Genomic DNA, 922,746 nt, shown 5'->3' on the forward strand with positions numbered 1-922,746 from the left:
AAAAAGTAGAAAACGTTTCTGGAAGTCGTGACTTTCGTATGATTCCTGTCGCTGCAGCGTGCTGGGCTGGGTGCTTAATTGGAAAATTCTTATACGATTTTACTATAATTTATTGCATTTCAATAGTTTTATTCAATGCAACTATAGTTTCGATTTTTATATTTTGCAAAAAATTAAGTTTTTTATATGGCGCAGAACAGTTTTAGTAATAATAAACGTTTTTGTAGCTGCGTGCATGCTTTCGTACATAACTCAATATGTGATATCTGGTGACGTTATTATGCGAGAAATACGCGGCAATAATCCTACTAAAGCACTGTATTCTCAAGGAAATAATGCCGAACGCGCGCATTTTGCAGAATTTACAGTAGTTACTCCTGTGCGCTCGTCTAGAAGTTTTAAAGGAGATTGCCAAGCAAATGTTCAAGTGCATAAGTTTGATGCGCAAAAAAGTTACGTTCAAGCGCGACTGTATGCGTATTTGCCAATATGCAAGCAACTTAGTTATGGTTCGAGCCTAAGCGTTCCGGTTAGCGTAAAAGCTTCGAGATTTGATAGTAGTAAGCCTGAATTGCATGTAGAAAAAACTCAACGAAACTTGCATGTTGTACAAGACTCAGACTTTTGGCACAAAGTCGTTAGTAATTTGTGGAAATCGTTTTATGACGTAACAAATAAGCTCGATATGCAAGGCAGAATGTTGGTTCCTGGAGTAACTGTTGGCATGCTTGGGCAAGAATATGTGCCAGTAGAGGATGCAAGTTCACTTGAGCCTGTCGACGAAACTTATGCGAATATGACACGTCAACATTTTCAACATGCTGGAATCATGCACGTTATGGCAGTTTCAGGCGGACACTTTTTGCTACTTAGTATGATTATTCGCAAGTTTTGCGCACGATTACTGTTAGCTCGTTGGGCTACATCTTTAATACAAATTACGTTGCAAATTGCTTTGGCTGCGATAGTTTACCCTTCTGCGTCTGTGCTTCGAGCGTTAATTATGGGAGTAATATCCGCTGTTGCGTGGTGTTGCAAACGCCCATACCAGTCAGCTAGTGCTTTAAGTTGGACTGTTATAAGCGTGTTACTAGTAAACCCTTCGTACGCTTGGGATTATGCTTTTGCTCTTTCTTCTGCAGCAACTTTGGGAATTGTTGTTATGGGAGTGCCGATTTCTAAAACGTTTGCAAAATATATGCCATCTTGTGTTGCTTCTGCGCTAGCTATAACGCTTTCTGCACAATTTTGGACTATGCCAGTGCAAATTCTTATGCAACCGGAAGTGTCTTTTATGTCTGTGCCAGCTAATCTAATAGTTGCGCCTCTTATGGATTGGGCAACAGTGTGCGGATTAATTTCACTAGTTTGTGCGAGCTTTAACGATGGATTATCGCTTATTTTTGCGAGAGCTTCATCAATTGGAACAAGCTTTATGCAAAAGTGCGCGTGTTGGTGCGATGAAGTATCTTTTGGCGTGTTTCCATGGATAAAAGGTGCTGCAGGAGCGTGGGCAATGTTGTGTGCAGAATTTGTGATATTGGCTTTGTTTATGCTAGCTTTGCGCGCTTTTCGCAATAAGTATTATGTTCAAAGAGCTAGCATAATTGGTCAACTGTGGTCTGCTTCGGCAAAGCGAACGTTACGAGAAGCAGAGAAAATTTTCGAAGAGTAGCAAACACGCACGCATATTCGAATGCAATATTATGATGGTTAAGAGTTGGTTGGTTTAAGGAGCATTATGGCAGCAAATAATAAGCGCGCGCAACGCGTTATGCCAGTTACGCTGGTAGTTGGAGGTGACGCTTACTTAAACGAGCTAAATGCTCGAAATGTGCGTGAAAAAGTTCAAAAAAGTGCTCCGGATGCTGAAATTATTGAACTCGATGCGTCAACTGCGGATCAGTACGCATTTGATGAAGCTGTAGGCCCTTCGCTTTTTGGCGACGGAACGATTGTAATAATAAATAATTTGCAACAAGCAGACGAGTCTTTGGTAGACGCAATCGAAAATTTCTGCAAACAAGCGCAAAATAGCGAAAATAATGCGCAAAATAGTGAAAATAACGAAAATAATTTTGTAGACTCTTCTGCAACTTGGGTTATTGCACGTCACGAAGGTGGGCTTAAAGGAAAGTCTATTATTACGCGCCTTACGAAAGCTGGCGCAAACACAATTACAGTGCCGGATCTTAAAAAAGACGATGCAAAACTCAACTTTGTTATGAGCATATTTGAGCGTCACAATCGAAGCGTTGAGCCTCAAGCAGCACAACGTCTTGTGGCGGTTTTGGGTGGCAAAACAGGCGAGCTTGCATCATTATGCTCGCAATTATGCTTCGACTATGACGATAATCCAATAACGCTTGATATTGTCGACCGATACTTGATTGCAGATCCGCAAGTTACCGGCTTTTTTGTTGCAGATAAAGCTGTTGCAGGTCATGCAGGTTCTGCAGTGCTTGCAGCAAGAACTGCAATTGCTCAAGGAGTTGACGCCATAGCCTTAATAGGTGCTTTGGCTGCAAAAGTACGCGTAATTGCGCTCGCAATGGCAGTTCGTAACGGTACGATTTCTAGTGCTGAAGCGAAAGTAAACCCGTGGGCTCTTAAAATGGCAATGCGTCAGCTTGCTGGATGGAATAGTGCAGGTGTTTCTCAATGTTTGCAATCTTTAGCTTGGGCGGATGAGCAATGCAAAGGCGGATCTAGTGATGCGAATTATGCGCTTGAAAAATGTATTATGCTCATTGCGTCTCGAGGAAATTAGAAAGCGTAAATTAAGAATCGTAAATAAGAATCGTAAATAAGAAACATAAATTAAGAACTGCAAATTAGAAAGATTGTGTTAAGTATGAAAGAAGAAACGGTGTCAGAACAGCAAAAAGTTTGTACTGTGCCTACGGATACTGATATGCGCGAGCTTGGCAAAGCTGTGGCAAAACTAGTTAAAGAAGGCGATGTTTTGCTGCTTTCTGGTCCTCTTGGAGCTGGTAAAACAACGTTTGCTCAAGGTTTTGGCGCAGGGCTTTCAATTAGTGAGCCGATTGTGTCTCCAACTTTTACGATTGCGCGCGAATTGCATGGCACTTTTGCGGATGGCAAGCCTGCGACTTTAATTCACGTTGACGCTTACCGTTTGGGTGGCGAAGATTTTGCTCCGGGTCAAGATACTGTTTCGCGTTTGCTTGACGAGCTTGAATCTTTGGGGCTTGATGAAGCTTTGGAAGAGCCGGGAGATGGCACTGTTGTGCTTATGGAGTGGGGTGAGCAAATGGCTGGAGTGCTTGCTGCTGAGCGTTTAGAAGTTCATATTGCAAGACCTATTAACTCTTCGCAAGCAGACGATTTTACTAGCGATGGTGAGCGAATTGTAACTTTGAAAGCTGTTGGCGAGGATTGGCTTAATCGACTTGCAAAATTGTAACTAGAAATACGCGAGTAAATATTGCGAGTAATACGCAAGTAAATATCGCAACAAATAACGCAACAAATAACGCAAGTTGTGCTAAGCGAGTAAGCTAGTCTGGTACGTGATTTCGAGGAATAAACATGAGTAATACGCTGATTATTGACACATCATTTGGCTCTACTGTTGGAATTGTGGACCATGAGCCGATTGTTGAAACCGACTCTCGCACTCACGTGGAGCGTTTGCAAGTAAATATTGCAAAAGTCGTGGAAAATGCGGGGCTTAAGCCTTCCGATATTAAACGCGTGGTTGTGGGAGTAGGTCCTGCTCCTTTTACTGGTCTTCGCGCAGGATTAGTTGCAGCAAAAGCGATTGCGTTTGCAAATAATGCTGAAATTTTGGGGTGCGATAGTCTTCTTCCTCAAAGCCTTATGATGCGTTCCGGTGCGTTTGAAGAAGCGCGCAAAAATGGCGCTATTTGCAAGGATTTGCTACTAAATATTCCAGATTCTGAGGATTCTTGCGACTCTACTATTCGCCACTACGTGCTTTCGCTAAACGATGCGCGCCGTCGCCAAGTGTACATGTCCTTGTATGACGGTGAAGGAAATGCGCTAATAGATATGGATATTGACTATCCGCAAAATGCTGTAGCTCGTGTAAACGAGTATTTAGCTAGCGAAAATGGCGAAAATGGCGAAAATTGTTGCGTGGATGTGCTCGGTCACGGTGCTAAAAAGTACGTTGAGGATTGGCGAAATATCGCGCATGTTGGCATTATTGCAGAAGTTTCTGCGCTTGACTTGGGCTCAAGTGGTTTGAAAATTTTCGAGCAGTGCTCTTTGGAATGCGCAAATAAAGATGAGCGCGTAAAAGCTGTTGAACCGCTGTATTTGCGCCGTCCGGACGTGTCTGTGCCAAATCCGCTTAAGCATGTGCTTGGCTCTGGCGAAGCGAATAAAGCAAAAGAAAAATAGAAGCGTTTAACGATTTGAGTAATTATGATTGTTGATATAACGCGTTCTAAATTTCCAGCAGTAGCCGAGAATTGCAATATAGTGCCGAAATGCGATTTTACTTGCGATGAGTTAGCGCAAAAAATAGCTCCTATTGAAGCCGACTTATTTGGCAAAGGCTCATGGAATGAGAGCATGATTTCGCAAGAATTGCAAGCTCCTATGCGCGCGTATTACGCTCAAATCGACGAAAATACGCATACGTTATGCGGGTATGCAGGCTACTGGTTTGATGGCGATGACGCGCAAATAATGACAATTGGCGTTGCGAAAAAATATCAAAGAAAAGGCTTAGCGTCGGAACTTTTATCAACTATGATCAAAACCGCAGAAAAAATTGGTGCTAAACGCATGTTGTTAGAAGTTCGAGTTGACAATGTTCCTGCGCTCGCGTTGTATGAACGTTTTGGTTTTAAGAAAATGGGTTTGCGAAAACGTTACTATCAGCCAGAAGGCGTGGACGCGTACACGATGTGCGCTAATCTAACCGCAAAAAATAACGGAACTGAGGAATAACGAGGAATAACGAGGAATAAAATGAGCGAAGCAATCGTATTGGGAATTGAATCAACTTGTGACGAAACAGCCGCAGCTATTGTGCGCGGACGCACGCTGGTGTCAAATGTGGTGGCATCTTCAATGCAAGAGCATGCGCGCTACGGCGGTGTGATTCCAGAAATTGCTTCTCGCGCTCACGCCGAAGCTTTCGTGCCGGTTGTTTCTAAAGCTTTAGCAGACGCAAACATGGATTTAAGCGATGTTGACGCGATTGCAGTAAGCGCAGGTCCTGGTTTAGCTGGTTGCTTAGCTGTGGGTGTTTCGGGAGCTAAAGCGCTAGCTTGGGCTGCAAATAAGCCGATTTATGGCATTAATCACGTAATCGGGCATATTGCAGTAACGCAATTGCAATTCGGTGACGTGCCGGAAGATGTGCTTGCTTTAATTGTTTCCGGCGGCCACACTTCGCTTCTTCACGTGAACGATATTGCTAGAAGTATTGACGTTGTTGGCACAACTTTGGACGATGCTGCCGGCGAGTGCTTCGATAAAGTTGCGCGCTTGCTTGGATTCCCATACCCGGGTGGCCCTCATATTGATAGGCATGGCAGGCTTGGCAACCCGGATACTTTGAAAGTTCCGCAAGGCTTGACGCAGGGGCGTTCTGGCAAAGAGCATCCTTACGATTTCAGCTTCTCGGGCGTAAAAACTGCTGTTGCTCGCTGGGTTGAAGCGCGTGAGGCTCAAGGTCTTGAAATTCCAGTTGACGACGTGTGCGCTTCTTTGGCTAATTCTGTGGCGGAAGTGCTTTCCAGAAAAGCTATGATGGGCTGCGAGCAGTACGGCTCTAAAACGTTGATGATTGGCGGCGGCTTCTCCGCTAATTCGCAGCTTCGTGAGCATTTGTTGGCTTGTGGCAAAGAGCATGGAATTGAAGTGCGTTTGCCGGAGCTTAAGCTTTGCACGGATAACGGTGCGATGGTTGCAATGCTCGGCGTGAATTTGGTGGAAGCAGGTGTTCGTCCTTCTGCTCCTGATTTTGCAATCGATTCTGCTATGCCGCTTACAACGGTGAGCTTATAATAGTAGAAATAATAAAAATCGCGCTAAAAAGTCGCTAAAAATTAGTAATAAAAGTCGTACTAAAAAGTCGCTCTAAAATAAGTGAGGTGTTTTGTGCAGTCAGTTAATTCGCGTAGTGGAGTGTTGCGAGTAGGTGAGAAGATTCAATTCACCGATCGTAAAGGTAAGCGAATTACTGCACAACTTGTTGCAGGCGGTGTTACGCAAACTGAGCACGGTCTTATTTGTCACGACGACGTGATTGGTCAAAGCGAAGGCGTTGTAATTACTACTGTGAGCGCAAAGCGCGAAGCTCAGCAAACTATTGTTGATCCTTCTAAATCGTCCAACAAGCCTTGGAAAGCAGCACGCGCTATTGGTGGCTGGGATTACGTAGTTATGCGACCGCGCATGGTTGACTACGTGCTTTCTATGCCTAGAGGCGCGCAAATTATGTATCCGAAAGATATTGCTCAAGTAATCGCTTTAGGAGATATTCGCTCCGGCATGCGCGTTTTGGAGTCGGGTGCAGGCTCTGGAGCTATGAGCTTAAGTCTTTTGGACGCAGTTGGGGAGTGCGGAAAGCTTACGACGATTGAGCTTCGCCCGGATTTTGCGCGAATTGCTGAATCTAACGCAACTTTGTACTACGGAAAGCGTCCAGAATGGTGGAATTTGCTTACTGGCGATTTTGATTCTGTTGCAAAAACTTTAGACGCGCACAGCGTGGATCGCATTATGCTCGACATGCTTGATCCTTGGAATCGCCTCGAACAAGCGCATCGCGTTATTGTGCCGGGAGGCGTGCTTATTGCGTACGTGACGACTACTACGCAAATGTCTCGAATGGCTGAAGCTTTGCGAGAAAGCGGCGTGTGGACCGAGCCGGAAATTCAGGAAACATTGGAGCGCACGTGGAAAGCGCAAGGTTTGGCTGTGCGCCCGGATCACGCGATGATTGGTCACACTGGATTTTTGATTGTTTCTCGCGCAATGGCAGAAGGTTTTAGTGCTTTGAAGAAGCGTGAGCACGGTACTAAAGATACTGTGAGCGATATTGACGATATGACAGCAGAAGAGCGCGCTGAACAGTTGGAAGACTTGTCTTTGCGCGATATTTCGGATCGTAAATTGCGTAAAGTTTTGCGCGATTTAGACGTGCAGCTTGCGCAATTGCCGGAAGATTTGCAGTTGCAAGATTCGCAAGATTTGCAAGATTCGCAGTCTGCACAACAATCAGCGCATAATCAAGCTAAGTAGGAGAGCATTATGGCATCACCAATGAAAAAGCTTATGAAAAAAGCACATCATAGTAAGTACGTTTTGTTGCTGATGCGTCATGCTAAAGCTGAGGCTCCTCAAATGGGTGACGATTGGGGTCGTGGCCTTACAGATAAGGGCTTGAAGCAGGCGAAAATTATGGCAAAGGGCTTGGAGTCTTTGAAGCTTGTGCCGGATTATATTGTGTGTTCTAGCGCGAACCGCACTGAGCAAACTTTGAAGCGAATGTTGAAGCGTTTTGGCGATGCGCCTGTGGTTGAGTCGCGCAAGAGTCTTTACGATGGTGGTATGCAATCGGTTATGACCGAGTTGCAAGCTATTCGAGGCGATGTTCATACGACGATGATTGTGGGTCATGAGCCAACGATGTCGATGGCTGCGCAGTGGCTTTCTTCGCCGGATTCGGATCCGGATGTGCTTGGGGCGATGCGTTTGGGGCTTGCTAATGCGTCGGTTGTGGTGCTTGTGTCTGATCGTCCATTCGCGACTTGCGGCTTGCGCGGCGCCACAGCACTCGCAATCCTCACCCCCAAATCCTTCGCCTAACCATACGAAATTAAGCATATAAATTAAGCTTATAACGACACCCCAAGTTCTTGAATGACCGCATTCAAGCATTTCTTTGCTAGGCTAAAGCGAGTCAAAGAAATTTTTTGGAGGATGTATGTCTGCGGTTTTTACTTCTGTTTCCGGTTTCCCACGTATTGGCGCTAATCGTGAGTTGAAGAAGATTATTGAACGTTACTGGAAGCAGGATGCTTCTTTGGATGAAGTGCGTGAAGTTGCTCAGTCTTTGCGAGCTAAGCATTGGCGTTTGCAAGCTGAAGCTGGGATTGATTTAATTCCAAGTAACGATTTTAGCTACTATGATCAAATGCTCGATACTGCTATTTTGCTTGGTGCTGTGCCTGAGCGTTATCGTAAATTGAATTTTGAGCATGCTGAGGATACGCTTTTTGCTATTGCGCGCGGCTACCAGGGCGAGCGCGGAGATGTGACGGCTTTGCCGATGAAGAAGTGGTTTACTACGAACTACCACTATATTGTTCCGGAAGTTGAGAATCCGGAAGGCTTGCATTTGGCTGGAACTAAGCCTTTTGATGAGTTTTTGGAGGCTCGCGCGCAGGGTTTGGAAACGAAGCCTGTGCTGATTGGCCCGTACACTTTTTTGAAGTTGGCTCGTACTCCTGAAGCTCAGGAGTTGGAAGTAACTGAGTCTGTGATTTCGGCTCTGGCTTTTGCTTATGCGAGTATTGTTAAGCGTTTTGGCGAGCTTCACGCAACTTGGCTGCAGTTTGATGAGCCTTATTTGGCTTTGGATAAAGAGGAAGGCGATTTGGAGCTTTTTGAAGCTTTGTATAATCCTTTGCTTGAGGCTAGGGGCGCGGAAGTTAAGCTTCTTCTTAACACTTATTTTGGAAATATTGCTGACGCTTACGAGACTGTGAATAATCTTGGTTTTGATGGCGTTGGTGTTGATTTGGTGGAAGGCAAGGACGAAAATCTTGCAGCCATCGAGCGTTACGGCGTGAACGAAAAAACTACGCTTTTTGCTGGCGTTGTGAACGGCCGTAATATTTGGCGCAACGATTATGCTGTGAGCCTTGGGCTTATTGACGCTTTGCGCGAGAATGTTACGGATCGCGTGGCTGTTTCTACTGCTTGCTCGCTTCTTCACGTGCCTTTTAGCACTGTTGGTGAGGATGCTTTGGGTGCGGATGTTTTGCAACATTTTGCTTTTGCTGTTGAAAAGTTGCAAGAGATCCGCGATATTGCCAATCTTGCTGTAGAAAGTGACGAAAGCCGCAAATCGAGTAACGTTTTGGCTAAAAATCAGGCTTTATTTGACGGTTCGCGAGTGAAAGCGGATGCCTCTGTTGCCAATCGTCTTGCGAATCTTAAGGATTCTGATTTTGTGAGACTGCCGGAGAGGGCGGAACGTCAGCGTTTGCAAAAAGAAGCTCTTGGCTTGCCGGATTTGCCAACGACAACTATTGGATCCTTCCCACAAACGAAGGATATTCGTAACGCTCGTGCTGATCTTCGCAAGGGCGAAATTACTCGCGAAGCTTACGACGAGTTTATGCGCGATCGCATTGCTAAGTGCATTGAGCATCAGGAGCAAATTGGCTTGGATGTGCTTGTTCACGGCGAGTTTGAGCGCAACGACATGGTTGAATATTTCGGCCAGCATTTGCGCGGCTTTAAGTTTACGAAGAACGCTTGGGTGCAGTCTTATGGCACGCGCTGCGTGAAGCCTCCAATCGTGTGGTCGGATGTTTCTCGCGAGTCTGCAATTACTGTGGAGTGGAGCGCTTACGCTCAAAGCTGCACGAAGCATATTGTTAAGGGCATGCTTACTGGTCCTGTGACGATTCTTAACTGGTCTTGGCCTCGCGAAGATATTACGCACGAAGAGCAGACTCAGCAGTTGGCTCTTGCTATTCGCGATGAAGTGTTGGATTTGGAGTGCGCTGGTATTCGCGTGATTCAGATTGATGAGGCTGCTTTGCGCGAAAAGTTGCCGCTTCGCCGCTCTGATTGGCATAAGAAGTATTTGGATTGGGCGATTTCTGCTTTCCGCCTGGTTCATTCTGCTGTTGCTGCGACTACGCAAATTCACACGCATATGTGCTATTCGGAGTTTAATGACATTATTCGCGATATTGACGCTATGGATGCGGATGTGATTTCTTTTGAGGCTTCTCGCGGCGACTTGGTTGTTCTTGATGCTATTCACGACGCGCATTTTGAGACTGAGGCTGGCCCTGGAGTTTATGACATTCATTCTCCGCGCGTACCTGGTAAGGCGGAGCTTGTGGAGCGTATTCACGAGATTTTGCGCAAGATGCCTGCTCAGAAGCTTTGGATTAACCCGGATTGCGGTCTTAAAACTCGCGGAGACGCTGAAACTTGGCCAAGCTTGGAGAATCTTGTTGCTGCAGCTAAAGAGGTTCGTGCGGAGCTTTCTAATGCTCAGCAGTGCAATTCGCAGTGCAATTCGCAGTGCAAGGGGTGAGTTATGCCGTATAAACCAAAGTTTTCGCTGGAAGTTTTCCCACCTAAGCGCACATCTCCTATTGGTACGATTTACGATACTTTAGATGGCTTGAAGGGTCTTGACCCGGATTTTATTTCGGTTACTTACGGCACTGGAAAGCTGCAGGATCGTACTGCTACTGCGCGTATTGCTCATACGATTCGCTCCGAATATGGCATTGACGCGGTTGCTCATTTGACTGCTCGCTACCTTGATTACGATGCTGTTGATGAAGCTTTGGAAATGTTTGATAATGCTGGCGTTTCTGGCGTTTTGGCTTTGCGAGGAGACGTGATTGCGGGCCAGGAAGCGGCAGGCGTTTTTGAGCACGCTAGTGACTTGGTTTCATACATTCGTTCCAAGCGCCCGGATTTGCCGATTTTGGGCGCTTGCTACCCGGAGAAGCATCCGGAAGCTGAAAGTTTGCAAGCGGATATTGAGAATCTTAAGCGCAAAGTTGATGCTGGCGTTACGCATTTAATTTCGCAACTTTTTTACGATAACGAGGATTTTTTGCGCTTTCGTGATTTAGCTCGTGCGGCCGGCATTAACGTGCCGATTGAAGCTGGCGTTATGCCTGTGGCGAACGCTTCGCAAGTTAAGCGCATGACTAGCCTGTGTGCGTCTCGCATTACTTCGCAAGTTTCCGCAATGATGGATCGCTGGGGGAGTAACGCTGATTGCTTGCGCGATGCTGGCAGTATTTTTGCTTCCCAGCAGATTAACGATTTAATTGCCGAAGGTGTGGATGGTATTCACTTGTATACCATGAATCACCCGGGCATTGCGCGCAGGATTTGGGCGAATGTGAAGCCGCTGTTTACGAAGATTGGGTAGTGTGCGCGACTTTTGAGCATTATCTCGTGAGCGTGCATGTTTAAGCGCGCTTACGAGATATGTTTTATTTGTGCGACTGTATATAAATGCGCAAAAATGTATATATGCATAAAATAGTTGCGTTTTATTCTAAACATGTGTTTGGAATCGCCATTAAAACTGTAATCTAGCTTACATTTGTTATGAGAGTTTCCGCCCCAAAAATATGCCAAAAACGTTGAAATAAAGTCTCGCGGGGGGGGGTTAGTAGGCTATACATCATAACAAATACGTTGCAAAATATTCGTATATTCGGTATTATTGAGTACAAATCTCAACAAAAGAGATTGCGCTTTTGAGAGCTGAGCAGAAATCTCATATGTATTTGACCGTAGTTCAATCAGCGTTTGATTACTGCATTAAGCTTTTCGCTAATAAATTCATAAAGACTTATTCAGAGAGAATCGATATTAAGGAGATAAACAATGGCTAATTCAAATTCCGGAAAGCACGCACGTAAGGTAACCCTTGATGCTGCAGTAAGCAACGCGATTGCAAAGGCTGTGGATGCTCGCAAGGTGGCGGCGTTTACGGTTGGTGCAGCAGGCGTGCTGGCTGGTGCTGCGTTCGCTTTTGGAGCAACTCCTGCAATGGCGGCGGAGACTGGTGCGGCTCCTGATACTAAGCCGACTGCTGTGACTGCTGATGAGAATGCTGGTGCTGATAAGAAGGCTGAAGCTGGTAACTCTGATGATAAAGCTGATGCCAAGCCTGAAGATAAGAAGCCTGAAGCTAAGGAAGCTGATAATAAGGGTCAGACTGAAGATAATGCTCAGACTGATCAGAAGGATGAACATAAGAATCAGGTTAAAGATAATACTGTAGAGAATAAGAATCCTGAGCAGTCTGTAGCAAAGGCTGAAGATAATAAGTCTGATAAAGAAAATCAGAAGCAGGAAAATACTACTGCTGGTCAAGATCGCGATTCTGATGGTGCAGAAAGTCAAGATCCTAATAGAATTAAGCCAGATACAACGGATAAAGCTAATACCAAGATTGAAATTAACGAGAATAACGCTGACACTGTGCCGAACGTGTATGGCTGGGGAAGCTCAGACAATACATACAGCGTAGATGGTGAAAATCATACTGTTACCTTCCATTTTGCAGTGCCAAAAGATGGCAAGATTACCAGTATCGCTATTTTCCCTGCTAAGACGAATGGTTTCAATAATGCGAAAAGTGAGAAAGGTATTGATTTTTACTCGAAAGATTCAGGCAAACACCAAGATTATTCTGGCGAATATAAGTTTACTGCGAATGATGATGGTTCTGCTGACCTTAAGATGACAACTCTTTTTAGGGATGGTAACCTTAATGGAGGCGCTGAGAAGTATACAGCCAGTCGATCTATTTTTGTGTATGTAACTAATAAAGATAATAAAGAAACTATTGCTTATAAAACAAATGTATTCCGCGCTGTAACGCTTGTTCCGCCAAAGACTTCCGGCTCTGTGGTTCTTAAGTATAACCAAGAGCTTACTCCTGAAAAGGTTCAAGCAGCAATTACTGAAGCTGGCAATGTTGAAACCGCGCGTAGTGATAAAAAGTCGGTAAATGATCAGCTTTCTGGTAAATTTACAGAAAATATTAAGGTAAGTTCTGCGGATGCTTACGACAAGACTACGTTTGATGCTATTAATGCTAAAAAAGCTGGCGATACAAACTCTTATGTAGCTGGTGCGAAGACTCTTAACACCTATATGGTTACGGATTTGGGCTTTAAGTCCGGGGCTATTCCGCTTACAGTTGCGCGCTACGATACGCGTATCGATAAGCCGATTGTTGAGGACCCGACTAAGGTTTCGGCTGAAGTTAAGGAAGATATTAAGAAGAAGCTTGCACGCCTTAATAACGTAAGCCTAGATCAGGTGACCATTAACGACCAGGGTGAATTCACTATCAACTTTGCTGGCGTGGATCCAAAGGACGCTCCTAAGATTCCTTTGCGCGACCTCGTGTTGAAGAAGATTGAAGAAAAGGATATTTCTGTTCCTGCAGCCGATAAAGCAACCATTGTTTACAATCCACTCGCTTACAACGATGCCGAGATTGCGCGCATTAAGAAGGCTATTTACGAAGCTAATAAAGAAAATAAAGATCTTGGATTAAGCGCTACTGACTACGAGAACCAGATTTCGCTTGAATATCTTAAGGGCAATCTTACTGCAACTGGTGACTCTAATAAGGGCATCTCGAATGGTCAAGCAGAAAATATAATTACCGTTAAGATTAAGACCGATAAGGCAGTTGCCGAGTTTAAGTCTGATGTAAAGGCGCACAAGCTCACGCGTTTGGCAGATATTCGCAAGGATTACAACGTTTCGTGGAAGCAAAATAAGATTGACGGTCGTGACAGTGATGAAGGTCTCTCATGGAGCGAAGATCGGAAGACAATCATTTACCGTTACGATCCAACGGCCGCAAAAGAGTTTGATACAAATAAGATTCTTAATTTGCTGAAAGCTACACCAAAGGATCCAAACTCTGGTTTGCGTGACCTCACGGGCAACGAGAAGCTTGATCACGAGGGCGTGGATGGAAAAGGCAAGAAGTCGCATGTAGGCTACGTGATCAAAGATGATCAACCTACCACTGAGTTGTCGCTTGGCAACATGAGCGGTGCTTATTGGCAATATAGTCAGAAGGTTGATAATTCTGGTGTGGACCTCGGCGATAATTTATCGGAAGCTGGTTCGTATTCCTGGGATAATGAAGCTAAACCGGTATTTGTTGCTGCTAAAAAAGACAAGGTATATAAGGCGCGCCTGTTTGTTTTGCCGTATGGATTGACGATGTATAGAAATGTTTACATGGAAAACGGCAATCAACCTTGGAATACGCCTAAGGCAATTAACGTTATCTTTGTGCCGCAGACAAATCATAAAACAAGTGATTTGAAGACATCTGTTGAGGAGCACAAGACTGTTGCTGTTGATGGCAATGAAGTTCCAACGCAGTCAGCCTATTACAACGCGTCTGATAAGAAGAAAGAGGCGTATGACAAGGCATTAAAGACTGCAAAAGACTTGCTTGACACGGTAAAAGACAAGCAAGAAAAAGACCTTACCGAAGAGCAGAAGGCGCAAATCGATAACGCGACGATTAACCTTAATAAGGCACGCGCCGAGCTTGATGGTGCTGACACCAACAAGGATAAGCTGAACGCCTCGATTGAAGCCAATGGTAAGGCTGCAGAAGGCGCTAACCCTGCGTCTGGTACGGTATCAACGAACCAGTTCAAGAACGTAAGCGATCCTGACTTCAAGACACCTGATGGCAAGCCTGATACCACTAAGAACGAGAAAGCTAAGGCTGCTAAAAAAGCTTACGATGAAGCGCTCGAGAAAGCCAAGACTGTAACAGCTGATGATAACGCCACGCAAAAGGCTGTTGACGAAGCCAAGGCCAAGCTTGATGCTGCGCGCGAAAAGCTTAACGAATTTACCACCAACAAGGATGAGTTGAATAATGCTATCGCTCAGCACGGCAAGGTGTACACGGGCGATGCTGATAAGCAAGATGAAGCGAAGCTTAAGACTGCCGACCCAACCTACCAAAACTCTACTCCTGAACAGCGCAAGGCTTACGACGACGCTGTTAAGAAGGCTGGTGAGGTAGTCGCCGATCCAAACGCTTCTCAGAAGGAAGTGAACGAGGCTATCAAGAAGCTTAAGGAAGCTAAGGATGCGCTCGACAAGAACGCAACCAACAAGGCTCCTCTTGACGCTGCCGTTCAAAAGACTTTAGATAACCCTGATCCAAAAGATCCTAACAAGCATAGCGTGTTCTACACGAACGCCGCCGCGAAGAAAGACACTGACGCGGCTGCTAAAAAGGCTGTTGAGGATTACGATAAGGCGCTTGCAGAAGCTAAGAGAGTGCTTGGTGACAAGAACGCTACAAAGGCCGATGTAGATAAGGCTAAGAAAGATCTTGAAGATGCTGAAAAGGTACTTTATGCTGAAACTTATCAAACAAAAGCAACTGATCTTGCGCAGGCACTTGTGGACAACTTCAGCGGTTATTTGATGCCAGCGTACTTCAATGCCTTTGATGAAGCGCAAGCTAAGGGCAAAGATTCTCAAGCCGCAAAAGACTTCAAAGACTATAACGACGCTTATCATGCTGCAAAAGACTTGATGGATGAATTAAAGAAGCCAGGGAGCACCGTAGATCAGAAAAAGGTTGACGCGGCTAAGGATAAGCTTGTTGAAGCCCGTAAGGCAATCGATAAGTACGCCACCGACACCAGCAAGATTTCTGCGGCGCTGCTTCACAGCTTGGCTATAACTAAAAGCCCAGCGTATCTAAACGCGTCCGCTGGTGCTGCAGGTTCTGAGGAAGCTAAGGCAAAGCAAGCCTACGATGATGCTCTTAAGGCTTTGCAAGATGCATTTAATGATAAGATGCCTCAAGATACGGTAGATGGCAAGCCTGGTAGTGCTGCAATCTCAACAAATAATATTCCTGCAAAGGATGGAGACACTAGTAGCCCTGACTATCTTAAGAACATCCAGTCCCACGCTAAGGGTCAGCCTTTGAATAGGGATGTGACAAAGCTCCTTGCAAAGCTTAAAGAGGCTGTTGCAGGCTTGGATAAGTTTGCGACTAAGACCGATGATTTGCTTAAGTCTGTTAACGAGGACGCGGCCACGCATCAAAACCCTGCGTTTAAGAATGCTTCGCAGCCTGATTTCAAGCAAGCTGACGGTACGACTGCTGATGATACTAAGAATAATGCTGCTAAGGCTGCTGTAGATGCTTATGGTGACGCTCTTAACGCAGCTAAAGACTTGCTCAAGAATCCTGACGCAACGCAGAAGCAAGTCAATGATGCACTTAATACCTTGAACGAGAAGCGTAAAGCTCTTGATGCCTACAAGACTGACGTTAAAGCGCTCAAGGATAGTGTTGGCAAGCACGGTAACACGCAAGATCCAGAGTCTACAGCTGCAAAGGAAGGCACTGTTACTTCTGATGCGTATCGCAATGCGTCTGACCCTCACTTCATGAAGGAAGAGGGTGGCAAGCTTGTTCCTGATACGAATAAGAATGATCAGGCAGCCGCAGCCAAGAAGGCGTATGATGAAGCTTTGACAAAAGCTCAGGAGCTTTTGAAGAAGCATGCTGATGAAGCTACGCCGCAAGACGCAAAGCCAACTCAAAAAGACATCAACAAGGCGCTTAAGGATCTTGATGAAGCACGTACCAAGCTTGACGCGTACAAGACTGACACAACAGCCTTGAACGGTGAAGCTGAGAAGTCTCAGTCTGATGCTGAAGGCTCAGTTGCAACTGGCAAGTTCGAGGACACTCCAGAGTTCAAAAATGCTAAAGCTAAGACAAGCGATGGTAATGAAAATGCAGACATTACTGCTTACAAGACAGCCCTTGCAAATGCTCGCAAGTTAGTAAGTGATGCAAAGGATACAAGCAAGAAGAACAGCGAACGTCCAACGCAAAAGCAGATTAACGATGCGCTCGATGCTCTTAAAGCAGCTAAGAAGCAGATTACTGATAACTACAAGACGAATCTTGAGCCGTTGACTTCTGCTAAAGACTTTGCAGGTGGCGACTTTAAGAAGACTCCTGAGTATCTAAATGCTGTTGCTAAGAAGACTGCTGGTGATCAAGGTGCTACAGCTGCCTTGGGTACAGATGGTGGCGACACGGGCTTCGATAATGTTTTGAAGAAAGTTACCGACAAGCTTAATGACAAAGCTTGGAAGCAAAAGGCAACGCAAAAAGATGTAAACGCTCTGCTTAAACAGCTGAAAGACGCTCAAGATAAGATTGCAAAGGAATATAAGACTGATGCAATTAAGCTTGAACGCGAAGTTGGCGATAAGGATCAAGACGGCAAGCCAGTTGTTCCTCCGTTTGAGGCGTCGGTGACATACAAGAATGCACTCGAAAAGGCGAAGACAGAAGAAAATACAACGGACCCTAACTCCGCAACTGCAAAGCTCAAGACCTATGCTGACAAGCTCAAGACTGCACAGGAACTCGTCAACAAGGTCAAGAATCCTGATCCAAACGCGAAGCCAGAAGATCGTCCAACCCAAGCTCAGATAGACAAGGCTTTGTATGAACTTAAGGCTGCGAAGGCTGCAATCACCAATGGTTTCAAGACCGACGTCACTGACTTGCAAAAGGAAGTTGACGATAAGGATAATACTGGCACAACTAAGGTTCCTGACATTGAGAACACAACAGAGTTCAAGAACCTCAAAGCAAAGGTTGATGGAGATAAGAAGCCTGATGACCTTGTAGCGTATGAGCAAGCTTTGGCTAAGGCTAAGGAACTCATCGATAAGAACGATGGTAAGGTCACGAAGGATGGTCAAGAAGTTGACGTTCCAAAGGATCAGCTCCCAACTCAGCAAGAAGTTGACGAGGCTAAGAAGGCTCTTAAGAAAATCAAGGACAAGATTATTGCCAACTACAAGACCAATTCGACCGTGTTGCAAATGGAAGTCGACAAGTCTAAGGACGGCGACGACGACCCGCGTGATGACGTGTTCGAGAACACTCCTGCGTTCAAGAACGCTGATGCTGTGAAGGGCGAAGACGGCAAGGATAACACCGACATGGCAGCCTACAAGGCAGCTCTTGACGCTGCTAAGAAGCTCCTTGCCAAGTTTGACCCTGCTACAGGTTTACCAAAGACTGATCTTCCAGCAGGTGAAAAGGCTCCAACCCAAAAAGACCTTGACGATGCTCTGGATGCCTTGCAAAAAGCTAAGTCGAAGATAGAAAAAGACTATGTAACTAAGAAAGACAATCTGAAGTCCGAAGCGGATGCTAATGGCGACTTCACCAAGACTCCTGAGTATCAGAATGCTCAAGCTAATGGTGATGACGAGTCTAAGAAGGCTCTTGAGGATTACAAGAAGGCTCTCGAAGACGCTAACAAGGTTCTTGGCGACAAGGATGCAACCCAGGCTCAGGTTGATGAGGCTTTGAAGAAGCTTCAGGCTGCTAAGAAGAAGCTTACTGATTCTAATAAGACGGATAAGTCTAAGCTTCAGGATGAGGCTGATGGTGATGCTAAGTTCCGTAAGTCTTTGTACTTCATTATTGGCAAACGCGACGATATTGAGGCTTATAAGAAGGCTTTGGCTGAGGCTGACAGCGTGCTTAACGATCCTAATGCTACTCAGGCTCAGGTTGATGAGGCTTTGAGGAAGCTTCAGGCTGCTAAGTATAAGCTTAATCACCCGTTTGGCGCTGGCAGTGGTGTTGGTAGCGGTAGCGGCTATGATACCGATGCTGATGCTGGGGATGGTTTTGATACTAGTGATTCTCAGAGTGCTTTGGTTGATAAGTCTGCTTTGCAAGTCGAAGTTAATAATTCTGAAGCGGATTCTTCTGCTGCGTCTAAGTCGAACACTGCTGCTGCTAAAGCTTACGTGAGTGCTTTGGCTGAAGCTAAGCGTGTGCTTGCTGATAAGAATGCTACTCAGGCTCAGGTTGATGAGGCTTTGAGGAAGCTTCAGGCTGCTAAGGCTGCATGGCGTAATGCTTCTGGCGCTTCCGGTAATGCTAGCGCTCTTGCTAAGACGGGTGCTGCAACTGGCTTGTTTGCAAGTCTTGCCGCAGTATTCTCTGGTCTTGGTGCTGCAGGCGTAGCTTCTCGCCGCCGCAAGCACTCCAACGAGTAGTCTCGTGCGCGCTTTGACTGAGTCTGAAATTATTGGAATTTCAGGCTCCTTCAAAGCGGAAACTCGCTTGGATTGGAAGTCCAGTGGACTTCCAACGCGAGTTTCGTAAACAAAATCCCTCGCAGGTTATCTTCCGATAATCCGCGAGGGATTTTTGTACACCACCACAATGTAAAGTTGCGGTATGGAAAGTGCGAACATAACAGATAGTGCAACTACTGAAACCAACTGCAACGAAAGCAGCACAAACTCTTCCGCACTCACCTCAAGAAGCCTTATTAAAGCCGGCTTTTCTCGCCCGGATGCCGCACGTTGCGCAATGATGGCAATACGCAAAAACTGCAATAAAATATCGTTTGAAACATTATTAAGAAGCGCGCTTACAGTTGAAGATCCAGATTCCGCATTGCTTTCATTGCAAGATTTAAGTGAAGCATACCCCGAAATAATAAATAATATTTCAACTTCAAATTCGCAAATATCTGACTCATTAACAAGCCTGATGCAAGTATTAGGTGCGTCTAACGCGTTGGCAATGCTTATGCGCACAAGACCTAATCTTATAAAAGCCGCGGCAAACGACCCGAATCATCTTTTTGCAATGACTAGGGAAGAGCGCGTAAAAGACCTACTCGAAGCAATACAAGCGTATACTGCAACAGTTGTTGCTTCTGAAAGCAGCGATTCCAACACAATTTACTTAACATCCCTCGGCTTTGCGCAAGCGGTTTCTGCGCTTCGTGCGCGCTACCGTGAGCATGTTGCTGCAATTATGGCGGCTGATTTAGCTAGCGCTGACCCTGTTGAAGTGCAGCCAGATATTAGTCGCAAACTTTCCGACGCGGCGGATGCTGTTCTAGAGGCAGCGTTGTCTATTTCGCGCGGTCAGGTTACTGGTTCTTCCGCATGCAGATTTGCGATTATTGCTATGGGTAAGCTTGGCGCACAAGAAATTAACTATGTTTCCGACATCGATTTGATTTACGTTGTGGAGCCTGCGGACTCCGGCAACAAGCAGAATCAGGACGCTGCCTTGCGTGTTGGTGCTTCTATGGCGATGGTTTTGCAAAAAGTATGCCAGTCAGTGGTTATGGGCTCTGTGGAGCCTCCGCTTTGGCAGATTGATACTGCGCTTCGCCCGGAAGGTAAGGATGGTCCTCTTGTTCGTAGGCTTGATTCTCATAGGGAATATTACGAAAAGTGGGCTAGTAGCTGGGAGTTTCAGGCGCTTTTGAAGTCGCGCCCTGCAGCAGGGGATGCGGATCTTGGAAAAGCTTATCGCGATATGGTCGAGCCGTTTATTTGGAAGGCTTCTGGTCGTGAGCATTTTGTAGCTGACTGCCAGCATATGCGTCAGCGTGTGGAGTCGCTTATTCCGGCTTCTCAACGCGATTTAGACATGAAGCTTGGCCGCGGCGGCTTGCGTGATGTTGAGTTTACTGTGCAAATGCTGCAGCTTGTGCACGGAAGTGAGGATGAGTCGCTTCGAGTAAGGGATACTATTTCTGCTTTGCAAGCGTTGGCTCAAGGTGGCTACGTCTCTAGGTCTCAGGCTGCGCTTTTGGCAGAACACTACCGTTTTGAGCGTGTTCTTGAGCATCGTCAGCAAATGTGGAGTATGCATCGCACGCATTTGTTCCCAGATTTGGGTGCGCAAGGAAACGGCGGTTTGGATCGTGCGCGCACAATTTCTACAGAGCAGCTTAATAATAATGAGCAGATTTGTCGTCTTGCTCGTGCTGTGCGGCTTCGTCCGGAAGAGTTGGTTGCGCGTTTTGATAAAGCTCGTCGTGAAATTCGGCACTTGCATAAGGATATTTACTACCGTCCGATGCTTCCTATTAACGCTCAAACGGATGCGGATCCTATTGTGCTTTCGCCGGAGGCTGCTCGCGCTCGCTTTGCTTCTATTGGTTTTGCGGATGCTCGTGCAGCACAGTTGCATGTTGAAGCGCTTACGGAGGGGCTTTCTAGGGCTGCTAAAATTCATAGAATTTTGCTTCCGGCAGTGTTGAAGTGGCTTGGCGACGGGCAGAATCCAGATATGGGTTTGCTTGCGTGGAGGCGTCTTGCGGAGCGTTTTGGCGGAAAGAACACGTATCTTGGTTTTTTGCGTGATTCTCCTTCCGCAGCTCAGCGTCTTTGCCACGTTTTGGCGGATTCTCGATATCTTGGCGACGCTATGATGCAGTCGATGCAGTCTATTACTTGGCTTGGTGACGACGAAGCGTTATCTGCGCGCGATAGGGCAAGTCTCGACATGCAAACTAGTGCAATGGTTGCGCGTTATGCAAGTAATATTGCGGATTTTGCGCAGTCTTTGCGTGCTCTTCGCCGGCAGGAAATTGAGCGAGTTGCTTTAGCTTGGATGTGTGGTCTTATTGACGACGATACTTCTATGCTTGCAATGAGTGACGTGTTTGATGCTATTTTAGATGCGACTTTGCAATGGTCTATGCGTGAAGCTGTGTCAGCAATGAATTTGAATGCTCCTCAAGCTGAAATTGCTATTATTGCTTTAGGTCGTTACGGTGGTAGAGAAGTAAACTTCTGTTCTGACGCAGATATTATGGTAATTTACAAGCCGGTTGGTGAAGATTGCGATTTAAACGCAGCTCACCGCTTTGCGCAAAAAACTGTAGATATTTTGCGCAATATTTTGCAAGGTCCTCTTACGCTTGAACCAAAAATCATGGTCGATTTGGATTTGCGTCCGGAAGGAAAAGACGGTCCGCTCGTTCGTTCGCTAGAATCTTGCGAAAATTATTATCGTCAGTGGGCTAGCACTTGGGAGCATCAAGCGTTGTTGCGAGCGCGTTTTGCTGCAGGTTCTAAAAAGTTGGCGGATGCTTTGCTTGATGGCGTTGTGAACGAATTGCGTTACGCTGCAAATCCTCTTAGTGAATCTCAGCTTGCTGAAATTCGTAAGCTTAAAGCGCGCATGGAAGCGGAGCGTTTGCCTCGAGGTGTGAGTAGGGATAGGCATTTGAAGCTTGGTCGTGGCGGTTTAAGCGATGTTGAGTGGACCGTGCAATTGATGCAATTGCAATATGCTTCAAAGCATAAGTCTTTACGAGTAGTTGGAACTATGCAAGCGTTGAAAGCATTGCAATCTGAGCATTTTATAAGCGACGAGGATGCTGAAGTTTTAAGCCGCTGCTGGCATATGTGTTCTGCAGTGCGCAACGCAAACTTCTTGTGGTCTGGCTCAATGGCTCGCGCAGATATTATTCCAACTGACTCGTATTCTTTGGGCGGAATCGCAACTTACCTTGGTTACGAGCCTAACCAGGGCCGCGTTTTTGAAAACGATCTTCTAGCAACCATGCGTCAGTGCCGCGAAATCATGTCTCGTCTTTTCTACGCTCGCTAATTTTGCTGTAGTTAATGCTAGTATGTCGCCACTCCGGGGGTTGGGGATTCGTCAACGCTAATCAGTAAAATTGCGTAGGTCGCGTGTGGTTGCGACCGTCTTGCCAATTGACGGAAGGTGAGCGGTACTTATTATGACGAACGCAATTTCTAGTTCTTTGCATCAAACTTTTTCTCTAAGCACAATTGCAAATTCTCTAGCGGGCAAAAGTGTTGTTACATTAGACGATATTTCAACTGCGCAAATACGAATGCTTTTAGACAAAGCGCGATACATTGATTCGCACCGTAAAGAAGTGGCTCACACTTGCGATGGCAGAGTGTTGGCCACTCTTTTTTATGAGCCGAGCACGCGCACTCGCTTAAGCTTCGAAACAGCAATGCTGCGTTTAGGCGGAAAAGTAATCGGTTTTGCAGGTGCGCAACTTTCTAGCGCAAGCAAAGGTGAGACTGTAAACGATACTTTGAAAGTCGTGTCTAATTATGTTGATGTTGTTGCAATGCGTCACCCAAAGGAGGGTGCTGCTTTTGTTGCAACGCAAGCTGTGAGCACGCCTATTATTAACGCGGGCGACGGCGGTCACATGCATCCAACTCAAACTCTTGCAGACTTGGCAACTATTCTTGCGCGTTTCGGTCGCCTTAATAATCTCACTGTCGGCTTGTGCGGCGACTTAACTTACGGACGTACAGTTCACTCGCTTATTGAAACTTTGTGCCGCTTTGGAAACGTTCATTTTGTGCTGATTAGCCCAGATGAGCTTAAAACTCCTCAGTACGTAATCGACCGCATTGATGATACGCCTTCGTGTACTTACGAGGAAACTCGCGACTTGATGGAAGTTATTGGCAAGCTTGACGTGCTTTACATGACTCGCGTGCAAGAAGAGCGTTTTACGGATCGCGAGCAGTACTTGCGACTTCGTGACACGTATATTTTGACTGAAGAAAAATTGCAAAAAGCAAAGTCGCATATGCCTGTGCTGCATCCGCTTCCGCGAATTAATGAGATTTCTGTTGACGTTGATGACGATCCTCGCGCAGCATACTTTGAGCAGGTTAAAAACGGTATGCTTATGCGCATGGCTTTGGAAAGTTCCGTTCTTGGCGACGAGCTTTGCGGCTACGAGCCAACTGATTTTGTGAACGTTCCAGAAGACGAATTGCAATCGGTTGACGCGCACGGAATTTCATTAGCGGATCCTCGCGTGCATGTAACGGATGTGAATGCGCCTGAAAATCTTACTTGCCCGAATCCTCGCTGCATAACAAACAGTGAGCTAACTCTTAAACGCAAGTTCTACAAAGCTGATTCCGTAAGGCACGAGTATCGTTGCATGTATTGCGACGAAGAAGCAGAAACCAAGTAAAATTTGCTGTATGTTATTTACATATTGATTGCTTCGTTATTTATTCGTGTGGATATTAGTGTGGTAGAGATTTGAGATTTTTCGCACTGAGCGCGGCGAACGTCAGAGCCGCAGGCTGCTGATTCGCCAAGCGAAGAAGAAAAATCGAAAAATCTCTGCGATTAACACGGTTATTAACGATTAAACACGCAGAGTTTGGGGGATTTCTTTACGAGCACTAAAAGAGGACTGATGGAGCAACGTTCTTTAAAGAACAAAGCAGACAGTAAAACCTTTAACAGCCAAAGCGACTGAAGGACGGGACGTGCGAGGAGAGAAATCCCCCAAAACTCGCGCCACAGTAAACAAAATGTAATATTATTGTATAACTGTAAAAATTACGCAAAACCAGGAGTGAAATGAACGAATCAGGCACCTTAACTTTGCGCAATATCTCTGTGTGGGATACTGGCGAACGTATTGATCTTATTGTTGATGGCGTTCGTCAGGATGCCCTTATAGAGCAGAATGCGCGCGTTACTGGCGACATTGACGCAAGCGATTGGGTTGTTGCTCCTGGTTTTGCAGATCCGCATGTGCATTTTAGAGATCCAGGGCAAACAGCAAAAGAAACAATGATGACCGGCAGTGAGGCTGCGGCGGCTGGCGGTTATACGCAAGTTTTGATTATGCCAAATACTGTTCCAGCTCTTGACGGCGAGCCTTGGGAAGATGCTCCATTTGATGTAGAAAATGTAGTTGACTATTTGCAGCGTTATGGTTGCATTTACGGCGTAAAATTGCCAGTTCGCTACGATTTGAGCGTGTGTGCATCATTGGGACGTAAAGGTTTAAAGCCAAGCAATATTGAGCTTTGGAAAAAGTATGTTGCTGGAATCGACGACGACGAAAAAACTTCTCCTATGAAAAAGCACCCGATTACTGCTATAAGCGACGACGGTGCTGCAGTGCCCGAACCGATTTTGCGAGATGTATTAGCGATGGCAAAACAAACTGGTTTGCCTTTCGTTGAGCATTGTGAGCATCATGATACGGGAGCTGTAAACGAGGGCCCGATTGCAAAAATGCTTGGTGTTGGTGGAATTCCAGCTTCTACTGAGCTTGCAATTGTGCAAAGAGATATTGATGCAGCCAAAGAAACTGGCGTACACGTGCATTTCCAGCATGTGAGCACTGCTGCTGCTTTTGAGGAGATTCGTAAAGCAAAAAAAGAGGGATTGCCAATTACGTGCGAAACTGCGCCTCACTATTTAGCTTTATGTGATGAGGATGTTTTGCGATATGGCGCGATGGCTAAAATGAATCCTCCTCTTCGTTCAAAAGCGGATCGTCAAGCAACGCTCGCTGCTATTGCGGATGGCACAATTGACATGATTGCAACAGATCACGCGCCTCACACTGCGGAAGAAAAGTCGGGAGATTTTGCAAGCACTCCTAACGGAATTATTGGGCTTGAGTGCGCGTATGGCGTTTGCAGAAAAGTGCTTGTAGAAGCCGGGTATACGGATGACAAGCATTTAATCGAATTGATGGCAGTAAATCCAATGCAATTGATGAGCAGAAGACCTACTGATATTGCGGCTTTGCTTAATGTTTCTTCGCGATGCGCAAACAAGCGAACGCTGCGTTTAAATATTACTGAGCACCCTGAAAACGTTGATTTAGTGCTGATTAATATGCGCGAAAATTGGGCGGTTGACGCAAATTTGTTCCACTCAAAAGCTCGAAATACTCCTTTTGATGGATGGCAACTTACAGGAAGGCCGGTTGCGACGATTATTGGTTCAGAAATTGCTTTCTCGAGAATGTGATTGATTAAATATAAATTTGGAATGGTAGTAAATTATGGACGAACTTATTGAAGCGATTGCAGTCAAGCAAAATCCTAGTGTTGTGGGCTTGGACCCTAAGCCTGGAATTGTGCCTGTGGAAATTATTAGCTCTCTTGCGGACGAAGTTTTGCAAGAAGTAGAAGGCGAGGATGCGCTGCCAACGCTTTTAGCTACAGCTTATTTTGAGTTTAATCGCGCTATTATCGACGCGGTTGCAGATTTTGTGCCTGCAGTAAAGCCGCAAATTGCAATGTACGAAGCTCTCGGTTCCGCTGGAATGGACACGTACGCAATGACTTGCGAGTACGCAAAATCGCAAGGATTAGTTGTAATAGGTGACGCAAAGCGCGGAGATATTGGCTCTACAGCTGGTCAGTATGCTGCTCATTTAAGCGGTTTCGCTAATCTTTCTTCATATTTTGAAGACGACGCCACTAATAGCAACGCGGTGCCGCAATCTCTTAAAAATCTTCTAAAAAGTTCTAAAAATCTTGACGTTTGGCATGAAGATTCGCTTACAGTAAACCCTTATATGGGTTCGGATGGTGTGAAGCCTTTTATCGATGAAGCATTAGCGCATGATAAAAGCATTTTCGTGCTGCTTCGCACTTCGAATCCTTCTAGCAAGGAGCTTCAAGAGCTTATTTTGCAAGATGGCAAGCCAGTGTATGAGCATATGGCTGATTTGATTGAGAACTGGGGTGCTTCAAGCATTGGCAAGCACGGTTATTCAAGAGTTGGTGCAGTTGTAGGTGCCACGCATCCGCAGGAGGGTAAGCGTTTGCGCGAGATTATGCCGCATACTTTCTTCTTGGTTCCAGGCTATGGCGCTCAAGGCGGTACTGCTCAAGATGTTGCTGGAATGTTTGATGCAAATTCTGAAGGTGCTATTGTAAATTCTTCGCGCGGTATTATTGGTGCTTGGAAAAAGTCTGAAGATTACGCTAAAAATCAAGGGCATATGTCTCTTGATGACGTTCTTGATATTGTGCGTGATTCTGCAGCTGTTGCCGCGAGAAACATGCGAGATGACTTGCGTAATGCAGTGTATCGCTAGAATGTATAACAAAATGTATAACAAAAAATAAAACTTAAAAATAAAATTAAAAAATAAATTAAAATCAAAACTAAAAAAGTAACCAAAACGCAACGGTACAAAACACATACAAGGGTAGGGGAAACCACATGAGTGATGGCATGTTTATTCCAACGCGAAAAGCCTCTGGAAACGCCATAATTACGTTACGTGAAGACGCTTTTGATTCTTCCGGCTCAAGTTCTGCAGACGAAAGCAATAATGCAAAATATTCGCGCCTTTGGGGGCGCAGAGCTGTAGAAGTGCTCAATAATGAGAAGCTAGACGAAGGCGTGTACCGTTTGACTTTGCGAGATTTAGAGATTGCTAAAAAAGCTGCTCCTGCGCAATTTGTGAACTTGTATTCCCCTGATCCAACTGCTATGCTTCCGCGTCCTTTTGGAGTTGCAAGCGTAGAAGGTGATTCTTTTACTTTGATTTTTGCTGTGATTGGCAAAGGTACTGCTAAGTTTGCTGAGCTTAAACCAGGAGATAGCGTTGACGCTCTTGGACCTTTGGGACTTGGCTTTAATATTTCCAAACCTGCACATTATGTGTTGGTTAGTGGCGGCTTGGGTGTGCCACCTATTTTGTGTGCTGCTCAAGCGCTTTCAAAGCGTGAAGATTCTAACGTAACTGCAGTGCTTGGCTACCGTAACAAGCGTTTTGCAGATGATTTAACGAAAGAATATATTTCAGACGTACACAGTATTACAAATGCTGAAGGAACTGTTATTACACTTCTTGACGAACTTGAAAAAGTTAAGCATTTTAATTTCGAAGACGATTTGCCAACGGTTATTTTGTCTTGCGGACCTTTGCCTATGATGAAAGCTGTAGCTCACTGGGCGCATGAAAGAAATATTGAGTGCCAGCTCAGTTTAGAAGCGCGTATGGGCTGTGGATACGGAACTTGCGTTGCTTGCGTTGTTGACACTTTGGAAGGCAGGCTGAAAGTTTGCAACGACGGTCCTGTTTTTGATGCGAATCGTTTGGGTTGGGAGTAAAAAATATGAGTGCTGTAAATAATGCCGAAAATAATTCTGTAAATAACGCAAATTCCGCAACAAATTCCGCTGAAACTTTTGGCTTTGACACTAGCCACGTTTGGAAGCATCCAACTCAAGTCGCAGGCGTTAAGTGGAAAAACATGGTTGGAACTGCTTCTGGAACTTTCCAGCTTGCAGCTTGCCGACGCTTTTACGACGTAAGCCAACTCGGCGCAATTTGTACAAAAGGTGTTTCCCCTGTTCCTTGGGAAGGAAATCCTTCTCCACGCACTGCAGAATCTCCTTCTGGAATGGTAAACGCAGTCGGATTGCAAAATCCTGGTGTCGACCATTATTTAGTAGACGAGTTGCCAAAACTAAAATCCATGGGAGCGCTTGTTATTACTAATGTTGCAGGGCACAGTGACGACGATTATGCGCAAGTTGTTGAAAAGCTTGCAGATTCTGCTGCAGACATGCTCGAAATTAACGTAAGCTGCCCAAACGTGACTCATGGTGGAATGAGCGTTGGCACTGATCCGGTGGCACTTCACCGATTAATTAAGCGTCTTCGCGCAATGACTGCTAAGCCAATGATTGTAAAAATGACGCCAAACGTGACGGATATCGTTTCGATTTGCAAAGCTGCAGTTGATGCTGGAGCGGATGCTTTAAGCATGATTAACACGCTTGTTGGTTTGCGAATTGATATTCGAACAGGCGAGCCTATTATTGCAAACCGCACGGGCGGTGTTTCTGGTCCTGCTATTTTCCCGATTGGACTTGGGTTTGTGTGGAGAGTGCGTCAAGCTATGCCAGATATTCCAATTATTGGCATTGGTGGCATTGATTCTGGCGAAAAAGCTTTGGAATACTTGTATGCTGGCGCGAATGCTGTAGAAGTTGGTGCTGCTGCTTTGGTGGATCCTACTGCTCCTATTCGCATTGCTCGCGAGCTTGACGATTTGCTTGATTCTCGTCCAAAGCTTGCGTCTTTGCTTGCGGAAGGAAAGACTTGGCGCTGAAATTAAGAAAGTAAGCGTATTTAGAAAGTATTTAAAATTATTTTAAGAAAGAGAGTTAATTATGGCAGAATTAGACGAACGTTTTACAAAGTTTTTGCTTGATTCAGGCGCGCTTAAATTTGGTGACTTTACGCTGAAATCTGGTCGTCAATCACCTTATTTTATTAACGCTGGCGCTTTTGACGACGGCATGAAAATCGCAAATCTAGGCGCATACTACGCTGAGCGCGTTGTTGCAGCAATCGAAGATGGCAAACTTCCGCAAGATATCGACACTGTTTTCGGTCCTGCTTATAAGGGCATTCCGCTGGCAGTTTCTACGGCAATGGCTTTGACGAATAATCACAATATGCCTGTTGGTTTTACTTTCGATCGCAAAGAGCGAAAGGATCATGGCGACGGCGGAATTATGGTTGGAAAGCCGTTAAAAGACTGCATGAAAGTTCTGTTAGTTGACGACGTGATGACAGCTGGAACTGCAGTTCGTGAAACTTTGCCAAAGCTTAAAGCGGAAGCAAATGTTGAAGTTGTTGGCTTGATTTTGGCAGTAGACAGAATGGAACGCACGAAAGACAGTGAGCTTTCTGCAGTAAAAGCAGTAGAGCAGGAGTTTGGATTCCCAGTTTTGCCAATTGCAAACGTGCGCGAAATTTTTGCTGCAGCAAAGCGCTTAGTTAATGCTGATGGCAAGCCAGTTATGGATGAGGAATTAGCTTCGCGCGCTGCAGATTACTTGCGTACGTATGGTGCGTAATTATCCTCTACAATTTCGGAACCAAACGGCCACAACGCAAGTTTTGCCATTTTGAAAGATTGTATGCCAAATGGAATGCCAACAATTGTGCAGCAGCAAATGAATCCTGAAACGATATAGCCTAACGCAAGCATTGGCCCAATGAAAAATACAATCCATAGTATGTTCCAAATTGTGCTAGTGCCGCCTTGGTAAATAACGTGTTTTCCAAATGGTGTGAGCGTGAGCTTTGCCATTTTGAATGCTTGAATGCCGAATGGTATGCCAATAATGGTTATGCAAAGAAGGAAACTTATAATTAACCAGCTTGCAGCAATGAAAAGACCGCCGAATATCAGCCACACAATATTGCCAAGAAGTTTCATAAAAGTAGTATATAAGTTTTTTAAGTTTTAATGAAGTATGATTTTTGATAAGTAATTTATTGTAAGCGGGTGTAAAATAATGCGTTGCAATAGATGTATTTGTTTAAAGGAAGAATATGTTCTGCACGCAATGTGGTAATAAAAATGCTGATAATAGCAAGTTTTGCAATACTTGCGGAGCGCTTTTAGAAGTTACGCCAGCAGCCGAGTCGGCAATCCAAAATCAACAATACGAATTGCCTACTAATGAAGCTCCTACTACTGTATTTCATGCGCAGGAAGCTTTACCGGATAATCTAAGCGTTTCAGGTTCTCCTATTATGGGTTCTTCGAGCGAACAGTCTTCTATGAATAATTCATTTTACGCACAAGGTGAAGCTCCGGCTAATTATTCTCATTCAGATGAGGATAAGCATAAGAAGAAAGTAATTATTACTTTAATAGCCGCTATTATTGCCTGTGTTTTGGTTATAGGCGCTGGTGCATGGTGGTATGTAAATAATGCGCGAACAGCTCAATCAAATAATAAAACTGAATTAAAATCATCAAAATCAAAGAATAATAAATCTAAGCAGCATATTCTAACCAATGATGATTTAGATTCAGACGATGAAGATAGCGATGCTAGTAGCGATAAGGATAACGCTGTTGGCGCGAGTGAAAAGCTTAATACCAAAAAAATCAATAAATTAGTAAACAATTTTTCTTCAAATAATAGCGTGTCTGTAGCAATTTCTGGCAAGAAGGGCATATTGTATGAGTCTTCTAATTCTCGTAAAACATTCCCTGCTGTAGGTTTTTATTTCCCTGTTGTTCTTTATACTAAGGACAATCAACAGCATGATTATGAAGATAAGTGTGAAGATGTTATTAAGACAATGAGTAATGACTCCGCTAATGAGCTTTTAGATGATCAAGGTGGCATAGACGGATTAGATCAATGGCTGTCAGATAATGGCTATTCAAATACATCTTTTACTCGCAAATATGGTGATGTTGATGCATCGAACGATGGTTACGAAAATCTTACTTCTTCTCATGATGCTGCGATGATGCTTTCAAAAGCTATGCAAAATTCGACTATTGCTAATGCGACGGGTTACGATATTTCTGCTGATGGCGTGAATGTTCCAGACGGCATAGAGGTTATGGCTCATCGTGGTCAAGGAATTAAGAATGTTTATAACTATTTCTTGATTCTTAAGAAGGGCAAGAATAGGATCGGAGTGTCTGTTCTAACAAAAGGTGCAGATAAAGATGACGTTGCTGAATTTGTTTCAAAACTGTTGAATTTGTTGAAAAATAATCTATAAATCCATAATCTAAGTAGTAGGGCTGAAAATTATTTGCGAGAATATGGTGCGTAAATAGTTTAAATGATAGAATTTATAAGATTCGTATTTTATAAGTAGATTTTAAACTAGCGTCTAATTCTGTCTGCTAATTAAAGTCTATTTTAGTTACTTTTTAGATGGTGGAATGACTGATTATGAGAGAGCAAAATAGTTCTGTTTCTAAAAATAGTAAAGTCGTTATTGCTGTAGTTGCTGTTTCGATTATAGTAGTTGCAATCGTAGTCGCAGCAGTATTCTTCTTAACTACCAATAAAAACAAGCCGAAAAATAGTGTTTCTGCTCCTTCTAAAACTTGTATTCAAATGCGAGAAAAAGCAGTTAATGCTCAAAAAAATCTTATAAAATCTCTTTCAGATGATGACGTTATTCGCGCTATTAATATTAAAAAAGTTGAATTCAATTCGTATTCAGATGAAGCTAAAAGTGCGTTTGAAGATTTTGAATCATCATTAAATTACGCGAAATCTGATTCTAAAGAGAAAATACCTAACTGTCCTGCTGGAACTGATTCTGATAATTCTTCATCTGTTGAAAATAAGCTTTCAGATAAAGTCGACTCTTTTAATAAAGACGGAGACGCTCTTGTAAAATCTGCTAAAACAGCTTTGGAAACAGGTAGAAAAGAAATTTCTAATAAGCTATTAGAATTAGTTAAGCAAGGTCAAGAGCTTATAGATAAAACTAAGAATGTTCCTATTTTTGGTGCAGCTAAAGCCGATTTAGAAAAAGTTGTTGATACTGCAGGAAAAGCTCTTGCTAAAAGCAGTAACAACAGCGATGAATTAAACCAGTGTATTACAGATTTGCAAAATGCTATTAAAGATTATTTGGCGAAAATTAAGAAGATAAGCGCAGATTTTACAAATCTTGATGGCAATGGGTATCCGTTAAATGCTCCACATCCTAAGGATGATCAAGGCGGTTATATTCCAATGGGTCGCAGCAATAATCCGGAATCTTCAAATCAAAATGATAAACAATAATCAACTAATTGCGCTAGGAAAGTGTTGTTATTTTAATTAGTTGAGGCATTGTGGCATAATTAGCAAGGTTTATTACATGGCCGCGTTAAACGGCCTACGTCGAAAGAAACGGGTAACTCGTGGCACAGACTACCAATGATATTAAGAATGGATCGGTTTTGAACCTTGACGGTCAGCTTTGGACCGTCGTTAAGTTCCAGCACGTGAAGCCGGGCAAGGGCCCTGCTTTTGTGCGTACCACCATTAAGAACGTGCTCTCGGGCAAGATTGTCGACAAGACTTTTAATGCCGGCATGAAGATGGAGTTCGAGACCGTTGATAACCGCACGTTGCAATATTCATACGAAGATGGCGACAACTTCGTCTTTATGGATATGACCACTTACGACCAGGTTTATATTCCTAAGGTTTTGGTTGGCGAGCAGAGCAAGTATTTGCTTGAAGGCACCGACTGCATTGTAAGCTTCCATGACGGCACTCCTTTGAGCGTTGAGCTTCCAGCTTCCGTTATTTTGACTATTACTCACACTGAGCCAGGCTTGCAAGGCAATCGTTCTAACGCTGGTACTAAGCCTGCAACCGTGGAAACCGGTGCTGAAATCCAGGTTCCACTCTTCGTGGGTGAAGGCGAAAAGGTGAAGGTCGACACTCGTGACGGCTCTTACCTTGGTCGTGAAAACTAAAGAATTAATTATCTAATTAAAATAATTAGTTATCTAATTAAATTAGCTATTTATTTCTCAATAATTTTTATAGAGTGACCCGGTGGCGATTATTCGTTGCTGGGTCGCGTAATTTTTGATACAACTTTATTAAGTAATTTTTATACGTTACACAGAAGGGCGTTACGATGGCACGTTCTACCGCTCGTAAAAGGGCTTTGAATACGCTGTATGAGGCGGATGAGAAGAATCAGCATATTCTTTCTTTGCTTGAGGAGCGAGTTAAGGAGCCTGGCGCTCAAACTCCGCTCCCAGAGTACGCGATTGAGATTGTTCGAGGCGTAGGAGAGCGACGTAACAGAATTGACAAGACGCTAAACCGCTATTCGACTGGCTGGAAAGTTGGCAGAATGGCTGTTATCGATCGCAATATTTTGCGCATTGCGGTGTGGGAAATGCTTCTTAATGATGAGATTCCAGATAAAGTTGCTATTGACGAGGCTATTGCGCTCGCAAAAATGTATAGCGACGACGAAGCTATTGCGTTTATTCACGGCTTACTAAGCGCGATTATGGCAGATAAAGACGCTTGCTTGGCAAAGTTTAATGGCGAATCTTCTCCTGAAGACGCTGCTGCAGAACCTATTACTGAACCTACTGATGACACTCAGGAGTAGTTGAGTTACTATTTTAGCAGTTCTGCTCTGCTGCCATCACGCCAAAACAATTCACCATTAAAACACAAAACCCGGCGTGGTTATAATACTTCAAATTAGGAGTATTCGTGTGGTGGAGATTTGAGATTTTTCGCACTGAGCGCGGCGAACGTCAGAGCCGCAGGCTGCTGATTCGCCAAGCGAAGAAGAAAAATCGAAAAATCTCTGCGATAGACACGGTTATTAACGATTAAACACGCAGAGTTTGGGGGATTTCTCTACGAGCACTAAAAGAGGACTGAGGAAGCAACATTCTTTTGAGAACAAAGCAGACAGTAAAGTCTTTAACAGCTAAAGCGACGAAGGACGGGACGTGCGAGGAGAGAAATCCCCCAAAACTCGCGGCACGTTAATCAAGAGACAAATTGTGTAGAATTACGAGACTAAAACTCGTGCCACACCAAACAAAATACTAAGCAAAGATGCTATAACCACCGCCGGCGCGTCGCCCGTCCGCCAACCTGAGTAAACTTACCACGAATATCCTAAAGCCATAAGGGGGTTAAGGTGGATTACAACGACACCTTTGCCGGATTCGGCAGTGATGATGCAGTATTGGTGTTGGAGGATGGTCAGGTTTACGTTGGTAAGCCTTTTGGTGCGCAAGGTTCTACGCGCGCTGAGATTGTGTTCTCCACGGGCATGACTGGTTATCAAGAAACATTAACTGATCCAAGTTATGATCAACAAATCGTAGTTCAAACATTCCCACATATAGGTAATACGGGAATGAATCACGAAGATCCAGAATCTTCCCACATTTGGGTTGCGGGTTACGTGGTTAAGGAGCCAAGCCCAGTAGTTAGCAATTGGCGAGCTGAAGGTTCCTTGGAAGACGATTTACAAAAGCAAGGTATCGTTGGCATTAGTGGTATTGATACTCGAAAGCTGGTACGTCATTTACGCTCGGTAGGCGTTATGCGTGCCGGCATTTTTTCTAATAAGGCCCTGGTTGATCCGTCAACCGGGGCTTTTCGTACCGTCGCTTCTTTCGTTGACGAAATTAAGCAGACTCCTCAAATGCAAGGCTTGCGCTTAACAGATGAAGTCAGCACTAAAGAAACGTATACGATTGAGCCTTGCGGTGATTTTGAAGGAAAAGATCCGCTTTACGCGGTTGTAGCAGTCGACTTTGGTATTAAATCCATGACTCCTCACCGTTTGGCTGAACGCGGCTGCCGCGTACACGTTGTAAGCTCCTCAATAAGCTTCGAATCGCTGCAAGCTCTTAACGCAGACGGCGTATTCTTCTCGAATGGTCCTGGAGACCCTGGCCAAGCAAATCGCGAAGTTGAGCTTTTGCGTAAAGTTTTGGATGCAGGCTACCCGTTCTTTGGTATCTGCTTTGGAAACCAGTTGCTTGGTCGCGCGCTCGGCTTTGGCACGTACAAGCTGAAGTTTGGTCATCGCGGTATTAATCAGCCTGTAAAAGACGTTACAACCGGAAAAGTGGAAGTTACAGCTCATAATCACGGATTTGCTGTGGACGCACCTCTTGACGGTCCTGTTCAATCTCCTTACGAAAACGGCCACTTTGGTCGCGTGCTAGTTTCGCATATTGACTTGAACGACAACGTTGTAGAAGGCTTGCAATGCCTTGATATTCCAGCGTTCTCAGTGCAATATCATCCGGAAGCTGCAGCAGGTCCGCACGACGCTTCCTATCTATTTGACCGCTTTGTGCAATTGATGCGCGAAAACGCTCGAAAAAGCAAGTGATACTCGAAAAAGCAAGTAAGATTTTAAGATTTACGGAAAGAGAAGTTTACTATGCCAAAACGTACTGATATTAAGTCGGTTATGGTAATTGGTTCCGGCCCGATTGTTATTGGTCAGGCTGCAGAATTTGATTATTCCGGAACGCAGGCTTGCCGAGTTCTTCGCGAAGAAGGCATTCGCGTAATTTTGGTCAACTCTAACCCGGCTACGATTATGACCGATCCGGAACTTGCGGACGCAACATATATTGAGCCAATTGACACTTCGATTTTGGAGCGAATTATTGCAAAGGAGCGTCCTGATGCGCTTCTTCCAACGCTCGGTGGTCAAACTGCGCTTAATGCTGCAATGGATTTGGGCCGTGCAGGAATCCTAGAAAAATATAACGTTGAGCTTATTGGCGCTTCTTTGGAAGCAATCGACCGCGGCGAAGACCGCGAGCTTTTCAAAAAAGTCGTTGAAAAAGCCGGAGCTGAGTCAGCAAAATCCTTTATTGCTCACTCAATCGAAGAAGTAGACAAAATTGTTGAAACTTTAGGATACCCGGTAGTAGTACGTCCAAGCTTCACAATGGGCGGCTTGGGCTCTGGTATTGCTCATAACGAAGAAGAGCTTCACCGCATTGCAGGAGCCGGCATTCACTATTCTCCAACCAACGAAGTGCTTATTGAAGAAGGTATTGAAGGTTGGAAAGAGTTTGAGCTTGAGCTTATGCGCGACGCAAAAGATAACGTCGTAGTTGTTTGCCCAATCGAAAACGTCGATCCTGTAGGCGTGCACACTGGCGACTCGATTACAGTTGCTCCTTGCTTTACGCTTACAGACCGCGAGTATCAAAAGATGCGCGATATTGGTATCGCTATTATTCGAGGCGTTGGCGTCGATACCGGCGGCTGCAATATTCAGTTCGCGATCAACCCTCAAACTGGTCGCATTATCGTAATCGAAATGAACCCGCGCGTGTCTCGCTCTTCCGCGCTCGCATCTAAAGCAACCGGCTTCCCAATCGCAAAAATCGCAACGAAACTTGCTCTCGGCTACACTTTGGACGAAATTCAAAACGATATTACGCGTTCAACTCCTGCAAGCTTCGAGCCAACAATCGACTACGTTGTAACGAAGATTCCACGCTTTGCTTTCGAAAAGTTCCCAGGAGCAGACACCACGCTTACAACTTCTATGAAGTCTGTTGGCGAAGCAATGGCTTTGGCTGGAAACTTCCAGGAATCCCTTGGAAAAGCAATGCGCTCAATCGACAAGCGTCACGCGTGCTTTAGCTGGGACGGAGAGCGTCCAAGCAAGGAAGAAGTTAATAAGCTTCTCGAAGAAATGCACACTCCAACAGAGCATCGCTACTTGCAAATTCAGCGCGCACTATGGGGTGGAGCAACGCCAGAACAGATTTTTGCAGCAACAAAAATTGACCCTTGGTTTGTAGAGCAGCTGGCTCAAATTAACGAAACTGCGCTCGCAGTTCGTGAAGCTGAAACCTTAACTCCTAAAGTTTTGAAGCGCGCTAAGCTTGCCGGCCTTTCGGACGTTCAAATTGCGCATTTGCGTAATCTTGGCGACGAAGGCGAAAATATGGTTCGTGAGCTTCGTTGGGCTTACGGCTTGCGCCCTGTTTACAAGACTGTTGATACTTGCGCAGCTGAGTTCGACGCAGCAACTCCGTACTACTATTCTTGCTACGCTGACGAAAGCGAGCTGAAGAAGCGCGATCGCGAAGCTGTGATTATCCTTGGCTCTGGTCCAAACAGAATCGGCCAGGGTATTGAGTTTGATTACACTTGCGTTCACGCTGTTCAGGAATTGGGCAAGGATTACGACACCATTATGGTCAATTGCAATCCTGAAACAGTTTCTACAGATTACGACATGTCTGATCGCCTTTACTTTGAGCCGCTTACTTTCGAAGATGTGCTTGAAATTTACGAAGCAGAAAAGAAGCTTGGTCCTGTTAAGGGTGTGATTGTGCAGCTTGGTGGTCAAACTCCACTTTCGCTTGCTGCTCGTCTTAAAGCTGCAGGAGTTCCAATTTTGGGAACGACTCCTGAGGCTATTGATTTGGCTGAAAACCGTGAGCTTTTCGGCGAGGTTCTTCGTCAAGAAGGCATGAATGCTCCTCGATATGGCACAGCTTTGAGCCTTGAGGAAGCAAAAGATGCAGCTCATGCAATCGGCTACCCGGTTCTTGTGCGCCCAAGCTACGTGCTCGGCGGTCGTGGCATGGAAATTGTATACGACGACGCTCAGCTTGCAAAGTATGTTGATCGCGCATTGGATGAAGCTCGAGCAGACACTGTTGTTTCTGGCCGCTTGCCTTCGCCGCTTTTGATCGATAAGTTCCTTCAGGACGCTATTGAAATCGACGTTGACGCGCTTTACGACGGCAACGAGCTTTATATTGGCGGCATTATGGAGCATGTTGAGGAAGCTGGCGTGCACTCTGGTGACGCTGCTTGTACTCTTCCTCCAAGCACGCTTTCGGACGATCAAATTCGCCGCCTTCGCGAAGGCACGCTTTCGATTGCGCGCGGCTGCTCAGTTCGCGGTCTGATTAACGTGCAGTACGCTTTTATGGCAAACACTTTGTATGTAATCGAAGCAAATCCTCGAGCGTCTCGTACTGTTCCGTTTGCTTCTAAAGCTACTGGTGTTGCTCTTGCCAAAGCTGCTGCAAGAATTATGGCTGGTGAAACAATTGCACAGCAGCGCAAGCGTGGACTTCTTCTTCCGCAAGGCGATGGCGGAGATATCCATCCAGGTCAGCAGGTTGCTATTAAAGCTTCTGTGCTGCCGTTCAAGCGTTTCCGCACTCCTGTTGGACGCACGGTTGATATTTTGCTCGGCCCTGAAATGCGTTCTACTGGCGAGGTTATGGGCTTCGACCGTGACTTCCCACATGCTTTTGCTAAGAGCCAGCTTGCAGCATACAAGGGTGGTTTGCCTACCAGCGGCAACGTGTTTGTGTCTGTAAGTGATGCAGATAAGCGTCAACTTCCGCTTCTTGCAGTGCGATTAGTGGAGCTTGGTTTTACTATTTGGGCTACTGAAGGTACAGCTTCTGTGCTTCGTCGTTACGGCATTGATTCCGTGATTGTCGATAAGCTTTCTAGTCAAGGCGACACGGCGAAAGATATGACAAATAGTGAGAAAGCGCACGAAAGAATCGGTAAGAATGTTGTAGAGCTTATCGAAAATGGTAAGATTGATATGGTATTGAATACGCCGAATTCAAGGGGATCGCGCACTGATGGTTATGCCATTCGTGCGGCAGCTGTAGCAGCTGATCTTCCGCAATTCACTACTATTACCGAATTCGCACCAGTATTAATGGCTATTGAAGCTGTTAAGAACAACGATTATCAGGTGATGAGCATACAAGAACATGCTCAGCAGCTGTTTGCAATTGAACAGGCAGAAAGTCAAGAAAGTCGGGCTTAATACATGACCGAGAGCATTCGTGATCAAGAAGTGCAGGCGCAACGATCCGATTTTGGTTTGCGTTTGAAGAACGCTATGGCAAAATATGGACCATTGTGTGTTGGAATCGATCCTCATCGCAAAATGCTGCTTAATTGGGGATACAACATGGATGCTCTTGGAGCTGAGCTTTTCTCTATGCGAATGCTGCAAGCTATGAATGGTAGGGCAGCAGCAGTTAAATTCCAATCCAGCATGTTTGAGCGCTACGGTTCTAAGGGTTTCGCAGCGCTTGAGCGTGTGCTGTATGCTGCACGTCAAATGGATATTATTACTATCGTTGACTGTGGCCATGGTGGATTGTCTACTACTATTTCTGCGCTTGCAGACGCATATTTTAAGCCTGGAGCTCCGCTTCTTGCTGATGCTATTACTTTGCTTCCTTATTATGGCGCACGTTCTATGGGCGGCTTAATTAACGAAGCTCTTAATAACGGTCGCGGTGTTTTTATTGCGTCTCTAACTTCTAATCGCGAAGGCGCAAGTTTGCAAACTGCTATTAGGCAAAGCGGAACTTACCGCGGAACTACTGTAGCTCACGGAATTGCTCAAACAGCTCAAAGTTTTAACAATAAAACTAAAGGAATGGGTTCTGTTGGTTTAATTGTTGGAGCTACTATTGGCGACTGGATGAACGGTGGTGGAATTGACGTAACCAGTTTTACTGGTCCAATTCTTTCTCCTGGTTATGGGTGGCAAGGTGCAGAAGCTGACGATTTAAAGCGTGTTTTTGCTGGTACACATGGTAATGTATTGGTAACTGTTTCGCGTTCGATTGCGTCGCATGGTCCAAATATTGGTGAACTTTCGGCTGCAACTGAACGCATAGCATTGGATATTCGTCAGGCTCTTGTTGATTCAGGCGAATGTGCGTAAACGAGAGGTAAGCAAATGGGTGCCACAGATGAGGCTGCAGTTTCGCAGTCTAGACGTCGATTAATCGTATTAACGGGTCCTACTGCGGCTGGTAAAGGCACAGTAGAAGGCATACTTCGCGAGAAACATCCTCATATTTGGCTATCTGTTTCTGCTACCACTCGTGCGCCTAGACCTGGTGAATTTAATGGTATTCACTATTGGTTCTTAGATGAAGAGGAATTTGAGCGTCGTAGGCGTAATGGCGAATTCTTGGAAACTGCTCTGGTTCATGGCATGGCTCATTATGGCACTCTTCTTCAGCCTGTTTTGGATCATCTTACGCAAGATATTCCTACTTTGCTGGAAATAGATTTGCAAGGAGCTAGGCGCGTAAAACAAGAGGCTGCTCGTCTTGGATTAGAAGTCGTGTACGTGTTCATTGCGCCTCCGAGCTTTGAAGAGCTTAAGCGTCGTCTTATTGGTCGTGGTACTGAAACTCCTGAGCAGCAAGCAAAACGTTTGGAAACCGCTAAAGTTGAGATTGCTGCAGCTAAAGAGTTCGATGTTGTTATTGTGAACGATAATGCTGAGCGTGCCGCAGATGAACTGTGGAATGTTATTGCAAGCGAATACGACTTATAGTTAAAACTTACGCAATATCCAATCGATAGCATATAATAAGCCTTTTGGAACTATTGTGGCACCATAGAATTTGGAGAATATTATGGCATTAGGCACTCAGCCAACACCTACTGGTCTTGCGAATCCACCGATTGATGATTTAATGCAACATGCGGATTCCAAGTATGCGCTTGCCTTATTTGCTGCAAAACGAGCACGTCAAATTAATGCTTATTTTACTCAGCTTAATGAAGGTTTGCTTCAAAATGTTGGCCCACTAGTTGAGTATCAAAATCAAGAAAAGCCTTTAGCTATTGCTTTCCGCGAAATTAATGCTGGATTGCTTGAAGAGACTCTTGGTGAGGACGATTTAAGCGAAGGTAATTAATAAGCCTTGCTAATAAACGTCTTTATGGGTATTCGCAGTCGCGTATCATCCGTGCTCAATAAAGCGGATGCACGGCTGCGTTTTCGCTTTATTTGGCCTGTATTTAGCCTTTATCGACTATAAACTTAAGGGGGAAATGTGGAAGAACGTAAATTAATTTCTGCAGAATCTGTAACTGAAGGTCATCCTGACAAGTTATGCGATCAAATTGCTGACGCTATATTGGACGATATGCTTCGTCAGGATCCTCATGCGCATGTTGCTGTAGAGGTTTGTGCTTCCGTCGGTCAGTTCGTTGTTTTTGGCGAAGTGCGTGGTGAAGTTTATAGCGATATTCCGGGAATTGTGCGTCAAGTTGTTCGTAATGTTGGCTACACGAGCTCCACAATTGGTCTTGATGCTGATTCTTGTGGTGTTATGGTTTCTTTAACTGAGCAAAGTGCGGAAATCAATCAAGGTGTTGCTAGGTTGGATGCTTCTTGCGAGAGTGCATCTTCTCGTGAGGAGCGCTACGCTGCTCAAGGTGCAGGCGATCAAGGTGTTATGTTTGGTTACGCTAGCGACGAAACAGATACTTTGATGCCTTTGCCGATTTATCTTGCTCATCGTTTAGCTCAAAAGCTTGCTAAAGTTCGTAAAGATGGCACTGTTGCGCATTTGCGTCCGGATGGGAAAACTCAGGTTACTATTGAGTACGATTCCAAAGGCATGCCTAAGCGTTTGGATACTGTGCTTATTTCTACTCAGCATGATCCAGAAGTTTCTAGAGACTGGTTACAAAATCAGCTTGTTGAGCATGTTGTTAATCCTGTGTTGGACGAAGTTCTTGCTCAAAAAGTTGCGCACGATTCGTACCGTATGCTTGTAAACCCTACTGGCTCCTTCGTTTTGGGAGGTCCTGCAGCTGATTCGGGCTTAACTGGTCGAAAAATTATTGTTGACACTTATGGTGGTGCTGCTCATCATGGTGGTGGAGCTTTTTCCGGTAAGGATCCTAGCAAAGTTGACCGTTCTGCAGCTTATGCAGCTCGCTGGGTTGCAAAAAATATTGTGGCAGCTGGTTTAGCTCATAAGGCAGAAGTTCAGGTTGCTTATGCTATTGGTATTGCTGATCCTGTAAGCGTAAACGTAGAAACTTTCGGAACTGAAGCTGATGGTATTACGCGCGCAGATATTGCGCGTGCTGTGCGTGAAGTATTTGATTTGCGTCCAGCTGCGATTATTGACGAGCTTAACTTGCTTAAGCCAATTTATGCTCCAACTGCAGCTTATGGTCATTTTGGTCGTACGGATGTCAAATTCCCTTGGGAAGAAACGAATCGTATTGAGCAATTGAAAGATGCGCTAAAAAAGTAGTTTTATTGATAAATTTTGCTGTAAAATAACAGTAATTATGTGATGTAATTCAAGTAAAACTAAGGGTTATTTATGGCAGAGCAACCTTCGCTAGACGGCTTAGCGCGTAAAACAAGACGTAAGCGCAATGCTGTTTCTCTAGTGCCTGCTAATGAATGCCCTATTGCGCATGTGATGCTTGATGTTCAAGCTTCACATTTAGGTCGTACTTTTGATTACTTGATATCGCAAGATCAAGATGAATCTGCTCAGCCTGGGGCGTTTGTACGCGTTCGTTTTGGAGCACAAAAGCTCACTGGAGTTATTTGGTCTCGTTCTTCGCATACTGACACCCCTCATGCTGCTTTAAGATTTTTAGAGCGCGTGTTTCCTTCAGATGTTTTGCTTTCTAAATCTTTGCGAGACGATATTGACGCCATAGCTAAAGCTTATGGTGGAACTAGCTCAAATATTTTGCGTCTTGCTGTGCCTCAACGTGTGGCTCGTGTTGAGCATGAGGAAGTTTTTGACAACATACGCTTGCAACGCAGAAAACAGTGGCGTGAAAATCTTAAGAAGCGTTTGCAAAACGATAACAATACAAACACAGGATACGATACAAACCTAGGTTACGCTACAACTTCTCGCATGATTTATGATTACGAAAATGCAAATATTTTATACAATGCATTAATCAAAAAATCTATTGACGCAAGTTTTAGTGAAAATAAAGCAGAAAATCAATTAGTCAAGCAAGCAGAAAATAATTCTTCTCAATCTTTTATTGTAGACGCTTTACCAGGTTCTTGCCGACTTGCACAAGATTTAGCATGGATGATTGTCACTGCTTTAAGTGCGTGTAAGCAAGCTGTTGTAGTTTTGCCGACGTTAAGAGAAGTAAATGATGTAATGCGCGCGCTAATGGTTTACGGATTAAAGCCATATAAGCGCGTCAGTGAGAATCATCGTGGTTTTTCTGCTGGAAGTTTTGATGGAGATGTCGCTCGACTTTGTGCGGCTGATCCTCCAGCTGATAGGTATAGAGCTTGGCGCGCAATCGCGTCCGGAATAGTTCCTTGCGTTCTTGGCACTAGAGCTGCAATGTATGCTCCAGTTGAGGGAGATGCTTTATTTGCGATTGTTGAAGATTGTGCGTACCAATATGCTGACGGAATGATGCCGTATGCTCAAGCGCGTGGCGTTATGCGGCTTCGTGCGGAAAGGCATGGCGGCGTATTTGTGTCAATGTCGTATTCCAGAAGCGCGCTTAGTCAAAGTGAAGTAGACTGCTATATGTCGAATGCGCAAGATGCGCAAACTACTCAAACTACTCAATCTGCTCAGTCTGCGCAAAGTGTGCAAGGTGAGCAATCTGTTCAAACTGCTGAAGCTGTTCAAACTACTCAATCTGCTAAAACTGCTGAAACAATAAGCGGATCTAGTATACCTGTAAGCGCGAGTAAACTTGCTCGCGAAAGGTTAGTTCCGTGGGTTCGTTGGCTTAATCGTGAAGCTTTATTGAAATTAGCTGACCCAAGCATTGGCGCTCGCATACCGCATAGCGCGGTAAGAGCTATTAACGATACTCTTTCGGATGGTAAGCCTGTGCTGCTTTCTATTGCGCAAGATGGCGTGACGCAATCGGCTATATGCTCTTCTTGCAAACGTCAAGCGCGCTGTAGACGATGCACCGGGCCTCTCGATGTTGCAAATAGTCAGCAAACAGCACGTTGCTCGTGGTGTGGTGCTAGTGCAATAAATTGGTCTTGTTCTAATTGTGGCAGTAGCAATATGCGAGTTATACGAGTTGGTGCTGCTGGCGTTGCAGAAGAATTATCTAAACTATTTCGCAATGTGCCTATTATTATTTCGTCACAACACCAACCGAACGGAATTATCCAGTGTATTAATGAAAAACCTGTAATTGTTGTTGCAACTCCTGGATGTGAGCCTCGCATACAAACGCAAGACGCAAATTGTAACGGAGAATATGGTGTTGTAGCAATACTCGATACGTGGGTAAGTTTGTACGCTTCGGGGCTTGACGCGCGAATAGATACGCTTAATTCGTGGATGAAAGCTTCTGCTTTATGTGCTCCTAGAGCGCGCGGAGGAAGTGTGCTTTTGATTGGTGAAACGTATCCTGTTCTTGCGCGTGCGCTTACATTGTGGGATACGACTCAACTTTCTTGCAATGAGCTTTCAGAAAGAGCTCAAGCAATATTGCCGCCTTGCGTAACTGCAGCATGCGTATGGGGTGCTCGTGATGCGGTTATGCGTGCGCTTGAAAATATTGGTGCAATGCAAGAAAATCTTGGGTGCGAAAGTAGTCAAGATGCTGATTTTCCAGAAATTTCTCCATTATTAGGAATTGTTCCAATGCATCCGCCTGTTACAGACAGATACCAGCATTTTGACGATATTTACGACCGTGTAAAAGCAGTAGTAAGAGTTCCGCTTTATTTAAGACAAGAATTAGTGAACCGATTGCACAAGGAAGTAGCTCGTCACGTAGCAACACGTGCTGCAGGAGAGTTGCGTTTTTGTGTTGATCCAAAAGATTTATTAGCGTACTAACTTACTAAGGGGGAGAGAAAAATGTTAAAAACATATCATTGTGCAGTTTTGGGAGATCCTATTTCGCATTCGCTGTCGCCTGTGCTTCACAACACGGCTTATAAGGCTTTAGGTCTTACAAATTGGCAATATAGTAAGGAAAAAGTAAGCGAAACAGAGCTTCGCGATTTTATTGCGCATCTTGACGATTCTTGGAAAGGCTTAAGCCTTACTATGCCACTTAAAAAAACTGTAATGAAACTCGGCACACCTTGCGACTACTGGTCGCGCGCGCTTAACGTGGCAAATACTGCAGTTTTTACTAGCAATCCGGCAACCGCTTCGCAATCGCAAATAAAGCTATACAACACTGACGTAAGTGGCATATTAATAACATTTATGCAAGCATTACATGAGCGCATATGCGAAGTAAAAAAGGCTGTTATTATTGGCAGCGGCAACACTGCGTCCTCTGCACTGGCAGCTTTAATTGAGATTGCGCAAGTAGCAAAGCTTGAGCAGGTGCAAGTTGTTGCTAGAACTGAAGATGACGGTAGTGTAAAAGGCGTTGAACGTTTTAATAATCTTATACAAAAGTATTGCGCTGATTTTCCAAATAAAATAAGCATAGGTCAAAATAATAAAAGCGAAGAAAATGACGCTATGTATGAGCCTGTGCAAGGTATTGAGTTCCCAACAATAAGCGAAGAAGTATTTTCAAAATTTGCAGACTATAGCGCAGAAAAATTGAGCGCAGAAGAATTGTCAGAATGTGATAAATCTCTCATTTTGAAATCTTTAAATTCACTAGAAGCTGTTCGTGCAATCGCAGAAGCAGACATAGTCATAAGCACAGTTCCAGCGCACGTAGCAGATCCAATTGCGCTTGCGTTGAAAGCGTACTGTCAAGATAGTGCGAATAATCAAACGAAATTAGGAACATTGCTTGACGTAGTTTACGATCCTCGCCCAAGCATGCTACTTAACGTATGGCAACAATACGGTTGCGCTATTGGCGGAGAAGAAATGCTTTTGCAACAAGCTTTAGCGCAAGTAAGTCTTATGACGATTGACTACAGGAAATCTAAAGAAAATTTTGGGAATTGTGCTGAGAATTGTGCTGAGGCTGGCGCTGAGAATTGTGCTGAAACTGCTTCTGGGCTTGGTTATAAACCTAGTGCTGACAAGGCTAGATATTACGATGACTTAAGTAGTCTCATGCGAAAAGCCTTACAGGAGGCATTATGAGCGATAATACGCAACATACTACGCAACCTACGCAAAGTGATGTGCAACGTGATGCGCAACATACTACGCAACGTTCCGCGTCGACTAGTGTGCAACTAGCTGACGGATTTGAAGTTATGCTAATTACTGGCATGAGCGGAGCTGGGCGCTCGCACGCTGCTAACGCGTTGGAAGATATGGGATGGTATGTTATCGATAATCTTCCGCCAAAACTGCTCATACCGCTAGTAGATATGATGACTTCATCCGGTTCTAAAGTGCATAAGCTTGCTGCTGTTATTGACGTGCGTTCTAGAGGATATTTCGACGACCTGTTTGCAGTTCTTGCGCATATTGACGAACTTGGCGTAAAAACGCGAATTCTGTTTTTAGATGCTTCGGATGCTGTGCTTATTAAGCGTTACGAGTCTGTGCGTAGACCTCATCCTTTGCAGCGCGGCGGCAGACTTATTGACGGTATTTTAGAAGAGCGAGAGTTGCTCAGTCATTTGAAAGATTGCGCGGATATTATTATCGATACTTCTGCACTTAGTATTCACCAACTTTCTACAAAGCTTTACGAGGGATTGCTTGGAAAAGGCTCTTCTACGGTTTCTGTGCATATTTTCAGTTTTGGATTTAAATATGGCATGCCAATGGATGCTGATTTTGTTGCCGATATGCGATTTTTGCCGAATCCTTTCTGGGTCCCTGAATTAAGGGAGCTTACAGGTAAGGATCAAGCTGTGCAAGATTATGTTTTATCTAATCCTGCGGCAATTGCATTCTTAGATTCTTACGAAAATGCGCTTCTTACAGCTATCGACGGATTTGCTAAAGAAGACAAGCATTACGTGACTATTGCTGTAGGATGTACTGGCGGTCAGCATCGTTCTGTTGCAGTAAGTATTGAGCTTGCTAGACGTTTGAGATTGCACGGTTTGCAAGTTACGGTATCTGCAAGAGAGCTGCAGAGAAGATCGTAGTAAGTGAAAAAGTAAAGTAGCGAAAAGTAAAGTAGCGAAAAGTAAAGTAGTGAAATGCGATTATGAAACTAATCAATTAAAATTAATTAAAAAATTAAATAAAATTGTGTAAATTATATAAAATATAAAAATCTTGTACTAAAAGCATGTAAAGCATGTGCAAAAACCGGTAAAATGTCCAACGTATTCTGTATCACAGAAAGCCGGGCATGTCGTGTGCCACAGCATCATGCAAGTACCCAACAGCACTCATATTTTAAGAAGAACAAAAGTAGGAGGTTGTCCCTTGGCTCTTCTTGACGACGTCAAAAATGAACTCGTTTCAAACAACAATGAGCTCCCGACTGTCATTATGGCTCAAGCTGCAGCAATGATGCGCTTTGCTGGCGGCTTAAGGCCAGTAAATAATCAGGCTGTTATTCGCGCTCAGTTGGATTCTCAGCGCGCAGCTCAGTGGCTTGTTGAGGTATTGAAAACTCATTTCCAGAGGGAAGCAACAATTGCTCAAGTTTCTCGTCAAACTCCTACGGGCACTGTAGTTCGCTATGACGTGGTAGTTGAGCGTGGTGCTGCAGCATTGGCTTTGCAATCTGGTCTTCTTGATCGACGTATGAGAATTGTTGCTGGTCTTGCGCCTGAGATTGTTGGTGGAAGTATCGCCCAAATCAAAGCAGCTTGGCGTGGTGCTTTCTTGGCTCACGGTGCTATTTCAGATCCTGGCAAAGCTAGCTATTTGGAAGTTGTTTGCCCAACTCATGAGGCTGCGAATGCTTTGCAAACTATGGCAGCGCGACTTGGCATTAGCGCCAAGGCTCGTCAGGTTCGTAGCTCTGAGCGAGTGACGTTGCGCGATTCTGACGCAATTGAGCGAATGTTGATTTTGATTGGCGCTCCTCGTTCTGCTCGCGAATGGACCGGTAAGCGTTCGGATGGTGAAGCTCGCGGAAAAGCAAACCGTTTGGCTAATTTCGACGATGCGAATATGCGTCGTAGCGCTAAGGCTGCTGCTGAGGCATGCGAAAAGGTTCGTCACGCATTCGATATTTTGGGCGACGATATTCCAGATAATTTGTTGATGGCTGGAAAGCTTCGTCTTGAGCATAGCGACGCAAGTTTGGAAGAGCTTGGTCACTTGGCTGATCCTCCTATTACAAAGGATGCGATTGCAGGACGAATTCGTAGGCTTTTGCAGCTTTCGGCGAAGGTTGAGAAGTCGCGTATGCAGCAGCTTTAATGCTGATTTTGCGTGATTTGTGTGCGTAACTGTAAAGTTTATGCCGTTTTTTCGCGCGCAACCGACCTTTTCTTTACGCGCCTGTAAAGTTTCTGCCGTTTTATCGTCTTAATCCGACTTTTTCTTTACAGCGTTGTAAAGTTTATGCCGTTTTTTCGCGCGCAACCGACCTTTATTTTACACGCCTGTAAAGTTTATGCCGTTTTTTGGTTTTGGGTGGCGTTTGGCTGATGTTTGGCTGGCGGGTTTCTGGAGTGGCTGTGATGGGTGGGGTTGCTTGTCTCGCAGCGCTACGCTCGTGTTTACTGTTGCGCGAGTTTTGGGGGATTTCTTTCCTCGCAAGTCCCGTCCTTCGTCGCTTTGGCTGTTAAAGACTTTACTGTCTGCTTTGTTCTTAAAAGAATGTTGCTTCCTCAGTCCTCTTTTATTGCTCGTAAAGAAATCCCCCAAACTCTGCGTGTTTAATCGTTAATAACCGTGTCTATCGCAGAGATTTTTCGATTTTTCTTCTTCGCTTGGCGAATCAGCAGCCTGCGGCTCTGCGCGACGACCTGCCGGAGCGCTTAAAGCGTAGTGAGCGAAGGCAACTCGGAGCGGAAACTCGCTCAGGTTGGAAGTCCAGTGGACTTCCAACGCGAGTTTCGTAGCAAGCGCGTTACCCGCGCGAGCGTCCGCGCTCAGTGCGAAAAATCTCAAATCTCACCTCTCTAATATTCTTGCAACTAAAGTCGCGCAATTAAGCTGCGGGTGGTTTGGTGGTTAGGATGGATTGTTGAAGATGTGCGGTATAATTGCACCCGGCAATGTGTCGATGTTTGAGGCTGATTTTGCGTTTTGTTGAACGAAGTAAGCCGGCACGGTAAGCCAGTATGTAAGTCAAATATGGTAAGCCAATATGGTTTGGAAAGGATACCAATGAAGACACTGAAAGATTTGGGAGATTTGAGTGGTAAGCGCGTATTGGTTCGCGCTGATTTTAACGTTCCTCTCAAGGGTACGACGATTACTGATGATGGTCGTATTCGTGCTGCTTTACCAACCATTAAGGCTTTGCGTGAGCAGGGTGCTAAGGTGATTTTGATGGCTCACCTTGGTCGTCCAAAGGGTCAGGTTGTTCCAGAACTTTCCTTGGCTCCAGTTGCGCAGCGTTTAGGTGAATTGCTCGGCACAAATGTTGTTTTGGCTGCAGATACTTACGGCGAAGATGCTCAAGCTAAGGTAGCTGCCATGAATAATGGCGACGTTGTTTTGCTTGAAAACGTGCGTTTCAACGCCGAAGAAACCAGCAAGGATGCTTCCGAGCGTGCAGCTTACGCTAAGAAGATTGCTTCTCTTGGCGAAGTATTTGTTTCCGATGGCTTCGGTGTTGTGCACCGCGCTCAGGGTTCAAATTACGATGTTGCTGCCGATCTTCCAGCAGCTGCAGGCTTGCTTGTTGAGAAGGAAGTTAAGGCACTTTCTCGCGCAACTGAAAACCCAGAGCGTCCTTTGACTGTTGTTCTCGGTGGCTCCAAGGTTTCCGACAAGCTCGGCGTTATTGAGAACTTGCTTTCCAAGGCTGATCGTCTTGTTATTGGCGGCGGTATGGTGTTCACATTCCTCAAGGCTTTGGGTCACGAAGTTGGTACTTCTTTGCTTGAAGAGGATCAGCTCGAAAAGGTTAAGGGCTACATTGAAACCGCTAAGAAGAATGGCGTTGAGCTTGTGCTTCCAACTGATATTGTTGTGAATGCTGGCTTCCCAGCAGGGGATACTCCAGTTGCTCCAGAAGTAGTTCCAGCAGACGCTATTCCTGCAGACAAGATGGGCTTGGATATTGGTCCTGACTCTCAGAAGCTTTTCCACGACAAGATTGTTGACTCCAAGACTGTTGTTTGGAACGGTCCTATGGGCGTGTTCGAGGTTCCAGAGTTTGCAGCCGGTACTCGCGCTGTAGCTCAGGGCTTGGTTGACGCAACTAAGAACGGCACTTTCACTATCGTCGGCGGTGGCGATTCTGCTTCTGCAGTGCGCAACCTTGGATTTGCGGAAGATGGCTTCTCGCACATCTCTACTGGCGGCGGCGCTTCCCTCGAGTTCTTGGAAGGCAAGACTCTTCCAGGTTTGAGCGTGCTTGAGTAAGTAATATTGCTTGAGTAAGTAATATTGCTTGAGCATGTAATGTTGCTTGAGCATGTAGTATTGCTTGAGTAAGTAATATTTACGCGAGCAAGTATAAACTAAATATTTCCGCTTATGCCGACTTTCGATTTTATGAATCCGCTTTGTAAATCGAGGTCGGCATAACACTAATTTGCGCAATATTATTAATCTCAATCGTAAACTTTTAAGGGTGATTATGGTTTCCAAAAGAAAGCCGTTAGTCGCTGGTAATTGGAAAATGAATTTCAATCACCGCGAAGCTACGCATTTTATACAAAAATTTGCGTGGCTACTGCGTGACGCGCATTACGACTATCACGATTGTGAAATTGCACTTATGCCTTCTTTTACTTCAATAAGAAGCGTGCAAGTTCTTGTTGAGTCTGACCATTTGCCAATATTGTACGGAGCTCAAGCTGTTTCTGTTACTGCTCAAGGTGCTTTTACTGGTGATGTTTCTGCAGATATGCTTGCAAGTCTTGGATGCTCAATGGTTATTGTTGGTCATTCTGAGCGACGCAAGTATCATCCTGAAGATGATGCAAATATAGTTGATCAAGTTCGAGCTGTGCTTGCCGCAGGAATGCAGCCAATTCTTTGCGTTGGTGAAAGTCTTAAAGAACGTCAACAGGGTGTTGCGCTCGATTTTGCTGTGGGGCAAGTGCATGATGTAACGCGCGATTTGGATGCGAAGCAAGCTAAGCGTTTAATTATTGCGTACGAGCCAGTTTGGGCAATTGGTACTGGTATGGTTGCCACTGCTAAATCCGCTCAGGAAGCTGCATTGGCTATTCGTGAAGACTTGCGCGTTACGTTTGGTGACGATGTTGCAGATACTGTCCGCATTCTTTACGGCGGATCCGTAACGTCTTCTAATGCTTCAAGTCTTATTGCAGAGCCAGATGTCGATGGATTCTTGATTGGTGGCGCTTCTCTTGATGCGCAAGAACTTGCTAATATTGTGCGACTAACGTCTGCGCAAACGCGTTTAGAAACTAAATAAGCTTAAGCGGTCAAAGGTTATTATTAAACTTAACCGAGTACTGTAAAACAGGAGGTTGGTTGTGTCCACTGTGAAGATTATTTTGCAGGTGTTGCTTGTGCTCACTAGCATTTTGCTCACATTGTTAATTTTGATGCACAAGGGCAAGGGCGGCGGCCTTTCCGACATGTTCGGCGGCGGTTTAACGAAGAACGCTGGTAGCTCTGGTGTTGCAGAAAAGAACTTAAATCGTTGGACGGTTATTATTGCATTAATTTGGGTTGCTGTGATTGTGGCTTTAAACTTAATGACTAAGTTCTCGCTCATCTGAGTATTTTTTTGAAAAGCGCATGGTCTTCAGATTGTGCGCTTTTTATTTATATAAGTGTTTAATATTATGCGTTTTTCTCCTTCTTTACTAATTGCGGATCTTGATGGCACCATGCTTCACGATGCCGATACTTTTGAAGGTCGCTTTTTAAGCAACGAAACTGTGAAAGCAGCTAAGCGTTTGCGCGAAAACGGAATTCCTCTTGCAATTATTACGGCTCGTCCTGTCGGAAGTGCTTTTGATTTTATTCACGATTTAAATGCTCAAGTTTGTGCGTATCTCAATGGTGCGCTAATCGATTTTGATTGCGTTAATAGCACGATTTCGGAGCTTACTTCTCAGCGTGAAATAAGCACGTTATTACGTTTTGGTTTTGATTCTAAGCATGCTTGCGATGTGTGTTTGCGTTTGCTGAGTGAGATTCCTACGCTTCGTCTTGGTATTGTTATGAACGACGTTCGTTACACGAATTTTGACGTTCGTATGCTTTGGAGTAAGCAGGATTTTGTTATTACCGACTTTTCGAATGTGCCGCGCGGCACGGCAGACAAAATTATTATTGTGCCGCGAGATAGCGAGAAGGAGCAGCTTCAGCGCATTCTTCCGGACGATTTTTCGTTGCATATTAGCGAAGACGTTTTATGGATGCTCACGAATCCTCTTGCAAACAAAGGGCACGCGCTGAACGTTATTTGCGATCGTTTGGGCGTGAAGCCTAGCCGTACTGTTGTTTTTGGTGACGATGTTATTGACATCGACATGTTCCGTGCCGGCGGTTACGGGGTAGCGGTGGCGAATAGCAACTCGCGTTTGCTTGCGATTGCGGACGAAGTTTGCGCTTCCAACAATGACGACGGCGTTGCCAGCTGGCTTAATTCGAACCTTTTTACAAGATTGTGAGTAAAAATGAGTAAGCAGATAATCGAAACGGAAAGATTAATTTTGCGCTCTTGGACTCAAGATGACGCTGAAGATTTGTTTAAGTATGCCACGGATCCAGATGTGGGTCCTATTGCAGGATGGCCTGTTCACAAAAGTATTGAGGATAGCAAATCTATTATTAAGAATGTTTTTCTTAATGCAAAAGAATGTTATGCTGTGTGCTTAAAGTCGAGTAACAAGGCGATTGGATGTATTGAGCTAAAGCTTAACGGTCATACGGATATGACTACTAGAGATGATGAGTGTGAGCTTGGATATTGGGTTGGTAAGCCTTTTTGGGGTAACGGTTATATTCCGGAGGCGGCGAAAGCTTTGATTCAGTACGGTTTTGACGGGCTTAACATGACGACTATTTGGTGCGGATATTACGATGGCAACAATAAGTCGAAACGAGTTCAGGAAAAGTGTGGTTTTGAAGCATATTGCGTGGATTCTTCCGTTGACGTGCCTCTTATGCACGAAACTCGCGTGCGCCATCGTAACGTTTTAACCAAATCTCGCTGGCGAACTCTTTCTGGCAAGTAATCACCGTTACTTTCTCAGTTTGTTGACTGAGTTTTTAACGGTGTTGTGCCTATTACTGTTATTTTCTCAGTTGGTTGACTGAGTTAGTAACGGTGTTTTGCTTATTACCGTTATTTTCTCAGATACTTGACTGAGTTTTTAACGGTGTTGTGCTTATTACTGTTATTTTCTCAGTTGGTTGACTGAGTTTTTAACAGTGTTGTGCCTATTACTGTTATTTTCTCAGTTCGTTGACTGAGTTAGTAACGCTCACTATCTTCCTGTAATACCTTTTATCCACAATGCTCAAAATTTATTGCGCAAATATTGTATCTTTGAATAATAAATTGTATGAGCAATACCAGTAACGAAATAATACGCATGATTGAAAATGCAGAAAGTAATCATCACTGCATACGACCAATTACTAGTGCGCAAAAGCAGTATGCGTATAGGTGCGTGAAAAAAGGCACTTTTGTGCGCACTTTTCGCAATCTTTACGCGCGAACTGAGTACTGGAAGAAGCTATATCCGTATGAAAAAATGCGTCACATAGCTATTTCTTTAATGGAGATTTATCCAGAATGGAAGTTCACTGGTACTACTGCTGCTGCGCTACTTGGCTATGATATTGTGGAAAATTATGATTATGTAGAAGATGGCAGTGATAATATTCAGCGCAACTTCAGTTCTTCTGTAAGTTCAACGAAGATTTATATTCGTAGTTCTGTGCACAAGTCTGCTAACGATAATCCGTATTTGCATAGGATTATGCGAACATGCAAAGAGCAGGATGGTACAAGTGATGACGTGCGCATTGTGCAGCCGAGTCGAAATCATGGTAGACGTCTCGTTACGCTTCCGCATTCAAGTGACAGGGTAAGTTATGAGATTAGAAGTCATATTGTTGACAAGAGCACGATGCTTTTTGATGTTGCGAATACCGTGAATTTTAGGACAGCGCTGCCGATTTTTGATTCTGCTGCGCGTGATAACGTGAACTTTAACAAGGTTCTTGAGATTTGCGGTAGAAGATACGGGACTTTTGATGGTGGACGTAGAAATGGTTGTGCTAATGAGTTGCAATACGTGGACGACGTTTATGATGAGTACGATTCATTCAATGAAGAGTATGAAGATTTGCGTACTCGTGAGAAGAGTGTAGTTACTGCTAATTCTGCGGAGTCGTTTGCGAATGCATTCGTGGGCGGCGGGTTCGGAAAATCTGGGAGTGAGGAATATTCGCTTCTTAGGCTGCGTCGCCTTTGCTTTTTTAAGAATGGTTTAAGCGAGAATGGCGGCGAGTCTTTTGCGCGCGGCACGATGATTGATCTTGGGTTTATGGTGCCTGAGTTGCAGCATGAGTTTGTTGCGCCAAATTCTAGGGTTAAGTATAGGTGTGATTTTTTGTGGCGGGTTTCGGGCGGTGGCCTGATTGTTGGTGAGCTTGATGGGTATGACAAGTATTTTGTTGATTCGACTAATTCTACGCATGCGAATATCAACTTTAATTCTTCGTCTGATACTCAAATGTTGCGTAATTCCTACAATCAGGCCGCTATTAATCGCAATATTGATAGGCAGGCGGAGCGTGAGTCTGTGCTTTTTAGGGAGTGCGGCGTGAGTAAGATTGTGCGCTTTAATTTTGCGGATGTTGTTGGCGTTAAGAATCTTGAGCGGAAGCTTGTTGAGGCTGGTGTGCCGCGGATTATGCGCGTTGGATAATATCGAGCGCTTTTAGAACGCGCACGCTTTACCGTTTTTTCGTTACTGGCGCAGTTTGTTTTCTGCGTGCGTGTCTCATTTTGCCTACTTTCGGACACTGGCGCAGTACTGTTTCTGCGTTAGTGTCTCATTTTGCTTGTTTTGGGACACTGGCGCAGATAGCGTTCTGCGTGCGTAACGGTGTTGCGTGGCTAGCAGCGTTTTTTGGTGGTTGGAGTATATTTGTAAGTGTTGAGAGAAAATTTTGCTTTTGCTATGTTTTTAAATATTGCGAAATGCTGAGAAATGCTGAGAAATATCGCGAAATATAGCTAATGCTGCAAGGTAGCGTCAAGTAGCGCGAAGTTGCGCAAACTAACGCGAAGTGGTGATAAGGAGTGTGAAGGTGAAACGTAAATATAGGCTTGTTTCGGGTTGTTTGGTTGTGGCTCTTGGTTGCATGTGTGGTTTGAGTGCGTGCGGTGAGCCTTCTGCTAGCTATATGCCTTCTAATGGTGGTTTTGAATCTACTAATGCTTTGGATTCTACGAGCAGTTCTTCCGTTTCTAATGACTCCAGTAGTAAGAATTCGTCAAAAAATGTATCTCTTAAAGATATAGCTAAAAAATGCAATTTCAAGTTTTGGCGTCTCGAGTCTTTGGGCTCTCATAGTTCAAATTCTGCACCTGACTCACTTACTATAGGTGAAGATCAGGATAGTTCTAGCGAAAGAGAAACCTTTAAGAGAGATTATGCTTGTGCTATAAAAAATGCCAATCCTGGAGATCCGATTGCAGAGAAATTCAGTGATAAGATAGCATTTTCAGATATCAGTTCTTTTTTCTCTGCTGATACTGATGGCTATACCAAGTATATGCCACCATATCTTAGTAGCGCATATTATATATATTCTACATACAGTGAAATAGACATAGATAAAGTTAAATAAGTATTTTATTGGCTAATTATCTGTTTAATGTCAAAAGAATATTATTGAGTTAGTTCGTATTTCATAATATCGGCATCAGACATTGATTATTAGATTTTTATATGTATAAATAATGGAGTTATTAGTAGTTATGAGTAGAGCAAAAAAATTTATATATTTTGTAGCATCTTTATCAATAGCCTTAACAGGTTTATCTGGTTGCGGTGAGAATAATTATAAAATAAATTCTTCGAGTCCGTCGGGAGATCCTATTAAGTCGTTAGCTGCAGAGTGTGGATTAAAAGTCATGAAGGATCCTGTATATTCTAAATACAATATGGCTATTATTAAGGGTTTTAAAACGTTTAAGGATTTTAATAAAACTAAATTGTGCTTGCTAAAATCTAATATTTCTACCTCAAATCAAGATAATATCAGTTTTCTTGGTTCATATGATACTGAAAATTCTTTTAGATATTTAAACTCGGATGTTGTTGCAATTGCACAATACAATGATGATTTTAAAGATTCTAGGTTATACAACTGGTCATTGCCTTTATTAAATTGTGGTAAAAATCCATATAAGGAAAGTTGTTCTAATTCTATTTTCATTATGACGAAAGAAGATTTAAACAAGTTCAATCTTGATCAGTTGGATCAAAAGAAATGAATATTGCGGAATTTTTTAAATATTGCAAGGTAGCGTTAAGTAGCGCGAAGTTGTGCAAACTAGCGCGAAGTAGTGATAAGGAGTGTGAAGGTGAAGCGTAAGTATAGGCTTGTTTCGGGTTGTTTGGTTGTGGCTCTTGGTTGTATGTGTGGTTTGAGCGCATGTGGTGAGTCTGTTCAAAATAGTGGTACTGTTGCGGGTTCTGTTAGCAATGTAACTAACCATTCTAAAAATGTAACTCTTAGAGAGACAGTTATTGCATGCAATATCCCCGAAAGTAATGTCATTGACAATGGAGCTTTCTCTGATGGCTACGCGTTAGATATGGAATATATTGACCCTGATGACGGTGATACACATGATTATTCTAAAGAAATGAGTAGTAAGGCTTTTCATTTATTGACTAAAGATATTCCATGTATTCTTCGAGGATTAAATCATGATGATCCTAAGGCTTTAGAATTAGCTTCTAAAATTGAGAGAAAACTTAGCAAGTGTAATCCTGATAATCTTAAGGACTATCTTAAAGAAAATAACCTCTCGTTTATTAATTATGTTGGACGTTCGTATGTAATGATGTTACGCGTTGAGGAAGACGCAGTTGAATTTCGTGTTTTAAGTTTTGATAATTTTAACAAGTATTTTTTGAAGTGATCATTAAACGTAATGGTAGTAAGTAGTTGGTTTTATTTATGCGAAGGAGTTTTTGAGTATGTTTAAGAAAGTGTTTGCATCTGTTGCAATGGCTGCTGCTGTAATGTGTTTGTGCAGTTGTGGCTCAGACGGTAATAGTGTTAAAAACAATGTAGTTAATAATATTAGTTTAGTTGCTAATAATTGTGGTATAACCGAGCTTTCTAAGGAACCGTTATATAATAAGGAAGATATTTATATAAAGAATAATTTCTCGTCTTTTGATGATTTTTATAATAAAGCAAACTGTTTAGCTGATTCTATTGCTCCGAATGATTCTGCTTTAAAAGATGAATTAAAAGTATTTAAAACTTATTATGATAAGAAGAAACCACACGTAGGTTATTATTTTCATGGAGACTACGGAGTATTCATGAGATATAACTCTTCCGATAAGTGCGGTGGAATATATAATCCAGGTATGTTTGCAAACATTAATTCCAACATCGACTCATCTAAATATTGTCGCGTTATACTCTTGATTAGTAGAGATAGTGTTAACGATATGATTCAATATGGTAACTCTCGAAAGAATTAATTAAGCATTGCTAAGTTGTAGTGCGTTTTAATTTTGCGTATGTTGTTGGCGTTAAGAATCTTGAGCGGAAGCTTGTTGAGGCTGGTGTGCCGAGGATTATGCGCGTTGGTTGATATCGAGTGCTTTTAGAACGCGCGGTGTTGTCGTTTTTCGACATTGGCGCAGATGGCGTTCTGCGTTAGGGTCTCTGGTTGCTTGTTTTGGGACATTGGTGCAGTACTGTTTCTGCGTTAGCGCGACGACCTGCTTGAGCGCAGCATAGCGCGCGAAAACAATTCGGATCGCTGAGCTTGCTTAGGGTTGAAAGCACGGTGTGCTTTCAACGCAATAGATGTTCATATTCGCTTATTGCTGTTATTTTCTCAGTTGATTGACTGAGTTAGTAACGGTGTTGTGCTTATTATCGTTATTAGTGCAGCATGTTTTCTGCGTTAGTAACTTTTGAAGGTACAGCGTATATGTACCTGCGCTTATTGAATATTAGAGTAGTAAAATGCTGATTTTGGGGTAAATTTGCGAAATAAAATTGTCGATTTTGGGGTAATCTGCTAAAATAAAATTGTCGATTTTGGGAAGAAAGGCGGAATTACAATGGTTTACGAAGGTGATAAATCAACCCTAAAATTCCCACGCAAAATCTACTCCGAAATGCTCGCCTGGAAGCGCGAGTCCAACGGTAAAACAGCTCTGCTTATCGAAGGTCCGCGTCGCGTGGGCAAATCGACAATCGTAAAAAAATTCGTCCAAAATGAATACGAAAGCTACATTATTGTTGACTTTTACACCGCATCGAAAGAAGTAAAGGAACTCTTCGACGATCTTTCGGACGTAAACTATATTTTCTTGCAGCTGCAACTAGCGTACAAAACAAGCTTAAAAGAGCGCAAATCTTGCATTGTCTTTGACGAAGTACAGCTTTGCCCTAAAGCACGTCAAGCCATAAAAGCTTTAGTAAGCGACGGAAGATATGACTATATAGAAACCGGTTCGCTAATTTCGATTCACAAAAATGTTAAGGATATTCTTATTCCGAGCGAAGAACACAAGCTGAAAATGTATCCGATGGATTATGAGGAGTTCACTCGAGCGCTTGGTGATGAAGTTACGATTCCGCTTCTGCGTAAACTATATGATTCTAAAAAGCCAATCGGTCAGGCTGCATACAGGAAGATTCTGAGAGATTTTCGTCTTTATATGCTGGTTGGTGGGATGCCGCAAGCTGTAGAAAGTTATATTGAGACTAACGATTTTAGTGCTGTGGATCAAGTGAAACGCAACATTCTTTCACTGTATGAGGATGATTTTAGGAAGATTGACGCAACTGGTAAAATTTCCGCGATTTTCGACGCTATTCCGGCACAGCTCATGTCTAATACGTCGCGATACCATGTTTCTAGTGTTCTTGCTGGGAAAGGTGCGGATGATATTCTTGAGCAACTCGCACAGTTAAAGGATTCCGGAACCGTTCTCATTGCGAATCATACTTCTGACCCTTCTGCAGGAATGGCTCAATATAAGGATTTGACTAAATTTAAGCTTTTTCTTGCGGATACTGGATTGTTTGTTACGCTGTCTTTTAAGGATAAGTCGTTTACGAGCAATGATATTTACATGCGATTGCTGAGCGGTAAGTTGCAAGCGAATCTTGGGTACGTTTATGAGAATATGGTTGCACAAATCTTGAGTGCGCATGGGCACGAGTTGTATTATCACACTTTTGCGGAGGATCTGATTGACGAAGGCGATTGCGCAAGTGGTGATGGCACAAGTGTTGGTGCTGCGATTAGTACGGAAAAGCGTGGCAGGAGCAATTACGAAATTGATTTTTTGATTGCGGAAAATAATAAAATTGTGCCGATTGAAGTGAAAAGTTCTGGCTATAAAACTCATGCTTCGCTTGATGTTTTCTCGCGCAAGTTTTCTTCGCGTATTGCGCGCGAGCTGCTGATTTACACTAAAGACTATCAGCGCGTTGGTGCGATTGAATGTTTGCCGATTGTTATGGCTGAGTTTCTGTGAGCGCGACGACCTGCTTGAGCGCAGCACAGCGCGCGCGAAAGCAATTCGGAGCGCCGAGCTTGCTTAGGGTTGAAAGCGCGGTGTGCTTTCAACGCAAGCGAGGTCTGCCTTCGTCGGTAAAGACGAAGGCAGGGCAGGTTAGTGTGGTAATTTATTGGGAATTTAGTTGTGTTTTGTGTGCGCTGACGACCTGACTGAGAGCTGCTGTTGAACATTTGCAGTAAGTTTCCTTGGCATTTGTTTTCTAGCGTTACTGTTAGTTTTTATTAATAATTTATTATGTTTTTGCTAATTTATTGGTTTAAAATAATAAGTATAAGTGCATATATATAACTTAATCATATTGCAAATTTTTAATTGCAAATGGGTAAGAGAGTAGAGGAATAGCTTATGAAATATTGCAACCTATGTGGAGCAGGTAACAAAGATGATTCTATCTTTTGTGACTCTTGCGGTGGTTTAATTGATGGCAATAATCGACAATATGACAACACGCAAACGCAATATACGCAAGCTGTTCCAACGCAGGCTGTTCCAACGCAAGCTGTTCCAACGCAGACTATTACTACACAGTATTCTCCAACTCAGGTGTATCAAAATACTCCGCAATATGAATATGGTTATGAAAATCAGCAATATGGTTCTGATTATGCGTATCAAGCAGGCGCTGTGCCTCAGCAGGATTATTCTCAAGCTTTTGAAGTTCAAGACTATGATGCGATGCTTAAAAAGTCGAGAATAAAAAAAATAAAAATAGCATCTTGCATATTTGCTGCTCTTGTTGTTTTGCTTGGCGGTGCGTATATCCTTATTGATAATTTAGTTTATTCTCCTACAGCTGTTGCTAAAAAGTATATGGACATGCTCTCTGCGGGTCGCTATACTAATGCCACTTCTGAATATGAGAAATCTCTGGGATTAAGTGGCTTCCAAACTAACGGTAGTTATGGTTTATTGTATGATAATTACGCTAATGAATCTAAGCCTTCAGGATTTGTAATTAACTATACGTCCCAATATAAATGTATTGCAGGATTGTCCAAAAGTGTTGATGAAACCCGAAATTTTGCGTCAAGAGGATTAAATGTAAATACGGATACTTGTTACAAAGTTAACGTAACGTATGAAGTTAATGGCAAAAAAGTAAATAAGAATTTATTGCTTAGACCTAGTGGAACGGACTTTTTAGTTTTTAAAAAGTATGTTATTGATATTGGATCTTTAGCAGATGAGATTAAGGTTGACAATGTTTCTAGTATTGGAAATATAAAAGTTAACGGTGAAAACTTTGCTATTACAAATTGTTCATTATATGATGATTCGTGCACTTTGCTTGTTTATCCTGGCGTTTATCATTTCACGATATCCGATAAAGATGGAAATGATCATACTTATAATGTTGATACTTCTGAGCAAAGTCAAAGTGAAATAGGTTCAGATTTGCCGAATCCTTATGATGATTATTCGTCTGACGACGATTCCTCTTCTGACGATTATGACTCTTCATCGGACGATGATTCTTCGTCAGACGACGATTCCTCGTCAGACGATAGTTCTTCATCGGACGATAGTGGCACCAATAGCAGCGATTCGTCGTATGGCGATGACGACAATGATTAAGCTGTATTAAGCTGTATTAAGTTGTAATCTATTAAGTGATTAAGCTGTATTAATTAAGTGAGTATTAATTAATTGATTAGCTGCTTGAACACTTTGTAAGTTAAACAAAACCGCATCCTACTTAGGAATTCTCCAAAAGTGGGATGCGGTTTTATTTATGTTTTAAGCGAAAAGTAAGACGCTATATAAGCATCAGGCGTTTACGCGATCGATGCCGGACTGCACGTCAGCAATCACGGAATCCCAAGACTTGATGAAGGCGGCAACACCGTCGGCCTCAAGCTTGTCGGTAACGTCCTTGATGTTGATGCCAAGCTCAGCGAGCTTGTTCATAACAGCGTGGCTCTCTTCGTAAGTACCCTTGACGGAAGGAGCGCCGTTGCCGTGATCAGCAAGAGCGTTCAAAGTCTTTTCTGGCATGGTGTTAACAACATGCTCAGCAACCAACTCGTCAACATACTTGCAATCGGAGTAAGCTGCGTTCTTGGTACCGGTAGAAGCCCAAAGTGGACGCTGCTTCTTAGCGCCCTTGGCCTCAAGCTCAGCCCAACGTGGGTCAGCTGCGAACTTCTTCTCGAAGAGTTCGTAAGCCAAGCGAGCGTTAGCAACAGCAGCCTTGCCTTCAAGAGCCTTAGCTTCAGCAGAACCGTTAGCTTCGAGGAGCTTGTCAACAGCGGTATCAACGCGGGAGACGAAGAAGGAAGCTACGGAACCAATGTGCTTCAAGTCGTGGCCGTTAGCGGCAGCCTGAGCGATACCTTCGATGAAGGCGTCGATAACCTGCTCGTAGCGCTCGAGGGAGAAGATCAAGGTTACGTTCACAGAAATACCCTTAGCAAGGGTAGCGGTGATAGCTGGAAGACCTTCCAAAGTTGCAGGAATCTTGATCATAACGTTTGGACGATCAACCTTTGCCCAAAGCTCTTCAGCCTGCTTCTCAGTGTTAGCAGTATCGTGAGCCAAGCGTGGGTCAACTTCGATGGAAACGCGGCCGTCAACGAAGTCGGTCTTTTCAGCGATCTCGCGGAAGATATCGGTTGCGTTACGAACATCGGTGGTGGTCAACTCGCGAATAGCGGTTTCAACGTCGACCTTGCCGAGTTCCTTAAGCTGTGCGTCGTATGGGCCAACCTGGCTCAAAGCCTTCTGGAAGATGGATGGGTTGGTGGTAACGCCAACAACATTCTTATTAGCAATCAAATCCTGCAAAGAGCCGGACTCAATGCGGGTACGGGACAAATCGTCCAACCAAATAGAAACGCCGGAATCGCTGGTGCGCTGCGTTGCTTCAGTCATGTTATCTCCTTAACACTGTGCTCCACCAATTGGGGCACGTCGGTAGTTTGGCGTTTTTACAAGAAACAGCGGTTGATGTCGAACCAACGGTAGCTCGGCATCAACACGCCGTCGCTGTTTCTTGCGAAGTGTTTCGTTAGCACTTCTAGTTTTGTGACATATCAATTTTATTTTGATACATCAAGCTTTATTTCGCTTATTTACTTAAGCGCGAGCTTCTTCGATAGAAGCCTTAGCAGCTTCTACTACGTGCTCAGCAGTAATACCCAAGTCGATCATGTTCTGACCGCCGTCACCCTGCAAGCCGTACTGTTCGATAGAAACAGCCTTGCCGCAATCGCCAAGATACTTGTACCAAGGCAATGCCAAGCCAGCTTCGATGGAAACGCGAGCCTTGACGGACTTTGGCAAGATTTCTTCCTTGTACTCTTCGTCCTGCTCTTCGAACCATTCGAGAGATGGCATGGAAAGAACGCGAGCCTTAATGCCTTCAGCTGCCAAAGTCTTGGCACCAGCAACAGCCCACTGAACTTCGGAACCAGTTGCCATGATGATTACGTCTGGAGTGCCTTCGCAATCAACCAAAACGTAAGCGCCGTGCTTTACGCCTTCGCGAGCCTTTTCAGCGGTCTCAGCGAGGGTTGGAACGCCCTGGCGGGTCAAAATCATAGCGGTTGGGTAGCTGTTCTTCTTCTCGAAGAAGTAACGGTAAGCTTCAGCAGTTTCGTACTCATCTGCAGGGCGTACAACCTCAAGCTGAGGAATAGCGCGGAAAGCAGCCAAGTGTTCGATTGGCTGGTGAGTTGGACCATCTTCGCCCAAAGCTACGGAATCGTGGGTCCAAACGTAGAGGTTTGGAATCTCCATCAAAGCAGCCAAGCGAACTGCTGGGCGCTCGTAGTCAGAGAACTGGAAGAAGGTGCCGTTGAATGGGCGAGTGTCAGAACCAAGCAAAATACCGTTGGTAATAGCACCCATTGCGAACTCACGCACGCCGAAGTGGAGCTGACGACCGTACTCGGAAACGTTTGGCCAAGTGCGAGTTGCATCCTCGGATGGACCGAAGGAGTCAGCACCCTTAATGTTGGTGTTGTTGGAGCCGCCCAAATCAGCGGAACCGCCCCAAAGTTCTGGCATAATGGCAGCAATTGCGTTAAGAACTGCGCCGGAAGCCTTACGGGTAGCAACCTTAGAGCCAACTTCGAAGCCAGCAACCAAGTCGTCAATAGCCTTGTCGAAACCTTCAGGAAGCTTGCCAGCCTTAAGACGCTCGTAAAGAGCAGCCTTGTCTGGATTGGCAGCAGCCCACTTTGCAAGAGCTTCATCCCAAGCCTTGTGCGCAGCCAAACCGCGCTCAGCAACCTTACGAGCATGAGCCAAAGCTTCTTCGTCGATTGGGAATGCAACTTCTGGGTCGAAACCGCAAAGTTCCTTCAAGCCCTTAACAGCTTCTTCGCCAAGCTTAGAGCCGTGGGAAGCTTCGTTGTTGGTCTTGCCTGGGGTTGGCCAAGCAATCAAAGTATTAACCTTAATGAAGTGAGGCTTATCGGTAACTTCCTGAGCCTTTTCAATAGCTGCAGCCAAAGCCTGAACGTCTTCCTTGTAGGAGCCGTCTGGCTGGATGAAGCTAACTTCATCGGTGTACCAACCGTATGCACGGTAACGAGCAAGAATATCCTCAGAGAAGGTGAGCTTAGTGTCGCCTTCAATCTGAATGTGGTTTGCATCGAAGATTACAGTCAAATTGCCAAGCTTCTGGTTTCCAGCCAAGGAAGCAGCTTCAGAAGAAACGCCTTCCTCAACGTCGCCTTCGCCGCAGATAACCCAAACCTTGTGATCGAATGGGGAAGTGCCAGCTGGAGCTTCTGGATCAAGAAGACCGCGCTCAAAGCGCTGGCCGTAAGCGAAACCAACAGCAGAAGCAAGACCCTGACCGAGTGGGCCAGTAGTAATTTCGATGCCTGGAGTCAAGCCATATTCTGGGTGACCTGGAGTACGCGTGTCTGCACCGCCACGGAAATACTTGAGATCGTCAAGAGTCAAGCCGTATCCAGAGAAGAACAACTGCACGTATTGCGTAAGCGAAGCGTGACCGCCAGAAAGAATAAAACGATCGCGGCCAGCCCACTTTGGGTCAGCTGGATCGTGCTTAATGAAATGCTGGTACAATGTGTACGCAATCGGTGCTAATGAAACAGGGGAGCCAGGATGTCCGTGTCCTGCTCGCTCAACAGCATCAGCCGAGAGAACCTTCGCCATCTTTACGGCGCGCTCGTCTAATGCAGACCAGTTGAAATCGGTCATGTGATCTACTTTCCTTCCAATAATCCGGGTTTTTAAGCACAGCTTACGCTGGCTTTTTACCCTCTCATTGCCCTTCAATCCTATCTTTCGCGCGCGACGAATATGTTACAAAGTGTGTCAAAAGTTTGCTTTTATGTTCTGTTGCGTGCTAAGAAATAGACTACTATAGGAATATAGTATTTAGAGTGTTTGTAAGGAGTGGTAATGCAGTCACGACGCATGATGATTTTGCGCGCAGTTGTTGAGGATTATATTCGTTCTCAAGAGCCTGTTGGTTCTGCGGCTCTTGCAAAGCATCATCAGCTTGGTGTGAGTTCAGCTACTATTCGTAACGATATGTCGGCTTTGGAAGAAGAGGGATACCTTGTTCAACCGCACACTTCTGCAGGTCGTATTCCTACTGAAAAAGGCTATCGCTACTTTGTTGACGGTTTGGCTTCTGTTATTCCGCTTTCTGAACCGCAGCGTCGCGCTATACGTAACTTTTTAAGCGGATCTGTCAGTTTGCAAGATACTTTGCAACGTTCCGCACGTCTTCTCGCAAGTATTACAGGTCAAGTCGCGCTCGTAGCATCTCCAGCATTGTCTAAATCAAAAGTAAAAAGAATTGAGATTGTTCAAGTATCGTCTTCTACGCTTTTGGTTGTTGTGATTACAGATGCTGGAGGCGTAGCTCAGCACATGATTCAAGCAACTAATATAAATTCAGATGACTTATTGCATCTAACTAATATGGTTAATGAGTGCTGCATTGGCCTATCCCTTTCATCTGCTTCACAACGCGTTTATGCGCTCGCAAATCGCAAGGAATTAGCGTCAGCTTTGCAAATTATTAGTCAACTTGCTAACGCTTTAGAAGATATGCATGACGGTGAGCATACTCACGACTTATATATGGCTGGAGCTTCTCAACTTGCGCATAGACAAAGTATTGTTGATTTTGCTTCACTTTTTGACGCACTCGAAGAGCAGGCTGTTATTATGCGACTGATGACTTCTTTAAGTGAGGAAGCAAGCGATTGTGCAAGCGGTGTTAGTGTTGCAATCGGATCGGAAACGCATACTCCTGGTTTGCTTAACGCTTCTGTTGTAACAAGCGCTTACGGCTACAATGCTGATTCTGACTCTGCGTTTATTGGATCAATTGGTCCTACGCATATGGATTATGCTGCAACTATGACTGCTGTTAAGGCTGTTGCGCGCTACCTTAATTCGTTTATATCCGAAAATTCATAAAAACGTGGCTGGTTTATAGCTGGTTATTCGGCTTATGTCTGGCTGTGCCTTATGCAAAAATAATTTTAGAAAAAGGTAAAAGGGGAATTAATTGACTGATTACTACAAAGTTCTAGGCGTTGATCACAATGCTAGCGACGACGAAATTCGCAAAGCCTATCGCAAGATGAGCCGCAAATATCATCCTGATATTGCAGGCGCTGAGTTTGAGGAAAAGTTTAAGGAAGTGAATGCTGCCTACGACGTGCTTTCTAATCCTGAAAAGCGTCGAATGGTAGACATGGGTGTTGATCCTAACGATCCTTCTGCAGGAAGTGCCGGAGCTTCAGGCGCTGGTTTTGCAGACATGGGCATGGGCGACATTTTCAGCCAATTCTTTGGTGGTTCTTTCGGCAATTCGCAAGGACCAATTTCGCGCGTGCAGCCTGGTGACGATGCATTAGCTGAGGCTCGTATTGATTTGAAAACCGCTATTTTTGGCGGAAATGTTAGTGTACGTTTAACTACTTTTGGCGTTTGCAAGGATTGCTCTGGTTCCGGTTCTGCCGACAATTCCGCTCCAGAACAGTGCTCTGTGTGTCACGGCTCTGGCTTCTGCCAAAAAGTTGTGCGCACTATGCTCGGTCAAATGATGTCTTCGATGCCTTGTGAACATTGCGAAGGTCATGGCACGATTATTAAGAATATTTGCCAAAATTGCCACGGTCATGGTCGCGTGCGTTCAATTCGTGAAGTTGGTGTGAACGTGCCGGCTGGAATTCGTGACGGTAGTCGTTTGCGCTTAGCTTCTCAAGGAAGCGTTGGTGAGTGCGGCGGTCCTGCAGGCGATTTGTACGTTGATATTCATATTCGTGCAGATAAGCAATTTACTCGTAACGAGGATGATTTGCATTGCTGGATTACAGTTCCTATGAGCTGGGCTGTTCTTGGTCGCAGTCTTGAAATCGACACTTTTGATGGTGCTCAGAAAATAACGGTTCCTGCAGGATGCCAAAATGAAGACACTATTACTTTGCCAAATCTTGGTGTAACGAAGCTTCGTTCTAAAGATCGCGGAAATATCGTGGTTCATGTGTTAGTGCAAACGCCTTCTAAGTTGAATGATGAAGAGCGTGCTTTGATTGAAAAATTTGCTAAGTTGCATGATAGTTCTGTGAAGCAAGTTCAGCAGCATTCATTAAGTGATCAGTCGAGTGAGCGTAAAGGTTTCTTTAGTAAATTAAAGGAAGCTTTTGCCGGCTGATTTTACGGATTTAATTTACTGCTTTAAATTACGGCTTTAATTTAAAATAGTGGGGAAATATGGCATTACCAATATTGTTTGCTGGAACTCCGGAAGTTGCGGTTCCATCTCTTCGCGAGTTAGCTAAAGATAGTGAGCATTTTGATGTTCGCGCTGTTCTTACGCGGCCGGACGCTCCGACTGGTCGCGGTAGAAAGCTTGTGCCAAGCCCTGTGAAACAAGCTGCGCTTGAGCTCGGTTTGCCAGTGCTTGAGTCGGATCCTAAAGATGAAGATGTGTTTCTTGGACAGCTTGCGGCAACCGGTGCAAAAGCTGCAGCAGTTGTGGCATACGGAAAGATTTTGCGCCAGAATGTTTTAGACGCGTTGCCGCTCGGCTGGTATAATCTTCATTTTTCGCTTCTTCCGCAATGGCGAGGTGCAGCTCCTGTGCAGCGCGCCATTTGGGCTGGGGATGATATTACAGGTGCTACTGTTTTTCGCATTACACGCGGCATGGATTGCGGGCCTATTTTGGCGCAGTTTACTACAAAAATTGAGCCTCATGAAAATTCTGGCGATCTTCTTGCTAGGCTTGCAAACGACGGCGCTCCGCTTCTTGCAGCATCTCTTCGTGGCATGGAAACTGGTGAAATTGTGCCGGTTGAGCAAGATCAAACTCCTCAAGAAGTTGCGCAAAAAATCACTGTTGAAGATGCTCACATTGATTTTCATGCGCCAGATTTTGCGGTTGATCGTCAAATTCGCGCTTGTACGCCAAATCCAGGTGCGTGGTGCGAACTTCACGCGGACGATGAGAATAACGCAGAGCCGATTACTTTGCATGTTTTACGCGCAGTTCCGGCAGATACTAACGATCCGCATGGTGAGGAATTGATGAAGCTTGATCCTGGAAAATTGCTCGCCGGCAAAAAGCAAGTTTGGGTCGGTACTTTAAGCGGTGCACTTGAGCTTTTGGAAGTAAAAGCGCAAGGTAAGAAAGCTATGAAGGCGGCAGACTGGGCGCGCGGAGCCAGGCTTTCGGCAGCAGCTTACTGCGCATAAAATTATGAGTATGAACTTTTCTTCGATGTTGCCAACTTTGTCTAAACCAGGGCTTTTGGTTATGGATGTTGATGCAACGCTTATTGAGGAAGAAGTTATCGATTTGCTCGGTGCAGAAGCTGGATGTGGCGATGAGCTTTCTAAGATTACAGCGCGAGCAATGCGTGGCGAAATTACTTTCGATACTTCCTTGCGTTCGCGCGTGAGTATGCTTCGCGATTTGAATATTGACGAGTGCAAAAAGCGTATTATTTCCAAAATTCACGTAACTAAAGGCGCGAATGTTTTAATTGACGCGCTTCACGCGCACGGATGGAAAGTTGGAGCAGTTTCTGGCGGTTTTCACGAGATTTTGGACGAATTTTTGCCGAGTTTGAATATTGATTTTTGTGTGGCTCACCATTTAGAGTCTATTGACGGCAAGCTTACTGGCAACGTGCTTGGAAATATTGTTAACGCTAATGCAAAAGTTGAAGCGCTTAGGATTTGGGCAACTAATCTTGGAATTGATCGCGAACAAACTGTTGCAGTGGGGGATGGAGCGAACGATATTTCAATGATTAAATTCGCTGGATTAGGCGTAGCTTTTTGCGCAAAACCAGCAGTTCAAGCGGCTACTCCTTACAGCATTCTTACTCGCGATTTAAGCGCTGTCTTGCGGTTTTTGAATGCGAATTAATACGTTGCTTGCTGTGGCGCGAGTTTTGGGGGATTTATCTCCTCGCAATTTTATTTTCGATATTCTTTAGTATCGTCTATGAGTTTTGTAACTGATTTAGTTTTTCGGTTTTGACGAGGCTGGAAAATTTGTGTTTGCGTGCGTCCCGTCCTTCGTGCGCTCTGGCTGCTAAAAGAGTTTAGTGTGTTCGCCTATCTTTAAAGAATGTAGCTTCTCAGTCCTCTTTTAGCACTGAACACAATTTTTCCAGCCTCTCAACACACTAAACTTCAACACAAAACTCATAGACTCGTGCAGAAAGTTACGTAAAGTGCGTGGTTTACAAGTGCCACTAAAGTCGCGCAATTAAGCTGCGGGCAGGTGCGTAGGTTGTGTGCCTGGAGCGGTGCGTGCAGTAGCACGGATGCTAGTGTTCACTAATCAATAAGTAATCATTGTTAGCAGAAGCACAACTGCAAAGCTTCATGAACGTGCAAGCATCAAATCAGTGCGAAAAATCTCAAATCTCTACCACACTAATATTCCTATGAATGAATTACGAAACATATTGAGATGTAAAATAAATTTTGCATTTATAGAACGAAAAGTTGAGTAATGTACGTAGACAATGTAAAATTGCGAATGATGATTAAAGATTAATGATTAAATTTTTTTTTGTGAAAGTTCTGTATCTTTTAACCACAGAGCTTAAATGTGTTGGTGAATCTTTCTATTGTTGAGTAAAATAAAGTTAATTTATAGGAGAGAAAGTGTGCATAAATACGGGAATTTATGCATTTAGGGTAGGGAGTGTAAGTTGAATTTACGAGAAGTTGCGCTTGAAGTTGCGCGTATTTTGGAAGATGTCGGTAAACATGCGTATCAGGATCAATTAAGCCCGCAAGATATGACGTCGATTGCGTTGGGCGATCCTAATAAATCTGAATCTGGTTTTGGCGATAAGCTCGTGCGTTTTATTCAAAATCGTTTGACTTATGTGAATCCTTTCCAAGGTTTTTGGCAAACTAGGCCGGAGCAGTGCAATCCGGGAGACCGTTTTTGGTGCGTTGGAAACGTTGACGGTGCGATTAATTTTAATCGCGATATGGCTGAGTGGACTCTTACGGTTTCGCTTTTTGAGTTTAACGATGAAGGCTCCGCTCGTCCGGTTCTTGGCGTTGTGCACGCTCCTGCGTTGGGATTGACTTATTTGGCTGCAAAGGGTCAGGGTGCTATTCGCATTCGTAGGACTCCGCAAGGAGAGAAGCGCGAGAAGATTACGCCTTCCACAACTTCTACTTTGCAAGGATCTGTGGTTTGCTATGGAATGTCTTATATACCTGGTGAATCTAAGCGTGCGCTTGACGTAGTTGCTTCTGTTGAAGAGTGTTGCCCTGCGGATATTAAGCGTATTGGGCCTGTGTCGCTCGACTTGTGCAAGGTGGCAGATGGCACTTATGACGCTTATTTCGAGCCTCACTTGCATCATTGGGATATTCCAGCTGTTTCTGCTGGTGCCGCGGTTGTGGAAGAGGCACAGTGCCAGGTGTGCCAGTGGGATGGAAGTCCTATTCATTGGCGCAAGGAAAATGATGTGGTTGCCTCTAATGGCTTGCTTATTAAAGAGTTAAAGCCGTATCTTAAGTAACTAAATCTTAAGTAACTAAATCTTTAATCCATCCCCTCGTCTTCTAATTCACTACAGTAGGCGAGGGAATTTTATATCTAAAACCAATCAAGTGTTTCGACTCAAGCGTTTAAAGTAGTCGCGAATATATGGAAAGATTACAAATATGACTACAGTTATTATGCATACTTCTGAAGGCGATATAAAAATCAATTTGTTTGATAGCAAAGCGCCTGAAACCGTCAAAAATTTCGTTGGCTTAGCTACCGGTGAGCGCGAGTGGCTTGACCCATTCAGTGGAAAACCTTCGCATGAGCCATTCTACGATGGTTTAACTTTCCACCGCATTATTAAGGACTTCATGATTCAGGGTGGCTGCCCACTCGGCAATGGAACTGGCGGTCCTGGATACGAGTTTGACGATGAAATTGACGCATCCTTGAAGTTCGATAAGCCTTATTTGCTCGCTATGGCAAATGCTGGAAAGCGTCGCGGTCGTGACGGTCGTTTGCATGGCACTAACGGTTCGCAGTTCTTCATTACAACTGTGCCAACTCCATGGCTTGACGGTCACCATACAATTTTCGGCGAAGTTGCTGACGGTGAATCGAAGGCTGTTGTCGATAAGCTCGAGGCTGTCGCAACGGATCGATCTGATGCTCCTCTTGAGCCTGTAGGTATTATTTCTATTGAAGTTTTGTGATTAAACGTTATTTGATTTAATACTCTTTAATATTCTTTAATACTACAGTTCTTAATTACTAATCCGACATTTTCTATACGCTTATGTACAGAAAAGGTCGGATTTTTGCTGTAAAGCGGCAGAAACTTTACAGGCGTGCGCAGTTTATGCCGCCTACGTACCAAAAAGAGGCAGAAACTTTACAACGCTGTAAAGAAAAAGTCGGTTACGTGCGAAAATGCGGCAGAAACTTTACAAGCACGCAACGAAAAGGTCGGATTAATAGAGAATTTAAATTCGAATATAAAGAAAGCGAGTCTTATAGCAAGCGCAATTGCTCACTATAAAACTCGCTTTGGTTTATATCAACCTTCTTCTATTATTATCCGTTGTAAGTATTGCTATTGAAGCACTTGCAATTCAGTTTTTGCTTCCGCACTTCGTACTTCAGTACCTTCGTACCTCAGTACTTCCGCACCTCCGTACCTCAGTACTTCCGCACTTTATGCTTTCACGCTTTGATACAGCGATGAGCCGGATTCTTGGAACTTTTTGCTCATCTCTTTCATACCGTCGGCAATTGCCTGACTGCGTGCTTCTTCAACGAGCTGCTCCTGCTGAGCTGCTCCGCCAAAACGCTTACGAATATTTTGCGAAATAGCCATCGAGCAGAACTTTGGTCCGCACATCGAGCAGAAGTGCGCCATTTTTGCCGGTTCTGCAGGAAGCGTTTCGTCGTGGAAGGCGATTGCGGTATCCGGATCGTAGCTTAAGTTGAACTGATCCAACCAGCGGAACTCAAAGCGAGCCTTACTGATTGCGTTGTCGCGATCCATAGCATGTGGATGGTGCTTAGCAAGATCAGCTGCGTGGCAAGCGATCTTATACGCAATCACGCCTTGCTTAACGTCGTCCTTGTTAGGCAATCCCAAATGTTCCTTAGGAGTCACATAGCAAAGCATTGCAGTGCCGTATCGCGCAATCTCTACGCCACCAATTGCGGAAGTAATGTGGTCGTAGCCAGGTGCGGTATCCGTAGTCAAAGGACCAAGCGTATAGAATGGAGCATTCTGGCAAATTGCCTTCTCCATCTCAATATTCATACGCACAGTGTCGAATGGCACGTGACCAGGACCTTCAATCATCACTTGCACGTCATGCTTCCAAGCGATCTTCGTAAGCTCGCCAAGCGTCATAAGCTCGGAAAGCTGAGCCGCATCGTTAGCATCAGCCAAGCTACCTGGACGCAAACCATCGCCCAAAGAGAATGCAACATCGTACTTTGCGAAAATCTCGCACAATTCTTCAAAGTGCGTGTACAAGAAGCTCTCTTGATGATGCTGCAAGCACCATTCAGCCATAATTGAGCCACCACGAGAAACAATACCGGTTACGCGGTTTGCAGTAAGCGGCACGTAGCGAAGAAGCACGCCAGCGTGAATAGTCATGTAGTCAACGCCCTGCTCGCACTGCTCAATAACAGTGTCGCGGAAAAGCTCCCAGCTGAGCTTAGAAGCATCATCCTCAACTTTTTCCAAAGCCTGATACATTGGCACTGTTCCAATTGGCACAGGGGAGTTGCGCAAAATCCATTCGCGCGTCGTGTGAATATCGTTACCGGTGGAAAGATCCATAACGGTATCCGCACCCCACTTCGTGGCCCACGTAAGTTTTTCTACTTCTTCGTCGATAGACGACGTAACAGCAGAATTACCCATGTTTGCGTTGAGCTTAGTCAAGAAGCGCGAACCAATAATCATAGGTTCAGCTTCAGGATGGTTAATATTGCAAGGAATTACAGCACGTCCGGCTGCAACTTCTTCGCGAACCAGCTCCACATCGCAATTTTCGCGCGTTGCAACATATTGCATTTCCGGAGTAGTGATTCCGTGGCGAGCGTACCACATTTGCGTAATCGGATGGTCCGCGCCCTTCATTGGCTTATGCGTGCGACCACGCCATTCTTTAGAAGCTTTGCCTCGCTTAATTGCGCGCTTGCCGTCATCTTGAAGATTGCGCCTGCGACCCTCATATTCCACAACGTCACCGCGGTCACGAATCCAGTCAAGGCGAAGCGGAGCCAAGCCTTCCTTCGGGTCGCACTTTGGGCCTTCCGTATTGTAATCCTTAAAAGGCGGGTTAGGGCCTACGCCAGGAGTATCCGAAAGCTTAATTTCCGTATAAGGAACTTCCAAATCGTAAGAACCATATTCATACTCAAAATGAACTGGAGTTGTTTTGCGAATATGAGCTTTATCGCGCTGAGTGCAACCGCGAGCTGCAATGTCAACGCGCTGTTGCTTAGCTAATTTTGCAGCATCCTTTGCTTCTTTAGCGTTAATAAAAGTTGGTTTCTTTTCTTGAGTTTCTGAAGATTTTGATTCAGAATTTTCTGCAACTATTACTCGCTTAGCGTAGCCGTGCTTTTCTTCGCCTCGCACAGCTTTCCAATGTTCAACAAACTCATGCATAGTTGATTCTGGTGTTTCTGAAGAATACAGTGCTTCAGAAACGAACCATCCTGCAGCCTTAGTGTGAGCGATTGTATCGATATCGTCGAGAGCAGTTCTTCCGCCAACTAGAACTGGGAAATCACTTGCGGAACAAATCGTATTAATTTTCGCTTCGTCCAGCGTTGTGTGGTTTGCTTCCAATTCGTAAGCGGCAGTAGTGCTTTCGCATCCTTCTTCAGGATTGTGCATTGCTGTTACGCAAATGTAATCGATGCATCCATCTGGAAGTTCGTTTATTACTTTAACTAAGCTCTCGGTTTCAACAGATAAGCCGATTACAGCATCTTCGCCAAGAAGTGCGCGAGCCTCTCTAGGCTCCATGTCACTTTGTGCTAAGTGCACTCCGTCAACTTTGATGCTTTGATTGCGAGCTTGCCAAACGACATCAACGCGCTCGTCGATAACAAAAGTTACAGAATCGCATTTGTTATTGTCTTCGATGATTTGTGCAATATCGCGTGCAATAGTGGTGATTTCTTTAGCGTTTTCATTGTTGCAATGAAGACGAATAAAAGTCGCTCCAGCGCGCAAAGCATCATCGACAATATCTGTAAGTGGACGATTATTACAAGCTTGTGGGTCTGCAATAAAGCAGGCGCTTAGATTAAATTGATTACGCATTGATGCGTACGGATAATTCGATGTCATACTAAAATCGTTGCTCCCTACGTTGTATTAACTAACAGGTTCGAAGGGTTAGATAAATTAATACCATCTCAGCCTTCTTTCGAAAGCACCCCTGCAAAATGTCGAATTACCAGCAAGTTTACACGATTATGTGCATTTAATTGGTGGTGGGTATGTTGCGAATTTCTTTAGCGTTCGTGATGATTGATTGCGCGTGAAATAAAATCTCCCAAGCTTTGCACAATCTGTACGAGGATAATGCAAAGAATAACAGCCACTGTCATCACATCGTATTGATAACGCTGGTATCCGTATCGTATTGCAATATCTCCGAGTCCGCCTGCGCCAACTGTTCCAGCCATTGCTGAGAATCCAAAAAGCGTAATAAACGTAAGTGCAGCTCCGCGAATTAGTGAAGGTAAAGCTTCCCACAGCAATACTTTGCAAACAATTTGCAATTTGCTTGCTCCAAAGCTTTGTGCTGCTTCGATTAAGCTTCCGTCAACTTCGGCTAAAGATTGTTCAACTACTCTAGCAACGAATGGTGCAGCCGTAATTACTAGAGGCACAATAGCTCCAGGAACTCCCAAAGAAGTGCCAACTATGAGACGAGTAAAAGGAATTATTGCAACTAATAAAATAATAAACGGCACAGAACGCACGATGTTAACAATCCATCCTAGAACTGCGTTAATTGGCGCGTTAGGGCAAATGCCTTTTTTGTTTGATGTAATGAGAAGTACGCCAACTGGAAGTCCAATAAGGTATGCAAAAAGTGTTGCAACTGACGTCATAACGAGTGTGTCTTGCACGCCTTCAATAAGTAAGTCGCCGTAGTCGTTAAAAAATTGTGTAGCAGCTTCTAACATTGTTATTTCACCTCATTGGTAAGCGCGTTTGTTGCTTCGTTTGCAATCGTGCTTGTAATTTTAGCGCGATGATTTTCTTGTTTTTCATCTGCAATAAGTGTTCGCAAAATATCGCTTTGTGGATTTGCAAAAAGCGTATCCGTGTCACCTAATTCCACAATGCGTCCGCTATCGATCATTGCAACTCGGTCGCAAATATTTCGTGCTACAGCCAGCGAATGCGTAATAATAACAAGCGTTACGTTGAGTTCGCGGTTAATTCGGCTCAATAAATCAAGGATTTGCGCAGTAGTTGTGGAGTCAAGTGCGCTTGTTGCTTCGTCGCAAAGCATAATCGACGGATTATTCGCCAATGCGCGCGCAATTGCTACGCGCTGCTGTTGTCCGCCTGAAAGCTGGCTAGGGTAGCGGTTTGCAAAATCTTTTAAACCAACTAAGTCAAGCAAGTAGTTTGCGCGTTCTTCTCGTTCCTTTTTTGCAGTGTGATTTAACTCTAATGGGAAAGTGACGTTTCGCAATACTGTACGCTGCTGGAAAAGGCTAAAATTCTGGAAAATCATGCCAATATTAGTGCGTACTTTTGCAAGTTCTTTATCTTTTACTTCGCTAATATCATTTCCGTCAATAATAATTTTGCCAGAAGTTGGTCGCTCAAGCAGATTCATGCAACGAACTAGCGAAGACTTTCCTGCACCAGAAGAACCAAGGATTCCGAATACTTCTCCCGATTCAATAGTCAGATTAATGTCGTGTAATGCTTCATTCGCTTTGCTACCTTTGCCGTAGCTTTTGTGAAGATGTTCGATCTGAATCATGCTTTTCCTTAACAGATTATTGCTTTCTGTGTGAAATATACTTCGTTACTAACTAGAGTTACTAACTAGAGTTACTAACTAGCGTCATTAACTAGATTATTAACTAGCACGCACATTACGTATATTACACGCTTATAAAATAATGCCGCAAAGCATACACGAAGCATACACATGCGGCATTAGGTGGCTACATTGTGAGTATTATTTAGAAAACAGGAAGCACAGCGCCTTTGTAAGTTTTGGTAATATAGTCGCGCACTTCGCTTGTTTTCAAAGCTTTGAGTAAGGCTTTGATTTTTGCAAACTTTTCAGAGCCTTTCTTTACTACAATAATATTTTCATAAGTTTTAGCCGCAATTCCTCCAACTTTTTCTGAAGTAAGTGGGTCTTTAGTTGGGTTAAAACCAGCTTGAATAGCGTAATTGCCGTTCATGGCAGCAAGATCCACATCCTTAATAGCAGTAGGAACTGTTGCTGCTTCAAGCTCTTTAAACTTCAAATTCTTAGGATTCTCAGTAATATCTTTTATGGTAGCGTTAATATCTTTTGGATTCTTCAACTTAATCAATCCGGCATCTTGCAAAAGAAGCAATGCGCGAGCTTCATTAGTAGGATCATTTGGAACTGCAACAGTTGCTCCATCTGCTAATGCTTTAATCGTCTTGGTTTTTCCTGGATACAATCCAAATGGTTCAAAATGAATTCCACCTACTGAAACAAGGTGAGTTCCCTTTTCCTTATTAAAGTTGTCAAGATAAGGCAAATGCTGATAGTAGTTTGCGTCAACTTCGCCTTCTTCAGTAGCTGTATTTGGCTGCACGTAGTCAGTAAATTCCTTTACTACTAGCTTGTAGCCTTCTTTTTGCAAGATTGGCTTTACAACTTTATTTAAGATTTCAGAATGCGGAGTAGGCGAAGCAGCAACAGTAATGGTCTTGTCATCCTTTGCGCCTGCTTTTGAGCTACCGCAGCCACTTAAAGTGAAAGTCGCTAATGCTGCCAGTGCTGTAATTGATGCAATAACTTTAATTTTTCGCATATTTCCTGCTCCTTGTTCGGTGAAATTCGTTTAAAGTTAAATCCCCTTCGCGAGTAACGAATTATCAATATAGGCGAGAAAAATCAATAATTCTACACTTTGCTTATTAGTATTATTTATGACGTGTTAATAATTCGCATACTTGCAGTGTGAGAAGAGAAAAAATAAGTTTTTCAACACGTCGCTTACTTGCAATGAAGCTATCTACTAGACTGTAATGTATGAGTTTTTTGCGATTGGCGTTAGCGCAGATAGATACCTGCGTTGGAAATATTGATAGCAACGTTGAAAAAGTTTTGAAGTATGCTGCGCGCGCAAAGCAGTCGGGTGCTCGCATGGTTGTATTTCCTGAGATGACTTTGACTGGGTATCCTATTGAAGACCTCGCCTTGCGTGCAACTTTCCGCACAGCTGCACAAAAAGCTGCAGACTTGCTTGCATCAAAACTTGCGGAAGAAGGCTTAGGGGAGCTTTACGTAGTAGTTGGAACTGTTGGCTTTGATGAATCTGCTGGAAAGCCTCGAAACAGACTTCTCGTTTTGCATGAAGGTAAATCTGTGTTGCAATACGACAAGCATTTCTTGCCAAACTATGGTGTTTTTGACGAGTTTCGTATTTTCTCTTCTGGCAATAAGTGTGAGCTGCTGGAAGTAGATGGGATGCGTCTAGGTTTTGCTATTTGCGAAGATATTTGGCAAGACGGCGGTCCTGTTGCGCGTTTGGCAAAACTTGGTATCGATGCGCTAATAACTATGAATGGTTCTCCATATGAGGAAGGTAAAACTCATGTGCGCTTGAGTTTGGCTCAAAAGCGCGCTGTTGAAGTAAATGCGCCAGTCGTATATGTGAACCAGGTTGGCGGTCAAGATGATTTGGTTTTTGACGGTGGAAGTTTTGTTGTTGATTCTGACGGAACTTTGCTTGAACGCTCGGCAATGTTTGACGAAGATTTGTCGTTTGTTGATTTTGATAACTCGCTTAAAAAACAGAAAGTTTCAAGCATTGCTCCAAAACTTGACGCAGACGAAGAAGTGTATTGTGCGTGTGTTGTAGGTCTTAGAGATTACATGCGTAAGAATGGTTTTAAGGGTGTGTGCTTAGGACTTTCGGGAGGAATTGATTCTGCTTTAGTAGCTACTATGGCTGCCGATGCTTGCGGTGGAGAAAATGTGTATGGCATTTCTATGCCAAGCATGTACTCTTCGGACGGTTCTAAAGACGATGCGCGCGATTTAGCAGAGCGAATTGGTGCTCATTATGATGTGCAACCAATTGAACCGCTTTTTAAAGCTTTCCAATCGCAACTTTCATTAGAAGGTGTTGCTGCAGAAAACTTGCAAGCTCGCGTTCGTGGCGTAATCGTAATGGCTTACTCGAATTCGCGCGGTGTTTTGGCGCTCGCAACTGGTAATAAATCGGAGCTTGCTTGCGGATATTCTACTATCTATGGCGATGCGGTAGGAGGGTATGCTCCTATTAAGGATTTGTTTAAGACGCGCGTTTGGGCACTTTCTCGTTGGAGGAATCGCGCTGCAAATGCTGGAGTAGGCATTGGTATGCTGTCAATTGTTGGATATGAAGATTCTGAGCAAACAGAAGCTACGAAAGCTAAAGCTCCGCAAGATGGTGTGCTTATTCCTGTTAATTCTATTATTAAGCCTCCGAGTGCAGAGTTGCGTCCAGGGCAAAAGGATTCTGATTCTTTGCCTGAGTACGATTTGCTTGATCGCGTTTTAGAGGCTCATATTGAGCTTGCTCATGGTAGAGCGGATTTGCTTAAAGATGGTTTTGACGAGCATACTGTTGACACGGTTATGCGTTTAGTTGATCGCGCAGAATGGAAGCGCAGGCAGTATCCGCTTGGTCCAAAAGTAAGCGCTATTGCTTTTGGCAGGGATCGCAGAATGCCTGTTACCACAGCTTTTCGTGAATAAATGTGATATATTTCACTAGATTTTTTGCAAAACTGCTCGTGTATGCGTTTACCTATGCTTTAACATTGATATTAAGGCAGCGTGAAGATGCGTTGCGGGTACAAAAGGAGTCTAAACATGACATCAGTTGATGCGCCAGTTCTCAGTGAAGAGGATCTTCGTACCGAAGCGTGGAATGGTTTTACTGACGGCAATTGGAAGAAAGACATTGACGTACGCGACTTTATAATAAAGAACTATACGCCATATGAAGGTGACGAAAGCTTCTTGGCAAATGCCACTGAAAAAACGAAGCACATGTGGAAGTATCTCGACGACAACTACTTGGCTGTTGAACGTGAACGTCGTGTTTATGATGTTGAAACTCATATCCCAGCAGGCATCGACGCAATGCCAGCAGGCTACATTGAAAGCCCAGAAGTAGATAACGTAATCGTCGGTTTGCAAACTGATGAGCCTTGCAAGCGCGCTATGATGCCAAATGGCGGTTGGCGCATGGTTGAGCAAGCTATTAAAGAAGCTGGCAAGGAAGTAGATCCTCAAATCAAGAAGATCTTCACCGTTTACCGCAAGACTCATAACGATGGCGTGTTTGGCGTTTACACCAAGAATATTAAGATTGCTCGCCACAACAAGATTTTGACCGGTTTGCCAGATGCTTACGGTCGCGGTCGTATTATTGGCGATTATCGTCGTGTGGCTCTTTACGGCGTGAACATGCTTATTGAGTTCAAGAAGCGCGATAAGGATTCGATTCCATACCGTAACGATTTTACCGAGACCGAAATTGAGCATTGGATTCGCTTCCGCGAAGAGCATGACGAGCAGATTAAGGCTTTGAAGCAGCTTATTAACTTGGGTAACGAGTACGGTTTGGATTTGACTCGTCCAGCTAAGACCGCTAAGGAAGCTGTTCAGTGGACTTACATGGGCTATCTTGCTTCTGTTAAGAGCCAGGATGGCGCTGCAATGAGCTTCGGTCGCGTTTCCGCATTCTTCGATTGCTACTTTGAGCGCGATTTGAAGGCCGGTTTAATTAACGAAACCGACGCTCAGGAAATTATTGACGCTCTTGTTATGAAGCTTCGTATTGTGCGCTTCTTGCGTACTAAGGATTACGACGCAATCTTCTCTGGTGATCCTTACTGGGCAACTTGGTCCGATGCAGGCTTCAGCGAGGATGGCCGCACTTTCGTAACCAAGACTTCGTTCCGTTTGCTCAACACTTTAACTCTTGAGCATTTGGGACCTGGTCCTGAGCCAAACATCACTATTTTCTGGGATCCAAAGCTTCCAGAAGCTTATAAGCGTTTCTGCGCACGAATTTCTATCGACACTTCTGCAATCCAGTACGAGTCCGATAAAGACATTCGTGAGCACTGGGGTGACGATGCTGCCATTGCTTGCTGCGTTTCTCCAATGCGCGTCGGTAAGCAAATGCAGTTCTTTGCTGCTCGCGTGAACTCTGCAAAGGCTTTGCTTTACGCTATTAACGGCGGTCGCGACGAGATGACCGGCATGCAGGTTATCGATAAGGGTGTTATTGACCCAATCAAGCCAGAAGCTGACGGCACTCTCGACTACGAGAAGGTTAAGGCTAACTACGAGAAGGCTTTGGAATGGCTTTCCGAGACTTATATTGAGGCTTTGAATATCATCCACTACATGCACGATAAGTACGCTTACGAGTCCATTGAAATGGCTTTGCATGATAGGGAAGTCTACCGTACGCTTGGTTGCGGCATGTCCGGCTTGTCTATTGCTGCAGATTCCTTGGCTGCTTTGAAGTATGCAAAGGTTTACCCAATCTACAACAAGGATGCTAAGACCACTGAAGGTCACGAGTACGAGTACATCGAGGGCGGCGACGACGACTTAATCGTTGGCTACAAGACTGTTGGCGAATTCCCAGTTTACGGTAACGACGACGATCGTGCAGACGATTTAGCTAAGTGGGTTGTAAGCACTGTTATGGGTCAGGTAAAGCGTTTGCCTGTGTACCGTAACGCTGTTCCAACTCAGTCCATCTTGACTATTACTTCTAACGTTGAGTATGGCAAGAACACTGGTTCCTTCCCATCCGGTCACAAGAAGGGTACTCCGTACGCTCCAGGCGCAAACCCAGAAAACGGCATGGATTCGCACGGCATGCTTCCTTCGATGTTCTCCGTTGGAAAGATTGATTACGACGATGCTCTCGACGGCATTTCGCTTACGAACACTATTACTCCTGACGGTTTGGGTCGTGACGAAGACGAGCGCATCAGCAACTTGGTTGGCATTTTGGACGCTGGCAACGGTCACGGCTTGTACCACGCAAACATCAACGTGTTGCGTAAGGAACAGCTTGAGGACGCTGTTGAGCACCCAGAAAAGTATCCGCATTTGACGGTTCGAGTTTCCGGCTACGCAGTGAACTTTGTAAAGCTCACTAAGGAGCAGCAGCTCGACGTTATTTCTCGTACATTCCACCAGGGTTCAGTTACTGACTGATTTGGTAGATTGCTAAACACCGCCGGGAGCGAGGCTAGTTTCGCTCCCGGCTTTTGTTAATTGCGTATATTATTTATTATTTATTTATAAATAGTTTGGAGGGCAGTTAGATGGCTGAAAACACAGCGTTTCGTACCACAACTCAGCATATGTTGAAGGAGTCAAAAGAGTATGCTCGCCAAACTTTAATGGGTGGTCTTTCTGGATTTGAGTCGCCAATTGGGCTGGACAGAAAAGATCGCTTGGTAGCTCTTAAAACTGGCGATATTGGGTTTGTGCATTCGTGGGATATTAACACTTCTGTTGACGGTCCTGGAACTCGTATGACTGTATTTATGAGTGGCTGCCCACTTCGTTGTCAGTATTGCCAAAATCCTGATACTTGGAAAATGCGCGATGGCAAGCCAGTCTACTTAGATGCGATGATTAAAAAAGTTGACCGCTATCAGAGTCTTTTTAAAGCAACAGGCGGTGGGATTACTTTTTCTGGCGGCGAATCCATGATGCAACCAGCTTTTGTATCTAGAGTCTTTCGTGCTGCAAAAGAGATGGGCGTGCATACTTGCTTGGATACTTCCGGCTTTTTGAATCGCAATTACACGGACGAAATGATTGACGACATTGATCTTTGCTTGCTAGACGTTAAATCCGGCACTGAAGAAACGTATAAAAAAGTAACTGGCGGCTTGCTCCAGCCAACTATTGACTTTGGTCAGCGCTTGGCGAAGGCTGGTAAGAAGATTTGGGTGCGTTTTGTGCTTGTTCCAGATTTGACTTCCAGCGAAGAAAATGTTGAAAAAGTTGCTGAGATTTGCGATTCGTTTGGCGACGCTGTTGAGCATATTGACGTGCTTGGATTCCATCAACTAGGCCGCCCAAAGTGGCATGAGCTTAGGATTCCGTACCCTCTTGAGAATCAAAAAGGGCCTTCTAGAGCACTAAAAGAGCGAGTTGTAAACCAGTTTAAAGACCACGGTTTTGTTGTGTACTAGATTGCGTTTAGATTGCGTTTAGACTGCGTCAAAAATGTAACTGTAATTTAGGTAATCTTTGCGTATCGTATTGTTTTTTTTTGAAGGATTTTGTATAATTATGCAAATACTCTTTTTTAGAGAAAGGATACGCAATGAAGCGCAGAATAGGTTGTTGGATTGCATTAGCTTTTGCATTAGCGTTAGCTATTTTTGCAAGGTGTAACGATCAGTTTGGCTTTGGTACAGCGATTATTATTTTAATTGTTTTGCCGATAATTTTGTTGCCGATAAATATCATTGCAGCTTTCGATGAAAAACCTCTTATTGAAATGCCGATAATATCTATTGCTATAACTATTGCTACAGAACTTGCCACTTTCCCAATAAGAGATTTAGGTTTACATGCTCTCTACGTTATTCCAACAGTTTTAGTTTCGGCAGTCGCATTTACTCTTACAAGATTCCTTAAAACTAAACTTGTTAATCACATAAATGGCGAAATAGCAAACAATAAAACAGATTGATTATTTAATTGATTATTTAATTGATTACTTATTTTTGAATAGTCGTAGTTGTGTGCGAAAGTTGAAGCCGTGTTAAAGATGCATAATCTATAACACGGCTTAAATATTTTTTTACGGATATTTTGCAAAAAGTACAGAATATTTTGCAAAAAGCGTAAGAATTTGGCTAAAGCGTGCAGTTGGGAGGCGTACTTGAACGAGGAACCAAAGCTTTTAAAAGAGCCTAGAGAAGGAGTTCCAGAAGTCATTGATGCGCTTGAAGCATATAAAGATTATTGCAGCTTGTTGGCAGCAGGTTCCGGTCCTTTGGCTGCAGATGCCGAGCGAGCTTCCGGTTTTCGTTACAGTCATGAAGATTGGTTGATTCAGTTTAAACGAAAAGGTGCAGGAATTGGATTATTAGATCCAATAGAACTTACAAAGCTTGGAGCTGATTGGAACGAATTTAACAAGGCAGTAGGGGATGCGCCTTGGATTATTCACGATTCGATGCAAGATTTGCCAGGATTTTTCGATATTGGTTTGCGCCCGCGTGCTTTATTTGATACCGAGATAGCTGCTAAATTACTTGGTAGAAAGCGCTTCGGTTTAAGCTCTGTAACTGAATATTATTTGGGTTTGACGCTCGCAAAAGAACATTCTGCAGCGGACTGGTCTTACCGCCCACTTCCTAGGGATTGGCGAAATTACGCGGCTTTAGACGTTGAATTACTAATTGAGCTAGAAGAAGTAATGCGCAGCGAGCTAAAAAAGCAAGGTAAGCTTTCCTGGGCGGAAGAAGAATTTAAACACTTACTTAATAAGGGTGCACAAAAGAAAGCTCCGCATCCACGTCCATGGCTTAAAATATCGCATATAAGTGTGCTTATGCACGATCGTGTTGGTCTAGTTATTGCTAAAGCATTGTGGCAAAAGCGAGATGCTTTAGCGCGTGAATACGATATTGCGCCAACTCTGCTACTTTCTGACGCTGCAATTATTGAAGCTGGTAAGCGTAAACCTAGTAATGCGCGTGCGTTTCGTGCTATTCGTTCTTTGAATGAACGAGTGCGAATTCACACTGGCAGTGAGCAAGACAAAATGTTCGAGCGTTACGCTCCAATTCAGCGCAAAATTAGACCATCTATTTGGAAAAACGTTATAGAGAATGCTATTTTGCGCGCTAAATCTGGTGAAACAGCTATGGATGATGTGCACCCAGTACTGCCGAATGGAGCTATTCAACTTAATTCGCGCGAATCTCGTAAAACTAGCGTACTTAAGTCAACAGATACTGACGAGTCGCAAGGTTCTAACGATTGTCAAGATTGCCATGATTCATCAGATTCGCAGTATTTACAGGATATGCAAGATTCCCAAAGCGCTCCTAGATCTATGAAATATTGGCGAGAACATCATCCTAAGCGTTACGAGCGTTTACAAAGAGTAAAAGCTGAGTTAAATCAAATTTCTGAATACACTCATACTCCTGCAGAAATTATTATCAAACCACAGATTATTCGTAATCTTTGCTGGCATGATGATGCGCAAGATATTGATGTTAAAACATTCCTAAGTGAGCATGGTGCTCGCGAATGGCAAACCCGATTGGTAGCTGAGTCCGTAACTCGCGCTATCATGTAACGGTTGTGCCATACGGCAGAAGCTAGAAAAAACGTAATTTCAGGAGCGCAAGCGTGAAAATCAGCGTCAGGAATCTTGAGCCAACTAAAGTTAAGCTCACCATTACCGCAGATCTCGAAGACTTCAAACCATTCTTGGAAGAAGCTCGTAAGGAGATTGCTAAGCAAATTAACGTGCCAGGTTTCCGTAAGGGACATGTGCCAGGCAAGATTGTAGATCAGCGCGTCGGTTTCGCAGCTGTTGCCGGCGAAGCCGTAAATTCCGCTGTACCAGAGCTTTATTCCAAGGCTTTGGAAGAAAAGAAGATTCGCCCAATGGATCAGCCAGAATTTGACGTTCAGGAAGTTCCAACGTCGACTGATGCAGATGCAAGTCTTAAGTTTGTAGCAACAGTTGAGCGTCGTCCAGATTTCAAGTTGAACAAGTTCAAGGGCGTTGAGATTGAAGTTGAGAAGCCAAAGGTTTCCGACAAGGATGTTAAGGAGCGCTTGGAAAGCCTCCGTCAGCGTTTTGCTACTTTGGTTGGTGTTGACCGTCCTGCAGCTAAGGGTGATTACACTAACATTGATTTGGAAGCTCGTATCGATGACGAAGTAGTTGATGCACAAGAGGGCGTAAGCTACGAAATCGGTTCCGGTGTGTTGCTTGACGGTTTGGATGAGGCTTTGGATAGCCTTTCTGCCGGTGAAGAAACCACCTTTGAAGGTACTCTCGAGTCCGGCAAGCACAAGGGCGAGAAGGCTCAGATCAAGGTTAAGGTTAATTCCGTAAAGACTCAGGAATTGCCAGAGCTTGATGATGATTTTGCTCAGGAAGCTTCCGAGTTTGATACTTTGAAGGATTTGAAGGCAGATATTCGCAAGGCTTGCGAGCAGGCTGCTGAAGGTCGTCAGGCAACTAATGCTCGTGACGCATTCCTTGTTAAGCTTCAAGAAGAAGTTGAAATTCCTGTACCAAAGGGCGTTTTGGATAAGGCTGTTTCAGAGCATTTGAAGGGCATGACCCCTGATCCTGAAAAAGCTACCAAGAAGCAGAAGGACGAAGCTCAGCAGGCTGCTGAGAAGGAACTTCGCGACCAGATGGTTCTTGATGCTTTGGCTGAACAGATGGACGTGACTGTTTCCCAGGCTGACGTCACCAACTTCTTGGTTTCTGTTGCTCAGCAGTACGGCATGGATCCAAACCAGTTCATTAACGCAATCGTTAACAACGGTCAGCTTGGTTCTGCTGTACAGGAAGTTGCTCGCTCTAAGGGCTTGCTTGCTGGTATGCGTGCTGTAAAGTTCGTTTCCGGTGGAGAAGCTCTTGACTTGAGTGCATTCTTGTCTGAGGATGATGACGAAGACGAAAGCGTGAAGGCTGCTTCTGCTGCTGCAGAAGTTGCTGACGAACTTTCTAAGTAGTATTTTTCAAACAAGAAAAAGTTTATACTTTCTCATGTTTGCTAAAAACCCAGGGCTTTTGCTCTGGGTTTTTGTGTTGTTGTTATACTTTAAAGAAAGTGAAAAACAAATAAAATTAAAAACAAATAACATAAGGAAGGCTGCTGCTAATGGAAAAACGCAATTTGCAAATAGTAGGCAGTAAAAAACCTAGTAAGTGTTTGAGCTACGTTTTTACATGTTTACGATTAAGCCTTATTGCTTTTTTTGTTGCAGTTATGGCTGGGTTTGGTGCAATATTATTAACTCTGTTACTACATGCTGTGCAAAACGTAATGTTCGGATTTTCAGAATCTGCTCTTAAACCTTCGCCAGTTGGATTGCCAATATTGCACTACGTTGCTGTTGTATTAATTGTGATGTCTGTTGCTGCAATTATTTGGATGTGGTTATGGACAAAATCTTCTAATCGTATTGTCGATATAGCTCATGCTGTTCGTGGTCAATCGATGCCATGGCATACGACGATTATCCATGTATGTTTACAAATTTTTATAGTTGCTTCTGGCGCAAGTTTAGGTAGGGAAGTTGCGCCTCGAGAATTGGCTGCAATGCTTACTCAGAAGTTACTTCGCTTTATTCGAGTTAGTGAATTTCAAGCTCGCGTTTTGGTTGCAAGTGCTGCTGGTGCTGGTTTAGCTGGAGTTTATCGCACTCCAATAGCAGGTGCGATTATGACATTAGGTTTGGTTGCAATTCCACATTTTGCACACGAATCGAAATCTTCTTTAAAGCGTTTGAAATGGTATTGGCTTATACAAAAATTTGGTATTTTTGCTATTGCGTTATTTATAAGTGAAATTGCATCATTAACTACTATTTTTGTGCTTGGTGATGAACCTTACTATTGTTTGCCACGTCTTGATGACATCCATATTGTCAACACGAGTGTGTTGATGCTTGCAATTATAGTTGGCATTGCTTGCGGTATTGTTGGCACTCTTTTCCATAAGATGATTCATTGGGCTCGCTCTAAGTGTGCTCACAATTATCAAATCTTATATTTTTTGCCGCTAATGGGCTTAGTAACAGGATTAGTTGCATCGTGGAATCCAGCAATTATGGGAAATGGCAGAGCTTTAGCACAATACGCATATAATATTGCAAAAACAAGTATTGCAATTGACAAAAACTCTTTGATAACTTTGCTTCTACTATTTGTTGCAAAAATAATTTTAACAAGTTGTACTCTTCGAGCTGGCGCAAGTGGCGGTGTGCTTCAGCCGAGTATGTCGTCTGGAGCTTGCGTAGGACTGATTATAGGTTTTATAAGTATGAACATTCCGTTTGTTGGTAGCATGTTATCAAGTCAGCCAAAATTATTGATAATAGCTGCTATTTTTGGCGCTGCAAGTCTATTAACTGCAAGCCGAAAGTCATTGTGGTTTGCGCTTTTTTTGGTAGCGCAATTAGTGAATGTGCCTATGATTATGATTATTCCAATGGCTGTTTCTTGTGCTGTATCTAGAAGCATAGCGATAATACCAAAAATTTTTATGCGCAAATAATGTTTGAATTTTTAGTATGGAAAATACAATATGTGCAAAATAAATGCGCCTATGCTAGTTCAGTATTAGCAAAGACGCATTTATTATCAGTAAATATTTTTTAGTTATGTTGGTTATTTTAGTTACTTTTTAATTAATTATTATAACTAAATTCTTTATCTGTTATAAAAGTTCCATCATCGTTTGAGAAGATTAAATGCACTCGTACTGGTGCAATAACTTTTTCTTTCACATCATCCTTTGCTGATTGTGACATCATGCTCGATAAGCTATCGCCGTACGATTGTATTCCATTCCTTAATGTTGAAATTTCCCAATCAGATAGGTGTCTTTTTGACTTTGCGTTTATATTGAGCTGATCGCCCTTAGCGTCAAACGTTACGTTGAATGGTGAGCCGTTATTGGCTAATGCACTAGTTACTTTTTCAATTTCCGCTGGATGGCAGTGTACGTATTCTTCAATATTTGCGCTTCTTGGTGCAGAGCAATTGTAATTCGGTTTAAGATTAGTCAAAATTACGTATCCGCCTACTGCAACTACTGCTACAACTATGACAGAAATAAGCCAAATGAATTTTGACTTATGAGCGATTTTGTTTGTTGGATTTGGATAAGCGTTTGCTGGGTAGTTGTTTACTGGTTGTTGATTATTTTGATATACGTTTGGTTGATAACCATTGTTTGGATTTACATTATTAGGGTAATTATTGTTTTGGTACCCGTTGTTTTGGTATCCATTGTTTTCATAACCATTGTTTTGGTACCCGTTGTTTTGATATCCATTGTTTTGATATCCATTATTTTGGTATCCGTTGTTTTCATAGCCATTGTTTTGGTACCCATTGTTTGGATTTACATTATTTGGGTATGTATTATTTTGGTAACCATTATTTGGATACTCGTTATTTGGCATCGGAGCAGGAGGGTAGTTGTTGTCTGACAATTGGTTAGGATCCATAATTACTCCTTATAATGAATTGATGATCCAATAAAAATATACTAAATAATGCATACTAACATGAGATAATAAGTAAAAATTACATGTGTCGATGTGGATGAAATTTTAGAAATTTGGTGAAAATATTCAATTCAAATAATATTCGCAATATTTTCTATGCGGTCATGCGCACAATGTAGTGTAGAAATAATTACGTGATAACAAGGAGATATAGTGACTGAACTTTTTACAGCTTCTCCTGTGATGGAACAGGCTGAAGCGCCTACATTAACCGATCCTATTTTTAATCGGTTGCTAAAAGATCGCATTATTTGGTTGGGATCTGAAGTAAAAGACGAGAATGCTAATGTTATTTGCGCACAAATGTTAATGCTTGCTGCTGAAGATCCTAAGAAGGATATTTGGCTGTATATTAATTCGCCTGGAGGTTCAATTACTGCTGGTATGGCAATTTACGATACTATGCAATTAATTGAGCCGGATGTTGCGACTATTGCTGTCGGCATGGCTGCATCTATGGGTCAGTTCTTGCTTAGTTCTGGCACTCCTGGTAAGCGTTATATTACCTCGCATGCTCGTGTGCTTATGCATCAACCTTCTGGCGGTGTCGGTGGCACTGCTACGGATGTGCGAATTAACGCAGAGCTTATTATGGATATGAAAAAAACGCTTTCTGAATTGACTGCAAAGCAGACTGGTCATACGGTAGAGGAAATTTACCGAGATAACGAATATGATCACTGGTTTACAGCTCAGCAAGCTTTGGAGTATGGTTTCGTAGATAAAATTGTGACCACTCCTGCTTCTATGCGCGGTGAGGAGTAATTATGGCAAGTGAAGAAGCAAAGTTTGTTGCGCGTGCCGAGCGTTTAGCTGGTTTTGGCGGTGTTACTTCTGCTCAGCGCATTGCTAATCGTTACGTGTTGCCTCAATTTGGCGAGCAAACTCCATACGGCATGAAAACGCAAGATCCTTACACTAAGCTGTTTGAAGATCGCATTATTTTCATGGGTGTGCAAGTAGATGACACTTCTGCTGACGACATTATGGCTCAGTTGCTTGTTTTAGAAAGCATGGATTCTGATCGCGATGTGATGATGTACATTAATTCACCTGGTGGTTCGATGACTGCTATGACTGCGATTTATGACACAATGCAATACATTAATCCAGATGTTCAAACTGTTTGCTTAGGTCAAGCTGCTTCTGCTGCTGCTATTATTCTTGCTGCTGGAGCTGCTGGTAAGCGCATGATTTTGCCAAATGCGCGTGTGCTTATTCATCAGCCTGCAATGGGTCAAGATTTTGGTAAAGCTACTGAAATTGAGCTTCAAGCTAAGGAAATGTTGCGTTTGCGTTCTTGGTTAGAATCAACTCTTGCAAAGCATACTGGTCAAGATATTGAGCGCATCCGTAAAGATATTGAAGTGGATACTATTTTGACTGCTCCAGAAGCTAAAGCTTATGGAATGGTTGACGAAGTGCTTGAGCGCAGATCATAATTCAATCTTTACAAAGTAGTGAGAATTTATCGATTCTTGCATTTCTTAACAACAAACCCCGGTCGACACGCCGGGGTTTGTGTTTTAGTGCAGATGGTTGTATATTAGTCAAGTTGCCGGAAACAAGGACATGGTTCTTGAGGCTGGAAACATGCGCCAGTAGCCCAACGGATTAGAGCATCTGACTACGGATCAGAAGGTTGCAGGTTCGAATCCTGTCTGGCGCACAAACAAAACGCGAAGCTTTTGCTCCGCGTTTTTTTTTTATTCGTATGCAACTCGCTCGGTTTATGCCTCTCAGTTATACTTGAAAGTGCGAATCACATATTTTGCACTATAAAACGTTATAAACGTTATATAAACGTATAAACGCTATAAATGCATTTAGTGGAGGAAATATTTACAATATGATACGACGCAGTTGGAGAATAGCTTGCAATATTGCAAATAATGAGAGAATTTCTGGTTTAATTATGCTTGGTTTCGCTCTTAGCGGCTTATTGCTTGCAAACATTCCTTTAACAGCGCCAATATTTGAAGCTGTCTCGCATACTCATGTAGGAATTCCGTGGACGAATATACATATGTCAATTGGTCACTGGGTGCAAGACGGCGTGCTAACTATTTTCTTCCTGTCAGTTGGCTTAGATTTAAAACACGAACTTATTGCTGGCTCGCTTTCTGACCCTCGAGCAGCTGCAATGCCAATGATTTGCGCTGTTGGTGGAATGGTTGTGCCTCCTTTGCTGTTTGTTGCTACAGTAACTGTATTTTCTGAATTGCATGCTGGACAGGAGATTATGCGTCTTACTTCTGGCGCTTTACCTTCACTCGATATGGTTCGTGACGGGTGGGCAATACCTACGGCAACAGATATAGCTTTCTCTCTTGCTGTTCTTGCTTTATTTGCAAAAACTTTGCCACACGCTTTGCGCGCATTTCTTATGACTCTTGCTACAGTAGACGATTTGCTTGGAATAGCACTTATTGCTGTGTTCTTCTCTTCTCTTAACGCATGGTATTGGTTTGCTGGAGTAATTGCTTGCGGTTTAGTTTGGACTACTTTAGTGCGTTTGAAGCGCGTTCCATGGCCGTTGGTTGCAATAGTAGGAATTATGGCTTGGGTTATGATGTATGAAGCTGGCGTGCATCCAACTTTAGCTGGAGTAATGGTTGGTTTGCTAACTCCAGCGCATTTAGTTCATGGCGAAAAAACGCTTCGTGCTGAACGCTATCGCGAAAAAATTCAGCCTGTTTCTGCACTATTGGCTCTTCCAATTTTCGCTCTTTTCGCTACAGGAGTGCATTTTGAAACATTGACTTGGGAGCTGTTCTTCTCGCCAATTTTGATCGCTATCACTATTGCTCTTGTTATTGGTAAACCTGTTGGAATTATGGTAACTGCTTGGATATCAAAGCGTGTTCTAGGTTTGAAAGTTCCTGATGGTCTTCGCGTAGCAGATTTAATACCAACAGCATGTGCGTGTGGAATTGGTTTCACTGTTTCCCTTCTTATTGCTTCGCTTGCGTATTCTGATGCAGATTTGTCTGCTGAAGCACGTTTTGGTGTTCTTGTTGCTTCTATTGTTGCTGCAGGAGTTTCTGGCTTCTTACTTTCTATGCAAGCAAAGCATATGGAAGAAGAATTAGATGAAGTTGAAGACTAGTTTTTAATTATTATTTTCAAAATATTTGAAAGTAAATTTCTAGGAGAAGTCATGTCTGATAGTAAAGAAGATTTTTCAGTAGATGTTCCACCTTGGAATAACACGTATCATCGTGGTTCTGTTGTAATGCGCGGTTCTATGATTCCTAAGGAGAGCACTACAGAAACGCTTCTTCGTAACGATAACAATCAGCAGCTTGTTTCTGGAGTTGGTGTAGAAGTAGATAAGAGATGGGATTGGCGTAGCGCGGATCCGTGGCGTGCGCTACGTATTCAAGCTGAGTTTGTTGATGGTTTTGACGCGCTCGCATCGTTAGGTAAAGCTGTTAGTATTTTTGGCTCTGCTCGAATAAAAGAAAACGATCCCGAGTATTCTTTAGCTCGCACTATGGGTTCAGAGCTCGCAAAACGCGGTTTTGCTGTTATTACAGGTGGCGGTCCTGGAATTATGGAAGCTGCAAACCGTGGAGCTACAGAAGCTGGTGGTACGTCTGTAGGATTGGGGATTGAGCTTCCTCATGAGCAGGGTTTGAATAAGTGGATTAATCTTGGCATGCAATTTAGGTATTTTTTTGTGCGTAAAACAATGTTTATGAAGTATTCTTCTGGAATTATTGTGTGCCCTGGCGGTTTTGGCACGATGGATGAAATGTTTGAAGCTTTGACTTTAGTGCAAACTCATAAGGTTGCGCGCGTGCCTGTTGTTCTTTTCGGTACTTCGTATTGGAATGGTTTGATTGACTGGCTGAAGTCTACAGTAACTCAACGAGGTTTTATTTCTTCATTAGATCCGCACTTGTTTGCTGTCACAGACGACCCAATAGAGGCAGTGCGCATAGCATCTGGAATTGAATAATCTAAGAGTTTTTGCGCTCGTTTACAAGCGTTGTAAGCTGCCAAATTTCTTCGCCAATATCAATTCCGCGAGGGCATTGTCTTGAACATGCTCTAACTGACTGGCATGCGCTAATACCGTCACTGCTGTCTATTAGATCAAGACGATGCTCTGTTGCGTTGTCTCTGGAATCGTAAATAAAACGAGCCGCATTAACCAATGCTGCAGGCCCAATAAAGGCTTCTCCGCCTGCATAAATTGGGCAAATTCCTTCGCAAGCACCGCACATAATGCAATTGCTCAAAAGCTCAAATTTTTTAAGTTCCTCAGGATGTTGCAAAAACTCAATAAGCTGGAGTTTCCCTTCAGTGTTTCTCGTAGAAACGTTAGATGCTTGCAAATAAGGTTCTAAGCGTTTTATTTGCGAAATCATAGGCGAAATATCGCAAATAAGATCTCGCTGAACTGCAAATCCTGAAAGTGGAGCAAGCTCAATAACACCAAAAGTGCCATTTTGCAAAGTGGTAGTCTCTTTAGATTTTTGTTGTAAAGTTTGCGATTTTTCCGATTGCGAGGAGCTGCTAGCAGTGCCAGTTTTTCTAAAGCCTCGAGATTGCACGCTATCTGTGCTTTCAGGACGTGCGTTTGCGCCAATAGTTGCACTGCATAGTAAGGTTGGCATGCCATTTACGTTTGCAGCGTCAGAACCGCAAACGCCGTGACCGCATGAGTATCGGAAAGCTAAAGTTGGGTCGATTGTGCGTTTAATAGCTAGTAAACAGTCAAGAATAGTGTCAGTAGAATGAACGCGTAAACTGTAATCTTGAACCCAATGCTTACCTTGAATTCGTTTTGGAGAAGATTCGTAAGATTCGGAAGATTCACTGGATTCACTAGATATTCTGGATTCACTAGATTTTGAAGAATTATTTATGTTATTTTCTGAAGAATCTAGTTTTGCGAAAGGATTACTGCGCTTTCTGCGCGCAAAAGGACTTTCTCTGCGCTTGTGCTCTGTCTGTTTACTGTTTGAATCATCTTCAGATTTATTAAATGGAGTAAAGCGTGAAATACGCAAAGTAACAAGCGCAGTGTTATCACCAAGCTCATTACTCATTGCAAACCTCCAATACGTACTGTTCTAGTTTGCCACAATACTTGCACAGAACTAGAACTGATTGCGTCGTTATTTAGTCGCGTGGATATTCGTGTGGTAGAGATTTGAGATTTTTCGCACTGAGCGCGGCGAACGTCAGAGCCGCAGGCTGCTGATTCGCCAAGCGAAGAAGAAAAATCGAAAAATCTCTGCGATTGAATGAGGTTATTAACGATTAAACACGCAGAGTTTGGGGGATTTCTCTACGAGCACTAAAAGAGGACTGAGGAAGCAACATTCCTTAAAGAACAAAGCAGACAGTAAAACCTTTAACAGCCAAAGCGACTGAAGGACGGGACGTGCGAGGAGAGAAATCCCACGAAACTCGCGCCACATTAAACGAATTGTAATATAAACTTGTAGCTTGATTACTGTTTTTGAAGTTTGTCTTGCTCCTCACGTTAGGCTTGAACTATGACTGACGCTTTATTTTTGCTTGATACTGATCACGATAATGCTCCTGTGCTTGCAGAAGGAATCGAAGAAGGGTGGACGATTGCGCTTCCATCTCAAGTAAAACGTCACGCTATATCCGCAATGCGGTTATCAGAAGGCGATGCTTTGCAACTTTCTGACGGCAAAGGCTTGCGCATTCACGCAAAAGTTACGGATGTCGAAAACGGCTTGGTTCGTGTAGAAGCATTTACTAGGGAAGCTCCTCGCATGACTAGACTTGCGCTTGTTCAAGCTTTGGCAAAAACAGGTCACGATGAGCAAGCAATTGATATGGCTACGCAAATTGGCGTGGATGAAGTAATCCCTTGGTGTGCGGATCGTTCAATTGCAAAGTGGAAACCTGGTCGCACAGATAAGCGTTGGAGTCAGGTTTTACAGTCTGCTACAGAGCAATCTCGCCGAGCATGGATGCCTGAACTTCAAGAATGTGTTTCAAGCAAGCAAATAGTGGCAATATGTAGACGTGCGTGCGTTTACGGAAATCTCGTAGTTGTATTGCATCAAGACGCAACTGATTGCTGGAATCAAATAGAACAAGCAGTAAATACTCTTAGCGAGCGCTGTTTGGAGGATGGTAAAGAGCGTACTGTTTACGTTTTGGTTGGGCCAGAAGGCGGTATTAGTGACGATGAAGTGTCAATGTTTATTGATGCTGGTGCTAAAAGCTGCGTTTTAGGCAGTAATATTCTTCGCGCATCTACTGCAGGTCCTGTAGCTCTTTCTCTTCTTTCGCGCGCTTTAGGACGTTACGAATAATCGCATAAATCGTATCTAAAAGTGCTCATAATTGTGTAAAATAATAAGAAGAGCGTCGATTGCTTTTTGGCTTTTGGCGTTGATTTCATTTAGTAACAAATAGGGGAGAAACAATGAGTGATATCACTTACAATACTGATGCTGATTGCATTTTTTGTAAAATTGTTGCTGGGGAAATACCGAGCAGCAGAGTTTATGAAGACGATTCGGTAGTTGCTTTTAAAGATATTAATCCGCAAGCAAAAGTGCATGTGCTGATTGTGCCACGCAATCACTATAAGAATGTTGCTGAGCTTGCTAGTAAAGCTCCTGAAACTTTGGCTCATATTGCTGGTGTCGCACAAAAAATTGCTGATGATGAATTCAACGGTGATTATCGACTCGTATTTAATACTGGTATTGATGCTGGTCAAACAGTGTTTCATGTTCATGCTCATGTATTGACTGGCGAAAAACTTGTAGAAGGTAGCTTGTAAACCGTGACGAAAAGTACTACGCGTTTTGTGCAAATTCCTAGCGAATTAAGCTCGGTTGCAGTTTTAGGTGCTGCAGATGCTGGTTTGCGTGAAGTAGAACATGCTTTTCCAGAAGCAGATATTACTGTGCGAGGCAAAGATGTTCAAATTGTTGCTCGTTCAGCTAGAGCAGATGAAGATGCAGCTAAAGCTGAGTATGCGTTTAGGCGCATGATTGATGCAGCTTACGAACAACCTATGGATGCGTACGAAGTAAGACGCATGCTTGAGCGTGATATTTTGCATAACGATGAACACAATGTGCGTATAAACCGTATCGGTCATGATGGTGGAGTGCTTGGAAATAGTATTATTTCTTCGTCGTATGCAATTAATAATTCTGTTTCGCGTGCTGAAAATGAGTTTTCAAGAGATTCAAGTGAGCTGTTGCCTTCTAACGAAGAAGCGCATCGCCGTGCTATGAGCAGAAGAGCTCGAATGAGTAAAGGCGTGATTACGTTTGCTGGAGGAAATCCTGTTCGCGCAAAAACTGCTGGTCAAACAGCGTACGTGCAAGCAATGGATTGCAATATTGTAACGTTTGGAATTGGTCCTGCAGGTACCGGAAAAACGTATTTAGCAGTTGCTAAAGCTGTTCGTGCATTGGAAGATGGAAGAGTTCGCAGAATTGTTCTTACTCGTCCTGCTGTTGAAGCTGGCGAAAACTTAGGATTCTTGCCTGGTACTTTAAACGATAAAGTTGATCCATATTTGCGCCCACTCTATGATGCACTTTCTGACATGCTTGGATCTGCACAATTAAAACGCTATCTTGACGAGAATGTTGTTGAAGTTGCTCCTCTTGCTTATATGCGAGGTCGCACATTAAACGATGCTTTTGTTATCCTTGATGAAGCACAAAATGCGACTGTTCAGCAATTAAAAATGTTCCTAACTCGACTCGGTTTTAATACAACCATGGTGATTACAGGAGATAGTACGCAAGTTGATTTAGCAGTTGTGCGTTCTGGTCTTGTTTCTATTGAGAAGATTTTGGGCGAAGTTAAAGATATTGCTTTTGTGCATTTGCAAGCAGAAGACGTTGTGCGTCATGCTTTGGTTGGTCGTATTGTGGAAGCGTACGAAAATTACGATGCAATGCTTGAGCGTAAAAAACGTGAACGTACTAAAGAATCTACTGAGAGGAATAACGGATAAATCATGAGCATTGAAGTCATGAATGAAACAGTGTGGAATATTGACGCTAAAATCTTCTCGGATCTTGGAATATGGGTTCTTCAACAAATGAAAGTAAGTACGCATTCGGATTTATCGATTACTTTTGTTGATCCAGAGCCAATTGCTTGTTTGCATGAACGTTGGATGAACCTAGAAGGCCCAACGGATGTTATGAGTTTCCCAATGGATGAGCTTACTCCTGGAAGCGATGAAAAAGTTTCTGAAGGAATGCTTGGAGACTTGGTGATTTGCCCTTGGGTTGCTCAACAGCAGGCGCTCGCAGCTGGGCACAGTACTATGGAAGAAATGTTGTTGCTAACTATTCATGGTATTTTGCATTTGCTTGGCTACGATCACACTACTCCGGAAGAAGAAAAGCAAATGTTTGGTTTGCAACGTCAACTAATGCTTACTTTTTTCGCTGCTCGATCTGGAGAATTGTATGATGCAACTTTGCCAGAAGGTGCAGTAAACGAGCTTGAGCGTTACGATGCTGAGCATGAAGCGAGTAGCGTCAAAAATAAAAATAAAAAACAGCATTAAAGCGCATTAAGAGCATAATTATGGAATATATTAAGCAAATATTTTCTAGCATATCAGTTCCGCAATTGCCGTTGCATATCTGGATTGGTTTAGCTGCATTGCTTATGCTGGCAATGCTGCTTGTATGGCTTTCGCTTGCAATGGCTGCTGCAGAAGGTGCAGTGCCTAGAGTTACTCGTGCAAGCTTAAATAATCTTATGATTGAAGCGCAAACGCATGATGATGAAACTAGTGCCATAGTGCGTATGCGCCGAATTGCTAGAATCCACCGCGTAAAAAAGCTGATTGCTGACCGTTATATAACTTCTGGAGCATGTGCTTTTGTGCGTGTTCTATGCAACGTTTTAGATGGAGTTTTGTTTGCTTCTTTAGCTGCATTTTTCGGCTCGCCTTTATGGGTAACTCTTATTATTGGTGTTGTTGTTTCAGTAGTTGTAGCTGTGATTTCTATTCTTGTTCGTCCACGTTCAGTTGGTGCGGCTCAACCTGTAGCAAAGTTGATGCGACTTTCTCGCATTGTGTCTATTGCTATTGCGATTAATCCTTTAGTGCATATTGCTAGCGATGTTGACGTCACTTCTAGGAAAAAGCATGTTGATCTTTCAGATGATGAAGCTTTGGAAGATATTCAGCTGGATCAAGCAAAGGCTAGTATTGACCGACTTGTTGAAGCGAATGATTTCGATCCGGAAGTTTCGGAAATGATGCGCAATGTGCTCACGCTTTCAGATACTTTGACTCGCGAAATAATGGTGCCTAGAACCGATATGATTTGCGTAAAAAGTGACGAAACGCTGGAAAATTTCCTTAAATTATGCTCTCGCTCAGGATTTTCTCGAGTTCCCGTTATTGGAGATTCTGTAGATGATTTAGTAGGCGTTGCTTATTTAAAGGATGCTGTACGCGCTACTGTGTTTAATCCTGCAGCATCTTCTAGGGCAGTTGAAACAATTAGCCGAGACCCTATGCTGGTGCCGGAGTCGAAGCCGGTTGACGATTTATTCCATGAAATGCAACGAATTCGCCAGCATGTGGCAGTTGTGGTTGACGAATACGGCGGTATTGCTGGCTTGGTTACTATTGAAGATGCTATTGAGCAAATTGTTGGCGAGTTGGAAGATGAGCACGATCGCACTCAGCATGCAGATCCAGAAGAAATACGTGACGGTGTGTGGAAAATGCCTGCTCGAACGTCAATCGCAGATTTGGAAGATATTTTTGAAGTTCATATTGACGAAGACGATGTGGATACTGTGTTTGGTTTGCTTACGAAGTTGATTGGTAATGTGCCGATTGTTGGCTCTAGCGCTGTTACGAGAGGACTAAAATTAACTGCTGTAGATTCAGCTGGTAGGCGAAAGAAAGTATCTACTATTTTAGTAGAGCGAGATGCGCAAGTTTTGGAAGAGTCTAAGGATAATCAAAACGATATTAGCTCTTCCGAAAAATCTGCTGAAAGCAAACAAACTAACGCTTTGAAGCAAGCTAGTACTATGAAACAAACGAATATGATGAAATAAAGAACTGGACGGTAAGAATAACGTGAATAATATTAACAACTTTGACGACGCTGATGACTTCGATGGCACTGATGATTTCGACGACGAGATGTTTGCAAATCTAGACGCTTCAACTCACGCAACGATTTCTACTCCTGATTTTCACGGTTATCGTTCCGGTTTCGTAGCTGTAGTTGGTAGACCAAATGTTGGTAAATCAACGCTTATGAATGCTCTTATTGGCACGCAGATTGCTATCGCTTCGTCTCGCCCGGAAACTACGCGTAAGGCTATTCGCGGAATTGTTACAACTGATAATGCGCAAATGGTGTTGGTTGATACTCCTGGTATTCACCGTCCGCGTACGCTTCTTGGTCAGCGTTTGAACGATATTGTTGACGAGTCGCTTGCAGATGTTGATGCGATTGCATTCTTGCTTCCAGCAGACCAGGAGATAGGACCTGGAGATAGGCGAATTCTGAGCCGTCTTCGCTCCGATTTTGCTAAAAAAGATGAGAATGGCAACTGGACTTGGAAAGTTCCGCTTATCGGTATTGTTACGAAAATCGATACGCTTAGCCGCAGCGAGTTAGTTGCGCATTTGCTTCAAATTCAGCAGTTTGACGATTTTACGGATATTGTGCCTGTGAGTGCGTTGGAACGCGACAATGTTGACGAAGTTAAGAATGTTTTGATTCAAAACTTGCCGGAAGGTCCGCAAATGTATCCTGCGGATCAGCTTAGCGAGGAAAGCCCAGAAAGTATGATTTCGGAGCTTATTCGTGGCGCATTTTTGGAAGAATTGGACGACGAGTTGCCTCACTCTTTAGCTGTTGTAGTTGACGATATTGTGTATCCGGGTGGTGGTGATGATACTCAATACGACGACAATAAAGCGCATGTGCTTGTGTCTGTTTATGTTGAGCGCGATTCGCAAAAGCCAATTATTATTGGCCATCGTGCGGAGCATTTAGTGCGCGTAAAGAAGCGTTTGCGCACGGCAGTAAATCGCATTACTGGCACAAAAGCTGTGCTTGAATTGCATGTGAAGGTTGCAAAAGGATGGCAGAGCGACCCTAAGAAGCTTGAGCGTTTGGGATTCTAGGCTATTTTTGGGTTAATTTCGTTATATATGTCTCACTCATGATACATTTGTAACGCTTTTTGACCTAATTTCGTTAGATTTGCATCGTTGGTGAGACATTTGTAACGTTTTTTGGCTGATTTTCGTTAGATTTGTCTCGGAGGTGAGACAAACATAACGCTCGTCGTAAGTCAGCTCAGTCTAGTCTCATTCTGTCTCAAATAGCCTTTATCCACATTGATCGAAATCTATTGTGCATTCATTGCTTATCTCATAATCTCAGGCTTATGAAAAAGTCTAATGTTAAAAGCATGCTCAAAAAAGCTGAGTTTGAGCGTCGTTGTTTTCATCCAATCAGCAATTCGCAAAGGCAGTGTGCTTATAGGTACACTAGGTCAGGATTGCTTGTGAGAGTATTTTCAGGTCTTTATGCAAGAACAGAGTATTGGCAAAATTTGTATACAGCTGAGCAAATTCGCCATATAGCGTTTTCTTTGATGGATATTCATCCAGACTGGAAATTTACAGGTGTTACTGCTGCTGCGCTAATCGGCTACGATGTTGTGAATGATTATGATCACATAGCATATGATTATAAAACTGATTATAAAACTGGTAAAAATCGTGATTGCTCCAAAATGTTGCAGTCTCAATCAACTCCAATTTACGTTCGCACTATGACCAGAAAGTCTGTAAATGATAATCCGTTGCTACGTAGAATTAATGCAACAGGCAGAGAGATGGATGGCACTAGTGATGATGTTCGAATTGTGCGGGGAAGAGAGGGAAGTGGCGGTCGCTTAGTTGCCCTTCCGCATTTAAGCGACAATATAAATTACGAAGTTCGAAGTCATATTGTAGATAAGAGCACAATGCTTTTCGATGTTGCAAATAGCGTTAATTTTAGATTAGCATTGTCGATTTTTGATTCTGCGGCTCGCGATAATGTTGATTTTGCTAAAGTCATTTCTATTTGTGAAAGTCGATATTCGACTTTGGATGTTAATAATTATAAAAGTGTTGCTGCAACAACAACCTCTGATTTATTTGAAAGCACATTTTTTGGAAGGTGCTGTGAAACTAGAGTAGATAAGTTTCTTTCACTTAGACGTCTCTGCTATTTTGCAAGTGGATTAAGCGAAAATGGCGGGGAATCGTTCGCGCGAGGAACGATGATTTCGCTCGGATTTATGGTGCCAGAATTGCAACGCGAGTTTATATTACCACACTCAGGTGGCAAGTATAGGTGTGATTTTTTGTGGCGGCTTCCCAATTCTGAGTTGATTGTTGGCGAGCTTGATGGGCATTCAAAGTATTACGTTGATTCGGATAATTTTATGCATACTAACGTCGATTTTAATTCGTCTTTCGATAATCGAATGTTGCGTAAATCGTACAATCCTAGTGTTATTAATCGCAATATTGACAGGCAGGCTGAGCGTGAAGCGTTGCTTATGAAGGAGTGTGGAGTAAGCAGGATTGTGCGTTTTACCATCCCGGATATTGTTAATCCTAAAAGAATTGAGAGTAAGTTGATTGATGCAGGAATTCCTAGGATTATTAAGATGCTGTGATTTATGCGAGTGATAGTGGCTGTGCGCTGACTTTGTGTCGTTGGATTTGTATCGCGCGTTGTAACGTGTTAACTACATTTTCTGTTTTGCATCAGATTTGTTATATATGTCTCGGAGGTGAGGCATTTGTAACGCTTTTTGACCTAATTTCGTTAGATTTGCATCATTGATGAGGCATTTGTAACGTTTTTTGGCTGATTTTCGTTAGATTTGTCTCGGAGGTGAGACAAACATAACGCATAAGCATGTGGTCGAGGCAAAACGCGGGAGTGTGGGAGGATAGATATGAAACGCGGGAGTATGGGGTAGATACGAAAAACCGCGGTAGACTAGTTAATTACAAGTCAAGCCGCGGCTTTGCGATATGCACTTAGTTAAGTTAAGTTCAGCTAACTTAACTTAAACAAACTACTTTTTGCGCGTCGTATACATTTGCGTATTAAGTAAAGTAGTGTAACGCTTAATAACTCGTGGACGAATAATCTTCATAGACGCAGTCATTAAGCCGTTTTCTTGCGTAAACTCTTCTGGCAAAATAATGAACTTTCGCACAGATTCTGCGCGTGACACGCCTTCGTTGGCAAGATCTATAAACTTTTGCACTTCAGCACGAACAACAGCATTATTAGCAGCCTCTTCCATGCTCATAGTGGCGTCAAGACCTTTGAGTTTAAGCCAATTTCGCAAAGTTTCTTCGTCTAAAGTAACAAGTGCAGAAATAAATGGACGCTTATCTCCAAGAACGAGAGCTTGAGACACAAGTTCGCATCTCTTAATCATCTCTTCAATAGGTCCAGGAGCAACGTTCTTACCGCCAGCAGTAATAATCAAATCCTTCTTACGGCCGGTAATATAAAGCATGCCATCGTCGTCAATTCGTCCCAAATCGCCTGTTGCATACCATCCGTCTTTAGTAAATGAAGTTTCTGTTGCTTCATCGTTTTTGTGATACTTATGGAATACGCAAGTGCCTTTAATTTGCACTTCGCCGTCGGATGCGATTCGCAAAGTAAAAGCTGGGAATGCAATGCCAACAGAACCTTCTCGGAATGGAACTCCAATAGGAGTAAACGCGCATGGTGCGGTAGTTTCTGTAAGACCATAACCTTCGTACACAGGAACTCCTGCTCCGCGGAAGAATGAAAGCAATTCAGGATCTAGAGGAGCTCCACCTGCAACAATCCAGCGTGCGCGACCGCCAAGAGCTTGGCGAAGTGGACGATAAACAAGTGGATCGTAAGCAGTGCGGCGAGCTTTAGTAAGAGCCTTAGCGTCACCAAATTCCTGAACTTCCTTCATATACTGCTGAGCCGTCACAACAGCACCCTGGAAAGCCAAGCCTTTAGCGCCGTGGCCAGCCTTCTGCGAAGCTGCGTTATAAACCTTCTCAAGAACTCGAGGGACAACAATCATAACTGTAGGTTTTGCAACTTGCAAATCGGAAATCAAAGTAGGAATACCTTGAGCAATATAAATGCGTAACGTACTTGCAACGACAATATAGTTAATTGCTCTTGCAAAAGAGTGCGCTTGAGGAAGGAACAGAAGCACAGATCCGTCTTTTTCGCTAAGCAAATTTGGCAAGTAAACAGGCAAATTCAACGCTGTAGTGCAATAGTGTTCGTGAGTCATTTCCACACCTTTAGGTGCAGCTGTGGAACCAGAAGTATAAACAATAGAGCACAAGTCTGTTTTCTTTACAGAATCAATGCGAGCGTCTAGTTCCTCATCGCTAACAGCGTATCCGAAAGCTTGAAGTTCTGCCAAGCCGCCTGTTTCAATGCAAATAATGCGTTCCAAGCTTGGGCATTCTTCAATAGCTCCGTCAGCTTTATCTCGCATGTCAGTTGTTTCAACAATAAGGAAACGCGAGTCGGAATTATTCACAATATTGCGAATTTGCTCAGCTGAATCCGTGTCATAAATAGTTGCAAGAACACCGCCGCAAGCCATAACTGCTGCGTCTGTTACATCCCACTCGTATGATGTTTTGCACATAAGAGCAACGGCGTCGCCTTTGCGCAATCCGTAGTGCATCAAACCTTTTGCAGCATCGCGTACTTCTTGAAGGAACTGATTAGCTGTTTTTGTGACCCACTTATCGTTTTCTTTATAAGTGTAAAGAGGATCGTCGCCCATACGTGCTGCGCGATCTGCGTATAAGTCATAAATGCTTGTGCCTTCGTCAAGAGGTGCTGCGCTTTCGGTTTTTGTGGTCAGCAAGCCTGTTTCCGGATCGATAAACGTCGTTGTTGGCATTTGCGCGCCCCACTCTTCTACGTGTGGAAGGCGTTGCTTTTGTGAAAGTAAAGTATTTGTGTTTTCTTGATCCGTATTAAGGTAGTCTGGTTCGCCTGCACGGTCATCGCTGACTGGGTGCGCGAAGTTACTGCCAATACGCAATGCTTTACGGGCAAGATTAAACGCTTGCTGTTGGAGTGCATTAAAAACGGACACATTTGCTCCTTCATTATGCCAAACGGCTTGCGGATTAAGCGCACATCATAGTATCATGCTATGCGCTTGCATACTATTAACTATAATAATCGCTTGTATGCTCAAGTAGCAGTTATATTCGATTTGATTAGTAATAATTTTGTATTTGCCATAAGTCGTAGCCTGTCGTTAGAATAGCAAAGTTGCTTTGGCGAGGGAATATGCCACTAGCTTGCGATTAGCTTGTTGGCAGAGTTCCGTTATCGACTGGGCTGATAGCCTCTTATGGTTTTCGGCGCGTCGGTGCGCCTGAAGCTGGATTAACAAACTAAACTATCCAGACCATAAGGAGACCGATATGGCTACAAAAATTGCTCTTGAAGGTGAATTGCGCACTGAGTTTGGTAAGGGTGTTGCTCGTCGTTTGCGCGTAGCTAAGCTGATTCCAGCAAGCCTTTATGCTGGCGGTGCTGAACCAGTGCATGTTACTCTTCCAATGCGCGAAACCACTTTGGCTTTGCGTCACGCTAATGCTTTGTTCACTATTAAGTTTGGCGATGAATCTCGCATTGCAGTTGTTAAGGATGTTCAGCGTAACCCTGTTAAGCGCATTGTAGAACACATTGACTTCTACGAAGTTAAGGCTGGCGAAAAGATTGACGTTGAAGTTCCAGTCTTCGTTGAAGGTACTCCAAAGGGTGCTGCTGTTGCATTCGTTGACGTTCAGGAGCTCAAGGTTCGTGCAGACGTTGCTAACTTGCCAGAGCGTTTGGTTGTTAACGTTGATGGTTTGACCGACGGCACCAAGGTGTTTGCTAAGGATGTCAAGCTTCCTGAGGGTGTTGAGCTCGATATGGATGGCGAAGAATCCGTTGTGAGCGTCACTGTTCCTGAAGATGCTGCTACAGCCGAAGCTGCTGCTCCTGCTGCAGATGCCGCCGCTCCAGCTGCTGCTCCTGCTGCAGAAGAAAAGTAAGTTTAAAATAAGTTAACGTATTTAATTACTAATTAACTTATAATTTATAACTTATAAAATAGTTTAAAATTTTAAGCCGCATAAGTCAGTTCTTATGCGGCTTTTTCGTATAAAATCATTGAATTTTCTAAATAAATTTTAGTTTAAAGCGTATTTTTTGAAATATTTTTTGAAAAATTTTGGCGTGTAAGTTTTGCGAAAAACAAGAATCGTATTATTCTATACGTTAATTGCGGTAAAAGGCAAGTAGAAATAATCCACATAGAAAAGAGACATAATGGCTGATTTAGAAGTAGCTCCAGAGTTTTCTGACGCTTATGAGTCTTATGATCATAGCGATACAGCTCTGTTGAACAAATTGGCTGGCAACTTTGAAGTTCTGCCGAATGATAATCCAGTTTCGGACGCAAAGCGCAACGAACTTATTGATAAGCCTGCTTTCGGTCAGATTTTCTCCGACAATATGGTTCATATGTCTTGGACTAAAGGCGAAGGATGGTCTGATCGTCGTGTAGAGCCTTACGGTCCATTGAAAATGGATCCAGGTGCATCTGTGTTGCACTATGCTCAGGAATGCTTTGAAGGTTTGAAGGCTTACAAGCGCGCTGATGGCTCTATTTGGCTTTTCCGCCCAGATATTAATGCTGCTCGTTTCCAAAATTCTGCTAAGCGTTTGTATTTGCCAGAACTTTCTATTGACGACTTTATTGGATCGGTTGCAGCTTTGGTAAAGCGAGATAAGCAATGGGTTCCAAGCCGTCGAGAGTATACGCTTTACATGCGTCCATTCATGTTTGCTTCTGAGCCATTCCTTGGTGTGCGTGAAGCTCATGAAGTTGAATACTGTGTTATTGCTTCTCCATCTGGTCCATACTTCAAGGGTGGTTTGAAGCCTGTTAGCATTTGGGTTGAAGATCAGTGGTTCCGCACTGGTCCTGGCGGTACTGGTTTTGCTAAGTGCGGCGGAAATTATGCTGCTTCCTTGCTTGGTGAATACAAGGGCATTGAGCACGGTTGTGAGCAGGTGTGCTTCGTTGATGCTGCAACCAAGACATATTTGGAAGAGCTTGGCGGCATGAACATGTTCGCACTCCACAAGGATGGTCATTTGGAAACTCCATCTCTCACCGGCAGCATTCTTCCTGGCGTTACACGTCGTTCTTTGATTCAGCTTGCTGAGGAAGCAGGTCATAAGGTTGTTGAAACCATGATTCCTCTTCAAGGATTGCTTGACGACATTCGTTCTGGCGAGGTTACTGAAGTCTTTGCTTGCGGTACTGCTGCAATCATTACACCAATTGGTCGCTTTAAGTCCGATGAATTCGACCTTAAAGTTGCCGATGGTGGCGTCGGTGAGTTGACTCAAGCTTTGCGCGACGAGTTACTCGGCATTCAGCTCGGTGATGTCGAAGACAAGCATAACTGGATGTGGAAAGTTTGCGACTAATTTATATAAGTTAGTTAATATTATCTAATCTAATATTGCTTATGGCGCGTCGTACTCTATATTTAGATATCGTATAGAGTGCGGCGCGTCTGCTTGTTGCGCGCAATGTTTCGGTGAATTTGTTTGAAGGGAAATGCTTTGGAAGGCGCGTTAGGGGACAACATCTTCTTTCTTATAGTTGAGTATGTTGCTATGGGATGTTGTGGAATGGTTGGTGGCATGTGGGCTATTCGTAAAAAGTACGATGTTTTTGCCATTATTGCCACTTCTTGGATCACTGCGTTGGGCGGCGGAATTGTGCGCGATGTTTTACTTGGAGCGTTACCGCCTGTTGGTATTGCTGATCATGGTTTTGTGATTACTGGATTGCTTTCCGGTGTAATTGTTGCAGTTGCGCACCCGGAGATTGATAAGTGGCGTTGGTTTATGCTTACGATTGATGCGCTAGCTTTGGGATTGTTCGCTGTGAACGGCACAGCAAAAGGCTTAGATTTTCATATGTCGGGCACGACTTCAGTATTTTTAGGAATGGCAACTGCTTTGGGAGGCGGTTTGATTCGCGACATGATTTTGAACCAAGTTCCTGTTATTGTGCGAGATAAGCATTGGTATGCTTTACCTGCTGCTTTTGGATGCGTATTAACTGTTTTTGTTGTAAAAGCAAAGCATGCAGGTTACTTTGGTTTAACTGTTGAAATATTGCTTGATATTCTTATTGTTGCTCTTGTTGTTGCAATGCGCTTGTTGTCTGTGAAACTAGATTTAACTTTATTTGGAGCAATGAATCGCACAGAACCTATTAAGGTTAGACGTCCTCGTATTCGTCGTATTAATAATCGTCGTCGTTAATATTGCATGCGATGATAAAAATAATCCCCAGCACCGATTGGCGCTGGGGATTTTTCCTTACATGCTGTGTTATGCAGTTACCTGCACAAACTTCACAGAGCGTTAATCGCTACAGCAAGACCAGACTTGCGGTTTGCAGCCTGATTCTTATGAATCACGCCACGACCTGCAGCCTTGTCAAGCTTCTTAGCGGCTACTGCGAAAGCGGCCTGCGCTGCAGCCTTATCACCAGCGGTGATGGCTTCACGAGTAGCACGAATAGCGGTCTTCAAAGCAGACTTTACTGCTACATTACGCTTGTGTGCTTTCTCGTTGGTGAGAACACGCTTTTTCTGCGACTTAATGTTTGCCACTGTTACTCCAAACGACGTTTGCTATATAAGGACATACAAAGAGTAAGCATAGCATGCTTCTTGGATAACGTTATTACTTACTGTGGCGCGAGTTTTGGGGACTGGTTTTTGGCTGGCGGGTTTCTTTGTGTGGCTGTGATGTGTGGTGTTGCTAGCGCGACGACATGCTTGAGCGCAGCATTGTGCGCGCGAAAGCAACTCGGAGCGTGAGCTTGCTCAGGCGGAAAGTCCAGTGGACTTTCCGTGCAAGCTCAGCCGAACGGCGATTAGCCGTGAGGACAGCGCTCCGCTCTTATACCTTATTTGGACTTAGCGGTTGCGTAGTTAAGTTTAGTTTTTTACTTACTTTTTCTGCAAAAATAGTATTCGTCAATAATATTATTACTATCGTTCCGCTTTTATATTGCTCGACCAAGCAACACCCACCCCTCACTCGTTAATTCCAATCACAGTCGTTTTTGGTGTGGTAGGAAGAGTGTCTGGTGTGACGCATGCAGTGGCACGGATGTTAGTGTTCGCTAATCAACAGGAATCAGCGTCTGCAGAGCACAACTGCAAAGCTTCATAAGCATGCAAATATTCAATAAGTGCTAAAAATATTGATTTATATTATAAACTAGGGTAGTAGAGTTGGTAAGATTAATTACTTGCGTAGCTTACGCAATTTAATATTATCCGCGTATTTAATAAGGAGATGCTTGCTTTGATTACACCGCATAACCAGCCAGGATTTACGGATCAATCGTTGATACGCAATTTCTGCATTATTGCGCATATAGATCATGGCAAGTCCACTGTAGCAGATCGTATTTTGCAACTTTCAGGAATTGTGCCAGAGCGTGAAATGCGAGACCGTTTCTTGGATCGCATGGATATTGAGCAAGAGCGCGGTATTACTATTAAATCGCAGGCTGTTCGCGTTCCTTGGACTTTTGAAGGCAAAGAGTATTCGCTTGGAATGATCGATACTCCTGGTCACGTCGATTTTACTTACGAAGTTTCGCGCGCGCTGGCAGCATGCGAAGGTGCAGTGTTGCTTGTTGACGCAACTCAAGGCATTGAAGCGCAAACGCTTTCTAATCTTTATATGGCAATCGACCACAATTTGACGATTATTCCTGTGCTTAACAAAATCGATTTGCCTAGCGCTGAACCAGATAAGCATGCTGAAGAAATAGCTGGATTAATTGGTTGCAAGCCGGAGGACGTGTTGCGCGTTTCTGGTAAAACCGGCGAAGGTGTTAAAGACTTACTTGATCAAATTGTGCTGGAAGTTCCAGCCCCAAGCGGCAATCCTGATTCTCCTGCTCGCGCTCTTATTTTTGATTCAGTATACGATTCGTATCGCGGAATCGTCACATATATTCGTATGGTTGATGGCGAGCTTAAGTCGCGCGAAAAATTGCATATGATGGGAATCGGCATGACGCACGATCCTATTGAAATCGGCGTTATTAGCCCAGATATGACTCCAACTAAGGCGCTTGGAGCAGGCGAAGTAGGCTACGTAATTACAGGCGCAAAAGACGTGAGTCAATCTAAAGTTGGCGACACTATTACTAGCGCCGTAAATCCCGCATCCGAGCCTTTGGATGGCTACCGCGATCCTAAACCTATGGTTTACGCAGGTCTTTTCCCAATTGATAACGCGCAATTCCCAGATCTTCGAGATGCTCTCGACAAGCTAAAACTTAACGACGCGGCTCTTATTTACGAGCCAGAAACGTCTGTTGCGTTGGGCTTTGGTTTCCGTTGCGGATTCTTAGGTCTTTTGCACATGGAGATTGTTTCCGAGCGTTTAAGCCGCGAGTTTGGCTTGGATCTTATTTCCACTGCTCCTAACGTAACTTACGATGTAACTAGTGAAGACGGCAGTGAGCATCATGTAACGAATCCTAGCGAGTTTCCAGAAGGCAAGATTAAGCGCATTATTGAGCCAATGGTTGCTGCAGATATTATTACGCCGAAAGAATTTATTGGTGCTGTAATGGATTTGTGCCAGGAACATCGCGGAGAAATGGGCACAATGGAATACATTAGTGCAGACCGCGTGGAAATGCATTACAGGATTCCTCTTGCAGAAATCGTTTTTGACTTCTTTGATCAGCTTAAAAGTCGCACAAAAGGCTATGCTTCTCTTGACTACCACGAAGATGGCGAGCAGTCTGCGGATCTTGTGAAAGTTGATATTCTTATTCAGGGAGATAAGGTTGACGCTTTTAGCGCAATCGTGCACCGAGATAAGGCTTATTCTTACGGCGTTATGATGACTAAGAAGCTTCGTGGACTTATTCCTCGTCAGCAGTTTGAGATTCCAATTCAGGCGGCAATCGGCTCTAGAATTATTGCTCGCGAAACTATTAGTGCTCTTCGAAAAGACGTGCTCGCTAAATGCTACGGCGGCGATATTACGCGTAAACGCAAGCTTCTCGAAAAGCAGAAGGCTGGTAAGAAGCGCATGAAGATGCTCGGACACGTTGAAGTTCCGCAGGAAGCATTCGTTGCGGCTTTGGCTACAGACGAGAGCGCAAACGACAGAGACACTAAAGATAAGATTCGCGCAGCGCAAAAGTCTGAAGGATGAGTTTAGAGTTGGATGCTGAATTAAATAAATCAGCTATGCAAACTAAAAGTATGCCTTTTGAAGTGTACGTGCACGTGCCGTTTTGTTTGCGTCGCTGCGGTTATTGCGATTTTAACACGTATACAGCTCGCGATTTGGGTGAAGGTGCTAGCCGCGAAGGTTATGCGGATGTTGCGATTCAAGAGATGCGTCTTGTAAAAAAATGGCAGGAATATCACGGAATTTTCGAGCCTAAAGCGCAATCTGTTTTCTTCGGTGGAGGCACTCCAACAGTTCTTAAAGCGCAAGATTTAGTGCGAATTTTGCAAGAAATACGTAACTTGTGGGGGTTTAATAAAGACGCGGAAATAACTACTGAAGCAAATCCGGATACTGCAGACGAAAAGTATATTGAAACGCTCGCAGAAGGCGGATTTACGAGAATATCTTTCGGAATGCAATCAGCAGTGCCGCATGTTCTTAAAACTCTTGACCGTACGCATACTCCAGAAAACGTAACTCGCGGTGTAAAAGCAGCAAACGCATGTGGTTTGCGTTCAAGTGTTGACTTGATTTATGGCGCTCCGGGAGAGAGTCTAGACGATTGGCGAAAGTCAGTAGAAATGGCTTTAAGCCTAGGTGTTAACCATATTTCTGCATATGCGCTAACGGTAGAGCCGCGCACAAAAATGGGCCGTCAAATCGCTGCTGGCACTATTCAAGCGCCAAACGACGATGATGAAGCTGCAAAATACGAGTTGGCAGACGAGCTTTTTAGTTCTGCTGGATTAGAGTGGTATGAGATTTCTAATTGGGCGCGTCCGGGTTTTGAGTCTCGTCATAATCTTGGATACTGGCGAAACATTGATTGGGCTGGAATCGGTCCTGGAGCGCACTCGCACTACAATGCTGCAAATCACATTAGTAAACAAAGCATGGATGATAACGCTTCTTTAGCTAATTCAAACGAGTTTTACAATCTTCGATCATGGGATATTTTGCATCCAAAACATTGGGCTCATGCTATCAACGCAGGAAACGTGCCGTGGCAAAACTACGAATGTATCAATGCAGAAGATGCGCTTATTGAAGAAGTAATGCTTGGGCTTCGCATTAAAGAAGGGCTTGATATTTCGCAATTGTGCGAAAAAATGCGCGAAACTAATAAGGTGTTCGATGATTCGCATTTGCAAAAAGTGTTACGCGAAGTGTGTAAGGAAGATTTGGCAGTGTTGCACGAAAATCGCATTATCGCAACGCGCAAGGGTAGGCTGCTCAACGATTTATTAATAGAAAGAATTGTTGACGCGTGTGAAGAAGGTCTTACCGTGCTAAAATAGTGCGTATTGCGTCATAAATGCTTGATATACGAAAATTCAATGTAGAAAGGAACAATCATGGCAAACCGCAAAGAGCGTCGTGCGAAGGAAAGGCAGAGTCGCAAGGGGATTCCTTCTCAATATGACGAAACAAAAGGTCGCGCTCGCGGAGGCATGATTGACGAATACAATTTACAAGAACGTTCTAGAAGACTTCAAGAGAGGGGAACTGGTCCTTGGAAGCCAACTTCTAATGTTACAGCTGAAGAAGAAAGAATTGCTCGAAATATTCGTCGAACTGAATCAGTAGACGACACTTGGAACGCAGTTCGTAAGGTTATTGGCGTTTGCTCGTGGGCTGTGATTTTGGTTTCCGCACTTGCTTTCTTGGTAATAATGTGGCTTCCTAATCAGCCTATTGTGCTTGTTGTAACTGTTGCAGTTCTGTTTGAGCTGGGCGTATTTGGCTTGTTCTTTAGCTTTAGTAATTCTAAACAGAATCCGCGCCTTGACGAGCACGGCACCGCGATTTAGGTTGATTTAGGTAGATTTAGTTCGATTTAGGTTGATTTAGGTGTGTTTATAAATAAATAAATAAAACTGTTTTTAATGAATTAAGGTGGGCACTTGTAACACAATGTGCTCGCCTTTATTTCTTAGAATCTACTCGTTGAATACGTCGGAGTGTGTTCCTGTGCGAGAAGCAGTTAAAACAAGCTCGTTTTCCTTAATTATGTAAATAAGCAGCCAGTCTGGTCTTACATGGCATTCGCGGAATCCTCTGTATTTGCCTTTAAGTGGATGATCTTGGTACGATTCGTCAAGAATCTCTTCGTTGCGTAACTTTTCAAGTAATATATCAACAAGATGTGTATCGTATCCGCGCTTTCTGATTCGCTTCATGTCTCTTTTAAACTGTGAAGTGTACGTTAAAGTAAGCATAATTAATCTTCCTTAAAAACGTCGTCCATCATCTCGGATACTGAGTTATAGCGTTTTGCTGGAATTTTTCCAGATAGAATATCTTCGGCTTCCTTAAACGCGGCGATTGTTTCTTTATTGTATTTTGGCTGCTTTAAGTCGAATGGGAGTCCTTCTACCATAAGCGACTTGTGCAAGAACATGTTGATTGCATCGCTAAGAGTTATGCCGAAGCTGGCGAATAATTCCTCTGCTTGTGCTTTAACATCCTTTGTGACGCGCACGTTGATGCTTGCGGTTTTTGCCTGTGTCTTTGCTGGTGTTGCTGTTTTTGCTGCGGTTGCCGTTGCAGTTGCGCTGATTGTCATAATATGCTCCTTGATTTTATGTTTATAGTGCTTTACTTCTATAAGTGCGTTAATTTTGTCTGTTTTTCTAGTTTTTGATATTCATCTATCAACTTTTATTACATTCTACAATGTATTATTTTGTTTTACAATGCACTATAAACGTTTTACAAAGTATCACGATTGTATTACGTTTGCTGCCTGCTGTTTTTGCTACAAGCTACGCTTCCCGCCTATGTGCGCGCTTACACAATAGGATGATTTACATAGTAGTCGTGAATTGACTGCTTCGAAATAATCTCTTCGCTGCCCTTATCTTCTGGCACACCTATTCTCGCGCGAATCCACGGATCTTCTTTATGCGTTCTTTCGCTGAGCTGATTTCCTGTAAGATTTCCCAGTTTCGCGCACACTTCCTCTATGATTTTCACCTGCTTATAGTCTAAAGTTGCGCATCTTTCTGGAAGAGAAATCAGTAGTTCTTCTTTGCGAATTGTGAATCTTCCTCGATGTCTGTTAAATAATTCCAATGAAACTGGACCGTTCGTCCAAGCTTCAAAATCTTCCGGGAATAGCGACAATCCAGTTGTAGCTAAGCTGTGCGCTTGAGAATAATACACAAGCTTTTGCAGCTTCATAGTTGTCATTGGCCCCATAATTTCCAATATTTTTGCCGCTACGTTAATAATGCCCATCGCGCACCTCCTTTTTCTTCGCAACAAATTAATAGCGATTTTATGAATGGAAAAAGTGAGCGTCAATTCGATTAAAGAAATGTGGACAACTTTTATTATGCGTCGTTTTTTAGCTTGTGTTATTTTAGCTTGTGTTATTTTGGCTTGCGTTAATTTTGTGAATCTATAAGCGTGTAGCCATGTCTTACAAGCACAGATTTAAGTTGTGTAAGATAAGCGAGTGAAGCTTTTGAAAGCTTCGTGCGTTCGTTTGTAATCCAGCCAACAAGCATAGTGTCATCGCACTCAAGCGGAATAGTGACGATTTTTTCATTGTTTAAATCGCCGTTATCTATTCCAGTGCAAACAGTGTAACCATTCAATCCAATAATAAAGTTTAAAATGGTAGCGCGGTCAGAAACGTTGATTTTTTTCGGTGGGCGAGTAGGCCAAACAGCCTCTTCTGCGAAGAAGAAACTTCCTTCTTCTCCCTGTTCGTATTGAATAAACGGATACGGTTTCAAATCTTCCAAGCTCAAGCTTTTTCGCGCTGCAAGCGGATTATTTCTAGAAAGAAAAACATGCAATTTTGCACGGAAAAGCGGGTGGAACTCCAAATGTTTTTCACGAAGCAGCTTGCCGATTACATCCTTGTTGTAGTCAGAAAGATAAAGAATTCCAAGGTCTGCGCGCATATCGCTTACTTGCTTAATAATATTTTTTGTGCGCGTCTCGCGAATTGAAAACTCGTATTCGTCAGAATGAATACTGCGAATCATGTCGACGAATGCTTCAACAGCAAACATATAGTGTTGTGTTGCAACGCTGCATAATTGTGGGCGAGGCTTAGTACTTTTGTAGCGTTCTTCAAGAAGATCTGCTTGCTCAATTACTTGTCGAGCGTACGTCAAAAACTCAGCTCCATCAGCTGTTAATGCAATTCCTTGAGTGGATCTAGTGAAAATCTCAATATTAAGTTCTCTTTCAAGCTCTTTTACAGAAGAGCTCAATGCTGGTTGTGAAATATATAATGCTCGTGCTGCTTCGTTCATTGAACCGCAGTCAACGATTTTTACAATATATTTCAGTTGTAGCAAAGTCATATGAGCTTCTTTCGTGAGCTAAAAGTTAAAATAATTATCAAAAATCACATAAATGAGCCGCTAACGAATCTAGCAAAAGGTATAGGCATAACCTAATTATTAGTTGCTATAACTATAGTTGCTATAACCTTAGTTTCGCATGACCTTAGTAATATAACCTAAATATTTAAGCAATTATTAAAGATTTACTCCTACTGAAGCTAAATCCTTACGCGCTTGCTCTGCGGTTGTAAAAACAAATCCATGCATGCCAACTCTATGAGCTCCATCAATATTTGCTGGCTTATCGTCGAAGAAAACAGTTGTTTGCGGATTCAATCCAAATCTACTTATAGCAAGTTCAAAAATTTCCGGTTCTGGCTTATGCAAATGCTCAACACCGGAAATAATAGTTCCTTGCAAAAGAGTAGAAAGTTCTGGGAATTTTTTAAGCGCCAACGGGAAAGTTTCTTTAGACCAATTCGTTAAGCCCCACACGCCGTATCCAGCTTTACGTAAATCATGCAATAAATCAACCATTCCAGGCATCATGCGCGTCAAAACTTGGTCATAATGAGCGCAATACCAGCGGAAAGCGCAGGCAAGCTCGCTTCCAAAGCGACGCTCGTATTCAGGCATAAGATCTTTCAAAAGCTCGCCGCCATCCATGCGGTCCTCAAATTCATAGAAGCCGGCTAAATCGTTCTTTCCAAAGCTTCCATTAGGGCAAATAGTATCAACTAAATTCGGGAATTGCTTTTGCAAACAGTTTCGGCAATTCCATTCGAGTAGAACTTTGCAATAGTCAAACATGACGTCATGAATCTCAATATTTTGTGCGTTAGTCATTTGTTTCTACGGCTCCTATTTGTTTCATACGTTATTTTATATTCGCGTATTTTGTTTTGTGCGTTAATCTTGCTTGTTAATTTTGCTTGTTAATCTTGCCCGTTAATTTCGTGCGTTTAATTTTGCGCATTGCTGATATTATTTTGCGCGCTACTTTATATTAATAAGAATCCCAAGAACATGCGGTAATGCATTTATAATGTCGCTTGCAACAATTGGGTGTTCCAAAGTTAAAGCACGCTTTGATTTCACTATGTCTTGCACTAGTTGAGTGTAATTGTTTCCACCGCTACTGCGTGATGCAAACACTGCGCAAACTCCGTGAATCACAGCTGCGCTCGCTGCAATAAGTGCGTAATTTTTGTTATTCGCGTTGTCGTTATTATTGTCGTTTTCGTTATCTTTTTCGTGCTGAGCCAGCAATGCTCCTAAAATTCCTGCTAGCACATCTCCTGATCCTGCAGTTGCTAGCCAAGATGGAGCGTATTGTGCAATATAAATAGGAGAGTGCATCGATGATGGTGATGCAACTGCTGTTGTTGCGCCTTTAACTAACACAGTTGCTCCAGTAAGATTTGCTGCTTTTTGAGCGTAGTGAGTTGGGTTAGCGGATATTTGTTGTGCGCTTACTTCTAAATCGTATCTAGTAAAAAGCGAGCTTAATTCTCCTGCATGAGGTGTGAGAACTACTTTTTCGCAAACTTGTTTTGGTAGTAAGTCTAATGCTCCAGCATCTACGCATATTGGCGGAAGATTGTTATTTAATTGCGTTTCAGCGTTGTCGTTTTCGTTTTTGTTTTTGTTGTCGTTTTCGTTGGAGTATTTTGCAAGTATGCTAGCAATGTATTTTCTTTGAGATAAAGCCGTTTCGTCGTTACAATGACTTTCGTCTGGTATGCCGCATCCAACTGTTATTGCGTCGATTTTTCCGTTTAATTGTTCGTATGCTACTACCTCAGGTGATGCTTGCAATACTAAGTTTTGTGCGCGAAGAGGACCGGCATAACGAACCATTCCAATATTTGCATGTATTGCAGCACTTGTGCTTAATACTGCTGCTCCTGGATAGTCGTTTGATCCGGTAATTATGCCTAGAACGCCTCTTGAATATTTATTATCGCTTGCATGAGGCGTGCGCAATGCTATGGAAGCAAGATGAATATCTACTGATATTTCATTATTTGCAGAGTTTTTATCGTCAGTGTGCGAACTGTCGGGTTTTGCAACGTAATTCATGCCATCTGTATTGCCAAACATATTATTAAGTGTAATTGCTGTTAAGCACATGCAGAGTTAGCTAAACAAGTGTATTGCTGCCTAAACTTATGTATTGTTTCAATTTGTAAACGTTTTGAAAATATTTGTAATTTTTTTGTTATTCTGCGTGTCGCAAGTGCTATGGCGTGTCGCTGCCAGTTTTGCGTAAAAAATAAACAAAAATGCCTGCTAGATAAATTTGTTCAAACGTTATAATCACATTTATTTTTTCGTTGGCATATTAACGTTTTTTATTGCAAGATAAAGCAGAAAGTAGCACTGTCTTTTTTGAAATTTTGCATTATAACAGATGGAAAATTCGCGAAACGCATTTTTGCAAAAATAATTATATTTTTTCACATTTTTTATTGACCGGCATACATATTTTTCTTATGCTATAAGCGTTATTGCGAATGATTATTTTTTTCATGAATAGCTTTCATGAGTACCTCTCACAATCAACCCATGCAATAACAGTTAAAGATTCCCGAAAGGAACGAGTGTGAAAACTTCACGAATTTTCGCAACTGCAGCTGCGGTTGCATTATTAGCAACTTCTATGGGTGCTTGCGGCTCTGCAAAAAATGCCGAAAATAAAGCGAATGGCAATCAAGTAAATGTAGTGGCAACTACAACTCAAATTTGCGATTACGTAACTCAAATCGCTTCAACTGCTGACGCAAAATCTGGATTGAGCCTCAATAAGACGGATTCTCAGGGCAAGAAGTCTGTAATCGGAGCTCCTCAAGACAAAGCAAAGTCAACAATTAATTTGACCTGCTTGCTTGCGCCAAACGCTTCTGCTCATGAGCATGAAATGACTCCAGCTCAATCTAAAGCTCTTTCTAAGGCTGATTTGATGCTCGTTTCTGGTGTAGATCTCGAGCACTTCTTGGATCAAGCTGTGAAAGCTACCGGTTTTAAGGGCACTATGGGTGTAACTTCCGGTATTCTCACTGCTGACGAAATCAAGGATCCAAAGGCTGAGACTTCTAAGGAAAAGGATCTTCCATACAAGGTTGATCGCGGTATCGCTAAGGTGCATGCTGAAAAGTGGCCATTCCCTCCAGAGGAAGGCGAGAAGGAGCCTGAATTCCAGTACGATCCACATATTTGGACCAGCACGAAGAACACTATGATTCAGGTTAAGAATATCGGTTATTTCCTCGGAAAAGCTCTTCCTAAGAGCAAGTCTATTTTCGATGAGCATGTTGAGAAGTTTGTTAAGTCTTTGACTGATTTGGATGCTTGGGCAACTAAAGCTTTGAATAGTGTGCCACAAAAGCATCGTGTTCTCTTCACTTCTCACGATGCATTCGGTTACTTCTCCCGTGACTACAATGTGAAGTTCATTGGTGCAGCACTTTCTGATTTCAACAGCCAGCAGGATGCTACTGCAGATCATATTCAGAAAGCTGCAGAAGATGTCAAGAAGTCCGGAGCTGTTGCGATTTTCGCTGAGAATTCTAACAATTCCAAGTCGATTAAGGCTGTTGCCTCTGCAGCAGGAGTGAAGGCTGTTATTGGCGACGATGCGCTTTATGGAGATTCGCTTGGACCAGTCGGATCTGCCGGCGAAACTTACATCGGTTCCATCGTTCACAATGTTGAAACATTGGTGAAAGCTTGGAATGGTAATGTTCCTGAACTTCCAGATTCAGTTAAGACTGCATTGAAGAAGTAACTTATAAATAACAGTAAAAAATAACAGTATCGTAACAGTAACTTTAATAGCGAAACTTTAATAGCGAAGTAACGAAGTTACTGTTACGAATACTTATTAATAAACTGAAAAGACTGGAAATATAGTGAATAAGAGCGTCCTTGCAATGAAAAATTGCGACCTGGCATACGGTTATAAAACTGTAGTGACCGGTATTAATGGCAGTGTGCAAGCCGGGGAAGCTTTGGCTTTAATAGGTCCAAATGGTTCTGGAAAAACAACGTTTTTGCAGGCTATTATTGGTATCGTGCGCGTAAGTCGCGGTGAACTGAAAATGCCTAAGGCTTTGTCTATTGGATATGTGCCACAGCAGGTTGATTTGGATTTAACGTTCCCGATTACTGCACGTCAAGTTGTTGCAATGGGCTTAAGTAGGCAGACAGGTTTTCTTGGATTGCTTAAAAAAGATCAGAAAAAAGCTGTTGAGGATGCTCTTAATCATGTTGGTTTATTAAATCGCGCAGATGTGCGATTTGGTGACCTTTCTGGCGGTCAGCGACAGCGCATTCTTCTTGCGCGCGCTATTGTTGCAAAACCAACGCTTATTTTGCTCGACGAACCTTTTAATGGTCTTGATGAACCGAATCGCCGAGAACTTCTTAATATTATGAAATCAGCAAAGCAAGAAGGTATTGCTTTTGTTGTATCTACGCACGATTTAGTTATTGCAGATGCTATTTGTGAAAAAGCACTACTTTTAGCTGGCAAGCAGATTGCTTTTGGTGCGCTTAAAGAAGTAATGACTAAAGAAAATATTACTCGCGCATATGGTGGAAGCATGCCAACAGATTCTGTAGGTCTTACGCTTTCGCAAATGTCTGAAGAGGATTCTAAAGGAAGCTCTTCAGAAGGCTCGAAAGAAGTTTTCAGCGATGGCTTAAAAATCAGTGAAAGGCAAGATTAATGCTTGCCCAATTAGTTGAATCATTAAGAGAAGTTCTGGAACCAATTCCTGGTTTTGATTTTATTGCTTCTGCTCCTTATATTTTTCGCCCGTTCTGCTTACTTATAGTTCTATCTATAGCTAGCGGAATCGTTGGCGTATTTGTGAACTTGAGATGTGCTGAATTTAATGCGGAAGCTATTGTGCATGGCATATTTCCTGGAATTGTTGTAGGTGCTTTATACGGTGGCATAGATCAAATTATTCCTGGTGCTGCAATTTGTTCAGTATTTTTAGTTGCTGCATTAGTGTGGGCTTCTCGTTCAGCTCGCATAAATGAATCGATTATCGCAACTGTTTTAACTACTTTCTTTGCTCTTGGTGTAGTAATTTCACTAAAAAAAGGTGATATGTCAGGTCAGCTTGAGGCGTTGATGTTTGGTAGGCTGCTTGATGTCACTGATGAGCGAATGACTCAAGCAATGTGGATTTGTTTGTTTGCAATTATTGTGCTTTTGGCAACTTGGAAACAGCAGATTATTGTTGCTTTCGATCGAGCAAGTGCTCCATTAATGGGAGTTCATACTCTTTTTGTAGATATTGTTCTTAACGTTGGTATCGCTGCGGTTGTTGTTTCTGCATCTTCAGCTGTTGGTGTTCTTCTTGTGATTGGATACCTTATTATTCCAGGAGCTAGTGCTCGCTTGGTGTCTAGAACAGTTGGACGCATGGTTGCAGTTGGTATTTTTGTTGGTATTGCTGGAGTTGTTCTTGGTATGTACGTTATGAATTTGGAGCTTGATCATCCTATTTCTCCTCAAGCTGCAATTGCATTAAGCATGTGTGCAATGTTCGTAGTTGTGCTTATTGTGCGCTGGCTGTTCCAAGTTATTTCATCTATAGTTTTTGCGCATAAAACTCATACAAGCGGTAGCGATATGAAAGTTTTAGCAAAATCTTATAAAGGTAGGGAATAGATGGTAAGTATTTGGCAAATTATCGCTCTACCTATAGTTGAAGCAATTGTTGTAGGTGCTCTATGCGGTTTTGTTGGCTCTCTTGCGCTTCTTAACCAGCGAATATTCTTTACTGAATCTATTACTCATGCTGCTTTTCCTGGAGCAGTATTAGGTGTAGTTTTAACTTCTGCTTATACAATAGATCAAAATATTTTGTCTCTTGGGCTTTTTGTCGGTGCTGCTGTTGCGTGCGTTGTACTTTCCTTAGTAATGTATGCACTTTCGCATCTTAAGGGCATTTCTTCGCAAGCTGCAGCTGGCATTACTTTAACTGTCGGCTTTGCTAGTGGATACTTTTTAAATAAGTGGTTTGCGCCATTGCCATTGCGTATTGAGGGATTTTTAACTGGATCATTGCTTAATTGCACTCCTGCAGACGTGATTTCAGCCTCTGTTGCTTTCTTGCTTGTTTTGGGATTATGGATTTTTAATTCTGCTAATCTTGTGCATTGCTCGTTTGATCCGATTAATTACCGTGCTGCAGGTGGAAGATCAGGTTTTATACAAGGCATGGTTCTTGCTTTGATTATTATTACTGTTTCCGTCATTATTCCAGCAGTTGGTACAGTTGTTTCAGTATCTCTTATTGCTGCTCCTGCTGCAGCATTAAAGGGAAGAATTGCTTCTATAAATAAATTTGTGCTTGCATGTGTAATTACTGCTGTTTCGATTGCTTTAATTGGACTAGCTTTAGCTGTAATACTGAAGCTTTCTGCAGGCGGTACTATTGCTATTTGCGCTGGAGCTTTCTTCTTAATAGTCAAGATTGGTGAAAGTATTTTTATAAAAATTAATGATTTTTCATCGAGATTGCATGCAAGGCGAGAAAAAGTAGCCGAAAACGCTATCTAGCAAAAGAGTTTTAAAAGTCGCTCTGTTGTCCTAAAATGTCAACGAATTGCGCGTGAAAAATGCGCGCGATTGACGTCGTTTTTGCGCGTTTTGTTGATTGTTTAATCGCGTAAGTTTATCGACGCCACACAAGTCCAGGTCTGCACATTAGTAACGCAAGACCCCGATAGAAAAGGACAATTATGGCTGAAAATACCATCTCCATCACCGTAAACGAGGAACGCAAGGAGGTGGATGCAAGCTTCACTGGCGTTGAACTTTTCGCGGAAGATAAAAATATTATTGCCGTGCGTTTAAATGGCGAGTTGCGTGATTTGTACACGCCTCTTCATGACGGCGATACCGTGGAATCAGTAGCACTTGATAGTGAAGATGGCATCGCAATCATGCGTCATTCCGCTACTCACGTGATGGCTCAAGCTGTTCAAGAGATTCGACCAGACGCAAAGTTGGGCGTAGGTCCTGTAATTAAAGACGGCTTCTACTACGATTTCGATGTTGATACTCCATTTACGCCAGACGATTTGAAGCAAATCGAAAAGCATATGCAGCGCATTATTAAAGAGTCTCAAAGCTTCCGTCGTCGCGTTGTAACTGAAGATGAAGCGCGCGCTGAAGAAGCAAATCAACCTTATAAGTTGGAGTTGATTGGGGATAAGGAAGCTGCTCTTGATCCGGCTGCTGCTGGCGAAATTAGCAAGCATGAGCTTAGCATGTACGACAATTTGGATCGCGAAGGCAATAAAGTTTGGAGCGATTTGTGCCGTGGACCTCATTTGCCAAACACTCGCTATATTAAGGCTTTTAAGCTTGAGCGTGTAGCTGCAGCTTACTGGCGTGGTTCGGAGCATAATCCTATGCTTCAGCGCATTTACGGCACTGCTTGGCCTAGCAAGGAAGAGCTTAAAGCTTACACAACTCGCATGGAAGAGGCCGCTAAGCGCGATCACCGCAAGCTCGGTCAAGAGATGGATTTGTTCTCATTCCCAGATGAGATTGGTCCAGGCTTAGCAGTGTTCCATCCAAAGGGTGCTGCGATTATTAACGCGATGGAAGATTATTCCCGCGAACAGCATCGCAAGCATCACTACAGCTTCGTACAAACTCCGCACATTACTAAGGGCGGCTTGTATGAAACTTCCGGCCACTTGCAGTGGTACAAGGATGGCATGTATCCTCCAATGAAGCTTGACGAAGAGCGCGACGAAAACGGTAACGTAACTCGCCAAGGCGCTGACTACTACTTGAAGCCAATGAATTGCCCAATGCATAACTTGATTTTCAAGTCTCGCCAGCGTTCTTATCGCGAACTTCCTTTGCGCTTGTTTGAGTTTGGTACTGTGTATCGCTACGAAAAGTCTGGCGTTGTTCATGGCTTAACTCGTGTGCGCGGCTTGACTCAGGATGATTCGCACATTTATTGCACTCGCGAGCAAATGCGCGATGAGTTGAAGAGCTTGCTTAACTTTGTGCTTGGTCTTCTTAAAGACTTCGGTTTGAACGACTTCTACTTGGAGCTTTCCACTAAGGATGAGCATAAGTTCGTCGGTTCTGACGAGATTTGGGAAGAAGCAACTAATACTTTGGCAGAGGTTGCTAAAGATTCTGGTTTGGAACTCGTGGACGATCCAGGTGGAGCTGCATTCTACGGCCCGAAGATTTCCGTGCAAGCTCGCGATGCAATCGGCCGCACTTGGCAGGTTTCTACTATTCAGCTCGACTTCAACTTGCCTGAGCGTTTTAAGCTGGAGTATATTGCGGCTGACGGTAGCCACCAGCGTCCTGTGATGATTCACCGTGCACTCTTCGGCTCTATTGAGCGTTTCTTCGCTATTTTGCTTGAGCATTATGCAGGCGCATTCCCAGCATGGTTGGCTCCAGTTCAAGTAACTGGCGTTCCTGTTGCAGACGAGTTCGCTCCACACTTGCAAAAGTTCATTAGCGATTTGGAAGAGAACATGGTTCGTTGCGAAATGGACAGCTCTGACGATCGCTTCGGCAAGAAGATTCGTAACGCTTCTAAGTCTAAGGTGCCTTTCACTTTGATTGCCGGCGAAGAGGATGTGAACAACAATGCTGTGAGCTTCCGCTTCCGCGATGGTAGCCAATTGAATGGTGTTCCAGTTGAGCAAGCTAAAGAGTGGATTTTGTCCATTATTAAGCAGCGCGTTCAGGTGAATACTGCAGAAGATTTCGAGCGCTACACTAAGTAGCTTAAGTTAGGTAACTTAAACGCTAACGTAAGTTTCTGTGTAATGAATCTTAACTATAAAAGCCCGCACTTCTTAATGTTGTGCGGGCTTTTTTATATCTAAATCGCTACACCGTTATTTTTTCAGTTTTCCAGCTGAGTTAGTAACGGTGTTTGTATCTTCTTACAGTCGCGCGGTTACTATAAGAATGTTGATTGAGCACAAGTTTTACTTGCGATTACGCTAGGAAGGTTGCATTCAATGTTGGAATCATTACGCAGTGGGTTTAAGCGCATTATTTCTCCAATTGCAAAATTGCTAGTCAGATTAGGCGTAAGTGCTAATTGTGTAACAATTGTTGGCACAATAGCTGTAGTTATTATTGCTTTTGTTACTGCTTTTACTAAACAGTTTGTTGTTGGCACTATATTTTTAACTATTTTTGTGCTTGCAGACAGTTTAGATGGTTCTGTTGCTGCTTTGACAACAGGTGGTACTAAATTTGGTGCATTTCTTGACTCAACTCTCGATCGCATTGCAGACTGGTCATTGTTTTCCTCGGTATGCATTTGTTTGTATAACTCTCACGAAAAAGATATGTGCACTTGGATTTCAACTTTGAATGGCAATGCAATAAAGTATGTAGGATTATTAAGCTGTTTAGTTGCTCTTATGGCAGCTTTCGTAACTTCATACACTCGCGCTCGCGGTCAGTCAATAAATGTAGATCCTAAAAAAGGTTTAATAACTCGTGCAGATAGAGTTGCTGTGATTCTTGTTGCTATGGGGCTTGTTGGTCTTACAAATCAACTTTTTTGGTTGAGTTTTGCTATGATTTTGCTTGCTATTGGCGGTATTATTACAGTTTTCCAGCGTATTTTTGAAGTAAAGCATGGGCTTGATATAAAAGATAAATAAAATTTGTCGCGAAAGCGCAATAAAATCGTTTCGTTTGATTAACTGTACGTTTTAGGAGTATCATGTCAGGTCATTCCAAGTGGGCGACTACAAAGCACAAGAAGGCCGCTATCGACGCAAAGCGTGGCAAGCTTTTTGCCAAGCTTATTAAGAACATTGAAATTGCTGCACGTTTGGGTGGTGGCGATCCTGATGGTAACCCTACGCTGTACGATGCCATCGTTAAAGCTAAGAAGGCTTCCATGCCTGCTGACAACATCAAGCGCGCTGTAAAGCGTGGTTCTGGTGAAGAAGCTGGCGGCGCAAACTATGAAGAGATTGTTTACGAAGGTTACGCTCCTGCAGGTGTTGGATTGATTATTGAATGCCTTACTGATAACCGCAATCGTGCTGCTGCTGATGTGCGTTCAACTCTTACTAAGGGCAACGGTTCTTTGGCAACAAGCGGTTCTGTGAGCTTCAACTTCGAACGTAAAGGTTTGATTGAAGTTCCATCCGAAGGTGTTGACTACGATAAGCTTTTCGAAGTTGCAGCTGAAGCTGGAGCTGAAGATGTTGCTGATGACGGCGATGTTTATTCTGTTTACACCAATTCCAGTGATTTGGTAACTGTGCGTAAGGCTTTGCAGGAAGCTGGTTTCGACTATGATTCTGCAGATATCATTATGCATCCAAATAATGAGGTTGAATTAAGCTTCGAAGATGCTCAAAAGGTTTCTCGCTTAATTGATAATCTCGATGACTTGGACGATGTTCAGAATATCTACAGCAACTGGACCGCTTCAGATGAAGTTATGGCTCAGCTTGAGGAAGATGAATAATCTCCTATGATGATTTTGGGCGTTGACCCCGGGCTTACTCGCTGCGGGGTCGGCGTGATTGAAGCCGGCGTATCTCGTCGGCTTTCTTTTATTCACGTCGATGTGTTGAGGTCTGAGCCTGATCTTTCGCAAGATTTGCGACTTTTAAAGATTTATAACGGATTAGTTGAAAAAATTGAGCGTTTTTCGCCTGATACTGTGTCTATTGAACGTGTTTTTGCGCAAGAAAATCGAAATACTGTTCTTGGCACTGCACAGGTTGCTGGTATTGCAATGCTTGCTGCAGCTCAGCGCAATATTCCTGTTGCTTTACACACTCCTACTGAAGTTAAACTTGCTGTAGCTGGAAACGGAAAAGCTCAAAAACCTCAAGTAGAGCGCATGGTAGCGCGACTACTTGGTCTTAATGTTTTGCCTACTCCTGCTGATGCTGCCGACGCTTTAGCTCAAGCTATTTGTCATGCTCTTCGTCCTTCTGGTGCTTTACAAGGTGGCGAGCGCGAGCAGCATCTAACTGCTGCGCAGAAACAGTGGGCTTTAGCTCAAGCTCAGGCGCGTAAATCTTCTTCTGTCGTTCGAGACATGTAGGATATCAATAGAACAGATGTTCTATTATAATTGTATTTGACTTTATGTGCTTTAAGCTATGAGTTTTTGTTAGGTGGGAGTGAGCTTATGATTGGAATGCTTGTTGGGCAAGTTGCGTCAATTGATGCTCGTTCTGCTCTTATTGTTGTTTCTGGAGTTGGCTACGAAACTTATATGCCTTCTCAAGATTTGTCTTCTTTGCATGAAGGGCAGGAAGTTCGCGTTTATACGTCGCTTCAAGTTTCGCAAGATGCTTTAACTCTTTATGGTTTTACAATTCAAGCTGCTAAACGAATGTTTTTGCAAGTGCAAAAAGTTAGTGGAATTGGTCCTAAAGTTGCTCTTTCTATGCTTTCAACTTTGAATGTTGATCGTCTTTTACAAGCTATTTCTGAGGGAGATGTAACTTCTCTTTCTTCTGCGCCTGGTTTAGGGAAAAAGGGTGCGCAGAAGATTATTTTGGAATTGAAGGGTTCTCTTGATCCTTCAATACTGGCAGATAGTTCTAATGATTCGGCTCAATCTAATAAGCAGATTGTTGATTCTAGCGTGCAATGCGTAATAGAGGGTCTTGTTTCATTGGGTTGGAGACAAGTTGATGCTCAAAGAGCAGTTGAGCAAGTTTGTGCAGATAATAATATTTCTACTCCTATATCTGATGCAGATTTGCCCAATGTTTTACGAATGGCATTAGCTTCACTTGATAGGGGTAGGTAATCATGTTTGTAAAGAATCTAGTATTGGGGGAGTTGAAGTGAGTGAAGAGTATACTTCTGCGCTAAATACTGGTGTTGCTGAAGAATCCTTGCGCATGGTTTCTTCAACGCCTTTAGGAAATGAGCAACTCAGTGATGAGGAGCTTCGTCCTCACGCATTAGAAGGTTTTATCGGTCAACCAGTTTTAAAAGCGCAATTGCAACTGTTTTTAGATGCTGCTAAAAAGCGTGATGTTGCGCCTGACCATATGTTATTGGCTGGCCCTCCTGGATTAGGAAAAACTACATTAGCAATGATTGTTGCTAATGAATTGCAAGTTCCTATTCGAATTACTTCAGGTCCTGCTATCCAGCATGCTGGAGATTTAGCTTCTATACTAAGCGCACTTGACGCAGGTGAAGTGTTGTTTATTGACGAAATTCATCGTTTGCCTCGTGCTGCAGAAGAGTTGCTTTATATTGCTATGGAAGATTTTCGCGTTGACGTCATGGTTGGTAAAGGTCCTGGTGCCTCATCAATACCGCTAACTCTTCCTCGTTTTACTGTAGTTGGAGCTACCACTAGGGAAGGAATGTTGCCTTCTCCATTGCGCGCTCGTTTTGGTTTTACTGCTCATCTTGATTTTTATCCTCACGAAGAGCTTGAAAAACTTATTGAGCGATCTGCTAAAGTCTTAGGGATTTGTCTTGTCGATCAAGCTGCTAAAGAACTATCATTGCGCTCTCGTGGCACTCCTCGTATAGCGAATCGTTTGTTAAGACGTGTCAGAGATTGGGCTATTGTGCATGATTTGTCAGAAGTAAATCAAGATGCTGTTGTTGAAGCTTTAGCATTGTATCAAATTGATACGCAAGGTCTTGATCGACTTGATATTGCAGTTTTGAAGGCTATGGTTTGTCAGTTTAACGGTGGACCGGTTGGTCTTAATAATCTAGCTGCAATGGTTGGTGAAGAATCTGAAACTGTTGAAACAGTGTGTGAACCATATTTAGTGCGTGAAGGATTCTTAATTCGCACTCCTAAAGGTCGTGTTGCAACTAGTAAAGCTTGGAAACATTTGGGCTTTAAAGAGCCTAGTAATGTCAGTGAGCTAGCTTAAAATAATTAACTTGGGCGGCATTTCGACCGTCTTAGGGTTGGATACTTAAGGAGTTTACTTTGCCTCAATTTTTCCAGCAGTATGGCATGCTTATTATTCTCGTTGTAGCAATGGTTTGCATGATGATGTTCCAAACTCGCAATGCTAAGAAGCGTCAAGCTGAAATGCGTTCATTCCATGAATCTTTGGAACCAGGCACTGAAATTATTACAATCGGCGGTATTATCGGAAAGATTGTAAGCGTAGATACTCAATATGAAGAGATTGTTATCGATTCAGAAGGTAGCTTGATGCGAGTATCTTTCCGCGCTGTAAACAGATTGTATGTGCGTCCAGCATTTATTAGCGATGAAGAAGCAGAAGCTGCACAAGCTGAAGAAGCTAAGCAAGATGATGCAAATAAATCTGTAAACGAAAATAACGAGCCAGTATCAGAATCTGCAGAATCTGAAAAGTAATAACTTTTATCTCATAAATTTATAATTTAATACTTAAGTCGTGATGTGTGAGTCAGCACATGTCTCACGCATCACGCGAATATGTGACATTCTTTCCATATTCCAATAACAAGTCTTGTGAAGAAAAGAACGTTAGGATTATGACAGCAACGGATATTACAGTGAAAACGTTGAAAACAGTAAGCAACGATGATGCCGCTTATCTTGCTTCTTTGATTCGTACCGTTCCAGGATTCCCAAATCCTAGTATTATATTCCGTGATTTTCTTCCTATATTTTCAAATGAGCGCTCTTCGCGAATTCTTATTGATTCTTTGATTGAGGCATTGCCTGTGCCGGCTGATTCAATTGATTTGATTGCTGGGCTTGAAGCTCGAGGTTTTCTTTTTGGACCATTATTGGCATCTAGGTTAGGCAAAGGTTTTCTTGCTATTCGTAAAGCTGGTAAGCTACCTCCTCCAGTTATTACTGAGTCATACATGCTTGAGTATGGTCAGGCAAGTATTGAAATTGAAAGCGATGCTATTAAGCCAGGTCAACGTGTGCTTATTGTTGACGATCTTATTGCAACTGGAGGCACTGCAAAAGCTGCCGCAAATATTGTCAAGCGCGCTCAGGGAATAGTTGCAGGTTTTAGTTTTGTTATTGAACTTACTGGTATTAGTGGAATGAGTGAATTATGCGATTATCCTTGCAGCAGTTTAATTACTATGCCAGCTTAAAAGTTTATTATTATCGCTTATTATTAAAGTAATATCCTATTTAAAGCAATATATTGGTTTTGCACCTAAAAGATTGAAAGGAAAAGGCATGGTTGAAAAGCTTAAGTCATCCTTAATAAACATGTCTAAAGGTGTAATAACTCCTGTTATTGTTATTTTTATTTTTTCTCTTACAATAGGTCTTTTCTTATCTCTCACACTTCTTGTGGTTTCTATCGAAGAAGGAACAGGTAATCTTTCTGAATCTGCAATGTCTATGACTTGGGCTGTGTTTATGTTTGCTCAAGGTGTGGGTCTTACTTTTGGAAATTGCATTCTTACGATTATTCCTTTAGGTCTTACTTTTCTGCTTATTTCAACGCTTGTATGCTTAATTCGTCGTATTAAAGGTGGGAATATAGCGTATTTTACTGGGCTTGTAGTCTGGGCTGCTATTAATGCTATACTTTCTCAAAATACGCATGTTACTTTACTTGATTCTACTTTTATTGTTGCTTGTAAATCTTCTTGTGTTTATTTAATTTCTCTACTTATAGCGGTTTTCCCAAGCAGCTCACTGTTTGTATCTGCTAAGCAGCGTTATAAGCAAATCTGTCCTGAGTATATTCAAAAAAATATTCGTATTACTAAGCGAACTGCGGTAATTTTATTCGGTTTATATGCTTTTGTTGCGTTAATAACTGTTGTGGTTTGGGCTTGCACAAATTTTGGTTATGTTAATTCATATTTCAATAAGCTAGGCATGCAAAATGGTTCGCGTATTCTTACAACTATTGCTTGCTTAGTTTGGCTGCCGAATGTTGCTATTTGGGCATTATCTTGGATTTGTGGATCTGGATTTAATATTGGATCTGTTGCACAATTTACTTTAACAGTTTCTCAGCGTAAATCTTTGCCGCCTATTCCGGTTTTTGGAATATTTCCTGATGCTGTTATTGACGTTGTGCATCGCACTGTTTTTTACTATATAGTTCCAACTTTATGCTTTATTGTAATGCTTGTAACTTTATTGCATAAAAGCGGCTGTGGCTTGCGTTTAAAAAATATTATTGACAAAACCGAGCGTGAGTCTTTTATGTTGAACGTTATAGAAGCTGCAACTGATAGTGTTGGCGTATCCGCTTTAATTACAATTATGTGGACTGTTGTTTTCTCAATAGCAAATGGTTCATTAGGTGAATGTCGACTTTCTTATATTGGAGTTGACATTATTGAAAGTACTAGAGCTGTTGGCCATCTTACACTATATGCTTCTGCTGTAGCATTAGTTATTTCAATTTTTAGTATTCTACTTATTTGTGGTGCGAGATATTGCTTAAATCTTATTGCTGCTAATAAGTCGAATAAGCCTGTAAAATCTGCAAAATTAATCGAAAATAAGACTAGTAATAAAAATAATCAACCTTTGCCTTTGAAAAAAGCCGCTCCTAGGACGGTTTCATCGAAGGCTAAAAGAAAATAATTCCTCACTACTATTTTGGGAAGGAAGGCCGCCGTGCAACAGACACAGAGCAAAGAATCAAACGCAAATGTGCTGATAACCACAGGTGAAAAGCAAATTCGTAGAGTTCTTGTTTCAGTTTTTCATAAAGAAGGACTTGAAATATTAGCTGAAGCTTTTAGAAAGGCTGATACTGAAGTAGTTTCAACCGGCTCTACTGCTGCTAAATTGGCGGAACTTGGCGTTCATGTTACTGAAGTTTCTGACGTTACTGGCTTCCCAGAAAGTCTTGATGGAAGGGTGAAGACTTTAGATCCGCATATTCACGCTGGAATTCTTGCAGATATGAGTAATGCTGATCATGTAAAGCAACTTGAAAAGCTAAACATAAAGCCGTTTGATGCTGTAGTAGTTAATTTGTATCCGTTCGTAGACACTGTAATGAGCGGTGCTGATAGTGACGCAATTATTGAAAAAATTGATATTGGTGGACCTTCTATGATTCGTGCTGCAGCAAAGAATCATAAGTCTGTTGCCGTTATTACAGATCCTGCAGATTACCAGCTTTTAGCTAATAGAATCGTTTCAGGTGAAGGCTTTAATTTGCAAGAGCGCGAATATTTGGCTGGTAAAGCATTTGCTCATACTGCAGCTTACGATGCTTCTATATCTGAGTGGACAAGTAAAGCATGGCAGAAGCCTGAAAGTTTGAACACAAATGATGAAGAAGATAGTCAAAATGCTGTAGCTGTGGAGCTTCCTGCAAACTACACGCGCACTTGGAGTTTAGAGCATACGCTTCGATATGGTGAGAATCCTCATCAGCAAGCAGGATTGTATTTAGATCCTTTGCATAAGGGTGGTTTGGCTCAGGCTGAGCTTCTTGGCGGAAAACCTATGAGCTACAACAATTACGTAGATGCGGATGCTGCTTGGCGTGCGGTTTGGGATTTTGCTCCACAAATTGCGGTTGCTGTTTGCAAGCATAATAATCCTTGCGGCTTGGCAATAGGCGCAACTGCAGCAGAAGCGCACAAAAAAGCTCACGCTTGCGATCCTGTGAGTGCTTACGGCGGTGTGATTGCTGCAAACACTACAGTCACTTTGGAAATGGCAGAAAGCGTGCGCCCAATTTTCACGGAAGTTATTGTGGCTCCAGACTATGAGCCTGAAGCTTTGGAATTGCTTCGCACTAAGAAAAAGAATCTTCGTATTTTAAAGGTTGCAACTCCGCCAGTTTTGGATTTGCAAGTTCATCCTATTGACGGTGGTGCTTTAGTTCAATCTGCAGATAAGATTGATGCTTTTGGCGATAATCCTGAAAACTGGACGCTTGTTTCTGGAGAAGCTGCTGATGCTGACACTTTGCGCGACTTGCAATTCGCGTGGCGTTCGCTTCGTTGCGTAAAGTCTAACGCAATTCTACTTGCGCACGACAATGCTACTGTTGGCATTGGAATGGGGCAGGTTAATCGCGTGGATTCATGCCATTTAGCTGTTGAACGTGCGAATACTTTGGCTGATGGCGTTGAGCGTGCTCGCGGATCTGTTGCAGCTTCGGATGCTTTCTTCCCATTTGCTGACGGTCCGCAGATTCTTATTGAAGCTGGCGTTCGTGCAATCGTGCAACCTGGTGGCTCTATTCGCGATGAGGAAGTGTTCGAAGCTGCTCGTAAAGCTGGCGTAACTATGTACAGTACCGGAACTCGTCACTTCTTCCACTAAAATCGCTTTATCTAAAATTCATAAATTCATAAATAAATCAATAAATACTATGAATGCAGCGTTTGAGTATTTCAAGCGCTGCATTTTTGCTTTAATAAATAAATCAGCTTATGTTTTCTTATCGCTAAGCAGGTATGATACAAGTATGACAGATAATGAGCATCAGACTAAAAGTGCTAAATCGGAACATCCGTATGTGTCGGAAAAGCGTGAGGGTAAGCCTTATGCTGAGTGGATTGTAGCAGTTATTGTTGCATTTTGCGCATTATTGGCATTCGTAGGATATGTAAAAGCCGCCACAATTATTATTTCTGTGGCGGCTGTACTTCTAGGCGTTATGCGCTTAATTATGCGTCAGCGTAGTCCTTGGAAAGTTCGCTCTGTTTGCTTTGATTCTTTCATAAGTATTACGCTTGGCATAGGTTTGCTCATAACATATGCTTCAATTATATTTTTGCTATAACTTTATTTTTGAAGATTGTTTGCAACATTATCGTCAGATGCGTCTTGAACATACTCATAGCTCATATCTGACACTGCAGGAGTGTCTGTTTTTGCATCTGTTTTTGTCTCTGCTTTTGTGTCTGCAGATTTTTGTGCTGGTTCGGAATTTGTTTCATTCGATACAGCAAGTTTTTGTGCAGAGTTTGAAAGGAATTTTGTCAATAGCGAAACTAAGCTAACAATCGCTGCAGCAAAAATTGGAGCAACCCAGAATACCCACAATTGACTTAATGGCTTAACATCCAAATCATAAGAGTTTGCGAATATTGCAATACCTGTAGAACGAGCAGGATTCAAGCCAGCTCCTGTAATCATGTATGTAATTAAAGTGCCAACTGCGTATGCAATACCGATGTGTGTTGCATAACCGCATTTAGTATTACCTTTATTGTCTGTGCTACGCAATGCAGCGGCAACAATCAAAATAACAGCAATAACTTCAACTAATAATGCAGATACTATTCCGAAAGATAAATTCATTCCTTTTAATTTAGATGCGGAAATAGATCCTTTTCCAAACCCGTTTACTAATGGCATAAACCAATATTTTTTGTCAAAACCTGACATTTGATCAAATTGCGACGGATCGACGCCTGAATCCTGCTGAGGAATAGTAAGAAGAAATAGTTTTGCAGCTGCAATAGCACCAAAAACTTGTGCAACAATGTAGCATAATCCTGAAACATATGAAGTGCGTCCAGTAAGCATTGAAGCAATTGTTATAGCAGGATTAAGATGACCTCCAGAAACTTTAGACGCAATATGTGTTGCTGCAGCATAAGCGAGACCAGTGCCGACAGCAATCATGAAAACGTTGATTCCGGACATAAAAATATTTAGAGGATAAAAAGTGTAAATAACGAACATTACTAAAGCTGTAGCAATAAATTCGGTACCAATACGAACAATAAGTGGTGCAGCAGTTTTAGTTGTGTCGCACGTTGTATCTGTTGTTTTAATCATAATTTTCCTTAATTTTAGTTGTGCTGCTTCGTTAATGATTGCAACACAATGAAACCTAGGCTATACTATCACGGCTATGCCATACGGTAACATAGAAAAACGTGGTGTTTTTTGATTTATTACAAATTTAATAAATTGCCACATAAATTAGTAAGTTAATTAGTAATGAATTGCTTATATTGCGCATTCTTAAGTAAATTTTGGCGCAAGTATGTATGTAATTCTTTAGGTCACGTTGGGAGAACGATGCCAAACGCATATTCCCGCGCCAATCAGGCGCATTCAGATGACAACAACGCCATTCGACTGCAGAAGCTGCTTGCTGAAGCGGGATTTGGTTCAAGACGCAAGTGTGAAGAGATTATTCTTGACGGGCGTGTTGAAGTAGACGACGAATTGGTTACAACACTTGGTACTCGAGTAGATCCAAAACGTCAAAAAGTGCGCGTTGATGGATCTCGCGTAAAGTTCAATACAAAGCTCGTAACGCTCGCATTGCATAAGCCTAAGCGAGTTCTTAGCGCAATGGACGATCCAAAAGGTCGTTTTACTTTAAGAGATATTGTTGGAGACAAGTACGAGCGAATTTTCCACATGGGACGCTTGGATTACGATTCTGAAGGTCTTATTTTAATGACCAACGATGGCGAGCTAAGCCAGCACGTAATGCACCCAAAGTATGAGGTTGAAAAAACTTATATTGCAACTGTTGAAGGCAAAATCAACGGTATGGTTTGCCGTCGCTTGGTTTCGCAAGGCGTAAATCTTGAAGATGGTTGGATTAAGCTCGACCGTTGCGCAATAATCGACCAGAATCACGACACGACTATGGTAAAAGTTGTGTTGCATTCTGGAAAAAATCGTATTGTGCGCAGGATTTTTGGAGCCGTAGGATACCCTGTAAAGCGCCTTGTTCGTACGCAAATTGGTCCTATTAAATTGGGGGACTTAAAAGCTGGATCGTATCGCGTGCTTTCTCAAACAGAAGTGCGCTCGCTTTCTAAGGAGGTTGGCCTGTGATTTGTGTAGCAATTGATGGACCAGCAGGAGTAGGTAAATCTTCCACTTCTCGTGCTTTAGCGCAATACTATGGTTTTGCGTATTTGGATACGGGTGCAATGTATCGAGCTGCTGCTTGGTGGTGCTTGAAAAAAGGTATTGATTTAAGCACGCAGCTTGAATTGGATGAAGAAGGAAATCCTGTAAATCCAGCAGATATTGAACGCTTTAATCAAATTGTTGAAGCTGTTGGAGCCTTATTTACTGAAAGTGACGCTGACTTTAGCGTTGATCCTAAGAATCCTATAGTGACTGTCGAAGGTGAGGATATTAGCGAAGAATTGCGTTCCAGTGAAGTTTCTTCGCATGTGTCTACTGTTTCTTCAATTCCTGCAGTTCGCCGTATGCTTATTGCTGCTCAGCGCGCGTATATTGCTTCAGAGTCAGCTGAAGATTCTTTCTCTAAAGGTGAGGGCATAGTTGCAGAAGGCCGCGATATTACTACTGTTGTAGCTCCTAACGCGCAAGTTCGAGTGCTTCTTACTGCACGCGAAGAAGTGCGTCAAGCTCGCAGAAACAATCAGAATATTGCGCAAGAAAATTTGCAAAATAATGAATCTAAAAATAATGAATCTAAGAATAATGAATCTGAAGAAGACGATATTCGCGCTCGTGACGCTAAAGATTCTAAAGTTACGCATTTTCTTCAAGCAGCAGACGGAGTTACAACTCTCGATAATTCTGATTTAACTTTTGAGCAGACTCTCGACGCTCTTGTTGAAATGGTTGATGCTGCTATCGAGCAGGACGAGTACGACCGCTATGCAGCTAATCTTGAAGGCTACGATCTTGACGATGAAGACCGTGCGCTTCTTCGAGGTGACGAAGTAAATCAAGACGATGCGAAAGATTCTAAAGCTGTTGGAGTGATCGCCGTTATAGGCCGACCAAACGTTGGAAAATCAACGCTTGTAAATCGTATTTTGGGTCATCGTGTAGCTGTTGTAGAAGATACTCCAGGCGTTACGAGAGATCGCGTAAGCTACGACGCTGAGTGGGCTGGAACCAATTTTAAGCTTGTTGACACTGGTGGATGGGAAGCAGATGTTGAAGGCATTGATTCTTCTATTGCTCAGCAAGCGCAAGTAGCAGTGCGTTTAAGCGATGCTGTGATTTTCCTAGTAGACGGTCAAGTTGGTTTAACAGCTACAGACGAGCGTATTGTTTCAATGCTTCGCGCTGCAGGTAAGCCTATTACTTTAGCAGTTAACAAGGTTGACGACGCTAGAAGCGAGTATTTGACTGCAGAGTTTTGGAAGCTCGGAATGGGTGAGCCTTACGGAATTTCTGCAATGCACGGCAGAGGCGTTGGAGATTTGCTTGACGCAGCTCTTAACTCTTTAAAGAAAGCGAATAAAACTTCAGGATTCTTAACTCCGCAAGGACTTCGCAGAATTGCTTTAGTAGGTCGTCCAAACGTTGGTAAGTCTTCGCTTTTGAATCATTTAGCTCACGAAGAACGTTCTGTTGTAAACGATTTGGCTGGAACTACTCGCGATCCTGTTGATGAGGTTGTGCGAGTTGACGGAGAAGACTGGCTGTTTATTGACACTGCTGGTATTAAGCGCAGACAGCATAAGCTTACGGGCGCTGAATACTATTCTTCACTTCGTACGCAAGCTGCGATTGAGTGTTCTGAACTTGCTTTGATTCTTTTCGATTCTTCCGAACCGATTGCAGAGCAGGATTTGAAAGTTATGAGCCAGGCTGTGGATGCAGGTCGCGCAATCGTACTTGTGTTTAACAAGTGGGATTTGATGGACGAATTTTCCAGGCAGCGCATGGAACGCTTGTGGAAAACTGAGTTTGAGCGCGTAACTTGGGCTGAGCGCGTAAATCTTTCCGCAAAAACAGGATGGCATACGAATCGTCTTGCGCGTGCTATGCGAACAGCTTTAGACAGCTGGGATAAGCGTATTCCTACAGGCAAGCTCAATGCTTTCTTAGGTCGTATTCAGTCTGCTCATCCGCATCCTTTGCGAGGCGGAAAGCAAGCGCGAATCTTATTTGCCACGCAAGCTTCTACGCGTCCTCCGCGTTTCGTAATATTCACAACCGGCTTCTTAGAGCACGGATACCGTCGCTTTATTGAGCGATCGCTTCGAGAAGAATTTGGATTCGAGGGAACTCCTATTCAAATCTCCGTAAAAGTACGAGATAAGAAGAAGCGCAAGTAAAACGCGAGTAAATAAATTTGCGATTAAAATCACGAGTAAAGCTTAAGTAAAGTAGGAGCGTATATGGCTGGTTTGGGCGAGTTAGCTTTTGATTTGCATCATGCTAGCGAAGATGAGATTTTTCAAGCATTTGTTGATTGGGTTAAAGATAACAAGCATGTAGATTTGTGGCCGCATCAAGAAGAATCCATTATGGATTTGCTTGCAGGAGACCACGTTATTTTAAACACTCCAACAGGTTCTGGAAAATCTCTAGTAGCGCTCGGCATGCATTTTGCAGCGCTCGCTACCGGCAGACGCTCCTACTACACTGCTCCAATTAAAGCTCTTGTATCCGAAAAATTCTTCGATTTAGTAGCTATTTTTGGGCGTGACAACGTTGGTATGATTACTGGCGACTCGCATATTAATGCTGATGCTCCAATAATCTGCTGTACTGCGGAAATCTTAGCAAATCAAGCTCTGCGTGAAGGTGCAAACGCTGAAGTTGATTGCGTTGCAATGGACGAATTCCACTACTATGGTGACCCAGAGCGCGGATGGGCTTGGCAGGTTCCGTTACTTACACTTCCAAATACGCAATTCTTACTTATGAGCGCAACTCTTGGAGATGTAACGGATATTGCGGAACGCTTAGAAAAATCAACAAAAAGAACTGTTGATATTATTGCAGACGCTCCAAGACCAATCCCACTCGAATACGAGTACACAGATAAGCCGCTTGCAACAACTGTAGAACTCTTATTTAACAAGGGTTTAACGCCAATCTACGTAGTTCATTTTTCGCAAGACGCAGCTCTCGAAACAGCGCAAGCGCTCGCAAGCACTGGAGTTTCAAGCAAAGAGCAGCGAGACAAAATAGCTCAAGCGATTAAAGGCACTAAATTTACTACAGGCTTCGGCAAAATTTTGCAAAGGCTACTGCGCACTGGTGTCGGCGTACATCATGCTGGCATGCTTCCGCGCTACCGTAGGCTCGTCGAACAGCTCGCACAGCAAGGACTGCTACCAGTTATTTGTGGCACAGACACTCTTGGTGTTGGTATTAATGTGCCAATTCATTCTGTTGTGCTTACAGCTCTTACAAAATTTGATGGGAATCGTAGCCGCAAGCTTCGCGCTCGTGAGTTTCATCAAATTGCAGGGCGTGCAGGCAGAATGGGATTTGATACTGAAGGCTTAGTAGTTGCAGAGGCTCCAGAGTTCGAGATTGAGAATGCGCGCGCTGTTGCAAAAGCCGGAAACGATCCTAAGAAGCTTAAAAAAGTTAAGCGTAAGAAGGCTCCAGAAGGCTTTGTAGTTTGGGGTGAGCCAACGTTTACTAAGCTTATTGAAAGCGCTCCAGAAACTTTGAATCCTCACATGGTTGTAACTCACTCAATGATTTTGAACGAAGTTACGCAAGGTGGAGATGCTAGAGCGCGCGTTGAAAAACTTATTGAAGATAGCGCACAAAAGCCGCAAGATAAAGAAAAATTACTTGAGCGTTGCGACGATATTTTCCAAACTTTGCTCGATACTCAAGTTATTGAATGCAGAGAGCGCGCTGACGGTTCTTGTGACTATGATCTTGATGTTGCTATGCCAGAGGGTTTTGCTCTAGATCAGCCGCTTTCTCCGTTCTTGCTTGCAGCTTTGGAACTTCTAGACCCAGAATCTCCAAGCTATGCACTTGACGTAATTTCTATGGTTGAAGCAACTTTAGATGACCCTAAGCCTGTTCTTCGCGCGCAAGAACGTAAGGCTCGCGATGCTGCGATGGCTGGTATGAAAGACGATGGCATTGACTACGAGGAGCGCATGGAACGCTTAGCTGAAGTTAGTTATCCTAAGCCTCTTGAAGATTTGCTAGCTCCTGCTTTTGCGCAATATCGCAAGGACGTTCCGTGGGCAAACGACTACTGTATTAAGCCAAAATCTGTGCTTCGAGACATGGTTGAAACTGCTTCCGATTTTACTGGATACATTTCTCGTTATGGCATTGCTAGAAGTGAGGGAACGCTTCTTCGCTACCTTTCGGACGCTTACCGTTCGCTTGCTCGCACTGTGCCGGAAGATATGCTTAACGAAGAATTGCGTGATATTATTTCGTGGCTTCGTCTTGTTGTGCGCTCGATTGATTCAAGTCTTGTTGACGAGTGGGAGAGTGCAGGCGGCTCGGATGCTGAAGCTAGCGCTGTAACTACGGCTGCGCCTTCAACTTCTGAGTCTGTAGTTGAGGATCGTCGTGGACTTATTGTGCTTATTCGAAATGCAATGTTCCGTCGCGTGCAGCTTATGGATTTGGAAGATGCGGATACTTTAGGAGAGCTTGACAAGGCTTGGGGCTATGGCGTTCACGAGTGGAATGATGTGCTTGACGATTACTACGACGAGCACGAATATGTTGGAATAGATGCCAAGGCTCGAAGCGGCGACTTGTTTATTTTGGATGATTCTCTTGAGAAGAGTGAACATTCGTGGAAAGTTCGGCAGATTATTGACGATTCAGACGGAGATCATAATTGGGCTATTACTGGCGTTGTTGATTTAGATACAACTCAAGACGAAGGCGAAGTTGTGTTCTTCGATTACCAAGTTTCGCATGTGTGATTTTTAAAAATGTGATAACAGAATGCGAAATGCAAAGTGCAAAATGCAATCGAACGTTTGTTCTATATGTAGTGTAAGCTGGTATTTATGGAGCAGGATTTATTTGCAGCAAGTAGCGCGCCGAGTGATGTGACTCGTCCGTTGGCAGTGCGTATGCGCCCGAGCAGTATTGAAGACGTGCTAGGGCAGTCGCATGCTCTAAAAGAAGGTTCGCCTTTGCGTAGGCTTGCAAATCCGCAATCTAAAGGTTCTCTTACTGCTCCAAGTTCTGTTGTGTTATTTGGTCCTCCGGGAGTTGGCAAAACAACGCTCGCTTATATTGTTGCTCGTCAGTCTGGTCGAGTGTTTGAAGAGCTTTCTGCTGTAACTTCTGGAGTTAAAGACGTTCGTGCGGTACTTGATCGCGCGCATGAGCGTTTAGTTAGCAATGGTCAAGAAACAGTTTTGTTTATTGACGAAGTTCACCGTTTTTCTAAATCTCAACAAGATGCTTTGCTTCCAAGCGTTGAAAATCGCGACGTAACTTTTATTGGAGCTACTACCGAAAACCCAAGCTTTTCAATCATTAAACCGCTACTTAGCAGATCAGTAGTTGTTAAACTTGAGTCGCTTAGCGTTGAAGATTTGCATACGCTTATAGAACGTGCGTTAACTAGCGAAAACGGTCTTAATAATCAGCTTAAAATCGACGATGATGCTATTGATTCTATTATTCGCTTAAGTGGGGGAGATGCTCGTAAAACTCTCACCATTTTAGAGGCTGCTGCAGGAGCAGTAACAGGAGATGTTGCGTTACAGCATGGCAAAAAGAAGCCTGTAATTACTGCTGATATTGTTTCTAACGTAATGGATACTACTACAGTTCGTTACGACAAAGACGGCGACGATCATTACGATGTGATTTCTGCTTTTATTAAGTCGATGCGCGGAAGTGATGTTGACGCTTCTTTGCATTATTTAGCGCGAATGCTTAGAGCTGGGGAAGACCCGCGTTTTATTGCAAGGCGAATTATGATTGCTGCTGCAGAAGAAGTTGGTATGGCAGCTCCGCAAATTTTGCAAGTAACTGTTGCTGCGGCTCAAGCAGTTGCTCTAATTGGCATGCCGGAAGCGCGCATTATTCTTTCTGAAGCTGTGATTGCTGTAGCAACTGCTCCTAAATCAAACGCAAGCTATAACGCTATTAATAAGGCTTTGCAAGACGTTGATGCTGGAAATATTGGTCAAGTGCCTCTTCATTTGCGCAACGCTCCGACTGCTTTGATGAAAAGTTGGGGAAACCATGACGGGTACAAGTATGCTCACGATTATCCGGGTGCTGTTGCATCGCAACAGTATATGCCAGATGAACTAGTTGGTCGCGAATACTATCAGCCGTCGAATCGCGGCTACGAGCATGAGATTTCGCAACGTTTAACTCAAATTCGTGCCATTCTTCACGAATCTAATGAAAGTAGAGATGCTGGGTATGAAAAAGAATAGCGATTTTCTGTATTATTTCGTATCAACCGTTGTGCTTATATGCTGGCTTACTGCTTGCGTTGTGTATACTCTTTTTGCTGCAGATACCTTACAAAGCAACGGATTTTCGTTGAAAAGTATTACCAGCAATAGCATAATAAGCACAATCGCAAAACCAGATACTCGTAATGCAGATGACATTCTTTCTCAAGCTGGCAAAGAGTACAAGAATGTGCTTAAAACTTCTTCGTATGTTTCAAATAAATTCCCACAGGATTTCGAATATTATTATGATCTGTGGGATATTGACAACGATAATATTCCAGAAATGATTGTTATTGCGACAAATGAATATAATACTAACTCTAACAAGTATATTCATGTATTCTCATTTAAGAATGGCAAGTTGGTTAAATATCCAGAAATTATAGATAAGAATCTTGATAAAAATGAGTATACAGGGACAATATATTTTGATCCTCATCATAAAGGAATTGTAATTTTGCGTGCTATTGAAAAAAAATGCGCCTGATGTTTTCCCGTGGAGTAAAACAATTTATAAGCTGAATGAAGGCAACTTTACTCATACTCGGTCAATTGTTCAACATCCATTAGATAAAACTGATACATACGATTCAGTTCCTGGTACTGGTGAGATAAGTAAATTATTACATCCAACTTTTGTGCCGGTTGATGATTTTACTGATATTAATATGATGATTAATGCCAAAAACTTGACTCAAGCTCAGCATAAGCATAATGAGCTTGTTCAACTTTGGCGTGAAAAAGGTTATCAAGTATTTACTGGAACTGTAAAAATATTAAATGCTGATGAAGCATATGAGTTTCCTGGAACTACACCAAGTGATACTGGCAGTAAATATAGTGTTCGAGAGGAAAACAAAGATAATATTTATACAGTATTAGCATTCGATAGAAAGATGTCTGTTGGAGGATACTGTAATGGTATGGATTGTGGAGTAAGACAAACGCGCAACTCCATTAATAATATTTTAGTTACTATGAAGGTTTCTAAATCAAACGAAAGCAATATGTTTGAAAAATATAATAACAAAAAAATTACTATTGCTGCTAAAGCTGGAGATGATGGAACAAATTGGCTGGAACTGCCGGCAGGACAATCTACTGTTGATAGTGTGCATGTGATTGATGAGTAGAATATCACAATAAATATGCTCCACGATTCGCTTGGCTATCAGATTGATTATGAATAAGCTTACGATCATGGAGCATTTTATTTGCGCGAATAAATTTCATTTTTAAATGAATATCATCTTCGCTTGATGCATGTAATGCAGTTTAGTCACGTTCAGGAAGCTTACTCCAGTCGAAAGGCTTTTCAACCAAGTAGTATGCAACACTATCGTCTGGAGCAGGCTTAAACGGAACAGCCTTATGCTTGATTGTTGGTACGAACGGATTGTCTCCTATGTCGCCTTTGTAAGGTTCAGCATCAACAGTCGTTTTAGAATACAGTTTCGGATTTCTGCGTAAAATAAACGGTCTTGTAGTATCCGGCTTCTTATTACCTTTTCCATCAAAATAGCCAGAAGATTCGATCTTATTAAGATTTGCATGAACTGGAACTACAAGGAAGAAGTCGCGCATCCTAAACGAAGAGCCTTTCCAATAGCCAGGAATCTTATCATGATCCCCATATTGTTTGATGTCTTCAGGAGGTTCAAACGCGTCAACCCATTTACCATTAACACACATATTGCCAATATTGTCATTAGCTGTTTCACCACAATATGGCAATCCCATTCCACGATAAAGTTCAAAAGCGCCAGTGTCTCCAACAATCAAATGATTCTTCATCCAACTGTCTTTGTTTTTATTATTATCCTTATAAAATACCAATCCGCCAATCTCATGAGCACCATTACCCAAAGTTAGATACTCATAAAAATTAGAATCATTAGGATACTTAGGATCGGTAGGAAGCTGCAAAAACATATCACTTGGATCAGCTTTAGGATAATCATGTTTCTGAAGCTCAATGCAGTCGCCATCATTAGTACACCAAGTGCCAATAACAGGAGACGTCTTAGACGCATACATCATATCCTTGTCATCAGGATCATTTTCTGTCATTACATTTTTTGTTTCAGAAGCGTCAACACCGTAGTACAAGTCAACATGCCCACCTGAAAACTTTGTACCTAAAGCAGGTTTAGAAGAAATGATCTTACCAAGATTCTTTTCTGACGAGAAATGCGGGTGCAATGAAACATCTTTCAATCCTAAATCTCGCAACTTATTTACTGCTTCGTCTTTATCCATGCCGAACAAGTCAGCAGGAATACCTTTGTCTTTAACTCCAACAGCAATACGAATCACACCATCATCACTACTTCCGCTCGAAACTGGGAAGCCTGGCATAGGGTCAGTTGCAATAACTTTTCCAGTATTAGTAGAAATAATATTGTATGTTTCAACAGGAACGCCCATAGATTCAGCTATTTTCTTAGCTTTTTCGAGAGGCTGACCTACTACACCCTTTTTAGGAATTCCAGGACCTTCAGATTCTATAACAGTAACATGCGATGAACTTTTCACACGTTGACCAGGACGAACATTAGTAAAACGAACAAAACCACCACGTTTAACAGAAGAAAACTCTTTAACAATAATAACCTTTACACCCTGCTTACGCAGATCGTCTACAGTTTTTTGCAATGGCGCACTTTTTAATGCACTAGCTTTAGGAATAAGAACAGTATGACTACTTTGTGAAGATAAATGAAATACTATAAACGCAACCGCAGCAGCAATAACAAGTACTACAGCAATAATTGAAGCAATCAGTAGTGTAAATCGCTTTGATTTAGTAGAAGATTTTTCGCTATTACTTTCTGCAGTATACCCAGGCTGAATATAAGCTTCTTTTTCAGGTGGCATATTATAATTTTCATTCGCAACATCCGAATAATTTGCAACAACATTTCCACATGAATCACAAAACTTACTATTCTGCTCTAGCTTACTTCCACAATTTTCACAAAATGCCATAATTCCCTCTCTTAACTATGCTCACACTTACCGAGTTTTTAACACAATAAATCTCTCTTAAGCGAAATTCTTACACTCGATTCTAGTTGAATAATGCGATAACGAGTAAAACTCCAATTTGCATTTATTCTGTAATGATTTTTAACTCGTTGTAATTATAGTCATTGTAACTTGGTTCTTGCACAGGACATATTGTCACAGAGTGTTTAACAGCTATGGTTATTTTCTTGCCGACATAATCTTTGACTTCCTTAATCTTATTGCTAATAAAGAAGCGATTATAAACAAATGTGTCAGGAACTTTTGATCCATTACCATCGGCTACAACGGTTATTATTGTTTTGTAAGGCATATTTATTGTATAAATCAAATGTGCCATATCAAAATAGTAAGTATAATCATCTAAAATCGCGTTAGGCTGTGCAGTCCGTTTTACTTCGTCAATATTCATTTCTTGAACATTGCCGGTAAGAATGGTGTATCCATCATTGCGTAAATCTTGAATATACTGATTGTGCTTCTTCTCTTTTTCAGTAAGAGTCATATTATGAATGAGATCATCTACAGGCTTAAGATTTTTAACGTCAACAAACGTTGCATCAATGTCGCCAAACTTACTGTAATCTTCCTCATTGTCATTGGCGCTTTTTACTAATTTGAATTTATGATCTTTTGCAAGTTTGTAAGTATTCCTATGAGCTTCAGTTCCTTCCATTGAGTGATATACAATTATGCCGTTGTGATTATGGTCGTATGTTAATGTTTGTCCAAATTCATTAGCGGTAGGCGGTTCTAAATCTTCTATTAACTGCGACTCAACAATTTTCTTACCATCAAAAGAAAATACTTTTGTAAAGCGCGGTTTACGCATATCGAAACCCACTTTTTTTCTTGCAGTCACAATAAGTTCTGGAATCTTATCATTATCAAAATCCCATAAATCGTAGTAATACCCGAAAGAATCTGGAACATTTTTGAACTTGTATTTTCCGTGAAGATTTTCAAGCACGTCTTTATAGGCACGACCTACCATACCAAGAGCATTATCTGGCTTATTTGGTTTTGTCTCAACTAGAGTGGTTGCAACATTGTTGTTCGCAAAATTTTTTAGCGAAAAGCCGTTGTTTTGTAAGGTATCTGCAGCAAAAAGAGTATACACAACGCAAGCAGTAAGCCAGCATATAAGCACAACGGTTGATACGCAATAATACAGAAAATCGCTATTCTTTTTCATACCCAGCATCTCTACTTTCGCAAAGTCGCAACTGTTTAATCATATTTTGGCAAAACCTACGTTTTATGAGTAAATCATTCACCGTAATTGGAAGAAACGTCTTTCATTAAGCCTGCCATGAGTGAGCCGTTGTCTATCTTGGAAAGATTATTAGCATTTCCAACAATCATAACGTCACCAGCAGTAGTTGGGAAAATCATTACAGAACATGGGTCACTAACGATAAAAGTATGATTGTCGTCATTCATGTCGAATGGGTTGCCGTTTTTGTAAAGAATATTTTCTAATTTTTTATGATTTGCGTCAGCAGAAGGAAACTCATCAAGTACGCATGATGCGGCTTGTTGAAAATTGTCACCAGTTCCAACTTTTATAATCGCATTATCTCCTCCGAGAGCGTAGCTGCGTTTTATTGGTAAATGGCACTTTTCACTAATAGCGTTAAGATCTGGTTTTATATTAAGTAAGTGACGCACGCCACTAAAAGAAGGATTGTGCTGAACGCAATAGAACAAACCAGCTAATATGGCGACAACAACGAATCCCCAAAAATAGCTTTTCGCCTTACTCATAATAAACCTCCATCTCAAGCATGATACAAACCAAGCATCGCTGACTCAGTTTTCGAATCAATCAATCTCTCTTAAGCGAAATTCTTACACTCGATTCTAATTGCATGTAGTGATAAACATGCATACGAAAATTATGCTGCATATTTGGCTTGATTGCGTAATTTATATAGCTTCTCATAAGCAAAATGGACCTCTCAAATTAGAGAAGCCCATTTGTGTACAGTTTTAACGGCGTGTGAATATAAATCGCTATTCGCGCACAAGCATAATGTGTTCAACGCTGTCTAATGGGGATACGCGGAACAAAACAAAACGATTGCCGATTACTTGCACGACTTCGGCGCCGAGCTTTTGAGCAAGTGCATCAGCAGCTTCTTTAGCACTTAATCCGGAACCATCTTGCACAGCACACTTCATTAGCTCGTGGTACTGCATGGTTTCGTCTGCTTGCTTCACAGCTGCATCAGTAATATCGTTCTTGCCAACGTATAAAAGTGGGCTAAGCGTATTAGCGAGCGCGCGAAGCTGCTTAATCTGCTTTTTTGTCAATGCCATAAGGCGTCCTTTCAAATGCAAGTTTTATAACGCAAATATTACTTAAATTACATAGTGCTTAACGGATTATACAGTATATTGCGAATTGTTGCATGTGATAATACAAATTTATTTATTGTGTATTTATTCCGTATTTATTCCGTATTTATTGTGTATTTATTGCTCATCTATCCCGTATTTATTGCGCTTGCTGAAAAGCGTGAAATATTCAAAATTTTTATTACAAAGGTAGCATTTTGCACACAATAATCGCGCTTACAACGCAAAGAGTAACTAGTAATAGCAGCACATCTTTTATACTCATTTTCCATGAGTGCAAGTGAGTTCTTTCAGCTCCAGGTGTGTAGCAGCGTGCATCTAATGCGAGCGCAAGAGTGTCAGCATGGCGAATTACTCCTGCAAAACCTGGCACTATTAAAGCTGTTATAGCGTGTACTCGTTGTTTAAAAGAACCATCTCGAATGCTACTTCCTCGAGCGATTTGCGCTAGTGCCACAGAGTGCGCTTCTGCGCTAAGTGTTGGTAAGAACCGTAGCGCTAGGCTCATAATAAGTGCTATTTCTTGCGTTGGTATTCCAATATGCCTAAGTGGTGATAGTAATCGTGTGCAAGATTCGCTAAGCGTTGTTTGACTCATTGTTAGTACTAGAACTGCTCCAATGATAATAACAAGCGAGAATCGCGTTGCAAAAAGTATTGCGTAATTAATTCCGTCAGTTGTAATAGGAATAGTTGCAATATTTGCTAGCACTGTGCCGGTTCGCACTGCCAGAATGTTAAGTAATCCTGAGAAAACAAATACTGCAATAATCATGTGCAGTGAAGAAATAAGCTTAACGAATGGTATTTTTGCAGCAACAGTTAGAGTAAATGTTACAAAAGCAAGAATAGCTAACTGTATGTAGTTAGTAATACTAAAAGCACTTAGCATAAGAATAAAGCATGATAGAAGCGTTGCGCGTGGGTCAAAAGATTTAAGTAGTGAAGTTGGTTTTGCTTTTGCGGAACTTTCTTTGTTTTTGTTGTTTTCAGTATTTTTTGCTGTGTTGCATTCTTTATTATTTGCTTTATTGCTTGCTTTTAATGTTACTAATCTTGCGCCTAAATCTTCTGCTTCTTGAAGATTATGCGTAATAAGTATTATGGTTACGCCTTGATTGTGTAGCATTCCAAGAATTTCTCGAATACGCAACGCAGCTTCAAAATCTAATCCTGCTGTTGGCTCATCCAGTACTAGCACGCGTGGCTTGCAAGCTAAAACGCCAGCTATTGCAACAAGACGCTGCTGACCTCCAGAAAGTGCAAAAGGTGATTTTTCAGCCAAATTCTCAAGGTTCAATAAGCGTAGGGTTTCATCCACACGTTCTTTAAGAGCACTGCCTTTCAGCCCAAAATTTTTTGGCCCATAAGCAACATCATTTCGTACTGTATCAGCAAAAAGCTGTTGTTCTGGCAGTTGCATAACGTAGCCAATTGTTTGATGTAGTTTTTGTCGTATTATTTTAGATGTTTTACCTCTAACAGATATGCCATGCACTGTTATGTTTCCTGAATTGGCTTTTAACAATCCACACATTGTTTTAGCAAGAGTTGATTTACCGCAGCCGTTTTCGCCCATTATTGCAACTGTTTCGCCGCTTTTAACAGTTAGTGAATAATCGTCAATAACAGCTGGCGAAGTTTTATCATATTTAACAGTTAGTCCGGAAATTTCTACAGCGATATCTGACTCATTTTCTTTGCATCTACTATCTGTTAAGTTTTTGCTTTCGCTAATTTTAGTTAAATGATTATTCGCCAACTCAATATTAGAAAAATAAGTTTTTAAACCATTAAAGCTTACTTCTTTCAGAATGCCATTTTTTAGTAGAAGTATGCGATTTGCTCGTTTGCATTCCTCAAAATTGTGTGTAATTTGAACAATAGTAGTGCCATTTTTGTGCAAATTATCAAATAAAGCATCAACGTCTTTGCGTGCGAACGAGTCGAGCATAGAAGTAGGTTCGTCAAGAACAAGCAGTTTAGAATTCATAGCAATAGCACTTGCTAAAGCTACTCGTTGCTGCTGTCCGCCGCTCATAGTACTAGGGTCAGCGTAACGCTTATCTTCCATATGAACAGTTTTTAAAGCTTCACTGATACGCTTATACATTGCTTTTTGAGGGAATTGCAAATTTTCTAGTCCAAAAGCAACATCTTCTTCAGTAATTGTTGTAATAATCTGATCTTCAGGACTTTGGAAAAGTGCGCCAATATATTTTCGTGCATTTTTATATGATTCAGCACAAGCAGTAGTATTTTCAAAAACTTTTTCACCGCACAATGTAACGTAACCGCTATCTGGTGCCGTTAAACCTGCAATAATTTTTGCCAAGGTTGACTTACCAGAACCGTTTAATCCTACAATTGCCACGCGCTCGCCGGAGCGAATTGTAAGACTTAGATTATTAAGTGTCCAAGTTTTTCCATCATCGTAGCTAAAGCAAATATTTCGCAACACTACTTGCGCATTGTTTTCAATCATGTGCTTTTTAGCTTCGTTCATGCTACTACTTGTGCTGATATTATGCATAACTATGCCGCTTAGAATTATTATTTATTTTCGTGTAGCAGATTGGAAATTGGTTTGTAAATAAGCATAGTTACTACAACGTGAAGCGCAAGTTTAATAATATTAAACGGCAGTAATGCTGGAAGAATAAGCGATGCGACTTGTGCAATAGATATGTGCGCATAAAGTGGCGTAATAACAAGATTTCCAACTATTGCAAGAGCAATAGCAATAATTGATCCTGTCAAAAGTCCGATTATTGCGCCTTTTCTGGTATGCATTTTTTTGTAAATTAATGCCGCTGTGACGCTAGCTCCTAAAGATACTAGCACTGCCATAACTGTGCCTAGTGGATTGGTAAATAAGTGCGGCGCGAAACCTAGTATGCTTACTATTGCTGCAGCTGCAGGACCATATGCGAATCCTGCAACTAGGCATATTATTCCTGAAGGATCATATTTTAAATACGACAAGTCTGGAATAAGTGGAAATTCTATGAAACTTACAGCCATTGAAAGTGCCACGAATAGAGCGTATTTTGCGATTTTTTCACTAGACCAGTTAGAGTTCTTTGCATAAGTTTGGTGATTATTTGTATTAGAAATGCCCATGATGGGTCTCCGTTTCTTTCATCCGGACTGTAACCGTTGGCTTCGGAATTTAACCGAATCAGCAGCTTGTAGGCCGCTCGCGGGCTTCAAAAACGCATGAAACACGTATTTTGTTACCGCCAGTAAGGATTTTCACCTTCCCTGAAACTAACTATTCTTTTGTATCTCATGCTAAGAACATTGTTGTAATAATTGTGTGGCGAGGGTAGGTGCGAGAATACAAGTATGAGCAATACGAGTGCATCAAAAAAAATTAGTACTAATAACGCAACTAGCATTGATAAATTAGCTATTGTTGTTGTCACTTATAAGCGTCAAGAGCTTTTGGAGAATTTATTCCATTCGTTTGAATGTTTAAAAGAATGCCCTTGGCGTATTGTCGTTGTTGACAATGAGTGCAGTGACAAAACTGGCGAAATGGTTGCTCGTCTTGAAGCTTCTTTAACTAATCGTTGGGGTAAAGCTCAAAAAGATTGTGAAGGCAATGAACTTCATGTTGTGTATGCTCCGCAGGATGAAAATCTTGGTGGCGCTGGTGGCTTTAGTGCTGGTGTTAAAAAAGCTTATGAACTTGGAGCTAAGTGGTTCTGGGTTATGGATGACGATGTTGAAACAGTGCCTGAATCTATTGAGCGTCTTGCTCCTTGGACTAAGCGTCACGCTGTTGTTCAAGGAAGTCGTCTAGATTATGACGGTGGTAAATTCTACTGGCAGTACGATTTTTTGGTTCCTCTTGGTATTCCAAATCCTATTGCTCCTGCTGCTTTTGGCGCAGCTGGATACAAAGTTATGAATACGATGTGTTTTGAGGGCGGTTTGATTCGTCGAGATATAGTTGAAAAAATCGGCTTCCCGGATTCGCGCTACTTTATTTACTGGGATGATACTACTTACGGGTATCTTGCGAGTAAAGTTACGAACCCTATTGTTGTTCCGGATATTATTCTTCGTCGCACTCGTGATATTCCTAATTGGGATATTGCAGGAGTACGTCAGCTAAATTCAACATCGGACATGAATCGTTATCATATTATGCGAAATAGAGGCTTTATGGCTCGCTACTTTATGGTTCATGGTGATTTTCGTCCGTTTATGTTTGCGCTTGGAACTGCTTTAACAGCTGCTAAAGAGATTATTCGCTTGATTGCTGTCGATCGTGAGCATATTATTTCGGGCATTGGTAAATTGTTTACCGGCTGGATTGATTCTCGAAAAATTTTGCACGATCAAGACTGGAAACCTATGCCTTCGTTGAAGTAGAAGTTAGTAAACAGTAAGCGTGTCGTATCAGATATACGATAGAATACTGGTAATTGTCCATACAGCACACATTCAGAGGGGAGTGTTAGTGAAATGATTGACACTGCACAAGCATTTGGCGTCGATATTGGTGGCTCCGGTATTAAGGCTGCTCCAGTAAATTTGGAAAAGGGAGAGTTCGCAGAACCTCGATACAAAATTCTCACTCCTGCGGTTTCTACGCCTCAAGCAGTTGCAGATATTGTTCGTCAGCAGCTTGAACATTTTGAAGTGCCTGCAGATGTTCCTGTTGGAATTGCGTTCCCTGCTCCAATTAAGCCTGGTAAGAAGCTCGATTTTATGGCAAATCTTGATCAGTCTTGGATTGGTGTTGATGTTACTGAAGTCTTTAGCGAGGCTTGTGGTCGTCCTGTAACAGTAGTTAACGATGCCGATGCTGCTGGTTTAGCTGAGCAGCGTTTTGGTGCAGCAAAAGACAAGGATGGCTTGGTTATTGCTACTACTCTTGGCACTGGTATTGGCACTGCTTTGATTTACAACGGTGTACTTATTCCAAACACTGAGCTTGGTCATATTCAGCTTGAAAAAGGTAAGGGCGATGCTGAGAAGTACGCTGCTTCTTCTGTTCGTGAAAAGTTGGATATGGGCTATAAGAAGTGGGCGAAGCGTTTGACTAAGTACTACGGCTTGATGGAAAAGTATTTCAACCCAGATTTGTTTGTTGTCGGTGGTGGCGTTAGCCGCGTAAGCGAAAAGTTCTTGCCGCATATCGATATTAAAACTCCTATTGTTGTTGCAACATTGCATAATGAGGCTGGAATTATTGGTGCAGCTTACTATGCAATGCAAAAAATTCAGCAAAACTAAAAAATAACTAAATATTATTTGTTTCTATTGAGCTGGGTGAGCAGTTTATGCTGCAGCCCAGCTTTTGTTATGCCAAGTGTTAGGGTAGTTTCGTGCGATTTTCTTCTAGAGTAGATGTGAGTGAGCCAAATCCTATTATTTTAGCTCAGCGAAAAGCTATTTTTAATGGCGTAAAGCTTACTAAATTAAACGATTCCAATCCAACGTCTCACGGCTTAGCTCCTAAATGTTTAAGCGGACGTTACACAGCAGACCCTAGAGGTCCTAAGGAAATTCGCGATATTCTTTCAAACTTCATCAATAAGCGAGATAACCGCACAGAAAAGTCTGTTCCATCAAAGCTTAATCCAGATCAGCTTTATGTGCTTTCTTCAACTTCTCAAGCTTACGCATGGCTTATGATGCTTTTATGCGATGCAGGGGATGCCGTTATGGGACCAACTCCTGGATATCCTCTTATAGAGTCTATTGCGCGCTTGCAATGCGTGAATGCAATACCGTATCCTTTGCACTATGATGGTTCTTGGACTATTGATATTGCGCGTGTTAGAGAACTTTTAGAAGATGCGTCTTTGCGTATTAAAGCTCTTGTGCTTATTAATCCAAATAATCCTACAGGCTCATATGTTAAGCCTGAAGAACGTGAAATACTATTGCAATTATGCCGTGATAATGGTGTTGCGATTATTGCAGACGAAGTATTTTATGAATATTCACTTGAACCTTTTGCTGGCAATGCTCGTCTTGCTGGAGAATCTTCTACTTTAGTTTTTGCGCTTGATGGATTCTCCAAAATGCTTGCTGCTCCTCACGCAAAAGTTGGTTGGATTGAAGTTTCAGGTCCTAAAGATGATGTTTATGAAGCACAAAAAAGGCTTGATGTTATAGCGGATGATTTTTTGCCTATTGGTAATACTGTTTCTGAGCGAATACCAGAATTATTGCAATATACATCTTCTCAAAGCGCTATTGTGCGAAATCGTGTTATTAATAATCTGCATACGCTTCGAGAAATGTTGGCATCCACACCTAAATGCTGTGTTAGCGCTTTGCGTGCAGAAGGCGGATGGAATATTTTATTGCGTGTACCATCTTGCATTGACGATGATGTATTAGCTTTGAGATTGATGAAAGATTATAATCTAGTTTCTCAACCTGGATATTATTTCGATATGCCAGTTAATGGGTATTTAGCATTGTCATTATTGCCAGAGCCGCAGCAGTTTATTAGCGGATTACATGCGCTTCTTCGAACTGTAGATGCATTGTTAGAAGAATAGTAATTATATAAATAATTATTTAAAACAGTGTCATCCAACTTCTAAACGCAAACCATAAGTTTGGATTAAAACGAAGCGTGCTGTCTTCGCGTCCTGTAACAAACCAACTGAGTACAGCAATAGCAATAGAAGCAAATAGCAATATTGCTACAAGTAATCGTATTGTATAAGCAATAGTTTTTTTATGTAAAGAATTTTCTGATTGCAAAGTGGATGCATATTCTAAAAGCAAGCTAATGCCAATTGCGGCAGCTATAGCAAAAGACCACGCAAAATCAGCAATATATCTCCATCCGATACCAGCTTTTAAGCTGTCAAAAACAATAAGAACAAGCCCAACTATTATAGCTGTTACGCTTGTGCGCCAAGCAATATGCGTGCGGTAGCGTTTTTTCATAATAAATACGCATATTATGCCAACTAATGCCAATGGTGAAAGTGTAAACATTCCGCCAATCATAGGCTCTGCATATTGCCAACGGTCAAATGCAATAGGTTGAATACCAATCCAAGGAAAAGTTGGAATAAAACGCAAAGGTAGCGCAATATAGCTAAAAATAGACGGCAAAATATTTTGTGCTGGCAAGCGCATAGTCGTCATGTCAGTAATAGTTATTTGATACTCATTGCCAAAATTTAACGGTGAGCCAAAGCGCAAAAGATTATAAATGCCAAATGGAACTGCAGTAATTACGCATGGCAGTATCCAAGCTGCAAAATATTTAAAAGGCTTAAGCCATGAAGAAACTTGTTTCCAGTTGCGCAAAATATTTGGTAAATCTTTTTCTATATGCGAATAAATTGCAGGAAGTGCAAAAAGAACAGCTATAGAAAAAGTAGGTCTACATCCTAAATTTAATGCAATAAAGAAAGAACCTAAAACAATATTTAGCAAAGAGTGTGTTTTATTAAAACCTAGGTAGCACCACAATCCAAGAGATGTGAAGAAAAGTGAGGCTGCCATAGGTACGGAATAAAATGACGTTCTAAACCACAAATACACTGTATTTGAAGTAATGAAGAATAGAGCAAGAACAATAGATGTAGTCCCTAAAGATACTTTTTTTGAAGTCTGCTCAATAATTCGAATAACCAATAGGGAGCCTGCGATAAGAAAACCAATTAAGAATATTATCGTAGCTACTGTTGTTGGAAGCATAGAGCCTTCAGGAGTCCATAGTCTTGAAATAATGCGATAAGGCAAAAATAGCAATACTGCAGGAAGCACTCCAAAGTAGGAATACCAGTGACCTTTGTAGTATGCGTAATCCCAATACATATGCTGTACTGAGTGGTTTAACAAATTATTTCTAGCCGTAGGATCGTAAGGATTTTGCAAGTGTTCTAATTCATTAGGAACAGGAAGATTTAAATGCACTTGACCTTTTAACAATGCGTCTGCAGTGTGAGCGTATTGATCAAAATCGTATGCATAGTTACCGTTTGTGTAAAAATGCATAGGAGTTGCGTTTCGTAAATTCCAAAAAATAGTTATTAAACCAACAGCAATAAATGGAAGAAGAGAAGCAGCAAAGCAGCAACGTTGAATAAGACTATGAGTGTTGAGTTTAATTTTCCAAAGCTTGGACCAAGGATTCCAAAGCGTAACAAGAAATGCAAAAATAGCAAGTATTAATACGCGACCCCATGACCATCTAAAAGGCACTCGAACGTTTGCTCTTGAGTCTTCAATATTCAATATTGATCCTATTGGATGTTGCAGCCACACTCTAACAATGCAAGATTTTCCTACTGCTTGTTTTGGAAGTTTAAGCAAAGATGGGTTTAGAGAAGCAGTGTTTGTGCTTTGAGGTTTGCTTAAGTATTTGTTTGCTTCAACTAAAACATTGATGTTTGAAATAAGATTATTATTTTTGCTTTTCTTTTTAATAATCGCAGGCTCTAAGCGAATATAAGGCGAACTTCCGTCGGATGTTACTTCTAAATATGCTTCTGAAGGATCCGTTATAAGAATGCCGCCGGAATCTAAGCGTCTAATTCCAGAACCTATATCGTTGTGCGCAGAAATACTATCTGTGCTTCCTGTAACACTGCTCCAAAATGGCAGATTTCCAACAGAACATTCAAATAAGGTTATAAGAATTATTACGATGAATGGTATTCGCAAAAAATGTAGCGCACGTTTTATGCAATGATTGTCAATTTGATTGCTTATACGGCTGCTGCTACTATTCGCCGTATTTGGCAAAGTCTTAGACGTGTACGTTGAAATCACTGCTTAACCATTCTATTGCACAATTCAAGTAATTCAGTTCAATATTTTACTCTTCGGCAACTAAATCGAGATATTCATCATTCCACAAATCTTCGTCGCCATCAGGCATGAGTAGCACTCGCTCAGGTTGTAATGCTTGAACTGCACCCTCATCGTGTGTAACAAGAACAATTGCTCCCTCATACTTTGCAATAGCTTTAAGTATTTCATCTCTAGATGCTGGATCCAAGTTGTTAGTAGGTTCGTCCAGCAGTAGCACATTTGCTTTGGAAGTTACTAGTGTTGCAAGTGCTAGACGCGTTTTTTCGCCACCTGAAAGCACTCTGGCAGGCTTCATTGCGTCGTCGCCGGAAAATAGGAAGCTGCCAAGCATAGAACGTGCTTGCGTGTCATCCAGGTTTGGTGCAACGTGCTGAAGGTTTTCCAAAACTGTAGAATCCAAGTCCAAAGTGTCGTGTTCCTGTGCAAAATAACCGATTTTGCATCCGTGTCCGTATTGAACTTCACCAGTATCTGCTGTTTCTTCTCCTGCCAAAATTCGTAATGTTGTTGTTTTTCCAGCACCGTTATAGCCTAGAATGACAACGCGTGAACCTTTGTCTATAGCAAGATTAATTCCAGCGAAAACAATATTAGAACCATACGCTTTGGAAATATCTTTTGCCATAATAGGAGTTTTTCCGCATGCAGCTGGTTCTGGAAAACGAATATCTGCAACTTTTTCTTGTTTTTGAGCTTCACTTGTTTCGCTTAATAAGCGTTCAGCTCTTCGCATCATGTTTTGAGCAGCAACTGCTTTTGTAGCTTTTGCGTGCAAGCGAATGCCTTGTTTCATAAGGCGTTCAGCTTTCTTTTCTGCAACTTCTCGTTCGCGACGACGTCTTTCTTCGTCTACTACTCGCTGATGCAAGTATGCTTTCCAGCTCATTGAGTACATGTCTATTTTTGCAAGTTGAGCATCTAAATGCCATACTTTGTTTACTACTTCGTCTAGTAATTCTGTGGAGTGAGAAATTACTAGGAATCCGCCTTCAAATCGTTTAAGATAATTGCGAAGCCATATTATTGAGTCTGCGTCTAAGTGGTTTGTAGGCTCATCGAGAATTAATGTGTCTGCGTCAGAAAACAGAATTCTAGCAAGTTCTATGCGACGACGTTGACCACCTGAAAGTGTGCCTAAAGCTTGTTGTATAACTTCTTGTGGAAGTCCCAAGCTTGTTGCCATCGATATTGCTTCAGATTGCACTGAATAACCGCCTGCTTTTTCAAAATCTTGCATTGCTTTGTCGTAGCGGTTCATAGCTTTAGTCATTATGTCTGGATCTGGATCTGTCATTTCTTTTTCCGCTTTGCGAATACGTGAAACGATAGAAGCAATATCTCGAGCGCTCATAATGCGATCTATAACGCTTTGTTCTGGGTCTGCTGCGTGTGTGTCTTGAGGTAAGTAGCCTAAACCTCCACTAACTCTAACCGAGCCTCCTGCTGGCAGCATGTCTCCTGTAATAACGCGAGTAAGCGTAGTTTTGCCTGCGCCGTTTCTGCCGACTAAACCGATCTTATCTCCCTTTGTGACGTGAAAATCGGTAGGATTTAACAGCGTTCGCGCACCAATCTGAATGGTTAAAGCTTGTGCGTCAATAGGCATAATGTCTGTTCCGTTCCCCAAAATTTAGGCTGCTATTATTTATTACTTATAAAAGTCATAACCAAACTCACTATTATACTGCTTACTGGTAACGAATACAGCATGTGGTTGATAGTCAAATACTTTACTTTTTCGAACACTTGTTCTATAATTTTCTTGTTAGTAATAAAATTGGGTATTGGTTGGGAATATTCAAGTGATTATGGGGAAGTGTGGAGGTAATTGTGTCAGAACGTGCGAATGAACAAAACGACTCGTTGCAAGAATTGCTTGATAATGCTCCTATGTGCGCTAACAACGGTACTTTTATAGCTGATTTATCTAGTATTCCTTCTGAATGGAAAATAACTATCCAGGGTGCTAGAGAGCACAATCTAAAAAATGTAAGTTTGTCGATTCCTAGGAATCGTATGGTTGTTTTTACTGGTCTTTCTGGATCTGGCAAGTCCTCGCTTGCGTTTGATACGCTTTTTGCAGAAGGTCAGCGACGCTATGTTGAGTCGCTTAGTGCTTATGCTCGCCAATTTTTAGGACGTATGGATAAGCCTGATGTTGATTTTATTGAGGGCTTAAGTCCTGCTGTTTCTATTGATCAAAAAACTACGAATCGCAATCCTCGTTCTACTGTTGGAACTATTACAGAAATATATGATTATTTGCGATTATTGTTTGCTAGGATTGGTGTTCCTCATTGTCCTGAATGCGGTCAAATAGTAAGTTCTCAAACTCCTCAGCAAATGACAGATTCATTGCTTGCTATGCCAGAACGTACAAGATTGCAAATTCTTGCTCCAGTAGTTCGTGGGCGTAAAGGAGAATTTAAAGATACGCTTGAGCTTTTACGCTCAGATGGCTATGCTCGTGCGATTATTGACGGACAAATGCATGAGCTTTCTGAAGATATTACTCTTACTAAACAGAAGAAACATACAATTGAAGTAGTAGTAGACCGTTTAGTTATTAAAGATGGAATTCGTGTTCGATTAACTGATTCGATTGAAACAGCATTAAAACTATCTAAAGGAGTAGTAATTGCTGATTTTGTTGACGAACCAGAAGACTCGCAAACGCGCCGTAAATCATTTTCGGAACATCGTGCATGTCCAAACAATCATCAATTAGAGCTTGATGAGATCGAGCCTAGAACATTTTCATTCAATGCTCCTTATGGTGCTTGCTCGGAATGTTCTGGCATTGGATACAATCTCGAAATTGATCCTGAACTTGTTATCCCGGATCCAGACAAATCTCTTGCGCAGGGAGCGATTGAGCCGTGGGCAATGAATAAGTCAGCTGGAATGTATTATCAGCACATACTTTCAGGACTTGCTAAAGATTTGCATTTTGATATGAATACTCCGTGGAAGGATCTAGCGGAAGACGTTAAACATGACATCATGTATGGTCATGATTTCACGGTTCAAGTTTCCTACACAAATAGGTGGGGGCGTCAACGTGAATATTCTACTGGATTTGAAGGTGTAGTTCGTACGCTTATGCGCAAACATGACGAAACTGATTCTGATCAAATGCGTCAATATTATGAGTCGTATATGCGTGAAGTTCCATGCCAAAAATGCAATGGAAAGCGTTTACGTCCAGAAGTTCTTGCAGTTACAGTATCTAATACTTCTATAGCTGAAGTTTGCGATATGCCAGTAGAACGAAGTCTAGCATGGGTAAATGCTTTGCATTTGGATGGTTCTCAAGCATTAATTGCAACAGAAATATTAAAAGAGATCCGTGCTCGACTTGGTTTTTTGAACGATGTAGGTTTAAGCTATCTTACTCTTTCAAGAGCTGCAAAAACTTTGTCTGGTGGAGAGGCTCAACGTATTCGTTTAGCTACTCAAATTGGATCAGGTTTAGTTGGTGTTATGTACGTGCTTGATGAGCCGTCTATTGGATTGCATCAAAGAGATAATGAGCGTTTGATTGCAACATTGCATCATCTGCGAAATCTTGGTAATACGCTTATTGTTGTCGAGCATGATGAAGATACTATTCGTCAGTCCGATTGGCTTGTTGATATTGGTCCAGAAGCTGGAGAGCATGGAGGAGAAGTAGTATATTCAGGTCCGTCTGATGGAATTATTAAAGCTCAGCGTTCAATTACTGGAGATTATATTGCTCACAGACGCTCAATAGATGTGCCAAAACAACGTCGTAGCGTAGACGAAAATCGTATGCTTCATATAATTAATGCCCATGAGCATAATTTAAAAAATATTGATGTAAGCATACCTTTGGGAGTATTTACATGCATAACGGGTGTATCTGGATCTGGTAAATCAACACTTATAAACTCAATTTTGTATCCAGTTCTTGCAGACAAACTAAATGGTGCTCGAATTGTGCCAGGAAAACACAAACGTATTGATGGTATTGAGCTTTGTGACAAAGTAGTGCATGTCGACCAAAATCCTATAGGAAGAACTCCTCGTTCTAATCCAGCAACTTACACTGGTGTTTGGGATAAAATACGTTCATTGTTTGCTCAGACTCCAGAAGCAAAAGTTCGTGGCTATGGTCCTGGTCGCTTCTCGTTTAATGTTAAAGGAGGCAGATGCGAAGCATGCCATGGTGACGGTACTTTAAAAATAGAAATGAACTTTTTGCCTGACGTATACGTAGAATGTGAAGTTTGTCATGGTAAACGTTATAACCGTGAAACTTTGGAAGTTACATATAACGGAAAGTCTGTTGCAGATGTTCTTAATATGCCTATTTGTGAAGCTGCAATATTTTTCAAAGCATATCCTTCTATTTCTCGATATTTAGATACTTTAGTAAAAGTTGGCTTGGGATATATTCGTCTTGGTCAAAGCGCAACAACACTTTCTGGCGGTGAGTCTCAACGAGTAAAGCTGGCTACAGAGCTACAGAGAAGATCTACTGGTAAAACAGTTTATATTCTCGATGAACCTACTACTGGACTACATTTTGAAGATGTTAGGAAACTTCTAGCAGTTTTGCAATCTCTTGTAGATAAAGGCAACAGTGTTATTGTAATTGAACATAATCTTGATGTTGTCAAATCTGCAGATTGGATTATTGATTTAGGTCCAGAAGGAGGAGATAAAGGCGGAACATTAGTTGCGGAAGGTAGTCCTGAAAGCGTAGCGCGTAATGACGAGAGTTGGACAGGTAAGTTCCTTAAGCAAATGTTACATTGAGCGTTCAAAAAGTTACCGATTTGTAATTTGCGAACTTAGAAATTTACTCGACAAATCTTATGAATAGTTGCATAAATTTTGTTTAGGAAAGGAGGTGAAAATGAAAGATAATGATCTTAATAAAAATTCTTATAAAGCATATGATTTGCAAGAAGAAAATAAGATGAGAGATAGTGAAAAATGGCGTAAAACGCAAGAAATGATAGATGAACAGTTTTCGAAAGATTCATCATTTGACAATGAAAAAGTAAATGCATTAGGAGCGCCATTGCTTGGTGATACCCGTGATTTATTCCGTCCAGCTTCTCGTGATATTCCAGCGCAACCTGGAGTATACAAGTGGCGTGATGGCGAGGGGCGAGTTATTTACGTTGGAAAAGCAAAAAATTTACGCAATCGTTTAGCGAATTATTTTCAACCTCTTTACCAACTTCATCCTAGAACTCAATCTATGGTTCTTACAGCTCGCAGTTTGGAATGGACTGTTGTAAGCACTGAATTTGAGGCTCTTACACTTGAATATACTTGGATTAAAGCTTTTAATCCAAGGTTTAATGTAGTTTTTCGTGATGATAAAACATATCCTTATGTTGCAGTTTCGCTAGAAGAAACTTTTCCAAGAGTATGGATTACTAGAAATCGTAGTGCACGTCATGCTAGATATTTTGGTCCGTATGCAAAAGTGTGGCCTCTTCGTCATAGTTTAGATTCTTTACTTAAAACTTTTCCTATTCGCACATGCTCATCCTCTGTTTTTAACAAAGCTCATAGGACTGGTAGGCCTTGCCTATTTGCTTCTATTGGTAAATGTTCAGCTCCTTGTATAGGAAACATAGATCCTATCGAACATCGCAAGATGGTAGAGCATGTAGTTGGCATACTTACAGGCAGTATTGGAGAGTCTTATATTTCACAAATTAAGAACGAGATGAAAGAAGCAAGTGAAGAGCTAGAATTTGAGCGTGCAGCTAAATTGCGTGACGAAATTGCTGTTTTGAACACTATTTTGCAACAAAATGCAGTTGTGTTTGACAATGATGTAGAAGCAGATGTTTTTGGATTCTGCGGAGATGAGCTTGAAGCGTCAATTCATGTATTTTTTGTCAGAGCTGGAATGATTCGTGGAGAGAAAAATTGGTCAGTAGAACGAAATGAGCATATTAGTGACAGTGATCTTATAGCTGATTTATTAACTCGCGTATACGCAGAATATGAGCAAAATTACACACAAAACCATGAAGATACTATTAGCATTAAGAAAGTTCGCGACGCTGTTAGCTCTACGCAACAAGCTACTGCAACTGATGTAATATTGCGAGCGCAAGCTACTAAAACTCGTCGTGAACGTCAAGAGAGAACAGGTCGTGAAGATTTACTTGCTCCTATTTCGCCTGTTCCTCGTGAGATTATAGTTCCAATTAAAATTTCTGAAGAACGTAAGCAAGAGCTTGAATTGTGGCTTAGCAATATTCGTGGTTCTCAAGTAAGTATTAGAGTTGCAGAGCGCGGAGAAAAACGTGCTCTTATGGATCGTGCAAACGATAATGCTAGTCAGGAATTGAAACGCATAAAATCTAGCCGTATTAACAGTATAGATATGAGAACAGAAGCTATGAATGAAATAGCAAAAGCGCTTGGAATGAGTAAATCTCCTTTGCGAATTGAATGTTATGATATCTCAAATACAGTTGATGGCAGTTATCAAGTTGCTTCTATGGTTGTTTTTGAAGATGGTGTTGCTCGTCCTAGTGAGTACCGTCATTTTGCGGTTCGAGGTGAACACGGTGATGGTAAAACAGATGATTTAAGTGCTGTTTATGAAACATTATTGCGAAGGTTTAAGCATAAAGATGTTTATGAAGAAGATAAGCTTGATACATCGGATTCATCAGATACATCTGGCTCATCTGACTTATCTGACATTAATATTTGTGATTCCAACAGTGTTTCTAATAAGCATTTTTCAGGTAATTCGTTGACTAATGCGCGGCATTTTGCTTATAAGCCTCAATTAATTATTGTCGATGGAGGAAAAGAACAAGCAAAAGCTGCTAAAAGAGCTATGAAAGATGCTGGCGTAAGTGATATTACTGTTTGTGGTTTAGCTAAGAAACTTGAAGAAGTGTGGCTTCCTGACGAAGATTATCCAATCATTTTTAAGAGAAGCTCAGAAGGATTGTATTTATTGCAGCGCGCTAGAGATGAGTCTCATCGTTTTGCTATTTCGTATCATCGTAAATTGCGAAGAAAAGGTTCATTGCATTCTACTTTTGATGCTATTCCTGGAATTGGAGCAGTGTATCGCAAGCGTTTGCTTACATCTTTTGGTTCAATAAAATCTTTGAAAAATGCTTCATTAGAAGATTTGCAAAGAGTATCTGGAATTGGCGAGAATAAAGCAAAAGCTATATACAATGCTTTGCGTAAAAATAATGATAAGTAGCTTTTGAATTACTATGAGTCTTACTATGAGTCGCAACTCGTCAGCATAAGGCACTAGCCTAAGAAGTATGTCTCAGGAAATTGAAATTGGTTTGGGCAAAAAAGCCCGAGTTGCATATTCGCTTGACGATATTGCTATTGTTCCTTCGCGCCGTTCGCGTGATCCTCAAGCTGTATCTACTTCATGGCAAGTAGATGCTTACACGTTTGATATCCCAATTATTGCTGCTCCAATGGATTCGGTTACTAGCCCGGATACTGCGATTGCAATTGGTCAAATGGGCGGTCTTGGAGTTCTTGATCTAGAAGGTTTATGGACTCGATATGAGAATCCAGAACCTTTGTTAAAAGAAATAGCTGAGTTGCCGTCAAATATTGCAACCCGCCGCATTCAGGAGATTTATACTGAGCCAATCAAACCAGAATTGATTGCAAAACGTTTGCATACAATCAGAGATGCTGGAGTGACAGTAGCAGGAGCTCTTTCTCCACAACGCACGCAAGAATTGTATAACACTGTGCTAGAAGCTGGTGTTGATTTATTTGTGATTCGCGGAACAGCAGTATCTGCTGAACATGTTTCTAAGGATCATGAGCCTCTTGATTTAAAGAAGTTTATTTACGATCTCGATGTTCCTGTTATTGTTGGAGGCTGCGCGGATTATACTTCTGCTCTTCATTTGATGAGAACTGGAGCTGCAGGTATTTTAGTCGGATTTGGAGGCGGAGCAGTATCTGCAACCATGAATACTTTAGGTGTGCAAGCACCTATGGCTACTGCGATTGCGGATGTTGCTGAAGCTCGTAGGGATTATATGGATGAATCTGGCGGTCGTTACGTGCAAATTATTGCTGATGGCGGAATGGGTAATTCCGGCAGCTTTATTAAGGCTCTTGCAGTTGGAGCTGACGCAGTTATGCTTGGTACTCCATTAGCTCGCGCAACTGAGGCTCCTGGTCATGGCACTCATTGGGGTGCTGAGGCTCGTCATTCGTCACTTCCTCGTGGCATGCGCTCAAATGTTGGCACTGTGGCTCCGCTAGAGAATATTCTTTTCGGCCCAAGTCATGAAGCAGATGGTACTACAAACTTTGTTGGTGCATTGCGCAGAACAATGGCTTCTACAGGTTATGTTGATGTTAAGAGCTTCCAGCGTTGCAGCGTAGTATTTAATCCATTCCATCAGGATATTCGTTAGTGTTATAAGTATGATGCTTATTGCATAAAATATGGCGGTTCAGTAATTTGCTCTGAACCGCCATTTTTGTTTTCAAAATTGTTATATCTATATGAATATTCTATTGATTTATGCATAAATATGATTTTTAGCTATATTTGTTATTCTTTTAAACCGTAATGTGTATAATTCAACACGCATAAAATCGTTTATTTTCAATAAAAACGACGAATATTTTGTAATTTATCCACATTTTTATTAATTACGCAGTTAGAGAAGAATTACGTTGTAAGCTTTTATCTAAACTCGTTTAGTTTGTAGGAATATAAGCTTAACAAGTTTTAAATAACAACAGTTTTAAATAATTGTTAAAGCGGGAGAGAAATATGAAGATAGATTTTGCTGATGCCTATGGCATGGATGATAACGACTACAGTGATGATGAGCTGAAAGATAAGTCATCAAAGGCAAAGAAAAACAATGACGAGGATCCTCCAAATGTTTTCTGTAGATCTCGTATTGGATTGCCTGTATATGAGGGTGAAGTTAGTGTTGGCTTTTCTCGTGAATGCTTGAAATACCATGTTGGAATGTGCTATTTCGACAGTAGAGATGAGCAGGCTTTTGTTAATTTAGCTTTAAAAACTTGTCAAATTGCTTGCATAGCTGCAGATATTTCTAGAGGTAGGCCTATTTCCCCAGCAATGTCGCAGCTTTTAACAAAAAGTTGTATTACTAAATTAACTAACATGTGGAAACTGATGGATGAGTATTTCACTGATAATAACGATTCGGAAACTCGCTCTGCTGTGCGTAGTTTTCCTGCAGTTCCTAGTTTGTTTAATGGAATGTTAGTCAGCCCGAATCATTTTGAAGGTGTTGTGCGCATTTGTGCAGGACCTGTGAAATACTGGGCGTCGCTATCTTTGCAATTGAAAAATAATCGTTGGATTTGCACATATGCGGATCTAGGATAAAATCGTCGCTTATAATAGGTAGCTGAAATAAGACATCTATGATAATGCGTTTGAAGACTTATATATATATATTCAAAAAATATGAACCCCTTATTGCTTGATTTGTTGATTTTCTAACAATTTCAGCAATAAGGGGATTTGTTTTTAAAGATTAAATATTCTAACTTGTACGACTTGTAGAATCTAAGTTTTATCAGTGTTTGTTTATAAATGACAATATTAAGTATTATTTTTTGTACTTCGTGCAGTCGTGTCGATTCTGTTATCAAGTACAATAAATAATATGCTCCGAGAATTTGCTGTAGAAGCCATTCACCCAACTCAAGACGGTGATACCATTTATTCCTTACTCGCCAATCGTGCTATGCGTAACCCACAAGACGTGGTTGCTCAATGGCAAGACGATGAAACTCGTCGTTGGCATGATGTTACTTCATCTGAAATGCTCGCGAAAGTTCGTGCAGTAGCTCGAGGCTTAATAGCACTCGGAGTTCAGCATGGCTCCAAAGTTGTTATTTACTCTGCTACATGCTATGAGTGGGGTATTACCGATTTTGCTTGTGCATGCATTGGTGCTGTAAGCGTTCCTATTTATGAAACAGATTCAGCATTACAGGCAGCTGACATTATCGATGAAGTTAAGCCAGTTATTGCTTTTGCTGGAGACGATGCGCACGCTCAATGCTTAGAGCGTGTTCGCCAGGATCATAAACGCATAACTTTGAAAACTGTATTTAATTTCAAAGCTGGCGGCTTGGAAGCAGTTGTTGATTTTGGTAAATCTATTACTGATGATGAGCTTAATAAAGCTGTTGATGCTGTTAAGGCAGATGATTTAGCTACTATTGTTTACACTTCTGGTTCGACTGGTAGACCTAAAGGCGCAATGCTTTCAAATCGTAATTTTACGCATATTGTTTTTGCTGGTTATGATGTTCTTAGCGATATGCTATGCAAGCCAAATCGTTTGCTTTTATTCCTTCCATTAGCGCATTGTTTTGCTCGCTACATTCAATATGTTGCAATCGGTGCTCATGGCGTTATTGGATATGTGCCTAATGCTAAGCATCTTTTGGCTGATTTGCGTAGTTTTAAGCCTACGTATTTACTTGGCGTTCCTAGGGTTTTTGAAAAAGTTTATAACGCTGCGTCACAAAAAGCTGGTGCTGGCATAAAGGGTCGTATCTTTGCTAAAGCTGTAAAGCATTTCATTCAATGGTCTCGCGACAATGTTGAAGGTAAAACCCATTCTCTTGCTGCGCGCATGAATCATGCAATGTACATGAAAACAGTTGGTTCTTCTATTCGTTCAGCTTTAGGCCCTAATCTTTCATGGTTAGCTTGCGGTGGAGCTCCAATGGATGCTGATTTGGCTCATTTCTTTAATGGTCTTGACGGTATTACTTTTATTCAAGGCTATGGAATGACTGAAACTGCTGCTCCTTGCGTAGTTAATTTTGAGCATGCAAATCAAGTTGGATCTGTAGGTCGACCTGGTCCTGGTATAACTATTCGTCTTGCTGACGATGATGAAGTGCTTATTAAAGGTCCTAACGTATTTATGGGATATTTCAATAAGCCCGAGCTTACTGCAGAAGTTATTGACGAAGATGGATGGTTACATTCAGGCGATCTTGGTTCAATAGATGATGAAGGATTCTTGTCTATTACTGGTCGCAAAAAAGATATTATTATTACTGCTGGTGGCAAGAATATAAGTCCTGCTCCTATGGAGGGTATTATTGCTCAATGCCCATTAGTTTCTCATGCTGTAGTAGTGGGCGATGGTAAGCCATTTGTGTCTGCTTTAATTGAGCTTGATCCAGATATGGTTCGTTCTTGGCTAAAGAATAAGGGAATGGATGTCAACCTTACTATGAGTGAGATTGCTGCTAACGATGCTGTGCGTTCAGTAGTTCAGCAATTTATTGACCAAGCTAATAGTACTGTTTCTCGCGCTGAGTCTGTTCGTAAGTTTGTTATTTTGCAAGATGAATTTACTCAAGATGCTGGAACCTTGACTCCAAGTATGAAGATTGTTCGTCCGAAGATTCTTGCTCGCTATGCTGATATTATCGAAACGCAATTGTATGCTCCAAAGCCTAATACTCGTCCTTTGCCAGCAACTGTAAAGATTCTCGATAAAACTACTGAGACTGTTAAGCAAGCACAAGAGACTGTTAAGCAAGCTCAGGAAGCTGTAACTCCTCGAGTTCGTCAAGCTATCGATCAAGCTGCGAATCATTTGAAGCATTTTGGTGAAGAATCTTCATCAGATTCCTCTTCGACATCGCATAGTGATAATAATGAACATGTCGAGTAAAGAGCTTGCATATTTGTAGTTGTTTTTCATTATTCCTACTTAAAGAAAAGAAAGAGTAATCGAGTGTCTATTAGAAAAATTCGTATTGTTCCGGATCCTGTATTGCGAACTCCTTGTGATGAGATTCGTGAAATTACGCCAGCTGTGAAACATTTAGTTGATGATTTATTGGAAACGGTAAATGACCCAGGTAGAGCTGGATTGTCTGCTAATCAGATTGGTGTAAGTTTTAGAGCTTTTTCTTACAACATAAATGGTCGAATCGGCTATATTCTAAATCCAGTAATTGAAGAGCTAAAAGGTGAACAGTACGACGACGAGGGTTGCCTTTCTGTTCCGGGATTATGGTACAAAACTAGGCGCGCAAATTATGCTAGAGCTCGTGGAATTGATTTAGATGGTAAGACTGTAGTGCTTGAAGGTGAAGGTCTTATGGCTAGAATGATTCAGCATGAGTGTGATCATTTAGATGGTCATATTTATTTAGATAGGCTTGAAAAGGACGTGCGCCGTCAAGCGTTGCGTGAGTTGCGCAATAATATGCGTAACTAAGTTTTAGTTTTTATGCTTTATGCGTAAATAATTTTTTAAAAATTATCGGCGTTTTTGTTGCTTTTATTGCTACAAGAATGCCGATTTTTAGTATTGAGTATCTGATATAATCGCTCTTTGCGTGTCCATTTTGAGCATGAGTATTGCCGCGTTGTATGATTGCTCGCTTTTTATTGTCTACACGGATTCGCAAATACGCGCCATGTACGCGTCCGTTCGTGTCGGTCGGCTTGGATTTAGACATGTGTTAACCAAGTTGCATGCGAACAGACATGGCCAGGAAATAACCGACAAGAAAGGTATATAGATATGGCACAGATTACCATGAGCGAAATGCTGAAGGCTGGTTTGCACTTCGGTCATCAGACTCGTCGCTGGAACCCAAAGATGAAGCAGTTCATTCTTACCCAGCGCAATGGTATTCATATCATCAATTTGTTCAAGTCTCTCGACATGATCGACAAGGCTTATGACTTCATCAAGCAGACTGTTGCTCACAACGGCACTGTTCTCTTCGTGGGCACTAAGAAGCAGGCTCAAGAAGCTGTACAGAATCAGGCAACTCGCGTAAACATGCCTTATGTTTGCGAGCGTTGGCTTGGCGGTATGTTGACCAATTTCCAGACTGTTTCTACTCGCGTAAAGCGCTTGAAGGAACTTGAGGAAATGGACTTCAGCGATGTTCGTGGATCCGGCTTGACTAAGAAGGAACTTTTGCTTCTCGAGCGCGAGAAGGACAAGCTTTCCAAGCAGCTCGGTGGTATTCGCAACATGAACCGCACTCCATCCGCCATGTTCGTTGTTGATATTAACAAGGAAGCTTTGGCTGTTGAAGAAGCTCACAAGCTTGGTATCCCAGTTGTAGCAATTGTTGATACCAACACTGATCCTGAGGCTGTTGAGTATCCAATTCCTGCAAACGACGATGCTATTCGTGGCATTGAGTTATTGACTAGCTTGATGGCTGATGCTGTAGCTGAAGGTTTGCTTGAGCATGCCGGTAAGGGCGCTAAGTCTGAAGGTAATGATGCTCAGCCAATGGCAGCTTGGGAGAAGGAATTGCTCACCAAGGAAGGCGAAGCTGAAGCTGAGCCTGCCAAGGAAGAAAATACTGAGGCAAACGCCTGATAAGCTAATTTGCAACCAGATTCTTATTTAGAAGCTGCAAAATCCAATTGATTTTGCTTTTTGCAGCTTTTAAGAATCATATTGATACGAGGAGAACAAAATGGCAGCAATTACTGCAGCGTTGATTAAGCAGGTGCGCGAAGAAACTGGCGCCGGCATGATGGACGTTAAAAAGGCTCTTACTGAAGCTGAAGGCGACGTTGCCCGCGCTAAGGAAATCATCCGCGCTAAGGGTATTCAAGCAGCTGGTAAGCGTGAAGGTCGCAAGGCTCAGGAAGGTACCATCGCTTCTAAGGTTGTTAAGTCTGCTGAAGGCGAAACTGGTTACGCAGTTGAGTTGAATTCTGAAACCGACTTTGTTGCAAAGACACCAAAGTTTGTGGAATTCTCAAATACTGTTCTTGACCATGCTGTTGAAGCTGATGCTTCTACTGCTGAAGAAGTACTTGCAGCTCCAGCTGATGGTGCAACTGTTAAGGAATCTGTTGAAGAAGCAGCAGCTTTGTTCGGCGAGCACGTCAAGGTTGGTCAGGTTGCTAAGGTAAGCGGTCCACACGTTGAGATTTATGCTCACAAGAAGTCTGTGGAATTGCCTCCAAGCATCGTTTCCATGATTGCTACTGACGAAGCTGGCGCAAAGGTTGCTCACGAAGCTGCTTTGCAGATTTCCGCTATGGGTGCACAGTGGCTTCGCCGCGAAGATGTTCCAGAAGAAGTTTTGGAATCTGAGCGTCGCGTTGCAACCGAGAAGTCCTTGGCTGAAGGCAAGCCAGAGAAGATTGTTCCAAAGATTGTTGAAGGACGTATGAACGCCTTCTTCAAGGAAACTGTACTTCTCGAGCAGGCATACGTTAAGGATCCATCCAAGAGCGTTGGTGACTTGTTCAAGGAAGTTGGCGGCACCGCTTTTGCCTTTGCTCGCGTTGAGGTTGGCAAGGGTGCTGCTGAATAAGCACTAATTATATAAGAATTTATTTTTGTTCTTGTATATAGGGTTGCGTGCACAAGTTGTGCGCAACCCATTTTTTATATTCATTTTCCAGCTTAACGTGCGTTTTGAGTGTCGTTATTGATAGATAAACTGACAAAGATATACCTCATTCGCCGTTATGACTGGAGGAATCTGTATGGCTATTGCACAAACGGATGAAAGAAAGTCCCGTAGGGTTTTATTAAAGCTTTCTGGAGAAGCATTCGGTGGTGGCGCTGTTGGTATTGATACTAATGTTATTCGTAGGATTGCCGGCGAAATAGTAGCTGCAGTCAATCAAGGCGTTCAGGTTGCTATTGTTGTCGGCGGCGGTAACTTCTTTAGGGGAGCAGAACTGCAGCAAGCAGGTATTGATCGTAGCCGTGGCGATTACATGGGTATGTTGGGCACTGTAATGAACTGCTTGGCTCTTCAGGATTTTCTTGAGCAAGCAGGGCAAGCAACTCGCGTACAAACTGCTATTACAATGGGTCAGGTTGCAGAACCTTATATTCCGTTGAAAGCAATTCGTCACCTTGAAAAGGGTCGTGTGGTTATTTTTGGTGCTGGTGCCGGAATGCCATACTTCTCAACAGATACTGTTTCTATTCAACGTTCATTGGAAATTCATTGCGATGAAGTTCTTATGGGCAAGAATGGTGTGGATGGCGTATATAGTGCTGATCCTCGTAAAGATTCTACTGCTCGTAAGTTCCTAACATTAAACTATAAGCGTGCTATCGTCGATGGTTTAGCTGTTATGGATGCGTCTGCGCTTTCTATGGCTCGCGATAATAATCAAAAAATTCGTGTTTTTGGTCTCGAAGGCGAAGGTAACGTAACTAGTGCTCTTGTTGGAGAATCTATTGGCACTTTAGTGTCTAATGCAGAGCCAACATTTGCTTAAATATTATAAAGGAGAACACATGTCAGCAATAATTGATCAAGCCCGTGAACAGATGAATAAGTCTGTTGAAGCTACTAAAGAGAATTTTATGGGTATTCGTACCGGTCGTGCTAATCCTGCTTTGCTAAACGGAATTATGGTTGATTATTATGGTGCTCCAACTCCAATTAAAGCTGTTGCATCTATTGGTGTTCCAGAGCCTAGAACCCTTTCAGTTACGCCTTTTGATGCTTCTCAAGCGAATGCTGTTGAAAAAGCCATTCGCGATTCTGATTTAGGCGTAAGCCCTAATCGTGATGGCAATGTTATTCGTGTTACTATGCCAGAGCTTACGGAAGAGCGTCGCAAGGAATACGTCAAGCTTGCTAAGAATAAAGCAGAAGAAGGCAAAGTCGCAGTTCGCAATATTCGTCGCAAAGCTAAAGAATCTATTGACAAGTCTGTTAAAGACGGTGAACTTGGCGAAGATGAAGGCGATCGTTTACAAAAAGAGCTTGATAAAGTAACTAAGCAAGTTACTGATTCTTTAGACGTTTTGCTTGAAGGTAAGCAAAAAGAAATTATGGAAGTCTGAGATTTTTGTAGTTTCAAACTGAATGGGTGCCGTATGAGTCAACTAAAACAGCATAATTTTGCCAATGGAGTCAATAAAGCAGACGCTGAAAAAACTGCATCAGAAGTAAGATTATCTTCTGACAAAGCAGCTACTGCTACACATGGCACCCATGAAACTTTAAGTGATATTAATCGTCGCACAGGCAGGAATATGCCTCAAGCAATTGCTACTGCCGCAATACTAGTTGTAGCAATTGTTTCTTGCTTAATTATTAGCATTGATGTCTTTATAGTGCTTATGGCCATTTTTATGGTTCTGGCATTGTGGGAATTACATGTTGATTTTGCAACTCTCGGTTTGCGTATTCCTTTCGTGACGTTATCAATATGTTCGCTTGTAACTATTTTTGCAACCTACTATGCAAAATGGCATGCTGTTGCTATGGCTAGTGGAATTACTGCATCTTTGCTTCTTACAGTAATTTGTGCGACTCTTAGCAGTACTATTTCAAATAGAACAATGCAAGCTGTAGAAAAAAAGCTCGATGGTTCTAACCGCTCATCATACGAGCATACTTTATTTACGAATATGTCTGTTTCGCTATTCGTAGTGTTGTACATTCCACTTTTAGCTTCTTGCATTGTGTTAGCTCTTACAAATACAAAATACGCAGTTGCTCACGCTATGCTTTTGGTATTTTTACCTGCATTAAGTGACACTGGCGGATTATTTGCTGGTGCGTGGTTGGGTAAACATAAGCTTTCTCCGCGAATCTCTCCTAAGAAGTCTGTAGAGGGCTTAATAGGCTCAATGCTTTTTGCGATTATAGGAGCATACGCAATTATTGCAGGTTTTTATGGTTCCTCTTGGTTCAATTTCTGGTGGATGCCATTAGTTATGGGTATTTCTTCTGGAATTGTTGGCACATTTGGTGACTTGTGTGCTTCTATGCTTAAAAGAGATATTGGTATTAAAGACATGGGACATTTGCTAAAAGGTCATGGTGGTGTTCTTGACCGAGTAGATTCTATTTTGCTGTGCGGTCCTGTGCTGCTTGTGCTTTTGCAACTTGCTCATTTCTAAATTTATCTGTCACAATCGTGGGCTTAGGCTAATATCGACGCCATGACAGTCAGTTTTATTCCGTCGCCAAGTATTTCGCAATTTTCTCTTGGCTTTGTAAACATAAAGTTTTACGCTCTTAGTATTCTTGCTGGTATTTTGATTGCAATGTGGATTACTACGCGTCGATGGAAACGTCTTGGAGGAGATTTTAACCAGATACTTGATCTTGTTTTAGTCAGTCTTCCTGCTGGAATAATTGGTGCGCGTTTGTACCACGTAATTACAACTCCAGAAAGATTCTTTGGATCTCATGGTGATTTCTTAGAAATTTTTAGAATTTGGAACGGTGGTCTAGGAATTTGGGGTGGCATATTCTTAGGCGCATTAGCTGCTTGCGCTTTATGCAAGTATCGTAAATATCCTATTGGATTACTAGCTGATTGTGCCGCTCCTGCAATACTTATTGCACAAGGCATAGGTAGACTTGGAAATTGGTTTAATCAGGAACTTTATGGAGCTCCAACAACATTGCCTTGGGGTTTGAAATTAAACTATAATGCCACTCAAGCTATTGGTCATGCTGAGCGCTGCTACGATGGTTTAACCTGCCCGGCTGGAACATTATTCCATCCAACATTTTTGTACGAGATGATTTGGAATTTCATCGGTGCTGCATTGCTTATTTATTTTGGCAAAGTTATAGCTAAGAAGTTAAAAGCCGGTTCTGTATTCGCACTTTATGTTATGTGGTACACAATTGGACGCGTGTGGATTGAGGCATTGCGAATTGATTTTTCACATGTTTTCTTAGGTGTGCGCATTAATGTTTGGGTTTCTATTATCGTATTCATTTGTGCAACTGTTGCTTTTGCTTTGCTGCAAAATAGTACTAGTACTCGTGAGTCTCTTGTTGAACGACTTATAGATATAACTTCAGACGAAAGAGAACGTGAGTCTCAGAACACTTCTAGTAAGTAAGATTCAAGTATTTGAAAAAGCAATTTTAAAAATCTTGTTTTTATAAAACTAGTCGCTTGCATTTTCTAGAATAGTACACATGAATATACAAATAGCACCTAGCATTCTTTCCGCAGATTTTTGCAATCTTGAGCGTGACCTCGATGCAATATCTAATGCGGATCTTGTTCATGTCGATGTAATGGATCATCACTTTGTACCTAACTTGACTTTGGGTGAGCCAATTGTTAAGCGAATTTGTGAGGTTACTAAACTTCCAGTTGACGTACATTTGATGATTGAGGATCCAGATCGTTGGGCTCCAGAATACGCTAAGCTTGGAGCTGCTTCTGTGAGTTTCCATATGGGTGCTACTCATGCTCCAGTGAGATTAGCTCGTCAGCTTCGCGATATGGGCTGTAAAGCTTGCTTTGCTGTGCGCCCTGCGGAACCAGTTGAACCTATTTTCGATATTCTTGATGAATTCGATATGGTTCTTATTATGACTGTTGAGCCTGGTTTCGGTGGACAGAAGTTCTTAGCTAATCAAATGAATAAGGTTCGCCGTTTACGTGACGAAATTACTCGTCGCGGATTGCAGACTCATATTCAGGTTGATGGAGGAGTTAGCCCTTCGACTGCAGCAATAGTTGCTGAAGCTGGTGCTGATGTGCTTGTTGCAGGTTCTGCAGTTTATGGAGCAGAAAGTCCTAAAGAAGCGATTGAAGCTATTCGTAATACTGCTAAAGCTGCTTGGCGTGAATAAATATTAGATGTGTGTTGGGGACATGAAATATGTCCCCAACATGTTAAGTATTGCACAACAAGCGAGTTTTTGATGCGAATATATGCTGATTAGTTGAGTGATTTCGATGAGGAAGATATTATGACTAAGTTCGTTATTAATCAGGAATATAGTCCTGAAGCAATGAATCGAGTTTTGACAATACCTAATCTAATCAGTTTTTTGCGCATATGTTCAATTCCGTATATTGCTTGGCTTATTACACAACATCAAATGACTTTTGCTCTTATTGTTTTAGCAATATCTGCGTTTTCTGATTGTCTTGATGGCTATCTTGCTCGTACTTTGAATCAAGTTAGCAAGTTGGGTCAAATTCTTGATCCTATAGCTGATCGTCTATTGATTTTTTGCAGTACTCTAGCTTTAGCTATTGCAATGATTATCCCTTGGTGGGCACTTTTATTAGTAGTATTGCGTGATGCTATTATGGCTGTACTTGTAATAGTACTTGCGCAAAGAGATTATGGTCCTTTGCCTGTTAACTTCGTAGGTAAAGCTGGCACAGCGCTTCTTATGCTTTCAATCGTTTCTTTAATGATTGTTTATGCTGTATCTACTGAGTCTATGTTCGTGCTTTATGCTGCTGCACTTGCATGTGGAGTGTGGGGTATTGCTCTATATTGGTATGCTGGCTTGCTTTACTATATGCAAGCTTATTTACTACTTGCTAAGTCAAGAAAAAACTAAATAAGGCGTGTACGCACATATGACTAAGCAAGATGAATTTGTTAGTTTAAAAGATAGTATTAAAGATTTAGATGTAAAGCATACGTCTCACAAAAGCACTATGCCAATATCTTTTGATGCTCCTGATGGAATGTCGTTAACTAGGCGTAGGGCATTATTCTCGCACTCATTTACTGGTATTTCAACGCATCACGTTGTAATGGCTCCCAGTGGTTTTGCTCACAATCATGATCGTAGCCGTTATATTGATGACTATGCTTTGCGTCTTATTGATGATTTAACTAATCGTCCAGTTGATCCAATGTTTATGGATGCAAGGTTAAGTAAACAGCCTGTTAAACTATTTAATCTGTGGTTCACTAGAGCTATAGTATTTTTATTGTGTGTTTCTATTGGTACTGTTGGTAGCCAGTTTGTTCGCAAATTGCACACTGATCCTAGAAAAGCAATACGTTCTTCATTAGCTAATGAGTTGTCTGGTTATACGTCTCGTTTCGATAAGCTTGTAGAAGAAGTAACGTCATTGAGAAATAACGTAGATCATGAGTCGCAAAAAATTACTACGCCTGAAGAGGATGAAGTTAGTAAATCAGATGATATGGTTAATGGCACTCATGCTGTAGAAGGTTCTGGGATTACTTTAACTATTGCTAATCCTATTTCTGCTTCGAGCGATGTGAATAGTGGTTCTTTACCTCGCGAAAGTAACGGCGCAAGAATGCGATTAGTTACAGATCGTGATATTCAACAATTTGTGTCATTATTGTGGAAAGCAGGCGCTGAAGCTATTTCCGTTAACGGGCATAGACTCGGAGCACAAACTTCTATTCGTGTTGCTGGTCAAACTATTCTTATTGGAGTTAATCAAACTCAAAGCCCATATGTTATTGAAGTTATTGGCGATTCTGATGATTTGATTAAACAATGCAATGATATGAAGCGCATGAAATGGTACGCATCTTTAGTTAATGCAGGCATTAATCCACAGGTTTCACCTTCGAGAGTTATACGACTAAGTGCAGCAAGCACAGGCGATATTAGTTTTGCCAACGAGAGAATTAGGAGATAAGCATGGCAGCGATTTTTGGATTAATTTTGGGAGTATTAATTGGAGTTGTTGTTCATCCAGATATTCCTATTGTCATTCAGCCTTACTTACCTATTATGGTCGTTGCAGCACTAGATGCGTTGCTTGGTGCTGCACGTGCATATTTTGAAAGAAACTTTTCGGATAAAGTTTTTGTTATCTCATTCTTCTCAAACGTTATAGCAGCTACGTTGCTTGTTTTGCTTGGAAATCAGCTTGGCGTAGGTGCACAATTGCAAACTGCAGTTATCGTTGTTTTAGGAATTCGTATTTTCTCTAACGTTTCTGCAATTCGTCGTTTCATCTTCAGGAGTTAGCATATGGTTTCAATGTTTTCTCATTCTCCACAAGATGATGATATTCTTCATAAAATGCGTCGTCAAAAAGCGCATGATCGTGAAAGTGATGAAACTCAAACTGGATCTTTCCCAGCAGTTCATCGTAAAGTAAAATCTTCGCTGAGTGGTCACGTGACTCGAGCGCGTATATTTACGGGCTTTTTAATGATGTTGCTCTGCGCTTTATTAGGTTTTGCGTACATGATTCAAGTTAATCGTAGTAACTCACTTTTGTATGAAACAATGAGCGAAGAGGAGTTGACGCGTCTTATTACAGAAACTCATTCTCAAATTCAAAGTTTGGAAAGCCGAAAAAGTGAATTAACAGGTCAGCTCAATTCGTTGCGTGAAGCAGTAGATAAACAAGATGAAGCTCGTCGTATTGCTCAGCAGAATGCTCAAGCAAATGGTCTTATTTCTGGACGTCTGCCGGCAGTAGGTAAAGGTATTGTAGTTCACATTACTGCAGGCGAAAAAGAGAATATTGATGCCGCTACGATGTTTCAGCTAATAGAGGAATTGCGAAATGCTGGCGTAGAAGTTATGTCTATTAACGGTGTGAGAATAGTTACTTCAAGCTATATTTCGCAAACTAAGCATGGTCTTATATGCGACAATATTATGATTGATCCTCCTTATATTGTGAAAGCAATTGGTGACCCTCAGAATTTGCAAAATGCTGTTAATATTGCAGGCGGTGTTGGGTCGCGTTTAAAAATTAAATTTGGTTCTTCTGTAATGGTTTCAGTGCCTGATGAAGTAGAAATTACTTCGACACGCGAACCAAAACAGTACGAATATGCAAAACCAGTCGAGTAACAAGGTAGAATAGCAAGTATGACTGAACCGATTCCTACAGCTGGCGAAACCACTATTATTGGTATGCCAGCTATTCATATTCCAATGAATACAACTTCAGATCGTCCTATGCAACAGGATGATTTTGATACTATAGCGAAATTACTTCCTGGTACTGCGTTGTTGATTTCAACTAGGGGAGCAGTGTCTGGTTCTCGCTATCTTCTCGATGAAGATTTAGTAACAGTTGGACGCGATTCGCATGCTGATATTTTGTTAGACGATTCTACTGTTTCGCGTGCGCATGCAGTGTTTAAGCGCCATAATGGCGTGTTTAGCATTTCAGATTCTGGAAGTCTAAACGGTACGTATGTAAATCGTGAACGTGTTGATGAATCAGTGCTGCATAATGGCGATGAAATTATGATTGGCAAATTCAGACTGGTATTTTTCGCACATGACGCAGTCACAGTCCGATAATGTGATTAATGCAGTACAGGGGGAGCTTTTTAACTTTTCCTTGTCTGCTGATCACGCTTCAGGATACCGTGGTAGTGTCGCTATGAAGGTTGCCGGTATTACTTACCGGCAACTCGATTATTGGGCTCGTAAAAGCATTATAGAGCCTTCAATTCATGCATCTAGCGGTTCTGGTTCTCGTCGTTTGTATTCTTTTAAGGATATTGCGATTATGGCTGTAGCTAAAAGGTTGCTCGATGCTGGCGTTAATTTAGTTAATGTTACTACGGCTATTATTTTTCTTAATCGATACTCAGAAGAGCGTTTGAGAAATATGACTATTATTTGTGATGGTCAGTCTGTTCAAGAGTGCGATGAGAATCAAGATAATATGCGTCGTATGCTTGCTTCTGGTTTAGCAGTATTTGCTATTGCTGTTGGTCGCATTGTTTCTAGAGTTGAAGAGGACTTATCTTCTGAAAATTCTGTTGACGCTACGCAAGTTGAAGAAAAAAGTAGTAAGTCTACTCGCAAATCTTATTCAAAACCTACTTCTCATACATCTTCAAACTCATGGAGTCTTGTTCAGGAAACGTGGGGATAATGGCATGTTTGTAGTTGTTATTATCGCTGTTATTTGCTGGTTTGCTTCAGTAGCATTGTTTTTATATAGTTTATTTGCTTGCGTGCGTTTTTTAGTAAAATTTCGAAAAAATGCTTATTTGAAATCAAATAGTATTAGCAATAGTAATAAGAAGCGAAATTCTATTGGTTTAATGCCTTGGAGTATTGTTATTACACATTGTTGTGGGCTTCCTTGCGCAATGCTTGCGTACATGCTTTTGCATATTGTTCGCGATTTTGGATTTGTTTGTGACGATTATTGGTTATTAATGAGATCGACGTTAATTGCGTCATATGTGATTATTATCGCGCTTATTTTTGTCAATATTTTTGTAATGCTATTTTGTGCGTACAGAAGCTGCAAGTCTTAGATTATTTAGCAAGAAGTATCGTAGGGATATTATTTGATAGTAGTGTGAGATTTTGTTGGTTGTGTTTGATTATTATCGCTAATTTGACATAACGTACATTATCGGATAAATATCAAGCAAATTTAGTTAAATAATAAGCTCAACCGGCAGAAACTGTGCAGCGTTGTAAAGTAAATGTCGGAATACAGCCAAAAAACGACAGAAACTGTGCACGCATGTAAAGAAACTGTCGTTTTCTCACTAAAATCCGACCGAAACTTTACGCACGTGTAAAGAAAAAGCCGTTACGACAAAATTCTGATTAGATTAAGCGAAATATTCGCAAATTGCAGTGCTTAATTCGCTTACGCTATCAATTATTCTGTAAGATCCGTGTGCTTCAAGCTCTCCAGGCTCAGCGTAACCCCATGCGCATCCCAAGCAATCCAAGCCGCAATCTTTTGCTCCGTCAGCATCAGTCCAGCGGTCTCCAACCATCAAAGCTCTGTCGCCTTTTTCTGGATTGTAATCAATCTCATCAAAAACATAACGAATAACTTGAGTTTTGCTAATACGCGACATATCTTTGCTGGCGCCATAAATTCCGTCAAGATACTTCGTCAAACCAAAATAATCGCAAATAGGCTTTACTTGATATTCTGGCTTGCAAGATGCGGTTGCTAAATAATATCCAGCTTCACGAAGTTTTGTGAGTTGCTCAAGTATTCCATCGTATACTTTGTTAAGTAGGCATCCTGGAATTTTTTTACCAGGATTATTAGGATCGTCAAAAGTTGCTACTTCAGAATAATACTTGCGATACGTAGCAAGTCCCTTTGCTAGCAGCGATTCAGGAACATTATTGCGTTGAAGAGATTCTAAAATTGAAGGACCTATAAAACGGTGCATTTCAGCATCGTCCGGTATAGGCTGTTTCAATTCTTTTAATGCAAGCTTTGCGCAAGTAATAATACCAGCATCTGACTTTGTTAATGTGCCATCAAGATCAAGCAGAATAATGCGACGACTAGTGCATCCTGAAGGCACTGAGAATTCACTCATAGTCAGGAATCCAGCCCTCATGATGCATTTTTAGACGCTTGTCTAGCAAAGTTTTTAATTCTTCTTCACTACGACGTTCAAGCAGCATATCCCAATGCGTCCTAGACGGCTTGTTGAAATCATCATCTGGGCGATCATCTTCGCCTTCGCGATGTGCAATCGTGCCGCAGCGGCATTCCCACTCTTCAGGAATTTCTGCGCCTTGAGCAAAAGGAAGAATCGTGCGATGTCCCTTTGGGCACACATACACAACATCATTTCGTGCAGCGAAATCTACATTATCGTCAGATTCTAATGATTTCGCACCAATGCTCATACCGCGTAAACTGCGTTCTGCCATAGTATCTCCTTGTGTAGTACTTTATAAAATTACCGAATTGCACGGACTATATATATAAAAACGATTTATATATACAAAATACATGCGTTTTATTTGTATATGCTCATACTTATACATCTGAGTATGCTACAACTCCACGGTTTAATAGTTTTGCAGCTTCATAAGCGCACGAAGCAAGATTTTTATCTACGCCATCTATAGATTGTAAATATTCTCCTGCTGCGAAAAGTTGAGTAAGTAAATCAATAAGACGTTTAGCTTGACGCACGAAATCTCCTCCAGTGCTGTCAGTATTGCGCAAAATTTCGGCTAGATCAGCACCATTAGCCCAATCGTACATAATATCTACAGCACCAAATTCAAGCGGTCTTAACGCTGGCAAATGAGCGTCTGCGCATAATGCGCTAGTACGCATAAACAATTCTTTCATTCGCAATACTGTATTAAATATCGCGCCATCCTTGCCGCCTGGATATCGTCTAGGTTCTCCCCCTGCAGGTCCTCTAGATTCATAAACTAATGCAGACAAGCACGATAATAATTCAAGCGGCGAAAGATCATTAAAAATTCCTTCGCAAATAGCTTCAGCAAATACAATGTCTAGTTCGTTATACAACCTTCTTAACAATTGACCGCGCTCAGTAAGGTGCAAAATTTGGTTTTGTGAAGAATCTTCAGATTGTAAATAATCCAAACTGTACAATACGTCACAAATATGGTCAAAAGTTCTAGCAACAGAACCGGTACGAGATTCGTAGCGTTCACGTACTTGATCAAGTTCCTTATGTTCTCTAATCCAATGGTAGCCCCAACGCAAATGTTGCTGAATATCTGCACAACCTGCACACGGATGCGTTCTCTCAGCTTCTCTAAGATTTGCAATAACAACATCCAGCGTTTTAAACGCTGCTGTGCGTTCTGCATCTGTGCGGAATAAAGTATGTTTAAGTTTACGGCGTTGATCGTGTTGAGCTTCTTTAAGCTTCATGCGTAATTGTAAAAACTCAGCAAAATTCCCATGCTCGCAGTGAAATGCTTCTTCATAGCCTTTAAGAGCTGTTTCAAGTTCGTTCATGCGATTATGTAAACGTTCAGCAGAAGCATTAGCTTCCCATTGAGCAAAAGAACGATCTAGTGTTGTTCTAGCAGTATCTGCATCGCTTGAGTTCAGCAAATTAACTGCCATATTAAACGTAGGAATGAAGCTGGAATGTAGTGGGTATACGCGTTTACTAGAAAGTGCTGCAGCTTGTTGAGGGACGAAATCAGCATGATCTACAAGAATTGCGTAACCAATATCATCAATTCCACGTCTTCCAGCACGACCTGTAAGTTGCGTAAATTCTCCAGGCGTAAGAGGTACATGCCCAGTGCCGTCAAATTTTACTAGCTTTTCTACAACAACGCTTCGAGCTGGCATATTTAAGCCTAAAGCAAGTGTTTCTGTTGCAAAAACAACTTTAATAAGCCCGCGTTCAAATAGCGTTTCAACAATGTGACGGAATAACGCAATCATACCTGCATGATGTGCTGCAAATCCTTGTTCGAGAGCAAAACGAAAACGTTCAAAACTTAGAGCATGTAAATCTTCTTTAGAAAGTTGATTTGCAACCATGCTGTCGACAATTTTACGGATTTCGTACATTTCTTCATCAGATGTAAGTATTAATCCTGCGTTTAAACATTGTTGAACAGCTTGATCGCATCCGGAACGAGAGAATATGAAATAAATTCCTGGCAGCATTCCCAAGTAATCTAATTCGTCAATAACAGCCCATCGACGAGGAGTATGTCGTTTTGCACATTTATCTAATTGCGCAACTCCCCCGTTAGCACTGTGCTTCTTACCTTTTCTGTAACGGTATTTGCTATCGCTGTAAGATTCTTTACGGCGACGAGCACGGTACTCAAATTCATTAAGTTTCCTAGTCAATGCAGGGTTAACGCGCTTAGTTACGTTTCCATTATTGTCATGGTCGTATAAATCGAGTAGCTCAGGCTCAGTTGCAGAATCCTCTTGAATAACAACATGTCTTTCTAAAGGCACAGGTCTGTGTTCGTCAACAACCAAATGAGTTTCTCCACGCACTGATTCTAGCCATGCAGAAAAATCTTCAACATTTGAAACAGTTGCAGACAACCCAATAATTTTCACCGATTTTGGAAGGTGAATAATAACTTCTTCCCACACGGCTCCGCGGAATTTATCTGCAAGATAATGAATTTCGTCAAGAATGACAAAACCTAAAGATTGTAACGTAATCGAATGCTCGTAAAGCATATTTCTTAAAACTTCAGTAGTCATTACAACAATGTCTGCTTCAGGATTTACAGAAGTATCGCCAGTTAATAACCCTACTCTGTCTGAGCCGTACAGTTCGCAGAAATCGTGATATTTTTGATTGCTTAAAGCTTTAATAGGTGTTGTGTAAAAAGCTTTTACATTACGATTTTGCGCAAGAAATACAGCAAAATCCGCAACAACAGTTTTACCAGCTCCAGTAGGAGCAGCAACTAAAACATTATTGCCATTTTCTAGTGCATCAATAGCTTCAAGTTGAAAATCATCAAGTTCAAAAGACAAAGAACGCTCAAATTTAGATGCCATCGAGCGCTCGTGCTTCATTGTATTTTTAAAAGCTGCGAAACGTTGTGAAGGAGATAATACTACATCATTCTCATTGCAGTCAGTTGGATTGCTTGTTTTATTTTTGCAGTCTTTTTTATGTGATAAATGAGACATAAAAAGTATTAGTCGCTTTCTTATATGTTATAGCTGAATGTCTTCTTCGCGAAGAGATTTTTTATCCCAATGCTGCCATATGCTACGGTGATTCTCGCGAATTTTTTGATGACGCTCAATAACTTTTGTGTGCGTTCGCTCATATCGATTCGTTGCATCTTTAATAGGAAGTGTAAATAATGGATCTCGAGGATTCTCATTATCTTCTTTATTTGGTTCATGCAAACGTTCGAATCTAGAAGAAACATCTTCGGAAATGCCAAAGCAGACTCTAGCTATTTTTATTGCGCTTAAAACGACAATAACAACTCCGAGCGCTACCATGATCAGCATAAAAACCGTTATGAGTAGCCAAATCCACCAAGGCATTGTTATTCCTCTGTATTCGCATTATCAGCGTGATTAACGCTTAATTCACGTTGAGCGCGAGCAATAATCATACTACGCAATGTTTCAGGAGCAACAGCTGTAATATGACGTGCGTGAGCAATGCAAAATGCAACGAACCATGAATCAGAAGAAACAGTAAGATGGACTTTTACTCCGCTGCCACAAGTTTCCATAGTGGCTCCAGAAAGATTCTTCAAAAAGTTCAATTCTGTTTCATCGGTAATAAAGCAAGTTTCAGTGCCGTTATCAAAGCTCCACTTGCGAAGTTCACTAACTGGAACATCTGGAATTTCAACTTGAGATACAGGTTCTACAACTTCTGCACGTTCAATACGTGCTACGCGAAGAACTTGCCAAATGCGAGGCAAGCCATTTGCTTTATTAATTGTTGTATCTTTAGCAACAAATTCACGTTTATCTTCTGGTGTTTGCTGCTCTACATCAGTCCATACTGCAACATAGTAAACGCCTTCATCAACGTAAATCTTCGACGGCGCAACAATCTTGCGACGAATACGCCCTGCCCCGTCAGTGTATTCCATATCTAGCAAAGATCCAGAGTTAATAGCACTGCGAACAATAGAGCAATTTCGAGGCTCAATTTCGTAACCTGTTAAACTCAGCCATGGAGTTTGACCAGGAAGAACATGACGGCGAAGACGCTTATACAAGGATTCAGCTTGAGTGCGCTGCTCAATAGGCAAAAGCAAAGAATGTGCCAAATAATTAGCAGACGCAGTAAGCATGCTCAAATATTGCTGTGAAATTCCAGCAAGTCTTTCCAAGCCTAAAGAGTTAGTAGCAGAAACAATTCCCTCGTTCTCAAGAAGAGTCCAATCTATATCAAAGAATTGGCTTCCTGCCATTTCCCCATCGTCAGAAACAGTAGTAAGAGTATTTATATCTTTGTGAAGAATTGTAACAAATCGACGAAGTTCATCATCGCTTTTTGGTCTACCAATAAAACGCTCAGCAAGCTCGTCTAATGGGAATTCCTCTCCAAGATGAGCAGACAAGAAAAGCATTAATCGAAGCCTACGATCTACTTCACTTCCAGTTTGGAATGAGGAACCTTTTTTTGTATGCGATTTATCAGTGTCGCTATTTTGTTCTTCAATATTTTGCGCTTCTTGTACAGCATCTTCTTCATCTTTTTGCTCATTTTCGTCACATTGAGCAAAATTAACTGCTGCGTGCAAACGGCGATGGAAAGCATCAACTGCTTCTTGAGGACTTACTACGCTAGAGCCAGGATGTTCTAGCACAAACATCGCTAAGTCGTCAGCATCAGTATAAGCAACGTTTAAATGTTCGCCATCGACATCCACAGTTGCGGCAAACCTTCGAGAATCAATAACTTTTACCAAAGAATCAGGTAGCATTTGCGTTCCAAGACCAGGTGCGATTGAATCTAAGCCTAAGCCAGGAATAGGAGTTTGTGGAACTCTAGGAGCAGTGCGAGAAGTACGCTGTTGCTCGTGTTGACCTGAATCAAGAGAAGAAATAGACATTGAACGAGCAAGATAATTTGCTGCAGCTAAAACTGGTAATTCAGATTGGTCGAAACGTAAACGTACGCGAGGTTCATCGCCTAATTGCAAACGATAAGACGCAAAATCTTGACCTTCGGACTTTGAAGAATATTCTGGCTGCCTAGATTCGATTGCAATACCCATAGCAGCAAGCTTTGCACGATCTCGCTGGAATTGTTTTGCGAATGCTGCTTTAGCTGCTTGATCTGCAAGCTCACCGTATGAATCTGCATATGCCTTTACGCGCTGTGCAATTTGACGCGAAGTCAGCCATTGCGGGAATGCGGAAGACAATACAGCGAGTACATCTAACTCGTGTTTGCCCCATTTGTCGGAAAAACGTCGCCTTCCGTTGCTTCCTTCTACCATTAGTCCTCACGTATCATGTTTGTATTAATTTACTTATGCGCTTTGCGAACAAGCGACTACGAAATGCAGCAGAACTTGTGTTGCAATATTGCGCACACCTTTTCTATTTTAATGGTGTTTTGCGGTACGTGTGGACATTTTTTAAAAAACTTCTAATAATTATATATTTTTTATTCACACGAACATCAACAACGTTGAAAATACGCCATTTTTTCGCGACACGCCATATAACTTTTTTATAGATAATTTTATTTACTATCAATAAAAATCGCATATTTGCAAGAAATTTGCTTTAAACCCAAGAGTCTGGTTCAATTCCTTGCGGTCCAACGAATTCTCCGTTTGGCACATAACTCGGTTCTCCTGTATCTTCTAAAACAGCGTCAGCAAACATTGAAACTTGATTTCCAAATGTCCAATCTCCCCTAATAGTTACTGATTTTGCAGCAGCTAAAGCTGGAACAGAATATGGGAATCTTTCGTTGAAATCATTGATGTTTTTGTAATAACGTGGATCCAAATCAATATCAGGAAATATATAGTTACCATCTTCCATTTCATATGAATCAGTAAGATGGAATCTATCTGATCGCATAATAAATAAGTCGTTGGTTGTTTTAACAGGCAAGAAACGCATGCGATCAACTTCTACGCAAATTGCGTCATCGAAAAGTGAAGCTATTGCGCCCATTGCTGTTTCTAATTGCACTACTGGTGTGCTGCTTTCATCAGTTGGGTCAACAGTTTTGTGATTAAAAATAACAGGCAAAGGCAAAATTCCTTTGTGCTCTTTTAGTTTTTCTTCTAGAGCATCTACACGAACCCAAATATTATTTGTGTTGAAGTATGGATGTTTTTTAATGCTTTGTGCGCTTCTACGATCCTCAGGATGAACCTGTGTCATTTCTCGTAGCATTAGTCTTCCTGTTTGCGCGTCCCTAACAATGTGACCGCCCTTACGATCTGCTTGCGTTCGCTTTGCAACCTCAATCATGATAGGTGCGCCAGTATTTTCAAAATGCTGAGCAAGAGTGCGCGACGGTCTAGCACCTAAATTGTCAGAATTTGAAATAAACAAATACTCAATTCCATTTTCTTTAAGAGTATGCAATAAATCAGATTCCCACAGAGTTGAAAAAATATCGCCGTGACCTGGAGGGCACCATTCAAGAGATCGATCTTCTTCGTGAGAAACAGGTTCTCCAGTTTCTTCTACTAATTTTGGTTCTTGATGTTGAATAATTTCTACAGGAATATTGTCTTGAGCAAACTTGCGATTGCGCTTTAGTACTTGCAAAGTATCGTGAGATGTGCGGAAAGAGTTCATGAAAATAAGCGGAAGATTAACTCCTAATCGCTGACGAGCTGTAAGAACTTGTCCAATAATAATATCAATAAAGCGCATTTGGCGAGCTTTATGCCTACGAACTGGTAATAAAGATTTTGCGCAAGACAAGCCCATAGACGTTCCCAAACCGCCATTTAATTTGATAAAAGCAGTTTTCGCGAATGCGTTAACAGCTTTGTCGTGATCAATAGTTTCGTAAATTTCGTGGAAAGTTGGAACGCTTTTAATAGGCTCAACTGTGCTCTCGCGAATAAACTCAGCAGGCTTATCCCCTGATTTATCTAAATTCCAAGCATTATATAAGTGTTTAAATTGTTCAATAGCAATTTCGCTCATGCCTTGTTCGCGCATCTTTGCAGCGGACAACTCAAACGCGTCATCCATGTAAAAGCCTCCTCGTATGCATGTGACCTTAATAGTTTAGCGATTTGTGCGTCGCTGCGCAAATATTGCTTTTAACGGTTATTTTTAAATACTATTATGATTCTACCAAAGTTAGAAAGTGCAAGTTAGAAAGTGCAAGTTAGAAAGTAATAAGCGCAGCCAATAATAAATACTGACTGCGCTTATGAGAAATTTGCTACTAAATACTACTAAATATGAAATTTAGTTATTTTCTGCATTGTTGTCATCATTTTCTTCCGGTTCATCGCCAGTTTTTAGATGATGCTCGTCATAGCCTTGCAAGTAACGAGTGTGACGCCAATGGTGAATAGAAGCGTTCGTACCGCGATGATGTACGTGATACTTACGTGGAGTACCGCCATAAGGAAGCTCTTTAACTTCGCTAGCAACTGCCATTTGGTTCACATTAGAAGGATCCATAATAGCAATTGGAGCAACAGGCTCTGGCTCTGTTGGAGCGGCAGTTCGATTCTTCAAGTGCGATGGCAACCATTGTGCAAACCAAGACAATGCCAAGCAAATAAGGAAATATATTACTCCTGCAACGCTTAATGTTTGCAAAATATTAAAGTACATTGATCCGAGTCGGCGCGATTCCTGAAGCAAATCAGTGTACATAATAATTGAACCAAGTGCAGTATCCTTCAAAACAACTACAAGCTGAGTTACTGCTGCAGGCATCATAGCAATAATTGCTTGAGGCATTTCAATTTGTGTCAATGATTGGTATTCGCTCAATCCTAATGCAAGTGAAGCTTCTCTTTGACCGTTTGGCAAGTTGCCAACACCTGATCTAACAAGTTCTGCAACAACAGAACCGTTATACATAATCAGTGCCAAAACAACAGCCCAGTAAGATGATTCTTTCATACCAGAAAGTGCGAATGCTCTCCACAAGAAAATCATAAGCATCAATACTGGTACTGCGCGGCAAAACTCTACTACTATTGCGGAAATACTACGAATAATAAAATTAGGTAGTAAACGGCAAAGTCCGAAGAATAAGCCAAATACAATAGAACCAACTACTGCAAGTAACGATGCCTTTAGTGTCATCCATAATCCAGGAAGATAAAAATCAATCCAGGCTTCAGATTCGAGAGCAGGATTCCAAAGTATCCAAGAAAGTTGGTTTTCTCCCTCTGGAGGATTGCTCAAACGAGCGAGAATAGCAATAATGCAAATAACAAAAATGCAACCGGCAATAATATTAGCTATGCGAATTTTCTTAAGAGCTTTTGGACCTGGAGCATCGAATAATAATGATTGTTCACGTTGTTTAGCCATTGTTATCACCTTCTCACAGCAAGCTTATTTGACAAATAAGTAGTCAAAATGCCGATAGGAATGATGAGCATAATGTATCCGCAAGCGAAAATTAAGAAGATTGGCACAATCAAATCTGCATGTTTCTCAATCATTTCGCTCATCATTGTTGAAGTCTCTGTGGCAACTGATGCTGCAGCAGCAACTGTAGAATTCTTAAGCAAAGCAATAAATGTATTACCTAATGGTGCTACTGAACCGCAGAAAGTTTGTGGAAGAATTACTTGTGTTGCAGATTGGAAGAAATTTAATCCAAGAGCGCGGCAAGCTTCTGCTTGACCAACAGGCACTGTATTAAGACCAGATCTCAAAGATTCGCAAACAAATGCTGCAGTATAAAGCGACAATCCAGCAATTGCCAGCCAGAAGAAATTCACTTCAAAAATTGAGGAGAATCCTATCTTAAGCTGAGCGTAAACGCCTAAAACCATGAAAACCATAATGATGGTAAGTGGCATGTTTTTAAACAATTCAACATAAACTGTAGCAATCATGCGTAATGATGAAACAGGGCAAATGCGCATAGTAACAAGAATTACGCCAATAATTGATGAAAAAAGTACACTCCATAAAGTTATTTCAATATTAACCAAGAATGCTCCTGGAATATTGTAGGAGGTAAATAGCTGCACAAAATCTTGCATATTACTTCTCTCCTTCTTGAGGAATTGGCGGATTATACTTTGCGTTCGGCTTAAAGCCAGTGCCTCGCAAATTGTCGTCTAGAGCTCGTTTCCATGAGCCGTTTTTAATCATTTCTTTTAAGGCTGCATTAATTTTCTTAGCTAAGGCTGTATTTCCTTTTTTAATGCCAATTCCGTAATATTCTTCGGTAAATGGCTTGCCTACAAGCTTTAAACGACCTCGAGAAGCGGTTGCTAAACCAGCAAGAATAATATCGTCGGTAGTTACAGCATCCACAATTCCTGAGAATAGTGCAGTTGCACATTCTGCATAACCAGGCTGTTGCATAAGCTGTACTTTTGAAGAGTAACGCTCTTTAATAGAAATTGCAGATGTTGAGCCTGAAACTGAGCATAAACGCTTTCCATCCAAATCATTTGGACCGCTTACTTTATGCTCATCTTTTCGAACTAGCAAATCTTGGCCGGCAATAAAGTAAGGTCCTGCGAACGAAACCATTTTCTTGCGAGCGTCAGTAATGGAATATGTTGCAACAATAATATCGACATCACCGTTTTGAAGCATTGTTTCACGCTGTTTAGACGGTGATTCTTTCCATACGATTTGATCTTCTGAATAGCCGAGCTTTTTAGCAACATATTTTGCAACATCAACGTCGAAGCCAACGTAAGTTCCTGCTTTTTTGAAACCCATACCAGGCTGATCGAATTTAATACCAATGCGTATTACTTTTTTACCATCGCTACGATCGCAAGCTGTAAGCGGCATAACGCAGCATACGGTACAAAGCATCGCTAGTATCGCACGAAAAATGCGATTATGTAATATTTTCATATCTTTTCCCTTCATAAGAAATGTTTTAAAGTTTCAGGATTTTTACTGAAAGATAAAACAAAAAGCAGATTAATGCGTAAGAATCTTGGAAAGGAAATCTTTTGCTCGATCAGTTTTTGGATGCTCGAAGAATTCTTCTGGAGTACCCTGTTCGAGGATTTGACCATCGGCCATAAACACAATTCTGTCAGCAGCTTTACGAGCAAAGCCCATTTCGTGCGTAACACAAATCATTGTCATGCCTTCTTTTGCAAGCTCAACCATAACATCCAGTACTTCGTTAACCATTTCTGGATCGAGTGCGGAAGTTGGTTCGTCAAAAAGCATAACTTTTGGCTGCATAGCAAGAGCTCGAGCGATTGCTACGCGCTGCTGCTGGCCGCCGGAAAGTTGTGAAGGCATTTTGTTAGCCTGATTATCTACGCCTACTCTAGTAAGTAATTCCATGGCAAGAGTTTCAGCGCTTTGCTGATCCATGTGACGAACTTTCATTGGTGCAAGAGTGACGTTTTCAAGAATCGTTTTGTTTGCAAAAAGATTAAAGGACTGGAATACCATTCCAACTTCTGCTCGCAAAGCTGCAAGTTCTTTTCCTTCTTGAGGAAGTGGCTCACCATCAATACGTATGTCACCTGAATCGATAGTTTCGAGACGATTAATTGTGCGACACATTGTTGATTTACCAGAACCAGATGGACCGATAATAACTAGTACTTCGCCTTTGTTAACAGTAAGATTGATATCTTTAAGCACATGAAGTTTTCCATAATGCTTTTCGACATGGCTTAGTTCTACGAGGGGATTTGCCGCTTTTCGCACTGAAATAGTGCTATTAGTCATATCCTCGGCGTTTGGATTTGACTTTGATATTTGCTTATCCATAACAAGAAGTTTAGCCAATCTGTGTTACGGTTATTTATCACTATCGTTACGTTTTGTAACTCTTACGTTACAAAAAGCCGTTGATTGTAATCATAAAATAACAATCAACGGCTTATAAATAATATTTTTTACAAGTATTTTTATTTACTCGTCTTCTTCTGGATCGTAATCGACGCCAGTTTCAGCACGCTGCTCGTCAGAAATTGGAGCAGGAGCGCCGGTTAGAGGATCCCTACCGCCGCCAGCCTTAGGGAATGCGATTACGTCGCGGATTGAGCTTGCGCCTGCCAAAATTGCAGCAGTACGATCCCAACCCAAAGCAATACCAGCGTGAGGTGGAGCACCATACTTGAAAGCTTCAAGCAAGAAGCCGAACTTTTCGTCAGCTTCAGCTTTATCGATTCCAAGAACGTTAAGCACACGATCTTGAATATCGTCGCGGTGAATACGAACGGATCCGCCGCCCATTTCGTTACCGTTGCACACGATATCGTAAGAATCGCTCATAGCGTGCTCTGGATCTTTATCAAACTTATCGATCCAATCAGCGGATGGCATTGTGAATGGATGGTGCATAGAAGTCCACTTTGAGTGGCCAACAGCAACGTCGTCATCATCTGGATCATCAGTGCGCTTGAACAGTGGGAAGTCAACAACCCAAGTGAAAGCAAACTCATCTGGGTGAAGCAATCCTGCGCGGCTAGCAAGCTCTACACGAACAGCGCCGAGCAAAAGCTGCGAAGACTCGCGGGAACCTGCTGCGAAGAATACTGCATCTCCATCTTCTGCTCCAACGGCTTCCTTAAGACCTGCGCGCTCTTCTTCGCTAAGATTCTTAGCAACAGGACCCTTTAACTCGCCATCTTCACCAAATACAACGTAAGCCAATCCCTTAGCTCCACGCTGCTTAGCCCAATCCTGCCAAGCGTCAAATTGACGACGAGGAGTTTGCGCGCCACCCTTAAATAGCACAGCGCCAACGTATGAAGCCTGGAACACGCGGAATGGAGTGTTCTTAAAGAAGTCAGTTAATTCAACAAGTGGGTTTCCAAAACGCAAATCTGGCTTATCGGAACCATACTTATCCATTGCTTCCTGCCAAGTAATACGAGGCAAAGGAAGAGTAATTTCGTGACCGGCTTCCTTCCAAATAGCAGCAATAACGCGCTCTGCCATAGCCATAACATCTTCCTGGCTTGCAAAGCTCATTTCCATATCAAGCTGAGTGAACTCAGGCTGACGATCTGCACGGAAGTCTTCGTCGCGATAGCAGCGAGCAAGCTGATAGTAACGCTCGACGCCAGAAACCATGAGCAACTGCTTTAGAAGCTGAGGAGACTGTGGAAGTGCGTACCAAGAGCCTGGAACCAAGCGTGCTGGAACAACGAAGTCGCGAGCGCCTTCAGGAGTTGACTTAATGAAAGTTGGTGTTTCAACTTCAGTAAAGTTCATATCTTCCAAAGCGTGACGAGCAGCCTTAGCCATATCAGAGCGAAGCTTCAAATTGCGTTGCATAGATGGGCGACGCAAATCAAGATAGCGATACTTCAAACGAACATCTTCGCTTGGGAGCTTGTTTTCGGATTCGTTTTCCAAAGCTGTTGAAACCTGGAATGGCAAAGCATCTGACTTTGCGAGAATAGTAACAGTTTGAGCAACAATCTCAATTTTACCGGTTGCTAAATGGTCGTTTTCGTTGCCATCTGGACGCAAGCGAACTTCGCCGGTAACTTGTACAACGAATTCACTACGCAATGGTCGTGCAGTTTCTTCATCGTAAATAACAACTTGCACTAAGCCTGTGTTATCACGGACATCGACAAAGGCAACTCCACCATGATCACGGCGACGATCAACCCAACCAGCGATGGTTACTTTTTGCCCGACTAATTCTTCAGTCACTTCAACGGCATGATGTGTGCGATACGCCGTCTGGCTCATAAGTCCACTTCCTCTACAATCTAATTGATATATTCATTTGTTTCTATTGACATGATTTTGCGCACAATATTCAAGCAAATTTGCAAGAACATTATTTAGCGCAAGAAACTGTCTGCCGGGCATAAACAGTATCCGGTTGCCAAGACGTGGCATCCGCGGTTTCCTGTTCGCCAGTAATAATATTTTTTACTTCATCGTGAGATGACTCTGATTCAGTGCTATCAGCAGGGAACCACACATAAGGAATGCCGAGCTTGTCAGCATATTTTATCTGCTTACCAAGCTTTGCTGCGCTAGGAGAAACATCTGCTGCAATGCCTCGATCTCGTAAAGTTTTAGCAATAGCATTGCATGCAGGACGATCCTCCTCATTCCAAACTGCAACAAGTACTGCAGCAGGAGAAACTCGAGAAACAGTAGCACCTGCAGTGTGAAGCATATAAGAAAGCAGTCGAGACATGCCGATTGAAAGTCCTACGCCTGGATACTTCTTCTTGCCTTGTGAAACTAAATTATCGTAACGACCGCCAGAGCAAATTGAACCAAGAGATTCTGCGTTGTCAAGGAAAGTTTCGTAAACAGAACCAGTATAGTAGTCAAGTCCACGAGCAATCTTCAAATCAGCAACAACAGCGCCTGGGCGGATACGTGCTGCTTCGTCTACAATCATCGCAAGAGTTTCAACACCTTGAGAAGCTAAAACGTAAGATTCGTTATCATCGCTTCGAGAAATATTATGCTTATCGCATAATTCGTTGAAACGAGACTTCAACTCATCTCCTGTTTCGGCAGTAAGTTCAGCTAATTCTAAGCATGCATCAGCCTGAGAAGCCGTAGCGCCGCACTCTTTTACCAAAAGCTTAGCAACTTCTTCAGCGCCAATTTTGTCTAGCTTATCGATTTCTCGAAGAACTCCCTCGATATCGCTTAATCCAATACCGCGATAAAAACCTTCCGAAAGCTTTCGATTGTTAGCATGAACAGTTGCCTTAGGAAGACCGAACTTACGTAAACGCTCAAGAGCTTCAACCATAACAAGTGGAAGTTCAACTTCGTAGTGTGAAGGCAATTCGCCATTTCCTACGACATCGATATCAGCTTGTACAAACTCACGGAAACGACCTTCTTGTGGACGCTCCCCTCGCCAAACTTTTTGCATTTGCCAGCGTTTAAATGGGAACGTCAAATCACCAGTATGCTCAACTACGTAACGGCTGAGTGGAACTGTTAAATCGAAATGTAAACCAATGCGTTCTTCTACAGGAGTGTCGGATTCGTGACCAACTTCTTGTAAACGCGATAATAAATAAATTTCTTTACTGGTTTCGCCTTTTTTTAATAAGCTTGAACCCTGTTCTACTGCACGCGTTTCAATTCCAATAAAACCGTTGAGTTCAAACACTTCTCTTAGTGTATCAATTACTTGCTGTTCAACAGCGCGTTCACTAGGAAGCCATTCAGGGAAACCCGATATTGATGAGCCTTGTACCATGTCCACTATAATAGGTGGTGTTGCGGAAAAATCATGGCTTACCGTCATACTTATTCGTAACAATGTTACCGTGCATCTGCTGTAAGGAGTCGTCCCGTGACCGAACAGACTAAACCTGAAGAAACTACTAAAACTACTACCGCGCCAAAGCCAGTTGCTCCATCTCCAGCAAGCTTCGCGCATAAGACTCGTGTTGTTGCTCAAGCACCAACCATTTCTTATAGTGAAGAGGATATTAAAGCCGCAAAAACCTTTGGCCGAGTTGATGAAAATGGCACTGTTTACGTTACTGAAAACGGTGCTGAGCGTGAGGTTGGTCAATACTCCACTGGTACTCCTGAAGAAGCGTTGACTTTCTATATTCATCGTTATCTTGATTTGAAGATTAAGCTTGATCTTTTTGCTAAGCGCTTAGAAGCTTCCAATGTAAAAGCAAAAGAAATTGACGAAACGCTTAATACTTTGAAAGCTGAATTGGAAAATCCTGCTGCCGTAGGCGATATTGCTGCTTTACGTGCGCGACACGCCGAATTAGCTGCAAAAGGTAATGAAAAGAAGGAAGCAATCTCTAAAGCTCGAAAAGAAGCTCTAGAAAAAGCTTTGAAAGAACGTACAAATATTGTAGAACGTGCAGAATCGTTAGTAGCGCAAATGAATGAATCTACTAACTGGCGTGAATTAAACGATAAGCTACGTGCTTTATTTGACGAATGGCAGGAGCACCAGCGTACTACTATTCACTTGAATAAGTCTGATGCCGATGCTTTGTGGCAGCGTTTTTCAAAGGCTCGTTCTGCGTTCTCTCAGGCTCGCAATTCTTGGGTTAAAGAACGTGAGCATGTGCGTAATACTGCTAAGCAGCTTAAGGAAGCTATTATTGCAGAAGCTGAAAGCTTAAAAGATTCAAAAGATTGGCGTGAAACTTCTATGAAGTTCAATGCTTTAATGGATCGTTGGAAGAAAGCTGGCAATGCTGGTCGCCAGCACGATGATGCTTTGTGGGCTAAGTTCCGCGAAGCTGCTGATGCTTTCTATCATGCTCGTCAAAATGACCGTGAAAAGGTTAATGCTGGAGAACACGAAAATCTTGCTAAGAAGGAAGCTTTGCTTGTAAAAGCAGAGGCTTTGTTGCCAGTAGAAAATGAAGAGGCTGCTAAGAAGGCTCGTAAGGCTTTGTCTCAGATTCAGGAAGAATGGGATGCTATTGGTTTCGTTCCTCGTGAAGATATGCGTCGTATTGAGTCTCGCTTAAACGACGTTGATAAAAAGATTAAGGCTGTTGAAGACGCTGCTTGGCGTGAGGCTGATCCTGAAGCTAACGCTCGTAAGTCCAGTTTTGCTTTACAGTTGGAAGCACAACTAGAAGAGCTTAACGCTGCTATTGCTAAGGAAACCGATAATAAGCGTAAAGCTAAGTTGGAAGCTGAAAAGGCTACTAAAGAGCAGTGGTTGAACGCTGTTAAATAATTAGTTTTATAACTAACTAAAAGTATGGGGTCGCTTGATTTTAAGCAACCCCATACTTATTTTTTCGGTTGTATTTTTAAGCTTTATTTGCTTTAAGAGTTTTTTATTAAAGATTTAGCTAAATGAATAAAAGTATTAGCTAAATTAGAATCTGCCAATTTTCCATCTTCGGTTAAAACAGCAGGTCGCCCTGCTTCACCAGTTTCTCTAAGCGCAGGATCTAAAGGAAGTTGAGCTAAAAGAGGCACATTAGTGTCAAGAGCGTTACAAAGCTGTTCGCTTACTCTCTTTCCTCCTCCTGAACCAAATAATTCTAAGCGCTCGCCGTTATTTTCAAACCAGCTCATGTTCTCAACAACTCCGCGAACTTTTACAGGAATTTGCAAAGCCATAAGACCTGACCTAACTGCTACATCTGATGCACTAGGTTGTGGAGTTGTTACTACAACAAGCTCTACGTTTGGTAAGGATTGCGCTACAGCTAATGCCATATCTCCTGTGCCTGGAGCTAAATCAAGAAGTAAAACATCAGGGTTGCCCCACCAAACATCTGAAAGAAACTGTTCTAAAGAACGTTGTAATCGTGGTCCTCTCCACAAAATAGCACGATCAGTTCCAGCAAACATTCCAATAGAAATAAGCTTTACTCCCCAAGCAACTACAGGCATAAGCATTCCGTTTAAATTTGTTGGTTGAGAATTAACTCCAAACATTCGCGGTAAAGAAAAGCCGTAAATATCGGCATCAATAGCTGCAGTATCGTAACCTAATGCTGCAAAAGTTGCAGCTAAATTAGCAGTTATAGAGGATTTTCCAACTCCGCCTTTCCCAGAAGCTATAGCAAAAATTCTCGTGCGAGTGCCAGCTTTATTAAATGGATTTTCTTTGCGTTCAGCTTTTAAATCTGCAACCAACTTTTCTAATTTAGTTTTACTCATTGCAGTAGCGTTGACGTGCGGTATGAGTATTGCTTGAGGATATTTAGATATAGCTTCTTGAACTCGTCCTGTAATTACTTCTGCAAGAGGGCAATTTGGCACAGTAAGTTCAAGATTTATCTCTACATCATAAGCAAACTTTGTTGCATCAATGGTTTCAGCTTTTTTTATCACATGCACTCCGGTTACCATATTTAATTCGGTAACAGAGCGACCTAATTCTGGATCAATAACGCTACCCAGCAAATCGTAAACTTGTTTTTCGAGTTCACTTGTATTCATGCGTTATGATTCCTCAGCAATGAGATTTGGAACAGTATTATTTGCAATTTGTAGTATTTCTTCTAAGTTCCCAGTTTTTAAAAGAGTATTAAACTGTTGTTCGTTAAGCATAGGAATGCCAAGTTCCTGCGCTTTAGTTGCCTTGGATCCTGCATTTTCGCCTAGAATAACGCAATATGTGTTCTTGCTTACTGATCCTGATGCTTTGCCTCCTCTTGAGACTATAGCTTCTTTTGCGCTGTCTCTTGTAAATCCTTGCAAAGATCCTGTAACAACTATTGTTTTACCTACTAATGTTTGAGCGAAAGACGATGCTTCAACTTTCCCTACTACACCTGCTTCTTGCCACGATTTTAATACTTCAAATTGCCAATTAGCAGGGTCATTAGCTTGTTGGAACCAGTTGTATACTGCTTGCGCAATTTCAGGACCAACTCCATCAATTTGTGTAAGTTCTTCAATAGATGCTTTGGAAATATTATCTAAAGATCCAAAATTTGCCGCTATAAGACGTGCAGTTGGTGGACCTAGTCTACGAATAGATAAAGCAACCAAAACTCGCCACAGTGCTGCATTCTTGCCTTTTTGAGCTATTTCTTCAAGCATACTACGAGTAGTTTCAGAAGGTCTTGTATACCATGGCACATTTATTGTTTCTTTATCGTTTCCGCTAGTTTTAGCATTTCTAGTAATGCGCTTATTTTTCCAAAGTACTACTTTAGCGTCAATTGGAACTTGGAATTTAGGATATTGAGGATCCCATTGTTCGTTTGGTGAAGTAGTTTTTTCGGAAGTTTCTGCTGCTTCGTAATTTGTAGATAACTTTGCTTCGATTGTGCGAGTCCAAAATGCTCTAACTTGATGCCAAAGACCAGATCCGCCTATTTTGCGTGTATGCTTTTTAAAGCTACCGTCTTTACTAACTTCTTTCCACTCTTCAACAAGAGGAATTTCTTTCCAAACCATTACATTTTGCAAATCGTCGGCAGTAATACTAAATAATCCAGCTTCATTTCTAAGTACTGGAGTTTGTGGTTCAGGTAGCGTTAAATCTGGTGACGGTATATATGGTTGTTGAGTTGTGCCTCGCTGAATTATAATTTTATCCATATCTGGGCAGTAAACTTCTGCAGTTGTAGGTCTGCAATCCTCAGGATTTGTAAGAGCTAGCGCAGCGTTATCGCCCAAATTTTCAATATCAAAAGCTTGTCTGGAAGCCAAGTGAATTATTCGTTCTGTAAGTTGAGCTGGGCAGTTTTCTACATTTGGGCAACGAATGTCTTTATCTCCCTCTTTTGCAGGAGCTAGCTTAGTTCCACAAGATGGGCAGTATTCTGGCATAACAAACTTTCTAAGTTCATTTTCTCGCCCTTCCCTAGCTTTAAGTACCGGTCCGACTAATTCCGGAATAACATCCCCAGCTTTACGTACTACTACAGTATCGCCAATTAGCACACCTTTATGTTCAACTTCGTAAGCATTATGAAGAGTTGTGCGAGAAATTGTCGATCCTGCTACAGTAACAGGTTCAAGAACAGCTACAGGAGTTACTCTTCCAGTTCTTCCAACCTGGACAATAATATCCTTCAAATAAGTATTAACTTCTTCAGGAGGATACTTGTACGCAATAGCCCATCGTGGAGCTCTAGAAGTAGCTCCTAGTTGATGCTGTAATGCTCTGTCATCAACTTTTACAACTATGCCGTCTAAAGCGTGCAAAATATTTGCTCTATGCTCTCCGTAATAGTCAATCATTTCTTCTATTTCAGAAAAATTTGTGACTTTTCTTGTGTACGGAGAAACAGGTATTCCCCACTGTTGATAGAACTTATATGCGTCAGACTGATTAAATTTTGTTTCACTATTGTTATGGCTTGTATTTTCTTTCCAACGAAGCTCACCTAGTCCGTGTGCAAAAAAGCTTAATCGACGCGTGGCTGTAATTCGTGGATCTTTTTGGCGCAAAGAGCCGGCTGCAGCGTTACGAGGGTTTGCAAAAGCAACTCGTCCAGCATTTTCTTGTTCATCATTTAATTTTCTGAAGTCTTCCCATTTCATAAAAACTTCGCCACGAATTTCCACGAACTCAGGAATATCGTCAGGATTGTCAGAATGAAGCTGTGTTGGTATTGCTTCAATCGTTCTTACGTTTAATGTAATATCTTCGCCAGTTACGCCATCGCCTCTAGTAAGACCTTGTTCAAGAGTACCGTTGCGATAAATAAGATTTAAAGCAAGACCATCAATTTTTACTTCGCAAGTCATAGGAAGAGGTTTAGACTCATCCCATTGTAAATCGCGAATTACGCTGTTATACCAATCGTGTAATTCTTCAATTGAAAATACATCATCCAAACTCATCATTCGAGACGGATGCTTTACAGAAGTAAAATCGTTAGAAAAAGTTCCACCTACGCGATGTGTTGGGGATTGAGGAGTATCTAAAGTTGGGAAGGCAGCTTCTAAAGCACTTAGCGCTCGCATTCTTGCATCATATGCTGCGTCTGAACTAGTCGGAGAATCTTCTACGTAATAAGCAATTTGATCAGATTGTGCCCAAGCTGCCAATTTTGCCCAAAGTTTCGCAGCTTGCTCTATAGTAAGCGTCGCTGGCTGCAAGTTTCCAAGAGCCAACGCATCAGTGTCTGTTGGTTGAAGTTGAGCAATCCATGTATCTGTTTTTTGCGTATTTTCATGAGTCTCATTTTGCTCGTCAAAATCGTCAAAAAGAGTCCATTGTACGTTTTTTGACTCGATATCATCGTGAGCCATACTCATGAAACCCCCTTCAAATCAGCTGTTGCTTTATATAGATTATGTCACTTACCAGTTACGCATTTAATGAACGTAAGAACTGTGATTGTACTGCACCTTCACAATCGTCATTCAGTGACATTCGAATATGCGCTACACACAAAGTTCTTGCAATTACAAACATTCCATCGTCAACAGTTAGCTTTGCAGCTTTTCCAATAATATGATTCGCTTCAATATTAGGCCAGACAGGAATATCGTCACTCATAAAGCAATGTCTAACATCATCCATACTAGTAGGAGCTTTATAACACTGCGAGCGCATTCGTGATAATAACTCTTCTAGTTCCATTTGTAGCGGTTCTATTCTTCCTGGAGCTAAATAGTCTGCCATTCGGTAAGCGCTTGCTGCCAGAGTGAACTTGTCTTGCATCCAAGCTGCATAAGCTAATCTATAGTATGCGAATGCTGCGTCGTCTTTGTCTAATGCTACTCGAAGTGCGTTTAGACATGCTGCTACTGTTGACGTCCAATCTTCTTGTTGCGATAACGCTGCTGCAAGTCGCAAATGCGATAATGCGTATGTTGGAGCGTATGAAACCATTGTGTTTAAATGTTTTAACGCCGCATCATATTGATGTAGTTGTGAGAGCAAATCTGCTAATTCCATGTGGGCGTAGAATAATCCGTCTGGAATAAGTAGTGTTTGCTCGTCTGGTGTTGCGAATAAGCGGTTGTACACTACTCGTTCTGCATATGAATTAAAGTAACGTGGCACAGCATTATCTATTGCGAACATGGTGTCAAATTTTGCAATATTGTTCTCATAAGATTCTAATGCTTGTTTAATGTCGCCCTCTATGAGTTGTTCTTGGGCGTGTATGCGCATATCTCTTATATTTTGAGATGCTTTGAAATGAAGTTCCGGTATTGTAGTTTCGTCAATAAGTGAACGAGTTACTATATCTGCTTGGTTGTTAAGCTCGGGGTCGCCAATTTGTTCGATGATATTCATTGCTTCACGAGCTTTTTCAGCTGTTGTTAGCAATGGTTGTGAAGCAATATGATGAAAATCGGCGACTGCTTGCTGTAGCAAGTCTTCTCGTTGTATAGAAAGACCTTTAGCATGTGCTGTTCCGAGTATTTCTTCTTGTTCTTCGTTAAATAGTGTGTCTGAAAATTCTGGCTCTTCCTGTGCACCGTTAGGCGAGAAGCAAGTGTCATGCAAATCGAATGATGGTTCTACAGTGTTAAGCTTGCAATTTTCGTTTAAGCTTATACGCGCGTTAGATTTTTTGTAGAATTCTATAGGATTTTGTAATCCGTGCGAGCGAATATGTTTTACGAAATTGTCACGTTCGAAAGTAACGGTTATTAAAGTTCGCACTTCTGGCGGTTCGCTAAATGCTGCTAAAGGATTTGTGTTATTTGTGCTATTTGCGTTGTTTTCATTGTTTCCGACTTCCATCGCGCTTGTTAAATCATCACTATGCTCATCTACTAATGATTGCGCAGCTTCTACAACATCAGCAAACGGTAGGTGTTGCAAATCTTGCAACTTAGAAGGGTCGCCATGAATGTCTCCATCTTTTGGCTCACCTTTTTCGTGCGTACTATTGTTATCAATTCTATTTAGTGCTCTTAGCGTACGATTTAGTAGATTGCTAATAGCGCTATCTTGTGCAGCAACCATTTCTTCTAAACCTATAGAGTCAAGTCTAATAGAAACTTGCTGTATTTTATCGCTAATACCAAAAGCGAGAGTTGCAAGCATAATTCCAATTCTCAAATTGTAATTTACTGAAATATTGGACTTTTCGCTATCGCTATACTCATGCCACTTATTTTTATTAGTATCGTAGATACTTCTTGGCATTAGTGATGATCCTGTTGCTGTAAAAGCTAATGCAACTTTCCCATCTCCTAAATTAGAGCGAAAATCTGCATCAAAACGGAACGGTAAATACAAGCTACGAATAAGTTCAGCTAAAGATTGGCGATACAACCACTCTCCTGCTTCAGTCTGTTTTAAATACGATGCAGACTGTTGGCACTTGCGAGCTTTGCGCCATAAATGCATTAATGGGCGAATGCAGTCATCTTGCGTAGGATCTCCGAAACTTTGCATTCCTAGATCTTCGCTAGCAATAAAAGCTGGATCTTCAATAAATGAGTTATCGATAGCACAAATGCGCTCGCAAGTAATATTATCTTCTAAACTTTTACCACCTTGCGATGCGTTTGCTTGAATGCATTGATAAATTGCTTGTAGTCTGTTTAATGCACCTTCAATGCGCAACACTTTCAAAGCTGCAGAAGGCTCTAATGAATCATCCCAAATCAAGTAATGTGCTGAAGTTTTCTGTGCAGGTTGTAAGTGTAATCTTTCCGCTGCATGAACTGCTTCTAGACTGTGAGTTTGCTCTAATGCTCCAACGTCGCGCATGACGCGTTCGTAGTATTCTTCCAAACCGGAAACTCTAAAACCTTCTTTGCGCGCAGTTTTAATATCGGAAACGCTTCTTCTTATTGCGCCAAGAGGAGCTTCTGTATGCAAGCGGTGTAATACGTGAAAATATCCAAAACCAACTAATGATTGGTGTAAATCTGGCACAAAAAAAGTCGCAAAAAATACTGTAGCAATAGCGTCTTCATATGAAAGATTGCATCTAAAATCGTCACTCAACGATACGCGTGTGCCTTCGATAGTATATTTTTTATGCTTTCCATTGTTTAAGCAAATCCATGAAGCAACTTGATGCAAGCCATCATCTAAAGAAACTTGCATAACAACATCGCCATAGACAAAAGGCTTATTGTTAATGTTTTGTTTTGCGTATGAGCTTGAAGTATTCTTATTTACTTTCTTTTTTCGTAAATTTTTAAATACGCTTTGTAGTTGTTTTGTAAAGTTATGTGATGCTTGTATTTGCTTAGATCCATAGAATCTAGTTTTGTTATATAGATTAAAAGACCCTTGCTCAATAAATGACAACTGTGGTATGCGCTCAATTGCTTCTACAGGAGTTACTTTATCCCCTGTGTAAACTCTCCCATCTTTGTCTGCGATTGCAAGTTGACGAAAATGCTTTCCATCATCTTTGCATAAACCTAGCGCAATTCCAAATAGTTTCCCAGGGATTTTAAACCAAGCTAGTTGGGTATTTGCTGGAAGTCCTGGAAAATCACGAAAAATACGGTGCTTAGAAAAAGTAGGAATGGAAGTAATTTCGCCTTGTTGCCATAAGGAATCAATAGCGTCTGACATGATTGACATACGATCTTCTTTAGAGTGTGTCTGCTCGGTAGATTGCACGTCTTCAGCCATAATCCCCATTCTTTCAAGTCGTTGACATAATGCAAGTTGCGTTCGTAAGCATTCAGCATTTAATCTTATGCGCTGACTGCACTCGTCACATCATAGTTCAGTATATAAGTAGTATATAGGAAACGCATGTTCGATGTGTGAATGTTGCAGAATTGTGGATATTTTATTTTCAAATGGAGCGGACAACGGGACTCGAACCCGCGGTCTCAACCTTGGCAAGGTTGCGCTTTACCAACTAAGCTATGTCCGCAAACAAGTGAATACCTTATATCATTTTCATAAAAAGTGCAAATTAGGTATGTCGCAAGCCTTACAAGTACTGGATGCACTTGTAAGGCTTACTTGTTTCAGATTTTTAGTGTTTTAAGTTGAAAACTTATTTTATTTGTTTGCTTACTTGTTTTCGTCATCGCGCTTTGGAGAAGATGGTGTTGCACCCTTTTCAAGCACTCGACCAGGGCCAGCAAGATAAGCTGCGCGGCCTGCCTCAATACCAAGCTTGAAAGCTTTAGCCATAAGTACGATATCGTTTGCAGTAGCAACGCCAGTATTTGCCATTACAGCTGCAGCACCCATTTCCATTGCTTCAGCAGCCTGGCTTGGAACGCCAATGCCGGCATCGACAATAACAGGAAGATCGATTTCGTCGATAATAAGTTGAATGAACTTCTTAGTTTCAAGACCCTTGTTAGAGCCAATCAAAGAGCCGAGAGGCATAATTGCTGCAGCACCAGCGTCGCGCATTGCCTTAGCAAAATAAAGGTCAGGATACATGTAAGGAAGAACAGTAAAACCTTCGTCAGCCAAAATCTTTGTTGCTTGCAAAGTAGCTTCATTGTTTGGCAACAAATACTTGCGATCAGGAATAATCTCAAGCTTGATGAAGTTTCCGCAACCCATTTCGCGAGCAATATGAGCAGTGTTAACTGCTTCCTCTACAGTTACGCATCCGCTAGTATTAGGCAAAATGGTAACGCCTTCTGGAATATGCTTTAAAATTCCTGCAGCTTTCTCGCTATAGCGAATTGCTACAGTAATCATTTCAGCTTTAGCACTGTTTACTGCGGCATCAATAAGTTCCTCAGAATACTTTCCAGAACCCAAAATGTATCGAGAAGTAAACTTCTTACCGCCCAATTCTAAATAATCTTCATTCTCCATAATTTCCTCCATTTTTTATCCATTTCAACGCTTCTAACGCTTCTAAACTCGCGATAATCGAAACATAAGGCAAATACAAGCCTTCTTCAGGAGAAGACTTAAAATCACCTACTAAGCACACGTTTGAAAGATGCTTAATTTTTACGTTCCTAATATCTCCTAGTCCAGATAAGCCAGAAGCAGTAATAACATATTTGTTAGGATGATTCATGAAATAGTCAAGAACCATTGCTTTCGATTCGCGATTGTCGAATGCTTCAATAAATAAGTCGGAGCGATCAGCAATCTCATCTAACGATTCCGGCGTAACTTTTTGCACAAAAGCTTCTACTTCAACGTACGGCAAAGTTTCATTAAGTCGCGCTTTAGTAGCATGTACTTTGTGTTGTCCAATTTCGTTAATCGTATAATTTTGACGGTTTAAATTCGAATACTCGATACTGTCAAAATCGTAAATGTACAACTTTTTTACGCCGGCTCGCGCAAGCATCAACGCAATATTTGATCCTAAACCGCCGCAGCCAAGTATTGAAACTGATTGTTGAGCAAACAAATCATTATCTTCCTTTAGCTGACGCTTAAGAACTTTTGCGCGAATATCTTCACTTTCCATTCATCCTCCTCCCATAATGCTAAATACTTCAATTTTTGCGTTATCTTTAACTATGAAAGTTTCAAAATCTTTGCGTTTTACTAATTCACCATCAACTTCTATTGCAACAAAAGTACTGTCGTAGCCTTCGCGCTTAAGTAGTTCAAGTAAATTCTCGTTCTCAACATAATCCACAGTATCGTGATTAAGTTTCAGCACACTTACCTCCTTTCTGTAGAATATGCTTTAAGTTTTTGAATATTACGTTTAATATTCTACCTAAGCCTTAGCTGGATGAAGAATAAACTTGCCCTTAAAGTCTTCGCAAACGCCGTTTTCTTTGCTGTAAATTTCTTCGCCGCGAAGCAAAGTTCTTACCACCTGGCAGCCAATAGTGCGACCAACGTACGGGCTGAACTTGTTGCGATACTCAAGATCCTCAGCTTTAAGAACATAAGGAGCATTTGGTTTAATGAATGCAAGATCTGCGTCATAACCCAAACGTATGCTGCCTTTTCCTTTCAAATCGAAGCGTTTTGCAGAATTGCTAGAATTCAATGCCACAAATTGAGTTAATGACATTCCGCGCTTTTGCACAGCTTCATCAAAGAACACGTCAACATCGTTTTGAACGCTACCAATACCACCCCAAGCCGTGAAAGCATCATCAGTTTGCTTCAAACTCAAAGGAGCTGGCGAATGGTCGGAAACAATGAAGTTAATAGAACCATCAAAAACCTTTTCCCACAAGCCATTCTGGTTTTCCTTGTCACGAATTGGCGGAGTGCACTTAGCGATATTTCCAATCTCGTCAAGCTCAGAAGTATCGAAATACAGGTAATGGTTGCAAGTTTCGCAGCTTACGTCAACGCCATTCTTACGAGCGTCAGCAACAGCTTGAGCACCTTCTGGTGAAGAAACATGAACAATATGAATTCTGCATCCAGTTTCTTTAGCAAAAAGACAAGCGCGTTCAATCGCTTCAACTTCAGTGAAAACAGGTCTGGTTGCTACGAACTCAGAAAGTTTTCTAGCTCCCATTTGATGAGCTTTCTTTCCAAGCTGATCTGTGATAGGAGCGTTTTCGCAATGCATAATCAAAATTTTGCCGGTTTTTGCAATCTGCTGCATACCGGTGTAGAGGGAATAATCGTCGCAATTATACAAATCAACTTGCAAGTCCTTGTCGCCAGTAGTGCCGAGGAATGCTTTGTAATTAACGACACCCTGCTTATCTTGCTCGCATATTCCGCCATTGAGGTTTTGTGGTTCCAAGCCACCAGTTTGACCAACATCAACCTTGAGCTTTCCATCGGCTTCTTTAAGCACTGCTTCAAATGACTTTCCATCAGTAGTTGCAGGAATTTGATTGCAAGGCATTTGCAGCATTGTAGTAATACCGCCTTTTGCGCCGGCAGAAGTTGCTGTTACAAAACCTTCCCAATCGTCGCGAACGCCGCCGCCTGGAGCGTTAATATGAACGTGAGAATCAACTTTTCCAGGAACAACTATTAAATCAGTTGCGTCAATAGTTTTATCGGCTGTAAAGTTGCTTCCAAAAGCAGCAAACTTGCCGTCTTTAATTGCTATATCGGCTTTAGTTGCTTCATTATCGAATACAACCAAACCGTTTGTGATTACTACATCGTAGTTCATATTATTTCCTTTCTTTAGCCATTGTTGGCTGAAAAACTTTTGATAGTAATATTTGACACACGAATCCTACAGCGCATCCCACAATCCATGAGATTTGAGTAAGTGGTGAAAGTAGAGGAATTATCTGCCCGGAAAGAGCAAATAAAAGCCCAAGTATCGTAGAAGTATAAGATATCCAGTTAGTTCCAGAATAAGCAGATTTTGACGAGCTATTTGTATCGTAATAAATTTGATCAAGATCAATATGCGTGTGCTTTACTACGTAATAGTCGGCAAGTAGAACACCTGCAATAGGGCCTAAAAGCATACCAATAAGATTCAAGAAGCCTGTAATATTAGCCATAAACTTCCACGGCATTAACACAGTGCTTACAAGAGCTGCAATAACTACGCCACGCTTATAATTTACAAATCGCGGAGCTAAAGCAGTTAGCTGGTATGCTGCAGGAACAATATTGCCAGTAGCATTTGTGCAAACTGTAGTAAGTAGAAGCAACCCAGTAGCTATTGCAATTGCAGGAAGATTATCCCACTTGTTTATGATAACAAGAACATCTGTAATAGTTTCATGGTAAAAAAGCGATCCGCCCACTAAAATAACTACGCTTGTAAAAGCAAAAAGCGCGTAACTTAGCAAGAAGCTAGCAATTTGACCTTTTAGTTGAGCCATAGTTGACTTTGCGTTTTGCGTAAAATCAGCAATAGAAACGGCAGGAGCAGCCCATACGCCTAGTACAGAATTTACAACCATCATCATGAAAAGCCCAAGACAGTAATTAGTTGGTGCTTGAACAGTAGCATGATATTGCATGATTGCAGATAAACCACCAGCACAGCTAATAGCCCATACGCTCATGCAACCAAAAACAACGTAAATAAGTGGGCTTAATACTACAGTTAGCTTATTAAGAGTCTTTCCTCCGCCTAAACCAATCGCCAAATTAAGCAACCAAAATATTGCGAAGGAAATAATAATAGGTATGTGCGAACCAACAAATGGTATTTTGTTTCCAAAAGTAAGAAACTCAGGGCAAATTTTGCCAACTAGAATCTCTAAAGCTTTCGCACCTATATATGTTTGAATTCCATACCAGCATATTGCAGCAACTACTCCCCTGAGGAATCCTGGTAGTTGAGCGCCTGCTTTTCCGTACGTTGCGCGCAAATGCATAGAAAACGGTATGCCGTATTTGGAACCTACAACACCGTTAGCAACCATGACAATTGCTGTAAGAATTGCGCCAAGCATGATACCAATCATTACGTAAATTGGAGAGTATCCCATTAAAAGGAACGCGCCAACTGCAGCATAATTAGGAATATTGTGTACAGACTGCATCCACAAAGTGCAAAAATTAAGAGCGCTCATTGTGCGTTTTTCTTGCGGCTTTGGCAGTAAATCTTCGTTAGTGTAGCCGCGCTCGCGGTAACATTCCAAGTTTTTACTATCTACTGGCTCATCTTTTAGCAGTTTACTAATTTGCATGCGCACCTCCTTACTTTTCTTGTTTGTAAATTTGATTCTTTTTTGTGTTTTGAGTTTTGAGTTTTGTATTTTGAGTTTTTTGAAAGTAATAATCGCAACTTTGCTCAAAAATAAAAAAGATACGAAAGGATATCGTACCCGTGGTGGTGCGCCCCTTCGTATCAGCCTCTTATTCGTGAATAAGCGTTGTACTCTCATTCGATATTCACTTTTCTTCGCTGCGATTAATTAAGCAGTGAAGTTGGCATCGTATATGCCTTTTGTGTCCTTCCTAAATTTCTATTTCTTTTTGGTTTTCGTTTGGTTTTAGTTAGTCCTCATAAGCCAAACTATGCAGAGCATCTCGTAAAAGCTTGACTCCGTGAACAGCGTCTTGTGGATCTGTGTACTCTTCTGGAGCGTGACTAATACCATCTTTTGAAGGAACAAAAATCATTCCGGATTTTACAAACGGAGCAAAAATTTGCGTATCTTGACCAGCGCCTGAATGCATGACTCTGTACGCATAACCTTGCTTATTAGCTTGATCTTTCAAAAGATTAATAATATCGTCGCTAAGTGGTGTAGGATCATCAGACATCCACTTATCAATCTGCGCTGTAATGCCATAAGACTTGGCAGTTTCGTGAATATCTTCGTCGAGTTCCTGCAAGAATTTATCAAGAAAAGCTTTATCTGTATGACGGCAGTTCATTGAAAAAGTAACTTCTCCAGGAACAATATTTACTTGATTTGGAACTACGCTGATTCTACCGAAAGTAAGTACCAGTGGGTCGCCTGCTTGCTTAGCTTTGTCAAGATTCTTGGCGATTATATGAGACATGCAATCTACTGCATCGTGCCTGTAGGACATCATTGTTGTGCCAGCGTGATTTTGTACGCCTTTAAGATGAATATCCCAACGGTGCTGACCGGCAATGCTAGTGATAATACCTAAATCTTCGTGATTGCTGTAAAGCGTTGGTCCCTGCTCAATGTGTAGCTCAATCCAGGCTTCAAGATTTGCGAACTTAGGTTGAGTTGTTTGATAATTGAACCCAGCTTCACGCATTGCTGTTTCGAAGGGAACACCTTCACTGTCGCAAATATTTTCTACGTCCTCTTTTTTGGCTAGTCCGAAGAAATTCTTTGAACCCCAGAATACGTATGGGAAACGTGAGCCTTCCTCTTCTGCCAAGCAGATAATGCGAAGACTTTTCTTTGGCTTTCCATATCTAGTAAGTAAATTCTTAATTGCTAAATAGGCTGCAACTATTCCAAGTTGACCGTCGAAACGACCCCCTCTTGAAACTGTGTCAATATGCGATCCACAAGCTATTATGCTTTCTGGCTTTTCGCATCCTTCAACAGTTGCAATTAGGTTTCCAACTTGGTCGAATTCTACAGTCATACCGAGTTTTTCAAATCGTTGACGAAGAGCAAAAAGAGCCTGTTTCCAAGATTTTGTGTAAAGAGGTCGAGTAACTCCTTGTTCTCCTGGTTTTTCTGTGAATCCTGCAAGCCAGCTTATGGCTGATTCTATAGTTTCAGCACTTATGCTGCTATTAATCATGTGCAGTATTCCTCCTCACTTGTGCAAGTTTTCCCAAAAGTGACATTCAGGCGGATATTTTTTTGGTTTTTGTTTTTGTTTTGGTTTTTGTTGTTTAGTTTTTTTTTTTAATTGTTTAGTTGATACTCGTGTAATTGCTACTACTTTGTGGCAACGCAAGATATCACGAAAATCGTGATAGAAAGAAATCACTTACTGTAATTGCTCCCTACGCATGTCTTAACAAAACAGGTTCAAAGGGTGTTTCTCAACTGTTTCCAGTACCCCTGCAATTTTCACTTGTACTCGAATGAGTATAGCACGATATTAAATGAACTCAAAATGAACATTCGCATGTGTGTTTCTGTGAAGAAATGATTGTTTGGTTGACTGATTGGTTGACTGCTACGAGATATTGCTTCTATTTGTGGTTGCATGCGTGTTCGGCTGCGAAAAATTTTCATATGAAGGTTAGCAAATAAAAAATAGCCAAATAACAAAAAACGCAGTGCTTCTACACTGCGAACATATTGTGGGTGATATAGGAATCGAACCTATGACCCCTTCCGTGTGAAGGAAGTGCGCTAGCCGCTGCGCCAATCACCCAAAATTTTTTAATTATGCGTGAAAGGCAATCCTTTCGAGTGGGCGATACAAGGTTCGAACTTGTGACCCCTTCCGTGTCAGGGAAGTGCGCTACCACTGCGCCAACCGCCCAGGTTGTTAATTAAGCTTGAAGCTTAATCGAGGTGGGTACGAGAGTCGAACTCATCTATACGGCTTTGCAGGCCGCTGCCTAACCGCTTGGCTAACCCACCGTAAGGTCGAATAACTCATCGGACCTAGAGCGGACAACGGGACTCGAACCCGCGGTCTCAACCTTGGCAAGGTTGCGCTTTACCAACTAAGCTATGTCCGCAATGCAACTTTACTGAACAACGTCAGCGCCGAAGCACGAGTAACTACTATACCCGAAATATTTACAAATGCAAGCTTTGTGTTTTTTGGCGTGTCGTTTTGTGTTTCTGTTGGTGTGTTTTTTGGCGTGTCGTTTTGTGTTTCTGTTGGTGTGTTTTTTGGCGTGTTCGTTTGTGTGTCTTTCGGTGTGTTCGTTTGCTCGTGTTGGTTGGAGGTTTGTTATGCGTATGGTATTGGAGCATTTGCGAGCGCAAGTGTTACTTTCTCAGTTGGCTAGCTGAGTTTTTAACGATGTTTGGGCTGTGAGTGTTATTTTCTCAGTTCGTTGACTGAATTTTTAACAGTGTTTTGCTGATTACCGTTACTTTTTCAGTTCGTTGACTGAATTTTTAACAGTGTTTTGCTGATTACCGTTACTTTTTCAGTTCGTTGACTGAGTTTTTAACAGTTTTTGCTGATTACCGTTACTTTTTCAGTTTGTTGACTGAATTAGTAACGGTGTTTAGAACTTGGCTTAATATTCCCAGCTTCGCAATCTTCATTTTAAGTATATTTTCTAGGGTTATAGGTTCTAGGGTTATAGACCAAAATTTATTTATTCATCTGGGGAATGGACTTTACGTGGGACTCCTAAATCGTCTGCTATATCGTCATAATCATCGCCACATTCATAAGGATCTAGCAGGTTATAAGCTTCGATTAGCAACTCTTTAGGTGCGCTCTTGTGCATCCATGCTTCTACTAAATAATAATCAATTGCAATAGACGGTTCGCCTGCTCGAATAGCACTATTGGCTGCTTCTTTAAAACGTTCGTCCATAGTAGGTTCTGCATAGGGACGGAGCTTCTCAGCCATATCATAACAAAGTTTCATCATGTCCATTAGCTTTTCACACCTCTCTTATCTTCCACATCATTATATGCAGTAACAACACGCTAAGATTTTTTCTTTTTGATAAACGCACTTCCAGGATAGCATCAGCTTATGCGGTAAAGACCGTGAGCCAAGGCGAAAAATGACACACACTCCAGCGATAATAACGAGTGAGAACATAGCAGATACTATTGCATCTAATTTCATAATGAGCCTGCAGTATAGTGGATAGTGAGTCCCGGACACTTGGTCTGTTCGTGACTCTTTATTTACTTATTGCGCTTCAAGGATTACCACTGCGTAGTATCACCCCCGCGTATGCGGGAAAGACTACATAAAACGAAAGAGCTCGCAGACCGTAGCGGGATCACCCCGCGTATGCGGGAAAGACTGGATACGGTCGATAAGATTCAACGCGCGCGTGGGATCACCCCCGCGTATGCGGGAACGACTGCATAAAACGAAAGAGCTCGCAGACCGTAGCGGGATCACCCCCGCGTATGCGGGAAAGACTCATATGATAGAATCGAAATGAATGCTAGGGCTCCTCTTTCCCTTTAATCTCGTAATGAGTTGGTTTGAGGGTATGACTAGCTTTCGTATATTCCAACTGTTTTATAATCTTTAATGATTCATACGTTATAAGCCAAAAGTAAAGGAGCTCACACAACGCCTAAAGTGTTAAAGCAGTCAACGGCGTGAAGCCGACTTTCAACGCAGGAAGACTCCTATAACTCATGCTACCAAATATTGCTTTATTTACAACTTTGTCTTTGTCCGTATGCTCTGCATGTTAAATCTAATTTATATAGATAGTGCGCAAGTGTATCAAAATTGTTGCGTTAATGAAACAGTTTTGATACATGGGTGCGGGGTTGGTTTTTAAATACTTTGCGGTTAGCTGATAGCGACAAAAATATCGGGCACTAACTGCAGTGTGCTAGTGCCCAATATGATTTATTGCTTTGCTAAACTGCTTTCAGATTTCCATTTTTCTATGAGTTGCAATGCTTCTTGCTCAGACGCATGGTTAAAGTCATCACTATTATTTTCATAATTCAATGCAAACGACGCTAATTTTATTTGTTCTTCTTTAGTAAATTCATCTAAATGATTTTTAGCGAAATCTTTAATTCCATTGTAAAAATCTTTTCTAGAAATGTAATTTGAGTAACTTTCTAAATCAATATTCCAACTATAGCCATTCAAACCTTTGGCTCGATATGAATGAATGAATATAAATTTAATTTTATTAAGATTATCGTTAAATAGTGTTTTAATGTAGTTTTCAGCTCCTTCTTTATCAAGATATTCCCATAAATAAAATGCTCTACTAAATCTTCCTATATTTAGCATATTTTCAGATTTTGAAATGAGTTCAATTTTGTCTATATAAATTTTTTCAAGAGATTCCAAATGCTTTAAGTTAACTAATTGCAAATCCTTACGTTCGGGTTTATTATTAAATCTCCCAAATGCCATTTCTTCTTGATTAAGAATATCTGCAATAAGTACAATATTAGATTTATTAGAATTCTTAAGAATAGAATAAATTATTTCATAACGCTTATATTCAGAGTCTAATGTTTGAATAAAATAGAGTACAAATTCAGCTACTGAATCAGAAATATTATCTATCATATTTCTTTCTGTTACTTTATTTACAAATTCTCCATACAAATTTATAAGCGTAAATACAACGAATTTAAAACGCTCATAATGTTCTTCATCAAACAATGACTCCATGCTTCTTAACAAGTAGTCAAGGTTGCCTTGTGAATTAATATTTTTAACAGTACTAATTAAAAGATTTTTATCATATTTGTACAAGCAATCATAAATTTTCTCTCTTGAAACCTTAATTCTATCTATATCGAACATAAAATATAAACTAAATTTTTCAACAGATGCGATGCGATTATCTCTTAAAAGTTGCAAATCATCTGAATGAGAATATTCGCCAATGTAATTAATAGACCTAGCAAATTGGGGGAACATCGATATGAGCATTCGTATAGATGACTCTGAATTTAGTCCTAACTGTTTGAATTCATTTTTATAGTATTCATAAGTTCTTTTTTCATATTTATTTAAATCGTTATATGATTGTGGTCCACATACATAGATTGAATTATCAATAATCCATTCATATAGCTTAGGTTCGAAAATTTCTATTGCAGTAATAGCTAATAAATCAACAAATGATGTTTCTTTCCATAAAGCGCCATATTTGAATCGGAAAGCATTAAGTAATCTATTTACATCCCTTATATTATTTACATATGGATTTACACAGTTTTCAAGTACTGTTTCAAAATATTCGTTATTTTCAAATTCTTCTTCATCTTTGTTTTTATGAACAATATCATTAAGGCGATCTCTTAATATTTCATGCACGGTTGTTTTATCAATTTCAGGAACTTCAAAAGAAACTTGAACAATTTTCTTTAAATATTCATCTCCGTCAATATTGTGATATTCAGACAAAGCATTGCAAACAATTTCCCTATCCATTGTAAGAACATAAATTATGTTTGGAAAATCGCCTACTTGTTTAACCAATTGGAAAATATCTTTAATTTGAGGAGTAGTCAATCTATCTATATCATCAATAAAAACAATTATTTTGTGGTTAAAATCTTCTAGCGCTTTACACAGTTTTTCTTTAGCTTCATCCAAACTAGGCGTTTTCATTAATTTAGATCCTGCTGCTTTGAATATAGTTTTCAGTATATGAGCGATTGCAGGCCCAGCTACTGGAATAGATGACAAAGCGTCAATAATATCGGAATATTGACTTATAGCCTTTCCGATTTTTCCTTTATTCTCTTCTCCTTTAGCTACGCCTAGTTTATTCTTCAATTCATGAAAAAATAAACTAATCAAATTGTTTTTGTCTGAATAATTCCATGGCGAAAATCTTATAATTATTGGATAATGACATTGATCTTCTTCTTCAGTTTTTTGTGAATTAAAAATTTCTTTGATTCTTTTATATACTTTTGAATACCATTTTTTCTTCTCTGATTTATCTACTGGAATCTCAGATATTGCCATATTTATAATAGATGTCTTGCCGCTTCCCCACTTTCCATACAAGCCGATTACAAGACCATCTTCGCTATCATATTCGCAAATCGATTTTCCAAATTGTTTCGCAAAATCAGATCTTCCCAACAAATCTTCATCAGCTTTTTCAATAGGCTTATCTGCAACGTAGCTCATATACTTTCTCCCACTTTTGCAATTGCAGTATTTCGTATAATAATCTATATTCTAATCATTTATGCAAATTATTCTTTATCTAATCATTACATATTACGTATTTCAAAAATTGAGCTACAAACCAAAGATTTTGAAAATGCTACCATATAAAACGCAAACTTTAAGATAGAGTATTACTGGTTGAAATACCGAAATAAAAGGGGTTATAAGTCTTACACTAATAACCCAGTAAAAGAAAAAAGAAGAACCCGACGCATCAGATTCTTCCAGGTTTAGTCCGAAGACGTCCACCGCAATTCAACTAGAATGCTATCATACTTTTATTTTTCATATAAATTTCCGCCAATATTTTCAATAGGTTTATAGTTTAAGTAACTTAATCAAGTACTTTTTACAGTCTTCATTGCAATATAAATATTTTAGATTGTAATATAAATAAAATGAGACTTTAAAGAATTGAGAGAATATTTTGAATAGCATTCAGTCATTATGCATTAACATTAACTTAAATAATTTGGTAAATAGCATAATTATTTCAGTTGCATCTTCTCTTTTAATTACAGGCTTATATTTTATTTTCCGCGCTTTTAGATTAGATAAAATTGGTCAATATATATTGCCTGAGAATAATAAAATTCCATATGTTGAACTTGACTTAAATAAACAGATTGTGCGTAACATAGGAATGGAAGCTGCAACTGATATTGAATTATTCAAAATTAATTTTCCTTTAGATAATAGTTTTAATTACATGAATGTAGCGCATATATGTACTTTGCCAAATTTAATTCAAAATCAAAAAGAAAATATTCAATATATCACAGATGATTGTTTAACTGTTCATGAATATTGTTTTCTTCTTCAATACTCAAATATTTCAGGAATATATTTTTGGACTTTAATAATTCCAATTAGTCCAAGAGGTGACAACTTTATTCAAATCAATCCTCATTTTATAAAAGATAAACATAAACTCAATATTGCTAGTAATAAATGCAAATGTCCAAGATGGGTAAAGAGTGCAGTGTTAAAAGACAAGAAAAAATACTATTGTTAAAATTGTTGCATTAATGAAACAATTTTGATACATGCAGCCGCGATGCTTTCAAAATAAATTATTTATTGTTGCATTGGTATTTACTAAAGCACAAACAATAAATTGCGGTCATTTACATTTGTATACTAAAATATTCTCATTAAAAGCAACAAGTTAGTTGGAGATTAAGAGATTATGGAAGATAAAAGCCTTGATTTAACTACACCAGTTCTTGGTTTTTTAAAAACAGAGAATAATGATTCTTCTGAAACTGTAGTTATGTTATATGATAACGGACTGAAATTTGAACTGTCTGTATTATTTAAAGAACTTAGTGGTCAAATTTTTAGGTGGTTTTTAGGAAATAGCGTTATATATGTAAACTCTGATACAAAATATAAAACAATAAACAGATTGCCTGTACCTAATATTCTGCAAGTTTTATCACCAAGTAAAACATATACGTTAGTTGGATGTAGATATGTAAAATCATCTACGAATGTAATGCGTCAAATTGGAATTGGAACAATTACATGCGATTATATAATCGTTGGTTCTAATGAAAAACAATTCGAAAAAATAACTAATTTGAGAACGAGTTGTTCAAACCTATATGATTGGTTCACATCGGGAGGAATTAACGTTAATAAGCTTTCTGATGATGGTGAAAGTATAAAAATTGATATTAAAAAATCTAGTAGCAAAGAGCTATGCAAAATAAATTCAACGCCAAATGAAATAGATGAATCACCTATCAGCCTGTCGCTTGCTATCAATCAGCAGTTAAGAAAAATATCAAAAAATGGCAATATTGTAAGTTTCACAGAAGAAGCATTTATTGAGACTCATAGTGAAGATGAATTGAATTGGGAAAAGCATATTTCAATTCATAATTGGATTTTAAATCTTATCTCTATATCTAAATTAGAGCGATGCGAATTTTCAAAAATGGAAGTAGGCGTGGAAAACAATAATACTTGCAATGGTACAACAGTAAGATGGTTCCCTGTTCTTCATCATTTAAATGCTTGCGCACAAAACATTTATAAAAAGCACAATAAACAATTCTTGTTTGATTTTGACGATATTAATATTTGTGGAATAGAAAAATGGTTTGAATTATTGCAAAGATATGGAAGAGCGATGGGAATAATATCGCGCATAACAAAAGAGCAAGATAATCTTCCAGTCGAATCTGTGAATATAAGCTTAGGTGTTGCGCTAGAAGATATTGGATGGGAAATAATAAAAAGTACAGGCCAGAAAAATAGAATGAACAAAAAGGGTGGATTGGCATGTTTTATGTGCGCGTTATGCGCGATAAAAGACGAATTTGACGAATATTTTCCAGTAGATATCAAGGATTTTGATTGGGCAAAAGAAACGAATGATATTTATAAGAAAAATAAACATGCTGACGCTAACAAAAATATAGAAAAAACTCCGAAAGACTATGAAAAAATGTACAGAATTAATGTTTGCTCTATGAATATTATTAGATTATGGATTGGAAAGCAGCTTGGAGTTGAGTTACCAACAATGATTAAAAGGCTTAATTCGAACATATTTAAATACAGTGAAACGTCTATATAAAACAACTTTAAACGTTATACAGCCTGTTCTGCGAGAGTTTCAAGTGCATCTAAGCCATTTAGCTTATGCTTGGCATCTAATGCGTCCCAGTATATTGAATCTTTAGTAAGTTTTGATTTTAAAAATCTTAATCTTTTATAATCATTCTTACTGTGCAATCGTTTAGCTTCAGAATCTGGATCGTCTATTAAAGATGCTATTAGCGCTGCATCATACAAATGCTTTTCTCTGTCCCCCACATTATCTGCCTTATATGCTGCACTTTTCAATATGAGCGCTCCAAGTAAATCTGGGATTCTTAGCGTTGCTTCATTATTTTCATTTCTATCAATAAGTGTTACTAGCATGCTCCGGTCTATTGCTTGAGCTCCGCCTGGCATGGATAAAAGTGGAGTATTAAAGATATTCAAAAAGCCTAATAGATTTTTGGGAGTATGATCAGCTATTAGCACATCAACAACATAATTTTTGTTATTCCGTAATCTGGTTGCGTATCCAGTTAGGCCAGTTTGTAGTGCAAATCCTAGATTTTTTAGAGCGTTATAAACTTTACGAACACTATCCTTATTAGAAATTACATCAATCAATAAATCAGCATCAGAAGTAGGACGTGCTGTAATTTCATTCATTATTGCGTGTAACTGAACCATAAGTCCGCCAGTTAAAAGCCATAGTGAACTATCGCACGATTTAGATAGTGCATATATCGTGCTCCACGGATGTGTGCTACTAGAAATTTCAACTGTATGTGTAGATACACTCATGCCAATCATTAAATTCCCCCAAAAACTCCCCAATATTGTTTTTAAATTTTAGCAAAAGGTATGATTCTTTTTATTCATTTATCGCGTGATTAAACTTTATTTTGCATTATTGTATTCAGTAAGCAGTTCTGAGAGCTTAGTTAATCCTGCTTGGCGCTCGCGAACGTCAAGAGATTCTGCCAAATCTGCAGCGCACACTGCGATCGGCATAAGGGATTTTGTCGATGATTCTTGTGTGCCTTCAGTAATGTGTGAAGACACATTTTGGCAAATAAAATCGAAAACATTAGAATCTTCGATAGCGCGGAATCTAACATTAATTATTGAACTATCCGCGCCGTCTTCTTTATTTTTAAGATGAAATTTATTTACCAAATCTTCTAAATTATTACTGCTTATATATCCTTCTATTTTGTCACTTTGCGTAAGTTGGAATTGTGAGCGCATATTTCCGGTTGCTGCAGAAAGTATTAAGTGCTTTGAAAGTTCTACCAAACGCGATTTTCTGCACCAATATTCCATTGTTTTCGCGCGATTTTTAGATCGATTAACTAGCTCTTGTGGGGTAATCGATTGCAAATATTCTTCTATGCGATATTTCTGTTGCCTATTAATCCATGAAACTTCACAACCGCTAAGCATAAACAATGTTGCAAAAGCTAATGATGGAGCATATGCCCTACCGCTTTTAGAGTTTTGTTGTTTGTAACGATTTACGGAATCAAGTGAAATTAAGATCTTCCTACTTCCAAGTGTGTACGTTGTTAGTAAATGATTCGAGCATAATGCGCTAACTCTTTGAGTGCTAACTGCTAGCTTTGCTGCAGCTTCCTCACGTGTAAGAAGAGTATCATTCACAAAAATAGACATAATGCAAGTGTATCAAAATTGTTGCGTTAAGGAAACAGTTTTGATACGTGGGTGCGAGTGGTTATTAAAGGCTAGTCTGTCTAGTTCTATTTCAAAAAAATATCTATCATATTTGCTTACACACTTTTGGCTTATAATCCTATGATTCTGGTTTTAAGAAAAAGTTTATCATTTTATGCTTCATAATTTTATCTATAAATCTTTTCTTGTTCTTTCGTTTATCACATTATTTAATGATTCATTATCAAAATGGATTATACGATTTAGAGTCAGCATAATATTTTCCAATGGTTTAATTGATTCTGGAAAATTTTTTACAATTGTTTCACGCAATGATTTTGAAATTTCACTCAAAGCGGGCGAAACAGCTTTGATAAAATGCTCATTGATTCTATTCGTTTGAATGATTCTAGTAAACGAAGATAAAACATTTTCTAAATCTGTAACGCTCAAATGCTTTCTGTTCTCAAAATCAGCAACGGCAATATCTAACTTCTTTATATATTGCTTAAGTATATTTCTATATTTGCAAAATTCAGTATCAGAAATTTCTTTGTTGTGCACTACTTTGTTTCTTATTTTTCTAATTTCATCAAGACTATTTCTAGTTAAATCTATATTTCTTTTACTAAAAAGTCTTTCCCATAATGATATCTTTTCACCCTTATTTAATATATTAATAATATTATTTGAAGATTCCCGTTTTTTCAAAGCTAATTTTGCATCTTCAATTACCTCATTTGCATCTTCAATAGATTGTTCCTTAAATAAATAATCAATATAATTTTGAAAAGTAAAACAATCTAAAGCAATCTCAATATAACGATTTTTATTCCTTATATTCTCTGCAACATCATTCTTAATTTCTTCGTCGACTAAAGTTTTTTTAGTCCATTCTGTACCATATGCGCTTAACACAGTAAGGTATACAAATTGTCTTAATTTCCTTTCAAATGTGAATATATACTTAGACAGGTTATTGCAGTAATAATCTGAAGCTCCATCAAAAATGACAACAACGTTATATTTGCATCTTAGATTATTTTTTATAAAAGCGAACTTCAAAGACTCGATTGAAATTGCTTCTTTTCTTGTAGTTTTCTTATTAATAGTTAAAATTTTTAGCCTAATTTCTTCGCCTATTTTCTGAATATTATAATTAAATTCTTGATCATCGTTGTGTAAGCATAATGTTTTTTCTTTAAAAGAAATCAGGTCTGCGAAATTTTCCTTAAATGAATCAATATCATTTTCGCTATCCTTATTTTTTAGCATAAATACAAGGTCAATAAACATAAGTCACTTCGATTCAGATTTTACTTTTCCATTTGTTATACAATCTACTTCTAACAACACGTATATTGGGATTAATGCCTTTTGCAAAATACACTAATTCTTGATAATCAAATTCTTCCATCATTGGGCCGCATATCAATTCCATGTCGTCAAAATATTTACCATCAATGTTAAAGTCTACATAATGAACGATGGGTTGATTATTTGATAATAAATCATTAACAATTTCTTGACCAACATTAGCACTATATTTCTTATCCCTAAGAAATTTTATTTGATCAAATGGAATATACATTACTGAATATCTCCATTCTTTTTGGAACTCCCACTCAGTACTTTTATATTTCCCTAACACATTCGCGTCAAAACAAAAAAATTCACCATCCTGTCTCAAACATCTAGGATAGATAAGTGATTCATCGTCTGTATATGTTACTTTTGCATTTAAGCGCTGGGTAAGAATATCTCTATCTTTGTCACTTATAATAAATTGCGGCATTAGCTTAAATCTACATCCAAAACAATATTGCGCAGGTACTATAAAAGTTTCATCCGTTGACTTTTCCGATGGTTGATCTTCTTTATTAATGCAATGCTCAACGTAATCATCATAATTATTTTTAAAAGGAAAACTTCTTAATTTTATGCAAACGCCTCTGCTAGAATCTCCATACATAGACCATTGTGGTATGCTGTCTCTATTCTCACTCCAGCAGCTTGAAAAAATAAATTTCCCCAAATTGCGACCTTCACCGGTAATTGCTTCAGTTTTATCATCCATACATTCAAGTGAAGTTAGTCTCAAAGTTTTATTCATTAAAATTAGCTTTGCCGATTTCAAACTAGTGTAATGATATAAATATTCTGGTATTCCTTCAACTATTTGCATAATAAACTTCCTTATCCTCCCCTATATTTCTTTTAGCACAGCAAAATCTCTTTTTTATCATTTAATTTATTATCAAGTAGAGCCCATTTTAGATATATTTCACCATTTTCAATCACTTCAATTCTAGCAGGACATGCAGTATTTGACTGTCAAGTTAAACAATAAGCACATAATCCCTAGCAGGTTGGATAATAGACGCATGAATATTGCGGATCAACACAAGAAGGCAGCCGAGTTTATTGAGCGCTGGCAAGGTCGCGGCGACGAAAAGCAGGAAACACAGAAGTTTTGGCTTGACCTTATGCAAAATGTTTTAGATGTTCCAGATGCAATAAACAACACTGAGTTTGAGTATCGTACTGCTAATCGCGGGTACATTGATATGTTGTGCCCTGATTCTAGTTTTCTAGTTGAGCAAAAAAGTAAGAACGTTGATCTTGATAAGCCTGAAGAACGTCAAGGTGATTCTGTTACTCCAGCTGAGCAAGCTGTGAGATATTCCGACAATCTTCCGCCTAGTAAAAAACCTACTTTTATTTGTACCTGTAATTTCAACACTTTTCGTTTCTATGATCTTGAGAAAGATCCTAGAGCACAAAAGTCACCAGTTGAAGAGTTTACGTTAGATAAGCTTGCTGAACATTTAACAGTATTTCGTAATATTTTTAGCGAGAATCGTTCGCGCAATTATATTGAAAAACAGCTTTCTGAAAAAGCCGGATTGTTAGTAGCTAATTTGCACAATGAGCTAGCGAAACAGTATGAAGATCCGGATAGCGAAGAAGAACATCATTCTTTAGCTTTACTAACTGTTCGCATAGTGTTTTGCTTATATGCTGAAGATGCAAACTTGTTCACGAATCATATTTTCAGTAATTATATTCATAATGCTCAAGCTAGTGACCTACGTAGAAAACTTATTGACTTATTTGATACTCTTGATACTAAAGAAAAAGATCGAGATAAGTATCTTGAAGATGAGTTACAACAGTTCCCATACGTAAATGGTGGATTGTTCCGTGAAAATATTGAAATTCCGCAACTTACTGAGCCAATTAAAGACGCTATTCTTCATGCAGGAGATGATTTTGATTGGCATACAATTAGCCCTGTTATTTTTGGTTCTTTGATGGAAGAAACGCTAAGTCACGATCAGCGTAGAAAAGGCGGAATGCATTACACTACTGTGAAGAATATTCACAGACTTATTGATCCACTATTTTTAGACGACTTAACAAATGAGCTTACAAAAATTGAAAATGATCATGCAATTTCTGAAAAAATTTGTAAAAATAAACTTGAGAAGTATCAAGATAAGCTTGCAAGCCTTCAATTTTTAGACCCCGCATGCGGTTCAGGTAATTTTTTGACTGAGACATTTCTTTGCTTAAGGAAGCTTGAAAATAGAGCTATTGAGCTTATGCTTGGTGGTCAAGGCTACGTTGATTTAGGAGATAAAAATAGCCTTATAAAAGTAAGTATTGATCAGTTCCATGGCATTGAGATTAACGATTTTGCTGTGTGTGTTGCTAAAACAGCATTGTGGATTGCTGAGCAGCAAGCTTTAGATGATACTGAAAGTATTGCAGGATGCGCTTTACCTCATCTTCCTTTGCGTGATTCAGGAAATATTGTGAGAGCAAATGCTTTGCAATATGACTGGAATGATTTGCTTTCTGCAGATAAGTGTTCGTATGTTATTGGAAATCCGCCGTTTGTTGGGCAATATTTGAAATCTGTGAATCAGACTGAAGATATGAAATCAGTGTGGGGTAAAAACTACAACGGTTATCTTGATTACGCTACTGGTTGGTATAGGAAAGCAAGCCTATATCTTGCTCATAATCGTTATGCTGCTTTTGCTTTTGTGTCGACTAATAGTATCACTCAAGGTCAGCCTGTGCCAGCATTATTCAAACCGCTGTTTTCTGAAGGTTGGCGCATTCGTTTTGCGCATAAGACGTTTGCTTGGAATGCTCAATCTACTGATAATGCGAATGTGCATGTTGTAATTGTTGGCATGGATAAGAAAAGCGATAAAATTTTGCAACCAGTTTTGTACAGTTACGAAAAAATTAATGGTGAACCTACCAAAACTATAGTTTCTCACATTAATCCATATCTCGTGGGGGGGGGTATGACATTTTCGTTGAAAAACGCAGTAAGAATGCAGGCCCTATTTCCTCTATGCTTAAAAAAGTAGATAGAGGCTCTGAGCCAACAGATGGCGGTAATCTTATTCTTAATACTCGTGAAGAATATGATGAAGCAATGAAAGATCCTATTGCTGCTAAATATGTGCGACCTTTCCGTATGGGTAAAGAACTTATTAATAATATTGAACGTTGGTGTTTATGGCTAGTGGATGCTGAGCCTTCTGAAATGCGTGAATCAAAATTTATTTCTCAACGCGTTGAGAAAGTTCGTAGAATGCGAGAAAAAAGCACTGCTGAAGGAACGCGAGATAAAGCTGAAACTGCGTGGATATTTGGAAAAAATAATCAACCAGATAAAATTTATTTAGCTATTCCACGTGTATGTACTAATCGTCGTGAATACACTACTTGTGATATATATGAACCAAATATTATTGCAGGGGACAAAGTTTATACATGCATAGACCCAGATGGATTTAATTTTGCAATTATAGAATCTTCTATGTTTATGGCTTGGCAAAAGGCTGTTGGTGGAAGATTAAAAAGTGACCCTAGCTTCTCCAACACAGTCGTTTGGAATAATCTTCCACTTCCAAAACTTACAAGTGATATGCGAGCAAAAGTTATTGAAGCAGGTAAAGCCGTACTTCAAGTGCGCGCAAATCACCCAGGCCAATCCCTAGCAGACTTGTATGACCCAACATACATGCCTCAAGATTTGCGTAAAGCTCACGATGAGCTAGATAAAATAGTAGATGTTGCTTTTGGTTCTACAAAGCCTTGCTCTAATAACGACGAGCGCCTAGAAATTCTCTTCAAATCTTATATTCGCATGACTAAGGAATGAATTTAATATAAACAAACCCATAAAACGAAAAACCAATCTGGTGAATATTATTGGGGGCATAATCCAAGATCTAAACACCGTTACTAACTCAGTCAACGGACTGAGAAAGTAACGCTAATAAGCAGAACACTGTTAAAAACTCAGTCAACGAACTGAGAAAGTAACGGTAAAACGCAAACCGCCTAATCCTAATATCCAATCACATCTTTCTCAACTTCGCGTATAACATCCTCGGATATGTTTTCAACAGCAATACGATAGACCTTATTCATGCGAGGATTATAAATACCCATGTACTGAATATTCTGAAACTCTGGATGAATAGAATGCAAACCCATACGACAATACATAAGCAGTTGAAGAGTCTGATCCTTATCCAACTTTTCTTTAGAAACTTTGAAATCCCACAAAGTATCAGCTGTTATAAAATCACCATCGCCAGCACTTACCGTATCAGTGTAACCACCCTCTAGCGTAAAACCGTCAAGAACCTTCGGACCGTAGCGCTCAAGAAAATGAAGCGAGCTCTGAACCATAACTCTTATGTTCTGTATTGTGTGCTCATCTGGATTGATTTCGTCAAAAGGCCTGTAGGCAATAGGACTGTATCTATAGCATACGTCGAATCCAACAAGTTTGACGGCATTAACTATATCTTCATCTCCGAGTCCTTTAATTCCGGACATAAGTTTCGATGCATTATCGCGTTCGTTTATAATCATTGAGCCCAGTAAGGAAATTTTAAACGCGTCTATTACACTCGATCCAGACATTAAACGAGTCATGTAGTCAACTACTGTACCAACTCGACTTGGCTCGACTGCTTCATCTCCAAATTCACGTTCGTTCGCGGGAATTGGACAAAGCGCATTTTTTGAGGAAAACACACCGATTTTACCCTTGTTCGTTCTCGGAAAAGTTCAAAGGACATGTTCCTGCCTAATAATATGCAAACGCACAGATTTACCAATCGCCTCAAGACTCGCTCTGAGGAAATAAGTTCGAAATCCCATCGTCTCGACATACCTATTTGTGAAACCAAAACTATACATTGAATGTCCGTTTTCCTCTATTCGATATATGGTTTCTGTCTCCAATGGTCGCTTTTTAATCTTCAATGTTCACTTTTTTATATTTCTGGTTCCTGCTGTTTGGCTTATCTGGTATCGTCATTTCTATTTTTCCTGCACTAAGCAAAGGCTTGATATATTTTTCAGAAAAGTTTCCTCTACCGGTCAGCCCCATAAATTCTTGCATTTCTTTCCGACTACGAGGAACGATACAAAATTGAAGGAGAGCTTGTATTGTAACTTGCTCCCTAACTTGTTCCCTAACTTGTTCCCTTGGATCAAGTTCTTCGGTCGGTCCGACTGTAGCCGTCGCCGCCTCAGAAAGATGAATCACTGTCGTAAAAACATCTGCCTCTGTAAAGACAGGCTCTCCACCAGAATACATCTTCGTGTATTTATAGCTGTTGCGCATACCGCTTCCAAGCTCATCAGCAAGTCCGATTTCTCGGAACACTTTTGCTATCGGCGGATTCTTTGCAAATGGCTTGAATGTTTTCAGATTCAGGTTGCCGTGTCCATGCGCAAGGTTCGCATTCTCTGTTGTAATCTTATCCCGTTCAATGACAAGCTTCGGTACATATCCACTGGAAAAATCACTGTGCATGAGCAGGTTGGAGATAATCTCACGCAGGATTTTATCTCTGGCGCTTATCCGCTGGACGCCATCCAATGTAAAAACATCATTCAGATGCTTCTTTCCAAATTCCATCAGACGATCATAACTTTCAATCAGGTTTGTGATTACCACGTCCCTGTCATCATAACGATCAACATTGAACACTCTGAAAATAATGAGTGTTAAAGAGTTTTATACATATGATGTTAACGATGGAAATACAGTACGTCTAAAACGGTTGTATACGCCTGAATACGCGAGTACATGTTTATAAAAATGTCAAGTAATACTAAATGTTAAGCTTTTTCAGCATAACAACAGAGAGTTTTCATTGATATTTCAACGAAAACTCGGGTTTTTAGACACACTTTTTTGCCGCTTACCCTCAAAAATAGTTCCTTCATTAGGCAACGACATCGTTGTCATCAAAGCAAGCATGAACGTAAACGGACCGAGCGCATTCCCATACGTTTTGAACATCACACCAAAATCATGGCCATATACCACCATCGACAAGTAAAGGAACATAAAATTCACAGCTGTAAACATAACCAACTTCAGCACGAACATAAGAACCTTGTACATAAGAATATCCTCCTCACTTACTCCACGGAGTCGCACACCAAATAGTTTTAATACTCATTCTATCCAATAATTTTTTGCCATACAATTGTTGTTGTTATTTTTGATAACATATAAAATGTATAAGGTGTTCTAAGTTTTACTTGTAACAAATAGAAATAGGGTTATTCCCCCAAATACTAAATTATGCAAATAGACTACAATTAGAATACTCTAATGAAACTAACCTAATCTACTGTTGTAATTAAATGATGAACTCTTGCAATAATCCCATTGGTAGTGTATGTAGCAACAAGATGGTTAAGAATGGTAAAACCGGTGCAAAGAAAACACGATGGAGATGCAAAACATGTGGCGCTTATTCAAAGCAACATCGCCAATATATAACACGTCAAAAACCGTTACAATTGGTCATGAAACGACTGTTAAGTTTTTTTAAACAAGAAACTATAAATACTAATAGCAAGGAAAAAGGAAAGATATAACGGGTTACGTAGAACCCTTTGCTCAAAAGAGAAGAAAACAGTCTTACAAAATCTTATGCGGCTACTGCGGTTCTTCTCCATGGGTGCTACTTGATAACGAGAACAATATCTGTAAGAACAATGCCAACGACTACGCTTACCCATACCAAGCTCGGTGTAAGCAGCCAAGCGAGAACACCAAAGATCAGTAGTCTAAGCAGTACAACAATAACCAAGAAAGGCAAACTTTTTGTTAGGCATTTCTGTTGATCAGCTTTCAATGCTCCCATCAGAACCATAACCGCAGCCGCCACGCAAGAAAATAGCATATTGCCCAAGAATATGACAAGCAGCGTTCGCCAGCCGAAGATAGTACCAAGCATCCACCATTGCAGCATCAATGCAAACAAAAATGTGACAACATCGCATACTGCTTCCATCAGCATATTCGCAACAATTAACGAGGAAAATGTTAAAGATACACCTCTAGAAGTGTCTGTTTTACCTGCGCTAGCATGCTGTAATGCAATCGTGTTTCTCACCTCGGCGCGCTTTACGCGTTCTTCTTCAAGCATTTGAACGCCAAGCTCAACCGATTTCTTTGAAGCTTCCTGTAATTGCGCATCCGTCATACCTGGCTGCCAAGGCTTTTCAAAAACAAACATCAACACACTAGTAACCGCTGCGCCAATAATAATGCTTAGCAGTGTAGTATTTGAAACAAGCAATAAAGCAATACCAGAAGTCACCAGCAGTCTGAGCACAAAATCGATGATTCCAATAAGCAAATACCCGTCATCCGGCCTACGATGCCTATACCACTGCAGATACGCTGCACTTAGCAGCGAAAACACCACAACACTCAACGCGAGTATGACCACCGTTTCCCAACCTAGTACGCGGTGCCCTACTAACTGCTGTACAAGAAGCGAAATAATAAGAGTGCAAATGCCAGCAACAGTTTCTATAATCACATTATCCCAAAAAGCATGCTTGAAAAGCACAGGTCTTACATTCGTCTCACTCATCATCTCTCCACGGAAAATGCAATTACAGAATATCGTGCTTTGATTGCGTAGAATTTCTAAAAAATTGCCCTAAGCCCCTTTTGACCTATAACCCTTAGTCTGCGAGTTTATTTCGCAAGTTACAGATTGTCAAAATACACTACAAATGTAACTTGTTGTTACCGTTTCAATGTTTTCAAATACTCTTTTTGATCTTTTGTAACACGATTACTTTCGCGTGCTTTTTGTATCGCCTTATTATGAGTTTGTGCATCTAATCGATGATTTTCAATGTATTTTATAGTCACATCCCATTGCTTTGTCAAAGCAGTTGCAAAAAACCATGCAATCATCATCTGAACGTAATACTCGTCACTATTAACAGAAACGGGTATTTCCAAATACTCAGGCTTAAAATCATCATCAAGAAAGTAAGACATTAACAACTCAATTCCAAAGCGACAAGTATATGCCTTTCCAGATGCTGACCATTCTTTTATTTTTTCCAAAAGCGCTGTTTTATTCTTTTTGAAAATCTTTGGAGACATGATATCGCAAACAGCCCAATTATCTACATAAGGCAGAAATTCATCGACTGCCACGATACAATCATTATAGTCTTTCATTTCAGACACAATAAGTCCGTGAAGTATATTTTCATCATAATATTTATGCGGTAAATCTTTCAGAAAGTTAGATACTTCTGGCTCCTTTGCAATTCTTTTGGCAAGATTTCTAGCCTCCGGAACTCGGACACCTATAAACAGATCCCTCGCAATATTTGGTGTCAATTTCGCTTGAAAATCAGCATATGAAATATCCTGCAATGCAAATAGTTCTTCTTTGATATTCACTTCTCGCATTCTCCAAACTATTCTAATTAACCACCCAGCCCTCGTATTTTATAAATTCTACAATCTCTATACACATAAGGCAAAGTTTTAAAATACAAAAAGGGAAAGTTTCATTGCAAAAGACATAACATTCTATGCTACTTATAATGAGTGTTCTAGTGATCTACACTCTTTTAACATTCGCGCTAATCTCGTATTTAAAAAAATGGTGATGCTCTCAATTCTGTTTGCAATGACTTCACTTCATTCATCCTAATTTAAATAGTAGTTAAACTTTTGCTTTCATATGCTTGCGTATGCTTGCAACTATTTTGTAAAATAAGCACAGAAAGGACGCGAACGCAATGACAAACACGAACGCTGTATATGCAAGAATCGATACAAATCTTAAAGAAAACGCTGAAAGCATATTAAACCAGCTTGGAATAACACCATCTTCAGCAATCCAAATGCTTTACAGCCAGATTGTTTTACAAAAAGGCATGCCATTTGAACTCCGCTTGCCAACTAATAAGCAAGAAAAGCCTACTGCTTTAGGCAGCTTAACAAGAGATGAGTTGGATAAAGAATTACAAAAAGGCATCGACTCTATTCCGACTGGCAAACAATACAGTGCAGACGAAGTAGACAAATTCTTCGCTAAGGAATACGGCGTATGAGCACAACCTATAGCGTCATTTATTCTCCGCAAGCGTTCCTTGATCTCACTGAGCTATACGGAATATATTCGCTTTACATTACAAGTTCCTAAAACGGCAGAAAACCACATTCTTCTGACCAATTCCCAACCAACTACCAGTTCTTACTTATCACGCAACTTACCAACTTGCGTAAATTCCTTATCCCCAACACACATCTTCTTATCAGTGAACTTTACTCGCATCATTCTGCTAATAATATACTCATCCGTTATCAGCACAAAAAATTGCTTTTCTTTTTTATTCACCAAGTAATACTGTTCACTGCCAATACTCTCTACCGCTTTACCGAATGCAAACGTATCAAACAAAGGAATACCACCGAACAAAGTAGTAATACACCCGATAAAATTATCCATAAACTTTTCAGACGAATTTGGAATAAACTTCGTCACCGTGAGCATAATAATTTCAGCGTCTGCATATTCATCGCGAATAATTTGTTCCTTCATCTTGATTTTCTTACGAACACCCAATTTTTCATTAAGACCATACTTCGCTAAATCAATAGGCTTCTTAATGATTGACAAATCAATAGCATTGTTTTTATCCAACAAATAGTCGATAGTAACACCCAGCGCATCCGCAATCACCTTCAAATTTGCAACATCCGGCAGACCGCGACCACCTTCCCACTTCGCTACCGCAGCACGCGAAACCATAATCATTTCAGCAAGTTCTTCCTGAGTTAAACCCGCTTCCACGCGCGCATTTCTGATTTTTTCTCCCAACAACATCGTATAACTCCTTTAATTGGCTATGAGTTTTCGTTCTTAACGATTATTTGTTTTGCTCGTAATGCAATTAATAATCGCACTGCGTAATTACATGCTAACGAGCAACATATGAATAGAAAAGGAACGAACGAGAACACAAGCGTTACGAATCGTAACATGGCATTTTCTTGGCAAGCGCGCACATAATTATGTGAAAATACCTGTTTCAAAAGAAATTTATACAAAACTAACATAGAACGTACAAAATCCAAGGTGCACGAGCCATACAACACAACGCGCCGAAGACCGATATCCGCCTCATTGCTCTGATCTCATTCATGCCAATCCCCAACAACGAACGTACGGAATAAGGCAACGGAAACATATGTTTGTTGTCAGGTATATTTTGCGTTATCTTTTATCATATATCACATTATTATATATGTTTTGGTGCATTTAATCACATTATTATACTTATTTTAGTGTTTTTTATCACATTATTATGCATTGCGTAACTATCAGCATAAAAACAACACTCTCGACGCGCGCAGAGCCTTTTGCTCAAAGAAGAAAAACAGTCTCACAAAATCTTATGCAGCTACTGCGGTTCTTTTCCGTGGGTGCTACTTGATAACGAGAACAATATCTGTAAGAACAATACCAACGACTACGCTTACCCATGCCAAACTCGGTGTAAGCGGCCAAAGTGCGTAAAGCTAAGCTGGTGAACATAGCGTACTAACGTAGTGCACTACTTCTGAGCAGACATATAGTCGCACCCACCATGGAAACAGTCTTATAAAATCTGCAAATTGCTCAATATTTGTAAGAATTATATATTCTATAGGAGAATAAAAATACGAATGATAAAATCATTGTCGTTCAAAAACGTATTCGCCGACAGTATCCCCTTTACCTGGAATTATGCATACTGTTATGAAGTTCCCTCTTTTGTTTTCGTGTGTATTTGAGAAAACACCAGAAGAAGTAAATTTAGAAGAATCCTCAGTAAATGTAATTACAGAATCATTGAGCTTCCAAGTTCCAGAAAATGTGCCATCATTGTTCGTATATATGTATGTACCGTCATCTTTTATTTTTAAAATACGCTCAGGATGTGCATAGTCGTGATCTGGATTATATTCATACCAAGTTCCTGCAACTTTAGATGAACTACCACAACCTGCTAATGAAACGCAAAAACTCAGCAATAGCATCATAATTAAAGCAGAGGATGAGAATTTACAAATTACTTTTTTCATATTCATGCCCTCCTAAGTGTTATTTATATAATATGTATTTTACTAGTCGTCAATAATTACACTCAAGTACTATAGGAACCCAGCTTAAAGTCGCAGCGCGCTAAAACTTTTAACGATAACCTTCGTTGAACAACGCTAAATTAAGGGCAAAAGCGAGAATCACCTAGGACAATCCTTAGCAGACTTGTATGATCCAACATACATGCCTCAAGATTTGCGCAAAGCTCACGACGAGCTCGCGACGAGTTAGATATGACTAAAATTGAGATATAAAAACACAGTAGAAAAACACAGTAGAAAAGCCCGACGAGATTTACTCGCCGGGCTTTTAATGTATTCAGTTAGTTATTGCGTAGCTTTACTTACTTTTTGTTGCTATCTTCTTTAGCTGCGCTACTTTCTTTTTCGCTATCTTCAGACTTGTTATCTTCAGACTTGTTATCTTCAGTAGCAACAACAGCAGTTGTGTCTATTGTCTCAAACTTTTCGCCTTTAATTGTGAACTCACCAAGCAATCCTTCGCCTTCAGCATCCACCTTAATGTGTTCGCCGTCAGAAAGTTCACCAAGCAAAATCTTTTCAGAAATAGTATCCTCAATATCTCGCTGGATTACGCGACGCAACGGGCGCGCACCAAGCAAAGGATCGAAGCCTTTCTGTGCAAGCAAATTCTTAGCGGCATCCGTAATTTCTAGAGACATGTGACGGTCAAACAGCCTGTCGTTCAGCAACTTCACGTCCATATCAACAATTTGACGAACTTCTGGCTCCGTAAGCTGACGGAACACAATAGTGTCGTCCAAACGGTTTAAGAACTCTGGACGGAAATGACGCTTAAGCTCAGAATTAACCTGATCTTTCATGCGCTGATACGTGGAATCAGCGTTATTTCCAAGTGTAAAGCCAGTGTTTGCAGCCTTCGCAATATCGCGAGTACCAAGATTGGTGGTAAGAATAATAATCGTATTCTTAAAGTCCACTTTTCTACCCTGGCCGTCTGTTAAGTGACCGTCATCAAGCACTTGCAAAAGCGTGTTGAAAATATCTGGGTGAGCTTTTTCAATCTCGTCGAAAAGCACAACGGAGAATGGCTTTCTGCGAACTTTTTCAGTAAGCTCGCCACCTTCTTCATATCCAACATATCCAGGAGGAGCACCGAAAAGCCTAGATGCAGCATACTTTTCTGCAAACTCTGACATGTCAACTCTAATTAAGGCATTATCATCATCAAACAAGAAGTTTGCGAGTGCCTTGGCAAGCTCAGTTTTACCAACTCCAGTAGGACCAGCAAAAATAAACGAGCCAGAAGGACGTTTAGGATCCTTCAAACCAACTCGAGCACGACGAATCGAGCGAGCTAAAGCAGACACAGCTTCATCTTGACCAACAATACGCTTGTGAAGTTCAGATTCCATTTGAAGAAGCTTCTGCGATTCCGCTTGAGTAAGCTTTACTACAGGAATGCCTGTAGTGCTTGAAACAACGGAAGCGATCATGTCTTCGTCAACAACCATCTTGACGTTGGACTCGCCTTCACGCCAAGCCTTTTCCTTCTCTGCAGCTTCATTCTCAAGCTTTTCTTGATCGTCGCGAAGATTGGCAGCTTCTTCAAAATCTTGCTGCTTGATTGCTTCATCTTTCTTTTCGGAAATCTTAGCAATCTTATGGTTTAATTCTTTGAGCTCAGGTGGCTGAGTCAAGCGTTTAATACGCAAGCGCGCACCAGCTTCATCAATAAGATCAATAGCCTTATCTGGAAGGTGACGATCTTGAATGTAACGATCAGAAAGCTCAGCAGAAGACTGTAAAGCCCCATCGGTAATAGTTACATGATGGTGATTTTCGTAGCGAGAACGCAATCCTTTAAGAATCTCGATAGTTTCAGCAATTGTAGGTTCTGGAACCTGAATCGGCTGGAAACGACGCTCCAAAGCAGCATCTTTTTCAATATACTTGCGATACTCGTCAGTAGTAGTAGCACCAATTGTTTGTAGCTCTCCACGCGCAAGCATTGGCTTAAGCATATCGGATGCGCCAAGAGCTCCATCAGCAGAACCTGCTCCAACAATAGTGTGAATTTCATCAATAAAAAGCACAATATCGCCGCGTGTTTTAATTTCTTTAAGCACTTTCTTCAAGCGCTCTTCGAAATCGCCACGATAGCGAGATCCTGCAATCATTGAACCTAAGTCTAGAGAATAAACTTGCTTATTTTTCAACGTTTCAGGCACATCGCCTTCAACGATTTTCTGTGCGAGACCTTCTACAACTGCAGTCTTACCAACTCCAGGCTCTCCAATAAGCACAGGATTATTCTTCGTGCGTCGGCTAAGGACAACCATAACGCGTTCAATTTCTTCAGAACGACCTATAACAGGATCGAGCTTTCCTTCTTGAGCTTCAAATGTTAAATTGCGTCCAAATTGATCAAGAAGAGCAGAGCCGGATTGATTTCGCTTATCTTGCACACTTCCAGCATTAGCTAACTCGCCCTTCTCGCTACCATTAGGAGCATTATCTCCACGAATTAAATCAACAGTAGTGCTTCGCAAGTCTCCAAGATCAACTTCCATCTTTATAAGTACTTGCGTGCCCACTCCTTCGCCTTCGCGTATAAGCCCGAGCAAAATATGCTCAGTACCAATATAACTGTGACCAAGCTGAAGAGCTTCGCGCAAACTCAGTTCGAGCACTTGCTTAGCATGAGGTGTAAAAGGAATATGACCAGCAGGCGAAACAGTGCCTTTACCGATCATTTCTTCAACCTGCTTGCGAGTGCCTTCTAGGTCTACGCCTTTTGAGCTTAACGCTTTCGCGGCAATGCCCTCACCTTCGCGAATAAGCCCGAGCAAAATATGCTCAGTACCAATATAATTGTGCTGAAGTGAGCGAGCCTCTTCCTGAGCTAGCACAATCACGCGTCGTGCGCGATCAGTGAACCGTTCAAACATAACTGCCTTCCGTTCTTTTCTTTCATTCCATGGTAACGAGTCGCCATGACGCGAAGCGTCGTATATATTTACTCATTCGTACAGCATTCCATAGCATCACAATAGTCATGCATGATGAACCTAAATATTCATGTTTTCGTTTCTGCATAATTACTTATGCTGTCTGCGAGATTTTCTTTTATATAATCGCATTGATGCGGATGCTGTAGTTTTTGAAGTGTCTTCAGATTCTTGTGGCTCTTCAACTTTTTCTGTTAACGGTATTTCTTCTGTAACAGAATTTTCGTTTAGTAAGTTTACTTCTGAAGAATCAGGATAATCTGTATCTTTTTGTGATTTTTCAGATTTTTCAGATTCATTAGCTACAGTCTCTTCAATTTTTTCAGTTTGATTTTCAACTTCAACTTCACGATTTTTGTCATCATTATTTTCATATGATTTTTCGTCAATAGTTGAATTGTCAATTAAATCAGGTTCAGATAAATTATTTTGTTCATCTTTATCTGTTGAGGCTTCTTTTTTGTTGCGCAATTTTGAATCTAGTTTTCTGCGCTTACGACGATGCATCTTACTGTCTTCAATTGCTTCCTCAATAAGCTCAACGTCTGCTCGCTCATCTCGTGGAGCTTGTTGCAAAATGTCAATATGATAATCGTCGTATGCAGGCTCAGATTGAATCCAAAGCTGCGATGGCTCAGGCGGTTCAATGTCAGAATGCTCACCACAAGCATGATCAAGCGAGACAACTCGCCCATCGTCTGGGCTCCACATGTTTGCGCATACGCCAAACATAGAGCCTAAACTTCCAGCTAGAGGAATGAGGAATCCGCATGATGAACATGCTTTGCCATCAGCAATTTTTGTAGACAACGACTTTGGACCATGTTGACCTGCGTACCAGCGTTTAGCTGTTTGCGAAATTGCTTCCGCAGTCATTACTCGTCTGCGAGACAGTCTTAGCGTTGAAACAGCTTCTTCAAGATCTTCGTCAAAATCATTATTTGCATCGCAAGATTCTTGATTTTGATTAATATCTTTTTCTGCGTTTGGGTCTGCATCTTCTTCGCTAGTATTAGCTTCAGTATTATCTTCAGCCTCACTATTAGCTTTAGCGTCATCTTCAGTTTTAGACTCAGAATTATCATCTGAATTTGCTGATTCTATATTCTTTTCAGAATTATTATCATCAATATTATTTACCTGACGGAAGCCATCTTCTAGTCGAGAATCGTCTTCAGATGTGCCAATAGAATCCATTACAGAAAGATCACTTGGTTTCAAGCGGTCTTTCCATGGAATCCATGGTGGTGGAAGCAAAGAATCTTCAGTAGGAACAAGCGTTGATTCATTCACAGTCCAACGTTGCGTTTCCTCATCATGATACAACGTAACTGACCACTGCCAGCCTTCATACCCAACTAAATTGCTTACGAAACGAAAGTCTGTAACTCCGTCACCAAGCTCTGTAGAAGATACAAAATCACCTACTGCATCAGTACGTTCTGAAGTTTCCACAGCTATACTTCTAGCTAGTTCTTGTGGATCCATCACTTCATCAGTCATAAATAATATTCCAGACACTATTCCTGAACGTCAAAATTATCTGCCACTGCACGCAACAATGTAGCAAGTTTTTTGCTTTCGGCAGTTGATGGATAATGACGTCGACGCAAACCATTACCAGCAGAATCAAGAAGTTTAATAAGATCTTCTACAATAGCTGCCATATCTTCGGCTTTAGGACGAGTAGCCTTGACAAGCGAAGGCGCTGTTGCAATAACATTCAAACCCATCGCCTGTGGTCCTTTGCGACCTTCAATTACAGAAAACTCAACTCTCGTACCCTTATGCAAAGTCTTTACAGTAACTGGCAATGCTGCTGCTGGCAAGAAAACATCCTTACCATCGTCTCCAACAATAAAGCCGTACCCCTTCTGCGTATCGTACCAACGCACGCGCCCATTGGGCATAACACACCTCACTCCAAATAATTCTCATTTCGCATGCTGAAGTGCACAAGGCATAAAGCATCAGCATATGCGATAGGTCTATAGATAGTGTACCAAATATTATTATTACTTGTTTCCTTATTACATTGTAGCGCATACACGCGGGCAATAAAATTTTTTTAACCTACGCAAGTGTTACTAATGCCAATATTTTAATCGCTAACAAGTTTAGAAGGATCTTCAATCTCATTAACTGGCAGCACTACAGTAAGAGTTAAGCCATGAGGTTTAACATCTATCGGCTCAGACCCGTCCATAGTGTCATCAAGATTAGTTTTAGAATTGGTCGATGCTTCTGATGGAGAAGATATAGTTGCGCAAATAAAACCATGATGTGCTTTTACTACAGATTGCGCAATTGCCATACCTAAGCCAGTTCCACCTTTTTCTCTAGCTCTTGATGGGTCAGCAATATAGAAACGCTCGAAAATTCTAGACAAAGATTCTTCTGGAACTCCAGGACCATGGTCAACAACTCGAATTACGGCATACTTATGACCCGTATCAGTAGATTGGCTGACTTCCGCTGCTTCCAAAAACTCCTTCAATGATTCTCTTACGGAAGGTAATTTAGATAATTCGTCTGGAGTTATAGATGCTTTCATAACTCCTACAGCAATTTCTACAGGAGAATCAACGGGAGTGTATCTATGGATATTTCCTACAATATTTGTCATTACTTGTCGTAATCTAGCTCCATCTCCAAGTAACATAACACTTGGAAGTTTTCCAGCATGGAATTGGAGCTTACGCTCAAAATTGCAATTTGTGCAATTCATAAGCTTCCACTCATCCGAAATAGTCAAATAGCCTTGCTGAACGGATCTAGCAGGATCAAGAGCATGTAAATCATTAGCTGCGTCAGAAAGTATTGGAGACAAGCTGACTTGCTGCGAAATATTAATTCCACGACCTTCATCAAAACGCGCCAAAGAAAGCAAATCTTCTACTAGCTCAGTCATTCTTTCACTAGAAGCTTTAATGTGAGCAATAGAGTCATCTGCTCTCTCCTGCTCCCCTGGCATTTTGCGCCACATTGTGTACAATTCAGCATATCCATGAATTGCAGCCAATGGAGTGCGTAATTCATGACTTGCATCCGAGACGAATCGCTTCATTTTTTCTGTCATATCTTCTTGCTCATTAAATCCTCTTTCAATACGAGCAAGCATAGAGTTAAGAGAAGCTGCTAAAGATCCAACCTCAGTATTTTCAGGAGCAGATGGAACTCGTTTGCTTAAATCTCCAGAAGCAATTTTTGAAGCTGTTTTTTCAATTCTTTTTAACGGTCTTAAAGCTGATTGAATAATAATTGCTGCAAATACTGCTCCAAACAAAATAACTGCAATACTCACCATTATGCAGTAACGAGTAAGTGTGCTAACTGTGTCAATTTGATCGCTAAGAGATAAAGCAATATAGACATAACCGCTAAATTTTAACTCTGAGTTATAGTCGTTGCCTCTACCCCACGTTAATACTAAAACTCTCCACGGTGATTTTGCAGCTTTTTTAGTGATTGCATCTACTTTATTTGCGTTTCCTTTAACGATTGCAGGTGCCGTATAAGGTTTGCGTGTAACAATTTTTTTACTATCAAAACCGTCTGGTGGAAGTTTAGGAACCGAAACAAGCGATCCTTTAATTTTTGGTATTAATGGAGTGGAAATAACTTTATTATGCGTATCCCTAACTTGCAAAAAGTAATTATTTGGACCTATTGAAGATTGATTTGAGTTTTTCATGCGCAATGAATCAACATTGTCATAAACAAATTGCGCTTGACCAGCTAATTGCGCATCAGTTTTTTCTAGCAAATAATTTCCTACGAGCTGCTGAATTGAAAGCGATATGCAAAAAGCGGCTACAGTTAAAATAGCAAGAGTGCATGCGACTAAACGCGTACTCAGTGGTATTGCATTTATTCGACGACGCAACCAGCAGGTTTTACGAGGCTTTTTGTCTTTTTTGTCGCTTTTGCTTTGTGTTATCGCAACACTTTTTTCAGCAGTGCTAACATCTGAATCATCTCTAGAGCTATTAATAGAGCTATTATTCGTACCGCTACTAATAGTTGATTCAGTATTATCGTTGTTATTATTACTAGATTGCATGATTAGGCTTGACCTGCCTTAGGTTCTCGAATCATATAACCGATTCCACGCTTAGTTTCAATAAGAGGAACTACTTTTTGCGGCTTTCCTGAATCGTCAGTAATTTCAATGCCATCAATCTTCTTTCTTAAATAAGAAATATAAGATTCAACGATTGCTGCGTCTCCGCCCCAGTCGTACTGCCATACGTGATTCAAAATCTGGCTCTTTGACAGAACTCGACCTTCATTGTCCATAAGATAATGAAGTAGCTTGTATTCAGTTGGGCTAAGTTCGATTGGCACACCGCATCGAGTTACGTCATGAGAATCTTCGTTAATCTCAAGATCAGCAACTTTTATAATATGAGTTTCTTCATCAGGTTCTTGTGTTCTGCGAAGAATTGCTCGTATTCTTGCCACTACTTCTTCCAAGCTGAATGGCTTTGTAACGTAGTCATCTCCACCAACGGTTAGACCCATAATTTTATCTTGCGTATCGTCTCTTGCAGTTAGGAACAATACAGGAACTTTAATTCCATTTTGACGAATACGTCTCGTAACAGTAAAACCATCAATATCTGGGAGCATAACATCCATAACGATAAGATTTGGATTTACTCGCTCAATTACTTCAACAGCTTCTGAGCCGGATGCAGCAGTTTCTACTTCAAACCCAGCAAAATGCAAAGACGCTACCAAAAGTTCACGGATTGATGGCTCGTCATCGACCACAACAATAGATGCTTCAACGTTCTTACTCATATTGATTAGCATCACTTATCAAGCTGAATGTTTCCTGAATAATTGCTGAAAATAAAACAAGTTATAGAATATTTTTTACCTGTGACGAGCGTGCCTTTTACGAGCTTTTCTAACACCAGCAAGTATTTGACGTTGTATACGATTCTTTCTAAACAGAACAATTGCAACTATCGAGAATAATGCCAACAAGATTACTAGCATAATAATTGTAGAAATGAGACTTGCAGAAGAAGTTGTTGAAGTACGTTTTGCGCGCATTATTTGTTTCATCATCATTAATGCAGATTGATCCCAATGCGTTCCAGTTGTGCTCACTAAAGGCTTATAAGCTGCATCGGATAACGAGTCTACAGTATTTTTATTTTTGAGCCATTCATCGGAATTAGGCGAAACAGCTACAACTAATCTTCCATCATGAGTTGCTACTGCAAGAAGCACAGTATTTTTAGCTGGAAGCGTACTAATTAACAAATCACTAGCCCATTTTGATGGATCTTTTGTATTTCCAAAAGTAGACAAATATAAGAGCCTAACATTTACTCCTGTACGCTTTTTTGTTGTATCAATCATGTCAGCAACTTTGCTGACAGAATCTCCAAGCAAATTTTCTGTGTCTGTTATTGAGTCTGTTGCAACTATTCCAGAATTTTTCTCATTACTTTCAGCATATGCATTAATTGTATTTGCTTTATTTAAAGGTGAAAATATGAGCGAATCTATTGGAAGAGTTGGAAGAATAAAAGAAAAATTAAATAAAAATGCCATTAATAAAAGCAATACGCGTTTAGCTAAAAATAGTTTTGAGTGAGAATGCTGGTAATTAAAATTTGCAACGCGCGTGCAAGCTAAGCTTTTAACCACATTGGTGCATAAATCTTTTTCGTACTTTTTTGATGGCATATATTCATAATAGCGTGACATCACACAAGTAAAAGTAGCATTATAAAAATCTTTGCTTAATTTATTTGAAATGTTTCGCAAAAATAATTTATAAAAAGCGTTTATTTAGACGCAAAACAAATGGAGGGGAAATATGGCACAATTTCGAGTTGATTCAGAGCAAATTCAGCAGGCTGCGGCAGCCGTTGGAACCTCGGTTAGTGCAATTAGAGATGCAGTCAACGGGATGTATGCCAATTTACAGCAATTGCAGAGCGTGTGGACTGGATCTGCGGCTACACAATTTGCGTCGACCGCTCAGCAATGGCGAGCGGCGCAACAACAAATGGAACAATCACTAGAAGCAATTCAGCAAGCTATGCAACATGCATCAGGAGTGTATCTTGATGCTGAAACACAAGCTGCTTCGCTATTTGGAATGGGCTGATTAATATGAAAAAAAGTAAATGGCGACACGCTTTATTCGAGCATGCCGCCATTTACTTAAACTATTTAGTTTTAGATTTTTAAGCTACTTTTATTTTTTATTTAGTAGCCCATTTCTGCACCAGCTTGTGGTGCAGCAGCTGCCTTTTCAGGCTTGTTGGCAACAACAGCTTCAGTAGTTAAGAACAAGCCAGCAATAGAAGCTGCATTCTGTAGAGCAGAACGAGTTACCTTAACTGGGTCAGTAACGCCTGCAGCCATCAAATCTTCATAAGTGTTGGTTGCAGCATTGAAGCCTTCGCCTTCTGGAAGTTCGCGTACCTTGTTGAGAACAACGTCTCCAGAAACACCAGAGTTTTGAGCAATCTGCTTGATTGGAGCTTCTACAGCGCGGAACACAATTGCAGCACCTGTAGCTTCTTCACCCTTAAGCTCTGTGATAGCTGGTGTCTTTTCAATCTTCGCAGCAGCTTGAACCAAAGCTACGCCACCGCCTGGAAGCAAACCTTCTTCGATAGCAGCCTTAGCGTTACGAACTGCATCTTCAATGCGATGCTTGCGTTCCTTAGCTTCAACTTCAGTAGCAGCGCCAACCTTAATAACAGCAACGCCACCAGCGAGCTTAGCAAGACGCTCTTGCAACTTTTCGCGATCGTAATCAGAATCAGTGTTCTCAATTTCGGCGCGAATCTGAGCTACGCGAGCATCAACATCTTCCTTTGAGCCAGCACCGGAAACGATAGTTGTTTCATCCTTAGAAACAATCACCTTAGCTGCATGACCGAAAACAGAAGCATCGATTGAATCAAGCTTCAAACCAAGATCGTCAGAAACAACCTGTGCACCGGTCAAAATAGCCATATCTTGGAGCATAGCCTTACGACGATCGCCGAATCCTGGAGCCTTTACAGCTACAGTGTTGAAAGTGCCACGAATCTTGTTCAACACAAGCGTTGGCAATGCTTCACCATCAACATCTTCAGCAATAATAAGCAATGGCTTACCAGACTTCATAACAAGCTCAGCAATATGAACAATGTCCTGCTGGCTGGAAACCTTGCCAGAAGTGAGCAAAATGTATGGATCTTCAAGAACAGCAGTTTGATCGTCAGCATTAGTGACGAAGTAAGGGGAAATATAGCCCTTATCAAAACGCATGCCTTCAGTGAAGTCCAAATCAAGACCGAACTTGTTGTTGTCTTCAACTGTGACAACACCGTCCTGGCCAACCTTATCCAAAGCTTCAGCAATCTTTTCGCCAACTTCAGGATCAGCTGCAGAAATCGTAGCAGTAGCAGCAATCTGTTCCTTGGTCTCAACATCCTTTGCAGAAGCAAGCAATTCCTTGACAATTGCTTCAGCAGCCTTTTCAATGCCGCGACGAAGAGCGATTGGGTTGCTTCCTGCAACAACGTTCTTCAAACCTTCATGCACCAAAGACTGTGCCAAAACAGTAGCAGTTGTAGTGCCGTCGCCTGCAACGTCATCAGTCTTCTTAGCTACTTCTTTAACAAGTTCGGCGCCAATACGCTCGTATGGATCTTCAAGATCAATTTCCTTAGCAATAGAAACACCATCATTAGTAATGGTTGGAGCGCCGTAGGCTTTGTCAAGCACAACGTTTCGACCCTTTGGACCAAGTGTAACCTTAACAGTGTCTGCAAGCTTATCAAGACCTGCGAGCATACCCTGACGGGCGTCCTCTTCATAGGCAATAATCTTTGCCATTATTCCTCCACATACGTTATTTATGGACTTTTCACTGCAATCTTGAGTAATAAGCCGTCAGCTGCTTATTATCACTCTCAAGGCTTGAGTGCTAATTTGAAGATTAGCACTCTATGTACCCGAGTGCCAACTTTTTTGGCGTTTATACACAAAAACCGGTTAGAAATAATTCTAACCGGTTATTTTTATGCGAAAAATATCACTTGCAAAGCACAACTACAATCGGAGAAACGATTTCTTTTTCGTTTTCGACAGCGCTAATGCCTAAAGTCTTTGCAATATCTTCAGCTGCAGCCTTTTGGGAATCGTCTTTATACCAAACAACAGATTCGCTTGGGACGTTACCAGTTGGATTTCCAGCTGTAACATTTGCGTACCCTGCTTGCTTCAACTTATCTGCGCCAGCAGCGGCATGACCGCTTATCTTGGTTGCGTTAAGAACTTTCACAGCAACTGATTTGTCTAGTGAAGTTTGTGCTTTAGAATCATTTGCTGAATTATCTTTAGAGTCACCAGCATCTTTCTTATCTGATTTATTTTCTTTAGAGTTATTATCGTCGTCGTCATCATCTTCGTCTTCAGAAGATTTATCTTCGTCGCTTTTAGCAGACTTTTTGTTTTCAGAAGTCTTAGTAGAAGATGCTGATTGAGATGATTGCTGCTGATGGTTCCAAGGCAACGGAAGATGCGAGATTTCTCCAGAAGCAATAGCCCAAACTAAAATGCCAACTACCGCCGCAACAATTAATGTAACAAAATAAGGAAGTATTACGGCATACCACGCAGGATTTCCACGATGAACTCCAACTGGTCCCTCTGGTGGCTCATCAAAAGCATCAGGCGTATACGACACGTTCTGATTATCTCGCGCCATAATTGCACTCCTTATAAAAAATCATTTAAACAATAATGAATCTATACTATCTAATGCTTGGCACAAAGCACAAATTTAGAAAATTTGATTAATTCACTTTTATACTATGCCTTGACATACAGTAGCAATATGAATCCTCAAAATATTAAACCTTTAGATGAACTAATGGATCCTGATTGGGCTGAAGCATTAAAGCCAGTTGAGCCGCAAATACGCGCAATGGGAGTGTTTTTGAGAGAGCAAATAGAAAGCGGACACCATATTCTTCCTGCTAGTCACAACATTTTGCGTGCTTTTTCTATTCCGCTAAAAAGCATTAAAGTTTTAATTGTTGGACAGGATCCATATCCAACGCCTGGTCATCCAGTGGGCTTAAGTTTTTGCACAGCTGCAAAAGTGCGACCACTGCCAAAAAGTCTCATAAATATTTATAAAGAATTAGTAAACGATTTAGGTGTAGAAACTCCAAAGAGTGGAGATCTGACGCCCTGGACCAAGCAAGGTGTAATGCTTCTTAACAGATGTTTAACTGTTGAGGCTGGAAAAGCAAATAGTCATCAAGGAAAAGGTTGGGAGCCTGTAACCGATGCAGCTATTCGAGCATTAAACAATAGAACTGATTGCAATGGTAATCCGTTGCCGCTTGTAGCCATTTTATGGGGACGTAATGCGCAAAGTTTGGCTCCTTTGCTAACGAATGCAACTCTTATTACTTCAGCGCACCCAAGCCCTCTTTCTGCAATGCGAGGATTCTTTGGATCGCATCCATTTTCAAGAGCTAATCAAGCCTTAGTTAATATGGGAGTTTCTCCAATTAATTGGTCTCTAGATTCTCAAGAAATTTAACTGTCCAAATACTGCAAATTATCTTATAAAGATAATAAAAATGCCATTTTTGAACGTGTCAGTACTGCATATCAGCTAAAATAGCACTTATGGCATTATTTCCACCGCAACCACAGAAGAAACCGTTAACCGATAAAACTTCAATTGCTTCTAAGCTTGGCATTGGATCAGCTGTACCTCAACCGTCTGCTGTTTCTAATGCAAGTGCGCAAGTTAATGCAGTTATTTCGAGTGATGACATACGTCGTTGTCAGCAAATTGCAAATATTTTGCGCGCACGTTTTGCACAAACTTTAGTCGGACAAGACGCTTTACGAGAATCTCTTATTCTTACTCTTATTGCAGGCGGACACATTCTTATTGAATCAGTACCAGGTCTCGCAAAAACTACTGCTGCTCAAACTCTTGCAACAGCTATGTCAGGTAGTTTCCGTCGTGTGCAATGCACTCCTGATTTAATGCCAGCAGATTTAGTTGGTACTCAAGTTTTTGATTTTGCTTCCCAACGTTTTACTACGCAAATTGGTCCTATTCATGCAAATGTTATTTTGTTGGATGAGATTAATCGCTCAAATGCAAAAACTCAATCTGCAATGCTTGAAGCTATGGCAGAAGGAGCAACAACTATTGGAGGCGAAAGAATCCCTCTGCCTCAACCATTTATGGTTATTGCTACGCAAAATCCAATTGAAGAAGAAGGAACATTTAATCTTCCAGAAGCACAAATGGATCGTTTTATGGTAAAAGCAGTTATGACTTACCCTAATCCTGAAGAGGAAGTTCGTATGCTGCAATTACTTACTCAACGCGGATCGGATGTCGTTGATCCTTCAAAGCTAACTACTCAACGCATAAGTTTGCAAGATGTTGTTTTTATGCGTACTGCAGCGCGTCGCATACACGTTTCTGAAGCAGTTATGAAATATGTAGTTGATCTTGTTGCGACTTCTCGCGGTGAAGGTACGCATCCACTTCCTACAATTAATTCATTGGTTCGTATGGGAGCTAGCCCGCGTGCATCAATTGCACTTATCCGTATTGCTCAAGCTCACGCTTTACTTTCTGGACGTGATTATGTGATACCAGAAGATATTAAATTGTTTGCGCATGAAGTGTTAAGGCATCGTATACTTTTAACTTTTGAAGCTTTAGCTGATTCTATTACTACAGATCAAGTAATTGACGCATTAGTTAAGACGGTTCCTGTGCCATGATTCGTACGAAGCGGTTAGTATTATCTGAACCTGCTAAAGCCGTACGTCGCAAAATTGAGCTTTTGGATCAGCGAATTGATTTGCCTATTGCGCGTAAAGCTTTAGGCTTATTAGAGGGTGATCATCCTTCGCACAGGCGTTTTGGCACAGGTGATGTTATTGACATACACGCATGGCAGCCAGGAGATGAAGCTCGCATGATGAATTGGTCTGCGAGCGCTCGAACTGGACAGCCTATGGTGTCTTCTAGAGAGCGTACTTCGTCTTCTCATACTTGGATTGCTTTAGATACAAGCATAAATATGAATGGAGCTTGTGTTTCTGGAGAATCACTGTATGAAGTTGCGTCTAATTCTGCATGCTTTTTTGCGTCTTTGAGTTTAAAACGTCATGATGCTGTTTCTTTGTTGTGTGCAGATGGAAAAAATGTTATCAATGTTCATGCTGCTAGCAACTTTTCTGATTTTGAGCGAAATCTAGATTATACGTTGCTTAATACTCGTAAAAATACTAGAGATATTGATGCGTTGCTTACTTCGCTACTAAAAAATATTGACAATAATGGTCTGGTAGTTTTAATAACTGACGAGTATGCATTACAAGCTCATAACGCTGAATCTTTGCGCAAAATTACGCAAAACCATAAGCTTGTTGTTATTGTTATTTCTCCTATTAATCCTTTTGATTCTGCAATTGATTTGCAAATATTTGATGGAATTACTTTACGTAAAGTACCAGCGTTTTTGAAAAAAGAATCAAATAAAAATGAAGTCGAAGCTCGTAGAAATATTAGAATAAACGCTTTATACGATATGCTGCTTGGTGTTCAATCTTCAATAATTCATGGTTCTTCAAGTGAAGAAGTTTTCCATATTTCTGCGCAAAAAGTGAGCCGTACAAATTATCTTGCTGACTCATTTAGCAAGGAGGTTGAATAGAATGAGCCTGGAAGATATTCAAAAGCCTTTACATGATGAAACGCTTTTTTTAATACTACTTTCTGCATCGATTGTTGTTATCTTTATTGCTTGTGCAGTTTTATATTTTTCTTTTAAAAAGCCAAAGAAATTATCTGAAAGTAGCAATTCTACAGAAGCAGTTCATGTTCATAATGTAAACAAACAAGCTTGGCGTAAAGATATTGATGAGATTGTTGAGAAGTATCATAACAATGAACTTACTAAAGATCAGGCTTGTGCAAAATTGGCGTCTATTGCTAGATCTTATGTTTCGAAGATTAGCGGTGAAGATATTCAAACTCACACTTTGGGAGAATTGACTTCTTTGCGTTTGAAATGGCGCAATAAAAAAGGTGCTGATATGTTACGCCAAACAATATCTGCTTTGTATCCTCCAGAATTTGCTGATCGCAAAGCAAACGAGCAAGCGCGAAATACTACTGTTGAGCAGGCTGCTGAATGGGTTTTAGTATTGCTTGAAGGCTGGCAAACGAAGGACAAACGTTGATGAGTAATAATGTTTGGGAATACATATGGCCATGGAGATGGCAATGGCCTCTGATTTTTGTTGCAGGCGTTGTTATTTCTGTAGCAATTTTTGCTATCTTACTAATTTTAGATTCCATTCGTAGCAATATTTTAAAAAAGAAGTATAAGAGTCAAGCTAGTAATATTACTCGAAAATTCTATACTTTTACTTTTGACAATGATTTACAAGGAACTACTACTAGTCATTCATGGTATATGTGGCGAATGTTTAGAAGGTTTGCCACGGCTGCATTGGTACTATCTTTGTGCAGTGCTCTTGCTGTTGCTTCTAGGCCAGCCCGAGTGTTTAATGCGAACGAGCAAGTCAGTTCTAGAGACATTGTTTTATGCTTAGACGTTTCAGGTTCTGCTTTACCATATGATCGCGAAGTAATTCAAGCGTATCTTAATTTTATTGAGCATTTTCAGGGTGAACGCATTGGATTGAGCATTTTTAACTCCACATCTAGAACAGTTTTTCCACTTACTGACGATTATCGACTAGCTAAAAAACAATTGCAATATGCTGCAAATTTACTTGGCGGAGTTCAATCGCAAAGTCGTATTAATCGTTTACAACAACGCCAATATCAGGAAATTTCTGACTGGCTTGAAGGAACTCAAAATCGCAAAAACGCAACATCTCTTATTGGAGACGGTTTAGTTAGTTGCGCAGCAATGCTTCCAGGTTTTATTTATGGTTCTGCCCATAATAACCATAAAATACAAAGCCGTTTTAATAGAAGTTCTTCCATTGTTCTTGCTACAGATAATGTTGTCTCTGGAAAACAAACTTACTCATTAAAGCAAGCTTTAGATTTAACAAAACAAGCTAAAATTACTGTCGACGGGTTATATTCTGGCGCAAAACAGAATGAGAATGATGATGCTACGTTAGAAATGAAGCAGCTTATTGAATCTCATGGCGGAATTTTCCTTTCTCAACGCAATTCTGATTCTGTTATTAATTTAGTAAAAGAAATTGAAAAAAGGCATACTGCAATTCCTCAAGGCGCTGCTCAGTCTGCATTTAGCGACGATCCTGGTCTTTGGGTTTTGCTTACTGTGTTTAGCGTTGTGATTTGGCTAGCTATTGCAAAGAGGATGAAGCGATGACAACAACACTATTTTCTGCTACTACCCTACTGTTTGCACACGCTAAAACTGAAGCTTCTGACACTTCTCAAGCAGGTCAGTTGGTTTTTTCTCCATCATATGGCTGGATTATTGCGATTATTGCAATATTAGTTTTGTTGGCAGCAATGTTTTTTGAAATTGTGCCTATACGTAGGAAACCTGAATCAAGTGATGAAACTTTTTGCATGAGATTAAGACGTATTGGCATATGCATAATGCTAATAATTTGCGTGCTATCTCCAAGTATTATGCGTTCAACTTTACAAAGGGCAGTAAATGCAACAAATGTGATTATTGCTCTAGATATAACAGGTTCAATGAGAGCAAAAGACGCTGATTATGCAAAAAATAGTAAGATTGAGCGTATTGATGCAGCAAGGAATATTATTCGTCAAATAACAAAATCCTATGCTAACTCAAGTTTTGCTGCTATTTCTTTTGGTGCTTCTACGTCTGTCGATGTTCCATTAACGCCTGATGCTAGAGCAGTTGACAATTGGATAAATACTCTACGAACTGAGCCAACTAGCGTAGCTACTGGAACTAGTCTTGACGCTCCTATAGATCAAACTTTGCTTACTGCAAAAGCTATACATGATGCTCATCCAGATGATACAACAGTTTTGTATGTTTTAAGCGATGGTGAAGAAACAACTCAACGAAAGCGCCGCACATTTTCATCGCTCAGAGCTTATATTACTAACGCATTTGTTATTGGAATAGGCTCATCTAAAGGAGCAAAAATACCTTTGGAAAAAACACAGCTGCAACTTGACGACTACAGCGAAGACAATACCTCTAATCAATGGGTTATTGATCCTGCTACAGGAAATCCTGGAATTTCAAAGCTTGATGAAAAGAATTTGCGAAATATTGCCGATGAGCTTAGCGGCAAGTATATGCACTCATCTTTAAACGTAACATTTGGTGACGAAGCAAAACCAATTCTTTCACACCAATGGAGAATGAACGAGACAGCAAAACCTCGTTTGAGACCTGAACCAATTATTTGGCCGTTTGCAATATTTGCGTCGATACTTTTAATTTGGGAATTAATGTCGTGGTTTATAACTTCAAGGAAATTAGTATGAAGCACATGTCTAGTCGCACAATTATTCGCATTGTTACATTCTTGTTCTTGATTATTGCGATATTCGTAACGTATTTTGCTATCGTAAATTGGAGAGCACAATACGCATATAATGCTGCTACTGATAGCCTTATTTCCAACATAAAATCTTCCAAGAGTATAGATAGCGACAAGAATGTGCTTTTAACTCAGCAACAGCAAACTGATGCGCAATTTGATGATGCTAAATCTCAAGAAATGATACTGCTTCCTCAACTTCGAAATAGTATTGACAAAAATGCTGAATTATCACGAAAGTTAACAGAAAAATTAAAGCAGAATCAAAACAATACTAATAAGCAGCAGAAACCGAAAAAGCATAACAATCATTTTAAAAACGATAATTCTAACAATTCTTCTAAAGATAAAAAGCAGTCAGATTCGTCTAAGCCTCAGTTGGACAATACTCAGCGCAATAAAGTTGAAAACTTGCTAAAACAGAACGATCATGTGGATTCTAAATATTCACAGGACCAAGAAGACCAGCAAGGTTCAGAAAAGACAGAAAAACGTACTAAAACTGATGAAAGCAGCAATAAGCCTTGGTAATTAAATCTTCAACGATTATCTATAAGCGAAGCAATAAGCATTAAATAACCTTTTAACCACATTGAATATTTTTTAGTGACTTTTCATTAATAAACGTGTGTAATAACGATTATGCACACATATTACGAATGGCAATGGCTTATACAGCGCACTCAAGAGTGCGCTCGCTGCGTTATGGCCGAATCTGCAGCGACTGAATTAGAAGATTGGCAAGGGCTTGCAGCCGAACATTTTCGTCATAGTATGAAAGATATTTCCGCACAAGCGTATGCGTTATATAACATTCGCGGAGGAATATAATATGTCTTGGAAAGTTAAGTCCTCTGTTGTAGGCGGAATGAAGCTCAGCGTTTCTGATAGAGAAGCGTATATTAGTTTTTCCAGAAAACTAAACGATACTGCTAAAGAATTGCTTACGCTAAAAAATTTATGGCTTAATGCAGCGATGGTTATTGCCAGTCAAAATTATAGTTTGCAAAAAGAATCAGAAACATATATTAATGATTCTTCGCAATCATTTTTAACTGAAAGCATGTGCAATGAATATGCTAATAAGTGTTATTTAATGTCTCAAAATTTAGAAAATCTTGCTTTTCTTATTGCAAGAGCAAATAATTTGTATGAAGATGCAGAATTTAGTGCAAAAAACGATTTAGACAACAAAATTTCTTTATCAGTTCTTGCATGCCCTATTCTTGCTTTACCTGTTTTATTGTCTGCAGGTCTCGCCGTTAATCAAGATAATAAAAATCATTCAGGTTTCCAAAATCTTGCTAGATGGTCCTATGCAACTAATAGTTTGCAACAAGGAATTATTCGTGGCTTGTCGCAGTACTTTATTTTAAATCCTATTACAGGATCGCAAATATTTATTGCTGGAAATGCTAAAGACCGTATAAGTAAGGGAGAGCGTGAAACCTCATTAAACTTTTTATATAATGCTAAAAAATATTTATTAGAAGCTGTCCCATTTATCTCTAGTGCTATTAGCTATCTAAGCGCGCCTATTAATAACATAAAGCAAGGTAATAATTTACTTCTCACTAAAGTAAATGAGACGTGGAGAAAACCTGGATCTGTTCTTGCTAGACCTGGACGCAATTTGCTTGAAACTTTAGAAAATTTAACAGAACTCGGAAGCGGAAATTTGGGTGTTAGGCCCCCACTTGTTAATCCAGATGCTGCTACTATTGCAATTCAACAGTTTAAGCGTAACGATGGCAGTTCGTCATGGTTAGTGATAATTCCAGGAACTGACGGTAAAGCACACTCTCCTTTTGGTTGGGAACAAAACGCAGAAGTAATGAGTCATAGTTCTTTAGTTAGAAAAGAAGCTGATAGCACTCGAATGGTCGTAGAAGCTATGAAACGTTCTGGCATTAAACCTAACGAACCTGTTGCTTTAGTAGGTCATTCTCAAGGAGGTATTGTTGCTGCAAGCATTGCAAGCGATTACGCTAAGCAATACAACATACAGCATGTTGTTACTGCTGGATCTCCTATTGCAAATCATCCAATTCCTAAGAAAACTTGGGTTACTAGTATTGAGATGGACGATGAGATTGTGCCTTCTTTAGACGGCAAAGAGAATCCTCGCGGAAAAAATTGGGTGACTATTCATGGTCATGCAATTCATGTTAAAGAATCTAAGCGTTCTTTACCTCCTGGAGTCACGCGTTTTTCTGGCAAACAATATTCGACTAAAAAATTTGAAAATGACGGAATATTTGTTAATGACGTTCCAGAAGAAGGAACTTTAACTCATGATTTGCATTACCATACTGCAGCTTATGAAGATGCTCTTCAACTCGGATCTAAAAGTGTGCGCGAGCAAGATCAGCATTTTAACAATATTATTAATGGCAAATTGCAAAGTACTACATTGTGGCAAGGAGTAATGAAAAAATAAAATAATTAATTCTTATTGAGTAAAATTAAGCTAATTCGCAGCATGATGTAACCTTAAAACTATGAAGCTTACCGATATTTCTCCTGCAATAGCTCTGACTCCTCTCGATGGGCGTTATCATAATCAAACATCCGCACTCGTTGAATATTTAAGCGAACCTGCGTTAAATCGCGAGCGCATGCGTGTAGAAGTTGAGTGGATGATTCTTCTCGCAAATGGTTATGAAGCTAATCAATTCCAGCCAATTGTTAAGGGTGTTAATCCTTTAACTGATGAAGAATGCTCATATTTGCGTTCTATTCCTGAAAATTTTGATGCTGAAGGAATCGCTCGTCATGCTGCGCATGAGGCTATTACTCATCACGATGTTAAAGCTGTTGAATACTACATTGACGATGCGTTAGACGAAGCAGAGAATAAGCTTGGTCATGCTACTGAACTTTCAAATTTAAAAACTCTAGTACATTTTTCATGCACGAGTGAAGATATTAATAATCTTTCTATTGCTCGTTGCGTAAAGCAAGCTGTTTTAAACGTTTATCGTCCGAATTTAGAAGCGATAGTTGATTATTTAGTTAAGAATGCTAACGAATATAGAGATTTATCTATGCTTTCGTTAACTCATGGCCAGCCTGCTACTCCAACTACTTTGGGTAAGGAATTGGCAGTGTTTGCTTATCGTTTACGTCGTCAACTTCGTCATCTTGATAATCAAGAGTATCTAGGAAAGTTGAATGGCGCTACAGGAACTTTTGGAGCTCATTTAGCTGCTTTCCCAGAAGTTGATTGGATTAGCGTATCTCAAGAGTTTGTTGAAAATAGAATGGGTCTTCAATGGAATCCATTAACAACTCAAATTGAAAGCCATGATTGGCAGGCTGAACTTTATAGCACTGTAAGTCACATAAACCATATTTTGCATAATCTTGCAGTTGACGTGTGGATGTATATTTCTAGGGGCATTTTTGTGCAAGTTCCTGTAAAGGGAGCTACAGGATCTTCTACTATGCCTCATAAGGTTAATCCTATTCGTTTTGAGAACGCTGAAGCTAATCTTGAGATTTCTTGCTCACTGTTTGACACATTGTGTGCAACTCTTACTGAAAGCCGTTGGCAGCGTGATCTTACAGACTCCACTACTCAAAGGAATGTTGGCTCAGCTTTCGGTTATGCTCTTCTTGCTTTGAATAATCTTTTAGGTGGTTTGAATTCTATTCATCCTAATAAAGAATTTATGGCAAAAGAATTAGACGAAAATTGGGAAGTTCTTGGTGAGCCAATTCAAACAGCAATGCGCGCTGAAGAAATTGCTGGTGTGCCTGGTATGGAACGACCATATGAACAAGTAAAAGAATTAATGCGCGGTCACCATATTTCACAAAGTGACGTAGAAGAATTCATTAAATCTCGTAGCTTTGATGCCAATACTGCAGCTCGTTTGCAAGCAATGACACCAGAATCTTACACTGGATTTGCTTCACGATTGGTGGACTTTATTGATTAAGTAGACGGTAAAGCGATGCAATCTAGCATAAATCCAAATCTTGTTATTGAAGATACTCAGCCTAGCTTAGTACGTAGTTGGGCTGATTTGTTGTATGCAATATCATCAGTTGTAATTGGCGTTTTTACTTTGCTGTCGTCAATGTGTTTATCAGCAACAGCTGACGCTATGAAGATTGATGCACGAAATGCTACTCAAATTATAGGATTATCTTTTAATAATCTTTCATTTGTTCTGATACAGCAAGGTCTTACTCTTATTGTTGTTGCAGAAGTTATTGCACACATGGTTTCTGACAGGCGTTGGATTGATACCGCTATTTCTGTTATTACGCTGTTTATAAGTTATGGTTCAGTATGGCTGTTATCTATTGCGATATTTTCTACACACAATATAGCTTTGATTGAATCTTTACAAATGCGGTCTAATAACACTTGGGCTGATTTGCTTCCAGACATGTATGCTGTTCTGGTTGCTTTTCTTACAGTTAGTGGTCCTAGACGCGAATATAAGCATGTAATGTGGGGCTGGAATGCTTTATTCATTGTTACAGCAATACTTCTATTTTCATCTTGGGACTCATACTCTGCTGTTCTTGTATCATACTGCTTAGGAAGAGCAATCGGTACGCTTATTCGCTTCGCAAAAGGCACACGCAGTAAGGGTGCTTGGGGTGACGATATTGTTCTTGCTTTAAAAAATATTGGCATAGATAATCTTACTCAATTAACTCGCAGAACTCAGCAAGCTGATCATACTGGAGTACTTCGTTCGAGTCTTGATGATGATTTAATTGAAAATTCAAGATTGTATGATGCAACAGATATTCACGGCATACGTTACGTAATTTCAGTATTAGATAATCAAGTTCATTTACCAGGTTATTTAAATCAGTTATGGCAGTGGGTGCGTTTAGTAGATATACCGACTCGTAGAGATCGTTCTGCTAGGCATTCTGTTCATCACCATCTTTCTATGCTTCTTGTTTTGCGAAATATGCATTTGCCAACAGCGAATGTTTATGGAGTAAGCGACAGTGATAAATCTTCAATAATGGTTTTTCATGCTTCTAACGCTCTACTGCCTTGCAATTTGAATACTTTAACTATTGATGATGCAGCAAAATTAATGCGTTATGTAGATGCTGCTAATACTCGTGGTATTACGCATAGACGCATCACTCCTGAAACTATTGCTAGGCTTGAAGACGGAACCCCAGTTATTGCAGGTTGGCAAAATGGCGATGTTGCCAGTGATGATACAAATATTGCACTTGATAAAGTTCAGCTTTTAACGCTTATTGCATCTTGCACAGATATTGACACTGCTCTTAAAGCTGCTATTAACACATGGGGTGCAGAAAAGTTATCTGCACTATTGCCTTTTATGCAAAAAGCAGCTATTCCTGCTTCTACGAGATCTTTGCCATCGTGGAATAAAAAAGTTTTCCAAAATCTTTGCAATAAGCTAACTCAAACAGTTGCTTTACACACAGATGAAGAAGATTATGATACTGTGCGTTTAGCGCGCTTCAATATACGTTTCTTTGTTAGCTTGGTTCTCTCGATTGTTGCTGTTGCTGTTATTGCTACACAGTGGCATCCTCAGGAAGTATTTGCTGCCTTGCGTCACGCAGATAATGTAATGGTATTTATGTGCTTTGCTTGCAGCATGTTTGCTTGGGTTGGATCTGCAATTACGCTCGGCTCATTCATGGATGATCAAAAACCTTCTGCACATGTTTTGTTTGCATCTCAAGCAGCTTCTGGTTTCACAGCAGTTTCTATGCCTGCTGGAGTTGGTCCTGCATTTGTAAATATGCAATTATTAAAGAAAAACGGGTACACTTCAGCTCAAGCTACAGCAATTACTAGTGCAGTATGGCTTATTCAAGCATTAATGACAACTTTGGTATTACTTTCTATAGGCGTTTTCACTGGTAAAAATGTGCTTTCTGGAATGATTCCTACTCACATGCTCATTACTTTTATTGGAATAATCACACTTATAGTTTGTGTTTTAATGGTTATTCCGTCCGCTCGTAAAGTAATTCGTAAACATTATTTGCCAATATTATCTGATTACGGCCATCAAATTAAGGAACTTATTTCACATCCTATGCAACTTATTGCAGGCTCTTTTGGTGCTATTGTGCTTGTTTCATGCATTGGATTGGGTTATTGGATTTCTTTGCTTGCATTTGGATATTACGCAAATCCTTGGGAAACAATCTTACTGTTCTTACTTGCTAATGCTGCTGGATCTGCAATACCTACACCAGGCGGCTTGGGTGCTGTTGAAGCTTCTCTTACTTTCGCATTTACATCTGTAGGTGTTCCTCCAACAGTTGCTTTGTCTGCCACTCTTCTTTATAGGCTTATGTTCTACTGGTTGAGAATTCCGTTAGGCGCGTTTGCAATGAAGTGGCTCAGCAATAATGAGCTTATATAAGTGAGATTTACAAACATTTGTGTATTTTTATTAGCAAATATTGTATCTGTTTCAATGCAAGTGCGTTTTAAATAAAAAATAGCAAAAAATAATGAAAAATATTAAGAAAAAAATGCAAAAATGGCTACATTTGTAGGGAAAATGTACTAATATCTAGTATGAACGTGACCTTTGAAGAGAAGGTCCCCTGACACAAAGGATGCTGCATGGCATACAACAAGTCTGATCTCGTTTCTAAGATCGCACAGAAGTCCAACCTGACCAAGGCACAGGCCGAAGCCGCCGTCAACGCATTCCAGGATGTGTTCGTTGAGGCTTTACAGTCCGGTGAAGGTTTGAAGCTTACTGGTCTGTTCTCCGCAGAACGCGTAAAGCGTGCTGAGCGCACTGGCCGCAACCCGCGTACCGGTGAAACCATCAAGATTCCAGCTTCTTACGGTGTACGTATTTCTGCTGGCTCCTTGTTGAAGAAGGCTGTTACCGCCTGAAATTAAGCGTTTTTCGTATTTATTAAATTAAACAAATACTATTTGCGCAAAAACAAAGATGGGCACTCCAAAGCTGGAGTGCCCATCTTTTATAAATCTCCTCGTTCCATTTTTCTCAAACGCGGCTCTGCGCTATCTTTTGCTCCCGTAATGCGGTAAACGTCAAAAACGCCTTCAATCTTACGGATAGCAGCAAGTAGAGTTGCTAAGTGCTGAGGATCTGCCATTTCAAAGGTAAATTGACTTGTTGCAACACGGTCATCGCCTGTAGCAATAGTTCCGGAAAGAATATTTACTCCATGATCTGAAAGAACGCGAGTAACATCCGAAAGAAGATGCTGTCGATCCAATGCTTCAACTTGAACTTTAACCAAGAACAAGCCTTTATCACTAGTCCATTGAACAGGAATAACGCGCTCTGATTGAGTTTTTTGCAAATCGAGCATGTTCTGGCAGTCAGTCCTATGCACAGATACACCTTGGTTTCGTGTTATAAAACCAATAATCGTATCTCCTGGAACTGGCATGCAACATTTTGCAAGCTTTACCCAAACGTCTCCAACGCCCTTAACTGATACTCCCAAAGCGCCATTAGACTTATGGCTGCGCTCAACATGGCGTAAAGGCAATGCTTCTTGTTCTACTTCTTCTGCAACTTCATCAGCGCCAGCATCTTTTACTAAGCGCGAAATAACATTCTGTGTAGAAACTTGACCTTCGCCAATAGCTGCATACAAAGACTCAACGTTAGTAGGCAAATTCAATTCATCGGCAACGCCAATTAATGCCTGCTGAGTCATCAAAGTAGTTAAAGGCAAGTTACGTTTACGCATAGCGCGAGTTAGCTCGTCCTTGCCCTCTTCAATCGCCTCAGAGCGGCGTTCCTTGCTAAACCATTGGCGTATTTTATTTCTAGCACGAGGAGATTTTACAAAACTCAGCCAATCGCGAGATGGTCCAGCTGTATCCGACTTTGAAGTAAGCACCTCTACAGTGTCACCGTTTGAAAGCTTTGTATCAAGAGGAACTAAACGTCCATTTACACGAGCGCCCATCATGCGATGACCAACTTCAGTATGCACAGAATATGCGAAATCAACAGGAGTTGCATCCTGCGGAAGCGCAACAATACTCCCCTTTGGAGTAAAAACATAAACTTCAGAAGCACCAAGATCTTGCTTTAATGAACCTAAGAATTCATCTGAATCTGGGGTCTCACTAGTCCAATCAGCAAGCTGTTGAATCCACTTAAGATTATCTGCTTCGCTAAGCTCTTTTTTGTCATCAATGCTATTTTCGCGTTTTAAATCATCATTATCAGGCTTACTTAAAGCACGACCAGCTTGACCATTAGCTTTGTACTTCCAATGAGCTGCGATACCGAATTCAGCACGCCTATGCATATCCCATGTACGTATTTGAATTTCTACTGGCTTTCCACCAGGACCTACAACTGTAGTGTGTAAGCTTTGGTACATATTCAACTTTGGAGTTGCAATGTAATCCTTAAAACGTCCTGGAACAGGGCTCCATCGAGCATGCACTGCACCTAATGCTGCGTAACAGTCACGAATAGAATCGACTATTATTCTCACGCCAACTAAATCGTAAATATTAGCAAAATCATGACCTCGAACGATCATCTTTTGGTAAATAGAGAAATAATCTTTTGGTCGACCTTTTACTGATGCTTTAACGTGTTGTTCTGCAAGATCTGCATTAATTTCTTCAAGAATTTGTCGTAAATAAACTTCGCGCTGACCTGCTCTACGAGCAACTAAAACAACAATTTCATTATAAATTTTTGGATACAGTACTTTAAAACTCAGCTCTTCAAGTTCAGTTTTAATTGCATTCATGCCTAAACGGTTAGCAAGAGGCGCATATACGTCAAGAGTTTCTCTTGCTTTTTTATGTGAACTTGATGGCTTAACATACCTCCAAGTGCGAGCATTATGCAAACGATCCGCAAGCTTTACTACAAGCACTCGCACATCGCGGCTCATTGCAACAACCATTTTACGAATAGTTTCTGCTTGAGCGCTTTCGCCATATTCCATGTTGGATATTTTTGTAACACCATCTACAAGACCTGCTACAGTATCGCCAAATTCAGCTCGACATTCTTCTAGCGTGTAATCAGTATCTTCTACAGTGTCGTGTAATAATCCTGAAGCAACAACAATTGGTCCCATTCCAAGATCTGCAAGAATTTGAGCTACAGCAAGAGGATGAATAATGTATGGCTCACCAGATTTGCGTCTTTGACCTGTATGCTGCTTTACAGCACGATCATAAGCTCTATGAAGAATGCTCATATCCTCATTAGGATGATGCCATTGGCACATGCTCAATATTGGCAATAATGGATTTCGAGAATCTTCGCTGATTTCACATCCGAGCCTATTGGATCCTTTTACATCCTCTTGAAGTTCACCCATTTGGCACCTCCTGGTACTTTTACTATCCTACCTGCAATTCGCTCAATACACTACAAAAACAAAAAATACATACAATAAATCCGACTCAGTTTTAAAAACCGGTCGGATATTTATAAAAAGATTATTGTACGCCAGTGGAGCCAAAACCTTTATCAGAGCGATCAGATTCAGGTAATTTAGATGCGGGAATAAATTGTGCTTCTACATAACGTTGTATAACCATTTGAGCGATACGATCACCTTTATGGAATTGCACTGTGTTCTCAGGATCTAAATTAATAAGAGGAACCTTAATTTCACCACGATACCCGGCATCAACTGTTCCAGGTGCATTTAGCACAGTCACACCCTGCTTTGCTGCTAAACCAGAACGAGGATGCACTAAAGCAACATAACCTGCAGGTAAAGCTATAGCAACTCCAGTAGGAACAAGCGCTCTCTGGAAAGGACGCAAAGTAAAATCTTGGGTAGTTCTTAAATCGGCACCTGCATCACCTGCATGCGCGTAGCAAAGCGGCTGTAATGTAGATGTTTCATCATCGAGATACTTAATTAATACCTCAACCTGTTCGGGGCCAGTATAGGTCTCGTCGTATGCCATTTAAGCTGCGCACTCCTTGCAAACAGGCTGACCATCAGCATTAGTTTCAGCTAACTGGCTGCGATGCTTAACTAAGAAGCATTCAGAACAAATAAATTCATCGCCTTGCATAGGGATAACAGTTACAGATGCATCTTCGTTACTTAAATCAGCACCTGGTAACTCGTAGTCTTCAGCAATAGCATTTTCATCATCGTCAATGTCGCTGCTTGAATTTTGAGAACCTTTACTCAAAGCTTCCAACGACTCTTCGTCCTCATCTTTGCTACGAGGAGAATCATAATCCTGTGCCATTATGGTCCTTTCGTTTTTAAAGCTACTTACGCGCATAGCATACACGAATGCTACCCCGTATATTACACATTTTTTATTCTAAATAAAATGGTAAAGAATGCAGTGTATGGACTAAAGTATATAAATAGTATTGTTAAAAGCGAAGAAAGTGGTGCATAATGCTTGAAAATCCGCCAAAAGAGGCGAGTTTCGACCATGTTGACGCAGACGGCAATTTGATTTTCATTTGTGAAAACACGCCGTTACGTATTCAAGTGGACGACACGCTGGAACGCGCCATCGCTGATTCACACAAAATTACGAGTAAAAACAGCGATGAACATAACTCAGCAGATGCTGGCACAAATTCTATGCAATCTAATGCAACATTGCCTATTTCGCAAATTCAGGCATTGATTCGCGCAGGAGTTACACCTTCACACGTAGCGCAAAGATACAACGTCAGCGAAACACAAGTTAGGCGTTTTTCTGCAGGCGTTGAAACAGAAAAGCAGTATGCAATTGAGCAGTTCCTTCTAGTACCTGCTCCTAAACAAAGCAATATGCGCACTATTGCAGATTTAATTGAGAGAACGTTAGCTAAAGCACATATTGGCATGGAAACAGTGCAATGGAAAGCAACACGCCGAGGATTAGAGCCATGGCGAATTAGTGCTACTTTCAAAACTGCTACTCGCACTATTAAAGCTGAGTGGACATGGAACATGCATGACAACTCTGTTACGTGCGCGAACCCTTCGTCTAGATTGTTGCTTGGTGAAGATGTCAATGCAGCTGATACTTCTAAGCAGTCTCCATATGGTGGAGCTTATAGAGATACTGTGAGCATTAATTTCCCGTTCAACACTGAAGAGCTTCCTGGAAATTCTATTCGTTCTGCCAGAATCGAGCGAGCTGTTTCTCAATGGGAACTTAGAAACAGTGACAAACTTGCAGATGCGCAAGCACAATCTTCGCTCGAAATTCAGGACAATAGTTCTGACATACAGCAAGTATTAGAAAAAGGCTATTCTGAGCGTTCTACTAAAACAAATACGCAATTTAAAGAAGATAACCCTCAACAGCCATCGTTAATACAACCGGATGTTGAATCTAATAATAGAAACGAAACGAATAGCAAAATCGCCAATGAGTCTAAAAAAGCACAAAAATCATTGGCTGCTAAAGTTCAAAATGTTGAAAAAGCAGATATTGCTAGCAAAACTTTGCAAGAAAATACTTCTGAAAGTAATCAAAATTCTGCTAAAAATAATCAAGAAATTAATACTAATAGTCAAGAAAAATCATCTTCTGAGCACAATAAACGTAAAGCTGGAAGAGCGGCGGTACCAAGCTGGGATGAAATATTATTTGGCGAAAGCTAAATAAGAAGTTTAAAAAATAAATTTTTCGCTTATTGACAATACGTGTGGCACTTTTATTAAAATTTTAAGTGCCACACATTTTTATTTGCTAAGTTGCGATTTATAAAAATATTTTTCAATATTAGAAGCAAAAACTCGCTTACACTAAATCTATGAGGCACGGAATATCCATTTCCATGTGAGTCATCGATCCATGCACGCTAGGTAAACTCATAGCTTTATCGGATTGAATGCGAGAATCAACAATTGTGTAAGCTCCACAAGCTTGCACAATAACATCACCAATAACAGCCTCTGCCCTGTTGTTTACTAAACCAAAAATACCATCGTCAATAGCTTGTTTTTTACTGCGTACAATTGCATTAGTTCCAAAATATTCGCGCCAACGGTAAATAATATCTTCAGGATTTGCATCACTGTTAGCATACAACATTACAGAACGAGGTTCACCGCCAACCATCGATACGCCTTTCATCAGCTCATCATGCTTAGCAATATCAACTCGCTTACTTGGATCAGATTTAATCATCCCATGATCTGCAGTAATAACAATTAATGTTCCAGGAGCACAATTTGCTCGCAAAAGATGCAACTGTTCGTCAATTTGCTCAAAAACAGAAACCCACTGCTGAGAATCCCAACCATAATTATGACCGGTTTTATCAGCGTCACGTAAATACATATAAGTTAAACCTGGAGTTTTACTGCTATTAGCAGCCTTAAGAATGCGAGCTCTAGGAGTTCCAGCAGTAATATAATTTGCTCCACGAAAAGCAGCTTTGGTAAGAGGAGTATTTTCAAACTTTGCTAATCCCACGCTATCTGCACGAACTCCATTAGAAACTAAACTTTCAAATATAGTTGGCTCTTGCTGCAAAACTAGCGGATCAGGTGCATCATTAAATTGGATAAGCTGCGCAAGTTTACCATTTTGAGAATTTTTTTGCGTGTAACCAGTCATGCAAGTAAGACCAGGACATGTGCCTGTTCCAAAAGTAGCCATTGCAGCAACAGTTGTGCTTGGAACGCACGTGCTAATTGGTCGTTGATTTATTGATTCGTTAAGCAAGGATCGTAAATAAGGAGCGTGACCTTTGCGCATAAGAATATTCCAGTATCCTAAACCATCTATTAGCACTACAATTGCAGAATTAGATTTAGGGAAACCAAGACTTTCTCGCAAAGCGTGTGGATCGTTATGAATAGCTGTTTTAACAGGAGCATCTATTGCATCACTTAAAGCTGGAAGAACCGAAGATATATGTAACGCTCCCCCAAGATTTTTTTCATTAAAATCGTAAGAAAAATCTTCATTAACTGCGAAATTAGAAAAATCACCGTACTTAACATTTCCAACGAATTGTAAAAGATCATTTTCAGACGGTATTTCAGCACTCATACTTACTATTGAACCACTTATATTGCATTGAACAAAACGCGAATAACAAATATTTATATAAATAACTAGTCAAATTGCTGAAAAATTCAGCAAAAACATGCTGTTTGTGCATATAAATTGCTAAGATTGATAGCCGTAATGTCATTCAAGGAGTTCTAAATATGCCCTCACGCCATCACTCAACACAGCAAGCTTTCGACCCAAGAAAAGTTAAAGAGCATATTGTTGAAACACCATTGAATGAAGAAATGAGCAAATCCTTCTTGGAATATGCTTATTCAGTTATTTATGCTCGAGCTTTACCGGACGCACGAGACGGAATGAAACCAGTGCAGCGACGCATTGTGTATCAAATGGGCAATATGAATTTGAGTCCTGATCATGCTTATATGAAATCAGCGCGCGTTGTTGGTGAAGTAATGGGTAAACTTCATCCTCACGGTGATTCTGCAATCTATGAGGCAATGGTTCGCCTAGCTCAACCATTTTCACTACGCTTGCCACTTGTTGACGGACACGGTAATTTTGGCTCTCTTGACGACGGTCCAGCAGCTTCTCGATACACCGAAGCGCGTTTAGCTCCTGCATCACTAGGTATGAACGCGGATATCAACGAAGACACAGTTGATTTCGTGCCAAATTACGACAATAAACTAAAAGAACCTACTGTGCTTCCTGCAGCTATTCCAAATCTTTTAGTAAATGGCGCTTCTGGAATTGCTGTAGGCATGGCAACAAATATGGCGACGCATAATCTAGGCGAAGTAGTTGCTGCAGCAAAATATGTTATGAAACATCCTGACGCAACCCTAGATGATCTTATGAAACTAGTTCCAGGACCTGACTGGCCTAGCGGAGGAATTATCATTGGTCGAAGTGGCATTCGCGAAGCTTACGCAACAGGTCGCGGAGCATTCACTACAAGATCTACAACACATATAGAAAATATTACTGCTCGCAAAAAAGCTATTATTGTTACAGAACTTCCGTTTATGGTTGGCCCAGAGCGCGTTTTGGAAAGAATTTCTCAAGGAGTTAAATCAAGAAAATTAGACGGTATTTCAGGTGCTATTGATTTAACAGATCGACATAACGGAACTCGCATTGTTATTGAGATTAAGACAGGCTTTGATCCTAACGCTGTGCTTGCTCAACTTTTTAAGCACACTCCTTTGCAAGAGAGCTTTACTATTAACAATGTTGCACTTGTTGACGGCAGACCTCACACAATGGGCTTGAGAGAGCTATTAGACGTTTGGATTTCTCACCGCAGAACAGTAGTACGCAGACGCAGTGAATTTAGGCGCAAAAAAGCTCAAGAACGCTTACATTTGGTTGACGGCTTGCTTCTTGCACTTCTTGATATTGATGAAGTAATTCAGGTTATTCGTTCATCTGAGGATGCAGATAGTGCAAAAACTAAGTTAATTAAAGTATTTGATCTTGACGAAATTCAAGCACAGTACATTCTTGACTTGCGTCTTCGCAGACTTACTAAAATGAGCCGAATAGAGCTCGAAGCTGAACGCGACGATTTGCTCAAAAAAATTGAAGAACTGAATCAAATATTAAGTTCTGAAGCGAAGCTTGACCACGTAGTAATAGCAGATATGGATTCTGCAGTTAAACAATGGGATACTCCGCGCAGAACAATTTTGCTTGACGAAAATGAAGATGGTAGTTTTACTCCAGTAGCCTCCAGCATAAATAAAAACAGTGAGGATATTGCGATTAAAGCGGTTCAATCAGCAAATAAAATTACTTCAACTCAAGCAGATTTGGCTGCTGCAGCTAATGCAGCTCGTAAAACCGGAGAAGCTGACGCATCTTCTGTTGCAATGCAATTAAGTGACGAACCTTGTGCAGTAGCATTAAGCACTTCCGGGTTAATTGCCAGAACAAGCACTGAAGTGTTAGAACATTGGAATTCACACAATAACAACGTATTTAACACTCCTTGTAAAACAATGTTTGAAACAACAACGCGTTCAACTTATGCTCTTGTTACTTCATCTGGTCGACTAGTTCTAGCTCATGTCGCAGATTTGCCACAACTTAACTACGAAGAAGGAAAACCTGCACTACTGAGCCACGGAGTAAAAGCACAAGAACTGCTAACTTCCACACAAAGCACGGATCCAGTAAGAGGAGAACATGTAGTTTCAGCAATAGCATTTAATGCCTCACAAGACGCTACTCCACTTGCAATCGGCACGAGAAACGGTGTAGTTAAAAGATGGAATTTTGAAGCTCCAACTACCATGGATTCATGGAGCATAATTGATTTGAAAGATGACGACACCGTTATTGCAGCAGCTCCAGCAAAAGACAACGACAGACTTGTGTTCATTAGTAATGATTCGTCATTACTTACTTTTGACGCTAAACAAGTTAGACCTCAAGGACGCACAGCAGGCGGAATGGCAGGCATTCGTTTAGCAGAAGGAGCTAAAGTTGCAACCTTCGCAGTAGTGCCAGAAAAATCAATAGAGTGGCATTACGAAGAAGGTGAAAATGGTTTATTCTCCGCTTCTGGAACAGTTGTATTCACCGTTGCTGGAGACAGTGAAGCTCTTCCTGGAACCGAAAACGGTTCTGCAAAGATTACTCCATTTGACATGTACCCAACAAAAGGTCGCGCAACTGGCGGCGTGCGCTCGCAAAGATTCCTTAAAGGTCAAGATACGTTGATACACGCGTATGTTGGATACTATCCATTGCAAGCAGTTACGGAAGGTGGAAGCAATGTTGAGCTACCTAAGCCAGATATGCGTAGGGACGCTTCTGGAACTGAACTCGTTTCACCAATTGCACATATTGGATAGGATTACAAACAATTTCTAGAAAATTACTAACAATTAGTAATTGATAAGAGAATAGATAATATAAAACTAAAGCTATTAAAAACTAGATAAGTTTTTAAAGAGAAAGGGAAAATATGTTATTTTGCACTAATTGCGGCAGTAGCATGTTAGACGACGCAAAGTTTTGCGAACAATGCGGTACTCCTAACGAAAATTACACAAAGCAATCTGAGGAGCAAGCTAAAGAACAAGTCAATGAGCAAGCTAACGAACAAGAAATAAATCAAGTAGAGCAACAGACACACGTGCAAGAGTTGCAAGAAGAAACTAATGAAGATAATAAAAATCATAAGAAAAAAGGTGCATTCATATCAATTATTTGCGCAATAATCGTTCTAGCTATAGTTGCGACCGCTGGAACAATTTATTACATAACGCAAGTACAGCCAAATTCAGGTATGGTCACAGTGCCAGCAATTAAAGATACAAATGCTCAAGCTGCTGCAACGAATTTACGCTCGAAAGGTTTTAAAGTACAAATTGTTAGGGAACTTAATAAACGCAAAAAAGGTTCCTTTGTTTCATTAAAGGGCATTAAGCCAGGTAGTAAGGTTAAAAATTCCACAAAAATAACAGTTGTGGAATCTCTTGGTCCAGGTATGCCAAAAAACGTTATGGGAAAGACTGTAAACGAAATTACTGACGAAGTAAAAGAAATGGGCTTAAAAGTAGAAGTTCATAAAGTTCCTGCAACTTCAAAGCCTGGTACTGTTGTAGCAACTTACCCAACTCCTGGACATGCTTTTGTTCCTGCTTACGAAGGTGACAATATGCATATTGCTGTTGCTACCCCTATTGCTAGTGAAGACTATGGGAAAGTTGTGCCTGCAGACATATTAGGAAAAGATACGAATACTGCAAAGAATATGCTTAAGAAAGCTGGCATAACTAACTATAAATTAGAACCAAGATTCTCTTCGAAAGATTTCGTTGGCAAGATTACAGGCTCCTACCCTAATTTAGGCGACTTGTATGCCATGAACACTGGCGACATTACAGTGTATTACGGTGTTGATGCAAGTAAAACAAAAGAAGTATTAACTAAAAAAGAGCATTTGGGCGGAATGGAAAATGCTGATGTTCGCGTAACAAAAGGCCTTTCACCAATTGCAGGAGTTTGGTGCAAGAAAGGCGGCGATTGTCTGTACTTCAATGAAGCACCATCGTTTGTTGAAGGTGAATCTACAGTTGTATTAGGAACACGCATTGGCGATTTAATGCATGATGGAACGTCACCTATGATGATAAGTGATGAAAATTATCTTAGTATGAATAACTATTCGCAAGATACATCGGGACTTATTCTGTACGATAAAAAATTACCTGCGTATGACATGATGAAAAATCATTTGCTTTCCGGCGATACTGGCGCAGTAGAATTCTACAAAGGGTTAGATTTGCCATCTTGCGGAAACAATATATTCCCACCATCGACAGGTTCGCGAGTTTGTGTGCATGGTAAAGATATAAACGCAGAAGACAACCCTGAAGAATTTGATGATCAAGGAATGTACACTGGTTCTTCCAAAGATGCTAATACAGGATTAACTTACAAAATGCATGATTTCTTTGTGCTTGTTCCTGTAAATACAAAATTTGATGAACTTGAAAAAAGCGGATACTTTAAAGGCAAAGGCAAAAATAAGCCTGATTTTAGCCGACCATTCATTATGCGAAGGGATTCAAAGCTGTACGATAAAACACAAGTAGCTATTCCTGATGGAGTTACTGGACCCGATTATCCAACTAGCCCGTTTGTTCCGACGAAAAAGAGCAAGACAGTGCCTTTCGCGCCAGCTCCGGATGACAGCAACGTTTACTACAAGCTTGAAGAACCTATTAACTGGTCATTGTTTGATATTATAAAAACCTTTAATTAGTGCTTTTAGCTGCAGTATTTGGCAATTTAGTCGGCTTGCTGCAAAATCGTGCTAAATAATTGTTCTACTGTTTTTTCGTGGTTCTCGTAGTTTTCGCGAGAACCACGATTTTTATGCAAATCATGATTCTTTATGTCATGTTTGTTTGATTTTCACAAGACTCATTAAACAATAACAAAGTTAAATGCAAAACTTAACTAATCTACTTGTTATGCCTACGTTTTGTTAAGGCTAGACCTGCGAAAAGCGAGGCAATTGCGGAAGCGAGAACTGGTGTTATGGTTGAGCCAGTTTGTGGAAGATGCTTAACAACTCGCTCAGCTTCTGGTTGCTCCGGTTGAGCAGGAGCTGGAGCAAACTCAGGTTCTGCTTCTGGTTCAGGCTCAGTCTCAGGAATTGGAGTTGGCATTGGTTCAGACTCAGTCTCAGGAATTGGCGGCGTTGGTTTCTTTTTCAACACAAAAGTAACAGATTCCTGAACCGCAACATCACCAGTTTGAAGTCCAATATTAATATCTGCACTGCTATTAGAAGACTGATTTGTTGATTCAACAACCCACTCATACCCATCTGGCGCTTTAACATTTGGTTTTACAGTATAATGTCCTGGCAGCAAATACACGACACCCTTAGATAAATAACCAGTAGGCAAAGAACCAGTAGAGCTCTGTATGAAATGAGTATCTTGAGACTTCATCATTGCAACTAAATCATCTTTACTACTTGCAACAATATCACCACTTGCAGCAGCAAATTGATCACCAATTTGAGCATTCTTAGAATTTAAAAGCCCATACGTTGCACCTGATTCAAACGTTCCATCAATTTTCTTATATTTCACAACCAGCTGCGTAGGAATTACTCTAAAAGTCACATAATAATGCTTTGTTGTTACTTGATTATCATCCGTATCTCGAACAATACCATAATCGTAGTTGCCAAAATCACCTGTATTATCCGCAGTAAATTCTCCCCCTTTAGGAGTATCAATATCATTACTGTAATAAATATAACCAGGGATATTAGTATTTTTAAGCTCTTCCATAGTTGGGCGCTTAATAGAATCTTTCTTGGGATCTCCTTCGTAGCTTAGGAGAGGCGTATACATATTTCTGACAACCTGATTATTACCAAACCTCACTCCGGCAATATTTTTAATCTCAGACAAGTCAGATAAATCCAACTTGGTAAACGGTTTAGTAGAGAACCTATCAGTTTCACCAGAACTGCGTTGAGAAAGTTCACCATTCCCTTCAATGTTTGCTACTTTGCGATATTGCAAATCATCAACAAAATGGAATTGCGCGCCACATTCTGGTATAAAAGCAATATATCCGAAAGCTCCAGATGAGTCTTCATGATTAAATCCTTCATAACCCAAAATAGCTTCATTAGCGTTGTTGCCCTCCATAACAACATGGATAAACGTTTGGTTTTTTCTCATATAAACTTTAATATTCGTCTTATCAGCCAAATTGGATCCAACAAGCTTCCCATTTACCTCAAGCTTGTATGGAATCTTACCGTCAGGAGCTTTATTAAGGTCAAGATTTACTGATCCATCTGGATTTTTTAGCTCACGGGATGATCTATATGAATAAAATTGACCATCACCGGTATATACACTTTCTTTATCAACACGCGGTAAAAATATGAAAATATCAATTCTTCCAAGCCTGCCACTATACGTATTAATAAATCCATCAATACTTTTAGTATCACCAGATGCTTGACCATTCTCTACAGAAAACTTCTTTCCATAAGCCGTATAAAAAATCTTTTGAATAAAAGACAGAGGTCTAACAGATTTCGTTTTATCCTGCAGCTCTTTTACTTCAGCCGGTGTAATTACATTAGGGAACGGATTTGTTACATCCTTATCATTACTAAAATCGTATATGCCTTCTTTATTAGGCTTAACTTCGCTTTTCTTATCGTCATTATTTGTAGAGTCTGCTGCCGCTTTATCATCTTTTGCTGCAGGATTTTCGTTTACAGAACCAGTTGCACCTTTGACATCTTTGTCTTCTTCATCGCCGTTTGCTTTTTTATCTTCTGATACTTCTTTTGTAGATTTAGCTGACTTGTATACAGCTACTTTGCTTTTCTTTACATCAGCCGAATCGTTTGCAGAACTATTATCTTTGACATTATTATTTACAGCATCATTCTTATGAATATTAGCATTATTAGAATTTATATTATTTTTCGAAGTATCAACATTCTGAAAGTTAGCATCATCCTTTGCTTTATCAGGATTTTTAGCGAAAGGATACCCCCCCCCCGTCAGAAAATCCCGGATTCGCAACATTAGAGTTAGCATTCACAACAGCATCAGCCGCACTTGTAACATTTTCGGCAGCATTCGCACTCTGTGCAACGCAAAAAGCGCAAGCAGCTGTAGCAATACTCATCATCGTCGTCGACAATACAAGCACAGTTCTCTTATTCATTTTTCCCTCGTAAAATAAACAAATTTAAAAAAACTTACAAAATAAAAACCACACAGCTGCAATCTCATCCTAAGAATGCAACCACACAAACTAATATACCATAATTCAATATAATGTATATACAAAATTATGAAAACTTACACTTAATCGCGCACGCAAACACTTTCACGCTCGAGTTAGGCAAGTTCGAAGCAAACGCACATGCATAAAAGTAATCAAAACACATAGTAAGAAATCTGCTTACAAAACGACCAACCGTAATACCAGTCTCTTGATGTATGATTTCTAGTAGTGTTAGAAGGAGGGGATTTATGCTAACAATTTATGAGTTGATGGAATACTTAAAGAATACGCATCACATTGATATTGATCCAAAATCACAATTGCAATCTTTGCGCAATATTGGTTATTATCATGGCTTCAAGGGGTATAGGTTTGTGCGCGAAGATGCTAATCGTATCAGGTTCTCTTCTTTCGATGAGGTCGTTGCATTAAATGATTTTGACATGAGATTAAAAACGATTTTATATCCTGCTGTTATGTTCATTGAAAATGCGTTGAAAAGCTACGTGATAGAAGCGTTATTAAATGATTGTAAGTCTGAAAATTTCGATGATATTTACAATAAGTCGTTAACGGCTTACAAATCGCATAAATCAGGTTCTAGCGCATATAAAAATGCTTATATTAGAAGAATGAATCTTAAGGGCAGAATAAATTCAGCACTAATAAGAGATTACAGTAAAAGAAGCGTTGTTGCACATTTTTTTGATAATGATAAATCTATACCGGTGTGGGCAATATTTGAGACTTTAACTTTAGGCGAATTTGGAATGTTGTATGAGTGTGCGAACATTAAGGTTAAAAAATGTGTTTCAACTATTATGAGTTTGCCGACTAATTTAGATTCAGATGGCATGATTACGAGATTTCTTATTTATGCTATTAAGGATTTGAGGAATGCTATAGCTCATAATAATGTTATTTTTGATACTCGATTTAAAACTGGAAAAGTAGATAATAGGTTATCAATACTTCTTAAAACTGAAATGAAAATTGATAATATTGATTTTAAATACATGGATGCTTATGTTACTATTATTACTTATTTTCTTAGTAAAATGGGCGCACCTGAGAAAATGCGTAAGGATTTTGTTGAACAGTATGATAGCGAAACAGAACGTTTGAGAAAAAAGCTGCCTGTGAACATATGTAGTAAGATACTTGGAACTCAGCATAAGTCTAATATGAAATTACTTAAGTGTTTTATGAAAAAATAGTAAAATTCGTTGCACAATTTTACTTGTATGATAGCATTGTAATTGAATTGCGGTGGACGTCTTCGGACTAAACCTGGAAGAATCTGATGCGTCGGGTTCTTCTTTTTTCTTTTATGGGGTTATAAGTTGTAAGACTTATGACCCCAAATATTTCATCTTATGATTCTTACTAATCACTGCCAACCATTTATAGGGTAAGCGGCTACAAAAAGCGCATTTACAAATACCAGATGATAAAAGCGCTCAAATAATACCCCCCCCCCCAATATTATTGAATCGTTTATATGCGAGAGACAATACACGTGACATATAACTAGAACATCGCGTTAATTTGAGCAGAAGGACACAAATATGGAAAATAACAACCTACCTAACAATAAGCAGGCAGAAGATTTGGATAAAATGCTTGCTGGCACTACTGAAGACAGTGCAGACTATGATACTACGCAAATCGTAGAAGGCGCGGATAAATCCGCTAAAACACGCAATACTCGCATTATTGCAGGCTGCATTATTGGTGTGATCCTGCTAGCCTTGCTGGGCGGTCTGATTTGGTGGTATCAAGCCTCTAATAAGCCGCAATTTAGCAATGCTCAACGCAACGCATCTACACAAAACATGTCAAAAAAGAAAGCTGACGAGAAAAACAATAAAGCTCGCGAATTGGCTGATTTTTACCGAACTAACGGCAAAATTGACATTCAACCATATTATTTTAAGCCACGTAACGAAATGACCGCTGACAATAAGGCTGATGCTCTAAAACGAGCAAAATTAGCCTTCGATGAAAGCTTAAAAGCTACATTCCCTAGTAAAAACGCGTATTTGACTCAAGATTATGTAGCTGGCACGATTTATGACGATTATCAGCGTCTTTTAAACCCTATTTACGGCGGCTGGGATGATTTTTATAAGAAAGACGCTCTTAATCATAAAGATATGAATAATATCTTTAATAAAAGCGGCCTAAACGAAATATTCGATAACTGGCTTAAAGACGACTATCATATAGCCGAAATACTAGATACTTTTAGTAGTCGTGCAACAACAGACGAAGCGGCTACTAAAAAAGATGCTAAAAAGTTTGTCGATGAAGGATTAACAAAATACGTGCATTGGTATTTAAGGATTCCTGTCCGTCAAATAACCGGTCAGATTAAGTGCAAATATAATATTCAAAACACTGACAATGATAGCATTACATGCGAAGCTCCTATACATCATATTGCCGCCACGAAAGATAAGAAACATAAGGATTCTACTTATGACTTTAATCTAAGACTTCACTATAGAGTAAACCATGACCAATCAGTAAGCAATCGTCGTATTCTAATTGTTGGTTATGCCACAACAAATTAAATAAAAAAAAATATTCAAAAAATAGCGTTTTTTGAGCCAGCCCTCGATAGATATTAGTTGAGAATACTATTCGCATCTATCAAAAGGCTGGCTTTTTTATGAAAAAACGAAAAATAATACCCCATGCTTTTCCTAAGGCTTTAGCAAAAAGCGGTATTGTAAGGGTGCAAAATTATAACAAAATCATGTATCGATTTTGGAACAATCGAAGTCGTAAGCGTTATCAACAATTATTGAACGCTTTTCAAGCTCGCATCCGAAATTACTTCAGGACATGAATTATCATAATCTTTAGATTCATGTATCTCGTCAAGCAAATCTTGCACCAAATATCCGTCACTCATGCAATGCATATCCGAAATACCGTTGCGCATTAAATCGTAAGTAACTGAATGATAAAACACGTCAAGCGCCTGCTCATAGCTCAACCCAGCACGCTCAGCTAAAAGACTTACAACTCTCGCATACTTCTTTTGCAACAAAACAGGATTCGCCTTCAAAATCCATCACTCCCCTAAAAACTTGCCACTTACACACTCGCTTTTTACGTATGTAAGACACAAATCAATAGCTTTTTGACTTCTAAAACAAATTTGGTTATTAGGCTTTTCATACTTTAGCCTACCCAAAGCTTCAGCTTTAGTAATAAGATTATCAAAAAACAATTCAAGAGTGTTATAAACTTTATCGTTCGCAACACCGCCAATTACCACGTCAAAACTACTTGAGTCATTCCCGGAACGAGCATTAAGTATGAAATTAAGCCATTCTTCAGAATATGAATCAAACTTAAGCACAGATAATTTATTAAGCGCATCCTCATAAAAATCATAAGAAGAAACAAAAGCATCTTTGCCCTTGCGAATAAATTTCTTCGCCCAATTATCAGCCTGACTGCGTATTGAAGTAGTGTAAAAACCTGCACCGAAATCAACATCTTTACGCGAATGCAATATGTCCGGAAATTCAACAGGCATAAAAGAACCATGATAAACAATCATACTTCCACACCTTTTTCTCGCATGAAAGAAATAATATCGTTTGTAATATACTCTTTTCCTTGAGTATGCAAAACATCATATGACGGAACAATATAAGACATAAGAATATTACTTTTCTTAGTCAAAGCATCATACGTATCACGAGGGTTTTGATTAAGCTTCTTAGCAACATTTTCAATACAAAATATTGCAAAATCAAGCTTATCTTTGTCAAAGCTCGCTTGTTTATTATCAATCATCGTCAAGATCTTTCAAAAACTCATCAAATGAACTGTATGTTTTCACATTAGGATTAGATTTAAGTTGTTCAGCTTCTTCAAACGCAGCAAGCGTATCAGCATTAGGAATATGATATTTCTTGCAAAGGTCACAATCTGTTGTAGATAGATCAGAAATAGCATCTAAATCAGGCATACAACCCTCCTACTGCAAATATCTGTTACCAGGAAAGACAAAATCAGCAACAATAAAAATGATACAATATCCAACAGTATAAGCAATACTGTAAGTAACTAAATGAGTTCAACGACTTATCTAGACTAAATAAAAGTTTCCAATTTACATTTTTGCATATCATCTAAAGCATAAAAACAAGCCAATACATTAATAAGTCTAATGAATTTTATTTTAGAACGAATGTGCAATTATTTATGCATCAATAGATGCATTTTTCTTGATAAAAACTCTTATTTTTTGTATCATAATTATGGAGGTGGTATATGAACAAGAACTATAATCAGAATTACACAAAAGAAGAAATTTCAGCAATACTTGCAAAGATAAAAGACTGCATAAAAAATGACCGCTTTACCATCTCATTAAACGAAAATCGTCAAGAAAACATAAACTTCATTCGAGAATACAACATACGATCAAATATTCAGAAAAATATACTTCTCAACATTGAAGTAGAAGATTTTTGTCATTCGTTAAAAAACAAAAAAAGAGGCTATGAGTATGAAACGCTTTACGTATTCGCGCCACGAGTAAAACTATCACATGTAGGTAAATGTGAGATGGTAAACATTTACACGAAGTTTAATATCATTACTATTTCTCAGCAAAATAGAACAGTTGTTATTTCATTTCATAAAGCAAATAAACAGATAGATTATTTATTTAAATAATCTAATAAACAACTCAAAAAAAAATAATAAATCTGCTAATTTTCAATAAAAGGCTCATAATGAAAGATAATAAAACATTTTGCGAAGAGTGCAGGGATGAAGTTGAGTACTCAACAAAATCCATTCCAATGACTGCATCTATTAAAGGAAAACAATATTCCTACACTGGCACAGAAGCACACTGCAAAGAATGCGGTTCTGCCGTATATGTACCCGAAATTATTGACGCAAATCTTCGAGCATTGTATGACGTGTATCGTAAAGAAAACAATATTATTCCACTTGACGAAATCAAGAAAATCCCTGCTAAATACTCAATAGGTAAACGTCCACTTTCGCTGCTACTTGGTTGGGGCGAGCAAACATTTTCTAGGTTTGCAGACGGAGACATCCCCTCAAAACAGTATTCTGACATTTTGCAACACATTTATAACGATCCGGAATATTACTTGCAATTATTAATCAGCAATAAGAATAATCTGAAATCCTCACTTAGCTACGAAAAAAGCTACAAGGCAACTCAAAAACTATTGCTTAAGTCCAACAATTCTTCAAGCAATAACGACTCTATTAACACAAATTCAAGCAACAAAATAAACGATGTAATACAATACTTGCTCGTAAAATGCGAAGACATTACTCCCCTTGCTTTGCAAAAATCATTGTACTACATACAAGGTTTTTACTTTGCATTCTATAAATCGTTCTTATTTACCGATGATTGTCAAGCATGGGTTCATGGACCTGTGTATAAAGACGTCTATTTGCGCTATAAAGACTACACTTTTACACCAATCGATTCGCCGACAACAGAAATATCAGGAATTAAATCATCAGAAAAATTAGCTGATTATAAACACGCTCAAAAAAGTGACCTCACGAGACTTACAGCAGAACTAACAACTACACTATCTGCTACTGAAAAAGCAGTATGCGATAGTGTTATTGAAAATCTTTGCTGCTACAGCGGTAAAGAACTTGAACGATTCACACACACTGAAAAACCGTGGGTTCTAACACGAGGAGATCTGGACGAAAACGAATCATCAAATAAAATAATCAGCAAAAACATTATTGGTGATTATTTTAGCGAAATAAAAACAAAATTTAACATGATAAATCCCAACGACATTAGCCAGTACGCACAATACATGTTTTCAAGCAAGTAACACTATAAATAAGAATTTTCCCCTGCTGATATGAACACAACAGGGGAAAATTACTAACAATTGTGCAAAATATTCACAGCACAAAGTCTAGTTTCTGCGCTTGCGCGTTGCAGCAAATGATTCAGCAAGACCGGCAAGACCAGCGAAAAGCGAGACAATTGCGGAAGCGAAAATTGTGGTTGTGGTTGAGCCGGTTTGAGGAAGATGCTTGGCAGAATGCTTAGCTTCAGGATGTTTTTGCTGTTTCGGTTGCTCCGGTTGATCAGGTTGATCAGGAGCTGGCGATGGCTCAAGTTCCTGCTCTGGCTCAGGCTCAGGAACCGGTGTTGGCTCTGGCTCTGGTGGGGTCGGTGGCGTTGGCTTCTTAGTCACAGTTACTGTGGCAGATGCTGTTGCAGTAGCGCCACCATTATCCGTCACACTAAACGTAATCTTATAGGAGCCAACTTTAGTATTATCAAAACCACCATCATCAGTTAGCTTTACTTTACTGGTTATATCCCCATCTTCAGGATCCTGAGCAGACACAACAAGTGTCTTTAGATCAAGCTGCTCGCCTTCAGTGATCGTTTTATCTTGCAATTTAAGAATTGGAACCTGATTTAAAACAACAGCATTCAAATCATAAATAGCATAAACTGTCATATCGCTATCTACTTTAGTGCCAGCAAGAAACTCTGAGCCTTTACCATCAGAAGAAGTATTCCACATCATGAAAGAATACCCATACTTCGAAGGTTTAGTAGGCATAGACTGAGCACTAATAGACTCACCAGCTTGCACTTTTACTTTCGCATACTCACTTCCCTCGTTTATAAAAGTAACTGTATGACCAGCTTCTTTTATCCACTTCGGGAACACAACGAAAGTGTGATTTGTAGAGCAATACTGTGTACCGAGTTTACTACCAAACGTATTAACGCCCTTGCTGTCTCTAATTACAGCAAAAAAATATGGATAATCAATAAATGGCTTAGTACCAAAATCCCAATACGCAACGGTTGTACTCTTAATAATCTTTTTATCATCATCATCCATGCGATCATATGACGTGTATGGATAACCATTCGACTTTTGCGCAACATAGAACTGCCAACCAACAAACTTGTAACCCACTTTTGTAGGATTAGTTGTCGGGAATTGAATAGCATTATCTTTTACTCGAATACGCTCAAAAATATTGTCACTGTTATATTTGAACTGCCAATCGCCATCAGATTGATACTCTTTATTAGCGTTTTGAGGCTGTGAATACGAGAAACACTTACTAGCTACATTCTCATCTTTGGCATAAACAATTTCCAATACATTTAGACGAAAATACTTGTTTTGAGACTTTTTATCAGACCCTTTAGATGGGGTCCAAGTAAAGTATGTGGCATCGGGATCAAAAGCTTCGCCTTCATTAGTAGAAACATTATTGTACGTCACGTAATATGGGCTTGGAACTGTGCTGTTTACCACTGACACTATGTATGTATGGCTTGAATCATAACTACCCAAGCTTTTTGTTGCATATGTGGCAGTCTTAGGATCATAGGTGCCAGCAGTCGTTGCTACTACCTTGTTATCGGTTATATCTTTTATCTGAAACTGAATTTTCTTAAACGCGTCCTTTACGTCTTGTCTACTTGAGTCTAGCTTAGAGCCAAAGTCCCAACTCTTAAAATTCAATTGGCCAAAATCGCTATTTTCTGTAACAAACGCGTTTTTGTTATCGTCGTTCATGGTTTCCCAGCAAAGACTTACTTTAAGCTCGGTTTTTTCTTGCTGTTGTTGGTGATTAGGATTTGGCTTACCACTAGCAAAAAGCGCTTGATTAAAAATCGTTGGTGAAACTGAGTTTTCACTAACTTTAGACTTTGAATCAATATTTGATTCATCTTTTGTATCAGTATTTACAGCAGAATCTACATTAGATTTAGCAGTAGTCTTAACGACAGTGTTTACATTAGTCTTTGTATCAAGCTTTGAATCAGACTTGACATCAAGCTTTGCATCAGACTTTACATCGCTCTTAGCTTCAAGCTTGGATTCAGTTTTTGTATTAGAATTTGGTTTCGAATTCGTTTCAGGCCTTACATTATCTTTATCAGAAGGATCAGAAGACTTTATTCTATTTGTCTCAGAAGAATTGGTTTCTTGAGAAGAAATATTTTCAATTGGGGGGGGGGTAGTGACTTTTGCAGTAGAAACACCCGAAATAGTAGAAGTGGAAACCTCAGCAGCACTCGCACTCTGCGCAACGCAAAAAGCGCAAGCAGCTGTAGCAATACTCATCATCGTCGTCGACAATACAAGCACAGTTCTCTTATTCATTTTTCCCTCTTATAAAATAAACAAATTTAAAAAACTTATAAAAATCACACAGCTGCAATCTCATCCTAAGAATGCAACCTCACTAACCAGTATACCATAATTCAATATAATGTATATACAAAATTATGAAAGCTTACACTTAATCGCGCACGCAAATGCTTTCACACACGAGTTGCGCAAGTTCGAAGCAAACGCACATGCATAAAAGTCATTACAGCGAGAAGAATAAGCAAATAAGCTGGAAGCAGGATCATGGAAACATTCTGCGCAATTATTCCAAAAATAGCAGGCATTACCATAGATCCAATATATGCGCTTGCCATTTGCATTCCAACAATCGCTTGAGACTTATCAGCACCAAAATAATGCGGAGTTGAATGAATAATACATGGGTAAACTGGAGCGCATCCTAGTCCAATAATTACAAATCCTGCAATAAGCTCAATATGATTCGGCAAAGGCAGCAACAATACTAAAATGCCAACAAGCATCACGCACTGACCAATACGAATCATTGTTGCATCGTTAAAACACATAGTAAGAAATCCGCTTACAAAACGGCCAACCGTAATGCCAACATAAAACAAGCTTGCCCAACCGGCTGCAACAACGCTACTAACTCCCCCATGCAAAACCATGTAACTACTAGCCCATAATCCTGCAGTTTGTTCTAAAGCACAATAGCAAAAGAACATAATAAGAATATTTTTCGCTCCTGGAATGCGCAAAACTTCCTTATAAGATAGCATCCCAGAAGATTGTTTCTTTACCTCAGTAAGATTATGCGGCTCTGCCTTTTTATTATTATTTTTCCACAGCGGCAAACTTATGAATAACACAAGAGTGAGAGCAATTTGTATAACAGCAATATACTGGTAGCCTGCAGACCAACGCTGACCGTGAGAAAGTGCGAAACCCATAACGTAAGGGCCTGCTGAAGCTCCAATTCCCCACATGCAATGAAGCCAGCTCATATGCCAGCTTTCATAATGCACTGCAACGTAATTATTAAGAGCCGCGTCCACTCCTCCAGCACCCAAACCGTATGGTATAGCTAGAAAAACAAGCACAAGATAATTCGGAGCAAAAGAAAAACCTAGTAACGCTAAAGCTGTTAAAGCAACTGAAATAAGCGTAACCTTACCCGGACCAAACTTATGCGTAAGCCTATTAGATAGCAGCGCAGAAACAATTGTTCCTGCAGAAATAACCATTGATATTCCACCAGCCCAAGAAATTTGCGCACCAACATCATGACTCATCGTAGGCCACGCAGCTCCAAGAAGAGCATCCGGCAAACCCAAGCTTATAAAAGCAAGATAAATAACAGCAAGAAGAAGGTTAATCATAAAAATTCCCTAACCTCAGTACTTCATATTTCTAACGCAAACACGCCATCATAAAGCAATGCAAACAACATTCCGATATCAGGTATCGATTTTGGAACGATCGAAGTCGTCTGCGTTATCAACAATGAACTGCTTGCGCGGAGGAACATCATCGCCCATCAGCAAATCGAATACTTCACTCGCTTGCTGAGCATCTTCCATACGAATCCTTCGAAGCATACGGGTTCTAGGATCCATGGTTGTGTCTGCAAGCTGATCTGCGTCCATCTCGCCCAAGCCCTTGTAGCGCTGAATATCGCTGTTAAAATCAATGCCCTTAGCTTGCAAATCGTTGAGCTTTCCAGCCAATTCGTCGTCTGAGTAAGTATAAATATACTCGCCCTTGTGCTTTCCAGCGAGCGCAATCCTGTGAAGAGGCGGCACTGCAGCATAAACATGGCCGTGCTCAATAAGCGGACGCATATAACGATAGAACAGCGTTAGCAGCAAAATACGAATATGCGCGCCGTCAACATCTGCATCAGTCATCATAACAATCTTGTTATAACGTGCTTGTGAAATATCAAAACTTGCGCCCGATCCTGCTCCAACAACTTGAATAATTGCAGCGCACTCTTTGTTGGAAAGCATTTGTGCAAGACTTGCTTTTTGCACGTTCAAAATCTTACCGCGAATTGGAAGAAGCGCTTGGAAAGCAGAATTTCGAGCAGCTTTTGCAGTACCAAGTGCAGAATCACCCTCGACGATGAAAAGTTCTGCAACATCGTCGTTTCCAGGCTGGCAGTCAGAAAGTTTCGGCGGCATTGAAGCAGACTCAAGAGCATTCTTTCTGCGCGTAACTTCCTTAGTTTTACGCGCCTGAATACGCGCATGCATTTCGGAAACGATTTTTTCCAAAACCCTAGCAGACTGCTCTTTGAATCCTCTCTTAGAACCGGTAATCATCTCACCGAATTGAGCATCAGTCATTTTAGTAACGATTGGCTTAACTTGAGCGGTTCCAAGAACATCCTTAGTTTGACCTTGGAATTGAGGCTCAGCAATGCGAACAGTTACGACTGCTACCAATCCTGCTGTAATATCATCGCGCTCAATTTTCGTATTCGAATCTTTAAGATTTACTTTTAGTTTGCGCGCGTTGTCTTCAACAGCTTTACGAATTTGCTTAGTCAATCCTTGCAAGAATCCGTCTACGTGCATACCTCCGCCAGGAGTTTCAACAACGTTTACGAAACTAATAATCGTTGAATCGTAGCCGTTTACCCAACGCATTGCAATGTCAACGCCGCATTTTCGCGTCACTTGTTGAGCGTGTAAATCTCCAGCAGAATCAACAGCTTGCGTTTCTTCTACATACGTATCTTCGCCAGAAATACGCCAAATATCCGATACTGCTTCACCTTTTGAAAGAAAATCAACGAAATCTTTAACGCCACCATTATGCAAAAATTCAACTACTCGAGGATGATGCTTATTTTGCATTGAGTTAGCAGACTGAGCATTTGCAACAGATTGTGCAACTGATTCTTCAGATTCAGCATCTTCAGTCTCATCTTCAGTCTCATTTTCAGTCGCGATATTTTCAGTCTTATCTTCAGAATCATCTTCATCTTCTAATGTTGTTTCAGATTCTAATTCTTCAAATTCAGACGCAGAGTCATCAGTATTATCAGACTTGTTTTCAAGAAGATTATCTTCTGCAACATTATCTTCTATAGCATTGTCTTCTGGAGAATCAATTTCTTCAATATTTGCAGATTCACCTTCAGGAACATGCTCATCAATAACAGTAATTTTTAAGCCAGGAACCAAAAAACTTGTTTGACGAACGCGAGCAATAAGCTGCTCATAGCTGAAATGTGCAGTTGAGTTAAAAATTTCTGGATCCGCCCAGTAGCGTACACGAGTTCCGGTAGTTTTTGGCGAAACAGTGCCAATAATTTCAAGCTCAGTAGGCTTATTTTTGCGCGTGCGCTTAAACGGAGAAGCAGGAGATGGATGCTCTGGATCTGCATCAGAATAAACACCAGGATGTCCCTGATGGAACGCCATATGATGCGTTTTGCCATCTCTATCAACTTCAACATCTAAACGCAAGCTTAAAGCGTTTACAACAGAAGAGCCAACGCCATGTAAACCGCCTGCAGCGTTATAAGAAGCGTTACCAAACTTTGCTCCAGCATGAAGCTTAGTTAAAACAACTTCAACACCAGTGAGCTTTGTTTTTGGCTCAACATCTACTGGAATACCACGACCGTTATCTGCAACTTCAATAGATCCATCGTCGTGAAGAGTAACAACAATATGGTCGCAAGCTCCAGCTAAAGCTTCGTCAACTGCGTTGTCAATAATCTCCCAAAGGCAATGCATTAAACCTTGACTATCAGTAGTGCCAATATACATGCCTGGACGCTTACGAACTGCGTCTAAGCCTTCAAGCACAGTCAAGCTATCAGCATCATACTGCTCTTTATGAGAGACCACTTCTACCCCTTGCACTTATTAAATGTACAACCGATTATTTTAAGCAATAAGTGTCGTATTATCGCAAAAGCAACAATACGACACTTTAGAATATAACTTCACACAATCACTGATCTAAGAAGTCACGCAAAGTTTGCGATCTAGAAGGATGACGCAGCTTAGACATTGTTTTAGACTCAATTTGACGAATACGTTCACGAGTAACACCGTAAACGCGACCAATATCGTCTAAAGTCTTTGGCTGACCATCTTCCAAGCCATAGCGCATCTTAATAACTCCAGCCTCTCTAGGAGCCAAAGTTTCCAAAACTTGCCTAAACTGTTCTTGAAGGAGTGAGAATGCAACAGCATCAGACGGTGCGATTGCATCAGTATCTTCAATCAAATCGCCGAACTCAGAATCGCCATCCTCACCCAAAGGAGTGTGCAAAGAAATTGGCTCACGACCATACTTCTGTACTTCTTGCACCTTTTCTACTGGCATATCAAGCTCGCGAGCAAGCTCATCTGGCGTAGGTTCGCGACCTAAATCTTGAAGCATTTGACGCTGAACCCTAGAAAGCTTATTAATAACTTCAACCATATGCACTGGAACTCGAATAGTACGAGCTTGATCTGCCATAGCACGCGTAATAGCCTGGCGAATCCACCAAGTTGCGTAGGTTGAGAACTTAAAGCCCTTCTTCCAGTCGAACTTTTCAACTGCACGAATCAAACCGAGATTACCTTCCTGAATTAAATCAAGGAAAAGCATGCCTCGACCGGTATAACGCTTAGCAAGAGAAACAACAAGACGCAAGTTTGCTTCAAGAAGATGATCTTTAGCTTTCTTACCATCTGCTGCAGCCCACTTAAGCTCACGCTTACGCTTAAACTCCATTTGATCAATTTGAGTATCAAGCAAATGCTGAGCATACAATCCAGCTTCAATACGCTCTGACAAATCAACTTCTTGCTCAGCGTTAAGCAAGCTCACGCGACCAATCTGCTTTAAATAATCCTTAACAGGATCTGCAGTAGCGCCTGTAGCAATTACACGACGCTTAGGATTACCAGACGGAGTTAGATTATCGTCATCGTCATCATCACGTACAACAAACGCGCCTTTTGCTTGTGGCACTTGCGGAGCGTCATGCTTAATTTCGTCGTGATCATCAATTTCATCAAGATCTTCAGACTCTTCATCATCAAGATCATCTGCAACGTCAATATCGCTTAAATCGTCAACATCAGATATATCTTCTGGCTGAATATCGTCTAAATCATCAAGATTCAAATGTTCATCATCAACATCAAGATGTGGATCGTCATCTAAAGGATCGTCAATAGATAATTGATCTTGAGATTCAATATCTACGCTATCCTCAGTTTCGTCATGTTCAGCATCAGACGATACTGATTCAGTATCAATCTTGTTGTCTTCAGTTTTCTTTGAGCGAGAACTGCGCGTCTTGCTATCAGCTGACGAAGTTCGAGTACTGGTTTTACGCGCAGCGCTAGCCTTGCGAGTTTTTACAGGCTTAGTATTATCTTGCATTTCGTCGCTGTCGACCGTTGATCCAACTTCACTCGTCAAACTGTTCCTCCTGTATTATCCCCTTGTAACGCATATAGGCATAGTTCATGCAAGGGCAAGTTTTACCTTAAGTAGTAAACCATTTAAGCAAGACGATTATTCCCCAACTAATTTTTTGCGGCGTGGCGAATTATTCAATCCATGCTGGCTCAAGACCATTTTCGAATGCTCCACACACTATTTTTGCCATAGAACAATCAGGATCAATGCGCAATGCACAATCGCAATAATACTTTACTTCTCCTAGCCTAAACCACCAGCTGATATAAGCTAATAAAGCGTAAACTTGAACAGATAATTTTGGAATGCTTCTAGTAATAATAGCCATAGATTTTAAAATTTTGCACGCGAAAATAGCTCTCTTTATATCAGGCTTATTATTTGTTTGAGTGAATTTTGCTTCTAAACAATGCCGCAAATTACGAGATACTTCAGGAGTGTGAGGACACCAAGCAAATTCCGACAAAGTTTTTTCGTCATACCATTCTTGATTTTCATCCAGAATAGAAATAAGCATTGCATCACGAACATTAATATTATGCAACATTGCTATTGGCAAGTTTACTAGATCATATCCAAAAATTCTTTCATCGTAAGCAAACATGTTGTACCATCGCATAAGTGCTCTGCTTGCAATATCTCTAATAGCGTATTGCTTGCCATTTCGATCAACATTTTCTATAAAAGCTTCCGAAACTGCCGGAACCCAATATTCTAATCCTTTAATCCATTGCGCACTATCACTACAGTTGTTGTAAATATATTCCTTAGAAAAAGTCATAAAAAAGCTGCACTCTTTGGAAGGATATATATTCCCATTAATATCTGAAATTTCTCTTCCAGCAAAACTTTCAAAATCTTCTGAACCTGCAAAATCTAAACAACCATTAAAAGAATTAGCGCTTTCACCATAAATTTGCATAAGACTTTGCATATCAAAGTCATCCATACAATTATGCGATATCTTTGTTTTCAAATCATCCTCTACAATTTCCATGCATACTCCCCCTCATTTTTTACATGATTTTTTATTTTGATAATCAAACTATGCAATAGCATTTTTTGATATATTGAAGTTTCTCAAGATATAAGTCAGCATTCAATAAAAAACTATTTCCGCGGTGAAAAGCTTATTAAAGCATAATAATAACTGCGTTTTGTAATGTTCAGACCTGTGGATAACTTTCATAATATGAGCACATTTATAGACAACAATTACAGTCTTAACGATATTGAATCTAGAATTGCTTTTCTAATTTCTCAGCAATTTAATACGGAACTAGAAAATAATCTTTCATCCACATGTGCGCAAACACTACAGCAAGTAATAAAGCAAGCTATTGTTTCAAGCGAAGGCGGAAAACGTCTTAGAGCTCTTCTTACGATTTCAGCATTTTACGCTGCATCAAAAGAAACCAATATTCAAAAAATCCATGAACAGTCTGTATTTGACATAGCTTGTGCTCTAGAAGTATTTCAAACAGCTGCATTAATTCATGATGATATTATTGACGAATCTTATTTGAGACGTGGAAAGCCTAGTGCGTATTGTGCATTAAGTAAAGCTTGCAATAATAAGCATATTGGCACAGGCTTAGGTTTAATGCTAGGAGATCTACTTGCCACAGAAAGTTTCGATATTGCAAGAAATTGTGCGAAGAATTTTACTTATGGCGAGGAATTGTTAGCAGCATTTGCATCTATGCAAAGAAACGTTGGTATTGGTCAAGTATTGGATTTGTCTATAGAAATGATGCAACTAGATAATCCAATACAACTTGCGGAATCATCTTTGAATGTTTTTAGATGGAAAACAGCTAGTTACACTACTGTAGCTCCATTAACTCTCGGCTTTCTTGCAGCAAACATGCAACCAAGTGAAGCATACAATCTTGCTAATTCTATTGGCGATTCGTTAGGTGTTGCTTTCCAAATTGCTGATGATTTGCTTGATATTGTTTCAGATAGCAAGATTACAGGTAAACCTATTGGCGGTGATATTAGAGAAGGCAAGCGTGCAGTTCTTCTTGCAGACGCTTTGCAATACGGAAACGATAGTGAAAGAGAAATACTATTAAAAGCTTACACGAGTAGTACTAGAAGTGAAGATGATGTAAATAAAATAATACAGATTTACTATGATTCTGGTGCTATTGAAAAATCAAAAAAGCGAATTGAGGATCTGTGGAATGATTCACAACAAGCAATCGAATCGAGTACATTGAGCGATAGTGGAAAAGCTATTTTGCATGAAATTAGCAAACGATTTATACCTGAAGCATGGCGTAATGTACAATAATATTTAGTAAATAACGCTCGAAATTAGCCTTCTTTACTATCTTGCTTGTACACTCGTAAGTAGTAAAAATGGTTTTACGCGTATAAGGATTGTGACAATGAATGAAGCTACGCAGGCGCAGCCAGGTATGCGCATTGAAAATCGCTATCGCATTGTGCGCAAAATAGCTCAGGGTGGCATGGCTACTGTGTATCAAGCAGAAGATGAACGCCTTGATAGACCTGTAGCAATTAAAATCATGCACACTCAACTTGCTCAAGGTGTGCATCGCCAGCAATTTATTGCTAGATTCCGCAGAGAAGCAACTTCTGCTGCAGCAATTGCAAATCCACATATTGTACAAGTTTATGATACAGGCGAATATGACGGGCTTGATTATCTTGTAATGGAATATGTTCATGGCGTTAATTTGCGTTATGAAATGAATATGCAAGGCACATTTAGTGTGCGAGATACGCTGCGTTTACTTGCAGAAACTTTGGATGGTCTCGCTTCTGCACACAACGCTGGAGTTGTGCATAGAGATATTAAGCCGGAAAATATTTTAATTAACGATCGAGGTCATGTTCAGATTACTGATTTCGGCTTAGCTAGAGCAATTTCGCAAGCAACATTATCTTCTACAGGATTGCTTCTTGGCACAGCAGCTTATCTTGCTCCTGAACTTATTGAGCATAATCTTGCAACTCCTCAAGGTGATTTGTATTCAGCAGGCATGATGGCTTGGGAAATGCTTGCAGGAAGAGTGCCTTTTACTGCAGATAATCCTGTTACGCTTGTTTTTAAGCATGTGCATGAAAACACTCCTTCAATTGCTACAGCTTGCCCTGGAATTAGCGAAAAAGTTGCACAATTCATAGCAAACTTAACTGCTCGCGACATGAACGAACGGCCTAAAGATGCAAGCGATGCATTAGCAAAATTACGCGCACTTTCTACACAATTAAAACCTGAAGATTGGCAATACAAAGCAGAAGAACCACAAGAGTTTTCAGAAGAAACAGACTTTTCTCCTATCAACAATTTGCGTGTTGCACCTGACGCAAATTATTCGGACAAATTGAATCCTAATAATAATTCAGATGCTACGCAAGCAATAAATGCTTCAGGCTCTGACTTTTCTGATAATTCCAACTCTTTATTGCAAAATGCTGCAGACGAAACTGTTGCAATACCTAGAGATAATTCTGTAAGTGAACTCGATTCACGCACGAATAATGATTTAAATAATTCTGAAGTCAATAATGTAGCAATAGACAATTCACTAGCGAAATCCGACAGTGCTTTCGATGCTAATAATCTTCAAAAAACACAAGCTATGCAATGGCATGCTACTAATGCAGAAGATGTGTCATACAATTCGCAAGATAATCCTTTAGAAGAATTTGACGATAGCAATATGCCAACAATTGCTATTAGCTCTCGCAATTTTAACAACAACTTAAATGCAACAAAACCGTTTGGCATGTCAAATAAGACAAAAAACTTAGCAAACAAGCCTAATCGTTCTTCTAAAAAGCGTGTTTTCCTTATTGCAGGTTTAAGCACAGCTGGAGTATTAGCAATTGCTGCTATTGGTGGTTTTTGGTATTTCTTAGGTCCTGGCAGTTATTGGACGCTGCCTAAGCCTGACGATCTTCAATGCAAAAATTATGCATCTTGCAAAATAACTGATGTAAATTGGCAACAATATGAGCACACGCTTAAAATTGCTGGAATTCCTTACAAAGTTTCAAAAGATTATAGTGACGATGTGCCAGAAGGAAAAGTAGTTTCAACAAATCCTGATGTCGTCGGCAGCCATATCCAAAAGCACAATAATAGCACTCTTAATGTTGTGATTTCGCGTGGAATTCGTAAGGCTACAATCCCGGATGATATTACAGATCCAAAAACTTACAATGGCAAAAATCCTTTGAAAACATTGCGTAAAGCAGGCTTTACTAATATTGTTCACGATAAGTCAGGAGACACGTATTCTATAGATATACCATCTGGCAGCTTAATTGATATTAACCCTAAACCTGGCACACGCATGAACCATAACGAAGAAGTAAGTGTTTTACTTTCTAAGGGACCTAAGCCTGTGCAAATGCCAGATATTGTTGGGAAAACAAAGAGTGAAGCTGATTCAGCTTTAACTGACGCTAAGCTGGATGTAAAGTACGAAGAAGAAAATAGCGATACTGTAGCAAAGGGTAAGATTATCCGCGCTTCCGTTGAAGCTGGTTCTGACTTACATTGGGGCGATAGTGTTAATGTTGTTGTTTCAAAAGGTCCAAAAACTGTTACATTGCCAAACGTTTGCGGAAAGAGCAGTGATGAAGCTAGAAGGATTATTGAAAATCTAGGTCTGAAAGTTCGTATTTCTGCTCCACTTGGTGATTTAATGCACGTAGTGCGCTTCCAATCCCCTGGAGCTGGAAGTGAAGTGCCATTGAAGGATTCTAATGGAAATCCTTCTGTTATTACTCTTACAGTAATATAAGCGTGTTTTAAGTATTATAAAAGCGGCGGAAGCTAAATAACTTTCGCCGCTTAAATATTTGAATATAAATAAAATTTAAATATCTAATAACGCTAAGTTAATAGCATTAGAATCAGCATTATATTATTTATTTTCGTTACTTTCTTCACGTTTTTGGCGCATACGTTCTTTTACGGTTTGAGCATATTCATCAACGTATTCTTGACCACTCATTTGCTGAATAGACTTAGTCACTTTATCTGTAATTTCGCGTAAACGCTCGTGAGTAATCTCGCTTTCGTTGCGAACACGCTCTACTTGAATAGGCTCGCCATAAATCGCCTTAGTCTTGCCTTTTGCTGGAATAACTTGACCATGCACTTGTAATTCTCTAGTTCCAATAATTGCAACAGGTATAATCGGGCAACCTGTTTCAAGAGCAAGACGTGCAGCACCAGTATGTCCACGATATAAACGACCGTCTGGGCTTCTTGTGCCTTCAATATGAATGCCAAAAAGCTGACCTTTTTCTAATATTTCACGAGCATGATTCAAAGCACCAAGCGATTTTGCACCTCCAGAACGATCTACAGGGAAAACGCCCACAGAAGTAAACCACCACTTCTTGAAACGACCCTTTAAACCTTTGCCTTCAAAATATTCTGCTTTACCCATAAAGTGAATCATACGAGGACAAGTCAATGGCAGAAGCGCGTCATCAATAACAGCAAGATGATTTGCAGCAATAATAGCTCCACCTTTTTTAGGAACATTTTTAACACCTTGCGCTGATGGATGAATCCTCATGCGGGCAATACCCCCAAGTCCCTTCACGAAGAACCAGTACAACATACCATATCCTTTCTTGCAAGTCCAATTTCGAACATTTTAAGCATAGAATCAGGAAGACTTGCTACAGTATAGTTCATGACTTCTTCTAAGAATACCAACGACCCTCGCCGTGACGACGAGTTAATGTCAGAATCGTTAAAGAATAATCAAAAACAAAACAACGGAGATTTTGATGACGAATGGTCATCTTTTGTTGCAGAACATTCTGACGACATGAACGATATTGCTAATTCACGTAGCGCAAAAAGTTTTGAAAAGCACGCTCAGAAAGAAGAAAAAAAGAAAGAGCGCAACACTATAGCAAGCGACAATAATTCTAAAAATCAAAAAAGTGTAATAAAAAATAAATTTAACTTAAAAAATCTAAGTAGCCATAAATCTTATATTATTCCTACTAGAATGCAAGATTCTCACACAATCATAACTGCTAAAGGTCCTCGTGATAATACTCGCACAAGTTGGCTTGATTTAGATAAGACTATGGAAGCATATGGCGATGATTTTGTGCCTCCAAATCCACAATTTTATAACGTATCTTTAGTTAATGTAGTTTTGTGGATTCTATTTGTTATAGGTGTATTCGGTGTTATTGTAAGTGCTTTTATTCCCGCTATAGCGAACGTTGTTGGCATTATATGCGGCTTATTAATGCTACTTAGTGGAGCAGGATTACTTATGAATCGCAAAAAATCTGATCCGTATAAAGAAGATTACAGCGATTATGGAGATGGAGCTCGAGTATAGCTAGTAATCAATCGAATATAATAAAAGGCGGCATGATTTTGATCACACCGCCTTTTATTTATTTACTTTAGTAAGCTTTCAAGTCACTCAGCTTCATTTTCAGCTTCGTTTTGACCATGGCAAAGCTTGTACTTACGACCAGAACCGCATGGGCACTCGTCATTCTTATTTGTTCCTGGGAATGTACGTCCATCAGACCATGGAGTCTTCCATTCTTCATTCTTTGGTCGCATGCTCAATGGAACATCTCCCTCAGCATGGCTCAAAGGTGCAGGACCAACAATACCAGCAGCTTGATCTTCAGCATCTACCTCAGATGAAGCTTGTGCAACATCTTCATCAAGCTCATCGTCAGAAGAAATATCTTCAGTAGAAGCAATCTGATTGATATCAATGTGGAATAGAAGCTGAATGCTTTCTTCCTTAATTGCCTCAATCATTGAATTGTACATCTGGTAGCCTTCACGCTGGTATTCAACAAGAGGATCACGCTGACCCATACCACGCAGACCAATACCATCCTTCAAATAATCCATCTCATAAAGATGTTCACGCCACTTGCGATCAAGAACAGAAAGAACAACGCGACGTTCAATTTGACGAAGTGGATCAGCACCAAGACCATCTTCTACAATAGAGTAAACTTTTACTACACTGTCGACAATCAAATCGCGCAAAGCAGTAACAGCTTTTTCACCCTTAAGCTTAACGATTGTTTCACGTACTTGATCCCAATCAAGAACTACAGGCATTACAGAGTTAAGAGCATCTTTTAAGCCATCCAAATCCCAATTCTTTGGCTTATCAGAACCTTTCATTGCTCCGCGCACATAGCTTTCTACGGTGTCACTGATGAACTTCAAGATGTCCTCGTGAATATCTTCACCCTTAAGAACCATCTGACGCTCTGCATAAATCACAGTACGCTGCTTATTCATAACATCGTCATACTTCAAAACGTTCTTACGCATTTCAAAGTTACGAGCTTCAACAGTCTTCTGTGCCGTGCGCACACCGTTAGAAACGTACTTAGACTCAATTGGTTCGCCTTCTGGCAATCCCTTAGCCATAACACGAGCAACAAGCTGAGTGTTGAACAGGCGCATCAAATCATCTTCCAAGCTTAAGTAGAAGCGGGATTCGCCAGGATCGCCCTGACGACCAGAACGACCTCGAAGCTGGTTATCAATACGGCGAGATTCGTGACGCTCAGTACCAAGCACATACAAGCCACCAAGATTCTTAACTTCTTCGTGCTCGTCCTTAACCTGCTCTTTAACTTCAGCTAAAACGCCTGGCCAACGCTTCTCATAGTCTTCAGGAGTATCATCTGGAGAATATCCTTCAGCCTTCAACTTAGCATCTGCAAGGAACTCAACATTGCCGCCAAGCATAATATCAGTACCACGACCTGCCATGTTAGTAGCAACAGTTACAGCACCCTTACGACCAGCAACAGCAACAACAGCAGCTTCCTTAGCATTCTGCTTAGCATTCAAAACCTGGTGAGGAATGCGAGCAACATCAAGAAGTGAAGAAAGAATCTCAGAAGATTCAACAGAAGCTGTACCAAGCAACACAGGCTGACCCTTTGCATGACGTTCAGCAACATCGCGCACAATAGCAGTAAGCTTTTCCTTCTTTGTGCGGAAGATCAAATCGTCCTTATCTTTACGGATTACTGGACGGTTGGAAGGAATTGGAAGAACACCAAGCTTATAAGTTCCCATGAACTCTGCAGCTTCAGTCTCAGCAGTACCAGTCATACCAGCAAGCTTGTCGTACATGCGGAAATAGTTTTGCAAAGTAATAGTAGCAAAAGTCTGATTTTCTGCCTTAACTTCCACGTTTTCCTTAGCTTCAATTGCTTGATGCAAGCCCTCGCTATAACGACGACCTGGAAGAACACGACCAGTATGCTCATCGACAATCAAAACTTCGCCGTTTGTGACAACATAGTCACGATCTAGAAGGAAAAGCTCCTTAGCTTTCAAAGCGTTATTCAAATAACCAATAAGAGCTGTATTGCTTGGCTCATAAAGGTTATCGATGCCCAAGTAATCCTCAATTTTTGCAATGCCAGGATCAAGAATACCTGCGGTTTTCTTCTTTTCATCAATCTCGTAATCAACATCGCGAGTAAGCTTCAAAACAAGCTTTGCAAATTCACGATACCAATGAGTTACATCACCTTCAGCAGGACCTGAAATAATAAGTGGCGTACGAGCTTCATCGATAAGAATGGAATCGACCTCATCGACAATTGCATAGTGATGACCGCGCTGCACAAGTTCGCTCTTTTCCCACGCCATGTTATCGCGCAAGTAATCGAAGCCAAACTCATTATTTGTACCGTAAGTAATATCAGCATTGTATTGCTTACGACGCTCTGGCGGCTGCTGGTCTGTAATAATGCATCCAACACTCATGCCAAGGAATCTATAAATACGACCCATAAGCTCGCTCTGGTAGCTAGCAAGGTAATCGTTGACTGTAACAACGTGCACACCTTTGCCTTCCAAAGCATTCAGATAGCTTGGCAAAGTAGCAACCAACGTTTTACCTTCACCAGTTTTCATTTCTGCAATATTGCCCCAATGCAATGCAGCGCCACCCATAAGCTGCACATCGAAATGACGCTGGCCAAGCGTACGCTTTGAAACCTCTCGCACAGTAGCGAAGGCTTCAGGCATCAAATCATCAAGCTTTGCACCATTGTCTAAACGCTGCTTGAATTTAGCAGTTTGACCCTTCAATTCTTCATCGGAAAGCGCGGAAATTTCATCTTCCAACGCATTCACAGCCTTTGCTACGTTCTCAAGGCGCTTCAATTGACGGCCTTCACCCATACGCAAGGCTTTATCGACGATATCTACCACGTTTTGCTCCCTTAGGTCATGTCTATGACGACGGCCTAGCCAACATAGACGTAAACTGTGCCTATATTACGCGACGGCTACGATTTTTATAAGTTAGCGAGTCTGATTATTACATAAAAATGCCCGCCCAACATTGTGCTAGACGGGCACGCGCACTTATTCGCGCATTTTAGACGTGTTTTTTAACCATTACTTTTGCTTAGCAACATTTTCAGGTGTATCAATTTCAAACACGCCATAGCTCCAACCATGTCTGCGATATACTACAGATGGTCTCATAGTTTCTTTGTTTACAAACAGGAAGAAATCATGTCCAATAAGCTCCATCTCATACAAAGCCTCATCTATGCTCATAGGCTCTGCAATATGTAGCTTACGACGAATCACAATAGGAGTGTCGCCAACACTTACTTCCACAGATTCACCAGGACCTAAATCGGAAGCAACAGCGGCATCTGCGCTATTAACCTCATTTTCTTCTGGCTCTTCAACAGTAGTCTCAATCTCAGGCTCTACAGGACCCATATCTACAGGAGTCATTTCCGTATATCCACGACGATGATCCTTACGACGATCGCGAGTACGACGCAAACGAAGCGTCAACTTATCAAGTGCCATATCTAATGCGCTAAATTGATCAGTGCTAGAAGCTTCTGCGCGAATCACTGTGCTTCCTGCAACAACAGTAATTTCAACTCGCTTTGCTGTGTCAGCCTGCCTTGGATTGCCTTCATGAGTCAGCACGATTTGCACGCGCTGCGCATCAGGCGCAATGGCGGTCACACGATTCATCTTACTTTCTACAACGTCACGGAACCTTTGATTAATCTGCGTATGACGACCAGTAATGACGATTTCCATGCGAAACCTCCCCATATAGACTCGAACCTTAAGTTCGATTTGTACAACCCGACTGCCACGATGCCGTCGGTTCTTCTATTATATCTGCTAAATCCATACAAACCTAGCAATTTATTAAATTAAAATAAAAAAATTAACGTTAGGGGCGTTCACTTAGGGATTTAATTCCTAAAAAAATTATCGGCGTAATCGGTATTACTACCGGCTACGCCGATTTTACTTATGGAGTGGAATATCAACTGCACCTATGTAATTCCACTGTATCCATATGGTTTGTTTCTTGGTTCTTGTACCTGCTACCTTTTCAGATTTTTCAACATAAATCTTATCTACAAAGGTTCGAATGATCTCTGCATTAAGTTCTTGTATATCTGTGTATTGTCGTACTAATTTCAAGAAAGAATCTACGTTGAGACATTCCTCTTGCGCTTTAGAAATAAAGGCTTCAAGGGATTCAATCTTGCTTTTCAGTTCAGCTTGTTCCTTGTCGTAGGACTCAGACATGCTCTTAAATCGTTCATCAGAAATTTTACCGTCTAAGTTGTCTTCATAGAGATGCTGAACAATTGTGTCAAGTTTGCTAATTCTTGCTTTTGCTTGCTCGAGTTCCCTATTAGAGGACTTTAACTTTTGGGTTAGTTCTTTCTCGCTTTTCTTCATCACAAGTCCCACGAACTCTTCTTCGTGCTGTTTGGCAAATGAAGTAATAGTTCTAAGCTCGTGAAGCAGTATTGCTTCGATCTGAATATTTCTAATTTGATGTGATGAGCATTTGCCTTTTTGCTTACGATAGGTAGCACAGACAAAGTATTCTTTATCATGGCTCCAATCTTTTCCTCGAACCTGATAAAGCTTGTTACCACAATCCGCACAAAATAGCATTCCTGATAACACTGGCATTTCTCCAAGATTGGCACGCACTCGTCTACCATCTCTTATACGTTGAACTATGTCAAAAGTTTCCTGGTCAATAATTGCTTCGTGTGTGTTTTTGAAAATTAGCCAGTCTTCTTTGGGATTCAATAATGTTTTCTTGCACTTGTACGATTTCTTTCTTGTTTTGAAATTGACCGTATGCCCAAGATATTCTTGCTTTTCAAGCATATTAGAGATAGTTTTTTGATTCCAGACTCCCTTAATCTCCGATTTCGCGGAAGGAATTTTAATACCAAGAGAGAAAAAATGCTCAGAAGGTGTTGGAATATTCCTTTTGATTAGCTCATTGGCAATCTGGCTAGGCCCATACCCATTAACGCAGAGTCTAAAGATTTCACGCACTACACTGGCAGCTTCTTCATCTACAATCCAATGATTTTTATCTTCAGGATCCTTAAGATATCCGTAAGGAGGATTGATGCAGAGCGGCTTCCCACTTTGTCCTTTTGCTTTAAACACAGCTTTTATTTTTCTGCTTGTGTCTTTAGCATAAAACTCATTGAAGATGTTGATGAAAGGTGTCATGTCGTTGTCTGACTGATTATTGCTATCTACGCCGTTATTTATTGCAATAAAGCGAATATCAGCGTTAGGGAATACCATCTCTGTATACATACCAACTTGCAGATAATCTCTACCCAAGCGTGACATGTCCTTGACGATAATGGTTCCAATCTTTCCTTCGTCAATGAGAGCAGTTAATTTAAGCCAATCAGGTCGCTGGAAATTAGTACCCGAGTAGCCATCGTCTACAAAGAACATAAGATTGTTGAAATGATTGTCCTCGGCATACTTTTTCAGCATGCTCTTTTGATTGATGATGGAATTGCTGTCACCTTGTAATTCATCGTCTTTGGATAAACGGCAGTAAAGTGCCGTTATCTTGCCTACATTATCTAGAGTATAAGAAGGCTGTCTATTTAGTTTATTCATCTGTTTTCCTCCTTTCCGACAGCCTTCAAGCGGTCAGTATATATTCCCGTATAACTCAGAATTTATCAAGTTATTTAGCTTCTATTACATGGTTTAAATTGCTTAAAATAAGGTGTTTGATTAGGTCTTTGACACCTTTCTTAGCACTCTTGCTTTCAAGAGAGTGAACCGTAAATTCAGTATTTCCGATTCTTAACACTTCGGTTTTTACCGGTGTATCCTTAATTTGTTCATCCATGCATTTTGACCTCTTTTTTAAGAAAGTTGCAATACTTTAATTGCTTCAGGATGTACCAGTTTCCCATCCAAATACTCAAAAGAGAGGTAACCTATCTGGTCTATAAGAGAAAATATTTCGTTTAGAACCTTGATGGTTGGGTTATGGCGTTCGATAATCCAATAGTTGGAAAAATCACCAAAGGCGATAACTTTCGCTCCCTTTTGAGAAGAAGGCATGGCATTGTCAATGACCACAGGTCTGCCCATTAAGTTGCCATCAAAATCAGATAGGATGTATGATCCGGTAGTGTCCTTTAAGGTTTGAAGATAAAGAGCAGTTTCATCATTCATAAGCCACGTGGCATTTTCTCGATACTTACTATCTAGCGAGAAGAATAAACGTTTGATGGCATCTGCGGAAATCTCTTTTGCTTGCACAGCAACCTCAGCACCTGATGTATCTGATAAAATTCCTGTCGGTTTAGTTATTCCATCACCATTTATAAAAGCTTCTGACTCACTCAATATGAATTGCTTTGTCAATTCGCTTGTTATGAACTCTTCGATATCAAAGTCAAGGTCAGCTGCAAAATCCGTACCCAAACGAATGAGGTTAACTAGGGTATACTCCGTTACATCAATACGCTTAAAACCATCTTTAATAGGCATATACGTCATGATGCTTGTGTCATAATCTTTCATCCATTTGGTGAACGGTGAGGCTTCATAGATGAACAATTTACTTGCTTGGGAGTGTGCTTTTACCACTGTACACAGTTTTCTAAGATTACTTTTGTTTGCAAGTTTTGCTTCGAGTTTTGCTAGAGAAGAAGTCGGCAAATCATATGCACCTGTATGAATGTGGCGCAGTTTTCCTGCAATATTGTTCGCATTACCATTTGCGTCGCGCAGTACGTTCCAAAACGTGTTGTGGTAGTCCTGACTTGCTAGTTTCATTTCTTTTTCAATATCTCTGTTAATCATAATTGTTAGTTCCTTTCATTACTGTTTTCTGCAATTGCTGCAGTAATTTGCTTGATTTTGCCCATTTACCCTTTTGAATTCGCTGTTTTTGCACGCAAGACCCTGCGCCCGTTCCCGAAGGGGTACTCTTTAGAGATTTGACCCCCCCTAGGGGGTTAGGTTCAGAAAGTAGTATGCGAATAAATTTCTAACAGCACAGTACCTAGGCAGGTTTTCTTTCTTCAATGTTGTCAAAAAGCTGAAATCATTTCAGTATTTTGATTTGTGCATGATAGTATTTCTTCTTCATGTTCAACACAGGTTTGCGATACGAATTACGCAATCATAGGCACCACCTCCTTAAACGTGGCATGATGTGGCAGTTAAATTTCGTTATTGCCTTATAGGGTTATATGGGGATATAGGTTATTAACTGCCACTAGTTGCCACTTAAAAAATCGCTAAACTCACTTTTAAGCCTGTAGCCTTTAAGAAGCGTGGTTTTTTCTCCGCCTGTATTGGGACGCTTTCTTACAACCTCGGCAAATTTTCTTAATTCCTGATTGAAGTTTCTGCTGTTCTCAGAAAAACAGCCGTTATCAATGCACCACTTCTTGTAGTGGTCGTATACAACTGCCGTTCGAATCTCAGAGCTCTGGTCTTTAACGAGTACATCTTCAGCAAACTGTGCCATCTTGTCACTGTCGTGGGCATAACTAAAAATGGCATCAAGAACGCTATTAGGCGGCTTAAAGCCTTCATCTCGGAGGTGGGTAAAGCCTTCAAGAAGCCAGTTTAAAATGGCACTTTGCACCTCTTTTTTAGAAAACTCCGCCTTTAAGGTTTTATCCTGTTCCCACGCTTCAAAATGCCTGTTAAAGGGAATAATCTGCATGCGGTCGCTACTAAACACTGTCATATCGCTGATGACGGGCAGATAATTGGTGTTCACGTACAGTTTGAACTGTGGTTTAAAGTCAAAACTGTTCTCATGCAGGAATCGAGCGTTTAAGGTATCACTTCCCGTCATGTATTTAACTTGGGCTGAATTAAGGAATAGTCCTCGGCTCGGCTCAGATATATTGGCAAAGCGAACACCGGCAAGGCGTGCTACATCCTCGGTCGGCTGTGAGCTATTAGGGTTCTTCTTTAGAGCAATGGTTTCCGCGCGTACCGCTTTTCCGTAATCGCCCATCACAGACAGAACGCTTTCCATGAGTGTGCCTTTACCGTTTCTTGTGCTTTCTCCAAAAAGAAAGAACATGCACTCATAGCGTGTATCACCGCTTAACGCATAGCCTAATGACTTTTGAAGATACAAGGCTTTCTCACAATCTCCGCTCATAATTTCATCGACAAACTGGCGAAAACGTTCACTTCTTGCCTTCGGGTCATAAAACACAGGTGATACTTTGGTAATAAGATCTGTTGCTAAGTGCTTGCGAAATACACCGTGCTGAAGGTCTAAAGTTCCGTTTTGGCAGTTAAATAGATAAATGTTCTTATCGAACGCTTCCATCGAAATGGGGTAAACGCTTTGAGCTTCCTTGATATAAATCTCACGGTTACGACGGCTGCTCCATTTGTTCCAATACTCAACAAGCATGGAACGGGTTCTCTCGTCTTTAATGACACCAGCATAACGTATAAGAGAAAGAGCTAAATCCTTGCATAGTTCCATCGTTTTAAGCGTTCCAATATCGCAAGTCCAACGTACACCATCGAAGATGAACCACATTTTGCGCTCCGGTACATAGTGCAGAATGTTTTGGAAAATATCAGCAAACAATCTGCCATTACCTAAATCACCGTTGCGATATCGTATATTTTCATCAGGCTTTAGTTCCTGTAATTTAGATAAGAGATCATCAAAGTCTTCCTCAGCACTTGCATTATGGAAAGGCTCATAGAAGGTATGACATTTAGAAACAGCTTTCTGAATGGTTGTGTTGCCATAAGTATCCGCGCCACGGTGTTCATCCCACTTAGGACGGAATAAAGCAGACTTACGAAAAAGTCGGTCTATTTGCTCCTTGTTACCGCCACAGTAAAAGGCAAGAATAGACACAAGCGCGGCATCTGCTTCGCTATGAGAAGGGTAAGCCGAAATGTCACCATGCCAAAGTGCTGTAAATTTAGCTCCATTTATGGCGTTGCCAGCTTTTTCAATAACAGATGTATCGCTTAAATATGACCTTGTACACGCGTTATTTTCTTTTTCATGAGTGTTTATGTTTCGCTTCATGTACGTGTCTAAAAGCCACATGATGGCTTCATCGTCTTCTAAAAGCTCGCCTTCCTGATACACGTCGCCCGTAACTGTTAGATAGCGATTCGTAGCTAGAGCGCTGTAAACCTCAATATCCCCATGCTTGATGTAATAAGACTTTTTATCGTATGCGCCGTTAAACAGAAGCAAGATATGAAAGCCATGCTTACTTGGGCTGTATTCGATATAAGCGTGCTTGAAATGGGCAATAATCTCTTTTGCCCAGTCTTTAATGATGCCATTATCGATGCAGTGGTCTAAATCGATGCCTAAGAGGTTATCAACAAGCTTTATACCAATTCCGTCGTATTGGTCTTTTACTTTCATGGCATCATCAAGCGAGGTGAAATCGCTTAAGTTGTCTGTAGCTGCTTTCTTTCCCGTTATGGGGTTATAAGGCGGCTTAGTGAGCCTACCGTTTTCTTGCTGCTCGTACTTCCATGAACAAAAGATATTCTTGTTCTTTAGTGCTTTTGGCAGTTTCTCTAGATCCATATTTGATCCTCCTTTTCTAGAAGGCTTATCCCTTCTACATCACAGGCAAAAGAAAAAGCCGACTTTTTAACCTGTCTTAAAAAGTTTTTTTGGTCTTCTACTTGGTAGCCATGAAAGAGGGTGTAATCTGACGGTTTTAGAAAAAATTTTTGACAATAAAAATCTCCTAAGCATTCATTAGGCATTTGCCTTGAATGAATAGCAAAGGAGACTTTTTTAATCTGCTATATTCCAGAGTGGCTAGCTCTTTATATCGTTGATATACTCACAGAATCGTGATAATATTTAACTATTAAAATAAGGAGGGAATTATGGCTGTTAGTTATAAAAAACTATTACATCGCATGATTGAAGAAGATATTTCCAATCAGGACTTAATGAGAATGAGCAATATTTCCGCCAACATTATTACGAAACTACGCACTGGGCAATATATATCACTGGAAAAAGTGGAAGGTATCTGCACAGCTTTACACTGCACGCCCAACGATATTTTGGAATTTATAGCGGAGGATGAAAAGTAATGGCTAATAATCAAAAACTGGAACTTACGTGGCTTGGTAAGGATAAAGAAATCAAAATAGAGCCTAGGATTCTAGTTGAGGATAAAGAAAAATCAAACTGCAAAAATGATCCTAATACAGAAAACATGCTCATACATGGAGATAACCTACTCGCACTAAAAGCGTTAGAAAACAAATATGCAGGTAACCGCGATCACTTCTTCATATTTGAAGTAAGTACCGTAGATGAGAATCCGCTAATCTATCATTATACATATAAGAAAACTACAATATATTTAGCAGAAAAATAGGAGCAGTTCAATTGACTGTTCCTATTTTTAATATTCATAAAATCTAAAGTCTTTATACTCTTTAACAATGGAGTCGCCAACCAGAACAGACTATACTGACCAGCGACTACCTTAAATTTAATGTTTCAGATTTATTTTCTTATCTCTAATTTCATAAACTACATCTGCTACATTTTCGAGTAATCGTTTATCGTGGGTGATAAACACGATAGTTCCGGTGTACTCCTTCATTAGTATTTCCAAAGCCTCTAAACTTGGTATGTCAAGGAAGTTACTGGGTTCATCCATTATTAGGATGTTATATCTACCCATGAGCATTTTAGCAAGCAACAATTTTATAATTTCTCCACCGCTTAAAACAGATAAACTTTTTCCAATATCGTTCTGTTTGAACCCCATAGATGCTAGCACTGAACGAATTTCTGATATATTGTAGTCACAATCCTTCTGCATAAACTCCATAACATTCTGATTACTGTTGTACTTGTAACCATTCTGTGCAAAGTAACCTATTTTTGCCTTAGGCGAAATAGAAATTCCTTCTTCATGGTTTAAGATCATTTGGATTAAAGTTGTTTTTCCGATTCCATTACCACCAGTTAACGCCACTTTTGCTCCTAACGGAATTTGAAAAGATGCATTTTCAAACAGAGCCTTATCCCCAAATACTTTATTAATTTCTGCACCGACTATAGGGTATGGATTATGGAGCTCCAATGCTTTACTTTGCCTGAAACGAATTCTGCGAATGCCTTCCGGAGCTTCTACTTTTCCTAAGGCCGCAATCCTGTGCTCTAGGGTTTTAGCAGCATTATACATCTTTTTTTCCTTACTTCCTATTGATTTTTGATGAGCTAAACGCCCTCCGTCTTCAGTACTTTTTTTCTTTGAAGAACCTTTTGCCTTCTGTTCTATTTTACGAGCCTGTTTTCGCTTTTCCTCCGCAGCCCTTTCCAATCGGGCACGTTCCGCAATAAATTGTTCGTATTCTGCAGCTTGGCTCTTACGTTCTTCCTCTTTCTGACGAAGATAATCAGAATAGTTTCCCCAATACTCAGTGATTTTGCCATCTTTCAGTTCCCATATTTTATCTACTATTTCATCAAGAAAATAGCGGTCATGGCTAATAACTAACAGTGCACCTGTAAAATATTTTAGCTGTCCTATTAGAAAATCAATTCCTTCACGGTCTAAATGGCTCGTAGGTTCATCCGCTAAAATACCATGAACCTGTGCCGATAAGGCCTGTGCTATTTTAAGCCTTGTTTCTTCACCACCGCTCATAGTCTGTATATTTAATTGCTCAACACCTAGCTTGCCTACAAGTGCAAAATCTTTTTCCTCCTGCAGAGTTACTTCGTCCAACTGGGGAATATAGGCAAGTTCACCCAGACGATTCATTTTACATCCTGGGGGAGTTAATTCTCCTAAAAGTACCCTGAGTAAAGTGCTTTTTCCAGCACCATTTGCTCCTACTAAACCAATACGGTCATAATCATATACTTCTAATTCATTTATATCTAAAACATCGCGTCCTTTGAATTCCACACGAATGTCTTTTGCTTTTAATATTAATTCCATAACATTTCCTCCTGTCTATAATCGCATGCTTTCATTTGCTTGTATGCAGGGAAAACCCTGCGATTTTAGCAGGAAGAGTTACATGAAAATAAGATACATAAATATTCCTCCAATATTGTTTATTTTAAATCTAATTTTCTAACCTCAGTTATCATTTGGCAAACTATAGCAATGCCAATAATTAAAATACCTGATAGTAAAAACCAATGATTTACACCGATTTTATCAGCAAAGAATCCAGAAAGAATTAACCCAATTGGCATAGCAAGTGACATGATACTTCCGATCAAAGAAAATACACGTCCTAAATATTCAGGCTTAATTTTCTCCTGAAAAAGAGCTGTTTGCACACCGCTATAAAATGGCACCGAAAGCCCCATTATTGCACAGCAAACTACGAATATTACAAATCCATTTGGAGGAAGTATTCCCGAAACGGCTAAACTGGTCCCCATTATAAAAAATGAACTTGTTATTAGTAATACATGCTTTTCGAAGCCCCCTAATCTTCCTAATAATAAGCCTCCTGCTAGCATCCCAAATGCAAAGGAAATTTCCGTAATAGAAATATGCACAGGCGTTCCATTAAAGTGTTCCATGCTTATTAAAGGAAATAGTGCATTGATTGGCATATAAACAAAAGTATATAGTGTTCCTAAGAGTAATAAGGCAAACAATCCTTTGTTTTGTCTCAGAACCACAACTCCTTCTTTCATCTCCCTTATGAAATTTGGTTCTAAACTTTGCACTTGATTACCCAGCTTAGGTATACGTACAATTGCTACCGTAATAGATGCAATCACAGCACCCAATACGTCGATGGCAATAATAGCATTTAAATCCCAAACGGAGTATAAGAGTGCTGCAACTGCCGGACTAACAATATAGCTTATAGACTGCAAAGACTGACTATAGCCTGCGCATTTCGTTAGCTGTTCTTCTGGTACTAAAAGTGGTGTAACCGCATTGAGTGCTGGGGTATGAAAAGCTGTTCCAATGCTACGGATAAACAATACTATCATAATCATCCAGACAGGTAGCTCCATACAGAATGCAACAATAGCAAGCACTGCACCAGCTGCTGCGATAATTAAATCGGCACCAATCATTATCTTCTTCCTATCATGACGATCCACTAGCACACCAATGGCAGGTCCCAAAATCGCATAGGGTAAAAAACCTACTAATGAAGCCATAGACAAGACCATCGCAGATCCTGTTTTTTCTGTAAGGTAAAAAATAATCGCCATTTGCAGGATGGCACTAGTGATTAATGATACTGCTTGCCCTGCCCATATTGCATAAAATTTTCGTTTCCAATTGTTGTATTTTTCCATTTATATTATCTCCTGCATATTATTTTGCTTGAATTTCTATTTTGAATAGCATTCTAGGCAATAAAAAATGCAGGCCAAACCCCACAATGTGGCTTTTGGTCTGCATACATACAATTTGGAAACATTCATATTAAAGACATAGTTAAATAAAGGTATAGTTAAATAACCAATATCCTCACCGTAACTAATGAATGCTCAATATCGTATAAATAAGCACAACAAAAAAGCCTATCATCGGGTATAGATTCTGCTTTTTTTATTGCCAGCTTATCTTAAACGCATTGAGGCTGTCATAGTTTCGGTTCCTCCTACATCTTTGTTTATATCAATTTATAGTATAACACAACAAGATGATATGTTCAATATAAAAGTTATGGAATGAGACTCATACTTCCAATTCGATGCCAGATTTAAAGGATATGACGAAGTTTTCTTCATAGACTGTAACGCTCTGGATTATCTTCCTTAGTAGCAAGCGATTAGCTTTCACAAAATCTTCTGTTTGTAGTTTTAAAAATTCATCAGGATTTTCTAACTCAACCTCAAAATATTTCATTTTACATTCCCTCATTTCATTTATTGATAAATTGAGTTTGCAAAAAAGAGTGGACAATTTTTGTCTACTCTTAACCTTTAAAATAGTTTTTTTTAATCGATTTGAAGTTGCCTAAATTATTACTTATTCGGTAAAATGAAGTATTGCTTTCAACAGATTTCCTTCAACTACACTTCACTTGATTCAAACAAGGTGGGTACATTTCTATTCCCACAAACTCCTTGTCAATGGAAACAAACACGTACCCACAGGGTAAATGGAAATAGAAACTGATAATTTCTAGCTATCACTTCTACTCATTCCAAAAATTTTCTCACTCTGATACTTACCCACCATAAAGCAAAAAGCCTTGCAATCAAGGCTTTCATTATCCCTTTCGTTCAAAGGTTTCTAAGCTTTTACGAGCAGAGCGACACACTCAGCGGTTCGCTATCTCCGTTCTGTCTGCGTGCTAGCACTTGTCAATCACGGACAGCTATCGCATGGGCGGAAGTAAATGCTAATCTTCGTCGTTTTACTCCTTGACTAGCAAACTTACCGCCTCAACATGCTACGTTTGTAGGTTTCACAGGAACTCCTATTGCCGAAACATATCAGACCTTTGGTCAGGAAATTGATAGATACACTATGGATCAGGCGGTCGCAGATGGACTAACTGTTTCTATTAAGTATCATCCTCGTATTGCCAAGGTGTTACTTGATAAGACCAAAGCTAAAGAAATTGAAAATTACTATAAAAAGTGTGCCGATGATGGTGCAACGTATGATGATATTGAAGCCAGTAAACGTGCAATGAGTTCTATGGAAGTTATCCTTGGCGAGCCTTCTCGCTTGGAGAGGCTTGCTATAGATATTCATGACCATTATATTTCATCTTGTGATAGTGACCCAGATAGAATTCAGAAAGCAATGATTGTCTGCTCTAGCAGAAAAATTGCATATTCACTTCTTTTGAAATTCAAGGATAAATATCCGGAATGGTTTGAAGAAAAGAAAACTCCTGACGGAGTTACTGCAACAGATGAAGAACTTAAAGAATTAAAGCCTATGCCATTTATGGCTATGGTATCGAGTGTTGGAAGTAATGATGAAGCTGAGATGTATAACTATCTTGGTGGAGTTAAAAATGATAAACGTTGCGAAGAACTGGATGCAGCCTTTAAACAGGAAAAGTCTAATTTCCATATTGTTATCGTAGTTGATATGTGGATTACGGGATTTGATGTTCCGTCACTTACATATTTATATAACGATAAGCCTTTGAAGAAGCACTTGCTGATTCAAACTATCAGTCGTGTAAACAGAAAATATCCCGGCAAAGAATATGGTATGGTTATCGACTATATTGGCATTCGCGATAATATGCGTGAGGCCATGAAGGTTTACGGTGGTGATACATCAGTTGCTCCCACATCGGATGACGTTGAGCAGGCTACCTCTGCATTCAGGGAGGAGATTGAAATACTTAAAGCACTGTTTACAGATTATGACTTAGCTCCATTCCTTAATACGAAATGTGACCCTGTTGAAAGATATAAATTACTTTCCAAAGCGGCTGAGTATGTCTTTACATCAGCACAGGTCTTGCAGACAGAAGGAAACGGAAAAACTAATCAGGTCTCATTTAAGACATATTTCTTAAAGTCTGTTAAGAGAATGAGAAGTGCTTTTGATATTTGCCAACCTTCTGGAAATCTGGGCGAAGAAGAATCTGCGCTTGCACAGTGCTTTATGGCTATAGCAGGCTTCGTTCGTAAAATGAGTGGAACCAGCGATGTTGATGCTGAAACTATGAATCTTGTGGTATCAAAGATGGTTGAAGAGGCATTAAAATACAATAAGGTAGAAAGTGTTCTTGAAAGTGGCGAGGAAGAAGATATCTTCTCTCCTGAATACTTTGAAAAATTATCAGATGTAGAAATGCCTGCTACAAAGTTAGAATTACTTATCAAAATGCTCCGTAAGCAAATAAAGGAATATGGCAGGGTTAACCAATTAGCAGCGAAATCTTTCCAAGAAATGATTGAAAAGACTATTGATGAGTACCATGAAAGACGTAAGCACCTTACTGCTGAAGAAGCCGGGGCAACACAGGAAGCTGCCTCAGAAGATATTATTAAGGCTGCAACTGAACAAGCTTTAGTGATACTTCGTCAGATGAACGAAAATCGTGAGAGTTTCCGTAAAATAGGATTAACCTTTGAAGAAAAGGCATTCTATGATATTTTGATTGCTCTTCGTGACCAGTATAAGTTTGAATATGGCATTGACAAAGAAGTTAACGGTGTTGTGATAAACGATAAATGCAAGACACTTGCTAAAAAAGTTAAGGAAATAATAGATACCGAGTCTTCATTTGTGGACTGGCTCAACAATCAGAATGTGCGTAATCAGTTAAAATTGAAGATAAAGATTTGTTTGGTTAAGAACGGCTATCCGCCACAGTATAGTCCTGAAGTGTTCACAAAGGTGATGGAGCAGGTAGAAAATTTTGAGGAGCATTCTGAAACAACTTCAGAAAGTTAGATTATTCCTTTTCCTTATTGCTTCTATGTGAAGAACTATGATGTTTGCTGAGAATAGTGCCCTATATGGTAGAAAGAAGGATGGTGAATAACATGGGAAGTATTGTTTTAGAATTACAGAATGAAATTGTGTCATCAAATTGCGATGTTGTTAATATATTACGCAAAGCACATTTGATTGCATCAAAATTAAAGCTTGCTGATTTTGATCAATGGATTCAACACGAATTAAATGGTTATCCTGACCCAGAATCTTGCCCTGAGTATAGAAAGGTTCGTGGAAGTTTAAAAACTTTCAATCCTTATCGCGGTTGGATTCCAACCTCAATACAGGATAATGAATACGAAAAAAAGATTTGTGAAAGAAAGTTAGTAAATTCAATTTCTGAAATCATTTCTTTATGTCAGTCCTCAGGAAATGTATTAACTTTAGATTTTTCAGGCGAACAACTTGCATTGTTTGATAAAATGGCTGATTCGCTACTTCCAATGGATTATGCATTACATGTACCTACAACTGCAGTTAAAGACATTGAAGAAAAAGTCAAAAATACTATTTTAGAATGGACATTGAAATTAGAATCGGAAGGTATTGTAGGGGAAAATATGGTTTTCTCTGAGACTGAAAAAGAATCCGCAGTGAACATGCCGCAAACCGTGAATAATTATTACGGGAATACAAGTGTGATCAATTCGCCATCCGATAATGTACAGATAGTGTCTGGAAGTGAGAATACAGTTACATTTTCCTATGATAAAGTTAAGGATGTAGTTGATGCCGTTGAAAAAAGTATTAGTGAATCTGATTTATCAAAAGAGGATATAGAAACCGCAACAGAATTATTAGCTGACATCAAATTAAAAATTGAAGAAGAGAAGAAACCGCATATTTTAAAATCAGCATTGGTTGGACTAAAAGACTTTTTAATTAATACAGGTGCCAGCGTTACTGCAGTGTTAATACAAGCTCAAATACAAGGTTTGTTCTAAAAATCTCAAATACTATTTCGGTATCTGAGTATAAGAAAACGGCCACACAGAGTATCTCTACTCTTGTATGGTCGTTTTATTTCTTATGTTCCCGCTTAAAGGCTTTCAGTTGGTTTTCTTTTAATCCCTTACTGAACACTCCTTTTATTACGGAATTTCTTATAAAATAATGAATTTTTTACGATATTAATATTATCTGCTACAATTAGGAAGGTTGAGGTTTCACGATGGCCGCGGTCACAATGTTCATTCGGAGTGGCTGAGGAACTTCCGGGCTCCACAGAGCACAATGGCGGATAACGTCCGCCCAGGGCGACCTGAGAGATAGCGCAACAGAGAATAGACCGCCTGAACGTTTCGTTCGGGTAAGGGTGAAACGGCGGTGTAAGAGACCACCGGGCTTCTGGTAACAGTAAGCCGCATGGCAAGCCTCATTGGGAGCAAGGTCAAGCAGAAGACGCTTTAGAGCTGCTCGCTCAAGTCTTCGGGTAGACTGCTAGAGTTTGGCGGTAACGTCAAATCGAGATGGATGGCCATCCGCATGCACTTGTGCATGCGACAAAACCCGGGGTATGTGAAACCTCATCAACTCAACCAAATAGCATATTTTCAACTTATATCGCTGATTTTTGGAGCGAAAGAAAAATCAGAAAATACTGCTAAGCACTTATTAAACGACGAATCTAAATCAATTTTTACGTTTGAATTATCAACTATCCCGCATGTTTGCATACCAGCTTGCTGAGCTGAACATAAAGCTGCAGCAGAATCTTCAAAAACTACGCATTCAGCTGGATCTACTTTAAGTTGATTAGCAATATCGGTATAAGTTTTAGGACTATGCTTACCTTTTTCAGATAAATCTTCTCCAAAATGAAGAAAATCAAAACAATCAAAAATACCAACTCTTTTTAAAGCTGGAATACACAAGCGTTTAGAAAGAGTTGTAACAAGAAAAAGCTTTACACCATTAGAATGCAAATAATGCACATATTCATACGCGCCTTTTCTTAGTGGAAGATGATTAGCATAAGCGTCAAAAGCCATATCTGACCACTCCTTCATCAAATCTTCAGGAGAATCAGTGAACCCGTAATTTTTAATAACATATTCCGCAATTTGTCTAGGATTCATTGTTGCAGTTGTACTAGCAAAGATTGAGGGAACGCTCATACCACGTTTCGCAAAACTTACTCGATCAATATCGTCCCAAACGCTTAAAGAATCAAGTAACGTGCCGTCAAAATCAAAAATCGCTGCAACAATAGACGAATTATTTTGTAAATCCATCAATGATCTTCCTACTTGCACTCAATAGTTCACGAGCATGTTCTAATGAAGTTTTTGATTCACTTCCATCAAGCATCCTAGCAATCTCTTGCTCACGCAACAAATCATTAAGCTCAATAACAGAAGTATTTGCAACTTTAGCAAAAGAGCTATTCTCGCTATTATCGCCATTTTCAACAAGATTTTTTTGTACTGCAAATTGTGCATCTGCAAAAGAAGCAACCTGAGCTAAATGAGTAACAACAATAACTTGAGCATGTTTAGAAAGTTGAGCCAAACGTTTACCTAGCTCTACTGCCGCAACACCACCAACACCAGAATCTACTTCGTCGAAAATAAATGTCATATTATCTTCGTCGCAATCTGTCAACTTCGCAACAACAAGCTCAATTGCAAGCATAAGCCTACTTAATTCACCGCCAGAAGCACTTTTGCTCATAGGCAAATCTGAAGAAGCAGGAAATGGTCGGAACAAAAACTCTACATCATCACATCCGTTAGCATCAAGCGAAATAGAACCAGATAAATCTTCGCAACGCTTATTTACACTGATAATTAATTGAGCACCTGGCATAGCCAAAGAGTTTAATTCTTCACTAACTAAAGTACCAAAATCATGAGCTGCATTTAAACGAGTTTTATATAACTCTTCAGCAAGTTTAAGAGCATCATCATATCGTTGAGCACATTTAGCACGCGCTTTGGCAATAGCTTCAGGAGAATCATCTAAATCTTCAAGTTCAAACTGAGCTTTTTCGGACCAGTCTAAAACGTCGTCAAGTGTAGGACCCCAGCGGCGAGTAAGTTCAGTAAGATCATGAATACGAGAATTTAAATCATCTAAATCTTTTTCACTTACATCGATATCCAACTGTTGAGCAAGCTGCATTACGATATCGTCAAGCTGAGCATGAATATCGTCAAGTTGATTTGCAATAGAATTGAAAGAATCATCTACACGAATATTTCGTAATGCTTGAGAAGCTTTATCTACAAGAAAACAAGCATCTTCAGATGATTCTGAAGCACCATAATCTATTTGACTGGAATCAAGGGATGCGAGCGCAATGCTCACTGCTTTGACAATTTGAGCAGAATTCTCAATTCTTTCTCTTTTTGCACGCAATTCCTTATCTTCATTAGGGAGAGGATTCACATCTCGTATTCGCGCTAATGATTCTCTAAGGTAATCTGCACGTTGGCGTGAAGAAGACGCTTGATTTTCTAGTCGATTACATGTTTCTTTAGCATCTTTCCACGCTTGATACGCACATGTGTATTGCTTAAGTAATTCACTATTTTTAGATACAGTATCAAGCAATTCGCGTTGTTTTGAATTTGTTGCTATGCGTAATTGGTCACTTTGTCCATGAATCACTATCAATCGAGAGCATACTTGTTCAAGAACTGTTTTTGGTACTGCGAAACCAGAAATTGTTGCTCTTGAACGACCTTCTTGTGGTACTGTTCGAGAAACATACATATCTGATTTATTTTCGTCATTTTCTGAAGGCTCTAATTCAATACCGGATTTGCCAACAGCATCTACTAATTCACTTGTTTTAGGAATACTAAATATGCCTTGAACCCATGCTTCTTTAGCATTTGGAGAAATCCTTGCAACTTCTGCTTTCGATCCAGAAATAAGCTTGATAGCACTTAAAAGCATTGACTTTCCAGCACCTGTTTCGCCCGTAATAGCTGTCATGTGAGACGAAGGAGTAATAAGCGCATGTGAAATTGGCCCAAGATTACGTATTTCTAACTCTTCAAGCACGCTGTACCTCGTTTTATAAATGCTATATTTAATATTATTTTCTACTTAAATAATTCATTTTAAAGAATTATTATTGTGCTCACGCCATCCAACTATTGGCAAATCAAATTTTGTAACTAAACGCTTCGTAAAAGGAGCGCCAGAAAGTCTAGCTAATAATAGCTCATCTTTTGATTGACGAACTTGAATCCTTGATCCTTGAGGGAGCGCACGCTGTCTTCTACCGTCGCAACAAATCCAACCGCCAGAAGACGATTCATTAAGAATGTCAATAGTAAAAGTAGAACCAGCACCAATAATTAGAGGACGCGCAAAAAGAGCATGAGCAGCTAATGGCACTAATTGCAATGCTTCTACATTTGGCCACATAATTGATCCACCTGCTGAAAATGCGTAAGCTGTAGAACCAGTAGGAGTTGAAACTATTACACCATCGCAACCAAAAGATGACATTTCAACATCGTCTACTCGTATTGAAAGTTCTACCATTCGACCTCTATCTTCGCGATCAAGAGTTATATCGTTCAACGCCCAATCACTTAAAGGCTCACTTTCGCCAGGAAGCCACACATCTACATGAGCTTCCATTCTCCTGTCAATAGTGTAATCCTTGTTTGCAATCCTACGAATAGCATCATTAATTTGAAAACTTTCAAATTCTGCCAAAAAACCAACATGACCAAGATTTATGCCGATAATTGGAACAGTAGTACAATGCACTAACTCAGCAGCCTGAAGCATGGTGCCATCTCCCCCAAGCACCACAACTATTTCCGTATTTTCGTCAACTATACGAGTAGTTTTTTTAGCAAAATCAGACACAGAAGCACTGTTGAATACGTCAACAACGAATCCAGCTTTAATAAGTTGAGTCTTGACTTGATTTACCACATCACTATGAACATCGATCCTAGCGTGAGTAACTACAAGAGCACGACGAGCCGACGAAGCGGAATTAGTATCGAAATGTTCCTGCATATACAGCCCCTTCGTACTGTTTAAACACAACTACTACTATTGTAATTGTTAGGATACATATTGAAAAATGCTAAACATTCAATGATTAATTTATTTCTCGTAACGTGCATAAAGAAGGTACTCCGTATTGCCATGCGTTCCTTCAATAGGAGATTCGCAAGAGGAGATAACCTTTAGACCGTTTTGGTTTGCACAACTTTTTATTGTTTCTAAAGCTTTAATTCTTAAAGTTTCGTCAGTTACTATTCCACCTTTTCCAAGGTTTCCTTTTCCTACTTCAAATTGCGGCTTAACTAAAAGCACAATATCTGCATGCAATTGAGCTATTCTAGAAATTACTGGAATAACAAGCGTTAGAGAAATAAAAGAAACGTCCGAAACTATAAGATTTGGCTTATATGGCAAGTTCTCTTCGTACACATCTCGAATATTTACGCCACTCATTTCAATTACATGTGAATTGTTAGCTATTTTTGGATGCAATTGACCATGACCAACATCTAAAGCTATTACAGAATTAACACCTCTTTGCAAAAGAACGTCGCAAAAACCGCCTGTTGATGCACCTATATCTAGAGCTTTAGTTGATTTGGAAGTAGTTAAACCATTTTTAGAAAACGCTTCGAAAGCACCTTCTAACTTAAGTGCTCCACGAGAAACGTATCTAATACAAGATTGCGTATTTTTTGATTCGTCGATTGTTATTGTATGTGAATCGTTTACTAAAAATGAGGATTTCGTAATATTTCGATTGTCAACATTCACTACGCCAGCACGAATTAAACGCTGAGCAGTTGTCCTACTTTCTGCTAAACCACGATTAACCAAAGCGCAATCTAAGCGTTGTGAAATATTGCTATTTGAAAGTTTACTTAAATCCTCATTCACAGTCATAAGGAAAACTCCGGAAGAGTATAATTTTCCATATTTTCACCGCAATCTTGCAAGCTCCATGCCAGCGCGCAAGCAGCTCTTAAAGCATTGCAATCGTTAGTGTTATTAACTTCAATAATATTATTATTCACAACTCTTGCTATAGCATCTTCACAAGTAAAAGTACTACCGTTAACTCGTTCAGGAGCGTTATGAGATTCGTTTAATCCTCGCAAGTCTTTAGAAACAAAACTTGGACGCAAATGTTTTGGCGCAAGCATAAGCATGCGAGGATCTGTAACTCCAGTAAGAACAAGTAATGAAGCATAGCCTCCTCTTGTTCCAGCCTCAATATCAGTATCTAAACGATCTCCAACTGCTAATGAATGCTCAATACTAATTACAGGATTCCCATACTCGTCTTTTTCAGTGTATTCTTCACATTCAGAATCATCATGCTTAGCATTAGCAGCAACCAAAAACCTTGCTTCATCATACATTGCAGATTCTGGTTTTCCAGCAGACGAAATAGGCTCTACACCCGTAGCATTAATAACAGCTTGAATCATGGAACCGCATCCAGGAGCAATACCATGCTCTCTTGGAATAGTTAAGTCGCGGTTAGTAACGAAATATTTTGCACCATGCTCAACAGCGAAAGAAACTTCCGCCATTTCTTGCCATGTCATTTGAGGATACCAGCCTTGAATAACAGCTTTAGGATTATCTTCGCACGAATCTACGAGTTGTAATCCTACGCGTTGCACTTCTTGACGCAAATGTTCAGCGCCGAGAACAAGAACTTTAGATCCTTTCTCAACATTGCGAGCTACCATTCTTGCTGCAACAACAGAAGACGTTATAATCTGCCATGGTTCTACTTTTAAGCCAAAACTTTCCAGTTGTTTTGCAACAACAGATTGGAAACGCGAAGAATTATTAGTTGTGTATTCAATTGCCATTCCATTTTTTTGCGCAAACAAAATGGAATCAGACGCATATTCAACAGCATTTCCACCACGATATACAACACCATCTAAATCAAGCAGTGCTAAACGAAATGCATCGCTTAACGGACGATTACATGAAGAAAAATTCTTTTTCGTTTCAACTTGCATACTATACCTCATTTAAGTTTGCTAATCACTGCACTTAATTTAGATTCAAATTTTATTAAGCCTATTTTATAAATATCAACTCTTAAAGCAGCAAGTGCCCGGCTTACTTAAAAGCAGCCGGGCGCAAATATCCAAATGTTACGAACTACTCTTCGTCAGAGTGAACAGCACTCATCTCGATAGTATCCGTATTATCCGCATTCTCAGAGTTACTTGTTTCTTCTGACTCTTCTAAATCTTCAGAATCTTCAGAATCTTCAGTTGCATCAGATTCTTCATCAGTATCTTCATCAGGAGCAAATTGAGCATCATCTTCACTCATGCCAATTTCATCCATCATGTCATCATTCAAATGCTCTAAATCATAGTCGATAACAATATCATCAGGATTTATATCTTCGTCATCAACATCAGCATACTGTTGCTCAAGCTTATCAAGCAAAGACTCTAATTCAATTGCTTCGTCACTACGACCGGCTTCTTCCAAGAAGTATTGTTCTGCTTGAACTGCACGCATACGATACTCCCCAGGAAGACCCTTTGAACGACCCATTGCATGAACCAATTCAATAGCCTTATCAGCATGACCAGTATCAGCCAAAACACCTGCATAAACGAGGAACATTTCGGCTTTTACTTCTCCTCTTAAGGTTTTTGCTTCATCTGACATGCAAATTTCTAAAGCCTTATCTAGATTTCCCATACCGCGCTCGCAATCGGCAATAAATGGCAAATAATCGAGGTAACCATTCATTCGCATTGCAGTGCGGAATTCCTTAGAAGCAAGCTTGTAATCGCCCTGACGATAGGCCACAAAAGCTAAAGTTTCGCGAGCAAAATCAATACGAGATGCTTGCTTAGCAGCCCACTTTGCATGTTCTAATGCAAGTTCAGGATTTTCTTCTTGCAAAGTATAGGCCGCAAGAATATGAAGACCAATATTTTCAGCATGCTCCTTTGAAAGACCGCGCAAACGCTCGCGATCTTCTTTAGAAAGCATTGCCCATTCCAAACCTTTTGGCATCTTAGGCTCACCAGGGCGACGTGCTGTATAAGGATTTTGAGATGGATAAGAAACAGTTCCGTCAGAATTGCGGCGTGGACCATCTTCAAAACGGAAGTTACTACGCGAATTTGTGCGACGATCGTATCTGCGGTCATCTCTGCGATTGTCACGACGATCAAAACGACGCTCATTATCTCTGCGCTCATCGCGACGATCGTCTCTGCGGTCATCACGGAAGCCACCCTTAGAGCCTTTATGGAAATCTTTATGGAAATCGCCATTGCGATGGTTCTCACGACGATTATCCCTGCGATCGTCACGATGGTTAAAACGATGCTCACCATCAAACTTCTTGTAGCGTGGGTTGCCACCTTCTTCACCAGAATGTTCAAAATCTCTAGAGCGACGGTCATCACGACGATCATCTACACGATCAAAATGACGGTTACGATCAAAGCGACGATCATTATCGCGATTCTCTGAGCGGAATCCGTCCTTCTTAAAACCATTCTTCTTAAAACCACCGCGACGGTCATCTTTACGATCGTCATGACGGTTAAAACGACGATCACCATCACGCTTTACGCCAGAGTGGAAGCTCTCTTCACGGTCATCATCATTACGGCGGAAACCACCCTTCTTAAAACCGCCTTTATGGAAACCATCTTTATGGAAACCGCCGCGACGCTCGCTACTTTTACCACCATTGCGATGACCAAATCCGCCACGTTCACCAAAAGATTTCTTACCACTCCGCGAGTGTTCGCGTTCTTCGCCCATTCTGGCATACCTCTCATCTATGTGCAATTTTATTACAAAATCACATTTTAATTATATTCATAAAACAACTAAACATCTGCTGTAAGCAAGCTATAGCATACATCAAGCAGCAAGCTTACAACAGATGTATTTTTTAATAAATCACAAACATTTATTAAGCGCGCTCTACGGCACCGATAGCTTTCTTGCCGCGGCGAAGCAAAGCGAAACGACCGTGCAAGAAAGAGCCCTCACTTAACACATCGTCGACACCACTTACACGTTCATTATTCAGATACAAACCGCCTGCTTCAATAGCGCGACGAGCTTCGGAAACAGTGCGGAACAGACCTGCGGCAACTGCAGCCTCAACAACACGATCTGCAACTTTAGCCTTAGCGAAATCTAAACTACCGTCTTCAGCCTTAACCTTAACGCCATCTAAAGCAGCTTCAAGAGTCTGCTCATCAATATTGCAAAGATCACCACGTCCAAACAAAGCGGAAGAAGCTTCAATAGCCTGGTTCGTTAAATCTTCACCGTGAACGAAACTTGTAACTTCCCACGCAAGTACGCGCTGAGCTTCACGACTTCCAGGATCATCCTGAATTTGCTGAGCTAAACGCTCAATTTCATCTTTTGGCAAGAAAGTGAACACCTTAAGCAACTTAACAACTTCATCATCAGGCTGATTGAACCAGAACTGGTAGAAGCGATAAGGGCTAAGCATAGAAGGATCAAGCCACATGGCGTTACCTTCTGACTTGCCAAACTTACGACCTTGATTATCTGTAATAATTGGGCTAGTAAACACGTTTACTGATGCGCCGCGAACCTTACGAATCAAATCCATGCCGGAAGTGAGATTACCCCACTGATCCGAACCGCCAAGTTGCAAAGTTACGTTGTAATTATCAAACAAGTACAAAAAGTCGTTGCCTTGCAAAACTTGATAACTAAACTCAGCAAAAGAAATACCTTCGTCAGAATTTAAGCGGCGAGCCACAATATCCTTAGAAAGCATTGTGCCAACACGGAAATTCTTACCAACATCACGCAAGAAGTCGATAGCAGACATCTTAGAAACCCAGTCGTAATTGCTGACAAAACGAACAGGATTTTCACCATCAAGAGGCAAAATTCGACCAATCTGCTTACGCAAGCGTTCAGCCCAGCCAGCCACAATATCCTTAGAATTAAGAGTGCGTTCTCCGCTTTGACGAGGATCACCAATCAAACCAGTGGCACCACCAACTAAAGCAATAGGATGATGACCTGCAGCCTGCAAGTGACGCATATTAATAAGCTGCACAAGATTACCAATATGCAATGAAGCAGCAGTAGGATCGTAACCGCAATAATACGTTAATGGTTCTCCGTCAAGCGCTTGAGCAAGTTGCTGCTCATCAGTAGATTGTGAAATTAATCCACGCCACTTAAGCTCTTCAAACAAAGAAGCAAAACCTGCTTCCTTGTAGTTCCTGACCTGAGCCATTCGTATCTCCTTAATACAGAATACCGATAAATATCGGGCGCTTTGCGCGTCCACAAGCCTTTCAATTTTTGCAGCACATGACGACACGCATAATAAAAAGTGCCAAATATCATAAAGTACGATACTTGGCACTATAGCGTAACAGCTAATAATCTAATTTTTAAAATTATTTTATAGGCGAGATATAAGCAGAACCATCGCTTTTTGAATTTGCAAATTTATAATAATTATCCATTGCGTTTTCAGCCTCTAAAATTTGCTCTTTAACTCGAACAAAGGCTGTACCGCCACGACCGCATCTGGCAGACACAGATCCAGCACTAGTCAATATTGTTCTAATATCCGCAATTTCTGCGCTATCAACAAAACCGCTTATAATATTTGAAAAATCATCATCGCTTAAATCAGCAAGATCTCCCCCAATTTCCTCAGCTCGCTTTACACACAAACCAGACAAAGTATGAGCATTACGGAATGGAACACCCTTTTTTACAAGCCATTCTGCAATGTCTGTAGCAAGAGCGAAACCAGTAGAAGACTGTTCATAAAGTCTATTTAGATCAAATTTCATAGTTTCTACCATTCCAGCAAAAGCTGGAAGAAGCACTTCTAAAGTGTCAATTTGATCAAAAACAGCTTCTTTATCTTCTTGCAAATCGCGAGCATAAGCAGTAGGAAGACCTTTAAGAGTTGCCATTAAACCAGTTAAATCGCCTATTAATCTACCAGCTTTACCGCGAGCAAGTTCCGCAATATCTGGATTCTTTTTTTGAGGCATAATCGATGAACCAGTTGAATAAGCATCATCTAAACGAACAAATGCAAATTCTTGAGTATTCCAAATAATAATTTCTTCACTTAATCGTGATATATCAACGCCAACCATTGCTGCGATGAATGAAAATTCTGCGACTAAGTCTCTACTTGCAGTTGCGTCTATAGAATTAGCGCAAACTTTAGAAAAACCAAGCTCTTTAGCTACTTCTTCTGGATTAAGACCAAGAGTATTGCCTGCCAAAGCTCCTGCCCCATAAGGGCTTTCATCTGCACGCAAATCCCAATCTATGAAGCGATTTACATCTCGTAAAAGCGGCCAAACATGTGCCATTAACTGATGCGCAAGCAAAATTGGTTGAGCGTGTTGCATGTGAGTGCGACCCGGCATCACTGCGTCTTTTGCATTTTTTGATTGATTCAGCAACGCTTGGCAAACTGACAACAATAATGATGCAATAACGCGCGCATGCCTACGCAAAAACATACGTATTAAAGCTGCAATTTGATCATTCCTAGATCGACCTGCACGAAGCTTTCCACCAAGATCATTTCCAGCAATTTCAAGTAAACCGCGCTCTAATGCTGTAGCTTCATCTTCATCTTCCTCAATGGGTGCGAAAGTTCCGTCATCTACACGCTTTTGCAATTCATCTAATGCACAAGATAAATCAGCATACTCTTTTTCGTTAAGAAGACCTGCACGATGCAACGCATGCGCATGAGCTCTAGAACCAGCAATATCATCATCCGCTAATCTCCAATCAAATTGTGTGGACTTGCTTAGTTTCGCTAGCTCTGCTGAAGGGCCTGAACTAAATCGTCCACCCCACAATGCAATAGGGTGATTAGTATTATTAGTTTCATTATTTTCTAGTTCTGCGGCTGCTGCTTTTGTTGCATCGTGCATAGTTTATTACCTTTATATCTTTTTTATATATATCGTATTAGTTGTTGTTTGCAACGCGCATATCTCTTGCTGCTGCAACCTTGCTAGACAATCCGTAGATTTCAATGAATCCATTGGAAGCACGCTGATCAAATGTATCCGAAGAATCATACGTAGCTAAATTAAAGTCATACAATGATTCCTCAGAACGGCGTCCAGTAACTACAGCTTTGCCAGCATACATAGTCATTCGAATTTCTCCAGAAACATGCTCTTGAGTTTCATTAATAAATGCGTTAAGAGAACGCACAACTGGAGAGAACCACTGACCGTCATAGACAAATTCAGCCCACTTTTTATCAAGAGCACGCTTTAACCTGTGCTGTTCACGCTCCAGGCAGCAATTTTCAAGCTCTTGGTGTGCAACAATTAAAGCTTGAGCACCTGGAACTTCGTACAATTCACGAGATTTAATTCCTACAAGACGATCTTCAATAATATCGATTCGTCCAATTCCTTGCGCTCCAGCTCTTGCATTCATTTCTTCAATTGCTTGCAAAGGCGTTACGCTATGACCGTCAATTGCGACTGGAACACCTTTTTCAAAAGTAATTGTAACTTCATCCGGTTCTTGAGATTCAAGAGGATTTTGCGTATAAGAATAGCACTCTTCAGTCGGAGCATTCCATGGATCTTCTAGGAAACCGGTTTCAATTGCACGACCCCACACGTTTTGGTCGATCGAATATGGGCTTTTCTTGCTCTGTTCAATTGGAAGCTTGTGCTCGTTAGCGAACTCTATTTCAACATCACGAGTAAGTGACAAGTCTCGAATTGGGCTAATAGCTTTTAATTCTGGATCCAAAGATTGGATTGCAACTTCAAAACGAACCTGATCGTTTCCTTTGCCAGTGCAACCATGAGCAATTGTATCTGCATCAAATTGATGAGCTGCATTAACTAAGTGGCGAGTAATCAAAGGCCTAGAAAGAGCAGAAACCAATGGATACACGTCTTCATACATTGCGTTAGCTTTTAATGCAAGCATGCAATAATTATCTGCGAATTCTTCGCGAGCATCGACAACATATGCTTCAACTGCACCACAAGCCAAAGCACGATTTTTAATTACTTCAAGCGCTTCACCGCCTTGACCAACATTTAGCGACACAGCTACAACGTCTTGACCTGTTTGCTCTTTAAGGTATGGAATTGCTACCGAAGTATCGAGGCCACCTGAATACGCCAAGACAATACGTTTTTTATTAGTCATTGTGACCTCCCAGGTCATATATTGAATAAATAAACAATAAAAAGCATATTATACATATAAAATAAAATCAACAGACGCGCCAAAAAATTATTATATTTTTATAATCTTCGGAGAATTATTACAAAATACAAAAAATATATCGATTATAGTTATGCATATAAAAACGCGTGCAGCTCAACAATGCACTGCACGCGTATAAATCTTCTCTTCTACTGCAAAATTATTTTTTAATACAACTCTTATTTAATACAACTCTTATTTAAATAAACACAATACTTCTTAATAGATTATTTAACGAGAAGCTACTGAAAGCATCCAATTTGCTCGATTTTCAGCTTCTTCATTTGAAACGCAAACCATAATAACTGTATCATCTCCAGCAACTGATCCTAAAATACCTTTCAAAGGCTGACGATCTATAACACTTGCAACGTATTGTGCAGCACCTGATGGAGTGTGAATAACAACAATATTATTTGCATGTCCAACTTCAGTGACAAGACCTGCTAAAGTGCGAGCAACTTGCTGATCAATTCGCACAGTATCCATAGCATGACGATTGCCAGTACCATCGCCAAGCACATACGCAATCCTACCATCCGTCAATCGAATTTTAACTGCATTTAACTCATCTAAATCTCGGCTCAAAGTAGCTTGAGTAACATTAAAACCATGACGCGCCAACACTTTAGCGAGTTGAGATTGAGAAGTAATCACTTCTGCCAGTAACGCTTGTTCAATAGCATTTAAACGAGCTGCTTTTGTTGCAGGACGTTGCTGTTTTATTGACACTTCGTTATTTGATTCTGCATCCGTTTCTGGATTCATCATAGTTTTATCAAAACCTTTCATAAACATATTTCCAATTAAATATATACGAATATGTGTATACATATCTACATGCATAAAAAAATTATTTATGTGTTCTTCCTCACACATATCTATTATGCATGAAAACGCTATATTTTATTTAAAAAATAGATGTTACTTTACATAAAAAGAAAAAGAGTCAATAATACAATAAATGCGATTATGCATACTATTATTAGAGCGTATGCACAATCGCATTAACTAAAATATATTATATTTTACACTCGCAAAGTTGCGTGCAAGACTTCAGCAGCATCCGTAATCTTCTTACGAACTTCTTCCATCTCTTCGCCAGAAAGTGTTCTATCATTTGCTCGGAACGTTACGGAATAAGCAAGAGAACGTAAGCCTTCTCCAAGCTGCTCACCCTCATACACGTCGAACAGCTCAACAGATTCAAGCAAATCTCCAGCAGACTTTTCAATAGCAGACTGCAATTCATTCGCTTTCAACTCAATTGGTGCAGTGAAAGCAAAATCTTGCTTTACAGGAGGGAAAGTCGAAATTGGTTTAGCTTGAACAGGCTTCATAAGCATATTCTTAAACAATTCAGTTAAATCAAGCTCGAATGCTGCAGAATGCTTAGGTAAATCTAATGCTTCGCAAACATGCGGATGTAACTCGCCAACAACACCGAGATTGACGCTTGAACCATCTTCAGCAAGAACACAAACTTGAGCACTACGACCAGGATGCCAAGAAGATGGAGCATCTTGAGCTTTAAACTGTTCGAGAATGAACTTAACACCAATTCTCTTACCAACTCGCTGGAGTGCTTCAACAGCATCGCTCCAATCAACATCTCTATGAGTACCAAGCCAACCAGTTTCTTCAGCATGACCAGTTAGCAAAGCAGCAACATGCAAAGGTTGTTCCGGTAATCCAGCATCCAACGCAGCAAGCTCAGCATTAGAAGGTCTAACAGAACCAGGTAATGCAGGAATTGCAGGAGCATTTGGATCGCTAAAGTACACATGACCAAGCTCATACATGGAAATATCTGTTAAACCACGATGAAGATTGCGTCGAACAGTACCAGCCAAAGTCATCAAAACAGAACGACGAAGCCAAGGCCTGTCTCCAGCTAAAGGATTAGCAATACGAACACTTACTTCAGCAACTTCGTCCACATTTTGACGGAAAGCTTTAATATCTTCCTCACCAACAAATGGATAGCTTAAAGATTCAACAAAACCAGTTTCCGCTAACTCATAAGCAATAGCTCGTCTAGTTTGCTGTTGCGCAGTTAAGCCAGTTCGACCAGTAACAGGAACAGCAGGAACCTTAACAGGAATCTCATCGTATCCAATAAGTCGAGCAATTTCTTCTACTAGATCGCAAGGCTCATTCAAATCAGGACGCCAAGTTGGAGGAAGAACGGAGAAGGACCCATTGCCACCACCAGCAACAGAGCAACCGATATCGGTAAGAATATCGCTAATGCGATTCAAATCAACATCCAAACCGGCAACTCGCTGCACTTCATTAGCTTTGAACACAATCACATTTCGCGACTGAGTATTATTGACATCACACGGCGACGTAGATGTCTTAGCTCCACCAAACTGTTCCAAAAGATTTGCAGCCATTTGTGCAGCTGCTGGCTGCAATTGAGTATCAACGCCACGCTCAAAACGACGAGAAGCCTCAGAAGGAATCTTATGACGACGAGCAGTACGAGCAATTGAAACGGGATCAAAGTGAGCTGCCTCAATCAAAATATTTTTCGTTTCACTCGTAACTTCGCCATACATGCCGCCCATAACACCTGCTAAGCCAAGCACGCGTGAACCATGGTTTCCACGAGGAGAATCGCAAATAACTAAATCCTCAACATGCAATTCATGATCTTTGCCATCCAAAGTCGTAAGATGTTCGCCCTCATGTGCACGACGAACTACAATTGGACCTTCAATTTTGTCTAAATCATAAGCATGAAGAGGTTGACCCAAATCAAGCATGACATAATTAGTGATATCAACAGCAAGAGAGATACTGCGCATACCTGCACGCGTTAAACGACGCTGCATCCAACGCGGGCTTGCACAAGTGGAGTCAAAACCGTGTACAGCACGCGCATAATATCGATCACAACCAGGTACACCATGAATTGGATTAGTGTCTTCAATACTCACGTCAATATCTGAAGTCTTGTGACCTTCATCATTAATTTGCGATACCTGCTCATTCAACTTTGAAACAGGATCCGTATAAACAGCACCAGTTGAATGATGATATTCGCGAGCGACACCACGATAAGAGAAAGCATATCCACGATCAGGCGTTATGTTAATCTCCAAAATCGGCTTATTAAGATGCAACAACTCCATTACATCGTCGCCAGGCTTCAACTCATCATATTCAGCCTTAGAGAAGCCATATTCACGCAACAAAATAATGCCATTGTGGCTATCTCCTAAACCAAGCTCACGCTCTGAAGCACACATACCGTCAGAAATATGACCGTAAGTTTTGCGAGGCTCAATCTTGAAATCGCCAGGAAGCACGGCACCAGGAAGTGTGACTACAACCTTTTCACCGGCAGCCATATTAGGAGCACCGCAAACAATGCCACGAGGAACTTTCTTGCCGTTCTCGTCAACATCGTTGTATTTATCTCCAACATCAACATGGCACCAATTAATAGTTTTGCCATTTTTCTGCGGTTCAGGAGTAGCGTCAACTACGTAACCGACAACAATTGGACCGGTAACTTGAGAAGTATGAATTTCTTCTTCCTCTAAACCAACACGAACTAAATCTTTAGCAAGCTGTTCGTAAGTTAAACCTTCTGGCACTTCAACATGATCTTTGAGCCAGTCAATATCTACCATTGGCATGAGTTTTACTCCCCCATTACAAACTGTTCACTGAAGCGCTTATCGCCTTCAACCAAATCATGCATATCGTTAATATCATGGCGAAGAAGCAGAGTCCTCTCCAAGCCAACACCAAAAGCAAAACCGGTATACACTTGTGGATCTAAACCTGCAGACTTCAACACATTAGGGTTAACCATTCCACAGCCACCCCATTCAATCCAGCCTGGACCGCCCTTTTTATCCGGGAACCAAAGATCCAGCTCAGCACTAGGCTCAGTAAATGGGAAGTAGCTTGGTCGCAAGCGGCTCTTTGCATCTGGACCAAACATTGCAACAGCTAAACGATCTAGAACACCCTTTAAATCAGCCATTGTTAAATGCTTATCTACAGCCAAAGCTTCACATTGATGGAAAACTGGAGTATGAGTTGCATCCAGTTCATCAGTGCGGAACACTCTACCAGGAGAAGCAATATACAGAGGAACTCCACGCTCAATTAACGCACGTACTTGATCAGAAGAAGTTTGCGTGCGCAAAACCATATTTGAACCAACAAAGCCTGCAGCGTCCTTAGCTTGATTGCCCTGAACGTAGAAAGTATCTTGCATTTGACGCGCAGGATGATCCGGACCAAAGTTCAATGCATCGAAATCAAACCATTCAGTTTCAACTTCTGGACCTGCAGAAATCTGCCAACCCATAGATACAAAGAAGTCTTCAAAATCTTCAATAATACGAGCAATAGGATGACGAGCACCTAAAGGCTTACGATTAATTGGAAGAGTCATATCTACAGTTTCTGCAGAAAGCATGTTAGCTTCTTCAACAGCTTTAATTCGCTCTGTAGCTTCTGCAAAAGCTCGACCAAAATCAGCTCGCAAAGTTGACATTACCTTGCCAACTTCCTTCTTTTGATCTGCAAGCAAAGAACCAATTGCTTTGCTTGCAACAGTCATCACTGACTGCGCACCAGCATACTTAGTTTTAACAGCCTTCAGCTCTTCCATAGTTTGAGCAGCTGTAACGCTAGCAATACCTTCTTTTACTGCTTTAGCTACAGCTTTAATATCGAATGGCTTATTATCGGTCACAGCACCCTTCCTATCTGTGTTATACGTATACTCATTGTTTATATACGATATTGCAAAATATTGCCCAAAGCTATATTTTTCGCTCATGACTCGACATAGCCAAGCCCATAAGCATTACTGCTGCACTTGTTGCAAGGTTCATCGATTCCGCTTTCCCATATATTGGAATTATTGAAATATCGTCAACCTGTTGCAATACTTCTTTAGGTAAGCCTCTAGCTTCATTGCCAAATAAAATAGCCAAAGAACTACTAATAACCTCGGAATTGACTAAAATTTTTGGAAATGGCACAGGTTTAATCTTGTCAGTTCCATAAATATCTGCTGCAATAACTCGAATATTTGATTTTGCAGCGTATTCGAACCAGTCTTGAACGCTTAATTGCACTACAGGAAGATGAAATAGCGAGCCAGCAGTCGAACGCACAAGCTTAGAATTCCAACGGCTTACGCAATCATCAACAAAAACAACAGCATCGCATCCAGCAACATCTGCAACGCGAATAATAGCACCAGCGTTGCCAGGATCTCTTACCTGCCAGCATGCTGCAATACGAAGAGGCTTAAAATCGTTTTTTACTTTTACTTGTGCTGATTGTTGCAAATTTTTAAACTCACTAAAATAGGTATCATCTAAAGATTTCGAATTAGCAACCGCAACAATTCCCTGTGAATCAGCACTAATTTTTTGCATAATACTCGATTCAACAGGATGAACATAACAAGATCGGGATAAAGCTTCTTTAACTATTTCCCGCAAAGAAGAAAATTGGGAACTTTCCTTTTCATTACCTTCACAAGCATCTTTAGTAACATAAATATCACATAACGAATCTGTGGCATAACGTACAGCTTCGCGCACACTTTGCGGACCTTCAACTAAAAAACGCTGCAAATCATGCGACTTTGCGCGACCTAAAGAAACGAGTCTGCGCACACGCTCACTGTGAGTATTATCAATTAGTTCTTTTAACGGCATAAATATAACTTTACTTCAAAAACAATTACGACACAGGAAATACGCATTCACGTATTTATGCAAACTTGTCACGTTCTTTGCAACAAGACTTATAAGCAAAACCTTATAAACTCTATTCATGATGCTCTGAAGAACTGGAAGTTGTATAGCCTTTAGGCTCAAGCTGGAAAGTAGTGTGAGAGACAGAAACAGGAAAATGCTCACGTAAGCAGTCCTGAAGCTGGGAAAGCACCTGAGAGCATTGAGACATTGTCATATTAGGATCCACAACAACATGTGCCATAAAAATCGGCATACCAGTAGAGACAGTACTAGCGTGCAAATCGTGAACTGCAAGAACATGAGGAACATGTTCTAGATGTTCACGAACTTTGTTTAAATCAAGACCTTCAGGAGTCTGCTCAAGAAGAACCTTAACAGCATTCTTAAGAAGCTTTAGCGCACGAGGAATCATAAGAAGCGCAATAATACCGCCAGCTACAGCATCAAAACCTGCCCAGCCTGTACTCATCATTACAATAGCTGAAACTACAACTGCAACAGATCCAAGAGCATCGTTCATAACCTCAAGAAATGCGGCACGCATATTCATGTTGTCTTGAGATTGAGACATAAGAATTACAAGAGAGCCTAAATTCGCAGCTAAACCAAGAATACCAAAGAATAGCAGCTGATTTACATCGTGAATGCCTTGATGGCCACTACCAAAAAGACGCATTCCAGCTTCAACAAGAGCATACACTCCTACAAGCAGTAAAATAAGAGCTCCCGCAGCAGCTGTAATAACCTCAAGACGCGCCCAACCCCACGTGCGCTTACTATTTGGACGACGACGCATAAGAATTGCAGTAACTGTTGAAGCTGCAAGAACCGAAATGTCTGTAAGCATATGACCTGCGTCTATAAGAAGCGACAAGGAATTGGTTATGAAAGAACCAATTACCTCAGCAAAGAACACAGTTGCAGTAAGAGAAAGCGTAAGAAGCAAACGATGCTGATGCGCATGACTTGCGTGAATTGCTTCTGCTTGGGAAGCTGCGTTGGCATTGTTGTAATTAGTATCGAAAGAGTTGGCATTTTCATTCGCACTTCTTGAGCGTGAATCAGTGCTATTAGTTCGAGTTACATCGTTATGATTATGCACTTTCCAGCCTCCTAAAATATTAAAATATTTGGACGATATCGTTTCTCAATATCATTCGCATTTTGCCTTATACGCAATGAACCCCAGCCTAAGCCGGGGTTCAAATTGCTAAACAGTCATATCTACAACTATGTAATCACACACCGTCAACATAAGCGTGTAAGCGAAAACCTACAAGCGGAAACTGGTCACCCACACACACAAAGCTACGGTGTATAACAGGTTGTCCCCGCGCGTCTGATTTGTCTATTTTCAGACACTAGTGCAGTACGGTTTCTGCATTAATGTCTCATTTTGCCTGTTTTGAGACTCGCGTGCAGTTAGCGTTCTGCGCGAGTGTCTCATGACCGTTACTCTCTCAGATAATTGACTGAGATATTAACAGTATTTGGGGGTTATAAGCCCCAAGCGAGGTCTTCCGTATCAACACAGTTACTGGTGCAGTCGTCGCACTGCGTTAGTAACGAATATTGACGGTTTATCGTTATTCGCGCAGTTAGCGTTCTGCACCAGTAACGCGTGAGTGTTATTTTCTCAGTTCATTAGCTGAGTTTTTAACAGTGTTTGGGTTGTGAGTGTTATTTTCTCAGTTGACTAACTGAGTTTCTAACAGTGTTTGACTAATCGTCGTTACTAACTCAGTCGTTAGCTGAGATATTAACAGTGTTTCGCATTTGGCACATGACTCTAGATATCGCAGGAGCCGGCGCCCAAGATACTCAGGCAATTCCGGCTCCAACTTCCATATCCTCCGAAGAGATAGGCAATAAATTCATTGTATCAGTATGCGACAATATTGTCACATGCTTTGTTAAGTATGCTAGATATTTTTTACGTGAACCTTTTTGAATTTTTGGATGAGATTTACCGATATAGGATCTTCACATTTATTTAATTGTTCCCCATAAAATCCAAGAATTTGATCTGGTATCCATAATCTTGCGTCATCTTTTCCGTTCTTAAATTCAATTTGTAATTTCTGTATTGTTTTATTTTTTATCAAATATTTTTGCAATACAAGATCTTTAGCATTTTGGTGTTTCTCTCTTGACTCAAGAATTAGTAAATTTACTTTATACTGAGATTCCAATGTTTGCAGTAAAGTTTCCATGCATTTTCTTCTTGCTCTTTCAGGTTTCAAATTTAGGTAATTTCTTGGCATAGAAACGATAATATATTGTAAATCTAGATCTTCTATAATTCGTATAGATTTTTCTTTTTCACGCATTGTCATATCGCGCCAATGCAATTTATTAACATGTTTCTTTGTTGCATCTAACAGTTTATTTCTCACAACAAACTCTGGTAAATTGCAAATGCATGCGCATATGTGGTATGCCTGTATCCCAGATTTGCTGGATTTTGTACTTTCATCTCCCCAAGCTATGGTTTCGTCCATTTTTGTTCCCCCCAAAAAATATATCAACAGTCTCCTTACTCTTAATGAAGTATTTTATTATAAATACTCAATTTTTACATAAATTATCCAAAAACTGGCAATAATGCTATAGAAGATTCCAAGCGGAAACAATCGGCAAAAAGTGTGTCTAAAAAAAAACCGAGTTTTCGTTGAAATACCAAGGAACACTAAGTGATGCTAAAAAGCGGAAGCTGGTCATTCCCTCAAACCTACGGTGTATAACAAGTTGCCCACGCTCGTCTGATCTGCCTGCCTTCCGACAGTAACGCAGTACCGTTTCTGCACCAGAGTCCAATAATCCCAATCTTCCAACACCAACGCATTACCGTTTCTGCACCAGTGTCTCATTTTGCCTGTTTTGAGACTCGCGTGCAGTTAGCGTTCTGCGCGAGTGTCTCATGACCGTTACTCTCTCAGATAATTGACTGAGATATTAACAGTATTTGGGGGTTATAAGCCCCAAGCGAGGTCTTCCGTAGTAACACCGTTACTGGTGCAGTCGTCGCGCTGCATTAGTAACGAATATTGACAGTTTATCGTTATTCGCGCAGTTAGCGTTCTGCACCAGTAACGCGTGAGTGTTATTTTCTCAGTTGACTAACTGAGTTTTTAACAGTGTTTTGGTGATTACCGTTACTTTCTCAGATACTCGACTGAGTTTTTAACAGTGTTGAGGCTTGTGGCTTATGCCACAGAATATTCATCAGCTTAGCTTTACACACTTTTTGATCTATAACCCATCAATCTTACTGAACTGTCATAGACTACCCGAAAACTCAGAAAGCAAAAAGCGCCACACAGCTAAAAACTGTGCAGCGCTTTGTTTGTGCCTCCGGTGGGACTCGGACCCACAAGCCCGTAAGGGCGTCAGATTTTAAGTCTGATGCGTATGCCAATTCCGCCACAGAGGCAGCAATCACTTATTATGCCATACATCTAAGCAAAGAACAAGCTCAGCGTGTGGCGAGTAACTTTCTTCCCAAATCAAGCGTAATTCCGTCAAGCAAACCATGCTCACTTGCAATAAACGTATCCAAAACACCTCCGTGATCCTCATACGCAGCTTTTGCTAATCTCTCCAACACACGGCTCCAAATCACTGCTCCACCGCCGACAACATCCACGCGCCCTGGGTGAATTGTCGCATACGTGCGCCTGCAGTCCCTAGGCATACGCAAAAATCGATTATTAACAGCATAAGCCTGCTCTAATCCAATACGCACACCATCGACAGCAGTATGATCATAATGCTGCAATCCCATAGTCAAAGCAGCCATAGTTGTCACAGTTCCAGAAACGCCAATAATAGTGCGCGCTCGTCCTGCAGGGACAACTTTGAAAGCATCATCAATATGCTTGTCAATATCTTCAATCGCAGCTTGAATTTCCTCTTCAGTAGGAGGATCAGTGTGCAAATGCCTTTCCGTCATTCTAACGGAACCAACATTCATGGAGTATGCTGCAGAAACCTTGTGCGCCGGCAAGCAGTCCCCATCTCCTCCAAGCACTAACTCAGTAGAGCCTCCACCTAAATCAACTACGAGATACGGTGGCTGCAACTCATCGCGAGACACAACGCTTGTTGCACCAAGGAAGCTAAGAGCTGCCTCTTCAGTACCACTAATAACTTCAGGGCGAACACCAAGCTCATCAATCATCATTTGTTCAAAAATCTCACGATTTTCAGCATCTCGTGTAGCTGAAGTTGCCACAAAACGAATCGCATCAACTGGATGTTCTTTCAAAACTTGCGCAAATTCGTGCGCAGCATCCCTCACTCGTTCCAAAGCGTCATCTGCGAAACGATGAGTTTCGTCAATTCCCTGACCTAGTCTAACGACGCGAAGCATACGAGGCACAATATCTTTCATTCCATGCTCAGAAACTTGCGCAATTTTTAGTCGAATAGAATTCGTACCGCAATCAATTGCGGCAACCTGTACTGTTTTTTCTGCGAAAGTAATCGTTTCACTTTTCACAGCTTCGCCCTCTGCAGTTTTATCTTTTGCATCCATTTCGTCTTCCACAACAACTTCCGTTTCAGTAGCATATGCATCATCGCTCCACGGAGTAGTACAGCGGCACACGCTAGGATCAAACTCATCTTTAATGCGCTCTAACACCATATCACCAATCGGATTTACACCTTTGCCCATTACCAATGTTTGCGCAAGCAAAGCATGCAAGCATTTAACACGAACTGGCATTCCACCAGCGCTCATCTGACTAATATGCTCTTCACTATCCCCCAAAGACACAGCTAATTCATGACGGAATTCCAAATAATACTTATGCGCACGCTCATATTGTTTTTTCAGATCTTCGTCCGATTGCAATAGCTCGTTATATTCTCGCATAATACCGTCTGCTTCGACGCGAGACACCGCTTTTACAGCTTCAGGACTGGTAAGGTAGCATGTAGTTGGGAATGGAGTGCCATCTTCTAAGCACGGTCTAGTAATAACAGCAAGAGGTCTACCACAAACGCAACGAGCACCAACAGCTACCATTCCTCTAGGGAATCTTCCAAGCTGCTTTTCAACAATTGCACGCTCGGCATCACTCGCAGGTGTAGTAAATAAACGTTTTACAGCTTCTTTTGGAATATAATTCTTATTACTGTTCTGCATTTTATCTGAACTTTCTTGGCTGTTAGCCATGCGTTTCTACTCCTGTTAAAGCTGTTTTACAAATAAATAATTTTTTACTTTATCAGTTTATATATTTTATCAGTTTATATGTTATAAGGATGGCACAGTATCTGGTTTGTCTGCTTTATGTATTGCATACATTAAGTCACTATACCAAGGCAAGACTGAATGAGTCTTAGTTTCGCTATTTTCTTGAGCAAATTCATTCGGAACTTTTCCAGTTACTGCTTCAGGATGCTCTACGCGAACAGCCTGTTCACCGGGAAAAATAAAGCCGAGACGATCTCTAGCTTGAGCAGTAACGTATGCTTTGTCTTTCCATCGGTCAATATTATTATTCAACGTACGCTTTTGTTCACGTAAATCACTTTCTTCACGCTGAAGTGCATGAAGCTCAGATAAGCTTAACGCATAATTTCTAACTGTTGAAATGCACTCAATTGAACCAACAGTAACTACAAAAACCATAAATAAAAACACAAGTGGTCCTGAAAGTAGTCGACGCTGTTGCAATGGTGCTACATCTTCACCTAATGCTGTTTTACGACGCTTTTTCATAACCATACTTTCTAAATTACTTGATGTATTCGACGTGAAAACATCATGCATTCCGCTAGTATCTTACGCGCTTTTAGATGCAAAATGCTGTTGTGTCACATTTACAGTAACACTGCATTTACAGTCACACTACATTTATTCGTTATTAAAATTAAAAAAACTGACGAACAAAACTGCAAAAAAATTATTTAAATTTTTCTACTTAAACCAGTAATTTCTATTAATAACATCAATCATTTCGACTAATTGCTTTGTTTCTGCAATATCATGAGCACGTATTACACGCCCACCAGCCATAAACATCGCTGTTTCTGCAACTAAAGTGACAGGCAAACGATCTTCTTTATCTAAATTAAAAAGCTTCTTACCAAAGCCTTTTCTAGAAATCGCAACCAATATTGGTCGACCAAAACGATGCAATTGATTAATATTTCGCATCATTGCATAATCTTGTTCACCATCAGCAACCTTTGCATAGCCAATTCCTTGATCAAGAATAATCCTATTTAAGTCAACTCCTCCATCAACAAGCATTTTTAAATTATCGCTAAAGAATTGACACATAACCTTTGTTAAATTGTCATATTCTGTATCTCTATTGCTATGCATTGTCACTAATCCAACGTTAGAATCTGCCATAAGCTTTACTTTTTCTGGAGAATCAAACGCGCGAACATCATTTATAATATCTACGCCAGCTTCAATTGCAGCTTCCATTACAGGTAACTTGTAAGTATCTACTGCTACAGCAATTTGAGGATAATTTTTGTGAATATACTTAATAGCAGGTATAACGCGCCTTATTTCCTCTTCTGGAGTAATTTCTAAATAACCGCCAGGTTTTGTAGTTTGACCGCCTACTTCTATAACATCAGCACCAGCTTCAACTATTTCTTTAATATGGCTATTTACCTCGTCTTCACTTTGGTACTTGCCACCATCATAGAATGAGTCAGGAGTAATATTCAAAATCGCGTAAACTATAGGCTTGTCAAGTGTATCAAAGCAGAATCGCCCTGCATTCCACACAATTGCTTTTTGCTTTAATAGCGAGCGCAAACTTGCAAGTAATTCTTGATCTTCGTACCATGCTTTTTCGCACTCTTGCATAAAAGGTTTAAGAGCAATAAGCGGCAAAATGAAGTCAATAGAAGACTCGGATACTTTGATAGCTGTATCAAAATGATCGAGAAAATCAGCTACTTTGTTTAAATCGTTTTCGCTAATATTTTCCCACGTGCATAAAATTTTTTGATTTACGCAAAGATCCTGCAGTAACGCTATATCTGCAATATTTTTAGAAGATACATTCTCCAAATTGCTTTCAATAATTCGCATTTGTATTCTTTCTTTCTAAAGCCTCATATTTAAAACTAAATTTATATTCCAAACTAATTAAAAACTTCGCTACTTTCAATAATATTAATCCAATTAGTGTCGCTAGTTTTATTAAGCTTATCTTGGATGAGCTCATGATAATTAGCATCGTCTGCGCTTATTTCAAGCAAAGGAACTAATACGAATCTGCGATTATCTCTTTCTTTGTGCGGAATCGTAAGATTTTCACTTTTTATAGTTTGACCACCAAAATCAATAATATCTAAATCGATTGTTCGAGGGCCCCAACGAACTATGCGCTTTCTGTGAAGACGCTGTTCAATATCATGAATAAAATCAAGCAATTCAAAAGCTGTTAAATCAGTGTCCAAGCGTAAAGCAATGTTATAAAAACTGTCTTGCACTACGTCACCAACTGGTTCGGTTTCATACACTGAAGAAACGATAATATTGCTTATATGTGAATTTTGCTTCAATAGCGAAACAGCTTGACGCAAATTAAGTAATCTATCACCTATATTGCTTCCAACACTTATGTATGCACTAGAAATCATATTTCCCCCAAAAAATAATGTCATTTATAGTTAAAAGTATATATCATAAACAATTAGGACTAACCAGCTTTATGAATTCAAATAATAAATAATCTAATATCAAAAATTTTTATAACAAAAATGTCGCTGTAAATTCAACACTCTTGAAGAGCAATTAAACCTACAACGACATTTTTCAATACGCTTTTATCTAAAATCTGTAAAAAATATTTTAGATTCAAAAGTACTATTTTTAGTTATTTTATTTTTGACTTATCTATTTTGCTTGAGCCTTGCTCAAAATTGTATCTGCAGAATGCTGCAACTTTTGCAACTCTTCTTCAGTCAAGTCAAGTTGGCACTGCTTCACAATACCTTCGCGACCAACGATTGCTGGGTAAGAAAGATAAGAATGATATTCCTCGCGATAGTTCGAAACAGGCATTTGCTCCTTTGAATCCGAAAGAACAGCATGAACCAGGCGAACTGCAGCAGCAGCAATACCGTAATTTGTATACTTCTTTCCGTAGAACACAGTGAAGCCGCCTTGACGAGTTTCTTCATCAACAGCATCTAAATCAATATTCTTTTCTTTTGCAAGCTCAACAATCGGCTGTTCAAGAACCTTAACTGTGGACCATGCAACGAACTGTGAATCACCATGTTCACCCAAGCTATAGCCCTTCACAGCTTTTGGATGAACTCCGAAGAATTTGCCAACAGCGCGATGAAGACGCGCAGAATCAAGCAAAGTTCCAGTGCCAATAACTTTTTCATAAGGAAGACCAGTTGTTTCTTTATAAAGCTGGCAAATAGCGTCGCAAGGATTAGTAATATCAACTAAAACACCATGGAAGCCAGAAGCTTTAATCTTTGCACCAACTTCTTCAACTTGAACACGATTATGTTTAAGTTCTGCGAAACGATCAGGATTTGGGACGTCTAAAAGCTTAATATTGCCCATAGCGCTTACGATAACTTCAACATCTTTCAAAGCATCGTAATCATTGACAGTAATGTTTACATTAAAAGGCAAATTGTCCATTGAATCCTCAAAATCCAATGCATCAGCCTTAACCTTAGCTTCATTCTTGTCATACAGGTATAACTCGTCGGCGTAACCACCAACAACAAGCTGGTGAGCAACAGCTGCGCCAACATTTCCCATACCAATAACTGCTACTTTTCGCATAATGAAACATCTCCTTCTGTTTCGATTTTCTCACAAAAATATCACTATTATGATGAGAATGAAAGTAAATTTAAGAAAATTTTTTGCGCGTTTTGATTTTTTCAAAAATATTTAATAAAAAACGGTCAGCCGTAAACACGACTGACCGTTAAAACTCAAAGACTTAAGAAGCCACTAAGTTACTTTAAAACTAAAAGTTACTTCATGTACTTCTTGCAAGCCTTGAATGCGCTGTAACCAGCATACTGAGCGGTAGAACCAAGCTCTTCCTCAATCTCAAGCAAGCGGTTGTACTTAGCAATACGCTCGCCACGAGCAGGAGCACCAGTCTTGATTTGGCCGGTGTTCTTAGCAACGGCAAGATCAGAAATGGTGGTATCTGGGGTTTCACCAGAACGATGGGAAACCATAGAAGTGAAGCCGTTCTTAGTCGCAAGCTCAATAGCGTCGAGGGTTTCGGTGACGGAACCAATCTGGTTCAACTTCACGAGCAAGGAGTTAGCTGCACCAAGCTCAATACCCTTAGCCAAACGCTTTGGATTGGTGACGAGCAAATCATCGCCAACGAACTGCAAACGATCACCAAGACGCTTGGTGATTTCTGCCCAATCATCCCATCCTTCTTCCTGGAATGGATCTTCGATGGAAACGATTGGATACTCGTTGATGAGCTTCTCGTAGTAATCGAGCATGTAAGCAGATTCGCGCTCTTCGCCATCGAAACGATACTTACCAGTTTCCTTGTTGTAGAACTCGGAAGAAGCAACGTCAAGAGAAATACCAATCTGCTTGCCTGGCTCGTAGCCAGCGGCTGCGATTGCATCCATGATGTACTTCAAGGAATCCTCATTGGACTTCATCTTTGGAGCGAAGCCACCTTCGTCACCAAGACCAGTAGCCAAGCCTTCCTTCTTCAAAACATTCTTCAAGGTGTGATAAACCTCAACACCAGCGCGCAAAGCATCGCTGTAGGTTGCGAAACCGTAAGGAGAAATCATGTACTCCTGAATATCGGTTGCGAAATCAGCGTGAGCGCCACCGTTCATGATGTTCATGTTTGGAACTGGAAGAATGTGACCATTGGTGCCGCCAATGTAGCGGTACAACGGAAGCTGAGCAGACTCGGCAGCAGCGTAGAGAGCAGCGAGGGAAACGCCGAGAATTGCGTTAGCACCAAGCTTGCCCTTGTTTGGCGTGCCATCAAGCTCAATCATCGTCTCATCAAGAGCGCGCTGATCGGTGGCATCCATGCCAATAACCTTAGGTGCGATTACCTCGTTGACAGCCTTAACAGCTTCCAACGTGCCCTTGCCCTGATAACGGGATTTGTCGCCATCGCGACGTTCCCAAGCTTCAGCTTCACCAGTAGAAGCACCAGAAGGCACTAAACCAATACCCTGAGCGCCATCTTCGGTCTCCAAATAAACCTGAACAGTAGGATTTCCACGAGAATCCAAAATTTCGCGTGCATATACGCTTTCAATAGCTGCCACAACTACTCCTTTATACCTATGGGTTGTGATGACTCTTCCAAGACTAGTGCGTTTTATGGACGTTATATTGAGTATCAGCGTATTTATGCCGTGAACGTTCACAATATTTTGATTTAACTCGAGTCATATGAGCCAATTGTATATTTTTAAGCAATATCGTTTATAAATATCGATTTAAAATACACTTGTCCATACCCTTAAGCGATAATGACCTCAGACACGGGGTGCGCAACTACATCGTGCCAAACAACAATACATACAGTGTTGCGCTGAGAATACACTCGTTGAACCTGATATAGCTAAGACTATCGAAGGGATTGTCGCATGACTTACAATTCGCCTAATAAAGCGAAAAACATATTGAAGATTGCATTTAAAGCGGTATCTTCGTGTAAAGTGTGGATTTCAACCATCCTCATTTTGGTTTTGTGGTTTTTTACAACTCTTTCTCCAATCGAAGACCGTTCTTTGCCATCCCCATATGAAGTAATACAAGCCTTTATTGATTTAAACAACGAAGGCATATTATTAAAATCCTTAGGAATAAGTATTTTACGAGTTCTTTTAGGGCTTTTGTTAGGAATTATTTTTGCTGTTCCTGCAGGCATACTTGCAGGAGGCAGTAAGCTTGGCAATATTGTAGTTGATAAACCAAGCCACATGTTGAGATCAATTCCATTCCCGGCTTTAGCTCCAATATTAATAATTTTCCTCGGAATAGATGAAACGATGAAAATAGCGCTTATAGCTGTTGGCGTTTTTGGACCTATGTACGTTAATATTCGCGACGGAGTGCGTAATATTGATCCGAAACTTCTCGAATTAGCGCAGGTTTATCACGTTAAAAAATCTACTATTTTTATATCTATTTTGCTTCGCGGTACACTTCCAAGTTTTATGACAGGTTTGCGATTTGCAATATCTGTAGCATGGGTTGCATTAGTGACTTGCGAAACAGTCAATTCTTCTATTGGAATTGGATACATTCTTTCAAGAGCGCAAGAATTCTTTAGGCCTGATCAAATGATGGCATGCGTTATTATGTACGCAATTGCAGGTCTTGGATCTGAGCTTACTGCAAACATATTAGAATATCTTCTTATACCTGAACGCAGATTAGATAGAAAATCACGCCAATAATCTAGTAATATCAACATTTTTCTAAAGTTAACTACTTTTTAAAATGCATTAAATTGCTTTTTAAGAATTAGTCAATATTTAGAATCAACAACCAAATAATAACAACCAAACAAACAACAGATAAATAAAACAACAAACAAAAGGAACTATATATCATGGCTAATTTAAAAATGCGATTTTCTAAAAAGAGCATTATTGCATTAATCTGCGCTGTTTGCGCAACAGTATCTCTCGCAGCTTGCGGAAGCTCACAAAAATCATCAAGCGCTTCTTCAAAAGAAGACGCTGGAACTATGAGAGTCGCTTATCTTTCTACAGCAAATTATTTAACTACTTTGAAAAATGAGAAATTCCTTCAAGACGAATTTGGCAAATCTAAAGTAGTTTACACTGGCCCTTACACTCCAGTTGATGGTCTTACTGCTGTTATGAGCGGAAATGCAGATGCTACAACTACTGGAACCGGACGCTTCATTGATTTGATTGCTGAAGGACAACCATGGGTAGCTTTTGCGCTCGAATATTACAATGGTGATTCTCAAGGAATCGTTGCATCCGCAAAAAGCGGCGTGAAAACACTAAAAGACTTATACGGAAAGAAAGTTGCTATTATTCACAACGGTGACACTGGCGATTACATGCTTCACCGCGCATTTGATAAAAGCGGTTTAGACGTTTCTAAAGTTAACAAAGTTGAGATGAGTCCTAAGAACTTCCAGGCAGCATTTACTTCTGGACAGATTGACGCAATTTCCTCATTCGATCAGAATCTTGCTGCAGCAATGACAACTCCAGGCGCAAAATTGCTTGTAAATGCTAAAAAGTACGGCAATATGAACGTTACTATTCACATTGTTTCTAAGAGCTTTGCCAAAAAGCATCCAGATCTTGTTAAGAAGATGTACAAGGCTCTTGTTCGCGAAGCAAAAAAGTCTCATAAAGAAAACAATGTTATTGGAAACGCTTACAAGCAGCTCGGAGCAAGCGAAACTATTATTAAGCAAATTGAAAAGTTTGACAATCCAACTATTCGTCCAATCGATGAAAAAGGTTTGAAAATGATGGAAACTCAAGCTAAAGAATACGTGAAATATGGTTTAATTAAGCAAGCTCCAAAGAATTTGAAAGATTCTGTAATGGATTGCACGAAGTAAATTAATCCATATATCTATAAAACACATATTCATAAAAACAAAAATTAAATATCAAAATAAAATAATATATAACTAATTAATCAAAATTAAAACAAAGTTATATAACAAGATTATATAAACATGATTTAGAGCAACGCAGTAGGAGTAAATATGGACACTCAAATAGAAGAAAACTATGAGACTAAAGATAACTCTTACTGCGTTACTCTAGAACATATTGGCGTGACTTTTAAAAATAACGCTAAAATATTGCGAGATATAAATCTAAATATTAAAAAAGGCGAATTCGTATCTTTAATAGGACGCTCAGGATGCGGAAAAACTACTCTTCTTAAAGTTATTTCAGGATTAATCAAACCTGATTCTGGAACAATAAACGTCACACAACATCAAGCAATAGGTTTCCAAGATGCAAGATTAATACCATGGCTAACAGTAAGTAAGAACGTAGTTTTCGGCATACAAGGAAACAAATCAGAACTAAAATCTATTGCAGAAAAAGCTCTTAATGATATGCAACTTAATAATTGCGGTTCGAAATGGCCATCAGAACTTTCAGGTGGTCAAGCCCAACGAGTCTCATTAGCTAGAGCTTTAGTTCATAATCCTGAATTACTACTTTTAGACGAGCCTTTCGGAGCATTAGATGCTTTAACTCGTTTAGACATGCAAGATTTGCTTGATAATCTAAGACAGAAACATGGCTGGACCACAATAATGGTCACGCACGATATTTCCGAAGCAGTAAGACTTTCTGACAGAATTCTTATGATTAAAGACGGAATCATTGAGAAAAACTGGAATATTGATCGAAGCCAACTTGATGCACAAAAGCGTCCAAATAATCACGTTGAAATAGAAGATGAGCTTAGAGAAGCGTTACAGTAAGAACGCGAAAAAATAATTGATAAAGGCACTGCAATATTGACTAGCCTTTATATATTGTATATTCGTTGTTTACCCGTCTATTTTCATTACGCTCCCATCAAGGAAAGTAAACTCGTATATTTTTTCTCATACTCATCCTGGTCCTGCAATTTCCGTGCATTTTCATTGATGCAGTTGTTAACCTTGTCAGCTACGATGTTGAGTTCTTCTTCAAGTTTCAGTTGTTCATTTTCAAGACTTGAAGTATCAAAAACAGTTTTTACCATCTCTTTATGCGTTGCGATGATTTCTCGTTTATCTTTAACAAGCATATTTACGCCTTTGATAAACAGCGTTTAAATCTCACATACACGCTTTCTAATTGTTGAATGAGGTCTGCTTACTGTTCTTATACATTTTCATCACCTAGCTTTCTATTTCATCTTTTTACGAAACGAAAGATTCTCTTTTAAGAGCAATTCATGTAAAATAAAGACACGCTTTATGCACGAAGGCGGCTCTCCGTTTCGTTAATTAAATTATCTAAAATATGATTTTGATTGACTTTAGCAGAGACCTAATCTTTATTCCTGTTGCAGACAAAATTAAAGATGCCACCTACTCCTGCTACGATATCAAGCCTTATTGCCGACGTGGTTACAGGACAAATTGATGTACGAGATGTTGAGATACAAGACTATGAACAGGTTGAAGAAACTCTCTATAAATCAGATGATAACGACACATTACAGAGCGAAGATGAAATACCAGAGGAGGTGTAATTATGCCTGAAGACAAAAAAATATCTAGTGCCGATAATCAAGGCAATCTTGTTATTTATCAAAGCAATGATGGTGAAACAAAAATTGACGTGCGTTTCGTGGATGAAACAGTTTGGCTGACGCAACAACAACTATGCGATCTTTATCAAACAAGTAAATCCAACATCAGTGAGCACATTAAACATATTTTTGAAGAGGAAGAACTTGAGGAAAATTCAGTTGTTCGGAAATTCCGAACAACTGCCTCAGACGGGAAAAAATATCTCACTACCTACTATAATCTCGACATGATTATCTCCCTTGGTTACCGTATTAAATCCAAAATCGCGACGAATTTTCGCCGTTGGGCAAGTGAGCGTTTGAAAGAGTACATGATCAAGGGTTTTACCATGGACGACGAACGCTTAAAACAGCTCGGAGGTGGCAATTATTGGCATGAACTCTTAGATCGTATTCGCGATATTCGTTCTTCAGAAAAAGTCATGTATCGTCAAGTGTTGGATTTATATGCCACAAGCGTGGACTATAACCCAAAAAGCAGAGAATCACTTGCGTTCTTCAAGCTGGTACAAAACAAGCTACATTATGCTGCTCACGGTCACACAGCTGCTGAAGTTATTTATGAACGAGCAGATGCGAATAAACCTTTTATGGGCCTTACTACTTTTTCCGGCGATTTTCCAACAGCAAAAGACACGCATATTGCTAAAAATTATTTATCAGAAGATGAGCTGAAGATATTGAATAGTATTGTTTCAGGATATTTCGATTTTGCTGAAGTGCAAGCTATGCGTCACAATCCTATGCATATGAGTGATTATGTGGAACACTTAGATCATATTCTTTCTGCTACCGGAGAAAAGCTTTTAAATGGCGCAGGCAAAGTCAGTCATAAGCAGGCGATCGAAAAAGCCGATAAAGAATATCAGCGTTTTATTGTCAATAATCTTTCTCCCGTTGAAAAATCTTACCTTGACACAATAAAAAGCCTTGAGAAAACAGCAAAGAAAAAATCGAAGGAAGAACAATGATGCGTTTTACCAACACAAAAGAAAACGGCCTAGAAACACTCATTGTCAATTGGCTTGTTGAACATAATGGTTATGAGGAAGGCTCTAATGCCGGTTACAACAATGAATATGCCATTGATGAAACGTGACTTTTCCGCTTTCTTAAAACAACGCAACCTGAACAATTTGATTTGTTAGGCATAGGACAATCTGAACAAAAAAGACGTTCGTTCCTAAACCGCCTACAATCAGAGCTTGCTAAACGCGGTATTATCGATGTTTTGCGTAATGGAATCAAAGTTTATGCTGCAGACATTATTCTGTTTTATCTCACACCGAGCGAAAATAATATAAAAGCACAAGAACATTTTGAGCAAAATATTTTTAGCGTAACAAGACAACTTTGATATTCATTCTACAAAAACAACATGCACCATTTTTGAGTATTTTTACCAAGCGACGTCATCAAGAAGCTGACGCACCCATGAAAGTATCTCATGCTCACTCATTGAATCAGCACCGAGTGAAGATTCAAAAGGAGCTGGAACAATAAGCATATGAGTAAGAGGACGATACTGTAAGCCTCTATAAATACGCTTCAAACGCATCATCACAGACTCTTTTGGATCGACGCCAACAACTCGCACTGATTTTCCTTGAGAGCTGATTTGCGTAATACCAATCTCGCGTGCTTTAAAACGCAAACGAGCAACCTCACACAAAGACTCAAACTCTTCAGGCGGATTACCAAAGCGATCAAGAAGCTCATCGTGAAGTTCTTGCAAATCACTATTATCCTTAGCAGCAGCAAGCTTCCTGTACGCCTCCAAACGAAGCTTGTCAGAAGCAATATAATCAACTGGAAGAGAAGCTTCAACAGGAAGATCAATAGTTACACAAACAGGCTCAACTCTTTCAGGTTCCTTATATTTTTCAACAGCTTCAGAAACCATACGAACATACAAATCAAATCCAACACCCTCAATGTGACCACTTTGCTCATCTCCAAGCAAATTTCCAGTTCCGCGCAATTCCAAATCTTTCATCGCAACATCAAAACCAGAACCAAGTGCAGTATGCTGAGCAATTGTTGAGAGTCTATCGTGAGATTGTTGTGTCATAGGCTTAGACGGATCATACAAAAAGTAAGCGTAGGCACGCTCATGACCTCTACCCACTCGACCACGAAGCTGATGCAACTGGCTTAAACCGAATCTATCTGCGTGATCGACAATAAGTGTATTCGCATTAGAAATATCAAGACCTGTTTCAATAATCGTCGTACAAACAAGCACATCAATATCTCTATGCCAAAAATCACGAATAACAGCATCGAGCTGCTTCTCCCCCATTTTTCCATGAGCGATAGCAACACGGACATCTGGCACAAGCTCCTGAATCTTACTTGCAACAGAACTAATATCTTCAACGCGATTATGGACGTAAAAAACCTGACCCCCACGCAACAATTCACGCTTAATGCATGCAGCAACTTGAGAATTATCATACGCACCAACGTATGTAAGCACTGGAAGCCTATCTTCTGGAGGAGTTGCAAGAGTAGACATTTCACGAATACCAGTTACAGCCATTTCAAGAGTTCTAGGAATTGGCGTTGCCGAAAGACTTAATACGTCAACGTTTGTGCGCAAAGCTTTAAGCGTTTCCTTATGTTCCACACCAAAACGCTGCTCTTCGTCAATAATAACCAAACCTAAATCTTTGAACTTTATACTAGGATTCAAAAGCTTATGCGTTCCAATAACAACGTCAATGCTTCCATCTTGCAATCCAGCTAAAGTTTCTTCAATCTCTTTAGAAGTTTGGAATCTACTCATTGCAGCAACTTTTACAGGGAATCCTTCAAAGCGATTTGTAAAAGTCTCGTAATGCTGCTGAACAAGCAATGTCGTTGGAACTAAAACAACAACTTGCTTAGAATCTTGCACAGCTTTGAAAGCTGCACGTAACGCAATTTCAGTTTTACCAAAACCAACATCTCCACAAATTAAGCGATCCATTGGTATTGGCTTTTCCATATCTGCTTTTACTTCGTCAATAGTTGTAAGCTGATCAGCAGTTTCTTGATAAGGAAATGCGTCTTCCAACTCTTTTTGCCAAGGAGTATCTTTACTAAATGCAAATCCGCGAGATTGCTGCCTTGCTGAATAAAGTTTAATAAGATTTTCAGCAATTTCATGAACATGCTTTTTAGCTTTTGCTTTAGTTTGAGCCCAGTCGGAACCTCCGAGCTTGTTAAGCTTTGGTATTTCTGCACCTATATATTTACTTACTAAATCAAGCTGATCGGTTGGAATAAAAAGCTTATCGTTAGGAGCGTTACGTTTGCTAGGGGCATATTCAATTACTAAATATTCGCGAGTTGCACTACCACCCGAAACAGCAATATTACGTTGTTTCATTCCAACAAAACGTCCAATACCATGCTGCTCGTGCACAACGAAATCACCAGGCTTTAGTTCCATTAGGTCGATTGCTTTGCGCCTGCGTTTTGGAGTTTTTAGTTGAGCTGATGCAGAAGATTTACCTGTCAGATCACGCTCTGTAAGAATCGCGATACGCGAAGCATTATCAATGAAGCCATCCGAAATACTTGAGCGCACTGTAGTAAATTCATGTACACCAGTCGCATATATAGCGCGCCTCAAGCGTGCAAGAGTACCAGAAGCCGCTGCAGTAATAGTTACAGCAAAACCATTGTCAACAAGAGAAGTGATGCCGCCAGAAACTTTCGATTCATCTCCTCGAAACTCTTGTGGAGCCGATGCTGGCAAAGCAATATTTCCATAAATTTGATTGTCAACACCAAAAGATGTTAATTTCCATACGTCATGATTAGACAATTCTAACGATGAAATCGTTTCATCAAAATCCAAGAAATTAGCTTGATCGAATGTTATTGGAGCTCCAGAACCGTGACCAGAAGCAGCAACATGCCAACTAGCTGCTAAGAATTCGTTAGCTGTAGCAGTTACGTCATCTGCAGCTCTACGGCATTTCTCGGGATCAGATAAAATAATAACAGATTCCTTTGGAAGCATATTTTGCACTGATTCCATGCGATCAACTAGTGCAGGCAACAAAGACTCCATACCTTCTACAGGTATAGAATTTGCGATTGATTCAAGCATATCGTCAGCATTTGGAATTGTGCCAATAAGAGAACGCGCGCGCTTGCAAATTTTTTCTGTAATCTGAAGCTCACGACAAGGCGTAGCCCAAATACTTGCAATATTATTGCCATAAGTGCGCTGATCAGAAGCATGAAATTGCTTTATAGTATCAATTTCATCACCAAAAAATTCAATTCTCACAGGATGTGTCATCGTTGGCGCAAAAACGTCAATAATTCCACCGCGAACAGCAAACTCTCCGCGTTCCATCACCAAATCAACACGAGTATATGCGTTTTCTACCAAACGTTTCACAGCATATTCAAGAGTTAATTCTTTTCCGCACTCAAATAACAGAGGATCTATATCACCAATGCCTTCAACTACAGGCTGAATAAGCGATCGCACAGGCATAACCAACACGCGAATCGGACCAAAAAGTGATGTGTTATTTTCAGGATGGCAAAGCCTACGAAACACTGCAATCCTGCTAGCAACAGTATCTGCTCTAGGCGAAAGCCTTTCATGAGGTAACGTTTCCCACGCTTCTAATTTAGCAACGTCTTGAGCATCACCATCGTACCAATCACGTACAGATGCAATAAAATCTTCAGCATCTCTACTCGATGGAACAATAACAACAACCGGCTTTTTCTTAGCTAATGCAGCAACAATAGCAGAACGAATGCCAATAGGAGAAGAAATTGTTAAATCTCCACTTATTGAATCTAAATCTTTACGATTTTTATTCGCACTTTCGCAACAATAATCAGATATCGCATCAAGATCATATTCAGATAAAGCTTTAAAAAGTGAATCCTTAGTTGATAAATCATTAAGAATATCTCTCAAGCTTATTACTGAAATATCATCAGTCTTATCATTCTTGTTGTTTTTGATATTAGACCTGCTATCAGCGGCCATTAAACTTCTCCTGCGTTGCTGCTAATCCATGGAAAATAATACTTTCTGCAGCATCAGCACCATCTGCTAAAAAGTTTGGAAGATCAGATTTTTGAGCTGCAGCAAAACCTCCAAGAACCCAATTGACAGTATTATCGTGCGCATGAGCACCACGCTGCGCATGACCAACACCCATTCTCACTCGAGAATATTGAGGAGTACCAAGAGAGCGATCGATAGAACGAATACCGTTATGCCCTCCAGCAGAACCTCCTGCTTTTACTTTAATGCGCCCAAAATCTAAATCCATATCATCGTGAATTATCACAATATGATCCGGTTCTATTTGATAATAGGAGCTTATAGAAGATACTGCAGCACCAGAATCATTCATAAAAGTCAACGGTTTAGCAAGGAAAAACTTTGCTACGCGACCATCAAGATTCATAACACCTTTGCCAAGTTTAGCTAAACCTTTGTGATCCGAAAGAGATACTGACCAACGTTGTGCCAAAACGTCTGCAACCATAAAACCCATGTTGTGTCTAGTACCCTCATATTTTGTACCAGGATTTCCCAAGCCAGCAATAAGCCAAAAATCCGATGCCATGGCAGACCACTCCCCATTCAAATATTTAGCAAAACAACAAAACGGGCGCATCGATTGTAGCTGAACGTAAAATTACAACTACTCGATACGCCCTTATATACTTCAGCCTATTCTATCAAGACTCAAGTCATTATGTTATTTATTTCAAAAATTCGTCAGTAGACAATTCTTTTGCTTGCGGAGTTTTATGAGTTACTTTGCCTTTAGAATCAGTGTAAGCACCTTCCTTACTTAAGAAGTTAAAGTAAGCTTGAGCGCCTTTAACATCAGTGGTTCCGAACACAAATTTTCCGCTCTTAATATCCGCGCGATTGCCCCAATATTGACCGTCAACAATCATCTTCATGCTACGCTTAACAAACTTTATGTCGAGATTAGCATCTTTTGCTTCTTTCACAAGAATTTCAGAAGCCTCATCAGGATGTTCATAAGCATATTCATATCCGCGCTTTGCAGCTTTAACAAATGCTCGAACAAGCTTAGGGTCTTTAGCTACAGTACGCTTATTTGCTATTATTCCAATAGTATCTGGCTGACCTGGCACACCGTAGTCGCCCTCCATGAAGCAGCGAAGCTTTGGTCCAAACATTTCAGACTGCACGCCTTCCCAAGTGCCGTAGAAGCCGCCAAAATCAGCTTTGCCAGATTCAAGAGTTCTAAAAGTTGAAGTTCCAACGGTAACTTTGTCGAACTTACCTTGACCGCCATCGTGTTGAATCATCCTACGAATTACAGCATCACCTTCAGCTGAACCAAAAGTTGCAAAAGTACGACCATCAAAATCTTTTGGAGAATGAATCTTATTGTTCGAAGCAAGTGAACACCAAATAGCACTTGGCTTTTGCTGAACTTGCATAACTTGCTCAAGATTTGCTCCCTTTGTTGAAAAATCAGCAGCATTCGTCAAAGTACTAAGAGCAAAATCAGCAACACCACTATCAACTGCGTGTTCCGAACCAGTCTGAGCAACAGCAAGTATATTGACATCTAATCCAGCATCTTTAAACCATCCTTTATGCTTAGCAACATAAATACCAATATGATTAGTATCCGGTGCCCAAAATAGCATAAACGACACTTTACGAAGATTTGCATTCTTACTACTACTTGCAGATCCACATGCCGAGAAAGAAAATACGCAGCATGCAGAAAGAACAAACGCAAGAGTACGCTTTAAAATACGCATATTCATGAGTTCCCTACTTTGTTTCTTGTACCGTTCTTCTGGGAAAGTGACACGAACTCGGCAGAAAACGGTAACAAAGGGCCTAGCCCGCGCCGTTCAATGCCCCTGAGCAGATTCAATCTGCTACAGTTTGCCACACATTGACTCACGAAACATTTAGATTATGCATGATTAAATAGACAAATAAAAATCATGTACACTATTAAATTCACAGAAGTTGTGCGCTTCTAATAGAATGTACATGCTATTTGTAGTTTTAAATAATTCGATTGGGGCAGCAATCGAAGTCATTTAAAGAAAGGGATCGAGTTTTCATGGCGCAATCGCGTTTTCAACGTATGCTAATTAAATATCTGCCAACTGTATTTTCTGTAATAGTTTTACTTGTTTTTTGGCAATATGCATGCGAATATTATAAAATTTCGGAAAATTTGATTCCAACACCATCTTCAATTGCTCAATCAACAACCGACTCTTTGCCAACTCTATTACCTGCAGCATTAATTACAACACAAGAAACAGTTATCGGTTTTTCTATTGCAATAGTAGTTGGAATTCTTTTAGGTGTTATTTTCCATGTTTGTAAGCTTGTTAAATCTGCTTTATTCCCGCTTTTATGCGCAGCGCAAACTATGCCACTAATTTCTATTGCGCCAATTTTTTTGATTTGGTTTGGTTTTGAAATATCTGGAAAAATTGTAATAGTAATGGTTTTCAGCATGTTCCCTATTGCTGTGCAAACTATACGAGGTCTTGACGCTGTTCCAAGTTTTTATACAGATGTTGCTTTAACTTGTGGAGCAAGCAGAACTTGGACTTTGTGGCATGTTAAATTAAGGGTTGCAGCTCGCCAAATTTTTGGTGGCATACGCATTAGTGCAGCTTATGTCTTTGGAACTGCTTCAACTGCAGAATATTTGGGAGCCAAAGATGGGCTAGGAATTTGGCTTCAATTCGCTTATAACTCATTTAGAACACCACTTATTTTTTCTGCAACAATAGTAATAATAATTCTTACTGCGCTTCTTATGTGCATTGTTAACGTTTGTGAAAGAATTCTGCTTGGCTCAGCAGACGAAGATGAGGATCCAGATAACCAATTGTGAAATGAATTAAAACAGCGCATGTGAGCTACAAAAGTAACGAAAATAACGTAACATTCGCTACTTTTGTAACTCACAAACTGAGATATTAACGAAAACCTATTTACTTACCTGATTCTTCTTTCATTGCTTCATTAATAGCATCACTCAGCTCTTTTTGCGCCTTTCCGTAAGCTTCCCAGTTTCCGGCTCGCATAGCAGAATCAGAATCTTTTAACGCTTGAGCTGCACGTTTAAGCGCTTCTTTAGCTTTTTGGCTCATAGAATTAGATTTTTCTGAATTCTTAGACTCATTCTCCCTAGCGGTGCCTTCTTTAGAAGCGCCTTCTTTAGAAGCAGCATCCTTAGATTCGTTACTTTCAGCAGCATTGTTTGAAGAAGAATTATTAGAAGCATCTCCAGCCAAAGCACCCGAGTTTCCGCCAAATACTTGATTAAGTGCTTCATCTAACGTATCTGCAAATCCAACTTGATCTCCAAAAGCAACTAACACCTTCTTAAGCAAAGGATAGCTAGTAGAACCGCTAGATTGCACATAAACAGGCTCTATATAAACCAGTCCTCCACCAAGAGGCAAAGTTAGCAAGTTTCCACGCTTAACTTTCGTTGAACCAGATTCAAGCAAATTCAACTCTTTAGAAACATTCGCATTAGCGTTGAAATTATTTTGAGCTTGACCAGGTCCCGGAACATTAGACACTTTAGGCAATTCTTGCAAACGAAGCTTACCGTAATTCGGACCGATCTTTCCAGGAGTATCCCCAGCATCCGAATCAACAGACAAGAAACCAGTCAATATTTCACGCGTGCTTTTACCAGCTGGAATATAAGTAGAAACAAGCGAAAACACCGGTTTCTTTGCGTCTCCAGTTTGCAAAGTCAAATAATATGGAGGTTGCAAAATATCTTCTTTTTGTGCTTTCTGAGATTCAGTAGGATCCACAGGGGTTTGCCAAAAATCTTCTCCAGAGAAGAATTGGCTTGCTGTATCCACATGATACTTTGCAAGCAGATAGCGTTGAACTTTAAACAAGCTTTCTGGGTAACGCAAATGCTTCATCAAATCGCCAGAAATCTTAGAAATGTCATGATAGTGACCTGGGAAAATTGATCTCCAAGCCTTGATTACAGGGTCTTTCGTATCCCACACATACAAATCAACAGATCCGTCATAAGCATCAACTGTAGCTTTCACAGAGTTACGAATGTAATTTGCTCTTTGATTAGTCAATCCCTTAATAGAATGCGAAGTTGTTGTTGTGGAATCTTGAGTTATCTTACCAAAATCAGTCATCTGAGAATAAGGGTAAGAATCAGAAGTAGTATAGCCATCAACAATCCACTTAACGCGACCATCTACTACTGCAGGATAAACTCGACCATCCAAAGTTAAGTAAGGAGCAACTTTAGACACTCGCGTCTTAGGATCACGATCATACAAAATTTGAGATTCAGCAGTCACACGATCAGAGAAAAGAATCTGATCAGACCCAAACCTAATTGCATGCAAAAGTTTAGAGAAGAAATTGCCTAAACTTGGACCGCCATTGCCCTTAAAAGTAGTTAATGCACCTTGAGAACCAGTCGGATAATCAAACTCCCATGGAGCTGTCCCTTTTGGAGATCCAACTATAGAATACTCAGGAGCATTCGGAGAGAAGTAAATACGTGGTTCATACTTTTGTGACTTAGTAAGCTTTCCTTGAGCAGGAATACCATATTCCATGAATTGCGGCTGACCATCTGACGTCACTTTATTTCCGTAGGCTGCAACAATTCCGTAGCCATGCGTATAAACTGTATGATCATTAACCCAGTTTCGATTATCGTTTCCAGCTAAATCGAGTTCACGTGCAGCAATAACTGTATCTTGACTTACACCGTCAATATCGTATTTATCAACTGAAAGCGTATCTGCGAAAGTGTAGTATTGCTTCGATTGCTGCAATTGACGGAAAGTTGGAGACGTAACTTGTGGATCTAACAAACGAATTTGCGCAGTTGACTCTGCTTCTTTTGATAATGCTCCCGATTTACCTTTAGAAGTAGCGTTATACGATTCTTTCTTTACGTTATTTAGCCCGTAAGCAAACTTTGTTGCATCGATATTACGCTGAATATAAGTAGCTTCCAATTCCTGAGCATTAGGAGCAACTTTAAATCGCTGCACAAGTGCTGGCCAAGCTAAAGATATAACCATTGAGCAAACAATCATAAAAGCTAAAGCAATAATTGGTGTTTTCCATGCCTTAATTGCTGTTTTAAAACGCACTGAAATTGGTGCTTCTACAGATAAAGCATGAGATTTCATAAACCAAAATGCAATAATAGAACCAACTAGCACTGTTATCACTGCCATTGCTATGCTTCCAGGAACGCCAGCATTCATGTCAGTGTATGAGCCGCCTGTAATTCGAGAGCCATCAAGAGTTACTAAAGCGAACATGTCTAAAATCTGTTGAAGTGCCCACACCAAAATCACAAGCATAAACCATACAGAAATTTGTCTACGTGCTCGTTTTGTAATACTTAATATGCCTTTACCATCGATAGGCATACTAAAACGAATTGCTCCCATAAGAATGTGCGTAATAATAGAGAAAACAAGAGATATTACCAATAAAAGCACAAATGCGCTTATAAATAACCTTAATCCTGGTAATACGAATACATAGAACCCATTGTCAATTCCAAATTGCGGATCCTTAATGCCAAAAGGTTGAGCGTTAAACATTAACAAAATTTGCGCCCAATGATTGTAGAATTTAAATCCAAATACTGCACCTACAATCAATGAAAAAATTCCTGCAACATGCAAAGCAAGCTTTGAACTAATTCCCTGCTCTAAATCAATAACATTGCCTTTAATTCGAATATAAGTTCCATCCGCATTGCTTGGACGCGCTTTTATTGCCAAAGCTGCAGACAGGTAGCCAAAAGCAGACATTAATATTGCATAAAGCACCCAAACGCCGATTTTTGCGCCTAACTGAATCCAAATTACGCTCTCGAATCCAAGCTGTGAATACCACATGCAATCAGTTATGAACCTTGCGAGAGCAAATATTGCAGTTATAGCAAGCACAACTATTAACAATACTATCGCAGGAATCCACCGCCACTTTTTTGCAGTATTAGTAAATTTTGCAAAATTTAAATCGATTTTCATAGAAGAATTTCTTTCATTCTTAAGTTTATTGTTGTTATCTTTCTCATCATCATTAAGAATATAAGCTTGCACATTTTCGTTATTTTTATCGCTTGTAGCACTTTTGCTACTTTTGCTATTCTTGCCGCTCTTTCTATTTTTATTATTCTTAGCCATATATGCACCAGCAGCAGCCCATATAATGCCAATAACTATTTCTATGATGAGTTTCAACATAAGGTTAATGATACTATACTAATTATTTCCAATCTACATATTGTGTAGTCAGAACTAATTACAAAAAGCGCGCCCGCAAAGTTAATGCGAACGCGCTTAGAGAAATAAGATTTTGCGATTAGGAAATCAAACTGTATTGTTAAGCAATATCTGGATCGTCTTTAGCAATCGTGCCAGTAAGCTTTCCAATAGCCTTCAATAAGTGGTATACAACCAACACCACGACGGTTCCGATTGCAATACCGTTGAACTGAATGCCAGAAAGTGCAAAATTGAAATTAGCAATGCCAATAATCATAACGATTGCAGCAATCATAATATTCACTGGCTTATCGAAGTTCACTTTGTTTTCAACCCAAATTCTTATGCCAATCATGCCGATCATGCCGTAAAGCAAAGTAGTCACGCCACCGAGAACGCCAGCTGGAATTGAGTTTACAACAGCACCGAACTTTGGGCAGAGGCTCAAGATGAATGCGAAGAATGCAGCACACCAATAAGCTGCAGTAGAATAAACCTTTGTTGCAGCCATAACGCCAATATTTTCACCGTAAGTAGTAGTACCGCAACCTCCGAATAAACCAGCAATAGCTGTACCAAAACCGTCTGCGAATAATGCAGTTCCAATCTTAGAGTCATAGTCGCGACCGGTCATTTGAGCTACAGACTTTACGTGACCAACATTTTCTGCAATAAGAACAAGCACTACCGGCAAGAACATAAGTAGAACAGAGAAATCAACTTGTGGAGTGTGGAATTTAGGGAAACCAATCCAAGAAGCTTCCTCAATCTTTTTAAAATCAACTTGACCTTGGAAGCACGCGTAAGCATAACCAACAAGAACACCTAAAAGAATATTCAAACGACCAAGAAGTCCTCGGAAAACTACAGCAATAAGCATTACAGCAACTAGTGTTACAAGTGCTGTATCTGGAGCTTTCTGGAAGTTAGTCCAAACTGCAGGACCTAAATTAAAACCGATAATTGCAACGATTGCACCGTTTACAACAGGCGGCATAATAATGTCAATCCACTTAGCTCCTGCAAAATGCACAATCACACCGATAAGAGCAAGAAGCAAACCTGTGCACATAATGCCAAAGCTTGCAACAGCAATACCTTTATGAGCTGTTGTTACAGCTGTAACAGGTGCTATAAGACCAAAAGAGCTTCCCAGGTAACTAGGAAGCTTATTTGCGTTAATAAGTAAGAACAGTGCTGTAGAAATAGCAGTGAACATCAATGTTGTTGATGGATCAAAGCCAGTAAGAATAGGCACCAAGAAGGTAGCACCGAACATTGCAATAACATGCTGAGCACCAATACCAGCAGTACGAGTCCAAGTCAAACGCTCATCTGGCTCCACAACCTCACCCGGTTTTAATGTTTTACCATCGCCGTGAAGCTGCCACGTGAATAACGAATTCATTTCTTCTCCTTGTAAAAACAAGCTATGCAAAATGTTTGGTAAACAAGTGATCGCTTAAAAAAAAAAACAAGCACTCGTCGAGCGCTGGGATGGCAGCTTCTGGGAGGCCTCCATTGCACCACCGACCCATATGCCAAATGGACATTCTAATGTTACAAAACGCAAGTGTCGAGAATAAGAAAAAAATTACAGTTTTGTTTTTTATTTTTGTTGAAATATCAAGCAAAATCGGCGTGTTGAAAAGATTGCAATGAGCACCAACTAAAGTTAGTTTCTACTAACTTATGTTTATAAAATAATTAAAGTTAAGCAAAGTTAAACAATCGCAAAATTAGTAAACACATACTCAAGCAAGTAATTTTTGCAAATATTCTTGCAAAACTAATGCGTGATTTACTTTTGGATTTTTTGCAGCATACAACAAAGTTATAGTTTGATACTTATTAAACAAATCCATAATCACACCAACAGCTTCATGATTTGAATCAAGTTCTTCAACATAACGATGTGAAAATTCTTCAAAATGCTCCGGGTCATGATTAAACCACTTGCGCAACTGCGAAGTAGGAGCAATATCTTTAAGCCATTTATCAATATGAGCATATTCTTTGCTTATACCACGCGGCCAAAGTCTATCAACCAAGACTCTCACACCATCATCTTCACTAACCGTTTCATACACACGCTTAATCTTCACAGTGCACTTGTTCATAAAATCTCCTTTATACGTTTACCATAATCGCAGATTTATTTATTTTTTCAAGGAATTATTTACTAGCAAAAATATCTGCAATATAAATTGAGTTATTATGTTCGATTATGTGATTTTATGTCGGCGTGTCGCGTTTATTTGCAGCAAAATTATATAAAATTTGCTTAATTTTTTAATTTATGTTCGTTTTTGTCCGATTGTGAGAGAATAATGAGCTAAATGGTTAATTTCTTTGATACATGGAAAAAGAAAATCTGCACCATCGATATGGCTCTTATCGCTGTATTGACACTTCTAGCTTCCTTTATTGGTAGCTGGCTTAAGCAGTACCCAGGTTTCCAATTACTTGGTGCTCTTATTATTGCGTTGCTTGTTGGCATGGCTCTGCAGCTGCCATTGCACGTGTACAAAATGAATAATGATTCAAGGCGAGCAGGCGTTAAAAGCGCTGCTGGTTTGATTGCAAACAAACTTCTTCGCCTAGGTATTATTCTCCTCGGCTTTAAGCTGAATTTGCACGATCTGTTTACAAAGGGCATTAAATGCTTGCCTATTGCAGCAGTATTAGTTGCCATAATGGTTTGCGTAACCTATAACATTGCTAAACTCTTGAAAGTAAATCCTCAGCTTGCAATGCTTACAGCAGGAGGCACAAGTATTTGTGGCGCTGCTGCAGTTATGGGTCTTTCTGGCTCAATGCCAGTTCTTCCAGAAGAGGAAGACGAAAAAGAGCAGAACGAAGTTATGGCTGTTGCAACAGTTGCAATTATGGGCACTATTTACGCTCTTGCTGAAATCTTCATCCTGCCTAACTTTGGCATGACAAAGCAGCAGCTTGGCATTACATCTGGAGCATCTCTTCATGAAATCGCACATGCCGTTGCAGCTGGCGGAGCATTCGATAGTATTGATGTCGCAACAATCATGAAGCTTTCACGAGTTCTTATGCTCGTTCCAGCTTCCATCTTTATTGCAATTTGGTGGAATGCTCGTCATAGCAAAGTTGAAAATGGTGGAAAGCATAAGATTAGCTTCCCATGGTTTATGCTTGGATTTATTGCAGCATCCGTTATTGGAACTTACGTTCCTTTCGTAACAGCACACGCATCAACTCTTGTAGAAGCAGGATACGTTTTCCTTGGCATGGCTATGGCTGCACTTGGAATTAACGTAAACTTCCGTGCTATTTTTAAGCAAGGCCGTGCAGCATTTGCAGCAAGCTTCCTAGCTTCTATTGTTTTAGTTGCTTTGGCTTATGCAGCTGCAGTACTGTTCTTCTAAATAAAACATTACAAAATAGTTTTGCTTAACAAATGAGGGTCTTCGTTTGAAGATCCTCATTTTATATTCTCGATAATTTATTTGCGTGTATTCTTGAAAAATCTATCCAATATGCACAGCCGTTCCATCAGGAATATTTTTATAAAACCATTTGGCATCAGCAACGCTTAAACGCACACAACCATGCGATGCAGGCTTTCCAAGCTTCATGCCTTCTGACGGAATATATTCTCCAAAATTATAATTCGTCGGCACAGAATGGAATAAATATTGCGATCCAATAAAAGCAACCCAGTAGTCCGCTCCAACTTTTTCATCTTGATTAAAGAAATGATCACCACGACCATTAATTTGATAATTACCATGAGGAGTCGAGTCTTTTATTCCAGAACTCATAACCATTGAATACACAGTTTTCCCATGAGCAATAATATAAACACGCTGTTTTTTCAAATTTACATTCACATGCAAATCCGAAACCTTTATTCCCGTAAGATTAGGATAGGCTCCACCAGTAGGATATTTCCAAAAATTAGGTTTAACTAAAGACTTATTCTTTAGATAATTTTTGCAATACTTTTTAATAAAAGATTTATCATTCCTATTCAGCTTGCTTATTTTGCAATCAATTTTTTCGCGCTCACTCAAATTAATTTTTTTTAACTGAGCACTATACATTAAAGAAGCAGAAACAACATTAGAAGTTTCAAAACCAACAAAGCATAAGAACGGAATCAATAATGCAGCCAATAAAGCTGACGCAACGCAACGAGCAAAATTAGAGCTACGCTTCCACCATTTGCAAAATCTTGCAACAATGCGAACACACTTGCGTATATCGCTCACAAAGTTACGAATAAATTGCATAACATCTCCATTGTAAAAGCAAAAACGTTGCTCCCCCTAGTTTAACAGCAAACTGAGGAGAGCAACGCTAAAAAAAAAAATAAATCTTTTATTTATTATGATATTAAAATCACTCGTAACATAAAAATCATAGATTTTTTTGAACGAACATAAAAATAATCATACATTAAATTTGAATTCGACAATATCACCGTCTTGCATCACGTAGTCGCGACCTTCAAGACGAAGCTTTCCTTCTTCCTTAATTTTTGCCATAGAACCGTCAGCCGCAACGAAATCATCGTAAGATACGATTTCTGCTTTAATGAATCCGCGCTCAAAATCAGTGTGAATAACGCCTGCAGCTTGAGGAGCAGTCCAACCTTTATGAATCTGCCAAGCGTGAACTTCTTTAACACCAGCAGTTAAATAGGTTTGAAGACCTAAAATATCGAATCCTACGCGAGCAAGCTGATCCAAACCAGATTCCTTTAATCCAGCATCTTCAAGCATTTCACGAGCATCAGCTTCGTCGAGCTCAGTAAGCTCGGACTCAAACTGAGCATTCAAGAAGATTGCTTTTGCAGGAGCTACAGAAGCAGAAAGTTTAGACTTCAAATCTTCATCAGCCAACTCCGAATCATCTACATTAAACACGTAAATAAACGGCTTAGCAGTCAGCAAGTGCAAATCATACACATCGTTTTTATCAATAAGCTTTTCGTTATGAGCCTGGTCAATAGTTTTGCCAGATTCAAGAATTTCCTTAGCTTTATTTACAGCGTCTACGTATTCCTGCGTAACTTTCTTACCACGCAAATCTTTTTCAAGCTTTGGCAAGGCATTATCAATAGTTTGCATATCGGCAAGAATAAGCTCAGTATTAATCGTGTCAATATCGTCAGCAGGATCTACTTTTCCGTTAACATGCACAATATCGTCGTCATTAAACGCGCGCACAACTTCGCAAATAGCGTCTGCTTCGCGAATATTAGCAAGGAACTTATTGCCCAAGCCTTCGCCCTCGGAAGCACCCTTAACAATACCTGCAATATCAACAAAAGTAACTGTTGCTGGAACAATCTTTTCAGTATTAACTAATTTAGCTAAAACTGGAAGACGACGATCCGGAAGCGGAACAATACCAGTATTAGGCTCAATAGTTGCAAACGGATAATTCTCCGCCAAAACGTTGTTGCGAGTTAAAGCATTAAACATAGTGGACTTGCCAACGTTTGGCAATCCAACAATTCCAATAGTTAAAGACATATTTACCTAGTTTAGACCAGCGCCGGGAAAGCCGACACAACTTGATTTTATTTACTATTTATTTTCAATAGCATCAACTGCAGCAATCACATCTCCCCTAAATCCGCGAGATTCTAGCTCAGCAACGCCACGAATAGTTGTTCCTCCAGGAGAGCACACCGCATCTTTCATTTGACCTGGATGCGAGCGCGAATCCATGTATAACGCACCTACTCCTTCAATCATTTTTGCAGCTAAGCGGTAAGCACAATCACGTTGCAAACCATATTTCACACCAGCATCACCCAATGCTTCAATATACATTGCTGTAAAAGCTGGAGCGCAGCTAGAAATACACATTGCAATATTCATATGTTCAGCATCCACACGCTCTACCAAAGAAATTGGCTCAAATAAAGCATTAAACATTGAAAGTTGAACATCCGTAAGAGAATTAGAAGTTTCAGCTAAAGTCACACCCTGGCCTACCGCAATAGGAGTATTCGGAATAATGCACTGAACATGAGCATTCTTTCCAAGCAGTTCCATGTAACGCTCAAGCGTCCAACCGGCTGCAACGGAAATAACAGCAATACCTCGTTCATTAATAATTTCACAAACTGGCTTAAGCACTTCAGCAACCTGATACGGCTTTACAGCAATAATAATCACATCACTTGCTTCACACACTTCTTGAGCAGTACGCATAGCGCGAGCGCCAATTAGCGAAGTATTATGCTCGAGTTTTTCAAAATTATGCGCGCACGCAACAATATTTTCACCTTGCAATACTCCTGCATTAAGAGCACCTTTAGCGATTGCTTGTGCCATATTGCCATAACCTATAAAACCAACAGTTCCAGATACACAAGTACCCATACATGACCCCCTTTAGCGCATTGATAAAACAGTAGCGCACTCATTACTAAGCAAACAGATGTATAGCATAGCAAAGAGTGCACTATAATCATTGCGCATATTAAAATTATTACCTTTATATACTGCTTATCTCTTGTAAATTCCCTCTAAATCACCACGATTCAACGCTTCATCAAACAAATGACGGAAAACAATGTCTCCATGTAAACCATCATGCTCAAACTCGTTCGTCGTCCAATAGTGGGAGTTGGCAATACGAGAAAGAGTGTCAAGCTGAAGACCAGAATCTACGTACATATCGTCAAAGTAAACTGCTGATTGCAATGGAACTTCGTTATTAGCAAGTTGATCTTGATCGTAAATTTTGCCAAACTGCTTATCTTTCATCAAGCAGTCAACAGCTGGAAGGAATGGTTGCAAAGCAAGCTCTTGATCATACATCCAAGGGAACATTGCTTCGCCAGTGAAAAGAAGAGGACGAGCAGAACCAGAAAACTCTGGCATAGTTTCTCGAACCTGTTGAGCAGCCCACAAAATTGGATGGTCTAATTCGCCGTCAGCATAAATAAATTCTTGCAGTGGCCAATAAAGTGGACTAGAAGCTGTAGAATCCATGACACCGTACACAAATTCGTCACTTAAGCTACCTGCAGAAGCTCCTCCGCCGTGCTTAAATGCTTTCAAAGAACCATCCCCATCTGCAAATGCAGAATCAAGAAGCCAGTGCACTCGCTCAAAACTTGGTTTCATACCAAAGGAAGATCCCAACATTTGGAATCGCTCAACCGTAAGTTTTTCACCATTCGGAAGCACAACATCACCTTGCGCAATACGATCTGCAATAGCTGCAGCACGAGCGACATCCTGCGGATAGCGCTCATAGAATTGCTCAGTTTTGCGCGCCATACGAGGAAAAGTATGCTCATAGACTTCACGCGCATTTGCTGGAACGTGAGGAATACCACCTGTTGTAAAGCTTGCAATTAATCCTTGAGGGAATAGTGACAGATATGTAAGGGTCAAGAAGCCACCATAGCTTTGACCAAGTGAAACCCACGGTTTTGCATCAAATTCAGTAAGTCGCAAATGTTCAAAATCGCGAATAATAGAGTCAGCCAAGAAACGCTTTAAATACCATGCTTGTCGCTCAACGCTTACACCGTCATCTGCCATGCGCTTCATAGTTGAAGCGTCCACTCTTGAAGAACGCCCAACACCACGCTGATCCGGCAAGACTACGCGAAAATGTTTAATAGCTTCTTGAATCCAACCATCACTAGAAGGCGAAAGTGGTCGCGGACACTGCCCACCAGGACCTCCTTGCAAAAATACCAACAAAGGCAAATTATCATGTACATGCTCAGGAGCACAAACTACTCTACAAAACAATCGAATTGTTTCACCTTTAATAGCACCACCCGGAGTGTTGCCTTCCCAATCAAGAGGCACGTCAATCGCACGCTCTTCAACATGCAATCCCGGAACATAGTAGCTTGTAAGTAATGCCATATTAATACTGCCTTTCTGTACTCGCGTGCTACATTGCAACTACAAATTACACACTCTTATATAAATCATACTCAAGTTCGATTGTTCTATAAAGTGCTATGCACTAGCCTAGTAATTATGAAAGTACCTAATATGTTTCAAAGTGTTATTCAACGCTTACGAAAAGAGCTCACATTAAACGACATATTATGGTTCATTATTCCATTCATTCTTTTTATTCTTTCAATCAATCGCTATGTTATAAGCAACGTTGATGGCTTTTTGACACAAAGCTCTTTAATTGCAGTAATACTTATAAATATTGTTGTTGCACTACTACTTTCAGTACGAAAACTATGGCCCGAACAGGCGGCTATTACTTTTATTGTTATTTGCATTGTGCAAGTAATCTTTGGTCCTATTCAACTTTTTGCTGATTTCTTTGGTTTCGTACTGCTTGTTAACGCTATTGCGCTAGGAAATCCAGAACATTCAAAAGCTTTTGTTATTGCATCTTACGTAACAACCGTATTATCTTGCGCATTAATATCGTGGAATGCTGTAATGGGACCAATATATGGCAATAATCATTCGAAATCTAGTTATACTTGCAGTGTACGAAATATAAATAGTAGTAACATAAAAAATTGCGTTTCGAATATACTTGATTTTGCGATTCCTTCCATAATTTTTGCGATTATTATTACCACTATTACGGTTATTATTGGCTACTGGCAGCGCACTCACGTGCATACTATTCAACTTTTGCAAGAACACAATAATGCTATTCGCGCGTACCGCCGAAAAGCTCAACACATTGCTGTTACTGCAGAACGAGCAAGAATTGCTAGAGATATGCACGATATTGTTGCTCACACGCTTTCTATTATTATTGTGCAAGCAGATGGCGGACGTTATGCAGCAACCAAAGATATTTCGCTCGCTAAAAAAACAATGCATATTATTAAAAATGAAGCCGAGCGCGCCGTTCACGACATGCGTCGACTGCTAGAAGCTTTAACTGATGCACCTTCTAACGACACAAATTTGAATCATGTGCCTTCGCTTATTGAGCAAGCGCGAATTGCTTCACCAAATAATATTTTTTGGCATACTGTTGATGGCATAAATTCTTCTAATAAACTCAACAAAAATGCGCAAACTGTAGCATATAGAATTATTCAAGAAGCACTTACTAATATTCGAAAGCATGCAGGCGAATGCGTTAAAGTAAACATTCATGAAGAGTGGAACAACCAGGGTTTAATACTAAAAATTACAAATGAAATACACAAAATCGAAGATAGCAAAGCGCAAAATAGCAATGCACAACATAAAAACGGCTATGGCTTAATTGGCATGAAAGAGCGCATTGAAAATCTTCATGGCACACTTGATTATGGAAAACTAAACGATGGAACGTTTAGTATTGTTGCTTTTATTCCATATTCTTACAGCACAGACCAGTCAAACACTACTGCTTCTTTATTAAATAGTATTCCTAACGTTACTTATGAGAATGCAAAAATCAATAATCAATCAGTAGAGCAAACAAAACTTGCAAATGCAAATGCTCCAACCTCATCAAAAGTTTTGCCAGAAGTCTTGCCAGAAGCAAATGCTTCACGAAATAAGATTGAGAAAGTATCACAATGGTTTGAACAACATTGGCTTATTGGAGACATTATTTATGCATCACCTTGGGTTGTTATGATGCTCTTTCTGCCAACCTACGATTTTATTGTTGGGAATGGAATGTCTTCACAATATTCCAACTCGCTTCCATCACAAATACTTTATAAAGTATTTACTCTTACAACCATGGTGCCATTCATGTTCCGTAGAAAAGCTCCAACTACATGCGCAATTGTTGCCGCAATATTTTCTGCAATACAGCTAATATTCTTACCTAATATTTTGTTTGCTAACTTATTTATTCCAAGCATTATTTATTCTGCAGTTCTATACGGCAAAAAGCGCACATGGCAATGGGTTAGCGCAGTAGTGCTCGCCGAATCTGCTATTTTTTCATTAAAAATTGGCATTGCATCAAGAAATATTCCACAAAATGCAACTCCAATACAATTCTTTACATCTAAAATAGACACAACTAATTTTTATGTCATTATGCAAATGGCATCCGTAGGATTAGTTTTTGGTTTTATAGTTGCGTTAATTTGTTTTGCGGCCATTGCATTTGCTTATTCCCGCAGAAATGATGACAATAATTTGCTTCTTCTAAAAGCGCGCAGAACGGAGCTTGAGCAAGAGCAAAAACAGTTAGAAGTACTTGCAGCGAACGCAGAAAGGCAACGACTTAGCTCAAATATTCAGCAAAAAGTTGCTGTTACATTGCATAAAGTAATCGATGCCGCAAATAACGGAATTGATATGCTAAATAAATACGAAAAAGCAAATAGTAATGCAGAAAATCGAAAGTTATCAGAACCAAAGCAATCACATGAACAAAGTGAAGAAATTAGTAAAGCTTTCAAAAATATTGGAGATGAAGGTCGCTCAGCACTGAAATATATGCGAAAATTGCTTGGAGTTTTGCGAGAAACAGGTTCAAGCGCTAATTCAGCAAATAATGTTGCGAATGTAACTGAGATTGCTATTCGCCCTGCTGCCCCACTTGATGAGCAAATTCAACACAGCGCATTAAATAAGCAAGAGTAAGTTGATACTATGGAAAATATGGAAAACAATGGAGTAATTCGAGTCGCAATAGCAGACGATCAGGAGCTTGTTCGTGCAGGATTTGCTATGGTAATTAATTCGCAACAAGATATGCACGTTGTATCTCAGGCTTCTAACGGATCACAAATTGTAGAGCTTTCTAAAGGCCAAAATCCAGACATTATTCTTATGGACGTTCGCATGCCTGTAATGGACGGATTGGAAGCAACTCGCAAGATTCTGCAGCAAAGAACTAACGAAAATACTAAAATTATTATTCTAACAACTTTCGACCTTGATGAATATGTTATGGCTGCAATTCATGCGGGCGCTTCCGGATTCCTTTTGAAAGATACTGAACCTGAAACTTTACTTAACTCCATACGAACGGTATATCAAGGAAACGCAATTATTGCTCCGACTGCCACGAAGCGCTTGATTGAAAATATGATTCAGCAAGGCAAAGTAGCAACAAATAGTAAAGCAAACAGCGTTGCGAGTTATGCTGCAAAAGCAAGTTCGGCTGCGCAAACAAATACGACTACACAAGAAACACAAAGCTGCGCGTACACAAATTCAGCTATTACAGAACTTACCGATAGAGAGCGCGAAGTTCTTGTTGAAATTGCTCACGGACTCTCAAATCAGGAAATTGCTGACAAACTATTTATTAGCTTACCAACAGTTAAAACTCATGTTGCGCATATTTTAGGAAAAATCGATGCTCGAGACCGCGTTCAAGCTGTAGTTTTCGCTTATGAAAATGGCTTAATTAAGCCGTAAGCATATAAATTTGCGGCTATTTATGCATATACACAAATAGCCGCAAATTTAGCTTGTCAACGTACCTAGTAGCTTTTTAATTTATGCTTTCGGTAGGCGACGGTGACGCATAACAGTAACGCCGGCAGCAGCAGCTCCAGAAATAGTTAACGCACCCAAAACACCTAACATTATAGTGCTAAGCATATTGCCAGAAGACTTGTTCTCGCTTGTAGCACTAGCTTGAGTTTTTGGATTTTCGCTTACTGTATCCGAAATCTTTTCGTCAACTTCTTCAACATCACCCTTGTTATCTTCAGGCTTCGTAGAGTTTTCTTCTGAAACCTGAGACTCAGTTGACTTGTTTGCTTGCGAAGCATTTTCTGACTGATCTGCAACAGCTGGCACCTGAGATGCAGCTGCAGAAGAAACCTTTTTAGATACTTCAGCAACTGTAGTTACTGCCTTCTGAGTATTTGCAACCGTAGGATTTGCTGCAGGTGCTGAAGACACTGAAGGAGCCGAAGGTGCTTCAGAAACAGCAGGCGCTGAATTATCTTCAACTTGAACTGCTGGAACCGCAGGGGTTGCAGGAGCAACAGATACTGACGGAACAACAGGAGCAGATGGCATAGCTGGTGCTTTAACAGACGGAGCTGGAATCTTAGCTTCAGGTACTGCAGGCGCAGGATCAGCTGCTTTCGGAGCAGATGCTACTGGAGGTGCAGGAACTGGATCTGCTACTTTCGGAGCAGATGCTACTGGAGGTGCAGGAACTGGAGCAACATGCTCTTGAGATTCACTACCTTTCTTAGACTCAGAAGGTGCTGGAACACTAGGAGCAGTCTGTTTTTCAGATTCTTTTGCCTCATTATTACCAGCAGAACTGTTACCATTTTGCTGATTCTTTTGAGCTTTTTCCTGTTCCAATTGAGCTTTGAGAGTAGCAACTTTAACTCTAGCTTCCTCAAGCTTCGTTTCTGCGGCTCTTAAAGAATCTTCAACTTGCTTCTTTTGCTTATTGTTATTAGCTCTTGTATCAGTCTGATTATTTTTAAATGTTTTAGCACCCTCAACACCATTTCTTAACGACTTAATTTTTTGGCTTAGCGCATCACCTTTGCCAACTAATTTATAGTTCTCAATAATATTATTAAGAAGCTTTGTTTCAGACTCAGCTTTCTTTACTTCAGAATCTTTAGTATTAGAAGCTTCGAGCTTTTTGGCTACATCTTTTTTAGACTCATCAATTTGATCTTTAATCTTTTGAAGTTCTTCACTTGCTTTTTCAAATTCTTGCTTTGCATTCTGGAAAAGAACTTCTAATTCTTTCACAGTTTTTTCTTTATCATCTACAGATTTCTTATCTTTTTCAATTTTTTTAAAAAGCAAAGCTTGATCATCAGAAACTTTTTTAAGCTGATTATTTATAGAAGCAATATCACCATTATTTTCTTTAACAGCTTTTTCTAAAGCAGATTCTAAATCAGTCATTTTTGTTTCATGCTCTTTAACTTGAGCAGAATCACTTGCAATAGATTCTTTAAGATTATCTACATCTTTATGAAGATTTGAAATCTGCGATTCGTACTGCTTTATGTTAGCTTCAACTCTTTCTTTCGTTTGACTTTTTTCTTGTTCATTATTTTGCAAATTGTCAAGAGCTAATTTTGCATTATCATATTGCTCTTTCAAAAATCCATACGCTTCTTTTAACCCAGTAAGCTCATTGTCTTTTTCTTTTTTGGATTTTTCAAATTCCACAACCTTTGCTTTTGCAGCTTCGGAATCCATTTTAAGTGCATTTTGAGCTTCTGAAAGTTCCCTTTCCTTATCTTTCTCAGCGTTTTCAGCTATTTTTTCAGTCTCATCGATTTTATTTAAAAGAGCATCAAACTCTTCGACTTTTTTCTTATAATCTTCAATCTGAGCTTCTAATCCGCTAACTCGCTTTTCAGCTTCTTCAATTGCTTTTTCAGTAGACGCTTTAACAGTCGCCTCTGTTTGGACTTGTGTATTTTGTACAACCTCAGCAGCATCTTGCGCCCACGCTGGCATTGGGCTTTGCATTAACAATAAGATTCCTGCAATTGCTGCGGCAGATTTTTTCTTGACCGTTACCATATTTTCTACTCCTTGCTCGTAGCGGCCTTCATGTCTAACTTATGTCAGCAGTCATTCTTGAGCATAACAAAGGAATAAATACATTTTCAACGCCATTTATTCGGAATATTTCCGATATAACTTGTCATAATGAATAATAATCGTATTATTTTTGAATATTACTAATAAAAAATGCTCTTTTTATACATAATATTATGTTAGTCGCATAATTATACGCACGTTTTAATAAAAAAATAATAATGATAATACAAATTTTTTCAGAGTGTCGAAAAAGCTTAAGAAAAAGATAATGCCGGCACGTAAAATTTACACACCGGCATTATCTTTATTTTCTGCAACTTAACTTATAAAAACTATCTTTCTACAGATAATTTTTGCGAAATTTATTCTTCCGCGAGCGCAACTACTGGCGAAGACTTCACTGCTCTACGAGCTGGAAGCACGCTGGAAAGAAGCGCTGCAAGCAAAGCGATTAGAGCAAGAACCGCGTAAATAGTCCAATCAACTACAAACGGAACTTTGCCAATTGTGCTAAACACCATGTAGGATCCAATCCACCCAAACGCTGTTCCAACAATCAAGCCTGAAACAGTGCTTGTTAAGGAAATCAACGTTGCTTCCAACGCAAGAGATCTTCTAACCTGGCCTCTTGTCATGCCTATTGCGCGCAAAGTTGCAGATTCTTTGGTTCGCTCAATAACAGACAAGCTTAATGTGTTTGCAACACCTATTAAAGCAATCACAACAGCTACTGCTATTAAGCCAACAAGCAACATCATCATTATGTCGATAGCACTCTCCCACTGCGCTCGCTGGAACACGCTTCCAGCAGCAATAACCTCCGCATAGTTAGATGTAACATTTCGAATGTTTTTAACAATATCTATAAGATTACCTTTGCTAGAATCTACCGAAATAAGCAGCATATGCGTTGTAGGCTTAAGATAGTTATTGAAGTAGGATTTGCTCACAAAGGCAGTATTATTTGAATACACACCAACATTTCGATACTTCTTAAACTGAACTTGCTTTACAGTAATGCTCTTATCGTTATTACTCGAGTCTGTATTCATGCCAGTAAATGGCGTAATATTATTACTGTCTGTTTCACCAGAACTGTACTTTTCTACGTAAGCTTGTAGATTAAGGTTTCCTTTTTTAAGTTCAAAAGGCTCTCCACCCTCACTATCAAACTTAGGCAAAAGCACAGAATCCTTGTTTATTTCGACGCCATCAAGATCAGTGTGCATTACATTTCTAAGTTGATTTGCGTTATCAACTCCAGCTACCATAGCGTACTCAGTTTTGCCTTTGGCATTCTTAAAAGTCATAGGAACCGCAGGAAGCAACTCAGTATGCTTTATTCCACTAATCTTTGAAATATCGGCAGCTAAAGATTCATCAACATTCTTGCCTTGAATAATAATATCAACACTGTAACGGTCATCAACAACACCTTTAAGAGTTGCTTTACCGCAGATTGCGCCAGTTACTACTGTTGAAACAAGCGTTACGCCAATAAGCAAAGCCGTTCCCGTTGCAGCAACTCTTCTAGGATTTCTTTGCACGTTTGCATTAGCAACTTTAGAAGCAGGTCCACAAAGTGCCATGATTGCGCCAGTTGCCTTCATAGCAAACGGCATCCAGAATATGGCTGTCATAATAATGCCAATAAAAACAAGCGCACAACCAAACATTGCTCCAAGCAAAGTCATCCAAGAGTCAGAACCAGCATTAGGTGATTTCCCCGCAATCATGTTTGTCAAAGCATTAAAACTTAAAACAGTAGCTAAAATACCTATAACAATAAATATCACACCAAAAACAGCGCGAATAATGCTTGCACGCTTATCTTTAATCAAATCCATTGGTCGTAGTGCTTCCATAGGCGTTACTTTTGTAGCAGATCGAGCAGCACCCATAGACGCAAGAACTGTTACAATTGCACCAATTACTATTGGCCACACAACCGCTGGAAGCGAAACAATCAAAGGAATCTTAGATAATGGTCCAGAATTAATATTCACGTTACTAATTACGCCCATAAATCCGATTGCACAAAGCACGCCAACAGCCGCAGAAATAACTCCAAGTACTGCAGCTTCAAGCAAAACTGCTGCATAAAGCTGGTGCGATTGTGCGCCGATTACGCGCAAAAGTGCAAGAGTACGTCTGCGTTGAGCAACCAAAACTTGGAATGTATTTGCTATAACAAGCGAAGAAATAAGCAACGCTAGAACACCAAACGATAGCAAGAACATAGTCACAAAATTAGTGCCGTTAGACACATTTCGAACAGATCTTACACCAACTTCGTGCCTAGACATAAGAGAAAATTGCTCTGGAAGCAAAGCATTAATCTTAGGAGATAAATCGTTTATTTTAGATTCATCAATACTCATGTATACTTTGCTTTGCACAACTTGATTGTCAAAATTCTTAAGATTTTTGAGTTTTGCACAAAAATCATTCGTTACTCCACCAAGATACGTGCCGCGATTTGAAACTGGTATTTGAGAATGTTCTCCATCGTCTACAAGACCAACCACACGAACATCGTACGATTTTTCTTTATCTCCGCCAGTGTCATCTACTTTAACCAAAGTTATAGTATCGCCAACGTTTGCATGTATTGATTTAGCAATACTTTTAATAAGCGTAATTTCGCCTATTTTTTGCGGATCTCTACCTTCTGTTGATTTATACACAGGAAGATTTCCATACAAACCACTAGACCAAGCAATACTTGTAACTGATTTATCACCTTTTTCCACTCTTACAAGCGCAGTCGCATCGTCACTGCGAATACCGTTGACACCAGGCATCTTCGATATTTTGTCTAAATGAAGGTCTTTGTAATGAATTTCACTACTCGGAGAGCTGTTAGGATTTTTAAATGAGATTGCATAATTTGCGCTACTGAATTCTTCCGTTGCGTTGCGAACCATCAAGTCGTCAACACTGTTCACAAAAAGCAAAGTAGCGCTCATAAACATGCTGCCTATAAGAATTGCAATTCCAGAAGCTATTAGCATGCGTACGCTTTTACGCATAAGCTTTAGTGCGATTTTCCACATTCTAACTTCACCACCTTTTATTGCAATTGTGCAGGCTGATTATTAATACCAGCTTCGCTGCGTTCCATAAGCATTTTGCTCATGCCTTCTGCAGTAGGATTTTGTACGTCTTCAACGATTTGACCATCTGCAAATACGATTGCTCGATCCGCGTAAGAGGCTGCAACAGCGTCGTGAGTAACCATAATCACAGTTTGACCAAGCTCCATTACAGACTTTTTCAAGAAATGCAAAACTTCTAAGCTGGAAGCAGAGTCAAGATTTCCGGTAGGCTCGTCTGCAAAAACTACGGAAGGCTTAGATATTAAAGCTCGAGCGATTGCAACGCGTTGGCGCTGACCGCCTGAAAGCTCAGCAGGCCTGTGCTTTAAGCGATTTTGCAAGCCAAGAGTATTAACTAGTGTATTAAACCATTGCTTATCCGGCTTTTTGCCTGCCAAAGTAAGAGGCATAAGAATATTTTGCTCAGCGCTAAACATTGGAAGAAGATTAAAACTTTGGAAAATAAAACCAACCATCTCGCGACGCATAAGCGTAAGCTGCTTATCACTCATGCCCGTAATATCTAAACCATCAACCAAAACTTTTCCAGAATTAACGCTGTCAAGTCCAGCCAAAGAATGCATTAAAGTTGACTTTCCAGAGCCAGACGGACCCATAATTGCAGTAAACTTTCCGCGTTCAAAACTTACGCTTACATCTCGCAAAGCGTGAACAATTCCTGAACCCTTGCCGAAATCTTTAACAACATGCAAAGCTGCAACCGCTGTTTCACCAATCAAGTTTTGATTAAAATCTGCTCTAAAATCTAAAGCATTTTCTTGCTCGTATGAGCTTGTTTCGTACGTACTGTTCATGCCTGCTCCTTTTCTTAAAAAGTAGTAATCGCATAGTTATCTATTGCTAATACTTAAATTTACGGGAAAAGACTGCTGGTTACTATCGTGCGTAAGGCGGAAATTATTTAGAAAGAATTAGTATCTCATCCTAAAGTATGATGCGTAAATTTACAGAATATACACAAAAATCGGAGCGCATACAAATACGAATGCGCTCCGAATAAAATGGTAATGGATCTTCAGGAATATTTTTTAATTAATAATTTTTACTTTTACTTTCGCTTTCTCTTTAAGCAAGTCCTGCTTTACGAACTGCGTCAAACCCGCGCTGCAAATCAGCAAGAATATCGTCAATATGTTCAGTTCCAATAGACAAACGAATAGTTCCTTCATGAATGCCTTGATCTTCCAATTCTTCAGGAGTTTCCTGAGAGTGCGTAGTAGAAGCAGGATGAATAACCAATGACTTCACGTCAGCAACATTTGCAAGAAGTGAGAAAAGCTGCAAATTGTCAATAAATACTCGAGCTGCATCCCTTCCACCTTTAATATCAAACGTGAAAATAGAGCCGCCGCCGTTCGGGAAGTAACGCTTATAAAGCTCGTGATCAGAACGACCTTCAATAGAAGGATGACTTACAGATTCAACTTCTGGCACAGTTTGCAAATATTGAACAACCTTCAACGCATTCTCAACGTGACGCTCAACACGCAAACTCAAAGTTTCCGTGCCTTGCAAAAGCAAGAATGCAGCAAATGGGCTAATGCAAGCGCCAGTATCGCGCAAAATAATCGCACGAATACGCGTCACAAAAGCTACAGATCCTAAAGCTCCATAGAAGTTCAAACCGTGGTAACTTGGGTCAGCTTCAGTAAGAGTTGGGAATTTTCCAGGAACTTTAGCCCAATCGAAATTGCCACCTTCAACAATAATGCCACCAAGAGTTGTGCCATGGCCGCCAATAAACTTCGTAGCAGACTCAACTACAATATCTGCACCATGCTCAAGCGGACGGAAAAGGTACGCAGTTGCGAAAGTGTTGTCAACGAAAACAGGAAGATTGTGGCGATGCGCAATCTCGGAAATAGCCTCAAAATCAGGCAAATCTGCGTTAGGATTACCAAAAGTTTCAAAGTATACAAGCTTTGTATTTGGCTGAATAGCATCCTCGAAGTTTTGAGGATTCTTAGGATCGACAAAAGTAGTTGTTACACCATCTCGAGGAAGAGTGTGACGAAGAAGGTTATAAGTTCCACCATACACATTCTTTGAAGACACGATGTGATCGCCCTGCTGCGTAATGTTACGAATAGCGTAGTCAACAGCTGCTGCACCAGAAGCAACAGCCAAAGCTGCAGTACCACCTTCAAGAGCTGCAATTCTGCGCTCAAAAACATCTTGAGTTGAATTCGTCAAACGACCATAAATGTTTCCGGCATCACGCAAATCAAAACGAGCTGCAGCATGATCAAAATCATGGAACACGTAGCTTGTTGTTTGATAAATAGGAACTGCACGAGAATCAGTTGCTGGATCCGCCTGCTCTTGACCAACATGCAATTGCAAGGTTTCAAAATGATACTTTCCTTGCGTTTCTTCAATATCGCTCATAATACCCCTCCAGTTTTGCGACTTTTAAACAGTAGATTAGTTTGCTTCAGCTTACTTTGCGCATCCGCTTACTTCTCCGTTTTCTGTTTACATATTTATTTAAGTGATAACGACAATATGCCACTATGGTTCATTCGTACATACCTGCGGTTATCAAAATTAGCTATAACGAATTAACAGTTTGCAAAAAATAGCGAAATTTGTTTTAGAAAAATACGAAAAATATACTGAATTTCTAATACAACACGCCGTATATAGCTTTTATCCACAATGCTTAAAAAATCTGGATTACTGCTCAATAAGCACAGAAAATAGCAGCATGATTACACAAAAACACATTATTGACGATGAAATTATCTCGCTTGACGAGATTGACGACGCTGAGACTGCTCAAGTATTTTTGCAAGAAAAACTTGAACAAGTGTCCAACGAGCTTCAAGATGATTCTCTTGAAAGTAAAGAGTTGGGAAAACTGGGAGAAACATACGCAGCTTTGCGACTTATGCAAAAAGGGTGGCACATTATTGACAGAAACTGGCATTGCCGTAATGGAGAGCTAGATTTGGTGATGATTACTCCAGAACAAAAATTGGTATTCGTGGAAGTAAAAACTCGAAGAAGCGTACGTTGTGGCACTCCGCTTGAAGCAATTACTCAAGAAAAATGTAGCAAATTACGTACAACTGGTATGAAATGGCTGGAAGAATTCGGAAGCGATATACCTCATTACCGTATTCGATTTGACGCTGTATCAATTCTTGTTATTAACAAATACACTTATCCAGACTCTGCATATGAATTGCAATCTTTGGAAGAAATTGAAGATAATTCATCAATCCAATTCAAGCATGTTCAAGGAGCATTCTAATGCACATTGGAAACGCAACATCAATAGGACTTATTGGTCTTAAAGCTTTTACTATTCAGTTGCAAGCTTTTATATCTGGAAATATGCCAAACTTTTCTATTATCGGCTTACCTGACACTTCATTAAGCGAAGCAAGAGAGCGCGTTAAATCAGCTCATTTTGCGTTGCATTGTAAATGGCCTGAAGGAAGAGTAACAGTAAACTTATCACCTGCTTCAATGCCAAAAAGCGGAGCATCATACGATTTAGCTATCGCAGCAAGCATACTAAGCGCAGAAAAGTATATTCCACTTACAGAATTAGAAAATACAGTTATTCTAGGAGAACTAAATCTTGACGGGACAGTATTACCCATTCAAGGCATTCTTCCTATTGCACTTTACGCAAAAAAGATGCATTTTAAACGAATGCTTATTCCGCAAGAAAATCTTGCCGAAGCGCAACTTGTAGATGGAATTGAATCTATTGGAATACACCATATTTTAGATTTAGTGACGCAATTGCATGGCAGTTTGAGCGAAGAATCACTAAAGCTTATTGAAGAAGACCCTGCGTATAAACATATGCAAGTTCTTGAACGAAATGGAAATTATAACAATGGAGAAGAAGACTATAATTCGTCAATTCACGAAGAAAGCACTTCCCCACTACAAATTGAACCAAAATATGAAATTGGAGATATGTCTGAAGTAATAGGGCAAGAACATACAAAATGGGCTCTACAAGTTGCTGCAGCTGGAGGGCATCACGTGATGATGATTGGACCTCCAGGATCTGGAAAAACCATGCTAGCTTCACGGATACCAAGCATTATGTGCCCACTTAACGAACAAGAACAGCTTGAGGTTGCTTCAATTCGTTCACTTTGTGGCACACTACCCTACTACGGAATTAGCAATATTCCACCATTTGAAGCACCTCACCATACTGCTTCAGCAGCTTCTCTTATTGGAGGAGGAACAGGAGTTGCAAAACCTGGGATTATTACTAGAGCACATTGCGGAGTGCTGTTTATGGATGAGGCTCCAGAGTTTTCTCCTAGAGTATTGCAAACCCTAAGAGAACCATTGGAATCAGGGCATATTGCTATTTCTCGCTCAAAAGGTACAACTCTTTATCCAGCTAAATTCCAGCTTGTTATTGCTGCAAATCCTTGTCCTTGCGGATACGCATACGGAAATGGCGAGCGCTGCACTTGCAAAGAGCGCGAAAGAGCACGATATTTTTCACGCCTTTCAGGACCAATTCTTGACCGTATTGATATTCAAATGGATGTACCTCCAGTAGAACGAATTATTATGTCAAACCATCATCAAGACAATGCACAAAACTCAGTTAAAAACACGTATCTAAATAGCAAAACAATGCGAGATAACGTAATAGAAGCTCGCAAAATTGCTCGCGACCGTTTTATAAAGCAAGGTTGGGATTGCAACGCACAAGCATCTGGAACATGGCTTAGAAAATACACTTCACAGCAAGCGGTAGGACTTATTAACCGTGCATTAGAAAAGCATCAATTGAGTTTGCGCGGAGCAGATAGAGCATTGCGACTCGCATGGACGCTTGCTGATCTTTCTGGACACACTTCACCAGACATGACAGACATTGCACAAGCTATCAGTTTAAGGACACGAATATGAATACTAAAAACATAAACAACACGGATAACATAGACAACACGGAAGAAACTATTAGTGCATCTAGCGATTTTTCTTCACCAGACGAAGAAACAATATCTCGTGCAATACTTACATTCTGCCTTGAAGGAGCGGATGCGATTATGTACACGCTACTATTGGGATCTAAAAGCGCTAAAGAAATTGTTTCACTATTAAAAACAATTGTGAAAAATTATACGAAACAACAATCAATAGGCTCAGCTCAACAAATGCAACTTCCAATTATTAGTGAAGTAGCAGATCAAGAAAACGATGCCAATTCTAAAACTTTTAGCTCAAGAAAACGTAACAAAAATCAAGAATTAGTATCTACAATGTTAAGCTTCATAAAAAAACATAAAGAACTTGCGCTATTAGAAAATTATTTCAAGAAGGGCTTAACAGCGTGGGGTTATCACAACGATAATGCGCCTAAGTCTTTAGAAGTGTTACACAATTCTATTTCAAAATGGTGCGTTCGATTATTGCATTTACCGACATGGAATAATGAATCACTATGTCAATGGTTCACTTCTGGCGGAAAGCAATGGATTATTGCGCCACACAGCAAATATTGGCCGAAACAATTGCAAGATTTGGCTTTCCAAAGTCATTTCTCACCACCTTTATGCTTATGGGGCGTAGGGAATCCACAAACATTAACACAATGTCATAATCCACTTGCTATTGTCGGTTCACGCTCTTGCACAGACTACGGAAGAGAACTTGCATATCAATTTGCTTATGATTGCGCTTCGAAAGGTCATACTGTTATTTCTGGTGGAGCATACGGAATTGATGCAGCAGCACATTGGGGAGCATTAGATGCACAAGATGTAGATGAAAATAAGCCTACAGGAAAAACCATTGCTGTATTTGCAGGAGGATTAAATCACATGGGGCCCAGATACAATTATCAGCTTTTTGAACAAATTATTGCAAAAGGCGGAGCGTGTATTAGCGAACTATGCCCAGATACAACACCAGTAGGCCACAGATTTTTATTGCGAAATAGAATTATTGCAGCTCTAGCATCAAAAATTATAGTTGCTCAAGCAAGATTACAATCCGGAGCGCTAAATACTGCAACATGGGCAACGGATTTAAATCGCGAACTATACGCTATACCAGGAGATATAAATCAGCCTAATAATGCAGGATGCAACAAGCTAATACACGATTCACAAGCTATAATATTGTGTTCAACTCAAGATATAGATATTCTGTTTCCTCAATCTCATCATTACTTTGCTTATTCTCAACCTAAACCAGAAAAATTAAGCATAGACTATAAAAATTATGACAATACGCAAAAACTAATTATCGACGCAATTACAACGTGCAAACGCAAACGTGAACTTGCGAATGTTGACAGAATATACGAAATAATAAAAGCTTCTTACAAAGAAAAACAATTAGATTACATACCATCTATTGCTGAAATTTCTGGGAAAATTGCATTGCTAGAATTGGAAGGAATTATTGTACAAAATAAAGAAAATTTAACATTATCACAGCAAAAAGTAGCGTAAAATAACGCGCCCAATACAAGATATGTGAGAAAATAAAAGTATGCAATCAAGCGAATACTACGATGTTATTATTGTTGGCGCTGGAGCTGCAGGATTATCTGCAGCACTAGGATTAATTAAATCCGAAGAATACGCATGCATGAAAAAAGAAGGAAAAACACCATCAATTTTAGTGATTTCTAAAGTGCCAGCATTGCGTTCACACACGGGTTCTGCTGAAGGAGGTATAGCAGCAAGCCTTGGGAATGTAGAGCACGACAAATGGCAATGGCATTATTATGACACAGTTCATGGCGGAGATTGGCTAAGCGATCAAGATGCAGCAAAGCTACTTGCAAAAGAAGCACCAAAAACAGTTATTCAGCTTGAACATGATGGCGTAGCATTTTCTCGAACACAAAATGGATATATTAACCAACGCCGTTTTGGTGGACATACTGCTAATTTTGGAAAGAATCCAATTGAACGTGCGGCTTTTGCTGCGGATCGTATTGGTCACCAAATTTTGCATAGCTTATGGCAACAATGTGTTTCCGAGAATATTGTATTTGCTGAAGATTGTTACGTAACAGATGTTGCTATAAACGATCAAACTATGAGTGTTGAAGGAATTGTTGCATTTGATTTATCTGCAGGAAACTTGCGAGCAATAAAGTCTAGATTCTTACTTTTAGCTACAGGCGGATCGGGAAGATTATTTGCAACAACATCTAATTCGTGGGATTTAACAGGCGATGGCATGGCTTTAGCTCTAAAAGCAGGATTACAACTTGAAGACTGTGAGTTCATTCAATTCCACCCTACTGGACTAGCTCATACTGGCATTCTGCTTTCAGAAGCAGCAAGAGCTGAAGGCGGCGTGCTTAGGAACTCAAATGGCGAAGCTTTTATGAAAAAATACGATGAAGTACATTCAGATTTAGCTCCAAGAGATGTTGTTTCTCGTGCAATTGCCCAAGAAATTCGCGAAGGCAGAGGTGTGAACGATTCAACAACTACACAACAAAGCAATTCACATAACGATTGCGTTTGGCTAGATATGACACATATCAGCCGAGAAAATATGTTAGAATACTTGCCACAAGTCACAGAAACTATTGAAAAATATGCTCATCTTGACCCAACTTGCGATTTAGTCCCAATTCGCCCTACAGCTCACTACACAATGGGCGGAATACCGATAACTTTGGATGGAAAAGTATATAGATGGCAAAATAACAACCAAAATATTGTTTATGGTTTATACGCTGCCGGAGAATGCTCATGCGTAGGAGTGCACGGAGCTAATCGATTAGGAGGAAACTCCTTGCTTGACGCATGCCTTTTTGGAAATCGCGCGGGAGCAACAATAGCAAAAGAATTGAAAAACTTAAACAAGTATGACGAAACTAACAGTAACGAAATCAACGAAATCAACGAAATCAACGAAACAAATAAAACTATCTCAAATAATACTGCACTACAAATCTTATATAAACAAAGAAATAATGAACTTAATCAGCTTATTGAAACAAGCGCAAAGCAAGCTACAGATTTTACAGACAACAGCCATAACGACGAATCTTCACAAATAGAAGAAGAATATAATCCTTATAAATTATTTGCAGGTTTAGGAAAAATCATGGAAAACGCTGTTGCAATATCATGCGACGAGCAATCAATTAAGGAAGCACTCAATGAAATACAAGAATTTATAGATCCTAAAATTCAATCATTACACATCCATAGCAATAATTTAGTTTTTAACCAAGAAATTACTGCAATATGGGAAATAAAGAACATGTCACTACTTGCAAAAGCAGTATTGCAATCTTCACTTGCTAGACATGAATCTAGAGGTGCTTTCTTTAGAAGAGACTATCCAAAACATGATATTTCTTCATTGCCACAACACTCGTTCATTGACTTTGATGGAAACTTGGCAAAAAAGTCAGTGAATGTTATTGATTTTAAACAAGATAGCAAAGGAGATTTTTATACTGAAAATAGCATAATTTAAAACTATTATTACTGTTTTCATATATAAATATCTTAAAAATTCGTAATTTTTTCAACACGCCGAAGCGAAGATGGAAAAAAGATGTTATAGTCTTATCTGTTGTCTAAAACACATGTCCGGGTGGCGGAATGGTAGACGCGCTAGCTTGAGGTGCTAGTGCCTATTTGTTACAGGCGTGCGGGTTCAACTCCCGCTCCGGACACGAAAAAACCTTGCTGGGAAACCAGCAAGGTTTTATTGTTTTTTAACACAAAAATGGGCTAACTAAGAATATCTTAGCTAGCACCAAAGTTTAATTAAGCAGCATTTGAATGCAAGTGGAAACGAATCTCACCAGAATTTGGCGCATAAACAGCTGCACCAAAAGCAATAATCGTACCAAACTTATCTTTTACAGTAGAATAAGCTGTAAGTGCAGGAGTTCCAACTTCAAGGTTAAGTACTGCTGAAAGACTGTCACATAGATTTTCTATATGCACAGACACTTCATTTTCTACAAGCTGAACAGCGTACGCTTTAAGCAAAAAATCAGATAACGACTCATCTGAAAAATCATGCGTCAAAATTTTAGGAAAACGAGAAGCAGGCAAATAGAGCACACTATAACGCGATAAAACATCGTCAACGTAACGCAAACGTTTCAAACATATCAATTCATCTACTGGATCAAGGCCTAAACGAGCAGCAGCATCTTCATCATGAATAACATCGTTTTCAATAACTTTTATTCTAATTTTTGCATCATTAGAATAAGTCTGCTCGTAAAATCCTTGCGCACGATCAGAAATTACTTCTTGACTATAACTAGGAATAATTGAAGAAGCTCGAAATGTTCCTCTACCCTGCTCACGAACAAGTAATCCTTCAGCAATAAGGTTATCGACTGCATGCCTCAAAGTAATACGGCTCACATTGTATTGTTTGCACAATTCAATTTCAGGAGGTAATTGTTCGTTAGCTTCCATAGAATCAATGCGAGCGCGTAGATTGTCTCGCACAGCAATGTATTTAGGCACACCTTCGACCATTTCACTCTCCCCTAACTAAACGCTAACATGAAAAAGCCGTTGATACTAGTTTGTGTAAAACACAGCATAGTAACAACGGCTCATGCAAAACTAATAACTCTGTTATCCTATCAGTCCTAACATAAAATGTACAAACAAATAGGAAAATTAGTAAAAAATTTTTTAATTTTTATCTGTATATACAATTATTTAATTGTATTTTTATTTTCTTTACTTATTTTATTTCTTCAACTTTTTCAAAATTATTAGAATCGCGTTTATTCATAAATATTGAGACAGAATAGAACAATATTAGTGCAATAAGTACTACAGAAATTAGAACAGTACGGCCACCAACAATATTTACGTGACCAAGTATTACACCAAATACGCCATAATCCGCATCAGAATATGTAGAATTTGCACTTCCTAAATCGCCAAGCACTGGCAAAAGGAACAACGGAAGGAAAGTAATGAAAAGACCGTTAATAAATGATGCAGTCAAGCAACCACGTATTCCACCTTGACCATTACCGAATACTCCTGCAGCACCACCAGCCATGAAATGCGCAACAATTCCAGGAATAATAATTGTCGTTCCCAAAACCGCCATAAGCGTCATTCCAAGCAAACCGCCAAAGAAACTAGCTAAGAAACCAATAAGAACAGCATTAGGAGCAAAGCCAAAAGTCATTGGCGCATCTAAAGCAGGACGAGCATTTTTAACAAGCTTTTCCGATATTCCCTTAAAAGCTGGAACAATTTCGTCAAGAACAATCTGCACGCCTGCAAGAATAATATAAACACCTGCAGCAAAAGTTGCAGCCTTCAACATAACGAAAACAATGGAGTTTTGACCATTAGATAAATGTGTTTCAACATACGAAGAACCAGCAAAAAGCGCCACTACAATATAAATAACAGCCATAGAAAGCGTGATAAGCACTGTTGTGTCACGCAAGAATCCCAATGCTGCTGGGAATTTAATATCCTCAGTTGACTTAGAAGGACGCTTTTTTGAAGCAGTAAGCTTTGCAATTAACGCGCCTAAAGCAACACCAGTACCAGCAGGATGACCTAAAGCAACATCATCTTTGCCTGAAGCTTTTTTCATAAATGGCTGCACCAGTGCTGGAGAAATTGTCGTAAACAATCCTTGAGCAATTGAACCCCATAAAAGAACTTCCCACATGCTAAATCCTGCAACATTAAATATAACTGCAAGCATACTTGCCATATAGAAAGCTACGTGACCCGTTAAATAGATAAATTTAAAACGAGAAGTAATAGAAAGAATAATATTAACAATCATTCCAAAGAAGAAAATAAGCGCAGATTCAGAGCCATACTTCAATAAAACAGTTCCAATAATTGCTTCATTATTTGGCACTACGCCTTGTACATGAAATGCGTATTGAAACATTTTGCCGAATGGGTTCAACGCTTCAGTAATAACGCCAGAACCAGCTGCTAAAACAAGAAAACCAACAAGAGTACGGATTGATCCTTGCAAAATATCCGAGAATTTCTTTCTTTGCACTGCAAGACCAATAAAAGAAATAAGCGCAACTATAACAGATGGCTGTCTGAAAATATCGAGCAGTACTGACAGAATACCGTCCACGTAACTCTCCTTACCATATTAATCGATATAGTTTGAGCGGCTTACGCAATTATTGGCAGCAAAAATATCTTACAAACTTCGCAAACGATACCGTAGGCGAAACTATTCGAAATACACGATTAGTTTCGTAGCACAGTAAAACTACACATACAAAATTCACGGTTCCGCAATGAAGCAAAGTAGTAAGAGCTACTACGAGCAGTAGTTTTTATACCCAGCCAACAACTACTGTTACAGCTCATACTGTTGTTTCATGTCAGACTCATTATATCGTTTAAACATTATAAACAATTAAAACAACAGTATTTATAATTAAAATATTCATTAAATATCGATAAAATTCGAAAATTTACCTGTTTTTAGAAAATTCGACACACCAATATACAGAAAAAAGCACTCCATTTTCACGAAGTGCTTTATAAAATCAGTAAATATTACAGTTTTTAATGAAAATAAACGAATGTTTTACTGTTTAAACATATGTTTAAATTTCGGCCAATAATTCCCACCAAAAACTGTCACTCCCACTCAATCGTGGCAGGCGGCTTAGATGTTACATCAAGCACTACACGATTAATTTGACGGCATTCATTCGTGATTCGAGTAGAAATATTTGCCAATACATCGTAAGGCACACGAGACCAATCAGCTGTCATAGCATCCTCAGAGCTAACAGGACGCAAAACAATTGGAGAACCATATGTGCGCTCATCACCTTGAACACCAACAGAATGAACATCAGCAAGCAAAACGACTGGGCATTGCCAAATGTCGCGATCCAATCCAGCTTTAGAGAGCTCTTCTCTAGCAATTGCATCTGCTTCACGAAGAACAGCCAAACGCTCGCGAGTAATTTCGCCAACAATACGGATGCCTAAGCCTGGGCCCGGGAATGGCTGACGCCAAACAATTTCATCTGGAAGTCCAAGCTCAGTTCCAATAGCACGAACTTCATCCTTAAACAAAGTACGCAAAGGCTCAATAAGCTTAAACTTCAAATCCTTTGGCAAGCCGCCAACATTGTGATGTGACTTAATATTTGCAGCTCCGTCTCCGCCGCCTGATTCAACAACATCCGGATAAAGTGTGCCTTGCACAAGGAACTTAACTTCTGCTCCAGATTTTCCAGCCTCTTCAATAACCTGACGCTGAGCTTTTTCAAAAGTGCGAATGAACTTTTCGCCAATAATCTTGCGCTTGCGCTCCGGCTCACTCACGCCTTTAAGTGCGTCCAAAAAGTCATCTTCTGCATCAACTGCGATTAGTTTAATGCCAGTTGCTTCAACAAAATCATGCTTAACCTGCTCAACTTCGCCTTTACGAAGCAAACCGTGGTCAACAAAAACGCAAGTAAGCTGATTGCCAATTGCTTTATGCACCAATGCTGCAGCAACAGCAGAATCTACGCCGCCAGAAAGACCACAAATAACTTGTGCGTCTCCAACTTCTTCGCGAATCTTAGCAACTTGATCCTCAATAATATTAGAAGGATTCCAATTATTATCCAGTCCTGCACACTTATGTAAGAATGTAGATATAAGTTCCTGACCCAATGGAGTGTGTTTAACTTCTGGATGCCATTGCACACCGTAAAGTTTGCGACTTTCGTCTTGCATTGCTGCAACTGGAGCACCTTCTGTGTGAGCCAAGACAGTAAAACCTTCTGGAGCACGCTTAACAGCAACACCATGACTCATCCAAGTATTCTGCGCAGATGGGGATCCGGAAAGTAAACCTTCAGAATCATCAATAGTTGCAGCAGTCTTGCCATACTCGCCAAGTGCAGCTTTATCTACATCGCCACCAAGCTCATGAGCCATTACCTGGAAGCCATAGCAAATACCAAGAACTGGCACACCTGCTTCAAAAATCTTTGGATCAATGTCAGGAGCACCTGGTTCATAAACAGAAGCAGGACCGCCTGAAAGAATAATAGCTTGAGGATCCTTAGCAAGCATTTCGTCAACTGGCATAGAGTGAGGAACAAGTTCTGAATACACATTTGCTTCGCGCACTCGACGAGCAATAAGCTGAGCATATTGAGCGCCAAAATCAACGACAAGCACTGGTCCTTTTGCCATGATTCTCCTTATATATATGTTCTAATACGATTCAATTTATAATAGTGAAACTTTGCGACGTTACGTAATTACAAAACGCCGAAAATTAAACACAAAAGTTGCACATATATTCTAACACTGCAAATAACGTTGATAGATTTTTGTGCGAAACGCTTAACTATAAAGTATAAAATGAACATTAAATATAACATAATCTATACAAATGGCTCATTTTTTACGCACATAATCACACATTTTTTCAACACAAATGCACGAAGAAGTAACCAAACGAACAAAAGTCAGACGCTGGCACTATACTGAAACGGATGGAAAAAGAGCTGTAATACATTTGTTTTCCAGTCTCTATAACCAAATGGTAATGATCAAATTGCACTGAAAAGTGCTTGAGTACAGGAGTACACATGACGAGTCCTGTTATTGGCACACCTTGGAAGAAGCTCAACGCTCCAGTTTCCGAGGCAGCTATCGAAGGCGTAGACAAGTACTGGCGCGTTGCCAACTATCTTGCGATTGGCCAAATTTATCTTCGCAGCAACCCTCTAATGAAGGAGCCGTTCACTCGCGAAGACGTTAAGCATCGTCTGGTGGGCCACTGGGGCACCACTCCAGGTCTTAACTTCCTTATCGGCCACATCAATCGTTTTATCGCTGATCACCAGCAGAACACCGTGATTATCATGGGTCCAGGCCACGGCGGCCCAGCTGGTACTGCTCAGTCTTACCTCGACGGTACTTACACTGAGTACTATCCAAAGATCACTAAGGACGAAGCTGGTTTGCAGAAGTTCTTCCGTCAGTTCTCTTACCCAGGCGGTATTCCTTCTCACTTCGCTCCTGAAACCCCAGGTTCCATCCACGAAGGTGGCGAACTTGGTTACGCACTTTCTCACGCTTACGGCGCTGTTATGAACAACCCAAGCTTGTTCGTTCCAGCAATCGTTGGCGATGGTGAAGCTGAGACCGGTCCTTTGGCTACCGGTTGGCAGTCCAACAAGCTTGTGAACCCACGTACCGATGGTATCGTGCTTCCAATCTTGCACTTGAACGGCTATAAGATCGCTAACCCAACAATTCTTTCCCGTATTTCCGATGAAGAGCTTCATGAGTTCTTCCACGGCATGGGTTACGAACCATACGAGTTCGTTGCTGGCTTCGACGATGAGGATCATATGTCCATCCACCGTCGCTTCGCTGACATGTTCGAAACTATCTTCGATGAAATTTGCGATATTAAGGCTGAGGCTCAGACTAACGATGTAACTCGTCCTTACTACCCAATGATTATCTTCCGCACTCCAAAGGGTTGGACCTGCCCGAAGTTCATCGATGGCAAGAAGACCGAAGGTTCTTGGCGTGCACACCAGGTGCCACTGGCATCTGCTCGCGATACCGAAGCTCACTTCGAGGTTTTGAAGAACTGGATGAAGTCCTACAAGCCTGAAGAGCTCTTCGATGAAAAGGGCGCTGTGAAGGAAGACGTTCTTTCCTTCATGCCAAAGGGCGAACTCCGCATTGGTGAAAATCCAAACGCCAACGGTGGTCGTATTCGCGAAGACTTGAAGCTTCCAAAGCTTGAAGATTACGAAGTCAAGGAAGTTAAGGAATTCGGTCACGGCTGGGGCCAGCTCGAAGCTACCCGTCGTCTTGGTGTTTACACTCGTGACATCATCAAGAACAACCCAGATTCCTTCCGTATCTTCGGACCAGATGAGACTGCTTCCAACCGTTTGCAGGCTGCTTACGAAGTAACCAACAAGCAGTGGGATGCTGGCTATCTCTCCGGCTTAGTCGATGAGCACATGGCTGTTACCGGCCAGGTCACCGAGCAGCTTTCCGAGCATCAGATGGAAGGCTTCCTCGAAGGTTACTTGCTCACCGGTCGTCACGGCATCTGGAGCTCCTACGAGTCCTTCGTACACGTTATCGACTCCATGTTGAACCAGCACGCAAAGTGGCTTGAGGCTACCGTTCGTGAGATCCCATGGCGTAAGCCAATCTCCTCTGTGAACTTGTTGGTATCCTCTCACGTATGGCGTCAGGATCACAACGGCTTCTCGCACCAGGATCCAGGCGTAACCTCCGTGCTCTTGAACAAGACCTTCAACAACGATCACGTAATCGGCATTTACTTCCCAGTAGATTCCAACATGTTGCTTGCTGTTGCTGAAAAGGCTTACAAGTCCACCAACATGATTAACGCTATCTTCGCTGGTAAGCAGCCAGCTGCTACTTGGTTGACTCTCGACGAAGCTCGCGAAGAGCTCGAGAAGGGTGCTGCTGAGTGGAAGTGGGCTTCCAACGCTAAGAACAATGACGAAGTTCAGGTTGTTCTCGCTGGTGTTGGCGATGTTCCACAGCAGGAATTGATGGCAGCTGCCGACAAGTTGAACAAGCTTGGCGTTAAGTTCAAGGTTGTTAACGTTGTTGACTTGCTCAAGTTGCAGTCCGCTAAGGAAAACAACGAAGCTTTGACTGACGAAGAGTTCACTGAGCTCTTCACTGCTGACAAGCCAGTCCTCTTCGCTTACCACTCCTACGCACATGACGTTCGCGGCTTGATTTACGATCGTCCAAACCACGACAACTTCAACGTTCATGGCTACAAGGAGCAGGGCTCCACCACAACGCCATACGATATGGTTCGTGTGAACGACATGGATCGTTACGAGCTTACCGCTGAAGCATTGCGCATGGTTGACGCCGCTAAGTATGCCGACGAAATCAAGAAGCTCGAGGACTTCCGCCTCGAAGCCTTCCAGTATGCAGTCGACAAGGGTCTTGATCACCCAGACTACACCGATTGGGTATGGCCAGGCGTTAAGACCGACAAGCCAGGCGCTGTCACCGCTACCGCTGCAACCGCAGGCGATAACGAGTAGTTTTAAGCTGATAAAGCTAAAACTGGTTAGCTAAAACATTTCGGGAGTCAATCGAAAGATTGGCTCCCGTTTTGTATATTAAAACAAAAAACTTCATGTTATTAAAACAAGCAATGCAATAAAACTGATTATACGCAAAATAAATTACATTTATAATTACTATTTTGTGCGTGTACAACATAGATAAGCCGTACAATGGAAAAAGTTTGTTTATATTGCTAATGCAAAACTTACATTAGCAATATAAACCCTAGCAGTAACACGAAGTATCAAAGGAGAACGCATCGTGTCACATATTAATGTAACAATTATCGGCAACGAAGATATGTACGGCAGAAATGCTGTTGCATTCGGAATAACACATATTCTGTCTAATAACTACAGCACTACTGTTTTTCGTCCATGCGCTCAACCAAATGACACTTTTACTAAGCAACTTTTGGGTATCGCAAATACTTCAACAAAATTAGAACAAGTTATTGCAACAACTCCAGAAATAGTTAGAACAAATAAAGATACAGTGCGCGGAGATATCGTTGCGCGCTATAACGAATTATTGCAATCCACTTCTGCTCAAGCTTCTATTATTGTTTCTAGTGACGCAAACCCAGCATATGATCCAGAACTGTTTTCTTTCGACGCAACTGTTGCAGCTGACTTGGCATCGCCTGTTTTTCTCACAGTTTCAGCTCAAGGCAGAAACTCACAACAAATTTTACAAACTATAGATTCTGCAAATGCTTGCGTTATTAAATCATGCACACAAGTTTTAGGAGTATTTGTTACAAACTGCGATCCAGAACTTGGAGCTGAGTTAATGCGTGACTATAGCTCTAGGAATTATGCAAACTCAAACGACGAAGCATCCCGAGTAAGCCAAACTCCATTATGGGTTTTGCCACCAATAGATGAAGAAACTAAAAATTCTTCATTAGAAACATTCGTAAATTGCGTTCGAGAAAATGATGTTCTTAATGCTCTTCACCAACCATTTAAAGCTCCAACTACACCTTATGCTTTCCAATACAGTTTATTAGGGAAAGCAAAAGAAAATAAGAAAACTATAGTTCTTCCAGAAGGAGAAGAAGATCGTATTCTTAAAGCAGCAAACTATTTGCTAGAACGTGATATTGTAAATCTAATTATCATTGGAGAACGCGAATCTATTCTTGCTCGAGCAGAAGAACTAAATCTAAATTTTCTTTGCAAAGCTAGTTTCCAATCTATGCACGATGAAGCAATGCTAAGCCATATGATTACAAAACTTTGCGAATTAAGAGCAAAGAAAGGAATGACAGAAAAACAAGCACGTGAACAACTAACAGATGCAAGCTACTTCGGCACCATGCTAGTAGTACTAGGTCAAGCAGACGGTCTTGTTTCTGGTTCAGTTAATTCAACTGCAAATACTGTACGACCAGCACTTCAAGTAATTAAAACTAAACCAGGATCAAAACTTGTTTCTGGAGCATTCCTTATGTGCTTCAAAGATCATGTATCTGTATTTGCAGATTGTGCAATCAACCCAAATCCTAGTGCAGAACAGCTTGCTGATATTGCTATTCAGTCTGCACACACTGCTGAGACTTTCGGACTCAATCCTAAAGTTGGAATGCTATCCTATTCAACGCTTGGTTCAGGAAAAGGACCAGATGTTGATACTGTAGAAGAAGCAACACGCATTGCAAAAGAAAAAGCACCTGATTTAGCAATTGTTGGATCTATACAGTTTGATGCAGCATGGTCTCCTACAGTTGCTGCAGCAAAAGCAAAAAATAATAGTATTGCTGGTCATGTGAATGTATTTGTATTCCCTGATTTATGTGCAGGAAATATCGCTTATAAAGCCGTGCAACGCTCTAGCGGAGCGCTGGCTGTTGGTCCAATTTTGCAAGGATTAAATAAGCCTGTAAATGATTTGTCTAGAGGAGCTTTAGTACAAGATATTATTAATACCGTTGCTTTAACCGCGTTAGAAGCACAATCAGAATAAACATAATAAAGCTCCTAAAACAGCATCACAGTGCGTACGTAAACTTGAGGTATTGCATTGCACTCAATATCTTTAAGTTTGTAGGAACTTAACGCTAAACTAGAGCGTGGCAATTTACAAGCCTTATCAATACTTATGGAGGATGCCCACATGGCAAAAACCGTTCTTGTTATCAATTCTGGTTCCAGTTCGATTAAGTATCAGCTCGTTGACTTGGAAAGCGGTGAAGGTATCGCTTCCGGCATCGTTGAGAAGATTGGCGAACCAGTTGACGGCCACTACAAGCACGTATTCAATGGCGAAAAGCATGAGTTCGATGAGCCAGTTCACGACCACGAGCAGGGCTTGAAGCGCGTACTTGGATTCTTCGAAGAATATGGTCCAAAGCTTTCAGAGTCTGGCATTGTTGCTGTCGGTCACCGCGTTGTTCAGGGTGGCTTAACATTCCCTAAGCCTGCATTAGTCAATGAAAAGACAATCAATAAGGTTAAGGATTTGGCAGTTTTGGCTCCACTTCACAACGGTCCAGAAGCTGTTGGCGCTGAAGTCATGACTGAACTTTTGCCAGATGTTCCACAAATTATGGTATTCGATTCTTCATTCTTCCATGCTTTGCCACAGGTTGCAGCAACTTATGCTTTGAACAAGGAAATCGCAGATCGCTATCATATTCGTCGTTATGGTGCTCACGGCACTTCTCACGAATACATTGGTTCTGTTGTTCCAAGCGTTGTCGGTAAGCCTGCAGAAGGTTTGAAGCAGATTGTTTTGCACATTGGTAACGGTGCCTCTGCTTCTGCTCAGATTTCTGGTAAGCCAGTTGAAACTTCTATGGGCTTAACCCCGCTCGAAGGCTTGATGATGGGCGGCCGCACTGGCGATATTGACCCAGCTGTAGTGTTCCACCTTATTCGCAATGCTCACATGAACGTGGACGAACTTGACACTCTCTTCAACAAGCGTTCCGGCATGATGGGTATGACTGGTCACGGTGATTTGCGCGATATTCACAAGCTCATCGCAGATGGTGATGAAAACGCTAAGCTCGCTCTCGGCGTATACGTGCACCGCATTGTTGGTTATATTGGCAACTACACTGCTCAAATGGGCGGCGTTGACGTCATTACCTTCACTGCAGGCGTTGGCGAGAACGACGAAATCGTACGCGCTAAAGTATGCGAAAAGCTTGAGCCATTCGGCGTTAAGCTTGACAAGGAAAAGAACCTTGTTCGTTCTAAGGAGCCACGCGTTATTTCCACTCCAGACAGCTCTGTGATTATTGCTGTGATTCCAACGAACGAAGAGTTGGCTATTGCACGCAAGGCTGCAGCTATTGCTGAAGCTGGCGAAGATAGCTACGGCAACAAGTTTAAGCACTAAATCGTTGGCGCTTAACAGCGTAGAACAAACAAATAAATAGATATAAATAATCCCGGGTCAAAAAGGCTCGGGATTATTTATTATTCAAGCATTTTATGCCACATGCCTGGAAAATCAGGAATCGTTTTGCGAGTAGTAGAAATATTTTTGATTCTTATATTTTCTATGCGCAATCCAAGCATTGCAGCAAACGTTGCCATTCTGTGATCCGCATAAGTTTCCATCACTTCCCCATGCATATGATTACTTGGCTCAATACGAATGCCATCTTCGAGCTCTTTAGCACCAATCCCAACTCGATTCAATTCATTAACTAAAGCTTGCAAACGATTCGTTTCATGCCCTCTCAAATGCGCGATACCATGAAGTTCACTTGGGCCGTCCGCAAACGCAAGAATAGCTGCAATACTAGGAGCGATCTCCCCTGCTGCACTCAAATCAAGATACGGAATTGCTTTAATCGCACCATCGCTTTCCACATGCATTATTCCAGCGTCATCGCTTGTTTTTTCAAAACTAACTTTTGCGCACATTTTCTCTAATATTCCAGGAAGCAATCCACCAGGTTGAGTTGAAGAAAACGGCCAATTAGGTATACTGACACTTCCTCCAGCAATCAATGATGCTCCTAAAAATGGCGCAGCATTAGAAAGATCAGGCTCTATAGTAACAACGTTAGCTAAAGCTATTTTGCTCTCTTTAACATGCCACATTGCGTTGCTAGTCATATTTACGCCCCCACCCGCTTTGCAAATATCGTCCATAGTCATGCGAATATGCGGCATACTTGGCAATGTGTCACCAATATGTTTAAGACTTAAATCCCCAGGTATACGCGAGCCAATTAGAAGCAACGCAGAAATAAATTGTGATGATGAAGAAGAATCAATTTGCACAACTTTTTCAGAAAAATCATTTATTTTAGATTCGACTGAAGGTGGCGTAATAGTAAAAGGTAGGAAACCCTCTTCTCCTTGATATTCTACGCGAGCACCAAGCTGCTCTAAACCGTCAAGAACTGGCTTCATAGGACGAGCATAAGCTTGCTTATCGCCATCAAATCGCACAGCTTTATTTGCAAATAAAGCTAAAGCTGCAACGAAACGCATTACAGTTCCAGCTAAACCGCAATACACTTCAGCATTATCTGGAACCCTAAAAATTCCGTCTTCTGGAGGAATTACACGAAGCTTAGTTCCATCTTCATTTAATGACTCACATCTAACGCCAAATGTAGATAAAGCGTTAATCATAAGCTCCGTGTCGCGCGAGCGCAGCAATCCTTGTAAAACTACTGGTTTTGTGTCTAAAGCTGCCAAAATTAAATAACGATTCGACAAAGATTTACTGCCAGGAACCTCAATATAAGCTTTTAATTGATGATTAGCATACGGTGCTTTCCAAGAAGTAGTGCAATCTGCAATATCATTAACATCACTCATACTATGAATACTATCGATTGACATGTACTGCTAAATAAGAATAAAAAGCAAAAATACGCATATTTCATTAGATATAAAAAAGTCGGGGTGACAGGATTCGAACCTGCGACATCCTGCTCCCAAAGCAGGCGCGCTACCAAACTGCGCTACACCCCGAGGCTTTCGAACTGATTACCAGTTCCAAGCACAATCAACTACAATAGCGCACTTTGCAGACAAATGCAAATTACGACACACGTATTATGAAAATTTTTTCTTCATTACAAAATTCAACTAGCAAAACTCATTACTAGCTACCAAACGATACAATAGAATTAGTTTAAAGAAAAAAGGGGCTAAGTATGGGACGCTTCCAGCGAACAGAGGCAATGGGCTTAATATCATTCATAGTTTGCGCAGCTTGTGGAATGATTATTATGAGAATGTATATGACAACAATGCCAGCGTTTTGGCAAATTAGTCAGCGACTATTCCTTACAGCTTCAACTATTGTGTCTTTGTGCAGCGTAGGCGCTTTTATTGTTGGATACTTGCGTACAAATAAAAAAGTTATTAGCCATCACTTAATTCGAGTAGCTAAGCATGCGTTTGAAATAACAGCGCTTTCTACGATTTACGGCGCAACGATGTTTCTTATGTCTTTTGCTTTGCTATCTATTATTAATAGCATTATTGGCAGAGCAGCAATGAACAGTTATTTACCAGTATTATGCTCAGCCTTATCTGGAATCGTTGGATACGCAACTCTTATTCAAGCTGAACTTCTCGAAGCCAAAACAGTGGCTTCCCTCCTGCCATTATTCGTTATTTCTGGAGCTGCAACTGCAGGTCTTACAACAGATGATCCGTACTGGTATAACAATAATTTCTCTCAACTTGGAGACCGCACAACATTTGCAGCCAGTATGTTTAATGCAACACTTGTTTTGTCAGGAATTTGCATTATTATAACGAGCTACTTTGCTATTACTGAATTCGTTGCAACGCAGCATGAAATGCTGCAACACAATAGCCAAAAACTGATTAAACACTTCAAGATGCGCACAACTGTTATGGCAGCTTTGCTTATTCTTGGAGGAATATCGTTTATTGGAATAGGAACTTTTAGATACACACCACATCCTTTCTTACATGATTTATGTGCTCGAGGCGTGACAGGATTAATTTGCACAATGCTTATTTGCCTTCCATGGCTTGCTCCTAGACTTTCTCGCACATTCTATGTTGCTTCCGATTTAGCAGTTGTTCTTACTGCGTGGGCAGGAAATCAGTGGATGCATGGAAATAATACTCTTACAAATGTTGAAGCGTTATCATGTCTGCTATTTCTTGGATGGATTATTGTATTTTCAAGACAAGTTGCTGCTATGCAAAGCGATCGTCTTCAATCAAAAATAAATCAAGCTTTAATACTAAATAGAAGCTCAAAAGCACAAATATAATAAGAACAAAAAAATAAATTAAACTAACAAAAGCAGCGTAGAAACTTAAATTTCTGCGCTGCTTTTAGTTTTTACAAGTCACGAACTTCTTTAGAAATAAAGCATAATACTCAACATTCTGGCTTATGCTCGCTCATAAGAAGCAAGAAACTACGAGATTGTGCGACAATATTAAATCCTGCTTCATATAACAATTCCGGACCCTTTGGATTATATGTGTCCACAATCAACTTCCACTTTTCACCATAACGTTTATCTGGCAATGTAAAAGTAATAGGTTCATAATGCGCATTAAAAATAAGAATAAAGTCATTATCAACCATTCTTGTTCCATACCAGTCAGTTTCTGGAATATCAGAACCATTCAAATAAATCATCACAGATAAAGCATGAGTATTTGACCAGTCTTCCATATCCATAACAGTACCGTTATGGTCAAGCCATTCAACTTGTGGAATATCGCTTACATCATCTCCAGCAGAACGGCCTGTAAAGAAACGACGACGATGTAACACTGGATGCTTCAAACGCAAGTGAATAAGCTTGGAAACGAAATCGAACATATCTCGTTGAGTTTCGTTATAATCCCAACTTATCCACGAAATAGCGTTATCTTGGCAATAAGCATTGTTATTACCATTCTGCGTGCGCATGACTTCATCACCAGCGCATATCATAGGAATACCCTGGCTCATCAGAAGAGTTGAGAACAAATTACGTATTTGACGTTCACGCAATTCGTTAACATCGTGAATATTAGTAGGTCCTTCAACACCGCAATTCCACGAACGATTGTCGTTCGCACCATCGCAATTGCCTTCTTTATTAGCTTCATTATGCTTTTCGTTATAGCTAACTAAATCGTTCATAGTGAAGCCATCGTGAGCTGTAATAAAGTTCACGGAAGCTACAGGCTTTCGTCCATTTTGCTCATACAAATCTGAGCTACCCATAAGCCTGCTAGCAAATTCAGGTAATGTAGATGGTTGTGAACGCCAAAAGTCGCGGACGCAATCGCGATATCTTCCATTCCACTCAGACCAACTTGGAGGGAATCCACCAACTTGATATCCACCAACACCAATATCCCAAGGCTCAGCAATAAGCTTCACACTTGAAATAATAGGATCCTGCTCAATAATGTCGAAGAATGCAGAAAGTTTATCTACTTCTTGGAACTGACGCGCAAGAGTTGCTGCTAAATCGAAACGGAAGCCATCGACATGCATTTCAGTTACCCAATAACGCAAACTATCTGTAATCAACCGCAATGCTTTTGGAGAACGCATAAGTAAGGAATTACCAGTACCAGTAGTATCAAAATAATGACGTTGGTCATTATCTACCAGACGATAATATGCGCGGTTATCAATACCACGGAAACTCAAAGTAGGACCACGGTCATTGCCTTCAGCAGTGTGATTGTAGACAACGTCTAGAATCACTTCCATGCCTGCAGCATGATATGCCTTAACCATTGACTTAAATTCGTTAACCTGTTCTCCACGCTGACCAGAGCTGGAGTAAGAATTTTGAGGAGCAAAGAAGCCAATAGTGTTGTATCCCCAGTAGTTGCTTAATCCTTTATTTTGTAAGAAAGAATCATTTACAAACTGATGGATAGGCATCAATTCTATTGCAGTAACACCAAGCTTCTTTAAATAAGAAATAACGCTTGGATGCGCAAGCCCAGCATAAGTGCCTCTAATATCTGGAGGAACACGTTTATCAAGATTAGTCATTCCACGAACATGAGCTTCGTAAATAACAGAATCATGATACGGAATCATAGGGTGTTGATCATTACCCCAATCAAAATACGGGTTAATAACTGCAGCCTTCATCGTATGATCTGCAGAATCCAAAGTATTCATTGCTGAAATATCATCTGGATTATCAAACCAATACGAGAAAAGACTCTCATCACCGTCTATATTTCCTTCAATCGCCTTGGCATACGGGTCAAGCAACAACTTATTAGGATTGCACCATAAACCATGAGAAGGATCATAAGGTCCGTGAACACGATAACCATAACGCTGACCAGGCTGTATGCCTGAAACATAGTTATGCCACACGTATGAGTTCTGCTCAGTCATGTCAATACGTGTTTCGTTATCATGCTCATCGAATAAACATAATTCAACGCGCTTTGCAACTTCGGAAAACAGCGCAAAATTCACGCCAGCGCCATCATAGTTTGCGCCAAGCGGATACATGGAACCTGGTCGTATATGCATAATATAAGTATCTCATATATTCGAATAGTTTTCACGTCATGTTGCGTTATTTAAAAAAAGCTTTAATTTTAATGAAAGCCTCAATTAATAACGTAATTCCATGGATCGCAAGCTTCGCCTAACCAAGCAACTTCTGGACGCTCTCCATACATTTCTTCTATGCAATCAGCAATATCATTAATTGCATAAGTAAACCATAATGATTCAATAGCGCTATGAGAAGTATTAATAATCATAGGATATGCGCGTTGAATGTAATCTTCACCAGAAGAAAGACGCAATTTCGATTCATATTTAGCTCGCTCAATTGCGTCAAGCGCAGGATGATGACGCAAATCGCTTGTAACATATACGTCAACTTTTTGCTTGCGAACTTCATCTAACAAGCTTTCACCAGAACCAGGCAAAACAGCTACTGTACTAACTTTTGCGTCAAGATTTCCAGCAACTTGAATACCAACTTTCGTATGAGGAAGAACATTAAAAACATTTTGCGCAAAATCACGCAATGATATTGGCATATCCAAAACGCCAATTCTACCTAAACCAATATTTCGTCCAGCAGAATCAATCTGCTTGGAAACAACAATTGGACGCAAATTGTGAAGGCCAAAATACTCTGCTGCAGTATGAGCAACTCCGCGCCACGCGACATCCGCATTAGTGTGACCAACCCATAGCGCACAATTATTACTAATTAAGCGCTGCACAATTTCGCCACGAACAGTTTCGTTTGAAACCCCATGCACAGCTTTAAAAAATAGAGGATGATGAGTTATTAATAAGTTTGCGCCCATTGATAACGCACGATCAACTGCGCTAATCGTAGGATCGCTAACACATACGATTCGCTGAATTTGAGAATTCAAGTCTCCAACAATAAGACCAGGCTCATCCCATTCTTCAGCAAAGCTCAATGGATATAACGTTTCTATAGCTTCAATTACTTTGTTTAATCTAATCATTTCTTCTCCCTTTAAGTAGTGTTAATGCGCTGCTAATTGCCAATCTACACCAACTCCAGTAGAAACATTAAGAGGAACGTCTAAATTCACAGCATTTTCCATAGCTTTGCGCACAATATTTTCTACCTGCTCTTGCTCACCATGTGAAATTTCTAAAATCAATTCATCATGTATTTGCAATATTACGCGGCTGCGCACTTTTGCTTCACGCAATCCCAAATCAACACGAAGCATAGCAAGTTTCATAATATCCGCGGCAGTACCTTGTATTGGAGCATTAAGAGCTCCGCGCTCAGCAGCTTCACGGGATGCGCGATTATTGGAAGAAAGTTGCGGGAAATACCTACGCCGACCAAACATAGTTTCTGTATACCCAAGTTCTTTTGCCTTCGACACAAGAGATTCCAAATAGTCATGAACATTGCCAAAAGTATCAAAATACTTATTTTTTAACATTTCAGCTTCAGCCGGACTAATAGAAAGCTGTTTGGCTAACCCATAAGTACTCAATCCATATGCCAATCCATAGCTCATAGCTTTTACGTGAGAACGTTGATCAGGACTTACTTGTTCAACAGGAATCTTATAAACTAAGCTAGCAACATATTTATGAAAATCTACGCCGGAACGGAATGCTTCAATAAGAGTTTTATCATGAGATGCATGAGCCATAATACGAAGCTCAACTTGTGAATAATCACAACTCATTAAATATTCAAATTCTTCTCCTGGAATAAAAGCAGCACGAATTTCGCGACCAGCAGCATTCCTATTAGGAATATTTTGAAGATTAGGATCAGCAGAACTCAAACGACCAGTTGCTGCAATAGTCTGCTCAAAAGTTGTATGGATGCGCCTATCGTCATAATGAGCTGCATCAATTAAACTTTGCACAATCTGCTTCAATTTATTAGTTTCACGATGTTTAAGTAGCGCACCCAAGAATTGACTTGCAGGCTCTTCTGGATCAAGTTTAACGTACATAGCTTGTAAAGCTTCTGCATTAGTCGTGTACGAGCCATTCTTTGTACGACGAGTAGGCTTAAGACCAAAATGCTCAAAAAGTATTTGCTGCAACTGCTTAGGGCTTTGTAAATTAACAGAACTACCTGCAACTTTCCAAGCCATATTTTGTGCAAACTCAGCATCTGCAGAAAATTGCTTAAGCATACCACTTAAACGTTGCATATCAACTGCAGCACCGACGTCTTCCATGCCACGCAAAACTCGCGAAATAGGCATTTCCAAATCAGTCATCAAACCAGTTTGTTTTCTATCGTCAAGTGTTGAAGCAAAATGAGAAGCCAAAAGACGAATAAGAAGCGCAGTTCTTAAGAATTTTGCTTCACGTGCTTGAGTTTGCTTTTCATTAGTTTCTTCTTCACTAGCTGGCATTTCATCGTCAATAAGAAGATCAAGCTCACCTTGCTTAGCTTCGTTTTCACACAAATTATCTTCATCTGACTGAATATCTAAATAATGCTCAGCCATATTTTCTAAAGTTTCAGCTCGAAAATCAGGCTCCAATAAATATGATGCTAATCGAGTATCAAGAAGTGGAGTACCGAATGAATTATTAGAATCGAATAATTCTAACGATTTTAGCAATCCCAAATGCTTTTTATAATCATGCAATACTGTTATTGAAGAATTTTTTTGCAAGAACTTTCGCAACATCTCGAGCAAAGCTTGATCTGCCGATTGCAAATCGGACGCATACAATAATACAGCTTTATTAGCAACAAGAATTATTAAAGAATCTGCAGTCAACTCAAAATGATGTTTTGAATTCTTATTGCACTCATGAGCGTATATTACAACTTCTTGATTTTTCAGTATAGACTCGGCACATTTACGAGAATTATTTATAATTTTTTCGGAACTTAATTCTTCAAAAGTGTCTTCAGTATTTTTTGAATCTTTCTTTATTTCTGTATAGAGCAAAGAAGAAACGGAATTCTCCCAATTAATAAAGTCTTCTACATTTTTAACATGATGCAAGTCAATTCTTGCTAGCATTTCTTGAAAATTTTCTGCATCAATATTTGATTGATCGCTTTGAGCTAGCTTATCGTTATTAGCATCACCTTCATACGTAGAAGAAAACATTATACGCATATTATTTTCAATAGATTGTTGCGTACCGTTGCTAAAAGTTTTGAGAATCTTTCTCTTTTTTAATTCGCCAAATTCAAGTTGAGACAGCAAGATTCCTAATTTTGCAGCATCAACTTCACCGAAGCACAAATCATCTACAGTTACGCCTAAATCCAAATCGCAAACTAAAGCATTAACTTTACGGTTTAAACGAACTTGATCAATATTTTCTCTTAAAGCTTCTCCCTTTTTGCCACTAATCTCATTCGAATGTTCAATAATATTTTCTAGGCTTCCAAATTGATTAATCCATTTAGCAGCGTACCCGTCCCCAACACCTGGAACTCCTGGGATATTGTCTGCAGTTTCTCCTCTTAACGCTGCTAGATCAGGATATTGCTTAGGCGTAACATGATATTTTTCAAAAACAGCATCCTTATCCATTTCTTTTAAATCTTTAAAATGCTGTCCTGGATACAAAACAGTAATATTGTCATCTATAAGTTGGAATGCATCACGATCGCCAGAAAGCACCAAAGTTCTATAACCGGCATTCGCTCCCATTGTTGCAAGAGTGCCGATAACATCATCACCTTCATAACCTGGTTTCTCAATATAAGTGACACCAAGAGCTTTAAGCATCTGCTGAATAATAGGAAGCTGCGAAAGTAGCTCCTGAGGAGCAGCATCACGAGTACCTTTATATTGAGGAAGCATAGTATTTCTAAAAGTTCCACCTTTAACGTCAAAAGCAATAGCTAAGCGGTCAGGCTTCTCTTTTTTTACAACCTGCGAAAGCATAGTAATAAATCCCCAAATGGAATTCGTTGCTTGCCCAGAGCGAGTAGAAAAATTATCTGCAGATATTGCAAAAAAAGCACGGAACGCAAGAGAATGGCCATCAACAACCAACAACGTTCCTTTCTCATTCTTATTTTCCGAAGAATGTTCTTCAACGATGTTGGTATTCACTGTTGACTACTCACCCACGTTCCGTAAATTACTAATAAATAACTATGCGCTTATATAAAAATGAACAAATATAGCCCTACTAATTTTCAGATGAAGATTCTACTTTATCATCGCTATACTTTGCAATAATAGCCATTGCAAGACGCTTCTTAGGGATACGCTGATCCATAGAAGTTTTTTGAATCCAGCGGAAAGCACCCTGTTCAGAGAATCCAGCCTTATCCATAAGAAGACCCTTAGCACGATCTACAAGCTTACGTTCTTCTAAAGTATCTTCAGCTTTCTTCAACTTTTCTTCTGTTTTCTTCAACTGATCTTCAGCATCGTGTAACTTGTTTTCTGCACGTTCAACACTATCTAATAAATCGTTGATTTCACTAAAGCGACCCATAGCAACTTCCAAAGCAGGAAGAAGTTTAGATTCTTCATACGGTTTAGTAACGTACGCCATCGCTCCAGCACCAGTTGCTTGTTTTACTAAATCTGACTGTGAAAAAGCAGTGAGCATTACTACAGGAGCAATATTCTCATCACAGATTGTTGCAGCAGCAGTAATGCCATCCATAACAGGCATCTTAACATCCATGCACACAACATCTGGATGATTTTCACGAGTCAACTCAATAGCTTCTTGACCGTTAGCAGCCTGACCTACAACTTGATATCCGTTATCTTCAAGCATTGCAACTAAATCCATGCGATTAACTGATTCATCTTCTGCAACTACCACAGTACGAATATGATTGTTTTTCTTTTCTTTAGATTCTCGCTGAGCAGCTTCATCATCTGCAGCTTTGCGCAGCTCATCATCAGTAAGTACCTCAGGCATCGCTGGCTCTGTCCCTTCATTTTCATCCATACCTGGCATGTTCAAAACCTCACTTCATTGCCACACATTCACAGGGCAACATCGCCATGCATCTTTAACATGGCGCTCACGCAACGGCACACTCATAAACACTAGTGGAAATTGCGCATCATAACGCAATTGCATGTCATTAAAATACCGCACGCGCACCATGTTCGTGTCAATTAATAATATCATAAGAATTGCAAGACGCGCGAACAAGCACATACAATTAGCACTATTTTGCTTATTTTATATAATCGCAGATAATAATACAGCCAGCGCACCAAGTATTGCTTGAGCAACGCACATAGGAAAAGCATTCTTGTAATCACCTATAAGCACACATTTAGTAAACTTATAAGATTTAATTGCAATGACTAACAATAAAAGCCACTGAAAAGCAGCAAAAAATAAATGCCACGAAGAATTGCATACAATCGCACTAAAACTGAGGAAAATTTCAACACTATAAAAGCGCCATATTGACGGCACTGCTGAAGGTAACGCAATAATCAAAACAGAATATGCAATCAAAAGAACAGCAGAAACAATGCTCATAGCAGCACATAAACGTCTGCCATTGCGCTCGCCAATTTTAACCATAGCAGTTATTTTTCCATGCTCTTTATCGCTTTTAATATCTCGAAGATTGTTTACCATCATTAAGCAAGCCGAATAAGCACCAGGAATGCAAGATATTAGCACACAAGCCAAAATCCTTTGCCTGTTATTGATAAATATGCTAGTTTCTGGAATACCAATTCCGTATGTAATTGCGCATAACGAACCAATAAAAGGAACAGGGCCGAAAAATACAAACGCACTTACTTCTCCCCAACCCTTATAACCGTAAGGATGTTTACCTCCTGCATAAAACCATGCTGCAGCAAAGCACGCAATTCCAAGTAAAATAAACCAATATATTCCAGTTCGCAAAACAATAATCAAACCAAAAATAGAAGAAATAAAAGCAGAAATTATTACGGCTTTAAGCACAGATTTCGCGGAAATTCCAGCATTTGCAAGGCGCCAAGATACATCGCACAAAGGTTTTGAATTATTGCTACTTAAAGCGCGCAAACTACGATTCTCATCCAGGCCATTTAATCCATCACAATAATCATTGGCATAATTGACGGCTATTTGTATAAACGCAGCAACCATGCAGCACAAGAAAAATTGTATAAAACATTGCTCTAGATGCATAACTGGTTCTTCAAAATACGAAAATCGTATCATTCTAAATGAAACCGCAAACGCCATAACAACAGGAACTAAACCTATTGGAAGCGTGTAAATTCTTGCACCCTTAAGCCAAATTTTTACACTTTTCATCAAAAGCCTCATAAATTATTTATGATTTATTTATTTGTGATTTACATAAATATTTTACACTAAATTTGGCAAAAAGATTGAAGTGCATATTGGTAAAGCAATAATAAGTGCAGAAATAACTAAAGCCAAGAATCCGCGCCATCCGAATGGGTATTTGTAATACGAAGACTTGCGCGTACGCAAATAAAAACCGCGCTCTTCAGCTGCTAGTGCAGAACTATCTGCTTTACGCACTGAAGAAACCAAAAGAGGCACAATAAGAGGCATCATTAGTTTTAATTTTTTAAATGGATTTTTACTATCGTATTCAACTCCGCGAGCCATTTGAGCTTCTGTGATTTGAGACATTTCTTGCGCAAAAATAGGCACAAAACGAACCGCAGTAGTTATAGTAAAAGCGTAACAATATGGAATATGCAAATATTGAACTACAGCATTTGCAAGATCGTTTAATTTAGTTACTGTTAGCACTGTAACAAGAGGAAAAGCAAAACAGAACAAACGCAAAGAAGCTTTCGCTCCAATATCAATACCTCTTAACGTAAACCATAGAAAAATATAGTTTCCACTTTGAGCAATAACAGTTTGCAGCAAAAACATTACGCAAGAAATTATTAGCATAGCTTTAATAAGGCCAAATAATGTTTTAATAACATGAGTAAAAGCCATGCCAATAAAAATAATAACAGCGAGCGCAATAAGTACAGAATACTGTTTAGCAATAAATACGCTTATTACAATGCTCGCAGCAAGAATTAGCTTTGCAATAGGGTTTGTGCGGTGAAGGAATGTGTTGCCTGATTGATATGTTAATAGTCTCGTTTTCATAAATATCAGATGCCTTTTTTACTTCTAACTATTCTGCTGATTATGCTGCTTATTCTGATTAAGTTTTGCGATTTTACCAAAACGCAACGCTTCAACTAATTCTTTTCGCGTATACAATCCATCGCATTGCTTAAAACCGTTAGATACCAAACCTTGGCAAACAGCACACAATAACGGCGGATATAAAGAAGCAGCTGAGCATACGTCTGGTTTTTCAAAAACATCATGCGCTGAACCGTCAATAATAAGCTTTCCATCATTAATCGTTATAAGTCTAGTTGCATAATCAAGCACAACTTCCATATCATGACAAACCATAATCACGCAACAACCGTTAGCTCGCAACTCCTCAACCACTTGCATAATTTTCACGCATTCATTGTAATCAAGACCACAAGTTGGTTCATCGAGAACAAGTATTTTAGGACGCGTTACGACAGTTGCAGCCAATGCCACCATTTGTCTCTGCCCTCTAGAAAGCATGAATGGACTGTCAGTAGGATTTAAGTCAAGTTTCTCAATAATTTCCATTGCATGCTTTTTCGCTTGACTAGAATCTTCACCAATTAAAATACAGCTCAACTCTACTTCTTCGAGAACAGTCTCTTTGCATAATTGATGATCAGGATTCTGGAATAATGTCGCAACATATTTTGCTATTTGACTAATTCGCAATGGCTTTGTGTCGATACCGTCAATTGTTACACTACCTTCAGTAGGTCTTAGTAAACCGTTAATAATTTTTGTAATAGTAGTTTTTCCGGCACCGTTTTTGCCAATTAGTGCGATCAATTCACCAGCATAAGCATCAAATGAAATATCTTTTAGAGCCTTGACATCATTTGCATAAGCAAAACTCACGTGATCTATTGAAAGGCATGGCTTATCAATATTATTAACTGCATTGTCAGCTTTTATAGAAGCTTCTTTATTAAGTTCTAAATCAGCTTCTGCATCATGCGCGTCATCGCTATTAGAAAGTTTAGAATAATCGGAGCGCAAAGTTTTAACAATAGTATTTACAGTTTCATCAACTCCAACACTAAGAGATGCTGGATTACAAATTTGTTCATCTTGTAATTGTTTAAGCAATCGCGTAGTACGTGGATAATTAATGCCAACTTTACGAAGTAACTCTATATCTTTAAGAGCTTCGCAAACAGGAGCGTCGAGAACAAGCTCACCTTTAGAAAGCACTATAAGACGCTTGCAATATTCACTTAATAAAGCTACTTTTTGCTCAATCACTACAATAGTAATGCCAAAGTTTTTATTCAACTCACTTAAAACGTCGAAAATCATACGTGAAGAAACTGGGTCCAGCGCACAAGTAGGCTCATCTAAAACCATCACTTTAGGCCTTAAAGCCAAAATAGCAGCTATTGCAACCTTCTGCTTTTGACCTCCAGATAGCGTATCTAAATCACGATTTCGCAAATTGCTAATACCAACAGTTTCTAGTGCATTTGCTATACGCTCAGGAATTTCATCGTGAGAAACTCCGAAGTTTTCTAAACCAAAAAGCAACTCATCTTCAACGTTTGCAGCAACCATTTGCGCATCAATATCTTGAATAACAGAGCCAATTAAACAAGCAATATTAGTGAGCTCAAGAGTAGTAGTGTCATGACCAGCAATTCTGACAGTTCCGCAAAACTTTCCAGAATAATGGTGAGGAATTGCTCCAGAAAAAAGTGAAGCAAGAGTTGTTTTACCAGACCCAGAAGGTCCAATAATTCCAACGAACTCACCTTGATGAATGCTAAGGTTTACTTTATGAAGAGCATAGTTGCAACTACCTTCATTGTCTTTTTTATCTTTATTTGCAACACTTTCATCACTATGAGTATCGTAGCGAAAAGATACATTGCTTAATTCAAGCAATGGCACTTCTTTTACTGATTCATCACTTTTTTTCATAGGCTCTTTACACGGTTCGGCAGAATCAACTAAATGATTATCTGCAACATATTTTTCTTGCTGAGACATAACATTCCTAACTCTAACACACCGAGCAAACGCTAAAAAATTAATAACACAAAAACACAAGTTGACACCAATCATATTAGACTGATGCCAACTTGCTTTTATACCTTTATATTTATACTTCTATGACTTTATACATCTATACGCATTAAACACATTCGTTAATAATGACGTATAACGTGCAATTAAACATGCAATCATGAGAATTTCTTAATTAATTTATTAATTAATTTATTATTACTTGTGCAACACGAGTCGCAATGGAGTATAAAGAATTTCAACAATAATCGCATTAAATGCAGCAGTACCGAAAATAATTGGCATCATTACGATTACCATGTTTGGAGAATGAAGAATAAAGTAAGCAGCAATAGAAGCGAAAATGCAACCAGAAATTACTGTTGTAACAAAAGTTGCAATAAATGGGAAAACACTTACTTTACGAGCAGCATCCTTTGGGAAGAGATGAACATATCCAATTAAAATAGCTGTCATAATAATTGCAGCAGGAATGTCACACGCATATTCAAGGAATGGAATCGAAGTATTAAGTTGGATTAATGTTGCAGCAAGAGCTCCAATAATAGCTCCTTGATAAATCTTTGGACGAACCAATAAAATCGCCAAGCAGAATGAAGCAATAACAAACTCAGGCTGGATATTTCCAATAGAAAGAGGCTTGGCAACAGTAAAATCAAGAATGCATCCTGCTGCAAATAGAACTGCAACCAGCACTAACGAAGTAATATTTAGTGCATGATTCTTAACTTTTACATTTTTCATCATTACCGACGCAACATCAGCAGTTGCATTTGCAACGCCGTTAGTAGCTTCCATAACATTTTCGTTAGTTTCATTAGCCATGATTTCTCTCCTTGTTTAAGCTTTATATTATTTGAATACAAAGCTACCGAATATTTTGTTGTGATTTGTGATTTGTGATTTGTGATTTGGTTATTTTTTGAAATTTAAGGCTTGTATACAAAAAGACCCCCGGGCTTACCCGGAGGTCTTTTACAAGCTTTTATACGCAGCTTCTAAAACTTCAGAGTAAACTCACGCCAAAGAGAAGACTGCCACCACCACATACGTGCAGCATTAAGAGTATCGAAAGATTCAGCATTCATGTTCATGTTAAGCATGATGTCTGCCTCCTAAACTCATTAATACTAACTGTGGTTCACGCACAAACCTCAACCGAAGTATTCGATATTTGTTTGTGTTGGAAATGATGCTAACACCATAAAAGTACAAATGCAAACATTTTTTCCAAAAATATTCTCGCAATGAAATAATTATTACAAAAATATTTATAAATTTATTATTCGTAAATCCTTATTTTGCAAAGAAAATCTCGTCTTAAATAAAGAAACTCCCGAAATAATGTAAAAGAAAAAATTTACTTAAATAAATGCAACACGCTGATTCATTTAGTTATTTTAGAATCTTTTATATTTTGACTTTTTAATTGCTGAGCAATTTGCAATTTTACTGCAATAATTCGCTTTACAGACTCGTCAATTCGAGACTCAGGTATATCACCTTGACGAACTGCATTGACAACAGAATAATATGCTTGATGCAAATTTGCAGGAGAAAGTAATATATCGATACCTGCTTTAATTCCTGTAATTGCAGCAACCCCAGGAGAATAGCGCAACGATATTGCACCCATTCCTAAAGAGTCAGAAATAAGAATTCCTTTATAACCAAGCTTTTTACGAGCTAAACCAGTAACAATTTTCTCGGACATGCTAGCAGGAATATCATCACCCGTAATCTTCGGATACGACACATGACTGACCATAATAAACTTAACACCAGTGTCTACAGCATCTTTGAACGGTACTAAATCTATTTTTCTTAATGCAACTGGAGATTGGTTCGAAACAGTAGCGCCTTTATGAGAATCTTCAAAAGTTGAACCGTGACCAGGAAAATGCTTATACGTAGCAAAAACGTGATTCTCTTGCAAACCATCTGTAAACGCATCTGTCATATTTGCAACTAACGAAGCATTAGAACCAAATGAACGCTTGATCATCAACTTATTATCTGGATTAGTAATCACATCAGCAACTGGAGCAAAATCGACATTAAAACCTAAATTCGAAAGATAATTACCAATGTAAGCACCAGTTTTATAAGCTTTACGCGTTTTCTTAGTCGCTCCAATATCCTTCATATTAGGCGAAGATTTAACGCCCATTTGAGGATTTGAGCTAACTCGCGCAACAGTGCCGCCTTCTTCGTCAACAGCTACTAAAGCAGGAAGTGACACTCTAGATTCGCTTATTGATTGCAACCCAGAAATCATTTGCTGAGTTTGACTAGGGTTCTGAATATTCTCCCTGCTGTACATTATGCCGCCAACAGGTATGGAATTAAACGACTGCTGCATTTGCGAACCAGAAGATACCACAATCCCGTATGTTCCAGCTAATTCTTCAGGCTTAACTATGAACATTTGAGCAACTTTATCTTCAAGAGACATTTTTGATAGCACATTTTTAACAGCAATGCTATTAGGATCAATCCCCTGTCTTGCTTGCTTTTTACGTGCTTTCTTTAGTGCTTCAAGTTTTTTAGCTACATCCGCAGGATTAACTGTTTTTTTACTAGCATAATTTTTAGAAGAAACGTTAAAAAAATGCGAGCGCATAACAGACACTGCAGCAAACATAGATATCGCAAGTAAAGCAATAGCTATAATAGTCACTAAAATAGAAGCAAAACGCCTTCTTGGAGCAACACTTGCAATTTGATTATGATGCTGAGCATTACGATATTGCATAGTGCGACCATCCACATAATGCGGACTGCTTTGTAGTTTACGTGTCCTTTGCTTTCGCATAACGAGTTTCCTCTAATTCGCTAAAAATGAACCAAAAAGTGGCACAATGCTAATTCCTATTTATCTCACAAACATAGCCAGTTTTGCCACTAAAGGTTTTACGCAATGTAGGAGTCGTAAATAAATCATCGCGTTGATCATTCCACGACCACTCATCATTTAATCGCCAAAGCATAAGATAGAACTCAGGCTCTCCATCTTTATCGTTTCGACTTGGCTCTCCTGGCAACCAGTTTTCGTACTTTACTTTTTCACCAGTAACCCAGTGCGCAAATACGTCACCATTCTCACGTTGCGAAGTGTAACCGCCAATCCACACATACTTGACGCCTTCCTTTTTTGCCATATCGATTATCTTTTTCTCTTTACTCTTGCTGGTAAGAGTTACTAAGTAACCGCCATCTTGCATGCATGCACTGTTAGCTTCAGTCCACTTCACATCACCCTTATGTAGCACGAAGCGAGTTGCAGTCTTCTTATACTTCTTCTTCTTAATTGGCTTAAACGACAAATCATCACCTATACCACCAGATTGATGATTCTTGGAATCTGCAACCAATGCAGAAACAACTCGATCAGCATACGGATTCGAAGAAGAATCAGAATCGTATTCTAAGCAATAAACATTATCTTGATTGACTCGAATTCTATTCATTACATCTTTCATATCTGATATTGAATTCATATCCCAGAAGTAACCATTCGTTTCATTCGCAATATTTTGCAAAGTGCTTGAATCAGCTTCACTAGTACCAATCAAATATACAGGAATACCTTTTTCTTTAGCTAAAGAAATAACATCATCAGCAGTATGAGTACTCTCATTATCTTGACCATCAGTAAACGCAATTACGCAGTTAAAGCCAGGATGATTAGAAGCGTTAGTAATTCCGGTATAAAGGGCATCATACAAAGCTGTCATGCCGTAAGGAGTCATATTATCAATGCCTGTAAGCAATCGATCTTTATCGTTAGTATACGTTGCCATATACATTAAGTAACTATCGAAAGATATAAGCTCTCCAGTGTCGCCAACCTTATAATTAAGATTGCGCACAAAATCACTCATAGTGCGTTTCATAGTATCTATAGAATCTTCCATAGACCCAGATTTATCAAGCAGAATTTCGTAATTAACACCTTGCTTGTCTTTAATGCGCTCAACTTTACGAATAAGTCTTTCAGCTTCTTTGCCGCCACCAATCTTCTCACGAATTGCAGCAGTAGGAGAATCAATTTCCAAAGCTTTTCCACTACTATCAGTAAGCGAAAAGTACAGTTTTACATGAGGATATTTAGATACGTCAGAATCAACGATTTTTAACTTATAATCCGCATATTTATTGGATTTCATAATTTCTTTTCGCAAAGTTTCGTAAGGAATTTGCTTTGGTCTCATATAATCCCAAATGCAATACCCAAAAATACTTGAAAGAATAACAGCAATCATAACAATAATAGCTATAATAATATTCCTTCGCTTCGCATCATTTTCAGCAGCAACTTGCGCATACCCATATTGCGGTTGATACGGGTATTGCGTATTTACCTCAGGGCGATAATACTGATTAGGAATGTTGTTTGTATAGAATACTTGCGTTTGCGTTTCAGGATAAGGCTGCCCTGCTTGCTGAGGCTGAGTATTATTTGCTGGAGAAGTAATTTCTGCACCACACTGCGTGCAGAACCTCGTATTATCTTTTAAAGTAGCTCCGCAATTAACGCAGTACATAATTTTCTTCTTTCTCTTCCTTATTAGTAAAACATTCGCATACAGTTATAAAAACAAACTATCTATTAATTCTATACCCTGCTTCAAACACAAAGCCGAGGATATCGCAACAAATGCAATTACCCTCGGCTTTTTATAATAAGCGAACTTATTAGTTTATTTATTTACTTATAAAACCTCACGAGTTCGTATAACGCTTGTGACTCTTAATACGAAGTAACAATACGCTCGCAGCAGCAATGAGAATTGAGCATACAGTAGTAACTACGAATATATTACTGCCTGTTGCACTTAAACTATGAAGCTGTTGCGAAACTGCATTGCTTGTTACTGTGATATCAGTCCAAGCAACTTGATTACCTTTTTCGTCAACCAAAACAACCGTATGCTTTCCGGCGTATCCAGCTGGGAATTGAGCATCAAATTGAGGCTTGCCATTCACCATGCGAACAGTCACAAACTTTGAACCATCAGCACCCTTAAGCAAACGAGGAGATGAGTAGATATACGCGTATGCATAAACTACTCCATCGCGCTGCAAACGCTCGATGAACTCACTGTTTACAATATTAATTCTTACACTGTTAACAACACCTGCAGTTGCAACGTTATTGTTGCCAATGCTAAGAGTTCCCTTTAATTCTGGATTAAGCTGCTGAACTGTTTCAGGAGCTTTAGGCACAGTAGCAGATTCTGCTGGCTTAGCTGGATTAGAATGTTCAGACTTAGCTGGCGCTGAATGCTCAGATTTAGCTGGCGCTGAATGCTCAGATTTAGCTGGCTCAGACTGCTTAGCTGGAGTTTCAGTCTTAGACTGATCCGGCTTAGTCTGATCAGGTTTAGTCTGATCCGGTTTAGCTGAAGTTTCATTCTCAGATGGCTGAGGCTGAGGAGCCGGAGACGGTGTTGGTGATGGCGAAGGCTGTGGACCAGGCTGAGGAGCCGGAGCAGGATTCACAGGACCAGGAGTTGGAGCTGGAACTACAGGAGCCGGAGCAGGTGGTTGAGGCGTTGGCGTCACAGTACCAGGCTGAGGATTAACAGGACCAGGACCAGGCTGAGGACCCGGAGCAGGTGGCTGCGGCGTTGGCGTCACAGGACCAGGAGTTTGTTCATGCCCAGGCGTAGATGGATTTGGATCCTGCGTACCAGGCTTAGATTCATCCTTCAACTTATTAATATCTAAAGGATTCATCTGATAATTGAGAACATCATCAGCTTTAAGATTTGCAAAAGGATTCTCATCCTTCTTCTTTTCAGCATCCTTCACAAGCACTGCAGTCGAAAGAGCAGAAACCTTGTAATTTCCACTATCATCTACAGATGCTTCAGGGAACTTTGATGCATCATCGCCACTAGACTTTCCATCAGCAATGCGCTCGCGATACTTTCCTTTGCCAATATTTACGTCAGTAACATTGTCATTAGCGTTGAAAATAAACACATACGTTTTATCTTTGGCATCAACACTAAACGCATTAATACCATCGCTGCTCTTAATCCAATGCATATTCTTATTAACATCAGAATATGTAGAATCTCGTAAAGCTGGAATCTCGTTTCTTAACTTTATCAATGCCTTAAAGTACTCAACAGCATCAGAATTCTTATTAACCAAATCCCAGTTAACGGAATTGTCGCCGTCGCCAGCATTGTAACTATTCTTATTGCCGTTCTTGCTTCGTAAGAACTCCTGACCAAGCTCAAAGAATGGCATGCCATGAGCAAACATTACAAGCGAATTAGCAAGCATTACTCGCTTCTTAAGATTCTCTTCTGTCTCATGAGGCAAAGACCTATTCAACTTATCGTAAAGATTAAGATTGTCGTGAGCTTCAACATATTGCACAGTCTGACCTGCATTCGCATAATGTCTATCAGCGCAACTTGAGTTTCCAGGTTGGCAACCGTAAAGATTTTGCATTACCAGATTGTCACTACCTCTGTTTCCAGACACGAATCCAGCAACCTCATCATCTCCCTGGCCTTTTACAGCATCACGGAAGGAATCGTTAAAGAATGCAACACCATTATTATCTGCAAGCTTATACGCATTAGGCTGAATAGTGCGGTTTTCATAAGGCAATTGGCTCATATTCCAGCCTTCGCCAAGAATAATCGAGCTTGGATCAATTGAATGAACAGCTTCACGCACTTCCTTAATGGTTTCAAGATCAATCAATCCCATCAAATCAAAACGGAAGCCGTCAATACCGTACTCATTAGCCCAATATTTTACAGAGTCAACAATATACTTTCGCATCATTTTGCGCTCTGAAGCAGTATCGTTTCCGCAACCAGATCCATTAGTCAAACTGCCGTCATCATTGTAGCGGAAGTAATAACCCGGCACAGTTTGACCAAAAGCGTTCTTTTGAGCGTTATAAACGTGGTTATAAACTACATCCATAATCACGCGCAAGCCAGCCTTATGAAGACCGTCAACCATTTGCTTTAGTTCAGTAATACGCGTAACAGGATTTGCTGAATCAGACGCATATGATCCTTCTGGAACGTTGTAGTTGATTGGATCATAGCCCCAGTTTTGAGCACCTGGCTGACCGTAACCCAAGTTACCTGCTTCATTCACAGAACCAAAATCATACATTGGCATGATTTGTACGTGAGTGATGCCTAGTGACTTCAAATAATCCAAACCAGTTGGCTTGCTTCCATTCTTAGTGTCAGATTGAATTACACCGAGATATTTGCCGCGCTTCTTTTCGCTCACGCCAGAACTTTCGTGAATTGAGAAGTCGCGAATATTCATTTCTGCAATAGTCGCATCAGTTGGGCGCTTTTCAAACGATGCCATGCGATCTACTGGTTTTGCCATGTTGCCACCGAATACAACGGATCTCATTCCGTTTCTCACGGCAGCTTTTGCATAAGGGTCTGGAGAATTATTAATAGCACCATCTGCAAAATGAACCTTGTACGTGTAAGCAGTTCCAGCTTTTGCATCGCTTGTAGTAATACTCCACACGCTATTATTGCTTTCAAGCTTCATATCTTGTGTTTTAGCTTCTGCAGAATTTTCATCAGTGCCAGAATAAGTTACCAACTCCACTTTTGTAGCAGTTGGTGCCCAAAGCTTGAAAGTTGTAGAATCATCTTTTACAACAGCACCCAAGTCGTCGCCAGTATAAGCGTATTTCTTATCGAATTCATCAGTGCGAACAATCTTAGATCCTTTAGCAGTTGAAACAGACACTGTTCTAGGCATTCCACCAACACCATTAATGTTGATTTCATACATTTTCTTAATATCTATGTCGTTCTTTGCAACGATTACGATCTTATTATCTACAACAGCAACTTGCGAAATATCTACTGTCTTATGTTGATCTTTCTTTGAATCTGTAACATCAGTTATAGTTACGTCATTCTTCTTAATCTCTGAAGTGTCACCGCTCACGTTTACAGTAAATTCCTTCAAAGACGTAATATCAGCATTAATAGCATTAGACTTCGTGCTGATTACGTTTGGGCTTAAGTAAACTCTACTATCGCCCTGCATAAGCCAGATTTCAGCGTTGCCAGTTTTACCATCTGAGCTTAAAGTGATTGCCTTTGCAGGAATCGCGCGATCGCCTTCACCAGGATCTTTAGCAACCCAATCATTGCCTTGCATGGAATAGCGCACAATAAACTTCGGATCTTTCACACCGTTATTATCTGTAAACGTATATTCTGCAATCTTTCCGAAATCATCATGAGCCGTAAAATCTCTCTTTACGCCTTCTTGCTTACCATACCAAGTCCAGAGATTCCAACCAGCGTAATCCTTGTTTGTTCTGCGGTAGTGAACAGTAACATTTAACGTTTTGAGGTTATTAAGCTTGTCAGAAACTTCAGATGGCGGTTCAGCAAAAGTATTCGAATCTCCTCCGTAAACCCAAGCTTCGCCAACACCATCTTCTATTTGCGAGAGATTACGATTTCCGCCGTCTTTATTCCAATTTGAGTTATTAGGACCTGGATCAGTAGTAATAATAAATCCGACTTTTCCGCTCTCGTAAGTGCCATCAGCCTCAACTGTGTAAGTCTTACCAAAAGCATCTTGACCATTGAACGCATGCCAAGCGCTATCTATTTCCTTACCTTGAGCATTTTTAAGGCCCCAGATATAAACGCCCATATTGCGATTGTCATCAGATTTTTGCTTATAGTGAATAACAATCTTTGTCTTTAATGCAGAAGGTTTTGAAGATGTATCCTCAACTTTGCAAGGAGCCTGTTCTGCGGTAGAACCATTGAGATTATTATCTACTACATAATTCTTTGCATTAGCAGGAATAGTGAAATCGCCATCATTCTTGCCATTTACGTGATACCAATCTCTGCTACCATCACTCTTTGCAATGCCATTATTAAATACAGCTTTAAATTCACCACGATTAGTAATAGTCTTTGCAAACCAATCGCCACAAACTTTGCGCATTGGCAATCCAGGAAGTGCAGTCCAATTATTACCACTTATTTGATAATGAATATTTACAGAACTTGGATTACCTGCTTTATTTTTAGCATTAAAGTAGACAGTTGTTGACTGGTCTTTAACATCGTCAACATATTTTGGATCAGATTCATTGCGCGCTGTAAATTTTATTACATTCTTAGTTGTTGCATCCACATGCAAAGCAATTGCAGAATAAGGAGCTATAGTCGCAGCAACCTTGCCATCCTCAACTTTAACAGTCTTAGAGCAGTCACCTACAGCATAAACATTGCAATACTCACCATTTGGCAAATCAGTCTTATACAAAACTCTCTTTGCGTTTGGCGTATTGTTGATTGCTAAGAAGCCCTTCTTCTCGCGGCTAAATGCAATGTTATTATTGTCACTCTCCTGCCAATTGGTAACTTGAGCACCATTTACAGCATTAAAGAATCCAACCATTCCACGAATAGAAGTCCAACGCTGAGTGCACTGCCAACCGGTTGTTGGAGAACAATTTACATCTGAAACAGACGTTTCAGATGCACCAGGAGCACCATAGTCCTTATTCTTTGCATCAAACCTGTATCCTGAATAAATATTTGGGTTTCCATACGGGTAGCCAAGCATAAAAGCGTTTGCAAGCTCGTAGCGAGGACCATCCTTATAGGTAAGCGTGCGCACAAAATTTTCGCGAGGAGTATCCCAATTAGTTACGAAAATCGAAGCTTTATCGCTTTGAACAAGTCTATTAGTAATATTCTTTAGATTCGAGATTGAGCCATAAAAATCGTTCTTTAAACGGTAGGAATATTGGAATTCGTTGACTTCACCTTCGTTTAAATGCCTATCTGGCTGGATTTCTGTAGCTTCAGAAGGATCACCAATCGTCTCCTGCATCCACCAAATCTTGTCAGGCGTAGTGTGCGCAGCATCAGAAGCAGCCTTCTTAATAGCAGCCATATCCGCTGGAGAAATATGCTTTACAGCATCCACACGGAAACCGACAACACCTAGTTCGAGTAAATAGGCGAAATACTTACCTAAAATTTGCTGAACATGCGGCTTTGAAGTATCCAAATCGAGCAAACCTACAAGCCTGTGAGTCCAAACTTCTTCAGCATTCTTGTAATTGTTAATATTTTCAGCACTCTGATGGAAATCATCCTTAGTATATCCAGCTGTTTTGAAAGTTTGCGTATCAGCATCGTATTCACTTCCACCAACGCCAACTTTATCTTTATTACCGGCACCAGTCATGTGATTAATCACAGCATCAGCAATGATTCCAACCTTTGCAGCCTTGCAAGTCTGAATCATCTGCTTAAACTCAGCTTCAGTGCCAAGCTTAGAATCAAGCTTATAGCTCACAGGCTGATAAGAAGTCCACCATTGCTTACCTTTTACATGATCATTCGGAGGAGACACTTGCACATAACTCACGCCCTCAGGACCGTAAATTTTAGTGCACTCTTGAGCAATACTCTTCCAATTTTGCTGGAATGCAGTAACAATAACACCCTTACGGTTAAGAGTTAGATTTTCTTTATTTGAACTATCGCTAACAGCACTTGCACTACCCGTAACAGCAAAACCAGTTACAAGCATTGCAACAGACGCAACAATAGCAACCATCTTCGATGCAAAGTGTCGACGATGACTCATCAGTATCCTTTCCTCCATTGGTATTAACGCGCTTCTTCCTTGGACGCATTAATAGCTTCAATACACAAGCGATGGCTAGCACAACTATGTTGCCAGCCATCGTTATAAACGTGCATTATCAGCGGAGAAAATTATAACATCTACATACTGACAATATTGCAATAATTATACAAAAACTGTAATAATGCCAATACAAATTTATTTCCAAATCGTCTTTTACTTCGCATCTTTCTTATTAGAATCAGCCTTATTCTTGCACAGAATCAGAGCTAGTTCAATCAATAGCACAGCGAAAACAATTACAATCATTAACAAAGTACTAAACATGGAAGTACTTCCAAAATGCTCTACAGCCTTAACATGCAAAGCAATAGCTGAGTTAGCTGGAATAGTTGTCTCTACTTTCCCACCATTTACAGTAACTGTGCTAGAGCATTTACGTGAAGCATATACGTTACAATACTCGCCATCAGGCAAATCAGTTTTATAACTCACATTTTTAGGCTTATCAGTATTGTTAATCGCCAAGAATCCCTTGTTTCCGCGACTAAAAGCAATGTTATTATCGTTGTCATCCTGCCATTGAGTTACTTTCGTGCCCTTAACAGCATTGTAGAATCCAATCATTCCGCGAATAGAAGTCCAACGCTGAGTGCACTGCCACTGAGAATTCTTTCCGCACTTTACATCTGGAATGTGCGTATCAGTTGCACCAGGAGCACCTTCATCGCGCTGAGTGAACTTATATCCAGAATAAATATTTGGTGTTCCATACGGATAAGCAAGCATAAAAGCATTAGCTAACTCGTACTTTGCTCCATCCTTATAAGTGAGAACTCGAGTCGAATTGTCACGCTCAGTATCCCAGTTAGTCACAAAAATAGCTGCTTTCTTATTAGGAATAAGCTGATCTGTAATATGAGACAAATTCTCAATTGAGCCATAGAAATAATTACGCAAGCGATACGAGTATTCAAACTCATCTACTTCACCTGTACCAACATATTGATTTGGCTGAATTTTAGGATCTTGTTCAGGGAAACCAATTGTTTCTTGCATCCACCAAATATTTTCAGGCTTCATTCCAGCAGCTTTAGCAGCAGCTTCTTTTATACCTTTTACATCTTCAGGACACATATGTTTTGTGGCATCAACTCTAAAGCCCGCAACACCCATTTTTAGCAATTTTGCAAAATAGTTACCAAGAATTTTTTGTACATGAGGCTTAGAAGTATCCAAATCAAGCAAACCAACTAAACGATAATTCCAAACGACTTGCGCATCTTTATATGTGTAAATATCTTTATCTATTTGGTGAAAATCATCTTTTGTGTAACCAGCATCCGGATAGCTTTGATTTGCCGCATCATACTTACTACCACCAACACCTACAGTATCTTTATTACTATCGCCGGTTGTGTGATTAATTACAGCATCAACAACAATTCCAACACCAGCTGCCTTGCAAGTAGTAATCATATTTTTAAACTCGTCTTCAGTGCCAAGCTTTGAATTTAGATTGTAACTAACTGGCTGATAAGAAGTCCACCACTGCTTACCTTTAATATGATCCTCAGGAGGAGAAACCTGCACATAACTCACGCCCTCAGGACCATAAGTTCGCTTACACTCTTTTGCAATACTCTTCCAATTTTGCTGAAAAGCAGTAACAATCACACCTTTTGGAGGAAGAGAGTCTGTTGATTTAGTTGAAGCAAATGCCGAAGAGTTTGGAACAATAGCAAAAATACACATTAATACTGTTGCTACAGCAGCGATTGCAGTAATTGCAGTAAAAGAACGCATTAAATTGCGCTTGTAATTATTGATTAATTCGCAAGCATAATTACTTTTTTTACGCTCACTTACTTGCAATCGTGCACTGTGGATCATCGTTGTTCCTTTCACATCACGTACAGCACTTTCATTGTGCGAGAATACTTTTATTATTATACGCTTATTGTTTATGCACGAGACATTAAAATACAAAATAAAAACGTCGCCTAGCAAGCTAAGCGACGTCGTGCACGTGCCCCCGGTGAGACTCGAACTCACACTGCACAGATTTTGAGGCTGTTTCCTCTACCAATTGGGATACAGGGGCATTTTTAATTTTCCGCATTTTTTTGCGACTTGTCGACTATAGCACACTTTAAGCCACATGCAAATAGTTAAAGCGTTTTGCGCGTGTCGCAAATCAACAATATTGATCATACATAACATAATGCGCGCAAACTGCAAAACAGCTAGCGCGCATTATGCAAATTATATTACCGCGCAAATGCACCTAAACTAGAAGAACTAGCGTATTGGCGCAAGTACGCGGAATCAATCAATTAGTCGCAAGCACCAACGGTGTGAACGTAGATGGAGTCAGTGCGACCAGCCTGGCGTTCACCCTGAGCAGTGCTCAAGATAACAATCTGATCACCATCGGAAACCTTACCAGCTTCGCGAAGAACCTTGTCAGTGAAGATCATCAAATCGTGACGATTCATGTCATGGTAATCTTCATCAATCAAGAAGCCTTCGGTACCCCAGCTCAAAGCCAACCAACGATAAGTGTGCTCATTGTTAGTCAAGCCGTAGATTGGAGCGGTTGGGCGTTCGCGAGAAATGCGATGAACCGTGCGACCAGTCTGAGTGTAGGCAACAATAGCCTTAGCGTTAAGCTTATCTGCCAAATCAACAGCTGCAGAAGAAACTGCACCAGTGCTAGACATATCAAGCTCAACAGCAGGAATGCGATCATAGCCATGCTCAGTAGCATACTGAGAAATACGAGACATGGTCTTTACGGTAACATCTGGATACTTACCAACAGCAGTTTCGTTAGAAGTCATTGTTGCGTCAGCACCGTCGAGAACAGCGTTAGCGCAGTCAGAAGCTTCTGCACGGGTTGGAACTGGAGAGTTAACCATTGTGCCAAGAACTTCAGTAGCAACGATAACTGGCTTTGCGTAACGGCGAGAAAGCTCGATGCAACGCTTGGTGACCAGTGGAACCTCTTCGAGAGGCATTTCCACAGCCATATCACCACGTGCAACCATAATGCCATCGAAGGTCTTAACAATCTCTTCCAAGTTTTCAACAGCCTGTGGCTTTTCAATCTTGGCGACGATTGGAATACGACGACCTTCTTCGTCCATGATTTCGTGAGCGCGATCAATATCGGTAGCGAAACGCACGAAGGACATAGCAATAATGTCAGCGCCGGTGCGAATAGCCCAACGAAGATCAGCCTCATCCTTTTCAGTCAAAGCTGGAAGAGAAACTGCAACACCTGGGAGGTTAATGCCCTTGTGGCTGGAAACTGGACCAGCAACAATAACCTTAGTGTGAACGTCGTTGCCTTCAACCTTGGTTACCTCAAGACGAACCTTACCGTCATCGATAAGGATTGGGTCGCCTGCGTGGCAATCTCCTGGCAAGCCCTTAAAGGTTGTAGAAGTGCGGTGCTCGTCACCTTCAACATCATCAGTAGTGATGATGAACTCCTGGCCTTCTTCCAAATAAACCTTATCTTCGCCTTCAGCGTTCTTCTTGAACCAACCGCAGCGAATCTTTGGACCTTGCAAATCAACAAGAGCAGCAACATTACGGCCAGTGGACTTGGAAGCTGCACGAACGTTGTTGTAAACGCGCAAATGATCTTCAGGAGTGCCGTGAGAACGGTTCAAACGAGCAACATCCATACCGGCTTCAACAAGCTTGGTAATACCTTCCAAGGATTCGGTAGCTGGACCAATAGTATCAACGATTTTGGCTTTACGCATAATGCCTACCTATTTTCTATTTCTGTTTATTTTTTATGAGCGATTTAATGATAAAACCATAAAACGCCCAATTCCGCTTTCCAGTGTATCAACGTATTGTGACCGCTTATTGTATTTATTCGGCGTTTTGTGAACGCTCACAGAAAATAACATAAAATCGCAGATAATGCTTGAATAACACTCAGATAATGCTTGAACAATAGTTGAATAATAATTGAGAATAATAGTTATTTTCTAACTTTTAGCATCGCTTATTTGCCGCAACTCTTTCTTTAGATCGCGTATTTCGTCGAGCAAATTGCATCGTATCCAAGAATTAAGAAACTAGAGTATATACTTTCTAATGCTCAGCATCTTCAAACGATGGTCATGACATTTCCAACACTAATAAACATTTGTTTAGTGATTACCCAATCACATATCTGTGACACACCATAAGTCATATAGCAAGTTACGAAAATAATAAGAAATTTTATTAAAAATTATATTGTTATAACATTTTGCAAGAAATTTTCATTTATAGCACCCCCCCCCCCCGTAGGAAATTTTACAGTCTAAACTAATTTCAAACTAAAAAATATTATGAAAAATAACAAAAATGATAGAATTTTAAATAGACCCATTTAAATAGAGAGTTTTATTACTGGCATTGGAGAGATTTGTCATAGAATTCGTTCTATTTATTTGTTTAAAAATTCGTTAAAGATTAGGGAAAATTAAGGAGATTGTTATGGCTACCACTAATCCTTCAAAACATACATCATCAAAATCTTCAAGAAAACGTTCTGTGCACAAAGTACACACACTTCCGTTAGCAACAATGGCTGCTTTGTTGACAGCAGCAACCTGCTTAGGCAGCCAGCCTGCAATGGCTGTTCAAACAACCACAATTCCTACACCAACACAGTCTAGAGTAGTTGGAAGTCTTACGAATAGCACGGTTTCTAAGTATCAAAATCGTGAAGCTGATGTGGTTGTTAACAATCCAGGATGGCTTAAAACTCCTAGTATTCTTGAGTTCCAGCGTTATCGTGCTACTAATGATGAAAATAAAGATAATAAGAAAATTAATTCCAACGAACATGGTAGCGATGAGTACAATACTCTGATTAAAAAAACAGATATGTATGCACATATCGAAACAATAGATGGTGCTAAATATCTCGTATTCGACGTGTTCTTCAACAATGATGCTCAATCGATGGTAACAGCTTCAAAGAGGCAGTGGTACATATGGCAAGTACCGTACCAAATTGCTAAGTTAAATCCCGATAATTCGTTTGCAAACGACACAATCCGCGACTTACGTTTTGACGCTTATAAACTTAAAGATGCATCAGACAATGACAAAATAAAACGCAAATTTAACTTTACTCTTTCGCGCGATTTTACCAAGTTTGAAAAAGTAGAGAATCAGTCAACAACTATAAACTTCCCATATGATAGCGAGAAGAACTTCGGTGTACGAAATCCTTCAAGATTCCAATATAGTTTAGGACCGAATCAGACAAAATATGAAAAAGATATGGACAATCTATTCCATGAGAATCATGATGATTACGCTATTGGTAAAGCAACTTGGCTAGATTACCCATATAATGGTAAGAATTATGGAATAGGTATTCAAACTTCAGAAGTAAATCTTGCATTCCATATGCATGCCGCAGTAAAGCTTAACGATACAGCAATTAACGAAAACGCTAAGACTTACAATGAAAAGTACGCTAATATACATAATGCTTGGACTTGGGCAGATTCTGCAACATATGGAAAAACAACAAGCTCATCCTACGCGTGGGTTTCTGGACGAGATCCACAATCTGATGAAAAAACTTTACAGCGTCACAAGAATGACAGCGAAGCGCCAAAAATTTATTACAATGGCACTGAAATAACTAAGAAAACAAAGACCATTAATCTTCATACAAACGATAAACTAAAATTTAGCACCACCGATGACAAGGATTATATTGAGAATTTTAGCATTTCTGGTTTAACGGACACTCCTATAACCAAGCAAGGCGTTGGAAGCGAAAACACACCGCTTTCATCAGACGAAATCACTGTTACTAAAGACATGAACAAAAAGCAAGTAACTATTACTTCCGAGGATGGCTCTGGCAACGTTACCACACGTAAAGTTAGAGTCAAAGTTACTACACTTGCTGACGAACATCCTATTACCGGTAAAACCATTGATACTACCGTTGGTGAAAAATTACCGGAATTGACAGAAATTGACAAATTTGTAACTGTTAAAGATGGCAAAAAGCTTGATAAACAGCCAACCTTAAGCTGGAAAGGCACTGCTCCAAACACTAATACAGTTGGCGTGTTTACTCATGAGATTACTGGAACATACTCCGATAATTCCACAAGTACAGCAACTGTAACCATCAATGTTAAACCAAAGAAGCCAGTTATCGACACTAATCTAACTGATCTTGCTGGAAAGAAAGGGCAGAAAGTAACAGTATCTGTTGGAAGCGGCATTCCTGCTGACGCTAATATTACTACAACAGTTAAACTGTTTGATAAAGATAACAAGGAAATCGGCTCTACTACAACAATTAACAATGATAAAGCAGAGATTACTGTTAAAGATGGAATCCCTGAAGGCGACGTGTACGCAACAACGACTGTAAGTAAGCCTGAAAAGCAAGATGGTCCTAAAAAAACAATTCCAGGATTTGAACTAATTTCAGAAAACAGTGATAAAAAACAAGCTACTGCGCCTAAGGATGCTCAAAACCCGACTATCACTGCTACTGCTGAGTCACCGTCTGTAACAGTTGGGCAAGATCTGAAGATTCACATTGTTGCTAAAGATGATGTGCAAGTTAAAGACATCAACACTATACAGGCACTAAAGGGCGCCAATCTGCTTCAAGATACTGATCTCACTAGTGGACGTGCGAGTGTTTCAAAAACCACTGTCACTGATCAGAAACAAGTGTTGGATCTTACTATTAAGAACATGCAGCCGAAGGAAGTTGGCACACATACCCTAACCTTCACTGTAACCGACTCGGCAGGAAAAACCGGCACCGCAACTCTAACCATAACCGTGAAGCCAGCTGTTAGCGAGCAGAAAGCTGAAAACAAGACTGGTAAAGACAAGACAACCGTGAGTGGTAAAGCCACTCCAGGCGCAAAAGTCACTATCAGCAAGAACGGTCAAACAGTTGGCGAAACAACCGCTAAAGACGACGGAACCTTCACTGTCGATATTGATAAGCAAGACCCGAACACCAAGCTCACGCTCACTCCAAGCAAGGACGGTGCAACCGGAACCCCAGTCGAAACGACCGTAACCGGTGAAACACCAGCAGCAGGAAAACCAGCTGTTAGCGAGCAGAAAGCTGAAAACAAGACTGGTAAAGACAAGACAACCGTGAGTGGTAAAGCCACTCCAGGCGCAAAAGTCACTATCAGCAAGAACGGTCAAACAGTTGGCGAAACAACCGCTAAAGACGACGGAACCTTCACTGTCGATATTGATAAGCAAGACCCGAACACCAAGCTCACGCTCACTCCAAGCAAGGACGGTGCAACCGGAACCCCAGTCGAAACGACCGTAACCGGTGAAACACCAGAAGCAGGAAAACCAGCTGTTAGCGAGCAGAAAGCTGAAAACAAGACTGGTAAAGACAAGACAACCGTGAGTGGTAAAGCCACTCCAGGCGCAAAAGTCACTATCAGCAAGAACGGTCAAACAGTTGGCGAAACAACCGCTAAAGACGACGGAACCTTCACTGTCGATATTGATAAGCAAGACCCGAACACCAAGCTCACGCTCACTCCAAGCAAGGACGGTGCAACCGGAACCCCAGTCGAAACGACCGTAACCGGTGAAACACCAGCAGCAGGAAAACCAGCTGTTAGCGAGCAGAAAGCTGAAAACAAGACTGGTAAAGACAAGACAACCGTGAGTGGTAAAGCCACTCCAGGCGCAAAAGTCACTATCAGCAAGAACGGTCAAACAGTTGGCGAAACAACCGCTAAAGACGACGGAACCTTCACTGTCGATATTGATAAGCAAGACCCGAACACCAAGCTCACGCTCACTCCAAGCAAGGACGGTGCAACCGGAACCCCAGTCGAAACGACCGTAACCGGTGAAACACCAGCAGCAGGAAAACCAGCTGTTAGCGAGCAGAAAGCTGAAAACAAGACTGGTAAAGACAAGACAACCGTGAGTGGTAAAGCCACTCCAGGCGCAAAAGTCACTATCAGCAAGAACGGTCAAACAGTTGGCGAAACAACCGCTAAAGACGACGGAACCTTCACTGTCGATATTGATAAGCAAGACCCGAACACCAAGCTCACGCTCACTCCAAGCAAGGACGGTGCAACCGGAACCCCAGTCGAAACGACCGTAACCGGTGAAACACCAGCAGCAGGAAAACCAGCTGTTAGCGAGCAGAAAGCTGAAAACAAGACTGGTAAAGACAAGACAACCGTGAGTGGTAAAGCCACTCCAGGCGCAAAAGTCACTATCAGCAAGAACGGTCAAACAGTTGGCGAAACAACCGCTAAAGACGACGGAACCTTCACTGTCGATATTGATAAGCAAGACCCGAACACCAAGCTCACGCTCACTCCAAGCAAGGACGGTGCAACCGGAACCCCAGTCGAAACGACCGTAACCGGTGAAACACCAGCAGCAGGAAAACCAGCTGTTAGCGAGCAGAAAGCTGAAAACAAGACTGGTAAAGACAAGACAACCGTGAGTGGTAAAGCCACTCCAGGCGCAAAAGTCACTATCAGCAAGAACGGTCAAACAGTTGGCGAAACAACCGCTAAAGACGACGGAACCTTCACTGTCGATATTGATAAGCAAGACCCGAACACCAAGCTCACGCTCACTCCAAGCAAGGACGGTGCAACCGGAACCCCAGTCGAAACGACCGTAACCGGTGAAACACCAGCAGCAGGAAAACCAGCTGTTAGCGAGCAGAAAGCTGAAAACAAGACTGGTAAAGACAAGACAACCGTGAGTGGTAAAGCCACTCCAGGCGCAAAAGTCACTATCAGCAAGAACGGTCAAACAGTTGGCGAAACAACCGCTAAAGACGACGGAACCTTCACTGTCGATATTGATAAGCAAGACCCGAACACCAAGCTCACGCTCACTCCAAGCAAGGACGGTGCAACCGGAACCCCAGTCGAAACGACCGTAACCGGTGAAACACCAGCAGCAGGAAAACCAGCTGTTAGCGAGCAGAAAGCTGAAAACAAGACTGGTAAAGACAAGACAACCGTGAGTGGTAAAGCCACTCCAGGCGCAAAAGTCACTATCAGCAAGAACGGTCAAACAGTTGGCGAAACAACCGCTAAAGACGACGGAACCTTCACTGTCGATATTGATAAGCAAGACCCGAACACCAAGCTCACGCTCACTCCAAGCAAGGACGGTGCAACCGGAACCCCAGTCGAAACGACCGTAACCGGTGAAACACCAGCAGCAGGAAAACCAGCTGTTAGCGAGCAGAAAGCTGAAAACAAGACTGGTAAAGACAAGACAACCGTGAGTGGTAAAGCCACTCCAGGCGCAAAAGTCACTATCAGCAAGAACGGTCAAACAGTTGGCGAAACAACCGCTAAAGACGACGGAACCTTCACTGTCGATATTGATAAGCAAGACCCGAACACCAAGCTCACGCTCACTCCAAGCAAGGACGGTGCAACCGGAACCCCAGTCGAAACGACCGTAACCGGTGAAACACCAGCAGCAGGAAAACCAGCTGTTAGCGAGCAGAAAGCTGAAAACAAGACTGGTAAAGACAAGACAACCGTGAGTGGTAAAGCCACTCCAGGCGCAAAAGTCACTATCAGCAAGAACGGTCAAACAGTTGGCGAAACAACCGCTAAAGACGACGGAACCTTCACTGTCGATATTGATAAGCAAGACCCGAACACCAAGCTCACGCTCACTCCAAGCAAGGACGGTGCAACCGGAACCCCAGTCGAAACGACCGTAACCGGTGAAACACCAGCAGCTAAGCCAACTGCTCCAACTGTCACGCCTCAAGACAATGGTTCTGTTGACGTAACACCAGCAGCCGGTACTGATAGTCTGGAAATCACTTATACGCCAGAAGGTGAAACCAACGAGAAGACCATCACTGTCAAGAAAGACAAAGATGGAAACTGGACTGGTAACACTCCAGAAGGCGTAACCGTTGATAAAACTAGCGGTAAAGTCACTATTCCAGCAAACAAAGTCAAAGACAATACTGATGTAACCGCTGTAGATAAGAAGGGTGAAAACACTTCCAAGCAAGCCACTGGTAAAGCCAAAAACAACGGCGGAAATTCTGGTTCTGGAACAGGTTCTGGTTCTGATTCGGGTAACGATTCCACGTCTAATAATGGCGGTTCAGATAGCGGATCTACTAATGGTGGTAGCAGCTCTACAGATTCCGGCGCTCAAAATAGCACCAATGAATCAAGTAGCGCTGATAATGCTAACAACGCTGGTAACGCTGAAACCGGTAATGCTGGCAACGGCAAAGCTGGTAACGCATCCACTGGTGCTTCAGGTTCAAATGCATCTACTAAGTCTGGCAACAAGGTTCCTGCAAAGCATTCGTCCCAATTAGTAAAGACTGGTGCTGAAGTGGAACGAGTAGGATTGATCAGCGCAATGATTGGTGCACTGGGAGCTGCAGCAGCATTCTTCTCTCGCAAGAAGAATCGCGAGTAAAAAGTTCACCTACAAAATTAAACAAAAGTAAACTAATAATTGAAAATAATTAGAAAAAGGAGCTGAGCCACAAACCCAGCTCCTTTTTCTATATCACTGCTCACTTACACATACAAACTGGGTTATTCCCCAAGCATTTCACAAAATAAAAACACAAATTTCGCACGATTAACTCACGATTAACTCACGATTAATCATGCTCACTTATTACCCTCACTTATTAGCAGCATCCATTTGCCGCAACTCTTTCTTTAGATCGCGTATTTCGTCGCGTAATCGCGCTGCAAGCTCGAATTGCAACTGCTCTGCAGCAACATGCATCTGCTCGCTCAAATTTTTAATCAGCGACATAATATCGTCTTGCGGAAGCTCAGAAATATTTGCCATACGCTTTTCTTTGCTTTTCTGCCCAAGATTCGGCTCTTTTGGCACGCCATAATGCGAGTTCCCAGCCTTATTAGCATTCCTGTAACCGCCTGCTAGCAAAGTTTGAGTATCAACATCCTCTTTAGCAAGCATGTCGTTAACGTCGCTAATCTTCTTTCGCAAAGGCTTAGGATCAATTCCATGCGCTTTGTTATACGCGATTTGCTTTTCGCGACGGCGCTCTGTCTCGCTAATCGCCTTGCTCATAGCATCCGTAACAGTATCCGCATACATAAGAACAGTTCCAGAAACGTTACGAGCAGCACGACCAATCGTCTGAATAAGCGAACGGTAAGATCTTAAGAAGCCTTCCTTATCTGCATCCAAAATCGCAACAAGCGAAACTTCTGGCAAATCCAAACCCTCACGAAGCAAATTAATGCCAACAATCACATCAATTTTGCCTTCGCGAAGCTCGCGCAAAAGCTCAACTCTGCGCAAAGTATCAACATCCGAATGCAAGTACTCAACTTTAATACCAAGCTCAAGGAAGTAATCAGTTAAGTCTTCCGCCATTTTCTTCGTAAGCGTAGTAACAAGCACGCGCTCATCTTTTGCTACTCGCGCCTTGATTTCCGCAAGCAAATCGTCAACCTGACCTTCTACAGGGCGAACCTCAATCTTAGGATCAAGCAAACCTGTAGGCCTAATAATCTGCTCAACTACGCCATCTGAAAGCCCCAACTCGTAATCTCCAGGAGTTGCAGAAAGATACACAGTTTGACCAACATGCTCCAAAAATTCTTTCCACTTTAACGGGCGGTTATCCATTGCAGAAGGAAGCCTAAAACCATGCTCTACAAGCGTTCTTTTGCGCGAAGCATCACCTTCATACATAGCTCCAATTTGCGGCACTGTTACATGCGACTCGTCTAAAACAAGCAAAAAGTCGTCTGGGAAAAAGTCAAGCAAAGTATGCGGAGGTGTGCCTGCATCGCGGCCGTCAAAATGCCTAGAATAATTTTCCACTCCAGGGCACACTCCAACCTGTCGCAGCATCTCCAAATCGTACGTAGTTCGCATTTCCAAACGCTGAGCTTCCAACAATTTATTCTGCTTTTTAAGCTGTGCTACTCTCTCGTCACGCTCTTTTTCAATCGCCTCTAACGCGCGTTCCATGCGCTCAGGACCTGCAATATAGTGAGATGCTGGGAAAATATGAACGCTACTCTCCTGTCGAATGACTTCTCCTGTAAGCGGATGCAACATTGTAATTCTGTCGATTTCGTCACCAAAGAACTCAATTCTCACAGCTAATTCTTCGTACACTGGAATAATCTCAACAGTGTCACCGCGCACTCTAAAAGTTCCGCGCGTAAAAGCAATGTCGTTGCGCTTGTATTGCATGCTAACGAATTGACGTAATAAATCATCTCGTTCAAGCTGCTCGCCAACGCTTAACATAAGCATTCGCTCGGCATACTCCTCTGGAGTACCAAGTCCATAAATGCACGAAACAGTAGCAACAACAACGCAATCACGTCGCGTAAGCAAATTCGCTGTGGCTGCGTGACGAAGACGCTCAACATCATCGTTAATATTCGAGTCTTTTTCAATATACGTGTCTGTTTGCGGAATATAAGCTTCCGGCTGATAGTAATCGTAGTAAGACACAAAATAGCTCACAGCATTATCTGGCATAAGTTCACGAAACTCTGCACAAAGCTGAGCTGCCAAAGTTTTATTCGGTTCAATAATAAGTGTCGGTCGTTGCAAACGCTCAATAAGCCAAGCGGTTGTAGCAGTTTTACCAGTTCCCGTAGCACCCATTAAAACAACGTCGTTTTCGCCGTTTTCAATGCGATTTGCCAACTCTTCTATTGCTTGCGGCTGGTCTCCTGAAGGCTTGTATGGCGCTTTTACTACAAAAGGCTTGTTTGTGCGCTGAATTTTATTCGACATAATTTTTTACTTCCCCAGTTTTTTACTTCCCCAGTTTTGCCATTTCAGCACTTTTATTGTTTATTTCGCGCAACCATGATTTCAACGTATCGTCAACACTGTTAAGCATAGATTCCATTGGTTTAGTGGAATCGACTACAAAATCTGCCATAGCTTTTCGAACTTTACTTGGAAGTTGACTATTTATGCGCGCCAAAGCCTGATTCTCCGTCATGTTTCGCTCGCTTATCATTCGCTTAACACGAATTTCTTGAGGCGCTTCAACAGTAATAATATGGTCAAAACTAAATGGAATGCTGTCGATTACTTGCGCAAGAAGTGGAATGTCGTGCACAATAACCGAGCTCATGCTGCTTATCTCATTGCGATTTTCTTTAGCATCGCAATTTTCTTTAGAAATTTTACTAGCATACTCGCTTTCATACTCGCTTTCTAAAAGCTTTGCGCAATCATAAATAGCAGGATGAATTATAGACTCAATCTTACTTAACGCTTGTTTACGTTCATCGTCGTCACCAAAAATACGCTCCGCAATAAACGCACGATTTAAAGAGCCATCATTCTTAACAGCATTTTCCCCAAAAATACCTACAATTTGTTGCAATACTGCGCTTCCCGGTTCCACTACTTTACGCGCTAAAACATCGTAATCAATAACAAACGCGCCACGCGAACGCAAATAGCTTACTACAGTAGATTTTCCGGCTGCAATTCCGCCCGTTACAGCAATCCGCATTATTGTCATACTTTGATTATAAATAATCCTCTTATAAAACTTCAGCAACAACTATAAATAATGCTCCAGTAAATAATTACCAGAGCATTATTATTAAAAGAAAATAAATGGTTAATCTTGTAATTCTGCACCATCAAAATCTTTATGCCACTTAGTTCCAGGCTGTGAGCAAAGAATGCAAATTCCCTCAACACATGACCATATAATCGAAATGCATGCAAGCAAGCCAATAGAGAGAACAGAAATCAACAATTGTGCAATAGCCTTGCCTTTAAAACCAAGGTAGAAATTGTGAATTCCTAAACCGCCTACAAAAATCGCCATAAGACCAGCAGCAAGCTTATGCCGAGAACTTACTAAAGTAGCATTAGTATTCATTGAATTATTTCCATCGTATGAAGGAAACTGAGTATTATTCTGATTGTTATCAAACGTACTCATAATTTTTACCAATCCTTTTAATAACTCAATTAATGATTTAATAAAATCATATAATCTTGCTTTTTAAAAGAAAATTCGTTGTACTCACATTTAATTACAGAATATAAGTTACAAAATCGAATCATTTAGAGCTCAATGTAATAATCGAAATACACAAGATTCGAATACACAAGATGCCCCAATGATTACTCACCAGGGCATCTTGTTCATAAGCTTTTAGTAGATAAAACTACTTCTTTTCGCTCAAAAGCTGTTCGCGCAAAGCTGCGAGCTGATCAGAATCAGCTAAAGCACCTTCACTAGTTGCTTCAGAAGAATAGTTGGAAGCAACTTCTTCCTTCTTTTCTTCCTTAGCTGGCTTCTTTTCAGCTTCTTCGCTCTGACCGTCAGCGGCAGCAGATTCAGCTGCAGCTGCAAGTTCCTTAGCAGCGAAAGCCTTGTGTTCTTCCCAAAGCTCGTGAGCTGCAGCATACTGAGCTTCCCACTCTTCACGCTGCTGCTCGTAACCAGCCATCCACTCGTTAGTGTTTGGATCGAAGCCTTCTGGGTACTTGTAGTTGCCTTCAGCGTCGTATTCAGCTGGCATGCCATAGAGAGCTGGGTCGAAATCTTCAGAATTTGGATCGACAGCTTCAGTAGCCTGCTTCAAGGAGAGGGAGATGCGACGACGATCGAGATCAACGTCGATAACCTTCACGAATACCTCTTCGCCACCCTTAACAACAGTCTCTGGGTTCTCTACGTGACGGTTTGCAAGCTCAGAAATGTGAACCAAGCCCTCAATGCCATCTTCAACGGAGATGAACACGCCGAACTGAACGATCTTGGTGACCTTGCCCTTAACAACCTGTCCAGGAACATGGGTGCGAGCGAAACGCTGCCATGGATCTTCCTGAGTTGCCTTAAGGGAAAGGGAGATGCGTTCGCGATCGAGATCAACGTCGAGAACCTCAACGGTAACCTTATCGCCAACCTTAACAACTTCAGATGGGTGATCGATATGCTTCCAGGAAAGCTCAGAAACGTGAATGAGACCGTCAACTCCGCCGAGATCAACGAATGCACCGAAGTTTACGATAGAAGACACAACGCCTTCACGAATCTGACCCTTCTTAAGCTGAGAGAGGAAGGTTTCACGAACTTCAGACTGAGTCTCCTCAAGGAACTGACGACGAGAAAGTACAACGTTGTTGCGGTTCTTATCGAGCTCGAGAATCTTAGCCTTAATCTTCTGACCAATGTATGGGGAAAGATCGCGAACGCGACGCATTTCAACCAAGGAAGCTGGCAAGAAGCCACGCAAACCGATGTCTACGATCAAGCCGCCCTTAACAGCCTCAATAACGGTACCTTCAACGATGCCGTCTGCATCCTTAATCTTCTCGATGTCACCCCAAGCGCGCTCATACTGTGCACGCTTCTTGGAGAGAATAAGACGTCCTTCCTTGTCTTCCTTAGTTACAACAAGGGCTTCAATGGTGTCGCCAACCTCGACAACATCATCTGGATCAACGTCTTTTTTGATGGAAAGTTCACGGGAAGGAATTACACCTTCAGTTTTGTAGCCGATGTCCAGCAATACTTCGTCGTGATCAATCTTTACGACTGTACCTTCAACTAAATCACCATCATCAAAATTCTTGATGGTTGAATCGACTGCCTTGATGAAGTCTTCTTCGGTGCCAATATCATTAATCGCAACCTTGGCGACTTCGTTATTATTCTCTGCCATTAGTTATTAGTGGTTTCTTCTTGGGGTGGATATTACTCGATATTTAATTATGTATTTACGTTACGCGCGCATACTATGCACACGCTCTGTCGATTTTATATACAGGCATAGCCAAAACTTACGTTTTACTTCGGGCGTGTCGCATTTTATTTGCAATTAGCTGCTCGCTCAGCCATATCTACAACATTCGCAAGCAACATAGCTCGAGTCATCGGACCTACTCCACCAGGATTTGGAGAATAAGCTCCAGCAATTTCGCGACAAGCTGAATCGACATCACCTTTTACGCGGTATCTACCTGCTTCTTCATCAAAAACACGAGATACGCCAACATCAACAAGAACAGCACCAGGTTTAATATCTTCTGGCTTAACAAAACCAGCACAACCCATTGCTGCAATTATCACATCAGAACGGCGCATAATCTCTTGAACATTTCGAGTATGAGTATGGCATAACGTAATAGTTGCATCTACTCCCCTGCGCGTTAAAAGAAGACCAATAGTACGTCCAACCGTAATGCCACGACCAAGCACACAAACTTCCTTACCAGAAAGTTCAATACCGTATTCATCGAGCAAAGCTAAAATTCCACGCGGCGTACACGGCAAAGGCGTTGTAATATCTCCAGAAATATGAGTAACAAGTTCACCTAAATTATATGGGTGCATTCCGTCGCAATCTTTTGCAGGATTAATTGACGCAATAACTTTTTGAGAATCAATACCTTTTGGCAATGGCAATTGCACAATAAATCCAGTACAAAGAGGATCATTATTCAATTTCTGTACAGCAGCAAGAATCTCATCTTCACTAGCATCTTCTGGTAAATCGCAACGAATAGAATTAATCCCCACTTCTTCGCAATCGCTATGCTTACCAGCAACATACTTTAACGAACCAGGATCGCTACCTACAAGTAACGTACCCAGACCAGGATTAATACCTTTTTTATGCAAAACAGCAACGCGCGTTGCCAAATCTTTTTTAATTTTACTAGCTAAAGCTTTACCGTCTAACACAATAGCCATAAAAAATTTTCCTCCCAACTCGCACAATTCGTAAGGATAGGCTATCGTGAAGTATAGAAGATATGGGTCGACTAACAATTTTGTGTGCGCCGACGCACCATTATCACGGGAGGAGTCACAGTGATGCGTACCGTTCTTTGTGCAGTAAAGAAGTTTGGAAAAACTGCCATAACATGCCTTATTGCTTCTGCAGTAATACTTGGATTTGCAGCTTGTGGAAAAACAGAAGAAAAACCAAAAGAAAAACCAAAAGCTGCAGCAAATATTTCTGTTGTATCCACTGTTGACACCTGGGGTAGCTTAGCTAAAGAGATCGGTGGCTCTGATGTCAAAGTTGAATCAGTTATGACTGGCTCAGACACAGACATATCGTCATTCAAGCCTAGCTCAAAAGATTTAAAGAATATGCAGAATGCGCAAGTATTGATTACAAATGGTGCAGGCTACGATGATTGGGCAAGCAAAGCACACCCAGCTAAAGCGGAAGTACTTAGTGCAGCAGGTACTGTAGGAGCACTTAAAGGAGACAATCCATATCTCTGGTTCTCTCATGATGCTAGGGATGCAATGGCATCTGCTATGGCTGATACTTTCTCTAAAGTTTTGCCATCAAAAAAGCAAGCTTTTTCTAAGCGACTAGCTCAATGGCAAGAAAAGGAAAAGAAATTAACCACCTACTTAAGCGATTTCTCTAAAGAAAATAGCAACGCAAAGTATGCTTCTACATCCCCTATTCTTTTCTGGCTAATGTCTGATACCAATTTGAAAGATAGTTCGCCTAAAGAATATGCTGACGCAGTAAATAACAATAACGAACCAGAACATTCAAGTGTTGAGGAGTTTCAGAAGCTTATTGAAAGCCGCAAAATCGATGTGTTGATTAGCGATAGTCAACAAGGAAGCGATGTTTTGAACTTGCTAAATGGAATTGCAGGACGAAGCTACACGTCTACAGTGCAAGTAAGCGAACTTATGCCAAAATACGCAGACCAGCTTGATAAATGGATTATGAAGATTTGTGACGACCTACATAATGCTGTAAAAACAACAAAGGATATGCGTAAAGACATTGATGAAAAAGAGCCTCAAAAAAAGCCAATCACTGAGAAGCCACATGTAGCAAAAAATACCGATCCTAAAAATTCTAACCAAGGTCAGCAAGATCCAGGTAAGTAAATTTAGGTGAATCTGTTAAAATAAAAATCCTTGCATTTTGTAAGTGCAAGGATTTTTTATTACCTGTTTTAAGAAAGAGCAATTTTAATAAAGAGCAAAAGCAAATTTATTGCAAATCATTTTTTCTTAGATTTCTTGCTACGCTCTTCTAACAGCGCTAAAGTTCGCGATGCAGGCTCTTCTGGAGCTACAGTATGGTGATCTTCATCGCCTTCTTGAGGCGCCTTATATCCAAGATTCACATCTAAAAGTCGCTCCGCCTCAATCTCATCAATCTTTTCAGACAAAGCAATTTCGGAAATTAAAATACTGCGAGCGCGAGCAAGCATTCGCTTTTCTCCTGCAGATAAACCATGTTCATCAACATCTCGCTGAGATAAATCACGAACTACTTCAGCAATATTGTTAACATCGCCAGTAGCAATCTTCTCTACATTAAGCTTGTAGCGTCTAGACCAATTCATCTCTTTTTCAACTATTGGAGTACGCAAAATCTCAAAAACTTTTGCAACTTCTTGCGCTCCAACAATGTCTCGCACGCCAACTTTTTTAACATTATCGACAGGTACGTTAATTTCCAAACCATCAGACGATAACACTACCAATCGTAAATATTGACGAGTTACACCTTTTACGGTGCGCTCACTAATTTCTTCAACACGAGCCGCACCATGACGAGGATAGACGACCATATCGCCGACTTGATATTCCACAGAACCCTCCGTATGCACAGAAAAACTCATAACAGTTTCCCATAAGGTCACGACTTGAAAAAATTTTCATATTTTTTTCACAATAGCGCGAAACACACGCGACTTACAGCAATAAAGCATGTATGATAGTCACCATGAGTACAGTTACTAACATCAATGAAGATGCAGTCGCAGTCCCAGTCCGACAGGACGTATTAGCTGCGGTGAGCAATGCAGAATATTACAATCCACATGAGGTTCTTGGAGGTCACCTTGGAACTGGCAAAGGTGCCGACACTGTAACCATCCGCGTATTGCGCCCTATGGCAAAGAAAGTTGTTATTCTTACTAAGAACGGTGAATACGAAGCTAAACACGAATATAACGGCATTTTTACAGCTGTTATTCCTGCCGTAAAGCACACAAAAACAAAGTCTTGGTCTGTTCCTAGTTATCGCGTTTACACTGTGGAAATAGACGGTTCCGAATCCACAGATGACGATCCTTACCGTTATTTGCCTCAAGTCGGTGAACTTGACATGTACTTGTTTGGAGAAGGTCGTCATGAACGTCTTTGGGAAGCATTAGGCGCACACGTCAAAACGATAACAGATTCATGGGGACTTATATCTCCTGAAACTGGAAAGATGGTAAAGAAAGTTACTGGTACTGCTTTCTCAGTGTGGGCACCAAATGCTCGTGCAGTACGCGTAGTTGGTAACTTTAATTACTGGAATGGTCGCCGCCACGCTATGCGCTCACTCGGCTCTTCTGGCATTTGGGAACTTTTTATTCCAGGAGTTACAGCAGGCGAAGTATACAAGTACGAAATTCTTACACAATCTGGCAATTGGATTATGAAAGCCGATCCAATGGAGCGCTCTCATGAAGTTCCACCAAACACAGGATCTGTTGTTGTTGATTCTGAGTTTAAGTGGCACGATACCGATTGGATGGATAAGCGCGCAAAAACAGATGCTCACAATGGTCCAATAAGCATTTACGAAGTACAAGCTAACAGCTGGAATCGCGATTTGGGTAATTATCGCGAACTTGCTGATCATTTAGTTGATTATGTGCAAAGAGAAGGCTTTACTCACGTCGAGTTTATGCCGTTGACACAATATCCATTCTCTGGATCTTGGGGATATCAAGTAACAGGTTACTATGCAGTAGATTCTCGCCTTGGCTCCCCTGATGACTTTAAGTACTTGGTAGATAAACTCCACAAAGCAGGCATTGGCGTCATTATGGATTGGGTTCCAGCTCACTTCCCTAAGGATGACTTTGCACTTGGTCGTTTTGATGGCACAGCGTTGTATGAGGATCCTGATCCTATGCGAGGCGAGCATCCTGATTGGGGTACTTACATCTTCAACTTTGGTCGTCATGAAGTTCGTAACTTCTTGGTTGCTAATGCTTGCTTCTGGCTTGATGAATACCATGTTGACGCGTTGCGCGTTGATGCAGTATCCTCAATGCTTTACTTGGATTACAGCCGTGAAGCAGGACAGTGGAGACCAAACATCTACGGCGGACGCGAAAATCTTGAAGCAATTGACTTTATTAAGGAAGCAAACGCAACTGCATACAAGAATAATCCTGGCATCATGATGATTGCTGAGGAGTCCACTGCTTACCAAGGCGTAACTGCACCAACCGATATGGGTGGCTTAGGATTCGGCTTGAAGTGGAATATGGGCTGGATGCACGACACTTTGCAATACCTTAAAGAGGAGCCAATTAATCGTCGTTGGCATCATAACGAAATTACATTCTCAATGGTTTATGCATACTCTGAGCATTATGTGTTGCCATTAAGCCACGATGAAGTTGTGTACGGTAAGGGTTCGTTACTTGGAAAGATGCCAGGCGACGAATGGCAACAGTTCGCAGGATTACGCGCATTGCTTGCATACCAGTGGTCTCATCCAGGCAAGAACCTTCTGTTCATGGGTGGAGAAATTGGACAGTCTAGCGAATGGAACTTCAATACTTCGCTTAACTGGAATGAGCTGCAATGGCCGTTCCATCAAGGCGTGCAAAAGCTTGTTGCAGATTTGAATACTCTGTATAAGAGCTCTCGCGCATTCTGGAGTCAAGACTTTACTCCTGATGGTTTCCAGTGGCTTACAAGCGACGATTCCGATCACAATACTTTAAGCTACATTCGTATTGGCGACGACGGAGAAGAAATCGTTGTAGTAGTAAACTTCTCAGGTCAAGCATGGCAAGACTATCAGGTTGCGTTACCAAAAGGCGGACAGTGGGAAGAAATACTCACAACTGATGATGCAAAGTATTGCGGATCTAATATTCACAACGGCACATTTACTGCTGCTGCTGAAGAGTATCATTCTCGACCATACTCTGCAAGAATCACTGTTCCAGCGTTAGGCGCGGTATTCTTGAAGCCAGTACAACACTGAAAGGTCTTTTTAAAATATGCTAAACGCTCCATCAGCTAGCGTAAATGCTCGTACGATTCTCGTTGTTGAGGATGAGCCAGATCTTGCTACAGCAATTGCACAACGCATTACTGCACAAGGCTGGAGAGCAAGAGTCGCTGCAGATGGAGCGTCTGCTGTTAGAGCTGCTGAACAACTAAAACCCGATCTAATAATTATGGATATTATGCTTCCTATTATGGATGGGATTGAAGCAACTCGACGAATTATCTCCAAAATGCCCGTTCCTATCCTCATGTTAACAGCGCGCGATGCAGAAGCAGATAAAATTGTTGGCTTAAGCGCAGGCGCAGATGATTACATGACTAAACCATTTTCGCCACGTGAGTTAATTGCTCGTTGCGCAGCATTGTTGAGACGCGTAGAACGCGCAGCGCAAATAGCAAAAACAATGGAACATGAACGCACAATTAATTTTGGATCGCTTATTATTAGACCTCGCCAAAGACTTGTAACTCTAAACGACGAAGAAGTACATTTTACTCCAACTGAGTTTGACTTGCTCGCTACTCTAGCTCGTCATCCTCATACTGTATTTAAGCGTGAAAAGTTACTTGAAGAGGTGTGGGATTGGCCAGATGCTTCTGGAACTCGCACAGTAGATTCACACATTAAGTCTTTGAGGCATAAAATTGGATCGGAATGGATTCGTACTGTACACGGAATAGGATACGCATTCGAGCCACCTATTAGTGATTACGACAAAGTTCTACAATCACAGGTTTCATAAATAATTACTACTTCTATAAATAGTAAATAATTACAACACTTTAGCTTCGGAAAATTCGTAAATGGTATTAAAAAATAAAATAGATAATGCTAATTCTGAGCAATATAAAAATACTAAACAACGTAATTTATTAAATAAAAACTCAAATGCTCAACTTAAGAATAAGCCAAAAATGCGATTTACAAATTCTTCTGTAAAACATAATTATCCAAATCGACCTGTCGGATTTTTTTCATCTCTAAAAATTGAACTTTCAGCAATTATTGTTTTTGCAACAGCAATTGCTTTCGTAATGGCATGGTTTTTACTTAAAACTGGTCTAAATGGCTGGATTGCAATGCCATTAACACTTATTGTTGCTCTGGGAATTACATACATTTTTTCTAGAGGACTTACAGCACCACTTCGTCAAATGAAAAATGCTGCAGAAGCTATGTCTGATGGCGACTATTCTGTGCGAGTTGCTGTAGAAAATCGTCGTGACGAAGTAGGTAAATTAACTCTTGCATTTAATGAAATGGCAGAAGAACTTGAACATGCAGATCAAATGCGTAGAGAGCTTATAGCAAACGTAAGCCACGAACTGCGCACTCCTGTTTCTGCTTTGCAAGCGATGCTTGAAAATCTTGCAGACGGAGTTGTTGATCCTACTCCATCTAATATGGAAGCTATATTAAACCAAACTCATAGACTTGCTGATCTTATTACTTTCCTTCTTGATTTATCTAGAGTTGAAGCAGGTGCGGAAAGCCTTAATATAACTTCATTTAATTTCACAGACTTTATTGACGAAATTATCGAACCACTAGAAATAGCAGATTCAGGTCATAATCACAATATTGAAGTTCAAATTAATGATGAGATTGAATTAACAGGAGATCAAGCTCGCCTTTCGCAACTTTTTACTAATATTATTTCTAACGCTCTAAAACATTCAGATGATGGAACTCGTGTTCTTATAAGTGCTCATATTAACCACAGCCAAAACTCTGTAATATGTAATGTTGTGAATTTTGGAGAACAAATTCCTCAAGAAGATCGTGCAGATATTTTCAGAAGATTTGTTAAGGGAAATCAGCGAATTGGCACAGAATCAGGAGGAACAGGATTAGGATTGTCAATTGCTCGTTGGGCTGCACAATTGCACCATGGAACTGTAAAAGTAGTAGACGATAAGCGTGGTCCAAACTTTGAAATTGCACTTCCGCTAAACTATAGCAATACAATAGAAATACAATAGAAAACTAGCATTCGTAATCTGCTGTACGATCATCCTTATTGCATACACACGCTAAAGAAAAGCATGCCAAAACAGTAATTCCACTACTCTGTAAAGTTGAAACGCAGCTATTCATAGTTGAGCCAGTAGTTACAATATCATCCAATACAATAGCTTTGTAATCGCGTTGATTTTCAAACTTTTGCTTTCTCAATTCTTTGAAATCGACGCTAAACGCCTTAGAAATTCTGTTAGACCTTCCGCGAAAACCGGAAGTTTGCACTGATTTCGCAGTAATTCTAGAATCCATATTTACAATATCTAAAACGTATGCTCTAATGCCACTATTACACAATCGTTTAGCAACACAATTTGCAATAGGCAGCATATGCTTACGCCCACGATGTCTTGATGAATACTTAGACGACGGAACTGGTATAACAAATATAGGATTTTCACTTATATGACAAGAATGCGAGCGCAAAAATTTAGATATAACTTCTACTACTAAATTGCCAATAAGTTCACCAAATATTTTGTCACATGCAATATCGAAATGATCCTTCCACAACAATATTGCGCGGCGAACAACCGTAGAATACGAACCACACGCGTAGCGATATCCACATACTGTTATGGCAAATGGTGCGCTTTTCCAGCATTGCAACGCTTTCTTGCAGTTTTCACACAATATATAATCTGGAGTATCGCATCCTGCACATGCGCGAGGCAAAAATAAATTAAATAAAGCAATCGCTACATTCTTCCAACTAGCAAAACGCCAATTTACAGAATCAACATCCATGTTTTCGTATGCACCACAAGGTACAGATGCGTGACATGCTAATCCCCCATTAGATGTCACGCTTCTATACTTCTTTTTGTTTTGGCGGTTTATAACCTTGCGTCTCCCAACCATAATGACAGCATATGCGATAGCTTATTAGCTATGCAAATAAAAAATGCGATTGTGGATAAAAGGTATCTTAAAATGAAAAATTAATAAAATCCTATATTTTTAAAATATTAAGTACCTTATTACAAAGCTCTAAAGTATCCGAAGGATTACTTACTTTAACAACTAAAGCTCCTGTAAAGGCAGTAGGATAATCGTTTCCTCCGGGATACATACGATCGCCAATAAAAGTAATTTTTTCAATATTAAAATCACAATATTTAGATAACATTCGCAAAGCTTGAGCTTTATCGTCACCGCGCCTGTATATATCGACGCTAGTATCTCCTCCAGCGCGTACAGCAAAATTAGGTAAAGCTTGAGAAATACTTTGTGCAAGTTGAGCTTTCAAACAACCGCTAGGATCCCAAGTTTTTTTATATTCAATAGGAGCTAATTGCCCTAGTGCCGAAAAAGTAATTTGACTACCGCGGTTCTCTATCTGTTCTCCCCACAACATTGGATCGCCGGGTTCTTTCCACACGCCCATATTTTTTGCACACTTGCGTATTGCATCAATAACGCATTGCGCTTGCTCAAAATCGATACTATGCTCATAAACACATTGCAATGACATGTCGTTATTCACACGATAATAACTAGTTCCATTAGTCGGCATTATGTGAATATTTTTAAGATTAGTGCCAGTTGCTAGCATATCTAAAATTTGCTTCTTAACTAACTCTAGGCAGCCACCTGTTATTACAGCAACAGGAATTATATTAATCAGCTTACTTAATGATTCAGCCATCGATTTAAGCATAGGTTTTTTAGAACATGCCAGTGTGTTATCTAAATCAAAAGCAATAAGCGACGATTTAGCGATGCTCAAGTCAAGATTAAACTCATTCCAATCATGCACTATTGGTTTGAGCATTACAAATCCTCCTGACTTTTAAAACCATATATACAGTATTCTATAGTGTGAGCGTATTTCACACACCGCATATTAATTATTTACATATTATTGCCCTAGCCTTCTCGTAAAGTGGAAGCATGACAGGTCTAATTTGGGAAGAACGTCACTATAGAAATAGGCATGGTAGAGGTCTTAGGGCACCAATATTTGGTACTCGCCTGCCACAATATAGAACTGCTAGTGGAATGTTCGATGCCATGGTAGCAGCTCAAATTAGACGTCTTAACAGTGCTTGGAGAGCATTAACTAAAGACGTTCAATTCGCGGTAGAAGATGTGCCGCCTTCGCAACCACTGTTATGGGAGCAAAACCGCAGAATACTTTCGCAAGCTTTTCCAGCTAGCCGTGGTATGCAATCTAGAATTGTATTGTATAGGCTTCCGCTATGCACTCATGTAAGCAGCAGAAGTGAACTTCAATATGCTATCAGAGATGAGCTTGTGCAACGCTTAGCAGAACTATACGGTCGCAGGCCAGAAGAAATTGATCCAGATTGGGGTCTGTAAACAATTTTTAAATTAATTAAAATTATTAAGTATTTTAATTAATTCATAGTCGCTTATAGCAATATTTTTATTCGTATTATTGCACAATGCTATTGTCAGTTTTAACGTATACCTTCATTTCTTGCGGCTGCAAAGATTGCGCAGAAAGCCAAGAAATACCTGCTATACCAGCCTTATCGATTTCATCTTTATGAATACGGGCAGACAAAGAAACTTTGCTATGCGATTTCGCAATAAACATAACTGCATCGTGAGAAACGTCTGAAACAGGAATTCTTAAAGATGCGTTCGCAGGAATCGTTACGTTTTTTGTAACAGTTAATACACCATTTAAATCAAATCCTTGCAAACGCACAGAAGTATCTTTATCGCTTGAAGAAGAAAGGTATAGAGCTGTTTCATTAGCAGAAACAGGTGAAACAATTGCGCCACTACCTTGCACGTTAGATGGTGTAATAAAAGCTACATCTGATTGATTATCTTTGCCATCTTTAGCAATAGACATCATTACTTGAGTAGGAACATCTCCACTTACGCTCAAAGCATTAACATGCTCTGGAACTTTTTCAAGATCGACAACTTGCAAATGGTGCGCTTTTAACGTCAAATCCTTTACTTCTTTAGAACCTGTATCATTCATCCATGAAAGTGTTACATTGCCATCTTTATTTGGCCATACATATAACTTAGATTGATCGCCTTCACTAATACCTGAAAGAATATTTGTGTTAGATTGAGTGCTTAATTCGTGAACAATATCTACACCTTTTACAGATAAGCCACTCATATGAACGACTTTTACAAATGATGCTATAGGTGTCTGTTCGCTTTCAACTTGCACGTATAATCCAGAAGTCTTAGGAGAAGCAGCAGCAAGATCAAAATATGCATGAGAACGAGCAGGAACAGTAAAAGCACTTCCTGTAGAAAGATTTAACTGATTGCTACCGTGCTCTGCAGACCAAGCTTTAACACGAACAACAGTAGATTTTGAAGCAGCATTAAATGCTTCTAAACGAATAGAAATTCCATCAGCAGATTCTGGAACTAGGAATGTCTGTTTCATAGACGGCATTGAACAGGTAGTTGCAGATAAACCTTTTACGTCACCTTTAGTAGCCCATGAAACCATGGAAGCAGATATTCCAGTGCCAGATCCAACTCGTGACAAATGTCCTTCTAGAACTTGAGCGTCGTGATTTACATTATTGTTAGCAATAAAAGCTGACGTATCATCATCAGTTGATTTTGAATTCAACGTAATAGATTGATCATTGCTATCGCGCATGTTACGCAAGCTAGAACTATACACATCCCCAAAAGCACCATAACGAGCAGAAGATTGTAAATCGCCTTCTGATTCGTTATATTCGCTATCACCATATTGAGTCAAATCTGGAAGAGACAATCGAATAGGGCAAATAGTTTGCAAACGAGTAGAACCAACACTACTTACAACGCCACTAGATGGAGTATTAGGATTATCTACAAGTTGAGGCATCGGTAGGCATAATGCAACAACACATGCAGAAGCAATAAGTATTATTGCACTAAAGATAGCAAGTGAGACAATAGTAACTATTTTGTTCTTGCGATTAATATCTACATCTGCATTTACTTCACCATGCTTAGAGCCCTCATGAGGATTTTTATGCCAGCTCATCTAATTCCTCCTCATGTCTGTCATCTGAACGCTCTATCATTGCGTGTCTACCAAATCGAGGCACTGCAACAATACAGTACAGCAGTAATACCATAGAAGAAACAATAATCCAAGGAACCCTCCACGCAAGAGGTCTAGATCGATAATACGGAGATGTAGAAGACAACGACTTAGAATCAGGCACACCATCAAATCTGCAATAAGTTCCTTGCGGTGATGAAACAACCAATTGTGTACCGTCAGAAGCGTTAACGTGTGCAATTAATTGTTCAGTAGCTTCTTTGTTAACATTACTTACAGTTTGTACAGAAGGATGTAACAATTGTTGTATTGACATAGAAGTTTTATGAGGAACCTTCTTATCTTCCGGACTATTAACGATATAAATACCGCCAATTCCAAGTTGTTTTAACGTTGATATTGCGCCATTATCTGCATGAGATAACAATTGTGCTGATGCGCGATATATTGCTTTATTGCTTGACGAATCGCCAAACATTACTTGTCTAACACGAAGAGCTGGAGATTCGTCTATTGCATCTCCCTTAGATGTTCGCATAATAGAAATTGACAAATCATGACTACTTTGAGCTCTTAAAGCAAGTATTCGTCGAGTATCGTCTTTTCGCAAATAATCAGAAACAACCATAGGAAGCTCATTGTTATTTGCGCAAATAGATGTAGCAGGTCCGCTCAATACAGCAAAAAGACCCAAAAGAACAGCCATAGTCAACATACCACTTGCAAGACCAGCGCGCGCTATGCGAATTATGTGCTGCAACAATCGTGCAGCAGAGCGGCGCATTGCAGCACGCCTATCTGCACGAGTTTTATAGTTTTCAAAAGTTTTAGATTCAGATTCCTTCGAAGCACGTAGTGGCTCAAAGCGACGAACAGCTTGACCAGCAACCATGCACATACAAGATAAAATGCCAACAGCAGATAATGCAACTCCAGGCAAAACGCTTGCAGCAACGGGTCCTGAAACATCGGATGCAACTACAATACGAGCAGAAACAAGAGATAGCAACATTCCGGAAATAATCACAACCCACATCATTCGAGAAACTCGCAAAGCAAAAGGCAAAGTTAATGATGCAACAGCCATAACAACAGCTAGAATTGCAAAAATTACCATTATTATTGTTCTCAAGCTCATCAATGGCATATTAATTTCAACATTAGGAGAAGCAATATTAAAAGCGTGCAACAAAACATCAACGTAATCACTTACGCGCGGAGCACCTTGTACACTCCTAAACGGCAAAGCCATACTAGAGAACAATTGACGCCACATTCCAGATTCGCCATATCTAATAGCACTTCCTATTGTAGGTAGCAAAACAATTATCGATGGTATAGGCATAAGCGCAAACATAATACGATGAGAGCGCACCATAATAAACGATGCAATAAAAATAACAATAAGAGGCAAAACAAGCTGCGGTTCTGCAGCTACTGGAACCATAAAGCATAATGCTGCGCATGCTGCACATTGAGTGGATTTAACAGGACGCACAGGATCTTCTGTTACATACATTCCAACTGCATGGAATGCAAAAGCAAATGCCGCAGGCAAAAATGTCATAGTCATTAACATTGGCAAATCACCGCGCGCAAACAAACCAAAAGCAATAGCAATCATAGTCCAGCAAATACCAGCGCATACGCGTACAGTATCCGAGCGCGTAAATACTCCAGCAAGAGCCCAAAAACTTAAGCACATAGCTGGAGCAGCTAAGAAGAACATTAACGTAACAGCCAACAACGGGTTAGCACCAACTACAGTTGATGCGATTGCCCAAATACTTAGCCATGGTGCTGGAGGAATTGCAGGTCCAAAACCATCATCAGGAACCCATGCGCCAATAGCAGAGTTCCATAACTGATTGAAATCTGCGCCCGTTGGTAACCATTGCTGCGCGTTCCAAGAAGCACCACTTAAAATTTCACGCCATGGAGAACCATATAAATTCAATATGACTGCAAAAAGAAGAAGAGCCGCAAGAATAACAGCACTCCACCTACGCAACACTCGAATATGCAAATGGCGTTTTGCTAGGGGGCTTAACAGCACTAAATGCTGTTGAGCTTGGAAAGCAGAACTACGATCACGCCAACGTGCAACTTGATGACGATCTGCGATAAGAGGAACAAGTCGCTTTAATGGAACACGCGTATTACTTGCAACCCTTCTGCGAGCAAAAATAGCTCTAGGCAATTGCATAATGGCAAGCCATGGCAAAAGCAAACGAATCCATGCTATATAAGGATGTTTAGCAAAAAGAGAGTGCAAAGCGCCAACTAAACAAGCAGGCAAACTAAGAATCCATATGAGAGGCCACAAAAAAACACTAATATCAGTGTATTTGTAACGCTGCTTAGCTACGAGAGAAGAGGCTACACCATACTTAGATCCTGAATTATTATGATTTCTAGCATCACCGTTACGAGTACGGATACCTTCTAACCTTGCACGCCTGTGTGCGATACGAGCTGAAGGAACTACAACAACACGACCTCCAGATAGACATACTCTACGGCAAAAATCTCTTGATTCGCCAAAAGTTGTCATCCATGGTTGCGTACCTCGTAAAGTCTGCCATGCAGTTAGCGTAACTAAAGCACCTGCCAACGATACTGCGTATACATCTCCACGACCGTCATACTGTTCTTGATCTGGCTCGCCGTCAACTGTAAGAGTATGAACACCGTGGCGCCAAGCATACATTCCAACGTTGTGCAAGATATTTCCTTGCCAATCAACTTGTTTAGCTCCCAGTACTGATGCAGTCGGAGTATTGCGCCAAGTTTCGCGCAAATATTCTAAGCAATGAGAGTCTGCAGGACGAGAATCATCATGCAAAAGCCATAATGCAGAAATTCCTGCACAAGGCAAAATCTTGCGCAAAGACTTTTCTATTGCATCTCCAAAAGAATGAGCAGAAGAAATAGGAATAATAATTATACGTACAGATTTATTTTCACTATTGTTTACACGAGTATTATTTACGCTATTAGTATTTGGTTTATATTTTGAATCGTTGTCAATTTCATTATTGGAATCGATATTGCTAGCATTCTGCAGTAATGATTTTCTAGTATTAATTTCTCCCGTAAGCATAGATGAATTAATTTTTACTTGTAAATTCGTTTGCATAGTCTGCTTTACTCGACTAGCACAATCGACTATTACTAAAGTTCCAGGAAGAATTGATTGACTTAGTACTGCATGTAACGTATCAGCATAAAAACGAGTGTCTCGCTCCACACACATCATTGCCATAATAGACGAATCTACATCATGAGGATGCGCATCTTTTGCGGATGAAAGCACCTGTAAAACTTCGTCTTCAAATGTAAGATTATGAGCGGTTATCGAATCCATACTTACCAGTTTACGCAGGGGGTATGTATCCGCCAAAACACAAGTCGTAATTTTAAATAAATTTATACATATTTTATTAATATTTTTGCTCATATTAGTCAGCACATTACATATAAATTTAATTAGAATATTTGCGTAAACTTATTAAAATTTTCATTAAAAAATCAAATAACATTCAACACAACCGAACGCAATAAATCTCATTGCCGTGTGCTATAATTGCGCGTTATATGTGTCCATTGAATATTGGTTTTATTCGATGGAAAAAGAAACGATATTGCCACAACCTAAAAGGTTCCTCATTATTGAGAAAGAGGGTACGATGACAACTTCACGGTATCATGAAGACATGCGGTACCAACCAAGCGAAGATTGGAATTCAACTCCTCACCATAGCCTTGGTTATAGAATGATTAACCGCACGCGCAAGATACTGTGCATGTTTGTTATTTCAGTACTTACATTCTTTTCAACAATAATAGCCGCAGTATGGTTAGATTTTTCTTCTGCTGTAAGCAGCAGAGTTGTAAGCGTTATATCTAAAGATCCAGAAGCTAATCAAGCACTTGATATCAATGCAGGAAAACCAGTAACTTTTCTTGTTTTAGGCCAAGATTCTCGTGATGGAAACAATCAAAGCTTCACGCACGACGGCGAAACTGGTGATCATCAATCAGATACTACTATGGTAGTTCAAATTAGCGCAGATAGATCATACATGAATATTGTTTCTATTCCACGAGATTCTATGGTAAACGCACCAGAATGTGACACTACAAAAGGACATATTCCTGCAAGAAAACATGTGATGTTTAATTCGATCTTCGCCTTAGGATATGCACAAGGCGGAGATTTAGCTTCAGCAGCATCATGCTCCTTAAAAGCTGTTAATTCACTTACCGGTTTAAATATTCATCATTTTATAGTCGCTGACTTTAGCGGATTAAGCAATATGATTGATGCAGTTGGCGGCGTATCATTATGCATACCAGCAGCAACTCGCGATACTTATACGGGCGTGAATTTCAAGCAAGGAATGCAGCATCTTAATGGTCGACTTGCTACTCAATACGCTAGAATGCGTCACGATACTGCAAGCGATGGCTCTGACATAATGCGAACAACAAGACAGCAATACTTGATTAAACAGCTTTTACATCAAGCAATGTCTAAAAACTTATTCACTCAAACAAGCGAGCTTTATCAGCTTGCAAAAGCATCGTTAGGAGCATTAAATATAAGTGAAGGCTTGGCAAATCCTACCACTTTAGTCGGTTTGGCATTAAGCATGCGTAAATTAGATTCTTCACATATTTACGCGCGTACTACTCCTGTTATTCCAGACCCTTATGATTCAAATCGTGTTGTGTGGTCCGATGAAGCAGACGATATTTGGGATTTAATGCGCGAAAATAAACCGTTATCGCTAAATCATAAAACTAACGGAGCTAACAAAAATAATGCCAATAATTCGTCTAAAAATGCGAACGATCAAGACAATGAAGACGCAGATGACGATAGCAATATAAGCGAAAATAACAAGCTTAATAAAACTACAAATCCAAAGAAAATGGGACATGTTGATCCAAAAACAGGATTAATAAAAAATTCTCAAGGTCAATTTATTGATCCAAATACTGGAGGAATTGTGGATCCTGAAAATGGAACTATTCACGATCCACAGACAGGACAATACGTTGGTTTTGCAGACAAGTATGCAAACAATGTACTTTGCGCTGTGCCTAGAAAAAAGTAGACAATTAAGCAAGATGTAATATATGAGTATATAATGTACGAGCATAAGACTTGTATATTATATACTCATAGTCATTGAAGATATATTGCGCATATGCTTATTTTGGAGGATGCATGAATTCGCGACTGTATGAGGACCCTTCTGAAGATAATCTAAACCCACCTATCTTCACTCCTTCTCATAATAACGATTCATCTAACTCAAACGTGCCTCCTAGTTTCACTCCAAAACGCGCACAAAAAGACAAAACAAATCCTAATCAAATTCCATCGCAAGCTCCATCTTTTGCGCCTACATCTCAAAGAACAAGAATCTTAAAAAGTCCAGAACAATTTTCTTCTAGACCTGTTTCTTACGCATCGCAATTGCGAGAAAGACAAACACCGCGCACAAGTTCTATTTCACAAATGCGTATTCCAACAACTATAAATAATGTAGTTGGGAGCGCAGCAAAAGTACTACCGCACAAACCGCGTAGAATTTTACATGCATTTATTGCAATCTTTATTGTTCTAGCAGTAGCTGCAACCGGTTTTGGAGTATATTCATGGAACTGGATTGACTCAAGAATTAACCGCACTACTTGGCTTACTAATACTCCTAGCACTCAAGGCAAAGCATGGCTTATTCTTGGCTCCGATCAAAGAGAAGGCGAAGAGGCTAAAGAGATAACAGGATTTAGAACAGATACTATTCTTGTATTGACAAAGCCGAGCAATGGTCACAGTTCTCTAATTTCTATTCCTCGAGATTCTCTTGTTTCTTTAAATGGCGAACAAGTAAAAATTAATAGCGTTGCGCAAGCAGCTGGAAATAAAGCATTAACAGCAGCAATAGAAAAAATTACAGGTCATCGCATTGACCATGTTGCAGAAATACGTTTTGGCGGTCTTACTAATGTTGTTAATGCTATAGACGGCATTGATTTATGCTACAACCGTACAGTAAGCGATAAGTTTAGCGGGTTAAATTGGACTTCTGGATGCCATCACGTTGATGGGAATACAGCGTTAGCATTTTCTCGAATGCGATACGCAGATCCAGAATCTGATTTTGGACGAGCTGCACGTCAACGAATGGTTATTGCAGCTATTATGAAAAAAGCTTTAGACCACAATACATTATTGAATTTTGGAAAAGTAAAAAAGCTTGCTGAAACGGGACTTGCTTCAGTTATTTTTGACGAGAAAACCAATCCAGGAACATTATGGGAAATGGCTCAAGCATTCAAAGAAGCAACTGGGCCGTCAGGCATATCTGGAACAGTATATTGGACGAATCCTGATTATCAAGTTCCAGGAGTTGGTTCATCCGTCCTTCTCGATGATGCTAAAAACTTAGATTTATTCAACCAACTTGCATCAGGCACTCATAAACCTGGATCAGTTGGAACTCTTGCGGAGCAACAATAATTTCGAAGTATTGTTGTATAAACAACACTTCAATTAGATACCATAACTTAGAAAGCACTAAACTCGTATCTTTTAACCACAATCTTGCATAAGTATTGCACAAAAATCAAAAATATTGTCTCATACATTTATGAGTAACAAATCTAATACAGGAATGTCTACGACTAAAGTACTTATGCATGTACAGATGGCAGCGAGTATAGTTCCAATATTCGCTCACATAGCGTTGGCTATAATGGCATGGATGCAAAATAATTGGATGATGCTAACCATGATTATTCCAAGCATTATGATGTATATAGCAAGTCTTATTCCACAAATTTTTCAATACATGTCTGAGAAAAATTCTGTTCAAAGTGTTCAACAAGATCAGCAAATTCAATTATTAAACACTACGCAATCGTCAAATAACTTAACTTATAATCAACAAACTGTAGAAAGTTTGCCAGATTCTATTACGCCAGTGAGTTTAGAAACATTACTTATGAGAAGAAATGCAATTTCTAATACGCAGCATCACTGGAAAGAAGTATTGCAAACATGGTTAAAAAATGCAGGAACATACGATACAAAAAACAAATCTAATAGTATTAAAGAAAATCTAAATACAAATATTTATAACTACTTGCCTAATTCAAAAACTAAACACCTTATAGCTCCACTTGGAATAAGCAATAATGGATACTGCTATTTAGATTTAATTAACAATGGGCCACATGCTTTAGTTGCTGGAACAACTGGTTCTGGTAAATCAGTACTTCTTACGACTTGGTGTTTAGCTTTGGCTTTTCAATACAGCCCACAGCAGCTACGGTTTGTTTTTATGGATTTTAAAGGAGGAGCAACTTTTGACATACTATCTAAACTCCCACATGCTATGGGAAACGTAGGAGATTTGAATCTTAAACACGCAATACGCGCTCTAAAAGGTCTCGAACTAGAACTAGATAGACGAGAAAGACTAGTAGCTCATAATGGATGTAGCAATATTGCACAAGTAACTCCAGCTGAGCCTTCATTGCTTATTGTTATTGACGAATTTCATGCTTTAAAAGATCAACTCCCCGACTATATGCCTCGTCTTATACGAATTGCATCAGTAGGCAGATCTTTGGGAATGCATATTATTGCTGGAACTCAAAATCCACTCGCACAAGTAAGCGCAGATATGAAAGCTAATATTTCTATTAATATTTGCTTAAGAGTTAGAGACGGAATGCAATCGCAAGAATTATTAGGAACAGCGCATGCAGCTAAAATAAGCCCAAATACACCAGGAGCCGCATATTACAATATTGGAGAAGGAGTAGCATCCTTGCGATGTGCTCAAAGCAGCAATACCGCACATTTAGTACGAGCAATACAGTTAGCTGGCAGATTCTGCCATCATGATCATTCTCCAGAATTATTTAGCAAACCATTGCCGTCGATTCTTTCATCAAAACAACTCGCAGAGTATTCAAATAATTACAAATATAAAAATTCGGAGCAAAAAATATCTCAAAGTTTACGTACTCAAGAATTTAATACTAAGAATATTATTATTGGTTTGCAAGACGATACCATACACTTATATCCTGCTCTATTGCCAATTCACCTTGGGAATATAGCTGTTATTGGTATTAGAAAACAAGGCAAAACAACAATATTAAAAATAATTTCTAAAACTCTAAACCTGCCAATATATTCAGGAAAATCACTATGCGAACAAAACATTAATAACATTTACAACGAAAATACGCCAATTATTATTGACGATGCGGATGAATTGCTTGATCCGCTAAATACTAAACAAACTGCTATTGCTTTTCAAAAAAGATTAAATAGTAAACAATGCCCAGTTATTATGAGCACTAGCACTTCTCGCTACTTACGTTTACCTGAGCAAGCGCCAGTGAGGATAATATTTCCAACAGGAGATATTGGCACAGATACAATGCTTGGAATACCTTCTGCTTTATCTAAAAGTTTTGATATTGAAGACTATCAACTTCCAGGACGATGTGTTTTAATCACTCCAGGATCAGCAAGTTTAACTCAAATAGTGCACTTAGAATAAAATTTATTCATAGTGACTCATCTTGACTTTTACGTGCGCGCATAGCTCTACGCTTTAGAGTTCTACGCTCATCCTCGCTTAGTCCTCCCCACACACCGTAATCTTGGTTGGTTTCTAATGCGCATCTTAAGCACTCTGTTGCAACGTCACATGAGCGACATACTGCTTTTGCTTCTTCAAGCTGTTGAAGTGCTGTACCAGCACTTCCAAGAGGAAAGAACAGTTCAGGATCTTTGTCACTACATGCTGCTGTTGTGCGCCAATCAAACGAGTTGTTCATGAATTATTATCCTCATTTCTTACCTACAACGGTGAGCTTTAGAAGTTCCCCTGAATGTAAGGAAATCATGAAAAGAAAGTTTTTTCAAGGCATTTTGCATCTTTATTAGCAATTTTAATTTTTCCTATACTTTTTACACTAAATTTATATCATTTAATGCATGTTGGAAAACAATTTTTACGTAAAGCTACTCAATACCAGATACGCGCAATTTAATATCTAACACTACCCTAGTTCCACCCTCTCTTCGAGGAGACCAACGAACTGTGCCGCCAAAATCGTTAGTGACAAATGTGTTTATGATTTGCGTTCCAAGACCAGACCCAGATGGTTTAGCCATTCCATGAGAAGACTCGCTATCTATGCCATCTCCATCATCTTCAACGACAATATTAAGATTGTCTCCGCCTCTACCAACTGCAATACGAATATGACCTTTTTCACGACCTTCAAAACCATGTTCAACTGCATTCGTCACTAGCTCAGTTAAAACAAGAGACAATGGTGTAGCATCCTGAGCTGCTAATCTGCCAAATTTTCCAACAAAATCAATATCAATATTTTGATTCTGAGATGCCAACTCAATTGACATCTTCAACAAACTCGAAATAACTTTGTCAAAATCAACAATTTCGTCGGCAGTTTGGCTTAAGCCTTCATGAACTAGTGCTATAGTTTGCACACGACGTTGAGCTTCTTCAAGTTCTTTTCTAACTTCAATAGATTTTGTTTTGCGAGCTTGCAAACGCAAAAGAGCAGAAACAGCCTGTAAATTGTTTTTTACACGATGGTGTATTTCAGAAATAGTGGCATTCTTAGTGCGCAATTCTTGCTCACGCCGCAAAACTTCAGTAACATCACGGCATAACACTACTGCTCCAACACGATTATTTGGCCCCCACAGAGGCAAAGAGCGCATAGAAACTATAGAATGGTTCGCTTCAAGTTCGCAATCCACATCAGCTTTTCCAGTTAGTACAAGAGGTAAACTTTCAGGAACATTGTCGTTCGTATGCAACAGCCTAGTGCCAAATTCGCTTAAATATTCACCTTGCATAGTGTTTAATCCGCCAAGTCTGCGGAAACAACTAATGGCATTAGGAGAAGCATAACGAACTATTCCATCGTCTTCTAGCACAATAAAACCATCGGATACTCGAGCATTATGTCGCTGATTTAATACAGATTCATGATATGGGAATTGTTCACGAGGAATCATGTCAAATAAAGTTTTACCAGCATTAATGCTTTCGGTTTCATAACGACCATTAGATTCACGCGTTGCCAAATTAGTTTCGCGCATAACCAATCCGAGAGTTTTACCCCTATGACGAACTGGAGCATAAACGTAGCACACGGTAGCTCTACCAATAGAGCGTAAGGTTGAAGAGTGGAAACTTGTCTCAGATTTCATCGCCTCATTAAGCTCAGGCACTAAAGAATCATCTAATTTTTTACCTAACAAATCATCAGTACGCAAAGTAATAGCTGTTGAAGGACGACATTGTTCAGCAACAACATAATCACCGTCACCATTTTGAATAATCAGCAGCAAATCTGCGAAACTCAAATCTGCAATAACCTGCCAATCTGCCACCAAATGGTGAAGCCACTCACGATCACTGTCATTAAAATCAGGACGAGTAGCAAGAATGTTAGAAAAATCAGCCATAATGTAATAATATATCGGACTCACAGAAAATTCTGCGATGCATGTTGTTGTTTTGAACAAGAAAACCGCTCCTCCTCAATTAAGAGAAGAAGCGGTTTAATAATTTATAAATTATTCTTTAAAACTAGAAGCCAAACTTAGCAGCAGTTTCGCGCAAAGTTTCAGCAGAACGCTTCAAAGCAGCCAACTCACGATCAGAAACTGGAGTGTTTAGACGAGAGTTTACACCATTGCGATTAAGCAATGTTGGCACAGACATGCACACATCAGAAATGCCGTGGAAGTCATCAAGCAAAGAAGACACTGGAAGAATGCGGTTAGTGTCGCGAAGAACAGCCTCAACAATATCTACACCAGACATAGCAATAGCGTAGTTTGTTGCACCCTTACCGTTGATAATCTTGTAAGCAGCGTTAACAACTTCCTGATGGATCTCTTCACGCTTAGCAGCATCAAGTGGCTCATGACCTGGAAGAGCGTTCCAATCGCACATTGGAACACCACCGATGGTTGCAGAAGCCCACAGAGGAACTTCAGAGTCACCGTGTTCGCCAGCAATGTATGCGTGAACGTTCTTAACATTAACGCCAGTGTGCTGAGCGATCAAGAAACGAAGACGAGCGGAATCAAGGTTGGTACCAGAACCAAACATTTGGTTTGCTGGAAGACCAGAAAGCTTCATAGAAACGTGCGTAACAACATCAACAGGATTAGTAATCAACATATAAATTGCGTTAGGAGCAACCTTCACAACGTTTGGAATGATTGACTTCATGATGTTGATAGTTGCACCTGCGAGCTCCAAACGAGTCTGACCTGGCTTCTGGCGAGCGCCAGCAGTAATCACAACCATGTCAGCATCACGGCAAATTTCTACATCGTCAGAACCGGCAATAGAAACTGCAGGATAGAAGCTAGAACCATGCTGCATATCCAAAACTTCAGCTTCAACACGTTCCTTAGCAATATCTTCAAGCACAATCTCACGCGCAACACCACGCTGAGCAGCAGCGAAAGCGAGAGTAGATCCGACTGCACCGGCACCAATAATTGCAAGCTTAGTTGGCTTAACCTGCGAACTCACCATGAGCAAAAACCTCTTTTCGGCAACCTATTAAACCCTACTCGCATAAAAATACTTAATTTATGCATTACTAAGGGCTGCTCTCACATTAAGAGCTTTTGGTATGAACACCTTTACTCTAATCGCACCACCGGAATTTATTATTACAACGCTACTTTCATAAGTTTTGCAGCTAACGATGGTCCAACCCAAGCAATAAGTTCAACCCCAGAATCTACATATTCTGCTTTTTCAACTACACCATTTTCACGAACTTTTGATAATAATCCACCAAACTCGTACGGCAAAGTTACATCTACACGAACACGAGGTGACGGTAACAATTCTTCTAAACGATTGCGCAATATTTGCAAATTTTCGCCACTAAATGCAGAAACAATAACGGCATCAGGATAGAGAGAAGAAAAACGTTCTCGCGCAGCATCACTCATCATGTCTGATTTATTCAATGCCATAATTTGAGGTATATCTTCTACACCAGAAATATTAGCGAGAACTTCGTTTACTGCATTAATTTGCGAAATAGGATCTGGATGCGAACCGTCAACTACATGCAAAATAACATCTGCTTGTCCAACTTCTTCCAAAGTGGATTTAAATGCTTCAACTAATTGAGTTGGAAGTCTGCGAACAAAACCAACAGTATCTACCAAGGTATAGCTTCTACCATCTTGAGTTTGAGAACGACGTACTGCAGTATCAAGAGTTGCAAACAGTGCATTTTCTACTAATTCTTGTGAACCAGTAAGGCGATTGATAATAGACGACTTGCCAGCATTCGTATATCCAACAACAGCTACAGTTGGAATATCTTGTCGTCTACGAGAACCACGTTTTACATCGCGCGCAGGTGCCATATTTGCAATATCGTGGCGAAGTTTAGAAATACGATTTCGAATAGCTCGACGATCCATTTCGATTTTAGTTTCGCCAGGACCTCTAGAACCAATACCAGCATCGCCTGCAGCTCTACCACCAGCCTGCCTAGAAAGAGCAGCACCCCAGCCTCTTAATCGCGGAAGCATATATTGCAATTGAGCAAGCTCAACTTGAGCTTTACCTTCACGGCTTGTAGCATGCTGAGCAAAAATATCCAAAATAACAGCAGTGCGATCGACAACCTTAACTTTGGTTGCATCTTCTAAAGCTCTACGCTGGCTAGGTGGTAAATCATCGTCAACAATAATCGTATCTGCATCATGTTGAGCAACTACCGCTGCAAGCTCACGCGCTTTACCTGAACCAACATAAGTTGCAGCATCTGGTCTATATCTTTGTTGCAACATGCCATCGCAAACAACAGCACCAGCAGTCTGCGCCAACGCTGCAAGCTCACGCAACGATTCTTCAGCTTGAGCAAGAGTTCCTTTTGCGCTAGACCACACTCCTACTAGCACAACGCGCTCAAGACGAAGCTTTCTATACTCAACTTCTGTAACATCTTGTAATTCGCCAAGACCAGCTACTCGCTTTAAAGCATTACGAGATTCACGCTCCTGCCAAGCTTCATCATGCTTTTCACCGTCTGAAGTAGTGTCTAGAAGCACATCCGAATGAGCATAAAGCACTGCATTATTGGTGAGATTATGCTCATTCATATTAGTAGAATCATTTTCGAGGGAGGAAAAATCGTTTGAATTAAGCACATCATCTCGCCCGGATGCCACATTACTATCCGCCAACTGTTCCCTCCTCTATTTCATTGTAAATAGCGTTTTACAACGTTTGTCTTATTATGGTGACTTGAGACGACAATATATGAACACAATATATATGTATGATATGTAAATAAAGATACAATGGTAAAAAGTATATTAATAAATTTAAGTTTATAGACGAAATACGGTATTTTTGAGCGAGATCATGGAAAGTCATCAACAATTTAAACAATACGATAAAACCAAATCACCAAAATCAGAAAAAGCGCAAAAAATCAGTGGCGAACAATACTTTTCTGCAACACCATCATCTTGCGATGAGCGAAGAACGTTACATGTAACTTTGAGAAATCATGAAACTGTTATACAAGTCTCAAACGGAGTATTTAGTGCTTCTAAGCTTGATTTAGGCACGTCTGTGCTACTAAAACATGCTCCAAAACCACCAGAAAATGGCAAATTCCTTGATATTGGATGCGGATGGGGTCCTATAAGCATTGCAATGGGCTTAGAATCTCCAGAAGCTGAGATTGTAGCTGTAGATGTAAATGAGCGAGCTCTAGAGCTTACTGAACTAAACGCAAAAAACGCTGGCTTAAAGCATATTCGCACTTCTTTAGTAGATGACGCTTTAAAAGAAAATAATACTTTGGAATTTAATAATTTTGATCTCATATGGTCCAATCCCCCAATTCGCGTTGGAAAAGAAATATTGCACGACATTTTGATGACTTGGATTCCGCGTTTAAAAGTAGGAGGAGCATCTTACTTAGTTGTGCAAAAAAATCTTGGCTCAGACTCACTTATTCCTTGGCTTGCTGAAAATCTTGGCGAAAACTACAACGTTGAAAAATATGCAAGCTCTAAAGGATACCGAATTATAGAAGTAATAAAAAGTAAGAACTAAAGAAATACTAAAAGTACTAAAGAAGTACCAAAGTAGTACCAAAATAGTACCAAAGTAGTACCAAAAAAGTAAAAAATTTACGAAAAGAAATATACACTATGAAATTCGACTACCCTGTTGAGCTTCCTATTTGCGCAGCACACGACGAAATAATAGAAGCAATTAAGTCTTCACAAGTCGTGATTGTTTCCGGACAAACCGGCTCCGGTAAAACTACGCAAATCCCGAAAATGGCGCTTGAACTTGGAAGAGGCGGAAGAGGTAAGCAAATCGTACACACTCAGCCTCGCCGTTTAGCTGCACGCACTGTTGCTGAGCGAATCGCAAGCGAAATGGAAGTAAAACTGGGCGAAGAAATCGGCTACCAAGTGCGATTTACCGACGAAAGTTCACCTAAAACAAAGCTTCGAATTGTTACGGATGGTATTTTACTTGCGCAGATTCAGCGAGATCCTCTTCTTACTAAATACGACACGATTATTATTGACGAAGCACACGAGCGCAGTCTTAACATTGACTTTTTACTAGGATATTTAACAACTTTACTTCCGCAAAGACGCGATTTGAAGCTGATTATTACTTCGGCAACAATAGATTCTGCAAAATTCCGTGAACATTTCGAACAAGCTTTACACATAAAAGTTCCTGTTATTGAAGTTTCTGGACGCACGTACCCTGTTCGAGTGCTTTATGAGCCACTTGGATCCGCGCCTTCACTTATGCGACACGTCCCCGGCTTTGCAGACATAACAATGGATGAGGAAACTGTTGCAGAAAGCCAATCAAGCGAAAGCAATCGAGACGATATTGCAGATGAAGATATGACATCTGCAGTAACACGCGCATGTGCTCAATTAGTGATTCATTCAAGCCACGAGCAAGGCGCGCGCGATATTATGGTTTTCGCTTCCGGCGAGCGCGATATTCGCGAATTTGAATCAGGATTACGCTCATATTTTGGCACTCGAGCAAGTGATATGAAGCGAGTTGACGCTATTGAAATAGTGCCGCTTTTTGCGCGTCTTTCTGCAAAAGATCAACATCGCGTATTTGAACATCACTCTCATCAACGCATTGTTATTGCTACTAACGTTGCTGAAACTTCGCTTACTGTTCCTGGGATTCGATACGTTGTCGATCCTGGTTTTGCGAGAATTAGCCGATATTCTAAGTCTGCAAAAGTGCAAAGGCTTCCTATAGAGCCAATTTCTCAAGCGAGCGCAGATCAGCGTTCTGGACGATGCGGACGAATCGCTGACGGTATTGCTATTAGACTTTACTCGCGCGAAGATTACGAAACTCGCCCTCGTTTTACCGATCCCGAGATTCTTCGCACTTCGCTTGGAGCAGTAGTATTACACATGCTTTCAGTAGGCGTTGCTAAAACTGGCGAAGATATTACGAATTTCGGTTTTATTGACCCTCCTGATATGAAAGCAGTAAGCGACGGTTTTAATGAGCTTAACGAGCTTGGCGCAATAAGTAGAAAATCAGGTTTCATAACTTTAACTCATATTGGCCGTGAGCTTTCTAAATTGCCGATTGATATTCGTTTAGGACGCATGATTATTGAAGCAGCGCGTAAAACAACTCCGAATACTCTTGCTGCAGTGCTTGTAATTGTTGCGTTTTTGAGTTTGCAAGATCCTCGCGAGCGCCCTGAAGAACAGCGTGAAGAAGCAGATAGACTTCATAATCGTTATGCGGATGAAACAAGCGATTTCTTAACTGCTTTAAATATTTGGGATTATATTTTCCAAGCAGACGGGAATATGAGTAATAACGCTCTTCGCAAACTTTGTAAAGCGGAATTCTTCCACTTTTTGCGTTTAAAACAGTGGAAAGATTTAGTTAATCAACTTCAGGACTTGTGTAAAGAGTTGCATTATAAAGTTGGCGAGCCTATTCCATCTAAAAGACCATCTTTGGAAATTCGTCAACTTCCTAATAATCAGCAGGCTGCTCACAGCTTGTGCTGTTCTTGGGATTCGCAAGGCATACACTCATCGATGCTTGCAGGCTTGCTTTCTATGTTGGGAATGCAAGTAGTGCGCGAACCGAAAGCTTCAGATTTTGCTAATTTGCACGGATCAGCAAAAATTCGCGCTATGAAACGCGCTCAAAAAATGGCTAAAAACGACTATCAAGGCGCGCGCGGAGGAAGATTCGCAATATTCCCAGCTTCATCTGTTTCTAAAACAACTCCTTCATGGGTTATGTGTACGCAATTAGTTGAAACTTCTAGACTTTGGGCAAGATATTGCGCGCAAATCGATCCTGCTTGGGCTGAGCCTCTTGCTAAAAATCTTACTAGAATCACGTATTCTGACGCTCATTGGAGCGCTTCTAAAGGTGCTGCTGTAGCAAAATCTAAAGTATTACTATACGGATTGCCTATTGTTCAAGATCGCACGGTTCAATGGTCTAGAGTTAATCCTTACGAAGCTCGAATGATTATGATTCGTCAAGGCTTAGTTGAAGCAGACGTGCAACAACGTTTTGCACACGATGAGTTTATTTTAAATAATCACAATGTGCTTGAAGATGCAGATAATCAAGCAAATCGCACTCGTCAAATAAGCGAAACTGTAAATGACGAGGATTTATTTACTTTTTATGACACTCGTATTCCTCAAGAATCAACTACTATTGCAGCTCTTGCAAAATGGTGGAAAGATAACCGCGAAGAAGATCCACACAAGTTAGACTTTAATCCCGATGAAGTTGAACGTTTACAAACTACACAAAGCACTGATTTAGCTGACTATCCTGACCATTGGAATACAGTTGGTACAGACGGTCAGATTATAAGGTTGCGTTTAAGTTATGTGTATGATCCAGCTAATCCTTTGGATGGCGTAACTGTGCATGTGCCTCTTCACACACTTTCGCGTTTAACTCCTGAAGAATTTACTTGGAATGTTCCAGGTTTGCTTGATGAGCTTATTATTGGCATGATTAAATCTTTGCCTAAAGCTTTACGAGTACAGTTTGTTCCAGCTCCTGACACTGCTCAAAAAATTCGCTCTTGGATTGACGAACATTACGACGAACTTCCTGGGGTTGAAGAAACAGAAAGAAATATAAAAAGCGAATGGCAAGATTTTAGAGAAGTTTTCACTAAAGCTGCAATTTGTGTAGTTGGAGCGCAAATACATCCTGAAGTTTTCGACGACGAGCAAATAAGCAGACTTTCGCCATACTTGCGCATGACGTTTAGTGTTGAAGAGAGGAAAGCTAACGAAAATCGCAATAAACCTGCAGGTCGTAACAAGTACTCTAATCGCGGAAAACCTACTATTCTTGGAACCGACAAATCATTAATTGCATTGCAACAGCGTTTTGCAAAAGAAGCACAAGAATCTGCGCGAGAAGTTGTAAATATCAAAGCAAATAAAGCAGCACAAGCTGGGCATGTTATTGAACGAGCAGATTTATTACACAAATCTGGTGCTACGAATCTTTCACGCGCGCAAATGGTTTGGCAAAGCGCATTAAATATGCTGCATTTAGACAATAAGCGCATTACTTCTCGCTGGCTTGGTTCTGAAGCTTTAATGCTCGCAGCTGCACCTTATTCAACTTCTAATGCTTTAGCAGAAGACTTGCAAATGGCTGCAGTAAAACGACTAATTGCGAACACAGATAATATTACTGATGATAATTTATTACGCGAAACTGTTGCAAACGTATCTGAAATATACGAGGACACAGTATACGATATAGCGCACGATGTGATCGCAATATTGAAGCGTGATGCAGAAGTTAGTAAAACTGTTTCCGGCAAGGCTGATTTACCCTTGCTTTCAGTGTTGCAATCAATACGCGAACACACTGCAAGTCTTGTATACGAAGGATTTATTGCCAAAACTCCATCTGATTCTCTACCTCGTATTGAACGCTACTTGCATGCAGACGTGATTCGTCTTACTAAAGCTAAAGCAGATAAAAACCGTGACGTGCGTTGGGCTTGGCAAGCAGATGAAGCACATAAGCTTGTAGTAAAATCTCAAGAAGACGCTCAGAAAATCCCAGCGGGACCAGCTCATGACGAGTCACAAATAATCGCTGAGAAATTACGTTGGATGTGCGAAGAATTCTATGTGTCTCTTTGGGCGCAAGAATTGGGAACTGCATATCCGATTAGCATACAACGCATGAGAAAGATAATTGACGGAAAGTAAAAGCTGTTTCGCATATATGCATATATTTTTCTTAGCGATTGCAATGTTGTAAACAATATTGCTCATAATGTTGCAAGCAAACTTTATTTGCAATGTTGTTAAGCTATTGTCGATTATAATTCTATGCTTTTGATTTTTGCTTTTACTATTATTTTTGGCCTTATTCTTGATCTTCGTCTACTTCGATTGCATTGCTTTCTTTAGTAATAAAGTTTCTGAATGTAAATACGATAATTCCTAATAATGCAACAGCAGCACACATAAGAGATATGTTTGCAAATCCAGACGAAATACCAGAAGCACCTGTTATAGAATCTCCATTCAACATGTTTTTATCTAATATTCCGTCAAAAATTACTACACCAACAGACGCAGAAACACTAATAGCTAAATCATTCATTCCGCACCCTCTGCCAGATTCTTCAACTGGAAGAGACGAAAGAATTGTTGAAGCAAGTGGAGAATACACCATTCCACAACCTGCATAATAAACGCATGCACATAAAGCTATAGCTAAGAATCCAGAATTTATTAATACTGCAATACCAATCCATCCGCAAAGTATAAACAATATTGCTAATAGTAAACTCGTTTTCCTTCCTATACGACTAATTATTAAGCCTGAGCATGAACCGAATATTGCAGCAACAATAAAAGCCCAAACTAAATAAGAAGCTACTTGTGAAGTAGTCATGTTATATAAAGTTTTTCCAACTCTATTGAACAGTGGGCTTATGCAATAATTTGTGAAGTATATTATGCCCATCAAAATTATGCCAGAAAGCCAACGAATATTTTTAAAGAAAGCTGGCGTAACAAACGGCTCTTTAGCTTTACTAATGTAAATACCAAAAATTATAAACAATATAATTGCTGAAATAAACATCAACAAGTTTCCGTATGAAATGAACAATGTAAGAGACGCAACAGCAAATCCAAAGACTGTAAAACCAACAACATCAATTTTTTTACCGTTGCCATTTTTTGTTGGCAAATAATGCAATAATGACGGCAATATTAGAATAGTTAATGCTGGAATTAAGAATAAATATTGCCAAGCAATAGAGCTTAACAATCCTGCTGAAAACACTCCAATACACGCAGAAAGCTGGTACGATGCTGTAAATAATCCGAAGAAGATAACTTTCAAATCATTTCGCAAATATTTTGTTGCAATTACTAAGAATGATGAACCTGCTACTTGTTCACCAGTTGTTTGCATAATACGAGCAGCAATAACTGTCCACAAATTTGGCTCAAAGCAAGAATTAGCTACAAATCCAAAAACTGAGCCTATAAACAAAGATGTTAATCCAATAGTTACAAGCTTTTTTAATGACACAAAGTCGCCTAAAGAACCATAAATAAAGCATACAATTCCTAAAATAATACCAGGTAAACCAGTTATAAGAGGCGCTTGATCGACAGCTTTCACATCTATACCAACTTGTTTATAAACAAGATTGAAACCTTGCAAGCACAAAGTGCTAATAACAAATGTAATAAGCAGTAGTATTAACGCACGAACAGCAACCTTATCGCGCATTTCTGGGTCATCATAAGGATCCACAGAAGAACAATCAATTCGTTTAGTCCCAATCATCACCGTCTTACTCCCCTGCCACAGCCTAATAATTCCAATATTTATGCAGAAAACTACTGCAAATAAATCAATCTGCCATAACAATCTAAGTTAATCGCAACAAATTCTTCGCGCGTAGCTACTCAATCGGATAATTCTACAGTTTGATAGTTACAATCAACAATAAAAGTTAGGAACAATTTTAAAAAATAATCATAATAATAAAATGATTCGCATATCACTTATAATGTAACAAGCTAAGTAGGAGGAAACATGGTGCAGAGAAGAAAGAAACATGATTCTATTCATGTCAACCTAAATAGTGAACATAATAGTGGTACTCATCACAATAAAAACAACAGTTCATTAAAGCATAAGTTTTACTCCAATAAAATTTTACGAAACATTATTATTGCTGTCATAGGCATTGCTATTATCATTCCTGTTGTTCAGTGGATACGTTGGGAACAGACTGTTTCTGATCTTCGCAACAAACAAGAACAACTTGTGTCACGCTTTGATTTTAATCCAGGCAATATTATTTCTGATTCTCAATTTTTTGACGATAATGCAATGAGTAAAGATGAAGTACGCAATTTTATACGCAAAAAAGGAGCAAAATGCACTGGTAAAAATTGCTTAAAAAATGCGTACTTTAATACTCACACTATTCCTGCCGATTCACTATGTTCAAAGTATCAAGGTGTAAGCAAAGAATCTTCTGCAGACATAATATACAAATCAGCAAAAGCATGTCATATCAGTCAACGAGTATTACTTACAATGCTGCAAAAAGAACAACATCTTGTAACAGACACTGATCCTAGCGATTTCCAATACAAATCAGCTATGGGATTAGATTGTCCAGATGATTCTCATTGCAACCCACGTTTTGCAGGATTCTTTAAACAAGTAATTGGTTCTGCAAGAAGATATAGATATTATCTTCTTCATAACGATCAATATAACTACCACCCTAACACGATTAACACAATTCAATATTCTCCAAATAAATCATGTGGATCTAGCAATGTTTATATCGAAAATAAGGCTACTGCATTGCTTTATATTTATACTCCTTATCAGCCAAATATAGAATCGTTAAAAGCTGGATACGGCGAAGGAAATTCGTGCTCAGCATATGGAAATCGCAATTTTTCATTGATTTACTCTGCATGGTTCGGAGATCCTCGCAAATAATATTCGTTAGATCGACATAGGAATACAATCTCGGTGTATAAGCGTCGAGGTATACTTAAATGCCTAATTTTTGGCACAATTGGTTGCGGTATTTTACGAAGAATGGATGCGTATGTCTACCTATTCCTCACAACTTGGCGAAGAACAACAAGCTGTTGACCGAGCTTATAGCCGTCTAGATGATTTGCGTAATACTATTCGCGCGCGCTTAGACGCTGTGCGCGCGTCAGGTTCGCACGGTTCACCAACACAGCGCACAGAGCGCGACTCATTCGCAACCATGTACGAAGATCGTCTTACACAATTACGAGCTGTTGAAGATCGTCTTGTTTTTGGAAGGCTTGATAACACAGAAGGCATTAGGCGATACATTGGTCGCATTGGTTTGCTTAGCGAAAACCATGATCCTATTCTTACAGATTGGCGCGCTGAAGCTGCACGGCCTTTTTATGAGGCAACCCCTTCGCATCATGGCGATATTGTTATGCGTCGTCATATTACACTCCGTTTCAGAGACGTTATTGGTGTTGAAGATGAAGTACTTGACATACATTCTGATGAAATAGGAAAAGCTTCACAACAAGGTACTCTTACTGGCGAAGGAGCACTGCTCGCATCTTTAGGTTCTCGCAGAACCGGCAAAATGACTGATATTGTTGCAACTATTCAAGCAGAACAAGATCGAATTATTCGCGCTCCTCTTGATCACACTATTGTTGTACAGGGAGGTCCTGGCACAGGAAAAACAGCTGTTGCTTTGCACAGAGCAGCTTATTTGTTATATACTCACAGGCGCAAACTTGAGCGTTCAGGAGTTCTTATTGTTGGTCCAAGTTCGGCATTCTTGCGTTATATTGATCAAGTACTCCCTTCTCTTGGTGAAACAGGTGTAGTAAGTAGAACTATTTCCGACTTAATTCCTGGAATTTGTGCTACAGATGAAGATTCTCCATACGCAGCAAAATTAAAAGGAATGTATCGTATGCGAACAGTTATTGCGAATGCAATTGCCGCTCGTATTCGCGTTCCTAAAAATCTTCCAACAATTCATGTTGGAGGATTTAGTATTCCTCTTCTAAAAGAAGATATTGAGATAGCTCAATCAGATGCTCAACGAACTCACCAGCCGCATAATCAGGCACGAAATACTTTTATAAAAACCGTGCTCAGCATATTGAAAAATCGTTATTTGGAAAAACTTGATTATGTTCCAGATCAAGCTGAATTAAACGATATAACTTCTCAACTTCGTCTTGACGATAAACTGCGCATTACTTTAAATCTTGCATGGTTACCTATGACTGGAGAATGGCTCATTGACCAACTTTTTGCTAAACCTGACAAATTACGTACATATGCACCTTGGTTAAGCGACGAAGACATTAACTCACTTACTAGGCCAAAGGGCAGCCCGCTTACTCGTTCTGATATTCCATTACTTGATGAAGCTATGGAATTGCTCGGTCCTGATCCAAAACTTGACGCTCAAAGATCTGCAGCACAAGCAAAAAAACTTGAAGAACAGCAATTTGCAGCTGACACTTTAGCACAAGCTGGTATTGGAAATGGCATAGTAACTGCCGATATGCTTCTTGATAATCTGCAAGGCGACGATGCAGGAATGCTTGCCCGTAAAGCAGCTTCTGACCGCGAGTGGACATATGGTCACGTAGTTGTCGATGAAGCTCAAGAGCTTACAGCAATGGATTGGAGAATGCTTATTCGTCGTTGTCCTTCACGCTCCTTTACTATTGTTGGCGATGTTGCACAGACTTCTGCGCTCGGAGGAACTCACAGATGGCAGAAGAATATGAATTCTCTATTTGGAGAACCAAATTGGGATCTTTACGAGTTAACAATTAATTATCGAAATCCTAGTGAAGTTTCTGAAGCAGCAAGCAAAGTTGCAACAGATTCAGGATTATACATTTCTACTGTTCATGCAGTTCGCTCAGTACCTGATTCACTCGTATCGCAAACGGTTGAATCACAGGATGAACTCGATACTGCACTTGCAGAATCTTGTACAAAACTATTCGAAAAATTTGTCTCTGATGATGGTAGTGGTCGTATTGCAATCATTACTCCTAACAGCATGGTTAGCCATGCTAAAAAGGTTGTAAACCAAGCATTAGAACATGCATTACCTGAAAAATTATGGAATCAGTTAAGCAAACAAAATGCCGATGATTGTCAATGCAGCGTTTGCACAGCTGAGGAAGTAAAAGGTCTTGAATATGACGCTGTCATAGTGTTGCAACCTTCTCAAATTGAGCAGGAAGCTGCATCTAGACTAGCTGCTGCAGCCAATCTATATGTTGCAATGACTAGACCAACTCAAAAATTGCATATAATACGCACTAAAGATGACGCAAATTTTGAGAACTAGAACTCAAAATAATGCAAAAGCGCAGTAAATAGATATTCTGTAACAATAATCAATAAAATTATTATTCTTCTGTTTTACTGCGCTTTAAATCTTCAATTGCATGTTCAAAATCTTCAAGACCTGTGAAGTTTTGGTACACACTTGCAAAACGAAGATATGCAACTTCATCTAATTCACGCAATGGCTTAAGAATAGCTTTGCCAACTTCTTCAGATGTAACTTGCGCTAAACCTCGTGCTCGCAAATCAGCTTCTACTCGCATACCAATAGTCTTTAACGCTTCAGCATTAATAGGACGTCCTTGACATGCTTTACTAACACCAGCAACAACTTTTGCTCGATCAAAAGGTTCAATAGAGCCTGAACGCTTCATTACAAGCAACTGAGTTGTTTCTACTGTAGTAAATCGATTACCACAAACTTGGCATTCACGTCTACGGCGAATAGAGTAACCATCTTCACTGATACGAGTATCTATAACTTTCGTATCAGAATTCTTACAAAAAGGACAATGCATATATTCAGCATACTAAAAAATAGCGAAAAACTACATAATATTATTCACTTTATTCAAATATTTCCGAATATTATACGATTTTATTGTCCATAATCCGAAATACTCCATAAAACACACTGAATATTACATCATCATTTTCAATAAAACTTAGCTCATCAGTTTCAATTTCAAATATAGTAATATTTTCCCTTCTCATATTTCCCCCATTTTTATAGTATTTGCGCTCAATCAACTATTGAGCATCATTTAATGGAACATTAATAGACTGTCCGATTACCAAATCTTCAGAAGAAAGATGATTTAAAGCCATTAAACGCTCTACATTATCTGATATATCACCGTTTTTAGGAGTAATAGTAGCAGCATAATTCCATAACGTATCTCCAGGACGAACTGTATATGTAACAACTCTTTCAGGTATCGCAGAAACAGCAGTCTTTGGCATAAACAATGTACAGAATGTTATTGCTGTCATCAAAAGTACAGCTACACGAAAAACTCTAGTTTTGCGCGCATGCTTATTAGAAACGCAGCGTTTACGAATCAAATAAGTATTTTCTTGCATACCTACTCTAACTTCCCTGCCACTTCTAATTAATGATGTACTCATAACTGTCCTTTCTCCTTCCTTAATCGACTGAACATTTGTTCTATCGAACAGGTGTATTAATAATGACACATTTGTTCGATAGTTGCAACGGCGTGTCGAACAGATGTTTGATTTTTTTAAGAAAGTGCGTTAAAATAGTAAAAGCGAAAGGAGCACCATGAATAACGATGGCACAAATAACGATAACAATGGCATTAATGCTAGCGATATTAACGCAATGTCACTTACTGACCGCCAACGCAATATTATCAATGCCATCCAAAACAATATAAAAATTCATGGATTCCCTCCTTCTTTCCGCGAAATTGGAGAAGCGGTTGGACTTAGAAGCCCATCTTCTGTGAAACATCAATTGCGAACACTTGAAGATAAAGGGATTTTGCGAATTAATGCAAATAAAGGTCGCGCTATTGAAATTCTTGATAATTCAATTGTTGAAAGCAATTCAAATAACAAAATTAATGAAAATTCTTCGAGAGTTGCCAATATTAGCGCATACGAATCTGATTCTGTTATAAATTCTAGAGATGTTCCTCTAGTTGGAAGAATTGCAGCAGGAGCTCCAATAACAGCAGAACAGCATATTGAAGATGTGATGCGATTGCCAGAACGTCTTACAGGTACAGGAAATCTTTTTATGCTTGAAGTACACGGCGATTCTATGATTGACGCCGCTATTTGCGATGGCGATTATGTAGTAGTTAGAGAGCAGCATGAGGCTGTAAATGGAGACATTGTTGCAGCACTGCTAGATAACGAAGCGACTGTTAAAACTTTCAGAAATGACCACGGTCACGTATGGCTTATTCCACATAATCCGGCTTACTCTCCTATTGACGGATCACACGCAACTATTATGGGAAAAGTTGTTACAGTTTTGCGAAAAATATAAAACTTATCCACCAACCCCTCAAAAAAATATTCTCCCCACTTATTTCAAAATATGGACTAAGTGGGGAGAATAATATTTATAAAATCAACTTATGCAGATTATGAAAATCATGTAACTTACGCAACTTCGCAAGTTACACAACTTACGCAACTTCGCAACTTACACAACTTACGCAAGTGGATGTGAATCCTTAATTGTCACTGAAATCTCACGTCCATTTGGAGCCGCATAGCTAACAGTATCACCAGTATGAGCACCCATAATAGCTGCTCCAATTGGAGATTCTGGGCTAATAACGTCATAATCTGTAGCTACAGCAATATCGCGAGAACCAAGAACATAAGTCATTTCTCGACCTGCAAGCTCAAGAGTAACCAAAGAACCATTGCCAACAGTGCCATCCTTCGGAGCTTCAAGAATCTTCGCATTACGAAGCTTTACAATAAGCTCATTAATGCGACCTTCATTCTTTCCTTGCTCCTCGCGAGCAGCCTGATAACCACCATTTTCAGACAAATCGCCTTCAGCACGAGCTGCAGCAATACGCTCAGTGATTTCTTCTCGATACTCACCTTCACGATGTGCTAACTCTTCTTTTAGTTTGTCATACGCTTCCTGCGTAAGTAAAATAGTTTTTTCTTCAGCCATTGCTACCTCCTTATCCAACAATCTCTAAAAATAAAAACTATTCGCGCGCAAATAAAATTCACGCTCTTATATCAACGAGTTGAAATAATATCAACAACAAATACCAAAGTGTCTCCGCCGCCAATACCGGCTTGAGGTATGCCACGAGAGCCATAACCATACTCTGGAGGAATAGAAATCAACAAACGAGACCCAACATTATGACCTGGAACAGTGCGGTCCCAGCCCTGAATCACTTGACCGACACCAATACCAAAACTAGCTGGAGTATGACGAGCAAAGCTTGAATCAAATGGCTTGTCGCTACCCCAAACCACACCATGATAATTCACAGTTACAGTGTCACCGGCACGAACTACAGGACCATTACCCTCAACTAATTCAACAACTTTAAGACCTGCTGGCGGTTCAGATTCAGGGAACGTCACCGTTGGCGTAGTGCCAAATTCTGCAATCACTTCTGGCATATCTTGTGCCATATTTCCTCCTTTACAAACTCCAAACAGTATAATCTGAACAGTATAACATCTACACAGACAGCTTTTAACCATCCTGCATTACTAAAGCAGCGCATTTTAAATAGTACATTTAAGTAAATGCACATTCGAATAAATGCAGTTTAGACTAACACTTCCTAGATTAACCTGTCCTAGATTAGCACTGAAACGTTACGTATGTACATGAAATATACGCATTGTGTATAACTTAGCAAAAATTAATCTCACATCATCAGCGAATTAATGCAAAATATTAGCAAATTAGCACTCAACAACGTTTACAGCTAGCCCGCCTTTTGAGGTTTCGCGATATTTAGACATCATGTCATGACCAGTTTCTTTCATAGTCTTAATCGCTTTGTCAAGGCTTACCATGTGCGAGCCATCTCCAAGCATTGCCATTCGAACGGCATTAATTGCAGTATTTGCAGCCATAGCATTGCGCTCAATACAAGGAATTTGTACCAAACCGCCTACAGGATCGCAAGTTAATCCCAAATGGTGTTCTATACCGATTTCTGCAGCATTTTCAACCTGTTCCGGGGTTCCTCCCAACACTTCGCACAATCCTGCAGCAGCCATCGAGCAAGCAGAACCAACTTCTCCTTGGCAACCAACTTCAGCTCCAGAAATTGAAGCATTTCGCTTAAATAAGTAACCAACAGCACCTGCAGCAAGCAAGAATCGCACAACCCCATCTTCATTAGCAGAATCAACAAATCGCCAATAATATTGCAATACTGCAGGAATAATTCCTGCAGAACCATTCGTTGGAGCAGTAACAATACGCCCACCACCAGCATTTTCTTCACTAACAGCGAGCGCAAAAAGATTAACCCACGCAGAGTCTGAACTTTCTAAAGCAGCATCCGAACGACGACGATTATTGCGAAGCATGTCTGAATTTGCAGCTAAGCGCTCATACATGTGAGGAGCTCTGCGAGGCACATCAAGACCTCCTGGCAAAATCGGTTGCTTTGAGTTGCATCCGTTTTCTACACATTTACTCATAACTTTCCAAACATGCAGCAAATAGTTACGCACGTAGTCAGCATCGCCTTCATGCAATGCAAGCTCGTTTTGCCACACAACATCGCTTATTGACATATGCTTTTCTCGGCAAATATTTATAAGCTCGTCGCATGAAGTAAAAGGATAAGGTACAGTGGAATCTTTTGTTTGATTTGAAGAGTTTGCAGTATTATCGCTACTATTTCCGTTATTACTTTCGTTATTACTTATACTTTCGCTATTATTTTCGCTATTATTCTCGCTTACACCATTCTTACTAGCATTATTTTCATCTTGCTCAGTAACACGCTCATGCAAGCCAACCATTGCATCATCTGCACACCCTTGACGAATAAATCCGCCGCCAATTGAATACCAAACTTGCTCATCGATTTTATTGCCGTCAGAATCAGTTGCAACAAAACGCATTCCATTAGGATGAACAACCATTCGCATCCATTTTTCAAAAATTACGTCCTTATCGTAATCAAAAGCAATAGTATGCTCACCTGCGAGCGTTAAAGTGCCAGTTTTTTTGCATTCCTGACGAATAGTAAGCATATGATCAGTGTCTACATTATCTGGAAGATTTCCTTCAAGACCTGCAACGCAAGCGCGATCAGTACCATGACCAAGACCTGTTAAAGACAGTGATCCGTAAAGAGTCACACTTACATGCGCAACGTTTGCAAGACTACCACTTTTTTTAAGCGATGAAACAAACGAACACGCAGCTCGCATAGGACCTACTGTATGTGAAGAACTAGGACCAACCCCAACTGAAAACATCTCTAAAATACTAAACACATATCTATTGTAAGCATCATTAAGCTCACGTCGACACACTAATTACATTAGAAATATGTTAGATTGTTCACTTCTTACTTTGTTTAGATAACAAGTTTGCTAAACTCACACACACAAACCAGAGGATTGCAGCTAAAACAACAGCTATAAGCATTACAATAAACGCGCTTCCTGCAGTTGGCACGTGAATTTCGAAGAACTTTGCAGTAAACGGTATAAAAGCTCCAGCAACTCCAGCTGCAGCAAATAGCGCAACCATAATTCCTCTCCACGAGCGCAACGGCTTGGCAACGCTTGCAAGCACGAGTATGCCAAGAACAAATACGATTACGGAACAAATACTGCGAGTAGTTGCCAAAGCTTGCACGTTTGAAACAATAAAACGAGATGCTATCAAATTATTTGCAACAACATCGTCAAGATTTAATCCCAAAACTCGCGGAGCAATAACAGCAGTCGCTAGCACAGAAGCTGCTATAGCAAATCCGCTAGGAACAGCAAAACGAACAACTCGCTTCAAGAAACCTGGAATGTATCTACGAGTATTAGGTGCTAAAGCGAGCAAAAATGCTGGAATACCAATAGTTAAAGAACCAATATAAGTAATGTGACGAGGCAAATACGGGAAGTGCAACGCTAGAAGCACAACTCCTGCAGAAATAAGCGCAGAATAAACAGTTTTTACAAGGAACAATCCAGCCACGCGTTCCATATTTGCCATCACTTGCCTACCGCGAGCCACAACATCCGGCAAATGCGAGAAGCGCGAATCGACAAGAACCACTTGAGCTACAGCTTTTGCAGCAGGAGCAGCATTGCCCATAGCAACGCCCAAATCAGCTTCTTTAAGAGCCAAAGTATCGTTCACGCCATCACCAGTCATAGCAACCACATGACCTTGAGTGTGAAGTGCCTGAACAATCGCTTTCTTTTGATGAGGAAGCACACGCCCAAGCACATCCACATTTTCAAGCACTTTAGCCAATTCGTTAATATCTTCTGGCAGTTTTCTAGCGTCCATTGCAACAGGCTTGCGATCTCCTGTTAAGCCAACTTTTGCAGCAACAGCAGCAACAGTTGTAGGATTATCTCCCGAAATTACACGGCAGCGCACACCCTGCTCACGGAACCATTCGAGCGTTTTGCGAGCATCGTCACGAATACGCTCAGAGCAGCGAACTAAAGCAACAGGCTGAGCGTTTGCGCAAACAGTAGGAGAATCTCCAAAAGTTTTATCTGTTTCTGTTACGCTACTTACGCTGCTACTATCGACGTTACTTACTCCGCTACTTTCGCTACTTACAGCACTACTTTCACTACTTACTTTTGCAAGCAGCAGCACGCGCTCGCCTTGCTCCGCATAAGAATTAACTTTCGCTAAAAGTTCATTAGTATTTGCATAATTAATCGCGCTGAGCAACACTTCCGGAGCACCCATATACCAAGTTGCACGCTCTCCACTGCTTTGTACATATTGCACAGCACTCCACTTTCTAGCAGAAGAGAATGGAAGACGGTTAGATACATGCGCGCTAGCTGCAACTCCTTGAGCACCAAGCCCTTCCATAATCGCAACACCTGTTGCGTTCGGATTTTCTTCATTAGATAAGTCAAATAAAGCTTGGTTGGTTTGCAAGTTTGTCTGTAAGTTAGTTTGCAAGTTAGTTTGCAAAGATATTTCGGCACTACTATTATCTAGATTTTCTACACCAACGAATGCAATACCACCGTCGGTTATAGTGCCAGTTTTGTCCAAGTTCAAGCAGTCTACACGCGCTAAAGTTTCTACAGATTCCAACTCCTGAACTAACGTTTGCTTACGCGCAAGTCGCATAGCAGCCACAGCAAAATTAAGCGAAGTAAGAAGAACCAAGCCCTCTGGAATCATGCCAACAACGCCTGCAACAGCAGAAACAACAGCTCCTCTCCAAGCACCAGTTTGCCAAGCTTCAACGAATCCGCCAGCCTTGTGCATTTGCGACCACACAAGCAGCACACACAAAGGCACCACAACCATCGTCATATACTTCAAAATCGTGTTAATTCCACGGCTTAAGTCGGAAATTGTTTTGGTATAAACTTTCGCTTGCGCTGCCAATTTTGCAGCATAACTGTGCTCTCCTACGGCAGTAACACGCGTTAAAGCCATTCCAGAAACTGCAGTAGATCCGGAATAAACGTCGTCACCTTTTGCTTTTCGAACTGTAGCAGACTCGCCCGTAAGCATGGACTCGTCCATTTCCAAGCCCCACGATTCCAGCACTTCTACGTCCGCTGGAACCTGCTCGCCAGCTCTAAGCCACAAAACATCCCCAAGAACAATATCTTTGTGCGCAATCTCAATATTTTCTCCACCTCTACGCACCATTGCGCGAGCAGCAACCAATATAGAAAGCCTATCCAAAGTGCGCTTTGCTTTTAATTCAGTCACAATGCCAATTCCAGTATTTACCAGAATTACTACACCAAAAACAGCATCCTTCCACGAACCAGTTGCAAGCACGACAACCATTGCTGTGAAAATAATCGCGTTAAACAATGTAAACACGTTCGCGCGCACAATATCCATTAAAGAACGAGAAGTCTGCTTAGAAGTAATATTCACGTCTCCGCGAGAAACTGCTGCTGTAACCTCTTCGTCACTCAAACCAAAAACTTCTACTTTAGGAAGCGCTGCAATAGCGTTATTTTTGCTGCTTTCTGTAGACGCTATCGCATTTTGTTTATTACTTGTCATTTATAATCACTTCCCTACCGTGTGGCGTATTGTCAATTATTGCGCGAACAATGCTTAGCAAAGACGAACGCTCAAATTTGGATTTCTTTTTTTTATTATTTAAAGATTCGCTATTTTTTGATAAATCAGATTCATGAATATTTTTGCCGATTCCACTTCCATCGCCATCAAAATACAAAGTAGCAGCGTATAAGGTTGCGTCTTTTGGCGCCTTTACAGGATTTATTAACGCAACTGGCACTCCAGCGTAACGCGCGTATTGCAGCGCAGAAATCCATGCTTTGCTTTCGTTTTGTTTATTGCGAGCGCTGTTATTAAGCTTGTTATTCTCTTTTATATTTGATTGATTATTAGCATTATGCGGATCGTCAACGCCTGTTACGTCGAGCGCGTCTATAAGTATTAATGAAACAGGCTGCTCGCTTGCAGCGCGAATAGCTTGCTGAGCAGCTTCGTTAGGATTAGCAACATTTGATATCGGCACATAAGAGGCACTCAATTTTGACGTTTTACAATGCTTCATAACTTCGTCATCAAGCGCAGCTAATTTTGAACCAATTACAAGTAGATGAATATCGTCAATATCCACACCATCGTGAATTATGTCTCCAACGCGACCAGTATTCCCCACAGCTTTACCCTGCGGCTCACAAGCACTAAACGCGCCCAGCGCTAAAGCAGTTACGATAGCAGCCGCAAAAATGGTAATAGCGCGTTTAGAAAACATAAGACTTTTATACCACACCTTCAACATAAGTGGCTGTTTTGGGGTATTTTATACAATTCTACAAATTGTAGTACATTAACCCATTGACACCATATATAACACCACTTATACTTTTATAAACACATCAAATACGCTATTTTACTGGGGAGCTAAATGTCACAATGGGACAAATTACTTAGGAAAATACTTAGCCTATCCAAAGATATGCGATTTGATGAATTGAGAAAAGTATTGGAATCCTACGGATATGAGATGTGCAATCCACGAAGCGGAAGTAGCCATTATACTTTTCGCAAAGAACACGCAAACCCAATAACAATTCCAAAACATGAACCAATAAAAAAGATATACGTAGAAATGGTGAAAGCTGTAGTAGAAGCAGCAGAAGAAGAAAAACAGTAAAAAGTAGGAAATTGGATATGGTAAAAACATTAACAAATAAAACACTCAGCTACTACATGTCACTACCGTATAAGTTGGAAATTGTAAAGGATCCAGACGAAGGCGGATTTGTGTCCTACTACCCTGATTTGCCAGGATGCATAAGTTCGGGAGACTCCGAACAGGAAGCAGCAGCAAATGCACAGGACGCTAAACACGCTTGGATTGAAGCAGCTCTTGAAAGCAAAATCAACATAAAAGAGCCGTCTTACCATGAGCTGAATGACTATTCTGGTCAATTCAAACTGCGTCTCCCTAAAGAATTACACAGGCAATTGGCTGAGCAATCTCAAGCCGAAGGCATAAGCATGAACCAGTATTGCGTGTATCTTCTTTCGCAAAATAACGCTATTGAACGCGTGCTTGAGCGAGCGTAGAGAATAAACAATCAAGAAACGAACTGCAAATACATAATTGCATATACGCGCACTTCAATAGCACACACCACACAACACCACCACAACACGCACAAAATCAAAATTGGTAAGACTCGCATTCGTGTAATAGTATTGTGCATTGGATGTGCATTCGCGCCGCAGCGTGAATTAAACAAAGCAGTTGAAGCACATACAATAATTTCAACAGAATTTAGCGGAATTAAATTAAACTAAATTAAATTAATTTCAGCAGAATTCAACAGAAATAAACAAAATTAAAACTAGATTCAACGACGAAAAGAGATTACCGATGACGAAGATCATTCAGATTGGCGCAAATCACGCCGGCACTGCCTGCGCTAACACCATTTTGAGCTACCCAGGAAACGAGCTTACAATTTACGATCAGAATAGTAATATTTCCTTCCTTGGTTGCGGCATGGCTTTGTGGATTGGCAAGCAAATTCAAAGCAGCGACGGACTGTTCTATCAGAAGCCAGAAGATTTCGTTAAAAAAGGCGCTAAGGTAAATCTTGAAAGTAAAGTTTTAGACATTGATTACGCAAAGAAAGAAGTAACAGTCGAACTTAAAGACGGCACTGTTATTCACGATTCTTACGACAAGCTGGTTCTTGCTACCGGCAGCCTTCCAAACAAGCCTCGCATTAAGGGCATTGACTTGGAAAACGTACAAATGGTAAAGCTTTTCCAGAATGCTCAAACTGTTATCGCTAAGCTACAAGAGCGCGATTTCCGTAACGTCGTGGTTCTCGGCGGAGGCTACATTGGTGTGGAACTTGCGGAAGCTTTTAAGCGCCTTGGCAAGAACGTAACTCTTATTGACATGGAAGACCATATTCTTAACGGCTACTTTGACCCAGAGTTTTCCGATAATTTGAAGCAAATTATGGAAGATAAAGGCATTAAGTTTGAACTTGGTCAAACTGTTGAAGAAATTGTTGGCGAAACTGAAGTAAAAGCTGTTAAAACAAGCAAAGGCACTTACGATGCAGACATGGTGATTTGCGCTATCGGCTTCCATCCAAACGTTGCGCTTGGCAAAGATCACTTAAAGCAGTATGCTAACGGCGCTTTCCTCGTTGACAAGAAGCAGCAAACTTCCGACCCAGACGTGTACGCAATTGGCGACTGCGCTACAATCTACGACAACGCTCGAGACCGCGTGAACTACATTGCGCTCGCTACTAACGCCGTTCGAAGCGGCTTGATTGCAGGTCACAACGTTTGCGGAACTCCTGTAGAAACCGAGGGCGTGCAAGGTTCTAGCGCAATGATGATCTACGATTACAAGCTTGTTTGCACAGGCTTGAGCTTGACTGCCGCTCAAAAAGAAGGCATGGACGTTGATTACGTTGATTTTGAGGATACTCAAAAGCCTGCGTTTATGGAAGTTGAGAATCCAAAGGTGAAGATTCGCATCGTTTACAAGAAGGATACGAAGGTTATTGTTGGTTGCCAGTTGGCTTCTAACTACGATATGTCTGCCGCAATTCACCTGTTCTCGCTGGCTATTCAAAAGAAAGTAACGATTAAGGAACTTGCTTTGTGCGACATCTTCTTCATGCCTCACTTCAACCAGCCATACAACTACATTACGATGGCTGCTTACACGGCTTTGTTGAAGGGATGATTAGTATCTGTAACTTTTGATGATTAATCTGTGCAATTAGCTTCTGCTATTAGCTTAAATCGCATTTATTAAACCAAGCAATCTGTTCTATAATGGAGCAGTTGCTTGGTTTTTTAATCATCCGCGCACAAAAGCGCGCACACGACGCGCATATTAGCGTAAGACATGCAGATTAAAACAAAGGAGTCTAGGATGAAGCAGCTTTCTATTAAACCAACTATTCATAAGTTCGAGCAAGCACGCGACTTTGCGCAAGAATTCAAGCTTGGTAAGGGTGATTTGGTTATTACAAACCAGTACATTTGGGAGCCTTATTTTGGCGATTTGAATCTTGATTGCGACGTGATTTTCCAAGAGAAATACGGCAAGGGCGAGCCGAGCGACGCAATGGTTGATGCAATCGTTAGTGACATTCACACCACTCCAAAGCGCGTGATTGGCATTGGTGGCGGCACTGTTTTGGATATTTCGAAGGTTTGTGCGTTGAAGCAAACAAGCCCGCTTGAAGACTTAGTTGACGGCAAGATTCCTGCACAAAAAGGCGCGGATCTTATTCTTGTTCCAACTACTTGCGGCACTGGCTCCGAAGTTACGAACGTTGCCGTGTTCTCGCTTACTAAGCGCAATACCAAGAAGGGTTTGGCGAACGATGCTTGCTATGCTACGGACGCGGTTCTTATTCCGGAATTGTTAAAGAGCCTGCCGGATTACGTTTTTGCAACCAGTTCTATTGACGCTCTTACACACTCGATTGAGTCCGCACTTTCTCCTATTGCAACCGAGCTTACAAAAATGTTTAGCTACAAGGCTTGCGGACTTATTTTGCAAAGTTATATGCGAGTTGTGAAGGAAGGCAGCAGCGCAAAAAGCCAAGTTGTAAGCGATTTGGTTTCGGCAAGCCTTTACGCTGGCATTGCGTTTGGTAACGCTGGTTGCGGTTGCGTTCACGCGATGGCTTATCCGCTTGGTGGCACTTTCCACGTGGCTCACGGCGAAACGAATGCTGCGCTTCTTACAAGCGTTTTGCGATACTATGCTAAGCACGACGCAGCAAACAGCACCAGCGCCAAAAACACTGAACTTTCTAAGCTTTTCGACTTCATGACAAATATTCTTGAATGCCAAAAAGCGGACGTATTAGACAAGCTTGACGAAGTTCTTAACACGATTCTTCCTAAGCACAAGCTTCACGAGTATGGCATGACCGAGGATATGATTCAAAGCTGGGCTTCGAGCGTTGTTAAAGAGCAGCAGCGACTTTTGAAGAATTCATACATGCACATGGACGAATCTGCAATTGCCGAAGTCTACGCGTCTACTTTCTAAAGTCAGATAACGTATTTATAAAGTAACTAAATTAAACTAGATTCACTAAAAAATCCCCGCAACCAACAAAAGCTGCGGGGATTTTAATTATCGCGCCTACATGAACACTTATGCCTCAAGCGTTATCACAGGATGCAAATCAAACATCGTTACAGTACGCTTCATGCGGCAGGCAATGCTTGTTATAGCAATCGCAATAACGCCGAAAAGAACAAGCATTTCAATGCCGAAAACTATTTCACCACTGTTCTTTCCAGCCATTGCTTGACGCAACCCCATAATCGAGTACGTCATTGGCAAGTATGGGTGAACAGCTCTAAAGAATGCCGGCGTCATTTGTACTGGGAACGTTCCTGCAGAGCTTGTGATTTGCAACATAAGAAGCACAATTGCAACTATTCGCCCTGGTATGTGGAAAATCACCATAATCATTTGCATTATTGCCATAAACATTATGGATGCAATAATTCCAAGACCGTAGAACGCAAGAACGTTGTCAATTTGCAGCTTTAACACAACGTGCACTACGCCCATAAGAATTACAGCTTGCACAACGCCCATAAGCACAAACGGCGTCAAGCTAATAAGCGCGCTCTTAAGCGGATTCATGCCGTTTAGTATCGCTCGCCTATCCATAACTCTCAAAACAAAGGTTGCCATAAGAGCGCCGACCCAAAGGCCTATGGAAATAAAGTAAGGAGCGAAACCTGTTCCGTAATTTTCAACGTGAGAATACTCGTGTTCTTCCAAAGAAACAGGCGCACTCATCATCTTACTTTTTTGAACAATATTGTTGATTTTTCCAGACTTTTGAGAATTCTTAAGCCCGTCATGCAACTTTTTTGCGCCTTCAACCAGCTTTGGAGTATTATCCGATAGCTTCTTAGCTCCGGAATTAAGCTGATCAGAACCGTTCACTATTTTCGCTGAACCTTGAGACGCTGCATTCACACCATTATTTAGTTTCTCGCTACCGTTACTTACTTGAGCCAAACCTTCAGCAAGACTATTCGCTCCAGCAGCAAGCTTATTTGAACCAGTATTAACAGCTTCAATACCTTGAGATATTGCGTCAGCTCCGCCCTTTATTTGCAAACTTCCAGCAGAAAGCTTGTCTGCTCCAGCGCTTAAAGCAGAAAGATTTGTTTCTAGAAGATCAGAATTTTCACTTAATCCTCCAGCTAAACCTTGCAAGCTAGCAAGCACGTCTTCCTTAGTGACCCTAGGATCTTGCGCTTTCATAAGAAGACCAGTAATTTGTGCTTTTGTTTCAGCGTTTCCAGCTTTAACGTGTTCTTCTAATTCGCTGCTAGAGGCAGCAAGCTTTTGCGCACCATTGTAGAATTCGCTTGTTGCTGCAGATAGTTTTTGAGTTCCTTCGCTTAATTGTTGAGCTCCGTTTGCTAAATCTTGCGTTTTTTGTGCAAGATATTGCGCGCCTGCTTTACTTCTAGCGTTTGCTTTAGAAAGAGTATTTGCTCCTTTTTGGAGCTCACTTAATCCGCCTTGAAGTTTTCGCAAAGATTGTGAAAGTTGATTAGATCCATTTGCAAGCTTATTTATTCCAGTTTGCAAAGATTGTGAGCCTTCATGCAAAGCACCAGCACCATTTACTGCAGCACCAAGAGAATCAGAAGCAGAATTAACTTTCGCAAACATATTCTCCCAATACTCTTGAGCAATCGCCTCGCTAATTTCGCTACGCATAGTATGGAAAGCAGTTTTGCCAATTTGCGAAGCAAGCATATTACTTGCTTGATCGTATTTCACATGGAGTTTTGCTTTAGTAGGAGTATCGTATTGCGCAGAAGCAATGCATTTACTGAATGAAGCTGGAATGGTTGCTACCATAAAATAGTTGCCATTTTTAAGACCTTTGTTTGCTTCATCACTATTAACAAAATTCCATTGGAATCCTTCGCTGCCGTCTTTTTGATTCTTTAAGCGAGTTTTAATTTCGTTTCCAATGTTTCGCATTTTGCCGTTAATCATAGCGCCATTGTCTTCAACAACAACAGCTACAGGCACAGTATTTAAAGTCTTATAAGGATTAGTAAATGCCCATAAATAAAGCGATCCGTATAAAAGTGGAATCAAAGCTACGGTTCCAATAATAAGCTTTCGAGCTTTTCCTTTCAATGTATTGTTAAGCTCACGAAATGCAAGAGCAAGAGTATTAACGCGCATTGTTTTCACCACCATTTGCTTCACTTGTACCAAGCTGTGAATCAATATAAGAATTTTCTACTTCCCCATGATTTGGACTTAGTCTTAAGACTTGATCCGCTTGCTTTTCTAACTCACTTTGCAAAACTCCAACAAGGCAAGAGCAGTAGTTTTTACTAACGTATGCGCGAATATCGGAAAGTAAGCATTCACTTTGCTCACTAGTAAGCTCCGTTTCAATTCCATCAACAAATAGAAGCCACGGCTTTTTTAACAAAGCAAGCGCAATTGCCAAACGCATGCGCTCGCATGGAGTCAGCTCTCCTATTGCTGTTTCGTGAGGAGAAAATACTTTCCATTGAGCTAGCACGTTGTAAGCGTACTGCTGTAAAGCTTCGCGATTTTTTACATCATTTTTGTATTGCTTCAAAAATAGAGGCGAGCGCGATGCGAGTTTCAACTCGCTCATAAGAACTTCTTCTATTGTTTGCGTTTTGTAGAATTCGTTAATTCCGTTGAATAATCCCAATCCCACGTATTGCCGAGATTCGTGGAAATCGTTAGGAAGAGTTGCGTCCGCAATAGTAAGAGTTCCGTTCGTAAATTTCATATAACCAGACAGTGCAAGTAGCAAAGCTGATTTTCCAGAGCCGTGTTCGCCTGATATTGCAACGATTTGATGAGGTGCAACTTTTAGCGACACATCCCAAAATGGTGTTCTTCTAAATCTTTGTAAACCTAATTCTTTAGCTTCTAAAAGCATTTGTTCCTCTTGCATAATTTGTATGTCTGATGCTTATTGCTTAGACACAACGCAGTATCTAAATTCCGCTTAGAGCGCCAGGCATTCCTCCTTACTCTAAATAACTATTTTCAATTTTCAATTTTCAATTTTTTAGTTTTTTGTTGTTTTTGTTTGTTGTTTATTGTTTATTTTTGGATTTTCACAATTAGCAAAACAATTTTTAATTTTCACATTGCTTTATCGCCATTTTTAAGCGGTAAACTCACGTTGCAATGTTGCATAAAACGGTGCAAAACCGGACATTTGGTGATTATTATTAATTCTTCACCACTAATGTTTTAGAGTACTCTTTTGGGTAAACAATTGTTGAGTTAATCTAATTTTTTTTATTTAATTGTTTATATTTTATATTTAATTAAGAAACATGTTGTAAACACTTCCATGCTATATTGTCCTTAATTACTAAATGTAAGAAATACATATGTAGGAATACATATGCAAAAATACAAGCATAAGCAATACGAAATAAAACGTATTGCTTCAAACAATATATTAAAATTCAAGCATTTAAAGGGGTGAACGGCATGCTAGGTTTGCAAATTTTAAATATTATATTTAATCCGGTTATTGTGTCGGTTGTAGTGCTATGCGCGCTTAGTCTTGCAAAACTTAATGTTTTGCTATCAATGATAGTAGCTTGCATTGCAGGCGGCATTGCCGGTCATCTTCCTCTTTTCGGTGACGGAAATCACACAATTATGGCTTTGCTTTGCGACGGTTTCTCCACCAACGCACAAACTGCACTCGCCTACATTTTGCTTGGTACTTTTGCGGAAGCAATTACTGCAACAGGCTTAGCTCAAATTATTTCTAAAAAAATTAGCTCAATCATTGGCATGAAAAAGTACGCTCTACTTGCGGTACTAACTATTATTGCATGCATGTCTCAAAATATTGTGCCGGTTCATATTGCTTACATTCCTATTCTTATTCCGCCGATTTTGCAAGTTATGAACAAACTTAAGATTGACCGCCGAGCAGCTGCCTGCTGCACTGCTTTTGGTCTTGAAGTTCCGTATATTGCTATTCCGTTTGGCTTTGGTCTTATTTTCCAAACTGTTATCGCTACGAATCTTTCTAAAAACGGCATGAAGGTTAGTGTTGCAGACGTTAGTGCTGTGAACTGGTATTTAGGTCTTGCAATGTTTGCATCACTACTTTTTGCAGTTTTTGTGCTTTACAGAAAACCTCGCGAATACAAAACTACAGAAACTGACACTCGCGCAGCCGACGCTGTTGTCGGACCTCTTAATTTACGCCATTATGTGACTATTCTCGCAATTATTGTTGTTGTAGTAGTGCAAGTTATTAGTAAGGATCTTTCGCTTTCGTCTATTGCAGGTCTTGCAACCATGATTATTTTTGGAGCAATAAAGTGGAACGACATTGACAATCAGCTTACTGGCGGCGTAAAACTCATGGGTCTTATTGCGTTTGTGATGCTCATTGCGGGCGGATATGCTAACGTGATCCAAGCTACAGGCGGAGTTGAGGAGCTTGTAAACTTTGGCGTAGCTTCTATGGGACAGAACAAACTTGTTGCCGCATTTGTTATTACGCTTATTGGCTTGCTTGTGACTATGGGAATTGGCACTTCGTTTGGCACGGTTCCTATTCTTGCGGTTTTGTTCGTGCCACTTTGCCAGAGCATTGGTTTCAGCACTCCTGCAACGATTCTTCTTATGTCTTCCGCTGCAGCTCTCGGAGACGCAGGCTCCCCTGCTTCCGATACTACGCTTGGACCTACTTCCGGCTTAAACGCAGACGGTCAGCACAGTCATATTTGGGATACTTGCGTTCCAACATTCCTTATTTTCAATATTCCGCTTATGGCTGCCGGCATTGTAATATCGCAGTTTATTTAGCAGATTATTTCTGATATTAGCTACTAAACATCTCGTATTATTTAGCTAAATATTTAGTTGAATATTTAATAGAGATTAAGCATTTCGAAACATAAAAGTGTTTATTGATAAAATTATCGATAAACACTTTTATTCTTTATCAAAAACATTATAATGTAATATGCAAATTTCGAATTTATTATACATTTATTGTATATTTCGAAACAAAATAAAATAAATTTATTTAGGTATCTAGTTAGATGGTTGATTAGGTAGTTGATTAGAGAGTTGGGTGTTTTATGAATAAGGCAGCGAAAATTATTCTGACTTCGACAATGATGGGTATTGCAACGGCAGCTTGCGCAGTATGCATGAGCCAAACCGCTTACGCTGCTGGCACTGATGCAAATAACATAAAAACAACTACCCCCCCCCCTGCAAATCTCACTAATCAAAATGATTTAGAGAATAACGCCAAAACTGGCAATAATAAAGCTAACGAAAATAAAACTAGCAACGATAAAACAGAAGATAATAAATCTAGCGAAAATAAAGCCAGCATTGCAGAATACCGCGGTGTAACTCCATCTACTACAACTACTACAACTGCTAAGACTACGGAAACAGAAGCTACAACAGAAAAAGCAGACTCTCAGGAAGAAACTGTTTCATATCCACAAATGACAGAGGTAGAGCCAGGTGTAGCAGTTACCATTAAGCCAAAGTTCATACGCGGCGGTAAAGAAATCACATTAGAACAATCGACAAAGTACGGCAATTGTAAGGACTACATGGAAGCCATACACGTCGAGTATAAAAACGGCGATAAATATGAACTTGCGTATGATTCTTGGGTAACGCGCTCAGCAGATTATAGCTACACGTTCAAATGGCGCACGAGTGCAGCGCGCGAACATCCTAACGCTACTATTCGCGTTACGGGACTTCGTATGTATAGCAAGAATGGACAGCAACTCCAAGAAGAGATTGTTCCAACATTTAAGACCGCAGGCGCGGAGAATCATAAGATTGAGCCAAAGACATTTACGTTTGATAGGAATGAACTATCTGCAGCACTAGCGACCGATGCAAGCGGTAATTATGTTCGCTGGCGAGCAATAAACAACTCCACCAACTCTAGTTCAGAACAAATGACGGCATATGCTGATTATCTTAACTACAATCCTGATACGAAAAAGCTAACTACAACTGTAAGCACGGAGCCGTTTAAGAATGAGAATTCACGTGTTGTTGCAAGGAAATATACCAATATCACACTCAAAACACTAAAGGCTGGCGAAACGGAATCTACGGTAGTAGAGGGTATTAAAGAAACCCCGTGGTTCTTCAAGTATCAGCAGTATGCGGATATCTGGGACGAAATTAATCAAACGACAATCGGTTCGTATAATTTTAACAACGTTGAACAAAGAATCGGCGGCAAGGGTCTAACTGGTCTGAAATACGACTTTGGAAAACAAGGCATCACTGGCACTCCTACCATCACAGATTGGAATGATGGCGAAACAACTCGTACACTTACTATCTATATGGCAACAATCCATAAGGGCAATGATGGCTCAGACACCATGAGTTTAAGCCAGTTTGAATGGACAGTGAGTAAGCCACAACAAACTCCAGTTCTAGACCCTACGAAGAAGCAACCGCCGCAATTTACTGATAGCACTAACAAATTGGCTGAAGGACTTGCAACTGATAAGGCTGAAGAATATATACGCTGGCAAGTAACCAGTGCTGATATGTATAAAGCAGCAGCATATAGCAACTATCTCAAATATGATCCTATTAATAACGTGCTAATCGCAGAACCGTGTACTATCCCATTTAATGAGGAAAATACAGAGGTTGTTGCAAGGAAATATACCAATATCACGCTCAAAACTATAAAGGCTAACGAAACAACACCTACGGTTGTAGATGGTATTAAAGAAACGCCATGGTTCTTCAAATACAAAAAATATCAAGAAATTTTTAATGCGGTTGCCGCAACCACAATCGGCTCGAAAACGTATAACGATACACGTGGGAACCTTCATACGGTAACGATTGGTGGAGATGGTCTCAGCGGCTTAACGTTCGATTTTGTTACGAATAGTATTAGCGGCATTCCTAACATTACAGACTGGAAGGAAGGCGAAACAAGTCGCACAATTCCTGTTTATAGGATAGAGACTTGTCATGTACCCGGTACGTTTACGGAAACTATGGGAATAAGTAAGACGGAATTAACAGTGACGAGACCTAAACCACAACCACAGCCACAACCACAGCCACAACCGGAACCACAGCCACAGCCAGCACCGAAACCCGAACCGCCTAAGCCGGAACCAAAGCCAGAACCGAAACCAACTCCTGTTCCAACTCCTGTTCCGACTCCAGAGCCGGAGCCTGAGCCTATTCCAGCGCCTATAATTCCTGCACCAGAGCCGGAAGAAGTGACAGAACCAACGCCAGAACCGGAACCAACGCAAGAAGAGACTGTTGAAGAAGCACAAACTCCACAAACGCATGAACCGCTTGCTAGCACAGGCTCTGAAACATCAAACATTGCAGGTGCTGGATTAGCGTTCTTGCTGTCAGCCTTCGGCGCACTTTCGCTTAAACGCACGCGCATTGGCAAACACAGCAAGTAAAAAACGCAACTAGCGAATAACGCAAATAAAACTAATAAACGCCAGTCGAGTTGAAATAAACTCCCTGGCGTTTATTTTTAAGCACAAATCAACCAATCACAAATCAACCAATCACAAATCAACCAATCGCAAAGTAGCCAATCGCTGCAAATTTACAACGATTGGCCACTTGAGATATGCTATCTAGCTAAACATTTTCACTAACCCAATATGTTATCGATATTCTTCTTATTGCTTAAATCGTCCTCACTAATAAAATCCATCTGCTTTATTCCGCTTAGGCTTGCAATAAGCGAGACTGGGAAGGTAACGATATTTTGATTAAGAGTACTGATATTACTATTAACAATTCTTTTTGCCGCCGCCAGCTGCTCATTTTCGTCATTTATTTCTTCCTGCAAGTTCAAAAATTGTTCAGAAGACTTTAATTCCGGATAAGCTTCCGCCAAAGCATAAATCTTCCCTATTGCATGATTCTGGTTTTTTATTGCCGAACTAGAATCCGCTGAACCCAATCCCTCTCTTAAACTAACCAAATCCACTAATGTCGTTTTTTCATACTTTGCAAACGACTGCGCAACTTTAAGCATTTGGCAAATCGTGTCGTATCTTTTGGCAATCGCAATGTCAACGTTTTTCTGTGACTCTTCTATAATCACCCTATATTTTCTTAATCTATTTAAATTGCCAATAAACCAAGCAATAAGCACTACAAGCACTATTGCAATACAAATTAGCACAGTGTTCTCATCCATAACGTCACCCATAACGTCACCCATAACGTCTCCTTTAGTTCTAGTCTTTTCTACTTTTTTAGTTCGCTAGTATTGCAATTTACTAGTTTCTACTTTTGTAATTTTTACTTTTTTAATTTCTCTCTAATTACGTTAATTATTTCGTAATACTCAGCCAAAATATCTCTAAATTTTGCATATTCTCTTATTAAAGATAAGTTTTCTACTCCAGATTTTCCTGGAGCACCAAATAAATACCGACCAGAATCAAAGGCTGCAACAATACTCTCGCTATCTAGGTATAAGCAAACTCGCATTCTTTTTTGCAAATTATTCATTAGTTCTATAAAACTTGGATCTAATACAAGCTTTGTATAAAAATCGTCTGTAGAAAAGATTGAATAGGAGTTATTAAATTCAATGGATTCTGTTTGAACTTCGCTCTCCTCTTTTGTTTTTTTACCATAGTATCCATTTAGTTTTTGTCCCATAAAGTTCTTTCCAGTAACGGGGACGATTCTAATGTGGCCATTTATGTTGGTTTTTGAGTTTATTAATAAGACTTGCCCAATAAAATCCGTTTTTTTAACACTTTTTCCACTTTCACTTCTAGAAAAGTGAATTGCTTGCATATTTGAAAATTCAGTTTTAAATTCATCGCCAAAAATTATGTGTTTACTTGAATAATACCTACTAGATATTGGCAGAAGATTATTAAAAATGCTGCTGTCAATTCCTTCGGAATTGTTTAATACTGTTCCAGGCAGAATCGCATTCAAAATCGGCGTTAAAACATTATCATCATATAGAGCGTCTACATCAACCTTATTATTTACAAAAAACTTACCTGCAAAGCAAACAACAAAAACACCTACTATTAGCAAATAATATTTGTAACGAGAGTAATCAATATTTGGAAAATAGTTATACAAAGTGCCTAAAACCATTACTACAGGTATTAATGGAATTAAACGAACTGGATCAAAAGAATTATTTTTTACGCCTTCTTTTAAAGCGCTTAATTTTCCTTGTATTTGGGGAGATTGTTCTATTTGCGCGAGTCTGTTTAAAACTTCTGGATTTGTAAATACGCTACCATATTTTACATTCATGTCATCTCCCTTTTATAAAATCACTCGGAATACTTTGACATATTTTGCGAATCGCTATGCACAACATTGTAGTCATTTGAATTTACAGTATCATTGTTTGGATTTGTCTGATTCTGCTCATTCGATTCATAGTTATCTCGATCATTCGAGTCATGCTGATTAAACTGTTCCATATATGCCTTTTCTCTAACTCTATACAATCTAAATTACACAAAATCATTAAATAAAAACAGATTTTTACTAAGATTTATTTTGCAAAATTTTAAAGCAAAGAAAGCATTGCAAGTAACAGCGTAATTCATTAAATATAGCGCAAAAGCAGGTCATATCGCCGAAAAACTACCCAATCACTGCAATTTTGCAACGATTGGCTACTAAAATCATGAAAATCGAAACTATAAAGGCAATAATCTAAAGAAATAATCATATAATATCTTTAGATTGCATTAAACTAGTTTGATAATTTATTTGTGTACATAAAGTAAAACTAGATAAGCTAATTCAAAAAAAAATAATAAAATAACCAAAAGCCAAAGCAAAAGCAATAAAATAACAATCATCTCAAAGGACTCACACGATGCCAACTATTAAATCAAGCACAGATTTACGCAATAACTACAACGAGATATCAACATTCTGCCACGAAACAAAAGAACCAGTCTTCATTACAAAAAACGGTCGCGGAGACTTAGCAGTAATGAGCATCGACTTATTCAACAAGTTCATGAGCAAATACGAGCTGTACAGTTCATTATCTCAAAGCGAGTCTGATTTTAACAACAATCGCACATTATCTTTTGAAGAATCAATGCGAAACTTAAGAGAAGAACTCAACAATGGCACAAAGTAACCAAGAATACACAATACTTGTTTCGCAAAGTTATCATAAAGATTTGCAAGACATAGTTCATTACATTGCGCACAATCTAGACTCTCCAATTACAGCATCCGAATTCCTTGATAACGTAGAAGCCACTGTTTCAAGCCTATCCACAATGCCATATCGATACCGATTGGTGAACGATGATTACCTAAGTAGCAAAAACTTTAGAAGATGTTTCGTTAAAAAATATGTAATCTTCTATAAAATTTGCGAAGAAAACAAAACAGTTATGGTGCATAGAATACTTCATGCTATACAAAACTGGGTTGACATATTGTAAGTTAAAGTTATTGAGATACGCACATGTCAGTGAGATATACAAGATCGGTAGTAAATAAAAAACGGCCTTAACTATCAACTAGTCAAGGCCGCCTTGCGTTTACTTTATAAGACTTTACGAAGTCTTATAAAAGCGCGTAAACTTCAACTTTCACAAGTAAACGCTAGTTATCTTCCGGATTTTGCTTCAAACATTCTCCTCATTCTCACAACCACAAAACCAGCAATCGCAAAGACTAAAGCCGAAATAAATGCAACAACCGAAGCTGACTCACCAGACTTAGGCATATCTGGAACATGCTTTTCAGCCTTATGCTCAACAACAGGCGATTTCACAGATTCATGTTCTATCTTATTCACAGATTCAGGAGTTTGAGATTCAGGAACTGTAACCGGACTCTCCGAGCCTGATTCAGACTCAAAAGATGCTGACGGAATTGGATTTGAAGTAGGATGTTGCGTTGGCTCAGACACAGGATTCTTCGTAAAAATGGCATATACAGTCGTATCACTATTTACTGTGGTTTTACCAGTAAACGCAGTACCTTTACCATCCGCCTTAGTATTCCACTCTTTAAACGTGTAGCCATCTTTAGTTGGATTCTTAGGCATTGACTGATCTTTTAACGCATCAGTATCAATAGCCTTACCAGTTTCCACCTTTACCGTTTGAGTCTTATCGCCGTTCTTGAAAGTAACCGTGCTTCGAATCTGCTTCCACTTGGCAGTAAACACAGTATTAGCATTCAACGCATACATATCATCAGGCTTGTAGGCTTTACCAGCAGCATCCACCCAGTTTAAGAACTGATAATCTTCGCGCGTAGGAGCATTTAATAGTTTAACCTTCAAACCTTGCCGTCTTAAAGCACTTATTTTTTGTTTTCCATTGCGAAACGCTCCGCCGTTTGCATCAAACGAAACTTTTGCATTCCACTGTGCGCGAAGTAAAAATTGATAGTCACCCAAAGGATCTAAGGTCTTATCATTCCACTGCGGCAAGTCACAGCTGGTATCCGAAAATAGGGACTTATTGGTCCAATAGCGACGCGTGCCTACCATGTTATGATCCCGATAATACTCAATATCAGGAAACTCGGTATACCATCCACCAAACACTAGATTCTCTTTTGTTGGGTTAGCTGGGAAATCAACCGTATTATCTGTTTTTACCGTATTTGTGATTGCATCTGTTTTACCGCCAATATTTCCGCCCTGAAGATCGAATTTCACGTTCAATTTGCCAAACGAAATCCGCAGAGGTATAGGCTTACCATTGTCGAGTTCATATTTAACGGTGAATTTAAAGTAGCCATTTTCTGGAGAAATATAGCCGTTTTCCGAATGAATATATGTACGATCCCTATCATAAGAAATATGATAGCCCTTGGGAATTTTACCAGTATCAATAGTGATTGTTAGTTTTTGCCCTTCTGCAAAATTGCCAACAAAACGCTGAAAGTTAGATTCTAGCTTGTTGGGTACTGTGGTTTTATTTCCCTTTTCATCCTCGACGGTTATCGGAAGATTTTTCCACATGCTTTCAATATTTGATTCGAGTTGCCCTGTAGCACCTGGATGAATGTGACCAAACCCAGGATCTTGGGCAATGTCCATATCAAGTAAAAACGGATATTTCTTTACTCCTGCAGTTACTGTATCAGCAGCCTGTGCGGTCGCTGCCCCCGCAAAAAGTCCAATCGTAGCTACAAAAGCGACTACTAGACTAATAACTTTTTTTATTCTTTTATTATTCATTTTCATTTCAAACCAAACTAACAATTATCGCAATAATAATTTTTATTAATTTCGAAAATTTATATAGAGTAAATCACGCTAAAATGCATATAAATATGCAGAACCACTCACCTATTTCAATGCAAAATAAATAAGGCATAAAGTAGTGAAAATTATAAAAAATTATGTCACAAAAAAGACAGCATCACGCTGTCTGTCTGTCTGTCTGTCTGTCTGTCTGTCTGTCTGTCTGTCTGTCTGTCTGTCTGTCTGTCTGTCTGTCTGTCTGTCTGTCTGTCTGTCTGTCTGTCTGTCTGTCTGTCTGTCTGTCTGTCTGTCTGTCGAGGATTATATTTTTCATAATCTCAGTTTGTCAACCTCCGTTACCGAATTAACATGCGGAATTATAACAAACAAACTTGGCAAATTCCAGTGCTATGTACTGCATCAATAAACTCAAAACACACTACCAAATCCTAAAGTACCCAATCGCCGCAAATTCGCGCTTAATGACTACTTACGCCAAACAGAGACACTCGCACATAACACCAACTGCACCAGTGTCCCAAAACAAGCAAAATCAGACACTCGCGCAGAAAAGGTGTACATATCAAGGTATGACAAACACAAATCAAGTTTGACAAACTAAAATCCATTCGCTATAGTCATCACTTATCACCATTTCGACGAGTAAAGGAGTGCACATGTATCATACAAATATGATGACAAATTGTTGTTGTTATAACGTATGTTGTTGCGCATTTCTTAATCGAAATGATGTTTGCAAGCATTAAATATGCATAACATCTAGCCTGTGTTAAAAGCATTTACGTTAAAACACAGCAAATTACGATTCAAGAAACAGCGCGCTGTTTCTTTTTTTTATGCCAAAATTCGAATATAAAATCTTGAAAATATAACAATTTAATACGGATTAAATATTAAAACGAATAAATGGCATTTTTAGAAACAACCAATAAGCAGAAGTCGCTTTATTAATAAAATTATTTTTTAAAAATTAAAAATAAACAAAATTAAACAAATTAAACAAAACAAAAAACAAACAAGTAAGACAACAAACAAGTAAGGGGAAATATTATGTCCAACATCTACAAGTCCGTGCAAGAACTCGTAGGCCACACTCCACTTCTGGAGCTTACTCACATTGAAAAAGAGTACAATCTAACAGCAAAAATCCTAGTAAAACTCGAATACTTCAACCCAGCAGGTTCCGTAAAAGACCGCATCGCAAAGCAGATGATTGAAGAAGCAGAAACCGCAGGAACTCTCAAGCCAGGCTCAGTAATTGTTGAGCCAACTTCCGGAAACACTGGCATTGGCCTTGCAATGATTGCACAAACAAAAGGATACAAAAGCATTATTGTGATGCCAGAAAGCATGTCTATTGAACGCCGAAAACTTATGAAAGCATACGGAGCAGAACTCGTACTCACTCCTGCTGCAGAAGGAATGAAAGGCGCTATTGCAAAAGCGAAAGAAATCGTTGAAAACACGCCAAACGCGTGGACTCCGGGACAGTTTACCAATCAAGCAAACGTGCACGCACACTACAACACAACCGGTCCAGAAATTTGGCAAGACACTGACGGAAACGTGGATATTCTGATTGCAGGCGTTGGAACAGGCGGTACAATCACCGGTACTGGCACATATTTAAAGGAACAAAATCCGCATCTTGAAGTAATTGCAGTTGAGCCAGCCGACTCTCCTGTGCTTGCAGGCGGCAAACCAGGAGCACACAAGATTCAAGGAATCGGCGCAGGATTCGTGCCAGATGTTCTCAACCAAAACATTTACGATCGCATTGCTCATGTAACAAATGAAGACGCAATTGAAAGCGGCAAGCTTATAAGCAAAAAAGAAGGCGTGCTAGTAGGCATTTCTTCTGGAGCTGCGGTTTGGACAGCAATTCAAGAAGCAAAAAGAGAAGAAAATGCGGGCAAAACCATTGTTGCAATACTTCCAGATTCAGGCGACCGATACTTGTCAACGCCTTTGTTTGCAGAATAATGCTATGCAATAATGATAATAATAAATGATGTTTTGAAAGTGCGCGTTTAGTAGATTTATAAGCGCACTTTCTAACACTCTAATAAAACAAGCAAGAGAATAATAGGAGAAATGTATGAATGATCGCCTTGACCTTATAAACAAACTCAACTCAATTCATGATTCTGATATAAGGCAAGCTACATTCATACCTAATTACCGAAATATTATTGCGCTCATACATGCGACTCAGGTATTACTTTTGCCTGAGTTGCATGCGCACAATGTAAGCAACGATACTACGCAACTCAATGCTACTTTAAATACTGTTACCTCAAATGCGTTAGACACTATAGAACGCATTATATTTCACGAACTTCAATGCTACACAAACGACACAGTTAAAATTCGAGAAACTTGCAATCAATTTATAAGCACGCTTCCTGCAATTAAAAAGTTACTTTTAACAGATATTCAAGCAATATACGAAGGCGATCCTGCTTGCAAAAGCAAAGTAGAAGTTACGCTCGCATATCCCGGGTTTTATGCAATGCTTATTCACCGCACAGCTCACGCACTCTACGAGCTTAACGTGCCGCTAATTCCTAGACTTATGAGCGAATATGCTCACAGAAAAACCGGAATTGACATTCATCCAGGAGCAAAAATTGGTGCATATTTTTGCATTGATCACGGAACTGGCATTGTAATCGGCGAAACAACTGTAATCGGTGAACACGTTAAGCTTTACCAAGGAGTAACGCTTGGTGCAAAAAGCTTTGCGCTAGACGAGGACGGAAATCCTATAAAAGGCGGAAAGCGGCACCCAAATATTGGCGACAACGTAGTAATTTACGCAAATGCTACTATTCTTGGCGGCGAAACAACAATCGGAAGCGGAAGTATAATCGCAGCAAATGCGTGGATCAACCGCAGCATTCCTGCAAACACAACCTACCACTTCCCTAAAGCCTAATGCACGCTAAAAATACTGATTTCACTTCTACTATTTTATTTGCACGTCTGTTAGATTCATTTACAATAAGCATCCAAATATAATAAAAGTGCGCGCTCATAAAAACGTAAGAACGTCAGAACGCGCACTAACAAGAATACTTAGCAAAAACTAGCAAAAGCTAGCAACACTAGCAACAGCTACTTTTTAAGCTGCACTGGCTCATGATCCTTGCCCATCGTAAACTTAAGACCTGCACGCTGCCACATGCGATATTCGCCAACCGCAGTAAAGAGAACATCCGTGGAAGAGTTAAGTGCAGTTTCGCAAGAATCCTGAATAACGCCAATAATAAGACCAATAGCAACTACTTGCATAGCGATATCGTTTGAAATACCAAACGACGAGCATGCAAGAGGTATAAGCAAAAGCGAACCACCAGCTACACCGGATGCGCCTGCAGCAGAAACTGCAGAAAGCACAGAAAGAATCACAGCAGTTGGAATATCAACGCTAATACCAAGCGTGTGAGCAGCGCACAAAGACATGATAGAAATAGTTATAGCAGCTCCACTCATATTAATAGTTGAACCAAGCGGTATTGAAACAGAATAATTGTCTTTGTTAAATCCAAGCTTTTCGCACAAATTCATATTCACAGGAATATTCGCAGCAGAAGAACGCATGAAGAACGCTGTAACACCCGAATCACGCAAAGTTCTAAAAACAAGAGGATACGGATTCTTGCCAGTAAGCACGAAAACCAAAATAGGATTAAGAATCAAAGCAACAACAGCCATAGTGCCTACTAACAAAGCAATAACGAAACCATACTCGCTAAAAATACGAAGACCGTTACTTGCAACTGTTGTATAAACAAGACCCATAATGCCAAAAGGGGCTGCGTTAATAATCCAGTGGACAATTTTTCCAATAGCAGATGAAACGTTATCGAAAAATGCTTTGGTAGAAGGCTCAGCTAAACGTAACGCAACACCGAAAGCAATTGCCCAGAAGAGGATACCAATAAAGTTACCTTTAACGAGAGCGTCTACAGGATTAACAACAATATTTAGCACAAGTGAATTAAGCACCTCACCAATTCCTTGAGGAGACGGAGAAGACGCTGCTGCAACATGAGCAAAAGTAAAATCAACAGGGAAAATCATAGCCGCACATACAGCTACAAGGCTTGCAGTAAACGTAGATAGCGCATACAGCCCTATTACCAATTTCATATTGCCAACACTTTTTGCTTGCGCAAGCGCACCAATAACTAGGCAAAATACCAAAATTGGCGCAACAGATTTAAGCGCACTGACGAAAAGTTTTCCCATAAGATCTAGCACATAGACTTGAGCTGGCACAAAAATACCAAGCGCAGCACCGAGAAAAAGACCAATTACAATGCGTAAAATAAGGTCAATGTTATTCCATTTTTGAATAATCTTGTGCATGAGAGTCTCCTGTATAGTAATTTGTGCAGAATGTTTTATACTCTTTTACATGTATTAGCACTTGCAAGATTTTTATTTTTTAAAGATTATACATAAGGATGCATATATATGCAAATCGTTAAGTTTTAGCATTTTAGCAATGCTTTTTGCTTAAAAATAGTCCTTATTAATCGTCATTAATCGTCTAATCTGCATAGCTAGTGTTTGGCAACTATTTTGTAAAATAAGGTCAGAACGTACGTGGTAACAATACCAACAACAATTAACGAGGAGAACGTTAAAGACACACCTCTAGAAGTGTCTGTTTTACCTGCGCTCGCATGCTGTAATGCAATCATGTTGCTTACCTCTCGCGCTTTACGCGTTCTTCTTCAAGCATTTGAACGCCAAGCTCAACAGCTTTCTGTGAAGCTTCCTGTAATTGCGCATCCGTCATACCTGGCTTCCAAGGCTTTTCAAAAACAAACAGCAACACACTAGTAATCGCTGCACCAATAATAATGCTTAGCAGTGTAGTATTTGAAACAAGCAATAAAGCAATACCAGAAGTCACCAGCAGCCTGAGCACAAAATCGATGATTCCAATAAGCAAATCACCAGACCCGTCATCCGGTCTACGATGCCTATCCCACTGCAGATACGCTGTACTTAGCAGCGAAAACACCACAACACTCAACGCGAGTATGACCACAGTTTCCCAACCTTGTACGCGGTGCCCTATGAACTGTTGTACGAGCAGCGCAATAATCAGCGTGCAAATGCTAGCAACAGTTTCTGTAATCACATGACCCCAAAAAGCATGCTTGAAAAGCACTGGCCTTACATTCGTCTCACTCATCATCTTTCCTCTATATATTAATCCAATACCTTCTTGTTGTAACGTTTCCTCTTGATAAGCTATTTTTCACTTTGTTTTCTAAAATTCCACCATTATTTTCTATAACTCGTATCGAGCCAATATTGTCATCATCACACGTAATTAAAACTTTATGTAGATTCAAAGTCTCTTTACAATATGTAAGTGCCATAGAAAGCATTTTTGTTCCATAGCCCTTCATACATTCAGATTGCCTAACTTCGTACCCTATGTGACCACCATAGTTAATTAAAAAAGAATTTAATTCATGCCTAATATTAATTTCACCAATAAATTTTTCATTATCTATCAGCCAAAATGTAGTAGCTTTAACATAATTTTCAGGCAAATTTATACCATGTTCATAGTTATAAGAACTCTCTACAATTGTCTCAGGGTTTATAAAACGTCTTTCAGCATTCGGCCTAAAAATTTCATCTTCTTCATTTGCTTCTATATAACCTTGGATATATTTACTATCTGGTCTAATTAGTCGCATACGTGCTCCTTATTTTTTAATATGCAATTCTAATAAGAATGCAATTCTATTAAAATTAGAATCCATAATAGTCTGTTTAGCTTTAATAGTATTACTATTAAAAAAAAACCACACATACAAGCTTTATTAAAGAAAAATTTTTTATTTTTCCAATTAGTATAGGGTTTTCGCATCCATAAAATTTTTCTTTCCACCCATTTACTACTTATTACGAAGAAAACCAACTTTCATAAATTCCTTATCTCCAATACGGAACTTTTTACTATTAAACGCCACTCCCATAATTCTGCTAATAATATACTCATCAGTTATAAGCACGAAATACTGCTTATCTTTTTTATCCACCAAATAATACTGATCAGCCCCAAGAGTGGAAACAGCTTTACTGAAATCATATATGCCAAACAATGGCAATCCTCCAAGGAGAGTAGAAAACCATCCAACAAAATTATCCACTATCTTCTCAGATGAACTGTTATAAGTTTTAACAACAGTTAGCATATTGATTTTTGAGTCAGGATATTCATCTAAGACAATCTGCTCTTTAATTTTCGACTTCTTAAAACTGCTCAACCTACCGTCGAAACCATATTTATTGAGATTAATAGGCTTCTTAGTAATAGAAAAATCAACGCTATTATTCTCATCCAAAAGATAATCAACACTCACGCTTAGAGCATATGCAATAAATTTCAGATTCTCGATATCCGGCAAACCCCGATTTGTTTCCCATTTTGCTACAGCAGCACGAGATACCATCAATAATTCTGAAAGCTCCTCCTGCGTCAACCCAGCTTCCAGACGAGCCTTTCTAATTTTTTCTCCCAAAGATATAACACTACTCATGACACAACTCCTTTCAAATCACTTATTACACATCATGAAATTACTTTACGGAAACCAAATTAGTATTGAAACATTTGATTTAGATACCGTCTAATTACAAACTAACAAATAATTTACAACGGAAAAAGAAACAAGGTGAAACACTATAGTTACCAACTGTAACAGCATAAGAAATCAAATAATGTAGGGAACTTTTTTACGACTATTGCGACGGTTTGTTCTCCAAAACACAAGCAACTAAATCAATAGGCACTCGAGTAAGAAATAGCCAAAACACGCTCAAAAAAACGCTCCAAGCCAGCCTAAAGCCGTCGCATACTAAACTTTTTAACGATAGAAAAAGCTATCGTTAAAAAGTTTAATTTTCTAAAACCAAGCTTACCCCACGGTTTTCTATCATCGTTCAAGCTCTTCAAAAACATCATCTATCGGATAACTATCACTTTAAGCCGCCTGATCATAACCTTTAGCCATCAACGCGTTAAACGTTTTCTCATCCATATCATCTTGTGCCGGAAGCGACTTCGGAATAGTAAGCGAAAACGGAATACCCTTATTAAGAATGATTTGACGATAAAACATGTCAATAGCAGTAGCCCTAGGAATTCCAATAGTTTCCAAAATCTGCTCCGCCTGCTGCTTAATATTTTCTTGTATTCTCACATTCACATTCGCTGTTTTAGTAACTGCCATATCAATCAACCTCCATACACACATCATAAAATACTGTGTCGCATATTGCAATACAATTGCACGAATGGGATTTTTTGACTGATATATACACTTATAGAAAATATGGCGAAGAAAAGAAATGGTATGGAGCCTCTGTTGACTGCGCTTAGAATAAGAAAATCCACTTTATACAATGGATTCTTGTAAGACCAGTAGTCTCATATGTGTGAACATAAAAACATTAAGGTCTTAGAGCAGCAATAGGTATTACGCAAACACCATCATTTCTTTTGTAAGCAAAAGGCGCTTTGGCACATAAAACTGCCATAAATGAAGGTTTAGGCATGTTTTCAGTGTCTATTTTAGATGCTAAATCCTTTAAAGTTTTTGCACCTTCCTCAATCAACTTATCTCCACCGAGCTTAATCTCAACTAGACCATAAGACCCATTTCTTAAATGAATTACCGCATCACATTCTAAACCATTCCTATCTCTATAATGATAAACTGTTCCATCTAAATAATCCGTATAAATTCTTAAGTCACGAACACATAAATTTTCAAATAAAAATCCCATAGTTTTTAAATCATCTAATAAATCTTTTGGCCCAATTCCTAAAGCAGCAGTTGCAATGGATGGGTCTGAAAAATATCTAGTATCCGTTGTGCGTATGGACGCTTTAGATCTTAAATTTGGATTCCATGCAGGCGAGTCTTCTATCACGAACATTTTTCTTAGTGCATCAAGATAAGAATAAAGAGTCACTTGATCAAATGTATCCTCTTGATTGACCAACATATCTTGCCTTATCGTTTCTAGCGAGCTTTGCGAGCCCACATGCCTTGCGTAAGATTTAAGTAGTCTTTTTGCTTTTTCTTTATCTCTTTTTATCGAATCGACTCTACTAATATCTGTAGAAACAACGGATTCATAATAATCTATCGCTTGAAATAAAGACGGTTTTTCGTCTGAACCAATTGCTTTCGGCCATCCGCCTCTACATATTAAAAAGGCTATTTTTTCAAGACTGGTTTCATTAATAGCCGAAATATTTTTATCTTCAAATAAATCTCTAAGAGAAACTTCACCGCTTGAGTCTTTTGATTCATACAAACTCATAGGTCGCATCAAAAGCCTAGAGATTCTACCTATGCCTGTATGCATAGAGTCATCAAATTCATTAGGCACCGCAGAACCCGTTAATATAAATTGGCCAAACTCATCCCTGTTGTCAACCTCATATCGCACTGCATTCCATATATTAGGCGCTATTTGCCATTCATCTATCAGCCTTGGAGCTTCTCCTTCAAGTAGAGTACTAGGAGAAAGTTCTGCCATTTGTTGATATTGTTTCGTCATATCAGGAAGATCCATAGATATAAAACTCTTAGCCTTTTGTTTTGCCGTTGTAGTCTTTCCGCACCATTTAGGCCCTTCAATTAAAACTGCTCCCTTTGCGTCTAATCGTTCTTCTAACAATTTATCTGCAATTCTGGGTAAATACTCCTTCATAATCTCCTCCGATGCCTATTCGTTAGGTAAACTTTATCAGCCATTCAAGTATTTGTCCAATTTTCATTCAAGTATTTGGCGAACTTTCATTCAAGTATTTGGCGAACTTTCATTCAAGTATTTGGCGAACTTTCATTCAAGTATTTGGCGAACTTTCATTCATACATTTGGACAATCACTATTCTATAGTTTGCATATTCGGTATAATCCCAAACAAGCAACTTCTTAAACTCAGGAACCTTATTTTCTGGAATAACCAACAAGCCCTGACCATGAGAAATCAAACAGTGTAGGGAACTTTTTACAATTTTTATACCATTTTGTTCCCCAAAATATAAACAACTAAATCGCACATAGGCTATATGTCATTTATAAAATGATTCTCAAAATACTTAGGATTTATTTATCCTAAAATATATGCTATAACTCTCCTAAAAATGGAGGTTATTGATATGAATGTAAATACAGACACGCTTGTTTCTATTTCCGAAGCAAATCAAAACTTTTCTAAAGTTGCGCGACTTGTTAACACATACGGATCAGCTGTTATTTTGAAAAACAACGCTCCGCGCTATGTAATTCTAGAATTCCCAAAAGCCAAAACTGAAAAAGTTACTGTTCCATCAGACGATGAAGTCATGGATTTATCCAACATGTTCATCAAAAAGAACAAAAAAGCCTATGAGGAACTTGCCAAATGAAGAACTGATCGATATTATTCTCAAAGTTGCATCAAGCAAAGCAAATGAAAATGACCTTTACACTTGGATTAAAAACCACCAAGCCTAATACTCCAACATTCCGAAGCATTTTTAGAATATGCCAAACTCTATTTCGTGCGATTGATCAAAGTAGCGGACACAAAACACCACAACAGTATTACTTCACTACAGCTTTCCCATTCAAACAATGCACAACGTAGTGAGCACATCCATCTGTTTTGCGCCCAAGATTATTACAACCAAGATTGACCTTATTCTTATCAGAAACCTCAACACTACCATTCTCACAAACTACTTCAAGACATGCACCCTTAGATATTTCTCCTTCTAAAACACCCGTACCATTTAACGTATCCACCATGCAAGAAGCAACAGCCTTAACATTATTCGCCACAGCAGAACCATTAAGACACTTTAGAAAAACATCATTCGCCTGAACATTCCTTGCTTCCACCCTGCCGTTATGAACTTCCGCATAAATCTTGTCAGCTTTAATATCTGTTACTAGTACTTGATTCGACTCAGCTTCAATCTCACAAAAATCAACACTCTCTGGCAACGAAACAATTACCTCAGGACTGCCTTTAGCAAGCCAATGCAGCCAGTAAAAAGCCGACACTTTCTCTGTTTGAACGAGTTTTATACCGTCTTGATTTTCTTCAATCCCAAACACGTCTTTTTCACAATTAACATAACTAATGTTAAAAGAATCAGCCCTTCTAACCGTTAAGCTAACATCTTTCGTTTTTGCTACAAACTTCCTACTATTCACCACTTGAACAACTCCCTTGTTAGCGAATTATCTATCTTAATTATACTTACGAATAAAAGTTTTAACAGTCAACAAGTGCGTTTAATACACCATCTTTTATTTCATTATTTTGCTTGTAACGCTCCCTGAGTTCTTTTATTCCTCCGATATAGTTTCACTGCAATTGCCGTGTAGAGAAACGCTCTATATTTAGAATATAATCGCACGTGATATTAAGAAATTCCACATCGTGCGAAACAATAAAAATAATGCGTTTTTGGTTTTTAAGCGATTGAATGCAGTGCGATATGGCAAGCATGTTTTTATAATCCATGCCACTGGTTGGTTCATCAAAATACATGAGCGCCGCTCCATCAACCATGCTAGTAGCAATAGCAACACGCTGTTTTTGACCCCCAGATAAACTCATGGGATGCACATCTTTGAATTCACGGATGTTAAGTTGCTCTAATATAGAGTCTAGGGAAACTTCCGATATGTTTTTTTGTGTAAGTGTGAGCTCATGTTCAACTGATTCGCTAAAAAGCTGGCTGTTTACATCTTGCATTACTAGTGATGATAGCGAAATCCTCTTTCGTTTATTACACTGTTTATCCTGGTAAAACACTGTTTCTTTTGATTGTTTCATAACACCAATAAGGCTTTTAATAAAGCTTGATTTACCACAACCATTTTTTCCAACAATGCCATAAATATAGTTCGTTTGAAAGGCAAGATTGCTTACATGAAGATTGCATTGCTTTGCAAAGCTTAATGTGAGATTGTCTATACGTAGTGTTGGACAATTTTCTATTGTGTATGGTGGCAATTCAGGCAACGAGAGCGTCTCGTCAATATTGCTTCGCAGCCCAAGCGCATGCAACTCATCTGTACTTAAGCGAATAAATTCACGTTGTGTATAACAGTGTTTTATTTCTCCCTTTTCAATATGAATAAGCCTATCAAGTATTTCGCGTAGGTAATACAAGCGATGCTCAGCAATAAGCAACGTAATACCCTGTTCTTTTAAACGCCGAAGCATATTAGCAAGTATTTCAATATAAGTATGGTCTAAATTTGATGTAGGCTCATCAAGCAGTATAAGCTTGCAACCTGCAATATAGGAGCTTGCCAGGCATAAAATTTGTTTTTCGCCACCTGAAAGTTCAAAAATATTTCTATTTAATAAATGTGCAATCGGAAAAAGAGAAAGTAACTCTTGTAACCGCTTCTGCATATCCTTTTTAGACACTCCAGTGTTTTCCAGAAAAAACAGCAGCTCTTGCGTTGTATCGACGTTGAAAAAATGCGTTTTAGGATTTTGAAATACTGATGATACAAGCATTGCAATTTCGTAGATTTGCTTTTGAGTAAGCTCGTCGCCATCAAGGGTGATGGTGCCTTCGATGCGCGCATTATCGTAGCGCATGCCTAATCCGTTTATGGCATTTATGATGCTCGATTTGCCGCTTCCGCTTTCGCCCGTCAAAACAACGCATTCACCTGGCGATACGTTAAGGTTGATAGAATGAATCACCTGGTTTTCATCGTAAAACACGCTTAGATCGCGCAGTGTAAGCATGCAATTCCTCCTGCAATTAGTGCCGCAACAATGCCCATATACAAAAAATCAACAACGCGAAAGCGAATGGTGGTGTAGCGCGTTTTGGTGCCGGGGTTGGATATGGCTTTGCACTCTGCGGCTTTGGTAATGTCGTCGGCAAGGTTGCACGACACAATCATCAGCGGCACGAATACGTACTCTAAATAGCGTGCTGGGTGGCGTTTAGAAATGTTGCGAATGCGCATAGCGGTGGTAATGGCGGCGCTTTCTTCTTTGAACGCTGGGAAAAAGCGAAACATCACCGCAAGGGGAATTGAGACGCATTGCGGTACTTTCAGCAGGTAAAGCGAGGACAGAATAGCGCTTACGCTTGAACCTTTCACCAGGAGCTTTCCTGCTAAATACGGCAGCATGAACAGTTTTATCACCAAGCCGAAACACAAGAACATCTTCAGCACATCAGGCAGACTCGAAAGCGCGTCAAAATTCGGCACAAAACTAAGCAGCGTGTAAACAATCAACGCTTTTAGCACGGTTGCGCGGTAGCCGTTCAGATACAGAAATACCAGCAGCGTAATAAACAGCGGAATTTCGGTAGGGAGGTGCTTAAAGACGCACAGCCCTGCCAGCACCAGCACCACGCATTTGCTGATGGGGTTTGGATTGAACGGGTGCGCGTGCGAGTCACAAAATGAATTGACGATTTCTGCCGCTGCTTGCGCGTTCTTCTGCGCGTTCGCTTCGCACGACGTGGCGCTGGTACTTTCGTTCTTGGTTGATATATGCATGTGAACAGCCATTGTTACGCAACAATTCCGGCTTTTACAAAGTGCTTCTTTAAGAGCTTTTTACCGATAAGCGCCCCGATAATCGCTCCCACGATTGTCCCGATAGTTACTAAAATCATGCTTTGCCATGTAAGAATTTGAACAAGCTGCGCTATATAAGCATCTCCCATCGGCTTACACAGTTCAAGAAAACGCTCGCGCACGAAAATCATCTGGCTTAATACGCCAGGTATCCATAGCGAATACACTGCATATGCCAGCGTGTTCCAGGTGAAGCTGGAGTAGTTGCCAATTTTGCGCAGCACTTCGGCAAGAAGGGTCGTGATAATGACAATCACCAAAACAACGTACGTGTTGCCCAGCAAGAACGTGAGAGCGGGCGGTATAATGCCAAAAATTGCAAACGCAAACATCTTTTGTTCTTTCGCCATAAATAGCAGCACCAATGGCCCAGCAATAATGGCGGCAATGGTAGGGTAGATCAAATACATTATCGGCACAATCCCCATACAGTCGCATGCCATGATAATGACAAGGTAAATCACAGCGAAAATGCCAATAAGAACTAAATCTTTCAGCATAAGCGATTTACGCTGTTGTTTTGTTGTACTATTGTTCTGTTGTTTCATAACAATCTCCTTACTATACGAATCGCACGAACCCATCTGCCGCGCGTGGCGCTGTGGTGCGCGCCGCCTCAATATACGAACTCATCTGCTGCCTGTGTTTTCTCGAGCAGCTTTTGGTAGCTTGAACTGGAACGAAGCAGCTCGCTATGCGTGCCGCACGCTTCAACGTGGCCCTCTTTCAGCACCACAATGCGCGCTGCGTTCTGAATCGACTTCATGCGGTGCGAAATGATGATGACGGTCTTGTTCTTCATGAGCTCATTGAGGGATTCTTGAATTTTTCGCTCGTTGTCAACATCTAAGCTCGACGCAATTTCGTCCAAAATCAGAATTGGTGCATTTTTCAAAAACGCGCGTGCAATGGAGATGCGCTGGCGTTCACCACCCGAAAGCTGCTGGCCATTTTCCCCGATGAGCGTATCAAAACCATCGGGCAACTTGTCAATAAAGTCGCACTGCGCAAGCTGCGCGGCACGCTTTACTTCCTCATCGCTTGCACCTTCACGCCCAATGCGAATGTTTTCAAGAACGCTTGTGTTGAACAGCACGACATCTTGAAACACAATCGATATATTGCGATACAAACTTTCAGCCGACGCGTCTTTAATGTTTACGCCGCCAATGGAAATGCTGCCCGAATCGAAGTCGTACAGGCGCGCTATCAGGTGCAACAGCGTCGTTTTGCCGCAGCCCGACTCACCCACCAACGCGCACACGCTGCCTTGCGGCACCGTAAAGCTAACGTCTTTGAGCACCGGTTTGTTGGTATCGTAGGAAAAATTCAGGTGCTCGATACTCATGTCGAAGGACGAAAAGCTTACATCGCGCCCACCGAGCGCCTTTGCGTTGCGGATTTCGTTGATGCGTTCTACTGCCGAATTGATGTAGAAAATTTCCATGAAAAACATCATGTTCGCATCGACCGCTTCTTTGATTTTCATGGCAGCAAGCATGTAGCCTATCAGGTACAATATCGAAATTTCTCCCGTTTGCATAAGGAAAATGCCGCCCACAATCGTAAATGCAAGCGAGAAGTGGCCAAAAATTCCCGAGCCCATTATCAGGAACGCCGCATTGCGTTCGGTTTTCCAATGCACTCGCTGCGTATCTTCAAGTCGCGCGTATAAACTGCTTTTGACGTGCTCTGTTAAGTTGAACGCGGTAATTTCTTTCGACATCTCGATGCGCTCTTGAAACACTTGCGAATTTTCGCGCAGGCGCACGTAATGTTTATTGAACTGCGCGCGTGCGTAGTTTTTCCCCAGCACAATCAGCCCAAACGACACCAAGGTTGGCACAATAGCAAGCAGCGCCATTTTCCAGTTGCCGATAAGCATCAGTATCGTAATAAGGGGCAAGAACAGGCAAAACCCAAGTGCTGTGGGAATGGCGTGACTGCCTGCGTGCTCGATTGCCGCTACATCGGCCATAATGCTTTGCGCAAGATCGGCAAGGTCGTGCTTCGAGAAATACGACATCTCAAGCTGCGAGAGCTTCTGCGCAATTTCGATGCGCAAGTTCGCCGCTTCCTTGTAGGTTTCGTTGTATTGCGCTTCATATTCAAAGCTTAGCAACACTGCCATTACAATAAGCGTGATCAGCGAAAACAGCACGTAAATAAGCGTGTCGTGCACGTGGTGCAACAGCAGTTGATCAACCAACAGCAACAATAACATTGCCGGGCACATCGTTATAACAAATACCAAAAAGCTGAACATGCCTGCCTTCAGAACGCCGTGAACTCCCTGATCAGTTAGGGCGAAGCTGCGTTTCAGAAACTTATTCATTGCATACTCTCCATTCGTTCGCCTGAGTATAAAGCGTGTAAAGCCGTTTATACTTTCCGTTTTGCGCAATAAGCTGTGCGTGCGAGCCGCGTTCGACGATTTTCCCCTGTTCAGCAAGCAAAATTTCGTCAACGCCCGTGATGGACGACAACCGATGCGCAATCATGATTACCGTTTTGCCGCGCATCAGCTTCTTGAACGCTTTTTGCAGTTCGTATTCGTTATCGGCGTCAACAGAAGCCGACGCTTCATCCATAATGACGATGGGCGCGTTTTTCAAGATGGCGCGCGCAATAGCAACGCGCTGCGTTTCGCCACCCGACAGGTACACGCCTTTCGTTCCAATAAGCGTATTTTCGCGTTTCTCCAGCTTGTCGATGACGCTATCAAGCCCCGCTGCCGACAGCGCCGCCATTACTTCTTCATGCGATGCATCGCGCTTAGCGCAGTGAACGTTGTTGAACAGCGTGTCATTGAACAGTTTGGCGTCCTGAAACACGAACGCAATTTCGCGAATGATCGCCTCTTGCGTGTAGGAGGAAAGCGGTTTTCCGCCAATGAGCACCGCGCCCGAATCAAGCGGGTAGTACGCGCAAATAAGCTTCGCAATGGTCGACTTGCCCGAGCCCGACTCACCCACCAGCGCATATATCTTGTTTTCCTCAAGCGTGAACGACAAATTTTGAAGAACGTGTTTGTCTCCGTAGGAAAATGACACGTCCTTAAACTCGATGGAGTGATTCGCAAAATGCGTTTCGTTTCCAAAATGCATAGATTCATCAGCCATTTGTTTGTACAGCGCTTCAAGCGAATCAACCGCATAGTTGCCTTGGAACGCAAACATGCCAATGTACATAACGCCCATGAATGTGGAAAACATCACGCCCGACAAGAACAGCACCATTATTAAATCGAGCGCAAGGATAGAAGGGCTGCCCAGTTCAGGCAAGCAAAAGACAATCGGAATAACAAGAATTGCCGCCACGCCAAAGAACAGCAACTGATATAAAACGTAACTTTTTTTACAATGCCTCGAGTATTGGTACGCGTAGTCGGAGTAGGTGTGAATAAGCGTGAACAGCTTTTTCATCGAACTGATGGATACGCCGAAAATTTTAATGACGGCAATTCCGCGAATGTATTCGACCGTTTCCGCTGATAGATTATCAAGCGCATCCTGATACACTTTCATAAATTGGTTGCCGCCCATCATGCTTGCCAGAATTGCTCCCGTAACAAGAGTAAGGATGGTAACGCATAATCCAACGCGTATGCTCACCAAGAAACTTATAACAATGATAAAAATGGGCATCAGGAATGCCCTGGTGGCATCGGGAATGATGTGCGCTACAATCGTGTGCGTCAGCGCTGCGTTATCATCGATGGTTTTACGAATAGTGCCTGATGAATGGGTATCAAAAAACCTGAAGCTTGCCGTGTTCAGCCCTTCAACGCCGCGTTTGCGCAGCGCGGTTTCTAAGCTGAAGCCCACGTGATGCGCTATGAGCGCCGAAATTCCTAGAAATATGCTTCCTGCCAGCAACAACAGCACAATCACGAACGCAAAACTTTGCGCGCGCTGCAGGTTGCTGTCAACGATAAGCGCGTGCAAAAAACGATAGATGGTATAGTATCCGCCCGTAATAAGGATGGACGATGCGCCCGATATAATAACTGCCAGTATGGCTAAGCCTTTAAGCTGGGGAATGTAGGCGAACAGTTTTCGGTAGGTGTTCATAAGCGTTCCTTTGTTGATGGGGAAGGCGTTGTGCGGCGGTGCGTGTTTGCGTGCGGGCGCGGCTTGCGCTGTTTCTGCGCGTGCGCACGTTCGGCTTGTGACGTGATGTTTTCAGAATCACTTTGCTCCAGAATACGTAAAATGATGTCTTTTATAAGGTCTTGATTGTCTTGTACAAGCTCGTGTGCTTTCAATACGTTTGCAGAAAGAATAATTGCATTTATAAAAAATGCCATAAACGCAACTCGATTTGGAGCGATATTGAGCGTTTCTGTTTCGATGTTTTGGGTCTTAAACATTTCCAATGTTGTGCGCTCAAGTTGCTTATATACTTCTTCAAGCCGGGAGTTTCTCTTTTTAGCCAGTAGCAATTCAACGTAAACGGGCATCAGTTCGTTCGCGTCAACAGCCTTTTTTGCCATTTCTTCGGCAAGAAATTCCATGCTCCACTGCCTGCCGTCTGCTATCGATTGCGCAATAACGTTGTTGCGGTATGCAATGCCGTCAAGCATGATGTCATACAGTATGCCGGTTGTATTTTTGTAGTAGTGATACAGGCCGCCTTTTGAAAGACCCGTTTCTTTAATCAGATCTTCCATTGTGGTATTTCCAAAGCCCTTTTCCACAAAAATACGTGCTGCTACACGCTTGATTTGCTGTTTGCGCTCATCAAAGCTCAGGCGCTTATTACGAACCATAGGACACCTCCCCGCTGTTGGCGCGTACATCGTCAGAACGGCACGCTATCGCATCACGTACATACGTACCAACACGTACGTTAGTTTGTCAGCGCTACATAACCCACATATTAAGCTGTCTTTCTCCCATGCCGGCACATTTTTGCCGTTACTGCGCATTACGCGCCACCGCACGGTTATATCGACGGTTGCGTCGATATAAATAGTATAAACTAGGAATGCCATACTTTCAAGTACTTCTTGGTGCGGGATAAGAGATGCGCAGGTGCGCCTGCAGCAATGCATTGCGGCGCAGCAAATGAAAACGGAATTTACACCACTTTTAGGACTTGACCGGTGCAAGGTGGGTGCAAAGTGTGTGCACCTTTTAACGTTAACATCCTGTGCACTCGACCCCAGAGCGTCAACATGTTCCCTCATACAGCAAAATCGCGCTCAAAAACCGCAAGAACCCAGCTTAAAGCCGCTTCGCATTAAACCTTTTAACGATAGCCCTCGCTAAGCCCTGTTACACAAGGGCAAAAACGCACCCACCTAATCAGCCTCCTGCATCTTATAGCACGGTGAAGCGCCGTGACGGTGGGAAGCACCACTTATTTTTCTCGTTTGAGTTTGAACATAAAAATAGCAGATAAAGGGAAGGAAATGAATTTACACCAAAGTTAGGACTTGACCTATGAAATAATTAATCGTTCTATTTTCAATCAATATATAGAGACCGAGTCCAATAAACACGACAGGTACAATTACTTTTTCGTACTTTTCCACAGTCTCTCCGATAGCAGAAATTGAGGCGAGATTTTGAGATAATTTGCATAGAATCAAAATCCCTAAGGCAAATATTACTAAACTTATACCAATCTCAATCAAACTCTTTCCTGTAAAATAGGGGATATAAATTCCTAAATTATCTCCACCCATTGCCACTGTTAAACTTGTAAATGCTAAGATTTTTGATCCATTTCCGGTAATTTTCCCCTCGATATCTTCTTCATCAATATCTTCATCCACAAAAATTGCTCTTATACCAAGACCTAGCGGAATTAGACCAAGGAGTCCGATAATCCAATCTTGTGGAATAAAATTTAAAAAGTAAGCGGCAATAAGACTAGCCAGTACAAGCAGTCCTGTACCTAAATACTGCCCTACATAAATTGATTTCAAACCTTTCTTTCCTTGACTAGCGAATAAAATAGTCAAAACAACTAAGTAGTCAATGGATGTAGAAACAAAAACTAATAAAGCGGATACTATTGTTTCCATTATTTCTCCTTTCAAAATGTTAAATTTTTTAGACAGACGCACCCTCTTCTCTCCATTGATACTCAACCCGTAACTCTTTTAACAGCAAAAAACACGTCAGCGACTTGCTGATATACCTTTATTTTACCTTACACTTTTCCTGTAAGCTTAACACTTTAGTTCCGTTTTGCTCCCATCAAGGAAAGTAAACTCAACCTTTCCATCGTGATGCACAGTTAGATAGTCAACAATGCTAAGCCAGACGTTTCCATCGAACACTGTTAACAAGTCCTGCTTTTTCAAATCCTCGATAAAATATTCAACTCCATCATGCCTCGCTTGCTTGTTAACAATAGTAGCTTTGACTTCTTTAAGCCTTGATTCTACAGTATTAAACCTGTTCACTAGACTCGTATATTTTTTCTCATACTCATCCTGGTTCTGCAATTTTCGTGCATTTTCATTGATACAGTTGTTAATCTTTTAACGATAGCCCTAACCAATCACCGGCTAAACAGGACGGACATTGAGCCTGACTTTAAGATTCATAAAAAGAAGTGACTATTACTGACAGAGATCAGTAATAGTCACCCAACGTGAGATATTCAACTATTGACTTGAACCAAACAAAATTCAATCAGTCTTTCGAAGGACAGTCTTAAGCGAGATCACTGTGACACCAATAACAAAAGAGGTAAAACCAATTCTAATAGCAAGTGTGCCATCCCATATTAAGGCAACCAGCATCGCGATTAAGGCAACCGTCAAGCCGAATGTCGCTACTTCACGGCAAAAACGAACGAGCTTGTCCATTATCCTTAAACACCTCCTCGTGCACATACTAATAATCAGGTTTCATTTTACCTTTTGAGCTATATTTTCCCACTTCACAGCCTGGGTGCAAAGTGTGTGCACCTTTTAACGATAGCCCTCGCAAACCCCTGCTACACAAGGACGAAAACGCCACAACAGGCTGCAAGCACAGTAGAAATCATCAAAACGATATCTTGATTCAGTGCGATTTGTAAAGGAACGCCACTGATTCTGTATGATGAGTGTTGGGATATATGTCGAACGCGCGCAAAGACTGAACGCTGTATCCAAGCTCTCTAAACGTGCCAACATCTCGAGCAAGACTAGTCGGATCGCAAGCAACGTACACAACGCTTCTTACTCCAGACTTAGCAATCTGCTTACAAACTTGAGCTTTAGCGCCAGCGCGCGGAGGATCTAACACAACAACATCAGGATGCGCAAATCGGCGCACAATCTTATATGACTTACTCGCCTTAAACACCTGTGATTCAAGCGTTTGCGAAACATCGCCTTCAAGCGCTTCAACAACATCCCTGCCAAGACCTGCGCGCCCAATGTTTCGCCTTGCATTCTTTACAGCAATCGGCGCACCCTCAATGCTAAGCACGCGAGCTGGCTCTGCAGAACCAAAAGCGCCAGTAGTACCAATAGCACCCACGGCACTAGAAGAATCTCCGCCAATATTAGCCAAAGTAGCAAGCGGAATCGTAAACAAACCAGATCCAGAATACAAATCCCACAAAACCGTATTCTTAATACGCCCACCAAGCGCAGAACGAACTAATCCCAAAACGTAGTTCACCAAATGTTCTGGAGCTGCGCGATGAATCTGCCAAAAACCACGCGCGTCAACATCGTAATCAAAAGTACGCGCACGCGATGAATCACCATCAACCGCAACGCGCACGCGCTCGCGCAACAAAGCCGAGCCTGCAACCAACTCATCATTTACTATAAGCGCATAATTTTCGCCAATCGCATCAAGAAGCGCAGCCTTGTCACCAGAAACACCAAAATCCAAACCATCAACTCGAGGCTCTGGAACAGCAAGTCGAATTTGCGAATTTGGCTCAAATTTGCGATTCCACAAATCCAAAGAATCCGCAACTGCTAAAACCGCGCGCGACGCAAGTGGCATAGTATCAATCGCAATGCGATCATGCGACTCGCGCTTTCGCATAGACAATCGCCCTTCATCATCCGCAACCAACTCCATGCGCGTACGCCAATTAAATCCGTTAAGCTCCTCATCCCCCGGCATACGCTCAACGTTAACATCGCTTTCCGCAACATCCATATGCGCTAAACGCTGGAATTGATTAGCAATTACGGAGGCCTTCCAACGAATCTGCCCAGGCAAAGAAACGTGAATTAAATCCGCTCCTCCAACTCCACCACCCTGAGCCAAAGGACCAGCGAGTTTCCATTGCGGCTCTACACGATCCGCGCTAGGCTCCAAAACTTCCACAACTTCGCCAGTAAAAAAGTGCGCTTTTGCACGCATCGGCTCATCCATGCGCACAACAACCAGCTCACCAGGCAGCGCAAATCGCACGAATACAACGCGTCCGTCAAGATGACCTACACATCTGCCTTGATCCGCATATCGCTCGATTCGCATCGTCACTTGCATAAACTACCCCTTAGTTTTGCGTTTTGTTAAGCCGATTTTTTGCTAAGCTTATTCTCTAACACTGATTTTAGTTAAGCTGCTTCTCTTCGCTATGCTTCTCTTCACGATTTTTATGATGTAGACGCATAAACGGCGTTGCAATAATCAAGTAAGAAACCCAAATTGCGAGCGCCCAGAACGGCAATCCCATAATCAAGCGAACGGTACCAAGCCACACAACGTGATTCGTCAAATATAATGGCACTTGCAAAACGAGCCTCAGCACAAAAACAGCAATCCACAATCCTGTTACATACATATATGCTCGCTTAAGCGGCTTATAATCGAGCCATTCGTGAAGCCACGCACCAAAGTTTTCTGTAGGCATTTTGCGAATTGACTCAATTACAAGCCCTAAAGCAGGCACGCGCACAATCAGCGAAATCGCAAGAAGCACACCATAAACAGCATTCGTAATAAAGCCCATCATATAGTAGTCGCGCGCTTGGTGACTCGTCCACACCCAAACAAGGCAGATTCCAATGGAAATAAGTCCACTAATTGCCCCCATAAGTGATTGCCTCTGAATAAGACGAATCACAACTTGCAAAACAGCAATCACAGCTGCCACAATAACCGTTGTTTGCACATTTCGTGTTACAACAAAGCAAATAACAAACAGCAAGCCTGGAAGCATGGATTCGATTACGCCTCGAACGCCACCCATTGAATCAATTACAGAAAACGTAGAACCTTCGGCTCCGATTGAAGCCAATGTCGCTAGTCCTGAGCGTTTTTTGGTTTGCGCAGAATCGTTGAGTTTTACTTCATTTGAAAACTCTTGCGAAGAAAACTCTTCTTCGGATTTCTGTAAAGATTCTTGTGAATCCATTCAATTAACTTTCTACTACTTGCATTATCTAATTTCAGCAAACATTGGACCGCGTGTAAGCGTAGTTTTTACTTCTACTTGTTGGTCGTAACCTAATGGTTTATCGTCTTTTTTTAGCGCATTACTAGCATCTTCATCAGACGTATTATTTTCCCCATCTTTACCGCTATTGTCTGTATTTAAAGCAGCTTCTTTTTCTTCTCTAGTTATTGGATCATGCATAGGAATAAAATCGCGAGGCGCAAGCGGCTCTTCACCACGATTTACAACAATCCCCTTAAACCATTCATCTAATTGTTTTGTTTCGTTATTATTATCTGCAAGCTCTGTTGCTGCAGGTCCAGAGAATACTCCGCGAAGCATCCACCTAGGGCCATCAACGCCAACGATGCGTGTTGTAATAGTTTTTTCTCCAACTTTTACAGGCAACAGTAGCTCAGTACCAAATTCGCCTTGTACTGTACATGCTTGACTATTTCCATCAAGCAAATCTTTGCACACTTCTAGCCAGATACCAGATGTTTTAGGCGCAGCAAAAGCTTCAACCTCTACGCTTGAAGACCCATAAGTTACTGTCACACCAAGAACTTGCGATGTTTCACGCTGTTTTTTTACTCGCAATTCAATGCCTTGAAAATATGGAATATAGATTGAGCCAAAATCTAGATAATCGCTAAAATCAGGAGCATCTTCATCATTGAAATCCCATGGACCAGTTTTTTCTTCTACGATTTCGTCTTCAACTTTTGAAGATTTTTCTTCTTCATGTCGGCCAAATAACCAACCCATTATTCCTCATTTCTTAAAACAACAAATCTACAACAATGCATTTTTTACTTATTATTGTAAATTGCTCAACTTCACTAGAATATCACAAGCAAAGCACTGAAAAATTTGCACATACGCTACATACAGATAAGTATGCGATTGCTTAGTTATTTCGCATTACGCAGATTAATTCTTATGCATCACACGTCATACTTTATACTCAACGGAGCATGATCAGACCATCGCGCATCATAACTTTCAGCACGATCGATTACAAATCCGCGAGCGCTTTCCGCAATTTCAGGAGTTGCGAACTGGTAGTCTAATCTCCAGCCAACGTTATTGTCGAAGGCCTTACCGCGCTGACTCCACCAAGTGTATGGTCCTTGAATATCTCCTGCAAGCATGCGCATAACATCAACAAACTCATACTCGTTAATCCAGCGATCAATATACGCACGTTCCTCTGGCAAGAATCCTGCACTTTTTTCATTAGCCTTAGCGTTTTTAATATCTAACGGCGTATGCGCAATATTAAAATCGCCGCACAAAATCGCCTGATTTCCGCCATTTGCCGCAATATTTCGAAGCTCCCCCAAGCGAGTAAGCATTGTGTCTAAAAAGCGGAATTTTTGTTGCATTTTCTGCGGATCGTCCACATTTCCAGCATGAACATACACAGAAGCAATAGTAATTTCATACCCTTCAGGGGTACGCACGTCAGTTTCAATCCACCGCCCAGAATCAACATCCTCGCTTAAGCCAGGCAAACCGTAGCGTTTGTTTACTACAGGAAGAGACGTAATTAGAGCTACTCCAGCTCGACCTTTTACACGGCAAACTTCGTTAGTATAAGTAAAATTATCGTTTTCTATAGGATTTGCGATATTTTCAGACGCACGATACCCCATTTCAATTTTTGTCATAATTGGGTCGATTGCATCCTGCGGAGCGCGCACTTCTTGCATGCACCACACGTCTGGAGTATGCGCGTCAGACCAGTTAAGCATACCTTTGCGCTCAGCTGCACGAATACCGTTTAAATTCGAAGTCGTAATTGTAATCATGTAATCAACTCTAATATGCGCACAACACAAACAGCTCCATCACTAAACAACAGACATAAATCACGCAACTAACACAGATTACAAGTTATGGATTACTCAACCAATAAACACGAAATTAATAGAAAAATAAAAAAGGTGCAGATTCTATAAAACCTGCACCTTTTTATCAGCTTGTACTATTTAATCTAAGCCAAGCTTCAAATTTCCACCTGGAATTGCATCGAGCAAGTCACGAGTGTATTCCATTTGTGGATGATCGAACACTTCGTCTGTTGTAGCGTGCTCAACAAGCTTTCCATGCTGCATAACAACAACTTCGTCTGCAATCTGGCGAACCACAGCCAAATCGTGAGTAATGAACAAATAGCTCAAACCACGTTCGGCTTGCAAGTCGTTAAGCAAACGAAGAACCTGATCCTGAACAAGCACATCCAAAGCAGATACAGCTTCATCGCAAACAATTACGTCAGGATTCAATGCCATAGCTCGCGCAATTGCGATACGCTGACGCTGACCGCCTGAAAGCTCATTCGGGAAGCGAGTCATAACAGAAGCAGGCATTTGAACCATATCCAAAAGTTCGCGAACTCGATTCTGTCTGCTCTTCTTATCGCCAATCTTATGAATGCGCAACGGCTCCTCAATAGAGCGATAAATAGAATACATTGGGTCAAGAGATCCATAAGGATTCTGGAATACTGGCTGTACATGACGGCGGAAATCAAGCAAATCCGCACCCTTCAAATCAGCAATATTCTTACCTTCGTAAGTTACTGTTCCACTTGTTGGATTAAGCAAACGCAAAACCATATTTGCAACAGTAGACTTACCAGAACCAGATTCACCCACGATTGCCAAAGTAGTTCCGCGCTTAATTGAGAACGAAACATCGTCAACAGCTTTAAATAGTTCCTTCTTACGAGGAAGCTTAAACTCACGAGTTAAGTGATCCACAGTAATAATGTGCTCGCTTTTTTCGAGAGTTTGCTCACCTACTACATGATGCTCAAGAAGACTATCAGCATTACCACCATGCTCTTTCACTGAGATGATTCGCTGAGAGGCCAAAGATGGAGCGGCAGCAACGAGTCTCTTTGTATACGGATGCTGAGGATGCTGCAAAACTTCCAACGATGGACCAGATTCAACAACACGACCCTTATACATAACAACAACGTGCTGTGCACGAGCAGCAGCCAAGCCTAAATCGTGTGTAATGAACAGAACAGAAGTTCCGAGCGAATCAGTTAGTGTGTGCAAATGGTCAAGAATACGCTTTTGCACAGTAACATCCAAAGCGGAAGTCGGCTCATCTGCAATAAGCAAGTCTGGTCGGCAAGCCAAACCGATAGCAATCAAAGCGCGCTGACGCATACCACCGGAAAACTCGTGCGGGAACTGACGAGCTCGAGTTGCAGCATCTGGCAAACCAGCTTCGTCAAGCAAACCAGCAATACGATCTTCAATAGTTGCGCCAACAACATACTTCTTGGCAATTTCCCAAGCTTTGTCGTCATTCACACCATACTTGATTAAATCGTCTGCTACGCGCCAACGAGTTTCAGAACCTGGAACCCACTCTTTTTTGTAGTATTCCATGGCTTCATTGAACTTTTCAGAATTGTTATTCTCATCAAGTCCAACTTCTTTCAAAGCATTCTTAGTAGCTTCAATCAATTCTGGTAATTCTTTAGAGCCAAGGAATGTTTCATCATCGTTGTTTTTGACTTTAACAGAATCGCCTGCAAGAGCCTCAGCTAATGAAGAGCGACTCTCATGATCAACGTCAACACCATTTGCGATTAATGCTTCTTTAACCTGTGTACCAATACGCCACACAGGATTCAAGTTGCTCATAGGATCTTGTGGAACTAAGCCCATGGTATTACCGCGCAATGCAGCATACTCTTTTGGCTTTAATTTGCTAATTTCTTTACCTTTGAGCTTAATAGATCCACCTGTAACATGACCGGTTCCAGGAAGCAAACCCAAAACTGCCATTGCAGAAGTAGATTTTCCTGAACCAGATTCACCTACGATTGCAACCCACTGTCCTGGGTAAACACAGAAGCTAGCATCTCTAACAGCGTGAACAGCTTTTTTTGAGTCTGTTGTGAAATCTACCTGAAGATTTTTCACTTCCAACAACGGCCCTTGCTCTAATTGCATGGCGCGAATGTCGATATCTTTACGTGTAGTATTCATGAGTTTCTATTCCTTCACGATGATTTCACGCCTTGCGGCTCTTTGGATCCAATGCATCCTTAACAGCGTCGCCCATCATAATAAAAGCGAGTACTGTAATTGCGAGCGCAATAGACGGATAGAACAAGACTTCTGGGTTTGTTGTAAGAACATTTCTAGCGGTAGAAATATCTCCACCCCAGCTGACCGTAGTAGTTGGCAAACCAATTCCCAGGAAGCTTAATGTTGCTTCCAGCACAATATATGTTCCAAGCGAAGTTGTTCCAACGACAATGATTGGAGCCAAAGAGTTCGGGATAATATGTTTGAAAAGGTTACGTGTTGGAGTAGATCCTAAAGCAGTAGAAGCTGTATTAAACTCAAGATTCTTTGATTCCATAACGGCGCTTCTTGCAATTCGAGCTACACCAACCCATCCAAAAAGCACCATAACAAGTACGATTTTCCAAATTGACTTAGATGTGCGGAACATTTGTAAAACTACGATTGCACCAAGAAGCATTGGCAAAGCCAAGAAAATATCAGTTATTCGGCTGAGAATAGTATCAACCCATCCTCCGAAGAATCCTGCTAGTGCACCAATTAAAGAACCAACAAGTACAACCAAAATCGTTGCAAGTAAACCAACACTAAGCGATGTACGAGTACCATAAACAACTCGAGCGTAAATATCGCATCCTTGCATATCAAAACCAAATGGGTGCGTAGATGAAGCTGGCTCAAGTGAATGTTCCAAAACACAATAATTAGGATTGTGCTTTGTAAGAGTACTTGGGAAGAACGCAACAAAAATAATTGCAATAATCAAAACTGCAGAAACAATAAACAATGGATTTCTGCGCAAAGTTCTCCAAGTATCTGCCCACATACTTGTTGCAGCAGCGGATTCGTCTACGGAATCTACTGCTTGAATAGGAGTATCGTCTAATGATGCAACGTAGCGTTCTTGTCCCGGCAATGTATTGCAATTCGAAGCATCATTTGCAATCAAATCATTTTTCATCAAATCATCTTCCATAGTTTGCTCACCTCACGCGTAACGAATGCGCGGATCAAGAGCCGCGTACAACATATCAACAAGGAAATTGCTAAATACGAATATCAATGTCAAAAGCGTTACGATGGAAACAACAAGGTTTCCTTCTCCCTTTAGAATTCCTTGATATGTGATGAATCCAATGCCATGAATATTGAAAATTGTTTCCGAAATCATTGCGCCGCCCATAAGAGCACCCAAATCCTGACCTAAGAAGGTAACAACAGGAATAAGCGAGTTTCGCAAAATATGGCGAACAATTACAGAACTTTCTTTTAAGCCCTTTGCGCGAGCTGTACGCACATAGTCGAGAGCAATATTTGAAGAAATTTCAGACCTTGTAAGTCGAATAATATATGCCATAGACACAGAACCAAGAACCATTGCAGGAAGAAGCAAATCGAAGAATCCAGGATCGTTACTAGCTGTAACTGGTAATATGCGCCATTTAACACCGAATAAGTACTGTCCAACGAAACCTGTAACAAATGTTGGAACAGAAATAAGAAGAAGCGATACAACCAAAATTACGCTGTCGTACCACTTGCCTTTCTTCAAACCTGAAATTATACCAAATACGACACCAAATATTGCTTCAAAAGCAAATGCCATAATTGCTAGTTGAATAGTAACTGGGAATGCACGACCAATTTCATCGATAACTGGTTGACCTGCAAAAGTATTACCAAAATCGAGGGTAAGAGCATTCTTTAAGAATAATAAATATTGAACAATAAATGGTTTGTCTAAGTTATACTCGGCTCGTATTTGTGCAGCTACTGCAGGATTAACAGGTTTCTCGCCAAACATTGCTTTTACTGGATCTCCAGGCAAAGCAAATACTAAAGCATAAACTAATAATGTTGTGCCGAGAACAACAGGAATCATCTGCAAAATACGACGCAGAATGTACTTACCCATCGAATTCTCCTTGAATTGTTAAAACTTACTCAAAAAACAACAAAGTGCCGCTCCAGCTAAAGTGGCTTTACTTAATCTTACTTCAACTGGAGCAGCAATCTCGCAATAAGCGATATTAAATTATTGAGAGGAATCAAATAGCGTTACTTACTAATTTTCTAAAGAGCATGTAACGCTATTCTGTTTTCTCGATTGATTACCAACTTATTTGTGAAGCTGATAGTACAGTGCCATATTCTGCCAATCCATTGTGAAGCCCTTCAAAGTTGGAACCATCACAGCCTTAGCGTTCGAGTAGAACAATGGGATTGATGGAAGTTCATCAAGAAGGATTTCGTTTGCTTGCTGATAGAGCTTAGTAGCTTCAGCTGGCTTAGCAGATGCAGCCTTCTTAAGCAAATCGTCAAACTTTGGATTCTTATAATCGCCGTCGTTGGAACCATTGCCATCAGCTGCAACGGATGCAAACTGCTGAGTCAAGTAGTTTTCTGCACTTGGATAATCTGGCATCCAGCCTGAACGCCATGCACCCTTAATCTGACGCTTGGAGCAAGCATTACGGAACTCCTGGAATGTAGGAATTGGAGTAGTTTCAGCCTTGATTCCCAAGTTGTTCTTCAAAGAATTCACAACAGCATCGAACACGGACTTTGCGTTTCCATCAGCATTGTAGGAGAAAGTAAGAGATCCATCATACTTGGAAATCTTATCTGCCTTAGCCCAAAGTTCCTTAGCTTTCTTTGCATTAAATTCAGTGTTCTCATGACCCTTAAGATCAGCCTTATAGCCTGGAGTCAATGGAGAAGTAAATTCGTTTGCAGGAGAAGCAGTGCCATTAAGAATCTTGTCTATGATTACCTTACGATCTATAGCCATAGAAATAGCTTGACGACGAAGCTTACCCTCTTCAGTATTCACATCGAAGTGTGGGAGGCTTGAAGGAATAGTGAACTGCTGAATTACAGAACCTGGACGGTTGTAAGCCTTAACAGTTGTATCCTTCTGGAAAGTCTTAGTTTGCGTATCTGGAATGTTATCGGTCATATCGAGATTTCCAGCCTGAACGTCGCGGTATGCAGCGTTGCCATCTGTGTAAACCTTGAAAGTAACACCATCATTCTGAGCCTTACGTGGACCCTCGTAATCTGGGTTCTTCACAACTTCAATCTGCTTGTTGTGATCCCAAGACTTGAACAAGTATGGACCAGAAGAAACTGGCTTTTCGCCATAAGCCTTTGGATTCTTGTAGAAGGATTCTGGAAGTGGAGCGAATGCCAAGTAACCAACCTTAATTGGGAATACAGAATCTGGCTGTTCCAAATCAACAGTAAAAGTATTCTTATCAACAACCTTCAAACCAGAAAGCTGCTCGTCACCCTTGGTGCCGTCCTTCTGCAAATCCGCATAACCCTTAATAGTTTGGAAGAAGGAAGCGCACTTCTGAGCGTTCTTAGCGTTAGCAACGAAGCTCCAAGCTTTAGTGAAGCTCTCAGCGGTAATAGGAGTACCATCGCTGAACTTCTTTCCCTTCTTAACCTTAACGGTGTACTGGGTGGCATCAGCATTTGGAGTAATGCTTTCAGCATCCTCATTTACAGGATTACCCTTTTCGTCGAAAGTTACCAACGTGGAATTAACCAACATGGCAGGACGAGCGCCAGCGTTTTCGTTAATGTTTCCAGGAACTAATTCGTTCTGCGGCTCAGAATTTGAAACGGTAATAATAACCTTGCCACCGTTTGTTTTTGCATTCTTAGCGGAAGAGCCACAGCCACCAAGTAACATTGCCAGCGAGCAGGCAGCAGCAGCAAAAGCTAAAGCCTTATTCTTCATATATTTTCTCCTAACGTCTGGTAGGCAGGATTGTCATATCACGAAAAAGTCAGGAACAGGCTAAAACGTAAGAATCCACCCGGTTTTTATTGCCAGATGGATTCTTGCAAGCCAATTACGAGGCCTCTTCATTGATTAAAATTCAATGATACATATTTTTACAAACAACGCAATAGCAAAAGAAAAATGAGAAAAAATATTCTATATTCCTAATAATTAATTATTTTATTCTAAAATTAATTATGAATATCGAAAATTTTATTATACAAACAGTAAAATTTATTGTTTTTTACATGTACATATATATTACATAAATGTAAATAAAATATTTATTATGTAAAAAACATGTTAAACATGAATAATTAAATATCTAAAAACATTTAATATCATGCACGCGGAAAAGCTTGAGAATACTTACGTTTTAAAGATTCAATAGAAACATGAGTGTAGCGCTGAGTAGTATTAAGCGATGAATGCCCCAATAATTCCTGCACTTCGCGCAAATCTGCTCCACCATTCAACATATGCGTAGCAGCACTATGCCGCAAAGCATGAGGAGATATATCCGGAACATGCGCACTTTTAGCCTCGTCATGCACAATCTGCCTTACCAAACGCTGATCAATACGCTTTCCGCGAGCACCAAGAAATACTGCTTCTTCAACAGAATTTCGCAATAAAATTTCTCGTCCATCTTTAGAAATCCAAGCAGATAAAGCTTTATAAGCAGGAACCCCAAAAGGAACAACGCGCTGCTTATTTCCCTTACCAGTAACTTTTATAGTGTGTGAGGAAAAATTAATATCCTGAATATTTAAACTAGTAAGCTCGCCAACACGAATACCAGTCGCATATAAAAGCTCCAGAATTGCAGCATTACGAAGTTCTACAGCTTTCTGATTTTTGGTACACGAAGATGAAACATTAGCTTTAGAATCAACATTATTCATTAATGATTCTGCTTGATATTCATCCAAAACAGATGGCAGCATATTCTTAATTTTTGGAGTCATCAAAATTTCTGCAGGATCACTGCTTATGTATTCAACATGCTGACACCACGCAAAAAAACCACGCACCGCAACTACTTTGCGAGCCAAGCTTGAACGCGCATGACTTCGCGACTCATCAGCCATCCACGAACGCAAATCATCCGTAGTAAGCTCCGAAATATTATTAAATCCGTGCCGATTACACCATGCTAAACATTGCAAAATATCACTGGCATAAGCTTTCTGTGTGCGCTCCCCCAAGCCTTTATTAGCGCGAACATAATCAATATAATCATCTATTAAACTCATATATTTAGAAGGTAAGCCTAAGAAATTTTCAGAAACAGATTTATTGTTTCTCATGCTTAACTCACCTTCCATAAAAGCTCAAAACAAAACGTTTGCCATATACTTCAGTCACATGCATAATACAACAAGGAGCATGTTATGAACACACAAACACGGAATTTAACTACACTACCACAGCAAATACCTGCAGGCTCACGCATAGTAGTAAGAACTTACAAAATTATAGAAGAAAATAACGATGGAACGCAAAAAATCGAGTATCATGATGCAATTGGGCACGTACTCGAGTGGGACGGTGTAATGCTTCATTTGCTTCGAGATCCTGCAGCAAACGGCACTAGAGCTGCCGAAGAAATGTTCATTGATGCCAACACTATTTACCGATTAAAGCCAATCCCAGAACGCAAATTCCAAAAACCTCTTAGCGTGTAAGTTGTTTGATGTGGCGCGAGTTTTGTGGGATTTCTTTCCTCGCAATTTTATTTTCGATATTCTTTAGTATCGTCTATGAGTTTTGTAACTGGTTTAGTTTTTTGGTTTTGACGAGGCTGGAAAATTTGTGTTTGCGTGCGTCCCGTCCTTCGTCGCTTTAACTGTTAAAGCATTTTATTGTGTTCGCCTATCTTTTAACAATGTTGCTTCCTCAGTCCTCTTTTAGCACTGAACACAATTTTTCCAGCCTCTCAACACGCTAATCAACAACACAAAACTCATAGACTCGTGCAGAAAGTTACGTAAAGTGCGTGGTTTACTAAGTGCAACTAAAGTCGCGCAATTAAGCTGCGGATGGGTGCGTGGTTTGTCTGTTTGGTGTGGCGTGTGCAGCAGCACGGATGCTAGTGTTCTTTAAGCAATAAATACTCAATGTCCGCAGAGCGCAACTGCAAAACTTCATGAACGTGCAAGCATCCAATCAGGCAAAAAATATCAAAACTCGCGCAACATTAAAGAGAAACTCGCATTATAAGTTTCTTAGCGAACTATCTGAACGCAATAAGAGTTGCGAAGATTCGTCAGTATTGGATCCGAAAAGTTCAACAATAGACTCACCTAAGCGCGCGGAATCCAGCAAATCTTTCTGCCAATTGCTTCTGGAATCATACTTCCACAATCTGCTATTTGCATCATCATTTTGCTTCTCATCGTCGCTTTGTTGCGTATTAGTTTTAGACGAGTTGCGCTGCTGGTATTTATATTCTCTCCACGATTGAGCTTTAGCAAAAAACTCTTGCTCTAAAGCATCCGCGGTTTCAACATCATTATCTAACATATTTGCAGCAAAAGTTAGCTCAGAAATTACGGAACGCAATAATTTCGCAGTATTATGCCGATTTTCGCTTACCATAGCGCGCGTGCGTTGCGGATCCGTAAGAGCAACTCGCGTCATATCTCGCCAAGAACCGGCAGATAGTTGCAAAGCGATTGCACGATTAGGTTGTTCGCACAAAACATTTGCAAGAGCAGTTGCAACAACGTGAGGCATGTGAGAAATAAGAGCTGCAGAATTATCGTGCGTTGCATCATCCAAAACTATTGCGCGATTCTTGCATAGCGAAACAATCATTTGCAAAACATTGCGAACTCGCCAAAACTCAGTAGAATCATCAACAGTTAAAGCCCACAAAGCACCATTTAAAAGCTCATCACTAGAAGCTTTCCAACCAGTAAATTCACTTCCAGCCATCGGATGCGCACCAACGTAGCAATCTTGCAAACCTGCGTCTTTTACTTGCTCTCGAACTAAGGTTTTTACGCTTCCAACATCGCTAATAGTTGTGCGAGATTTGTCAATATAAGGTGCGATTTCCTGCAAAATACTTGGCATAGCAAACAAAGCATTGCACAAAATCAGAACGTTTGGGCGAAGTTTAGCTAAATCTTGCACATTGTCTACGCAAGTAATTCCTAAACTTTTAGCTTCTTCGTACGGATCATGATGACGATTCCAAGCGTACACTCTACATTCCGGCAATTTAGCAAGTCGTTTTGCAAGAGATCCGCCAATAAGACCAAGACCTACAATACCGACAGAAAATTTTTGAGAAAACTCAGCATCTTCTACCATAATAATTCTCTTTCTGCACGCAATACGTTCAAATTACGCAAAGCATCAACCGAAGGCTCAACACACACTCCACCATTAGGCAACATCCAATCATTCATAACCGGATTATTGCGCTTATCGGAAGGGTACACTGCTAAAACTCGAACCCAATCGCCATGCTCAACAACCTCTTGAATCATATCTTTACATGTAGAATCCCAAGGAGCAGCATCAACAGTGGCAATAAAACTGTATAAACCGCCTTGACCTTTAATTGGCCTAGACATAAAAGAAGTCATGTTAAGACCGTGATCGCGCACAACATCAAGCAAATTTGCTAACACGCCAGCACCTGTACAACGCGGAATAAACGCAATAATTGATGAAAAAGATGAAAAATTTTCGCGCTGCGTATTAACAAAATTTAAAGCCTCATCTCGAGGAGCTAGCACTAAAAACTCAGTGCGCGCGCCAGAAAAATCTTCAACTGCTTCGCTCACAATCTGCCTATCGTATAAATCAGCACAAATTCTAGGGCATAAAGCAACTTCGCCAGGAACTAAATCCCTACAAGCAGCAGCATTTGAAGACGCAGTTTTTTCTTTCAATCCGCGTTCTTGAGCAAACTTACGACATTGTGCTAACGCGTGAGGGTGAGCAACAATAGTAGAGCAGTTATCGATTGAATCTGATTTGCAAACAACAGCATCAAAACTAATATCGACGCCAACGCGAGCAATACCAACCATATTCTTTGCATCAATTAGTAAATCTAAATTAGGTATTACAACGCCTTCAATATTGTTTTCCCACGCAATAACACCCCAATGGTGATTTTCTTCAATTTCACTAGCAACACTAAGAACATTCTCGCAAGCAGTTGGAATAAGTTGCAAATTATCAAATGATTGTAACTGCTGTTGAACTTTTAAAGCTGCTTGATGAGTAAAAGAACCTTCCGGCCCTAAATAGCATAATCTACGTGAGAACTTACTGTTACTACTATTCATAAGTATTCCTTAAAACTCTTGCAGTTAAGAATATTGTAAGCAAGACTATTGTAAAAATACTGCTTAATACTGCTTAATACTGCTTAATACTTCTTTGTATGCAAAACTTACGGCGAAGTTGCGCTTAAATTATTGCAAATTCTTCACTTATTTTACTATTCAACAACAAACCAACGCTGAGGCATACAAAGCAAAACTACGTGAGCAACAAGAACGCCGTAAAGCCACAAATATCCCACATATTGCGAACACCATGGCAACGGTATTGTGAAACCAACAGGTACAAGAATTGCACTGCCAATAAAACCTAATGCGAGAATCCAAGCAAACGCGGAGAAAACTATTGCGTGAATAAGTAAACCACTCCAACCACTACGAGATCTTGCAGACCAAGCAGACAAAAACAGCAAAAGCATAGATAATACGAATCCGTAAGGAATGTTATCCATTGCACCGCAGCGATGAGCAAAAGTACCAATCAACGCGCATATTAGCGCAGAAACACACGTGGTCGCATACCTGCCCCACGAAGGCAAGCGATGCGACCACGGTTTCGACGACATAATAAAACCTAACGTTTCATTACTAATTGGTATATTGCGATTATCACGCAGCGTTGTTGTTCTGACGACGCTGCTTAGCACGCCACTTGTACCACTCATCGCGGCTCAAAATAATTTTGCGCACGCGAATTGCTTCAGGCGTAACTTCCACGCACTCATCTTCGTTAGCGAAGTCAAGAGACTCTTCCAAGCTCATCTTGATTGGTGGAGTTAAAGTTTCAAGCACGTCAGCAGTTGAAGAACGCATGTTAGTCATGTGCTTAGCAAGCGTAATATTTACATCCAACTCGTCTGGTTTGTTGTTAATACCAACGATTTGACCCTCGTAAACCGGGCTTTGTGGGTCAACGAAGAAGACGCCACGAGCTTGCAAACGCTGCATAGCATAAGGAGTTGCAACACCCTTACGGTCGCAAACCATGGAACCATTCTGACGAGTCACAATCTGACCAGCCCATGGAGCATAACCGGCGGAAATAGAGCTTGCAATACCAGTTCCGCGAGTAGCAGAAAGCAAAGCTGTGCGGAAACCGATAAGACCGCGAGAAGGAACGGTAAATTGCAAACGAACCCAACCAGAACCATGGTTGCTCATAGAATCCATACGACCCTTACGATCAGCCATAAGCTGAGTGACGGTACCCATGTACTCTTCTGGGACGTCAATCGTAGTGCTTTCCATAGGCTCATTAATTTGACCATCAATAGTCTTGGTAACAACCTGAGGACGGCCAACTGTAAGCTCGTAGCCCTCGCGACGCATCTGCTCAGCTAACACAGCCAAAGCAAGCTCGCCACGACCTTGAACTTCCCAAGCATCTGGGCGCTCAGTTGGAATAACCTTAATAGAAACGTTACCAATAAGCTCGCGATCCAAACGATCCTTAATCATACGAGCAGTAAGCTTATGATCTTTGCCTTCAGTTCCAGCAAGAGGAGAATCGTTTACGCCGAAAGTCATAGAAATTGCAGGATCGTCGACATGAATTAATGGAAGCGGCTTTGGATCGTTTTGGTCAACGATTGTTTCGCCAATCATAATGTCGTTTACGCCAGCAACAGCAACAATATCGCCAGGACCTGCAGAAGCTACAGGAGTGCGCTCCAAACCTTGAGTGCGAAGAAGCTCAGAAACACGGAAGTTTTCAATGGAACCGTCGACGCGGGAAAGACCGTAAGTCTTGCCCTTTTCCAAAGTACCATTGTAAATTCGCACTAAACCAAGACGACCCAAGAAGTCAGAGGAATCAATGTTTGCAACATGAGCTTGAAGAGGAGCGCCTTCTTCGTATTCAGGAGCTGGAATGTTTGAAATAATAGAATCAAACAATGGCTCCAAATTATCGTTATCTGGCAAACCACCATTTTCAGGCTGATTAACAGAAGCGTAACCAGCTTTAGCAGCGCAATAAATCACTGGCAAATCAAGCAAAGCGTCGAGATCGAGGTCAATACCTTCCTCGACAACATCCTGAGCCAAGCCAAGAAGCAAATCTGTAGATTCGCCAACAACTTCTTCAATACGAGCATCTGGACGATCTACCTTATTTACGCACAAAATAACAGGAAGCTTAGCTTCCAAAGCTTTACGAAGCACAAAGCGAGTCTGTGGAAGAGGACCTTCAGAAGCGTCAACCAACAAAACAACGCCGTCAACCATAGAGATACCACGCTCGACCTCACCACCGAAATCAGCGTGACCTGGAGTATCAATAACGTTAATCGTGATACCTTCTGGATGACCATACTTTTCAGCTAATGGACCTGTGTACTGAACAGCAGTGTTCTTAGCAAGAATAGTAATGCCCTTTTCGCGTTCCAAATCATTGGAATCCATAACACGATCTGGAACTTCTTCACGCTCAGAAAATACGTGCGACTGCTGAAGCATGGCGTTTACCAGAGTGGTCTTACCGTGGTCTACGTGCGCCACAATTGCCACATTTCGAATATCACCGCGAACAGTCATCACAAACCTCTTCCATTCTTCGCGTTTAAGTAATTATTAACATGCAACCATTTAAGCTATAAACATCAGCTAAAACAGTAGCTATATACCTTATTGACGAGCGCCCAAATAGGTAAGCTGCCAAACCGCACCGATTTTACTAGCGAGCTAAGACAGCATTACAAAATACACTAACGCAGAATCACAAGAACTTAAGCAACAACACCTTTAGCAATAAGCTCACGCGCAACTTCGCGGTACTCTTTTGCAGTCTTGTGTTCAGGAGCAAAAATAGTGATAGGAACTGCAGCAACTGTAGAATCTGGCAGCTTAATAGAACGCGAAATCACGGAATGCAAAACTTTATCTTGGAAAGCTTCGTAAATGCGCTGTAAGACTTCTTCGCTATGCAAAGTGCGTGTATACATAGTAACCAAAACGCCAAATACTTTAAGATTTGGATTAATACGAGATTGTACCTTCTCAATTGATTGCATAAGAAGAGCCACGCCTCGAAGAGCAAAGAATTCTGCAGCAAGTGGAATAATCACGCCATCAGCTGCTGTTAACGCATTTACAGTAAGCAAGCCGAGAGAAGGCTGACAATCGACTATAATAACATCGTATTCGTCGCGCACTTTGCGCAATACGCCTGCTAATATTTGCTCTCGTCCTACTTCAGTTACTAACTGAACTTCAGCTGCAGATAAATCAATATTTGCAGGAATAATATCAATATTTTCTGTTTCAGTATGACGAATTACGTCGTGAACGTCTACAGACGAATCAAATAATGCCGTATAAACTGTATTATCAAGCGCATTTGCGTTAATTCCAAGTCCAACTGTTGCTGCACCTTGCGGATCGAAATCAACAATCAAAACGCGACGACCATACTGACTTAGTGCGCCAGCAATATTAATGGAGCTTGTAGTTTTACCAACTCCACCTTTCTGGTTGCACATTGCAATAATGCGAGCAGGACCGTGTGAAGTTAACGGCTCTGGCGCATGAAAAGTTTCGTATTCGCGTCCAAGTAAATCAGTAGGCATGTTCCCCACTCTATCAACAGGTATACTCACGAAACTCTGAACATAAAATTATTTAGCTCGAGGATGGCTCATTACGTAAGCTTCAACTAATGCGTCGGGACTAATATGCGTATAAATTTGAGTTGTTGTAACTGAAGCATGTCCAAGCAACTCTTGAACTGTGCGCACATCAGCACCACCTGCAATAAGATGCGTTGCAAGAGAATGCCGTAGCGTATGCGGATGCAATGGTTTGTCAAGTTTTGCGCGCTCGCCAGCTTGCGTTACTATTCCCCATGCTGATTGGCGAGAAAGTGCATTACCTCTCTTATTTAAGAAGATTGTGTGCAATTCACGCTTACCCTTTAACGCTAATTCTGGGCGAGATTTCTCCATATAGTTACGAAGAGCACGAATAGCACACCCACCAATCGGAACTAAACGCTGCTTAGAGCCTTTACCAGTAAGTTTTACAACAGACTCGTTTAAATCAATATCTTCGAATTTTACGCCAACTGCTTCCGAAATTCGCGCTCCAGTAGCGTATAAAAACTCGAGAAGCGCAGTATCTCTAATCGAAATAGCATCGGAACTTCCAAAATTCCCTGCAGCTTCAATAACTCTATTTACTTCTTCAATACTTAAAACATCCGGCAAATACTCGGCTTGTTTTGGAGCTTTTACTTGCGCTGAAACGTCAGCTTGTATGTCGCCATGAGCAAGCATAAAGCGATGCCATTCGTGAATACTCGCAAGTCGACGCGCAACTGTTCTAGTCCCCAACCCTAATTCATTCAAAGTTCGAATGTATGATTCAATATCTAATTGAGAAATAGTAGTAATATCTTTTATTTTTCGTTCGTCGTAAAGCCAGCATGTGTAATCTTGCAAATCTGAAGCGTACGCAGATACTGTTTTTTTAGAAAGACCACGCTCAATATCAATATGCGCAATAAAGCGTTGAATATAAAGTGCAAACTCTTTAGGAATATTATTTTTCTTATTGTCAGAATCAAGATTTGAGCGCATAAAAATAATTATAGCTAATAAGTAAATTTGTTGATTTAAAAGAAAAAGCCCACCTAAATTGGTGGGCTTAAAATAGAACTCTATTAAAGCAAAATCAGGCTTCAACTGGAGCGTTTACATCAGCTGGCAATGCAGCCTTAGCAGCTTCAACAACAGCCTTGAAAGCTTCAATATCGGAAACTGCGAGCTCAGCAAGAGCGCGACGATCCAATTCGATGCCTGCCAAGTGCAAGCCCTGAATGAAGCGATTGTAAGTGATGCCTTCAGCGCGAACTGCTGCGTTAATGCGCTGAATCCACAACTTGCGGAAATCACCCTTGCGAGCCTTGCGGTCGCGGAAGTTATAAGTAAATGAGTGGAGCAGCTGTTCCTTTGCCTTGCGATAAAGACGGGAGCGCTGACCGCGGTAGCCAGAAGCCCTCTCAAGAACAACGCGACGCTTCTTGTGAGCGTTTACTGCGCGCTTTACTCGTGCCATAAGTATTCCTCAGCTTTCTTAAAAATTTTCGATTGCGTATTCGTTTACAAGCAATTCTTACTTGTTACTTACTTAACGAGCAAGCCCTTAAGCTTCTTGCTCTGCGCAGTAGCCAATACTTTATCTTCAGAAAGAGCACGACGCTTACGAGCCGACTTGTGCTCCAAGTTGTGGCGCATGGCGCTACCATCGTGCATCACCTTACCGGTACCGGTAAGACGAACGCGCTTGGACGCTGCGGAATTAGTTTTCATCTTCGGCATTGCTGCCCTCCTTGTGATGTTGATCGGATTGCATAGCATTTACTGCAGCTGCAGCTTGTGACTGAACCTCTTGCTTAGCTGCAAGACGAGCAGCCTGACGAGCTTGACGCTCAGCGCGAGATTCAGCGCCGCGACGACGCTGCTCAGACTGTGTATGAATTTTCTTGCCTTTTGGAGCAAGAGTCATAATAATATTTCGACCTTCTTGCTTTGGCGCAAACTCTACTGTGCCACTTTCAGAGACCTCATCTGCAAGTCGGCGCAACAATTCAACGCCACCAACCGGACGAGATTGCTCACGGCCACGCAACATAATAGTTACTTTTACCTTGTCTCCGCCGTTCAAGAAACGAAGCACATGACCTTTCTTCACATCGAAATCGTGATCGTCGATCTTAAGGCGGAAACGAATTTCCTTAACCTCTGCGACGGTTTGATTACGACGTGCTTCACGAGCCTTAATCTTTTCGTTGTACTTGTACTTACCGTAGTCAATAAGCTTGGCTACTGGAGGCTTAGCAGTAGGTGCAACTTCGACAAGATCGAGGTTAGCTTCCCTTGCAAGGTTTAACGCGACAGAGGTTGCGATAACTCCCACTTGCTCGCCCTTTGGACCAATAAGGCGCACCTGAGGGACTCGAATTTCCTCGTTAATGCGTGGTTCGTCGCTAATGATGACTCCAATCCTTCTAAATACTTGTAAGATGCAATACACCAAGAAGTCCAAGAGATTAGGATTCACTACTTCATATCAATAAAACGCTATAAACAGCGCAGCAAGCAGCACAAAAAGCCAACTTGCGTGACCGAAGTCATGAACCCGAAACCACAGTAGGCTTCCAGGTGGGGACATCCCACTTTCTTGATTACTCAAGCCGAATGTCTATTCTACTAGAAGCCTTGACAAAAAGGCAGCCAACACACGAAACGTGTTTTGACTGCCACAAATCAAAGCTAGAACTATTCTATTTCTACGCTAACTGCATTGGCTCAGGCTTCAATCCATCATGATTAAAGTACACATCATACCAAGTCAGGAATGTGTAAACTGTCCAAATCTTACGACGATCGTCATTTTTCTTTGCATAATTATCGTCAATCATACGAAGTAAAGCATCTCTATCGAAGAATTTAGCAGCGTCGTCACTTTCAAACGTCTTACGCACAATCTTATAAAAACGTTCCTCGCGCAACCAATCCTTAACTGGCACAGGGAAACCGAGCTTTTCTCTGTCATACCAAGCTTTTGGCAAATGACGGGACGCAGCTTGTCGGAAAGCAAACTTCGTATTTTCGTCAGTAATTAAGTATTTAGTAGGAACTTTTTCTGCAACATCCATGAGCACGCGATCAAGCAAAGGCACGCGAAGCTCCAAAGAATGAGCCATCGTCATTTTATCTGCCTTAAGCAAAATATCTCCTGGCATCCATTGATGCATATCAAGATATTGCTTTTTCTTCACTTCAGAAAGTCCCTTACCAGCAATTCTATTGTAAATAGCATCGACAATGCTGCGAACGCTAGGACCTTTGCGATACTCAGGCTTCAAAAGTTTTACAGCATCTTCCTCATTGAAAACCTTTGACTGACCGATAAAATGCTCCTCAGCTGGAGCCAAATTAGCGTACAAATGCCAAGCTCCGTGGAAATGCTTACCCTTTGCAGCTCGACCAATCGCGTAACGCAACTTTTTTGGCAACTTTGCAAGCATGCGAGTCACAACTTTAATAAGTTTAGAACGCGTGTGAACACCATAATCAATGTATCCTGCAAATAATTCATCTGCTCCCTCACCGCTTAGCACAACGCGTAAATCTTGCGAAGCTAATTTTGCAAGGAAGAATAATGGGACGCAAGAGAAGTTAGAATCAGGTTCGTCCAAATACCACTGAATTTGTGGGAAATAACGGAATGCGTCAGCAGCGTCAATAATTTCAGATTTATTGTTTAAGCCAATAATTTTTGCCAATTCGCTTGCTTGTTTGGATTCATTGTATCTTCCACCAGCAAAACCAATAGAATATGTGTGTTCAGGGCGCGCAACAGCGGCAACATAACTTGAATCAACTCCAGAAGAAAGGAACGAACCAACTTCAACATCTGCAATTTGGTGAGCTTGAACAGAATCACAAACTGTTTTATCGATAGAATCAACTAATTCATTCAAGCGTTGCTTTGTTTCTTTGAAATTAGGATCGTAATATTGCTCAATCTTCATTTCGCCATTCTTATACGTAAAGCAATTACCTTCACGCAGCTTAAAAACGCCTTTGAAGAAAGTTTCGTTAATTGCAGGATATTGGAATGTCATAAACGGCTTAAGCGCATTTTCGTTAAGTTCCTTCTTAAAATCTGGATGGCGCAGTAAAGATTTAATTTCGGATCCGTACATAAAAGTACCGTTCATTTGCGCATAATAAAAAGGCTTAATACCGAAATGGTCGCGAGCGCCGAACAATTCTTGAGTACTTTTGTTCCAAATAACGAATGCAAACATTCCGCGTAAACGATTAAGTAAGCCTTTACCCCACTCTTCGTAGCCGTGCACTAATACTTCTGTGTCGCAATCAGTGTGGAAAGTGTGACCAGCTTTAATAAGTTCTTCGCGAAGTGGCTTGTAGTTATAAATCTCGCCATTGAAAGTAACTGCAAGATTCCCATCCTCGTTGTACATAGGTTGGGATCCACCGTGAAGATCTATAATGCTAAGTCGACGAAAACCGAGTGCTGCGTGTTCGTCAATCATAGTTCCATACTCGTCAGGACCACGATGCGCAATCACATCTGTCATATCTTTTACAATTTGGCTTTTGACGTTAATTGGGGTGTCATTAATGAACCCTGCAATTCCGCACATTTATTTCTCCTCGTAGAATATACAACACAGCATTACGTTAGTCTACTAGCAAATAATTAACGAAAATCCATAATAACTTGGAAAATCTAACTTGCCATGCAATATTACACCAAGCACTTTATGTTAAGCGAGTATTAGTCTAAAAATTCCTGTATTTGCCGAAATAAAAGCAATCAAATACGCTAATATCAAATCCAAAAAATGGCATAAAACATAGTCAAATGTTGGTTGACGCTACGCTTATAAACTCTTGTTATAAATGTATGCCATCAGTACAAATGCAGCGTTATTATGTTGCTATGGAACCTTTGCAACGCTGCGTAGTATTAGCAGCAGGAGATTATTACGATCATACGCGTGAACATGTGCCAGATCGCGCTTTAACAATTGCAGCTGATGGAGGCTGGGATCATGCATGTAAATTAGGTTTGCATGTGGATGCACTCATCGGCGATTTTGACTCTGTTCGATTAAAACTCCCTACTGATGCAGTTATTACTAGATTGCCTGCAGAAAAAGATGATCCGGACTTACTTTCTGCGTTAAAAGTCGGTTGGGCTAAAGGCTCTCGAGAATTTCATATTTTTGGCGGATTAGGTGGTCGAGTTGACCATACTATTTCTAATATTCAACTTATGGTTCGTTTAGCTCGTCGCGGTGGAATTGGATTCTTGTACGGCGACGGTCAAATTGTTACAGCAATACATGACGGATCTCTTGATTTTCCAGCATCATCTGGAGATGATTTGCGCATAGTTTCCGTTTTTTCTCATACTCCAGTTTCTAATGATGTAAATGAAGTTGGATTAAAGTATCAGCTTAAACACGCAACCATGCATGGAGATGCTGTACAAGGTTTAAGTAATGAATTATTAAATGATACGCCAGCTCATATTGACGTTCATGAAGGAACACTTATTGTAACCTTCCCTATTAACACTCCATTGCCACAGGTGAGCTGGTTTAAAAGACCAATCGGAGATTTAGGCGAAGTTGATACTTCTATATCGGAAGCATTAGCAGTTCCTCTTGAAAGCGAGACTACTCCAACATATTCGACTACTGCAGCTGCTGAAGCAATGACGTATAACGAATAGGCGAAAACTTTAGTTTGCACAAATGGCTGACGAGAATCTTTTACTTTAAAAAACTCGTCAGCTTTTTTCTTTTTAAAATTACATGCGTTGTTCAATTGAACAATATTGATTCGTAAAATGTTATGCAAAAACGCAACTGGAAACTATCAAAAAATTCACAAAAACACTCATAAAACACAGCATGTTAACGCTCACTGTTCTCACAATGCACAATTGCAATAAAAGTGAGCTATATTACAACTCTTCGTACATACCGCACACTAAAATGAACACCGTTAATTCAAATAACGATGACCTAAATGCGTGAGTTTTCATCGCGAAAATAGCGCGGCTTAAACGTTGCGCACGAGGTCTCACTCAAGGGAGAACCACATGACAGTCAAGATTGGTATTAATGGTTTCGGTCGTATCGGTCGTCTCGCATTCCGTCGTATTTTTGAGCTTCAGGCTCGCGGCGGTCAAGCAGGTGACATCGAAGTCGCAGCCATCAACGATCTGACCACCCCTTCGATGCTCGCCTACTTGCTCAAGTATGACAGCACCCACGGCACATTCCGCCACGATGACGGCACCCCAGTTGAGGTAACCTCCACCGAAGACGCAATCGTTGTAGATGGCAAGACTTATAAGGTTTACGCCGAAAAAGACGCAAATAACATTCCATGGGTTAAGAACGATGGCGTTGAATTCGTTCTCGAATGCACCGGTTTCTACACTTCTGCAGAAAAGTCCCAGGCTCACTTGAACGCAGGCGCTAAGAAGGTTCTTATTTCTGCTCCTGCTAAGGACGAAACCACTCCAACAGTTGTGTTCGGCGTTAACCACGAAATCTTGAAGGCTTCTGACAACATTGTTTCCGCTGGCTCTTGCACCACCAACTCCATGGCTGCAATGGTGAAGTTGCTTCAAGACAACTGGGGAATCAAGTCCGGCTTCATGACCACAATTCACGCCTACACCGGCACTCAGATGATTCTCGACGGCCCACGCGGCTCCAAGCCACGCAACAACCGTTCCGCAGCTTGCAACACCATTGAGCACTCCACCGGCGCTGCTAAGGCAATCGGCAAGGTTGTTCCAGAAGTTAACGGCAAGCTCCAGGGTCACGCACAGCGTATTCAGGTTCCAGACGGCTCTGTTACCGAGTTGACTACTGTTCTTGAGAAGCCAGCAACCACTGAAGAAATTAACGACGCTTTCAAGAAGGCTTTCGAAAACTGCGAGTACTTCGGTTACAATGCAGACAGCATCGTGTCTTCTGATATCATCGGCGACACCCACGGTGGCGTTTTCGATCCAACTCAGACCGATGTGAACACTGTTGACGGTGTAACTTTGGCTCGTACCGTTACCTTCTACGACAACGAGTACGGCTTCACCTCCAACATGATTCGCACCCTTCTTTACTTCGCTGAAATCTCCGAGTGATTTCGCTAAGCATCGATCAGCAATAGCTGATTGTGCGAATATTTAATATATAAACCCCTTGTGCTGCTTTCTAAGCTCCACAATGGGTTTATTATATTATTTATTTTCAATATTAATTTCGTAATCATTCAGTCGCATGGATATTAGTGTGGTGAGATTTGAGATTTTTCGCACTGATTGAATCTTGCACGTTCATGAAGTTTTGCAATTGTGCTCTGCACAGGCACTGATTCCCGTTGATTAGCGAACACTAACATCCGTGCTACTGCATGCGCCACTCCAGACACTCTTCCCACCACACCAGAAACAATTGTGAGTGAATTAACGTGTGAGGGGTGGGTGTTGCTTGAGAGGTACGAATACCAGTAAGGTAGAGATTTGAGATTTTTCGCACTGAGCGCGGCGAACGTCAGAGCCGCAGGCTGCTGATTCGCCAAGCGAAGAAGAAAAATCGAAAAATCTCTGCGATAGACACGGTTATTAACGATTAAGCACGCAGAGTTTGGGGGATTTCTTTACGAGCGCTAAAAGAGGACTGAGAAGCTACATTCTTTAAAGAAAAGCGAACGCAATAAGCACTTTTAGCAGCCAGAGCGCACGAAGGACGGGACGCGCGAGGAAAGAAATCCCCCAAAACTCGCGCCACAGCTAAAAGCAATTCCTATCTCACACAGCCACTTCAGAAACACGCCAGCCAAACGCCAGCCCCAAAACTCGCGCAACAATATGTTTAATATACATTAAGTCAACAGTCGGTATAGCATATCATGTAACACAATTTGATAGTTGAGTATAAGGCACGGTAACAAAATGAGTAAAAAACATGCAGAAACCGGAAAAGCAACTCCTGCTATTGCGCAACTCGAAAACGCAGGCATCACCTTCCGCATAGCACAATACGAGCATGACGCTGATCACATGGACGACGGCTACGGAATTGAGGCTGCTGAGAAGCTAGGCGTAAGCGCAGCTCAAGTTTGCAAAACTCTTATGGTTGACACTGGTGAAAAGCGAGTAGTTGGAATTGTTCCAGTAAACGGACGTCTCAATATGAAAGCAATTGCAGGAGCCGTACACGCAAAGAAAGCAAGTATGACAAGCCCAGAAGTTGCGCAACGAGAAAGCGGCTACGTAGTTGGCGGAATTTCACCATTCGGACAAAAAACTCATCATGAAACAGTACTAGATAGTAGCGTAATGCAATTTGATGAGATTCTTGTTTCTGGAGGAAAACGAGGATTGGACGTAGTTCTTAATCCTCAAGATATCGTAACATTATTAAACGCAACTGTAGCTGATATAGCAGCATAAGCAACATAAGCTTTATTACTGCAAATATTGCTACCAAAAAGTGATTACTCGCACGAGATTAGTACGTTAGCAAATATAACGTCTTGGCAACGTGCGATAATCCCTAAGGTTGTTCATTAATCGTTAAGGAGTGCATTATGGGTATGCGTGGCCGCAAGCGCAAGGCGCGTCGTAAAAAAGCAGCGAATCATGGCAAAAGGCCAAATGCTTAAGCTATAAATTCGCTTATACATACTGTAAAGCCCACGTAAATCGTGGGCTTTTTCGTTTTAGCATACTTTTATTCACAAGAATAATCAGAATAATCAGAAAGCTCACGTTTAAGTTGCATGCGAGCGCGGTTAAGTCTGCTCATAACGGTTCCTATTTTTACGCCTTCTTCTTGCGCAATTTGCTTATAAGATTTACCTCGAATAGCAACTTCAATAAAAACTTTTCTGCGCTCAGGCGGCAACTTACTAAGCGCCGCAATAATCTCTTGTGGAGCAAACCCTTCTAAATATTCTTGTTCAGCAGAAAGCATTCCTTTTGCGCAATGATTAGAAGCTTCATAAATATCCCAATCATTGTAGTCACCAGTTTCATCGTTAGCACGTTTAGGGCTTCGTTTCGCTTTCGCGTACTGATTAAAATACAAATTTCGTTCAATCCTGTTAATCCAGGCAGCAAAATTTGTTCCAGGCTGAAAAGTTTCAAAAGATTTAAGAGCGCGCTCAAAAGTATCTTGCACTAAATCTTGCGCATCCTGCGCATTTTGCGTAAGACGCATAGCTTGAGTGTATAAAGGATCAACGCAAGTAGATACAAGTTGTTCAAATCTTTTGCGTCGACTTTCTATTGCAGAACTTTGCTTAGTATCTACTAAACGATCACTAAATAAGCGAGCATTACAATTTTTTGCACTTTGTTTTTTAGCTCTTACGCTTTTAGAGCACATAACATTTGTCTTCTCGATTTGCTCACTCATATAGTCAATAATACTTTTACTTTGCACATATAGCTACTGATTTATCGTGTTGCATAGTGTAGCGCAACGCGAGATGATAACACATCGCAGCACAATAACGCAGCGCGGCATAGTGTGACATTGCGTGACATTGCGGTAGTATTGTGACTATGCCAACTCATATTCAAGAATTGTTAAATGCTTTAGATTTAGCACCTAAGCAAGATGAGAATACATTACTTGCTGAATCATGGTTACTTGGTTTCGACACTGAAACTACAGGTGCAAATATTGGTAAAGATGCCATTGTTTCTGCAACTCTAGTATTACGCAATCCTGAACTAGCTCACGCTGGAGATGTGGTATCCACTTGGTTAATTAACCCTCATAAGCCTATGAATCCTAAGGCAAGCGAAGTAAATGGTTTCACAGACGAATACCTCAAAGAACACGGCGGAGAGCCTGAAGAAGAACTTGAATTCCTTGCGCGCGCAGTAAGCATGGCTCAAGCTAAGAATATTCCACTACTTGCTTATAACGCTCCATTTGATATTTCAATGTTACGTCACGACTTGAAGCGTTGGCATCTTACTGCGCTAGAAGAACGCGCAACTTGTTCAGTACATGCACTAAACGCTAATGACATTCTTACTGTTGACCCTCTTGTTATCGATAGAGCTGTTTCTAGAAGATCCGGCAAGCGTACTCTCACTATTACATCTCAATTTTACGGAGTTGAACCAATCGGAGATTTCCACGATGCTACAGCAGACACAGTTGCAGCTCTTGATTTGATTGCTCCAATGAGCAAACTATATGAGTCAGTAAGTTGCATGAGGCTGAACACTATGATGGATTGGCAGCGCGAAGCTTATATTAATTGGCGAGATAGCTTCAATCAATGGCTGCAATCTCACGGACGTGAGCCTATTACTGGAACATGGCTATAAAACATTTGGTGAAAAGAAGTAAATTATGATCATGCATAACACGTTGTCATTAGCAAGCGCAAGTGAAATTTTGCAGCACTATGGTTTGTTGCGCGAAATGATTCAATATTGTAGAGCAGAAGATACTAATAGTGCTAATAGTGCTAATACTAAAGAAAAAACTGTAGACTCTACTCACTCTCGTAATGAAATATGGTCTTTAAATCCGTATTATTTCCCAAATATTGATGCAGATGAGTGCTTTACTAACGCAACTTACGATACTCGCGATATTAAACCTGGAACACTTCTGTTTATTAAAGGCAATTTTAAGTCGGAATATCTTTTAGATGCAGACAACAAAGGACTTGCTGCATATGTTGCTGAACAAAGCTACGCGCAATACACAAAAGCTGTTGGTTTAATTGTTACGGATGCTAAAAAAGCAATGAGCGTGCTTGCAGCAGCATTCTTTGGAAATCCACAAGAAAAACTCACTATTGTTGGAATTACTGGAACTAAAGGCAAAACAACTACAGCCTACTTTACTCACGCTATTCTAAACTCCCATTCGCACGGTAAAGCAGCACTGTTTTCTTCAGTAGATAATTGCGTAGACGGAAAAAATTACGTTGAATCTAATTTAACTACTCCTGAAAGTTTTGATGCTTTCAAAATGATGCGCGAAGCTGTAGATAACGGCATGAAGTATCTTGTTATGGAAGTTTCTTCGCAAGCTTATAAGGTGAATCGCGTATACGGTCTTAAATTCGATGTTGCAGCATTCTTAAACATTAGCCCAGACCACATTAGTCCTATTGAGCACCCAACTTTTGAAGATTACTTGTATTGCAAACGACAAATTATTGCAAATACTAAGCGTTTAGTACTAAATTCTGATACAGATCACGCAGATCTTCTTTTACAAGATGCAGAACGCAACAATGTGCTCGTAACAACTTTTGCGCGCATTAAAAAAGATGAAATAGAAGGCGATGCTTGCGAAAATGACAATTTCGACGATCTTGACGACGATCGCATAAATTATTGCGCTCCTGCGAACGATAACGATTACACGGAATTACTTACTCCTGACTACATTGCAATGCCAGTAGAAAATAGTGAATCACATTGCATCGCTATGCGAGACTCAAGCGAAGACGACGACTACGAAGATAGCGACTACGAAGATAGCGACTACGAAGAAGACGTGCACTACTGCCCTATTGACGAATTCGCATTGTCTATTGCAGGAGATTTTAACTACGAAAATGCTTTAGCTGCGATCGCTATTGCAGGAGAATTGGGAATTAATCAGGATACTGATTTACACGCACTACATGCTATTGAGAACGTGAAAATTTCTGGACGCATGGAAGTTTTCAAAGACACGCACTCAAACATGATTGCAGTTGTCGACTATGCTCATAACTACATTTCTACAAAATCAGTTCTTGACTTTGTAGAAGAACGCTACGGCAAATTTAATCCTCGAATTACGCTAATAACTGGTTCCACAGGAGATAAAGCTGTCGACCGCCGTAAAGAGATTGTTGAAGCAGCGCAAAACCGCATAGAACAGTTTATTTTCACTACTGAAGATACTGATACTGAAGACGTAATGCATATTTGCGAGGATATGCAAAGTTATGTTACGAACACGAATGTTTCTTCACGCATTATTATCGACAGAGCTGAAGCAATAGAATATGCTTACAACGATGCAGCAAGTAGCGAACAAAAAAATGGAAGATTAAACATTCTTCTTGCTATTGGTAAGGGCGATGAACGTTGGATTAAAAACAAACGAAAGCATGTGCCGTATGAGGGTGATTCATTCGTAATAAAGCGTCTTTTTGGTCTGTAATACGCTTATGCGAAAGTACGAAAATATACGAATAAAATAAACGCAATTACTACATAAACTAAATAACAACCTAGCTAACAAACTAAGACAAACTAAATAACAAACTAAAACAAATGAAGAAGATACAAATGAAGAATCAACGATTTCAACCTGTGTTACTCGGTAGCGATATAAACGCATACGGCATGGCTCGAGCATTCCATGAAGAATATGGCATTACTTCAATTGCTTTTGCGCACTTCCAACTTTCACCTACGAAATTTAGCAAAATTGTAGATGTGAGAATTGTTCCAGGCTTTGGAGAACTTCCTACATTCCGCAATACAATGCTTAATTTTGCTAAATCATGGCATCAAGAGCATCCTAATACCAAGCTTCTGCTTATTCCTTGCGGCGACGTATATGCGAACCTTCTAAGCCAATGTGGTGATGAATTGCACGAATATTTTGCTTTCCACACATTGCCAAATTCGCTCAATCGCCAGCTTAGCCTTAAAAGCTCATTCTATAAAACTTGTGAAAAATACAATCTTCCTCATCCAAAAACTAAAGTTGTAAACGCTCAAGAAGTAGCGGCGCACGCTTATGAAGATTTGCCATTCAGCTTCCCTATTGCTATGAAACCAGCGAATAGCACTAAATGGCTTGATATTGATTTTGAGGGACGCAAAAAAGCTTTTATTATCAATACTCCGCAAGAACTTGATACTCTTATTCAACGCTCGTACAAAGCTGGCTACGATGACGAAATGATTTTGCAAGACTTTATTCCTGGAGACGACAGCCGCATGCGTGTGCTAAATGCTTACGTTGATAGCGACCATCATGTGCGCATGATGTTTCTAGGACACCCTCTGCTGGAGGATCCAACTCCAGAAGCAATCGGAAATTATGCAGCTATTATTCCAGACTACAATGAGGAAGTTTTCCAAAATATTAAAGCATTTTTGGAAGATATACGTTATGTTGGCGTAGCTAATTTTGATATGAAATACGATGAGAGAGACGGAAAGTATAAGCTTTTTGAAATCAATTTACGTCAAGGACGTTCAAGCTATTTCGTCACTTTAAACGGATTTAATATTGCTAAATATTTTGTTGAAGATTTAATTGACCATAAGCCTTTTGATGGAAATACTGTGTTCGGCCATGGAGAAAAGCTGTGGATGGAGATTCCGCGATCGATATTTTGCAATTATGTAGCAGAAGGCGATGAAAAGAAGCGCGGTCTTAATATGATTCGTCGCGGCGATTGGGGCACTACGCTAGAATATAAAAAAGATATGAATCTGCTACGCTGGTTGATGATTCGTCATATGTTTTCAATCTACACAAGACGTTACGCAGAATTTTTCCGCAACAAAGCGTGAAAATTATTACGTAACTTTGAAGGGAATATGAGACAATGAAACGTCCGTTTTTTGCTGTACTTGGCGGCATGGGCACACTTGCAACAGAAAGCTATATTCGTTTACTTAACAAAGAAACGCATGCGCATAACGATCAAGAGTTTTTAGATTATGTGGTGTTCAATGATGCTTCTGTGCCAGATAGAACAGCATATATTGTTGGCGAATCATCCGAAAGCCCATTCCCTACTCTTGCAGACGACATAGCTAAAGCAACTGCGATGGGTGCTTCATTTATTGTGCTCACGTGCAATACTGCTCATTACTTTTACGATAAGTTCCAAGCACTTACCGACGTGCCAATTATGCATATGCCGCGTGGTGCTGTAGCTGAAGTTTCTAAACGTTACCCAAAGTCTAAATGTAACCGTATTGGATTCTTAGGTACTGCAGGGTCGCGTAAAGCTGGAGTGTATCAGCGCGCTATAGAAGAAGCAGGATACACATTCGTAGCACCAGACGACGATTTGCAAAAACGCATTACATCACTTATTTATGATGATGTAAAAGGCACAGGCGATCTTAATTTGCGCCGTTACGAGTCCGTTTTAAGCGACATGCTCGACCCTGCAGGAGCATGCCGTTGCGACGCACTTATTTTGGGTTGCACAGAATTAAGCGTGCTTAATGAAGCTTTCCCTCTTCCGCAAATACCGTTAGTTGACGCTCAAGCAGTACTCGTAAAAAATACTGTAGAAAAAGCTAAATCTTTGCGAATTAAGTAGCAAAAGATTGCTTAATTTTCAGGACTCGTCAATATTTGGGTGGATTGCTACGCGCTGATCCTTCGGCTTTTTTAAATCCGGATTCACGTGCTCAAGAAGCATTGTGCGCGCGTCTCCTGCAGTGACGAAACTACCGCAAATAAGCACTCCGTGACCATAGCCCACACCAAGCTCATCGTCTTCATCAACTAAATCAACAGCAGTTTGAATAGCATCCGGCAACTCGTCGACACGAATTACGCGGTCCTCGCCAAATACGCCTACAGCAATCTTTTCGAGTTCTTCCGGATCCATTACACGGTCGCGCCAAGAATTACGCGTAACAATAATCTTCGTCAAAATAGGCTCAAGAACACCCAAGTATTCTTCAACTTGCTTATCTGCCATCATTGCTACAACGCCAATAAGCTGCTCAAAATGATAGTTTTCTTCAATAGTTTCGCGAAGAGACTCAGCAGCATTCACATTATGCCCACCGTCAATAATGATCGTAGGCGAAGTACGAACCTGCTCAATACGACCAGGAACCTTAACCTGACTTAAAGCCTCTGCAACTAAATCGCCATCCAAAGCACCATTTACAGGCAGCACAACCTCTGCAGCAGCAAGAGCTGCCAAAGCATTATGAGCCTGATGCTTGCCAAACTTGTCAACCGGAACATCCTCATAAGTGCCAAGAGGCGTACGCAAAGTAACAACCTGTCCGCCAACTGCAGGAGTACGAGACACAACTTCAAGCTCGCCGTCACCATAAGAAGAATCGCGCAATAATGTAGCATGATTGCGCTCCGCAACTTCCTTAATAATTGGCAAAACCTTAGCTTCATGCGGCTGAGGACCCAAAATAACAGTGCAATTTGGCTTAATAATGCCAGCCTTTGTGCGAGCAATCTCTTCAACAGTGTTTCCAAGCCATTGCATGTGATCCATATCAACCGGCCCAATAATTGCAGCATCAGCATTCATAACATTGGTAGCATCCCATTCGCCACCCATGCCAACTTCCATAACAGCAACATCAACAGGAGCATCCGCAAAAGCCCAAATTGCCATGGCTGTAAGCACTTCAAAAAAGCTCATTTTTGGCTTACCGTCAGCCTCCATGCGAGCGTCAACCATGTCGATAATGTCTTTCATTTGATCCCACACATCGACGAACTGATCGTCACTAATTTCCTGTCCGTCAATCATAATGCGCTCGTTTACGCGCTCCAAATGTGGAGAGGTATATAATCCGGTTCGCAAACCGTATGCTCGACAAATCGACTCAGCCATTCGAGCAGTAGAACCTTTGCCGTTCGTGCCAGTTATGTGAATAACACGCATAGACTGCTCTGGATGACCTAAAATATCGAGAATAAGACGCATGCGATCCAAGTCGAGATTGGTTTTATTATGCTCTGGAGCTCGGCTCATAATATTGCGTTCAATATCAACAATTCGCTCATTATTGCGATTTGGATTTTCAATAGACATAACTACTCCCCCTAATTTTTACGCTCGCTTACTCATTTTCCAACTATCTAGATTAGTTGATACCAACAACACTTACAAAAAAAAATAATAGGTTATTCTGCATATTAATTGCTTCGTCATTCAGTCGTGTGGATATTCGTGTGGTAGAGATTTGAGATTTTTCGCACTGCTTGAATACTTGCACGTTTATAAAGTTTTGCAGTTGCGCTCCGCAGACGTTGATTCCTGTTGATTAGCGAACACTAGCGTCCGTGCTACTGCATGTGCCACTCCAGGCACTCTTCCTACCACACCAAAAAACAATGGTGGGTGAATTTACGAGTGAGCGGTGGGTGTTGCTTGGTCGAGCAATATAAAAGCGGAACGATAGTAATAATCTCGTTGACGAATACTATTTTTGAAAGAAAGTAACTAAAAAAACTAAACTTAACTACGCAACCTTTAAGTCCAAATAAGGTATAAGAGCGGAGCGCTGCGAGACAAGTAACACCCACCACTCACAGTCACTCCAGAGACCCGCAAGCCAAACACCAGCCCCAAAACTCGCGCCACATTAAACAATTTATAATATAAACTATAATTCTTAATAAGAAAGCTAATACTAATACTCGTATACGATTGTTTTGTAAATTGCGTATAAAATCTTGCTATTTTGCACTAAAAAACTCGCATAAAACACTAAATAAGACTATGTTAGTTTATTGACTGTTTATTTACTATTTGTATAATTTGCGCAAGCAAAAATTAACAAGCAAAAATTAAGGAGTCTCATAATGGCAGAATATACGCCAACTGAGCACGGCGAAGAGCTAAAAGCTGACGGCACGCAAAAGGCAGAAGATCGCGTAAATAACCGCTCACTTCGTCCAAACAGTGATTCTTTTAAAGATTTTATGACGAATAGCTGGGATAACCAGGAGCCAGAAGTTAAGGCTCTTGAATCTAGCAAGTACATTCCAGCTCGTTTAGAGGCTCTTTCTAAGCGTTTCCCAGGCGAACGTTTAATTATTCCTGCAGGACAGCCAAAGGTGCGTAATAACGATTGCGATTATGCTTTCCGCCCAGACACTACTTTTGCTTACTACACTGGCTTAGGTCAAGATTACGAAGCTGGTGCTGTGCTTGTTATGGAACCGGTTGAAAAAGACAGCGAAGAAGCTAAGGCTGGAAAAACGCATGTGCCTGAACTTTTTGTAGCTCCACGCGCAGATAACAGCACTTCAGCATTTTACAGGGATCCTCACTATGGAGAATATTGGGTTGGTCCTCGTGCAGGCTTAAAAGAACTTAAAGCAATGACCGGCATTGAAACGCGCGATATTGCAGAACTTGACGACGCTATTGCAAAGAACGTAAGCGACGACGCTAATGGCGAAGGCATTCGCGTGCGAATTGTTCGAGAAACCGATCCTGAGCTTACTGCAAAAGTTGAAACAATGCGCGAGGCAAGTGGATTTACTGATGAAGATGCAAACACTTGCGCAGACGACAAATTGCACGAATTCGCTGCAGAAGCACGAATGCTTAAGGACGACTATGAAATTCGCGAAATGCGCAAAGCTATTGCAGCCACAAAACTTGGTTTTGACCGCATGCTTACGCGTTTGCCTAATGCTTTAGGTCATGATCATTCCGAGCGCATGATTGAGGGTGCTTTTAATTCTGTTGCTCGCGAGGAAGGAAACGAAGTAGGATACGACACGATTGTTGCTTCCGGCAAGCACGCGCCAATTTTGCACTGGATGCGCAACACTGGTGTTGTTTCCAGCGGAGAATTGTTACTTATTGATGCCGGCGTTGAAGTTAACAGCCTCTACACTGCTGACATTACACGCACTTTCCCAACGAATGGCAAATTCACTGACTTACAAAAGAAGCTTTACCAGTGTGTTCTTGATGCTCAGCAAGCCGGTTTTGAAGCAGCTAAGCCAGGTGCAACCTACTCCGATATTCACCATGCTTGCATGCGCGTTCTAGCTGAACACTTGCACGAATGGGGAATTTTGAAAGTTAGCGTTGAAGAATCACTTTCGCCAGAAGGTCAACAGCATCGTCGTTGGCACGCTTGCGGTGTTGCTCATCATCTTGGTTTGGATGTTCACGATTGCGCACAAGCACGCTACGAGTCTTATCAGGGCGCAAAAATTACTCCAGGAATGATATTCACTATTGAGCCAGGATTATACTTTGCATCTAACGATTTGATGCTTCCTGAAGAAATGCGCGGAATTGGAATTCGTATTGAAGACGATGTGCTAATGACTGAAAACGGTCCAGAATGGCTTTCTATTGACATTCCAAAGCAAATCGATGACGTAGAAGCATGGATGGCTGAACAAGCTCACAAAAGTGATATTTTTCAGCATTAAACAATAAATCAAAATAATAGAAAAATATAATAAAAAAGAATAATAATAAATATAGTACGCCAGCATAAGCTAAGTTAAACGTACGAAATATGGCACTTATGGTGCGCTCTATAGAAACGTAACACGCATTGCGCATGTTACTTATCGAAAGGGCGCACCATAATTGTTTATGTAGCATTTTTACAAGCAAAATTTGCATCAAAATGCTTTTAAAGAAGCGAGAAGATATTTAGTAAAAGTATAGCTCTACAAACTTGCTGCACTGACGCGTGCGAAAGGAATATTATGACTAAGCCAATTGTTCTTTCACTCGGCGAACTTTTATGGGATTTGCTCCCACATGGAAAACGTGTTGGAGGAGCACCAGCAAATTTTGCATATCATGCACAGTGTCACGGGGCGCAAAGTTGCATGATTAGCGCTGTTGGTCAAGACCAACTCGGCGATGAGTTGATTGACAAAGTGAACAAAGCTGGCATCGCTTCAATTATTCAACGCAACGCTTGGCCAACAAGCACTGTTGAAGTAACGCTAAAAAATGGAATACCAGAGTACACTATTCTGCGAAATATAGCATGGGATCATATTCTTTACACTCGAGAACTCATTGATTTAGTAGAACGAGCAGATGCAGTATGCTTTGGCACTCTAAGCTTACGTTCTCAAGAAACTCACGACACAATTTTGCAATTGTTAAAGCATACTAAGCCTGGAGCAATGAAGTTCTTCGACATTAACATTAGAAGCGATCACTACTCTAAGGATCTTATTGACACATTACTTCAAGAAGCAACAGTATTTAAGCTTAACGATTCGGAGCTATTCTTATTGCGCGATATGTTCAATATTCGCGACACTTCAGACGAGGAAGCTTGCAAGTGGTTCCAAGCTCGTTACGGACTAGATTATGTGATTCTTACAGGCGGCTCTACCTTTAGCACGATTACTACAAATACCGGAGAAAGCTCTACTATCCCAACGCCACACGTTGAGGTTCTTGACACTGTTGGTGCTGGAGACTCGTTCTCAGGAACATTTGCAGCGCATATTCTTAAGGGAGAAAGCTTGCAAGAAGCGCATCGTGCAGCTGTTAATACTGCAGCATTCGTGTGCACTCAAGAAGGAGCATGGCCTAAGTATCCAAAGCAAATACCAGATTACTTGTCAATGGTAGAAAATAACAAATAAAACAAAAAATAAAATTTAAATTATAAGATACAAAAATGCCACTTCATAAACCATAATGAAGTGGCATTATTAATATCTTGTGGGGCCTCAGGGGCTTGAACCCTGGACCGACGGATTATGAGTCCGCTGCTCTAACCGACTGAGCTAAAGCCCCACGCTAACAAAGTTAGCAACGACTAGATTAGCACATACCCATAAACGTAGGCAATTCAGTGAGTCGAATTTTTGACCTTGCTTAGGATTACTGAGCTTGAAATCCCGATGATTTCAAGCTCAGTCAAAACCCAAACAAACAAAAACAAAACCCACCACAAAACCACACCAACCAAAATCTGCCTCCGTCAATAACGACGAAGGCAGACCTCGCTTGCGTTGAAAGCACACTGTGCTTTCAACCTAAGCAAGCTCGACGCTCCGAGTTGCTTTCGCGCGTTAAATCGCAGCGCTCAAGCAGGTCGTTACTAACGCAGTCGACCATCTGCACCAGTAACAAAAAACGGCAGAAATTTTACGTGCTTGTAAAGAAAAAGCCGCCTACGCGCGCAATCCCGGCAGAAACTGTGCAGAGGTGTAAAGTAAAAGTCGCGAAATGACGGAATGGAGACAGAAACTTTACAGCCGCGCGCAGTTTATGCCGCTTACGTGAGCAATGCCGGCAGAAATTTTACAGGCGTGTAAAGGAAAAGTCGGCTACGAGCGAAGAAACGGCAGAAACTTTACGCGCGTGTTTGCAGTCAATAGAAAATGTCGAAAACATCGGTTGATTTGGTGTTTTCGACAGTTTTTCCTTGTGTTTCGTTTATTTCACCAAATGGTTTTGTGTTTTCGACATTTTTGTCTCGTATTCTGTCGATTTCACCAAATGGTTTGGTGTTTTCGACGGTTTTGGCTTGCGTGTAAAGCACAACCTAGTTTCTAAAGCACAGCCGTACTAACCTGCCCTGCCTCCGTCAATAACGACGAAGGCAGACCTCGCTTGCGTTGAAAGCACACCGTGCTTTCAACCTGAGCAAGCTCGACGCTCTGAAGGAGCTTGAAATCCCGATGATTTCAAGCTCGGTCAGAGCGTCCAGATGAGAAGTTATCAAGAGCACCAGTTTTGCGCAAAGCTAAATACACGAACCACACAAGCACTCCAGAAAGCAACAATCCACTAATAAGCTCATTAATCATATGAATAGTAATATAACTTGAAGCCTTAGCTTGATACTTAGTAAATGTTAAGAAAACTCCATACTCAAACGCTACTAATAATCCAGATGCAATGCTTAAAGTCAAATTAAACTTTCGCAAACGGAAAATTAAGAACGGAATCTCAGCAAACACACCCTGCAAAAGTGCAGAAATAAGCGTATCTCGCATATTAAACGGAGTTCCAAGAAGCACCTGTACAAATGCTGCAACAACATTTACATACACTGCAGAACCTGGCTTACGAATAAGCAAAACTGCAAGAGTTCCAGACAAATACCAAACACCATGCGTTATGCTTGCAAAACCAGGAAGAACAGCTGAATTCAAAGTACGAATCAAAGGAATAAACACCAAGCCATAGCCATACAAAATAACGCCAAAAACAGCAGCAAGAGCAGCACCTAACGCAATATCCGCAACACGCCAACGCATGCTTACAACCCTATTAATACTAGAAGCAGCATTACTATCTACTTTATCCGTTACACAATTAGATGATTCTAATCCATTATCATTTGTATTGAAAATATCGCTCATAGGAAATCCTTTTTTAAGCTGCTGCGCATTGTAAATTACTTAATTGAATACTTCCTGACCTACACAGCCCGGGCAGAAGCACCAATGAGAAAGTGTATCATCTCTAAAAAGCACAACATACCTTTTGTGATATTTAATACATTGTCGGAAGTTATACCTATTTATAAAAAATATGAAAGACTGATTGCTGCGCAACAATACGAAAAATAGAGGCAAGCGGCAAAAATAGAAATACGAAAATCATAAATACAAGAAACGAAAAACGCCGCTGAAAACCCAGCGGCGTTGTAATTTGTACCCCCTAAGAGAGTCGAACTCTTGTTGTCAGATTGAAAGTCTGGTGTCCTAACCGTTAGACGAAGGGGGCTTCGAACCAAACCATATAATATTAACACTCAAAAAAGAGTCGCGCAACTCACGGCGTGTTGAGGTTAAGTACGGCTTAATTGCGTGTGTGTTTCTTTTCCTTGGCGAAATGTGAGCAATGGGAATTACTAGCGCGACGACATGCTTGAGCGCTGCACAGCGCGCGCGAAAGCAATTCGGAGCGTGAGCTTGCTCAGACGGAAAGTCCAGTGGACTTTCCGTGCAAGCTCAGCCGAACGGCAATTAGCCGTGAGGACAGCGCTCCGCTCGTGTTTACCGTTGCGCGAGTTTTGGGAGATTTCTTTCCTCGCAAGTTCCCGTCCTTCGTCGCTCTGGCTGTTAAAGGCTTTACTGTCTGCTTTGTTCTTAAAAGAATGTTGCTTCCTCAGTCCTCTTTTATTGCTCGTAAAGAAATCCCCCAAACTCTGCGTGTTTAATCGTTAATAACCGTGTCTATCGCAGAGATTTTTCGATTTTTCTTCTTCGCTTGGCGAATCAGCAGCCTGCGGCTCTGACGTTCGCCGCGCTCAGTGCGAAAAATCTCAAATCTCTACCACACGAATATCCGTTCAACTAAAGTAACGCAATTAAGCTTCGGGCGAGTGTGTAGATAGGAGTGCTTGGTGTGGTGTGGGCAGCAGCACTAATGCTAGTGTTCACTAATCAACAGAAAAATCAATGTCGGCAGAACATTATTGTGCTAGGTAAGTGAAGTCGTGAATCGTGCGACCAGCTTCTAAGCCTTTACGCTCAAAATTCGTAAGAACGCGACCAGCAAAGCGTTCGGATTCGTTAAAATCTGCATGTGGAAGAGCTGCTGCAGTATCGGCAGTACCTTTTCCTACATGCTCAATTGGAAGACTTACTTTTAATTCGCCAATATTTGCGAAATCTTCGCGAGAATCCATAATCTCATGCACGTGCAAAGCATAGTCCTCAATATCTGTAGCAATGCGCCAAGCGCCCCCCTTGCGCAATGCATGGTGAATTGTAGAAGCAAGCTCTGGTTGTACTATACGACGCTTATGGTGGCGCATTTTAGGCCATGGATCCGGGAAGAATGTCCAAACTTCTTCTAAAACTCCGCAGTCGCACGCAGCAAAGAAATCAGGAGCGTTAATTTGTGCAATACGAAGATTAGTTAAACCTTGCTTTCCAGCTAAAAGCATTGTGTGAGCAACGCCTGGATCATAAACTTCAAGCGCCAAAAAGTTAGTTTCCGGCAAACGTTCGGCTGCAGCAACAATGTTTTCGCCTTGCCCGGAACCGATTTCAACAATAAGCGGATTATCATTGCCCCACTTATCTTTAATCCAATCATGCATAATGCGCAAATTCTCGCGCAATCTAAAAGAGCCAGGTGCTTCAGTAACGTCTAATAGGTACTGACTTGCATAACGCTCCTGAGCGTGCTGTAAACGCGCATCTAAGCGCCCAGAACGACGCACAAACGACAATACAGTGCGTTGCTTGGCTTGCATAGTGTTTTCGTTTTCATTTTCACTGCTCATTAGATTACTTTCGTTATTTGGGCTACATGCCTTTAGTTTAAATTCGTATGATTTAGTCATGCTCGAACGCATCGCTTTTATGCTACCAAAGAGTATAAAAAAGCAGCGAAAGTTGTTAAACAAACGCTGCTTAATTAATTCTTTAGCAAATACAATTTTTAGGAGAACAAATCACGCGCAGTATTGCCGTTCGGAGCGTCCTCTACTTTGATATTCACTTGTGCTGGGCTTAGCAAAAATACTCTAGGAGTTACGCGCTCAATAGAGCCACGAACGCCAAACACAACTCCAGCAGAAAAATCAACAATACGATACGCAACTGATTCAGTTACACCAGTAAGGTTCAAAACCACTGGAACACCGTCACGCAAAGCACGACCAACCATTTGCGCATCATCGTAAGACTTAGGATGAATTGTAGTAATACGACTCATACGACTAGCATTCGCACGAGCAGAACCACCACGCAAATCATTACCACGTTGCGACACAGCAGGAGTTACCGAGCGATCATTATCGAATGACGTTTCTTGAACATCAGATTCAGCATAATCATCGTCTTCAGGCACATCTGCCATACCAACGTATGACATCACGTTCTTCATAAAGCCAGCCATGAAGCAACCCTCCTCTCGTTACGCTTAACGCAGAAAATCAGGAATATCTAGTTCGTCAGGTTCAGCAGGCTGCTGTACAGGAGCTGCAGAAGGAGAATATTGCTGATTCATTGCAGGCTCAAACATAGAAGGCATGGAAGCAGGTTGTTCTACTTGTGGAGCAGCTTGAGCTTCCTCTTTGAAAGATGACGTAGACTGTGCAGGAGCTACAGGCTTAACATCTGCTTGCATATCAACAAACTGACCAGCTTTAGCTGAGGACTCCTCCGCCTTAGGATGGGAATCAAATCCAGCAGCAATAACCGTAACTCGAACCTCATCGCCGTAAGAATCATCCAAAGAAAGACCCCAAATAATTTGAGCTTCTGGATGAATAGCTTTACGAACAAGTTCAGTTGCAGCAGAAGCTTCCTGAAGCTTCAAATCACTTGGACCTGCGATATTAATCAAAGCACCATGAGCACCCTCAATGCTTTCTTCCAGCAATGGGGAGCTAATAGCAATTTCAGCTGCCTGAGTTGCACGATCCTCGCCCTTTGCAGCACCAATACCGAACAATGCGGTACCTGCTCCGCGAAGAACAGCTGTAACATCAGAGAAATCAACATGAATGTAAGAATTCATGGTAATTAAATCAGTAATGCCTTGCACACCTGCGAGCAATGCAGTATCTGCAGTCTTAAATGCTTCAATAATTCCAATAGTACGATCAGAAATTTCCAAAAGACGATCGTTTGGAATAACAATCAACGCGTCAACTTCTTTGCGAAGATTCTCGATACCAAGTTTTGCAGATGCAGCACGTTGCGGTCCTTCAAAACCGAATGGACGTGTCACAACAGCAATAGTCAAAGCACCTTGCTGATGAGCTGCACGAGCCACAATAGGGCTTGCACCAGTACCCGTGCCGCCGCCTTCGCCGCAGGTAACAAACACCATGTCAGCACCCTTGAGTGCCTCTTCAATGTCTGATTGATGATCCTGCGCAGCCTTAGCACCCTTTTCAGGGTCAGCACCAGCACCCAAGCCTCGGCTCGAAGCATCAGATAATGAAATCTTTACATCAGCATCAGAACGCAGTAAATCTTTAGCGTCAGTATTAATGGCCACAAACTCTACATTCTGTAGGCCCTCGCTGATCATCCGATTGACGGCGTTACCGCCGGCACCACCGACGCCGACTACCTTGATGATGGTTTTGTCGTTGAAATTGTCAGTCTGGGCAATCTCGCTCACCGTTATCTCCTGTCACTCACGCACGTTTACACAATATTTTAGCGCAAAACGCTCGATACTGACGACGTTTTCACAATAAACTGAAAAAATGTCACTGCTTTGATAATACACCGTGCTATATGCAAATATGAGCACAAGGTGATTTTAATAGAATATTCTCGAAATAATCAGTGCGAAAAAATGACGAAAGCCCTAGAAAACACTAGTAACTTGCATCCATTGGATCGTCACCAAATAACGCCTCTCGCTCTTCGTGACTAGTTGTACGAGAATCTAACCATCCATACGGCAAATGAACTTTTTTAGCAAATCTAACTCGCCCACGCGGCGTGTCTAACACTTTTTCTGGCAAACGAAGAGAACCGTCAAGCATATCGAGATTACGTTGAACATCCTCAATCGACTCGCACTCCATAAACGCTTTACGAGTGCCACCGCCAACAGGAAAGCCCTTTAAATACCAAGCAATATGCTTACGCAGGTCGTGAACAGCCATACGCTCGTCACCATCATAAAACTCAACTAAAAGATTCAAGTGACGCAAAATAACAGAACCAACTTCTGCCAAAGTAGGATTCACACGATTCTCGCTACCTTCGCAAGCATTGCGAATATCAGCAAACAACCACGGGCGACCCTGGCATCCTCGACCGATAGCAACGCCAGCGCAACCAGTTTCCTTAAACATTGCGAGCGCATCTTCCGCACCCCAAATATCACCATTGCCAAAAACTGGAATATCTAGTGCCTCTACAAGCTCGCCAATACGCGTCCAGTCTGCACGACCGCCGTAATATTCTGCAGTTGTGCGAGCATGCAAAGTTACAGCAGCGCATCCTTCTTCTTGCGCAATATGACCAGCTTGAATAAAGGTTTCATGATTCTCGTCAATTCCAACGCGGAATTTAGCTGTAACAGGGATTCCTGCTGGCTCACAAATAGAAACAACGCGATGCAAAATTTCTTGCAACAAATCAGTTTTCCAAGGAAGAGCAGAACCGCCGCCGCGTCGCGTCACTTTTGGAACTGGGCAGCCGAAGTTTAAGTCAACGTGGTCAGCCATGTTTTCGTCGACAACAATTCGAGCTGCTTGCTCTACAATAGAAGGATTTACACCATAAAGTTGCAAAGAGCGCACTTTTTCACTAGGAGCAAAACGGCAAAGTCTAAGAGCTTTTGGATTTCGTGCAACTAGAGCTCGCGCTGTAATCATTTCTGCTACATAAAGCCCGTCCGGACCAAATTCGCGGCAGATTACGCGAAATGGCCAGTTAGTGATTCCTGCCATTGGAGACAGAACAACAGGAGTTGCAATATGAACTTTCCCTAAATCCACTGGTTTTATAGAAAAATTCATATTGCTTTAACTCCGTTCACTTCAATAATAATTTTGTTTATTAATGCTTAAGCGCTACTTAAATGCGTATTAGTACAATCCGCCAGCAGTCGCGATTTTAACAGGCTCAGACTCGTCTTTGCCTGCTTCTTTAGCAATATCCGTAGCACCGTCAGCTGCACGAGTACCAACGATTTCAACAGGACCTTGCGGATACTTAACGCGCTTTTCGTTAATGCGGCTAGCAACGTAATCTGCAACCTTGTCCAAGGAAACACGCTCTTGTTGCATTGTGTCGCGCTCGCGAATTGTAACAGCATGATCTTCCAAAGTATCGAAGTCGACTGTTACGCACAAAGGAGTACCAATTTCATCCTCGCGACGGTAGCGACGACCAATAGCACCGGCTTCGTCGTAATCGATAACCCAATCATGCTGACGCAAATCTGCAGCCAAATCTTGAGCAACAGCTTGCAATTCTGGCTTCTTGCTCAAAGGCAAAACTGCAGCTTTAACAGGAGCCAAACGAGGATCAAGTCGAAGAACAGTGCGCTTGTCAACTCCGCCCTTAGTGTTTGGAGCTTCGTCAACGTCGTAAGCATCAACCAAGAATGCCATAAGCGAGCGCGTAAGACCAGCCGCAGGCTCAATAACGTAAGGCACATACTTTTCGCCAGTAGCCTGGTTGAAGTAGCTCAAATCCTCGCCGGAATGCTTAGCGTGAGCAGACAAATCGTAGTCAGTACGGTTTGCAATACCCTCGAGCTCTCCCCAATCCGAACCTTGGAAGCCGAATTTGTATTCAATATCGACAGTGCGCTTGGAATAGTGGCTGAGCTTCTCCTTAGGATGCTCATACATGCGCAAGTTTTCTGGCTTAACGCCCAAATCCACATACCAACGCACGCGAGTGTCAATCCAATACTGGTGCCAAGCTTCGTCGGTTCCAGGCTCTACGAAGAACTCCATTTCCATCTGCTCAAACTCGCGAGTGCGGAAGATGAAGTTTCCAGGCGTAATTTCGTTACGGAAAGACTTACCAATATTTGCAATACCGAAAGGTGGTTTTTGACGAGTAGAAGTCATGACGTTCTTAAAATCAACGAAAATGCCCTGAGCTGTTTCTGGACGCAAATAATGCAAGCTATTTTCGTCTTCAACCGGTCCCAAATGCGTGCGAAGCATCATGTTGAAGTCACGTGGCTCAGTCCAGTTTCCGCGAGTACCACAATCTGGGCAAGCAATGTCTTTTAAGCCATTTTCTGGCATTTTGTCGCCATGCTTTTCAGCATAAGACTCTTCCAACTTATCTGCACGATGACGCTTATGGCAATTCAAGCACTCAATCAAAGGATCGTTAAACACAGAAACGTGACCGGAAGCAACCCACACCTGTGAAGGCAGAATAACGGAAGTATCCACACCAACAACATCTCCACGCGTGGTAACCATGTAGCGCCACCATTCGCGCTTGATATTATCTTTTAACGCAACGCCAAGCGGGCCGTAATCCCACGCGGAGCGCGTGCCACCGTAAATTTCGCCGGCTGGGAACACAAATCCTCGACGCTTAGCCAAGGACACGACTTCATCAAGCTTTGAAACAGCCACAATACACCTTTTCGTAAAACTAGAAAATTCGGGTGAAAACGTTGCTATTATAGAAAAACCCTGTGACGCTTGTAGAAAACATAAATATTGCAGTTCGTTTGCTGTGGCGCGAGTTTCGGGGCTGGTGTTTGGCTGGCGGATTTTTGAAGTGGTTGTGAGTGGTGGGGTTGCTTGTCTCGCAGCGCTCCGCTCTTATACCTTATTTTGACTTAGCGGTTGCGTAGTTAAGTTTAGTTTTTTACTTACTTTTTCTGCAGAAATAGTATTCGTCAACGAGATTATTACTATCGTTCCGCTTTTATATTGCTCGACCAAGCAACACCCACCCCTCACTCGTTAATTCACTCACAGTCGTTTTTGGTGTGGTAGGAAAGAGTGTTTGGCGTGGCGTCTGCAGCAGCAATGACGCTAGTGTTCGCTATGAATAAATACTCAACGTCTGCAGAGCACAACTGCAAAACTTCATAAACGTGCAAGCATCCAATAAGTGCGAAAAATCTCAAATCTCTACCACACGAATATCCACATGACTGAATAACGGAACAATCAAGAGGTAATATAAATTATAAGTTTGGTGACGCATTGTTTTGCGTTACATTTTGCTAAATTTGCGTATGATTAAGATTTTAAAGGAATTGTTACTATGAGTGAAAATAATAACGAGAATACAAACGACCACGCAAACGCTCACAAAACTAACACGGTTGCGGCGCTCTGCATCTTTCCAAGCGGAGTCGGAGAAGAGCTGAGCGAGTACGTGGCAGATGCCGTACAAGTAATTCGCGATTCTGGATTAAAAAACGAAACTAACGCAATGTTCACGAATATTGAGGGCGAATTTGATGACGTTATGCGCGTTGTGAAAGATGCTACGATGGCACTGGTCAGCAAAGGATACCGCACTGGGGTAATCCTAAAATTAGATATTCGCCCTGGTTTTAGCAATCAACTTGACGCAAAAGTCGATCTTGTAGACAAAATTCTCGACGAACGAAATAAAGAAGAATACGAACGAAATAAAGAAGAATAAAGTTAAAATCAAATAATCTCAAAACTCAAAAAAGTTATAATAAAACAAAAGAAAGCAGGAATTTATGCTGCAACTTACGGCAGTTCAGAAAATATTATCCGATTTAGATGAAACCCAAAGAGAACGAGAAAAACAATACAAATACTTTCATCAACATCCTGAACTGTCAATGAAAGAAGATCATACAGCTCAAACAATTATTGATATTCTTAGCAAAGCTGGGATTGAAACAAAGCGAGTTGGAAAAACAGGCGTTGTGGCAGAGATTAAAAACAGCGAAGGTCCTGTTGTTGCTATGAGAGCGGATATCGATGCGCTTCCAATTAAAGAAAATTCAGGAAAAGATTACACTTCAACAGTTAGCACGCAAGACGAAAATGGCAAAACGGTTGGAGTTTCACACGCTTGCGGTCACGATTTTCATATTTCCAGCCTACTTGGTGCCTTGAAGGCTTTTAATGAGCATAAAAATGCTTGGAAAGGAACGTACATTGGCGTTTTTCAGCCTGGAGAAGAAACAGCTCAAGGCGCAAAAGACTTGGTGGAAAATGGCATTACGAGTATGATTGCAAAGCCCGACGTTTACCTTGGTCAGCATGTGTTGGGTGCTATTCCTGCAGGAACAGTCGGTATCCGTTCGGGCGCGTTCTTAACTACTGCAGCTTCGATTCGCGTGCACATTTTTGGTAAAGGTTCACATGGTTCTATGCCTGAGTTGAGCGTTGACCCTGTGGTTGTTGCTTCATCAATTGTGCTTAAATTGCAGACGATTGTTTCTCGCGAACTTGCAGCTAAAGATTACGCAATTGTTACAGTTGGCGCGCTTAATGCAGGAAGTAAGTCGAATATTATTCCTGATGATGCCGAGCTTTTAATTAACACAAGAACTTATAGCGAAGATACTCAAAAATTTGTGCACAATGCTATTGAACGAATTGTGCGTGGAGAGTGCAAGCTTGCAAGATGTCCTAAAGAACCAGAGTTTACGTATTATGATTGCTATCCGCTTACAAATAATGATCAGAATGCATCTTTGCGCGTGCGTAAAGCTTTTGATGAATACTTTGGAGAAGATTCTGTAGATATTTCGCGCGCTTCTGCTTCGGAAGATTTTTCTATAGTCGCGAACGCTTTTAAAACTCCTTACGCTTACTGGGGCTTAGGTGGTTTTGCGGATATGCAGAATGCTCCTGGAAATCACAATCCGGCATTCGCCCCAGATTTGCAGCCCACTCTTAATCGCGGATTAGAAGCTGCAGTTGTGGCAGCTTGCGCTTGGCTCACTAGCGAAAAGTAACAAATCTTAGTGAGATACTAGGCGTTTTTTACGCCACCAAATCTGCGGTCACGATGCGCATAACGGTCAATCGATCTCCACAGCGCTTCGCGGCCGTAATCCGGGAATAGTTCCGGCACAAAATCAAGTTCCGCGTAGGATGCTTGCCACGGTAAAAAGTTGCTGGTGCGCTGCTCGCCGGAAGTGCGAATCACCAAATCGCAATCTGGAATATCCGGATTATACAAGTGCTCAGCAATCATTTTTTCACTTACGCGATCGCCCTTAATTTTGCCGTCTCGAATTTCTTTCGCAATTTGCGCGCAAGCATCCGCAATTTCTGCACGACCGCCGTAATTTATGCAAAAAACAACGTCAATAGTTTTATTATTTTTGGTGATTTCTTGCGCTTTTTCCAACTCGTCAATAACAGACTTCCACAAACGAGGGCGCCTTCCTGACCAACGAACGCGCACTCCCCACTCGTTCATTTGCGCAACTCGCCTATGGATAATTTCCCTAGAAAATCCCATTAAAAAGCGCACTTCTTGCGGAGAGCGCTTCCAATTTTCGGTAGAAAAAGTGTATAAGCTTAAGTAGCGAACTCCTGCTTCTATAGCTCCTGCAATAACGTCAAAAACTACCGGTTCTGCAGCTTTGTGACCTTCGGTTCGAATCATTCCGCGCTCTTTTGCCCAGCGTCCGTTTCCGTCCATAATCACACCGACATGACGAGGCACTTTGCCCTTAGGAAAATCTGGTATGCGAGAAGGGTCACTAAAAGGAGCCGCTGGAATATTAAGCGACGTATAATCCACGTTTTCAAAAGCCATACTTACGAATGTAACAACCCCATCGAACGAATAGGTCGCTCAAGATAATATTCAGCCCATTGCTGAACGCATCGCATAGTAGAAGAATCAACCGACACTCCGTCAAGAACAGACCAGTTTCCTTGTGCAAGCGCACACAATTGCAAACGAGTCGAATTAGCACAAACTATTGAATCCGGAGTGTGATCGCTTGCACACATCATCCCACCTGCGCAAGGCGAAAAATAGCATAAATCTTCATTTTTGCCACATACAACACAAGCCTGTAGCCGCGGAGACCACCCAGCTAATGACAATGCTCGCAATATATACGACATGCCAATAGCATTAGGAGAATGCTTATGCTTAGACAATGAAAGTAAAGCCGCAGTAAGTAGACGATACTGCCCTAGCGTATCTTGATATTCACGCCTGTATTCATCTGTATATTCGTTAGAAACAAGCAAATCCACAACTTCAAGCATGACGTTTGCATACTCATAGGACGTATAATCTGCACAAATTTCGCCAGCATAAGCAGCAATAGAAACAGCCTGCGAGATTACATCCAAAGATTTACCTTGCGCAAGAAGCAAATCGACACGCATAAGCGGCTCAAGACGACCGCCAAAACGTGATTTAAGCCTACGAACTCCCTTCGCAACAGCACGAACTTTGCCATGCCGCTTAGTAAGAAGCACAATAATCCTATCCGCTTCACCTAAAGGAAAAGTACGAAGCACAACAGCTTCATCGCGATACAATGGCATAAATCAAACTATATCTTTTTTAATAGTTAGTTTAATAGTTAGATTAATTACGATCGTTATTTTCCGAATCGTCGTCACTTTGAGAAGAGCTACCGAAATTAGTAGATTCATCAATATGACCAATAATTGGGAATGACAAATCTGGAATATCTAAACTCAATGGCTTACTCGGCTGCAAATTAGAAACATGCAACTCCGGAATATTAAGCGAGGAATGCTGCGACGAGTGCTGTGCAGGATCTTGAGGAGCAAATGATGGAATTGACTCAGCCGGAGCAGGAGCCGGTGCAGGCGAATTATTGCGATTACGAGCTGCAGGAGTGAAAGAAGGAGGTAGCACAGAAGCTTCAGAAGAGTTTCGCATTACTGTAGCGCTTTGCAAAAGCTCGTCATTGCTATCAGTATCGTTAAGAACATTAGAAGGCTTACTTGCAGCAGCATGAGGTGTAAATATCGCACGCTCAGACTTATTTAACGCTTCAAACGAATCATTAGAATCTTGATTAGCATAATCTACAGGAGCAAAAATGCTTTGTTTATCATGATTTGGCACGCTAGGTATTGAGCGAGGTGCAATCTTAGGCAATCTATCCGCAGTGTCTTCATCTTCCACAGCATCCTCAACAGGTTTGAATATTGAAGAAGCTGAAGAATCAGCAGATGCAGCAGCTGCAGCAGAAGCAGCACTGAAATCAGATGCAGGCTTTATTGAAGGAGCAAATGATGGAACAGGCTCTTCATAATGGTTATAAGATTCCGTAGATTCTGAAGATTTAGCAGGCTCTTCAGCTTTAGTTACAGGAATAACAGAAGGTGGAATGGAAGGAGGAACAGAAGCAGGAGCAGAATAAGATTCAGATTCTTCTCGAGAGTATGAAGAACTACTATTATCCGCATCAACATACTGTTCTACACGCTCAAAAGATTCCAAGCTGCTAAGCAAACGCACACAAGCGTTTAAATAGTAGTCAACTTGGCGCTCATCATAACCGTGCTTACCGTTCTTTTGCGTAAAAATCACATTAGAAACATAAGCAGAATCAATATCTTGCAATGTTTCTTTGTCGGTTTCCCACTCAAGCTCATGACCAAGCATAAGAGCAATCTTATCTAACGCTTGATCGACCATAATATCCACTTGTTTACGCGCATAAGACGGGCGACGCGAAGAACCACTATCAAAACGATCGCGATAATCTCTTTGAGCATGTTGCAAAAGTTTACGATAAAGCGCTTCTACGCGAGCTTTCCATGCAACTCGTCCACATTGCGCCAATTCTTGCTCAGTGCACTTATCTACTACCGCACGTTCCAAACGCGACAACGCAGCATCAACTTGACCAATAACGTAACCATTACGCTCCAAGTCAAAAGAAACCTCTTGAATATCTTTCTGAGTGAGTCGAGCTTCATCACTTTCGTACAAAGTGTGAGCGCGCTCTAGAAAAGCATTCACCTGCGCAACGTTATATCCTAACTTACGCTTACCCACACGCTCCATCGCTGAAGCATTACGAGTGGTATCAGGTTTCTGAGCCATCGAATATCGACCTCCTGAGCACATGTTCTTATTCAGTATACTGTACGCGATTGTTACGACGCGCGCCACACGTTGCATTCGTACACACCATCATGTATGTTTTTAATTTGTTGCGAACGGGCGATTAGCTCAGCTGGCTAGAGCGCCACCTTTACACGGTGGATGTCGGGGGTTCGAGTCCCTCATCGCCCACTTTCTGCTTTTGTTTATTTTCTATTTTATTTGGTTTGTAGTTTTATTTGGTTTCTTTTTATTTGGTGTGTAATTTTATTTCACATTGCAGCTTGGCAGTTTATCTGCCCCGCGACCAGAACCAATAGATTTTAATGCTTTGTAAGCATCATCCAATGTTTTTACACTTACAACGCGCAAACCTTGTGGCACATGCCCAACAACTTCATTGCAATTATCGTAAGGCGCTAAGAACCAAGTAGCTCCATCTCTTTTAGCTGCAATCATCTTTAAACGAATACCACCAATTGCACCAATTTTTTGCGATTTTTCAATAGTTCCAGTTCCAGCTATCGTCTTACCACCAGTTTCTTGTTCAGGAGTAAGCTTGTCAAGAATTCCTAGAGTGTACATCATTCCGGCAGACGGCCCACCAATATCTTCAATATGTAAACGAACTTTTACATCTTCTTTTTTAATTCCAAGATGCTTAGACGCATACTGCAACGCAACATTTTGAGCAAGGCTTTGCGAATCATCCATCTCGTTAGTGGATTCCTTCTCATACTCTTCAGCGCTCTGCCCTACTGGCACAATAGCTTCACGAGGCAACAAACTTTTATGAGGATCCATCCATGAAATCAATGAATAAAATGTTGAAACCTCATATCCAGGAACACCAGAAACATTTACAGTAATCAACAATAACTTACCAGTATCATTATTCTCTTTTACTCGAGAACCAGACATATCAATCACAGGAGTATTTGATAGGGATCCTAAAACATCCTGCGTTGGACCAGGCTCTTCTACAACGTATGCGCTTGGAAGTGACAACGCAAAAATCGCAACAATTACTGTAAAGAATCCTGCAAAATATCGCAAAGAATGCGAAGTAATGTACGAAACTAAAGCGTGAAGCAGCGATCGCAAGAATCTAAAACACGCACGGAATACATTAGTACCTGTAGAAAAGCGAAACATGCTTGTATCATGACACAAGCCCTATATAGTTTTGCTTTAAAATATATTTGCGTGCAAGTTGTAGCGCATAAAACCATATTATCGAGTAGAATATTTGTATTAAAAAAATATTTTTATTAAGAAGATGCGCTAAACTCGCATATAAAGACGTGTAAAATACGTATAAATACTTATAAAATACGTATAAATACATGCAGATACGAAACGTATAAAAATAAAAACTGTAAATTATGCAACACGTGGCACGAGAAGGATACGCTCATGAATGACGATGCAATTCACCAATGGCTCATTGAATGCTTTGGGCCAATACAAGGAGAAGAAGCATGGAAACAGCTTGATCAGCTTCCTTTTGAGCTACGCGAACAACTCTTAAATCAGAATCCAGATAAGCTTCCTAAACCAGACGAAGTTCGCGGAATGATGCAAGCTTTCAGCGCAGGCGGTCTTAATAATCCGTACGAAATGGAAGCAACACTTGAAGAAGGGCCAATTAATCGCAAGTTAGCGCAATCTATTGCTTTACAGCACGCTAATGGCGATCAAGGAAATGTAAATGCAGACGTAGCAGATGCCACACGAAGAGCTTTAAGCCAAGCGAACTTGTGGCTAGATATAACGTGCAATTTCAATCCTGCTCCTGGAACGCCAGAAGTATTGTCTAGAGCTGATTGGGTAGAAAAAACGCTTGAAGCTTGGGTTAAATTCGCTAATCCTGTTGCAAAATCAGTAAACGAAGCACTCACTTCTGTTATTGAAGAGCGATTCCGTGATGTGGATGATGCTGAAGTAAAAGGATTATTTGCAGGAGTTGTGCCGATTCCGCTGCCTGAAGGAATGAATAATCCAGCGCAACTCATGAAACTGCTTGGAAACACTTCGTTTGCTATGCAACTGGGTCAAGCAGCTGGAGCACTTTCGCACGAAGTGCACGGCAGTTTTGATCAAGGTCTTGCGCTTTTGCAAAATCCTGCAGGCGGATTAATTCCATACAACTGCATTGAGTATGCAAAAGTGTGGGAGTTGGATATTACAGAGGTCATGAATTATTTGGCTTTGCGAGAAGCTGCACACGCAAGATTATTTGCATCCGTGCCATGGCTTATGCCACGATTTGAAGCGCTGATTATTAAGTACGCAAACGGAATAAGCATTGATTTAGAAGCTATGGAAGAACAGCTTCGCGACGTGGAAACAATGAATCCGGAAGCAATTTCGGGAGCTGTTAATTTGCAAAATATCGGCAGCAATGATTCTGAAGAGCAGCGTCAAGCTTTGCATAGTTTGGAAACTTTACTTGCTCTTGTTGAAGGTTGGGTTGATTGCGTTACATGGCAGTCTGGAATGGCTCATATTGTGCACATTGAGCAATTGCGAGAGATGATGCGTCGCGAGCGAGCTGCAGGAGGACCTGCAGAAGTGACGTTTGAATCGTTACTTGGTTTGCATTTGCGACCTCGCCGTATGCGTGAAGCATCGCAATTGTGGGAAAAGTTGACTCGCGAGCGCGGTATTGAAGAGCGAGATAGCTTGTGGAGTCATCCAGATTTGTTGCCAACTTTGCCGGAAGCTAGCGAAGTTACGAAGAATGCTGGTGCTGGTAATGCTGGTAACGGCGCTGGTAACGAAAGTGACGGCGCTGGTAACGATACTGGTAACGCTGGTAACGCAGGTGACGAAGTTACTAAAGAAATCGATGCGGAGGATGCAGCAAAAACTGCTGCAAAAAATGCAACAGAAGCTCAGTCTAACCAAACTAGCGAAGTAACTGAAAAAACTAGCGAAACTAGTGAAGCAACTGAAAAAACTAGCGAAACTAGCGAAACTAGCGAAAGTCACGAAAGTGCAGACAGTTACGAAAATAATAAAAATACTGATAACGCTATCGAAAATAAGCCTATCGAAAAATCTTTTGAAAAATTAACAGAAGACGATTTAGGCACAAATGATTGGGATGCTGAACTTAGCAAGCTTTTGGAAGAGGATGCGCGCCAAAAGAAGCAAAACAGCGAAACCGATAACGAAACCGGTAATTCCGACGAAACTGGCAACGAAACTGGTAACGAAACCGGTAACGAAACCGGTAATTCCGAAGAAACTGGTGCTGACGGCGAATAAAACTCCTGTAAAACTCCTGATCCAACAACAATCCAGCTAAATAATCGACCTCAACGCGCAAAACGGCAGAAACTGTGCAGTCGTGTAAAATTTATGCCGCTTCCACGCCAAAAAACGACAGAAACTGTGCAGCCGCGTAAAGAAAAAGTCGGCTACGCGCCAAAAAACGGCAGAAACTGTGCAGCCGCGTAAAGAAACGGTCGGCTACGCGCCAAAAAACGGCAGAAACTTTACACGAGCATAAAATTTATGCCGCGAGATTAAGCAAGAAAGCGGCTAGGCACGCGATTCATGCCAGTTCCACTGTCTTTTCTAGAAGCGTAAGAAAGATGCAAAGTCTTTTCTGCGCGAGTTATTGCAACGTACATAAGTCTGCGCTCTTCTTCCAAAGCACTGTCATCAGCCGCAGAGCCAAAAGGAATAAGCCCTTCAGAACAGCCAATTACGTAGACATGCGCAAACTCTAAACCTTTAACAGCATGAATAGTTGAAACAGTAACAGTTGAAATATTAGAAGATGCAAAAACGTCAGAAATACCTTGAGCACCATAGCTTTGCGCATCCTCTAAAACATTTCGCTGCCACCCCACGTCTTTTCTCACGCGATACGGAAGTTTTGCTGCTTTTAACGCTTTACAAACTACTTGCTGTTGAGCATTGGTTCTCGTTAGTATTGCGCACTCCCCAAGATGCGCAACGCCGCTTTTTACAAGTTTTGCAATTTGCTCAACCACGCCCAAAGCTTCTTCAACATCGGTTGCAAAAACTTGCTGACTAACGCGAACGCCACCTTTTGTTACCGCCTTAACTTTTACGTAATCCTTTTTATGCACAGAAGCCGCAAGCACTCTATTAGCAAGACCTACGATGCGTTCTGTGGAGCGGTAGTCAGTATTCAAACTAATATCTGCACCAAGAGGAGCAAATTCTTGCGGAAATGAAAGCAAATAGTAACTATTCGCACCTGCAAACGAGTAGATTGTTTGCGCAGGATCGCCCACTACGCAAATATCGCGGTTTTGCCCCATCCATAATCGCAATAATTCGTGCTGTAAAGGAGACACATCCTGATATTCATCAACTGTGATCCATCCGATTGATTGCTTAATACGGTTTGCAGCTTCCGGAAAATTTCGTAAAATATGGCAGCAAAGTAGAAGAATATCGTTAAAATCTATGCAATTATGCGCATTTTTTTCGGTTTCGTAAGCTTCATATATATCGACAAATTGCTGAGGCTCTAAACCTGCAGGAGGCAAACGGTGCGTAGAAGCGCACACACGCAAGTAATCGTCAGGCGCAATAAGCGAAACTTTCGCCCAATTAATTTCTGCCAAAATATCGCGAGTTTGCAACAAAGTCATGTCTGCAAAATCCGGATAACGCTTAAGCGCAGAAGCTATGATTTGCTGAGAATCATTCATAATTGATGGAAATTGTGCGGAACAGACGTCGTTCCACACGCTGCGAATTTGTTGCAAAGCCGCAGAATGAAATGTTGAGACGCATCCAACATTACTTACACCAAGAGCCTCAATACGCGATCTCATTTCCGCAGCTGCTTTTACAGAAAAAGTAACTGCCAAAACTCTTTCAGGATCCCACTTACCACTAGCGCAAGCATACGCAATTCTGCGCGTAATAGTGCGCGTTTTACCAGCTCCTGCACAAGCTATAATGCGCACAGGCCCTTCTAGCGCGGTAGCAGCTTCGCGTTGCGAATCATCCAACCCGTCTAAAAGTACTTCTGGAGAAGTCACTTGCGAAGTCACTTGCGAAGTTTCTGGTGAAGAATTCATAATTCTATTGTTGCAGCAATAACAACGCTTACGCAACAAGAATAAAAATATGTGTATAACTTACAAAAAATTGGCAAAATTTCGGTGCTTTGTATTACTGTGGGAGTGTGACACAACTCAGTAGATTCAAGTTGGCAGCACTGGCATCTGCAGCCATGCCCGAAGTACAGTTTGCAGGAACACGCCAAAGTGAGCAAGTTAATGCCACTGATACCGCGGCTGGAATTTCTCACGCCGTTGTGCAAGATATTTCCGGTAAACTTTACGACGTTTTTATCAGTGCAGATAGTAAAGGTCGCAAGCGTTTGCGTGACCGAGCTCGTGCAGCATGGACTCTTGAGCACAGTAAAGATTTGGCAGCTTTGGGATTTGCCTACGACACTATGCTCACGTTTATGCCAGGAAAACGCGAAGATGCCAATAATAACGCTGGAAATGTTGCAAATAATGTAAACGCTGGAAATTCTACAGTTGCTGGCACTCAGCAATATGCACAACAGCAATACGCACAGCAGCAACCTACGCAACAGCAATCTACACGAATGTCAAGCATTATTGCCAACGACAACGATGAAGACACTGTTCTTGTTTGCGAGCATCTTGAAGGTAGCGCTCGCGACTTGCGTCTTCTCACTACCGACGATTGCGCAAATGTTGGAACTGCAATCGGCGCTATTCATCGCTTGCGCCCTACTTTCGTGACGCGCGGAAAATACCCTGCTTTTACTACTGGTCAGATTCGAGCACAGTTAACCGGTTGGATTAAAAGACTTCGTCAAGCCGGCCATATTCCAACCGAAATTACTGACAGTTGGTCGAGAGTGTTGGAAACTGAAGGATTGTGGTCATTTGAAACTTGCCCAGTACACGGCGGTTTTATGGATGGCGACATTTTGTTTGCCGGCTCAACGATTACTGCTGTAACAAATTGGCAAAGAATGCAAATTAACGATCCTGCACGCGATTTGGCTTGGATTTTTGCAAAACTTAACGAGCAGCGCCGAAACGCAGTGCTTTCTGCATACGGTAGAATTATGGGTTCTCGTTTAGATAGTTTGATTATGCTTCGCGCAAACTTGTGGCTGCAAATGGAACAAGTTGGCGATTTTGTTCAAGCTTTGCAACGTGCAGATAACACCAGTATTATGCGTTTTAAGGCTCAAGTTGAGCGTTTAGCGCACGAGCTTAGTCGTATTAGCAATGCACAAGCTGCTAAAACTGGCCGTGCTGCAGGAAATCCTGCCTCGACTATTACAGTCGGAACGCTTCTTGAAAATGACAATACGCAAAGTCGCCAAATTTCTAAGAATAATTCTGCTGAAAATCAACTAAACGCTGGAAATAGCGACGAAACTAATGAGCGAGACATTACTTCAGAAGGAAATACTGAATTAAATAACGCTCAAGACGAAACTTACGATAGCAACAAAACTATAAGCGACGATACTCATGAGCGCAAAGTTCAGTATGCTGGCACACACGCAGCTAACGCTGAGGAGGCTGAAAAAGCAGCACAACTCGCTGACGACACAGCAACTCAAGTAATTACTCATGTAGAAACTCAAACAGCACACGAAACCGCAGAAACTATTGTGCAAACTGCAATGAGTAAATCTGCTGATAGCGATGCTAATGATGAGCCTGAAAACGTTAGTAACGCTGGTGGCGCTGAGGTTGCTGAGAGTAAGGATGAAGCTATAGCTGAAAGCGACAGTAAGGTTGATAGCGCAAACGAGACTTCTTCGGACTCAAATACTTCTTCGGACTCAAAACTTTCTGAAGATGCACAAAAAAATACGCGAGAAGATGACGATAAACCAGAAACCGTAATCATCCCTCTACTAGAGCGTGAAGAACGAGCGATGCGCGACGCACAAGCAGACTTAGACTAAAATAAATACACGAAAATGCTAAATATTAAATGAAGTAAATACTGAAGTAAACGCTGAAGTAGATACTAAGTACTAATTAAAACGATAAATAGCATAAAAAATAAAGCAAAAGGAGCATGTATGCGAGTTGTTTTAGGAGTAAAAAACGTTTCTGATTCCATCGATTTTGAAACCAACCAAAGTGCAGAAGAAGTGCGCAAAGTGATTAACGATTCCAAGGATATGCTTGAGTTTACGGACGTAAATGGGCGCACTATTATGGTCTCAGCTTCGTCGCTGTCATACGCGCTAATCGGCGATACGCCAAAGCATTCAGTAGGCTTCGGCGCGCTCAACTAAAATAACGGAATTCCGCGAAAAACGGCAGAAACTTTACACGAGCGTAAAGAAAAAGCCGGCTACGCGCTAAAAAACGGCAGAAACTTTACAGCAACATTTTAGAGCTTATAGCCGCGCAAGAGTATTTCCGATACTACTTCGCGGCTTGTTGTTTCTTCGCCCAAGCGATTTGGCTTACCATAGCCATGCCAATCCGAGCCGCCCGTCACAAGCAAATCGCACTTACTCGCTAAAGAAAGCAGTCTTTCACGTTGCGCTTTAGAATTTCCGCGATGATACACTTCTAAACCGTCAAGACCAGCTTTAGCAAACGATATAATTTGATCGTCCGAAAGAAGCACGCGGTTACGCGTAGGATCAGCAGGATGCGCAATAACAACAACTCCTCCAGCATCTTTAACAGCCTCAATAACTTCACGAACATTCGGAGAAGGAGTTGGTATATAGTACGGGCTGCACGGAGAGATAGGCCCAGCAAAGGCTTCAGAACGCGTTTTATACACGCCAGCTTTTACTAAAGCATCAGCGATATGCGGCCGCCCAATTGTAGTTAAGTCACCAAGCTTAGCTTGAGCTAAAACATCATCCCAAGTAATTGGAAAATCGCGCGACATACGTTCAACCATACGCTTTGTGCGATCAAAACGACGCTTCCTAGTAAGCTCAAACATGCTCACAATCATGCTATTTTGCGGATTGTACTGGTATGCGAGCATGTGCACAAACACGCTTGAGTCTTGCGCAGTAATCTCCGAACCAAATAATACTGGCATATTCGAAGCCTTAGCAGCCTCTTGAAAATCATGCCATCCTGCAGTTGTGTCGTGATCAGTAATAGCAACACCTTGCAAACCAACGATTTTAGCTTGCGTAATTAAATCTTCTGGAGTTGCAGTGCCGTCTGAATAAACAGTATGACAGTGCAAATCCCAGCGTTCGCGCGCAAAATTCATCATGCTGGAGTTGCTATCGCTAGCATGATTTGATGCGTCGCGCTGGTTGTTGCTTATTGCGGTCATATAATCATCGTAAACTGTGCCATGTAACGAGAAATGAATATACACACATAATTATTTGCTATTATTTGTTATTATTAGCATTGTTCGCAATTAGTAAATTTTAGGAGCAGCAATGGAGCAAACTGACGCCGCTAAAGAAGACTATGAAACAACACTTAGCGGATGGAGGCACTCTGCAGTATGGACGTATGGCGTTATGCTATTTTTCTCTGCGGTAGCGCTCGTAACTTCGCTTATACTTTCTGCTGAAACTCTTGCTTTAGCGCGCAAACCTAATAAGCTGCTCAGTTGCGACTTCAACACCGTAGTATCCTGCTCTAGAGTTGCGCAAACTTGGCAGGCAGAAATTGTGAAATTTGGCGAATTAAGCTTCCCAAATGCATTCTTTGGAATTGCTGCAGAAAGCGTATTCGTAACGCTCGCAGTTATTGGAATGATTCGCGTACGCGTGCCGCGATGGTTCGCAATTTGCACTTGGCTTGGTGGATTATGCGCGCTCGCCTATGCTTACTGGCTGTTTTCGCAATCTATGTTCGTAATTCACGCGTTGTGCCCGTGGTGCATTGTGCTTATGTTCTCCACAACAATGCAATTTATATCGTTGACTCACGCAAGCGTAAGTTCGCAAAAGTTGCTTGTTAAGCGTTTTAACTTGGTTGAAAGCTACTACCGCTTGCGATACGACTTGCTAATAGACGTGCTTTGGGTTGCGGCATTGCTTACTTTGATTTTGTGCCAATATTCTAAAGTTATTTTTGGCTAAGTAAGAGCGATTTTTAACGCGAAATTTTTAACGAAAGATCTTAACGCAAGATTTTTCAGCACAAATTTTTCAGCACAAGCTCTTCGCAAGTTCTTGCATACGCAAGCTTGTATCCGAATTAGTAAGAGTTATGCTGCCTTCTTGAGAATCGCTTGCAAGCTCATTATTAAGCTCCAATATTTTGCGCAAATGATTAATAGTTCCTTCGTTGCCGTCAACAATATTCGTGCGCGCAGGCAAAAACTCGCGGAAATAATCCCTATAAAACACAAAATGAGTGCAACCAAGCACAACCGAATCAATACTGTCTAAATCATACTCGTCGAAATACTTGTGAAGAGCAGCAAAAACTACATCACGATTATTAAGCTCCCCACGCTCAACAATACGCACTAAATCGGGGCAAGGCTGCGAAAAAATCGTGTTATTTTGCGAAAAACGTTGCAGCAAATCCGCAAACTTGCGCTCGCGAAGAGTAAGAGGAGTTGCAGCTACGATTACGCGCTGAGGCTCACCTTTGCCTAAATCACAAGCTAATTTAAGCGCCGGCTCCATACCTATGATAGGTATATTGTAATGCGCGCGCAAATCGTTCACAGCTGCGGAAGTGGCGGTATTACAGGCAATTACGACAGCTTTTACATTTAGACGAATAAAATGCTCGACAATTGCAAAGCTTAGCTTTTTAACTTCTTCAGGAGTTTTAATGCCGTATGGCGCGTTTGCAGAGTCGCCGAAATAAACAATTCGCTCATGCGGCAGAGCAGCATGCAACTGACAAGCTACGGAAATGCCTCCAAGCCCCGAATCAAACACACCAATTGCTGCCGACGATGCCATAAGCTACCTCCTAAAAACGCTTACTATCGTAATGGCGAGCCTCAACATACTAGGAAAACATACTACGAAATATATTGAATGCTGCCATTTCTAATTATGGCAACTTCGCTAGCAACTTCCTGCACAACGCCAACATCATGAGTAATAAACAAGCATGCGTAACGGTATTTTTGTTGCAAATCATGTAATAAGTTAAGTACACGACGTTGCACTGTTACGTCAAGCGCAGAAGTTGGCTCATCCGCAATAAGCAGAGAAGGCTGCAAAATCAACGCTCGCGCAATACCTACGCGCTGTCTTTGGCCTCCGGAAAGCTCGTGAGGAAAACGATTTGCGAATTCGACTGGCACTTGTACTTGATTAAGCATTTCTTCAACGCGCTCTAAACGCTCATTGGCATCAAGATTCGTGTGTAAAAGTAATGGTTCTGCAATACTCCAACCAATGGTTTTACGCGGATTTAGTGCGGAACCTGAATCTTGAAAAACGTATCCAATTCGCGATAATGCTTGGCGGCGAGCTTTACTGTTTAATCTGTTTAAGTTTTCTCCATTAAGTAGCACTAATCCCGAATTTGGTTTAATTTGCCCCGAAATAAGCTTTGCAATAGTGGTTTTTCCAGCCCCAGACTCCCCAACTAAAGCTAGTGTAGAGCCAGAGTTAATGCGCAAGTTTGCGTCACTGAGAGCGAGCTTATTTGAATCTTTGCTAAAACGAGCATGCGAATACTTCACACTTACGCCTTGAACTTCAACTACTGGAGATTCAGATTCTGGAGATTCAGAAATATTCTTAGAAATATTTTCAGCAATATTATTAGAAATATTCTTAGCAATCGCTTTCGCTACTTCTTCTATACTTTCATAAGAATCACCACTTGAAGCATATTGCATATCAAATTTAGGAACAGAATCCAGCAAAGTTCGCGTATATTCGTGCTTAGGATTCGCAAAAATATGCTGAACTTCGCCAGATTCCACAATATTCCCGCCTTGCATTACATACATTTCATCCGCGAGCGCGCGCACAACACTCATATCATGCGTAATAATTAACACAGCAAGATGTAATTTCTCCGACAAATTACGTATAAGACGTAAAATATCTCGTTGCGTTGTGATGTCGAGTGCTGTTGTAGGCTCGTCTGCAATCAAAACTTGTGGACGATTTATTAAAGCCATAGCAATCATCGCACGCTGAAGTTGGCCGCCAGAAAGCTCATGCGGATAAGAACGATACACGCGCTCAGCATCACTCAACTCAACCTCGAGAAGCTGCGAAATTACACGCTTCTTACGCTCTCTTTGGCTAAGTTTTCCTGCTTTTTCAGGATGATATATTAGCGCTTCTTCTATTTGCTTGCCAATTGTTTTCACAGGATTAAACGCACTGGACGGCTCCTGAAAAATCATGCCAATCATGCCACCGCGAACATGCTCATATGGGGCATCTTCGCTAAGCAAATTTATAAAAGATTCGTTAGTATCCGAAGCGTTAAAAAGCGCCGCATTCCCTTCAACACGCGCATTATTCTCAAGCAATCCTATAAGCGCAAGCGCAGTAAGTGACTTTCCAGAACCGGACTCGCCCACTAACGCAGAAACCATTCCGGCGCGCAATTGCATAGAAACATTGCGCGTAATTTGCCTACCATCAATCGAAACCGACAAATCTTCAACGCTTATAACAATTTTTTTACGCGCATCTGAAGCTTGCGCATCCGAAGCTTGTACATCAGAAGATTGAGCATCTGAAACAGCATTATCCAAAGCTTGAGCATATGAAGCTTGCGCATCCAAATTCGTCATCTTCAATCACCTATTCAAAGACACAGCTGCATAATTAGGGTAAGCAGGAAAACTTCCGATGTAGAAATTCTCAACACTGCTTCCATGAATAAATGTGTTATGCGAGTAAATAAGCGGAACAACAGGAGAATCTTCCATAATAGCGCGATCCGCCTTTTGCCACAGCTTATGCGCCGAATTCTCGTCAACAGTTTGCACAGCTTCGCGAATTAAAGAATCTACTTTAGGATTCGAATAACGAGAAATATTCCAGTTACCGCCGCCAATTTGCGAAGAATCAAAAAGCGGTCCCAAATTGGCAAAAGCAGAAGGAAAATCAGGCTGCCACGAAGCCAAAGCCAAATCGTAATCTCCGGAATTTGACGTAATTGCGTCCGTAAAGTTTACTGCGTCAACAGTTTTAATCGTCACTTTAATACCAGCTCGCTTTAAGCTTGATTGCACAGAAGACGCCACTTGCGTTTGATCCGGACGCGCAATAAGGCTCAACTTAATATCAGTTTTACCTGATTTTTTCAACAGTTGTTTAGCTTTCTCAACGTTCCCGCGAGGATCTTCAGAATACAAATTAAACTGCTTTCGGCCAGAAATACCAGGCGTAATAAGCGTAGTAGCAAAACCTCCAGCAATTTCGCCGCCCTTCGCAGTGCGATACGACTGCTTATCAACAGAATACTGAATCGCTTTTCGAATATTGATATCCGTTATTCTGCGCGTATTAATAGCCAAATATTCAAGAGCACCATCACTACTAGTAGTTAGCAACTTGCGAGATTGAGGATGCGCTTGAGCTTGCGCAAGCTGAGCAGGCGGCACAAAATCAGCCAAAAATGCGGCTTTTGTATCCGTATTTCCTTGAATCATAGACTGAGCTGAAACAGTAGTATCCGAACCAAGTTTCCACACGATTTCATCTGTAGCAGCTGTGCGAGTGCTGTCAAGCTTAGGATCCCAATACTTATTGCGTTGCATTACAACTTGCTTTCCAACTTCGTTTTGCACAATCCTGTATGGCCCTGAAGATTTCGGCTTTTTACTATATGTCTGAGCATCGCCTGAACTAGTTGGAACCGGCACAAATGCAGCCAAAGATGTCACCCACGGCCAATCTGCAAAAGGTGCTTTCAAATGGAAAATAATCGTTTGATTATCTGGAGTTTCAATCGAATCAAGCGACTTTCCGTCGAATGGTCCTCTATAGTTTTCAGCTCCAACAAGAAGAGTTTTGTGATATCCAAAACCACCGCTTAACGAATCTGCAAACGAGCGCTCAATGCCAAATTTAATATCGTGCGAAGTAATTTCGGTTCCATCTTCATACTTAACACCCTTTTTAAGAGTGTATTTCCAAGTTTTTCCGCCGTCACTTGTTGTGCCAGTATCCGTTGCCAAATCTGGAACTACGCGCGTTTGCTTGCTTAAATCCGGATTTACTTTCCAAGTAGTAAGCGCGCGAAAGATGAAATTATTTGACGTAATTGGCAAACCCTGACTGCGCGCTGGATCGAAATTCATATTCGTATTTGACGTAAATATTGTAAGAGTTCCGCCTTTTTTAGGATTAGAATTTAGCACGGAAGCGTTCGTAATACTGGTTTTCCCAGAGTTGTAATTTGTGCAAGCTGAAAGTGAAAGTAGCGAAATTGTAAGTAGTGAAAAAGCTGCTGTTGAAGCAAGAATTTTCTTTGAAATCGTATTTTTGAAAATGAACATAATAATCCCCTTATTTCTTTAATCTTTTCTATTTAAAATTTAATTCTTTAAAACTCGCGCATACGCTATTTAACGTTTTTTAACTTGAAAAAAGTGAGCGAGCTGACACAATCAGCATCAAGCAAACGCAAGCGCCTAGGACTCTCCCACTAACAATTGCACTCGAAAAGCACTAACAGACTGCGGCACGAGGATCGACGAAGCGATAACAGATGTCAACAATAAGATTCGCAACAATCACAAGCGCAGCCGCAAAAAGCGTCACACCAACCAGCACTTGCAAATCAAGATTTTTAACAGAATCAAGAAGTAACGAACCCAACCCTTGCATAGAGAAAACTCTCTCAGTAATCACAGCACCGCCAAGCAAACCGCCTAGATCCAAGCCAAACATTGTTAGCACAGGAAGCATTACGTTAGGCAGAGCGTGACGAGTTATAACTTTCGTTCGCGGCATACCCTTAGCCAAAGCAGTGCGCATATAATCCTGTTGCAACTCGTCAAGCATATGAGCACGAGTAAGTCGCGTATAATAAGCGGCGTTAAGAAGCGCCAAAACAATCCACGGAAGTAGCAAATGCTGCAGCCAACCTAAAGGATCATCCGAAAAATTCACATAACCGCCTGTAGGGAAAATCGGCAAATACACTGCAAAAGCAAGTATTGCAAGCATACCAATCAGGTAAGCAGGAGACGAAATCCCAATTGACGAAAGCGCTCTAAATGCACGATCAAAAAGCGATCCTTCTTTAGAAGCAGAAATCACTCCGGTTACTACACCAATAATTACCCAAAGTAATGCAGCGCCAATCGCCAAAGAAGCAGTCACAGCGAAACGACTCATAATAAGATCTGTGACTGGTTCGTTAAGTGTGAATGACCAGCCTAAGCATGGAGACGAGCAGATAATTGCAGCACCGGCACCAGCAGCAGCACCAGCAGCACCGGCAGCACCAGCTGCTGAAATTCCTGAGAATGCAGAATTAGTTCCAAATTCTCGTCCAAAAAATATTCCACGAATATAGTTTCCAAGCTGCTCATACCAAGGCGCGTCCGTGCCCATAAATGCGGAAACTCGAGCCAAACGCTCAGGAGTGCACGGCTTTCCGCAAGCTAGTTGCGCAGGATTCGCTGGAAGCATAAAGAAAATAAGGAATAATACAACTGCAATCAGTGTTAAAACAAGTACCGAGCTTGCTGAACGCTTGCCAATAAAAACAAGAAAATCGAAAATCTTGCCGATTATTCGCGAATTGGCAGCAGATTGATTACTGCTCATTTTCTGCGTATTGATTATATTTTGTTGCGCGCTTTGCGCATTCTGCGTATTTTGAGTATTTTGAGTATTTTGCTTGTTACTCATTCCGTCACCGCCTTTTTGGAAGCTCGCGGCTGAAGAGCACTGGCCAAACCGTCACCAACAAGATTAAAACCGAAAGTTAGCAAGAACAGTGCAATTCCAGGGAAAAGTAAATACCATGGGTCAACTAAAACCCATTGCACAGCTTCTGCAATAGCGCGACCCCACGAAGGAGAAGGCGGATTCATACCAACGCCAAGGAAAGACAACGCAGCTTCAGCTCCAATTCGTCCAGGAATAAGGAACGTTATATTTACGAGCAACAACGGCATCATATTTGGCATTATTTGTTCACGAAGAACATGCCACGTACCAGCTCCCATTACGCGAGATGCAACTGCAAAATTGCGGGATTTAAGCGTAAGAGTTTGAGCACGAACTAAACGAGCAATACTTGGCCAACCAAAAAATCCTAAAACAAGTATTAGCAAAAGTGGACGCGGAAAATCTTGTGGCACAACAGCAGATAAAGCAATCGCAAAAATCAAAAACGGGAATCCGAAGAACACGTCCATTGTGCGCGAAAGCAAAGCATCAGCAAAACCACTGAAATACCCTGCAATCATGCCGATTATGATGCCAAGAAATAGCGATATTATGGTAGAAGCGATACCAATTCCAAGAGATACGCGAGCGCCATGAGCCACAATTGCAAAAATATCAAGACCACGAAGTGGCGTAACACCAAACCAATGCTGGAAACTAATTCCACCAAAGCCTTTTGGAACAGAATTAAAATCTAAATATTCTGGATGCTCATCATAAGGATTATTGCCAGTGATTGCAGTAAAAGCATCGGCGAAAATTGCCAAAATCACGAATATTGCAATAATTATACTTCCTGCAATAATGCCAGAATTATTTCCAGTAGGAACGGTGACGCTAGATGAATCACGCTTATAGCGTGAACGAAATACACCGACCCTTCTCATCTTTACTCATTTCGTCACCTGCACTTTCTTTTTGAATATCATGCAATATAAATTAACGCAAAATACAAATCGAGTAAAAATTTGTATTGTTGTCTTATCGACACTATAGGAACCCATAGAACTTTAGGAAGTAGAGTGTCGCATTGAGCTTGCTTCTATAAATAGCCTTTAACCACAATGCGTAAAAAATCTAGGAAAGCCGACTTAAAGCATTTACGATACTTAATACAAAACAACAATCATTAACAATAGTTTCAATTGATGCTATTTTACGTTAAAATAGACGATAGAAGGTGAGTATGAATTTTGAGTACGATCCTGCAAAGAGCTTAAAAAATTTAGCTAAACATGGTATCAGTTTCAAAAAAGCTCAAATACTTTGGAATAATGAAATAACTGAAATCAAATCCAAAAATTCAGGCAATGATGACTCTCGCTACTTAGTTTTTGGAAAGATAGACAGCAAACATTGGACTGCAGTAATAACAAAAAGGAATAATCGAATTCGTATTATTTCTGTAAGAAGATCACGAAAGAAGGAGGAACAATATTATGAAAAACACCACAAAAAGTAAAGAGATAAGCGGAAAAGAAATTGATAGAAAATTCGATAACGGTGAAGACGTACTTGAATACTTTGATTTAGAGCATCCAATTATAGAGAACCACTCGAACGAACAAAAGCACGTCACTTTTATTATACCTGAATGGATATTGAGAATAATGAAATTCTTTAGAGTAGCTACAACACGGTAGTCAAATAAAAGAAATAAATAAAAATAGAAACGTGCCGACGTATTGAATTGTACGCCGGCACGGTTTGTTTAGTTAATTAGCTGTTAGTTGCGTTTTACGCACGCTTAAGAGTTACGCTAAGCTCAGTTGCGCTAGAATCAGCCTCAACAACCTCGAAGCTCGTAGCTAAAGTCTCCTCCGCAATCAAATCGCGGAACTGCTCAACTTTAGCAACGTCCGAAGCTGGCACGCTCAAAGTCAAAGCGATTCGGTCACTAATATCCAAACCGTTCTCCTTACGAGCATCCTGAACAGCGCGAATAGCGTCGCGAGCGTAACCTTCAGCAAGCAAATCGCTAGTCAAAGCAGTGTCAAGCATAACGAAACCGCCAGTTGGCATTGCAGCAGAAGCAGTATTCGCAGCCGCTTGAGCATCCGAAGACTCAACGCGATTTACAAGCTCATATTCGCCTTCAACAAGAGCAACTTCGCCGTTTGGAGTCTGAACAACAGGAGCGCCAGATTCGTCAACTCGCCAATCGCCACTCTTAGAAGACTTAATAGCAAACTGCACTTGCTTACCCAGACGAGGACCAGCAGCGCGCGCGTTCACCTTAAGCTCGTGAACAATCTTCAAACCGTGGTTACTTGCGTCTTCCAAAGTGCAGAATGTTACATTCTTCACGTTAAGCTCGCGCTCGAGCACCTGCTCGTAAGGCTCTACAGCAGCAGTATTTTCTGCAACAACCGTCAAGTTTGCCAACGGCTGGCGCACGCGCAACTGCTCCGCCTTACGAAGCGAAAGCGCAGAAGAAACAACCTCGCGAACCTTATCCATAGCAGCAACCAAAGCATCGTCGTGAGCAAGAACAGCGCCAAGCTCGGTTACTTCGCCAGCTTTAGGGTTCTTCTCGCCATCCGAAAGCATTTCAGGCTCCACCAAATAAGGCCAATCAGCCAAATGCACGGATTCGCCACCGGTAAGACCGCGCCAAACAGCCTCAGCTTCCATAGGAGCAAGAGGAGCAATCGTGCGCATGAACACTTCCAAAACAGTGTAAAGCGTGTTGAAAGCAGTCTCGTCTTCATTCCAGAAGCGGTCACGGCTGCCGCGAATATACCAATTCGTAAGCACGTCAATAAAATCGCCAACCGCTGCGCAAGCATCGCTAATCGCAAACTCGTTCAAGCACTTTTCTACGCGCTCAACAAGCAAACGCGTGCGAGCAAGCAAATAACGATCCATATTGCAAAGTCCTGCAACCTCATCCGCGCGAAGGCGACGAGCATCGTAACCCTTACCACCGTTTGCAGCGTTCGCATACAAAGTGAAGAAGTAGTACGAGCTCCAAACTGGAAGCATAACTTGACGAACCGTATCCCTAATGCCGTCTGCAGTCACAATCAAATTGCCACCGCGCAAAATTGGCGAAGACATGAGGAACCAGCGCATTGCGTCAGAACCGTACTCGTTGAAAACGCCGTTCACATCCGGGTAATTGCGCAAATGCTTACTCATCTTCTGGCCGTCGGAACCAAGCACGATGCCGTGGCAAATCACGTTCTTAAAGGCTGGGCGGTCGAAAAGCGCCGTAGCCATAATGTGAAGCGTGTAGAACCAGCCGCGAGTCTGACCAATATACTCAACGATGTAATCACACGGGAAGTGCTCTTCGAAGAATTCCTTATTTTCAAACGGATAATGGAATTGCGCGAAAGGCATGGAACCGGACTCAAACCAGCAGTCGAGAACGTCCGTAATACGGTGCATTTGCGACTTTCCGGTAGGATCGTCTGGATTTGGACGAGTAAGGCGATCGATATACGGGCGGTGCATATTCACATTGCCGTCGTCATCGCGCGGATAGTCGCCAAAATCGGCCTTAAGCTCTTCCAACGAACCGTACACGTCTACGCGAGGATACTTTGGATCGTCACTCACCCACACTGGAATTGGCGAACCCCAGAAGCGGTTGCGGCTAATAGACCAGTCGCGCGCGTTAGAAAGCCACTTACCAAACTGACCGTCCTTAACGTTTCCAGGAATCCAATTAATCTCCTGATTAAGCTCAAGCAAGCGCTTCTTAATCTTCGTAACAGACACAAACCAGCTAGAAACAGGCTTGTAAATAAGCGGAGTTGCGCAACGCCAGCAGTGAGGATAGCTGTGCACGTAGCTTTTTTCTTGGAATAGCAACGCGCGCTGATCTTCCGGCATTTGAGCAAGCGGACCGTCTCCTGCACGCAAGTTGCGCAAAATTGGCAAGTTGGCATCAAAAACGTACAAGCCTTCGTAATCTGGGCAGTCGCTTGTAAACTTGCAGCCTGCGTCGAGCACGTCAACGCTGCGAATTTCGTGCGCGTTAAGCGTGTTCATATCGTCCTCGCCGTAAGGAGCCTGGTGAACGAGACCAGTACCTTCAGCGGTGTCAACATAATCTGCTGTGAAAATCGTAAAAGCGTTAGGACCAGGAGTGCCACCCTCTGCGAGCGCAGATTCGCTTGCAAAGTATGGGAATACTGGGTAGTAGCGCCAACCTGCCATCTCAGCGCCCTTAAGTTCGCGCACAACCTCGTAGTTTTCGCCAAGTTCCTTAGTGTAGGAGCCAAGCAAAGGCTTACCGATGTAGAACTTCTTACCGGCGAACTTGCCTTCAGTTGGGCGAACTTCCACGTAGTCGATGTCTGCGCCAACTACGATTGCGAAGTTGGTTGGCACAGTCCAAGGAGTAGTGGTCCAGAATACTGCGTAAGCGTCGGCTTCGTCGCGAAGCTTAACGGCGACGGAAACGGTTGTATCCTGGCGATTCTGGTACACGTCCGCATCCATGCGAAGCTCGTGCGCGCTAAGTGGAGTTTGGTCCTTCGGGCAGTACGGAAGCACGCGATAGCCCTTGTAAGCCAAGCCCTTATCGTAAAGCTGCTTAAATGCCCACATTACGGATTCCATGTATGGAATGTTCAGCGTTTTGTAGCCGCGCTCGAAATCAACCCAGCGAGCCTGACGATGCACGTAGTTTTGCCACTCTTTCGTGTACTTCAAAACGCTGGCACGGCAAGCATCGTTGAACTTTGCGATGCCCATTTTTTCGATTTGCTCAACCGACTCGATGCCGAGCTCTTTTTGCGCTTCCAACTCTGCTGGAAGACCGTGAGTATCCCAACCAAAAACGCGGTTTACTTTGCGGCCGCGCATAGTCTGATAGCGCGGAACGACGTCTTTTGCGTAGCCTGTGAGCAGGTGGCCGTAGTGAGGAAGACCGTTTGCGAATGGAGGGCCGTCGAAGAACACGAACTCGTTTTGGCTACCTTTGCCGGACGGGCGGTATTCGATTGACTTGCGGAAAGTGTTGTTTGCATCCCAGTATTGGAGAACTGATTCTTCAAGCTTTGGGAAGGAAGGATTTGGTGCAACTTGCGCGCCGGCGGTTTCTTGCGTTGATGTTGAAACACTTACCTTTGGGTATACGTGATTTGCGAACGTATTTTCGGACGTATTTTCGGACGCGTTTGCTGCTGGATTAGTGGATTCGCTCACTGTGCTCTCCTCGCTCAACAGGGTGAATATTTCCCTGCGAGGACGACAGTTACTGCCGCGGTACCACCTCGCTTGCTATAAGATGATTACGTAACGTGTAGCGCAATGCGTAACGCAAGTGCGCAAGTTACGTAAATTACGTGCGTAACGCAAGTGCGTAACGCAATCGAACTATTCTCATAGCCTCTCGTGTTTGGCTGTACGGGCCAACCCCGTCGGTTCTAATAAGCGAGAATCTTACAAATCCTCGCCGTTCTTCCGAAAACTCCCCGCCGATAACGGATCATCGCTTAAGTTAGAAATAATCTAACACTATCCCCTAACATTAGGAAGGATCTCGCGACTCGCGAATAATTTTCATGACATATTATCCAAAAATGCTTTAGCTTCCTTAGCATTGCTAAAAACAATGCCATCTTCAGAAATTTTGCCATCTATAATTTGATTAGCGTGATTCATAGCCTTAAGCGTTGCTTCGTTGGGAACAGGCAAGTTACCATCCAAGATAATATTTTCTTTAATTTTATTTTTCCAATCATAAAATTCATTAATACTAGACATTCCAATGCATTCAATAACATTCTTAGAGCAATTTGGCACTTTATCACAAAGCGCACTTAATAATTTCTCAATCTTCTCTAAAAACTCTAGATAATAGCTACTTTCTAATAATATGTCGAAATCTTTAATAAGCTGAAAGACTGTTGCATTATCACTATGCGGTCTAGCACAATACAAACGTTCATCGTGCGCACAAATATTTCTGAACTCTTTAATTCTTCTATAAGTAGAATCAATTTTTATTGACCTAATATTTTTTTGAGAATAGTGTGAAGAATTATAAAGTTCAGTATATTTTTTAGCAACCAAACCTCTCACGTAATCGGTCTGTTTTTGATAAAACCAGAATATCTGTCCTAAAGTCAAATCATTAGATAAAACCCATAATGGAATTTGACCATCATGAATATCAATGCAATGGCGTATATATTCTTTCCCTGGATTTAATTTTTGATTATTTGATGTATTATTTTCGATGATTCGAGCAAATGTATTAATTAAAGTAAGTGATCCCTCTGGATCTTCATAATTAGTTTCATTAAGATAAGCATTAACTTCATTATTGTGCGTCTTACTAAAACAATACGAACATGATGATTTTAATAATGCCTCTGCTCTAGTTGTAGCCGCAAAGATAACACTGCGAAGTTCACGATCAAATTTAAAAAGATAATAAATGTGCTCAAACTTTGTTCCTTGAACATATTTATTCGAATTGTTTGACTCAAGAAATGGATTTTTATACCCATTCACAACACTATAGTAACTTTCTCTTTCAAGTATTTCCATAGCTTTAGACTCATCACCAAACTTTACTCCTCTAGACTTAAGCAATTCTATTTGTTGCTTGATAGTAGTAAAAGGTTTATAAATAACCATAATCCCCACCAATCCCCCGCTATTAGATGCACAAAGAGCCAATCAATTACTTGATTGGCTCTTTGCGAACCAGACACTGCCTGGCTTCATCACATTTCGATTTTACAAAAGAAACTAATGTTTGTCAACAAAAAAATAGGCAAACTACACACAGCACACAACACCATTGCACAAATATAAACTGCACAACATCCACACATAAAAGTGCCCCGGATCAGAATCGAACTGACGACACCCACTTTAGGAGAGTGGTGCTCTATCCACTGAGCTACCGAGGCAACAAATGGCAATTATACACCATGGCGTGATTCGCGCACAATTATGCGAGCAACAATTTAGGCTAGGCGACTGATCGGAACGGCAGAAACTTTACAGGCGCGTAAAGAAAAGGTCGGTTACGCGCGAAAAAACGGCAGAAACTGCGCAGCCGTGTAAAGTTTCGGTTGGATTAAGGCGATAAAACGGCAGAAACTGCGCAGGCGTGTAAAGTTTCGGTCGGGAAACCGCCAAAAAACGGCAAAAATTTTACGCGAGTGTAAAGAAAAGGTCGGCTGCGCGCTTAATCCTCAAGATTCGATTGCGTACCAGCCGTAGCCGCCGTCGCAGACTGCTCCGCCTGCGCCGCGTCCAACTTGGCGCGAACCGTTGCAAGCAAACCCTGCGCGCGCTTTGCCAGAGCCTCGCCAATCTCCCACTGACGCATGGACTGATCCAGCGTCAAACCGCCAGCTTCCAGCGCCTGAACCGCCTGAACCAGCTTTTCGCGAGCCTCTTCGTACGGCATCGCCTCAATCGCAGCGCGCTCTTCTTTCGTAAGCGTGCTCGCGAAATCCGCGCTTTCTGCGCTATTTGCTGATTCTGCCGCTACTTCTTCCGCTTTTTTCGTTACTTTCTCGCTCATATCTAACCTTTCCTTGTATCTAAAATATCTAAAATATCTAAAAAATTACTTACTTGACTTTTTACTTGGCTTTCCGGCAGCTACTTTCGTTCCAGCTACTTTTGTTCCAGTCACCTTGCCAAGCACCACGCCGCTTTTAAGCGTAACTGTCATATCGTCGCCAACTTTCGCTAAAGCCGCGTCGTCAAGCACTCGCCCACCGCTGAGCTGCACAACAGCATACCCGCGATTCAAAGTCGATTGCGGACTCAACGCAGTCAAGCTCGCGTGAGCCTTCTCAACAGTCAAGCTCGCGTCGTCAAGAAGTCTCACCAAACCGTGACGCATTCGCTCAACAGCCTGCTCAACCAAGCGCTCGTGCGGCTCAAGCATAGTGCTCGGGCGCGTAAGGCTCGGGCGATTCGCATAACCCTCAACGAGGCGGATCTCATTGTCGACGCGCGCAGAAATTCGCATGCGCATAGTTTGCAACGCGTTATCAATAAGCTGCCACTGCTCGCGAACGTCCGGAACAACGCGCTTTGCAGCATCCGTAGGAGTCGAAGCGCGCATGTCTGCAGCCAAATCGATAAGCGTCCAATCGTCCTCGTGACCAATTGCGGACACAATCGGCGTCACGCACGCAGCCGTAGCGCGAACCACGCCCTCGTCCGAAAAACCAATCAAATCCTCAAAGCTACCGCCGCCGCGAGCAACGATAATAACGTCAACCTCTGGGTCCGCGTCGAGCTGCTTAATTGCGGCAATAATATCCGCCGGGCACTGCACGCCCTGCACGTGCGCGTGAATAACTTTGAAGCGCGTAACAGGCCAGCGCAAATTCACGTTCGTAATAACATCGCCCTCCGCGCGAGCTTGAGGAGCGCACACGAGTCCGATACACTTAGGAAATTCCGGCAGCGGAACCTTATTTTCAGCGTCAAATAAGCCCTCGCCCTTAAGCTTTTTGCGCAACTCGTCAATTTGCGCTTTTAAGTCGCCGGCACCGACGCGGCGGATTTCGTCTGCAACGAAGCTCAAACGCGTGGCTTTCACCCAAATATCAGCCTTGCCGTGAACGACTACGCGGTCGCCCTGGCGAAGTTCGCGCGCCTGCTGCACGAAATTGCTGAAGCCCATTACGGAAATCGACACTTCTTCGTTACTGTCGCGAAGAGTGATGTAACCGGAAGAGGAGCGGCGCATGTTGATTTCGACGATTTGACCCTCAATCCACGCTGCTGGCCAGCGTTCTACTGCACTGTGGAACTTTTGGCTTAAGATTGCAACAGGCCACGGGTTTTCGGCAGTCGTGTCGGCGGCTTTTAGAGGAAGCTGGCGCGGCTGAGCTTGCTGCGGAGTAAGCGACTGCGACTGAACTTGTTGCGACTGCGACTGCACTAAATTTAGCAGCGGTTGTTGCGACGGCTGCGGCTGTTCAAGATGGGCATCATCCTGGAATAATTGCGGCATCATATTTGACGAGGTCATGTTTCCAGCTTGACTGCAAAGAGGGACAAACGCGCGCTGCTGCATATGCGTGACGGAGGGATTAGATACAAAAAACCCAAGCGGTGAAGCTTGGGTTTTGTTTGTGCCCCCTCAGGGATTCGAACCCTGGACACGCTGATTAAGAGTCAGCTGCTCTAACCAACTGAGCTAAAGGGGCGTTGGTTACCTTGGTTCGTTTCGCGAACCGAGTAACTACTATACTCAGAATGAGCTTGCGCGCAAGTGGGCGTGTCGCATTAGTGTATCGAGAAGCAGCACAGTGCGCTTCTCGATACACTAATGCGGTAGCGCTTGCTTAGGGTTGAAAGCACGGTGTGCTTTACGCGCGCGACGACATGCTTGAGCGCAGCACAGCGCGCGCGAAAGCAACTCGGAGCGGAAACTCGCTCAAGTTGGAAGTCCAGTGGACTTCCAACGCGAGTTTCGTAGCGAGCGCTTATAGCACGAGCGTTATCTCACATCTGGAGGGATTAGCAATGCTGCGCTCAGGCAGGTCGTCGCGCTACTCGCGGCGCAACTTACGCAGCATTTTGCGCGAAACCGCCAGCAAATGCCTGCCTTGCACACTACTCACACCATTCTTCTTTCGCAACGACGCAACCAGCATCATCGCCATCAACACCGCAGACATCACCATCGATATCACAAACAGCGTCATCCACAGCGGCCACTGCATATGGTCGCCCGGCACGTTAGCAGGATCCGGCAGCACGCGATACCCCGTCACGAGCAGCCTGTGCGTGTTAATTCCATACGGCGTGCACGTAATCAGCGTCGCCAAGTCGCGCCCCTTTTCGCGCCGCAGCAAACGAATATCGTTCGGCTCCACCACATTTATGCGAAACACTCTGTACCGAAAAGTTTTGCCTTGCACATCAAAATAGAAGTAGTCGCCTTTTTTCAGCGTGTTTAAATCGTCAAACATCGTGGCATCCGGCATACCCGTATGCGCCGTCACAACCGTGTGCCTGCTTTTGCCACCCACCGGCAAATCCGTGCCGTACAAATGACCAGCGCCCATTGCGAGAGTATCTTGAGTAGTTCCGTGGTAAATCGGCAGTCTAACGCCAATTTTTGGTATTTTCACGATGCCCATAATCCCCATCGGCTCGCTAAGCATTTTTTCGTACTCTTTATATTCGGGAGTGTCCATGTAGTCGTTACTGCCGTTATACGGGTCCGCGCTAATAATCGCCTTGTGGCGAGCGTTGTATTCACGCGCTTTTCGCAAAATTTCCGCGCGATTTTCTTTAGGTTTTTCCTTATTTAATTTGTCGTACTCGATTGAAAGTTCCTTGGCAGCATGATTGTTAACCAAAGTAGAAACCACAGGATAGCTGAAACACAAAATGCCAATAGTAACAAGCGCAATTGGCTCAGCCAGCTTGCGAAGTGTGGACATTGGTTTTGGGGAAGATTGCTCTTGTGCGGATTGCGGAGACTGCTCTTGTTGCGATTGCGGAGACTGCGATTGTGATGATGAAGATTGCGAAGTTTGCACAGACTGCGCAGATTCAGTATTTTCGGAAGACGCAGCAATTCCAGAGCTCGCTGAATCTTCCACACTTTTGGAGGACTTATTAGCGCGCATACGAGTCAGACGCTTAAATAGCGCGCGAGCAGACTCTGCAAAATCAGCTAGCTTCATAATTCCTCCAATAAATAAACAGGGAGCCGGGAAAGCGTTAGTTAACGCGCGCCCGACTCCCCATTTTCGTTAATGCTTAAAGAAAGGGATTAACTAAGCGCGGAGCTTAGCCTGCTCCTCTTCCTTCTTGCGACGACGCATGTACACAAAGAATCCGGAGCCAACGAAGCACATGCCGATAACTGCGAAGATGATTACGCCAGCAGCACCGGTCTTTGGAAGAAGGCTGAGCCAAGAGCCGTTGCTATCGTCTGGAACGTCCTCGAACTCGAAGTTCTTGGTTTTATCAGTATCCTCAACCTTTACTGCAACAGCCTTAGGGTTACGAATGTAGCCGGTTGGGGCAACAGTTTCCACAACGTAGTACGTCTTACCGCGAACTACTGAATATTCATCAGTCTTAGCATCAGTGCCCTTTGCGTCTTTCTCACCGAAGTTAGTAGAAGCAGCAGAGCAAGCAGTAGTCAAATCGTTATCTTTCTTTCCGTCGGTAATAGCCTGAGAGCACGTATTTGCACTAGTTTCATCAGCAAACAGCTTAAACTTTGCAATTCCTGTTGTAATTGGTTTTTTATCCTTTGCAGAAAGCTTCTGAATAGTGAACTTTGAGAACTTCACTTCCTTGTACACTTTACCTTCAACAACGTCTGGATTACCAGTTGTGTGCGAAGGAATTAAGCCGCCCTTGTTAATAACAGTGCTGTTGCCAAGTGTATTAGAACCAGCAAGAGTGAACTCTAAAGTAACAAATACCTTTACTACATTGCCAGCGTTATTGTTAGCAGCTGTAGCAAGCGCAGTCTTACCGTCATTAGTGAAGGAGATAGTAATCTTCTTGCGTGTAGTATTATCGGTTTTATCCGTAAAATCTTCTGGACCGCTAACGGTGTAGTCAGTAGTAGGAAGCGTCGTATCACTCTCTACAGGTGCTTCGCCGGTTCCAAGTTGTACCTTTGTAACTACGTTTTCATAAGTTGTGAAGTAGTTAGCAGGAGCGAGATCTACTACAGAATAGCCTTTAAAATCATCGGCAGTAAGAGCTGTAGCATCAGCATCCGCTGCCTTCATCTTGTCAAGCTCAGCGCTAATGGTGTAGGAAATCTTATCGCCAGCGCCAACAGTCTTAGAAGTATCCGCAGTCTTCTTAACGCTATTGCTCAAATCCTTGTTCTTTGGATCCGCGTATGGAGCATAGTTGTAGACTACTTTGCCATCAGAACCCTTCTCAATCCTTGGGATTGTCATATAGAATGGCTTGGATTCGGCAGCAGAGAAGCCCTTTGGAGGATTTGATTCTGTAACTTGATACAGACCGATTCCAAGATCGAACTTCGCAACACCCTTATCATTAGTATTTTTTGGAGAACCAGTAACAGTTTCAGTGGTTATTCCAGTAGCAGTGCCTTTATTAAGACCATCAATATTATTGGCGACCTTAACCCAATCGGCGTACTTAGTTAAGTCAAGATCCTCCTTATCACTTGCATTAAGCTTCGTCACCTTTTTTACAGTGAATTCGGCACCAGGAACAGGAGTTGACTTCTTCTGCTTTTTGGTGGTTGAGTCAACCTCGTACTTCCACTTGAAAATAGTGAGGGAATAAGTCTTTGCCTTATCGGTATCATTAAGCTCCCATGGCGCATCACCCTTCTGCACAGGTTGGGATGGATTACCAAGACCAGTAACACCGCCTTGAGACTGACCACCCTGTTGTATACCAGGCTTGCCAGCCCACGCAACGCCGGACACTGTCACAGCACCCGCCGCGCACAGCGTCCCAGCCATTGCGAGCGAGGCGAATGCGGCGACGCATCGTTTTGTGAAATTATTCATTTCTTCTCCTTTATTTCATTGCCCTTGCGAGCAGATACTTCAGTGCCCTTTTGAACAGCTATTTCACTGACATTTTGAGCAGAATTTCTGTACACAAAATTTTTCATAAATGCGCGCCCCCACTGTGTTTGGTCGAGAGCAAACGCAAGAACCATAAGACTTGTGAAAATCGTTGTAGCAACGCTAAGAATCATGTTCCAGCCTGCGAATCCCGTCTTTGGCAGTTTAAAAGGCTCAACAACGTGAATTGGAACCACGGACTTCGTCCAGTCCTTGCCTTCTACGAGGCTAGTGTCGCCGTCAAGAAGAGTATCGCCGTTTGTTACGGAAGTTTCATCAGTCACTTTAGTTGTATAAGCATCAAGCGCATTCGGCTTCAACGCGTACACAACGCACTGGTAATCGCCTGTTTCTGTAGGCGCACCGCCAATAATCGAATCCGTGCGTTCGACTGCATAGAATGGATTTTCTTCATCCCAATTATTTGCTTTGATATCACGCTTATACAACACATGTTTAGTGCTACAGGAAGCAGAATCACCATTACATTTATCAGCTTCTTCGAACGAATCAACATGGCTCCACTGATGAATCTGATCACCGTTTGGAGCAGCCAAGCCATCAACACTACTAGACCAAACACCCACGCCACTAGAGCCATTAGTGTCAGCAGAGCCGTCTTTGCCAGCTTTGCTCACATTAGTGCACAAAACTTTCAGCGAAATCTTATTGCCTATATCATGCAATGACCACGCATCAATATACGGATTCAAAAAACGCATTCCGCGCATCATTGTGATGCCCTGGTCTGGATCTACATCACCATAATCGTCTCTTTGCGAATCAGACTTATTACTATCCGAAGCTTGCTTAGTTGTTACACGCAACTTTAAATCATCATCACCAATTAAAGATACAGAATTATTGACCGCAACTTTTAGATATATTGGTTTACCTTTATTGCTAGATTCATCGTCTTCTGAAGAAGAACCATCAGGATAATGTGCAACCACAGGAACAAGATAATTTCCTGTTTTCATCCACGAACTTACTCTAATGGTAACTTTCCCATATTTCTTTCCTGAATCTTTAGAATTATCTCTTCCATGCTTGTCTTTTTTTACATCTTTAGGCTCATTACTTTGATTGCCCTTAAATGAAGCCCAATCAGGAACTGGGTGATCAGAATCATCCTTATATTGCTTTATCTCAAACCAAGTTCCGTCAGGAAGATGACGCGTATGAGCTAATTGTTTACGGCAACTACCTACACCACATTCGTTAACAGGTGCTACTGAAACCTTCTTTTCTCCAGGAAATACTGACACACCATATTTGTAGTAAGGTTGATAGTAGTAAGACATTTTGCGAACAGTAATGTTCAAAGTCTTAGATTCCCAAGTAATTCCTTTACTTGACTTAAACAAATCTTCTGACTTTAGCGCAGAATCAATTTTATCAATGTTGTTAGAGTTATCTTTAGCTATTTGATCAAATTTTATTGCAATAGAATCATCTTGCACATCATTAGCGTTAACTTTATTTTTTAAAGCATATACTTTACATACAAAATTGCCTGAGTTTGTTGGAGAACCAGCAAACTTACCAACTGTTCTTTCACTAACACTTATAGGCTCATATTCAGAATGAGAATCTGCATACTTTTCGTACACGTAATCGTCATAAAGTAAGTCAGCCATATTGCAGCCTTTAGCAGGATCATCAAAACATTCTTTTTGCTGCTTGTAGCTGGCATGCTTCCAAACTTTTACGTTAGTATCATCTTGTTTTAATTCAAGCCCGTTAATTCCGCCATACTCGTATTTTCCACCGACAGGCTTGCCATCAGAATTCTTTTCGTAGCAAATCACACGCTGATTAATATTGCCTATGCCAAGATGCGCAGATGAATCAAAAGTGGTTTTTTCAACCTTTTGACCAGCCATTAACACTAAATCTGATTCATCAGACTGACCATACCTATAGTCTTCATTATCTTCACTATTTATCGAAAGGGACAAATCTCCGATTTGTAGCTTATATCTGTAAACATGAATATTAGCGTAAACAGCAGTTTTCTTATTAAAAAGGATATTTCCTGCATTGGAATCATCTGATGTAGTTCCATCTGGATAATGCACAACTACGTGCACCTTATAATCTCCATCTTTAGTCCACCTATTTGGTTTGAAAGTTATAACGCCATAATTATCCAAATCATCAGCATCATCATCTGGAATTTTTTTGGTCGTCTTACATTCAGTAGCATCATCGCACTGTTCGCCTTCAAAGTTAGCCCAGTCGTACGCATCGCCTTTATCATTTGTATTTGCTCTTTTAACTTCAAACCACGTACCAGCAGGAAGATATCCAACTTTAATCTTCTTATTATTAGGTACTTTTTCACTCATAGGAGTTTTAGATGCATTGTACGCACTACCAGAAAGATTTCCTGCAAATATACTTGATGTTCCGCTATAAACCGGATTATAGAATTGCGCGCTGTTTTGGTTATTGTTGGCAGAACTTCTCTCACCGTTCGACCCAGTTTGAGCAGATTTAGCAGCGGTTTTATCTTCTTTACTTTTACTGTCTTTATTAGCCTTTTTATCATTGGAAGCCGCGTTTTGAGGATTTGCATTAGTCGTTACAGAAGTATGCTGCTCAGGCTTACCACCAGGTTGCTGCTGCTCAGTCTTAGACTCAGCCTTTTTCTCAGCAGAACTACCCGGTTGATTTTCAGCCTTCTTATCCCCTTGCTCCGCAGCACCGGTATCCTTCACAGAATCAGCACTTTTCGAAGTCTTAGTTGTTTCTTCGGTTGATGCATTCGACGAAGCAACAGGCACAATCGCGAGAGTTGCGAGAGTCAGCACGCAGGACGTGAAACCGCAAATTACGCGCATAATCTTAGAAAGATTGTTACGACTACGTTGCGGAAACATCTCTAATCACCTTCGTTAAATTCAAACTCTCAAAATTTGCGTAGTCATCATTACAAAATCAAAAACCACACAACGCTGCAAAACCTCTCTTAATTGCAGACACAATGCTTGCAACTATACCCCCCCCCCCTAGGCATTTTGCAAGCCTAATCGCGAAATAGAAGTAGTAAATGTGATGAGCGACAGACACAGAATGTGTTAGAATTTGTTTTACCTGTGTAGGTTGCTCCTACACGTGATTTCATTGAGCTCTTGTTCGTTAAGGACAAGAGCTCAGTTGTTTCTGGATGGCGGTTTTGCCTATAACCCTATAACCCGCTGTTACTAAAGCAGTACGCTGACTGCGCTAATAACGCTAAATGCCGTTTTTTCGCGCGTATCCGACTTTTTCTTTACACGCACGTAAAGTTTCTGCCGGTATTACTCACGTAAGCGGCATAAACTGCGCGCCGCTGTAAAGTTTCTGCCGTTTTTTCGCACGTAACCGACTTTTTCTTTACACGCACGTAAAGTTTCTGCCGTGTTGAGGCGTGCGAACGACCGTTCCTTTACGTGACTGCACAGTTTCTGCCGGTATTTGTTACTGGTGCAGATTAGTGACTGCGTTAGTAACGACCTGCTTTCGCGCTGCGATTTAGCGCGCGCGTAAAGTTTTGGTAGGAATCTAGTTGGGAAGCGGCATAAACTGCGCGCGGTTGTAAAATTTCTGCCGTTTTTTCGCACGTAACCGACCGTTTCTTTACACGCACGTAAAGTTTCTGCCGTGTTGAGGCGTGCGAACGACCGTTCCTTTACGTGACTGCACAGTTTCTGCCGTTTTTTCGCACGTAACCGACTTTTTCTTTACACGCACGTAAAGTTTCTGCCGGTATTACTCACGTAAGCGGCATAAACTGCACGCGGCTGCACAGTTTTGGTCGTTTTTTCACGCGCAATGCTGCGCTCACCGCACAGTCGTCGCGTTACTCGCGGCGCAACTTACGCAGCATTTTGCGCGAAAGTACCAGCAAATGCTTGCCGCGAATGTCGAGCTGTCGCCCTCTCTTAGACGTTGCAGCAACAATCATCGTGGACAAAACAATCAATGAGAACACCATTGCAATCACAAATAGCGTCATCCAAAGCGGCCATTGCACGTGGTCCTCCGGCGGCTTCACAGGGTCCGGCAGCACACGATACCCCGTCACCAAAAGTCTATGCGAGTTCACGCCATACGGGGTACACGTTAGCAGCGTTGCCAAGTCGCGCCCCTTTTCGCGCTGCAACAAACTGATATCGTGCGGATCCACAACGTTGATGCGGAACACTTTGTATCGCAAAGTTTCGCCTTGCACGTCGAGGTAGAAGTAGTCGCCCTTCTTCAAATTCACCAAATCGTCGAACATGGTTGCATCCGCAAGACCCGTGTGCGCGGTAATAACTGTGTGGCGGTTCTTGCCACCAACAGGCAAATCCGTGCCGTACAAATGACCAGCGCCGTGCGCTAAAACTTCCTGCGAGCTACCGTGATAAATAGGAAGTTTTACACCAATCTTCGGAATTTTTACGATGCCGATAATGCCCATAGGCTCTTCAAGCGCCTTAAGATAACGCTTGTATTCAGGCGTGTTAGTTACGTCTTTTTGACCATCCGGACTATACGGATCCGTGGTAAGCATATTCTTGCGAGTTTTATTGTAAAGCTTCGCGGCACGAATGTGAGCGCGACGCACGTCACCAGCCTGATCGTGGTTATACTTGTCGTACGCGTTAGAAATTTCCTTCGACACGCGATTATTCCAAAGCGTTGAAACAACAGGATAACTGAAGCACAAAATGCCTGCCAGCACGAATGCGATTGGCTCGACGATGCGGCGGAGCTTGGATTTTTGCTTAGACTTGTGATTGGATTTTTGATTGCTTGCGGCGGATTTTGCTTCGGTTGCGGTTGATTCGGTTGCGTTGGTTTGAGTTGCGTTATTTTCGGTTGCGGTTGATTCAGTTAAGTTTGATTCGGTTAAGTTGATTTCGTTTGTTTGGGTTGCGTTTGTTTGGTTTTTGAAAAGCTTGTTTTGGGCGATTTTGTTGAGGAAAGCATATACTTTAGCAACAGCGTCGTTTAATTTCATGCTTCCTCGTTTCTATGTTTATGTACGTAATTTTATTTTATGTGGTGTGAGTTTTGGGGCTGGTGTTTGGCTGGCGGATTTCTTTGCGTGGCTGTGTGAGATAGGAATTACTTGTCTCGCAGCGCTCCGCTTTTTCTTAGTGTGGCGCGAGTTTTGGGAGATTTCTCTCCTCGCAAGTTCCCGTCCTTCGTCGCTTTGGCTGTTAGAGATTTTACTGTATGCTTCGTTCTTAAGGGATGTTGCTTCCTCAGTCCTCTTTTATTGCTCGTAGAGAAATCTCCCAAACTCTGCGTGCTAATCGTTAATAACCGTGTCCATCGCAGAGATTTTTCGATTTTTCTTCTTCGCTTGGCGAATCAGCAGCCTGCGGCTCTGACGTTCGCCGCGCTCAGTGCGAAAAATCTCAAATCTCACCTCACGAATATTCGTGCAACTAAAGTCGCGCAATTAAGCTTCGGGTGAGTTCGTAGGTTGAGGTTTCTGGTGTAGTGTGTGCAGCAGCGTGAATGCTAGTGTTCTTTGGACAGTAGGAAATCAGCGTCAGCAGAGCAATACTGCTAAAGTTCACTAAGCAATAAGTAATCGCCGTTTGCAAAGCATTACTGCAAAGCTACATTAGCAACGTTAGCAGAAGCATTACTGCAAAGCTGCAAAACCACTTTTCGCAGAAGCACAACTGCAAAGCTACATAATCGACGTTAGCAAAGCATTGATGCAGAGCTTCATTAGCAATGTTTGCAAAGCAATGATGCAAAGCTTCAGAAGCTACGCTTGCAGGTACTCAGCTTAGCGCAATACTACCTGCCGAAATTACTACGACGCACTGAGCTACGGTTGTAAATGCGTATGCTTGTTTTCTTAGGATTTGGTTGAATTGTGTTATTTATTTTCTCAAGTTCAGCCCTAATAAGCTTCATCTCATTAAGTTCAGCTTCTAAAGCCTTCATTCTTTCATATCTAGCTTCTTCGTATCTTATTTTCTCAAGTTCATCTTTAATAAGCTCCATTTTTTCATACTCTTCATTTGCCGCTTTTAAAGATAAAGCTTTAAACAATGCAATAAACAATACAACTAGTACGACGAAGGACAGTAGTTGATTATCTTTAACAACAGAAAATATATAAAGAACAACAGTAATAAGTAAACTTGAAATGAATTTCGAAATAAAACCACTCCAACAATTGTATTTACTTCTTAATTGTACGAGCTCTTTTCTTAATTCTCTTTCATTGCCAATCATTCCTGATAACGTTTCTTTATAATATTGGTCAATTATTCCATTAATAGTAAATATTTTTTTAAATTCTGAAAGCTTATTTTTGCAGGTACATATTCTTTCCCAACAAAAACCTTTGCCTTCATCTGGATCTTCGTTTGACATTGCAACTTCTTCTCTATAAATGGCTAATTGTTATTGATTAATGTTCTTTCTGAATGGAAAGAATGGAAAGAATGAATACAGCAGACTGCGCTGTGCGAAGAAGAGGGATACTCGCGCATAGCACAAGCGAGCAACACATGCAGCGATAAACGCCAATCGCACAACGCACGTGGCAAGACACCACAAAGCGCATCACGCCGCAGCAAACGCCGCAAGCGAGCAACACACAAGCGAGCAACGCACGCATCACGCCGGCTAGCGCGAACACAGCGCAGCCTGCTAAGTTTTCAGTTATAAGCCAGGCGATTAAAGTTCCGACGCGCAAACAACATGCACGCCTAAACTCAATCGCCTAGCGGATTGCAATTCCTAAGAATTGCGTGGAATCAGGCAGCCTGCTGCTCTTCATCCTTCTTGCGGTTGCGCAAGAAGATGAACATGCCAACAGCAACCAAGCACATGCCAGCCAACGCGAAGATAATCACGCCTGCAGCACCAGTCTTTGGAAGACTGAACCAGAAGCCACCGTCCTTAGTCGGGACATCCTTGAAATCGTAGACGTATGCAGTTGCAGTCGCTTGATTAGCTGGAATAGTAACCTTTTCAACAGCTGGAGACAAAGCAAAATTATCTGGAGCCGCAGTCTCTACAACGTAGAACTCTTGGTTAACCTTTGCCTTGAAAGCCTTAGTCAAACCATTAGCAGCAGTTCCATTTGCTTCGTTCGCAAAGCCCTTAGTAGACTTATTATCGCAATTAGCAGCAGTACGATCCTTATCAGCTGCGCAAGCCTGTGCATCGGCTAATTTAGCGAAGATTGCAAACTTAGCTTTAGCAAGAGTCTTAGAAGTATCAGTTCCGTCAACCTTCTTAACCTGGAAGTCACGAAGAGTTACCTTAGACTTCGGATCTGGAGTTGGGTTCTTAGGTTCTGGCTTAGGATCCGATTTATTATGACCCTGCTGGAAACCATACTTGTTAACAACCGCGCCGTCAGGAACATTTTCCTTAAGCGTGAACTTAAGCTTAACAGTTACCTTCACGTCATAACTAGTTTTACGCTGGGTAGCAATCTCAGTAAGACCAGCATCATTAAACGTAATCTTTAAACGAGAATAGCCGTTGTCGATGCCATTTGTACCATTACCAGCCACTGGCGCTTCAACTGTATAGTAGTGTTGAGTTGCGTTATCTTTTGTGAGATTTTTATCTCCAACCTTAACTTCAGTTACAGCAGTAGTTGCTGCTTCGTACGCATTGGTTGGCACATCATCCCAAACAGCATAGTCTTTGAAATCATCTTTCGTATAATTAGCTGCAGGAGTATTACTGGTCGTAATTGCAGAGGCTTTAATTTCGTATGGAACTTCATCCTTTGCACCAACCATGCCAGTGGTATCAACAGTCTTATCAATAGCATCTTTAGTGTATGCGTTCTTAGGATCAACACTTACCTCATAAGTGTAAGTGTTATTCTTTTCAGTTGACTTACGAGTGATTTCTGGAACAGTCATGAAGAATGGGTTAGCAAGCTTTTCATAACCATTGTCAACACTTACTTCTTCAACCTTATACAAGCCGATACCAAGACCGTCGAACACTGCAACACCGTCAGTAGTATCTTTTTCGGTTGACTTAGTGTCTAAAGTGATACTAGCTGTATCATTTGGAGTTGCATTAAGCGTTGGCACTTTAGCAGCAACTGCTAACCAATCCTCTTGTGATGTTAAATTAAGGTCTTTCTTATTGTTGTCAGATCCAAGAATCTGCGTTACCTTGGTAATCTTAAACTTAGCGTTAACGTGGGTTTGCTTTACGTTATCGCCTTCATACTTCCACTTGTTAATGGTGATTTTACCAGTGCAATTCTTATCGGTCTGATCCCATGGTGCCTTAGAAACATCACAGGCAGATGCAGCAGCCCAAGCAGAGCTGTTTGCCACCACGGCGCCGGCGACGCACAGCGTGCCAGCCATTGCGAGCGAGGCGAATGCCGCCACGCATTGTTTAGTGAATTTATTCACTTTCTTCTCCTTTATATCAGTGCCCTTGTGGGCAGGTTTTGAGGAAAATACGTTTATTGTTTTATTTTGTGTTGCGCACGGTCGGCGGAGTCATCGCAAAGCCGCATGAACTCTGTCGGCGGCTACGATTTGCGCCGCGCGCAGCAAGATTAAATCCGAACCATGCTCCGGCATAATTACCGTTACTGTGTAACGTCACTGTGTACCATCACTACGTAACGCGTAATGCCATTGCCAGCACATGGAACGTTGATACTGCAGTTTTTAAGCTGCAGAAAATTTTCATCAGCATCGCCACCTTTCGCTACGTTGCCTTAAAGCGCGAAGCTTTTTGGCAGTTTTGCAGATAAAATCTTTAATCAGTGTCTTACGCAGCAATGCATCAAGCATCGCGCGCCCCCACTTGGTTTGCTCAAGGAAGAACCCAGCCGCCATCACGCCCGTGCCAATCACAGCAAACGCACCAAGCAGCACGTTCCAGTTCATTCCGCCGGTCTTTGGCAGCGAGAATTTGTCGACAACAGTAATCTTGAACGTGAGTCTATCCCAATTGGTTCCCTGCTTCAAAGAATTATTACTCATTAAGTTACTAGCATCCTTATTAGAAGGATTGCTCATAAACGTATTATCGGAAGCAAGAGCATTGAATCTCTTCAGCGCAGCATCATCCAGCGTAAACACTGTGCAATTATAGTCGCCAGTTTGTTTTGGAGTGCCGTCAACAATATCTTCTGTTCTAGCGATTGCGTTCTTAACACTATTCACATCACTCTGGTCATTAATGAATCCATAAAGTGTATGTGCAGCATTGCAATTCCCTCGTTCGCGACAATTCATTTGCTGTGCTTCGTTAGCAAAGCTCCATTGAGTAGACCTACTACCATTGCCAGGAATATAAACAACACTTTGATTTTCATCGCTGGTCCAATTACCACTTGCACCATCTTTGTGGCACAGCATACGAAGGTTAAGCTTATTCTTGCTAGTCAAACTCCAAGTGCGAATGAACGGCTTTCTAAGCAACGATATGCCATTCATAACATACAGCCTATCTTTCAACTCACCATTCATCGGCTCGCCAGTTTGCGGATCCTTATCTTTGTACAATTTAAGCAGAAGATTACTTTGATCTAAGCCTTTGACTGTAACCTTCGCATACACAGGCTTGCCCTGATTTCCAGCATCCTCATCTTCCGACGTTGAACCATCAGGGTATGTAACAACCACTGGAGTCTCATAATCTTTAGCACTAATGGTCACATCTGGATAGAAGGTCACCTCGCCGGAGTTGCTATAACCAATTCCAGAAGACTCTTTCATAAATGACCATGGAATGACTTTATGTTTATCGTCATTTGTATATTGCTTAAGTTTGAATTTGGTGCCTTGTGGCAAGTCACCAACCTTCATATCCTTATACATTTGACCTGAATCTGTAATACCACCAGCCGTTACACCAGTTTCTGGCTTAACACTTTTAGGTTTTTCGGTAGTAACCTTATTGCCCGCTTTTACAGTAACAGGAACATACTTTGGGTTGTAATAGTGAGCGTCACTATGCACATGAATTGGGAATGTTACAGACTCCCAATCAACATGCCTCATAGTATTGTTTTGAGGATTTTTACTATCTTCCTTATTAGTCAAAACTCCATTAATAACGCTTTCTAAAGTCCTACCAGACTGATTCTTTACAAAACCTTTTACAGCTTTTTCAAACTTAGTTTGTAATCCACCATGTTTACCTTTATTTTCAAGGTCTTTAATAGCGTACACGGTGCAAACAAAATCACCATTTTTCTCAACTGTTCCATGCAACCAACCGCGAGTACGCTCAGTCGTGTCATACTCGTCGCCATAAAGGTAAAGATCATTATTACAACTCTTGTCTTTATTGCACTGCTGACGCGTCTTTTCTGACCTAGTCCACTGAGAAGGATTCCCATCTTCAAAGATTCCGTTATCCTTGTTGCCTTTTCTACCAGCAAGCTTTAAACCATTAACTTCATCAAACTTATAATTTTCACGTGCGCCAGTTTTCTGGTTGATTTCGTAGCAAAGCATATGCTGATAGATTTTGCCTTGCTTAGTACTTGACCAAGAGTCGAAGAACATTGGGTCTTTCCTATTGGCAGGAATCTTCTTACTATCCTTACTCTCTGCCTCAGTTAAATCCCTAAGCTGATCACCCTTTCGGAAGCGCATACCTTCACTATCATTATCAGAAATATGTCTGCTCAATTGCCTATTAGAGTAAACATTTAACTTCAAGTCTTTTCCTGTAACTGGCTTACCTACCACACTCACGGGAGCATACACTGGCATACCTTTATTACCAGAATCATCATCTTCTGAAGTTGAACCGTCTGAATAATGTACAATCACAGGAACAAGATAGTCAATAGTACGAGTAGTCTTAAGCGGCTCAAAAGTAACTTGACCATACTTAGTGTCAGTCTTAGTATCTTCTGGCTTATTATCATTCTTCTGCTTATTACTGTCTTTTCCTTCGAAATTAGACCAGTCAGGCTTATCTTCTGAATTCTTATGCTTAGAGTACTTTTTAAGCTCGAACCAAGTGCCCTTTGGCAAAGAAGTACCATCCTGCACCAAATCATTCTGGCTGCTATCGTTTTTATCTACACCGTTAGCACCACGATAGCTTTCTGGAGCATCAGACTTTGCTTTACTGCCAGCTTGCACTTCAACCTTTGTGTAACGTGGGTTATACTTATGCGCTAGTGAACGAATAACAATATTAACGTCTTTAGAAACCCATTCAGTATTTTTACTATTCGCCGGCAAAGCAAAATCATGTTTGTTTTCTTGTACAAAAGCGTCGAATTTTTTCTTAGCATCGCTGCCATCACTCAACGCAAACACACGACAAACGTACTTACCACCCTTATTAGGACTTCCTTTAATTTCTCCACGAGAACGCTCAATAGTGTATTGGTCATCATCATATAATTGGCTCTGACGGTTGCAAGATCCGCCATTAATCCAGCACTGCTGATCTTTGTCACTAGCATGAGCCCATTTCTCAGTTTGCTTAAAAGTTAATCCACTAAAAGAGTTAACACTATCTTCGTTGCCACTACTAAAGGTGTAATCCTTCTTTTCTACTTTACCGCCCTTGCCTGTAGTTTCCTTCCAGCACAAGGATTTCAAAGAAATTTTACCAGTTTTATATCTAGACCACGAATCAATCCACAAGCCTGGATTAAGCGGAGAATTTATATCAGCGTAAACTGTTCCATTATCTCCTAAATTAGTACCGCCTACACCATCATGAATATTCATAACAATGTAAGGATTTGAAGGCTCTGGACGTTTTACGTTAACAGTAGCGTAAACAACGCTTTTTTCGAAATCACCATTCTTATCAGCATTACCAGCATTTGAATCTGTAGATTTAGATCCGTCAGCATAAGTCACTATCACTGGCGAATGATACTTACCGCCTTTTCTCCACTTGTTGGAATAAAAACGAACTTTGCCGCTATGTAAATCCTTATTCTCAATACTGCTCCAATCAAGAAAAGGATCGCTCTTATTATTACCATTTACATACTGCTTAAGCTCAAAAGTAGCATCGTTAGGGAGATCACCAGTCTGAATAATATCCGCATTCTTCTTAGAATTATCACGCACGCTCTTAACAGATGCGTAAACAATTGGCATTACACGAGCCTGATTATCACCGGTTTTTTCTGTCAGATCAATTGGGGTGTAAACAGGGTTGTACAGCGAGGCTTGCGAAACAACCTTGATTTTAGTTGGGTGCTGCTCCGTAACAAAAGAGCCACGATCATAATACTTGCAGTTATACGGATATCGAGAAGGATCAGGATAAGTAATTTTTGTACCAAATTCAAGAACTTTACCCTTATCTTCTTTTCTAGGGTTATAAGTTACATGACCAGTTCTGCTATCAATATACACAGAGCCCTCAGGCATCTTAGATGGAGAACTAACTACTTTTACACCATTAGGAATTTTGTTAGTAAGCTCATATTTTATGCCAAGATTGGTAGGCAAATTAGTAGTCGTACCACCATCGTATTCAAAACTGCCATGCGAAGAATCACCTCCCCACTCACCGGTTCTTGCAAACGGTTTCACTGTAACAGGGCGATGATATGTAGTAATAGGAATATTATCTTGCCCATACTTTTTATCATCCGAACTATTGTATTGAGGGTATGAAATCTCATCGCCATTTGTCGGATTCATTCTTACTTGATGCTCAACGTAATCAGGAATACCATCACCATCAGTATCAAATGGACCCATAGCAGCCCACTTGTTACGTTCACTATTCCCCCAATAACCTGCACCTACACCAGTTTTATTAGAATCCCAACCAGCAATAATAGGTAAGGTTTCTGGATTAACACCATCTTCAACAAATGCTTCTATATGCCACTCATAAGAGAAAGTTGTATCACCCTGAGCCCAATCAAGAAATACGCGACCAAATTTATTGCTGGGATCATTCGAATTATTCGGATTGCCTCGCCACTTGCGAATCTCACAAAAACCGTATTTCTTTCTAATTTCGGGGTCTCCACAGGTAGCATCATCGCTTTTACCAAGTTTTTCTCTACCTAACGAGTATTTCCAAGCCTCATTAAAATAATAATCGCCATCAGCGTAGGTATAATTATGCTTAGTACTATTAGTAAATTCACTTGGTCTTTGACTATTATATTTTACTTCTCTTTCAAATTCCCAATGACCCTTTTTTTCTTTTTCATTATATACAAATTTTCTCTTAATAGCAGTGCGAGTTACGCGAACTGAACTTTGATGCGAAGCATCACCATCCCTAAGACCTTTTGGAAGAAAAACTGTCAAATCTGGCCTACCATCCCACGGCGAACCATCTGACTTTGCATTTCCTTTAGGAGGCACATTGAAAGATAAAGAATTTAATCCCATACCATTCGCATTGAAGGTAATATCCCAACTGATTTTAGTTCCACTTTTGCCATAATCACTATCCCACTGATTGTATTGAATATTAGGATAGCTAATAGAAACATCACGAACAGCATCACCAACCCAATAGTCACCATCAGTAAAATATCCATTGCCAGCGTAATCCCACCAAGCCTGAGTTGCGTTAGCTTCTTTTACCGGCGGCACAACAAAAGTTGCGAAAAGCGTGGCGGCGGATACGAGCATTGCGAAGATCGCGCGACGGAAAGTACGAGAAGTGCGTGATGGGCGATAAGCAGAAGCATCAGAGTTAGAGGTTGCGCTGGATACGGTTGCGCTGGCGGTGCTGGAGGTAGCGTTGAGCGCTACATCGCGCTCGCTGGTCTTATTCCAAGCCAAAGCGCGCGACGCAAGACGACCCACGCGTGATGCGAATCCACGGAACTTTGCTGGTAACATTTTCTCGCCTTCCTAATCCTCAACTGCTGCACAAGCCGCAGTATATCTCAAATTCCAACTCTCTAAATGTCAAACTTCAAACACTCAGCCTGCATACGATGCCGATGTATGGCAAATCAAAAACCTTGCGCACTCGCTACTACGAATGCAACTAACTGAGCCAAGCACAGATAGCCAGTATAACATACCTGTATGCCCCATATGCAAGCATATTTGCTGAAAACCTCTAACAGTTATACCCCCCCCCATGAATGATTTCAAGTAAAACACGAGTTATAATCGCACATATAAAAAATTTCTATAATTCACGAATCTCGCTAAAAAATCTACTGCAAAACGCATTTATAATGAATAATTTCCGACGCAAAAACGACGAAATCGCGTCTTCGGCGTGTCTAAAAACTGCTCACTTCCCCAACCCAAAGCACTACATGTTGTTATAACGCATGCATCGCACCGCTATATGCTGTGCTGTCTATGTGCGCGCACTTCGTCGCTGTGTGTTGTGTGCTGCGCTTGCTGTGCTGGCTGTGTACTTCGTCTCTCTATATATATACTGTGTGCAATTCGTCACCATATGCCGTGCTGCTATATATACTGTGCTTGCTATGTGCTGTGCTGGCTGTGCGCTTCGTCTCTCTATATATATACTGTGTGCAATTCGTCACTATATGTCTCCTGCGCACGCAATCCCGGCAGAAACTGTGCAGCTGTGTAAAGAAAAAGCCGCCTACGCGCCTTAATCCGGCAGAAACTGTGCAGCCGCGTAAAAGAAAAGTCGGCTACGCGCGCAATCCCGGCAGAAACTGTGCAGCCGCGCGCAGTTTATGCCGCTTCCCAGCCAAATTCCGACCAAAACTTTACAGCCGCGTAAAATAAAAGTCGGCTACGCGCCAAAAAGCGACAAAAACTGTGCAGCCGCGCGCAGTTTATGCCGCTTCCCAGCCAAATTCCGACCAAAACTGTGCAGCGGTGTAAAGGAAAAGTCGGCTACGCGCGCAATCCCGGCAGAAACTGTGCAGCTATGTAAAGAAACGGTCGGCTACGCGCCAAAAAGCGACAAAAACTGTGCAGCTGTGTAAAGAAAAAGCCACCTACGCGCCTTAATCCGACAAAAACTGTGCAGCCGCGCGCAGTTTATGCCGCTTTCCAGCCAAATTCCGACCAAAACTTTACGCACATGTAAAGAAAAAGTCGCCTACGCGCGCTAAAACGGCAGAAACTTTACAGCGGCGTAAAGAAACGGTCACTTGCTCGCCTTAATCCGGCAGAAACTGTGCACGAATGCGGACAGAAGGTGCGAACACAACTCAATCAGCACCAACCTGATTCCCATACTCTCTAACCATTGCGCTACGAGTAACAACCCACTGCTTGCCGTACTTTTGCGCATCAACGCCCTTAATAAGCTTCTTATACAACACCGCTTTTCTAAGAGTCGACTCGCTTAAATTCCACAAATCGCTCGCGTCCGCAAAAGACATTAAATTGTCAAACGGCGTTTTAATCTGCTTACCATTGTTCCACAACTCGTCGCACGAAACATCTAAATCATCATTCCAAACAATGCCATATCCGCCAACATCTACAACAACTTTATTAAACAACTCTGGATCTTCCAACGCTTTAAACGTTGGAAACTTGCTCAGCAGATTACGCACATTGTATTCTTTAAAAGTTCCGTTTACAAACTGCACACGAAGACGCATATTTGCACACGCTTTTACATCTTTAATCTTATGAAACTTCATAATCTCTCCTTTGTCACATTTGCAAAACTCACTATTACAAAAACTCACTATTGCAAAACGCTATTGCAAAACGCTCAGTCTTTGCCAACACTACTAACGCGCTACCCTACTAACGCGCTAATGCACTAATTCTTCTGATTAATCTGCTTAAAGCGCTTAAAAACTTAAACGTACTAGCGTACTAGCGTATTAACTCAGCGGTTCTATTTTCTTAAATTCTTGAGTGTTCCACATAGTAATCAACTCATCTTTGTGAAATTTTATCCACTCAATCACCATGCACTCTGCGCGCTTTGGCAAATATCCATCAATGACTTTGCATAACTGAATATCTAGAGCAGCAACATAATTGCCATAAATAGCATGAATATGCGGCGGATTATGTTCTGCGCTGGCAAAATACATTCGTATAACAATCCCATAAAACCTTGAAATTACAGGCACATTCACCCCCTCTTTCTTTTTCTGATTTATTTCTAGTTTCTTTCTGATTTATTTTATAAGCATTAAATCATACCGGTAATTATATCACGATACAGTGATATTTAACGCACGCCAACAAGCGAAAATAGTGCTTGCTAAGTTTAGTGCGTGATGCTAGGTGCTAAGGGCGAAGTGCGAGACGGGAGGTGCGAGACGCAACCAAAACTACTCAACAGCGCACAGTTTATGCCGCTTCCCAGCCAAATTCCGACCAAAACTTTACGCACGTGTAAAGAAAAAGTCGCCTACGCGCACAATCCCGGCAGAAACTTTACAGCGGTGTAAAGAAACGGTCGCCTACGCACCAAAAAGCGACCAAAACTGTGCAGCCGCGCGCTACGCTCCAAGCGAAAAGGCATGTCGTGTAGCTCGCGCGGATTAGCCGCGTTCACGTCCTCGCTTGCGTTGAAAGCACACCGCGCTTTCAACCCCAAGCAAGCTCGGCGCTCCGAGTTGCTTTCGCGCGCTAAATCGCAGCGCTCAGGCAGGTCGTCGCGCAAGAAAATCATCAATAATTGCTTGCATAATTAATGATATTTACGTTACATTATATAGAATTATTGTATACTTATATGCGAGTATGAGAAAAAGTACAAAATTCAACATAGACATAGGAGTCCAAAATGACTACAGCAACAACAGATATAGTAAACGTAAACTTTCGAGCAAAGAAAGAAGACAAACTCAACGCAGAACGAGTTTGCAAAGAACTCGGAATCTCTATGAGCGCCGCGCTGAACGTGTTTATTAAAACTATTGGTCGCGAAAAGAGGATACCGCTAGATTTTTCGCTAGATCCGTTTTACGAACCGTCAAATCAAGCATATTTGAAATCGCAGATTGACGGCGTGAGAAATGGAACCATCAAGCTCGAAGAGCACAATCTAATAATGGATTAGGACGTAGGGTTCAAACAATGAGAAAGATTGCTTGGACTCCAGATGCCTGGAACGACTATCTCTATTGGGAAAGCGATAATAAGACTCGTAAAAGCTCAACAATATTATTAAAGAGATTATGCGGAATCCAATAGACGGAAAAGGGAAGCCTGAACCACTCAAAGGAAACTATTCCGGTTGCTGGAGTAGACGAGTAAACGATAAGGATAGAATCGTTTACTCATTTACAGATGACGCGATTATAATCTACGCCTGCAGAGGCCACTACGACGATAAGTAGGGAAAGTAGGGAAAGTAGGGAAAGTAGGGAAAGTAGGGAAAGTAGGGAAAGTAGGGAAAGTAGAGAAAGTAGGGAAAGTAGAGAAAGTAGAAAATCAAAAGTGGGCCTAATGGGATTCGAACCCACGACCTTCTGCTCCGGAGGCAGACGCTCTATCCACTGAGCTACAGGCCCGCGACTCGAGAAAGTATACACGCTAGTGAGGATGCGCGAGGACCTGCTTGAGCGCAGCACAGCGCGCGCGAAAAAACGACAGAAAGTTTACAGGCACGCACAGTTTATGCCGCTTCCCAGCCAGATTCCGGCAGAAAGTTTACACGGGAGTAAAGTTTCGGTCGGATACGCGGCAAAAAACGGCAGAAACTTTACACGCATGTACAGAAAAGGTCGTTTGCGCACCAAAAAGCGGCAGAAACTTTACATCGGCGTAAAGGAAATAACGCGCCGCTAGCAAAAGCCGCTATCAAAAGCCGCTATCAAAAAAAAAACAGCTATCAAAAGTAGCCATCGCGCGCACAGAAAAACTCACGCACCGCCGAGGAAAGCGAAGGCGCCGAAGTAAAGCGCAGCCGCAACAGCAACCGACGGCACAATCGCGCACACAGCAAAAATCCACCAATCGCGCGCACGCACACGACTCACGCGAGCGTGCGAACGCGCGCCAACTCCCCCAAAACCGCGCGCTTCCATAGCCGTGGCGAGCGTCGTCGAGCGTCGAATCGAAAGCACAAGCAGCGCAAACGACTGCGGGAAGAACGCCCTCACGCGATGCTCATCGCCCAAACCGCGCGAACGCCTCGACGCAGTCAGCGCCGCCCAATCATCCTGCAGCACACCAAACAGCCTAATTCCAGCCAAACCGCCGTACACGAATCGATCCGGCAAATGCAGCACCTGGCTAAAAGCATCCGCCAAATCCGTAGCATCAAGCCCAATCACCATCACAATCGACGGCACGCCAATCGCCAAAATCCTGAGCGAAGTTGCAACAGCCAGCATAGCCGAACGATCCGTAGCATGCATCAGCCACCACTGGAACCAAGTATTTCCGCCACTTTTACCGTATAGCAACACAGTGAGCGCGGAAGTCGGCGCGCCCACCCACACAGGCCACGAAAGGCGAATCACACGCCATGGCGGAAGCTTAATGCACGCAAAAATCACAAATTCCAGCAGCAACGCGACCGAAGCAGAAACGCAATCAAGCGTAAAAAGCAGCGGAATCGAAGCCGCGAACGCTCCAAAAATACGAAATACTGGATTAATTGACGCAAGAAGTGGCGATTTGCTGGAAAGTTTCGCTTCCTCATCGCGATTGTTTACTGCGCTCACTTTGATACGCGAAATGTCGGTTGCGCCGGTAGTTGCGGAAAGCGATTCGGAAGATTTTGTTTCGGAAGATTTTGCAGCAAGCGCTTCGGTAGATTTCGCTTCAGCTTCAGCACCACCCACTTCAGCAGCTTCAGCTTTCGCATCCGGCACAAGCTCAACCAAGCGCGCACCCAACGCCTCAACCAACTCGCGGTCGTGCGTCACCACAATAATGCTCACACCCTCGCTGCGAAGGCTTGCAATCAAGCGAATAATTTGCAACCAAGTTTTGCGGTCCTGCCCAAAAGTTGGCTCATCCAAAATCAACACACGCGGAGCCGCAGCAAGCGACGCCGCAACAGTCAGACGGCGCTTTTCGCCTCCCGAAAGCGTGTATGGATTCGCGTTCGCGTAACGCGCCAAACGGAATCGCTTCAGCAACTCCTGAGCCTTCGCGCGCGCCTCATCCGGCGAAACACCCGTGCGAAGCGGCCCCAACATAACCTCATCCAACACCGAACCGCACGCAAACTGATGCTCCGGATTCTGAAAAACGTACGAAATGCGCTTCGCCAAATCAGGCGACTTCCACTTCATTGGATCCGTGCCGTTCGCGCCTTGAGCAAGAGCATCACTCGCCACAACCTCACCGCTTACTGCCGGCAAAAGACCAGCCAAAGTGAGTGAAAGCGTTGACTTTCCAGCACCGTTCGAGCCGACCAAAGCCGTAATCTGCCCGGCTTTAAACTCAAGATTGATGTGACGCGCAATCGGCTCGCTATTATGGCTGATTGCGAGGTCTTTCGTGGAAAGTAGCACTTCTCCGTAGCCTTCTGCTGGATCGCAGTTTTCGTAATATTTTTCAGAAGATTGCGCGTTTGCGAAAGAATTACTTGCGGAAGAATTACTTGCGGAATAAGTATTTGCAAAAGATTTTTCGTAAGATTCCGCATTTTCGGAAGATTTTGTAGTTAAGGAAGATTTTTCGTAAGACTTTGCGTTGCGCTTGTAGCGCTCAGGAAGCCAGATTCCAAGATCCTCAAAGTCCAAATCAGTGCGATTAAATACCTCGTCTGGCGTGCCGTCCGCCACAATCACCGTGCGCGAAGAAGCCGCGCGCGCAATATCGTCATCGTGAACCGTTTCGCTATGAACGGTTTCGTCGTGAACCGTTTCGTCGCGAGAAGTTTCGTTGTTCGCAGTTTCGTTCGCAGCTTTCCCTTTAGCAGCTTCATCATTCTCAAGCCCAAGCACAACCACGCGGTCGATCATTTCTATCCACGGCTCCGCGTGATGCTCCACAAGCACCATCGTGGCATGCGTAGAATCCAAAACCGCGCGCACAGCACCCACAATCTGCTGCGTGCCATCCGGATCCAAATTCGCAGTCGGCTCGTCCAAAAGCAGCACACTCGGCTGCATAGCGAGCGCGCCCGCAAGCGCCAAACGCTGCATCTGACCGCCGCTTAAATGCGAAGTTGAGCGATGCAATTGCAAGCCATCCAACCCAACTTCTTTAAGACTTTTGCGCACGCGATCCCAAATCTCGCCGCGCGGAACGTTCATATTTTCCGGACCAAACGCAACGTTATCCCCCAAACGCTGGAAAATCGCCTGTGCATCCGGATCCTGCAAAACCAAACCAACACGACCGCGCGCACGTCGAACCGGCACGCCGTCAACCAAAACGCAACCCTCGCTCACGCCACCATCGGCATCTTCGACGAGAGTGGTTTGCTGGTATTTCGCGCTATTTTCTACGCTATTTGCGCTGTTTTTTGCGCTATCTTTCGAGCTATCTTCGCTATTTTTCGCCACAAAATCATTGCCAATAAGACCTGCCGCGCCGCTTAAAATCGTGGACTTACCTATGCCTGATGCGCCAAGCAGCAACACGCGCTGCCCCGCCTTAATCGTGAGGTCCAACCCGCGCACAGCAAAAGCGCGACGGGAAGCATGACGATAACCCCAATTCTCAAAACGAAGTTCAGCGTTACTTGCGTTAGAAGCGTTATTACTAGCTCTACTTGCGTCACTTGCGTCACTAGCGTCACTAGCGTCACTAGTTTTATTAGCATCACTGGCGTTGCTGATACTCTTGCGATCACTTAAATCTGCTGGAAGGAAAGTTTCAGATTCTTGCGATTGAGTAGCATCAGGCATAGTAAATCCTTTATGGCAATGATAGATTTTAATTTTTAGTATATTTAATTTTTAATTTTTAATTTCGCTATTTAGCAAATTGCAACTAAGCACGAGCTACGCGACCAGATGCAAAACGATCCAACGCGCCAGTTGAGCAAATTGCCTTGTACAAATACCACATCAACAAGCCCGAAATAATCGCACCAGAGACGAGTCCAGAAATTGTGCTGATAATCATGTAATTGCTAAAGATTGACGTACCTTCACCCCAAAGAATGTAGGAAATCACAGTGCCGCCAAATGCTGTAAACGCACCATCAAGAGTAGCAACCCAAACATTCCAAACGCGATATAGGAAGAAGAGGAAAATAATCTCACCAAAAATACCCTGAACTAAACCTGGGATCAAAACTCCACTTGCACCCCAGCTGGTACCAATAAGAAATTCGGTAAGTGCAGCAACAAACTCGCCTAAGAATGCAGCTCCAGGCTTACGAACAATAATTGCAGCCAAGCAAGCAGGGAAATAGAACAAACCATAGTACAAGCAATTCAAACCAGGAACTGCAGCAAATGGAACATCGAGGAAATGATGAGTAAAATAGCCAAGCCAGAAAATCACACCGGAAGCAACGCCAATAACTACCGTAACAGTAATATCAGCGACGGTCCAGCGCCAATTAATCTTAGCTTTCTCTTTTAATTCTTCTGACATAAAAAATGTGCCTTTCTTGTTACGTGTTGCAATGCGTTACATTGTGCGCAATGCAATACCTTGCGTTACAACGAAACCTTGCAACAACCTCTCCAGGCACGGGAAAAACAGACCTCCGTGCGCCGGTATTACCCGGATTCACGTTCAAGCGGTTTTCTCTCAGCTCTGAATGTTCACGCTTGCATAAGCGAGCACACAGAGCACCCGTGTCGATTGACGATTGTACGGCAGCGCGTAGACGCACGCCGCAACGAGACTAATTGTTTACGCACGACAGTTCCTTTACAGCGGTGTACAGTTTATGCCGCCTACGTGCGCAATCCCGGCAGAAACTTTACGCGCATGTAAAGAAAAAGTCGCCTACGCGCTAAAAAACGGCAGAAACTGTGCAGACGTGTAAAATTTATGCCGCGAGCGCAAGAAAATACGACCAAAACTTTACAGCGGTGCACAGTTTATGCCGCTTCCCAGCCAGATTCCGGCCAAAACTTTACAGCCACGTACAGAAAATGTCGAAATCTCATCAAAAAGCGACAGTTCCTTCACATTTACGTAAAGTAACTGTCGCCAATCCGTCGCAAGAATAATTTACTTACCGCGCATTGCACGACGGCTTATGCGCTGCGGACGCGTTGGATCGATGCCCTTCGGAATGCCAAATCCACTCTTGCTTTGCAACGTGCGCAAACGCTCATTCAAAATCGCAAGCTCCGTCTTAGTAAGGAAGAATCGGCGGTTCGGATGAATTTTATCGAACAACGCGAACTTGTGCTTCACAGGCTGTAACGTCTTCGAGCGCAACACCTTTCCGCGCAATTCTTTAAGCTTCACCTGATTTTCGCCATTACCAACAGCAATACGGTATACAGGTATATTAGATCCGGCAGTAACGCTTTTAATAGCGTGCTCCTGTCGATCCATAGCATGCATTAAACGCTCGTAATTACCCTCACCAACGAGGAAAATTCCGTTAAAACCAGTGCCGCGCCAAAGCGCATCCTTCGTGCGCGCATCCACCCACACAGGCTGCTGCGGAAAAGTAAAGCCGCCCTTATTAATCGCAGAAATAATGCCGGCAGCTGCACCCGGACGACCTTCCAACTTTGCGTAACCAACTTTATCTGCGCGCTTCGTAAGCACAACAGTAAACAGCAGCAAACCAAGCATCGCCGCTGTAATAAGCATCATAATCCACATCAAAATGGACCAACGAGATACAATTCCAAGAATTACAGCAACCAAAATCGGCGCAGCAAACGCGCAAGACAGGAACAAAGGCAGCTGCTTATCGTCAGAATGCGTGTACTTATAAATACGTATAATCTGCGAGAACATGCCCTGCTTTTTCTTAGGCTGCTTCATGCCTTGCGTCGCGCCCTGAGACGCGCCTTGCGATTTGCTTTGTGCTTTATCTTGTGCCATGCGTTTACCCCATGATATTCGCGTTATTTTGAGTATCTCAAATAATAATAGTAGCTTGTGCAAATATTAATAAATTTGCACTTACTTGCGCACTTACTTGCGCACTTACTTCGGCCAGTTACCACGCTTTGCGCTACTCGGCTTAGGCAAACGCCAGCGACGAAGCTGCATAGCACGGCTGAATGCGTACATGCCGGAACGCGATTTGCGCGACACAGCCACATCGCCAAAACGACGAATCAGCTCCTTGCGCAACTTACGCCACATAACAAACATGTCAATTACAGATGCAAACAAATACGCGTACAAGAACACTGCGAAAACAAAATAAACAATCACAAAATTAGATAGCGCAAACAAGCAAATCATAATCAGCACTGCAACTGGTATGAAAAACTCGCCAATATTAATTCGAGCATCCACGTAATCGCGAATATACACACGCCACGGAAGCTGCTCAATTTTTGGCATATGCGCCAAATCGCCAGTGCGCATTGCGTTGTATTGCAAATTCTCGGATTCGCGAAGACGAGCGCGCGCGCGTTTTGCACTTTCCTTGCGATCTGCCGGCACTAGCGGGCGAAGCTTTTGCGCCTGAGCAGCGTTGCGCTTAGGAGTCGGCGCGTTCTTTTCGCGAGATTTCGTCGCTACAGACGATTCTGCATCCGCTACTTTCTTTTGCAACGAAGGAGTAGATGCGCCCTCGTTATTGGCAGTTTTCTTTGCAAATGGATTCCATGTCATGTTTGCAGATTACTCAACAGACTAGACGCATGCAGACGCGGCGGAAACGGCAGAAACGGCAGAAAGTTTACAGTAACGTAAAGTTTCGGTCGGGAATCGCCACAAAAGCGGCAAAAACTTTACGCGCATGTAAAGAAAAAGCCGGCTACGCAGCAAAAAGCGGCAGAAACTTTACAGTAACGTAAAGTTTCGGTCGGGAATCACCACAAAAGCGGCAGAAACTTTACGCGCGTGTAAAGAAAAAGCCGGCTACGCAACAAAAAACGGCAGAAACTGTGCAGCTGTGTAAAGAAAAAGCCGTTTAAGCAACAAAAAGCGGCAGAAACTTCACAGCGTTGCAAAGTTTATGCCGCCTGCGCGCAAAATTAGCCAGAATTACTCGCCCAATCGATCCAAAAGCAGCGCTTCCGTCACAATATTTCCGCGCAAACCAGAAAGCGAAATCGACTCGTTCGGGCTGTGCGCATTGGACTTAGGATCTTCCGGACCCGTCACCAGCACCTGCGCCTTCGGGAAGATGCGCTGAAGTTCCGGAATAAACGGAATCGAACCACCCTCGCCCTTGTTTACCGGCTCCACGCCAAAAGCATCGCGCATAGAAGCGAGCGCATCCTTCGTTGCAACAGCATCAGGATCCATTGCCCAACCCATGCCGTTATCAATCGGCTCTGCAGTAACTTCTGCACCAAAAGGCGCGTGAGATACCAAGAAGTCGCACAACGCTTTTTGCGCTTCTTCCGGACGCTGCGAAGGCGCGGTACGAAGCGAGAGACGCAACTTAGTTTCGTGCGCAATCACATTAAAACTGCCCTCAACAGGATGTGCGTCCATGCCGATTACCGTCAAGCTTGGCTTAGTCCACATGCGCGCGGCGAGAGAGCCGGTGCCGGCAAGCTTATAAGAATCGACCACGGAAGCGTCGGCACGCACTTGCGCTTCGTCCAAATCACGCTGCAAACCGCCAACCGGCTCCTGAGCTTCAATTCCTGGAACTGCCAAGTCGCCAGCTTCGTTGTAAAGCGAGGCAATAAGCATGGAAGCGAGCGTGTAAGCGTCCAAAATCGGACCGCCAAACTGTCCGGAATGCACTTGATGGCCGAGCACTTTAACCTTTACGTCTACGTCTGTATTTCCGCGCAAACTCGTTGTAAGGCTTGGAATTTCGGCGGACCAGTTGCCCGAATCAGCCACGATAATTACGTCGGATTCGAACTCGTCTTTATGCGATTCAATGAACGGGATGAAGCTTGGCGAGCCCATCTCTTCTTCGCCTTCGATGAAAACCTTAATATTTACGCGCAAATCGTCGCTTAGCGCGCGCAAAGCTCCGTAGTGAATTGCGATTCCGCCGCCGTCGTCGGCTGAGCCGCGTCCGTAGAGGCGACCGTCGCGCTCTGTGCCTTCAAATGGGTTGGTTTCCCACTCGGATGGGTCCGGAACTGGCTGCACATCGTGATGTGCGTAGAGCAAAACCGTTGGCGCGCTTGGGCTTACGATGCGCGAGCCGACCACTTCGAAAGCTCCTGGAGTGCCGTCCGGATTCGTGGACTGCTCGACGCGCGCGTCAATACCAACCTCACGCAATACCCCAGCCACGTATTGCGCGGACTTTTGCATATGCTCGCCAGCAATGCCCTTAGCCGACACCGCAGCCAGCGAAATCTTCTTATTCAGCACGGAAACTACGTCATTCCAAGCGTCCTGCACGCGAGCGCGCACGTCTTCGACAGCCAAACCTGCCATAAATCCTCCAAACTAAAAGTAACAGAGCGGTAATTGATGCCTGTAAAACTATACCTACAAATTTAAACTATATTCGCAAACGTGACGACCTACTTTGTTCAGCTTGCGAGACAGTTTCTTTACACTCGCGTAAAGTTTCTGCCGCTTTTTCGCGCGCAAACGACCTTTTCTTCACACGCACGTAAAGTTTCTGCCGCTTTCAAGCTCGGTCAATGCGCGCAGCAACCCAATCGACGATATAAGGCGCGCACTGCTCAACCTGATCCATCGCAACCTCAAATTCGCGAGGACCTCCGTACCACGGATCTGCCAAGTCAAGCAACATCTCGCGACCCGGCTGCGGCTTAGGAAGCGACGGATCAAACGCGCGGTACATGTGCACAAGTTCGCGCTTTTGCAGCGGCAGCAAACGCAAAAGCGAACGCATATGCGAAGCCGTCATCGGCAAAAACAGGTTCGTTTCCGCAATCTCATCCTCTTCAATTCGATGCGCAAAATGCGAAGCAGGAAGCCTGTATCCGCGCTTAGTTAATTCCCTTTGCGCGCGGCGGTCAATCGGATTTCCGTACTCTTCGTCGCTTACACCGCTGGAACGCACGGCAACGACGTCGCCCAATCCCCTCAATTGAAACTCGTTGCGCAACACGATTTCCGCCATTGGCGAGCGACAAATATTGCCTGTGCAAACCGTCATAACGGTATATGGGTGACGCGCGTCGACCTTGATTTTGCTTGATTCTTCAGTCATATTTCCTCGTTTACTTTGCGGTTTCTCGTTTATTTTGCGGTTTTCGTTTACTTTGCGGTTTCTTGTTTACTGCGCAGGCTCATATACCATAAACCGGTATCGTGCAGGATTGCTTTCGCTACCAACCTTCAGCAGCGCTTCCTCAAACTCGCCTTCGCGCGCAACATGCCATTTTCCTGCATCAACCAATGCATGAATATTCGGAGCAAATGTGTCCGCTGCAACTTTCGCATCGATTTGCGTTACGTAAGCTGCGTCCGCATGATAATTCGCAAGCATTTCGCGCAAAATCGCAGCGCCGCCAATAACCCAGATTGCGCGTCCGTCTTGCGGCAAGTCTTGAGATGCGTCTTGAGATGCGCTTTCCTGATTTTCAAGCGTTTCCCTATTTTCCAGCGCTTCCCTATTTTCCAGCCATTCGCGCGCATAATTCAAAGCCGCGTCAATGCTAGTAAAACTACGCGCACCATCCGCCACAAAATCAGGATTATGCGTAACAACAATATTTTCACGCCCAGGCAGCGGACGGAACTTCGGCGGCATCGCATCCCACGTGCCACGACCCATAATCACAGGGCAGCCGATAGTCATCGCCTTAAAATAGCGCAAATCCGGCGAAAGTCGCCACGGCATGCCTCCGTTTACGCCCATCGCGCCGGGCTTGCCGTCCAAACCAAAAGCCTCGCCCCAAATCAGTCGCACAGGGAAATTATGCGACACGCTGTTTGCCATATACGCACCTCACACGCTAAATCAAGCAAAAAATTAAACTAAATCAAGCAAAATCAAGCTAAATAATTCACAACCAATCACACCGCAACCAATCACACCGCAACAGGCGCTTTAATCGTCGGATGATGCTTGTAATCAACCACCTTAAAATCGCTGTAATCGTAGTCAAAAATCGAATCCGCCTTACGAATTTCAAGCTGCGGATACGGGTATGGCTCGCGCGAAAGCTGCTCGAGCACCTGCTCAACGTGATTATCGTAAATATGGCAATCGCCGCCCGTCCACACGAACTCGCCCGGCTCCAAACCTGCCTGCTGAGCCATCATCATCGTCAAAAGCGAGTAAGACGCAATGTTAAACGGCACACCGAGGAACATATCGCAAGAACGCTGGTAAAGCTGGCACGAAAGCTTGCCGTCGGCAACGTAGAACTGGAAAAGCGAGTGGCAAGGCGGCAACGCCATATGCTCAACTTCCGCAGGATTCCAAGCGCTAACAATCATGCGGCGAGAATCTGGGTGATTCTTCATAAGATCCAGAACGTTTGCGATTTGGTCGATTGTGCGGTTTGGATTTTCCGCGGTCGGCGCCGGCCAACTCCTCCATTGCACGCCGTAAACAGGACCTAAATCGCCATTTTCATCCGCCCACTCGTCCCAAATATGAACGCCATTTTCTTGCAACCAACGCACATTGCTCGATCCTTTAAGGAACCAAAGAAGCTCGTACGCAAGTCCTTTGAAAAACACGGTTTTCGTGGTGATAAGCGGGAAGTATTTGCTAATATCGAAGCGAATTTGCTGACCAAAAAGCGAAATCGTGCCAGTGCCAGTGCGATCTGATTTTAAAGTGCCTTCCGTAAGGATTTTTCGCACTAAATCCTCGTAAGGAGTTGGGATGCTGGAAAGCGGTTTTTGTGGTACGCGCGCGCGAATTGCGGCAAGTTCTTCTTCTGTTAAAGCCATGCTGCCATGTTAACAAAGCACTAATAAATTTAAAGAATCGCGCTTGTAAAACCATATGCCTACCACGCAAAACGCTAGCTTCGGCAATTGAACGCAAAGTTACAATCCTTACGATAACATGAACAAATACGACTACAGCAAAGGAGCAAAAATGTCTGGAAGATTATGGGTAGAGCGCAACGAAGACGGCACTTGGGAAGCACACAGCGACGACGGTGTGAGCTTGAAGTTTGGTCACGGCGAAGGCATGTTCAACCCGGTTGAATTAATGCAAATCGCTTTAGCTGGTTGCACAGCTCTTAGCAGCCAGTACGCTGCAGAACACGCTATTGGCGAGGGCGCTGGAGCGCGAGTTGTAGTAAACGGCACGTACGACGCGGAGGAAGGCGCATACTTGCGTTTTCAAGAAGACGTCACTCTTGACGCAACTTGCGCAAAACCTGCACTCAGCCAGGAAGATGCGTCCACACTAAAGGAGCGCATGGAACGCCACATTTCCAGGGGTTGTACTGTTAAGCATACGCTCGAAAAAGGCGCGCAAGTTAGCGTAAACGTTACTGTTCGCAGCTAGAACAAGCCAAAAGTCGCGCCAAAAGTCGCGAAAAATTGCACTAAACTTGCACTAAACTTGCACTAAAATCACACTAAAATCACACTAAAATTCACCACGTGTGGCACAATTGAGTACACAAGATATTTGCGCAATAATGACGCTACGCATGCATGTATGCAACCGGAGGAAACTTTGAAAATCGCTATTTTTACCGAAACGTATCCACCGTACATAAATGGCGTCGCAACACAGTCTTACATGCTCAAAAAGATGTATGAAGAGCTTGGTCATGAAGTGCTAGTAGTCACGGTCGGCTCCGAAAAACAGCGCAAAACCAAGCTTGAAGATGGAGTTGTTTACGTTCCGGGCATATTGCTTAAAAAGCTTTACAAATACCGCGTTGCGCTTCCGATTGGTCACATGCGAAAGCAACTTCCTCTTAAATTTAAGCCGGATGTTATTCATATTCAAAACGAATTTGGCATTGGCGAAATCGGCTTGGAAGTAGCAAAAAAAGAGCACATTCCCGTTATTTACACGCTTCACACAGAATACGATAAATTCCTGTTTTACATTGGTTTAAAGCATTTTACTGAGTTCTCTCGCAATATTTCGGCGAAATATTTTATGCGATTCTCGAAAAATGCCACAATTATTACGAGCATGTCTCCTAAAGCACAGGCATATATTGACCGTCAGAAGGTTGATAAAAAAGTAATCGTGCTGAATAATGCTGTGGAATATAAAAAGTTCCTACCAACGCCTGAGCGACTTGCATTCCGCAAAGCTTTCCGCGAAAAATATGGCGTTTCTGACTCTACTAAGCTGTTTGTTTTCGTTGGTAGAATCGGCGCTGAAAAAAATATTTCAGAATTAATTGACAACTTTATGTATTGCGATTTTCCTCGCGAAAAAGCGCGCTTATTTGTTATTGGCGGCGGTCCTGATTTGGAATCGTTGCGCAAGCGCGTGGCAGATAATGGTTTTGACGACAGAATTTGCTTGCTTGGACCTATTGCTCACACGGAAATTCCAAAGTATTTGCACGCAATGGACTACTACACAACCGCCTCACTTTCCGAAATGCACTCACTTTCGATGCTAGAGGCAATGGCTTCCGGTCTGTTTGCGCTTGTAAAGCATGATGTGCCGAATGAGAAGCAGATTATTAGCGGTCAAAACGGGTATCAGTGGGATACTAAGGAAGATTTTAAGGCTGTTTTTAGTAAAGTTTTGAATATGAGTGAGGCTGAGCAGGCTCAGCTTAAGGCGAACGTGCTCGAGTATTCGAAGAATAACGATTTTAAGAGCCAAGCGCTTGAGCTGCTTAAGATTTACAAGCGCGCAATTGAGATGAACAAGGAAAAGCTCGCTGAAAAGAAAGCTAAGCGAGATGCCAGGCGCGCGCGTTTTATGCTGAAAAAGCGCGAGAATACTGAAGCGAAGTCGCAAGAGACGAAAGAGCCGCAAGAGCCGCAAGACTAGATGACTTGCGCGCTCCAAACGCTGGCACGACGACGTGCTTGAGCTCAGCACAACGCGTAGACGGCATAAACTGTACACAGCTGTAAAGTTTTGGTCGTTTTTTAGCGTGCAAACGACTTTTCCTTTACACCGTTGTAAAGTTTTGGTCGGATTTTAGCGCGTAGCCGACCTTTTCTTCACACGTCTGTACAGTTTTGGTCGGAATCTGACTGGTAAGCGGCATAAACTGTACGTCGCTGCACAGTTTCTGTCGGCTTAAGTTGCGTAGCCAACCTTTTCTTCACACGTCTGTACAGTTTTGGTCGGAATCTGACTGGTAAGCGGCATAAACTGTACGTCGCTGCACAGTTTCTGTCGGCTTAAGTTGCGTAGCCGACCTTTTCTTCACACGTCTGTACAGTTTTGGTCGGAATCTGACTGGTAAGCGGCATAAACTGTACACGGCTGCACAGTTTTGGTCGTTTTTTAGTGCGTAGACGACCTTTATTTTACACACGCGCACAGTTTCTGCCGTTTTTCGTTACTAGTGCGGATGAGCGACTGCGCACGCGACGACATGCTTTCGCGCTTAGAGCGTAGCGCGCGCGAAAGCAACTCGGAGCGCCGAGCTTGCTCAAGGTTGAAAGCACGGTGTGCTTTCAACGCAAGCGAGGTCTGCCTTCGTCTCGATTGACGAAGGCAGGGCAGGTTCGTGTGGTTGAGTTTTAGAAACTGGGTTGTGTTTTGTGTGCGTAACGACATGCTTGAGCGCAGCACAGCAAGCGCAGCAACGCGAGCGTTATCTCAGGCAGTTGTAGCGTTATCGCAGTGGATCGATTGTTTGCTCAATCTCCTTAGCAGCTTCTTTACCAGCCTTCGGCACATCAACCTCATGCACTCCGGAAATATCGTCAATAGACGCTTCAGAATGCTGCTTTTGCGCTGCCGCAACCTGAGCTGCACTAAATTCCACATACTTGCGCGGCACAACATACACAGGCCTCGAAGAATGCTGCAACAATCCCTGACTAATCGAGCCAAGCAGCAAACCGGTAAAGCCGCCGCGACCGCGAGAACCAACAACCACAAGATCATGATTCAAACTAGCTTGAGTCAAAGCTTCAACAGCAGAACCAGGCACAACAGTTCGATGAATTTGCAAATCCGGCAAACGCTGCAAAATTGGCTTCACGCGCTCCTCAAGATCCTCCATATACGAGCCCATAACAGCGGTATCGCCCTCAGCACCTTGCACTCTTGGCACTGCGGAAATAACATCAAGCTCAGCATGCCAGCTATCCGCCAAATCAGCCGCAATTTCAAGAGCTTTAAGTCCCCACTTTGACTCGTCAGAACCAACAGCCACACGCGTAATCGTATTATTCAAGTGAATACGCTGACCGTCATCGTCAGTGTAAGGCACAACCACAATTGGGCAATACGCATAAGCTGGAAGCGAAGAACTAGTTGTGCCGAGCAAACGCTCTGCCAAGCCACCTTTGCCGCGATTGCCAATCACAATAAGCTGATAGTTACGAGAAAGCTCCACGAAAACCGAAGAAGGATCGCCCGTAACAATTAGCGTAGTCGCGTCAACACCCTGCTCAAGAGCAACAGCTTTTGCTTTAGATAGAATTTCTTGCGCATCGTGATGAGCTGCATTATCGTCACCAATCGCAGTGTAAGTGGCATCAAAAGAAACAGCAGCATAACTTGGCAACGAATAAGCGCAAACAATTTGCAATTGCAACCCAGCATGCTTTGCGTAATTTGCAGCCCACCAAACCGCCTTATAGCTCGCGTGTGAGCCGTCAACTCCAACCAATACAGCTTTTTCTGGGATCATTGCCAACCTCCTCATACTTGCACTCGCGACAGCAGCGTCACTCGCGCACAACTTGTAAATACTATTGTAGCGTAATTTTAGATTGAGTGTTGGCAGTTTTGCGATATATGACTACAGAAGCCACAAAAGCTACAAAAGCTACAGAAACTACAGAAACTACAGAACGCGACGAATAGAGTATGCGCCTGGGAACACGTAGCGGATAGGATCGTACTTAGTGCCAGCAAGCTGCGAATTAATTACCATGCCGTTACCAACATAAATAGAAGCATGCTGCGCATTCGCGATAATGTCTCCAGGCTGCGCTTGAGCCAAACTTGGGATTGGAGTTCCGACAGTCGCCTGCGCTCCAGAAGTACGAGGCAAAGAAACACCAACACTAGCAAAAACATACTGCACAAAACCAGAGCAATCCCATCCAGCAGGAGTATTGCCACCGCTGCGATACGGTACTTTGCCTAAGAATTGAGTAGCAAAATTCAAAAGAGAAGCAACAGACTTATCGTCAGGAGGAACTACAGAAGCAAGAGGAACCTGCTCAACACCACTGCGGAAACCAGAACGGCTTGCAGCAGCATTTCCAGCAAAAGCACGGCGTGCCACTTCAGCAGCTTGTTCGCTAGGAGTCTTAGTTTGAGGTACATTCAAGCTTTCTATGCCACCCCAATGAGAATTTGCATCGACATCAGTAGAAGTGGATTCAGTTAAAATATCGCGACGCACATTCGTCACCTTTGGAAATGCGCGCGTAGAAGTGACAGCTGACTCGGAAAGCTCATGCGAAGACTCTGCCATGGCGAATGGCGCCATAACAGTAAGCATTGAAGCTGCTGCAACAGCTGATACAAAAACTGAGAAAATTCTACTTTGTTTTAGCATACTTTTTGCAGTATATCATCGGGGTATTACATACGAAAGAAATTAGCAACGCCAGTAATAAACAAGCTAATTTTAGTAACAAACAAAGCAGCTCTAGTAACGAAGCTTTAGTAATGCAGCTTCAGTAACGCGCCTTGATAATTAGCTTTAGTAACGAATCTTCAGTAATACAGCTTCAGCAATGCAGCTTTAGTAATGAATAAACTGATATTGAGAAACTTCCTTAGCGTCAAACTTGCGCGAGAAAGTTCGTCCTTGGTAAGAAGCGCCACATTCAGAAGTTTCAATAGAACCGTCTGAATTAATTTTTTCAACAACTGCAACGTGCCCGTAGAACGGATCAGAACCAGCCTGACCTGAGCGGAACACCATAATATCGCCAACGTGACGAGCGGAATTATCTACCCAATAGCCAAGACTGCGCGCAGAATCAGCCCACATATTTCCGTTGCCAAAATGCGAGCCAACAGGCAAACCTAACTGATGTCGGCGAATATACACCCACCAAGTGCACTGGCTGAACTCATACGCGTTACCGGTATCCCCAGTTGCGTGATTTGGATTAAAGCCCTTCGGCAAAACGTCAAAGTCTTTATCCATCAACAAAGCAACTTTAGGATTATTCGCAGCAGAACGCGACATTTCCGCAATATTAAAGCCTGAATCAGAACCTAAATTCCACGAATCAGACTTTGAAGATACAGTAGAAAAAGTGCCAGGTTGTACTGAATTAGCAACCTTATTGGTTAAGTTTTCGTGCTTCGAATCCGAGCGAGCAAAACTATTTTCATTTGCGCTATTTGCAGCATCAGCAGAGTCCGCATTATTCGATTTTTTAGCAGCATTCTCAATAGAGTCAACAGCGTTATTAATAGTCGCCATAGGATCAAGAGACTCGCGCTGGCTAGAACGCGAAACTGTTGAAGATGTGTCGCCAACCGCAGTCACAGACGGCTCAAATTCGGAAGCGCGAGAATCAAAACTATTAACCTTAGTTAAAGCCATAGTAGCTGCAACAGTACCAACCATTGCAACAAGAGAAGCCGAAAGTATTAAATTGCGACGACGCTCATTAGCAAGTTTAGACAACCTAAGCGCACGCCTGCTTTGAGGAACAAGCTCCTGCAAACGCTCAGAAACAGCTTCCGGAAGCTCTACAACAGCACCATTGCTAGTAGCAACCGCAGCCAAACGCTCACTAACACGATTAGCTTGAACAGAACGCATACCGCGCACACTATGCGCACCATGAACACCATGCGCTCCATGCTGAGCTACAAACAGCGAAAGCGGCGAATCACCACGCCTCTTTGCTTTTGTGGCACCATGTGCAGCATGTCTCATACTAATCACTTTCTTACGTTAAACGTGGAACGCAGCGCACAAACGCTACACCCCCAACTGACTTTCTTTCAATCTTCTATGTGAAAGGTTACAACGTGGTTAGGATGTAAGAAACACATACAGCCTAAATCCGCTAATTTTCGCGCTTAAGCTGCCATTGTCACACTTAGACTTCGGTAAGTTGTATGGTTGGAAGTATGAAATTTGCACCTATAGTTAATCCTGATGCACGAAAAGCAGCACCAAAACCGCTGCGCGTTGATTTGCGAAAGGTTTTTTCTATAGGAACGATCGCGTGGCTAGTCGCAACAATAATTGCGCTTATCGTTGCGTTATTGCATATTACGACTTGGTTTCCTGTGTTGTTTTGCGCATCGGGAACAATTATTGGCGTTCTGCTATTAATTTGGGAACATTTTGACCGATGGGACTACAGGCGCTTAGGAAAATAGTTTATTGCTGATTTGCTGATTTGCTGATTTGATGATTTGCTGATTTGCTGCTTACTTGCTACTTATTTACTTGCAATCGGTAGCGCAAAACTTACGGTAGTACCCTGCCCCGGCATACTCCAAAGCGTAATATTTCCGTGGTGCGTAAGTGCCACATGCTTAGCAATTGCAAGCCCTAAACCAACACCATCCTGGCTTTGACTATTTTGATTATTCGCACGATAGAATCGTTCAAAAATTCGCGACTGATCTTGCAAATCAATGCCAACTCCGCGATCTACAACACGGATCACAACGTATTGACCATCTGTAGATAGCGACGCAGATAGCGAAACTGTAGAATTTTTTGGAGAATATGTAATTGCATTCTCAACTAATTTACGTACTGCAGCTTGAATTTGCGAAATTTCACCGCGCACGCATAAGCGCGAATCGACTTTTGACACAACACGTACGCAACAATCCTTAGCAAACGCAGCAACTTGATTTTGCACATACGACAAAACATCATTCAAAGAAAATACTTGCGCAGAATCTAAGTCAATAGGATTTTGAGCGCGAACCAGCCACAACAAATCTTCAAGCATGTGCTCAAGTTTCTTGGAAGATTTACCGGCAATTTGCGCAATATCTTTAATTTTTTGCGCAGATACCTGTTCGTTTTGCAAAACTTTCGTAAGCTGAGTTAAGTTGCGAGTAGATCGTATTAACTGCTCAGAAACGTTGGAAATAAAGTCGTCGCGAGTTTGCGCAAAACGGTGAGCTGCACTCGTATCCTCAATAATTACAACTACGATACCGCCTCCAATGCTTCCAGCCGTAACAGTAAGCCAATTAGGGCGCGAAACAGTGGTTGACTCTTGAGGATTTGCGGTTATTGACACATAACGCTCAGGAGTCGAAGTAACCAAAGAGAAACGCTCGAATCCTCCAGAAGCGCGTACGGAATTAACAGCTTGAAGAACGCGAGGCTGGCACAGCGAATCATCGCTAACAACACCCAGCAAATAAGCTTCAGAACTTGCGCGAATTACGTCATTGTTGGCATCAATTACAACAGTTGGCATGTCGAGCATTGCCAAAACTTGGGATGCGTCGTCGCTGATGTCGTCACTTGCGTTGTCGCTTGGGTTGTCGCTGATGTCGTCGGTTATGTCGTCGGTTGCGCCATACCTTGCGCCGCGAATATAATTAAACGCTCGCTTAAAAAGACGCAAAACTGTAGAAAACCAATCCGACATCAACACACACAACGAGAGCACAACGCACAACGCAAGCACGCCGAAAGCAACAAATACAACGATCACAACCGCAGAAGAACCTTGAGGCATACTCCTATAATCTCATATTTTGCGCGCTTTTGTAACTATGCAACTAAAAAGCGGCAGAAACTTTACACGGCTGTAAAGTAAAGGTCGGCTACGCGCCAAAAAACGGCAGAAACTTTACACCGCAGTAAAGTTTCGGTCGGATTAAAGCGAGAAAACGGCAGAAACTTTGCACCGATGTAAAGTAACGGTCGCTTACGCGCGAAAAAGCGGCAGTTTCTTTACACCGCTGTAAAGTTTCGGTCGCTTCGTTACCAGTGTCGTCTATAATTGCATAGGATGCCTGACTTATAGCGATATGCAAACTAGGCGTTCAAATAAACTCACAGCACTGAGAAAGGACGCACCATGCGAGTAATTTTCAACGAAGAAATGAAGGCGATTGCTTCAAACCTCGAACGCATGGCAGAACTTGTAGCAAAAGCTATGAACGATGCTGGAAGCGCGCTTTTAAACGCGGATTTGGAAGCTGCTCAAACTGTTATCGATAAAGACGCAGACTTAGACGCTTTAGAAGCAAGCACTATTGACCAATGCTTGACTTTGCTTGCGCGCCAAAACCCAGTTGCAACGGATTTGCGCGAAGTTGTAGCTACAATGCGATTAGCTGCAACGTTTGAACGCATGGGAGATTTAACAAGTCATATCGCTCAAATTACTAGACGAACTTGGCCTGAATCTGCTATTGCGCAAGAAGGACGCGAAACTATTGTTGCAATGGTTGTTTTCTTGCGCGAACTGTCAGGCCGCTTAACAACCATGGTTGCAAATCGCGACGTGCAAATGGCGGAAATTATTATTGCTGGCGACGATGCGCTCGACAAATTGCACGAGAAGATTTTTGAGCTGGTAGAAGGCGAAAATTGGAAGGGTACGCGCAGGCAGTTGATTGATGTCGTTCTGCTTAGCCGCTTTATTGAGCGAATTGGGGATCATTGCGTTGCCGTAGCAAGGCAAATTGTGTTTATTGTTTCCGGATTCGATCCGTCCAAGAAGCCGGAGCCAGATAAAGACACGGTTGTAGCGTAAAGCGCATGGATTAAGTAGCGAAAGTAGTTGATTAAAAAAGTAGGTCTGCAAATTAATTGCAAACCTACTTTTATTTTAAAAGCTAACTTAAGCAAACCTAAGCCAGCGAATTAGAATCTCACTTCTGACCCTGAGCAGCCACAGCGGCAGCGCCGGCAGCAGCAGCTTCTGGATCCAAATACTCACCGCGAGGCTTGATTGGCTTGAAGTTTTCATCCAATTCGTAAAGCAGAGGAATAGCGGTTGGAATGTTCACCTTGGAAATCTCTTCCTCGCTCAAGTTGTCAAGCATCTTAACGATTGCGCGCAAGCTGTTGCCGTGAGCAGCAATCATTACAGTCTTGCCGGACTTAAGCTCTGGAATAATATCCGACTCCCAGTAAGGAGTTACGCGAGTCACAACGTTTGCCAAAGCTTCAGTTTCTGGAACTGGATCACCTGCGTAACGAGGATCATTCGTCTGAGAATACTCATCGTTTGGATCGATCTCAGGAGGTGGAGTTGCGTAAGAACGACGCCAAATCATGAACTTCTCATCGCCATATTCCTGACGAATCTCAGACTTGTTCTTACCTTGCAAAGCACCATAGTGACGCTCGTTCAAACGCCAGCTGCGACGAACTGGAATCCAAAGGCGGTCGGCTGCATCAAGCGCGTAATTCGCGGTGTTGATAGCGCGACGAAGCAAAGAAGTGAACACGATGTCTGGAAGAACGTTCTTCTCTTTAAGAAGCTCGCCACCATGCTTAGCTTCCTCAACACCCTGCTCAGTCAGCGGTACATCAACCCAACCAGTGAACTGATTGGTCTTATTCCATGCGCTCTGACCATGTCGGAGCAATACTAATTTGTATGTCATAATTACCTAGTCTATTAACGCCTTACGACGACAGTCACATAGCGCTCCAAACGTGAGACAACGCTCGCGTGGGTAACGCGCTCGCTACGAAACTCGCGTTGGAAGTCCCCCGGACTTCCAACCTAAGCGAGTTTCCGCTCCGAGTTGCTTTCGCGCGCGCTATGCTGCGCTCAAGCATGTCGTCGCGCCAACGGCTTTTATCCCTTAAAACTTACCGACTAGCGAAGTGGCTTCACGAGTGGGAACGTAATCGTCTCGCGAATAGTTGCGCCCGTAAGAGCGATCAGCAAGCGATCAATACCCATTCCCATGCCGCCAGCAGGAGGCATACCGACGCCGAGAGCCTCAATGAAGTCCTCATCAATATCCATTGCCTCAACGTCTCCAGCCAAAGCATCCTTAGCTTGAGCAACAAAGCGCTCGCGCTGCACAACAGGATCGTTAAGCTCGGAGTAGCCGGTTGCAAGCTCAAAGCCGCGCACGTACAAATCCCACTTTTCAACCATTCCAGGCTTAGTGCGGTGACCCTTAACAAGCGGGCTGGTCTCCACTGGGAAGTCGCGCACAAACGTTGGCGCGTAAAGCTTATCCTCGTAGAAGTGCTCCCACAAGTGCTCAACCAACTTGCCGTGATTCTCAACTTCATCGCGCTCAACGCCAAGCTTGTCCGCAATCGCACCCAAATGCTCAACGGAAGTTTCCGGCGTAATCTCCTCGCCCAAAGCCTCGGAAAGCGAACCGTACATGGTAATCTGCTTCCACTCGCCGCCAAAATCGTACTCTTCGCCATTAAGCAAAGTCACTTTAGTGGAACCGAAAGCGTCGATAGCAGCCTTCTGAATCAGCTCCTTAGTAAGAGCGCCAATCGTATCGTAAGTGCCGTAAGCCTGATAAGCCTCAAGCATTGTAAATTCTGGAGCGTGAGTTGCATCCACGCCTTCGTTTCTAAAATCGCGGTTGATTTCGAACACGCGGTCGATGCCACCAACCAAGCAGCGCTTCAAGAAAAGTTCAGGCGCAATGCGCAAGTAAAGGTCAATGTCGAAAGCGTTCATGTGAGTTGTGAACGGACGAGCAGCAGCGCCACCGTGAACCGTTTGCAACATTGGAGTTTCGACTTCCAAGAAGTCGTGGGTTTCGAAAGTGCGGCGAAGAGACGCCACAGCGCGCGAACGCCTGCGAACCATATCGCGAATCTTCTCGTCCGCAATCATGCCAATATAAGGCTTGCGCGTACGAGTGTCGTCGCTTAATTCCTTGTGCAAAGCTGGAAGCGGCTGCAAAGCCTTAGCTGCAATCGCCCACTCGGTTGCGAATACGGAAAGCTCGCCGGTCTTGGAAGAAATCACGCGACCGCGCACGTACAAGTGGTCACCCAAATCCACCATCTGCTTGAAGCTTTTAATGGATTCTTCGCCAATTTCCTTCTTGGAAACCATCGCCTGAATCGTAGTACCGTCACCGGCAGAAAGCTTAACGAAGCACAAGCCGCCAGCGTTACGCAAGAAAAGCACGCGACCTGCAATACCAACCTCGGTATCGGTTTCTTCGCCAGCTTCAAGCTTGCCATCGAACTGCTTACGAACCTGCTCGATAGTATCCGTAACGTTAAGATGCACAGGATAAGGCTGCACGCCCTCCTTAAGCATCATTGCGCGCTTAGCAACGCGCATCTGTACCTGCTCAGGATGAGCTTGTGGACCAAATTCTTTATTGCTTGGGTCGATTGCTTCATCCAGGCTTGCGCCTTCGTTTACGCGCTTGGCGATTGCTTCGTCTTGAGCGAGTAACATTTCGGCATGTTCAACAGTGTCAATTTCATTGACGGTATCTGTTGCTTCGTTTTCTGCTGCATTTTTAGCGGCAGATTCTGCGGCATTTTGCGCTGCAGACATTGCAGTATTGGTGTCAGTCATAAACGCTAATTGTAGCCAGTAGGTAATACAGGTTTTGTACGAGACTTGCAGTGCTAATTTGTAATATGTTTACACAGAAGCTGTAGCGATAATTTGTAATATGTTTACGAAGGGATTCCGCAGCTTGTACGCAATATGCTTGCGCGAGACTTACTTTGCGCGGCTTGCACACGCTTTAAAATAATTTGTATTAGCCAACCTGTAACATTACGGACGTTGTTGGAACTTTTATGCGCATATGCTTTCGCGAGTTTCAGCATCGGGCTGTAGCGCAGTTTGGTAGCGCGCTTCGTTCGGGACGAAGAGGCCGCGGGTTCAAATCCCGCCAGCCCGACTTTTGATTTTTGGCATTATGCCCCCTCAACGCACACGCACACGCACACGCACACGCAATTTCGACATTTCCTATACACGGCTGTAAAGTTTCTGCCGGATTAAGGCGCGTAGGCGGCAGTTTCTTTGCACGTGCGTAAAGTTTCTGCCGGATTAAGGCGTGAAAACGGCAGTTTCTTTGCACGTGCGTAAAGTTTCTGCCGCAATTTGGCGTGAAAGCGGCAGTTTCTTTACATGGCTGTAAAGTTGAAGTCGATTAATTGTGAACAAGCGCAATAGCAAGGGGGCTTTGATGGAGGACGCTGCGCAATTTTATAGCGAGCTTGACGAAATGTTCGCGAATCACGCGAGCGCAGACGCGATTGAAACGTATCTTTTGCGAAAACTTGCCGAAACGCAGGTAAATTCCAAAATCGCGGCAAATGCAAAGTCACAACAAGAAACCGCGCAAACCAATCCCCTGCAACTGTCTATTCTCAACGAACTCATGGGCTTTTACCGTTCGCGCGGAGAACACGCAAAAAATCAGCCAATCATCAATCGCGCTCTAAATCTTGCAAACAAAATGCAACTAGCTGGCACCGAAGCTGGCACAACCACGCTAATTAACGCTGCCACAAGCCTTCGCGCTGCTGGCGACTACGCACGCGCTGAAAAAATTTACACTCAGGCTCTTAACGAATCCGCCGAAACGCTCGGCGCTAAAAATCGCAAGCTCGCCGCGCTTCACAACAATCTTTCGATGCTTTACAGCGAAACCGGTCGCACACATGATGCAATTGAGGAGCTCAATCAGGCGCTTGAAATTTTGCAAAATACGAGCACTGATCCTGAGCGCGATATCGATATTGCAGCCACGCACACAAATCTTGCGCTTGCGATTTTGCAGGAGTGCTCAAAAGAGGGCTCGCATGAGCATACGAAGGAGTGTACGAATGAGCGTACGCAGGAGTGCTCGCATCCTAACACCAGCCCGAACAGCAAATCCGCAACTCTTGACTCTGCTTTTGAACATGCTTCGATCAGCGTTCGCATGTACATCGCAGGAAATAACGAAAATCAGCCGCATTACGCTTCTGCTTTGGCTAGTTTTGCGCAAGTGCAGTGTGCGCGCGGCGAGTACGCTCAGGCGGAGGAAAGTTACAGTAAGGCACTTGATTTGATTGCGAGATGCTACGGAAAAGATAGCGAATCTTACGCTATTACGGCGGAAAATTTGCAGCAGACGCGCAAGTTGGCAGAAAAAGTTACGAAAGAATCTATAGAAATTCAAGAATCAGCAACCCAACAAACAGAAAGCCAACACCCAGCAACCCAACACGCAGCAAACAATAAGCCAGCAACTCAAAACATAAAAACCGGCATGCAATTAGCGCAATCATATTGGCAAACTTACGGAAAAGCCCTACTCGATCAGCCAAAATTCGCGAAATACAAAAATCGCATTGCAGCCGGATTAGTTGGCCACGGCTCGGAATGTTACGGTTTTGACGACGAGATTTCGCGCGATCACGATTTTGGACCAGGATTCTGCTTGTGGCTTACCGACGAAGATTACGCGGAAATCGGCGCGGATTTGCAAGACTCTTACGACACACTTCCGCAGAGATACGCCGGTTTTGAATCTCGCAACGAAACGCCGCGCGCAAAATCATGTGAAAGCAGCAAACGCGTCGGAGTATTTCGCATAAGCGAATTTTTCGAAAATCTAACCGGCTTCCCCACTGCTCCAAGCCAAAACGAGCCGCACTTATGGCTATCATTAAGCGAGTCAACGCTTGCAGCAGCGACGAATGGCAAAATTTTCGCGGATCCTCTTGGCGAGTTCTCAAAGGCGCGCCAAAGCTTCAAACTCATGCCGGACGACGTGCGAATCTCACTAATCTCGCGCAGACTTGGCATGATTTCTCAAGCTGGCCAGTACAATTTCCCACGCATGATCGCGCGAAAAGACGCTTCCGCCGCGTGGCTTTCTATAAACGAATTCGTGCGTGCAACCGCTTCACTCGTGTTTTTGCTCAACAATCCTGTAACCGCAGGCTACTTGCCTTACTACAAGTGGCAGTTTGCGGCATTGCGCAAGCTCAGCAATCGCATGGCATCTAGACTTCCGGAAGTATGCAGCAAACTTGAGTCGGTAATGCGACTTTCTTCCGCTGCATGCTTTGGTGGTGACGGTTCCGGCGGAGACGGTTTTGGCGAAGGTGGCAAAGGAGCTGGACTTGCGCAAAAACAAGTTTCACAAATAATTGACAGCATTTGCGAGGATATTGTGCGCGAGTTGCAATACGAGGGCTTAAGCGATTGCGGCGAAACTTTTTTGGAATGGCAGCGTCCGTACGTTGAAGCGCATATTCACTCGAGCGCAGCATGTTTGAGGAGCTTATGATGTGCGATTTATTGGCAACGAAAGTGCAAAATCAGAAAGCGCAAAATACGGAAGAAGAAAATACAAAAACGCAAAAACTTGCGGAAGAAATCACCCAACTCGAGTGGGATCAATTCCAGCTTACAGAAAACGAAGGCGGACGCGCGAATTGCCAAGGAAACTGGCCAACTTTTCGCATTATGCGCATGAGTCAGTTTTTGGCGTGGCCGTTGGATTTGCAGGAGTCTTATAAACAGGATCTTGAGCGCGCGCACAGCGACGGCGGCAATTTGATTACGGAAAAGTATGCGCGAATGATGGAGTCGACTGCGCCGGAAATTTTTGAGCGCACGATTAAGCCTTATATTAAGCCAATTTTGGAGCCTAGAAAAAGCGCGCAGGAGCAGATTATTTTAATGCAAGTTGAGTGGGCTGCAGATTTTCGCAATCGCTACCCAAATTTGGGTCTTGCGATGCGCGTGCTTAAAACTAGCGAGGATACGGCAGAAAATACGTCTTTTGAAACGTATTTGCGAGGCGAATTAAGCACGTATTCTGACGCAACTTTCGCTAAATACCAGCGTTTTGTAAATAACTTGCGCGCGGAAAATCTAAATCTTACGCAAATGATTATTGCGAATACTGTGCGCATGTACGGCTACGATTCGCTCGAAGCTGCTGAGAGCGCGCAATAAACTGCGAGCGCCGGATTTATTCGTTACCAACGCAGACAGCACACTGCACAAGTAACGAAAAACAACATTCATTCGTTACCCACGCAGACAGCACACTGCACAAGTAACGAAAAACAACATTCATTCGTTACCCACGCAGACAGCACACTGCACAAGTAACGAAACAGCTTAAGATGCAGCTTAAGAATAAAGCAGCGACGCTGCAGAAGCGGCGCGAGAGTCGCCTTCGAGAAAAAGCGTGGAAGCAGCGGAAAGACCGGCGTTTTGCAAAAACGCGCGGTAAAGCATTACGTCGGGTTTGCGCAAATGCGATTCGTAAGATGCACAAACGCCGTTTAACTCGCCAAGTATTGGGCAAGTTTTGCGCGCGCAGTTTAACCAATCGCAAGAAGCGTTACCAAGTGCCCACACGCGCACTCCGCTCGCAATCAAGCCGCGCGCCTGACCGCAAGCATCCGCGCGCTCGCCAGAAAAACCGCGATCGAAACGCTCAAAATACAAGCGATATAGCCACGTAACTGCCGGTCCGTGATGCTCATCAAACGAATCCATCGCTTGCTTTCTGCTCCACCCAGCCTCGCGCAATGACTCGTGAAACTCAAAACCCCATTCCGGCTCGAAACTAAAGAGCACTTCCCCAATAAAATCCGGATAATCTGCATCCAGAGTGCGGCGCGCATCCCAATCTACAAGCAATTGCAAGTCGAAAACAACGTCAGTTATTCCGCTCGAAGCATACTCGCGGATACTATTTTTGCGCGCACTATTTATATCGCGAATATCACAGATACCGCTTGCACTAACTGCTTTTATTTCAGCGCCCATAATTCCCACTTGTGCAATACGTTGCTCTCAAAACAAAACAGCAAAACAGAAACAACAAAACAAAACAGCACAGCAACCAAATACTCACACAGTCGGCGGAATACCGGCACTCATTGACGCATCGCCAACTACGCCAGAACCGTACATTCCTGCAGCAAAACTCGCTTGCAAACTGTTGAGATTGTAGCCAAGCGCCTCAAGCTGCGCACGACCGTCCTCATTAATGTTTTCAACGCTCCAACGAGGCTTCCACGTCCAGTCAATGCGGAACTCTTCAACCAAGCCTGCGAGCGCATTCGCACACTCATCCTCAATCAGCTCCGTTAATGGGCAAGCAGGAGTGGTAAGCGTCATAGTAATAATTGCGCGCCCAAGCTCGTCAATTTCAATGCCGTAAACCAAGCCTAAATCAACCACATCAATGCCAAGCTCAGGATCCACAACATCGTGTAAAGCGTCTAAAATATCATCTTCTGTAACTCGGCCAATGTCATTTGCGCTTAAATTCGCAGGATGCGTTTCATGCGTCACCTCAGATGCCGATTGATTTTCTGCCATAATATTCCTTGCTTTGCTTGTACCAAAGTTCGATTTTACAAGTTGCCAAGAATTTGCGGATTTAAGTTTTGCGAAGCTTTGGCAATGCTGTCTTTTAAGCCTTCCCACGCCAAAAGCGCGCACTTAATTCGCATTGGGTATCGCGATACGCCTTGCAAAACCATTGCGTCTTCCAGCGCATCTTCGTCCTCTTCGTTTTGCAAACCTTCTCCGCGAGATTCCATAAGTTTGTGGAAAAGCGCGTCTAATCGCAAGGCTTCGTCAACCGACTTTCCTTCGACTAAATCAACCATCATTGAAAGGCTTGCCTGCGAAATCGAGCAGCCATGACCGTCCCACTTAATACTTGATACTATTGGAGTTTCGTCATTATTTTCGCTGCGTGAAAGCTCCACGCGCATTGTGACTTCGTCGCCACAAGTTGGATTGAATTGGTGCGATTGCCCTAAAGCAGAGTTTTCGCCAGATGCAACAGCGCAACTTTCGTGAGCATTATTTAAGGTAATTTCGGCAGATTTTGTATTTTCTGTAGATCCTTGAGATTTTGTAGATTTTGTATTTTCTGCAGATTCTTGAGATTCTTCCTGCAATTCCGCTTGTGCGAGCGCGTCCGTACTTTCGAAATGAGTTTTGCCATGCGGATTTCGCGCAGCATCCAAAATTACTTCTTGGTACATGCTTTCTAAGCCGTCACCAGCCATATCGCCAGCACCTACACCAAAACCTGCATCTGTACCAAAACCCATATCAAACATTCGCACTCCTTACCAACTCTAACTTGCTAACAACATTTAATCACTTATTTGCTTCATAAACGACCCACCGCATGAAACACTCCACAACTTTTCTTAAACAGAATAATCAACTTCATCAAGTCTATGCTTTATATTTTTAAATTCAATTATTTCAAATATTATTTTCAAACAATCGTAGTAATAACCACAAGAAATAAGTATTTAATAGTGTTGTATATGTGATATAATAATGGAAGGTCTTTTGATTGAAGGCTTCCAAGTGCCGGGGACGTTTTCCCCGGCTTTTGTTTTACTTACTTAGCAGTGTAGTTGGGTTATAAGTCAAAAAGTTGGGGAAAGTATGAGAGAACTTAGCATATTCATAGATGAATCAGGCAGCGATAACTTATCGGACTATTATTACATACTAGCTATCGTACTTCATGACCAATCAAATAATTTAGATTATTCAATAAAACTTTACGAAAACTCACTCGAACAAAGACTACTTCCTAATATACCCTTTCATGCTTCACCTCTTATGAACAAAAAAGATAATTATAAATGTTTAGACATGTCTACAAGAAAAAAATTATTGCAATCATTTAGAATATTCTTCAGGCACGTTGAAATTCATTACCATACTTTTGTATACACAAACAGAAAATACGAATCAACAAGTCAATTGTCTGCAGCAATGCGCAAAGATTTAATTAATTTTTTATTCGACAACATGGAATATATGCAACAGTATGAAAAAATAAAAATATACTATGACAATGGTCAGCAATCAATAGTTAATGCAATACACAAAGCAATGGAATATAGTTTGTCAAAAAACGCGACCATATACAGATACGCAAAACAATCACAGTATCGTCTAGCACAAATAGCAGATTACATTTGCATGGTAGAACTTACAAAACTCAAATACGAAAATAAACACATAACAAAGACAGATGAAAAATTTTTTGGTTCTTGGTCTGATTTTAAAAAAGGCATATTGAAAGAAACAAGGCATAAGGTTATTGGATAATCAATGCTCGCTAACCTGCTTGGCTAACTTGCTCGCTCGCTAACAATATTATGCGCCAAAGTAGGCGCGAACGTGCGAGACTGCTTCAACAAGCGCGCGAGCCTCGTCAATCGTATTGTAAACACCAACAGAAGCGCGATTCGAAGCGTACACGCCAAAATGACGGTGAATCGGCTGAGCACAATGATGTCCGACGCGAATCGCAATGCCCTGCGCGTCCAAAAACTGTCCAACGTCGTGCGGATGCACACCCTCAACCTCAAAAGCAACTGTGCCAATTCGCTGGCTCAAATCAGTCGGACCCAAAATGCGAACGCCCGGAACATCATGTAATTTTAGCAATTCTGCAGCAATTTCCTGCTCATGCTCTGCAACTCGGTTCATGCCCACCGCACGCAACCAATCTGCTGCAACTCCAGCCGCAACCATTTGCGCAACAGGCTGAGTTCCAGCCTCAAAGCGGTAAGGCGCGTCCATGTATTGCGCCGGCTTGTTAAGCCACGCAAGCTCTACCATTGAGCCGCCAAAATTGGCAGGTGGAAGCGTGTTCAAAAGCTCGCGACGACCATACAAGAATCCAACTCCTGTAGGACCGTACATTTTATGCGCACTAAATGCCGCAAAATCAACGTCTAACGCGTGAAAATCAACCGGAATATGCGGAACTGACTGGCATGCGTCGAGCACAAAAATCGCACCAACTTCGTGAGCGCGCTTGCAAATCGACGAAACGTTCGTAATAGCGCCAGTAACGTTGCTAATATGCGTAACTGCAACGATTTTCGTACGCTCGTCAATAATTGTTCGCAAATAATCCGCGTCCGTACGCACGCGACCGTCTTCTGTTACGTCAATCCAGCGAAGCTCCGCTCCAGTGCGAAGAGCCAGTTCCTGGAATGGAAGCAAAACAGAATGGTGATCCGCACGAGATACGACTATTGAGTCGCCTTCACGAAGCGCAAAATTTTTGCGGAAATCAGCAGAATCATCGCTGTCTTTTTTGCAAATTTTCGCCTTCGCACTAGCATTACCAATAGCAGTTGCGAGAAGATTAAGCGCACCGGTTGCGCCCGGAGTAACAACAATTTCCTCACTGCCAGCGTCCGCGCAAGCTCCAACAAGACGCGCAACTTTCGCACGCGCTTGTTCAAACGCAACAGTCGAAAGTGCCGCCAACTCGTGCGCTCCCCTGTGCACACCAGCGTTAATTGTTTCGTAAAACTCTTTTTCGGCGTCGATTACAACTTGCGGCTTTTGCGAAGTAGCTGCAGAATCCAAGTAAATCAAGGGTTTTCCGTGCACAGTATCGTGAAGCGAAGTGCCGTGAACTATGCGACTTAAAATCGGAAACTGCGAGCGCAAATCGCTAAATTCTCGCATAATATTTTCTGTAGTCACTGTAGTCATATTAAACCGTTATTTAAAACTATTACTTTATAGCCGCGCTTAAGCCAGTGCCGACTCGGTTGCACCTTCCGGCAAATACTTGTCGTAGCCTTCTTCTTCCAGCTCGTCCGCAAGCTCCGGTCCTGCAGTCTTTACAAAGTGACCTTGCGCAAAAACGTGCACAATATCCGGCTTAATATACTTGAGGATTCGCGTGTAATGCGTGACCATCATAATGCCCAAACCGGTGTTTTCTTTGGCGCGATTCACGCCTTCCGACACGATTCGAAGAGCGTCAACATCCAAACCGGAATCAGTTTCGTCCAAAATCGCAAACTTCGGCTTCAAAAGCTCTAATTGCAAAACTTCCGCGCGCTTCTTTTCGCCGCCTGAGAAGCCTTCGTTTACTGAGCGCGACGCGAATTTTGGATCCATTCGAAGCTTTTTCATAGCCTCGCTAAGTTCTTTCACCCAGCTTCTTAAAGATGGAGCTTTGCCTTCAACTTCAGTTTTTGCAGTGCGAAGGAAGTTCGTCATAGATACGCCCGGTACCTCTACTGGGTATTGCATTGCGAGGAATAATCCGGCTTTCGCGCGCTCGTCAGGAGTCATTTTCAAAATATCTTCGCCGTCGAGAAGAACTTGACCCGAATCGACTTCATACTTTGGGTGCCCTGCCAAAGTGTATGCAAGAGTAGACTTTCCAGATCCGTTAGGACCCATGATTGCGTGAGTTTCGCCAGAATTAACTGTAAGATTTACGCCTTTTAAGATTTGTTTGCGGCCTTCTTTTGTTTCTACAGAAGCGTACAAATCCTTAATTTCCAAAGTTGACATGATTTTCTCCTATTCTTCCGTTCTTGCAAGACGGCGCTCAATTGCCTTCATTAAGTGATCAACAATTTCCGGAACGCCAATTTCTTCAATAAGCTCGTTAAAGAATCCACGCACAACAAGCTTCCTTGCCTCAATCTCACTAATTCCGCGCGATTGCAAGTAGAAAAGCTCTTCGTCGTCAAATCTACCGACTGAACTTGCGTGACCGGCACCAATAATATTTCCGTTTTCAATTTCCAAATTTGGCTCAGAATCAGCGATTGCGCCAGGAGTGAGCACCAAATTACGGTTCAACTCGTACGAATCCGTGCCAGGAGCTTCCGGCTTAATAAGCGCGTTTCCAACCCAAGTTGAATGCGCTCCCTTCCCTTCCAAGGCACCCTTGTACACTACTCGCGACTTGCATTCCGGATAATTGTGCACAACCATCGTGCGGTGCTCAACATGCTCGCCCGGATCCACAAAATACATGCCGAGCATGTTCAGATCACCCTGCTCGCCGCCAAAATCTTGATCCATGCGAATGCGCACAACATCTCCGCCAAGAGTGACCATCGTGTGGCGAAGCGAAGCTCCCTCACCCACGTGAATACGCTGATTTCCAACGTGTTTGCTGCCAGAATCCCACTCTTGAATAAATGTAGTAGAAACGTGCGCGTGCTTTCCGAGAATAATTTCCACACCTTCAGCAAGTTTTGCGCAACCGGTATGTTCGATAATAATGTCAGCATTCGAGCGAGAATCCGCTTCGATTATTAAGTGCAGTGCATCAAGCGTATTAACATTATCGCCCTGAATTTTCAGCACGATTGGCTTTTTGATTTCGCCAGATACGTGAAGCACGTGCGCTTGTTTCGCTGCATTCCACGCAACTGCAGCCGCGCGATCAGAAGGCTTCATGTCGGTGTGAGGAGCCTCGTTTTGCGGCTTTAATTGCAAACTTACAGAACCGTCGCTTCCAACGTAAGAATCATCCAACGCAGCTCCACCAATGCCTTCAAGCGTTACTTGGATACTATTAGAAGGCTCGAAACGCTCGAAAAACTCGGAGATTCGCTCAACTGGAGTGTATCGCCAATCTTCCTGCTTGCGAGTTGGAATCGCAAAATCTTCCACATTGAACGAGCGCACGGATTTATCGGCACTAGAAGGCATTGCTGCAGGAACCGCGTACGGATCATTAGGGTCTGCTACAGGAATACTAATTTCTTTTTCCGTCATTTTATTGCCTAAATTCTTATTTAAATCTTCGCTCATCAGCCCACGGATCCTTCCATTTGCAACTCAACTAAGCGATTCAACTCAAGCGCGTACTCCATTGGCAGCTCACGACTAATCGGCTCCACGAAGCCGCGCACAATCATGCCCATAGCCTCTTTTTCTTCAAGTCCGCGACTCATCAAATAGAAAAGCTGATCCTCAGAAACCTTGGAAACAGTGGCCTCGTGAGCCATCGAAACGTCGTCTTCGCGCACGTCAACATGCGGATAAGTATCCGACCTCGAAAAATCGTCAACAAGCAAAGCGTCGCACACAACAGACGAACTAGAGCCCTTCGCGCCCTTAATAATCTTCACAAGACCGCGGTAAGCTGAACGTCCGCCGCCACGCGAAATCGACTTAGCAACAATCGTGGAACTCGTATGCGGAGCCAAGTGAATCATTTTCGCACCCGTATCTTGATACTGTCCGCGGCCAGCAAAGCTCAAAGACATAGTTTCTGCTTTTGCGTACGGCTCTGCGAGAATGCAAGCAGGATACTTCATAGTTGCTTTGGAGCCGATGTTGCCGTCAACCCACTCCATTGTGCCGCCTTCGCGCACGTAAGCTCGCTGAGTTACCAAGTTGTACACGTTATTTGACCAGTTTTGCACGGTTGTATATCGCACGCGCGCATGCTTTTCCACAACAATTTCAACGTTTGCAGCGTGAAGCGAATCAGTTGAATAAATTGGAGCCGTGCAACCTTCAACGTAATGCACGTAAGAGCCTTCATCTGCAATAATAAGCGTGCGCTCAAACTGGCCCATGTTTGGCGTATTAATGCGGAAGTAAGCCTGAAGCGGAATATCCACGTGCACGCCTTTTGGCACGTACACGAACGAGCCGCCACTCCAAGCCGCTGTGTTAAGAGCCGCAAACTTGTTGTCGTCAACAGGAATCACAGTTGCGAAATACTTTTTTACAAGCTCAGGATACTTTTGCACTGCCGTATCCGTATCAACAAAAATCACGCCTTGCGCAGCCAAGTCTTCGCGAATCGAATTGTAAATAACTTCCGACTCATACTGTGCTGCAACGCCTGAAACTAAGCGCTTTTTCTCAGCTTCTGGAATGCCTAAGCGATCGTAAGTTTTGCGAATATCTTCTGGCAAATCGTCCCAAGTTTTTGCTTGATCGTGAACCGGGCGCACGTAGTATTTAAAATCATCCGCGTCAAAACCGCTTAAATCAACGCCCCAATCCGGCATTGGCTTTTGCAAAAACGCGCGGTAGCCTTGCAAGCGAAGATTTAGCATCCACTCCGGCTCGTGCTTGTCAGCGGAAATTGCGCGAACAACCGACTCGTCAATACCTTTCTTCGCAGCCTCGCCTGCAGCATCCGAATCATGCCAGCCGTAATTGTAATCGCCAAATTCAGCAACAATCTGCTCGTCTTGACGGATTTTATCCTCATTTACGCGAGCGCGATCTGCCACATACTGGCTCATTTCAACGTCTGCAGCTTTATTTTTTGCGGGATTGCCATCGTTTGCTGCAACGCTTGTATCGCCAGTAACGCCAGTATCGCTCATATTGCCAGCATCATTCATATTGCCAGCATCACTAATATTGCTAGTATCGCTCATAAAGCCTGTAACACCTCCATACTTAACGCACACCTGCGCGCGGTACGTATCAATTGGCAAAAGCTGCTCCCCAAGCGCTACTTTTGCACTCTCCCCACTCAATTATCACCTATCTAAGGTTACCGCGTAATGCGATTTCTTGGTATAGCCGTGTTACGAGCAAAACGTAATGTTTATCACAATCTAATAAAACAAAAACGACAGAAACTTTACAGCGTTGTCAAGAAAAGGTCGTATTCTCGCCAAAAAACGGCAGAAACTTTACGCACGTGTAAAGAAAAAGTCGGCTACACACCAAAAAACGGCAAAAACTTTACAGCGGAGTAAAGTTTCGGTCGGCTACGCACCTTAATCCGGCAGAAACTTTACGCGCGTGTAAAGAAAAGGTCGTTTGCGAATGAAAAAGCGGTAAAACTTAGGAAAACCCAGTCTTACCGCTTATTTCTATTCACTTAATTCTTACTTAAGCCTTACTTAAGCTTTCTTAATTCTTACTTAAGTACCACTTAAGCCTTACTTAAGCCTTACTTATCAGCCTTACTACTAGCAGCAGCTTCCTGATGTTCCAAAGCAGCCGCGACCAATCCTGCAAACAGAGGATGAGGCTTAGTTGGGCGAGACTTAAACTCTGGATGAGCTTGAGTTGCTACGTAGAATGGGTGAACTTCCTTTGGAAGCTCCACAAACTCAGTCAAGTTACCGTCCGGGCTTTGACCGCTAATACGCAAGCCTGCTTCACGCAAACGATCCTTATACGCAACGTTCACTTCATAACGGTGACGGTGACGCTCAGTAACATGCGTAGAGCCGTAAAGCTCGGCAACAATCGAGCCTTCCTCAAGCGTTGCAGGGTAAGAGCCGAGTCGCATTGTGTGACCCATATCTCCCTTACCAGCCACAATATCCTTCTGCTCTTCCATAGTTGCGATTACTGGATCGCCACAATCCTTTTCGAACTCAGTGGAATTAGCATCCTCAAGCCCAAGCACGTGACGAGCGTATTCAATAACCATGGACTGCAAGCCAAGGCAAAGACCAAGCGTTGGCAAACCGTGCTCGCGAGCGTAACGCAAAGCGCCAATCTTACCTTCAATACCGCGAATGCCGAAGCCGCCTGGAATAACCATGCCGTCCATTTGGTCAAGAGCCGCAGCTGCACCTTCTTGAGTTTCGCACTTGTCGGCAGCAACCCAGCGCACGTTAACCTTAGCCCAGTTTGCAAAACCGCCAGCTTTAATAGCCTCAGTAACGGAAAGGTAAGCATCCGGCAAATCAATATACTTTCCAACGATTGCAATGTTTAGCTCATGCTTTGGATGATGCACGCGCTCAAGCAAATCTTCCCACTCGTTCCAATCAACATCGTGGAATGGAAGCTCAAGCTCACGAACAACGTAAGCATCCAAGCCCTCGTTGAACAAAATCTTCGGCACATCGTAAATGCTTGGAGCGTCAACGCAGTTCACAACGCCTTCAGCATCGACATCGCACATAAGCGAAATCTTGTCTTTAATAGCCTGATTAAGCGGACGATCAGAGCGCAAAACAAGCGCGTCTGGAGAAATACCAAGCTGACGAAGCATCATCACAGAATGCTGAGTTGGCTTAGTCTTCAACTCATGCGCTGCAGCAATATAAGGTACCAAAGAAACGTGCACAAACATGCAGTTTTCAGGACCTAAATCGCGACGAACTTCGCGAGCGGCCTCCAAGAATGGCTGGGATTCAATATCGCCAACTGTGCCGCCGATTTCCGTAATAATCACGTCCACATCGTCGGAAGCTTGCGCGCGCATACGCGACTTAATTTCGCCAGTAATATGCGGAATAACTTGCACGCACTGACCCAAATATTCGCCAGCACGCTCCTTACGAAGCACAGATTGATAAATCTGACCTGTAGTTACATTCGCTTTCTGGCTTAAGAAAACATCGAGGAATCGCTCGTAATGACCAATATCGAGATCTGTTTCTGCGCCGTCTTCCGTAACATAGACTTCGCCATGCTGGAATGGGTTCATTGTACCCGGGTCAACATTGATATAAGGGTCGAGTTTTTGTTGTAATACATGCAATCCGCGACTGCGTAAAAGTCGGCCTAAAGATGATGCTGTAAGGCCTTTTCCGAGGGACGAAACTACGCCACCAGTGACAAAAATATGCTTTGTAATATGCTCCTGAGAGTTACCATGTTGTCTTCTAACCATGGAACTCCATAGTATCTTCGAGCCTCGACGCTGGGTGTTGATTCGCAAAAAATCGAACAAAATCAAACAAGATGCGCAACGGCTTCCAAAGCTAGCTTATATCCGTACAATCCCATGCCTGTAATAGTGCCGGTTGCAACAGGACTAATTACGCTAATTTTACGAAAAGCATCGCGCGCAGCAGGATTAGAAATATGCACTTCCATGAGCGGAACTCCAGCATCCAAAACCATGTGAGCAGCGTCCGCGAGCGCGTAACTGTAGTGCGTAAAAGCAGCAGGATTCATAACAACAGGCGTATGAGTATCGGCAGCTTCGTGCATCCAGTGAACCATTTGCGCTTCGTCGTCACTTTGGCGCACTTCTACTTCAAACCCAAGTTCCGCACCCCACTTTTCGCATTTCTCGCGCAAAGTTTCAAAGTTCTCACTACCGTACACGTCCGGCTGGCGCACGCCTAAACGACCTAAATTCGGTCCGTTTACAACAAGCACTTTTTTTGTATGCTGATTTTCCATTTTTACCTCGCAAGATTAATTAATTTTGCTTATAAACGCGCTCAAAAGCTTCACGAACAGCTTCAATAGGCGGATTGTCTAAATGCATAGGATTCGAAATACCATCCAAAATTACGAAACGTAGCATGTTGCCGCGCGCTTTTTTGTCGCGATGCATAAGGTTAAGCACACACTCAAAAGCAGCATCAGTATCTTTTGCGCACTGCCACGAAGTTGGCAATCCAAGCGAATCTAAAAGCGAACGATGATACTCAACGTCTCCCGCATCCAAATATCCTAAAATTTGCGCAAGCTCCGCTGCAAAAACCATGCCAACAGCTACAGCATTTCCGTGACGCCAACGGAAGTGCTCAATCTGCTCAATAGCGTGACCAAGCGTATGCCCGTAGTTTAAAAACTCGCGCAAACCCTGCTCTTTTAAATCGCTCGATACGTGATACGCCTTTACTTTAACTGTTCGTTCAATAAGCTCCACGAGCAGTTCATGAAGTTCGTTATTATTTTCTAAATCATCACCATTAAATTCACGCAAAAGCCTCGCGTTATTGGCATCGCTAAGAATCTTCAAAATTTCGCCGTCGCGAATAAAACCAGATTTTGCAACCTCACCCAAGCCTTCAATAAGAATATCGTTTGGAAGAGTTGCAAGCGTAGAAGTATCTGCTAAAACGCCAGCTGGAGTGTAAAAGCTGCCGACTAGATTCTTTCCAGCATCCGTATTAATACCAGTTTTACCACCCGTAGACGCGTCAACCATCGCAAGAAGCGAAGTAGGGCAGTTTACATAGCGAATTCCACGCATCCAAGTTGCAGCAACAAAGCCAGCGACATCCGTTGCTGCTCCTCCGCCTAAACCAACAATTGCATCCGAACGAGTAAAACCAGCTTCTGCCAGGTTAGCCCATAATCCGCTTGCAACTTTAATAGTTTTTCCAGCTTCTGCATCCGGAATTAACATGTCGAAAACTTCGTAACCAGATTGGCGCAAAATAGTTCGAGCTTTGTCGCTATGACGCTGAACAGGTTGCGTGTGAACTAACGCCACTTTAACCGGCTTAGTTCCAAGCATTTGCGGCAGAAGTTGCATTGCACCGTCGCCAATTCGCACATCGTATGGTTCAATTCCTTCACCTGTTACGTGCACAATACGTTGCATAATCATGCTCCTTAATTTTTCTGCAGCCATATACGGAGTCGAACCTTTTGTTTGCATGTGTATATTCGATACCGCTCTAAAAACAGGGTCTCTCTGCTCAAATAATTCCATCCAACGCTTTTGCGCGTCTTCTCCAGAAAACATAGGACGATTATTATTCCAGCTTGCGCGCTCAATAGCCTCTTTAGCATTTGCTTGCAAATACACAACGCGACCGCCCCTACGCATATACTCACGCAAAACTTTTTGAGTTTCTTCACGCATAGGCGCGCCGCCACCAAGCGAAACTATTCCTTTTGTAGAATCTTCTGCAGGCGTATCTCCTAAAATTGCCTCTCGCACTATGCGAGCTTCTATTTCGCGAAAAGCATCCTGGCCATATTCCTCGAAATATTGCGGTATTGACATATCAATATCGCACTCGATCATGTCATCTGTATCATAAAAAGGCAAATTCATAAGATGCGCAACTTCGCGGCCAACGCGCGTTTTTCCAGCAGCAGGCATGCCAATAATAACGGCTAGCGGAAGTTTAGTGCTGCTCATTTCATATTCTCCGGCCAGGAAGCTACGTAAGACTCCACATTTCGGCGCGTTTCTTGCAAAGAATCTCCGCCGAATTTTTCCAAAGCATACTTAGCTAAAGTAAGCCTTACCATCGCTTCTGCAACTACAGAAGCAGCTGGCACAGCAGTGAAATCGGAGCGCTGATTAATAGCTTGAGCAGCTTCGCCAGTAAGCACATCAACTGTGCGCAAAGCGCGTGGAATAGACGGAATTGGCTTCATCGCAGCGCGCACGCGAATGATTTCGCCGTTCGACATTCCGCCTTCAATTCCTCCAGCTCGATTAGTAAGACGCTTAATTTTACCGTTTTCGTCTGTTACCATTTCGTCGTGCGCGGCTGATCCGGGGCGATCTGCTTCTGCAAAACCGTCGCCAATTTCCACGCCTTTAATAGCCTGAATTCCCATAATCGCGCTCGCGAGAGCCGCATCCAATCGACGATCCGACTCAACGTATGTGCCAACTCCTGCAGGCATGCCGTAAGCAAGCACTTCCACTACTCCACCGAGCGTATCTGCATTTGCTTTTGCTTCGTCGATGCGAGCCATCATTTTAGCTTCAGCATCTTTGTCGAGAGTGCGAACTGGAGAAGCATCCAGAGCGGCAACATCGTCAGGCGTTGGTAAGGCTAAACTTTTGTTGGCATATACGCCGCCGATGCCTATAACATGCGCAACAGTGCGCACACCCAAAGCCTGCTGTAAAAACGCATCAGCAATAGCACCCAAAGCCACACGAGAAGCTGTTTCCCTAGCACTCGAACGCTCCAAAACTTCGCGAGCATCATTAAAACCGTACTTGCGCATGCCAGTTAAATCCGCATGCCCTGGACGAGGGCGGCTCAAAGGAGCATTTCTGCCAACTTGCTCAACCTCGTGATCCAAAGGATCTGCACTCATTACTTCGGTCCACTTTGGCCACTCTGTATTCGCGATTTCTACAGCAATCGGAGAACCAAGCGTTACTCCGTGGCGAACTCCGGTAAGCAGTCTAACTTTGTCTTGCTCAAACTTCATACGCGCGCCACGACCATAACCAAGGCGACGGCGAGCAAGTGCAGAAACTACATCGTTGCTAGTAATGTGCACGCCAGCCGGCAAACCTTCAATCATGGCTACTAACGCTTCACCGTGCGACTCCCCTGCCGTTTGCCATCTAAGCATGCCATTCCTCCATTCTCAAGTAATTTACGCGTCTAAATACTCTACTTTACTAACTACCAAGTATTGAGCGGGTTGTTATTGACAGCAATGCTGCGAGTATTGCAGATATTGCTTCTACTGGCACGAATGGTATTGATGCGTTGGTTGTCGAGCAGATTTTGCAGTAAATTTTCCATAGCAAAAGCCAAAGTAAGCCAACTGCTCCAACTAAAGCGAACCAGTAAATTAAGCAGTCAAAGCCAAATAATACCAAGGCTTGCGCAATCATTGACGCGCTCGTAACATCTCCGAAGCCAATAGCATTTTTTGCGGAAATTTTTCGCATACTCCAGTAAATTACAAAAATAATTACGCAAGAAATCCAGCCGAAAATAAGCACGCTAATATTTCTAAATAAAATAATCGAATATATAAGATTCGCAAAAGATTGAAAAATTCCTGCAATAACAACCCAAAGTCTTGGCACTACGCGACTTTTTATGTCTGTTGCGCAAACTGAAATTAAACATGTGAGCGTTGGTAGCGCCGATATTATCGTAATAATTAATTGCTTCATTAAAGCAGATTACGAAAACTTGCAAAACTGTTACAACCCCAAAACATCTATGTGGTTAAAAGCTATATTTTAATTTAACAGTTTAGTTGCCTTCAGGATTGTTGCGCTTGTACTCGTCGCGGAATTTCAAAAAGTCGTCTTTGTTATCCGCAAACTTCGTTTCACCAGTCTTCAAATTCGTGGTGACAAAGTAAAGCCACGGACCGTCTTGAGGCTTAATGGTTGCAAGCAAAGCGTTGTCTCCAGCAATACCAATAGGCGTAGGGGTCAAACCCTTATGAATACGCGTATTATACGGATTATTTGCATCGTCAAGCATTGCTTGCGTAAGTTTAATAGGCTTTACTCCAGCGCCGTAGCCAACAGTAGAATCCATTCCTAACGGCATATCTTTTGCCAAACGATTCAGTATTACGCGAATAACTTTGCCATAATATTCGCTATTATTCACTTCAGCTTCGGCAATAGACGCCATAATTAAGGCTTTTTCTCTATCTTTACCTTTAGGAATTCCAAGAGAATCAAGTTTTTCGATACGCTTTTTTACCATTGCGGAAAGAATAGCATCCGCACTTTTCATAGCTTTTACGTTATAAACTCCAGGCTCTAGCCAGCCTTCAACGCTACCGTTTGCTTCAGCAGGCAGAATTCCTGCGGCACCATCAGCTAACGCAGCCTTGAATTTATCTAAACTTATTCCAGATAATGTTGAAGCTTTTTGCAAAACGTCTGCTGCGTGATCTCCTGCACGAACATCAAGGAATCCGCCTGCTTTTGTTTGATCTGAAAGAATATCAACTACATCAATAGCAGCCATATGTTTTTTCAGTGAGTAAACGCCAGGATACAAAATTTTATTATTTGCAGAAACAGCTGAAGTGAATGCAGCTTGCGATTTAACAACATTCGCTTTCACTAGTTTTTCAGCAACATTAATAGCGCCTTCGCCAGTATCGACTGTAAACTCAACAGATCCATAACCAGGACCTGGCCAATCTGCAACAGCTTCACTGTTCTGAGACAATCGCCACGCACGCACAGCACTGTATCCAACGTAACCAACAACACATAGCACGAACACAATCAATATAGCTAAAACTGCTTTTGCTCGACGTTTACGTTTCTTTGCAGCAAGACGCGCTTTTGCTCGTTTGCGAGATTTTCCTGACGAATCTGAACCGTTAGAAGCAGATGAAGAAGGAGAATCATCATGTTCAGTCCATTGTGCATGATTGTCAAAGAACTCATCAAAACTGTCGGACATTTGACACTCCTTTTCTACTTTCTAACTCTTATTTACTTACTTTTACTAGTTTTGTTGCGCATATTTTGAATCGAGAGCAGACTGCAAAATCAGCACTGCAGACTGCTGATCTACCATTGGGCGATGCTTTTTAGTAGAAAGATCCGCTTGCAAAAGCTGGCGATGAGCACTTACTGTTGTTAAACGCTCATCTTTCCAAACTACTTCTGGCATATAATCCAATGCCCAATCTTTTTCCTCATGCAATATTTGCATGCGTTTTATTAGATTCTTTCCCCAGCGCAGAGCTTTTTTAGCAGATTTTCCTTCAGTGCCATCGAGTTGCAAAGGCAAGCCTATAACAACTTTTTCTACATTGTTATCTTCAATAACTTCAAGCACTTCATCTATAGCACGGAAGGAATCTCCAAACACTTGCACATTGCCAATAGGATGCGCAAAAGTGAGGCCAGGGTCGGAAAGCGCAAGTCCGACCCTTGCGTCACCTAAATCAATACCTAACCACACCATGTTTCGTGTTGCTTTTGGTATAGATTCGTAAATTTTTTAAGCTGTAAGACACGCACTAGGCGAGCTTAGCTACTTCTGATTTCGCAGCTTCGAGAGCTTCATCAATCTTAGAAGCGTCTGTACCACCGCCCTGAGCGAAGTCTGGCTTGCCGCCACCGCCGCCACCAAGAACCTTGGAAGCAGTACGAACCAAGTCACCAGCCTTAGCACCAAGACCGCGAGCAGCTTCGTTTGTGGCGACTGCAATCATTGGTCGATCGTCTTCATTAACACCAGCAAGCGCAACAACCACTGGAGCATCTTCACCTAAACGAGCGCGAATATCTAGAACTGTCTTACGCAAAGCATCGAATGAGCCAAAGTTGCCAACATTCTTAAGAGCCAACTTAACTTTTTCGTTACTATTCTTTGCTTCATCAACTAATGTTGGTACAGCTTCATTTAATTGAGCTTCGTAAACAGATGCGAGCTTACGATCAGAATCCTTCATCTTGTTAAGCAAAGATTCCAAACGTTCAGCCAACTCGTCTGGACGCGCGTTAACCATGTCTGCTAATTGCGCAACCAAAGTGTGCTCACGAGCGCCATACTCGTACGCAGCTTCACCGCAAAGAGCATCAATTCTGCGCACGCCAGAGCCAATAGAAGACTCGGAAAGAATAGTTACCATACCAATCTTTCCAGTGCTCTTAGCATGAGTACCGCCGCAAAGCTCACGGCTCCAACCGTCGCCGATTTCAACAACGCGCACAACATCGCCGTACTTTTCGCCGAACAAGTGCATTGCTCCAAGCTTAAAAGCGTCGTCGATTGGCATTTCCTTAGGAACTACTTGCAAGTCGTCGCGAATACGCTCGTTTACGCGAGCTTCAACGCGAGAAAGCGCATCCTTATCAACAGCCTTTGGCCACTGGAAGTCGAAGCGCAAACGATCTGGATCAACCACAGAACCGCGCTGAGTTGCCTGAGGGCCAAGCTCTTCGCGCAAAGCCTTGTGAAGAGTGTGAGTAGCGGTGTGAGAACGCGCCAAAGCAGCCCTGCGAACCTGATCAATATTCGTGTTTACAGGAGAGCCAACGCTCAAAGTACCTTCAGTAAGTCGGCAGCTGTGAACAATCAAATCCTTGATTGGACGCTGAACGTCGTCAACTTCCAAAATTGCGCCGTCGTCGGAAATGATCTCGCCCTGGTCAGCAATCTGACCGCCGCGCTCAGCATAGAATGGCGTGCGATCGAGAATAACCTCAACGTTTGCAGGAGCGGTAACGCTTTTAACAGAGCCCTTGCCTGCTTCAACAATTGCCAAAACGTTTGAACGGCTTGAGAAGTCAGTGTAACCGAGGAAGTCGATTGGCTTTTCAAGAGCCTTCTTAATATCGTCGTAAACGCTAACGTCCACATTGTGACGCTTCTTCAAAGCATCAGCGCGAGCGCGACCTTTCTGCTCGCTCATAAGCTCGCGGAACTTAGCTTCGTCGACCTTAACACCCTGCTCGGCTGCCATCTCAAGAGTAAGCTCAATCGGGAAGCCGTAAGTGTCGTGCAAAGTGAACGCGTCGGAGCCGCCAACCATAGGGTCATCCTTGTGCTCTTTCTTAGCTTTTTCAACAGCCAAGTCGAGAATAGTTGTGCCCTTTTCAAGAGTGCGACGGAAAGCATCCTCTTCACCGTAAGCTGCTTCGCTAACCTCGTGGAAAGTATCGTTAAGCTCTGGATAGCTTGGTTCCATAGCAGCCTTAGAAACTGGGAACAACGTTGGCAAAACTGGATCTTGAACGCCAAGCATGCGCATTGCGCGAACAGTTCTGCGAAGAAGACGACGAAGCACATAGCCACGGCCAACATTACTTGGGCGCACGCCATCGCTCATAATCATCAAAGCGGAACGCACGTGATCTGCTACAACGCGGAAACGCACGTCAGCATCATTATTATCGCCGTACTTTACGCCACTAAGCTTTTCTGCAGCTTCAATAACTGGGTAAACTTCGTCAGTTTCGTAAATATTTTCCTTACCTTGCATAAGGTAAGCCAAACGCTCCAAACCAGCGCCAGTATCAATATTCTTTTGATCGAGTTCGCCAGCAATATGCAAATCAGTCTTAGATTTGACGTTATCTACCTGGTAATTTTCGAAAACCAAATCCCAAATCTCAATAAAGCGAGATTCGTCAGCAGCCGGACCTCCATCGCGACCATACTTAGGACCGCGATCCACGTAGATTTCGGAGCATGGACCGCCAGGACCAGGGCCGCCGGTAGTCCAGAAGTTATCTTCCATACCGAAAACTTGCATATGCTCTGGGTCGAAGCCTTCGTTCTTCCAAATTGCGCGAGCTTCATCGTCGTCAGTATAAGTAGTAACCCAAAGCTTTTCAGGGTCAAAACCGTAGCCGCCCTTATCTTGCGGAGTTGTTAAAAGCTCCCAAGCGTAGTGAATAGCTTCCTCTTTAAAATAATCGCCAAACGAGAAGTTACCAACCATCTGGAAGAAGGTGCCGTGACGAGTAGTCTTACCAACTTCGTCAATATCTAGAGTGCGAACGCACTTCTGATTCGAAGCCATACGACGCGAAGGAGGCGTCTGCTCACCAAGCAAGTAAGGAATAAACGGCACCATGCCGGCAATAGTAAACAATGTTGTTGGGTTCGGCGAAATAAGAGAAGCCGAAGGAACAACCATATGACCATTCTTGGCAAAATAGTCAAGATAACGCTTTGCAATTTCTGCTGTGCGCATACGTACGAACTCCTTGTGTAATTTTTAGCAAGACCCACGCAAACCGTCACAAATAACCGTCACAAACAAAAGCCACATGCAACGCTCACACGAAATCGTGCCGCATGACGCACGACGCAATCATGCAAACATTCAATATAGTACTTCAATACTTAACTTAACTAAACTTAGCAAAGTAACGAAATTATGAAAAACTCGTTTTTTATTTAAAATTCCCTATTTCTACGATTAGCATAACGAGAATTAAGCTCAGCTTCATGCTCTTTACGGCTAGTATTGAAATCTTTAAACAATCCCATTACTGTGCGCAATGTGATATTTTTCGGTTCCTCATCAAATATAAAACGACTAGCAGAAGACGGCATTTTTGCTTTGACATATGCACGAGCCTTCGTAACTGTAAGAACACCAATTACAATGCCAACAAACATCCAAAATAAACGCTTGAACATTACTCCCCCCTGCTTGCATTCTTGCTTGCATTCTTAGTTGCATTCTTGTCAGAGGATTCTTTTGAAGCGTTACGATTGGCACTATTCTTGTCTGTTGGCACAGTCGGCTTATTGAAGAAAGAAGAAACAGTATCTTTTAGAGCGTAACCGGCAGCTGCAATTTTTACGAGCGGTTTTCCAAGGAAAGCACCATACAAATCTGTTAGAGCACTAATATTTGTAACGGTTGTGCGAGTAGCTCCTGAAACAGCGTTTACGTCGTCAAGAGTCTTATTAACTTGCTTAATAGTTGTAACAGACTCATCAATTGCCGGCATCGCATGCTCACCCGACTCTTTAATTGTTTTCGCAATCTGATCAAACAATCTGCCTAATCTGATTAACGGATAAATCAAAAAGCCAGAAAGCACGGCAAACGCAATCGCAGCAATAATAGCAGCTATGTCTCCAACGCTCATCGTAACCTCTTTCTATACCATTTTGCATGAGATTTCGCAGTATCAAAAGCCATACAACAGCAAATCAAACTACGTACTAAAACCCTTCGCAATGACTTAAGATTAACGAACGGTAAAGACGCATATAACAAAGTTAAAAAGTAGAATCTACTCGTTATAGCCTCGAATAGTAATGGCATTATCAATGGGTTTGGTAGTGTCAAAATCAAGTCTGGTTACGCTTCCGTTTTGAGGGCGTTCGCTTAAATCGTAGCCTGCAGGCGCAAAACGGTGCATAAGACTTAGTAAAGTGTTGCCATGCGAAATTTGCAAAACATTATCTCCATCGTTAAGCGAAGAATTTGAAGCAATTAACGCAAAACCTTCTTCTACGCGAGTCCAATATTCGATATCCGACTCGGCATCGTGGAAAGGATCCGCTTCTTTAAGCATGTCACGAGTGGCTGCAAGCCCAAACTTTTCAACGATTTCGTTGTAGGTGTGCGCTCCGTTAGGCGCTCCCGCAGCCCACCAAGCCATTTGCATATCTTGACCTTCAAAATAGCCGTAGCATTGCTCGCGAAAATGCATGTCGCTTATAAGCGTCGGGCGCACATTACCGGCAGCTTCATTTGCATCGAGAATACGTTGTGCTGTGATTTGCGCACGAGTAGTATCCGAACAGTAAGCTGCAGCAAAAGCAATATTTTCTAGCTTTTTTGCAGCCGTGTCCGCATCTTTCAAACCTTTTTCAGTAAGCGGAGAATTTGACCAGCCTTGCAGTCGATTATAGCGATTAAATAGCGTCTGTCCGTGACGCACTAAATAAAGATGCAGCAACATATCTCCATTATTGCACTACGCGGTACATAGCACTGCAAGTTTCCGGCAAATGTTCCAACACAACGCATTGACCCCTGCCACGCGAATGCGCAACAGGGGTCAAGCGGTATGTCCTTAAGAATTAAATCGGCGAATTAACGAGCGTAGTATTCGACGACGTACTGAATGTTGACTTCAACTGGAATCTGATCGACTTCCGGCTTACGAGTCAAAGTAGCCTTCAAAGAGGCAAGATTCACATCGAGGTAACCAGGAACTGCTGGCAAAACGTCGCGATGAACGCCTTCTGCAGCCATCTGGAATGGAACCATGGTCTGGCTCTTGGCGCGAACCTGAATGGTCTGGCCTGGCTTCACACGGTAAGATGGGCGATCGACAAGATTGCCATCAACCAAAATATGACGATGTACAACAAACTGACGAGCCTGGGCGGTGGTGCGAGCAAAGCCTGCGCGCAAAACCAAAGCATCAAGACGAGTTTCCAAATCGGTGAGCATTGCGTCACCGGTCTGGCCTGCAGTGTGCGTACCCTTCTCGTAAGCAGCACGAAGCTGCTTCTCGGAGATGCCGTACTGAGCGCGAAGACGCTGCTTCTCGCGAAGACGTACTGCGTAATCGGACTCGGTGCGACGACGAGTGCGGCCGTGCTCACCTGGAGCATATGGACGCTTCTCGAAGATACGCTGAGCCTTTGGGGTCAAAGCGATGCCGAGGGCGCGAGAAAGACGCACCTGACGGCGAGAACGCTGAATATTAGTCATAACTAATCCTTTAATTCTGTCGTTATCTGAACGGAACGTGAACCAAGTTTTTAGTAGATCGCAAAATCTCCTAAAAATTATTCACGCTGAGCCGGCCTCTCCAGTGCTTCTTCGTGCTAACACACGAACGCGCAAGTATTAAAACGTTGAAATAACGCCATAACTACCGCGCGCCGACCCACTGATGGGCTAAGGCTCCAGATGATGCTTACACAAAATAGGCATCGTTTCTAATTCTACACACCCGTAAGAATAAATTAGCGAAGAGATCCGAAATCCATTGTGTATGTGCGATCCGCGCAGCGAGCAGCCTCAACATCGTGCGTTACCATGAGCACTGCTACACCATTTTTTGCAGCTTCGCGCAACATTTTCACCACTATGCGAGTATGCTCTAAATCCAAATCACCAGTAGGCTCGTCAAGAATAAGAAGCTTCGGATTGTTTATTAGCGCGCGCACAATCATTACGCGACGCATTTCACCACCCGAAAGCTCATTTGGGTAGCACCACAGTAAATCTTCAATATGCAATTGCTTGCAAAGTTCTAACGCGCGAGTCTCGTTTAAATCTTCGCTTATTTCAGACTTACTTTCAGCAGACTTACTTACTTCAGCCTTACTTATTCCAGACTTACTTACTTCACAAGCACTAGCTGCAATTTGCACAGGTAAAAGTATGTTGTCATGCACAGTAAGATTTTGCAAAAGCGTCTGCGATTGCGTCACAAAACCTATATCACATGCGCGCAAACGAGACATTTCTGCATCACTAAAAGTGCGTTCAGAAATCTCTTCGCCGCAAACTTTTACACTTCCATGCGTTGGCTTCAATAACCCAGCAATCAAATTTAGTAAAGTAGATTTTCCGTTACCTGACTTTCCAACGATTGCCACAAAATCGCCGCTATTTAGCGCAAAACTCACGTTATTTACTGCAAAAAATTTGTGCTTTCTGCGCATAAATTCGCGAGTTACACGAGTAAGCTCAACAACAGGTAAAATATCAAACTCATTACTTGGCAGTTTTTGACTCTTATCTTCCATACTTACTCACCCGACCTAAGTGTCAAATACGTTTCGCGCATAGCAATACGCAATGTGGTAAGCGCTGAAGCTACAACAACTGCAACAAGCGCAAGCAGCACAGACGCTAACATAAGCACTGCTACTGGTAGCGCAGTCACTTCCAAATACGGAAGCTGCAATTGTTCAGAAATAAGAGAACTGTAAGGGAACAATATAAGACTTGCAGACGCAACACCCAATACTCCACCAACTAAGCCAAGTATCGCAGATTCCCTAACGACAACGCCTAAAAGCATATTTCTTGTTGTGCCAAGTATGCGAAGAGAAGCAAACTCTTTTTTACGCTCGTTTACAGATGTTGAAAATACTGCAACTAAAACTAGCAATCCAACTAGCCAGCACGCAGCAATTATAAAAGTCAACGTGCGAGTAAAAACACCAAGATTAGCTTGCGTAGTTGCTGTAATTCCGCCCGGAAAAACTATGCCAATGCTTGAAAGACCAGTTGTTTTGCGAATATTTTTTGCAACTTCTTGCGCGCTGTAACCTTTTTGTACTTTTACGAGAACTGCAGAAACTGCTTTTTTAGCATATTCCTTTGGAATAGCGGTGTGCCCTACTTTCGTTGAATACTCAACTACTTGCGACACACTTTCGCGTCGCACAAACACTGAATTATCAATGCTTGTGCCGGTTTTTGCAAGCTGCGCAGCTACAGGCCATTGGTGCCCAAAAAGACGAACAGTATTCATATAAGACACGATTACATTTGCGCCAGCAATCATCTCGCCTTTTTGTAACTTCTGCTTATGTTGAGAATAAATCCAAGGACCTATAACAAAATCAGAATCGGGATCAAAACCAATAATTTGCAATTTTTCAGCGCAACATCCTGCAGAAAGCGAAGAAATATACGTTTGTGCACTCGCCTTTTGCACACCCGGAGAGCGTCTTACTAAATTCTCAATATCGTTAGTGAAATAAAAAGTGCTTGAACCACTGTTTGTAAGCAGCGCTTCTGCTTTAGTATGCGTACCTTGAGGGATAACCATAATATCGGCTCCCATGCGTTCTCGCATACTATTCAAGCCGCGTTCAAGATTCATAGAAATCAGCGAGCCGCCGAAAAATATCGCAGACAAGCACGCAGATACAACAATAAGTGCAGCAGTGCGCAATGGCTTGCGTTTAAGATTTTCCAGCGGCAATCGCTTTAGCGTAATAGTGCGCATAATTTTGCTTTGTTAAGCTTTTCGAACTATTTGAACTATTAATTTTCTTTATTATCCAAATACACGGAAACAGCTGCGAACACTAATGCGAGCACAGACAGAACGATCAGTGTTGGACGCATAACCGATGCACAATGCATCATTGGGCTCTTGCACACGCCAATAAGGAATGTTGTAACAGCGAGCATAAGCAAAGCGTTCACAACTACAGCAATATTTAAACCAATGCGAACATTTTCTTTAACAAATAGCGCAATAATTCCAAGTACTGCAATAACTAAGCCAATTCCAACAGCTGCACGACCTGTGTAGTAGCATGCCATAGGTTGCATCATCATATGCATTTTTTGCATGCCTCCGGTTGAGCACGGCTTTGCAAACGTCAATGGTGCAACGGCAATAAGCAAGCCGAAAATAATTGCAGGAATTGATGCGAATAATTTGTTTTTCATAATTTATACCTCATTAAATGTATGTTTTTATTTTTTAGTGTCACATTTCCCTTAATGCAACACGCTTCTCGGCACCCACACCCGCGAATGCCACGTCCTTGTTAAAAATTTATCTTACATTAAAGTGCATAAATATAAGATTTTACAATTTCTCGATTGGTGCAACTCTAAGCATTAGTCGCTTTACTCCATCGGAGCCGAAATCGACTGTAATAATTGAGTTTCTGCCCTTATCTTGCGTTGCTAGCACGGTTCCTAATCCGTAAGTATCGTGAGTAATTTTGTCGCCAACTTGGAAGTCTTGAATATTTAGATGATTGTCTTTATTCATAACTGAGGAAGTTGAACCAACTTTTGTTGCGCTTGTTGAAGCAGCAGATTTTGCGGTAACTTTGCGCGTTTTTACTGCACTTGACTTAGACCAATTCGATTTAGAATAAGACGAGCCGTAAGAAGAACCGTAAGAAGAGCCATAAGACTTGCTATAAGACTTTCCGTAAGAAGAACCGTAAGACTTAGAGCCATACGATTTATTTCTTCCGTAAGACTTAGAGCCATACGACTTTTCAGAACCGTAACTGCTTCCACCATAAGTTGTTTTTTCACTAAACGCATCGCTATAATCGTCATCCCAGCCGCCGAAATCACCATCGAAATCACCATCGAAATCACCACCGAAATCGCTATCGAAATCATCGCCGCGCCTAGACGAAGCGCCCCAACGCTCAACATCAGACTCTCTGCGCTTCCAATCAATCAAATTATCTGGAATCTCATCCAAAAACTGGCTTGGAAGCATATCTTGAGCCTGCCCCCATTGCGCACGAACAGCAGCACGAGTAACATACAAACGCTGCTTAGCTCGCGTAATACCAACATAAGCAAGACGACGCTCCTCGCAAAGCTCGCCATCGTCTTCCAAAGCGCGAGAATGCGGAAAAGTTCCCTGCTCCATGCCAGTTAGGAACACAACCGGATACTCCAAGCCCTTAGCCGTGTGAAGCGTCATCAACGTAACTTTACCAGTGTCCTCATTTTCATCCGGCAATTGATCCGAATCAGCCACAAGCGCCGTCGTTTCAAGGAATCCAGCAACACTAGCATCCGGCGTATTCTGCTCATACTCAGCTGCAACCGACTGCAATTGTGACAAATTATCCACGCGAGCGGCATCTTGAGGATCTTCAGAACGTTGCAAATCCTCCAGCAAACCACTGTCGTTCAGTATGCTGTCAATAACTTTAGAAGGTTTCGAGTCATTGTTTTGCATACAAGTAATTAAATTGTGTATAAGCTCGCGGAACTCTTTAAGCTTGGTTGCAGTGCGAGTTGGCATGCCTTCGATTGACTCCAAATGTTCCAAAGCTTGCCAGAAGCTAACTCCTTGTGTTTGAGCGTAAAGCGTTAGCAAAGCCTCCGCACGCGCTCCAAGCCCACGCTTAGGCACATTCAAAATTCTGCGCATATTCACATCGTCATCCGGGTTTGCCATAGATTGCAAGTATGCGAGCGCATCCTTTACTTCGCGTCGCTCGTAAAACTTTGTGCCGCCAACAAGTTGATACGGAAGACCTGCTTTAACGAGCGCATCTTCTAGCGAACGAGACTGTGCATTAGCGCGATACATAATCGCCATATCCGAATAAGCAACGCCTTCTTCACCTGCCAATCGCGCTATTTCTTGCGCAACCCAAGCTGCTTCCTGTTGAGCACTGTCTGCTGCATAACCAGTAATTGGAGCGCCTTCACCTAATGCCGTCCACAATTTTTTAGGCTTTCGTCCTTGATTATGCGAAATAACTGCGTTTGCAGCATCCAAAATAGTTTGCGTAGAGCGATAATTTTGCTCAAGCATAATAGTTGTAGCGTTTGGAAAATCTTTTTCAAAGTCTTGAATGTTGCGAATATCGGCTCCGCGGAAAGCGTAAATCGACTGGTCGGAGTCACCTACAACTGTGATTGATGCAGGAGTGCTATTTTGCTGAGATGCATTTGCGTTATTTTGTTTTACATCCACTCCTGCAAGCTCGCGAATAAGCTCGTATTGAGCGTGATTCGTATCCTGGTACTCGTCTACGAGAATATAGCGGAACTTATGGCGGTAATATTGCGCAGCTTCTGGTACTTCTCGCATGAGTTGCACAGTTCGCATAATTAAATCGTCAAAATCAACCGCATTTGCTTGATATAAACGATGCTGATATTCCGCATAAATAGTTGCGTAAACAGCTTCAGAATTGCCAGCGTGCGCAATTTGTTGACCTGCAACACCCGGCTTGTAATCGTTAGCATACATGTCTAGTTGCTCACGCCAAGTGATTAAACTATTTTTGCAATCCGAAATTTTGCCCAAAATGCTACGTGGCGTAAAACGCTTAATATCAACGTTAAGTTCTGTTGCAATAATTTTTACTAATCGCTCGCAATCGGAAGTATCGTAAATAGAAAAGCCTGATTTTAAGCCAATATACTGTCCTGATCTGCGAAGTATTTTCACACATGCAGAATGGAACGTCGAAACCCACATAGTAGTTGCTTCGCTACCAATAAGTTTGCTTAAACGTTCACGCATTTCGGCAGCGGCTTTGTTTGTAAAAGTGATAGCAAGGATTTGGCTTGGCCAGGCACCTTTTTGGCTTAATATCCAAGCTATTCTTCGCGTAAGAACTCGCGTTTTGCCGCTTCCAGCTCCTGCTCCAATAAGCAGTGCCGGTCCGTCGTATTGGACTGCTTGAGATTGTTGCGGATTTAAGCCGTCGAGTAGTTTTTGCGAGTCAACTGCAACTCTAGAATATGCGGAATTTTGGGAATATTCTTGAGATTCTTGAGATTCTTGGGATTCTTGAGGAGGCACTTCTTCTTGAGGAGGCACTTCTTCTTGATCAGACGCATATTCTTGCTGCGTAAAATCAGGCTCTTTAGCGTAAGCGTCAGCATACTCGTCGTAACTGTAGTTGGCATAATCATTCGCATCCGCAACATTCTCGTAAAAACGATCGTCAGAATCGAACGAATCAACTGGATTCCCCAACAAATCACTCACATATCCGTAATCGCTATCTTTTGCACTCATATTTGCATTCATACTTGCGCCCATACTTACGCTCATACTTGTACTCCATTAATGCTGCCAATTACCTACGTTTTAGCTTCAGCAATAAAACGCCCCCACGTTTTAATTGCGCACGTATTTAATCAGGTTTACCACATGCTGCAGTCGTTTTTACTCGTATTGTGTCACGAACTTGGGTATGCTTGAGCGTACTGCAATGTAATTGTTCGTAAGAAGGGGCACATCGTGCAAGAATTGGAAGAACGCATTCTCCAAGATGGTATCGTAAAACCAGGCAATGTATTAAAAGTAGACGCTTTTTTGAACCACCAGTGCGATGTGAATTTATTTGATCATATGGGAGCCGCTTGGGCTGAGCATTTCCGCGACGCAAATATTACTAAGATTCTTACGATTGAAGCTTCTGGTATTGGAATTGCATGTGTTGCAGCACGTCATTTTGGCGGAGTTCCTGTAGTTTTCGCAAAGAAAGCTCAGTCAATTAATCTCGATGGCGACCAATACGTATCTACGGTATTTTCTTTTACAAAGCAGCGCGAGTTTCCGGTGATTGTGTCGCGTAAGTATTTGAGTGCGGAAGATCGCGTGCTTATTTTGGATGATTTTTTGGCGAACGGCAAAGCTTTGCAAGGATTAATCGACATTTGCAATCATGCTGGAGCTAGCGTTGCCGGCATTGGAATCGCTATCGAAAAGGGCTTCCAAGGTGGTGGAGATGCGCTTCGTGAAGCAGGATATGATTTGGATTCGCTGGCGATTGTTGACGCGATGGATCCTGTTGACGGCTCAATTTCGTTCCGTAAGTAGCGCTCCGACCTGCTTTCGCGCAGCATTGCGCGCGCGAAAGCAACTCGGAGCGTGAGCTTGCTCAGGCGGAAAGTCCAGTGGACTTTCCGTGCAAGCTCAGCCGAACTGCGATTAGCCGTGATGACAGCGCTCCGCTCTTGCTTAATGTGGCGCGAGTTTCTTTACACGAGCGCAAAGTTTCTGCCGCTTGTTCGCGCACAAACGACCGTTCCTTTACAAGGCTGTAAAGTTTTGGTCGGATTAAGACGCGCAAACGACCGTTCCTTTACGCCGCTGTAAAGTCTATGCCGGATTTTGGCGCGTAGCCGACCGAAATTTTACGCGACTGTAAAGTTTTTGCCGGATTAAGGCGCGTAGGCGACAGTTTCTTTACACAGCTGTAAAGTCTATGCCGGATTCGGGAGCGCAAACTCACTGAAGTAAGTCTAATTGTGAAGGAAACGAGAAAAATTTTTCGCAAATGGTAATTTTGTCGAAAAATACGATAAAGTAGTCCGGTTGGTATACTTCAACACGTATTGCAACAAACAATTGATTAGGTGGCTAAACATATGACTGAAGTGGTGATTGCAAGCGCTGTACGTACGCCTATTGGCAAATTCGGCGGCAGCTTATCTTCGCTTTCCTCAGTTGATTTAGGAACAATCGCAGCAAAAGCAGCAATAGAACGCGCTGGAATTAGTTCACACGACGTAGATCAAGCTATTTTTGGAAACGTATTACAAGCAGGCAGCGGACAAAACGTTGCTCGCCAAATTGCGTTAAAAGCAGGCTTAGATACTTCTAGCTGCGCAATGACGATTAACGAAGTATGCGGATCCGGTTTAAAAGCAGTGCGCTTAGCACAATCCGCAATCGTTATGGGAGATGCGCAAGTTGTTGTTGCAGGCGGCACTGAAAGCATGAGCAACGTACCGTTTTACGCAACTAATTCGCGATTTAGCGGACACAAATACGGGAATTTTGCGCTTATTGACGGTTTGCAACGAGACGGCTTAAACGACGCTTTTACTGGCGACGCAATGGGCGTTACTGCAGAAAATGTTGCAGCAAAATTTGGCATTACTCGCGAAGCACAAGATATTTTTGCACTTAAATCTCACCAAAAAGCTGTTGCCGCTATTAAAAGAGGCGATTTTGCTTCTGAAATTGTGCCGGTAACGCTTGCAAACGGAACTGTTATAACTCGCGACGAGCATCCTCGCGAAGATACATCCTTAGAGCAGTTGTCGAAATTGCGCACGCTTTTTAAAGCGTCTGGAGAAACTGCGGACGCGACTTGCGAAGTTGGCGAGAACGAAATTGGCGAGAACGAAGTTTGCAAGCACGAAGTTTGCAAGCACGAATCGACTGTAACTGCCGGAAACGCAAGCGGAATTAACGACGGAGCTGCAGCTCTAGTGCTTATGAGCAAAGATTACGCGCAAGCGCACGGAATTGAATATCTTGCGCAAATTGTGGGATTCGCAGAAGGCGGAATCGACCCAGATTTAATGGGATACGCTCCAAAGCATGTGATGGAACGCATGTTAAATGCGACCGGCAGCAACGTTGACGACATTGACTTATTCGAAATAAACGAAGCGTTTGCAGCGCAAAGCATTGCTGTTTCGGAGCAACTTCATATTGACGAGTCAAAGCTGAATGTGAGAGGTGGGGCGATTGCGCTCGGTCATCCGCTTGGCGCTAGCGGAGCTAGGATTTTGACGACGCTTATATACGCTTTGCGAGATAGCAATAAGTTAAATGGAGTTGCTGCGCTGTGCGTTGGCGGCGGAATCGGCGTTGCGATGCAGGTTAGAATGCGAAGCGATCAAGCCAGAATCTAAAACTACAAAGTCAGAATGCAAACAACCAAGTCAGAATGCAAAGCGATCAAGTTAGAATGCGAAGCGATCAGAAGCATTCGTAGTCTACAAATCATGAGGTGATTTCGATGACTGCTTTTCGTGAATTAAGCGTGGAAAATCGCATAAAAACCTTGCAAAATGAGGGCGCAATTAACGAGGCTGAAGCGGCATTTTTGCTTAAACAGTTTGCGGAAAGTTCTGATACTACAATTCCTGCAGACGTTGCAAATCATATGATTGAGCATCAAATTGGAAAGTATACGCTGCCGGTTGGCGTTGTGCGTGGGCTGATTGTAAACGGCGAAGTGCGTGACGTGCTGGTTGCAACTGAGGAGCCATCCGTGATTGCTGCTGCGTGCAATGGAGCAAGGATTGCTGCAACAAGCACTGAAGGCTGCATTGTAGCAAACTCGCCACAATACGTGACTACAGCGCAAATAGCTTTTGAGGACGCTGACGGGAGCGTGGCGGCGCGCTTGCACGAGATTGTTGAGAATTGTGCAAAGGTTGCAGAGCTGTTGCGCATTGCAAACGAGTCACACCCATCAATGAGTAAAAGGGGTGGCGGCGCGCGAAAATGCCGCGATTCAGCTTTGCACGGCTTCGCAAAGCTCGAGATTGACGTAGACACATGCGACGCAATGGGCGCAAACACAGTGAACACTATGGGCGAAGCCGTCAAAGCCCAGCTGGAGAGCTGGCTCGGCGTGCAGGCGCTGGTTGCAATACTCACAAACACCAGCCGCGTTGCCACCACAGCAGAAGTGCATATACCGGTTGAAGCACTGGCATCCAGGCGGCTGGAAGACTCTGAGCGAGAGCGCGAGGGAAAGCGCCTTGCGCGCCGAATCGCGGCATTGAGCGCGCTTGCCGCCAGCGACCCTGCGCGCGCCGCCACGCACAACAAAGGAATCCTAAACGGAATCGCAGGAGCCGCGCTCGCGTCCGGAAATGATACGCGAGCGCTAGAATCGGCAGCACACGCGTGGGCGGCGCGCTCCGGTCGCTACCTACCACTGTCAAAGTGGAACACCGAAACTTTAAACGGAAAGACCATACTCCACGGCAGTATTGAAATTCCGCTACAAATCGGCATTGTTGGCGGCTCAATCTCATCGCTTCCAATGGCAAAACTCGCAATCAAAATCGGCAAATACAAACACGCAAACGACTTTAGAAATACGCTTGCAGCTCTCGGTTTGGTGCAAAATCTTGCGGCTCTTCGCGCACTAGCAGGCCCTGGAATTCAAGCAGGTCACATGGCATTGCAGTCTTCAAACCTGGCAATTGCAGCAGGTGCCAAAGGTGCAGAAATCGCGGAAATCGCGCATAATATTTTGCAACTTAGCCCTGCAGAAAGAACTACAGAAAAAGTTACGCAATTACTTCAAAAGTTACGAGAATCAAGTAAAAATTAAGAAAAATTAAGAAAATTTAGGGGTTTTAGGACAAATGAACACACAAAATACCGAAACATCAGCAGCTGCAACAGCCACAACCAACGCAACATCAATAACCGCAACCAACGCAACCACAACCTCCGCAACCACTCCCCTTGCCGTCGGCATCGACCGCATCTCCTTCGCAACACCGCACTATTACCTAAACCTCGAAGAACTGGCTGAACACCGCGGAATCGACCCTAACAAATTCACAATCGGAATCGGTCAAAGCGAACAATCTGTGCCACCAAATCACCAAGACATCGTCACTCTCGCCGCACAAGCTGCGCTCCCACTGCTACCACACATCGATAGCAATCGCCTCAAAATGCTAATCGTCGGCACAGAAAGCGGCGTCGACGCAAGTAAATCGAGCGCTCTATACGTTCAAAATCTGCTAAAACTCACGCCGTGGGTGCGCTCTATTGAAGTAAAAGAAGCTTGTTACGGAGGCACCGCGGCTTTGATGATGGCATGTGACTACGTGCGCGCGCACGCCGAAAAAAATCCGCAAGTGCTTGTGATTGCAGCCGATATTGCGCGCTACGGTCTTGCAACTCCTGGCGAAGTAACGCAGGGAGCAGGTGCTGTGGCAATGCTTGTGAGCGCGAATCCGCACGTTCTCGAAATTAACGACGATAGCGTTGTTAAATCCGCTGATATTCAGGACTTTTGGCGACCTGTTTACCAGGACACTGCGCTCGCTCGCGGCAAGTTTTCGACTGAGCAGTACATACAATTTTTCTGCGACGTGTGGCAAAAGTATTGTGCGCAAAACGGTTGTAATTTCAACGATTTTGCCGGATTATGCTTCCATTTGCCGTATACGAAAATGGGTTTGAAGGCGCTTAAGGCTGCGATGGATTCTTGCGCTAATTCTTGCGCTGATTCTTACGATAATTCTTGCGATAATAGCAACCTAAGCGAGTCGTCGCGCAATCGCTTACTTTCGCGCTACGAAACCAGCACGAAGTACAGCCGTCGCGTAGGAAACATCTATACGGGTTCCCTGTATTTGGGATTGCTGTCTTTACTTGAGTTAGACGAATTTACTTGCGAAAATAGTGATCTTACTGCACTTAAAAGCGGCGATAAGATTGGGCTATTTTCTTACGGTTCCGGCGCTGTTGGTGAATTTTTCAGCGGCACGATTGCGCCAGGATTTAGAGATGCGCTGTTTGCGCGCGAGCATGCGGATATGCTCGATTCGCGTGTGCGTTTAAGCGTTGCTGATTACGAGGAGATGTTTGAAAGCGTTGCGCCTTACGCTCCGGAAGATTTCGAAAGCAGCACGTCTTGCCGCGAAGGTGCGAACTTCTTCCTTGACGCAATCACTTCTCAAGAGCGTCATTATTCCGCGCGCTAAAGTCGAGCGAGCGCACGTTTTGATCGGATTCTCGCTCGCAACCGACTTTTCCTTTACACGCACGTAAAGTTTCTGCCGCTTTATCGCCTTAATCCGACCAAAACTTTACACCGCTGTAAACTTTCTGCCGCAATCCCACGCGCATCCGACCGTTTCTTTACACCGCTGTAAACTTTCTGCCGTTTTATCGCGCGCAAACGACTTTTCCTTTACACCGCTGTAAACTTTCTGCCGCTATTCCGTACACAACCGACCGTTCCTTTACACCGCAGTAAAGTTTCTGCCGCTATTTCGCGCGTAGCCGACCCTTCCTTTACACCGCTGTAAACTTTCTGCCGCCTTATCGCCTTAATCCGACCAAAACTTTACACCGCTGTAAACTTTCTGCCGCTTCTTCCGATTCCGCACTCTAAAAACCGTCGGAACAATCCCCTGCAAATGTTTCTGTAGCTTTGCACCATTGCTTTGCAAACGCTGCGTCAGAAGCTTTGCACCATTGCTTTGCTAACGTCGATTATTTATTGCTTAGTGAACTTTAACAGTATTGCTCTGCAGACGTTGAGTATTTATTGCCTAGAGAACGCTAACGTCATTGCTGCTGCACACACCACACCAAGCACACCTACCACACCACAAAACAACGGTGGTGAATTTACGAGTGGGAGATAGGAATTGTTTGGTCGGAACAAATATTCGTGTGGTAGAGATTTGAGATTTTTCGCACAGAGCGCGGCGAACGTCAGAGCCGCAGGCTGCTGATTCGCCAAGCGAAGAAGAAAAATCGAAAAATCTCTGCGATAAAACGAGGTTATTAAAGATTAAACACGCAGAGTTTGGGGAATTTCTTTACGAGCACTAAAAGAGGACTGAGGAAGCAACATTCCTTAAGAACAAAGCAGACAACAAAACCTCTAACAGCCAAAGCGACGAAGGACGGGACGTGCGAGGAAAGAAATCCCCCAAAACTCGCGCCACAGATAAAAGTAATTCCTATCTCACACAGCCACTCCAGAAATCCGCCAGCCAAAAACCAGTCCCCAAAACTCGCGCCACACCAAGAAAGCTCGGCAGAATAAAAAAGCTTCAAGCGCGAAATGCAGCTTGAAGCTTATTATTCTGCGGATGAGGCGAGATTCGAACTCGCGGTAGGTTTCCCTACAACGGTTTTCAAGACCGTCTCCTTAGACCGCTCGGACACCCATCCATTTGTGCACGAAAGCAATCAAATTGCCGCTTTCAACGCACAAGTGGTAAGCATATCATCACGTATAGAACGCAACACACAAACGCAACACTCAACACCCAGATTCAAAAAGCTTATCAACTAAAAACAAAGCCCAGGCAATTTCCCGGGCTTTGTAGTTAATTAAACGGTTTTTTTGAAACAAACGCCGTGTTTATGAACGAGCAAACTCACGCTTCCCACTTAGTAGGCTCAATGACTTCCTTGCCACCCATATAAGCCTGCATAGCCTTTGGAATATCAATCGAACCATCTTCATGCTGATGATTTTCCAAAATAGCTACAAGCCAGCGAGTAGTAGCCAAAGTGCCGTTAAGCGTACTAACTGGGCGAGTTCCACCATCTTCCATACGTTCGCGCACATTCAAGCGACGAGCCTGATACTCAGTGCAGTTAGAAGTAGAAGTAAGCTCACGGTAACGACCCTGAGTTGGAACCCAAGCTTCGCAATCAAACTTACGAGCTGCAGAAGAACCAAGGTCACCAGCAGCAGTATCAATAATGCGGTAAGGCACTTCCACCTTAGAAAGCATTTCCTGCTCCATACCGAGCAACTTTTGATGCTCAGCGCGAGAATCTTCCTGCTTGCAATAAACGAACATCTCAACCTTATCGAACTGATGCACGCGAATAATACCGGAAGTATCCTTTCCAGCAGCGCCAGCCTCACGACGGTAGCAGCTCGACCAACCGCAATAACGCAAAGCACCATTGCTTAAGTCAAGAATCTCATCCTCGTGCATGCCAGCCAAAGCAACCTCGGAAGTACCAACCAAATACTGATCATCTGGTTCGCGCAAACGGTAAATCTCGTCCGCATGAGAATTCAAGAAGCCAGTTCCGCGCATTACTTCTGGGCGCACAAGCGTTGGCGTAATCGCAAGCGTAAAACCGTGCTCTTCAGCTTGATCGACAGCCATAGTAAGCATTGCGATTTGCAAGCGAGCCACAGCACCACGCAAGAAGTAGAAGCGAGAGCCTGCAACCTTCACGCCGCGACGCATATCAATTCCAGCAACGCCAGTTCCAAGAGTCAAATGATCCTTTGGTTCGAAACCTTCTGCTGCAAAATCGCGAGGCGTACCAACCTTCTTAACTACAACGTAGTCGTCTTCTCCGCCTTCTGGAGCTTCATCTTCAACGATGTTAGAAAGCTTCCACATTGCTGTAGTGTAGTCAGCAGTTGCTTTTTCGGATTCAGCTTTGTATTCCGCAACCTTCGAAGCTAATTCTTTAGTTTCGGCAATAAGCGCAGCCTTTTCCTCCGCGCTAGCTGTTGCAACCTTCTTACCAATAGCTTTTTGCTCAGCGCGAGCCTCTTCAAAAGCCTTAAGAGCATTACGGCGCAAGTCATCGTTGCGCAATACTTCATCGACGAGCTCAACGGATTCACCACGCTTGCGCTGCGATTCCTTAACTACGTCGGCATGTTCACGAATAAATTGGATATCAAGCATGACTCCTAGCCTAGTGCCGCAAGACGACAGATAAGCGCACTATTGGCAACTTTATGCAAGGCGACACATATAATAGAGCAAATACGCAAAATATTGAGGGGGTAATATGGCAGCAATACATGCTACTACAGAAAATTTTGAGAAAATTGCTTCGACAAATGAAATAGTTGTTGTTGATTTTTGGGCAACTTGGTGCGGCCCATGCAGGTCTTTCGGTCCTATTTTTGAGAAGGTCAGCGAAAAATATCCCGAAATTCCTTTCGTAAAAGTTGATATTGACAAAAGCAACGAGATTGCTGAAGCTGCTCAGATCCAAGCTGTTCCAACAGTAATGGTTATTAAACGCGGCGAAGTTATTTATAGACAAGCTGGAGCATTACTAGCTTCTGATTTGGAAGATTTAGTTGAACAAGCTAAATCTTACGAATCTGATGATTCTGAATCCTGATTTATGGACTATGCCATGAGATATAATATGTGAGGTTTTGCATATACGTTTTGCGCATACGTTTTAACGCGCGTTTCTAATGTTTTATTAGTTTACGTTGCTAGCGTGCGCAAGTACAAAGCGTTCGCAAGCACAAAGCGTTTGCAAACACAAGAGGAGTAATTGCAGAAATAAGGAGGGTTATGGCCAGTCACCGTAAGCATACTGTTACGCTTGGTTCACTCAGTTTACGACAGTGGGCTAGAGTTAGCGCTGTTATTTTAGGCTTCATTGCTTTGGTGATACTTGGTTTTGCCTCGCGAGATTTTTACGCTTCGTCTAAAGGTCACGCTGTTCAGGTTACTTCTTATTCGGCAACCGATTCTTCGCAAGTTTCTCGTAGTGCTAGCCGTCGCATGTTGCATGACGGCGCAACTTCATACGTTAACGTTGTTATAAATGGTCACCATCGTACTATTTTGGGCAATAATTTCACTGACGTAAAATCCGTTCTCGATGCCGGAGATATCACTCTTGAGCCACACGATGTTGTTACTCCATCTCTTACAACTAAAGTTAGCGAGTCAACTGTTATTACGATTAATCGTGCAGGCGCAAAATTAGAAAATTCCGACGACCCAATCGCGTTTAACGTCGTTAAAAAGGAAACTGCTGCACTTCCAAAAGGTACTGAGAAGGTACAGAGTGAAGGCGCTAACGGCGTAATGGAAACGGCAAAAATAGTTACTCGAGCTAAAGGAAAAATAGTTTCTTCTAATATTTTTGCTTCTTATGTTAAAAAAGCTCCAAAAGATAAGGTTATTCTTGTTGGAACTGGCGGCTCTTCCGCAGGACTTGGCTTAGCTGCTTCTATCGGCACGACTGTTCCTGCTGGCGAGATGCAACAATGGGCTCACGATTGGCTTATTTCTAACGGTTATAGTGAAGCTGATTTTACTGCAACAGTATTTATTATTTCGCATGAATCTGGTTGGCGCGTAAACGCAATGAATCCTTCTGGAGCTTACGGTTTGCCTCAAGCTTTGCCAGGCTCAAAGATGGTTTCTGCCGGAGCCGATTGGGCAACTAACTATCAAACTCAGCTCCGCTGGTTCTGGAATTATTGCAATGGTCGTTATGGCTCCATTCAAGGCGCTTACAATCATTGGCTTTCCTACCACAGCTACTGATTAGAATCAGTCTAAATATCATTGTTTTGCGCAAAATAAATTTTTAAATAACGTTTGTTTTGCGTAAATTAAGTTTTACAATTTTTCGTTGTAATAAATAATAGATTCGTTGATATAGATAAGAGAATAGACTTAAGTCGATTGACTTTTGTCACCTACGCTTAAAAATAAGCTTAAAAAATACGCTAAAAAAGAAAATACGCTAAAGATACGTTTAAAAATACGTTTAAGAACAAAAAAGGATGTTTTATTTTGATGCACTCAACATGGCTGTCTCATAAAAGCCAAAATCTCAGCCATGCGCTAACAGGCGAAGAAGCATACAATAACAATCGTCTTACACGTCCTGCTTTAATTTCTCTTGCTATTCTTACGTTTATTACATTTATTGGCAATTTCGCACAATTACAACTTACTGCAGCATTGCCAACAATAGTTCAAGAATTTGGCATAAGCGTCACAACTGGTCAGTGGCTTACTTCTATTTTCCAGCTGATTATGGCAATTATGGTTCCACTTACAGCATTTTTAACAAGACGCTTTTCTACTCGCCAAATTGTTATCACTTCCATGTCGCTTTTTACTTTTGGCTCCGTACTTGCATGGCTTAGTAGCGACTTTATGATGGCACTTGTTGGCAGAACTCTTGAAGCTATTGGCACTGGCGTAATGTGGCCTGTTTTACAAATTACCGTATTCTCCGTCTACCCTGTTACTCGCAGAGGTATGGCAATGGGAAGCGTTGGCATGGCTATGAGTATTGCTCCAGCAATCGGTCCTACTATTGGCGGTTTGCAAACTGATATTAACGGATGGCGTTCTATTTTCTGCTCTCTTACTATTATCGGAGCAATATCCGTCGTTTTGGCAGTATTTTTCTTGCATAATTTTGGAGAACACGATCCAAACGCGCACGCTGACTTCTTCTCGGTTGGCCTTTCGGTTATCGGCTTCGGCGGACTCATGTTTGGATTTACTAATATTGAAGGATGCGGAATTTCCCACCCATTATCTTGGGCTCCTATGATTATTGGCGCTTTTGGAATTGCTTGGTTTGTTATAAGGCAGTTGCGAGCGCAAAAGCGCGGTCACACTCCTCTTCTTGGTCTTAATGTGCTTAAAAACCGCTACTTTATGGTGGGCACTATTTGCGCTTGCCTTACATTTTTTGCTTTCAGCTCAATTATGGTGCTTATTCCGCTTTATATTCAGTCGGATCGTGGTTTTTCGGCAACTATGAGCGGCTTAATTCTGCTTCCTGGAGCGTTCGGCATGGCGATTTCGCAATATTTTGGCGGTCGTATGCTAGATCGCTTTGGAGTGCGCCCAGTTGCTATGGCAGGCTCTATTATTCTGTTTTTTGGCACTGTAATGATGAGTCTTATTGATATGGATACGTGGATTTGGTGGATTTCCATTTGGCAGTTTACTCGTCAAATTGGCATGGGATTCTTGCTTATGCCAATAACTACGTGGTCGCTTAATTGTTTGAGTAAGGAAGAGCTTGGCGACGGTTCGGCTGTAACTAATACTATGCGTCAGCTTTGGGGCGCTATTGGAGCACCTGTTTTAGTAGTTACAATGACAGTATTGACAACTCTTCACCATTCTGGCACAGGTCACGCTGCCGATGTTGCTGCTAGTATTTTCGGAGTTCAATGGACTTTGCGCATTAGTGCTATTATTACAGGAATTATGGCTCTTATCGTTATTTTTGGAGTCAAGGGCGAAGGCACGGGTTCTGCTCACAATCTTGCGCGTAGAGCTATCGATCGCATGCGCGTATTGCATATTCCTCATTCAGCAGAGCATCACGACGTAATGCACGATCACACTCATAATCATTACTAAACGCTTACTAAAGCTTACTAAGTCTCTTCACGAATACTAAGTTGAGTGAAATCTTTACTTTGGTAATTTTTGTGCAGAACAGTTATGCAATACGCTTTGCATACTCTGCTTTTCTTCGCGAGTTACAGTTAAACCATATTTATATTTAACAGCTATTTGCCTAGCAACATATTCGCACCTAAAGGTTTTGTTTGAAGGAAGCCAGTAAGCTGCGGACGCGGAACCTTTTTCTTGATTAGCAGCTCCTTCAACCGCAAGTAGATTCATCATATCGTTGCCAAATTTTAATCGTTTTGCACGATTCCATTTCCATGCTCCAGATTCCCACGCATTTTGTAATGCAACAACATGATCTATTTGAATTAAGGCACTAGTTTTTCGCCCACGCACGAAGTTTATATCTTTGCCAGTATACGGATCATGCAGCAAACCAGAACGCACTTGGCAGGATCCTGCGTACTTGTATTTCACATTTTGCAAATCACGCGTTAAAACGTCTTCCCTAACGTCACATCCGTTACCGTCATCGTCAGTAGTACGATATCCGAATACTTGACGCTCGTACCCGTAACGATAAGGCTTAGATATACGCAATTTTTTCAATGCTTGCGCAGCTTCTCCGCTTGCTTCATATTCTCCTGTAATCTTCCCAACGCTACTGTTTATTTTAGGAAGCAACAGACCAATAACAATCCCACATAAAACAGCAAACAACAGCATCCAAAACAGCGCAAGAAGCTGCCTCTTGTTAAAACGCTTACGCATGTTCAGTCCCCCAACCTAACTTATGCATATTCTATATTTTTAAATTTAATATTAGTTACTGCTTTTAACTCTCATGACAGACGGTATTCTTTGTAAAACAACATCTACAACTTGCTGAATCATAATTACAAGCAAAACCATTGCCATAACAGCATAAACCGTGCTCCATGCTGGAATATTAGCTGGAACTGGATGGATAGTGTGAGAAACCACTAGTGCTGCTACAGAAATGCTAATTAACGATATAGCAAGAACAAGTGCCGACATGCCTCCACTTTTACGAGCCAAACGCATTCTTTGTTGAGAAACTTTATGCATTGAAGAAACCATTCGATTAACGCAATGCTCACCTTGCCTAAATGCAAGTACTTCATCGATACCAAGCTCAATATCACTTACTTCATTCTCAACTTCATGTTGTTCAATGCGCACTTTATTTGCAATATGCTTGGAGCGTATAAGTAAGTATCGAGGAACAATAAACATAATAAATACGCACGAAGCAATAGCTACATAAGACAAATTCGCATTGAAATAGTACAAAACAACCATAAGAGGCACAACAGCAAATATCATTCCAACATTCATGCTGATATGCGCTTTATGCCAACGTTCGTGATGCATATCTATACCTGCAAATGTTGTAACAAGAGTTAATGCACGAACTGCCATACAAGCAACAGCAACAATCACACACTGTTGCATTACAAAACCAAATATTGGACGTCCTGCAACAGCAAACATTGCCGAAACAATAGCCACAGGAATACATACTGCAGAAACAAGATTGAGAGCAGTACTAAACATTGATATAAAAGCAAAAATAGCACGTTTGAACTTTGAGACTGTTCGCACTTCATAAGTGTAAGCAATACTTGCAATAGAAGAAATATGCTTGTTTTTATTAGAATCTTGCTGAGCTTGCTCAACGTCTTGCGAGTTTTGCGAGTTTTGTGAGTTTTGCGATTCGTTTAATTGATTTAGTTGCGTAATATTTTTAGAACTATCATTAGCAACATGACGATACGATTCTACAGTTGCTATTTCGTCATTTGAGCTAATGCCAGCATCATTTGGCATTAAAACTATTACATTCGCATAACGCGCTATGCGACGCAATATTTTAACAATTTCTTCAGCTTCATGATTGCTAATATCGCATTGAGAATAATCAAAAACGTATACTCTAGTATGTCTTAAAATTGCTCTAGCAAGAATAATGCGACGCTTTAAATCTTCAGGATTATAGGATGCTTCAGGATTATTAAGAAGCCTATCTATAGGCATATCTAGACCGTCGTAATCTGCATAAACAACACCATCTATTCGCACAGCTCGCAATGCATCCCACATTGCAGTAGTCGTAGCTGTTGGAGCAGCCAAAAGTAAGTTTTCTCGCAATGTTGTGGAAAATAGATGACTTCGCTCGCTAACTATAGTAACAATATCTGCTAAAGCTGCAGAACTTGCATCATTCAACAACAAGTAAGATGCACTATCGTTTGCGTCAAATACTTCAGAAACTACAAATGGAGAAACGTCATCTTCATGAATATCATAACGGTCGCTATAAGAAAGCAATATGTCAGCAGATTTGTTAAAACCTGTTCCAGAAAGTATTTTCTCACGCATAACATGATGATATTTACTTGGAATAACTTGCAATTCACCAGATTTTGCAATTATCGATAAACGCTGAGCTTCATTAGTATTCGCATTATTTTCCGAAATATTGCATCGCATACGCAAAGCGACATTGGTGGAACCATCAGGCAAAGATAGTGTTGAACCATCGTCACTAAATGCTATTGGAGCAGGAGAATCAGTAACCATTTTCAGCAATGCTTCAACATGATCCAAACCAGTAACAGCATGTTTAACTACATGCATATTCTTACCAACAATTCTCAATGGTTGGACGCTTAACATTAACAAAGGCATTGTTAACAGGGCTGCAGCAAGACCTACACCTTTAACAGAAGATAACCAAACAGTTGCAACAATTGCGAGTCCAGCAACAACATATGCAAATAATGCACTTACGCAACGCCACGATACTGGGCTTAGTGCCAACGAGAATATAAGAGAAGCAACATTAAACAATGCAGCTAATGCGCAAATTCCAGCTATAGCAGGGTTAACTGTAAATAATACTGCAGAAACAACTACAGGAACAGGAATAGCTGCAATAATTTGTGGAACTAAAGAAGCAACAAAACTTTGTATTGCAAAAATATCTTCATTTACGTGCAAAGAAGTAACGTAATTAGAATCTTCAACATCCACAGAGCGTAGAGATAACATTGCGTGCAACATTTTAGGACGCAAACGCATAGCTATTCGCGACTCAATTTCTGCACAAACTGTACACGACCAGTAAAAAACTGCGTATTTCAGCAAAATAATAGCAACTAAAGCAATAATGTAAGACGTAAATTCAACAGAACTCATTAAAGAAGTTCCAGTAGAACGAACAGGTCTTAACACTGGAGACAACATCCCAACGCAAACGTAGACAAAAGCTATATTTACAAGATAAGAAATCGCAAGACACGCCGACCTTAAAACAACTAGATGCTTAATTCCTGGCACGAACGCAAAGCAGCGATTTATCATCTCCCGATCCTTTTCTTTATTCCATATTTATTCAAAACCAACACACTCCCAACTGATGTTAAGATTACGCTTCACACACACCATCAACACGCCGGCATCCGCGTAATTATGCTGATTTTAAGCCATTTTGCCGCAGCGCAAAATTATCTCAATACTGCACCAATAGAAGAGCGCAATTTTAAGCTAGCAGGTATTTGACCAACTCCATGAGACATATCTGGGAATGCTGGCTCAGGCCCATGATTCATCAATCTCAAAGCTTCACGCACTGCCAACGACCCTAATTGTTGCATATCGAGACTCACAGTTGTAAGAGGTGGGAAAAAATCACTTATTGCCGGAATATCACCGAAACCAACAACACTAATATCACTTGGAATTTTCAAACCATGCTCATACAAGGAACGCACAACTCCTACTGCCTGCTCATCGCTTGAAGCAACAATAACAGTCGGCAAAGCAATTCCATCTATGCCAAATTTCTCAATCATATGATTCATTCGCGCGTAGCTTTCAGAAGACTTCCATGAAGTACATTGCACAATATGCGAATGAATACCTTGAGCAGTTGAAAGTGAACGCCATGCAATTAGTCGCGTTGCAGCACCTCTCCATTGCGAAGGACCTGCTATATAAATTGCATTTCGGTGTCCGTAATGTGCAATAAGTGACACAATATCGTTCATTGCGCGTGATTGATTAATACCAATCATTGAATACTCAACGTTGCTGTGAGAACGCAACATATTCATGCCTTCATGCGCGCTTATTGCACCATGAGTAGAAGTAATGCATACGCACGGCTTAAGAATACGCGTACGACACAGTGACGTAAATATTGCGTCTGTTGGAGCGTCAATTATTAATCCGTCGACATTTTGCTCTTCAAAGCTCTCACATAAATCTTGAATATCACTTTGTTCACATAATGTTTCGTTAACCATGCTAACAGAAAGAAAAAGACCGCGAGATTTTGCTTGCGCTTCTATAGGAGCAATAATATTTCGAGATGTTCTATTTTCTGCACCAACAATAAGCCCTAAAGTACGCGATTTCTTAGTCGCTAATGCGCGCGCTGAATTACTCGGATAATACCCAAGTTGCTCAATAACTCGCAGGACTTTAATTCGCGTGTTAGCAGAAACATCAGGAGAATTATTAATAACGCGAGAAACAGTTTGATGACTTACGCCAGCAGCGTGCGCAACATCGATCATTGACACGCGTTTTGCTTCATTTTTTGCCATATATACCCCTCGCTTATAAATGCCAAGACAGTCTATGTAAATCGCTAGGTCCTACTTTTTTAATGGCATTTCGATGAGCCAAGGATCCGTAACCCTTATTACTTTCCCAATCGTAGGCTGCATATTTCGGATTTTTAGCAAGAGATACCATAAGATTATCCCTAGTAACTTTTGCCAAAACTGCAGCTGCAGCTACGCTCGCGCACTGCCTGTCTGCTTTTACTAAAGTATGAACTTTTACAGGCTCAGGAATGTAAGGAGCGTCAAAAGTATTCGCGACTTTGTCAATATAATCGCAAGGTCCATCCAATATTGCTGCAATACGAAAGTTTGAATTTGCAAACGAATTTGCACCCAACTTTGCACCAGAATCCGCATTTACGCTAAAACTTAGCTTTTTAATATCTTCCTCAACTTTAGAAATTGCTTTTAATGCAGCAACACCAAGCGCATAGCTAATACCCCACTCATCAATTTCTGTGTTAGTGCAAGACCCGACTGCCCAAGTTGTACACCATTTTTGCAACGGTTCATAAAGCTCTTCTCGACGCTTTTCACTAAGCAATTTAGAATCAGCTAAGCCCTCGGGCATATAGTTTTCTTTTACTTGTTTAATTCCAATAACTGCAGCTCCTACCATCACAGGACCTGCAAGAGAGCCTCTTCCTACTTCATCAAGACCGATAACCCAATCATAGCCTTCGCAAAGCAGATCTTTCTCATATTCAAACGATGGAATAAGCGGTATATTGGATGATTTATTTGGCATAATTAAAATCAGTTTGTATAAGTCGCGCTAATACGATTGCTCTAATACAATTTCGTTAATAACATTGCGTTAATAAATTGCGTTAATACTTTTATTTTGCAGGACGATCAGGCACATCTTTAAAATCATCATGGTGTTCGTCTAAAAGACCAATTCGATCAAGCGGCCACGATCTAAACACAGCAACGCCCTCGATTTTGGAAATCGGGACTAAACCGTCATCGCCGTCATTGCGATGATATCGTGAATCCGCAGAATTAGAACGATTATCGCCCAAAACAAACACGTGACCGGCTTTGACTTTTACTTTAAACGGAAAAGCACTCGGGTCAACACCAGGACGAATATAAGAAGATTCTCGTATTGGAACACCGTTTACAACAATAGGCTGCCCAGCGCCTTTACATTCAACAGTATCTCCAGGCAAACCAATAAGACGCTTAATTAAATCCTTGCCAACAGCACCGGAAGAATTTTCACCACTCAACCAATGTGCAGGATCCTCAAAAACAACAATATCTCCACGTTTTAATGGGAATAAGCGCGGAGTTAGCTTAGTCGTAATAACATAATCGCCAATATGAATAGTATCTAGCATAGAGCCAGAAGGAATTGTGTAAGCTCCAAATAGGAACACGCGAATAAGTATCACCACTAATACTGGAATACCAAACCATGTTACGGCATCGCGCAAAGTTAGGCGGTCATTTTTAGCACGCTTAGAATGTGCAAAATGCTTACCTTTTCTATTTTTGCGCTTAAACATGCGAGAGCCGGAAGGTAAATCTCCTTCCGGCTCTGGCGGAACCGGTGAAGGATCTATACCATGACCCGCTACTGAAACGATATGAGTATCGCTAATTTGCGTGTCATCAGTCATAACAAATACCCTTCACATAAGTTCTATTTTACTTAGCAGAGTTATCGCGACGCTCAGCAATACGAGCAGCCTTACCACGCAAAGCGCGCAAGTAGTAAAGCTTAGCGCGACGAACGCGACCGCTACGAACCAGCTTAATCGAATCGATAGCTGGAGAATGAAGTGGGAAACGACGCTCAACACCAGTGCCGAAGCTCACCTTACGAACAACGAAAGTTTCACGCACGCCAGCACCCTTACGAGCAATCACAACGCCGGTGAAAGTCTGAATACGAGTGTTGTTGCCTTCCTGAATCTTAACGTTGACGTCAACGGTATCGCCAGGACGGAAAGCTGGAATTTCTTCAGCAGCCTTAAGATGCTTAGCATCAAATGCTTCTACAGCATTTACCATAATATTCCTCCATCGCCGCCGCATATCGACGCATAGTAAGCGTTAGCAACAAATGTGCTACGCAAATCTTTCCCTAAAAAGTTCGCTTTTTAGGGGGCTTCCGATCCGCGCAATCTTAAATAAGAAGCGACTAGACCTAAAAGATAAAAGAACTATGCGGCATCCCTTTATCGAAAGCATACAAGTACCAAATTTATGCTCAATAATGGACATTATCGAGCATAATTCCGCACTATTTAGCACTATTTCAGCGCACGACTCCATCGAGAGGAGCAGTTTCAACTGTACGAGTCAACTCGTCATCATCAGCGTCATAATCAAACAACTCGCCGTAACGACCCCAGCTAATTGCAATATCAAACTGCTGACGTGCCAAAGCATCCGTATGCTTACTGCGCAACAAATCCAAAATCAGCTCGCCACGAAGCTTTCCGTTACGATTCCTACTCAAAGCTTGATCAATTGCGTGAACAAGAGGCGCATGTTCAATCGCAAGACGAGCAAAAACTTGCTTACTGTGCAAAATATCGGCATTATGCCACTCTTCACCCTCAGAAGTGATAGTAATATGACCGTTTTCTGCAGTGAGCAAATTAAGCATCGTGCCAGCATCGACAAGTGGGAACAAATCATCAATCTCAAACGACAAATCAGCTGCCAAATCAGCCAAATCAATGCCATCTGGGCTTTCAGAAATCACGTCAAGCAAACCAGCCATGCCACCTGGTGTAGCATTTGGAAGCAAACGAACAGCCACAGGTTCTGCCTTTGCCTCACCTGCTTCAGCTTCATCCTCACTTTGCTTATCTTCATCTTCATCGTCATGGTGGCGCTGAATAAGCATATCTGCAATTGCTGCAGCTTCGTTATCTTCAGCATCTTCATTAGTTGCATTATTTGCTTGATCTTGAGAATCAGCATCTTCGCAAGTGTCTTGCTCTGCAGTGCTTTCTGGAGCAGAACCAGTCAAAATAGCATACAGATTATCAACCATCGCTTCAAATTCAGCACTGTGCTTATCTCGAGGACGAGGCAAATCAACATTCACATCAGCAATTAAGTGACCTGGATGAGATCCAAGAACCACAACGCGATCAGCCATTTGCACAGCTTCTTCAATATTGTGCGTCACAATAAGCACGGACTTAATATCTCGCTCCTCGCTAGACCACAGCTTAAGAACTTCCTGACGCAAGTTTTCTGCAGTAAGCACATCGAGAGCAGAGAATGGCTCGTCCATAAACAATGCATCCGGTCGTAGCACCAACGCGCGCGCAATACCAACTCGCTGACGCATACCGCCGGAAAGCTCCTTTGGATAAGCTGTTTCAAAGCCGTCCAAACCGATTGCGTCAATTGCAGCTAAAGCAAGCTCAGTACGCTTTTCTTTACTAACGCCTCTAGCACGCAAGCCAAGTTCCACATTGTCTTGTACTGTAAGCCACGGCATAAGAGCGAAGGTTTGAAATACGATTGCAACCCCTGGGTTTGGGCCTGTCAGCTCGCGTCCGCGATACGTTACTGTGCCTTCTGTTGGCTGCACAAGACCAGCCATTGTGCGTAGGAAAGTTGATTTTCCAGCACCAGAGCGTCCCAATATTGCCACGATTTCACCTTCGCGAAGAGTGAAAGAAATATCGTGCAAAACGTGCTGAGTAGTGCCACTGTCAGAAGTGAAGCTTTGACTGATGTGCTTTGCGTCGATAATATCGCTTGTAATTGAGGATTGCACTTTTTTTGCATTGCTATTTAAAGTATTCATAATTTTGCCAATCTTTTTCATAAAATTTTGTTATTTTAAGCGATTTATTAGTAAATTTTATTAGTCGATTTGTTAGTCGATTAATTCAATACGTAACGTTTTTCGGAAATACGTTGCATTGGCGACCAGAATAATCGGTTGCTTAAAACAACAATCAAGCTCATAACAGTTACGCCAACTAAAGTGCGCGCAGAATCTCCTAAAGTGGTTGCATTAGTAATATATGCACCCAAACCCTGAGTTTCCATGTGGTTCTTTCCATATTCCACAATCTCAGACACAATCGAAGCATTCCATGCACCGCCTGCAGCTGTAATACCGCCAGTGCACCATGAACCGAAAATAGACGGCAAAATAAGCGTCTTCCATCGCAAAGTACGATCCAAGCGGAAGCTGCGCGTCATTTCACGCAAATCATCAGGAATAGCACTAGCACCTGCAATAACATTGAACAGAATGTACCATTGCGTGCCAAGAGCCATCAAAATAATGCTTCCCCAACCAAGATCAATATGCCAAGCCATAAACCAAGCCATAGCAAACGGGAATATGAAGTTTGCTGGGAAGCTAGCAAGAATTTGCACTATAGGCTGCATAATACGCGAAATCTTAGGATTCATGCCGATTACAACACCAACAGGAACCCAAATAAGCGAACTTATTAAAATCAACGCAGCAACGCGCATAAAAGTGATGCCACCAAGCATGCCTGCAGTAATAAACTCATGCAAACCTGCAGTTGTATACACAAAGTAAAGCATATGAGCAGCGCCAGCAGCCACAATAATTATCATAATAACGTTAAATACCCAATCACCAAGCTTATGCTGAGCAGCCTTATGAGGCCACTTGGAGCCTGTGCGACCGAATGGACGCGTTATTTTTTCAAGCCACTCGCGAATTGGCAAAAACAGTTTACTAATAACTTCATCTGCATGAGAGTGACGAATAAGAGTCAAAATAGCACTGTGACGCTCATTATCAGATGCGCTTTGCGTAATGCGGAAACGCTCAGCCCAAGCTGTAAGTGGCTTCCACAAGAAGAAGTCAAGTGCCAAAACAACAATCACCATCGACAAAATAGCCCACCAAATAAGACCAAGCTTATTTTCAGCAGCAGCTTGTGCCACAAAACTACCGATGCCAGGAAGAGCGTAAGTGTGATTATTTACGGAAATCATTTCCGAAGCTGTAAGGAAGAACCATCCGCCTCCAACAGACATCATGCAATTCCAAAGCAGCGGAATCATTGCGTTAGGCATGTCTAGCACCCAGAAACGTTGCCAATGTGTGAGTTGCAAACTACGAACTGCCTCATCCAGTTCCTTTGGCTCGCTGAGCAGCGAACGGTGGAACGAAAAAGTCATATTCCATGCTTGACTCGTAAAAATAGCAAAAATCGAAGCAGCTTCAACACCAAGCATCGATCCAGGGAAAATCACCAACCAAATAGTAACAGTTGCCGAAAGGAAGCCAAGAATTGGAACTGATTGCAAAATATCTAGAAGAGGAATAAGCACCTTGCCAAGCCTACGACTGCGAGCTGCAAGAGAGCCATAAACAATAGTAAAAATAAGAGATGCAACTAATGCGATCAGCATGCGAAATACTGAGCGCAAAGTGTAGTAAGGCAAATTGATTAAGTCCGTGGAAACCTTAGATGGTATGCCACTTGGACCAATCGGCTGATTTATGCGCTGAATAAGGAAGGCAGTTACGCCAAAAACGGCAATAATGCCAACGCACACAATAATATCCGACCAGAAACGAGTGTTCTCGTCGACTTGCGCACCTGCGCTTTCTTTGCGCGAAGTTGTAAATACGGTCATAATAAAGTCCTCGAATATTTAGATTTTCGTAAATTCTTTCGTAAATATCTGCGTAACTTTTCTTGTGTAAATTCTTGCGTAGCCGTATCACCATTGATTACGTTACAGGCGCAAATAACTAGAACTCACGTTTTAACTTCGCAAATTATATTTCGTAAATTATATTTCGCAAGTTGTATTAGCAAGCTATATATTTCGCAAGTTTTGCAACCTAAATTCGGTGATTGCCGGCTTCATATATTCAGGAGGAACATCCGAACTACTACTGCCAATAGTGTCGGAGCCTTCATCAGTACGAGTACTAGAATTATGGCTTTTACTGTCATGTTTCACGGCAAATCACCTCCTTAAGTTAGTGCGCTGCCGGCGCAAATCTTCATCATTGAATCGGAGGTTTACAAGATAACAGAGGCGCATCAAAACACACAAATGCATGTTAAGCGTGCCACGTCGTTCAAGCTTCAGCTTCGCAGGGCGGTGGCGTTGCATTAGTCGAAGCCTTGAATTCGACAACGACTGTTAACCAGCGTGCAGTGTCTCCACTGTGTTGCGGCAGCAACCCTTATCCCCGTGGTAGCCTTACCTACCGACCGTGCTCATTATAAATTATTGCTGCACTTGTGTCAATGCATCAAAACACATTGTGATGCCGCAAAGCACATTGTAATGCCGCAAAAGGCGCAGCTTTATCGTTTAAAAGTAGGATTTTAGGCAATAAAAAAGCTTTCGGCTTTGAATGAGCCCCTAGTAGCTCAAACAAAACCGAAAGCCAAACACACTCAACAGCAGAAAAAGCAAACAAGAACCAGCAAATGCTGTGAAAAAAGGAATTTTAGCAAAACAGCATAGCCAGCAAAACAAGCAAACTTAAATCTGCCAGAGCAAAGAGCCCTACACTCTATGCCATTGTTGAGTGCAAGATTATTGTGGTGAGCGCATTCATATTTGAAATACGCTCACCATGCACATTTAGCGCTTTAGCTTAGTGACGGATCTTGCGAAGAGCAGCACCCATGCCAGCAAGCACAGAAGCAGCAACAGCAGCCATAGCTACAGCAGCACCACTCTGAGGAAGCTTGGCAGCAGCAGCGGCAGATGCACCGTTTGCTTCAGCGGAAGCAGCATTGTTCTTCTTGTTGTTCTGCTGAGCAGAAGCCTTGCTCTTAGTAGCAGCCTGAACAGCAGGACCGAACTTACCGCTCACAGCAGCAGCATAATTTTCCTTTGCACCTGGAACAGGGTTGAAGCTCACATCCAAAGGATCAGCAGTCACAACATGTGGCAACAAAGCTGGGTTCACACCAACAGACACTGCATAATCATACGCAACCTTGTAAGCCTGCAAAGCGTCGTTATAAACATCCTTAGCAGCAAGAGCAGCATCATAAGTCTTAGTGTAATCAGCCTCAGCATCATTATAAGCTGCAGTTGCGCGAGTCAAATGAGCATTAGCACGGTTTACAGCATCCTGCAAACGCTGTTCCTTAGCAGAATCATTCACACCAGAAGCCCTGAAGTTCTCAAGAGCCGTAGTAGCAGCATTGAAGGCAGCTGTACGAGCATTCAACTCAGCCTGAGCCTTAAGGAACTTAGCCTTAGCATCGTAGTAAGCCTTCTTAGCCTTAGCGAAAGCATTATCAGCATTATCTAAGGTCATCTTTGCTGCGCGAACATTATCAATAGCCTCATCCTTCTTATCAGGATCTGGAGTAGAGCAGGTATTCTCAAATTCCAAAGCGCGAAGATACAAATTATGCAAACGCTCTGCTGCAGCATTCTTTGTATTGTAAGCAGCCAAGTCATCTACATACTTATTAGTAGCTTCTACAAAAGCCTTCGTAGCTACATACTTTTCTGCATTATCATTGTTAGCAGTTACACCAGCCTTCATCTTAAGCTTGCCCTCATTAGCAGTATCATTCTCATACATGGAGGAATCAACCTTATCGCCTGCTACTGGCTTAACTGGCTGAGCTGGAACAAGCTTCTTAGCAGCTTCCCAATCCTTCTTAGCCTGGGCAGTAACATCAGCATTCTTGCTCTTAAGAGGCTTTTCAGCTGGGCAAGTATCTGGAACAGTAACATCAGCCATTGCTGGAGCAGCAAAAGCGAAACCGGAGAGGAGGGTGGCGCCAGCAGCGAATGCGGCGATAGCCTTCTTATTCAACATAATATTTTCCTTTCTTCTTCTCCTTCGCACCATGTGTGCGAAGAAAAATCTAAATATTCACAATTTAAGTTTTTGTGAACAACTACCAGCGCAGAACGTCTGGCTGGAAGCTGTTATTAACATACCCCCCCCCGTTCGCAAAAGTCAAGAGCCGACACGCAGCTCACTAACAAAAAACATCGATGTTTTTGCGGAAATATTTCAGTCAAACTATTTTCAAGAGTAAAAAATACAGTATTACGCGTTATTTTTCGTAAAAATGTCAATTTCAAGGTTTTTAAAGATTTTTCTCAGAAAACTCTCAGGAAACTCCTGAATACTCCCCAAGCCAGCCGCAAAACCGTTGCAATATAGCCACTCTTGTTCGACACGCCGAAACTACATTTGCGTAAGCGCGACCGAATTCCCAATGCAATACCACACAAATCTACCCTGCCTTCGTCTTTACTGACTCAGGCAGTCCTCGCTTGCGTTGAAAGCACACTGTGCTTTCAACCCTGAGCAAGCTCGGCGCTCCGAGTTGCTTTCGTGCGCGCAATGCTACACTCAAGCAGGACGTCGCGCACGCTCGACACAGCCTAACACTTATAAAACTCAGCAACAGACGCTAAACAAAAAGCCTCTTGACGAATTAACGCCAAGAGGCTTTAAACTAGCAATCGCTAAAAACGATTGCCTATATGACTACTATCTTACTTGCGATGAGCGCGATAGAAGCGAATCAAGCTCTGCGTAGAAGCATCCTGAGCTGCCAAAGCATCATCATCCTTAGAGATTGCAGGAGTAATCTGCTTTGCAAGCTGCTTACCAAGCTCCACACCCCACTGATCGTAGGAATCCAAGCCCCACACAGTGCCTTCAACGAAGGTAATGTGCTCGTAGAGAGCAATAAGCTCGCCCAAGCTAAATGGAGTCAAAGCATCGCCGAAAATGGACGTGGTTGGACGGTTGCCCTTGAACACGCGAGCTGGCACAATCTCTTCTGGAGTGCCTTCAGCGCGAACTTCATCAGCAGTCTTGCCGAAAGCAAGAGCCTTAGTCTGTGCAAGGTAATTGCCCAAGAAGAGCTCGTGCACATCCTGATCGCCATCCTTAGTAGGATTTGGCGTGTTCACGAAAGCAATGAAATCAGCTGGAATAAGCTGAGTGCCCTGGTGAATCAACTGGTAGAAAGCGTGCTGGCCGTTTGTGCCTGGCTCGCCCCAGAAGATTTCGCCGGTTTCGCTTGTTACAGGAGTGCCATCCCAGCGCACAGACTTACCGTTGGATTCCATGGTGAGCTGCTGCAAATAAGCTGGGAAGCGGTGCAAGTACTGGTCGTATGGAAGCACAGCGTGGGAAGCAACCTTGTAGAAGTTGCGGTACCAAACGTTGAGCATACCGAGAAGCACAACAACATTCTTCTCGAATGGAGTCTCAGCGAAGTAGGTATCGATTGCGTGGAAGCCCTTCAAGAACTCTTCGAAGCGCTCTGGGCCGAGAACAACAGCCAAGGAAGTACCAACAGCGGAATCCACAGAGTAACGACCGCCAACCCAGTTCCAGAAGCCAAAAGCGTTGGTTGGGTTAATGCCGAACTCTTCAACCTTCTCAAGATTGGTGGAAACAGCCACGAAGTGCTTAGCAACAGCTTCAGCCTTCTTTGCGTCGCTTCCGTCAATAGCGCCGGACTCCTGAAGCTTGTTAAGCAACCAGGTGCGAGCGGTGCGAGCGTTAGTCAAAGTCTCCAAAGTGGTGAAGGTCTTGGAAACAATGATGAAAAGCGTAGTTTCTGGATCCAAATCCTTGGTCTTTTCTGCCATGTCGTTTGGATCAATGTTAGAAACGTAGCGAGCGCTAATGCCAGCATCAGCATATGGCTTCAAGGCTTCGTAAACCATGACTGGACCCAAATCAGAGCCGCCGATACCAATGTTTACAACGGTCTTAATGTTCTTGCCGGTAACGCCCTTCCAAGCGCCGGAACGAACTTCGTTAGCGAAATCGTAAATGCGACCCAATACTTCACGCACGTCTGCAACGGTATCTTGACCGTCAACAATGAACTTGCCAGCATCCTCTGCAGGACGACGCAAAGCAGTGTGCAAAACTGCACGATCTTCTGTATTGTTAATGTGCACGCCGGTGTACATTGCCTTAGTGCGCTCGTCAAGCTTTACAGCCTTTGCAAGGTCTGCGAAAAGCTTAAGAGTTTCAGGCTTAATTAAATTCTTAGAAAGATCGAAGTGGAGATCTCCAGCTTCGAAGCTCAACTTATCCACGCGATTTGCATCCTCGGCAAACCACTTCTTCAGGCAAACGCCTTCTGATTGCAACTCGTCGTAATGCTTCTGCAATGCAGCCCACTCTGGGGTTTTTACGGCGTCAACTGGCGGATTGATGGCCATTGTAAGGTCCTTTCATTTCTTCAACTTACGTGACAGCAATCGTCACTATAGTCCAATTCACAAGATACTCACAAAAGCAGACAGAAACACGCGAAGCTTAACACAAAAATGAACACAATCACACTGATTAATTCACGGCGCGAGTTTTGTCTGGTGTTTGGCTGGCGGGTTCCATATGTGGCTGTGTGAGATAGGAATTACTTGTCTCGCAGCGCTCCGCTCTTATACCTTATTTGGACTTAGCGGTTGCGTAGTTAAGTTTAGTTTTTTACTTACTTTTTCTGCAAAAATAGTATTCGTCACTAAGATTATTACTATCGTTCCGCTTTTATATTGCTCGACCAAGCAATTCCTATCTCCCACTACTAGTAAAACCGCTAGTGTTCTGTGGTGCGGTAGGTGCGTCTGGCGTGATGTTTGCAGCAGCACGGACGCTAGTGTCCTCTATGCAATAAGTACTCAACGTCTGCAGAGCACAACTGCAAAACTTCATGAACGTGCAAGCATCCAATCAGTGCGAAAAATCTCAAATCTCTACCACACGAATATCCACATTACGTATTATTGTACGGCGCGCCAAAGTGGACAAATTTAAAAAAATACGATAGAATACTTTTCTTGTGCGCGAGTCGCGAATGCGTCTCGGGCAACAATGCCGCTTTAGCTCAGTCGGTAGAGCGTCTCCCTCGTAATGAGAAGGTCGACAGTTCGATTCTGTCAAGCGGCTCTCTGACTCGCTCGAGTGTATTAATACTTTTGATTTGTTTTTATTCACTCGATTATTTATATGAGTCTATGCGCGAGTGGCGAAATGGTAGACGCGCAGGATTTAGGTTCCTGTGTCTTACGACGTGTGGGTTCAAGTCCCATCTCGCGCACGAAATTTTCGCTTACTCAGTAATAAATAATGCTTTCAACTCCGGCAAAAGCGCGCGCAAAGCATTACCTCTGTGCGAAATAGCATTCTTTTCTTCTTGAGTCAGCTCCGCGCTAGTCAAACCTTTCATTTGCACACCATCGCGAATAGGCTGAATATCTGGCACAAATAGCGGATCATAGCCGAAACCGTTAGTTCCGCGCTCCTCGCGCAACAAGTGACCAACCATTTCTCCGACTCGAACAGTCTCAAAGCCGTGAGAATGCGACATAACACTGCCTTCAGGAACCTCACTGCACCCATCCGGAATAGCAAGAGCTGCAGCACAACGAAAACGAGCAGTACGACATTGATCTGGAATATCAGAAAGTTGGCGCAAAAGAAGCTCATTATTAGCTTTATCATCTCCATGAACACCACTCCACCTGGCAGAAAGAATACCAGGTGCAGCACCAAGCACGTCGACAATAAGACCCGAATCGTCTGCAATAGCTGGATAACCTGTTCTTGCAGCAACATCACGCGCTTTGAGCAAAGCATTCTGTTCAAAAGTTACGCCAGTTTCCACAGGATCAGGCAAGCCAAGAGAACCTGCAGTTACTAACTCGAAACTGTTTGCCAGCTTCGACAACTGCTCCTCTAAAATTTGCTTGATTTCAACGAGTTTTCCCTCATTATGTGTTGCCACAATAAGCTTCACGCCCGTTCTCCTTCAATCTCTTCTATTTTGCTAAAGCGGCTTTTTGAGCAGCTTGCAATTCGCGATTACCTTTAGTTGCCAAATCAAGTAAAGTATTTAATTCGTCGCGATTAAACGGACGATGTTCTGCAGTGCCTTGAATTTCAATGAAAGTGCCGGAACCTGTCATAGCTACGTTCATATCTGTCATAGCTTGACTGTCTTCAACATAAGGCAAATCAAGCATAGGCGTGCCGTTAATAACGCCTACAGAAACAGCGGAAATAGAATCCTTAATAACACTTGCAGCAGAGCGAATATGACCATTCTTTTCTGCCCAATTAAGCGCATCTACCAAAGCTACATAAGCTCCAGTTACTGAAGCAGTACGAGTTCCACCATCCGCTTGCAACACGTCGCAATCAATTTGAATCTGGCACTCACCCATTGCTTTCATATCGACTACACCGCGCAAGCAGCGACCAATAAGACGACTAATTTCGTGAGTGCGACCACCAATTTTTCCACGCACAGATTCGCGATCAGTACGCTCAGCTGTTGCTCTAGGAAGCATAGAATATTCGGCAGTTACCCAACCCAAACCGGAATCTCTACGCCAACGAGGCACACCAACCGTAAAAGTTGCAGTGCACATTACGCGCGTATTGCCACACTCAATAAGCACAGAACCTTCAGGAACATCAGTAAATTTACGTGTTATGCGCACAGGCCGGAGCTCGTCAACATTACGACCGTCAACGCGAATTGGTTTTACAGATTCCAACATATCCTTGATTTGAGTCATACCTCACAAATTTAGCACGTGGCTGTTATCTTCTATTTTATCTTCTTAGCGCGCAGCAATTTTGTACTAAAGCTGCTCAGAAAGCTCCATCCACTCATCCTCAAGAGCACTGGTTTCTTGCTCGTTTTTTTGAAGATCTTCGTTAAGAGATTGAAGCCCCACAAAGTCACTTGGGTTGTGAGCAGCCATTTGCGCTTCAATTTGCGACTTTTCTTCTTCAAGCTTTGAAAGTTTTCGCTCGATTGCAGAAACTCGCCTTGCAGCATCGTGATAGGCTTTGCCGGTGAGTTTCGGCGCACTTTCTGTACTTTCTGAACTTTCTTGGCTTTCTTTACTTTCTTTACTTCCTTTAGTTGAAGAATTCGCAGTACTTGAAGCATTCGCAGTATTTGAAGTTCCAGCAGTACTGGTATTACTAGCAGCACTCTCAGCATTCGCAGCGCTAATGCCATTTTCGTGGTCGCGCTGCAACTTTTCTACAATTTGCAAATACTCATCTACACCGCCTGGAAGGTGACGAATTTTGCCGTCAATAAGCGCAAATTGCTGGTCTGTTACGCGCTCAAGCAAGTAGCGATCGTGAGAAACAACAATCAAAGTGCCGGGCCAAGTATCGAGCAAATCTTCCATAACTGCAAGCATGTCAGTGTCGAGATCGTTTCCAGGCTCATCCATAATCAGCACGTTTGGTTCGTTTAGCAAAATCAGCAGCAACTGCATACGTCGCTTTTGACCGCCCGAAAGATCCGCAATTGGTGTCATAAGCTGCTCAGGCTTAAAACCAAGCCTTTCCATAAGCTGACCGGGAGTCACTTCTTTGCCATCGATAATATAGCTAGGCTTATAGCGACTTAAAACTTCTTTTACTTTATATTTTCCAAGCTTTTCAAGCTCTTCTAGACGCTGCGAAAGCACGGCAAATTTTACAGTCTTGCCAATATTTACGTGTCCAAGCGTAGGCTTTAGAGATCCGTCAATAATGCTTAATAATGTTGATTTTCCTGCTCCATTCGCGCCCACAATTCCAAAACGATCTCCTGGTCCTATAAGCCAAGTTGCATCGTCTAAAATCATGCGTCCAGTAATAGTTTTGCGAGATGCAGCTGCAGTTTCTGCAATGTTTTCTTCGCTCGTAGCAGTATTTTCCGCAGTATTTTCTTGACTCTCATCAACGGCAATAGTAACGCTTCCTATGTGAGTTGGTTGCGCAAAAGCAGATTCTACGATATCGACTTTATTTGATTTTTCCGCATTATCTTCACCTAAAGATGCGTTTTCTGCAATATCCGGATCAATATTTTTTAGCTGCTGAGCGTTGTCAAAAATTTGCGTAACGTCAATTAAATCAACAACTTGCTTACCAAGACGCGAAGTTGCCATTTTCTTCAATTCAAGAGTGTCTCTTAACGGCGGCACATCTGCAATAAGCTCACGCGCTTGCTTTACGTGGAACTTTTGCTTAGTAGAACGCGCACGAGCACCCCTAGAAAGCCAAGCTAACTCTTTTCTCGCCAAATTTCTGCGACGCTCTTCGCGCACATCCGCTTGGCGTTCGCGCTCCACGCGTTGCATCATATAAGCGCTGTAACCACCCTCGAAAGGATCAATTACACCGTCGTGCACTTCCCACATCGAAGTGCAAACCTCATCTAAGAACCAGCGGTCGTGCGTCACAATCAAAAGCGCACCTTGACCGTCCTGCCAACGGTGAAGAAGATGCTCCGCAAGCCAATGAATCGTCACAACGTCCAAATGATTCGTAGGCTCATCCAAAGCCAAAATATCCCAGTCATGCAACAATAATCTTGCTAAATCTGCGCGCCTGCGCTGGCCTCCAGAAAGCGTGCCTACTTTTGCTTCCAAATTTATGCCACCAAGAAGCGCTTCTACAATTTCACGCGAACGCTGATCTGCAGCCCACTCGTAATCTTCGCGATTTTCAAGAGCAGCCTCGCGCACAGTTGCGTTATCGTCCAATGGATCTCGCTGATCCAACATGCCAAAAGTAAGCCCACCACGCTTCGTAACACGACCAGAATCAGGCTGCATTTTACCGGCAAATAGTCGAAGTAGCGTTGACTTTCCGTCACCATTTTTTCCAACAATACCGATTCTGTCGCCTTCAAAAACACCTTGAGTTACGTCTGTAAAAATCGTTTTTGTAGCAAATTCTAGCGAAACTCGTTCTAATCCCAAATCATACGTAGGCATAATCCACAAATATAGCTGGACACTTATACGAAAGGGAAAGAAAGGAAGAATATAGAAAATATAGAGGAATATAGAAAATATGGAAAAATACGAGCGCGAATACGAGCGCAAAGCTTAAAAGCACTTGTGTTGGTAGTAGGACTATAATAATACGTGCTATGAAAACTCAGAACAATCAACAAAATCAACAAAATATGCAGAGCAAACACAATCAAAATAATCAAAACAACTCACATGCGCAACACAACGAAGATGGAGTTTTGAGATTAGATGGCGATGAAACACGTCCTGGAGACCCAACGCAGGAACTTTTAAACGCTTTAGGCACAACTATTTCGCCGGATCTTTTGGTAGAAGCACTCACCCACCGCTCGTTCTCGCACGAACATCCTGGCACACGAAATTATGAGCGACTTGAGTTTTTGGGCGATGCTGTGCTTGAGTTAGTTTCTACGGAAACGCTGTTTTCTGCACATCCAGACATGACTGAAGGTCAGCTTGCAAAGATGCGAGCGAAAGCTGTGTCTGAATGGGCGCTTTCTGCTGTTGCGCGCGAAAAGCTGCATGTTGGCGCGTATATTCTTCTCGGTCGCGGAGAAATGGAGCAGGGCGGAAATAATAAAGATTCAATTTTGTGCGATATTGTTGAAGCGCTTATTGGTGCAACTTTTGTTGAACATGGAATTGATGAAGCTCGCAGAGTTGTGCATCGTTTGATTGACGACACTTTGGCGGAAGTGCTAACTGAAGGACCAGCTCTCGATTGGAAGACTTCGCTTACAGTCAAAGCTCACGATATGGGTTTGGAAGATCCAGAGTATCGAATGGCTGTTTCTGGGCCAGAATACGCTCCAGTGTTTGAAGCTCGCGCGGTTTTGGCGCATAAGGATGGCGACGAACTGCTGGGAGTCGGAAGTGGCTCTAGCAAACGAAAAGCGCAACTTGCAGCCGCCGAAATCGCTTGGCACACTCTCGACGCGCGTAAGTAACACCCACCCCTCACAGCCATATAAACTAAAACAATACGCAAGAAAAAGAAAAACCCTGCCACCCGTCGATGGCAGGGTTTCTGTTAATAAAACCTACTTGGTGTGCTCGGAGCGAATAGCTTCACGGTAAACACGACCACGGAAGGTTCCGCAAGATGGGCAAGCCATGTGTGGGAATGCCTGAGAACCGCAGTTCGGGCAAGTCACAGTCTGCACGGCAGACGCCTTCCAATTAGCGCGACGCGAATGCGTATTAGCACGCGAGGTCTTGTACTTAGGCAGTGCCATAATTCTTTCCTCTATTTCGTTCAATCGATTGAGCTTAAGCGTTCTGTATATTACAGCAAGCGCCGTACAAATTGCGCAACCTAATTTCTATTTAGTGCGACAGAAACTTTACAAGCGCGCGCAGTTTATGCCGCTTTTCAGCGAAAAAACGGCAATTACTTTACACCTACGTAAAGTTTCGGTCGAAATAAGGCTCGCAGACGGCAGAAACTTTACACCTACGTAAAGTTTCGGTCGGAAATCAACCCAAAAACGGCAGAAACTTTACACCTACGTAAAGTTTCGGTCGGAAATCAACCCAAAAACGGCAGAAACTTTACACGCACGTATTAATTCCGTTTTTCATTCTGCTCAAGCTGAGCTTTCAAATCCTCTAAAGCAGCAAAACGAATATCCGTAACGTCGTGATGATGATCTGGATGCTCGTTTAAGTTTTCGCCACACTGAGAGCAAAGTCCGCGACAATCCGGCTCGCACAACGGCTGTAACGGCAACTCACTTACCATAGTGTCGCGAATAAGAGCCTCAATATCCGCAAAATCGCCACCCGCAACTAGCGGATACACATTGCCCGACTCGTCATTTTCATCCCAAATTTGCGACTCGTCTTCATCCGCATCGCCACGAGTATTGCGATTATCCGAACGATTAGAACGCGAGTCAACATATGGAAAGAATACGCACACATCCACTTTCCAATCGCGACGAAGCGGCATCAAGCATCGAGTACATTCTGCATGCACCGGAGCAGTAATACTGCCCTGAAACATTAAGCCGTCAACCACAGCATCAAAATCGCCATCAACCATAACATCGCTGCCTGGCTTTACGCCAATAACGTAATCTCCAATGCCTTCCGGCGCCGGAAATACGCGATGCAACGACATGCTACTACCAGCGCGCGCAGCCATTTGCGCTACTGGAACAGCCCACGGTGATTGGGATGGATGCGAAGCCATTACTAATTCCTTTCCTCTTCATCATCGTCATACAATGATGAGCTAATGTCGTTTTGTACGTGCGCTGCAGCTCGACGACGATCTTCCAACACTCGCTGACCCGCTTGCACGTCTTGTTCTAATTTATCTAGCTGCTGCTTTAAGCCTTCCATAACAGTTGCGCAATACTGATCCGCACCTTGCGTAAGCTTGTCTGATTTTGCTTGCGCAGTAGCGAGAATATCGCGAGCTTTCTGTTTTGCTAAAGCCGTTACGTTTTCTTGACCTGCTAAGAATTGAGCACGCTCTTGCGCTTCTTCAATTATTTCTGCAGATTGAGATTGCGCTGAAGAAACAATAGAGCTTGCTTGTGCTTGCGCTGTACGCAAACGTCGCTCTGCTTCTCGCATTAATGCAGAAGCTCGCTCCAATTGCACAGGAAGCATATCTTTCAAACGTGCTAACTGGTCAACGAACTCATCGCGATCAATTTTTACCATTCCTGCAGCAAACAGAACATTCTTGGCTTCCGAAAGAGTTGTTTCCATTGCGTCAATAATGTCGTAAACTGTAGTAAATTCAGCGCGACTCTTTGAACGCACTTCATCGCTTACTGCTTCTGCATCTGCTTTTGAAGTTTCAGATTCATTTTCTTCAAAGTCAATAACGCCACCGTCTTCTCGCTCTCGTAAATCTGGAAGAGGGAAAGCAGAAAATGCTGACGAAGAAGCTGCTTTGCTATCTTTATTGTTATGCTTTGCACTATCAGCGCCATTACCACGCACATCTTCCGCAGCAGAAACACTTCCGACTGCTGCAACAGATGAAGTTTCTGTGTTGTCAGCATCTGTATCAACTAATAGGTCGCCTTCACGCGCACTTCGCACGTCGGATTGCGTTGTATTTACAACGCCGTCTTGAGCATCTTCTTCATCTGCGAGAACTGGATGTAATGGAAGCTTTTGATTGCGATCAACTTGCACTTCGCGCTCCATTGTGTCGTCTCCTTCACTAGATAATCCAGAAGTTGCGTCAGTAAGTTCATTTTTATTTGTCATCTTCTACTCTCCTGTTCAATTGTTCAGCATAGGTGAATTGTTATCTACGCCTAATGATTGTTCATTAAAAAGCTTTTTTAATAAGGGTATTACGTTATCTGGAACCATGCCAGTAACGTTTCCACCATGACGAGCAACATCTTTAACCACAGAGCTTGAAACATGCTCAAGCACAGGATCAGCAGGAAGGAAAAGCGTTTCGATACCTGCTAATTTGCGATTCACTAGCGCCATCCCAAGTTCTGCCTCATAATCACCGTTTTGACGTAAGCCTTTTACGATTACTGTAGCACCAACTTTTGTACAGTAGTCAGTAATCAAACCAGCTGTTGAAGTTACTACTATTTTGCAATCGCAATTGAAACTATTTTTAGATTGCGGCAAATTATTTATTGCTTCTTGAATAATTTTTACGCGCTCAGATTCAGAAAATAACGGAGTCTTTGCAGCATTTACCGCAACTAGCACATGTACTTCATCAAATAGATGCGTACAACGTTGTATTACGTCTAAATGGCCGGCAGTGACTGGATCATACGAGCCGGGGCACACAGCTATAGTCATGCTCTTAGATTATCACCCATTGTGCTCAGAACAAAAATATATTAATAAAATAGCGTTACTTTTATCGTTAAAGATAGAAGTAACGCTGATATTTAATATAAATTGCTTAAATACGCAACATAATTACTTAAAAATTAAACTTTCCTAATTCCTCGTATATGCGCTTGCATTCAGGGCAAACTGGGTAGTCATTTGCTTCGTGTCGAGGAATCCACACTTTACCGCACAAAGCTACTACTGGTCGACCAGTTAAGCGCGACTCTTCAATTTTGTCTTTTGACACATAGTGCGCAAAACGATCTGCATTACCGCCGTCATCTAGACGAGCATCTTCGTCAACTTCTGGACGTTCTAGAACAGAAGTGCTTGTGCCGGAACCAGAGTCTGGATCTGTGGATTGCGAACCAGATTCCATAACAGCATCTAACGCATTATCTGCTTCTAAAGATGAAAACATCTCGCATCCTTTCGTAACGCATTGTGTAACGAATTTCGTAACGAATTTCGTAGCGCACTAAAATTTAATTGAATTTTATTCGCAAAACCAAGCATAAAGCATTATCGCAACAAACGCTCAAAAAGCTGTCAGAAACGCTAATCTTTACGCATGAATTATTTGCGGTCCTTTTGCAATCTTATTTAGTAAAGTTTAGTTTTAAAAAGATTAATTTATAGTACTTTTACAGTACTTGAATTTCTGTTGGTATTGCAGGATCTCCGCGCATCAAACTTTGCGCAGCCAAAGGCAAACGCTTTAAAGCAGAAGCGCAATAATCCTGGGCGCGCATAATCGCATCGTGACCCATAAATTGTTCGTCAGCTTCACCGTCGACCATGTAATCAACTAGCAGATTTTCCCACGAATCCTTAGGCTTAAACTGAGCGAGCGCAACTTCCGAACCGGAAATCACGTGTTCGCAATCAGCTACACCGCAAGAATCGTTGCTGTAATCGTATGAACGATACGCCAACTTACGTCCAGGCACAGTCGCTTTATTCTTAGAACGCTTAGCAACAGGCTGCATTACACCATCTGCACCCTCACGCTCAGTAAGCTTATAAACCATTGCGCAAGTTGGAGCACCGGAGCCGGTTACAAGCATTGTGCCGATGCCGTAAGAATCCACAGGCGCATTTTGTAAGGAGGCAAGAGCGTACTCGTCCAAATCGTTAGTAACTGTAATCTTTGTGTTTTTAGCACCCAACTCGTCAAGCTGATTCCTAACGCGACGAGCCAGAGCGCACAAATCTCCAGAATCAATACGAATTCCGCCAAGATCAGGTCCCGCAACTTCCACGGCTGTCTTTACAGCTTCCTCAATATTATAAGTGTCAACAAGAAGCGTAGTGCCTTTGCCAAGAGCTGCAATTTGAGAAGTGAAAGCGTCACGCTCAGTGTCGTGAACAAGAGTGAAGCAGTGAGCTGCGGTTCCGATTGCCTTTAAACCGTAAAGTTTTGCAGCCAACAGATTTGCAGTTCCCTTAAAACCGCCAATTACAGCGGCGCGAGACGCAGCAACTGCAGAATATTCGTTTGTGCGACGGCCGCCCATATCCATGCAAGGACGTCCTGCAGAAGCAGAAACCATGCGAGCTGCAGCAGACGCCACAGCGCAATCGTAATTGAGAACGGAAAGCAGAAGAGTTTCGAGCAAAGTGCACTCGCCGAAAGTGCCTTCTACTTGCAAAATTGGCGAATTCGGGAAGAATATCTCGCCTTCGCGATAACCGGAAATTTTACCGCGGAATCGGAAATTTTTCAGCCATTCAATGGTTTCTGCACTAACAATTTTGCGATCACTTAAGAAACGTAAATCATCTTCCGAAAGATGGAATTTTTGCAACTCCTCCAAAATGCGACCCATGCCAGCAACAACTCCGTAACGACGGCCTTGAGGCAAGTGGCGCGTAAAAATTTCAAAAACGCACTTGCGATTTGCAGTGCCGTCTTTAAGAGCAGCGTCGAGCATAGTGTATTCATACATGTCCGTCATAAGAGCAGATGAAATCTCAGCCATGATATTCCTTTCAGTAACGAACAAAATAAAAACAGCTAGGTAATAGATAAGTAATAGATATGAATCTAATTGGATTGCTAAAGCTAAATCTAAAACCAAATCGCAATAATTGTACCGCTAACTAAAGAGCCGACGCACGAAACAGCAAAGCCGACAATTACTTTACGTAGCTGTAAAGGAAAAGTCGAAATATCGCCAAAAAACGACAATTACTTTACGTAGTTGTAAAGAAAAATACGTAGTTGTAAAGGAAATAACGCGTGGAGGCGCGCGCGGTGGACTATAGTCAAGTGCGTATAATAGCAATTATGCTTAATAAGAGTTTGAACGAAGAGACTGCAAAAGTTACTAAAGCCGCAGAAAACCTGCACTTATACAACACGGCTTCACATTCAACGAATACTTTCGTACCTAAAAAGCCTGGTCAAGTAGGCATGTACGTGTGCGGAGCCACAGTGCAAAGTTCTCCGCATATTGGCCATATTCGCGCAGCAATCGCATTCGATATAATCCGTCGCTGGATGCTGCGTTTAGGATACAAAGTCACGTTTGTTAGAAACGTCACAGATATTGACGACAAAATTATGAAAAAAGCCAATGAATCAGGGCAAAATTGGTGGGAACGAGCATATATTTACGAGCGCGAATTTACAAAATCCTACAATACTTTAGGAGTGCTTGCGCCAACAGTTGAGCCGCGCGCAACAGGTCATATTACAGACATGGTTGAGCTGATTGAGCGTTTGATTGAGCGCGGTCACGCATATGTTATTAAAAACAACGACGGAAATCCTACTGGAAATGTTTATTTTGACGTGCCAAGTTGGGAGCATTACGGCGAATTAACGCACCAAAATCAGAACCAAAATGAAACTTGCGCAGACGAAGCCGCAGCTATCGCAGACGCAAAGGGTCCGAGCGTAGACGCTGCCGAAAACGATATTTACAATCCAACAGATCCTGCAGATGCTTCACCAGACAAACACGATCCTAGGGATTTCGCACTTTGGAAAGCACCTTGCGATTTCGATCAGACGGACGCGCGCTGGAAAACTCCTTTTGGCGAGGGACGTCCTGGTTGGCATATTGAATGCTCTGCTATGAGCCATCGTTATCTTGGCGACGACTTTGATATTCACGGAGGCGGCTTGGATTTGCGTTTCCCTCACCACGAAAACGAAATGGCACAAACGCGTGCTGCTGGCTGGGAAAGCGCCAATGTGTGGATGCATTCAGCATGGGTTACCGCCAAAGGTGAAAAAATGTCAAAATCGTTGGGAAATGGGCTTTCCGTACCAGTAGTTTTGGCAAATAATTCAGCTTGGGTTGTGCGTTATGCTTTGGGAGCAGTGCAATATCGCGCAATGTTAGAGTGGTCCGACCAAGCTTTGGTGGAGTCGAAATCGGCTTACGATCGCATTATGAACTTCCTCGAGAGAGCTGGCAGATTGCTTGAAAAGAAGCCAACTTGCGAAGAAGTGCGTTCTGTTAACGCAGATGAGCTTCCGGAAGATTTCACTCGCGCTATGAACGATGACATTAACGTTTCTGGCGCAATTGCAGAAATATTTACTACAATTCGTCAAGGAAATGCTCTTATTGACGACTGCAGCAAAGATTCTTCACAAGCACAAAGCGAAAGCGTACAAAAGCTCATATATCTCGCTGTTTTGCAAGTGCGAGCTATGTTAGATACTTTGGGCTTGGATCCTTACGCACAAACGTGGGCTTCGAACGATAATCAATCGTCTGCAGAAGGCTCAAATGGCAAGGAAAGCAAAGAACACTCAGCTTTGGACTCTTTAATTACTTTGCAACTTAAAGCTAGAGCAGATGCTAGAAAAGCAAAGGATTTTGCTACTGCAGATGCTATTCGCGATGCGTTAAATAACGCAGGAATTGTAATTGTCGATACTTCGCAAGAATCATCTTGGCATTTGCAATAAAAGAAAGTAACGCAAAAGCAAAAATAAACGCAAAAGTATTAATTAGCAAATCAAGTTAGCAAATTAAGTTAGCAATTGCACTAAAGTTACGTTAGCAACAACAGGTAGAATGGAAAACTATGGCAGCATTTAGTTCGTTAACAGACCGCCTTTCCAATGCTTTTAAGCATTTGCGCAGCAAAGGCAAGCTTTCAGAATCCGATATTGACGGCACAATTCGCGAGATTCGCCGCGCACTTCTCGATGCAGACGTTGCGTTGGAAGTAGTACGCTCATTCACTGCTCGAATTCGCGAGCGCGCTCTTGGTGAGGAAGTTTCGCACGCTTTAAACCCAGCTCAGCAAGTTGTGAAAATTGTAAACGACGAGCTTACGCAAGTATTGGGCGCAGGTGTAGATAGGCAGCTTAATTTTGCGAAGTATCCTCCAACTGTAATTATGCTTGCAGGTTTGCAAGGTGCAGGTAAAACTACGCTTGCTGGAAAGCTTGGCTACTGGCTGAAGGATGCAGGTCATACTCCTTTGCTTGTAGCAGCAGATTTGCAACGACCTAATGCAGTCACGCAGCTGCAAGTTGTTGGCGAGCGCGCAGGAGTTCCTGTATTTGCTCCAGAAAAGGGCGTGCAAAATGGCGGAAGTGCGATTTCTTTGCCATGGTTCACTAAAGGCGACCCGGTTAAGGTTGCGCGCGATTCTATTAATTATGCGCGCGAAAAAATGTATGACACTGTGATTATTGATACCGCAGGTCGTTTGGGCGTTGACGAAGAGCTTATGAAGCAGGCACGCAATATTCGCGATGCCGTGCAACCGCAAGAAGTGCTGTTTGTTATTGATGCAATGATCGGTCAGGATGCTGTTCGCACTGCTCAAGCTTTTAACGATGGCGTGAACTTTACTGGCGTTGTGCTTTCTAAGCTTGATGGCGACGCTCGAGGCGGTGCTGCACTTTCGGTTGCAAGCGTTACTGGAAAGCCGATTTTGTTTGCTTCTACAGGTGAAGGCTTGAAGGATTTTGAAATCTTCCATCCTGATCGAATGGCTTCACGCATACTCGATATGGGCGATATTTTGACGCTTATTGAGCACGCACAGAAGCAGTTCGACGAAGAAGAATCGCGCAAGGCTGCTGCAAAAATAGCTGAAGGCAGCTTTGGTTTGGATGACTTTTTGGAGCAGCTTCAGCAAGTTCGTAAGCTTGGCTCAATGAAGAAGCTTTTGGGCATGATGCCTGGAATGGCTGCTCACCGTCAAGAGCTTGAGCAGTTTGACGATAAGGAAATTGACCGCACTGAGGCAATTATTCGTTCTATGACTCCTCAAGAGCGTAGAAATACAAAGATTATTGACGGCTCGCGTCGCGCGAGAATTGCAGCTGGTTCAGGTGTGAGCGTTTCGCAAGTTAATGCACTTTTGCAACGTTTCGAGCAGGCTGCAAAAATGATGAAGCGAATGAGCGGTGGCGCTGGAATGCCTGGCATGGGCGGCATGCCTGGATTCGGTGGTCCTGGCGGAAAGTCGAAGCGCAAAGACAAGAAAGGCAAGAAGAAGGGCGGAAAGTCCGGAAATCCAATGCGCAGGGAAGCTGAAGAGCGCGCGTTGCGTGAGCGTCTTTCTGGCGAATCTACTAGCGACGATGTTGCAGGTTCTGCTTTTGCAAAGCCGCAGCAACCAAATCTTCAGAATCTTCCTGAAGGACTTAAGGAACTTATGAATTCCGAAGACGCAAATCAAGATAATCAACTGCCGCCTAACTTTGGCGGCGGATTAGCTGGCTTATTCGGTCGATGATTTTAGTATTGGCGTTTTTGTGGGTTATATTTGTGCCGCTTCTTTTGTGGCAGCTTCTGCGTTGGCTGCCGGCAGGTGCGGATAAATATAACCCACTTCCGTATATTATTGCGCTGCTTCCACTTGCAACTTACGTTGTGGGAGCACTGTTTTTGTGTAATTTTGGCGGTTTTTTGCTGTATACATGCTGCGCAGAAAAAGTTGCGCAATCGCTTAACTTAGCGCAATCTTATGCGAAATCTTACGGATATTTATGTGTTGCGTACGCTGCGCTATTTTTGATTTCGCTTAAGTCGTATACGCCGTACTGGTTTGCAAAATTGCGTAGGTTACACGAAAGCAGATCGTCGCGCAAAAAATGCAAGGAACAGCATCAAGAAATACGCGTGATGACTCTTAATTGCAGATACGGAAAAGCGAGCGCATCCGAAATAATAGAAATAACGAAAAAATATCACGTAAATACGTTACTTTTACAAGAATTAAGCGAGTCTTTAGTAAAAAATCTTGAAAAACTTGGAATATACGAGATTTTTCCAACTTCGCGCGTAGGTGCGCAAAGTGAGCATAATAACGGCGGATTCAACGCTATTTTTACGCAATATTCCGCGATTTCTACTTGCAATAATTCCGTAAAAATTGAAGCTGCAAGCGTACCAAGCGTTACAACTTGCTTAGATTTTGGTGCAAATGAAAAAGTTTTAGTGAAATTTGCTTCTGCACATCCAAAGTCACCGATGCGTGGGTGTGCTGCTTGGAGTAATGGAATTCGCGCACTTGCGAATATCGATTCTGCTACTGATTCTTTCGCCGATTGCACTAACGAATGCGCTGACGAATCTACTTCGAAAACTTGCGATTTAGCAACTCTCACTATTGTTACTGGCGATCTTAATTCCACTGTCGACCACCCAAGCTTTCGCTCGCTTTTGGAATACGGATTTACAGACGTTGCACTTTCGCTTGGAAAGCGTCTACGCACATGGCCTACATGGCTTAAGTGGCCAAATCTTACACTTGACCATGTGCTATTTTGCGCAAAAAACTGTAAATCTAGCGCACTATGGCAAAAGAATGTAGTTGTTAACGGCACTGATCACCTAGCCTACATCGCAGCAATCGACCTACAATCACTAGATAAAAACGTCCAAGCGCGCAGGCATAATAGATAAGTTATTCGCGTGAATCGGCGCCCTCTTCCCGACCACGTGAGGAACATGTGGAAGCTCGCAAGGAGTGCCCCACACCCGAACGAAATTCCACGACTCTAGTTATAAGGAGAGCCATTTTGGCAACCAAGATTCGTCTTAAGCGATTGGGCAAGAAGTTCTATGCCTTCTACCGTGTAGTCATTTCTGATTCACGCAACAAGCGCAACGGTCAGTCCATCGAAGAGATCGGCGTTTACGATCCAAACAAGCAGCCATCTATGATTCAGATTGATTCTGAGCGCGCACAGTACTGGCTTGGCGTTGGCGCACAGCCAACCGAACCAGTGTTGAAGCTCTTGAAGATCACTGGTGACTGGCAGAAGTTCAAGGGTCTCGACGGCGCCGAAGGCACGTTGAAGACTTCTGAAGCTGGCCCAGACGCACAGGCTCGCGTTGAAGCTGTTGAAGCTGAAGCTCAGAAGCTGAAGGCCGCTAAGTCTGAAGCCGCTGCTAAGGCTCAGGCTGCAGCTGAAGCCGCTGCAAACGAAGCCGAAGAAGCCCCAGCTGAAGCTGCGGAAGCTGCCGAAGCCGAGGAAAAGGCTGAGTAATCATGCTGGCTCAAGCTGTTGAACATCTCATTAAGAACATCGTGGATTTTCCAGATGACGTGTCGGTACGTTCTCACGAAAATGCTCGCGGCGAATTGCTTCGAGTGCGCGTGAATCCTGAAGATATCGGTCGCGTTATTGGCCGCAATGGTCGTACCGCTAATGCAATTCGCATTGTTGTGCAAGCTTTGAGCAACCACAATGTGCGCGTTGACATTATGGACGTACGTAAGTGAGATGAACGTGGCATTAGACCAACAATCTTTTGACAACCCTCAGCAAAGTCGTAATGACCTGCTGAGGGTTTGTCGTATCGGTAAAGCCCAAGGTTTAAAAGGCGAAGTCACTGTACAAATTTTTACAGATGAGCCTTACGAACGTTTTGAGCCTGGAAATGTATTGTGCACTGCAGACGGCGAACGCGAGTTCGTTATTGAGAACGCAAGAACGTTCAAAAATCGTTGGATTTTACTATTCGAAGAATCACAAAATCGCAACGATGCAGAAGCACTTAATGGCACTGAATTGTATGTGCATGCAGAAGATGCGCAAGAACTTGCTGCCGAAAATGCTTGGTATATTAAGGATTTAGTCGGTTTGCAAGCGCGATTGTGCGAAGAAAATCATCTGGGGCTGCCGACTTGCACTATTGGAAAAGTTGTGGATGTGCTCGACGGTGCGCAATCGTTACTGAAAATCCGTTTAGCTCATCCGGTTGACGAAGAGAATAAAACAGCGCTCGTGCCATTTGTTGAAGCTATTGTGCCGGAAGTTGACATTACAAACGGGTATTTGACTATCGACCCTCCGGGCGGTTTAATTCCGGGGCTTTCGTAGTTTTATTAGCTTTCGTAGTTTTATAAGTTTTTGTAGTTTTCGTAGTTTTATTAGTTTTCATAGTAGAGTGCCTTATGATGGACATCGATATTATTTCCGTATTCCCAGAATATTTTCGCATGCTAGACCTAAGTTTGTTAGGCAAAGCGCAAAATAATGGCTTGTTGCAAATTCGCGCATACAATTTACGCAAATGGACTCACGATGTGCATCAATCGGTTGACGATACGCCAGTTGGCGGCGGCGCTGGCATGGTTATGAAGCCTGAAGTTTGGGCAGAATGCTTAGACGAGCTTCTTAACTTGCCAAAATCTGAAGTAAAAAATACGTGCGATACGTGCGATACGTGCGATAGTTGCGATAGTTGCGAAGAAGCAAAAATCGCGCCTAATAAAATAGACTCAACTAAACCAATTCTTATATTCCCGAACCCTTCTGCCCCACTATTTACACAAAAAGACGCAACGGAATTAAGCAACGCAAAGCATTTGGTATTTGGATGCGGCAGATACGAAGGCTACGACGCTAGGATTCCAGAATATTACCGCGCGCAAGGAATTGACGTACGCGAGTATTCAATCGGCGATTACGTGCTAAATGGCGGAGAAGTTGCAGTAAGCGTTATGCTTGAGGCAATTACGCGCTTAATCCCTGGGTTTATGGGAAATCCTGAGTCGATTGTTGAAGAGTCGTACACAGGCTCGGACGCACTTTTGGAACACCATCAATACACCCGTCCAACTACTTGGCGCGGTATAAGCGTTCCGGAAGTGCTCACTTCCGGGAATCACGCCAAAGTTGATCGTTTTCGTCGAGATGAAGCTATATCTCGCACAAGCGAAATTCGACCTGATTTGATTGAGAAATTGGACTGCCGCAAGCTAGATAAAGCGGATCGAAAAACGCTTATGTCGCTCGGATGGGAAGTTTCCGGCGATTACCCCCGCAAAAACTCGCGCTAGCAACAAAAGCCAGAAATAAGATTAATCGCGAGAAGGCTGAATGAACAGCACGGAAGTTTCTCCGTAATTACGCGTATCAAACAGCTCCCAGCCCTCAGGCATAGTCGGCAAAACACTTCGCGCGCTACGCTCAAACACAATCAACGTATCCGCAGAAACGCTCGCAACTCCGCTCTCAATCATCGAAGCTAATAAACTTTCGCAATCCGCAGTTTCGTAAGCATAAGGCGGATCGATAAAAACCAAGTCAAACGCTCCCCCACTATAATCTGCAACGAACTGCTCCGCGCGCTTTCGAAGAACCCTCATAGAAAGCGCAGAATCCCAAGCCTTTGAACTCTGCAACGCTTTCGACGTGCGAAGTATAAGCGCAGCCGCTTGCGAATTTGCTTCAACAGACACAAGCTCGCGCGCGCCACGAGATAGCGCCTCAACTCCGAGCGCTCCCGTGCCAGCAAATAGATCAAGTACGCGCGCATTGTGCATAACATCCCACGAATCGAGCCTAGAAAATATCGCTTCTTTCGTGCGATCTGTAGTAGGTCTTGTACACGACTGCGCTGAAGTAAGCGGCAAAGATTTAAAACGTCCAGCAATAATGTGCATAGTTCTAGCTTAGCTGGAACCTACAGACACGCACGCGGCGGCAGAAACTTTACAGCGGTGTAAAGAAAAAGTCGTTTCCGCGCGAAAAAACGGCAGAAAGTTTACAGCGGTGTAAAGAAAAAGTCGTTTCCGCGCGAAAAAACGGCAGAAAGTTTACAGAGGTGTAAAGAAAAAGTCGGATGCGCGCGAAAAAACGGCAGAAACTTTACAAAAAAGCAGATATTACTTATCCGCCGCCTTAGGATCCGGAATTAAGAACGAGCAAGCGAGCGCAAAAGCGAGCAAAACGACGCCGGCAACCATAGCAGCAACGTATCCGAATGTTACGTCACTTAAAGACGCAACATTCGTCATCACAGCATACAAAATTGCAAAACTTAAGCCGGCTCCCAAATTAAAAGCTCCAGCGTTCATACCTGGCAAGTATCCCGGATTATCTTTTGGAGAAAGCACGATACCCAATCCATTAAGCATAATATTTGCCATGCCAGAATAGCTCACGCCTATCCACACTGAAAACAGCGCTAAAGCCCAAGCAGACGGCATATAAGCAACATACACGCCAAAAGCAACACAAATCATGCTAAACGCAATTCCAATACGCAACACAAGCCTGTAACCGTAATTTGCAGCAAGCACGCCAGAAATAGTGCCAAACAATAGTCCAATAATTGCGTAAGGAGTAAGAGTTACGAAACTTACCATATTTGTGCCAATATTTGCACCAAACTTACTATCGTTAGCAAGCTTTATGACAACGCCATTTATCAAAGCAAACACGCCAGTCATTGTCAATAAAGTGCACAAAAGCAAACCCCATGTGCGACGCTGCTTCATATATGTTGTAGAAACCAGCGGAGCCGCGCTTAAAACTTCGATTTTCCAGAATATTGCGAAAAACACCACAGCAACAAGCACAAGAATAAGCACCATAAGCCAGTTAGATTTAGCTAGTTTATTACTAAGTTCATTGATAGAAAGATATATTGCAAGAAACGCAATTCCGAGCGTTATAACTCCTAGCCAATCCATTCTGCTAGTAGCATCCGAGCGAGATTCATCAGCTAAAACAATAATCATAATAACAGCAATAGCTGCGATTGAAGCCATAATCCAAAAAACAGAACGGAATCCGTATTTACTGGCAAGCCAACCACCTAATAAAGCATCAAATCCAGCAATACCGCCATTTACGGAACTTAATATTGCCATCAACTTTGCGTAACTTTTTTCTTGCCGTACGCGCACGCGCAACATAATTAAGCACATTGGCAATACAGGCCCGGAAGCACCTTGCAAAATACGCCCAAGCATAAGCATATTAACGTCTTGAGCTAGCGCAGAAATAATGCTTCCAAAAAGAGTTGAGATAAGAATTCCGGAAAGTACTTTTTTACGCCCAATTAGATCAGACAATCGCGGCAAAAATAGCGAAAATAATGCTGCAGCAGTAAAGAATACCGTTTGCGTTAAAGCGATTTGAGTATCTGTAGTATGAAGTTCTTTTGACATCGTCGTCAACACTGGCGAAAGCATAGAAACGTTTAGCTGGAACGCAAAAATAGCAGCAAGAAACGCCACCATTAACGCCAAAACGGAACGTCCACCCTTATCTAGCATACGCGTAGAAAATGTTGGAGATTCAACCTCAGCCATAATCTAACCTCCGCTTAATTACGTAAAGTTACGCAACGTAAAGTTACGCAACGTAACATTACACAATGTAAAGTTATACAAAATCATTCAAAAGTCATTCAAACGTCACCAACAATCACCCAATGCGTTTAATCGCATCTATAATCAAATTCCAGAATTTATCGAAATCAAGTTTTGTAGCAACTTGCGTATGGCATTCTTCTTCAGAAGGCTCAGTGCCACGCAAATCTGCAACTGTCATGCCAAGAGTTAAGTCACTGTTTATTTCAACATCAAGTGGGCAACGCCTTGTGCTAATAACACTTTTATCGATCAAATAAGCGACTGTGCAAGGGTCATGCACTGGAGGATCAACAAAATCTTGATTATTCTTATAAGCTTTACGGAAGTAATCCATAAGATCGCAAGCAAATTTGGAAACAGGCGTTCCAATAGAATTAATTTTCTTCTGTATTTCTAAAGTGCACAAAGCTTGATGAGTTAAATCTAAGCCGACCATTGTAACTCGCCAATTTTCATTAATCACAATATGCGCAGCTTCAGGATCCGTCTTAATATTAAACTCAGCAACAGCACTGCAATTGCCACTATGATAGCCGCCACCCATAAGAACTACTTCTTTAACGCGGCTTACAATTCTAGGCTCCATTCGCGCAGCCATAGCGATATTCGTAAGAGGTCCAGTTGGTACAAGCGTAATTGTGCCAGGCTCATGGCTCATAATTGTGTCAATAATCCAGTTAACAGCATGCCCTTTATCCAAAGGTTTAGTTGGTACTGGAATATTTGCGCCGTCTAATCCGGTTTCTCCATGAACAGCAGCAGCAACTTTTAGCGGACGAACCATAGGACGGTCGCATCCGGCATGAACTGGAATATTAGTTGCATGAGCTATTTCTAGAGTTGCTCGAGCATTGTATGTTACTTTTTCTAGGCTTTGATTTCCACCAACCGTAGTTACGCCCAGCAAATCGATACTAGGATTGCCAACAGCTAATAAAATTGCCATCGCATCGTCATGACCAGGGTCACAATCTAGGATGATGGAAGTCATACCAACTCCTTCATAAGCACATGTATTTTGGAAGCAAATCGTGACGAATACACTTCGCGTAAAAACGCAAAATTAAGCACGCTCATGAATATTCGTCATGCGTTTAGAAATAAGTTCTGGATTAAACGACTCATGTACAGGCTGCATAGATTCAGTATTCAAAGCTGCAGCAGCAACCGCAAATCTGCCAGTTTTTGAAGAATCAAATTCGTTATACCGCGCGTAAATAAGCGCAGCAGTAGCAGCATCACTAGAACCGTTATCGTTGCCGACAGCTTCAACGCCAACATTGCTATTTCCGCGAGTTAGCATCATTCTCTGGACGCGTTTTACTGGGACAGGATAGAACGACACTCCCTCATTTGAAACACCATACGCAACTCCTGCGCGACCGGCATTTACAAATACGCGCTTTACTCCACGCTTGAGCAACACATTCGCACAGCGAATTGCAGAACGCTCGTCAACAGCATTAATGCCGGTTAAAGCCTGCGATTCAGCAGTATCCAAAATAAGAGTGTCAATACGAGACAATCTAGAAAGCACGCGAGGAGCTTTTGCATCCGTAACTGCGCGAACAACAATAGGACGGCGATAACGGTCACATAGCCACTCAATTGACTTTTGCGGAATATTAGTATCCAACACCAAAATATCAGCATTTTCAATAATAGACATGCGCTCACGCAAAAAATCAGGAGTCATGTGATCGTAAATACTCATATCGTCTAAAGCAAGCAAACGCTGACCAGAAGCGTCACCAACATACATGTACGAAGCAGTCATCGACTCAGGAAGTTGCTTCGCATAGCCAATATCTAAGCCGTTTGCAGCAGCATCAATGCGGAAAAGCTCTCCGTTGTGATCGCCACCGTACACAGAAACCATGCTTGTGCGAATATTAAGACGCTCCAACGCGACTGCAATATTCCTTCCAACACCGCCTAGCATGTAGCGCACGTGGGAAGCATTAGACGTGTAATCCATCAAATCTCCGCAAGCAATGCCGAGAACGTCCATGCTAATTCCGCCAACAACAGTCACATAACTTGGAGGAGTAACAATATATCCCTTACCACGTAAATAGCCTTTGCGAATTAAATTGGAAATATGAGCAGCCACACCTGAACGAGTAATTCCTGCGAGATTTGCAAGTTCCTGCTGGCTAATCATCGGGTTTTGTTGAATCCAAGTCAAGATTTGTTGTTCGCGTTCAGTCATTGTCGCCTCATCTCTATTGTGATTACAAATGATGCCTACTATCTAGGATATTCACAATTCTCATAATATGCACGTAAATTTATGTAATTTTGTTGTTTTTTTATATTATATCTAACAAAAGTTGATTTAATTATCAATTAAAAATAGCTTTATTGCCGTATTTTTTACTAAATTAAGTGCATAAATATGCAATAATTTTTTCTTTATACTTTTATTTATAGGATATTTTATTCATACAATATTTTAATTTTATAAGATATTTTGCGTGCAAATTCAAAACTTTGGAATTTTAATTGCTTACGATTTGCGCACTTCCGCCTCTCGTAAAATCAAGCACTGCACCTGCAAGATACGGCAACGAAACAAGATGAGCGTCTTTTTGCAAAGTCTCCAACGCATCTTCACGAGCCATAGCGATAATCTTTGCATCCTTAACAACTCGCAAAATCTTTAAACTCGAGCGACCACCCGACTGCTTATCGCCAAGAACATCGCCAACATTGCGCAATTCCAAATCTTTCTTAGCAATTACGGCACCATCTAGCGAATTTTCAACAACTTGCAAACGTTCTTGAGCAAGACTTCCATCCTCAGTTTGCGCAACCAAAAATGCCCAAGAATTCGTGCCACCACGCCCAACACGCCCACGCAATTGATGCAATTGCGCAAGACCAAAACGATCCGCATCAAAAATCACAATGCAACTCGCTTGAGGCACGTCAACACCGACCTCAATAACCGTTGTAGCAACAAGAACTTGCACATCTCCGCGCGCAAAACGTTCCATCGTTTCGCGTTTCGTAGCATCGTCGTCACGACCAGTAAGCTTAGCAAAAGTAACACCTTTAAATTGCGGCAAAGCTGAAAGCCGCTTCAAAATGCCATTAACTGTATGAAGTTTGCGCAAAGAATCTGCACTATTTTCTTCAGATTGATTAGATTGCACAGATTGCGAAACATCTTCAAAACCTTCAGATTCATCGCTAGCAAAATCCCTAGCAGAATCCCTATCAGAATCCCTACCAGAACCACTACCAGAACCATCACTAAAATCATCATCAATATGCGCGCAAACAACATACGCACGCTCACCTGCATCAATGCGAGCACGAATATGCGCAAACATTCTAGCCATAGTATTCGCATCTGCTTCTTGTACAACAAAAGTGCGAATAGGTTTTCTACCTCCAGGCAATTCAGTTAAATACGAAGCATCCAAATCGCCGAACCACGTCATAGCAGCAGAGCGCGGAATAGGCGTTGCAGTCATTACTAAAAGATGCGGAGTAAAAGCCTTTTCAGCACTATCATGCGAATCTACACTCATTTTGCGCAACAAAACATCGCGCTGCTCAACACCAAAACGATGTTGCTCGTCAATAATTACTAAAGCTAAATTAGTCGGCTTAAAAGTCGACGAGAACGCTGCATGAGTTGCAACAATAAGCGAAGGCTCTCCACTTGCAACACTCGCTAGCGCACGTCTGCGCTCCGCAAGTCTCATGCCGCCAGTTACGACGATTACAGGCACTTTTAGATTCGCGCGCGAAATCATTTGTCGCAAATTTTCGGCATGTTGAGACGCAAGAACTTGAGTAGGAGCCACAAGCACAGCCTGATAGCCTGATCCAACTGCCTCAAGCATTGCAGCGAGCGCAACAACTGTTTTTCCGGAACCAACTTCACCTTGAAGCAAGCGACGCATCGGATGGTGCTCACGCATGTCACGTACAATCTCATCAATTACATCTTTTTGACCATCAGTAAGCTCAAACGGCAAACTTTCCACAAATTCATTTCTTATAAGAGAATTATTACAGGATTTTGCGTGATTATCTTTAGAATCTTCACGAGATCGCAATACAGCTACTTGGGAAATAAAAGCTTCTTCATAGCGCAACGAGTCAACAGCTTTGTAAAATTCGTCAACTGATTGCGGATTATGAATTGAGTATATTGCTGACGCTCTAGTCATGAGGTTACGTTTTTTTAGCACTGATTCAGGCGTAATATCTGGGATTTGCAGGGATTCACTAGCGCAAGTTGCGGAATCTTTAGAATTTGCGCAAGCTGCGAAATCTTCAGAAGCTTCAGAAAGTGCGGAATCTTCAGAATCTTTAGAAAGTGCAGAAAGTATAGAAAGTATAGTTTCGTGAATATGCTCACTAGAGATTCGCGAATTTGCATGATAAACGGGCATAGGCGCGCTCATACGCGCCAAACCATCTTCCACGCTTCTTACAGTATCGCGAGATTGATGCAAGCTATCGCTTTCTTCTGCAGAAGATACGGTTAAAATTTGAGGATGCGTAAATTGCAATTTACCATTAAAAGCGCTAGACGTGCCGCCAACAACAACCATTTCGCCAACATGCATCTTTGCGGAAAGCCACTGAGCGTATTGACGATTTTTAGAAAAATAAATAAGTTGAGCTACTGCTTGCGTATCTTGCAAAACGTTAATTTCGATTCTAAAACCGCGACGAGCGTTCATAGGCACAACGTTAATTGACTGGACTTGCGCATAGAAAGCCACTTCTTCGCCAATTTTTACATCTTTTAAGTTCGCAATTCTCAATGGACTTGTGACTCTAAACGGGTAGTAAGTTAACGCGTCTTCGACTGTGACTATGCCCAAAGATTTTAATGCAGAAACGCGTCGCTTATTGCTGATTATTGTAGAAAGCGAAGTATGCATTTTGGCTGAGTTCGTGGGCGTATTTAGCATATTTCGATTATAAATCATTCGCAATCAGGAATATAACGCGCAAGCGAAAAATATGCAAATACAAAAAAGCCCCGAGCAATACTCAGGGCCTTACAATTTAAACGCAATACAATGCGCGAATCACGCCTCAACGCGCTGAACCTTGCCAGCCTTAATGCATTTCACGCACACACGAAGGCGAACGTTCTCGCCATCAATGGTGGTGCGAACCGGCTGAAGGTTCGGGCGGAAGGTGCGCTTATTGCGGATATGCGAATGTGAAACAGTGAAACCAGTCTGAGGTCCCTTGCCACATACTGCGCAACGAGCTGCCATAATTGGACTCCTATTTTCTTTGACTTGCAAGTCTTGCGTCATTCAAACACACGAACTACTTACGCAAATTACTTACGCACATTGCATAAACAAATAAGCACGCTTGAACGCACAACTGCACAAGTATATCACTTACCAAGACAATCCGCACGCACGAACTCAGTCTTTTCTTGTAAATCCTTAACTGTCTTGCATCCAAGAAGCGCCATAATCATCTTGATTTGCTTCTGCCAGTTATCAATTTGCAAAGAAAGCGCGTCCTCACCTTCATGCATAAGCGTATGCAAAAACTCGCCAGCAACACCAACTGCCGAAGCACCCAAAGCCAACGCGCGCACAACATCCAAAGGCGTGCGAACTCCTCCACTTGCAAAAATTTCCATATTTTTTAACGAATCACACTTGCGTATGTCAACTAGCGACTCAACAGTAGTAAGACCCCAATCAGCCAAATAATCACAGTCGCCTAAGTTCCTGCGAGCATTTTCTATTGTTACAAAATTAGTTCCGCCACGACCAGAAACATCTACAGTGCGCACTCCAACATCTTTAAGACGATGAACATCTTTAGCAGAAATTCCGCATCCAGTTTCCTTCACAATCACAGGCACTTTTAGATCTTCGCACGCATTGACAATAGACTCAATATTGCGCAACCAATTTCGAAAATCGCGATCGCCTTCTTGCATAACCAACTCTTGTGCAGCATTTAAATGCACTTGTAACGCATTCGCCTGAATCATGTTTACAGCACGCAATGCATCAGACGCGCTAGTTCCAGCGCTAACATTTGCCATCACAAATCCATGTGGATTTTCGCTTCTTATGACACTGAAAGTGCTGAGTAAAGTTTCGTCTCGAAGAGCAGCACTCAAAGATCCGCTCGCCATAGCAACAGAATTTTTTGCAGCAACTCTAGCAAGACTTGCATTCACTTTTTTAGCAGCGTCACTTCCGCCGGTCATTGCGTTAATATATATCGGCGAGCACCAATGCACAGAATCGCATACTTCGCTTCCTAGCACGTTCACGCTAGCGTCAATTTCTTCAAGCGCGACCTGTGGCAAAGCATTCGGCACAAAACGCACTTTGTCAAAATCTGAATCTGCACGAGTTTTATATTGCTTGTCTGCAAGCGCAATATGCGCGTCTTTTCGGTTTTGTATTGTGCAAGATTGAGCAGATTGCGCATTAGGCTCGCGACCCTCAGCAAACGCGTTTAATACAATATTTTCAGAAGGCTTACCAGTTCCAAAAATTTCCGTAACATCAATATTCAATGGCTTTATCCCATTGGCTTCCCAAGTAGATTTCATAGTTTCAATTACATTATTGTCATAAATTGTCGACAGCGCAATTGCGCAATCTCCCCCACCTGCACCGCTAGTTTTTGCAGGAATACCGGCACAAGTCGCAATTTCAATAAATTTTGCAAGTTCACGCGTTTCGATAACAGTTCCAGTAAGAGCACTTAATTTTTGCAACAACGCACGATTTTGAGCAAAACCGCTAGAAATTTCGCTTATTTCAAACTTTTCAATTGCGTGCGCAAGTTTTTGCACGCAAATCTCACTTTGTTTGCAAAAATCTTCGTAAGTAAAAGATTTAATTTTTTTGTCAAAAGCACTAGTTTCGACGCTACTTTCAGCATTACTTTCAACGTTACTTTCCGTACTAGTTTTAACGCTACTTTCTACGCTACTTACTAGCTTTGCGCTAGACGCAGGAGAACCAGTCCATCCGACTAAAAGTTTTAGCGACTTATCTGCATTTAAACGCTTAACTTCCAGGCGCGGCCACTTTTTGTGCAACAACTCACTGAAATCGGAGCATCCGGATTTTACTAGCGTAAGCTCAGCTTCAAGCCACTCGCGGTTATATGCGCGATACATAATCCAACCGCCATAAGAACTGGCGGCAACGTCTCCACCGCTTCCGGATTTTTTAACACTCGACGACGCAATTAACGCTAGCTTGCAAATTTCTGGAGTCGAAAGATTCAAATCATACCATTTGCACAACGCGCGAATAACCGCAACAATTACTGCAGCAGAAGATCCAAGACCGTATTTTCTACCAGTTTTTGCATCATCAAGTTCGCTAGAAATATGCACATTGTAACTTTTGCGGTTAATATTTGGCGCACATTCCTCACTAGCATAAGCGTCAACTACACTCATTGCTGCAAGCACATAAGCATATTTTCCGTCGTTTTGTATTTCAATACTTCCGTCGGATGCGCGCGCCCAAAGAAGCGGTTTATATTTTTCGCCATCTGAGGTAATTACACCACAATAATTTCTGCTACTAGGCGTATTTTTCTGCAAATTTTCGCGTAACTCTTCGTTTAAAGTTTCATCACTTACGCTAACCGTCACATAACGATTAACAGCAGCAACAATTGCAGCACAGCCGTCAACAACAGCATACTCGCCAGCAATATAAAGCTTTCCTGGGGCACTAGAGCGCACTTGAGTCATATTATCCGCCTATTTTAAACTCGTACTCACCGTCACAGCGTCACCTGGCAGCGCAATCGCAAATTTCGGCTCGCAATATTCTGTATTACAAAAAACGCTAGAATTACGCAAATCATCCTCAACTCGCGCACGCAACTGACACATTGCACGATAAGCATCATCTCCAGAAGTAAGCACCTTCACATTCGGACCAGCATCCATCGTAGACCACACCAGCCAACCATCTTTTCGCATATTTTTAACCGCTTCAAGCACAACATGCGTTTTGCTAGTCAAATAATTCACCGACGGAACAGCATTATGCATAGTTTCGTGCATTCCAAAAGCATTGCGCTCAACAACCTCTCCCAATTGCTCAATATCTGCTCGCTTAATTGCATCTTTAGCAATTTCAAGATCGTCTTTCGACTGCTCAACCCATTGCATATACGTTGGCGAAGTTTCAACCGTTCTGCGCATCGCTTCCCGGCTAGAAATCGGCTTTTTACTATCGTCCAAAGTAACAACAATCATAGCAAGGTTTAAATTTTTAAGCGCAACTTGTGCGTTTTCAATAGGCTCTGCGTAAGACGTTTCGTCGTCGCAACCTGCATGCCAAATTGAAAGTCCTCCAAAAATCGAACGACAAGCTGAGCCAGAACCACGTCTTGCAAGTCTAGAAAGTTCTCGTGGAGTTAGGTTTAATCCAGCAGCGTACGAGGCAGCAGACGCAAGAGCTGCAAAACCAGACGCGCTCGAAGCAAGACCGGCAGCAGTTGGCACAATATTATGCGAAACAACGCTTGCTTTCGTTGAAATTCCTGCAATTTCACGCACCAAATCGAGCATAGCGACTACGCGACGAAAAGTTTTTGCAGACGGCGAAATCTTTTCATTATCTAAAGTAAAAGTATCTTGTTCAAGATTATTCGCAAAACTTACGCTTGTAGTTGTAGACAAATCCGAAAGTGTGAGAGAAAGCGAGGAAGTATAAGGCAAAATCAGCTTTTCGTCGCGCTTACCCCAATACTTAATCAGCGCAATATTCGCGTTTGCTTTAGCAAAAGCTGAGTTGGGTGAAAGACTAGCGTCAAACGTTATTTTTGGCTGAATTTCAACATTTTGCATGCTGTTCCTTTTGCGGCAGATACGTAATTCTCGTTTGTTAATGTGCTAAGCAATATTTTAGCAAAACAGTGCGCACAAGCTTCTTTTATTTAAGCAACTGCAAAGTTTATGCCACATTTCAAGTAAAAATAAGATTCAATTTATTGCAGAATCACCTATATTCACAATCCACGTATCGCAAGCACCGGCATTTTTAAAAGCTTCACTCACTCGCTTAGCTGCATCCTCGCTATCAGCCAGCGCAATTACGCATCCTCCGCCACCTCCGCCAGTAAGCTTTGCACCCAACGCGCCATGTTGGCAAGCAGCATCTACCAGTGCGTCAAGTTTCGCAGTGCTTATGCCCAAATCAGCCAAAATACGGTGCGCGAAAGTCATTTGCTTACCCATATTTTCAATGCGACCAAACGCCAAATCATCTTCTGCAACAGCCGCAATCTCCCCCAATTTATTGAGCTGCGCTCCAACTTCAACAGGATTCGATTCCAAACGAGAACGCAAAGCTTCAACTGTTTCGCGAGTCATTCCTTTGCATCCAGAATCCGCCAAAACAAGCCACGCACGCATGTTAATTTCCATGCGATCAAAACAGCCACGACTAAAACGCACAGGCCAGGAAGCAGCAGTTGCAGTTGCATCCAAGCCTGAAGAACGCCCGTGAGCCACGCACTCAGCAGTCTGCGTCAACTTAAAAATCTCATCATCGCTAGCTGCAACGCCATAATAGTCAAGAATCGCACGAATTACAGCACCGGCAGCGGCAGCAGACGAGCCAAGACCTCGTTCTGCTGGAAAATCAGACTCAGTAAAAATGTGCAAATTCTCACCGCTCCACCCTGCAAACTCTAGCGACGCGCGGATTGCTGTTCGTATGCTATTAAAGCGCGCAGGAATTTCGGAAAGTTTGCCAGTAAAGTCAAGGCACGAAAGAATTATATGTGAGTCGAGATTCGTAGTAGATGCTGAAGATTCGCGCGGTGCAGGTGCTAAAGATTCGCGTGGTTCAGACGCTGAAGATTCGCACGAAGCAGGCGCTAAAGATTCGTTGCAACTAGTTACAACAGCGCGCATACGCAAGTTTTTAAGCGGCAAAGCTATTGCAGAATGGCCATAAACTACGGAATGTTCGCCGAAAAGAATAACCTTCGCGCAAGTTTCGCCGTAACCTTTGTGATTGCTGTATTTTATTGCGTTTTCGAGATTTGCACTTACGAGATTTTCGCTTACGAGATTTTCGCTTGAAAGATTTGCGCTTGCTGAATTCGTAATTGCGGAATTTTTACAAGCATACTCTTCGTCATTGCGAATAGCAGATATGCTGGCATCTTGCGCTTTTGCGTTCATACTAAGCTCGTCAGCCAGTTCATATTTGCTTTTCAGCACAGTTTGTATCTCCTTTATAATTCGCAATTTTCCAACTGTTCCAATTTAGTAGAGTAGAACTTAAAAAACTACGTTACGCACGTGACACTTACAACACATTCACATTTGGAAACGGCAGAAACTGCGCAGCTGTGTAAAGTAAAGGTCGGCTACGCGCCAAAAACGGCAGAAACTTTACGCGAGTGTAAAGGAAAAGTCGGATACGCGCGAAAATGCGGCAGAAAGTTTACACGAGTGTAAAGTTTTGGTCGGATACGCGCCAACAAACGGCAGAAACTGCGCAGCTGTGTAAAGAAACGGTCGGATGCGCGCGAAAAAACGGCAGAAACTGTGCAGTCGCGTAAAGAAAAGGTCGCGCGGGGAATAGAAATGTAAAACCGACCAGCGCGCACCAATAAAAAACTCTGCGCAGCATCGCAATGAGAAAACTCAATGCAACACAAACGCAGAGCTAATGCTTAAGTTCAATCCACATGTATTACAAGCAGAAAACCACTAAAAGCAAGAATCTGCTTGCTGCAACATGTTTTGTAAAATTCACAAAGCTACTTACTCAGCCACAACCTTAACAGTGAAGGAAGCGGTGATTTCCGGATGCAACGTTACGGTTGCTGGGAACTCACCAGTGGTCTTAATAGTAGCAACCTTAATTGCGCGAGCCTCAACTTGAGCCTTGGAAGCCAAAGCAGCAGCAATCTTATCGGCAGAAACGCCACCGAAAAGCTTGCCGGATTCGGAAACCTTAGCAGAAAGCTCCACAACGGTGCCTTCAATCTGAGCCTTAGCTGCAACTGCCTCTTCACGAGTGGCAACAGCCTTGGCAAGACGAGCGCGACGCATTGCTTCAATCTGGGAAGCAGCACCCTTGTTCCATGCAAAAGCAAGACCCTGAGGAATCAGGTAGTTGCGTGCATAGCCAGCCTTAACTTCAACAACGTCACCAGAGTGACCGAGGTTGGCAACAGTCTTGGTAAGAATAACCTTGGTTTCAGCCATATTCCTATCCTCTCAATCAGCGACCGGTAGTGGCGTAAGGAAGCAAAGCCATTTCGCGAGCGTTCTTCACTGCCTTCGCGATCTTGCGCTGTTCCTGCACGGTTACGCCGGTGATACGACGGGAACGAATCTTGCCGCGGTCAGAAACGAACTTGCGCAGCAAAGCAACGTCTTTATAATCAATTTCAGTAATCTTGGCAGCCTTCAAAGGATTTGGCTTCTTTTTGAAAGGCTTGACCGGTGGTTGCGGCCTTTTGCGTGACATAAGATGTCCTCTCTCAAATCCGTTATGCTTTTTGTTCGCATAACATTTAACTGATGATGTATTTATAAGGATTAAGTAAGCGCGTAAATAAATGCGTAAATAAGTGCGTAAATAAACAAATAAATACGCTATCTATAGCTCAACTAAAACGCTAGAACTCAGGTTCTTCAGAATCGCCACCAAAATCAGAATTGGCGCCGAAAGTTGAAAAACTATCGTTTGTTGGCGCAGCAGCACTCCATGGATCAGCAGCTGAAGAACTTGCGGCATGCTGAGAAGCCTGGCTAGCAGCATAATTTGCTCCGCCAGCATAACCTGCACCAGCAGCACCAGCAACTGTACCAGCAGCATTTACTGCACGCGAGCCACCAGCAAAACCTGTTGAAGAGCTTTGGCGGTTAACTTGCGCAGTTGCATAACGCAAAGATGGACCAATTTCGTCAACTGTAAGTTCAACAACTGTGCGATTCGAGCCGTCTTGCGCTTGATACGAACGCTGCGACAACCTGCCTTGAGCAATCACGCGCGTGCCTTTAGAAAGGCTGTTTGCACAATGTTCTGCCAAGTCTCTCCACGCTGAGCAACGCATAAATAATGCAGGCCCGTCCTCGAACTGATTCGTATTACGATTAAACGTTCTAGGTGTGGATGCAATGGTAAAGCTCGCAACAGAAGCACCGTTGGAAAGTGCCCTTAATTCAGGATCCGAAGTGAGATTTCCCACGACGGTAATAATTGTTTCACCTGCCATATCGTGCCTTTTCTTTCTCGCTTTACTCGTAATCGCATGTTAGCAATTACTGGCAATTTTGTGCGCAACTTATGCGCGGTTGTTTACGTATTTATTTAGCTTAACTAGTTTTTATTTAATTCACTAGATCACTAGAGCTTACTTAGTTTTATTTAATCACTAGAGCTTACTTAGTTTTGCTAGTTTTTACTTAGCGTCCTTGCGAAGAATCTTCGTGCGGATTACAGATTCGTTAAGGTTCAAAACACGGTCAAGTTCGTCACTTACAGATGGCTCGGCAGTGTAGTTCACCACAACGTAGTTACCTTCGGTTTTGCCTTCAATTTCGTAGGCAAACTTGCGGCGACCCCAGTAATCGGTACCGTCAACGGAACCGCCCTCGTTGGTGACAAGCTCAAGATACTGCTCGGTCAACTTCTTAAGACCGTGCTCATCCAGCTCAGGATTTGCAATGAACATCAGTTCATACTTATGTGCAGACATCACCCACCTCCTTCGGACTATCGGCTGTGGACCTTCCACAGCAGGAGTGTGTTTGCAAAATATGCGCGATATGTTTGATGGCAAGCACCAAAACCGCACACAACTTTGCTATTTTACAGCACGCTCGTGACGACGAGAATTACGCGCTTAAACGATGGTGTCAGGCGGCAGAAAGTTTACGCGCGTGTAAAGTTTCGGTCGGCTACGCGCGAAAAAACGGCAAAAAGTTTACAGCGCTGTCAAGAAACGGTCGGCTACGCGCGAAAAAACGGCAGAAAGTTTACAGCTACGTAAAGGAAAAGTCGCGAAAAAGCGAAATAGCGGCAGAAACTTTACAGCGGCGTAAAGTTTCGGTCGGATACGCGCGAAAAAACGGCAGAAAGTTTACAGCGGCGTAAAGTTTCGGTCGGATACGCGCGAAAAAAACGGCAAAAACTTTACAGTAGCGTAAAGAAACGGTCGGATACGCGCCAAAAGGTGGCAGAAACTGTGCAGCGGCGTGAAAAAACGGTCGGATACGCGCGAAAAAACGGCAAAAACTTTACAGCAGCGTAAAGGAAAAGTCGCGAAAGAGCGCAAAGTTACGCAGAACGCGCACGCATCGCCTATTTTCCAATAATTCTAGGCACTCCAACAGATGCAAGTTTCTTCTCAAGCTTCCTAGGATCAAGAATATCCGAGTAATTAAAGCGCACGATTTTATTTACGCCGCATTCCTTCATAAGCAATACCTCACGTTCCGCTTGTTTGTCGATATTCTTATGAATAACACTCTGGTTTCGCGATTCGAATAAATTTTTATTGTCTTCTGAAGAATTAAGATTCACATTCTTATATTGCGCATCATCTGTATCAATGTAGTATTTCGAATACCCGTCAAACTCCCCAACAATCAACTCCCCATTATTCAGACTCCACAAAAAGTCGCAACGATACTTCAAATTTACATGTGGAATCTCAAACTCACGCTGTAATTCTGGTATCATAAATCCCAAATTAATCATTGTCCCCCGAGCTAAGGATTCACCAGCGTTCTCGCTAAGACCATTTGCAAAGAAGCAAAGCTTACATAATTTAGCCAACTTTTTTTGTTCGCACTCAAAAATTTGCTCAAAAGACAATGAAAAACTAGTCCCACCATTCGTTTTTGCATAGTTTCGCAAGTCATCCAAATAAGCGTAATTCCTTGTATGATGGCGTTGGTTTTTGTGTAAACTGATATTCGCACACGTTTCATTATTTGCAATCTCGCTATTACAAGCGACGTCACTCAAGTTATTTTTGTAATCGCAGTTATTCTTGCAATTATAATTATTCTTGTAATTACAGCTATTCTTGCAATCGCAGTATCGACTTTTGCAAATTTCGATCACTCTGCTTAAATTCACATTATCTCGCGCTGCTGAATCGAAAATAGGCAAAGCAAATCTAAATGAGTAATTATTAGCAACGTCAAACAACATAGTGCTTTTATCTACCAAGTGACTTTTTATTTCTTCAGTCACGCAATCGCTTGCATGTGGAAGCTTCATTAATTGCCCAGTACTGTTATTCTCACGCGTTAAAATGCGGACATCGTCGCTCATACCATTCTGTTCGTAACCTGCGGAAGGGATAACTTTCAGTTGATTGTTATACTTGCTTGATTTTCGCTTGTTGCTTCGAATATAAATTTTAATATCTTTTGCATCCGCACAATTTTTCTTTTCGCTAAGAAAAGTATTATCATAGCAATTTTTTTCGCTGTCATAATCTTTCATAACTTGATACCCAAGAAGTGCCGAGGCAGTCGAAGCTGTTAATTTACAATCGGGGTGCGATTCAATAATAGATAACGCAATATGACGTATTTTTTCAGCTTCGTAAAGATTATTCCAATATTCTTTACGCATGTAAAGATTTTTGTACACGCGCACAGCTTCTCCACGTTGCGACGACCTTTGAACTGCTTTTCTTTCAGCATTAGTTTTCGGGGCGAAGCAACGCTTATTTTGTTCGCTATTCGAAAATAAATCGTTTATATAAAAATTATTCATAATGCAAGGTTATTAAAGCCTTATTCGTACGTAAATAAATTTCTTGCATTGTGGATAAAAGGTACGGAAAGAAGGTGCGGAAAGAAAGTGCGGAATTGGCAGGTGGCGGCAGAAAGTTTACGAGGGTGTACAGAAAAAGTCGGCTACGCGCTAAAAAGCGGCAGAAAGTTTACAGCGACGTAAAGGAAAAGTCGTATACGCGCTAAAAAACGACAGAAACTGTGCAGCTGTGTAAAGGAAAGGTCGCGAAAAGACGGAATAGCGGCAGAAAGTTTACAGCGGCGTAAAGGAAAAGTCGGATACGAGCGAAAAAACGGCAAAAACTGTGCAGCGGCGTAAAGAAACGGTCGGATACGCGGCAAAAAGCGGCAGAAAGTTTACACGGGAGTAAAGGAACGGTCGGATGCGTGACAAAAAACGGCAGAAAGTTTACGTGGGCGCGGAAAGAAGGTGCGGAATTGGCAGGTAGCGGCAGAAAGTTTACACGAGAGTAAAGGAAAAGTCGGTTGCGCGGCAAAAAGCGGCAGAAAGTTTACAGCGACGTAAAGGAAAGGTCGGATACGCGCCAAAAAACGGCAGAAAGTTTACAGGCGTGTACAGAAAAGGTCGGATGCGCGCGAAAAAACGGCAAAAAGTTTACGTGGGCGCGAACAGAAGGAGGGAGCAGAAAGTACGAAACCGGAAGAAACGGCAGAAACTGTGCAGCGGTGTAAAGGAAAAGTCGCGAAAAGGCGGAATAGCGGCAAAAAGTTTACAGCGGCGTAAAGAAAAAGTCGGATGCATGACAAAAGGCGGCAGAAAGTTTACACGGGAGTAAAGGAACGGTCGGATGCGCGCGAAAAAACGACAGAAACTTTACAGGCGTGTACAGAAAAAGTCGGATGCACGGCAAAAAACGGCAGAAACTGTGCAGCCGTGTAAAGGAACGGTCGCGAAAAGGCGGAATAGCGGCAAAAACTTTACAAGGGCGCAGACAGAAGCACAGACAGAAAGTGCGGAACGGCAGGTGGCGGCAGAAAGTTTACAAGGGCGGACAAACGGAGCGAACAGAAAGCGCAAGCAGAGTACGGAACCAGAAGAAACGGCAGAAAGTTTACACGGGAGTAAAGGAACGGTCGGATACGCGGCAAAAGGCGGCAGAAAGTTTACAAGGGCGGACAAACGGAGCGAACAGAAAGCGCAAGCAGAGTACGGAACCAGAAGAAACGGCAAAAAGTTTACAGCGGCGTAAAGAAACGGTCGGTAAAAGGCGGAATAGCGACAGAAACTTTACAGCGGCGTAAAGAAACGGTCGGATACGCGCCAAAAAACGGCAAAAAGTTTACGTGAGTGCGAACAGAAGGAGCGAGCAGAAGTGCGGAACCGGAAGAAACGGCAGAAACTGCGCAGCGGAGTAAAGAAACGGTCGCGAAAGAGCGGAATAGCGACAGAAACTTTACAGCGGCGTAAAGGAAAAGTCGCGAAAAGGCGGAATAGCGGCAAAAAGTTTACACGAGAGTAAAGAAACGGTCGGCTACACGCGAAAAAACGGCAAAAACTTTACGAGGGCGCGGAAAGAAGGTACGAACGCGGTGAATGCAAGCGTACAGAACACAAATTGTTATAAAAAAAAACTTAGTCTAGCGCACCTTTTAGCACACTAGACTAAGTAATTCACAGTAAAATCGACTCAACGATCAACCATAAGACAAAGCTTAAAATGATTCATCGCTGAATCAGCTTTTAGCTTAGTGACGGATCTTGCGAAGAGCAGCACCCATGCCAGCAAGCACAGAAGCAGCAACAGCAGCCATAGCTACAGCAGCACCGCTCTTAGGAAGCTGAGCGGCAGCAGAGGCAGATGCACCGTTTGCGTCAGCAGCAGCATTGTTCTTGTTGTTCTGCTGAGCAGAAGCCTTGGCATCCTTACCCTTCTGAGCAGCAGCCTGAACTTCCTTACCAAACTTACCACTCACAGCAGCAGCATAAAGCTCCTTAGCACCTGGAACAGGGTTGAAGCTCAAATCCAAAGGATCAGCAGTCGTAACTGGTGGCAACAAGGATGGGTTCACACCAGCAGCGACAGCTGCATTGTAGGCATCCTTGTAAGCCTGCAAAGCAGCCTCATAAACAGCCTTAGCAGCAAGAGCAGCTGCCTTAGTGTCATTGTACTTAGTCTCAGCTTCACCATAAGCAGTATTTGCGCGCTCCCAATGAGCAGCAGCACGATCCACGGCATCAGCTAAACGCTGCCTCTTAGCAGAATCATTCACACCAGAAGCATCGAATGCATCCAAAGCAGCCTGAGCAGCCTGCCAAGCAGCATAACGAGCATTCAACTCAGCCTGAGCCTTACGGTAAGCATCCTTAGCGGCATAGAAAGCCTTCTTAGCCTTAGCGAAATCGTTATCAGCATTCTGCAAAGTCTTAGCGGCATCGCGAACATTATCGATAGCTTCCTGCTTCTTATCAGGATCTGGAGTTGCGCAAGACTCTGCATCCTTAGCAGCAAGATACTTAACACTAAGCTCGTTCACCTTAGCCTGCTGAGTATCCTTAGCAGTCTTAGAAGCAACATAAGCATTACGCTTAGCAGCAAAAGCACGAAGAGCATCAGCCTCGCCAGACTTAATATCCTGTTTAATTGCCTTATCAAAAAGTTGGATACTAGTATCAGCGTTCACCTTGTAATAGGAATTGACAGTCTTACCAGCTGCTGGTGTGATAGTTGGCACATTACCAGTAGCATCCTCAGAAACAGTCATCTTATCCAAAACAGCTTTAGCAGCAGCATACTCATCGTAAGCAGCCTTAGTAGCAGCCTTAGCAACGCTCATGACTTGTGGATTAGCTGGGCAAGCAGCCATTGCTGGAGCAGCAAAAGCGAAACCAGAGAGGAGGGTGGCGCCAGCAGCGAATGCGGCGATAGCCTTCTTATTCAACATAATATTTTCCTTTCTTCTTCTCCTTCGCACTAGGGTATGCGAAGAAAAATTTGCCATTTGCGGTTTCCCGCTCGTACCAGTGAACTAGGGATTCAACCGGTAACTGAGTTAAAACTTACCGCAAGCTCTCAGAAAACTCAACACTAAAATTCAGATTTCTAAGCGCCAAAAATACAAAAATCTTGATAAATATTAGTTATATTCATTAAAAAGCAGAAATATTTACGGCACTTTTCTGTATTTTTTGATAAAAATTACGCGACACGCCATATACTGGATTTTTTTAATGTTTTTTCAGCTTTCTTTAAGGTTTGAGTTTTGCAATTGCTCAAATGCCTTATAAAACAAGGAAAAACGCAATATTTAAGCATTGACGCGCTTTAAGCAAAACTAAGAACCAAACACACATCAAACACAAAAAATGCCCGAGCAAACAAGTAAACAACTCACTCGGGCATTAAAATCAAACTTCGCAAAAACCACTAATCAAGCAAATCGTCAGAATCTTCAGAATTTGCTAAATCGTCACCATTAGACGCATCAAGAACATCTCGCTCGTCAATAACAGGAGCCAAAACCAAATCCTTCACAAGCTCACGCGTGCGAAGTTGAGAATCAGCATCCAAACCATCGTCAGTAATAACAGTATCAACCTGATCAAAACGAGCAAACAGCGAAAGCGACGTGCAACTCCATTTAGTATGATCCGTCAAAATAATCGTGCGATCCGCAATATCCATTAACGCCATATCCGTAGCAGCTTCCAAAGAATTCGGCATAAGGAATCCGCGAGGAAGAGACACCGAGTGCGTGCCAAGAAAAACAGTATTCACGCGAAGAGAAGCCACAACCTTATCTGCAATAGGACCGACCAGCGAATTAGAGCGCGTAATCACGCCGCCAGTAACAATAACCTCAACATCCTTAGACTCAAGCGCTTGCACAAGCTCCGCAACAGGAATCGAATTAGTCAAAATCGTAATGCCAGAAGCCCTGCGCGACTCAAGCAAATGCTGCGCAAACACATAAGCAGTGGTGCCGCCGCCAATAGCAATCACATCCCCCGGAGAAACGTAGTCCACAGCCAAACGCGCAATTGCATCCTTCAAGCCAATGTCCATTTGCGACTTTACAGAAAACAGCGGCTCCGAAAGCAAAGTATTAGTCGTTACAGCGCCGCCGTGAACGCGCTTTAAAAGACCGCGATCCGAAAGCTCGGCAATATCCCTGCGAACCGTCATAGCAGAAACGTTCAGCTCTTTAGAAAGCGCAGTAATGCGAACAGCACCGCGCGTGCGAAGACGGCTTAAAATCAAATGTTGACGCTGCGAAGAAATCATACGAACATTATCGCACACGTAAACGCAAAAAACAAACGTAATTGAGCGTTTTAATGCCTTAAAACGAAAAGAACGCACATTTTGTTGTCAAGCAAAGCAGGTTTTGTGAAAAATCGCACAAAAACGAACGCGCGCTAAGTGAGGAAACGCACAAAAACACTAAATAATAGCGCATATAACAATAATGCTCTACTATATAAATATGTACTACGTTTCTGAACATTCATTGCACAATGTCGTCAATAAAGCAACGACCGACCTTTTTACATTCTCATACAAACACATTATTAAACCGCATTTTGTTTTTAACATTCCTCCAGACGAAGCGCATGATCGCATGATTAATTTTTGCAAATTTAGCGAGCGCACTCCTGGATTAATGTGGCTTCTTCGCGAAATGCTTAACTACACAGACCCAGTGCTAGAAACTAACGTTATGGGTGTGGATTTTGCGAACCCGTTTGGCTTAAGCGCGGGACTAGATAAAAACTGCCAAATGGCAACCGTACTAGACAACGCAGGCTTTGGTTTTGAAACAGTTGGCTCTACTACAAGCCGACCATGCGAAGGAAATCAAAAACCTTGGTATCATCGCCTTCCAGAATATGACTCAATTCTTGTGCACGCAGGACTAGCAAACGATGGCAGCGAAGCCGTTATTGCACGAGCCGAAAAAGCTTGGACTCACGCAAAGTCTATGAATATGTCTATTTCTATTGCGCGCACAAACGACGACTTAGTTGGCGACTTGGAAGAAGGAATTGAAGACTACCATATTTCCATGGAACGCGCAGCAGGAAGAAGCTCAATAATCGAAGTAAATATTTCATGCCCGAACACGCGCGTTGGCGAACCGTTTAGTCAGCCGGAAGCGCTTGACAAATTATTCACCGATCTTGACACTATTAAGCGACCTCAGCCAACATTAGTTAAGATGCCGCTTAATTTGCACGGTGGTTGGGAACAGTTCAAGTCTTTGCTTGACGTACTTGCAGAACATAAAGTTGACGGAGTAAGTATTGCGAACTTGCAAAAGAATCGCGCAGGACTTGACGTTCCGCAAGATTGGCAAGGAGCGCTTTCCGGAGGTCCTACCTACAGCGCAAGCAACGATCTTATTCGACGCACGCGCAAAGCTTTTGGTGAACGCTTTGCTATTGCAGGTATTGGCGGAGTATTTACGCCAAAGCAAGCATATGAGAAGATTCGCTCAGGCGCTGACTTGGTTATGTTTATTACGTCACTTATGTACAGAGGACCGCAGCAAATCACGACGCTGAAACGCGGACTTGCGGATCTTTTGAAACGCGACGGCTTTGAGCATGTTGCAGATGCGGTAGGTGCTGATTTGAACTAGCGTGCGTATTTGCACAGTGCGTATTTGCACTAAAAATGACCCTTACTTTGCTCACAATCAAGTAGCATAAGTAAGGGTCTATTTGTAGGAACAGCACAAAACAACTTAGTATTTAGCAAGTTAACTAGCAATTACGAGTTGACAAATGCAGTTTAACAAATGCAGTTTAATAATTATCAGTTCCCGAATTGCTATAGTCGTCGCGACGAGCAGTGCCGTACTGATCTTGCGTGTTCTTTTGCTTCTTAGCTTCTTCCTGCTGTTCTTGCGCTGCCTGCTTTCTAGCGTCTTCATCTCGCTTTTGCTGATCAGTTTTAACAGTAGTTTTAGGCATACCAGGCAGAGTTCCGCCGGCAGTGTACTTTGGATCAGGCTTGCCGTAATCGTTGTCAACAGGAATGTTAGCAGCCTTCAAATAGTCGTTCATAAACTGCTTCCACGCTGGCGTTGCAATATACATACCGTACCAAGCTGCCATTGTGCGACCGTTAATAGTCATGCCATTAAAGCTTTTTTGCGATTCAGCGTTACCAACTGCCACAAACGAAGCAACTTGATAAGGCACAAAACCAGCTGTAGTCATGTAGTACTGCTCGTTAGTACCAGTTTTTGCGAAAGTCTTGCGACCGCCATCAAGTTGTGTAGTTGAAGCCTCGCCGCCAGGTTGCACAACACCCTGATTCAGAGCATAAGCAGCAGTTTGAGCGATTCCCTTTGGAATTGCTTGATGGCAATGTGCACTAGGAACTTTCAAACGCTTACCGTTTTTGTCAACAACTCGCTTAATAGCAATAGGATCACATGCCACGCCATCAGCGCCAAGAGTTGCATACACATTAGCCACAGTTAAAGGCGAAGCTTGCACAGAACCAATCGTCATAGGCGGGTTCAAAGAATTAGCAGAATACACACTTTCCTGACCAAGAGGCGAATTATGGTATCCAAGAATTTTAGCCGCGTCTGCAATAGAACACAGCTTAATTTGCTGAGCCATAGACGCCTGCGTAGTATTGTGAGAACGAACAAGACCTTGCAAAGGCGTTTCTGGGTTAACAGTGCCACCGCCGGAGTTTTGAACCGACCAACTACCAACTCCGCGGAATTTGCTGCAATTAAAATCAGCATTGTTATAAAGCATAGAAGTGCGAAGAGGCTGATTAATTGACTTTCCAGCAAGCATCCACGCAACCATATTAATTGGCTTCCACGTAGAACCAATCTGCCAACCAAGACCGCCACCATCGCGCTCATCTACAGCATAGTTCAAAGCCGTATGCGTAGGATCTGATTTTGCAGCATCCGTAGCATCATAAATACGATTGCTACCAAACGCCAAAACTTCACCAGTTCCAGGCTTAATTGCCGCAATTGAAACTTCAAAACCGCTCTTATCGTTTACAGGAATCGTATCCCTAGCAGCTTTCATAGCAGCCTTGCTAGCACGCAAATCCATAGTTGTGTAAATATCAAGACCACCCTCAGTAAGCAACTTTTCGCGCGCAACAGCAGTTTTACCAAACTCGCGAGAGTGCAAAATTTTCTTCGTCACGTAATCGCAGAAGAATGCTGCATCACCTGCAGCTTGGCAACCAATCTTGGAAACTTCCCTCTGTATGTTAAGAGTGCTTTTAAGAGGAATAGCAGCAGCAGAATCATGCTCGCTCTTAGTAATAAAACCTTGGCGAAGCATTAAATCAAGAACAATATTGCGCTGCTTTTGCGCTTCAGGCTGATTCGCTTCAATAGAAGGATCGTAATGCGAAGGATTCTTTGTAATTGCAGCAATAGTTGCCGATTGAACAAGATTAAGTTTTGCAGCGCTCGTATTGAAGTAGCGGTGAGCTGCAGTTTCTACGCCGTAAATATTATTGCTACCGAACTGCGCAATATTTAAATATCCCTGCAAAATCTCAAGTTTGGAGTATTTTTTCTCCATTTGAATTGCAATAAGCATTTCGCGCAATTTACGAGCAATAGTGCCTTCAGAAGCGTGGTACTCAGCTAAAGGATCGTTATTTTCGTGAGCTTTAATCATAAGCACATTTTTTACATATTGCTGAGTTAAGGAAGAGCCACCTTGCATATCTCCCTTTTTAACGAATGTTTGCACGAATGCGCGAATAACACCTTGCATATCTACGCCGGAATGCTCAAAGAATCGACGGTCTTCACGAGCAACCATTGCTCGCTGCATATATTGCGATATGCGTCGGAGCGGCACTACAGTGCGGTTTTGAGCATAAAAAGTTGCAATAATAGTTTTGCCATCAGAAGCGTAAAGTCGCGATTTTTGCGGCAAAGCAGTTACGTCAAAATCGATGCCATCAACGCGAAGTGAAGGCACTACTGTTTTCACTATGCTATTCACGCTCATTACGCCAGGAACAAACATAATACTTGTTGCAACACCTCCTGCAACACACAAAGTGATGTAGGTAAGGAACAGCGCTAGCACACGGCGAACAGTCAGTGAATTCTTTTTCGGCATGCGTACTATTCTAAAGGTTTGCCTCTACTTGGAAACCGAGATAATAAACATTCGCGCTTTAACGCTCAGCTCGACGGATAAGCATGCCAGGCTTATAAATAATAATTGACCTGCCTTGGCGCATAATCCAGCCTCTGTTTGCAAAATCCATAAGTGCTTTGTTAACTGTTTCGCGCGAAGAGCCAACAAGTTGCGCAAGCTCTTCTTGCGTCAAATCATGCGGCACAAGCAAGCCGTCGCTCATAGGCTCGCCAAATCTCGAAGCTAAATTCAGCAAAGTCTTTGCTAAACGAGCAGGAACATCCATAAAAACTAAGTCGGAAATTCGCTCATTATTTGCTCTCATGCGCGCTGCAAGCACTTGAAGCATATCTACTGCAACACTAGGGTGATTGTTTAGCCAATTGAATAACACGTCATTTTCTAGCCATAAAACTCTAGTGTTGTTTGTAATAGATATTGCTGAAGCTGTACGAGGACCGCCGCTAGGATCAAAAACTGGAATTTCGCCTAGAATTTCGCCAGGAGTGTGAATACTTAGCAATTGCACACGATTGTCGTTTGAATGACGAACTAATTTAACTCTTCCACGCTCAAGCAAGTACATTCGATGGTCAGTATCGCCTTCATTAAAAATTGCCGAACCTTTTTTAAATGTCGATTCTTGCAAATACTGCATCAATTCTTTTACTTGATCAGCTGGAACTTGCTTAAACAATGCGGTATGTTGCAGTGAAAATTCATCGCTGTCAACGCTGAGTGTTGTCATTGCTGCTCTACCCCTTCATTAAGCAATAAGTAGATATCTCCATTGAACTACCTGTATGTGGATGAGCGCAAACGCAAGCGAAAAACGCAAGTGAAAGACGCAAGTGAAAGACGCATACGAAAAACGCACATCACTTGACCTATGATATCACGAAAGGCGAGGAAACGACATTTACTTTACAGTCGCGTAAAATTTCTGCCGCTTTTAAAGCGGAATACGACCAAAACTTTACACGAGCGTAAAGTTTCTGCCGAATTAAGACGCACAGGCGGCATAAACTGCGCACGACTGTAAAGTTTCTGCCGCTTTTTGGCGCGCAAACGACCAAAACTTTACACGAGCGTAAAGTTTCTGCCGATTCCACTAACTATTTACGCCCATAACATGCAAGCACCACGCATTTTCATAAGCTAACTCCTGCCATTGCCTGTATCTGCCAGAAGTGCCACCGTGACCGCCGTCAGTTTCAATACGAGCAATTGCGTCAACACCAGAAGCTTGCAATTTAGCGAGCCATTTCAAAGGTTCCGTAACAAGCACGCGCGTGTCGTGAATAGAGGACGTGATTAAGATTTTCGGAAAATCAGCTAACTTTTTGCGGCCCTCTTCCGTTTTTGCGCAAGGCACATTTTCGTAAGGAGTATACGATTTCATATAAGCGTAAGCTTCAGGATCATCGAGCGGATTTCCCCACTCATCCCACTCTGTTACAGTAAGCGGCAAAGAAGAGTCGAGCATAGACGTAAGAGCATCTACAAAAGGCACGTCTGCTTCAATTCCTGCATAACATTCCGGAGCCATATTTGCTATAGCGCCCATAAGCAAGCCTCCTGCTGAACCACCGTTTGCAACAGTATGGCAAGCTGAAGCAAAACCAGCTTTTTGCAAAGCACGCGTGGCATCAACAAAATCTTCAAAAGTATGCTTTTTATTAACGCGCCTACCCTGCTCATACCACGCGCGACCCATTTCGCCGCCGCCTCGCACATGCACTTGCGCATACAACACGCCACGATCCAGCAAACTCAAGCGACCGACAGAAAAAGTAGGGTCTGAACTAATTTCATACGCTCCATAGCCAGTAATAAACATTGAGTCAGTTTTAGAAATTTTATCCGGACGCCACACAAGAGACACTGGCACACGCTCACCATCTCGAGCAGTAATCCAAACGCGCTTTTCAGCATAATTGTGCTCATCAAATTCGCCTAAAATTTTACCTTGCTTTAGCAACACATCTTCGCCTGTTAAAGGATCCAACTCGCGAAGTTGACCTAAAGTTGCGTAACTGCCAAAAGCGTAACGCATATGCGGAGCTTCGTACGAAGGATTTCCAGTCATAGAAATACTAAATAAGCGATTATTGTTGATTTCTTCTTGTGAAATATTTGCGAGCGCAGCGCGTGATTCGGTTTGCGCTTGATCCGCAAGTTGATCCGCAAGTTGATCCGTGAGTTGATCCGTGAGTTGATCCGTGAGTTGATCCGCAAGTCGATCCGTAAATTGATTCGCAAGCTTAGAAGAAAGCGGTCGCACTTCGCAAAAACGCCACGGTTTTGCTTGCAAAAAATCTTCAACAGCGCGCTTTTTGCTCATTACAGCCAAATGCGGCAAACCTTGAGAACGGTAAGCCAGTGCCACATAATTTTTGTACATTGACAATCCGCTTATGCTCAATCCAACTGCATTTTGCAATATTTCAGGATTTTGAGGCGAATTATAAGGCTTTGTAATAGGCTCACTTCCGGCACCTTTTTGCCAAGCATCTCCCTGCTCGCAACCATAAGGAGAACCCGAAGCAATACATACTCCATCCGAAAGCTTGTACGTTACATGCTCATCAAACTTGCCGGAATTTCCTCTCATGTCAATAATGTCAATTTCAAAATTAGGATTTTTAGCGTTATGACACACAATCGCAATTGGAATATCTTCACCATTTTCGCCAGCATTCTCAAAGCAAGCGAAAGAAATATCGTATTCCACTCCCTCAACAGGCTCAATAACCATGCGGAATTCACCTTCAGGATTGCTCAAAGGAAGCATAAGCACGCGCGACGTAGTCTTTGAACTACTGCTGATCATCATGTATCGTTCGTCAAAACTTTCATACACGTCAACAAAAAATCGCTCGTCAATTTCTTCAAAAACTTTTACATCGCTGGAAACTTCAGTGCCGACCTTATGCCTCCAAACTTGATAAGGACGCCAAGCGTCATCAAGCTTTACATAAAACACCCATTTTCCGTCTGGAGAAAGTGAAGCAGAAGCAAGATTTTCCCACGATTCCTCCAACTGCGACCAAGAACATGTTTTTGTAGAAAAGTCACGAATAAAATAGTTAAAGCGTTCATCGCCTTGAGTGTCAACACCGTACAGCATTCGCAAACCGTCGGCGCTTAAATCCATTCCACCGACTTTAAAGAATTTGCCACCAGAGCGCTCAGATTCAAGGTTTGCATCAAATAAAATTTCTTCACCATCAGTTGTGCCAGGTTTTGCAGAATTGTCGATAGTTGGCGGATTCCAATCGTCACTATTTTCGACTTTCATACGGCATTGCACAGCGTATTGTTTGCCTTTTTCAGTGCGCACGTAATACCAGTAATTATTCATGCGCACAGGAACAGACATGTCTGTTTCTTGAACTCTTGAGCGCAACTCGTCAAATAATGTAGAACGCAAGTTTTCTAAGTGCTTTACACGTTGTTCAGTATAAGCGTTTTGACTATTGACGTATTCCATAAGCTTAGGATTGTTGCGATCTTTCATCCAAGCATATTCGTCTATATAAGTGTCGCCATGAAATTCACGTGCCGACGGTATGCGTTCTGCTGCTTTTGGCTTTGCGAAATCTTGATTATTCATAGCTACACCTCTTTTATTTTCATTACGTATTTTCTTCAGCTTTTATATATTAGTAACGAAATATTTTCTGCAATTCTTTAATATTACAAAATTATTTTGCAATTATCTTATGCTATTTCGCAATCGCTTCCTCTATAAACGGAAGCATTACTTTAGCTAAATCTTTGCCTTGCGGAGCTGCAAAAAATGGCACGCCTTGCAAAGTACCAGCAGCACCTTCTGCTTCAATTATGCGCATTTGAGTATCATCCAAATCATCAAAACCATGCAAACCATCCAAGTCATCAATATCACTAGAAAACTCGCTAGCATTATTTAATTTTTCAATCGCCATAGTAGGAATTTCTTGCGCATCTTCGCACGCACTATCAAAAGCATCCGAAAAAACATACGCACGCTTAGACGTACTTAAAGCAACAGCAAAATCACGAGATAATTTACGACGGAAATCCTCAACAGTGGCACTCTTGCACAATTGCCTAATACCTACTGCAAGCACGCGACCTGGATGCTTACGAATAATATTCGCATACGTTAAAGGATCCTTTTGACCATCGTCGCCAATAAGCACAAAACGCATACCAGGAAAATCATCCATAAGCTGAGTTGCAAATTCTAATTTATGTTGCGGTCCGTTTGGAATAAAAGTTTTAGGGCGCGGATCCAAATCGCGAAGCAAGAGAGGACCCTCAGGAAACTTTTCGCGATCAATAAAGTGACGAATTGAAGCCTCAACATTCCACGGAGAAGTAGAAAGATAGAAAAATGGAATATCGTCACGTAAACGCTCTAAAGACTGGAAAAACTCAGACATTCCAGCAACTGGCGAACGATGAGCAGGATTCATAATAAGCAAATTATAAGCAGCGCGAATTGGTGAAGGCGCTTGAGTAACCATAATAGTGTCGTCAACATCCGAAATAACACCAATAGGAACATTTGCGTCAATAGCAAACAAACTCGCTTTTACAGGCTCACGGTCACTAACAGAATACGAAACAACGTGACGACCAGGCTCTAAAGCGCGCTCTGTAATTAAATCTAAATATCCTGCACGGTCAGAAATACAATACTCTGCACTGCCATCGCGCGAACCTTCAGGCTTATCGTATATTTCAGAATCGCCAATTTGAGCCGTTTCTACAGAAATACCGTCAATAGACAAAGCAACGCGCACGCGCACAGCAGGAACAACAAGCATAGCGTAAATTCCGCGTTTTAGAGCAGAATGATGACCAAGCTTTGGAGCATACACAGTCCTGCAAATCAATCGAGCATATCTATGCGTTCCATACCCAATATATGGCTCAACACTTGGAAACCAGCCAAAACGACGAGCAACACGACCAGCAAGACGCATCCACGTGCCGAAAATAGACGTAACAATTTTGCGACCAAAACGCACAAGCAATGGCTTATTGTCAATACGCTCAGCTTTAGAAGGAGCGTCAAACAATGTCGCAGTAACATGCACAGGAATTGGCGCGCTGCTAATTCGTCTAGACGCAGCTAATTTCGGAACAGATTGTGGGCTTTGCACACACTCAAGATTAGAACGCGCAGAAAGTGAAAGTTCTTCAGCGCGTTCATCTTTGTTAAGTGAGTTACCCACAGATTCGCTCATTCGCGCACCGGACCATCCGGAGTCGTGCCAACAATTTGCACAATAGTGCCGCGTGGGCAATTGTCAAAAATCCAGTGAGCATCCTGCTCATACATGTTTATGCAACCATGAGAGCCATGATTTGCAGCATCGCCAGTTGCAATACCCTTATAATTCCAAGAAGCAGTGTGGAAGCCTTCTCCACCATGGTAATAGCTAACCCAACGCACTCCAGGAGAGAAGTAAGGAGAGCCATCGCCGTTCCTACCGCGCATATCTTGTGAAGCATAACGCAAGTAAATAAAGAATGTGCCAGAAGCTGAATCATCAGCACCGCGCTTACCTGTGCAAACAGGGAATGTTTTTACAAGCTCATCATTCCTATATACAGAAGCCATTTGAGTTGTTTTGTCAACAACAATTCGCATTTCAACAAGCTTCTTCTCAACTGTGAACTTAGTGACTTTTGCAGGAACAGCCATCTTGAAATCATTGCCATTTCGCAAAGATTCTACAGCCTTTTTCGCAACATTATTGGAATAGTTAATTTCAACACCGTTAGAACCTTTAAGCGTTGTGAAAATAAACTTACCTTCTTTATCGATTGCATCTTCCTGATTAATTTTTTGCTGATTAAGCTCTTTTGGAAGAACTTGAGACAAATAATAATCTGCTTTATCTGCATCAATTGTGTAAGAAAGCTTACGGCGAGTCGTATCTGCGTTTACACTAATCCAAGACGCAATCGCTTCTTTTGGAACAGTAAAATCTTTGCCGTCGCCGTTATTAAACGTGACTTTTTTCTCAAGAAGTTTATTTAAATCGTTTACAAATTTTTGCGCTGCATCAAGCTTAATAGGAGCATCAGTGCGTCGAGATGTAACAGAAACTTTTACTGTTTTACCAGGGTGAGCAATTAACTTTTTTACTGCTTCGCGGACAGACATAGTTTCTATAGTGCGACCAGGTACGCCATCTTCTACTTTGAAAGATTCAGAATCCTTGTCGAAAACTGCGCTATAAGGCACAGCGCGATCACTTTCACGAATAAACTTATGCAATAAGTACGAATCCAAAGCGGAATCATCGCGCTCAGCTTTCAAGCTCACAGTTTGATGAACCCAAGGCATAATGCGAGTAAATAAATTATCTCGCTTAGCATTCATAATAGCTTTTACAGTTGCATTCTTATCAATCTTGACACCAAGCTGGCTCAAATCTGCATCAATACTATTGCCTTGATCATCACTAATTTCTAATTTGCTATTTTCTACAGCATTCTGAACAGTTTTGCTTATAGCATCTTCCTGATATCCAGTGAGATTACGCGTAATAGAAGCATCACCAAAATCAACACCTGGAGCAACTCGGTTGTTGAAATACAAATGAAGTGCAAAAAATGCTGCAGCTAACAAAATAACAAAAATAAGAAGCGAATACATTAACGCCAATGCGGAACGGTTCGCACGATGCTTCTTTGCTTTCGGCTCCACTACTCTAAATGAATCAGTTGCAGTTGAGTCGGCAGGAGTTGCATTTTCATACACGCCATATGCATTTTTATTACCAAACATATTCTTCTTGTTTCCAGCAATATCGTCAACAATATCGTCAACAATATCTCTAGAAGTGTCTTCTTCATCTGCGACTTCGCCTAAATTATCGGCAAGAGTTCCCTCATAATTAACAGAATTATCAGAATCATCAACCATTTGATCTTCTGCATGACTTTGAGGAACCTGCATAAAAGCAACAGTATCGTCACTAGCATCATCAGGCATATTACTAGATGTAATATTGAAGGATTCATCTCCCTCAAAATTTTGCTGTAATTCAGCCATATTCAAAACCTCTGCTCAATAATTGTATGCGACAGACACGTTTGAATAGTTTATCACTAGCGACGCACGAAATTAGTATTAGCGATGCATAGGAGCATAAATGGCTAAATAACCGGATATATAAATGGCTATAAAATGCGCACGAAAAATGCGCGAAAGCAATCAAAACAATATTTATAAAAAACAATAAATAATATACAAATGTGTAAAAAACGTAAATATTCGCAATATGCCGAAAAATTTAGTATTGTAGAAAAAATAATGTGCAAGAATAGGAGGTATGCCAACTATGCCTATTCAAGCGACTATTGCTCTTATGATGGTTGTATTCGCGCTTGTACTCGCGCCATTCGTCATCATGATTGTTTCACGCGCTTTAAAACGTCATCATTTGGCAGAAAAACTTGCTAAACGACACGGCGACTCAGTGCATTACGCATTCATACTTAATCCTTCAAAACCGCAAGCGGAATCGTATCGCGAAAGTATTAAAAATTATTGCGAAGAACGCAATTTAACCTACGAAATTATTGATACGCAATTAGATAAAGATGGGCGCGAATGCGCTTTAGAAGCGCTTTCAAACGGAGCTAACGTAGTAGTAGCAGTAGGCGGAGATGGCACAGTTCGTACTGTTGCGAGCGCAGTAAGCGGTAAAGGTCATGCGATGGGAATTATTCCTATTGGAACTGGCAATCTTTTTGCTAGAAATATGGGAATTCCAGTAAACGACGTGGATGCTGCGTTGCGTGTTGCAACTTCTCACGGCTCTAGGCAGGTTGACGTTGGGCGCGTAACGATTCTCGACAATACAGAAGAAGATCATGGACACGCATTCTTAATTATTGCAGGCATTGGTTTTGACGCGTTAATGATTGACGACACTGATCCAAACTTAAAAAAGAATATTAGTTGGCTTGCTTATTTTGTTTCTGGCGTAAAGCATTTGTTTATGCCAAAATATCGCGCAACCGTCACCTTACAGCGTTCGAATGGCGACGAAAGCGTGCTAAAAGGATTGTCTTTCCGCACACTTATGGCTGGAAATTGCGGTCAGATTCCTATGTTTTCGCTTATGCCAGAAGCAGCGTACGACGATGGCGTGCTTGATTTTGAGATTATTGACACTTCGGGCGGTTTAATTGGTTGGGCTAATTTGTTCCGAGGAGTAATACACCAAACGCTAACCGGGCGCGCGCTACAGCAGGATTCGCTTTCTGCAGGCTCAAGAATTGACCAAACGCAAGGTTTTAGTGCAGAAGTGCAATTAGAAAAATCTGCTCCAGTGCAAGTAGATGGCGACATTTTGGGCTATACGAAACATTTGCGCTTCACTGTTGACAAGCAAGCATTGTGCGTAAGAGTACCAACAAGCGTAAAAACCAGCGTTGCTGTGAGCAAATAAGTAACATTTAGTGTGGCGCGAGTTTTGGGGCTGGTGTTTTGCTGGCGGGTTTCTTGTGTGGCTGTGTGAGATAGGAATTACTTGTCTCGCAGCGCTACGCTCTTATACCTTATTTGGACTTAAAGGTTGTATAGTTAAGTTTAGTTTTTTAGTTACTTTCTTTCAAAAATAGTATTCGTCAACAAGATTATTACTATCGTTCCGCTTTTATATTGCTCGACCAAGCAATTCCTATCTCCCACTACTAATAAAACCGCTAGTTTTCTGTGGTGCGGTAGGAGTGCCTGGAGTGGCACATGCAGTAGCACGGATGCTAGTGTTCGCTAATCAACAGGAATCAGCGTCTGCAGAGCGCAACTGCAAAACTTCATAAACGTACAAGCATCCAATCAGTGCAAAAAATCTCAAATCTCCACAACACGAATATACAAACGTATGTGAAACCAAAATGCGTGTGAAAATATAAAATACAAGCACCGTGGCAAAATAAAAAGTTATGGTAGCAAAAAATGCGGGAATGCCCGCCACCCCAGAAGATCTAGTCGACGTCGACGCTTTGGTTGGCGCTTACTATGATGAAGTTCCAAATTCCAACATTCCAGAGCAGCGAGTGATTTTCGGCACGTCCGGTCACCGTGGTTCTGCTTTGAAAACTTCGTTTAACGAAGCTCATATTGTGGCAATTACGCAAGCTATTGCTGAATATCGCAAAAAAGCTGGCGTAACTGGTCCTCTTTATATTGGTCGCGATACGCACGCTCTTTCTGAGCCTGCTCAAAAAACCGCTATTGAGGTTTTGGTTGCTAACGGAGTTCACGTTCGCGTGGATTCTCGCGGCGATTTCGTGCCAACTCCTGTTGTTTCTCAAGCTATTTTGACGCATAATCGCGCAGCCGACGGCACTCAGCGTTTTAGCGGCGACGGCTTGGCTGATGGCATTGTCGTCACTCCTTCGCACAACCCACCAACCGACGGTGGTTTTAAGTACGATCCTGTAACAGGCGGCCCTGCACCTGCAGATGTAACTAACGCAATTGCAGCTCGCGCAAACGAATTGCTCGACAATTACAAGTCCGTAAAGCGCGTACCTTTCGAGGAAGCAATCAAGTCTGACTTGGTTGAAGGCTTCGATTACCGCGAACACTACGTTAGCGATTTGGCTAATGTAATTGACTTCGATGTGATTCGCTCCAGCGGCGTGCGTTTGGGAATTGACCCACTCGGCGGCGCAAGCGTAAACTACTGGCCACTTATGAACGAAAAGTACGGCTTGAACATTGGCGTTGTGCGTCCAGAAGTTGATCCAACTTGGCGATTCATGACTATTGACCACGATGGCAAGATTCGTATGGATCCAAGCTCCCCTTACGCAATGAAGGGCTTAGTTGATCAGCTTAACGCTGGCGCTTGGGATAAGTACGATTTGGTTGGCGGCACCGATCCAGATGCTGACCGCCACGGTATTGTGTGCCCTAACTGGGGCGTTATGAACCCGAACCACTACATTGCAGTGTGCGTGGAGTACTTGTTCGGCGGCGCTCGTCCGGATTGGCCAAAGAATACTGCTATCGGCAAGACGCTTGTGTCTTCTTCCTTGATCGACCGCGTGGCTGCTTCTATTAACGCAAAGCTTGTGGAAGTTCCTGTTGGCTTCAAGTGGTTCGTTGACCCACTCTTTAGCGGCGAAGTTGCTTTCGGCGGCGAGGAAAGCTCCGGTATGAGCTTCTTGCGCAAGGATGGTCGCGTGTGGACCACTGATAAGGATGGTTTGATTCCTGATTTGCTCGCTGCGGAAATTACTGCAAAGACTGGCAAGAACCCAGCTCAGCTTCACCAGGATCAGGTTGCTCGCTTTGGCGAAAGCTGGTATAAGCGCGTCGATACCCCAACCACGCTTGAGCAAAAGCAGAAGTTCGCAGCTTTGAGCGGTGACGACGTTGAAGCAACCAAGCTTGCTGGCGAAGATATTACCGCAAAGCTTACGGAAGCTCCTGGAAACGGCGCAAAGATTGGCGGCTTGAAGGTGACGACTAAGAACAACTGGTTCGCTGCTCGCCCATCTGGTACCGAGAATATTTACAAGGTTTACGCAGAATCCTTCGTTTCTCCAGAAGCACTTGACAAGGTGCTTGAGGAAGCTACTGCTGTAGTAGACAAGGCTTTAGCGTAACGTAATAATCTTGCGTAAATAAAGAATCTACTAATTGCGCTGGTTGCAATCTGCAGCCGGCGCATTTTTGAAAGGTTTTGTCATGATTGTTGTTTCTACAGACGGTTCCGCGCTCGGAAACCCAAACGGTTCAATGGGTTGGGCGTGGGCAGACCACATTGACGAGTCTGGTAGCTCTAACGAACACTATCACACAGGCAATGCAGATGCTGGCGGCGCAACTAATGGCACAAATCAAATTGGCGAATTATGCGCTGTTTTGGAAGCTTTACGAGCACATCCTGGAAGCGAGCCGCTCACAATCGAAAGTGATTCACAATACGCTATAAACTGCGCAACTACGTGGATTCACGGATGGAAAAAGAACGGTTGGAAAAACTCTAAAAACGAGCCTGTTAAAAACTCCGAGCTGATTCGCGCAATCGACGCGGAAATTACTAAGCGCGAAGGTGCCGTAAAATTCGTGTGGGTTAAGGGACACGCAGGAAACGCAGGAAACGAAAAAGTTGATACATTAGCACGCGGATATGCGGAAGATTGCCGAAATGGTTTGAAGGACGGATACTTGCCTTTAGAAGGCTGGAAGTCGCTTCTTGCTTCTGAATATGCAAAAGGTACGAATGTGCCAAGTGATGCGAAAATGCTTTTAGATGGCAAAATTTCCAATGCAGAATATCATCTTGAACGCACAGTTGGCGAAGATATTAATCCTGATTTTTCTGCACAAAATAGTAAAAACGCTAGTGATCTAACTGAATCTACAAATGAATCAGTGCGCGAACAAGCGCAAGAAGCAGCATGGGAAACGAAGTCTAAACAAGAGCAAGAAGAAACATGTGAACAAGCGCGTGAAACAAAGCGTGAAACGTTAGAAAATAGCGAAAAAGATGCACTACCAATAGAAAATAAACAAGATGTACACCAGCAAGACGCTGTAACTATTGTTCAAGGAGTTCCAAAAACAGAGCAAAATGTTACGCAAACTGCATCTAAACCAGTTCAAGGATTAAGTGTTTCTGGCGTGCTGCAGTTTACTCCTCCACCAAATACAAGCCCAAGTTTTAACGGCGAGGCGCGTTTTATTTCCGGCACAATTAACGTAAGCGGCTACGTAGAACCAGACGGCACCTTGCATTTATCCCCAACCGCCTTCTACCTAAATCAATGATAAAGTCATACTAAAAATCTGCACGCAGACTAATATGGAAATGTACGAAAATGAGGCGCGCACAAAAGCACAAAGCCTCTCCCGCAAATAGCGATGGAAGTTCATCGGCGAACTCGGGAATAACAAAAACAAGAAAGCAGGGATAATGGATAAAGCACAACAAGATGCGCTTAAAAAAGCAGCAGGCATTGAAGCCGCGAAGATTGTAAAGAATGGAATGATGGTTGGTCTTGGCACCGGCTCTACAGTGCGCTTCTTGGTTGACGAGCTTGGCCGCAGAGTTAAGGAAGAAGGCTTGAGCTTCACAGGAGTCACCACTTCTCGTCGCACGCAAGAGCAGGCAGAAAGCTACGGCATTAAGATTCTCGACATTAACGAAGTGGATCACATTGACGTTACAATCGATGGTTCTGACGAAGTTGACAAGAACTTCAACGGAATTAAGGGCGGCGGCGCAGCTCTTCTTTGGGAAAAGATTGTGGCTATTAATTCCGACCGCATTGTGTGGATTGTTGACGCAAGCAAGGTAGTCGACACGATTGGCAAGTTCCCACTTCCTGTTGAGGTGATTCCATTTGGCTCCGCGCAGGTGATTCGTAAGTTCGAAAAGCGTGGATATAAGCCAGTTTTGCGTCTCGATGCAGACGGCAAGGAAGTGCGCACCGATGAGAACAACTTTGTGGTTGATTTGCACATGGAGCGCATTGAGCATCCACAGGAGTTGGCGAAGGATTTGATTGAGACTGTTGGCGTTGTGGAACACGGATTGTTCTTGAACATGGTTGACACTGTGATCGTCGGCGATCCAAACGGTCCTCGCACTCTTACGAACCCAAATAAGTAGCGAAACTAATATAAAAGTAGAGTCCGCAAACGCGGGCTCTACTTTTTTGTATACAAAAAAGCGCCGGAAAAACCGACGCTTCAAAAAAGTCTTACGTGCCTAAACGTTCAGACACGCATCAACGCATAGCAAGAAAATTACTTGCGCTGGTGACGAGTCTTACGCAGCAGTTTGCGGTGCTTCTTCTTGCTCATCCGCTTGCGGCGCTTCTTGATGACAGAACCCATCTGAAGCCTCCATTCCTATGTAAAGTGTGCAACTCGCCTAATGTTACACCGTTTGAACGACTTTGTGGAGTGATATTACAAAGAACATCATTTTTTACAACAATTTACATCGGGAATTTGTGATAAAAACGCTCTACTGCTTGCTTTGAGCCTTTTACTTCAAAAACAGCAGTATCGTTCTGCCACAACGCGCTAGCCTGTGATTTATCATTTTCATCATTTCGCAACACATAGCTACCGTAAGTCTTGCCAGAAACTTGAATTTTCCCACTTGCGATATCAGAACCCTTAAGTCCATCAACTAACGCTTCATACTGCTTGTTCGCAGAATCACGATTCGACCATTGAGCAACAGTTACAGACACTTCACCATCTGGCTGACCGGTTGAGTACTTAACAGAATACTCTTCCAAAGGCGACGATTCAGTCCAATTTGCACTAGGTATAGCGTCAACACGAGCGAAATCAAGTACGCTATCTGGCATAGCCTTAAGCAATGCCGTAGAAGATGCTGGCAAAGGTTTCGATGGTATAGAAGGCGTTTTAGGCATTACCATATGATTTTTGCTCGCAACATTTTCGTGATTCAATGCCCAACCTGGCCACATAAACGCTGAAATTAAAGCCAAAACCACAATTACTGCAGCTGAAGTCAACACAACTAATAACTTGTTGTGTGATGAATTATTGACACTTGAGGAATTCATATTCAACGCACCCATCTTTGAAGCATTCATACTTGAAGCATTCGATTTCGACATACTTGCATTATGTCACATCGCGATGACGCTTTTAGTGCGCAAAAACGCTTTACAATCAAAAACAAATACAAAATATGATTGTCTAATAAAGCGTATAGCGTCAAGATATGGCTAGTAAATCTACTCTTCACTATTTATGCTCCGAATGCGGTTGGAGTGGCTCAAAATGGTACGGTCGCTGCCCTGAATGCGGCGAATGGGGCACAGTGAACGAGTTTAGAGAAGCGCGAGTTAGCGGATTATCTCGCACAACGCGTGCATCTCGCACAACAGCAGCATCGCGCACAACAGCAGCATCGCGCACAACAGCAGCATCGCGCGCATATTCACCAGATAGCATAACTACTACTAATCGCAATATCGCACATTCAACTCTCGATTCAACAACATCCGCGCAACCAATTAGCGAAATTCAAGCAGACGACGCAATGCGCATCCACACAGGTTTTAGCGAATTCGATCGCGTATTAGGCGGAGGGCTTGTGCCAGGCTCCGTAACTCTTATAGCAGGAGAGCCAGGTATCGGAAAATCGACACTACTTCTAAAAACAGCAGCTTACGTATCTAAGCAATCAAAAGAAAGCAACACTCCCCCTGTATTGTATATTTCCGGCGAGGAATCAGCAGCGCAAGTTAAATTGCGCGCGTCTAGAATTAACGCTGTAAACGATTATTTATTACTTGCAACAACAGGCGATCTTGACACTGTACTAGATCTTATTGAAACGCATCACCCTACGCTTGCTATTGTCGATTCTGCGCAAACGATTTCCGCACAAGAAGTAGATGGTATTACAGGCGGTTCTACACAAGTTAGAGAAGTTGCGAGCGCACTTATCGACGTTGCTAAAGCTAACAACATTCCGATACTTTTAGTTGGGCACGTTACAAAAGATGGTTCAATAGCAGGACCGCGTACGCTTGAGCATTTAGTTGACACAGTATGTCAATTTGAGGGCGACACACAAACAGCGCTACGCATGCTAAGAGCTGTAAAGAATCGCTTTGGTCCTACAGACGAAGTTGGCTGCTTCGATATGAGCGGTGAAGGAATTGAGGAAGTGCCGGATCCTTCCGGACTGTTTTTGTCTTCTACAGAAAACGATAATCAAGGCAAAAATGCGCAAGATGGCACAAACGACGGAACTTGCGTCACTTTTACGCTTGAAGGACACAGAAGCCTGCCAATTGAAATACAAGCACTTGTAACGCAATCAGCTCTGCCTACTCCTCGCCGCGCAGTTTCTGGTGTTGATTCTAACCGTCTTGCAATGCTTACAGCAGTTTTATATCGTCACGGACGCGTTAATTTACTTGCAAAAGATTTGTACGTATCTACTATTGCAGGAGCGTTGGCAAAAGAGCCGTCTTGCGACTTAGCAATCGTAGCAGCTTTAGCTAGTGCTGCTGCCGGGAAAGCAGTAACTCCTAAAACTTGCGCAATTGGTGAGATGAGCTTAACTGGTCAAGTTCGCCCAGTGCCAAGAATAGAGCCACGATTGCGTGAGGCTGCGCGAATAGGATATAAGCGCGCAATAGTCTGCCATATGCGAAAAAGAGTTAGTATTCCAGGATTAGAAATTATTGAAGTTAGCACAGTACGAGAAGCGTTAAAAGCACTTGGGCTATAAGCTAAGCAAATGCCCAAGTGCTACTTACTTTAAAGGATTTCGCTTGTGCTGCACACTGTTATAAGCGGTGTAAAAAGCTCCATAGTTTTAAGAGCTAGCTTATGATTTTCCGGCGTGCTTCCTGCACAAGCATCTTCTGCAATACGCACAGCAACGCCATTATCCGCTGCAGCTAAAGCGGTTGTTAATACGCAACAATCTGTTGCAACTCCGCAAATTGTTATCTTGTGACATCCGCCTAATGCAGCTTTAAGTTTCGCACACCATTTGCCGAAAGTTTCGCACGTAACTACAGTGTGACCTTCCGCAAGTTCTGCTGTTTCTGGAGTGAAATCATACATTGGGTCGTCAGGTTTTACGAGGAATTGTGGCCAATCTTTAAAATAGTCAACCCAAGCGTTTTCTGGCTTAAGCGGTGCTACGTAGCGCGTGTAAATTACTCGATTACCATAAGCTTTTGCAAGTTTTGTAAAAGCTTCGGTTGTTGAATCGTAAGTGTGATCTGCACACGCCCAAGTAGACCACTCACTTTCGCAAAAAACGCGCTGTCTGTCGATTACCACTAACCATTCGTCTTCTTTAATCATTTGAATATCCTTTCATACGAATATCCTTTTTTATTTTTATTTTTATTTTTATTTTTATTCTGCAATTTCGCTTGTCTGCAAACCTACTTCGCTTGTTGCAAATCCGCTTCTTGCTTAGCAATATCTTTACGCTGGAAAATTAAAGAGCCGATCAAGCCGATTAGTAACGCAACTATTACGCCCAGGTTTGCACCAGCCCAGCTACTTGATTTTCCGCCAACAAACCAAAGCAAATAACCTTGCCATGTAAGCCATTTCGCTGCAGAGTTTACGACCAAACCCCATCCAACAATCGTTCCAACGCAAAGAATCGCAAAAGCTTTAACATTCCAAGCACCGTAGCGACCTTCCGGCTTATACAAGTCCTCAGTGCAATAATCTTTTTTTCGAACAAGCACATCCGTAGTAAACATTCCAGCCCAAACAGCCATCGGCACTCCCAAAGTCGTTAAGAAGCCCTGGAATGGTCCAATAAATGTGTCGGAGAAGAACGTGACATAAACAACGCCAAGAGTAGTTAGAATTGCAGTAATAATTGCTGCAACAGTTCGAGGAATACGTATTCCAAAAGATAGCAACGCAAGACCGTTTGAATAATTGTCCATAATTGCTCCAGACATAAGTCCTAGAACCGCTACGATCGTGTACGGAATCAAATACCACGCTGGCAAGATTGCAGCAATTGCTCCAATCGGGTCGTTTCCAACGTTTTGAGCTAATTTCATATTAGAAGCTGCAAGTAGAAGACCGTAGAAAATTAGGAACACGTTTGCAATTGACGCTCCAAAAGTAGTCCAAAAAACGATTCCGCTATTTGAAGATTTTCTAGGCAAGTATCTAGAGTAATCAGCCGCAACATTAACCCAGCCTATGCCGAATCCTGTCATAACGAAGAAGCAGCAACCGAGCATTGCAGGAAGAGATCCGTTTGGAATTTTGCCAATCGCATCAAAGTTTATGTGTCCCCAGCCTAGTACGAAGAATCCAAGAGTGATTATTCCCGTTACAATTGTTATAACTTGCTGGCACTTCATAATTAAGTCGTAGCCGTAAATTCCAACAATTACAATTAATCCAACTACGATGATTGTGCTCACGATTTTAACACTCGTGCCACTACCCAAGCCGATCTTTTCTGCGGCTGTTGCCATTGCAAGAACGGCAGTTATTGCTAGAGAAATCTCCCATCCGAGCGTCGCAATCCAACTTAGTGCTGCTGGAATGTTTGCTCCACGTACGCCGAACGTTGCGCGAGTCAATACCATTGTTGGAGCGTTTCCACGTTTGCCAGCTATTGAAATCACTCCAACCAGCAGGAATGACACAATTACGCCGATTATTGTCATCAACGTTGCTTGCCAGAAGGATATTGCAAAACCAAGCGCCCACGCTCCGTACGACATTGCAAATACGGAAATATTCGCTGCAAACCATGGCCAGAATAGGCTTGATGGCGTTCCTTTGCGCTCGCTTTCGCTGATTGTGTCTATGCCTTGTTCCTCAATGCTTAAGGAACTTTGGGTTTGTTGAGCTTTAGCTTCATCTACTTTAGCTTTACTCATTGTTTCACCTAGTTTCTTTTTTAGGTTGATTTGCTTGTCTTTACACAACGTAAGAAAAGTTAACAAATGTTGGTATTAATAAACATTTGTTTTAATAAAATCTTCTATCTCCTTTTTCGTAGGGCACGTTGCAGGCCCGTATTTGGTAACAGCAATGGCTGCCGCAGCGTTCGCATACAAAACTGCTTGCTTAAGCGTCATTTTGTAACCTATTGACGCCGCAAGTACGCCAGTGTGCGCATCGCCAGCTCCATTCGTATCTACTGCTTTTACTTGAAAACCTTTAATATGCTCGGCTTCTTTGCCTAAATCACACACCCAAGCTCCGCAAGATCCTGCATGAACGATGAGCGGAGCTTTTAGCGCACGCTGTAAACGCTCAATTTTGTATTTTGTAAGTTGATTATTAGTTTCGTCAGTAAAGTTTTTGTTATCAGCATCTTTGCTTTCGTCAGCATCTTCGCTGCCATCATCTTCAATTTCGCCATTTCCCCAAGCGTTAAGCCTTTTTGCTAAAATCTCAGCTTCTCTAGCATTACACAACCAAATTGGCGCGTAGTCAATCAAAGCTTTTAAATCTTCATCTGAAATATTTGCAATCATTGGCGACGCATCAAAAATCGCTGTAAACCGGCGCTTATGTTTATCAAAAGAACTCTCTAAAGCACTACTACCTAAACCGTTACTACCTAAACCGTTACTACCTAAACCGCTACTACCTAAACCGCTACTACCTAAACCGCACAAACCGCTTGTTCTTAGCATAAACCGCAAAAGCGCGCGTTTTATAGGACTTACAAACGTGTATCCGCTAATGTACACAACATCTTGCGGATTTGGGTTTACTAAGTCAAAAGCATGCTCGTCACCACTAGTTTCCGCACCTTTAGTAGATATAAAAGTTCGCTCTGCGCTTTTATCCGTAAGAGCTATACAAAATCCTGAATCAAGCATGGAATTTTTTGTGCCAATATGCGAAATATGTGCTTCGTTTAAAGCTTTAGAAATAATATTTGCAAAATAGCCTTCACCCAAAACGCCAGCCCATTGCGCTTTAGCTCCCATTTGACTTGCAGCAAATAGCATGTTGTAACTTGCACCAGCGCTCATACTATACGAGTTTGCAAATATGTCTTCACCAGGCTTAGGAACAGAGCTAACTTTCATAGTTACGTCTACGATAATTTGGCCAAGCGAGATTACTTGCGGCACTACCAAACTTGCTTTTTCATTCAAGCTTATGTTTGATTTGTACATTGCAATCGCCTCTAAAAGCTACTATGCAGCATATTCTCTACTTTTCTCAATCTTCTAATTTTTTCTAATTAAGCACAAAGCATACACCATCTTTTCTACGTCGTAGCAGTGATCGACTCGCAAATTCTCTAAAACGCGTTCTCGTATTTTTGCATCGAATACTTGCGAACCGTATTTTGAACCCAACATCGCAGAGCACATTGCAGCAATCGTATCGGTATCTCCGCCAATCGATGCTGCAAAACACGCAGCTTTGGTTGGTTCATTCGCAAAGCGAGTTGCAATTGCGAAAGCTGCAGCTACGGATTCATTAGCTTCAACACTTGTACCACAATCATTTTGGAGTATTTCCGCAAATTCTTCGTCACTAACAGATGCGAAACTCAACTCTTCAGCTTTTTTAGTGAAAAATTCGACCCTACTTATAACGCTTGCTTTTGCACTCCAATTGCCATATTTTGGAAGCGATTTTACGAATTTTATTGCTTCTTTAAGCGGATTCTCGCAACCTTCAATACCTAAACTCACTGCCGCAGCAATAAGAGTTGTAGATTCAATTCCTTGAGTCGTATTGTGAGTAATTAAGCATGATTTTCTGGCTGCATTAGCGAGAGATTCACCTGGTTTGAAAGCAATGCCAATTGGCGTCGCACGCATTGCACCACCATTAGTTGTGCCAAATTTGCCTGTTTCTTCAGGACTTACTCCATTTACAAGTGCTTTTAAAGCTGACTTAGTTGACGGTCCCAGCAAATCCAAGGAACCTTTTTCGCGCATTGCATCTTCCCAATCTAAAAGATTTTGCGCATACTTGTTGTTGTCAATATTGCCATTATCTGCGATTATGCGTTCAGCAAGTAAAAAAGCTTGCTCAGTATCATCAGTTACGGAACCTGCTTTCATATTTGGCGCGATTGGCTGCTGACTTACAGCATCCATTAATCTTGTAATTGGACCGCCATAAAAACGGCGTATGCTTTGAGCGCTCATACTTTGAGTTGGCATTCCAAGCGCATCGCCTATAGCAAGACCAACAATAGCTCCAAACGCGCGATTATATGTTTCACTTTGCTCAAGATTGATTGATGCGTTCATCATAAGTATATTTTATGCTTTAGCAAACACAATTTTAAAAGCACTTGGGCTATAAGATAAACGCAACTAGCAAAAATAATCGCAACTAAAAGCAACTAAGCGCAAATATCAAAATCAGACTTCAGCTTCAGCGTCTGTAATCTCGCGCACTTGCTCAACATTAGCTTTGAGCATATCTTTTAGCGCGTCAACTGAGTCAAAAGCCTGTTGCGGACGCAAGAAACTAGCAAACTCAATGCAAACGCGATGCCCGTACAAGTCTTTCCAATCGTCGAACAATCCGTAAGCTTCAACAGTGCGCTCTGCATCTTCTTCGCCATCTTTATTAAATGTTGGCTTAGTTCCAATAGAAATCGCAGCAGGCCAACGCCACGGAGAATGAACGCCTAAATGAAGCTCATCACGACGCAAAACACTCACATCTGGAACAGCATTTTTCGATGGCCTGACATCGTTCTTATTGTCAGCATCTAAATCAACAACCCAACCTGCATACACGCCATCAACTGGCACATAGCCTTCAATTTTTTCGCCAAGATTTACTGTTGGGAATCCAATCTCGCGCCCACGCTCGTCTCCATGAACTACTGTTCCTTCAACGCGATGCGGCTGATCCAAAATTTCACGCGCTTCTTTGACTCGACCAGTAGCCAACATCCAGCGCACATTTGTAGAGCTCCAAGCACGCACTTTCTTATTTGGCATGCTCTTACTCCAAGCACGATATTCAGCTTTATTCATGCCCTCAGAAGGATCTTTAGGATCTCCAGGCTCCTGTGGAACTTCATGAACAATAGGATCAGGCACGCGAACGTCATCTGGACCCAAATCCTCTACTTCAATAAGCTCAAAAACTCCAGTTGCTTGAGACAACTCGCGAATTGCTTTGATATCACCAGCACGACGAGCACCAAGCGCAGCATCAGAGCCAAGAACTAATGCTCGCATACCGAGCTTTCCAACAAGCTGGCCTAAGAAGAAACGGTACGATTTTGCAGCAAAAGCAAGGCTGTAGCGCACAATCACAACATGATCAACATCCAACTGCGACATCACGCGCAAACGTTGACGCACGCTTGTAAGAGCATCCGGATCGTCCGGAAGTTTAGAATTAACGTCGCCAAAATCATCGTATAAATCAGGATTAGCATGCACTACGCTTGGACGTGGATCAAACATAATCACTACTGAAAACGCTCCATGACGATGCGCAAGATCCACAGTACGACGAATAACCTCGCGATGACCTTTGTGCATACCGTCGAATACGCCAATGGTAACAACCGCTTTACGCTCCGCACTTAACGTTGGCCAATTAATCATGCCGTTGGCATCTGGTCGAATGTCGATGACCTTCATGATATCCTTACTATCCGCGTTCAAGCATTACTCAAGCAAACTACGCAAATTACGCAATTCGTTATTTTAAATACTTATCTAGTTTACCAGTCTTCTCGCTTGCCGGAAATACCACAATTGGTTTGATTTGATTACTTTTTATATTTTTTGTCAATTCAACTACTGCAACAACGTCACATTCCGCAGTATTTGCGTTTGGAACGTACGCTATTGCAGGATAATTTTCGTAATTTATGCCAGATTTAAGCTCAATCCAGCGCCCAAAACGCAAGTCTTTAGCTTGATTTTCATCAATGCTTAAAGTTGGAAGCGAATACGAAGCTGCATCCATCATATTTAAGCAAATTTTAGGAAGCATATTATTTGCGTCAAAATCGTCACTAGGAACTGCTTTTGAGCGATGCTGCAATACTCCATTGCGATCAGTAAATTCTCGCATTTGAGCGCGAAGTTTAAGAACTCGCGAATCAGTAACCGAAAAATCACCAACGCTAGTGCGACGAAGCTGAATAAGATGCCCACCAACTCCTAGTAAGCGACCTAAATCGCGAGCTAAAGCGCGAATATATGTTCCACTACTGCAAGAAACTTTTGCAGATATATCGCATACGAGTTTCCCACTCACTCCCCTAGTAATTCGAGGATTGCTCACTGAAAAATCACTAACAAATATCTCTCTAGGAGCAATCTCTACTGATTTTCCTTCGCGCGCTAAATCATAAGCTCGTTGACCATTAATTTTAATAGCAGAAAAAGCAGTAGGAGCTTGCATAATTTTGCCTACTAAATTTTCGCTAACAACTTGCTTAATTCGCTCAAAAGACAGTTGCTTTTCAAAAGACAGTGAACTTTCAAAAGACGTGTCGCTATTAGCAACATGAACCCCCGGACCTATATTTAATGCGTCATCCGGAAGAATCTCACCTTCTGCGTCATCAGTAGTAGTTGCTTCTCCTAAGCGGATTACTGCTTCGTAGGTTTTATTGTGCCCCAACATGTAATTTAAAAGTCGCGTTGCGTTGCCAAAACCTATGATTAGCAATCCTGTTGCCATAGGATCAAGCGTCCCTGCGTGACCAACTCGCTTTGTATGCAACAAATGACGAGCGCACGCAACAATATCGTGACTTGTAACACCTTGCGGCTTATCTACAAGCAGTAATCCTGAATCTGGTATGCACATAAGTTAAATCTAGCTACTATACGATTCACATTGAGTTTGCTTTGAGATTTAATTGTTGTCAGACGATTCAGACGTGTCTTCAAAGTCGTCGCTTTCAAAGGCATCGTCCTCTTCAAAGTCATCGTCGTCGTCAAAGTCATCGTCAGATTCTTCAACTTCGCGCGGCTTCTTATACGGATCGACATCGCCAGCATACTTAGCATTTTCACGCAACTTAGCTAATTCTTCATCACGATGACGAGCTGCAACAAGAATATCCTCAATTTCGTGCGCTTCAGAAGGCACTTCGTCATAAATGAATTTCAATTGAGGAGTCAAACGCAATCCAGCTTTTGCACCGACCAAAGAGCGCAGTCGGCCGTGAGCCTGCTGCAAAGCTTGTGCTGCACGCTGACGCTCGCCCTGCTCTTTGCCTTCGTGACCAAGTTGAGTCCAGTAGACCTTTGCAATTTGCAAATCGTTCGTAACGCGCACTTCCGTAATAGTCACACTCGCCAAACGCTTATCGTGCAAATGCGATTCCATATTAGAAGCGATTACGCGCTGAATTAATGCTGCAATACGTGCAGCTCTAGGATTCGTTCCTGCCATAATTACTTGCGCTCAATCTGCTTCATTTCAAAGGTTTCGATTATATCGCCAAGCTCAATGTCGTTGAAGCTGCCGAGGTTAACACCAGCTTCGTAACCTTCGCTAACGGATTGCACGTCATCCTTAAACCTACGCAAGCTGGAAATCTCCAGATCGTTGACTGTAGCAACGCCGTCGCGCAAAATACGGCACTTCGTACCGCGCTTGACTTCGCCGTCTTGGACCATAACACCAGCAATATTGCCGAACTTGGAAGAACGGAAGATTTCGCGAATTTCGGAATGCGAAGTAACAACTTCTTCGAATTCTGGCTTAAGCATACCCTTCAAAGCAGCTTCGATATCTTCGATTGCCTTGTAAATAACCGAGTAGTACTTAACTTCCACGCCTTCACGGTCTGCCAAATCAGCAACCTGACGGTTTGGACGCACGTTGAAGCCAATAATCACAGCCTTATCGACAGTTGCCAAGTTCACATCATTTTGAGTAATTGCACCAACACCGCGGTGAATAACCTGGATTCCAACTTCTTCAGAAACCTCAATCTTCATCAAGGAATCTTCCAAAGCCTCAACAGAACCGGAAGAATCACCCTTAATAACAATGTTCAGCATGTCAACTTCAGACTTAGCGAACTGTTCCTTAAGGCTTTCAAGAGACACAACCTTGCGGCGCTTTGCAAGCTGAGCCGCACGCTCTGTAGCTGCACGCTTTTCAGCAATTTGACGAGCAGAACGGTCGTCCGAAGTAACCAAGAACAAGTCGCCAGCAGTTGGAACAGAAGTCAAACCAAGCACCTGAACAGGAGTGGAAGGAGCCGCATCCTGCAAATGCTTGCCGTTCTCATCGAGCATAGCGCGCACACGACCATAAGAAGTGCCAGCAACAATAGAATCACCAACGTGAAGAGTACCTTGCTGCACAAGAACAGTAGCAACAGCACCGCGACCCTTATCGAGTCGAGCTTCGATAGTTGCACCGCGAGCATCCATATTTGGATTTGCCTTAGGATCAAGCTCAGCATCAGCAGTCAACAACACAGCTTCAAGAAGCTTATCGACGTTCGTGCCCTGCTTTGCGGAAATATCCACAAACATGGTGTCGCCACCGTATTCTTCAGCAACTAAACCGTATTCTGTAAGCTGACCGCGAACCTTATCTGGGTTAGCACCTTCAACATCAATCTTGTTCACAGCCACAACAATTGGCACATGAGCAGCTTGAGCGTGGTTAATAGCTTCAACAGTCTGAGGCATCACGCCGTCGTCTGCTGCAACAACAAGAATTGCAACGTCTGTAAGCTCAGCACCGCGAGCACGCATAGCAGTAAACGCTTCGTGGCCTGGAGTATCGAGGAACGTAATCTTACGAGGCTTTCCTTCAAGATTTACAGTTACTTGATAAGCACCGATGCGCTGAGTAATGCCACCTGCTTCGCGATCGATAACATTCGACTTACGAATAGTATCGAGCAAGCGAGTTTTACCGTGATCGACGTGACCCATAACAGTTACTACAGGCGGACGAGATTGCAAATCGTCATCTTCTTGCAGCTCTTCTTCGTCCAAATCGATGTCAAACTGCTGCAAAAGCTCTTTATCTTCTTCTTCAGCAGAAACAATGCTGATATTCCAGCCGATTTCTTCACCCAAAATTTGGAATGTTGATTCATCCAAAGATTGTGTAGCTGTTGCCATCTCACCCAAGTGGAAGAGAACAGTTACCAAAGCTGCTGGATTTACATCAATCTTTTCTGCTAAATCAGAAAGAGTTGCGCCTTGACGCAAGCGAATCGTAGCGCCGTTACCAGAAGGAATACGCACGCCGCCAATCACTGGTGCTTTAAGCTCTTCGTATTCACGACGTTTCGCTAAGCGATTCTTACGAGCCTTAGAAGATTTACCACCTTGACGACCGAATGCGCCTGCAGCTCCTGCGCGACCGCGACCGCCGCCACGCGATGGACCACCATTAGGTGCACCTGCTGCAGCAGCCTGGAAGCTAGCTCCTTGAGATGCAAAACGAGATTCTGCAGATGGGCGAGAAGATGCACCAGAGCCTGCACCTGCGCCACCTTGACCGCGACGCTGACCCGACCACTGCGATGAGCGTGCGCCACCTTGACCAGAGCGACCGCCACGTGAGCGACCACCGCGTTCTGCACGTTCACCACGCGAACCTTGAGCTCCAGCGCCAGCTTGACCCGGACGACCACCGCGACCATTTTCAGCGCCAGGACGAGACATCGGATGAGGACGTGGAATATCTCCAGGTGTAGGAGCACGCATGCCTTGCTTACGGCTAAACGGATTATTGCCAGGACGTGGAGCAGATGCGCCTGCACCTTGCGCATTCTGGTGCGGACGAGGGCGAGGAGGCATTTGAGAACGATCTGAGTGAGATTGACCTTGAGCTTGCTGTCGAGATTCGCCGCGATTATCACGATTATCGCGATTCTCATTGCGACGATCATTTTTCCTATTTTCGCCGGCAGCAGCATTAGGACGGGAAGTATTGTTTGAGCGAGTATGATTTGCACCCGGCTTTGGAGCAGAATGAGAAGCTGCGTTATGCACAGGCTTGTTAGCAGAAGAGTCAGCTACAGAATCACTGTGTGACGAATCTTTAGCTTGAGGCTTAGCTTGCGGCTTAGCTTTTGGTGCAGCAGGCTTACTTGCACTAGATGCCTTTTCGGACTTATTTCCGTCAGATGCTAATACTGTTTGCAAACGACGGACTACTGGAGCCTCAACTGTTGAAGAAGCAGACTTAACAAATTCGCCCATGCTTTTCAAACGCTCCAACACGGTTTTACTGTCTACACCAAATTCTTTGGCCAGTTCATACACGCGCTTTTTAACCACTCAGTGTTCTCCTCTGTCTGTGGCAGCGCTAGTACACGCGACCACTTTACATTATTGCGAGCTTATTATTTATTATCGTGCGATATATCATCGTGCGACCATGATCTTATACCTCGTCTCCCGCCGGACGATGGCTATTGCCTTTCGCCCAGATTCCAGCTTTTAGCATACTCGAAACGTTGGATTGGCTCGAGTGTCGCTAAATGCCACGTAAGAGACTACTTTATTTGCACACCGCTAATAAAATAAACAATCAAGAAGTGCTAAACATTGCGGAAATATCAATCCAAAACAATATTCAGCACTTCTCAATAACAATCTATTCAGCAGCAGATGCGTTATTATTCAAATCAGCTGAAGCAGGCTGCGCATTTTGCGCTTGAGCTGCAGCAACCTTCTTAGCATGCTCTTCTGCAGACTCAATACCAATCTTCCAACCAGTCAACTTTGCAGCTAAACGAGCGTTCTGACCTTCTTTGCCAATAGCAAGAGAAAGCTGAGCATCATGAATAAAAGCAACTGCAGTTTGGTTCTTTTCGCTCACTACTTGCACTTGTGTGGCAGTAGCAGGCGAAAGAGCAGCAGCAACAAACTTTGCTGGATCAGATGACCAATCGACAATATCAATCTTCTCTTGACCCAAGTTTTCCATTACAGCACGCACGCGTGAACCGCCAGGACCAATTAAAGCACCCTTTGGATTCACGCCTTCAGTATTAGCTCTAACGGCAATCTTTGTGCGAGCGCCAGCTTCACGCGCAATCGACATAATAGAAACTGCTCCAGAAACAAGTTCCGGCACTTCTCGCTCAAAAAGACGACGAACTAATTCAGGATGCGAACGTGAAACAACAATTTCCGGACCGCGCAAACCACGAGCAACATTTACAACATATACGCGAATACGCTCGCCATGGCGGTAACGCTCACCTGGAACCTGCTCGCGACGAGGCAAAATAGCTTCAACGTCTCCAACAGCAACGTGGATATTAGTGTTATCTTTTGCGTCTTGCTGAATAATGCCGTTAATAAGCTTTCCTTTTTGACCAGAAAACGCACCAAATACGCGGTCATCTTCAGCTTTACGGAAAATTTGACTAATAACTTGACGAGCTGTCGCAGCAGCTAAACGACCAAAATCACGCGGAGTATCGTCATACTCCTCTCCCAGCGTTGGAGCTGGATACGGGTTATCTTCAGTAGGTTTACCAGGAATTTCATCCCTAGCCCACACAGTAAACGAACCTGCACGTTCGTCCAATTCAACTCGCACATGCTTTGCAGGATGAGCGGTTTTCATATACGCAAGACGCAAGGCCTCGGCGAGTGCCTCGTCCAGCTCCTCGGCATTAATCCCCTGCTGTGCCGCAAGCTGATGCATTCCCGCCAAATCCAATTCCATCGCGCACGTCCTCTCGTTATAACGCATTAATTTATGATTATTAATTGTAACTATTAAAGCACACTTATTTTTTCTTCTAATAATAGTTAGCTTTAATTGTTGCAGACTTAAAACAAATACCAAATTAATAAATCGATATTGGTCACAGTCAGTGGCTATTTTAGTAGATTATGCAGACACTTTATGTTTTGTTAAATGATATGCGCAAACGAGTAAAACGCAGTATTGCCAGAGCACTCGTGCTTCTTATATGCGTTTTAATATCTCCACTTCTAACAGCTTGCGGAACATTACAAAACATTCACGTCGAACATACTGTTCACACAGCAGCTCCAGAAAATGCGTGTGCTAAAGCATACAGGCTTGCGCAAAAAAGGCAGCGCGAAATCAAGAAGAACCAAAATAACATATCCACTAAGGATTTAGGAACCACAGCAAAATATTGGAAAACTGTCGCTCAACAATGCCCGGGAAGATTAAGCGAAAGCATTGTATACAGCACGCAAGCTCAATGGGAAATGCTTTCGAAGAAAAATAGTGACGAAAATTCAAATAATGTAAGCAATAAAAGCGGAAACGAAAACGGAAACGAAAGCTCAGAAAATACAAAAACTACAACAGCGCAACAAATGGAGCACGATTCATACGCGAATCTTATAGAAGTAATAAATCATTACAAAGACTTCAAATGGACACATCAACCCTTAGCTCAAGCTGCAGAAGCTGAAGACAAACTTGCTTTTATTTTACAAACACTAGCAGCGAGAAAAGAGCAAAATATAGCATTGGAATACAGCGATATGGCGTCAACAAACGCTCAAACTCTTATGCGAGCTGCAGGAGAAGGAACAGACTTGCGCAAAAAAGTTTACGATATTCCTCAAGAGGCGTTAGAAAGCGGAAAAACGCATGATTCAGCAAGCGGAAAAGATCTGCCGATTGCTGCTATAGCTTATATGGATTGCGCTAGAGAAGAGCTAGATGCTTTTAATCAAGTAATAGTTATTGAAGAAAATAAAACTAAAAGCGCAGCAAAAAGCAATAACAACGAAGCAGGATACGAATACTCTGCAGTTCAAGCGAATAATGTTTTTAAGGATGCGATAATAAAACTAATCACTTCGCGATTATTACGCGCCTACGCATTCGGCTACCCAGCGGACTCAAATTTAATTTTGAAAAATTAAATCAAAAACATCAACTTCACAAAGCGAATAGCATTCAACGTATTAATAAACGTATTAATACGTATTAATAAAACTGTATAATTGCAAAGACGCATGAAACTTGTTGTTATGCTATTTCATAACACAAAATAGTTGTAAAAAACACAAGATTGATCGCTCATATCACCAAAATACACGTCAAGACTCTACATATTGGGAGACAATAATGGTGACTATGAAAAAAGCAATAACTGCTTGTTTAGCCACTGTCATGTTGTTAGGCTGCGCCTCATGTGGTTCAGGCTCCACAAACTTTGGGGAAAAAGCAACGCTCAGTGTTCTAGCACCTGAAAAATTGATGAAAAAAGGTGGCTGGATTCAAACTATGGAAGATGCTTTTAGCAAAGAAAATCCAGAAGTTTCGTTTAAGAATACGCCTATAAAGCAATTCGATACTCCATTTGTTACTCCAGAAGGTAAGAATGCGCCAAAAATTTCAGCTGATGTTTTTCTGTATCCAAGCGCTATCACTGTTTTTTTGGCAAAGAAAGGTATTGCTGGCAAGTTAAGTAAACAAAGCGAACAACAGCTTAAAAAACAGAATCCTGATCCGTTACTTAACTCTGTATTAAGCGATGGCAAGTATTATGGTGTGCCATACACAAGTAATGCTTGGTTCATGTATTACGACAAGTCTAAGCTTTCAAAAAACGATGTGAAGTCTTTGAATACCATGTTGACAAAGCAGAAAGTTGCAATCAATCTACAAGACGACGATGTTCTTTCAAGCTTCTATTTTGATTCATGCATTACGCTTGGTTATTCTAAACCAGGAATGAATACAGTAAGTAGCGCAAACTTTGGAGAAAATTGTTACACTGTTACTAAATTCCTTGCGGATCTTGTTAAGCACAAAAACTTTATTAATGCCGTAAGCAGTACAGGAATTGAAGCACTAAGAAAAGGCAAGGTAGCAGCCTATTTCTCTGGAATTTGGGAAGCTGATGAAGTCAAGAAGATTTTAGGTAAAAACTTTGCAGCTGCACCATTCCCTACAGTTCGCACAGATTTAACTACTGATCCTGAACATACTGCTCCTGTAATCGAATATCAATTGAAACAAAACATAGACTCTCAAGCTATTGGTTATAACGCAAAGTCTAAGCATCGCGAGCTAGCAGAAAAATTTGCAGCATTCCTTGGCTCAACTGAATCTCAGAAAAAAGCGTATGAATTGCAAAAAATTGTGCCAAGCGATAAGTCGTTAAAGAGCTTTGTTGCTAACGATCCTGCAGCAAGTACTCAAATGCAAACTGTAGAAGAAGCTTCAATAAATCAACCACTTAGCAATTTTGATCTTTTTAGTGTTTCATACGGTTTCTACAGACTAGAGGATTCGTTATACGATAAGACTCTTGATGAAAACAACATATACGAACTACTTAATTATATGCAAGAAAATGCAACTGAGTATATTGACCGTAAATTAGAATACCAAGCGAATAATAAGTAGTCTTATACAGCAAATCTTACGTATATAAACAAATAGAAATAATCAAACTAATTAACTGTATTAACGATTAAATAACTTTAGCGTATTGTTATAAAACTTATACTAAACGTTATTTATTCAATGAACGAAAGAAGCTATTATGAAGCGTTTTACTAAAGCACTTCTAACCTTCGCATGTGCTGCAAGCATTGTAATAGGAATCCCTACTTGTGCATATGCAGAAGAATATGCCTACTCTGGTGATGTAAAGCCGAATGTTATCACAACTATGATGCATCGTGGAAAAGCCGAAGAAGAAAAGTATTGGATGGGTCAAAATGATACTGCAAAAATTAGTAATGTAAAAGTTACAGATATTAAAGCTCACAGCGCAAAAATCTCCTTTGACTATGAACTATTTAATGTTAAAGATCTTAAAAAGATATCATTCATAGTTTATGTAAGAAAATTCTCAAAGATAATGATAACGTCGCATAGTCTTCGACAATATGCAAAATCTTTCAATGCTGGCGATGTTGACCCTGATACTGAAAATAACGATAAAGAAAATAAAGATAAAGATAAAGATAAAAAGAAGGATTCCGAAAAAGAATATTACAAAATAGAAGAAGAAAATACACCGTTCTCTAGAAAAGATCCAGCCAGCGGATACGTTCGCGGAGTAGATTACTATAGCTACGGCTTACCGGATAAACTTCCAACAGAGAAAAAAGGACATGCGACAGTTGAAGTCGCCACTATGCCAGCGACTAAATACACAAATACGCAAGGCCTGGGCGATATAGATAAGCTGGTTCGCGTTGAAAACGGCAAAATTACGAAGCCTATTAAGCCGTTTATTGACTCAACCTCACTTGCGCATTGGATGGCAGATAGACTCAGTCTACAAAACGGCACTTTAGACAAACCAATAGATATTGATGTTAGCTCTACTTACGTAGGTCTTCACGCGGATTATAAGAACGGCAGTGCAATCTACTTCAACAACAATGCTGTGCAAGTGCCAACATTTACGACTTTGAAAGACGATTCGGATTCGCATGGTCAACTTGGCAATAACGGCGATAATAACACTGCAGAAAATGCGTCAGCGAATTCTAACGCAATAACGCAGTTGCAGCGTGCTTTCAATCGAAACCCAGTGGTATTTACTATTGTCACTGTGTTGGTGATATTGCTTGTTGCAATATGCGTTGTGCTATTAGTAAGACGCAGCCTTTCCAAGAAGAAGGCAATTGCCAATGAAAAGCCGCTAACAGCTGAAGAAACAGCTGAAAAAACAGCTGAAACTAGCGAAACTGAAACTAGCGAAACTGAAGGAGCTGCAGAATCTACTGCAACTGTAGAATCTACAGAATCTACAGAAACGCTTTCAGCAAGCGAGCAATCAGAAGTCTAAATTAGCTACACTGCTCAATAACAAGTAATAATCCAAGAAAGGCCTACTATGCAATAGCTAGCAGGCCTCTTTTATATTCAACATAAATAGGAAAATATGTGCTCATAAAGTAGCTATACAAGAAAAACGTATTTTTTGTACATTGAATGTATGATTTTTTGTACATTGGATGTACAAAAACTACAATATGCGCATATTGTGTTATGCGCAAGTAACACTAAATTCCGTTTTTTCGCTACTGGTGCAGTTGGCGCTCGCGCAGATTACGCGCTCACTTACGAAACTCGCGTTGCCTTAGCGCGCTACGCTCTATGTGCGAAGGCAGGTCGTCGTGCGCGCAGTCACCATCTGCACCAGTAACGAAAAACGGCAGAAACTTTACGCGCGTGTAAAATAAAGGTCGCTTGCGCACTAAAAAACGACCAAAACTGTGCAGCGGTGTACAGTTTATGCCGCTTGCCAGCCAGATTCCGACCAAAACTTTACAGCGGTGTACAGTTTATGCCGCCTACGAGCTGAAAAACGACCAAAACTGTGCAGCCGCGTACAGTTTATGCCGCCTACGAGCTGTGCTGCGCTCAAGCAGGTCGTCAGCGCACACCAAACACAACCTAGTTTCTAAAACACAGCCACACAAACCTGCCCCGCCTGCGTCAATAAAGACGCAGGCAGACCTCGCTTGCGTTGAAATACACTAATCTGCCCTGCCTTCGTCAATAAAGACGCAGGCAGACCTCGCTTGCGTTGGAATACACCAGTCTGCCCTGCCTTCGTCAATAGAGACGAAGGCAGACCGAGCTTTCACTGAAAGTGCACTGCACTTTCAGTTTTGAGAAAGCTCGGCAGAATAAAAAAGCTTCAAGCGAGAAATACGCTTGAAGCTTATTATTCTGCGGATGAAGCGAGATTCGAACTCGCGGAGGAGTTTACCCTCACACGCTTTCGAGGCGTGCTCCTTAGACCGCTCGGACATTCATCCACTTGCGATTCGCGCAACAAATTCGCGCACAAACGCAACTTTTCAATTGTAAACCATGCCGCGAATATAAATTTATGGCGAGTTGAAACGTTATAACTCAGACGAATCACGGCGAGCGCGAATTTTTTCAGCGCGAGAAGCAAGCTCCTCATCAGGAGGATAAGCTACATATTCCAATGTCAATCCATGAGGATCAATTGGACCCGTCGAGCCTTCACGAAGAGGAACATTAATCTTTCCCTCAAACCAATCAAGAGAACGCTTTCCGCAACCAATTTGCACACAAGCTTGCACCAAAGAACGCACCATATTGTGCGCAAAAGCATCAGCGACAATAGTAAATTCAAGCAAACCTTGTTCAATAGGAAGAACAAACCCAGTGCTATTTTGCGCATCATTTGACCCAACTCTGTGCCATCGAGCCTGCTTAACTTCGCGAATAGTAGTTCCGCCAGGATTTGGCTTAGCAAATGAGCCAAAATCATGCAAACCAACCATAAGACGCGCAGCTTGATTCATAGCGTCAACATCAAGCTCTGAATCAAAACGCAAAACAAAGCCGCGCATACGAGGATCATATTTAGCTTTGCAATACCCATCAGCAATACGGTACACATATGTGCGCTCTAACGCAGAAAATCTAGCATCAAAGCCACAAGGCGCAACACTAACCTTGTGTATAACAATATCCTGCGCAAGAACGTGCCTAAGCCTATACTCCAGCGCACTAACACCATCTAAACCAGTATGCCCTATGCAACGCTGCAATGTTTCATCTGAAATATCTAAATGACACACTTGATGAGATGCATGAACGCCAGTATCCGTACGACCAGCAACAGTAAGACGCAACGATTCAGTAGGATCATTTTCCGGTACGCGCAAAACCATATGCAACGCTGCCTCAATATCACCTTGAACAGTGCGCAAAACCGGCTGCTTAGCCCAACCATAAAATCCGCCGCCGTCATAAGCTAAATCCAAGCGAAGTCGCATTTAAAAACCTTCCATTCGTCGTAACTGAATAATTCCGCAATTAAATTCCGTTTACAGTTGCTTCATAAAATTTACTTCGTACAATTACTTCACGCCTACGCCAGCAACAGCAGCAATAATTCCACGTATAAGCTCATAAGACTTCGCATCCAAGTGCGTTGCCATTCCAAGTAATTTTGGCACAAGCTCAGACCAATGAGAACCCAATAAATCAAAAGTAGGATAACCTAAACTCGACAAAACGTTATACACACTATCAATCCTGCGTTTTCGTTCTTCAACAGGCAACTCAAACATCCAAGAATTTATAGCTTTTGCGATCGCAGCAGCGCGAGCAGTAACTTCATCTCGATAATCAAAATCGCCATCCTCAACATGCCAATACATGCCAAAATGCTGCATTAAACCAACAGAATCAGCCCTAGCTACTTTATATGGCAAACCATTATCCATAAGAAGCCCAATAATCGAAGATTGCGGCACAACTTTCTCTATTCGACTTGCCACGCGCGAAAAAACGCTAGTATCTACTACATCATTTGCAAAACCCGGCCCATCCATTGAATAAATTTTAGATACAAGATTGCCAAGTTTTTCATTTTCTGCATCCAATCGCATAGTAGCATAGGATGCCATATTTCCGCCTTTTGAATGACCTGTGACAATAATATTCGGGCTGTTATTGCGATTGTTATTGTTATCGTGATTATTATTATCGCGCTTGTTACTGTTATCGCGATTGTCGCACTTCAAATTAGTTGATTTTGCGAAAAACGAGGAAATTTTTTGCAATAAACTAGCTTTTTTTGCAATATATTTACTATATCTTTGTGTTACAGAAATTAAATACTCTGCTGCTGACTCCTGAGCTGGAATTGGGCAGCGAAAAGCCATATTAAAATCTTCTTTCCACCCAACAAGCGTATTATCAGTGCCTCTAAAAGCAACAACAATAGTATTCGTATTATCAATTCCTTCACAAGCACTAAGGTCAAAAGTAACACCAGCAAACTGCTGCTCACAAGATTCATGAGAATTCGATTTATCAAATCGTTCAAGAATTTCGCCTACTTTAATACCTCTATAACGCGGATTAGATGCAACTGCAAAAAGCAACTCTTGGCGAAACTTATCAACCTTAGCTACTCCAGAAGAAAACATCGATGAAAAATCTTCAAAACGTAGCAGATCGTAAATAGACGTAGTCGAAATAACTTTTGACTCACTGTTATATAGCGGAATAGATTTTGGCATATTTATGTATGAAAGTTCGCACAAAATCAGCGCATCAACAGAATTAAAACTTCTTTGAGCAAAAGTACGAAAATCGCTTCTTACTTGATCCAGAATATTCGTCATAACTTAATAATAATACAAATAAAAAACGAGCCGAGGAATTAACCTCGACTCGTCTTAGCAATTCTTTAAGAAGCGATTAAACGCTTGCTTTAAGATTCACTTTACCGATGCGTAAAGCTGGAATGCAAACTACTCGGCAGCTTCTTCTTTAGCTGCAACCTTGGTAGCTGCTTCAGCTTCCTTCACAACAGCCTTCTTTGGGCTTACTGGCTCAGTTACGAGCTCAATAATTGCCTGAGGAGCGGTATCACCACGACGTGGAGCAATCTTCACGATGCGGGTGTAACCACCTTCACGCTGCTTCATCTGGTCAGCGATCTGAGTGAAAAGCACGTGAACCACGGACTTGTTGCGAATTACACGCAACACACGACGACGCGAATGCAAATCGCCACGCTTAGCGAATGAAATCAAACGCTCAGCAAGCGGACGAAGACGCTTTGCCTTTGGCAACGTCGTTACGATACGACCGTGCTGGAAGAGGCTGGTCGCCATATTGGCCAGCATCAGGCGCTCATGAGCCGGGCTAGAAGCCAGACGAGGGCCTTGTTTCGGTGTAGGCATTATTACTCCTTATTGTCGCATCGTTCAGGTGGGCATCAACCCGAACATCCGAACGTTACGACGATTGCAGATGGAACTTACTCGTCTTCAGGCGAGAAGAAAGTGCCACCTTCGAGATTATTGGCGTCGAAGCCAATCGGTGAAGCCTTCAAAGACAGACCCATTGCCTGCAACTTTTCTTTAACTTCATCGATGGATTTCATGCCGAAATTACGAATATCGAGCAAATCCTGCTCAGTGTGAACTACCAGTTCGCCGACTGTATGAATACCCTCGCGCTTCAAGCAATTATAGCTACGCTGAGTAAAATTCATATCTTCAATCGGTATAGCCAACTGAGAATCAGCTTCATCATGAGTTGGCGCTGGACCAACTTCAACACCTTCGGCATCGACGTTAAGCTCACGGCAAAGACCGAAAAGCTCAACTAAAGTCGAGCCTGCAGATGCAACTGCATCACGCGGTGTAATAGCTGGCTTGGTTTCCACATCCAGGATGAGCTTATCGAAGTCCGTGCGCTGTTCCACGCGGGTAGCTTCGACCTTATAGCTCACCTTCAAAACTGGTGAGTAGATCGAATCCACAGGAATGCGGCCGATTTCGCTGTTCTCCTGCTTGTTCATCTGAGCTGGCACGTAGCCGCGACCGCGTTCAACAGTAAACTCAATTTCAAGTTCACCATCTTCTGCGAGTGTAGCAATATGCAAGTCAGGATTAGCAATAGTAACACCGGCTGGAGGAGTAATATCTCCAGCAGTGGCCTCACCTTTACCATTCTTGCGCAAATACATCACTACAGGCTCGTCGTACTCACTCGTGAGCACGATGCCCTTGATGTTCAGCAGAATTTCAGTGACATCTTCTTCAACACCTGGCAGAGTCGTAAACTCATGCAAAGCTCCAGAGATGCGAACCGAAGTAACGGCAGCACCTGGAATAGAGCTTAACAAGGTACGACGCAGCGAATTGCCGAGAGTGTAGCCAAAACCTGGTTCCAGCGGCTCAATAGTAAAGCGAGAACGCTGGGGATTCAGTGATTCCTCGGTAAGTGTCGGACGCTGTGCGATAAGCACTTTGGTATCCTTTCAGCTTCTGGTCGGTGGTGCACTCGCCGCCCATAAGCGGGTTGGATGGATGGATTCGTAAGAGTGCTCAGACGCGGCGACGCTTTGGTGGGCGTACGCCGTTATGCGCTTGCGGGGTAACGTCGGTAATAGAACCAACTTCGAGACCCGCGGACTGGAGGGAACGGATAGCGGTTTCACGACCGGAACCTGGACCCTTAACAAACACGTCGACCTTCTTGAGGCCATGCTCCATTGCCTTGCGTGCAGCAGACTCAGCAGCCATACCTGCAGCGTAAGGAGTCGACTTACGGGAACCCTTAAAGCCGACATCACCGCCGGAAGCCCAAGAAAGGACTGCACCGGATGGATCGGTAATGGAGATAATCGTGTTATTGAATGTTGATTTAATATGCGCCTGCCCAACCGGCACCGACTTGCGGTCCCGGCGACGCGGCTTGCGCGAGGCTTGCTTTGCAGCTGCCATTGACCCTCGTTTCCTAATGACGAATGAGTTGGTATGTCTAGACGATGGAAATATATCCGTGGCCTAGAGCCGACCACCGACTACTATCGGGTGGCCTTCTTCTTCCCGGCGACAGTACGCTTCGGACCCTTGCGAGTACGAGCATTAGTCTTGGTACGCTGACCACGCACAGGAAGACCCTTGCGATGACGCTGGCCTTGATAGCAGTTGATCTGAATCTTACGACGGATGTCAGCGTCGATCTCACGACGCAAATCGCCTTCAATCTTGTAATTGGCCTCAAGATAATCACGCAAGGTGATCAGCTGTTCATCCGTAAGATCCTTGACGCGAGTGTCCGGATTAACACCGGTCGCGGCAAGCGTTTCCTTAGCGCGAGTACGACCAACACCAAAAATGTAGGTGAGGGCAATCTCAATGCGCTTCTCATTGGGAATATCTACTCCGGCAAGACGTGCCATTGTAATTCCTTTACTGTTACGCAGGTCGTGCACCAAGTCTTCCGCACTAATAGAAATTAAGTGCGGCCTGGGCCTGCGCACCCAGGGTTCAGCTTCTGCTGTGACTTAGCGCCTTATTCTTTGTATTCCGCGATGGAAATCTGCTCAGCCCTGACGCTGCTTATGACGTGGGTTAATGCAGATCACCATGACGCGGCCGTGACGGCGGATCACGCGGCAGTTTTCGCAGATCCTCTTCACGCTAGGGCTGACCTTCATGGTTTTCCTTTGCTTGTACCTTACTTATAACGGTACGTAATACGCCCGCGATTCAGATCGTAAGGGCTCATCTCTAGCACTACACGATCTTGAGGAAGAATGCGAATATAATTTTTACGCATCTTACCAGAGATCGTAGCTAAAACAATGTGCTCATTCTCAAGCTGAACGCGAAACATCGCATTTGGTAGTGCTTCTACTACCGTGCCTTCGACTTCAATCACACCGTCTTTTGCCATGAGCCTCGTTCCGTTCCTTGGGCATACTACTTTGCGCATCCGAAGACACGCCAATCTTCTATAATACAGTAAATGCGTCCCATTCAACACTCGGCGTGTCGAACAGAACGCATTTTACTTTTTAAATTTAAAAACGCACTAATTAATTAAGTGATTCAACAATGCGATTATTGATTTCCTTAATATCTCCAACGCCATCTACTTCAACCAACTGACCGCGGCTTTCATAAATATCAAGCAATGGAGCTGTTTCTTTCTCATACGTTTCCAAACGCTTAGCAATTACTTCTGGAGTATCGTCAGAACGACCTTGCTCCACTGCACGCTTTTGCATGCGCTCGAGCAAAACATCGCGCTCAGCCTCGAGAGCCACAACGTGATCAAGAGGAGTGCCAAGCTCTTCCAACATACGATCTAAAGCTTGAACCTGAGAAGCGTTACGAGGATAACCGTCAAGAATCCAGCCGCTCTTTGCATCGTCCTGAGCAAGACGATCCTTAACAATGCTGTTTGTCAGCTCATCTGGAACCAACTCACCCTTATCAAGATATCCCTGAACCTGTTTTCCAAGCTCAGTATGATTCTTAAGGTTATAGCGGAAAATATCACCAGTAGAAATCGCTGGAATGCCATAATGCTCACTTAACAAAGCAGCCTGAGTGCCTTTTCCAACGCCCTGTGGACCCATAATTAGTAATCGCATATTCATCTCCTTAGCTCGCTAACTGTAGTTACTTAGATACTTGCTTTTGATCATCATGCTTGAACAAGAAACCAGCGTACTGGAATTGTTCAGTCTGAGCCTTTGCTTGACGCAACGTATCCAAACCAACGCCAGCAATAATCAAAATTGTTGTACCACCGAATGGCAATTTTGTATTCAAATGCAAAGCCATAATCAAAACGGTAGGAATCAATGCAACAAAGAGCAAATAAATAGCACCGACAGTATTCAACCTGTTCATAACATAGCTAAGATAATGACTCGTAGCACTGCCAGCGCGAATGCCTGGTATGAAGCCACCATACTCTTTCATGTTATCTGCAGTCTCATCAGGATTAAAAGTAATCTCTGTGTAGAAGAAGCAGAAGAACACAATCATTACTGTGTAAAACGCAATATACCAAGCAGAAGTGGAATTAGCCAAATTAGCTTCAATCCAATTCACCCAAGCCTTGCTCTTATCTCCAAACTGAGCAATAAGAGTAGGAACAGCAAGAATTGATGAAGCAAAGATTGGTGGAATAACGCCACTCATATTTACCTTTAACGGCAAATAAGTCGAAGAGCCGCCATACATCTTTCGTCCAATCATGCGGCGCGTATATTGCACAGGAATACGACGCTGAGCAAGCTCAACAAAGTCAACAAATATGAGGATAACAAGCAAAACGCCACCAACAATAGCGAACTTATTCCAATCGCCATTAGAACCGTTGGTACCCCAACCAATCTCCCAAAGCTTTGGTAAGAAGCCAGAGCAAATAGACATAAAGATTAAGACAGACATGCCTTGACCGATACCCTTATCGGTAATGAGTTCTGCCATCCACATAATAAGACCAGTGCCGCCAGTCATGATCAAAACCATGACAATAAGGCTCCACATGCTTCCGTCTGGAATAATATTATTTCCGCACTGATAATTAAACAAAGCACCCGTACGTGCTGTTACCAAAATCGTAGTAGATTGCAAAATTGCCAATCCAATAGTTAGGTAACGCGTGTACTGCGTAAGCTTTGTTTCACCAGACTGGCCTTCCTTATGAAGAGCTTCGAAGCGAGGAATAACCACGCGCAAAAGCTGAATCACAATGGAAGCAGTGATGTAAGGCATAACACCCAAAGCAAAAATAGAAAGCTGCAACAGCGAGCCGCCTGAGAACAAGTTAACTAACCCAATAAAGTTCTCGCTCGATGAAGCTAATTTAACAGTGCAAGCATGCACAACTTTATAGTCCACACCCGGAATCGGAATAAATGAACCAATACGATAAATAATTATCATAGCGAAGACGAAGAGGATCTTGTTCCTCAACTCCTTCGTCCTGAAGGCCTGGATTAACGTTTTCACCTGGGTCTTCCTCCCTTTTTTCGCGCACTCCTAGGCGCAACAGTGCAAAAAACAAACTCTGAGGCAATAGTTTAACTCACGGTACCTACTGGAATAGGCTATTGGTGAGTTTTGATGATAAAAATAGTCCCTCTAGACAATGCTAGAGGGACTATTACAGATTTATAACTGCATCAAGCTTTAAGTAGCTTCTAACTACTCTTCGCTGATGGAGCCGCCGGCAGCCTCAACCTTTGCCTTAGCAGAAGCAGAAGCTTTCATACCCTTAAGAGTCAAAGCAACAGTCAATTCACCATCGCCAAGAACCTTTACAGGATAGCCATCACGTACAGCGCCCTTAGTAATAAGGTCAGCTACAGTAACCTCGCCACCCTTTGGGAAAAGTTCAGCAAGATCTGCAACGTTGACGACTTGGAATTCCTTCTTGAAAGGACTCTTGAAGCCACGCAACTTAGGCAAGCGCATGTACAGTGGGAGCTGGCCACCTTCGAAGCCAGGACGAACCTGATAACGCTTCTTTGTGCCCTTATCACCACGACCTGAGGTCTTACCCTTAGAGCCTTCACCACGACCTACACGGATGCGATCCTTCTTAGCTCCTGGAGCTGGACGCAACGTGTGCATATGCAGCATTGGTTCTTCGTTAGCCATAATCAGTCGACCTCCTCGACGCTCACCAAGTGGCGAACGGCCATAACCAAGCCACGATTGACGGGGGTGTCCTCGCGAACTACGCTGTGACCAATCTTATGAATGCCGAGCGTATGAACATTCGCGCGCTGGCGCTCAGTTGTATGAACTAAACCATGCACCAGAGTGATCTTCAAATTTGACATCACTCACCATCCTTTGCTTCAGATGCCTTGGCGGCCTGAGCTTCTTCGCGAGCCTTGCGAGCTTCGGCAATGCCGGCAGCACGCTCACGGAGCAAAGCATCAGGAGCAACTTCCTCAAGAGAAAGACCACGACGAGCAGAAATCTCTTCTGGCTCTTCGAGCTTCTTCAAAGCGTCCACAGTAGCACGCACTACGTTTACAGCAGTTGCAGAGCCCATGGACTTGGTGAGGATGTCCGTAATGCCGGCGCATTCCATAACAGCGCGCACAGCACCACCAGCAATTACACCAGTACCTGGAGCAGCTGGACGGAGCAACACAGTACCAGCAGCATCGTGACCGAGCACTGGATGAGTGACGGTACCACGAATGCGTGGAACAGTGAACATATGCTTCTTAGCGTCAAGCTGACCCTTAGCAATAGCAGCTGGAACTTCGCGAGACTTGCCGTAGCCAACACCAACGGTGCCCTTACCGTCGCCAACAACAACAAGTGCTGCAAAGCTAAAGGTACGACCACCCTTGTGGGTCTTGGAAACACGGTTAATAGTAACTACGCGATCCAGAAGCTCTTCGCCACGGTTTTCTTCACGACGATTACGACGTTCGCCGCGCTTACCCTCGCCCTTGTTACGGCGAGAACGACGATCATCGTTACGCTCCTCAGCGGATGCCTGAGTGTTCTGAGTTTCTTCAGCCACTTGGGTTTCCTTTTCGTTGTCGCTCACAGTGCCAGACCTCCCTGACGGGCGCCTTCAGCCACTGCTGCGACGCGACCATGATATTTGTTACCGCCACGGTCGAAGACTACAGCGGTGATACCCGCTTCCTTCGCCTTAGCCGCTACTAATTCGCCAACCTTGGTTGCAGCTTCAGTCTTCGTGCCAGTGAAACCAGCGAAGTCAGCAGTCAAAGTGGAAGCGCTTACCAAAGTAATTCCCTTGGTATCATCCACAATCTGAGCAACCATATGACGGTTAGAACGGGAAACAACTAAACGAGGACGTTCAGATGTGCCGGCAATGTGCTTACGAAGACGGGCGTGACGACGCAAACGTGCGACTTTGGTACCCTTACCGAAAATCTTAACGCTCATATCACTTACCAGCCTTTCCAGCCTTGCGCAGGATGCGTTCATCGGTGTACTTAATACCCTTACCCTTGTAAGGTTCTGGAGCACGAAGCTTACGAATGTTGGCAGCAACCTGGCCAACAGTCTGCTTATCGGTGCCCTTTACGATTACCTGGTTAGGATTTGGCAACTCGAACTCAATACCTGCCGGTGGTTGAACGGTAATAGTGTGAGAATAACCGAGCGAGAACTCAATGCCCTTGCCCTTCATCACTGCACGATAACCGGTACCGACAATATCCAAAGTCTTGGTGTAGCCGTCATGCACACCCTTCACCATAGAAGCAACAATTGCGCGAGCCAAACCATGCTTTGCACGAGTTGGGCGCAAATCGTCAACTGGAGTCAGAACAATCTGATTGTCAGCGACTGCTGCTGTGATTCCCTCTGGAATTTCATAAGAATCAGAACCCTTAGCGCCTTTGACGCTGAAGGACTGACCTTCAATTTTTACTTCCACGCCTGCAGGAATGTCGACGGGGAGCTTACCAATATGCGATGCCATCTTCAGCTCTCCTTTCTCACCATACGTAGGCGACGATTTCGCCGCCAATGCCTCGATCGAGGCATTCCTTCTGAGTCAACAATCCCGAGCTGGTCGAGATAATAGCAATACCGAGGCCACCAAGAGGCATTGGCAAAGCATCAGACTTTGCGTAACGACGCAAGCCTGGCTTAGAAATGCGCTTGATGCCTTGGATAGAACGCTGGCCATTGGAGCCATACTTCAACGTAATTTCCAACGTCTGTCCAACCTTAGCTTCCTTAGCAGCGAAGTCCTTAATATAGCCTTCGTGCTTCAGAATCTCGGCGATATTCGCCTTGAATTTGGAGTACGGCATTTCCACGGTATCGTGCTTTGCCGCGCTCGCATTACGCAGACGTGTCAACATGTCTGCGATTGGATCTGTCATTGTCATGTGGGCTAACGCCCTTTCTCGCCGTGGTTTCCACCGCCTCTATATGAGAACTTTGTCTTCAAGCAGTGGACCTTCAGCGTCGATATTTACCAACTGGACTTCGTAACACCCGGCAACTCACCGCGATGAGCCTTCTCACGAAGGCAGATGCGGCACAGACCGAACTTGCGATACACGGAGTGAGGACGACCACAAACCTGGCAACGCGTATAAGCGCGTACCTTGAACTTCGGCTTGGCGGCCGCCTTGTTTTTCAGAGCGGTTTTTGCCATTTCAGTTCTCCTTGAATGGGAAACCGAGGTGCTTAAGCAAAGACTTGGCCTCCACATCGTCCTTGGTGGTAGTCACCACGGTGATGTCCATACCACGCTGATGATCAATCGAGTCAGGATCGATCTCATGGAACATAGACTGTTCCGTAAGACCAAAGTTGTAATTACCCTGACCGTCAAACTGGTTGCCATTGATACCACGGAAATCGCGGATACGAGGCAAAGCCAGAGTGAGCAAACGATCCAAGAATTCCCACATACGATCGCCACGAAGAGTTACGTAGGCACCGATAGCCTGGCCTTCGCGCAAATGGAACTGAGCGACAGACTTCTTTGCCTTAGTTACCTTTGGCTTCTGGCCGGCAATCAAAGTGAGATCCTTAATCGCACCTTCGATGAGCTTAGAATCACGAGCTGCAGCGCCGACGCCCATAGAGACGACAACCTTCTGCACGCGAGCCACCTGCATAGGATTAGTGTGGCCGAATTCTTTCTCCAAGGCTGGTACGATTTCATCCTTGTATTGTTGCTTTAAGCGCGGAGTTGCCGGCAACTCAACTGTAGTATCGGTCATGCCAGCTCCTTTCCGGACTTCTTGGCGACACGCACGCGCACGGTCTTAACCTTGCCGTCACGAGCCTCTTGCTTAACAATCACGCCAACGCGTGTAGGCTGCTTGGTCTCTGGATCAATAACCATCACATTAGAGCGATGGATTGGAGCCTCAACCGAAACAATGCCCGCCTGCTGACCCTGCTGGGTGGCGCGAACGTGCTTCTTAACGACCTGAACGCCTTCTACGATCAAACGGTCATCGGCTAGTACACGAACTACTTTGCCTTCCTTACCGCGATCCTTGCCGCGAATGACCTTCACCTGGTCGCCGGACTTAATCTTGGCTACCATATCAGATCACCTCCGGAGCAAGGGACACAATCTTCATGAAGCGCTGATCGCGCAATTCACGACCGACTGGTCCGAAGATACGAGTGCCTTTTGGTTCACGACCGGAGCCGAGAATTACGGCGGCGTTCTCATCGAACTTAATATAGGAACCATCGACACGGCGATGTTCCTTGACAGTACGGACGACGACAGCCTTAACTACGTCGCCTTTCTTGACCGACCCGCCAGGGATCGCGTCCTTGACGGAGGCGACGATGATGTCGCCGATGCCGGCATAGCGTCGCTTCGATCCACCGAGCACGCGGATGGCAAGTAATTCCTTAGCACCCGTGTTGTCGGCGACATGAAGCCGCGTTTCCTGCTGAATCATTGATTCTCCTTAGCCGAGCTGGTTCTCCCCACTCACCTGTGTCTACCACATTAGCAGACACAGGTGAAGCGCGGAGCCTTGCCGAACTTGTTTACTTGGCGCGCTCGATAATCGAGTCGAGACGCCAACGCTTGGTCTTGCTCAGTGGCCGAGTTTCCATAATACTCACGAGGTCGCCAATATGTGCCTCGTTGTGTTCATCATGGGCTTTGACCTTGCGGGTGGAGCGAACGACTTTACCGTAAAGCGGGTGTGTCGAACGCTGCTCCAGCTCAACGGCGATTGTCTTGTCCATGGCCTCGGACACGACGTAGCCGCGACGAACCTTGCGGAAGTTGCGCTCTTGGTTCTCAGCCATGCTTACTTCTCCTTGACCTCAGTGGCGCCAGGCTCTTGGCTGATGCCGAGTTCACGCTCACGCAGGATAGTATACATCCTGGCAATGTCGTGCTTGACCGCCTTGAGGCGAGCGCTGTTTTCGAGTTGACCAGTTGCTGCCTGGAAGCGCAAGTTAAATAGCTCTTCCTTAGACTTCTTCAAGAAGCCTTCGATCTCAGCATTTGTCTTCTCGTTCAAATTCTTGATGGTGTAGTCTGCAGTTCCGACTGGCATCAGATGTCACCGCCTTCACGCGCAATAACACGGCATTTCATTGGGAGCTTATCGATAGCGCGGCGCAAAGCCTCGCGAGCGATGTCCTCAGAAACACCACCGATCTCGAACATTACGCGTCCTGGGTGGATGTTGGCAATCCAGAATTCTGGAGCACCCTTACCGGAACCCATTCGCGCACCAAGCGGGTGCTTGGTTAATGGACGATCTGGGAAGATCGTAATCCACACACGACCGCCACGCTTAATGTAGCGAGTCATTGCGATACGAGCTGCCTCGATCTGTCGGTTAGTGATGTAAGCCGGAGCCAGCGCCTGAATACCAAAATCGCCGAAAGCGATCTCGGTGCCACCCTTAGACATGCCGCTACGGGTAGGACGGTGCTGCTTACGATATTTAGTCCTCTTTGGGATAAGCATCTGCTCACTCCTTCGTTTCCGTTGCGGCAGGAGCTTCAGCAGCTGCAGCTTCAGCTGGCTTTTCAGCCTGTGCTTCAGCAGCCTTCTGCTGGTTAGCAGGACGTGCGCCACGACGTGGGCGACGATCGCCACCACGACGACCTTCACGCTTACCCTGCTGAGCCTGCTGCTCTTCGAACTCACGCTCGGTCATATCACCCTTGTAGATCCAGACCTTTACGCCGATACGGCCGTATGTGGTCTTAGCTTCAAAGAAGCCGTAATCAATCAAGGCACGAAGGGTCTGCAGTGGAACGCGACCCTCGCGATAGAACTCAGAGCGGCTCATTTCGGCGCCACCAAGGCGACCGGAGAGCTTGATACGGATACCCTTGGCACCTGCACGCATTGCATCTTGCTGTGCCTTACGCATAGCACGACGGAATGTAACACGGTTTGTCAACTGCTCCGCAATTCCCTGAGCAACCAACTGAGCGTCAAGTGCAGCGTTCTTCACTTCGAAGATGTTGAGCTGTACTTGCTTGCCTGTGAGCTTCTCGAGCTTTGCGCGAACGCGCTCAGCTTCAGCGCCACGACGACCGATGATAATACCCGGACGAGCAGTGTGAATATCTACACGAACGCGATCACGAGTGCGCTCGATAACGATACGAGATACGCCAGCACGCTCGAGGTCATGGCTCATTTCCTTGCGAATCTTGTCATCCTCAAGGACGAAGTCACGATAACGCTCGCCAGCTTTGTTGGAGTCAGAGAACCACTTAGAGCGATGATTCTCGGTGATGCCCAGGCGATAGCCGAAAGGATTGATCTTCTGACCCATCTTTAGCGGGCTCCTTCCTTAAGCGAGACGATAACAGTGATATGGCTTGTGCGCTTGTTAATGCGCGCAGCGCGACCCTGTGCACGAGCACGGAAACGCTTAAGCGTTACACCCTCGTCCACATAGGTTTCCTTGATGACCAAGTCCTGCTCACGGAATGGTTCACCGGCTTTTTCAGCCTTAACGCGAGCGTTAGCGATCGCGCTTTCAAGAACCTTGCGCACCGGCAATGATGCGTCCTGAGGAGCAAACTTCAAAATGGTAATAGCTTCGCTTGCACGCTTGCCTCGGATGAGGTCGACCATGCGGCGAGCCTTGCGCGGCGTCACGCGGACGTGACGAGCGATTGCTTTAGCTTCCATGTGTCCTAACTCTCCTTTAGCGGCGTGCCTTTTTGTCGTCCTTCACATGACCCTTAAAGGTCTTGGTCGGGGCGAACTCACCGAGCTTATGACCAACCATGGCTTCGGTAACGAATACCGGCACATGCTTGCGGCCATCATGTACGGCAAAGGTGTGTCCAATGAAATCAGGAGTGATCATCGAACGACGCGACCAAGTCTTAATGACATTGTGCGTACCCTTGTCGTTTTGCTCGTCGACTTTCTTCTGCAAGTGGGCGTCGACGAAAGGGCCCTTCTTGATGCTACGAGTCATCTATTCGACACTCCCTTACTTGCGGTTCTTACCATTCGGGCGACGACGAACAATCATCTTGTTCGAAGCCTTCTTTGGACGACGTGTACGAACCTCGCCCTTGCCCCATGGAGAAACTGGTGGCTTACCACCACGGGTGCGACCACCATGTGGATGGTCCACAGGGTTCATGGATTCGCCTCGGGTGATTGGTCTACGACCAAGCCAACGTGCGCGACCTGCCTTACCAAGCTCGATATTGGCGTGATCAGAGTTACCTACTTCGCCAACAGTAGCGCGGCAACGAGCGTCCACGTTACGAATTTCGCCAGATGGCATACGCAACTGCGCATAAGCACCATCCTTAGCGACGAGCTGAACAGCAGCACCAGCGGAACGAGCAATCTTCGCACCACCAAGTGGACGAAGCTCAATTGCGTGAACCACGGTACCGGTTGGGATATTCTTCAGAGGCAGGTTGTTACCTGGCTTAATATCAGCCTGAGCGCCGGTCTCAATAACATCACCCTGGGCAATGCCTTCAGGAGCGATAATGTAACGCTTCTCACCGTCTGCGTAATGCAACAAAGCGATGCGAGCGGAACGATTAGGGTCATACTCAATATGAGCGACCTTTGCTGGCACGCCATCCTTGTCCCAACGCTTGAAGTCGATGAGACGATACTGACGCTTGTGACCGCCGCCGCGATGGCGAGAAGTCATGCGGCCGTAAGAGTTACGACCACCAGTCTTGCTGAGTTTGCGTACCAGCGACTTTTCAGGCGTAGAACGCGTGATCTCGGCAAAATCCGAAACCGAAGCGTTACGACGGCCTGCAGTCGTCGGCTTATAAACGCGGATAGCCATAATATAGTATTCCTTTACTTTTCTCGGCTAGCCTTCAGTTACCAAAGATGTCAATCGTTTGACCTTCAGCCACGGTGACAATAGCGCGCTTCTGGTTCACACGACGGCCGAAACCGGTGCGAGAGCGCTTCAACTTGCCAGCGCGGTTCAAAGTGTTAACGTTTGTCACCTTGACCTTGAAGATTTCTTCGATAGCCTGCTTGATCTGAACCTTGTTAGCATCTGGAGCCACTACGAAAGTGTACTGACCACGATCAGAAGCTGCATAACTTTTTTCAGAAACAACTGGCTTAAGAATTACGTCATGTGCTGGGTTATGGACTGCGACCATTTAAATCAGGCCTCCTTAACGACAGGCTCGGTCTTAGCAGCAACGAAGGCTTCGAAGCCTTCCTTGGAGAAGACGACGTACTGAGCTGTAACAACATCGTAAGTGTTGAGCTGATCAGCGAAGATCACGTGAACAGTTGGAATGTTGCGTACAGACATCCACTCATTGATGTTCTCACGAGAAAGAACAACAGTAGTGAATTGGTTATTGGTCACAGGGGTAAGTGCTGAAACAGCTGTCTTGGTGGATGGAACATCCTTAATACCAAAGTCAACTACAGCAATACGTCCAGCATTTGCACGATCCGAAAGAACATAACGAAGAGCAGCTGCCTTCATCTTCTTCGGGGTGCGCTGATCGTACTTACGAGGAACTGGACCATGAACAACGCCACCATGTACCCACTGTGGAGCACGAATGGAACCCTGGCGAGCACGACCGGTGCCCTTCTGCTTCCATGGCTTCTTACCGCCGCCGGAAACATTAGCACGATTCTTCACAGCATGGGTGCCCTGACGAGCAGCAGCAAGCTGAGCGATTACGACCTGATGAACCAGTGGGCCGTGAGCTAAAACGTCTTCGTTGGAGATGCCGAAAATTTCAGCAGGAGCTTCAACGGTTCCGCTTGCATTGCCCTTAGTATCAGTGACGTTCAGAGTTACGTTTGCCATAATTATCAGGCTCCCTTCACTGCCGAACGGACGAGAACGATTGCGCCCTTAGGACCTGGAACAGCGCCCTTAATAGCGAGAATGCCGTTCTCGACATCCGAAGAAACGATGGTGAGGTTAAGCGCGGTGGAAGTCACATGACCCATGCGACCAGCCATACGCTTGCCCTTCAAAATGCGGCTTGGAGTTGCGCAAGCGCCCACAGAACCTGGGCGACGTTCGTTCTTGTGCGAGCCGTGAGTACGGCGATAGGACTTGAAGCCCCAACGCTTGATAGTGCCAGCAAAGCCCTTACCCTTGGTAGTGCCAGTGACATCTACTTCAGAACCCTCAGCGAACAATTCAGCAGTCAATTCCTGACCTGGCTGATAATCTGCTGCGTTCTCGGTGCGCACCTCAGCGAGGTGACGACGAGGAGTTACACCAGCCTTTGCAAAATGACCAGCCAATGGCTTAGTCACCTTGGTAGGATCAATCTGGCCATAACCGAGCTGTACTGCGCAATAACCGTCAGACTCTACAGTCTTTACAGCGGTAACTACGTTAGTAGCAACTTCAACCAGAGTTACGGGGACGAAGAAGCCGTTTTCATCCCAAACCTGCGACATACCCAGCTTGCGGCCGAGCAATGCAGTGCGATTCTTATTCTGCGACATTACTTTCTCCCCCTTCCTACAGCTTGATCTCGATGTTTACATCCGCAGGCAGGTCAATGTGCATCAAAGAATCCACAGCCTTTGGCGTTGGATCTACGATGTCAATGAGGCGCTTATGAGTGCGCATCTCGAAATGCTCGCGAGAATCCTTGTATTTATGAGGAGAACGGATAACAACAAACACGTTCTTCTCGGTCGGCAGAGGAACCGGACCCACTACTGTGGCGCCCGCGTTCGTCACCGTCTCGACGATTTTCTTCGCCGATTGGTCGATGACCTCATGGTCATAGGACTTAAGCCTGATGCGGATTTTCTGTCCCGCCATTGCCGTCCGCCCTTTCTAGCGATTCGTTTACTGTTTACCAACCTGAATTCAAGGGCACCGGCGAGAATAAACCCTTAGGGTAATTCCACATCAGTGCGCGGCATCAAAAACCTATTCATACAAAAAGATTTCGATTCAAAGTTTTTGCTTCCGCGCTCGCTTTTTTTAATTACAATATGCGAGCCTTAAAACAGGCAACTAAGTAATTAAACCATCAACCTTCGATTATTAAAAACCGGGCGTGTCGGCTATTTTCCAACAAAAAATGGCAGAAACTACAATTAGTTGAGCTTCTGCCATTATTAACTAAATACGCAAATAATTACGCCGCTTCACGCTCCAAACGCATGCGATGGCCTTCTTCTTGAGAAACACCATAATATGCAGCAATAGCAATATCCTTCATATCCTCAATTTGCGGAATACGAGGATTTGCAGGCGCACACTGATCTTCGTAAGCACGCATGCCAATATTGTCAAGTATCGACCAGTAGTACTCTTCGTCTACGCCACAAGCCTTAAACGAAGCATCCATTCCAAGTTTTTCATTTCGATACTCTTCAACAGCGCGAGCAAGATTTTCGACGCCTTCTTCAGGAGTTTTACCAGGATCTACACCAAGATTCTTAGCAATCTCCTGATACCTCTCAAGCGCAATATAGCGGTTGTACTTTGGCCAGCTAGTTGGCTCTTGCGGAATTTGACCGTTATAGCGAATAACATAAGGCAACAAAATTGCGTTTGTATGACCGTGTACAACATGGCACAAAGCACCAATAGTATGAGCCATAGCGTGGCACATTCCGAGGAATGCAGAGCCAAACGCCATTCCAGCCATAGTAGCTGCATTATGCATTTTTTCTTTCGCTTCAATCTTGCGCTGAGAATCTTCGCAATTCACAGAATCGTTGAGATTTTCCCAAATAAGCTTCGAAGCATGCAAAGCCATAGCATCCGTAAAATCATTTGCGTAAACAGAAACATAAGCTTCTATAGCATGAGTTAATGCATCAAAACCAGAATCACACGCCAAACGACGAGGCTGCGTACGAGCCAAAACAGGATCGACTATTGCGACCGTTGGAGTCAAAGCGTAGTCCGTAATAGGATACTTGTATCCAGTCTTGTGATCTGTAATAACAGCGTAAGGCGTAACTTCAGAGCCAGTTCCGGAAGAAGTTGGTATGCAAACAAGCTTAGCTTTGCTACCAAGAGGCGGAATCTTAAATGCGCGCTTACGAATATCGAAGAACTTTTCTCGCAAATCAGCGAAAGAAATCTCCGGATGCTCATACATAAGCCACATAATCTTAGAAGCATCCATTGGAGAACCGCCACCAACAGCAATAATTGTGTCTGGCTGGAATTCGTCACGCATCATCGCTGCGCCTCGCTCAACCGTTTCAACGCTTGGCTCAGGCTCAACGTAATCAATAATACGGAAGCTAACGCGATTATCTCGAGCACGAAGCTGGTCGATAATCTTATCGACTACGCCAAGCTGCTCCATAACCTTATCGCACACAACAACTGCGCGCTCAACGCCGTACATATCCCTCAAATAACGAATAGCATTCGGCTCAAAATAAGTTTTAGCCGGAATCTTGAACCATTGCATATTATTATTCCTTCGTGCAATACGCTTAATATTAAGAAGATTTATAGCTTGTACGTTGCCAGAAACGGAATTTCCACCATAAGATCCGCATCCGAGAGTAAGTGAAGGAGCAATCGCGTTGTAAATATCTCCAACGCCACCAAGAGATCCAGGAGAATTCCAAACAATTCTGCAAGCATGCATACGAACGCCATATTCGCGCACAAGATCTTGATTATTTGTGTGAATTACAGCAGTGTGACCAGCTCCATGCACAAGCATCTGCTCACACATCTCGAAGCCTTGTTCCTTATTTTCTGCGCGAAGCATTGCGTGTACAGGAGCGAGCTTTTCCATAGTAAGCGGCTCCATTTCGCCAACTTCTTTGCACTCAGCAACCAAAATCACAGCATCTTCTGGAATTTCAAATCCAGCTTCGTGCGCAATATATTGCGGAGACTTACCAGGAACAACGGAATTAAGTTTTGGCGTATTTCCAGAATATGCAGTGCATCCAAACATATATTGTTCAAGCTTAGCTTTTTCGTCAGCGTTAACAAAATATGCTTTCCTGCGCTTCAATTCGCGAAGTAATGGCTCATACACATCCTTGTGCGCAATAATTGCTTGCTCTGTTGCACAAATCATTCCGTAATCAAAATGCTTTGAAAGAATTAAATCGTTTGCAGCGCGCGCAATATCAACGTCACTATCGACATATGCAGGAGCATTTCCAGCACCAACACCAAGAGCAGGTTTTCCTGAAGAATACGCTGCTTTAACCATTCCAGGACCGCCTGTTGCAAGAATAGTTGCGATCTTTGGATGTTTCATCAATGCGCCGGTAGCTTCAATTGAAGGATGCTCAATCCATTGAATGCAATCTTTTGGCGCACCAGCAGCCACAGCAGCATCGCGAACAATTCGAGCTGCTTCAGAAGAGCACTTTTGCGCGAAAGGATGGAATCCAAAAATAATTGGGCAACGAGTCTTAAGTGCAATAAGCGACTTAAAAATAGCTGTAGAAGTTGGGTTCGTAACTGGAGTTACGCCTGCAACAATACCAACCGGTTCAGCAATTTCGTCAATTCCAAGAACATCGTCCTCGCGAATAATACCAACTGTTTTTTGACCTGCTAGATAATGCGTAATATGTTCGCATGCAAAGATATTTTTTGTAGCTTTGTCTTCTACTAAGCCACGGCCTGTTTCATCGACAGCCAACTTTGCAAGAACCAAATGTTTATTCAATGCTGCCACTGAAGCTTTAGCAACAATATGATCGATTTGTTGCTGATTAAGCTTCTCAAACTCATCCAAAGCGACAGTTGCTTTTTCAACAAGTTGATCAACTTCATTTTGAGCAGCTAACGCAATGTCATCAGCACTAGCAGTTTTGCCAGTTTCGGCTTGGTGTTGTGCCTCAACCATGAGTATCCTCCTCGATAGTTCCACCAGCGGTATCAATAGACTCATTAGCAGACTAATTTAGTATTCACCGCTAAATATGTGATACAAGTCACAATTTAGCCTCTTTGCTGTACTTTCGCATCTTTGAAGCGAGTTGCGCTATTTATGAGCGAGCTTTATCCTCTACTGTTCGTTATTTGTTCTTATTTGTAATGATTTATGTTCGATTAATAGATGAATTTTTCTAGAATGTCAATTTTAACGGCTAGTTACACACTATTTATAACATTTACTAAACAAATTTAATTTAATTTAATAAATAATAAAAATACAAAAAATGGCTCCCAGCAAAACCAGGAGCCATTTGCAAATATAAATTCGCGAAACTTAACGCTTCGAGAACTGAGGTGCACGACGTGCCTTGTGCAAACCAGCCTTCTTGCGCTCCACAACGCGAGCGTCGCGAGTCAAGAAGCCAGCCTTCTTCAAAGCAACACGGTTTGCATCGCGATCGATAGCATTCAATGCACGAGCAACACCCAAACGAATAGCACCAGCTTGACCAGTGGTACCACCACCGTCAACGAGGACTACAACATCAAACTTGCCTTCAAGCTTGAGCAACACGATTGGTGAATTCACTTCGCGCTGCAACAAACGAGATGGGAAGTACTCCTCCAAAGTGCGACCATTGATAGTCCACTTGCCGGAGCCTGGAACCAAGCGCACGCGAGCAACAGCTTCCTTACGACGACCAGTGCCGTAGCCTGGCTCGATGGCGGAAGTACCAGTGCCTGCACCAGCGTTAGTTTCAGTGGTGTAGTTAGTCAGTTCTTCTTCGTTCTCAAGAACCGCGGAGTTGTTATTTTCTGCCATATCTATTCTCCTTGATCTCACTTAGCCTGCTGAGAGACCTGAGCGATCTCGAAGACCTGTGGCTTCTGCGAAGTGTGCGGATGCTCAGCGCCAGTGAACACACGAAGGCGGTCAAGCTGCACCTTAGCAAGACGATTCTTTGGAAGCATGCCCTTTACAGCAGCCATGATGATACGCTTTGGATTCTTCTCCAAAAGCTCTTCATAGCTATCACGACGAAGGCCGCCTGGACGACCAGAGTGGGAATACAGTTCCTTGCTCAACTTATTGCCAGTCAAAGCAATCTTTTCAGCGTTAATAATAATAACGTGATTGCCAGAATCAGCATGAGGAGCAAACGTTGGCTTATTCTTACCACGCAGCAAGATTGCTACCTGAGAGGCCAAACGACCAAGTACCACGTCAGTGGCATCGATGATGTACCAGTCATGAGTTAAATCTGCTGGTTTCGGTGTGAAAGTCTTCACAATCGTACCTTTTCTCTATTGTGTTTCGAGCGTATATTTTCCTGGTTTATAGAAAATATTTTACTCATAATCCGTGGGCTCCCTGAAAGTCCTCGATGGCGAGTGGGAAAAGCGCTTTGAAGGACCCCTTAGGGAAACACAACAATCTGCAAGTATATCGCCAAGTGGCGACTACTTGCAAATGTATATTTTATATAAGGCTGCGACGAATTACAAAACGAATTACAAAACGAATTACAAAACGAATCGCAAAACGTCACGCGTTCATAATTGCTGAAAGCGACTTCACTCGAGGCAAATCAAACATATTGTCCAAAGACACAGGATTGCCTTCACCATCAGCTAACGGAATACGCCAATTTGGATACTCGTCATTCGTTCCAGGCTGATTTTGCGTACGATACTCCCCAACTGCATCAACCAAAGAAGCAGCAAGCAAACGCGAAGGAGCATCCTTCAAAGCGCGATACAATGCCTCAATAATCTCCTGAGTGTGAGCTTCTTCATCTTCAAGCAACTGAGCATCCAAATAGCCGCCTTTGACCAGCATTCGCATCATTGCACGATGCTCTGCAACAGCGCCAGCGCGGAACTCTTCAACAGAACCAGTAAGCAAGTGCAAACGCTCACGAATATTAACTTGCTCATAGCGCAAATAACCGGCAGCAGGAGGCAAATCATGCGTATTGACGGAAGCAAGCGTCATTTCGCGCCACTTATCTGGAGTGCGGAACTCGCCATCACGCTCTTCGAACCATTCAACAGTGCAACCAAGCACAGCCTTCTTGCGCAACACTTCCAAAGCATTTGCAGGCAAAACACCCAAATCTTCACCAACAACTACGCCGTGAGCGCGAGCGGCTTCGATTGCCAAAATGCCGAGCATAATGTCAGCATCGTAGTAAACGTAAGCACCACCACTTGGAGCTGAACCTTCTGGAATCCACCACAAGCGGAAAAGTCCAAGAATATGGTCAATGCGGACAGCACCTGCTGAAGCAAACATTCCATGAACCATATCTCGGTATGTTTTAAAACCAGTACGCTCAAGCTCAAATGGATGCAAAGGTGGCTGAGACCAATCTTGACCTTGCTGATTGAAGTAATCAGGCGGAGCACCAACAGTAGCTCCGTTAGCAAATCGCTCCGGATTCCACCAAACTTCAGATCCTGCAGGATGCACTCCAACAGCCATATCAGACATAATGCCGATTTTCATACCAGCTTTACGTGCAGCAACTTGAGCATCATGCAATTGCGTAAAAGCAACCCACTCAAGCCAACGATAAAACTCAAGAGTATCTGGGAAACGATTAGCTAATTCGCGAACTTGATCAGAATCCTTAGTAAGAGTTTTCTCCCAGCAATCGTCACCCTTTGGAGCACCCCACTTGTCGTAGCACAAGCACCAAGTGGCATAAGATTCAAGCCTGTCACCCATCTCATGCTTAAACTCATTAAAAATGCGAGCGCGATCTTCAGACATACCAGCTTTGAAAATCAGCCACAATGCGCGCATTTTTACACGCCACATGGAATCACGATCTATTATTTGCGCGTCATTGTTAAGTGGCTCAACCTGTCCATGCAGATTTTCAATTTCTTTGCGAGTTTTATCGTTTAACGTTTCGTACTCAGGAATACTTTCTGGGCGAATGTACGTTACGTTTACCATTCCTCTAGCAACAGGCAAGTATGGAGATGGAGTAAGCGGAGTTACAGGCTCACCTGCGTGCATTGGGTTTATTAGCACAAAGTCAGCACCAGTTTTTTGCTTAGCTTCAGTAAGAAGAGTTGCCAAATCAGCAAAATCGCCAACGCCCCAAGACTTTGAAGAACGGATTGAGTAAAGTTGTGCCATCCATCCCCAAAGCTGTTCTCCATTTGGTTCCAAGGAATTAAGCGTATCAATGCTTTCTGGAGCGCTAATAAGCGTTGCTTCTTCTTGTCGCTCACCAACCGTTACACGCAATGTGTGATAACCCATTGGCACATCTTCAGGAATTTTTATAAGAGATGTTGCAACAAATTTTCCGTTTACAGGGTACGCAACATCATTTTCGTTAGGAACAATAGTTAAATCACCTTTATATTGTTCACCATTTTCCAATATCAATGTTGCAACTGGGTATTCTAATATTCCTGTATTAACTGTTACTTCATCGCATTTTCCAACAGTGTGCAAAATAGTTGGCGCAATAATGCGTCCGTGACGACACGCTAAAACTTCGTTTGTAGATTTTTCTATTGCAGCATCGCTAGAAGCGTCTACGCCTAATGCGCCTAAAACAGAAACTAATACGTTATCTTGAATCTCGTGTTTTTGATTATCCGAACCAATAAAACTCACGCCAACGCCCATTAATTCAGCAAGACGGTGTAATGGCTTCATTGCTACTTCTTCATCTGTTGTATTATCCATACGCTCCATTATTCGCGTTAGCAACGACTGCGTGCCGCTAATGACACATCTTCAGATTTATCGTTGCATAATTCTTGCAGCACGTTTTGTGGAACACCAGGATTTAGCGCAACAGCTCTTCGTACCATGGAAGCTAACACAACCGGAGCGTTTTCTTCTGCACTAACACCGAGGGAGGCTAAATATTTCAGTGTTTCAGCACTTATTCCATCTGATTGCGCACCCTCTAAACGCATTTTCCAAGAAGCTTTTGGATTGCATAATGCAGCATTTCTAACTGCGTTACATGAATCTTTAGTAAGTCTTCCAACTAACCAATTTTTAGCATTTTTATTTTCAGCAACAGCCAAACGCACTTTATCAGCAGAATCTTCAGAAAGTTTCACTAATATGTTTGGGAAAGGCATTTCTGTAGCTAAATAAATACGGTCTTCTTCTGGAGTATTGATATTACCTGCAACTGCTTCGAGCAAGGAAGTAGCTCTAGAAAATGCCGCTTGATCTGATCGATCCGGTAATTCTCTCCTAGCAAATTCATGGAGTTCAGCTGAATCCTCGCTATGTCGCAAATGCTCGTATACAGCAGTTAAAGGTTCATAAGATAAATCGTCAGTAGTGTTTGCTTTTTCATTAGTTTTTTCCATGAAATCACCTTTAACGCTTAGTATCTATCAGCTTATTACTTAGAGTACCATCTGCTTTCGGCACAACGCTTCCAGAAAAAGCATTCTGAACAATATCAAGAAATTCTTGTGACTTTAAAGTTGGAATAGCAATATTAAGAGAAATTTCAGCACCATAAATTTCGTTGTCAATTATGCCTTCCATTTGGCTTACAATATGCTGCAACATTCGCAATTGTTGATATTGCAATTTGCAAGTAAAACGAGTGCACGTAATAATATCAACTATTTGCGCAGATTCTACTGCCATACTTGCTGCACGCGCATAGGCTCTGGTTAAACCGCCTGCTCCAAGCAAAATACCGCCAAAATATCGCGTTACTGTTACTACACAATCTGTTAAATTTGACGATCTAAGTACATCTAATATTGGTTTTCCTGCTGTCCCAGTTGGCTCACCATCGTCACTCATGCGCTCACGCAATTGAGCTTTCGACGAACCACAAATTGCAGCATAAGCAACATGGCGAGCTTTAGGATTCTTAAGACGTACTGATTGCATAAATTCCACAGCATCGTCAAGATTATCAATATGACAAATACACCCAATAAATTCTGATTTTTTCTCTACAAAAGAAGCTTCACAAGGATGCGATTGCAATTGACGAACGGTGCGTAAAATATTATGCAAATCAGTCACTAGACACTACCAATACTAAGCTTTTTCGTAACGCAATAACCTGTCAATAATACCCGAAATATCTTCCATTGCTGAATTGGCAGCATCTTTAGTACCAATTTTTACAGATTTATGTATTTCTTTATTGACATGTTCTCTCGCAACTATTACTGCTAAAGAATGTAAAGCAGCAGTTGCAGCTGAAAGTTGCATAAGAACATCTTGGCATTTTGCATCGTTTTCAATCATAGTATTGACTGCTTCAAGCTGACCTTGTACTCGATGCATGCGTACTATCAGTTTTTCTTTATCAATATCATAATTTTTCATCGTTACTCCGATTTATCAATTAAATAACAACATAAAGGTTATAACATCATATACAAATTAACACAATAAATCGTTGTAATTATTATTATGCAACATCACATTATTTATTGCAAAATGACGCGTTAATCTACTTCAAAAAAATCTCAATAGACTAACGCGCCAATTATTCTACATTAAAAATGCGCTATTTCACTAACCGACGCCTCATTGGAGGAATCCCGCCATGTCGCGCCCCACCAGACATTCTCCCATGCTTAGGAACTATAGATGAAAAACGACCGAACGATAAACCTGAAGCAAATGTTAACGTAATAACAGCCAGAAGTATCACAGTTACTGAAGAAGCACCAGTAACGGCAAGTGATGTTGGAATTGTACTACTTTGATTAGCATAATTCTTATTAGCATTTTCGTTGCCATTTGTGCTGTCGTGTTGATTGGAAGCATTATCATTCACATCATTTTTCGAATCAGTTGAATCATCACTGCTAGCCGTTTCATCACTGCCAGTTTTACTATGATTTTCTTCTACATTTTCTTTGTTTTCTTTATTATTCTCCTCATTTTCATCATTTTCATCATTCTTAGAACGATCCTCGCCGCCAGAAACTTGCACAGTCTCTCCTTCTACACCCAATGCGTGAGTTGCTAAAGGATTACCCTGAGCATCGTAAACTTCAGCTTTCCAATAAACAGTTCCTTCATGATCTAATGTAATATCCGCAGAACTTACAGAGATAGAAGACTTTTTACTTTCTTCAGCTTGTTTATCTGTAATATTTACGCGAGATTGAGGCATTTTTTTCTCAATTTCAGCAGATACTACAGTTTCCTTAGTTTCTTTAGTCTCCTTAGTTTCTTTAGTTTCCTTAGTTTCCTTAGTCTCCTTAGCTTCCTTAGTTTCAGAATTACTGTTTTTTGTACCACTATTCTTAGCATCGCTATTTTTAGTTTCACTATTCTTAGCATCACTATTCTTAGCATCGCCATTCTTAGCTCCACTAGAATCACTCTTATTTTCCTTACCATCTTCATACTCGTATGCGCTAAACACTACGTAACTTCCTTTTGGCAACGTACCAGTAATACGAGCATTATCGTGGAACTTTTCACCAGCCTTAACTTTTTCATCGCTTACTCTAGTTGTAACAGATACAGGAGTAGTTAAAGCATTCGGTTCAACTAAAGCACGACTCCACAATCCGTCATACGCGGATTTATGAGCTAAAGCGCGCGAAGAACCAGGAAAATCATAAACAAACACATACCATCCTGACTCACTATTTTTATTAGCGCGAATATGCACATTATCCTTCAAAACTTTCGGCTCCGAAGAAGATCTATTTACGCCATCAATAGGACGCGTTGTAATGCTTCCATTACCAACCTTATAAACTCCATTTACTGCCGGAACTTCCCAATTACCAATTAAACGATGATGCGCATCTTCTTTTGGCTCTTGCTCTGCTGCTTCACCTTTAGATCCAGGCATATACTTTTCATTATCTTTTTTAGTGCTTTTTTCACTACCTTCTCCAGCCCACCAAACACGGATATGCGCCTTTTTGTCACCATTAAAACCATATGATTTATTACCGTTAAACGTGCCATATGTTTCTGGAAGACCTCTTACAGTGATTTCATTAACAATTTCTGCGCCAATACCAACAATTTTCTGTTTTGTAACAACATCAGAACTTACAGTTGATTGGTATACAGAAGTAGAATCTGCAGAACCAAATACTTTCACAACTTCATCATCTAATTTATCTGCATCTTCTTTCTTCTGCGCGTCACGAGAAATAATCCAAACCCACGTGCCAAAAAGACCAGCTTCATTATCAGCAACTTTGTAATCTTCAGCTTCCTTCAAATCTGATGCACTAATATCACCACTTGCACGTTTAGCCTTAGCATTCACACTTTCGTTAGCTTTAGAAAAGTCAGCTTTTGACGCAGCAACCTGTCGTAAATCTGGCAAAGCTCTAATACGCTTCAAGTATTGAACTGCAGATTCGCCATTGTTACGTTGCCTAATTTGCAAAATATCTTTAGCAGATCCAACGAAATAATATCCTTGCGCATGCAAAGTAACTCCGTTTGGCCAACTATCTTTTGCTTGCACTCCACTAGTTATTGTGCTATCGACCTTCTCACCCACACGCAGCTCATGTTTTGCAACTTTTGAAGTAAGAGTTGGCTGGAAACTGTCTTTTACTCCAAACGAAATTGTTTCGCCATATTCAGCATCGTGAATAGAGCGTATTTCGTCTTGATGTTTAGGTGAATAATATCTTTCAGCTTTAGGAGCTAAAAATCCAATTTTAATTTTGCCAGTACCATTTCCTTTAGACTTCCAAGGAATATTCACTACTTCATCTTTTGACTTTAATTCAACAGATCGTTTACCATCATTAAATTCAACTAAAGCGTTTTCAGATTCGATTGTAATAGGAATATCTTTAAGAACACGACCCTTAATATTTTTCACTATCGCCTGCACAACTCCAGCATGCTTTCCTGAAGTGTACTCTTGATTAACTTCTAAGTTAATAGGAGTATCGTTTTCTGCTGTTTCCCACAAATTTTTAGCTATTTGCCGCAAAGTATCAGTGGAGATATCTTCAAAACCATTGTCTACAGCTTTTTTCCACTCATCTTTTTTAATATCGAAGTGATCATGAATTGCAAAGGCCATAGCCGCTTGAGTAAATACATTGTTATCAGTGCTATGAGTTTTTATCATTTCTGCAGCAATGCGCCAATCGTCACCAAATTCTTGTCTCCAATCATCTGTGTCACGTCCAAAATCTACACTTGTTTCAATACAATAAGATACGTTCTTTTCATCATCCCAATAATTTACTGTAGGACCAAGCTTTCTGCGAAGATAACCAGGCTTAAGCCATTCTATTTTGTCTGAAACTTTATAAAGTACTCCAGGCCCCTCATGATAACCTAAAGCTGACTGCGAGCAGAACATAATAGGAATTATAAAAATAGAAGCAAAAAATGCTGACAGATTACGAGTAGTTTTACGCTTCATACTAGTGCGCATATTGTTATCACTATGAACACTATTATGCTTCCCCCCATACTTTTCCATAAAAATCTCCTTTACCCAACCCTTTAAATATTTGTTTTGAACACTTTTAATAAGCGCTCATAAGTCAACTATGAGCTTAAAGAAAGTATGAGTAAATATTTTTTTAACATTGTGGTTAAAAGCTTGAGCAAGAATACGGAACTATCCACAAATCCACAATTTTTTCTTTTGCTATATTATTTTTTATTTCTAAGTAGTAAAGTAAGCACATTTTAATTGCGTATTGCACATTTTCTATACGCAATTGATAAAACAAAAACAAAAACTCCGGACTGCAAAAAGCAATCCGGAGTAACTTGCGGAGTCAGAGAGATTCGAACTCTCGAGCCGCTTACGCGACTAACACCTTAGCAGGGTGCCCCTATCGGCCACTCAGGCATGACTCCACTTGTTTACTGTACATAACAGCAACAGATTGACACTATAGCACCTCTTAAGGACTGTAAACAAGCTTGGCGACACACTTTAAAATAAGATTTAATATAAAAATGCCAAGTGCTACATAGGATTATTATCCCCAGAGAACGTTACAACTACAGCCAGCATAACAAGAATTATTCCTGCAATATCAGTCAATGTTGGAATTTCACCAAATCCCATTCCAATAATAACCGCGATTGCAGGATACAGTGCTTGCATAACAGAGTATTTTGCAGAACTAACACGTTTCAATAAAACTTGATCAAGCAAAGTTGGGAAGAAAGAAGCACATATTGCAATCACTAGCATTAACGCAAGTAAAGCAAAAGAACCACCAGGACGAGCAGCCCAAGTAGCTTCCGGTTTAGGCGAAATAACATGCTGAATTGCAGGAACAGCAAGAACAACAGACTGCAGCAACCATCCAATAAGAGCTGCAACACTTACACGGTCAATAGCGTGCGAACTTTTTGCCAACATGCGACCTGAAACAATATACAATCCCCACATTGAACCGCCAACAAGAATGGCGAATAATCCAATTAGAAAATGCGGACTTACTGAACTATGCATAGAAGCGCTAGCTAAGAACATAATGCCACAAACAGCAATCACAATTCCCACACGCTCTCGCCATTCATGACCAGTAATAACAGCCACAAGCAAAGGACCTATAAATTCTATAGTCACTGCAACACCAACAGCCATACAACTAATAGCAACATAGAACATAGTGTTCATAGCAACTAACGACACGCCAACAGCTGCAACAATTCCCCATTCTCGTAACGTTTTTGGCAAAAGACTACGTTTGCTGCGAGAAAATGGTCTCCTCCAAGCCAAAAGCAATAATGTCATAAATCCTACGCGATACCACACTGCGTACAGAGGATCCAGTTGGCTAAAAGCTACTTTTGCAACAGAAGTTGCTGTATACACCATTGAAGCCTCAATGACGATAATAAGCAGCACTGGCATGCGATGTAAAAGATTGACAACAAATTGCTTCATAGCAACAACCCTACATTAATATTTAGTCGACATACGCTTTTTTGCAAAAACATTAGTTTTATACGCAAAAATTTTCCACAAAATCGAACGTTTGTTCTATTATAAACTTATGAGTACAGCACCGAGAGTACAAGCAGCGAAACGTGATTGGGGGCACGACACCTCAGGTTGTAACATACTTCACGTCGACATGGATGCATTTTATGCTTCGTTAGAAGTTGCGAGACATCCAGAGCTTAAAGGAAAGCCGCTTATTATTGGCACAGGAAATCGTGCTGTTGTTTCTGCAGCAAGCTATGAAGCGCGCGCTTACGGCGTTAATTCCGCTATGCCGGTTGTTAAAGCTAGAAATCTTTGCCCACAAGGACTTTTCTTGCCAGTTGACATTCCTTATTATTCAAGCGTTTCCAAAAGTATTTTTGAAAATATTTTTTTGCATATTACTAATCAAGTTGAAAAAGTTTCTGTTGACGAATGCTATATGAATGTTAAATCGGCTTTATTACAGTGGAAATCGCCTGTAAATATTGGAACTTGGGTACGAAAAGAAGTATTTGAAAAGTATCATATTACATGCTCGGTTGGTATTGCCAGCAATAAACTTATTGCAAAAATGGCTTCAACTAACGCAAAACCTAACGGAATGCTTCTTATTCCACAAAAATGTAATGAAGATTTTGTGTCAATAATGCCTTTGCGCGCAATACCAGGAATTGGCTCATCTTTAATACATAAGCTTGAGGATTGGGGCTTATCTACTGTTGCATCTCTTAAAAATGTTGACGAAGCAACGCTTGCTCGCATAACAGGTTCGCAAATCTTAGCAAGAATGGTATATCAATCAGTTAGAGGCATAGACGAGCGCACTGTTACTGCGCATGCGCCTGAAAAATCTATTGGAACTGAGCGAACTCTTGATGCAGACACAACGGACGAGAATGCTGTTAAACAATTACTGCAGCAATGCTGCAGCGAAGTAACTCAGCAGTTGCGAAACAGAAAGCTTATGGCACGCACTATAACGCTAAAACTGCGATTTAGCGATTTGCACTATGTTACTAGATCTTCTACTTTGCAAAATGCAACTGATTCAACACATGAATTTTACGAGCATGTCGTTGTTTTGCTTTCTAAAGCTAATCCAACTGTGCATAATTACATTCTTGGAGGCAATAACACAAAGCTTTTAAGCCCGGTTCGTTTGGCGGGCATTACAGCGAATAATCTTGTGCCAGCAAATAAGGTTTCACTCCAGCCTTCTATAAACGATATTATGGAGGAAAATACTCGCGAATCTAAAAATCCTACGCAAAACAGCATGTCCGCAATGAATAAAAATACTAGATTACGTCACGCAGAACACGCTTTAGATGCCGTTCGCAAAAAATATGGCAACAACGCAGCTCATATTGGATTGTAGTAATTCTAGTTGCACAAATATTCGTGTTGTAGAGATTTAAGATTTTTCGCACCGAGCGCGGACGCTTTAAGCTCTCAGGCAGGTTGTCGCGGAGGCAATGCCGCAACATGCTCTTCGTCCCATCCGGACGCTCCAGCATCTGTAGCTCCTCCCAAATCTCCGAGCTTGTAGAAATAATCAACCGCAGCATCGCGGTACCACTCCCAGTCTTCTGGCAAATCATCTTCGTAAAAAATGGCTTCTACTGGGCAAGCTGGTTCACAAGCTCCACAATCCACACACTCGTTTGGGTTAATATAAAGCGTTCGATCGCCTTCATAAATGCAGTCAACAGGGCATTCATCAACACACGCTTTATCTTTTACATCAACGCAAGGCTCTGCGATTACATATGGCATAACGCCCTCCTTTCTGCTTTTATGCAACTTTTCTATTATAGAACATTTTTGAAAAGTCTATGACACAAAAAGTCGGCATGCGATATAAACGTATGCCGACTTCTTGCTAAATAAATAATTTATTAATTTTAATTATTTTGCGAGGACGCAGCAGCAGCCTCAGCTTTAGCTTCTGCACGAGCCTGCTCTTCTGTTTCTCCTTCAGCTACCTTTTCTGCAGCGGCAGCATCTTGAGCAAACAAAGTTTCAACAGGAACACCGAGCTGCTTAGCTTTACGCATTTGCCTACCAAGTAACGAATTGCGGTAAGAGTAGCCGAAGTACACAGCAAAACCGATTGCCAGCCACACTGCAAAACGAATCCAAGTCAATACAGACAAGTTAAGCATGAGCCAGAATGTGGAAAGCGCTGCAAACAGCGGAAGCCACGGATTGCCTGGCACGCTAAACGAACGGTGCAAATCAGGCCTACGCATACGCATAATCGGCACACCAGCAGAAACAAGCAAGAACGCAGAAAGCGTACCAATGTTCACCATGTCGGAAAGAATGCCAATATCGAGAGTGGAAGCAACAACTGCCACAACAATGCCGGAAACAATCTGAAGCCTTGCAGGAATACCACGCTTGCTTACCTTAGAGAAGCTACGTGGAAGCAAGCCATCGCGGCTCACAGCGAAGATAATACGTGTAAGACCGAGCAAAAGAACCATCACAACGGTTGTTAAACCAATAACAATGCCGAGGGAAATAATCTTTGCAGCCCAAGTAGCGCCCACAAGTTCGAAGCTTGTGGAAAGCGAAGGAGATGGCTGATTTGCCAAATCCTTGTAGGAAACCATACCGGTTGTTACAACTGCGACGAGAATGTAAAGAACGGTAACAATAAGCAAACCAAGACCAATGCCTCGTGGAATGTTCTTGTGCGGATCCTTAGTTTCTTCTGCTGTTGTTGCAACAACGTCAAAACCGATGAATGCGAAGAACACGAGTGCCGCGCCGGAAAGAATGCCAGGGATGCCATAAACGGCTGGCTGCATGCCAGTCACCCACTGCCACAGAGGCTGGCTCATAACGCCAGAAACTTCTATTCCCTTTACGCTTGCAACGTCAGTTGCAGGTGGCACAAATGGCGTAAAGTTGGAGGCTTTAATGTAGAAGAAGCCAACAACAACCACGAACAGAACAATACCAATCTTCAAGATTGTTAAAGCGCCGTCGAAGCGCGCAGAAAGCTTAGTTCCAAGAACAAGCATAGTTGTAAAGAATGCAACGATTATGATTGGAGCAACATCAATATTGAAACCACCTAAGTTAAAACTTGTGGTCATATTCAAACCGAAAAGCTTCATTAAATCGTTAAGATAAACGCCCCAATACTTTGAAATTACTGAGCCAGCCATCAGCATTTCCAGGATCATATCCCAGCCGATAATCCAAGCAATAAGCTCACCAACTGTAGTATATGTAAACGTATAAGCAGATCCAGCAACTGGGATCATTGAAGCAAATTCTGCGTAGCACATTGCAGCAGAACCGCACACAATACCTGCAATAATAAAGCTAATAATTACAGCAGGACCAGCATGGAATGCTGCAGCTTGAGCACCGACAGAGAAAATACCGGCACCAACTGCGACAGCAACACCCATAACTGCCAAATCCCAAGAATTTAATGTACGTTTAAGATGGCGTTCACCATCCATAGTCTCAGCGATAGTCTGTTCAACAGACTTCTTTCTCCATATTTGCATAATAAACGCACTTTCGTTGAGGTATAGGTATAAAGGTATGCCGCAATCAGAAGCGAATTAACAAATTTGCGAAACAGTTGCGACTTCACCTACATAAAATTTTTACTTAATTTCCTTTATTTATTTCTGTAAATGTAATTAAATAAAAAATTTATATAGATAATGTAGGTAAATATTACACAAAACATTGCTTATACGGTAGTTTTACCGTGTGTTCCTTTATTATTTGTGAAAATTTAAATAATAAACTTATATATTACTGCATAAAACATATTATATTCGTAAAATTTTCAGTTTATAGAAATATTTATTACAACAGGTTCAGGAATAAGCGTTATACCAAACTTATTTTTTACACCGCTGATAATAGTTTTTGCCAAATTTGCAATGTCGTCACAAGAAGCATTGTTACGATTAGTGAGTGCCAAAGTATGCAATGAAGAAAGCCCTGCAGGAGAAGGTTTCCCATTTTCTATAAGCCTAAAACCTTTATGGAATCCAGCATGATCAATAAGCCAAGCTGCAGAAGTTTTTATGCCATGCGATCCATCTTGCATAACAGCGTCAAATTTAGGAGCATCTTCTGGCAAAGCATCGGCTTGACTAGTGCTAAGTATTGGATTCATAAAGAAACTACCGCAACTATGACGATCACTGTAAGTATTATCGCCCTCTAAAAATTCACCAGTAACATAGTCTTCACTTTGCAATCGCAAAGCAAATTCAACACCTTCAGCACACTTTGTGCCACGCATCCACATCTTATCGTAACGAGAAGCATCCTCAAGCATACCTTTAGAAGCACGAACGCGCAAAACTTCACGACGTATTGCTGCTGTTTGCATGCGCTCGCCCAATTCTACGTGCAAAGCCTTAGCTAGTTGCGAATGAGAAACAACGCCTGTTGAATTATGTTTCAAACAAAAAGTAACAGACAGCACAACGTAACGAGGAGTAGGAAAATACGAGTCCGCAGGAACTCCCGCTGAAGAGTACATGCTTTTTTTAAGCAATGAAGTGCGATACCCAAAATTTAAAACATCCTTTTGCAACTCCATAGTTGATTTTGTTTCGCGATCCCAAACTTCTACAGAAGTGACACTTTGAGATACTTCTTGACCATAAGCACCAATATTTTGTACAACCGAAGCTCCAACAGTGCCAGGTATGCCAGAAAGACCTTCTACGCCCTCTAAACCAAGAGAAATCGTATGAGAAACAAAATCATCCCAATTACAACCAGCTTCAGCGTTAATATGCACTAAATGAGCACCGCTTTGTAAATCAATGCCATCTTCTGAAGGTGCTGCTTCATCAAGCACATGAATATCGCGTCTAGCATCTCGCACAACAACGCCGTTGAAGTTCTCATCGCTAACAAGCATATTAGAGCCGCCGCCGATAACACATAAAGGCAAACCAGCTTCATCAGCATCTTCTACCGCTTCAATAACAGCAACGCGACTTTTTGGCTCTATAAAACGTGCAATTTTGCCACCTACGCCAACAGTTGTTATATCTGCAAACGATGGATTATTTACTAAAGATGCTTGCATACTCATGGTTTAAATACTAACAGTAATAAATAACAAAAACCCCGCATTGAGCGGGGTAATAAGAATAAAATCTGCGCAACTGAAACAAGCTCAACAAGCCAAAATCGTGAGCGCAGTAAGCTGAAAATTCAGCGAGTCTCGCGATGAAGCGTATGCTTGCCGCAGCGTGGGCAGAACTTGTTCAACTCAAGACGATCAGGCGTATTGCGACGATTCTTCGTCGTGATGTAATTACGCTCTTTGCACTCCGTGCATGCCATCGTAATGCCCGGACGGATGTCGGCGCTCTTGCTTGCCATTTCGTTCACCTCTACAATTCATTATTGGCCAGCCAGTCTCCTACTGGCCGTTGTAGCGAGGAAGAGACTCGAACTCTTGACCTTACGATTATGAGTCGTACGCTCTAGCCAGCTGAGCTACCCCGCCAGAGAGCCTCGAGTGAGAATCGGACTCACGACCTCTTCCTTACCAAGGAAGTGCTCTACCACTGAGCTATCGAGGCGTGGCGGGTAGTGGATTCGAACCACTGAAGCACGAAGCGGCTGATTTACAGTCAGCTCCCTTTGACCACTTGGGAAACCCGCCAGCAGTCTCCGTAAGAAGTGAACTTCAAACGGCAACTTTGTTATTTTGCCACGAAATCGCGACTAATGCAAGATTAAGACACGCCGAAAGCAAAACTTTTATGCAAAAAAGCTAGTTATTTAGCGAAAAACCCTCTTTTTTTAAATTTTCGCAAACTGTCAAAACCCTGTCATTAGCCTCGCGCTCGCCGATACTAATGCGAATACCTTCACCAGCAAAAGCGCGAACAGACAATCCTGCAGCAATAAAATGTTCTGTTGCTCGCTCGGTATCTGCACCAAATGGCATCCAGAAGAAGTTTGCGTACGCATCCTCAATATTCCAGCCTTGCTCGCGTAAAGCTTCAACAATGCGCTCGCGCTCAGCAACAAGAGATGCAACACGAGTATCCATCTCCTTGCTTGCGTCTTCTTCCAAAGAAGCCAAAGCTGCTACTTGCGCTATTTGAGACACTCCAAATGGCACAGCAACCTTGCGCATACCGTCTACAACTTCAGCCGGAGCAATACCATAACCAATGCGCAAACCTGCCAATCCATAGGCCTTGGAGAACGTTTGAGCAACAACTACATTTGGATACTCATGGTACAGTTTTACGCCATTTGCAGTGCCTTTTGCTGTATTAAATTGCACATAAGCTTCGTCAATAAGCACAAGAACGTCGCTTGGCACAGCATCTAACACCTTACGAGCTTCTTCTTCGCTAAGAGCAGCTGAAGTTGGGTTATTAGGATTATTCAAAATAACCAAACGCGTGCGATCGTTAATAGCTGCAATCATAGCGTCAATATCGTGGGAACCATCGGCACGGTTAGGAATCTTAACGCTTGTAGCACCAGCTCCCGTTACAATAATCGGGTAAGCTTCAAAGCTTCTCCAAGGATATATGACCTCATCTCCCGGGCCTGCAACTAAGTCAACAAGCTGCGTAATAACTTCCGTAGAGCCGCAACCAAGCACTACTTCGTCTGCAGTCACACCAAAACGCTTAGCAAGTTCTTCAACAACTTCTGTGCCACGCATATTAGGATAACGGTTTATTACATTAAGCGCGCGATTTGAAATCGCTTCTTTTACGCTTTGCAAAGGCTCATAAGGATTTTCGTTACTCGAGATTTTATATGCACGAATGCCGTCCAATTTAGGAGCTGGCTTACCCTGCTTATAGCTAGGAATCGTATCTACAATATTGCGATGTTTGTATGTCATACTTCTCCATCATACTCCACACATGCCTTAACTGCGCAATAGCGAAAAACGACCAAAACTACGCACGCATGTAAAGAAACTGCCGTTCCCAAGCCAAAAAACGACCGAAACTTTACACCCACGTAAAGTTTCTGCCGCTTTATCGCCTTAACCCGACCAAAACTTTACAACGCTGTAAAATAAATGTCGTTTCCAAGCCAAAAAACGACCAAAACTTTACACCCACGTAAAGTTTCTGCCGCTTATCCAAATATTCCACAGCGCATTCTTACGTACCGCAATAAAAAACGCTGGGAACAACGTTTCCGTCATTTCCAGCGTAAGTTTTATTGCTTCAACCGGCTAAATACTAGCCAAGAATAGCAAGCACATCGCGAGAAGACACGATTAAGTAATCCTCACCTTCGTAATGCACTTCAGTTCCGCCGTACTTGGAATAAAGAACCTTGTCTCCAACCTTAACGTCCATAGGAATGCGCTCGCCCTTATCGTCGCGACGACCAGGACCTACTGCAAGAACTTCACCCTGCTGTGGCTTTTCCTTGGCATTATCTGGAATATACAAGCCGGAAGCAGTTTGAGTCTCCGCTTGAGCTTGCTTAACAATAATCTTATCCTCCAACGGTGTGAGCTTAATCGACACTGTTGCCACCCCTTTCATAAGAGATATTAATTTCGTACGCAAGAAACAATCCGACGAGGCTGACGATCACGTCCGCAACCGCACTTACGCTCTGTGCCTCATAATACCGCGAATTTAGCACTCTAACAACTCGAGTGCTAATCTTTTAAGAAAATTTTTAGAAAACTCTTTAGTTTAATTGAAAGTTTAATGTGCGTGTATTGGTTTTATTCGGTGAAATATTCTTCATATTAATCCATTCTCGCTTGGCGTGGCGCGAGTTTCGGGGGATTTCTCTCCTCGCAAGTCCCGTCCTTCGTCGCTTTGGCTGTTAGAGGCTTTGCTGTCTGCTTTGTTCTTAAAAGAATGTTGCTTCCTCAGTCCTCTTTTATTGCTCGTAGAGAAATCCCCCAAACTCTGCGTGTTTAATCGTTAATAACCGTGTCTATCGCAGAGATTTTTCGATTTTTCTTCTTCGCTTGGCGAATCAGCAGCCTGCGGCTCTGACGTTCGCCGCGCTCAGTGCGAAAAATCTCAAATCTCTACCACACTGGTATTTGCACAACTCAAGCAACACAATTAAACAAAAGTTCCGAACCAGAGACGGATGGCAGCTTTATCAATGTGTGCAGCAGCAAAAATGCACGGATATTAAATCACTTATTACTGCTAAACACGCACATTAAACCTTCAAAAGCACAACCTTCAGAGAAGTACCCACAAGATTTAAGCATTGCGACGAGCAAGAACATCGTGCAAATTTGCCACACCAAGTGAGTCTTCAGAACTTTCTGGAGCATCCACTTCGCTTACTTTTTCTTTTTCGTGGAACTGAGAAGAGTTTGAAGCAGCAAAATTAGTAGCGACAGTAGCGGCAGCAGCGACAGTAGCGTTAGTAGCTTCAGCAGCGTCAGCAACTGGCACGGCTTTAACTACTTGCTTAGTTGACTTAATTTCCAAACTTTCTGGAGCACGAGATGCCAAATTAGCGTTACGTGAATCAGACTTAGTTTGTGAGCCAAGCGAGAATGAAATTAAATCTTGATTAGAATTATAGTTTTGCTTCGAAGTCACAGAAGCATTAGAAGAATCAAATGCGTCTTTATTTTCCGCTTCAACGATATTAGATTCTTTAGATTCTTTAGATTCAGATTCTTCTTTATACAAACGCTCACGCAACGCTGCATTGCGCTCTTGCTCTGCACGATGTAAAGCAACACGAATTTCGCTCTGCTCCATAACCGAAGTTTCAGTATTGTCACGAGACGCGCCATTTCGAACAGGCACTACAGTTTGAGATACAGAATACTCATCACTGTCGTTTCGAGAAATCGCATCACAACTGCTGATTTCTCCATTAAAATCAGAATCAGATGCAGAAGAATAATCTTCCAACTGGCGTATAACGGCACTGTTGCGGCGTTCACACAACTCATCCTCAGCTTTGCGTCTCGAAGCAGCGCGCATTTTTGCAACGCGAGCCTCCCACGCACGAGCATGCTTAGAAGCACGAGCTCCAAAATAAAGCACTACTGCCAACATAGCTCCAGGAATAAGAGCAAAAACTGGAGAAAATATGCCAGAGCATCCTGCTAAGAATACTACAAAAGTCAAGGCAGCAAGCGCAGCCACCAACACACAACGACGGCGTATCGCAGCACGCCTAGCAGCGCGAATACGCGCAATATATTCAGGAGTTAATGTTCGTTTTTGTTGTGTCGGTTGCATACAAGCCCCTTTTGCCAACATACCAGTACCGTCGCAAATGCGCGCAGTACTCCACTCACCTACAAGATGAAGTGTTGGTGAAAACCTATCCTCGCGATGTTCAAGCATAGACTTCATGCCGTTAACCGTGCGTTTAGGCAACCACCCGAACCATAAGGCTACGAGGATGACTAATACGAGTACCGCACTCACCGATTCATAACCCATAACTATTAATATAAGGAAGTCATAGGATGTGTAGCAACATAAACATTTCGGCGTGTCGCCAAAATGTGGGATTATTGCGCGCGCCATCACACAATATGCTGTACCGCAATCATTCACTAAGCAAATTTAACACCTATAATAACTGTCATAGTATGTACTAGGATATGTGAAGGAACAGTAAGTTTCTACTTACGTGCTCGTGTAACTTCGGAGGGACTTTTGCCTACTTATCATTATCGTTGCAAGCAATGCGGATACGATTTTTCAGAACATCAATCATTTTCGGATGACCCTATTACCATTTGCCCTCAGTGCGGAAAAGATGCAGTGCACAAAGTGTACTCCGCTCCTCCAATCAACTTCAAAGGCAAAGGTTTTTATCGAACCGATAAATGATTTTGTAAAATCATAAATATTAATTATTGTTTAAATATTGCGCGCTAATAGGTTTTATCCACAGCGCGCAATTTTTCTTGCTCTTGCATTTTTTATATTTCAAAATGCAAGTATGAGCATAAATTTTTCTTTATTTAAATCTCAAAATAACGCAAAAAATAGTGCGTTATTGCAGCGAAGGCAACGCGCTTTCGTGCGGAAAATCATTATTGTGCTATGTGCTGGAATGATGGCTTTACTTGTTGTGTCAACTATTATTGACTCACAAGAAACTCAAGTCATAGCAGTAGCTAAACACAATATTCAGCAAGGTTCACGCGTTAGCGTAAAGGATATTACATACGTTCGAGTGCCTAAGCATAAAGTCTTTAATCAAGCGCTATCCAATAATATAAGCGCGAATGCTTCTATTATTGCAACATGTGAAATACGTAAAGGAATGCCAATTTTGCAAACGCTATTGAGTAAAATTCCGCGCATTCCAAAAGGATTCACTTCTATTACAATTCATCTAGCTAGCGCAGATCACACACTGCTTCCTGGCGAAAAAATTGATTTAGCTTTTAGCAAGCCTGTGCAAGATGAAGAAATTTCTAGCTCTCAAAATGCAGAAAGCCATAACAGCGAAAAATCTAAAAGCAGCACTACAGAAAATAACGATGAAAACAAAAACCACGATATTGAAGAAAACAATATTGCAGAAATTGACGAACGCTATGTTAGCGTAGTTCATAACGTTATGGTGATGCAAATAAGTCAAAGCACTCAAGCTTCACAAAATCAGCAAAACACTACTACTCTTGCTATGCCTGCTGCAGATGCGTTGCGGTTATTACAAGCTCAGTCTGCAAATCCTTCATTGGCGATTGTTGCCATGAAATTGTCACAATAAAAAATTATTGTGCTACTTCTATCGTATTTCAAGCTCAACTAATACGCTCGGAAAATACAGCCCAGTGAGGCGGCAATTCGCTTAAAATGCGATTATCGTCGTCTTGATTGCGCTGTTGCAAAGTAAGCTCGTCGGAAGGCTCGAGTTTAACGCCATCTGCATCAAAAAGCTCTGAGCCTTCACGAACAACCCTAACCGACCTGCGTGGAGATCTTCTATTGGGATCGTATTTACTCATTCGTTGTCACCATACAATTCTCCGAGACGAGAAACAACACGATCAACCTCTTTTTCAGGATTGACAAAAGCTCCAACGCTCCACACTGTCATTACTGACCAGCCCAAGGATTCCAAATCCTGAATAATCATGCGATGACGTTCACGAGTTGATTGCACACTCATAAATTGCGCATCATCCGTAAGCACAGCAATAGCAAACGGCTTATCCGCAAGTCCAACTACTAGAGGAATTCTAACGCCATTATCAAAGCCATAATTGACTGCAACTTTTAATCCACGCGAGCGAATACGCTCAGCTAAATCAGTAAATAGCACATTCCTTTGTGCAGATTCTGCAGCAATTTGCGCTTCAACATCGTTAGAATCTTCTGGACGAAGTGGCTTATCACTTAACTTCTCAGCCCATTGCAAAAGATTCTTCAAAAGCTTTGGACCATCTTGGTGCAAACGCTCATCTTCCATATCTTTAGACGTAAACGCACTAACAATATCTAGATGACGGCGAGCTAGAGCCAAAGCGTCAAGAAGCATACTGCTTCCACCTTCTTCTTCAAGCAATCCAAACTGCTGAAGAAGTCTGCCGTGAGATGTTTTTGCATAGCAAAGCGACATAATTACATCTGTTGCTATTGCTCCAGAAGCTTCATTAACGCCCAAAAGTCTCACATGTCGCAAGAATCTAGCCATGTTTTCGTCTTTAATAGACAAAGACTTCAGCTCCGCTCCCAAACGACTACGGAAAACGTTTGTCAACGTAACTACAACAAGCACATAGCTTGAAGGAACAACCGTAAACGTATTTGCACGCTGACGAATAAGCTCAACTACTTCATCAATTTCACGCTGACTGCTTTCAATAAGCCCAGAAGACATTACTGGAACTCCAGTTGCTTCAATTTGATGCAAGCGAACTTTACCTTGCAAACGCTCAACAGGAACGTCGTGACGCAACTTTCCGTAACCATGTTCTTCCAAGAATCGCGCTAAACGAAGCGAGCGCCTTGTTGCTCTAGAAACTACTGTTACAGATGGTAGTAATGAAATAAGCGAACGCAAGCTTTCAGAACTTACTGTTTGCTTATGCGCTAAAACTACTACTTGACGAGCACGAGACAAAATAGATAGCAACTCAATATTTGATATATGAGATGCCGAATCAATTATTACAGTATCTGCAATAGGTCTCAACGGAGTCATCATAGTAAGAGTAGATGGCATAGCTACAAGTATTGGTTTCGCAGCCAACACAAGTTCCGCATAATTGCGCAATAATTTATTAAAAGTAATTCCAGAACGGTTTCCGGCAAGCATAGTATGCAATTGATTAGCTTCTTGCGTATGCGAGAACAATAAATCACACAAATGCTTCATAGCTTCTTGCTGAACCATTGGACCGATTGAACGCACATGTTCTGTATCAACTTGCACGAATCGATCAGAAGCATCTTGCATTGCTGAGCCATCTTGGTGAGAAATAATTGCAGAAGAATTAACAATATCTTCAAAAACAGTAGTCCACCAAGCTAACTGCAACTCACCGTCAATTGCATTACCTGTAACGTTGCGACGACGCAAATCGTTGACTAAATCAGATAAGCCAGCTTTGCTGAACTCGCGTTCCAAATTACAACGACCAGGGAGAGTATCTAGAGATGCTCTGTCGTCATGCAAATCTTGCAAACGAGCTTCGAGCTGCGCAAATTCAATATTTTCAAGATCTGCACCCTTAAGAGTTGTTGCTAACACTGCATCAAGAGCAACTAAATGCCTTGCTAATAATTCTTGAGTATTTACAATATCGTCCAATTTTGGCGGCAAAACAGGCCATCCGCCGTGAGGCACGAAAGTACGCCACTGAGCTGCTTGCTGCGCAACAATCTTTAATGCCTCATGCAAATCATCGACTTTAGCTCCAACTCTTAGCAAGCTGCGCGCTTCACGAACATGATGCCTACGTTCCCAGAAGCCCATAACTGTGCCTTCGGCTTTACGCTGAGCTTTCGGCTTACTTGCTTCAATCATTGCATCTAAATCGCGCTCAAAAATTTCAGGCTGGAATACGTCAAGAACACGTCGTAAATTCTTGAGAACTGTAACTTGACGACTCCACTCACGAGCTGTTGTTGGCACAGGGAAACCACAGCTTTGCACAGTGCTTTTAACTTGTTCTCGAGTTGCTGGAAGAAGTTTAAGAAGCACGTCTACAACACGCTGATATACAGATATAGCTTCATTTTCGTCGAATATTGACGCACCAAACCAAGGAGTATCTTCAGGATTTATCTTGAATTCTCCAAGCTCATCGGCTTGGTGGAATTTCTTCGACCACTCTTCAATATGACCGGTCATAGCGTGTGCTGCTGCAACATCTAAACGCACATGCGTAGACGGATGCGTTGGGAACATTGCAATTGCTGCAAGATTCTGGATTGTTTGGTATGCAGACACTCCCCAAGTTTCGTTAATACCGTGAAGATCGCCTAAATAACGAGTAAGGCGAGAACGCACTCCGACCAACTCATCTGCAACCTGCTCAAATCGCGAAGTCGCAATACTATGTCTAGCACCAACTGCTGCAATCAACTGCGCATCGACATGCTTAGCAATATGACCATCCGCAACATCTAATGCTAATGAGGAAATTTCATGCGTATTCAACGTGTAACGGAAACGCCTCTGCTGCTCAACAACATTAGGCACATATAGCACAGAACGTCCTGCAATCACAGAACGGGAAGCGATCGCAGCAGCAATTGCAGCTGAATCCGATCCCGAATCAATATCCACGAACAAAGAGTTTCCAGATGCAACAAGCTCTGCCGCATAACGCACAACGTTATCTACTTCACCAACTTCGCATTCGCTATGAGGATCTGCGTCGAAAGGACTATATTCTGGCTTATTTGCAGACTGGAGCTTATGAATAGCTCGTTCGTCGCCAGCCATAGCGTCAATCATTGCATTTCCAACATTGCCGGATTGCAAAGCGTTAATAATTTGTTCACTTTCTGCTACAAAACGTGAACCAGCATCTGTAAAGCAGCCAAGTATAATATCGCGCTCAATATCAAAATCTGGGAAAGCTGAGCGAGCTTGCTTACAAATAGCATCAAACACTACAGAAGTTTCTGGAGTTCCACTTTCATATTGAGATCCGTCGAATAAAACGTCTTCCCTAAGTTGAACACCACGCTCACTTAAACGTGAAACAAGCGAATTGTTCAGCCCAACACTTCCAGAGAAGTAAATAGTGGCGGAGGTTTCATCTTGATTAGTGTCACGAACCACTTTCACAGGATACGTAAGAACAGGCACATGGTTGCCATTCCACGATGCAACGCCGACTATTAAAGAAAGTTCAGAAACGCCACTTTCGTGCGCTTTTGCGTCTCTATCTTCAAAAACTCGATCTAGCCTTCGCCCAGCAGCTCGCAACATTCCAGCGTCTCGGAATAAAGATTTTAATGTTACTTTTCCGCTTGCAAAAAGTTGCGCAATTCCGGAAGGATGAGCATGCGTCAACTCTAATTGTGCAGCAAGTTGCGTTATATCTTCTAGTGGAGAAGGAGATAGCTGAGCCTGATATTGCTGCTTCCACTCAACTATATGTTGTAAAGCGTTAGTACGAGCGCTGTTGGTGTTATTAGAGCCGGATTCCTCCAAAGAATCAGCTTCTGACGCAGTATTTTCGACTACTGCATCAGTAAAAACTTGCTGTGACGAATCCTGCTCCATGTTGTTTGTATCACTCATATTCCCACCCTGCTTGCTTACTGTTCAATAGCTTTGCGATATGCACTATAACCGCTGTTTCTAGCTAGTGCAGCATCTACTTCAGAATTACCTTGAGCTGCGAGCCACGCGTATAAGTCATCGTACAAACCAGTGTTTGCAGCCAAGAACGGAAGCAACTGCGAATATTGCGCCATTTCAAATTGCTTTGAAAAATCGCTACTTTCTTCAGCTTCTTTTGACGTGAATCCGCCGGCTTCCACTATATTTTCTTGAGAGTCAAATTCGCCTTTTGATACTTTTTCAAATACAGAGCCTGGCTCAAATGCAGGTGTATATGCCGCATCAGAATTGTTAATATCGAGATTGTTAGAATCAAAATTGTTAGAATCGAGATTCGTAGAGCCAAGATTCGTAGTACCAAGATTCGTAGAGCTGAAACTATTAATATCGAGATTATTAGAACCTGTATTTGCAATATTAAAAGCTGAAGAATCGGCAATATTTTCACCAAAAGTTTCAGTTGAATTCAATGGAGATGCTGAAAATTCTTGAGAACTTTCGTTTTGCAATACATTTGGTTCTGTGTTAACTGGCGTAACTGGAGAAACCGTATTGACTTGAGAATCTTGAGCAACTGAATCAGATTGATTAACCGCAGCAACCGTGTCAACCGCAGAAACCGTAGAAACCTGATCAACCGCAGAATCTTGTTGCGAAGGCTCTTCTTTAGTTGCACTTTCTTGCTGAATTGCTTGTGCGTCTTCAAATAAATTACGCGGCTCTACAGGAGTCTCCTGCTGCTCTCGCATAACAGGCAAAGTTACATCATGATTGATTGGAGCAACTTCTGTTTGCGAATCATCATTGAGCTGAGTTTGGTTTTGCATTCCTTGTTTCCAAGACAATCCAGGATGCGAAACTGATTGAGCACGGAAAACACCTGTTGGCTCGCCAGCGCGCAAATCAAGAATTTGATCTACCGATAAATCTGAAGCTGCAGGCTCATCATGCGAATCATCTGTAGCATAAGAGAACAGATTGCGCACTGCGTTATCTTTTTCAACTTCAGAAGATTCTTCTTCTACACGCACAAAATCAACAGGAACATCGCCGAATTGCATGCGCATTAAGCTATCTGGAAGCTGAAAATCGACATTAGGCTCTAACCGCAGCAAATCACCATTTGCGCTGACTAGATATGTGCCATTAGTTGAATTTAAATCTCGTATTGTTGCCACGCCATGCATGTCTACAATTAGCAGCGCATGCCTCTTTGACATAGAACGTTTGTTATCTACTATGTCGACGCGCGTGAAACCATCTTCACGCAACGGGCGTATAGGCTTTCGACCAATCTCTACAGACTGACCTGCACCCACACGTGCCTGCTCGACACCACCAACTGTAATCATCCAGCGCTGCACGGTTTGTCGCTCACTCACGTGATCTGCTCCCTTCAAAAAACACACTACTTACTATTGTGTCATGCTTTGTGTATATTGCGCTAGTATTTGTTGATTTTAAGCATAAAAAATAACAAAAGGCTCGGAAGAAATACTCCCGAGCCTCGAAAGTGCGATATTACCACCCGTCCCTAGCGGAAAGTAACAGCGCAAAGCACTCAGCATTAATCAGTTAACGAAGCATGAATCAATAGTAAAAAAGGAAATTTTGGCAAACTACATCAACAAGCAAACGCAAACCAATTAATTGCTGTATAAGACTAAAAATCTACACAGCGCGCCAAGCACAAAATTTTTATAAAAGCACTTAGCCTAGCGCACCTTTTAGCACACTAGACTAAGTGATTCACAGTAAAAACGACTCAACGATCAACCAGCAAGCCAAAGCTCAAAATGATTCATCGCTGAACCAGCTTTTAGCTTAGTGACGGATCTTGCGAAGAGCAGCACCCATGCCAGCAAGCACAGAAGCAGCAACAGCAGCCATAGCTACAGCAGCACCACTCTGAGGAAGCTTGTTGGCAGCAGCGGCAGATGCACCGTTTGCGTCAGCGGCATTGTTCTTCTTGTTCTGCTGAGCAGAAGCCTTGGAATCCTTACCCTTCTGAGCAGCAGCCTGAACAGCAGGACCGAACTTACCACTCACAGCAGCAGCATAAAGCTCCTTAGCACCTGGAACAGGGTTGAAGCTCAAATCCAAAGGATCAGCAGTCGTAACTGGTGGCAACAAAGATGGGTTCACGCCAGCAGCAACAGCAGCATTATACGCATCCTTGTAAGCCTGCAAAGCGGCCTCATAATCAGCTTTAGCAGCAAGAGCAGCTGCCTTAGTGTCATTGTACTTAGTCTCAGCTTCACCATAAGCAGTATTTGCGCGCTCCCAATGAGCAGCAGCACGATCCACGGCATCAGCTAAACGCTGCCTCTTAGCAGAATCATTCACACCAGAAGCATCGAATGCATCCAAAGCAGCCTGAGCAGCCTGCCAAGCAGCATAACGAGCATTCAACTCAGCCTGAGCCTTACGGTAAGCATCCTTAGCGGCATAGAAAGCCTTCTTAGCCTTAGCGAAAGCATTATCAGCATTCTGCAAATTCTTAGCGGCATCGCGGACATCATCAATAACACCCTGCTGAACCTCATCCTTAGTTGGGCCAGTGAAGTCCTTAAGATTATCCTGTGCCTTTTCCAACTTAGCCTTAGCAGCAGCCAAGTCAGAATTTGCATTCTGCAAAGCAGTATAAGCTTCATTCTTAGCAGTAAGAGCAGTAGTCTCAGCCGCAGCAGCCTTATCATCAGCATCCTTAGCAAGAGTTACAGCAGCTTCAGCAACATTCTTTTGTTCTTGAGTAGCATTTTGTGGCAAGTCAGCCTTAGCCTTATTAGCAGTCTTAAGAGCTTCACTAGTTTCCTTGTGCTTAGCTACTGCCTTGTCGTAATCCTCAGCAGCCTTATTATACAAAGCCTGCTTACCAGTTTCTTTATTGTTAACAGCATCGAGAGCTTTATTATAATCAGCTTTAGCATCGTCAACGAAAGCAGTGCACTGTGCAGCTGTCTTGCCCTTGCAAGGATTGGTATCACTCACAGCCATTGCTGGAACAGCAAAAGCGAAACCGGAGAGGAGGGTGGCGCCAGCAGCGAATGCGGCGATAGCCTTCTTATTCAACATAATATTTTCCTTTCTTCTTCTCCTTCGTGCTAGGTACACGAAGAAAAATCTGCTGTGCAACTCCAAACGGAGCCACACACGCCCGTCAACTAGGAATGACCGGCGTTTGCTATTAAGATACCCCCCCCCCGTTCGCAAAAGTCAAGAGCCAACACGTAGCTCATTAACAAAAAACATCGATGTTTTTGCGGAAATATTTCACTTAAACTATTTTCAAGAGTAAAAAATACAGTATTATGCGTTATTTTTCGTAAAAATGTCAATTTCAAGGTTTTTAAAGATTTTTCTCAGAAAACTCTCAGGAAACTCCTGAATACTCCCCCAGCCAGACGCAAAACCGTTGCAAAAACGCCATTCTCACGCGACACGCCAACAGTCCACTTCTTGCGTGTCGTGCGGCGGCAGAAACTTTACACGACTGTAAAATAAAGGTCGCCTACGCGCCTTAATCCGGCAAAAACCGCGCAGCTGTGTAAAGGAAAAGTCGGCTACGCGCGGAAAAGCGGCAGAAAATTTACAGCGTTGTAAATAAAAGGTCGTTTGCGTGCGAAATAGCGGCAGAAACTTTACGCACGTGTAAAGAAATTGTCGCCTACGCGCCTTAATCCGGCAGAAACTTTACACGCGCAACAAAAAAGGCGGCAGGAACAATCCTACCGCCTAATTTTCACTATGCACTCACGCACAAAACTGCGTTACGCGCAAAGCAACAAAAAGTTAGAACTACTTAAGTTCAACAGAAGCGCCAGCCTCTTCGAGGGCAGCCTTAGCCTTCTCAGCGTCTTCCTTCTTAGCCTTCTCGAGAACAGCCTTTGGAGCGCCGTCAACGAGAGCCTTAGCTTCAGCCAAGCCGAGGTTGGTCAAAGCGCGAACAGCCTTGATGACTGCAATCTTCTTGTCGCCAGCAGCGGTGAGAACGACGTCGAACTCGTCCTTCTCTTCCTCAGCAGCGCCAGCAGCAGCTGGAGCAGCGGCAACAGCGGCGACAGGGGCAGCAGCCTCGACGTCGAACTTCTCTTCAAAGGCCTTGACGAACTCAGAGAGCTCAACGAGGGTCATTTCACCAAAAGCTTCAAGAAGCTCTTCACTAGTGAGCTTAGCCATAATTGGCTTCCTTTCTTACTTGGCCAGGCACACGGTGTGCCTTACGACCATAACATTTTTATATTTGGTTGGTCTCATGCAGCAAGCTGCAAGGGAATCAAGCGGCCTTTTCCTGCTTCTCGCGCAAAGCGTCGATTGTACGAACTGCCTTGGTTGGCAATGCGTTGAACAGGTAGGCGGCCTTGGACATGGTGCCCTTGAGCGCGCCGGCCATTTCGGAAAGCAACTGTGGGCGAGACTTCAAGTCTGCAAGCTGCTTTGCACCTTCGGCATCGTAAACAGTTCCATCTGCGAAACCGCCCTTGATGACGAGGGCTTTATTCTCTTTGGCAAAATCACGCAAGGTCTTAGCAGCCTCAATGAAATCACCCTTAACGAAGGTGACTGCAGTTGGGCCGGCGAGAAGCTCGTCGAGACCTTCAATGCCCGCTTCCTTAGCAGCAATACGAGCAAGCGTGTTCTTAGCCACAGAGTAGGAAGTATCGCGGCCTAGCTTTTCGCGCAGAGTAGAAATCTGCGGAACGGTAAGCCCGCGGTACTCGGTGAGGTAGATAGCGTCTGCATTACGGAAAAGTTCCGTAAGCTCGGCAACTACCGCTTCCTTTTCGGGCCTCTTCATGGCGTTCCTTCCTAAATTGGCCGTAGGTGAAAGAAACGCATCAAGCTTAATTAAACAGAGCAACAAAAAAGCCCTGCGCACTGGCAGAGCAACATAAAAAGCACACTAAGTGCTAAATAAAACTTACAACATACTAGTTGTAAATCATCGCTCAACCTGTGCTGGCATGACACATCAATTTCAGGAATTTTTAATTCCGCCAACGGTCTGTGGTTTACGTTGGGTAAGTTTAATACGCCCTTAAGACAATGTCAAGAGAAATACTATGAAAATAAAATAGAAATAAAAAAGAGGGCATGTAATTTACATACCCTCTAATTTTTTAATTTTTGCTTTTATATTTTTGCTTCACAAGTTCACTACTTGTAAAATGCACTCTTACATTAAACGCACATTTAAAGCACAGCATTAGCAACGAAATCAAGTAAGAACAGCAAAGAAACAATCCAGAGCATTGGATGAACTTCTTTAGCACGCTTCTTGCAAGTCATCACTAAGCAGTACATGATAAAGCCAGCGGCAATACCATAAGAAATGTTGTAAGAGAATGCCATGAACACTGCAGCGAAGAATGCAGGAATTGCCTCAGAAATATTATCCCAAGCAATTTCCTTCAAAGAGCTTGCCATCATGCATCCAACAACCACAAGCACGCCGGCAGTTGCAGCAGCAGGAACAGCGGAAACTACAGGAGCAAGCACGATAGAAAGCGCGAAGCAAATAGACACAACCACGGAAGTCAAACCGGTACGGCCACCAGCACCAATACCTGCAGCAGACTCTACATAAGTAGTGGTGTTAGAAGTACCGAAAATTGCACCAACAGAAGTTGCGATGGAATCAGCGAACAAAGCGCGATCCATCTTGGAGCTAAATCCGGAGCCGTTTTCAAGAGCCTTTTCGTCAGCCTCAGAGAAGATACCTGTACGACGACCAGTGCCAATGAAGGTACCCAAGGTGTCGAAAGTATCAGACATTGAGAATGCAAAAATAGTTATCAAAACAAGCGGAACGCGCGAAGAGTCTGCAAACAGCGTTGGGAAACCTTTGTCGCTAAATATTGCGCAGAAAGTAGTTGGCAAATCATGGAAAGCTCCCATGATTGACACAGAGTTGTTCATAGTCGTCAAACCCATTGGAATACCAATGATAGCTGTAACAACAATGGAAATAAGCAAAGATCCGCGAACATTCAAAACAGTAAGAATAATTGCCAAAAGCAATCCAATGAGGAACAACCACAATACCGGGTTCTTTAAAACAGCAAGACCTGGAATTGCAGGAGCTGCACCAAAATGAGACGCAACTTTTGCAGCTTTATCATCCTTTGGAGTGAACTTAATCAAATCAACGTTCACCATGCCAACATAAGCCACAAATAAACCAATGCCACCGCCGATTGCGTGTTGTAACGAAGTCGGGATGGCACGAATAATCATTTTACGAATTTTAGTAACGGTAATAATAATGTTAATTAAACCGCACAAGAACACCATGCACATTGCATGCTGCCAACTAAAGCCTAAACCTTTTACGACTGTGAACGTAAAGAATGCATTTAAGCCCATACCAGCAGCCTGAGCGTAAGGCACGTTAGCAAATAAGCCCATAACAAGCGTGCCAATAATAGCGGCAATAATTGTTGCTAAGAACACGCCACCCCATGGCATACCAGTTTCTTTTAATACATTTGGATTTACGATGATAATGTACGACATCGCGAAGAATGTAGTGAGACCTGCAGTGATCTCCGTTGATACATTCGTGCCGTTTTCTTTGAGATGGAAGAACTTTTCCATATACTCTCTGTTCCTTGGTTTACAAGCGCAAAAGACCAGAAAAGCGCAGCGAAAGCACTTGAGCAATCGCGTACGCAATTACATTTGGGCATTCACGCAGAGGTTACTGCGACTCGTCGAATGAACGAAGGCATCACAAAATCTCACATAAAATTATGAAAATTGCGAAACCTTTGAACAACCGAACAGCTCTGACCTTACGCGCACGTGCTGACCAAGGAAATACACCGAAATCAAAAAAGTATATAACAAATCAGCCAAAACGACCGGAAATATAACGCTCAGCTTCAGCGTTGCGCGGATTGTTGAACATAGTAGTCGTGTCTGCAAAGTATTCCAGATGACCAGGCTTACCGACAGCCTTCAAATTAAAGAATGCAGTGTAGTCAGCAACACGCGCAGCTTGCTGCATGTTGTGAGTCACAATCACAATCGTGTAATCGTTTTTAAGCTCATTAATCAAATCTTCTACAGCCAACGTAGAAATAGGGTCAAGAGCTGAGCAAGGCTCGTCCATAAGTAAAACTTGCGGATGCACAGCCACAGCTCTAGCAATGCAAAGTCGTTGCTGCTGACCGCCAGAAAGACCAATACCCGGCTTATCTAAGCGATCCTTAACTTCATTCCACAAGTTCGCGCCTCGCAAAGCCCACTCAACTAAATCGTCAGCATCACTCTTAGCAATTTTACGATTATTCAAGTGAACTCCAGCAAGCACGTTTTCGCGAATAGACATAGTTGGGAAAGGATTTGGGCGCTGGAAAACCATGCCAACATCGCGGCGGACAGCCACAGGATCCACGTCTTTGCCGTATAAATCGCGGCCTTCAAGAAGCACCTGACCTTCTACTCGCGCGCCCGGAGTGATTTCGTGCATGCGGTCTAAAGTGCGCAAAACTGTTGATTTTCCGCATCCGGAAGGTCCGATAAAAGCCGTCACTTTATTTGGCTCAATATTGATATTCACGTCTTCTACAGCAAGAAAATCACCATAGTAAATATTCAGATGCTTCACATCAATTCGCTGACCCATTTTATGCTCACTTTCTAAAAATTTAATTTGCTTTGCTTTGCTTGATTTCGCTTTATCTCGCTTTTACAGAAAACACTCGAGCTACAACTCGTCCCAAAATATTTAGCAACAATACCAACACAATAAGCGTTAAAGCTGCAGCCCACGAGCGCTCCATCGGAATTGACGTTACACAAGAAGCCGGCGCGTTAGCCGGGCAATTCGCAGAAAGCTTGGAATACTCCTGGTAAACATATACCGGCAAAGTCGTCATTTGCCCGTCAAATAAATTGAGATTCGTTGAAGCAATAAAGCCTGAAGCCATAAGAAGTGGCGCAGTTTCACCAATAACGCGCGCAACCGCAAGAATACAGCCAGACACAATTCCCGGAAGAGCAGTGCGCAAAACGATTTTTGTAATTGTGCACTGCTGAGTAACTCCCAAAGCAAGAGACGCCTCGCGCAAATCGTTAGGCACGATTTTTAGCATTTCTTGAGAAGATTTAACAACCGTTGGAATCATAAGAAGCGAAAGAGCAACAGATCCTTCAAAACCATTGATTGTGCCAGGGCCAGCAAGAAAAGCAAACATTGAAAACGCAAACAAGCCAGCAACAATAGACGGAATACCACTCATAACGTCAACAAGCAGATTAATTATGCGCGAAATTTTGTTTCCGCGAGCATACTCAACCAAATAAACAGCACACATTAAACCAATCGGAATTGAAATAACCATAGCACCTAACGTTATTTCAAGAGTTCCAATAATCGCGTGCAAAATTCCGCCGTAACCGCCAGTTACAGTAGCATTTCCGCCCACAACGTAAGTCATGTTATGAGTGAGAAAATCAAAATTCAAGCGCTTAATACCATTGATAATGGTTGTTAAAAGCAAAGAAATAAGTGGAATAAGTGCCACAACAAAAGACAAGAAAATCAGCACGCGCATAAGCATATCTTTACGTTTGCGCGCAGCTATGTGTGAGCGAGTTGGGCGGAATTTGTTGAAGTCAATAACTGGAGCTGCGGAATTTTCTGCGGAATTCTCAACAGAACTTTCGACAGACTTTTCGGCAAAAGTATTCTCGCTAAGCACTTCAATATTATTAATTTGATTCTCCATTTATGCGCCCGCCTTTCCTGTAATTTTGCGAGCAATAAAGTTGACTGCAAAAGAAATAACGAACAAAACTAAGCCGGTTGCAATAAGCGCACTTACGCCAAGACCGTTCGCTTCCGGATACTGCGCTGCAATATTTGCTGCGATAGTTTGATTTTGAGAAGCCTTGAAAATATTGATACCAAAAGTAAATCCAGGAGACAAAATCATCAAAACTGCCATTGTTTCGCCCAAAGCGCGACCAAGCCCAAGCATAGAAGCTGACACAATACCAGACTTTGCAAACGGCAGAACCGCTAATCTAATCATCTCCCACTTTGTAGCGCCAAGCGCAAGCGCACCTTCTTGCTGCAAACGCGGAGCCTGCTGGAAAATATCGCGAGCCATAGAAGTAATAATCGGCAAAATCATCACAGCCAAAACTAATGCAACCGTAGCAGCAGAACGAGAAGGATTAGCTGCCGGACCAGAAAATAGCGGAATCCAGCCAAAAAGTTTAGAAACCCAATCCCAGAAAGGATACATAGCTGGAACCAAAACCAATCCGCCCCACAAACCATAGATTACGGACGGAATCGCCGCAAGCAAATCAATTACTCCACTTAAAAGCGGAACAATTTTTTTAGGCGCATAATACGAAATAAACAGAGCAATACCAATTGCCACAAAAAATGCGAACAGCAACGCGAGCGCAGACATAAGCACTGTGCCAAAAATAAGAGGAGCCACATAGCTTATAAAATCATGCGCTTTACCACCAGTAAAATCAGCAAACACATGACTTACTTGATCGTGATTTCCACTTAATAACGGCAAAGCACGAAACAGCAGAAATACTGCAACTGCCGTAAGAACAAGCAAAATTAGCATGCCGCAGCCTGCAGCCACGCCTTTAAAAAGACGGTCTGCAAGATGAGTGCCAACATAATTTTTTCTATTGCTCTCAGAAATTTGAGCAGTTTCGTTTGCACTATTCGCAACTGCTGTCGCATTTTTCGTAGAACTCAATCATTCTCCTTTATAACCGATACGTTCATAATATCAGTTTGTAAAGTTTTTACTTTCCTGTTTTAACAGACTTAATTGATGCGCTAATTTTACTTACCAAATTTTGCGGAAGTGGAGCCGTTCCAGCAGCGGAAGAAGCAGCATTCTGACCTTCCGCGCTAGTTATGTAGCTAAGCCAAGACTTCACAAATTGCGCAGTTGAAGCATCCTTATAAACCGGGCAAGCAATATCGTATGAAACTAACACAATTGGGTAAGCGCCCTTAGCTTGCGTATTGTGATTAATTTTCATAACAACGCGATTAGGATATTTTTCAGAAGCGTCTGCGTCAATTTCAGAATCAGCTAAAGTTTGTGAAGCAGCTTCCGGAGAAATCTCATTGTAAGTATCCCCCACTTTCACTGCAACTGTGCCAAGCTTACCGACTTGCGAAAAATCAGCGTAGCCAATCGCACCATTTGCCATGCGAATAGTAGACACAACGCCCGAAGTGCCCTTCGCACCTTGACCGACATTATTTGGCCAGTTTTCGCTAAGATCGTGCGACCAATCGTCCGGAGCTGCATCCTTCACATAGCTTAAGAAATTCTGCGTTGTGCCAGACTTATCGGAGCGATGAACAACAGTAATCGGCGTGTCTGGAAGCTTTAGCTTAGGATTTTGCTTCTTGATATCGTCATCATTCCAGCGCGTAATTTTGCCGTCGAAAATTTTAGCAATCGTCGAAGCGTCCAAATTAATATGCTTGCCAGCATCCGAAACACCTTTAAGGTTGAAAATAATCGCAATTGGTGAAACATACACAGGCACGTCGAAAGCCGTAGTTCCATTAGCACAAACCGACTTAGACTTTTCAACTTCGTCGTTACTCAACGCTTTGTCTGAACCAGCCCAAGCAGTTGCACCAGTCATAAAAGTGGTAACGCCAGCACCAGAACCGGTAGGATTGTAAGCAATTTTTGCACCCGGATTTTTAGATTGGAATCCTGCAATCCACGCTTCCATTGCAACCTGCTGAGAAGAAGCGCCCGAGCCTTGGAAATTGCCGGAAATCTTAGTGTTTTGCGAACCTGACGCGTTGGAATTATCAGCAGGAGCGTTGTCTCCGCAAGCAGCGCAAGTTGCGCACAAGCCGAAAGTAATCGCAGCCGCAGCAATAGTGCGGAACTTAATTGCGCTTTTAGTCGTATTTAATTTTGTTGTATTTAGTTTTGTTGTAGTTGTTGTATTCAATTCGTTTATATTTAATTTGTTCATATCGTTACGCATATTCTTCTTTCCTTTCGCGAAGAATTGCCTTGCACCCCACCACATTTTCGCGTTCCTATAGCCGTATTGCGAATTGGGCGCATTTTCTTAACTTAATCCCTATCTTTTTTTATTAACGCAACCATCATAAATAGGTGGGTTAAACCGCACCGGCAAAAATAAAATGGGTACCAAAAATGGCGGCATTTGGCGCTACTTATTGCGCTATTTGCGTAAACGTAGGGTGGCGACCACATCAGCGTGTCGAAATGTCACAAATTGCGAATTATATTTACAGTAATTTTTGCAGCCGTGTCCGCGTATTCGGAAATATCGAAAGTCTTGAATGTTTCGTATTGAGTATCCGCGTTATCACTCATTGCGCGCACAATAAGCGCAGGAACGTCGTTACGAGCAGCCACATGCAAGACTGCTGCGCCTTCCATTTCCACAGCATCCGCTTGAGTAGCTGCAATTACTTCCGCTACTTTTTCTGGCGAATCAACGAAATAGCCGCCGGACGCAATCGTTCCAGCAATATGCGTAATTTTCATATCGGTAAGCACTTTGCTAGCTACTTTGAGCAAGTAATCATCCGAATGGAATTCGCTTGCAAACGGCTTCCATTGGCCAATTAAACGCATATCAGTATCGAGATATTTTACAGTTTTTCCAAGAACAACATCGTTCGTATGCAAATTTTTATTAAGATTTCCCGCAATACCAGAAAAAATTACGACTTGAGGATTGTATGCGTCAATAAGATATTGCACAGTTGCAGCAGCATTAACCAAGCCCATGCCACCAACCGTAGCCGCGACTTCAATTTTGCTACCATTCGCCGAGTTGAGAGTACCGCAAGATACGTCAAGACTTGCAGCCTTCTTGTGACTTACGTTTTCAAGCGCGCTAGCAATATGTGCAACTTCCTCATCCAAAGCGCCAACAACAGCAACTTTAGTAATTTTCTCAGTATTAGACATTAAGAATCATCCTTTTTTTTACTTCGCTACTTACGCATTTATCGTTATTCTTAACCAAAAACACACATACTAAAGTCATAATAACAAAAGTTAAAGTCGCAATATTCAGCAATGCGCCGCACGTAAAATCAAACCAAGGATTCACAACAGGAACATTGAGAAACGCAATAATTTGATCCTGCAAAGCAAGAAAAGCGAAAAATCCAGCTATAATCAACACACAAACTAAAGTGCCAACAATGCGACGCCATCCGTTAGCAAAAACAAGCAAAGCAATTCCAGTTACAAACGGTATAAAAACGCTAAACCACAATGCAGAAAACATAACAAGCGTGTACCCTGCACTATGCGTGCCACGATACCATGCAAAAGCAAGCAAAATAACACCAGTGGCAATCAAAGCAAACAGCACATATTTCACAATCGAAAACGCTTTACACGCAAAACCTTTATTCGCTTTATTTGCTTTATTCAAGTCTTTGTTATACATTTCAACACACTCCCTTGTACGCAAAATATAGTGCAAAAATAGGCGGCAAATACAGTAAGGAATATAAGCCAAGTAGAAATTAATTGAGATTATCTTACTACAATCTCTAATCTCTAAGCTCTACGGCGAGTTGCTACAGATTTAGCTAAAATCCTTAGCAAATTGGCAGTATCTTCCCAAGAAATGCAACGATCCGTAATAGACTTGCCGTATTCAAGCTCGCTAAGAGGAGCAGGATCTTGATTGCCGCCCTGCAAGAAGCTCTCCATCATAACGCCCTTAATGCCCTGCTCGCCATCAGCCAAACGATCCGCAATCTCACGCACAACCTCAATCTGGCGACGCTCATCCTTGCCAGAATTACCATGCGAGCAATCCACAACCACGCCGTTAGAAGCCACGCAACCAGTGCCCAAACGCAAACGAATTGAAGCCACAGCAGAAGCAACCGATGCAGCATCATAATTCGGACCCTTACTAGAACCGCGCAAAACCACGTGGCAATCCGGATTGCCAAGAGTCTGCACAGCACAAGCACGACCAAGATGATCAATACCAAAGAACGTATGATGCTGGCTCGCAGCCAAGCAACCATTTACAGCCGCAGAAACAGAACCATCCGTAGCATTCTTAAAACCAACCGGCATAGAAAGACCACTAGCAAGCTGACGATGAATCTGAGACTCCGTATTACGCGCACCAATAGCACCCCAACTCACAGCATCCGCAATAAACTGAGGGCTGGTCGGCTCCAAAAACTCAGTAGCAGCAGCCAAACCAGCATCCAACACGCCAAGCAAAGTCTTACGCGCAAGAAGCAAACCCTTGTGAATATCATGCGTTCCGTCAATATCCGGGTCGTTAATCAAACCCTTCCAGCCAAGAGCCGTGCGCGGCTTTTCAAAATATACGCGCATAACAATAAGAAGCTCACCCTCAAGCTCCGAACGCAACTTAGCCAAACGATTCGCATAATCAAGAGCAGCCTTAGGATCATGCACAGAACACGGGCCAACAATAACCAATAAGCGATCATCGTCGCCATTCAAACAGCCACGAATTTCATCGCGCGACTGCGCAACAATATCCTGCGCATACGGCGACAACGGCAACTCACCAAGCACCTGAGCAGGAGTTGGAAGAGGTTCAAGCTCAAGCACGCGACGGTTAATAATCCGATCCACACCAACCTGGTCTTCCCAGCGTTGGAATTTCGCAGAATTAAGAGGGTTGCGTCCCTCCTCAACTTCCTTCTTTACCGCGCGAGAAGTACGCTGCTCAGCTGTAGAAGCCATTTGTTCACCATCCTATAAAAACTGTGCTTGGTGGGGTCGGTGCGCGTTTTTAGAACGCGCACCGCCGAACTCGCGCAGAGAGTCCACCGGACTCTCTGCAATAGCGAGTTCGGCGATCTCGAGTAGGCTAATTTCCCTGTGAAATTAGCCTAGGCGAGAGCGCCCATTGGGTCCCACGCCGGTAATACGATTGCTGGTTCTTCCAGGGCTTTGCGATATTCCTCTGGAAGCAAATTCTTTGGAACTGCAACCTCATACACGTACTCAGTAAACCAGTCGTCACTCATCGTAAAGTAACCCTTATCCGCAATATCAGTGCCCCAAGAGTTCTCTACGCGCCAACGACGAGTAGTCGTACCATCATCAGCAACATCCACGCCAGCAAAAGCCATAGCATGATTCATCGCAGAATCAGCAAAACGCACACGCGCTTCCTTATCCAAATCAAAATCAACGCCATAAACGCGACCATACTCGAACAAATCAGTAGCCCAAGCACCATTCTCGCGATCCATCATAGGATGGCAATCGGCACCAAACCACACTGGAATGCCCTTCTCAACCAAAATCTTACGCACGCAATCCTTCATAAACTGGTTTGGCACGTTCAAATATTCGGTTGCGTCTCCGCCAGCAACATTACCCAAGTGCTCAATAGCAATTTTCTTGCCCTTAGGATGTTCAGCTCGAGGATCGTCAACCAAGCACACATAATCCTCAAGACCAGCATTCACGTACTTCTTCCAGAACTCAACTGGCGTAATCTCACCATCGCGATGGAACTTGCCGTCGCTATCAGTCCACTCCCAATCGAAGCTCTTAGGTGGCTCACCCAAGTGGATCGTCAAAATCCTGTGACCTGCAGCAGTAGCATCCGCAATAATCTCATCAATTTCAGTAGCATTCGCATACATATGAGCAACAGCAGTATGCAAAAGCGCACGCAACTGCGTATTCATAGCACCAGTATTCTTAGAAGAAGCAGTTTCTGGGAACAAATCCTTAGGAACAGCACCATACTTCTTGTAAACGTTCATAGCCATGGTCCACTGGCCACCATCGCCCATAACATCGTGCAACAAATGCTGAATCAAACGAGAATCTGAAGGCTCACCTGCGCGCACCAAAGCTGCAACATCCTTCAAGAAGTAGTTAATTCGCTCAAGCTTGTCATAGTACATCGCATAGTTCTGAGAAAACTCAAATTCCTTCAAACCAAGCGACTTCTTCGCAATGAAACGGGCCACGTTCAACGAACTAAACAGCCAGCAACGCCCAGAACGATCCTGATGCGTTGCATCTCCGTTGTCAACGATGGTAGAAAAACGACGCTGCAATAAGCGCGCACGATCATAATTGCGCGCGACTTTATCAATACCAGCAGCAGTCACACCATTCATAGCTAAACGGTTTAAAGGATTTGCGTCAAAATCCTCACGCAAACCTTGTAATTTTTCATCAGTTAGAGCAGTGATTTCAGTCACAATGCTACCTTTCCTGTTAATTATCAATATTTATTTCAAATATTTATTCAAATACCAGCGCATTCTAGCGTACGATATTTAAGCCAATCTACAAATTTTACAATATTTTCTTTACTAATTATTTGCGTCTTGGTTTTCTTGAGACTCTTTAGCTTCTTCAGATTCAGCCAACGCAGCTTGAACATCTCGCTGAGCTTGCTTCGCATCCGCAGAAGATTGCGCATCAGTCGAATCCTCATTATTGTCAGAAGCTTGCGCAACTTGTTGATTTTGTTGAGCATCTCCAAAATCAAATCCAGAGAAAGCATTCGCAAACAGCGAGCGCAATTCCGTAACGCGCTGCGTAATAGTTGCCTCACGATGCTGCAATTGCGTTAATCGAGTCGTCATGCCATCAAGCTCTTGCTGTGCTGCAGCTCTACGCTCTTCAACCTGAGCAGTCGCCTCCTGCATAGCTTTGCGCACAATATCAGCAGCCTGACTATCCGCAGCTTGATGCGTTTGCGCTGCATATTCGTCAGCTTCTTGATGAACAGTTTTTGCGCGAGCAACCAAAGCATCTGCTTCTTCCTGAGCTGCACTTTCTTTCTCTTTCAAGCCAGAAAGCAAGGCATTGACTTTCTTTGTAGCTTCCTCCTGCTGAGCAGCAATATCTGCACGAATCTGCTCAACTTCTGCACTAACTTGGCTTAACGTACGCGTGCGCTCAACTTGAGCATCATCCGCAATTTCTTGAGCTTTAGCAGCAGCAGCATCCGTAATTTCGCCAGCTTTGCGCTGTGCGTCAGCCATCATCTTCGAAGCGTGTTCGCGCATATCAGCAAGCTTTTTATTTGCTTCTGCGAGAGCAGACTCAATCTGATCGTTTGTTTCAGCTTTAGCACGCGCAATCTCTTCGTTTGCAGCCGCACGCTGCTCAGCAATTTTTTGAGCAGCCTCCGACTTAAGCTGTGAAATACTGCTTTCTTGCTGAGCGCGCTCAGAAGCCATGCGCTTAGTGTGCTCCTCTTGAGCATTTTGTAAAGCTAATTCTGCAGCGTCTTTTTGAGCTTGCACATCTTTAGCAGTAGTATCGCGCAAACGTGCAGAATCTTCTTGTGCAGCTTGCATAAGTTGCGTCGACTTTTGCGTGGCATTAGAAAGCATTGTGTCTGCTTTAGTTTGCGCTTCTTGCATTAAATGCGCAGCATCCAGTTTTGCATTGTTCAGCAAAGTTCCGGCTTGTGCTTGTGCATTCTTTTTAATTGATGCAGCATCTTGCTTAGCGCGCTCAAGCAATTGAGAACTAGTCTGCTCTGCAGATGCCAGTAATTGTTGCGCATTTGCACCTAAAGATGCAAAAGTATTTCCGCTTTTTGCACGTTTTACATTATTTTTTTCTTCTTGCAATTGCGCTTGTAATTGCAAAATTGATTCATCGCTTGAACGCACTTGTTCACGCAGACGAGAAATAGTGCGCTCATAGTTTGCAAATGCTTCATTTACCTTGTCTTTATCGTACCCACGCAACGCGGTTGGGAATAAATCAGCCACCATAATATTCCTTTCACAAGCCCCCACACAGCTGCACAAAACGCTGTGCTACACCATCAGAATCAACGCTATCACTTACAAGCAAAAAACACTCGTGTGTTGCGCACGTTTTTGCTAAGCTCACACAACTGCACTTACTACCTAGCTCAAATACAGTAATGTTTATATAGCATATATGATTATTTGTCGCGAATTACTAAAGCAAGAAGTCTACCTTCATGCGATTTTCCAGCTAAACTAGCACGTCGATGAGAATACCATAGCGGATTTTCCAAAGTGCACATTGGGTTTTGCAAATTTTGCAAACGTTCTGGCAAAGAGTCGCCTTCACCATCTACTTCGCAAATCGTGCGCAATTCCTCATCTTCAGATAAATATTGCGTTGCAGCAGTAACTCGCGGCAAAGCGTCAACAATATTTGCTACTCCTGCGAGCGCTAAATCAATGCGCGCAGCTTCAGCAATATCAATACCGATTCCACCGAAACGTGTTTTTGTTACTGTTTGTGGGTAGCGTTTTTCAAAATCGCGCGCAATACTCTCACCAACTTCGTAGCAATCTCCGCAAATACATGGGCCGAGCACTGCTGTTATGCGAGAACGCTCAGCTCCCTTTTCGCACATTGCTTCGATTGCAGCATCGAGCACTCCAGCCATCAAGCCTTTTCGCCCACAATGCGCTGCAGCGATTACTCCAGCTTCGTCGTCCGCAAGTAAAACGGGCAAACAATCTGCAGCAAACATTCCCAAAGCAAGCGAGCACGCAGTTGAAACTTGCGCATCTGCTTCAATTCTCAATTGCGAATCCGCAAAACCTGTTGCATCAAAGCCGTAAGAAGTATTCCATGAATCTACTACACTATCTGCATCGAATACTTCTCTGCTATGAACTTGAGCAACAAGCGACAAGTCCGCTTGCAAAGCTTTCTGTAAAGCTGCGCGATTGCTCGCTACAGCTTCCGCGCTATCTCCTGCGCGTCCGCCTAAATTAAGTGAAGCAAATGAGCCTTCAGAAATTCCACCCAATCTAGTAGTAAAAACTGCATGAGTGCGAGTTCCTAACGCCACCGGAATAGTCACAGGAATTGGTGCACCGTCCTCATCTTCGTGAGGCAACGGCATACCAGTTACGCTTGTTTCTTGCATTTTATTGTTTTCTTTCAGCCTAAATAAGCCAATTCTTCATTGCTTAATTGCAAATCGGAAGCTTTCAAACTATCTAAAATTGTAGCCGGTCTATGAGCTCCAGGAATTACGAATACGTGATCGCCTTTAGATAGCTCCCAAGCCAAAACTACTTGCTGATAACTTACGTTATGATTTTCAGCAACTTTGCGGAATGGATCGAAAAGATGCTCGTCATAAGGATGGCGGAATCCACCTAACGGACTCCAGCAAACAAAAGCAATTCCAAGCTTTTCGCAATATTGCAAAGTATCTTCATTCTCTAAATGAACTGGAGAATATTGATTTTGTACTGCTACTAGCTTTTCTCCTAAAATATTGCGCGCAATATCGATTTGCTCTACAGAAGCGTTAGAAATACCTATTTCTCGAGCCACACCTTCGTCAAGCAACTGTTGCATTGCTTCAATAGACTCATTGTATGGAACTTCTGGATCTGGCCTGTGGAAGTAAAGCAAGTCAATAGTGTCAACACCTAAAGCCATTGCAGACTCTTTGGCATGCGCAATCAAATGCTCTGGCTTGCCATCCTTACCCCATGTTGGTCGCCCATCAGTAAAGTTACGGAAGTGACCGACTTTAGTAGCAACCAAAATAGAAGATTTGTCGCCTTTCCAGCTTTCTAAAGCTTCACGAACAAGCTTTTCACCAGTTTGTTCCTCACCGCCAGAGCAGTAATACGCCCATGCGGTATCAATATGTGTGCAGCCAGCATCAAGAGCCGCGTGAATTGTTTCAATTCCCATATCGTGGCCAAGATTGTTTTCTATTGTCAATGGCATTTCGCCAAAACCAATAGCGGTTGTATCGAACGAACCTAATGCGCGATGCATAACCATATTTCACCCCTACTTTGTAAGTTTTATATTTTCCGTAAGTATTTATTATTGCATTACGCTACTTTACGCAGTCGCAATATTTTACTACTTTTTATATTTTATTTTATTGCACAGATTGCATAAAACAGTTGAATCGCTATTTAAAAGAAATGCCTCCAAACGCAAACGCAGCTTGAAGGCATTTCTACGAATATTTATTTTTATTTAGTATCTAGCAATAATTTTGCTTTAATACTATTTGCGCGATTAATCTTCCTCAAATGGATCAAAATCGCGACGCACGCGGCGGCGAGGACGCTCTGTGCGCTCTTCACGAGCCGAACGATACTCGTCATAGTGATCGTCATCAGCTGCATAACGCGGCTTTCGATCGGATACGCGACGATTTTCTGAATCTCGACGATTTGAGCGATCTTCACGGTCATCGCGGTCTGCGCGCTCTTCACGGTCGTCGCGATTTTCGTAACGATCGTCACGATCATCGCGCACACGGCGACGAGGACGCTCGTCAAAATCGTTGTCGCTGTAGCGATCATCGCGATCCGCACGATCCGCACGACGGTCGTCACGGCGAGCGCTGCGGTCATCATAACGGTTATCGCGATCCGCGTATCGGTCATTTCGATCCATGCGATCTCGATCGTCACGATCATCGCGCACGCGGCGACGAGGACGTTCATCGCGATCCGCACGATCATGATTATCGCGATCGTCACGGCGAGAACGACGGTAATCGCCACGAGAGTCACGAGAGTCACGAGAATCGCGATCGTCGCGAGAACTACGGGAACGATTTTCACGTGCTGCTGGAGCAGAAGATTCTTGATCTTCAAAACCTGGAATAGCCAAAGAAATCTTGCCGCGCTCATCTACGCTTTGCACGATAACTTCAACATCATCGCCTTCCTTCAGCACATCTTCAACAGTGTCAATGCGCTCACCGTTTGCTAAATTGCGAATCTGTGAAATATGAAGCAAACCGTCAGTTCCAGGAGTCAAATTCACAAAAGCTCCAAAGCTTGTGGTCTTAACAACCTTGCCTGTGAAAGTTTCACCAGCTTTTGGCACGCGAGGATTTGCAATAGAATCGATGATTCCCTTAGCTTTCTCAGCAGCTTCGCCACCTTCAGAAGAAATGTAAACGGTACCGTCATCTTCAATAGCGATTTCAGCACCAGTTTCTTCCTGAATTTGGTTAATCATCTTGCCCTTAGGTCCGATTACTTCACCAATCTTGTCTACAGGAATTGTGGTTGTAATAATGCGTGGAGCAAATGGGCTCATCTCAGCTGGGCAATCAATGCACTCGTTAATAACTTCAAGAATCGTTGTACGAGCTTCATGTGCCTGCTGCAAAGCGGCAGCCAAAATGTCAGCTGGAATACCATCAAGCTTCGTATCGAGCTGCAAAGCAGTGATGAATTCGGAAGTACCAGCAACCTTGAAGTCCATATCACCAAATGCATCTTCTGCACCGAGAATATCGGTCAAAGTCTTGAAGATATGCTTTCCATCAACATCGCCAGAAACTAAGCCCATAGCAATACCAGCAACTGGAGCTTTCAAAGGCACGCCAGCAGCAAGCAAAGAAAGCGTAGAAGCGCAAACGGAACCCATAGAAGTAGAACCATTAGAGCCAATAGCTTCAGACACCTGACGAATAGCGTATGGGAACTCTTCGCGGCCTGGCAATACTGGAACCAAAGCCTTCTCAGCTAAAGCACCGTGACCGATTTCACGACGCTTTGGAGAACCAACGCGACCAGTTTCACCAGTGGAGTATGGAGGCATTTCGTAGTTGTGCATATAACGCTTGGTTTGTGGGCCAGAAAGCGCATCAACCTGCTGCTCCATCTTAAGCATATTCAAAGTAGTCACGCCCAAAATCTGGGTTTCACCACGCTGGAAGAGTGCAGAACCGTGTACGCGAGGCACAACATCAACTTCTGCAGAAAGCGTACGAATATCGCGCAAACCGCGACCATCAATACGATAATCTTCAGTCAAAATACGACGGCGAACAATTTGACGCTGCAATTCCTTAAACGCATTGCCGAGTTCCTTTTCCTTTTCGGCTTCGTCCATATCAGTGAATTCTTCAGCGATTGTTTCGCGCACGTGTTCCTTAATTTCCGCAATGCGATCTTGACGAGGCAGCTTTTCTGCAATAGAAAGAGCCTCGTTCAAATCAGCATGTGCAATCTCGTCAATACGAGCATAAAGTTCGTCAGTATATTCTGGGAAGAGTTGGAATTCCTTAGTTTCCTTAGCTGCAATGCGCTTCAACTCATTTTGAGCATCGCAAATAACCTTAATAAATGGCTTTGCAGCTTCCAAACCGCCGGCTACAACTTGCTCATCTGGCTTAGTTTGACCATCATTGTAAATCAAATTCCAAGCATTCTTACCAGCACCAGCCTCAATCATTGCAATAGCAACATCGCCGTTTTCAATCACACGACCAGCCACAACAATTTCAAATACTGCACGCTCGCGCTCACTCCAGCGTGGGAAAGCAACCCACTGGCCGTCAATCAAAGCCAAACGAACGCCGGAAACTGGACCCTCAAATGGCAAACCAGAAATCATAGTAGATGCAGACGCAGCATTCAAAGCAATAACATCGTAAGCATCATCTGGATTAATTGCCAAAATTGTTTCAACAACTTGCACTTCGTTACGTAAAGTGTGTGGGAACAACGGGCGCAACGGGCGATCAATAATACGGCATGCCAACGTTGCTTCGTTAGAAGGACGACCTTCACGGCGGAAGAACGAACCTGGAATCTTTCCAGCAGCATACATTTTTTCTTCCACATCTACAGTTAATGGGAAGAAGTCGTAATTTTCCTTCGGGCTAGATCCTGCAGTCGTCGTCGACAAAATCATGGAATCGTCATCCAAATATGCGGCAACAGCACCGTCTGCTTGCTGAGCAAGTCGACCAGTTTCAAAGCGTAGCGTACGCTTACCAAATGAACCATTATCAATAACGGCTTCTACAGCCTTAATTTCGGGACCCTCCACGGGTTCCTCCTTTTCTTAACTTACCTAATCAACCAACATGCGTAATAACATTGACGACTTCGCATTATTACCTATATGCGAATATTTGCACTCTTTGCAACACTTGCGTTACGTCAATATTTCGTAGTGTTTTTTGTTTCGGTTACTTCAATCATCCGTATTAAGTTATGCTTCAATTTTCAATTATGTGTTGAATTATTTGTTAATTCTTTTTAGTTATAAATTATTTTTTAGTTATAAATTTTAAATATTGCCCACTACTTTATTGTCCACTACACTTTCCCCAAATATTGCGTATGAGTGAACAATTTATGCATTTAACAATTGAGCAAACGTATAAATAATACAAAAGCCCGAGCTTAAGCCCGGGCAATAAGACTATCGACGCAAGCCGAGTCGTTCAATCAAAGAACGATAACGGTTGATGTCAACACGCTTCAAGTAATCGAGAAGACGACGACGATCACCAACCATGAGCAACAAACCACGACGAGAATGATGATCGTGCTTGTGCTCCTTCAAATGCTCAGTAAGGTCAGCAATACGCTTGCTAAGCAAAGCGACCTGCACTTCTGGGGAACCCGTGTCACCCTCGTGCGTCGCGTATTCGTTGATAATATTCTTCTTATCTTCAGCCGTTAATGCCACGGCGTCCTCCTTAATATCACTGCGCGGTGCCACAACCTTCTGTTGTAGCGCTCTCAATCCGCGGGCGTTACACGCCAAACGACTATTGTACAACCACTTGCAAACAAGTTATTTTTGTAAAATCTAAACATTACATTGCTGTCAAAAAACCGCCAAAAATAACTACTAATATTGCCAAAACCTCAATTGCATAAAACATTATGAACGATGCCCAACTGCGCGTAAGAACATTCAAAGCTGAAGTTTTAGGAACAATTACAAGCAAACCGACAAAAATGACAGCAAATACAGCCACTCCAATACCTGCAGAAATAATGCCAAGATTTGCCGCATTCGCTAAACCTGAAGCATGGCCATAGACCACATAAGTCGAATACCAGAAGCTCATGTTTAGCATGCATAATCCGGCAATAAGTTGTTCTAAAGCCAGAAAAACAGCAAACATTATTCTCCAAATCCAACGATGAGTGTCAATTAACGCCATAGCAAGACTTGTAAAAGCAGCTACTGTTATTACCCACGAAATAAAAACGACACCTTGCGAAGATAATCCAGAGCAATGCGAAATAACCCATAAAGTATGACGAACTGCCATAATGCGGCCAATCCAATACGGAATAACAATGGCAACAAGCAGAACGCCAAAATAAATCCACCATCTCTTTGGATTAGAATGCTTACGAGAAAAATCAGCAATAGACAAGTCTGTTTCCGGCAAACCAATGTTTAAATATTCGTCAGAAATTTTGCTTTTTGAATCATCATTCTTTTCCGGAACTTCATTAGCATTGATTACGCGAGCAGAACGTTTCCTAGGCTTTAGTGGAGCAAAACTTTGCGGACGTTCACTATCATGCTCATCATTTAACTTCATTCGCTACTTCTCCTGCCAATCTTTAATCGTCAAGCAATTTCTCAAGTTTTAACAATGCAACATTACATTACTAATATTGTATGTTATAACGCAATTAACCGATAGCGTGTGCACAAAAAGTGTCAACCGTTTATGGCGACTGCTAGGCTCAAAATAACAGTTGTTTCGCTTGATTTTTAATTAGCAAGCGTCACTAAATACGCAAAATTTATGACAGGACATTATGGGATTTATTCATTTTATTGTTAACCTACTCAAGGATCCACGCTCAGCTATTGCAAGTTGGATTGCAATGGGCACAGCTCCAGCATTAGGTCTTATTTTTCTCATTGTTTTTATTGAAACAGGCGTAGTATTCTTCCCATTCCTTCCAGGAGATTCACTTCTTTTTGCAGCAGGCTTTTTTGCAGCTCCTGACGCTCAAACAGGTCATAGCGCACTTCCACTTCCGCTATTACTTGCCGTAGTGTGGCTAGCACCAATTATTGGCGATCAGTGCAATTACTTTATTGGTCATTTCTTCGGTCGAAAGATTGTAGAATCCGGAAAAGTAAAAGCACTCACTCCAGAACGAGTTGCAAAAACCGAAAAAATGATTGATAAATGGGGTCCGCTGGCTGTATTCTTGGGCAGATTCTTCCCATTCATACGCACTTTTATGCCGTTTATTTCCGGAATTTCTGGAATGCGTTGGACACGCTTCACACCATTTTCTGTATTAGGCGGTCTCATTTGGTCGTCGCTTTTCACATTTCTTGGATATTTCTTCGGCAAGATTGATTTTGTACAGAAGAATTTTGAATTAGTAATTGTTGCAATTTTGCTTATCTCGCTTGTGCCAACTTTTATTGGTTTATACAAAGCGCACAAAGCAAAGAAAGCAGCAAAAAGTTAAATTACTTTGTATTAATGGGAATATTCGTGTGGTAGAGATTTGAGATTTTTCGCACTGAGCGCGGACGCTCGCGCGGGTAACGCGCTTGCTACGAAACTCGCGTTGGAAGTCCACTGGACTTCCAACTTAAGCGAGTTTCCGCTCCGAGTTGCCTTCGCGCGCTACGCTTTAAGCGCTTCGGCAGGTCGTCGCGCAGAGCCGCAGGCTGCTGATTCGCCAAGCGAAGAAGAAAAATCGAAAAATCTCTGCGATAGACACGGTTATTAACGATTAAGCACGCAGAGTTTGGGGGATTTCTTTACGAGCACTAAAAGAGGACTGATGGAGCAACGTTCTTTAAAGAACAAAGCAGACAGTAAAACCTTTAACAGCCAAAGCGACTGAAGGACGGGACGTGCGAGGAAAGAAATCCCCCAAAACTCGCGACACAGTAAAGAGGTATTTTAACTTACGACACTCAAGCACGCTGCACTACAAAAAATGTTGTTTTTATACAAGCTTTGTAGTACAGTGTGCAGAGTTGTCATAAGATGATTTGTCTTAGACATTGGGGCTATAGCTCAGTTGGTAGAGCGCTTCGTTCGCATCGAAGAGGTCGTGGTTTCGATTACCATTAGCTCCACTAAGCCCACTGCATTCATTCCACCGCAGTGGGCTTTTTATTTTCTTGCACAATGCCTATTAAATCTATCGAAACTATCAAAACCATTAAAACAGCTTACTGACGTTAATTTTCTTTTTAAAAATAGTGCTAATTACTAATACAGCACAAAGAATCGCTATAATTCCAGCGCCAACATAAGCCACAATTTCTATATAATTTACCGAGTTTCGTTTAAAGGAATCAGCATTCTCAAAAGATTTTTCCGATTTTTTCACTTGCGAACGAGCTATCCAATCATCGTTATCGGAACTATTGTCGGAGCTATCATCAGAACTATCAGCATCTTTACTCTCGCTATTTTTAGATTTTTTATCTGCTTCAGATTTTTTTACAAGCTTATTTGCAATAGAAACAATTTTTACATTTTTATATTGCAAAGTTGTTATGTTCCCCGCATAATCTGCAGCTTTTACTAATACGCCGTGAGTAAAACCGTCTGGTTTTAGTTTTGTAGATAAAACTGATTTATTCACATCTTTACCGCTCCAAATACGATTTGTTTTACCATCAACATCAATCGTTACATATTGCAATGCTATGTTATCTTTTGCACTAATACGTAAAGTTTTTCCTTCTTTATTAGTGCGATAAGTAGAATTATTTTGCATATCAAACACTGTTGCGATTGGAGCAATATTATCTACTGTAAATTGCACAGATGCTGGTGCAAATTGCAACATTCCTTCTTTTTTGCTAACTGCACTTTCGCTACAAGAATGATTTCCTGCCTTGTCTACTGACATAACGCGCACACGATAATGAGCATTATCTGCAAAATTTCGTTTAAAAATAGTGTAAGTCAATCGTTTCCAGCCATGATCTATGCGACTGTTTACAGAAAAATCCTGTTTTGACAAAATCTTCTCTACACCGTCTTGAATAACACTAATTTTTGCAGGACTTGCCAGTCCGCTAGGATTGAGTTCTTCAATATGAATATCTTTAGCATTTTGCAATTGTTTACGATTAATTTCTTTAGTAGAACTATCTATACTAAATGAGGAACCGCTTTTATTTATAGAAAATCGCAACTGGCCAGAAACAACATGATCTACTAAATCTTTAGCACTCCACTGAAGCTGATACACGTCATCGTCTTGAATTCCATTATAAAAACCTGCGTATTGCACACTTACGCTTTGCGAATCAGCTTTTTTAGGCACGAAAGAACGCAATTCCTTAGAATATCGCATTCTTCTCAGCGAATACGTTACGCTTGCAGGTTTTAGCCAACGATCTTTTATAACTAATGTTGGAACTACAGCATGAGAATACGCTCCGCCTTGTTGCACTCCAGTAATAGAAACAGTTGGCGAAAGCGTATCAATAATGAATTTATTACTGATAGAAGAACTCGCATTACCCGATAAATCTTCAACACAATAGCGAACATCCCAAGAAGCATCCCCCGAAAAAGAAACATCAGCATACCACACGTTTGTATGCACACTATCGTTTTTAAAGCTTTTAGCTGTAAGTACCATAACCGGCTTACCATCAGCAAAAACTTTCGCAATAGGAAAAGAATCGTGAAGCAAATACGAGAAAACGAACGAATCGTCCTGTATTAATATTCTTGAAGCTCGATTATTACGAAAATATTTGCCTTCATACGATGCGTTGTTGTCATAGCTAACACTCAAGCGAGGAGCAGTTTTGTCAATAACAATATATCTTGGACGCTTGCTATAAGAGTTATCTTTTGTTAAATCTGAAGCATTCAAAACTGAATCAGGAATGCTTAATATTGGCTTACGAGAGCGCAATTTGTTGCTAGAAAGTTTACTTTCATTAGAAATATAGTTAGTTTGCTTTGAAACATGAGGATTAGAGTCGACTCCTCCCCATATGCGTTTAGGATGCATTGTTACAGCAGCAAGTCTTATAGAAATATCTTGCAAATCATATATTCCTTCTTTTTGCAATTCAACTCTTACTATTCCTAATACTCGAGGTCGGGTCTTATAACGAATATTAACCAAGGACGACACCGCCTCAACCTTAGCTAAATCAGCTTTGGCACCCACTATTTGATATCTTCCAACGCTAACAGTAGCTTTATGTGCGTTCCTAATTTCCGAAGCGTCCAATCCATCAAAAGTTATAAGTAGCGAAGCAGAACGTTTAGTAAACATGTACTCGCCTTGAGTGCGAACAGTTTTCTGTTTTGTCATAACAGAAACATTTGCTATATGCAATCCTTTGGCTGCGTTATAGCTGTTCTTCGCATACGCAATAGAATTAAGTGGCAATAATGCAGCAGCTATAGCAACACTAATAAATGCAATAATCCCAATATAAACACCAATGCGAGCGCAATCGCATTGAAGTCGCTTGAAAAACCACATATCCCCCAAATTTCTTTGTTTACACATTTATTCCCCCCTTTTTATTATTTCTTTTATTTCTTTTATTTCTTTTGCAAAAAAGCTAAATTAATTTCGTCTTGAACTTTTTTGACGCTATCGATTGCGTTTTTCTTTCTACTTACAGCTTCATCATTTGACACATGCGCTTGTTTAAGAAGATATTCTGCCTTGTCGCACATTTGCTGAATTTCTTGTTTACTGGATCCGCTTTCTAGGAACATTGGCAACCACGAATGAATTGATTGCAAAACTAGTTCTCCAGTATCCACGAACAAGACGTCTCCGTGATCTTTCTCAACAATTTGCATTAACTGCTGTAATTGATTCACATAATTTTTATACGTTTCTACGCTTGCACAATCTTTAGAAACATCAACAAGTTGCGCATAAGCGTCAGAAATAGCGATGTACGCGCTTAACATTTTTTGATTTGAAACAGTATGCGATATTCCATCAGAATTAGTTTCTACAGCTTGCGAAGACGCTTCATTCGCATCCTTTTCATATTTTTGAGCCTCTTGGAACCATACTTTTGCTACTCGCATACGAGATAATCGTTCTGTTTGCGAAACTTTTCCAGAAAATCCTGCAAAATAGTACCAATACGCTTTGCCTATTTCTATAGAAATATTCAACCAATCTTTATTTACAGTACGCAAGTTTTGCTCGTATTTATTAATCAAACCAACAAAACATTGCTCTTCGTCGGCACTCCATTGCTGATCTGCAAGTTGAATTTGCAATAAACTTTGGAGAGGTTTAAATGACATTTTGCTTATGTATTTCTTTTTGAGCATACTATTTTGCACTTGCATTGCATGAGAAATATAGCGACATGCAATATCCGAATTGCTTTCGCGCTCAGCTAATTGCATGTAAGAATCGTAGCTTTTATTATTTTTGCGTATTGCCTCAATTCTTTTATTACTTGGCTCACTATCAAAAGATTGCTTATTTCGATTTACAAAAGCATGCCCAACAAATAAACCTAAGCAGTTGAATAAAATTACTATAAAAACTAGTACTACAACAATTAATGCCGTAATTGCATAGCGCTTTTTTCTAGGCTTAGAACTATTTTTGCATTGTTTGCGTTGCAATACATTCGTAGAGGTGTCGCATTGTTGTGAATGTTTTTCTGTATGCTCACACGCTTCCAGTGCAGAAAACATTTCTTCGCAATCTTTATATCTATGAGATGGTTTAGTAGCTGTAGCTATTGCGAGCACGGACACTAATTGTTCTACTACTTCACGATTCTCATGAGGCAATAGTACAGAAGATTGCACGTCTGTTTTAGACACTTCAGTTGGCAATAATGCGTAACGCAATGTCATTCCAATCGAATACACATCGCTTGAAGTAGTTGCTGCAGAGTTTTCGTTCAAAATTTCAGGAGCGGTAAAAATATTAGTAGCAAATCGAGCGTCGCACTGGTCTATTGTGCGTAAATCAAGCACTCCCCCGTTTGCATATAATTGCGTTGCAGCACCAAAATCAATCAAACGGACTGTGCCATCTTCTGAAATCATAACCTGAGAAGGCTTAAGATCACCGTATATAATTGGCGGATAATGCGAATGTAAATAAGAAAGTATTGAGCAAAGTTGCATACCTAAATCAAGAACGGTTTCAACATTTTGCAATCCAGATTCTTCTACAATAGATTTTAAAGAACGTCCCTTTACATAATCGCGAACAGCATAAGCTCTACCATTTTCTTCAAAAAAATCAACAATTCGCGGAATAGCTGGATGATCGCATTCCTTTAAAACATTCGCTTCAGCGCGTAAGGATTGAATAATATGCTGTTGATACTCTTCGTCTCCTTGCAGAAGTGTTTCTTTAACAGCCCATTGCTTGTGCAAAACGGTGTCAACAGCAAGAAACACTGTTGAAGTGCCACCACGCCCCAGCTCACCAAGCAGCTGATAGCGTCCGCCTACACAAACCATCGTTACGCCTCCGCAATATTGAAAACTACAACTACTCATCAAATATTTCAGTTAATTTTTTGAGTAATTGAATTACAGTTGCGACTACTGTACCGATAAATTTATGCGTAAAAAAGCTTTTTATAGCATTGTGGATAAAAGCTTATAACCTTACAAAACTCACGTTTTGTAGAAGAAGTAGAAGAATATATCAGTCGATATTAGCGCCCAAAGCTAAAAGTTTGCCTCTAAAATCTGCATATCCTCGATCAATTAGCGAAATTCCGCGCACATTCGACGGACCTTGAGCAGTAAGAGCTGCAATCAAATGGCTAAAGCCTCCGCGCAAATCAGGTACGTCAATATCTTGACCTGTCAACGGAGTAGGACCGAAAATAACTGCAGAATGCTTGTAATTGCGCTGCTGGAATCTGCAAGGAAGCGAACCTAAGCATTCACGATAAAGCTGAATCATAGCTCCCATTTGCACAAGTGGCTTAGTGAAACCAAAACGATTTTCATAAACAGTTTCATGCACAATACTCAAGCCCTTCGCTTGAGTAAGCGCAACAACAAGAGGCTGCTGCCAATCAGTCATAAAACCAGGATGCACATCGGTTTCAATAGCAACCGGATGCAAATCCCCACCCGGATGCCAAAAACGAATTCCTTTATCTGTCACATCAAACTGTCCGCCAACTTTACGGAACACATTTAAGAAAGTCATCATTTCTGGCTGAGTTGCGCCTTTAATAAACACATCTCCGTGTGTTGCAAGAGCAGCAGAAGCCCAAGAAGCTGCTTCAATGCGATCAGTTAATGACGTATGAGTGTATCCTTGAAGCTCTTTTACTCCCTCGATACGGAAAGTACGGTCAACGTCTACAGAAATAATCGCACCCATCTTTTGCAAAACTGCTACCAAATCCATGATTTCTGGCTCAATTGCAGCTCCGGAAAGCTCTGTGCGACCTTCTGCAAGAACCGCTGCAAGCAAAGTCTGCTCGGTTGCGCCGACAGAAGGATAAGGCAAATGAATTTTAGTGCCATGCAAGCCATTAGGTGCAGTAATATGAATACCATCCTCGTGATCTTTATCTACATTTGCACCAAGTTTACGCAACGTCTCAAGATGAAAATCAATTGGACGACCGCCAATATTGCATCCTCCAAGCGCAGGAATAAACGCTTCTCCAAGACGATGAAGAAGAGGACCAGAGAAAAGAATTGGAATACGAGACGAACCAGAAAGAGTGTCGACGTCAGCTACATCTGCGAGCTGCACTTTTGTGGCATCAATTGTCACAATGCCTTCAGGCCCATTAACCTCAACGTCAACACCATGCAAACGCAACAAATCAGAAACTACATGAACATCGCGAATTTCAGGAACGTTTTTTAGAACAGACTTACCAGGTGCCAACAAAGCTGCAACCATAGCCTTGCTAACAAAGTTTTTTGCGCCACGCACTTTAATAGTGCCATTAAGCGGCTTACCACCTTCTACATGCAACACATCTGCAGCGTCAATGCCACTATTGTTGTTCTGTTCAGCCGTATTGTGTGCGGACACATTTACCTCTTTCGTTCGCGCTAAAACACTATTCACTATAATACCGGCATATTTGCCAACGCGCTCATGCAATCTATTAAAACTGATTAAATTAGCGCGTAGATCGTTGACGCCATCGACGAATCAATCTAGTAAGCAATGATGGTTTACGCAATAAATCTACTTCTGGCAATTCATGCTCAGACTCAGCTGTAAGAGCATAAGTATAGGCTTTTTTGGAAGAAGGTTTGCCAACAAGATTCCCAAATTCAAGCATTTGCGTACGCGGTTCAAACGGGTGACGAATATCAAATTCGAGCAATCGCACGCCTCTTTTAGCAGGTTCAGGGCCGTAAGATCCAAAACCACATGTAGGAGTAGCAACAAATAGCATATTACTCTCGGGATCTTTAGCTGCGAAAGAATTGCGGTGATCGTGACCGGCAATTAGCGCAAAAGCTCCTGCATCAAGCAAAGCAGCGTATTCACCACTATCGACGTCAGGGCAGCTAATTCCTTCACCTAAATACCCATCTGGCAGAACATGTTTTTCGTCAAGAGCATAATAGCGACCAGCAAAAGTACGATACCCTTCAATAGCATGTTCGCGCGCAGCGAGTTCTTGCGGAACTTCGCGAAGAACACGATAATATTGCGGCAATGGAAAATGCTGAAAAACGCAAATATGTTCAGGCAAATAAGAAGAAAGACCAGAAACAAACTCAATAGTTTTTTTAGAAGGGCTACCATAGCCGCCGGATTTAGCATAATCTCCCGAATCAACTAAAACTATTGAAAAAACAACCTTTTCATGCTTTTCATCCATAACAGGCAAGGCAAAAGTACCAGGTTCGCATGTAAAAATAATCTGCTTTGGCAATACACATTTTGTCGATTGCATAGCACTTGCAGAAGATACATTAGAAGCACTGCGATTCATGCAGCATGGAAAATCTTGATATATCTTATCAAGCTCTTCATTACTTAGACCGCACTGGAAATCATGATTACCATAAGTAACAACCCACGGAATACTGCGATCTTCTAGTGGCTTCATTAACTTAGCAACAAATTCGTGCACTTTATCAACCAATTGCTTCTTATCAGAAGCCGAAATATTGGAAGATTCCTGCCAGCGTCTACGCTGAAAAGTTTTTGCAAATACTTTTTCATAACCTGCAATCTGGTTTCCGCTAAAAACTACAAGATCTGGTCGCACAGCATCGCAAGCAGAAGCAATAAGTCGAATAGTATCTTGTGAAATACGTAACCCATCTTGAACATCTGCACACTGAAGCACCCGGAATTTACCAGAAAGATGGAACTGCAAACGTCCTAAACGCGCCGAAACAGATAAAGGAAGTGCCGCAGATGCATTAGCTTCAGATTGTGCAGAATCAGTCATACTTTAAGCATACGGCAGATATGCCGCGACTCACTCAATTTTGTGCGCAAGTTTACATAAATTATTTACATTCAAAAATACTACATTAAGCAAATACTGATAATAAATAACCTAAAAGCGATAAAAACGTGCAATTTCAGTAAAATAGTTACAAATTCACAGACAATTCACAGGTAATCGCATTACTGCGCTCAGCATAAGGTGGTTATTATATATACATCAAAAGGAAATAAACTACAAGCAAGTAGTTGAATTTGACTTTAATAACTTAAACCTCTCTTCTTCTCTTCTTTCTCTAACCCCGGTCACGCACCGGGGTTTTTGATTTTAAGGCTGCATAAGAAGCACGCAGCAAGCGAGAGTAAGCGAGAGTAAGCGTGGTAAACGGGAGTAAGCGGCAGAAACTGAGCACGCATGTAAAGAAACTGCCGCGAAACTGCTAAAAAACGGCAGAAACCTTACAGCCGCGTAAAGAAAAGGTCGGCTACGCGCCCAAAAAAGGCAGAAACTTTACAGTGATGTAAAGAAACTGCCGTTTTATCGCCTTAATCCGACCAAAACTTTACAGCCGCGTAAAGAAAATGTCGCGCGCTGAGGCAAATCGCAGGAATACAGATAGATAACAAAAAAGCCCTCGTTCTACGAGAGCTATTCGCTGGGGTACCTGGACTCGAACCAAGAATGGATGAACCAGAATCACCTGTGTTGCCAATTACACCATACCCCAATTGGCAGGCTTCGCGGCTCTTGGAACCGTTCCGTCTTCGTACCCCCGACCGGATTTGAACCGGTGTTGGCGCCGTGAGAGGGCGTAGTCCTAGACCGCTAGACGACGGGGGCTTTCATTTATCAGCTACGCCTCTTGACGCAACAAATAGCGACTTTACAACATAACAGCTCAATGCGCAACCGCGGCGTGTCGAAGTTAAAAGGACAAGCATATTAAACTGCAAAATAACGCACAAATAAAAAAGGCGGAAACGTAGCAATAGCGCCGCACTCCCGCCTTGTTCAAATTTTATTTGCGCTTATAAATTATTTGCGATTTACAAGTGCTCACGCAATCCAGCCAAACGCGCCAAAGTCACGTCTTTGCCCACGATTTCCATGGACTCAAAAAGCGGAGGCGAAACGCGACGACCAGAAAGCGCAACTCGCACAGGGCCAAATGCCAAGCGCGGCTTGTAACCAGCTTCCTCAACAAGCTTCTTGTTCAAAAGCTCATGCAAGGAATCAGTGCGCCAATCAGAAGCGTCAACACCCTTCAAAGCAGCGATTGCGGCGTCAAGAACCTCGCCTGCAGATTCCTTCAACTGCTTACGAGCGTCGTCATCTGGCTCAATGTAGCCATCTTCACTTAACAAGCTACCAACCATTCCAGCAACTTCACCGAGCAAACGCACGCGAGGCTGAACAAGAGGAGCAGCAGCTGTGAGCACTTCACGCTCGCGGTCAGTTAACGCATCCCAATTATCTGCGCTAACTACGCCATCCTTATGCAAGTAAGACACAGAACGATTCAAGAAATCTTGAGGCTCAAGCATACGAATATGCTCAGCGTTAATCGAAATTGCTTTATCCAAGTCAAAGTGTGCAGGATTTGCCTTAACATCGCGCACATCAAACTTTTCAATCATTTCGTCCATAGTGAACACGTCACGATCAGGAGCGATCGACCAGCCAAGCAAAGCCAAGTAGTTCAGCAAACCTTCTGGAATAAAGCCGTTATCCCTATGCAAGAACAAGTTGGACTCTGGATCTCGCTTAGAAAGCTTCTTCTTACCTTCGCCCATAACGTAAGGCATATGGCCGTAAAGTGGAGTTTCCTTAGCAATACCCATTTCCATAAGGTAACGGTAAAGCACAATCTGACGAGGCGTGGAGCTCAAAATATCCTCACCGCGCAAAACCACGTTCACATCCATTAATGCGTCGTCAACAGGGTTCGTAAGCGTGTAAAGCGGATCGCCATTCGGGCGCACAATCACATAATCTGGAACAGATCCAGCTTTAAAAGTGATTTCACCACGAATTAAATCGTTAAAAGTAATGTCTTCATCTGGCATCTTCAAGCGAAGTGCAGGCTTGCGACCTTCGTCGCGGAAAGCTTGCTTCTGTTCTTCCGTAAGATTGCGATCGTAGCCATCGTAACCAAACTCAGCAGGACGGCCAGCGGCAATATTGCGCTCCTTAATTTCTTCAGGAGTAGAGAAGGATTCGTAAGCGTATCCTGCTTCAAAAAGCTTTTGTGCTACGTCTTTATAAATTTCCATGCGCTGGGACTGGCGGTATGGGCCGTTATCTCCACCAACGTCAATGCCCTCATCCCAATCAATATTGAGCCAACGAAGAGCCTCAATAATCTGCTGGTAGCTTTCCTCGCTATCGCGCTCATTATCAGTATCTTCAATGCGGAACAGCAATTTGCCATGAGTATGGCGAGCCTCCGCCCAGTTAAACAGCGCGGTACGAACCATACCTACGTGAGGTGTACCAGTTGGCGAAGGGCAAAAACGCACGCGAACATTCTTTGGAAGTTCAGGCTTTGTGGATTTTGTTGCATTATTAGCAACTTCTTGAGTTTCCTCGATATCAGTCATAGGTTCCATTGTGCCGCGCGTTACGGACGTGCAGCATTCGTATCAAACATGAGTCAACCTAAAAACTAATCAAGCGCCTGCGTAGATTCTTTATTGCCCTCAACGTGAGCAAACTTCGCAGCAAGAGCCTCGCGGGACTTTCTATCATCCTCTTCTTTTGCAAGCTTCTTCGCAACTTCAGGATCCCACAGCACGTCTTCACGATGCTTTTGCCATTCAGCAGCCAACAAAGGCGACACAAAATTAATTAGAGCGCTTATACTATTTTCGTTACTTTCGCTGCAATCTACTCGCGAATTGCGCACACAATCAACAATCTCACACCATTGAGCATCCTTGAACATCATTCGCGGCAAACCAGCACACTCACATATTTCGTTAATATATAAGAAAATTGGTAAAGTTTCGCAAATCTCGTTAGTTTTTTTAATTAGAGTTGTTAGTAAGCTTAAAACTACAATAATTTTTTGCGTTTCCAATGATTTATTTTCATAACAAGAAACCATTTGTTTCGCATAATTAATTGCAAAGTCAATATCGTTAATACTCCAATTACCTTCAACATTTAACGTATCGGCTGCTGCATTTATTGCATTAGAATCTTCGGCAGAATGAGATGCAATCTTACTAAAAACAGAATTTATATTATTACTATTTTCTAGTATTTCTTCTTCTGCTTCATCATAATTAGGCTCATAGCATGAATCCATATTGTCGTAAGCATCGGCGGCAGCAAGTAGCGCGTCTACTATTTCTTGCGGACGTCCAGGAATTTCATCCGCGCCTTCATACACAAATTCAGCATCCGGCACAGTAACGTCAAGATTCGTGAGTATTCGCGCTATTGCTCGCATTGAGCGCACCTCAAGATTTTCCGCATATTTTGCGTCGTTATCTAAGTGTCGCGCTTCCGTCAATGGCCATAATTCTGTTAGTTTCGCAGCAGATTGCGCTGCATCATTCAGCATTAGCATACTTTTTTCATTATTCTTAACATCTTCAGAATCTTTGACAGAATCAACAGAATCAACAGAATCAACCATTTCAATGCTCCTTCGCATTATATGTTACTTACTTCACTCGCCCAGCAGGATCAACATACGTAATTGAAAGCACACGCAAAGTCTCGCAATCGTAAGTAATAGAAGTAATCGAAGCTAAAGCCGTGTGACGAAGAAGCATATTATGTTCAGCGTGACCGGTTTCCAGTAGGTGCCTATAAGACCAGATTGGCGACTCATGAGTAACTGCAACGATTTGCTCACCCGGATGCTTACGAACCTGCTCGCGCGCAAAATCGCCAACGCGAGTAGCAATACTGCGGTAGCTTTCTCCCCAACTTGGCTTCCACAAATTCGCAACAAGCTTCCAATTGTTGTTTTTCCACAGTGCGCCCTCACCGTAGCCTATGCGTTTTCCGCGGAAATTATTTCCAGCTTCAATTAAGCGTTTATCTAAAATAATGTCGCTTTCTTGAGATTGAACAGAAGATTGAACAGAAGATTGCGCAGAATCTTCGTCACAGTGCGCTTTTACATAGGCAGAATCTGCAATATTGCGCAAAGCATTTTCGATTTCACGCGCTGTTTCACGAGTTCGCTCAAGAGGAGACGAATAAATTGCAGTAATTCCGCGCATTTGCGGAACAGTGGCAATATATTTTGCTGTAGCTTGCGCCATCCTCACTCCGCGAGCCGAAAGATGAAATCCAGGAAGACGCTCATACAACACGTGATTTGGATTATCAACTTCTCCATGACGCACAAAATGAATTGTCGTAGCTGGCATTGCGTTCTACTTTCTGTTTAAAACACTAAAACAATTACTTGCGGTTTTTTGTATGATTAAGCGACCACATTCCCAAGCGGTGAGCAAAACTCGTATCTTCTTGCGCAACGTAGCCAGGCTGTTGAGATTTAGTATCATCGAGAAGCCACTTTCGTATAACAAAATTCCACACAGCAACAACAACAGTAGCTACAAGTTTTCCTATATTTGTGCGCAAAACGTATACTGCAGATCCGCGTAAAGTTTCAGCCATTCCTAACGTACTTGCCCAAATAATCGCATCGTTAATAAGCAATCCAATGACTGCAGAAATAACAAAAATCAGAAGCTCCATCCACTTTGCCATATCTTCACGATGTTTAAAGACGTATTTCATACTGGCAATATAGTTGAAGATAAGTGAGATTACGAAAGAAATCGTACCTGCAACCACATTATTTAAGTGCGCAAGCATTAATAAATTAAGTAGCGCAACGTCAATAATAAGGGCAATAATGCCAACAATTCCAAACTTTACAACCTGTTCAATAAGCTTTTTCATAATATCCATTAAACACGCGGCTGCTAACAAATAACATATAATTGTTACGTAATAAAGCTTACTAAATTTAGCAAAGGAGCGATTATGCCAGTTATCCATACTCATGTTTCTGTAAGCACAACACCTGCCCAGCGAGACGCATTAAAAGCCGCTTATGGCAAGGCAATTAGCGCAGTTCCAGGAAAAAGCGAGCATTGGCTTATGTGCCCATTCGAGGACAATATGCCGATTTATTTTGCAGGAGACGATTCCAAGCCTGCAGCTTACGTTGAGGTGAACGTGTTTGGTTCCAGCGTACCAGGGTCTGCTTGGGAAAAGTTGACTGAGCAGATTATGGCAGCTTTGGAGCGCGAGCTTGGAGTGCCACAGGATCGTACTTATATTCGTTACACTGCAACAACTGACTGGGGTTGGAACGGCGGCAATTTCTAATCGCAAGTCGCAATCCTCAATTAGTAAGTAGCAAAAATCGCCAACAAATAACCTAAACAAAAGCCTACCGTAAACAAGCACGGTAGGCTTTTGTTTTAATCACCTAAATCATTCAGTCTCTTTAGCAACATCCTCAATAAGTTTCCCAAAGTCAATTGCATTTTGTGATGTTACAACAGGCTTACCCGTTTCCTTTTCAATCTCTTTCCTAGCATTTCCAGCAATACTTCCACCTCGTTTAGCAACTTGCTTATTTTCAGCTAAACCTTGTGGATTATTGGTTTTAGTAAGCTCGGTAGTTGTTGCCTCTGCAAGCATATTCAGAACAATTTCAAGAGTTGTCATGTTGTCTCTAAGATTTTCTTTCTTAAGACCCTTAAAATCTTTATACGCTCTTGTTGTCATCCCTGACCAAGATTTAGATACTTCGTCCGTTAGAATGGCATATTCTTTTCCAGCTTTCACACCATGATTCTGCCAAGCATCAGTCAATTCTTTTCTTACTTGAATTGACTGAAGTCTTTGATTAATCCACTCTCGCGAATAACCTTTTTTCAAATAGGTTGCTAAAGCCCTATCAATAGCTTGCTCAGGGTCTATTACTTCATCAATTCTCTCTTTACCAACCGTTGCTAACCACATTTTGAATGGCTCAGCTTTGGGAGATGGTATTGATTGAATAATGCGCAAAATTCCTTGCATGTTCCCTGATAGCACTTTTCGTTTCTTACCATTCGATGACTTCATTTCTACCAGGGGACAATTTGTCCCCATGTAGGCAGATAACTGCTCATCACGCTTGCGCATCTTCTTTAGATAATCGCTCGGATTTTTGCTATCTGTCAAAACGGCAACCACATCCACTACCGAAAAATACCATTCTTCCTTTTCGTTATTCCAAACGGAGCGGACTTGTTTACCTTCAAATAATTTAATTTCATTATCCATATTGATCCCCTTCAGATACAGTTATCCCCTCTTTAACTATTAATTTTATAATATTGTTTGATTGCTAACAATATGAATTAACAATCAAAACGGCGGCAACTTCTAAATAAAAAACTGCAGAATATATAAATTACTTCTTAAGAGGAGCTGCCCCAACCGATTCACGCACAATGAGGGCAGTTCCTAGTTTTTTATGCGAAACAGGCAAAGATTCTTCATCAAAACGTATTTGATCAATCAAACTTTCTGCAGCCAAACGTCCTTTCGAAGTAATTGGCTGATGAACCGTAGTCAATCTAGGCGTGCAAATTGTAGACAAAGGCAAATCATCATAACCCGTAATGGAAAGATCTTCAGGAACGCGTAATCCTTGCTGTTGAGCTGCTCCAAGCACACCCAGCGCAATAATGTCACTAAACGACACAATCGCAGTAGGCCTATATTCGAGACTAGTGTCATTCCACATTTTGTTGAAAACATCAGCCCCACCCTGATACGTGCAAGGAGTTTCTATAACGGTAATTTCTTTATCTTCAGGTGATAAGTTATGCTTTTTAAGCGCACGCACAACACTTGCCATGCGCCTACCAACTATTCCTTGCCATCCCGGATAATCAGTATGCGATTTCGTCTCAATTGCTGCAATACCAATATTCCTATGACCTAAATCAATAAGTCGATCTACTAAATCTTCAAAATCATGCTCATCGTCGACTTCTACAGTTGGAACGTTAATAGGTTGAGCAGGATCAACAATTACTACCGGAACGTGCTTATTCAAAATTTCAACAACTTCTGCACGCTCAGCTTCCAAACCGCAAATTATAAAACCACTTACCGCAGCCGTAGGAATAGCTTTTAACATTGAACCTCTTAGCGGAGGAACAAGCATCAAAGTGTAGCCTTCTGACTGGCAAACCTGCCCAATGCCTTGAATCAAAAGTGAATAATAAGGATTTTGCAAAATCGTATCAATACCTTGCGGAAGCAACAAGCCCAACGCATTCGAAGAATTCGTGCGCAATGCTCTAGCTGTTGCACTTCGCACATATCCCATTTCTTCAGCAGTTTGCATAATATGCTCAACCGTCGCCTCAGACAGTTTTGACGGATCATTATATGCAAAAGATACTGCAGACTTGGAAACATTAGCTTTCTCTGCAACATCCTTAATAGTCACTCTACGAACATTCATAGCTTCCCTACTGCTTCACCTTCATACAATATAATGGATTTTTCTCCCATACGGTATTGATTACCTATTATACTTGGCACACCAAATAGCGCACGATCCATACGCACTGGCAAATCATCACAATTGATGTAAGCTCCAGATCCTCGATGCACTAAACATAAGCATGCACGCCCTGAAGGCAAAGTACGCGTGATACACACAGTATGTTTTCCCAAAGCAGATACATGCTGCCTGCCATATTGTAGAGCAGCATTTTCTCTACGTAGACGCATTAATTTGCAAACTGTTTTACGAATAGATAAATTCCAAGCATTCTCATTCCAAATCATAGGAGCGCGGCAACCCGGATCATTTTCTCCTTCCATGCCATTTTCATCGCCGTAATACACCATAGGAGCGCCATCAGCAGCAAATTGCAAAGCGTAAGCTAAATTCTCAGCGTCTTCAGCAGGTGTATCCCAAGCATATTCATGAGCTTTTGTGCGCGTAAGCAAGCGCTCAGTATCATGACTACCAAGCAAATTCAACATACAAGAGCGATGCTCTTCCGGAATATCGTTATACAAAGCATTCATGCCATCTGCAAAATCATAAGCATCCAAAGTTTCATCAGCGCAAAAACCTAGGACTAAATCACGAACAGTATAATTCATGGTTCCATCCATAAGTTCAGGAGTAAGCCATTGAGAAGGGTTACGCCATTCTTCAGCTACTAAGTATTTATCATCTCCAAAAGATTTCACTACTTTATGGAAACCTTTCCAAAATGTTTTATTTACGAAATATGGAACATCTAAACGCCAACCATCAATACCACGATTCAACCAATATTTAGCAACGTTATAGTGATGTCTACGAACTTCTGGATTATATACATTCCATTTTGGCAAATAGTAGCAACCAGAACATGTTTTATAATTCGGTTCCGGATGAGACACTACAGGAAATCCCTCTACCGAAAACCAATTAACATATTGTGATTGTTCACCATTGCGAACAAGATCTTGGAAAGCCCAATGACCTATTCCACAATGATTAAATACACCATCTAAAACTACACGAATCTGCAATTCATGAGCACGTTTAATAAACTCATCAAAATCTGCATCATTGCCAAGTCGAGAATCAATTTTGAAGTAATCAGTAGCGTCATAGCGATGATTCGTATCTGCTTGGAAAATTGGGGTAAGATACAGAGCATTTATACCCATATCCGCAAGATATGGAAGATGCTTACTAATACCCTGCAAATCACCACCAAAAAAATTATCTCTAGTTGGAGATTTATCCCATGATTCTACAGGATTAGGGTTAATAGAAGCATTTGCATTTGCGAAGCGCTCCGGAAAAATTTGATAAAATACGCTTGATTTTACCCATTCAGGTTGCATGACTTGTTCCTAACAAATAGTTAATTGTACAAATTACGAAAGTTTTAACACTTCTTCAATCTTTAAGACCAGTAGAGGCTATTCCTCGTTCAAGAGCTTTTTGGAAGAAGAAGAAAATAATGATTGATGGTAACGTTGACGTCAAAGTTCCAGCCATTAAATAATTCCATGACGTACCATAACGTCCAACAAAACCGCTTAATCCGATTTGTATAGTACGCATTTCTTCAGCATTTGTAACCAACAGAGGCCACAAGAAATCATTCCATGCAAATAAGAATGAGAACACACCAAGAGTTGCAAGAGCTGGCCTAGAAAGCGGCAAAATAACTTTAATAAAAATACCAAGACTTGAACATCCATCAATTCGCGCAGCTTCATCAAGTTCACGCGGGATAGTACTAAAATGCTGGCGCAGCAAAATAATGCCGAATACATCAGCCAAACGCGGAACAGTTAACGCTGCCATAGTATCAATCCAACGCAGCTTAGCAATAATACCGTACATAGGTATAACTGTTACGAAAGCAGGAACCATGAAAGCAGAAAGTAGCAGCACGAATAATATTTTCTTTCCAGGAAACTCTAATCGCGCAAAAGCAAAAGCTGCCATAGCGTCAAACGCAAGGTGACCAACTACAATGATTGCCGACATAATCAAGCTATTAATATAATAATTTGCAAACGGAGCGCTTTGCCAAGCATGCAAATAATTTTCCCAATGCCACGATGTTGGAATCACTGACTGAACAGCGTACGTTTCGGCTTTTGTTTGCAACGACGTTGTAAACATCCACATAAATGGAATGAGTACTGAAGCTGCACCAACAATTAGTACAATATGTCGAGCAAGATGCAACGAACGCAATCTCGTAAAAACCTTACTTATTTTCTGCATTACTTACCTTCCATTGCACAAGAGTTACGATAAGAACTAACACCAGCGACGCTATAGCAATTGCCGTACCATAACCGAAATTGCCTAACCTAAATGCTTGACGATACATAAACATTCCTAGTACGTCAGTGCCACCTCGAGGACCGCCTTCAGTAAACACGTAAATTAAATCAAATGATTGGAAACTGCTAATCAGCGCTTGCACAACCACGAAGAATGTCATTGGTCTCAACAGAGGAACTGTAATATAACGCAGCTGTTGCCAGCTCGTAGCACCATCAAGACTTGCAGCTTCATAAGTCGACTTAGAAAGAGATTGCAAAGCAGTCAAATATAGAATGATATTAAAACCTAAGTTCTTCCAAACTGTAAGGAGTGTAGTAGCAAGTAATGCTAGCCACTTGTTGTGGAGCCAGTCGGGTCCTGCAATACCTATGGATGAGAGTACAGAATTTACAAGACCCGATGGATCCAACATATATTTCCACACAATTGCTACAGCCACCGAGGAGGTAACGACAGGAAGGAAATATATAGTGCGATACAATCCGCGAGCGCGAATTGGCGCATCTAGTAATACCGCAAAAAGCAACCCCGAAACAACCGATAGCACAGCTACGCCAAACGCATATATAACAGTCACAGTTAGACTATTCCAAAATTCTGGATCTTGAGATAGTTTTACATAATTCTTCAATCCAATAAAATCTGGATTTGCAGAAAAACCATTCCAATTCGTTAAGCTCGTGTAGGCTGCAGAAATAATTGGATAAAAAGTGAAGATGACGAGAATCACTAATCCAGGAAGTAATAATCCCCATGCTGTGAGAATTTGCTCCCATTTTCCTACAGTTTTATGATCATTTCGCATCAGCTTGCTACTGCCAACTTTTACGTTGTCAATAGCAGCCGGCTGCTTATTTTTTAGCTGTGCTATCGTGTTACGCATGACTACTTACCTTGCGCTATTACGTCGTTGACTGCTTTTTCTGCATTCTTTAATGCAGTATTAACATTTACTTCGCCAGAAAATGCTTTTTCCATTTCCTTTGCGAATGCCAACGAAATCTGTGGGTATAGCTTAGTGTTCGGACGAGTATGAGCGGTTGACATTTGCTCAATGTATGGCAGCAAGCGAGGCTCTTTCTTCTCAACCCAGGAACGATACTCTGCGTTGCTAGCTGCACTCTTTGTTGCAGGTAGGAATCCAGTAGACTCGCACCAATCAAGAACTTGCTTATCTTGCAAGAACCAAGTAACAAATTCAGCAGCAGCTTTTACTTTTGCATCATCATTATTAAACAGCATTGCCTGTTCTCCACCAAGGTTGGTAGATGGTTTACCACCTTCAGGGGTTGGTAAAGGAGCTGCAGCAAAATCAAACGGAGGATCCGCTGCCCAAATACCTACCATCCAAGAACCTTCCTGAGCAGAACCACCTTTACCTTTTTCAAACTTGCCCCATCCAGCATATGGGCTCACTCCACTTTTAATAAGATCCATCCAGAAATTGGCAGCTTTCTTACCTGCAGGAGTGTTAAATGCTGCAGCAGAGTTATCTTTATTTAAGAATTCACCCCCAGCTTGCCAAAGATTGACTTGGAAGTTCCAGGTAAGAGCTTCACCGCTATCACCTGCTTCAGTTGGCAAATCGTAACCTGGAAGACCAGTCTTATCCTTAATCTGCTTTGCCATTTGCTTTAATTCGTCCCAAGTTTTTGGAGGCTTATCTGGATCTAAACCAGCCTTCTTAAATACTGTGCGATTGTACATATACGCAAGATTATTGGCTGACATTGGAACGGATACTAAGTGACCATCAATTGAGCCGAAATTCTTTAATGCTGGGTTAATATTGTCAATTACTTCAGGCTTGAGAAGCTTTTTTAAGTCTGCAGATTTGCCAATTTGCGCCATTTGAGGCATCCAAATCAAATCACCTATGGCCATATCAGGCAAGGTATTTGAAGTAGCAGATGCGCGTAATTTTGTTAAGAAATCAGCATTAGGAACATTTGTAGTTTTAATCTCAATGTTCTTGTGTGAAGCATTAAATGCTTTTACTTTTTTATCGAAAGCATCTGCATTAGCACCATCCCAGTAGTGCCAAACAGAAACGGTTGTTTTACCTTGAGTATTGCTTGTAGAGCTTGTGCCGCCACCGCATGCAGTAAGAGACAGCGCAGCAGCGAGCATCATAGAGATTGCTCCAAACTTTTTTAGTTTCAACATCGTTGTTCTTCCTTAGAAATATTTAGAGAAACTTAAAGGTTCTTGGACATACCGCCCAATGAATCATTTGATATATAGCAACGCCAGACTTCTGCCGCAAACAGCGTCGTTTACTCCTTTCACTAATGAACAACCACTTTTGCTAATGCCTCAGCATCGAGCATTAGACGCGTGCCTTTTGTATCTTGCTTTACTGGCTAAGCGAGAATTACTTTAGATTGCACATTATTTTGTTCGTTATTGAAATATACTAAATCGTTCCAATAAATAAGTCAAGCGTGCGTTTTATATAAAATTCGCCATACTTCGCTACGAAAAATTACGCAACAAAATATGGCGATTATTATAACTTTTACGCGACTCTACAAAACTTTAGGATTGCTCACTAAAATTAGGTTCGTCAACAGTAGACTTAGCCGATGCAACAAAGTCAGCAGGCTCGTTAAACTCAGCATCGCTTGAATAATAATCATCGTCGCTAGCAACGCTGCCTTCAAGATCTGGGCCAGAAGCTGCACGAGCCACCTCTTCCATGTCCTTGTTGTCAAATAAAACCATGCGGACATAGCCAACAACGAATCCAACAACAGCTGGGCAAACCCAAGCCATGCCATATTCCGAGAACGGCAGCCAGTTTTGAGCAACCACCAACATATCGTTCATATGCAATGCGCTGCGCAAAACAGGCGGCAAACTATTCAAAAAGTCAAATACAGCTGCAACACCAGTAAAACCAAGTGTCCAAGCGTACACGACTTTGGAATTTCCAAAAAGTCGACCGCACAAAGCCAAAAGAATCAATACGATTGACAGTGGATACAAGAACATCAATACTGGAACTGCATATTCGATGATTGTGCTCAAACCAAAGTTTGCAAGGCCAAACGAAACAAGCGTAATCAACACAGACCAAACGCGATAGCTAGGACCCTTAGGGAATAACTTAGAGAAGGTTTCCGAGCAGCTTACAATTAAACCAACTGCCGTCTTTAAGCATGCAAGAGTAACAGTTACAGCAAGCACAAATAAGCCAACGTTTCCAAGATGGTAACGTGCGACTTGCGCCAAAGTTATGCCACCGTTTTCAGCAGGCTTAAACAGTGCACGGCTACGCACGCCGACAATAACAATTGCGACGTAAATCAACGCCATAAGCAAGCAGCTAAAGAATCCAGATCGCACAGTATTCACTGCCACATCTTTAGGGTCTTTTACGCCAAAGGATCGAATAGTACTAACAACTATAATGCCAAAAGCCAAGCTAGCTAAAGCATCCATTGTGTTGTATCCATCTAAGAATCCTGTAAAGAATGATTCATTAACGTACTTTCCTATAGGAGCGGCATCCTCAGAAGCACCACTTACAGGAGAAAACAGAGCAGTAAATACCAGAATACCTAAGAAAACCAAGAATATCGGCGTAAGAACTTTACCAACCCATGTAAGTATTCCACTAGGCTTTAGCGCAAAGAAGAACGCTAGTGCGAAGAAAACCACAGAGAACAAGAACAAATACAATTGACCGTTTCCGTCTTGTGGGATAACACGCTCTAAACCAACAGTATACGAAGTTGTTGCGCAGCGAGGAATTGCAAAGAATGGTCCAATTGTTAAATACAGAACGCAAGTAAAGAACATGCCGTATTTTCTGCTCGGCTTGCTTGAAAGTTCAAAAAGACCGTTTGCACGACTCATTGCAAGAGCTGTAACACCTAACAATGGCAAACCAACGCCGGTAATAATAAAGCCTAATGCTGCAGGAGCAGAATTGCTTCCTGCGTTAGCTCCAAGGAACACAGGGAAAATCAGGTTTCCTGCGCCAAAGAACATACCAAACAACATGACCGCCACGTACGCGGACTCAATAATTGTCAGGTTCCTTTTTTTCGGGGCACTGTCTGTGCTGACACTTTGTGTTGTGACGCTCATGCTTACACCTCCTATAAGGATAAATTTGTATTTACATACTATTCAGCTAAATCTCTGTTTTATATTGTGGATTTAAAGCGAAAATAATATTAGGGGGTATCTTAATAAATCGCATGTACTTAATCGGCATAAATTTACAATCTCGCGCGTGTCCTTAATAAAAAATAAAAAGGACGCTGGCAAACTACCAACGTCCTATGTAATCAAAAATGCTCTATAACTTTGCTCTAAATCTTATATAAAAAGCAAAATCACATCTTTTCTGGAGCAGAAACTCCAAGCAAATCAAGACCAGCTGCAATTACAGTGCGCACAGCAGCGTTAAGCTTTAAGCGAGCTGCAGCACGAGCTGGCTCTGGGCACTTTGCAATGCGCTGAGCTTCGCGCTCTGCTTCTGGCAAACGATTTTCAGGGTCAGTTAACTCCATTGGCACAACGCGCTCAAGGTTGTACCACTTGTGGTAGCTTGCAGCCAAATCCTCAAGGTAATGCGCAACGCGGTGAGGAGCGCGCAAATCTCCAGCTTGAGCCAAAGCTGCAGGCCATTGAGCCAAAGCAGCCAACACTTCGCCGTCAGCCTCGGTATTAAGCAAGCTTAAATCAGCGCCATCTTGCGTAATTCCAGCATCTGCAGCATTGCGAGCCACATTGCAGCTGCGTGCATGAGCGTATTGCACGTAGTACACAGGATTATCGTTGCTGTGGGAAGCAAGCAAATCCAAATCAATATCAACGCTTGTGTTGTAGTCGGTGCGAGCAAGAGAGTAGCGCGAAGCGTCAACGCCAATTGCATCAACTAAATCGTCAATCGTAATAACGTTTCCAGCGCGCTTGCTCATGCGCACAGGCTTGCCATCCTTCATAACATTTACCATCTGGCCAATAAGAATCTGCATATTTTCGCCAGGCTTGTCGCCAAAAGCCGCGCACATTGCCATCATCCTGCCAATATAACCGTGATGATCCGCGCCAAGCATGTAAATTGCTACGTCCGCAGGATTCTGCTCGCGATGACGCTTGTTGCGATAGTATGCAATATCTGCAGCAAAGTAAGCGTAGTTACCGTCGGACTTAATAATCACACGGTCTTTATCGTCACCATGCTTAGTGGATTCGAACCAAGTTGCGCCATCTTTTTCGAAAATGTCTCCACGCTCACGCAAGTCTGCAATAGCGCGCTCAACTTCGCCATCCTCGTACAGGCTGTTTTCGTGGAACCACACGTCGAAACTAACGCGAAAATCGCGCATCGACTTACGAATTTCGGCAAACATCATTGGCACTGCGCGCTTGCGGAACTCTTCTCGCTGCTCGGAATCGCCTTCTCCAAGAGGCAAACCTTCTTCATCTTTTCCAAGATCAATTCGTGGCAAAGAAAGAACGTCAACGCCGTCCGCTTTCGCTTCTTTTATAACAGCGTCCGCAATTTCGTTAATATACGCGCCTTTGTAGCCGTCTGCAGGTGTTTCTTCGCCGTGAGCTGCAGCAACTAAAGACTTTGCAAAACGGTTGATTTGCTCGCCATGATCGTTGAAGTAGTATTCGCGCACAACTTTTGCGCCGTTCGCTTCCAAAACTCGAGCCATGGAATCGCCAACTGCAGCCCAGCGAGTGCCACCAATGTGGATTGGGCCAGTTGGGTTTGCGGAAACAAACTCAAGATTCAAAGTTTTGCCGCTTAAGTGCGCATTTTTACCAAAATCCGCACCCTGCTTTAAGACTTCGTCAACAACAGCCGCTGCAGAAGCAGAATCAAGCGTTATGTTAATAAAGCCAGGGCCTGCAACTTCTACAGATGCAATACCTTCTGCTTCTTGCAAACGCTCGGCAAAAAGTTCAGCTAAATCGTGAGGCTTCATACCAGCTTTTTTAGCAAGCTGCATAGCAACGTTCGTAGCCCAATCTCCGTGTGCGCGATCTTTTGGTCGCATAACTGCAAGTTTTTCGGCAGCAGGAATCAAATCTTCTGTTAGATTGCCAGCTTTACCGCTTGCTACTAAATCTTTAGCAATTTTTTCAATTAATTCACTTAAGCTTTCTGGATTCATGGTTTACAGTCTAGCGTTACCGCGCGATGCTTCGCGATTACAATACACAAAAAGCGCTGGAGTCGAAGATTGACTTCCAGCGCTTTTGTTTTGCGATTAATTATTTTCGACTACTTGCAACTACTTCTTTTTTGCAGGAGCTTCACCGAGTTCGCTTTGAGCAACTGAAACGTTTACGTTAGCTGCATCAGATTCTGCAGATTCAGAATCAGAAGAATCTCCAGCAACTGCAGCCTTAACAGCGTTAAGCTTTACTTCTCCAGTAACGCGTCCAGCTTCAGCAACGTCATCCAAAGTCTCCTCAACAGCCTTGTAAGCGTTTTCTGCAACATTCAAAGTCACCTGCAAAATAGGAGTCTTCATAGAAACTTTTGCTTCAGACTTAATCTTTCGCAAAGTAGCCAAAGCTTCACCCGCATAAGCCAAAGTATCCGCAGAAACACCGTTTGCAGCAGACTCATACGCCTTAGCGCATGGCCAGCTAGCACGATGCACAGAGCCTTCGCCGTCATGCATCCAGCTCCACACCTCTTCAGTAGCGTAAGGCAAGTAAGGAGCAAGCAAGCGAGCCAAAGCATCGAGTGCAAGACCAAGAGTTGTGCGAGCAGACTTCACAGCAGCTTCACTTGGAGTGCGTCCAGTGGATTCTGCAGTACCGTAAGCACGATTCTTTGCAAGCTCAATATAATCGTCGCAGAATTCCCAGAAGAAGGTTTCGATTGCTTCCAAAGCCTTAGAATGCTCGTAAGATTCAAGCGCATCAGTTGCGGTACGAATAACGGATGCAAGCTTTGCCATAACAGAGCGATCCAATACTTCCGTAACGTCTGCAAAATCCCAGTCCGCGCTAGCAGGCTCAAGAACCTGATGCTCATCATCTTCACGACCAATTGCGAGCGCAAACTTTGTAGCGTTCAAAAGCTTAATCGCAAGGCGACGACCAATCTTCATTTGACCTTCGTCGTAAGTTGCATCCAAGCCAAGTTTTGCAGAAGTTGCCCAGTAGCGCACAGCATCCGCACCAAACTCTTCGATTGGCTTATTTGGCACAACCACGTTGCCTTTAGATTTAGACATCTTCTTATGGTCAGGATCAAGAATCCAGCCAGAAAGCGCAGCATGCTTCCAAGGCAAGCAGCCGTTTTCAAGATGTGCACGATCAACAGTACTAAACAGCCAAGTACGAATGATATCCTGACCTTGTGGACGCAAATCCATTGGGAAAGTAGCCTTAAACAAAGCTTGATTTTCCTCACCTGGCTCTTCCCAACGAGTCACGATTTGTGGAGTTAAGGAAGATGTGGCCCAAGTGTCCATAATGTCTTGCTCAGCAGTAAAGCCGTTTGGCTGGTCTCGCTGAGATTCGTCGAATCCTTCTGGAACGTCAATAGTTGGGTCGATTGGCAAACGATCTTCGCTAGGCGTCAAAGGATGCTCGTAATCCACTTCCCCATTTTCGTTTACTGGATACCATAATGGGAATGGCACACCGAAGAAGCGCTGGCGAGAGATAAGCCAGTCACCATTCAAGCCGTGAACCCAATTCTCATAGCGCACACGCATAAAGTCTGGATGGAAGTTAAGTTCCTTGCCGCGCTCAATAAGCTCAGCGTTTAGCTTTTCGTCTGTGCCACCGTTCTTTAAGTACCATTGACGAGAAGTGACGATTTCCAAAGGCTTATCGCCCTTTTCGTAGAAGTTCGTCATGCGCTTTGTTGGCTTTGGATCGCCATCCATATCTCCAGCTGCTTGCAAAGCTTCAACAATTTCCTTACGAGCAGAGAACGTGGTTTTGCCGGCAATTTTCTCGAACATTTCGCGACCGGATTCATCCGTAATCCAATCAGGAGTCGTCATTACAATGCGACCGTTACGCTGAATAATTGGTCGAGTTGGCAAATTCAAATCGCGCCACCACTCAACGTCAGTTACGTCACCGAAAGTGCAGCACATTGCAATGCCAGCACCCTTGTCCATTTGAGCAGCAGAATGCGCCAAAATCGGAACCTTCACCTTAAACAGCGGTGAATAAACTTCTTGACCAAAGTACTTCTTGTAACGCTCATCTTCTGGATTTGCAATTAAGGAAGTGCATGCAGCAAGCAATTCTGGGCGCGTAGTTTCAATATAAATTGGCGTACCATCTTCAAAACGGAACGCAATCTTATGGTAGAAACCAGGATATTCGCGCGATTCAAGCTCAGCCTGAGCAACTGCAGTCTGGAATGTAACATCCCACAAGCCTGGAGCGTCTTTTTGATAAGCTTCTCCGCGAGCAAGATTGCGAAGGAATGCTTTTTGCGCAACTCTGCGAGGCTGCTCGCCAATAGTGTGGTAAGTTTGCGACCAGTCTACAGAAAGACCGAGCCTGCGCCACAATGCTTCAAAAAGCTTCTCATCTTGAGAAGTTAAGCGCTCACAAAGCTCAATAAAGTTCTGTCGGCTTACAGGAACCTGATCCTTAGCTTCAATTTTCTTGCCTTCAGTGCCTTCAAAAGGCGGCTTAAAATCATGGTCATACTTCAACGAAGTGTCTACGCGCACGCCGTAATAGTTTTGTACGCGGCGCTCTGTTGGCAAACCGTTATCGTCCCAACCCATTGGGTAGAACACGTCAAAGCCTTGCATACGCTTATATCGCGCAATAACATCCGTATGCGTGTAGGAGAATACGTGACCAACATGCAAGTGTCCACTAACTGTTGGAGGTGGAGTATCGATAGAATATACGGCCTTACGGTCGCGAGAATTATGGAATGCGTAAGTCTTAGCTTCATCCCAATTGCTACGCCACTTGTCTTCAAGACCATCAACGCCAACTTTGTTAGGAAGAGGCGTTAAATGTGCGTGCTTTACTGTGTTGTTATCCTGTTCACTCATGAACTGAATATTAGAAACTCAGCGCGACAACGCAAATCTTACGCTTTTCTATTTCACAACTACGCTTTGCAATGGCAGAAGCTGATCCGTCATATTCTTTGTGTAACCGCTTATATTAGATTTCACAGCCATTATGCTTTTACGAGCATAAAGCCAGTGCGCTGCAGCATTATTGCTTACTTCGCGAGCATATGCACGAGCATTTGCCTCATATTCGCTTGCATTCTTAGAATGAACTGCATCTGCCCAAGCTTGTTGAGCACGCGCGTCTTGCAAAACGAACGGAGAACCGCTTTCTGCAAACATACCTTCATCTAAAGTACGATTACTCGTAGTAAGCGCAAGATCATACTTACCTTCACTAATACGCTTACGCATAGTTTGTTGATCAACTTCTTCAAGATTGACCTTAAAACCGCTCACGGAACTAATCTGTTTTGAAAGCTCGCGCCCAACTCCACCTTCGCCTTGTGAAACAAGGAAAGTAATAGTTCCTAAATATCTTGCGCTAAAGTAGTGGAACAAAGGAGCAGCTTTGCTTGGATTATAAGGATACAATCCATTTAAATCTTCATAACCAGTTGAAAGAGGATCAATAGGTCCTCCTACTGGAACACCACCATTGCCATCAGCTGCAAGTACAGTTTGCGCATTCAAAGCGTATCTCGCAGCTTTACGAGCCTGCTCATCGCAGAAAATCGACGAAACTGTTGTATTTATTGCAATAAATCGCACTCTTGTGCTCTGACCCTCTACCATTTGCGTATTAGCAACAGCAGCAAGACGCTTATTTTCGCTACCTTCAAGCGGAACTGCCATTTGAATATTGCCCTTTTCCATTGCCTCAGCTAGAGCAGTATCGCTATTGAAATATTGCAAAGTAATACTTGCACAAGAAGCAGGGGTTCCCCAATATTTATCGTTGCGAAGTAATACTAAAGAATTGCCTTTATTGTAATCACTTACAGTGAAAGGACCTGTGCCAAGAGCAGCACTTGCATAGTCGATCATCGATTTTGTGTCATAGACAATGCCAACACGTCCAGCAAGACGACGTAGAAGTAAAGCATCTGGATTATTAAGAGTGATTACTAGAGTGTAATTATCTGGATTATTAACGGTTTTAATATTTGAAAGCGCGCTATAACCAGGATAATTATTTGTTATGCCTTGTTTCAAAGATTCTAATACGGAATTGGAATTCATCTCACTACCGTTAAAGAAACGCACGCCTTGACGCAAATTAAAGCGATATGTTAAGCCGTCTTTCGAAATATCCCATGACTTCGCGAGACCCGGTTGCAAACTATTATCATCGCCACGTTTAACAAGAGTTTCGTAAACATTACCAATTAAAGCTTGCTGTAAAGCGTCACTATCGTCTTTTCTAATATCAAGAGATTCAGGAGCAGTACGCAAACCAACTTTTAGCACTGAGTTACTAGCTGGATGCATTATTGAAGCAAAAGGCGAATGACCTTGGTATATTTGCCATCCACACCACAAAATGCCGCTCATTATTACTGACACAACCACAAACACAACCCATGGCATCCAGTCTGTATTAACTCGAGCATGAGCTGACCTGGAAGCACGATACGCATATTTGCCTGTTCTTGACATAACTTACAGTCTATATCAATATCGGAATTGGAAACAACACGCTTTAAATAATTGCTGACGGACATGTTGCATTTAAAGGGCATGAAACACATTTTGGATTCCGAGCAGTGCAAATTTTTCTGCCGTGCAAAATAAGTCTATGAGAAAGATTAGTCCACTCTTTAGGAGCAAAATAAGCTGTTATTTCGCGTTCAATAGCGACAGGATTTGGATGAGCCTGAACCTTACGCCAACCAAGACGCCCTGTAACACGTATTACGTGAGTGTCTACAGGAAACCCCGGTAATCCAAATGCGTTGCCAAGAACGACATTGGCAGTTTTACGGCCAACACCTGGCAACGATATTAAATCTTCCATATTTGATGGCACTATACCAGAAAAATTATTAAGCAAGCATGCAGATAATGAAATAATGTTCTGTGCTTTTACTCTATAAAATCCGAGAGGGTAAATAATTGACTCAACTTGAGATACAGGAGCAGCAGCTAAAGAACTCGCGTTGGGAAAAATAGAAAAGAGTTCAGGAGTCACAATATTTACGCGCTTATCTGTAGTTTGCGCGCTTAATACAGTAGCAATTAGTAGCTCAAACGGATTTTTGAAATTTAATGCACACTTCGGTTCCGGTATTTCTTTGCACAATAAATCGTATTCTGCATAAATACGAGCTAATTTCGCTTGTTTTGATTCTCGCATATTAGAGCTTCAATAAATCGTTATTGTTCAGGCTGCTTATCTGCATCATTTTCAGAATCATCTTCAATGCTGCTTTCGGAAATTTCGCTATTCTCGTCTGATTCCGAAGGATCGAAGCGATAGCCAACATTACGCACTGTGCCAATCAAATGTTCATATTCAACACCAAGTTTTGCACGAAGCCTACGAATATGGACATCTACAGTACGAGTGCCACCGTAGTAGTCGTAACCCCATACTTCTTGCAACAAATGAGTGCGAGTAAACACCCTGCGCGGATGCTGCACAAAGTATTTCAGCAATTCAAATTCTTTATAAGCTAAATCAACAGGATGACCATGCAAACTCACTGTGTAGCTACGCATATCTACAACGAGATCTCCAGAACGCATAGTTCCATTGTCTGAATTGAAAGAATCATCAATTTCAGAGCCTTGCGAATGCACAAATAAATCATCAGAAGATCCGTGTTGCAAAGAAGCCAAACGCAAACGACCTTCTACTTCTGCAGGAGAAGCATTAGTTAGCACAACATCAGAAATGTTCCACGAAGGATTTACTACAGTAAAACCACCCTCAGTTATAACTAATATGACAGGAACCGTAATATTTGCAACACGCAGAGAAGAACACATTGATTTAGCGAGAGCTAAATCCTCACGCGCATCAAGCAAAAGAATGGTTTGTGCAGGTAGTTTTGCCAAACTTGACGTATCCAAAGAAAGTAAACGCACTTTATGAGATAACAAAGTAAGTGAAGGTAAAACTGAAGAGGGAGAAGCACACGAAGTCATCAATGTGATATCAGTCATATGATGCCTCCAACAAACAATTGATGTAGTAGCAAATTCAGCCTTTACAGGAATTGTAAACCATACTGCGAAAAATAGCGATAAGCGCAACACTTGCGTCTTCCGAAGATAAAAAATATCAACACAATAAAGCGCAGTGCAGGTTATAGGCTACATTAGTAAATAAACAAAGTAATTTGTTAATATTTTATGGGCATATTACGCTTTATAAATATAAAACTTACAGCACTAGGGAGTGTGTATGAGCAATGAAACACGTATCTGCAATGACAAGATGCAGAAAAATGATAATTCTTGCGTAAATGTTCAAAAACATACACGTATACCTAGCATGAACGCATTGGCGATGTTTATAAGCCAAATTTTTGTTGTAGTACTTCTCGCAATTGCAGCGATATTGCCAATTGCAACAGCAAAAATAACACTTATGTTATGCCTTATCATAATGCTTATATTTATAGCGTTGTGGCCACTGCGCGGAAATTTAATTGACAGAGCTATTGCATTATGCGCAGGAATTGCTTCTGCATGGTTTGCAACTGGAGTATTAAAGGTATGGCTGCCAAAAAGCGTCGTCATTGATAACGAAACTGTGTCAATGAGTAAGTTTATTGCTGCAATTCACCCTTACGAACGTTGGGCTGTATCTTTTGCTCTAATTCTTGTAGCAGCAACATTTGTGACATTCTTGAGGCAAATGCTGCGCGAGAATCGCACAAATTTAGTACGAAATCTTTCGCACACGTTGACTGCAAGTATTGCTTGTGCAGCACTTCCGGGTTGGCTATTTTTGCCGTCAATTATTAGCTTTATACCATCGCTTCGCAATTTAAACGCTGGAATACTCGTTATAGTACTGTGCATATTTATGCTAATCGCGCTATCAGGACTTTCATATTTATGGGTTCGCAACAATTATGAAGAATACAAAACTGGAATTATTGCGCACGATATCGCTACTTCTATATTGCCAATAATGCTTTCAGGAATGCTTGTGTATATTGCAGGTCTTGGAATGCTAGTAGCTGCTTAAAATTATTTAAAGCGTATGTAACGTTACGTTTTAATTTACTTTTGAAATCACCTGCTTACATAAAAACGTCGAAAACACGGTATGTGTCTTCGACGTTTTATTTAGACTGTAATTTTATTGTTTTGCTTATTAAAAGCGAAACTTATTTTTCGCTTTCTTCCAAGCGCTTGCGAGCTGCAACGATTTCCTTCTCAGCCTGCTCTACACCAGCCCAGAAGTCACCAGGAAGAACTTCCTTACCTGGCTCCAAAGCCTTGTACTGCTCGAAGAAGTGCTTGATTTCAGCCTTGTGATACTCGTTCACGTCATCGATATCCTTGATGTCGTCGAAACGAACGTCTGCTGGAACACACAAAACCTTGTCATCTCCGCCAGCTTCGTCAACCATGTGATACAAGCCAACGGCGCGGCACTCAACAACGCATCCTGGGAACACAGAATTTGGAATCATAACAAGAGCGTCGAGTGGATCGCCATCTTCGCCCAAAGTGCCATCAATATAACCGTAATCATCTGGATAACCCATAGCTGTGAAAAGAGTGCGATCCAAGAATACGCGACCAGTTTCGTGATCCACTTCATACTTGTTCTTAGAACCGCGTGGAATCTCTACCACAACGTTAAAAGTTTCTGCCATTTTGGCTCCTTTGATAACTTTAATAACAATTCATATAACTGTTCTATCTCACTTTAGCGCGCACCGACGAACGACAACAATAGAGCATGCAATACAAAATTTTGTTAACAAATTTCATTAAATAATAAACGTTTTGTATCCCTTACAGAAGTAGCATAAAATCACATATTTTTAGCGCATCCTAGGCATATCAACAAGACACGCTTTAAGCTATAAAAGTGTCTTAATACGCAGTTACTATTGCTACGTTTTACACACGATATGTTGCACACATACCAGTATGGTTACCGAAGCGTAGGCAAGATGACAAAAAAGAGATGCGTGAACACTTCCACTGTTTCACAAGCAGATCAATCCTTCAAAACAAAGAAGGTTACTGCAGAAAAAAATGCTAGTAAAACGAACTCAACTAATCTTTCATCAAAAGCAAATAATACAGTAGAAAAATCTATTACCGTAGAAAAAACTATTAATAGCGCAAAAGCTGAAAATAAACAATCATCTACTTTACCTACAAATACTGTTTCGAAGCGAAATAAAGCAATAGACGGTTTAAGAGCTCTAGCAATTATCGGTATTGTGTGTTTTCATATGCGCCCAAGCCTTCTTACGGGAGGATTCCTTGGAGTAACACTGTTTTTGGTATTGGCAGGATATTTTTGCACGAGATCAGTTCTGCACTATTTAAACGCAGATAAAAACGCAAAAAATGCAGAAAATATCGAAGATAATAATAAAAATACTCAAGGAATCAAGCATTACTGGGAATATTTACTAAAGCGCGTAAAAAGAATTTGGCCATCGACACTTGGAATTATCGCTATAACAGCACCAATTATGTGGCTTTTTTCGCCAAGTCTACTGCCAAAGTTACAAGCAGATGCTCTTTCAGGCTCCGGATTCTTTAGCAACATAATGTATGTTGCTCGTAAACTTTCATATTTTGAACAGTCCGGATTACCTTCTCCTATCAAACATCTTTGGTATCTCGGACTTATAATGCAAGCTTTTGTTATATGGCCTATTATCCTTGCTGCACTTATTAAATTCGTGCGTAGCAAGCTAGTACGCATGTATATCACAGCAGGCTTAGCAATACTTTCTTCTATTCTTACTTTTACTTTTTCCTACTTATTTGACAATTACACAACTCCAGCTCGCGTCTACTATTCTCTAGATACGAGAGCATCAGAATTCTTAATGGGCGCAATGTTAGCAATGTACGGCGCTTGGTTTGCAAAACATTCATTCCACGCGTGGCTTATTCATGCATTACATTTGCTAATTGGCAAAAAGAACATATCTGTCAGCTTAGCTTCATCAGTTAAGTTAGATAGTAATGCAGATAGTAGTGTAGATAATTCAGCACTAACGAAAAAATCAGATAAATCCTACGCAAATAACGAAAAAGCATTTGCTGAAGATGGAATACCTGCTGACTTGCGCGAAGGATTACAAATTGATTTATCAGATAATAGTGTAGCTCCAGATATACAAGAACTTCCAAATAACGCATTCAATAAGCCAAAAACTGTTTTTTATAATCCACTTCATGCATGGCAGAGATCTTGCATTGGACTGTTGGCAACAATTGTGTTGTGCTACTGCTTCGTGTATGCAGAAGGCACATCTTCAGTATTTGTTTTCGGCGGATACACAATAACAGCAGCCACTTGCACACTAATACTGTGGTCTTGCACGCAAACTGATAATATTTGCTCAAGAATATTTTCATGGGCTCCGCTCGCTTATATCGGCAGACGCTCTTTTGCAATTTATTTAGTTCACTTCCCTGTTCTTGAATTATTCAACCCAGCAAATAGAACAACTGCTGTATCTACAGGCGAGCAAGTCTTTCAGGCACTAGTAATAGTTGCACTTGCAGAATGCTTGTATCAGTTATTTGAAAAGCCAATAAAAGATCAACAATTATTTAAGCTTATCCGCTCTGTTTCACTAACTTTGTGCTGCATAATTATTGTGTCGTTAATTATCTTGCCAGTAAATTGGCAAGATATTGCTAAGCATAGGTCAATGCAGCTTCGCCCAGAATTGACAGCACAAGTAGCTCAATCTTCATTGTTAAATAAAAAACTTACTGCTTTTGACAAAACTAATTCTAAGCAAAAAACAAAAGGAAAAGCAGTTCCAAAAGGTGTGCAAAAGGATGTAGTAAAACAGTCTCTTCCACCTACACCATCGAAGTATCGTATTCTCTTCCCTATTGCAGAAAAAGTTCCACGAAATCTTGTTACTACTCATACGCGAATCGACAAACGACGCAACACTTGTTCCGTGAACTTAACTATGGTTGGAGATTCTATTACTGAAGGCGCTAAACCATATTTGATGCAAGTTATGCCTAACGCTTATATAGATGGAAAAGTGAGTAGACAAATTTTCCACGGAGCTGATGAATACGAGAAAGATATTTCTGTAAAACACGCTGGAGATGTGGTAATTTTCGCTCTTGGAACCAACGGCCCTCCTCGTGACGATAGCGTGCTTCAACACATGGTTGATGTTGCAAAAGGTAGACCTGTTTACTTCGTTACCACACGAGTTCCGCAACCTTGGCAGGATACGACGAACGATAGCTTACGCAAGTTCGCAGCAACTCACCATAATGTTGGCATTATAGACTGGCATGGTTTGAGTAACGGTCACTCAGAATATTTGACTGACGATGGAGTTCACTTAACTCCAGTCGGCGGTCCGCAATACGCGAAAATGATTCGTTTAGCAGTGTGCGGTGGCTGAAAATTAGAGTTATAGCGCGCTAAAACTTTTTAATACTGTTATTAAGCGTAATAAATTGCGTTTTGCGTGGTGAAAATAGCTACGAAATATTACGATAGTATGTATGACTGAGTTGAGGACACTACATGATTCGCAAGACGCTGGGGAAAGCGTATCTACTTGGACGAATCCTTTGCGCGATCCGCGTGATTTGCGTTTAGCTCGTATTGCGGGCCCGTGCAGCCTAGTAATTTTTGGCATTACTGGCGATTTAGCACGCAAAAAACTTATGCCAGCAGTATATGATTTAGCTAATCGCGGTCTTTTGCCTCCAGGATTTGGTTTAACTGGTTTTGCAAGACGCGATTGGACGGATGAGCATTTTGTAAACTTTGTGCGCGAAAATATTGAGCAGCATTGCAGAACGCCATTTCGTGAGTCAACTTGGATTAATCTTGCTAAAGGCATACGTTTCGTGCGCGGTACTTTTGACGACGCGTCCGCGTTTGAGCGTTTAAGCAAAACAGTAAACGAGCTTGATAGGGATCGTGGAACTCGCGGAAATCACGCTTTTTACATGTCTATTCCACCTTCCAGCTTCCCGGTTGTTGCGCAACAACTTGCAGCATCAGGTCTTTCGCACTCTTCTGAACATGCTTGGCGACGCGTAATTATTGAAAAGCCTTTTGGACACGATTTAGCGAGCGCACGAGAGTTGGATCGCGTTGTTTCTGAAGTTTTTGATCCTAATTCTGTGTTCCGAATTGACCATTATTTGGGCAAGGAAACTGTGCAAAATTTGCTTGCTTTTCGCTTTGCTAACGCAATGTATGAGCCGATTTGGAACGCGAATTACGTCGATCACGTGCAAATTACAATGGCTGAAGATATTGGCATTGGCGGAAGAGCCGGATACTACGACGGAATCGGCGCTGCACGTGACGTGATTCAGAACCATTTGCTTCAACTTATGGCACTTACCGCTATGGAAGAGCCTGTAAGTTTCCGCGCTAGCGATTTGACTGCTGAAAAAACAAAAGTATTATCTGCAATCCGACTACCTCAAGACTTGGCTGCCAATACTGCTCGAGGACAGTATGCAGCAGGATGGCAGGGCTCTTACAAAGCTGTTGGATACTTGGAAGAACAAGGCATTGATCCTAAAAGCACTACTGAAACGTATGCTGCTGTGCGACTTGACGTTGATACTCGCCGTTGGGCTGGAGTTCCGTTCTACTTGCGAACCGGCAAACGTTTAGGCAAGCGCGTTACGGAAATTGCTGTTATTTTTAAGCGCGCTCCGCATTTGCCGTTTGAGTCTACTGCTGTGCGCGAACTTGGCAGTAACGCTATTGTGATTCGAGTGCAGCCAGACGAGGGCGTTACTATGCGCTTTGGTGCGAAAGTTCCTGGCGGCACAGCTATGGAAGTTCGAGACGTTTCTATGGACTTTAGTTACGGACGCTCTTTTACTGAAAGTTCCCCTGAAGCTTACGAGCGCTTGATTCTTGACGTACTTCTTGGCGAACCACCGCTATTCCCAACTACGCAAGAAGTAGATTTAAGTTGGAAAATTCTTGACCCTATTGAGGAATTCTGGAGTTCGCTTGGCACACAACCGCAACCATATCGCGCTGGAACGTGGGGTCCAGCAGAAGCTGATGCTATGCTTGCTCGAGATAATCGCCATTGGAGGCTGCCATGATTATCAACCTTCCTGATACTAATACAAGCAAAATTGCAGCAAAAATCGACGAATTGCACGAAGAGCGCGGCGAATCTGCTACTGGTCGAGTGCTCACTTTGCTTATTGATACAACTCTTAAAGAGTTAGAGCATGCACTTGATGCAGCAAACGCAGCTAGTCGCGAGCATCCTTGTCGAGTTATTGCAATGGTTAGAGATTGGTCTAGCGAGCACGCTGCTGAGCGCGGTGAGGTTGTGCCGAATCTCGATGCTCAAGTGCGTTTTGGCGCAGATGCTGGAGCTGGTGAAATTATTATTTTGTATCCGCACAACGGTTTAGTTCGTCATCCGGATACGCTTGTTATTCCACTACTTGTGCCAGATGCACCGGTTGTTGCATGGTGGCCAACAAACGCTCCGGAAGATCCTGCTAACGATTTGCTTGGAGCTATGGCAAGTAGCAGAATTACTGACGCACAGCGAGCAGACGATACTCTTAAAACTGTGCAAAACTTGCGCAAAAACTGGTCTCCGCAAGATGCAGATTTGTCTTGGACGCGTTTAACTCCTTGGCGCGCGTTACTTGCTTCTATGCTCGATCAACCTCCACATTTGCCTATTCTTAGCGCGAAGGTTGTGGGTCCTACTCATTACGTGTCTTTGCACTTACTGGCAGCTTGGCTTAAGAGTAGCTTGCATGTTCCTGTAGAAATAGTTGAAAATCCTGAAGCTCAAGCTATTACTTCCGTAACTTTAGAACGCGAGGATGGCACATTGTCACTCACTCGCCCTGCTGGCGGAGATCAAGCTTTGATTAGTCTGCCTGGACAGGCTGCACAACCTATTGCGCTTCCTATTCGCACTCTGGATGATTGCTTAAGCGAAGAATTGCGACGCATTGATCCTGACGAAATTTACGCGCAGCTGGTGCGAGATAATCCTGCAGAAAATGCGTGAAACATTACGTGAAACAACGTATGAAACAGCGTGTGAAATATTTTTAATTGCATAAAAGGAACAACTATGACAAATAATGAAGTTACTTTTGCACATAACGCAAGTATTTACGGATACGATAATCGCGATGTGCTTGCAGCTGTTGCAGCACAACGCTTGGTGACTCTTATTATGGAATCACAGAATGATGTGCAAAATCTCAATAAACCATTCCATTTACTTCTTACTGGCGGCACAGATTCAATACGCATGTTCCAAATGCTTGCTAGCAATCCGCTTTTGCCAGCAATTAATTGGAATTTAGTGCATATTTGGTGGGCAGATGAGCGTTTCGTAGCTTATGATAGCGAGGATCGCAACGCGCGCAAGGCTCGCGAAATATTTCTTAACTTACTTACTTCTAACAAAGCTTTGGCAGAATCTCATATTCACGAAATGCCTGCAGATGAGCGTAATGCGGAGGAAATCGCAACATCCAGCGACGCTGAAAATGACGCTATTTTAGATGCTGCAGCGCGCGTCTATGAGGAAGAAATCGTGAGCATATTTGGCAAAGAACCAGTGTTTGATTTAGCAATTCTTGGTATGGGTCCGGATGCACATATGGCTTCACTTTTCCCAGGATTACCGCATGTCAACAATCGCGAGCGCATTGTTGTTGGCGTAAACCACTCCCCTAAACTTCCTCCAATGCGCTTGTCTCTTACAGTTCCTGTGCTGGCTCACAGTCGCCGCACTTGGTTCTTGACTGCCGGAGTAGAAAAAGGCGCTGCTTTGATGAATGTACTTTCTGGTGATAATAATCCAGAATATCCTGCGTCTTTTGCAAACGGAACTGACGAAATCTGCTGGTTTACTACAGCAGAAACTTTGCAAGCTGCAATTCAATAATCTGCATAATATTCAGCAAGTCAAAAATTAAATGCGCTACATAAATTGGCGCAAATGCGAAAATAGCATGTTCAAAACATGGCGCATTTGCGAAAATCGACCCCTAAAAACATGGCGCATTTGCGAAAATCCGCTTGACAAAACATGGCGCATTTGGGAAAATCTTTATAAAACCGTTGAAATTACAGGGAAAACTGCATTCGGTAACACTTGAACAAATCAAACACAAATTTACAATCTAAGAAAGAGCACAAAAACCGCATGTTTGATAGAAAAATATACAAAGAAATGCTGAAATGGAAGCATGAATATGCACCAAATTATGCGCTTTTTCTTAAGGGTGCAAGACGAGTTGGCAAAACAACGTTAGCTGAAAAACTTGGCAAAGAAGAGTATAAGTCTTATATTCTTATTCGTTTCGATCAAACCGAAGAAGATATTAAGCAACTTTTTATAAACAGTCTAAGAGATTTAGATACTCTATTTAACACAATACAGTTAGCTTACAATACCAGACTTTATAAGCGTGAATCTCTTATAATACTTGATGAAATACAACTATTCCCACAAGCACGGCAAGCAATAAAAACTCTACTAGAGGACGCTCGCTATGATTACATTGAAACAGGCTCACTTGCTTCTATTACGAAGAAAAGTAAGGATATTCTCATACCTTCGGAAGAGTGCACATTAGAAGTACTGCCACTTGATTATGAAGAATACTTATTAGCGAACAATAAAGATTTAATTTTCTCTACTATTAAAGATCACTTTGAATCACTCAAACCTATGGGCAGTATGCACCAGAGCATAATGAAGTCTTTCAGAGAATACATGCTGGTTGGCGGAATGCCACAAGCTGTTCAAGCATACGTTGATACAAAAGATTTTGCGAAGGTTGATTTTGCTAAACAGCAAATAATCAATCTTTATAAGCAAGATATGCAAGATCAGGAAGAAGAGAATCCCAGTTACGTAACTAATTTTTTCGACAGGATTCCTGCAGAACTTTCCAAACACGACAAGCGTTACATGCTATCTCACGTAGATTCCAACGCGCGTATTAAAGAGTATAGAGATCCAATACGCTGGCTTGAAGAAGCTATGATAGTAAATATTGCAAACAGCGTTGAAGACCCAAGTGTAGCTTTGAATCTATCTACTATCAACCCTTCCTTCAAATGTTACATGATGGACACAGGACTTTTAACTTCATTAGCCTACAAAGATAGACCTTACCTAGAAAACGAGCTTTATAAAGCAATTCTGCTAGACAAATTACATATTAATGAAGGAATGATAATAGAAAATATTGTCTCACAGTGTCTAAAAGCAAATGGACATAATGCTTATTTTTACAAAAAAACAAGTACCGATACCAAAAAAACAGTGATGGAAATAGATTTTCTCTTACGAAAAAGCAACAAGATTATTCCAGTAGAAGTGAAATCTGGTAGTAGTAGTAAAAGTGTGAAGTCAATAACAAACTTTATGGAATCTTTTAGTAAAACTAGCAGCGAAGGAATCGTGCTTCACCATGGAGAAATTAAACGCGAAGGTAAACTGCTTTACTTACCGTACTACATGGCTTCTGTGTTGTAAAAACAAAGCGTCGCATGCGGAATTTATACATGCGACGCTTACTAAATAATTATTTTTAGATTATTTATAAATATTATTTGATTTAATCTTGCTTTACTTCTGGGCGATTAGGATCTGCCCACAAAGTGTGGAATACGCCTGGCTCGTCAATGCGACCGTAAGTGTGAGCGCCGAAGAAATCGCGCTGAGCCTGAATAAGCGAAGCCGGCAAACGCTTTGAACGCAAGCCATCGTAGTACGCAAGCAAGCTAGAGAATGCCGGAACAGGCACGCCATGCTCAACTGCACGCGCAATAACACGACGCCAAGCAGCTTGAGACTTTTCAATTGCATCCTTAAAGTAAGGAGCAAAGAGCAAAGAAACGCTTGCTTCACCGGACTCAAAAGCCTCGGAAACGCGGTTCAAGAACTGAGCACGAATAATGCATCCACCACGCCAAATGCGAGCAACCGCAGCCTGGTCAATCTTCCAATCATGCTCAATTGCAGCAGCAGCAATCTCGTCGAATCCCTGAGCGTAAGAAACAATCTTAGAAGCGTACAAAGCTTGGCGAATATCCTCAATAAACGCCTTACGCTCAGCATCGCTCAAATCAAAATGCACATCCGGACCAGTCAAACCCTGGCTTTCAGCAGCTTCTCGCAAAGCAACCTGGCTGGAAAGTCCGCGAGCAAACACAGCTTCAGCAATACCCGTAACCGGTATGCCGAGCGAAAGCGCAGATTGTACAGTCCAAGTACCAGTGCCCTTCATGCCAGCGTGATCCACCATCATCTCAACCAAAGGCTTACCAGTCTTAGCATCCTTCTGACGAAGCACATCCGCAGTAATCTCAATCAAATAAGAATCAAGCTCGCCCTTATTCCATTCGCTAAACACGTCTGCAATTTCGTCGGACTTCATGCCCAAGCCTCGAAGCATTAAATCGTAGCTTTCGGCAATAAGCTGCATATCCGAGTATTCAATGCCATTGTGAACCATCTTCACAAAGTGGCCAGCACCATCAGTACCAATATGCGTTACGCAAGGTTCACCTTCAGCAACAGCAGCAATAGACTTCAAAATAGGACCAAGAGTCTTCCAAGATTCCTCAGTGCCACCAGGCATCATCGAAGGACCACGCAAAGCACCTTCTTCGCCGCCAGAAACACCGCAACCAACGTAATGAAGACCACGCGCGCGAATGTCACGCTCTCTGCGAATCGTATCTTCAAAATAAGAGTTTCCGCCGTCGACGATAATATCTCCAGGCTCCATAGCATTTGCAAGTTCTTCAATCACAGCATCAGTAGGAGCACCAGCTTTTACCATAATTATTGCGGTGCGCGGACGCTTTAGAGAAGCCACAAACTCTTCAACAGTTTTTGAAGGCACAAAAGCGCCTTCACTGCCATGCTCATTCATTAAAGTTTCAGTGCGCGAATAATGACGATTATAAACAGCTACTGTATTTCCATGATGCGCAAGATTACGCGCTAAATTCGAACCCATGGCAGCCAAACCAACAACACCAATATTTGCCTGAGCTTGAGTCATAATGACACCTCTTATCTTGTACTTGTTTTGTTATTTGCACGCATGCTTTGCGCACCCAAGCAATCTGCATTATCTACAAAATGCACAATTTTTTATTTTGCGTTACGCCCCTTCAAGAAACGCACTTAATAATTTTATAGGCGGATATGCACAAGGCTTAACAATATACAAGCTAAGTAGTTTCAAATATAAATTTTGTGAAATAAATTACATTTTTAATCGTTAAAACTAAGCTCATATTCACTTCATAAAACACGACACGCTTACAAACACGCTATTTTTAGCTATTTTAAATAATAACTATATATAGTGTTTACACAGTCGACACACCACTATAAATAGTGCTTATTCAGAGTAAGCTAACTACTTGGCTTTTGTCGATACAACACGGAATTGCAAAATTCCCCATCACCAGAGGAGATTGAAATGACTATCACAGTGTTTACTAAACCTCATTGCCCACAGTGTGATGCAACTAAGCGACAGTTCACAAAACTTGGAGTGAACTTCGAAACTGTAGACTTATCAAAAAGCCCTGAATCACTCGAACAGTTAAGAAATGCAGGATACCGTCAAGCTCCAGTAGTAATTGCTCCTGACGCATCCTGGAGTGGGTACCGTCCAGATCTAATTGCGCAAATTGCGGATAAACTCGGAACTTCCGCAGAAACAGCAAAAGAAGCATAAGAAATGTGTGAACAAGAAAGCATCACAAAACCAAGCGAGCCTGAATCACGCGCACAAGGCGAATCAATCGGAGCTGTAGTTTATTTTTCTTCCGTCTCCGAAAATACACTACGATTCGTAAAAAATTGCGATTTTCCAAGCAATAACGTGAACGTATATCGCATACCACTTCGTCCTAAAGAGCCGGAATTAAACGTGCGCGAACCGTACGTGCTAATCGTACCAACTTACGGCGGCGGAAATATTGCAAAAGCAATACCAATGCAAGTACGCAAATTCCTAAACAATCGCGAAAATCGTTCGTTTATTCGCGGAGTAATTTCTTCCGGAAATACGAATTTTGGAGAAGCATATTGCGCTGCAGGCGGTCAAATTGCAGGAAAGTGCGGAATCCCGAATATGTACTCGTTTGAACTCACGGGAACTGCAGAAGATATAGAAAAAGTAGCGCAGGGCATACCGAGATTTTTAAAACAACTCAAAGAAACAGAACAAACGAAATAAACAAAATAAACAAAATAATTAAAAGAAACAAAACAAAAAGCGTTTGAAAAAGCAAAATAACGCATGAAGAAAGGAACAAACCCCATGAATAGCACGGATCCGATGAGCGAATCTACTTCGCTTAATCTTGATCACACTGATTCTGCAAGCACAACTGTCAGCACAACAGCAGAGCGCATTCGCAACAGCCGCGACTACCACGTCCTTAACGCTATGCTCGGTCTTTTTGACCCAGAAAAAGGCATTCAGTTTGATAAAGATCAGGAAGCAGAAAAGCTTTACGTTTCGGGTTACGTGCAAGAGCACAGCATGAAGTTTGCTTCAACTCGCGAGCGCTTGAACTACTTGATTGACAACTATTACTACAACGGCAACGTGTTCAACAAATACAGCGATGAGTTTCTAGATAAATTCTACGAGCACGCGCAAGCCGCCCACCACACTTTTGGCACATTCTTGGGTGCTTTTAAGTTCTACACTTCTTACGCTTTAAAGACTTTCGACGGCAAGCAGTATTTGGAAAACTTCGCTCAGCGCGCAGCTGCAGTCGCTTTGGAGCTTGCAGACGGCGACGAAAAGGCAGCGCTCAACTATTTGGACGAAATGCTTGCAGGTCGCTTCCAGCCAGCCACTCCAACGTTCTTGAATCTTGGTAAAGCTCAGCGCGGAGAGGCTGTGAGCTGTTTCCTCGTGCGTTTGGAAGATAATATGGAGTCTATTGCGCGCGGAATTAATTCTGCTCTGCAGCTTTCTAAGCGCGGTGGCGGCGTGGCGCTTTTGCTTACGAATTTGCGCGAGCTTGGCGCTCCTATTAAGCGCATCGAAAATCAGTCGAGTGGCGTTGTGCCTGTTATGAAGCTTTTGGAAGATTCATTCTCTTACGCTAATCAGCTTGGCGCTCGTCAGGGCGCTGGTGCCGTGTATATTAGCGCTCACCACCCAGATATTATGCGTTTCCTCGACACTAAGCGCGAGAATGCTGACGAAAAGATTCGTATTAAGTCTCTTTCTTTGGGCGTTGTGATTCCAGATATTACTTTTGAGCTTGCTAAGCGCAAGGAAAAGATGGCTTTGTTTAGCCCTTACGACGTTGAGCGCGAGTATGGTAAGCCTTTTGCAGATATTTCTGTTACTGAGCATTACGATGAGATGGTTGCAAATCCTCGCATTCACAAGAAGTACATCGACGCTCGCGAATTCTTTATGACACTTGCAGAAATTCAGTTTGAATCCGGCTATCCTTACATTTTGTTTGAGGATACTGTGAATCGCACGAATCCTATTGAGGGTCGCATTACTATGAGCAACTTGTGCTCCGAGATTTTGCAAACTCAAGAAGCAAGTACTTATAATGCCGACTTGTCTTATAGCCACGTTGGTCGCGATATTTCTTGCAATCTTGGCTCTCTTAATATCGCTAAGGCAATGGACGGTGATTTGGGCGCAAGCGTTGATTTGGCTGTGCGCGCTCTCACTTCTGTCTCCGAGCACACTTCGATTGATTCCGTTCCTTCGATTCGTCGCGGAAACGAAGAAGGTCATGCTATTGGCTTGGGTCAAATGAATTTGCACGGTTTCCTCGCTCGCGAGCATATGCAGTACGGAAGCGAAGAAGCTCTTGACTTTACAGACATGTACTTTATGACTGTTGCTTACCACGCTTATAAAGCTTCTCACGCTTTGGCTGTAGAGCGCGGCCACGCTTTCGCAAGCTTTAAGACTAGCGCTTACGCTAAGCCTGCAGGCAAAGGCAACTACTTCGATAAGTACACAGATGGCAGCCGCTCTCTTGAGCCTCGCACTCAAGCGGTTCGCGATTTGTTTGCTCGTTTTAATGTTGCAATTCCAACTGTTTCAGACTGGAAACAACTTCGCGACGAGATTTTGCGAGACGGCATTTACAATGAGTATTTGCAAGCTGTTCCTCCAACCGGCTCAATCTCTTACATCAATCATTCAACGAGCTCGATTCATCCAATTGCTTCTCGCATTGAGATTCGTAAAGAGGGCAAAGTTGGTCGCGTCTACTACCCTGCCGCTTACATGACGAATGACAATATGCAGTACTTTAAGGACGCTTACGAGATTGGTTGGAAGGCAATTATTGACACTTATGCTGAAGCAACTCAGCATGTGGATCAGGGATTGTCACTTACTTTGTTCTTCCCAGACACTACTACTACTCGCGATTTGAACAAAGCTCAAATTTACGCGTGGCGTAAGGGCATTAAGACTCTTTACTACATTCGTATTCGCCAGAAGGCTTTGGAAGGTACTGAAATCGAGGGTTGCGTAAGCTGCACGCTGTAAATCGCAGCGCTAAAAATCGCAGCGAAGTAAATCTTTAAAGATTAAATCAAAACTTAAAAATTTTATAAAACGTAAACACAAGATCAGGAGTAATTATGACAGAACTCAGCCCAACAGCGCTCGACCCAACAGCACTGCGCAGTAGCCTCGATAAGCCTTTCGGCACAAATCGCGTAATCGCAGATGACACTATGATGGCAGCTTCTATCACACCATCTCAGTACCGCTACCATCACGGATCTCGCGTGCGCCCAGTTAATTGGAACAATATTATTGACGACAAGGATTTGGACGTTTGGAATCGCCTTATTGCTAACTTCTGGCTTCCAGAAAAAGTGCCGCTGAGCAACGATATCCCTTCTTGGCGTTCCCTCACCGACCTTGAGCGCAAAACCACTACTCGCGTTTTTACAGGCTTGACTTTGCTTGATACCAGCCAGGCAACTATTGGCGAGCTTTGCCAGATTGAGCACGCTCGCACTGAGCACGAGCAGGCTATTTACACGAATATTGCTTTTATGCAGTCGATTCACGCTCGTTCCTACTCCTCTATTTTCTCCACTCTTTGCTCTAGCGAGGAAATTGATGAGGCTTACCGTTGGGCTGTTGGAAACGACGTTTTGCAGCAGCGCGTCACCACTGTGCTTTGCGAGTACGAGAGCGAAGATCCGCTTAAGCGCAAGATTGCTGCAACTATGCTTTCTTCGTTGCTTCTTTACGCGGGCTTCTACCTTCCGCTTTACTTTGCTTCTCGCGGTAAAATGATGAACACTGCAGATATGATTCGTTTGATTTTGCGCGATAAAGCAATTCATGGCTATTATTCTGGCTACAAGTTCCAGCGCGGTTTGGAGCTTAGAAGCGAGAACGATAAGAAGAATCTTGAAAAGTTCACTATGAACTTGCTCGATACTTTGTACGATTTGGAAGTTGAGTATTCTGGTCAGATTTACGAAGGATTTGACTTCCACGATGACGTTTTTGACTTCGTGCGCTACAACGCTAACAAAGCTTTGATGAATCTTGGCTATCCTGCGAAGTACAGCGAAGAAGAAACTCACGTAAGCCCAGAAATTCTTGCGGCTCTTTCTCCTGCTGCCGACGAAAATCACGACTTCTTCTCCGGTTCTGGCTCCAGCTACATTATGGGCAAGTCCGTTGAAACTGACGACGACGATTGGGATTTCTAGTCGTATAGCCTACTGTTTGACTATTTAGCAGTTTGATTGGTTAACTAATTAGATTTAATTAGTTAACCAATTTAATTTATATAAGTTAATTATTAAACCAAAATATCGCATACACAAAAACTGAAAAATTAGAAAGTAGCACAGACTACCTCCACACTTATGGTACACTATGTGAGATGAACTGGTTTTGTTAATCCCTTTATGCAAAAATCAGCAGTGGCTATCACTCATCCTAACGTTTAAGCCAAAAACTTTTGGGCTGAACTGAGCTGACGTTCAAGTTTGGAATCCAAATTGATAAGTGCGCCTAGCAGCTATTAGTCACGTCTGTATGAAGAAAGAAGGACAAGTATGGGGAAAATGACTTATAAAAAATTACTTTGTCTTGTAGTGCTATTCAGCTCGTTAGTAGGACTAGCAGCCTGCGGTAACACAAAAGCAAACAATACAGCGTCTACGAAAATAACCCGTCAGTCAACTAAAGAACATTCAAAATCAATCAAAAAACCTTCAGAAAAGAAAGTTCCTGAGGCTTTTGTAGAAGGCGAAAAAGGAACTTTTGAGGCTCTAGGCGAAACCAAATCTGTTATTTGGGAAGCTTACCCTAAAAGTTTGTCTCAGGTGAAAGATTCTTTTTATCACTGGACGCCTAATGACAAATGGTTCCAAGTTAATACCGGTCATTATATGGTCGCCGACCGTTTAACCACTTCAGGAGCTTTATTAAGGAAACTTCAAAAGGGCACACCAGTCAAATTAAACGGCAAAGATTATAAAGTTACGGATTATAAAAACTTTGAAGGTAACGGCAGCTCTGATAAATTGTCAAACCTATTCAAAGAGTATATTAAGCAATTCCCTAAATCTGCTTACTTTGTCCAAACTTGTCTTGATGCCAGAACTTATGGCGGTCAACGTATAGTAGTTTTTGACGTAGCAAAATAGTAAATGGTTTAGCAACATAATTTAGATTATTTGCCAAATTTTGTTGTTTTGAAAATATTGCCTGTGCATCGACTAGGTTGATGAACAGGCAATATTTTTTTAACTGATTACGTGACTGTATCGCGTAACTTTAATTGCACAGTCGCTATACTATACGCGTTATCGTGGCAGAAATTGCAAATCTAGCAAAAACTGCCACGATAACTTGTGATTATTGCTATGCAATATAGTCTCGTAACTATTGTCTCGTAATCAGTTAAAAAACATTGTTTGCGCGTCAACAAAGTTGATGCTTGTTTTAGCATGACGAGGATTGTAAGAAGTTGGATACTTTGTAAAAAGCATAAATATTTTCTTATAATCGCGATTTTTTGCATTCTCAACTAAAGTTGCTCGCTGCAACAACTTGCTCACTGCTTCAGCTTCGTTAAGATTATTACGCCACTTACATTCTGCAATAAGAAGCTGCTTGTTAATATCGTCTTGCGCAACAATATCGATATCAGTTTGTTCACGAGCAATAGGATCAGCACCCCACCATTTACCTAACTTAGTTGGCAAAAAGTCCATTCTGCCAATTTTGCATTGGTGCACAATCCACTGTTCGCACATTTTCTCAAACTGTTGACCTACAAAAGTACTAAATACTTCATGTTCGCCACCAAGAACACTACTTGCGGCAGCGTGCGAAAGTCCGCGTTCGATCAATCCTTTATTAGGTGCTACAAACCTATACCAATACGCAAAAAATGGGTCACAAATCTGCCATAATCCTTTTTTGCAATGAAGAGGATTCATGCCGAATGGAATATTTCTTTCAATTAATCCAAGACCTTCTAATGTTTTCAAATACACGTTCACTGATGTAGCCGGCAATCCAATACGATCCGATATTAAAGTCGGAGTATTGCATCCCGTTGCAAGAGCATTGAGCACACTATTGTATGTTGACGGATCGCGCAATTCTTGGCGCATAAGCATGTCTGGCTCAGCGTACAAAATTCCCGAAATATTAAAGCATAGCTGCTCAAGATTTTCCGCAAGCGAAGACTTATTATCTAACTGTTCAATATAGTATGGCGTTCCTCCAAGGGATGCAAAATAGTTGATTTTATCTTCCCAAGTAGCATTATTTGGCATAAGTTCAGCTGCTTCAAAAAGATTAAATGGTTGCAAGCGAATCTGTGCAGTACGTCTTCCGTAAAGCGGACTCTTTTTACCAAGCACTTCACTTTCCATGAATCCTTCGTTGCTGCCGCACAAAATAAGAGTCATGTTCGTGTTCTTAAATTTATGATCTATTGCGACTTGGAATGTTGACGCTAAGGATTTATCTGCTTGAGCAGCGTAAGGAAATTCGTCAAAAACTAGAATAAGTGGAGATTGAGAAGCAATTTGATTTGCGTTGTTAGATTGTTGCGCAATGAAATCGAGAGCGTCGTTCCAATTATTAAACGATCCTGTAGTTGATGGAAGATTGAAGAAGTCGTACACCGCGCGCGAGAAATCACGCAAATTCTCAATATTAGTTTGTTCGCGAGCAGTAAAAAGTATTGCGCGCTTATTTTTACAAAATTGTGAAATAAGCGAAGTTTTTCCTATTCGTCTTCGACCATAAACTATTGCCATCTGGAACGAGTGTTTGCTGTTTTCATACAGTTTTTCCAGTACTTGTAACTCGTCTTGTCTGCCAACAAAAACCATATTCCACCTGCCGCTACGCTAATAATTGCAATATTTTTCAGCGCATCTTATAGCTGCTGAATCTGCGCTCAAGTTATTATAATCGCGATTATTATAATCGTAATTATAATAATCTAAATTATATTATTTTGCAATATACTCAACGCAACCGAGCGTTATCGTGGCAGAAATTGCAAAATTCGCAAAAACTGCCATGATAACTTTGTATAACATAACAACGAAACAGCATTCTGTATTGCAAATTAACCGCCTACTTGCATCTGCTGCGCAGCAGACGCGTCCAAATACTCGGTCGAAAAGCGTCCAAGTACTCGATTGAAGCGCAAGAAAGCACAATAAGCATCTTGCGCAATGGCTATTTCTCTGCATGAAGCGGAACATGTACATTAATAATCCACGAATCGCCATCTTCAATAACTTTAAAAGTTCCACCAACGCGTTCCGCAAGCATCTTATGAAAACGCAGTCCATATCCTAATTGCAAGTTAGCAAGAATACCTCGTTGCGCACTATTTATACACGTAATATGACATTCATGGTCATTAAGCATTACATTCATGGCGTATTCTTTAGGCGTTGCAGCATGCTTTTTTACGTTCGCAAGCAGTTCTCGGCAAATATACTCAATTTGAGCACATTCTTCAAAAGGCAAATGGATTGATCGAGAATCTTCAGCAGTTAAATCAATACTAAAGTCAATGGAACCAATATAGCCAAGCTTTTCAAATGACTTTTGTTCACCATCAAATAAAACGCGTAATCCTGTGCAAAAATCTTTATAACATGTAGTCGATTGCATAACATCGCCAGTGCTTGCAGTTGTAGCATTGTCAAGAAGAGAAATGATATTACGTGCTCTATGAACAGTTGTAGTAGCACGTTGAAGAATCTCTTGCGAATTTTCATGCTCTTGTTCATGAGTTGTTTGAGGTTCAATAGATTGTTGAGCCATCATCATAATGCTGGAAAGCTCATTAGTTACTTCATCGTGCATGCGAATTGCTGCAATAGTGGCATATTTTTGAAAAACATTGTAACGCTGCGCAAATAACTGTTCCTGTTGTTGGTGAATAGTAGAAATATAGTATTTTACGATTGCGCTAGAAATAAGAGTAATAAGAAGCCACCACGCTAACACATAAGCGTTTTGAAAATCGCAGATAATAAAGAACCATGAAGATACTCCGCAAGAAGAAAGCACGGTGTACCAAGGTTGAGTAATTACAGCAATTGCCAAACAAATCAATATGGTAAGCATCATAGATGAGTAGTTGATATTGGGCGCAATAATTACCAACGGCATCCAAATAAGTACAATAAAAGATGCTTTACGAGGCCATATTGCAATACATAAGCAGATTACAATCCATACTATTTCAACCGTAATGGCATGCCAATTAGAGTAGTAATGAAGATTATTATAGGAACAAATTTCAAGAAGCAAAGTACAACTTATGATCACACCAATTCCAATTTTCTGCCAGGCATCATGCGGCAAAAAATTGATCATACGCGTTAATAATTTCATAACTACCTACTTTTACGCGTTAATTGCTTACACGTTATATGTCATGCGAATATTTTGCGAGCGCGGCAAGCGCCTGCATGCGACTTTTAACTTGAAGTTTTCCATAAATACGCCGTAAATGCGTGTTTACTGTTGAAACTTTCACATTAAGCTGATCTGCAATCTCTTTTGACGAATACCCCTGTTTGCACAAGCGCATAATTTCCGATTCTTGAGGAGACAAAACTGAAGCCTTCGGAAGTTGAGAAATCATATTAAATGATTCTTGCGGAGTGTGAAAATAGTCAATATATTGTGGCAATTCTGGGCAACCGTAGCTTGTTGCGCGCGATTGGATGGCTGCAACTACGTCTGCTACATTGTCTTTATGCACTAACGCTTGACCACCCGACTTAGCAACTTGCAATACGTATTCATCCAGCATGTAGGAAGTAATGCCAATTAAAACAATATTGCTATTGCGCTCGCGAATTGCCTTAATCACATCAACACCACTCATTTCTCTCATTGACATATCTACTAAAAGTATGTCAGGAGTATTTTCTGTAACGCAACGATGAATAGCTTGTTTTGCAGAAGAACACATCCATGCACAAACAAAGTTTTCAGGCAAACGACTTTTTAGAAGAAGTTGCATATATCGCAATACAAGCGTGTCATTATCAACAATTGCGTAAGTAGTGTTCATACAATATATGGTATCTTGTTTTGGAATCCGCTTATCAAGAGATGTGCGATTGTATTGTTTTTCTCAAATTATCAAGATTGTACACATTAAAGTGCCACACGCTAGCACTTTCCGTTGGCACACTCCATTCTTCGGTTTTACCATTGACAGTAAAGCGAATTATTTGAGTTGTTGGCTTATTTATAACTTCAAAATTAGTGAGTTGATTCCACGGAATGCGATGAAGATGCTTATCGTCTAATTTAACTAGATTACCCGAGCCTAAAATGGCATTCGGATTAACAACAATAAACTCATTATCAGTGGCGGCAACAATACGCGCATCAACGCTTTGCGCTACATAGAATAATCGAGGTAATAAAAATAGTTTGATTAAATCTTTCCACCAAGGGTCGTACTTCATAGTAAGCACATACGTTTTACCAACTGAAAGATTATGCGCTTTAAAGTACTTAACAATATCCTCTTCTCGTATACCGCGCAAAGGATTAGTCATAATAAGCACCTCCTCGTGATTCTTGTTTTGTAAATTATCAACATACTAACGTGCAGATTTTATCTACACAAATAGGCGTACCTATTTTTAACGATAGTGCTTTTAGAAAACTTTTTTAAAAAAAAAACTTTTACTATTGGCAGTTTGCATGTTCTCAACAATCAACATTTAAGAACATTTCCGTTTTGGAACCATTCTTAAATAGAGACATACTTATGGAGTTATTGTGGCAGTTTTTGCTAATTTTGCAATTTTTGCCACGATAACTGTGTGCGTCACGCATTTGCTGGTTCTATTGCAATACGTCCACCTAATGCTTGAACAACCTTCGCAATAGTTTGGAAGCTGGGATTGCCGTCTCGTCTTAAGCTTTTGTAAAGGCTTTCCCTTCCAACCTCGGCTTTTTGAGCAATTTCTTTCATTCCTCTAGCTTTTGCAATATCGCCTATAGCGGCTTGCAGTAAACAAGGATCATTTAGTTCTGCTGCTGCATTGAGATACGCAATAACATCATCATCGTTCTCAAGATACTCACTCGCATCCCATTTACTTATATTTACCATTTCTTCTCCTCAATTAACTGTGCAAGGAGTATCTTTGCTTGTTTAATATCTTTACTTTGACTACTTTTATCTCCACCAGCGAGTAACAGCATTAGTTTTGAGCCTTTTTGCGCAAAATACACACGATATCCTGGCCCAAAAGTAAAACGCAGCTCGCTAATGCCATTGCAAACTGGATGCAAATCACCTACTGGCTTGCCTGCAATTTCACATAATCTCAGCCTCGCGTTAATTCGAGCTTTAGATTGCGTATCGCGAAGTTTTTTCATCCAATTGCGATACTCATCTGTTTTAAGTATCTCCATAAAAATATTTTATCCTGTAGGATACAGTTTTGCAATAATAAGTAAACAGTCATATCAGTTATCGTGGCAGTTTTTGTTAATTTTGCGATTTTTGCCACGATAACTGGGTATTTTTGTGTTTTATAAGTCTTGTAATGCAATTCTTTTATCTTCTGCAGACTGCGTAGATGACGTATCATCTTTCTTAAGAGAATGCGCATATCGAATAAGACTTCTTGCAATAAAGAACACTAAAGCACATATAGCAAGTGCAATAAGAATGTCAATTATCGGACCAAAAAATGCATAGCTCATGATTCATCCTTTCTTTTTCTATATTCGTTTATGAGTGTTCGAGCTGTGTCAACATCGTATTTATCGTCAATAGCAAGACTCTTTACTAAAAGAACGAACGGATCTTCTGGTTCATTGTCGCTTATGCGCAGTTTTTCAATGAGCCTGTTAAGTCTGATTCTCATCGTTGGGTAAGAGACTTGATACATTTGCGACATTTCTTTTAACGATCCAGACGATAATACAAAGTTCTTTATAAACGACATATCTTCGTCTGTGAGATTAGCCATCCATTTTGGAATATGATCCATATCACCCCTTTCGTCAACCTATAAAACTTTAATTAAATTAAACTTTTATTAAAAATATTAAAGTTGTTGTATGGGTTTGTCAAGAATGAGTATGAGAGATATGACGCAAAGCGACATTTTTATGTCGCCAAAATAATAAAGATATATATTTACGTAACATATGAGAATATGGAGTTATCGTGGCAGTTTTTGCTAGATTTGCAATTTTTGCCACGATAACGCATGATTTGAGCGCTGCTAGTTTAGCGGAATAACAACATTGACCAGCCAAGTGTCATCATCTTTTTGCGCGATTAAAGATCCGCCTAAGCGTTCCACAGATTTTTTGTGAAACAGCAGCCCTTTGCCAAAAACGAGTATTCCACCAAACTTATTCAACGTCGAAATCGAATTCATGCACATTATTTTGCATTCGCGCTCATCAACCGTAACATTCATAGAAAAATCAACGCTAGTATTGCAATGCTTGCGAATATTAGTAAGCAACTCGCTGCACATGCTAATCGCACATTGAGCCTTTTCAGTACTAACAGTTGCAGATGCAGTAAAATCACCACTCCCCGAACTTTTATCAACCACTATTACAGAGCCATAGTACCCAAGCTGCTCACAAATTTGCCGTTCAGCCTGTAAACGCGCACGAATATTGCATAAAAAATCAGTCAAATTCATGCGATCATTGCTATTAGAACCATAAACGAACTGCGTGCTGGCAATATTTGAATCTAAAGAATCATCATACTTATGCTCAGCTTGCTCAAGCAGGCTGATAACAAGTCTCGCTTTGGAAAGTGCATTACGCGAATGTTCAATAATCTGCTCTAACGATTCTTTTGTATGTTCATTGTTCTCAGCATATAAAGCATCCGTTGCAAGCAACGTAATATCAGTAATCTCATTGTTCACATCGTCGTGCAATTGCAACGCAACAGACGCAATATAAGACTGGAACTTGCTTCGTACAATATTCATTTTTGCGCGATTATTTTCTTCCAACATGTTCAAATACTTGCGCAAAGCGTAACCGCAAATCATAGAAATAAGAATAAAACAAGGAAAAGTAAACGGAATATACGCCATTTTTGCAAAGTACATAATATTCAGCGAAACTATGTACACACAAAGCAAATACTTCCACGAATCGTAAAAGCCTGCAACAAACATGCTAGCAATCAACGAAAAAAGCACGCAAGTTGCATTTACGCCTGGTACTGCTAACGTTACGCAATACAAAATCGGAGTTACGAGTGATATTTGACGCGGAAAAGCAATCAAAAGAAATATTGCAAACATCCAAACGTATTGACACGCAGATTGTAATGGATTATTCCACAACCCAGCTGTATGGCAAAATTGCACATCCATTGACACTACAAGAATCGCCAATATTATGAATAAAGTTCGCTGAATTTTCCAGCTTTTAACCAACTCAATAACGCGCGAAAATGTTTTCATTAACATGCGCTATCCGTTTCTTGCAAAATATTCGGATGATTTTGCGGCAAATCATTAAAATATTGCAGATTGCTATCTTGCTCACGATTTTGCATTGCAGCAAATGCGGATATTGCTTGTACGCGATTAGAAACATGCAATTTTTTGTAAATCCTATGAATATGCGTGTTTACAGTGTTTGGCATAAGACCAAGTTGAGCCGCAATCTGATTCGTCGTGTAGCCTTTAGCAAGCAGTTCCATGATTTTTAGCTCTTGCGGCGGCAAAACGCTGCGCGACCTTGATTTAGAAAGCCTAATAAAAGATTCTTGCGGAGTAGCAAAATCGTAAGCAACATCTTTAACGCAACGGCAGCCATACACATTTTGATTATCGCAATATTGCAAAGCTTCTGCTAGTCCTTTGAAATTGTCTTTAGCAACCATTGCCTGCCCACCAACTTGCGCAACCATAGAAGCGTAGGATCTACAATCGTAAGAAGTCATACCAATTAAAATAATGTTATTGTTTTTCTCGCGAATTGCGCGTATTACGTCTACTCCAGACATGTCTTTCATTGACATATCTATCAAAATATAATCTGGAGTTGTTTTTGCTACTTGGCAATATTTCAAAGCTTGCACGCCTGATTTTACGCACCATTTGCACGCGTACTCACTCGGCAAAAGCTTGCTGAGCACGTTTCGCATAACCGCTAAAACTAATGGGTCGTTATCTACTATTGCATACGTTTTTGGCATAATGGCTTTCTTGCAATCACACGCTACTTTTCTTATATTCTACTTTATAAACGCGCGCAAAGTAGGGCAAATTGTGTAGTAAAAAATGATTACAAGTACTACACGTAAATCATATGTGATTATAATAAGTAACAATATGTGACTTTTAGTTGCGTTGAAATTCATCTTTAATAATGATTGCAGCAGGATTATATGACAAAACGATTAGTAGTATTGCACTCCGCAGAAGTAGCTGCGATGGCGCTTGCCTCAACAGCTGCTTTTATGCGTAGCTTTGGCTTTTTCGTTTTGTGGCTTGTTCTAGGACTTCTTTCTGTTGCATTGTATTCTTATGCATATTTTTTCTTGCGAAAAAGTGTTCTTGAAGGAAAAAACACAAGTAACGCAACTAATGCAAATGAAGCAAATAATACTGCAGAACTCGATAGCACTAACTCTAGCGATATAAGTAGTGACGTTAAGAGCATAGACAGCAACAAAGAAAGCATGGCTCTTACGCAAGAACGCAAAAAAGTCGAATTGCAAAATAAGCAAATACTTAGCAATTACTCAAATAATTTAACAAATATTATTACATGCTTTATTTGTGGGCTTATTCACGTTCCTTGGCTTTATTACTACGGAATTGCAAATGGCGTCTTAGCACTAGTGATTTTGTGGCGAGTAATAAAGCGCCCACAAGGTCACCCTACGGATCAAAGCGATTTTTAAAGAATTAATGCTTATTTTGCTTTTCTATTACAACGTTAAATCCTTTTGCAGCTTTGCGAAAATCTTCTATGCGATCTCCATAACCGTCTGCAATAATGGCGTCTTCTTTTACAACAAAAGAGCCATTTTCTAGCACAATATATTTTGTAAAGAATTCTTCTAATTGCTTAGCTAATTCATCAATTTCATCTTGTGAAAGCTCTTCGCTACTATTTTCCGAAAGTTTATCTTCCTGCTTTTGAATTTGATTAATGCTATTTTCACTAACGTTTCCTATTTTGTTTACGTTATCTTCTGGCTGCCAAGAGCCTATACCAAAATCACTCATACTTGCACTACCCATATTTGCGCTGTTCATGTTTGCATCTCCTTGTATTTGTAACGTATTTGCACAACTTATTTGTGCGTTGCTTTAAGTCTAATTACCAACATTTTCCGTGCAATCTTGAGTACTAAGTTCTGAGTACATTTATTTTGCGGATTGAATTGAAGCCTCTTGGCGAGCAACGTCAAGAGCTTTATTGAATGCGTCGCTAGTCCAACTTGCTCCAGCAACAACCGAAATATGCAAATCTTTCAACGGCTTTCCAACGATTTTTCCAGGGATAGCCTTTGAGAATGCATCCATATGACCTCTTGAAATCGGCGTAAACGGATGAGGCGTCATTTGCACATCGCTAACATTTCCATTTGCAATGCTTAAGCGCACATCGAAACTGTCTTCTGCAACCGGACCATACGTAGCTTTGACTTTATAGTCACCATCTTTGTAATTGCCAGTATCAGTTTTAGATTGGTTTTTAGAATCCCCAGAATCTTCACTTTGAGCTGAAGACTTAGATTGCTGAGCTCCAGCATCGTACTTGCCTGAAGGATTACCGCCATCATCCGCGCTTTGACCAGAGTTTCCTGCAAACTCGTCATTCATCGGCACAGCACTCGGCTCGCCGCAAGCAGAAAACATAGCGGACGATGCAGCTACAATCGCAAGCGCAGCAACGGTTTTCGTAACTTTTTTGGATTTCAAATCATCTCGTGAAACATCGTGAAACATATTATCTGAAATCATAAAATCATCGCCTTCAAACCTTGTATATTTTAAAACCCACGCAACTAATCATCTAAATTCGCTAATTTAGGCGACTTAGTAGGCTCATGGTCTTGCAAAGCCTCTGCAACGCTTTCATCAATATGCGCACTCGTAAACGCAGGCTTGCCGCCAATCGCCTCGTATGCTTTGCGAGCATCCTCGTTATTCCAACGCTCACCAACAAGTACACCGTGGTTGAGCATAATTTCGCGATCCGCGCACTGAGCTACCAAAGAATCGTGAGTTACAACAATAATCGTCGTACCTTGCTTGTGTAGCTGTTTAAACAAGTCGAGCACAATCTGCTCATTTTTTTCGTCCAAATTACCAGTCGGCTCATCCGCAAGAAGCAACTTAGGGCAGTTTATAAGCGCACGCGCAACGCAAACACGCTGCTGCTCACCACCAGAAAGCTGGCTTGGCAAATGGTGAGCGCGATCCTTCAAACCTACGCGATCCAAAGCATCCATTGCTTGAGCTTCGTCAACAACAGAATGATAGTATTGCGCAACCATCACGTTTTCAACTGCCGTTAAATGCGGAACAAGATAAAACTTTTGAAAAACTAAACCGATTACGTTTTTACGAACGTCAGCAAGTTGGCCCGCGTTCAAATCCTCAAGTTTGCGTCCTTGCAAAGACACGGAACCCTTGGACGGCGAATCCATGCAGCCAATAATGTTCATAAGCGTGGTTTTACCAGAGCCACTCGAGCCAACGATTGAAAGCCACTCGCCTTCTGGCACAGTAAGCGACAAATCGTCAACCGCGCGTAGAGAGCCGTAAATCTTGGAAATATGATCCAAAGTCAACAGCATTTTTGGATTAGACTCCGTGCTTTCCAACTTATTTTCTATATTCTCTGTCATATTAAATCCTTAACTCAAATCCTTAACTCAAATCTTAAACAATCTCTAAATTTACGATTAAAACTATTCTTCTCGAAGCACAATCGCAGGGTCAATTTTTGAAGCGCGCAAAACAGGCGGCAACGCAGCAACGCAAGACGCAGCAACGCTAAATACAATAGAGAACACGACTAGCCACCAGTTCACGCCCAAATCTCTCGAGAACACCATTGCAGCAAGCAAACGAGCAAACACATACCCTACCGCAGTACCAGCAATACCGCCAACGAAGCCATATAATCCAGCTTCAGCAGTAAACTCCACGCCAATACTCCGTGCGCTCGCACCCAAAGCTTTGCGCAAACCAATTTCATTTCGACGCTGCTGCACGATCGAAGAAATAGTAGTGCTCACACCGACCATCATCAGTACCAAAACAACTAGCGATACAATGCAGAACAGGCTGCGAAGCATAGTAATAATACCAGTGTCAGCAGCAGTAACTTTAGTAACTTGCTGAGCGCGCACACGCATAGAAGTCATATCGTTAATGCTTCTAACAACCGCATCAACGCTAGGTGCAGAAGACGAGTAAGCAATAACATCCGCACCACGCTTAACTCCCGTAAGAGAATTTACATCTGCGTTTAGCGCATATAGCATAGAATCCTCTGCACCGCCTGTGTCCAAAATGCCACAAACGCGGAAAGTTGTGCCGTGAGTATCCATAATATCTGTTGAAACTCTGCCTTCAACAAGCTTTTGTTGAGAAGATTTTTGCGCAGACTGATCTGAAGAATTTGCAGCAGAATTTTGCGCTTGATTCTCTGCTGGCTTATCTGCAGACTGATTTGTAGACTTATTTGCAGATTCACTTGCAGACTGATTTGCAGACTTCTCCGCTGGTTTATGCGAGCCGGCAGCATTATCTGAAGATCTATACGCAATCGCAATACGAGAGCCTATTTTTAAGCCCATCGCAAGAGCTACATCTCGCCCAACCATAACATTGCCACTGCTAGGCCAAGAGCCGTCTACATTCCAATGCTTATTAAGCGACTTTACTGAACGAACATCTATTCCTGCTAAAACATACGGAGCTGCATTAATACGCACGTTTTCGTAACGATATGTAGCAGATCGCATAGCACCTTTTGCAAGAACCATATCGTTTGTGTGCAAAACCATTGCGCGATCAATACCGTTTTTCCACTCGCCCTCAATTGGAGTTACGATAATATTCGCTCCATACGCGCGCATTTCATCGCTCATCTGTTGAGGTACAACAAGGCAGATTGCAGCTAAACAAAACAGCGTAGCAGCACCAACAAGCGTTGCAATAACAGCCATTAGAGCACGCGATTTTCGACGAAATACCGCGCTAAACAGCATGGTTATAAACATAGAATTGTTGGAAGTCATATAAGATTTACCTGCCATGAAGCACCTCCGCAGGACGCACACTCAAAATCGAACGAATCGACGAGCCTGCAGCCGCAAGCACAGTCAACGCAAGCAGCACGAACACCAGAACAAATACCATCGGTCGGAACAAAATCGCAGAGCCGAACACTGTGAAACCAATAATCTGCGCCACTGCAAATCCCAAAGCCATGCCTAGTAACGCTCCACCAAACGCAATAACCGCAGTTTCCATAAGCATAAGACGAGCAACAGCACCATCACGCGCACCTAACGCCTTGAGTAAAGCAAGCTCGCCAGAACGCTCAGAAATTGAAGCAGCCATAAGATTCGCCACAGCAACAGCCGCAGCAATTAAACTCAACGCAGTCATCAAAACCATAACAGCGCGCGTCTTATTTAATACGTTACCCTGAAGAGCTGCAACTTGACGAACCTGCTTTGCAACAGCTCCAGGAATTACCTCCTCAATTTGGTAAGTAATCGAACTCGGGTAAGCCGTGCAATACCAGGTTTCCCACTCTTCCTGGCTGAGCGCTGCCGGATTTTTAGCAGCCTTTCGCGCTAAATCATTTTCAGGAGTAGTAAGAGCCTTTACTTCAATCGAATCAACCTTATTCGGCTTATTTGCAAGGCTTTGAGCATCGCTAGAACTTGCGTAGATTGCGTTATTATCGTCGTCGCCAGAATCGTATACGCCAACCAAATGCAACGAAACCTCGCACCCGTCACGAATCAAACGCAAACGCTGACCAATTTTTAAGTGCAAACGATCAGCTAACTGCGCACCTACCATTGCTTCAGATTTATTGTCTTTTGCCCAACGACCTGCATTAATCTTCCACCAAGAGCGCAAACCTTGAACGCCAACAACCGTTGTTTCACCGGAAGCGAGCGCAAGCTTGCGATTAAACCAAGTTCCAACAATAGGCACTACCAAATCGCCAGAAGATTTTGCTTCAAGATTTGCGTGAACAGTTATTTTCGGCGCAAAATTAGTGATATTAAACGCCCAGAAAATCATTTTTATTTTTGCAGCGTCAGATTCTTTTAGCGAAGCAGTAGACTCATGGCTTTCCGCAGCCTTTAAACTCCCAGAACCATTAGTATCAATCTGCTCTCGAGAAGCATACAAATCATTTACAACAGCGCTAGATTTTGGCTGAACCACAATATTTGAACCATATGAACTAAGCTCTGCGTTAATTTTGTCTCCAACGTCATACACAACGCTAAGCATTGATACGCTAACGCACGCGCTTAAGCACACTACGAGCGCAATCAACACACGCTTTTTCAATTGCCGCACAAGAGATCGAGCAACCATGCGCATCATAAACATAGCAACTCTCCCTTACTTAAAATGCGAACTGAGCACGTCTAAATCAGCAGTATGAATTGTGATTTTGCCATGCCCAGCCTTATACGGGAACGGAATCGGATTGCAACCACCTTTGAAACCGATAGTTGCCAAATTAATTGCTACATCGCACTTACGGCAAATAATCTTACCGTCTTTTTCATAGTAGCCTGCATCACCGCAGTTTTCGCAAGCATCCAATCCGACGCCATACGCTCCACCATTCTTTTTAATGATTATAAAGCGCATAACAGTGCCGTCTTTTGCTTTGTATTGGAAGCGATGCAAATGACCATCTGAAACTTGAACGTAATTAATAGTTGCAACACCATCGTGCAATTCATACGGTTCTGGAGGCGTAAGAGTTGGTTTAATATTCATAATAGATACGCCTACAGTAAGCGTAAGTATCACTGTGATAGCAGCCAAAAGAGCTGCGAGCGCAGACTTTCGCGATTTGCGCTTAAATGCACGCTTTGCGCGGATTTGTGCAGCATTTTCACCAACTACAGCCGTTTTAAAGCCTATTATTACGGATGCAGCAGCAGGAATCATGAACACGCTAATTTGCGCCATAATCATTAATGGAGCGTTATTAATTAGCCAAACAAGCACGCTGAAAGAAAAGTCATCCATATAAAGCAGAATGCTTCCTTGCATAATCTGCAAAAGTGAAGTTATGTGCTGTACTAGCAAAATAATCATGCTTAAAACTACAGCAATTTTGAAGCAAATAGCGTTAGATGTAGTGCGCAAAGAACGCACCATAAGACTTAAGCAAATAGCAGCAATAACGCCGAGCACAAAACCAAGCGCGCGAAGTAACATGTCTGATGTAAAAGGCGGAGTGCTTGAATCTACGAAAATAGTAAGCTGCAAAATAACATCTGGCAAAGCATAAAACACAGTAAATGCTAAGCAACATGCACCAATTGCGTTGCTTATGTGCATTAAAAGCGGGCAATTACGCCAATTTTTTATTATTTTGTGTGAAAAAATAACCACAATAATTGCAGCAATATCAAGCGGAACCGCAATGCACAACGCCGGCATATTAATAAAGTTTCGCTGATTAATTACTACAGATGCGCGAAGTATAGCAAAAATAAGAGCTGCGACTGTGCCTGCAGACAGCCCATACAATCTCCAACGTGCACTTAGAGGCTTATCTCGCCCCTCGCCAACAGTAAGCGATGTGCTTAATCCCATTGTGAGTAGCGCAAGAGGGAGCAGCCCAGGCATAACTGCCACAAACAGTCTGAGCATAACTCCCTCCTTTGCTACTACTTATTATTTACTAAAATTATTAATTAATCGCTAATTATTAACTAGCTATCACTACCACTGACGAGGAGTGTACTTCCAATCGTCAAAGGTTGCCTTAATTGGCTCGGTCCAGAAGCGACCGGTTACGCCGGTAGCAGGATCGACGTGAAGCATCCAACCCTTCTTTTCTGGGGATTCAATAGAAAGCACGAGCTTGTAATTTCCAGCTTTGTCAAGCTTAACGTTTGCACCGTAGTGAGGACCATCGGAAGCGTTCATCTGCATGAACGTGCCCTTACCAACGGATTCGCCGCTTGCCTTATCGACAATCTCATAGTTCACAGTCAAATCTGGAATGAACTCGCCCTTACCGTAGCCAAGCTTTGTACCTTTTTGGTTAGCGTGGATATCGGCTTCAAGGTGGAAGCTTGCTTCGCTTGCCTTCAAGCCCATACCGGCTGGGAGCATATCAACTGGCTGGAAGTACACGGCACCAATAGTAAGAGGTCCAATATTCTGATCTTGGTGAGGACCAACTGGAACCTCCTCAAAGCCCTTATCGCCGCCCTTGTCATCAGCCTTGTCGTCAGCCTTCTGCTCGGTTGCTTGTGACTTAGCATCAGTTTTAGCTGAATTGCCATTGGAACCGCATCCAGCGAGCGCAAGCAGTCCAGCAAGAGCCAAAGCTGCAATTGCCATCATTTTATTATTCTTCATATCTAACCTTCTGTGTTTGTTGTTAGTTATTTTTATTTAATTATTGTTATTGGTTGTTTATTAATTATTTATTAGTTGGTTATTTGTTGTTTTGCTTATTTATTTTCTACCGCGCGTTTCACACGACTTCGCGCAATAGATACGCAAAGCAGTGAAATCACAACAATTGCTGCCACAATTTGAGCAACAATCGTCTCAACATACGGATAGAACCCAAGCCAATCGTTAGTTGGCAAGCCTTGAATATACATTCCTTCGAGAGCGTCGCCCTCGATTAACGCGTGCACACCACCGCCTGCAAAAATCACTACGAGAACAGACATAAGAGCACTTGTTCCAGTAAAGAATGGGCGAATTGGTATGTGCACAGATGCGAAACGAATTAGCAAGAATATCACTACAAGAACTGCAGCAGCGGAAATGAAGCCTCCCCAAATCATAGAGTCAGCTCCGTTTGAAACTGCAAAGATTGCTTGATAGAAGATTACAGTTTCAGCACCTTCGCGGAACACAGCAAGGAAACTCAATAACGCTAAAGAAACCAAGCTTCCCTTAGAAACTGCTGCCGTTGTTTGCTCACTAATATACTTATTCCATGCTTGCACTGAAGATCTAGAAATCATCCAGTTACTCGTGTAAAGCAGCATAAGCATTGCGAACAATGCAACAACGCCTTCTGTAATCTCCTGCTGCGGACCAGAGCCATTAAACAGCAATCCGAATAGTGCAGCTACAGCGAGAGATGCCACAATTCCAGCCGCAATACCTAGGTAAATATACTTCACCATATTCTTGTGACCGGATTTAACAAGGTAAGCAATAATTGCTGCAACAACTAGCAACGCTTCCAAACCTTCACGAAGCAAAATTACGAAAGCTTGACCAAATGAGCTAGTTATGAATTGCATAAATGGATTTGCGCTTGAAGATGCACCTTTGTCTAATTTTGCTGCGTCTTCAATAAGCATCGCTTTAAGATCCGTTACAAACTTTTTAGCTTGCTCAATAGTTCCGCCATTGTTCATTGTTTGGCGGCACTCTTTGAATTGATATTCGACAGTCGAAACGCGACTTCCGCTTATTGCATTCATCACGTTCTTCTCGAAACCGAGCTTTTCGTAATACTGGTAATAGGCTTCGTTAATTAAATCAACTGCGGCTGCTACTTGAGTTTTATTACCTTTTGCAGACTTGTATTTTGCAACAGATTTGTCGAGAATAACATTCATTTCTCGAGCAACTTGACCCCACGTACGACCATTGCGTCCAAGGTTTTTCTTTTTTGCAGCATCTAGCTTTTTGCGCTCTGCTTTAATTTGCGCACGCAACTTTTGCGCATAAACATTTGGCTTATCCACTTTTGAGTTGGCATCGAGACTAGATGCAGTTTGCGAAACGTCTGCCGAAAGAGCTTTCGACACAGCACTTATTTGCGAACTTTGATTTTGCTGGTATACAAGCGTTTGCAGCTGCTGGAATTGATCAGTTTGTGCTTGAACTTTATTCTGCCCGATTGCATCTCGCACAACCGTAATCATGTTAGAAGCAACGTAAACGGAATTGTATGCTGCTTCAAATCGAGTTGCAGCTCCAGAATTATTGCCACTATTGTATTCTGATTGACCTTGTAGCAATTCATTGTTAATTGCTTTAGAAACTTCTGTCCAGCTAGTATACGAACGATCTGCATCTGTTGCAAAAGCTGGAATAGTTGTAGCAAACGAGCTAACTATGCAACCTACCAACATGCACACAGCCAGAATCAGTGCAGCCGAGTCACGAATAATTCGGCGCACTTTTACATACGCGCGCATAACATCTCCTCGCGTTCTTCCGCGTCTTCTTGCGATTCCGCACTTCTCACGCGTTTTACGCCTTTTGCGTTAACGCATTTCCTGCATATCTACGCGCTCTACCCCAAATTGAGCGCACCCAACTAAAACTTGCCATCAAGGGCCCCACAGGTACATAATATCGACATATCATGTAGATTGATATAGTTCGACACAAAAAATACGCAAATATTACAAAAAATATGTTAATAATGAGAATTATCTTTCGTTTTGACTAAAGCCAATAAGCCCAACAAACTCATTAAACAGTTTTCTCATACTTTCCACAATGCGACTTTTCTTCTCAGCGCGCGCTTGAGCCGCAGCACCAAATCTGCTCATTCTAGGCATTAAATCATTAATATCTGTACCAAGCTCGCTCACTTCGCCAGCGCTAAAAGATTTCTCCATAAACTTGCGAGTCAAATCATCGTTTAATCCTTCGCTTTGCACAAGTTGCGCCAAGTCATGATTATACTTTTTCTCAACATACTCGCTCCAGCAATCAACAATACTCACCTTGTTGCCGTTCGAATCGTAAACAGTAGTTGTACCACCATAATTCACAAGCTTCTCAAGCTCCTTCTCATTAAGCTGCGCAATAAACCCTTCAATAAGCTTCTTTTTACTACGCAACTGCGGGCTAGCGTCAATCGCCACCCTAATAGAAGCAAGAACATTTTTATCTTTACAATGCTTGCTATGGTAACGTTCTACTAACATCAAAATGTAGTCAATATTTACTTCTACTTGGCGCACAAGCTCCATCTCAAACACAACATCGTCCGTAATGTCTGCAATCTCGCCTTTTTGCTCTTTACGCTTCCATTCTTCATGCAAATCTTGATAATGCCCCAAGTAATCTTGCATATCGCGCTCTTTGATTATCTCGTTGCCTTCAAATTGATCGAAAGCTTTCAGCATGTTACGCAAGCGCAAAATATTGCCAAAAAGCGATATGAACTTTTTCTGATTCTCTTCTCCAACAATATTGAATCCTTGTAGCGGATACTTTTCCATAAGCTCATTTACTAAATCACTGTATCCACAGCGCTCAGATCCATTAGCATCAACATAACCGTTGAAAATCTGCTCAAAGGTAGGGCAAAGCACAATACCTTGCGCATCTTTATCTCCAAAAAGAGCTACCGCTTTGTCAACTTGATAGCTCAAATCCCTAAAGCACACAATGTTTCCGAACGTTTTAACGGAGTTCAATATTCGATTTGTGCGCGAAAACGCTTGAATAAGCCCATGCATGCGAAGATTTTTATCTACCCAAAGCGTGTTCAAAGTTGTTGCATCGAAACCAGTTAGGAACATGTTGACTACAATCAAAACGTCAATTTCCTTATTCTTCATCCTCATTGACACATCCTTATAGTAACTCTGAAACTCACTGTTTGACGTATCGTAGTGCATTCCAAACATTTGATTGTAGTCGTTTATAGCGCTTTCCAAGAATTCTTGCGAATTTGCGTCAAGTCTTGCAGTGCTTTCAGAATTTTCTTCTCCAAGAGAACCCATGCCGTTGCTATACTCCGAAGAATCTGACTCACCCTCGTTTACTGCATAGCTAAAAATAGTTACCACTTTTAAGCGTTCGCTTGGCGGCAGATTTTGCTGCTGCTTTTTGAACTCGTTGTAATACAATTTTGCAAGCTCAATGTCCGCAACAGCAAAGATTGAATTAAAGCCGTTTACGTCAACTGCTTCAGAAGATTTTTTAGGTTCTACAGAGTTATGCTTATCTGCAGCAAGTTCTTTAACGTTAAGAATGCGCTTGTACTTGTAAGTTTTCTCATTGCGATACGTTTTTTGACTAAAATGCTCAATAATGTATTGAACAACATTATGCACGCGCTCTGGGTGCCTAATTACCTCAGGGCGATTAATGTCTTTAACCAATTCGTCGGTTGCCTTTTCCAGCTCGCTCGACGTTTTTACAGTAGCAACGTATTCCACGCGGAATGGCAACACATTTTTATCGTTAATCGCGTTAATGATTGTGTACGTGTGCAAGCACGGCCCAAAGGTTTGCTCGGTTGTAGAAATATGCGCAGCGTCGGAGCCAGCAGCGTTCGCTTCAAAAATTGGCGTGCCAGTAAACCCAAAAAGCAGAGCATTTTTAAAGTGTTTTACAATATCTGCATGCATGCCTCCAAACTGACTTCTGTGGCATTCGTCAAAAATAAACACTATGCGCTTTTTGTAAATTTCATGGCTTGGGTTGCTGCTTATAAATCTACTAAGCTTTTGAATAGTGGTTATAATAAGCCTGCATTCTTCCGTATTGTCTTCTAGCTGTTTTGTAAGCACAGATGTTGAAGTGTTACTATTTGCGGCTCCTTTTTCAAACCTGTTGTATTCTCTCATTGTTTGATAGTCAAGGTCTTTACGATCTACCACAAACAAAACTTTGTCAACAAGATTCTTGCCTTCTGCGTCTTTTAACGCTTTTACTAGCTGCGATGTTTTGAAGCTAGTTAGCGTTTTGCCAGATCCAGTAGTATGCCAAATATATCCACCCTTTTGACGCTCTGATGCTGGCATTTTGCTTGCATTAGCAAACATGTATTTTACGCGATTCACTATGTTTTCTGCTGCAGTAATCTGGTATGGACGCATAACCATCAAGCAATCTTCTGCATTAAAAACGCAATATTTTGTAAGAATGTTAAGAATTACGTGCTTTGCAAAGAATGTTCTAGCAAAATCGCATAAGTCGGAGATTATAGTGTTTTGAGCATCGGACCAATAGTTTGTAAATTCAAAACTGTTACTTGTTGTTGTTTTGCTAGATCCTCTACTTTTCTGCTCGTTGTAAGCATTATTGCGAGTTGAGTTAGAGTAATACTTTGTTTCAGTGCCGTTTGAGATTACGAAAATTTGCACGTATCCAAATAGTCCGCTTCCAGCCCAAAATGAGTCGCAAGCATAACGGTTAATCTGATTGAACGCTTCTCTAATAGGCACGCCTCTGCGCTTTAGCTCAATGTGAACCATTGGCAAGCCGTTTACCAGAACAGTCACATCGTAACGATTACTACGCGCAGGGCCATTTGCATCATTATTGTTTGCATTATCGCTTGCATTATCGTTTGCGTTAACAGCATACTGATTGATTACTTGCACAATATTCTTGTGAATATTTTCTTTGTCAATAATATTTATGTTTTTACCTTCGCCGTTATCTTTTTTGAGTATTTTAACGTTATCTCGCTGAATAGTATCTGTTTTCTTAACTATATCGTCAGTACTGTTTGCAATATTTTCTTTGAAAAATCTTTCCCATTCGCCATCTGAAAAATGATAGTCGTTGAGCTTTTCGATTTGCACTCGAAGATTTGCTATAAGATCTTTCTCGTTGTGAATGTGAGCGTACTCGTAGCCTTGGGATTGCAAAATGTTAATGAACTCTTCTTCGAGTTGTGCTTCGCTTTGATAGCTGCCGTCGTTTCGCTCACTCGGCGTGAACGTAGACATTACAGTGCTATCTTGATTCTCTAACACAATTTTCATTTTGCTTCCTTCTTTCTTACTCTTACTCACATTTTTCTATTATGCACGCTTGAAGGTAAGGAGTTGATCGCGATAGTACTCGTATTGCTTGCGTCTAGCTTCGATTTCTGCAGGCAGTCCTTGAGTTAAATCATTGCACAACGCGTCAAAGCGATCCAGAATTTGTACGATTTGATGCTGTACTTCTAGAGGTGGGATGGGGATTGTTACTTTACTCATTAATGCTTTAGATACATTAAATCGCGTAACACCGTTAGCAGTTCGCTTTATTTGAGAACGCAACGCACTTGAACGAAACAGATATTTAGAAAAATCAGGATTCATCATGCTTACATCGTTGAATCGAAAAGCAAAACAAAAACTGTTTAAATATACTTCTTCATTTAGGCGACAGGTAACAGCAGACGAAAAACCACATTCATCAGGAGTTTCAGATGAGCCGGTAAAAATTACATCACCATATTGTAAAACATTTTGCTTTTCACCATCAGAAACCTTAACAAAATCATTTGTAGAGAAATCTACAGCTGCATTACAATACACATTTTTATAGGTTATATAACGAGCATTTCCATCAACAAAATCATTCTTATTCTTACCAGTCAATCCACCAAAGAATGAACCTAATTCTTTAAGATTCTTATACTCAACACCATTCGGGCAGCAGCGCGATATAAGCGAGTGAAGAGGATTGTTGTCGTCAAATGTAAGCAGTGTATCTCGATAGTATTCGTATTGCTTTTTACGAGCTGTAAGCTCTGCTGTAAGCTCTGCTGTAAGCTCTGTAAACGTATCTAAAATCCGCACAATCTCCTCTTGAACCTCAAGCGGCGGCACTGGGATTGTTGCTCCAGCAATATTCTCATTGTAAAGCCTTGATATAGTTCCTCCGCTTGAGACTTTCCAAGGTTCTAATTGATAAATATAATACAAAAAACTATTTAGAATTTTCTTTTCATCATTTGCAACCCAAACAATGTTAGAATCTTGAAAATACGCTGGCTCGCCGTCATAGACAACCACTCTTCCTATTGTGCCAGCAGCAGAAATTAAGATATCGCCTTTATTTGGAAAACTATATTTTTGCTTATATTCGTGGAAAAGCTTATTTGAAATGAAAGAATCTGCTTTTTTGCCGAATGTCCCAATTTTATAAAACGGAATATCTCCAACAGGATTGGTTTGATTTTTTAGAATACGTTTACACATTGAAACTTTGCCAATATCACCAATCTTCTTATACTCCACACCGTTCGGGCACAATTCAGCGATTAACTCCTCAAGTTTGCTAGTCATTGAGTCACCTCGCTATTATCAGAGTTAACACCGCCAGCTTCAATCTCGCTTACAATCTTCTCAATTTGTTCGCGCAACTCTTGCTCGCGAGCGCAAATCGTTTTTAATTGCGCATTAAGCTCTGTAATATCAATCTTTTCGCGAGTATCTTCTGCTTCAACGTATGTAGAAACGGAAAGATTGTATTTATTTGACTCCACTTCTTCCAAAGACGCAACGTGCGCAATATGCTCCACATCTTGCCTAGAAGTGTACCAGTTAACAATCTGCTCAATGTTCTCGTCCGAAAGCTTGTTACTATTCGTTGACTTTACAAACTCTCGGCTCGCATCAACAAACAGTACAGAAGTATCATTCCTCTTGTTTTTGCGCAAAACCATAATGCATGTAGCAATCGAAGTACCAAAGAATAAGTTGCTCGGAAGTTGAATCACGCAATCGACAGCATTATGCTCAACTAAATATTGGCGAATCTTTTGCTCGGCTCCACCTCGATACATAATTCCTGGGAAGCAAACAATTGCAGCAGCGCCATTTTCTGCTAGATGCGCCAAGCAGTGCAAAACAAACGCCATATCCGCCTTGCTTTTTGGAGCAAGAACTCCAGCTGGAGCAAAACGAGGATCGTTAATCATCAAAGGATTAGAATCCCCCTCCCAACTTGTGGAATAAGGCGGATTAGAAACCACTAGCTCAAACTTTTTATTAGCATCGATTTGCGGATTTATAAGAGTATCGCCGCACGTAATCTCAAACTTGTTAAAATTCACATCGTGCAAAAACATGTTCATGCGGCACAAGTTGTAGCTAGTAACGTTCTTTTCTTGACCGTAAAAACCGCCATTAATATTTTCAATGCCTAGCACTTTTTTCGCTTTTAGCAGAAGCGAGCCAGATCCGCATGCTGGGTCGTACACGTCTGAAATGCTTGATTTTCCAACTGTTCCAAGGCGAGTGAGCAGCATTGAGACTTCTGCAGGCGTAAAGTATTCGCCGCCAGACTTGCCAGCGTTAGAAGCATACAAGCCCATCAAATACTCGTAAGCGTCACCAAAAGCCTCAATCACATTGTTGTTTACGCTACCAAGCTTCATCTCACTAATCACTTGCAATAACTTAACAAAACGCTTATTTCTGCCTTCAACAGTGTCTGCAAGCTTAATGTTATTCACATCGTAATCGGAGAATAATCCCTTAAAATCGCCAGACGAATCAGTTCCTTGAGAAGAAGCTTCAATATTGCGGAACACGCAGCTCAATGTTTCGTTTAGATTGCTATCTTGAGGAGCGTTCTTAAGCACATTGCAAAACAGTTCGCTAGGAAGTATAAAGAAGCCTTTTTCACTAATCATGTCACCGCGAAGAGGCTCAGCATCTTCATCGCTTATTGTTGCATAATCAAAGTTTGGATCTCCGCCTTCAGATTCATGCTCATCTTTATTAATATAATCGCATAAATTCTCGGAAATATAGCGATAAAACATTGTGCACAATACGTATGCTTTAAAGTCCCAACCATCAACAGAACCTCGCAAATCATCGGCAATCTTCCAAATCGTGCGATGCAATTCCGCGCGTTCTTCTTCTTTGCGAGTGTCCATTTGCTGCTCCCCATTTGTGCAATTTGTGCACGTGTATGCGCCATAATTAAATAAACGCAATAATTACGCAATAATTAAATAAGCGTTCTTTAATATTCTACTGTAAACGCACACAATCATCAGTGATAGTATTCGCATCGCTTTTTACGATCTTCGATTTCTGCATGCAAGCTTTGAGTTACACAAAGCACAACGCAACAATGCATTAAACAATAAGGCGATTAGTCAGAAAAAGAACCCCCAGGTTTGAGCACTGTTAGTAGGCTTAGGGGGCTGCTGTTATCAACAAGTCTATCAGACATTTCTCACCTCCTCAATCTCTTCTGCGAGTCTCACTAGAAATGTAATTTATGTAAATTGTAATACTAAATACGCTTTTATAGTTTGTTTTACATAAATTGTGCATAACTAAATTACGCACGCTTGAAAGTTAGGAGTTGATCGCGATAGGACTCGTATTGTTTGCGACGAGCTTCGATTTGCGCAAGCAAGTTAGCTCGCATCGTCATTATTAGGCATTAGTTAGCATCGCCAGCATTAGTCGGCAAAAAAGTGCGCGGGAAAGGCGGACGTTTTGCGAACTTGGCAAGCCGCGCAATTTGGCGAGATTACAGCAAACTCAGCGCCGACAGTTTGCACGATTGTTTGCAAATCGTTTTCTTGCGAAACAAACAACGCAGTTGCGAGCGCATCGGCATAAGCCGTTGGAAAAGCGCAAGTTTTAGCAGGAACATATGCCCAGCTTGCGCATAAATCGCAAGCAGGAATGCCGTCTAAAGCGTTGATTAAGTGAGTGGCAATTAGATTAGATTCAAAAGCATCGGATTCGCAACCATTAGATTTGTGACAATTAGATTCAAAAGCATTAGCTGCAAGACAATTTGCGTCTTTTACTTTCCATCGCCTTCTCGCATTAGACGAAGCGCACAACGCTCCACTTACAATTGATGCCGCACCTACCGCTTGCGTTGTATCAAAAGGATTTTCCAGCGCAACTTTTATTTGATAATCTTCATCGCTAAAACAAGCGCGCATATCACCGCCAGCATTTACCAAAAAATCGCAATCCGAAGGCAAATCACTATTCGCAGGCGAATCGTCACCAAGCTCGTCTTTAAGAATATTCGTTACAAGATCTACAAAATAGCCCTTACCCGCTGCACCAAAATCAAGCTGCACTGGTTGATTTGTGCAAAGCGTTGTGCTGTCGTCATCTCGCGAAATATCTGCCCACTTAACTGGCAAAGCGCGGCGATATTTGCTCCAATTACCACTGACACTGACGCTATCATTGCTCGCGCTGACAACCGACTCCGGAACGAATTGCACAGAATTATCGTAGCCAAGCGCAAGCAAATCCGCACCAACGCACGCGTCGAAAGCTCCGCGCGTAGCAGCGTAAAACTCGTCATAAATTGCAAAAAGCGGCTGCACCCACGTTGGAAACTCAAAATCGCCGCCATGCTCCGCACGAGCCATGCGCGAAACAAGCGAATCTTCACGAAAGCGCGAAAGCACCGATTCATACTCATCAACAAAAGCGCGAATCCGCTGCTCAACGCGCTGCGAAATCGGCACGTTGCTAGAGATAATAATCCCCGTTCCAAGCGCGCGCTCAATCGCAACAACATTCCTAAACATCACTTTCCTCACTCCCAACATCAAACACTCTATCAATCATCAAAAACCGCAGCAATATCCCACAAAAGTCACAAAATAGAAAAATGTCGTCATAGTTTACAGAAAAACATGTTCTATACCTACATTTTGGCAAAATGAAGGCATAGCGAGTAAAAAACATTCATCTATACCGACATTTTCGCAAAACAGCGGTATAGCAGGCAAAATATATTCGCCTATACCTACATTTTGGCAAAAACGCACTATAGAAACATCGGCAGAACTGGCAACATCAGCAACATCATGTCACTCGCTTCGGCATTAGCAATACACAATCGCTAAATTCAATCTATGCCGTAACGCGTTTTATACGCAGCGTAATCCTTATCCTGCAAAACACTAGCCACATTCGGCGCGTATTCGTATTCTTCTTCAACAAGATGCGCAAACTGCTGCTGCGCTAAAAGCTCAACCTGCAAAGGCTTTGTAATAATGTGGAACATATCTTCAAGAAGCTTTGTATCGTTAGCATCTTTAGCCTGGATTGAAGCTTCATCGTTAACACGCTGCGTTATTAATCCCCAATCGAAATGGTATCCAGCATCTCGCGCAACTATATCCCAAAAAACGCGTTGCGTTCTACCATTGCCCTCACGAAATGGGTGTAAAACATTAAAATTATTGTAATTTACACTTAGCTTACTAATAAACTCATCAATAGATAAATCTTGCAATAAATTATCATTTTTAAGCGTTTGCTCACAGTAACGAATCCCAACGCCCATGTATTCAAGCGGATGAAACGGTTCGCCGCCGCCTTTAGTCATGTCTATAGTGCGAATCTGACCAGCCCAATCATAAACATCTTGAAAAAGATAATGATGAATCCACTGCAACTGCTTAACAGTTCCTTCTGCATGCGGCAAGTGTTCGTACAACTTATAACTGCGAACTGAAACTAAATCGTTTTCAAAGAAATCAAGATCTTCCTGAGTTTGTACATTCAGCTTGTTCTTCAGCACTCGCGTGTGAGGAATAAGATACGGGTCAAAAACTTCATCAACCATCATTTAACCCTTAAACAGATTAAGATTAACTATTCCAGACCGTAACGCTTACGAGTTAGAGATATAAGCTCATCAGCGCTTATAGAACCTCGAATATATTTTCTTGTATCAGCCAAGCATGCAGAAGAAACCATGCCTCCTTCTAACTTTGCTGAAGATAATGCTATTGCAACGTTTTCTAGTCGTAACTTTTGCGTTTCTTTATCAATCATTTCTTCTACCTACCAACACACGCACCCAAATCAAAAACAACTACGCACTATTTTACTATTCGCAATGCATTTTGATTACAGAATATTTTGCAATTTGACGAATCCACACAAACGCAAAAAGCATCGGCAACATCACGCCACTCGTTTCGGCGTAGATAATTTACACGCTTTAACACCTAGCAAATCCCACTTCGCAAAACCTAAGCAAAAAGAAAGAGCCTTCGCACGCGAACGCAAGCAAGAAAACAAACAAGCGAACGCGAGCGAAAGCCCTTAATAAACTATTGCTGCTGCCAATAACAGCAATATTAATTAATCAATTAGCTGGTTATCTAGCAATCCAGTCAGTTAACCAGCTAATTGATTAACTAGCGGCGAACTTTACGCAAAGTAACACCGACACCAGCAAGAACAGCCATAACAATTGCAGTTATACCAACACCTACACCAGTGCCAGGCAAATTGCTAGCAACAACATCCAAAGCAGTCTTAACGACATTATTCACTACAGTAATATTCGTCCAAGCGAGCTGCTTGCCCTCTTTATCTACAAGAACAACAGTATGCTTACCTGAATATCCTGCAGGGAATTGAGCGTCAAAATAAGGAACACCATCAGCACCAAGCTTAACTGTCACATAATCACTACCACTCACACTGTGCAAAAGCTTAGGAGTAGAGTAAATGAACGCATAAGCCTTAGCAGAACCATTCTCCTTCAGCTCAGCATTAAACTTAGCATCATCAACATGAAGAGTGACCTTATTAGCCGCACCAGCTTGAGCAACATTATTGTTACCAACGGTAATCTTATTCTCAACTTCCGGCTTAAGATCATTAACACTCTTAGGAGCAGTAGGAACGCTAGCAGAAGCATTCACCTGATCATTGGCTTCCGAATTAGAAGAAGAAGTTGAATCAGAAGAAGACGATGTTACTAATCCTTCACTTAACTTAGGAGCTGTACCTACAGTAGAACCAGACTTAGCAGGTGAACTGCCATCTGGTTTACTGTTTTGGTTCTTAGTAGGATTAGTTTCAGGAGCGGGAGTTTGGTCTGAACCAGACTGATCTTCGCTATCATTGAAATATCCATGCGCTTGGCATACTTTAAATTCTTCGGTACCTCTACTAGCGCTTTTACATGCATGTTTATCGCAGTAGTCAGGGCCGCCGAATGTTACATTAAGTCTTTCTATGCCGTTTTCATCTTTGCGAAGACCTGTGCCATGAGCTGCATAATAGCAAAACACATCGCTCGTTTTCAGTTTTTCTGTAATATAATTGTCCACACGATCAGAATCAATAAAAGAGCCTAATGGGCAAAAATTTTTATCACACCAATATGGCGCACCCTGAATAGGTTCTCCTGGAATATTAAGTCTCTTTGCAACGGCTTTACTCCATTGTATTCTTTTTTCAGCCGATGCCTCATGATATTCAGAATCGTTGGAATCTTTACAATATAGAGTACGGGTGTAAACGCCTAAGCCAAGTCTTTCATCATCATATTTTTCACGAACTTCGCAATTTTTCTCTATATCACTACCACTGTTGCCATCAGTTGCAAAGGCAACTGGAGCAAGCGATGCAAAAGCAAAACCACTAAGCAAAGTAGCAGCAGCAACAAAAGCACCTATCGCTTTTTTCTTTAGCATACTTTATCCTTTCTTCTCTCGCGCAAAAAGCGCAAATATTACACGTTGAAACAACTGGCAGATTGATAAAAGTAAAGCCAGAAGTTCATCAACAATCACATATAAGAGTACCCCCCCCCCGTAGCCAAAAATCAACAATATTAAGCAAAAAGAAAGGGCCTTCGCACGCGAACGCAAACAGACGCTTCCACTTTCAAAAGTGAAAAAATATTACAGTTTTGAAAGTGAAAATGATATAATACTTTCAAAAGTGAAATAAAATTAAAGTTTTGAAAGTGAAAATACGAATCTGCTTTCAAAAGTGAAAAATACTACTATTTTGAAGACGAAAGGCGATTGAAATGAAACTAATCGAGAGAACAGATTACCTAAATCGCCTAAAGCGACTTAAAGGCACACCAGATATAAAAATCATCACTGGCATTCGACGCAGCGGAAAATCTGAGTTGCTGCGCGCTTACCGCACGTATTTAGAAAATACCTACAGCAATCAAAGTAGCAAACTTTACGCGTCAGCAAAGCATGCGCAACTTCCAAACGCACTACAACAACAAGATAACTCAAACAACCAAAAACTTAACATAATCAACATTGACTTTAATAACCTAAATTATGAAAATCTGAAAAATTACAAAAGCCTTTTTGAATACGTTGAAAGCCGTTATATACCAGGCGCTTACAACGTTCTTATGATTGACGAAGTGCAATTGTGTCCAAAATTTGAGCTTGCGATTAATAGCCTTCACAATAGCAATAAATACGATATTTACTTAACGGGATCCAACGCATTCTTACTTAGCTCGGACCTTGCAACACTGTTTAGTGGAAGATTTATTGAAATACCAATATTCCCTTTCAGCTTTGCAGAATATTGCGAATACTTTGAAATAACAAGCAACTTTAACGATGCTCTACAAAGGTATTTGCAACAGGGCGGACTTGCCGGCTCATACGTTTACGCGAACCAAGACGATGCTGAAGCGTACATAAAAAACGTGTATACAACTCTTGTTAAACGCGATTTAGTAGACAAATACGCAATATCGGAAGTGTCACTTCTTGACTCAATATGCGAATTTTTAATGGATAATATTGCAAATCTCACAACTGCAAACAATGTAAGCTCAATACTTAAGCAGAATCAGATTGAAACAACTCACATAACTGTTGGCAATTATCTAAAATATTTATGCAATGCATTCATGTTTTATAAAGTAAAACGCTACGATATTCGCGGCAAAAAATACTTAGAAACAAACGAAAAATACTATTTAGCAGATACCGCACTACGCTACGCAATTCTGGGCACTCGCAACATGGATTACGGAAGAGCATACGAAAATATTGTGGCACTTGAGCTTATGCGAAGAGGATACTCAATTTATGTTGGCAAGCTTTACCAAAAAGAAGTAGATTTTGTGGCAGTAAAGGCGAGCAAAAAGATTTATATTCAAGTTTCAGACAATATTAGTAACGATGCAACGTTGGAGCGCGAACTTTCGCCACTAAAAGCAATAAAAGACTCTTACCCTAAAATCCTGCTTGCAAATACGCGTCACGATTCTTATGACATTGACGGAATACGCGTAATAGACATAGCGCAATGGCTGCTCGAAACAAATTGAGACAAATCATGACGAATCTAAATACTCACGCACTAAAATCTTTACTTATTTACACATAACAACCATCAAAAGTAAAGATAATTGCGATTTTGCATATTCAAAAGTAAAGATTCGCAAAACTTAAGCAAAAAGAAAGAGCCTTAGCACGCGAACGCAAGCAAGAAAACAAACAAGCAAACGCGAGCGCAAATAGGCACTCACTTTCAAAAGTGAAAAAATATTACAGTTTTGAAAGTGAAAATGCGAATCTGCCTTCAAAAGTGAAAAATACTACATACTACGCTTCTGAAGACAAAATTAGCGATGATTACAAATTGAAGCGCGATACTGCTAGTGCTGCCAACACAATCCCAAAACATAAGCCTAAACAAAAACTCAAACCAAAACCAAGACTCAAACCAAGACTCAAACCAAGACTCAAACCAAAGCTCCTAACAAACCTTGCACCCCTGCACGGCAGAAACTTTACAACGCTGTAACGTTTAGGTCGGATTAAGGCGATAAAACGGCAGAAATTTTACGCGCGTGTACAGAAAAGGTCGCGAAAGAGCAGAAAAACGGCAGAAATTTTACGCGCGTGTAAAGAAAAAGTCGCCTACACGCCAAAAAACGGCAGAAACTTTACAACGCACGCCAAAAACAAAAGACAGGAGCTCGGGATACCCAAACTCCTGCCTTTTCGCTTACTTCACTTATACGTAAGCCTAAATCACCTTAGCGTTAGGCAGCACGTTGCCGTCTTTATCAACGTTACAACTATGCTCAACAGCAATAGTAATATGATCAGAATCAACAGAGAAGAAGCCGTCTGTCACTTTAAAAACGTGACGCACACCCTTCAAATCGTCAACCTTCACAAAACCGTGATCAATCAACGCAAGCACAGCCTCATGTCCAGGAAGCACGCCCATTGCGCCATTCACAGAAGGAATAACCACAAACTTGGCGTCACCTTCCCAAACAGGATGCCTGGCTGCCACCACACTAACGTGCAGCGATTTTACTTGCTTCTCCGACATAATCACGCACCAAACTCTTGCTGCATATCGTGCCAACGACGCTCAAGATCATCAATGCCACCGATACCAGAGAATGCCTGCTCAGGAATCTCATCGTAAACACCATCGCAAATGCGAGTGAATGCCTCAATGGTTTCGTCTGCTGGCACATAAGAACCTGGACGACCAGTGAACTTTTCAGCCACATAGAAGTTCTGACCAAGGAACTGCTCAATCTTACGAGCGCGGCTCACAGTAGTCTTATCTTCCTCACCAAGCTCATCGATACCAATCAAAGCGATGATGTCCTGAAGCTCCTTGTTACGCTGCAAAATAGCCTTAACGCGGTTCGCGCAATCATAATGAGCCTGACCAACGTAACGCGGATCCAAAATTCTAGAAGTAGAAGTCAAAGGATCCACAGCTGGGTAAATACCCTTAGCTGCAATATCACGCGAAAGCTCAGTAGTTGCATCCAAGTGCGTAAAGGTTGTTGCAGGTGCAGGATCAGTGTAATCATCTGCAGGAACGTAAATAGCCTGAAGTGACGTAATGGAATGGCCGCGTGTAGAAGTAATACGCTCCTGCAATGCACCCATTTCATCTGCCAAGTTTGGCTGGTAACCAACTGCGGAAGGCATACGACCAAGCAGCGTGGAAACCTCAGAACCAGCCTGAGTAAAGCGGAATATGTTATCGATGAACAGCAACACATCCTGATTCTGCACATCGCGGAAGTACTCAGCCATAGTCAAAGCGGTAAGAGGCACACGAAGACGAGTCCCAGGAGGCTCATCCATCTGACCAAAGACAAGCGCTGTTTTCTCCAAAACGCCAGCATCAGCCATTTCGCCAATCAAATCGTTACCTTCACGGGTACGTTCGCCAACGCCAGCAAACACAGACACACCACCGTGATTCTGTGCAACGCGCTGAATCATTTCCTGAATCAACACAGTTTTACCAACGCCTGCACCACCGAACAGACCAATTTTACCGCCCTGAACGTAAGGGGTAAGCAAATCGATAACCTTAATACCAGTTTCGAACATCTGAGTCTTAGACTCAAGCTGATCAAAAGCAGGTGGGTTACGGTGAATTGGCCAACGCTCAGTTACTTCAATGTGCTCGCCAGGCTTAGCATTCAAAATGTTGCCTGTAACATCGAACACGTGACCCTTAGTAATGTCACCAACAGGTACAGAAATTGGGCCGCCAGTATCTCGCACTAAAGCACCACGAACCAAACCGTCAGTAGGCTTTAAAGCAACTGCACGCACAGTCGAATCACCAAGGTGCTGCTCAACTTCCAGCGTGATCTCGTGAACGGTATCACCTTCCGTGTTACCAACGGTAGCAATATCGACTTTGAGAGCATTGTAAATATCCGGCAGATAGCCGACCGGGAATTCAACGTCAATCACGGAACCCTGAACGCGGGTTACGCGACCAGCTGTTGGATCGACCTCCTGCTCAGCTTCTGGAGGCGCTGTGGTCTGATTTTCAGCCATATGCTCCTAATCCTCCTCATTATTCAGCGCATCAGCGCTGCCGATAATCTCGGTAAGTTCTTGAGTAATGGATGCCTGACGAGAAGCATTAAGCTTTCTTGTCAAATCATCCACCAAATTGCGGGCGTTATCTGTAGCCGTATGCATAGCGTTCTGTCTGCTTGCCGTTTCGGAAGCAGCAGAAGTAAGTAAGCACTCGTGAATACGAGACTGAATATACTTCGGCAAAACAGCATCCAATACTTCATCCGGGCTTGGTTCGAAGCAATACTCCACAGCTTCTGGATTGCTGCGGCTTACTGCTTCTTCACGAGCCGAAACTGCGCTCGTAGACGACAATGCTGCTGAAGGACCAGAAGCTGCTTCATAGTCAGGACGATGCATAGAAAACTCTTCACCGTCCTTCAAAGGAACCAGCTCAACTGGCAGCATGCGTAACGTACGAACTTTTTGCCTCACCATATTTATAAATTCAGTGAACACAATATACAGTTCCGAAACTCCGCCTTCTGCTTCCGGCGTCATATAAGCATCCATTAAAGTATCGGAAATCTTTTCAGCAATAGTAACGTCAGGATGGTCAGTAGAACCTTCCCAAGTACCTGCCACATCGCGATTGCGATACTTGTAGTAAGTTGCACCGCGTCGACCGTACACGTACAGTTCTGCATGCTTACCTTCTGCATCGAGTTTTGCAAGAAGTGCTTCAGTCTCACGAATAATCGAAGACGTAAACGCACCTGCCATACCACGATCAGAAGTAAGAGCTAAAACTGCTACGCGATTGCCGGCATGCTCTTTACCAAAAATAGGATGCTTAATATTTGCTTCATGATGAGCTACCAACGCCTGCACGGCATCGAAAATTGCGTCACTATAAGGCTTAGCATTAAGCGCAATATCTCGCGCTTTAGCGATATGAGAAGACGCAATCATTTCCTGAGCCTTAAAGATTTTACCCAAAGACTGTGTGGAAATAATTCTCGATTTCAATGCAAGTTGGGAGGACATACGCTACTTCCCCTCAGGCTCGCGACTGTCTGCTTTTGGCTTAGCTACAAGCTGTTCCTTCTCAACAGGAGCAGGGTTTTCAGCCGGCGGCAAAGAATCCTTTACAATCAAAGGCTTGCCAGCAGATGTCTTAAACGTCCTACGGAAATCATCAATGGCTGCATCAAGCTTGGCTTCAGTTTCCTTAGTGAAGTCTTCAGTATCGCGAATTACTTGCAAAATGTCGGTTCCTTTATCCAAGTAATCCAACAATTCGCTTTCGAAACGCAACACATCCTTCACAGGAATATCGTCAAGCTTTCCATGAGTACCAGCCCACACGGAAACAACTTCTTGCTCCATTGCTCGAGGAGAGAACTGCTTCTGCTTAAGTAGCTCAGTCAAACGAGCACCGCGAGTAAGCTGCGCCTTTGAGGCTGCATCCAAATCAGAAGCAAACATTGCGAAGGATTCCAAAGACTTGTAACGAGCCAAGGAAATCTTCAACATGCCGGAGACTTTCTTCAAAGCCTTAGCCTGAGCTGCGCCACCAACACGAGACACGGAAATACCAACGTCTACTGCTGGACGCTGACCTGCGTTGAACAAATCAGACTGCAAGAAGATCTGACCATCGGTGATAGAAATCACGTTGGTTGGAATGTATGCAGAAACATCGTTTGCCTTGGTTTCGATAATTGGAAGACCGGTCATAGAACCGCCACCCAAATCGTCAGAAAGCTTAGCACAACGTTCAAGCAGACGAGAGTGCAAGTAGAACACGTCGCCTGGGTAAGCTTCACGCCCAGGTGGACGACGCAAAAGCAAGGAAATTGAACGGTATGCTTCTGCTTGTTTCGACAAATCATCGAAAACAATCAAAACATGCTTGCCGTTATACATCCAGTGCTGACCGATTGCAGAACCAGTGTAAGGTGCAATGTATTTAAAACCTGCAGAATCAGAAGCTGGGCTTGCCACGATTGTGGTGTACTTCATAGCTCCTGCTTCTTCAAGGCTTTGACGCACTGAAGCAATAGTGGAACCCTTTTGACCGATTGCTACATAAATGCAGCGAACCTGTTTCTTTGGATCTCCAGTTTCCCAGTTAGCACGCTGGTTAATAATAGTATCTATTGCGATTGCAGTCTTACCTGTTTGACGGTCACCAATAATCAACTGGCGCTGACCACGACCTATTGGCGTCATTGCGTCAATAGCCTTCAAACCAGTAGACAATGGCTCATCGACTGGATGACGGTGAATAACGTCTGGAGCCTGGGCTTCAAGAATACGACGCTCACTGCACTCAATCGCACCCAAACCATCGATTGGATTACCCAACGGGTCCACAGTACGACCAAGATAAGCGTCACCAACCGGCACAGACAACACCTCGCCTGTGCGGTATACTTCCTGCCCTTCCTCAATGCCTGTAAAATCGCCGAGAATAACGACGCCGATTTCGTGTGCATCAAGGTTGAACGCAAGACCCAAGGTATCGTTCTCGAATGTGAGCAGCTCGTTTGCCATGCAGCCGGACAATCCAGCTACGTGCGCAATGCCGTCACCAGCCGTAACAACATAGCCAACTTCTTGCGTTGGCATGTCGGTAGGCTTATACGAGTCAACAAACCCGTCGAGTGCCTTGCGTATCAGGGCGGGATCAATAGATAGTTCCGCCATAATTCTCCTTAATTTACTACTTCACTGCCTGTGTCCAAGCACCATTTCGCGCAGAACGCTGCAACTGCTTAAGCTGCATCAACATGGTGCGATCGGTTATTTGATCACCGATTTGTATACGCATACCACCAAGCACGTTTGGATCCACAATTGGGTTAATGTATGCACGATGACCCAACTTATTGCTGTAGATTTCAATCAAACGCTTAATTTGCTTATCTGTAAGCGGCTGAGCAGTAGTAACTGTAACCAATGTTTCTCCAGCTTCACGCTCAAATCCTGACCAAGCGCCGCCGAAGCTACCGGTTTTACCGCTTTCGGCACCTCCGTGCCAAGTTCCTACTAGATAATGCATAATGCGCAATACAACAGGGTGCGCCTTACCTCCAATAAGCTCGTCAATAAGGCGAGACTTATCTTCCGAAGACCTATTCGGATCAGTAATCGCATCAGAAAGCTCAGGATACTTATCAATCATGTCCATCATTGACGAAAGCTCGTCCGAAATGCGCTGCGCTTCATCGTGCGCATCTGAGATGGCCTGAGCAAGCGAAGAACGCGACAAACTATCGTTTGCTCGCGATGCCTTTTCTGGCATTCTTACCTCCTCGTTTCTGTAAAAAACGAAGTAATGCAAATAATACAAAATGAAATAACCGTAATTTTATTTTGCGATTATTCAGTTTTGCACATTACTTTACTTGCTTTGATCCGAATTTTTAGTGTCTCCAACTTCATCGATCACATGATCAATAATCTTGGAGCTGACGGTATCGTCATCCAATTTGGATGCAAGAATCTTGCCAGCTAAAGCTGCTGCAAGAACCGACACCTCTCCTTGGAGGCTGGACATGGCATGCTTATGCTGAGCCTCAATAGAATGCTGCGCTTCACTGATAATCTTCGCAGCATCCTTTTCAGCGCGTTGTCTAGCTTCGCCAATAATTTTTGAAGCTTCCGATCGAGCCTCTTCACGAGTCTTTGCAGCATCAGTTTGAGCTTGAGAAAGTTCGTCTTCAATCTGGCTCTTTAACTCGTCTGCTTCACGCTGCACATTAGCAGCCTTAGCCATTCCGCCTTCAATTTTTTCTGCACGCTCGTCGAGAATTGCCTGGAATTTAGGCATAACGAACTTGTAGAAAAACGCTGCAAGAACTACCAAAACTACTAATGACCACAGTACGTCATAAGGCTCAGGCAAGAACAACGCCAACTTATTACTTCCGGCTGCATATGCCATGGCTTGTCCTTTCTATTCTTTCAACACTATTCGTGTTGTGCATTGTAAGTTTTGTTCAGGCTCCCATAATGTAGGAAACGAAGCCAAGCAAGCCCAAAACCTCAATAAATGCCAAGCCGACGAACATAAACAGCTGAATGCGGTTGCCAACTTCTGGCTGACGTGCAGTAGATTCCATAGCCTTAGACACTACTATTGCCATGCCGAGTGCAGGGGAAATAGTTGCTACAGCAAAGCCAAGAATGCTCAGGTTGCCGGTCAAACCTGCAAGAGCGATGATACTATTCATTGGTTTCCTTTCTGTTGAAACAGTAACCAGTATAAACCCGTAAGATATGTAAAATCTGAAAATCTACACTACTTTTATTAAGCAGCTACAACAGCAGACTTTTCTTCCTCTTCCGGATAACTTTCCGAAATGTAGACTGAAGCAAGCACTGTAAAAATAAATGCCTGCAAGCCAGCTACCATAATTTCGAATAGGGTAAACAGAATGCCACCAAGCAGCCACAAAGCACCGCCTAAGGCAAGGAGTTTATTGCTGGAATCCACCACGAAGAAATTGGTGAATACTAAACAAGTGGCCACCAGCAAATGGCCAGCAATCATATTCGCAAACAAACGAATTGTAAGCGAAAGTGGTCGCACAATTATTAATTCTATGAGCTGCAATGGCGAAAGAATAAAGTAAATCGGCCATGGCACACCCGCTGGGAACAATGCTTCGCGGAAGAATCGCAAAAAACCTTTTTCGCGAATGCCAGCAATAAGATATTGGCAAACAACCCACAAAGCAAATACCAACGGACAAGCAATGGTTGCGGTTGCAGCCATATTTAATCCTGGAATCACAGAACAAAGATTAAAGAAGAAAATAGTGAGGAATAACGTGGACATCATTGGCACATAGCGCTTGCCGCGTTCCTCGCCAATCATTTCGTAAACAATGTTGTAGCGCACAAAATCCATCAAAATTTCAAGCACGCTTTGGAATCTGCCAGGAACAACCTTTGCTCGCATAGCACCAATTCCAAAAATAATCATTACTACTACTGCCATAAGTAAGCGCACCAAAATAATGCGATTCATGGCAAATGGAGTGCCTTGGAACAAAATTTCTGGAGGCAAAAACTCACTAATATTAGGTAGCTCTGGTTTATTCGAAGCTACAGTAGAAGCTACAGTTGTGGTCTTCTGTAAAACATCAACCATTACATCCATAAGTGCCTCCTTATAGCAATCCGTTCACACGCCTCAATTCAGTGCCGCTCACTCACATACTCAATTCAATCATTCTTGCGGCATATATATCAACTAGATCATATGTTTCATATTTCGTAAGGCGCGGGGCACGAAACGAAAAATATATCTAACTGCTGATTGTACTCTTTGCTTGTACATAATTACGCAACTAATTACGCAACTAATTACGCAATGTCGAAATTTATTTGTTCATACCGTACTTAACACCGTCAAATGGATAAAAATTATCGGAGCGCGGAGAAGCTGGCTCATGCCTTATAGAACGTTCAGTTCCAAGCCTTCCAGTAGTTCTTAAATGAGGAATATCACAAAGATCGTAAGGCGTAGTTTCGTACACCCAATTAAGCCAGTTGCGCCAAAGCAAATTCGCGTGTGCACGCCAAGAAAATAGTGGCTCTAATTTTGGATCGTCATTAGGGAAATAGTTGTAAGGGAATGGCACGTTGCTCAAACCTTTTAACATGTCACGCTCATATTCCTGCGCAAGAGTCATTTTACCATATTCCCAATGCCCGAGCGCAAAAACTTCAGAAAAATCACGCGTAGCAACTAAGCCCGGACCAGATTCGGGACCATACGTAAGAATCTGTAAACGCTTATCTGCAGAAATGCTGTCAACATCAACACTCGCTATTCTAGAGTGCGGTTGTAAAGCGATTTCATCAAAACCATTTGTAAGAAAACAGTACTCATCCTGCAAATATTGCGGGAACACGCCAAAAACTTTTTTGCTGAGAACATGCTTTTTTATGCCATATCGGTAGTAAAGCGCACCCATTGCGCCCCAGCACAAATACATTGTTGAGAAAACGTGTGTTGATGCCCAGTCAAGAATTTGCGTAAATTCGTGCCAGTAGTCGACATCCTCAAATTCCATATGCTCAACAGGAGCGCCCGTCACAACAAATCCGTCGTAATAGTTGTTACGCAGTGCGTCAAGATTTTCATAGAATTTTACTAAATGATCAGCGCTAACATGCGTTGATACATGCGTAGAAGTTTTCATAAAATCGACGTCGACTTGCAAAGGAGACTTAGAAATGAGTCTCAAAAGCTGAGTTTCTGTCTCGATTTTTTTGGGCATAAGATTCAAAATCAACAAACGAAGTGGTCGAACATCCTGCTGTTCTGCTTCTGGGCGCTCCAACGCAAAAATTCGCTCAGCATCTAATATGCTTCGCGCTGGCAATCCTTCAGGAATCTTAATAGGCATGTGTTTATTATACCCCACACTTGTTTATGTTTATTGTGTATACGTCACTCATGTGCACGAATCGTAAAATTCTAACTAAATACAGTAAGACACGCCCGAAAGTTGACAAATTTAAATTTGCACCTATCGTAGATAGAGCTGCTAAAAGTAGCCGACGCGGGGTGGAGCAGCTCGGTAGCTCGCTGGGCTCATAACCCAGAGGTCCATGGTTCAAATCCATGCCCCGCTACTAAAGCCAAGGATCACACAAATTTCTCACGATTGTTGTGGTTCTTGGCTTTTTTGTTTAATACTACATAAGTCGCCAAAAACGCACCATCGCACAATAATCAATAAAGAAGAATTGCAAGACGGCGACGAGCGCGAGCAAGACGCTCATCATCTGCAGGAAGCATTGCAAAATACTCAAGCATACGAGAACGAATAGCATCCGCATCGCTCTTATGACCAGCTGCAAGGAAGTCAAGCAGTCTCCCGAAAGCGTCATCAATATGACCGTCAATCATATCTACATCTGCTACTGCAAGCTGCGAATCTAAATCATCCTGATTATCGCCAGCAGCCTTTCTAACAGCAGCAACATCAGTATTAGTATTACGCGAAAGCAGCAAAGCCTTTGCATGCTCACGCGACGCAATCACATCATGAGGATCTGCTTCCATTACTTTTGCATACTCGCGTGCAGCACCTTCATAATCACCCTTCATAGCAAGCGAATGAGCTTGCTCATGAGCAGGCGGAACACTCTCAACAGAATTATTCTCGGAACTATCTTGATCTGCGTCTTTAGATGCTTCAGACTTTTCCTCAACTGATGCCTCCACAAAAGGAGCAGTTCCAGCAACGCCCGAGCGTTCAGCAACCTGAACCAATTGCGGCAAAATAGTGCTACAAATCTGCTGTAATTCCTCGTCGCTAGGTAAACCTTGCACAATAGGCATAGGACGTCCGCCAATTAAACCGTAAATTGCAGGAAGCTGCTGCGCTTGCAAAGCTTGAGCAATACTTGGGCTTTCATCAGAGTCGATACGAGCTAACTGCATACGACCGTCAAGCGCGTTAACAGCATCCGCTAATTTCTGCGCCACATCATAATAGGCTTCGTCATTAGCTTGCCAAAACAAAATAACAATTGGGAAACTTACGGACGTTTGCACCATCGCCTGAAACGACTGCTCATTAACATCGATTACATAGCCGCCAGCTTTTGGAGCAGAAGAACCAGTAGAGCCCGATGCAGCTTTAGCAGCTTGCTTAGCTTGAGCTTCTACGCGACGCTTTACGCCTTCTAAATCTACAGCCCCAGCAAGCGAAAATCCGCCAGGATTCATGCCTTGCGCTTTGCTACTCACCATTTTTCCTCTTTTCCAAGCACACTAAATTGTACTTACAAAATTTATAAAGCTTCTACTTTAATAGGCTGACGCTCAGCGCCAACAGGAATAATCTTCATATGAGAACTAGCTGGAGGAACTACTAGAGCAATAACATTTACGTAAGTTACTCGCATAGTACCTTTTGCTTTACCGTCGCCAAATAATGCTTTTTCTTCATCAGAAGCAGGACGAGATTCACGCCCTTCGCCAGCTTTACGAGTCCACACAGAATCTATGCGAGCAACAACCAAATCGCTTCCATCGCTTGAACGCATAATGCTTATCTGTTTGAGATTTGGCGTAAAGACTTGTTCTTGGGAGCCTTTATTTCGCTCCATTCCAGCTTGCACTGCTTTAGAAAGTTCAACTAACTTTTTACGCAAATAATCGTCAGCAAAATGCTTTGCATACTTACTATTTTCACCATTTTGTAAAACGTCAGCATACGCAGCTACTGCTTCATCTGGAGTCATCACCAAACCAGTATCGTTAGATTTACCCATTGAAGAACCAATACTTGGCACAGCAAATTTAGGAAGATGCACTCCAGGGAATAAGCGAGCGACAGCCCAAAGTTTGTAATTCGAACGCGCTCTCTGTTGACGTAAAACTAGCAGACGTTTTGACTGCTGATCTTTAGTAGTAGTTGTAATAGTCATTAAATCTCTTGGCCAACCAGAATTAGTTGGCACAATGGTTTGTGCAGCTTCACGCGGAATAGTGGTCTTAGGATCTAAGTTCCCAGTTTTCTTTGCAATAGTGAGCTCGCTCGTGCGAATGTCAAGAGCAGGTCCAGAAACTGCTTTAGATAATGAATCCACATCTTTTTCGTCGTTTGCTTTTTCTAGCTCACGAAGCAAACCTAAGCGGATATCTTTTTCTTGAAGCATAGTCAAATTAGGTAACTCTTGACTACTGCGCGCTTCAGCAGGTTTCGGCACCTGCCCATCGCAAGCAGATAATCCAGTTACCATAACCGTTGATACAACACATGCTATTAATGTGACTATATTGTTGCGCAATACGCCTCTATTTTTACTTTTTACGCGGTGAATATCGACATTAGTATTACGCATTTTACTCATTTCCTCGCTCACTTGAAGAATTACCGCGGTAGCCTTTCACATTTTTTCTGTAGCGACCGTTACCGCCGTCTCCTCTAAACCCATTTCGTTTTATGCGAGACTGCTTATCGTTGCTATTTTTAGACGAATTTTGACGTTTATCCGATTCTGAGTTGCGATAGTTTTCGCGATCATTAGGCTTTTTCTTAGTAGATTCATGCGAAATCTTGCTACTAATATCTGAAGGCTTAGCCGTTTCCAAACGTTTCTTTGCAAACTTTTCAGAATTATTAGCATTGTTTCTATCATTCTGACGGTTACGTCTCTTGTTATTCTGCTGAGCATACTTATTTTGCTGCTGACGCTTATCCTTATGTTCGTTCAGATTATCGCTATATGACGCTTTTGCATAAGATTTTTTCTTATTTCGCGGAGTCTTAATATTTTGAGAATTTCGCTTATATTGCTTATTCTCTGGATTTTCTGATTCTGTTGGATTTTCAGAATATTTCGCATTTTCTGCATCTTCCGCGTTTGCAGAATCTTCCGCGTTTCCTGAATCATCCTGATTTTGTAAATCATTAAACTCATCATCAGAATTATCTAAGTTATCTAAATAAGAATTATCGTCATGTTGCTGCATAAAGCGCGCAGCAAACGCAAGCATTTCATCTTGCGCAATAACGGTAGTTTCAGCCAAAGAATCAGTAGATGCAACTGCTGTAGAAGCAGACGCAACACGAGTTATTTGCATACCATTTGAGTCGTCACTTTGCATTGAATCTTTACGACGACGTGCATGAGTCCCGTGCCTTGCGTGGCTTCCAGAATCCTTCTTACGACGTTTGTGGCCGAAAATACCAGACATAGTTCCAGAAATTGCTTCAGCAAAGGTAACTTCGTCACGCTGCGCAGACTTTACTGTCAACGCTCCTGAACGGCTAGCTATTAATTGCTTATTACGACGACGATGCGGAGCCATTGCAAAAATAGTTGCAGAAAGTATAGCTAATACTGCAAAAAGCGCTCCTACAAAATATAACGGCGTTGCAAAATCTGGAATTTGATTACGACGCCACCGAAATTCTACGGAAGCTTCTGGTACATTATCTCCTAAATCAATTAACAAAACACGTCTAGCTGCTTGCGAGCGCAGTGAAGAAGAAGACGCATCATGACTATTTGACTTACTAGAGTGAGTGCCCGATTTAGGCATTGTGCCGCTTGCAACAGCATGATCATACGACGCAGAACCAGAAGATTGAACATAATCTGCAGTATTTATTGCCAATTTCGCTAAACCAAGCTGGCACGTAACTATAGGCCACAAATTAGATTCTTGGAACTTTACGTCAGGATCTTTAATGTCAACAGAGCCTTCCGCTTGCATAGAGGTTTTACCAGACATTTCAGAAACTGAAAGATTATTCCAATCGCGCAAACCAGTAATTCTTTGTACTGGAGAACCTGCCACCCAGCCTCTTACGTCTTTTGTTAAACCTACTGCAACACAAATAGGCTTACGCGTATGCAAAGCCGCAACGCTAATACGAACCCTGTTATCTACAAGATTCAAAACACCAGGATCAGTGACAATATAACGAGTTCCAGATACTTTAGTGTACGCAATAACCACGTTACTAGGCTTCCAAAATGTTGCGTTAGCAACACCGAGAACAACACTTAATACTGCAAGCAAAGCAAAAAATGGAGCTACACCGCCACGCATGATTTTACTGCGCAAAGTGAGCCGTCGCATTGGTCGTCGCATTGGTCGTCCTTCTGTATCAGAAGCATCTTCTATATTTGTCATAACGATACTATTCTACAATCTTTTAATATTACTTGCATGTTTTGATGTAAAAATCAGCGTCAGGCGGTAATGTGAGGCTATGAAAAAAATCAAAACCTTAGGACAAAAATCTCTTTTACTTCGCACTTTCGCAACTATTAGCGCACTAGCAATGTGCGTAGTGCTCGCTTCCTGCGCAGAGAGTTCCAACAACAACAAAAACAATTTAATTGATGAGAACGCTCAAAAAGCTGGAATGCAGTTGATGGAAGGCATAAGCGCATCTGGAGAGCTTGGGAAAAAGCCTAAAATAACGCTGAAAACGCCTGTAAAAGTAAATCAAAATACTTACGCCGTTTTGCAGCGAGGCAACGGAGAAGCAATTGAAGAAGGCGATCGTGTATGCTCTCAGGGCATTGTGTTCGACTCCAAAACCGGCAAAGAGCTTATGAATACTTGGGAAAAAGGCAAAGTTGATTGCTCAATTTACATTAGTAAAAATTCTACAAGCCGCCCATATTACGCTTTGATTAAAGGCAAGAAAATTAATTCTACTATTGCTTTGGGCGTAAGCGGAGGAGCCAAAAATCCTTCATATATTATGGTTCTTACAATGGTTTCGCGATCAAAGGCTATAACTAGAGCAACAGGCAAAGCTGTTACGGACATCCCTGCAAATTTGCCGAAAGTAACTCTTGATAAATCTGGAGCCCCAAGCTTAGATAAAAATAACTACGTGCCAGACGGAAAGCTTGTTTCTCAAACTTTGATTGAAGGAACTGGAAAAGAAGTAACTGCAAAAGACACAGTTTCCGCTCATTACACTGGTTGGACTACCGATAAAGACGGCAAACTGCATCAGTTTGATTCTTCTTGGCTTCGCGGCATACCTGCAGACTTCCAACTTGCTGGAGGAGTAATCCCTGGTTGGACTAAAGGCTTAACTGGAAAGAAAGTCGGTTCCCAAGTTCTTTTGGTAATTCCACCAGAAGATGGCTACGGTAAAGAAGAAAAGAAGGATGCGCGCGGAAACGTAACTATTCCTGCAAACGCAACACTTTACTTTGTAGTCGATATTCTCTATGCTTCGTGAGATTTGTAAATTTTGCAAACTGTTGCAAAATTAACTAGCGATTCATAAATAACAAACCCCTCCTTCCCGAGGGGTTTTTACATATTTAAAACACATATTTTAGAACACATATTTAGAACAGACGAAGATCGTTGGACTCAACTCCACGCATTTCATCGTAATCCAATATTAAGCAAGTAAAGCCACGATCCTCAGCCAAAACGCGAGCTTGCGGACTAATAGTTTGCGCTGCAAAAATACCTCTAACCGGCTTAAGTAACGGATCTCTATTCAGCAACTCACAATAACGCGTAAGTTGCTCAACACCGTCAATACCACCATGTCGCTTAATCTCAATAGCAACATGTACACCATCCGCATCTTGAGCCATAATATCCACTGGTCCGATAGGCGTAGGATACTCGCGGCGCACCAACGTAGCACCATCGCCAATTCGCTCAATCTGCTCAGCCAAGTAGCGTTGCAAATGATCCTCAACACCATCTTTAACCAAGCCAGGGTCCTCACCCAAATCGTAAGTATTATCGCTATAAACATGCTCGAGCGAAATCATAAGCAAATCATCGCTTTTAGCGGCAGCAACGCGCAAAATACAGCCATCTACAACAATGCCAGCATCAGATTCATCGCTATCTTCTTTACGCAGAACACGCATAGTACAAGGAGCTACCATCCAATTAAGTGGTTTATACGCACCAAGCTCAGAAAAAATAAGTACGCTGCCATCTGCTTTAATAAGCAACACTCGCTTAGCTAAAGGAAGCGTGGCATTTAATCTACCTGTATATTCTGCACTGCAATCTGCAACAATAATTCGCACACAGCAAGCATAACAGAAATCAAGTAAAGAAGTACTCTACTTCCCCAATGCTTCAGCTAAATCGCGATTCTGCCAATGCTGATGCAAAGCGCAGTATCCGCCGAACAATACAAGCCACACTAGTCCGCCAATTGCAGAAGCTCGCGTATCGTCACTAATAAACAAAGTCACATACACAAAAACAAAGAACGCTATAGTAATAGAATTCAAAAGCTTATAATGCGGCATAACGAAGCCGTCTGGCATAAAATCAGCGGATTCACGATACTTTCGATGCGTAACCATAATCAAAATGTAAATCATGATTATCACTGCAGAAGAAGCAGAAGCAAACAAAATAAACGCACCATGAATGCCAGGAATCGAATTAATAATTGGCGAAAGAAGAATTAAAGCAGACGAGAACAAAATCGCGCGAGCAGGAACTTTCGTGCGCGAAACCTTACGCAACTTACCCAAAAGAGGCGAAGGCGACTCAAGAGCAATCTGATACATGTGGCGACCTGCAGAATACAGCAAAGAATTAAGCGCAGAAGATGCAGCCGTAATAACCACAAAGAACACAAGCGCAGAAGCCCAATGCAATCCAGCATATTGGAACACCATAATGAACGGTGACATAAATACGCCTTCTGCATTCGTAGCCTTAAACTGCTGCCATGGCACAATAAGCATAATCGCTATAAGAGCACCAACATAGAAAACAAGAACGCGCACAATAATCTCGTTAACAGCCTTTGGCAAAACCTGACGAGGATTCTTAGTTTCCGAAACAGTCACACCAACAAACTCAATAAGCTGATACGCGTAAAACACCATTTGGAAGCTCATTAAGAAAGAAAGCCAGCCGTTTGGCATAAGCGAGAAATTGTTGAAAATATTATCTAATCCAGCGTGACCAGCAGGACTTATTACGCCACCATGCAAAGGAGTTGCAGAGTAATGATAACCAATTAAAGCCATAACTACGGCTGTAACAATAAGAGCAACAATTAGCGTGATTTTAATCATTGAGAACCAAAACTCAGTTTCCCCAAATAGCTTTACAGCCACCAAATTTATGCACACTAAAGCCGCTAAAAATACTACTTCTATCAGCCATTTCCAATGACTTACGTCAATATCGAAAGTTTGGAAGAATGTGACGCAATACGTACTAACTGCTGTAATTTCGCTCATACCAATAAGTACAAGCACAAACCAATACGACCATCCGGCAAAATTACCCCAACCTCTGCCAAGATAACGTGTAATAAAACTAATAAAAGTATGCTGGTTCGGATCCTTATACATAAGTTCGCCAATGCCACGCATCAGCAAGAACATAATCAAGCCCACAATAATGTAAACGAATACGATACTAGGACCTGTTAAGCTAATAGATTTTCCGGAACCAAGGAACAAACCTGTGCCAATAGTGCCGCCGATAGCAATAAATTGCACGTGACGCTTGGTAAGACTACGCTCCATTTGGTTTGTATTGCTACTTGCATCTTCTTGCGCAGATACGCGAGAAGATTGGTTTGAAGATTGATTATGAGAAGATGTGCTATTGTGCGTCTCTGCAGATTCTGTTTGTTTAGAATCTACATTAATGTCACTATTCACAGTCTCACTCATTATTACAACTCCGTTCTTTAGTAGCCACGAATCTCTAATTTTATAGGGAACCCTTAACTATTCATTTACGCATTCCACAATTCGCACAACTATTCCACACTTTTAAGCGAGCTTACTGGATCTATGCGATCCAAAGCTGGGTTGGTAGCCCATTGCACAATTAACGCAAAAATTAGCGTCGCAACGCCAGAAATGCAATAGCTTAAAGGAGCTACTTCAACTTCAAAATACAACGATGGCATACGAAGCGCGCTAGTCAACAATCCTGCAATAAGCCTTCCTAATGGCAATCCAACAGCAATACCGATAACAGTTAAAGTAAGCATTTCTTTATGCACATAGGAATGAACTTCTCTACGATAAAAACCGAGAACTTTCAGCGTAGCCATTTCGCGAGTACGTTCCGAAATATTAGTACTTGCAAGAGTAAAAAGCACAGCCAAAGCTAAGCCGGCAGCCAAAGTTACGATTAAAGCAACAACAGCATTCATAAGATCAAAACTAAAAGCATGCTTCATACGCGTAATATTCATAACAGCAAGCACACCGTCACGTTCAGAAACATTGTCTGCATATTTAATTTTATTATTATCGCTACCGCGCAAACGCAAAATTAACGCATTATGTTTCAAAAGCTTACTGTTTTCACCATTAAACAAACGATCGTAGCAACGTTCAGTCATGTAAATATTAGAACCAATAAGATTACGAACAATAGCTTTAACTTTAACCTTCGCACGCTTAAAACTAGTATTCGTCACATTAATTTCGCTACCACGAGTAATGTCCAGAGATGCAGCAGCGCTTTGAGAAAGCAACGGACCTTCATCCGTAAGTTTAATAGTTTGCAGATTATTGTTCACATCCTGCAAATTTACAAGATGAGACAAAGTTTTCGTGTCTTTTACAACAACCAACTGAACGCTTTCTGAATCCTCAACATGACGACTATTCGACTTATTTGATTGATTTTTAGCTATTTCTCCAGAGCCCACATAAGCCGGAAGAATAGTTTCTACTTTATTATTTGACTTGTCTTGCTCAACGCTTTTCTTCATATTTTGAAAAGATCCTGGAGCTGAGATAGAAATCATATCGTATCGATAAATTCCCTCGTATTGGCGAATACCCAGGGTAGCAACAGTATCGTTCAAAGCAAGACCGCAAACAATAAGCGCTGTGCAACCGGCAACTCCACCGATAGTCATGCACAATCTGCCTTTGAATCGCGCCAAATTGCGAACAGTAACCTTATTTAAGAAACTCATTCGCTTCCAAATCCAAGGCAACCTTTCAAGAAGAACGCGAGAACCAGCTTTTGGAGCTTTTGGCCTTAACAAAGCTGCAGGAACTTGTTTTGTTTCTCGCCAACTAACAACTATTGTGCATATTGCAACAGGAATCACAAATGCTAGCACACACAAAGAGCCATATAGCCAGTCATACTTCAAACTAACGTCTGGAACAGCGTATAAACCACGCAAGATTTTTAGTAAAAGTGAAGGGATTGCAAGAAAACCCATAATATCGCCAATTCCGCCGCCAACAAAGCACGCGAATATTGCGAAGAAAGCATGTCTTGTTACTGCAGTAGAACGACCGTATCCCAAACTTAAGTAAGTTCCAATAAGCCCTCGCTCTTCTTCAACCATACGAGCCATAGCAGTTAAACTCATCATCATTGCTACAACAAGAAATACTGCCGGGAAAGCGTATCCAAGTGACTGTATTGAAGCAACGTCAGAACGCAAACTAGCATAACTGTCGTTAGCTATGCGAGTAGATATATGCCATTGAGCTTGAGGAATACGTTTTTGAATCTCTGACTTAATTTGTTTACGAATTTGCTCCTTTGCTTGCTCTTTAACAAAATTTGGAGCGCGCTGAAGCCTGGGATCGTTTGCAATAATATTTTTTAATTCTAAATTAACTTGTTTGTCGATAATTTGATTACGTCGAGCTTTTTCGCGTTTAGATTGCACGCGTTCTTGAATCTGTTCAGACGCATCGTCGACGATGCCACGATAATCTTTAGAAAAAACATTGACATGTTGAGCATCATTCAAACGCACCGATATTGCCGTATACGGCAAGCTAGTCACGTTATCAGGAGCAGCAGAAGTAAATATTGGATATCTAGACGTCACAGAGTTGCGAAATGCTTTAGATTGATAGCCATCAGGATTGTTTAAATCGTTGCTATCTAGCACGCTACCAGTTATGCGCAAACGATAAGTTTTAGACTTTGAATTGGAAGAATCACGACTTCCAACGCCCGCATTTTGCCGCATATTGACTACTATCACATTGCCAATGCTCAAGCCACTATCGTGTAAAAATCGCTGAGTTACAACAGCTTCACTATTATTTTTAGGCATGTTGCCCTTAAGCAAATGCAAACGATTAAGATTTTTTTGCGATTCTACATAATGCACGAAATTCATTGCGTATGAAGACTTTGTATCATCTGTTGCGTGCGCTGTTGCTTTCCAAGAACGCTCTGCTTCAACTTCACTCACACTTGGCAACGCGCGTAATGCTGCAACATCGTCTTTAGTTAAACCAAGAGTAGATACGATTTGCAAATCATAAGCATGCAACTTCGCATACATATCGTTAGTAGCAAGAAACATGTCGTTGCATCCTGCATAAATACCAGTCATAACAGCAACGCCAAGCATTGCAATAACCGCAAGAACGCAAAAGCGGCGCCATTCGCGAACCCACATTCTAATTGCGCTAATAAATACTATTGGCAGCAATGAATGCATGCGCTTACCTTCACTGCCATTATTGGCATTTTTATTATCAGATTGCTTTGAAACTGCTGCTACTTTCCGCATAACAACCACCTAATCACCACTCAATATCGGCTATAGCCATAGGATGTTCTTGCACAGTTTCGTCTACAACTTTTCCAGAACGGAAACGAACAACTTTGTGAGCCATAGGAGCAATTGCAGCATTATGAGTAATAATCAGCACTGTCATGCCTTCAGTTCGGCAAATGTCTTGCAATAATTGCAATACTGCCTTACCTGTTTCATAATCCAAAGCACCAGTAGGCTCGTCACATAGCAATAATTTAGGTTTTTTAGCAAGAGCGCGCGCAATAGATACGCGTTGCTGCTCACCGCCAGAAAGTTGAGCTGGGAAATTATGTAGCCTTTCTTTCAAGCCAACATCAATAAGCGTTTGAGCAGGGTCAAAATGATCTGCACAAATTTGCGAAGCTAACTCTACGTTTTCAAGAGCAGTTAAATTTGGAACTAAATTATAAAATTGAAAAACAAAACCAATGTCTTCTCTGCGGTAGCGAACCAAATTACGACCTTTTAGCTTAGTAACATCGCAATCACCAACAACAACACGACCGCTTGTTGCAGTATCCATACCGCCCAAAATATTTAATGCTGTAGTTTTTCCCGCGCCAGATGCACCTAAAATTACTGTAAGCTCGCCACTTTGCGCAGTAAAACTGGCATCGTCCAAAGCTCGCACAGCACTAGAACCTGATGGGTATTCTTTCACTACATGATCAAAAGTTATATATGCCACAACGCACCTTCACAATATGAGAAACTATAAAATTCAACTTCTATTTATTTGTATTATCTACCGTTATATTTCGTACTATTTTACTAAATGAGCGCAAAATTCGCTAACTTACTTCAGCGACGACACTCCACATCTTTCCATACAATATGCATTACCAAGCCAAGTATGACGAGAATTTGGCCAAACAGCACCTAAGCGAGGAGCACATTGACTCATCCATATACTTGGCACACGCCCATCTGCGCTTTGCGAACCAAGCAAATTAAATCCATTCTTGCTTTCAAGCCAATCTGGATGTTGTGTTGCAATAGCAAGCCCTTCTTCCAGCGTAAGAGGCAAACGCTCATCAGAATCAATAAGTTTACGAGCAACATCAGGCTCTCGATTCAAATACGATGAGCCAGTATGCGGATCGACAACTATATAGAACGGGCCTTCAGGAAACTCATACCCGTCTTTAGGAAGAAAACTTATGATATCTCGCGGAGGCATAGTGGTGAATCCAGCCATGCGATTAATACTAGTACGAGAAATCAACGATTCAGGCGAAACTAATTCACGCGTAGGAACCAATAAAATATTCGCACCTAAACTACTATTTTCAAGCGCACACAATATAGGATTTGCCAACTTACGAAAAGCATCGGCACTCATATCAGCCACATCTGGATACCCAAGTGCCACTATACGATCGAGTTGCTGCTGTATTTCTTCAGACGCTATTGACATAATTCCAGTTTACGCAAAATCTTACATAATCGCGAGCGCAATATAACCATAATTAGTTTAGAAAATTACGCTTTTTAGCAATAATTTCAGCTAATTGCACAGCATTTAATGCAGCACCTTTTCGCAAATTATCGTTAGTGATAAAAAGTGCCAATCCCTTATTTCCATCGACTGCTTGGTCTTGCCTGATTCTTCCAACATAACTTGCAGATTTTCCGGATGCTAGCTGAGGAGTAGGAATATCGTTAAGCTCGACTCCATGAGCCTTGCTCAATACTTCGCGAGCCATGTCTGGAGTTACATCGTGCTCAAACTCAGCGTTTACGCTCATGCCGTGACCAGTGAAAACACCTACGCGCACACAAGTGCATGAGGCTGCAAGATTTGGCAAATGCAAAATCTTACGACTTTCATTGCGCAATTTTTGTTCTTCGTCAGTTTCTTCAGATCCGTCATCAACTATTGAACCGATAAAAGGCACTACATTAAAAGCAATAGTACGAGCAACTTTTGTAGGTTCAGGGAAATCTATTGCACTACCGTCGAAAACGAGTTTATCTGCTCCTTGGTTTAATGCAGCTTGAGCCTCATTCATGAGTTGCAAAGCACCGGCTCGACCGGCACCAGAAACAGCTTGATAAGACGAAACAATTAAACGTTTTAATCCAAAAGCATCAGCAAGCGGCTTTAATACAGGCATGCAAGCCATAGTTGTGCAATTTGGATTTGCTACTATTCCTCTTGGAATAGTATCTAAATCTTCAGGGTTTACTTCCGCAACCACCAAAGGCACGTCGTTATGCATACGCCATTGCGAAGAATTATCTACTACAATTGCGCCGGCTTCAGCGAATTTCGGAGCCCAAATTTTTGAAGTTCCGCCGCCTGCAGAAAAAATAGCTATGTCAATTCCATGCAAATCTGCTTTTTCTACATCTTCTACGACTACGTCTTTGCCACGATATTGCAAAACTGTGCCAGCAGAATGAGCGGAAGCCATAAAACGTAAATCTTTTATTGGGAAATCGCGCTCGTTAAGCACTCGACGCATTACCATACCAACTTGGCCAGTTGCGCCAAGTACTGCCACGTTCACGCCTTTTTCGTTGATAATTGTCATCGAGACTCCCTTAAAAGTAAGTACGTATAATTTCTACAGTTTTTACAATTCTACAATTCAAATAATTTAGTTAATTTATTAATTTAATAATTTAAATTGCTTCAGCGCCCGCTTCCGCCGTACACTACTGCTTCAACTTGGCTTGCATCCAAACCGTAAGCAGTATGCAAAGCGCGAACAGCTTCATCAATTTGTTCAACAGGAACCATGGCAGCAATACGAATTTCCGAAGTAGAAATCATCAAAGTATTTATACCATGCTCACTTAGCGCAGTGAAGAAGGTAGCAGCCAATCCTGAATGGGTTTTCATACCAACGCCAACAACAGCTACTTTTCCTACTACTGGAACAACATCCATAGAAGTAAATTTCAATTCATCATGCGCTTCTTCTAGAACTTTACGTACTGCTTCCATTGATGCTCCTGGAGCAGTAATAGAAATATCTGCTGTACCAGTAGAAGCACTTGCTTGCGCAATCATGTCAATATTTACATTTGCTTTTGCAAGAGTTGTAAATACTTTCGCAGCCATGCCAGGAATATCTGGAATACCGCGAACAGTAATCATTGCCTCACTGCGATCATGAGCAACGCCAGAAATAACAGGAGTTTCCGGACCTAAATCAGGAAATAAATCGCCCATAGTCGAAAGAATATCATGGTTTACCATTGTTACCGCCCTTAAGCTCGAAGATTATTTGACATTGTTTATTAATATTTAGTTTTG

General features: G+C 42.1%; 728 protein-coding genes, 29 tRNA genes, 1 other RNA gene, 6 pseudogenes and 5 riboswitches (1 of these 769 cut by a window edge). Of the genes and pseudogenes, 277 read left to right on the forward strand and 487 right to left on the reverse strand.

Annotated elements, in window-relative coordinates; genetic code table 11:
* From HXT34_RS01845 to pyrE, 19 genes are all read left to right on the forward strand, one after another.
* Window positions 1–206 carry the 3' portion of a hypothetical protein gene (locus HXT34_RS01845; RefSeq protein WP_421785216.1) on the forward strand. The gene continues 34 nt to the left of window position 1, outside the view, so the window shows 206 of its 240 coding nt (coding positions 35–240); its start codon lies beyond the left edge, outside the window; it ends in the stop codon at window positions 204–206.
* A gap of 29 nt (window positions 207–235) precedes the next feature.
* Complete coding sequence (locus tag HXT34_RS01850) at window positions 236–1,675, forward strand: ComEC/Rec2 family competence protein (RefSeq protein ID WP_421785218.1); 1,440 nt, start codon at window positions 236–238, stop codon at window positions 1,673–1,675.
* Window positions 1,676–1,741: 66 nt separating this feature from the next.
* Window positions 1,742–2,770 (forward strand): DNA polymerase III subunit delta, encoded by a 1,029-nt coding sequence (holA, locus tag HXT34_RS01855; RefSeq protein ID WP_421785220.1) that lies wholly within the window; start codon window positions 1,742–1,744, stop codon window positions 2,768–2,770.
* Between the two features lie 84 nt (window positions 2,771–2,854).
* Window positions 2,855–3,427, forward strand: a complete 573-nt coding sequence (gene tsaE / locus HXT34_RS01860; protein ID WP_421785222.1) for a tRNA (adenosine(37)-N6)-threonylcarbamoyltransferase complex ATPase subunit type 1 TsaE — start codon at window positions 2,855–2,857, stop codon at window positions 3,425–3,427.
* Window positions 3,428–3,552: 125 nt separating this feature from the next.
* The gene (gene tsaB / locus HXT34_RS01865; protein WP_421785224.1) at window positions 3,553–4,389 is read left to right on the forward strand and encodes a tRNA (adenosine(37)-N6)-threonylcarbamoyltransferase complex dimerization subunit type 1 TsaB; all 837 of its coding nucleotides are present in this window, start codon (window positions 3,553–3,555) and stop codon (window positions 4,387–4,389) included.
* 24 nt (window positions 4,390–4,413) lie between these two features.
* Window positions 4,414–4,944 carry a ribosomal protein S18-alanine N-acetyltransferase gene (rimI, locus tag HXT34_RS01870; protein ID WP_421785226.1) on the forward strand — a complete coding sequence of 177 codons (531 nt, stop codon included), beginning with the start codon at window positions 4,414–4,416 and terminating at the stop codon, window positions 4,942–4,944.
* Window positions 4,945–4,965: 21 nt separating this feature from the next.
* Window positions 4,966–6,009 carry a tRNA (adenosine(37)-N6)-threonylcarbamoyltransferase complex transferase subunit TsaD gene (gene tsaD / locus HXT34_RS01875; protein WP_004106430.1) on the forward strand — a complete coding sequence of 348 codons (1,044 nt, stop codon included), beginning with the start codon at window positions 4,966–4,968 and terminating at the stop codon, window positions 6,007–6,009.
* A 93-nt stretch (window positions 6,010–6,102) separates the two neighbouring features.
* The gene (locus HXT34_RS01880; RefSeq protein WP_421785228.1) at window positions 6,103–7,248 is read left to right on the forward strand and encodes a tRNA (adenine-N1)-methyltransferase; all 1,146 of its coding nucleotides are present in this window, start codon (window positions 6,103–6,105) and stop codon (window positions 7,246–7,248) included.
* Window positions 7,249–7,257: 9 nt separating this feature from the next.
* Window positions 7,258–7,815 carry a SixA phosphatase family protein gene (locus tag HXT34_RS01885; protein ID WP_421785230.1) on the forward strand — a complete coding sequence of 186 codons (558 nt, stop codon included), beginning with the start codon at window positions 7,258–7,260 and terminating at the stop codon, window positions 7,813–7,815.
* A 118-nt stretch (window positions 7,816–7,933) separates the two neighbouring features.
* Window positions 7,934–10,288 carry a 5-methyltetrahydropteroyltriglutamate--homocysteine S-methyltransferase gene (metE, locus tag HXT34_RS01890; RefSeq protein WP_421785232.1) on the forward strand — a complete coding sequence of 785 codons (2,355 nt, stop codon included), beginning with the start codon at window positions 7,934–7,936 and terminating at the stop codon, window positions 10,286–10,288.
* 3 nt (window positions 10,289–10,291) lie between these two features.
* Window positions 10,292–11,146, forward strand: coding sequence for a methylenetetrahydrofolate reductase [NAD(P)H] (gene metF, locus HXT34_RS01895; protein WP_421785234.1), 855 nt, complete (start codon window positions 10,292–10,294; stop codon window positions 11,144–11,146).
* 464 nt (window positions 11,147–11,610) lie between these two features.
* Window positions 11,611–18,852, forward strand: coding sequence for a peptidase (locus HXT34_RS01900; protein ID WP_421785236.1), 7,242 nt, complete (start codon window positions 11,611–11,613; stop codon window positions 18,850–18,852).
* A 184-nt stretch (window positions 18,853–19,036) separates the two neighbouring features.
* Window positions 19,037–22,225 carry a bifunctional [glutamine synthetase] adenylyltransferase/[glutamine synthetase]-adenylyl-L-tyrosine phosphorylase gene (locus HXT34_RS01905; RefSeq protein WP_419399110.1) on the forward strand — a complete coding sequence of 1,063 codons (3,189 nt, stop codon included), beginning with the start codon at window positions 19,037–19,039 and terminating at the stop codon, window positions 22,223–22,225.
* 133 nt (window positions 22,226–22,358) lie between these two features.
* A complete protein-coding gene (gene pyrB, locus HXT34_RS01910; protein WP_421785239.1) occupies window positions 22,359–23,594 on the forward strand; it encodes an aspartate carbamoyltransferase in 1,236 nt (411 codons plus the stop codon).
* A gap of 398 nt (window positions 23,595–23,992) precedes the next feature.
* Window positions 23,993–25,405: a dihydroorotase gene (locus tag HXT34_RS01915; RefSeq protein ID WP_415682884.1), complete on the forward strand. Its 1,413-nt coding sequence runs from the start codon at window positions 23,993–23,995 to the stop codon at window positions 25,403–25,405.
* A gap of 34 nt (window positions 25,406–25,439) precedes the next feature.
* A complete protein-coding gene (pyrF, locus tag HXT34_RS01920) occupies window positions 25,440–26,483 on the forward strand; it encodes an orotidine-5'-phosphate decarboxylase (protein WP_421785241.1) in 1,044 nt (347 codons plus the stop codon).
* 128 nt (window positions 26,484–26,611) lie between these two features.
* The gene (locus HXT34_RS01925) at window positions 26,612–27,508 is read left to right on the forward strand and encodes a dihydroorotate dehydrogenase electron transfer subunit (protein WP_421785243.1); all 897 of its coding nucleotides are present in this window, start codon (window positions 26,612–26,614) and stop codon (window positions 27,506–27,508) included.
* Window positions 27,509–27,513: 5 nt separating this feature from the next.
* Complete coding sequence (locus HXT34_RS01930) at window positions 27,514–28,515, forward strand: dihydroorotate dehydrogenase (RefSeq protein WP_415687114.1); 1,002 nt, start codon at window positions 27,514–27,516, stop codon at window positions 28,513–28,515.
* Between the two features lie 61 nt (window positions 28,516–28,576).
* Window positions 28,577–29,269: an orotate phosphoribosyltransferase gene (gene pyrE / locus HXT34_RS01935; protein ID WP_421785246.1), complete on the forward strand. Its 693-nt coding sequence runs from the start codon at window positions 28,577–28,579 to the stop codon at window positions 29,267–29,269.
* Here pyrE and HXT34_RS01940 read toward each other — a convergent pair.
* Entirely contained in the window at window positions 29,245–29,634 is a 390-nt protein-coding gene (locus HXT34_RS01940; RefSeq protein ID WP_421785248.1) for a YccF domain-containing protein, read from the reverse strand. The genes pyrE and HXT34_RS01940 overlap by 25 nt on opposite strands.
* Window positions 29,635–29,750: 116 nt before the next feature.
* Between HXT34_RS01940 and HXT34_RS01945 the strand changes: the two genes are divergently transcribed.
* The 26 genes from HXT34_RS01945 to HXT34_RS02070 all read left to right on the forward strand — a co-directional run bounded on the left by HXT34_RS01945 (window position 29,751) and on the right by HXT34_RS02070 (window position 60,833).
* Entirely contained in the window at window positions 29,751–30,947 is a 1,197-nt protein-coding gene (locus HXT34_RS01945; RefSeq protein WP_421785250.1) for a zinc-ribbon domain-containing protein, read from the forward strand.
* Between the two features lie 176 nt (window positions 30,948–31,123).
* Window positions 31,124–31,972: a hypothetical protein gene (locus tag HXT34_RS01950; protein WP_391495856.1), complete on the forward strand. Its 849-nt coding sequence runs from the start codon at window positions 31,124–31,126 to the stop codon at window positions 31,970–31,972.
* Window positions 31,973–32,091: 119 nt separating this feature from the next.
* A complete protein-coding gene (gene efp, locus HXT34_RS01955; protein ID WP_004111770.1) occupies window positions 32,092–32,655 on the forward strand; it encodes an elongation factor P in 564 nt (187 codons plus the stop codon).
* Between the two features lie 167 nt (window positions 32,656–32,822).
* Window positions 32,823–33,311, forward strand: a complete 489-nt coding sequence (nusB, locus tag HXT34_RS01960) for a transcription antitermination factor NusB (protein WP_415687117.1) — start codon at window positions 32,823–32,825, stop codon at window positions 33,309–33,311.
* Between the two features lie 546 nt (window positions 33,312–33,857).
* Window positions 33,858–35,069, forward strand: coding sequence for a glutamine-hydrolyzing carbamoyl-phosphate synthase small subunit (gene carA / locus HXT34_RS01965; protein ID WP_415686711.1), 1,212 nt, complete (start codon window positions 33,858–33,860; stop codon window positions 35,067–35,069).
* A gap of 51 nt (window positions 35,070–35,120) precedes the next feature.
* Window positions 35,121–38,516, forward strand: coding sequence for a carbamoyl-phosphate synthase large subunit (gene carB, locus HXT34_RS01970; RefSeq protein ID WP_421785253.1), 3,396 nt, complete (start codon window positions 35,121–35,123; stop codon window positions 38,514–38,516).
* A gap of 3 nt (window positions 38,517–38,519) precedes the next feature.
* On the forward strand, window positions 38,520–39,431 hold the full coding sequence (gene pyrF / locus HXT34_RS01975; protein WP_119526452.1) for an orotidine-5'-phosphate decarboxylase: 912 nt from the start codon (window positions 38,520–38,522) through the stop codon (window positions 39,429–39,431).
* Between the two features lie 15 nt (window positions 39,432–39,446).
* Window positions 39,447–40,055: a guanylate kinase gene (gene gmk / locus HXT34_RS01980; protein ID WP_391495852.1), complete on the forward strand. Its 609-nt coding sequence runs from the start codon at window positions 39,447–39,449 to the stop codon at window positions 40,053–40,055.
* A gap of 82 nt (window positions 40,056–40,137) precedes the next feature.
* Entirely contained in the window at window positions 40,138–40,422 is a 285-nt protein-coding gene (rpoZ, locus tag HXT34_RS01985) for a DNA-directed RNA polymerase subunit omega (protein ID WP_004108619.1), read from the forward strand.
* Between the two features lie 138 nt (window positions 40,423–40,560).
* Window positions 40,561–41,778, forward strand: coding sequence for a methionine adenosyltransferase (gene metK, locus HXT34_RS01990; RefSeq protein ID WP_415686717.1), 1,218 nt, complete (start codon window positions 40,561–40,563; stop codon window positions 41,776–41,778).
* A gap of 72 nt (window positions 41,779–41,850) precedes the next feature.
* On the forward strand, window positions 41,851–44,334 hold the full coding sequence (locus HXT34_RS01995; RefSeq protein WP_421785256.1) for a primosomal protein N': 2,484 nt from the start codon (window positions 41,851–41,853) through the stop codon (window positions 44,332–44,334).
* Between the two features lie 21 nt (window positions 44,335–44,355).
* Window positions 44,356–45,561 carry a shikimate dehydrogenase family protein gene (locus tag HXT34_RS02000; protein ID WP_421785258.1) on the forward strand — a complete coding sequence of 402 codons (1,206 nt, stop codon included), beginning with the start codon at window positions 44,356–44,358 and terminating at the stop codon, window positions 45,559–45,561.
* A 116-nt stretch (window positions 45,562–45,677) separates the two neighbouring features.
* Window positions 45,678–46,526 (forward strand): RNase adapter RapZ, encoded by an 849-nt coding sequence (gene rapZ / locus HXT34_RS02005; protein ID WP_119526791.1) that lies wholly within the window; start codon window positions 45,678–45,680, stop codon window positions 46,524–46,526.
* 286 nt (window positions 46,527–46,812) lie between these two features.
* A complete protein-coding gene (gene whiA / locus HXT34_RS02010; RefSeq protein ID WP_004119060.1) occupies window positions 46,813–47,760 on the forward strand; it encodes a DNA-binding protein WhiA in 948 nt (315 codons plus the stop codon).
* Between the two features lie 915 nt (window positions 47,761–48,675).
* Window positions 48,676–49,881 (forward strand): phosphoglycerate kinase, encoded by a 1,206-nt coding sequence (locus tag HXT34_RS02015; RefSeq protein WP_415689845.1) that lies wholly within the window; start codon window positions 48,676–48,678, stop codon window positions 49,879–49,881.
* Window positions 49,882–50,098: 217 nt separating this feature from the next.
* Window positions 50,099–50,905: a triose-phosphate isomerase gene (tpiA, locus tag HXT34_RS02020; protein ID WP_415686724.1), complete on the forward strand. Its 807-nt coding sequence runs from the start codon at window positions 50,099–50,101 to the stop codon at window positions 50,903–50,905.
* A 61-nt stretch (window positions 50,906–50,966) separates the two neighbouring features.
* The gene (gene secG / locus HXT34_RS02025; protein ID WP_004119067.1) at window positions 50,967–51,215 is read left to right on the forward strand and encodes a preprotein translocase subunit SecG; all 249 of its coding nucleotides are present in this window, start codon (window positions 50,967–50,969) and stop codon (window positions 51,213–51,215) included.
* Between the two features lie 63 nt (window positions 51,216–51,278).
* Window positions 51,279–52,115 (forward strand): HAD hydrolase family protein, encoded by an 837-nt coding sequence (locus tag HXT34_RS02030; protein ID WP_421785420.1) that lies wholly within the window; start codon window positions 51,279–51,281, stop codon window positions 52,113–52,115.
* Between the two features lie 6 nt (window positions 52,116–52,121).
* Window positions 52,122–52,682 carry a GNAT family N-acetyltransferase gene (locus tag HXT34_RS02035; protein WP_415687130.1) on the forward strand — a complete coding sequence of 187 codons (561 nt, stop codon included), beginning with the start codon at window positions 52,122–52,124 and terminating at the stop codon, window positions 52,680–52,682.
* 330 nt (window positions 52,683–53,012) lie between these two features.
* The gene (locus HXT34_RS02040; RefSeq protein WP_415687132.1) at window positions 53,013–54,386 is read left to right on the forward strand and encodes an AMP-dependent synthetase; all 1,374 of its coding nucleotides are present in this window, start codon (window positions 53,013–53,015) and stop codon (window positions 54,384–54,386) included.
* A gap of 379 nt (window positions 54,387–54,765) precedes the next feature.
* Window positions 54,766–55,314 (forward strand): hypothetical protein, encoded by a 549-nt coding sequence (locus HXT34_RS02045; RefSeq protein WP_421785261.1) that lies wholly within the window; start codon window positions 54,766–54,768, stop codon window positions 55,312–55,314.
* Between the two features lie 130 nt (window positions 55,315–55,444).
* Complete coding sequence (locus HXT34_RS02050) at window positions 55,445–55,963, forward strand: hypothetical protein (RefSeq protein ID WP_421785263.1); 519 nt, start codon at window positions 55,445–55,447, stop codon at window positions 55,961–55,963.
* Window positions 55,964–56,035: 72 nt separating this feature from the next.
* Complete coding sequence (locus HXT34_RS02055) at window positions 56,036–56,617, forward strand: hypothetical protein (protein ID WP_421785265.1); 582 nt, start codon at window positions 56,036–56,038, stop codon at window positions 56,615–56,617.
* A 58-nt stretch (window positions 56,618–56,675) separates the two neighbouring features.
* The gene (locus tag HXT34_RS02060; RefSeq protein ID WP_415687139.1) at window positions 56,676–57,194 is read left to right on the forward strand and encodes a hypothetical protein; all 519 of its coding nucleotides are present in this window, start codon (window positions 56,676–56,678) and stop codon (window positions 57,192–57,194) included.
* Window positions 57,195–57,785: 591 nt separating this feature from the next.
* Window positions 57,786–59,213 (forward strand): ATP-binding protein, encoded by a 1,428-nt coding sequence (locus tag HXT34_RS02065; RefSeq protein WP_421785267.1) that lies wholly within the window; start codon window positions 57,786–57,788, stop codon window positions 59,211–59,213.
* 390 nt (window positions 59,214–59,603) lie between these two features.
* A complete protein-coding gene (locus tag HXT34_RS02070; RefSeq protein WP_421785269.1) occupies window positions 59,604–60,833 on the forward strand; it encodes a hypothetical protein in 1,230 nt (409 codons plus the stop codon).
* Between the two features lie 192 nt (window positions 60,834–61,025).
* On the opposite strand, the gene tal is transcribed toward HXT34_RS02070, so the two are convergent.
* Complete coding sequence (tal, locus tag HXT34_RS02075) at window positions 61,026–62,129, reverse strand: transaldolase (RefSeq protein WP_032842482.1); 1,104 nt, start codon at window positions 62,127–62,129, stop codon at window positions 61,026–61,028.
* A 204-nt stretch (window positions 62,130–62,333) separates the two neighbouring features.
* Window positions 62,334–64,433, reverse strand: a complete 2,100-nt coding sequence (gene tkt / locus HXT34_RS02080; protein WP_415689839.1) for a transketolase — start codon at window positions 64,431–64,433, stop codon at window positions 62,334–62,336.
* Between the two features lie 219 nt (window positions 64,434–64,652).
* On the opposite strand from tkt, the gene hrcA reads away from it, so the two are divergent.
* The 6 genes from hrcA to HXT34_RS02110 all read left to right on the forward strand — a co-directional run bounded on the left by hrcA (window position 64,653) and on the right by HXT34_RS02110 (window position 70,943).
* A complete protein-coding gene (gene hrcA, locus HXT34_RS02085; RefSeq protein ID WP_391496472.1) occupies window positions 64,653–65,669 on the forward strand; it encodes a heat-inducible transcriptional repressor HrcA in 1,017 nt (338 codons plus the stop codon).
* A gap of 91 nt (window positions 65,670–65,760) precedes the next feature.
* Entirely contained in the window at window positions 65,761–66,912 is a 1,152-nt protein-coding gene (gene dnaJ / locus HXT34_RS02090; protein WP_119526476.1) for a molecular chaperone DnaJ, read from the forward strand.
* A 59-nt stretch (window positions 66,913–66,971) separates the two neighbouring features.
* Window positions 66,972–67,955 carry a methionyl-tRNA formyltransferase gene (gene fmt, locus HXT34_RS02095; RefSeq protein ID WP_421785272.1) on the forward strand — a complete coding sequence of 328 codons (984 nt, stop codon included), beginning with the start codon at window positions 66,972–66,974 and terminating at the stop codon, window positions 67,953–67,955.
* Between the two features lie 25 nt (window positions 67,956–67,980).
* Complete coding sequence (serB, locus tag HXT34_RS02100) at window positions 67,981–68,634, forward strand: phosphoserine phosphatase SerB (protein WP_421785422.1); 654 nt, start codon at window positions 67,981–67,983, stop codon at window positions 68,632–68,634.
* Between the two features lie 796 nt (window positions 68,635–69,430).
* Window positions 69,431–70,261, forward strand: a complete 831-nt coding sequence (locus tag HXT34_RS02105; RefSeq protein WP_391495839.1) for an inositol monophosphatase family protein — start codon at window positions 69,431–69,433, stop codon at window positions 70,259–70,261.
* Window positions 70,262–70,406: 145 nt separating this feature from the next.
* Window positions 70,407–70,943 (forward strand): peptidylprolyl isomerase, encoded by a 537-nt coding sequence (locus HXT34_RS02110; protein WP_415689838.1) that lies wholly within the window; start codon window positions 70,407–70,409, stop codon window positions 70,941–70,943.
* A gap of 482 nt (window positions 70,944–71,425) precedes the next feature.
* Here the strand turns inward: HXT34_RS02110 and thiC are convergent, their stop codons facing one another.
* From thiC to HXT34_RS02130, 4 genes are all read right to left on the reverse strand, one after another.
* Complete coding sequence (gene thiC, locus HXT34_RS02115) at window positions 71,426–74,083, reverse strand: phosphomethylpyrimidine synthase ThiC (protein ID WP_415682908.1); 2,658 nt, start codon at window positions 74,081–74,083, stop codon at window positions 71,426–71,428.
* Window positions 74,081–74,186: riboswitch (TPP riboswitch) on the reverse strand. It overlaps the preceding gene by 3 nt.
* A gap of 64 nt (window positions 74,187–74,250) precedes the next feature.
* Entirely contained in the window at window positions 74,251–74,931 is a 681-nt protein-coding gene (locus HXT34_RS02120; protein ID WP_004106344.1) for a methionine ABC transporter permease, read from the reverse strand.
* Between the two features lie 2 nt (window positions 74,932–74,933).
* Window positions 74,934–75,746, reverse strand: a complete 813-nt coding sequence (locus HXT34_RS02125; protein WP_421785275.1) for a methionine ABC transporter ATP-binding protein — start codon at window positions 75,744–75,746, stop codon at window positions 74,934–74,936.
* Window positions 75,747–75,951: 205 nt separating this feature from the next.
* Window positions 75,952–76,785, reverse strand: coding sequence for a MetQ/NlpA family ABC transporter substrate-binding protein (locus tag HXT34_RS02130; RefSeq protein ID WP_421785277.1), 834 nt, complete (start codon window positions 76,783–76,785; stop codon window positions 75,952–75,954).
* 221 nt (window positions 76,786–77,006) lie between these two features.
* Here HXT34_RS02130 and HXT34_RS02135 point away from each other — a divergent pair, with 221 nt between their 5' ends.
* From HXT34_RS02135 to HXT34_RS02165, 7 genes are all read left to right on the forward strand, one after another.
* Entirely contained in the window at window positions 77,007–78,719 is a 1,713-nt protein-coding gene (locus tag HXT34_RS02135; protein ID WP_415689836.1) for an NAD+ synthase, read from the forward strand.
* 117 nt (window positions 78,720–78,836) lie between these two features.
* Window positions 78,837–81,212 carry a formate C-acetyltransferase gene (pflB, locus tag HXT34_RS02140; RefSeq protein ID WP_004108690.1) on the forward strand — a complete coding sequence of 792 codons (2,376 nt, stop codon included), beginning with the start codon at window positions 78,837–78,839 and terminating at the stop codon, window positions 81,210–81,212.
* A 110-nt stretch (window positions 81,213–81,322) separates the two neighbouring features.
* The gene (gene pflA, locus HXT34_RS02145) at window positions 81,323–82,204 is read left to right on the forward strand and encodes a pyruvate formate-lyase-activating protein (RefSeq protein WP_064621742.1); all 882 of its coding nucleotides are present in this window, start codon (window positions 81,323–81,325) and stop codon (window positions 82,202–82,204) included.
* Window positions 82,205–82,338: 134 nt separating this feature from the next.
* Window positions 82,339–82,710, forward strand: coding sequence for a hypothetical protein (locus HXT34_RS02150; RefSeq protein WP_415687156.1), 372 nt, complete (start codon window positions 82,339–82,341; stop codon window positions 82,708–82,710).
* 192 nt (window positions 82,711–82,902) lie between these two features.
* The gene (locus tag HXT34_RS02155) at window positions 82,903–84,333 is read left to right on the forward strand and encodes an HRDC domain-containing protein (RefSeq protein ID WP_421785280.1); all 1,431 of its coding nucleotides are present in this window, start codon (window positions 82,903–82,905) and stop codon (window positions 84,331–84,333) included.
* A gap of 53 nt (window positions 84,334–84,386) precedes the next feature.
* A complete protein-coding gene (gene tig / locus HXT34_RS02160) occupies window positions 84,387–85,736 on the forward strand; it encodes a trigger factor (protein ID WP_012914242.1) in 1,350 nt (449 codons plus the stop codon).
* A 149-nt stretch (window positions 85,737–85,885) separates the two neighbouring features.
* Window positions 85,886–87,283, forward strand: a complete 1,398-nt coding sequence (locus HXT34_RS02165; RefSeq protein WP_421785282.1) for a chloride channel protein — start codon at window positions 85,886–85,888, stop codon at window positions 87,281–87,283.
* Window positions 87,284–87,416: 133 nt separating this feature from the next.
* On the opposite strand, the gene HXT34_RS02170 is transcribed toward HXT34_RS02165, so the two are convergent.
* The gene (locus tag HXT34_RS02170) at window positions 87,417–88,241 is read right to left on the reverse strand and encodes a hypothetical protein (RefSeq protein WP_415689833.1); all 825 of its coding nucleotides are present in this window, start codon (window positions 88,239–88,241) and stop codon (window positions 87,417–87,419) included.
* Between the two features lie 213 nt (window positions 88,242–88,454).
* Here HXT34_RS02170 and HXT34_RS02175 point away from each other — a divergent pair, with 213 nt between their 5' ends.
* From HXT34_RS02175 to HXT34_RS02195, 5 genes and pseudogenes are all read left to right on the forward strand, one after another.
* Window positions 88,455–89,066 carry an ATP-dependent Clp protease proteolytic subunit gene (locus HXT34_RS02175; RefSeq protein WP_415689832.1) on the forward strand — a complete coding sequence of 204 codons (612 nt, stop codon included), beginning with the start codon at window positions 88,455–88,457 and terminating at the stop codon, window positions 89,064–89,066.
* 2 nt (window positions 89,067–89,068) lie between these two features.
* A complete protein-coding gene (locus HXT34_RS02180; RefSeq protein ID WP_415682917.1) occupies window positions 89,069–89,743 on the forward strand; it encodes an ATP-dependent Clp protease proteolytic subunit in 675 nt (224 codons plus the stop codon).
* 153 nt (window positions 89,744–89,896) lie between these two features.
* Window positions 89,897–89,970, forward strand: a tRNA-Arg gene (locus HXT34_RS02185).
* A gap of 180 nt (window positions 89,971–90,150) precedes the next feature.
* Window positions 90,151–91,389, forward strand: a pseudogene (locus tag HXT34_RS02190) (Na+/H+ antiporter NhaA); the annotation flags it as partial.
* A gap of 72 nt (window positions 91,390–91,461) precedes the next feature.
* Window positions 91,462–92,265 carry a TIGR00730 family Rossman fold protein gene (locus tag HXT34_RS02195; protein ID WP_415682919.1) on the forward strand — a complete coding sequence of 268 codons (804 nt, stop codon included), beginning with the start codon at window positions 91,462–91,464 and terminating at the stop codon, window positions 92,263–92,265.
* A gap of 1 nt (window position 92,266) precedes the next feature.
* Here the strand turns inward: HXT34_RS02195 and HXT34_RS02200 are convergent, their stop codons facing one another.
* The gene (locus HXT34_RS02200; protein ID WP_421785286.1) at window positions 92,267–93,361 is read right to left on the reverse strand and encodes a succinate dehydrogenase/fumarate reductase iron-sulfur subunit; all 1,095 of its coding nucleotides are present in this window, start codon (window positions 93,359–93,361) and stop codon (window positions 92,267–92,269) included.
* A gap of 453 nt (window positions 93,362–93,814) precedes the next feature.
* On the opposite strand from HXT34_RS02200, the gene HXT34_RS02205 reads away from it, so the two are divergent.
* The 7 genes from HXT34_RS02205 (at window position 93,815) to HXT34_RS02235 (ending at window position 101,006) form a co-directional block, all read left to right on the forward strand.
* Window positions 93,815–94,612, forward strand: coding sequence for a 16S rRNA (uracil(1498)-N(3))-methyltransferase (locus HXT34_RS02205; RefSeq protein WP_415687164.1), 798 nt, complete (start codon window positions 93,815–93,817; stop codon window positions 94,610–94,612).
* Between the two features lie 113 nt (window positions 94,613–94,725).
* Complete coding sequence (locus HXT34_RS02210) at window positions 94,726–95,088, forward strand: histidine triad nucleotide-binding protein (protein WP_004106318.1); 363 nt, start codon at window positions 94,726–94,728, stop codon at window positions 95,086–95,088.
* 3 nt (window positions 95,089–95,091) lie between these two features.
* Entirely contained in the window at window positions 95,092–96,285 is a 1,194-nt protein-coding gene (locus tag HXT34_RS02215; RefSeq protein ID WP_421785288.1) for a PhoH family protein, read from the forward strand.
* Between the two features lie 3 nt (window positions 96,286–96,288).
* Window positions 96,289–96,849: an rRNA maturation RNase YbeY gene (gene ybeY, locus HXT34_RS02220; RefSeq protein WP_415682922.1), complete on the forward strand. Its 561-nt coding sequence runs from the start codon at window positions 96,289–96,291 to the stop codon at window positions 96,847–96,849.
* Window positions 96,850–96,869: 20 nt separating this feature from the next.
* Window positions 96,870–98,369 (forward strand): hemolysin family protein, encoded by a 1,500-nt coding sequence (locus tag HXT34_RS02225; protein WP_421785291.1) that lies wholly within the window; start codon window positions 96,870–96,872, stop codon window positions 98,367–98,369.
* Between the two features lie 22 nt (window positions 98,370–98,391).
* Complete coding sequence (gene era / locus HXT34_RS02230) at window positions 98,392–99,453, forward strand: GTPase Era (protein ID WP_421785293.1); 1,062 nt, start codon at window positions 98,392–98,394, stop codon at window positions 99,451–99,453.
* Window positions 99,454–99,719: 266 nt separating this feature from the next.
* Window positions 99,720–101,006 (forward strand): AMP-dependent synthetase, encoded by a 1,287-nt coding sequence (locus tag HXT34_RS02235; RefSeq protein ID WP_415682925.1) that lies wholly within the window; start codon window positions 99,720–99,722, stop codon window positions 101,004–101,006.
* Window positions 101,007–101,414: 408 nt separating this feature from the next.
* Here the strand turns inward: HXT34_RS02235 and HXT34_RS02240 are convergent, their stop codons facing one another.
* Entirely contained in the window at window positions 101,415–103,463 is a 2,049-nt protein-coding gene (locus tag HXT34_RS02240; RefSeq protein WP_012914232.1) for an AMP-dependent synthetase/ligase, read from the reverse strand.
* A 337-nt stretch (window positions 103,464–103,800) separates the two neighbouring features.
* On the opposite strand from HXT34_RS02240, the gene HXT34_RS02245 reads away from it, so the two are divergent.
* The 3 genes from HXT34_RS02245 (at window position 103,801) to HXT34_RS02255 (ending at window position 106,714) form a co-directional block, all read left to right on the forward strand.
* On the forward strand, window positions 103,801–104,418 hold the full coding sequence (locus HXT34_RS02245) for a 50S ribosomal protein L25/general stress protein Ctc (protein WP_415687173.1): 618 nt from the start codon (window positions 103,801–103,803) through the stop codon (window positions 104,416–104,418).
* A gap of 277 nt (window positions 104,419–104,695) precedes the next feature.
* Window positions 104,696–105,865, forward strand: a complete 1,170-nt coding sequence (locus tag HXT34_RS02250) for a branched-chain amino acid aminotransferase (protein ID WP_004106516.1) — start codon at window positions 104,696–104,698, stop codon at window positions 105,863–105,865.
* 138 nt (window positions 105,866–106,003) lie between these two features.
* Entirely contained in the window at window positions 106,004–106,714 is a 711-nt protein-coding gene (locus HXT34_RS02255) for a trimeric intracellular cation channel family protein (RefSeq protein ID WP_415682990.1), read from the forward strand.
* Window positions 106,715–106,806: 92 nt separating this feature from the next.
* Here HXT34_RS02255 and rpsT read toward each other — a convergent pair whose 3' ends face one another.
* Window positions 106,807–107,067, reverse strand: a complete 261-nt coding sequence (gene rpsT / locus HXT34_RS02260) for a 30S ribosomal protein S20 (RefSeq protein WP_004106518.1) — start codon at window positions 107,065–107,067, stop codon at window positions 106,807–106,809.
* A gap of 703 nt (window positions 107,068–107,770) precedes the next feature.
* Between rpsT and lepA the strand changes: the two genes are divergently transcribed.
* The 3 genes from lepA to HXT34_RS02275 are packed head-to-tail and all read left to right on the forward strand — an operon-like array spanning window position 107,771 to window position 111,483.
* Entirely contained in the window at window positions 107,771–109,651 is a 1,881-nt protein-coding gene (lepA, locus tag HXT34_RS02265; RefSeq protein ID WP_415682928.1) for a translation elongation factor 4, read from the forward strand.
* Window positions 109,648–110,970 (forward strand): radical SAM family heme chaperone HemW, encoded by a 1,323-nt coding sequence (gene hemW / locus HXT34_RS02270; RefSeq protein WP_421785296.1) that lies wholly within the window; start codon window positions 109,648–109,650, stop codon window positions 110,968–110,970. Before lepA ends, hemW begins: the two co-directional genes overlap by 4 nt.
* A gap of 57 nt (window positions 110,971–111,027) precedes the next feature.
* Window positions 111,028–111,483 carry a tripartite tricarboxylate transporter TctB family protein gene (locus HXT34_RS02275; protein WP_421785298.1) on the forward strand — a complete coding sequence of 152 codons (456 nt, stop codon included), beginning with the start codon at window positions 111,028–111,030 and terminating at the stop codon, window positions 111,481–111,483.
* Between the two features lie 129 nt (window positions 111,484–111,612).
* Here the strand turns inward: HXT34_RS02275 and HXT34_RS02280 are convergent, their stop codons facing one another.
* The 6 genes from HXT34_RS02280 to HXT34_RS02305 all read right to left on the reverse strand — a co-directional run bounded on the left by HXT34_RS02280 (window position 111,613) and on the right by HXT34_RS02305 (window position 116,109).
* Complete coding sequence (locus tag HXT34_RS02280; protein ID WP_415682931.1) at window positions 111,613–111,891, reverse strand: type II toxin-antitoxin system YafQ family toxin; 279 nt, start codon at window positions 111,889–111,891, stop codon at window positions 111,613–111,615.
* Window positions 111,892–111,893: 2 nt separating this feature from the next.
* A complete protein-coding gene (locus tag HXT34_RS02285; RefSeq protein WP_415686801.1) occupies window positions 111,894–112,238 on the reverse strand; it encodes a type II toxin-antitoxin system RelB/DinJ family antitoxin in 345 nt (114 codons plus the stop codon).
* A 224-nt stretch (window positions 112,239–112,462) separates the two neighbouring features.
* A complete protein-coding gene (locus HXT34_RS02290) occupies window positions 112,463–112,912 on the reverse strand; it encodes a Panacea domain-containing protein (protein WP_415682933.1) in 450 nt (149 codons plus the stop codon).
* A 149-nt stretch (window positions 112,913–113,061) separates the two neighbouring features.
* Window positions 113,062–113,994, reverse strand: coding sequence for a LysR family transcriptional regulator (locus HXT34_RS02295; RefSeq protein ID WP_415682934.1), 933 nt, complete (start codon window positions 113,992–113,994; stop codon window positions 113,062–113,064).
* 177 nt (window positions 113,995–114,171) lie between these two features.
* Entirely contained in the window at window positions 114,172–114,822 is a 651-nt protein-coding gene (locus tag HXT34_RS02300; RefSeq protein WP_415682935.1) for an HAD family hydrolase, read from the reverse strand.
* Window positions 114,823–114,972: 150 nt separating this feature from the next.
* On the reverse strand, window positions 114,973–116,109 hold the full coding sequence (locus HXT34_RS02305; RefSeq protein ID WP_415682936.1) for an ADP-dependent NAD(P)H-hydrate dehydratase: 1,137 nt from the start codon (window positions 116,107–116,109) through the stop codon (window positions 114,973–114,975).
* 472 nt (window positions 116,110–116,581) lie between these two features.
* On the opposite strand from HXT34_RS02305, the gene HXT34_RS02310 reads away from it, so the two are divergent.
* The 15 genes from HXT34_RS02310 (at window position 116,582) to HXT34_RS02380 (ending at window position 131,700) form a co-directional block, all read left to right on the forward strand.
* Window positions 116,582–117,763, forward strand: a complete 1,182-nt coding sequence (locus tag HXT34_RS02310; protein WP_415682937.1) for a metal ABC transporter substrate-binding protein — start codon at window positions 116,582–116,584, stop codon at window positions 117,761–117,763.
* Between the two features lie 145 nt (window positions 117,764–117,908).
* Window positions 117,909–118,706: a metal ABC transporter ATP-binding protein gene (locus HXT34_RS02315; RefSeq protein ID WP_421785303.1), complete on the forward strand. Its 798-nt coding sequence runs from the start codon at window positions 117,909–117,911 to the stop codon at window positions 118,704–118,706.
* The gene (locus HXT34_RS02320; protein ID WP_415689812.1) at window positions 118,706–119,662 is read left to right on the forward strand and encodes a metal ABC transporter permease; all 957 of its coding nucleotides are present in this window, start codon (window positions 118,706–118,708) and stop codon (window positions 119,660–119,662) included. Before HXT34_RS02315 ends, HXT34_RS02320 begins: the two co-directional genes overlap by 1 nt.
* Window positions 119,663–120,556 (forward strand): metal ABC transporter permease, encoded by an 894-nt coding sequence (locus HXT34_RS02325; protein ID WP_004108805.1) that lies wholly within the window; start codon window positions 119,663–119,665, stop codon window positions 120,554–120,556. It abuts the gene before it with no gap.
* A gap of 182 nt (window positions 120,557–120,738) precedes the next feature.
* The gene (gene thrS / locus HXT34_RS02330; RefSeq protein WP_421785305.1) at window positions 120,739–122,769 is read left to right on the forward strand and encodes a threonine--tRNA ligase; all 2,031 of its coding nucleotides are present in this window, start codon (window positions 120,739–120,741) and stop codon (window positions 122,767–122,769) included.
* Window positions 122,770–123,009: 240 nt separating this feature from the next.
* Window positions 123,010–123,666 (forward strand): CDP-alcohol phosphatidyltransferase family protein, encoded by a 657-nt coding sequence (locus HXT34_RS02335; protein WP_415689807.1) that lies wholly within the window; start codon window positions 123,010–123,012, stop codon window positions 123,664–123,666.
* A 62-nt stretch (window positions 123,667–123,728) separates the two neighbouring features.
* Complete coding sequence (locus HXT34_RS02340; protein WP_004106544.1) at window positions 123,729–124,487, forward strand: YebC/PmpR family DNA-binding transcriptional regulator; 759 nt, start codon at window positions 123,729–123,731, stop codon at window positions 124,485–124,487.
* A 6-nt stretch (window positions 124,488–124,493) separates the two neighbouring features.
* Complete coding sequence (gene ruvC, locus HXT34_RS02345; RefSeq protein ID WP_004106546.1) at window positions 124,494–125,075, forward strand: crossover junction endodeoxyribonuclease RuvC; 582 nt, start codon at window positions 124,494–124,496, stop codon at window positions 125,073–125,075.
* A gap of 87 nt (window positions 125,076–125,162) precedes the next feature.
* Complete coding sequence (ruvA, locus tag HXT34_RS02350; RefSeq protein ID WP_421785308.1) at window positions 125,163–125,792, forward strand: Holliday junction branch migration protein RuvA; 630 nt, start codon at window positions 125,163–125,165, stop codon at window positions 125,790–125,792.
* 94 nt (window positions 125,793–125,886) lie between these two features.
* Window positions 125,887–126,891: a Holliday junction branch migration DNA helicase RuvB gene (gene ruvB / locus HXT34_RS02355; protein ID WP_415689858.1), complete on the forward strand. Its 1,005-nt coding sequence runs from the start codon at window positions 125,887–125,889 to the stop codon at window positions 126,889–126,891.
* 59 nt (window positions 126,892–126,950) lie between these two features.
* A complete protein-coding gene (yajC, locus tag HXT34_RS02360; protein WP_415686814.1) occupies window positions 126,951–127,349 on the forward strand; it encodes a preprotein translocase subunit YajC in 399 nt (132 codons plus the stop codon).
* A gap of 140 nt (window positions 127,350–127,489) precedes the next feature.
* Window positions 127,490–128,071 carry an adenine phosphoribosyltransferase gene (locus HXT34_RS02365; protein WP_415682992.1) on the forward strand — a complete coding sequence of 194 codons (582 nt, stop codon included), beginning with the start codon at window positions 127,490–127,492 and terminating at the stop codon, window positions 128,069–128,071.
* Window positions 128,072–128,159: 88 nt separating this feature from the next.
* Complete coding sequence (locus HXT34_RS02370) at window positions 128,160–129,533, forward strand: DUF6350 family protein (RefSeq protein ID WP_415689803.1); 1,374 nt, start codon at window positions 128,160–128,162, stop codon at window positions 129,531–129,533.
* A 33-nt stretch (window positions 129,534–129,566) separates the two neighbouring features.
* Complete coding sequence (gene purH, locus HXT34_RS02375) at window positions 129,567–131,237, forward strand: bifunctional phosphoribosylaminoimidazolecarboxamide formyltransferase/IMP cyclohydrolase (protein WP_421785311.1); 1,671 nt, start codon at window positions 129,567–129,569, stop codon at window positions 131,235–131,237.
* A gap of 145 nt (window positions 131,238–131,382) precedes the next feature.
* Complete coding sequence (locus HXT34_RS02380; RefSeq protein WP_415687202.1) at window positions 131,383–131,700, forward strand: DUF3017 domain-containing protein; 318 nt, start codon at window positions 131,383–131,385, stop codon at window positions 131,698–131,700.
* A 2-nt stretch (window positions 131,701–131,702) separates the two neighbouring features.
* On the opposite strand, the gene HXT34_RS02385 is transcribed toward HXT34_RS02380, so the two are convergent.
* A complete protein-coding gene (locus tag HXT34_RS02385; protein ID WP_421785313.1) occupies window positions 131,703–132,704 on the reverse strand; it encodes an MIP/aquaporin family protein in 1,002 nt (333 codons plus the stop codon).
* A gap of 246 nt (window positions 132,705–132,950) precedes the next feature.
* Here HXT34_RS02385 and HXT34_RS02390 point away from each other — a divergent pair, with 246 nt between their 5' ends.
* The 6 genes from HXT34_RS02390 (at window position 132,951) to HXT34_RS02415 (ending at window position 141,171) form a co-directional block, all read left to right on the forward strand.
* Window positions 132,951–133,724 (forward strand): pseudouridine synthase, encoded by a 774-nt coding sequence (locus tag HXT34_RS02390; RefSeq protein ID WP_004106562.1) that lies wholly within the window; start codon window positions 132,951–132,953, stop codon window positions 133,722–133,724.
* On the forward strand, window positions 133,721–135,940 hold the full coding sequence (der, locus tag HXT34_RS02395; protein ID WP_421785315.1) for a bifunctional cytidylate kinase/GTPase Der: 2,220 nt from the start codon (window positions 133,721–133,723) through the stop codon (window positions 135,938–135,940). Before HXT34_RS02390 ends, der begins: the two co-directional genes overlap by 4 nt.
* A 63-nt stretch (window positions 135,941–136,003) precedes the next feature.
* Window positions 136,004–138,532 (forward strand): DEAD/DEAH box helicase, encoded by a 2,529-nt coding sequence (locus HXT34_RS02400; protein WP_421785317.1) that lies wholly within the window; start codon window positions 136,004–136,006, stop codon window positions 138,530–138,532.
* Window positions 138,533–138,619: 87 nt separating this feature from the next.
* Window positions 138,620–140,014: a replication-associated recombination protein A gene (locus tag HXT34_RS02405; RefSeq protein WP_415682951.1), complete on the forward strand. Its 1,395-nt coding sequence runs from the start codon at window positions 138,620–138,622 to the stop codon at window positions 140,012–140,014.
* Entirely contained in the window at window positions 140,001–140,525 is a 525-nt protein-coding gene (locus HXT34_RS02410; RefSeq protein WP_421785320.1) for a hypothetical protein, read from the forward strand. The genes HXT34_RS02405 and HXT34_RS02410 overlap by 14 nt, the downstream gene beginning before the upstream one ends.
* Window positions 140,500–141,171 (forward strand): hypothetical protein, encoded by a 672-nt coding sequence (locus tag HXT34_RS02415; RefSeq protein ID WP_421785322.1) that lies wholly within the window; start codon window positions 140,500–140,502, stop codon window positions 141,169–141,171. The genes HXT34_RS02410 and HXT34_RS02415 overlap by 26 nt, the downstream gene beginning before the upstream one ends.
* 142 nt (window positions 141,172–141,313) lie before the next feature.
* On the opposite strand, the gene HXT34_RS02420 is transcribed toward HXT34_RS02415, so the two are convergent.
* The 6 genes from HXT34_RS02420 to HXT34_RS02445 all read right to left on the reverse strand — a co-directional run bounded on the left by HXT34_RS02420 (window position 141,314) and on the right by HXT34_RS02445 (window position 148,549).
* Window positions 141,314–143,026, reverse strand: coding sequence for a PASTA domain-containing protein (locus HXT34_RS02420; protein WP_421785324.1), 1,713 nt, complete (start codon window positions 143,024–143,026; stop codon window positions 141,314–141,316).
* Window positions 143,027–143,150: 124 nt separating this feature from the next.
* Window positions 143,151–144,260 (reverse strand): hypothetical protein, encoded by a 1,110-nt coding sequence (locus HXT34_RS02425; RefSeq protein ID WP_421785426.1) that lies wholly within the window; start codon window positions 144,258–144,260, stop codon window positions 143,151–143,153.
* 74 nt (window positions 144,261–144,334) lie between these two features.
* On the reverse strand, window positions 144,335–144,832 hold the full coding sequence (locus HXT34_RS02430; RefSeq protein ID WP_421785326.1) for a hypothetical protein: 498 nt from the start codon (window positions 144,830–144,832) through the stop codon (window positions 144,335–144,337).
* Window positions 144,833–145,081: 249 nt separating this feature from the next.
* Complete coding sequence (locus HXT34_RS02435) at window positions 145,082–145,387, reverse strand: YhbY family RNA-binding protein (RefSeq protein WP_004108863.1); 306 nt, start codon at window positions 145,385–145,387, stop codon at window positions 145,082–145,084.
* A gap of 220 nt (window positions 145,388–145,607) precedes the next feature.
* On the reverse strand, window positions 145,608–147,932 hold the full coding sequence (locus tag HXT34_RS02440; RefSeq protein WP_415682956.1) for an energy-coupling factor transporter ATPase: 2,325 nt from the start codon (window positions 147,930–147,932) through the stop codon (window positions 145,608–145,610).
* 47 nt (window positions 147,933–147,979) lie between these two features.
* Window positions 147,980–148,549 carry an ECF transporter S component gene (locus HXT34_RS02445; protein WP_421785328.1) on the reverse strand — a complete coding sequence of 190 codons (570 nt, stop codon included), beginning with the start codon at window positions 148,547–148,549 and terminating at the stop codon, window positions 147,980–147,982.
* 6 nt (window positions 148,550–148,555) lie between these two features.
* A riboswitch (FMN riboswitch) is annotated at window positions 148,556–148,702 on the reverse strand.
* A gap of 72 nt (window positions 148,703–148,774) precedes the next feature.
* Here HXT34_RS02445 and HXT34_RS02450 point away from each other — a divergent pair.
* The 3 genes from HXT34_RS02450 to HXT34_RS02460 all read left to right on the forward strand — a co-directional run bounded on the left by HXT34_RS02450 (window position 148,775) and on the right by HXT34_RS02460 (window position 151,956).
* On the forward strand, window positions 148,775–149,809 hold the full coding sequence (locus HXT34_RS02450) for a glycosyltransferase family 2 protein (RefSeq protein WP_415682958.1): 1,035 nt from the start codon (window positions 148,775–148,777) through the stop codon (window positions 149,807–149,809).
* 93 nt (window positions 149,810–149,902) lie between these two features.
* Window positions 149,903–150,676 (forward strand): polyphosphate--glucose phosphotransferase, encoded by a 774-nt coding sequence (gene ppgK / locus HXT34_RS02455; RefSeq protein WP_421785330.1) that lies wholly within the window; start codon window positions 149,903–149,905, stop codon window positions 150,674–150,676.
* Window positions 150,677–150,768: 92 nt separating this feature from the next.
* The gene (locus HXT34_RS02460) at window positions 150,769–151,956 is read left to right on the forward strand and encodes a pyridoxal phosphate-dependent aminotransferase (protein ID WP_421785332.1); all 1,188 of its coding nucleotides are present in this window, start codon (window positions 150,769–150,771) and stop codon (window positions 151,954–151,956) included.
* 19 nt (window positions 151,957–151,975) lie between these two features.
* Here the strand turns inward: HXT34_RS02460 and HXT34_RS02465 are convergent, their stop codons facing one another.
* Both HXT34_RS02465 and HXT34_RS02470 read right to left on the reverse strand, forming a co-directional pair.
* Window positions 151,976–154,192 carry a beta-carotene 15,15'-monooxygenase gene (locus HXT34_RS02465; RefSeq protein ID WP_421785335.1) on the reverse strand — a complete coding sequence of 739 codons (2,217 nt, stop codon included), beginning with the start codon at window positions 154,190–154,192 and terminating at the stop codon, window positions 151,976–151,978.
* 46 nt (window positions 154,193–154,238) lie between these two features.
* Window positions 154,239–155,840: an ABC-F family ATP-binding cassette domain-containing protein gene (locus HXT34_RS02470; protein WP_421785428.1), complete on the reverse strand. Its 1,602-nt coding sequence runs from the start codon at window positions 155,838–155,840 to the stop codon at window positions 154,239–154,241.
* A gap of 284 nt (window positions 155,841–156,124) precedes the next feature.
* Here HXT34_RS02470 and uvrA point away from each other — a divergent pair, with 284 nt between their 5' ends.
* The 19 genes from uvrA (at window position 156,125) to HXT34_RS02565 (ending at window position 176,849) form a co-directional block, all read left to right on the forward strand.
* Complete coding sequence (gene uvrA, locus HXT34_RS02475) at window positions 156,125–159,016, forward strand: excinuclease ABC subunit UvrA (protein ID WP_415687394.1); 2,892 nt, start codon at window positions 156,125–156,127, stop codon at window positions 159,014–159,016.
* Between the two features lie 100 nt (window positions 159,017–159,116).
* Window positions 159,117–161,459 (forward strand): excinuclease ABC subunit UvrC, encoded by a 2,343-nt coding sequence (uvrC, locus tag HXT34_RS02480; protein ID WP_421785337.1) that lies wholly within the window; start codon window positions 159,117–159,119, stop codon window positions 161,457–161,459.
* A gap of 67 nt (window positions 161,460–161,526) precedes the next feature.
* Window positions 161,527–162,657: a GuaB3 family IMP dehydrogenase-related protein gene (locus HXT34_RS02485; protein WP_004108887.1), complete on the forward strand. Its 1,131-nt coding sequence runs from the start codon at window positions 161,527–161,529 to the stop codon at window positions 162,655–162,657.
* Between the two features lie 365 nt (window positions 162,658–163,022).
* Window positions 163,023–163,613 carry a hypothetical protein gene (locus tag HXT34_RS02490; RefSeq protein WP_415682963.1) on the forward strand — a complete coding sequence of 197 codons (591 nt, stop codon included), beginning with the start codon at window positions 163,023–163,025 and terminating at the stop codon, window positions 163,611–163,613.
* A 283-nt stretch (window positions 163,614–163,896) separates the two neighbouring features.
* Window positions 163,897–165,936, forward strand: a complete 2,040-nt coding sequence (locus HXT34_RS02495) for an AMP-dependent synthetase/ligase (protein WP_421785340.1) — start codon at window positions 163,897–163,899, stop codon at window positions 165,934–165,936.
* 63 nt (window positions 165,937–165,999) lie between these two features.
* Window positions 166,000–166,488 carry a peptide deformylase gene (locus HXT34_RS02500; RefSeq protein ID WP_415682965.1) on the forward strand — a complete coding sequence of 163 codons (489 nt, stop codon included), beginning with the start codon at window positions 166,000–166,002 and terminating at the stop codon, window positions 166,486–166,488.
* A 309-nt stretch (window positions 166,489–166,797) separates the two neighbouring features.
* Window positions 166,798–167,616: a 30S ribosomal protein S2 gene (rpsB, locus tag HXT34_RS02505; RefSeq protein WP_119526583.1), complete on the forward strand. Its 819-nt coding sequence runs from the start codon at window positions 166,798–166,800 to the stop codon at window positions 167,614–167,616.
* 100 nt (window positions 167,617–167,716) lie between these two features.
* Window positions 167,717–168,568: a translation elongation factor Ts gene (gene tsf, locus HXT34_RS02510; protein ID WP_415686836.1), complete on the forward strand. Its 852-nt coding sequence runs from the start codon at window positions 167,717–167,719 to the stop codon at window positions 168,566–168,568.
* 175 nt (window positions 168,569–168,743) lie between these two features.
* Window positions 168,744–169,493, forward strand: coding sequence for a UMP kinase (pyrH, locus tag HXT34_RS02515; RefSeq protein WP_415682967.1), 750 nt, complete (start codon window positions 168,744–168,746; stop codon window positions 169,491–169,493).
* Between the two features lie 19 nt (window positions 169,494–169,512).
* Entirely contained in the window at window positions 169,513–170,067 is a 555-nt protein-coding gene (gene frr, locus HXT34_RS02520; protein WP_004106603.1) for a ribosome recycling factor, read from the forward strand.
* A gap of 33 nt (window positions 170,068–170,100) precedes the next feature.
* Window positions 170,101–171,132, forward strand: a complete 1,032-nt coding sequence (locus HXT34_RS02525) for a phosphatidate cytidylyltransferase (protein WP_415682968.1) — start codon at window positions 170,101–170,103, stop codon at window positions 171,130–171,132.
* A 42-nt stretch (window positions 171,133–171,174) separates the two neighbouring features.
* Window positions 171,175–172,092, forward strand: coding sequence for a prolipoprotein diacylglyceryl transferase (lgt, locus tag HXT34_RS02530; RefSeq protein ID WP_419399382.1), 918 nt, complete (start codon window positions 171,175–171,177; stop codon window positions 172,090–172,092).
* A gap of 79 nt (window positions 172,093–172,171) precedes the next feature.
* Complete coding sequence (rpe, locus tag HXT34_RS02535; RefSeq protein WP_415682970.1) at window positions 172,172–172,837, forward strand: ribulose-phosphate 3-epimerase; 666 nt, start codon at window positions 172,172–172,174, stop codon at window positions 172,835–172,837.
* A 120-nt stretch (window positions 172,838–172,957) separates the two neighbouring features.
* A complete protein-coding gene (locus HXT34_RS02540; protein ID WP_415686838.1) occupies window positions 172,958–173,563 on the forward strand; it encodes a CDP-alcohol phosphatidyltransferase family protein in 606 nt (201 codons plus the stop codon).
* A gap of 19 nt (window positions 173,564–173,582) precedes the next feature.
* Window positions 173,583–174,632 (forward strand): DUF881 domain-containing protein, encoded by a 1,050-nt coding sequence (locus tag HXT34_RS02545; RefSeq protein WP_421785345.1) that lies wholly within the window; start codon window positions 173,583–173,585, stop codon window positions 174,630–174,632.
* Between the two features lie 2 nt (window positions 174,633–174,634).
* Window positions 174,635–174,967, forward strand: a complete 333-nt coding sequence (locus tag HXT34_RS02550) for a small basic family protein (protein ID WP_004106615.1) — start codon at window positions 174,635–174,637, stop codon at window positions 174,965–174,967.
* 3 nt (window positions 174,968–174,970) lie between these two features.
* On the forward strand, window positions 174,971–175,807 hold the full coding sequence (locus tag HXT34_RS02555; RefSeq protein WP_119526595.1) for a DUF881 domain-containing protein: 837 nt from the start codon (window positions 174,971–174,973) through the stop codon (window positions 175,805–175,807).
* 18 nt (window positions 175,808–175,825) lie between these two features.
* Window positions 175,826–176,266, forward strand: coding sequence for an FHA domain-containing protein (locus HXT34_RS02560; RefSeq protein WP_004108920.1), 441 nt, complete (start codon window positions 175,826–175,828; stop codon window positions 176,264–176,266).
* Window positions 176,244–176,849 carry a MerR family transcriptional regulator gene (locus tag HXT34_RS02565; RefSeq protein ID WP_064340297.1) on the forward strand — a complete coding sequence of 202 codons (606 nt, stop codon included), beginning with the start codon at window positions 176,244–176,246 and terminating at the stop codon, window positions 176,847–176,849. The genes HXT34_RS02560 and HXT34_RS02565 overlap by 23 nt, the downstream gene beginning before the upstream one ends.
* Before the next feature lie 697 nt (window positions 176,850–177,546).
* On the opposite strand, the gene HXT34_RS02570 is transcribed toward HXT34_RS02565, so the two are convergent.
* The 12 genes from HXT34_RS02570 to hisS form a co-directional block, all read right to left on the reverse strand.
* Window positions 177,547–178,281, reverse strand: coding sequence for an HAD hydrolase-like protein (locus HXT34_RS02570; protein WP_410299648.1), 735 nt, complete (start codon window positions 178,279–178,281; stop codon window positions 177,547–177,549).
* Window positions 178,274–178,621 carry an RNA polymerase-binding protein RbpA gene (locus HXT34_RS02575; RefSeq protein ID WP_119487198.1) on the reverse strand — a complete coding sequence of 116 codons (348 nt, stop codon included), beginning with the start codon at window positions 178,619–178,621 and terminating at the stop codon, window positions 178,274–178,276. Before HXT34_RS02575 ends, HXT34_RS02570 begins: the two co-directional genes overlap by 8 nt.
* A 109-nt stretch (window positions 178,622–178,730) precedes the next feature.
* The gene (locus tag HXT34_RS02580) at window positions 178,731–181,364 is read right to left on the reverse strand and encodes a DEAD/DEAH box helicase (RefSeq protein WP_421785349.1); all 2,634 of its coding nucleotides are present in this window, start codon (window positions 181,362–181,364) and stop codon (window positions 178,731–178,733) included.
* Between the two features lie 27 nt (window positions 181,365–181,391).
* Window positions 181,392–181,733: a hypothetical protein gene (locus HXT34_RS02585; protein ID WP_415682974.1), complete on the reverse strand. Its 342-nt coding sequence runs from the start codon at window positions 181,731–181,733 to the stop codon at window positions 181,392–181,394.
* Between the two features lie 2 nt (window positions 181,734–181,735).
* Window positions 181,736–183,655 (reverse strand): helix-turn-helix transcriptional regulator, encoded by a 1,920-nt coding sequence (locus HXT34_RS02590; protein WP_415682975.1) that lies wholly within the window; start codon window positions 183,653–183,655, stop codon window positions 181,736–181,738.
* Between the two features lie 292 nt (window positions 183,656–183,947).
* Entirely contained in the window at window positions 183,948–185,387 is a 1,440-nt protein-coding gene (locus HXT34_RS02595; RefSeq protein ID WP_415682976.1) for a UTP--glucose-1-phosphate uridylyltransferase, read from the reverse strand.
* Window positions 185,388–185,609: 222 nt separating this feature from the next.
* Window positions 185,610–186,695, reverse strand: a complete 1,086-nt coding sequence (locus tag HXT34_RS02600) for an amino acid ABC transporter permease (protein ID WP_415682977.1) — start codon at window positions 186,693–186,695, stop codon at window positions 185,610–185,612.
* Window positions 186,696–186,700: 5 nt separating this feature from the next.
* Window positions 186,701–187,378, reverse strand: a complete 678-nt coding sequence (locus HXT34_RS02605; protein WP_415682978.1) for an ABC transporter permease subunit — start codon at window positions 187,376–187,378, stop codon at window positions 186,701–186,703.
* Between the two features lies 1 nt (window position 187,379).
* On the reverse strand, window positions 187,380–188,213 hold the full coding sequence (locus HXT34_RS02610) for a glutamate ABC transporter substrate-binding protein (RefSeq protein WP_421785352.1): 834 nt from the start codon (window positions 188,211–188,213) through the stop codon (window positions 187,380–187,382).
* 69 nt (window positions 188,214–188,282) lie between these two features.
* Window positions 188,283–189,095 (reverse strand): amino acid ABC transporter ATP-binding protein, encoded by an 813-nt coding sequence (locus HXT34_RS02615; protein ID WP_415687235.1) that lies wholly within the window; start codon window positions 189,093–189,095, stop codon window positions 188,283–188,285.
* Window positions 189,096–189,239: 144 nt separating this feature from the next.
* A complete protein-coding gene (gene aspS / locus HXT34_RS02620) occupies window positions 189,240–191,036 on the reverse strand; it encodes an aspartate--tRNA ligase (RefSeq protein WP_415682981.1) in 1,797 nt (598 codons plus the stop codon).
* A gap of 91 nt (window positions 191,037–191,127) precedes the next feature.
* Window positions 191,128–192,528: a histidine--tRNA ligase gene (gene hisS / locus HXT34_RS02625; RefSeq protein WP_421785430.1), complete on the reverse strand. Its 1,401-nt coding sequence runs from the start codon at window positions 192,526–192,528 to the stop codon at window positions 191,128–191,130.
* 96 nt (window positions 192,529–192,624) lie between these two features.
* Between hisS and HXT34_RS02630 the strand changes: the two genes are divergently transcribed.
* Complete coding sequence (locus HXT34_RS02630; RefSeq protein ID WP_064621586.1) at window positions 192,625–193,995, forward strand: DUF349 domain-containing protein; 1,371 nt, start codon at window positions 192,625–192,627, stop codon at window positions 193,993–193,995.
* Between the two features lie 92 nt (window positions 193,996–194,087).
* Here the strand turns inward: HXT34_RS02630 and HXT34_RS02635 are convergent, their stop codons facing one another.
* The 16 genes from HXT34_RS02635 to HXT34_RS02710 form a co-directional block, all read right to left on the reverse strand.
* Window positions 194,088–195,215, reverse strand: a complete 1,128-nt coding sequence (locus HXT34_RS02635; RefSeq protein ID WP_004108951.1) for an Mrp/NBP35 family ATP-binding protein — start codon at window positions 195,213–195,215, stop codon at window positions 194,088–194,090.
* 3 nt (window positions 195,216–195,218) lie between these two features.
* Window positions 195,219–197,987, reverse strand: a complete 2,769-nt coding sequence (gene ligA, locus HXT34_RS02640; protein WP_421785355.1) for an NAD-dependent DNA ligase LigA — start codon at window positions 197,985–197,987, stop codon at window positions 195,219–195,221.
* Between the two features lie 58 nt (window positions 197,988–198,045).
* Complete coding sequence (locus tag HXT34_RS02645) at window positions 198,046–201,297, reverse strand: tetratricopeptide repeat protein (RefSeq protein ID WP_421785357.1); 3,252 nt, start codon at window positions 201,295–201,297, stop codon at window positions 198,046–198,048.
* A 174-nt stretch (window positions 201,298–201,471) separates the two neighbouring features.
* A tRNA-Gly gene (locus HXT34_RS02650) sits at window positions 201,472–201,547 on the reverse strand.
* Window positions 201,548–201,690: 143 nt separating this feature from the next.
* The gene (locus HXT34_RS02655) at window positions 201,691–202,458 is read right to left on the reverse strand and encodes a thiazole synthase (RefSeq protein WP_116773727.1); all 768 of its coding nucleotides are present in this window, start codon (window positions 202,456–202,458) and stop codon (window positions 201,691–201,693) included.
* Window positions 202,448–203,071 carry a sulfur carrier protein ThiS adenylyltransferase ThiF gene (gene thiF / locus HXT34_RS02660; RefSeq protein ID WP_415682984.1) on the reverse strand — a complete coding sequence of 208 codons (624 nt, stop codon included), beginning with the start codon at window positions 203,069–203,071 and terminating at the stop codon, window positions 202,448–202,450. The genes HXT34_RS02655 and thiF overlap by 11 nt, the downstream gene beginning before the upstream one ends.
* Window positions 203,072–203,269, reverse strand: a complete 198-nt coding sequence (thiS, locus tag HXT34_RS02665; protein WP_004106666.1) for a sulfur carrier protein ThiS — start codon at window positions 203,267–203,269, stop codon at window positions 203,072–203,074.
* A 60-nt stretch (window positions 203,270–203,329) separates the two neighbouring features.
* Window positions 203,330–204,706 carry an allantoinase AllB gene (gene allB / locus HXT34_RS02670; RefSeq protein ID WP_415685196.1) on the reverse strand — a complete coding sequence of 459 codons (1,377 nt, stop codon included), beginning with the start codon at window positions 204,704–204,706 and terminating at the stop codon, window positions 203,330–203,332.
* Between the two features lies 1 nt (window position 204,707).
* Window positions 204,708–206,192 carry an allantoin permease gene (allW, locus tag HXT34_RS02675; protein WP_421785360.1) on the reverse strand — a complete coding sequence of 495 codons (1,485 nt, stop codon included), beginning with the start codon at window positions 206,190–206,192 and terminating at the stop codon, window positions 204,708–204,710.
* A gap of 310 nt (window positions 206,193–206,502) precedes the next feature.
* The gene (locus tag HXT34_RS02680) at window positions 206,503–207,744 is read right to left on the reverse strand and encodes a hydantoinase/carbamoylase family amidase (protein ID WP_004108971.1); all 1,242 of its coding nucleotides are present in this window, start codon (window positions 207,742–207,744) and stop codon (window positions 206,503–206,505) included.
* Between the two features lie 188 nt (window positions 207,745–207,932).
* Window positions 207,933–208,022: riboswitch (TPP riboswitch) on the reverse strand.
* 234 nt (window positions 208,023–208,256) lie between these two features.
* Window positions 208,257–208,329, reverse strand: a tRNA-Val gene (locus HXT34_RS02685).
* A 39-nt stretch (window positions 208,330–208,368) separates the two neighbouring features.
* A tRNA-Val gene (locus tag HXT34_RS02690) sits at window positions 208,369–208,440 on the reverse strand.
* Between the two features lie 30 nt (window positions 208,441–208,470).
* Window positions 208,471–208,541: transfer RNA gene (locus tag HXT34_RS02695), tRNA-Cys, on the reverse strand.
* Window positions 208,542–208,569: 28 nt separating this feature from the next.
* Window positions 208,570–208,642, reverse strand: a tRNA-Gly gene (locus HXT34_RS02700).
* A 594-nt stretch (window positions 208,643–209,236) separates the two neighbouring features.
* On the reverse strand, window positions 209,237–209,524 hold the full coding sequence (locus tag HXT34_RS02705) for a hypothetical protein (protein ID WP_410299638.1): 288 nt from the start codon (window positions 209,522–209,524) through the stop codon (window positions 209,237–209,239).
* A gap of 948 nt (window positions 209,525–210,472) precedes the next feature.
* Window positions 210,473–212,740 carry a KAP family P-loop NTPase fold protein gene (locus HXT34_RS02710; protein ID WP_421785363.1) on the reverse strand — a complete coding sequence of 756 codons (2,268 nt, stop codon included), beginning with the start codon at window positions 212,738–212,740 and terminating at the stop codon, window positions 210,473–210,475.
* A gap of 469 nt (window positions 212,741–213,209) precedes the next feature.
* On the opposite strand from HXT34_RS02710, the gene HXT34_RS02715 reads away from it, so the two are divergent.
* Complete coding sequence (locus HXT34_RS02715; RefSeq protein ID WP_421785365.1) at window positions 213,210–213,797, forward strand: hypothetical protein; 588 nt, start codon at window positions 213,210–213,212, stop codon at window positions 213,795–213,797.
* A 174-nt stretch (window positions 213,798–213,971) separates the two neighbouring features.
* Window positions 213,972–215,369, forward strand: coding sequence for a hypothetical protein (locus tag HXT34_RS02720; RefSeq protein ID WP_421785367.1), 1,398 nt, complete (start codon window positions 213,972–213,974; stop codon window positions 215,367–215,369).
* A 14-nt stretch (window positions 215,370–215,383) separates the two neighbouring features.
* On the opposite strand, the gene HXT34_RS02725 is transcribed toward HXT34_RS02720, so the two are convergent.
* The 4 genes from HXT34_RS02725 to HXT34_RS02740 form a co-directional block, all read right to left on the reverse strand.
* On the reverse strand, window positions 215,384–216,142 hold the full coding sequence (locus HXT34_RS02725) for a hypothetical protein (RefSeq protein ID WP_421785369.1): 759 nt from the start codon (window positions 216,140–216,142) through the stop codon (window positions 215,384–215,386).
* An 87-nt stretch (window positions 216,143–216,229) separates the two neighbouring features.
* Entirely contained in the window at window positions 216,230–217,003 is a 774-nt protein-coding gene (locus HXT34_RS02730; RefSeq protein ID WP_421785371.1) for a helix-turn-helix domain-containing protein, read from the reverse strand.
* A gap of 192 nt (window positions 217,004–217,195) precedes the next feature.
* Window positions 217,196–218,299, reverse strand: coding sequence for a hypothetical protein (locus HXT34_RS02735; protein WP_415686853.1), 1,104 nt, complete (start codon window positions 218,297–218,299; stop codon window positions 217,196–217,198).
* Window positions 218,300–218,312: 13 nt separating this feature from the next.
* On the reverse strand, window positions 218,313–219,188 hold the full coding sequence (locus HXT34_RS02740) for a DUF2971 domain-containing protein (protein WP_415686854.1): 876 nt from the start codon (window positions 219,186–219,188) through the stop codon (window positions 218,313–218,315).
* Between the two features lie 205 nt (window positions 219,189–219,393).
* On the opposite strand from HXT34_RS02740, the pseudogene HXT34_RS02745 reads away from it, so the two are divergent.
* Window positions 219,394–222,191 (forward strand): annotated as a pseudogene (locus HXT34_RS02745) (class I SAM-dependent DNA methyltransferase).
* Between the two features lie 188 nt (window positions 222,192–222,379).
* On the opposite strand, the gene HXT34_RS02750 reads toward HXT34_RS02745, so the two are convergent.
* The 3 genes and pseudogenes from HXT34_RS02750 to HXT34_RS02760 form a co-directional block, all read right to left on the reverse strand.
* On the reverse strand, window positions 222,380–223,078 hold the full coding sequence (locus HXT34_RS02750; RefSeq protein WP_421785374.1) for a hypothetical protein: 699 nt from the start codon (window positions 223,076–223,078) through the stop codon (window positions 222,380–222,382).
* A gap of 220 nt (window positions 223,079–223,298) precedes the next feature.
* A pseudogene (locus HXT34_RS02755) lies at window positions 223,299–224,051 on the reverse strand (Fic family protein); the annotation flags it as partial.
* A gap of 165 nt (window positions 224,052–224,216) precedes the next feature.
* The gene (locus HXT34_RS02760) at window positions 224,217–224,462 is read right to left on the reverse strand and encodes a hypothetical protein (protein WP_410313236.1); all 246 of its coding nucleotides are present in this window, start codon (window positions 224,460–224,462) and stop codon (window positions 224,217–224,219) included.
* A gap of 293 nt (window positions 224,463–224,755) precedes the next feature.
* Here HXT34_RS02760 and HXT34_RS02765 point away from each other — a divergent pair, with 293 nt between their 5' ends.
* Window positions 224,756–224,944 carry a hypothetical protein gene (locus tag HXT34_RS02765; RefSeq protein ID WP_421785376.1) on the forward strand — a complete coding sequence of 63 codons (189 nt, stop codon included), beginning with the start codon at window positions 224,756–224,758 and terminating at the stop codon, window positions 224,942–224,944.
* An 86-nt stretch (window positions 224,945–225,030) separates the two neighbouring features.
* On the opposite strand, the gene HXT34_RS02770 is transcribed toward HXT34_RS02765, so the two are convergent.
* The gene (locus tag HXT34_RS02770) at window positions 225,031–225,951 is read right to left on the reverse strand and encodes a hypothetical protein (protein ID WP_421785378.1); all 921 of its coding nucleotides are present in this window, start codon (window positions 225,949–225,951) and stop codon (window positions 225,031–225,033) included.
* 158 nt (window positions 225,952–226,109) lie between these two features.
* Window positions 226,110–226,784, reverse strand: a complete 675-nt coding sequence (locus tag HXT34_RS02775; protein WP_415686861.1) for a DNA alkylation repair protein — start codon at window positions 226,782–226,784, stop codon at window positions 226,110–226,112.
* Window positions 226,785–227,128: 344 nt separating this feature from the next.
* On the opposite strand from HXT34_RS02775, the gene HXT34_RS02780 reads away from it, so the two are divergent.
* Complete coding sequence (locus HXT34_RS02780; protein ID WP_415686862.1) at window positions 227,129–227,443, forward strand: type II toxin-antitoxin system RelB/DinJ family antitoxin; 315 nt, start codon at window positions 227,129–227,131, stop codon at window positions 227,441–227,443.
* Window positions 227,440–227,554 (forward strand): annotated as a pseudogene (locus HXT34_RS02785) (type II toxin-antitoxin system RelE/ParE family toxin); the annotation flags it as partial. The gene HXT34_RS02780 and the pseudogene HXT34_RS02785, both read left to right, overlap by 4 nt.
* Window positions 227,555–227,586: 32 nt before the next feature.
* Here the strand turns inward: HXT34_RS02785 and HXT34_RS02790 are convergent.
* Both HXT34_RS02790 and HXT34_RS02795 read right to left on the reverse strand, forming a co-directional pair.
* Window positions 227,587–228,219 (reverse strand): helix-turn-helix domain-containing protein, encoded by a 633-nt coding sequence (locus HXT34_RS02790; RefSeq protein WP_421785381.1) that lies wholly within the window; start codon window positions 228,217–228,219, stop codon window positions 227,587–227,589.
* Window positions 228,220–229,070: 851 nt separating this feature from the next.
* Window positions 229,071–229,466 (reverse strand): hypothetical protein, encoded by a 396-nt coding sequence (locus HXT34_RS02795; protein WP_421785383.1) that lies wholly within the window; start codon window positions 229,464–229,466, stop codon window positions 229,071–229,073.
* A gap of 178 nt (window positions 229,467–229,644) precedes the next feature.
* Between HXT34_RS02795 and HXT34_RS02800 the strand changes: the two genes are divergently transcribed.
* Window positions 229,645–229,710, forward strand: coding sequence for a hypothetical protein (locus tag HXT34_RS02800; protein ID WP_421785432.1), 66 nt, complete (start codon window positions 229,645–229,647; stop codon window positions 229,708–229,710).
* A gap of 112 nt (window positions 229,711–229,822) precedes the next feature.
* Here the strand turns inward: HXT34_RS02800 and HXT34_RS02805 are convergent, their stop codons facing one another.
* The 6 genes from HXT34_RS02805 to HXT34_RS02830 all read right to left on the reverse strand — a co-directional run bounded on the left by HXT34_RS02805 (window position 229,823) and on the right by HXT34_RS02830 (window position 238,258).
* Complete coding sequence (locus HXT34_RS02805) at window positions 229,823–232,411, reverse strand: ATP-dependent Clp protease ATP-binding subunit (RefSeq protein WP_421785385.1); 2,589 nt, start codon at window positions 232,409–232,411, stop codon at window positions 229,823–229,825.
* 150 nt (window positions 232,412–232,561) lie between these two features.
* Window positions 232,562–233,926: a DUF3027 domain-containing protein gene (locus tag HXT34_RS02810; protein WP_421785434.1), complete on the reverse strand. Its 1,365-nt coding sequence runs from the start codon at window positions 233,924–233,926 to the stop codon at window positions 232,562–232,564.
* A gap of 65 nt (window positions 233,927–233,991) precedes the next feature.
* A complete protein-coding gene (locus HXT34_RS02815; protein WP_004106732.1) occupies window positions 233,992–234,381 on the reverse strand; it encodes a cold-shock protein in 390 nt (129 codons plus the stop codon).
* A gap of 191 nt (window positions 234,382–234,572) precedes the next feature.
* Complete coding sequence (locus HXT34_RS02820) at window positions 234,573–236,534, reverse strand: sensor histidine kinase (protein WP_415686866.1); 1,962 nt, start codon at window positions 236,532–236,534, stop codon at window positions 234,573–234,575.
* A gap of 2 nt (window positions 236,535–236,536) precedes the next feature.
* Complete coding sequence (locus HXT34_RS02825; protein WP_391495749.1) at window positions 236,537–237,277, reverse strand: response regulator transcription factor; 741 nt, start codon at window positions 237,275–237,277, stop codon at window positions 236,537–236,539.
* A gap of 75 nt (window positions 237,278–237,352) precedes the next feature.
* Window positions 237,353–238,258, reverse strand: a complete 906-nt coding sequence (locus tag HXT34_RS02830) for a hypothetical protein (RefSeq protein WP_415689718.1) — start codon at window positions 238,256–238,258, stop codon at window positions 237,353–237,355.
* A gap of 52 nt (window positions 238,259–238,310) precedes the next feature.
* On the opposite strand from HXT34_RS02830, the gene HXT34_RS02835 reads away from it, so the two are divergent.
* A complete protein-coding gene (locus HXT34_RS02835) occupies window positions 238,311–238,604 on the forward strand; it encodes a WXG100 family type VII secretion target (protein ID WP_391495747.1) in 294 nt (97 codons plus the stop codon).
* A gap of 101 nt (window positions 238,605–238,705) precedes the next feature.
* Here HXT34_RS02835 and groL read toward each other — a convergent pair whose 3' ends face one another.
* On the reverse strand, window positions 238,706–240,331 hold the full coding sequence (gene groL / locus HXT34_RS02840) for a chaperonin GroEL (protein WP_119526684.1): 1,626 nt from the start codon (window positions 240,329–240,331) through the stop codon (window positions 238,706–238,708).
* A gap of 199 nt (window positions 240,332–240,530) precedes the next feature.
* A complete protein-coding gene (locus HXT34_RS02845) occupies window positions 240,531–241,205 on the reverse strand; it encodes a LytR C-terminal domain-containing protein (RefSeq protein ID WP_415683022.1) in 675 nt (224 codons plus the stop codon).
* 129 nt (window positions 241,206–241,334) lie between these two features.
* Between HXT34_RS02845 and HXT34_RS02850 the strand changes: the two genes are divergently transcribed.
* The 12 genes from HXT34_RS02850 to HXT34_RS02905 all read left to right on the forward strand — a co-directional run bounded on the left by HXT34_RS02850 (window position 241,335) and on the right by HXT34_RS02905 (window position 253,919).
* Window positions 241,335–242,051 (forward strand): uracil-DNA glycosylase, encoded by a 717-nt coding sequence (locus tag HXT34_RS02850; protein ID WP_119526688.1) that lies wholly within the window; start codon window positions 241,335–241,337, stop codon window positions 242,049–242,051.
* A gap of 89 nt (window positions 242,052–242,140) precedes the next feature.
* Entirely contained in the window at window positions 242,141–243,265 is a 1,125-nt protein-coding gene (locus HXT34_RS02855; RefSeq protein WP_419399281.1) for an AAA family ATPase, read from the forward strand.
* Window positions 243,262–244,203 (forward strand): DUF58 domain-containing protein, encoded by a 942-nt coding sequence (locus HXT34_RS02860; RefSeq protein ID WP_415689712.1) that lies wholly within the window; start codon window positions 243,262–243,264, stop codon window positions 244,201–244,203. Before HXT34_RS02855 ends, HXT34_RS02860 begins: the two co-directional genes overlap by 4 nt.
* A gap of 1 nt (window position 244,204) precedes the next feature.
* A complete protein-coding gene (locus tag HXT34_RS02865; protein ID WP_419399282.1) occupies window positions 244,205–244,732 on the forward strand; it encodes a hypothetical protein in 528 nt (175 codons plus the stop codon).
* On the forward strand, window positions 244,732–245,868 hold the full coding sequence (locus HXT34_RS02870) for a vWA domain-containing protein (RefSeq protein ID WP_415689708.1): 1,137 nt from the start codon (window positions 244,732–244,734) through the stop codon (window positions 245,866–245,868). The genes HXT34_RS02865 and HXT34_RS02870 overlap by 1 nt, the downstream gene beginning before the upstream one ends.
* The gene (locus HXT34_RS02875) at window positions 245,865–246,980 is read left to right on the forward strand and encodes a vWA domain-containing protein (protein WP_415689706.1); all 1,116 of its coding nucleotides are present in this window, start codon (window positions 245,865–245,867) and stop codon (window positions 246,978–246,980) included. Before HXT34_RS02870 ends, HXT34_RS02875 begins: the two co-directional genes overlap by 4 nt.
* Window positions 246,977–247,567 carry a DUF6466 family protein gene (locus HXT34_RS02880; RefSeq protein WP_415686874.1) on the forward strand — a complete coding sequence of 197 codons (591 nt, stop codon included), beginning with the start codon at window positions 246,977–246,979 and terminating at the stop codon, window positions 247,565–247,567. Before HXT34_RS02875 ends, HXT34_RS02880 begins: the two co-directional genes overlap by 4 nt.
* A 111-nt stretch (window positions 247,568–247,678) precedes the next feature.
* Window positions 247,679–247,867, forward strand: coding sequence for a hypothetical protein (locus HXT34_RS02885; RefSeq protein ID WP_415683015.1), 189 nt, complete (start codon window positions 247,679–247,681; stop codon window positions 247,865–247,867).
* Window position 247,868: 1 nt separating this feature from the next.
* Window positions 247,869–249,476: an alpha/beta hydrolase gene (locus HXT34_RS02890; RefSeq protein ID WP_415683014.1), complete on the forward strand. Its 1,608-nt coding sequence runs from the start codon at window positions 247,869–247,871 to the stop codon at window positions 249,474–249,476.
* Between the two features lie 61 nt (window positions 249,477–249,537).
* Window positions 249,538–250,980 carry an adenylosuccinate lyase gene (gene purB, locus HXT34_RS02895; RefSeq protein ID WP_415689704.1) on the forward strand — a complete coding sequence of 481 codons (1,443 nt, stop codon included), beginning with the start codon at window positions 249,538–249,540 and terminating at the stop codon, window positions 250,978–250,980.
* 15 nt (window positions 250,981–250,995) lie between these two features.
* Window positions 250,996–253,431 (forward strand): lysylphosphatidylglycerol synthase transmembrane domain-containing protein, encoded by a 2,436-nt coding sequence (locus HXT34_RS02900; RefSeq protein WP_419399285.1) that lies wholly within the window; start codon window positions 250,996–250,998, stop codon window positions 253,429–253,431.
* Between the two features lie 206 nt (window positions 253,432–253,637).
* Entirely contained in the window at window positions 253,638–253,919 is a 282-nt protein-coding gene (locus HXT34_RS02905) for an HU family DNA-binding protein (protein WP_004119480.1), read from the forward strand.
* Window positions 253,920–254,008: 89 nt separating this feature from the next.
* Here HXT34_RS02905 and HXT34_RS02910 read toward each other — a convergent pair whose 3' ends face one another.
* The 3 genes from HXT34_RS02910 to HXT34_RS02920 form a co-directional block, all read right to left on the reverse strand.
* Window positions 254,009–256,360 carry a RelA/SpoT family protein gene (locus tag HXT34_RS02910; RefSeq protein ID WP_415686876.1) on the reverse strand — a complete coding sequence of 784 codons (2,352 nt, stop codon included), beginning with the start codon at window positions 256,358–256,360 and terminating at the stop codon, window positions 254,009–254,011.
* Window positions 256,361–256,481: 121 nt separating this feature from the next.
* The gene (dut, locus tag HXT34_RS02915; protein WP_004106773.1) at window positions 256,482–256,961 is read right to left on the reverse strand and encodes a dUTP diphosphatase; all 480 of its coding nucleotides are present in this window, start codon (window positions 256,959–256,961) and stop codon (window positions 256,482–256,484) included.
* Window positions 256,962–257,255 (reverse strand): DUF4193 domain-containing protein, encoded by a 294-nt coding sequence (locus HXT34_RS02920; RefSeq protein ID WP_119526708.1) that lies wholly within the window; start codon window positions 257,253–257,255, stop codon window positions 256,962–256,964.
* Window positions 257,256–257,413: 158 nt separating this feature from the next.
* Here HXT34_RS02920 and sepH point away from each other — a divergent pair, with 158 nt between their 5' ends.
* The gene (gene sepH, locus HXT34_RS02925; protein ID WP_415689702.1) at window positions 257,414–258,619 is read left to right on the forward strand and encodes a septation protein SepH; all 1,206 of its coding nucleotides are present in this window, start codon (window positions 257,414–257,416) and stop codon (window positions 258,617–258,619) included.
* 139 nt (window positions 258,620–258,758) lie between these two features.
* Here the strand turns inward: sepH and HXT34_RS02930 are convergent, their stop codons facing one another.
* Window positions 258,759–260,018: an alkaline phosphatase family protein gene (locus HXT34_RS02930; RefSeq protein WP_415686878.1), complete on the reverse strand. Its 1,260-nt coding sequence runs from the start codon at window positions 260,016–260,018 to the stop codon at window positions 258,759–258,761.
* Window positions 260,019–260,179: 161 nt separating this feature from the next.
* On the opposite strand from HXT34_RS02930, the gene HXT34_RS02935 reads away from it, so the two are divergent.
* Together HXT34_RS02935 and HXT34_RS02940 are read left to right on the forward strand one after the other, a co-directional pair.
* Window positions 260,180–262,843: a DNA gyrase/topoisomerase IV subunit A gene (locus HXT34_RS02935; protein WP_415686879.1), complete on the forward strand. Its 2,664-nt coding sequence runs from the start codon at window positions 260,180–260,182 to the stop codon at window positions 262,841–262,843.
* 113 nt (window positions 262,844–262,956) lie between these two features.
* Window positions 262,957–264,762 (forward strand): PASTA domain-containing protein, encoded by a 1,806-nt coding sequence (locus HXT34_RS02940; RefSeq protein WP_415689700.1) that lies wholly within the window; start codon window positions 262,957–262,959, stop codon window positions 264,760–264,762.
* 202 nt (window positions 264,763–264,964) lie between these two features.
* On the opposite strand, the gene HXT34_RS02945 is transcribed toward HXT34_RS02940, so the two are convergent.
* A complete protein-coding gene (locus HXT34_RS02945) occupies window positions 264,965–267,073 on the reverse strand; it encodes an LPXTG cell wall anchor domain-containing protein (protein WP_421784344.1) in 2,109 nt (702 codons plus the stop codon).
* Window positions 267,024–267,215 carry a primosome assembly protein PriA gene (locus HXT34_RS02950; RefSeq protein ID WP_415683004.1) on the reverse strand — a complete coding sequence of 64 codons (192 nt, stop codon included), beginning with the start codon at window positions 267,213–267,215 and terminating at the stop codon, window positions 267,024–267,026. Before HXT34_RS02950 ends, HXT34_RS02945 begins: the two co-directional genes overlap by 50 nt.
* Before the next feature lie 311 nt (window positions 267,216–267,526).
* On the opposite strand from HXT34_RS02950, the gene HXT34_RS02955 reads away from it, so the two are divergent.
* The gene (locus HXT34_RS02955) at window positions 267,527–268,495 is read left to right on the forward strand and encodes an Abi family protein (protein WP_415683003.1); all 969 of its coding nucleotides are present in this window, start codon (window positions 267,527–267,529) and stop codon (window positions 268,493–268,495) included.
* Window positions 268,496–268,846: 351 nt separating this feature from the next.
* Entirely contained in the window at window positions 268,847–269,854 is a 1,008-nt protein-coding gene (locus HXT34_RS02960) for a hypothetical protein (protein WP_421784345.1), read from the forward strand.
* Window positions 269,855–270,084: 230 nt separating this feature from the next.
* Here HXT34_RS02960 and HXT34_RS02965 read toward each other — a convergent pair whose 3' ends face one another.
* From HXT34_RS02965 to HXT34_RS02980, 4 genes are read right to left on the reverse strand one after another with little or no spacing between them, the layout of a single operon-like run.
* The gene (locus HXT34_RS02965; protein ID WP_415683001.1) at window positions 270,085–270,354 is read right to left on the reverse strand and encodes a DUF3791 domain-containing protein; all 270 of its coding nucleotides are present in this window, start codon (window positions 270,352–270,354) and stop codon (window positions 270,085–270,087) included.
* Window positions 270,355–270,360: 6 nt separating this feature from the next.
* Window positions 270,361–270,855 (reverse strand): DUF3990 domain-containing protein, encoded by a 495-nt coding sequence (locus HXT34_RS02970; RefSeq protein ID WP_415683000.1) that lies wholly within the window; start codon window positions 270,853–270,855, stop codon window positions 270,361–270,363.
* On the reverse strand, window positions 270,852–271,094 hold the full coding sequence (locus HXT34_RS02975) for a DUF3791 domain-containing protein (protein WP_419399290.1): 243 nt from the start codon (window positions 271,092–271,094) through the stop codon (window positions 270,852–270,854). Before HXT34_RS02975 ends, HXT34_RS02970 begins: the two co-directional genes overlap by 4 nt.
* Window positions 271,087–271,269, reverse strand: a complete 183-nt coding sequence (locus HXT34_RS02980; protein WP_421784346.1) for a hypothetical protein — start codon at window positions 271,267–271,269, stop codon at window positions 271,087–271,089. The genes HXT34_RS02975 and HXT34_RS02980 overlap by 8 nt, the downstream gene beginning before the upstream one ends.
* 305 nt (window positions 271,270–271,574) lie before the next feature.
* Between HXT34_RS02980 and HXT34_RS02985 the strand changes: the two genes are divergently transcribed.
* Together HXT34_RS02985 and HXT34_RS02990 are read left to right on the forward strand one after the other, a co-directional pair.
* Window positions 271,575–271,982 carry a hypothetical protein gene (locus tag HXT34_RS02985; protein WP_421784347.1) on the forward strand — a complete coding sequence of 136 codons (408 nt, stop codon included), beginning with the start codon at window positions 271,575–271,577 and terminating at the stop codon, window positions 271,980–271,982.
* 59 nt (window positions 271,983–272,041) lie between these two features.
* Window positions 272,042–273,151: a type II TA system antitoxin MqsA family protein gene (locus tag HXT34_RS02990; RefSeq protein WP_421784348.1), complete on the forward strand. Its 1,110-nt coding sequence runs from the start codon at window positions 272,042–272,044 to the stop codon at window positions 273,149–273,151.
* An 87-nt stretch (window positions 273,152–273,238) separates the two neighbouring features.
* On the opposite strand, the gene HXT34_RS02995 is transcribed toward HXT34_RS02990, so the two are convergent.
* From HXT34_RS02995 to HXT34_RS03015, 5 genes are all read right to left on the reverse strand, one after another.
* Window positions 273,239–275,470, reverse strand: a complete 2,232-nt coding sequence (locus tag HXT34_RS02995) for an InlB B-repeat-containing protein (RefSeq protein WP_421784349.1) — start codon at window positions 275,468–275,470, stop codon at window positions 273,239–273,241.
* Window positions 275,471–275,631: 161 nt separating this feature from the next.
* Window positions 275,632–276,819, reverse strand: coding sequence for an MFS transporter (locus tag HXT34_RS03000; protein WP_421784350.1), 1,188 nt, complete (start codon window positions 276,817–276,819; stop codon window positions 275,632–275,634).
* 78 nt (window positions 276,820–276,897) lie between these two features.
* On the reverse strand, window positions 276,898–279,303 hold the full coding sequence (locus HXT34_RS03005) for a DNA gyrase/topoisomerase IV subunit B (protein WP_415683888.1): 2,406 nt from the start codon (window positions 279,301–279,303) through the stop codon (window positions 276,898–276,900).
* Window positions 279,304–279,409: 106 nt separating this feature from the next.
* Window positions 279,410–280,879, reverse strand: a complete 1,470-nt coding sequence (locus HXT34_RS03010; protein ID WP_421784351.1) for an RNA polymerase sigma factor — start codon at window positions 280,877–280,879, stop codon at window positions 279,410–279,412.
* Window positions 280,880–281,009: 130 nt separating this feature from the next.
* Window positions 281,010–281,876, reverse strand: coding sequence for a hypothetical protein (locus HXT34_RS03015; protein ID WP_421784352.1), 867 nt, complete (start codon window positions 281,874–281,876; stop codon window positions 281,010–281,012).
* 195 nt (window positions 281,877–282,071) lie between these two features.
* On the opposite strand from HXT34_RS03015, the gene HXT34_RS03020 reads away from it, so the two are divergent.
* Both HXT34_RS03020 and HXT34_RS03025 read left to right on the forward strand, forming a co-directional pair.
* Entirely contained in the window at window positions 282,072–283,178 is a 1,107-nt protein-coding gene (locus tag HXT34_RS03020; RefSeq protein ID WP_421784353.1) for a polyprenyl synthetase family protein, read from the forward strand.
* A gap of 97 nt (window positions 283,179–283,275) precedes the next feature.
* The gene (locus HXT34_RS03025; protein WP_421784354.1) at window positions 283,276–285,666 is read left to right on the forward strand and encodes a protein kinase domain-containing protein; all 2,391 of its coding nucleotides are present in this window, start codon (window positions 283,276–283,278) and stop codon (window positions 285,664–285,666) included.
* Between the two features lie 123 nt (window positions 285,667–285,789).
* Here HXT34_RS03025 and HXT34_RS03030 read toward each other — a convergent pair whose 3' ends face one another.
* Window positions 285,790–286,497, reverse strand: a complete 708-nt coding sequence (locus HXT34_RS03030; protein WP_415683883.1) for a lysophospholipid acyltransferase family protein — start codon at window positions 286,495–286,497, stop codon at window positions 285,790–285,792.
* A gap of 75 nt (window positions 286,498–286,572) precedes the next feature.
* On the opposite strand from HXT34_RS03030, the gene HXT34_RS03035 reads away from it, so the two are divergent.
* On the forward strand, window positions 286,573–287,241 hold the full coding sequence (locus HXT34_RS03035) for a hypothetical protein (RefSeq protein WP_421784355.1): 669 nt from the start codon (window positions 286,573–286,575) through the stop codon (window positions 287,239–287,241).
* An 83-nt stretch (window positions 287,242–287,324) separates the two neighbouring features.
* Here HXT34_RS03035 and secA read toward each other — a convergent pair whose 3' ends face one another.
* The 6 genes from secA to HXT34_RS03065 form a co-directional block, all read right to left on the reverse strand.
* The gene (gene secA, locus HXT34_RS03040; protein ID WP_421784356.1) at window positions 287,325–290,120 is read right to left on the reverse strand and encodes a preprotein translocase subunit SecA; all 2,796 of its coding nucleotides are present in this window, start codon (window positions 290,118–290,120) and stop codon (window positions 287,325–287,327) included.
* A gap of 189 nt (window positions 290,121–290,309) precedes the next feature.
* Complete coding sequence (gene hpf / locus HXT34_RS03045; protein ID WP_415687401.1) at window positions 290,310–290,981, reverse strand: ribosome hibernation-promoting factor, HPF/YfiA family; 672 nt, start codon at window positions 290,979–290,981, stop codon at window positions 290,310–290,312.
* Between the two features lie 216 nt (window positions 290,982–291,197).
* Complete coding sequence (locus HXT34_RS03050; RefSeq protein ID WP_050567888.1) at window positions 291,198–292,850, reverse strand: recombinase family protein; 1,653 nt, start codon at window positions 292,848–292,850, stop codon at window positions 291,198–291,200.
* 70 nt (window positions 292,851–292,920) lie between these two features.
* Entirely contained in the window at window positions 292,921–293,088 is a 168-nt protein-coding gene (locus tag HXT34_RS03055; protein ID WP_180947200.1) for a hypothetical protein, read from the reverse strand.
* Between the two features lie 17 nt (window positions 293,089–293,105).
* Complete coding sequence (locus HXT34_RS03060; protein ID WP_070469374.1) at window positions 293,106–294,053, reverse strand: phage major capsid protein; 948 nt, start codon at window positions 294,051–294,053, stop codon at window positions 293,106–293,108.
* A 418-nt stretch (window positions 294,054–294,471) separates the two neighbouring features.
* Window positions 294,472–296,796 (reverse strand): phage/plasmid primase, P4 family, encoded by a 2,325-nt coding sequence (locus HXT34_RS03065; protein WP_421784357.1) that lies wholly within the window; start codon window positions 296,794–296,796, stop codon window positions 294,472–294,474.
* Between the two features lie 311 nt (window positions 296,797–297,107).
* Here HXT34_RS03065 and HXT34_RS03070 point away from each other — a divergent pair, with 311 nt between their 5' ends.
* Window positions 297,108–297,320, forward strand: a complete 213-nt coding sequence (locus HXT34_RS03070) for a helix-turn-helix domain-containing protein (protein ID WP_004121956.1) — start codon at window positions 297,108–297,110, stop codon at window positions 297,318–297,320.
* Window positions 297,320–297,610, forward strand: a complete 291-nt coding sequence (locus HXT34_RS03075; RefSeq protein WP_004121959.1) for a DUF5960 family protein — start codon at window positions 297,320–297,322, stop codon at window positions 297,608–297,610. The genes HXT34_RS03070 and HXT34_RS03075 overlap by 1 nt, the downstream gene beginning before the upstream one ends.
* Window positions 297,611–297,727: 117 nt before the next feature.
* On the opposite strand, the gene msr(D) is transcribed toward HXT34_RS03075, so the two are convergent.
* From msr(D) to HXT34_RS03090, 3 genes are all read right to left on the reverse strand, one after another.
* Window positions 297,728–299,191, reverse strand: a complete 1,464-nt coding sequence (msr(D), locus tag HXT34_RS03080) for an ABC-F type ribosomal protection protein Msr(D) (RefSeq protein WP_000420313.1) — start codon at window positions 299,189–299,191, stop codon at window positions 297,728–297,730.
* A gap of 119 nt (window positions 299,192–299,310) precedes the next feature.
* Window positions 299,311–300,528 (reverse strand): macrolide efflux MFS transporter Mef(A), encoded by a 1,218-nt coding sequence (gene mef(A), locus HXT34_RS03085; protein WP_000417519.1) that lies wholly within the window; start codon window positions 300,526–300,528, stop codon window positions 299,311–299,313.
* Window positions 300,529–300,913: 385 nt separating this feature from the next.
* Window positions 300,914–301,084 (reverse strand): hypothetical protein, encoded by a 171-nt coding sequence (locus HXT34_RS03090; RefSeq protein WP_000873143.1) that lies wholly within the window; start codon window positions 301,082–301,084, stop codon window positions 300,914–300,916.
* Between the two features lie 579 nt (window positions 301,085–301,663).
* On the opposite strand from HXT34_RS03090, the gene HXT34_RS03095 reads away from it, so the two are divergent.
* From HXT34_RS03095 to rnpB, 3 genes are all read left to right on the forward strand, one after another.
* On the forward strand, window positions 301,664–303,610 hold the full coding sequence (locus HXT34_RS03095; protein ID WP_225791482.1) for a type I restriction enzyme endonuclease domain-containing protein: 1,947 nt from the start codon (window positions 301,664–301,666) through the stop codon (window positions 303,608–303,610).
* 92 nt (window positions 303,611–303,702) lie between these two features.
* On the forward strand, window positions 303,703–304,599 hold the full coding sequence (locus tag HXT34_RS03100; RefSeq protein ID WP_004122116.1) for a hypothetical protein: 897 nt from the start codon (window positions 303,703–303,705) through the stop codon (window positions 304,597–304,599).
* A gap of 215 nt (window positions 304,600–304,814) precedes the next feature.
* Window positions 304,815–305,188, forward strand: an RNA gene (gene rnpB, locus HXT34_RS03105) — RNase P RNA component class A.
* 20 nt (window positions 305,189–305,208) lie between these two features.
* Here the strand turns inward: rnpB and HXT34_RS03110 are convergent.
* From HXT34_RS03110 to eno, 22 genes are all read right to left on the reverse strand, one after another.
* The gene (locus HXT34_RS03110; RefSeq protein ID WP_421784358.1) at window positions 305,209–305,889 is read right to left on the reverse strand and encodes an HAD family hydrolase; all 681 of its coding nucleotides are present in this window, start codon (window positions 305,887–305,889) and stop codon (window positions 305,209–305,211) included.
* Window positions 305,873–307,666, reverse strand: a complete 1,794-nt coding sequence (gene recN / locus HXT34_RS03115; RefSeq protein ID WP_421784359.1) for a DNA repair protein RecN — start codon at window positions 307,664–307,666, stop codon at window positions 305,873–305,875. Before recN ends, HXT34_RS03110 begins: the two co-directional genes overlap by 17 nt.
* Window positions 307,667–307,720: 54 nt before the next feature.
* The gene (locus tag HXT34_RS03120) at window positions 307,721–308,644 is read right to left on the reverse strand and encodes an NAD kinase (protein WP_419399301.1); all 924 of its coding nucleotides are present in this window, start codon (window positions 308,642–308,644) and stop codon (window positions 307,721–307,723) included.
* Between the two features lie 90 nt (window positions 308,645–308,734).
* Window positions 308,735–309,538 carry a TlyA family RNA methyltransferase gene (locus tag HXT34_RS03125; RefSeq protein WP_415687307.1) on the reverse strand — a complete coding sequence of 268 codons (804 nt, stop codon included), beginning with the start codon at window positions 309,536–309,538 and terminating at the stop codon, window positions 308,735–308,737.
* A complete protein-coding gene (locus tag HXT34_RS03130; RefSeq protein ID WP_012914105.1) occupies window positions 309,535–310,635 on the reverse strand; it encodes an HAD-IIA family hydrolase in 1,101 nt (366 codons plus the stop codon). The genes HXT34_RS03125 and HXT34_RS03130 overlap by 4 nt, the downstream gene beginning before the upstream one ends.
* Window positions 310,636–310,780: 145 nt before the next feature.
* A complete protein-coding gene (locus HXT34_RS03135; RefSeq protein WP_421784360.1) occupies window positions 310,781–312,421 on the reverse strand; it encodes a hypothetical protein in 1,641 nt (546 codons plus the stop codon).
* 154 nt (window positions 312,422–312,575) lie between these two features.
* Window positions 312,576–313,895, reverse strand: a complete 1,320-nt coding sequence (gene tyrS / locus HXT34_RS03140; protein ID WP_004119411.1) for a tyrosine--tRNA ligase — start codon at window positions 313,893–313,895, stop codon at window positions 312,576–312,578.
* A gap of 166 nt (window positions 313,896–314,061) precedes the next feature.
* Window positions 314,062–315,579: an argininosuccinate lyase gene (gene argH, locus HXT34_RS03145; protein WP_415687312.1), complete on the reverse strand. Its 1,518-nt coding sequence runs from the start codon at window positions 315,577–315,579 to the stop codon at window positions 314,062–314,064.
* A gap of 37 nt (window positions 315,580–315,616) precedes the next feature.
* Window positions 315,617–316,831: an argininosuccinate synthase gene (locus tag HXT34_RS03150; protein ID WP_076002803.1), complete on the reverse strand. Its 1,215-nt coding sequence runs from the start codon at window positions 316,829–316,831 to the stop codon at window positions 315,617–315,619.
* A 291-nt stretch (window positions 316,832–317,122) separates the two neighbouring features.
* The gene (locus HXT34_RS03155) at window positions 317,123–317,662 is read right to left on the reverse strand and encodes an arginine repressor (RefSeq protein WP_032842537.1); all 540 of its coding nucleotides are present in this window, start codon (window positions 317,660–317,662) and stop codon (window positions 317,123–317,125) included.
* Window positions 317,663–317,919: 257 nt separating this feature from the next.
* The gene (pheT, locus tag HXT34_RS03160) at window positions 317,920–320,541 is read right to left on the reverse strand and encodes a phenylalanine--tRNA ligase subunit beta (protein WP_421784361.1); all 2,622 of its coding nucleotides are present in this window, start codon (window positions 320,539–320,541) and stop codon (window positions 317,920–317,922) included.
* A gap of 5 nt (window positions 320,542–320,546) precedes the next feature.
* Window positions 320,547–321,614, reverse strand: coding sequence for a phenylalanine--tRNA ligase subunit alpha (pheS, locus tag HXT34_RS03165; protein WP_421784362.1), 1,068 nt, complete (start codon window positions 321,612–321,614; stop codon window positions 320,547–320,549).
* 70 nt (window positions 321,615–321,684) lie between these two features.
* A complete protein-coding gene (locus tag HXT34_RS03170) occupies window positions 321,685–322,593 on the reverse strand; it encodes a TrmH family RNA methyltransferase (protein WP_415683870.1) in 909 nt (302 codons plus the stop codon).
* Window positions 322,594–322,705: 112 nt separating this feature from the next.
* Complete coding sequence (locus HXT34_RS03175) at window positions 322,706–323,737, reverse strand: cation diffusion facilitator family transporter (protein ID WP_421784363.1); 1,032 nt, start codon at window positions 323,735–323,737, stop codon at window positions 322,706–322,708.
* A gap of 820 nt (window positions 323,738–324,557) precedes the next feature.
* The gene (locus HXT34_RS03180; RefSeq protein WP_421784364.1) at window positions 324,558–325,136 is read right to left on the reverse strand and encodes a hypothetical protein; all 579 of its coding nucleotides are present in this window, start codon (window positions 325,134–325,136) and stop codon (window positions 324,558–324,560) included.
* 848 nt (window positions 325,137–325,984) lie between these two features.
* Window positions 325,985–326,068: transfer RNA gene (locus HXT34_RS03185), tRNA-Leu, on the reverse strand.
* 42 nt (window positions 326,069–326,110) lie between these two features.
* Window positions 326,111–327,787, reverse strand: a complete 1,677-nt coding sequence (locus tag HXT34_RS03190) for a DUF501 domain-containing protein (RefSeq protein ID WP_421785436.1) — start codon at window positions 327,785–327,787, stop codon at window positions 326,111–326,113.
* A 111-nt stretch (window positions 327,788–327,898) separates the two neighbouring features.
* A complete protein-coding gene (locus tag HXT34_RS03195) occupies window positions 327,899–328,372 on the reverse strand; it encodes an FtsB family cell division protein (protein ID WP_116431745.1) in 474 nt (157 codons plus the stop codon).
* Window positions 328,373–328,564: 192 nt separating this feature from the next.
* Complete coding sequence (gene folP, locus HXT34_RS03200) at window positions 328,565–329,704, reverse strand: dihydropteroate synthase (RefSeq protein WP_419399308.1); 1,140 nt, start codon at window positions 329,702–329,704, stop codon at window positions 328,565–328,567.
* Window positions 329,705–329,757: 53 nt separating this feature from the next.
* The gene (gene folK / locus HXT34_RS03205; RefSeq protein WP_004119382.1) at window positions 329,758–330,258 is read right to left on the reverse strand and encodes a 2-amino-4-hydroxy-6-hydroxymethyldihydropteridine diphosphokinase; all 501 of its coding nucleotides are present in this window, start codon (window positions 330,256–330,258) and stop codon (window positions 329,758–329,760) included.
* Window positions 330,259–330,514: 256 nt separating this feature from the next.
* Window positions 330,515–331,429: an L-lactate dehydrogenase gene (locus HXT34_RS03210; RefSeq protein WP_415683864.1), complete on the reverse strand. Its 915-nt coding sequence runs from the start codon at window positions 331,427–331,429 to the stop codon at window positions 330,515–330,517.
* Between the two features lie 197 nt (window positions 331,430–331,626).
* Entirely contained in the window at window positions 331,627–332,922 is a 1,296-nt protein-coding gene (eno, locus tag HXT34_RS03215; protein WP_004111411.1) for a phosphopyruvate hydratase, read from the reverse strand.
* Between the two features lie 210 nt (window positions 332,923–333,132).
* Window positions 333,133–333,257, forward strand: a riboswitch (TPP riboswitch).
* On the opposite strand from eno, the gene HXT34_RS03220 reads away from it, so the two are divergent.
* The 3 genes from HXT34_RS03220 to HXT34_RS03230 all read left to right on the forward strand — a co-directional run bounded on the left by HXT34_RS03220 (window position 333,247) and on the right by HXT34_RS03230 (window position 336,104).
* On the forward strand, window positions 333,247–334,062 hold the full coding sequence (locus HXT34_RS03220) for an ABC transporter permease (RefSeq protein ID WP_421784365.1): 816 nt from the start codon (window positions 333,247–333,249) through the stop codon (window positions 334,060–334,062). (Overlaps the previous riboswitch by 11 nt.)
* A gap of 155 nt (window positions 334,063–334,217) precedes the next feature.
* Window positions 334,218–335,216, forward strand: a complete 999-nt coding sequence (locus HXT34_RS03225; RefSeq protein WP_421784366.1) for an ABC transporter substrate-binding protein — start codon at window positions 334,218–334,220, stop codon at window positions 335,214–335,216.
* Window positions 335,217–335,366: 150 nt separating this feature from the next.
* Window positions 335,367–336,104 carry an ABC transporter ATP-binding protein gene (locus tag HXT34_RS03230; protein ID WP_419399311.1) on the forward strand — a complete coding sequence of 246 codons (738 nt, stop codon included), beginning with the start codon at window positions 335,367–335,369 and terminating at the stop codon, window positions 336,102–336,104.
* Between the two features lie 86 nt (window positions 336,105–336,190).
* Here the strand turns inward: HXT34_RS03230 and HXT34_RS03235 are convergent, their stop codons facing one another.
* Window positions 336,191–336,415 (reverse strand): hypothetical protein, encoded by a 225-nt coding sequence (locus HXT34_RS03235; RefSeq protein ID WP_415683862.1) that lies wholly within the window; start codon window positions 336,413–336,415, stop codon window positions 336,191–336,193.
* A gap of 452 nt (window positions 336,416–336,867) precedes the next feature.
* Here HXT34_RS03235 and HXT34_RS03240 point away from each other — a divergent pair, with 452 nt between their 5' ends.
* Window positions 336,868–337,896 (forward strand): virulence RhuM family protein, encoded by a 1,029-nt coding sequence (locus HXT34_RS03240; protein ID WP_421784367.1) that lies wholly within the window; start codon window positions 336,868–336,870, stop codon window positions 337,894–337,896.
* Entirely contained in the window at window positions 337,893–338,024 is a 132-nt protein-coding gene (locus HXT34_RS03245) for a hypothetical protein (RefSeq protein ID WP_421784368.1), read from the forward strand. The genes HXT34_RS03240 and HXT34_RS03245 overlap by 4 nt, the downstream gene beginning before the upstream one ends.
* Before the next feature lie 300 nt (window positions 338,025–338,324).
* Here HXT34_RS03245 and mfd read toward each other — a convergent pair whose 3' ends face one another.
* From mfd to HXT34_RS03260, 3 genes are all read right to left on the reverse strand, one after another.
* Complete coding sequence (mfd, locus tag HXT34_RS03250; protein ID WP_421784369.1) at window positions 338,325–341,933, reverse strand: transcription-repair coupling factor; 3,609 nt, start codon at window positions 341,931–341,933, stop codon at window positions 338,325–338,327.
* Window positions 341,923–342,522 carry an aminoacyl-tRNA hydrolase gene (gene pth, locus HXT34_RS03255; RefSeq protein ID WP_004111397.1) on the reverse strand — a complete coding sequence of 200 codons (600 nt, stop codon included), beginning with the start codon at window positions 342,520–342,522 and terminating at the stop codon, window positions 341,923–341,925. The genes mfd and pth overlap by 11 nt, the downstream gene beginning before the upstream one ends.
* A gap of 139 nt (window positions 342,523–342,661) precedes the next feature.
* Window positions 342,662–343,714 carry an ABC transporter substrate-binding protein gene (locus tag HXT34_RS03260; RefSeq protein ID WP_415683860.1) on the reverse strand — a complete coding sequence of 351 codons (1,053 nt, stop codon included), beginning with the start codon at window positions 343,712–343,714 and terminating at the stop codon, window positions 342,662–342,664.
* A gap of 308 nt (window positions 343,715–344,022) precedes the next feature.
* On the opposite strand from HXT34_RS03260, the gene HXT34_RS03265 reads away from it, so the two are divergent.
* A complete protein-coding gene (locus HXT34_RS03265) occupies window positions 344,023–344,814 on the forward strand; it encodes an ABC transporter permease (RefSeq protein WP_421784370.1) in 792 nt (263 codons plus the stop codon).
* A gap of 100 nt (window positions 344,815–344,914) precedes the next feature.
* On the opposite strand, the gene HXT34_RS03270 is transcribed toward HXT34_RS03265, so the two are convergent.
* From HXT34_RS03270 to HXT34_RS03280, 3 genes are all read right to left on the reverse strand, one after another.
* Window positions 344,915–348,196 carry a UPF0182 family protein gene (locus HXT34_RS03270; RefSeq protein ID WP_421784371.1) on the reverse strand — a complete coding sequence of 1,094 codons (3,282 nt, stop codon included), beginning with the start codon at window positions 348,194–348,196 and terminating at the stop codon, window positions 344,915–344,917.
* A gap of 139 nt (window positions 348,197–348,335) precedes the next feature.
* The gene (locus HXT34_RS03275) at window positions 348,336–349,625 is read right to left on the reverse strand and encodes a uracil-xanthine permease family protein (RefSeq protein WP_415683858.1); all 1,290 of its coding nucleotides are present in this window, start codon (window positions 349,623–349,625) and stop codon (window positions 348,336–348,338) included.
* A 346-nt stretch (window positions 349,626–349,971) separates the two neighbouring features.
* Window positions 349,972–350,337 carry a DUF488 domain-containing protein gene (locus HXT34_RS03280; RefSeq protein WP_101892149.1) on the reverse strand — a complete coding sequence of 122 codons (366 nt, stop codon included), beginning with the start codon at window positions 350,335–350,337 and terminating at the stop codon, window positions 349,972–349,974.
* Window positions 350,338–350,556: 219 nt separating this feature from the next.
* On the opposite strand from HXT34_RS03280, the gene HXT34_RS03285 reads away from it, so the two are divergent.
* Window positions 350,557–351,618, forward strand: coding sequence for a YeiH family protein (locus HXT34_RS03285; RefSeq protein WP_415689884.1), 1,062 nt, complete (start codon window positions 350,557–350,559; stop codon window positions 351,616–351,618).
* A 102-nt stretch (window positions 351,619–351,720) separates the two neighbouring features.
* On the opposite strand, the gene HXT34_RS03290 is transcribed toward HXT34_RS03285, so the two are convergent.
* The 4 genes from HXT34_RS03290 to HXT34_RS03305 all read right to left on the reverse strand — a co-directional run bounded on the left by HXT34_RS03290 (window position 351,721) and on the right by HXT34_RS03305 (window position 356,100).
* Window positions 351,721–352,485 carry a L,D-transpeptidase gene (locus HXT34_RS03290; protein WP_421784372.1) on the reverse strand — a complete coding sequence of 255 codons (765 nt, stop codon included), beginning with the start codon at window positions 352,483–352,485 and terminating at the stop codon, window positions 351,721–351,723.
* 159 nt (window positions 352,486–352,644) lie between these two features.
* Window positions 352,645–353,733: a redox-regulated ATPase YchF gene (ychF, locus tag HXT34_RS03295; protein ID WP_415683855.1), complete on the reverse strand. Its 1,089-nt coding sequence runs from the start codon at window positions 353,731–353,733 to the stop codon at window positions 352,645–352,647.
* Window positions 353,734–353,787: 54 nt separating this feature from the next.
* Window positions 353,788–354,591 carry a pyrroline-5-carboxylate reductase gene (gene proC / locus HXT34_RS03300; RefSeq protein ID WP_415686911.1) on the reverse strand — a complete coding sequence of 268 codons (804 nt, stop codon included), beginning with the start codon at window positions 354,589–354,591 and terminating at the stop codon, window positions 353,788–353,790.
* A 126-nt stretch (window positions 354,592–354,717) separates the two neighbouring features.
* On the reverse strand, window positions 354,718–356,100 hold the full coding sequence (locus tag HXT34_RS03305) for an alpha/beta fold hydrolase (protein WP_415683853.1): 1,383 nt from the start codon (window positions 356,098–356,100) through the stop codon (window positions 354,718–354,720).
* Between the two features lie 117 nt (window positions 356,101–356,217).
* On the opposite strand from HXT34_RS03305, the gene HXT34_RS03310 reads away from it, so the two are divergent.
* On the forward strand, window positions 356,218–358,758 hold the full coding sequence (locus HXT34_RS03310; RefSeq protein ID WP_421784373.1) for a sensor histidine kinase: 2,541 nt from the start codon (window positions 356,218–356,220) through the stop codon (window positions 358,756–358,758).
* A 9-nt stretch (window positions 358,759–358,767) separates the two neighbouring features.
* Window positions 358,768–359,541, forward strand: coding sequence for a response regulator (locus tag HXT34_RS03315; RefSeq protein WP_415686913.1), 774 nt, complete (start codon window positions 358,768–358,770; stop codon window positions 359,539–359,541).
* Between the two features lie 81 nt (window positions 359,542–359,622).
* Here HXT34_RS03315 and HXT34_RS03320 read toward each other — a convergent pair whose 3' ends face one another.
* From HXT34_RS03320 to HXT34_RS03335, 4 genes are all read right to left on the reverse strand, one after another.
* Window positions 359,623–361,644: a chromosome partitioning protein ParA gene (locus HXT34_RS03320; protein ID WP_421784374.1), complete on the reverse strand. Its 2,022-nt coding sequence runs from the start codon at window positions 361,642–361,644 to the stop codon at window positions 359,623–359,625.
* 383 nt (window positions 361,645–362,027) lie between these two features.
* The gene (locus HXT34_RS03325) at window positions 362,028–364,721 is read right to left on the reverse strand and encodes an ABC transporter permease (protein WP_421784375.1); all 2,694 of its coding nucleotides are present in this window, start codon (window positions 364,719–364,721) and stop codon (window positions 362,028–362,030) included.
* Window positions 364,722–364,738: 17 nt separating this feature from the next.
* Window positions 364,739–365,578, reverse strand: coding sequence for an ABC transporter ATP-binding protein (locus HXT34_RS03330; RefSeq protein WP_421784376.1), 840 nt, complete (start codon window positions 365,576–365,578; stop codon window positions 364,739–364,741).
* A 271-nt stretch (window positions 365,579–365,849) separates the two neighbouring features.
* Complete coding sequence (locus HXT34_RS03335) at window positions 365,850–367,172, reverse strand: O-acetylhomoserine aminocarboxypropyltransferase/cysteine synthase family protein (RefSeq protein ID WP_421784377.1); 1,323 nt, start codon at window positions 367,170–367,172, stop codon at window positions 365,850–365,852.
* Between the two features lie 319 nt (window positions 367,173–367,491).
* Here HXT34_RS03335 and HXT34_RS03340 point away from each other — a divergent pair, with 319 nt between their 5' ends.
* The 5 genes from HXT34_RS03340 to HXT34_RS03360 all read left to right on the forward strand — a co-directional run bounded on the left by HXT34_RS03340 (window position 367,492) and on the right by HXT34_RS03360 (window position 373,434).
* A complete protein-coding gene (locus tag HXT34_RS03340) occupies window positions 367,492–368,040 on the forward strand; it encodes a YraN family protein (RefSeq protein ID WP_419399068.1) in 549 nt (182 codons plus the stop codon).
* On the forward strand, window positions 368,040–369,683 hold the full coding sequence (locus HXT34_RS03345; RefSeq protein ID WP_391496416.1) for a YifB family Mg chelatase-like AAA ATPase: 1,644 nt from the start codon (window positions 368,040–368,042) through the stop codon (window positions 369,681–369,683). Before HXT34_RS03340 ends, HXT34_RS03345 begins: the two co-directional genes overlap by 1 nt.
* Entirely contained in the window at window positions 369,680–371,233 is a 1,554-nt protein-coding gene (gene dprA, locus HXT34_RS03350; protein WP_415683059.1) for a DNA-processing protein DprA, read from the forward strand. The genes HXT34_RS03345 and dprA overlap by 4 nt, the downstream gene beginning before the upstream one ends.
* Window positions 371,234–371,273: 40 nt before the next feature.
* The gene (locus tag HXT34_RS03355) at window positions 371,274–373,232 is read left to right on the forward strand and encodes an FAD-binding protein (protein ID WP_421784378.1); all 1,959 of its coding nucleotides are present in this window, start codon (window positions 371,274–371,276) and stop codon (window positions 373,230–373,232) included.
* A 114-nt stretch (window positions 373,233–373,346) separates the two neighbouring features.
* Window positions 373,347–373,434 (forward strand) — tRNA-Leu (locus HXT34_RS03360).
* A 94-nt stretch (window positions 373,435–373,528) separates the two neighbouring features.
* On the opposite strand, the gene HXT34_RS03365 is transcribed toward HXT34_RS03360, so the two are convergent.
* The 3 genes from HXT34_RS03365 to guaA all read right to left on the reverse strand — a co-directional run bounded on the left by HXT34_RS03365 (window position 373,529) and on the right by guaA (window position 377,944).
* Window positions 373,529–374,260 carry a GntR family transcriptional regulator gene (locus tag HXT34_RS03365; RefSeq protein WP_421784379.1) on the reverse strand — a complete coding sequence of 244 codons (732 nt, stop codon included), beginning with the start codon at window positions 374,258–374,260 and terminating at the stop codon, window positions 373,529–373,531.
* A gap of 214 nt (window positions 374,261–374,474) precedes the next feature.
* Window positions 374,475–375,863, reverse strand: a complete 1,389-nt coding sequence (locus HXT34_RS03370; RefSeq protein WP_421784380.1) for a PTS ascorbate transporter subunit IIC — start codon at window positions 375,861–375,863, stop codon at window positions 374,475–374,477.
* Between the two features lie 518 nt (window positions 375,864–376,381).
* Window positions 376,382–377,944 carry a glutamine-hydrolyzing GMP synthase gene (gene guaA, locus HXT34_RS03375; RefSeq protein ID WP_415683055.1) on the reverse strand — a complete coding sequence of 521 codons (1,563 nt, stop codon included), beginning with the start codon at window positions 377,942–377,944 and terminating at the stop codon, window positions 376,382–376,384.
* 401 nt (window positions 377,945–378,345) lie between these two features.
* Here guaA and HXT34_RS03380 point away from each other — a divergent pair, with 401 nt between their 5' ends.
* The 3 genes from HXT34_RS03380 (at window position 378,346) to HXT34_RS03390 (ending at window position 384,196) form a co-directional block, all read left to right on the forward strand.
* The gene (locus tag HXT34_RS03380; protein WP_004111342.1) at window positions 378,346–380,823 is read left to right on the forward strand and encodes a phosphoketolase; all 2,478 of its coding nucleotides are present in this window, start codon (window positions 378,346–378,348) and stop codon (window positions 380,821–380,823) included.
* Window positions 380,824–381,109: 286 nt separating this feature from the next.
* Window positions 381,110–382,816 (forward strand): phosphate acetyltransferase, encoded by a 1,707-nt coding sequence (gene pta, locus HXT34_RS03385; RefSeq protein WP_421784381.1) that lies wholly within the window; start codon window positions 381,110–381,112, stop codon window positions 382,814–382,816.
* Between the two features lie 150 nt (window positions 382,817–382,966).
* Complete coding sequence (locus HXT34_RS03390) at window positions 382,967–384,196, forward strand: acetate/propionate family kinase (RefSeq protein ID WP_415683052.1); 1,230 nt, start codon at window positions 382,967–382,969, stop codon at window positions 384,194–384,196.
* 80 nt (window positions 384,197–384,276) lie between these two features.
* Here the strand turns inward: HXT34_RS03390 and aroA are convergent, their stop codons facing one another.
* Both aroA and HXT34_RS03400 read right to left on the reverse strand, forming a co-directional pair.
* Window positions 384,277–385,638 carry a 3-phosphoshikimate 1-carboxyvinyltransferase gene (aroA, locus tag HXT34_RS03395; RefSeq protein WP_421784382.1) on the reverse strand — a complete coding sequence of 454 codons (1,362 nt, stop codon included), beginning with the start codon at window positions 385,636–385,638 and terminating at the stop codon, window positions 384,277–384,279.
* Window positions 385,639–385,720: 82 nt separating this feature from the next.
* A tRNA-Pro gene (locus HXT34_RS03400) sits at window positions 385,721–385,794 on the reverse strand.
* A gap of 185 nt (window positions 385,795–385,979) precedes the next feature.
* On the opposite strand from HXT34_RS03400, the gene HXT34_RS03405 reads away from it, so the two are divergent.
* Entirely contained in the window at window positions 385,980–387,080 is a 1,101-nt protein-coding gene (locus tag HXT34_RS03405) for an ABC transporter permease (RefSeq protein ID WP_421784383.1), read from the forward strand.
* A gap of 110 nt (window positions 387,081–387,190) precedes the next feature.
* Here the strand turns inward: HXT34_RS03405 and glgX are convergent, their stop codons facing one another.
* The 14 genes from glgX to pyk form a co-directional block, all read right to left on the reverse strand.
* Window positions 387,191–389,320, reverse strand: a complete 2,130-nt coding sequence (glgX, locus tag HXT34_RS03410; RefSeq protein ID WP_119527637.1) for a glycogen debranching protein GlgX — start codon at window positions 389,318–389,320, stop codon at window positions 387,191–387,193.
* A gap of 80 nt (window positions 389,321–389,400) precedes the next feature.
* Entirely contained in the window at window positions 389,401–390,285 is an 885-nt protein-coding gene (locus HXT34_RS03415; protein WP_421784384.1) for a Nif3-like dinuclear metal center hexameric protein, read from the reverse strand.
* Between the two features lie 21 nt (window positions 390,286–390,306).
* Window positions 390,307–393,354 carry a DNA polymerase I gene (gene polA / locus HXT34_RS03420; RefSeq protein WP_421784385.1) on the reverse strand — a complete coding sequence of 1,016 codons (3,048 nt, stop codon included), beginning with the start codon at window positions 393,352–393,354 and terminating at the stop codon, window positions 390,307–390,309.
* Window positions 393,355–393,433: 79 nt separating this feature from the next.
* Window positions 393,434–394,222, reverse strand: a complete 789-nt coding sequence (locus HXT34_RS03425) for an ANTAR domain-containing response regulator (RefSeq protein ID WP_391496405.1) — start codon at window positions 394,220–394,222, stop codon at window positions 393,434–393,436.
* Between the two features lie 231 nt (window positions 394,223–394,453).
* Window positions 394,454–395,539 (reverse strand): 1,4-dihydroxy-2-naphthoate octaprenyltransferase, encoded by a 1,086-nt coding sequence (gene menA / locus HXT34_RS03430; RefSeq protein ID WP_415687375.1) that lies wholly within the window; start codon window positions 395,537–395,539, stop codon window positions 394,454–394,456.
* Between the two features lie 54 nt (window positions 395,540–395,593).
* The gene (locus HXT34_RS03435; RefSeq protein WP_415683044.1) at window positions 395,594–396,367 is read right to left on the reverse strand and encodes an energy-coupling factor transporter transmembrane component T family protein; all 774 of its coding nucleotides are present in this window, start codon (window positions 396,365–396,367) and stop codon (window positions 395,594–395,596) included.
* Window positions 396,368–396,391: 24 nt separating this feature from the next.
* Window positions 396,392–398,257, reverse strand: a complete 1,866-nt coding sequence (locus tag HXT34_RS03440) for an ABC transporter ATP-binding protein (protein ID WP_421785438.1) — start codon at window positions 398,255–398,257, stop codon at window positions 396,392–396,394.
* A 333-nt stretch (window positions 398,258–398,590) separates the two neighbouring features.
* Window positions 398,591–399,217: a hypothetical protein gene (locus tag HXT34_RS03445; protein WP_119527625.1), complete on the reverse strand. Its 627-nt coding sequence runs from the start codon at window positions 399,215–399,217 to the stop codon at window positions 398,591–398,593.
* Window positions 399,218–399,779: 562 nt separating this feature from the next.
* Window positions 399,780–401,207, reverse strand: coding sequence for a glycoside hydrolase family 3 protein (locus HXT34_RS03450; RefSeq protein WP_421784386.1), 1,428 nt, complete (start codon window positions 401,205–401,207; stop codon window positions 399,780–399,782).
* A 49-nt stretch (window positions 401,208–401,256) separates the two neighbouring features.
* Entirely contained in the window at window positions 401,257–402,939 is a 1,683-nt protein-coding gene (locus HXT34_RS03455; RefSeq protein ID WP_415687380.1) for a VWA domain-containing protein, read from the reverse strand.
* A gap of 178 nt (window positions 402,940–403,117) precedes the next feature.
* Complete coding sequence (gene pulA / locus HXT34_RS03460) at window positions 403,118–409,045, reverse strand: type I pullulanase (RefSeq protein ID WP_421784387.1); 5,928 nt, start codon at window positions 409,043–409,045, stop codon at window positions 403,118–403,120.
* A gap of 216 nt (window positions 409,046–409,261) precedes the next feature.
* Window positions 409,262–410,800, reverse strand: coding sequence for an alpha-amylase (locus HXT34_RS03465; RefSeq protein WP_421785440.1), 1,539 nt, complete (start codon window positions 410,798–410,800; stop codon window positions 409,262–409,264).
* 275 nt (window positions 410,801–411,075) lie between these two features.
* Window positions 411,076–411,149, reverse strand: a tRNA-Leu gene (locus tag HXT34_RS03470).
* 232 nt (window positions 411,150–411,381) lie between these two features.
* Window positions 411,382–412,821: a pyruvate kinase gene (gene pyk, locus HXT34_RS03475; RefSeq protein WP_004107046.1), complete on the reverse strand. Its 1,440-nt coding sequence runs from the start codon at window positions 412,819–412,821 to the stop codon at window positions 411,382–411,384.
* 730 nt (window positions 412,822–413,551) lie between these two features.
* Here pyk and HXT34_RS03480 point away from each other — a divergent pair.
* A complete protein-coding gene (locus HXT34_RS03480) occupies window positions 413,552–419,530 on the forward strand; it encodes an Ig-like domain-containing protein (protein WP_421784388.1) in 5,979 nt (1,992 codons plus the stop codon).
* Window positions 419,531–419,743: 213 nt separating this feature from the next.
* On the opposite strand, the gene uvrB is transcribed toward HXT34_RS03480, so the two are convergent.
* From uvrB to HXT34_RS03505, 5 genes are all read right to left on the reverse strand, one after another.
* Window positions 419,744–421,858: an excinuclease ABC subunit UvrB gene (gene uvrB, locus HXT34_RS03485; protein WP_421784389.1), complete on the reverse strand. Its 2,115-nt coding sequence runs from the start codon at window positions 421,856–421,858 to the stop codon at window positions 419,744–419,746.
* Window positions 421,859–421,880: 22 nt separating this feature from the next.
* Window positions 421,881–422,603, reverse strand: coding sequence for a dephospho-CoA kinase (gene coaE, locus HXT34_RS03490; RefSeq protein ID WP_421784390.1), 723 nt, complete (start codon window positions 422,601–422,603; stop codon window positions 421,881–421,883).
* 102 nt (window positions 422,604–422,705) lie between these two features.
* Window positions 422,706–423,035: a TM2 domain-containing protein gene (locus HXT34_RS03495; RefSeq protein WP_415683516.1), complete on the reverse strand. Its 330-nt coding sequence runs from the start codon at window positions 423,033–423,035 to the stop codon at window positions 422,706–422,708.
* Between the two features lie 229 nt (window positions 423,036–423,264).
* Window positions 423,265–424,767 (reverse strand): 30S ribosomal protein S1, encoded by a 1,503-nt coding sequence (rpsA, locus tag HXT34_RS03500; RefSeq protein ID WP_119527416.1) that lies wholly within the window; start codon window positions 424,765–424,767, stop codon window positions 423,265–423,267.
* Between the two features lie 146 nt (window positions 424,768–424,913).
* On the reverse strand, window positions 424,914–425,798 hold the full coding sequence (locus HXT34_RS03505; RefSeq protein WP_421784391.1) for a bifunctional methylenetetrahydrofolate dehydrogenase/methenyltetrahydrofolate cyclohydrolase: 885 nt from the start codon (window positions 425,796–425,798) through the stop codon (window positions 424,914–424,916).
* A 123-nt stretch (window positions 425,799–425,921) separates the two neighbouring features.
* On the opposite strand from HXT34_RS03505, the gene HXT34_RS03510 reads away from it, so the two are divergent.
* Window positions 425,922–426,974, forward strand: a complete 1,053-nt coding sequence (locus tag HXT34_RS03510; RefSeq protein WP_421785442.1) for a metal ABC transporter solute-binding protein, Zn/Mn family — start codon at window positions 425,922–425,924, stop codon at window positions 426,972–426,974.
* 116 nt (window positions 426,975–427,090) lie between these two features.
* Here HXT34_RS03510 and HXT34_RS03515 read toward each other — a convergent pair whose 3' ends face one another.
* Window positions 427,091–427,687, reverse strand: a complete 597-nt coding sequence (locus tag HXT34_RS03515; protein ID WP_415683589.1) for a CarD family transcriptional regulator — start codon at window positions 427,685–427,687, stop codon at window positions 427,091–427,093.
* Window positions 427,688–427,821: 134 nt separating this feature from the next.
* On the opposite strand from HXT34_RS03515, the gene glgB reads away from it, so the two are divergent.
* The 3 genes from glgB (at window position 427,822) to HXT34_RS03530 (ending at window position 432,104) form a co-directional block, all read left to right on the forward strand.
* Complete coding sequence (gene glgB / locus HXT34_RS03520) at window positions 427,822–430,095, forward strand: 1,4-alpha-glucan branching protein GlgB (protein ID WP_415683510.1); 2,274 nt, start codon at window positions 427,822–427,824, stop codon at window positions 430,093–430,095.
* A gap of 16 nt (window positions 430,096–430,111) precedes the next feature.
* The gene (locus tag HXT34_RS03525; RefSeq protein WP_415683509.1) at window positions 430,112–430,864 is read left to right on the forward strand and encodes a response regulator transcription factor; all 753 of its coding nucleotides are present in this window, start codon (window positions 430,112–430,114) and stop codon (window positions 430,862–430,864) included.
* A 61-nt stretch (window positions 430,865–430,925) separates the two neighbouring features.
* Entirely contained in the window at window positions 430,926–432,104 is a 1,179-nt protein-coding gene (locus tag HXT34_RS03530; protein ID WP_415683507.1) for a sensor histidine kinase, read from the forward strand.
* Between the two features lie 4 nt (window positions 432,105–432,108).
* Here the strand turns inward: HXT34_RS03530 and HXT34_RS03535 are convergent, their stop codons facing one another.
* Window positions 432,109–433,002: a ComF family protein gene (locus HXT34_RS03535; RefSeq protein WP_421784392.1), complete on the reverse strand. Its 894-nt coding sequence runs from the start codon at window positions 433,000–433,002 to the stop codon at window positions 432,109–432,111.
* A gap of 91 nt (window positions 433,003–433,093) precedes the next feature.
* On the reverse strand, window positions 433,094–433,915 hold the full coding sequence (locus HXT34_RS03540; RefSeq protein WP_421784393.1) for an HAD-IIB family hydrolase: 822 nt from the start codon (window positions 433,913–433,915) through the stop codon (window positions 433,094–433,096).
* A 119-nt stretch (window positions 433,916–434,034) separates the two neighbouring features.
* On the opposite strand from HXT34_RS03540, the gene HXT34_RS03545 reads away from it, so the two are divergent.
* Window positions 434,035–434,463 (forward strand): metallopeptidase family protein, encoded by a 429-nt coding sequence (locus tag HXT34_RS03545; RefSeq protein WP_004119868.1) that lies wholly within the window; start codon window positions 434,035–434,037, stop codon window positions 434,461–434,463.
* Window positions 434,464–434,539: 76 nt separating this feature from the next.
* On the opposite strand, the gene HXT34_RS03550 is transcribed toward HXT34_RS03545, so the two are convergent.
* Together HXT34_RS03550 and HXT34_RS03555 are read right to left on the reverse strand one after the other, a co-directional pair.
* Window positions 434,540–436,126, reverse strand: coding sequence for a DUF5719 family protein (locus HXT34_RS03550; RefSeq protein WP_421784394.1), 1,587 nt, complete (start codon window positions 436,124–436,126; stop codon window positions 434,540–434,542).
* Window positions 436,113–439,514, reverse strand: a complete 3,402-nt coding sequence (locus tag HXT34_RS03555) for a glycosyltransferase family 2 protein (RefSeq protein ID WP_421784396.1) — start codon at window positions 439,512–439,514, stop codon at window positions 436,113–436,115. Before HXT34_RS03555 ends, HXT34_RS03550 begins: the two co-directional genes overlap by 14 nt.
* Before the next feature lie 322 nt (window positions 439,515–439,836).
* Between HXT34_RS03555 and HXT34_RS03560 the strand changes: the two genes are divergently transcribed.
* The 3 genes from HXT34_RS03560 to HXT34_RS03570 all read left to right on the forward strand — a co-directional run bounded on the left by HXT34_RS03560 (window position 439,837) and on the right by HXT34_RS03570 (window position 444,741).
* The gene (locus HXT34_RS03560) at window positions 439,837–441,270 is read left to right on the forward strand and encodes an LCP family protein (protein WP_421784398.1); all 1,434 of its coding nucleotides are present in this window, start codon (window positions 439,837–439,839) and stop codon (window positions 441,268–441,270) included.
* Window positions 441,271–441,383: 113 nt separating this feature from the next.
* Window positions 441,384–442,682 carry an LCP family protein gene (locus HXT34_RS03565; RefSeq protein ID WP_421784399.1) on the forward strand — a complete coding sequence of 433 codons (1,299 nt, stop codon included), beginning with the start codon at window positions 441,384–441,386 and terminating at the stop codon, window positions 442,680–442,682.
* Between the two features lie 235 nt (window positions 442,683–442,917).
* On the forward strand, window positions 442,918–444,741 hold the full coding sequence (locus HXT34_RS03570; RefSeq protein WP_421785445.1) for an FtsK/SpoIIIE domain-containing protein: 1,824 nt from the start codon (window positions 442,918–442,920) through the stop codon (window positions 444,739–444,741).
* A gap of 7 nt (window positions 444,742–444,748) precedes the next feature.
* On the opposite strand, the gene HXT34_RS03575 is transcribed toward HXT34_RS03570, so the two are convergent.
* The 4 genes from HXT34_RS03575 to hflX all read right to left on the reverse strand — a co-directional run bounded on the left by HXT34_RS03575 (window position 444,749) and on the right by hflX (window position 449,375).
* Window positions 444,749–445,021 carry a WhiB family transcriptional regulator gene (locus HXT34_RS03575; protein WP_415686936.1) on the reverse strand — a complete coding sequence of 91 codons (273 nt, stop codon included), beginning with the start codon at window positions 445,019–445,021 and terminating at the stop codon, window positions 444,749–444,751.
* Between the two features lie 187 nt (window positions 445,022–445,208).
* Entirely contained in the window at window positions 445,209–446,693 is a 1,485-nt protein-coding gene (locus HXT34_RS03580) for a sensor histidine kinase (RefSeq protein ID WP_415686937.1), read from the reverse strand.
* Window positions 446,694–446,817: 124 nt separating this feature from the next.
* On the reverse strand, window positions 446,818–447,780 hold the full coding sequence (locus tag HXT34_RS03585; protein ID WP_004107125.1) for an L-lactate dehydrogenase: 963 nt from the start codon (window positions 447,778–447,780) through the stop codon (window positions 446,818–446,820).
* A 140-nt stretch (window positions 447,781–447,920) separates the two neighbouring features.
* Window positions 447,921–449,375: a GTPase HflX gene (hflX, locus tag HXT34_RS03590; protein WP_421785447.1), complete on the reverse strand. Its 1,455-nt coding sequence runs from the start codon at window positions 449,373–449,375 to the stop codon at window positions 447,921–447,923.
* 265 nt (window positions 449,376–449,640) lie between these two features.
* Here hflX and HXT34_RS03595 point away from each other — a divergent pair, with 265 nt between their 5' ends.
* Window positions 449,641–450,342, forward strand: coding sequence for a class I SAM-dependent methyltransferase (locus tag HXT34_RS03595; RefSeq protein ID WP_421784402.1), 702 nt, complete (start codon window positions 449,641–449,643; stop codon window positions 450,340–450,342).
* A 98-nt stretch (window positions 450,343–450,440) separates the two neighbouring features.
* Window positions 450,441–454,526: an ATP-dependent RNA helicase HrpA gene (gene hrpA / locus HXT34_RS03600; RefSeq protein WP_421784404.1), complete on the forward strand. Its 4,086-nt coding sequence runs from the start codon at window positions 450,441–450,443 to the stop codon at window positions 454,524–454,526.
* Between the two features lie 160 nt (window positions 454,527–454,686).
* Here hrpA and HXT34_RS03605 read toward each other — a convergent pair whose 3' ends face one another.
* Window positions 454,687–456,129 carry an MFS transporter gene (locus tag HXT34_RS03605; RefSeq protein WP_415689384.1) on the reverse strand — a complete coding sequence of 481 codons (1,443 nt, stop codon included), beginning with the start codon at window positions 456,127–456,129 and terminating at the stop codon, window positions 454,687–454,689.
* A 252-nt stretch (window positions 456,130–456,381) separates the two neighbouring features.
* On the opposite strand from HXT34_RS03605, the gene HXT34_RS03610 reads away from it, so the two are divergent.
* Together HXT34_RS03610 and HXT34_RS03615 are read left to right on the forward strand one after the other, a co-directional pair.
* Complete coding sequence (locus HXT34_RS03610) at window positions 456,382–457,308, forward strand: hemagglutinin (RefSeq protein ID WP_415687788.1); 927 nt, start codon at window positions 456,382–456,384, stop codon at window positions 457,306–457,308.
* Between the two features lie 112 nt (window positions 457,309–457,420).
* A complete protein-coding gene (locus tag HXT34_RS03615) occupies window positions 457,421–459,697 on the forward strand; it encodes a HelD family protein (protein WP_421784407.1) in 2,277 nt (758 codons plus the stop codon).
* A 61-nt stretch (window positions 459,698–459,758) separates the two neighbouring features.
* On the opposite strand, the gene nrdR is transcribed toward HXT34_RS03615, so the two are convergent.
* Complete coding sequence (gene nrdR, locus HXT34_RS03620; RefSeq protein WP_004119918.1) at window positions 459,759–460,214, reverse strand: transcriptional regulator NrdR; 456 nt, start codon at window positions 460,212–460,214, stop codon at window positions 459,759–459,761.
* 232 nt (window positions 460,215–460,446) lie between these two features.
* The gene (locus tag HXT34_RS03625) at window positions 460,447–460,824 is read right to left on the reverse strand and encodes a LysM peptidoglycan-binding domain-containing protein (protein WP_415686942.1); all 378 of its coding nucleotides are present in this window, start codon (window positions 460,822–460,824) and stop codon (window positions 460,447–460,449) included.
* 217 nt (window positions 460,825–461,041) lie between these two features.
* Between HXT34_RS03625 and lexA the strand changes: the two genes are divergently transcribed.
* Complete coding sequence (gene lexA, locus HXT34_RS03630; RefSeq protein WP_415687808.1) at window positions 461,042–461,716, forward strand: transcriptional repressor LexA; 675 nt, start codon at window positions 461,042–461,044, stop codon at window positions 461,714–461,716.
* A 168-nt stretch (window positions 461,717–461,884) separates the two neighbouring features.
* Here lexA and HXT34_RS03635 read toward each other — a convergent pair whose 3' ends face one another.
* The 5 genes from HXT34_RS03635 to HXT34_RS03655 all read right to left on the reverse strand — a co-directional run bounded on the left by HXT34_RS03635 (window position 461,885) and on the right by HXT34_RS03655 (window position 468,143).
* Window positions 461,885–462,364 (reverse strand): GreA/GreB family elongation factor, encoded by a 480-nt coding sequence (locus tag HXT34_RS03635; RefSeq protein ID WP_004107146.1) that lies wholly within the window; start codon window positions 462,362–462,364, stop codon window positions 461,885–461,887.
* Between the two features lie 71 nt (window positions 462,365–462,435).
* Window positions 462,436–462,843, reverse strand: coding sequence for an FKBP-type peptidyl-prolyl cis-trans isomerase (locus HXT34_RS03640; RefSeq protein WP_004107148.1), 408 nt, complete (start codon window positions 462,841–462,843; stop codon window positions 462,436–462,438).
* Between the two features lie 279 nt (window positions 462,844–463,122).
* Entirely contained in the window at window positions 463,123–464,661 is a 1,539-nt protein-coding gene (locus HXT34_RS03645) for an L-serine ammonia-lyase (RefSeq protein ID WP_415689380.1), read from the reverse strand.
* A gap of 85 nt (window positions 464,662–464,746) precedes the next feature.
* Window positions 464,747–467,416 (reverse strand): HAD-IC family P-type ATPase, encoded by a 2,670-nt coding sequence (locus HXT34_RS03650; RefSeq protein ID WP_415689378.1) that lies wholly within the window; start codon window positions 467,414–467,416, stop codon window positions 464,747–464,749.
* A complete protein-coding gene (locus HXT34_RS03655; RefSeq protein ID WP_415689376.1) occupies window positions 467,406–468,143 on the reverse strand; it encodes a hypothetical protein in 738 nt (245 codons plus the stop codon). The genes HXT34_RS03650 and HXT34_RS03655 overlap by 11 nt, the downstream gene beginning before the upstream one ends.
* A 153-nt stretch (window positions 468,144–468,296) precedes the next feature.
* Here HXT34_RS03655 and HXT34_RS03660 point away from each other — a divergent pair, with 153 nt between their 5' ends.
* From HXT34_RS03660 to HXT34_RS03675, 4 genes are all read left to right on the forward strand, one after another.
* Entirely contained in the window at window positions 468,297–468,545 is a 249-nt protein-coding gene (locus HXT34_RS03660; RefSeq protein WP_415683481.1) for a type II toxin-antitoxin system HicA family toxin, read from the forward strand.
* 17 nt (window positions 468,546–468,562) lie between these two features.
* Window positions 468,563–468,961, forward strand: coding sequence for a toxin-antitoxin system HicB family antitoxin (locus HXT34_RS03665; RefSeq protein ID WP_415686947.1), 399 nt, complete (start codon window positions 468,563–468,565; stop codon window positions 468,959–468,961).
* A gap of 310 nt (window positions 468,962–469,271) precedes the next feature.
* Window positions 469,272–470,612, forward strand: coding sequence for a H2O-forming NADH oxidase (nox, locus tag HXT34_RS03670; RefSeq protein ID WP_415686949.1), 1,341 nt, complete (start codon window positions 469,272–469,274; stop codon window positions 470,610–470,612).
* 192 nt (window positions 470,613–470,804) lie between these two features.
* A complete protein-coding gene (locus HXT34_RS03675; RefSeq protein WP_421784411.1) occupies window positions 470,805–471,938 on the forward strand; it encodes a 4-hydroxybutyrate dehydrogenase in 1,134 nt (377 codons plus the stop codon).
* 108 nt (window positions 471,939–472,046) lie between these two features.
* On the opposite strand, the gene HXT34_RS03680 is transcribed toward HXT34_RS03675, so the two are convergent.
* Both HXT34_RS03680 and HXT34_RS03685 read right to left on the reverse strand, forming a co-directional pair.
* Window positions 472,047–474,125, reverse strand: coding sequence for a YhgE/Pip family protein (locus HXT34_RS03680; RefSeq protein WP_421785449.1), 2,079 nt, complete (start codon window positions 474,123–474,125; stop codon window positions 472,047–472,049).
* Entirely contained in the window at window positions 474,115–474,882 is a 768-nt protein-coding gene (locus tag HXT34_RS03685; RefSeq protein ID WP_421784413.1) for an ATP-binding cassette domain-containing protein, read from the reverse strand. Before HXT34_RS03685 ends, HXT34_RS03680 begins: the two co-directional genes overlap by 11 nt.
* 551 nt (window positions 474,883–475,433) lie before the next feature.
* Here HXT34_RS03685 and HXT34_RS03690 point away from each other — a divergent pair.
* On the forward strand, window positions 475,434–476,774 hold the full coding sequence (locus tag HXT34_RS03690) for a Na+/H+ antiporter family protein (protein ID WP_415687780.1): 1,341 nt from the start codon (window positions 475,434–475,436) through the stop codon (window positions 476,772–476,774).
* Window positions 476,775–477,052: 278 nt separating this feature from the next.
* A complete protein-coding gene (locus tag HXT34_RS03695; protein WP_421784415.1) occupies window positions 477,053–479,407 on the forward strand; it encodes a hypothetical protein in 2,355 nt (784 codons plus the stop codon).
* Window positions 479,408–479,607: 200 nt separating this feature from the next.
* Here HXT34_RS03695 and HXT34_RS03700 read toward each other — a convergent pair whose 3' ends face one another.
* From HXT34_RS03700 to HXT34_RS03710, 3 genes are all read right to left on the reverse strand, one after another.
* Entirely contained in the window at window positions 479,608–480,186 is a 579-nt protein-coding gene (locus HXT34_RS03700; RefSeq protein ID WP_415686955.1) for a LemA family protein, read from the reverse strand.
* Window positions 480,187–480,266: 80 nt separating this feature from the next.
* On the reverse strand, window positions 480,267–481,253 hold the full coding sequence (locus HXT34_RS03705; protein ID WP_421784417.1) for a DUF3137 domain-containing protein: 987 nt from the start codon (window positions 481,251–481,253) through the stop codon (window positions 480,267–480,269).
* A 20-nt stretch (window positions 481,254–481,273) separates the two neighbouring features.
* Window positions 481,274–481,426: a hypothetical protein gene (locus HXT34_RS03710; RefSeq protein WP_415689360.1), complete on the reverse strand. Its 153-nt coding sequence runs from the start codon at window positions 481,424–481,426 to the stop codon at window positions 481,274–481,276.
* Between the two features lie 404 nt (window positions 481,427–481,830).
* On the opposite strand from HXT34_RS03710, the gene HXT34_RS03715 reads away from it, so the two are divergent.
* Complete coding sequence (locus tag HXT34_RS03715) at window positions 481,831–482,103, forward strand: type II toxin-antitoxin system Phd/YefM family antitoxin (protein WP_421784419.1); 273 nt, start codon at window positions 481,831–481,833, stop codon at window positions 482,101–482,103.
* Window positions 482,090–482,416 carry a type II toxin-antitoxin system RelE/ParE family toxin gene (locus HXT34_RS03720; protein WP_421784421.1) on the forward strand — a complete coding sequence of 109 codons (327 nt, stop codon included), beginning with the start codon at window positions 482,090–482,092 and terminating at the stop codon, window positions 482,414–482,416. The genes HXT34_RS03715 and HXT34_RS03720 overlap by 14 nt, the downstream gene beginning before the upstream one ends.
* Window positions 482,417–482,583: 167 nt before the next feature.
* Here the strand turns inward: HXT34_RS03720 and HXT34_RS03725 are convergent, their stop codons facing one another.
* Window positions 482,584–484,032: an InlB B-repeat-containing protein gene (locus HXT34_RS03725; protein WP_421784423.1), complete on the reverse strand. Its 1,449-nt coding sequence runs from the start codon at window positions 484,030–484,032 to the stop codon at window positions 482,584–482,586.
* 1,218 nt (window positions 484,033–485,250) lie between these two features.
* Here HXT34_RS03725 and cysK point away from each other — a divergent pair.
* Together cysK and epsC are read left to right on the forward strand one after the other, a co-directional pair.
* Window positions 485,251–486,183: a cysteine synthase A gene (cysK, locus tag HXT34_RS03730; protein WP_415686957.1), complete on the forward strand. Its 933-nt coding sequence runs from the start codon at window positions 485,251–485,253 to the stop codon at window positions 486,181–486,183.
* A gap of 115 nt (window positions 486,184–486,298) precedes the next feature.
* Window positions 486,299–487,138: a serine O-acetyltransferase EpsC gene (gene epsC / locus HXT34_RS03735; RefSeq protein WP_415683459.1), complete on the forward strand. Its 840-nt coding sequence runs from the start codon at window positions 486,299–486,301 to the stop codon at window positions 487,136–487,138.
* Window positions 487,139–487,317: 179 nt separating this feature from the next.
* Here epsC and sstT read toward each other — a convergent pair whose 3' ends face one another.
* From sstT to HXT34_RS03770, 7 genes and pseudogenes are all read right to left on the reverse strand, one after another.
* The gene (sstT, locus tag HXT34_RS03740; RefSeq protein WP_415683458.1) at window positions 487,318–488,574 is read right to left on the reverse strand and encodes a serine/threonine transporter SstT; all 1,257 of its coding nucleotides are present in this window, start codon (window positions 488,572–488,574) and stop codon (window positions 487,318–487,320) included.
* 224 nt (window positions 488,575–488,798) lie between these two features.
* A pseudogene (locus HXT34_RS03745) lies at window positions 488,799–489,412 on the reverse strand (hypothetical protein); the annotation flags it as partial.
* A gap of 10 nt (window positions 489,413–489,422) precedes the next feature.
* A complete protein-coding gene (locus tag HXT34_RS03750; RefSeq protein WP_415686959.1) occupies window positions 489,423–489,929 on the reverse strand; it encodes a GNAT family N-acetyltransferase in 507 nt (168 codons plus the stop codon).
* A 201-nt stretch (window positions 489,930–490,130) separates the two neighbouring features.
* Window positions 490,131–490,775 (reverse strand): helix-turn-helix domain-containing protein, encoded by a 645-nt coding sequence (locus HXT34_RS03755; RefSeq protein WP_415686960.1) that lies wholly within the window; start codon window positions 490,773–490,775, stop codon window positions 490,131–490,133.
* Window positions 490,776–491,219: 444 nt separating this feature from the next.
* The gene (locus HXT34_RS03760; RefSeq protein WP_415686859.1) at window positions 491,220–491,468 is read right to left on the reverse strand and encodes a type II toxin-antitoxin system RelB/DinJ family antitoxin; all 249 of its coding nucleotides are present in this window, start codon (window positions 491,466–491,468) and stop codon (window positions 491,220–491,222) included.
* Between the two features lie 220 nt (window positions 491,469–491,688).
* Complete coding sequence (locus HXT34_RS03765; protein ID WP_421784427.1) at window positions 491,689–492,960, reverse strand: ATP-binding protein; 1,272 nt, start codon at window positions 492,958–492,960, stop codon at window positions 491,689–491,691.
* Between the two features lie 155 nt (window positions 492,961–493,115).
* Window positions 493,116–493,244, reverse strand: a complete 129-nt coding sequence (locus tag HXT34_RS03770) for a hypothetical protein (RefSeq protein WP_415686961.1) — start codon at window positions 493,242–493,244, stop codon at window positions 493,116–493,118.
* Between the two features lie 168 nt (window positions 493,245–493,412).
* Between HXT34_RS03770 and HXT34_RS03775 the strand changes: the two genes are divergently transcribed.
* Window positions 493,413–493,661 carry a type II toxin-antitoxin system Phd/YefM family antitoxin gene (locus HXT34_RS03775; RefSeq protein WP_415686962.1) on the forward strand — a complete coding sequence of 83 codons (249 nt, stop codon included), beginning with the start codon at window positions 493,413–493,415 and terminating at the stop codon, window positions 493,659–493,661.
* A 178-nt stretch (window positions 493,662–493,839) separates the two neighbouring features.
* On the opposite strand, the gene HXT34_RS03780 is transcribed toward HXT34_RS03775, so the two are convergent.
* The 19 genes from HXT34_RS03780 to HXT34_RS03870 form a co-directional block, all read right to left on the reverse strand.
* Complete coding sequence (locus HXT34_RS03780; protein ID WP_421784430.1) at window positions 493,840–494,457, reverse strand: hypothetical protein; 618 nt, start codon at window positions 494,455–494,457, stop codon at window positions 493,840–493,842.
* Window positions 494,458–494,608: 151 nt separating this feature from the next.
* On the reverse strand, window positions 494,609–496,015 hold the full coding sequence (locus HXT34_RS03785; RefSeq protein WP_415689346.1) for an ABC transporter ATP-binding protein: 1,407 nt from the start codon (window positions 496,013–496,015) through the stop codon (window positions 494,609–494,611).
* The gene (locus HXT34_RS03790) at window positions 495,994–496,797 is read right to left on the reverse strand and encodes an energy-coupling factor transporter transmembrane component T (RefSeq protein ID WP_415689344.1); all 804 of its coding nucleotides are present in this window, start codon (window positions 496,795–496,797) and stop codon (window positions 495,994–495,996) included. Before HXT34_RS03790 ends, HXT34_RS03785 begins: the two co-directional genes overlap by 22 nt.
* 2 nt (window positions 496,798–496,799) lie before the next feature.
* Window positions 496,800–497,414, reverse strand: coding sequence for an MptD family putative ECF transporter S component (locus HXT34_RS03795; RefSeq protein WP_415683445.1), 615 nt, complete (start codon window positions 497,412–497,414; stop codon window positions 496,800–496,802).
* 68 nt (window positions 497,415–497,482) lie between these two features.
* Window positions 497,483–499,201, reverse strand: coding sequence for an ABC transporter ATP-binding protein (locus tag HXT34_RS03800; RefSeq protein ID WP_415689342.1), 1,719 nt, complete (start codon window positions 499,199–499,201; stop codon window positions 497,483–497,485).
* Window positions 499,194–500,939 carry an ABC transporter ATP-binding protein gene (locus HXT34_RS03805; RefSeq protein ID WP_421784434.1) on the reverse strand — a complete coding sequence of 582 codons (1,746 nt, stop codon included), beginning with the start codon at window positions 500,937–500,939 and terminating at the stop codon, window positions 499,194–499,196. Before HXT34_RS03805 ends, HXT34_RS03800 begins: the two co-directional genes overlap by 8 nt.
* Entirely contained in the window at window positions 500,936–501,637 is a 702-nt protein-coding gene (locus tag HXT34_RS03810) for a TetR/AcrR family transcriptional regulator (RefSeq protein WP_415683442.1), read from the reverse strand. Before HXT34_RS03810 ends, HXT34_RS03805 begins: the two co-directional genes overlap by 4 nt.
* 651 nt (window positions 501,638–502,288) lie before the next feature.
* The gene (locus tag HXT34_RS03815) at window positions 502,289–502,900 is read right to left on the reverse strand and encodes a CadD family cadmium resistance transporter (RefSeq protein WP_421784436.1); all 612 of its coding nucleotides are present in this window, start codon (window positions 502,898–502,900) and stop codon (window positions 502,289–502,291) included.
* Window positions 502,901–503,047: 147 nt separating this feature from the next.
* A complete protein-coding gene (locus HXT34_RS03820) occupies window positions 503,048–503,326 on the reverse strand; it encodes a hypothetical protein (RefSeq protein ID WP_415687755.1) in 279 nt (92 codons plus the stop codon).
* A gap of 186 nt (window positions 503,327–503,512) precedes the next feature.
* Window positions 503,513–503,692, reverse strand: coding sequence for a hypothetical protein (locus HXT34_RS03825; protein WP_009994761.1), 180 nt, complete (start codon window positions 503,690–503,692; stop codon window positions 503,513–503,515).
* 199 nt (window positions 503,693–503,891) lie between these two features.
* Window positions 503,892–505,328 carry a class I SAM-dependent RNA methyltransferase gene (locus HXT34_RS03830; protein ID WP_421784439.1) on the reverse strand — a complete coding sequence of 479 codons (1,437 nt, stop codon included), beginning with the start codon at window positions 505,326–505,328 and terminating at the stop codon, window positions 503,892–503,894.
* 67 nt (window positions 505,329–505,395) lie between these two features.
* On the reverse strand, window positions 505,396–506,199 hold the full coding sequence (locus HXT34_RS03835) for a DUF3159 domain-containing protein (protein ID WP_415683435.1): 804 nt from the start codon (window positions 506,197–506,199) through the stop codon (window positions 505,396–505,398).
* Window positions 506,200–506,223: 24 nt separating this feature from the next.
* Window positions 506,224–506,988 carry a DUF3710 domain-containing protein gene (locus HXT34_RS03840; RefSeq protein ID WP_415683434.1) on the reverse strand — a complete coding sequence of 255 codons (765 nt, stop codon included), beginning with the start codon at window positions 506,986–506,988 and terminating at the stop codon, window positions 506,224–506,226.
* A 179-nt stretch (window positions 506,989–507,167) separates the two neighbouring features.
* Window positions 507,168–508,034, reverse strand: a complete 867-nt coding sequence (locus HXT34_RS03845; RefSeq protein ID WP_421784442.1) for an exodeoxyribonuclease III — start codon at window positions 508,032–508,034, stop codon at window positions 507,168–507,170.
* Between the two features lie 180 nt (window positions 508,035–508,214).
* Window positions 508,215–510,239 carry a dipeptide ABC transporter ATP-binding protein gene (locus tag HXT34_RS03850; protein WP_421784444.1) on the reverse strand — a complete coding sequence of 675 codons (2,025 nt, stop codon included), beginning with the start codon at window positions 510,237–510,239 and terminating at the stop codon, window positions 508,215–508,217.
* Window positions 510,240–510,264: 25 nt separating this feature from the next.
* Entirely contained in the window at window positions 510,265–511,257 is a 993-nt protein-coding gene (locus HXT34_RS03855; protein ID WP_415686973.1) for an ABC transporter permease, read from the reverse strand.
* Between the two features lie 12 nt (window positions 511,258–511,269).
* Complete coding sequence (locus tag HXT34_RS03860) at window positions 511,270–512,196, reverse strand: ABC transporter permease (protein WP_415683430.1); 927 nt, start codon at window positions 512,194–512,196, stop codon at window positions 511,270–511,272.
* 204 nt (window positions 512,197–512,400) lie between these two features.
* Window positions 512,401–514,029 (reverse strand): peptide ABC transporter substrate-binding protein, encoded by a 1,629-nt coding sequence (locus HXT34_RS03865; protein ID WP_421784447.1) that lies wholly within the window; start codon window positions 514,027–514,029, stop codon window positions 512,401–512,403.
* A gap of 386 nt (window positions 514,030–514,415) precedes the next feature.
* Window positions 514,416–515,384, reverse strand: a complete 969-nt coding sequence (locus HXT34_RS03870; protein ID WP_421784449.1) for a tyrosine recombinase XerC — start codon at window positions 515,382–515,384, stop codon at window positions 514,416–514,418.
* Window positions 515,385–515,468: 84 nt separating this feature from the next.
* Here HXT34_RS03870 and HXT34_RS03875 point away from each other — a divergent pair, with 84 nt between their 5' ends.
* Window positions 515,469–515,762, forward strand: a complete 294-nt coding sequence (locus tag HXT34_RS03875; RefSeq protein ID WP_421784451.1) for a DUF6725 family protein — start codon at window positions 515,469–515,471, stop codon at window positions 515,760–515,762.
* 529 nt (window positions 515,763–516,291) lie between these two features.
* Here HXT34_RS03875 and HXT34_RS03880 read toward each other — a convergent pair.
* From HXT34_RS03880 to asnB, 10 genes are all read right to left on the reverse strand, one after another.
* A complete protein-coding gene (locus HXT34_RS03880) occupies window positions 516,292–517,395 on the reverse strand; it encodes a prephenate dehydrogenase (protein WP_421784453.1) in 1,104 nt (367 codons plus the stop codon).
* On the reverse strand, window positions 517,389–518,384 hold the full coding sequence (locus tag HXT34_RS03885) for a prephenate dehydratase (protein ID WP_421784455.1): 996 nt from the start codon (window positions 518,382–518,384) through the stop codon (window positions 517,389–517,391). The genes HXT34_RS03880 and HXT34_RS03885 overlap by 7 nt, the downstream gene beginning before the upstream one ends.
* A gap of 155 nt (window positions 518,385–518,539) precedes the next feature.
* A complete protein-coding gene (locus tag HXT34_RS03890; protein ID WP_415687743.1) occupies window positions 518,540–518,947 on the reverse strand; it encodes an alcohol dehydrogenase in 408 nt (135 codons plus the stop codon).
* Window positions 518,948–518,990: 43 nt separating this feature from the next.
* The gene (typA, locus tag HXT34_RS03895; protein ID WP_064621387.1) at window positions 518,991–520,916 is read right to left on the reverse strand and encodes a translational GTPase TypA; all 1,926 of its coding nucleotides are present in this window, start codon (window positions 520,914–520,916) and stop codon (window positions 518,991–518,993) included.
* Window positions 520,917–521,107: 191 nt separating this feature from the next.
* Window positions 521,108–521,947, reverse strand: a complete 840-nt coding sequence (locus HXT34_RS03900; RefSeq protein WP_004105096.1) for a ParA family protein — start codon at window positions 521,945–521,947, stop codon at window positions 521,108–521,110.
* 48 nt (window positions 521,948–521,995) lie between these two features.
* Window positions 521,996–522,955: a site-specific tyrosine recombinase XerD gene (gene xerD, locus HXT34_RS03905; protein ID WP_421784458.1), complete on the reverse strand. Its 960-nt coding sequence runs from the start codon at window positions 522,953–522,955 to the stop codon at window positions 521,996–521,998.
* A gap of 94 nt (window positions 522,956–523,049) precedes the next feature.
* A complete protein-coding gene (rplT, locus tag HXT34_RS03910; protein WP_004105106.1) occupies window positions 523,050–523,433 on the reverse strand; it encodes a 50S ribosomal protein L20 in 384 nt (127 codons plus the stop codon).
* Between the two features lie 68 nt (window positions 523,434–523,501).
* Window positions 523,502–523,696: a 50S ribosomal protein L35 gene (gene rpmI, locus HXT34_RS03915; protein WP_004128670.1), complete on the reverse strand. Its 195-nt coding sequence runs from the start codon at window positions 523,694–523,696 to the stop codon at window positions 523,502–523,504.
* Window positions 523,677–524,438, reverse strand: a complete 762-nt coding sequence (gene infC / locus HXT34_RS03920) for a translation initiation factor IF-3 (RefSeq protein ID WP_415689314.1) — start codon at window positions 524,436–524,438, stop codon at window positions 523,677–523,679. Before infC ends, rpmI begins: the two co-directional genes overlap by 20 nt.
* Window positions 524,439–524,667: 229 nt before the next feature.
* Window positions 524,668–526,554, reverse strand: a complete 1,887-nt coding sequence (asnB, locus tag HXT34_RS03925; RefSeq protein WP_004105112.1) for an asparagine synthase (glutamine-hydrolyzing) — start codon at window positions 526,552–526,554, stop codon at window positions 524,668–524,670.
* Window positions 526,555–526,853: 299 nt separating this feature from the next.
* Between asnB and HXT34_RS03930 the strand changes: the two genes are divergently transcribed.
* The 4 genes from HXT34_RS03930 (at window position 526,854) to HXT34_RS03945 (ending at window position 530,602) form a co-directional block, all read left to right on the forward strand.
* Entirely contained in the window at window positions 526,854–527,651 is a 798-nt protein-coding gene (locus HXT34_RS03930; protein WP_119527361.1) for a thiamine diphosphokinase, read from the forward strand.
* Window positions 527,652–528,023: 372 nt separating this feature from the next.
* Window positions 528,024–529,079: a type I glyceraldehyde-3-phosphate dehydrogenase gene (gene gap / locus HXT34_RS03935; RefSeq protein ID WP_004573912.1), complete on the forward strand. Its 1,056-nt coding sequence runs from the start codon at window positions 528,024–528,026 to the stop codon at window positions 529,077–529,079.
* Window positions 529,080–529,889: 810 nt separating this feature from the next.
* The gene (ybaK, locus tag HXT34_RS03940) at window positions 529,890–530,390 is read left to right on the forward strand and encodes a Cys-tRNA(Pro) deacylase (protein ID WP_004105119.1); all 501 of its coding nucleotides are present in this window, start codon (window positions 529,890–529,892) and stop codon (window positions 530,388–530,390) included.
* A gap of 137 nt (window positions 530,391–530,527) precedes the next feature.
* The gene (locus HXT34_RS03945) at window positions 530,528–530,602 is read left to right on the forward strand and encodes a 50S ribosomal protein bL37 (RefSeq protein ID WP_369803150.1); all 75 of its coding nucleotides are present in this window, start codon (window positions 530,528–530,530) and stop codon (window positions 530,600–530,602) included.
* A 68-nt stretch (window positions 530,603–530,670) separates the two neighbouring features.
* Here HXT34_RS03945 and HXT34_RS03950 read toward each other — a convergent pair whose 3' ends face one another.
* Window positions 530,671–531,357: a sigma-70 family RNA polymerase sigma factor gene (locus tag HXT34_RS03950; RefSeq protein ID WP_421784460.1), complete on the reverse strand. Its 687-nt coding sequence runs from the start codon at window positions 531,355–531,357 to the stop codon at window positions 530,671–530,673.
* A 149-nt stretch (window positions 531,358–531,506) separates the two neighbouring features.
* Here HXT34_RS03950 and HXT34_RS03955 point away from each other — a divergent pair, with 149 nt between their 5' ends.
* The 4 genes from HXT34_RS03955 to HXT34_RS03970 all read left to right on the forward strand — a co-directional run bounded on the left by HXT34_RS03955 (window position 531,507) and on the right by HXT34_RS03970 (window position 536,266).
* Complete coding sequence (locus tag HXT34_RS03955; protein WP_415689310.1) at window positions 531,507–532,286, forward strand: exonuclease domain-containing protein; 780 nt, start codon at window positions 531,507–531,509, stop codon at window positions 532,284–532,286.
* Window positions 532,287–532,311: 25 nt separating this feature from the next.
* The gene (locus HXT34_RS03960; RefSeq protein WP_421784462.1) at window positions 532,312–534,132 is read left to right on the forward strand and encodes a UDP-N-acetylmuramoyl-L-alanyl-D-glutamate--2,6-diaminopimelate ligase; all 1,821 of its coding nucleotides are present in this window, start codon (window positions 532,312–532,314) and stop codon (window positions 534,130–534,132) included.
* Window positions 534,133–534,260: 128 nt separating this feature from the next.
* Entirely contained in the window at window positions 534,261–535,502 is a 1,242-nt protein-coding gene (locus HXT34_RS03965) for a carboxylate--amine ligase (protein ID WP_421784464.1), read from the forward strand.
* Between the two features lie 35 nt (window positions 535,503–535,537).
* The gene (locus HXT34_RS03970) at window positions 535,538–536,266 is read left to right on the forward strand and encodes an aspartate/glutamate racemase family protein (protein WP_421784466.1); all 729 of its coding nucleotides are present in this window, start codon (window positions 535,538–535,540) and stop codon (window positions 536,264–536,266) included.
* An 18-nt stretch (window positions 536,267–536,284) separates the two neighbouring features.
* Here HXT34_RS03970 and HXT34_RS03975 read toward each other — a convergent pair whose 3' ends face one another.
* Window positions 536,285–537,742, reverse strand: coding sequence for a bifunctional folylpolyglutamate synthase/dihydrofolate synthase (locus tag HXT34_RS03975; RefSeq protein ID WP_421784468.1), 1,458 nt, complete (start codon window positions 537,740–537,742; stop codon window positions 536,285–536,287).
* A gap of 773 nt (window positions 537,743–538,515) precedes the next feature.
* Between HXT34_RS03975 and HXT34_RS03980 the strand changes: the two genes are divergently transcribed.
* Both HXT34_RS03980 and HXT34_RS03985 read left to right on the forward strand, forming a co-directional pair.
* Window positions 538,516–540,111 (forward strand): aminopeptidase P family protein, encoded by a 1,596-nt coding sequence (locus HXT34_RS03980; RefSeq protein ID WP_421784470.1) that lies wholly within the window; start codon window positions 538,516–538,518, stop codon window positions 540,109–540,111.
* 285 nt (window positions 540,112–540,396) lie between these two features.
* Entirely contained in the window at window positions 540,397–541,299 is a 903-nt protein-coding gene (locus HXT34_RS03985) for a carbohydrate kinase family protein (protein ID WP_415683415.1), read from the forward strand.
* An 80-nt stretch (window positions 541,300–541,379) separates the two neighbouring features.
* Here the strand turns inward: HXT34_RS03985 and HXT34_RS03990 are convergent.
* The 8 genes from HXT34_RS03990 to HXT34_RS04025 all read right to left on the reverse strand — a co-directional run bounded on the left by HXT34_RS03990 (window position 541,380) and on the right by HXT34_RS04025 (window position 549,707).
* Window positions 541,380–541,453, reverse strand: a tRNA-Ile gene (locus HXT34_RS03990).
* A gap of 896 nt (window positions 541,454–542,349) precedes the next feature.
* Window positions 542,350–543,030, reverse strand: a complete 681-nt coding sequence (locus HXT34_RS03995; RefSeq protein WP_415689299.1) for an ECF transporter S component — start codon at window positions 543,028–543,030, stop codon at window positions 542,350–542,352.
* 295 nt (window positions 543,031–543,325) lie between these two features.
* Window positions 543,326–543,397, reverse strand: a tRNA-Glu gene (locus tag HXT34_RS04000).
* A gap of 691 nt (window positions 543,398–544,088) precedes the next feature.
* Window positions 544,089–544,907 (reverse strand): tRNA (guanosine(46)-N7)-methyltransferase TrmB, encoded by an 819-nt coding sequence (trmB, locus tag HXT34_RS04005; RefSeq protein WP_415687720.1) that lies wholly within the window; start codon window positions 544,905–544,907, stop codon window positions 544,089–544,091.
* A 158-nt stretch (window positions 544,908–545,065) separates the two neighbouring features.
* Window positions 545,066–545,524 (reverse strand): cell division protein SepF, encoded by a 459-nt coding sequence (locus HXT34_RS04010; protein ID WP_415683412.1) that lies wholly within the window; start codon window positions 545,522–545,524, stop codon window positions 545,066–545,068.
* A 24-nt stretch (window positions 545,525–545,548) separates the two neighbouring features.
* Window positions 545,549–546,760, reverse strand: a complete 1,212-nt coding sequence (ftsZ, locus tag HXT34_RS04015) for a cell division protein FtsZ (RefSeq protein ID WP_116431860.1) — start codon at window positions 546,758–546,760, stop codon at window positions 545,549–545,551.
* Window positions 546,761–546,962: 202 nt separating this feature from the next.
* A complete protein-coding gene (gene dusB / locus HXT34_RS04020; protein ID WP_421784474.1) occupies window positions 546,963–548,117 on the reverse strand; it encodes a tRNA dihydrouridine synthase DusB in 1,155 nt (384 codons plus the stop codon).
* A 69-nt stretch (window positions 548,118–548,186) separates the two neighbouring features.
* The gene (locus tag HXT34_RS04025; RefSeq protein WP_415683410.1) at window positions 548,187–549,707 is read right to left on the reverse strand and encodes a glycine--tRNA ligase; all 1,521 of its coding nucleotides are present in this window, start codon (window positions 549,705–549,707) and stop codon (window positions 548,187–548,189) included.
* Between the two features lie 643 nt (window positions 549,708–550,350).
* Between HXT34_RS04025 and HXT34_RS04030 the strand changes: the two genes are divergently transcribed.
* Window positions 550,351–550,737 (forward strand): MTH1187 family thiamine-binding protein, encoded by a 387-nt coding sequence (locus HXT34_RS04030; RefSeq protein WP_421784476.1) that lies wholly within the window; start codon window positions 550,351–550,353, stop codon window positions 550,735–550,737.
* Window positions 550,738–550,801: 64 nt separating this feature from the next.
* A complete protein-coding gene (locus tag HXT34_RS04035) occupies window positions 550,802–552,034 on the forward strand; it encodes a M20 family metallopeptidase (protein WP_421784478.1) in 1,233 nt (410 codons plus the stop codon).
* Between the two features lie 17 nt (window positions 552,035–552,051).
* Here the strand turns inward: HXT34_RS04035 and HXT34_RS04040 are convergent, their stop codons facing one another.
* The 3 genes from HXT34_RS04040 to HXT34_RS04050 are packed head-to-tail and all read right to left on the reverse strand — an operon-like array spanning window position 552,052 to window position 555,135.
* On the reverse strand, window positions 552,052–552,846 hold the full coding sequence (locus HXT34_RS04040) for an isoprenyl transferase (RefSeq protein ID WP_421784480.1): 795 nt from the start codon (window positions 552,844–552,846) through the stop codon (window positions 552,052–552,054).
* 2 nt (window positions 552,847–552,848) lie between these two features.
* Complete coding sequence (gene recO / locus HXT34_RS04045; protein ID WP_421784482.1) at window positions 552,849–553,595, reverse strand: DNA repair protein RecO; 747 nt, start codon at window positions 553,593–553,595, stop codon at window positions 552,849–552,851.
* 43 nt (window positions 553,596–553,638) lie between these two features.
* Window positions 553,639–555,135, reverse strand: coding sequence for a DivIVA domain-containing protein (locus HXT34_RS04050; protein ID WP_421784484.1), 1,497 nt, complete (start codon window positions 555,133–555,135; stop codon window positions 553,639–553,641).
* Between the two features lie 118 nt (window positions 555,136–555,253).
* Between HXT34_RS04050 and HXT34_RS04055 the strand changes: the two genes are divergently transcribed.
* Window positions 555,254–555,327 (forward strand) — tRNA-Val (locus HXT34_RS04055).
* Between the two features lie 75 nt (window positions 555,328–555,402).
* Here HXT34_RS04055 and HXT34_RS04060 read toward each other — a convergent pair.
* Window positions 555,403–556,290, reverse strand: coding sequence for a PDZ domain-containing protein (locus HXT34_RS04060; protein ID WP_421784486.1), 888 nt, complete (start codon window positions 556,288–556,290; stop codon window positions 555,403–555,405).
* Window positions 556,291–556,551: 261 nt separating this feature from the next.
* On the opposite strand from HXT34_RS04060, the gene HXT34_RS04065 reads away from it, so the two are divergent.
* The gene (locus HXT34_RS04065) at window positions 556,552–558,408 is read left to right on the forward strand and encodes a zinc-dependent metalloprotease (RefSeq protein ID WP_421784488.1); all 1,857 of its coding nucleotides are present in this window, start codon (window positions 556,552–556,554) and stop codon (window positions 558,406–558,408) included.
* Between the two features lie 260 nt (window positions 558,409–558,668).
* Here the strand turns inward: HXT34_RS04065 and HXT34_RS04070 are convergent, their stop codons facing one another.
* Complete coding sequence (locus tag HXT34_RS04070; protein ID WP_421784490.1) at window positions 558,669–560,207, reverse strand: ATP-dependent helicase; 1,539 nt, start codon at window positions 560,205–560,207, stop codon at window positions 558,669–558,671.
* Between the two features lie 155 nt (window positions 560,208–560,362).
* Here HXT34_RS04070 and HXT34_RS04075 point away from each other — a divergent pair, with 155 nt between their 5' ends.
* Window positions 560,363–562,099, forward strand: coding sequence for a phosphotransferase (locus HXT34_RS04075; RefSeq protein WP_421785452.1), 1,737 nt, complete (start codon window positions 560,363–560,365; stop codon window positions 562,097–562,099).
* A 120-nt stretch (window positions 562,100–562,219) separates the two neighbouring features.
* On the forward strand, window positions 562,220–562,438 hold the full coding sequence (locus HXT34_RS04080) for a DUF3107 domain-containing protein (protein ID WP_004105154.1): 219 nt from the start codon (window positions 562,220–562,222) through the stop codon (window positions 562,436–562,438).
* Between the two features lie 98 nt (window positions 562,439–562,536).
* Here HXT34_RS04080 and HXT34_RS04085 read toward each other — a convergent pair whose 3' ends face one another.
* Window positions 562,537–563,394, reverse strand: a complete 858-nt coding sequence (locus HXT34_RS04085) for a PHP domain-containing protein (protein WP_421785454.1) — start codon at window positions 563,392–563,394, stop codon at window positions 562,537–562,539.
* A 175-nt stretch (window positions 563,395–563,569) separates the two neighbouring features.
* On the opposite strand from HXT34_RS04085, the gene HXT34_RS04090 reads away from it, so the two are divergent.
* Entirely contained in the window at window positions 563,570–564,220 is a 651-nt protein-coding gene (locus HXT34_RS04090; RefSeq protein ID WP_421784492.1) for a vitamin K epoxide reductase family protein, read from the forward strand.
* A 69-nt stretch (window positions 564,221–564,289) separates the two neighbouring features.
* On the opposite strand, the gene murI is transcribed toward HXT34_RS04090, so the two are convergent.
* The 5 genes from murI to HXT34_RS04115 all read right to left on the reverse strand — a co-directional run bounded on the left by murI (window position 564,290) and on the right by HXT34_RS04115 (window position 570,873).
* Window positions 564,290–565,060: a glutamate racemase gene (gene murI / locus HXT34_RS04095; protein ID WP_415687708.1), complete on the reverse strand. Its 771-nt coding sequence runs from the start codon at window positions 565,058–565,060 to the stop codon at window positions 564,290–564,292.
* 62 nt (window positions 565,061–565,122) lie between these two features.
* The gene (gene nikE / locus HXT34_RS04100) at window positions 565,123–566,868 is read right to left on the reverse strand and encodes a nickel ABC transporter ATP-binding protein NikE (protein ID WP_421784494.1); all 1,746 of its coding nucleotides are present in this window, start codon (window positions 566,866–566,868) and stop codon (window positions 565,123–565,125) included.
* 6 nt (window positions 566,869–566,874) lie between these two features.
* A complete protein-coding gene (locus HXT34_RS04105; protein WP_415706003.1) occupies window positions 566,875–568,581 on the reverse strand; it encodes an ABC transporter substrate-binding protein in 1,707 nt (568 codons plus the stop codon).
* 172 nt (window positions 568,582–568,753) lie between these two features.
* Window positions 568,754–569,944, reverse strand: coding sequence for an ABC transporter permease (locus HXT34_RS04110; protein WP_415687702.1), 1,191 nt, complete (start codon window positions 569,942–569,944; stop codon window positions 568,754–568,756).
* Window positions 569,941–570,873, reverse strand: a complete 933-nt coding sequence (locus HXT34_RS04115; protein ID WP_415683396.1) for an ABC transporter permease — start codon at window positions 570,871–570,873, stop codon at window positions 569,941–569,943. The genes HXT34_RS04110 and HXT34_RS04115 overlap by 4 nt, the downstream gene beginning before the upstream one ends.
* Before the next feature lie 299 nt (window positions 570,874–571,172).
* On the opposite strand from HXT34_RS04115, the gene HXT34_RS04120 reads away from it, so the two are divergent.
* Together HXT34_RS04120 and HXT34_RS04125 are read left to right on the forward strand one after the other, a co-directional pair.
* Window positions 571,173–571,448: a BrnT family toxin gene (locus tag HXT34_RS04120; protein WP_004110572.1), complete on the forward strand. Its 276-nt coding sequence runs from the start codon at window positions 571,173–571,175 to the stop codon at window positions 571,446–571,448.
* Window positions 571,426–571,629 carry a hypothetical protein gene (locus tag HXT34_RS04125; RefSeq protein ID WP_421784497.1) on the forward strand — a complete coding sequence of 68 codons (204 nt, stop codon included), beginning with the start codon at window positions 571,426–571,428 and terminating at the stop codon, window positions 571,627–571,629. Before HXT34_RS04120 ends, HXT34_RS04125 begins: the two co-directional genes overlap by 23 nt.
* Before the next feature lie 94 nt (window positions 571,630–571,723).
* Here the strand turns inward: HXT34_RS04125 and ileS are convergent, their stop codons facing one another.
* From ileS to HXT34_RS04200, 15 genes are all read right to left on the reverse strand, one after another.
* The gene (gene ileS, locus HXT34_RS04130; RefSeq protein WP_421784499.1) at window positions 571,724–575,146 is read right to left on the reverse strand and encodes a mupirocin-resistant isoleucine--tRNA ligase; all 3,423 of its coding nucleotides are present in this window, start codon (window positions 575,144–575,146) and stop codon (window positions 571,724–571,726) included.
* A gap of 357 nt (window positions 575,147–575,503) precedes the next feature.
* Window positions 575,504–576,628, reverse strand: coding sequence for an Abi family protein (locus tag HXT34_RS04135; RefSeq protein ID WP_421784501.1), 1,125 nt, complete (start codon window positions 576,626–576,628; stop codon window positions 575,504–575,506).
* A 163-nt stretch (window positions 576,629–576,791) separates the two neighbouring features.
* A tRNA-Arg gene (locus HXT34_RS04140) sits at window positions 576,792–576,864 on the reverse strand.
* A 281-nt stretch (window positions 576,865–577,145) separates the two neighbouring features.
* Entirely contained in the window at window positions 577,146–577,487 is a 342-nt protein-coding gene (locus HXT34_RS04145) for an exodeoxyribonuclease VII small subunit (protein WP_415687000.1), read from the reverse strand.
* Between the two features lie 45 nt (window positions 577,488–577,532).
* Window positions 577,533–578,942, reverse strand: a complete 1,410-nt coding sequence (gene xseA / locus HXT34_RS04150; RefSeq protein ID WP_421785456.1) for an exodeoxyribonuclease VII large subunit — start codon at window positions 578,940–578,942, stop codon at window positions 577,533–577,535.
* Between the two features lie 119 nt (window positions 578,943–579,061).
* Window positions 579,062–579,135, reverse strand: a tRNA-Lys gene (locus HXT34_RS04155).
* 345 nt (window positions 579,136–579,480) lie between these two features.
* Window positions 579,481–580,626: a class C sortase gene (locus tag HXT34_RS04160; RefSeq protein ID WP_421784503.1), complete on the reverse strand. Its 1,146-nt coding sequence runs from the start codon at window positions 580,624–580,626 to the stop codon at window positions 579,481–579,483.
* A gap of 93 nt (window positions 580,627–580,719) precedes the next feature.
* The gene (locus tag HXT34_RS04165; RefSeq protein WP_421784505.1) at window positions 580,720–582,459 is read right to left on the reverse strand and encodes a SpaH/EbpB family LPXTG-anchored major pilin; all 1,740 of its coding nucleotides are present in this window, start codon (window positions 582,457–582,459) and stop codon (window positions 580,720–580,722) included.
* Complete coding sequence (locus HXT34_RS04170) at window positions 582,456–585,404, reverse strand: hypothetical protein (RefSeq protein ID WP_421784507.1); 2,949 nt, start codon at window positions 585,402–585,404, stop codon at window positions 582,456–582,458. The genes HXT34_RS04165 and HXT34_RS04170 overlap by 4 nt, the downstream gene beginning before the upstream one ends.
* A gap of 962 nt (window positions 585,405–586,366) precedes the next feature.
* Window positions 586,367–587,512, reverse strand: a complete 1,146-nt coding sequence (locus HXT34_RS04175) for a class C sortase (protein ID WP_421784509.1) — start codon at window positions 587,510–587,512, stop codon at window positions 586,367–586,369.
* A 797-nt stretch (window positions 587,513–588,309) separates the two neighbouring features.
* On the reverse strand, window positions 588,310–588,894 hold the full coding sequence (locus tag HXT34_RS04180; protein WP_421784511.1) for a hypothetical protein: 585 nt from the start codon (window positions 588,892–588,894) through the stop codon (window positions 588,310–588,312).
* 386 nt (window positions 588,895–589,280) lie between these two features.
* Window positions 589,281–590,918, reverse strand: coding sequence for a SpaH/EbpB family LPXTG-anchored major pilin (locus HXT34_RS04185; RefSeq protein WP_421784513.1), 1,638 nt, complete (start codon window positions 590,916–590,918; stop codon window positions 589,281–589,283).
* Window positions 590,919–591,203: 285 nt separating this feature from the next.
* Entirely contained in the window at window positions 591,204–596,321 is a 5,118-nt protein-coding gene (locus tag HXT34_RS04190; RefSeq protein WP_421784515.1) for a Rib/alpha-like domain-containing protein, read from the reverse strand.
* A 1,310-nt stretch (window positions 596,322–597,631) separates the two neighbouring features.
* The gene (locus HXT34_RS04195) at window positions 597,632–598,072 is read right to left on the reverse strand and encodes a helix-turn-helix domain-containing protein (protein ID WP_415683382.1); all 441 of its coding nucleotides are present in this window, start codon (window positions 598,070–598,072) and stop codon (window positions 597,632–597,634) included.
* Between the two features lie 189 nt (window positions 598,073–598,261).
* Window positions 598,262–598,516 (reverse strand): DUF4160 domain-containing protein, encoded by a 255-nt coding sequence (locus HXT34_RS04200; protein ID WP_165844139.1) that lies wholly within the window; start codon window positions 598,514–598,516, stop codon window positions 598,262–598,264.
* A 662-nt stretch (window positions 598,517–599,178) separates the two neighbouring features.
* On the opposite strand from HXT34_RS04200, the gene HXT34_RS04205 reads away from it, so the two are divergent.
* A complete protein-coding gene (locus HXT34_RS04205; protein WP_019260758.1) occupies window positions 599,179–599,454 on the forward strand; it encodes a type II toxin-antitoxin system RelB/DinJ family antitoxin in 276 nt (91 codons plus the stop codon).
* Between the two features lie 17 nt (window positions 599,455–599,471).
* Window positions 599,472–599,734 (forward strand): annotated as a pseudogene (locus tag HXT34_RS04210) (Txe/YoeB family addiction module toxin).
* 101 nt (window positions 599,735–599,835) lie between these two features.
* On the opposite strand, the gene HXT34_RS04215 reads toward HXT34_RS04210, so the two are convergent.
* The 9 genes from HXT34_RS04215 to HXT34_RS04255 form a co-directional block, all read right to left on the reverse strand.
* Window positions 599,836–599,908, reverse strand: a tRNA-Arg gene (locus HXT34_RS04215).
* Between the two features lie 351 nt (window positions 599,909–600,259).
* Window positions 600,260–603,208, reverse strand: coding sequence for an ATP-binding cassette domain-containing protein (locus HXT34_RS04220; RefSeq protein WP_421784518.1), 2,949 nt, complete (start codon window positions 603,206–603,208; stop codon window positions 600,260–600,262).
* An 85-nt stretch (window positions 603,209–603,293) separates the two neighbouring features.
* Window positions 603,294–603,905 carry an ECF transporter S component gene (locus tag HXT34_RS04225; RefSeq protein ID WP_421784520.1) on the reverse strand — a complete coding sequence of 204 codons (612 nt, stop codon included), beginning with the start codon at window positions 603,903–603,905 and terminating at the stop codon, window positions 603,294–603,296.
* A 588-nt stretch (window positions 603,906–604,493) separates the two neighbouring features.
* The gene (locus HXT34_RS04230) at window positions 604,494–605,267 is read right to left on the reverse strand and encodes a DUF4191 domain-containing protein (RefSeq protein ID WP_415683565.1); all 774 of its coding nucleotides are present in this window, start codon (window positions 605,265–605,267) and stop codon (window positions 604,494–604,496) included.
* A gap of 165 nt (window positions 605,268–605,432) precedes the next feature.
* Entirely contained in the window at window positions 605,433–606,071 is a 639-nt protein-coding gene (locus HXT34_RS04235; protein ID WP_119526910.1) for a DUF3043 domain-containing protein, read from the reverse strand.
* A 375-nt stretch (window positions 606,072–606,446) separates the two neighbouring features.
* Window positions 606,447–607,814, reverse strand: a complete 1,368-nt coding sequence (locus HXT34_RS04240) for a dipeptidase (RefSeq protein ID WP_415683379.1) — start codon at window positions 607,812–607,814, stop codon at window positions 606,447–606,449.
* Between the two features lie 199 nt (window positions 607,815–608,013).
* Window positions 608,014–608,562 carry a low molecular weight protein-tyrosine-phosphatase gene (locus HXT34_RS04245; RefSeq protein WP_415683378.1) on the reverse strand — a complete coding sequence of 183 codons (549 nt, stop codon included), beginning with the start codon at window positions 608,560–608,562 and terminating at the stop codon, window positions 608,014–608,016.
* A 66-nt stretch (window positions 608,563–608,628) separates the two neighbouring features.
* Window positions 608,629–609,294, reverse strand: coding sequence for a dihydrofolate reductase (locus HXT34_RS04250; protein WP_415683377.1), 666 nt, complete (start codon window positions 609,292–609,294; stop codon window positions 608,629–608,631).
* A 92-nt stretch (window positions 609,295–609,386) separates the two neighbouring features.
* Window positions 609,387–610,259: a thymidylate synthase gene (locus tag HXT34_RS04255; protein WP_004105202.1), complete on the reverse strand. Its 873-nt coding sequence runs from the start codon at window positions 610,257–610,259 to the stop codon at window positions 609,387–609,389.
* A 151-nt stretch (window positions 610,260–610,410) separates the two neighbouring features.
* On the opposite strand from HXT34_RS04255, the gene HXT34_RS04260 reads away from it, so the two are divergent.
* Both HXT34_RS04260 and HXT34_RS04265 read left to right on the forward strand, forming a co-directional pair.
* Window positions 610,411–610,830, forward strand: a complete 420-nt coding sequence (locus tag HXT34_RS04260; protein ID WP_421784523.1) for an OsmC family protein — start codon at window positions 610,411–610,413, stop codon at window positions 610,828–610,830.
* Window positions 610,831–610,986: 156 nt separating this feature from the next.
* Entirely contained in the window at window positions 610,987–612,297 is a 1,311-nt protein-coding gene (locus tag HXT34_RS04265) for a glycosyltransferase (protein WP_415683374.1), read from the forward strand.
* A 799-nt stretch (window positions 612,298–613,096) separates the two neighbouring features.
* Here HXT34_RS04265 and HXT34_RS04270 read toward each other — a convergent pair.
* From HXT34_RS04270 to HXT34_RS04280, 3 genes are all read right to left on the reverse strand, one after another.
* Window positions 613,097–614,122: a universal stress protein gene (locus HXT34_RS04270; protein WP_004105206.1), complete on the reverse strand. Its 1,026-nt coding sequence runs from the start codon at window positions 614,120–614,122 to the stop codon at window positions 613,097–613,099.
* A gap of 156 nt (window positions 614,123–614,278) precedes the next feature.
* Entirely contained in the window at window positions 614,279–615,001 is a 723-nt protein-coding gene (locus tag HXT34_RS04275; RefSeq protein ID WP_415687361.1) for a C40 family peptidase, read from the reverse strand.
* A 189-nt stretch (window positions 615,002–615,190) separates the two neighbouring features.
* Window positions 615,191–616,345 (reverse strand): CHAP domain-containing protein, encoded by a 1,155-nt coding sequence (locus HXT34_RS04280; RefSeq protein WP_421784526.1) that lies wholly within the window; start codon window positions 616,343–616,345, stop codon window positions 615,191–615,193.
* 185 nt (window positions 616,346–616,530) lie between these two features.
* Between HXT34_RS04280 and HXT34_RS04285 the strand changes: the two genes are divergently transcribed.
* Entirely contained in the window at window positions 616,531–616,797 is a 267-nt protein-coding gene (locus HXT34_RS04285) for a DUF2530 domain-containing protein (RefSeq protein ID WP_391496310.1), read from the forward strand.
* 62 nt (window positions 616,798–616,859) lie between these two features.
* On the opposite strand, the gene HXT34_RS04290 is transcribed toward HXT34_RS04285, so the two are convergent.
* On the reverse strand, window positions 616,860–618,128 hold the full coding sequence (locus HXT34_RS04290; protein ID WP_421784528.1) for a sensor histidine kinase: 1,269 nt from the start codon (window positions 618,126–618,128) through the stop codon (window positions 616,860–616,862).
* 345 nt (window positions 618,129–618,473) lie between these two features.
* Between HXT34_RS04290 and phoU the strand changes: the two genes are divergently transcribed.
* On the forward strand, window positions 618,474–619,154 hold the full coding sequence (phoU, locus tag HXT34_RS04295; RefSeq protein WP_415687353.1) for a phosphate signaling complex protein PhoU: 681 nt from the start codon (window positions 618,474–618,476) through the stop codon (window positions 619,152–619,154).
* Between the two features lie 118 nt (window positions 619,155–619,272).
* Here the strand turns inward: phoU and HXT34_RS04300 are convergent, their stop codons facing one another.
* On the reverse strand, window positions 619,273–620,013 hold the full coding sequence (locus tag HXT34_RS04300) for a phosphoglyceromutase (RefSeq protein ID WP_004112459.1): 741 nt from the start codon (window positions 620,011–620,013) through the stop codon (window positions 619,273–619,275).
* 218 nt (window positions 620,014–620,231) lie between these two features.
* A complete protein-coding gene (gene lysS, locus HXT34_RS04305; RefSeq protein WP_421784530.1) occupies window positions 620,232–621,929 on the reverse strand; it encodes a lysine--tRNA ligase in 1,698 nt (565 codons plus the stop codon).
* Between the two features lie 260 nt (window positions 621,930–622,189).
* Here lysS and HXT34_RS04310 point away from each other — a divergent pair.
* The 3 genes from HXT34_RS04310 to HXT34_RS04320 all read left to right on the forward strand — a co-directional run bounded on the left by HXT34_RS04310 (window position 622,190) and on the right by HXT34_RS04320 (window position 625,325).
* Window positions 622,190–622,263 (forward strand) — tRNA-Pro (locus tag HXT34_RS04310).
* Window positions 622,264–622,554: 291 nt separating this feature from the next.
* Complete coding sequence (locus HXT34_RS04315) at window positions 622,555–624,651, forward strand: DUF4037 domain-containing protein (RefSeq protein ID WP_421784532.1); 2,097 nt, start codon at window positions 622,555–622,557, stop codon at window positions 624,649–624,651.
* Window positions 624,651–625,325, forward strand: a complete 675-nt coding sequence (locus HXT34_RS04320; protein WP_421785458.1) for a DUF4125 family protein — start codon at window positions 624,651–624,653, stop codon at window positions 625,323–625,325. The genes HXT34_RS04315 and HXT34_RS04320 overlap by 1 nt, the downstream gene beginning before the upstream one ends.
* 180 nt (window positions 625,326–625,505) lie before the next feature.
* Here the strand turns inward: HXT34_RS04320 and HXT34_RS04325 are convergent, their stop codons facing one another.
* The 3 genes from HXT34_RS04325 to sufU all read right to left on the reverse strand — a co-directional run bounded on the left by HXT34_RS04325 (window position 625,506) and on the right by sufU (window position 627,463).
* On the reverse strand, window positions 625,506–626,150 hold the full coding sequence (locus tag HXT34_RS04325; protein ID WP_421784534.1) for an HAD family hydrolase: 645 nt from the start codon (window positions 626,148–626,150) through the stop codon (window positions 625,506–625,508).
* An 84-nt stretch (window positions 626,151–626,234) separates the two neighbouring features.
* Window positions 626,235–626,708: a metal-sulfur cluster assembly factor gene (locus HXT34_RS04330; RefSeq protein ID WP_064340461.1), complete on the reverse strand. Its 474-nt coding sequence runs from the start codon at window positions 626,706–626,708 to the stop codon at window positions 626,235–626,237.
* A gap of 35 nt (window positions 626,709–626,743) precedes the next feature.
* A complete protein-coding gene (gene sufU / locus HXT34_RS04335) occupies window positions 626,744–627,463 on the reverse strand; it encodes a Fe-S cluster assembly sulfur transfer protein SufU (protein ID WP_421784536.1) in 720 nt (239 codons plus the stop codon).
* A gap of 340 nt (window positions 627,464–627,803) precedes the next feature.
* On the opposite strand from sufU, the gene HXT34_RS04340 reads away from it, so the two are divergent.
* Window positions 627,804–628,478, forward strand: a complete 675-nt coding sequence (locus HXT34_RS04340) for a DUF3800 domain-containing protein (RefSeq protein ID WP_415689225.1) — start codon at window positions 627,804–627,806, stop codon at window positions 628,476–628,478.
* Window positions 628,479–628,526: 48 nt separating this feature from the next.
* On the opposite strand, the gene HXT34_RS04345 is transcribed toward HXT34_RS04340, so the two are convergent.
* The 20 genes from HXT34_RS04345 to HXT34_RS04440 form a co-directional block, all read right to left on the reverse strand.
* The gene (locus HXT34_RS04345; RefSeq protein ID WP_421785460.1) at window positions 628,527–629,858 is read right to left on the reverse strand and encodes a SufS family cysteine desulfurase; all 1,332 of its coding nucleotides are present in this window, start codon (window positions 629,856–629,858) and stop codon (window positions 628,527–628,529) included.
* Window positions 629,859–629,924: 66 nt separating this feature from the next.
* Window positions 629,925–630,701, reverse strand: a complete 777-nt coding sequence (sufC, locus tag HXT34_RS04350; protein WP_004110671.1) for a Fe-S cluster assembly ATPase SufC — start codon at window positions 630,699–630,701, stop codon at window positions 629,925–629,927.
* Between the two features lie 9 nt (window positions 630,702–630,710).
* Window positions 630,711–631,958: a Fe-S cluster assembly protein SufD gene (sufD, locus tag HXT34_RS04355; protein WP_421784539.1), complete on the reverse strand. Its 1,248-nt coding sequence runs from the start codon at window positions 631,956–631,958 to the stop codon at window positions 630,711–630,713.
* Window positions 631,958–633,496: a Fe-S cluster assembly protein SufB gene (gene sufB / locus HXT34_RS04360; protein ID WP_415687402.1), complete on the reverse strand. Its 1,539-nt coding sequence runs from the start codon at window positions 633,494–633,496 to the stop codon at window positions 631,958–631,960. The genes sufD and sufB overlap by 1 nt, the downstream gene beginning before the upstream one ends.
* Window positions 633,497–634,074: 578 nt before the next feature.
* Window positions 634,075–635,757: a CTP synthase gene (locus HXT34_RS04365; protein WP_415683362.1), complete on the reverse strand. Its 1,683-nt coding sequence runs from the start codon at window positions 635,755–635,757 to the stop codon at window positions 634,075–634,077.
* Between the two features lie 62 nt (window positions 635,758–635,819).
* A complete protein-coding gene (gene aroQ / locus HXT34_RS04370; RefSeq protein WP_076002657.1) occupies window positions 635,820–636,275 on the reverse strand; it encodes a type II 3-dehydroquinate dehydratase in 456 nt (151 codons plus the stop codon).
* Window positions 636,276–636,294: 19 nt separating this feature from the next.
* Entirely contained in the window at window positions 636,295–637,977 is a 1,683-nt protein-coding gene (locus HXT34_RS04375) for a bifunctional shikimate kinase/3-dehydroquinate synthase (protein ID WP_421784541.1), read from the reverse strand.
* Window positions 637,974–639,161, reverse strand: coding sequence for a chorismate synthase (aroC, locus tag HXT34_RS04380; RefSeq protein ID WP_421784543.1), 1,188 nt, complete (start codon window positions 639,159–639,161; stop codon window positions 637,974–637,976). Before aroC ends, HXT34_RS04375 begins: the two co-directional genes overlap by 4 nt.
* A gap of 49 nt (window positions 639,162–639,210) precedes the next feature.
* Window positions 639,211–639,627, reverse strand: a complete 417-nt coding sequence (locus HXT34_RS04385; protein WP_421784545.1) for a peptidase A24 — start codon at window positions 639,625–639,627, stop codon at window positions 639,211–639,213.
* Between the two features lie 172 nt (window positions 639,628–639,799).
* Window positions 639,800–640,981, reverse strand: coding sequence for an endolytic transglycosylase MltG (mltG, locus tag HXT34_RS04390; protein ID WP_415683357.1), 1,182 nt, complete (start codon window positions 640,979–640,981; stop codon window positions 639,800–639,802).
* Between the two features lie 45 nt (window positions 640,982–641,026).
* Entirely contained in the window at window positions 641,027–641,491 is a 465-nt protein-coding gene (ruvX, locus tag HXT34_RS04395; protein WP_421784547.1) for a Holliday junction resolvase RuvX, read from the reverse strand.
* 55 nt (window positions 641,492–641,546) lie between these two features.
* Window positions 641,547–644,231, reverse strand: coding sequence for an alanine--tRNA ligase (gene alaS, locus HXT34_RS04400; protein WP_421784549.1), 2,685 nt, complete (start codon window positions 644,229–644,231; stop codon window positions 641,547–641,549).
* A gap of 206 nt (window positions 644,232–644,437) precedes the next feature.
* Window positions 644,438–644,683, reverse strand: a complete 246-nt coding sequence (locus HXT34_RS04405; protein WP_004105270.1) for a hypothetical protein — start codon at window positions 644,681–644,683, stop codon at window positions 644,438–644,440.
* The gene (locus HXT34_RS04410) at window positions 644,683–645,141 is read right to left on the reverse strand and encodes a DUF948 domain-containing protein (protein ID WP_415687650.1); all 459 of its coding nucleotides are present in this window, start codon (window positions 645,139–645,141) and stop codon (window positions 644,683–644,685) included. The genes HXT34_RS04405 and HXT34_RS04410 overlap by 1 nt, the downstream gene beginning before the upstream one ends.
* Window positions 645,142–645,288: 147 nt before the next feature.
* Window positions 645,289–645,963 (reverse strand): histidine phosphatase family protein, encoded by a 675-nt coding sequence (locus tag HXT34_RS04415; RefSeq protein ID WP_421784552.1) that lies wholly within the window; start codon window positions 645,961–645,963, stop codon window positions 645,289–645,291.
* 134 nt (window positions 645,964–646,097) lie between these two features.
* The gene (rpsD, locus tag HXT34_RS04420) at window positions 646,098–646,724 is read right to left on the reverse strand and encodes a 30S ribosomal protein S4 (protein WP_004105277.1); all 627 of its coding nucleotides are present in this window, start codon (window positions 646,722–646,724) and stop codon (window positions 646,098–646,100) included.
* 257 nt (window positions 646,725–646,981) lie between these two features.
* Window positions 646,982–647,770, reverse strand: a complete 789-nt coding sequence (locus HXT34_RS04425; RefSeq protein WP_415689209.1) for an ABC transporter ATP-binding protein — start codon at window positions 647,768–647,770, stop codon at window positions 646,982–646,984.
* Window positions 647,771–647,772: 2 nt separating this feature from the next.
* Window positions 647,773–648,984 (reverse strand): FtsX-like permease family protein, encoded by a 1,212-nt coding sequence (locus tag HXT34_RS04430; RefSeq protein WP_421784554.1) that lies wholly within the window; start codon window positions 648,982–648,984, stop codon window positions 647,773–647,775.
* A gap of 38 nt (window positions 648,985–649,022) precedes the next feature.
* Window positions 649,023–649,436 (reverse strand): DUF4418 family protein, encoded by a 414-nt coding sequence (locus HXT34_RS04435; protein ID WP_064340381.1) that lies wholly within the window; start codon window positions 649,434–649,436, stop codon window positions 649,023–649,025.
* A gap of 142 nt (window positions 649,437–649,578) precedes the next feature.
* On the reverse strand, window positions 649,579–652,545 hold the full coding sequence (locus HXT34_RS04440) for an ATP-dependent helicase (protein WP_421784556.1): 2,967 nt from the start codon (window positions 652,543–652,545) through the stop codon (window positions 649,579–649,581).
* A gap of 189 nt (window positions 652,546–652,734) precedes the next feature.
* Here HXT34_RS04440 and HXT34_RS04445 point away from each other — a divergent pair, with 189 nt between their 5' ends.
* From HXT34_RS04445 to HXT34_RS04460, 4 genes are all read left to right on the forward strand, one after another.
* Window positions 652,735–653,316, forward strand: a complete 582-nt coding sequence (locus HXT34_RS04445) for a xanthine phosphoribosyltransferase (RefSeq protein WP_004110321.1) — start codon at window positions 652,735–652,737, stop codon at window positions 653,314–653,316.
* A gap of 551 nt (window positions 653,317–653,867) precedes the next feature.
* Window positions 653,868–655,145: an acetyl-CoA C-acyltransferase gene (locus tag HXT34_RS04450; RefSeq protein WP_421784558.1), complete on the forward strand. Its 1,278-nt coding sequence runs from the start codon at window positions 653,868–653,870 to the stop codon at window positions 655,143–655,145.
* A 107-nt stretch (window positions 655,146–655,252) separates the two neighbouring features.
* On the forward strand, window positions 655,253–656,584 hold the full coding sequence (locus HXT34_RS04455) for a hydroxymethylglutaryl-CoA reductase, degradative (RefSeq protein WP_421784560.1): 1,332 nt from the start codon (window positions 655,253–655,255) through the stop codon (window positions 656,582–656,584).
* Between the two features lie 34 nt (window positions 656,585–656,618).
* A complete protein-coding gene (locus tag HXT34_RS04460; RefSeq protein ID WP_421784562.1) occupies window positions 656,619–657,974 on the forward strand; it encodes a hydroxymethylglutaryl-CoA synthase in 1,356 nt (451 codons plus the stop codon).
* A 1,119-nt stretch (window positions 657,975–659,093) separates the two neighbouring features.
* Here HXT34_RS04460 and HXT34_RS04465 read toward each other — a convergent pair.
* Together HXT34_RS04465 and serS are read right to left on the reverse strand one after the other, a co-directional pair.
* Window positions 659,094–659,178 (reverse strand) — tRNA-Ser (locus HXT34_RS04465).
* Window positions 659,179–659,387: 209 nt separating this feature from the next.
* Window positions 659,388–660,674 carry a serine--tRNA ligase gene (gene serS / locus HXT34_RS04470; RefSeq protein WP_415683345.1) on the reverse strand — a complete coding sequence of 429 codons (1,287 nt, stop codon included), beginning with the start codon at window positions 660,672–660,674 and terminating at the stop codon, window positions 659,388–659,390.
* Between the two features lie 106 nt (window positions 660,675–660,780).
* Here serS and trxA point away from each other — a divergent pair, with 106 nt between their 5' ends.
* The 3 genes from trxA to HXT34_RS04485 all read left to right on the forward strand — a co-directional run bounded on the left by trxA (window position 660,781) and on the right by HXT34_RS04485 (window position 664,142).
* Window positions 660,781–661,122: a thioredoxin gene (trxA, locus tag HXT34_RS04475; protein ID WP_415683344.1), complete on the forward strand. Its 342-nt coding sequence runs from the start codon at window positions 660,781–660,783 to the stop codon at window positions 661,120–661,122.
* A 182-nt stretch (window positions 661,123–661,304) separates the two neighbouring features.
* Window positions 661,305–662,291: a G5 domain-containing protein gene (locus tag HXT34_RS04480; RefSeq protein ID WP_415683343.1), complete on the forward strand. Its 987-nt coding sequence runs from the start codon at window positions 661,305–661,307 to the stop codon at window positions 662,289–662,291.
* Between the two features lie 255 nt (window positions 662,292–662,546).
* The gene (locus HXT34_RS04485) at window positions 662,547–664,142 is read left to right on the forward strand and encodes an MDR family MFS transporter (RefSeq protein ID WP_421784565.1); all 1,596 of its coding nucleotides are present in this window, start codon (window positions 662,547–662,549) and stop codon (window positions 664,140–664,142) included.
* A 54-nt stretch (window positions 664,143–664,196) separates the two neighbouring features.
* Here HXT34_RS04485 and HXT34_RS04490 read toward each other — a convergent pair whose 3' ends face one another.
* The 11 genes from HXT34_RS04490 to pgi all read right to left on the reverse strand — a co-directional run bounded on the left by HXT34_RS04490 (window position 664,197) and on the right by pgi (window position 678,961).
* Complete coding sequence (locus HXT34_RS04490; protein WP_415689191.1) at window positions 664,197–664,907, reverse strand: HNH endonuclease family protein; 711 nt, start codon at window positions 664,905–664,907, stop codon at window positions 664,197–664,199.
* A gap of 51 nt (window positions 664,908–664,958) precedes the next feature.
* Window positions 664,959–667,523, reverse strand: a complete 2,565-nt coding sequence (locus tag HXT34_RS04495; protein ID WP_421784568.1) for an ABC transporter — start codon at window positions 667,521–667,523, stop codon at window positions 664,959–664,961.
* Between the two features lie 143 nt (window positions 667,524–667,666).
* Window positions 667,667–668,770, reverse strand: coding sequence for a LacI family DNA-binding transcriptional regulator (locus HXT34_RS04500; RefSeq protein WP_415683339.1), 1,104 nt, complete (start codon window positions 668,768–668,770; stop codon window positions 667,667–667,669).
* 13 nt (window positions 668,771–668,783) lie between these two features.
* Window positions 668,784–669,539 (reverse strand): ribonuclease HII, encoded by a 756-nt coding sequence (locus tag HXT34_RS04505; RefSeq protein ID WP_421784570.1) that lies wholly within the window; start codon window positions 669,537–669,539, stop codon window positions 668,784–668,786.
* A 91-nt stretch (window positions 669,540–669,630) separates the two neighbouring features.
* Window positions 669,631–670,419 carry a signal peptidase I gene (gene lepB / locus HXT34_RS04510; protein WP_421784572.1) on the reverse strand — a complete coding sequence of 263 codons (789 nt, stop codon included), beginning with the start codon at window positions 670,417–670,419 and terminating at the stop codon, window positions 669,631–669,633.
* 28 nt (window positions 670,420–670,447) lie between these two features.
* Window positions 670,448–670,813: a 50S ribosomal protein L19 gene (gene rplS / locus HXT34_RS04515; RefSeq protein ID WP_004105329.1), complete on the reverse strand. Its 366-nt coding sequence runs from the start codon at window positions 670,811–670,813 to the stop codon at window positions 670,448–670,450.
* 247 nt (window positions 670,814–671,060) lie between these two features.
* Complete coding sequence (locus HXT34_RS04520) at window positions 671,061–672,575, reverse strand: nitrate/sulfonate/bicarbonate ABC transporter ATP-binding protein (protein WP_421784574.1); 1,515 nt, start codon at window positions 672,573–672,575, stop codon at window positions 671,061–671,063.
* 80 nt (window positions 672,576–672,655) lie between these two features.
* Window positions 672,656–674,404: an ABC transporter permease gene (locus HXT34_RS04525; RefSeq protein ID WP_410309397.1), complete on the reverse strand. Its 1,749-nt coding sequence runs from the start codon at window positions 674,402–674,404 to the stop codon at window positions 672,656–672,658.
* A 186-nt stretch (window positions 674,405–674,590) separates the two neighbouring features.
* Window positions 674,591–674,737 (reverse strand): hypothetical protein, encoded by a 147-nt coding sequence (locus tag HXT34_RS04530; protein ID WP_004574037.1) that lies wholly within the window; start codon window positions 674,735–674,737, stop codon window positions 674,591–674,593.
* 104 nt (window positions 674,738–674,841) lie between these two features.
* A riboswitch (M-box (ykoK) riboswitch) is annotated at window positions 674,842–675,002 on the reverse strand.
* Between the two features lie 384 nt (window positions 675,003–675,386).
* Window positions 675,387–676,574 carry a hypothetical protein gene (locus HXT34_RS04535; protein WP_415689184.1) on the reverse strand — a complete coding sequence of 396 codons (1,188 nt, stop codon included), beginning with the start codon at window positions 676,572–676,574 and terminating at the stop codon, window positions 675,387–675,389.
* A gap of 692 nt (window positions 676,575–677,266) precedes the next feature.
* A complete protein-coding gene (gene pgi / locus HXT34_RS04540; RefSeq protein ID WP_391496278.1) occupies window positions 677,267–678,961 on the reverse strand; it encodes a glucose-6-phosphate isomerase in 1,695 nt (564 codons plus the stop codon).
* 654 nt (window positions 678,962–679,615) lie between these two features.
* Here pgi and HXT34_RS04545 point away from each other — a divergent pair.
* Both HXT34_RS04545 and HXT34_RS04550 read left to right on the forward strand, forming a co-directional pair.
* Window positions 679,616–679,688, forward strand: a tRNA-Thr gene (locus HXT34_RS04545).
* Window positions 679,689–679,758: 70 nt separating this feature from the next.
* Window positions 679,759–679,839: transfer RNA gene (locus HXT34_RS04550), tRNA-Leu, on the forward strand.
* A gap of 12 nt (window positions 679,840–679,851) precedes the next feature.
* Here the strand turns inward: HXT34_RS04550 and HXT34_RS04555 are convergent.
* The 3 genes from HXT34_RS04555 to HXT34_RS04565 form a co-directional block, all read right to left on the reverse strand.
* Window positions 679,852–680,538, reverse strand: coding sequence for a non-canonical purine NTP pyrophosphatase (locus HXT34_RS04555; RefSeq protein WP_421784577.1), 687 nt, complete (start codon window positions 680,536–680,538; stop codon window positions 679,852–679,854).
* A gap of 22 nt (window positions 680,539–680,560) precedes the next feature.
* Window positions 680,561–681,322: a ribonuclease PH gene (rph, locus tag HXT34_RS04560; RefSeq protein WP_004105347.1), complete on the reverse strand. Its 762-nt coding sequence runs from the start codon at window positions 681,320–681,322 to the stop codon at window positions 680,561–680,563.
* 66 nt (window positions 681,323–681,388) lie between these two features.
* Window positions 681,389–683,533 (reverse strand): ABC-F family ATP-binding cassette domain-containing protein, encoded by a 2,145-nt coding sequence (locus HXT34_RS04565; RefSeq protein WP_421784579.1) that lies wholly within the window; start codon window positions 683,531–683,533, stop codon window positions 681,389–681,391.
* Between the two features lie 158 nt (window positions 683,534–683,691).
* On the opposite strand from HXT34_RS04565, the gene rnc reads away from it, so the two are divergent.
* On the forward strand, window positions 683,692–684,522 hold the full coding sequence (rnc, locus tag HXT34_RS04570) for a ribonuclease III (RefSeq protein WP_421784581.1): 831 nt from the start codon (window positions 683,692–683,694) through the stop codon (window positions 684,520–684,522).
* Between the two features lie 93 nt (window positions 684,523–684,615).
* Here the strand turns inward: rnc and rpmF are convergent, their stop codons facing one another.
* The 6 genes from rpmF to HXT34_RS04600 all read right to left on the reverse strand — a co-directional run bounded on the left by rpmF (window position 684,616) and on the right by HXT34_RS04600 (window position 689,388).
* A complete protein-coding gene (rpmF, locus tag HXT34_RS04575) occupies window positions 684,616–684,810 on the reverse strand; it encodes a 50S ribosomal protein L32 (RefSeq protein ID WP_004574042.1) in 195 nt (64 codons plus the stop codon).
* Window positions 684,811–685,139: 329 nt separating this feature from the next.
* Window positions 685,140–685,769 carry a YceD family protein gene (locus tag HXT34_RS04580; RefSeq protein WP_421784583.1) on the reverse strand — a complete coding sequence of 210 codons (630 nt, stop codon included), beginning with the start codon at window positions 685,767–685,769 and terminating at the stop codon, window positions 685,140–685,142.
* A 2-nt stretch (window positions 685,770–685,771) separates the two neighbouring features.
* Window positions 685,772–686,806, reverse strand: a complete 1,035-nt coding sequence (locus HXT34_RS04585; RefSeq protein ID WP_421784585.1) for a hypothetical protein — start codon at window positions 686,804–686,806, stop codon at window positions 685,772–685,774.
* 15 nt (window positions 686,807–686,821) lie between these two features.
* On the reverse strand, window positions 686,822–687,370 hold the full coding sequence (coaD, locus tag HXT34_RS04590) for a pantetheine-phosphate adenylyltransferase (RefSeq protein WP_421784587.1): 549 nt from the start codon (window positions 687,368–687,370) through the stop codon (window positions 686,822–686,824).
* A gap of 127 nt (window positions 687,371–687,497) precedes the next feature.
* Window positions 687,498–687,827, reverse strand: a complete 330-nt coding sequence (locus HXT34_RS04595; protein WP_004105359.1) for a DUF3039 domain-containing protein — start codon at window positions 687,825–687,827, stop codon at window positions 687,498–687,500.
* A gap of 223 nt (window positions 687,828–688,050) precedes the next feature.
* Window positions 688,051–689,388 (reverse strand): nicotinate phosphoribosyltransferase, encoded by a 1,338-nt coding sequence (locus tag HXT34_RS04600; RefSeq protein ID WP_421784589.1) that lies wholly within the window; start codon window positions 689,386–689,388, stop codon window positions 688,051–688,053.
* Between the two features lie 308 nt (window positions 689,389–689,696).
* Between HXT34_RS04600 and cysS the strand changes: the two genes are divergently transcribed.
* From cysS to trmD, 7 genes are all read left to right on the forward strand, one after another.
* A complete protein-coding gene (gene cysS, locus HXT34_RS04605) occupies window positions 689,697–691,334 on the forward strand; it encodes a cysteine--tRNA ligase (RefSeq protein ID WP_421784591.1) in 1,638 nt (545 codons plus the stop codon).
* 119 nt (window positions 691,335–691,453) lie between these two features.
* A complete protein-coding gene (ffh, locus tag HXT34_RS04610) occupies window positions 691,454–693,124 on the forward strand; it encodes a signal recognition particle protein (RefSeq protein ID WP_415687283.1) in 1,671 nt (556 codons plus the stop codon).
* Entirely contained in the window at window positions 693,121–694,296 is a 1,176-nt protein-coding gene (locus HXT34_RS04615) for an endonuclease/exonuclease/phosphatase family protein (protein ID WP_421784594.1), read from the forward strand. The genes ffh and HXT34_RS04615 overlap by 4 nt, the downstream gene beginning before the upstream one ends.
* A gap of 116 nt (window positions 694,297–694,412) precedes the next feature.
* Window positions 694,413–694,883 carry a 30S ribosomal protein S16 gene (rpsP, locus tag HXT34_RS04620; RefSeq protein WP_033888579.1) on the forward strand — a complete coding sequence of 157 codons (471 nt, stop codon included), beginning with the start codon at window positions 694,413–694,415 and terminating at the stop codon, window positions 694,881–694,883.
* 2 nt (window positions 694,884–694,885) lie between these two features.
* The gene (locus HXT34_RS04625; protein WP_004105376.1) at window positions 694,886–695,119 is read left to right on the forward strand and encodes an RNA-binding protein; all 234 of its coding nucleotides are present in this window, start codon (window positions 694,886–694,888) and stop codon (window positions 695,117–695,119) included.
* 1 nt (window position 695,120) lies between these two features.
* Window positions 695,121–695,720 (forward strand): ribosome maturation factor RimM, encoded by a 600-nt coding sequence (gene rimM / locus HXT34_RS04630; protein WP_421785462.1) that lies wholly within the window; start codon window positions 695,121–695,123, stop codon window positions 695,718–695,720.
* Between the two features lie 77 nt (window positions 695,721–695,797).
* Window positions 695,798–696,682, forward strand: a complete 885-nt coding sequence (gene trmD / locus HXT34_RS04635) for a tRNA (guanosine(37)-N1)-methyltransferase TrmD (protein ID WP_421785464.1) — start codon at window positions 695,798–695,800, stop codon at window positions 696,680–696,682.
* A gap of 21 nt (window positions 696,683–696,703) precedes the next feature.
* Here the strand turns inward: trmD and rsmD are convergent, their stop codons facing one another.
* The 13 genes from rsmD to rpsF form a co-directional block, all read right to left on the reverse strand.
* Entirely contained in the window at window positions 696,704–697,288 is a 585-nt protein-coding gene (gene rsmD / locus HXT34_RS04640; protein WP_421784596.1) for a 16S rRNA (guanine(966)-N(2))-methyltransferase RsmD, read from the reverse strand.
* 222 nt (window positions 697,289–697,510) lie between these two features.
* On the reverse strand, window positions 697,511–698,944 hold the full coding sequence (locus tag HXT34_RS04645) for an MFS transporter (RefSeq protein ID WP_421784598.1): 1,434 nt from the start codon (window positions 698,942–698,944) through the stop codon (window positions 697,511–697,513).
* 115 nt (window positions 698,945–699,059) lie between these two features.
* Complete coding sequence (locus HXT34_RS04650) at window positions 699,060–699,998, reverse strand: nucleoside hydrolase (protein WP_421784600.1); 939 nt, start codon at window positions 699,996–699,998, stop codon at window positions 699,060–699,062.
* Window positions 699,999–700,070: 72 nt separating this feature from the next.
* Complete coding sequence (locus HXT34_RS04655) at window positions 700,071–701,219, reverse strand: PfkB family carbohydrate kinase (RefSeq protein WP_415683319.1); 1,149 nt, start codon at window positions 701,217–701,219, stop codon at window positions 700,071–700,073.
* Window positions 701,220–701,508: 289 nt separating this feature from the next.
* The gene (locus HXT34_RS04660) at window positions 701,509–703,965 is read right to left on the reverse strand and encodes an ATP-dependent DNA helicase RecG (RefSeq protein ID WP_421784602.1); all 2,457 of its coding nucleotides are present in this window, start codon (window positions 703,963–703,965) and stop codon (window positions 701,509–701,511) included.
* A gap of 102 nt (window positions 703,966–704,067) precedes the next feature.
* Window positions 704,068–704,262, reverse strand: coding sequence for a 50S ribosomal protein L28 (gene rpmB / locus HXT34_RS04665; RefSeq protein ID WP_012913853.1), 195 nt, complete (start codon window positions 704,260–704,262; stop codon window positions 704,068–704,070).
* Between the two features lie 128 nt (window positions 704,263–704,390).
* Window positions 704,391–706,742, reverse strand: coding sequence for a type 2 isopentenyl-diphosphate Delta-isomerase (gene fni / locus HXT34_RS04670; RefSeq protein ID WP_421784605.1), 2,352 nt, complete (start codon window positions 706,740–706,742; stop codon window positions 704,391–704,393).
* A gap of 9 nt (window positions 706,743–706,751) precedes the next feature.
* Window positions 706,752–707,849 carry a diphosphomevalonate decarboxylase gene (gene mvaD / locus HXT34_RS04675; protein ID WP_421784607.1) on the reverse strand — a complete coding sequence of 366 codons (1,098 nt, stop codon included), beginning with the start codon at window positions 707,847–707,849 and terminating at the stop codon, window positions 706,752–706,754.
* A gap of 135 nt (window positions 707,850–707,984) precedes the next feature.
* On the reverse strand, window positions 707,985–709,232 hold the full coding sequence (mvk, locus tag HXT34_RS04680; RefSeq protein ID WP_421784609.1) for a mevalonate kinase: 1,248 nt from the start codon (window positions 709,230–709,232) through the stop codon (window positions 707,985–707,987).
* Window positions 709,233–709,781: 549 nt separating this feature from the next.
* A complete protein-coding gene (rplI, locus tag HXT34_RS04685; RefSeq protein WP_004105397.1) occupies window positions 709,782–710,228 on the reverse strand; it encodes a 50S ribosomal protein L9 in 447 nt (148 codons plus the stop codon).
* Window positions 710,229–710,244: 16 nt separating this feature from the next.
* The gene (gene rpsR, locus HXT34_RS04690) at window positions 710,245–710,493 is read right to left on the reverse strand and encodes a 30S ribosomal protein S18 (RefSeq protein WP_004105399.1); all 249 of its coding nucleotides are present in this window, start codon (window positions 710,491–710,493) and stop codon (window positions 710,245–710,247) included.
* A gap of 151 nt (window positions 710,494–710,644) precedes the next feature.
* On the reverse strand, window positions 710,645–711,244 hold the full coding sequence (locus HXT34_RS04695) for a single-stranded DNA-binding protein (RefSeq protein WP_419398920.1): 600 nt from the start codon (window positions 711,242–711,244) through the stop codon (window positions 710,645–710,647).
* A 186-nt stretch (window positions 711,245–711,430) separates the two neighbouring features.
* A complete protein-coding gene (gene rpsF / locus HXT34_RS04700; protein ID WP_004574062.1) occupies window positions 711,431–711,727 on the reverse strand; it encodes a 30S ribosomal protein S6 in 297 nt (98 codons plus the stop codon).
* 77 nt (window positions 711,728–711,804) lie between these two features.
* On the opposite strand from rpsF, the gene HXT34_RS04705 reads away from it, so the two are divergent.
* Window positions 711,805–712,125 carry a hypothetical protein gene (locus HXT34_RS04705; RefSeq protein WP_421784611.1) on the forward strand — a complete coding sequence of 107 codons (321 nt, stop codon included), beginning with the start codon at window positions 711,805–711,807 and terminating at the stop codon, window positions 712,123–712,125.
* Between the two features lie 207 nt (window positions 712,126–712,332).
* On the opposite strand, the gene HXT34_RS04710 is transcribed toward HXT34_RS04705, so the two are convergent.
* Window positions 712,333–713,637, reverse strand: coding sequence for an AMP-dependent synthetase (locus HXT34_RS04710; protein ID WP_421784614.1), 1,305 nt, complete (start codon window positions 713,635–713,637; stop codon window positions 712,333–712,335).
* A 955-nt stretch (window positions 713,638–714,592) separates the two neighbouring features.
* On the opposite strand from HXT34_RS04710, the gene HXT34_RS04715 reads away from it, so the two are divergent.
* The gene (locus HXT34_RS04715) at window positions 714,593–714,994 is read left to right on the forward strand and encodes a hypothetical protein (RefSeq protein ID WP_421784616.1); all 402 of its coding nucleotides are present in this window, start codon (window positions 714,593–714,595) and stop codon (window positions 714,992–714,994) included.
* A gap of 496 nt (window positions 714,995–715,490) precedes the next feature.
* Here the strand turns inward: HXT34_RS04715 and HXT34_RS04720 are convergent, their stop codons facing one another.
* Both HXT34_RS04720 and HXT34_RS04725 read right to left on the reverse strand, forming a co-directional pair.
* Complete coding sequence (locus tag HXT34_RS04720) at window positions 715,491–716,687, reverse strand: hypothetical protein (protein WP_421784618.1); 1,197 nt, start codon at window positions 716,685–716,687, stop codon at window positions 715,491–715,493.
* A 482-nt stretch (window positions 716,688–717,169) separates the two neighbouring features.
* The gene (locus HXT34_RS04725) at window positions 717,170–718,027 is read right to left on the reverse strand and encodes a DeoR/GlpR family DNA-binding transcription regulator (protein ID WP_064621441.1); all 858 of its coding nucleotides are present in this window, start codon (window positions 718,025–718,027) and stop codon (window positions 717,170–717,172) included.
* Window positions 718,028–718,229: 202 nt separating this feature from the next.
* On the opposite strand from HXT34_RS04725, the gene HXT34_RS04730 reads away from it, so the two are divergent.
* Window positions 718,230–719,384, forward strand: coding sequence for a quinone-dependent dihydroorotate dehydrogenase (locus HXT34_RS04730; RefSeq protein ID WP_415687919.1), 1,155 nt, complete (start codon window positions 718,230–718,232; stop codon window positions 719,382–719,384).
* A gap of 166 nt (window positions 719,385–719,550) precedes the next feature.
* Here HXT34_RS04730 and HXT34_RS04735 read toward each other — a convergent pair whose 3' ends face one another.
* The 5 genes from HXT34_RS04735 to HXT34_RS04755 all read right to left on the reverse strand — a co-directional run bounded on the left by HXT34_RS04735 (window position 719,551) and on the right by HXT34_RS04755 (window position 728,953).
* A complete protein-coding gene (locus HXT34_RS04735) occupies window positions 719,551–721,872 on the reverse strand; it encodes a transglycosylase domain-containing protein (RefSeq protein WP_421784620.1) in 2,322 nt (773 codons plus the stop codon).
* A gap of 58 nt (window positions 721,873–721,930) precedes the next feature.
* Entirely contained in the window at window positions 721,931–722,641 is a 711-nt protein-coding gene (locus tag HXT34_RS04740) for a Crp/Fnr family transcriptional regulator (protein WP_415683309.1), read from the reverse strand.
* A gap of 363 nt (window positions 722,642–723,004) precedes the next feature.
* Window positions 723,005–725,509: a S9 family peptidase gene (locus HXT34_RS04745; protein ID WP_421784622.1), complete on the reverse strand. Its 2,505-nt coding sequence runs from the start codon at window positions 725,507–725,509 to the stop codon at window positions 723,005–723,007.
* Between the two features lie 112 nt (window positions 725,510–725,621).
* Entirely contained in the window at window positions 725,622–727,133 is a 1,512-nt protein-coding gene (locus HXT34_RS04750) for an App1 family protein (RefSeq protein ID WP_421784624.1), read from the reverse strand.
* A complete protein-coding gene (locus HXT34_RS04755; protein ID WP_421784626.1) occupies window positions 727,130–728,953 on the reverse strand; it encodes a L,D-transpeptidase in 1,824 nt (607 codons plus the stop codon). The genes HXT34_RS04750 and HXT34_RS04755 overlap by 4 nt, the downstream gene beginning before the upstream one ends.
* A 280-nt stretch (window positions 728,954–729,233) precedes the next feature.
* Here HXT34_RS04755 and HXT34_RS04760 point away from each other — a divergent pair, with 280 nt between their 5' ends.
* The 4 genes from HXT34_RS04760 to rpiA all read left to right on the forward strand — a co-directional run bounded on the left by HXT34_RS04760 (window position 729,234) and on the right by rpiA (window position 734,540).
* Complete coding sequence (locus tag HXT34_RS04760) at window positions 729,234–730,358, forward strand: diacylglycerol/lipid kinase family protein (protein WP_421784628.1); 1,125 nt, start codon at window positions 729,234–729,236, stop codon at window positions 730,356–730,358.
* 496 nt (window positions 730,359–730,854) lie between these two features.
* Window positions 730,855–732,528: a phosphoglucomutase (alpha-D-glucose-1,6-bisphosphate-dependent) gene (pgm, locus tag HXT34_RS04765; protein WP_004134346.1), complete on the forward strand. Its 1,674-nt coding sequence runs from the start codon at window positions 730,855–730,857 to the stop codon at window positions 732,526–732,528.
* Window positions 732,529–732,562: 34 nt separating this feature from the next.
* Entirely contained in the window at window positions 732,563–733,696 is a 1,134-nt protein-coding gene (locus tag HXT34_RS04770) for a ribonuclease H family protein (protein ID WP_421784630.1), read from the forward strand.
* 145 nt (window positions 733,697–733,841) lie between these two features.
* The gene (rpiA, locus tag HXT34_RS04775; protein ID WP_415687252.1) at window positions 733,842–734,540 is read left to right on the forward strand and encodes a ribose-5-phosphate isomerase RpiA; all 699 of its coding nucleotides are present in this window, start codon (window positions 733,842–733,844) and stop codon (window positions 734,538–734,540) included.
* A 137-nt stretch (window positions 734,541–734,677) separates the two neighbouring features.
* On the opposite strand, the gene HXT34_RS04780 is transcribed toward rpiA, so the two are convergent.
* Window positions 734,678–734,767: a 30S ribosomal protein bS22 gene (locus HXT34_RS04780; protein ID WP_004268639.1), complete on the reverse strand. Its 90-nt coding sequence runs from the start codon at window positions 734,765–734,767 to the stop codon at window positions 734,678–734,680.
* Between the two features lie 104 nt (window positions 734,768–734,871).
* On the reverse strand, window positions 734,872–735,528 hold the full coding sequence (locus HXT34_RS04785; RefSeq protein ID WP_421784632.1) for a hypothetical protein: 657 nt from the start codon (window positions 735,526–735,528) through the stop codon (window positions 734,872–734,874).
* A gap of 107 nt (window positions 735,529–735,635) precedes the next feature.
* On the opposite strand from HXT34_RS04785, the gene radA reads away from it, so the two are divergent.
* Window positions 735,636–737,159 carry a DNA repair protein RadA gene (radA, locus tag HXT34_RS04790; protein ID WP_421784634.1) on the forward strand — a complete coding sequence of 508 codons (1,524 nt, stop codon included), beginning with the start codon at window positions 735,636–735,638 and terminating at the stop codon, window positions 737,157–737,159.
* A gap of 29 nt (window positions 737,160–737,188) precedes the next feature.
* Here the strand turns inward: radA and HXT34_RS04795 are convergent, their stop codons facing one another.
* From HXT34_RS04795 to nusA, 9 genes are all read right to left on the reverse strand, one after another.
* Complete coding sequence (locus tag HXT34_RS04795) at window positions 737,189–737,746, reverse strand: cysteine hydrolase (protein ID WP_421784637.1); 558 nt, start codon at window positions 737,744–737,746, stop codon at window positions 737,189–737,191.
* An 83-nt stretch (window positions 737,747–737,829) separates the two neighbouring features.
* On the reverse strand, window positions 737,830–739,308 hold the full coding sequence (locus HXT34_RS04800; RefSeq protein ID WP_421784639.1) for a purine-cytosine permease family protein: 1,479 nt from the start codon (window positions 739,306–739,308) through the stop codon (window positions 737,830–737,832).
* A 75-nt stretch (window positions 739,309–739,383) separates the two neighbouring features.
* On the reverse strand, window positions 739,384–740,565 hold the full coding sequence (locus HXT34_RS04805; protein WP_421784641.1) for a PfkB family carbohydrate kinase: 1,182 nt from the start codon (window positions 740,563–740,565) through the stop codon (window positions 739,384–739,386).
* A 54-nt stretch (window positions 740,566–740,619) separates the two neighbouring features.
* Window positions 740,620–741,663, reverse strand: a complete 1,044-nt coding sequence (locus HXT34_RS04810; RefSeq protein WP_421784643.1) for an ADP-ribosylglycohydrolase family protein — start codon at window positions 741,661–741,663, stop codon at window positions 740,620–740,622.
* A 111-nt stretch (window positions 741,664–741,774) separates the two neighbouring features.
* A complete protein-coding gene (ribF, locus tag HXT34_RS04815; RefSeq protein WP_421784645.1) occupies window positions 741,775–743,019 on the reverse strand; it encodes a bifunctional riboflavin kinase/FMN adenylyltransferase in 1,245 nt (414 codons plus the stop codon).
* Window positions 743,020–743,080: 61 nt separating this feature from the next.
* Window positions 743,081–744,202 (reverse strand): tRNA pseudouridine synthase B, encoded by a 1,122-nt coding sequence (locus tag HXT34_RS04820; protein WP_421784647.1) that lies wholly within the window; start codon window positions 744,200–744,202, stop codon window positions 743,081–743,083.
* Between the two features lie 48 nt (window positions 744,203–744,250).
* Window positions 744,251–744,793 (reverse strand): 30S ribosome-binding factor RbfA, encoded by a 543-nt coding sequence (rbfA, locus tag HXT34_RS04825; protein ID WP_419398903.1) that lies wholly within the window; start codon window positions 744,791–744,793, stop codon window positions 744,251–744,253.
* Between the two features lie 2 nt (window positions 744,794–744,795).
* Window positions 744,796–747,657 (reverse strand): translation initiation factor IF-2, encoded by a 2,862-nt coding sequence (gene infB, locus HXT34_RS04830; RefSeq protein WP_421784650.1) that lies wholly within the window; start codon window positions 747,655–747,657, stop codon window positions 744,796–744,798.
* A gap of 319 nt (window positions 747,658–747,976) precedes the next feature.
* Window positions 747,977–749,059, reverse strand: coding sequence for a transcription termination factor NusA (gene nusA / locus HXT34_RS04835; protein ID WP_012913832.1), 1,083 nt, complete (start codon window positions 749,057–749,059; stop codon window positions 747,977–747,979).
* 170 nt (window positions 749,060–749,229) lie between these two features.
* Here nusA and HXT34_RS04840 point away from each other — a divergent pair, with 170 nt between their 5' ends.
* From HXT34_RS04840 to HXT34_RS04850, 3 genes are all read left to right on the forward strand, one after another.
* Window positions 749,230–750,246 (forward strand): hypothetical protein, encoded by a 1,017-nt coding sequence (locus HXT34_RS04840; RefSeq protein ID WP_421784652.1) that lies wholly within the window; start codon window positions 749,230–749,232, stop codon window positions 750,244–750,246.
* 337 nt (window positions 750,247–750,583) lie between these two features.
* Window positions 750,584–751,738 carry an extracellular solute-binding protein gene (locus tag HXT34_RS04845; protein WP_421784654.1) on the forward strand — a complete coding sequence of 385 codons (1,155 nt, stop codon included), beginning with the start codon at window positions 750,584–750,586 and terminating at the stop codon, window positions 751,736–751,738.
* Window positions 751,739–751,877: 139 nt separating this feature from the next.
* Complete coding sequence (locus HXT34_RS04850; protein WP_421784656.1) at window positions 751,878–753,137, forward strand: hypothetical protein; 1,260 nt, start codon at window positions 751,878–751,880, stop codon at window positions 753,135–753,137.
* A gap of 893 nt (window positions 753,138–754,030) precedes the next feature.
* On the opposite strand, the gene HXT34_RS04855 is transcribed toward HXT34_RS04850, so the two are convergent.
* The 42 genes from HXT34_RS04855 to HXT34_RS05060 all read right to left on the reverse strand — a co-directional run bounded on the left by HXT34_RS04855 (window position 754,031) and on the right by HXT34_RS05060 (window position 784,336).
* A tRNA-Ser gene (locus tag HXT34_RS04855) sits at window positions 754,031–754,116 on the reverse strand.
* Between the two features lie 90 nt (window positions 754,117–754,206).
* A complete protein-coding gene (gene truA / locus HXT34_RS04860; protein WP_415683293.1) occupies window positions 754,207–755,112 on the reverse strand; it encodes a tRNA pseudouridine(38-40) synthase TruA in 906 nt (301 codons plus the stop codon).
* 84 nt (window positions 755,113–755,196) lie between these two features.
* On the reverse strand, window positions 755,197–756,471 hold the full coding sequence (locus HXT34_RS04865) for an Mbeg1-like protein (protein ID WP_421784658.1): 1,275 nt from the start codon (window positions 756,469–756,471) through the stop codon (window positions 755,197–755,199).
* Window positions 756,472–756,600: 129 nt separating this feature from the next.
* Complete coding sequence (rplQ, locus tag HXT34_RS04870) at window positions 756,601–757,035, reverse strand: 50S ribosomal protein L17 (protein WP_421784660.1); 435 nt, start codon at window positions 757,033–757,035, stop codon at window positions 756,601–756,603.
* A gap of 77 nt (window positions 757,036–757,112) precedes the next feature.
* Window positions 757,113–758,108, reverse strand: a complete 996-nt coding sequence (locus tag HXT34_RS04875; protein ID WP_004574084.1) for a DNA-directed RNA polymerase subunit alpha — start codon at window positions 758,106–758,108, stop codon at window positions 757,113–757,115.
* 79 nt (window positions 758,109–758,187) lie between these two features.
* Window positions 758,188–758,586, reverse strand: a complete 399-nt coding sequence (gene rpsK, locus HXT34_RS04880; protein WP_004105468.1) for a 30S ribosomal protein S11 — start codon at window positions 758,584–758,586, stop codon at window positions 758,188–758,190.
* An 83-nt stretch (window positions 758,587–758,669) separates the two neighbouring features.
* Window positions 758,670–759,047 (reverse strand): 30S ribosomal protein S13, encoded by a 378-nt coding sequence (gene rpsM / locus HXT34_RS04885; protein WP_004105472.1) that lies wholly within the window; start codon window positions 759,045–759,047, stop codon window positions 758,670–758,672.
* 144 nt (window positions 759,048–759,191) lie between these two features.
* Window positions 759,192–759,305, reverse strand: coding sequence for a 50S ribosomal protein L36 (gene rpmJ / locus HXT34_RS04890; RefSeq protein WP_003842636.1), 114 nt, complete (start codon window positions 759,303–759,305; stop codon window positions 759,192–759,194).
* Between the two features lie 20 nt (window positions 759,306–759,325).
* Window positions 759,326–759,544, reverse strand: coding sequence for a translation initiation factor IF-1 (gene infA, locus HXT34_RS04895; RefSeq protein ID WP_004105485.1), 219 nt, complete (start codon window positions 759,542–759,544; stop codon window positions 759,326–759,328).
* A 142-nt stretch (window positions 759,545–759,686) separates the two neighbouring features.
* Window positions 759,687–760,247, reverse strand: coding sequence for an adenylate kinase (locus HXT34_RS04900; protein ID WP_415683290.1), 561 nt, complete (start codon window positions 760,245–760,247; stop codon window positions 759,687–759,689).
* 28 nt (window positions 760,248–760,275) lie between these two features.
* A complete protein-coding gene (secY, locus tag HXT34_RS04905; RefSeq protein ID WP_415683289.1) occupies window positions 760,276–761,619 on the reverse strand; it encodes a preprotein translocase subunit SecY in 1,344 nt (447 codons plus the stop codon).
* A 195-nt stretch (window positions 761,620–761,814) separates the two neighbouring features.
* Window positions 761,815–762,270 (reverse strand): 50S ribosomal protein L15, encoded by a 456-nt coding sequence (rplO, locus tag HXT34_RS04910; RefSeq protein WP_004105490.1) that lies wholly within the window; start codon window positions 762,268–762,270, stop codon window positions 761,815–761,817.
* A 2-nt stretch (window positions 762,271–762,272) separates the two neighbouring features.
* Window positions 762,273–762,455, reverse strand: coding sequence for a 50S ribosomal protein L30 (gene rpmD / locus HXT34_RS04915; RefSeq protein ID WP_421784663.1), 183 nt, complete (start codon window positions 762,453–762,455; stop codon window positions 762,273–762,275).
* Window positions 762,455–763,183: a 30S ribosomal protein S5 gene (gene rpsE, locus HXT34_RS04920; RefSeq protein ID WP_004574087.1), complete on the reverse strand. Its 729-nt coding sequence runs from the start codon at window positions 763,181–763,183 to the stop codon at window positions 762,455–762,457. Before rpsE ends, rpmD begins: the two co-directional genes overlap by 1 nt.
* Complete coding sequence (rplR, locus tag HXT34_RS04925) at window positions 763,180–763,551, reverse strand: 50S ribosomal protein L18 (RefSeq protein ID WP_004109670.1); 372 nt, start codon at window positions 763,549–763,551, stop codon at window positions 763,180–763,182. The genes rpsE and rplR overlap by 4 nt, the downstream gene beginning before the upstream one ends.
* A 1-nt stretch (window position 763,552) precedes the next feature.
* On the reverse strand, window positions 763,553–764,092 hold the full coding sequence (gene rplF, locus HXT34_RS04930; RefSeq protein ID WP_004105494.1) for a 50S ribosomal protein L6: 540 nt from the start codon (window positions 764,090–764,092) through the stop codon (window positions 763,553–763,555).
* A 16-nt stretch (window positions 764,093–764,108) separates the two neighbouring features.
* Entirely contained in the window at window positions 764,109–764,507 is a 399-nt protein-coding gene (gene rpsH, locus HXT34_RS04935; RefSeq protein ID WP_004105495.1) for a 30S ribosomal protein S8, read from the reverse strand.
* An 86-nt stretch (window positions 764,508–764,593) separates the two neighbouring features.
* A complete protein-coding gene (locus HXT34_RS04940) occupies window positions 764,594–764,779 on the reverse strand; it encodes a type Z 30S ribosomal protein S14 (RefSeq protein ID WP_003808046.1) in 186 nt (61 codons plus the stop codon).
* Window position 764,780: 1 nt separating this feature from the next.
* On the reverse strand, window positions 764,781–765,353 hold the full coding sequence (rplE, locus tag HXT34_RS04945; protein WP_004109679.1) for a 50S ribosomal protein L5: 573 nt from the start codon (window positions 765,351–765,353) through the stop codon (window positions 764,781–764,783).
* Window positions 765,350–765,685: a 50S ribosomal protein L24 gene (gene rplX, locus HXT34_RS04950; protein ID WP_004105501.1), complete on the reverse strand. Its 336-nt coding sequence runs from the start codon at window positions 765,683–765,685 to the stop codon at window positions 765,350–765,352. Before rplX ends, rplE begins: the two co-directional genes overlap by 4 nt.
* Before the next feature lies 1 nt (window position 765,686).
* Complete coding sequence (gene rplN, locus HXT34_RS04955) at window positions 765,687–766,055, reverse strand: 50S ribosomal protein L14 (protein WP_004574089.1); 369 nt, start codon at window positions 766,053–766,055, stop codon at window positions 765,687–765,689.
* Between the two features lie 91 nt (window positions 766,056–766,146).
* Entirely contained in the window at window positions 766,147–766,413 is a 267-nt protein-coding gene (gene rpsQ, locus HXT34_RS04960) for a 30S ribosomal protein S17 (RefSeq protein WP_004114365.1), read from the reverse strand.
* A 2-nt stretch (window positions 766,414–766,415) separates the two neighbouring features.
* The gene (rpmC, locus tag HXT34_RS04965; protein ID WP_004105502.1) at window positions 766,416–766,667 is read right to left on the reverse strand and encodes a 50S ribosomal protein L29; all 252 of its coding nucleotides are present in this window, start codon (window positions 766,665–766,667) and stop codon (window positions 766,416–766,418) included.
* Entirely contained in the window at window positions 766,667–767,086 is a 420-nt protein-coding gene (rplP, locus tag HXT34_RS04970) for a 50S ribosomal protein L16 (RefSeq protein ID WP_004109684.1), read from the reverse strand. The genes rpmC and rplP overlap by 1 nt, the downstream gene beginning before the upstream one ends.
* A gap of 4 nt (window positions 767,087–767,090) precedes the next feature.
* Window positions 767,091–767,909: a 30S ribosomal protein S3 gene (gene rpsC, locus HXT34_RS04975; protein ID WP_004574090.1), complete on the reverse strand. Its 819-nt coding sequence runs from the start codon at window positions 767,907–767,909 to the stop codon at window positions 767,091–767,093.
* A 2-nt stretch (window positions 767,910–767,911) separates the two neighbouring features.
* Complete coding sequence (gene rplV / locus HXT34_RS04980) at window positions 767,912–768,271, reverse strand: 50S ribosomal protein L22 (protein WP_004105510.1); 360 nt, start codon at window positions 768,269–768,271, stop codon at window positions 767,912–767,914.
* A gap of 16 nt (window positions 768,272–768,287) precedes the next feature.
* Window positions 768,288–768,566, reverse strand: coding sequence for a 30S ribosomal protein S19 (rpsS, locus tag HXT34_RS04985; protein ID WP_004114357.1), 279 nt, complete (start codon window positions 768,564–768,566; stop codon window positions 768,288–768,290).
* A 15-nt stretch (window positions 768,567–768,581) separates the two neighbouring features.
* Complete coding sequence (gene rplB, locus HXT34_RS04990) at window positions 768,582–769,412, reverse strand: 50S ribosomal protein L2 (protein WP_116712248.1); 831 nt, start codon at window positions 769,410–769,412, stop codon at window positions 768,582–768,584.
* 34 nt (window positions 769,413–769,446) lie between these two features.
* Window positions 769,447–769,743 carry a 50S ribosomal protein L23 gene (gene rplW / locus HXT34_RS04995; RefSeq protein ID WP_004105515.1) on the reverse strand — a complete coding sequence of 99 codons (297 nt, stop codon included), beginning with the start codon at window positions 769,741–769,743 and terminating at the stop codon, window positions 769,447–769,449.
* 5 nt (window positions 769,744–769,748) lie between these two features.
* Window positions 769,749–770,414: a 50S ribosomal protein L4 gene (gene rplD, locus HXT34_RS05000; RefSeq protein ID WP_415687902.1), complete on the reverse strand. Its 666-nt coding sequence runs from the start codon at window positions 770,412–770,414 to the stop codon at window positions 769,749–769,751.
* Window positions 770,415–770,419: 5 nt separating this feature from the next.
* The gene (gene rplC, locus HXT34_RS05005; protein WP_004105519.1) at window positions 770,420–771,070 is read right to left on the reverse strand and encodes a 50S ribosomal protein L3; all 651 of its coding nucleotides are present in this window, start codon (window positions 771,068–771,070) and stop codon (window positions 770,420–770,422) included.
* A 16-nt stretch (window positions 771,071–771,086) separates the two neighbouring features.
* Window positions 771,087–771,395: a 30S ribosomal protein S10 gene (gene rpsJ / locus HXT34_RS05010; RefSeq protein ID WP_003808013.1), complete on the reverse strand. Its 309-nt coding sequence runs from the start codon at window positions 771,393–771,395 to the stop codon at window positions 771,087–771,089.
* Between the two features lie 322 nt (window positions 771,396–771,717).
* Window positions 771,718–774,423, reverse strand: a complete 2,706-nt coding sequence (gene adhE, locus HXT34_RS05015; protein WP_421784665.1) for a bifunctional acetaldehyde-CoA/alcohol dehydrogenase — start codon at window positions 774,421–774,423, stop codon at window positions 771,718–771,720.
* 366 nt (window positions 774,424–774,789) lie between these two features.
* Window positions 774,790–775,278 (reverse strand): 30S ribosomal protein S9, encoded by a 489-nt coding sequence (gene rpsI / locus HXT34_RS05020; RefSeq protein ID WP_421784667.1) that lies wholly within the window; start codon window positions 775,276–775,278, stop codon window positions 774,790–774,792.
* A gap of 17 nt (window positions 775,279–775,295) precedes the next feature.
* The gene (rplM, locus tag HXT34_RS05025) at window positions 775,296–775,745 is read right to left on the reverse strand and encodes a 50S ribosomal protein L13 (protein WP_004129067.1); all 450 of its coding nucleotides are present in this window, start codon (window positions 775,743–775,745) and stop codon (window positions 775,296–775,298) included.
* 256 nt (window positions 775,746–776,001) lie between these two features.
* Window positions 776,002–778,176: a 4-alpha-glucanotransferase gene (malQ, locus tag HXT34_RS05030; RefSeq protein WP_421784669.1), complete on the reverse strand. Its 2,175-nt coding sequence runs from the start codon at window positions 778,174–778,176 to the stop codon at window positions 776,002–776,004.
* A gap of 8 nt (window positions 778,177–778,184) precedes the next feature.
* A complete protein-coding gene (locus tag HXT34_RS05035) occupies window positions 778,185–778,811 on the reverse strand; it encodes an AbrB family transcriptional regulator (protein WP_415687221.1) in 627 nt (208 codons plus the stop codon).
* Window positions 778,812–778,821: 10 nt separating this feature from the next.
* Window positions 778,822–779,490, reverse strand: coding sequence for a YigZ family protein (locus tag HXT34_RS05040; RefSeq protein WP_415683285.1), 669 nt, complete (start codon window positions 779,488–779,490; stop codon window positions 778,822–778,824).
* A 15-nt stretch (window positions 779,491–779,505) separates the two neighbouring features.
* Window positions 779,506–779,799 (reverse strand): metal-sensitive transcriptional regulator, encoded by a 294-nt coding sequence (locus HXT34_RS05045; RefSeq protein WP_415683284.1) that lies wholly within the window; start codon window positions 779,797–779,799, stop codon window positions 779,506–779,508.
* A gap of 184 nt (window positions 779,800–779,983) precedes the next feature.
* A complete protein-coding gene (locus HXT34_RS05050; protein WP_421784672.1) occupies window positions 779,984–782,905 on the reverse strand; it encodes a peptidase in 2,922 nt (973 codons plus the stop codon).
* Between the two features lie 299 nt (window positions 782,906–783,204).
* A tRNA-Ser gene (locus HXT34_RS05055) sits at window positions 783,205–783,291 on the reverse strand.
* Between the two features lie 112 nt (window positions 783,292–783,403).
* Window positions 783,404–784,336, reverse strand: a complete 933-nt coding sequence (locus HXT34_RS05060) for an EamA family transporter (protein WP_421784674.1) — start codon at window positions 784,334–784,336, stop codon at window positions 783,404–783,406.
* Between the two features lie 109 nt (window positions 784,337–784,445).
* Between HXT34_RS05060 and dinB the strand changes: the two genes are divergently transcribed.
* Entirely contained in the window at window positions 784,446–785,756 is a 1,311-nt protein-coding gene (dinB, locus tag HXT34_RS05065; RefSeq protein WP_415683281.1) for a DNA polymerase IV, read from the forward strand.
* A 74-nt stretch (window positions 785,757–785,830) separates the two neighbouring features.
* Here the strand turns inward: dinB and fdxA are convergent, their stop codons facing one another.
* The 10 genes from fdxA to HXT34_RS05115 form a co-directional block, all read right to left on the reverse strand.
* A complete protein-coding gene (gene fdxA, locus HXT34_RS05070) occupies window positions 785,831–786,154 on the reverse strand; it encodes a ferredoxin (protein WP_421784677.1) in 324 nt (107 codons plus the stop codon).
* 128 nt (window positions 786,155–786,282) lie between these two features.
* A complete protein-coding gene (locus HXT34_RS05075; protein ID WP_421784679.1) occupies window positions 786,283–787,908 on the reverse strand; it encodes an APC family permease in 1,626 nt (541 codons plus the stop codon).
* A 290-nt stretch (window positions 787,909–788,198) separates the two neighbouring features.
* Window positions 788,199–789,470 carry an FAD-binding protein gene (locus HXT34_RS05080; RefSeq protein ID WP_421784681.1) on the reverse strand — a complete coding sequence of 424 codons (1,272 nt, stop codon included), beginning with the start codon at window positions 789,468–789,470 and terminating at the stop codon, window positions 788,199–788,201.
* Between the two features lie 122 nt (window positions 789,471–789,592).
* Window positions 789,593–789,763 carry a 50S ribosomal protein L33 gene (gene rpmG, locus HXT34_RS05085; RefSeq protein WP_004105548.1) on the reverse strand — a complete coding sequence of 57 codons (171 nt, stop codon included), beginning with the start codon at window positions 789,761–789,763 and terminating at the stop codon, window positions 789,593–789,595.
* A gap of 53 nt (window positions 789,764–789,816) precedes the next feature.
* Window positions 789,817–789,890, reverse strand: a tRNA-Met gene (locus HXT34_RS05090).
* Window positions 789,891–789,894: 4 nt separating this feature from the next.
* Window positions 789,895–789,966: transfer RNA gene (locus tag HXT34_RS05095), tRNA-Thr, on the reverse strand.
* Window position 789,967: 1 nt separating this feature from the next.
* Window positions 789,968–790,049: transfer RNA gene (locus tag HXT34_RS05100), tRNA-Tyr, on the reverse strand.
* Between the two features lie 111 nt (window positions 790,050–790,160).
* Entirely contained in the window at window positions 790,161–791,258 is a 1,098-nt protein-coding gene (hisC, locus tag HXT34_RS05105; RefSeq protein ID WP_415683277.1) for a histidinol-phosphate transaminase, read from the reverse strand.
* Between the two features lie 349 nt (window positions 791,259–791,607).
* The gene (groES, locus tag HXT34_RS05110) at window positions 791,608–791,901 is read right to left on the reverse strand and encodes a co-chaperone GroES (RefSeq protein ID WP_004114319.1); all 294 of its coding nucleotides are present in this window, start codon (window positions 791,899–791,901) and stop codon (window positions 791,608–791,610) included.
* A 705-nt stretch (window positions 791,902–792,606) separates the two neighbouring features.
* On the reverse strand, window positions 792,607–793,608 hold the full coding sequence (locus HXT34_RS05115) for a hypothetical protein (RefSeq protein WP_421784683.1): 1,002 nt from the start codon (window positions 793,606–793,608) through the stop codon (window positions 792,607–792,609).
* Between the two features lie 426 nt (window positions 793,609–794,034).
* Here HXT34_RS05115 and HXT34_RS05120 point away from each other — a divergent pair, with 426 nt between their 5' ends.
* Complete coding sequence (locus tag HXT34_RS05120) at window positions 794,035–794,211, forward strand: FmdB family zinc ribbon protein (RefSeq protein ID WP_004574103.1); 177 nt, start codon at window positions 794,035–794,037, stop codon at window positions 794,209–794,211.
* A gap of 112 nt (window positions 794,212–794,323) precedes the next feature.
* On the forward strand, window positions 794,324–795,103 hold the full coding sequence (locus tag HXT34_RS05125; RefSeq protein ID WP_421784685.1) for an SAF domain-containing protein: 780 nt from the start codon (window positions 794,324–794,326) through the stop codon (window positions 795,101–795,103).
* A gap of 34 nt (window positions 795,104–795,137) precedes the next feature.
* On the opposite strand, the gene HXT34_RS05130 is transcribed toward HXT34_RS05125, so the two are convergent.
* The 21 genes from HXT34_RS05130 to HXT34_RS05230 all read right to left on the reverse strand — a co-directional run bounded on the left by HXT34_RS05130 (window position 795,138) and on the right by HXT34_RS05230 (window position 822,484).
* On the reverse strand, window positions 795,138–795,341 hold the full coding sequence (locus HXT34_RS05130; protein ID WP_004109746.1) for a hypothetical protein: 204 nt from the start codon (window positions 795,339–795,341) through the stop codon (window positions 795,138–795,140).
* Window positions 795,338–799,096, reverse strand: coding sequence for a helicase (locus HXT34_RS05135; protein WP_421784687.1), 3,759 nt, complete (start codon window positions 799,094–799,096; stop codon window positions 795,338–795,340). Before HXT34_RS05135 ends, HXT34_RS05130 begins: the two co-directional genes overlap by 4 nt.
* A gap of 17 nt (window positions 799,097–799,113) precedes the next feature.
* Complete coding sequence (locus HXT34_RS05140) at window positions 799,114–800,520, reverse strand: FHA domain-containing protein (RefSeq protein ID WP_421784689.1); 1,407 nt, start codon at window positions 800,518–800,520, stop codon at window positions 799,114–799,116.
* 442 nt (window positions 800,521–800,962) lie between these two features.
* Entirely contained in the window at window positions 800,963–802,213 is a 1,251-nt protein-coding gene (locus HXT34_RS05145; protein WP_421784691.1) for a hypothetical protein, read from the reverse strand.
* A gap of 723 nt (window positions 802,214–802,936) precedes the next feature.
* The gene (rplL, locus tag HXT34_RS05150) at window positions 802,937–803,317 is read right to left on the reverse strand and encodes a 50S ribosomal protein L7/L12 (protein WP_119487302.1); all 381 of its coding nucleotides are present in this window, start codon (window positions 803,315–803,317) and stop codon (window positions 802,937–802,939) included.
* A gap of 97 nt (window positions 803,318–803,414) precedes the next feature.
* A complete protein-coding gene (gene rplJ / locus HXT34_RS05155; RefSeq protein WP_012913809.1) occupies window positions 803,415–803,936 on the reverse strand; it encodes a 50S ribosomal protein L10 in 522 nt (173 codons plus the stop codon).
* Between the two features lie 395 nt (window positions 803,937–804,331).
* On the reverse strand, window positions 804,332–805,735 hold the full coding sequence (locus HXT34_RS05160) for an NCS2 family permease (RefSeq protein WP_415687200.1): 1,404 nt from the start codon (window positions 805,733–805,735) through the stop codon (window positions 804,332–804,334).
* A 253-nt stretch (window positions 805,736–805,988) separates the two neighbouring features.
* Window positions 805,989–806,768, reverse strand: a complete 780-nt coding sequence (gene pstB / locus HXT34_RS05165; protein WP_415687423.1) for a phosphate ABC transporter ATP-binding protein PstB — start codon at window positions 806,766–806,768, stop codon at window positions 805,989–805,991.
* A 52-nt stretch (window positions 806,769–806,820) separates the two neighbouring features.
* Complete coding sequence (pstA, locus tag HXT34_RS05170) at window positions 806,821–807,873, reverse strand: phosphate ABC transporter permease PstA (protein ID WP_421784694.1); 1,053 nt, start codon at window positions 807,871–807,873, stop codon at window positions 806,821–806,823.
* Entirely contained in the window at window positions 807,874–808,821 is a 948-nt protein-coding gene (gene pstC / locus HXT34_RS05175) for a phosphate ABC transporter permease subunit PstC (protein WP_421785466.1), read from the reverse strand. It abuts the gene before it with no gap.
* 106 nt (window positions 808,822–808,927) lie between these two features.
* Window positions 808,928–810,193 (reverse strand): phosphate ABC transporter substrate-binding protein PstS, encoded by a 1,266-nt coding sequence (gene pstS / locus HXT34_RS05180; RefSeq protein WP_421784696.1) that lies wholly within the window; start codon window positions 810,191–810,193, stop codon window positions 808,928–808,930.
* 206 nt (window positions 810,194–810,399) lie between these two features.
* Window positions 810,400–811,110 (reverse strand): 5'-methylthioadenosine/S-adenosylhomocysteine nucleosidase, encoded by a 711-nt coding sequence (gene mtnN, locus HXT34_RS05185; RefSeq protein WP_415687427.1) that lies wholly within the window; start codon window positions 811,108–811,110, stop codon window positions 810,400–810,402.
* Window positions 811,103–811,600: a hypothetical protein gene (locus tag HXT34_RS05190; RefSeq protein WP_421784698.1), complete on the reverse strand. Its 498-nt coding sequence runs from the start codon at window positions 811,598–811,600 to the stop codon at window positions 811,103–811,105. Before HXT34_RS05190 ends, mtnN begins: the two co-directional genes overlap by 8 nt.
* Before the next feature lie 113 nt (window positions 811,601–811,713).
* The gene (locus tag HXT34_RS05195; RefSeq protein WP_415687430.1) at window positions 811,714–812,895 is read right to left on the reverse strand and encodes a 3-deoxy-7-phosphoheptulonate synthase; all 1,182 of its coding nucleotides are present in this window, start codon (window positions 812,893–812,895) and stop codon (window positions 811,714–811,716) included.
* 149 nt (window positions 812,896–813,044) lie between these two features.
* On the reverse strand, window positions 813,045–814,379 hold the full coding sequence (locus HXT34_RS05200) for a C1 family peptidase (RefSeq protein WP_004105599.1): 1,335 nt from the start codon (window positions 814,377–814,379) through the stop codon (window positions 813,045–813,047).
* Between the two features lie 114 nt (window positions 814,380–814,493).
* The gene (locus HXT34_RS05205) at window positions 814,494–815,915 is read right to left on the reverse strand and encodes a cell division protein (RefSeq protein ID WP_421784701.1); all 1,422 of its coding nucleotides are present in this window, start codon (window positions 815,913–815,915) and stop codon (window positions 814,494–814,496) included.
* A gap of 176 nt (window positions 815,916–816,091) precedes the next feature.
* Complete coding sequence (locus HXT34_RS05210) at window positions 816,092–817,057, reverse strand: polyphenol oxidase family protein (RefSeq protein WP_415683264.1); 966 nt, start codon at window positions 817,055–817,057, stop codon at window positions 816,092–816,094.
* Window positions 817,058–817,071: 14 nt separating this feature from the next.
* Window positions 817,072–817,935: an aldo/keto reductase gene (locus tag HXT34_RS05215; RefSeq protein WP_415683263.1), complete on the reverse strand. Its 864-nt coding sequence runs from the start codon at window positions 817,933–817,935 to the stop codon at window positions 817,072–817,074.
* Window positions 817,936–818,181: 246 nt separating this feature from the next.
* Entirely contained in the window at window positions 818,182–820,962 is a 2,781-nt protein-coding gene (locus HXT34_RS05220) for a polyribonucleotide nucleotidyltransferase (protein ID WP_415687435.1), read from the reverse strand.
* Window positions 820,963–821,340: 378 nt separating this feature from the next.
* Complete coding sequence (gene rpsO, locus HXT34_RS05225) at window positions 821,341–821,610, reverse strand: 30S ribosomal protein S15 (protein WP_004109774.1); 270 nt, start codon at window positions 821,608–821,610, stop codon at window positions 821,341–821,343.
* Window positions 821,611–821,740: 130 nt separating this feature from the next.
* A complete protein-coding gene (locus HXT34_RS05230; protein ID WP_421784704.1) occupies window positions 821,741–822,484 on the reverse strand; it encodes a teichoic acid transporter in 744 nt (247 codons plus the stop codon).
* 223 nt (window positions 822,485–822,707) lie between these two features.
* On the opposite strand from HXT34_RS05230, the gene HXT34_RS05235 reads away from it, so the two are divergent.
* Together HXT34_RS05235 and HXT34_RS05240 are read left to right on the forward strand one after the other, a co-directional pair.
* On the forward strand, window positions 822,708–823,379 hold the full coding sequence (locus HXT34_RS05235; RefSeq protein ID WP_415689073.1) for a DedA family protein: 672 nt from the start codon (window positions 822,708–822,710) through the stop codon (window positions 823,377–823,379).
* Between the two features lie 549 nt (window positions 823,380–823,928).
* Window positions 823,929–824,001, forward strand: a tRNA-Ala gene (locus HXT34_RS05240).
* A gap of 86 nt (window positions 824,002–824,087) precedes the next feature.
* On the opposite strand, the gene HXT34_RS05245 is transcribed toward HXT34_RS05240, so the two are convergent.
* The 10 genes from HXT34_RS05245 to HXT34_RS05290 all read right to left on the reverse strand — a co-directional run bounded on the left by HXT34_RS05245 (window position 824,088) and on the right by HXT34_RS05290 (window position 836,232).
* Complete coding sequence (locus tag HXT34_RS05245; protein ID WP_421784706.1) at window positions 824,088–826,418, reverse strand: hypothetical protein; 2,331 nt, start codon at window positions 826,416–826,418, stop codon at window positions 824,088–824,090.
* A 35-nt stretch (window positions 826,419–826,453) separates the two neighbouring features.
* Window positions 826,454–828,367 carry a serine/threonine protein kinase gene (locus HXT34_RS05250; RefSeq protein ID WP_415687174.1) on the reverse strand — a complete coding sequence of 638 codons (1,914 nt, stop codon included), beginning with the start codon at window positions 828,365–828,367 and terminating at the stop codon, window positions 826,454–826,456.
* A gap of 190 nt (window positions 828,368–828,557) precedes the next feature.
* Window positions 828,558–829,919, reverse strand: coding sequence for a UDP-N-acetylglucosamine 1-carboxyvinyltransferase (murA, locus tag HXT34_RS05255; RefSeq protein WP_004109784.1), 1,362 nt, complete (start codon window positions 829,917–829,919; stop codon window positions 828,558–828,560).
* A gap of 91 nt (window positions 829,920–830,010) precedes the next feature.
* Window positions 830,011–831,303 (reverse strand): metallophosphoesterase, encoded by a 1,293-nt coding sequence (locus tag HXT34_RS05260; protein WP_421784709.1) that lies wholly within the window; start codon window positions 831,301–831,303, stop codon window positions 830,011–830,013.
* 655 nt (window positions 831,304–831,958) lie between these two features.
* Window positions 831,959–832,030: transfer RNA gene (locus tag HXT34_RS05265), tRNA-Gln, on the reverse strand.
* Window positions 832,031–832,070: 40 nt separating this feature from the next.
* Window positions 832,071–832,143, reverse strand: a tRNA-Glu gene (locus HXT34_RS05270).
* A gap of 206 nt (window positions 832,144–832,349) precedes the next feature.
* Entirely contained in the window at window positions 832,350–833,912 is a 1,563-nt protein-coding gene (gene gltX, locus HXT34_RS05275) for a glutamate--tRNA ligase (protein WP_421784711.1), read from the reverse strand.
* A 56-nt stretch (window positions 833,913–833,968) separates the two neighbouring features.
* Window positions 833,969–834,946: a hypothetical protein gene (locus tag HXT34_RS05280; RefSeq protein WP_421784713.1), complete on the reverse strand. Its 978-nt coding sequence runs from the start codon at window positions 834,944–834,946 to the stop codon at window positions 833,969–833,971.
* A 28-nt stretch (window positions 834,947–834,974) separates the two neighbouring features.
* A complete protein-coding gene (locus HXT34_RS05285; protein ID WP_421784715.1) occupies window positions 834,975–835,691 on the reverse strand; it encodes a histidine phosphatase family protein in 717 nt (238 codons plus the stop codon).
* A gap of 34 nt (window positions 835,692–835,725) precedes the next feature.
* Window positions 835,726–836,232 (reverse strand): GtrA family protein, encoded by a 507-nt coding sequence (locus HXT34_RS05290; RefSeq protein WP_415683553.1) that lies wholly within the window; start codon window positions 836,230–836,232, stop codon window positions 835,726–835,728.
* 84 nt (window positions 836,233–836,316) lie between these two features.
* On the opposite strand from HXT34_RS05290, the gene HXT34_RS05295 reads away from it, so the two are divergent.
* Complete coding sequence (locus HXT34_RS05295; RefSeq protein WP_391496211.1) at window positions 836,317–836,664, forward strand: phenylpyruvate tautomerase MIF-related protein; 348 nt, start codon at window positions 836,317–836,319, stop codon at window positions 836,662–836,664.
* A gap of 108 nt (window positions 836,665–836,772) precedes the next feature.
* Here HXT34_RS05295 and HXT34_RS05300 read toward each other — a convergent pair whose 3' ends face one another.
* The 12 genes from HXT34_RS05300 to HXT34_RS05355 form a co-directional block, all read right to left on the reverse strand.
* Window positions 836,773–837,612, reverse strand: coding sequence for a BRO family protein (locus HXT34_RS05300; RefSeq protein WP_415687446.1), 840 nt, complete (start codon window positions 837,610–837,612; stop codon window positions 836,773–836,775).
* Window positions 837,613–837,742: 130 nt separating this feature from the next.
* A complete protein-coding gene (locus HXT34_RS05305) occupies window positions 837,743–838,807 on the reverse strand; it encodes a LacI family DNA-binding transcriptional regulator (RefSeq protein ID WP_415683254.1) in 1,065 nt (354 codons plus the stop codon).
* A complete protein-coding gene (locus HXT34_RS05310; protein WP_421784718.1) occupies window positions 838,804–840,198 on the reverse strand; it encodes a glycoside hydrolase family 13 protein in 1,395 nt (464 codons plus the stop codon). The genes HXT34_RS05305 and HXT34_RS05310 overlap by 4 nt, the downstream gene beginning before the upstream one ends.
* Before the next feature lie 55 nt (window positions 840,199–840,253).
* Entirely contained in the window at window positions 840,254–841,096 is an 843-nt protein-coding gene (locus HXT34_RS05315; RefSeq protein WP_415683252.1) for a carbohydrate ABC transporter permease, read from the reverse strand.
* Window positions 841,080–842,045, reverse strand: coding sequence for a carbohydrate ABC transporter permease (locus tag HXT34_RS05320; RefSeq protein WP_415687448.1), 966 nt, complete (start codon window positions 842,043–842,045; stop codon window positions 841,080–841,082). The genes HXT34_RS05315 and HXT34_RS05320 overlap by 17 nt, the downstream gene beginning before the upstream one ends.
* 2 nt (window positions 842,046–842,047) lie before the next feature.
* Window positions 842,048–843,328: an ABC transporter substrate-binding protein gene (locus tag HXT34_RS05325; RefSeq protein WP_415683250.1), complete on the reverse strand. Its 1,281-nt coding sequence runs from the start codon at window positions 843,326–843,328 to the stop codon at window positions 842,048–842,050.
* Window positions 843,329–843,700: 372 nt separating this feature from the next.
* Window positions 843,701–845,257 carry a branched-chain amino acid transport system II carrier protein gene (brnQ, locus tag HXT34_RS05330; protein ID WP_421784721.1) on the reverse strand — a complete coding sequence of 519 codons (1,557 nt, stop codon included), beginning with the start codon at window positions 845,255–845,257 and terminating at the stop codon, window positions 843,701–843,703.
* 251 nt (window positions 845,258–845,508) lie between these two features.
* Window positions 845,509–847,305 (reverse strand): arginine--tRNA ligase, encoded by a 1,797-nt coding sequence (argS, locus tag HXT34_RS05335; protein ID WP_421784723.1) that lies wholly within the window; start codon window positions 847,303–847,305, stop codon window positions 845,509–845,511.
* A 120-nt stretch (window positions 847,306–847,425) separates the two neighbouring features.
* Complete coding sequence (gene valS / locus HXT34_RS05340) at window positions 847,426–850,185, reverse strand: valine--tRNA ligase (RefSeq protein WP_421784725.1); 2,760 nt, start codon at window positions 850,183–850,185, stop codon at window positions 847,426–847,428.
* Between the two features lie 48 nt (window positions 850,186–850,233).
* On the reverse strand, window positions 850,234–851,721 hold the full coding sequence (locus tag HXT34_RS05345) for an ABC transporter substrate-binding protein (protein ID WP_415683551.1): 1,488 nt from the start codon (window positions 851,719–851,721) through the stop codon (window positions 850,234–850,236).
* A 130-nt stretch (window positions 851,722–851,851) separates the two neighbouring features.
* A complete protein-coding gene (gene nth / locus HXT34_RS05350) occupies window positions 851,852–852,505 on the reverse strand; it encodes an endonuclease III (RefSeq protein WP_415689054.1) in 654 nt (217 codons plus the stop codon).
* 20 nt (window positions 852,506–852,525) lie between these two features.
* Entirely contained in the window at window positions 852,526–853,317 is a 792-nt protein-coding gene (locus tag HXT34_RS05355; protein WP_415683245.1) for a response regulator transcription factor, read from the reverse strand.
* Window positions 853,318–853,558: 241 nt separating this feature from the next.
* Here HXT34_RS05355 and HXT34_RS05360 point away from each other — a divergent pair, with 241 nt between their 5' ends.
* Window positions 853,559–854,350 (forward strand): beta-carotene 15,15'-monooxygenase, encoded by a 792-nt coding sequence (locus tag HXT34_RS05360; RefSeq protein ID WP_415683244.1) that lies wholly within the window; start codon window positions 853,559–853,561, stop codon window positions 854,348–854,350.
* 142 nt (window positions 854,351–854,492) lie between these two features.
* Here HXT34_RS05360 and HXT34_RS05365 read toward each other — a convergent pair whose 3' ends face one another.
* On the reverse strand, window positions 854,493–854,987 hold the full coding sequence (locus tag HXT34_RS05365) for an inorganic diphosphatase (protein WP_004105658.1): 495 nt from the start codon (window positions 854,985–854,987) through the stop codon (window positions 854,493–854,495).
* Window positions 854,988–855,290: 303 nt separating this feature from the next.
* Between HXT34_RS05365 and HXT34_RS05370 the strand changes: the two genes are divergently transcribed.
* The 5 genes from HXT34_RS05370 to HXT34_RS05390 all read left to right on the forward strand — a co-directional run bounded on the left by HXT34_RS05370 (window position 855,291) and on the right by HXT34_RS05390 (window position 862,862).
* Complete coding sequence (locus tag HXT34_RS05370; protein ID WP_421784728.1) at window positions 855,291–857,747, forward strand: acyltransferase family protein; 2,457 nt, start codon at window positions 855,291–855,293, stop codon at window positions 857,745–857,747.
* A gap of 103 nt (window positions 857,748–857,850) precedes the next feature.
* Window positions 857,851–859,431, forward strand: a complete 1,581-nt coding sequence (zwf, locus tag HXT34_RS05375) for a glucose-6-phosphate dehydrogenase (RefSeq protein WP_421784730.1) — start codon at window positions 857,851–857,853, stop codon at window positions 859,429–859,431.
* Window positions 859,428–860,369, forward strand: coding sequence for a glucose-6-phosphate dehydrogenase assembly protein OpcA (locus HXT34_RS05380; protein WP_421784732.1), 942 nt, complete (start codon window positions 859,428–859,430; stop codon window positions 860,367–860,369). The genes zwf and HXT34_RS05380 overlap by 4 nt, the downstream gene beginning before the upstream one ends.
* Window positions 860,370–860,435: 66 nt before the next feature.
* Window positions 860,436–861,260, forward strand: coding sequence for a 6-phosphogluconolactonase (pgl, locus tag HXT34_RS05385; RefSeq protein ID WP_421784734.1), 825 nt, complete (start codon window positions 860,436–860,438; stop codon window positions 861,258–861,260).
* A gap of 261 nt (window positions 861,261–861,521) precedes the next feature.
* Window positions 861,522–862,862 carry an ATP-binding protein gene (locus HXT34_RS05390; protein WP_421784736.1) on the forward strand — a complete coding sequence of 447 codons (1,341 nt, stop codon included), beginning with the start codon at window positions 861,522–861,524 and terminating at the stop codon, window positions 862,860–862,862.
* 82 nt (window positions 862,863–862,944) lie between these two features.
* Here HXT34_RS05390 and gndA read toward each other — a convergent pair whose 3' ends face one another.
* The gene (gene gndA, locus HXT34_RS05395; protein ID WP_391496201.1) at window positions 862,945–864,399 is read right to left on the reverse strand and encodes an NADP-dependent phosphogluconate dehydrogenase; all 1,455 of its coding nucleotides are present in this window, start codon (window positions 864,397–864,399) and stop codon (window positions 862,945–862,947) included.
* 426 nt (window positions 864,400–864,825) lie between these two features.
* On the opposite strand from gndA, the gene nrdH reads away from it, so the two are divergent.
* From nrdH to HXT34_RS05420, 5 genes are all read left to right on the forward strand, one after another.
* On the forward strand, window positions 864,826–865,086 hold the full coding sequence (gene nrdH, locus HXT34_RS05400; protein ID WP_119527179.1) for a glutaredoxin-like protein NrdH: 261 nt from the start codon (window positions 864,826–864,828) through the stop codon (window positions 865,084–865,086).
* Between the two features lie 3 nt (window positions 865,087–865,089).
* The gene (nrdI, locus tag HXT34_RS05405; RefSeq protein ID WP_421784739.1) at window positions 865,090–865,590 is read left to right on the forward strand and encodes a class Ib ribonucleoside-diphosphate reductase assembly flavoprotein NrdI; all 501 of its coding nucleotides are present in this window, start codon (window positions 865,090–865,092) and stop codon (window positions 865,588–865,590) included.
* Between the two features lie 84 nt (window positions 865,591–865,674).
* Window positions 865,675–867,900 (forward strand): class 1b ribonucleoside-diphosphate reductase subunit alpha, encoded by a 2,226-nt coding sequence (nrdE, locus tag HXT34_RS05410; protein WP_421784741.1) that lies wholly within the window; start codon window positions 865,675–865,677, stop codon window positions 867,898–867,900.
* Between the two features lie 95 nt (window positions 867,901–867,995).
* Window positions 867,996–869,090 carry a class 1b ribonucleoside-diphosphate reductase subunit beta gene (gene nrdF / locus HXT34_RS05415; protein WP_415687464.1) on the forward strand — a complete coding sequence of 365 codons (1,095 nt, stop codon included), beginning with the start codon at window positions 867,996–867,998 and terminating at the stop codon, window positions 869,088–869,090.
* A 351-nt stretch (window positions 869,091–869,441) separates the two neighbouring features.
* Complete coding sequence (locus HXT34_RS05420) at window positions 869,442–870,035, forward strand: hypothetical protein (RefSeq protein ID WP_415683236.1); 594 nt, start codon at window positions 869,442–869,444, stop codon at window positions 870,033–870,035.
* Window positions 870,036–870,287: 252 nt separating this feature from the next.
* On the opposite strand, the gene HXT34_RS05425 is transcribed toward HXT34_RS05420, so the two are convergent.
* The 10 genes from HXT34_RS05425 to HXT34_RS05470 form a co-directional block, all read right to left on the reverse strand.
* Window positions 870,288–871,739, reverse strand: a complete 1,452-nt coding sequence (locus HXT34_RS05425) for an ATP-binding protein (protein WP_421784743.1) — start codon at window positions 871,737–871,739, stop codon at window positions 870,288–870,290.
* 355 nt (window positions 871,740–872,094) lie between these two features.
* The gene (locus tag HXT34_RS05430) at window positions 872,095–873,267 is read right to left on the reverse strand and encodes an exodeoxyribonuclease V (RefSeq protein WP_421784745.1); all 1,173 of its coding nucleotides are present in this window, start codon (window positions 873,265–873,267) and stop codon (window positions 872,095–872,097) included.
* Between the two features lie 34 nt (window positions 873,268–873,301).
* The gene (locus tag HXT34_RS05435; protein WP_421784747.1) at window positions 873,302–873,955 is read right to left on the reverse strand and encodes a LuxR C-terminal-related transcriptional regulator; all 654 of its coding nucleotides are present in this window, start codon (window positions 873,953–873,955) and stop codon (window positions 873,302–873,304) included.
* Window positions 873,956–873,989: 34 nt separating this feature from the next.
* Window positions 873,990–874,451 (reverse strand): hypothetical protein, encoded by a 462-nt coding sequence (locus tag HXT34_RS05440; RefSeq protein WP_421784749.1) that lies wholly within the window; start codon window positions 874,449–874,451, stop codon window positions 873,990–873,992.
* A gap of 275 nt (window positions 874,452–874,726) precedes the next feature.
* Entirely contained in the window at window positions 874,727–875,014 is a 288-nt protein-coding gene (locus HXT34_RS05445) for an addiction module antidote protein (protein ID WP_004129679.1), read from the reverse strand.
* On the reverse strand, window positions 875,008–875,319 hold the full coding sequence (locus tag HXT34_RS05450) for a type II toxin-antitoxin system RelE/ParE family toxin (protein WP_004129677.1): 312 nt from the start codon (window positions 875,317–875,319) through the stop codon (window positions 875,008–875,010). Before HXT34_RS05450 ends, HXT34_RS05445 begins: the two co-directional genes overlap by 7 nt.
* A 120-nt stretch (window positions 875,320–875,439) precedes the next feature.
* Window positions 875,440–875,613 carry a hypothetical protein gene (locus HXT34_RS05455; protein ID WP_421784751.1) on the reverse strand — a complete coding sequence of 58 codons (174 nt, stop codon included), beginning with the start codon at window positions 875,611–875,613 and terminating at the stop codon, window positions 875,440–875,442.
* Entirely contained in the window at window positions 875,610–875,903 is a 294-nt protein-coding gene (locus HXT34_RS05460) for a DUF2089 family protein (RefSeq protein ID WP_004110367.1), read from the reverse strand. The genes HXT34_RS05455 and HXT34_RS05460 overlap by 4 nt, the downstream gene beginning before the upstream one ends.
* Before the next feature lie 237 nt (window positions 875,904–876,140).
* On the reverse strand, window positions 876,141–877,364 hold the full coding sequence (locus HXT34_RS05465) for a histidine kinase (RefSeq protein WP_421784753.1): 1,224 nt from the start codon (window positions 877,362–877,364) through the stop codon (window positions 876,141–876,143).
* A complete protein-coding gene (locus HXT34_RS05470) occupies window positions 877,358–878,098 on the reverse strand; it encodes a response regulator transcription factor (RefSeq protein ID WP_415683229.1) in 741 nt (246 codons plus the stop codon). Before HXT34_RS05470 ends, HXT34_RS05465 begins: the two co-directional genes overlap by 7 nt.
* Before the next feature lie 192 nt (window positions 878,099–878,290).
* Between HXT34_RS05470 and HXT34_RS05475 the strand changes: the two genes are divergently transcribed.
* Entirely contained in the window at window positions 878,291–878,809 is a 519-nt protein-coding gene (locus HXT34_RS05475; protein WP_415683228.1) for a hypothetical protein, read from the forward strand.
* A gap of 4 nt (window positions 878,810–878,813) precedes the next feature.
* Here HXT34_RS05475 and HXT34_RS05480 read toward each other — a convergent pair whose 3' ends face one another.
* The 15 genes from HXT34_RS05480 to HXT34_RS05550 form a co-directional block, all read right to left on the reverse strand.
* The gene (locus HXT34_RS05480) at window positions 878,814–879,167 is read right to left on the reverse strand and encodes a hypothetical protein (RefSeq protein ID WP_415683227.1); all 354 of its coding nucleotides are present in this window, start codon (window positions 879,165–879,167) and stop codon (window positions 878,814–878,816) included.
* A 111-nt stretch (window positions 879,168–879,278) separates the two neighbouring features.
* Window positions 879,279–879,878 (reverse strand): FMN-binding protein, encoded by a 600-nt coding sequence (locus HXT34_RS05485; protein WP_421784756.1) that lies wholly within the window; start codon window positions 879,876–879,878, stop codon window positions 879,279–879,281.
* Between the two features lie 44 nt (window positions 879,879–879,922).
* Window positions 879,923–880,768: an ABC transporter ATP-binding protein gene (locus tag HXT34_RS05490; RefSeq protein ID WP_421784758.1), complete on the reverse strand. Its 846-nt coding sequence runs from the start codon at window positions 880,766–880,768 to the stop codon at window positions 879,923–879,925.
* Window positions 880,769–880,831: 63 nt separating this feature from the next.
* Window positions 880,832–882,187, reverse strand: a complete 1,356-nt coding sequence (locus HXT34_RS05495) for an FtsX-like permease family protein (RefSeq protein ID WP_421784760.1) — start codon at window positions 882,185–882,187, stop codon at window positions 880,832–880,834.
* The gene (locus tag HXT34_RS05500) at window positions 882,177–883,511 is read right to left on the reverse strand and encodes an ABC transporter permease (protein ID WP_421784762.1); all 1,335 of its coding nucleotides are present in this window, start codon (window positions 883,509–883,511) and stop codon (window positions 882,177–882,179) included. The genes HXT34_RS05495 and HXT34_RS05500 overlap by 11 nt, the downstream gene beginning before the upstream one ends.
* A 12-nt stretch (window positions 883,512–883,523) precedes the next feature.
* Window positions 883,524–884,795 carry a Fe-S-containing protein gene (locus HXT34_RS05505; RefSeq protein WP_421784764.1) on the reverse strand — a complete coding sequence of 424 codons (1,272 nt, stop codon included), beginning with the start codon at window positions 884,793–884,795 and terminating at the stop codon, window positions 883,524–883,526.
* Between the two features lie 72 nt (window positions 884,796–884,867).
* Window positions 884,868–885,512 (reverse strand): iron transporter, encoded by a 645-nt coding sequence (locus tag HXT34_RS05510; RefSeq protein WP_064621410.1) that lies wholly within the window; start codon window positions 885,510–885,512, stop codon window positions 884,868–884,870.
* Between the two features lie 95 nt (window positions 885,513–885,607).
* Window positions 885,608–887,326, reverse strand: coding sequence for an FTR1 family iron permease (locus tag HXT34_RS05515; RefSeq protein WP_421784766.1), 1,719 nt, complete (start codon window positions 887,324–887,326; stop codon window positions 885,608–885,610).
* Window positions 887,327–887,563: 237 nt separating this feature from the next.
* Window positions 887,564–890,866, reverse strand: a complete 3,303-nt coding sequence (locus HXT34_RS05520) for a type I restriction endonuclease subunit R (protein WP_421784768.1) — start codon at window positions 890,864–890,866, stop codon at window positions 887,564–887,566.
* Window positions 890,867–890,905: 39 nt separating this feature from the next.
* A complete protein-coding gene (locus HXT34_RS05525; RefSeq protein ID WP_415683217.1) occupies window positions 890,906–892,162 on the reverse strand; it encodes a restriction endonuclease subunit S in 1,257 nt (418 codons plus the stop codon).
* Complete coding sequence (locus HXT34_RS05530) at window positions 892,159–893,763, reverse strand: type I restriction-modification system subunit M (RefSeq protein WP_415683216.1); 1,605 nt, start codon at window positions 893,761–893,763, stop codon at window positions 892,159–892,161. Before HXT34_RS05530 ends, HXT34_RS05525 begins: the two co-directional genes overlap by 4 nt.
* Window positions 893,764–894,300: 537 nt before the next feature.
* Window positions 894,301–895,404, reverse strand: a complete 1,104-nt coding sequence (locus HXT34_RS05535; RefSeq protein ID WP_415683215.1) for an FAD:protein FMN transferase — start codon at window positions 895,402–895,404, stop codon at window positions 894,301–894,303.
* A gap of 323 nt (window positions 895,405–895,727) precedes the next feature.
* Window positions 895,728–896,450 carry a Fic/DOC family protein gene (locus tag HXT34_RS05540; protein ID WP_415687395.1) on the reverse strand — a complete coding sequence of 241 codons (723 nt, stop codon included), beginning with the start codon at window positions 896,448–896,450 and terminating at the stop codon, window positions 895,728–895,730.
* 29 nt (window positions 896,451–896,479) lie between these two features.
* Window positions 896,480–896,662 (reverse strand): antitoxin VbhA family protein, encoded by a 183-nt coding sequence (locus HXT34_RS05545; RefSeq protein ID WP_415683214.1) that lies wholly within the window; start codon window positions 896,660–896,662, stop codon window positions 896,480–896,482.
* A 368-nt stretch (window positions 896,663–897,030) separates the two neighbouring features.
* Window positions 897,031–898,320, reverse strand: coding sequence for a hypothetical protein (locus HXT34_RS05550; protein ID WP_421784771.1), 1,290 nt, complete (start codon window positions 898,318–898,320; stop codon window positions 897,031–897,033).
* A gap of 341 nt (window positions 898,321–898,661) precedes the next feature.
* Here HXT34_RS05550 and HXT34_RS05555 point away from each other — a divergent pair, with 341 nt between their 5' ends.
* Complete coding sequence (locus HXT34_RS05555) at window positions 898,662–899,945, forward strand: ATP-binding protein (RefSeq protein ID WP_421784773.1); 1,284 nt, start codon at window positions 898,662–898,664, stop codon at window positions 899,943–899,945.
* 704 nt (window positions 899,946–900,649) lie between these two features.
* Here HXT34_RS05555 and HXT34_RS05560 read toward each other — a convergent pair.
* The 9 genes from HXT34_RS05560 to HXT34_RS05600 form a co-directional block, all read right to left on the reverse strand.
* Entirely contained in the window at window positions 900,650–900,964 is a 315-nt protein-coding gene (locus HXT34_RS05560) for a F0F1 ATP synthase subunit epsilon (protein ID WP_032835331.1), read from the reverse strand.
* Between the two features lie 2 nt (window positions 900,965–900,966).
* On the reverse strand, window positions 900,967–902,454 hold the full coding sequence (gene atpD, locus HXT34_RS05565; protein ID WP_415683210.1) for a F0F1 ATP synthase subunit beta: 1,488 nt from the start codon (window positions 902,452–902,454) through the stop codon (window positions 900,967–900,969).
* 6 nt (window positions 902,455–902,460) lie between these two features.
* The gene (locus tag HXT34_RS05570; RefSeq protein WP_004574170.1) at window positions 902,461–903,465 is read right to left on the reverse strand and encodes a F0F1 ATP synthase subunit gamma; all 1,005 of its coding nucleotides are present in this window, start codon (window positions 903,463–903,465) and stop codon (window positions 902,461–902,463) included.
* A 3-nt stretch (window positions 903,466–903,468) separates the two neighbouring features.
* The gene (gene atpA / locus HXT34_RS05575; RefSeq protein WP_012913755.1) at window positions 903,469–905,130 is read right to left on the reverse strand and encodes a F0F1 ATP synthase subunit alpha; all 1,662 of its coding nucleotides are present in this window, start codon (window positions 905,128–905,130) and stop codon (window positions 903,469–903,471) included.
* A gap of 16 nt (window positions 905,131–905,146) precedes the next feature.
* Window positions 905,147–905,728: a F0F1 ATP synthase subunit delta gene (locus tag HXT34_RS05580; protein ID WP_004574172.1), complete on the reverse strand. Its 582-nt coding sequence runs from the start codon at window positions 905,726–905,728 to the stop codon at window positions 905,147–905,149.
* Window positions 905,729–905,827: 99 nt separating this feature from the next.
* Window positions 905,828–906,370: a F0F1 ATP synthase subunit B gene (locus HXT34_RS05585; protein ID WP_415687115.1), complete on the reverse strand. Its 543-nt coding sequence runs from the start codon at window positions 906,368–906,370 to the stop codon at window positions 905,828–905,830.
* A 55-nt stretch (window positions 906,371–906,425) separates the two neighbouring features.
* Window positions 906,426–906,659, reverse strand: a complete 234-nt coding sequence (gene atpE / locus HXT34_RS05590; protein WP_004109950.1) for an ATP synthase F0 subunit C — start codon at window positions 906,657–906,659, stop codon at window positions 906,426–906,428.
* Window positions 906,660–906,736: 77 nt separating this feature from the next.
* The gene (gene atpB / locus HXT34_RS05595) at window positions 906,737–907,591 is read right to left on the reverse strand and encodes a F0F1 ATP synthase subunit A (RefSeq protein ID WP_004109952.1); all 855 of its coding nucleotides are present in this window, start codon (window positions 907,589–907,591) and stop codon (window positions 906,737–906,739) included.
* A gap of 223 nt (window positions 907,592–907,814) precedes the next feature.
* The gene (locus HXT34_RS05600; protein ID WP_415689004.1) at window positions 907,815–908,846 is read right to left on the reverse strand and encodes a homoserine O-succinyltransferase; all 1,032 of its coding nucleotides are present in this window, start codon (window positions 908,844–908,846) and stop codon (window positions 907,815–907,817) included.
* A gap of 155 nt (window positions 908,847–909,001) precedes the next feature.
* Between HXT34_RS05600 and HXT34_RS05605 the strand changes: the two genes are divergently transcribed.
* Window positions 909,002–909,075 (forward strand) — tRNA-Met (locus HXT34_RS05605).
* Between the two features lie 100 nt (window positions 909,076–909,175).
* Here the strand turns inward: HXT34_RS05605 and HXT34_RS05610 are convergent.
* The 3 genes from HXT34_RS05610 to HXT34_RS05620 are packed head-to-tail and all read right to left on the reverse strand — an operon-like array spanning window position 909,176 to window position 913,099.
* Window positions 909,176–910,201, reverse strand: a complete 1,026-nt coding sequence (locus tag HXT34_RS05610; protein WP_421784776.1) for a tetratricopeptide repeat protein — start codon at window positions 910,199–910,201, stop codon at window positions 909,176–909,178.
* A 41-nt stretch (window positions 910,202–910,242) separates the two neighbouring features.
* Window positions 910,243–911,307: a hypothetical protein gene (locus HXT34_RS05615; RefSeq protein ID WP_419398835.1), complete on the reverse strand. Its 1,065-nt coding sequence runs from the start codon at window positions 911,305–911,307 to the stop codon at window positions 910,243–910,245.
* Window positions 911,300–913,099, reverse strand: coding sequence for a hypothetical protein (locus HXT34_RS05620; RefSeq protein WP_421784778.1), 1,800 nt, complete (start codon window positions 913,097–913,099; stop codon window positions 911,300–911,302). Before HXT34_RS05620 ends, HXT34_RS05615 begins: the two co-directional genes overlap by 8 nt.
* Before the next feature lie 79 nt (window positions 913,100–913,178).
* Between HXT34_RS05620 and HXT34_RS05625 the strand changes: the two genes are divergently transcribed.
* A complete protein-coding gene (locus HXT34_RS05625) occupies window positions 913,179–914,171 on the forward strand; it encodes an FKBP-type peptidyl-prolyl cis-trans isomerase (protein ID WP_421784780.1) in 993 nt (330 codons plus the stop codon).
* A gap of 112 nt (window positions 914,172–914,283) precedes the next feature.
* On the opposite strand, the gene nucS is transcribed toward HXT34_RS05625, so the two are convergent.
* The 7 genes from nucS to HXT34_RS05660 form a co-directional block, all read right to left on the reverse strand.
* Window positions 914,284–914,991 (reverse strand): endonuclease NucS, encoded by a 708-nt coding sequence (gene nucS, locus HXT34_RS05630; protein ID WP_415683203.1) that lies wholly within the window; start codon window positions 914,989–914,991, stop codon window positions 914,284–914,286.
* Window positions 914,992–915,027: 36 nt separating this feature from the next.
* Entirely contained in the window at window positions 915,028–916,461 is a 1,434-nt protein-coding gene (locus HXT34_RS05635) for an amino acid permease (RefSeq protein ID WP_415689405.1), read from the reverse strand.
* A gap of 239 nt (window positions 916,462–916,700) precedes the next feature.
* Complete coding sequence (locus HXT34_RS05640) at window positions 916,701–919,382, reverse strand: ABC transporter permease (RefSeq protein ID WP_415687393.1); 2,682 nt, start codon at window positions 919,380–919,382, stop codon at window positions 916,701–916,703.
* 85 nt (window positions 919,383–919,467) lie between these two features.
* Window positions 919,468–920,169, reverse strand: coding sequence for an ABC transporter ATP-binding protein (locus HXT34_RS05645; RefSeq protein WP_116431974.1), 702 nt, complete (start codon window positions 920,167–920,169; stop codon window positions 919,468–919,470).
* Between the two features lie 108 nt (window positions 920,170–920,277).
* Entirely contained in the window at window positions 920,278–920,898 is a 621-nt protein-coding gene (locus HXT34_RS05650) for a DUF5701 family protein (RefSeq protein WP_004574183.1), read from the reverse strand.
* Between the two features lie 52 nt (window positions 920,899–920,950).
* Window positions 920,951–922,018: an aspartate-semialdehyde dehydrogenase gene (locus tag HXT34_RS05655; RefSeq protein WP_421784784.1), complete on the reverse strand. Its 1,068-nt coding sequence runs from the start codon at window positions 922,016–922,018 to the stop codon at window positions 920,951–920,953.
* Between the two features lie 101 nt (window positions 922,019–922,119).
* Window positions 922,120–922,689: an ACT domain-containing protein gene (locus HXT34_RS05660; protein ID WP_004105778.1), complete on the reverse strand. Its 570-nt coding sequence runs from the start codon at window positions 922,687–922,689 to the stop codon at window positions 922,120–922,122.
* Between the last annotated feature and the right edge of the window lie 57 nt (window positions 922,690–922,746).

The organism is Gardnerella sp. DNF00983 (genome assembly GCF_049244265.1).
Classification (GTDB): Bacteria; Actinomycetota; Actinomycetes; order Actinomycetales; family Bifidobacteriaceae; genus Bifidobacterium; species Bifidobacterium vaginale_J.

Coding starts and splice junctions, on each gene's coding strand:
- HXT34_RS01850 (WP_421785218.1), top strand. CDS start 236: ATGCTTTCGTACATAACTCAATATGTGATATCTGGTGACGTTATTATG.
- holA (WP_421785220.1), top strand. CDS start 1,742: ATGGCAGCAAATAATAAGCGCGCGCAACGCGTTATGCCAGTTACGCTG.
- tsaE (WP_421785222.1), top strand. CDS start 2,855: ATGAAAGAAGAAACGGTGTCAGAACAGCAAAAAGTTTGTACTGTGCCT.
- tsaB (WP_421785224.1), top strand. CDS start 3,553: ATGAGTAATACGCTGATTATTGACACATCATTTGGCTCTACTGTTGGA.
- rimI (WP_421785226.1), top strand. CDS start 4,414: ATGATTGTTGATATAACGCGTTCTAAATTTCCAGCAGTAGCCGAGAAT.
- tsaD (WP_004106430.1), top strand. CDS start 4,966: ATGAGCGAAGCAATCGTATTGGGAATTGAATCAACTTGTGACGAAACA.
- HXT34_RS01885 (WP_421785230.1), top strand. CDS start 7,258: ATGGCATCACCAATGAAAAAGCTTATGAAAAAAGCACATCATAGTAAG.
- metE (WP_421785232.1), top strand. CDS start 7,934: ATGTCTGCGGTTTTTACTTCTGTTTCCGGTTTCCCACGTATTGGCGCT.
- metF (WP_421785234.1), top strand. CDS start 10,292: ATGCCGTATAAACCAAAGTTTTCGCTGGAAGTTTTCCCACCTAAGCGC.
- HXT34_RS01900 (WP_421785236.1), top strand. CDS start 11,611: ATGGCTAATTCAAATTCCGGAAAGCACGCACGTAAGGTAACCCTTGAT.
- HXT34_RS01905 (WP_419399110.1), top strand. CDS start 19,037: ATGGAAAGTGCGAACATAACAGATAGTGCAACTACTGAAACCAACTGC.
- pyrB (WP_421785239.1), top strand. CDS start 22,359: ATGACGAACGCAATTTCTAGTTCTTTGCATCAAACTTTTTCTCTAAGC.
- HXT34_RS01915 (WP_415682884.1), top strand. CDS start 23,993: ATGAACGAATCAGGCACCTTAACTTTGCGCAATATCTCTGTGTGGGAT.
- pyrF (WP_421785241.1), top strand. CDS start 25,440: ATGGACGAACTTATTGAAGCGATTGCAGTCAAGCAAAATCCTAGTGTT.
- HXT34_RS01925 (WP_421785243.1), top strand. CDS start 26,612: ATGAGTGATGGCATGTTTATTCCAACGCGAAAAGCCTCTGGAAACGCC.
- HXT34_RS01930 (WP_415687114.1), top strand. CDS start 27,514: ATGAGTGCTGTAAATAATGCCGAAAATAATTCTGTAAATAACGCAAAT.
- pyrE (WP_421785246.1), top strand. CDS start 28,577: ATGGCAGAATTAGACGAACGTTTTACAAAGTTTTTGCTTGATTCAGGC.
- HXT34_RS01940 (WP_421785248.1), bottom strand. CDS start 29,634: ATGAAACTTCTTGGCAATATTGTGTGGCTGATATTCGGCGGTCTTTTC.
- HXT34_RS01945 (WP_421785250.1), top strand. CDS start 29,751: ATGTTCTGCACGCAATGTGGTAATAAAAATGCTGATAATAGCAAGTTT.
- HXT34_RS01950 (WP_391495856.1), top strand. CDS start 31,124: ATGAGAGAGCAAAATAGTTCTGTTTCTAAAAATAGTAAAGTCGTTATT.
- nusB (WP_415687117.1), top strand. CDS start 32,823: ATGGCACGTTCTACCGCTCGTAAAAGGGCTTTGAATACGCTGTATGAG.
- carB (WP_421785253.1), top strand. CDS start 35,121: ATGCCAAAACGTACTGATATTAAGTCGGTTATGGTAATTGGTTCCGGC.
- pyrF (WP_119526452.1), top strand. CDS start 38,520: ATGACCGAGAGCATTCGTGATCAAGAAGTGCAGGCGCAACGATCCGAT.
- gmk (WP_391495852.1), top strand. CDS start 39,447: ATGGGTGCCACAGATGAGGCTGCAGTTTCGCAGTCTAGACGTCGATTA.
- rpoZ (WP_004108619.1), top strand. CDS start 40,138: ATGGCATTAGGCACTCAGCCAACACCTACTGGTCTTGCGAATCCACCG.
- HXT34_RS01995 (WP_421785256.1), top strand. CDS start 41,851: ATGGCAGAGCAACCTTCGCTAGACGGCTTAGCGCGTAAAACAAGACGT.
- HXT34_RS02000 (WP_421785258.1), top strand. CDS start 44,356: ATGTTAAAAACATATCATTGTGCAGTTTTGGGAGATCCTATTTCGCAT.
- rapZ (WP_119526791.1), top strand. CDS start 45,678: ATGCTAATTACTGGCATGAGCGGAGCTGGGCGCTCGCACGCTGCTAAC.
- HXT34_RS02015 (WP_415689845.1), top strand. CDS start 48,676: ATGAAGACACTGAAAGATTTGGGAGATTTGAGTGGTAAGCGCGTATTG.
- tpiA (WP_415686724.1), top strand. CDS start 50,099: ATGGTTTCCAAAAGAAAGCCGTTAGTCGCTGGTAATTGGAAAATGAAT.
- HXT34_RS02035 (WP_415687130.1), top strand. CDS start 52,122: ATGAGTAAGCAGATAATCGAAACGGAAAGATTAATTTTGCGCTCTTGG.
- HXT34_RS02040 (WP_415687132.1), top strand. CDS start 53,013: ATGAGCAATACCAGTAACGAAATAATACGCATGATTGAAAATGCAGAA.
- HXT34_RS02050 (WP_421785263.1), top strand. CDS start 55,445: ATGAGTAGAGCAAAAAAATTTATATATTTTGTAGCATCTTTATCAATA.
- HXT34_RS02060 (WP_415687139.1), top strand. CDS start 56,676: ATGTTTAAGAAAGTGTTTGCATCTGTTGCAATGGCTGCTGCTGTAATG.
- HXT34_RS02065 (WP_421785267.1), top strand. CDS start 57,786: ATGGTTTACGAAGGTGATAAATCAACCCTAAAATTCCCACGCAAAATC.
- HXT34_RS02070 (WP_421785269.1), top strand. CDS start 59,604: ATGAAATATTGCAACCTATGTGGAGCAGGTAACAAAGATGATTCTATC.
- tal (WP_032842482.1), bottom strand. CDS start 62,129: ATGACTGAAGCAACGCAGCGCACCAGCGATTCCGGCGTTTCTATTTGG.
- tkt (WP_415689839.1), bottom strand. CDS start 64,433: ATGACCGATTTCAACTGGTCTGCATTAGACGAGCGCGCCGTAAAGATG.
- hrcA (WP_391496472.1), top strand. CDS start 64,653: ATGATGATTTTGCGCGCAGTTGTTGAGGATTATATTCGTTCTCAAGAG.
- fmt (WP_421785272.1), top strand. CDS start 66,972: ATGGCATTACCAATATTGTTTGCTGGAACTCCGGAAGTTGCGGTTCCA.
- serB (WP_421785422.1), top strand. CDS start 67,981: ATGTTGCCAACTTTGTCTAAACCAGGGCTTTTGGTTATGGATGTTGAT.
- HXT34_RS02110 (WP_415689838.1), top strand. CDS start 70,407: ATGACTACAGTTATTATGCATACTTCTGAAGGCGATATAAAAATCAAT.
- thiC (WP_415682908.1), bottom strand. CDS start 74,083: ATGACATCGAATTATCCGTACGCATCAATGCGTAATCAATTTAATCTA.
- HXT34_RS02120 (WP_004106344.1), bottom strand. CDS start 74,931: ATGTTAGAAGCTGCTACACAATTTTTTAACGACTACGGCGACTTACTT.
- HXT34_RS02125 (WP_421785275.1), bottom strand. CDS start 75,746: ATGATTCAGATCGAACATCTTCACAAAAGCTACGGCAAAGGTAGCAAA.
- HXT34_RS02130 (WP_421785277.1), bottom strand. CDS start 76,785: ATGCGAAAAATTAAAGTTATTGCATCAATTACAGCACTGGCAGCATTA.
- HXT34_RS02135 (WP_415689836.1), top strand. CDS start 77,007: ATGAGTTTTTTGCGATTGGCGTTAGCGCAGATAGATACCTGCGTTGGA.
- pflB (WP_004108690.1), top strand. CDS start 78,837: ATGACATCAGTTGATGCGCCAGTTCTCAGTGAAGAGGATCTTCGTACC.
- pflA (WP_064621742.1), top strand. CDS start 81,323: ATGGCTGAAAACACAGCGTTTCGTACCACAACTCAGCATATGTTGAAG.
- HXT34_RS02150 (WP_415687156.1), top strand. CDS start 82,339: ATGAAGCGCAGAATAGGTTGTTGGATTGCATTAGCTTTTGCATTAGCG.
- HXT34_RS02165 (WP_421785282.1), top strand. CDS start 85,886: ATGGAAAAACGCAATTTGCAAATAGTAGGCAGTAAAAAACCTAGTAAG.
- HXT34_RS02170 (WP_415689833.1), bottom strand. CDS start 88,241: ATGGATCCTAACCAATTGTCAGACAACAACTACCCTCCTGCTCCGATG.
- HXT34_RS02180 (WP_415682917.1), top strand. CDS start 89,069: ATGGCAAGTGAAGAAGCAAAGTTTGTTGCGCGTGCCGAGCGTTTAGCT.
- HXT34_RS02195 (WP_415682919.1), top strand. CDS start 91,462: ATGTCTGATAGTAAAGAAGATTTTTCAGTAGATGTTCCACCTTGGAAT.
- HXT34_RS02200 (WP_421785286.1), bottom strand. CDS start 93,361: ATGAGTAATGAGCTTGGTGATAACACTGCGCTTGTTACTTTGCGTATT.
- HXT34_RS02205 (WP_415687164.1), top strand. CDS start 93,815: ATGACTGACGCTTTATTTTTGCTTGATACTGATCACGATAATGCTCCT.
- HXT34_RS02210 (WP_004106318.1), top strand. CDS start 94,726: ATGAGTGATATCACTTACAATACTGATGCTGATTGCATTTTTTGTAAA.
- ybeY (WP_415682922.1), top strand. CDS start 96,289: ATGAGCATTGAAGTCATGAATGAAACAGTGTGGAATATTGACGCTAAA.
- HXT34_RS02225 (WP_421785291.1), top strand. CDS start 96,870: ATGGAATATATTAAGCAAATATTTTCTAGCATATCAGTTCCGCAATTG.
- HXT34_RS02235 (WP_415682925.1), top strand. CDS start 99,720: ATGAAAAAGTCTAATGTTAAAAGCATGCTCAAAAAAGCTGAGTTTGAG.
- HXT34_RS02245 (WP_415687173.1), top strand. CDS start 103,801: ATGGCTACAAAAATTGCTCTTGAAGGTGAATTGCGCACTGAGTTTGGT.
- HXT34_RS02250 (WP_004106516.1), top strand. CDS start 104,696: ATGGCTGATTTAGAAGTAGCTCCAGAGTTTTCTGACGCTTATGAGTCT.
- hemW (WP_421785296.1), top strand. CDS start 109,648: ATGAGTTTAGAGTTGGATGCTGAATTAAATAAATCAGCTATGCAAACT.
- HXT34_RS02275 (WP_421785298.1), top strand. CDS start 111,028: ATGGCAAACCGCAAAGAGCGTCGTGCGAAGGAAAGGCAGAGTCGCAAG.
- HXT34_RS02280 (WP_415682931.1), bottom strand. CDS start 111,891: ATGCTTACTTTAACGTACACTTCACAGTTTAAAAGAGACATGAAGCGA.
- HXT34_RS02285 (WP_415686801.1), bottom strand. CDS start 112,238: ATGACAATCAGCGCAACTGCAACGGCAACCGCAGCAAAAACAGCAACA.
- HXT34_RS02290 (WP_415682933.1), bottom strand. CDS start 112,912: ATGGGCATTATTAACGTAGCGGCAAAAATATTGGAAATTATGGGGCCA.
- HXT34_RS02295 (WP_415682934.1), bottom strand. CDS start 113,994: ATGACTTTGCTACAACTGAAATATATTGTAAAAATCGTTGACTGCGGT.
- HXT34_RS02300 (WP_415682935.1), bottom strand. CDS start 114,822: ATGACTAACGCACAAAATATTGAGATTCATGACGTCATGTTTGACTAT.
- HXT34_RS02305 (WP_415682936.1), bottom strand. CDS start 116,109: ATGTGCTTAACAGCAATTACACTTAATAATATGTTTGGCAATACAGAT.
- HXT34_RS02315 (WP_421785303.1), top strand. CDS start 117,909: ATGAAAAATTGCGACCTGGCATACGGTTATAAAACTGTAGTGACCGGT.
- HXT34_RS02320 (WP_415689812.1), top strand. CDS start 118,706: ATGCTTGCCCAATTAGTTGAATCATTAAGAGAAGTTCTGGAACCAATT.
- HXT34_RS02325 (WP_004108805.1), top strand. CDS start 119,663: ATGGTAAGTATTTGGCAAATTATCGCTCTACCTATAGTTGAAGCAATT.
- thrS (WP_421785305.1), top strand. CDS start 120,739: ATGGCTGAAAATACCATCTCCATCACCGTAAACGAGGAACGCAAGGAG.
- HXT34_RS02335 (WP_415689807.1), top strand. CDS start 123,010: ATGTTGGAATCATTACGCAGTGGGTTTAAGCGCATTATTTCTCCAATT.
- HXT34_RS02340 (WP_004106544.1), top strand. CDS start 123,729: ATGTCAGGTCATTCCAAGTGGGCGACTACAAAGCACAAGAAGGCCGCT.
- ruvC (WP_004106546.1), top strand. CDS start 124,494: ATGATGATTTTGGGCGTTGACCCCGGGCTTACTCGCTGCGGGGTCGGC.
- ruvA (WP_421785308.1), top strand. CDS start 125,163: ATGATTGGAATGCTTGTTGGGCAAGTTGCGTCAATTGATGCTCGTTCT.
- ruvB (WP_415689858.1), top strand. CDS start 125,887: ATGGTTTCTTCAACGCCTTTAGGAAATGAGCAACTCAGTGATGAGGAG.
- HXT34_RS02365 (WP_415682992.1), top strand. CDS start 127,490: ATGACAGCAACGGATATTACAGTGAAAACGTTGAAAACAGTAAGCAAC.
- HXT34_RS02370 (WP_415689803.1), top strand. CDS start 128,160: ATGGTTGAAAAGCTTAAGTCATCCTTAATAAACATGTCTAAAGGTGTA.
- HXT34_RS02380 (WP_415687202.1), top strand. CDS start 131,383: ATGACAGATAATGAGCATCAGACTAAAAGTGCTAAATCGGAACATCCG.
- HXT34_RS02385 (WP_421785313.1), bottom strand. CDS start 132,704: ATGATTAAAACAACAGATACAACGTGCGACACAACTAAAACTGCTGCA.
- HXT34_RS02390 (WP_004106562.1), top strand. CDS start 132,951: ATGCCAAACGCATATTCCCGCGCCAATCAGGCGCATTCAGATGACAAC.
- HXT34_RS02400 (WP_421785317.1), top strand. CDS start 136,004: ATGGCTGGTTTGGGCGAGTTAGCTTTTGATTTGCATCATGCTAGCGAA.
- HXT34_RS02405 (WP_415682951.1), top strand. CDS start 138,620: ATGGAGCAGGATTTATTTGCAGCAAGTAGCGCGCCGAGTGATGTGACT.
- HXT34_RS02410 (WP_421785320.1), top strand. CDS start 140,001: ATGAAAAAGAATAGCGATTTTCTGTATTATTTCGTATCAACCGTTGTG.
- HXT34_RS02420 (WP_421785324.1), bottom strand. CDS start 143,026: ATGGCATTTTGTGAAAATTGTGGAAGTAAGCTAGAGCAGAATAGTAAG.
- HXT34_RS02425 (WP_421785426.1), bottom strand. CDS start 144,260: ATGAAAAAGAATAGCGATTTTCTGTATTATTGCGTATCAACCGTTGTG.
- HXT34_RS02430 (WP_421785326.1), bottom strand. CDS start 144,832: ATGAGTAAGGCGAAAAGCTATTTTTGGGGATTCGTTGTTGTCGCCATA.
- HXT34_RS02435 (WP_004108863.1), bottom strand. CDS start 145,387: ATGGCATTGACAAAAAAGCAGATTAAGCAGCTTCGCGCGCTCGCTAAT.
- HXT34_RS02440 (WP_415682956.1), bottom strand. CDS start 147,932: ATGAACGAAGCTAAAAAGCACATGATTGAAAACAATGCGCAAGTAGTG.
- HXT34_RS02445 (WP_421785328.1), bottom strand. CDS start 148,549: ATGGGCATTTCTAATACAAATAATCACCAAACTTATGCAAAGAACTCT.
- HXT34_RS02450 (WP_415682958.1), top strand. CDS start 148,775: ATGAGCAATACGAGTGCATCAAAAAAAATTAGTACTAATAACGCAACT.
- ppgK (WP_421785330.1), top strand. CDS start 149,903: ATGATTGACACTGCACAAGCATTTGGCGTCGATATTGGTGGCTCCGGT.
- HXT34_RS02470 (WP_421785428.1), bottom strand. CDS start 155,840: ATGCCTATTGACGCACAAGCTTTAACCATTCAGATTGGTGCGCGAACG.
- uvrA (WP_415687394.1), top strand. CDS start 156,125: ATGTGCGCTAACAACGGTACTTTTATAGCTGATTTATCTAGTATTCCT.
- uvrC (WP_421785337.1), top strand. CDS start 159,117: ATGAAAGATAATGATCTTAATAAAAATTCTTATAAAGCATATGATTTG.
- HXT34_RS02485 (WP_004108887.1), top strand. CDS start 161,527: ATGTCTCAGGAAATTGAAATTGGTTTGGGCAAAAAAGCCCGAGTTGCA.
- HXT34_RS02490 (WP_415682963.1), top strand. CDS start 163,023: ATGAAGATAGATTTTGCTGATGCCTATGGCATGGATGATAACGACTAC.
- HXT34_RS02495 (WP_421785340.1), top strand. CDS start 163,897: ATGCTCCGAGAATTTGCTGTAGAAGCCATTCACCCAACTCAAGACGGT.
- rpsB (WP_119526583.1), top strand. CDS start 166,798: ATGGCACAGATTACCATGAGCGAAATGCTGAAGGCTGGTTTGCACTTC.
- tsf (WP_415686836.1), top strand. CDS start 167,717: ATGGCAGCAATTACTGCAGCGTTGATTAAGCAGGTGCGCGAAGAAACT.
- pyrH (WP_415682967.1), top strand. CDS start 168,744: ATGGCTATTGCACAAACGGATGAAAGAAAGTCCCGTAGGGTTTTATTA.
- frr (WP_004106603.1), top strand. CDS start 169,513: ATGTCAGCAATAATTGATCAAGCCCGTGAACAGATGAATAAGTCTGTT.
- HXT34_RS02525 (WP_415682968.1), top strand. CDS start 170,101: ATGAGTCAACTAAAACAGCATAATTTTGCCAATGGAGTCAATAAAGCA.
- lgt (WP_419399382.1), top strand. CDS start 171,175: ATGACAGTCAGTTTTATTCCGTCGCCAAGTATTTCGCAATTTTCTCTT.
- rpe (WP_415682970.1), top strand. CDS start 172,172: ATGAATATACAAATAGCACCTAGCATTCTTTCCGCAGATTTTTGCAAT.
- HXT34_RS02540 (WP_415686838.1), top strand. CDS start 172,958: ATGACTAAGTTCGTTATTAATCAGGAATATAGTCCTGAAGCAATGAAT.
- HXT34_RS02545 (WP_421785345.1), top strand. CDS start 173,583: ATGACTAAGCAAGATGAATTTGTTAGTTTAAAAGATAGTATTAAAGAT.
- HXT34_RS02550 (WP_004106615.1), top strand. CDS start 174,635: ATGGCAGCGATTTTTGGATTAATTTTGGGAGTATTAATTGGAGTTGTT.
- HXT34_RS02555 (WP_119526595.1), top strand. CDS start 174,971: ATGGTTTCAATGTTTTCTCATTCTCCACAAGATGATGATATTCTTCAT.
- HXT34_RS02560 (WP_004108920.1), top strand. CDS start 175,826: ATGACTGAACCGATTCCTACAGCTGGCGAAACCACTATTATTGGTATG.
- HXT34_RS02565 (WP_064340297.1), top strand. CDS start 176,244: ATGACGCAGTCACAGTCCGATAATGTGATTAATGCAGTACAGGGGGAG.
- HXT34_RS02570 (WP_410299648.1), bottom strand. CDS start 178,281: ATGAGTGAATTCTCAGTGCCTTCAGGATGCACTAGTCGTCGCATTATT.
- HXT34_RS02575 (WP_119487198.1), bottom strand. CDS start 178,621: ATGGCAGAACGCAGTTTACGCGGTATGAGCATTGGTGCGAAATCATTA.
- HXT34_RS02580 (WP_421785349.1), bottom strand. CDS start 181,364: ATGTCTCATTTATCACATAAAAAAGACTGCAAAAATAAAACAAGCAAT.
- HXT34_RS02585 (WP_415682974.1), bottom strand. CDS start 181,733: ATGCCTTGGTGGATTTGGCTACTCATAACGGTTTTTATGCTGATCATG.
- HXT34_RS02590 (WP_415682975.1), bottom strand. CDS start 183,655: ATGGTAGAAGGAAGCAACGGAAGGCGACGTTTTTCCGACAAATGGGGC.
- HXT34_RS02595 (WP_415682976.1), bottom strand. CDS start 185,387: ATGGATGACGCGTTTGAGTTGTCCGCTGCAAAGATGCGCGAACAAGGC.
- HXT34_RS02600 (WP_415682977.1), bottom strand. CDS start 186,695: ATGGCTAAACAACGTGAACAATCATTATTATTCGATGCTCCAGGTCCA.
- HXT34_RS02605 (WP_415682978.1), bottom strand. CDS start 187,378: ATGCAAGATTTTGTGCAGCTATTTACCTCCTACAATATTCCAGGAGCA.
- HXT34_RS02610 (WP_421785352.1), bottom strand. CDS start 188,213: ATGAAAATATTACATAATCGCATTTTTCGTGCGATACTAGCGATGCTT.
- HXT34_RS02615 (WP_415687235.1), bottom strand. CDS start 189,095: ATGGATAAGCAAATATCAAAGTCAAATCCAAACGCCGAGGATATGACT.
- aspS (WP_415682981.1), bottom strand. CDS start 191,036: ATGAGCCAGACGGCGTATCGCACACATCATGCCGTTGAAGTGACTGAA.
- hisS (WP_421785430.1), bottom strand. CDS start 192,528: ATGGTACAAGGCTCATCAATATCGGGTTTCCCTGAATGGCTTCCTAGT.
- HXT34_RS02635 (WP_004108951.1), bottom strand. CDS start 195,215: ATGAATACAAGTGAACTCGAAAAACAAGTTTACGATTTGCTGGGTAGC.
- ligA (WP_421785355.1), bottom strand. CDS start 197,987: ATGGCTCACGATGATATCGAGTCAAAAAACGTACAATGGACTCTTTTT.
- HXT34_RS02645 (WP_421785357.1), bottom strand. CDS start 201,297: ATGGCTGAAGACGTGCAATCTACCGAGCAGACACACTCTAAAGAAGAT.
- HXT34_RS02655 (WP_116773727.1), bottom strand. CDS start 202,458: ATGGAGAATGAAGATTATTTAGAATTGGGCGGTAAGAAGTTTACTTCT.
- thiF (WP_415682984.1), bottom strand. CDS start 203,071: ATGGAAAGTGAAGATATTCGCGCAAAAGTTCTTAAGCGTCAGCTAAAG.
- allB (WP_415685196.1), bottom strand. CDS start 204,706: ATGAACTACGATGTAGTAATCACAAACGGTTTGGTTGTATTCGATAAT.
- allW (WP_421785360.1), bottom strand. CDS start 206,192: ATGCAAATTAGTAAACTGCTAAAAGATGAGCCAGTAGATAGTAAAAAC.
- HXT34_RS02680 (WP_004108971.1), bottom strand. CDS start 207,744: ATGATTAATAGCAGCATAAGTGCTGAAACTATAGAATCAGCCATAAGC.
- HXT34_RS02705 (WP_410299638.1), bottom strand. CDS start 209,524: ATGGACATGATGAAACTTTGTTATGATATGGCTGAGAAGCTCCGTCCC.
- HXT34_RS02710 (WP_421785363.1), bottom strand. CDS start 212,740: ATGAGCTACGTTGCAGATAAGCCTATTGAAAAAGCTGATGAAGATTTG.
- HXT34_RS02720 (WP_421785367.1), top strand. CDS start 213,972: ATGGAAGATAAAAGCCTTGATTTAACTACACCAGTTCTTGGTTTTTTA.
- HXT34_RS02725 (WP_421785369.1), bottom strand. CDS start 216,142: ATGATTGGCATGAGTGTATCTACACATACAGTTGAAATTTCTAGTAGC.
- HXT34_RS02730 (WP_421785371.1), bottom strand. CDS start 217,003: ATGTCTATTTTTGTGAATGATACTCTTCTTACACGTGAGGAAGCTGCA.
- HXT34_RS02735 (WP_415686853.1), bottom strand. CDS start 218,299: ATGTTTATTGACCTTGTATTTATGCTAAAAAATAAGGATAGCGAAAAT.
- HXT34_RS02740 (WP_415686854.1), bottom strand. CDS start 219,188: ATGCAAATAGTTGAAGGAATACCAGAATATTTATATCATTACACTAGT.
- HXT34_RS02760 (WP_410313236.1), bottom strand. CDS start 224,462: ATGTACAAGGTTCTTATGTTCGTGCTGAAGTTGGTTATGTTTACAGCT.
- HXT34_RS02765 (WP_421785376.1), top strand. CDS start 224,756: ATGGTTAAGAATGGTAAAACCGGTGCAAAGAAAACACGATGGAGATGC.
- HXT34_RS02770 (WP_421785378.1), bottom strand. CDS start 225,951: ATGAGTGAGACGAATGTAAGACCTGTGCTTTTCAAGCATGCTTTTTGG.
- HXT34_RS02780 (WP_415686862.1), top strand. CDS start 227,129: ATGACAAACACGAACGCTGTATATGCAAGAATCGATACAAATCTTAAA.
- HXT34_RS02790 (WP_421785381.1), bottom strand. CDS start 228,219: ATGTTGTTGGGAGAAAAAATCAGAAATGCGCGCGTGGAAGCGGGTTTA.
- HXT34_RS02795 (WP_421785383.1), bottom strand. CDS start 229,466: ATGAATATGAAAAAAGTAATTTGTAAATTCTCATCCTCTGCTTTAATT.
- HXT34_RS02805 (WP_421785385.1), bottom strand. CDS start 232,411: ATGTTTGAACGGTTCACTGATCGCGCACGACGCGTGATTGTGCTAGCT.
- HXT34_RS02815 (WP_004106732.1), bottom strand. CDS start 234,381: ATGCCCAATGGGCGCGTGCGTTGGTACGATACGCAGAAGGGGTACGGC.
- HXT34_RS02820 (WP_415686866.1), bottom strand. CDS start 236,534: ATGCAATCTAGTAATAATAACAACGATAATACTGAATCAACTATTAGT.
- HXT34_RS02825 (WP_391495749.1), bottom strand. CDS start 237,277: ATGAGTAAGAACGTTGAAGCATCTATTGTTGTGGTCGATGACGAGCCA.
- HXT34_RS02835 (WP_391495747.1), top strand. CDS start 238,311: ATGGCACAATTTCGAGTTGATTCAGAGCAAATTCAGCAGGCTGCGGCA.
- groL (WP_119526684.1), bottom strand. CDS start 240,331: ATGGCAAAGATTATTGCCTATGAAGAGGACGCCCGTCAGGGTATGCTC.
- HXT34_RS02845 (WP_415683022.1), bottom strand. CDS start 241,205: ATGGCGCGAGATAATCAGAACGTGTCGTATACGCCTGATGCTTTTGAT.
- HXT34_RS02850 (WP_119526688.1), top strand. CDS start 241,335: ATGAATCCTCAAAATATTAAACCTTTAGATGAACTAATGGATCCTGAT.
- HXT34_RS02855 (WP_419399281.1), top strand. CDS start 242,141: ATGGCATTATTTCCACCGCAACCACAGAAGAAACCGTTAACCGATAAA.
- HXT34_RS02860 (WP_415689712.1), top strand. CDS start 243,262: ATGATTCGTACGAAGCGGTTAGTATTATCTGAACCTGCTAAAGCCGTA.
- HXT34_RS02865 (WP_419399282.1), top strand. CDS start 244,205: ATGAGCCTGGAAGATATTCAAAAGCCTTTACATGATGAAACGCTTTTT.
- HXT34_RS02870 (WP_415689708.1), top strand. CDS start 244,732: ATGAGTAATAATGTTTGGGAATACATATGGCCATGGAGATGGCAATGG.
- HXT34_RS02875 (WP_415689706.1), top strand. CDS start 245,865: ATGACAACAACACTATTTTCTGCTACTACCCTACTGTTTGCACACGCT.
- HXT34_RS02880 (WP_415686874.1), top strand. CDS start 246,977: ATGAAGCACATGTCTAGTCGCACAATTATTCGCATTGTTACATTCTTG.
- HXT34_RS02885 (WP_415683015.1), top strand. CDS start 247,679: ATGCACACATATTACGAATGGCAATGGCTTATACAGCGCACTCAAGAG.
- HXT34_RS02890 (WP_415683014.1), top strand. CDS start 247,869: ATGTCTTGGAAAGTTAAGTCCTCTGTTGTAGGCGGAATGAAGCTCAGC.
- purB (WP_415689704.1), top strand. CDS start 249,538: ATGAAGCTTACCGATATTTCTCCTGCAATAGCTCTGACTCCTCTCGAT.
- HXT34_RS02900 (WP_419399285.1), top strand. CDS start 250,996: ATGCAATCTAGCATAAATCCAAATCTTGTTATTGAAGATACTCAGCCT.
- HXT34_RS02905 (WP_004119480.1), top strand. CDS start 253,638: ATGGCATACAACAAGTCTGATCTCGTTTCTAAGATCGCACAGAAGTCC.
- HXT34_RS02910 (WP_415686876.1), bottom strand. CDS start 256,360: ATGGGTGAACTTCAAGAGGATGTAAAAGGATCCAATAGGCTCGGATGT.
- dut (WP_004106773.1), bottom strand. CDS start 256,961: ATGGCATACGACGAGACCTATACTGGCCCCGAACAGGTTGAGGTATTA.
- HXT34_RS02920 (WP_119526708.1), bottom strand. CDS start 257,255: ATGGCACAGGATTATGATTCTCCTCGTAGCAAAGATGAGGACGAAGAG.
- sepH (WP_415689702.1), top strand. CDS start 257,414: ATGCTTGAAAATCCGCCAAAAGAGGCGAGTTTCGACCATGTTGACGCA.
- HXT34_RS02930 (WP_415686878.1), bottom strand. CDS start 260,018: ATGAGTGCTGAAATACCGTCTGAAAATGATCTTTTACAATTCGTTGGA.
- HXT34_RS02935 (WP_415686879.1), top strand. CDS start 260,180: ATGCCCTCACGCCATCACTCAACACAGCAAGCTTTCGACCCAAGAAAA.
- HXT34_RS02940 (WP_415689700.1), top strand. CDS start 262,957: ATGTTATTTTGCACTAATTGCGGCAGTAGCATGTTAGACGACGCAAAG.
- HXT34_RS02945 (WP_421784344.1), bottom strand. CDS start 267,073: ATGTTGCGAATCCGGGATTTTCTGACGGGGGGGGGGTATCCTTTCGCT.
- HXT34_RS02950 (WP_415683004.1), bottom strand. CDS start 267,215: ATGAATAAGAGAACTGTGCTTGTATTGTCGACGACGATGATGAGTATT.
- HXT34_RS02955 (WP_415683003.1), top strand. CDS start 267,527: ATGCTAACAATTTATGAGTTGATGGAATACTTAAAGAATACGCATCAC.
- HXT34_RS02960 (WP_421784345.1), top strand. CDS start 268,847: ATGGAAAATAACAACCTACCTAACAATAAGCAGGCAGAAGATTTGGAT.
- HXT34_RS02970 (WP_415683000.1), bottom strand. CDS start 270,855: ATGATTGTTTATCATGGTTCTTTTATGCCTGTTGAATTTCCGGACATA.
- HXT34_RS02975 (WP_419399290.1), bottom strand. CDS start 271,094: ATGATTGATAATAAACAAGCGAGCTTTGACAAAGATAAGCTTGATTTT.
- HXT34_RS02980 (WP_421784346.1), bottom strand. CDS start 271,269: ATGCCTGATTTAGATGCTATTTCTGATCTATCTACAACAGATTGTGAC.
- HXT34_RS02985 (WP_421784347.1), top strand. CDS start 271,575: ATGAACAAGAACTATAATCAGAATTACACAAAAGAAGAAATTTCAGCA.
- HXT34_RS02990 (WP_421784348.1), top strand. CDS start 272,042: ATGAAAGATAATAAAACATTTTGCGAAGAGTGCAGGGATGAAGTTGAG.
- HXT34_RS02995 (WP_421784349.1), bottom strand. CDS start 275,470: ATGAATAAGAGAACTGTGCTTGTATTGTCGACGACGATGATGAGTATT.
- HXT34_RS03000 (WP_421784350.1), bottom strand. CDS start 276,819: ATGATTAACCTTCTTCTTGCTGTTATTTATCTTGCTTTTATAAGCTTG.
- HXT34_RS03015 (WP_421784352.1), bottom strand. CDS start 281,876: ATGGAAATTGTAGAGGATGATTTGAAAACAAAGATATCGCATAATTGT.
- HXT34_RS03020 (WP_421784353.1), top strand. CDS start 282,072: ATGAGCACATTTATAGACAACAATTACAGTCTTAACGATATTGAATCT.
- HXT34_RS03025 (WP_421784354.1), top strand. CDS start 283,276: ATGAATGAAGCTACGCAGGCGCAGCCAGGTATGCGCATTGAAAATCGC.
- HXT34_RS03030 (WP_415683883.1), bottom strand. CDS start 286,497: ATGTTGTACTGGTTCTTCGTGAAGGGACTTGGGGGTATTGCCCGCATG.
- HXT34_RS03035 (WP_421784355.1), top strand. CDS start 286,573: ATGACTTCTTCTAAGAATACCAACGACCCTCGCCGTGACGACGAGTTA.
- hpf (WP_415687401.1), bottom strand. CDS start 290,981: ATGGAAATCGTCATTACTGGTCGTCATACGCAGATTAATCAAAGGTTC.
- HXT34_RS03050 (WP_050567888.1), bottom strand. CDS start 292,850: ATGAATAAACTAAATAGACAGCCTTCTTATACTCTAGATAATGTAGGC.
- HXT34_RS03055 (WP_180947200.1), bottom strand. CDS start 293,088: ATGGATGAACAAATTAAGGATACACCGGTAAAAACCGAAGTGTTAAGA.
- HXT34_RS03060 (WP_070469374.1), bottom strand. CDS start 294,053: ATGATTAACAGAGATATTGAAAAAGAAATGAAACTAGCAAGTCAGGAC.
- HXT34_RS03065 (WP_421784357.1), bottom strand. CDS start 296,796: ATGGATCTAGAGAAACTGCCAAAAGCACTAAAGAACAAGAATATCTTT.
- HXT34_RS03070 (WP_004121956.1), top strand. CDS start 297,108: ATGGCTGTTAGTTATAAAAAACTATTACATCGCATGATTGAAGAAGAT.
- HXT34_RS03075 (WP_004121959.1), top strand. CDS start 297,320: ATGGCTAATAATCAAAAACTGGAACTTACGTGGCTTGGTAAGGATAAA.
- HXT34_RS03090 (WP_000873143.1), bottom strand. CDS start 301,084: ATGAAATATTTTGAGGTTGAGTTAGAAAATCCTGATGAATTTTTAAAA.
- HXT34_RS03100 (WP_004122116.1), top strand. CDS start 303,703: ATGGGAAGTATTGTTTTAGAATTACAGAATGAAATTGTGTCATCAAAT.
- HXT34_RS03110 (WP_421784358.1), bottom strand. CDS start 305,889: ATGGATTTACAAAATAATTCGTCTATTGTTGCAGCGATTTTTGATTTT.
- HXT34_RS03120 (WP_419399301.1), bottom strand. CDS start 308,644: ATGCAGGAACATTTCGATACTAATTCCGCTTCGTCGGCTCGTCGTGCT.
- HXT34_RS03125 (WP_415687307.1), bottom strand. CDS start 309,538: ATGACTGTGAATGAGGATTTAAGTAAACTTTCAAATAGCAATATTTCA.
- HXT34_RS03130 (WP_012914105.1), bottom strand. CDS start 310,635: ATGCAAGTTGAAACGAAAAAGAATTTTTCTTCATGTAATCGTCCGTTA.
- HXT34_RS03135 (WP_421784360.1), bottom strand. CDS start 312,421: ATGGGCGAAGAACGCGAACACTCGCGGAGTGGTAAGAAATCTTTTGGT.
- tyrS (WP_004119411.1), bottom strand. CDS start 313,895: ATGGCTCAGGTCAGGAACTACAAGGAAGCAGGTTTTGCTTCTTTGTTT.
- argH (WP_415687312.1), bottom strand. CDS start 315,579: ATGCACGATGCAACAAAAGCAGCAGCCGCAGAACTAGAAAATAATGAA.
- HXT34_RS03150 (WP_076002803.1), bottom strand. CDS start 316,831: ATGACTAATAAAAAACGTATTGTCTTGGCGTATTCAGGTGGCCTCGAT.
- HXT34_RS03155 (WP_032842537.1), bottom strand. CDS start 317,662: ATGATGAATCCAGAAACGGATGCAGAATCAAATAACGAAGTGTCAATA.
- pheT (WP_421784361.1), bottom strand. CDS start 320,541: ATGCCAATGGTAGATATTGACTGGCTCAAAGATCATGTTGAAGTGCCA.
- HXT34_RS03170 (WP_415683870.1), bottom strand. CDS start 322,593: ATGCCGTTAAAAGAACTAATTGATAATACTCACAGTGAGCGTGTGCGC.
- HXT34_RS03180 (WP_421784364.1), bottom strand. CDS start 325,136: ATGGACGAAACCATAGCTTGGGGAGATGAAAGTACAAAATCCAGCAAA.
- HXT34_RS03190 (WP_421785436.1), bottom strand. CDS start 327,787: ATGCAGAACAGTAATAAGAATTATATTCCAAAAGAAGCTGTAAAACGT.
- HXT34_RS03195 (WP_116431745.1), bottom strand. CDS start 328,372: ATGGTTATGAAAAAGCGTCGTAAAACAGCATTAGGTGAAGATGTAGCA.
- folP (WP_419399308.1), bottom strand. CDS start 329,704: ATGCGAATTATTGAAAGCAATTTGGAGAATGTATCTTCTAAAAATATT.
- folK (WP_004119382.1), bottom strand. CDS start 330,258: ATGATTTCTAGTGCATACATAAGTGTTGGAAGCAATATAGGTGATAGA.
- HXT34_RS03210 (WP_415683864.1), bottom strand. CDS start 331,429: ATGCGAAAAGTAGCAGTTATTGGTATGGGAAATGTTGGCGCAGCTGTT.
- HXT34_RS03220 (WP_421784365.1), top strand. CDS start 333,247: ATGACTTACAATTCGCCTAATAAAGCGAAAAACATATTGAAGATTGCA.
- HXT34_RS03225 (WP_421784366.1), top strand. CDS start 334,218: ATGGCTAATTTAAAAATGCGATTTTCTAAAAAGAGCATTATTGCATTA.
- HXT34_RS03230 (WP_419399311.1), top strand. CDS start 335,367: ATGGACACTCAAATAGAAGAAAACTATGAGACTAAAGATAACTCTTAC.
- HXT34_RS03235 (WP_415683862.1), bottom strand. CDS start 336,415: ATGCTTGTTAAAGATAAACGAGAAATCATCGCAACGCATAAAGAGATG.
- HXT34_RS03240 (WP_421784367.1), top strand. CDS start 336,868: ATGCCTGAAGACAAAAAAATATCTAGTGCCGATAATCAAGGCAATCTT.
- HXT34_RS03245 (WP_421784368.1), top strand. CDS start 337,893: ATGATGCGTTTTACCAACACAAAAGAAAACGGCCTAGAAACACTCATT.
- mfd (WP_421784369.1), bottom strand. CDS start 341,933: ATGGCCGCTGATAGCAGGTCTAATATCAAAAACAACAAGAATGATAAG.
- pth (WP_004111397.1), bottom strand. CDS start 342,522: ATGGCATCGGATTTTTGGCTTATTGCTGGCTTGGGAAATCCTGGTACA.
- HXT34_RS03260 (WP_415683860.1), bottom strand. CDS start 343,714: ATGAATATGCGTATTTTAAAGCGTACTCTTGCGTTTGTTCTTTCTGCA.
- HXT34_RS03265 (WP_421784370.1), top strand. CDS start 344,023: ATGGCGCAATCGCGTTTTCAACGTATGCTAATTAAATATCTGCCAACT.
- HXT34_RS03270 (WP_421784371.1), bottom strand. CDS start 348,196: ATGTTGAAACTCATCATAGAAATAGTTATTGGCATTATATGGGCTGCT.
- HXT34_RS03275 (WP_415683858.1), bottom strand. CDS start 349,625: ATGAATTCGTTATTCACGTGGCAGCTTCACGGCGATGGTAAAACATTA.
- HXT34_RS03280 (WP_101892149.1), bottom strand. CDS start 350,337: ATGAACAAGTGCACTGTGAAGATTAAGCGTGTGTATGAAACGGTTAGT.
- HXT34_RS03285 (WP_415689884.1), top strand. CDS start 350,557: ATGGTTAATTTCTTTGATACATGGAAAAAGAAAATCTGCACCATCGAT.
- HXT34_RS03290 (WP_421784372.1), bottom strand. CDS start 352,485: ATGCAATTTATTCGTAACTTTGTGAGCGATATACGCAAGTGTGTTCGC.
- ychF (WP_415683855.1), bottom strand. CDS start 353,733: ATGTCTTTAACTATTGGAATTGTTGGATTGCCAAACGTTGGCAAGTCC.
- proC (WP_415686911.1), bottom strand. CDS start 354,591: ATGGGTACTTGTGTATCTGGAACTGTTGGTTTTATAGGTTATGGCAAT.
- HXT34_RS03305 (WP_415683853.1), bottom strand. CDS start 356,100: ATGGCATTACTTACAAGCTACTATGTTCCGGGATTGCATGTTGAAGAG.
- HXT34_RS03310 (WP_421784373.1), top strand. CDS start 356,218: ATGAAAGTACCTAATATGTTTCAAAGTGTTATTCAACGCTTACGAAAA.
- HXT34_RS03315 (WP_415686913.1), top strand. CDS start 358,768: ATGGAAAATATGGAAAACAATGGAGTAATTCGAGTCGCAATAGCAGAC.
- HXT34_RS03320 (WP_421784374.1), bottom strand. CDS start 361,644: ATGGTAACGGTCAAGAAAAAATCTGCCGCAGCAATTGCAGGAATCTTA.
- HXT34_RS03325 (WP_421784375.1), bottom strand. CDS start 364,721: ATGTGGAAAATCGCACTAAAGCTTATGCGTAAAAGCGTACGCATGCTA.
- HXT34_RS03330 (WP_421784376.1), bottom strand. CDS start 365,578: ATGAACAGTACGTACGAAACAAGCTCATACGAGCAAGAAAATGCTTTA.
- HXT34_RS03335 (WP_421784377.1), bottom strand. CDS start 367,172: ATGAGCGATATTGAAGAAACGCAAGGAAAGTATCATTTTGAAACCTTG.
- HXT34_RS03340 (WP_419399068.1), top strand. CDS start 367,492: ATGATTACACAAAAACACATTATTGACGATGAAATTATCTCGCTTGAC.
- HXT34_RS03345 (WP_391496416.1), top strand. CDS start 368,040: ATGCACATTGGAAACGCAACATCAATAGGACTTATTGGTCTTAAAGCT.
- dprA (WP_415683059.1), top strand. CDS start 369,680: ATGAATACTAAAAACATAAACAACACGGATAACATAGACAACACGGAA.
- HXT34_RS03355 (WP_421784378.1), top strand. CDS start 371,274: ATGCAATCAAGCGAATACTACGATGTTATTATTGTTGGCGCTGGAGCT.
- HXT34_RS03365 (WP_421784379.1), bottom strand. CDS start 374,260: ATGGTCGAAGGTGTGCCTAAATACATTGCTGTGCGAGACAATCTACGC.
- guaA (WP_415683055.1), bottom strand. CDS start 377,944: ATGGCAAAAGGACCAGTGCTTGTCGTTGATTTTGGCGCTCAATATGCT.
- HXT34_RS03380 (WP_004111342.1), top strand. CDS start 378,346: ATGACGAGTCCTGTTATTGGCACACCTTGGAAGAAGCTCAACGCTCCA.
- HXT34_RS03390 (WP_415683052.1), top strand. CDS start 382,967: ATGGCAAAAACCGTTCTTGTTATCAATTCTGGTTCCAGTTCGATTAAG.
- aroA (WP_421784382.1), bottom strand. CDS start 385,638: ATGAGTGATGTTAATGATATTGCAGATTGCACTACTTCTTGGAAAGCA.
- HXT34_RS03405 (WP_421784383.1), top strand. CDS start 385,980: ATGGGACGCTTCCAGCGAACAGAGGCAATGGGCTTAATATCATTCATA.
- glgX (WP_119527637.1), bottom strand. CDS start 389,320: ATGCATATACGACCAGGTTCCATGTATCCGCTTGGCGCAAACTATGAT.
- HXT34_RS03415 (WP_421784384.1), bottom strand. CDS start 390,285: ATGATTAGATTAAACAAAGTAATTGAAGCTATAGAAACGTTATATCCA.
- HXT34_RS03425 (WP_391496405.1), bottom strand. CDS start 394,222: ATGCCAGGTATGGATGAAAATGAAGGGACAGAGCCAGCGATGCCTGAG.
- menA (WP_415687375.1), bottom strand. CDS start 395,539: ATGAAAAGTGTAAAAATTTGGCTTAAGGGTGCAAGAATTTACACGCTT.
- HXT34_RS03435 (WP_415683044.1), bottom strand. CDS start 396,367: ATGAAAACGAGACTATTAACATATCAATCAGGCAACACATTCCTTCAC.
- HXT34_RS03445 (WP_119527625.1), bottom strand. CDS start 399,217: ATGGCTAATGAAACTAACGAAAATGTTATGGAAGCTACTAACGGCGTT.
- HXT34_RS03450 (WP_421784386.1), bottom strand. CDS start 401,207: ATGCGAAAGCAAAGGACACGTAAACTACAAAGCAGTCCGCATTATGTG.
- HXT34_RS03455 (WP_415687380.1), bottom strand. CDS start 402,939: ATGTACTGCGTTAATTGCGGAGCTACTTTAAAAGATAATACGAGGTTC.
- pulA (WP_421784387.1), bottom strand. CDS start 409,045: ATGAGTCATCGTCGACACTTTGCATCGAAGATGGTTGCTATTGTTGCG.
- HXT34_RS03465 (WP_421785440.1), bottom strand. CDS start 410,800: ATGTGTATTTTTGCTATTGTTCCAAACTCTTCGGCATTTGCTTCAACT.
- pyk (WP_004107046.1), bottom strand. CDS start 412,821: ATGCGTAAAGCCAAAATCGTTGATACTATTGGTCCAGCTACCGAATCC.
- HXT34_RS03480 (WP_421784388.1), top strand. CDS start 413,552: ATGGCTACCACTAATCCTTCAAAACATACATCATCAAAATCTTCAAGA.
- uvrB (WP_421784389.1), bottom strand. CDS start 421,858: ATGTCGAATAAAATTCAGCGCACAAACAAGCCTTTTGTAGTAAAAGCG.
- coaE (WP_421784390.1), bottom strand. CDS start 422,603: ATGACAATAATGCGGATTGCTGTAACGGGCGGAATTGCAGCCGGAAAA.
- HXT34_RS03495 (WP_415683516.1), bottom strand. CDS start 423,035: ATGAGTACGTTTGATAACAATCAGAATAATACTCAGTTTCCTTCATAC.
- rpsA (WP_119527416.1), bottom strand. CDS start 424,767: ATGGCAGAGAATAATAACGAAGTCGCCAAGGTTGCGATTAATGATATT.
- HXT34_RS03505 (WP_421784391.1), bottom strand. CDS start 425,798: ATGGCTATTGTGTTAGACGGTAAAGCTTTAGCTAGTAAAATTAAAAAA.
- HXT34_RS03510 (WP_421785442.1), top strand. CDS start 425,922: ATGCGTACCGTTCTTTGTGCAGTAAAGAAGTTTGGAAAAACTGCCATA.
- glgB (WP_415683510.1), top strand. CDS start 427,822: ATGAGTACAGTTACTAACATCAATGAAGATGCAGTCGCAGTCCCAGTC.
- HXT34_RS03525 (WP_415683509.1), top strand. CDS start 430,112: ATGCTAAACGCTCCATCAGCTAGCGTAAATGCTCGTACGATTCTCGTT.
- HXT34_RS03530 (WP_415683507.1), top strand. CDS start 430,926: ATGGTATTAAAAAATAAAATAGATAATGCTAATTCTGAGCAATATAAA.
- HXT34_RS03535 (WP_421784392.1), bottom strand. CDS start 433,002: ATGGTTGGGAGACGCAAGGTTATAAACCGCCAAAACAAAAAGAAGTAT.
- HXT34_RS03540 (WP_421784393.1), bottom strand. CDS start 433,915: ATGCTCAAACCAATAGTGCATGATTGGAATGAGTTTAATCTTGACTTG.
- HXT34_RS03545 (WP_004119868.1), top strand. CDS start 434,035: ATGACAGGTCTAATTTGGGAAGAACGTCACTATAGAAATAGGCATGGT.
- HXT34_RS03550 (WP_421784394.1), bottom strand. CDS start 436,126: ATGAGCTGGCATAAAAATCCTCATGAGGGCTCTAAGCATGGTGAAGTA.
- HXT34_RS03555 (WP_421784396.1), bottom strand. CDS start 439,514: ATGGATTCGATAACCGCTCATAATCTTACATTTGAAGACGAAGTTTTA.
- HXT34_RS03560 (WP_421784398.1), top strand. CDS start 439,837: ATGACAACTTCACGGTATCATGAAGACATGCGGTACCAACCAAGCGAA.
- HXT34_RS03565 (WP_421784399.1), top strand. CDS start 441,384: ATGAATTCGCGACTGTATGAGGACCCTTCTGAAGATAATCTAAACCCA.
- HXT34_RS03570 (WP_421785445.1), top strand. CDS start 442,918: ATGGCATGGATGCAAAATAATTGGATGATGCTAACCATGATTATTCCA.
- HXT34_RS03575 (WP_415686936.1), bottom strand. CDS start 445,021: ATGAACAACTCGTTTGATTGGCGCACAACAGCAGCATGTAGTGACAAA.
- HXT34_RS03580 (WP_415686937.1), bottom strand. CDS start 446,693: ATGGCTGATTTTTCTAACATTCTTGCTACTCGTCCTGATTTTAATGAC.
- HXT34_RS03585 (WP_004107125.1), bottom strand. CDS start 447,780: ATGGTGAGTTCGCAGGTTAAGCCAACTAAGCTTGCAATTATTGGTGCC.
- hflX (WP_421785447.1), bottom strand. CDS start 449,375: ATGAATGAGCATAATCTCACCAATAATGCAGTGCTTTATGCTCATTCG.
- HXT34_RS03595 (WP_421784402.1), top strand. CDS start 449,641: ATGGAAAGTCATCAACAATTTAAACAATACGATAAAACCAAATCACCA.
- hrpA (WP_421784404.1), top strand. CDS start 450,441: ATGAAATTCGACTACCCTGTTGAGCTTCCTATTTGCGCAGCACACGAC.
- HXT34_RS03605 (WP_415689384.1), bottom strand. CDS start 456,129: ATGATTGGGACTAAACGAATTGATTGTTCTTCTGTGGATCCTTATGAT.
- HXT34_RS03610 (WP_415687788.1), top strand. CDS start 456,382: ATGGTGCAGAGAAGAAAGAAACATGATTCTATTCATGTCAACCTAAAT.
- HXT34_RS03615 (WP_421784407.1), top strand. CDS start 457,421: ATGTCTACCTATTCCTCACAACTTGGCGAAGAACAACAAGCTGTTGAC.
- nrdR (WP_004119918.1), bottom strand. CDS start 460,214: ATGCATTGTCCTTTTTGTAAGAATTCTGATACGAAAGTTATAGATACT.
- HXT34_RS03625 (WP_415686942.1), bottom strand. CDS start 460,824: ATGAGTACATCATTAATTAGAAGTGGCAGGGAAGTTAGAGTAGGTATG.
- lexA (WP_415687808.1), top strand. CDS start 461,042: ATGTCACTTACTGACCGCCAACGCAATATTATCAATGCCATCCAAAAC.
- HXT34_RS03635 (WP_004107146.1), bottom strand. CDS start 462,364: ATGGCTGAAGAAAAAACTATTTTACTTACGCAGGAAGCGTATGACAAA.
- HXT34_RS03640 (WP_004107148.1), bottom strand. CDS start 462,843: ATGGCACAAGATATGCCAGAAGTGATTGCAGAATTTGGCACTACGCCA.
- HXT34_RS03645 (WP_415689380.1), bottom strand. CDS start 464,661: ATGTTTTCAGTTGGGGTTGGTCCTAGTTCTTCACATACAGTAGGTCCT.
- HXT34_RS03650 (WP_415689378.1), bottom strand. CDS start 467,416: ATGACAAGTAATAAACAAAATGCGATAGCGTCTACAGAAAGCAGCAAA.
- HXT34_RS03655 (WP_415689376.1), bottom strand. CDS start 468,143: ATGTTTTCTAAACGCGCTATTACCATTTTTGCGGCTGCTATCGTAACT.
- HXT34_RS03660 (WP_415683481.1), top strand. CDS start 468,297: ATGTCACAATGGGACAAATTACTTAGGAAAATACTTAGCCTATCCAAA.
- HXT34_RS03665 (WP_415686947.1), top strand. CDS start 468,563: ATGGTAAAAACATTAACAAATAAAACACTCAGCTACTACATGTCACTA.
- nox (WP_415686949.1), top strand. CDS start 469,272: ATGACGAAGATCATTCAGATTGGCGCAAATCACGCCGGCACTGCCTGC.
- HXT34_RS03675 (WP_421784411.1), top strand. CDS start 470,805: ATGAAGCAGCTTTCTATTAAACCAACTATTCATAAGTTCGAGCAAGCA.
- HXT34_RS03680 (WP_421785449.1), bottom strand. CDS start 474,125: ATGCGCGTTAATACTCTTGCTCTTGCATTTCGTGAGCTTAACAATACA.
- HXT34_RS03685 (WP_421784413.1), bottom strand. CDS start 474,882: ATGCAAGAGGAACAAATGCTTTTAGAAGCTAAAGAATTAGGTTTACAA.
- HXT34_RS03690 (WP_415687780.1), top strand. CDS start 475,434: ATGCTAGGTTTGCAAATTTTAAATATTATATTTAATCCGGTTATTGTG.
- HXT34_RS03695 (WP_421784415.1), top strand. CDS start 477,053: ATGAATAAGGCAGCGAAAATTATTCTGACTTCGACAATGATGGGTATT.
- HXT34_RS03700 (WP_415686955.1), bottom strand. CDS start 480,186: ATGGGTGACGTTATGGGTGACGTTATGGATGAGAACACTGTGCTAATT.
- HXT34_RS03705 (WP_421784417.1), bottom strand. CDS start 481,253: ATGAATGTAAAATATGGTAGCGTATTTACAAATCCAGAAGTTTTAAAC.
- HXT34_RS03710 (WP_415689360.1), bottom strand. CDS start 481,426: ATGGAACAGTTTAATCAGCATGACTCGAATGATCGAGATAACTATGAA.
- HXT34_RS03715 (WP_421784419.1), top strand. CDS start 481,831: ATGCCAACTATTAAATCAAGCACAGATTTACGCAATAACTACAACGAG.
- HXT34_RS03720 (WP_421784421.1), top strand. CDS start 482,090: ATGGCACAAAGTAACCAAGAATACACAATACTTGTTTCGCAAAGTTAT.
- HXT34_RS03725 (WP_421784423.1), bottom strand. CDS start 484,032: ATGGACATTGCCCAAGATCCTGGGTTTGGTCACATTCATCCAGGTGCT.
- cysK (WP_415686957.1), top strand. CDS start 485,251: ATGTCCAACATCTACAAGTCCGTGCAAGAACTCGTAGGCCACACTCCA.
- epsC (WP_415683459.1), top strand. CDS start 486,299: ATGAATGATCGCCTTGACCTTATAAACAAACTCAACTCAATTCATGAT.
- sstT (WP_415683458.1), bottom strand. CDS start 488,574: ATGCACAAGATTATTCAAAAATGGAATAACATTGACCTTATTTTACGC.
- HXT34_RS03750 (WP_415686959.1), bottom strand. CDS start 489,929: ATGCGACTAATTAGACCAGATAGTAAATATATCCAAGGTTATATAGAA.
- HXT34_RS03755 (WP_415686960.1), bottom strand. CDS start 490,775: ATGAGTAGTGTTATATCTTTGGGAGAAAAAATTAGAAAGGCTCGTCTG.
- HXT34_RS03760 (WP_415686859.1), bottom strand. CDS start 491,468: ATGGCAGTTACTAAAACAGCGAATGTGAATGTGAGAATACAAGAAAAT.
- HXT34_RS03765 (WP_421784427.1), bottom strand. CDS start 492,960: ATGAAGGAGTATTTACCCAGAATTGCAGATAAATTGTTAGAAGAACGA.
- HXT34_RS03775 (WP_415686962.1), top strand. CDS start 493,413: ATGAATGTAAATACAGACACGCTTGTTTCTATTTCCGAAGCAAATCAA.
- HXT34_RS03785 (WP_415689346.1), bottom strand. CDS start 496,015: ATGCTTACACTGCGCGATCTAAGCGTGTTTTACGATGAAAACCAGGTG.
- HXT34_RS03790 (WP_415689344.1), bottom strand. CDS start 496,797: ATGGCTGTTCACATGCATATATCAACCAAGAACGAAAGTACCAGCGCC.
- HXT34_RS03795 (WP_415683445.1), bottom strand. CDS start 497,414: ATGAAACAACAGAACAATAGTACAACAAAACAACAGCGTAAATCGCTT.
- HXT34_RS03800 (WP_415689342.1), bottom strand. CDS start 499,201: ATGAATAAGTTTCTGAAACGCAGCTTCGCCCTAACTGATCAGGGAGTT.
- HXT34_RS03805 (WP_421784434.1), bottom strand. CDS start 500,939: ATGAACACCTACCGAAAACTGTTCGCCTACATTCCCCAGCTTAAAGGC.
- HXT34_RS03810 (WP_415683442.1), bottom strand. CDS start 501,637: ATGGTTCGTAATAAGCGCCTGAGCTTTGATGAGCGCAAACAGCAAATC.
- HXT34_RS03815 (WP_421784436.1), bottom strand. CDS start 502,900: ATGGAAACAATAGTATCCGCTTTATTAGTTTTTGTTTCTACATCCATT.
- HXT34_RS03825 (WP_009994761.1), bottom strand. CDS start 503,692: ATGGACAAGCTCGTTCGTTTTTGCCGTGAAGTAGCGACATTCGGCTTG.
- HXT34_RS03830 (WP_421784439.1), bottom strand. CDS start 505,328: ATGCAAGTGACGATGCGAATCGAGCGATATGCGGATCAAGGCAGATGT.
- HXT34_RS03835 (WP_415683435.1), bottom strand. CDS start 506,199: ATGGATTCACAAGAATCTTTACAGAAATCCGAAGAAGAGTTTTCTTCG.
- HXT34_RS03840 (WP_415683434.1), bottom strand. CDS start 506,988: ATGGGTTGGTTATTTGGCCGACATGAAGAAGAAAAATCTTCAAAAGTT.
- HXT34_RS03845 (WP_421784442.1), bottom strand. CDS start 508,034: ATGATTACAATTACGACTTCGAATTTAAACGGTATTCGTGCAGCTGAG.
- HXT34_RS03850 (WP_421784444.1), bottom strand. CDS start 510,239: ATGAATACTACACGTAAAGATATCGACATTCGCGCCATGCAATTAGAG.
- HXT34_RS03855 (WP_415686973.1), bottom strand. CDS start 511,257: ATGGAAGATGATTTGATGAAAAATGATTTGATTGCAAATGATGCTTCG.
- HXT34_RS03860 (WP_415683430.1), bottom strand. CDS start 512,196: ATGGGTAAGTACATTCTGCGTCGTATTTTGCAGATGATTCCTGTTGTT.
- HXT34_RS03865 (WP_421784447.1), bottom strand. CDS start 514,029: ATGAAGAATAAGGCTTTAGCTTTTGCTGCTGCTGCCTGCTCGCTGGCA.
- HXT34_RS03870 (WP_421784449.1), bottom strand. CDS start 515,384: ATGAGAAACAATAAATCTGTTTCTGAAAATTTCTTAGGCTTACCTTCT.
- HXT34_RS03875 (WP_421784451.1), top strand. CDS start 515,469: ATGAACACACAAACACGGAATTTAACTACACTACCACAGCAAATACCT.
- HXT34_RS03880 (WP_421784453.1), bottom strand. CDS start 517,395: ATGGTAGAAGATGCTGAGTTTTCTCAAAAATTTTCTGTCGGTATTGTA.
- HXT34_RS03885 (WP_421784455.1), bottom strand. CDS start 518,384: ATGAATAGTAGTAACAGTAAGTTCTCACGTAGATTATGCTATTTAGGG.
- HXT34_RS03890 (WP_415687743.1), bottom strand. CDS start 518,947: ATGTCGTCGAAACCGTGGTCGCATCGCTTGCCTTCGTGGGGCAGGTAT.
- typA (WP_064621387.1), bottom strand. CDS start 520,916: ATGACTGTTCGCGGTGATATTCGAAATGTGGCAATTGTGGCGCACGTA.
- HXT34_RS03900 (WP_004105096.1), bottom strand. CDS start 521,947: ATGCCTACTGATTTACTTGGACGCGAATACGAAACTTTTCATGCGCCA.
- xerD (WP_421784458.1), bottom strand. CDS start 522,955: ATGCGCTCAAATCTTGATTCTGACAATAAGAAAAATAATATTCCTAAA.
- rplT (WP_004105106.1), bottom strand. CDS start 523,433: ATGGCACGAGTAAAGCGCGCAGTAAACGCTCACAAGAAGCGTCGCGTT.
- rpmI (WP_004128670.1), bottom strand. CDS start 523,696: ATGCCGAAGATGAAAACTAATTCCGCAGCGTCCAAGCGCGTTCGTCTT.
- asnB (WP_004105112.1), bottom strand. CDS start 526,554: ATGTGCGGAATTGCAGGGTTCATTAATGACACCCCAATTAACGTCAAA.
- HXT34_RS03930 (WP_119527361.1), top strand. CDS start 526,854: ATGGAACCTTTGCAACGCTGCGTAGTATTAGCAGCAGGAGATTATTAC.
- gap (WP_004573912.1), top strand. CDS start 528,024: ATGACAGTCAAGATTGGTATTAATGGTTTCGGTCGTATCGGTCGTCTC.
- ybaK (WP_004105119.1), top strand. CDS start 529,890: ATGAGTAAAAAACATGCAGAAACCGGAAAAGCAACTCCTGCTATTGCG.
- HXT34_RS03950 (WP_421784460.1), bottom strand. CDS start 531,357: ATGAGTGAGCAAATCGAGAAGACAAATGTTATGTGCTCTAAAAGCGTA.
- HXT34_RS03955 (WP_415689310.1), top strand. CDS start 531,507: ATGCCAACTCATATTCAAGAATTGTTAAATGCTTTAGATTTAGCACCT.
- HXT34_RS03960 (WP_421784462.1), top strand. CDS start 532,312: ATGATCATGCATAACACGTTGTCATTAGCAAGCGCAAGTGAAATTTTG.
- HXT34_RS03965 (WP_421784464.1), top strand. CDS start 534,261: ATGAAGAATCAACGATTTCAACCTGTGTTACTCGGTAGCGATATAAAC.
- HXT34_RS03970 (WP_421784466.1), top strand. CDS start 535,538: ATGAAACGTCCGTTTTTTGCTGTACTTGGCGGCATGGGCACACTTGCA.
- HXT34_RS03975 (WP_421784468.1), bottom strand. CDS start 537,742: ATGTCTATTGAAAATCCAAATCGCAATAATGAGCGAATTGTTGATATT.
- HXT34_RS03980 (WP_421784470.1), top strand. CDS start 538,516: ATGGCAGAATATACGCCAACTGAGCACGGCGAAGAGCTAAAAGCTGAC.
- HXT34_RS03985 (WP_415683415.1), top strand. CDS start 540,397: ATGACTAAGCCAATTGTTCTTTCACTCGGCGAACTTTTATGGGATTTG.
- HXT34_RS03995 (WP_415689299.1), bottom strand. CDS start 543,030: ATGAGCGATATTTTCAATACAAATGATAATGGATTAGAATCATCTAAT.
- trmB (WP_415687720.1), bottom strand. CDS start 544,907: ATGAGCAGTGAAAATGAAAACGAAAACACTATGCAAGCCAAGCAACGC.
- HXT34_RS04010 (WP_415683412.1), bottom strand. CDS start 545,524: ATGGCTGGCTTTATGAAGAACGTGATGTCATACGTTGGTATGGCAGAT.
- dusB (WP_421784474.1), bottom strand. CDS start 548,117: ATGAATTTTTCTATAAAACCAGTGGATTTAGGGAAAGTTCATATTGCA.
- HXT34_RS04030 (WP_421784476.1), top strand. CDS start 550,351: ATGAGTGAAAATAATAACGAGAATACAAACGACCACGCAAACGCTCAC.
- HXT34_RS04035 (WP_421784478.1), top strand. CDS start 550,802: ATGCTGCAACTTACGGCAGTTCAGAAAATATTATCCGATTTAGATGAA.
- HXT34_RS04040 (WP_421784480.1), bottom strand. CDS start 552,846: ATGGCTTTTGAAAACGTGGATTATACGTCGCTTAATATTCCAGCGGCT.
- recO (WP_421784482.1), bottom strand. CDS start 553,595: ATGCCATTGTATCGCGATGAAGCTGTTGTGCTTCGTACTTTTCCTTTA.
- HXT34_RS04050 (WP_421784484.1), bottom strand. CDS start 555,135: ATGGCTCAGAAACCTGATACCACTCGTAATGCTTCAGCGATGGAGCGT.
- HXT34_RS04060 (WP_421784486.1), bottom strand. CDS start 556,290: ATGTTTCGCTTTTCTACAGGTACTAATGTATTCCGTGCGTGTTTTAGA.
- HXT34_RS04065 (WP_421784488.1), top strand. CDS start 556,552: ATGAATGACGATGCAATTCACCAATGGCTCATTGAATGCTTTGGGCCA.
- HXT34_RS04070 (WP_421784490.1), bottom strand. CDS start 560,207: ATGAATTCTTCACCAGAAACTTCGCAAGTGACTTCGCAAGTGACTTCT.
- HXT34_RS04075 (WP_421785452.1), top strand. CDS start 560,363: ATGCCCGAAGTACAGTTTGCAGGAACACGCCAAAGTGAGCAAGTTAAT.
- HXT34_RS04080 (WP_004105154.1), top strand. CDS start 562,220: ATGCGAGTTGTTTTAGGAGTAAAAAACGTTTCTGATTCCATCGATTTT.
- HXT34_RS04085 (WP_421785454.1), bottom strand. CDS start 563,394: ATGATGAATTTTGCGCGCGAACGCTGGGATTTGCACTGTCATACTGTT.
- HXT34_RS04090 (WP_421784492.1), top strand. CDS start 563,570: ATGGAGCAAACTGACGCCGCTAAAGAAGACTATGAAACAACACTTAGC.
- murI (WP_415687708.1), bottom strand. CDS start 565,060: ATGGCATCGTCGGCAGCAATTGGTGTGTTTGATTCGGGGCTTGGAGGC.
- nikE (WP_421784494.1), bottom strand. CDS start 566,868: ATGACGAATTTGGATGCGCAAGCTTCATATGCTCAAGCTTTGGATAAT.
- HXT34_RS04105 (WP_415706003.1), bottom strand. CDS start 568,581: ATGTTCATTTTCAAAAATACGATTTCAAAGAAAATTCTTGCTTCAACA.
- HXT34_RS04110 (WP_415687702.1), bottom strand. CDS start 569,944: ATGAGTAACAAGCAAAATACTCAAAATACTCAAAATACGCAGAATGCG.
- HXT34_RS04115 (WP_415683396.1), bottom strand. CDS start 570,873: ATGAGAAGGGTCGGTGTATTTCGTTCACGCTATAAGCGTGATTCATCT.
- HXT34_RS04120 (WP_004110572.1), top strand. CDS start 571,173: ATGAATTTTGAGTACGATCCTGCAAAGAGCTTAAAAAATTTAGCTAAA.
- HXT34_RS04125 (WP_421784497.1), top strand. CDS start 571,426: ATGAAAAACACCACAAAAAGTAAAGAGATAAGCGGAAAAGAAATTGAT.
- HXT34_RS04145 (WP_415687000.1), bottom strand. CDS start 577,487: ATGAGCGAGAAAGTAACGAAAAAAGCGGAAGAAGTAGCGGCAGAATCA.
- xseA (WP_421785456.1), bottom strand. CDS start 578,942: ATGATGCCGCAATTATTCCAGGATGATGCCCATCTTGAACAGCCGCAG.
- HXT34_RS04160 (WP_421784503.1), bottom strand. CDS start 580,626: ATGAAGCTAGCTGATTTTGCAGAGTCTGCTCGCGCGCTATTTAAGCGT.
- HXT34_RS04165 (WP_421784505.1), bottom strand. CDS start 582,459: ATGAATAATTTCACAAAACGATGCGTCGCCGCATTCGCCTCGCTCGCA.
- HXT34_RS04170 (WP_421784507.1), bottom strand. CDS start 585,404: ATGTTTCCGCAACGTAGTCGTAACAATCTTTCTAAGATTATGCGCGTA.
- HXT34_RS04175 (WP_421784509.1), bottom strand. CDS start 587,512: ATGAAATTAAACGACGCTGTTGCTAAAGTATATGCTTTCCTCAACAAA.
- HXT34_RS04180 (WP_421784511.1), bottom strand. CDS start 588,894: ATGTCAAACGAAGATCCAGATGAAGGCAAAGGTTTTTGTTGGGAAAGA.
- HXT34_RS04190 (WP_421784515.1), bottom strand. CDS start 596,321: ATGTTACCAGCAAAGTTCCGTGGATTCGCATCACGCGTGGGTCGTCTT.
- HXT34_RS04195 (WP_415683382.1), bottom strand. CDS start 598,072: ATGAAGTTTCATAAGATTAAAGATGTAAAAGCGTGTGCAAATATGCGT.
- HXT34_RS04205 (WP_019260758.1), top strand. CDS start 599,179: ATGACTACAGCAACAACAGATATAGTAAACGTAAACTTTCGAGCAAAG.
- HXT34_RS04220 (WP_421784518.1), bottom strand. CDS start 603,208: ATGCCTGATGCTACTCAATCGCAAGAATCTGAAACTTTCCTTCCAGCA.
- HXT34_RS04225 (WP_421784520.1), bottom strand. CDS start 603,905: ATGTCAGAAGAATTAAAAGAGAAAGCTAAGATTAATTGGCGCTGGACC.
- HXT34_RS04230 (WP_415683565.1), bottom strand. CDS start 605,267: ATGAAGCAGCCTAAGAAAAAGCAGGGCATGTTCTCGCAGATTATACGT.
- HXT34_RS04235 (WP_119526910.1), bottom strand. CDS start 606,071: ATGACATGGAATCCATTTGCAAAGAAAACTGCCAATAACGAGGGCGCA.
- HXT34_RS04240 (WP_415683379.1), bottom strand. CDS start 607,814: ATGGCAGGTTTGGCTGTCGAAGACGTGCGCGCTCGCGTGCAGGACGCT.
- HXT34_RS04245 (WP_415683378.1), bottom strand. CDS start 608,562: ATGACTGAAGAATCAAGCAAAATCAAGGTCGACGCGCGTCACCCATAT.
- HXT34_RS04250 (WP_415683377.1), bottom strand. CDS start 609,294: ATGGCAAACAGCGTGTCGCATAATTTCCCTGTGCGACTGATTTGGGGC.
- HXT34_RS04255 (WP_004105202.1), bottom strand. CDS start 610,259: ATGGCTTTAACAGAAGAAGAACTTGCCGCAATTCGCGCGCGCGTACCA.
- HXT34_RS04260 (WP_421784523.1), top strand. CDS start 610,411: ATGTCTGGAAGATTATGGGTAGAGCGCAACGAAGACGGCACTTGGGAA.
- HXT34_RS04265 (WP_415683374.1), top strand. CDS start 610,987: ATGCAACCGGAGGAAACTTTGAAAATCGCTATTTTTACCGAAACGTAT.
- HXT34_RS04270 (WP_004105206.1), bottom strand. CDS start 614,122: ATGATCCCAGAAAAAGCTGTATTGGTTGGAGTTGACGGCTCACACGCG.
- HXT34_RS04275 (WP_415687361.1), bottom strand. CDS start 615,001: ATGCTAAAACAAAGTAGAATTTTCTCAGTTTTTGTATCAGCTGTTGCA.
- HXT34_RS04280 (WP_421784526.1), bottom strand. CDS start 616,345: ATGAGACATGCTGCACATGGTGCCACAAAAGCAAAGAGGCGTGGTGAT.
- HXT34_RS04285 (WP_391496310.1), top strand. CDS start 616,531: ATGGTTGGAAGTATGAAATTTGCACCTATAGTTAATCCTGATGCACGA.
- HXT34_RS04290 (WP_421784528.1), bottom strand. CDS start 618,128: ATGCCTCAAGGTTCTTCTGCGGTTGTGATCGTTGTATTTGTTGCTTTC.
- phoU (WP_415687353.1), top strand. CDS start 618,474: ATGCGAGTAATTTTCAACGAAGAAATGAAGGCGATTGCTTCAAACCTC.
- HXT34_RS04300 (WP_004112459.1), bottom strand. CDS start 620,013: ATGACATACAAATTAGTATTGCTCCGACATGGTCAGAGCGCATGGAAT.
- lysS (WP_421784530.1), bottom strand. CDS start 621,929: ATGACTGACACCAATACTGCAATGTCTGCAGCGCAAAATGCCGCAGAA.
- HXT34_RS04315 (WP_421784532.1), top strand. CDS start 622,555: ATGGAGGACGCTGCGCAATTTTATAGCGAGCTTGACGAAATGTTCGCG.
- HXT34_RS04320 (WP_421785458.1), top strand. CDS start 624,651: ATGTGCGATTTATTGGCAACGAAAGTGCAAAATCAGAAAGCGCAAAAT.
- HXT34_RS04325 (WP_421784534.1), bottom strand. CDS start 626,150: ATGGGCGCTGAAATAAAAGCAGTTAGTGCAAGCGGTATCTGTGATATT.
- HXT34_RS04330 (WP_064340461.1), bottom strand. CDS start 626,708: ATGGCAGAAAATCAATCGGCATCTGAGGTGACGCATGAAACGCATCCT.
- sufU (WP_421784536.1), bottom strand. CDS start 627,463: ATGTTTGATATGGGTTTTGGTACAGATGCAGGTTTTGGTGTAGGTGCT.
- HXT34_RS04340 (WP_415689225.1), top strand. CDS start 627,804: ATGAGAGAACTTAGCATATTCATAGATGAATCAGGCAGCGATAACTTA.
- HXT34_RS04345 (WP_421785460.1), bottom strand. CDS start 629,858: ATGCGAGAATTTAGCGATTTGCGCTCGCAGTTTCCGATTTTAAGTCGC.
- sufC (WP_004110671.1), bottom strand. CDS start 630,701: ATGTCAACTTTGGAAATTAAGGATTTGTACGCTTCTGTAGAAACAAAA.
- sufD (WP_421784539.1), bottom strand. CDS start 631,958: ATGAGCGAAGATTTAAATAAGAATTTAGGCAATAAAATGACGGAAAAA.
- sufB (WP_415687402.1), bottom strand. CDS start 633,496: ATGAGCGATACTGGCGTTACTGGCGATACAAGCGTTGCAGCAAACGAT.
- HXT34_RS04365 (WP_415683362.1), bottom strand. CDS start 635,757: ATGGTTAGAAGACAACATGGTAACTCTCAGGAGCATATTACAAAGCAT.
- aroQ (WP_076002657.1), bottom strand. CDS start 636,275: ATGGAAAATCAGCATACAAAAAAAGTGCTTGTTGTAAACGGACCGAAT.
- HXT34_RS04375 (WP_421784541.1), bottom strand. CDS start 637,977: ATGAGCAGCACTAAACTTCCGCTAGCCGTTATTATTGGCATGCCTGCT.
- aroC (WP_421784543.1), bottom strand. CDS start 639,161: ATGCTTAGATGGCAAACGGCAGGGGAGTCGCACGGTGAAGCGTTAGTA.
- mltG (WP_415683357.1), bottom strand. CDS start 640,981: ATGTCCGACAGTTTTGATGAGTTCTTTGACAATCATGCACAATGGACT.
- ruvX (WP_421784547.1), bottom strand. CDS start 641,491: ATGGTGTGGTTAGGTATTGATTTAGGTGACGCAAGGGTCGGACTTGCG.
- alaS (WP_421784549.1), bottom strand. CDS start 644,231: ATGCGCACAGCAGAAATTGCAAAGCGTTATCTTGACTATTTTGCCAAG.
- HXT34_RS04405 (WP_004105270.1), bottom strand. CDS start 644,683: ATGTTCAAGCGTTTATTTTGGATGTTTGTTGGCATTGTAATTGGTGTT.
- HXT34_RS04410 (WP_415687650.1), bottom strand. CDS start 645,141: ATGAGCGTTGGAGACATAGCTGCTATTATTGCTGCGATTGCGTTTGCC.
- HXT34_RS04415 (WP_421784552.1), bottom strand. CDS start 645,963: ATGTTGCTGCATCTTTATTTAGTGCGTCACGGACAGACGCTATTTAAT.
- rpsD (WP_004105277.1), bottom strand. CDS start 646,724: ATGACTAATATTCAGCGTTCTCGCCGTCAGGTGCGTCTTTCTCGCGCC.
- HXT34_RS04425 (WP_415689209.1), bottom strand. CDS start 647,770: ATGGAAGATAAGAGTCAAAAACTGCCAAGTAATGAGTTTGATATTTTA.
- HXT34_RS04430 (WP_421784554.1), bottom strand. CDS start 648,984: ATGCGCACTATTACGCTAAAGCGATTGCCGCTGGAAAATCTTAAACGC.
- HXT34_RS04435 (WP_064340381.1), bottom strand. CDS start 649,436: ATGAAAAACAAATTATTCGCATCAATTCCTGCAATTATTTTCGGCTTG.
- HXT34_RS04440 (WP_421784556.1), bottom strand. CDS start 652,545: ATGAGCGTAAGTATGGGCGCAAGTATGAATGCAAATATGAGTGCAAAA.
- HXT34_RS04450 (WP_421784558.1), top strand. CDS start 653,868: ATGACTGAAGTGGTGATTGCAAGCGCTGTACGTACGCCTATTGGCAAA.
- HXT34_RS04455 (WP_421784560.1), top strand. CDS start 655,253: ATGACTGCTTTTCGTGAATTAAGCGTGGAAAATCGCATAAAAACCTTG.
- HXT34_RS04460 (WP_421784562.1), top strand. CDS start 656,619: ATGAACACACAAAATACCGAAACATCAGCAGCTGCAACAGCCACAACC.
- serS (WP_415683345.1), bottom strand. CDS start 660,674: ATGCTTGATATCCAATTTATTCGTGAACATGCCGACGTAGTTAAGGAA.
- trxA (WP_415683344.1), top strand. CDS start 660,781: ATGGCAGCAATACATGCTACTACAGAAAATTTTGAGAAAATTGCTTCG.
- HXT34_RS04480 (WP_415683343.1), top strand. CDS start 661,305: ATGGCCAGTCACCGTAAGCATACTGTTACGCTTGGTTCACTCAGTTTA.
- HXT34_RS04485 (WP_421784565.1), top strand. CDS start 662,547: ATGCACTCAACATGGCTGTCTCATAAAAGCCAAAATCTCAGCCATGCG.
- HXT34_RS04490 (WP_415689191.1), bottom strand. CDS start 664,907: ATGCGTAAGCGTTTTAACAAGAGGCAGCTTCTTGCGCTGTTTTGGATG.
- HXT34_RS04495 (WP_421784568.1), bottom strand. CDS start 667,523: ATGATAAATCGCTGCTTTGCGTTCGTGCCAGGAATTAAGCATCTAGTT.
- HXT34_RS04500 (WP_415683339.1), bottom strand. CDS start 668,770: ATGGCAAAAAATGAAGCAAAACGCGTGTCAATGATCGATGTTGCGCAC.
- HXT34_RS04505 (WP_421784570.1), bottom strand. CDS start 669,539: ATGCCAAATAAATCATCCAATATACCGCTTATTCCATCGTTTGAATAT.
- lepB (WP_421784572.1), bottom strand. CDS start 670,419: ATGACTGATGACACGCAAATTAGCGATACTCATATCGTTTCAGTAGCG.
- rplS (WP_004105329.1), bottom strand. CDS start 670,813: ATGGTAAATGCTGTAGAAGCATTTGATGCTAAGCATCTTAAGGCTGCT.
- HXT34_RS04520 (WP_421784574.1), bottom strand. CDS start 672,575: ATGAATACTTTAAATAGCAATGCAAAAAAAGTGCAATCCTCAATTACA.
- HXT34_RS04525 (WP_410309397.1), bottom strand. CDS start 674,404: ATGACCGTATTTACAACTTCGCGCAAAGAAAGCGCAGGTGCGCAAGTC.
- HXT34_RS04535 (WP_415689184.1), bottom strand. CDS start 676,574: ATGTTGAATAAGAAGGCTATCGCCGCATTCGCTGCTGGCGCCACCCTC.
- pgi (WP_391496278.1), bottom strand. CDS start 678,961: ATGGCCATCAATCCGCCAGTTGACGCCGTAAAAACCCCAGAGTGGGCT.
- rph (WP_004105347.1), bottom strand. CDS start 681,322: ATGACTCAAATCAAGGATATGTTGGAATCTGTAAAACCAATTCGCGTT.
- HXT34_RS04565 (WP_421784579.1), bottom strand. CDS start 683,533: ATGCCTACGTATGATTTGGGATTAGAACGAGTTTCGCTAGAATTTGCT.
- rnc (WP_421784581.1), top strand. CDS start 683,692: ATGAAAACTCAGAACAATCAACAAAATCAACAAAATATGCAGAGCAAA.
- rpmF (WP_004574042.1), bottom strand. CDS start 684,810: ATGGCACTGCCTAAGTACAAGACCTCGCGTGCTAATACGCATTCGCGT.
- HXT34_RS04580 (WP_421784583.1), bottom strand. CDS start 685,769: ATGGCTTCGCATCCATCCCAATCACCGTGGGCTGTTCCAGTAGCGCAA.
- HXT34_RS04585 (WP_421784585.1), bottom strand. CDS start 686,806: ATGACAAATAAAAATGAACTTACTGACGCAACTTCTGGATTATCTAGT.
- coaD (WP_421784587.1), bottom strand. CDS start 687,370: ATGACTATAGCTGTGTGCCCCGGCTCGTATGATCCAGTCACTGCCGGC.
- HXT34_RS04595 (WP_004105359.1), bottom strand. CDS start 687,827: ATGTTTTCATCTTTAGAAGCAGATAATGCGTTAGATGCTGTTATGGAA.
- HXT34_RS04600 (WP_421784589.1), bottom strand. CDS start 689,388: ATGGCTGAGATTTCATCTGCTCTTATGACGGACATGTATGAATACACT.
- cysS (WP_421784591.1), top strand. CDS start 689,697: ATGCTTAATAAGAGTTTGAACGAAGAGACTGCAAAAGTTACTAAAGCC.
- ffh (WP_415687283.1), top strand. CDS start 691,454: ATGGCAGCATTTAGTTCGTTAACAGACCGCCTTTCCAATGCTTTTAAG.
- HXT34_RS04615 (WP_421784594.1), top strand. CDS start 693,121: ATGATTTTAGTATTGGCGTTTTTGTGGGTTATATTTGTGCCGCTTCTT.
- HXT34_RS04625 (WP_004105376.1), top strand. CDS start 694,886: ATGCTGGCTCAAGCTGTTGAACATCTCATTAAGAACATCGTGGATTTT.
- rimM (WP_421785462.1), top strand. CDS start 695,121: ATGAACGTGGCATTAGACCAACAATCTTTTGACAACCCTCAGCAAAGT.
- trmD (WP_421785464.1), top strand. CDS start 695,798: ATGGACATCGATATTATTTCCGTATTCCCAGAATATTTTCGCATGCTA.
- rsmD (WP_421784596.1), bottom strand. CDS start 697,288: ATGCACATTATTGCTGGACGTTTTAAATCTTTGCCGCTTACTTCAGCG.
- HXT34_RS04645 (WP_421784598.1), bottom strand. CDS start 698,944: ATGGCTGAGGTTGAATCTCCAACATTTTCTACGCGTATGCTAGATAAG.
- HXT34_RS04650 (WP_421784600.1), bottom strand. CDS start 699,998: ATGACTTCCATCATCCTAGATTGTGACCCTGGTCATGACGATGCGATG.
- HXT34_RS04655 (WP_415683319.1), bottom strand. CDS start 701,219: ATGACTGAACGCGAACAACAAATCTTGACTTGGATTCAACAAAACCCG.
- HXT34_RS04660 (WP_421784602.1), bottom strand. CDS start 703,965: ATGATTTATAATCGAAATATGCTAAATACGCCCACGAACTCAGCCAAA.
- rpmB (WP_012913853.1), bottom strand. CDS start 704,262: ATGGCAGCTCGTTGCGCAGTATGTGGCAAGGGACCTCAGACTGGTTTC.
- fni (WP_421784605.1), bottom strand. CDS start 706,742: ATGACTCAAGTGCGCTCTAGTGCCCCAGGAAAGCTTTATATTGCTGGC.
- mvaD (WP_421784607.1), bottom strand. CDS start 707,849: ATGCAAAATGTTGAAATTCAGCCAAAAATAACGTTTGACGCTAGTCTT.
- rplI (WP_004105397.1), bottom strand. CDS start 710,228: ATGGCTGAAACCAAGGTTATTCTTACCAAGACTGTTGCCAACCTCGGT.
- rpsR (WP_004105399.1), bottom strand. CDS start 710,493: ATGTCACGCAAAAGGCCGCAACCACCGGTCAAGCCTTTCAAAAAGAAG.
- HXT34_RS04695 (WP_419398920.1), bottom strand. CDS start 711,244: ATGGCAGGTGAAACAATTATTACCGTCGTGGGAAATCTCACTTCGGAT.
- rpsF (WP_004574062.1), bottom strand. CDS start 711,727: ATGTCTGCACATAAGTATGAACTGATGTTCATTGCAAATCCTGAGCTG.
- HXT34_RS04705 (WP_421784611.1), top strand. CDS start 711,805: ATGGCAAGCACCAAAACCGCACACAACTTTGCTATTTTACAGCACGCT.
- HXT34_RS04715 (WP_421784616.1), top strand. CDS start 714,593: ATGCGCGCGAAAAAACGACAGAAACTTTACAGGCGTGTACAGAAAAAG.
- HXT34_RS04720 (WP_421784618.1), bottom strand. CDS start 716,687: ATGTTGAATAAGAAGGCTATCGCCGCATTCGCTGCTGGCGCCACCCTC.
- HXT34_RS04725 (WP_064621441.1), bottom strand. CDS start 718,027: ATGATTTCTTCGCAGCGTCAACATTTGATTTTAAGCCGTCTTCGCACG.
- HXT34_RS04730 (WP_415687919.1), top strand. CDS start 718,230: ATGTACTACGTTTCTGAACATTCATTGCACAATGTCGTCAATAAAGCA.
- HXT34_RS04735 (WP_421784620.1), bottom strand. CDS start 721,872: ATGCCGAAAAAGAATTCACTGACTGTTCGCCGTGTGCTAGCGCTGTTC.
- HXT34_RS04740 (WP_415683309.1), bottom strand. CDS start 722,641: ATGACAACACTCAGCGTTGACAGCGATGAATTTTCACTGCAACATACC.
- HXT34_RS04745 (WP_421784622.1), bottom strand. CDS start 725,509: ATGAATAATCAAGATTTCGCAAAGCCAAAAGCAGCAGAACGCATACCG.
- HXT34_RS04750 (WP_421784624.1), bottom strand. CDS start 727,133: ATGAGCGAATCTGTGGGTAACTCACTTAACAAAGATGAACGCGCTGAA.
- HXT34_RS04755 (WP_421784626.1), bottom strand. CDS start 728,953: ATGGCTGAATTACAGCAAAATTTTGAGGGAGATGAATCCTTCAATATT.
- HXT34_RS04760 (WP_421784628.1), top strand. CDS start 729,234: ATGCCAACTATGCCTATTCAAGCGACTATTGCTCTTATGATGGTTGTA.
- pgm (WP_004134346.1), top strand. CDS start 730,855: ATGGTAGCAAAAAATGCGGGAATGCCCGCCACCCCAGAAGATCTAGTC.
- rpiA (WP_415687252.1), top strand. CDS start 733,842: ATGGATAAAGCACAACAAGATGCGCTTAAAAAAGCAGCAGGCATTGAA.
- HXT34_RS04780 (WP_004268639.1), bottom strand. CDS start 734,767: ATGGGTTCTGTCATCAAGAAGCGCCGCAAGCGGATGAGCAAGAAGAAG.
- HXT34_RS04785 (WP_421784632.1), bottom strand. CDS start 735,528: ATGTCGAAATCGAATGCTTCAAGTATGAATGCTTCAAAGATGGGTGCG.
- radA (WP_421784634.1), top strand. CDS start 735,636: ATGGCTAGTAAATCTACTCTTCACTATTTATGCTCCGAATGCGGTTGG.
- HXT34_RS04795 (WP_421784637.1), bottom strand. CDS start 737,746: ATGATTAAAGAAGACGAATGGTTAGTGGTAATCGACAGACAGCGCGTT.
- HXT34_RS04800 (WP_421784639.1), bottom strand. CDS start 739,308: ATGAGTAAAGCTAAAGTAGATGAAGCTAAAGCTCAACAAACCCAAAGT.
- HXT34_RS04805 (WP_421784641.1), bottom strand. CDS start 740,565: ATGTACAAATCAAACATAAGCTTGAATGAAAAAGCAAGTTTGGTAGTG.
- HXT34_RS04810 (WP_421784643.1), bottom strand. CDS start 741,663: ATGATGAACGCATCAATCAATCTTGAGCAAAGTGAAACATATAATCGC.
- ribF (WP_421784645.1), bottom strand. CDS start 743,019: ATGAAGGTCATCGACATTCGACCAGATGCCAACGGCATGATTAATTGG.
- HXT34_RS04820 (WP_421784647.1), bottom strand. CDS start 744,202: ATGTGCATACCAGATTCAGGATTACTGCTTGTAGATAAGCCGCAAGGT.
- rbfA (WP_419398903.1), bottom strand. CDS start 744,793: ATGGCAGGAACGAATCCTAGAGCTGCACGTATTGCAGCATTAATTCAG.
- nusA (WP_012913832.1), bottom strand. CDS start 749,059: ATGGAATTGGATTTGGCGGGAATGCATCAGCTTGCGGCACAGCAGGGG.
- HXT34_RS04840 (WP_421784652.1), top strand. CDS start 749,230: ATGCAGACACTTTATGTTTTGTTAAATGATATGCGCAAACGAGTAAAA.
- HXT34_RS04845 (WP_421784654.1), top strand. CDS start 750,584: ATGAAAAAAGGTGGCTGGATTCAAACTATGGAAGATGCTTTTAGCAAA.
- HXT34_RS04850 (WP_421784656.1), top strand. CDS start 751,878: ATGAAGCGTTTTACTAAAGCACTTCTAACCTTCGCATGTGCTGCAAGC.
- truA (WP_415683293.1), bottom strand. CDS start 755,112: ATGCGACTTCGCTTGGATTTAGCTTATGACGGCGGCGGATTTTATGGT.
- HXT34_RS04865 (WP_421784658.1), bottom strand. CDS start 756,471: ATGACGAATATTCTGGATCAAGTAAGAAGCGATTTTCGTACTTTTGCT.
- rplQ (WP_421784660.1), bottom strand. CDS start 757,035: ATGCCTACACCGAAACAAGGCCCTCGTCTGGCTTCTAGCCCGGCTCAT.
- rpsK (WP_004105468.1), bottom strand. CDS start 758,586: ATGGCAGCTGCAAAGCAAGCCTCGCGCAAGCCGCGTCGCCGGGACCGC.
- rpsM (WP_004105472.1), bottom strand. CDS start 759,047: ATGGCACGTCTTGCCGGAGTAGATATTCCCAATGAGAAGCGCATTGAG.
- rpmJ (WP_003842636.1), bottom strand. CDS start 759,305: ATGAAGGTCAGCCCTAGCGTGAAGAGGATCTGCGAAAACTGCCGCGTG.
- infA (WP_004105485.1), bottom strand. CDS start 759,544: ATGGCAAAAGACGGTGTGATTGAAGTCGAAGGCACGGTAGTAGAAGCA.
- HXT34_RS04900 (WP_415683290.1), bottom strand. CDS start 760,247: ATGCGATTACTAATTATGGGTCCACAGGGCGTTGGAAAAGGCACTCAG.
- rplO (WP_004105490.1), bottom strand. CDS start 762,270: ATGGCTAACGAAGAACCAATGCTGCATATGCACACGTTGCGTCCAGCT.
- rpmD (WP_421784663.1), bottom strand. CDS start 762,455: ATGTCAAATTTGAAGATCACTCTGGTGCATGGTTTAGTTCATACAACT.
- rplR (WP_004109670.1), bottom strand. CDS start 763,551: ATGAGCGTTAAGATTTTCGGTAAGGGTACCAAAGTCGCACGTTTGCGT.
- rplF (WP_004105494.1), bottom strand. CDS start 764,092: ATGGCATCGCATATTGGTAAGCTCCCCGTCGACATTCCTGCAGGCGTG.
- rpsH (WP_004105495.1), bottom strand. CDS start 764,507: ATGACAATGACAGATCCAATCGCAGACATGTTGACACGTCTGCGTAAT.
- HXT34_RS04940 (WP_003808046.1), bottom strand. CDS start 764,779: ATGGCAAAAACCGCTCTGAAAAACAAGGCGGCCGCCAAGCCGAAGTTC.
- rplE (WP_004109679.1), bottom strand. CDS start 765,353: ATGACCGATACTACAGTTGAGTTGCCGGCAACTCCGCGCTTAAAGCAA.
- rplX (WP_004105501.1), bottom strand. CDS start 765,685: ATGGTAGCCAAGATTAAGTCCGGCGACCAGGTGAAGGTCATTCGCGGC.
- rplN (WP_004574089.1), bottom strand. CDS start 766,055: ATGATTCAGCAGGAAACGCGGCTTCATGTCGCCGACAACACGGGTGCT.
- rpsQ (WP_004114365.1), bottom strand. CDS start 766,413: ATGGCTGAGAACCAAGAGCGCAACTTCCGCAAGGTTCGTCGCGGCTAC.
- rpmC (WP_004105502.1), bottom strand. CDS start 766,667: ATGCCAGTCGGAACTGCAGACTACACCATCAAGAATTTGAACGAGAAG.
- rplP (WP_004109684.1), bottom strand. CDS start 767,086: ATGCTTATCCCAAAGAGGACTAAATATCGTAAGCAGCACCGTCCTACC.
- rpsC (WP_004574090.1), bottom strand. CDS start 767,909: ATGGGTCAGAAGATCAATCCTTTCGGCTATCGCCTGGGCATCACCGAG.
- rplV (WP_004105510.1), bottom strand. CDS start 768,271: ATGGAAGCTAAAGCAATCGCTCGTCACGTCCGCGTGACGCCGCGCAAG.
- rpsS (WP_004114357.1), bottom strand. CDS start 768,566: ATGACTCGTAGCATCAAGAAGGGCCCTTTCGTCGACGCCCACTTGCAG.
- rplB (WP_116712248.1), bottom strand. CDS start 769,412: ATGGCTATCCGCGTTTATAAGCCGACGACTGCAGGCCGTCGTAACGCT.
- rplW (WP_004105515.1), bottom strand. CDS start 769,743: ATGGTCGCAGTCCATAACCCAGCACATGACGTAATTCTTAAGCCAGTT.
- rplD (WP_415687902.1), bottom strand. CDS start 770,414: ATGGCAAACGTAACTCTGAACGTCACTGATACTAAGGGCAATGCAAGC.
- rplC (WP_004105519.1), bottom strand. CDS start 771,070: ATGTCGCAGAATAAGAATCGCACTGCATTGCTCGGCCGCAAGCTGGGT.
- rpsJ (WP_003808013.1), bottom strand. CDS start 771,395: ATGGCGGGACAGAAAATCCGCATCAGGCTTAAGTCCTATGACCATGAG.
- adhE (WP_421784665.1), bottom strand. CDS start 774,423: ATGGTTGAGGCACAACACCAAGCCGAAACTGGCAAAACTGCTAGTGCT.
- rpsI (WP_421784667.1), bottom strand. CDS start 775,278: ATGGCAGAAAATAACAACTCCGCGGTTCTTGAGAACGAAGAAGAACTG.
- malQ (WP_421784669.1), bottom strand. CDS start 778,176: ATGGAGCGTATGGATAATACAACAGATGAAGAAGTAGCAATGAAGCCA.
- HXT34_RS05035 (WP_415687221.1), bottom strand. CDS start 778,811: ATGGAAAAAACTAATGAAAAAGCAAACACTACTGACGATTTATCTTAT.
- HXT34_RS05045 (WP_415683284.1), bottom strand. CDS start 779,799: ATGAAAAATTATGATATTGATAAAGAAAAACTGATAGTACGCATGCAT.
- HXT34_RS05050 (WP_421784672.1), bottom strand. CDS start 782,905: ATGGAAAAGTATGGGGGGAAGCATAATAGTGTTCATAGTGATAACAAT.
- HXT34_RS05060 (WP_421784674.1), bottom strand. CDS start 784,336: ATGAAGCAATTTGTTGTCAATCTTTTACATCGCATGCCAGTGCTGCTT.
- dinB (WP_415683281.1), top strand. CDS start 784,446: ATGAGTACAGCACCGAGAGTACAAGCAGCGAAACGTGATTGGGGGCAC.
- fdxA (WP_421784677.1), bottom strand. CDS start 786,154: ATGCCATATGTAATCGCAGAGCCTTGCGTTGATGTAAAAGATAAAGCG.
- HXT34_RS05075 (WP_421784679.1), bottom strand. CDS start 787,908: ATGCAAATATGGAGAAAGAAGTCTGTTGAACAGACTATCGCTGAGACT.
- HXT34_RS05080 (WP_421784681.1), bottom strand. CDS start 789,470: ATGAGTATGCAAGCATCTTTAGTAAATAATCCATCGTTTGCAGATATA.
- rpmG (WP_004105548.1), bottom strand. CDS start 789,763: ATGGCAAGCAAGAGCGCCGACATCCGTCCGGGCATTACGATGGCATGC.
- hisC (WP_415683277.1), bottom strand. CDS start 791,258: ATGACATACAAACATCGCAATATTGTAGATACGATTCCTAGCTATAAG.
- HXT34_RS05115 (WP_421784683.1), bottom strand. CDS start 793,608: ATGCAACCGACACAACAAAAACGAACATTAACTCCTGAATATATTGCG.
- HXT34_RS05125 (WP_421784685.1), top strand. CDS start 794,324: ATGAGCATAAATTTTTCTTTATTTAAATCTCAAAATAACGCAAAAAAT.
- HXT34_RS05130 (WP_004109746.1), bottom strand. CDS start 795,341: ATGAGTAAATACGATCCCAATAGAAGATCTCCACGCAGGTCGGTTAGG.
- HXT34_RS05135 (WP_421784687.1), bottom strand. CDS start 799,096: ATGAGTGATACAAACAACATGGAGCAGGATTCGTCACAGCAAGTTTTT.
- HXT34_RS05145 (WP_421784691.1), bottom strand. CDS start 802,213: ATGTTGAATAAGAAGGCTATCGCCGCATTCGCTGCTGGCGCCACCCTC.
- rplL (WP_119487302.1), bottom strand. CDS start 803,317: ATGGCTAAGCTCACTAGTGAAGAGCTTCTTGAAGCTTTTGGTGAAATG.
- rplJ (WP_012913809.1), bottom strand. CDS start 803,936: ATGAAGAGGCCCGAAAAGGAAGCGGTAGTTGCCGAGCTTACGGAACTT.
- HXT34_RS05160 (WP_415687200.1), bottom strand. CDS start 805,735: ATGGAAAAGTTCTTCCATCTCAAAGAAAACGGCACGAATGTATCAACG.
- pstB (WP_415687423.1), bottom strand. CDS start 806,768: ATGGGTCAGCGAATTGATGTGAAGCATCTGAATATTTACTATGGTGAT.
- pstA (WP_421784694.1), bottom strand. CDS start 807,873: ATGGAGAATCAAATTAATAATATTGAAGTGCTTAGCGAGAATACTTTT.
- pstS (WP_421784696.1), bottom strand. CDS start 810,193: ATGTGGTGGGGTGCAAGGCAATTCTTCGCGAAAGGAAAGAAGAATATG.
- mtnN (WP_415687427.1), bottom strand. CDS start 811,110: ATGTCTAATACTGAGAAAATTACTAAAGTTGCTGTTGTTGGCGCTTTG.
- HXT34_RS05190 (WP_421784698.1), bottom strand. CDS start 811,600: ATGTATAACAAAGACTTGAATAAAGCAAATAAAGCGAATAAAGGTTTT.
- HXT34_RS05195 (WP_415687430.1), bottom strand. CDS start 812,895: ATGGCTTCTACAGCTGAGCAGCGTACTTCTCGCGCGGTAAAGAAGGAA.
- HXT34_RS05205 (WP_421784701.1), bottom strand. CDS start 815,915: ATGGTGGCTGATTTATTCCCAACCGCGTTGCGTGGGTACGATAAAGAC.
- HXT34_RS05210 (WP_415683264.1), bottom strand. CDS start 817,057: ATGCAAGAAACAAGCGTAACTGGTATGCCGTTGCCTCACGAAGATGAG.
- HXT34_RS05215 (WP_415683263.1), bottom strand. CDS start 817,935: ATGGTTATGCATCGCGCATTAGGTTCGTTCGATACAACCGCTATTGGT.
- HXT34_RS05230 (WP_421784704.1), bottom strand. CDS start 822,484: ATGAAGTTAAATGATGAGCATGATAGTGAACGTCCGCAAAGTTTTGCT.
- HXT34_RS05235 (WP_415689073.1), top strand. CDS start 822,708: ATGGGATTTATTCATTTTATTGTTAACCTACTCAAGGATCCACGCTCA.
- HXT34_RS05245 (WP_421784706.1), bottom strand. CDS start 826,418: ATGTGTAAACAAAGAAATTTGGGGGATATGTGGTTTTTCAAGCGACTT.
- HXT34_RS05250 (WP_415687174.1), bottom strand. CDS start 828,367: ATGGTTTGTGTAGGCGGACGCTATCAGCTGCTTGGTGAGCTGGGGCGT.
- HXT34_RS05260 (WP_421784709.1), bottom strand. CDS start 831,303: ATGACTGATTCTGCACAATCTGAAGCTAATGCATCTGCGGCACTTCCT.
- gltX (WP_421784711.1), bottom strand. CDS start 833,912: ATGGAACCTATGACTGATATCGAGGAAACTCAAGAAGTTGCTAATAAT.
- HXT34_RS05280 (WP_421784713.1), bottom strand. CDS start 834,946: ATGGTTGATTCTGTTGATTCTGTTGATTCTGTCAAAGATTCTGAAGAT.
- HXT34_RS05285 (WP_421784715.1), bottom strand. CDS start 835,691: ATGCCAGCTACGACAATTCATTTTGTGCGTCATGGAGAAGTTGATAAT.
- HXT34_RS05290 (WP_415683553.1), bottom strand. CDS start 836,232: ATGAAAAAGCTTATTGAACAGGTTGTAAAGTTTGGAATTGTTGGCATT.
- HXT34_RS05295 (WP_391496211.1), top strand. CDS start 836,317: ATGCCAGTTATCCATACTCATGTTTCTGTAAGCACAACACCTGCCCAG.
- HXT34_RS05300 (WP_415687446.1), bottom strand. CDS start 837,612: ATGGATAATGAAATTAAATTATTTGAAGGTAAACAAGTCCGCTCCGTT.
- HXT34_RS05305 (WP_415683254.1), bottom strand. CDS start 838,807: ATGAATGTTCGTAGAGTGACTATTAAGGATGTTGCAGAGAAAGCTAAT.
- HXT34_RS05310 (WP_421784718.1), bottom strand. CDS start 840,198: ATGCAACCTGAATGGGTAAAATCAAGCGTATTTTATCAAATTTTTCCG.
- HXT34_RS05315 (WP_415683252.1), bottom strand. CDS start 841,096: ATGCAGAAAATAAGTAAGGTTTTTACGAGATTGCGTTCGTTGCATCTT.
- HXT34_RS05320 (WP_415687448.1), bottom strand. CDS start 842,045: ATGCGTAACACGATAGCACAGCTAAAAAATAAGCAGCCGGCTGCTATT.
- HXT34_RS05325 (WP_415683250.1), bottom strand. CDS start 843,328: ATGTTGAAACTAAAAAAGTTTGGAGCAATCTCTATGATGCTCGCTGCT.
- brnQ (WP_421784721.1), bottom strand. CDS start 845,257: ATGAGCGTCACAACACAAAGTGTCAGCACAGACAGTGCCCCGAAAAAA.
- argS (WP_421784723.1), bottom strand. CDS start 847,305: ATGAATCCAGAAAGCTTAAGTGAATTAATTGAAAAAATTGCTAAAGAT.
- valS (WP_421784725.1), bottom strand. CDS start 850,185: ATGAGTGAACAGGATAACAACACAGTAAAGCACGCACATTTAACGCCT.
- nth (WP_415689054.1), bottom strand. CDS start 852,505: ATGCGAGAATCAAAACAAGCGAAATTAGCTCGTATTTATGCAGAATAC.
- HXT34_RS05355 (WP_415683245.1), bottom strand. CDS start 853,317: ATGACTGATATCACATTGATGACTTCGTGTGCTTCTCCCTCTTCAGTT.
- HXT34_RS05360 (WP_415683244.1), top strand. CDS start 853,559: ATGAGCAATGAAACACGTATCTGCAATGACAAGATGCAGAAAAATGAT.
- HXT34_RS05365 (WP_004105658.1), bottom strand. CDS start 854,987: ATGGCAGAAACTTTTAACGTTGTGGTAGAGATTCCACGCGGTTCTAAG.
- HXT34_RS05370 (WP_421784728.1), top strand. CDS start 855,291: ATGACAAAAAAGAGATGCGTGAACACTTCCACTGTTTCACAAGCAGAT.
- zwf (WP_421784730.1), top strand. CDS start 857,851: ATGACTGAGTTGAGGACACTACATGATTCGCAAGACGCTGGGGAAAGC.
- HXT34_RS05380 (WP_421784732.1), top strand. CDS start 859,428: ATGATTATCAACCTTCCTGATACTAATACAAGCAAAATTGCAGCAAAA.
- pgl (WP_421784734.1), top strand. CDS start 860,436: ATGACAAATAATGAAGTTACTTTTGCACATAACGCAAGTATTTACGGA.
- HXT34_RS05390 (WP_421784736.1), top strand. CDS start 861,522: ATGTTTGATAGAAAAATATACAAAGAAATGCTGAAATGGAAGCATGAA.
- gndA (WP_391496201.1), bottom strand. CDS start 864,399: ATGACTCAAGCTCAGGCAAATATTGGTGTTGTTGGTTTGGCTGCCATG.
- nrdH (WP_119527179.1), top strand. CDS start 864,826: ATGACTATCACAGTGTTTACTAAACCTCATTGCCCACAGTGTGATGCA.
- nrdI (WP_421784739.1), top strand. CDS start 865,090: ATGTGTGAACAAGAAAGCATCACAAAACCAAGCGAGCCTGAATCACGC.
- nrdE (WP_421784741.1), top strand. CDS start 865,675: ATGAATAGCACGGATCCGATGAGCGAATCTACTTCGCTTAATCTTGAT.
- nrdF (WP_415687464.1), top strand. CDS start 867,996: ATGACAGAACTCAGCCCAACAGCGCTCGACCCAACAGCACTGCGCAGT.
- HXT34_RS05420 (WP_415683236.1), top strand. CDS start 869,442: ATGGGGAAAATGACTTATAAAAAATTACTTTGTCTTGTAGTGCTATTC.
- HXT34_RS05425 (WP_421784743.1), bottom strand. CDS start 871,739: ATGGTTTTTGTTGGCAGACAAGACGAGTTACAAGTACTGGAAAAACTG.
- HXT34_RS05430 (WP_421784745.1), bottom strand. CDS start 873,267: ATGAAATTATTAACGCGTATGATCAATTTTTTGCCGCATGATGCCTGG.
- HXT34_RS05435 (WP_421784747.1), bottom strand. CDS start 873,955: ATGAACACTACTTACGCAATTGTTGATAATGACACGCTTGTATTGCGA.
- HXT34_RS05440 (WP_421784749.1), bottom strand. CDS start 874,451: ATGACTAATCCTTTGCGCGGTATACGAGAAGAGGATATTGTTAAGTAC.
- HXT34_RS05445 (WP_004129679.1), bottom strand. CDS start 875,014: ATGGTAAATATAAGTAAATGGGATGCGAGTGAGTATCTTGAGAACGAT.
- HXT34_RS05450 (WP_004129677.1), bottom strand. CDS start 875,319: ATGGAGATACTTAAAACAGATGAGTATCGCAATTGGATGAAAAAACTT.
- HXT34_RS05455 (WP_421784751.1), bottom strand. CDS start 875,613: ATGAGCTATGCATTTTTTGGTCCGATAATTGACATTCTTATTGCACTT.
- HXT34_RS05460 (WP_004110367.1), bottom strand. CDS start 875,903: ATGGATCATATTCCAAAATGGATGGCTAATCTCACAGACGAAGATATG.
- HXT34_RS05465 (WP_421784753.1), bottom strand. CDS start 877,364: ATGTTAATGAAAACATTTTCGCGCGTTATTGAGTTGGTTAAAAGCTGG.
- HXT34_RS05470 (WP_415683229.1), bottom strand. CDS start 878,098: ATGCCAAAAACGTATGCAATAGTAGATAACGACCCATTAGTTTTAGCG.
- HXT34_RS05475 (WP_415683228.1), top strand. CDS start 878,291: ATGACAAAACGATTAGTAGTATTGCACTCCGCAGAAGTAGCTGCGATG.
- HXT34_RS05480 (WP_415683227.1), bottom strand. CDS start 879,167: ATGAACAGCGCAAATATGGGTAGTGCAAGTATGAGTGATTTTGGTATA.
- HXT34_RS05485 (WP_421784756.1), bottom strand. CDS start 879,878: ATGATTTCAGATAATATGTTTCACGATGTTTCACGAGATGATTTGAAA.
- HXT34_RS05490 (WP_421784758.1), bottom strand. CDS start 880,768: ATGACAGAGAATATAGAAAATAAGTTGGAAAGCACGGAGTCTAATCCA.
- HXT34_RS05495 (WP_421784760.1), bottom strand. CDS start 882,187: ATGGCAGGTAAATCTTATATGACTTCCAACAATTCTATGTTTATAACC.
- HXT34_RS05500 (WP_421784762.1), bottom strand. CDS start 883,511: ATGTTTATGATGCGCATGGTTGCTCGATCTCTTGTGCGGCAATTGAAA.
- HXT34_RS05505 (WP_421784764.1), bottom strand. CDS start 884,795: ATGCTCAGACTGTTTGTGGCAGTTATGCCTGGGCTGCTCCCTCTTGCG.
- HXT34_RS05510 (WP_064621410.1), bottom strand. CDS start 885,512: ATGAAGAATAATAAAATGATGGCAATTGCAGCTTTGGCTCTTGCTGGA.
- HXT34_RS05515 (WP_421784766.1), bottom strand. CDS start 887,326: ATGCGCGCGTATGTAAAAGTGCGCCGAATTATTCGTGACTCGGCTGCA.
- HXT34_RS05520 (WP_421784768.1), bottom strand. CDS start 890,866: ATGAAAATTGTGTTAGAGAATCAAGATAGCACTGTAATGTCTACGTTC.
- HXT34_RS05525 (WP_415683217.1), bottom strand. CDS start 892,162: ATGACTAGCAAACTTGAGGAGTTAATCGCTGAATTGTGCCCGAACGGT.
- HXT34_RS05530 (WP_415683216.1), bottom strand. CDS start 893,763: ATGGACACTCGCAAAGAAGAAGAACGCGCGGAATTGCATCGCACGATT.
- HXT34_RS05535 (WP_415683215.1), bottom strand. CDS start 895,404: ATGTTTAGGAATGTTGTTGCGATTGAGCGCGCGCTTGGAACGGGGATT.
- HXT34_RS05540 (WP_415687395.1), bottom strand. CDS start 896,450: ATGGTTGATGAAGTTTTTGACCCGTATCTTATTCCTCACACGCGAGTG.
- HXT34_RS05545 (WP_415683214.1), bottom strand. CDS start 896,662: ATGATTGATAAAGAAACGCAAAAGTTACGACTAGAAAACGTTGCAATA.
- HXT34_RS05550 (WP_421784771.1), bottom strand. CDS start 898,320: ATGCTAAAGAAAAAAGCGATAGGTGCTTTTGTTGCTGCTGCTACTTTG.
- HXT34_RS05555 (WP_421784773.1), top strand. CDS start 898,662: ATGAAACTAATCGAGAGAACAGATTACCTAAATCGCCTAAAGCGACTT.
- HXT34_RS05560 (WP_032835331.1), bottom strand. CDS start 900,964: ATGTCGGAGAAGCAAGTAAAATCGCTGCACGTTAGTGTGGTGGCAGCC.
- atpD (WP_415683210.1), bottom strand. CDS start 902,454: ATGGCTGAAAATCAGACCACAGCGCCTCCAGAAGCTGAGCAGGAGGTC.
- HXT34_RS05570 (WP_004574170.1), bottom strand. CDS start 903,465: ATGTCCTCCCAACTTGCATTGAAATCGAGAATTATTTCCACACAGTCT.
- atpA (WP_012913755.1), bottom strand. CDS start 905,130: ATGGCGGAACTATCTATTGATCCCGCCCTGATACGCAAGGCACTCGAC.
- HXT34_RS05580 (WP_004574172.1), bottom strand. CDS start 905,728: ATGCCAGAAAAGGCATCGCGAGCAAACGATAGTTTGTCGCGTTCTTCG.
- HXT34_RS05585 (WP_415687115.1), bottom strand. CDS start 906,370: ATGGCATATGCAGCCGGAAGTAATAAGTTGGCGTTGTTCTTGCCTGAG.
- atpE (WP_004109950.1), bottom strand. CDS start 906,659: ATGAATAGTATCATCGCTCTTGCAGGTTTGACCGGCAACCTGAGCATT.
- atpB (WP_004109952.1), bottom strand. CDS start 907,591: ATGGATGTAATGGTTGATGTTTTACAGAAGACCACAACTGTAGCTTCT.
- HXT34_RS05600 (WP_415689004.1), bottom strand. CDS start 908,846: ATGCCTATTAAGATTCCTGAAGGATTGCCAGCGCGAAGCATATTAGAT.
- HXT34_RS05610 (WP_421784776.1), bottom strand. CDS start 910,201: ATGGTGAGTAGCAAAGCGCAAGGCATGAATCCTGGCGGATTTTCGCTT.
- HXT34_RS05615 (WP_419398835.1), bottom strand. CDS start 911,307: ATGAGTAAAATGCGTAATACTAATGTCGATATTCACCGCGTAAAAAGT.
- HXT34_RS05620 (WP_421784778.1), bottom strand. CDS start 913,099: ATGACAAATATAGAAGATGCTTCTGATACAGAAGGACGACCAATGCGA.
- HXT34_RS05625 (WP_421784780.1), top strand. CDS start 913,179: ATGAAAAAAATCAAAACCTTAGGACAAAAATCTCTTTTACTTCGCACT.
- HXT34_RS05635 (WP_415689405.1), bottom strand. CDS start 916,461: ATGGAGCGTAGTCTTACCAAGCGTCACGTGCAATTTATTGCTATCGGC.
- HXT34_RS05640 (WP_415687393.1), bottom strand. CDS start 919,382: ATGCATTCATTGCTGCCAATAGTATTTATTAGCGCAATTAGAATGTGG.
- HXT34_RS05650 (WP_004574183.1), bottom strand. CDS start 920,898: ATGTCAATAGCGTCTGAAGAAATACAGCAGCAACTCGATCGTATAGTG.
- HXT34_RS05655 (WP_421784784.1), bottom strand. CDS start 922,018: ATGACAATTATCAACGAAAAAGGCGTGAACGTGGCAGTACTTGGCGCA.
- HXT34_RS05660 (WP_004105778.1), bottom strand. CDS start 922,689: ATGGTAAACCATGATATTCTTTCGACTATGGGCGATTTATTTCCTGAT.